Origin of the sequence: Streptomyces sp. NBC_00258, assembly GCF_036182465.1 — a bacterium.
In the GTDB taxonomy this organism is placed as follows: domain Bacteria; phylum Actinomycetota; class Actinomycetes; order Streptomycetales; family Streptomycetaceae; genus Streptomyces.
This window is the reverse complement of sequence record NZ_CP108081.1, coordinates 345338-1263938: the sequence shown is the minus strand read 5'-3', so window position 1 is coordinate 1263938 and position 918601 is coordinate 345338. Positions and strand designations below refer to the sequence as shown.

The window sequence follows — 918601 nt, the reverse complement described above, 5'->3', positions numbered from 1 at the left end:
GACGAGCCAGCTGGGGGTGGTGATCCTTGCCAGCTCGCTGTCGGGGATCAGCGGTGCACCGCCGGGCGGGAAGGACGTGACAACGCCGCAGATCGGCACGGAAGCGGCGAACAGATTGGGGTACACGGTGGTCATCTTCATGCTCATGTAGCCGCCGTTGCTGCAGCCGGCGACGTAGATCCGGTCGTGGTCGATGCGGTTCCTGCGCGTGACGTCGCCGATGATCTCGTGGATGAGGGGCGCGAAGCGGGGGCCGTCCTGCATCCAGGCGGAGGTGCTTTGCGGGACGAGGACGTAGGCGCCGTTGAAGATGCGTTGTGCCTGTGGGGTGGCGAAGCCCAGTGCGCCGCGGTTGGCTCGTAGCGTGGTCTCGTTGTCGTAGTAGTTGTCGGGCAGTGAGGCGCCCTCACCCCCGCCGTGCAGCCAGACGATCAGCGGGTGCTTGCCTCGTCGGGAGGCGTGGGAGCCGGTGGGTGAGTACAGCCGGTACTTCATTCCCGAGCCGGAGATGTGGGAGCTGAACGCGTCGACCTCGGGGTCCGACAGCCGATGGCTCTGCACGAAGTTCTCGATGGTGATCGATCGGTGATCGAGTAAGACGATCGGGGCACGCTGAGTGATGGTGTAGGCGAGGTCGAGCATGACGTTGCGGCTCTTGCTCTCGATGTAACCGAGGGTGCTGCCGCCGGTCCGGCCCTCGGCATGGCTCAGGTCGAGCACGATGTTGCCGCGGCGGTCGAGCCGAACAGCGGTCACCGTACGGTCGAGGTCGTACTCGTTGAAGATGACGTCGTCGTCGGCGATGGGGATCGGGCTGGTGGCCTTGGCGTGCACGGTGAAGGTGCCGGTGGTCAGGCTGGCCGGGTCGATCGGACCGAGCCGGGCGGTGTTGAGGGTGATCGAGGTGACCTGTTCGCCACCGTCGAGCACCTGGGCGTTCAGGGTGAATCTCACGCTGGTGGTCGCATGGTCGTCGGCGTACGCGGCGACGCCGGGCAGGGACAGGCCGGCGGCGCCCGTACCGGCGGCCAGAATGGTGCGACGGCTGATCGGTCTTGCCATGCGGACTCCTTGAGTGGTGGGGAGGCTTCATCGCGGTCCGTGCGCCGAATCCGACGGTGAGCGCCGCCAGTTGACAGCGGCCCGCCACGTACAGGATCAGTAGGGGCAGTGCTGTGGGCAAGACGCAGGCGAGCACCGCCGGCACGTTCCCGGCGGCGACGAGTAGCGGACAGGTACGGCTTCGCTGTTCCCCGGACGGTGACGGCGGGCCTTGGGCCGTTGACGTATTGCGCTGGTGGCATGGGAGTTGGGCGGCAAGTCGGAAGGTAGACAAATGGGGACGTGTTGATCAGTTGGTCCGTCAAGACTGCTGATCGCCGAGGAGTCCCGGGGACGACCGGCACGCTGCCACCGATTCGGCGAACGGGAGAACGGCGACGTCCTGCTCCAACGCCGCGTCGACGGCCTCGTACTCACCACCGACCGCACCGACGGCGGCTTCTCCCAGGACCTCGCCCACAAGGGCAGGGCCGGGTCCGGGCTTCGTGCCGGTCGCGTGGTTGTACTGGCTATGCGCCGACGCGGGCCAGCGTCTCCAGAGGGCCGACCAGGATCTCGGAGAAGGCGAGTTCGGCGGCTCCGATGAGCACCGCGTCGTCGCCGAGTTCCCCCACTCGCAGCCGCAGGTTCTCGCGGGAGGCTGTGAGGGCAATGCGGTTGATACGGCTGCGGATCTGGGCGGCCGAGCCGAGGAACACCTCGCGGAGCGTCCCGCCGAAGACGACCGTGCGTGGGTTGAGCACATTGACCAGGTTGGCGACGCCGATGCCGAGCCAGTCGCCGACGTCGTGAAGGGCGGCGCGGGCGGTGATGTCGCCCCGGTCGGCCGCCTCGACGACGGCGCGTACGGCTTCCCGGCCGGTGGCCGACGGATCGCGCTGCGCGGTCTCCAGCAGGGCGCGTTCCCCGGCCTCGGCCTCGAGGCAGCCGCGCGCCCCGCAGCCACAGGGCCGGCCATTTCGCGGGTTGACGACCATGTGCCCGATCTCGCCGCCGTATCCGCAGTCGCCGCCCAGCAGTTGGCCACCGGTGATGACACCGCCGCCGATGCCGATGTCGCCGTGCAGGTACACGAGGTCCTGGCAGCCGGTCCCGGCACCGCGCAGATGCTCCGCGAGCGCACCGAGACTGGCCTCGTTGCCCACCGAGACGGGAAGGCCGAGGCCCAGTCGGCGCATGAGGTCCTGGCCGAACTCCTCGTCCTCCCAGCCGAGGTACGGGGCGGCGCGGACGAGGCCGTCGGCTCGGCGCACCATCCCGCGGACGGCGGCGGCCACGCCGACGCAGTAGGTGCCGTGGCGTGCCGTGCCCACCATTTCGAGCGCGGAGCCGGCGAGGACCTCGGCCACCTTGTCGGCGTTGCTGTGGCCGGGAAGCACGGGGATCTCCCTGTAGTCGAGGAAGATCCCGCCCAGGCCGATGCGGGCGGCGGCCAGCCGGTCCACGCCCACGTCGAAGGCGAGGACGTACACGCGGTCGGACTCGGGGCGTACGACCAGGGACGGCCGGCCGGCCCTGCCGGTCTCACGGGGCAGTTCCTCGCGGACCAGGCCGGCCGAGCCCAGCTCGCTCACCAGCCCCAGGATGGTGCTGCGGTTGAGTCCCATGCGCTCGGCCAGAACGGCCCGCGACATGGATCCGCCGATGTGCACATGCCGGAGCAGGGTGCCGAGGTTGTGCCGGCGAATCTCCTCCTGCGAGGGACCGGCTTTCATGGAACCCCAGACATCATCGTTGTACGGCCCGGCGACGGGACAGCGCATCCACGCCTGCGGCCACCAGCAGAACCGAACCCGTGACAGCGTACTTGACCCCTGAGCTGTACCCCATCAGGCCCATGCCGTTCTGGATGACCGCCACCACCATGCCGCCGAGCACGGCGTCAACGACCCTGCCCCGTCCGCCGAACAGGCTCGTCCCGCCGATCACGGCGGCGCCGACCGCCAGCAGCAGCACGTTGCTGCCACCGGTGTTGGGGTCGACCGAGTTGCCCCGGGACGCGGCGATGATGCCGCCGACCGCGGCCAGGGCGGAGCAGATGACGAACGCGGAGATCCGGATGGCTGCCACGTTGATGCCGGCCCGGCGGGCCGCCTCGGCGTTACCGCCCACCGCGTAGATGTGCAGGCCGAACGAGGTGCGCTGGAGCAGGAACGTACCGGCGACGAGCAGGGTGGCGATGACCGGCACGACGATCGGCACGCCTTTGAGCGAGTCGACGATGATGTTGCGGCTGCGCTCCTGGTTGAGCAGGTGGACGGCGATCGCACCGAGCACCGCCAGGCCGCCGATCCTGACTGCGAGCAGGGTGAGTGGAGCGGGGGCGAGCCGGCGCCGCCGGCGGTTGCGGTTCTGCCGGAGCTGGATCGCCGCGTACGCCCCGACACTGACGGCGAGCAGTACCCAACCCAGCGCGGGGGAGAGGTTGTTGTTGGCGACGGCCAGGATCGTCTCGTCCCGGATCGAGATGTTGGTGCCTTCCTTGAGCAGCATCAGCACGATGCCCTGGAATCCCAGGAAGGCGGCCAGCGTGACCACGAATGAGGGGATGCCGACCTTCGCGACCAGCAGGCCGAGCACCAGGCCGATGACCGTGCCGGTGAGGATCGCCGCGCCGGCCGCGCCGTACCAGGGCCATCCGTGGTCGGTGAGCAGGATGGCGAGGACGGCGGCGCAGACCCCGCTGGCGTACCCCGCGGACAGGTCGATCTCGCCGAGGAGGAGGACGAAGACGAGGCCCATGGCGATGGCGATGCTGCCCGCGCCCTGGGTCAGCAGGTTGGCGAAGTTCAGCTCGGACAGGAAGACCGGGCGCAGGGCGGCGAAGAACACGCACAGGACGATCAGGCCGAGTACGGCGGGGAGGGCGCCCAACTCGCCGCCCCGTACCCGATCGACGTAGTTCCGGGCGACCGAGCGCAGACTCGCGGTTCCGGCCGCTCCGTTCTTCTTCGGCGTACCGGGACCGCGTGGCAGTTCCGGCTTCTCGGGGGCGACTGCGGCGGTCATGCTGTGACTCCGTTGCTGTGGGCGAGGCCGAGGTCCCCGCTGCGGCCCGAGGTGATGAGTTCGACGACCTGGGAGTACGTCACGTCCGACGTGCTGACCTGGGCGGCCATCCGGCCCAGGTAGAGGGCGGCGATCCGGTCGGACACCGCGAAGACGTCGTTCATGTTGTGCGAGATCAGGACCACGGCGAGACCGTTGTCGGCCAGTCGCCGGACCAGTTCGAGGACCTGTGCCGTCTGGGCGACACCGAGCGCGGCCGTCGGCTCGTCCAGGACAACGACCTTGCTGTTCCACAGCACGGCCTTGGCGATGGCCACGGTCTGCCGCTGGCCGCCGGAGAGGCTGGAGACCTGTTGGCGGATGGACTTGACGGTGCGGACCGACAGCCCGTCGAGGGTCTGGGCGGCCATCTCCTCCATCGTCGCGTCGTCCAGGACGAGTCCCCGGCGCTTCTCGCGGCCGAGGAACATGTTCTGCACGATGTCGAGGTTGTCGCAGAGCGCCAGGTCCTGGTAAACGATCTCGACGCCCAGGGCCGCCGCCTCACGCGGGCTGTGCACCTGGACCTGTTCACCCTCGAACCAGTACTCGCCGCCGTCGATCGGGTGGATCCCGCCGATGCACTTGACCAGGGTGGACTTGCCTGCGCCGTTGTCTCCGACGAGGGCGGTCACCTCCCCTGGATGGACGTCGATGGACACGTCGTGCAGTACCTGCACGGCGCCGAAGCTCTTGTCGATCCCGCGCAGTTGAAGGATCGGGGTCGCTGTCATGGAAGACGGCTCCTTACGGTCGTCAGGACGCGGGCCCCGGGGAGGTGGGAGCCCCGGGACCCGCGGTCGGGCCGGCTGGACAAGGGACAACGGTCCGGTCGGCCGGTCAGGGCTACTTGATGCCGGCCTTGTCGCACAGGGCGGCGTACTTGCCCGTGCACAGCTCTTCCTTGGTGACGAAGCCGTCGTCCACGACGTCCTTGACGTTGTCCTTGTAGATGGCCACCGGCGTCTCCAGTACGGACGGGACCTTGCGCTTGCCCTCGGGGTCCTCGACGGACGCGTTGGTCTCGCCCTTCTCGCCCTTGGCGAGGGAGACGGCGAGCTTGGCCGTGGCGTCGGCCTCCTTCTTGACCGCCTTGTAGACGGTCATGCACTGATCGCCCGCGAGGATGTTCTGCAGGCCCTGCACGGTGGCGTCCTGGCCGGTGACCGGGACCTCGCCGTTGCGGTTCTGCTTGCGCAGGACGGCGATGGCCGCGTTGCCGAGACCGTCGTTGGCGGCAAGCACGCCGCCGATCTTGGGCTCGCTGGTGAGCATCTGCTCGAAGATGGTGCCGGCTTGGGCGTTGTCCCAGTCCGGGACCGACTGGTTCGGGCCCTTCACGTAGTCGCCCGACTTGTACTTCGGGTCGAGGATGCCGTTGTAGCCCTCGGCGAAGAGAGTGGCATTGTTGTCCGTCGGTGAGCCGTTGAGCGTGGCGACGATGGGCTTCTTGGCCTTCATGTCGCTCAGGCACTTGCTGAGACCCTCGCCCTGCAGCTTGCCGACCGCGGTGTTGTCGAAGCTCACGTAGTACTGGGCGGAACCGCCGAGAGTGAGCCGGTCGTAGTCGATCGTGGCGACGCCCTGCCCCTTGGCCTTGTCCAGAACTGCCTTACCCGTGCCGCTGTCCAGGTTCACGATCACCAGGACGTTCACACCGCTGGTGATCATCTGGTCCGCGATGGTCTGGAACTCCTGCTTGTCGCCCTGCGCGTTCTGGATGTCGAACTCGACGCCCGCCGCCTTGAACGCCTCGGAGAGGTACTTGCGGTCCGCGGTCTCCCAGCGGGCCGAGGACTTGCTGTCCGGGAGGATCACACCGATCTTCGGCTTGGCGTCGGAACCGGAACCGGAGTCACTGTCGCCCGACGAGGAGTCGCCGCAGGCAGTGAGCGAGCTGGCCAGTGCCACCGAGGCGGCTGTGAAGAGGAGTCCCTTGCGCATGGGCAGGGTCCTTTCTGGTGTTACGGCCGGACGACCGGACGTACGAGGGTGGTGAGAAGGAAGCCGAGAAGCGCGCTCTCGGGGGAATTGCCGGGTGTCGGGTGATCCGCCCGGCTGAATGTTGTGAGCGGGAACTTACGGCGCTCCGGACCCCGTGCCCAGACTGCGGGCGGCGCTATTTGTCATCCGCCATAACAATTAGGTGACGCTGCCGCAACGCGGCGACCTCGCTGCCTCCTGTGCACGTGAGCGATCGGGCGATTGCAGCAGCGTCGGATGAGGCGCAGCCGCCCCTCGGGTGACAGCGGTGCGTTGCGGTGAGGCACGGGCATTCTCAGCGCCAGGGATCGAGGGCGTGCTTGCCGCGGGTCTGGCCGGCTTCGAGTTGCTGCAGCACTGACGCCCCCTCGGCCAGGGGGTGCACCTGGGGGGTGCCGGGCGGATACACGCCATGAGCGATGAGCGCGTCGATCTCGACGAGCAACGACTGGTAGAGGGACGGTGCTGCGGCCGCCAGCGCGCCGATGTGCAGGCTCTTGAGCTGGACCTGGTGAGTGAAGACCAGGTCGTGCGTGGTCACAGTGGCATCGCCGGAAGCGGCACCGAACACGACGACGCGTCCGGTGAAGGGTTTGGTGATCGACAGGCTCACCTTGAACGTGGCCTGTCCCACCGATTCCAGGACCAGGTCGACCCCGCCGGTCAGGCGGGTGATCTCCTCGGCCAGATCGGGGTGTGCGCTGTCCAGGACCTCGTCGGTGCCGAGTGCTTTGACGGTATCGTGCTTGGCCGGTGACGCCGTGGCGATCACGCGTGCACCGTAGTGGCGGGCGAGGCGGACGGCGGCCTGCCCCACGCCTCCGGCCGCGGCATGGACGAGCACCACCTCACCCGTCTTGATCTCGCCCAACGGCTTCAGTGCCGCCAAGGCGGTGACCCAGTTCAGCACCAAGCCGAGGGCTTCGGCGTCGCTCCAACCGGAAGGCACTGGGAGTGCACCAGCGGCCGGCATCGTCATGTACTGCGCGAAGGCGCCCGGTCCGGCTCCGACGATGTGGGTGCCGAGCGGAAGCGAGTTCTCGACGTCCGGGCCGACGCCCACGATCTCGCCGGCGGCTTCGAAGCCCGCCACATAGGGCGCCTGTGGGCCTCCCTCGTAAGTGCCGTGGGCCTGCATGACGTCGGCGAAGTTGACCCCGGCGGCGCCTACACGGATCAGGTACTCGCCGGGCCCCGGGGTGAGACGGCGCGGATCGGTCGCGAGGGTCAGGTCCTTCGGTCCCCGTTGTGACCGCTGGACCAGTGCTCGTACCGACTGCCCGGCGCTGGGCTGCTGCTCGATGATCTCCATGCGCGCAACGTAGGAGTCTCACACTTGCGTCAAGGTCAAGTGGCGGGTCATGGGCCAGTGCGCCGAGCCTCCTGCAGGTAGGCATCGAGCGCCGCCTGCTGATCGCTGAGAATGGCGATACGTGCAGCGAGGCGATCGCGATGGCTCTGCACCTCGTGCAGGAACTCCGCGTGCACCACGTCCGTGCCACCATCAGATCCGTCGGTGATGCCGGGCAGAGCTTCCTTGATCAACCGCACGGGCAGCCCGGACTCCAGCAGCGAGCGGATGACGAGCACTCGGTCGATAGTGGACTGGCAGTAGTCGCGGAACCCATTGCTGAAACGACCGGGGACGATCAAGCCCTCATGTTCATAGTGTCGCAATGATCGCGCGCTCACGCCGCTGACTCTGGAAGCTTCGCTGATCTTCATATCTGGAGGCAACGTCCAGGCGCACCGCGAACTTCCAGCAACTGGCGCGACGCAGGAAAGACTTGATCAGGCGTCAACAACCTCATGTCCCGCAACACCTGGCGCTTTCGGTTTCCTCGCCGCGTGGTGATCCTGTCGCTGACGAAGATGACGATACCGAGGGCGCCGAGGCCCATCCCGGCGTAGCCGACGAGTTCTCCACGGGCATCGTGCCAGAAGGCGACCCCCCATGGGTCCACCTGGCCTTCAGCCCCCTCGGTACCGTCCAGGCGTGACCGGCACCCTCGTACGGAGCCGTGCCCCCAGGGCCGAGCCGTACGTCACCCAGCGGGTTCGATACGAAGGACGGCGGCGGCGTCGCGGATCTCGACGACCTTCAGGCTCATGGCGTCGTTGATGGTCGCGGCGGGTCCCTCGCCGCAGCTGAGCCCGACGCCGCCGCTGCCGTTCGAGGACACACCGCCGCCACCGGAACAGCCTGAAACGCTGTAGCCCGACCCCGTCAGCGGCGCGACCATATCGACCTCACCGCCGGTGATCGCCGTCACCTCGATCGGCCCGAGTCCGTACTTTTCCGGCACTGTCACGACGTCCCCCACAGCGACCTCGATCTCACACGTTCCGTCAGCGCACGGCCCGGTCGGCGCAGGCGACAGCGTGGCCGACTCTGTGGGAGTCGGCCTGGAGTCCGACTCCGGTGCCCCAGAGCCGGACCCACTGGGCCGACCCTCGGCGGGGGACCCGTCCGAGGAACACGACACGAGAGCAGCGAATAGGACAGCGACAACAACGGCGACGACGGTGGTGGATGACGTTCTACGCATCATGGCCGCCATTGAACCGCGCCACGACCGGGACCCCTCCCCACTGTCCATGCAGGTGCGCCGCCGATGGGCAGTCAAGTGGTTCGGCAGCGGGCCGCGTCGGGGCTGGAAGGGACGGTCGGGATCTGCGTGACCTTGTGAAGCGCGGGGCCCGGAGAGACCGGACCCCGCGCAAGAGGGTGCTCACGATCCCTCTACATCGTGCTTACGGCTTGTCGAGGACCGTCCCCGTCAGCACCGGCCTGTCGGGGAGCGGCTCGGCGTTTCTGTCGGTCTGTGCGAGGCGCATCGACTCGGTCGGCTCGGCCACCTGGTCCCGCACGATCGGCGCGACGAAGTCCACGCTGGTGCTCCCGGGCGGGATGTTCAGCCACACCCACAGGTGCGCGTCGGACAGCGGCCGCTCGGGGTCGGGCACGTCACCGGACCAGTCCTTGAGCCACTGCGGGTCCACGTCCTTGGTGGACAGCTCGGCGCCCTCGGTGACCGGAAGCACCCGCACCGGCGTCCCGATGTCCACCGCCGTGGGCGCGTCCACGGACAGCCGCCAGGTCAGCGTCTCTCCCTCGGTCACGCGGTCTGCGACCGGCGTCAGGGTGATCACCGGCTCGGGGTCGTCGTTCTCGACGGTGAACCCGCCCCGGTACTTGCCGACGACGGCGTTGTGGACGGCCTTGATAGCGATGTCGTGCTCCACGTCGTCGCCGTAGACCGTGTCGCCCTTCACCACGACCGGAACGTCGATCGCGTCGCTGCCGGGCCGTACGGTCACGAGGCGGTTCTCGGCCCGGCCGCTGTCCGGGTCGAGGACGTACACGCGGACCTGCCCGCTGCCGTGCCCGGAGATCTCGACCGGGATCCGGTAGGTGCGGGTGCCCGAGTCGCCCTCCTTGACGATCGTGCGGCCCACGTCGATACGCGGCAGTGCGGCCGCCTTCACCGCCGAAGTGCCGGGCGCCCAGCCCCAGGCATCCATCAGCCAGGCCCGCCCGGACTGCGAACGGGGCGTCAGCTCAAGGGACTTGACATGCCTGAGATCGAGCCCGGCGCGGGTCGCGGCCGACAGCGGGACGCGCAGCTCCTGAGCCCAGTAGGAGGCGGTGTTCGCGGAGCCCGGGAGCCCGTCCACCTGGACCGAGCCCAGCGTCACCCGACGGTTGGAGGCGTCGGTGACGGACACGTCGAACTTCGTGCCGGTCGTGTTCGGCGGTACGAAGACCCGGAGCGCGAGCTTCTGGGAGTCGCCGAGGGAGAGCGGCTCGGCCGGAGTGATGCGCGCGGCCGTGCCCGGCGCGGACCACTTCAGGTCCACCGCGCTGCGGCCGGTCTCCTGTTCCGTCTCCCACGACGCGAAGTGCGGTGACGATCCGGGGGTCTCCGGGGCGAGACAGGCCACGGCCGGGTCGGGGTCGATCGCCGAACACAGCCGGGCGCCGGTCACCTCCGCCCCGCCGTCCGGCAGGAAACCACCGCTGCGGCGGCCGCCGACCGCGTGGGTCAGCACCCGGGCCGGGTCCGCGGACGGGGCTCGCCTGCCGGAACCGTCGAGCAGCGGACGCACCCGATCGTCCCCGGCGAGGAAGAGCTGGGCCGCGGCGGCGATGTACGTGGTGCCCGCCCTGTGCTGCTGGGCGGCGGTCAGCCGGGTCGCGGCACCCGGCGTGCACACCGGGTCCGGCTGCTCAGGGTCGGTCCTGAAGTCGTCCCCGGCCGGTGCGACTGCCTCGCCCGGGGTCCACTCGCTGCTGAAGTAGTTGTGGTTGGCGCCGACCATGTAGACCGCGCTGTGCAGTGCCGCACCCCCGCTGATTCCGCGCGTCCCGTCGACGTATTCCTCGCCCTGCAGGTCCGACACGTCGCCGTCGCAGCCCGGCAGCAGCGTCACGGACGGCACGTCGGCGACCGGATTCTGGCCGAAGATCGTCGGTCCGATGAGCACAGTCCCGCGCACCTTCCAGCCCACCGGGCCCCGGTAGCCGTCCTCGGCGGCCGGCGGCGGGTAGAGGCTGTCCATGGCGGCCAGGTTGACGCCCTCACCACCGCGCGAGTGGCCGACGAGCAGGACACGGGAGAGGTCCGCCTGCGCCACCTCGCGTACGACGGCCGGGGCGGAGGAGCGATGAGCGTTCCAGTCGGCCCAGCGGGCGAGGTGCTGCCGAACCAGCGAGGAACGCGCCTGTGCGCCGGCGTCCTCGGCCTCCCCGTCCTGGGCGTTGATGCCGTTCGCCGAGATCGACACCGTCACATACCCCTGGGAGGCCAGCAGTTGCTGGTCGCGCAGATAGCCCAGGTGGCTAGGGATCGGCTTGTAGCCGTCCGCGCAGGGCCAGTCGTCGGTCACGTCGTCCTCGGAGCCCGGCTTGTAGCAGGTCTCGTGGCGGCCGTGCAGGAACAGTGCGAGCGGTCGGCTGCCGGTGGCATCCTTCGGCGCCACCACCTCGGCGGTCATCTCCACCGGGGTGTCGAACCCGGGCAGGCGCACCGGGTCGAGGTCGTACTCCCCGGTGACCGTGCGGTACGAGCCGGGCCTGCCCGGATCAACGCCGTTCGCCGGCGCCTGCGCGGGCAGTCTTGCCCCGCGCGAGCCGGGCGGGTGCGTGTCGTCGGCCGTCGCGTCCAGTCGGCGCCCCGCGGCGGTCACTTGAAGGTCCGTCAGCTGCTCGGGCCCCGTCTGGCCGAGGGCGAGCCGGAAGGTCCGCCCGTCCCTCCCCGGCTTCGGCACCCCGAGCAGCCGGTCCCCGGTGCGGAACTCGACCCGCGCGTCCCCCATGGGCACGGCCTTCGGCGCCCGCCAGACCAGCTCACGCGCCCCGCTCTCCCCGCCGATCCGCCATCCCGGCGGCAGTGGGTTGTCGACCGTCGACGCGCTCAACAGCTCTGATTCGTGCGGTTGTTCAGCCTGTGCCAGTCCGGGCAGGCCCGCCAGGGCCGCCAGCACCGCCACGGCTGTCACACATATTCGCCGGGCACGGATCAATGATCCTCTCCTCAACACCCCATGCGCAGACGTCCCGTCGGTCCCGGGCGCCTCTCACGTCACCTAGGACGGGGGAGGGGCGTCTGTGGGTTGAGCGTGAGGCGACGCCGACAGCGGGCGAGCTACGCGATCAAGCCAGTGCAGCTGATCGCTGTGCGATACGTTGTCGCGCAGCACGCCGGTCGCCATGTCTTCGAGCACGAACCGGATGACCAGGTGGGAGGTAGTTTCACCCGCCCCGGCGGGCACTTGGGACGGGCGGTGGTGGACAACGGACTCGCCGACGCTCTGAGTCGGCTGGTGCCCGTCTGCAGCGGGTTACCCAACGCCGGATCCCTGGCGGCCCTGTCTCGTGGCGAATCGTGCGCGACAACGACACCGATGTGAAACTGGGCGAGTGCACCCGGCTCGGCCTGTGCTCCGTGCCCGCCGCGCTGGTCTGCTCGACGTCGGCGTTGTTGGGTATCGCTGCGTCCGATCGGTACATGACCCACTTGGCAATCGGAGGGCGAACGGATGGCCGTCATCGCGTGGATCGTCGAAGGCACCTGGCCCGCATGCGTGGACGCCGCCCGTACCCACGCGCTGGATGACACCGAGATCGTTCTGCTCCATGTGACGGGCCATGAGATCCCGGACATCGCGCACGGTGCCTTCGCCGGCCTGCTCGGCCGCGGCCACCCCGAACGCGACCCCGGCACCCGTCTGGAACACCTCGCCGCCACCGCCGCCAACCAACTACTCCAAGACGCCGCCGACCGCCTCGGCCGCCCCTGCACTCGCATAGAGCGCACCGGCCGCGTCGAGCGGGAAGTTGTGGCCGCCGCGCAGGGCGCGGAGTTGCTCATCGTCGCCCGTGACGGCGACCGCAGCCGCCTGGGCCCCAAAAGTCTCGGCCCGGCCAGCCGCTTCGTCGTCGACCACGCCCCCTGCCCTGTCCTCCTGATCTGGCCCGAACCGGCAGCCGGCCTCGCCAGTATCCCGCCGCTCCCGCACCACCCGTAGCGTCGTACCGGACCGAGGACCAGGCCGGGCTGCTGGCAGGTGGCTCGTGCAGCCGGCGTCGCTACGCTCTCCGGGCCTGGGTAACGGAATTGGCCACTTTCATGCTCGCCACCCGCGGCATGATGGACACACTTCGCGCCGCCGGCCAGGCCACAACCCCGTTCACTTCCCCCGGCACCGACGGAGTTGCCGAGGTCATCGCTGGGTTCCTCACCGACGGCGCCGTGGACCGCAGCCTGCGTGACGGCCTCGACGCCATGGACGTGACCGTGGCGATCTGCGCGCTCCTGGGCACGACCGGCCCCGACGACAGCGGAGCGCGCGCCCGGAGGCTCCTGGACGTGTTCGTCGGCAGTCTCGGCGACCAGGGTGAGTGATACGACGGCAACCGACCGGACCGCTCGCCGCTGTCAACAACGCTCGTGATCAGTACAGCTGGGCGCCGAAACTGGTTCTGACCGCGCTTCCGTGACAGGTACTCCAGAAGGACGACCGCGTCGAGGCCAGCTCGCCGCCACGCGACCACGTGAGCAGCGTGAGGCTCCATGTAGATGGGGTGCCGGTAAGAACCGTGTCACCAACCGCGAACGGCGCTGATCAGTCCTCGGGTGGTGATCTTGCTTGGCTCAGCGGCTCGTACACTGACGAAAATGGAGGACCACACGGCCACCGGGATCGGTGCGCGTCCGACTCCCGCCTTGCGGCAGTACGTCGACTCGTATGTCTGTTTCGACCTCCGCGGGCTCCCGGCGGGGGTGCACTGCGGCCCGCCGAGCCGCGGGCTCACTGCGGTGATCAGCCTGTCAGATCCTTTGGAGGTGGCGGCGGGCGTTGACGACGGGTCACCGGTCACCCGATTCAGCAGCGTGGCCGGCGGTCTGATGTGCCGGTCCGTCGCGATCCACCACGACGGACGCCAGCAAGGTGTGCAGGTATCGCTGACACCGCTCGGGGCTCGGGCCATCTACGGCATGCCCGCCGCCGAGCTCGCCCACCGACTGGTCCCACTTGACGAGCTTCTCGGAGCGCTAGGCGTCGAGCTGGTCGACCGGCTCCGAGCGGCGACAACTTGCGCGGCGCGGTTCACCGCGCTGGACGAATTGCTCCTCCGAACCGTCGGCCATGGCGCCCGCGGCGACCATGTGCGCCGCGTACGCCCCGAGGTGGCCGAGGCATGGCGCCGCCTCGTCGCCGCGCGGGGCTGCGTCCAGGTTGGTGCGGTGGCCGAAGAACTGGGCTGGAGCCGTCGGTACCTCACCGAGCGGTTTCGCGGTGAGGTGGGCCTGTCGCCGAAGACCTTCGCCCGAGTTTTGCGCTTCGAGCACGCGCACGAATTGGCGGCGGAGCAGAACCCGCTCCCGTGGGCCGATGTGGCGACCATCTCTGGCTACGCCGACCAGGCCCATCTCGTTCGGGACTGGCGCGAGTTCACGGGCCGATCACCGACTGCCTGGCGTCGCAGCGAAGTCCTCCTCGGAGCCGGGTAGCCGCCGACCGTCTGCCCGTCGCGTCGGCTTCTGTTCCCTTTTCTTCAAGACCGCCCGATCGCTGGCGTGGACGATCGTCGGCATGAGACTCGTCAACCACGAACGCAACGCCATGGACCTGCGGACCACCCCCGTGCACCTCGGACTGGGATCGAGAGCGAAGCCCGTCGAGGGTTTCACCTGGGACCCGGAGGTGCTCCAGGCCTACAGCGCCGCGGTCGCGGCAGACGGCGCCGAGGGCCGGATGGTGATGATCTTCGACGGCGACGGGCTCGGCGACCATTGGGAGAGCCACCCTGCAGGCGACGAACTGGTCGTTTGCCTCAGCGGGTCCGTGACGGTCACCTGTAACGTGGACGGGGTGTCCGACCGCGTTCTGCTCGGGCCGGGCGAGGCCACCATCAACCAGGCCGGGGTATGGCACGTGGTCGACATGGAGGGACCGACGTCCATCCTGGCCATCACCGCGAGCCTCGGCACCGACCACCGTCCTCGGACCGACCCCCGCCCGACCGAACGCGCCGTCACGCCCGGCCCGGAGGAAGCGCCGTGACGACACGCATCGCGTGCCTCGGCGACAGCCTCACCCGCGCGCAGTTCAGCGTCGACTACCTGGACCTTCTCGGACGACGCCACCCTCCCGGTGACGTGCAGCTCGCCCGCTTCGGCACCAACGGCGACTTCACCTACAACCTCTTGCAGCGCCTCGATGCTGTCGTCACGAACCCACCCGATGTGATCACCGTGTTGATCGGGACCAACGACGCCCGAGCGAGCCTTACCGGCTACCCCGTCGAGCAGGCCATGAAGCGCAAACAGCTCCCCGAACGCCCGTCAGCCGGCTGGTTCCAACAGTGCCTGGGAGCCGTCGTCGCACGGCTGCGAGCGGAGACCGATGCGACGATCGGTCTGCTGTCGCTACCGGTACTCGGCCAACAACTCGACGGAGCAGCGGCACAGGCATCGCAGGCGCACAGCCGGATGATCGCCGAGGTCGCCGCCACCAACGAGGTGACCTACCTTCAGCTCCACGAACGCCAGATCGAGGAACTGCGCCGAGCGGACCCGCCGCCGATTCCATACCAGGAGGTGACGCCCGCAGCGGCCGTCGGCGTCCTCGTCCAGCACGCAGTGCTTCGCCGCAGCCTCGACACGATCTCGCGGCGCCGAGGTCTCGTGCTCACGACCGACCACATCCACCAGAACAGCCGCGGCGCCACCTTTATCGCTGAGGTCATCGACACCGGTCTGCTGACCCAGAGCGCGTAGCTGGTTCCGGAGCCACGGCCGGTCGGATGCCCTCTACCGCGCGGAGGTGGCGTGCGATCCAGACGGTCGACGCCTACGGCATCGAGATCAACCAACGGGCTCACACACCGCAGCCGTACGACCTCGGGCTACCCCGCACGAGGGACACCGGGCAAGATCACCGCCGTTCGCGGCTGGTGACACGGTTCTTCCTGGCACCCCTAGACGGAAGCCGGGGCCAACGCCAGGACGGGCCTGGTCGAGGATCGTCCGTCTCCGTGTCCGCCGCTTCTTCTGCGATCAGCCTCGATGCCCGCGTCGGACATTCGTGGAACAGGTAGTGGGCCTGACCGAGCCGCGACGCCGTTCTTCGACGGCGGCGCGGTCGGCGATGCGGTCGGTTGCCGTGGGGCTCGGCGGCCGCCCAGGCGCGCACGCCTCTGCGCAAAGTTGCGGCTCTACGACCGACGGACATCCATCCTGGGCGAGTTGGCCTCTCCGGCTGTACCAGCGCGGGCTCCACGGATCCTCGGTGGACGTATGCCCGATCGTGAAACCGGCACGCTCGCCGCCTGGCTTCAGGAGCACCCCGGCGCCGAGATCATCTGCCGGGACCGCCTGATGGCATTCACCAAGGCCATCAGACAGGCTGCCCCGGACGCGCTGGAGGTGGCAGATCGCTGGCACCTCCTTCAGAACCTCTCCACGGCAGTTGAGAAGACCTGCCGATGGCGCCGTGACTGCCTCCGACGGCCAGTCGAACCAGAGGCGAGCCCACCGTTGGCCACACCGGATACTCCGCTCCTTGACCGGATCCGACAGCGCCACGCGGAGGTCAACGAGCTTGCCGCCACCGGCCTGCCGCTCAACGCCATCGGCAGCCGACTGCGGCTGGACAGCAAGACGGTCCGGCGCTACCGGAACAAGGATCTTGCAGAGCTTCTCGCCTCGGCTCAGGATCGGGGCCACGGTGTCCTCGACCCGTTCATGGTGTACGTGCAGCACCGCTTCCACACGGGCTGCACCAGCTCGATGCAGCTCCATCGCGAGGTGCTCGCCCTCGGCTACACCGGCGGATACCACGTCGTGCACCGCTACGTAGCGACCATCCGGAAGGGCATTGCGGTCCTCGCCCGTTCGAACACTCCTCGCCCTCGCGACATCACCTCATGGATCATGCGCCCCGAGGAATCACTCAGCACGTCCGACATGGCCCAGCTCGACGCTGTGCGGAGTGCCTGCGCGGCGATCGCCCAGGTCTGCGACCTCGCGCGGAAGTTCACCGACATGCTCCGCCAACGCCGCGGCCACATGCTGCGGGACTGGATTCAGAAGGCCGAGCTGGGCGGCCCGGACGCCATTGGGATCTTCGCCGACTCCATCCGCCAAGACCTTCACGCCGTTACCGCCGGCCTGACCCTGCCCTACAGCTCCGGCATCGTCGAAGGCCACGTCAACAGAATCAAAACGATCAAGCGGCAGATGTACGGCAGGGCCTCATCCGCTCTGCTCCGAGCCGACATCCTCCTGTAGTCGTAGGCATCACGGAAGAGCGGTCAGAACCCCGAAACTCACCCGGGTGTGCGCCGAAGGGCCCCGGCCGGTGGCCGGGGCCCTGTGATCACCGCGCGACGGGATGGTGAGTGAGAGTCGCGGCCTGGGTGGCAGGGGCCGTACTGGGCGGCGTCCGCCCACAACGGCAGGTCGACCTCCAGCCGTTGGTGGCGATCAGGCCTGCCGTGCGCGGCACCGACGCGTCGTCCTTGGCGTCGACCTCGGGTACGTGACGGAGGAAGTGACCGCCATTGAAGCGCTCGCACGGCCCGAGGTAGGTGACGGTGTGGACGCCGACATCGACGAGCGTGCTTGGGTGAGTGCGAGACGCTCGCTCCGGTGCCGCATTGTGTCAGCGGGTAGGCGTGGCCCTGGCCGAGGACCCGATACACCATGACCGAGTCGAAGGGGTAGTCCAGCATCAGGAGCCGGACCTGCTTGCTCCACAGAACGGCCGGCACGATGTCTTGGGCGAACGGACCGGACCGGTCGTCGGACCGGTCGTCGGGTCGGTTGCCAGGAGAGCGACGGCGCTTCGAACGGTCGCGCGGCGGACGGAGCCGTGAACATGGCTACTTCGGGATGACGTGCCCGAGTCCGTGAGAAGCGAGCGGGGCACGGAACGGCTTCCAGATGTCGGGTGCGGCCAGGTTCGTGAAGAGTCCGGTACAGGTGTTCGTGTCGCCGCTCACGAGGCCGTACACAACTGCCTTGCCGTGTGCCTTCATCGCGAACAAGGGGCCCCCGCTGTCCCCAGGCGCGACCCGCGATTCAGCGGTACCCGCGCAGATGAACTCCTTGTCCCAGACGCCTCCCTCGGTGTCGAACTTCTGGACGGGCAGTTGTGCTTCCTGCAAACGGGACGGCTTGGCCTGATCGTCGAGATCGGTCCGTCCCCAGCCGGCAGCGTGTACGAGATGCCCGGGCCGCAGCGTCGTCCCCAGGGAAGGCAGCATTGCCCGGGCCTGGGACACTGGGCTGTCGAGCACGATGAGCCCCAGGTCCGTATTGGTTGTGGTATCGAACTCGGGGTGGCTGTAGACGGAGAAACGGTCGCTGGTCACCACCGTCCCTCCGGGGGCATTCGAGTCGGCTCGCCCGACAACCAGCCGAATCGTCAGCTTGCCCTGCTCTGCGAACTTGGCGCAGTGTGCCGCAGTGGCTACGACGCGGCTGTCTATGAGCACCGCACCGCAGTAGTGCGACCAAGCTCCGTCTTCACCCCGTTGCTCGATCTGTACGGCGAAGGGCCGCTCCCCGTCCGCGACCGGCACCCCGCCGACAATTGCCGACGCGGAAGGCGCCAGGGTGAAGACGCTGCCAATCGTGCAGACCCCCACAAGGGAAGCGACCGACAGTCCGCTCACTGACTTACGCAAGATTGACCTCACTGTTGCCTGCCACCGGGCTGAGCTCCGGCGGACTTGTTCGGTGGACGACACCAGGACGTCCCTTCCGACGGATCCTGATACCGCCACTCATCCGTTCGGCCTCAGCGCTGTGTCCGCCTCATCTCGGCCTCTTCTCAACTGCGTTGCACCACGAGCGCGGCCGCAGAAGAGCTTCTTCTTGTGCTCAGAAGGTGCTGGAGAATTGGGTCTCCGGCACGGGACCGTCTGGCGGGCCAGGGCGATTGCAAAGCCCTGGTGATCTTGTAGGTGTGCAGGCCAGGACGTGCGGCAGGCGGCTCGGCTCAGGTGAGGAGTTTCGCGAGCTGGGCCATCTCGGTGGGCGGGTCGATCACCGGCTGGATGAGGAGTTCGTTGACGCCTGCCTGTTCCAGGGTGGAGATGCGGGCGAGGAGGTCGTCGCGGGTGCCGACCAGGGCCAGGGTGTTCATCAGCGAGGGCAGCACCAGGTCCCGGTCCTGCGGTGCGATGCGTCCGAGGTAGTTGGGGTAGAGCTTGGTGTGCCGGTCCGGCGCGGTGGCGGTGGTGCCGCGCCGGTCGAGAAGCCGCTGCACCGCCTGGCGTTCCTCGGGGCCGAGTTGCTCGGCGAGGGCGGGTGTGTCGGCGGCGGTGTCGGCGGCGAAGGCCAGCAGCGACAGGACGAGGTGGCCCGTGGCGTCCCGGGCCGCGTCGCCGTGGGGGTCCTCGTCATCGTCGAGTAGGTGGAGCGAGGTGACCACGTAGGAGTCCGTGTGGGGGTCGGGGTCGCGGGGTGCGTGCTGGGCGGCGTGGCGGCGGGTGTCGTGCAGCGCGTGCCAGGCGGTGGGGTCCAGCAGGCCGAAGGAGATGAGGCCGGTGTTGCGGCGGCCGGCGACGGCGGCGGCCTTCGGTCCGAGCAGCGCGGCCACGACGAACTCGATCGAGTCGGCGGTGTTCACGTGCGCCCCGGAGTGCAGGAACCGGATGTCGCGAACCTGGTCACCTTCGCGGTACTCGGTCGAACGTCCGGCGCACAGGTCCTGCAGCGCGACGGTGAAGTTCTCCAGCCTGGCCGCCGTGGTCGGCCGCATGCCCAGGGTGCGCCGGGCGGTGTTCCCGGTGCCGACTCCGCAGATGATCCGGCCCGGCGCCAGGGCGTTGAGGCTGGCGAGCCCGCTCGCGGCGGCCGGGGCCGAGCGCAGCGCCGGTGAGGTCACGCCGATGCCGAGCCTGATGCGGCTGGTGGCCCTCGCACACAGGCTCAAGGCGACGAAGGGGTCGCCGTGGACCATCGGGGTGTCGTTGACCCAGAAGCTGTGCAGGCCCAACTCCTCGGCCCGCACGGCGAGGTCCTCCACACCGGGCTGCGCGGCGACAACGACGCCTGCACGCATCAGAACCTCCAAGGTGTGAGGGTCGAATCGAACCCTTTCAGCATGGCAGGTCCCGGCGCAGGGCCGTTGCGAAGTCGCGTGATCTTGTAGCGTCGCAGGGTGGGGTGGCCGTGCCTGACGCATCGAATCCCCGTGGATGCAGATTGCCTTCCCAAGTCGTCTGCCTGCAACGGATCTTCGATGGGCCGTCAGCCTGCCATGCCGTCTCTCGTCACGGCTCTCCCGCTGCACCGGGTGGCGGGGATGTCGCTGACGGAGCGGCTGGTCAGGTTGCCGGACCGCGCCGTAGGCGGGGAGTCCGTCATCCGATCGTGAGCGTCGTGCTGATCGCGGCGTCCGCAGTGGTGGCCGGCGCCCGCTCGTACACGGTGATCGGGCAAGAGGGCCGCAGCGGCTCCGCAGACCACCCTGGCCCGGCCAATACCCAGGTCGTCGGCGCTTCGCGGTGCGCATCGCGCCCAGTGCCGCGGCCATCCGTCGGGTGCTGGAGCGGGTCTGCCCAGGTGGGCCGATCGATTTGGCCGGTGGCGATCCAGCGGGGGCCACGACAGGGGCAGTGGACGGCAACAGCGCCCGCGGCTCCGGCAACGGCCACGTCCCGTCCGCACATCAGTCGGCCGCTGCCGCCGTGGTCGGCGCTGTCGAGGATGCTCCCGTTGCACGACGACACCCGCCCACCCGTTGTCGCGGGACCTGGCGGCTATCCGGTCGCCGAAGAGCGAGGTGGCCGGCCTGTCATGGCTTCGGTGAGGTCACCACTTCAGTCTCGCCGCGACTGGCAGGTGGTCGCTGTCGGTGGCGGGCAGTGTCCATGACGCGCGGGGGGTCATGCCGCGGACGAGGATGTGGTCGATCCTTGCGACGGGGAACGAGGAGGGCCAGGTGAGACCGAATCCGGCGCCTGCCTCGGTCTGGGCCGAGTGCATGCCGGAGGTCAGAGGGGACAGCTCTCGGTCGTAGAGGGTGCCGTTGAAGTCGCCCACGAGGATGGTGTGGCGCAGCTGTTCGGTGCGCAGGGCGGTGGCGAGGTGATGTGCGGCGGCGTCGCGTTCGGCGGCGGTGAAGCCCGAAGCCGCGGTGAGGCGGACCGAGAGGAGATGGGCGACGTAGACGGCGACGGGTCCTTCGGGCGTACGGACGACGGCGCGCAGGGCGCGTGGCCAGGGCGCGATGTCCACCGTACGGGAGGTGTCGATGGGGTCCTTGCTCCACAGGCCGACCGTGCCCTGCACGACGTGGTACGGGTACGCGTCGGCCAGCGCCCGTTCGTACTGCGGTGTCGCGTCGCCCAGTTCTTCGAGGGCCAGCAGGTCGGCGCCGGATGCGGCGAGGGCACGTGCGGTGCGTGTGGGGTGCGGGTTGTGCTCGTTGACGTTGTGGGAGACGACGGTCAGATCTCCGCCGTCCGACTGTTTGTCGAGAAGCGTCCCGCCGAAGAGCGAGCACCAGATGAGTGCGGGCAGGACGACGGCCACGGCGGCCGTCGCGGATCGACGGATCAGCGCGCAGGACAGCAGCAGCGGCACGGCCAGGCCCGTCCAGGGCAGGAAGGTCTCGACGAGGCTGCCGAGGTGGCCGAACCGGTTGGGGATGTGAGCGTGGCTGAGCATCACCAGAGCGGCCGACAACGCGAGTCCGGTGATGATCCGGCCTCGGCGCCGAACGCCGGATCCGGCCGCGGCGTTCGCATCGGACCCAGGCAGGGGAGGAGGGGGAGGCATCGGCGGGGAAGGTACTTTGAGGAGTGCTGTCACGGCGGCTTCACCCCGTCCCGGATGTGACCGTCGACAGCCATTCCCGTACCGCTTCGATCAGGGTGCGGCTGTTGGACAGTGCGGCCTGGGATCCCTGTCGGGGACTGGTGCCGGCGTGCTGGTGGAGTACGACGCCGAGGATCAGCCGGTCGTGTCCGTGGCCGTCGGGTGCGGTGGCCGCCCACATCAGGGCGCCGCCGACGGGCGTACTGGAGCCGGTTTTCAGGCCGATCACGCCGTCCGTGCCCAGCAGTGTGTTGGTGTTGCGGATCGTGCCGGGGACACCGGGGACGGTGGTACTGGGCTTGGCAACGATGGACCGGAATGCCGCGTCCCGCATCACTCGTCGTGCCAGCTTCAACTGGTCGGCGCTCGTGCTGACGGTCGTCTCCTCCAGGCCGCTGGCACCGGTGTAGACGGTGTGGCGCATGCCCAGGTCGCGGGCGGCCCTGTTCATCTTCCTGACGAACGCCTCCTGTGAGCCGGCGTCCCAACGGGCCAGCATCCGAGCGATGTTGTTGCCGGAGGGGATCAGCATGAGTTCCAGCACCTGCCGTTCACTGAGCCGCTGTCCCTCCCGCACGGGCACGCTGGATTCCACGCCCGAGAAGGACTCGTCTGCGGCCGTCCGGTCGATGGTGATGCCTGGGCCGCCCTGACCGGATCGCAGCGGGTGGTCACGGAGGATCACGTACGCGGTCATCACCTTCGTGATGCTGGCGATCGGCACCGGCGCCTGCGTGCCCCTGTTTCCGAGATCACCGGAGTCGCCGAGGCCCTCGACCAGCGCGCTCGCCTGTCCCTGCGACGGCCAGGCGACGGACAGGGCGTGAGATTTCGCTGCCGGGGTGTCGGCCGTTCCCGGGGCGGGCCGGACCCAGGCGCCGAGGACGACCGCGATGATCAGGGCGACGGTACCGACGCATAGGAGGGATGATCCACGAGGGCGGCTCGACGTCGCCGCATGCAGGACACGTACGCGTATGTCCCGTACGCGTCGGACACGGTCGGGGTCCATGTGCAAGGCACCTCCAAGGTGTTCGACATGCTGTGTTCGCACATGTCGGTCATCTTGGGAGGCGTGGATCGCCGTGGACCGTCGGTCATATCTCCGTTACCGCTCGGCCCGTCATCCGTCCTGTATGAGTTCTGTGGCGTCAGCCGCCCGGGGCAGCCGGATCGTGGCGACGGCTCCACCGTCGACGGCGTTCGAGAAGAGCAGCGACGCGCCGATGACCCGGGCCTGGCCCGAGGCGACTGTCAGTCCCAGGCCGTGTCCGCGGCCGCGCTCAGCTGCTCCGGTGCGGAAGCGTTGCGGCCCCTCGGCGAGGAGACTGCCGGGAAAGCCGGAGCCGTGGTCGCGGACGACGACGGTCGTGCCCACGACGGTGACCTCGATCGGCCCGGCACCGTGCCGGTGGGCGTTGACGATCAGGTTGGCGAGTACCCGGTCGAGCCGGCGGGGGTCCGTCTCCACCACGGCGGGTGCGGCGCCAACTATGAGTCGTGCGTCGAGGCCGGTGCGGGCCAGTGAGTCCCGGACCACGTCGAGGAGGGCGACGGGTCGCAGGTCGGCGTGTTCCACACCGGCGTCGAGGCGGGAGATCTCCAACAGGTCCTCGACGAGGGTGCGCAGCACCTGGACCCGGTTTCTGACGAGGTCGGTGGCTTCGCTCTCGGGGAGCAGTTCGGCGGAGGTGACCAGGCCCATCAGCGGGGTGCGAAGTTCGTGCGCGACATCGGCGGTGAAGCGCTGCTCGCTGCGCAACCGGTTCTGGAGACTGTCGGCCATCGAGTCGACGGTGACCGAGATTTCGGTGATCTCGTCGCCCGTCCGGCCGCCCTCCTCGGTCCTGGCGGCCAGATCGCCCGAGGCGATGCGCCGTGCGGTGCGTGCCACCCGCCGCAAGCGCCGGTTGGGCAGTTCGGCGGCGAGCGCGGACAGGGGCACGATGACGGCCAGCGCGGCCAGTGAGTACTTCCACATGTGCCGGTCCAGGGCACGGCGACTGAGCTGGTCGGAAGTCATGTCGACCGAGATCGCCGCCAAGTGCCCGTCCGGCATGCGCTTGCCGGCCCACATCCGCGGCCGGTACTCGTTCATCTCGTCGTACACGGCGCCGGCCCCGTGTTCCCGCACCATCCGGACCAGGTCCGCCGGCATCTCCCCGGAAGCGTGCACCACTCCGTCTGTCCTGCTGCTGTCCTCCGCCGAGAGTGCGGTGTCCAGGGCGGTGGATGCCCGGGCCGCGCCGTCGTTCATGGACCACTCGTACGTGCTGTGGTGCACCAGCAGTCCGACCGTCAGCGCGATGCCGCAGCACGCCGTGGCCACCAACAGGGCGATCTTCCAGCGCAGCGAGCGCCAGTTGAGCAGGCCCCCTCTGGTTCCCGGGTCGAACCGAGGCTCTGGGATCCCCATGTCAGCGCCTCAACTTGTAGCCGAAGCCACGGACCGTCTCGATTCGCCCGGCGTCGATCTTCTTTCGCAGCCGCTGCACGCACAGGTCGACCACACGGCTGTCACCGTCCCAGCCGTAGTCCCACACGTTGCGTAGCAGTGTCTGCCGGTCCAGGACGATGCCGGGGTGCGCGGCGAACTCCAGTAGCAGGCGAAGTTCGGTAGGGGCCAGTGCGACCGGCTCACCGGCCAGGAACACCTCCAGGCCGGCCGTGTCGATGGCCAGGTCCCCGAAGACGAGCCGGTCGCTCCGACGACGCGAGTTGTCCTGATCGACGCGGGCCGTCTGATCCGACTGGTACTGGTCCGGCCGGTACTGGTCCGGCCGGTCCGGCTGGTGAGCGGCGGGTCCCGCCGGTGCCGCAGCCGGCGCGAACGTGGCGCGGCGCAGCAGCGACCGGATCCGGGCCACCAGCACCGAGGTGTCGACCGGCTTGACGACATAGTCGTCGGCGCCGGCCTCCAGGCCGGACACAATGTCCAGTGCGTCCCCGCGGGCCGACATCATCAGGATCGGGGCCGTGCTGCTCTCCCGAATCCGGCGGCAGAGCCCGATGCCGTCGAGCTCCGGCAGCATGACGTCCAGCAACAGCAGGTCGTGCCCGCCCTCACGGAACAGTTCGAGACCGGTCAGCCCGTCACCGGCGGAGAAGACACGGTAGCCGTAGCGCTCCAGCGCCATCGCGACCGACCTGCGGATCACCTCGTCGTCCTCGACGAGCAGAATCGTCACAGGCGCCAGGGCGTCTCCGCCTGCCACTGGAACCGACATCTCTTCCCATCGGACGTAGGTGTTGAAGATCCATCATGCAACAGAGAATCTCTGGCTGCCGTATTCCGTCTGCACCGGGGCCGGGGGCCGGATTTGCCGGTGTTGTCGACCGGGTCAGGTTCAGCGGCTGTGGGAGCCGCTGAGCCTGACCCTGGTCACCGGGGCGGTCGTCGCGGTGGCGGGGACAGGTCCGCGGCACCGGGAGGGTCCAGCCCCGGCGGGACAGCTTCAGCTTCGACTTATCGCTACTGGTCACCAGCCTGTAGCAATGGCCGACCTCGGAGACTCGTCTCCGGACATGGTGTCCAGTGGCCCTACCCGGCCCTTCCCACCACGCGGGACACCCGTCTTCGCTCCGATCGGGTTCTTGCCGGAGCAGTGGTTGACGGTCAGAGCCCATTGCGGCGCAAGGACTTCCACACCGCAGCCGTGTCCGTCCGGGCGTGGCTGCGCGGGACAGGACGGCTGGAACGAGCTCATGAACGGGTAGGCCTGGGTCGACTCTGTGCCACCCACCCTGCCTGTGCCTGTAGGGCAGCCGTCATGGTCGCGGTCACCGCGAAGCACGCAGTCAAAACGGTGGCCGCCCTTGGGCCTGCACAGTTGCGCACGAGTGACTCCCCTTTCGTCCGCCCCGGTCATCATTCCGGCGGACTTGTACGGAAGGACAGCAGGCGGCCGCCCCGTCCGGCCCTTCATCCTGAACCCAGCGGTCCGCCGGCGGGTTTCATCCGCGTATCAGGAACGGCGCGGCAGTTGCTCAACTGTGTATCAGCACGCGCGGACCGATGGGACGAAGCCGACCCTTGTACGACAACGGCTGGATGTATCGTCCGGGTTGCTCCGTGCGATCGGGCGGCGACTGGGCAGCCAGCAGACCTGGTCGTGGATGGTGGGCTCGATGTTGCCGAGTCGTTCCTCGGAGTGTTCAGACTGCCCCGCGGACGTTGGAACCTGCTCCGAGCCGCAACGACGGCCCCGCGGGCCGGGCACCGCGGTGGGCCGAGAGCGATGCGCACGAGCCACTGGAGGGGTGTGGCGCGAAGCGCCCGCCGTGCGCTGACGGAGTCTCCCCAGACGTTTGTGATCTGACGTGTGCAGGAGCTGGGTCGGGGGCCGAAGTGCGGCTTTCGCTGGCGGAGTTGATGGAGCTCGAGGTGCCGCCTTGGGAGTGGACCGAGCGGATTCTGGGACCTGTACGGGACCGGGCTGCCGCCGGGTCGCCGGCAGAACTCGACGACCTCGACCGTCAGTTCTGGTACGCGTGCGTGGGCGCGGTCTGTGACCGGCTGGGAAATCACACGCCTGCGATGCAGGTGTATGTCCTCGGCTTCGGACGCGAACCGGGGCCGGTACCGCGTCTGCCGGCCACTCGCGGGCTTGCTCGGTGCGGGTTCTCTGTCGAGATCGTGTTCCGAGTGATCGTGGGTCGTTTCAGGGCTGTCTCAGGAGTGTCATCGGGTGATCAGGGCCGTGAGGGCTGTCCGTGTTGTGGGTGACGGACCGCGGAGCAGCCGCGGCCGCACCACCTGAGAGGCCTCAACTGCCATGAAGAGCAAGCGTTTTGGGATGATCGTCGTATCCGCCGTCGCCGGTGCGCTCGTGCTGGCTGCCTGTAACGGTGAGGACGCTGCGACGGGCGCCGGGGCCGGTGCGGCGGCGGGTAGCCCGGCCGCCGACGGGCACGCGTCAGCCGGTAGCGAGCACGCCGCCGGGGGCGGCACCGTGCAGGGTGCCGGCCGGTGGGACAAGAACAAGGAGGACGCGACCTTCTTCTCCTCGGTCCTCAGCGGTGCGAACGAGGTACCGGTCGAGGGCGGGCCGACCGTGGGAGACAAGGACGGGCACGCGCTCGCCCTTATGCGGATCCAGGGCGACCAGGTCTCCTACGCGTTCACCTTCACCGGGATCGGGACGCCGACCCTCGGTCACCTTCACAAGGGCGTCAAGGGTGTCAACGGCGATGTCAAGATCCCGTTCTTCACGAAGAAGCTGGAGGACGGCAAGAAGTTCGTCTACGGAACGGTCACCGTCGATGATCAGGACCTGCTGAAGGGCATCAGGGCCAACGCCCAGAACTGGTACTTCAATATCCACACCGCAGAGTCTCCTGGCGGTGCCGTCCGTGGTCAGGCCTACAAGCTCTCTCCTGGCGTCCACGTCCCCGACACCATGACCGCGGAGACCCTCGACTCCCTCGTCAAGAGTGCCGGGTAACCGTCACCCCCACCAAGCCCGCCCGGACGGCCCCTTCCGGTGCGTGAGTGTCTGCCTGAGAGCTGTTCGGTTCCTGACGGGCGCGGGTGAGGAGAGGGGCGGCGCCCGTGTTTCGGCCTCGTCTTCACGAGACCGACTCGTCGATGACGCCGCCCCACACCCGCGTTCGGTCAGGCACGGGCGTGCACTTCTTCTGGTGTCCGCAGCCGGTTCCCTGCCGCGTGTCGGTCCCGGTCGCGGACGATTTCGGCGATCAGAAGTCAGGCGACCGGGAAGTTGTCGGGCGTCGCGATGCGGTCACGGATCCACACGCCCGCGGGCTTCAGGGACGAGGTGCCGGTCCAGGGCCCGTTGTTGTTGCAGGTTCCGGTCTTGAAGACGGCTCCGGAACGGTTGTCGTCGGAGAAGTTCCAGTTCGTCCAGCTGATCTTCTTGCTCGCCATGAGGTCGAGGTAGCGCTGGGACATGGCGAAGTCGTTGCTTCCCTCGCCGGCGTAGTTCTGGGTGCCGAACTCGGTGACGAAGACCGGGAGCCGGTCGGCGGCACGCGAGAGGGTCGCCAGGTACTCGTCGCGGTGCGAGTACGCGTAGAAGTGGAAGGTGTACATGATGTTGGTCGCCCGGACCGGGTTGTTCACCACTTCGGACTCGTTGGCGCCCTCGGAGACGCCGAACGAGGACCATGCGCGGGTTCCGACCAGTACGGGGGCGTCGGAGTCGATGGCGCGGATGGTCGGGATGATCTGCTCCGCGTAGCTCTTGATCCGCGACCAGCTGACCCCGCTGGGTTCGTTGGCGATCTCGTATAGAACGTTGTTCTTGCCCTTGTTGCGGTTGGCGATGTCGGTGAAGAACTGCCGCGCCTTGCTCAGGTTGGTGTTCGGGTCACCGGGGGTGAGCATGTGCCAGTCGACGATCACGTACATGCCGCGGTCCGTCGCCTGCTGGATGAGGGAGTGGGCGAGGTTGGTGAAGTGCTGCGGGTTCGTCTCGTACCCGCCCTCCTGCACATAGGTCGAGACACGCAGGACGTCGGCCTTCCAGTCCTGCGCCAGGGCGTTGAGCGAACCGTTGGTCAGGCAGTGCGGGTACCACTGGGTGCCGTGTGTGCTCATGCCGCGCAGCTGGATGGGGGTTCCGCGGCTGTTGCACAGCTTGGTGCCACAGACCTTGAGCTGGCCGTTGATGCCGACCGGTGTGGTCGCCGCGGGTGTCGCGGCTTTGAGGTCGGTGGTCGCGGAGGCGGAAGCGGTGGGGAGGACGCTCACGAACAGGAGCAGGACGCTGCTGAGCAGGGCTGCCAGCGCAGCGGGGCGCAACGACCGTGGGGGAGCCGTCATGTGAACTCCGATCACATAGCTGTCCGATAGGAAACTTTCCTATTAGTAGAGAAGCAAGGGACCCCGCCCACATCAAGAGTTCTGACGGCGTCCGCAGTTCGAGGCGTTCACATCTGGGAGTGAATGCCGGGATGCGCGCACCGACTTGCCAGTGCTCACCGTCGGCAGTAGGCCTTCTTGTTCGGCATCTCGGCCGAAGGGCTTGACGCGACTGAGGAGTTCATCCAACTCCCGGCGATCCGGCGCTCGTAGTCACTCGACGTCCATGGTCATGAACCCGTGGCATGCGACCCGCAGCCGGCTCCGGCCTGAGTGGGCATCTCTTTGAGGGTCTTTTGGGGGCGTGTCGGCTTGCGCGGTCCACTCTCCCCACGCGCTCCCCGGAGTCGTCCACGCTCCCTGGATCCTCCCCGGGAGGGGTTGGTGGTCAGGGCGTGTGTGACGTGATGCGCCCGGGCCCGACCGACTGGGTTGCAGGAGTGGCGATCAGCGATTGCTGTTGCGCAGCATTCGGGCCGCGGGCGCAGGTCGCACCGGCTGGTCAGGCCTCTGTTGCCGGGCCTTCGGCGCGGGTCCCGGGCCGGAGGCTGGTCAGGCCGGCCTCCACCGCGGTGAGCAGAGTGAGGGCGGCGTCGAGGTGTGTGGCGTCGTGGCCGGCGGCCGCGGAGACGGCCGCGGCCCATTCCTGGCGGACGAGAGCGTAGTTGGCGCGTCCGTGTTCGGTGGTGTGGACGGTGATGCCCCGGCCGTCGCCCGGGTTGGTGCGTCGCTCGACGAGGCCCTTGCGTTCCAGTCCGCCCAGGACGGTGGAGAGGTTGGTGCGCTGTAGCCCGGTCGCGGCGGCGATGCGGCTGGGTGGGGCGGCGGGCTCGTGCTGCAGGTAACGCATCACCATGCCCTCGGACGGGGAGAGCGGGACGGCCTGCTCGTCGGTGTAGCCGCGGAACTGGATCTCGCGGCTGATGATCAGCACGAGGTCGGCCAGCTCGGCCCACCGCTGCTCGTGGTCCGGTCCTGCGGTCGGGCCCGTCTGGTGCGCTTGGTCCTCCATCACGGCTCCACGATACGTGTTTGCTGTCAGGTAGTTATGGGGGCATACTCTTTATGCGCTCATAGTTATGAGTTCATAATCACTGCTCTCTGGGAGCTGTCATGACGACAACCACTTCCTCCCGGCATGCAGCGGCGACGACGCTCTCGCCCCATGCCACGGCCCGCGCCGGGGGCCTGCACCCGGTCGGGGTGTTCATCCTGCTCGCCGGCGCTTTCCTGCCGATCATGGACTTCTTCATCACCAACGTGGCCCTGCCCAGCATCGACGCCTCTCTGCACGCGTCGGCTTCGTCGCTGGAACTGGTGATCGCCGGGTACGGAGTCGCGTACGCGACCCTGCTGGTTCTCGGCGGGCGGCTCGGCGACCGCTACGGCCGTCGGCGTATCTTCCTAGGCGCGCTCGTGGGCTTCGTGCTGGCCTCCTTGGCCTGCGGTGTCGCCCCCGGCGTGGGTGCGCTGATCGCCGCCCGCATCGTCCAGGGCGCCACCGCGGCCCTGCTCATTCCGCAGGTGCTGGCGACGTTCCATCACGTCCTCGATGGAGAGCGCAAGGCCCGTGCCGTGGCCCTGTACGGGGCCACCTCCGGCATCGCCGCCGTGGTCGGACAACTGGTCGGCGGCCTGCTGGTCAGCGCGGATATCGCCGGTACCTCCTGGCGGCCGATCTTCCTGGTCAATGTGCCCATCGGCGTGGTCGTGCTGCTGGTGGCGGCCCGGATCGTGCCCAGCACGCACTCGCACCACCCCGTCGGTATCGACCTGCCCGGCACCGTGCTGTTCGCTGCCACCCTGACCGCCCTACTGGTGCCGCTGACCGAGGGGCACTCACTGGGCTGGCCCTGGTGGACCTGGCTGATGCTCGCCGTCGCGGTCGTCCTCGGCGCCGTCACCTATGTCGTGGAGAAGCGCACCGAGCGGCGCGGCGAGGTCCCACTGCTGCCGCCGTCCCTGTTGCGCCTGCCGTCGATGTCCCGTGGGCTGGCCATGGTGTTCGCCTTCAGCATCGGCTTCGGCGCGTTCATGTTCGTCTTCGCCCTCACCGTCCAGAACGGCCTGCACGCCGACGCCCTGCACAGCGGGCTGGCGATCCTGCCGATGGCCCTGCTCTTCTTCGCCGGTTCACTGGTCGCGCCCCGCCTGATCACCCGGTTCGGCCGGGCGGCGCTGTCTGCCGGTGCCGTCGTCCAACTCGCCGGGCTGGTCTGGCTGGTAGCGGTCCTGCTCGCGAACTGGCCGCACGTCAGCCTGTGGGCGATGGCCGTGCCGCTGGCCCTGGTCGGTGCCGGACAGTCGATGCTGTTCGCCGGCCTGTTCCGCAGCGTACTCGCCGACGTCCCGACGCACCTGGCCGGTATCGGCAGCGGCGTGCTGATCACCCTGCAGCAGAGCGGACTGGCGCTTGGCGTGGCCACCCTCGGCACCCTCTATCTGGCCCGGGCCCCGCACAACGTCGCCCAGGCCTTCGCCGGAGTCGAGTACGTACAGATGGCCATCGTCGCCCTCCTCGCGCTCGGCGCCGCCGCCCTGCCCCGCTTCAACAAAGCCACGCCGGTGGCCACTCCCGTCGTCGACGCCTGAACCCACCTCTTAAGAAAGGGGGCAATGATGAGTCCTCTCGGCTGTCGCGATGGTGGTCCGCCAACGGCGGCTCCCAGCAGAGCTGAAAACACCGAGGGCGGGCCGCTCTTGGCCCGTCCCCCGGCTCACGCCCCGTGTCGTTCAAGGACAAGGCGGGCCGTGCGTGCCATCGCCTCGTCGACCATCTCGCCTTGGAAGGTCACGGCGCCAGTCCCTTCTCTCTGCGCCGACTCGACCGCCGCGATCAGCTCCGCGCAGCGGGCGAGTTCGGCGGAGCTGGGAGAGAACACCTCGTTGATCACGGGGACATGGGAGGGATGGATCGCCATCATGCCCTCGTAGCCGAGGGAGCGGTTCTGTTCGGCGAAGGCGCGAAGCCCTGGCAGGTCGCCGACCCGCGTCCACAGTCCGCTGACCGGGCATGGCGCTCCGGCTGCCCTTGCGTCCAGGAGTACGCGGGAGCGCAGCGCGACCGTTTCGGTTCCTTCTGGGCTCCAGCGGTAGCCGACGGCGCGTTCCACGTCGCCGCCGGGGGCGCTGAGAGCGCCCATGTAGGCGATGCGTGCGGCGGCCCGGGCGATGTCGTAGGCCTCGCGCAGGCCACGAGCCGTCTCCAGCAGGGGCACCAGCGCGACCCGTCCAGGCGGCAGGCCCTGTTCCTGTTCGCACCAGCCCAGCAGCCGGTCGGCGAGCTTCACGTCCTGGACGGAGCGGACTTTGGGAAGGACGATCCCGGCGAGTCCGGGCCGTACGACCGCCCGCAGCTCCTCAGCCCCGGCCCAGTCGCCCAGTGGGTTGACACGGACGAACAGCGCCATCCGTCCCGCCTGCTCGGCCGACGTGGCGGCGGCCCGTGCGAGGGCGTCGGCCACCTGCGCGCGGGCGGCGAGCTTGTCCACGGCGGGCACCGCGTCCTCCAGGTCGAGGATGGCCGCGTCGGCGCCCGCCGCCCGGGCCTTGGGCAGCCAGTCGGTTCTGGTGCCGGGGACGAAGAGCAGAGAGCGCAGCGAGGGCCGGTCGACCACTCCCGTGTCTGCCTCCGCAGGGCTCTTCGAAGACTCCTCAGATGACATCGCTCTTCTCCAGATCGGCCAGCTCGTCCGCGCTGAGGCCGAGCCACTGCCCGTAGACCAGGTGGTTGTCCTGCCCGAGGGAGGGCCCCGTCCGCCAGACCCGCCCGGGGCGCTGCCGGAAATGCGGGATCACCGCCTGCATACGTACCGGGCCGAGATCGGGGTCGTCGACGGTGACGATGTCTTCGCGTTCGGCGTACACGGGGTCGGCTGCGATGTCCGCGGCGTCGAACACCCGTGAGGCCACGACTTCGGCACGGGCGAACTCCTCCAGGCACTCGCCGGTGACGCGCTCCGCCACCCAGTTCCGCAGGTTCTCGTCCAACTGCTCGCGTCGGTCGTACTGTTGCTGAGCGGTGCTGAACTCCTCCTCGGGGAGTCCCAGCAGGCGGGCGATGTTGCGGACCGAGCGCAACGTCGCGGAGGTCACCGTGATCCACTCGCCGTCGCGGGAGCGGTAGGTGTTGATCACGGCCCCTGGGGCGACCGCCAACTGGTTGCCGGAGCGTTCGGGTACTCGTCCCAACTGGTCGTGGACGATGACCTGCCACTCGACCAGACGGAACAGGGACTCGAAGAGAGCGAGGTCGATCCACTCGCCGTCGAACCTGGGGTCGTGGTCGCGGCGGTGGAGGGCGGCGAGGACGGCGTAGGCGCCCATCAGGCCGGTCACGGCGTCGCCGTGCGAGAAACCGGTGTGCACGGGTGGGCCGTCGGGAAAGCCGGTCAGGTGGACCACTCCGCTGCGCGCCTCACCCACCTTCCCGAAGCCGGGGGCGTCCGCCTGTGACGAGGTGGCGCCGAAGCCGGAGATCTGCAGCAGCACGGCCCGGGGGTTGATCCGGTGCACGGAGTCCCAGTCGAGTCCCCAGCTGCGCAGGCGTCCTGCGCGCAGGGTGACGATGACGACGTCCGCCCAGGCGACGAGCCGGTGGGCGACGAGCCGGCCGGTCTCGTGGTGCAGATCGAGGGTGACCGATCGTTTGTTGCGGCCGGCGACCTTGAACCACAGGGGAACACCGTCACGTTGGGGCCCCATGGCGCGGGCCGCGTCTCCGGCGCCGGGGGGTTCCACGTGTACGACGTCGGCCCCTTGGTCGGCGAGCATCGAGCCCGCCAGCGGACCGGCCACCACATGGGCGAACTCGACCACTTTCAGCCCGCGCAACTGCCCGCTTCCGGTGGTGTTCCGCTCGTTGTCCGACACTGCTGAGCTCCCTTGCCCTGCCGTTCCGCGTGGGTCTCCGACAGCGTCGTCCGCGTGGGTGCGGTGCGGCCGTCGCCGTTGTGTTCAGACTGCCGGAGCGGAGAAATGCCTGTCGAGCAACAGACGACCATCAATCAATGCGAAAAACGCATGAGTGGGGGAGGGGTGGTGCGCGGCCTCAAGCCCACGAAACCCCGGGAGGAAGCGGACGCTCCTGGAGGCGGAACTCCTCGAGCGTCTCCAGGAACCGTTCCGTCACGGTCGGGAGCGTTCGTCGGGCGCGCAGCGCGATGTCCAGGCGCCGGTCCACCACGGGGTCCACCAGAGGACGGCAGACGACGGGTCCGGCACCCATCAGCGGGAGCACCAGGGCGGGCATCGCCGACACCCCGAGGCCGGCGGTTACCAGTCCGCCCACGGTCGCGATACTGCCCGCCTCGGCCGCCGGTAGCGCGTGCGCGTCGATCTGGGCGAACGCCGCGTCGGTGAGCCGACGCACGCTCGAGTCGCGCCCGACGGCCAGGAACGGCTGACGAGCCAGGTCGTCCCAGGTGATCTCGTGGTGGTCGGCGAGCGGGTGGCCCACCGGCAGCACCGCGACGAAGCGGTCCCTGACCAGAGGGCGGTGCTCCAACTGCTCCGGCGGGTTGCCGACGGTGGTGATCGCGAAGTCGGCGTCGCCGGACAGGACCCGGTCCAGTACCGACCGCTCCAGGCCGTCGAGGAGTCGTACCGCCACCTGTGGGCGCCGCTCGCGGAAGTCGGAGATGACCTGCGGCAGGAGTACCGCGGCGACGGAGGGAAGGGTGGCCACGGCGACCGTTCCCGACTCGCCGAGCAGGTATCGCCTGAGCTCCTTCATGCCGGCTTGGTGAGCGGTGACGATCTGCTCGGCGACACGCAGGGCCTCAAGGCCCGCCGCGGTCAACTGCACGTTGCGGGTGTCCCGTTCCAGGAGCTGGACGCCCAGGTGTCGCTCCAGATCCGCGACCGCGCGGCTGAGTGAAGACTGGGACACATGCATCTCCGCGGCGGCCGCGGTGAAGCTCGCGGCCCGGGCGACGGCCGCGTATGCCGACAGCTGACGCAGGGTGGTGGCCTCCATGGGCGACGAGCATAGGGCGCCCCGCTGGAATTGATGCGCTTAACGCATGAACAGATCTCGGTTTGATGCTGGACACCGATCCGCCGGTGCTTCGAAACTCTCGCGTAACACCTCGGCCTGCCTCCCTCAATCAGTCCCGCCCACCGCCGCCGAGGGCCGTCCTCGAGAAAGCGAGCGCCGCCATGCTGGCAGCCCTGGGCTTCGCCACGATCGCCGTCCTCCTGCTGCTCACCATGACCAAACGCGCCTCGGTACTGGTCGCTCTGATCCTGCTTCCGGTGCTGGCCGCGCTCATCGGCGGTTTCGCGGGCGATCTGGGCGAGTTCATTCTCGGTGGGCTGTCCAAAGTGGCCCCCACCGGCATCATGATCGCCTTCGCGGTCCTGTACTTCAGCCTGATGGTGGACGCCGGGCTCTTCGACCCTCTGATCCGCGGCTTGTTGCGCGTGGCACGTGGCGACCCGTTGCGGATCACCGTCGCCACGGCGGTCCTCACCCTGTGCGTGTCCCTGGACGGCGACGGCGCCTCCACCTTCCTCATCACCGTCTCCGCACTGCTGCCGGTCTACAAGAGGCTCGGCATGAACCCCCTGGTGTTGTCCGGAGTGGTCTGCCTGGGCGCGGGCGTGATGAACATGGTTCCCTGGGGTGGTCCGACCGTACGTGCCATGGCGGCGCTGAAGCTGGACAGTTCCGAGGTCTTCAACCCCGTGCTGCCCACGATGGGCTTCGGTGTCGTCTGGGTGCTGGTGGCCTCGTACCTGCTCGGCCGCCGGGAACGCAACCGTCTCGCCGCGCTGTCCCCGCAGGGTCCGGCTCCGAACGCGGGCAAGGACGAGCGGGACGACCGTGAACCCGCCGCCGCTGCGACGGTCACGGCGACCACCGAACCTGAGCCGAGCCGGCACGCCACCCCCGCGACGGCCGACGGGGAGAGCCAGGCCCTCCGGGCTCCCGGGGACGGGCCTGGCACCGTCCGGGTCCCGCCGTTGCCACGGACCTGGCTGAACGTCTTCAACCTCCTGCTCACCGTCACCCTCCTGGTCTGCCTGATCCAGGAAGTGATGCCCCTTCCGGTGCTGTTCGTCCTCGGGTTCGCGATCGCGGTGCTGGTCAACCACCCCACATGGGAACAGCAACAGGCGCTGCTCGACAAGCACGCCAAGAGCGTGGTCCTGGTCACCACGATGATCTTCGCGGCCGGCGTCCTCACGGGAATCCTCACCGGCACCAAGATGATCGACGAGATGGCCGAGGCGCTCGTCTCCGTCGTCCCCGACTCCTTCGGATCCCACCTGCCCGTCGCGGTGGCCGTCACTGCCATGCCGCTGAGCCTGGTCTTCACCCCGGACGCCTACTACTTCGGCGTCCTGCCCGTACTCGCCGAGACCGCGCACGGCTTCGGCACGGACCCGGCCGAGGTCGCCCGGGCCGCCATTCTCGGCCAGATGACCACGGGGTTCCCGCTCAGTCCGCTCACCGCCTCCACGTTCATCCTGGTCGGCATGAGCGGCGTGTCGCTGGGCGAACACCAGCGCTTCATCTTCCGCTGGGCCTTCGCCACCACCCTGGTCATGACCGTCGGCGCCCTGCTGACCGGCGCGTTCTCCCTGTGACCGGCGACCCGGGTCCCAGCGCATTTCCCCCGCCGTTCGTGGACTCCCGGCAGCCACCGCACGTGCCGCTGAGACCTCCAACGCGCCGCCCGTTCCCGGGAGTCCGGAGCAGGGCGACCGCCTCCACTCACAACAGGCACCAGATCCGCGCGACCCAGTTCCCCACAGGACCGAGACGAGGACGCACATGAGACGGATCACCAGACGTAGGGCGCTCGCAGTCACCGCAGGCGCGGCAGCGGCGCCGGCCGTGACTACGGCAACCGCCGCGGCCGCCGGCACAGGCACATCCGAGGGACAACAGGCGGCCGGGGGGCGTAATCCGGTCCTGCGAACGGACCTCGTCACGCGGGTGACGCCGAGGAACAACTGGCTGGTGACAGCCGTCGCCCTCCAGTACTCGCACCGCATCGACCTACGTGGCGGGGAGATACCGCCCTCGGCCTTCCAGGTGAAGGCCACCGTGGGCGGGCAGACAGCGGCTCGTACGGTGACCCGGGTCTACTCCAGCACCACCGCCGAAGTGGACGACCGGTCCCGCCCAGGACGGCCGGGGGACCGACTGATCATCGAGCTCGACCCGAACGACTCCAACGCGCGGGCCGCGGGCATCGACCCCCTTCCGCTGGACCGTGCGTACTCCGTCAGACAGATGGCGGACGTGCACACCCCGGAAGGCGAACCAGTGCTCAGGGCTGGTCCGTTCGCGGTCCGGAACGACAACGTCACCACTCCCGTGGTCGACGACTTCGCCGCGGGTTCCTTCACCGACTCCACCGGCTTCGAACTGGACTTCCGGCTGTACAGGCCCGAGGGATTCGTACGGAACCCGCGGACCCGCACGCGGTACCCGCTCGTCGTCACCCTGCACGGCGGTGGTGAAGTCGCGGACAACAACATGACCCAGCTCACCTCCAACCGGGTCGCGGTCGCCTTCGCCAAACCGGAACGACAGCGCCGCGACCCCGCGTTCGTCCTCTCTCCCCAGATTCCCCTGCCCCGTCCCATGGACGGACCCGACGGCACGGACTGGACCGATGCCAAGGTCCAGGCCGCTCTGATCGAACTCATCGACACCTTTGTGAGCGAGAACGCCCGTAACGTGGACACGGCCCGGCTCTATCTCGTCGGCCTGTCCTCGGGCGGGCGCGGTATCTACAGCCTGCTGGCGAAGCGACCCGACGTGTTCGCGGCCGCCCTGCCCACGGCCGGCTGGGGCGACTCGGCCACCATGGACAGGATCACGCACATCCCGATCTGGGCCGACCACTCCGTCGACGACCCGGTCGTCCCCTACCGGGAGGGCCGGTTCGGCAAGCCCGGCACCTGGACACTGATGAACGCGCTGGAGACCGCCGGTGCCCGGGTCAGCCGGGGGGAGTGGGCGAACGACCTGCCGAAGGCGCAGTTCGAGGCCAGGTCCCGGGAGCTCCTACGGCAAGCCAAGGCCACGCGCAGCCACGTCCTGTTCACCAGCTACACGTCCGGCACGACACCGGTGAACCCACACCTCGCATGGGCCCAGACCTATGAGAACGACGTGGTCATCGACTGGCTCTTCGAACAGTCCCGGTAGCCGCCGCACGCAGCTCCCCTTTCTCCTTCTTCCGCACGGGGAGAGATCAGCCACCGGCCAATCGCCAGCTCTCACAGCACCGGCGCACCCCGCTGTCCGGTAACCGCGCTCTCACCACAATCCGGAGGTAAAGCAATGCGTCCATCCCGTCGCTCCACTCACACGGCCCCGCCGTTACGGACCCGGCCCCGTGCCATGACGGCATTGATCTCCCTGGCAACCACCATCGGCCTGACGCTGACTCTGCTGACGGCCGCCGCCCCGCCGGCGGCCGCCGCAGACCTGCTGTCCCAGGGCAAACCCGCGACCTCCTCGTCCACCGAGAACACGTCCACTCCCGCCTCGGCGGCCGTCGACGGCAACACCGGGACGCGCTGGGGGAGCGCGTTCAGTGACCCGCAGTGGCTGAGCGTCGATCTGGGCGCCGCTGCCACCATCAGCCAGGTCGTGCTGCGCTGGGAGGCCGCGTACGCCCGAACGTTCCAGATCCAGACCTCCACCAACGGCACCGCCTGGACCACCATCTACTCGACCACGACCGGCGCCGGCGGCGTGCAGACCCTCGACGTGAACGGCAACGGCCGGTACGTCCGCCTGCTGGGCACGCAGCGCGGCACCGCCTACGGCTACTCGCTGTGGGAGTTCCAGGTGTACGGCTCAGGGGGCGGCACTCCTCCGGGCAACGGCGTCCCGGACCCGACGGCCACTTCCCTGGAGGCCGCCAACGGGCCGCTGACCACCGCCACTTACACCGTTCCCGGCCCGAGCGGATACGGCTCAGGCACGGTCACGTATCCCACCAACAGCGGCTCGTACCCGGGTGTCGTACTGATGCCCGGCTATCAGGGCACACAGCAGAACCTGCAGTGGCTCGCACCCCGCCTCGCCTCCTGGGGCTTCGTCGTCGTCAACGTCGGAACCAACACGCTCACCGACGATCCCGAATCACGCGGCCGGCAGATCACCGCGGCAGGCACCCAGCTGATCGCGCTCGGCAACACAGCTGGCAACCCGCTGTCCGGGAAGGTCAACGGTACGCTCGGCGCGGTCGGTCACTCGATGGGCGGCGGTGGTGTCATGGCGGCTCTCCGGGACGACGCGCGCTTCCGGGCTGGCGTGCCCACGGCCCCGTACCACCCGAACGCGAACTTCTCCGGGGTCACCGAGCCCACGTTCTTCCTGACCTGTCAAAGCGACTCCGTCGCCCACGGCAACACCTATGCGGTGCCCTGGTACAACTCCATGTCCCAGGCAGAGAAGCTCTACGTCGAGGTTCCGGGCGACCACCTGTGCCCGATGACGGGCTCCGGCAACAAGGCCAAGCAGGGCAAGTGGATTGTGTCGTTCCTCAGTCTCTGGCTGCGTGCCGACACCCGCTTCAGCCCGTTCCTGTGCGGTCCCGTACGTGACCCGGACAAGAACAATCCATCCCTGGTCACGCGCTGGATGGACACCTGCTCGTTCTGACCATCCCGCTCGGAGCGCTCCGCGGCCCGCCGACGCAGCGCTCCGAGCCTGCCGCCGGATCCTTCGAGGGCCAATGCCACGACACCGAACCCTCCATGGTCGCCACTCCTACCGAGTCATCCCTCGGACGAGTCCAGGTGGAGGACGACCGCCACCGTGCCCAGTGCCGGCACGGTGACCGGGACGGTGCCCTCCGGTTCCAAACCGATTTCATGCGGTGTCAGACCGAGGTAGTTGGTACGGAACGCCGTGCCGACGACGAGCGGAGTGCTGATGCGGCAGGTGACCGGGACGTCCGCCAGGGACTGCAGGCGGATCATGAGCTGTCCCTCGCTCGGGACGGTCAGGCCCACGAGCCGTACCTGGGGGTGGTCCACGGTCAGGAACCGTGTCTGTGCCGGTAGTTCGGCCCGGGTTTCGGCGCGGGCGCGGACTGGCACCAGCGGATGGCTGGTGACGGCGGCGGTGCGCGCCGCCAGCTGATCGCCGAGCCCTGCGGCGTTCTCGTCGGCCTCCGTGACGGCGATGCTGTAGCGGAACGTGTGGTGGAACGCCTGCTGGGCGGGGAAGTTCGTGTCCCAGATGTTGTTGTGCACCCAGGAGAACACGGTGCCCGGCTCCTCCTGCGGAAGCGACTGCGGGTAGGGCGCGTAGGGAATCACGATTCCGCCGAGCTGGACGAGAGGAGCGTCGGCCGTCGCCAGCGCGGCGTGATGGGTGTCGTCACTCAGGCTGATCCAGCGCCGGATCGCCCGCATGTGGGTGGCAGATCCCGGCACGGTCTCCCGGTCGGTGCCGAGGACGCCGCCTGTGGCCTCCGTGTGCACCACGGGGTTGTCCAGGGCGAACGGGAAGGCGAAGAAGGCACTCTCCTTGGTGAGCGTCGCGGTTTTGTCGATGCGGTTCTCCACGTCGACGCGGGCCGCGTCGTGCGGGAGGTGCACCTTGACCCGGAGCCGGCGGGTTCCGGCCGGGGCGCACTCGTAGACGAGGGTGTGGCCGGTGGCGTCCGTGGTGCGGTCGACGAGGGCCGCCGGTGGTGCGGTGCGGCGCGAGGCGAGCAGGTGCATCGAGTCGTCGGCGACGGTCTTGCTGGACTGGTGGTTGAACGCGCCGGCGGTGGCGTACTCGTCGTACACGTAGCCGTTGAAGCCGATGACGGCATCCTGCCGGACCAGTTCGCGTCCGGTGCGCTTGTCGACGACGGAACCGATGCACGCTTTGCGCAGGTCGACGGTGACCCGCAGGTGGTCGTTCTCCAGGACGGTCGGGTCCGTGGACGTGATCACCCGGTCGCTGTCCTGCGGGGGAGGGGTGGTGCCGGGGACGATGTCCAGGCGCAGCGAGCCGCAGGCCGGTACGTCCGTGACGGGCACGTGCAGGAACCGGCCGGCCGCACGGTGGCGGTCGTTGCTCTGAGCCTTCTCCGTGAAGGGCAGGGGCGTGCCGGTGCGAGCATCCAGGACCTGCACGGCGTCGCCCAGCGCGACCGTGCTTTCCGGCAGGAACAGTCGTGCCGTCTCCGTGCGCGGCCAGTTGCAGGTGTTGACGATGTGGAAGGATGCCACTGCGTCGGCGGCTGCGGCGAACGCTTCCCCGAGCAGCGCGGAGGCGGCGTCCAGGAGCGTCTCGGCGTCGTCGTGAGCGCGCATGGCCTGGGAGTACTTCCAGTGCCACTGCTTCTCGCCGGATCCGTGGCCGTGATCGCCATGGGTCCAGGGGTCGCCGGCACCCCAGGTGTGTTCGTTGAACAGCGAAGCCGCTTGGTAGACGGCGGGTGCGATCGCTGTGACCGCCGTGCTGCCGGGTACGCCCATCAGGTGGGCGTACCCGGCCACGGTCTGCGCTTCGGCGAGGGCCGCCTGGCCGCGGCGCGTGGCAGCGAGCGGGACGGCGCCGGCGCCGACCCCGTCGACCCACCAGTCGCTCCAGTCGCCACGGTAGGTCTCCAGGCGGTCCCCGACGCGCTGCTCGGCATCCTCGAAGAAGTCCTGGTTGCGGGAGGAGCGCAGCTGCGGGTAGGCCCACTGCTCGTTCCAGCGGCGCACCGTGTCGGCGATGATCCGGCGCGGCGGGCCGTTGTCCGCGAACTTGCCTAGCACGCGCAGGTGCAGGACGTCCCACGGGTAGGGGTCGGCGGTGGCGGCGTGGTCGAGGATGGGGAAGCCGGGAATCCCGCGCCCCTCGTGCGGATAGGGGAACTTGGCCAGTGCGGCCAGGTAGGCGGGCAGCAGGTCGTCGATCTGGTCGTAGGACTCGTCAAAACCGAGGATCGAGCCCTCCATGTATGCCAGGCCGTGCGGTGTGTCCGTACGCCACACCAGGACGTTGTTCCCGCTGGGTGCCTGCCAGCGGAACAGCCGTGGCAGGTGTTCCCCACCGACGAGGTGCGGGACGGCGCGCCCGGCCCAGTTGTGCGCCACGGACAGGTAGCGGATGCCGTTGTCCGCCAGGACGTCGGGCAGGCCGACCACCTGGCCGGGCACGTCGGTCTGCATGGCCGTGGTGATGTCGATGCCGTGGCGGTCACGCAACTCCGTGACCGGGCGGATCAGTTCGTGCAGTTCGTCCGTGGAGCACGTCTCCGTGTGGAGGTTGAACGGCATCGCTGTGAGCTCGACGCGTCCCTCGCGCACCCGGTCGAGGAAGTTCGCCACCTGGCGTGCCGGCCGGTTGGCCTGCCAGTTCTGGAAGGAGTGGAACCCTTCGACGGCCCAGCGGAACCGGGCGGGTTCCGGCCAGTCGTCGGTGTCCCGGCACAGTTCCAGCAGCGAGTCGAGGTAGGCGCGGGACTCGGCCATGACCTGCCCCTGGGGGTCGGTGTAGCCGATGTCCAGGTGGGAGTGCTGCACCAGGTGCAGCGTCCAGTGGCGCTGCGGGCGGGCCTCGAAGTCGAGCCAGGTGCCTTCTTGCAGGTCGGGGAGTTCGATCCGCAGGGGTATGGGCGCGCTCACCTCCGGCACCAGGACGCGGGTGTCCGTCCCGGGGCCGGACAGGATTTCGCTGCGGACGGGTGTGCCGCCACCGGTGGTGACCCGGACCCTCGTGATGTGCGGTGCCTCGGTTTCGGCAGCCACGCCGTTGCGCTGCAGCCGCAGCCGGATGGACTGGAGCAGTCCGCCGGAGCCGTCGTGACGCAGCAGGGGTTCACCTGACAGGTGCACTTGCAGGTCACCCATGCCGACGGTGGTGGTGACCATGCGGTCGCGCAGGATGCCGCGTGCGATGTCGGAGTCCCACCAGGACGGCCGGGTCAGCGGTTGCTTGGACATGGTGCGTGATCGTCCTTCGAGTCGGGGTGGGTGGTGGTGGCCCGGACGGCTTGTCACGGTGTGAGCGGTGGCCCTACTTCGGCCCGTCGTGGAGGTCGCGCCGGATGCCGTGGGCCAGGGTGGCGAAGATCTGCACCATGGCCGACTGGTTGAGGGTCGCGGCCGGTGCCTGCGGGTCGTAGTCGCCGCCGTTCGACGGCTGGAAGCGGAACAGCCCGGTGGCGGCGTCCCGGTTGGTCTCGTACGTGCTGTTCGCGTACCCGCTCATGGCCCGCCGGTATGCGGAGTTGGGGCGGACGGCGTCCAGGTCGAGCAGGTCCTTGAAGTAGAAGGCGTTGAAGATGGCCGGCTGGTCGTGCAGGCGGGTGCCCTGAGCCCAGTACGCCAGCGAGGCGTCGGCGTCAGCAACGGCTTTGGCCAGATAGTCGGCACGGCCGGTTCCGCGGTAGAGGGCGGTGGCTGTGCCGATCATGGCGCCTGAGTTGTACGTCCACAGGGTCTCATTGGTGCTGCCGTCGTCGCCGCGGTCGTTCACGTACAGTCCCGGAGCCTTGCGCATGCACGAGTACACCCAGCCGTACCACTGTTCGGCCTTCTCGCGATAGGCGGGTTTGCGGGTGTGCTCGTAGAGGCGGGCGGCGAGCTGTGCCGAGAGGGCGGTGACGTTGGTGGCCCGGATGTTGTTGTTGGGGGAGTCGACCCAGTCCATACCGCCCGGGCAGGGCTTCGTGCTGTCGCCGTCCCAGGCACGGGTGACGACGGGCACGACGTTCTCGGCCCGTGCCAGGAGTCTCCTGTCGCCGGTGGCCTCGTACTGGTCGAGCTGGCTGAGGGCGACCACGGCGTTGTCGTCGTAGTACACGTCGCCGCCCGAACCCAGTGGGGCAGGCAGGTACGACTGGTAGCCCGGCCGGTCGCCGGAGGCGTGGTACAGCTCGACCGTGTCGAAACGCTCCGCCGCGTCGGGGCGGAAGTCCCGCCCGGTGCGCGGGAGTTCCTGCATGTCGACGGCCGCCGCGGCGGCCTCGCGGAACGGCCAGAGGTAGGAGTGAGCCGGGTCGGCCGCCTGCCGCGGCGTGTGCTCCAGATACAGACCGTGCTGGTCCGAGCCTTCGTACAGGTGGGTCTGCAGGGCGTCGTAGGCGTCTGTAGCGCGGTCGGCCCACCGGGAGTACGAGACGGGGTGGGGCCGTGCGGGATGAGTGGTCCCGGCGTGCGCGGGAACGGCGGTCCAGAGCAGGCCCGCGCAGACGGCGGTCACGGTGGCACGGCGGAGCGGCGGTCGCGGCATGGTGCACCCTTCGCGAAGAGGAGGAAGGAGGAGGCGTGCGGGGGTCAGCGGTGGATCTTGAGACTGCTGATGAAGAAGCGCTGGGCGGAGAAGAACAGCACCAGGGTCGGCAGGGAGACGAGGAGCGCGCCGGCCAGCACGACCGGCGGGCCGACGTTGGAGTAGTTGCCCTGCAGGTCGGCGAGCGCGGCCATGATCGGCCGGATGTTGCGGCTCGTGGCCAGCGTGATGCCGAACATCAGGTCGTTCCACACGGCCACGAACTGGAACACGAACACGGCGATCATGGCGGACCTGGTCAGCGGTACGTGGATCTGCCAGAACAGCCGCCACCATGACGCACCGTCCATGCGCGCGGCCTCCACGACCTCCCGCGGCAGGGTGAGGGCGTAGTTGCGCATGACGAAGAAGGCGAAGGGGATGGCGATCGCGGTGTAGATCAGGACGAGTCCGATCTGGGTGTCGTACAGCGACGACTGCGCGTACGACAGGAACAGCGGGCGGATGAAGACCTGCAGGGGCAGCAGCGTGCCGGAGTAGATCATCCAGAACCACAGCGTCCGGCGTTTCACGGGCATGATGATCGTGGCGAAGGCGGCACCCGCGGCCAGTACGGCGGCGGCCAGCGCGCTGACGACGGAGTACAGCAGACTGTTGCCGAACGCCGGACCGAGGTTGGCCTTGTCCCAGGCCTGGGACATGTTGTCGAACAGTCCGAAGTCCGTCGGGAGCCAGTGCGGGCTGCCCGAGTAGCTTTCGGCCGGCACCAGGGCGTTGACCACCAGGAGCCAGGTCGGAACCAACCACAGCAGGGCGAGCACCGCGACGGTGACGGTGCGTAGAACTCGGCCCAGGGACATGGTCATTCGCCTTTCACGTCGAGCTGTCGGCGCAGGTAGAGCCAGGAAGCCGCCAGGACGATCATGGTGAGGACGACGGCGATCGCCGCTCCCGCGCCGGGCCGCAGTTCCAGGAAGGTCTCGTTGTACATGGACACCGCGAGGGTCTCCGTGGCCCGTCCCGGGCCTCCCTGGGTGAGCACCCAGATCAGGTCGAACGACTTGAGGCCGTTCACCAGGCTCATGCCGATCACGATGATGGACACGGGCCGGAGCTGGGGCAGGACGATGTGGCGGAACTGCTGCCAGCTCCCCGCCCCGTCCAGGGAGCCGGCCTCCAAGGTCTCCGGTGGGATGGACTGCAGTCCGACCAGGAAGAGGATGACGGCCACGCCGGTCGCCTGCCAGGCGTTGGCGATGATCATCACGAGGGTGTTGCCCGGCCAGGTCAGCAGCCATCCCTGGGCGAACGAGTCCAGCCCCAGTGTGGTCAGCACCTGGTTGACGGCGCCGTCGGTGGTGAGCATGAAGTTCCAGACCACAGCCACCGCGGAACCCGACAGCGCGTAGGGAAGAACGACGCACAGTCGGGCGAGGCGTGAGAAGCGGGTGGCGTCGGTCATGCAGGCGATGGCGAGCCCGAGTACGAAGGGGAGCACGACCGTGCCCACAACCCACATCAGCGTGTTCTGGATGGAGCGGGTCAATGCCGGGTCGGAGGCGAACCGGGTGTAGTTGTCGAACCAGCTGAAGGCCGAGGTCCGGGTGTCGGCGAAGAAGCTGCGGTGGATGGTCCACACGAACGGGGCGAGCAGGAACAGCGCGACCAGGAGTACGGCCGGCGCCATGAACCCCCCGGCCGTCAAGCGCTCGCGCCTGCGGATCCACACGTGCCGCACCTCGGGACCCGGCTCCGCGCCGATGGGCGGTGTCCGCCTGCCGCCGCCGGTGGCGGGTCGGTCGGTCGTGGAAGTACTCATGCCTCGTCGCGCCTCCAGGCTGCCCATTCGTCTTGTGCGCGTTCCTGCATCCGGCGCAGCGTGGTCGTCGGAGAGGTCTGTCCGGCCATGAACCCGCCCAGGTCGTTGGTGTTGCCCTGGATGAGGCTCGGCGGGCTGGCCTCCCAGTAGCGGATCAGCGGGATCCGGCGCTCTTTCGCGACGTCGCGTTGCAGCTCGGCCACGACCGGGTTGTCCGATCGCACGGTCGGGTTGGCGCTGCTGTCCTGCAGGAAGTCGCTCCACACGCGCTGGACGGGCGGGGCGAGCCAGGTTCCGACGTTCGCCATGGCGGCCTCGTGCGAGGAGGCCCGGGCAGGCACCGTGAAGACTCCCGACTCGGCGATCACGCTCTTCGGCGTGGCGGGCCGCACCGTGGGCAGGATGAACGCTCCATAGTCGACACCCGGCTTCATGCCCGCGGCGGTCATTCCCTGTGCCTGCCAGGTGCCGTGCAGGAACATGCCGACCGTCCCGGCCTTGAGTGCGCCGGGACCGCGCGCCTGGTCGAAGTCGGGCGCGGTCATCCAGCCCTTGCGTGTGAAGTCGTGCCAGATGTCCATCGCCCGGCGGGCCGGGGCGTCGGTGTAGGAGGCCTCGCCCGCCACCAGCTTCTGGTAGAAGCGCGGGTCGACCTTGGTGACCAGCTCCTGGAACCACTCGATCGCGGGCCAGCCACCCGTCTGACTGGCCAGGAACGGCGTGATCTTGTTGCGCTTGAGGACCTCGGCGCAGTGCAGCAGCTCGTCCCAGCTCCGCGGCTCGGACAGCCCCAGCTTCTTGAACACCGGCTTGCTGTAGAACAGCACGTAGTACGACTCGTACAGCGGGATGCCGTAGACCTTCCCGCGGTAGGACACCGCGTCCCGTGAGGCGCCACGCACCCATCCCTTGGCCACGTACTTTCGCCAGACGCCCGACAGGTCAGTGAGGCCGCCGGCCCGGGCGAGGCGCTTGAGCTGGTAACCCGAGGCCCACTTGACCAGGTCGGTGGCCTTCGACGTCTGCAGCGTCATCTGTACGACCTGCTGGTACGAGGTCACGGAAGGGTTCGACAACGGCCGCAGCGCGTAACCGGTGATCTTCTTCAGCTCAAGCCCGGCCGCACGGTAGCCGTCGTCCCAGGTGGCGTTGTCGTTGGAGATGCTCGTGGTCCCCGGCTGTGCCGACGTGCTGTCTCCGCGAGCGCACCCTCCCGCCGCGAGCATGGCCGCTCCCGCGGCCGTCCCGGCAAGGAAACGGCGCCGGGCGAGCGGCACGGCCGCACTTCGGGTCCTGCCCGATGCTGACATTGATCACCTTCACCACAGGAGCGAGCCATCTGCATGGCCGGATGTGAACCACAGGGCACACGCGAGTCCGGAAACCCTCGGAGCCACCGAGTGGGTGTTGCGTGGAAGTTAACGACAACATTCCGGCAGTGGCAAGGGTCTGTTGTGTGGAAGGAGAAGATGTAAGCCGCAAGGTCAATGAAAGGCCAGGTAGAGAAGTTGCATAGCGATTGGGGCGGCCGCGGAGCGAGGATGGACTCTGTTGGGCAAGCGTTGTTATCGTTAACTCGTCGATGGACCTACTGAGGAGCCGATGTGCAGTCCGCGTCTCGTTCGTACGACCCCCACCCCAGTTACGAACCGGTCGACGGTCAGGTGACCGTAGGGTGGTCGGCCGCGGTCACCGCGTTGCCGCAGGGCCCGCTCGTCCTGGCCGTGGACGGTCCTGCCGCGCAGGACTGGGGCGCACTCGCTGACGACCTCTCGACGGCTGTGCGCCTGAGCGGGCGGGAGACGAGGCTGCTGGACGTACGCAGTCACCACGCGCCCTCGGCGTCCGAACGGATCGCCGCCCGGCCCCACCCTGCCGGCGACCACTTCTTCACCCCGCTGTCGCAGGCGCGGGCCGCGGACCTCTTCGACGCCGTACCCCGGCCGCAAAGGCCCGCGGACGACGGCGTGCTGCTGGTGTTCGGGCCGGGCGCGGCACTGTGCGAACCTGACGTGCTCTGGTACGCGGACCTGCCCAAGCGGTACGCCGAATCAGCCGTCGCCAAGGGTGAGCTGCCCGTCGGCGCCAACCTGGGGCGCCCCGATGAGCCGGGCGATCTGGTGCGCCTGTTCTACACCGACTGGCCCGTGCTGGACCGCCACCGCGACATGCTCGTCGGCCGGGTCGACCGGTGGATCGACATGCAGGACCCAGCGGCTCCCGCCTCTCTGGACGGAGCGGCGCTGCGCGGCACTCTGGAACACCTGGCCCACGGACCTGTCCGTACCCGCCCGTACTTCAACTCCACCCCGTGGGGCGGCCAGTGGGCGGCGAGCGAACTGGGCTTCACCCCTCAGGCCGGAAACACCGCCCTCGGCTACGAACTGATCGCTCCCGAGGCGGGAGTCCTCGTCGGTGAGAAGGGCGGCGCACAGGTCGAGGTCCCGTTCCAGCTGCTGTGCGTCGAGCATCCCCAGGACATGCTCGGTGAGGAAGTGCACCGCCGTTTCGGCACCTCCTTCCCGATCCGCTTCGACTACCTCGACACGATGGGCGGCGGCAACCTCTCCCTGCACCTCCACCCGCGGGAGCGGTACATGCGAGAGGTGTTCGGCTGGCCGTACACCCAGCACGAGACGTACTACGTCACGGCGAGCGAAAAGGGCGCCCAGGTGCTGCTCGGACTCACCGAGGACGCGGATCCTGGCGTCATGCACAGCCAGGTTGAGCAGGCCATCACCGACGGCACCCCGATGCCCGTCCAGGACCACATACAGACGCACCCGGCGACAGAGGGCCAGCTGTTCATGATTCCCGCGGGCACCCCGCACGCCTCCGGTGCGGGCAATCTGGTGCTGGAGGTGAGCGCGACCCCGTACCTGTACTCCCTGCGCCTGTACGACTGGCTGCGCAAGGACGCCGCCGGCGCGTCCCGGCCGCTGCCCTACGAGCACGGCTTCGCCAACCTGGACACGGCCCGGCGGGGGGAGGACGTGGTCAAGGACCTGATCCAGCAGCCCCGTACCCTGCGGGCCGGCGAGGGCTGGCGCGAGGAGGTCATCGGCGCGCTGCCCGAGATGTTCTACGCGGTGCACCGTCTGGTCGTGAGCCCGCAGGCCGGCATCCCCGACGACACCGCGGGGCGCTTCCACATCCTCAACGTCGCCGCGGGCCAGGGCGCCGTCATCGAGACCCGTGACGGACGCACCCACTTCCTGGCCTTCGCGGAGACCATCACGATCCCCGCCGCGGTAGGCCCCTATAAGGTTCACCCCGTGGGCGACGACGAGGTGCGGATCGTGAAGGCGCTGGTGGTCGAGCCGTGACCCGGGTCTCCGCGAGGCGGGTCACCGCGCCGGTCCCCGTCCTGGACGTCGGTGGTACGCACGTCACCGCAGCGCTCGTCGACCCCGTGACCAGCCACCCGGTCCCGTCCTCCGTGACCCGCAAGCCTCTTGGCGCGCATGCGGACGCCGACGGCATCCTGGACGCCATCGCCCTGGCAGCCCTGCAACTGCCGACCGGTCACAGCTCGTCCTGGGGCGTGGCGATGCCGGGCCCCTTCGACTACGACACCGGGATAGGCCGTTTCGCGGGTATCGGGAAGTTCGAGTCCTTGTCCGGCGTGGACGTGGCTGCCGGACTGCGTAAGCGGCTGGCGGACCGGGCCGGGCGGCTGTGTTTCCTCAACGACGCCGACGCGTTCGCCCTCGGCGAGTACAGGGCCGGCGCGGCCGAAGGACACGACCGTGCGGTGTGCCTGACGCTGGGCACGGGCATCGGCTCCTCCTTCCTGCGTAGCGGCCTGCCCGTGCACGACGATCCCGAGGTGCCGCCCGGCGGCCATGTGCACCGGTTGCGCATCGACGGCGCGCCGCTGGAGGAAACGGTCTCGCGCCGTGCCATCCGCCTCCACTACGCCAGGCTCGCGGCTCCCCTGAACCAGCTCGCCCCTCCGGAGGAACCCGCCCTCCCGGACGTCCACGAGATCGCCGCGCTCGCCGAGCAGGGCGACCCCGCCGCCTCGGAGACATTCCGCTACGCTTTCGACGCCCTCGGCCGGGCCCTGGCTCCGTGGATCGACCGCTTCGAGGCCACCGCGGTGGTCGTCGGCGGCTCCATGGCCCAGTCGTGGAACTTGATCCATCCCGCGTTCACCCAGGGGTCGGCTCGAACCGGCAGCGCGGCTGTACGAGTTCTGCCGGCCCGGCAGCCCGAGGAGGCACCGCTGATCGGGGCCGCCCACTGGGTACACGACGCAGCGAGCGCTTCATGAGAACCGGCCCGAGGCCAGTGCAAGGTCGCCGTCCCAGGCCGCTGGAGAAGGGGGAACGGGCATGACCGCTCGTCGAGGCGGCGGGCCGACCATGCATGACGTCGGGAAGCTGGCACAGGTCAGTGCCATGACCGTCTCCCGCGTACTCAAGAACGATCCCGGCGTGTCCGAAGCGACCCGCGAGCGGGTCTTCGCCGCGGTGGACCGACTCGGATACCGGCGCAACGAGACCGCGCGCAGCCTGCGCCTGGGCGGCAGCGGGATGATCGGTCTCGTCGTCACCAACCTCGCCAATCCGTTCTACTCACGTCTCGCGCTCGGCGTTCAGGAAGTCGCCACCGAGTACGGCTTCCGGATGCTGCTCAGCAACTCCGCCGAGCAGGTCGAACGGGAACCCGGCCTCATCGACGGCCTCATCGACCACCAGGTCGAAGGGCTCATCGTCGTCCCCGCCGGAAGCCGGCAGCAGCACCTGGCCGCCGCCATGCGGCACGTACCGGTCGTACTCGCCGCACGGCCACCAGCCGGACTCGACACCGACTGTGTGCTGGTCGAGGACTTCCACGGGGCCCGCGAGGCCACCGCCTGCCTCCTGGCCGAGGGACACACCCGCATCGCCTTCCTCGGCAATCCGCCCTCGCTCTACACCGGGGCCGAACGCCTGCGCGGGTTCTGGGCGGCGCACGACGAGGCCGGCATCCAGCCGGACAACGCGCTCATCCGCCAGGGCCTCGTCGACGCCGCGACAGCCGAAGCGGCGACTCTCGAACTGCTCGCCCAACCCGAGGCCGCCACAGCGCTGTTCTGCACCAACAACCGCATCAGCCAGGGCACCATCCGAGCCCTCCACAAGTCAGGCGTCACCCTGCCCGTGGCAGGATTCGACGACTTCGACCTCTCCGACATCCTCGGCCTGCCGTTGACGCTCGTCTCCTACGATGCCGACGAGATCGGCCGCGAAGCCGCACGCCTGCTCATCGACCGGCTCGGTCACAAGGACACGGATCAGCCGGCCCCCCGCCGCGTCACGATTCCGACGCGCGTCATCCGCCACGGCGTCCACGCCGGCGAGAGCCCCGACGGCATCCAACGGACGGACAAGTAGTACCCGGCGTCGCGGTCTTGCCGTGCAGGCCAACGGCCCACTTAGCCGCACGGGTACCAAGCCGTCCCGCGCGCGCCTCAGTCCGTCTTGAGGGCGGTGAGGACGTTCAGCCGGGCCGCCCGGCGGGCGGGCCAGAGTCCCGCCACCACGCCGACGAGTGCGGCGCCCGCGAGGGCCACGGCGATGCGGCCCCAGGGGATGACCATCTCGTACCCCTGGATGCTGTCGGAGGCGATCCTGCCCGCGGCCCAGCCGAGGAAGATGCCCGAGCCGATGCCCAGAAGGGCCCCGAACAGCGAGATGAGGACGGACTCCAGGTGGATCATCCGCCTGGTCTGCTCGGGCTGGAGCCCCACCGCGCGCAGCATCCCGATCTCACGGGTGCGCTCGAACACGGACATCGCGAGGGTGTTGACGACTCCCAGGACGGCGATCACCACGGCCATGGCCAGCAGCCCGTACAGCATGTTGAGGAGCAGGGTGATGTCCCCGCCACCGGCGGACTCGGCCAGGTCGTCGGTGTTCCGCAGCCGGAGGAGGGGGTTCTGGTCGAGGGCGCGCTGCAGGGACCGCCGTACCGTCTCGCCGTCGCCGTCCTTGGTGTGCACCAGGACCGAGGTGTCCTCGATCTCCTTCAGATGGGGCTGGAGGGTGGCGAAAGGCATCATGGTGGCCGGGAGGAATTCGTCGTTGCGGTAGATGCCGCCGATCCGCAGGGTGTCCCGGCTGCCGTCGCCGTAGACCACCGGAACCCGCTGGCCCATGGTCCATCCGTAGAGGTCGGCCGTGGAGGTGTCGATCAGCAGGTTCTCTCCGCCGCCCGCGTCCAGTGCCGCGAGCGACCCCGATGCGAAGCTCGGGTCGAGGAGGTCGCCGATGCTCCGGGCGTCCACACCGGTCAGGTTCACCTCGTCGCCGCCGATCCTGACGGCGCCCTGGCGCTGCGGGCTCGAGGAGGTCACGGCCGTGGACTTCGCCAGGGTGTCATGGACCGACGGTGGCAGGGAGTCGCCTCTCCTCGACGTGATCTCGAAGTCGGCCGTGACGGTGTTCTCGGCCCGCTGGTTCAGCGATGTCGTGGCGGACACCGCGACCACCGTGAGGCCGGTGACCATGGACAGCCCGATCATCAGGGCCGAGGCCGTGGAGGCGGTGCGCCGGGGATTGCGCCGGGCGTTGCGGGGGGCCAGCGTGCCCGGGACACCGAAGCGGCGCAGGAGGGGCGCGGCCAGGGCGATGGCCGGGCCGGAGAGCGCCGGGGTCACCACGATGATGCCGATGAGCAGCAGGGCGGACGGGAAGAGGACGAAGTTGCGGCCCTGCTCGACGCTGGACGCCGCGAACACCACACCGAGCACATCGATCACGATCAGGGCGACACCGATGGCGTTGCGCCTGCGGAGGCTGCGCACTGGAATCGGGCGCCAGCTTCTCTCTCGCGGCTTCGGCCAGTTGGGGCTTCATCGAATCTTCGCCACCTGTGACCCGCGAAATCTCGGCTCCGCCCGAGTGCTGGCCAAGCTCGGCATGACGTACGAGGGGCACCTTCGGCACACGGCCTGGATACGGGACGGCTGGCGGGACTCCCTGACGTTCAGCATTCTCGAAGAGGAATGGCGTGCTGAAGACGTCGGAGTGATGCCGATTTCCAACGGCGAGGCAAATCGACGAAACCCCTGACGCTCTTGGGCTGGGAGACGATGCGCAGGCTCAGCCTGAAGCGGTCGCGGGCCCAGTCCACGAGGCCGTCGGCGTAGCCGCAGATCACTCAGCTCTGGGTGATCTGCGGCTGGGTGGGACTGAGGCGCCAGGACACGTCGCGGGTGGTGCCGCGGTCCCGTCCATGTACCAGATCGCCGGCCTCAGTCCCTGCGGGGCGAGCGGGACAGGCGGAACGCCGAGACGAGGAAGAAGATCCCTCCGAGCGTGGCGTAGCCGGCGAGGGTGGTCAGCGAGGGGTCGTCCTGTGAGGCGCTTCGGATGAAGGTCGTGCCGGCAAGTACCGAGATGCCGCCGCTGACAATCATGGCCCACTGGCCGCCCATCGGCCGGCGCGCGACGCCCACGAGGAGCTGGACCAGCCCGGAGACGACTGCCCACGTGCCCCAGACGCGCAGCACGTCGGCGACGCCCGAGGCGCTGGCGACCGCGATGCCGACGGCGGCGAGCGAACTGACGGCGATGTTGGCGTACAGGCCCTTGATCGGCCCGTCGGTGCGCGCCGACCTGGCATCGGTCACGGCCGCGACCACGTCGAAGGCGGGATAGAGGAACAGCAGCAGTTTGGCTCCGACGGTGAGGTCCGATTCCGAGCCGGACACCAGCAGGAGCAGCACCGCCCACGCGGCGGCGAAGACGAAGCGGATGACGTACAGCCGGCGCAGGGCGGGCGGGGCGCCGACGCGCTCGGTGGTCGCGGTGGATGCCATTGGGTTCTCCAGTGGGTGCGAAGTAGAGATAGAGAGAACGCTCTCTCTTGTCCGCAGCGTGGCACGTTCCTCCCGCGAAAACAAGAGAGAGCGTTCTACCCGCTACGATGGGTGATATGACGAAGACGGAAGCTGGCACAGGCACCGGCAGGCGGGTCTCCGAGGCCCGGGAGCGGCTCCTGAGGACCGCCGGGCAGCTCTTCTACGCGGAGGGCATCCACACGGTGGGCGTCGACCGTCTGGTCGCCGAGGCGAAGGTCACCAACGCCACCTTCTACCGCCACTTCCGCAGCAAAGAAGACCTTGCCGTCGCCTACATCGGAAGCGTCGACCAGGCGATCCGCAATCAGATCGACTCCCTGACGGCTGCGGACGTGCCGACCGACGGCATCCTGCGGGGCATCGGTGCGTCCCTGGTCGAGCAGATCCGCTCGCCCGGTTACCGCGGATGCGCCTTCCTCAACGCGGCAGCGGAATTCCCCGATCCCGACAACCCGGTCCATCGTGCCGTCGTGCAACACCGCGAGTGGTTCCTGCAGACGATCACCGGACTATTCACCGAGATCGCGACCGCACAGGCCGAGCACGCCGGGCGGCACTTCGTCATGCTCCGCGACGGCGCGATGAGCGCCGGCTACCTCGGCGACCGCGTCCTGACCGGTGAGACCTTGCAGCGCGGCATCGATGGGCTGCTGCGGATCCACACCGCCCGTGGGCTCGACGAGCGCTCCGCTTCCGCATCCGGCCAGGCGTCCTCGGCAGCCACGACGGTCTCCGGCATCGAGTGCTCGCCGCCCAGCGCGTAACCGCGGCCGGGGCACGGCCGGCCGCATTGAGCGCCAAGTCGGCCTTCCTCACCGTGCGCCGCGAGAACGTGACTGGCGGCCCGTTCTTCCCAGGACCCGGAGAGCAGCCGGCTAACGCGCCATGCGGTGGCGGAGGTAGACGACTCTCGAGCGGAAGGCACGGGTTTCGACGAGTTCGAGATCCACCCGGCGCTAGTGTTGGGGGAAGAACGGAATGCCGCCGCCGACCAGCACCGGGTAGACCCTGGCCCGGTACTCGTCGATCAGGCCCAACGCGGCCGCCTCCGCGGCGAGAGTCGCGCCGCCGATCGCGATGCTGCCGTCCCCCGGCTCGGCTATTCCCAACAGGTGGACCCCGACCTCTCGCACCTCGTCGGTGGCGAAGCGAAGGACCTCCTCGTCGGGCGCCGTCCAGTCGAAGCCGCCGTCCGGCCCGACGATGTAGCCGTCCAGCGAGACGCTCATCGAATAGACCACGCCGCGCATCAGAGGTCCTCCTCGGTGACGGGCTCGGCAGTACGACCGCCGGACGCCTCAGGATTCATCGCGGCTCGCGAGATCCCCTGGGGCGAGTCACCTCACGAGATCATTTCGTTGAGAAGACCTCGGTGGCCCCTCCTGCTATTGGAGAAGCAGATCCGCAGGGCCTTCCACTGCCGGGCCGCAGCCGTCGGGAAGACCCTCGACCACGAACGCGACGGCCTCCTCGGGAGTTTGAGCGTGGCGATCCGGAATGTCTCGACCTTTGTGGGCGCGTAGTGCCCTCCAGCCGCCTCCCAGCTGGGGAGAGAGGCTGGGGACGTCGTAGGACCATGGGGAGCGAGTGCAGCGGCTGAACTGCAGACTTCCGTGGCTGATCAACGGAAAGAGGCTTCGCAGTACCGGGTTCGCGTACGCCGCTTCGACGATGTCGTGGTCGATCAGTTGATCCGGGGCGTTTCGTACCAGCTGCCATTTGAAGGCAACAGCCTCACCTCGCTCGTGAGCCAAGGTGAGTTCGTCGATCTCGAGGAACGGCCACCTGTCGCCCAGTTCGCGGACTGAGACCCTTGCCTGCCATGAGTGCGCGATGTCGACGACGGTCCGCAGTTCGGCGGTTCGGCCGCGGGCCGCTTCTCCGACCCCGGTCCACCATATCCGGATGTCGAAGACCCGCTCCTGCTGGCCGAGTGTCACTACAACCGAGCCGCGGGACGCGTCCACGCTCGCGACGATGAGTCGCCAGCTGTCTGTCGGAGACTCGGGGCCGCTGACGGTGCCGAGATCGACATGCATGTCGGCGGCGGCATTGCGAAGGGCTGCCCCCAAGTTGCCGTTGGCTGCGGCCACTTCCGGATAGAGCAGTGGATCTGGCTGGATAGCAGGTGGGGGGCCTGCCGGGTGAGGGGCGTCCATGCCGGTGATTGTTGCGGGTCGCGCGCAGTGCCACCAGTAGCGCTGCGGCCTTGCCGGCGTTCGATCGAGGTGCCAGTAGCACTTCTCGCCCACCCTTCGAAATGAGAGATCAGCAACGGGGTCCTTCAGGAAGGAGAGCGTCAAGTCGTTCCTCCGTCATCCGGTAACTGGCGTACGGGGTGTGTCGACTGGCAGGTGTCGGTCCTGGCGCTGGGGGTGACGATGCGCACCCTCGCAGTGCGACGGCCGGGGTTCCGCAGGGCGCGGACGCCGGTGCCGCGGAGCCAGAACCCGGCGTCGCGCCCGAGGACCGGCCCGGGCTCGCCGTCGCGCAACTCCAGCTGCACCTGCCCGCGGGTGACGACGCCGAACGCGTCGTACCACTCCGCGGCGACCACCGCGACACGCGCGCCACCGCGCAGAGTGAGCGTCCACACCGGGGCTACTCCGTGCCGTCCGCCGGAAGGCGCTCCGGCAGCCCGAGCCGCGGGAACTGGTCGTCGTGGAACGTGACGATCTCGGTGATCGCCCCGCCGGTGACGCGCAGGACGTCGATCGTCAGCGGCAGGTACGCGCCCTCCGGCTTTTGCCAGAGGTAGAAGGCGACGGCGGGCTGCCGGTTCACGGAGGTGAGGACGGCGCGCAGGCCCTTCATTCCCTCGAAGCCGTTCTCGACCCAGTCGTTCACCACCGCGTCGCGGCCGACGTACAGGCCCGGCGTGGGCGGCATGGAGCAGCGGACGTCGTCACGCAGCAGTGTCGCGAGCCCGGCGACGTCCGTGGCCACGCTGGCGTCGGTGAAGCGGCGCACCAGCTCGCGCGTCCCGGCGTCCAGTTCGCCGCCGGTCCAGTCCTGCCGCTCGGCGGGCAGGTGCTCCCGCATGCCGGCGCGGGCCCGCTGCAGCGCGCTGTTCACGGAGTTGACGGAGTCCCCGAGGAGCTCCGCGACGTCCTTCGCCGGCCAGCCGAGCACGTCCCGCAGGATCAGCACGGCCCTCGGGCGCGGCGCGAGGTGCTGGACTGCGACCAGGTACGCCAGCTCGATCGTCTCCCGCGCGACGGCGAAGGTCTCCGGCTCGTCCGCGTCGTTGGCGGGCAGCTCGTCGAGCAGCCGGTCCGGGTAGGGCTGCAGCCACAGCACCTCGCCGCCGGTCGCAGGCTCCGGGCGGCACTTGGCGAGGAGGTCCAGGCAGGCGTTGGTGGCGATCCGGTACAGCCAGGCCCGGAACGTCGACCGCCCTTCGAAGGTCTCCCGCCGCCGCCAGGCACGGAGGAACGTCTCCTGCACGGTGTCCTCGGCGTCCTCGAACGACCCGAGCATCCGGTAGCAGTGCACATGCAGCTCCCGCCGGTGCCGCTCCGCCAGCCCCGAGAACGCCGGCTCGTCGACCTCGCCGAGCCCGCTCTTGCCCAGATCGCTCACGCCCAACTCCTCCAGCCATGTGTCCGCACTCATCACGGCATCCTTCCGCCTCGTCGTGTCCCGTCGTAGGTGTGACGGGTGCGGGCGCGAAAACTCATCACTGGGGTCGGTCGGCATGGCTGAGCGTTTCTCGTCCTTGGCGGGCCGGGTCTTCGACGAGGTGGAGAACGAGGTGAACGAGGACGGCCTGCGCCATTGCGGTCGTCCGGGAGGGGCTGCAACGCAGCGCGGTCAGGATTTGCCAGGTCGTGAGGGTGGCGACGGCGCGTTCGGTGCGGCAGTGGATCCGGGCGCGGGCCTGGTTCACGGCCCTTGTGTCGGTGCGACGAATTGAGTGGGCAGCCAGCCGTCGCGAGGCTCCGGACGAGGCAACGGGGACGGGCACGCAGCCGTTCTCCGGTGGTGCCGCTCCATCGGACGGCGCCGATCACGGCGGCGAGCGCGGGGCCACCGGCGACGTCACTCGGAGCAGGCTGACGCCAGTTTCCAGGCTGTTGGCACCGGGCGCCGCCGCGCGCAGATCGTCGCCGAGGACGCAGGCGAGCCGTCCTGGCCGTGGCCCAGCAGGACGTAACCTGGACCAGCAGCTGATCTCCAGCCGGCTCCGGTCTGTGTTGCGCGAGTACTACCCCGCAGCACTGGACGCCTTCGCTGCCTGGACAAAGGCCTGGGTCGGCCAGAGGCCGAACGCCTCACTGCCATCGCGAGGCAACTGAACCCAGCGCCAACACCGAAGCCGCACGACGCGGAATATTCAAGACCCGTGGGTCGGGGTGTCACGCGGCTTGGGCGTCACCTCCTGATTCGCGGGTCGTTCGGCGCGTATCGTCCGAACATGGACATCACTGCTTCACCCCGCGTCCTTGTCATCGGGGTTGATCCGTATCGGGTGCCCGGGCCGTGGGATCCCGAGCCGGTAGCCAAGGCGATCGAGGCGGGACTGGCCAAGTTCGCCGAACACGGTGTGGGCGTCGAGACCTGCTTATTCGGCATAGACGGAAGTGACGACGTGGAAGCGGTCGTCGGGAATGCGCTGCGAGCCCATCCGTGGGAGTGCGTCACCGTCGGCGGTGGCCTACGGCACTCAGACGATCAAGTTGAACTCCTCGAGCGAGTAGTCAACCTGGTTCGGCGGCACGCGCCCGATGCGGCCATCGCGTTCAACAGCACCCCAGCCACTACCTACGAAGCCGCTGCCCGTTGGATCGAGTGATGACAGCAACCCATGCGGTTTGAGCGTCATTTCCTGACTCGTCGTGGGGACGCTCGAGGAGCTTGCCGCGCTCGATGCCGGCACCTGCTCGGACGAGAGGGCTCAGCCGGGGCACTGTGGCCGGGGACAGGCCGGCCGAGGAACCAAGGAACTGCTCGAATACGGGCAGGAAGTCACCGTGCGCGTGGCTCGACGAGCAGCCGACGGGCGTCCTCCTGCGCTGGTACCGCCTTGTCCGGCAGATCCATTACTGACACCTGTATGGCTCGGGAGGTGTCGGGCGGCCCCGGTTGGTTTCCTCTTGGTGGCTCGAGGCTCACCCTCCTGATGCCGCGGGCAACTCCACGGTGACGCGGAGTCCGCCGGCCGGGCGTGGGGTAAGCGTCAGTGTTCCGTCGTGTGCCTCGGTGATGGTCTTGACGATGGCCAGGCCCAGACCGACGCCTGCCTGGTCGGCGTGGATACGCTCGGTGCCGCGCTGGAATGGTTCGGTGAGTGTCGAGGCCCGTTGTGGGGTGAGCTTCTCGCCGGTGTTCTCGACGGTGAGCACCACGGTTTCGGGGCGGACGCCGGTGTGGACCCAGACGGTGCCCTGTTCCGCGACGTTGTGGACGATCGCGTTGTGTACGAGGTTCGTGGTGAGCTGCAGCAGGAGCGCGGGCGAACCGCTCGTGGGGGAGATGTCGCCACTGGTCTTGAGGGCGACGCCGTTCTTTTCCGCGAGCGGGTGGAGCGTTTCGGCTGCTTCCTCTGCGACGAGGGACAGGTCGACGTGTTCTCGGGTGAAGGATCGTTGGTTGGCGCGGCTGAGCAGGAGCAGTGCCTCGGTGAGGTCGATGGCCCGGGTGTTGACGGTGTGGAGGCGGTCGACGAGTTTGCCGGTGTCCTGGTTCGGATCGGCGCGGGCGACGTCGATGAGCGTCTTCGAGATCGCCAACGGGGTACGCAGCTCGTGCGAGGCGTTGGCGGCGAACCTCTGCTGTTCCGCGACGTGAGCTTCGAGCTGCGCGAGCATCATGTCGAAGGCGTCGGCGAGTTCACGGAACTCGTCCTTGCGGCCCGGCAGACGGATCCGGTGGGACAGCGATCCGGCCGCGGCCGTGCGGGTGGCGTGGGTGATTCGGTCCAGCGGGGCGAGCATGCGTCCGGCGAGGATCCATCCTCCCAGGAGGCCGAATACCAGGAGGAACACCAGTACTGTTGCTGCCGTTGGGGCGAAACCGCGCACGAAGAGGGTGCCCGGAGTTACTCGCACCGCCCCCGATTCGTTGGTTTGCAACCATCCCTGTCGCAGGAGGAACACTCCCACGGCGACGAGCAGCAGGGCGCCCGCGAGCATGAGGAATCCGGCGTAGCTGAGGGTGAGTTTGAGGCGGACGCTCAAGCCGGGCTGCCTATCCACGGTCAGTACTCCCATGCCCTGTGACGGGTGCTGTGTCGATGCGGTAGCCGACGCCCGGCATGGTGGCGATGACCCAGGGTTTGCCGAGGCGTTTGCGCAGAGGGCCTGTTGTGGGCGCGCCGGCGGTCAAGGACGCCGAGGTCGTAGGTGTTGATGCTGAGCAGTTCCAGAACGGTGTCACCGTCACCGGCGATATCGGCCGCGATCGCTTCCAGGCGCAGGCCATCGCGGATGGCTTCGGCCAGGTAGGGCTCGTCCTCGACGATCAGGACACGCATGAATCAAGGCTATGAGCCGGCACATATCGTCCGCGTATCGACAATCACATACGTGCTGGCAATACCCGGTTGTTCCCACCTGCGGTATGTCTCGAGCTCAGCCCTCAGCCCTCAGCACGAACAATGGTCCGTCGGGTTCGTCTGCTGTTTGTCGGCGGCCTGCTACTGAACTTGAATGCGTGATGTCGGGCTGCGGCAGTTCCAGGAACCGGATGGACCAGCGTCGGCCTCTCGCGCCAGGATGGGTGGATGGCGGAGAGCGAACCGGATTTGATGACCTTGCTGCGCCGGCTCGACGACCCGGAGTGGCTGGAGTGGCCCATGGGCTACAGCCGTAGCGAAGCTGCTGTGCCGTTCGGACGTCTGGTGTTCAGGCTGGAGAGCGACTTCGGGACGAGCTGCGAGGCTGAGCGGGATACCCAGGACTCCAGTGAGTACGGTCGCGTCATTGTCCCCGCAGAAGCGACGGTGTGCGGAACTCGGATCGTGGTGTGCTTGAGCAAGTTCGGGTCTCTGGCTCTGGTGTCGGCCGACAACCCCGGGGCCTTTTTCGGCACGGATGATGCTCAGGCGGAGGGCGAGCTGGACGCCGGGGATCTTGAAAGGGTGGAGCAAGCGGTCATCGGCCTGGGGTACGTGGTGGTCCCGGAAGAGCTGCTCAATCTCCGGTACGACGGGGAGAGTCGGCTGCGTCCATGGGACAAAGGCGCGTGGCAGCCCAGCTGGTGGGATCGGTTCTTCGGCTTCTTTTAGTCGACTAGTCGACGCGTTGAACGTGGCTCATTCTCGAGGCCCAATCCGGTTCCGCGCGGGCAGCCGTTGATCACCTGGTGCCGCTATTGCAACTGCGCTCGGTACAGGACGTGGCGGAGGTGGCGCTCGGCTTCAGTCGGCCGGTGGCGGCAGGGATCACCTGGTGAACGCCGCGTGAGCCGCAGGGTGGTGGCATATCGTCGGCGTATTGAGAACTGCATACGCCCGGGCAACACCCCGCCGCCTTCACTGGTGGCATGTCCTACAGCGAACCGGTACGAGCAGCAGCCGGGAATCCGGTCGTCAGGCCGATCAGTGCCGCCGAGCATTTGGCGTTCGTGCGGGTCCAGCGATCGGTCAGCTTTCTGCAGACCCCGGCGTGGGGCCGCGTCAAGACCGAGTGGCGCAGCGAGTCCCTCGGCTGGTTCGACGAACGGCGCATGGTCGGTGCCGGGCTCGTCCTGCACCGCCCGGTGCCGCGGCTCGACCGCTTCACGCTGGCGTATCTGCCCGAGGGCCCGGTCATCGACTGGAGCGGCGAGATCAGTGCCTGGCTCGATCCACTGGCGGCGTATCTCAAGGAGCACGGCGCGTTCGCGATCCGGCTCGGCCCGCCGGTGGCAACGGACACCTGGAGCGCCGCCCAGGTCAAGGAGGGCATCGCCGACCCGGACATCCGGCGACTGACCGACCTGCCACGACAGTGGGGCGACCCGGTCGGCGCCCGCGTCGGCAGCAGGCTCAAGGACGCGGGCTGGCTGCCGCAGAACCCGCAGGACGGGTTCGGGGTCGGGCATCCGCAGTTCAAGTACGAGGTCCCGCTGGCAGGCAGGACCGAGGACGAGCTGCTCAGGGGCATGAACCAGCAGTGGCGCCGCAACATCAAGAAGGCGGCCAAGGAGGGTGTCCAGGTCACGGTCGGCGATGGAGGTCCGGAAGACCTGAAGGCGTTTCACGACCTCTACGTCCACACCGCCGAGCGCGACCGCTTCACACCCCGGCCGCTGCGCTACTTCGAGACCATGTTCGCGGAGCTGAGCGCCGAGGCCCCCGAGCGGATCACGCTCTACCTGGCCCACCACCAGGGCGACTTGGTCGCCGCCACTGTCCTGGTCCGCGTCGGAGCCCACGCGGTGTACGCCTATGGTGCCTCCGCCACGGAGAAGCGCGAGGTGCGCGGCTCCAATGCCTGCCAGTGGGCGATGATCCGTGACGCGCTCGCGGTCGGCTGCGACGTCTACGATCTGCGCGGCATCACCCCCACCCTCGACGCCGACGACCCGCACGTCGGTCTGGTCCGGTTCAAAGTCGGCACCGGCGGCCAGGCGGTGCGGTACGTCGGTGAGTGGGACCTGCCGCTGCGGCCGATGGTCTACCGGGCCTTCGACCTCTATATGAGGCGGCGCGGACGCTGAACCGTAAAGCGAACTACGCGAGCGCGGCGGCGACTTCGTCGAGGTGTGCCCCGCGGGAAGCCTTGACCAGGACCACATCGCCGGCGGCGATGTGGTCGCGCAGCCAGTCGACGGCCGCGTCGTTGTCGGGGAGGATCATCGCTCGCTCTCCCGCGCCGGCGGCGATCGGCCGGGCTGCCTCGCCGACGGCGGCCACCACGTCGGCCCGGGCGGCGGCGTACGCTCCGACGGCGCGGTGCTCGGCCTCGCTGTCGTCGCCGAGTTCGAGCATTTCGCCGAGTACGGCGATGCGGCGCCTGCCCCGGATGGCCGCCAGCGCGTCCAGGGCGGCGCGGGTGGAGTCGGGGTTGGCGTTGTAGGAGTCGTTGAGCAGTGTCGCCCCGCAGGCGAGGTCGCGCGGCTCCATCCGCCACGGCGACAGCGAGGCGGTGGTCAGCGCCGCCGTGGCCAGGTCGAGGGGAACCCCGGCAGCAAGAGCTGCCGCCGCGGCGGCCGAAGCGTTGAGCGTCTGGTGGGCGCCGACGAGCGGTAGCGCAAGGTGGGCCGAGGTGGCGAGGGTCCGCAGCGTGCAGGAAGGTCGGCCGAGCCGGTCAAGGGCCAGGTCGAGTGCCCGTACGTCGGCGTGGGCCGCCCGGCCGAAGGTCAACACCGGACCGTCGGTGAGCGCGCGCATCGCGGCCACCGCGGGATCGTCGGCGTTGAGGACGGCGGTGCCGCCGGGTGCAAGCCCCTGCACCAGTTCGCCCTTGGTCCTGGCGATGGCGGCGCGCGACCCGAACTCGCCGAGGTGGGCCAGGCCGACGTTGAGGACGATGGCGATGTCGGGCGCGACCAGGCCGGTGAGCTCGGCGATGTCGCCGACATGGCGGGCTCCCATCTCCAGGACGAGGAACCGGGTGGCCGCCTGGGCGCGCAGCATGGTGAGCGGCACACCGAGCTCGTTGTTGAGCGAGCCGACCGTGGCGACCGTCGGCCCGGTCCCCGAAAGCACGGCCGCCAGCAGGTCCTTGGTGCCGGTCTTGCCCTGCGAGCCGGTCACTCCGACGACGGTCAGTCCGTCGCGCAGCTGGGCCACGACATGGGCGGCGAGCATCTGCAGCGCGGTCTGGACGTCCTCGACGACGACGGTGGGCAGCGGCGTGGGCCGGGAGCCGAGCACGGCCACCGCACCGGCCCGCCCGGCTCGTTCCGCGTAGTTGTGGCCGTCGGCGTGCTCGCCGGCGAAGGCGACGAAGAGGCTGCCCGGCTCGGCCTGTCGGCTGTCGAGCACGGCCGGCGCGGTCACGGTCACGGAGCTGTCGCCCTCGGCCTTTCCGCCAACGATTTCGGCGATCTCGCCGAGGCTGAGCGGGATCACGCCGATTCCCTGGACGTCATCCCTGCTGTTTTGTAAGTCATGCCTCCAGTCAAGGAAATGGGACGTATCGCGGGCATATCGAAAAGCACATACGTTCCGGCAACAGCACGCCGCCTTGGCTTGAGGCATGACACACAGCGAAACGACCCGCATAACCATGTACGGGTGCGGCTCGGACGAAGCCGTTCTGTTCCGCGAGCTGGCGCCCGGCTTCGGTGTGCAGCCGGCCATCACCGACGCACCGGTGTGCGAAGCAAATACTGAACTGGCCTCCGGTAGCCGGTGCATCAGCGTCGGCCACAAGACGCCCATCACCCATGCCACGCTGCGTGCGCTCGGTCGAACCGGCGTGACGTATATATCCACACGGAGCATCGGCTACAACCACATCGACGTGGAATACGCGGACAGCATCGGCATCTCTGTCGAAAACGTCTCCTACTCGCCGGACAGCGTGGCCGATTACACGCTGATGCTCATGCTGATGGCAGTAAGGGATGCCAAATCTATCGTCCGTCGCACCGACATGCACGATTACCGACTGAGTGATGTACGGGGGAAGGAACTGCGCGATCTGGCCGTCGGAGTGATCGGGACGGGCCGTATCGGCGCGGCGGTCATGGACCGGCTGCGAGGTTTCGGCTGCCGCATCCTGGCCCATGACAATCGTCCCGTGCACCGCCCCGGTTCCGCTGTCGAGCACGTTTCGCTCGATGAATTGCTGCGGGGGAGCGACCTGGTCACGCTGCATGCACCGCTCACGGCGGCCACGCACCATCTGCTGAATCGGCAGCGCCTGGCGCAGATGAAAGACGGCGCGCTGATCGTCAACACCGGACGTGGTGCGCTCATCGACACCGAGGCCCTGGTGAAGGAATTGGAAAGCGGCAGGCTGGGCGGCGTGGCGCTGGACGTCGTCGAAGGCGAGGAAGGCATCTTCTACGCCGACTGCCGGGACAAACCCATAGAAGGCAAAGCGCTGTTGCGGCTGCAGGAGTTGCCGAATGCGCTCATCAGTCCGCACACCGCCTACTACACGGATCACGCCCTGCGCGACACCGTGGAGAACTCTCTCACCAACTGCCTGACATTCGAAAGCAGGAATCATCATGGCTAGGCCGAAGGTCGGCATCATATTCGGAGGCCGTTCCGAGGAGCACCCCGTCTCCGTCAAGTCCGCGCGCGAGGTGGCCCGGAACCTTGATCTCGAGAAGTACGAACCCTTCTACATCGGGATCACAAGGAGCGGTGCCTGGAAGCTCTGCGACGGGCCCGACGCGGAGTGGGAGAACGGCAACTGGCGCTCCGTCGTGCTGTCGCCGGACAGCGACGTGCAAGGACTGCTCATTCTGGAGCAGGGGCGCTACGGAACGATCCGTCTGGACGTCGTGCTGCCCGTGCTGCACGGCACACTCGGTGAGGGTGGCGCGATGCAGGGTCTGCTGGAACTCTCCGGCATCCCCTACATCGGTTGCGACGTCCAGAGCTCCGCTCTGTGCATGGACAAATCCCTTGCCTATGTCGTCGCCAGAAGCGCGGGAATCACCACACCGAATTTCTGGACCGTCACGGCGGACGAGACCAGCGATCCCGCCCAGTTCACCTATCCGGTCTTCGTGAAGCCGGCCCGATCCGGATCCTCCTTCGGCGTCACCAAGGTGTCGCGGGGAGAGGAACTTCCGAGTGCGGTGGAAACAGCACGGCAGTACGACTCGAAGGTGCTGATCGAAGAGGCTGTCGTCGGCAGCGAGATCGGCTGCGCCATCCTCGGGAACGATTCGGATCTCATCGCCGGCGAGGTGGACCGGATCGCGCTCTCGCACGGATTCTTCAGGATCCACCAGGAAGACGCCCCCGAGACCGGTTCCCAGAACTCCGTAGCAATCGTCCCCGCCGACATCCCGGAAGACTCACGGCTGCTCGTCCAGGAGACGGCCAAGGCCGTGTACCGCGCCTTGGGATGCAGCGGTCTTTCGCGAGTGGACATGTTCCTCAAGGAGGACGGAGAAGTAGTCCTCAACGAGGTCAACACCTTCCCCGGCATGACCTCGTACAGCCGCTATCCGAGAATGATGGCGGCCGCGGGTCTGACGCTCTCCGAGGTGATCGACCGGACGGTCTCCCTCGCATTGACAGGGAAGATTCGATGAAGCAGATGGAGGCGATGAAGGACAACTTTGTCTTTGTGGACGACCTGGCATCCGGCATACGTTGGGATGCCAAGTACGCCACGTGGGACAACTTCACCGGCAAACCGGTGGACGGATATCTGGCCAATCGAGTCGTCGGTACGAGGGATCTTTGCGCGGCCCTGGAGCGGGCCCAGGAGAAGGCCGCATCACTGGGGTTCGGCCTGCTGCTCTGGGACGGCTATCGCCCGCAGCACGCCGTCGACTGCTTTCTGCGCTGGTCGCAACAGCCGGAGGACGGCCGGACGAAGTCGCGACACTATCCCAATATCGGCCGGGCCGAGATGTTCGAGAAGGGATATGTGGCCGCCAGGTCCGGCCACAGCCGGGGCAGCACCGTCGACCTCACGCTCTATGACCTTGCCACGGGTGAACTCGTCCCCATGGGCGGCGACCATGACCTGATGGATCCCATCTCGCACCACGGCGCACAAGGGATCACGCCCGCCGACGCGCGGAACCGTCAGCTCCTGCGGTCCATCATGGAAACCTGCGGTTTCAGCGCGTACGAGCGCGAGTGGTGGCATTACACGCTCGACAACGAACCCTATCCGGACACCTATTTCGATTTCCCCATCACGTAGAACGCCCGGTTCGCGGTCGTGGAGATGGGCGACGGCTCCCGGCAACGCTCTTCTCTCTCCTTGCCTGTACCTGCTGGTCAACCAACGCTCGCCCCGTAGCGCCGCGCCATTTGAAGGACGTGGCCGACAAGGGTCATCCGTCACGCTGTCCTCGTGGCTGAGCGTATGCGGGTGCGAGAGATCGATGACGACGACGGGCAACGACTGCTGCGGATTGTGCGCCGGGGCACGGGGTCGGTGGCGCCCTGGCGGCGGGCCCAGATGGTGTTGTTGTCCGCGCAGGGCATGCTGGTCGACAACATCGCAGCGGTGACGTTCACAAGCCCGGACCGGGTCCGGGACGTGATGCACAACTTCAACGTCGACGGCTTCGAGGCGCTCTACCCCAAGTACCGGGGCGGGCGCCCGAAGTCCCTCCCCCTGGAGCGGCGGGAGGTCAAGAAGACCGCCAAGTCCAAGCCCGCCGAGCACAGCCTGCCGTCTCTGCATGGACGAGTTCGGCCCACTCAACTTTCTGCCTCATCCCGGACGCCAGCGGACTGAACGCGGCGGCAAGGGCAAGGACCCCGGCCGCGAGCCTCGACCGCGCCGCCGGGCCACGTACACCCGCCCGCACGGCGTGCCCCACCTTTGCGCAGCCTACGACCTGGGCAAAGACCAGCGCCACGGCCACATCAAGAAGACCAAGAACCGCAGCAAGTTCCTGGAGTCCTGCCGCTATCTGCGCTCGCTGCACCAGGCGGACGAGGACAATATGTTCCGCCGATACATCATTTGGCGGAACAAGAACGCCGCCGACAAGCGCCTCACTGCCCTCGGCCGCAGGGCGAACGCCGCCTGACCCGCGCCGCCGGCGTCTGTCTTGGGTCGTCAGGGCCGGATCGGTGGCGCACTCATCGCTGCCGTCAGGAACGTGATCGCCCATCGCCGGGCCGCCTCGCCCGCTACCGGGGACGCGCAGCCAGGGGAGGGCTGCTGGTGGACCTGGAGGCGGTCGACGGCTGTCACGGCAAAGATCCCCCGCATCCGGAACCACAGCTCCTCCGGGGAAAGGCCTGGCAGTACGCGCGCGAAGGCTGCGAAGTAGCGCTCACGGACCGAGTCCTCGGCCGGGCCGGTCCAACTGCGTGCCTCCTCGGCCGGGTCGCTGAGGATCGTCACGATCAGCTGGGACGTCCGGGCGCCGCCCTCGTCACCGGCCGGCATCTCGTCGAACAGCGGCCCCGCGAATGCCTCCACCAGTTCGCTGACCGGTGGGTCGGGGGTCCGGGCGAGCAATTTGTCGAGCCCCGCGCACTGGGCAGCGGTGATGGGCTCGACGACGCGGCGGACGACTGCCGCCATCAGCTCCGCCTTCGAGCCGAAGTGGTAGCCGACGGCGGCCAGGTTCGCTCCGGCGAGTGTGGTGATCGCACGGATCGAGGTGCCGCGGTATCCGTGCTCGGCGAAGAGGAGCTCGGCCGCGTCGAGGATCTGAGTGCGGGTGTCTGGGGTCGCCACACGAGGGACTCTACATATGTTTGAATGAAACGAACGTATGAATCAAACGAATGTATAAGGGAGGACTGTCATGAAACTGCTCGTGTACGGCGCCGGGGTTTGCGGCAGCCTGTTCGCCGCCCGCATGGACGAGGCCGGCCACGACGTCTCGCTCCTCGCCCGGGGCGAACGCCTGACCGCCCTGCGCCGGCAGGGAGTGCGGCTTGCCGAGGAGGACGGCCCTGTCAGGCGGGTGCCGGTACCGGTGATAGAGCACCTGGACAGCGGGTACGACCTGATCGCCGTCTTCGTCCGCACCCACCAGGTGGATGCGGTGTTGGAATCACTCGCTGGTGTCCAAGGTGACGTGCTGTTCCTGCTCAACTGGGCAGCCGGCCCGAAGGCGCTGGGCGCGGTGATCGGTCACGAGCGGGTGCTGCTCGGCTTCCCCGCGACTGGCGGCACGATGGACGGCGACGTGGTCCGCTACCGCAAGACCAATTTCATCACCCGACGGGTCGCGATGCCGATCGGCGAGCCCGACGGCCGTACCACACCGCGACTGGTACGGATCGTGGAGGCGTTGCGTACCGCCGGGATCAACGCCAAGGCCGAGCCGCAGATGGATGCCTGGCTCAGGACGCACGCCGCGTTCGAGGTCCCGCTCGGTCAGGCGGTATACGCGGCGGGCGGCCCGGTAGTGCTGGCCGACGCCCCGGACGCGGTGCGCGGCATGCTCCACCTCATGCGACAAAACCTCGCCGCGATGGAGACGCCGCCGGTACCTCGCGCGTTCGCCGCGTTGCGGGCTCTGCCGCATGGGCTCCTTGTGGCCGTGCTCCGGCGCTTCCTGAAGAGCCCGACGGCCGTGCACAGCGGACTCAGCGACCTGTCGCCTGCCACGGCGGCCGAACTCGAGCGGCTGGCTGAACAGCTCCGTGCCCCGGCGTGAGCCCGCTAAGCGACCCAGGACGGCGAAAACCTCACCACGCACACCACCGCCAGTCCCACAGTCCTCGGCTCCAACTCCGCTGGCTCCACGGACGGCACCGCTGACCTCATGACCGTTTCGGTAGCAATGGAGCGTCCGGCCTTCGGGGTGGCGTGGCCTTCTTCCCCCCTTGGGGCCACGCCCTTGGCGCGACGAGACGTGGACCGGGGAACGAGCTATGCACCGTCGTTGCTGTCGCGCAGGGAATGGATCATGCTCTGCAGGATCCGGAACGCGCCTGACTGCTCGGTCTCGGTCATGCCGGCCAGCATTCTGACCTCTACGGATCGGACCGCTACGGTCGCCTTCTCCAGGCTCCGTCGGCCGCGAGGCGTGAGCCGCGTGGGAAGCGCCTTCCCGACGGGTGCCTCCGCGGGCCTGGTCACGTAGCCGTCTCGTTCCAGGGCCTGGAGCAGTACGTTCATCGACTGCCGTGTCACGAACGCGCCTCGCGCGAGCTCGGAGTTCGACAGGCCCGGCCGTTGAGCCAGCAACTCGAGGCAGGAGTAGTGCGTCACGCTCATCCCGAGCGGCCGCAGCACCTCCTCCATGGCTGCGCGGAGGACACTCGACGCCTCTTTCAGCAGGTAACCCAGCGAGGTCTCCAGGTCGACACCGTCTTGATTCATGTCAGCATTCTGACATAGGTTGACCTGTGTCAGAAAGCTGACACGAAGAGAAGGAGCATCATCATGCCCGCAACCGGCCCCGACTTCATCTCGCTCCAAGCGCGCGACCTCGACGCTTCGCAGGCGTTCTACGAGCAGTACCTGGGCCTCGTCCGCTCGCAGGCGGGACCTCCGCACGCTGTCGTCTTCGAGACGAAGCCGATCGCGTTCGCACTCCGCGACGTCGTTCCCGGTACTGATCTCGCGTCCGTTGCCCAGCCCGGCATCGGTGCCGCGATCTGGCTCCACGCCACGGACGTCCAGGCCATCCATGATGCTCTGGTCGCCGACGGTCACACCATCGTCTCCGCACCGATCGACGGCCCCTTCGGCCGGACATTCACCTTCGCCGACCCTGACGGCTACCAGGTCACTCTCCACGACCGCGCCTGATCAGCCAACGCCATCGGACGATCACCGATCCCCGAAGGCCGTGGTTGCGCCCCAGGCTCGTGCGTGACGCCACTTTCTGCCCCGCAGACCTGACGACGTTCTGCCGGCTGGATGACCTCGGCCTGGAGGCGGTCGGCCAACATCTGCATCCCGACCACGCGGTGTTGCTCTGCGATTGGTCGACCCTGATGACCGGTGTCATGCCTGGCGGCTGTCTGAAGGTGCCGCGCGAGACACGTCGAGATCGACTCGGCCCCCCGGCCAGGGCACTGCCATCCGGGTACTCCTCCCTCGACTCACGGAACAGCACACGTCGACAGCTCTGCCGGAACCTGCGGCTCTGCAGGGCTGAGCGCCGGAAGGCGCTCAGGGAGAGGCGGCGCCCGCCGCGCTCGTTATCGCCGTCTGTATCGCCACCGTGGCGATCCTCTCGTGCGGGATGATGATCCGCGACGTCCTGCCCCTGCTCACAGGGGCAGGCGGCATCGGCGTCGCCCTGCTGCCGGTGACGTGCGGCCAGCGCGTCGAGAGGATCGGCCGCCTCGCGCGTGCCTACATCCGTGCGGAAGGCTGCGGTGGCCGCCATGGGATGCCCCGGGGAGCCCGCGGACCGCACTGTGCCGGCACGCGCGGACTTCCTGCGCGGCCAACGCAGTCATGACCTATGAGTAGGTGGCCATGGAGGCGGACAAAGGGTTCGACCGGCGTGTCAGCGTGTGACGTCGAACGTGGCGGCGCGGGGCACGAACGTCGTGTCCCCGTCCTCGGCCGTTGCCAGTACCGAGACATGCCAGGTGCCCTTGGCCAGGTCGGCCGCTTCCTGCTTCGTGAGCTTCTCTCCGTAGGTGCAGCGGACGGTCTCGTCCGAGGTGCTCCGGCACTTGGCGTTCTCATCCGCCGAGCGAACCTCCGCCGCGGTGGGGTCGAGCTTGGAACTCGCGGGCCAGGCAAGGACCTTGAGGCTCCGGATGCCCGAGTCGTCGCTCACGTCCACGGTGTAGGTGAGCGAGCCCGCGCTGCCGTCGGACGGAGCCGTGTAGCGAGCCGAGCCGTGCTCCAGGGTCGGCTTCGTGGGGCCCGCGGCCAGGGCGAGACCGCCGGCGGTCACTCCGCCGAGGACGACGGCGCCGATGAGTGACGAGAAGAGAATGCGCTTGGACATGGGAGATCCCCCTGAATTCGTTGGAAAGTTGGGCCGGATGCGCGAAGAAGCGCGGAAGAGCCTGACAGAACCGCTGGTGGAGCATCTGGCAGAACCGCTGGCAGAGCCGGTCTTGGAAGTGGTCGCAGAAGCGGTGGCCGACCGCGTTCTCGATGTGATCGAGCCTAGGGTCGGGGGCATGGCGCTGTCCTCGCGCTGTAGGACGAGTGGCGCCTCGAACCACAGGTAGAGACTCTGCAACCCAGGTAAGAGGCCGGAATCCGCCTCCAGCCGGAGTCGGGCCGCTCACCTGCGGCCATAGCCTTGATCCGCCATGAAACGAACCGACATCGATACCGACGACCGGCTGTTCCCGGTCCTGCTGATCTGCGCCCAGGCCGTGGTGTGGCCCGGGGTGCCGCTGGTGCGCGGGGCCGTCCCGCCCGCGTCCGCCCTTCTCGTGGCGGCCCTGGTCGCCGGAGTGGTGACGGCCGCGCTCGCCCTGCGCCGTACCCGTCCGGTGGCCACCCTCGTCGTGGTCGCCGCCGCCTGCGCGCTGGGTGCCGGACCGCTGCCCGCCGGGGCGATGGCGTTGCTCGGGACTGCGGGCGTCGCGCTGGCTCTGTTCACCGTGGCGACCGAACGCGACGCCTTCACCGCCGTGTTGTGCGTGGTGGCGCTTGCCGCCTGGCAGCTCTTGCAGGGCATCAGCCTGCACGGGCTCAGCGACCGCAACGGGCTCGACCTCGTCCTGACCGCTCTGCTGTACGCCGCCGTGTGCGGCGCCGGCCTGCGCGTACGGCGAACCCGTCGCGCACGGCGAGCGGCCGAACAACTGCTGAAGCGGGCCGAGTCCGAGCGCCACCGGCTCCCGGCGGTCGAACGGCGGCGTATGGAACGGGAGTTGCACGACATCAGCGCCCACCATCTGACGGCCGTGGTGGTCACGGCGGGAGCGGCCCTCGGGTTGCGTGACCGCCGTCCCGAACTGGCAGAGGAGGCCCTGGAGTTCGCGGTCGAGACCGGCCGCGAGGTCACCCGCGCGCTCGGCGCGGTACGAGCGCCGGCGCCCTCCCGAGGGGATGAGCCGTCACCGGAGGAACGGCTGCTGGACCTGGTCGCCGGGTTCCGGCGCCTGGACCAGCAGGTGGACTGCGAGATCACCCCCTTGCCGGACGGCGCCGTCGCGGAGGCGGCGTACGGCATCGTGCGCGAGGCGCTGACCAACGTCGCACGGTATGCCCCCGGCGCGCATACGAGGGTGCTGTGCCGGTACGGCGAGACCCGCACCGACGTCGTGGTCACGAGCACGCCCCCGTCGGCCGGTGCGGTGGCGCACGGTGCGGGACTCGGCGGCGGCCGTGGGCAGGGCTTCCTGCGCTCCCGGGCACGGGAGGCGGGCGGCACGGTGCACAGCGGGCCGACGGCGGAGGGCGGTTGGGAGGTACGGGCGGTACTGCCGGGCCGGACGGTCACGACGGTGGAACCGTCGGCGCCGAGGACCTACCGCCTGGCGCAGTTGGTGGCTGCGGCGGGCCTGGTCCTGCAGCCGCTGCTGCCCGTTCTGGTCATCCGGGCCGAGGAGACGTCGAGCGCGACGCGGGTATCCGCGGGTGTCTTCTTCGCCCTGCTGGCGGCGAGCCAGGCGGTAGCCCTGCTGTGGCTGCGGAGGGCTCCGCGGACGGCGGACGGGATGCTGCTGGGGCTGGCGCTTCTGTGGCCGGTCGCGATGGCGGTGGGGAACTACAGCGGTCCCGTCCTCCTCCCGCCCGCGCTGAGTCTGTTGGCCACATGTGCGGCCCTCGCGATGATGGAACCGACCCGAACCGCAACGCCCCGAAAGAGACGCGGAGTTGTATCGAAACGCGGTTCAGCCGCGCCGGGGGCCCCGGATGAGCGCGGGAGCGACCAGCCCTCACCGGCCCGCGGCCACGTCACGACCATCGTCCTCATGGTGCTGGTGCACGCCGTGGCCGCCACCACCGCGGTTCTGGACCGAGGTACGGCCGCTCCCATCTGGACGGTCATCACGGGAACCACGGTCGGTGCAACCCTCACAGGCACCGCGGCTCACCTGGCCGGACGCCTCCGCACGCGGCGCCGACAATCCGACCGCCGCGCCCACGACGAACGCCTCGCCGCCTGGACAGAGGAGGCCGTCCGCGACGCCTGGAACGAGCGCCGCCGCATCGCCGCCGGTCTGGAAACCACGGTATTGGCCCGCACCACCGACATGGTCACCGAGGCGGAGGCAGGCCGACTCGACGCCACAGCGACCCGTGCCCGCGAGGCCCTGGCCGCGATGCGCACCCTGCTCGACACCGTCCGAGAGGGCGATACAGGGGCCGAACTACGGCCGCAGCCCACCCTCCAGGCGCTCGACCTGCTCGCCCACCAACTCCGGGCCACCGGCCGGGACATCGAGATACGGCTGACCGACCGCGTACCGGAACGGCTGCCCACCGCCGTCGACCTGGCCGCCTACCGCGCCGCCGAGACGGTGCTCGCGGCCGGCGGCGAGGAGCCCGCAATGCTCGAACTCGACGTGGACAACGATACGTTGACGCTCACAGCCACCGGGGTGCCCCGCGCCGCCGACTCCGCCGTACGGGAGCGGCTGACCACGCGCGTCGCGGCGCTCGGCGGCACCCTGACCACCGGCCCGCAGGGGACGGTCCGCCTCCGGCTGCCACTCGCCGTCGCGCCGGACAACGAGGAGAGACATCAATGAGCCTCAACGTGCTGGTCGTCGACGACCAGGGCATCGTACGGGCGGGGTTCGCCGCCGTGATCGACGCCGAGGAGGACATGACGGTCGTCGGCGAGGCCGCCGACGGCGCCGCCGCGGTGCGGCTGGCCGAGGAGCTGGCTCCCGACGTGGTCGTCATGGACGTACGCATGCCCGAACTTGACGGCATCGCCGCCACCCGCATCATCACCGGACGGGAGAACGCGCCCCGTGTCCTCGTCCTGACCACCTTCGACCTCGACGCGTACGTCTTCGACGCGCTGCGCGCCGGCGCCTCGGGCTTCCTCCTCAAGGACGTACAGCCCTCCCAACTACTGCAGGGCATCCGGGAGGTGGCCGCCGGCGAGAGCGTACTCGCCCCGTCCGCGACCCGCCGCCTCATCGGCCACTTCGCGTCCGGACCACCCGCCGCCGTCCCGGCCGGGAGCGCCCCTGAACTGGACAGCCTGACCGGCAGCCAGCGGGGCGTCCTCACTCTGGTCGCGGCCGGACTCACCAACACGGAGATCGCCGAGCAACTCGGCATCACCGTAGGCACCGTGAAGTCCCACGTGAACGCGCTGCTCCGCAAGCTCGGCCTGCGCGACCGCGTACAGGCGACCATCCTCGCGTACGACCTCGGCCTCGCCCGCCCGAACCCGCCCGGCACCCACCTCTGACCACCGCGACCGGCCGCCGCGACACAACCAGGAGTCCATCCCCATGACCGGCACCACTTCCGATTCCCGCCGATCCGTGCCCCGCCGACTGCGCGACCACGTCGGCGCCGTCGGCCTCGCCTACCTCGGCGTCTGCGCCGTCCTGCTCATCTGGGCACTGGCGGTGACCGCCGGCGAAAGCACGGACGCGTCCATGGCCGGCGTCATCCCGCTCCTGGCGACAGCCCCCGCCAGCCTCGTACTCCTCGTGCTGCCGGACTACAGCGCCATGTTCATCACCGCCATCGCCCTCGGGGCGGCGGTCAACACCGCGATCATCGGCTGGTGCACCCGCGCTCTGCGCCGCGGCGGGCGCCCGGAGCACTAGGACCCCGCGAGGCCTGTCTCGAACACCAGGGCCGACCGACGGCCACATCGATCTCAAGGGCACCGACGAGCGGGCCGTCCTGACTCCTGCCATGGTCGCCCTCGCCGCCACCGCGCTGACCACCGGCACGTACGACCCGCAGACGCTCTCCGCGGCCAAGGCCACCATCCGCACTCGGAATCTTGTGCGCACCCTCGCCGCCCGGCACCGGGCCGACAACACCGACACCGCGACGCTTGGGGGAAGCGGCTGGCAGTCCGCACTGCACGGCACCGGCCGACCGGCTGTTCTGCGAGAAGCTGGACACACCGGGCAAGACCACCTGGCTGCCATGCCGGCTTGGGAGGCTGACCGGCTGACCACCGGAAACAACGTCCACTCCGTCGGCTCCAGCGGTCACCAGCTCTGCATGACCCGCCGCGACGGCCCGTCGTCTCCTCTGACGACAGCACGGCGGAGGAGGACAACTGGAGCACGGCCGCGCTCTCCTCGGCTGCGGTGACTACTTCGGCAGTGTGCGGGCGGGTAGGGGGTCAGCTCCAGGCTTGCCGTTCCTGGCTGCGAGGGTCGTCGAGCTGGGTCCACTTCGCGTCGATGCGCATGGTGGCGCGGCGTTCGCTGGTGTACGGCTCCCAGCCGGGGTCGCCGGTCCGGGCGAACCGGATCCATGCCCTGTGCATCCGTGAGGCGAGATCCGCAGGCGGCTGCTGCGGGCCGAGCAGGCCGTGAGGGCCGTGCAGCCGGGGAAGATGCACGCGATCGAAGACGAAGGGAAGGTCCATCGTGTGAGTGGCGCCGAGTTCTCCTCCCTGAGCCTGGGAACGCCACGCGAACTCGTAGCAGAAGGTGGGGGACCGGGGATGCGCGGCATGCGCGTCGGCCAAGGCCCGGGTGCCCGCGCCGAACACGGCATCACCCATGATCGCGGACCGCAGCTCACCGAAGGATGCCTCGGGCCGCGACGTGCGGTACGTCTCGACGAGCCGCACTGGATCCGGGTGCGAGCGGGCCGCCACCGCGTTGACGTCGGCTGCCGTCGAGGAGGCGTATTTGCCTACGGGGACGAGGTAGAGGTTGCCTTCCTCGGCGGTGGTCCCGATGAGCAGGCCGATGTCGGCATCGAGACCGGCGGCGACGGATTCGGCAGGCTGCGTGTCCAGGACCAGACTGAAGGGGCTGAGCCCGACCAGGGGGTCGTAGTGGGTCGGGGTTTGCAGGTCGATGCCCGCGAGTCGGCCGGCGGCCTCGACCAGGCGCTCGTCGGAGATGCTCGCGAAGGCGTCGGCGTGCGGCTCGACACCGAGGGCGTTGGCTGCTGCCCTGCTGACGCGGCGGGCCTGCTGAGGGGCGAACGCCCCCAGTCCGCTGCCGCTTTGGACGATCGCCCGGTGGAAGAGGCCGGTGGCCCGGGGGGTGGCGAGGACGCCGCCGACGATGGTCGCCCCGGCCGACTGGCCGAAGAGGGTGACGTTGGCAGGATCACCGCCGAAAGCCGCGATGTTCTCCCGCACCCAGCGCAGCGCGGCCAGTACGTCGAGCAGGCCCCGATTGGCGGGCGCTCCGGGGAGGTCGAGAAACCCGGGGATGCCGAGCCGGTAGTTGAGCGTGACGAGGACGACGCCGTGTCGAGCGAAGCTGGAGCCGTCGTACAGCGCGGACCGGGTTGATCCGGCGACGAATCCGCCGCCGTGGACGAAGACCATGACGGGCAGGTCTTCGCCCGTGGCAGAGGGCCTCCAGACGTTGACGGTGAGGTAGTCCTCCCCTCGGCTCCAGCCGGCACCGAAGTAGGGGGACATGTCCACGTCGCCGAGCTTGCGCGCGGACTGAGGGGCGTTGGGACCCGGCACTGTGGCGTCCCGTACGCCGTCCCACGACGCGTGCGGTTGCGGCGGGGCGAAACGGCCGGCGCCGACGGGCGGAGCGGCGTAGGGGATGTTCAGGAAGACGGTGGTGGTGTCCTGCCGCAGACCACGGACCTCCCCCTGAGCGGTAGTGACGACGGGATCGGTGCCGTGGCTCACGATGGTGTCTCTCCTTGGGCCCGGGGCGGGCGGTCGCAATGAAGGTGTACGGGACGACCGGCACCGAGACCCAGCCCTCTGGTAGCGGCCGGGTCCCGGTTTCGACCCTGCCTACGGTCAGAGACGCTCGAGCGAGGCCCACCGCTTGATGCCGAACGAGCTGCCGCTGCGTTCCACTTCCAGCGCGCCGTGTCCGGCGAAGTGGGCGGGCACGACTAGCGCATTGGAGTCGGCGGCCCAGCCGAGAAGTTCCTGCCGGGTCCTACGGGAGGCGTGGGCGTCCTCGCAGAAGCAGCTGTTGTGTTCTGGCTGCATGATCTGGAAGGGGGAATGCAGCAGGTCGCCCACGAAGACCGCGCGCTCGGTGCCGGAGGCCAGCATCACGACGCTCGATCCCGGGGTGTGGCCAGGTGCGGCCTGCAGTCGGAGATTTGCGTCGATGTGGTGGCTTGTTTCCCAGAGCTCGACCTGACCGGCGGCGTATACGGGTGCGACGCTGTCTTCGAAGACGTTCTGGTTGACCCCGCCGGCAATCTTCGGGTTGTTGGCCGGGTTCCAGAACTCGAAGTCGGCTTTGGGCATCAGATACGAGGCGTTGCGGAAGGTCGGAACCCAGGACTGGCCCTCCAGACGGGTGTTCCAGCCGACGTGATCGACGTGCAGGTGGGTATTGACCACGATGTCGACGTCGTCTGGGTGGACGCCCGCCCGCTCCAGATTGCCGAGGAAGTCCAGCTCCAGGTGCCCCCAGAGCGGTGCGTAGGGGCGCTCCTTGTGGTTCCCGACCCCGGTGTCGATCAGGACGGTCTTGCCTTCGCTGCGCAGCACCCACGTCTGCACGGCAACCTTGCAGATGTCGGTCTCCTCGTCGAGGAAGTCCGGGACGACGACGGCACGGTGCTCGTCCCACTGATGCTTCGGTGATGCGGGGAAGAAGACGTCCGGGGTCATGCCGACCGGTCCGTGCATCTCCTCGACCCGTGTCATCTCGACGTCGCCGAGGGTGATGTTGCTCATGACGCTGCTCCTGTGTCTGTGATGCGTCTCGTGTCAGGCGTGTTGGGGCCGGGCGCGGGTCAGCGGTGGAGGCCGTGCAGGCGGGCGCGCAGGAGGTTGGGGTCCTTGGCCGTGGTGTACGCGGCGCTGAGGACGTACACCTCCTTGCCGCGCAGGGCGACGGAGGTGGGGTTCTGGAGTCCGTCGCCGGCGTCCAGAACGGTGGTGCTGGTGCCGTTGGGCTTGATGCGTACGACCTTGTTGGGGGCGTTGAGGGTGGCGAGGACCTCGTTGCCGCGGCCGGTGAAGGCGAAGTCGTCGATACCGGCCAGCCCAGTTGCCTTCACCTGCGGCACTCCCGCCCGGTTGCCGTGACGGATCGGGATGCGCAGGAGGGTGCCCTTGTCGAGATTGGTCACCCACAGCGCGCCGTCGTGTACCTTCGCGCCGTTGGCTCCGAGGAAGCCGGTCGAGGCGAGTTCGGGTGCGGTCGACCAGGTGGTGGGCCGGCCACCGGACAGGGGGACGGTCGATACGGTGCCGAGTACCGAGTCGGTGATGTAGAGCCGCTTGGAGTGCCGGTCCAGGGCGAGACCGTTGGGCAGGCCGTTCGCGGGCAGCGCGGATATGCGCTTGGGGGCCTTGCCCGGGGCCACCCGCCACAGGCCCGTCAGGTCGGCGCCACCGGTCGCGTACAGCACGTACGTGGCGCCGTCGGGAGCGTGGACGATGCCGGTGGCCAGGGGGAACCCGAGGACGGGGGTTTTGACTCCGCCGTCGGCGGGCGCGGGCAGGGTCGCCAGGATGCGAGTGTTGCCTCGGGGTGTGATCTGGGCGATCTGGCGGCTGGCGGCCAAGGTGACGTAGGCCGTGCCGTCGGGCAGCAGGGCGATGTTCTCCGGCATCTGGCCTGCTGCCAGGTCGAAGTGCTGGGTGATTCGAACGTCGCTCAGGTGCCCCAGGTGTGCTGCGGTGCTGTGGGCGGGCGGTGCGGGATAGGTGGTCGCCGGTGCCGCCTGGGCGGACAGGAACGCGGCGGAAGCGGTGGCCGCCGTCAGGGCGACCGTAGTGATGACCTTGCTGCTTCGTCGGGTGAATCGATGGGACACGGATTCCTTCAGTTCACTGGTTCCGGGCAGGCTGAAGCCGCGATGCGGCGATGCCGAGGTGATGGTGGTTAAAGGGGTGTGGTTAAGGGAGGTTCAGGTGGTGTGGGTCCCTGCGTCGGCGTCTGTGCGCGAGGAGACCTCTTCCCCAGGCGTGGCGCCGTGGGCGAGCAGCTTCAGGGCTGTCGCGGAGGGGGAGCCCGGGGTGGCTGTGGCAATCACCACGACTGGTCCGCTTCCTTGTGGACTTTGGAGCGTCTGCTGGGTGACGGTCAGGGTTCCGACCGAGGGGTGGTGCATCTCGTAGTCGGCGACGTCACAGGTCAGGATTTTGTGATCGGCCCACATGGTGGCGAACTCCGGGCTGCGCATGGTCAGTTCGCCGACGAGCCCGGCCAGCAGAGGATCCTGCGGGTATCGGCCGGCGGTGAGGCGCAGGTTGCCGACCACGGCCCTGGCCTTGGCGGGCCAATCGGTATAGAGGTCGCGGGTGTGCGCGTCGAGGAACACCAGTTTGGCCATGTTCGGCCGACGGCCCGGTTCGGCGGGGCTGGCCTGGTCGAGGTGGCCGGCGAATAGTGCGTGACCTTGGGTGTTCCAGGCCAGAACGTCAGTACGGCGGCCCATGACGATGGCGGGAGTGCCTTCAAGAGCTGCCAGCAACGCGCTGGTGGCCGGGCTGATGTACTCGGGACGGGGACGGGGTGCCGCTTTGCCCGGCTTCGGCGCACGAGCGAGCTCGTGCAGATGGGCCCGCTCGGAGTCGTCCAGGCGCAAGGCAGTCGCGAGGGCATCGAGCACCTCGCGTGAGGCGTTGCGTGACTGGCCCTGCTCAAGCCGGGTGTAGTAAGGCGCACTGATTCCCGCGAGCATCGCCAGCTCCTCCCTTCGCAGCCCCGGCACCCGGCGCCGCTCACCGTAGGTCTGCAACCCGACATCCTCGGGATGCAGAAGGCCCCGGCGTGCCTGGAGGAAGTCGGCGAGTTGCCCGTGCTCGTTCATGAAATCGAGTATGCGCGGCGTCGCCGAGCCGCGCCTCACCCTGCTGGGGTAGGGATCCGCAGGGTCTGGTTGCTCCCCACGCCGGCCCTCATGATGAGCCGCACATCCCCTCTGTCGTCTTCACTCTGGGAGTCCCTGTGAGCACTACTACGTCCGGGAGCACCGCCCCCAACCCGCAAAATTCGCTGGACGGCCTCGATCTGACGCCATTCACCTTCACCAGGCGGTGCTGGGTCGACTTGGCGCCGGACTCCGTGTATTCCCTGATCAGCGACGTTTCTATGATTGAGAATTGGAGCCCGAGCGCCAGCGCCGTGAGCTACGAGCCGGGTGGCGGCCCAAGGGTCGGCGCACGGTTCAGCGGACGCAACCGCCGCGACGGGCGTGAATGGGTCACCTACTCCGAGGTGGTGCAGGCCGACACGGGTGTCGCGTTCGCCTTCGTCGTCGGCGGAGCCGAGAAAGGCATAGTCCGTTGGGACTGGCACCTCTACAAGCAGGGCGCCGGCAGCATCGTCCAGCAAACCTGGAGACTGCTGCGCACCGACCCGGTCCTGGGCAACGCACCTGAGGACCTGTATGCCCTGCGAGACCACATGGCGAACAGCGCGGAAGCCACCCTGATCTCCCTGGCGGAGTGGATCGCGGGCCAGCGTAAGGAATGTGGGAGCAGGCCGAGCGGATTGCCCCTCTGAAGTGAAAGGCACCCTTCCAGCTTTCGCTCGTCGCGCTCGTCGTAGATGGTGCCGACTGGGTGCTGAGCACGTTCACTGGTCGAAACCGGGCGCGACTCGCTCTCACCGCCACCACTGCCCTGATGGCCTTCAACTTCCTCACCGGCCTGAGCATGAGCGGCGACGACTCGGAAACAGGAACCGGGCTCGTCCAGAGCCTGTTCTTCGGCGGCACTCCAGGGCTCCTGATCTGTGCAGCCACCGTATTGATGTTCAGGTGCGTGTGGTGACTGATCGCACGACGGTCAGGCCGCACCGGTACGGCTCGTCGAGATTGCCGTCGGGGAAGAGCCGCGCCAGCGCGGCGTGGTTGGTGTCGAGGAGTTCGGCCCGCTCGATGGGGTCCATGACCGCGAAGTGCGAGTGGGTGCCGAGGTTACGGATGTGCTCTTCGACGGTGATCCGGCGCGACCACGGGATCTCGCGGGTGCACACGTGGACCGGGAACGGGGCGAACAACTCGGCCACGGTTGCCGGGTAGTTGCGAGTGAAGGGCGCGAGTCGGGCATCCTCCGCCGCGACCCATGGGACGCGGACGTCGGCCTGGTTCCACCACAGGGCCAGCGCGCCGTGCGGGCGTAACACGCGCAGCGCTTCGGGGAGGGACTGGGCCGGGTCGGTCCAGTGCCAGGCCTGGGCGTAGGTGATCATGTCGAAGGTGTCGGCGGCGAAGGGGAGGCGGTTCCCCTCGCCCCGCACCAGCGGGATCTTCCGTTCGGCCGCGCGCAGCTCGGCGGCCATGCCGGCGCCCGGCTCCAGGGCGACGACGTGGGCGCCGCGTTCGCGGAGCAGCCGGGTGGCGATGCCGGTGCCGGCCCCGCAATCCAGCACGTCGGCGCCGGCCAGCGGTCGGCCGGCGAGTTCCTCAACGGCGTCGAAGAGGGCCGGCGGATAGTCCGGGCGGGCGGCAGCGTATTGCGTGGCAACGGTGTCGAAGGACAGGGCGCGGGCTTGGTTCGCGTGAGATGCCATGCCCGCGATCTTTCTGGGTGCGGGGAGGAGTTGTCAGCGGTGCGCGGCGGGATCCGCGTCGAGCGCAAGTGATTGACGGGCCCCGAACAAGCCTCATCTTGATGAGCACGTTCATCCTTCGGCCTAGCGGCACAACTGTGGAGCCCGGCTGTCAGTGCCGGGTGCAAGACTGCCCGGCATGATCGAACCGAACGCGAAATCGGACCTTCTCCGATACCTGCAAGAGGTGCGTGATGCCCTGGTGTGGAAGCTCGATGGGCTCTCGGAATACGACGTCCGTCGCCCGCTGACTCCCACGGGCACGAACCTGTTGGGCTTGGTCAAACATGTCGCCGGCGTGGAGCTGGGGTACTTCGGCGACACGTTCGGGCGGCCGTTCTTCGACGAAGAGCCGCCGCCCTGGTGGTATACGGAGGACGCGGAATCCGAATCGGACATGTGGGCCTCTGCGGACGAGTCGCGCGAAGAGATCGTGGGGCTGTATCACCAGGCGTGGGCGCACTCCAACAGTACGATCGCGACGCTGACGCTTGACGCGATCGGTCACGTCCCGTGGTGGCCGGAGGAACGGCGAGAGGTGACGCTGCACCACGTCCTGGTACGCATGATCTCCGAAACCCAGCGGCACGCGGGCCATGCCGACATCGTGCGAGAGCTCATTGACGGATCCGTCGGGTATTCGCAGGGCAAGGACAACATGCCACCAGGTGATCAGGCATGGTGGGAGGGCTACCGGAGCCGTCTGGAGCGTGTGGCGCGGGAAGCCGGCAGCGACTGATCTCATCTCACTCTTCGTCGCCGACCCCTGCGGCAGACGGACACTCCGCCGTGCCACCGCAAGCCCCTGGCTGACGTCAAAACCAGGCCCTGGCACAGATGTTGGGGAGTGGTCGCGGAGCGTAGCAGCGCGTTGGACTGCGAGCATCGGGATGGGTCCGGCAGACGACGATCTGCGCTTCGGCCGCCGATATCCTGCGTGACATGACCAACTCGTATGCGGGCTTTGCCGATGCTGAGGTTGCGATATCTGCGGCACGTGCCGGTGCGGACATGGTGCGCAACCTGTACGGCCAGCGGCTCGCCCGCACCGACAAGGGCGCCGGGGACTTCGCCACCGCCGCCGATGTTGATGCCGAGAAGATGATCCTCAGCGTCATCCACACTGCTCGGCCCGATGATGGTGTGCTTGGCGAAGAAGGCGGACAGCAGGGTGTCGCAGGGGCCGCGCGTCAGTGGTTGGTGGATCCCCTGTGCGGCACGCTGAACTACGCCGTCGGCAACATGCTCGTAGCCGTCAACGTGGCGCTGCGCAGCGGTGCGGCAGCGGTGGCCGACCCGTTCAGCGGCGAGGTCTTCTTCACCGATGGTGAGACCGCCTGGGTACGGCACAAGGGTGACGATGCCCAGCTGGCGCCCACGTCTGCCACCCGACTCGTGGATGTCAATCTGGATCCGCCGTTCCCCAGCGCGCCCGGCTTCCGGGCTGTGAACTTGCTGGCCCAGCACCGATTCGTGGAACGGTTCCGGCCCCGGGTGGTGTCCACGACTCTGGCATTGGCCTGGGTCGCCGCCGGCAAGCGCGCCGCATACGTCACGGATGGCGACGACCTGTCTGGGAGCGTGCACTTCGCCGCCGGCATCGCTCTGTGCCAGGCAGCCGGCTGCGTCGTCACCGGGATCGACGGCGCCCCGATCGGACAGGCAGGCCGCGGACTTGTCGTGGCCGCCGACGGCGAAACCCACCAGCTGCTCATGTCGATGATTCGCAGCTGAAGCTGCGCGACAGATGGAGCAGTTGTGGAGCAGCCGCCGAGGGTTACTGAGCGTGGAGTGTGCGAAGCCGGTGAGGCCGAGCAGTTGGCTGGCGCCAACGGCGTCGATCCAGGCGGGGAGCCTGGCACCGAGGCGGCCGAGGAGTATCTCGCCGCAAGCAGTTTGCTGTACAGCCGGGTGACGCCTGTGCCTCCTGCGGCGACCCGTCGCTGCAAGTAGGACGTGTGGGGATCCAGCCTGCTGGGCCGCGACCGGCTCTCGCGGAAGGTGTCCTGCCAACGCGTCGCGGTCGCATAGCGGAGCACGGTGTTGAGGACCCCAGCCCAGGTGCAGGGCACAGCCGGCACACAACGCGGATCTGCACCAGGCCCACCCAGTCGCCGCGGAGCACGCTCTGCCGGTGCAGAGCAGCGCCGATTCGGCACGGCGAGAGGCACAGTGCACCGTAGCTCGACCGCCGTCCCCAGAGGGCCGGCGCCGAACGCCTTCCGTGGCGCCGCGCGGCCTCGCGGAGTCGAGCGGGCGCCGCCGACTCCGGTACCCGCAGCTCACGCGGCACACCGGATTCGGAGAACCGCGGCCTGCGGCGCCGCGGGCCCGGCAGGTTCCGATCGTGGCGCGGCACGCCGGTGACCTCTTGTGTCTTGCGCACAGTCCCGCCGAAGCAGTTGTGGGGTCGCTGACTATGAACCCACCTCATCCGGACGTAACTTACTCAGCCGTAACTTCGCATCCAACCGATTCCGAGGGAGCCAGCCTTGCGAAAGGAAACAGCGAAACGGAAGAAGAAGCCGCTGGTGATGCTCGGGATGGGGTCCCTCGTGGCGGCGGGGCTCACGGTTCCGGCCTACACCGCCGGAGCATCCGAGCCGACCGCCGACTGTGACGCCGCGGACGACGCGATCTACACTCCGCCGGCCGCCGCCCCCGCCACGCCCGGCCAGGTCGTCTCCTGCCGCCCGACCAAGCTGCCGCACGTGCCGGGCAACATCCCCATGGACGCCTGGAAGGTGCAGTACAGCTCCACGAACAATGCCGGCGGGCCGGTAGCCGTCTCCGGTACGGTCGCGGTGCCGAAGGCCGAGTGGCGGGGTCCGGGGCCGCGCCCGATCGTGGCGTTCAACCCCGGCACGCTGGGCCTCGGCCCCCAGTGCGCCTTCTCCAAGCAACTGGCCGGCGAGTACCAGGACGCGTACGAGGGCGACAACATCTCCGCCGCCCTGAAGGCCGGTTACGCCATCGCCGCCACGGACGGGGCGGGCTATCTGACCGGGCAGACCCACCCGTACGTCTCCGGGCAGGACGCCGGGCACGCACTGCTGGACATCGCCAGGGTCGCGCCCGCCGTACCCGGCAGCGGCCTGGACGGCAAGGCGCCGGTCGGCCTCTGGGGCTACTCGGAAGGAGGCGCGGCCAGCCTCTGGGCGGCGCAGCTGGCGGACTCGTACGCACCCGATGTCAACGTCGTCGCCGACGCCTCCGGAGGTGTCCCCGGTGATCTGAAGGCCGTCGCGAAGGCCCTGGACGGCGGTCCCTTCGCGGGCTTCCTCGCGGACGCCCTGGTCGGCCTGGCGGCCGCGCACCCGCAGATGCCGTTCGACGAAATCATGAACGGCACCGGCAAGGAGGCAATCGAGAAGGCCAAGTCCCTGTGCTTGGTGGGAACCATCGCGAACTTCGCGGGACAGAAGGTCGAGAACTACAGCACGGACCAGCTTTCCCTCGACGGGATTTACGCCCTGGCGGGCGGTGACGGCACCACGTGGGGCGAGGTCGTGGACCGGCAGAAGCTGGGCACACGCATCGGGCCGAGGGGCTCGGGCGCCAAGTACGAAATCGGCTTCCCCGTCATGCAGTACCGCGGGCTGTTCGACGAGGTGATCCCGACCGAGACCGAGGACGCGACCCGGCAGGCGTACTGCTCCGCCCAGGTGCCCACGCGCTGGAAGACCTATCCGGGCGAGCACCTGACCGCCGACAACCAGGCGGTGAATGACGTCGTCGCCTGGCTGGGCGACCGGTTCGCGGGGAAGACGGAATACGGCAACTGCTGATCCTTCCGGCACCGTCCTCTGGCGCTGTCACCTGGCACTCAGGTGACAGCGCCAAGGTGTCTGTCCGCAGACCGTGCCTGTGCGCTGATCGCACAGTACGTTCACCGGCACGTCCAAACGGCGGACGGCGGGCCCTGGGGGCGGAAGGATGGCAGACATGACATTGCCTGCTCTCCCCGAGGAGTCCTTCCAGCGCGTGCTCTGTGTCGTCGCGCACCCTGATGACATGGAGTACGGCACGTCCGCGGCCGTCGCTCGCTGGACCGCGCGCGACATCGAGGTCGGTTATCTGCTGCTCACCCGCGGCGAGGCCGGCATGCCGAACCCTCCTGAGGAGACGGCACGCCTGCGCGTCGCCGAGCAGCAGGCCGCCTGCGCCGTCGTCGGTGTGGAGCACCTGACCGTCCTCGAACATCCGGACGGCGTGCTCGTCTACGGCCTCGACCTGCGCCGGGACATCTGCCGGGAGATCCGTCGGTTCAAGCCCGACGTCGTACTCGGCACTGGTTACGAGCTCGAAACGCCCTACGGCTTCGACCAGGCCGACCATCGCGCGGCCGGGCTCGCGACGCTCGACGCGGTGCGCGACGCGGGGAACCGGTGGGTCTTCCCGGAGCAGGTCGACGATGAGGATCTACAGCCGCACTCCGTGCGCTGGCTCCTCGTCCCCGGCCTCGTCGGCTCCGGTGCGACCCACGGCGTCGAGGTCACGGGCGAGCCGCTGCGTCGCGGCGTGGCCTCGCTCGAGGCGCACGCCGCGTACCTGGCCGCGCTCCCGGGCCACCCCGCCCCCGAGGACTTCATCCCGAAGTTCACCGCGATGAGCGGCAAGGCCATGGGCGTCGAGCACGCCGTCCTGTTCCGCGCTCACGACCTGCAGGCACCACCGGATTTCTTCACCGAAGCCGTGCAGGACTGACTCGGGGGCACTCGTTGACGATGTGCCCGACGTACGACTCACTCCACAGAGCGAACACACTGACCACCTGATCTCAAATTCGTGGAAAATCGGCCGCCAAGGAGCCGTCTGCCGTGAGATTTGGCCACGGAATCTGCGACCAGGAGCCCTCGGGGTACGTCGCGGAGGTTTACCGGATCCGACATGGCGCTGAGACGTGCAGGTCGCGCTTCTACCTCGTTCGCGTGGGAACGCCGACGCGCGGAAGGCCAAGCGGGCGCGCCGGGAACACCGGTCCGGCCGACGCGGTTGCATCGACCGAGGCACCGGCGCCGCACGGGTGGGGAACACGGGGACCACAAGGTCGTCCGCCCCACCAGGATCCGGGCCCGGGGATCGCGGTATGCCCGCCGCGCTACTTGGACCAAGACGTATTTCTGCAGGAGGACTGTTTCATGACTGACCGGCCCTTGACGCTCATGGCAGTACACGCCCACCCCGATGACGAGGCCACCGGAACCGGAGGGGTCCTGGCGCGGTATGCGGCCGAAGGCATTCGCACGGTTCTCGTGACGTGTACCGACGGCGGTTGCGGTGACGGACCGGGCGGTGTCAAGCCGGGTGATCCCGGGCACGATCCGGCGGCGATCGCAGTGATGCGCCGTCAGGAACTTGAGGCGAGCTGTGAGGTCCTGAAGGTCAGCGATCTGGAGATGTTGGACTATGCCGACTCCGGGATGATGGGCTGGCCGAGCAACGACGCCCCCGGATCTTTCTGGCAGACCCCCGTGGAGGAAGGTGCGGCCCGCCTCGCGGAACTCATGCGGCACTACCGACCTGATGTGGTCGTCACCTATGACGAGAACGGCTTCTACGGCCACCCCGACCACATCCAGGCCCACCGCATCACGATGGCGGCGCTGGAGATGACCGCGCTGACACCGAAGGTGTACTGGACCACGATGCCCCGCTCGATGATGCAGCGGTTCGGCGAGATCATGCGCGAGTTTCATGAGGACATGCCGGAGCCGGATCCTGCCGAGGCCGCCGCGATGGCCGAGATCGGCCTCCCCGACGATGAGATCACCACGTGGGTGGACACCACCGGGTTCAGCGGTCAGAAGTTCGACGCGCTGGCCGCGCACGCCAGTCAGGGCGAGAACATCTTCTTCCTCAAGATGGGCAAGGAGAGGTTCGGCGAGCTGATGGGCATGGAGACGTTCGTACGTGTCCAGGACGCCACAGGCGCGGCCACACCCGAGAACGACCTCTTCGCCGGACTGCGCTGACCCGCCCGTCCGACCGGTCGGCAAAGCGCATCGACCGCACGGCGCGTTCGAGCGGGTCACACACCCGGAGGCTTGTCCACGCGAGTTCCGCTCCGGAAGCCCGCGTCCAGGTGCGCGGCAGCCCAGGTCACAAGCCCGGCGGTCTGCTCCGATCAAGACGGACCGCCGGGGAAGCGACACGAAGCCGAGGATCCGATGTCCGACAGGCCGTGAGGCAACGGGAGAAGCAGCAGGTCACGAGGTCAGTCTCCAATCGGGCTCCGTGAGGATGAGTCGGGTTGACGGGGCTGACGGCTTCGGTTCCGACGGGCACACGCGATGGGCATCGTGCGTACTACTTGTTCGGGTCTCGGAAGCGGCCGAGTCCCTTCCTGATGGCGTTCAGTGGTGAGCTGCCCGCCCCGGCCGTCCCCGGCACGGGCGTCCGGGGCGAACCGTCACCGTTGGTGAACTCGGCCAGTGCGGCCTGGGCTGCTTCGGCCGCCTCCCGGTAGAGATCACAGGACTTTGTCATGGCATCGAGTGCTTCGGCGTATTTGATGACCATGCCCTGCGCATGGGCCAGTTCCTCGTCCGGGGTCAACAGGTGCCAGCCCTGGCGCAGTTGCGTCAGGGCCTGCTCGGCGCCCTCGGGCAGGGGGCGCGGCAGCTTGGCGAACTCCTCGATGAGGCCAAGAAGCTCTGTTGGTTCCGAGCCGTCCAGGAAGACACTGTGCACGGTGAAGTGCTCCGCGTCGTAGTCCGGGCTCCGCGGCTGCGTGGGCAGGACGACGGCGCCGCCGCGCGGCATCCGCACATTCAGCGCCCGTTTCATCGCGAAGTCGGCAACCTGAGCCTGCGCCGGCGTGGCCCGGTGCTCAACCACCCGGTGCCGCAGGCTTGGCGGCAGGAACGCGGAGAGCGGCTGCTGTCCCCTGGCGTCGGGCGTCATGGCCTCATGGACCACGACATGGATGTACCAGGTGTTGCGGGAGCAGTCGCGCAGGCGGCGGCGCAGCTCGCTCTCGTCCTCGGGCAGGTGGTTCGCCGCCCGCAGGCGCACTCCCGGTACCAAGTCGTGGTCCCAGGCGATTCGGTCGCTGTCGGGCCAGAACATGGTGGCGGGCGAGGGCCACTGGGGGTTCCATGCCAGTTCTGCCTCAGCGGCCAGGACCCAGGTGATTCCCTCGTTGTCCGCGCGGCGGACCCCATCCTCGTACATGGTCAACTGGGCGCGCACCGTGACGCCGTCGGCCACGCGCCAGCGGGCCTCGAAGAGCCGACGGGCTGACGGTCCGGGTCCGGCGGACTCCTCCCGCGGGTGCAGGACGGTGGAGCGGGCCGCCTCTGCGGGGTCGAGGTCCAGGAAGTCGTCGAGGACCCCAGCTGCCTTGAGGGCGATCAAGTTGCGCCGGACGTCCCGCTCGGGTTCGGGCCCGGGATGGTATCCGCGCGCCAGCCATGCGGTGCCGGGGACGGTCGTCGAAGAGCTGCTGTTCTTGGTCATGGAACCGTTCTGTGGGAGATCAAGGCCCGACCAGTATGGTCCGTGCCGCTGTACCTGTCGCACCGCGCTCCCGGCGCAAGCCGCGAGCAGGCATCTCGTACACTGCTGCCCGCCGGCGTCTCGTCGATGTCCCCCAGGAGGGTCGCTAGGAGGCGAGGTGGCCGCGCGTCGTCCCGATCACCGGCCACGTGGCCACGCCGGAACTCGGGTGACGTCCGGGTTCTCAAGACGGGGAACCTGACCGGTCCGTGAAGACCGGCTCGCACGGTGCCGGCAGACCGACGGCTCGTTCCAGCCTCAGTAGCGTCGACAGCCGTCCTCATCAGATCGTTCTCCTGGGCGGTGGCCCCTTCGTGCGTCGCCTCTTTCGCCCGGTTGAGTCAGCGTCGGATCTCCGTGCGGCTGAGTCCGTCACTGACCGCCTGCTGGAGGGCCGTCATGACGGCTGAGCTGTTCTCCGACGCGATGCCCTGCGCGTCGTTGCCAGTGGCCCGCACTGTTGGGCGGGCCTGCGGCGGCGCTGTCCTGGGCTCCCATACTCCGACGGGCCGCCGCGCGGTACGAAGCCGACGGATCTCTTCGACGCAGGGGCGGTCGGTCCCGAATCGGTGAACTCCACTTCGTGCAGGTCGAACTGAGTTGCTTGAGGCGGAGATCTTCCTCGCTGGTCAGGCCGTCGAGGTGGCGGGGGAGCCGGGCGGTGGCCTGGCGCATGGTGAGAGCTTCGAGAAGGCCGCTCAGCGCGGTCCGGTTCCGTGCAAGGGCTCCAGTTAGCGGCGCACGCTGCGGGCGCTGCCACGGTCTGCCTGGACCCGCCGAACGAGTCCCGGCCTGCTCCGGTCGAAGCCGCCAGGCCGGTCCTGACAAGACCCATCTGAACCCTCCGCTTGACGCATACCCATATCGGAATATGATGGCGTCCATGGCACGAGCAGCGACGACGTCGGACGTCTTCAACGCCATCGCCGAGCCGCAGCGCCGGGACATCTTGACGCTCCTGCGGGCAGGTGAGCGGCCGGTGACCGAGTTGGCCCAGGAGCTGGGGATGTCCCAGCCGGGGGCGTCCAAACACCTGCGGGTGCTCCGGGAGGTCGGGCTGGTGCGGGTCCGCGAGGCGGGCAAGCAGCGCCTGTACGGCCTGGACGCCCGCGGGCTGCGACCGGTCCACGAGTGGACCGGCGGATTCGAGCAGTTCTGGAACGAGAGCTTCGACCGGCTGGACGCATACGTGCAGGACCTCAAGCAGACACGGCAGGAGGAATGACCGATGGCAGCGACAGGACGGGACGCGTCGGCGCAGTCAGCGACGGCCGACCGCGAGATTGTGATCTCCCGGGTCATCGACGCCCCGCAGGAGCTGGTGTTCGAGGCGTTCACCGAGGTGCGGCACCTCTCGCGGTGGTGGGGGCCGGAGGGGTTCACCACCACTACGCGGGCGTTCGAGTTCCACGTCGGTGGGGCATGGGACTTCGTGATGCACGGACCGGACGGGACGGACTACCAGGAGTGGATCTCCTGGACCGTGCTCGCCCCGCCGGAGCGGATCGAGTTTCTCCACGGTGAGTCCCGCGACGACCCGAACGCCTTCGAGTCGGTCCTGACCTTCGAGCCGGACGGTGCGGCGACCCGGATCGAGATGCGCACGGTGTTCCCCACCAAGGAGCTGCGCGACGAGGCGGTCGAGAAGTACCACGCGATCGAGGGCGGTCGGCAGACCCTGAGCAACCTGGCTGTGTACGTTGCCGAGATCGTTCGGAAGGGGGCGGAGGGCTGATGGCCGGGAAGGTGTTCTTCAGCGTGTCGATGTCGCTGGACGGTTTCATCGCTCCCGAGTCTTCCGAGGAATTGATGGGGCAGCAGTGGATGGAGCTCCAGCGGTGGATCTTCCCGCTGCGGTTCTTCCGGGAGAACCTGAAGCTCGGTGAGGGCGGCGAGGAGGGGCGCGACAACGACATCGCGCGGGAGACGTTCGAGCGCACCGGTGCGAGCGTGATGGGCAAGCGCATGTTCGACGCCGGCGAGCAGATGTGGCCGGAGGAGGCGCCGTTCCGTACCCCGGTCTTCGTCGTGACCCACACCAAGCGTGACCCGTGGGAGCGGCCGGGCGGGACCACCTTCCACTTCGTCAACGACGGCATCGAGGCCGCACTCGACCTGGCCCGCGAGGCCGCCGTCGATCGCGACGTCCGCATCGCGGGCGGCGGCGCGACGATCCTGGAGTACGTGAACGCCGGCCTGATCGACGAGTTCTCGATCGCGCTGTCACCCGTGCTGTTCGGCTCCGGGATTCGCCTGTTCGAGGGCGTGGACGCGGGCCGCGTGGCCCTGGAGCAGGTCCGCACGGAGCCCTCCCCGAGGGTGACGCACCTGACCTACACCGTCCGGGAGCGGTAACTGTCCCGAGCTCAGCGCTCTCCCGCCGAGATCAGCTGCCCGCGGACAGCCCGGCCCGCCTTGTGAATGCTCCGGTGGGGCTATGCGGCGGAGTCCGGCAGCAGGAGCCGGGCTAGCCAGGCGGTGCGGGTCCGGCGGGCCGCGGCCGAGATGCGCGCCTGCGGGTACAGGGCGTCGAAGCCGTGGAAGCCGCCCGCCCAGACGTGGAGTTCGGCCTGGCCGCCGGCCGCCCAGATGCGGGTGGCGTAGTCGGTGTCCTCGTCACGGAAGACCTCGGCGGAGCCGGTGTCGATGTACGTCGTCGGCAGGCCGGAGAGATCATCGGCCAGCGCGGGTGAGACGTACTCGGGTATTTCCTGGTCGGTGAGGTCACCGAGGACGGCACGCCATCCGAACTCGTTCATCTCGCGGGTCCACACGCCGGGCCCGCCGGAGTACTGGCGGCTGGAGGTGCTGGTGTTGCGGTGGTCGAGCATGGGGCAGATCAGCATCTGTGCGGCGATCGCCGGGGTGCCGAGGTCGCGGGCCAGCAGGGTGACGCCGGCGGCGAGGCCACCGCCCGCGCTGGCGCCCGCCACGACGATCCGGGAGGGATCGATGCCCAGTTCGGCGGAGTGTTCGGCGACCCACAGCAGTCCCTGGTAGCAGTCGTCGACCAGAGCAGTCCCGGTGGCCTCGGGTGCGAGCCGGTAGTCCACGGAGACCACGACCGTGCCGAACTCGTCGAGCCACTCCAGGGGGATGTCGATCTGCGAGAAGCGGTCACCCATGACCATCCCGCCGCCGTGCATCCAGTAGACGCAGGGTGCGGCGGTGGTGCGATCGGTGTTCGCGGGGCTGAAGACCGACAAGGGGATCGGTGCGCCGTCCTTGGCGGGCACGGTGACTTCGCGCCGGTCGACCTGCCGGTGGGCGAGGAGGGGCTCGACGGGTGTCGACGGGAGCTGGCGCAGTTGCGTGAGTACGTCTGGGCTGAGCTGGGACATGAGGGGCATGTCGGCGAGCAGCTCACGCAGTTCGGGGTCCAAGGCAGGTCGTGCTGTGGTCATGGTCGCGGCCTTTCGGGGGTGGTGGCGGACGGTCGGGTGAGGAGAGGGTCTGCTCGGGAGGCGTCGAGGCAGCAGGGGTCGGGGGATGGGGCGACCGGGGGTCAGAAGGCGGCCTTGCCGCGGACCGGGACGTAGTCGCTGTACTCGGACTCCTTGGCCAGCAGTCCGTCGATCTGCGCCACGATGGCCTGGGCGGCCTCGCCGGCGAAGATCCGGTGGTGGTCCTCCTCGCTGGTCCAGCCCTCGCTGACGTGGACGATGTCGGGGCTGGACGCGGACCGGGAGACGAGGTACACGACGCAGTGCTCGCTTGCCCCGGGGCTGCCCTCGTCCAGGCCGGTCAGCAGCAGGGCGACCAGCTGGTCGCCCTTTCCGGGCCTGGCGGTCAGGGTGGCGTTGAAGCCGTAGTTGGCGATCATGGCTGCCTTCTTCTCGTTGAGGGAGTGGAGTGATTCCATTCAACCGAGATGACCTGCGGAAACGTTAGAATGATGCTCTCTCGTACTTGCACGATCCTCGTGTGTGTGGGAGTTCGTGGTCTCGACTGAGACGTCCATGGGACGAGCAGCGTGCGGACCGTCCTGATGCCCACCGCGCCGAAGATGGGCCGGCGGCGCTACAACGGCTCCTACGCCGAATCAGAACCCTGGCCGCCGTCGAGTGCAGTGTGGCCAGCTCGGTCGTGTCGACACCGCGGAGTTGTACCGGACCCTTGCCGATGAGCGTGATCCGGGTACAGGCGGATAGTTCTGGTGGGTGCCGGGCGAGCGGCCGGAGCGTCCGGCCGGGCTGAGTCGGGACAGCCGGGGAAGGCTCCCGCGCGGGCCTGCGAGTCAGTGGGAGGTGGACCACCGGGGAGCGGTCTGGGCCCAGGCCGCGTCCCATTGAGCGAGGTTGTGACGCTCCAGCCTGCGGTGGGCGTAGCAGTATGCGGCGGTGCCGAGTATGGGGGCAGTCATGGCGGCGAGGACGGCGTAGCCCATGGTGTGGTTACGGACCTGTTCCGTGGTCAGGGGCGGATTGGTGATCTTCCCTTCGGTGTTGACCCAAACGCGGACGGTGCTGCCGGCGGTCAGGGCGGGTTCGACGTCGGTCTTCGCGGTGCGGGTGTGTCCTTGGGGATCGGTGAAGCGGACGGTGGCCGGGTACAGGGCCCTCTTCGCCTCGTCCGATCCCGGTTCTGGGTGGCGGGGGGCATCGTGGACAAGTACGGCGGGGATGTGGTGTCGGTTGGCGGCTTGGTGCCGGGCGGTCTCCTGGTAGTGACGGTAGGCGGTGTCGCCGACCAGGAACATGGCGGCGGGGGTGGCGGCCAGGACAGCCAGGAACAGGCCAACGGCAATCCATGCCTGTGCGAGATCAGTGCGACGGCGCAGGGGGTTGCGCCGCCATCGCCATAGGAGAACGTGCGGGGGTTGTTCGGGGGGCGGTTGTGCCGGGGGTATTTCGCGGTCCACGTGGCTTCTCCTTCCGCATGAGCGTGGCAGCCTCGCCGGACACAGCGGGGCTCTGGGCGGGGACGGGGTGGCGGGCTAGTGGAGGTGCGCGGCGTCGGTGATTCCGGTGGTCGAGGGGTGGGTGTGGGCGGCTTGGAGGAGTCTTGCGGCGCCGCGGACTGCGGCGGTGTGCGGGGCGGGGACGGGGGCGACGGGTGCGTGCAGCCGGTTGGTGAGGCGGTAGGTGATGTCGGGACGCAGGGCACCGCCGCCGGCGAGGAGTGCGCCCCGTTGGAGGGCGTCGAGCGTCTGGGAGGTGTGGTCCTGTTCCAGCATGGTGGTCACCATTTCGACGACCGCGTCGGCGATCTGCGCAGGAGGGGTGAGGCTGTCCAGGTCGCTCGTGCCCAGGGCGGTGTGGCGGGCGTCGATCACCGCACCGTCGGCGAGGAGCGCGACCTCGGTGAGGTGGGCGCCGATGTCCACGACGAGCAGCGGGCGGGTCAGGTCGGCGTCCGCGGCCATGGCTACGGCGCGTGGCGTGGGGACGGTCAGTACTGTGCGCGGGCGCAGGACCTCGACCGCGGTGCGGGCTTCGGCCCGGTAGGCGACTCCGCCCAGTACGGGCGTGGTGAGGATGAGCAGAGGGCGGCCGAAGCGGGGCATGCGGTGGCCGAGCAGCCGGTCGAGCATCCGCGCGGTTCCGGGAGTGTCGACGATGGCGCCGCGCTGGATGGGGTACGTGGCGCTGCGGCCCGGGAAGGTGACCGTGGGCACGTCGAGGATCATTCGCCGCCCGGACGCCCAGGCACGGGTGCGGGCACTGCCCAGGTCAAGGGCGATGCCGGAGCACTGTCGGCACCAGGGCCAGGAGCGGTGCCGGGCGGTCAGGGGGCGGGGCTCGCGCGGGGTGGTCACCGGCCGGCCTCCCTGACCTGTTGGCAGCGGGCGCAGTAGCGGGCCTGCGGCACGATCATCAGTCGTTCGCGCGCGATAGGTCGGCGGCACAGGTGGCAGGAGCCGTAGCGGCCCTGGTCCATCCGCGCGAGGGCGGCTTCCACATCGGCCAGGACCATACGGGCGGAAGCGGCGAGCTTGACGCGGACCTCGAGCTGGGAGGTGGCCTGCCGGTCGCGCAACGCGTCGGTGCGGGTCGTGGCGGCTGCCGAGAGCTGCCGCAGCTGATCCTGGCGGAAGAGCCGTTGTTCATGCAGGATCTCGCGCAGTGCGGCGAGGTCTTCGATCGACGGGGTCGTGCTGCGGTCGTCGTCGATGATCTGGTGGTTCACCATTTCACCCCTTGGGCAGGGCTGGAGACGGAGGGCGGACGGGGGGTCGTCAGTCGGCGTTGCGCTGGCAGGGGACGCAGAACTGCGTGTAGGGCAGGATTTCCAGGCGCTCGACCGGGATGGGCTTGGAGCAGCCCTGACAGATGCCGTAGCTGCCGTCCTGGACGCGGGCGAACGCGGCCTCGACCTGGGCGAGGACCCGACGGAGGGTGTCTTTCTGCGCAGACAGCACCTGTTCCTCCGCGTTCGGCCCGGCCTCGTCGATGGCCCGCAGCTGCGTGAGGCGGGAGGCGCGTTCGTGTTCGAGACGCTGGCGGGCCTCGTGCGCCGTCAGCCGCTCAAGGCGGGTTGCGGCCTGGGGCGTATCGAGTGACATGGTGGCTCCTACTTTCAACGGGGCGGATCGCGCCGGGCAGGGGAGTCGTTCGGGGCCAGGGCCCGAAATCACGGGTGGCGGTTCATGCCTCCACCGTGGCCGCAATGCCGCGCAAAACCCATCGGGCGCGATACCCATCTACGGCATGTCCCAGGGCCCATCGCGGCGTGGGCAGGCCAGATCCGGGAAATGGGCATTGGAGCCCATCGACGCTGGAACCGGGAGAGGGCAGGCTGGGCAACAGGCCGGTACAGACCAGTGGCCGCAGCTCATGCTCGGGGTGCGCGGTGACCGACAGCAGAGGTAAAACCGTGTCACCAAAGGAAGGCGTCGTCCCGGTGTCCTTGTTCTGGCGGATCTTCGCGCTCAACGCGGTAGTGCTGGGGGGCGCCACCGCACTGCTTCTGTGGGCTCCGGTGACCGTCTCCGTGCCGGTGGTGCTCACCGAGGCCGTCATCCTCGTGGCCGGGCTGGTCGTCATGCTGGTCGCCAACGCGGCCCTGCTGCGGATCGGCCTGGCCCCGCTCGACCGGCTCACCCGGCTGATGACGACCGTCGACCTGTTGCGCCCCGGGCAGCGGCTGCCGGAAGGGCGCCGCAGCGAGACCGCCGAACTGATCCGCACCTTCAACGCCATGCTCGGACGACTGGAGCACGAGCGGGTCACCAGCAGCGCCCGCATCCTGCTCGCGCAAGAAGCCGAACGGCGCCGCATCGCCCAGGAACTGCACGACGAGGTCGGCCAGAGCATGACCGCGATCCTGCTGTCGCTCAAGCGCGCCGCGGACGAGGCGGACGGCCCCCTGCGGGACGAGCTGCAGCAAGCGCAGGAGATCACCCGCGGGAGCCTGGACGAGGTGCGCCGTCTGGTGCGTCGGCTGCGGCCGGGCGTGCTGGAGGATCTCGGCCTGATCAGTGGCCTGACCTCGCTGACCACCGAGTTCGCCACGCACGCCGGACTGCGCGTACTGCGGCGCTTCGATACCGACCTGCCCGTACTGGACGCGGAGACGGAACTGGTGCTCTACCGCGTCGCCCAGGAAGCCCTGACCAACGCGGCCCGCCACGCCGAGGCCGGCCAGGTCGAGGTGAGCCTGCACCACACCGACGGAGCGGTGGTGCTGTCCGTCGTCGACGACGGCCGGGGAACCGGAATCGCCCGTGAAGGGGCAGGGATCCGCGGAATGCGCGAGCGGGCCCTGCTGATCGGGGCCACGCTGGACGTCACCTCCCAGCCGCCGGCCGGCACGCAGGTCCGGCTGACCGTCCCTCTCCTCAGGAAGCAGCCATGACCACGCCCGACACACCCGTGATCCGTATCCTTCTTGCCGACGACCACGCGCTGGTACGCCGCGGGGTGCGACTCATCCTCGACCGGGAGCCGGATCTCGAGGTCGTCGCCGAGGCCGGGGACGGCGCGGAGGCCATCGAACTTGCCCGCACCCATGAGGTCGACCTGGCAGTGCTGGACATCGCGATGCCTCGGATGACCGGTCTGCAGGCCGCACGCGAACTCGCCGCGCTGAAGCCCGGCGTGCGTGTGCTGATGCTGACGATGCACGACAACGAGCAGTATTTCTTCCAGGCGCTGAAGGCCGGCGCCAGCGGTTACGTGCTGAAGTCCGTGGCCGACCGCGACCTGGTCGCCGCCTGCCGGGCCGCCATGCGCGACGAGCCCTTTCTGTATCCGGGCGCGGTCACCGCGCTCATCCGCAACTATCTCGACCGGGTCCGCCACGGAGAGGAACCGCCCGATCAGGTACTGACCGCGCGCGAGGAAGAGGTCCTCAAACTCGTGGCCGAAGGCCACTCCTCCAAGGAGATCGCCGAGATGCTCTTCATCAGCATCAAGACCGTCCACCGGCACCGGGCGAACCTGCTGCACAAACTCGGCCTGCGCGACCGCCTGGAGCTCACCCGCTACGCGATCCGCGCCGGCCTCATCGAAGCCTGACCCTGGATCATGCCGAGGTGACCGACGTTGCCCTGGCGGCGGTCTGCCCGCTGTCCGCCCACCAAAACCGCGCCCACGGGGCAGCAGCGTCACGTGAGGCAGCGGAGGATCGACAGCCTCGGCACCGCGTAGAGGCTGACGGACCACGCCTTCCGTGTTCCCGGCCTTCGCTCGTCAGGCAGTTAGTCCCGCGTCGCGGGCAATCAGGGCGGCCTGGACGCGGTTGGTGACTTCCAGCGCGGTCAGGACACGGCTGACGTGGGCCTTGACGGTGCTCTCGCGCATGGCGAGGCGGGTGGCGATGTCGGCGTTGGTGTCGCCGTGGGCTAGCAGGGTGAGCACGTCGCGTTCGCGGGGGGTGAGCCGTTCCAGCCGGGCCTTGGCAGCGGTTGCTTCGGGCTGGTTGGCCGCGTGGTAACGGTCGATGAGACGGCGGGCGGCGGTGGGGTGGAGCATCGCTGAGCCGGCGGCCACCAGATGGACGGCGCGCAGTATTTCGGCTGGGTCGGTGTCCTTGAGCAGGAAGCCGTCGGCCCCGGCGGCGAGGGCGTCGTAGACGTACTCGTCGAGGTCGAAGGTGGTCAGGGTGATCACCTTCGGCGGGTGGGGGAGGGCTCGCAGGCGGGCGGTGGCGGTGATGCCGTCCATGCGGGGCATGCGTACGTCGACGAGGGCGACGTCGATGCGGTGGGCGGTGGCCAGTTCGATGGCCTTGAGGCCGTCGGGGGCCTGGGCGACGACTTCGATGCCGGGGTCGCCGTCCAGGAGGTCGGCCAGGCCGAGGCGGACCAGGGCGTCGTCGTCGACGATCATGGTGCGGATCATGTGGGGGTGCCGTTCTCTTCGATGCCGGCGGGGTGGGGGATGCGTGCGGCCAGCCGCCAGGCACCCGCGCCGGCCGGTCCGGAGTCCAGGCGCCCGCCCAGGGCGGTGACGCGTTCACGCAGGCCGACGAGTCCGTACCCGCTCCCGACGGTGTCCGTGCGGGGAGTGCCAGGGGGGTTGGTGACCTCGACGAGTGTGGCGGGCGGCCCGTAGTCGATACGTACGGTCACCGGAGCGCCGTCGGCGTGCTTGCGGGCATTGGTCAGCGCCTCCTGGACGATGCGGTACACGGCCAGGCGGTGGGTTGTCGGAGCCCGCTCGGGAAGGCCGTCGGTGGTCAGCTCGATGTGCTGGCCGGCGGTGCGGGCCTCGTCGGCCAGTTCCCCCACTGCCCTCATCACAGGCGTGAGGGCGGTGCTGGTCGGCGTGGCGTCGGGCCCGCGCAGCACACCGAGGACGTCGCGCAGATCGGTGAGGGCCTCGACGGACGTCGTGCGCAGCAGTCCGAGGCGTTCGGTGACCGGTGCGGGCAGCATGTCGCTCTTCGTGGACAGGACACCGGTGTGCAGGGCGATCAGGCTCAGGCGGTGGGCCAGGACGTCGTGCATCTCGGCGGCGATACGGGACCGTTCCGCGATGCGGGCCGCCTCCTCGCGCAGTTGCGCCTCGATTCGCAGGTGCTCGACGTCGGCTGCCAGCGCCTGGAGCAGGCGGCGCCGGTTGCCGAGCCACAGTCCGACGACGACGCCGAGCAGCAGCACGAACAGCGCGGACACATACCGCTGGTCGGCCCACACCCGAGTTGCCGGGTAGCCGAACAGATTGGCACCCAGCGCCACGGCGGCGCAGCCCAACGCCACCCGCATCCGGCGTGCCACGGCCAGGTCGAACATGACGATGCCCAGCAGCGGCACCGTGAGCCATCCCCACCACGCGGTGACCGCGGTGACCAGGAACGGAGCGAGAGGCCATCTCAGCCGCGGCACGAGCACAGCCACCGCGCACACCACCGCGGAGGCGATGACCGGGGCCAGGTACTGACCGCCGCTGATCGACGCACCGTTCACCGCGGCGGCCAGTGCGAGAAACGCCACGAGTCCTGCACGTCCGGCGGCCGCTGCCCACCTTGAGGCCTTGCTCCTGCTCACCTTCGCGATCCTAGACAGACTCACGCTCCCTTCCATCTGACGATCGGCGCTGCCCGTCCCCCTACTTTCGTAGGGGGACGCCGTCGCAGAACGGCGGATCTGATGCCGGGCGCGGCTTTCTAGCGTCAAATTCATGAACGACTGGACCACCTCCCACGACCGTGTCCTGGTGCAGCGCAACGCCGAAGGCTGGATGTTCCTGATCGAGGCAGCCCGTGATCTGCGTACCACGGGTGCCATAGCCCCCAGCGGCAAGGCGCTGGCCCGCGTGCTCACCGACCCCGTACGGGCTCAGGCGCCCCACCCGCTGGCAGTTCTGGAAGCCGGCGCCGGCACCGGCCCGGTCACCCGGGCCCTGATACCGCGGCTGTCCCGGGGCAGCCGCCTGGACGTCGTGGAGGCCAACCCGCGTTTCGCCGAGCGACTGCGCCGTCTCGTCACCACACACTCGCACCTGACAGCCACGTCTGCGCAGGTGAACGTGCATCAGACCTACGTCGAGCAGCTCGACACCGACCAGCGGTACGACGTCATCGTCTCCGGGCTGCCCCTGACCAACTTCACGCCCGCGCAGGTCGAGCGCATCATGGCCCGCTACATGGAACTCCTCCACCCCGGCGGCACGCTGACCTACTTCGCCTACCTCGGCACCTGCAAGGCCCGTGCCCTGACGGCATCGCGAGCCGAGGCCCGCCGCCACGCCGCCGTGGACGAGATCATGGGCGCCTATCAGCGCACCTACGCCACGGGCCGCTGGACGGTGTGGGCCAACGTTCCTCCCGCCTACGTCTGGCATCTGCAACGACCCCACGTCTCCGCGGACCACCCCGAGCAGCAGTCCGTCGAGGCGCGGCGGTGAACGCGCTCTCCGACCTCCTCGGCCACATCTCCCCGGCCTCGGCGTACATGGTGGTGGCCGCCGCTGTCCTGGCCGAGTCGATCCTTCTCGTCGGCGCTTTCATCCCGACGCTGACCCTGCTCCTGACCGCCGGCGCGCTGGCCCGCACCGGCCAGGTCAGCCTTCTTCTCGTCATCGCAGCCGCAGTCGGCGCCGTGGTGGTGGGTGACTTTCTCGCCCACCGCACCGGCAGGTATCTCGGTGACCGGCTGCGCGGCGGCGCCATGGGCCGTCGTATTCCGGATGCCGCATGGGGCCGGGCCGAGACGCTGATGAGGCGCCACGGCGGCCGAGCGGTCTTCGTGGCCCGCTTCCTGCCGGTGATGCGCACCCTCGCCCCGCACTCCGCGGGCGCGACCCGCCTGCGCTACCGGTGCATCGCTCCGTACAGCGTCATCGCCGCTTGTGTGTGGGCCACAGCGGAAGCGGGTGTCGGCTACGCCGCCGCGACCTCTCTCCAGCGCGTCCTCATGCTGGGCGGCCCTGCCCTCGCCCTGGTCGTCCTGATGGCGATCGGGGGCGCGCTGCTGTGGCGAAGCAGGCGCCGCCCGTCTCCTCCGACCCAGGGACCTGCGTCCGAGCCCTCCGCGAAGTCCTCCGTCCATGCTCAGGAAGGCCTGACGAGGCCGGTGTCGTAGGCAAGGTTCACGGCCTGGACCCGGTCCCGGACTCCGATCTTGGTGAGGATGCTGCCCACGTGTGACTTGACGGTGGACTCGGCGAGGGAGAGGCGTTCGGCGATCTCGGTGGTGCTCCAGCCGGAGGCGACGGTGGCAAGGACCTGGCGTTCACGTTCGGTGAGTGCGTCGAGTCGTTCCGTCGGCAGGGTCGTGGAGACAGAAGGCCGTCGTCGGACGGTGTCGATGAGTGGGCAGGTGAGATCGGGCGGGATGACGGCGCCTCCGGCCGCCACCGCGCGGATGCTTGCGGTCAGCTCGTGCGGGGCGGTGTGCTCCGGGAGCAGTGCGTCGGCGCCGGCCGCCAGCGCGGCCCAGGCGTACCCGTCGAGCCCGGCCGGGGCAAGCAGCAGTACGCGGGAGCGGGACGGGCTGTCACCGCGTGCGATGCAGCGGACGGTGTCGATCGACTCCGTGCTGGGCTTGAGGATGTGCATGAGGACGACGTCCGGGAGAAGCGCGGCGGTCATACGGATCGCCTCGGCACCGCCGGCTGCCTCGCCGACCGCGTTCAGGTCTGGCTCGGAATCCAGCAGAAGGCGGTAGCTGAGGCGGTGCAGCTTCCGGTCGTTGACAATGAGAACGGTGGGCATGCTGCCGGAGTTCTTCCTGTGGGGCGCCATCCCGGCAACGAGTGCGGCAGGGCGGGGTGGATCGGGCAGGCCAGCCGCCGACGGCTGGAAGTCCCCTGTTTCCTACGGGCGTTCAAGCGTCGATCGCACGGAGCACGGCGTCGGCCATGCCTTTCTCGCCGCGCGCGTTCGGGTGGACGGCGGCGGCCGGGCTGCTGGGCCGCAGGGGCTCGATCCAGCGGGTCTTCTGCGCGGAGCAGGCGTCGTGGCCGACGGACGGGGAGTAGGTGTCGACGTACGTCGCTCCGGCGGCCTCAGCCTGCGCGCGAAGCATGGTGTTGAGCTGATTCCCCTTGCCGTGCAGGTAGGTCGCGTCACCGGGCGCGAGGGGCAGTTCCCTGCCGCAGCCTTTTCCTTCGGCGGGCAGGATCACCGGATAGCCGACGACGTAGACCCGGGCCTTCGGCGCCCGCTGTTCGATCTCGGCCAGCACCGCGGACAGCTTTCGGCCGGCCGTCTGGATCTTCTGTGCAACTTCGTCGGTGCCGCCGTCGACGTACTGCTTTTTACAGGGCGCATCGTCGGAGAAGAGGCGATCGCTGCGGATCGCACGGTACATCGCGCCCATCGTGACGCATTTCGTGACCGTCGAGCCGAAGCCGATGTCGTTGCCGCCGATGCCGAGGGTGACCAGCCGCGTCCGCGTCGAGAGGGCCGAAAGCTGGGCGGGGTTGGTGCCGTTGGAGGTCTTCTGCGGCGTGGTGAGGTCGGTGATGGTGGCACCGCTGCAGCTGACATCGCGGAAGTCAGCAGCCGTGACTCCGAGTTGGCGTGCCACCACCGCCGGATAGTTGTGGTCGGAACGGTCGCAGCCGGCCGGTGTTTTGGACTGTCGGGGGATCTTCGGGCCGGAGGTGTAGGAGTCGCCGAGAGCGACGTAGGGCCCAGGCTGCGGTCGCTCGTCCTTGGCGTTGTCGTCGGTGCCGTTGCCGGTGCCGTCCGGCCGCCCGATGAGGACGGCGGTGAGTAGAACACCGCAGCTCACGATCCCGGCCAGACCTGTGCGTGCATACGGTCCCATGGGTTTCTCCTGTCGTCGTCACGGATGACCAACTGCTGGGCGGGCACCGCAGCGCAGGGGGCTGTGTGCGGTGGGCGGCGGTGCCTGGAGCGGGACCGGCAGGGCCGGCTGGGGAAGGTGGAAGGCGTGCCCGGATCACGGCGGGGACGAGGCGTGTGCGACCCTGCCGTCAAGCTAGGTGGGAAAACTCGCATGTCATCGGCACTGCGGGACCGAATACGGCAGTGGCGAGTAGTACCGCGGTAGGAAGGCGAGTCGACTCTGGGCGGAGGCGCAGTCGGGTCGGCCGGGTCGGCCTTGTGTCGTGGGTCGCGCGCCGGTCCTGACCGGGCGGCGACAACGGCCTAGGGCTCGCGCCCTCGCTGGGCAGGCCGGTCGGACGTGGTTCGGAGTCGACCTCGCGCGAGCCGATCCGCGCGGTGCGGGTTTCCGCCAGGCGGCGCGGCACGGCGGGTGCGACCGCGGCCTTGCCGCCGGTGACCGCCCTGATCCCCGCGATGAGTTCGTCGGGGCGGGCTTCCGCGAACGGGAACGCGCCGACTCCGTTCCGAAGCGTGTGGACTGACGCGCCGGCGTCCGCGGCCTCGCAACGGCGGTGAGGCCGGGCCGGGCTTTGGCGGCAATGCCGAAACGCCAAGCCGCGGCAGGGCTTGGCGTTTCGGCCATGGAGACAGTGTCAAACGGGGGGCTTCTCCACGGAGTTGGCAGGCGAGTTGGGCATCAGGAGGGCGTGGACGGTCCAGCCGCCCTCACGGTTGGGGCCGGCGGTGACCTCGCCCCGGTACAGGGTGGCGCGCTCGCGCATACCGACCAGGCCCCGACCGCTGCCCGTCCCGCCCCGGCGTGCGTGGGCGCGCGGCGGGCCGGTGTCCTCCACGATGATGCGTACGATGCCGGGGTCGGCGGCGACGGAGACGTGGACCGAGGTGTCGGAGGCGGCGTACTTGACGGTGTTGGTCAGGGCTTCCTGGATGATGCGGTAGGCGGACAGCTGGAGACCGGGGGCCAGGCTGGTGAGGTCGCCGTGCGTGTACAGGGCGACGGTGGGACCGGCGGCACGGACCCGGTCGAGCAGGGCGTCGAGGTCGGCGAGGCCGGGCTGCGGATCGAGCGGAACGTGGTGCGACCGGCCCTGACCTTCGCGCTCGTCGCTGATGATGGCGAGCAGGCGGCGCAGTTCGGCCAGGGCGTCGCGGCCGCTGGCGCTGATGATGCGCAGCGCCTGGGCGCCGCGTTCCGGCTTGGTCTCGGTGAGGCCGGCGGCGCCGTCGGCGAGGCCGACGATGACGGCGAGGGTGTGGCCGAGGATGTCGTGCATCTCGCGGGAGACGCGGGCGCGTTCCTGCGCGGTGGCGAGACGGGCCTGTTGGTCGCGTTGCTTCTTCAGGGCGTCGATGTAGGCGTAGGCCAGCCGCAGGAGCAGGCCCAGTGCCGCGAACGCCACTACGGCGACCATCACCATCAGCGTCACGGGCTCAGGACGCGTGACGTACTCCAGCTGCTGGCCGCGCCAGAAGAAGTAGGCCCATGCGACGAGTTGTACGAGGGTGACGCCGGTGGCGACCGCCAGTTGGCGTGGCGTGCAGTGACGGCCGACATTGAAGAGGGCGACCACCCGGGCGAATTCGGCGCCGGTCAGCACACCCAGAGGAAGAGACACGACGGAAACGGCCGTGGTGAGGGCGAAGACCAGCATGGGGCGTCGTTCCCGCCACAGCAGCGGGATGCAGAAGGCGAGGATGATCGGCAGCTGGGGGTCGCCGACGTTGTGGGGATTGGAGTAGGCGTCGCTGCCGACCGCGAAGCAGAACACCGGGACCCCCCACCGCCGGACCCAGGGACGGGTCTGGTCGGCCCGCCGCCACGAGGCGAGCCGGGAGACGACCGAGACGATCACCCGCTGCTCGGGATCGCTCGCCAGGGCCTGAAGGAACTGGCGCTCGTCCGGGCGTGGGGCGGGAACGGGATCACTCGGTGCAGTCACGGGACAGGTCCTTCGCGATGTCAGGCCGCCCGCCGGCCCCGGGGGACCGGGCCGACGGGCGGGGCAGGGGAGACGGCCGATGAGAGTCGGCCGCCACGTCAGGAGCCGGTGCGGAAGCCGGTGCGGAAGCCGGTGCTACGGCTCGCTCTCGTCACCTCCTGCGCAACGGGTTCTTCGGCAGCTTCCTGCGGGCCGGCGCCTTCGACTCCGCCGAGTCGGCAGGGGCTGTGGCGTCACCGCCCCGCGCGAGACGCTGCTTGAACCTGGACAGTCCGCGTGCCTTCCCCGGGGCCTGCTGGGCAGGTACCGGCGTATCCGGGTCGTCGCCAGAAGTGTGGAGGCCGGTGAAGGCGTGGGGGGCGCCGTGGCCGTCCGAGCCCGCGTGGAACCCGGCGGCGACACCGGCGAGTACGGGTTCAGGAGCGGAGTCCGTCTGCTCGGCTTCGAGCGCGTGGCGCAGTTTCTCGCCCTCGACGTCCACGTTCGGCAGGACCCGGTCCAGCCACTTCGGCAGGGTCCAGGAGCGGTGACCGAGCAGGGCCATCACCGCGGGGACGATGGTCATCCGGACGACGAAGGCATCGAAGAACACGGCGGTGGCGAGCCCCAGGCCGATGGACTTGATCAGAGCCTCGTCGTCGAGGAGGAATCCGGAGAAGACGGAGACCATGATGACCGCGGCGGCGGTGACCACCCGGCCACTGTGCCGGAACCCCTCCACGACGGCCTGCGTGGGTTCGGCGCCATGGACGTATTCCTCCCGCATCCGGGAGACGAGGAAGACCTCGTAGTCCATGGCGAGTCCGAACACCACGCCGATCAGCACGATGGGCAGCAGGCTGACGATGGGTCCGGTCTGGTCGACGCCGAAGAGATCCTTCAGCCAGCCCCACTGGAAGACCGCGACCAGGACACCGAGGGTCGAGACCACACTGAGCAGGAAGCCCAGGGCGGCCTTGAGCGGGATCACGATCGACCGGAAGACCAGCAGGAGCAGGACCAGGGCCAGGCCCACGACGATGGCCAGGTAGGGGATGAGGGCGTCGGAGAGCTTGGTGCTGACGTCGATGTTGACGGCGGTCAGGCCGGTGACCATCAGGTCGGCGCCGGTGTCCTGGTGCAGGGCGGTGCCGTGGCCGCGGATCTCGCCCACGAGGTCCTTGGTGGCCTCACTGGTGGCGGCGCTCTTGGGGACGGCGCCGATCAGGGCCACGTCGCCCGCCTCGTTGAAGGAGGGAGGACGGACGGCGGCAACATCGTCCAGCTTGCTCAGCATGGTGTACGCGTCCTGGGCGGCGGCCTTGGGACTGTCGCTGTCCCGGGCGTCGACGACCACGGTGAGCGGGCCGTTGAAGCCCGGCCCGAAGCCCTTGCTGAGGGTGTCGTAGGCGATGCGCTGGGTGCTGCCGGGTGGCTTTCCGGAGTCGTCGTTCAGGGCCATCTTCAGGGACATCGTGGGGATGGCCACCAGGGCCAGGCCGGCCACCGAGACGGCGAGCACCTTGACCGGGTTGCGGGTGACGAACTTCGCCCAGCGCACGCCCATCGACTCGCCCTCGCCGCGCTCCAGCGCCTTCATACGGCGGGTCAGCATCTTGCCCTTCATGATCCGCATACCGGCGAAGCCGAGCACGGCGGGCAGCAGGGTCAGTGCGATGACCACGGCGACGGCCACGGCGAAGGCGGAGGCCAGGCCCATGGAGGTGAGCATGCCGATACCGATGACGCTCAGGCCGCTCAGCGCGACGATCACGGTCAGGCCGGCGAAGACGACCGCCGACCCGGCGGTGCCCAGGGCCCGTCCGCACGCTTCCTCGGGTTCGTGGCCGTCGCGGATCTCGTTGCGGTAGCGGGAGACGATGAACAGGGCGTAGTCGATGGCGACGGCCAGGCCCAGCATCAGTGCCAGGGTCGTGGAGGCAGAGGCCAGGTCGAAGAAGTGCGTGGCGAGGGTGATCGACAGGATGGCCGCGGCCACCCCGAGGATCGCGGTGAGCAGGGGCAGCCCGGCCGCGATCATCGAGCCGAAGGTGATCACCAGAACTACGGCGGCGACCCCGACGCCGATCAGCTCGGCCACCTTGCTCGCGGCCTTGTCCTTGACGGCGTTGCCGCCGAGGCTCACCTTCAGACCCGCCTTCTCGCCCTGGGCGACGACGTCGGTCTGGACGGCGTGGGCCGCGCCGCTGACATCGGCCTCGGCGACCTTGTAGGACACCTGTGCGTAGGCGATGGTGCCGGACTTGCTGACCAGGCCGCTGGTGAAGGGATCGGAGACGCCCGACACCTGCGGCGACCTCTCCAGCTTCGCCACGAGGGACTCGACCTCTGTCTTGTTGACATCGGAGGTGAGCTTCTGCCCGCTGGGCGCCTCGAACACCACACGCGCGGTGGCGCCGTCGGCGGAGGCCTGCGGGAACTCCTTCTGCAGCAGGTCGATCGCCTTCTGCGACTGCGTGCCCGGAACGCTCAACGCCCCGGAGGATGTGCCGGGCGCACTCATGGCGCCGATGCCGATGGCGGCCAGGACGGCGACCCACAGCATCACGACGATGCGTCGTCGCCGGAACGACAGTCGGCCGAGCCGATAGAGGAAGGTGGCCACGGATTACTCCCACCAGGAGAAGAGATCATTGGGTGAGCCGGTCCTGACTGACCCGCGATCTCAACCTAGGAGCGGTATCGGGCGACCTTCCCGTACTGCGGAACCGAATCCGGTGGGGCCCGTTAGTACCGCAGTACTACGCCCTGTTGTCGGGGGACGGGGTTCCGCCCAGCCGGGTACACGCGAACGCGACCAGCTGCGCGGTCACCACCGGGCTGGGGCCGTCCGATAGCCGGCCAGGCTCGGAACAGCGAGGGCTGTCCAGGGGCCGCCACGATGCCGCGGGCGCGTACCTGGTCGCGGTAGATGTCGTGGTCCTGGCCGCGTCGGCGAAGACGGAGTGGGGCCTGCTGCGGGCGGCCGACTCGGCTACCGACCGGCGGGATAGCGTCGAGCAGCGGCAACAGTTGGGTGACGTCGTTGCTGTTGCCCCCGCTCAGCAGGACCGCGAGTGGGGTGCCGTGCCGGTCGGTGATCACGTGATGCTTCGAGCCAGCCCGGTCCCGGTCGACCGGTGACGGGCCCGAGTGCTGCCCCCCTTTGGCTTGTCTCTATCTTCCGTCAGCGTCATAGGGCGGGGCCGGAAGGTTCCAAACGGTGTCTGACCGGCTGACAACTCTTCCCAGTTCGCGGGCGCTTCGTGGCGATACGGCCTGCATCACGGTGTCGAGGAGAGCTCGGGCTTCGAGAGGGTTGCCGCAGCAGTACCAGTGCACGTTGCCCCACTCGTAGTCGTGCCACAGATCACGCTCGGGCTGGTGGACGTAGTCCTTCCACAGGCCCAGAGCCGCGCTGACGTCGCCTGGCTGCAGATAGTTGCGGGTGTGCTCGAGACGGATGATCTCGGACAGTGCATGCGAGGACAGGCCGTCGATGACTGGCCTTGTGCCCGTTTTCCGGTGGCTGTCGGGCGCGCCGGCGCGGATCCGTCCTGGCCGTCTACGCGGCATGGACCTTTCGGTTCGTCGTCATGCGGTACATGGTGCCACGGTCTCGAATAGCGTTTCGAGTGCAGGTCGGGCCAGGGGTGCTTTCTCGGCGGGGCCGGTATCGGCGCGGGACGCCGTTGCTGTCGGCGGCAGTTGTGGGAAGACAGCCCCGTACCTGAGTCGTTGAATGCGATGGCACGGTCGGTGTGGCATCCGGCGTGGCCCGTCCAAGGCTTGTCCGAACGAGGGAATGCGGTGATCACGCGATGAAGGCTGTGCGGTTCCACGAGTACGGCGGGATCGATGTGCTGCGGGTGGAGGAGATGGAGCGGCCGACGCCCGGCCCCGGACAGGTGCTGGTCGAGGTCCGAGCGGCCGGGATCCAGCCCGGCGAGGTGATGATCCGTAAGGGCGCGCGACACGGACGCTGGCCGGCTACGTTTCCCTCCGGGCAGGGCAGCGATCTGGCCGGTGTCGTGGTGGAGGTCGGCCCGCAGGTGCGCGGCTTCGCGGTGGGCGATGAGGTCTTGGGCTTCACCCACGACAGGGCGAGCCATGCGGAGTTCGTCGCGGTCGACGACGTGGACGTGGTCTCGCGTCCATCGGGGCTGTCCTGGGACGTGGCCGGGTCGTTGTACGTGGCCGGCACAACCGCGTACGCCTGCGTGTTCGCGGTGGATCCCGGGCCGGCGGACACAGTCGTGGTGTCCGGTGCGGCGGGCGGCGTCGGTTCTCTTGCCGTGCAGCTCGCGCGGCGGCGCGGAGCCACGGTGATCGGGCTGGCGAGCGAGCGGAACCATGCCTGGTTGAAGCAGCGCGGTGTCGTTCCGGTCGCGTACGGGGAGGGCATGGCCGAACGGATCCGGGAGGCCTCCGGCGGTAACGTCGACGCGTTCATCGACACGTTCGGCGATGGCTACGTGGAGCTGGCAGTGGAGCTGGGTGTGCGGCCCGAGCGGATCAACACGATCCGCGACTGGCAGGCAGCGGCCAGAGTTGGGGCCCAGACCTACGGAGAAGGCGCGGCGGCATGCGCGGTCGTGCTCGGCGAGCTGGCCCGGCTTGCCGCACGCGGTGAGCTGGAGGTGCCGATCGCCCGCACCTACCCGCTGGAGCAGGTGCGAGACGCGTTCCGCGAGCTGGAACGGGGGCACACCCACGGCAAGATCGTGCTCCGCCCGTAGCCCGGCCGGCCGAGGCGGCCATCAAGCTGGCCTCCCGGAACATCAAACAGTGAGATCCTCGGAAGGAAACCGCTGATCCAGGCGCTCACCGAAGGCCCCGTCGACGCCGGGGTGGCGAAAAGGTGGTGTGCGGGGCCGACGGGACCGGGTAACGTCTTTGTCATGTTCTTCCAGACGCCGATTTACGAGTGAGAGCGTGACGGGCCGCTGCTGATGTCCTTCGACGTCGCCGCCCGTCCCCCACCGACGAATCCGTAGATCACTTCACACCATTACCGGGAGAACCCGTGACCGTCAGCAAGAACATCAACAATCCCGTGGGCATGGGCGGCGGCAAGCGCAAGAAGCTGTCCCGCACCGAACGGCAGAACAACGGTCCGTACCGCAACCTCGACCGCCAGGGTGCAGCCGACCAGAAGGCGGAGCTGGTGCGCAAGATGCGCGAGAAGACGGGCGCAGCTGAGGGCACCGGGCAGGCGGGCGACGACACCGCACAGAGCTGACGCATCGCCGCCGAAGGGCGGCACCGCACGGCAGCAGGGCCCGGACCGCGACACGCGGTCCGGGCCCTGCTGCCGTGTCGGGGCTCTGCTGCCGTACCGGGCGCGGACGGTCCCGCTCAGCTCTCGGCCGACCACCCGCGTCTCGGCTGACCACCCCGGGCAGCCGCATACTCGGCAGCCCCGTCAAGGCCATGGCGGAGCTGTCGACAGATGAGGCACGGTGCGAGGTGCTGGAGCTCGTCGAGGTCGTACGGGCAGATCCGCGGGCGTGGCCGGACGTACGGGACCCTGGCAGCGTCGAGGAGATCCGCGAGGCGTTCAGGCGTCGCTGCTGGATCCAGTTCATGCCGTATGCCGCACGTCGCATGCCGGGACCATCGAGGTACGCGAGATCGAATGGGCCGGTTGAGCGAGCCTCCGCCAACCTGAACGCAGGCCAAAGGCCTGGACGCGGCAAGGCGCTTCCTGGACGAGCACCAGGCGGTCTTCGACGAAATTGAGGACGCCGACCGTCGCTCTGCGGGGGCGCACGCAGCCACCGGCACCCCGTAGTCGTCGAGGGCTGCTGCTGGCTGGAGCGCTCGAACATGGCCGTGGCCGCCTCGACGGGCGTGATGTACCTGGAGGCCTCCGGGATCCCCGTCAAGCCCACGCGCGAGGACGCCATCGCCCTCCGTGACACGCTGCGCGATCCCGCCTGCACCGCTGTCAGGGTCGCCGCTGTGCTGCGTACCTGGCCCCAGACCATCTGAACGGCGCTCACCAGGGTGTCTGGAGGGGCAGGACACGCGAGGTGCCGCCGCCCCCCACGCACCTGAGAGCGCGCGATCTCCGCAGCGGCAGGGTGGGGGAATCCCCCGGCCGGATACGGAGACAAGCCCCATCACGGCTGTCCAACCCCTTGAGGAAACTCATGGTGTTCGGGGCGAATCGGACCGTGGGTTCTGTTGAGGGGGACTGTCTGTGACAGCGGTTGTAGCGCGTTCCAGGGAGTGGGGCAGGGGTGGGCGTACCGTCGCCGCCGCTGTGGGCCGGCAGGTGCTGTCAGGGAGGGTGGGATGAAGCGAGCACGTAGGGCGCTGGTGACTGCGACGGCGGCGTTGGCGGTGATCACGGCGTCGTCCGCGGCTGCCTCTGCCACGCCGGAGGAGGTCGAGCGCACCGGACTGCAGCAAGGGCTGGACGACGTCGTGGCCGTCGGCGCGGTGGGCGCGCTGATGGAGGTGCGTGACGGCCATGGCGTGTGGCGGGGCACCAGCGGGGTCGCCGAACTGGGCACGACGCGGGCGGTTCCGGACCGGGGCCGTTTCCGGGTGGGCAGCATCACGAAGACGTTCGTCGCCACCGTCGTTCTGCAACTCGTCGGCGAGGGGAGGCTGCGGCTGGACGACACGGCAGAAGAGTGGCTGCCCGGAGCCGTGCCCGACGGACATCGCATCACCGTGCGGCAACTGCTCAACCACACCAGTGGGTTGTACGACTTCAGGCGCACGCTACCGATGCCGCCGGAGCCGGAGTTCCTGGACAACCGCTGGCGGACGTGGACCGCGGCCGAGCAGGTGGAGCGCGCGGTGGCCAACGCGCCGACGTTCGAACCGCCGGGTTCCAGGTACGAGTACTCGAACACCGGCTACCTCCTGCTCGGCCAGATCGTCGAGAAGGTGACCGGCCGCTCGTACGCGGGGGAGATCGAGCGCAGGATCATCCGACCGCTGCGGTTGCGCGACACCTCACTGCCGGGGACGTCCCCGTACATACGCGGACCGCATCCGCGCGGCTACGTACCGATCAGGCAGGACGGCGAACCGCGGCTTGTCGACTACACGGAGATGAACCCGTCGGTTATGGGCGCAGGTGGGGAGATGATCTCCACGGCAAAAGATCTCAACCGGTTCGTCGCCGCACTGCTCGGTGGGCGCTTCCTGCCGGGCCACCTGCTCGACGAGATGAAGACACCGGCTGTCGAAGGCAGGAGGTACGGCCTGGGGCTGGCCTGGAAGGACACTTCGTGCGGGGTCCGTGCATATGGCAACGACGGCGATGCTCTGGCGTACCAGGCATGGTCGTTCACCACGGAGGACCGGCGACGCCAGGTCACGGTCGCGCTCACGCCAGACTTCCGCGGTGACCCGGACGACGCCGTCGACGCGCTTCTCGACAAGGCCTTCTGCGGCTGACCGGTTGAGGTTGTGGCGGTCAACTCGCCGACGTCACACCGTGTTTCCGAGGTGCAGGCCCGCATTTCCGCTGTCCCTATCTCGTTGACGGTGGTCTTTGGCCGGCCCATTGGACAGCGCGATGAGACGAATTCCTTGTCCGGCGCATGGATCCGGGTGCGGCGGCTGCTGCCACGCATCACTGAGATCCTCCGCGGCGTCGCGTCGGGCGGCACGTGCCGCCCTCAGTGGATACCGTTCTTGGCCATCTGGCTCAGCAGAGCCTCCACCAGGGCGGGCTCCAGGCCGAGAGCCAGGAACGCCAGGGGCCTGAGGCCGTGCCGTGCGATCTCGACCCGGTGGAAGACCATGAAGAGCGACGCGCCGCTGAGCCGGTTCAGCGCGGTCACCTCGCGCCACGCCACCACATCTTTCACGCCACCGAACAGATTGGTGACGACCAAGCCGTCCGTGTAGAGGTAGCACCGCCTGAGTCCGAACCTGGCGGACGTACGACGCCATGCCAGGACGAGGCCGAACAGGACGAACACCACTGCTGTCATGACGGCGCCCTTGGCGAACGCCGCCCGGGGCGCGAGAACTACCAGGCAGACAATCATGACGACGTACAGCAGCAGGCCGACCCGCCGCGCCATCTGTGCCAAGCCGCCTCCCACCCCCGCGATGGGATAACTACCGAGCTTCTCCCCGAGGCCGAGTCCGTCCACGCCCTGTCGCACGATGAGTCGTCTCCCCTGGAACAAAGCCATGATCTCCCCAGACATTCGGGCCGGCCATCAGCCATCGAGGTGCGGCTGACGGGACGGCAGCAACAGCAGTAACGGGCGTCACCGGATTCGCGGCGGCCGAGAGAAAGCCGCAGCGGCGGTTCGCGCGGAGCCATGCCGGTCACGGCCGGTGCCGTGTCCGCATGATGAGTTGAGCGAGCAGACGGGTGCGGGGGACCATCTGAGCGACCTCGACGTACTCGGTGTTCGCGTGAGCGCCACCGCCGACGGCGCCCAGGCCGTCCAGCGTCGGACAGCCCGCAGCCGCGGTGTAGTTGCCGTCCGAGGCGCCGCCGACGGCGATCCCCCGCAACGGTTCCTGGCCCAGTTCCGCAGCGAGTTGGTTGGCGAGGCCGAACAGTTCGGCGGAGGACCCCGGCTCCATGGGCGGTCGTTGGCTGCCGCCCAGCACCTCAAGCCGGGCTCCGGGCGTCCGTGGCGTGAGCCCTCGCATGAGCGCGTCGATCCGGTCCTGCGCCACCGGGGTCGGCACGCGCACGTCCACCGACACCCGCGCCAGCGCTGGCACCGTGTTGCGCGAACTGCCGGCCGACAGAAGGGTGGGCGTCACGGTCGCGGAGCCCAGGACGGAGTCGGCACCGTCCACGGCCATCGCGGCCTCGAGACCGGCGATGGACAGCACCTGGTGGGCGGCCTCGACCGCGGCGTTTACCCCCTTCTGCGGTTCCTGACCCGCGTGCGCCGCCCTGCCATGCACGACGACCTCGTACCGCGAAGTGCCCTTACGGGCGGTCTTGAGCGCACCCTCCTCGTCAGCGGACGCCTCCAGGACAAAGGCGGCCACGCACCCTCGCGCGGATTCCTCGATCAGCTGCCGGGAGGTCGCCGAGCCGAGCTCCTCGTCCCCGTTGATCAGTACCCACACCCCGTCCGGGGACGGAAGAGATGCCAGGGCATGGAACATCTGGACCAGGCCCGCCTTCATGTCCAGGACCCCGGGGCCGCGGACGATCCCGTCCGCCACCGACCAGGGGTGGTTCTTGATCGAGTTCATGGGCCACACCGTGTCGTGGTGTCCCATCAGCAAGACCTGCGGTGTGCCGAACGTCCACCGCAGATGGGTCACACCGTCGATCACGATCGTCTCCGGGTCGGCCCCCAGCAGCCTCCTCCCGAGCGCGCCCACTACCTTGGCGCTTCGCGCCACCGCCGCGTGGTCGGCTGAGAAGGACTCGCAGCGCACGAGTTCCTCCAGATCGGCCAGCATGGCCGGCAGTGCGAGAGCGACCCCCCGGGTCATCGGTCCCGCCCGATCCCAACTACCTGTCGTGCTCCCTGACCTGACGACACATTTCCCCCTCGGATTTCACGGGCAACGGTGCGGCGGGGCCGTTCCCTTGTGGAGCCCCGCCGCGTGAACGACGTTAGGGCGGGCCAAGGCATTCCACCAGCGACTGGATTGCATATGACCCATGCGTCTGGAGAATGGGTCATGGGAAGGCGGGCGATGCCCGAAGGGTCGGGAAGGGGGAGGGGCATGTTCGAGGTCGACGCGCTTCGGCTGCTCGTGGTCGTGGCAGAGACCGGATCGTTCACCAAGGCGGCGGTCCAGCTCAACTACACACAGTCCGCGGTATCCCGGCGGATCGCCGCGCTGGAACAGCAGGCGGGCGGGCCCTTGTTTGAACGACTCCCTCGGGGCGTACGACTCAATCCCGCCGGCCGTACGCTGCACCGGCACGCCATGGAGGTGCTCGACCGGCTGTCGCGGGCGGCGCGGGAGTTGGCCGTGCTGAACGCGGGGCATGGCGGGTTGCTGCACATGGGAGCGTTCGCCACCGCCAACATCTCGCTCGTACCCACCGCACTGCGGGCACTCCAGCACGCCAGGCCGGAAGTTGAGGTCATCGCGGTCGAAGGCTGGACCGACACGCTGATGGAGCGCCTCGCGGACGGAGCGTTGGACCTCGCTGTGGTCAGCGACTACCCGTCCGGTCTGCCGTCGGCCGACGGTGTCACGACGACCGCGCTGTGCGAGGACGAGCTGTTCGTGGCCCTCCCGCGCACGCACCGTCTGGCCGGAACCCAGACGGTCGACTTGCGTGAACTGCACGACGAGGCATGGCTTCACAGCGCCTACGGCGACCGCCCCACGATGCTCGCCGACGCCTGCGCACGGGCGGGCTTCACCCCCAGGAAGATCATCCGGATCGCGGAATGGACCGCGAAGTTCGGCTACGCGGCCGCCGGACTGGGGGTGGCGCTGGTCCCCTCGTTGGCCGCCCGGGCGGTCCCGGACGAACTCGTCCTGCGCCGCCTCACCGACCCGACCCTGCGCCGGACCGTCCATGTGGCGCTGCCCGCTGCGCCGCTACCGGCAGCACTGACACTGCGGCATCTGCTGCACGACGCCGTTGGCTGAAGCAACAGTGCTCCAGGCCGCTGCGGCCTCCCTCATGGCGAAACCGGGGCAACCCCCTTTCGTCGCCGCCCTCACCCACAAGGGACATGTTCGTGAGACCGCATGGCGTAGTTGTCGAATGAGACAAGCCGAAAACACGCAGGTCACCGCAGCGGAACAGGGCATTCAGGTCGTGGTTATCGGCGTCGCGCCGACGCCCGTAGGCCACGCTCCGCCTGCCTGAAGGGCGGGCGGCTCGGCGCACCGGCCGAGCCGGCCGCCGCAGACACTGGCCACTACCTGGCATTTGATCTCCACCGCCCTGACTGCATCGGCCGGACAGTTGGTGGCCCGCGTTGCCGCGCGGTGGTCGAGCGAGGTGACCTTCGGCGGAACCCGCGGCCTGATCGGTGTCGGCCAGGCGCCCCACACGGCGTCCGAACCCCTGGTATGTCGGCCTCAGTCGGGTTCGCCGAGGCGCTCTCTGCTGCCGGCCGCGCGGCGTTCTCGCAGACTCACGGCCCACGATGCCAGGGCGAGGCAGATGGGCAGGTACACCCACAACTCGGAGGCGCCGGAGGCTGCGAGGAGAAACCATGAAGAGACGGCAGTCGTCAGCAGCGTGGCGGGCAGCCACTGACGCCAGGGGTGCAAGTGGCTCATCCGGAAGACTGACCAGGCCATCCAGGCGAAGATGCACAGGACAGGGAAAGCGAAGATCATCCAAGGCTCCGCAACAAGAGATGGACGCTGGACTCGGGCGGATCGCTGACCTTAGTGCTGACTCCCGGGACCGGTCCCCAGTTACGGCCGCAGCCGAACCGTCGTCACCCAGCTCCGCCACAATCGGGGTGCCAACGAGCAGCATGCCGTGCGGGGCGGTGTTCTCCGTGAGGCCCCGAGGACGACGTACCGCTGGCCGCACCGTCCGATGGGCGTCCCCTGAAGGAGCGCGACATCGACGCGTGCTCTGTGGCTGACGGCGACCACGGCAGGAGGCCGGGGCAGCACGCTCGCCTGTGCATGCCTCAGTGCGGTAGCCCTGGCATGGTGTCGGGATTCCGGCGGTGCCGTGGGACCCGCCAATCGTGTGCCGACCGACCCCGCCCCTCCTTCACCGGCGCGTCGGCGTGCCGCACGCGCCGGTGCGGTGCCGTGTGCCCACCGCGAACGGCGTAGTCATAGCCGCGATGCCGGCGTGTAGCCAGATTCGGTGCAGCCCGAACGTGCCGATCGCGAGGGCCGGCCTCAGACACGAGGAGTGACTCAAGCCCGCCTGGTGACGGCCGCAGTCCGTCGACCATGTCACTCCTGTTGCGAGACCACCGCCACCGGGCAGTCGGAGTGGTGCAGCACCGTGTGTCCGACCAGGCCGAGCTGCGGTCCGAGGTGGCCGCGAGGCCGGCGGGCGCCGATGATCAGGAGGTCGCTCGCCGAGGACCGGGTCACCAGCGCATGGCGTGCGGAGCCCTCAATAAGCGTGCGGTGCACGACTATGCCGGGGTACTCCTGGGCAACGGCGTCCAACGCCTCGTCGAGCAGAGCCGCGGCGTCATCCTCCTCGGCATGGGCGGGCTCCCCGGCCCGCGGCGGATGCAGGGCAGTCCGGTGCGCCGGGCGACGCCAGGCCCGTACGGCCTCGATCTCGCACGCGCGCACAGCGGCCTCCCGGAAGGCGTACCGGACCGTTGCCGGTGCTGTGGTACCGGTTCCGACGCCCAGCACGATGCGGCCGATGGCGGCTTGTCTGTTCTGTGCCGAGCCGCGTACGACGACGACCGGGCAGGGAGCACGGGCGGCGAGGGAGAGACTGACCGAGCCCAGCAGGAGTTCCCTGATCGGGCCCCTGCCTCGTACACCGGTCACGACGGCACTGGCGCGGAGTGCCTCGCGCAGCAGAGCCGACACGGGATCCTCCGGTATCACGCCCGTGCTGATCTCCAGCATCGGGGCGCGCTGCCCGGCACGCCGGGCCGCTCCCGCCACGATGCTTTCGGCGAGATCGTGTCCGGTCACGGCGTCCGAGGCGACATCGGGTGTGTCCGCCAGGGCCGCACCCTCGTACCGCTCCCAGAGCGAGGCGTGGACGACCCGCAGCGGCGCCCCGTGGCGGACCGCCTCGTCCACGGCCCAGTCGACGGCATGGAGGCTGGGCTCCGAGCCATCGACACCGACGACCATGGGCAGCACCATGGTTCCCACCGCCTTCTGCGCTTCGCGATGTTCTCTCATTCTCCCCTGCCTCGCGGGTCGGCGCGTGTCGTGCACCGCGTCTCCGTTTGGACTCCTGTGACTGGCCGTGACCGTGGTCGACGGAACACTCCGAGTTGGTTGCCGTCCAGTCGACGACGGCCCCGACGTCGGGCAGGAACCGGGGCCGCCAGCTCGTACGTGCCCCGCTGTCGATCCACGGGACAACTGCATGTGTAGACCAGACCACGCGCCCGACCCCAGCGAGGTCACGGGACGTCGATCCGGACGCGCGGAGGAGGCGCTCGATGGTGGAGGAGTTCGCCCGGCTGAGGGACCGGAGGCGGCGGGCGTCGAGCGGTTGGCCGTACTGACCGACTGGGAGTGGGAGCTGATGGCACTGGTTGCGGCTACTGCCGGGGGAGTAGCCGTTGACTCCCGCTGGCGGATGTCCGGTTCATCTGTGCTTCGTAGCGTCGTCGGCATGGTTGCAGCAGCCCCGTTCACTTACCTCGCCGGCGACGCGCTGCGGTCGGTAGCCTCGTCCACCACTTCGCGGGTGCCGTCACCGCCATGACCGGCCTGCTGCTACTGCCCTCCCTGCTCGGGCCGCTGTTCGGTGATGTCCAGCGCTGGGGCGCGGGCGTCCCCCGACGGCCGCGCTGCTGCAGCTCACAGACCGCGAATGCGACCGCACGGACGGTCGGCAGCCTCGGCCCTCGCCTATCTGCTCCGGGTCGCCGGCTACACGGCGGAGCCGCTCCTGCTCGCGGCCGGGGCCCTGCGCACGCGTGACGTATGACAACAGCCCACGTACGACCCGACCCGTATGAAAGGACCTTCGTCGTGCAGTGGAACTCTGCGCGTTTACGGCTGCTCCTCACCCTGGTGATCGCGGACCTCCTGCTCTTTGGGGGAGTGTCTGCCACGGCCGCCGAGGCGAGGGCCCCCGCGCGGCACGGTGCCCGGATCATCGCCGAGGAGCAGGCCGGTGAGCGTCTGGTCGATCTCACCGTCGCCTCGCCCGCGCTGGGGGGTACGGCCAAGGTCCGGTTGCTGACCCCGGACGGCTGGGAGCGGCGGGGGCCCGGCGAGACGTGGCCCGTTCTGTATCTCCTGCACGGCGGCTTCGAGCCGGAGACGTACAAGACCTGGACCCGTGAGTCCGACGTCGAGGAGCTGCCTCAGCTCCGGGATGTCCTGGTGGTAATGCCCGAGGGAGGCCAGGTCGGCTTCTACAGCAACTGGTGGAACCATGGCACCGGCGGCCCGCCCGCCTGGGAGTCCTTCCATCTGGACGAGGTGCGCCCGCTGCTGGAACGTCACTACGGTGCCGGGTCGCGGCGTGCGGTGGCGGGACTGTCGATGGGCGGCTTCGGCGCGGTCTCCTACGCCGCGCGCCGCCCGGGTCTGTTCCGCGCCGCCGCGAGCTACAGCGGGCCGGTCCATCTCCTCCACCCCCGGATGCGCGAGGTCTGGCCGCAGATGGAGGAGGCGTATGGCGGCGACCTGGACGCCCTGTGGGGGGACCGGGATGCCCAGCGTGCCATCTGGCAGGCTCACGACCCGCACCACCTGGCCCAGCACCTGCGCCACACCCCGGTCTACCTCTCGACCGGGGACGGCACCCCGGGACCGCTCGATCCGCCGGGCAGCGTCTACGACCCGGCGGAGGCCGTCATCCACGACCTGACCCGGTCCCTGGACACCCGGCTGCGGCGGCTCGGCGCCCCGGTCACCGGCCACTTCCACTCCGGCACTCACCATCCGGCCTACGGGGAGCGGGAGTTGCACCACTCCTTGCCGATGCTGCTGCACGCCGTGGGCGCGTGAACTCCGCAGCTGTCAACCCTGGGCGCGCTGAGGCTCTTCACCGCCCGGTCGTGTCGCGGGCCGGGGCCCATCGGCGAGTGGCGGTCTGGGGTGATCGTGCTGGTTGGCGGGCTTGGGTGTGCTCGGGCGGCAGAAGGAGTGAACGTGACCCACACCGCGGCGACTTGTCCGGCGAACGGTGGGCTTTGACTGAGCCCGTGGTCCCGGCTTGAGGCCCGCGCGTCCTTCGGGCATCGGCCGTCAGGGCGAGTGTGCGATGCGGGAGATCGGCAATGTGAATCCGTACCAGCCCCGGACCGGCTGCCAGTGGGACTTCCTGCCGCACGGAGCAGCCTTCTCGCGGACGGCGGTGGGTGGGAGGGTGCTTCGGGGTATCAGGTTCCGGGGCTGCGCCCGGGTACTGGGAGTGCCGTTCAGCGAGTGACGGCGTACATGAGCAGGACGATGAAGATCGCCAGGGCGCCGAGGGTGGCGCCGATGAGGGAGGGGCCGAAGTTCGTGGCGAGGCCCCGTTCGTTGTGCCAGACCCCCAGCACTCCCAGGAGGAGAGCGAGAAACCCGAGGGGTGCGGCGACGAAGTCACCGATGACAGGGATGAAGGAACCCGCGAGGGCGACAATGCCCATGGTGAGGGAAGTGTCTCCCGGGCGATTGCGGGGCACGGCCCCGCTGGGGCCGGTGTCCTGTTGTGGCATGCCGTCCTCTCGCGCCGGATTCCGGTACGTCCCTGACAGTCAGTGGGTGACGAACTGCTCGAGTCGAGCGAACTCTTGTGTGCAGTACAGCCTTTCATCTCCAGTATGTCCACAGGGAAGCTCTGCAGCGGTGGTCAACCTCGCGGGTGACGATGAGCATCATGACCGATTCGTTGGCCCCAGCCGATCAGGGGATCGTTTGATCTTTGACGCCGGTGGTCCAGTTGTCAGATGTCAGAAATCGGCTGCGGAGGCGAGGAGTCGTTGGCCAGTGCGGGCGAAGACTCCGACGAGGGTTCTGCTGCCGTGTTGTTCCAGGCTGAGCCGGCCTTGAGGGAGTCGAACACGGCCTCGCTCCACTGACGGACAGGGGCAAGGCGGCCGTGCCCTCGGCGAGGGGACGGGACCGGTGGCGCGACCGACCGGTCACTTCTTCCTGGCGTCCCACGAGCCGGCGCCGAAGGTGCGCAACAGGACGACCAGGGTGGCCCCAAGCCGCCAGTCCAGTCCCGGCGCGTGCAAATGCAGCTTGCTGCCGCGGGATCTGAACTCCAGGAGGATCTGCCCACCCGCGCGCCACTTGATGCGCCGGGGGCCGCGCGCGACACCCCCCTCATTGCCGGGCACACTGTCGAAAACGCTGAACACGAGGATCAGCAGCTGCATGGGCAACGACAGCCACCACATGCACCACCAGAAGATTCGGCCCTTGAAGCCCACTGCCTCAGGACCGCCCGGCTGAGTCACCGTCCAGCGGGTGCGCAGGCCCCTGCCACGGAGCGCCTTCTCGCGCACGAGCTCCGAGCGCCTGAAACGTCGCGACACCGCCGGTGGCTGACAAAGTCACCAGGGTGGCCACCCGCTCCCGGCGGTGCTCGTCGGCCCACAGGACGAAGGAGCGAGCGCCGCTGCTGCGGGCCGCGAGGTATGCGGGTATGCCGCCCGGCGGCAGTTCGCGCTCCACGTACGCGACCACCCGGGCCGGTCCCGATCCGTCGGAGAAGTCGACCCAGTCCTTGACCGGCGCCGGAGAGCCGTCGTGGACCCTTTCCTGGGAGGCTCTCATGGTCAGTACATTGCTCACCTGACATGCTCCTTCGTGCTTGGGCAGGTGCGGCGTGGGCGCGCAGCTTGTCGATCACGCGGTCCTGCACGGCGGCCAACGTGGCCAGTCCTCGTACGACGGCTGCGGCGACGAGCAGCAACCTGTCGGACCGTCAGCTCACGCGATCACCGAGGTCAACGGACCCCCGTGAAAGGACACGAGTCAGGGTCACCCGACACCGATCGACCGTCTCGGTCCAGCGAATGCACCCCTCAGTGTCGGGCGCCCAGGGGGTGATGCGTTCTCACATCCCGAGGCGGCCAGTGACCCCGCGAGAGTGCGCGACAGCGCGGAACTTCCGCCCACATGCCGCCTGGCCGCCGCGAAAAGGCCCGGATCTCGGGCCCCGGGCCTTTCGTTTCCCGAACGGGTCGCGCGGGCTCTGTGTTCACCTGACGCTGTCGTCGACCTTGAAGTTGTAATTGACCTGTTTGCCGTTGACCGAGGTGGCGGTGACGGTGACACCGAGGGTGTCGCTGCCGGCAGTGAGCTTGCAGCGAATCGTGGCGCCGACCCGGGCCGGGAGGTGCTCAGGGCAGGTGACCCGGTCGGGACGCTTGCCGGTGTCCGCGGCGAGCTTGTCGGAGATCGTCTGCGCGACTCGGGCCTTGTGGACGGCACCGTCCTCGCTGACGCCCGCGTTCCCGGGCTCCGCGGGATCGTCACCGACCGGCTGCTCCTCGGCCGTCGGTTGCTCGTCGACAGCGGCCGCGCTCTCGCTGGCCGTCGCCTCATTCTTCTTCTGCGCGTCGCCAATGCTGAAGGAGCATCCGGTGGCGAGAAGCACCGCCAGTGCGCCCAGTGCCGCCGCGGTCGCAATCCTCTTGCTACCCCTCGTGTGCTGCATTCCGTCCCCGTTTTTGTAGGTAATAAGACAAAGATTCAAGACTGCACATACACGTAAAAGGGATCAGCATGACCCGAAAGAGGTGCGGTCGCCCTGCGACGAACGCACCTCCCGTTACGCGGAAGTTCCCGCGACTTGGCGCCGACATCCCGGCGGCTCGCGCGGGGAGAGTGGAGATCAGGTCGCGGAGTGGTAATGCACCGCCAGGCGCGCCTGCCCCCGCTGGCGGCGACATGCCACTGCAGGGCAGGTGCCATTTAGTGAGGCTTCGAGAAGCCTTCATGGGCATTGCGCCATCCCCGGCCAGGGATGCGGACCGAACGGTCTCGAGTGATCACACCGGGGATCGGGCGGTGGATCAGCTGTTCGTCAGTTGCAGCTGATCCGCGCCCCGGTTTCCACGCTGTAGTTCGCCCACGCCATCGCGTCCCGCGTATTGGGGCCGTACTCGCCGTCCGCCGCGACACCCACCTTCCTCTGCACGGAGGTGAGCGCCGACTCGGTGAGGGCTCCGAAGACCCCATCCGTTGCCAGCTTGTATCCATAGCAGGAATTGAGGTTCTTCTGAAGGGCGCGGACTGCCGTGTTGCTCATCCCCCGGTCCAGCCAGCAATTGGACCAATCGCCGGTGACGTAGGGGATGTACTTGTAAGAGGTGGGGTTTGTGACTTTGTTGTAAACGTAACCCCCGTAGCTGCAAGGGGAGTCAGCCGCGGCCGCGGTCGCGGACGGCGCGCCGGCGAGAACGCTGCCGAGGAGGCCGGCCAGAAGGGCCCCCGTGGCCGTAGCCGACTTGGCGCGCCCGCTTCGGATGTTGATCAATTCTGCTCCACCTTCCGATTTTCGGGCGGATTGCCCGAGTTCCTGCAGGACGGGGCTGCGGTGCGACTGATGCAGCGTGAACTTATTGGGATCACTGGTCACCTGCGCAGGCAGGGGCACGGCAGGATCGCTTGCTTCGGATCTGATCTGGGATGGCCCTGCCAATGCCGACTGCCCAGGCGCATGAGTTAGAAAGCGAAAGTGAGGTTGTGCGCGCCCGCCGATGTCGGTTCCAGCCCCGTATGACGGGACATTAGTCCGGCCCGGTCGCTGAGTGTGCCGGTCGTTTGCCCCACAAGCTGTTCAGTCGTAGATCGGTTGGATGGCTGTAGTCCAGGGCGGCGGGGGTGGTGTGGGGGAGCGGCGGGTTCGATGGCAGGCGCGGGCACGGGCTCGGTGGCAGCGTCGTCCGCTGGAGGCAGTGCGGGCCGTGCAGGATCCGGTCGGGATGGGTGGCTGGGGCTGCAGGACGATGACGAGGCGGCGGACCTCGTAGACGGTGAAATGCAGGGGCGGGACGGAGCCGGTGGGGTCAACCTCGTCCCCCTGTGTGGCCGGCGGGCTGCGCCACCTCCTGACGCAAGTGCTCCGAGGCGTGGCGGCTCTACTCGCGCAGGGCCGCCGCGTCCTGGACGACAGACAAGAAACTGCGGCGGCCGGTTGGGCCAGGGTGATGTGCTGCTACCAGCCGCGACAGGAGCGCACCTCGCAGTCGGCCAGGCTGCAGGTGGACTTGGTCAGCTTGATCGCCTTCTCGGTTAGCCACGGGTGAGAACCCCATGGCGGTTGGACGCGACCTCCAGGAGGAGATCCTCCAGCCGGTAGGAGAACTCCTCGGTCCACTCCCCGTCCGTCACCACCGACGGCCCGTCCAGCAACTCCGCCTGCATGTAGGCGAGTTACCCGGACCGTGAGATCGCTGAAGTGCAGTCATCCAATCCATCCACGACCGATGAGAAGCAAGTACTCCAGTCGCAGATCTTGATCCGTCGGTCACAACCGGTCGGGCTCGGTCGCCAAGCCGGTGACCGAGCCCGACCTGGCCCTCGTGCCATGGAGTCGGGCGGGCGCTGGAGCGCGAGACGACCAGCTCCGATCCCCACAGGGAGGGTCTGCGGCTGAAGTAAGAGGAACAGCCGCGCTGGTTGATCCAGTCGGCGATCAGTCGGCGCTGTCGCTGGTGACCTTGATGGCGGCCCCGAGGTTCGGGGCAGCCCTCCTGGCGAGTTCGTCGGCATGGTCCCGATCCGAGCCCTTCGCCACGACGATGTTTACCGCCGATCCAGACACGGCATCGCGTCGCAGAGTCGCGCCGACGACCGGGTACTGGGCGAGCACCGCCTCGTACGCGGCGATCGCCTCGGCAGGGAAACGATCATTGAAGTCGGTCTCCACAAAGAGCCCTCCTTTGACCGTCAGGACAATCACGCCGGAGAGTGGCCGGTGCCGGTCGCCCTCGGCGTACATGTCCTTGAACACCGCCAATGCACCGGTGGCATCGACCGCGGTGACCTCGATCCGCCAGCGGTCGGTTGCTTCTCTCCAGGGCGCGTCATTGATGTCGGCGTCCGCCACCCGGTCATCGGCCGTCAGCGACCGCCACAGCGCCAGGACCTCTCTGGTGCGCCTCTCGTCCGCGACGACGGTGAAGGTGATGCCATCCACCGCGATCCGACCGGTGACCTTGTCGTGACGGGCGACGTACTCTCTCAACTTGCCCACGAGTTTCGTCACGCGGTCGGCCGAAGTGCCGTCCTTGAGGATCAGCGTGCCGGTCGACGTTCCCTTGAAGGGCAGAGTGTTGTTCTTGGTGGTGCGGATTTTCGCCACGTCCGGCGTACCGGCCCAGTTGTCTTCGAAATCCGCGGCGAGTGCCGTGCCCTTGTCGATGGCACAGCCGCTCAACGAAAGCGGGCCCAGCACGAACGCGATGATCAGTACCGGCCACCGCAGGGCGCTTCTTCTCAGTGTCGTCTCCTTGAAAGCGGGTGAGCAAACCAGGGTCGATCGCCAGGTTCTCCGGCGGTATTTCCGCGGCCATCTCGTCAATTCGTGGCGCCAGCAGGCAGATTGAGGCTCCACCTGCCAGCGCCTGGCCGAAATCGCGTGAACGGCCCGGAGTGCGCCGGCTGGTGGGCCGTTGGTCAAGTAGGTGGGGCGGCCGCCCCTGACGAAGAGCGTCCGGGACCGTCAGTTCCTGAAGTCCGGCCGTGGCCGACCGTTGTGGCGCAGCCGAAGCCGACGCCGGGGGTGCGAGCGCAGCACCGGATGGAGGTTCCAGCCCCGCTCCGAGGCGACGCGCAGGACGTAACCGGCGCCGGCGCCCCGGAAGTAGTGCGTTCCGAGTTCCAGGTCGCGGTGGTACTCGCGACGGTGCTGGGAGGTCTCCACTCGCCGGGTCTGCTTCTCGATGCGCCGGTCCACGCGCGCCTTGTAGTACGCCGTATCGCCCTCCCGCACCAGCGCCACCGGGGTCACGCACCAGAGTGGGACGAACGGCACCTGGCCCAGCGTGGCGTCCAGCACCCGTATCGCACCGTTCTCGGCACGCGGCACCATGTAGACGATCAGCTGGGCCACCGTGGCCACGCAGTAGAAGCAGGCAGCGAGGAAGACCCATACCACCCACCACAGCGGCAGGAACACCAGGGTCAGGGGGAGAAGGAGCAGCCAGCGCAGTGCGGCCGGGCGGACGGGAAGTGGCCCCCAGGAGGGGTCGTCGTATTCATGCACGGGTGGTGTCTTTCCCTCGTTCGCCATCGCTCGACGGTGCGCCCGTGAGCGTACGCCGGTGGCTGACCCGCACGGAGCGGCGGGCCGTGTCGGCCCCCGGCATGAGCATGGGTCCGGCCGGTGTCTCACTACTTCTTGACGGGCAGCCGCGGCATTGACTGATCACGAACGGCGGACAACGAATTCTTCAGGGCGAGTGGCTAGAAGCTGTAGCTGGCACAGCCGTTGCGCGTCCCGTCCTGCGTGTACCTCGCCCACTTCAGATTCCTGAACCCCTGCTCGCCGTACTGCCCGTCAACGGTGATCCCCTCTTGCCTCTGGGCGTACTTGAGGGCATCGCGCGTGGCCGACCCGAATACGCCGTCCACGGCAATGGAGCGCCCGTAGCACGACTTGAGGGCGAGCTGAAGAACCTCGACGCCGTTTCCAGTGCTGCCGTAGTCCATCCAGCAGCGCACGTTGTTGAGCCCGTCGTACCGAATCACCGGCACCTTGATCAACTGCGTGGAGGTAGCCGTGTAACTGATGGTTTGGCCGCCCGAGCAATGCCCGAGGTATGTCCACGCTGCCGCCGAAGGCGCGACGGCAATGGCGCCACCGAGGAGGCCGGCGGTAAGGGCGCCGGTCGCCAGAAGGGATCTGAACCGCTTGCCGAGACGAATGGACATGGTTGAACCTCTCATGAGGGAAGGAAGCGAACTGCCCGTGTGTCAGGCGCGCACTCGTACCCGCCTGGACGCGCGCCCGCCGAGGCCGGTGCCAGCCCCGTACGACGGGCACAGTAGCCCGGCCCGGTCGCTGAGTGTGACGGTCGTTCGCCCCACACAGAACGGCCGCCGCACACACCGGAATACACGCAACGCAGCGGACGAGACCGCCTCTCGTTCTCAGTGGGTGTTCTGTGGGTCTTCGTCTGATTTCAGTTTGAGTCGGTCTCTGGGGTGGTCGGTGGCAGCGGGGTGAGGGTGAACAGGCCGGGTTCGGGTTCGGTGAGGATGCTGCGGTTGACCAGGCGTTTCAGCTTGGCGCGCATGCCTTCGGTGTGCCGCGGCTCGGTTCCGGTGCCGAGGGTGCGACAGACGTCCCTGGCGCGCAGCCCGTCCCCGTTCCGCTCGAAGAGGGCCAGGATCTCGCGGTAGCCGGACGGCAGCGGCTCGGGCGGTGGGGTGCCGTCCTCGGTGGCCAGTTCCAGCACGGTCTCGCGGGTGGTCTCCAGCCGTTCCAAGGTGCACTCGGCGGCGGCGAGTTGCCCGGTGAGCTCGGCGATCTGCTTACGCAGCCGTTCGGCGGTCTCACGCACCAGCCGCTGCCGGGCCTCGATCTTGTCCAGGAGCTGTCTCACCGCCCGCTCCTGCTCGCCTGGGGTGCATCGCGCCAGGTCGGGGTGGCAGTGCGGGTGAGGCGGCGGAGCATGACGTCGGTCATGGACCAGTGGATCATCGCCACTGAGCTGGCCGGCAGGGTCTCGTAGTCGCGCACGAGTCTGCGGTGGAGCATGAGGGTGCCGAACGTCTGCTCCACTACCCACCGCTTCGGCTCCGGGGTGAACCCTCTTGCCCCGGGCTCGCGCTGGACGATCTCTATGCCGATGCCCAGGTCGGCGCCGTGCTCGACCACGGCCTGCTTGAACCCGGCATCCACCCAGCCCTTGGTCACTGTGGGTGCGGTGGCGGCGACCTTGTCCAGCAGGGCGATGCCGATCGCGTTGTCGTGCACGCTCGCGGCGACCACGACGACGGCGATGATCAGGCCGAGGACATCGGTGGCGATGCCTCGCTTGCGGCCCGGGCTCTTCTTGCCCGGATCCAGGCCGGTCGTGTCCTTTGGTGCGTTCGCCGAGGCCCGCACGGTCTGCGAGTCCAGGACGACGGCGGTGGGGTCCTCGTGCCGCTTGCGCATTTCGCGGGCCTGCCAGCGCAGCAGGTCGTGGATGGTCTCGGCGGTGCCGTCGTCGCGCCACTTGGCGAAGTAGTAGTACACCGCGCTCCTGGGCGGCAGGTCGTGTGGCAGGTAGCGCCACTGGCAGCCGGTGCGGGCCTGGTAGAGGATCGCGTTGACGATCTCCCGCATCGCGTACTGGCCCGCATGCCCGCTGACCGAGGGGTGCTTCGCCTTCCAGGCGGTGATGACCGGCCGGATCAACTCCCATGCCTCATCCGGCAGATCACTGGGGTACGACTCGCGCCCGCCCACGCCTTCCAGCAGAGCGCACCCCCGGCCGGCCGTGAAGCCCTGGAACCGGACAACCCGCACTCAAGCGCGACGAGAACCGCCGAACACTCGCAGAACACCCACTCAGGCGTGACCTTCGAGTTCGACTGCCGCTGCAAAGCTCGGGGCAGCCCGGTGGTCGTTCGGCAGCTGGCATCAGAAGGCCGGACCCCGACGCCTTCATCGCACCGAGCCGGGAGGCGAAGGGGTGCTCCACCTTGATCGTGGTCAACTACCCTTGTGTCTATGCGGGATGGGGGAGACGGGGGGAACGGGGATGGCGCCGCTGAGCCGATAGACCGCCCCAGGTCCAGCGAGCGCCTGGTGATCCTGGCCCTTGAGCGGTTCGGGGTGTGGCTCCGGTCCATCGTGGTCTGCCTGTGCGGTGCGCTGGGCATCGTCTCGGCGGATGCGGCGGACATTCCCCTGGCGATGTCTCTGCTGGTGCCCGCTTTCTTCGCCTGTGGTGTGCGCCTTTACTCGCTGCGTCGCCCGCGCATGTTCCCGCTCGCCCTGCTGTGGACGTTGGACGCGGCCGTGGTGGTGTTGACAGGGCTGTCTCAGCCGGTGATCGGCGGCGAGGCCGCGAATGTGATGGTGGAGGCGATGGTCGGCATCAGCGTCGTCGCCTTCCAGTACGAGTGGGCGACGCGACCGGTGGCCGGGGCTGCCCTGGCCGCGTTGGGGGCTGTCGTCTTCGTGCTGGGCGACGTCCTCTCCTCGCCCGGGCACAGCCCAGACTTGGTACCCCTGGTGCGCATGCTGATCCAGGTTGGCCTGTCGAGGGCTGCTTACCTCATCATTCGCGCGCTGGCCAGGGCGGCTGACCGGTCGGCCGCGGTCAGGGCGGCAGCGCGCCGGGAGATGGAAGTCGCCGCCGCACGCCGGGCGAACGAGCGCGAGTACCTGGCGACCCTGCACGACACAGCGAGTGCGACGCTGCTGATGGTCTCCCAGGGCGACGGCCGGGACTGGTCGTGGCTGCCTCCACGCGCCAGACAGGATCTGGAGGCCATGTCCGCTGTGCCCGGATTCGAGACGGGGAGCGTCGACCTCGCGGCTCTGCTCGGCTGTGTGCCCGAGGGCGAGGGACAGACCAGGGTGCGGCTCAAGACGCGCATCGACGGCCCGCTCGCGATTCCTTCCGGCCCTGGGCTCGCGATATTCAACGGGGTCCGGGAGGCCGTCACCAATGTGGCACGCCACGCCGGGGTGCGGGAGGCGGAGCTCAGGGCATGGACGGAGGGGGACGGCGCCGTCGTCGAACTGTCCGACGCGGGACGGGGTTTCGACCCGCAGTCCGTCCCCGCGCGGCGCCGGGGCATCTCCGGTTCCATCATCGCCAGGATGCACGCGGTCGGAGGCTCCGCTTCCGTCACCTCCCATCCGGACACCGGGACCCGCGTGCAGTGGCGCTGGCACGGCCAGGCCCGGGCGTCACAGGCAGGCGACGGAACACGGGCGACCGGCGTACCGCGTCCGCCCCGGGCCCAGGTACAGCACACAGCCGACGTCCGCTTCATCCGCGGGCGACTCCTTTACGGGACCCAACTGGCCGTGCTGCTGATCAGCCTGGTGTGGCAGTTCACCATCTCGCTGCGCCGCCTCGCGGTTCACCAGGACGTGTACCGCCCCGCGTGGGCACAGACGGCCGCCTTCGTCTGTCTTGCCGCGGTCGCGGTGATCGGGGGCGCCTATCTGCTGCGTGGCAGGCAGATTCCGCCGAGGGTGCGCTGGTGGAGCGTGGGCTCGGTGCTGGCCGTTTCGGCGGTATGCGCGTTCACGCTCCCGCCGGAGGTGTCGACAGGTGCGCCGGACTGGGCGTTCGGAGTGGTCGGCTGGCATGCGCTGTTCCTACTGGCAGACCTGCGGGTCAGGGTGTTCGCGGCATTCCTCGGGGCGCACGTGGGGCTCAACGCGACCGCTGTCTTCCTGTCCGGGGCGCCAACCGTCGCGCAGTGGGCCACCTTGGGGATCTCGACGATAGCCAGCTGTGGCTTCCAGCTCTCCGTCGGTGTACTGATGACGTACCTTCTCCACGGTACGGCGCCGGCGGCGGGGACCGCGGCCGCAAAGGAGGAAGAACTGCGTACCCGGGAACGCATCCAGGAGGACATGCAGCGTGATCACAAGGAGCGCTACCGCGCGCTGACGGCGACGACCGTGCCGCTGCTCGTGGGCCTTGGCCATGGTGTGCTGAGCCCGCACGACGAGGAGGTCAGGCTGCGGTGCGGAGTGGAAGCCGCCCGTATGCGCCGCCTGTTCGCGGAGAGCGATGCCGTCTTGGACCCGCTGCTGAACGAGTTGCGGGCGTGCGTCGAGGTGGCCGAGCACCGGGGGGTGACGGTGAGCCTGGCCGTACGAGGCCGGCCGGGTGAGGCGCCTGTGGAGGTACGCAGGGAACTGATCGACCCGGTGGCGGTGATTCTGGGCCGTACCCGCTCGACCGCGCGGGTGACTGTCGTGTGGACACCCGGCGCGGTGCGCGTGAGCGTGGTCAGCGAGGACTGCTCCGGCGGCCGGGGCACGGAAGAGGACGCTCAGGCGCACGGGCGTGCCACGAACGTGCAGGTGGACGTGGAGCGAACGATGCGTGGTGGAAGTGTGTGGGTGGAGGCCGGCTGGAGAAGACCGGCGGCCTCCGGAGTTGACCTCACATGAGTGACAACGCACCGGTCAGCGTGGTCGTCGTCGACGACCATCCCGCCATCCTCTCGGGCGTGGAGGCGTGGTACGCCGCATCACGGCGGCCCATCTCCGTGGTGGCGGCCGGCGACTCCGTACGGGAAGCCTGGACCGCGCCGGGCAGCTCGGCCGACGTCGTCGTCCTGGATCTGCAACTGGGCGAGGGCGGCCCCGCCTTCGGCAGCCTTCGAAGACTCGTCGACGCCGGGCGGCAGGTGGTCGTCTATTCGATGCGGGACGACGAGAAGACAGCGCTCAACTGCCTGGACCTGGGAGCCGCGACCTATCTGACCAAGAGCGAGGGCCGAGACCATCTGGTCGAGGCGACGCTGGCGGCAGCGGACGAGCGGCCCTACATGGCGCCCGCGCTGGCCGGCGCGCTGGGAGCGAATACCCGCGCCGACCGACCCCAGCTCTCAGTGCGCGAGGAGAACGTGCTCATCGAGTGGTTCCAGTCGGAGTCGAAGGAGTTGGTCGCGCAGCGTCTCGGGATCTCCGTACGAACGGTCAACTCGTATCTGGACCGGGTCCGCATCAAGTACGCGAACGTCGGCCGACCCGCGCGGACCAAGGCAAGCCTGGTCGCCCGCGCCATCCAGGACGGGCTGGTCGACGTGGACGACCTCTGAACGGGGACGGCACGCCGAGGCTGATCGTCTTCATGCGAGCGGCCACCCGCGCCGCACTCGCTCTCGGTGGTGTCGCCTGGCTCGCGTGTCTGCGGTAGCGGTGCTGAGGCCGATCCAGATTTTTTGGATTTCGGCGGTCTGCGGATGTCGAGAACGTGTCACTGGCTCCGTCCCAGGGACATCAGCGGCCACCACCGGCCGCACGAGGAAGAAGGAGAAACCAGCATGGCGATTCAGCGGATGGACAACGTAGGCATCGTCGTCGAGGACATGGATGCCGCCATCGCGTTCTTCGTGGAACTCGGTATGGAGCTGGAGGGCAGGGCGGAGGTTGCGGGCCTCGTCGCCGACCAGTGCACCGGACTCGACGGCGTCCGCTGTGACATCGCGATGGTCCGGACCCCGGACGGCCACAGTCGGCTCGAGCTGTCGAAGTACCACAGCCCCGCGGTGATCAGCGACGGGCCGCGCAACCGGCCGCACAACGTGCTGGGCACGCACCGCGTCATGTTCGCCGTCGACGACCTCGAGGACACCGTTGCCCGCCTGCGCCCTCACGGCGCCGAACTCGTCGGTGAGATCGCCCGGTTCGAGGACAGCTATCTGCTCTGCTACGTCCGCGGCCCGGAGGGCATCATCGTCGGACTGGCCGAGCAACTGCGCTGAGAAGGAGAAACCGAACCCCTCAGGGCCAGGTGTTGCGATCCCCTCCAGGACCCAAGCCGTCAAGCGGAGCCACGAACCGGAGTCAAAGCCAGTCCTTGACAGCTCCACCGCACCGGAGATGTTCGCGTGATCAAGCCGGACAGTGTCAACAACGCTCGTGATCAATACAGGCGCTTCTGTGCGTCCGTCGTCCCGGAGGCAGCGCCTCCGAGCGCAGGCAGCAGCTGTGGGCAACGGCTGTCGCGGCACGGGCGCTCGGGTCCGTGAGCGGTTCAGCGCGGCGGGCCGAGGATGACGCCGCCGTAGAGTTCGGATGCCTCCGCCAGCAGGGACTTGGGGATCTCGAAGCCGTCGGGGCGCGGGGTGCTGAGGTCGCGTCCGGCGTGGCGGAACATGCCCTCGATGCCGCCGGGCGTGGCGATCATCAAAAGGTCGGCGCGGGCGGAGGTGATGCGGTAGCCGTGCGGGATATTGCGGGGCAGGTAGACGATCCCGCCTTCGCTCAGTTCGTGTTCCTCTTCCCCGCACCACACCAGGGCCGTGCCCTTGATCAGCATGAACACCTCGTCCTCGCGGGTGTGTAGGTGGAACGGCGGGGCTTCGCCCCTGGCGACGTCGAAGCGGCCCACGGTCAGCTTGCCCTCGGTGGCTTCCTTGTCGAGCAGCACGGAGAACGTTCCCCCGTCGAGCCATTCGAGCTTCTGCTGCTGTTCGGGCTGCGCCAGATAGGCCATGGTCATCGGAGACCTCCAAGGAAACTCCGGCTTTGAGACCGGGGTGGAATCGGACACCTGCGGAGCGGGGCAATGGGTCGGAAATCGCCTTCCGGAGCGAATCCCGGTGCCCTGACTCGCAGGCCTGAACTTGACCGGTGATGCTGTGCGTTTGTGAGTGCGACCGCACACCGTGTGAAGCGGGCGTTCACCTCCGGTGAGGGAGGGACGCGGAGGGACATGGGTGGAGCAGGGGACGGTGTGGGCCACACACGACGCATGCGGATATCGCGTGGGTACGGACTGACTGGAGATGGAGATGACCGGCTGGTTGCAGGCGGCTGTGCGGGGCCGGCCCTCGCGGGTGGGGAGAGAGATCAGCCGACGGTGAGGACGAGCTTTCCGCGGCTGTGTCCGGCGTCGCTGGCCTGCTGGGCCTTGGCCGCGTCGGTAAGCGGGTAGGTCGCGCCGACCGTGATCGCCAGTGCGCCGTCGGCGGCCTGCCGGGCCAGTTCGGCCAGCCGGGAGGCCGAGCGGCGCGCCGGGCCCTCGGCGAAGACGACACCGAGTTCGCGGGCGCGGAAGTCGGCGGTGGTGACGATCCGGTCGGTGCCGCCGCGCAGGGTGATGGAGTCCTCCAGCGCGCCCTTGCCCGCGGCGTCGAGCACCGCGTCCACGCCGCCTGGGGCGAGCGCACGCACCCGCTCGACCAGACCCTCTCCATAGACCAGCGCGGTGGCGCCGAGCGAGGTCACGTACTCCTGGTTGGCGGGGCCGGCGGTGCCGATGACACGGGCGCCGCGGGCGACGGCGAGCTGGACGGCGACGGTGCCCAGCGCGCCGGACGCGCCGTGGATCAGCAGGGTCTCGGTGGCTTTGACGTCGAGCAGGTCCAGGACCCGGTCGGCGCCGTCGCTCGCCACCGGCAGTGCGGCTGCGCGCGTCCAGTCCAGGCCGGCCGGCTTGGGGGCGAGGACGGTCGCGGTGGCCAGCGCGTACTGGGCGTAGGAGCCGGTGTCGGACCAGCCCAGCACCTCGTCGCCCACCTGCAGCTGGTCGATGTCCTCACCGACGGCGTCGACGATCCCGGCGATCTCACCACCAGGGACGGCGGGCAGGGTGGTGGGGAAGATGGCTTCCATGATCCCGGAGCGGATCTTGCCGTCCACCGGGTTGACACCGACAGCCTGTACACGCACGCGGACCTGGCCGGGGCCGGGCTCGGGGATCTCGGTCTCCGCCTCGTGCAGGACCTCGGTGCCGCCGAACGTGTCGAAAACGATGGCTTTCATCACTGCTGTCTCCTTGATGAGCTGATCCGGTGAAATCAATGGGGTGGCTGAGCACCTAAAACGCGACGCCAGTCATGTGGCTGGCCAAATAACTGTTGGGTGGGCTCGTTCGTGGGCTGGAGCCGCGGAGTTTTGGGCCGTCACCCGGTCCGGAGCGGCGCCTGCTCACTGTTTTCCGCTGTTTCGATGACGTGGACGCACTGGTCGAGGGCGGCCACCATGTAGCGGCGCCAGAGCGGAGCGAAGGGGCCGGCGAGGATCCAGCGGCGGCCGGGCAGCGGCTTGAACTCGTAGGTCCAGCGGATGAGTGTGCCGTCACCGTCGGGGTTGACGTTGAACTCGCCCCGGATGCCGGCCGCGAGGCGGGAGAGGACGTTGGTGAAGCCGGTCAGCTGGTAGGCGAAGCTGGAGCCCGGTACGTACTCGGTGAGTTCTTCGTCGACTTGGGAGCCGTCGTCGAACTGCGGGCTTCTTCGCGAGCCCGCGTGGTCCCAGGCCTCGGTCTGGTTCTTCACGCTGCTGATGCCGGGGAACGGGGCCACCGGGCGGAAGACGGTGGGGAGATCGATGGGCGCCAGGATGCGGAAGGCGTCCGGGGGTGCCGTGCGGGTCCGCTGCTGGACGGTGACGGTGACGGTCTTGTCGGCCGGGCCGATGAGGAGCGTGGTCATGGTTCAGCTCTCCGTGTTGGTGGTGATGGGGAGGGTGGGGTAGTCGGTGTAGCCGCGGGTGGTTGCCGCCGTGGAAGGTGGCCGGGTCGGGCTCGTTGAGCAGGGCGCCCGTGCGGAGGCGGTGGGGAAGGTCGGGGTTGGCCAGTGCCGTGGCGCCGACCGAGACGACGTCGGCCAGACCGGAGTCGAGGTCGGCGAAAGCGGGTGCCGAGCGGGGTGCCGCCGCGGTTGACGATCAGCGCCGTTGACCACTGCCGGCGTATGCGCTGCAGGAATTCGTCGTCGCGGCCCTGGATGAGGTGCAGGTAGGCGATGCCGAGCGGGTCGATGGCGTCGAGCAGTGCCGGGTGGACGTCATGCATGTCGTGCTCGGTGATGTCGTTGTAGGGGTTGCCGGGAGAGATGCGCAGGCCCGTGCGGTCGGCGCCGATCTCGGCGACCACCGCGGACGTCACCTCGGTGGCGAAGCGGATGCGGCGGGCGACGGAGCCGCCGTACCGGTCGGTGCGCTCGTTGGCGTTGGAGGAGAGGAACTGGTGGACGAGGTAGCCGTTGCCGCCGTGGATCTCCACGCCGTCGAACCCGGCGGCGACGGCCGCCGCCGCGCGGCGGAACTCGTCGGACACACCGGCGATCTCGTCGGCGGTGAGGGCCCGGGAACGGGCATCTCCTGGAGGCCGGTGGCGGTGAACATGACGCCCTTGGGCTGTACGGCCGAGGGGGCCACGGGCGTGCGGTGGTGCGGGGTGTTGTCCGGGTGGGAGATACGGCCGGCGTGCATCAGCTGGACCACGATGCGCCCGCCCTCGGCGTGGACGGCGTCGGTGACTTTGCGCCAGCCCGCGATGTGCGCGTCGGTGTGGATTCCCGGCGCCAGCAGGTAGCCCTGACCGTCTTCGGACGGCTGGTGCCCTCGGTGATGATCAGGGCCATGGAGGCCCTCTGCCGGTGGTACTCGACATTGAGCTCGCTGGGAAGGCCGTCCGCCAGGGGGCGGTCACGGCGCATGGGCGCCATGACGAGCCGGTGCGGCAGTTGCATGGCACCGACGGTGACGGGGGCCAGACAGCCATGTGTGAGCCCTTTCTGCTGTAGGGGGATCAGCGCCGAAGGGTGGAGAGGGGCTAGAGGGAGGTGAGGGCGCGTACGCGGTCGGCGATGGCGCGGCGGGCGACATCGGTGGTGAAGGCGATGGAGTCGAACTCGTGCGGGACGCCGGGGTGGAGATGAAACTCCACGGGTACGCCGGCCCGGCTGAGTTTGAGGGCGTAGGCAAGGTCCTCGTCGCGGAAGGCGTCGAGCTGGCCGACCTCGATGTAGGCGGGAGGCAGACCGGTCGCATCCCCGAGGCGGGCCGGGGCGGCCGTGGCGGGTACGTCGGGCCCGCCCGCGGCGTCGCCGAGCAGGGCCGGCCACGCGGTGCGGCTGTCGTCGTAGGACCACAGCAGGTAGGGCTCGATGTGCGGGTCGGGCGTGGTGGTGCGGTCGTCGAGCATCGGCATGAGCAGGATCTGCCGGGCGATCTGCGGGCCTCCGCGCTCCCGGGCGAGGATCGACAGCGCCGCGGCCAGTCCGCCTCCGGCACTGTCGCCCATGACACCAATCCGCGCGGGGTCGACACCCAGGTCTTCCGCGTGCTGGTGCAGCCAGCGCAGGGCGGTGTACGCGTCCTCGACCGGTGTGGGGAAGGGGTGTTCGGGGGCTCGGCGGTATTCGACCGACAGCATCGGCACCCCGCTGGCGGAGACGTAGCGGGCAACTGCGCCGTCGAACAGGTCGATGTGGCCGAAGATGTAGCCGCCGCCGTGGAAGAACAGCGCGGCCGGACCGGCAGGGGCGTCCGTTTTGGCGTACCAGCGCATGGTGATCTTCGTGCCGTCGTCGGCGGTCGCGTAGTACTCGGTGGTCGTGACGTCGGGCGGGACCGGTTGGGCCGCCGAAGCGGCACCGATGATCGGTTCCCACATGGCGCGGCGCCCGACATGGCCTCGGCCATGGCGGCGAACGCGTGGGCGAACTCGGGGTCGAAACTGAGTGACATGACTGTCCTGCCTACTTGGTCGGTTGGGTCTGATCTGGTCATTCGTGGAATCAGCGGGCCCAGAAGTTCCGGGTTTGGTAGGCGAGGGTTTGCCGTTGGGCGGCTCAGCAGACCTGACCCTCTGGAATCCCGCGCCGGCTCGGCCGTCAATCGGGAGACGCGATACGTTCCACGTAATATGCTTCAGTTTTGAAGCGTTTGGTAAGGGCACTCCGGCTGCGAAGCGGCAGCAGGGTGAGAGGGCGGCGACTGTCGCTAGGGACCGACAGCGAACAGCATCTGCAGCTTGCCCCGGCTGGGGGAACCGGGTATGGCGGTGAAGACCAGCAGCTGCTGGCACTGCTCGGGATCCACCAGCATCTCGGAGTAGAGCTCCAGTTCCCCCAGCTCGGGGTGCAGGTAACGCTTGAGGTCGTGGTGATGCGTCACCCTCACCTCGTGCAACCGCCAGACCTCCGCGAACTCGGGACTGACATCGAGCAGAGCCGCGACGATCTCACCGGCCTTCCCCGTGGGATCGGCCGTGTAGGCGTCCCGGATCTCCGCGGCGAAGACCCTGCCCCGCCGCGGATGGTCCTCCACCGGATACAGGCCACGGACCTGCGGATCGCCGGTGAACCAGCGGTAGACCAGGTACCGGGAGAGGCCCGAGTAGCGGGTGAAGTCACCGAGCAGTGCGACCGCCGGAGGTGTCTGCAGGAGCGTCTCGCCGAAGCGCGACATCAACATCGCCGGCACGTTCAGGAGGCCGCCGACGATCCGCATCATCGCGGGACCGACATGATCATCTCGTATGATCCGCTGAGGTGCAGGGATGCCGCTGAGGGTGAAGAGGCGGTCGCGCTCGTTCAGGTTGAGCCGCATCGCCCGGGCGAGCGAAACGAGCATCCGCTCCGACGGGGCCGGACCACGCTGCTGCTCGATCCGGCTGTAGTAGTCGGCCGACATGCCGGCCAGCGCCGCCACTTCCTCGCGCCGCAACCCGCCGGTGCGGCGACGCTGTCCGCGAGGCAGCCCGACATCCTCCGGCTGCAACGCCTCACGACGCGCGCGGAGAAAATCTGCCAGCAACACCCGGTCCATCGTCCGACCTCCTCTGTTTGACAAGCCCATCCTGGCGCGGACGGGAGAGCGGATGAAGGGCCACTTCATCAGGGGACGAATTGTCCGTGGCTGGGCCGACAGCGGTGCACAGGGACAGCCGGACGGCCCTCATCCGCCCCCGGGCGGCATGCCTCATGCCGGACGCGGCCCAGTCTGCTGGAGGGCGGACAGGTAGGACTGGACGCCCATGGCCATGGTCGGCACGTGCTCGCGCATCAGCCGCTGGAAGTGGGGCGCGGTCGCGGAACGGTGGTCCACGGTGAACTCCCCGGCCAGGGAGAACCAGGTGACCGGGGAGGCGCCGGCCTGCACCATGCGCTCGACCGCGACCGCGTGGGTTTCGGCTGTCAGGCTCGCTGTGGCATCCACGACCAGGTAGACCTCGTAGTTCTCGCGCAGCGCGCCCAGCACAGTCTGCAGGACACATCCCTCGGTGGACACCCCCGCGATGGCGAGCTTGCGGCGCCCGGTCTCGCGTACGGCTCGTGCGAATTCCGCGTCCAGAAAGCCGTTGAAGTTGCCGCCCCGCTCGACCACGGGGTGGTCCCCGATCGTCTCCTTCAGCTGCGGGTAGAGCGGTCCGGACGGCTTGTCGGGCCGGCCGTTGGTCACGACCAGGCCGCTTCCGTACCACAGGGCTGTCTTTGCCAGTCCGGCCACGTTGTTGATGTGCTCCGCCGTGTCGTGCGACCGCAGCACGTTGGCGAACCCGACGGCGTGGTCCACCAGGACAATCGTGGTGTTCTCGGGGGTCAGTGGTTCGAGGTTCACGAGGTGCTCCGATGGCTGGCGACGGCACTGATGACCGTCGCGGCATGAGTGGATGCAACGTTGTCGATGACCGCTGTGCGCCGGGTCGACGAGTGCGGAGAACCGGATCAGTGAACGACGGGATCCTGATGCGAGTGAGGCGGCCATCTTGCAGGCCGGACGCTCCGCGTTCCCCGAACGCGAAGACAGCCGCGCCATCATCCGGGAGATCGCCCGGCGGGCCGGCGTCGCCTGCGGCCTGGTGATGTGGAACTGTCCATCGAAGGAACAGCTGGTCATCGTCTCGATGCCCAGAGCCGCCGGGCCTGTCCGAGCGTCCCAGGGCTGCGTCGCGCGCAGGGGGCAGACTGACGGCAGCACGCTGTGAAGGGCGCTGCTGCCTAGGCGAGCGCGGCGGGGGGAAGGACGATGACCTTTCCGGAGATCGGGCCCGCGGCGGCTTCGGCGTGCAGCGCCGGCAGGTCGGCCAGTGGCACCCGCCTGGCGATGTCGACGCGCAGCTTGCCGGAGTCGACCAGTGCCACCAGCTGCGCCAGCTGGGCGGCGTCACTGTTGACGAAGAGGTTGATACCGCGCACGCCGCGTTCCTCGTCGGACGGAGCGGGCATCCACACCGTCGTGTTCACCACGACACCGCCGTCGCGGACCACACCGGCCAGCGCGGCCAGCTGTGCCGGATCGACCGGCGCGAGGTTGAGCACGACGTCGACCGGCTCAGCCAGTTCGGGAAGGCCGTGGCCGAGAACTTCATCGGCGCCGGCCGCCTTGACACGCTCGCTGCTGCGCGGCCCGGCCGTGGCGATCACGTGGGCGCCGGCGTGCTTGGCCAGCTGTACGGCGTAGCCGCCGACCGAGCCGCCCGCGCCGTTGATCAGCACGCGCTGGCCGCCGGTCAGCCCGGCGTGGTCGAAGAGGGCCTGCCAGGCGGTAAGGCCGACCAACGGCACCCCGCCGGCATCGACCAGCGGAATGCTCGTGGGCGCCGACGTCAGGATCCCAGTCGGTGCGAGGACGTATTCCGCGGCCGCGCCGGCGCCGGTCATCGGCAGGAATCCGACAACCCGGTCACCAACCTCGACGCCGTCCGCGTTCTCGCCCAGCGCGTCGACCGTGCCGGCGACGTCGATGCCGGGGGTGTGAGGCAGAGCCACCGGGATGGGGCCCTGCATGAAGCCGGCACGGATGTTGCCGTCGACCGGGTTGAACGATGTCGCAGCCACCCGGATCCGAACCTCTCCGATGCCGGGGACCGGCTGTTCCACCTCCTCGTAGCGCAGGACGTCCGGGGTGCCGTACTCGTGGAAACGCACTGCCTTCATGGCATGCCTCAACTTTCACAATGCGGGAACGAACTGATTCAGATTTGAATCAATTTGTGGTTGGAGCACGCTTCGGCTTCGAAACGATGCTCAGAGGGGTGAGAGAGTCGAAAACCGCTAACGGGCGACAGCGGCCAGGAGCTGGAGCTTGCGATGGCTCGGGGAGCCGGGCGTGGCGGTGAAGACCAGCAGCTGCTGGCACTGCTCGGGATCCACCAGCATCTCGGAGTAGAGCTCCAGTTCCCCCAGCTCGGGGTGCAGGTAACGCTTGAGGTCGTGGTGATGCGTCACCCCCACCTCGTGCAACCGCCAGACCTCCGCGAACTCGGGACTGACATCGAGCAGAGCCGCGACGATCTCACCGGCCTTCCCCGTGGGATCCACCGTGTAGGCGTCCCGGATCTCCGCGGCGAACACCCTGCCCCGCAGCGAATGATCCTCGGCGGGGTACAAGCCGCGGACCTGCGGGTCATGAGTGAACCAGCGGTAGACCAGGTACCGGGACAGACCCGAATACCGGGTGAAGTCACCGAGCAGCGCAACCGCCGGACGCGTCTGCAGCAACGCCTCACCGAACCGTGACAGCACGATGGCGGGCACGTCCGAGAGGCCGGCGACGATCCGCATCATCGTGGGACCCACATGGTCATCACGCACGATCCGCCGGGGTGCCGCGATCCCGCCGAGGGTGAAGAGATGGTCACGCTCGCTCAGGCTGAGCCGCATCGCCCGGGCCAGCGCGACGAGCATCCGCTCCGAGGGCGCCGGACCACGCTGCTGCTCGATCCGGCTGTAGTAGTCGGCCGACATGCCGGCCAGCGCCGCCACTTCCTCGCGCCGCAACCCGCCGGTGCGGCGACGCTGTCCGCGAGGCAGCCCGACATCCTCCGGCTGCAACGCCTCACGACGCGCGCGGAGAAAATCTGCCAGCAACGCCCGGTCCATCGTCCGCCCCCCTGTTCGACACACCCATCCTGGCGCGAACCGAGAATCAGATGAAGGCCCACTTTAACCGCGGACAAGTTGTCCCTGGCTGGGGTTCAGTCGGCTCGCCCGGGCCTGCGCATCTGCTTGTCGGACAGGTACCGTCCCCAACACCCGGACCACTGGCTCGAGACCTACCGGAGCGGCAGGGTGAGCTGCCCCGAGTTTCGTAGAGTGAAACGGACTGTCCCGAGTTGGGTGGATTTGAATTACTTGGTTTCACCCACCGCGGCGGATCGCTGAGCGGCGCGAGAGCTCCATGTGGCGGCGCCGCCACATGGACCAATCCTGTTGCCCTCGCCAGGCGGTTCGGTTGATCCGTCAGAGAGCGGGAAGACGCAGCCCAACATCAAATGCGCGTCCCACGGCGAGAGACTGGAGTGCACGATGGGTACCGAGCCACCCAGAGACGACGCCAGCAAGGTCTGCCCAGAAGCCGTCGAAGTTCTCACGGCCCGCTTCGACGGGGAGATCGGTAACATCGCCGACGCCCGTCTGGCAGCAGGGCTGTTCCTCGATACCCTCCAGCCTCATGATCCGCCGATGAGCCCGGCGAGCCGGGGCAATATCCTGCTGGTGGTCACGGAACTGGCGGCCAACGCGATCCAGTACGCGCCTGGGCCCTTCAGCGTGCGCATGCACCGCACTTTCGAAGACGTGCAGGTGACCGTACGCGACAAGAACCCCATCGAGCCCACGCCTCGGCCATGCGACCTGGTGCGTGGAGTCGGCGGGCGCGGCTGGCCTCTCATCCACGCGCTTTCTCGCCAGGTCAGCGTCCTGCATGATCCGGGTGGCAAGAACATCCATGCGCTCATGTCGTGGTGAGACCTACGAAGGTAGGAAAGCCCTTAGCAGGGGCCCATCATGCGCTCATCCGTGAATCGGCGTCTGGAAGCCGCTGCGGGCCCGGCCCTCGAATGGACGCTGTTGGTCTCTTCCGCCGGGCAACGTTGACCGCGGCTCCGGTAGCGGGATCCGCGCAGGCCGCAGCGCGTGCAGGTACGCGCCGTGGGGGCCCGCACCGCGCGGTCTCGAGCCCACGTAATCGACGCGCTAGCGGAAGGTGTCGATCGCGGTGTGCACCTCCTGCGCACGCTCCCACTCACCGTGTGCGGTCTGCGGTCCCGCTTCTTGGGCCGCGAACCATCAGAACGGCCATGGTAATGGCGCAAATTCCACAGACAACGCCACACACAAGCAGGGCTTCGGCGTAGTCGGCGGGCGTCCGTTTCGTGATCACTTGAGGCCGAGCAGGGCGAGCGGGCGGTCCGCGTTGCGGGCGTTGTGTCGCAGAGCTGCGGCGATGTTGGTCGCGCCGGCGAGCCGCAGGGCGCCGATGGCGAGGTTGCGCCAAGTAGCCATCGCCCGGGGCGCGTTGCCGGTTCGCAGCTGTGAGGCGTCTTCGGCGAACGTGGTGTCTCTGACGTGGTGCAGGGCCTCGATCTGCCAGTGATCACGGATCAGGGTCGCCAACTGGGCGGGGCCGGCTTGCTCAGCGGTGAGGCTGGTGACGGCGTAAACGGTCTTGATGGTGGTCCTGCCGGTCTTGCGGTCGGTGCGACGGCGCTTGATCTGCACGGCCTGCCGGGCTCCGGGGAAGAGCAGGCTGTTGACCGTGACCACCTTGATCCGTCGGGTCTCCGAGCGTCCGTGGCCGATGCCCCGCACGCGGCCCTGCAGCGGGATCTCTGTCCACGGAAGGGATCTGAGCTGCTTGCGGAGCTTCTTCTGGTTGCCCTTGACGATCACGATGTAGTGGGCGTCACGGCCGAGAAGGTAGTCGGCGTGCTCGCGTTGGGCGTGCATGGCGTCGCTGGTGACGACCACCCCGGCCAGGTCGTCCATGGTCTCCAGCAACGGCTGGAAGCAGGTGATCTCGTTAGTCTTCTCGCCGACGTCCAACTGGGCCAGGACCAGGCCGGTGGTGTGATCCAGGGCTGCAAGCAGGTGGATCTTGCGGCCCTTCGCTTTGGCCGCTCCGCGAAGGCTCTTGCCGTCGACCGCCAGGCCGCGCAGCCGGCCCCGGGTTCGGTTGCGGCGGTCGGCGAGCCAGCGGCCGACCGCCAGGTCCAATGCGTCGCCGTCGATCCGGGCCAGCAGTCGTCGGACCGTCGTTTCCGCAGGCAAGGACCGTTTGGGGAACAGGGGGTCGAGTCGCACGCCGACGTGTTCCAGTACGTGGGGCGGAGCGTCGGTGATCCATTCGCCGACCGCCAGCAGCGACGTTGCCCCCGCCAGCACCGCGCACGCGGCCAGGGCAAGGACGCCCACCAGAGCGTGGCGCACTCCACGGGGATCACGCGGATCGGGCACCTGTGCAAGGCGGCCCAGCAGTCCGGGCACTTCTTCCGGCGCGACCTCTGGATGCTCGCGGAGTTGGTCAAGGGCAGGCGGGATCAGCGATGATGCTTCGGCAGGCACGGTCTTCCAGGCAGGTCACGGGGCGTCGAGAACTCCATGATCTTGGAAGCCGTGCCTGTTCCGCTCTCCCTGGCGGACCGTCATGAACCGGATACCCGGCGACTACGCCGAAGCCCTGGGCATGGGACTGCCGGCGCTGACCTACCGTCTGATGGGCATGGATCTCACTCGGTATGTCGACGACCCTGACGCCAGCGAACCACCCCCACGGGCGGCTTCGGAACGTCGGCGGTGGCCCTGGACCGGCCGCAGACGACGTTCAGACCGGGTGCACTGAGCTTCTTCGAGGTGGCCACTGGTCCGGTGACGGTCCGCGAAGCGCAATGAGCGAGGCTCCCGAGCTGTTGATCGAGATGTCTGATGTCTCAACCACGCTGCTCGGGGGCCTCGTTGGCACATCCTGCCTCACTTGACCTGCCCCACGCGCTCGTGGAGCGGGTCACGATGCTCATCGTCACCCGTGAGGGCGCCCGGCGCTGCAAGCTCCGACCGTCTCATCGCGCGATGGTGGCACTGGTGTACCTGCGCGAACACACCACGCTGGCGAAGATCGCTGCCGGGTTCGGGATCAGCGAGGCCACCGCTCACGCCTACATCACGAACGGCCGAACCGTCATATCGGCCACACCCGACCAGGACATCTCGCCAAGATCCTGACACGAGTTCAGAGCAGAAATCGAATATCCGGCAGCCTGGCCAAGACTACGGGGATCCGTGCGTGCGGTCGATGGGAGAATTGTCGGGCTCTGCAGTTATCCGATCAGCAGCCTGGTTGAGTCCATCGATCACTGCTTGAGTGAGGTACTTTGTAATCATGTGCAGCCTCAGCGCCAGTGCCTGGTCTTCGCTGTGGCGATTTCCGAGTTCGTGGAAAATCTCGGCAGCCCTTGTCTGGGCATCGATGGCTTCTTCGAACTGCAGAAGCTCTCCCAAGGCGATTCCCGCGACAGTCAGAGCGCGCCCTTCACCGTTCCGGTCGCCAATTTCCCTGAAGATCTCGGCAGCTTGAACCGCAGCCCTCATCACCTCCTCGAAGCGGTTCACATCTCGCAGGGCGGCTCCAAGTTTGATCAGTTCGGTTCCTTCGCTATCACGGTCAGACAATTCATGAAATATGTCAACTGCCCTTGTGTGTGCGTTGACTGCCGCCTCGAACTGGCCGGCATCACGCAGGGCGAGCCCGAGATTACTCAGCGCTGCACCCTCGCTGTAGCGATCGGCGGACTCGTGGAAGAAAGTGGCGGCATTTGTGTGCGCGTCGACTGCCTCCTTCAGTCGACCCTCCGCTCTAAGCGTGATGGCGAGGTTGTTGAGTGTCATGCCCTGAGCGTGGATGTCGTCCAAGTCGCGGAAAATTTCGAGGGCTCTTGCGTGATGATCGAGTGCTTCTGGGAACCTACTTAACTGTCTGAGTGCGCCCCCGAGGTTATTGTGCGAGGCACCTGCGCCGTGCTGGTCGCCAAGCTCGCGATAAACGGCCAAACTTTGCGTATGGGCTCTGATTGCATCTTCGAATAGTCCGCTGTAGTCGAGGACGCCTCCGAGGTTCCCCAGCGCCCTGCATTCATTGCGGCGATCGCCGATCTCACGGTAAATAGCAATGGCCTTCTCGAAGTGTCCTATTGACTCTTGGAAGCGGCGCACTTTGGAAAAAGCGATTCCAAGATTATTGATTGCATTGCCCTCCTCGCGGCGGTTTCCGGTCGTCCGAGAGATCGTGGTGGTCTGGTTGGAGAGATCGATCAGGTCATCGAAGTGCCTCCTCCAGTCGAAGAACTTGGTCAGGGCAAAGGCCAGGCGCGTAGCGATAGCGTGGTTTCGCGCCGACGGCGCCTTGGCGGCAGCAAGAAGATTGGGTCGCTCATTTTCTAGCCATTCGAGCGCCTGTCTGCGGCCGGTGAAATCATCGGAGAGGCACTCCTCGGGATTGTCGCCCAGATGGGTAGCGGCTGCCCTTGCCGTATCGAGAAGCCGGTCGAATAAACGCGAGAGACCGTCGCCCTGATCGTTGAAGCCGTCGGTCTGGGAAATCTCGCACGCGAAAAGGCGCACAAGATCATGCATCGACCAGCGCTCTCGATCTGAGATCGAGAGCGTTTCCGTATCGACGGTGGCGCAGTGTAGGAGATGAGCGCGGGCCAGACTGGACAGGAGACGCCTGGTTTCGAAGGTGGTGTGGGCCAGTAGGGCTTCGCTCATCATGGTGGAGATATCCGGACCGGGAGCCAGAGACAGGAGACCGAAGGCGCGTTGTTGCGGTGCGGTGAGGTGTTGGTAGGACAACTGGAACGATGCGCGCACAGCCAGCTCTTCGCTGTCGTATTCCATCGCGTCCAGGCGCGTGCGTTCGTCCTGTAGTTCCGCGGCCAGTGCGCTGAGAGGCCGGTCCTGTTCATCCCTCAACATCGCGCCGATGATCCGCAGCGCGAGTGGCAGATGGCCGCATAGCTTCACCAGCTGCAGTGCGTCCGCGGACTGATGACTGACTCGCTCGTCATTCCTGCCGCCGGCCGTCACAGTCCGGTCCAGCAGATCGACAGCATCGCGCGGAGAAAGGGGGCTGAGGCTAACGGAGTTGACGGCAGAAGCTGAAAGGGTATGGCGGGAGGTGATCAGAGCCCGGTGTGGTGCCCCAGGCAGGAGCCCGGAGATCTGAGCCGGGGTACGGACATTGTCCAGGACCAGCAGGAGCGGCCGGTCCTGTGAGGCCAGCGTGTTGAGCGTCAGACGCCAAGCGTCCAGCGTCTGCGCGATCGTGTTTGGCAGGTCCCTCGGCTTCACGCCTAAGACGCGCAGGAAGCGATCAGCCACCTCTCCCGCCTCGATTGAGCTATGCCCGTAGCCTTGCATATCAACGACGAGAATCCCTCCGGGAAACCAACCGCGGACCTGGGCCTCGTGCGCCGCATGAAGGGCAATTGCGGTCTTGCCTATCCCGCCCATCCCTGCGATCACCATCGTGGCCTCGTGGGAAGCCGGTCCGTCCCCGGGTTCCAGCCACCTCATCACCTGGGCCAGTTCCGATTCGCGGCCAGTGAACACCTGCGGAATGACCGGAAGGGTCACTGGGCCCTTCGGAAGAGCTGTAGAATCGCTCCCTCCGCGAGGTCTCCCACCCTTAGCCGCATTCTTTTCTTGGCGAGCCCGTTCTAGGAGACTTTTCCACCATTGCTCAGGTCGCGCCGTGTAACGGCTGTCTGACTGTACTGCGCGGTTCTGCAGGAATCTGGCCATGGCCAGGAATGAACGTGTGTGTGCGGTGCTTGGTACGGCTTTTCCATTCAGCCAATCGTTGATTGCTGACTTCGACACCTTCCCCGGCGGGATTTGCTGGAGGGCCACGCGAACCAGTGCGTCCAGGGACGGACCTCCTGCTGCCGCGTGAGCTGCCTTCAACGCGTGTTGGAACCGCTGCACTTGCTCGCCCATCCGCTCCCCGTCCTCCACAACTTCCAGAATCGCAAGCTCCAGGAAAACTGCCAAAACACGGCCTGGCCAGCGTACTTGCTTCCCTCCCGCCGACTTGAGGGTCGCTGGAAACCTCCCGGAACCCGCTCGATAGGCGCGAGCAGTCGACCGCATCCCGCAGTCGGCCCCTTCAGGAGGAGATCAGCATGACCTGCACCCAACCCCACATGCGTGCCAAGCGCTTGCTTCGCACGGCTTTACGCGACGTGGCCCTTGCAGCCACCACGGGTGCCGCTGGAGCCTTCGTCACTTGGCTCCTCCAGAGGTGATTGAGTCGGCCGCCTCGGCGACTGTGCAGTATGACGCCGCCTCTACAGTGCTGCGTCAGACGGAGCATCGCGACGTGACGCTCAATGTCTACGTTTACACTGCACATTTGGGATCCCGGGCGGCTGGCGCAGCCCTGTCGAGTGGGACCTGGCCGGGTCTCGGGTCCATCCACGAATCCGCTTACGCGGCGCGCAGCACAACGGCACGAGACTCTTGAACGAGGTCCTGAGCTACGTGAACGCTGCGGATCGTCGCTTGCCAACGAGCGTGCCGCAGCTGCCTGAGTTGGTGGAGTAACTCAAGCCGGCCGTCGATCAATGGCAGACCATGCCGTTTGCCGGGGGGCGTGGCTGGCTGGCACCGACGAGTACCCAGCAGCCGTCGGACGCTTCCGCCCGTGGGCAAGGCCGCGCGGGTCCTCCTTGGGGGGGCATGCCAGCCTGCAAGTGGGGCTCCCGCCCAGCACAGGTTGGCTGGGCGGGAGTTGGTGCAGTCCCCTCCGGTCGTTCTTCAGCACGAGGGAACCGCGCGGCCTTCCAGACGGGAAGGTCCGACGCCCAAGGCATGGCGTCCATTCCATGGTGCGCCCTGCCGCGGTTGTCGCAACGAGTTGTACGTTTTCGCCGCCCAAAGCGTTCGTTGAGCGCTGTTTTCCTTCTGCGGGGGAGCGAGTTGGCGTATTGGGGCGCGCGGTGCGCGGCGGGATCTCCGAGGCTCAGCGATCGCCGGCAGCCGGTGGCTGCATTGTTCCGTGATCTCGTGATCACGTTGAGTGTCGGGCGGGTGGGCCGCCATGCTGTCGTTCACCTTCGACGGCGCGTCAGCACCGCGGCCGAAGTGCCCTTCAGGCGCTTCGAGTTCAGGGAAATGGTGCGATGCCCAGGAAGCAGGTGTGGATCGTTGTCGTGCTGGCGGCGGTCCTCGCGTGGAGCACGGTGATGACCGTGCTGGGACAGCTGGCGGCGGTGGCCGCGTTGCTGCCCTCGCTCGGACTGCTGGTGCAGCAGACCGCCGCTGCGTTCGCCGGGACGGAACCGCGGGCGAGCGGCGCCGTGGATCCTGGTCCGGCCGTGGCCGTGGGCGAGGAGCCGCTGCGATGACGCCTCCATCGGTACCCCAGCAGCAGCCGGCGGAAGACCCGTCCGGCACGAGCGACGGTCAGCCGGATCCGCCGGCCATGCCCGTGGATTCCAGGCGGGCGGCGGTGGTCAGGCGCGGGCGCAAGCCGGATCCGGTGTCGGACAAGGCGGGCCCCTGTCATCAGGCCTGGCTGCACCCGGTGCGCGGCCGGATCTCCGCCTCCGGTCTCACCCTCGACCAGCTCGTCAGCCTCACCAACTACTCCAAGACCCGGATCTCCACGCTCCTGCGCGGTGCCGAGTACTACCCCGGCTGGGAGATCACCTACAGCGTGGTTCACGCCCTGGACCTCCCTGTCTGGCCGCTGCGCCGGCTGTGGACGGCCGGGGCTCGTGAGGCGGACAAGGACCAGGCGTGGATCGAGGAGCGCATACACGAGGTGCGCGTATGGCCCTCTACAAGCGGCAAGCCGACCTCAACACCGCATTCCACACCCGCGTACGCGCCGAGACCGATCAGCTCCCCGAAACAGAGAAGCGGCTGCGGGCGACGGTCGTGAGGCTGAAGACGACCCTCAGCAACCAGCGCGAAGAGATTGCGGAACTGCGCCAGTTGGTCACCCAGCTGACCCTGGCCAACGCCGTCCTCACCCACCAGAACGCTACGTCCGCCGAACCTCCTGGAGCCCCAGACGCCGACAACGTCGTCCCGATCCGCCCGCCGTCCTAGGCCGACTGGCCTTCCCCGGCGCCGAGAACACCGGGGTATTGCCGGCGGTTGATGTTTCAGCTCTTGGCGAGTTCTGTCAGGGCATCGAGGTGGATTGGTGCCCAGCCGAGTTCGTGGCGTGCTCGAGCGCCGCTGAACTGCTGGTCGAGGCCGAATGCCTCGGCAATCGGCCCCATCCGCTGGGCAGCCTCGGAAGGGGTCAACGTGTCGATCCTGCCGGGGCATCCTGCGGCGTGGCTGAGGGCTTGGGTGATGTGGGCCAGCGGAAGGTTCTGGCCGCTGGTGCCGGCGTAGACGGCACCAGCCGGGGCCCGCAGGGCCAGGACGAAGAGTTCGGCGATGTCGTCGACGTGGACCAGCGCCCAGTGGTTGGAACCGTCGCCGATGCATGGCACGGCACCTGTGGTGCGTCCTGGGTCCACGAAGAACGACTGAGCCAGTCCGCCAGAGTGGCCATAGACAAGCCCCGGCATCACGATCACCGGGCGCTGTCCAGTGGCGGCCCTGGCGAGCACTCGCTTCTCGTTCTCCAGCCGCCAGGCAGTAATACGTGGCGGGTTCAGCGGAGCATCCTCATCGACGACCCCGTCGGTATCGCCGTAGACCCACACTCCGCCGGTGTGCACATAGGGGCCTTGTCCCACGCCGGCCTGCAGTGCCTCCGCCGCTGCGCGGTCGATGTCTGCGGTGGCCTCGCTGTAGTCCACTCCGAGATGGATGACCCCGTCGGCCGCGCGGGCAGCCTCGCGGAGCACATCGGTGTCGGTGAGCGCCCCCACAACCGGTGTCGCACCGAGGGCTGCCACCGTGCGCGCCGCCCTGTCACTGCGCGCCAGCGCAGTGACGCCGATTCCTTCTCTGGTCAGGGCCTGGATGGTGGGGCGGCCGATGTAGCCGGAGCCGCCTGTGACGAAGATCTGCATCGCTTTCACGGTCCTTGTCGGTGGTGACGTCGGGTTTTCTCACCACCTTGGCTCCGTGCCGCAGCGCACGTCCAAGGCTTCTTGCGTCGGTATTGATGCCCCCGAGGCATCAGTACTGGGCAGCGGCGATTTCGGCGAACTCCGGAAGCAGAGGGGAGCGACGGCAGTCGCTCCAGGCGAGACAGACCTGGTTGGGGCCAATGTCGTCGATGGGCACATGCGCGACACCGGCATGGGCGTAATAGAGGGCGGCCGATTGCGGAAGGACGAGTACGCCGCCACACGTCGCGACGTGCTCCAGCTTCTCCTCGACGGTGGTGAACAACGGCGCGGGCCCCGCTTCTTTGCCGTCGATCCGCTCGGGGAGGTCTCGCCACTCGGGAACGGCGTCGGGGCTCTGCACGAGCCGTTCGGACGCCAGATCCGCGATAACGACGGACTCCTTGGCCGCAAGCGGGTGGTCCACTGGGAGCACGGCAACGCGCGGCTCCTGAAAGAGTGGACGCAGCTCCAAGCCGCTGTGGTCAACGGGAAGCCGTACGAAGCTCACGTCGAGAAGGCCCTCGTGCACACTTTGGGCCTGGTCGCCCCAGGAAGTGCGAACCACCTGCACGCTCAGCTCGGGGTGACGTGTGGAGAAGGTGCGCACTGCGCCTGTCACGGTGATCCCGGGCATGAAGCCGACGGTGAACGTCGAGGATCCATGAGCGGCCTGCTGAACCCGGCGGCATAGAGCTTGTGCGGCGGCCAGCACGGGGCGCGCGTCCTCCAGCAGTTGACGGCCGGCGGCCGTCAACTCGGTGCTCTGCTGGTTTCTGATGAAGAGCTGCGCGTGCAGTTCATGCTCCAGCGCGCGAATCTGCCGGGAGAGCACCGGTTGCGTGATGTGCAGACGCTCGGCGGCCCGGCCGAAGTGCAACTCCTCGGCCACGGCGACGAAGTAGCGCGTCTTGCGCAGATCGACGTCCACGAAGTCTCCTACCGCTCTGGCGACACGTTGCAACTCATCTTGCGCCCGTGCGGTGCCTGGTTCGCGACTGGTGTAGTGACCGGCGGCGCTTGATCGGTATCTGGCATCGATCTTCCTCGTCTGTCAGCCCGAAGCGGTCTCATCGCCTGCCACGGCCGCACTCCCCGCATCCGGCACACCGGGACGGATACAGGAAGTGCGGCCGTGGCACGCCAGCTCAACTGGGCAGAGCGATATGCGACGGGTGCGTTGTGTCGTGGTGAATGGTGTGTGTGGTGGGCTTGGTGGCCGTACCCGTTGCGGGGCTCTCACCGGTGCCGAGGTTGCGGGAAAAGCGAGGGAACGCCCCGCCGGAGACCTGCAGACGGATGCGGTGGCCGGAGTTGAAGCGGTGCGCTGTGGGGTCCAGGGCGATGCGTACGGACCGAACGTCCCCCAAGGCGGTGTCCTGGTCGGTGCACCGGACAATCCGGTCGGTGACGTTGACGGAGCGGCCGCGGGGATCCACGTCGCACATCCGGACGAACAGGTCGGCGTGGGCGTTGTCGGAGGCGATGTGCAGCTCCACGACAGGCGCGCCATGCACCTCGATGGGGGCGGTGAGCGGATCCGTAGTGAAGACGAGGACATCGGCGCGGGATTCCAGCTTGCGGTTGTCCTTTGCACCGCCGCTGAAAGCCATGATCCTCCCTCCGATGGAGGGAGTTGGATGGGCAGGGTCGTAGCGGAACTCTGTGGTGCTTGACGCCTGGTGAGATGCCGAGTCTGCGAGGTTTCCACCCTGCCTCAGATACCAGGTTGCCTGTCCGGGTGACGTGGGTGGCCACGTGCCGTGGTCCTGCCACTTCTTGGCGCCGCTCACGAAGATCCGCACAGGAGCCGTGCGGCGCACGGGTGCTCGGCCGGCTGTGTGTGCGTCCAGCCAGGCGAGGGCTTGGGGCATAGCGATCTTGTTGTCCACGTTGAGATGTGTCCACGGGCCGATGGTCATGGCGACGTCGACTTCGCGTGCGCGCAGCGTCTCGTACTGCTGGAGCGTCTGGTTGAGGAAAAAATCGTGCCAGCCCCCGATCAGCAAGGTGGGCACCGTCGATTGTTGGAGTGCTTCGGTGGCCCGGAAGGCTTCCCAGTACGGATCGTCCACGTCCGGGTGGTCGATCCACTCGTCGTACCACGGGGCGCCGCTGCCGCCGAGGCTGCTCATGGCACCCCTCAGCGGCAGTTGCGCGAGCGCGCCGGCCAGTCGCTTTTCGGCCCGTGCCATTCGCAGAAGGCTGCCTGGCCCACTGACGGATTCCTGGTGCGACAGAAGGTCGGACCAGCTCATCATGTTGTACAGATCCAGCGGCCCTTGCTGGTAGGCGGCGCGGCTGAGGTCATGCACGCCGATCATGACGACCATCGCGGTCAGTTCGGGTGGCGGGTCCGTCGCAAGCGCCCATTGCGTGAAACCGAGATAACTGCCGCCTGCTGTGGCCAGTCGGCCGTCGAACCAGTCCTGGGTGCGCAGCCAGACGACGGTGTCATGACCGTCCCGGGACTCGCTGACGCCAGGCTTGAAGCGACCTTCGGAGCCGAACGTGCCACGCGTGCTCTGGAGCAGCACGTGATAGCCGCGCTCCGCGTAGAGCTGCGCCGTCAGCATGCTGTACGGGAAACCCCGCCCGTAGGGGCAGCGGACGAGGATGGTGGGCGCGGGTTCGGAAGCGACAGGAATGTAGTGGTCGGCAAGCAGGTGCATGCCGTCCCTCATAGGCACCCGGATCGCGCGTTGTACGCGTACGCGGTTACGTCTGGCCCCCAGCCCCCACAGACGGCCGAGAGCTGCGCCGGCCAGCTTGCTTGCGACGCCAAGGCTCGTGGCAGAGTGGGACGTTGGTGTGGTGGTGGGCATGAGGGCTCCTTGGGTCATGGCTGGGGCGTCGCGTGTGCCGGCCTGTTAGGGCACGGTGTAGCCGCCGTCGATGGGCAGCGCGACGCCGGTGATGTATCCGGACTTGTCGGAGCAGAGATAGACCACGGCGTCCGCGATCTCGTGTGGCTGGGCGATCCTGCCGACCGGATGGGTGGCAAGGAGCGACTTCAAAGGATCCGTCTCGGGGTCCATCGTCGCGATCATCGGGGTCTCGACCAGGCCGGGGCACAGCGCGTTGACGCGCACTCCCAGGGCGGCGACCTCCAGCGCCGCACTCTTGGTCATGCCGATCTGGGCTGCTTTTGTCGCCGTGTATCCGGCGAAGCCGGCCACACCCACCAGGCCCGCACCGGACGACATGTTCACCACCACCCCGAAGCCCTGGGCGGTCATGTGCTTGAGCTCGTACTTCATCGACAAGAAGGTGCCGCGCACATTGATCGCGATCATTGTGTCGAGCATGTCGGTCGAGTAGTCCTGGGTGAGCTGGTACTCCCCGTCGTAGCCCGCGTTGTTCACCGCGAAGTCGAGACGGCCGCTGTCCCCGACGGCAGCCTCCACGGCCGCAGCGACGGCACGTTCATCGCTCACGTCGGCCACGACGGAGCGGGCCGTGCCCCCGCTCTCCTCGATGAGCCGCGCAGTCTGTGTCAGGGTTTCCTGTGTGCGGCCGGCGACAGTCACCAGGGCCCCTTCTGCCGCCAAGGCCAAAGCCGTGGCGCGCCCGATGCCCGAACCGCCGCCGGTGACCAGCGCTGTTCTGCCAGTGAACTGCTGTTGCATTTTTCTTACGTCCCTTACTGAAGAGCGGTGGTCAGTAGCGGGTGGGGGACTCGTGCAGCCCCGGAAGCGCAGCTGAGGGACGGCCGTCCACGGTGGCACCGGCGAACTGCAGGGTCGGTGCGAGTTGCCGGTTGTTGTCGGCCGGGAAGTTCAGCTTGGGCGTCGAGATCTCGTCCAAGGCGGTGCGCTGGGCCTCGCTGAGCGTCACGTCCAGGGCGCCGAGATTGGCCTCCAGCTGATCGATCCGGCGAGAGCCGATCACGACGGAACTCACCCCGGGGCGCCCCCTCAGCCACGCCAGAGCCACCTGGGCGGAGGACACGCCCATCTCGGCGGCGACGGCGTTGACGGCGTCGATCACAACCAGCTCGGCCTCGGTCGGCCCGCCGGGCCGGGCGCGGGTGGTGTCGGAGGGAGCCGTGTTGGAACTCGAATACTTGCCGGACAGCAGCCCTCCCTGCAGCGGCGACCATGGCATCACCCCCATGCCCATCGCCTCGGCCATCGGGATCAGCTCCCCCTCCGAAGTCCGCTCCAGGAGGGAGTACTGCAGCTGAAGCGCGATGATCGGAGCCCACCCGCGCATCTGCGCGATCGTGGCCGCCTCCGCGGTCGCCCAGGCCGGCACGTCGGAGAAGCCGACGTAGCGGATCTTTCCCGCGCTGACCAGGTCGTCGAGAGTGCGCAGCGTCTCCTCGCTGGGCGTGGCGGGGTCGAAGTTGTGCAGCCAGTAGATGTCGACGTAGTCGGTCTGCAGACGACGGAGCGAGTTCTCCAGCTGCTGCACGATCGCCTTGCGGCTGGGCCCACCGCCGTTCGGATCGTTCTCGTACAAATTGCAGAAGAATTTGGTTCCGAGCACGACGCGATCACGCTGGGAGGACTGGCCGGCGAGGTAATCGCCGATAATCTTCTCGGAATGACCGTTGGTATAGGAATTGGCGGTGTCGACCGAGTTCCCGCCACGGTCAAGGTAGGCCGCCAAGATCTTTTCCGACTCTTCGGGACTGCTTCCCCATCCCCAGTCCTCGCCGAAAGTCATCGTTCCGAGGGTGAACGGGCTGACCCGCAGGCCCGAGCGGCCAAGAGTGACGTACTGGTCGAGGGGCATCATGGACCTCCATGCCGATGGAAACGACAGAGTGCCGAAGCAATCGCCGATGACATTCCCCACGGTAAAGAGCGCAAAGGGTTTCGACCTACGTAAATTCGCTCGATGTCTTGCATGATCCGCGCAAGTTTGCCCGGGTAGTGGTCACAGGCGCATCGCAAGAGTGGTTCACTCGAGGCATGAATCACCTGGAGGAACTTGGGCGTCGGATCACCCGGCTCGCCGGAGACGAGCCGGGCCCGCTATGGGTCAAAGACGTGATGGTGTTCGCCAGCGAGCACATGACCACGTCGCTCGGCACCGTCACGGAGCCGATGCTTGCCGTGGTCGTCCAAGGTGCGAAGCGCACCGCCCTGGGCGATCACGTCTTCGAGCACCATCCCGGACAGGTTGCGGTGGTCACCGTCGCCCTTCCGCTGACAGGGCAGGTCATCCGAGCCAGTCGCAGCGAACCGTTCCTCGCCCTCGGCATGCGCCTCCACCCTGCGACGATTGCGCAGTTGCTGGTGGATTACGGGCCCACCGATATCCCGCGTCACGACGGACCGGGCATGGCGATCAGCGACGCGGATGACAATCTGCTCGACGCGCTCGTCCGGCTGATGCGCCTGATGGAGGACCCCCGCGGACTTCGGGCCCTGGGAGCCGGGGTACGGCGGGAAATTCACTGGTGGCTGCTAAACGGACCTCAGGCACCGCTGATCAAGCAGGCCGGGATGGCAGACAGCCGGCTGGCCCTCGTCGCCCGAGCCATAGCCTGGATCAGGTCCCGGTATGACCAGGTGATCCGTATCGACGACCTCGCCTCGCATGTTGGGGCCAGCGTCTCGTCCCTCAACAGGCACTTTCGTGCCGTAACTGCGATGAGCCCGCTGCAATACCAGAAGCAGATCCGATTGCAAAAGGCCCGCATCGCACTCATCACAGCGCCCAACGATGTGGCCGCGATCGGCTACGCCGTCGGCTACGACAATCCATCGCAATTCAGCCGTGAATACCGGCGCATGTTCGGAGCACCTCCGGGACAGGACGCGGCCCGCCTGCAAACCATGACCATAGTCCAGGAGTAGACGCCCGAACCGGACGGCGCCGAGGCCGGCTGCTTGCTCACGCCTGTGCCTGTCGGGCGTTCAGCCGCGTCTCTTCCGCATCCCCCGGCGGGCGCGCATAGGTGTCCCATGTTTCGGTGAACCGGGCGTGACGTGACAGGACTTGGACTGTCTTCGGATCATACTGACCTGGCCCGCCGAGCGCGGAGGTGTAGAAGCCCTTGAGGTCGGAAACGGGTGCATTCAGGAAGACCGGCTCGGGCGAAGACGCGTCGCCATTTCACGTTGAAGTCACTACTCTGCACAGCCCTCCCATATCGGTTTGACACGATGAGGTCTTCGTCCATTGCTTCGACGTGACCCCGGCCCCGACGCTTGCGTGCAGCCTCCTGGGTGATGGGTTCCGGCTCACTCAAGCAAGCCACATGCGCCGTCAACCGTCCGTGCTCCAGACCCGAGGTCCGTGGCGTGCCGTTGTCCTGTAGTCGGCGACAACGAGGAGCCGCTGCAACACATCAATGCAGGAGGGGTACTCTCCCCGGCCCTGGGAAGCAGCCGGACGCGGGTGCCGGGGTGGCGGCCTTCGGCTTGGACCTGACTGGTCCGTGTGGTCTGCCCGGGACCGAGCACCGTCATTTCCATGACTGGACCGGGAGCACCTTGCTGACACATTGCGGCATGTGGCGACCTCGATCTCTTTCGGCCAGCATGAAGTTGCGAGCGCGCCGGTCATCGAGCCGAGCTGTCGGCGAAGAGGCGGCGGGCGTGAGGGGCAACAGCCGCGAGCCGAGGTCGTGCTGGGGTGACCGCGAGTGTGGGGTAGGTCACTGTGGAGAGAGGAACCGTTTCTCGTGCCCCCTGTTCACGTGGCCTTCACAGCGGTTACTGTCCCGGTTCACTGATCACATTCTTTGGCAAGTCACGTGTCACCGTGCTGGGGAGCACGGCTGTGGCCTGCCCGGATGCTGATATCTGGTCTGTTGGACTGCGGCCCGCGCACAGTGCGGGGTGGCACCGGGGGTGGGGGTTCGAGTGGCTGCTCGGCGTGCGCGTTTCGTTTCGGTGGGTCTTGCGGGTGCGTTGCTGGCGGGGTTGTTGTCGACGGTTTCGGTGGTGTCGCCCCAGCAGGCTTCTGCGGCCGCTGGTGATCCGACACCGGTGGTGCCCTCGCACTCACTCGGGTCGGTTCCGGCGCAGGAGGCGGAAGAGGCGGGTACGGCGCTGCCGGCTCCGCGGTGGCCGCGGGCGGCCGAGGCGTCGGTCGATCTGTCGCAGGCGGCGCCGGGGGACCCGGGCGCGGTGGTATCCGAGCCGTCGGGATCGGCCACGGACAGCAGCGACAGCGGTGGCACACAGGTCGGGCATGTCGTGGAGGTCGCCCCCATCCCGTTGGATGCAGCCACCGATACCCAGTTGGGGTCGTCCCGGCTGGCAGAGGACACGGCTTCACCCACTCCCGGCCCCTCCGCCCCTGAGGCCGCGGTCGCGGAGAGTTCCGACAGCGATGTCACGTCACCGGCCCCTCCGGAGCCTTCGACTTCCGCCTCGGCGTCCGCTCCGGAGGAGCTGGCCCCGGACCTGGATCCCGTTTCGCCGGATCAGGTCGAGGTGCGGGTGCTGGACCGGGAGGCGGTGGCACCGGTCGGCGGTATCGGGCTGGGCCTGGAGATCTTCCGTACCGACGGTGTGGACGTTCCGGGCGAGGTGCAGGTCGACATCGACTACTCGGGCTTCAAGTACGCCTACGGCGGTGATTTCGCCGACCGGCTGCGCCTGGTGAAGCTGCCCGCGTGTGCGCTGCAGACGCCGCAGGCGGAGGGTTGCACGGAGCGTGCGTTCGTGCCGGTGGAGAACAGCACCGACACGGGCACGCTGACCGCGACGGTGACGGCGGACGCGGACACCACGCCGGAAGGCGTCTCGCCGCAGCTGATGCGCGAGGCCGGTACGAGTGGCACGAGCGTGTATGCGGTGACGTCCGGTTCGTCGTCGGACGCGGGTGACTACCGGGCCTCGACGCTGTCGCCGACCGGTTCGTGGGAGGTGTCCACCGGGTCGGGTGCGTTCAGCTACAGCCTGCCGGTTCAACTACCGAAGCCGCCGATGGGCGAGGCACCTCCGCTGGCGATGTCGTACAACTCTCAGTCGGTGGACGGACGTACCTCGGCAAGCAACAATCAGGCGTCCTGGGCCGGTATGGGCTGGGACCTGAATGTCGGATTCATCGAGCGGCGTTACCGCAATTGCACCGAGGACGGTCTGCCCACGATCGGTGACATGTGCTGGGACTCGCCGAACTCGGCCGCCGAGCCGTCCGGCGCGGTCTACGTCATCAGCCTCAACGGTGTCACCTCGGAGCTGATCCAGGACAACACCGGCAGTGGCGCCTACCACTTGAAGGATGACCCGGGGTGGCGTGTGCAGCGGCTGTTCAACGGCCATGGTGCGGGTCGCGACGGCGAGTACTGGGTGATTTCCACGCAGGACGGCCAGCGCTACTACTTCGGCTGGGGCCGCTCCGAACGCACCGGGACTGCCACCGCCTCGGTCTTCACCGTTCCGGTGGTCGGCAACGATGCAGGGGAGCCGTGCCACGCCCAGTTCCCCGAGCCGTGCACGCAGGCCTGGCGCTGGAACCTCGACCGGGCGGTGACCGCCAACGAGGTCGAGACCATGTACTTCTACGACAAGGAGTACAACCACTACCGGTCGGTGGCGAACACCGACAAGGCCCGCGAGTACGTGTCCTCCGGGTATGTGAAGGAGATCCAGTACGGATGGTCCTCGCAGATCGCCGACGGCAAGGTCCCCGCGAAGGTTGAACTCAGCCACGTCAACCGGTGCATCGAGCGGGTCCAGGAGAACGACCCGCTGCGCGACGCACCGGCCACCTGCCCCACCTTCGACGACAAACCGACCTCGTATCCGGACGTGCCCATCGACCTGATGTGTGACGGAACGTCGGCGGACTACCAGTGCGCGGGCAAGACGTACTACCCGACGTTCTTCTCCACGGACATGTTGTGGGACATCAAGACGTACGTCAGTGACCAGGACGGCAGCGGCTGGGATCTGGTGCAGCAGTACCAGAACAAGTACGGCATGCCCAACCCTGACGGGACGATCGGCAAGACGCTGTGGCTGGACTACGTGCAGCGCAAGACGTACGGCAGCGTCGGTGACGGCGACGACCTCGTCCTGCCCGTGATCAACTTCAATCGGACCGACCTCGACAACAAGGTCGGCTCCGCCGAGCTCAACTTCCCCCGCATCCAGGAGATTCACGGCGACCTCGGCGCGACGACCACCGTCTCCTACGGTTTCGCCAACGCCTGCGACATCAACAGCCTGCCCTCCCAGGCATCGAACACCCAGGACTGCTACTGGCAGAAGTGGACCCCTGAGGGCGACACCGAGTCCAAGACCGGCTGGTTCAAGAAGTTCCTGGTCACCAAGGTCGTCGTCGATCCCACGGTCACGACCAACCAGGACGGTGCGCCGGCGATGACCACCTCGTACACCTACGAGGACGGCGCTGGCTGGCGGTTCACCAACGACCCGTTGACCAAGGACGAGGACGAATCCTGGTCCGACTGGCGCGGCTATCAGGAAGTCCAGGTCACCACCGGCGCGGGTACGGGCCAGAAGACCGACAAGTACTGGCTGTATCGCGGCCTGTCGGGGGACCGCACCTCCAAGACGGACCCGTCGGCGACCAGGACGGTCACGGTCAACGACGGTGACGGCAACAACTACACCGACCACGCCTGGCTCGCCGGCCGTACCCTGTCGACATCGCTGCGGGACGACACCGACACCTCGCACGAACGCACTTACCACGAGTACTGGGACCACAACACCGCCCAGTACGACGGGCTGCCCGACGCCCGCTTCGTCCGCGAGAAGAAGACCACCACCAACACCAAGATCACCGGTGGCTGGCGGACCCATGTCGTCGAAAGTGAATACGACGACACCGAAGGTGCCTCCACGACCTTCGGCCTGCCCATGCGCACCGACGACCAGGGCGAGAGCGGCGTCTCCGACAACCGCTGCACCACCTACGGGCGCGCCTACAACACCGACAACTACGACTCCACCGGCGCCCAGCGCTGGACCGTCCTCCAAGACCAGATCAATCACTACTCCGTGGGCTGCTCCAGCATCGCCGACAGCAACCAGGACGGCTACGCCACCACGCTGTACGACGACGCCACGAGCGTGGCGGCCAACAAACCGGTCGATGGCAACCCCACCGAGGGGCGCACATACACCAAGGCTGGCACCTACCGGTCGACGTGGTCCGGCTACGACGACGCCGGCCGTGTGGTGTGGAACGAGGACGGCAAGCACCACCGCACCACCACGCAGTACAGCCCGGCCAATACCTGGCCGCTGGACGGCACGACGACCACAACGCCCGACCCGGACGGCACCGCCTCCGCGCGCAGCGCGCACGTTTCCACGGTGTGGTCGTCGCGCTTCTGGGGCGCGCCGACCACCGTCAAGGACGCCAACGGCAACTCCACCCGGGTCACCCTGGACTCGGCGGGCCGTGTCGTGGAGGTGTGGAAGCCCACCGAGACCGGCAGTTCGCCGTCGATGAAGTTCAGCTACAGCGTTCCCAAGTCGACCAACGGCTCCGGGGTCCCGGACGCGGTCGACGGTTACCCGCATGTGACCACTCAGGTGCTCCAGTCCGGCACGACGTACCTGACCTCGCACGCCTACACGGACGGCCTCGGCCGTGACCGCGAGTCACAGACGCCGCTGCCCAGCGACCTCGACCCGGCGACCAAGCAGACCGTTCCCTACCGGCAGGTGGCGGTCACCCGCTACGACTCCGCAGGCCAGGCCACCGGCAGTTCAGCGGTCTTCCGCAACCAGGGCACCGCCGGCTCGGGCGGCCCGTCCAGCCCCCAGGCCGCCGAACTCCCCTCGTACAACGACCTGGTCCTGGACTGGGCAGGACGCACGGTGACCTCCCGGATCCAGGCGTACGGGGTGACCCAGGACGAAGGCCTGGTCACGACCACGTACAACGGCGACCACACGGTCGTGCAGCCGGCCGAGGGCGCACCGACCGCCTCCTACACCGACGTCTACGGCCAGGTGTCCAAGGTCGTCGAGCACAGCGGCACCTCCACCTACACCACGTCCTACGGCTACAGCGACAAGGGTGAGCTGAAGCAGATCACCGACACCCGCGGCAACAGCACCCTCTACACCTACGACTGGGCCGGACAGCGCCTCACCACCGATGACCCGGACGCCGGCACTTCGACGACCGAGTACGACGTGAACGGTCGGACCAGCAAGACGACCAGCAACGGTGCCAAGACCGTCCTGAACTACGGATACGACAACCTCGGCCGCAAGACAGCCATCTCCAGCGGTTCGGACGAACTCGCCGCCTGGACGTGGGACGGCCTGAACATCCCCAATGGCAAGGGCCAGGTCACTGCGACCACCAGCCGTGACGCGGCAGGCAACACGTACACCACCAAGGCCGGATCCTTCGATACACGGGGCCGCGCGCTGAGCAGTACGGTCACCCTCCCCACCGGTGTGAGCGGGCTGGCCGGCGACTACACCACCTCGGTCACCTACGACGCCGCCGACCACATCACCAAGGTGGCCTACCCCACCGCGGGCGGCCTCGCCGCGGAGACGGTGACCACGACGTACGACGAGTACGGCCACCCGGACGGCCTGACCAGCACCCTGGGCACCTCCGTCTACATCGACGGCACGGCCTACGACGCATACGGCCGCCTCGTGGAGCGCAACTACGGCGCCGAGTTCGGCGGCAACGGCATCCAGGCCCAACGCCGCTACGCCTACGACGACAGCAACGGCACCCGCTGGCTGAAGACCATCGCAACCACCACCTCGGTGAACGAGCTGGTCGCCGAGACCCAGAAAGACACCTACGACTACGACCTGGCAGGCCGCCTCACAGAGCTGCGCGAGCAGGCCACCGGCCAGAGTGCTCAGTCGCAGTGTTTCCGCTACGACGACCAGAGCCGTCTGACCCGGGCGTTCACGCACGCCACGGCAGGCATCTGCGCGAACACCACACAGATCACATCCGACTACACGGGCACGAGCCCCTACCAGACCGCCTACACCTATGACCGCATGGGCAATCTGCAGTCGACCACGGACACCAACTCGGCCGGCACAGCCAGCCTGCGCGACTACCTCTACCCCGGCTACGACGACGCGGGTACCTGGACGACGGCCAACGCGGACTGGCCGCACGGCGTCCGCAAGATCCTCAACAAGACCGGTACTACCACCAACCGCACGGACACGTTCACCTACGACACCGACGGCACGATGCTCCAGCGCATCGAGCAAGGGACAACCGCCGCGGCCAAGACCACCGTCGACTACACCTGGACCAAGCTGGCCCAACTGTCGACGGTCAAAACCACCAGGACCAGCGGCAGCGAACTGACCCGCTACGCCTATGACGCCGACGGCAACCTCCTGGTCCGCTCGACCCCGGCTGAGACTGTCGCCTCTCTCGGCGGCACGGAACTGCGCACGGACAGCTCGACGGTCACCGCGACCCGCCACTACACCGTCGGCGGCGCGACCGTGGCGATGCGCACGAGTGAGGGCACCAGCGCCGCCAACGGGAAGCTCACCTACCTGACGGCCGACACCCAGGCCTCCACACAGATCGCTGTCGACGCTTCCGCAGGGACGTCCACCCGACGCCGCTACACCCCCTTCGGCGACGAACGCAGCGGCACTCTGCCCACCGGCACCGACAACGGCTTCCTGGGCAAGACCGAGGACACCAGCACCGGCCTGTCCCTGCTCGGCGCGCGAGCATACGACCCGGGCCTCGGACGCTTCCTCAGCCCGGACCCGCTCAGCGCGCCGTACAAGCCGCAGAACCTTTCCGCCTACAGCTACAGCGTCAACGACCCCATCAACCGCTCCGACCCCAGCGGCCTCATGGACGCCGATGTGGGCAGCTCCTGCACCAACGACTGCGAAGATCACAAGAAGTGGGTCACCGAGACCATCATCGGCGGGTCGTGGCAGCAGGAGGGCGATTCCGGAGTCGACCTCAACAACGACGGCTACGTCGCCATCTACCCCACCGTCCACGTTCCCGTCGGCTGGGACCAGGCACAGGTCTACATCCAGGCCTTCTACGACAAGATCGACGAACTGTGCCACTACGGCCGTGAATCCTGCGCCGACAGCTCAAGCCCTCTGAACGCATCGGCAGTCAACGGCGCGAAAGGCAACGCCTGCGTGGCGGCAGGCCGGGACTGCGCCGAAGGACTGAACTGGGGGCAGAGCGCTGCCATGATCGGCGGCTTTGCGGCCGCCGCGGAGGGCGGGGAAGGCCCGGCAGGCGGCTTCGGGTTCGGCGGCATACGTTCCAAAAACAAGAAGGGTGGCTGCAGTAAGTGCTTCCTGGCCGGCACCGACGTCCTCATGGCCGACGGCACCACCAAGGACATCGAGGACATCGAACCCGGCGACAAGGTCCGGGCCACCGACCCAGAAACCGGCGAAACGGGTGCTCGCGAGGTAACCCGCCTCATCGTCACCCAGGACGACAAGCACTTCAACGAACTGTCCGTCGCCACCGACGACGGCATCGACCAACTGACCGCGACCCACGAGCATCCCTTCTGGTCCCCCTCCCAGAACACCTGGACCGAAGCAGGCGACCTCACCCCCGGCATGACCCTGCTCACCGACGACGGCGCCACGGTCATCGTCACCGGGAACCGGGAGTACACCCAGCACGCGACCACATACAACCTCACCGTCGATGACCTGCACACGTACTATGTGCTGGCGGGCGAGACGCCTGTACTCGTTCACAACAGCAACTGCGGTGGGCGTTGGAAATTGGGCGAAGATTATTCCAAGCCCAAAAAGAATGGCGTCGCGCCATCCTTGTCCACCATGCGTAAGCGATTTTGGAAGAACGAAGCGACGGAGCCGAGCGCCGCAGACCAATACGGTATCGCGAACATCGGTCGAATGAAGCGGGGATCGGCGCCACAGCGGCAGCGTCCGGACGGATCGTGGGAATCAATGGAGCTGAGCCATGAACCTATTCCCGATCGGGATGGCGGTATGTTGCTAACACCGCGATGGCCAGAGGATCATGCAATTATGGATCCCGGAGGATACCGTAGACTCCCGCCCGGTTACTAACGCTGCGGACAGGCGCGGCGCTAGTGCCCTGTGGCGCCGCGCTTAAGCGTGCCGCTCAAGTCGAGACGATCTAGGAGGATTCACGTGAGCACCAGTGGGGCGCAGGCGGCAGCCTTCTTCCGTGAGATCGTTCAGAGTCGTACCATTTGGTGGGTTCGAGATGACGACGGCAGTCCGACGCCGGTCTCAAGTTCTGGGCGACCAGCATTTCCCTATTGGTCATCGGAGGCCCGTGCGCAGCGCGCTGCTCAGCTATGGGGTCCTCAATTTCGTGCTGTTTCAATGCCGTTGGATCATTGGCGAAGCGCGGCTTTGCCGGATCTAGCGAAGGATGACTTCCGGGTAGGGATTAATTGGAGTGGACAGCACCTGACCGGATGGGACTTCACTGTCAATGAAGTGGTCAATCGTCTCATTCACGCGCTTGGCGAACCACCATACGACCGGTAGATGCGGTTGAGTGACAGCGCTCGGGCGCAGCTTGAATTTTCCTCTTAGCCTCGATCGTTCATGAGGGACATGGGGTGCTTCTCCTGCGGTTGGGGAGCGTCAGACGGCGGCCGTGACCGGCTCGCCCTCGGCGCGAATCTGTCCGGCGCCCGTATCGCTCAGGGAGGCGAGGTACCGCTCGGCGTCCAGCGCGGACGCGCACCCGCTGGCGGCGGCGGTGATGGCCTGCCGGTAGATGTGGTCGACGACGTCGCCCGCGCCGAAGACGCCCGGGATGTTCGTACGCGTGGACGGTGAGGAGACCTTGAGATAGCCCTCGGCGTCCAACTCCAGCTGGCCCTTGAACAGTTCGGTACGTGGATCGTGGCCGATCGCGATGAACAGGCCCGTCACGTCGAGGTCGCGGGTCTTGCCGGTGAACACGTCGCGGAGCGCGACGCCGGCGAGCTTGCTGTCCTCTTCTTTGATCTCCGCGATCTCGCTGTTGAAGGCGAAGGAGATCTTGTCGTCGGCGAAGGCGCGGTTCTGCATGACCTGGGAGGCGCGCAGGGCCGAGCGGCGGTGGACGACGGTGACCGAGCGGGCGAAGCGGGTCAGGAAGGTGGCCTCCTCCATGGCGGTGTCGCCGCCGCCGACCACGACGATGTCGCGGTCGCGGAAGAAGAAGCCGTCGCACGTGGCGCACCAGGACACGCCCCGGCCGGACAGCTTGTCCTCCTTGGGCAGGTTGAGCTTGCGGTAGCCGGACCCGGTCGCGACGATCACCGTCTTGGCCCGGTGTACGGTCCCGGCGGTGTCGGTGACGGTCTTGATGCCGCCGGTGAGGTCGACCTCGACGATGTCGTCGTCGACCATCTCCGCGCCGAACCTTTCGGCCTGGGCCCGCATGTTCTCCATGAGGACCGGGCCGTCGATGCCTTCGGGGAAGCCAGGGAAGTTCTCGACCTCGGTGGTCGTGGTCAGTGCGCCGCCGACGAAGATGGCGCCGCCGAAGACGAGGGGCCTGAGTTCGGCGCGGGCGGTGTAGAGGGCGGCGGTGTATCCGGCGGGGCCGGAGCCGATGACGATGACCTCGCGTATGCCGTCCGTGGCGCTCACGGTGTTCACGCCTCCTGCTTGGCGTCGATCTCGGCGATCAGGGCCTCGATGCGGGTCTTGATCTCGTCGCGGATGGGACGGACCGACTCGACGCCTTTGCCAGCCGGGTCTTCCAGGGCCCAGTCGAGGTACTTCTTGCCGGGGAAGATCGGGCAGGCGTCGCCGCAGCCCATGGTGATGACGTAGTCCGATGCCTGGACGGCCTGGGTAGTGAGGATTTTCGGCTTCTGGTCGGAGATGTCGACGCCGACCTCCTTCATGGCCTCGACCGCGGCCGGATTGACCTGGTCGCCCGGGATCGAGCCGGCGGAACGTACCTCGATCCGGTTGGCGGCGAGGTGGTTGAGGAATCCGGCGGCCATCTGCGAACGCCCGGCGTTGTGGACACAGACGAACAGCACCGAGGCGAGCGGAGTCGAGGACATCGGTTCTTCCTTCACGAAGCGGTTCAAGTGGAGCACTGGTGGTGTCGGGCCCGGCCGGTCAGGCGTGTGGCAGGGAGTCGAGGAGTTCGGTGATGTGGGCGTCGATCTCGTCGCGGATACCGCGGACGACGGCGATCGGGGCGCCCTCGGGGTCCGTGATGGGCCAGTCGAGGTATCGACGGCCGGGCAGGATCGGGCAGGCGTCGCCGCAGCCCATGGTGATGACGACGTCAGCGGCCTGGACCACTTCCTCGGTGAGTGGCTTGGGGAACGCGTCGGTCAGGTCCAGGCCGGCCTCGGTCAGCACTTGGGCGACGGCCGGTTCGACCTCGGCGGCCGGGTGCGTGCCCGCGGAGGAGACGGTCACGCGACCTGCCGCGCGGTGGGCGAGGAGGGCGGCGGCCATCTGTGAGCGTCCGGCGTTGTGGGTGCACACGAACAGCACCCGCGTCAGGCCGACGCCGGGCGCACCCTCGACGTGGGCGAGCGCGTCGAGCCGGTCGGTGGCCAGGTGCTCGGCCAGGACGACGAGGTGGGTACGGACACGTGCGTGCTCGGCGAGACGCTCGTAGGAGTCGGTGACGAGACGCTGGATGGTCTCCGGCGAGAAGTGGCCGCGGTAGCGCAGGGCGAGGCGGGCGATGCCGGACGCGAGGCGTTCGTCGGGCAGGACAGGCGGTGGGGAGGCAGTCACGGGAATCCCCTTCGGGGTGTGGGCCCCCACGGATGTGAGGATGCGGGTCCCAGGGATCAGTCCGGGCTGGTATCAGCTCGAAGTGATGTGAGAGTATCAGTCCATGCTGACGTCAGTCGACACTGATCTGATGCGGGTTCTCTCGGACCCGCTCCGCCTCCAGATCGTCACCCTGCTTGCCCGGGAGACGCTCTGCACCGCGCACCTGATCGAGGAGACCGGTGCGAAGCAGACCAACCTCTCCAACCACTTGAGAGTCCTGCGCGAGGCCGGAGTCGTCGAGACCGAGCCGTGCGGCCGGTACACGTACTACAAGCTGCGCCCGGACGTCATCGCCCAGCTCGCAGGACAGTTCGCCGATCTGGCCGAGTCCGCTCGCACCGCCGCCGACAACAAGAGGGCCTGCCCGTGACCCCCACCGAAGCACCCGCGACCACCGCCGAGGACCCCTCGGTCGTCGCGAAGCTGTCGACGCTCGACCGTTTCCTCGCTGTCTGGATCCTCGCCGCCATGGCTGTCGGCCTGGGTCTCGGCAGGCTCATCCCCGGCCTGAACGACACCCTGGCCAAGGTCGAGATCGGCGGCATCTCCCTGCCCATCGCCATCGGCCTGCTGATCATGATGTACCCGGTGCTGGCCAAGGTCCGCTACGACAAGCTCGACGCCGTCACCGGCGACCGCAAGCTCATGGCCTCGTCGTTGGTCATCAACTGGATCGTCGGTCCCGCGATCATGTTCGCGTTGGCCTGGATCTTCCTGCCGGACCTGCCGGAATACCGCACGGGTCTCATCATCGTCGGGCTGGCCCGCTGCATCGCCATGGTCATCATCTGGAACGACCTGGCCTGCGGCGACCGCGAAGCCGCCGCCGTACTCGTGGCGCTGAACTCGGTCTTCCAGGTGCTGGCGTTCGGCCTGCTCGGCTGGTTCTACCTCGACCTGCTGCCCGGCTGGCTGGGCCTGGGTGACGGCGAGCATCTCGACATCTCCATGTGGAAGATCGCCCTGAACGTCGTCATCTTCCTCGGCGTCCCGCTGCTGGCCGGGTTCCTTACCCGCCGCATCGGCGAGAAGAGGCTCGGCCAGGAGAAGTACGAGTCCAACTTCCTCCCGAAGATCGGCCCCTGGGCCCTCTACGGCCTGCTCTTCACGATCGTCATCCTCTTCGCCCTGCAGGGTAAGACGATCACCTCGCAGCCACTGGACGTCGCACGGATCGCGCTGCCGTTGCTCGTGTACTTCGCCCTCATGTGGTTCGGCACGTTCGCCCTCGGCAAGGTCATCGGTCTCGCGTACGACCGCACGGCGACGCTCGCTTTCACCGCGGCGGGCAACAACTTCGAGCTGGCCATCGCGGTCGCCATCGCCACCTTCGGCGTCACCTCCGGCCAGGCCCTGTCGGGTGTTGTGGGTCCGCTCATCGAGGTGCCGGTCCTGGTCGCGCTCGTCTACGTGTCTTTGGCCTGGCGGCGGAAGTTCGGTGCCGACCGGCAGCTGACGGCCGCGTCGCAGGAGAGCTGATGCACTGTCTGGACTGCTCCGGCATCGGGGCGCAGGTCGCCGCCGTCGGTATCTGCGCCCAGTGCGGAGCCGCCGTCTGCCCCGTCCACTCCGAGCTCTCCGAGCAATTCCTGACCTGCACGAAGCCGATCTCCCGCCCGGTGGCCACCGAGCCACCGGTGCGACGGCTGCTGTGCGGCGTCTGCGCCACGGCCCACCGCGCCCACGCGGCGTGCTGCCCGCAGACCGCCCACGCCATCCGCACCTCGTGATGAGCGACCAGCACACGCAGGTGGTGATCGTCGGCGGCGGCCAGTCCGGACTCGCCGCCGGCTACCACCTGCGCCGCCTCGGCGTGCACTTCGTCATCCTCGACGCCCAGTCCACGCCGGGCGGGGCATGGCAGCACACCTGGGACTCGCTGCACCTGTTCTCCCCGGCGGCTTTCTCCTCTCTTCCGGGCAGACTCATGCCCTTGCAGGCAGGCGAGGAGTATCCGGACGCCGAGCATGTGGTCACATACTTGCGCGACTACGAGAAACGCTACGAACTGCCCGTGGAACGGCCCGCGCGCGTGCGCGGCGTCCATCGGGAAGCGCAACTTCTGCGTGTGGAGACCGACGCTGGAACGTGGCGTGCTCGTGCCGTGATCAGTGCGACCGGCACCTGGTGGCGACCTTTCCTACCTGCGGTTCCCGGTCGGGGAGACTTCGGCGGCGAGCAGTTGCACACCGTCGAATACTGCACGCCACGCGGCTTCGCGGGCCGACGCGTCATCATGGTCGGAGGCGGCAACTCCGGAGCGCAGATCGCCGCTGACCTCGCGTACGACACCGAGCTGACCTGGGTCACCCAACGCCCGCCCCGTTACCTGGCAGACGACATCGACGGCCGCGCGCTCTTCGACGCCGCCACCGCACGCCGCCGCGCTCTCGACGAGGGGCGCTCGGACTCCGGTGGTGTCGCCTCGCTCGGTGACATCGTCGCGGTCCCGCCCGTACGCGCGGCACGCGACAACGGACTGCTGAAAACCGCGCCGATGTTCACCCGCCTCATCCCCGGCGGTGTCGAGTGGGCCGACGGCACCCGGGCCGAGGCTGACGCGGTCATCTGGTGCACGGGCTTCCGCCCGACACTCTCTCACCTCGCGCCGCTCCAACTCCGCGGTGTGCGCGGCCACATCCTCACCACCGGCACCCGAGCCACCGCCGAACCGCGCCTGCACCTGCTCGGCTACGGAGACTGGACCGGCCCTGCCTCGGCCACCCTCATCGGCGTCGGCCGCCCGGCCCGCGACGCGGCTCGCGAGATCGCCGAACTTCTGAGCGACTGACAGGCGATGGAGCAAAGCCCCGCCTCGGCCGGACGACTCTCAAGGCGAACCCCATCCGGCCCACTGGGGCAATTCCCGTGACGGCGTGGCCAGTTCACGGCTCTCCGTCCGCAACCTGCCACTCGGACCATGAGCATGTCCTCGACAGCAGCGACAGTCCCTGGCTTTTTGCAAGTGAGCCATCCGTGTGGTCCGGCCGCTGTCCAGCCGAGGGAGTCCCGTAAATTCCTGGCAAGGGGACCTGTCCAAGGTTTCTCAGAACGGGGTGGTCGTCCATGACCGTGGAGTCGATACCGGTAAGGGCCGCGCCCAAAGCGCTGGTATGGCAAGGCGACGAACTGGTCTCCGGATGCGGTCGGCGCTGGGGCCGCGACGGGGTGGAGCGGAAGGTGGTCTCCGCGTGGAGCTTTCCGTTCGACGCCGGGATCACCTCGGTCTCAGGACCGTACTCCGCGGTGTACCAGGAACGCGGCATCGAGGGGGTGTTGCTCGAACGAGATCGGGTCGTGCGGGAGCTGAACCGCAGCGACTACCAGGCGGAGAACTACGACTACCCGCTCGCCCTGGGCGCATTGGGTGACGGGCGCGAGGTCGTCGTGCACTGCCCCGACGAGTACAACGTGCTCGAGATCGAGGACGCGGCGAGCGGCTGACCGCCGGCAGGCGTGAGCCAAGGGACGTCTTCCACTCCAGGCTCAGCCTGAGCCCGGACGGCCGGTACCTGCTCGCGGTCGGATGGTTGTGGCATCCCTTCGGGGTCGCCATGGTCTACGACACGGCGCTCGCGCTCACCGACCCCGGCACCTTGGACGGCGAGGGTCTGCTGCCGGCAGAGGCGGTCATGAACGGCGAGGTGACAGCGGGCTGCTGGCTCGACGGCGATCGGCTGGTGCTGGCGACGGGGGGCGAAGGGGGGAGCGGCGAAGATGACTCCACGCTTCCGGCTCGCCACCTCGGGGTGTGGTCGGTGTCCGAGGGACGGTGGCTCCACCGCAATCCGATCGCCGATGCCGAGCCGGGTGTCCTGCTCCTGCCCCGCGGCGATCACGTGATCTCTCTCCTCGGCCATCCGCGACTGCTCGACACCGCTACCGGGCGCCTCGTTGCCGAATGGCCCGAGGTCGGTGTACCCGCCAAGGCCACATGCTTCGGCGTCACCCACGTCCCCTCTCCCGTGGCCGCCCTCCACCCCGACGGCACCCGGCTGGCCATCGCGCAGACAGACAGCATCGCCCTCATCACATTCCCGTGATCCAGCTCGCTGCACGAAGCGTGATCGTGCGCACCGAATCCCGGATGTGCCCATCCGCTGCGCAATCTCAGCGGAGCCTGCTGCAGGGCCCCGGCTTTTGCCGGATACATCCGGTCTCATCGCGTGAGGGCGTAGAGGGTGCGCGGCAGGGAACAAGCCTCCGACCCCAGGGATTTCTTGGGTGTGGTTCGCCCTGAGGCCGGGCAAGAATGGATCACGCGACAGCCGACGCCCTCTATGGTCTTGGCATGGCCAAGGTCTGCGTCTTCTGCGGGGGCACTCCTCTGACGAAGGAGCACGTCCTACCGCGCTGGCTCAAGGTCGCGTTCGATCCGACGGTCCGGCGACATCGGTACATCCGGTTGAGCGTGGACGCGGTCCGACACCACGACGCTCCGCCGCTGAACGAGCAAGTGAAGGTGGTCTGCTCCGACTGCAACAGCGGCTGGATGAACCAGTTGGAGGAGAATGTCAGGTACTTCCTACCTGACCTCATCCGCGGAAACCTGTGCACCCTCGACGCTGAGGCTCAGCGAGCGCTTGCGGCATGGTCTCTGAAGACCATGCTCATGTTTCAGCACACGCACCCTGCGGACGCGCGAGGCGTAATTCCGGCAGGTGACTTCACTTCGTTCCACGAGACCCGTGAGCCCACGAGGTCGATGCTCGGACGTCTGGGTTTCATGAACTATCCGCCTGACGACGCTGTTCCTCTCGTGGACACGCAGTGTCAGGGCTACAGCGCCGACGGAGTCCGCCGTACCGCATGGATCACCACTCTCAAGATCGGCTGCATGGTGGTACAGATCATTCGAGCCCCGGATGTCGCTGCGGGCAAGAGGCTGGCTCCCTTCGACTTCTTGCCCTCGCTGCGCCCGATATGGCCTACGAATGAACTCATCGAGTGGCCGCTTCCGGCGGCGATTCCGTACGAGATGATGCCAGCCCTGGCACACCCGGATGACCTTGATCTGACGATCATGCCTGCCTAGGTCAGAATCCGGTCGCACCTGTAGCACAGGCACCGCTACCGTCCTGACATGGACGATTCCCTCTCGTTCGAGAGCTTCCTCGAAGGAGCCAAGAAGTCCGCGCACCGCGCCATGGATGACCACGGGCGCGGTGACTACGACGAGTTCGCTCTCCACGGCGGCGTCGCCGTGGAGCGGCTCGTGAAGGCGGTCCTGGTCTCGAAGAACCCGGTGTACCTGTTGGAGATGCGCAGCGGGAGTCCTGACATGCTCCTGTACCTCGGCGGCCACCTGGAGATGAGCGCGGACAAGGTCCGTACGGTCGGCGCCAAGGACGCCATCAAGCGGCTCCGCACGTTGGGACTGCTTCCCCCTGATCCCAAGCTCGATCTGCTCATCGAACTCCGGAACGGCACTGCGCACACATCGGGCGGCGATCAGGCGAAGGCCCTGCTCCCAGCACTCGCTGAGACCGTCGCGGCCCTACTCGAAAGCATCGACCTCCCTATGGACGACTTCTGGGGCCGCTGGACGAGCGCGGTGTACATAGCCGTGGATAAGCAACGGGATGAGGTCGAGCGGGACGTCGAGATCCGGATCAGGCAGGCTTGGCACCGCTTCAGCGACCGGTTCACGGGACTCCCCGAGGGAGCCATGGAGAAGGTCCTTCAGGAGCCCCGACCTACCATCGGAGGCATGGTGATGGGGCCGATTTCGATCACGTCCGGTGAAGACTTGCTGGCCATGATCGGCTCCATGACATGCCCCGCCTGTGGAGGGCGGGCGCAAGTCAAACTCACCCCGGTCAACTCGTCTTCAACGGGAGCCGAACTGATCCCCGAAAGCCTTCGATGCCACCTCTGTGCGCTGGAACTGAACAGTCCAGACGAAATGAGAGCTTCCGGAACCGACATCCAGGTGGCCGGAATCTCTGCCTCGCTCTTCGCCTCCTGGGGTCGGACGCTTCCATCTGAGGTCGAGTTCGGCGAGACGCACGCAGGCTGATCACCACATAGCGAGCCTCGGCCACCTCGCCGGGGCTTTCACAGGCCCAGACCTGTTCAGGAGAGAATACGGCCGTGGATGCGGGACTTGCGGCCGTCTTGGGTGCGGCCATCGGTGGACTCACGGCTTTCGGCACCAGTTGGTTCGGATTCAGAACAGCACGCCTTCAACTACAGCACCAGGAGTCGGAGGCAGCGCGCCAGCGCCGGTTCGAGAGCCTCACGGAGAGACACGGTCCCCGATCACAGGCGTACGCGGACTTCATCGCGGCTGGTCAGGAGCTGATCGACTCCATGTATGGGCCGAAGGAGAATTGCCTCACTCAGTTTGAGACGCTTCAGGCCCACATCCGCAAGCGCCGATCAAACATCGCCATCGCGGGGCCGGACTCCGTGGTTCAGGCTGCGGGTGAGTTCGCGGACGAGGTCAGGAAGTTCAGAAACGAACTCGCCCACGGGGCCATTCGCGGCCATCCCCTACACCACAAGGGAAGGTTCGAACGTCCGTTGGACGGCTTCGCTAGGGCGGCCCGTGCTTCCCTTGAAGACGACGGTGACGAGACCGGATCAGGATGAGAGCGGGAGTTCGGCCAAGATGACGGCGTACGCCGGGGAGTCCGGGAATGATGCGTCGGCCTGCATGACCAGCACCGTCACCCGCCAGAGGCGACAACTGCGGACGCAGTCACAGACCTGATGGAGCGTCACTATCGGCCGCCAGGCGGCGAGGCGTGCGCGGTCTCACCCGAGAGCGACCCTTCGCAATCGAACGCCGCGGTAACTCTCCGCGACCGCTCCCCAAGATCTGTGCCAGAGCCCGAATGCCGACGTCAGCGCCACGCCAGGGCGTGGTTCAGCGCATTCAGCCTGATTTTGTGAGGAACCCCGGGGCTTCAGCCCCGGGAGGAATCGCATCCCGGGGTTGCGACGCGGAGCGTCGCGGTGTCGTGCCGCAGGTCATGGCGGTCGCGGAGCGGCCGTGATGCGTTCCGGCGGAGCCGGTGAAAGGTCATCGCGGGCGTTTCTGGTTCTCGATGTACTCCTTGATGACCTTGAGAGGGGCGCCGCCGGCGGAGGCGGCGAAGTAGGACGGGGACCAGAAGTGGTCGCCCCAGAGGTAGCGTCGGATGTGCTCGGGGAACTCCTGGCGCAGGCGTCGCGCAGAGACACCCTTGAGTGAGGGAGCCGACCAGCCGGGACAGTGCGACCTTCGGCGGATAGTGGACCAGGAGATGGACGTGGTCGGTCCCGCCGTTGAACTCGGTCAGTGCCGCGCCGAAGTCCGTACAGACATCCCTCATGACCTCCTGGCACCGGGTGAGGATCTCGTCGGTGAACGGGCCGCGCCGGTACTTCGGAGTGAAGACCAAGTGGACATGGAGGGTGTAGACAACCGTTCTACCCCTCCTCAGATCGGGGTTTGGTTCCCATCGCGGTGATATAGGGCAATGCTAGGCGTTACGCTCACCGGGTGAAGCTGGTGGTGCAGGTGAAGCTGCTGCCGACGCCCCTGCAGGCGGCGGCACTTGAGGTAACCCTGCAGGCCTGCAACGAGGCGGCGACCTGGGCCGCGTCGGTGGCGTTCGAGAAGGACGCGCTTCGCCCGCTGCCTCTGCGTAAGCACACCTACGCCGAGATCCGGGGACGCTGGGGACTGGGGGCGCAGGCCGCCCAGCACGCGATCAAGAAGACCTGCGACGCGTATACCACCCTGAAGACCAACCTCCGTGCGGGCCGCTACGGACGGCCCGGTACCAAGCGTCACACCCGGGCCTCGGGTAAACCGGTGACCTTCCGTCCACAGGCGGCCCAGCCCTACGACGACCGGATGCTGTCCTGGCAGCACGAGCAGCGCACGGTGTCGATCTGGACCACGGCCGGCCGGATGAAGGGCGTGGCGTTCACCGGGCAGGCCGAACAGCTCGCGGTGCTGGCCGCGCACCGGCGTGGCGAGTCCGACCTGCTCCGCCGGGACGGCAAGTGGTTCCTGATCGCGACCTGCGAGATCCCCGAAAAGGATCTGAACGCCCATCCCATCGGGTTCCTCGGGGTGGATCTGGGGATCGTGAACATCGCCGCGACCTCCGACGGCGAGCGTCACTTTGGCAGGCGGATCAACCGCAAGCGGGAGGGCGACCGCGAACTGCGCTCCAAGCTGCAGAAGAAGGGCACAAAGTCCGCGAAGCGGCGGGCGAAGAAGTACGCGGGGCGCGAGGCCCGTCGCAACAAGGACATCAACCACAAAATCTCGAAACGGATCGTGGCGGAGGCTGAACGCACCGGCCGCGGGATCGCCCTGGAGACACTGACGGGCATCCGCGAGCGGGCACGGCTGAGAAAGCCGCAACGCACCACGCTCCATTCCTGGCCCTTCGCTCAGCTCGGCGGCTTCATCGCCTACAAGGCCCGCCGGGCCGGAGTGCCGGTCATCTACATCGACCCGGCCTACACCAGCCAGGAATGCTCCCAGTGCCACCACATCGAACGCGGAAACCGGCCCGACCAGGCCAGCTTCGCGTGCAGGTCCTGCGGCTTCGTTGAGCACGCGGACCATAACGCGTCCCACAACATCGCCCGCAGAGGGTGGATGGCGTGGGTCTGCGGGGCCCAGTCAACGGCCCCTGAACTCACCCTCATCGCGTGAGTTCTGGACGCAGCCGTACCCATCACAGCCAGTGATGACTCGAGCAGCAAGCCCGGTCGTTCACGACCGGGTAGTTGACGTCCTTGGAATAGCCCTTGGGCGTGGTGAAGGAACCGTCCGAGTTCTCCGTGAAGCGCAGGGTGTCGCCGGAGGCGTCGTACAACACGGCCTCGCCGTCGAGGAGTTGGAGGTAGCGCTCGTACTGCTGCCACCAACGCTGCGACACCTTGCCCCAGGGTGCGTCCAGGGAGTTGTAGGTGCGTGCAAGGGTGCGCCGCTGTCCCACGCCGGTGATGTCGAAGTCGGTGGTGGTCAGCATCAGGTTGCCGGTGGAGTAGTTGATTCGGGCGGTCAGCGCGTCGGTGATCGCGAAGTCCGTGATGCGGTGCCAGGGGACATCGCCCTGGCCCTACGGAACAAACGCCAACGCGTCGCCGTCCGCAGCACCGGCACGGGCAGAACCTGCGCCGGGCTTGCCGTTCCTCCGGGCAGGCTGGGCGGCGCGTTCCTTCTGGGCCTTGCGCCAGGCCGCCACCTCCGCCGACGGCGACTTCTCCGCTTCGGGCGGCACCGGCCTGGTGGAACCGACCTTCACTTCCGGCATGGTGAAACGCGGCGCTTCCTTACCCCACGCGGAGGCAGGCTGCGGGTCGTCCGCGAACGCGTCAGCGGCCGGAAGCATCGACAGAGCCAGTGCGCTGGAGGCGATGACGGCCATTGCGGTCAGGCGGGATGATCTCTATCGATCAGCGTCCCAAAGCGGCCGTTCACGGCCGGTCCTGTGAACTCGTTCTGGGGGTCATATCCATAAGGCCGTTCACGTTGCCGCTGTGCTCACCGTGCTGGGTGCCTTGCTGGCCACAGGGTCCTTCCCTGCAACCCGCGCGGGTCGTCTGAGATCTGGCAGCCCGGAGAAGGCTCCTGGGCTGCCCGATCTCATCGCGGCTCGGGCTCGGTGAGGGTCTGCGCGCACCAGATCGTCTTGCCGTCTGTTGTGTGTCGGGTACCCCAGCCCTGGGTGAGCTGGGCGACGAGCAGCAGGCCCCGGCCGCCCTCATCGAAGGCGCGCGCCCGGCGCAGGTGCGGTGCGGTGTTGCTGGAGTCGGAGACCTCGCAGATCAGCGAGGTGTCACGAATCAGCCGCAGCCTAATCGGGGGCTCGCCGTATCTGATGGCGTTGGTGACCAGCTCGCTGACGACCAATTCGGTGACGAACGACGTGTCCTCCAGGCCCCAAGCCTCCAACTGGTCGAGCGCGAACTTCCTGGCCCGGGGCACCTGCGCGGGGTCGGGTTCGACATCCCAGTCAGCGACATGCTGGGGATTCAGCGCGTGAGTGCGAGCGAGGAGCAGGGCGGCGTCGTCGGTGCGGTGCTCGGGAAGCATGGCGTCCGTCACCGTGTCGCAGAGGTCTTCCAGTGAGGTGGCCGCGTGGTTGAGGACGCGCAGCAGTTCGGCGATCCCCTGGTCGACGTCGCGCTCGCGGCTTTCCACCAGTCCGTCGGTGTAGAGAGCGAGCAGGCTACCCTCGGGCAGTTCGAGCTCGGTCGCCTCGAAAGGCAGCCCGCCGATGCCCAGCGGCGGTCCCGGCTGTGCGTCCACCGGGGTCCTGATGCCCTCCGGAGAGATGACCAGCGGCATCGGATGACCTGCGCTCGCCAGCGTGAGGTGGCGGGAGACCGGGTCGTAAACGGTGTAGAGGCAAGTGGCCCCGAACTCGCCGGTCGGCTGGAAGTGGTCGGCGGGCCGGAGATCGCTGGCGAGGTGGATGACCAGGTCATCCAGGTAAGTCAGCAACTCGTCCGGCGGCAGGTCCACGTCGGCGAGCGTGCGGACCGCCGTACGCAACCGGCCCATGCTGGCTGCGGCGTGCAGGCCGTGGCCGACCACGTCGCCGACGACCAGGGCGACTCGGGCACCGGAGAGCGGAATGACGTCGAACCAGTCACCACCCACTTCCGCGTCGGTCCCGGCGGGCAGGTAGCGGGATGCCACCTCGACCGCCTCCTGGCTGGGCAGCCCCTGCGGCAGCAGGCTGCGTTGCAGGGTCAGCGCGGTCGCGCGCTCGCGCGAGTAGCGACGGGCGTTGTCGATGGCGACGGCGGCCTTGGCGGTCAGTTCTTCGGCGAGGATCAGGTCGTCGGCGGTGAACGCCTCCGGCCGCTCGCTGCGGGAGAACGCGACGACGCCGAGCAGCGCGCCGCGGGCTCGGAGCGGCACGGTGATCCGGCCGGTCAGTCCGTCCGCGGCGATGGACGCGTCGACCAACGGGTTGCCCGGCGGCCAGTGGGCCGGGTCGGCGGCGAGACCGGGCCCGAAGGCCCATTCGCCGCCCTCGCCGGGCTCGGCCGCGAGCTGGGCCGTGGACCTGCCGGTGGCCATGCAGCGGGCGGCGACGGAACCGGGAGTGTGGCTGACCGGTGTCGTGGGCCCGGGAGCCCGGTCTGTGCCCTCCTTCGCGCTGTGCTGGGCGGCACGAGTGAGCACGATGCTCTCTCCGGGGGTGAACTCGGACACGGAGGGCGGCTCCTCTCCGCGCAGCACCTCGTCGAAGAGATCTACGGTGACGAGGTCGGTGAATCCCGGCACAGGGGACATGGCCAGTTCCCGGGCGGTGCCGATCACGTCGAGCGTACGGCCGATGCCGCCGCTGGCCTCGTTGAGGATGAGCAGACGCTGCCGGGCCCAGTACTCGGCGCTCATGTCGAATCCCCAGTTGGCGACCGCGCGGACCCTGCCCTCGGCGTCCCGGACGGGCCAGATGCTGGTGGCCCAGGCGTTGGCGTAGTCACTGCCGCGCGGGCGGAAGACGGTGATGAGACGCGCGGCCATGCCCGTCCTCGCCACTTCGGCGAGCTGGTCGGTGTAGGGCTTGTCGTCCCTTTCGGGAAACAGCGAGCCGTCGAATTCGGGAAGCACCTCGCGGTACTTCTTGCCGAGCACCTGCTCCTCGGAGTGCGCGATCACCCGGCCCGAGGAGGCATTGATCCATAGAAACCGCAGCTCAGGGTCATAGACGCCCAGAGCGAAGGGACACTGCTCGAAGGCCAGGTCGGCGATCACCGGTCGGCCTTCCCAGCGCTGGACGGTCACCACATGGCCCAGTGCCTGCCCCTCGGGGCCGAGCAGCGGGTGAGTCGACACCAAAGCGTCCACCGTGGAGCCGTCCCGGTGGCGCAGGGTGATGAGCTCCGCGTGGTCGGGGCCGCTGCTGTGATTCTCGGGGAAACCGGGTGGTGGGGGAGCGGCCAGCAGGTCGGCCAAAGGGCACCCGACCGTGTCCTGCGCCGTCCAGCCCAGCAGCAGCTGCCCGCTCTCGCTCCAGCCGCTCACCACGCCATCCGGGCCCACCACGAGGGCGGTGGTGCGGACATCCTGCTTGTCGGCCATGTCCACGCGCTCCGCCTCCGTCCGGACATTGCTGCCCGTCAGGGCTGGTTTCCAGCCGCTGGTTCTCAGCCTAGGTCCGCTTCCGCTCCACGGCGCCCCAGCCGGTGCGTTCGCACGGGATTCGCGGGAAAGGAATCGGCGGCCCGACGCCGAAGGGCGGGGCCGCTGGGGAGGGGAACGCGGCACGGTCAGGGCCGAGGCCCGGATCCGTGGTGCTCCTAAAAGAGCCGGCAGCGGCATTCGTCGGCGGCCGTCGCGGATCTGATAGACGCGCTCGCGGGACAGTCCTGCCGCTTCGGCGATGGCGGTGGCTGCGGCCTTTCTGCTGGCGACGGCCGCCCGGATGACCGGACGTCGAGGCGGCCGAGAGCCAGTGGGCCGCGGCGCACGACCCGCGGCCGAGGACCTCTCGGGGTCGAGTCGGGTCCCCCGGCTCGACAAGCTTACAGTCAGACTTATAGTCTGGTTGTAAGTCGAGAGGAAGAAGGACCATGTCCAACGAACAGCGCAGTCTCGAGATCGCGATCCTGGTGTGCCCCGACTACGCACCGGTCGACGTCATCGCGTTCCACGCGGCCCTGGGCAGCATGCCCGGGGTGAATCTCCACCTCGTCTGGAAGGACTTGGACGAGTTCTCGGGTTTCGCCGGGTTCCCCACGCGCGCGACCACCACCTTCGCGGACTGCCCCGCAGACCTGGACGCCCTGTTGATCGGGGCGACGCCGCCCGAGCTCATGGAGGACCTCGACACGCTCGCGTTTCTCGCCGACCGGGGCTCCCGTGCGAAATGGGTCGCCGGCGTGTGCGAAGGCAGCCTGGTGCTGGGCGCGGCCGGTCTGCTGCGCGGGTACCGGGCCACGACCAACTACCACTTCTACGGCCTGCTGGGTCGGTTCGGCGCGACGGTGGTCGAGACCAGCAAAGTCGTGGAGGACCGGAACCGGATCACCGCGGGCCCGCCGGCGACCGGGTGCTTCGAAATCGCAGAGCGGCTGATCCAGGACTTCTTCGGCACCGAAGCTGCGCGCCGGATGGAACTGAACGCCGAGTACGCGCCGCACCCCCTGTTCGGAGTGGGCACCCCCGAGCTGGCCGGCCCGGAGCTCACCCGGGATGCCCTCGCGGAAACGCACGCGTGGACAGAGGCCGTCTCCCCGATCGCGCGGCGGGCTGCAGACCGGCTGGAGGTCTCCGACCCGGTGTGATCCCCTGAGTCTGGGACACTGTGCCGGAAGCATCCGACACGGGGAGAGACTCAGATGAGCAGCGAGGCGCCGGACAGTGCACTGTCGACCGTGATGCTGCTGATCACGGGCGGCCGCCGTCTGCAGGAGAGACTGGACGAGCGGCTCGCCGGCATCGGCCTGTCGACGCGCCTGCTCGGGGCCCTCGGCCACGTCGCCCGCAACAGCGACCTGTCCTACAGTGACCTGGCCCGCCGGGCAGGCGTCACGAGCCAGAGCATGCGCGCCACCATCCTCATGCTCGAGGAACTGGGGGCGGTGCGCCGCACACTGCCCGGACAGGGACACCGAGCACGTCTCGAACTGACCGACCGCGGCAGCTCACTGCTCTCCGACGCCCACACCGTCGCCGCCGAGCTGGACGCCGAACTCCAGGCGGGCCTCACGGCGGAGAACAAGCGAGCACTGGACCATGTCCTGCTCCACGCCCTGGGGCCGGTCGGCGCCGGATCGCCTCCGACCGCTCCAGGTCCTCTGGGCTGAGTGGCCGGATAGGCCCGAGCAGTCGAGCCATCCCGCAGCCGGCACCTTCACGAGGAGGCCGGCATGACCTGCAGTCAGCCAGGTGCGTGCCGCCCTGTACGAGCGGCTGCCGTACTCCGTCGAACCGCTGGCCGGTGCGGCGGATGAGCGCGAGGAGTTGGGAGCGGTTGTCCAGCGAAACCAGCACCATCGGGGGTGTCAGGGAATGGGAGGCGAAGGCGCTGACCGTGGTGCCGTGCGGGCGATCGCCGTCCAGGGCGGTGACCACGGCGACCGGGGCGGCGACGGCTGCCATGGCGTCGCGGAACGCCTGCGGGGTCGCGATGTCGGACGGCTGGGCGGTGATGGGCTGCGTGGTGGTGGTCATGACCGGGCTGGCTTCGTGAGGCGCGGGTCGAGACTGTACTGCTCGTGGGTGCCGAGGTTTTCGCGCAGGGTGGGGCCTTCGTAGTCGTCGTGAAACAGGACGCGTTCCTGCAGGATCGGGACGACCTGGTCGGCGAAGGCATCGAGGCCGTCGTGGTAGCTGTCGACGGCGATCGAGAAGCCGTCGCAGGCTCCGGTCTCGAACCATTCCTGCATGTGGTCGGCCAAGTCTGTGGCGGTGCCGGCGACGACCGGGTGGTAGTCGATGACGCCGTGGGCGAGCACGTCGCGCAGACTCCAGCCCTCCTTGGCCACTTCGAGGGCGCGGCGGAGCGCGGGTCGTGCGGGCCGGGTATGGCGTCGGCGCATGGCGTCGGCCAACTGCTCGGTGGTCAGCGGCTCGTCGAGCTGGCCGGGGCCGAGCGGGAGGCCGATCATCGAGCCGAGGTAGCGGACGCGCTGGCTCAGGTCGACGACCTCGTCCAGGAAGCGGCGCCGCTGAAGGGCGGCCTTGTGGGAGGGGGCAATGGTCGGCATGAAGCCGGCGAGCATCTTCACCTCGTCCGGGTCGCGTCCGGCGCGCTTGGCGGCGTCCCGCAGGGCCTGGCGCTGGGCCCGGGCGTCCTCGATGGTGTACGGGCTGGCGTAGACGCCGCTGGCGTAACGGCCCGCGAGTTCCAGGCCGTAACTGCCGCCGCCTGCCTGGAAGATGACCGGCTGGCCCTGCTCGGACGGGGGATGGGCAGCGGGCCGCGGGAGGCTGCGTGCTTGCCCTGTAGGTTGACCGGCTGGATCTTGTCCATGTCGGCGACCGCTTGCCGTCGACGTCGAGAAGCCAGACGTCCTTCTCCCAGCTGCCCCACAGTGCCTGGACGATCTGGATGACCTCGTGGGCACGTTCGTAATTCTCCGCGCGCGGCGGGATCGTCGCGCCGAAGTTCGCCGCGGCGACTTGCCGGAGGTGGTCTCCGCGTTGCATCCGGCCCGGCCGTGGGTGATTACGTCCAGGGCCTTGAACTGGCGGGCGAGATTGTAGGGCTCGGTGAATGTGGTGGAGGCGGTGGTGACCAGGCCGATACGCTCGGTCTCGCATTGCCTCCGCCCCGAGCTCAATGCCTTCGCCATTGCTGTGGCCGCTTGCCCACTGTTGGTGCTGCTGTTGTCAGTCGAATTGCTCAACCGTGATTTGAAACGGCACCGCTTCCAAGCTGCCACATTTCATAGTTCCCACATTCTGCCGTGATCTCGGCCGTCGACTGAGCCGCGGTGAAGAAGTCGTCGACCACCGGCGAGGTGTGCGATGCCGCCGCCGCGAGGCAGACCTGGTCGGGCGCCAGATCCGGGATGGGTACGTAACTGATGTCCGGACGTGAGTAGAACACGGTCTCCGAACGCCCCACGAACGAGATGCCCCGGCCGGCCGCGACGTGCTCGAGCTTCTCCTCCACCCCGCGCACCCGGAGTCCCGAGTCGGGGTGCGGGCGCCTGGTGGGCTGCGTGCTCGGGTCGGCATGCCAGACCAGCGGCTCACCGGCCAGGTCGGCCTCGGTGAGCTCGTCCTTGCCGGCCAACCGGTGACCGGCGGGTAGCACCACCATGAGCGGCTCGGTGTAGAGCGGAGTCAGGCGCAGGCCGGTCTCCTCGATGGGTAGTCGCACATAGCCGATGTCGACGCGGCCGTCGAGCAGCATCAGGGCCTGGTCATCCCATTCCATCCTCTGCACGTCCACGACCACGTCCGGATGTCGGGTCTCGAACGCTCGCGCCGCCGGGATGACCGGGATGCCGGCTCGAAAGCCGACCACCAGCCGCCGGCTGCCACGAGCTGCCACGGACACCCGGCGCCGGACCGCGTGAGTGGAGGCGAGCAGCGGACCGGCGTCGGCCAGCAGCTGTCGGCCCGCGTCGGTCAGCGCTACGCCGTGGCGATCCCTGGTGAACAGTGAGGCGCCGAGATCCTGCTCCAGTGCGCGGATCTGGCGGCTGAGCACCGGCTGCGCGATATGCAGTTCATCGGCTGCGCGGCCGAAGTGCAACTGGTCGGCCACGGCGACGAAGTAGCGCAATTTGCGCAGGTCCAGATCCATGGCGCCTCCCGGCCCGGTGATGCCTTGAGGGTATCACCACTTCTGAAAGAAGTCTTGGACACCCACTCAAGCCAATGGCATTGTTAATGGGGCCCGAGTGAATTCGGAATAGGAATTCGCCATCGATATTCGATAGCAGGACCAGAACCAGAATCAGCACATCAGGAATTCAGTCCCGTCCATCGCGTCATCCGACGGCGTTGACGACATAACGCTAACGGCGACGGGGTGGGAATGTCGTTCTATTCAGCTCCAGAAAGCAGCCACTTCATGAGCAGCATCAGCATTATCGGCCTGGGGAGCATGGCCAGCGCCCTGGCCGACCGGTCGCTCGCAGGCGGCCACGCAGTCGAGCTCATCGGCCGCGACCCGGCCAAAGCAAAGGAATTGGCCGCCGCGCTCGGCGCCGCCACTGTCGGGACGGTCGACGCCGCCCCGGCCGGGGACATCGTTATCCTCGCCGTGCCGTACGGCAGCGCGGCGGCGGTGGTCAGCGCGTACGGGGACGCACTGCGCGGCAAGGTGATTGTCGACGTCACCAATCCCGTCAACGCCGACTTCACGGGCTTTGTCACCCCCGAAGGTAGTTCCGGCGCGCAGGAGATCGCACAGTCAGCCCCCGCCGACGCGCATGTCGTCAAGGCGTTCAACACCCTGTACGCCAATGTTCTGGCCGCCGGGCCAGCCGAGGGTCGCCCCTTGGACGTGTTCATTGCCGGCGACGACGCGCAGGCAAAGGCACGCGTGTCGGCGTTCATCGAGAGCCTGGGACTGCGCCCGATGGATACCGGGCAACTGGCAATGGCGCGGACGCTGGAGAACGCCGCCCTGTTGATGCTGGGTCTCGTTGCCCACTCCGTCAACCACACCAACTTCTTCCTCGGTGTCAGCATTCTCAGCTGAGCGCACCCGCACCACTACTTCTCGCGCCACGTCACGTTCTCGTGCCACGTCACGCCAGTCGGTCTACGGCACGAGAAGAACCGCCCTTCTACCCATCCTCATAAGGACAGTCGCATGCGCGTTTTCGTCACTGGCGGGACCGGCCATTCCGGTCCGTACGTCATCCCTGAGCTCATTGCGGCCGGGCACGAGGTCACCGGCCTGGCCCGGTCGGACACCGCTGCGGCGGCGCTGTCCGCGCATGGCGCGAAGGTGCGTCGCGGCGACCTCCAGGACGTCGACGGGCTCAAGGAGGCGGCCGCGGACTCCGACGGCGTCATCCACCTCGCGCACAGGCAAGACCTGCTTCCGTCCGGCGGGATCGACGCCGTGGCCGCCGCGGAACTTCCGGCCGTGCTCGCGTTCGGCGAGGCACTCGCGGGAACCGGAAAGCCGCTGGTCGCGGCGGGGAGCATTGGCTCACCCGGGTGGGAAAACCTGGGCCGGCCGGCCACCGAGGAGGACCCGGCCCTTCCCGGCGGCGATGAGTACAGGGGCACCCTGCGGGTTCGTAACGTCGTGGAAACCACCGTAGTCGGCCTCGCCGAGCGGGGAGTACGGTCTTCGATCGTGCGGATTCCCCCCATCGCGCACAGCACGACCGACAGTGCCGGATTCCTCCCCCTGCTGATCGCGCTCGCCAAGGAGAAGTGCGTCGTTGGCTACCCCGGCGACGGCGCGAACGTGTGGCCCGCCGTGCACATCCGCGATGTCGCCTCCTTGTTCCGCCTGGCGCTGGAGAAGGGTCCGGCTGGCAAATACTGGCACGCGATAGAGGACGGGGGCATCCCGTTCCGCGAGATCGCCGAGGCCATTGGCAGCCGTCTGGGCCTGCCCGCCGTGAGCATTCCCTCGGACGTACTGATGCTGCCGGGATACTTTGGGTTCCTCGCGAATCTCGTCACGCTGGACCTCCCGGCGTCCAACCTCATCACCCGCCGGACCCTCGGCTGGGAACCCGCTCAGCCCAGCGTGCTCGCCGACTTGGACAACGGTCACTACTTCTCCGCCAGCTGACGGCAGGGACCTGAGACGTTGTTCGCGTTGTGCCGGCAGGTCCAGATGTTCCCGCAGCAGTTGCCGCATCAGCTCCCGTGCCCGCGTCGTGAGCAGTTGTTCCAGCTCTCCTTTCCGTACGGGAGCATCTGCTGGGCATGGTCAATTGGCCTCGGTGTGGCCTGACCGATGAGTTTTGCGCGCCGTGCCGGTCCGTACGTCGAATACCGACTCACCGGAGACTGACGCCATGCAGAAACTGACCTTCGCCATGAACATGAGCCTGGACGGCTACGCCGCCGCACCCGGCGACGACCTCGGCTGGAGCGTGCCGAGCGACGAGCTGTTCCAGTAGTGGTCCGACCGGGTGGACGCGACGGGCCTGCGCTGTACGGGCGCAAGCTGTGGGAGGGGATGAGCTCCCACTGGCCGACTGCCGACAAGCAGCCGGGTGCCACACCGGCGGCGATCGAGTACGCCGCCGCTGGCGGGACATGCCGAAGGTGGTGTTCTCCTCTACGACCAGCGAGGTTGACTAGAACACCCGTCTGGTCACCGGCGACGCGGTCACCGAGATCACCAGGCTCAAGGCCGACGACGGCGGCCCCATGGACATCGGCGGTGCCACACTCGCTGCGGCGGCCATGCGGGCCGGGTTGATCGACGAGTACGTGATCGTCACCCATCCGGTTCTGGTGGGCGGCGGCACGCCGTTCTTCACAGCCTTGGACAACTGGGTGAACCTGAGCTTGGCGGAGACCCGGACGTTTCCCGACGGCGTGTTGCTGACCAGGTACGAGACCAGGCGCTGAGTGCCCGACGGCGGATCAGCGCGGGCTTCGGGCTACCCAAGGATCTCGTGACGCTGTGTTCCGAGCCGATTGTGGCGTCCCTGCCGGATCGATCCTGTTCTTCACCGCAGACGATCCGTCCGGGTAGGGATTCCATGACGGACGACCGGACCGGTGACTACTGGCTCTCCCGGCTGGTGAGGTACGCCTGTCGCGGCGTCCGGTCGTCCAGTGCCTGGTGGGGCGGAGGGCGTTGTAGGTGTGGCGGAACTGATTGATCTCGACGGCGAGGGCATTGCCGTCGCAGGTGATCGCGCGGAAGAGGTGTTCGTACTTCAGGATGCCCAGGAACCGTTCGACTTCGCCGTTGGTCTGCGATCTGCTCACCCAGACACCCTTCGCGACCGCTCAACCTCGGGCCCTTGTGACCGTTCTCGCTAGTTGGCGAGTGAGGCGGGGTGGCTTCGCCGCTCGCACGGTTTCTGTTCATGCGGGTTGGCGGGTCTTGTTCGCGATAGCTGGCGGGAGAAGGGGCCGCTGTGGTCAGGTGATGACACTCATTTGTAACTGACGACCCCTGATCGGGCGTGATCTCACGCCTGCTTTATGAATCTCCCCAACTGTTTTCGGCAGGATCAATGAGGTTCTGTGCGTCAGCCCCAGTTGTGATCTCCGGTGAAACCGTCGATGGATTCGCGCAGGATGTCCGCGTGACCCGCGTGCCGAGCGACTTCCTCGAGCATGTGAATCAGTGAGCTTCTTCAGCGTTGCCGCTCCAGGGTGAGGATGGCATTGGCGATTGACGTCATGCGGTTTGGACTGCACCGGGATCGGCGGAAGATACGCCAGGACTTCAGGCGCGCGATGCCGCGTTCGACCGGTGCCCGTGCCGCGGCCAGGGCTCGGTTGAGAGTCTTCTCGGTGAGGGTGAGTTCCTGCAGGGGCCTGCGTTTGATGCCCGTGGTCACCCAGGGGCCACCGCCCTGGTAGGCGAGGTCGGCCAGGATAGGGACGCCCTGGCGCTCGCAGATACGGATGATCCGGTGGGTGCGGGCAGCGGTCAGGTCGTGAGATCGGCCCGGCAGTGCGGGTGAGAGCCACAGCAGCCGGCGCCCCGGATCGGTGACCACCTGCACGTTCACCCCGTGGCGGCGGTGCTTGGCCGAGTAGTCGGCCCGACCATCGCCGACCCGGTCGCACTCGGCGAGCGTGCCGTCCAACAGGACGAAGTCCGCATCACTCTCGCGCAGGACCTTCAGCAGACCCGGCGCACGTTCGGCGAGCATGCGGGTGACCGCGCTGGTGTAGGCATGGGCGGTGGACTCGCTGATCCCGAACCCGGCAGCGATCTTCGCCAGAGTGGTGTGTTCGCGCAGGTACACCAGTGCCACCATCGCGCGCTGGGACGGGCGCAACTTGCAGCGCCGGTCCCCCTCACGGGTGACAACGAGCATGGTCACCCACTCCACGAGCGCATGCGGCAAGTCGAGTGCGACAGGATAGATGACCAACGGGGCCCCCGAGCAGCGTGGTTGAGACGTCAGACACCTCGATCAACAGCCTGGGGGCCTCGCTCGTTGCGATTCATGAGCCGTCACCTGATCGGTGGCCAACTCGAAGAAGCTCAGTGCCCAGCGCAGTGAAACGGTGGCGCCGTCGAAGAACGCGAATGCGGTGCCGGTGGCGTCGATGTCGAGGCTCTCGATCGCTTCGTCCGCGGCGGCCCGGGCGCGGGTGTAGAAGTCCAGGATGTCCTTGGTCCGCTCGTCAGTGGCCACGTGCCAGTCGGACGCCTCGTAGCCTTCGCAGGTGGTACTGACGGTGAATCTGGGCGATCAGCTCGCCTTCTACCTCGTGCCGACCGACACCGCCGACGGGGTGGCCGACGCCCGACGGATCACCCTCCACGGCACCACGGACGCCGCCGATGGTCTGCAGCTGATCGGGCGGACCCTGTACGTGGCCAACCCTCAAGGCGTGGCCGAGATCAAGCTCTCACGGTCACTGAGCGCCGGACAGGTCCTCGGCACGACCCAGGTGCCGGGCGCCGCGTTGCCGAGCGCGGCCAAGGCGTTCGGCTGCCGCCTCTACGTGGTCGACGCCAACTTCGGCGAGAACTTCTCCAACGTCGGCGACCCGGCCGCCGAATTCAAGGTGACGGCCATCCCCCTTCCCTGAGTTCAAGCTAAGACAGCAGAACTCAACCCCGTGCTGGACGCCGAAGAGGCCGAGCCTGCCGCGCCGGCAACCCGGCACTATGCATTGCCGGCGGCCGGGTATCCATGGAGCGCGGCAGTGTTCAGAACGGGTACCGCTCGATCTTCGCCTGCGCGGTGACCCACTGCACCTCGGTGAAGGTGTCGAGGTTGGCTCGGCCTCCGAAGCGGCCGCCGGCCGCGGAGGCCTTGGCGCCGCCGAAGGGGGCCACGGCCTCGTCGTCGACGGTCTGGTCGTTGATGTGGACGGCGCCGGACTCGATGCGCTCGGCGAGTTCCAGAGCGCCGAACACATCCTGGGTGAGGATGGCGACCGACAGGCCGTACTCGGAGGAGTTGATGATCTCGATGGCCTCCTCGACGGTCTCGTAGGTGGTCACCGGGGCTACGGGGCCGAAGATCTCCTCGGTGAATGCGGGTGCGTCGTGAGGAATGCCGGCGAGGACGGTGGGCCGGTAGAACAGCCCGTCGTAGGTTCCGCCCGCGGCCAGGCGTGCGCCCTGGGACAAGCTGCGGGTGACGATGCCGTGGACCCTGTCACGCTGGCGTTCGTCGATGAGCGGGCCTAGGGGGTTGTGCGGGTCGGCCGGGTCGCCGACGTTGATTGCCGTGGCCTTCTCCGCGAGCTTGGCCACGTACTGCTCGGCGACGGAGGTGTGCACCAGGTGCCGTCCCGTGGTCATGCAGATCTGGCCCTGGTGCAGGAACGATCCCCATGCCCCGGCCGACGCGGCCGCGTCGAGGTCGGCGTCGGGCATGACGAGGAGGGCGTTGTTCCCGCCGAGTTCCAGGTGCACCTTCTTCAGCAGGGGTCCGGCCGCCGCGCCGATCGCCCGGCCGGCGGCGGTGGAGCCGGTGAAGGAGATGCACGGCACGGCCGGGTGGGTCACCAGTGCCTGACCGACATCGGCCCCGCCGGGCAGGACGTGCAGCACTCCCTCCGGTAGGCCTGCCTCGGCCAGCAGTTCGGCGAGAGCCAGTCCGCCCGAGACCGGGGTGCGCGGGTCGGGTTTGAGGACGACGGCGTTGCCGAGGGCGAGCGCGGGCGCCACTGAGCGCGTGGAGAGGATGGCGGGGAAGTTGAAGGGCGAGATGACCCCGACCACCCCGAGGGGGACCCGGCGGGCGAACGACATCCGCGGCCGGGTGCTGCGCAGCAGTTCGCCGTAGGGCTCCGCGGCGAGCGCGGCGGCCTGAAAGAGCTCGGAGACCACCAGACCGGTCTCGAAGGCGGCCTTGCCCCTCCCGGACCCGGCTTCGGGAACGAGCCAGCGCACCAGCCGGGCCGGGTCGGCCTCCAGCAGGGCCGCCGCCTTGCGGAACACCTCCGCCCGCCGGTCGTAGGGCAGCCGGGCCCAGTCCCGCTGGGCCTTCGCCGCGAGCTCGGCGGCGCGGTCGACGTCGGCCGGGGAGGCGGCGCCGACCGTGGCGAGCACCTTGCCGGTGGCCGGTGCGGTCACGTCGACTGTCCCGCCGTGGCCCTGAGCCCAGGTGCCGTCGAAGATCTTGCCGTCCCATGGCGGACGGGCGTGGGCGGATGGCGGTTCAACTGTCGTGGTCAAGGTGGTCTCCGGGGTTCGTGGGCGGCTCATGGGTGGGCGGGGAGTCAGTGCGCGTCGCGGAGGGCGGACACGCTCTTGTCGAGTACGGTCTGGTCGGCCCAGCTGCCGTGGAAGCCGAACGGCACGCGTACGGGCAGCCCGACCCGGGCCAGGGGCTGGGCGACGAGGTCGGACGCGTCGTGGATCAGCAGCTCGCTCAGACCCGTCTCGGGGTTCCACCACAGAGCCAGCAGATAGCCGTCGTCCTCGCCGCGCGGGTCGGTCCGGGGGACGAACACCGGCTCGCTGGGGCTGGTGAGCGGGTGCGGTCCCTCGACGACGACCGTGGAGTCCTTGAGGTAGTCGTGGCGGGCCAGGCCATCGGTCATGGTGCCGGGGGCCAGGTCACGGGTGGTCACGAAGTAGCCGTACCGGTGCTGCTGGCCGACGTAGCCGTCGTTGATCTTCGGGAACTCGCCGGCGATACCGGAGACGCGGCGGTCGGCGACCTTCCCGGTCACCGTGTCGATCCGCCACTGCCAGGAATAGCCCGGCGGAAACCACTCGTGGGAGCTGAGCGGAGTGAGGCTGTCGGCGGGGCTGCCGATGCGGGAGATCCGGTGCATGTCGATGACGACCTCGTCACCGGTCTCGTAGGCGTTGTAGAAGTGCGTGGGCGCGAACATGCCACCGGCCTCGTACCACTTCACCTCGTGGGTGCGGCGGTCCATGAGCACGATCTGTGTGCCGTGCGGCAGCGCCGCCTCGTCCCAGACCACGCCGGGCCGGCCCTGCGCGGCCAGGTCGAGGCGGAGCAGGTTGGGTGCGACGAAGAAGATCGCGTAGTTCTCGCTCACGACGAAGTCGTGCATGAGGACCGGGATGCCGATGTCGATGGTGTGGGAGTCGATTACCTGTCCGGTCCGGACATCGGCGCGGTACCACGTGATGACGGGGCCGGTGGCGGCGAAGAACAGCATGTCGCCGGTGGCCGGGTCGGTCTTGTAGTGGGCGGTGCACAGGATGTCGATGCCGCCGTGGAAGTCGTAGGTGCCGTACGTCTCCAGGGTCTGCGGGTGCATCGCCGTCGGCAGGCCGCCCTCGAAGCAGACGAGCAGGTGGTCGTCGAAGATGCCGACGTTGGTGTTGGCCACGTTCTTGGCGGGCGGGGCGCCCTTGGGCAGCCGCCCGGGCGTGCCGCCGTTGACGAAGCCGCTGTAGACGGCCTCGCCCTGCTCGACCTCGAACTTCATCGAGTCCGTCGCCACCCAGCCGGTACGGAAGGCCGCCTTGCCCTCACGCAGGTAGAGCGCGGCCACCATGCCGTCGCCCTCCCACCAGTGGTAGCGGTCCATGTTGCGGGGCTGGAAACGGGGGTTGGAGGAGACCCGGAACAGGGCGCCGGCGAGATCGTCCGGGATCTGGCCCTGTACCGGGAGGTCGTAGCTGTGGCTCTCCTGCGTCCACGGGGCGAACGGGCCACGCAGCCACTTGTTGTCCGTCGGCCAGTTCTGGTCGGCACCGACGCGCTGGGCCTGCGGCGCGACGGACATCGGCGTGGTCGCGATGACGGGGACGGGCGGGGTGTTCATAAAGTCCCTTTCACGGGGAACAGGCTCTGCGAAGAGGCTCGAAGGCCACGCCGGCGCGGGTACGGCAGCTGCGTCGCGACCGGGGTGAAGGGCGGGTACGCGCCGGCGCAGGCGCCGGGACTCTGCGGCTCATGCATCGCTCCGTAACCCGGTGGGCACCTCCTCGTGCCCGGCCCGGTCATCTTCCGGCGCCGCACACCGGTCGTCCTCGGTGCCGGACGACAGAATCGGGGTTCGGTTTTGTCGCCGCAGCGCAGTCAGCGGCGGTACGGGGTGCGACAGCCGTGGCGAGGCCCCTGCGGTCCGCGTTCAGGGAGTGATGATCCGGCTGATCTCCAGCGCCAGTCGCAGCGGCAGATGGTCCTGCGGCAAAGGGCGGCCCATCAGCTCTTCGGCGCGCTTGACCCGGTAGGCGACGGTGTTGGGCGCCACGAACAGTTCCTCGGCGGCGAGGGTGCGGCTGCGGCCGTGCGCCAGATACCGGCGGAGTGTCTCGCGGATCTCTGCAGTCTTGGGGCCGGGGCCGGCCAGCGGCCCCAGGATGTCGCGCATGTAGCGCTCGGCGTGCTCGGTGTCGGCGGTCAGCAGCGACAGCTCGGCGATGTCGGCGTAGGCGTATGTACCCGGGTCGCCGAGGGCCTCTGCCACCCGCTGGGTCTCCCGGGCGGCGACGTGGCTGCCTCGGAACCCCTCGTCGCCCCGGGCCGGTGGTCCCAGAGCGACGTAGACCCCGCCGGGGTGGTGCGCTGTCCTCGCCCTCGTCTCTTTGCGGACCAGGGAGACGAGATCCGTCGGCGGTGGGTGTGGCCAGCTCAGCCATGCCCACAGTTCGGACGTTCCTGTCGGAAGGACGAGGGAGCGCACGGGCTGTGAGACGCCGACGAGATCAGCGGCGAGCCGGTGCAGCGGCACGGAAGCGCTCTGCCCGTCCCCCTCGGCGTCCGTCCACACAACGGCGGCCATGTGGTGGTGGCCGAGGTCGAGACCCAGGGTGTTCACCACTGTCGCCGGGTCGGCGTGGAGGCCGGCGAGAAGGTCGTCCACGAGCTTGCGGCGGGCGGCCATGAGACTGCCCGCCCAGTGCTCCCGCTCCGCCGCGTACTGCGTGGCGAACGCCGCGGTCAGTTCTTCGACGTAGGCGAAGGACAGCCGGGCGACGCGCTCGCTCTCGTCGGGCCACCGTTCCGCTTCGACGAGGAGCCTCAGAGCGGACAGCAGCCGTCCGTAGGTGTGGACGTGAGAGGTCCACACGGCTCGCAGGATACGGTCCAGCGGCACGCCCCGGTGCACCAGATCGCGATTGCCGTCGACTGCCTCGGGCGGGGCGTCGATGCGGTCGGCCGGCGTGTCGTGGAGCAGCCCCCGCAGGATCGCGATGCAGCACGCCTCCACCGATCGGCGTGTCGTCCGCAGGCCCACCGGTCCATCGGCGACTTCGGGAGACTGCCGGGCGCACTTCTCGGCGGCCCCGGCAGCCGTCTCCACTGCCCAGGCCACGGGACCGGGGCCCAGGTCGGCTTCGGCCTCCGCGACCGTCGCGGGGGACAAGGCCGGCGCCGGGTGGTCCGCGTCGCTGTCCGGTCGCAGTCGCAGCAGCCATTCGCCGGCGCCCGTCATGACTCTCACCTCGCTCATCTGCGGCCCATCATCCTCCCGGTCACGGCACACGGTGCGATGTCAGTACTTCATTCATGCGGGGCCGGATCGGGTCCGGGCAGGGTGCTGTCGAGCAGGGGGCCAGCAGCTCGCGCGCCTCCTCGGTGGTGATGACGTCCGCCGGGTCCGTCTTCTCGATGCGGCGGCTGCCGGTGTCCTCGTAGATGTGTTCGTCGATCAGGCGGCAATCCGCGTCGTACGGCCAGAACGACGCCATGTAGTGAGTGAGCTGGTAGTACGTGTCTCGGAGGTCGCCCCCACCTTGCTGCAGAAACTCGCCGAAGAGGTGCAGGAGACCGTCTTGCTCACCCGCCGCACAGGGGACCTGGTCGTGTGCGTGGACTGCGCGGAGAGTGAGACCCGGACGGTCCGCATCTCCTACGAGCGCGGCAGCGCACTGCCCCTCAACGCCGGAGCGGCAGCCCTGGTCCTGCTCGCCTGGAGCGCCGAGGACGAGGCACGCCGACTGCTGGAGGCCGCCGAGCTGCGCCGCTTTACCCCGGCCACCCTCGCCGACGTCGACGCACTGGTCGGACGCCTGGGCCGCATCCGCCGACTCGGCTACGCCATTACCCGCGGTGAACTCGACCCCGACGTCGTGGGCATCTCCGCGCCGATCCGGAACCAGGACGGGCAGGTCGTGGCAGCGGTGAGCGTGGCGGCCCTCGCCTCCTGCCTGTATCCGGAGCCGGAGGCGGAGGTCGTCCAGAAATTGCTGGTCATGGCAGGCGAGATCAGCGAACGCCTGGCCCTGCCGCTGCCTGACACCCTTTCCTCACAGCGCTTCGGTGGTTTCGGGATGGAAGACTTCTCCCACCTCGTCGTACGGGAGGACTGCTTGGCGGCCGCGGCGAGTGGCGCAGGACGTCCCACGGTGTCAGACCGCACTCGGCAGGTACAGCCAGTCCGTATGGGTGTAGTCATCCACAGCCCGGCCAGTGAAGATGTGGTCGCGCAGGGTTTTGCCGATCCCGTCCGTGTGCCAGATCTCGCCCCAGCTGCGGGCGGTGCGCTGGACGCCGGTGGCGCGGGGCACGCGCTCCTGCTCGTAGGCGGCCAGCACCCTGCCGTAGTCGCCGCAGTGACGACCGAGCAGACGGCCCAGGGCTTCGGCGTCCTCCAGGGCCTGACAGGCACCCTGACCCAGGTACTGCAGCATGGGGTGCGCGGCATCGCCGAGCAGCGCCACCCGACCGGCGGTGAAGCGGTCGGCGGGGTCGCGGTCGTACGTCTTCCAGTGCCGGCCGCGGTCGACGAGCTGGACGCCGCGACGCACCTGGTTGCAGGTGCCGGCGAACCGTGCGTCGAGTTCGTCCGGACCGCCCCAGTCGTCCTCGCCACGGGCGAAGGCGTCGCTGCGGAACACGGCGACGGTGTTGCGGAGCTCGCCGCGACGGATGGGGTACTGGATCATGTGCAGGCCGGGACCGATCCACAGCACGACGCTGCTTCCGTCGATGTGCTCGGCGGCGTCCCCCACCGGGATGGTGCCGCGGTAGGCGGCGTAGCCGGAGCACACCAGCTCGTCCTGGACGACGAGCGGCCGGACGGCGGAGTTGAGGCCGTCGGCGCCGATCAGGAACTCTGTCTCGTACGCGCTGCCGTCGGCGCAGATGACGTGGACGGCTCCGGAGGCGGGGGCGCTGACCTCGGTGACCTCCTTGCCGTTCTCCAGCGTCACCAGGTCGCTGTCGCGGCACGCCTGGAGCAGGATGTCGAGCAGGTCGCTGCGGTGCATCACCGCGTACGGCGCTCCGTAACGCTCCCGGAAGCCGGAGCCCAGGTCGAGGGCTGTCAGGTGTCTCCCGGTCACGGCGTCCATGAACACCCCGCGCTCGGGGAAGACCGCGACCTTCTCGATCTGCGGGTAGAGGCCGAGGCCGGCCAGGACCCGGATGGCGTTGGGCCCGACCTGGAGGCCGGCGCCGATCTCGGTGAACGCGGGGGCGCGTTCCAGCAGCCGCACCTGCTGTCCTGCGCGGGCCGCGGCGAGGGCCGCTGCCATGCCGCCGATGCCGCCGCCGACGATGAGTAGCGGGACGCGTGTCGCGTTCGTCATGATGTCGTCCTCGTGGGCTCGTCGGTTACTTGTGGCTGGGGGCGGGCGGTGGAACGGGGCCGCGGGAGGCTCCCGAGGTGGGGCAGGGCACGGCGCCCTCGGCCGACACCGCCACACGCAGGCGGCCGATGCGGGCGACGGTCAGTTCGACGACATCGCCGTCCTCGACGGGGGCGACGCCTGCGGGGGTGCCGGTGGTGACCACGTCACCGGGCTCCAGCACGGTGACCGTGGAGGCGTAGGACAGGAAGCGGGCGGCCGACCAGATGAGTTCGCTGGTGTTGGCCTTCTGCCTCGGTTCGCCGTTGACGGTCAGTTCCAGGCCGACGTCCTCGGGGGAGCCGAGCTCGTCAGGGGTGACGAGCCACGGCCCGAGCGGGGTGAAGGTGTCGAAGGACTTGCGGGTGGAGCGGTCCTCGCCGCCGCGCATGGTGATGTCCATCAGGCCCGTGTAGCCGAAGACGTGGTCCAGTGCCTGCTCGGGCGTGACATGGCTGGCCCGGCGTCCGACGACGAGCGCGAACTCGGCTTCGTGGTCGAAGCGCCGGTCGGTGTAGGGCAGGCGCACAGTCCCCTCGGGGTCGAGGATCGAGGACGGCGACTTCAGGAAGAAGCCGAGCGAGCTGATGTGGTACGCCTCGTTCATCTCCGACTGGTGGTCCCGGTAGTTGACCGGTGCCGCGACGATCTTCGCCGGGTCGGGGACGGGGGCCAGCAGCCGCGCCTGGCCGAGCGGAAGGCCGTCTCCGGGCCCGGCGACGGACGCTGTCTGTTCCAGCAGCGGGCGGACGGCGGCGAATTCGGTGATCAGGCGGCGGGCCAGGCTGTAGGGGGCCGGGGAGAGGCGCTCGGTGAGCTGGTCGGTGACGTCCAGGACGCGGTTGTCACGGACGATGCCGATGCGATCCTCGTTGAAGCGGGCGATGCGCATGGGGTCTCCCAAGGGTGAACGGTCAGTTGTCGGCGACGTTTTGGGCGTCTTCCGTGACCTCTTCGGTCCGGTACAGGGCGAGGGCTTCCAGGACGGGGGCGTCGTTGACGGTGAACAGGTCGAGGGTTTCGTGCGCGAGCACGCGCACCGCCGTCCAGGACGGGACGGCGATCAGGTCGCCGGGTTCGATGTCGTGGTGCGTACCGTCGAGGGCGACCGTGCCCGAGCCCCGGAAGACGGCGACGAGGGACGAGCCCGTGCGCCTCACGGCGGGTGCGGTGTGGCCGGGCAGATAGCGGTCCATCTCGCAGCGCATGGTTGGCATCACGTCGCGGCCGCTGGTCGGGTCGGCGTAGCGAATGTGCGCGTGGCCGGAGCGGGCGGCCTGGGAGGCGGGTTCGGAGAGTTGGCCGGCCAGGGCGCGGTCGGTGTCGGCCCATCGGTAGCGCAGCAGGGGGGAGTGCGCGGGCGGCGGGGTGGTGGTGCCGTCGGGCAGCAGGCCGGGACCGCCTCCGAAGCGGCGCTCGGACGCGGAGTGCCCGGCCGGTGAGGTGGTGGCAGCCGTTCTGCCGTCGCCGGGTTCGAAGAACACCGCGCCCAGTCCTTCCACGAGCGGCAGGTCGAGGGCGTCGAACCAGGTCATCGGGGTGTCACCAGGGTTGTGGTGCTCGTGCCAGGTCCAGCTGGGGGTGAGGATCAGGTCTCCGGCGGACATGGCCAGCGGGTCGCCGTTCACCGCGGTCCATACTCCTTCGCCCCCCAGGACGAAGCGCAGAGCGGCGGGGGTGTGGCGGTGGGCCGGCGCCGTCTCGCCCGGTCCCAGGTACTGCACCGCACCCCAGAGGGTCGAGGTGGCGTACGGCAGTCCGCCCAGGCCGGGGTTGCTCAGTGACAGCACGCGCCGGTCGCCGCCCCGGTCCACGGGCACCAGACGTCCGGCCCGCTCGCCGAGGTCGCGCAGGTCCCTGCCCCGCCAGAGGTGGGGGACGGCCGTGACGGCAGGGGTGGGGGTCAGCAGCCCGTGCAGTCGCCACAGCGGCTGGAGATCCTTTTCCGCGAGGTCGCCGTAGAGAGCGTGCAGCAGCGGATCGGCAGGTGCGTCAAAGCGTTGAGTCGTCATTTCGCGTCTCCATCTCATGTCTCCCCGGCTTGCCTCGTGGTGCTCTTCTCCCGCATTCAGTTCGTACAGTTACTAAATGCGGAAGAAAAAGCCCGCGGCTACGGCCGGGTGATCCTCCTGAGCAGTGTGAGCAGTTCCCTGCGCTCGTCCGCGGTGAGTTCCGCGGTCAGCTCCTCCTGGACGCGCAGCACCGCGGGCGTGACGTCCCGCAGAACCTGACGTCCCTGCGGGCTGAGCGTGAGCAGCCTGCGGCGGGCGTCGCCCGGGTCGACGTCGCGCAGGACTTCACTCCGTGCGACGAGCCGCTTCACGATCTCGCCGGTGGGCGCCTTGGCCAGGGCGATACGGTCGGCCAGCGTGGTCTGGTCGATGCCCGGTTCCCGCGCCAGGCGGTAGAGCACGCCGTACTGGGGGGAGGTCGGCCTTTCGCCCACGGCGGCCGTCCAGAATTGGGTGTGTCGCTGCTGGGCCACTCGGACCAGGTGGCCGGGGATGCGGGACGGATCCGCGGGCAGGCCGACGATTTCGGGCAGCTCCTGCCCAACCGGCTGACCGGTCGCCACCTCGGCGACCGTCCTCAGCAGCCGCAGAATCCGCCCGGTCCCGGCATCACCCAGCGGGGCGGTCAGTCGCAGTTGCACCTGGGCCACCCAGGGCGCACAGGCCCGCAGGGCGGTGTCGCCGGCCACGGTGAGCCGAAGGCTGTTGCGGCGCGCGTCCGCCGCGGCGCGCTCTCGTCTGATCAGCCCCGACTGTTCGAGCCGGGCCACGAGCTCGGCGCCGGTGGCCCTGTCGAGGCCGGCGGCCTCGCCCAGGGTGCGCTGGTCGATGCCCGGCCGCAGCGCCAGCCGGTGGAGCACCGCGAACTGCGGCGAGGTGCAGCTGCCGGGCACCAGCTCCTGCCACAGGCGATCGTGCACCTGCTGCGCTGTGCGCAGCAGGCTGCCCGGAGCGAAGGCCTCCTCATCGGGGACGAGCGGCCAGTCCGCCATCGCCGCACGTCCTTTCGGTGGGACCACCGCGACCGTCGCGGCGCGGAGGATTTAGTTCGTGTCGTTACTAATATTGGCATGAAGGTTCCGCACTCTGTCAACTCGCGGAACGGGCCACTCGTGCGGTGGGCGGAATGTCGTACGTGGCCGGTGCCGGACGTGCACCTCGCTGCGTCGTGCGCTTACCAGGAGTTCCTGGGGCACCACGGATTCAGGATTCCCGTCCGATGTGACCAGCAGGATGCTCGCCATCGTGGGTTCGAGGTCGAACAGGCTGGTCGTGCCCGCGCTCACCGGCTTCGACGAAGACACCGGCACGGACTCCATATCACGGACCGGCCATGACACCTCACCCCCACCAACCAGCCACGTTCCACTCCACCGGCGCGGCCACCCATCCCCGAGCACCAGCCGGTCACGAATACGACCTTCGTCATAGCCCGCGACCAACTGCTCCAGACCGCATGAGTCCGAGCGGATCTTCGCCTTCAGCACCTCACCCATGGGTCAACAGGAGCACTGCCGTACCCGACGCTGGTGCAGATCACCACATCTGCTCGCTACTCAACGCGACGTGATCGCTTGCAGGCGAGAACTCGCCAACTCCGATGAACAACCGCCAGCAAGCCTGAACGGTCACAGCCCTGCCGAAATGTCTGACGCACTCCACAACTATCCAATCGAAACAGTGTTCCATTTATGTTGGGTGGCGGGTTAAGGTCGCGTTCCGCGAGGATCTTGTACGGAGGTGCCCGGCATGGACAACAACGCGCCGACACGCCGAGGTCGGCCCCCAGGCCCCCAGACCGCGGAAAGAGAGCTGACGGACCGGCAAGCGGCTATCGTCCGCTACATCACGCAGACGGTCGCCCGGCAGGGCTACCCGCCGTCGATGCGGGAAATCGGCCAGGCCGTGAAGCTCGCCAGTACGTCCTCGGTCGCCCACCAACTGATGGCCCTGGAACGCAAAGGCGTCCTGTACCGCGACCCGCACCGTCCCCGCGCCTACTGCGTACGCCCCTCCTGGGCACCTGACCTGGGACACAAGTCCGAGCCTGCGGTGGATGTGCCGCTCGTCGGACGGATCGCCGCCGGCGCACCGCTGCTCGCCGAGGAAATGGTCGAGGACGTCTACGCACTGCCGCGACAACTCGTCGGCGACGGCGAGCTGTTCGCCCTGACCGTGGTCGGCGACAGCATGATCGAGATGGCGATCTGCGACGGCGACATCGTCATCGTCCGCCGTATGGACAGCGCCGACCACGGCGATGTCGTCGCCGCGCTCCTCGAAGACGAAGCCACGGTCAAACAGCTGCGCCGACAGGACGGCCAGGTGTGGCTCATGCCCCACAACTCCGCGTACGAGCCGATCCCCGGCGACCAGGCCCAGATCCTCGGCAAAGTCGTCAGTGTTCTGCGCCAACTCTGACCAGACAGCCTCGGATCCATACGACCGCGTCTCCCGTGCGCAGCATCGAGTCGATAGGCAGGAGGCCAGTCCGATGCATACCGACTACTTCCCTGCCTGGGACCGCTCCTGGGCGTACGCAGCCGTTGTTCTCGCGCTGCACCGGTCTCGGGCGTAGGTCACTCGCGTTGGGACGAAGTCACGCCATCCCGCGGCGACTTCGCCGCCAGACCGCGCGCGTCGGGGGACGGGTGTGGCACCGTGGATTCAGGTCGGGCCCGTTACTCCCCCCGTGGTGACGGGCCCGACCTTTTGCGTGCGTCGTGCAGATCCACCGCCGACGGCTCTCGCCTCGCGGCACAGACAGAGGCACCGCTCCCGGAGATCCTGCGCGGCCGGCTGTCCGGCGTGTACGTACGGCCCGACGGCCAGGAAGTGCGCGACCGTGCAGGATCTGAACGCCAACGCGGGCGCTCTCTCGACACCATGCCGAGCGGCCCGCACTCCGAGGGTCGTTGTCAGTGCGACCCCATAGCTTTGGGGCCATGACGGAACGATTTGATCACGTGTCCCGGGAAGTGACTTCCTCGCATGAGCCGGCCTCTTGGCGGGTGGACTGGACGTGCGGTTCCGCGTCCGACCCTCGGCTGCTCCGCTCCTTAAACGGTCACGACGCTCCCGTGGTCGCGGTGGCGACGGCGGTCGTTGACGGCCGTCCGGTTGTCGTCTCGGCGAGCCGCGACGCGACGGTGTGTGTCTGGGACCTGGCGACGGGGGAACGGTTGCACACCCTGACGGCAGCTCCTCCAGACCCCATGTCGTCGTTGTCGCCCGAGTTGGTGGCCCTGGCCACGGTGGTGGTCGACGGGCAACCCCTGGTCCTCACATGCCACATCGACGGGACCGCGAGGATGTGGGATCCGGCGACGGGGCGTTCTGCGGGCGAACTGGCCCTGGGGCTGGCTCAGATGGTCCTGGACGGCCGACATGTGGTGCTGGCCGTCCAGGCGGACCGGACGCTGGGCGTGTGGGACCAGACAACCGGCAGTCGGCTCGGCGTGTTCCCCTGGATGGTGGACATAGGGGTGCTGGATGGACGCGAGGTCGTTGTGACGTGCCCACCGGACCGCCAAGCGCAGGCGTGGGACCTGGCCACCGGCCGAGAGGTCGGCGAGTGCCTGGCGGCCGAGGGACCGTGGACACTCGAAGGACGGGACATCGCCGTGACCGAGGAAGAGGGCCAGGCAGGCCGTGTGTGGGATCTGGACCGCCACGTGCTTCTGGCAGCCGATCTGCGGGAGTTGCTGGCGGATGCCGAGTACGAACACGCGGTGTCAGCCCTGGCGTCCGCGGACACAGTGTCAACCCTGACGGTCGTCGACGGCCGGGTCGTGGTCCTCGACACCCACTACGAGGGTCCACCGGAACTCGTCGGCGACCTCGTTCCCGTTTTCATGCCCTATGACCCGTCGCCGACACTGACCTTGGAAGGGCGCAGCGTCGCGCTCGCCGTGGGAGTGGACCACACACTGCGCTTCTGGGACCTGCCGACGAGCCTCATGGACTCCACGGGCCCTGACGGCACGCGGAGCGTTCGCAGCATCCCTTTGGAAGCAGCCGCAGGCAAGGAGCTGATCAAGGGCGGACCAGAAGACCTCGTCGACCTGGCGAGCCTGCTCTCCGCCCGGACGAACGGTTTGGTCGTCGCCGAGTCCGGCTGGGAAATCCGGGTGAGGGCTGCTGCCCGGAATCTGGTGCTGGGGGACATACCCGTCTCCCTCGTCCCCGGTCCGGACGGCACTGTCACGCCTTTGCACACGCTCGACCGGACGGCCGCGGGCAGTGTGCTGACAGGTCACACCGATCGGGTGTGGGCCATCGACAGCGCCCCGGTCGGGACGCGCACCCTGGCGGTCACGACATCCCGTGACCGCACCGTGCGGGTCTGGGATCTGGACACCGGCGAACAGGAGGGTGAGCCCCTCACCGGGCACACAGGCCAGGTGTGGGGCGTCGCCACCACCGTGGTGGACGGACGGTGTGTCGCCGTCACCGCAGGGGAGGACAACACGGTCCGCACCTGGGACGTCACCGCTGCCCGAGGGGACGGCGGCCGGCTGCGTGCCGGACACACCGAATCCGTCCTGGCGGTCGCCACGGCGGTCTTTGACAGTGTCCCCGTGATCGTCACCGCAGGCGCCGACCACACCGTGCGCACCTGGGACCTGACCACCGGCTCGCAGACCTGTGACCCCCTGAACGCAGAGGTGTCCGCCATGACGACGGCGGTGGTGGGCGGACACCCGGTCGTCGTCACGGCCGCTCCCGACGCCACCCTGCACATTGTGGAGCTCGCCACCGGCCGAGCCGTCCAAGGTCCGTTCCCCAGCGGCCACGGCAGAGTCCTGGCCATGGCTTCGACGACCCTGGACGGCCGGCCCGTCGCCCTCACCGCAGGCAGCGATCGCGTGGTGGGCGTCTGGGACCTCACCACCGGACAGCCCCTGGCCGCACCTCTCACCGGCCACTCCAGCCGTATCACCACCGTCGCCACCGCGGTTCTCGACGGACGGTCCGTGGCAGTGACGGGCAGCTGGGACAAGACGGTGCGACTGTGGGACCTCGCCACCGGCCGACAGCTCGGCGAGCCCCTGACCGGCCATACCGACTGGGTGACCGCCGTGGCCACCGCCACCCTGGGCGGAGCTCCCATCGCGATCAGCAAGGGCCGGGACCGGACGATACGTCTGTGGAACCTGTCCAAGGGGGAGCAGATACGCGATGCTCAGGCCGCCGAGTCAGGCTCCGGCAATACGCTGGCGGTCTCAGCGATGGCCGACGGACGGCTTGTCGCGGCCTTCGGCGATGACCGCACCGTGCGGTTCCGCGATCTCACCGCAGGGTGCCCAGCCGGTACCGACCACCTGCTCCCATTCCCCGTGCACTCACTCGCGGCGGCACCGGGCGGGCGCTTCGCGGTCGGGTTCGGTGACGAGGTCGGGGTGCTGTCGAGGGCATCCTGACAAGCCCGGCGCCCCGCCAGGGTAGCGACGGTCTTCACCGAGCACTTCGCCGAGCAGCAGGTGTCGCCTCCACACGGTCCGTCGGCAGGACGGACACAGAGGACGCGGGGGAGCGGAACTGGCCGTCGTCATCGCCCTGCACCGGACAGCGCGCTCGCGGCCACCGTCACCGCGGCCGGGGGGGGAGTTCATCGAGACTCGGATCGGCTTCATGGGCTCGGTACGAGAGTGCGATGCTGTCTGACGCCTGGGAGGGGGACAGTGTGCAGCAGTGTCGCCGGCACACTCCCTGCTCGCAGAGGTGCCGGGTGAGGGCCTGGCGGCAGCGGCAGGGCGTCCGCAGCAGTGTCACGGGGGCGTGCCTGCTGGGTCAGGTCCAGTCGAGGATCCGCCGGACGATGCCCGTGACTACCCGTCTGATCCCTGCGAACAGTCCTGCGGCCACGGTGACGTCGGCCCCTGCCACGGCCACGTCCGCCCGGGCGGATCCGGCGCGGCATCCGGGACAGGAACGGGGCCAACTGCGCTTTCGCACACCGCACTTCTTGCATATCGCCATGCTCCGATTCTCCTCGATCTTCGCCGTTCTGATCAACTGTCGGCCGGGTGGCTCACGCGGGTGACCTGTGGTCGTCACCACGGCTTGAGGGCGGAGCGCAGGGAGGCGTCGGCGGCGCTTGTGTCGTCCGCTGTAAGAGATCTGCCGGTGCTTCCCGCGTCAGCCCTGTTCTTGACGGGCGGCCAGCGGGTTGAGCGTTCACCGGCACTCGGTTCGTTCCTGCCCGGCCTTTGCACTGGGTTTCGCTCTCGGCGCGGAGGCTGGCGGGTGGCGAGATGCTGGGCGAGTGCCGGCTTTGTCGATGCAACTCGGACCCACGCCGTCTGCCCGGCCACCGGCCGGGGCATCCCCTCGGTTCGTGGAGCGGTGTCACATGGGTGGGTGATGGTAGCCGGCCGGTTCGGTGGGAGGCTCGTCAGGAAGCCTGTGGAGAGCGGTCGTTGAGCGCGGCCGAGCCCGCGCCGTCGGGTGGGCATGGCGCAGGCTGCCCCGCGCCGGCTCTGGTGGTGTCGCCGGCTGTCGACGGGGTTGTGTACGGGGTGTTCGGTGCGGCGGTGAACGGGCGTCGCAGCTCCTCGTCCGCTTCGGGGTACCGGTCGTGCAGCGCCGGATCCGCCTCACGGCCGGCTCGATGTCGGCGTCACCGTTCTCCTGGTCGGATGGTGCTCCTGCCTCCAGTGGGAACGGGCCTGCGAGTCGTTCGCTTGGCGGGCCCTGGCTCGTGCGCGGTGTCTACCGGTGGGTGCGGAGTCCGTCGAGGATGAGCGCGAGCATGTGGGGTGCCCGGTCCTGGGGGCTGGACGCGGCGCGCCACAGTGCGCCTGTGAGTTGGAGGAAGTCGCCTGGGTCGGCGTCCGCGCGGATGCTGTGGTCCTTCTTGCCGGCGTCGAGGAGCTGCGTGATCGCGGCGATGACCGGTCCGTAGCTCTGCTCGCTGATCGCCTGGTGTGCGCCCGGGCCGAGTGCGTCGCCGAGGCCGTGTTTTCTGCGCATGGCCTCGACGAGGTCGGTCGTCCAGTGGCGGAGCGCTTCCAGTGGCGGCATCTGGGCCAGCAGGTGGGGCACGGTGCCGGTGATGCGTGCGACCTCGTCCTGGTAGACGGCCAAGACCAGTGCCTCGCGTGTGGGGAAGTTGCGGTAGAGGGTGCCGGCGCCGACTCCCGCTCGCTGGGCGATCTGGTTCATCGACGTGTTGCCGTCCGCGGCGAGCGCTTCGCGTGCGGCGGCGAGGATGCGCGCCCTGTTCTCACGGGCGTCTGAACGGACCACGGGACCTCATTTTGCTAAGTGGAGAGTTCTCCACTACGTTATGTGGAGAGCTCTCCACATACTTTAAGGAGCGTCATGCATTACATCAAGCTCGGCATGACCGGCCTCGACGTGTCCCCGGTCGCGATCGGCGCGATGACCTACGGCGAACCCGACCGCGGGCACCCCGTCTGGTCGAAGGGCGAACAGGACGCGCGACCGCTCATCAAGCACGCGCTGGAGACGGGGATCAACTTCTTCGACACCGCGAACATGTACTCCAACGGTTCCAGCGAGGAGATCCTCGGCCGCGCGCTGAAGGACTTCGCCGACCGCGACGACGTGGTGATCGCCACGAAGCTGCGCCATCCGATGCGACTGGGGCCCAACGGCCGCGGCCTGTCCCGCAAGGCGATCATGGCCGAGGTCGACCACTCGCTGCGCCGCCTGGGCACCGACTACATCGACCTCTACCAGATCCACCGCAACGACCACTCCACCCCCTGGGAGGAGACCCTCGAGGCGCTCAACGACCTCGTGAGGGCCGGCAAGGTCCGCTACCTCGGCGCCTCGTCCATGCACGCCTGGGAGTTCGCGAAGGCGCTGCACCTGCAGAAGCAGAACGGCTGGGCGCGATTCGTGTCCATGCAGGACCACTACAACCTGCTCGCCCGCGAGGAGGAGCGGGAGATGATCCCGCTGTGCCTGGACGAGGGCGTCGGCACGATCATCTGGTCGCCACTGGCCCGCGGCCGCCTGGCCCGCGCGTGGGACGACGCCCGCTCGACGACGCGCTCCGAGACGGACGGCGCCTACGCGGACCTGCTCTACTCGCCCGAGCAGGAGGCGTCCAACCACGCGATCATCGAGGCGGTCGGACAGGCCGCGAACTCCCACGGCGTCAGCCGCGCACAGGTCGCGCTCGCCTGGCTGCGCCGCCAGCCGGTCGTGACCGCACCTCTGGTCGGCGCCGGCTCGATCCGGCAGATCGACGAGGCGGTGGCCTCCCTCGACATCGAGCTCACCGACGACGAGGTGCGCGCCCTGGAGGCTCCGTACACCCCCCGATACGACTGGCAGGGGGTCTCGGACGAGGCCGAGATGGAGGCCATCCGCCAGCGCGTTCCCGGAATGGCCCTCGCATGAACCCCATCGTCGGCTCCGGCGCCGCTGCCCGCGCCGGAGCCCTCCTGGGAATCAGCGCGGCCGCTGCCCAGCGTCCTCACGCGACGCACCCGCCGGCACCCCTTACCGCACGAGTCGAGAACTGAGGAGACGCAGATGGCCCAGGTACTGGTCACCGGAGGAACAGGATTCATCGGGAGCTGGTGCGTCCTGACTCTGCTCGACGCCGGGCACGCCGTCCGCACCACAGTCCGCGACCTGCAACGCGAGCCGGCGCTGCGCTCCTGGCTCCATGCGGCCGCGCCGTTCGACGACGACCGTCTCACGGTCGTACGCGCCGACCTCGAACACCCCGACGGCTGGGACGATGCCGTCGCCGACTGCGACTTCGTCCTCCACGTCGCCTCGCCGACCCTGCGCCATACGCCGGCGAACGACGACGAGTTGGTGGTCCCGGCACGCGAGGGCGTCCTGCGGGTGCTGCGCGCCGCCCGCGACTCCGGCGTGCGCCGGGTCGTCCTGACGAGCGCCTTCGGCGCCATCGGGATCGGGCACCCCCGGCGACCGACCCCGTTCACCGAGGCGGACTGGACCAACGTCGCCAGCGATATCCCGCCCTACCAGCGGTCCAAGACGCTCGCCGAACGCGCAGCCTGGCAGTTCATCGAAGACGAAGGCGGCGGTCTCGAACTGACAGCGGTTCATCCCGTGGGGGTCCTTGGACCCCTGCTCGGCCCGGACGACCCACCATCGCTGCGTCTGGTGCGCAGAATGCTCGAGGGCAGGGTTCCTGCGTGCCCTCCCTTCGGGATGGGCTTCGTCGACGTACGCGACGTCGCGGATCTGCACCTGCGCGCGATGACCGATCCGGCAGCCGCCGGCGAACGATTCCTGTCAATCGCCGGGCACAGCCTGCGCGTTCTCGACATCGCGCGCATTCTGCATGATCGCCTGGGTGAGCGCGCCGCGAAGGCCCCGACCCGCGAACTGCCCGTGTGGCTCGCGCGCGCACTGGGCGTCGTGAACCCCGAACTGCGACTGCTCAGGCACCAGCTCGGCCGGGATCTCGACGCCACAAGCGCCAAGGCGGAGCAACTGCTCGGCTGGCAGGCGCGTCCCATCCAGGACACCATCGCGGAGACCGCCGAGAACCTTCTCGCCCACGGCATCGGAAAATGACCGGCTCGTGACCGGCCGACGCGGCAGCCCTGCGCGTCGAAGATGCGCCGCACCGGTGACGCGGTGAAGTGGTGACGCGGCGCGACATGTGCCGCCGGCCGCGGGGCCGCCTGATAGCCCGCTGGGTGAGCTGAGGGTTCTGCAGTGCTGATGGGCAGTGTCGTCGCAACCGTCGCGCCGGGCTCGCAGGTCAACCCAACGGCCTGCGGCCGATCTTCGCGAACAGTGGCTGCTCGATGGACAACACAGGCTGCCCCGCGCTCGTCGGCCCGCGAGTGCAGGGCAGCCGTCGCAGGACGGAGCGCATCTACCAGCGCATGCCGAGCTCGTCGAGTTCCGTGCGGCGCTCCGGCGTCAGCCTGGCGGCCCTCCTGCGGGTGTTGTCGAGCCATCCTCCGAGCCGAATGGCTGTGCCATCTTCCCCGTCCTCGCCCGTCAACTCCTCAACGTGCTTGCGTCCCACATTCAGATGCCCTTCGCGGGTATGGAACTGGCGGGCGGCGGCGAGGTGGGTGGCCCACCGGTCGGCCTGTGTCCGGCGAGCCGGCGGCTGTTCCGTCTCATCTGCGGGTTCCAACCCGAGTGCGTTGGCCAGGAGCCACTGCTGTGCCGGTAGCAGCCGGTCCCATCCCGTACGCTGCGCGGCGGCCCACGCGCCGAGATCCTCGCCCTGGACGATCACCTCGCCCGACACCATGGGCAGGGTGCCGCCGGCCTGGATGCGGGCGAGGGCGAGACGGAAGCAGCGCTGCCATCCAACCTCCCACGCAGGACACCACCCCGGATCGATCGCCTCCAGCGCCTCCATGCGGCTCTCCGGCAGCTCGCCGACGCTTGAGATGCCGGGTTCCCCGGCCGCACGCCGTTCGGCGTTCCGGAGTGTCTTGCGGACCGCCGCGCGCTGGTTCTTCGTCCAGGTGCCAATAGGGAAGCCGCCCTCGGCGACAGCCGTGGCGGGCGGCAGCAGATGCCCGTGTTCGGCGGCCCATTCGCGGGCGACGGCGAGGCCTTCGGCGAACGCGGTGTCCCACGCCGACCACACCATTCCCAGCGCCTCCAGCTCGACGACGCGTCCGGCTTCGAGGGTGCCGGCGGCGTAGTAGCGCCGTACATCCGCAAGCCACCGCCCCAGCGGATACCCACCCACCGCACCCCACTCGGCCGGGGCAACGAACGTGTACGGCACGCGCAGTTCGCTGTTGTCGGTCTCGCGCAGCCACCGTGTGGCTGCCTCGATGCCGCGCCGCCAGTAGGCGCTCTCGGGGTCGATGATCCGCAGCCGGATGAACTGCGTCAGCGCCAGGGGGTCGCGCTCCTCGCTGAAGCGCAGCACTCCGGCGGCCGCGCCACTTACCCGCCCCGCGTCCGGGCCTTGCTCTTGACTGTCGGTGGCAGCGTCGGTCTCGTCCTGCGCGTCGTCGGATTCGGCCGCGGGGCGGCTGTTGCGCAGACGCGGATCGGCAAGGGCCTCGATCGTCTCCGTGTCGTGTGCCCGCAGGGCGCTGAGGACCTTCGTGAGAGTGGTGTACGCGTCGGAGGTCAGCATTTCATCCGGATCTTCATCCGGCCCCAGGAAGACGGGCACGATCAGCGTGGCCAGTTTCCCGGTACCCGGCTGCATCCGCAGCGCCCGCCCGACCATCTGCACGATATCGACCATCGACCCACGCGCGTCCGCGAAAAGCACCGCATCACATTCAGCGGTGTCGACACCCTCACCAAGAACCCGAACGGAACTCAACACCCGCAACGCAGCAGGAATATCCACGCCACCGGACCCAGCGGCGCCGAGGAAATCGGAGGCGAACTCGTCCAGCACCCGACGCCGGTGAAGGGGCGCGTGTTCGCCGTACAGCCAATCCGCCCACACCCGCTCCGCAACCGGGAAGGAGTCGGGATCGTCCTCCGCGAGCCGGGCCGCGACCGCCGGCATTCCGGCCGCCATCGCCTCCGCCTCACCGATCCGGCTGTGGAACGACAGCACCCGCCGGAACCGCTCCTCGACAGCTGCGCGCATCAACCCGGCCTGGACAGCCGCCAACCGGGCACCACGAATCACCGGGGAGCCGCTGTCCTCGCTCGTGAGGGCGGCGTAGAGCTCCGGGTCGCGGATGTCGAGACACAGCACCTGGTAGGGCGCCACCAACCCGAGCCGGATCGCCTCCGACAACCGCAGCTTGTACGCCACCGGCCCGAACACCGGAGAATCCTCATCCATGCTCGCCACCAGACGCGGCCGAACCCCCTCCGCCTCCCAGATACGGGCCGTGGCCGTCATGTACAGCCGCCGCACCGCCGGAATCTGCTGCTGGTCATGCACCGCAGCCCACGGCTTCGAACCATCCCCGCTGGTCCGGTGTGCCTCGTCCACGACCATCAGGTCCCACACCGGCAAGCCGACCGCATGCGCCCGCTGAAGGATGCCCAGCCCCACGGACGCGTACGTCGCGAAGACCGTCACCGACTCCAGACCCGACACCCATGCGACCAGCTCGTCAGGGTCGGTCGTGCACGGCACACCCTCGCTCTCCTCCGCTCGCAGTGAGCAAACCCCCACCATCGCGCCCCGACGCCCTCCGCCCCGCCAGGACCGGGTCATCTGCGTCAGCAGGTCGAGTGTCGGCACCAGGACCAGCACACGCCGTGCGGGCAGTCGGCGTGCTGCTTCCACGGCGACCAGTGTCTTGCCGGACCCGGTGGCGGCGACGACCTGCGTTCTCAGGCCCTCGGAGGGAAACCCGCCGCCGGAGGGGGAGTGGAGGTGCCTGACCACGCTGTCCACGGCTTCGGCCTGGTGGGGACGGAGCGTCATACGGGGCATGGGAGCCTTCCGGGGCAAGCGGCGGTGTCCAGAGCGATTGTGCCCGCCGACCATAGGGCGGCGGAGTCGTCCGACCCCGCTGACGACGTGGAGCCTGGTCATCGGGGCCCCGTGCCCTGCAGCCCGGGTCTACGACAAGTTCATCCGCAGGCACAGGGGTTGAGCCTGGCCGCCCACTCAGTTACGGCCCTCAACTCGCCATGCGTGTGGTGAATAATCAATGTGTCCAGATCGGTATTGTGTGCGGTATGGGTATGAGCCTGGATGAGCGGGTGCGGTCTGCTGTGGCGGCGCTCCTTCACGTGGCGGGTGAGTCGCAGGCCGACCTCGCTGCCGCGGTAGGGGTGAGCCAGGCGCAGGTGAGTCGCCGTCAGTCCGGTACGGCCGCGTGGAGTCTGGCGGACTGCGAGGCGGTTGCCGCGCACTACGGCATCGATGTTCTCGAACTTCTTGCGGGGCCCACCCGGGCTGCGGAGTCGCTGCTCGAAGCACGTCCGCGGACTCCCGGCCGCCACGTCCCCAGTGCGCGCCCTGCGGCTGTGGACGGGGGAGTCTGATGGCGGAATTCGACGCGATCGACGCTCTGCTTGCCGGAGCCGGGCAGGAGGTCCGGCTGCCGCCTGCCCAGGAGCGACGGCGGCTGCGCGAGGGGCTGAGCCTCTCGCGTGCACAGCTCGCGCAGGCTTTGGGTGTCGGCGCCTCGACGGTCGGAGGGTGGGAGGCGGGCCGGGACCCGAGTGGGGACGTGCGGGAGAAGTACGGGTACTTCCTCGAGGGAGCCCGCACCAAGCTGGACGCCGTCGCGGCCGCGGCAGCACCCGCCGACGCTCCCGGCCCGGCAGCAGACAGCCTGGCCGAAGAGGACCAGGCCTCCGACACGGACAACGGCGACGCCGACACCGGAGTCCTGGCCGAGCCCCGGCCGTGTGTGCTGTGCGGGCAGCCGGCCCGGCATCAGGTCGAAGGGTTCCCGCAGCACCTGGACCCCGCCGAGTGCGGCACCGCCGCCCCCGTACCCGCGCAGCCGGAGAAGCCCGCGCCCCGCCCGGCCTCGCGGCAGCCGGCACGGGCGGGGGAGCCGGGTCGGGCGGCTTCCGGTGTGAAGGTTGTGCCGGTCGGCCGCCGGGTGCAGGTGGCCTCCGACACCCCGGATCTCATCGGTTCCGCGGTGGCGGCCGCGCTCGCCGAGCACGCCGGCGACGTCGAAGCCGCGACCGCCGCGTTGGTGAAGCGGGCGATCCCGGATGCGATGGCGCTGCTGGACCACACCCGTAAGGGCGGCCGCTACGACGTGGTCGCGCACCCGTGGCTGCCGGACATCCTGCGCAAGCAGAGTGCCCGCGGCGCGGACCAGGTGTGGGAGGCCCGCCCCAAGTGGAGCCGGCCGGAACTGCCCGCGGGCGAGCACGAGATCACCGCGCTCGACATCAACGGCGCCTACCTGTCCGCACTCAAGACCCACCTGCCGCTCGGCCAGCTGGAACACTCCACCGGCGATCACCACGACCGCCGCCGAGCCGGCCTGCACCTGATCACCCCGCCCGCCTGGGACCACGGCTCCTACCTGCCGGACCCGATCGGCAACCGGGATGAGCCCGGCCCGCTATGGGTCACCGAACCGACCCTGCGTCTGCTGCTGCGCGTGTCCGGGCCGAAGTACGGGCTGTGCGACCCGCCCGAGATCCACGAGTCGTGGACGTCGGGGGCCACGGAGGGGCTGCTGGAGAAGTTCCGCATCGTGCTGAAGGACGCTCGGGACCGGGCGATCGCCGAAGGCGACGAGGTGACGCTGGAGTATGTGAAGGCGATGTACTCGAAGTTCGTGTCCACGCTGGGGGAGTCGAACTACAACCGGGAGCTCTACCGCACCGACTGGATGCACCTCATCCGCTCCCAGGCCTTCGCGAACCTGTGGTGGAAAGCGCACCGGGCGTACGACGAGGGCCTGATGGTCGTCCGCGCCATGGGCACCGACGAACTGCACGTGGCCGGCGACTGGCGCGCGGTGTTCCCCGAAGGACGCGGCGTCACCGAAGTGAAGGTCAAGGACGTCTACACCGTCGGCACCGATCAGGATCCGGCCCTGCAACGCCCCGAGAGTCCTTCCTGAGGCAGGTCGCCTGTCCTCGGTATACGAACGGCCATGCCGGGGCGGGTGATCGTCCCTCACAGACCCGTACAGTGATCCATCGACCCGAGGGATTCGGAAGAGACGATGCCTGAGCGGAACATCGAGTTCGGCAAGTACGGCGCCCGCGGCCTCAAGGGCCACGAGGCCGTCGCCCGGCAGTTGGACGCGCTCGCCGGCTACATCGCCAGCCCCGTCACCGCCCACCGCGGCCTCCAGGCCCGGCTGCACTACCTCACCCGCAGCACCCACGCCCGCGCTGCCGCCCGGGCCGCCGGACTGACCGTCACCGACCGCACCCTGCGCGCCTGGCTGGCCGGCACCCGCACGCCCTCCAGGAAGAACCTGGACCGCATCGAGCAGGCTTACCGGACGGTGCGGCGGGAGAACGTCGCCCGCTACCTGACCGCCCGCCTCAACAGGGAGGGCCGCGGTACCCGGGTGGAAATCCACCCGCTCAACCAGTCCCAGGTCGACCGGCCCCGCCAGCGGGCGGTGGAATTCCGCAGCATGAACGTCCGCCGCTGGGACCGCATCGTCGCCGCGTGGGCGGCCGGCGACGATCAGGAAATGGACGACGCGTGGGTGGACCAGGTCGTCGACCTCGGCTCGCAGTGGGGCCAGTACGAGTACGTCACCAACATCGGCTTCGCGGCCTGAGCGTCCAACGGAGGCGCGGGCCGATCGGAAGCCGATGCCTGCGGGCTCGGGTCGGGTCCCGAGCCCTTTGCGGTGTGCTGGCCCGACACGAATGCCGGGGGAGCGGAGAAGCAGGGCCGAGCACAGCAAAGGCATCGGCGAGGTCGAGCAGATTCTGGTCCTCTGGGAAGACCAGGACCCAGGAGCGGATGAGATCCGCGATCTCGTCCAGAGCGTCGAACCCGGGCTCGATCCGGTTCGGGTCCGGGTCGAGAAGGCTCAGTCACCTGCCATCTCCTACGGCTTGGCCAGCTGGCACGTGCACGAGGGCGCGGTCGTCACTGGTGAACGACACCTCGGCGATCCTCGCCACCGGCATGCCTTGTGCGGACAACAGCACCATCTGGGCCCGCCGCCAGGTCACCACCGACCCGGTGCCCCCTGCGGATGATCCGCAGCAGCCGCCGACCCTCGTCGTCATCGATCTCACGAACCTGTACACGTCCAGCCACGTGATCATTCTGGCCCGGCCCGCCGCGCTGAAAGCCACCCACGCGGCGGACTGTCACGAGGCAAACGTCGTCAGCGCTCGGATTAGTTCGGAGTCGTACTGATCGGCGTCGAAGTGAAAAGCCGGAGGACGCGCCTCACCAACGGGCACCTGCCAGTCGGACCACTCCACGATCCCGCCCTGACGCTGCACGAACACGGACAGGTAGCCACAGCATCCACCTGTGCACTCGGGCTCACCCAGCACGACACGTCGTCCCTCGCCGGTCGCCCAGAAGGGCCCTTGGCCCTCGGCCGGCAATCCCTCCTCGGCAAAGGGGCCGCGGCCTCCTTCCCCGGCAGCCGCTGCCACCACTTCCTCGCCATCGATCCGGAAAGACAACTGGGCAGCCCATCGAGGGCCCGGTGGCAACACACTGACCTCAAGCCGATTGAACACCCAAGCACCCTATGTGAGTACCGGCCGCCACAGTTTTCGTTCCCACGACCGGATACGGGCGTCTGGCCAATATCCAGTCGACGCCCGAAGGGGCGAACGTTGCCCAATTCGTTGTTAACAGTGCCGCGAGGAGCTGTGGCCCTCGCTGTGCTGTGCGAGTGCTGGACCGTGACGTCTAAACGTTGCCTGGCGACTGAACGCCTCGCATCCGAGCGGCGGACGGTCCGGCGTATCTCGTGGTGGCGGTCGCGTGGGCACCGAACGGACACCTAGTGAGCAACGGACCCAGGGTGCCTTGAGCCAGAGCGGTGTCTGCGGGGCCCTCGCGACCGCCGCCACCCGTTCGTGGGCTGCGTGACAATCGGCAGTCCGGATTTCCCATGCGTGCGAGGCGGACTTCCGGCGGGTGCTGCGCCGGCGCAGCACGGTTGGTGCGACGCCGTACTCCGCGCTCCAGGTCGACGAGATCACCGGCAGGGCACCCACTCGCACGGAAGCCCGTCGGCAGCAATTACTTGGCTAGCCACGTGTTTGCTGTTACGTTGATTATGTGTCTAGCCACCTAAGTGGGTGGCGGCGTGAGAGGAGTCGTCATGAAAGCCATCCAGTTCGACCGTTTCGGTGGCACGGAAGTGCTGCGCGAGGCGGACATCGAGGTCCCGCAGCCCGGCCCCGGGCAGATCCGCGTCCGCGTCAAGGCGGCCGGCCTGAACGCGCTGGACGGCAAGATCCGCTCCGGGGCCATGGAAGCCGTGTTCCCCACGCTGCTGCCCTCCGTGCCCGGTCACGAGCTCGCCGGCGTGGTGGACGCCCTGGGTGAGGGCGTGCGGGACGTGCAGGAGGGCGATGAGGTGCTGGGCTGGTCGGACACCGGCTCGTACGCCGAGTACGCGCTGGCCACCGTCGTGGCACCCAAGCCCGCCGGCCTCGACTGGCAGCACGCGGTCGCGCTGCCGGTGGCGGGCGAGACAGCCGAGCGCGTCCTGAACCTGCTGGGCGTCGCCGTGGGGGAGACCGTGCTGATGCACGGCGCGGCCGGAGCGGTCGGCACCCTGGCGGTCCAGCTCGCCACGGCCCGCGGAGCGCGTGTCATCGGCACCGCCGGCCCCGCGAACCAGGAATACCTCGCCGCGCTCGGCGCCACCGCGACCCTTTACGGCGAGGGCCTGGTCGATCGGGTCCGGGCACTGGCCCCCGACGGCGTGGACGCGGTGTTCGACCTGGCCGGGAAGGGAGCCCTGGAGGACTCCATCGCTCTGCGCGGCGGCACCGAGCGCATCGTCACCATCGCCGACTTCCGCGCGCACCAACTCGGCATCACCTTCGCCAGCGGTGGCCAGGAACGCTCGGTTGCCCGCCTGGCCGCCCTTGCCCAGGACGCCGCGACCGGCAAGGTCGTCACCACCGTCACCGTGTACCCGCTCGCCGAGGCCGCCACGGCCCAGCAGGTCAGCGACGCCGGGCACGCCCGGGGCAAGCTCGCCCTCACCCTCGACTGATCACACCCGCCTTTCTCATTTGTTCCGATCATCACCTGACCCTCACCGCACCGAAGGACCACTCATGCTGAACGCCCTGTGGACGCAGACCACCGTCGGGGACATCTCCCTGCCGCACCGCCTGGTCATGGCCCCCATGACCCGCGACCGCTCCACACCCGAAGGCGTACCGACCGAGCTCAACGCCGAGTACTACGCCCAGCGCGCCTCGCACGCGCTCATCATCACCGAGGGAACCCAGCCCAACGCCGACGGCCAGGGATACCTCCTGACCCCCGGCATCCACAATGACGAGCAGATCGCCGGGTGGCGCAAGGTCACCGACGCCGTGCACGCAGCCGACGGCCGTATCGTCATCCAGCTGATGCACACCGGACGCATAGCCCACCCCGACAACACCCCCCACGGTCGCCCGCCGGTCGCCCCTTCGGCGGTCCGGCCAGCTGGCGTCATGTTCACCGCGTCCGGGCCCCAGGAGATGCCGACCCCTCGTCCTCTGTCGACGCAGGAGGTCGTGGCGACTGTCGACGACTTCCGCCGCGCCGCAGCGGCCGCCGTCGCGGCAGGCGCAGACGGCGTGGAGATCCACGCCGCCAACGGCTACCTGGTGCACCAGTTCCTGTCCGACAACACCAACCAGCGCACCGACCGCTACGGCGGCTCCATCGAGGGCCGCATCCGCTTCGCCGTCGAGGTCGCCACCGCCGTGGCCGACGAGATCGGCGCCGACCGCACCGGCCTGCGCATCTCGCCCGCAAACCCCTACAACGACATCGCCGAGTCCGACACCGCCGAGCTGTATCCGGCGCTCCTGCACGCTCTCAGCCCACTCGGCCTCGCCTACCTCCACGTGATGCACGCGGGCGACGAGGAACTCCTGGGCACCCTGCGCGCACTGTGGCCGACCACGCTGATCCTCAACCGGGCCGGCACCGACCTGCCCACCCGCGCCAAGGACATCGACCACGGCACGGCCGACCTCGTCTCCGTCGGCGCCCTCGCGCTCGCCAACCCGGACCTGGTCGAGCGGCTACGCTCTGACGCGCCGCTCAACACCCCCGACCCGGCGACCTTCTACGGCGGCGGAGTGGCCGGCTACACCGACTATCCCACCCACACCGTCTGAGGAACCGAACCTATGCCCGCGCCCGCCCCGACACCCCGCAACCCCTCCACGGCCAGCGAGGGACCGATGAGCTACGCGATCTTCCAGCTCGCCCGCGCCCACCGCGCCCGCGCCGCCGCCATGCTCCGCGAGATGGACCTGCACCCCGGACAGGAACTACTGCTGATGCAACTCCTGGACCGGGACGGCCAGACCCAGTCCGAGCTGCTCGAAAGCGTCGGCCTGGACCACTCCACCGTCTCCAAGTCCCTACGCCGCATGCAGGACGCAGGCCTGCTCATCCGCGAGCCGGCCCAACACGACCGGCGCGTCATGGTCGTCCACCTCACCGACAAGGGCCGTGCCATGCGCGAGCCCATCGCGGCCATGTGGCAAGCCCTGGAAGAGACCTCCGCACGGGACCTCTCGGCGCAGCAGGCGGAGTCCTTCGTCCGCACCGCCTACGCCATCGCCGACGCGATCAACAGCCGGACCCTTCCGCGGGAGGAGTCCGAGTAACTCCCCTCGGCCCGCACCCCGATGCCGACCTGGGACAGGGGCAGGGCAACACCCCAAGCGGGGCCGGCGAGCCCCTCCTCGGGGGAGCGTAAATCTGACGGCGGATCCGACGATCATGCGAGCGACGTCAAGTGACTGATACCGCCGTGGAGTTGGAGACCGTAGAGCCTGTGGAGAGTGCCCAGCCTGGGCAGCCTGTGTCCGTGTCCGACGAGCAGCTGGTCGCGATGCTGGTGGAGCGGTCCCGGGCGGAAGGGCTGCAGCTGACCAGGCAGGGCGGGCTGCTGCAGCAGCTGACCAAGCGGGTCTTGGAATCTGCCCTGGAAGGTGAGATCACCGATCATCTCGGCTGTGAGAGGCACGACGCTGCCGGCCGGGGCAGTGGCAACTCCCGTAGGGGGCGGGGCGAGACCGTGCTGACCGATGTCGGGCAGGTCGAGGTCAAGGTCCCGCGTGACACGTCGGGCACGTCCGAGCCGCAGATCGTCAAGAAGCGGCAGCGGCGGCTGACCGGGGTCGACGAGATGGTGCTGTCGTTGCCCGTGAAGGGGCTCACGCACGGCGAGATCGCCGCTCACCTGGCTGAGGTCTACGGCGCCGAGGTCCAAGCAGATCATCTCCTCCATCACCGACACAGTGATGGAGGTCCTGGCTGATTGGCGGGACCGGCCCCTCGACCGCGTCTACCCGGTCCTGTTCGTGGAGGGGCGATCTGCCGCCGGCGGAAACTCAGGTGGCCTCAGCGCACGATCTGGGTAGAGTCGCGCAATGCCCGAGCTGAAGCGGCTGCATGCCGGCCACGCACCGGCGGTCCTGGCCTTCGAGTTGGCGAACCGCAGCTACTTCGGTGCCTCGATCTCCGATCGCGGCGACGACTTCTTCGACCAGTTCACCGATCGGTACAACGCCTCGCTGGCCGAGCAGGAAGCCGGCATCTGCGCCTTCTACGTGCTCGTCGCCGAGGACGGCTCGGTACTCGGCAGGTTCAACCTGTACGACTTGGAGGACGGCACTGCCAGACTCGGCTACCGGGTCGCGGAGCGGGTCGCCGGCCGCGGCGTGGCGACCGCGACCGTCCGGGAGCTGTGCCGGGTGGCGACAGTGATGCACGGCCTGTGCACACTGCGGGCGGTCACCTCCCACGACAACGCCGCATCCCAGAAAGTCTTGGCCAAGGCCGGGTTCGTCCCGGTTGGCCCTGCCACTCCGGCCGATCTCGGCGGCAAGTCAGGCACTTGGTACCAGCGCGACCTCCAGCCATAGACCTTGATCCTGCTCGTGGGTCGGCTGTGGGAAGGCTGCGGCCACGCTGATCGTCGGCGTGTGAAGACCAACGATCTTGCGATGGCCGCAGGTCGCAGCGTGGACCCTGCTCGCTGGCAGGAAGTGTTCGAGGGCCTGACGAGCCGGATAGCCGGCCGGTTCGCCCGGGTTGAACCCCGGCGTCGGGTATGGGCTGGAGTATTTCGGGACGGCGCCGCGCGCCCGCGAGCGTGCTTGTGGCTGTGTCGGCGTTGTTCGGCCCCGGCTTCCGCTGAAGGTGGACGTGGCTGCTGGGGTCATGCCGTAGATGCCGGGGGAGGGGGCCCGGCCGCTCCGCGGGCGGGGCCCCCTCTGGTCCTTTCCTCGTCCGCGGTCACCTTCGAGCGAGGATCGCGGACAGGCCGAACTCGAAGCGCTCGTCAAAGGATTCCGCGTCGAGGTGGCCGAGGACGCGATGGAGGGCGGGGTAGCCCGTCTCGGAGACCGCGTTCGCCAGACGGCTGTTCGGGGCCTGCTGGGCCGCCGCCTGTTCTTCCTGGGTGAGGCCGAGGGCGAAGTAAATGATCGTCCACGTGGTCCAGGCGCTCTCACGTTCGTCGAGGCCGCCGTCCAGCAACGCGCCCACCAGGGCATCGGCGAAACCCAGGGTGTGTGGTTCGGCGGCGTAGGTGCCGACGACGAGCGTGGCGCCGTCGCGGTGGGCGAGCAGGGCGCGGCGGTACCGGCGGGCCAGATCGCGGACGCGCTCGTCCCAGGGGGATGGGAGGTCGTCGAGCGGGGCTTCGCCGACGACGGCGTCCGCCATCAGCTCCAGCATCCGGGCCTTGGTCTTCACATGCCACAGCACGGTGTTCATCCGTACGCCGAGCCGGTCGGCGACCGCCCGGGTGGACAGGGCGTCCAGGCCCTTTTCGTCCAGCAGTTCCAGCGCGGTACGGATCACCGTTCCGGGGTCCAGCCGCGGGAGGCGGTCCTGACTCGCTTGCCTATTGGTCATTGACCTAGTTTACTGCGGACAAGGTTATTGGTCACTGACCTAGGATGGTTCATGCAACAGCAGGTTGTCATCGCCGGAGGAGGCCCGGTCGGGCTCTGGCTCGCCGCCGAACTGCGGCTGGGCGGGGTATCCGTCACCGTCGTCGAGGAGCGTGTGGACATCGACCAGCGCTCCAAGGCCCTCACCATCCACCCACGCACCCTCGAGATCCTGGCCTCGCGTGGCGTGCACGAGCCCTTCCTCGCCGAGGGCCTGGCGATCCCGGGCGGCCACTTCGCCGTGCTCGACGACCGGCTCGACTTCCGGGCGCTGGAGACCCCGTTCCCGTACACCCTCGCCCTGCCCCAGGCCCGCACCGAGGAACTCCTGGAGGAACACGCGCTCGCGCTCGGCGCCGTGATCGTGCGCGGTCACCGCGTCACCGGGTTCACCGAGCACCCGGAGGCGGTGACCGTGCAGGTGGACGGGTTGGACGGGGCGTACGAACTTCGGGCGGCGTTCATCGTCGGCTGCGACGGCTCCCGCAGCACCGTGCGCACCGCCGCCGGCATCGACTTCGTCGGTACGCCCTCCACCGTCCTTGGCTGGCTCGGCGACGTCACCCTTGACAGCCCGCCGCGGCCCGGGTTCAGCACCTTCGGGCTCCGGGGCGGGGTGATGGTCGCGCCGCTGCCCGGTGCGCGGTACCGCCTGGTCGGTGTCAGCCCAGACAGCCTCACGACGGAATGGCCCGGTGACCTCACCCTGGAGGAGTTGCGAGCCAAGACCCTCGCCGTCACGGGCGAGGACTTCGGGATGCGCGACCCGGTCTGGCTCTCCCGATTCGGCAACGCCACTCGGCTGGCCGCCCAGTACCGGCGAGGTCGGATCCAGCTCGCCGGTGACGCCGCCCACCAGCACTTCCCGGCGGGTGGCGTCGGGATGAACGTCGGCATCCAGGACGCGCACAACCTCGGCTGGAAACTCGCCGCCACCCTCCGCGGCTGGGCTCCTGACCACCTGCTCGACACGTACCACACCGAGCGCCACCCCGTAGGTGCCCAGCTGATGGAACACAGCCGCGCCCAGACCGCCCTGATGACTGGCTTCACCCCCGAAGGCATGGACCTGCGCTCCCTGTTCAGCGGGATGATCGCCACCCAGCCGGCACTGAACAAGGCCCTGTCCGAACGTCTCACCGCACTCGCCGTCAGCTACCCCACGCCGGATCCGACAGCCCACCCGCTCACCGGCACCAGCGCCCCCGACCTGGCCTTCACCGGCTCCGAGAACCACCTGTTCTCCCGGTTGCGCCCGGACAGCTACCTTCTGCTCGACCTGACGGCGGGCGTCCTGGCGGACCGGACACGGCCGGGGCTCGTGGTGGACACCGCAACCCTCGACCAGCCCCCGTCCGCATGGGCCACCGTGCGCGCCGCCCTCATCCGCCCCGACGGGCACGTCGCCTGGGCCGGGATCGATGAGGCCGACACCGCACTGTCCGCCGCCGCGGATCGGGCGCTCGCCACCACTCACCGCACTGTGGCCCGCTAACCGCTCCCCAGCACTTCGGTCACGCGGAACGCGGCCCCGCGGAGGTCATCACGCGGACGTGCGGGGGTGGTTCTGGTCGCGCCAGGCCCGGGGCGAGAATCCGTAGGCCTGTTTGAACACCTTGCTGAAGTGGGTGGCGTCCGCGAAGCCCCACCTTCGTCCTATCGCGGCGATGGTCCGCAGTCGGCCGTTCGGGCCGGCCAGCTCTCTCCTGCATTCGGCCAGGCGGCGTGTGCGGATCCAGTCTCCGAGGCTGATGCCCGACCGGGACAGCACGGCGTAGAGGTGACGTACGGAGATGTCGTGTGCAGCGGCTATCCGTGCTGCCGACAGATCGGGATCAGCCAGATGCTTCCGGATGTATTGAGTGATCCGCAGGCTGAGTGTCGCCTCCAGCGGCTCCTTGGCCAGGCTGGAGTTGCCGTGCTGGGACGTCAGGACCGCACGCAGGAGTTCGATGCTGGGCTGCACGACGGCATCGGCGTGCACGCCCTGGTGCAATTCGTCGCTGACGGCCAGTTGGGAGAAGTAAGGGAAGGCGAGGCGCGCGATGGGGTTGTCGGATCCCAGGGGGACAGCGGCGATGTCGCGTAGTAACCGGTCGGGGAGCGCGAGTGCCGCGCGCGGGAAACGGATGAAGCGGTAGTCGACTCCCTCGTCGAAGAGATGTGTGTAGGGAGCGATCGATTCGTAGATGGCGAATTCCCCCGGCCTCAGCAGGCACTCGCGACCGTTCTGCACCACCACGCTGCTGCCCGTCATCTGCACACCGAGGGTGACGGCCGGCTCCTCGTCCTCCCGGGCCAGCCGCTCCGTCCGACGGAGGGCGACCGCGGTCGCCCGCGCCGAACAGATCCTGATGGGCCCCACAGCGCCGAGCCCTATACGAACGGAGATGTCCTCAGCCGCGGGACGGTGGTCGATATCGACCGCCACCATGGATTTCCACACCGCGTTGCGGACCACTTCCTCCCGGTCCCGCGGCGGTATGAACGCGGTGTCCAGAACCGGGCTCATGAGACAGACCTTCGTCTGCGTCGTTCACAGAGCCGCCCGGGCAGTACCTCGGCCCGTTCCCCCACAAGTCCCCCTCGACACGCACGGATCCCGACATCAGTCTGGCGGGATTGTCTCTCGCAGCGCAACGGCTTCGACGGGCGCACACAGGGCCCTCACCTGATGCGGCGTCAAATCGACGCAGTGCACCACTGACAAAGTTCCCTGCACGGATGACAAAGTCCGAAGCCCACGATGACCCTAAGAGCTCATAACAGGATCTTGGTGAGATGTCCTGGTCGGGTGTGACCGGTGTGACGATTCGGCCGTTCGTGATGCTGTGAGTACTCGGCCGTGGATCGTGGACGACGACTTGTGGGCACTGATCGAGCCGCTGCTGCCACCCTGGCCCGAGAAGTCACCGGGGCCACGGCCGGTGGCTGACCGACACTGCTTGCAGGGCATCCTGTACGTCCTCTACAACGACATAGCCTGGCAACTCCTGCCGCTGGAGCTGGGGTTCGGCTCCGGGCAGACCTGCTGGCGACGCCTGGAACGTTGGCAGCAGGCAGGGGTCTTCGACCAGCTACACCGGATCCTGCTGGCCGAACTGAACGCGGCCGGCCGCCTCGACTGGTCGAGGGCCTGCGTGGACGGCTCTCACATCCGCGCGAAAAAGTGCCTCTATGGCTTTCGTCAAGCCGTAGCTGGTGTGGGTGGTTGGTAGAAGGTGCCGTCGCGGAGCATGGCGAAGAGGACGTCGATGCGACGTCGGGCCAGGGCTATGAGAGCGGCGATGTGGTGTTTCCCCTCGCGTCGTTTGCGGTCGTAGTAGGCACGTGACTCCGGCTGGGAGAGCGAGGCGAACGCGGCGAGGTAGAAGGCCCGTTTGAGTTGTTTGTTGCCACGCTTGGAGGGGTGCTCGCCGCGGATGGACGATCCGGAGTTCCGGGTCACGGGTGCCAGGCCGGCGTAGGCGGCGAGATGTCCGGCGCTGGCGAAGCCGCTGCCGTCGCCAACGTCGATGAGGATGCGGGCCGCGGTCCTGACCCCGATGCCGGGCATGGAGATCAGGACTTGGGAAAGAGGGTGGGCCTCCAGGAGTTCCTCGATCCGGGCGGCGAGGAGTTTGCGCTGGTCAAGGACGGACTGGAGAGAGCTGGCGAGGCTGGGGACGATCAGCGCGGCAGCGTCGGTGCCCGGAACGACGACAGTCTGTTCGTCGAGTGCGGTGAAGATGTCTTCGACCAGCCGCTCGGCCATCCGCGGCGCCTTCGGCCGAATCAGGGTGATCAACCGTCGCCTTCCGGCTTTGCGGATCTGGGCCGGTGAGCCGAACTGGTCCAGCAGCCTGAGCACAGCCGGGTGCTGGATCCGTGGGCCCAGGACACGCTCGAGCGACGGGTGGATCTGGGTGAGCAGGCCGCGGAGTCGGTTTGCGGTCCGGGTGGACTCGCCCGCCAGGTCGTCGTCGAACCCGGCGATCATGGCGAGCTCGGCGACGGTCTCGTCGTCGGGATTGATCGTCCGCAGGGTGTGAGGCATCGTTCTGGCGGCGTCCGCGATGACGAAAGCGTCACGGGCGTCGGTCTTGGCCTCACCAGGGTAAAGATCGGCGATCCGCCGCATCGTCAGGCCGGGCAGATAGGCGACCTGGCAGCCTGCATCCCGGGCGACTGCCAGGGGCAGAGCCCCGATGGAAGCCGGCTGGTCAACGACAACCAGCACCGTTCCGTGCTTGGCCCGGAGTTTGTCGAAGAGCTCCCGCAGCTTCAGCTCGTTGTTGGGCAGCGGCTTGTCGAACACCTTCTTCCCCGCGAGGTTGACGGCGGTGGCGTGGTGTTCGCCCTTGCCGACATCCAGCCCCAGATAGACACCGACGCCAGTTTCGTCCGCCATACCCTTCGCTCCCGTGCTCGTGCTCTCCCCGGCCCTCACCTGCGGCATCAGCGTGCCGGCATCCACGTTACGAAGAGACTGCCTTCCCCGGGTCCCGGTTCGGCGCTCGAGCCTCTAATCAGCGGTCTGCCAATGCCTTCGATCCCGGTGACACCACTTTTTCGATCATCGTCGACGAGGGGGCGAAGTCATGCCGGGGCCGAAGGCCGGGAGCCTCATCGCGAGGCCACGAAGAAGGTAACGGGGGCTCCGACACCGGTCCGTCACCGGTCGACCGGCGGAAGACGGGCAGCAAACACCACTTGATCTGCGACGGACGCGGCACTCCGCTCAAGGTCATCACGACCGCGGCAAACGTCAACGACGTCACCCAGACCCTCGCCCTGGTCGACGGCATCCCGCCCGTCGCGGGCCGCCCCGGCCGTCCCCGCAGACGCCCCGAGGCCCTGCTCGGCGACAAGGGCTACGACTCCAACGCCAACCGCGACGAGCTGCGCAAACGCCGGATCCTGCCGGTCATCTCCCGCAAGGGGGCCCCGAACATCCAGGGGCTGGGCAAGCTCCGCTACGTCGTCGAGCAGACCTTCGCCCTGCTCCACCACTTCAAAAGACTCGCCGTCCGCTGGGAACGACGCACCGAACTCCACGACGCCTTCGTATCCCTGGCCTGCAGCCTCATCTGCTGGAGACGTCTCAACAGGCCCGAATCATGACGGTTCAGAAGGGCAGCGGTTCGGCGTCCAGTGACTCGGTGTATCCCAGGGCCCACCGTCCGGGAACAGACTCGCAGATCGCCTCCAGGTCGGCCCGGGTCCGGCCCCGAACGTGCAGCCAGCTGTGGACGCCCAAGCCGTCTTGGCGTAGCAACTGTCCCGGTGCGGAGAACCAACGCACTGGAAAGTCCTCCGGCCCCGTCCACATCGGATAGTCGGGCAGCGCGACCCGCTGGAAGCGTTCGGGCACCGCCCCAAGCAGGTCCGCCGACAGCTCGCACGCGTTGTACAACCGACCTCCACCGCCGAACAGTGCCTCGCTCAGTACAAGCTCGACGCATGCCAGAGACACCCGGTCCAAGAACGGCACCCAGCCGTGCCGCGCCTGGACGACCACCGGCGGATCGTCCTGATCAAGGTCGCGCAGGCGCACGCCCCAGAAGGCGCAGCCCTGGTTTTCGCTGCGGAAGACGAGGACACCGCCGCACTCGTCATGCACGAACATCTCGGCGGGCGGCAACAGCGGATCCTGGTTGGCGATCAGGCTGGCCTGCGTACCCAGCAGCATGTAGAACTCGCGCAACACGGCCGGCAGGGAGCAGCCGAGCGTCGCCTCGGCCCGCGCCAGTTCCGCTGCTGGCGTGCCGTCGTCCTCGGTCAACGGCTCGCCCCAAGCAGCGGCGAAGCCGCGGACGAATGCCCACCCCCGCTCCCGGTCGGTGATTCCGCCGTCTAGAGCCTGGGCCACGTCGAACACGCCAGTCATGCCGCGACCGTACCGGAAGCACAGGCCGCATCACCCAGAGACGATCAGGCCGCCAGTGAGAGCAGACATACCGAGCCAGTCCGAAGCTCCTCGCCAAGATCGTGTTACGAGCTCTAAGGTCCATGGGCGAGGCCAGAGAAAGGGGAGTCGGACACTCGCATCACGAGCCTCGTCCAGTCCACCCTCTCCTCGCGTCATCCCAGCTCGGACAGGTGATGGGAGAGGCTCACTGTGATCACGGGGCGCGGAATCAAAGGCAACACTTCCGACAGGTTCGGTGATTCGTTGCCGCCTGTTGACCATGTCGTTCTGAGCAGTCCACGGGAGAGACGGATCTCGCCCTGGCCGGAACGCGGAAAGGTGCACATCGGTGAGACGGAAGTATTCGGCCATGCTCACGGTGACGGTTCTCTTCCTGCTCGCAGGTTGCGCTGATGAACCGCGACCGTGGGAGGACATCTCCGTCTCCGGGGTGCGAGATCTGACCAACGAGGAAGTCGTCGAGATCGAGCGGGCCGAGCAGAAGCTCATCAAGACATGCATGAGGGACAGGGGGTTGCCCTACTGGGAATTCCCGGTGCCCAGCATTGACGAGCGGAAGTCGGGCAATTACGCCATCGAGTCCGTGCGGTGGGCCAAGGCGTACGGATACGGTCGAGAGTTCGAAAAGCTTGGCGAAAAGATCCGAATCTCCCACCGGACCGTCATATACCAAAACGGACTGCCCAAGGAAGGGCGTGTCGGTTACACCCGGGCTCTCGACGGCGACTACAGGGACAGGATGACAGCCGAACTCCCCGGAAAACTTGGCAAGGTGGAAACTCCACGCGGGGGATGCACCAACGAAGCGCGCGACGAACTCTACGGTGATGCCGCGATCTGGTACACGGCACGCCGGACCGTGGAGAGTGCCCTCCCTCTCTACGTCCAGGCCCTCAAGCAGGACCAACGCTTCACGAAAGCGCTCAGTCAGTGGGCCGACTGCATGACGAGAGCGGGACGGTCCTTCGCCAGCCCCGACGATCTCCGGCAGAAGAGGGCGGCGGCCGTCGAGAAGATGTCGGATACCGAAGCCGATGCCTTCGACAGGAAACTCGCCGTCACCGAGGCGACCTGCGTAGTGGAGTCCTCCCTGGGCAAGGTGCTCCGTGACCTGGAGAGCGAGTACCGGGCCAGGACTCTGAAGCCGTACAGCGAACAGTGGGACACCTACCGGAAGATGCGCCTGCACGCCCTGCGGCAGGCCCCGGACGTCCTGTCCCGACCATGACTCCGGCAGACCACCGACTGCCGGACAGCAGACACCTGCTACAGAAGAGATTGGCATGCGCATGTCCAAATTCGGTTCGGCTGCCGCCGTGGCGGCCCTGACCGGGGTCTCGGTCCTCGGGTTCGGCCCCAGCGCCTCCGCCTCGACGCCCGGGACCTGCTGGGACAACTACGAGAACGCCGGCAGCGGTTACATGTCCGCCTACTCGGCGATCAACTGTGACGGCCATATCGGCGCGGCCAAGGGAAACGACCTGGACTGGGGCGACAGCTCCGGCTCTTTCCGGGGTGGTGACGCCAACCAGGCCAGCTCTGTCGTCAACAAGGGAAACTACTCAGAGGTGAAGTTCTACCTGGGGAGCGGAGGCAACAGCATTTTCCACATCTGCCTCACCCGTGCCGAGGGATTCGTCCGGAATCTGACCGACGATTACTGGCTCGGAGACAGAACCTTCGGCTCCGTCAACAACGCCATAGGTTCGCATCGTTGGGTCGAAAGGACTTCGTGCTCGGCCCTCGCAGTGTGACCCTCCCTGCTACCACCCCCTTCGGCGTAATCGTGCCGCCTGGCCAGTAGGCGGGCGTGGCCGGGTGAACCCGGACGGGTGCGGCTCATCATGATCGTGTGCTCCCACTCGCAAGATCAGGAGGAACCGCGCCCGCCTGACGTCCTACTACTCCAGCCGTAGTTCGTGATTTTCATTCCTGAGTGGCTTGTCGTCGGTAGTGGCTGGCTTGGGATCGGGCCTGGTGGCGGCGTCGCCAGTTCGACCAACCGAGCCGGTGGGCTGTGTCGTGGACGGGTCGGACGACGAGGGTGATGAACAGGCGCTGGATCTCGTTGCAGGTGAGCGGAATGAGGGCATCGGGTGCGGGGCGGGTGTGCTCGTCTGCGCATACGACGGCGAGGAAGGCGTGCGCGGGCATGGCGAGGGTGACCCAGCGGGACCAGGAGGTATAGCGGCGGACCTGGTGCTCGTCGAGTGCGGCCAGGTCCTTGCCCGGCTGGAAGAACTCCTCCACCCGCCATCTTGATCCGGCGACTCTGACCAGCGCGGTCAGCGGCACGGACGCGGGCGAGTAGCAGCGGTAGCAGGCGAGTTCGCCGGTGCTGCGGTTACGGCGGATCAGTAGTGGACGACTGCCGGGGGCGGGGGTCGGAGAGGTCGATGACTGCCCAGTTGTAGACGCGGTGGCCCTTGGCCCCGGCCCCTGCGGAGAGCTTCTGCCAGGCCCGCTTGGGCACCTTCTTGGCCAAGATGTCCGCACGGAACTTCCCCGCACCGGTGGTGACTTCGTGCGAACAGGCCACCGCGAGGACGTAGCCGGTGCCGCGTTCCTCCAGTGCGGTTCGCAGCTTCGGGTTGCCGCCGTAGACCTCGTCGCCGGCAACCCGGGCAGCCTGGTGGCCGGCGTCCAGGAACCGGGCGGCCATACGAGTGGCCGGCTCCGGCTTGGTGGCGAAGGTGGTGTCCTAGGCAAGGCCCGCGGCGCGGCAGCGGTCGGGGTCGGAGGACCAGGAGCGCGGAACGTAGAGTTCCCGGTCCACTGCGGCGTGGCCGCGCTTGCCTGCGTAACCCAGGTAGACGGCGACTTGGGAGTTCTCGATCCGGCCAGCAGTACCGGTGTATTGGCGCTGGACGCCGACCGTGCCCGTGCCCTTCTTCACATCGCCGGTCTCGTCGACGACCAGCACCGCCCGGTCGTCGTGCAGGTGCTCCACCACGTAGCCGCACACGTCGTCGCGGACCTGATCGGCATCCCACTTGGCCCTGCCCAACAGGTGCTGCATGCCATCCGGAGTGGTCTCGCCGACCCACTCGGTGATGGTCCAGCAGTTCTTGCGCGGCAGATCGGCCAACAGACCGAGCACCAACCGCGCCGCCCTGCGCCGGGGTTCGACCCGGGCGAGGCGCCCCGCGATCCGGCCCAACAGGCCCATCAGGCCCTCGAACGCGTCCCGCCAACGGGCGGGTTCTATGCTGTGACCTGCAGCCGCCGTCTCTTCGTCAGCCCACACAACTCACGATAATCAACGGTGGCCGCCCCAGTCTCCACAAAGCGTCAGGGTCGCGCAGTTCCGCTTGCCGTCCTGAGTCAGGAGGACATGTGCAACGTGGCGAAGTCTGGTGGGTGGAGTTCGACGAGCGGCGGCTGGTCGTGCTGCTGGCGGCAGACGACGCGTCCAGGATCCGGGCGATGCAGGTCGTCACTCCTGCGGGCGTCGACATCAGCGGTCTGGGCGTCGAAGTGCAAGTAGGTGCCATGGAAGGGCTGCCCTTTGAAGGCGTGCTGCGGTTCGCGTTCCCTCGCCCGGGCTTTACCCCCTGCACGTGGCTGACCACCGTGTCCCGGGACGACCTGATCGAGCGGGCGGGCGTCCTGTCCTCCGCGAAGCTCAGCGAGATTGAGGACGCCCTCCGTCTCGGCGAACAGGTGAAGGAACGGACCCCGGTGACAACCGCGAAGCTCAGCGAGATAAGGGACGCCCTCCGTCTCGGTGAACTCGGGTAGGCGCAGAGGTGCCACTCACCTCACCATCGAGATCACGATCTACGGCTGGAGTACTACCCGGCCACTGCCACTGCCACTGCCACTGCCACTGCCACTGCCACCGCGCACCCCATCGCCCAGAAGTCCGGGCCGCGGGACCTGCCCCTGTGGGTGCGAGGAGCATATGGAGGGGCACGGATATCTTCACAGTGGCCACGGGGCGGGTGATGGGCTCGTGTTCGCAACGCACGAGGCTCCCGTGCCGTTGAGAGAGGCGTTCGATGTCTCAACTCATCAGTGCAGGAGCCTCGTTGGTTCCAATTCCTCCCGGCACTCGGCCTGCCTCATGCGCTGGTCGAGTGGGTAACCATGCTCATCGTCACCTGTGAGGGTGACCGCGTAGGTGACAGGCGCTTCGCATCCTGTCGTGGGTCGCGCCCCGGGCCGACTTCTCCCGGAAGCAGCTCCGCCAAGGGTGAACGTGCAGCTCGTGACCGATCCCGCGGGCAAGCTGCTGTAGATTTCACCCGCGTTGCCCGGCCGGACCCACGGCCTCACCGCAGCCCGCACCCACGGCATCATCCTGATCTGCGAACGTCAGGGCATTCCCGTGCTAGTCGACCGCGCCTACACCGAACCTTTTCCATTTTGATCAGGTGGCGAGTTCGAGTGCGACGGCGGCACGGACGACAGCGGTGGTCCGGGTGGTGCTGCAGCGGAGCTTCCGCAGGAGCCGCCGGCATTTGAGGATGGTCATGGCGTGTTCGCCCAGGCTGCGGATCTTGGCGTGATCGCGGTTGTGACGCCGATGCCGGCCGTGCAGGTTCTTGCCCCGGAACGGAACGGGACGCGGACAGCAGGGCCTGCGCCCTGATATGCCTTGTCCGCCCAGTACTTGACGTCGTCGGCGGTCAGGGCGGCGGGAATGCCGTGGGTCCGGGCCGCGGTCAGATCGTGCACGGCTACGGCTGCGGGTAGGGTGTCCGAGGCCCGGAGCAGACGGCCGGCTGGATCCGCGAGGACCTGCACATTCATCCCGTGGTGGTTCTTCTTCCCCGAGTAATACGGCTGGTCGGCAGCGATGCGGTCGATCGGCAGCACGGTGCCGTCGAGGATCAGGTACGCCTTCTTCCGCACGGTCGTCATGGCCTGTTCCAGCGTGGGCGCGAGTGCGGCCAGAAGATCGAGGGTCTGGCGTATGTACCGGTGGACCGTCGTGATACCGACGCGGAAACCTGCTGCGAGGCGGGCGTGGGTGTCGCCGCAGCGCAGGTGGGCCAGGACGAGCAGGGTCTGCCGGCCGTAGGCCAGGCGACGCCACCGGGAGCCGATCCGACGACGGTGACCTGCGAGGAGACCGGAGAGGTGTTGCAGGGTGCGGCTGGACAGATCGATACCGGACAGGCAGACAAGCACGCGAAAGCTCCTGGCGGACTGGCGATCTTGGTCGTGAACCCGTCTACCAGGAGCTTTTTCATGCCCACCGCCGGGGTCGCCCGTCCAATCACCCGTCAGGTGGAAACGCCTCACGCCCTGTCATCAGGCAGCCAGCGCTCCATGCTGCCGACACTCACCTGCTGCTACCAGCACGCCTACTCACAATACGCGCTGAACTCCCTGTGACAACAAGGGAGTTCAGCGCCACACCTGTCTCCTCGGTTACGAATCCATGACATTGGGACGTACAACCGGGATCGCCCGGCTCGAGTCGTACCCACTGAACGCGGCCTTCCGCGTATAGAACCGACCGACTCGAAAGGCTCACGTATGTCCCGAGCACACCGCCGAACTCGTACCGCGCTCACCGCACCCCTGGCAGCCGCGGTGCTGCTCGCCGGAGGATTCGGCGCCATGGCCCTCACCGGGGCCACGGCGCACGCGGCCACCGGGTCCGCGGACGCGCAGGACGACTTCAACGGCGACGGATACGCCGACCTGGTCGTGTCGGCACCGGACGCCACGATCTCCAGCCAGGCCAAGGCGGGCTACGTGGCCGTCACGTACGGCTCCGCCAATGGGATCTCCACCGCCAACAAGAAGCTCATCAGCCGCTCCACCAGCGGCGTTCCCGGCTCCGCCACCGCGAACCAGCGCTTCGGCACCAACTTCACCAAGGGCGACCTCGACGGCGACGGCTTCAGCGACCTGGTGATCTCGGGCGGCAGCCCCGGCTCCGTCATCCTCTGGGGCTCCGCCTCCGGACTCACCGGCGGCACGGCCATACCCGGGTACGGGCAGTCCCCCACGACCGGTGACTTCGACGGCGACGGCAAGACGGACCTCGCCCTGTTCTCCTACCTGTCCGGCGCGGGCGACGACCCGTCGAGCGGCGACGCCACGGTGTGGAAGGGCCCGGTCTCCCGTGCCGGACAGCCCACCGCCACCCTGCCCCTGCTGGACAAGGCCGACTGGTGGGGCTACGACACCCCCGACGCGTCCTGCGCCACCAACGGCATCGGCTGCCGGGAGGACGGCGACTCGATCACCGGTCCCATCCGCTCCACCCGGACCGGCGACGTCAACGGCGACGGCAAGGACGACATCGTCGCCTGGAAGTACGCGGGCGACGGCCAATGGGGCAACCATCTTCTCCTCGGCGGCGGCAGCACGGGCTTCACCACCGGCTGGACCCCCTCGGACGGCACGGCGACCGGCACGGGCACCGGCATCGGGGACGTGAACAACGACGGCTTCGACGACGTCGTGGTGGGCAACTACTGGGCCGGCGGCAAGGTCCAGATCGCGTTCGGGTCGGCCTCCGGCCTGTCCGAGGAGCGCGTACAGGTCTTCGACCAGGACCTGCCCGGCTTCCCCGGCGTGGAGGAGGAGGGCGACGGGATCGGCTCCACGGTCTCGGTGGCGGACGTCAACGGTGACGGCTTCGGCGACATCGTGCTCGGCATCTCGGGCGAGGACATCGGCGACATCACCGACGCCGGTTCCGTCGCCCTGGTCCCCGGCAGCGCCACCGGCGTCACGGGCGCCGGCACGCAGACCTTCCACCAGGACACCGCCGGGGTGCCCGGAGTCGCCGAGAAGGACGACCAGTTCGGCGCGAGCAGCGCCCTGCTGGACTTCGACGGTGACGGCCACGCCGACCTCGCGGCCGGTTCCGAGGCCGAGAACGGCTGGAACGGCGCGGTCTGGGTGCTGCGCGGCACGGCGACCGGTCTCACGGCCACGTCGTCCCTCGCGTTCGGCGCCGGCGACCTCTCGGCGCCCGCCACGGGCGCCCGCTTCGGCGCGCTCCTGCGCTGAGCCTGCCGATCCGGCAACGGGGGTTCGGTGGGGCGGCCTGGTGCCGCCCCACCGTCATGTCCGGCCGGGGTGAGCCGGCTCCGGCCGAGGTGCGCGGGCCGCCCCACCGCCTCAGTCCAGGTGCGTCGGCGCGAACATCCGCAGCACCGCTGGCAGCACGACCACCGAAGGGCCGGGCGTGGCGAGGGACTTGGCGAGGTCGTCGGCCAGGGAGTCCGGCGTGGTCCGTACACCGGGGACGCCGAAGGACTCCGCGAGCGCGACGAAGTCCGGGTGTGAGCAGCCGCCTCCATGACAGCCAGCCGACCCGATGATGACCGGACGACAGCAGCCACCTGGTCACTTCACGACAGCAGACCGCTCCTCATACACGCCCTACCATCAAGCAGTCGGCGCTCCACGCTGCCGACACTCACCTGCTGCCACCAGGACGCCCACTCACAGCCCTGAACCGTGCTCAGTTTCCCGTCGGTGACTGAGGTGGGACCGGGCCCTCACCCGCGTAGGTGTTGCCGCGCGGGGTGGACGGTGCGTCGTCTTCGGAGAAGGTCAGGCTGGGCCAGGAGCCGGCAACAGCGGTGTCGTCCAGGGTGATGCCGAGATGGTCGAGCACGAGGGCCACCACTGGCGCCATCCCGGCGTTCTCACCCTCGTGCGCGGCGAGTGCCGCATCGACCCGGTCCCGCCATGCACCGGTGTGGTCCGTGTCCGGCATGTTCGGCTCGAAGTTCTCGACACACTCGCCGTCACGCCAGTATTGGAAGACGTCGAGGCCCTCGGTCATCAGTACGCTGTACGTCTCGGTGTCCCGGGACAGTGCAGCGAGCGGTTCGGGCCAGGAGCCGATGACACCATCCTCCTCGATGCAGAAGGCCCAGTCGCCGAGTCTGCCGGACCGCAGCAGGGAGACCGCCCCGTTAGCGAAGTTGCCTGTGGGCAGTTCCGACGCCTGCTCCGCGTCGAGGAGACGAGAGCGGGACGGGTCCGCCCCGTACCGGGTGAGTACCTCTTCGGCGGTCAGGTCCCGGGTAAAGGTGACGCACGTCCAGCCCTTCGCCCAGTCGAGCGAGGGCGCGTCTGTGTCCGCTGCCATAGTGCCTCCGTGATTCGTGCCGCTGCGTGCCGCTGGTCTCCACACCGTCCGTGCTGTGTGGTGCGGAGACCAGATAATGATTCCTGTTCAGGCCGTAAACTCAATACGGAAGGGATCGTTGCTCACCAGACGCTGGCATTTGCGGAGTGAATCGATCTGTCCAGCCGCACCCTGCAACACCTCTCCGGTCTCCTCGCAGGTCACCGTCGTCGGATCGGCTCCCGGTGGCGTCGCCTGGCCTACGGCCGGCAGACCCTGCTCGTCCTGGCCCACCTGCGCTGCGGCGACACCCACGCCCGCCTCGCAGCAGGTTTCCGCGTCGGTATCACGACGGTCCACCGGTACATACGCCAGACCCTCGATCTTCTGGCCGCACTCGCGCCCACGCTGGAACAGGCCATGACGACCGTGCGGAAGAAGGCGTACCTGATCCTCGACGGCACCGTGCTGCCGATCGACCGCATCGCTGCCGACCAGCCGTATTACTCGGGGAAGAAGAACCACCACGGGATGAATGTGCAGGTCCTCGCGGATCCAGCCGGCCGTCTGCTCCGGGCCTCGGACACCCTACCCGCAGCCGTAGCCGTGCACGATCTGACCGCGGCCCGGACCCACGGCATTCCCGCCGCCCTGACCGCCGACGACGTCAAGTACTGGGCGGACAAGGCATATCAGGGCGCAGGCCCTGCTGTCCGCGTCCCGTTCCGTTCCGGGGCAAGAACCTGCACGGCCGGCATCGGCGTCACAACCGCGATCACGCCAAGATCCGCAGCCTGGGCGAACACGCCATGACCATCCTCAAATGCCGGCGGCTCCTGCGGAAGCTCCGCTGCAGCACCACCCGGACCACCGCTGTCGTCCGTGCCGCCGTCGCACTCGAACTCGCCACCTGATCAAAATGGAAAAGGTTCACCGGAGCCGGCCTCTGGGTGGCCACTCCGCGTACTCGACGACTGTTTCACCGGCACCCGGCTTCGGCCCGCTCCGTCATGACGACATCGCACATGTTCAAGGTCAGTAACAACGACCAACACAATGAGTCGAGTTGTCGGTGGGTGATCAAGCAGCCTGCGAGTTTGAGGAAGGCTTCGTCTATGTCCGCTCGCCGTGCCCAGCGGATGCGCAGGCCTTCGCCTGGGCCTGGCATGCCAATAGCGGTGATCAGATCCGAAGGCGTCGTACGACAGCTGGCCCGCGAGCCTGGTGCACACGGCGGCCCGCCGCGTGGGGCTGCACATCCATGGGATTCCGTCCTGCAGAAAACTTCGGCCGGTGACCGATGAGTTCTGGGGCGCATCTGCGGTCTACTCCTGCGGAAGGGCACCAACCCGGGAAACGACACTGGAGGCGACGCTATGAGAGAGGCCGACGGTCCTGTGCAGGGGAACGTCATCATCTTCCACGGAACGGGCGCGAACCCTGAGGTCTGCTGGTATCCGTGGCTGGGTCGGCGACTGGCCGAGCGCGGGTACGCCGTCGAGATACCGCACTATCCCGACCTCAACGAAGAGCCCATTGCTACCTTCTTGCCGAAGGTGCTCGCCAACCATGTCTTCGACGAGCGCACGGTGTTGGTCGGTCACTCGGGGGGCGCCGCCCTGCTGCTCGCGGTCCTCGAGCACATCGACGCGACGGTGTCCCAGGGCGTCCTCGTAGCCGGGTATTCCACACAGCCCAACACCCGAGACGAGCCCGTCCTGCAGACCGGCTACGACTGGGCGGCGATCAAAGCCCATGTTCGCGACCTGTACTTCATCAATTCCCGCCACGACCCGTACGGCTGCGACGACAGGCAGGGGCGCACGATGTTCGAGCGGCTGGGAGGCACGCAGATCGTTCGCGATGACGGGCACTTCGGCGACTACGACCAGCCGTATGAGACCTTCGAGTTGCTCGACAGGCTCATCGGCTAGTCGCGACGGCTTCCAACAACGGCTGACACAGTGAGCCGAGTTGTCGGTGGGTGATCAAGCAGCCTGCGAGCTTGAGGAAGGCTTCGTGATGTCCGCTCGCCGTTCCCAGCGGATGCGCAGGCGTCGGAAGCCGTGCCGCCAGGCGAAGGTCCGCTCGATCACCCACCGGTACATCCCCAACCCGGTGCCGTGCCGAGTGCCGCGGCGGGCGATGGCATGCACGATGCCACGGGTGCGGACCTGGTCGCGGTAGACGTCATGGTCGTAGACCCGGTCAGCGAACAGCGAATCCGGTTTGCGCCGGGGACGGCCGACCCGGCCGCGGACCGGTGGGACGGCGTCGAGCAGCGGCAGCAGTTGCGTGACGTCGTTGCGGTTGCCGCCGGTCGGCAGGACGGCGAGTGGGGTTCCATGCCCGTCGGTGATCACGTGGTGTTTGGAGCCGGCTCGGCCCCGATCGACCGGCGACGGGCCCGTCGCGATCCCGGTTACCGTCTTCGCGGCCCTGAAACAGGGCTCCCGGCCTCCGGCCCCGGTATGACTCGGGAGCTTCTAGCGCTGGTGGAGGAGCGGCTGAAGGCCATGTCGCCTGGAGAGCGCGGCGTGTTTGCTGCTGGTCTCGCGGAACGGCTCATGAGCTGGCACGAGGGACTACCCTCCGACGAGCAGGCGCCGTTCACTGTGGGCCTTCGTCCCCTGTTGAACTCCGTGTGGGAGGGCGTTCTAGGTGACTCATAGGCCTTCTCGGCGGTGAAGCGCGGTGTCGCCGAGTACATGCTCAGCGAGTATTGCCACAACGACGGCCAGGACGGGCCCGATGATGCAGACGAGTCTGCCGCAGCGGCGACGTTGTACGCCGCGCACGCCTATCTGTTCGGCTGTCACGACTTCGCCGGCTGGACCAGTCGCCGGGCAGTGGAGGCCGTCGATCAACACCTTGAGTTCCTGGCCGAGCAGGATGAAGACGAGCTCGTCCCTGATGCGGACGAAGCACTGGCCTTTGAGTTGCAGCGGCAGTTGCGGGACCTCGAACTCATCGCGAACTACTCGAAAGATCTTCGCTACTCCAGCATGGGACTTCCCATCGACACCTCGATCCGACTGCGCGTTCAGCTTCGAGTTCCTCTCTCCAGTCGGGCGTGAGTGTCCGAGAAGCAGGAGTGGCTCGTCGTCCGCCTGGACCACGGTCACGGCCAACCTCACCTGACTCGTGCTGATCCGCCATCTCGCCCCCGGCAGCCGGATCCATCCGCTCATCCGCAATTCGATTGTGGTGGGCTGCTCGTGCGTGAGACGGCGGGCGCCGTGCCGTCGAACATTGGTTGCTGACGCTCCATCAAGTAGGTGCGGAGCTCCGCACTTTGGAGCGATCGTCAGTGACGGTTCTCCCTTGGGAACCCCACACCCTGGCCAATGGCCCCGTGACGAATCTTCCGCGCAAGGGCGTAGCTCCAACAGGCCGCCGCTGGACGGCCCGGTCAGCTCATCGATCCGACCACAGGTGCCCACTCCCGGATGCCCACCACCTCTACACCCTGCGTCCGGTAGTAGGGATCCGCGTCGAGGAGGCGTCCCAGTTCGACACGCTCGACATCGAACACCAGCAACGCTCCCGAGTCGTCTGCCCAGGGACCCGCCGCGAGCAGCCGACCCTCCTCGTGGAGCCGGGCAAGGAACGACCGGTGCGCCGGACGTGCGGCGAGACGTTCCGGAGAAGCAGTGAAGGCAAGCTCAAGGATCATCATGCGGCCGACGGTACGGTCTGACGATGACGAGTTCAGCATCAGCCGATACACCAGCGGCATGGCAGGCATTGGCCACCGTGCCTCTGCTGGCCGCACTGCCTGAAGATCGGCTGCGCGTGCTGTGGTCCAACTCGATGCCACGCCGCTACCACGAGGGAGAGGTACTGCGCAGAGCCGGCGATCCAGCCGAGCACCTCCTTCTACTGCTGCGTGGCCGGGTGTCCGCCACCATCAGCACGGCCGCCGGTCGGGTCGTCCGCTTCGGCGAATGGGCCGGGCCCTGTGCACTGGACAAGGTCGCGGTGATCGACGGCCGCGGACACACAGCCACCCTCACAGGAATCACCGCCTGCACCGTGCGCAGCCTCCCGCGAACCCGATTCGAGGCACTGGTCGACGACGTGCCTTCGGTACGCAGACACGTACTGCGCCTCCTCGCCGACCACGCCCGGCATGAACAGGAGCGATTCACCAATGCCGTCACACTGCCGGTCGAGGCCAGGCTGGCGACCTGGCTGTTGGCGCAGGCTGCGGCATCTCCCCAAGGGAAGGCCGAGCTGCCAGGGAATCAACAGGAACTTGCCGACCTGCTGGGAACGACCCGGGTGACGATCAACCGCATACTCTCCCAGCTGCGCCGCGACGGCTTGGTCGAGGTCACCCGCCGCGCTGTCGCAGTGCTCGCACCAGAGCTCCTCGCGTTGCGCGCAAGTGCCCCCTTGCCGCCGGCGGAAACACGGAACCCCATCAAACGATGACGTTCAACACTTCATCAGTGACTCCAACTCCTCCACGACTCCATCCAGGACGCGGCTTGCACTGCCCACGTGGCACTGCTCAGGGTCTCAGGCACGATCCGACCGAGACCGAGCCCACATCGCTGCTGTTGACCCCCTTCCGGACGCCGAGGCTGCAGGGCTCATTGCCAAGGCTCGGAGGCAGGCGCTTCACCTCGACCCCATGGGCGAGGGAGCACCTCCGTGCGTCCTGACGAAGGGCTTCGCCCGCTCCTGCAAGAGATCAAGGAAGCGCTCGAGGCGTTCGCTGAAGCTGCCAGCGCCTGCCTCGAAGACACCAGCCTGCAGGCCACATGACCGCACCGCCGGACGCCTCTACCGGTCCCTGTTCCTGATCAGTCGATTCGTGGGCCGTGTTTTGGGTTCGGATTCCTGTGCGCGTCCTGCACGGTGATGATCAAGATGTGGGGCGAGGGGAGCTTTCTGATGAGCAGTGGTCGGTGCTGGAGTCGTTGCTACCTGCAGCAGCTCCGCACCGCACGGGCCCCGACCGAGTCCCTCGGCCGACCGTCCGTCAGGTCACCGCCTGGCTGACGCGCCACCCCGACGGACTCACCCAGGACGACAAGCTGCGCGGACTGCGGCGAGTCCTGGCCTGGTCATGCAGTTGTCACCGAGTGGCCTCCCAGGCCGTCCACAACCCGGCGTACACACCACCGGCATCAACCAGCTCTCCGTGGGTGCCGGTCTCGATGATCCGACCGTGCTCCATCACCATGATCCGGTCGCAGGTTGCTGCTTGGGAGAGACGGTGCGCGACTACGACTGCGGTGCGCCCGGCGAGGACAGCATCAGCAGCGCGGTCGAGCTGTCCGGCGTAGGCGGAGCCGGCCTCGGCGGTCGCTTCGTCGAGGATCACCAGATCAGCGTCCGCGAGCAGCAGGCGGGCGAGGGCGAGTTGCTGCGCCTGTGCGTCGGTGAGCGGGTGTCCTCCGACACCCAGCAGGGTGTCCAGCCGGTCGGGGAGAACATCGAGGACCGATGCAGCGCCGGTGGCTTCCAGCGCTGCATGGAGGTCGCGGTCGGTGGCCCCGGGCGCGGCGAGGGTGAGGTTGTCGCGCAGGGTGCTCGCGAAGACGTGGACCTCCTGGGTGATCATCGTGGTACGGCTGGGGCGAGTCACCCTCCCGGCCTCGGGCAGGTGGGTGCCGGCGATGAGGCCGGCGAGCGTGGTCTTGCCCGCCCCGGACACGCCGACGACGGCCACGCGCTGACCGGACGGGATGTCGAGGGTGATGTCGTCGAGCACCCGTGGCCCTTCGCCGTAACGGAACGACACCTCGTTGAGTCGTACGGCGGCGCTCGCGGCCTGCGCTGGGACATCCGACGAGCCGAACGCAATCGTGACGACCCCGATCATGCGGCTCAGCGAGGCGAGGGCGGACTGGAGGGTGTCGATGACCAGCAGCAGCTGGTTGACCGGTCCGAGCAGGCGTAGCACGAGCAGCATGGCGGTGGTGGCGCCGCCGACGGTTGATGCGTTGTGGTCGATGAGGACGAAGCCGACGACGAGTACGGCGGCCAGGCTCAGGCACTCCCCGAGGTTGAGCCGGGCATTGAGCATGCTCAGCACGGTGCGTGCACGGAGCGACTGCCCCGCGACGCGCCAGGAGTCCGTCATCACGGCCCGGTGTCGTTGTTCGGCGAGCCCGAAGCCGAGCACGGTGGCGTAGCCGCGCTGGGACTCGAGGATCTGCTGGGCACGCGCGCTCATCGCCGTGCGCTCGGCGCGGTAGACCCCCAGTCCGATGCGCAGGTACCACCGCACGGCCAGCACGTAGACCGGCAGTACGACGGCGAAGGCGGCCGCGTAGGGCCATTCCAGTGCCGCGAGCCCGCCCAGCGACACGACGATGGTGAAGGCGGTGACGGTGAGCACCGGGATCACGGCGGGGGCGGCGTCGGCGACCGCGGTGACGTCGTCGCTGGACCGCGAGATCAGGTCTCCGGTGCCGGCGCGCTCGACGTGGTGCTGTGGGAGCGTCATGGCGCGGCTCACGAGTTCCTCGCGCAGCGCGGCGAGGATGGAGTGGTAGACGCGGGTGGCGAGCACGATCGTCAGCGCGGTGCCCGCGGCACCGAGGACCGCCGAGAGCACCATGGCGGCCGTGACCGTCAGCACTGTGGCGAGGTCCGCGGTGCCGGCCTGCACGCGGTCGACGAGGTATCCGATCGCCGCGGAGACGATCAGCTCGACGCCGGTGCTGACGATCCCCAGCACTCCGGTCGCGGTGAGCCGGAGCCGGTACCCGCGGCTGAGCCGCCACACCTCCCGGAGCGTCTCGCGGCCGCTCGCGACGGGCAGCCCGGGCGGCCCGGCATCGGAAGCCGTGGTCTCGGCCACGACGGAAGTGCCGTTCACAGCGCCGTCCTTGAGAGTGCGGGTACGTCGTCAGGCAACTCGACGACGCGGTCGCAGGCAGCGAGCAGCGCCGGGGCCGAGGCGATCAACAGCGTCGAGCGGCCTGCCCGGACAGCACGCAGGCGGCCCGCGATCGTGTGCTCGGTGACCGAGTCGACCGCGGTGGTCGGGTCGTGCAGCACGAGCACCGGCGCGTCGCTCGCCAGGGCGCGGGCGAGCGCGACCCGTTGGCGCTGGCCGCCCGAGAGCCGGTTGCCGCCCTCGCCGACCGGGACGTCGAGGTCGGCCGCGAAGTCGTCGCAGGCGGCGGCCCGCACCGCCGCGTCCACCCGCTCGGGCGCGCCCGCGATCACGGCGACGTTGTCGCGGAGGGTGCCGCTGAACAGCGTGACGCGGTGCGGCGCGACGGTGACCCGGGCGCGGTACTCGACCGGGGACAGCTCCCTGGCCGCGATCCCGTCGAGCCGCGCCTCGACCGCTCCCTCGGGCCGCGGGTCCAGCAGCGCCTCGACGACACGGGCGGCGGTCCGGTCGTCGGCGCGCACGCCGACGAGCTCGCCGGGCTCGACCCGGATCGTCACGCCGGGCCCGGAGACGCCCGGCACGACCACGTCCAGTTCCGGCAGCGCGGTGACCTCCTGTCGGGTCGCGTCATCGGGCCCGGCCGTCGGCGTGGCGTTGTCCCGCAGCACGTCGAGGACACGCACGGACGAGGCGCGGGCGCCGGCGAGGTTGGGGATGGACGTGCTCGCGATGGCCTGGATCTGCGGCAGCAGCGCCTGGGCGAGGCCGACGGCGGTGATCAGCCCGCCGATGCTGAGCTGTCCGTCCACGGCGAACCAGCCGGCCAGCCCCAGCACCGCGGCGACGAACGTGCCGCTGACCACGCCCGAGCCCACAAGGAACCTCCCCAGCAGGCCCGCGTTGCGCCTGGCGCCGACAAGGGTCTTTTGGCTTGCCTGCCGGTACCGGCTGGTTGCCTCGGCCTCGGCACGCATCCCCTTGATCACCCGGTAGCCGGCTACCAGGTCCGTGGCCTGTCCGACCGTGGAGGCCAGCAGCCCCTGGTACTCGCGGGTGTCCCGGGAGAGCCGCTCGCTGAGCACGCCCATCGACCAGACCGCGACCGGCGCCCCGAACAGCACCACGAGTCCGAGCAGCCAGTGCGTCGCCAGCAGCGATACCGCGATGAATCCGATGGCCGTGACCCTGGAGACCGGGATGATGGTCAGGATCACCGCGTTGGACAGGCGCGCGACGTCGCTCGTCATCACCGAGACCACGTTGCCGCCCGGCGCACGGGCGGTGCCGCCGACCGGGTGCAGCACGCCCGTGGAGAGGGTGCCGCGGAGTCGGTGCTGCAGTACCTGCACCGCGTGGGCGGTCAGCCGCAGCGAGAGCCTCGCGGCCGACGTCAGCGCGACGTAGAGGGCCACCAGCACGCCGAGCCACAGGACCAGCTGTCCCTCGTCCCCGGTCGCAACGGCCCGGTCGATCGCGAGTCCCATCACCAGCGGGACCGCGGACTCGCCCACCTGCCACACGATCGCCAGCAGCATCGCGGGAACGCTGATCCGCCTCACCGAGAAGATCACGCGCAGCAGGAACCGGCCCGGGGTGGTCCCCGGCCCGGACTCGAACGGCCGAGCGTCGAGCGGCTCGGCGGGAGCGAGCAGGAGCACCGGCAGCCGGCGGGTCAGCGGTCCTCGCCCCAGTCCTGAAGGGTCGGCGCCCGAGAAGCGCAGGCAGTTCCTCATGCCTGGCTCCGATCCCCGCTCGGGAGCGGGAAGCACCAGAGCAGGGCATCGGCGAACATCCCTCGCCACCATGCGTAGTCGTGTCCCCCGGCGAACTCTCTGTACAGGGTGTCGTAGCCCTTCCCGGTGAGTACGTGGTCCAGCCAGCGGCTGTGGGTGTTCGAGCTCTCCAGCTCACCGACGTCGTGGAAGATGCGGACCGGTGCCGCTTCCGCGGCCAGGCAGTCGGCGATCAGTGTCGGTACGGGGGTACGGCGCAGCAGCTCGCCCGCCCCGGTGCCCCACCTGAGGTCAGGGTGGTACCCGCACGACGGGGACTGGAGGATGGCGTTGCCGAACGTCGTCGGGTGGTGGAGCGCGGTCCAGCCGGCACACAGACCACCGAAGCTCTCGCCGGCCAGCGCGACGTCACCGGGGTCCCGCGAGAGCGGATACCGCTGGTGGAGCCACGGCAGCAGTTCCTGGACCAGCATCCGGGAGAACGCCGGGTTGCAGAGCAGCTCCTTGTCGCGCCGCCGTGCGGGCTGGCCGACGAGGACCACCGCGCAGGGTCGGACCAGTCCCGCCCGGACCAGGGCGTCACGAACGCTGGGCGCGCTGTGGTCCGGCGTCCCGTCCAGATGGATCACGAAGGGCAGCGCGCTCTCGTCCGGGAACTCTCCCGGGGGCATCGAGACCCAGATCCGGCGTTCGTCTCCCAGGAGCTCGCTCGCCAGCACGGCTGCTTCCACCGCCGGGGCAGGCCGTGCTTCGGCCTGATCGAGCCAGGGCAACGGCCCCGCGTCGGGCAGCACGGCCACCGAGGCTCCGGAGAACCGCTCCACCGAGCACTCGGAGAACCTCGGTGGCGGGTTGAACGGGTCCGGAACCCGTACGTCCTCACTCGTCGTCGAACGTCGTGCGAACACGTACGAGAAGCGCAGGTCGGAACGCATCCGCAGGGTGCGAACGCGGAACGGTGTCCCCGCCACCGGGGCGAACTCCCCCTCGATCGGGTTGAAGCCGATTCTGGGGCCGATCACCACCGAGAGAGTGACCGTCGTGCCGTCTCCGGGCTCGTCGACGAACGTCACGTCCACCTCGTCCGCGGAGACCCGCTCGACAAGCGGTGCACCCGTGTCCTTGAGGTGCCGTCGGAACCTTTCCGGGCTCCACTCACCGGTCGACAGCTTCTCGACCAACGGATCAGCCATTTGTCGCGCTCTCCATGTCGGTGTTGTCAGCGGACCTTCGTCGGGTTCGTTCGCGGCCGAGCGGTACCACCTGGGGGCTGCCGGCCACCGGATCGGGCACCACCAGGCAGCGCAGACCGAACACCTCCTCGACCAGCTCGGCCGTGACGACCTCGTCCGGAGGACCCTCGGCGACCACGGCGCCGTCCTTCATGGCGATCAGGTGGGTGCCGTAGCGGGCGGCCTGGTTGAGGTCGTGCAGGACGGCGACCAGGGTGTGGCCGACATCGTGCAGGTCGGTGAACAGTTCCAGCAGCTCGATCTGGTGGGTGATGTCGAGGAAGGTGGTCGGTTCGTCGAGCAGCATGATGTCGGTGTGCTGCGCGAGCGCCATCGCCACCCACACGCGCTGGCGCTGCCCGCCGGACAGCTCGTCCACCGGGCGCCCGGACAGGTCGGCGACCGAGGTCTGGTGCATCGCTCTCAGCACGGCCCGCTCGTCGTCCTCGGTCCACTGCCGGACGAACCCCTGATGGGGGTACCGTCCCCGGCCCACGAGGTCGGCGACGGTGATCCCGTCCGGGGCGATCGAGGTCTGCGGCAGCAGTCCGACGCGCCGCGCCACCTCTTTGGTCCTGTAGGAGTTGATGTCGGCACCGTCGAGGACGACCTGCCCGGCCGACGGCTTCAGCAGTCGGGACAGGCTGCGCAGCAGGGTGGACTTGCCGCACGCGTTCGGGCCGACGATGACCGTGAACGACTCGTCGGGGATCGCCACCGAGAGGTGCTCGGAGATGATCCGCCTGTCGTAGCCGATCGTCGCCGACTCCACACGGAGGCGCGCGGTGTCGGGCGGGGTCGCGCTCACAGGCGTCTCCTGGCTTCGGTGAACAGCAGGTATCCGAGGTAGCCGCCGCCGAGCACGACGGTGATGATGCCGACCGGCAGTGGGGTGGGGGCGACGTGCTGGGCGAGGTAGTCCGACACCAGACACAACAGCGCGCCGACGAAGGCGGCGGGGGCGAGGGTGATTCCGGCCGTGCGGGCGAGCCGTCGTCCGATCTGCGGGGCGACCAGGGAGATGAACACGATCGGCCCCGACGCGGCCGTGACCGTCGCCGTCAACGCCACTCCCACCAGGATCAGGCCGAGGCGTACGGGCGCGAGCCGTACCCCTTGTGAGGCGGCCACGTCGTCACCCAGCTCCATCTGCCGCATCGGCCGGCTCAACATCCCGGCCAGCAGCAGGAGTACGGCGACGCAGGCGCCGCCGATGACGACCTGGCCCCAGGACACGCCGTTGAGCGACCCGGCACGCCACGCGGCCGCGGACATCGCCTGGTTCAGGTCGGCCTTGAGGATCAGCCAGGTGTTGAGCGACCCGAGCATCGCCGAGACGCCGATACCGACGACGATCAGCCGGAACCCCTGCACCCCTCGTCGGTGGGCGAGCACGTACACGGCCACCGCGGTGGCCATCCCGCCCAGCAGTGCCCCGCCGACCAGCTGCACGTAGGTGCCGTTGACGACCAGGATCACGATCAGTGCGCCGGTGTAGGAGCCTTCGGAGAGCCCGATGATGCCGGGGTCGGCGAGAGGGTTGCGCAGCAGCGACTGGAAGAGCGCCCCGCTCACCCCCAGGGCTGCGCCGAACACCACCGCCGCGGCCACTCGGGGCAGCCGCCACTCGACCACGATGTCGTGGACGATGCCGGTCTCCCGGCCGGTCAGCGCGGAGAGCACCTGCCCGGGGCTCAGCGCGTACGAGCCGGTCATCAGCGCGAGCACCGCCGTACCGGTGATCGCGACCGCAAGCACCGCGCAGACGACGGCCGAGCGCCACCGAAGCAGTATCGCGATCCGCCGGTGCCGCAGCACCAGCACCCGCAGGCCGAAATCCACCGGCGGAATGTGCGTGTTCATAGTCCGCTCGATTTCTTCCGCCGCGCCAGCGCGACGAGAACGGGGGCGCCGACGAAGGCGGTGACGATACCCACGGGGATCTCGCCGGGTCTCATCACGACGCGGCCGAGAATGTCGGAGACCAGCAGCAGGCTCGGGGCCAGGAGGATGCTGTAGGCGAAGATCCAGCGCTGGTCCGGGCCAACCATCCAACGGGCCACGTGCGGCACCATGAGGCCGACGAATGCGATGGGTCCGGCGATCGCGGTGGCGCCGCCGGCGAGGAGGGTGAGTGCGATCACCGCGAGCACCCGGGTGCGTGCCAGCCGGACCCCCTGGGCGATCGCCAGCTCGTCGCCCAGGGCCACAGCGTTGAGCGGGCCCGACACCGCGAAGGCCAGGACGAGTGCCACCGCGAAGAACGGCACGACCGGCCACACGACCTCGAGCGGGCGGCCCGCGATCGACCCGGCGTTCCAGTTCCGCATCGCGTCGAAGGCGTCCGGGTCGGTCAACTGGAGTGCCTCTCTGGCGCCGCCGAGCACGGCGCCGACGCAGACTCCGGCGAGCACCATGACCACCGGCGAGGAGCCCTGTCGTGTCGACCCGAGGGCGAGCACCAGGAGTGTGACGATCAATGCCCCCGCGAACGCGAACCACATGTAGCCCTGGACGTCGCGGACGCCGAGCAGGCCCACGGCGACCGTCACCGCGAAGGAGGCGCCGGCATGGACGCCGAGGACACCCGGATCGGCCAGGGGATTGCGGGTGAGCGCCTGGATCAACGCGCCCGACAGACCGAGGGCGACGCCGACGACCAGACCCACGATCGTGCGCGGCAGACGGAAGTCGCGGATCGCGAACTGGTCGGTGTCGGCCGAGGAGTGGAACAGCGCGTCCCACACCACTGACGGCGCGATCGCCGTCGAACCGATCATGACACTCAGCACCAGCAGGATCACCAGCACCACCAGCGCGACGACCAGGCCGAGCAGACGACGACGCGGTCCGGGCACCGTTTCGGTGCCCGGACCGTCCTGCCGCAGGACGAGGGCTGTCACTGCTTGCCGGGGAGGGTAGCCAGTGCGCTGTCGAGCGAGTCCAGGTATCGATTGACGGGCCCGTAGGAGTTGTTGCCGGGGCAGAAGACGCCCAGCGCTCGACCGGAGCTCACTGCGGGCAGCGCCTTCCAGGTGTTGGTCTCGACCACCGGCTTGAAGGGCGCTGTCGGCTTGCCGCCGGCGTCGACGGGGTAGGTGATCACGTCGTACTCGGACAGCTCACTGATCTGCTCGAACGGCAGGGACTCGTAGGCCAGGGGGTCCTTGCCCTCGGCCGCCTCGGGGAGGTCCAGGCCGATGTCGTCACGGGCGATCTCGGAGCAGCCGATGTCCGCGATGTAGAACGTTCCGGGATCGCTCCAGTCTCCGCGGGAGACGTCGACGAACGAGGTGTCCTTGATGATCTTGCCGTAGGTCTCCTGGATCTTGGCGACCTTCTCCTTGAACTCCGCCTTCTGCTGCTTGAGCGCATCCGCGACGTTGCCGGCCCCCGCGATCGCGTCGGCGAAGGCCTTCCACTCGGTGTCGAGCCCCCAGGACACGGTCGGGGCGATTGCCTCAAGCTGCTTGCCGACCTTGTCCCAATCGTCCGACGAGAACTGGACCAGGATGAGGTCCGGCTTGAGGGCGGCGAGCTTCTCGAGGTCCACCTCACCACCACTGGTGCCGATGATCTCGGCTGCCTCATAGGCAGTCCTCTGTTCCTCCGGCAGCACGTCGAGCTCGGACCCGGACGCCTCGGTGACGCCCACCGGCTCGCCACCCAGATCGATGAACGGGAGGTTCGTGTTGCCGATGGTGACGATTCGCTTGGGGGCGGCCGGAACTTCGATGGTGCCGTTCTCGGCCTTGACGCTGCGGGTCTCGGCGGCCTTGTCGCTGCGGGTCCCGGCGGCCTTGTCGCCGGTGTCGTCGCCGTCACCGCCGCAGGCGGTGAGGACGAGCGACGCGCTCATCAGTGCGGCAGCAACGGCTGCGCCGCGTCTCATCAGGGGGGCGTTGCTCATGGGTGTTCTCTTCTTCTCGGTGTGGAGTGGTTCAGTCGGTGGTGGAGCGGAGGAGCTCATGGACGGTGGCGCCCAGGCCGACGGTGTGCGCCGACCTGCGCGTGAGGCCGGCCCGGGCGATGACGGCGTCCAGTTCCGCTGCGGTGCGAAGGCCTGAGCCGTGGCAGACCAGGCCGATCAGGTCCGCCTCGCCGTCGTGCTCGTCGAGGTCGTCGGTGTCGAAGACCTCCTCGATCAGCAGCACCCGTCCGCCGCGGACGAGGTTCTCGGCTGCCCGGCGCAGCGCGTGAGCGGCGTCGGCGTCGGGCAGGGTCTTGAAGGCGCGGCTGATGAGCACGGCGTCGGCTTTTGGGCTCGGCTCGAAGACGGACTGCTCCAGCACGCTGACCCGCGTGCGTTGCTGCTCGTCGGGAATCGTGGCGGGCAGGTCGCGGCGCAGCCAGTCGGCCTGGGTGGGCAGGGCGCAGATCGTCACGCGCAGGTTCTCGTGGGCTGCGACGTACTCACGGGCGTGGGCGCCGGCACCTCCGGAGTGGATCACCAGGTGCTGGACTCCGGCAAGCAGGTCGGACGTGGCGATCGGTTCGGCCAGAGCGGGCTGGAACTTCGCCAGGCGCTCCAGGTGACGGTCCTCGTAGTCCTGCTCGGCTCGCACGTCGTCAAAGGTCTGGCCGGTGACCGAGGCGTAGGCGGGCCGGCCGGTGCGGACCGACTCCGTGAGGCCGTGGATCCCGAGCATCTCGCGACCGACCACCCCAGCGGAGTGGAGCCGGTCGGCGATGAACTCGAGAGTGAGGACGTCGCCGACCGGCGTCAGGGCGTAGTGACCCGGTTCTGTCTCGGTCACCACGTCCAGGGTGTGCAGGTAACGCAGCAGCTTGCCCAGAGCGCGCTCGTCGGCGCCGACCTTGGCGGCCAACTCGGTCACGCCGGTCACGCCGCGGGAGACCAGATCGGGAACGCCCAGCTCGACGGCGGTGCGGATCGCGATCGGCGCGACGAGCTCGGTCAGGTCGTGGAGCTTCTGGAACGGGGTGACCGTCCTCTCCGGGTCGGGTACCGCCCCGTCGGTCTCCAGTGCGACGACCTCGGAGCGACGCCAGTAGCCGGCGAAGTCGATGTCCTCCTTGGGCACGCCCCGGTCCTCGACCAGGTGCCGGCGGATGTCCCGGACGGCCGTGTGCTCGCCGGCCAGCCACGCGAACGCCTGGCCCGACCACCATTCCGCACTGCGGACGGTCTCGGTGAGCAGCGACACGGTCCCGGCCGTTGCGCCGGGGCGGACCAGCCACGTCACGTCGACCCCGGGCAGCTCGCGCAGCTCCTGGCGGTGGGCGTCCTCGGCGATCTCGATGAACACCTGTGCCCGGGCGTCGGGCGGGAGCTCGTCGAGCAGGCGGCCGATCGCGGGGAGCGCGGTGTCGTCGCCTGCCACGAGCAACCAGTCGGCGCCGGTCGGGAACGCCTTGGACGTGCTCGGGCCGCTGAGGTGGATCCGGTCACCCGGCTGAGTGCGATAGGCCCACGTCGTTCCCGCGCCCACCCCGTGCTTGACGAAGTCCACGTCCAGCTCGCCGGCCTCGGGGTCCCAGCGGCGGACCGTGTAGAGCCTCGACAGCGGTCGAGGATCCTTGGGCACGATCAACTTGGCCTCGCCCTGGACCGGGAGCACCGGATCGCGCTGACCTGGGTACGGGAAGTAGAACCCGAGGTCGTCGTCGAAGCCCGGGGACTCGAAGGGCGGCCGCACGAGGCCGTCCGCAGTGGTGAACGCACGCAACTGTTCGCCGCTCAGCGTGACCCGCCGCATCCCCGGGGTGATGTCGACAGTCCGGACCACCTCGACCTCACGCAGCGTCGGCGAGTGCACGGTGAGTCGGCGCGAGGTTCTGGGCATGCGAGGAACTGACCTTTCCGGTCGCTTCGAGGGCAGGAGTCGCACACCGGCATCGGGAGGGCGCGCACTGCTAAAGTTAGGTGAACCTTACCTGCGATGGTGTGCGCAGACTGCCGTAGAGTTAGGACATGGTGGTCCCCTCCTCGTTCGCCATAGGCGCCGGCGACCCACCGCCGATTCCGACCGCGCGGTTGGGTTCGGCAGATGCGCCCGCTCGACCGCTGCTGCTCTGGGTTCGCACCGGCGTGGCGCAGGTGCGCCTCGACGGCGGGCCGGCGCTCCACCTCAAGGCCGGCGAAGGCGCCTGGATTCCCGCAGATGGCTGGGCAGAGCGGGCGATCATCACTGAGCCAGGCACTGTCGCCTTCCCGCTGTGGCCCCACGCCGGCGTCGGCGCCTGGGGGCTGTCGGAACTGACGCGGTTCGACGTTCCCAGTGGCTGGCAGGACTGGTTGATCCAGCTCTTCAACCTGCAGGTCACTCCTTTCAGCGGCCGCGGGTACTCACCCGAGGCGATCGAGGAGCTCCTTCGGCGTCCTGGCTCGCGCTCGCCGACGCCCGTCGGGGTCGGGCGAAATCCGAGCTCAGAGGGGTTCGCCTCGCCGGCAATGCCGCGAGCCCTCGGCGCCAGGGCAGTCGCCGAGGAACTGATGCGCGACCCCGCGCTCGACCTCACGGTCGAGCAATGGGCTGCGCGGGTGCTCTCCAGCGCGCGCACCCTTCGCCGTGACTTCCTCGCCGACACCGGGCTCACGTTCGAGCAGTGGCGGCTGCTCTGCCGACTCGGCGCTGCCGTGGAGTTCCTCGCTGCCGGCTACGACGTGGACCAGGTGGCCGCTCGAGTGGGCTTCGCCAGCCGCAACGGCCTCACGCGAGCCTTCAAGGGACGGTTCGGACTGACCCCCCACGAGTTCGGACGGGAGCTCTCCGCCCGACCCGGCGCCGGCGGACTGGCGCAACGGGCAGCGATGGCACGGCAGAGCGACGACCTGATCCGGATGATGGGCAAGACAGGCACTCCCGCTGCGCCCGAGATGCTGCCCCCGGCCAGCACGCCGTCGCACACCAACGACATCCACGTCCTCAGCTGGATGTACCGAGGCAGCGGGTACCTGGACATCGGCGACAAACGGTACGAGCGGGAGCGAGGGGTAGCGACCTGGATCCCCGCAGAAGTGGAGCATGTCACCGGCCTCCGCGAGAACTCCGTCTCCCTGCCGTTGGGCAACGCGAGCACCGGCGACCTCCAACTGGCAGTGCCGCTGCATGTGCGATTCTCGCCTGCGTGGGACGACTACTTGATGTTCTGCTCGATCAGCGCCCGGTCCGGACTGCGTCCTGACGACCACAACCCCCGCCACATTCTCGACCTGTTCGCGGAACAGGTTGCCGCGCAGCGAGCGCTGTCGGTGCCGATGCCCACGAATCCGCGCGCGCGTGCTGTCGCGTTGGAATGCTTGCGTCGTATCGGCGAGCCTGGCGGGACGCATAGTCTTGATGTCGGTGCTGAGATCCACCGCGCCTTCCGTGACGAGACAGGTATGACACTGGGTCGCTGGCGCTATGCCGCCCGCATGCGCATCGCTCGCGACCTGCTCGCCGGGGGAGCGCCGCCCAGCGCCGTCGCGCGCCGGATCGGGTACGCCCACCTACCCACGTTCAGCGCCGCCTTCTCCCGCTTCCACGGACTGTCTCCGCGCGACTACCAGCAGCGCGAGCCTGAGCGGAACCGGTAGCACCGTTGCTGTCCTGCAAAGCGGCCCTATCCACTGCGATTAAACCCTCAGTCTGCCGTCGTGCGGATGCCCAAGCGGGAAAGTTTGGACCTGCGGTCATTACGGAGGAAGAGCGCGTTTCCTGGCATTGGCGCGGGGCGATGTGCACGGGGTTGCACCTTCCGTAGCGGCATGTGGTCCGGTGGTCTTACGTCCCGGTCCCTTGAGGAAAGGTCCCTGCTCATGCATTCGTCCTTCGTGCCACCCCGCCAGGTCAAGATCGGTGACGCGGCGGCCTTCGCCGGCACCACGCCGCGGGCGATTCGCCATTACCACGAGATCGGCCTGCTCCCCGAGCCTGAGCGGGGCGGCGATGACCGCCGCCGCTACGGGTACGAGGACATGATCCGACTGCTGTGGATTCGCAAGATGGCCGACGCCGGGATCGCCCTGGACGACATCCGTGACGCCTTTACCTCCGGCACGGCTTCCGCCGGTGCGAACGGCGGAGACGGTATCGCGGGGATCCTGGAGCGGTTGGAGGAAACCCTCGCCGAGCAGGAGGCGGAATTGCGGCGGCAGCGGACCGCTGTGCAGCGGATGCGCACCGAAGGCAGCCGGATGGGCCTCCTCTCCGACTTCGTCACCGACCGTCTCAAGAGCCTGCCCGAGGGCTCCCTGCGTCAGGCGGACCTGGACAGTCTGCTGGTCACTGAGCGGATCTTCAGCCCGCTCGGCGCGGCCGTCCAGGCCACCCGCTTCGTCGTCCTGGCTACGCATCCCACTCTGCGAGAGGAATCCGACCGCATCGATGACGCCGAGGAGGCACTCGATGACAGTGTCGCCGTTGATGATCCACGGGTGGCTCAGGTGGCCGTCGAGCGGCACACCTTTGAAAGCGCCCTGCACGCCGTCATCGAGGAATCCGGCCTGGATAAGGACGACGATGCCCTCTTCGACGCCTGGGACGCTTTGCACCCTGCTACCGCCGATGACGGCGAGGACGAGGCCGACCTCAGCTCTGGCAGGCAGGAGGCTGACTCCATGAGCGTGTTCGAAGCCATCGGCAAGATGCCCTACGACTTCTCCCCAGCCCGCCTGCGCTGTATGGAACTGGCTGAAGAACTATCCGCCCGAGAGTCATCCGCTACCTAAAACACGGCCTGGGGCTGAAGGTGGCCGGCACCGCCGTGCAACGGCCGGTGGCACCGGTGTTGGTCCATCGACGGGCGGCGCCGCTTGGCGTACAGGGCGAGTGGGTCGTCGGCATCGACGTGAGGGAGAGCGCGCGACGGCTGGTTCGGCGGTTCGGGATGACTGTGGTTGCCCATGCGCTCGATGGTCTCGGGCCGCGATCGTGGTCGGCCGGGCGGTGGAGAGATCCATCGCCCTCGTACGCATCTCGTCGGCGGCGATCAGTCACCAACAAACCAGACGTATTGATGGGAGCCTTGCTCCGCAGTCCGGCACAAGGCTCGCACCGCGTCAACCCAGGGGCCACCTCGTGCTGCGGGCAGACGGTCCAGCTCCTCAAGCAGCATGGGGGTTTGCCAGGCGTTGAAGACGGTATCCGCGAACGGGCAGACACCGGCGAGCATGGGAAACTGCGACCGGTCGATCTCTGCGAGCGACTCGTCCCAGGCGACACCATGTTCGGACCCAGCTACAACGCTCCCGGACTCGTGACGAACCTGCAGGTTGATCATCGCGTCAAACTATCGCCCGGAGAGCCCACGGCCCATCCATTTTATTGCACACCCAGGTCAATAGGCCGTCACGCGAAGTGACTGCCCACAAGAAGGGGACCAGGGCCCGGCGACGTCGGTTGTTCGCGATGTTGGGAGGCACCCGGATCTACGGTCGGGTGCTGGTCACGAGTTTGACAGCACCGGGTTCCTTGCCAGGGCGCCATCGGGTTGCTCCTGGTGAAGCACACTGCCGAGGTTTTCTGCCAACAGGTTCGGCGCACGGTGTCGGAGTAATCCCTTGCCGGGAAGGGACCCCTCGTGCTGACACTGATCCCATGGTCAGGGCAACGAGGGAAACTCTAGCGGGAGGCGGTGTCGTCCTGGCCGTACCGGACGGCCTGTCAGGCTCGCCCCTTCTGCGCTTTGAGCGGGTTACGGACCGCAAGTGGATTCTCCGGCAGGGTGAACGGCCGCTGATCCAGGGCCGATCGGAGGGCGACGGCTGCTGCCGCGACCTCCACTTGCGCCGCCTGCCCGGCCACCGCTCTCCACTGCCGCCTCTGACCGCCGCGGCGATGCGGACCGGGGCCGACTGGCCGCACCGATACGCGCTGTGGCTGGAGGAGAGAGGGCTCGGCCCACTGCACTACGGGCGCTGGCTGCTGACTCCGCGCTCCACTTTCGTTCCGGGTATCTGGGATTGTGACCTCGTTCAGGACTGGCCGGACGCCACCCTCGAACTGCTCTGCGGGGGTGGCTGGCACGGTGTCTTGCCGCTGCGTCCGCTGCCGGCACCGGACTCCTCGCGCGTGAAGGCGTACCGCAAGCACGCCCGGGAGGGGACCCTCGCCCCGGTCCTGCTGTGGTGGGTGTCCTTTCTGGACGGTTGGCTGCTCCTCGACGGTCATGACCGGGCTGCGGCCGCGCTGGCTGAGGGCATGCAACCGGCCTGCGTGGAACTGTTGCGCGTACCGGACGACGCCGACTGGCGGGCGACCGCCGAGAAGATCACCGAGGCGCACGAGGAACGAGTGGCGCGACTGGCCGAGCGCCCCGCGGGCCCGCACGCTGCACGTGAACGGCAGGTGCTGGACCGGGGCTACGCCGACGTGATCTCCACCTTGGCGTACGACGCGAGCGCCACTCCCGTGTTTGATCGCCCCCGCGGCTGACCACGTCGTGCTGTGCCAATGGCCGCGCGGCCCCTGCCAAGTCCGCACCCTTGCCAGGATTGCTCAGCTCTCATTATCTTGACATCAAGATTCCTTGGTTGAGGGGAGGTTGTGGCTGTGGGAACGCTCGGATACTCCTTGGACGGCCTGCATCACGTGCAGCTTGCGATCCCTCCAGGCGCTGAGGAAACCTGCCGCGAGTTCTGGAGGGACGTTCTGGGCATGACAGAGCTCGAGAAGCCGCCGGTGCTGGCGACTCGCGGTGGGTGTTGGTTCCGAGGTGGTGGCCTGGAGGTCCACTTGGGGGTTGAAGAGGATTTCCGCCCGAACCGGAAGGCGCATCCGGGCATCCTTGTGACCTCGCTCCAGGCGCTCGCCAAACGGATGGAAGACAACGGAATGAGCGTCACCTGGGATGACAACTTTCCTGGACGCGATCGCTTCTATACGTTCGAGAAGCTGGGCAATCGGCTCGAGTTCCTTGAATCGACCGCGGTTGCTGACGTCGCTTGATCAGGGCGTCTTCTTCGTCCAGGCGTCAGTGCGGGGTCCCGCCGGGGAAGGGCGCCGAAGTCTGCCCGTTTCCGCGGGCATCGGAATGAGAAGGCGCTCAGGCGCCGAGGTGAGAGCAGGCAGCGGTTCTGGCGCGCCCGGTCGAGCGATCAGGACGCTGCCCCGGTTTCGGTGTGACCGCCTGCCGCGAAGAGGTGCGGGTCAGTTTTTGGTGGTTGCGGTTCGGTCGCTGGAGGTGTTGGTTCAGTTTCCGGAGCCGACGATGGCGGTGACGCGGATCTCCACGCGCATGGCGGCGAGGCCGAGGACCGTGACTCCGGTCTCGGTCCAGATCGGCGCGCGGCCGTCGAGGCGACGGCGGAACTGCTCGGCCATGACCGAGTTGTGGTCGTCGCCGATGACGTCATCTCCGGCTGCGACCTTGTGGTAGGAGTTGACGTGGATGACGTCCTTCCATGTCGCGCCGACCGTGGCGAGCGTGCGCTCCACGTTGTCGAAGGCCTGGATGATCTCGTCCTCCAGTGAGTCCGGGATGACCAGGTCGTCATCCACCCCGGCCTGGCCGGAGATCTCGACCCGGTCGCCGACGCGGACGGCCCCGCTGTAGCCGAGGCTCTCGTACAGCTTCTCGCCGTAGCCCGGAACGACGCCGAAGGTGACGGTGCTCATGATGCTTCCTCTTTCTGTCCGTAGGGGAGTGCGTTTCCTCTCGCGTGAGTTCACGCGTAAAGTAAAACTAGCACACGATGACTTCAAGCGTAAAGTGATGGCGGACTTCGCCGGAGGGCGGGAAGATCCATGAGAAGCACGGGAGAGCCCATGAGTGGCACGGTCGAACACGAGGACGACGCGGAGCTGCGGTGGCTCGACGAGCAGGAGAAGGCGGCGTGGACGGGGCTGATCTCCCTTGTCCTGCTGCTGCCCGGCAAGCTGGAGTCGCCGCTGCGGCAGGAACACGGCCTCACCCTGTTCGAGTACCTCGTGCTCAGCCACCTCTCCGAGGCTCCGCAGCGCAAGCTGCGGATGGGAGAACTCGCCTTCCTCGCCAGCGGGTCGCTCTCCCGCCTGTCCAACGTCACCAAACGCTGTGAACGGCGCGGCTGGGTCCTGCGGACACCCGACCCGGCCGACGGCCGCTACACCCTCGCCGAACTCACCGACGCCGGCTTCGACATCGTGCACCTGGCAGCGCCCACACACCTGCGCGCCGTACGCCGCATCGTCCTCGACTCGCTCAACACGACCGACCAGAAGGCCCTCGCCCGCATCGCACAAAAACTCCGCATCATCCCCGACGACTTCGGCTGACAGCGGTCCCACGCAACGAGAAGGGGCTTCTGGACCTCTGGGCGTGACGGCGTGTCAGTTCTCTTTGATGCTGGCTGAAGGAGGTGCGAGGCAGCTCGGGCAAGCGCTGCCATATACCGGCCTCGTTCCAGTCCCGAAGCCGTCGCCAGCAGGTCATCCCCAAGCCGAAGCCCAGCTCCTGAGACCGGGGCAGGGTCGGTACGGCAGCAAGCACCACCTGATCGTCGGGGCGCACTCCATCCCGCTCGCGGCAAGCACCACCGGCGGCAACCGCAACTACGTCACCCAACTGATCCCGCTGATCCAGGCCGTCCCGCCGATCCGCGGTAAGCGCGGCCAGCCACTGTGCCTCCCCAGGAGTCTGTACGCCGACCGCGGCTATGACCACGAGGTCTGCTGGGACACGGTCCGCCGGTTCCAGATCACTCCGCACATTGCTCGCTCACCCGGCGTAGCACCGGGCACGGCTCCGGCCTGGGCCCGCGCAGCCTCACATCCGGGATCTGAGCACGTCGACCTCACAGCCCGGCGCGAAGGGGTCGAAGCCGTGCTCGATCAGCCAGCGAACTGCCAGCAGGCTTCGCAACGACCACCACGCGTGGATCACGTCGAGGTCGATGTCGGTGCCATAGCCGGCGATGACGTCGTCGAGGTGCTCCTCGTGTCCGAGTGTGAAGGTGGCGAGGTCGTACAGGGCATCACCCTGGCCCGCCTCGGACCAGTCGATGATGCCGGTGACTTCGTCGCCGTCGACGAAAACGTGCGCGATCTGCAGGTCGCCGTGTGTGAACACCGGAGTCCACGGCCTGAGCGCGGCCTCGGCGACCTGGCGGTTACGAGTGACCAGGTCAGCGGGCAGGACACCGTTCGTCACGAGCGACTCGCACTCGTCGTCGAGTTCCGCCGCCAGCGCGACGATGCTCCGGCCGGCCCGGCCCGGCATGGGCGGCACGGGCGATTCGTGCAGCTTCCGGATGGCGGCGCCTGCCGCGGCCCACCCCGCCGGCGACCCGGTCGACGGCCCGCCGAGGCGCCCAAGCGTCGCTCCTGGGAGTGCGGTGATCGCGAGCACGGGCGGTTTGCGCCACAGGACCTCCGGGGTCGGGACCGGCGCGAGGGACATCGCCTCGACCTCGACGTCGATGCGCGCCTGATCGGCGTCCACCTTCAAGAACACGTCACCGACGCGCAGAGTCGCGCGCTCGGAATGGGCGACGACGACTTTGACCTCATCCATGGGCGACCAGTATCCCGGGGATGATCGCCGACGTCGCCAGGTTTATCGCGTGCGATTACGCGGCTGACCGCGTCCCGATATTCGGCGGCCCCGTGCACAACACCGGCCTCAGACCAGGTCAAGCCCACCGCTTTTGTTCGGAGTTCTTCGGCGGGCATGGTCTGCTGAACGGGAGTTCATTCAGGCCAAGGGGTCATTCCAGGGCTGAAGACGCACGGCCTGTCATCTAGCCGCCAGCCCGCTCCGGAACGAGCACGGTGCCGCGGGTATCCCCGGGTGCGGTGACGATGGTGCCGGGTGGGCCGCCGGACAAGGCGTGGACCGGAGCGTGGATGCCGCGGGCTGCCGCCTCCTCTGGATCGATCTCCTCCCACCTCCGCCACGGGTGCCGCGTCAGGAGATCCCGGTCCGGATCTTGTAGACCATCCCGTTGACGACCTGTCGGTCCTTCACACGTGGACGGACCGTCGCGGCCGCGGTATCAGCGGAGCGAGTAACTCCCACTCCTGATCAGTGAGTTCATGACGACGTATCACCCCGCCATGATCCACCATCCGATGATCTTTGAAGACGGACCCTAGATGATCGATTCCAAGGGGTTTAGTGGTCCTAGGCGGTCAAGGCGCGCAGGACTGGCTGGTAGGTGTGGTCGTTGTGCCAGTTGCGGCGGTGAGGGCGAGGATGCGTTGCAGGACGCGGACGGCCACTCCGCCGGGAGTGCGGCCGCGGTGCCGTTCGAGGTCGAGTTGACCCTTGAAGGTTTTGTTGATCGACTCGATGACCTGCCGCAGCGGTTTGAACAGATGCGATCCGGGCCGCTCGGTCTCGCCTATGCGGGCCGGCCGCAGCAGCCGGACACCCAGCTCGGATAGCCGTTGTTCGAACTCGTGGCCGAAGTAGTTCTTATCGCCGATCAGCGTCTGGCCAGGGCGCTCTGTGGTGAGCTGGGACTCCCCGTCGAGCAGGTCCAGCAGGGTCTCGCGTTCGTCGGCCTTGGCTCCGGTCAGCGCGAAGGCGACGGGCAGGCCGTGCAGTGCGCAGACCAGGTGCAGCCGCAGTCCCCAGAAGTAACGCGTGTGACTGGCGCAGCACCCGTACTGGGCCCATCCGGCCAGGTCGGAGCGCCTGACGGTCTCACGGGAACGGCCGCACTCAACCGGCGTGGAGTCCACGACCCATACGTCGTCGCTCCACAACGTGGTGTCCCGGGCCAGCATGCGGGTCACGTGGCGGACGAGGTCTGCGGACTCGCGCAGGCGCTTGTTGTAGCCGGGCTGCTTGGGCAGGTAGGGGAAGAGGTGCCGCAGGTGGGCATGAGCGTGCTGCAGCCACCGCGCCTCGGAGGTGAAGCTGAGCATGGCCTGCATCATCGCCAGGGTCACCAGCTCGGCGTCGCTGAGCTGCGGCGCAATGCCCACGGCTGGCCGCCATGGCCCGAACGGCGGCGAACCCTTCAGCAGATCATCGGTCTTCACGTAGAGCGCGGTCGCGAGGGAGTCCAACTCTGTCTTCACGCATCGACATTGGACTCCCTCGCCGCGACTGCGCAGGGGACCGTGGGAAGCCCGGCGTGGATACCCTCGACTACGGTGTCAGCACGATCCTGCCGAAGACCTCGCCCGTGTACATCTTCTGGTGCGCCAGCATGGCTGCGTCCAGTGGCAGCACCTCGTGCACCACTGTTTCGATCTCGCCGCGGCTCGCTGCGGCGAACTGCTCGCTCCGCACGGCACGCCGGTCGGCTCCGGTGACGGTGGCTGCGCTGAAAGCGGCGAAGGACATCGACTTCTGGAACGCCGCCATGATCTTCGTGCCGAAGTCCGCCGGTGGCTGGCCTGCGACAGCGCCCACAGCCACCATGCGGCCGTTCGGGTTGAGCCGGTCGAAGAACGACGGCATGTCCTTGCCGGCCACCACGTCGATGATGACGTCATAGCCTGCGGGAGCTTGTTCCCCTCCTTCGCCGGAGCGGTCTAGCACGTGGGTCGCGCCGAGACGTCGCAGTCGCTCACCGCGCTCGGCCGAGGAGGTGGTAACCGCCACCGCGGCGGCGCCGCCGCGAGCGGCGAGTTGCACCACCATGATCCCGATGCTGCCGGCCGCGCCACGGACCAGGACCGTCTCCCCGGGAGCGAAGTGGGCGTGGCGGAGCCCGAAGTGGGCCACCACGCCGGAACTGCCGAGTGTCACCGCATCGACTGCGGACAGGTTCACGGGCAGGGGAACGATCTCCTCGACCGGCGCGAGGGCCTGTTCGACGTATCCTCCGCCGGTTCCGGTGAAGCCCCACACCCGCCCGCCGATCCACGAGGCGTCGACGCCGTCACCGACCGCGGTCACGGTGCCCGCCACCTCGCTGCCCGGGATGTGGCCCTCCTTGAAGCCGTAAGCTGCCAGGGCCCCGCTTCGGATCACGGCGTCGACTCCACCGACGCCCACGGCCTCGGCGGCTATCACCACCTGTCCGGCAGCAGGTGCGGGAGCCGGCAGGTCGACAACAGCCAGACCTTCAGGACCTCCGTACGTCTGGATCGCGATTGCCTTCAATGTCGTCTCCCATGTTCTCGGGCCGATCAAATGCCGTCGGCTCAGTACCCGCCGCCGACGGTTCACGGCGCGGCTGGGGTTCGGTCCCGGTGCTGTGCGCCCCGATGATCTCGGTGAGCTGCTACGTCTTGAACGCTAACGGACGCCCCCGTCCGTTTAGGTAAAGTGAGAGCATGACCGACCGATTGCCTCACACCCTGCGTTCCGACGCGCTGGACAACCGCGAGCGCATCCTCGACGCGGCCCGAGCACTGTTTTCCGCCGACGGCCTGGACGTGCCGATGCGGGAGATCGCGCGGTGCGCGGGGGTCGGACCTGCCACCTTGTACCGTCATTTCCCGACCAAGCAGGTGCTGGCCACCGAAGCCTTCGCGGACCAGTTGCGCGCATGTCGCACCATCGTCGACGACGGGTGCGCCGATCCCGATCCGTGGCGTGGCCTTTGCCTGGTGATCGAGAAGATCTGTGAGCTGCACGCGCGGGATCGAGGTTTCAGCGAAGCCTTCATGTCGACCTTCCCAGGGGCGCCGGATGTCGCGGGCCGTGAGTACACGGTGAAAGCGGTCGCCGGACTGGCCCAGCGGGCCAAGGACGCAGGGCACCTGCGGTCCGACTTCGTCCTGGACGACCTCATTCTCATCCTCATGGCCAACAAGGGGATCCACACCAGATCGACCGACACCCAGGTCATGGCCTCCCGACGCTTCGCAGGGTTGGCGATCCAGGCGTTCGAAGCCTGCCCTCAGCACGCACCACTACCACCAGCGGCACGACTGGTATCCGCAGCACCGGACAGCGCCTGACCGTGGGCGAGCGGTATCCACGCTCGACGAACGAACCACTGAACCCCTTGGAATAGATCATCTAGTGCATTGACCGCATAGGTTCGCCGGGTTGGGTCGGACTGCGGTTTTGAGGGGGCGGCCCCAGCGGGTGCCTTTCTCGCTTATGCGAGCGCGGTTCTTGCGCTGGGGGCGAGCACATCAGGGTGGCGGGTGTTGGCGCTGTGTCCGCGCATCGCCAACACCCTGCACGATCTCCTTACGAAGGCCACCGCGTGGGTGGAGACATCGTGAGATCTGGGTGTCCTTGGCTGAGGGTGGCGACTCGTGTCCGACGCACCGCTTGGTCGATGACCGAGTCACTGCTCCTAGCGGCGAACCTGGAATGTCAGTCCTTCTCGGCTGCTCAACCGCACAACACGGCGACCGGTCTCTTCGGACCAGGTGACCGAAGCGTGGCCATGGTCGTGTGCGCGGGCGACGACGCCGTCCAGATCACCGACCTCGACCGCAAGTTCCCACTGCGGGGCGGATGCGCTGGGTCCCCGTGTGGCGATGAAATCGGCGCAGATCAGAGGGGCGCCAGTCGTCTCCCCGTAGAAGTGACGGGCTTTGTCAGGCTGATCGCAGGCCAGGACCATGCGGTGCGGAGCGCTCGCCAAGTGGGGCGGAAACTTCCATCCGGTGAAGTGGCGCGGCTGCCACAGCGAGAAGGCGGCACCGAGCGGATCGATCAATGTCGCCATGCGGCCCTGATCGCCCGCGTCGAAGGGAGGCACTACAAGGCGTGCGCCATTCACCACTGCCGCTTCGGCACGGCGATCGACGTCGTCGACTGCCAAATAGTAGGCGATGTGGGCGGGTGTTCCCGGTGGGTAGACCGTGTTTGCCAAGTCGCTCACACCGCCGATCAGGTGGCCATCGATGGCTATCTTGGTGGCCCTGCGCCAGTCCTTCTCGTCCACCGCGAAGCGCCAGCCCAGCGTCTTCGAGAAGAAGGTGGCGGTGCCGGCTAAGTCGCGGGTTTTGAGGTCCATCCAGCAGAACTCGTTCAGTGAACCCAGACGGGTCGTCATCATGTGCTCCTTGTCGTCTCGATGCTGGGTATCGGGTGCTCAGACGACTCCGCAACAGATTTTCAGCTGCTGGGCATTCAGAAGAGTCGGCGGACCCGTTGCTGCCGCACCGATCCGAGCCTGCGCGGGCGGGCCCGGTCTTCGCCGGATGGATCAGACTGCGGTTTTAAGAGGGCGCCCGCCCCAGCGGATGCCCTTCTCCCTGCGGATGCGGACGCGTTCCCTGCGCTGAGCGGCGAGCACGTCGGGATGGCGGGCGTTGGCGTTGCGCCAGCAGAGATAGCGGTGCGGGGCCCTGGTTTGCGCGGGATGGCTGCGGTGGTGGCGGTTGGCCAGGGTGGACTGGCGCAGTGGGCCGAAGTCGGCCTCGATCGGGTTGGCCCAGGAGGCGTAGGTCGGGATGAAGCACAGCTCGACCTTTGTTCTTCTTCGCCCAGCGGCGGATGTCCTGACCGGTGTGGGCGGAGAGGTTGTCCAGGATGATGTAGGTGGATGCGCCGTCGGGTCGGGCGGCGCGGATCGACTTCAGCGCGGCCAGGGTGGTGGCGGTGCCTTTGCGGCGCTGGTCGACACCCCACAACCGGTCGTCGCCGACGGAGTAGCCGCCGTGGAAGTAGGTGACTCCGTGAGTCCGGTGGTAGGTCGCCGGCAGCCGGTGGGATTTGCCCTGCTTCGCCCAGCAGGAGCCCACGGTGGGGCGGATCCCCAGGGGCCCGAACTCGTCGAAGGCGAAGACCCGGTCCGGGAAACGTTCCAGCACCTTCTCGATGCGGTCGAGCTTGGCGGCGCGTTCGTGGTCAGGGGATTCCTTCCAGGTCTTGGTTCGCTGGAAGGTGATGCCGCGGCGCCGGAGCAGGCACCGTAGGGCTTCCCGGCCGATGCGAATGCCGTGTCCGTGGACGCGGCGCAGGTAGGCGGCGAGTTTGCGAATCGACCAGCGGGTGAAGGGCTGGCCGAGCCTGGTGGGGCGGGTGGTGGCCGTCTGGATGACGAAGTCTTCGTCTCCAGTGCTGAGTTGGCAGGGACGGCCTCCCGCCCATCGAGGGTCCAGGCAAGCCAGTCCGATCTCGTTGAACCGGTGGATCACCTCCCGCACCGTGTCCTCGTCGGCTTGGACCAACTGGGCGATCACGGGGACACGGTTCCCGCCGGCGGACTCCGGCAGCATCATCGCCCGCCGGTAGCGCACCGAACTGGTACTGCCCCGGCACACGACCTGCTGCAGCTTCTGCCCTTCCTGTTCGGTCAGTCTGCGCACCCGCACAGGCTCGGCCACCACACCCCCACGGTCGAAACGGACGTCACCGCCCATCCAACCGATACGACCACTACTCCGGCGAACCTATGCGGTCAGAGCACTGGCCGACTGGCAGGGGACGCCGGTACTCACTCATCGGAACTGCCGTAATCGAACAGAGGCGGCAAGTGGTGCCTCCCGAAGTGGTGAACATCTGCCGTCCGTTCTCGGGCTCTGGCACACATTCCGGATGCTGTTGGTGATCTCTAGACGCTCAAGTCTCGGCAGAATTGCCGGAATCTGCTAACTGGCCTGGCTCGGGTCGGCGGTTCGCTGCCGGGCGAGCCGCATTGGCTGAGCCTGATGACGTTGGCTCCGGCAGCGGTGAGGACATGCTGGACGTGAGTCTTTGCTGTCCCTCGGTAGCGGCAGTGGCGGAGACCGTGCGCGTGGACTGTTTCGGAGACGGTGGCCTCGCATCCGGCGCGTAGCGCGTAGCGGCGCTGCCACTGCTCGGTGTCCTGCTCGTGCCGGACCCGGGTCTGGATCTCCTGCAGACGCTGGGGCAGGAGGGTGATGTGGCGAGCGCGGCCGTCGGTATTTCCGGTGCAGGCGAGCCGGTCTTCGCATGTCCGGCAGGCAGGTTTGGGAAACAGCACAGAGAGCCGCTCATGCTGGTCGCCGAGGGTGGGCTTCCACGGGTGGCTGGTGATTCCGCGGGGACAGGTCAGGGTGCGGGCCTGCCAGTCGGGGATGAAGTCGGCCTTCGTGAAGCCGGGGTGGTCCTGGGCTCGGGGGTCGGCGCGGACCGGCCCGGTCAAGGCGATTCCGTGGACGCGGGCAGCCTGGTCGATGGACTCAGGCGTGACATATCCGGCGTCGACGAAGTGTTCCAGATCCGTGAACTGCTGTCGGACCAGACGCTGATGGATGTCCTCGAGCACATCGATGTCCTGCTCAGGAGCGGGCCTGGTCATCACCTGCACAATGACGTTCGGCCCGCTCTCGCTGCAGATCTCGCTCTGGTGATCGCGATAACCGATCCAATTCTTCGTGCCGGCCGCAGTGACCTTCCGGCTGTATCGGGCTTGCGGATCGTAGGGGGAAACAATCTCGACGCTGGCCCATGGGACACAGGCCGTGGCAGGATCCGGCCGCCCGTCCGTCGTCGGCGGCAGGTCCGCGCGGCGGGGCACGTTGCGTCGGCTCAGCCGGTCTTTGGTGGACTTCGGGCTCCGCCACCGCAGCCGGCCCTCGGCGTCGTGCCAGTACTGCTGCACCCACACCTGACGCAGGATCTCGATCTGCACCAGTGTCCGCAGCCGCGGTGGGGCATCGTCACCGAACACGGCTCGCAGCAGCCAGATGCCGTCCTCGCCGACCTGCAGCGCGTGCTCCTCCAGTGCTGCCTTGCCCTTGGGAAGCCGGTGGTAGAAGGCCGGACGCCCGTAACGGTCTGCCCAGGCCGGCAGGACCAGTGGCGCCAGCCATTCCTCATCTTCGAGGGTGAGTTGCTCCAGCGCGGCCCGCAGGGTCTCGGCGACGAGCTCGGTCCTGTTCAGCGTCCGCACTGCGGCCAGCACGTGGGTCGAGTCCGTCCGTACCCGGCCGCCACGTCGCTTGACCAGCCCGGCAGCCACGAGATGATCCACCATCAGTGCCAGCAACCGGTCGGCCCGATCGCCCTGGGCCATGCGGTCTCGGAACTCGCTGAGCACAGAGAAGTCGAAACCCGGATCATCGAGATCCATCGCGAGACAATACTTCCAGTCCAGTCGGCACCGGACCGCCTCGGCAGCCTGGCGATCGGTCAAATTCTCCGCATACTGCAGCACTGACACCATCGCCAGCCGTGCCGGCGACAGACCCCGCCGCCCATCGGCCGGGAACCAGTCGGCGAAGTCATCGTCCACGAACAGCTCATCCAACCGGTCCCGTACCCACATCGCCGGCGTGCCCCGCGGATTACTCGCCCGCGCCATCCGGACCGTCAACGCCGGAATCGACCGCCCCGAACCCACACCCATCGACACTGCGGCCACCCCTTCGACCGCTCGATCCGCCCCGCGCCACCAGCGCAGCACACCCCAGAACCCAACAGCAAGACCCCGCGGAACCTCACCCTGCCGCCCGGAGATCACCAACAGCATCCATTCCGTGAGAACGGTGGACGAGTCTCTTTTGATCGGCAGACTGGAGCGATGCGGATGGAGAGCGTCGCCCGGATCCAGGCAGTCCGACTCGCCGTGATGGTCGGTGCAGTCATTGCCGCTCCAGTCCTGTTCGTGGCTGGGACTCCGTTGCGCCGCCGTATGTTGCGTCGCTACTACCGCGAAGACGGCTCGGGCCTTGTGAGCAAAGAGGACGGTTGGGTGAGCCCGGGATACTTCGTCGTCACCAACGTGGTTGTTCGAGCCCTCTGCTGGCCGTCGGAGTACGTACTCCGACGGCTTCGTCCTGCCTGACCAGGGCAGTCATCGGGCGGCGGTGAGAAGTACCCGTTTACGGAGGAGCGGGAGCTTGGCGCGGCCGAACATCTGGCGCTTGACCATCTTGATGTGGTTGACCCGGCCTTCGACGGGGCCGGAGTTCCAGTGACTCGTCAGGCCCTGGACGACGGCGCCCCAGTCCTTCTCCAGGCCGGTGGCGAAAGAGTGGAGGCCCGGAAGCTCCTCGGCTCGCGCGCTGACGACCCAGTCCTTCAGATGCTGGCCGGTGCGAGTGGTGAGGATGGCAGCGAAGCTGCGGACGAGGCGGTGGGCCGCCTCGAGCTCCGGGCAACGGGTAAAGACTTCGGTCAGCTGTTTTCCCTCACTCTCCGAGAGCCGGTCGGGGTGACGCATGATCCACCCAGTGACTTGTCGGAGTCCTGGTGGCGCGGGCCCGACGACGCGGATACGGCGTCGGCGTCGTGGCCGTAGATAGTCGCTGATGATCTGGTAGCTGCCGCGGTAGCCGAGGCCCTGGAGCTCGGAGTGGAGCTGGATCGCATTGGTGCCCCCTTCTGCCCAGCGTTTGTCCAGGTGGGACTTGTAGGGGTCGAGCTGGCTTGGCCGAGGTTGCTGTCGGCCGCCGAGTAACTCCTCAGGAGTTGCCGCGCGAGCGCATCGGCGGACCGTGTTTCCACCCATGTGCAACTCGCGAGAGATCTCTCGAATGCCATGGCCCTGGTGGAGGAGCGCGTGGACGATGGCGTGACGTTCACGGACACGGGCTTCGATCGGCGACATCTCCCTTCCCGACGGCGGTTCAATATCCGGCAGTTCACCCAGGCCGGAGCCGGGTGACCGCAGGCAAACGGTGGGCTGGCGCACGCACTGTTCCACCGCGGTGCCAAGGTTCTGCCACAGGTGAAAGCGGTCAGCGACCTGGACTGCCTGTGGGGCCCCAACGCGGGCGCCCTCAGCGTAGGAGCCGGCACGATCCCGGCAGATCACCTCGATCCTGGGATGCTCACGCAGCCATGTGGCCAGCGTCCCCGCGTCCCGTCCTGGCAGCAGGGCGAGCGGTTTGCGGGTCTCGCAGTCGATGAGCACGGTCCCGTAGTGCTGCCCACGGCGGGTGGCGAAATCATCGACCCCGAGCACCTTGGGCGCTTCCCAGTAGGGATCAGAAAGGGCCATCAGCAGCCGCAGCAGCGTCGTCCGGCTGACCGCACTGTGCAGTGTTACGGCCAGCCGGGCCCCCGCGCGGCCGGCAAGCGCGACGGCCACGGCTTCCAAAACCCGGCGCGAAGCAGGCGTCCGTCTCCCGTACCGGAAGGTCAGCCCCGCGACCTGCTCGACGAACGTACGACGCCCGCACAGGCCGTTGCCGCAGTACAAGCGCCGCACGGTCAGCTCGATCAGCACCGGCTGGTCGCCGATCGGACTATCGGCCAGGCGACGCTCGTAGCAGCTGTGCACACGATTCGACGGAAGTTCGCAGTCCGGGCACAGAGCAGCGCCATCGAGGGTCCTCGCAACGATGCGCACCACACCGCACTCCGTGAACACCCGCTCCACCAGAACCGCGCTGAAGTGCGGAAACAGCACCGCTATGAGGTCATCACACCGCACCACGGTCCCAGCTGACGGGACGTCACCGTGTCAGAACCCCGGTGATCGTCCTCACGGAATGTGTGCCAGAACCCCGTTCTCGTGGACAAAGTCAGACGCGCCGAGCCCGAGCAGGGCACGGCCCCCGGACAGGGCGTCGAGGTAGCCCATGCTGGTTGGCGAGTCGAAGCCGTATGCCTCGGCAACTCAGACGCCGACGAGGCCGGCTGCGCGCACGGTCGCAGCGCCGGGCTGCGTCAGCGGCGGACGCGCAGAGCGTGAAGACCTCAAGCGATGTCATGGCACCCGGCCGGAGCACCGACGCCGTGCGAGGTCAGTACGCGCCTTCTCGCGCGAAACAGGCTCTCTCGCACATCTGCCATGGTCGCCTGGCCGCCAGTGACGCGGGCGTCATCGGCGGGGAAGCGCTGTCCTGCTTGCCCCCACACCCACGCCGCAGATGACGTAACCACGCCTCGGCCCTTGGGGGGAGGGAACGATCGGGGGAGGAAAGTCTCCCTGCCACGGGCGTCACTGGCGATGCCAGACTGCCGGGCATGACCGGCCGCGACGGTGATCGCACGGTCGTCCAGGTCCTGCGGCGACGACGGTCCCGCCCCTGCCGTGCCGCTGTGCGCGGCGTGATCCGTCCGCGATGCGAAGGCGTAACCATGTCCACTGAAGTCCCCGAGTCTGCCGTTCCACCCCCCGCCGGAGCCGGCGACTCCTCGCCGGCTCCCAGTCGGCGCACCTTCATCGCCACCACCGGCGCGGTCGGTGGTGCGGTCGTTGCGGGCGGTGTGATCGGGGGAACATATCTCGGCCCGGAGGAAGCGGCCGCCGCCGATACGTCGCCCTCCAGCCATGTGTCCCTGACGGTGAACGGCACCCGGCGCACGCTCACCGTCGACAACCGCACCTCGCTGCTGGATCTGCTGCGCGAGCACTTCGAGCTGACCGGCTCGAAGAAGGGCTGTAACGCCGGGGCCTGCGGAGCGTGCACGGTCCTGGTCGACGGGCAGCGGGTGAACTCCTGCCTGACGCTCGCGGTACGCCTGGAGGGCGCCCGGGTCACCACGATCGAGGGCCTGGCCGACGGCGATCAACTGCACCCGCTGCAGCAGGCGTTCGTCGACCAGGATGCCTTCCAGTGCGGCTACTGCACCCCCGGCCAGATCATGTCCGGGGTTGGCTGCATCAAGGAGGGGCACACCGGTTCGCCGGAGGAGATCCGGGAGTGGATGAGCGGCAACATCTGCCGCTGCGGCTGCTACGTGAAAATCGTGCGGGCCCTCGAGCAGACCGCCGGCCGGAAGTAAGGAACCGCTGACATGCATCCCTTCTCCTTCACGAAGGCCGCGAACACCCGTGAGGCCCTCAACGCGGGCCGCCACGGCGGCCGTTACATCGCCGGCGGCACCACGCTCGTCGACCTGATGCGCGAGACCGTCGAGCGTCCCGAAACCCTGGTCGACATCAGTGACCTGCCGATGCGTGACGTCCAGGTCACCGAGCGCGGTGGCTTGCGCATCGGCGCCCTGGTGACCATGACCGAGGCCGCCGCTCACCCCAAGGTGCGCTCTCTGTACCCCGTCATCTCCCAGGCGCTGGAACTGAGCGCTTCCGCCCAACTGCGGAACATGGCCACCATCGGCGGCAACATCATGCAGCGCACCCGCTGCACCTACTTCCGCGACGTCACCGCCGACTGCAACAAGCGAGAGCCCGGCTCGGGTTGCGCCGCGCTGAAGGGCTTCAACCGCACCCACGCGATCCTCGGGACGTCCGACACCTGCGTGGCGACCCACCCCTCCGACGCGGCCGTGGCATTCGCCGCGCTGGAAGCATTGGTGCATCTGCTGGGCCTGGACGGGGAACGCCAGATCCCCTTCGCCGACTTCCTGCTGCGACCGGGCAACACCCCGAATCGTGAACAGGCCCTGAGGAGAGGTGAGTTGATCACCGCAGTGGAGGTTCCCGCGCTGCCGCGCCCGCTGAAGTCCGGCTATCTGAAGGTGCGCGACCGCCAGTCCTACGAATTCGCCCTCACCTCGGCGGCGGTGGCGCTCCATGTGCGCGGCGGGGTGATCCGGGAGGCGAAGGTCGCCGCCGGGGGAGTGGGCACCGTGCCGTGGAAGCTGCCCGCCGTTGAGCGGCACCTCGTCGGCGAGCGCCCCTCGGAGTCGTTGTGGACGGCCGCTGCCGCCAAGGCGGCGGAAGGCGCTCGTCCCCTCCAGCACAACCGGTTCAAGGTCGAGTTGCTGAAGCGGACCGTGGAACGTCAGCTGCGCGTTGTAGGAGGTACCAAGTGAGTCCCCAGCCGCAGGCAGCCGTGGGTGCGCCGCTGTCGAGGGTGGACGGCCGGCTGAAGGTCACCGGCAAGGCGCTGTACGCCGCCGAACACGACGTCGACGGAGTGGTGCACGCCGTGATCGTCGACGCGAGCATCGGCCGCGGCCGCGTCACCTCGATCGACACCGGCGCCGCCGAAGCCCATCCGGGCGTGCTCCGGGTCATCAGTCACCGCAACGCGCCGAAGCTGCCGTACCGCGACAACGCCGGGTCCAACAACATGCCGGGCCGACGGCTTCGCGTCTTCCAGGACGACAAGGTCCTCTTCCACGGTCAGCCGGTCGCCGTCGTGGTCGCCACCACGCTGGAGGCCGCTCAGCACGGCGCGAGCCTCGTCAAGGTCGGCTACGACGCCGAGCAGTCCTCGACCGACCTGCACGACGCCGAGCCGGACAAGCCGACCACCTACGCGCGCGGCGACGCGGAAGCGGGACTGCGCGACGCTCCCGTGCGGCTGGACCTGACCTACCAACTGGCGCGCAACCACCACAACCCGATGGAACCGCACGCCACTATCGCCCGCTGGAACGGCGACAGGCTCACCGTGTGGGACAAGACCCAGTGGGTGATGGGTACCCACGACGAACTCGCCGCCGTGTTCGACCTGCCCGCAGAGTCGGTGCGCGTCATCAACCCGTTCGTCGGCGGCGGCTTCGGCAGCGGGCTGCGCTGCTGGCCGCACACGGTCATCGCCGCGTTGGCCGCGCGGGAGACGAAACGTCCGGTCAAGCTGGTGCTCAGCCGCAGGCAGATGTACTTCGGCACCGGCTTCCGGCCGTCGTACGAGTACCGGCTGCGGTTGGGCAGTGACCGGCGCGGCCGGCTGGCGGCGGCGATCCACGACATCGACGCCGAGACCTCTTCGTACGAGACGTTCACCGAGGCCGTCATGGGCGCGGGGCAGATGACCTACAGCATGCCGGGCGTGAGCCAGGCGTACCGGACGGTGCCGCTGGACGTGAACACCCCGATCTGGATGCGCGGCCCAGGCTTTGCCTCGGCCTCCTTCGCGATCGAGTCGGCAATGGACGAACTCGCGCACAAGCTCGGCATCGACCCGATCGAGCTGCGCAGGCGCAACGAGCCGAACGAGGACGAGTCGAGCAACCTGCCGTTCTCGACCCGGCGGCTGCGTGAGTGCTACACGGTCGGTGCCCGGGAGTTCGGCTGGAACCGCCGCAACCCCAGGCCCCGCTCGACGCGTGACGGGGACTGGCTGGTCGGTCTGGGCATGGCCGCCGGTGTCTATGATCCCGGGCGCTTCCCCGCGGAGGCCCGAGCCCGCCTCGACGCCGACGGCACCGCTGTGGTCGAGGCGGCCACCAGTGACATGGGGCCGGGCACCTACACCTCCCAGACCCAGGTCGCCGCCGACGCACTCGGACTGTCCATGCGCACGGTCACCTTCAAGCTCGGCGACTCCCTGTATCCGCAGACCGGCCCGCACGGCGGCTCGGCGACCATGGCCAGCGTCGGCTCCGCCGTCGTCGACGCCTGCGACCAGGTACGCAAACAGGCGATCCAACTGGCTGTCGAGGACCGCGAGTCGCCGCTGTACGGAGTGGACGCCGCCGATGTGGTCGTACGTGGCGGTCGGCTGCACGTGCAGGGCACCCCGACGCGCGGTGAGACGTACCGGAGCCTGCTGGCCCGCAACGACCGTTCCCACCTGGAAGCGCGCGGCAGTTACACGGGGCCGCCGACGCCCCAGCGGGAGTCCTACCACGCCTACAACGCGACCTTCGCCGAGGTCGCGGTGGACGCGACGCTCGGTCTGGTCCGGGTGCGGCGGATGCTCGGCGTGTACGACGCGGGCCGCATCATCAGCCCCAAGCTCGCCGACAGCCAAGCGATCGGCGGCATCGTGGGCGGCATCGGCACGGCCCTGCTGGAGCACACGGTCACCGACCACCGCGACGGCCGAATCGTCAACGCCAACCTCGCCGACTACCTCGTGCCCGTGAACGCCGACGTCCCCCAGGTCCGGGCGATCTACCTGGACGGCGAGGACAACGCGGGCAACGCGCTAGGGGTGAAGGGACTCGGCGAGGTCGTCCAGGTGGGTGTGGCGGCCGCCATCGGCAACGCGGTCTTCAACGCCACCGGCCGCCGGGTCCGCGAACTGCCCATCACCGCCGAGGCGTTGCTCTGAGCCGAGTGCCCGGGCCCGCCGCCCGGCGGCCCAGCGGCCAGGGCACTCCTTCCGCGTCCGGCAGCCGGTCCCCCCGGCCCAGCTGCCGGACCCATACAGGGCCGCCGCATGATGACGCTCCCTTCTGGAGCGGCGGCGGCCCCTCATCCCTTGCACGAAGGACCCGTTCATGCTGAACATCGCGGACACACTGCACCCCTGGTGCCGCGAGGCACGCCCCTTCGCCCTGGCCACCGTCGTCGACGTCACCGGCAGCGCACCCCTGCCGGTAGGTACGTCGCTCGCGGTGGACGAGGACGGCAACGCGGTCGGCAGCATCTCCGGCGGCTGCGTCGAGGGCGCGGTCTACGAACTGTGCCGACAGGTGCTCAGCGACCGGGGCGCCCCGCAACGCGCCTGGTTCGGGTACTCGGACGACGACGCCTTCGCCGTAGGACTGACCTGCGGCGGCGAACTCGACGTCCTCGTCCAACACGTCGACCCCGCCCTCCAGCCGCACCTCGCCGCCGCCCTCGCCGACACCGTCCGGGGCCGGCCCACCGCCGTGGCCCAGGTCGTGGCCGGCCCCCGCGACCTCATCGGCTCCACCCTGAGCGTCCTCGCCGACGGCGGCAGCACCTACGGAACCCTGGTCGGCGGGCCGACGGACAACCTGGTGGCCCAGGAGGCGCGGGCCCTGCTGCGGGCCGGACGTACCACCCGCGTCACGATCGGCGGGAATGGAGACGACTGCCCCGAACCGCTGACCCTCCTCGTCCACGTCCACGCGTCCCGCCCCCGCATGCTGATCTTCGGCGCCGTCGACTTCGCCGCCGCCCTCAGCGAGGCCGGCCACTTCCTCGGCTACCGGGTCACCGTCTGCGACGCCCGCCCCGTCTTCGCCACGCCCGCCCGCTTCCCGCACGCCGACGAGGTGGTCGTCGACTGGCCCCACCGCTACCTGGCACAGACGACCGTGGACTCTCGTACCGCCATCTGCGTCCTCACCCACGACGCCAAATTCGACATCCCGCTGCTGCAACTCGCCCTCGACCTGCCGGTGAGCTACGTCGGCGCGATGGGCTCCCGGCGCACCCACGACGAACGCCTCCGTCTGCTGCACGAGGCCGACGTGTCCGAGAACCAACTCGCAGGCCTGCACTCCCCGATCGGCCTCGACCTCGGCGCCCACACCCCCCAGGAGACGGCCCTCTCCATCACCGCGGAGATCATCGCCCACACCAACCAAGGCACGGGCCGCCCCCTGTCCCAGGCCACCGGACCGATCCACCGACCGCTTCTCCCACTGCACGCCAACCATGACCGTCTGAGACAAGAGGCGCCAGATCCTGGCCGACGGCCCACGATGCGCCGTAGCGGTCGCGTGTCGCCCTGAAAAGAGAACTGCCACCAATGCCACCCACACCCGACGGCCGACCCCGCAAGCTGCCCTTCGTCGTCCTGGTACTGTCCGCCGGAACATTTCTCATGGGCACCACCGAATTCGTCATCGCGGGCCTGCTGCCCGAGATCGCCGACGATCTGAATGTCAGCGTCTCTCAGGCAGGCCTGCTGATCACGACGTTCGCGGCAGGCATGATCGTCGGAGCGCCGGCGATGGCTGTCGCGACACTGCACCTGCCGCGGCGCTCCACGCTGATCCTCGCGCTTGTCGTCTTCGCCCTGGGCCACCTGGTCGCCGCGCTCAGCTCGTCCTTCGCGCTCGTCCTCGCGGCCCGCGTGGTGACCGCACTGGCCACCGGGACCTTCTGGTGCGTCGCCGCGATCGTGGCCACGAACGCGGCAGGGCCGGCAGCGACGTCACGGGCCCTGGGCATGCTCCTGGGCGGCCTGACCGTGGCCACCGTGGCCGGCGTACCTCTGGGCGCGTGGCTGGGGCAACTGTCGGGCTGGCGCGGGCCGTTCTGGGTGCTGGCCGCGCTGTCGGCCGGCGCGGCGGCGGTCATCGGCCGGTACATCCCTGCCGACGAGCGACGCGAAGCGCCTTCAGTGCGGGCGGAGTTCGCCGCGCTGCGGGATGCCCGGGTCTGGTTGACGCTGAGTTCCATGACGCTGCTGATGGGCGGTGTCCTGGCGACGTATACGTACATCTCGCCTCTGCTCACCGAGCGGGCCGGCATCTCCGCCGAGGCCGTGCCCATGGTCCTGACCGCCTACGGCTTGGGCGCCCTGCTGGGCACCACGGTCGGCGGGCGCCTGGGTGACCGTCGCCCCCTTGCCACGCTCCTCACGGCCGCCGCCACGACCACGCTGGTCCTGCTGTTGTTGACCTGGCTCTCCACCAGCCCCGTGGCGGCCATCGTCCTGGTGACCCTGATGGGGATGACCGGCTTCGCCGCAAACCCGGCGCTCGGCGCCCTGGCCCTGCGCTTCGCCGGTTCCGCACCCACCCTCGCCTCCGGCCTCAGCGGCGCGGCGCCCAACGTGGGCATCGCCATCGGCTCCTGGACGGCGGGCATCGCCCTGACCTTTCCGCTGGAGCAGGCAGGGCCCCCGCTGGTCGGCACAGTGGCGGCCGCCCTCACCCTCGTCCCGCTGACCGCTCTCGCACTGACGCGCGCCACCCGCCCCGTGGCGCCCCCGCCGACAAACCCTCCCCGGCTCCCGTAGACAGCCATGTGCGCGGGCAACCAGTCACGCCCGAGGACCGACGGAGCGTGCGGTACGGCCCGGCGGGGTCACCGCCGTGGGTGTGGGCGGGGCACCGGTCAGCGGAGGGAAGACGAGGGCGACACGTGTTGGTCGGCGGCCCAGGAGGCGAGGATGCGCAGCCGCTCGTGGGTGGGAGAGCCGGGGGCGCCGGTCCAGACGGTCAGGTGCTGGTCGGGATCGGTGTTGGCGGTGAGGGTGTCCCAGTCCAGGACGAGTTCGCCGACGACCGGATGGTTGAGGGTCTTGGTGCCTACGGTGCGGGCGGCGACGCGGTGATCACCCCACCACTGGGCGAACTGTTTGTCACGGGTGGACAGTTCACCGACCAGCTCGATCAGGCGGGGGTCCTCGGGATACTTCGCCGCCTCCATCCGAACCTGCGCCACGGCGATCCTCGCCGAGCCCTCCCAGTCTGCGTACAGGGTGCGCATCGCCGGATCGGTGAAGATGAGGCGGGGGTAGTTGCGGTGCTTCTCCGGAATGCGGGAGAAGTCGGTGACCAGGGCTGCTGCCAGGGCGTTCCACGCCAGGATGTCCCCGCGTCGGCCTTGCACGATGGCCGGGGTGGCGGTGAGGTCGTCCAGGACTCGTTGGAGCTGGGGCTGCACCTTCTGCCTGCCGTGGCGCCGCGTGCGGGTGGTGGTCTTGCCCGCGAGCTGGAAGAGATAGCCCCGCTCGTCGTCGTCCAGGTGGAGAACGCGGGCGATGATGTCCAGCACGGGCGCGGACGCCTGCATGCGGCCCTGCTCAAGACGCGTGTAGTAGTCGGTGCTGATCGAGGCGAGCTGGGCGACCTCCTCACGGCGCAGCCCGTCCACCCGGCGGGGTCCGCTCGTCTCCGGGAGCCCGACCGTGCGCGGGCTCAGTTCGGAGCGGCGCTTCTTGAGGAATTCGCCGAGTTCGTTGAGAGGAACGTTGCTGGTCATGCTTCCCATCCTGACGAGGCGGGCAGGTTCTGGTCGGCGGCCCAGGAGGCGAGGATGCGCAGCTGATCGTGCGCGGGGGAGTCCGGGGCAGCGGTCCAGACCGTCATGTACTGGTCGGGGTCGGTGCTGGCGGTGAGGGTGTCGCAGTCGAGGGTGACCTCACCCACGACCGGATGGATCAGGGTCTTGGTGCCCACGGTGCGGGCGGCGACGCGGTGATCGCCCCACCACTGGGCGAACTGCTGGTCGCGCATGGACAGTTCACCCACCAGCGCGATCAGGCGGGGGTCCTGGGGATACTTCGCCGCTTCCATCCGCAGCTGTGCCACGGTGACCTGCCCAGCGGTCTCCCAGTCTGCGTACAGGGTGCGCATCGCCGGATCGGTGAAGATGAGGCGGGGGTAGTTGCGGTGCTTCTCCGAAATGCGGGAGAAGTCGGTGACCAGGGCTGCTGCCAGGGCGTTCCACGCCAGGATGTCCCCGCGTCGCCCCTGCACGATGGCCGGGACGGCGGTGAGGTCCTCCAGCACCCGCTGCAGTTGTGGCTGGACCTTCTGCACGCCCCGGCGCCGGGGCGTGCGTACGGTGGTCTTGCCCGCGAGCTGGAAGAGATAGCCCCGCTCGTCGTCGTCCAGGTGGAGGATGCGGGCGATGGTGTCCAGCACGGGGGCGGACGCCTGCATGCGGCCCTGCTCGACCCGGGTGTAGTAGTCGGTGCTGATCGAGGCGAGCTGGGCGACCTCTTCGCGGCGCAGTCCTTCGACCCGGCGGGGCCGGCCGGTCGACGGAAGTCCGACCGTGTGCGGGCTCAGCTGTGAGCGGCGCTTCTTGAGGAATTCTCCCAGTTCGTTGAGGGGAACGTTGCTGGTCATGCTTCCCAGCATTGCATCGATCGCACCCGGGGAAGGGGGGAGAATTTCCTCCCTGGATGTTCCTCTCCCCGGATAGATTCCTCCGCTTTTCGTGCCCGCCCTCGCGTGTGACGCTCGATCGTGAGCAGCCATTCCTGACTTTGGCTGCGGCTCACAACCCTCGCACCGAAGGAAGCAGCCAATCATGCGCGGAGCAGTCATTCACGCCCCCGGCGACGTGCGCGTCGAGACCCTGGCCGACCCGAAGATCAGCCGGCCGACCGACACGATCATCCGTACGGTCGCCACCTGTGTATGCGGCTCGGACCTGTGGCCCTACCGCGGCGCGGAGCCGGTGGACGAGCCCCATCCGATGGGGCACGAGTACGTCGGCATCGTCGAGGAAGTCGGCAGCGAGGTCACGAACGTCAAGCCGGGCCAGTTCGTCGTCGGGTCGTTCGCCACCTCGGACAACACCTGCCAGAACTGCCTGAACGGCTGGCAGTCCTCCTGCCTGCACCGCGAGTTCATGAGCACCTGTCAGGCCGACTACGTCCGCATCCCCAACGCCCACGGCACCCTCGTCGCCACCGACGGGCATCCGGACGGCGCGCTGGTGCCCGGCCTGCTCGCCGTCTCCGATGTGATGGGCACCGGCTGGTACGCCGCTGTGGCCGCTGAGGTCAAGCCCGGCTCCACCGCCGTCGTCGTGGGCGACGGAGCGGTCGGCCTGTGCGGCGTCATCGCCGCGTGCGAACTCGGCGCGGAGCGAATCATCGCCATGAGCCGCCACGAGTCCCGTCAGAAACTCGCCCTCGAATTCGGCGCCACCGACATCGTCGCCGAACGCGGCGACGAGGGCATCGCCCGCGTCAAGGACCTCACCGGCGGCATCGGCGCCGATTCCGTACTGGAGTGCGTCGGCACCGCCGAGTCGATGCGGCAGGCTCTGAGCTCCGCCCGGCCCGGCGGCAATGTCGGCTTCGTCGGTGTCCCGCACGAGGTGGCGGTCGACGGCCAGGAGCTGTTCTTCTCCCAGGTCGCCCTGCGCGGCGGCCCCGCTCCCGTGCGCCGCTTCCTGCCCGACCTGATCGACCGGGTTCTGACCGGCCGGATCAACCCGGGCAAGGTCTTCGACCTCACCCTGCCCCTGGAGCAGGTCGCCGAAGGCTACAAGGCGATGGACGAACGCCGCGCCATCAAGACCCTCCTGAAGCCCTGACCGCAAACCGTTCCGCCACTGGGGCCGGGCATCCGAAGCCCGGCTCCGGCACGGCCCCTCGACACGAAGGACTCACCGTGACCACTTTCGCCCTCATCGGTGCAGGACCCGGCCTCGGGCTCGCCGCCGCCCGACGCTTCGGAACTGCCGGCCACAGCGTCGCCCTCATCTCCCGCAACGCCCAGCGCCTGGACAGCCTGACGGCCGAACTGGCCGACGACGGTATCAAGGCCCGCGGTTTCGCCGCCGACGTCCTGGACACCGAGTCCCTGACCGCGGCCCTGTACGCGGCCGGTACCTCGCTGGGGACCGTCGAGATCCTCCAGTACAGCCCGGTGCCCCGGGCCGACTTCATGAAGCCGGTCCTGGACACCGGCGCCGACGACCTGGACGCGCCCCTCGCGTTCTCCGTCAAGGGCCCTGTCACCGCGGTGAACGCTGTCTTGCCCGGCATGCGGGAGATCGGCCGCGGCACGCTGCTGTTCGTCAACGGCTCCAGCGCCGTACGCCCCAACCCGAACGTCGCCGGCACCTCCATCGCCTTCGCCGCCGAGAGTGCCTACGCCCGCATGCTCCACGACACGCTCGCCCCGCAGAACATCCACGCCGCGCAGCTGATCGTGCCGGGTGCCATCCGGCCCGACTCCGAACACAGCAGCCCCGGCGCCCTGGCCCAGCGCCTGTACGACATCCACGGCGAGCGCGACGGCTTCCGCCACTACTCCGAGCCCCTTCCTGACTGAGACCCCGGCGCACTCCCATGAACTCCGCCGCCGTCCGCGCCCTGGTCTACGCCGTCCCGGCAGCCGCTCTCCTGTTGGCTGTGAGCGCCTGTACCAGCGACTCATCAGGCGCCACATCGCCCTCCGAGCCCTCCTCCCCGGCGTCCTCGGAGCGGCAGGAGGCATCTTCATCCGCCGCACCCAGTGCATCAGCCGACAGGAACACCTCCATGGCCATCCGGGTCACCATCGACGGCCGACGCGTCGACGCCACTTTGAATGACAGCCCTGCCGCCCGTGACTTCGCCGATCTGCTCCCGCTCACCCTGGATCTGGAGGACTTCCACCAGACGGAGCGGATCGCGGACCTGCCGCGCAGGCTGACCACCTCCGGCGCCCCGGACCCAGCTGTGCCCCGGGCCGGTGACCTGGCCTACTACGCACCCTGGGGCAACCTGGCTCTCTACTACCGCGACGGCGATTCCGCCTCCGCCGACCTGCTCATCCTCGGCCACGTCGACGCCGACGCCGACCGGCTCGGCACGGCCGACCGCATCACCATCGAAGCTGCTCCCTGACCTTTGGCAGCCACGTGGCCGTTCCCGTTCGTTCCGACGGCCTCCCCGTCCCCGTGGCCCGACCGCATTCCGATTCCGCCTATCCGCCCTTCCGCTCAAGGAGAGACCACCCGTATGCCTTCCACGTCCGGGACCACCCCCGGCAAGCTCCCCTTCGTCGTCTGGGTGCTGGCCGCAGGTACGTTCCTGATGGGCACCACCGAGTTCGTCATCGCCGGGCTGCTGCCCGAACTGTCCACCGGCCTCGGTGTGAGCACGTCCCAGGCCGGGCTGCTGATCACCGCCTTCGCCGTCGGCATGATCATCGGTGCGCCGACCATGGCCCTGGCCACCCTGCGCCTGCCCCAGCGGCAGACGCTGATCCTGGCCCTTGCCGTCTTCAGCCTCGGTCACGTGGTGGCGGCCCTCAGCACCGCCTTCACCGTCGTCCTAGCCGCCCGCGTCGTCACCGCGCTGGCCACCGGAGCGTTCTGGTCCGTCGGGTTCGTCGTCGCCACCGCCGCCGCGGGCCCGCAGAGGGCCACCCGCGCGACCGGCGTCATGATCGGTGGGCTGACCCTGGCCAACGTCGTGGGTGTGCCCATCGGCTCCTTCGCCGGCCAGTTCGTCGGCTGGCGCGGCCCGTTCTGGGCCCTGGCCGTGCTCTCCGCTCTCGCCGCCGTCTTCATCGGCCGCTTCATCCCCACCCAGGAACAGCGCGCGGCCGTCTCGCTTCGCGCCGAGTTCGGCGCGCTACGCCAGGGCCGGCTGTGGCTGGCGCTGAGCGCCGCCGTGTTCATCATGGGCGGGGTGCTGGCGACCTACAGCTATGTCACTCCGCTGCTGACCGACCGCGCCGGGATCCCGGCGGGCGCCGTGCCGTTCGTCCTCATCGCCTTCGGCGTCGGCGCTCTGGGCGGCACCGCCACCGGCGGCCGTCTGGGTGAGCGCCGTCCGATGGGCACCACCATCACCGCCGCAGCGGCGACCGCTCTGGTCCTGTTCCTGATGATCCCGCTGTCCACCAACGCGGTCACGGCCACCGTCCTGGTCTTCCTCATGGGCCTGACCGGTTTCGCGGTGAACCCCGTCGTCACGGCGCTAGCCATGCGGTTCGCCGGTGACGCCCCGACCCTGACGTCCGCGCTGACCACCTCCGCCTTCAACGTCGGCGTGGCCGGTGGCTCCTTCGTCGCGGGCACGGCCCTGGACTCTTCCCTCGGCGTGACCGGTCCGCCCCTGGTGGGCACGGTCATAGCCGCCCTCACTCTGTTCCCGCTCATCGCCCTCGCCGTCCGCGGCGTCTCCGGCAGGAGCCGCATCGTGGCTCAGTGCACCGCTCCGGCCCACGCACTGGATGACGTGCCCGCACGGATGCCGTCGCATGGCTGATTCCGGTCGGCATCCGCCACGAGCCGACGCGATGTCTTCGCCGCATCGAACGAGAGGATCCACCATGAGCGGCAACGGGCATGCCTTCACCGGCAAGGCGGCCTTCGTGACCGGAGCCGCATCCGGCATCGGCCGCGCCGCCGCCCTCTTCGGACGTCTGGGCGGGGGTTGTGTCGAACAAACAGTCTCTGAAGAATCCGGCGATCTACGCTGATAGCGGGATCTAGGAAAACACGCTTCGACCTGCTGCTTAGCGTCCGACCTGGTCGGAGCCCTGGCTGCCCCGATCAGCCGACGACGTTCTCTTCGCTCCCCTGTCGTCGAGGATCTTCACCCTCACAACAGCGATCGAATCCCGGCTACGAGGGGCGGAGAACGGGATCGATCTCTGTCAGGCTTTCGTGCAGCAGACGGGCCCCGCGGGCAACACGATCGTCGGCGTCGCCCGCCATCTCCTCGCAGAGCCGCAGCGCCGCGTCCAGATCGTCCGAGAGGATGCTGAAGACATCGACGATCGCGACGTGGATGCAATCGGCGTGGTTGTCGTTGGCGACTGCCAGCGCGGACGCGACTATCGTCAGTCCGACCCTGTCCTTTCGCCGAAGCAAGCCATCCGCGGTCCGTCGGGTGACGAAGGTGTCACCACGGTCAAGCACAAGTCCCAGCAGTGGCTCCACGGCCTCCGGCATCTCGGCGAACCCTGCCAGGCTGTGACCGGCATCCGCCCGGTCACGCCAGTCATCGCTTCGCCCGAGTTCGCAAAGCGTCACGACCACCGCATGCCGCAGGTCACTGACCACGGATTCGCCCGCCTCTTCCCACGATTCCGGTCAAAATATCACTGAGGCGCCCTACAGGATGATCGCCAGGACAGGTCTAGTCCGAACGGTCGGTTACCTGGACGTTGATCCCTGTACAAGTGAACTGGTGGGGTGGGCACGGCGGTTGCCGCCGTCGGCGCAGGAGGGCCTTCGGCTGACTGCGGGCCGGCCGCGCGAGGATGTCGCGGCGGTGTTCCAGGTGTCGCTCAAGACCGTGGACAACTGGTGGGCGAGGTGACTGGAGGCGGGCAAAGGGGCGGCGGCTCTCGTGACTGGCCCGCGTACCGCCGTACTGATGGTTTCAGAATGAGGTTCGGAGTCGTCTCAAGCAGATGATGCTGCAGGCAAGTTGGAGGAAGCCCAGGTGGAGATCTGCGCGCTTCTCGTAGCGGATCCGCAGCCGTTTGAACTGGTGCAGCCAGGCAAATGTGCGCTCCACGACCCAACGCGTCTTTCCCAGGCCGGAGCCGTGCGTGATGCCTTTTCGGGCGAACTTGGGTGTGATGCCGCGAGCCCGGAGAAGGCGGCGGTACTTGTCGTAGTCGTAACCGCGGTCGGCGAACAGCCGAGTTGGCCGGTGCCTGGGTCGACCGCGGACACCACGGATGCGGGGTATCGCATCGAGCAGGGGCATCAGCTGGGTGATGTCGTGGCGGTTCCCGCTGGTCAGTGAGACGCAAAGGGGGGTGCCTTGCCGGTCGACGATCAAGTGGTGCTTGCTGCCGGGCCGGGCCCGGTCGACCGGCGAAGGTCCGGTGTGAGCCCCCCTTTCAGAGCCCTCACGTGCGATCCGTCGATCGCGGCGTCGTCCATGTCCAGCAGACCCGCCGCACGCAGCTCGGCCAGCAGCACCTCGTGCAGTTGCGGCCAGACACCGGCCTCGGTCCAGTCCCGCAGTCGCCGCCAGGCCGTCACGCCACTGCAGCCGACCTGTTCTGCGGGAACGTCCCGCCAGCTCACGCTTTTGCACAGCACGTAGACGATGCCTCTGAGCGCAGCCCGGTCATCTGCCGGCAACCGCCCCGGATACCGATGCCGCCGAGGCGGCCGAGCAGGTAAAAGCGGGGCTACACGTTCCCACAGGTCATCAGGCACAAGTTCAGCAGCCACTCAACCGATCCTGCCGACACAACACCCAACTGCCAAGCCCCACAACGAATGTCATTCTGAAACGGTCAGGTAGTCGCCTCTACCGCCGCGCTCGGAGGCGGGATCGCCCTGCTTTACACCTCCCGCACCTACCGTCTCAACCGGTGCGGCCAGATCACCGACGGCTTCACGAAAGCCCTCGAACGATTCGGCTCCGGCGACGTATCGGCGGCGAGAAGTTGTCGAGCCACGGAAAGGCTTCCCGTGGTGCGCAGTGGAACGTTGCCGTTGGCTTTGAGCCGAGTGACCTCGGTAGTGGCGTCGTCATGGCAAATGTGCGTGTTCGGCCATGAGACCGTGTCCATTGTCCTCGAGAACACGACCTTGTTCAGCTCGGCCATCCGCTGCGAGGACTCGTCGCGAGCCTCCCTTGGAAGACCCGCGAGCGCCTCGTAGGTGCGTCGCCCAAGGACGACCAGTTGCGGCAGGGCCAACTCATCGGTGATCCACTCCTCCAGCTCGGGGCCGAAGTGTCCAAAATAGCCGGGCGACGTCGCGCTGCCAGCCCATCCATCGACCGAGAGAAACACATCGACAGTCAGTGTCTGCATAGCTGCCCCGTCGGGGATCCCGGCGTCTTTGTTCCGTACGGCCCGGATCATTCCGGGCGCCTTTCCGCAGGAGACGTCGGAGCCGCGCTGGGCTTTTCGACACGGCCCGGGGGAAAATTTCTGTGCGGGTTGGCACCGGCACCTGTCAGCTCGAGCACCAACGTAATCCAGTCAGAGCTCCGTTCGACTGGTCAAGCCCGTCGAGCGTGCGGAAGGCGTTTTCATCAAACGCTCTTTCAGAATCCGATTTGGAGGCCCTCTGCATGTAAGTCGTGGCCAGTGGTTGCTGTGGATCTCGCGATGGTGATGAGGATCCTGAAAACGACCAGCAATGCTCTTCGCTTCCCGGGCCGTTGCCTTTGTCAACTGGGGCCGCTTCGCCTGCCGGTGAAGGGTTCGGGCGAGCGCCACCGGCGTCGTAAGCGACGGGCTACACCCGGCCTGTACACAGCTCGTCCCTGTTCAGGGCCCGGCCGGGCATGCTTCGGAATTGAACGGTTCAGGGCAGCGCCAAGCTGTTGTCGGGGGTCAGGCCGCTGAGCTTTTCGGGGTTGACCTGGAAGCGCAGGTTCTGGATGCGGCCGTCCACGAGGTCGAACGAGAGGGCGCCAACCGTGTGTCCGCCGAGGGTGGCCAGGACGCCGAGTTCGCCGTTGATGATGGCCGGCTCCATGAGCAGGGCGGCCAGTTCGGGCTTGGCCAGGAAACCAACGATCCAGCGCGCGACGTGGTCGGTGCCGTGGAGGGGGCGGCGGGCGGCCGTGACTTTGCCGCCGCCGTCGGACCAAGAGGTGACCTCGGGGGCGAGCAGCTCCATGACGGCGTTCAGGTCCCCGCCCGCGCAGGCCTCTATGAACTGGGCGGTGACCTGCCGGCGCTGGGTCTGGTCTGCGTCGAAGCGGGGGCGGCGGGCCTGGACGTGCTGGCGTGCGCGGTGGGCGATCTGGCGGACTGTCGGCTCGGGACGTTCGAGGGTCTCGGCGATCTCGGCGTGCGAGTAGCCGAAGACCTCGCGGAGCAGGAAGACGGCGCGTTCGACGGGGCTGAGGGTTTCCAGGACGACCAGCATCGCTGTGGAGACGCTGTCGGCCAATTCGGTCTTCGCGGCGATATCGGGGGAGGTCAGCAGGGGCTCGGGGAGCCACGGCCCGACGTAGGTTTCGCGGGTCGCCCGTGCGGAGGTAAGGCGGTTCAACGAGAGGTTGGTGACCGTGCGCACCAGGTAGGCCTTGGGGTGGCGGATCGCGTCGCGGTCCGCGGTGCTCCACTTCAGCCAGGTGTCCTGGAGGACGTCCTCAGCGTCGGTGACGCTGCTCAGCATGCGGTAGGCGGTGGCGAACAAGAGCCTGCGGTGTTCGATGTACGGGTCCTGTTCGTCCCTGGCGTCGACCATCGGCTCATGCTGCCAGTGCCGCAACCAGGGCGGCAAGGCGCGAGACCATGGCGCTGGAGCCGATACGCCCGTCATGCTGCGGGCTTGCGGGTGACGCTGCCGCCCTTGGAGACGATGGTGGTGACGTTCATGCGCTTGCTGAATCGGTAGGTCGTGAGCGGGCTGCCGCTGACCATCTCCTTGTACGCGGCGGCGCTCCGGCCGGTGAGGTGCATGCGGCGGGGGGTGTCGTCGGCCTTGGTGAACTGGATGACGGCGTCACGGCGGCCGAGGCTGACCGGCTGGTGGAAGTAGCCGAAGCGGAACGGCTTGATGGCCTTGCCGCGCACGAGCCGCGCGATGGTGTCGGCGGTGTACTGGGCGGTGGGCAGGCCGCTCTGGCAGGTGCCGTGGATCTGTCCCCAGGCCAGACGGACGGCGGCGGCGTCGCCGATGGCGTGGATCTCCGGGTGGGAAACCGAACGCAGGGTGGCATCGACCAGGATGAGGCCGCGGTCGTCGGTGGCGATCCCGGCGTTGGCGGCGAGCGGCGACACCTTGACACCGGTGGTCCACAGGCATGCGTCGGAGCGGACGAGCCGGCCGTCGGCCAGCTCGACGGCGTCGGGCAGTACTTCGGTGACGCGGGTGCCGGTCTCAAGAGTGACGCCGAGGCGGTCCAGCGTGCCGTAGAGGTAGGCGCGGGCCCTGGCACCCATCATGCCGCCGGGCTCGGTCACGCTGATCAGCGTGACGTCCAGGCCGGGGTGGCTCTCGGCGATCTCGGTGGCCGCCTCGATGCCGGTCAGGCCGCCGCCACAGACGGTGACCGTGCCGCCGGACGCGGCGACCTCGGTGAGGCGCGCGGCGAACCGGCCGGCGATCTCCGGATTGTCGAGGGTGAACGCCTGGGTGTCGGCGCCGGGGACCTTGCCGGTGTCGGCCGAGCTGCCCAGCGCGTAGACGAGCGTGTCGTACGCGAGGGTCTCGGCGCTGTCGATGGTGATCTGCCGGGCCTCGGTGTCGATGGCGGTGGCGGTGCCCTGGACGAACGTGACGCCGGTTCCGGCGAGCAGGTCGGGGATCTGGTGGTCGGCCAACTCCTGTCCGGCGGCGATCTGGTGCATCCGCAGCCGCTCGACGAACCGGCTCGAGGGGTTGACCAGGGTGATCTTCACGCCGGTCCGGCGAGTGCGGTGGGCCAGCCGGATGGCGCTGAACATGCCCGTGTAGCCGGCGCCGAGGACGACGATGTGGTGGCCATGGTTCATCGGGTCTCCCAAGGTCGGGCACCGGCTTCGGCACCGGTGACGCCCATGGGACAGGCAACCCGCATCGGACGTGACAGGCCGCCGATGTGAACCACGTCACACCGCGCGCACCGTCGGCGTGCTGGCAAGAACCGGTGGTTGCCTCGCCGTACCGAGCCCGGTCGAAGCGGAGCGGGACGCCGCAGAGGGCCGGCTCCGACTGCTGCCCAAGCCGGCGCATACCCGACGACGCCCCGACGCACTTCCTGTCCCAAATGAAGCCCGACTCGATCGCAGCGCCCCGGCCCCCGGTTCAGGTCGAACTACGCGATGTCTTCAACGCAATCCTGGACGTCAACCGCACGGGAATCCCGGATCTTCCAGCCCTTCATGCGTGCGAAGGCGTGCTCGATACGGGCCGGGACTCGCTTGGAGGACAAGGATGCGTCTTCGTAAGTCACTTGCTGCCGCTGCACTCGGCGGCCCAGTCGCGCTCGGGGGCATGACCGGCACAGCTCTGGCCGCCGAATGAGGGCAGATTGCGAGCGCATCTGCTTCTTCTACCGTTCCGGGTCAGAACAGTGCTCTCGATGATCCGCCCCGCCCCTACGGGTTCGTCGGCTGCTAGGGCGTGTATCGAAAGTGGATCTTGATCGTGAGATGATCTTGGTTTGTGAGGCGTGGAGATCTGACTGGACTCTCAGCGGCAGCCGCATGTCCGGACGTCGGGATTCCGGTGGTTCGCTGCGGCCCGGGGAGTGGGGAATGTGCGCCACCGGCGCCGCGCCGGCTCGCGGGCTCAGGTGAGGGCGGCCGCCAGGCAGGTGAAGGCGGCGATGATGACGGCGACGCGGACGTAGTGCCAGCGGTCCCAGCGCTTCATCTGCTCCTTCCAGCCGGCCGGCCGGCTGCCGGTGGTCCACGTCTTGACCCGGTTGTTGATCGGGACGAGCACCAGGATCGACATGAGCACACTGGCGATCAGCAGCGCGGCGGCGGTCACGACGAGGCCGGAGCCGTCGTCGTCCCATCCGGCGACGGCCCAGACCCCGACGAGGACGAGCGAGCCGATGTACCAGAACGGCATTACGGCGCCGCCCAGTCGGGCCCCGTGGACGCGGCCGCGCAGGCCGTTGTCGCCGGGGAGTGCGTTGAGGATCGGGTTGCTGAAGAAGGGGACGGAGAACTCCACCCCCACCATCACGCCGACGACCACGATGGTGACGACCTGAAGTGCATCGAGCATGATGACCCCTCCGAGAATCTAGTGTTGCTAGCTGGCAAGGCAACGCTAGTACTGCTGCCGCTCGATTGTCTAGCGATGCTAGGATCGAATCATGTCGGTACAGGAACGCAAGCAGCGCGAACGGGCGGAGCGCGAGCGCCTCATCGTGGCGACGGCCCGCGAACTCGCCGAGCAGCAGGGCTGGGACGCGGTCACCACCCGCCGGCTCGCCGAGAGCATCGAGTACAGCCAGCCCGTCCTCTACAGCCACTTCCGCGGCAAGCGCGAGATCATCGGCGCCGTCGCTCTGCAGGGCGCTTCCGAGATGGCCGTGGCGATGCGGGCTGCGACCGCCGCCGCCGACGGCTCCCGCGCCCGGGTCGCAGCCCTCGCCCGTGCCTACCTCGACTTCGCCGAACGCCACCCGGCGGTCTACGACGCCTTGTTCCAGCTCGACGGCGGCCTGGCATACGCGCAGGAGGACACCCCCGAACCGTTGAAGGACGCCTTCGCCGCGCTGCTGGAGTGCCTCAGCGAGGTCGCCGGGGACGGCGTGCGCCCGGAGCTGTTCACCGAGACGTTCTGGGCGTCCCTGCACGGACTGGCCACCCTGACCCGAGCGGGACGGCTCCCGCCGGAGGACGCCGAGCACAGGACGGAGCTGCTGGTGGACCGGCTCGCCATGCTCTGACGCACCGTCCCGGATGGCACACGGCCGGGGTCCTCGGGCCCGCTGCCTGCTTGCGGCATCGCTCCCGGTCACTCGCGCCCACACGGCGCAGCCGCAGGTCGCCGGCCCCGTACCCCCGACGGGGCACCCGCCCCGGAAGCTGCGGTACTCATTGATCACGACTCGGTACGCGCCCCAGCCCCGGGGCATGCACCAGCGCTAGCCGCCCGCTCCCCGCAGCTGGCCCCGTTCCGCTCCACCCCTGCCGCCACACCGGCAACGGCCACGCCACCTCTTGTCGGCGTACACGCGAACGTACTCAAGCGGGTACACGGGAATGTGGCCGCGCCGGCCGTTCGTCACATGACAGTGCGGCCCAGGTAGGCGGCGAGACGGTCGAGCGGGGCGGCGTCCTCGGGGACCGGCTGCGGCGGGGCGAAGGAACCGGCGGCAGTACGGGGCAGATCGCCGTAGATCTCGCGTACGACGGGGAGGGCTGTCTCAGCGACGTGCTGAACGGTGTCATAGGGGTGCCCGACGGCCCGGGCCAGATCCCAGCCGTGGACCAGCATCTCGATCACCAACTGCTCGACGAGCCGTCGCCCGGGAGCGGGCCCGTAGCGCCGCTCGAGCATGCCCGGGCGCCTGAAGGCCGACCGTGCGGCCTGGGATGCGGTACGGAATGCCGCGACATGGTCGTCCCCGAGATGGTCGGCGGTGAAGTCGGAACGGGGAGTTCCGTCGGCCAGGCCGGCCCACAGCAGGTTCTCCCAGACCAGGTGGTTGAGGAGGGTCTGAACGTCCCAGTCGGCGCAGGCCGTTGGCCGGTCGAACTGGCCCGGCTCCACCGCGGAGACAAGTCCGCCGACGGCCTCCAGGACTTCGTCACAGGCGTGGAGCACGCCGACCGGTTCCCACACGTCCTGCCCAGCGTCGTACAACTCGGCGAGTTGCGCGGCCCGCACACCGGGTTCAGGATGCGCCCGCAGTGCCGTCGTCAGCCATCGGCCGGCTGCCGCCATGCTGGGCCGCACGGGCCAGCCGTTGATGATGCACAGCAGCTGCCAGTACCGCTCGGCGTGCGTGTCGGAAGCGACTTCGAGCTGCTCGAGGAGTAGGCCTCTGGCCTGCGCGTCGTCGACGAGCTCCTTTCCGTCCGGAGCAGCCTGCGTGGGGATCCAGGTCGCCACGATGGCGGTGACGACGGGATCGGCAGCCGGCGAGTCCGGGGCAATTCCTTGCGCCGTCGCTGTCTCCACTCGCCGCAGCCAGTCGTCTGTCGCCTGCTCTGCGTCCCGCAACGTGCTGTCGTCGTGCTCGCCCGGGTGGTGTTCGGCGGCGTAGTGGGCCATACGGCGCAGACTGGCGCGCAGAGCCGGATTCCTGACGAGTTCGCCTAGTTCGAGCCAGGCGTCGACCTGCTCGTCGCTGGGATCGGCGGGCAGGTCCGGGGTGGCGGCCAGTAGGCCCCGTCGGTAGGTGGGTACGTTCAGTTCCCCCAGGGTGTCGGTGACGAAGTCCTGGATGGTGGCGCGGCGTTCGGCGGCGGACATGCGCGCCAGCTCGGTCATGGTGGTGAGCCCCTCGGCAGTGGTGTTGCGGCGGATGACGGAGCGCAGCACGGCCTGCTGCGTTCGCAGCGTGCGGATCTGCTTCTCCAGCGCGTCGATGTGCGTCGCGGCCACCTCCGACAGGGTGTTTTCGCGCTCCAGTACGTCCCGGATCGTCGCCAGCCCCAGGCCCAGCCCTCGCAGTGTCTGCGCCAGCTGCAGACGGGCCAGTGCCTCGGTGCCGTACAGCCGGTAACCGGCCGGAGTCCGACGTGCCGGGTGAACGACCCCGGCGTCCGACCAGTGCCGGATCAGCTTCACCGACAGCCCGGTCTTCCGGGCGACCTCTCCGATACTCCAGAACGTGCTGTCATCGACGTGCATGCGCTCCACCCTTGGGTCTCCCACGAAGGGAGAGTCAACAGGCACCCGGCTTCCGCCAGCCTCCGCCGCGGGATTCCGCGGGGGACGCTTCGGTGTACGCGACCAGACATAAACAGTCGTACGCCGACATCGGCCGGTGGTTGCCACGCTCGGTTCCGGGAGACCGCCGCGGAGGCGCCCAGGCCGACGTTGTCGGCCCGGTAGTCCTGACTCGGACACCAGGGAGAAAATAACCCGGCGGTGGCTTGAAGGGCTTCGCGATGGTGCTCTTCTTCGGCTGGCGGGGCACCTCCGGCAGACCACCGTGCACAATCTGAACGTGGCCAATCAGAGGACACCTCCCGAGGTGGGCATCTCGGTCCGTGAGGCCGAGGTCCTTGCCGCACTCGGTGAACATCTGACCAACGCCGAGATCGGCGCTCGGTTGTTCATCTCCATCCGCACCGTTGAGAGTCATGTCTCCTCGTTGCTGCGCAAGCTGCAGGTGTCCGATCGCCGTGCCCTGGCTGCCGTATCGGCGAACCTGCTCTCTGTTCCGGAGGGTGCGCCGGCCGCAGTCGCGGCGCTGCCGTCGCCGTTGACGCCGTTTGTCGGGCGGGCGGCCGAGCGGGCGGCGCTGACCAAAGCGCTGCGCGAGCATCGGCTGGTCACGGCTGTGGGACCGGGCGGGGTCGGCAAGACCCGCCTGGCCCTGAGCGTCGCTGCTGAGGCGAACGATCGGTTCGCCGACGGCGTTTGGTACGTCAACCTGGTACCAGTAACCGACCCATTGGTGATCGCGGCGGCGATTGCGGACGCGCTGGGCCTCGGGGAGAGTGCGGGCCGCTCAGCGACGGACAACGTCCTGGGCTGGATGGCCGGCCGGGAAACGCTGCTCGTACTGGACAACTGCGAGCACTTGCTGGACGGCGTGGTGGTCCTGCTGGAGCGGCTACTGGCCGGCAGCCCCGGGCTGGCGGTGCTCGCCACCAGCCGGGCCAGGTTGCTGGTGCCCTTCGAATGGGTGTTTGCGGTGCCCGGGATGTCCGTCGAAGCCGACGGCGGTGGCCCCGGTGACGCGGTCGAGCTGTTTGTTGGGCGGGCCTCGGCCGGCGGGAGCCTGCTGGCGTCCGACGAGAACAAGCGCATCGCCGCCGTCTGCCGCCGCCTGGACGGCATGGCTCTGGCGATTGAACTGGCCGCTGCCCGGTTCGCGTCGCTCGGACTTGATGGACTCGAAGCCGGGTTGGCCGACCGGCTGCGGCTGCTGACCGGCGGGCCACGGATCGATGACCGGCATCGTTCGTTGCGTTCGACGCTCGACTGGAGTTACGCGCTGCTGGCCGAACCCGATCAGGCGGTGCTGCGCCGGATCTCGGTTTTCGCCGGCCCGTTCACCGCCGGCGCTGCGGCGACGGTTCTGGCCGGTTGGCCGCCGGAGCCAGCCGGCTCCATGGCGACCATTCTGGCCGGGCTCGCCGATCAGAGCTTGCTGACCGCGATCGCGGAGCCGAGTGGAACTCGCTACCGCGCCTTGGAAACGATCCGTCAGTACGGCGCAGATCGGCTCGAAGGCGCCGGCGAGTCGGACCAGGCACTCTCGCGCCACCTCAATTGGTGTCTGGATGAAAGCGCAGATCTCCAGGTCGCCTCCCGCGAACTCGCCGGTTCCTGGCGAGGGGCGTTCGATCGGGTTGCCGACGAGTTGCGAGGTGCCCTGGCCTGGGCGGCCGGCAAGGCTGAATACCGTCCCGAGGGGTACCGGTTGGCGATCGGGTTGGCCGGGCTGGCCTTCACCCGGGGCATGCCCGGGGAGTCGCAGCGGCGCTACGAGCAGGCGGCCGAGCTCGCCGCGGACGACTTGAGGGCCGCCGACGCTTTGCGCTGTGCGGCAGGTGCCGCCGAGTCTCGGCATTTCGGCAACGACGCGCTGCGGCTGCGCAGGGCTGCGGCCGACGCATCGATACGAGCGGGTGATCGGGTTGGCGCGGCTGGTGACCTCGCCCGGAATGCCGAGTTCATCAACCGCGCCCCGGGGCTGATCGAGACCGAGCCCGCGGCCGGAGAGGTGGAGGCGCTGATCGCCGAGGCGTGGATGCTGGCCGACAGCGACCCGGCTGCGCAGGCGCGCCTGCTTATCGCCGAGGCGTGCAACGGCGCGATCGCCGATCCGGCCACCCTCGAGCTCATCAAGCGCGCGCTCACGCTGGCCCGCCGCATCGACGACCCACTCATCGAGAGCGCCGCGCTCGACCAGCTCACTGCGGTGCAGCTGGGCCGTGGCGAGGTCCGAGCCGCGGCGGCCAGCGCGATGCGGCGCACCGAGTTGCTGGCCCCGCTGCAGGTGACGGCCACGACCGGGTTGGAGTTCTTCGACGGGTTCGGCATGGCCGACCATTGCGCCGTCGCCGCCGGTGACCTACGAGCCGCGAGGAAACATGCCGAGCGCCTGCGGGATCTGCCGTTCTACCGTGAGGAGGGCCACTTGGCGACCAGGCGGATGCTCGTCGTCACCGCGCTCGCCGGCGACTGGGACGAGACGATCACGCTGGCGGAGCGTTTCCGCGAAGGGTGGGACCGGGCGGGCCGGCCCCGTGCGGGCAATCTCAGGAGCGCCGCGTATGCGGCCGCGACGGTCCACGGACTGCGCGGGGACGACGACGCTCGTGCTGTGTGGTTGGACATCATCGACGCCCTCGGGACGCCGGGCCGCTCGCCGTCACCGCTTCGGTACGGCGAATTTTTCGACGCCTTGCTCCTGCTGCACCGCGGTCAGCCCCAGCAGGCGGTGCAGGTGCTGCACACGCCTCCCGGGCAGTTGACGGACTGGTACGACAGCGTGTGGCGGACCTGGTACGCCGCCGTGTGGGCCGAGGCAGCAGCCCTCAGCGGGCACCAGGACGCCGCCGCTCGCATTCAGCGCGCGCGCCTGGTGACGATGGGAAACCCGATCGCCACCGCCATCGTCGACCGAGCGGCGGTCTTGGCCTCAGGCGACGTCGGCCACGACGGTTTGACCGCCGCGGCCGCTGCCCTGGAGGGTGTCGGCTGCCGCTACCAATGGGCCCGGGCGCTCGTCTTCCTCGGCGGGGAGCAACGAGCACGTGGCGAGTCCGAGCTGGCGAGGATGGGTGCGACGGCTATGGTCTGGCCTCCACAATGATGTTGAACGGGGTCTTGGTCGCCCGCCGCACGTGGTTGAACCCGGCCTCGAGCAGCACGACGGCCAGCCGGCGTTCACCGTCCTGCGCATTCAGTCCCAGGCCGACTTCCTGAGCCGGCGAGCCGGGCGTGCAGATCACCGTGGACAGGCCGTCATAGGTTCGTCCGACCGGGTTCAGGTTCTGCTCCAGTACGTCGCCGGCGTTCGGCTGGACCAGCAACAGCGTGACGTCCGGTGCTAGAGCAGTCGTGCTCCGCCCAGTCGACGCCCGCGCCGGTGTGGAATGCGTCGAAGCGCCAGCACGGACGAGGTGATCGGCCCGGCGCCGGCCATCGCCTTGTAACGGCCCAGCCGGTGGCCGATGTGCAGCAGCCGGGAGATGGCTGCCCCTATCCCCAGCACCGCCTGTCCGACGAACGCCTCGAGTCTCGCCTCGTCGATCGTCGCGGCGGCGGTTGCTGTGGTCATGGTGCCCGCACTTCGGCGCAGGTCCCCGACGGATCTGCGTGAAGGAGCGTGCTCGCATGCCTGGGTGCAGCGCATCGGTGCCGAGCACGGATGCCACCACGCAGTCCTCGGGTCCGTGGCGGGCACGGATGTCTGATAGCCCGCTCTGGCTCAAGGTCGGACCAGTCACAAACGGTCGCTCGCTGAGCACCCTCGAAGGAGCAATGGAGATGATCCCACCCCACGCCGTTGCCGCCCTGGCAGACGCTCGGCGCATCAGCATGATGGCGCCAGGCGCGAGCCTCATGACTGGCAGAGGCTGCTCTTCGCCATCGGCAACGGACCGCTCTTCCGCTACCCGACGCTCGCCTCTGCGCCGCTTCCAAGGACTGCTGTTCACGCCACCCGAGCCGCCGGCAGCCATGACCACGACTGACGGCAGGGGCTCTGTCCACAATCGGGCCCCCAGCAGCGAACGGCGGGCGCGTTGATGCCCACGCCGCCGGGAGCATCCCGGATTCCCTCCCTACTCAGCCGCCGCGCAGCGCTCATCAGCAGACCGACCCCAGCCACGGCTGCCGCCACCGGACGTGGTGCACCTGCGGCACGCATGGACCCAGGCCAGACCCACCGGCCCGTTCGGTCCAGACCCATTGAGAGAAGGACACCGTGAAGGCACGCAGCAAGATCTTCCGGACGTTGGTGATGGGCGCATCAGCCGGCGCCCTGAACATTCGTTCAACGAGAAAGTGGGCGCCGGCCGCGGTCGTCGGCCTCACCCTCCTCGCCACTCAGGCATTAGGAGCCCCGCCGGCAGTGGCGGCCACTATTCCGCCCGGCTCCGTACAGGTCTTCGCCAAATCGTCCCCGGTCAACACCCTGGCGACGAAGGTCCCCTTCCGCGCGGACTGCCCATCCGGCCAGCGGGTACTCGGAGGAGGCGCGTTGACGATCGGAGGTGTCCACGCCGTCATCACCGAGATGCAGCCGATCCACACCACAAGCGGGGACAGCTTCGAGGTCAGCGCGGCGGCGGACCAGTTCGGCATCCCCGTGGCCTGGAACTTCCAGGTGTTCGCGTTCTGCGCTTCCGTCCCTGCCGCACTGGGCGTGGAGATCGTCTCCCAGACCAACGCACCGACGTCGGGCGCCACGGACCAAACTTCGGCACCGTGCCCGGCCGGTAAGCAACTGATCGGTGCCGGCGGCAAGATCGCCAACGGCAACGGGCAGGTAGACCTGGGCATCGCCACCAACGGCAGCGGATTCTTCGCGAGCAGCAGCGCCGCCATCGCCAAGGAGGACGCCGACGGGTTCGCCGGCAACTACACCGTCACCGGCTACTCGGTCTGCGCGCGGTCGAACGTGTTCGGCGACTTCCAGCAGGTCAAGACCCAGTCCAACACCACCGCCGCGAGCCAGAAGAAGACCCTCTCCTGTCCGTCCGGGCTGCGCCTCACCGGCCTCGCCGGCGTCACGACAACGCCGGGCACACACCTCCAGGAAATCGCACCGCGCACGACAAACGCACCCAACATCGCCGACTTCGGCGCCCAATCCTCGATCCCGCCAAACGGTCCTTGGACCATGGAGACGACTGTCTTCTGCGCCAAATAGGCACTGCGCCGAACAGGCAGAGTGGGAGCATGCCCCATCCGGGCGTGCTCCCCGTGGTGTTGTCCGACGTGGGGTGAAGCCGACCAGGTGCGCTCTGATAGCCCCAGCCGTCCAGGACCGTCAGGATCTGATCCACCGTGGCATCGACCGTGGCCGCACTGAAGACCTGTGCGCCACCGACACGTCGGGCCGTGCCGAGCCGGTGGAACCTGGGTAAACCCATCCTCGAACGTGCTGACCGCCGAACCCGCCAGCCGCCCCAACTGCCCCGGCGTCGTCATCGGCTCCATGTGGTCACTGCGGCACAGGGCCACCCCCTCCGCCAGCCGATCCCGCGACAGCTCCACCGGGCACAACTCCGCGGCTAGCCACTCCGCGAGCTGTGCCTGATCCTCCTCGCCGCACATCCGGAGCCCGTCCGCCTTCCGGATCTGAGCGCGGTGCCGCTTGATCGTCCGGCTCGTCCAGTCGTACGCCGCTCATGAGGCCATCGCATTTCCCACCCAGCCCGAACCGGTACTCGCGACCGCAGCTTGACTCCTTTAGACGCATCGGATGTCTGATCGTCGACCGCCACGGAACCCCGCTCGCCATCACACTCACCGGTGGTAACCGGCACGACGTCACCCAGCTCCTGCCCCGGCTCGACGCGCCCACTGCGGGGCCGTCCCAGCCGCAAACCCCGGCGTCTGTTCGCCGACCGGGGCTACGACTTCGACAAGTACCGCCGCCTGCTGTGGAAGCGCGACATCAAACCCGTGATTGCCCGCCGCGGCGCCGCCCACGGTTCCGGGCTGGGCAAGGTGTGCTGGGTGGCCGAGTGGACCTTCGCCTGGCTTGCACCAGGTCAAACGGCTCCGCACCCGCTACGAGCCGATCTCCATCAGGGCCTGCTCGAACTGGCCTGCAGCCTCGATGCCTGCGCCGCCTGCGAACCTCGTCTTGAGCGATCAGTTGGCTACGCTGAACCACCCCGGCCGCACCTCGTCCAGAAGCGGTTGCAGGGACCGCACTGCGGATCGCAGGCCCTGATCCGTGACGTCAAGAGGCTCTGGCAGGCTCAGCCCATACCAGCGCAGCCGCCAGAGGTCGAAGACTTCGCTCCCGTCGGCTGCGAAGTCCACATCGACCTCAGTGCCGTTGTCGCTGACGAAGCGGCATCCTGCCCCATGAACCGTGTAGGAGTAGGTGTCGATGTGATCACTCCGGCTGATCCGTGTCGGCGACGGCTCAATTCCCTGCTTTCTGGCTGATTCTGTCGCCGTAATTCCCCGCCCTGGTGACGCCGGTTCCCCAGGGCGACGCCCGTCATGGGTGGGGATGTCCGTCGTGGTCTCGGGTTGATGATCTTTCCCCGTGTCGGGTGGTTTGTTCGACCGATAGATCCTTCTTGCGAATCGATGGAGATCCCCTGGGGCATGCCCGTGCCGGGTTGAGGGTCCGGGCCTACTCGGAGTCGCTGGTGTCCCTTGACCAGCGGACCGGGAGGGTCGACGGGCGATCCGGATGGCAAGGAGAACATTCAGCGTGACGGACATCGTGGAGATCTACGTCCACTGGTACGCGGGCCGCTCGAAGACGCAGTTGTCGGCGTCGCTCGGGCTGGACCGGAAGACAATCAGGAAGTATCTGGCGCCGGCCGAGGCGGCCGGGATCACCCCGGGCGGACCGCCGATGAGCGAGACCGACTGGGCGAAACTGATCAAGAGCTGGTTCCCCGATCAGGCCAACAGGCGGCTGAATCAGCTGACTTGGCCGGAGATCGAGCGACACCGCGACTACGTGGTGGAGATGTTGAACACCTGCACGGTGACCACGATCCATCAGCGGCTGCGCGACGAGCGAAAGCTGCAGGCGGGGCTGACCTCGTTCCGCCGGTGGGTGCACGAGAATCTGCCCGACGAGGCGGCCCGGTCCAAGGTCACCGTGCTGCGGGAGAACGTCGAGCCGGGCTCGGAAGCACAGATCGACTACGGCTTCCTGGGGCAGTGGATCAATCCCAACACCGGGAAACGGCACCGGATTTGGGCGTTCGTGATGGTGCTGCCCGCCTCGCGGCACATGTTCGTACGCCCGGTGGCGCACATGGATCAGCACGCCTGGACCCAAGCGCACGTGGAAGCGTTCCGGTTCTTCGGCGGGGTGCCGCGCCGACTGGTGCCGGACAACCTCAAGACGGGGGTCGACAAGCCGGACCTCTACGATCCGAAAATCAACAGGTCGTATGCCGAACTCGCCACCTACTACGGGGCGTTGGTGGATCCGGCCCGGGCGTTGAAGCCCAAGGACAAGCCCAGGGTGGAGCGGCCCATGCCCTACGTCCGCGACTCCTACTGGCGCGGGCGGACGTTCACCTCGGTGGACCATATGCAGGCCGAGGCCCTGCTCTGGTCCCGGAATGTCGCAGGTCAGCGGCAGTGTCGCCCGTTGGGCGGTGCCGCTCCGCTGTCTGTGTTCGAGACGATCGAGGCGTCGGCCCTGCTGCCGCTGCCCGAGGCGCCGTTCGTGCTGGCCAGATGGTCGAAGGCGACGGTCGGCCCGGACATCCACGTCAAGGTCGGCCGGACCCTCTACTCGGTGCCCTGGAAACTCATCGGCCGTCGCGTCGATGTCCGCTCCACCGCCACTATGGTGCAGGTCTTCCACGAGGGCGAACTGGTCAAGACACATGCCGCACTTGAGCAGGGCAAACGCACCGACAAGAACGACTACCCGCCCGAGAAGATTGCCTTCCAGATGCGCACGCCGATCTGGTGCCGCGGCCAAGCCTCGCAGGTCGGGGACGCCTGCCGGCAGGTGATCGACCAGCTCCTGGAGGTCAATGCCCTCTATCGGCTCCGGGCCGCCCAGGGGGTGCTCGGCCTGCGCAAGAAGTACGGCGACACCAGGCTCGAGGCCGCCTGCGCGAAGGCGATCGCGGTCGGCGACCCGTCCTATCGGACCGTCAAGGGCATCCTGGTCGCCGGCACCGAGACCGACCCGGAACCCGAGACCGGCGACGCCGGCGCATCGGCCTTTCTGCACGGCCCCGAGGGTCTGTTCGCCGACGCCGTCATCCCCACCCAGATCTCCGGCACCGTCGGCGACGACCAGGGGAACGGTGACGCTGAGGAGGCCGCCCGGTGAGCGTGATGACCACCGCCCTGCGCGACTCGCTCAAGATCTTGCGGCTGTCCGGCATGCTCGAAACCCTCGACGCCCGGCTCACGCAGGCCCAGGGCGGCGAGCTTGGCCACCTCGACTTTCTGCAGGTTCTTTGCCAGGACGAGATCACTCGCCGCGAGTCCGTCGCCCTCGAACGGCGCCTGCGCAAAGCCCGGTTCGAGCAGCAAGTCACCCTGGAGGGCTTCGACTTCAACGCTTCCCCGAAACTGCCCGCCGCCCAGATCCGCGACCTCGCGGCCCTGCGCTGGCTCCACTCCGGCGAGTCCGTCATTTTGTTCGGACCCGTCGGCGTCGGGAAAACACACGTCGCGCAGGCCCTCGGCCACCAGGCCGTCCGCCAGGGCGCCAACGTCCGCTTCTCGAAGACCAGCCGCGTCCTTTCCGAACTCGCCGGCGGCCACGCGGACCGCACCTGGGACCGGCGCATGCGCGACCTCATCCGACCAGACGTGCTCATCCTCGACGACTTCGCCATGCGCCAGATGAACGCCTCCCAGGCCGACGACCTCTACGAGTTGGTCTCCGAGCGGCAAGGGCGTTCCCTGATCATCACGAGCAACCGGGCACCCAGCGACTGGTATCCGCTCTTCCCGAATCCCGTCGTCGCCGAGTCGCTCCTCGATCGGCTGATCAACGCCAGCCACCAGGTCATCATGAACGGCCCCAGCTACCGTCCCAACAAGCGACCGAAGGGGCCCTCCGGCTCCAGCAAGCCCCCGGCCAGCTGACATCGACTCACGCCCCAGGGGGTGGGGAATTGCCCCGACAGACCCCCTGGGGAATATCGCCGACGTTCACAATCCGGCGCGAACGGACCAGGCCGAGGACATCTGCCAGTCGCTCCAGCGTGGGATCGCCACCCTCATGGCCTCGTCCATCGCGTTCAGAGCGTGGACGTAACCGAGCACGAGGTCTCGTGCAGCCCCAACCTGTTCCATACGGCGTCACCCCCTGAGCCCGTGGCTGAAGGGATTGCTCCATGGGCCGCCAGCGTCTCCGCAGGACGGCATTCTGAAACGATCAGTAAGCCTTGATTGGTGCGGCCGACCTGGCGGCCTGCTCGATCTTCGCGCAGTAGGCTGCACGGGCTTCCTCGTCGATCTGCCTCTCGTGTTCGGCGCGCACGCCGGTCCGGCCGTCGAGGCCCTCGCGGAGGATGTCGGCGTGCCCGGCATGCCGGATGGACTCGGCGAGGACATGGACCATGATGGCGAACAGGTTCGTGTTGGGATAAGGCTCCGGCCACCACGGCACGTGGCCGGCGGCGTCGAGGGGAAGTTCGTTGATCGTCGCGTCCGAGTGTTCCCACGTGCGCCGGTAGAACCCGATGATCTGATCGCGGGTCTCGTCCTCGGCCGCCCACAGATCGCTGCCGTCGGAGTCCTGCCACCGGGGCAGCGGTTCCGGGGAAGGACGGTCGAAGACCTCACCGAAGTACCTGGCCTCGACGGTGGCCACGTGTTTGACCAGACCGATGAGGTTGGTCCCGGTCGCCGTCAAAGGCCGGCGGGCGTCGTATTCGGACAAGCCGTCGAGTTTCCAGAGCAGCGCCTTGCGGTCCCGCCGCAGTCTCCCGTGCAGGTTGCCTTTCGCGAATTCATCGATCATGCGGCATGAGCCTGCCACGGGCTGCTCGTGGTCTCACGATCCCGTACGTGCTCCGCAACGACTGGCAGAGCCGAGGCCTGGCCATGCCCGCCGCCCTGTTCAACCCGCCCTGACCAGCTGATCAGCACCTCCCGCAGGCCGGGGGGACCTCAGGTGGGTCGGCGTCGTTGAGTTGCTCGCGGATCTGAGCGTTCACTGTGGGATGCGCGTCACCGCTGTCCGCGCCCAGGCCCGCGAGCAGGCGCAGCCCGTCCTCGGCAGGGCTGCCGGGGGCCGCGGACAGCACCAGCAGCTCCATGCCTGATTCGTCCGGTAGTGCGAAGTTCTCCTGGTGCAGTTCCAGCAGTCCGACCAGCGGGTGCCGGTACGCCTTGCGGCCATGAGTGCGGGCGCGCACGTCCGCGCGGGCCCAGAGGCGGCGGAAGCGCTCGCTACCCATGGCCAGTTCGCCGATGAGTGAGGCCAGACGGGGGTCCTCGGGGTATTTGCCGGCGGCCAGGCGCAAGTGCCCGACCACGTCGAGGGTGCATTTCTCCCAGTCCGCGTAAAGGCCGCGCTCGGCCTCCTCAAGGAAGATGTGCCGGGCGGTGTTCAGGCCCGGCATCGGCCGGCCGTAGAGGAGCCCGGCGAGGTGGTTCCCGGCGAGCACGTCCAGTCGGTAATCCATGATCAGCGCGGGTGCATCGGCGACCAGGCCGAGGACGCGCAGCAACTCCGGCCGGACCCGGCCGCCCGGCGCCTTCGCGCGGCGGCGGCGTTGCCGGGCGAGCCGGTAGAGGTGCCCGCGTTCGGTCTCGTCGAGGCCGAGGACGCGGGCGATGGCGTCGAGGACCTGCTCGGAGGGCTGAGTTGCGCGGCCCTGCTCCAGGCGTACGTAGTAGTCGACGCTGACTCCGGACAGGTGCGCGACCTCTTCGCGGCGCAGGCCTTCAACCCGGCGGCGGCTGTCGGTGGGGATGCCGACGGCCGCCGGGTCGACCCGGGAACGTCGGGTCCGCAGGAAGCCCGCAAGATCGTCCATGCCCCCAGTATGGCCTCGGTGGTGCCCGTGAAGGTGGCCCTGCCGATACCAGGAAGTCCCGTCCGATGGATGAGGCGCCCCTGAACGCCGGGCGCCGCGGCGCCCAGGATCAAAGGCACCGATCCGAAGGAGTTCCCATGAAGACGCTGATCGTCCACGCCCACCCGGAGCCGAAGTCGCTCAACAGCTCGCTGAAGGACCTCGCGGTGTCCACATTGGAGACCGCCGGGCACGAGGTACGGGTGAGCGATCTGTACGCGATGAACTGGAAGGCGGTCGTGGACGCTGCGGACTACGGACCCGACGCCTCAAGTCCGCTGAAGGTCGCCCTGGACTCGGGCCGGGCCTTCGATGCCGGGACGCTCACCCCGGACGTCCTCGCCGAGCAGGAGAAGCTGCTGTGGGCCGACACGATCATCTTCCAGTTCCCGCTGTGGTGGTACACGATGCCCGCGATCCTCAAAGGCTGGGTGGACCGGGTGTTCACCTACCACTTCGCGTACGGCGTCGGTGAGCACAGCGACACCAAATACGGCGAGCGCTTCGGCGAAGGCACCCTCGCGGGCAGGAAGGCTCTGCTGTCGGTGACCGCCGGCGGCCCGGAGTCACACTACGCCGCTCGCGGGATCAACGGCCCCATCGACGATCTGCTGTTCCCGATCCATCACGGCATCCTCTACTACCCGGGCGTCGAGGTGCTGCCGCCGTTCGTGCTCTACGGCACCGACCGGATGACCGAGGAGGGCTACTCAGACGTCGCCAAGGCCTGGGAGCAGCGCCTGCTCACCCTGGAGTCGACCGAGCCGATTGCGTTCCGACGGCAGAACTTCGGCGACTACGAGATCCCCTCGCTGCACCTGAAGGAGGGACTTGAGCCCGCGGGCCGCACGAGTTTCGGGCTGCACGTTCGCAGCTGACCGCCCGCGCTCTCCCTGGAACGTCCCATGGAGACCACCTCCGCGACTTCACCACGAACCCGAGGGTCCACCTCCTGACATCGGGGCGTCGAGCCCTCGGGTTCCCGCCCAACAGCCTTCAGTTGCCCGAACTCACGGGGGTCACGGGGCATCGCCGAGGTAAGCCCGAAAGGGGCCATGGGGTGATCTCGTTCGGTGAGACGACTAACAGTCCTTGTTCGCGGGGCCATCCAGCACGCGTAGGCGTAGCTCCGGACGCTCCCGGCACGGCGGCCCTGAGCGACGAAGTCACGCAGATGCCGGCGTATCTGCTCGATCGGCTCCCCGTCCGCGCCCTGTACCTCGTACGGCACGACACCGTCGGCCTCCACCACCCGACCCCACTGCGGGAGCCGGATCGCATCGACATCGCGCACAGCCCGGGACCCCGACGACCTCGCAAGGTCCCCGACAGAGGTGAAATGCGGCAGCGTCCACAACGTGTCGGGTGAGCCCGCAGTCTGCCCACCGGGACCAATTCCTCAGTTCAGGACGGTTGCAAGGGCGCCTGTCACGGCAGCAGCAAGGGTGAGGACTGCCGCGAAGGCGGCGGCGGAACGCATCAGGGCAGCCGGGTATGTGGCGCCGTCCAGGCGAGCCAGTTTGCCGGTGCCGACGGCTGCCAACAATGCGACGAGTACCACAGAGACAACGGAGAACAGCACAACAGCGACATGCGACACCACGAACTCCCAGAGGACGGTGAGACGTTGACGTGACTCAACGTCCCGAAAGCGCTGTTCGCCGTGGTTCGGCCGGGCGAAGATGAACATCGGCGAACACACTGAGCAGGAGACGGTCGCATGCACGACGGGCGCACGAAGCGCGAGGCCGCGCACGTCGAGTTACGCCGCATATTGACGGACGGTCTGGCTCTGGCCGGACTGACCAAGACGGCTCTGGCCCGCAGGGCAGCGTTGGGCCGTACCACTGTGCAACTCGCGTTCCAGGCTGATGCTCCCGCACCCTCGCCTGAGACCATCGCGGCCCTGGCCCGCGCCCTGCGGATGCCAGAACAGCCATTGCTGGATCTGCGCAGGACGGCGTCGGGGGACGACGAAGCCCTCCCCGCTTCAGGTCTGGGCAAGCCCATCAGCGAGTGGGGCCCCCATCAGTTGGAGGTACATCCGGCCGGACCCCTTGGACGCGGGTATGCCTCCCAGCCGGGGTCGGCGCTACCTCGCTATGTGCCACGTGAGCATGACCATCTACTGGCTGAGGCAGTGCGGGACGTCCAGCAGAGCAAGACTCGGATGGTGGTCTTGGTCGGATCCTCATCAACTGGCAAAACGCGAGCGTGCTGGGAAGCGGTTCAACCTCTTGCCGATCAAGGATGGCGACTGTGGCACCCCTTCGACCCCACTCGAGCAGAGGCCGCACTCGCCGATCTCGCACGTGTAGAGCCGTTCACGGTGGTGTGGCTCAATGAAGCTCAGCACTACCTCGGCGCCATGGAGAGCGGTGAGCGGATCGCAGCAGCCCTGCACAGCCTCCTCACCGAACACGAACGCCAGCCCGTGCTCATCTTGGGAACTCTGTGGCCCGAGTACGCGAATCGGTTCACCGCCCTGCCCGGTGTCGGCGCCCCGGACCCCCATAGTCGAGTGAGGGAACTGCTCGCTGAGCGCATGCTCTCAGTCCCAGAAGCCTTCAACCCCCGGGCTATGCGCGCAGCTGCCACCTTCGCCAGGGATGGTGACCGGCTCCTGGCGGATGCCCTCAGCCGGGCCGGTGGCGACGGGCGTGTGACACAAGACCTCGCGGGGGCACCGGAGTTGCTGCGCCGGTTCGAGCACAGCTCGCCCGCTGCGAAAGCGCTCCTGGAGGTCGCCATGGACGCGCGTCGTCTCGGAGTGAGCTTGAACCTTCCACAGGCCTTTCTCCTGGACGCTGCGATCGACTACCTCAGTGAGCACGACTACGCCCAGCTCAGCGAGGACTGGCGGCAGGCCGCGCTGGCTGAACTTGCCCATCCCGTCCACGGGAAGCAGGCTCCCCTTCGCCACACTCCAGTCCGCCCCAAGCGCCGCTCGCCCGGTAGTCATACGCCATCCGCTCCACCACCACCTCCGAAAGAGCCGGCGGTGTTCCGGCTGGCCGACTATCTCGAACAACACGGCCGCGCTACGCGCGGACTTGTCTGTCCGCCGGCATCGTTCTGGGACTCTGCGTACAGGCACCTCACAAGGCCCGAAGATCTCAGATCGCTTGCTCAAGCAGCCAACGCGCGTGCGCGCTCTCAGTGGGCCTACCACCTCCTTTATCGCAGTGGTGAGGTCGGTAGCACGAGCGCCTTTGTCCAGCTTGCGCGCCAACGCGCCGCGGTCGGGGATTCAGATAGGGCCGAGGCTCTCTATCGCAAAGCCGCTGAGGCCGGCGACATCGATGCTCTGATCATTCTTGCGCAGCATCGGGCAAGGGCTGGAGACCATGAGGAGGCGCTAGAGCTTGCCCAGCGAGCCTCTGCTGCAGGGGATGCCACTGCATTCCACAACCTCGCGCTGCTTCGAGCCAGTGCTCGGGACCACGACGCGGCCGAGGCCATCTACAGGCAGGCTGCTGATGCAGGTGACCTCCAGGCTCTCGTCAAACTCGTCTGGCTGCGTGAGGAGGCTGGAGACCATGACGCTGCCGAAGCCCTTGCCCAGCAAGCCGCCCGAGCGGGTGACACGGGGGCCTACTTCAGCATTGCCCTGCTACGGAGGCGGCTTGGAGACCGCGATGGTGCGGAGGCCGTCTACCAGCAGGCTGCCGAGATGGGAGACGTTCACGCACTGATTGCACTGGCGCGAGTCCGAGAAGAGGCGGGCGACGTCGGTGCGGTCGATGCTCTGGCTGTCCGTGCTGTTCAAGTCGGCGACGCGCTGGCCCTCGCCGCCCTGGGGGAGGACCGGGCAGAGGCTGGAGACCACGAGGCCGCCGAGGCGCTTTACGAGAACGCCGCCGATGCCGGCAGTGCCCCAGCGTTGTTCCGATTGATGCAGATCCGGGAAGCAGCAGGCGACTACGAGGGCGCGGGGGCTTACGCCCAGCGAGCCGTTGATACCGGCGACAACAGCGCGCTCTTCGACCTCATGAGAATCAGGGAAGTAGCCGGCGACTATGAGGGCGCGGAGGCCTACGCTCAGCGGGCTGTTGATACCGGCGACAACAGCGCGCTCTTCGACCTCGCGTTGTGGAGGGAAGAGGCTGAGGACTTTGACCGGGCTGCGCGTCTCTTCCGCCGGGCAGTCGATGCCGGTGATACCAGAGCGATCGCTCACCTGGTGCAGATCCAGGAGGAGGCTGGAGATCATGCCGCCGCCGAGGATCTTGCCCGAGAGGCTGCCGATGCCGGCGACGCGGGTGTCCTGGTCGTCCTTGCTCGATTTCGGGAGGAAGCCGGAGCCCACGATGATGCAGAGGTTCTCGCAGGGCAAGCCGCGGATGCGGGGGACACCAGTGCCCTTTTCTACCTTGCTCTGCGCCGTCAGGATGCCAGGGACCACGAGGGAGCCATGGCTTTCGCCCAGCGCGCTGCCGAGGTCGGCGACACGCAGGCACTGCTGTCCCTGGCAAGAACGCGAAGGCACTCAGGCGACCGTGACCGAGCGGAAGCACTGTACAAGCGCGCGGCCGAGGCCGGTTCCGTCGCGGCGTTGACAGCTCTCGCGCGTCTACGGGAGGCGGCCGGAGCCCATGCCGAAGCCGAATCCCTCGCCCAACAGGCCGCCGACGCCGACGACACCAGCGCCCTCTTCGACCTCGCTCTGCGGCGTGAAGAAGATGGAGAACACCTCCAGGCCGAGACCCTCGCCCGGCGGGCCGCCGACGCGGGCGATACCAGCGCTTTCGTTGATCTAATCCGTCTTCGAGAGGCAGCCGGAGAACATGAGAGGGCAGAGTCGCTCGCACAGCAAGCGGCCGACGCCGGTGACGCAAGTGCCCTATTCGACTTGGCCCTTCGACGAGAAGAGTCTGGTGATCACGACCGAGCAGGTGCCCTCTACGAGTGCGCGGCCGAAGCCGGACTTGCTGCGGCCCTCACTCATCTCGCGGGTATGCGCGAAGAAGCCGGGGCCCATGCCGAAGCCGAGTCCCTTGCCCAACAGGCCGCCGACGCCGGCGATACCAACGCCCTCTTTGACCTGGCCCTGCGACGAGAGGAAATGGGCGACCCAGACGGGGCCGAGGTTCTGGCCCAGCGAGCAGGTGCTGGGGGCCACACAAGCATATTGATCGCCCTGGCACAGCGGCGCCGCACCCAAGGGGACCAGGCGGGGGCAGACGCCCTCGCCCGGCAAGCCGTCGATGCCGGGGATCTCAACCACACCGGGCTCAAGGATCGCTGGCCATACGGACTGGACGCCGACGGCGAGCCAAGTCCCCCTTGGCCCTGATGTCATAGGCACATCCGGGATTTGCTGCGCACGATCACAATTAGTGCCGCGAGCTGGATCACGGGAGCGTGATGAGGGCGATGCTGTCTGACTGCGCGACGGCCAGCCGGGTGCCGTCGGGGTGGAGGGCGGCCACGGGGGAGGGGACGTGGGTGACGCCGAAGCATGTCGCCTTGACGGATACGCCGACCTCGGGCCATTCGGCAACGAGGCGCCCGGTAGCGGTGTCGAGCAGCCTTGGGTGGCCGAGGAGAGAGATCACGTGATCGCCGCGGGGCAGGAGCAGGACGCCCGGCTCGGCATCGGCGATCGGGTTGCGGTGGAGCCACCGTCCCTCGGACACCGACCACACACCGAGGTGGCGAGCCGGAAGCGTGGAGTCATCTTCGCCGCTCCCCCTTCGCCCCCCGTCGCCAGCACCAGCCGATCGCCGTCGAGCCAGCAGCCCGCTGTCACCTCGCCGTTCATGACCGCCTCTGTCGGCAGCAGGCCCTCGCCGTCCAGAGTGGCGGGGTCGGTGAGCGCGAGCGCCGTGTCGTAGACCATGGCGACCCCGAAGGGATGCCAAAACCATCCGACCGCGAGCAGGTACTGGCCGTTGGGACTCAGGCTGAGCCTGGAGTGGAAGACGTCCCTCGGCTCACGCCTGCCGGCGGTCAGCCGCTCGCCGCTCGCCGCGTCCTCGATCTCGAGCATGTTGTACTCGTCGGGGCAGTGCACGACGACCTCGCGCCCGTCACCCAATGTGCCCAGGGCGAGCGGGTAGTCGTAGTTCTCCGCCTGGTAGTCGCTGCGGTTCAGCTCCCGCACGACCCGATCTCGTTCGAGCAACACCCCCTCGATGCCGCGTTCTTGGTACACCGCGGAGTACGGTCCTGAGACCGAGGTGATCCCGGCGTCGAACGGAAAGCTCCACGCGGAGACCACCTTCCGCTCCACCCCGTCGCGGCCCCAGCGCCGACCGCATCCGGAGACCAGTTCGTCGCCTTGCCATACCAGCGCTTTCGGCGCGGCCTCTACCGGTATCGACTCCACGGTCATGGACGACTACCCCATTCCGAGAACCCTGGACAGGCCCCTCGCGAGGAATCTACGGGGCCCCATCGGCGGGACAGCCCCCGGGACCACACGGATGGCTCACCGGACAGCTCCGAGGCCCGGCGCTGTCTGACTCCTGCGACGACGAGGACCTCGCATTTCAGGCCCCAGCAACTACTCGCCCGTGTAACTGCGCTGTGCCGACCCGCTGTCCGGTGACGTACGGGTTGGCGCTGACGTCGATGCCCGTTCGGAGATAGCTGAGCAGCGCCTTCATGACCAGACGGCGACCGAATCCGTAGACGGCCGGCTCGACGAACCAGCGGCAGAAGCCGGGGTCCCCCCACCCTGTCTGGCGTTACGCCTCCCTGCCCGGCTCACTCTCCGCGCGCGGATCACGGGTGAGCTATCCTCCGCGCATGCGTGGACAGTTCACCGGTTGGCCGGAGCAGGCCATGGACGTGTTGTGGCAGCTCCAGGGCGAACCGACCCACGCGATCCGCGAGCGCTACCGCGCGGACCGCGAACGTCTGGTCCGGCAACCGATGATCGCCCTGCTCAACGAGGTCGCGGACACCGACCCCCGGTACGAGGACTTCTCCGTCTGGCACTACCGCACCGACTCCTGGTGGTGGCAGCACCAGGGCGCGGTGATCCGGCTCGGCCGCAAGATCGAGATCAATCTACGGTTCTCCCTGGACGGCCTGCGGATCCAGGGCGCCTGGTGGTATCCCGACCCCGGCCAGGTGGACATGTTCCGCAAAGCCGTGGCCTCGGAGGGGAGCGGCCGTGAACTGTCCGGCATCGTCGAGGACGTGCGGAAGAAGGGCTACGACATCTCAGGGGACGTGATGAAACGCCTCCCGCGCGGCTATCCGACGGACCATTCCCGTGCGGACTTGCTGCGCCACCGTTCACTGATCGCCGCCCGTCCCTTCGGCTGCGAGGAGTGGCTGCACACCTCCGAGGCAGTCGACAAGGTCCTCTCGGCCGCCGCCGACCTGGACGCCCTGCTGATGTGGCTGGTCCGCCACGTGAAGCGCACCACCTGACATCACGAGGGCGCCGCGCACCCAGAAGGTGATGTGCACCTTCAACGCCGACCGGTCGTCCATCGCCCGATAGCCGTCCGGCGGTTCGGCCAAGGGGTTGGCACGGTCGAAGACGGGCCCTGGGTTGTATCAGAGGTGGTATCGATCGGCGACCTGGAGGGCTTGTGGGGCGGCGCGGGTGGCGCCTTCAGCGAAGACGAGGCGCGGTCGCGTTCGCGGCAGACCATCTCGATGCCGGACGGCTCGGCGAGCCAAGCCGCCAGCGTGCATGGTGGTTTGAGTGGTCGTAGGCGTTCAGTGCGCGCGTGACTGGCTGGCCGCGCCTGAAGCTGGCTCCCCTCATCAGGCCCCTTGGGATCGGCCATCTAGGCTGGCGCGGTGACTGGTGGACAGGAGCGGGTGCAGCCGTCGGGAGTGTGGGCCACGGCGGTGGGGGTGGCCAGGGTGCGGGCGCTGGAGACCGAGCGGGAGAACGCGCTGTTCCGCGACCCACTGGCACAGGCCTTCGCTGCTGCTGGCGGCCTGTGGCCCTCCTCGCCGTCGCTGCCCGGTGACGAGGCCGCGCGACGCCGCCGGCTGGGCGTGGCGTTGTCCATCGTCATCAGGACGAAGTTCCTCGACGACCTGTTGCAGCGGGCCTCCGAGTCCGGGGTCCGGCAGGTCGTGCTGCTCGGAGCCGGCATGGACAGCCGGGCCTTCCGGATGGACTGGCCCGAGAGCACCCGGCTGTTCGAGGTCGACACCGCCGCGCCACTGGACTTCAAGGCTTCGGTGCTGCGCCAGGAGCGGCTGAACCCCGACGACATCGCCGCGCTCAGCCCGCACCGCAAGGACAACGTGCTCCGCTTCGGCGACTACGACACTGCGCTCCTCCACATCCCGCCGTCGCCGTACGGCAGCGCGCTGAACCTGCGTGCAGAAGAGGGCTGAGGTCTCGGCCTGGTAGGTCAGGGACGTTCTTGAGTTCGCTCAGGTTCGTTTCCCGAGATCCCGTCCGATCGAGTCGATCGGACGGGATCTTCTGGTTTTCGGGGCGTCAGCTGGAGCGCGGGGTCTCAGGTGTTGTGATCTCGGGTGCGGTCCAGCTGGCCAGGACCTGCAGGGCCTGCGCGGTTTCGGAGCCCGGTTCGACGTTGTAGACGCACAGGGTTTGTTCCGCGTCGCCGGGGGCCTGGAAGGACTCGTAGGAGAAATGCAGGTCGCCGACGAGGTGGTGGTAGTAGTGCTTGGCTCCGTGGGTGCGGCGCAGCACGCGGTGGTCGTTCCACCAGCCGGTGAACTCGGGTGACTGGAGGGTGAGTTCGCCGACGAGGTCGGCGAGTTGTCGGTCGTGGGGGTAGCGGCCTGCTTCGAGCCGGAGGATGGCCACCGTCTCCGCGGCGATCCGTTCCCAGTTGCCCACGCGCTCACGGGCCTGCGGGTCCAGGAGGTAGTAGCGGGCCAGATTGCGGCGGGTGGCGGGCAGGGCGTCGAAGTCGGTGAGGACGACCCTGGCGAGCCGGTTGGAGGCCAGCACGTCGGTGCGGCGGCCCAGGATGAAGGCCGGGACCTGGTCGAGGGTCTCCAGCATCAGGTGCAGCCCCGGCCGGACCCGCTGGGCCCTGGCCGGCGCGCGGCGTATGGTCCGGGTGCCGGACCGCAGCAGGTCGGTGAAGTGTTCGCGTTCGGTCTCGTCAAGGCGCAGCGTGCGGGCGATCGCTTCGATGACCTCGGCGGAGGGGTTGCCCGCTCGCCCCTGCTCCAGACGTGTGTAGTACTCCGTGCTCACGCCGGCCAGGCGTGCCACCTCGTCCCTGCGCAGGCCCGGTACGCGGCGTACGCGTCCGTCGGAGGGCAGTCCGGCGTCTTCCGGGGTGATGCCCGCGCGCCGTGAACGCAGAAAGTCAGAGATTTCCTTGGTGCCGTCCATGGCTCAAGTGTGACTACCTCAGCGGTGCCGTGCGGCTCAAGGGTAGTCCTGCCGGTACCCGTTTCGGCAGGACCAGTTATGGCGTCCTGGGAGGCCGGTGCGGGTGGTGTTCTGGATGTGCGGCCAGCAGTCGCCCACCGCGATCCAACCCTCTCTTATCGCTTGGAAGGTACGCATCATGACCACGAACACCACCTCCCGCCCCCTGGCCGGTCGCGTCGCCGTCGTCACCGGCGCCTCCAGTGGCATCGGCGAGGCTTCCGCCGAACAGCTGGCGTCCCTGGGCGCCCGCGTCGTCGTCCTGGCGCGGCGTGCCGACCGGCTGGCGGACCTGGTCTCCCGGATCGAGCAGGACGGCGGCAACGCGGTGGCGATTTCCGTCGACGTGACCGACGCTGTCGCGGTGCAACGCGCCGCCGACCGGGTGGAGGCAGAGTTCGGCGGTGCTGACCTGCTCCTGAACAATGCCGGAGTCATGCTTCCCGCTCCGGTCGAGGAGCTGGCGACCGACCAGTGGAAGCAGCAGATCGACCTGAACATCACCGGTCTGATGAACGCGATCGGCGCTTTCACACCGCAGTTGGTCAAGGCCGCCGCCGAGCTCGGTGTGGCCGACCTGATCAACACTTCCTCGATCGCGGCGCAGAACATCTTCCCGAACTTCGCCGTCTACTCCGCCACAAAGGCGTACGTCACCCACCTCTCCCGTCACCTGCGGGCCGAGCTGGGTGCGAAGAACGTCCGCGTCTCGGCGCTCGAGCCGGGCATCGTCGGCACCGAGCTGCAGAGCCACGTCACCGACCAGGGCGCCCGGGACTGGCTGGCCGGCTCCAAGGACACGATGGAGTGGCTCACGGCGCAGGACGTCGCGGAGACCGTCGGCTTCATCGCCTCGCTGCCGCCGCGAGTGAACCTCCAGCAGGTCACCATCATGCCCACCGGCCAGGCTGCCTGACCAGCCCTTCACCGGTGGTACCCCAGCCGCGGGCAACGATCACCAGATGGTCCGCGTCCTCGCCGGTCGACACCAATCGTGAACTGCCCTGGAGCTGAGTTGACCCCTGGCTGACCGAGAGCCGTCCGCTGATCATCGGTTACTTGCCGTCGAAAGGACAGATCTTCGTGCGCGTCCATACCATCGCCGCCGCCCTCACCCTCCTGCTCGTGGCCACCCCCGCCGCGGCCTCCACGCACACCGGAAATCCGGCTCCCACCCCATCGGCCCAGGCCGCGGAACTCCGGAACGACGCCGACATCGGCCTGCCGTCCCGGTACATCGTCCCGGGCCAGCGGGCATACCCCGGCGGGTTGGCATACGAACGGGCCACCGACCAGTTCTTCACCGGCAGCACACAGGAGGGCACCCTCTACGTGGGCACGCCCGGCCGGGAGAGGATGCAGGTGTGGCTCCGGGGCGGCGTGGACGGCCGTACAACCACATCGGGGCTCATCTCCGACGACCAGGGCAGGCTCTACGTGGGCGGAGGCCCGACCAACCGGGTGTGGATCTACGACATCCGATCCCGTCGGCTCCTGGCCACGGTCTCCGGCGTGCCCGGTGGCTTCGTCAACGACATCACTATCGCCGAGGACGGCACCGCCTACGCCACCGACTCGCTCGGTCACCTCATCTACCGGATCACCGAGCGGGACGGGCGCTGGAGCATGCACCCCTGGCTCGACCTGGACGGCACTCCGGTGGAGCACGTCGACGGGCACAACCTCAACGGCATCATCGCGGTCGACGGCGACAACCTGATCGCCGTGCACAGCCAGTCCGGCAAGCTGTACCGATTCGCCCTGACCTCCAAGGAGATCCACCAGGTGGACCTCGGCGGCGCCTTCCTGTACGGCGGCGACGGCCTCGTCCGTTATGACGGACGGCTCTACGTGGTCCGCGGAGGACTCTCCCCGCAGAACCCGCAGGCGCAGGTCTCGGTGCTACGGCCGGCCGAGGACTGGTCGGCGGCCGAGATGGAGTCCGTGATCAATTCGGACTTCCTGCATCCCAGCACCGCGCGAGTGGTACGTGGGCGGCTGCTGGTGGTCAACAGCCAGTACAACACCGGGCAGACCGGTGGTCAGCCGGAGCTCCCGTTCTCGATCTCGGCTATCCCGCTCGGCTGACGCCGCCCGCCGAGGGCCGCCCGTCGGGTCAGCGGGCGGCCAGCACGGGCACGTCTGCCACCTTGCCGAAGTCCTGCACCTGGTCCTTCACCTCGGACGTCACCGACTTGACGTCGTCGGCGGGGGCCGGGTAAGTGACGAGGCATCAAGGTCGACGTGGACGGCACACACCACGTCTGGTTCGACTACGAACTCGACCAGTAACGCAGCAGGTCAGACGCGAAGCCATAGGCGGATCGCAAGGAGGGTGACCGTGCCGTGGAAGACGTGGGCGCGCTTGTCATACCTCGTGGCCACGGCCCGGGAGTTCTTGAGCGCGTTGATTGTTCGCTCGACTTCGTTTCTGCGTTTGTGGATCGTCGTGTCGAAGCCGGCGGGCCGGCCGCCTTTGCTGCCGCGGCGCTGGCGGTTGGCCCGTTGGTTCTTCGGCTCGGGTCACCGTGATGACCTCGTGCCGGTTGCCGATCGTTCCTGGGGCAGAGTCGAGCGGCGGTCTTGGCCGATACGGATGTCCGCGTTCGGGATGTCCGGATCGATGGGAGGGCGCCAGTGCGCCGGGCCGCCGCGGCTTGCCCCGGGCCACGGTCGGCTTCCGGCCGTCTGCCCGAATTCGCCGCATTGCAGCTGCTCGTAGCGGACTCCGCTCGGACGGTCGGGAGGCGCGGCAGGCAGTCCGCCCGATGGGCACCCTGACCCAAGTGTTGTAATGTCAACACCATGAGTGTTGAAAGTTCTACAGATGAGGCGACTGAGCTGTGGCTTCAGTGGCTGCGCGCTCATCAGGCCCTTAGGGCCGTCATCCTGTCCGACGTGACGGGGCAGAGCGGTATCGCGGAGCAGGATTTGACCGTCCTCATCCACCTCAGCAAGGCGGGCGGCGAACTGCGTCAGAACGCCTTGGCCTCCACTATCAGCTGGGATCGCACGCGCTTGTCCCATCTGCTTACGCGCATGGAGGGACGCGGCCTGATCACGCGCACGAAGCTCACCAACGGAGTACAGGTCACCTTGACGGCCCTCGGCCGGGACACACTCGAACAGGCCATGCCGCATCTCTCGGATGCCGCCCGCCGACATCTCCTCGACCGCCTGGGCCGCCAAGACGCGGCAGCTCTGCACCGCATCCTCAAGGCCCTGTGCGTACCCCGCTGAGCCCCGTCCTTTCCCCCGCCTGGTCTGCCGCCGCAGGCGAACGCGATAACGAAAGCGAGCAATTATGACTCTTCTGGTGACAGGCGCCCGAGGCAATGTGGGCGGAGCCGTACTGGAGGCCCTACTGGCGGCGGGCGCGCCCGTCCGGGCGATGAGCCGCACCCCTCAATACGGACAGTTCCCCGACACGGTGGAGATGGTCCGCGCGGACCTCACTGCCCCTGAAAGCTTCCCGCAGGCACTGCGAGGCGTCTCGAAGGTCTTCCTGTACGCCCACCCGGTAACCGCACTCGACTTTGCCGCCGCCGCACGCGACATGGGTGTCGAGCACATCGTCGTCCTGTCCTCCGCCAGCGTCATCTCGGCGTCCGCAGACGACCCCATCGCTCGACAGCACCGCGGCGTGGAGGAGGCCGTGATCGCCTCCGGAGTCGAGTGGACGTTCGTCCGGCCCGGATACTTCGCCACCAACATGCTGCGCTGGCAGAGCATCCGAACCGACAGGGAACTGCGCACAGCCTTCCCCGATGCCACCACATCCCCGGTCCACGAGCGCGACATCGCCGCAATCGCCGCGGTCTGCCTACTGGACGATGCGCACAAGGGAACGGCTCATGCGGTACTCGGAGCGGGGCCGTCTACAGTCCGAGAGCAGGTCGCTGCCATCGCCGAGGCCATCAATGAGCCCGTGCGCGTCGTCGAGACCGACGTCGAAACCTACCGTGCGGAGCTGTCCGCGAAGCTGCCGGCCTTCGCCGTCGACCTGTTGATCGAAGCCCGGGGGAACATCCCTGCAGTGCCCGCCGAACTCGCCAGGGACGCGGTACCCGATCTCCTGGGCCGGCCCGCGCTCACCGTCGCCACATGGGCCAACGATCACGCCGACCTGTTCCGCTGAGCGTCCCACCGGCCATCGCCGTTGAACTGGCGATGGCAATGTTCATACTGATCAGCGACCTCAATGACTCCGACAACACCTTTGTGGTCGTCCAGCCCGACGAGGACGACCCCGTCTGGGTCTGGTTCGTTTCCGTGGCCGTCCTGTGTCCCAACTCGCTGCCCGCCTGCAGTACGCCGACAGCAGCCACTTCAGCCGGGACTTCAAGAAACGCTACAGCCAGACCCTCACCGAATACGCCCGCTCGACCGGAAGCTGAACCGACCCCGACGGTTAGAGTCAAGCGCTACGTCCGATCTCCGACCCACTGAGCTTTTTCAAGCTGACGGTGCTGACCGCGAGTTGGACTGTCCTGCACAGCGATGAAGCTCCTGGTAGACGGGTTCTAGATCAAGATCACCTGTGTCCGCCAGGAGTTTCAATGACGATGTCAAGCGCCGCGCTTCTTGAGGTAGAAGTCTCGGTTCGGGCCGTCGCGGATGATGCTGGTCTGTGCGGAAAGGTAGAACCCCCGGCGCAGACGGCGGCTACATCGTTTGGGCCGGTGCAGGCTGCCGGTCCGGCGTCAGGAGTGCCGGGGGCACGGGTACCAATCCGGCGGCGGAGGCGAGGTGGCCAGCGTCGGCGTAGGTCGCCAGGTCCCCTGCCCTAACGACGAATTCCGCTCCCACGAAGCGGGTGGCCCCGTCGGCCATCGCCCCGATCGCCGATGGCTGACCACGGCCGATGATGAGATCGCCTTCAGACTGCCGGCCTGGAGCGCTCGTTGACTATGGTGGGGCGGTCACGGATCAAGGTCATGTTCTTGATCTTGTCGGGTGGCGGAATGCCCCGGCGCTGTTTCTTGCGTCGCGTGCGCGTCCGCAGCCGGCCACAGGAGTCCGGCGAAGAGTCCGCGATAGATTATCTCGGCGCAGGCGTGCATCTGCGGCTCGTCGGGGTACTGCCGCCGGAGGTGGCGGGAGATCTGCTGTGGCGACCACGAACCTGACGTCCACCGGCCCGACCGGCATGATCAAAGTGACTGGCGCCGCTCGCCAAGACCCTGCTCTTCCAAAACGTCGAGCGGGGCGTGCTGCCCCAGCTGTACGCCGCGACCGCGCCGGACGCCCGCAGCGGACAGCTCTTCGGCCCCGACGGCTGGAAGGATTTCCGCGGATATCCCACGAGGGTCCGCCCCGGCGACGCGTCCCACCCGGACACGGCACGTTGGCTGTGGGATCTGTCCGAGGAGCTGACCGGGGTCCGCTACGCCATCGCCACACCTCGTCCTGACCCGGGTCCCGGCTCGTGGACGATGTCGGAGGAACTCACCGGGACGAAGTTCCCACAGGAGATCGCGGTGTCGCGCTGAGTAGAGCACGGTAGAAGTCGAGGTGGCTGCGGGCCGCCGTGTCCCAGGTGTGGCGGGTGGCGAGATCGCGCCCCGCGGCCTGCCGGGCAGGGTTGTCGGTGGTGAGGGCGTGGCCGAGTTCGGTGGCCAGGTCGTGGGGTGTGGCGGCGAAGCGGGCGGCGGGGCCGAAGACCTCGCGCAGGACAGGCAGGTCGCGTACGACCAGGGGGATGCCCGCGGCGAGGGCTTCCATCGCGGCGAGGCCGAAGCCTTCATTGAGGGAGGGGAAGGCGAAGGCTTCGGCCGCCGCCACCAGTGACGGCAGGTCCTCCTCGGCGATCTGGCCCAGCACCACCGGTTCGACGCCGAGTTCGGTCGCCCGGTTCTCCCAGCGGGCACGGTAGTCGCGGTAGTCGAACAGGGTCTCGCCGCCCGCGATCACCAGTCGTACGTCGGGGTGGGCGGTGCGCAGCAGGGCGTACGCCTCCAGCAGATCCAGCGAGCCCTTGCGGGGTTCGATTCCGCCGACGGTGAGGATGTAACGGCCAAGGCCTGAGCGCCAGTCGGCGCGGGCCGCTGGGTCGGTGGTGGCGAAGCGGTCATACGCCACTCCGTTCGGGATGACCGCTGCCCTGATGCCCCAGCTGTCGGTGACTTCCGTGGCGACGGCCGCCGACACGCAGATGTGCGCGTACGGCTCGACGATGGCGCGTTCGTGGCAGGCGGCCAGTTCGGGGGTGGTGAAGTGGTCGATGTGGTGGACTGTGCGGACGCAGCGGCCGCCCACCGCGTTGGCGCTGATGCAGTCCTGGGCATGGACGATGTCGTACGCCGCCGAAAAGGGCTCGAAGGCGTCGCCGAGTACGGCGATGGAGCGCAGGATCCGCTCGCCGACGGTCTCCTGTGGTGGGCCGTCCGGGAAAGGGACGATCCGCAGCTGTACAGCCGGATCCACGGGCCGGAAGAAGCCGGTGTCGCCGCTGCGGCCCAGCGTCCACACCGTGACGTCCTGCCCGGTCGCGGCGAGTGCCTCGGCGAGGGCGAGGGTGTGTACGACTCCGCCGCGAGGCTTGGTGGAGTAGCTGAGCAGGGCGATCCTGAGCCGTGTCATGAGGGGGTCTCTCGGTAGGCGTCCGGTCGCCGCTCGTCGAGGTGGTGCAGGATGCGGCGGGCGCGGTCGATCTCCTCTGCGACGTCGACCTCGGCGACGGCGAGGCCGGCTTTGGCCCAGGTGCGCGCGAGGATGTCGCCGCCGGGGCCGACCACCTTGGACTGGCCGAGGAAGCGCATGCCGCCCATCGTGCCGGTCTGGTTGGAGGAGGCGAGGACGACCTGGTTCTCGGCGGCGCGGGCCTGGTCGTACAGGTCGAAGAGCTTGGCCTGGCGGTCCTGCGCCATGCGCGGGGCGCGGTTGGTGATGCTGGTGGGCCAGGCGGACAGACAGGCGAGGATCTCGGCGCCGTCCAGGGCCAGGGAGCGGGCCGACTCGGGGAAGGTCTTGTCGTAGTCGATGAGCATGCCGAGGCGGCCGATGGGAGTGTCGAAGGCGTCGAAGCGGTCGCCGGGGGAGTAGGCCGCAACCTCTCCGGCGGGCAGGTGGACCTTGCGGTGGCGGCCGAGGATCCCGTCGCCGCTGACACAGACGGCGGCGTTGTAGCGCTCGGTGCCGCCGTCCTCGCAGTAGCCGAGGCAGACCACCATCTCGGCGGCCAGGCGCGCGACCTGGAGGATCAGCGGGTCGTCGGGTTTCAGGGCCGGGGGCAGGGCCTCGGGGTCGGGGTGACGCAGGTCGGCGAGGTAACCGCCGAGGGCGGCGTCGGGCAGGACCAGCAGTCCTGCGCCGGAGGCGCGGGCGTCGTCGATGAGTTTGGTGATGCGGGCCAGGTCGAACTCCAGGTCGCGGCCGAAGTGGGCGGCCGCGGCCGCGATCCTGATGGTGCTCATGCGGTGACTGCTCCTGGGGAAAGGTCGTAGGTCTCGGGCCGCCGGTCGCGCAGGTGCCCCATCGACCGGCGGGCGGTCTCCAGTGCCTGTACGACGTCGAGTTCGGCGATGGCGACGCCGGCGGCGACGCCGGTGTCGGCGAGGATCTCGCCGCCGGCGTCGACGACCTTGGCGCTGCCGACGAAGCGTAGCGACCCGAACCTGCCCGTCTGGTTGGCGGAGAGCCACACGATCTGGTTCTCCAGGGCGCGGGCCCGGTCGAACAGGTCGAAGCGGCGCTTCCAACGGTCGTTTTCGAGATTGGCCGTCGCGTTGGTGCGGGCGCCGGGCCAGGCGGAGACGCACACTCCGATCTGTGCTCCGTCCAGCGCCAGTGCCCGCGCCGACTCCGGGAACGCCTTGTCGTAGCAGATCATCATGCCGATCCGGCCGACCGGGGTGTCGAAAGCGCGGAAGCGGTCGCCGGAGGAGTAGCTGGCATCCTCGCTGAGAGGCTGGTGGACCTTGCGGTGGTTGCCGAGGACGCCGTCCCCGCTCACGCAGACGACGCTGTTGTAGCGGGTGTCGCTGGCTGCTTCGCAGTAGCCGGCGACGACCGTCATCTCCCCCGCCAGGGCGGCGAGTCGGCGGATCTCGGGGCCGTCGAGGGGGAGTGCGGGCGGACCCTCGTCGAGCTCGGCGGAGTCGTCGAGGCTGAGCAGGTACCCGCCCAGGCACGCCTCCGGCAGCGCGAGCAGTCGTATGCCGTCCGCCCGGGCCTCTTTGATCAGCCGCTCGGCGATCTGGAAGTCCTCCTCCAGGTCGCGGCCGAACTCGGCGGCCGCAGCCGCCATACGCAGGGTGGTCATGCGGTCCCCATTCCGGTCACGGTGGACGCGACCGCTTCGGTGATCTCTCCGTCGGGCCAGCGCAGCCCGACCCCTTGTCCTTCGCTCAGTTCCCCGCACACCGCATCCGTGGCGGGCCCGGCGGGCAGAGGCGGTGCCCCCGGCTCGTCGGCCGTGACCATCGCGAAGCCCGGGAAACAGGTGATCCAGTCGCCCATGGTCACGGCTCGCGGCCGGGGCACGGCCGCCACGTCGAGCACCGCGCGGCAGCCGCTCGCCTCCGCGAGCATGCCGAGCGTGCCGGCGATCCCGGCCATCGACACGTCCTTGGCGGCGGCGGGCCGGGCGGCGGCCACCGCGCCGGTCATCGTGCGCAGTTCGTCGGTTCGGCGGTGGGTGGACGAGTCCCACTGGCGGCCCCGGTGACCCGGGCGCCAGGAGCCGCCGAGGTCGGCGGTGAGCCGTACGGCGTGTCCCGGGCGTCCGCCGCCGCCCGGCACAGGTCGGCCGGTGCGGCCGAGCGCGGTGACCGACAGCGCGGCAGGGACGCCGAGCTGAGTGTGCCCGCCGAGCACCGGAACGCCGTACGCTTTTGCCGCTCGCGCCAGTCCGGCCAGGACCCGAGCGGCATGCGCGGCGTCGCGGGCGCCCACCGCGTCGAGCAGCCCGAGCGGTGAAGCGCCCATCGCAGCAAGGTCGTTGATGTTGACCAGGACCGCGCACCAGCCCGCCCACTCGGGATCCCGCTCGACCATGGACGGCACGATCGCGTCGCACGCGGCGATCAGATCGGTACCGGGAACAGGGGCGCCGTCGTCACCGACGAAGCCGGTGCCTCCGAGGACGGTCGGCGCCGCCGTGTGCAGGGTCCCGCCGACGAGGTCCTGCATGGCGACGCCGACCGCCGGTGCACGCAGAGCCGCAAGGAGCGGTCCCAGGGCGGCCTTGGTGGCCGCTGTCTGCGCGGCGATCCGGTTGATCGGCCAGCGCATGAGGGCGTGTGGCGTGCCCGCGACCGTCGTGTCCCGGACCCGCTGCCAGCCGAGGCGGCGGAACAGCACCTCGTTACGGGTTTGGACCGTCGCGTCGAACCGCAGCACGCCTTCGGTCTCCGCGCGGGCGCACGCGGCCCGCACGAGTGCCGCGCCGATACCGTGCGGGCCGCGGGTCCGGCGGGCGACGACGAGTCGGCCGCCCTGCCACCAGCCGATGTCCGGACCGTCGTCGACCGGGCACAGGCGCACCCCGCCCACCACGGTGCCCTCTGGGTCCTTGGCGACTAGGACGACGGTCCGGGGGTCGGTGTCGCGGCTGTCCAGATCGTGCTGGGCGTAGAGCCCCTGCTCGTGGACGAAGGCGTTGCGCCGCAGCTGCCGGTAGGCGGCCACGTCCGACGCGCCTGCCGCCTCCTCGATACGGAAGGCGGGCAGTCGGGCGAGCGTGCTGCGGTCGCCCAGCAGGGCCAGGATGTCCTGCGGATCCTCCACGGCCGGCACGACGACGGAACCATCGAGGTACACGGCGCTCACCCGCCCGCGGCCTGGAGCACACTGCACGCTCCGCAGGCCGCGCAGCCGGCCTTCTGGTCGGCACCGCTCATCCCGGTGGCGCGCAGCTTCGCGGCGACGCCCTCGGTGACGTACTTCAGCAGTCCGGCGCCGGGTGCCTCGACACCGTCGCGGGCTGCGAGGGTGCCGCTCATCGGGCGGAAGGGAACCACGAACGGGTACACGCCGCGGTCGATCAACCTCCCTGCCCCCGCGATGAGTTCGTCGGGGTCCTCGCCGAGGCCGACGAGGAGGTAGGTGGAGACGCGGTTCGGTCCGAAGACGCGCACTGCCTCGTCCCAGGCGGCCTCGTACTCAACCAACGGGACCGTGGACTTGCCGGGCATCCATTGCCGGCGCACCGTGTCGTCGAGGGACTCGACATGGATGCCGATGGCGGTCGCTCCGGCGGCGTGCAGTTCGCGGATCCAGGCCAGGTCGCCGGGTGGCTCGCACTGCACCTGGATCGGCAGGCCGGGCACCGCTTCGATGACGGCGCGCACGGACCGTACGAGATTCCGCGCGCCGCGGTCGGGTCCGGTGGTGGTGCCGGTGGTCATGACCATCTGCTTGACGCCGTCCAGTCGTACGGCGGCCTCGGCGACCTCGGCGAGCTGAGCCGGGGTCTTCGCGGCCACCGTGGCGTTGGAGCGCAGGGACTCCTCGATGGTGCAGAAGCGGCAGCGGTCGGCCTCGGAGTAGCGGATGCAGGTCTGGACGACGGTGGTGGCGAGGACGTCGGAGCCGTGCAGGCGGGCGATCTGTTCGTAGCGGGTGCCGTCGGCTGTGGTCAGGTCGTAGAACCTTGGCCGCTGGACGGGTGTGAGGGAGATTCCGGTGTCTTTGAGCCCGCCGGTCTCGTCGCCCAGCCACACCTTGCCGTCGCGTACGGAGTAGGGGCTGTCGGGGTTGCGGGGGAGCGCGGCGTTGGCACCGTCGACGAGGACGTGTCCGTCGTCGCTGGGCCCCGCGCCGTCCGGACGCCGTACCGGCGTCTCCGACGCGACCCCGTGCAGGGCGAGTTCGGTGCGCGTCATGATGCGTACGTCCACTGCTGTCGATCCGGTGCCAACGCTCACGGTCGTACTCCCTACAGCTGGTAGGTGGAGTTGATGATGGCGCCCTTGCGCGCGTAGTGGATCAGCGCGTCTTGGACGTCGAGGGGATGGGTCGGGATGACGCCCTCGATCAGGTCCTCCTCGCGGGCGCCGTGCAGGGACAGTCCGAAGCGGCAGCAGAAGACCTTGCCGCCCTCGGCGATGAATGTCTTGAGCTGGTTGTTGATGTTGTGCTCGCCGGGGAACGCGGAGTTGCCGACGGTCGGAAAGCCGCGGGTGGCAAGGCAGTTGAGCGAGCCAGGGCCGTAGAAGTAGATCGCGGTCTCGAAGCCCTTGCGCAGGGCGCGGGTGGCCTGCAGGACGGCGACGAAGGACACGGACGACTCGTGGGCGATGCCGTGGACGAGGGTGAAGTAGGTCTCCCCGTCCTCGGCCTGGTAGTCGGGGAAGACCTTGGTGGAGCCGTAGATGCTGGTGCCCTCGGGGAGCGAGGGATGCGGGATCTCGTCGAGGGACTTCTGCTCGACGTCGGAGAGTTCGGCGGTGACGACGGATTCGGACATGGCTGTCTCCCTGTACGTGGTGTGGTCGTACGTCGTGTGGTCGGGGCCGGAGGTCAGTCGTAGAGCGCGGCGAACGTGTCCCGGAAGACCAGGTCGCCGAGTTCGCCGCCGCCGGTGGCTTCGGCGAGGCGGGCGTATTCGCCGGTGAAGTCGCCCCAGGGCTGGTCGCTGGCGAAGAGCACGCGGTCGTGGCCGATGCCGCGGCGCTCGATCTCCCGGGCCAGCCAGCGGGGGGTGAAGCCGATGGCCCAGGAGAGGTCGGTGTAGACGCGCTTGCCGGCGTCGATCCAGTCGAAGAACCGGGAGCCGGCGAGCTTGATGTGGCCGCTCATCCCGCCGCCGAAGTGCACGAGATGGACGGGGACCTGGTCGCCGTACCAATCGACGAGGTGGCCGACCTCGTCGATGTCGGAGGCGGCGCCGGGGGAGGTGTGCACGTGGACGACGAGGTTGTGCCGGGTGGCTGTGGCGAAGATGCGGTCCAGTTGGGGGCGGCAGGCGGGGTCCGTTGGATGCCCGCCGAGCAGGAAGCTCAGCTTCAGCGCCTTCACGCCTTGCTCTCCGGCCAGTGCCAGGGCGTGCTCGGTCCGTTGGGCGTCCTGTGGGCGTGGTGACACCCATAGCCCGGCGCGGATCCGGTCGTCGCTCTGGGCGGCCTCCAGCGCCAACTCGTTGAAGGAGAAGGCGATCGCGGGGTCGGGGACACCGTAGTTGGGGATGACCAGTGCGCGTTCGGTGCCCTCCGCGTCCAGGTCGGCGATCAGCTGTTTGACCGTGGCGCGGGCAGTGGTGTCGGGGTTGACGGGCGGGCCGCCGTAGAAGGCGTAGGCGGGCAGGACGCCGATGTGGCGGTGTGCGTCGAAGACCACGTTCTGGTTCCTCAGCTTCCTCAGCCGATCGGGAGGGCGGAGGCGAGTTCGGCGGGCGCCCCGGTGAGCGTGCCGCACACGTCGGCCAGGCGGCGCGAGGCGTCGATGTGGTCCGCGAGGAACTCCGCGTCCCTGCCCACCGCCTCGAAGCGGCCCGAGCCCCACGAGTACTGCCAGGGCAGACCCAGGAAGTGCAGGCCGGGCGTGCTGGTGGCGCCCCGCCAGTGCATCGGGTAGCCCCGGCCGTCGAAGACGGGAGCCTCGATCCACCGGTGGTCGCGCCGGAAGCCGGTCGCCCAGACCACGGACGTGATCCCGATGGCCTCCAGGTCCAGTTCGCACAGCTGCTCGTCCGGCTCCCACACCGGTACGTACCGGTGCTCGGTCGGGGCGTCGATCCCCTGCGCGGCGATATACGCATCGATGGCGTCCTTGATGCCCTCGGCGACCGCATCCGCGTGGTCCAGGTTCACCTTCAGATCGTCGGCGAACTCCAGAGCCGTACCGCCGATGTGGGTGAGGCGTCCGTACAGCCGCATGCCGTCACGGGCGAAGGCCCGCAGGTCGATGTCGCGGCCTCCGTTGCGGCCGGTGACGTAGTGGTTCACTCGCATCCGGACGGCGCCGGCGTCGTCGAACTCGTCGATGGCCTTGCCGTAGTGGCCCATGTCGTCGAGCCAGGCCACACAGTCGCGTCCGCGGTAGAAGCGGGCCACGCGGGGTGCGCTGCCGACGGCCAGGTGCACGGGCCGACCCGCCAGATGCAGGTCCTCGGCTATCTGGCAGCCGGACTGGCCGGTGCCGACCACCAGGACCGCGCCCTCGGGGAGCTGGTCCGGGCCGCGGTAGCTGGAGGAATGGACCTGGGTGATGTGGTCGGGCAGGCGTTGGGCCATCGGTGGGACGGACGGCGTGTGGTACGGGCCGGTGGCGACCACGACCTGGTCGGCGGTGAAGTCCCCGGCCGTGGTGGTGAGTTCGAAGACTCCGACGGTGGTGCGGCGCAGCCTGGTGACGGACACCCCCTCCACTAGAGGCGGCCGGAAGAAGGCCACGTAGTCCTCCAGGTACCGGACGATCTCGTCACGGACCATGAACCCGTCGGGATCGTCGCCCTGATACGGATAACCGGGCAGCCTGCACTGCCAGTTGGGCGTCACCAGGCAGAAGGAGTCCCAGCGGCGCTCACGCCACTCGTGCCCGACCCGGTTTGCCTCGATGACGACGTGCTCGACACCGCGCTCCCGCAGGCAGTAGCTCATCGAGAGTCCCGCCTGTCCTGCGCCGACCACCACCACGGGATAGTGGCTACCGGCCGGCCGCGCCCCCGGGCTCACCGCGTCCTCCCGTCGGTCCCGGTCAGGGACTCGACCATGACCTTGGCACCGCTGACGGTGCGGTGAGAGGCAGCGGTCCGCTCGATCTGCGCGAGTTGGTCGGAGGCGCCGGTGCAGTAGAAGCCGAACTTCTCCTTCACCCGCTCTCCGGCGATACCGAGTGCCGTACGGCTCCGCTCGACGAAATCCTCGAGCTCGTAGTCACTGCCTGGAACGAAATAGTCCTCGACTACTGTGGAGGGGGAATAGCAACGCTGCGTCACACCATCGGGCCAGCGCACATGGAAATACATCTCGGGCATGACATCCTCCATGCCAGGCGCCGAGGTCTTGACACCTCGCCGCTGTCTGTGGAGTACAACTCCACCCCTCGGAGATTTCCGAACGAAGTCATCCGGAATAAAGGGGAGTTGCCACATCCTCATGTGCCCTCGGCGCTCCGTGGTTCAGCTTTGAGGCAGAGTCCAGATCGCGCTCCAGCGGTCTGCCCAGCTCGTTGAGGGGCCTTCGTGAGGAAGCGCCCGAAAGGAACGGCAAGGAACCATGACCGCGCGTTGACAAGCGATCGCCGACGACGGCGGTGTCCTGCCCGATCAGGTCACTGTCTCCCTGCCGGCTACCGCCTACCAGCGTCGGTGACCACGAGCGGGCGCTGGTGCCCCGCATGCAGCGCGGGGAAGGCAGGGCACCCGTGTAGAGGCCGCTCGTCTGGCCGTTGCCCTTCGGGCTAGACCTTCACCCCTCGCGTTCGACGGCTTTCCTCGCCGGAAACTGGCAGGAGAACCCGTACCGGTCAATTCGGGATGATCACTGCGACAGCCATCGAGTCGAGCTCGCCGCGCCAGGTGCGCTCCCAGAGCGCTCGGGTTTGGTCGAGTCCCACGGTTCGTTCGCTGGCGAGGTGTCCTGTCGCCCACGCGAAAAGGACGCCTCGAGCACGTCGTTCGAGTTCGTCGACGTGCCGCTGCCCCATCCGTTCGGCCAGCTCGACGCGGCGAAGGCCGACGTTGAACTGTTCCACGGACGGCGTCGGGACGGGCGCAGGCTTCAGCTCGACGTCACGGGCGATGGCGGCGTGCGTCGCACCGATCCGGAGACTGCGTGCCAGTGCGGGCCCGAGGTGCCGGTGAACTGCCGCGGTGATGTCCGGCCGGCCGGCCACGTCGGCATAGACAGTGCCGGGGGCCCTGGCTATGGCTGCGAGATCGTCGTAGGACAGGATCTCGTCGTAGGCACCCGCTCGCTTCGCTGTCGCCGTGCGTGCCGACGCAGTGAGGCCGACGACGTGGATGCCGGCTCGTCGCAGCAGGACCGAGGTGGTCAGCGCGGTCCGGCTCGTCGCACTCGAGAACACGACCTGGGTGGGACTGCTCTCCCGCAGCTCGTCGTCCAGGTGGGCTGCGGACGGGACGGCGGACCACACTCCTACCTCTACGTCATCGATCCGGTCGTCGACGTAGTGGAGGTCGCGGTAGAGCGGGTGCATCTCGGCCCGTTCGGGCGCTGTGGCACGCATACCGTCCGGAAACGGTTCCGCCTGGACCAGGACATGTGTAGCCATCGGCATGAACCCTGCGAGCAGCTGACCGCGTCGAGCAAGGTTCGTATCGCCGTCGATGACGCGGGCCACCCCCCAAGCTGGAACGCGCCCCCAGGCGGGCTCGCTCGCCGGGAAGGGCGCCCAGTAGCCGAGCTTATGTCCGTTGAGTGCGTAGGTGACGTTGTTGAAGGTCAGGACGAGGCGCTCGATACGCAGCAGGACGTTTCCGCTGGTCGACGCCGAAAGCAGGTCGTGGACGACCCTCGTTGTCCGAAGTGGATCGTCGCGACGGAATTCGAGAGCGCGGGATCCTGAAGTGGGTAGCATGCAGCCATGATACTTACTGAACGACCAACAAGTATCATGGGGTCAGTGCTCTGTGCCACAGCTCTCGAACCGTTCGCGCAAGGTGCGCAGCATCCAGAGGGGTGCTCTCGCGTGGCAACTGCAGCGCAAGCGCGCGAAGTTGGGCGAACAGGGCGAACGTGATCTCGTCCGGATCAATATCTGGCTGGACTGTTCCGTCGGCGAGTCCCGCCACAATGTCGCCACGCACATCGGCCCTCAGCGCCGCGTCCCGCTCTCGGAACAAGGCGGCCAACTCGCCGTCGGCAGACGCCGCACCCCACAGCACCACAAACGCGTGGGCTCGCACGTCGCCGTCACCCAGTCGCCGGATATAGCCCTCGATCAGGGCGAGAAGCCGCTCCAGTCCGGGCTGGCGGTCCGCAAGGCCAGGAACGAAACCCGACTGGGCTCGTCGGACAAGGGCATCCAGGAGGCCCTGTTTGGAACCGAAGTGATGCGAGGCGATCCCGCGACTGTAACCGGCACGCTCACCCACTCGGGCCAAGGTCACAGCGGCCGGCCCCTCGGCCACGATCAATTCTGCAGCGCCGACGAGCAGCGCCTCCTCAGCCCTTTCCCGGCGCTCTCGCTGCGTCAGGCGCCCTGTGGTCACGGAGTTGTCAAACATCCGCAAACAATAGACGGGTGGGCGGTCACAGGCCGGAACGCACTTCGACGTACGCCCACGCGCCAATCCAGCAACTCGTCGTCCACCAAGCCGAACTCTGCAGCCCCGCCGGCACGGCGACGTGGGACATGCTGCCTACCGCTGTGCAGGACCGCTGGGTGCGTTGTGGCAAACCGGATCTCATTCGAAGCATGCGGCGCGGGTGATCGTTCGGACAGAGGTGCCGGTGCGGTCGTGGGCGTGAAGAAACGGGCCCCTTGGCGGTGCCTGGCTATCGAGGCCGGTCACGAGCGAGGAGACCCGTTGTCCGGCCCGGCCATGGCCCCTCCTGCCCCGCTGCGGTGAAACCAACGGTGATGGGGGAGCCGATCATGCTGTTGGCGCCGATCAGGAGGATTCTCCCGTAGATGCCTCGTTCGTTCCGGGGTCTTCGCGGGGAAGGGCCGGTCACGGCCCGGCAGGCGCGGCGACCGTGCCGCGTGTGGAGTGGGCGAGCAGCTTGGTCACCAGCTCGCGCAGGATCAGCCGCTCGACGGCGGTGAGCGGTTCCATCAGGTCGGCGGTCATCTGCGGGACGTGCGCGGTGAGGGCACGCTCCAGCAGGTCGTTGCCCTTTTCGGTGGCCTCCAGGAGGGAGGCCCTGCGGTCCTCGGGGTGAGGGTGCCGGGTGATCAGCCCGGCCTCTTCCATACGGGCGATCAGCCGGGTCAGGCCGCCGGAGGTGAAGGAGAGGTCCTCGGCGAGGCGGGCGCTGGTGGTGCGGCGTTGCGGATGGCGCGCCAGGCGCAGCAGCACCTCGAACTCGGACCCGCCGAGCCCGGAGGCCTGGCGGATCGTGTGTTCGGCCCGTCCGCCGACGGCGTCGGTCAGGCGCAGGATGTCGCCGTACAGGACGACTGCCTCATCGTTCAGAAGCCCACTCATAAACCTGACTCTACAGCAATATTTTTGCCCGCCATTTGAGTATTTGCGCATGTTAGTGACAGTTCTCTCGGTGCTTGAAGCTTGAAATACCACTGCCTATGCAGATACTTTTCCTACGCCGATCGCACCGCATCACACCGAAGGGACCCCCATGCCGCTCGGACGACGTCAGGTACTCGTCGCAGGCTCACTCACCGCCGCCGCAGGCGCCCTGGGCGCCAAAACGGCGCACGCAACGGGACACGGAGGGGAGACCAAGAGCCTGGAGCAGCTGTACCGCGAGGCGAAAGCGGAAGGCGGCTCGCTGATCGTCTACGCGGGCGGCGACACCGCGACCCAGCAGGACGGCAACAAGGCCGCCTTCGAGAAGGCGTTCCCCGGCATCACGCTGGACATCGTCGTGGACTACAGCAAGTTCCACGATGCCCGCATCGACAACCAGCTCGCCACCGATGCCCTCGTTCCCGACGTCGTCCAGCTGCAGACCCTGCAGGACTTCCCGCGCTGGAAGCGGGAAGGCGTACTGCGCTGCTACAAGCCGGCCGGCTTCTCCCGCGTGCACCCCGCCTTCAAAGACCCCGACGGCGCCTGGACCGGCATCTTCGTCGACGCGTTCTCCACGATCTACAACGTCGACAAGGCCGGGGCTACTGCGCCCGCCTCCGCCCGGGACCTCCTCGACCCCCGCTGGAAGGGGAAGATCGTCTCGACGTTCCCGAACGACGACGACGCCGTCCTCTACCTCTACAAGGTCATCGTCGACAAGTACGGCTGGGACTGGCTGCGCCGCTTCGTCGCCCAGGACATCGCCTGGGTACGCGGCACTCAGGAACCCGCCGACCGGGTCGAGGCAGGCAGCGCGGCCGTCGCCCTGGGCACCGACGGCATGCTGACCCCGGCCGACGGGGTCAGGACCCGCTTCGTCCTCCCGAAGAACGACCCCTTCATGGCCTGGGCCCAGCGCGCCGCCATCTTCAAGAACGCCAAGCACCCGGCCGCCGCCAAGCTGTACCTGAACTGGTGGCTCGACAAGCAGACCCAGTCCGACTTCTACATGTGGTCCGTCCGCACCGACGTCGCCCCTCATGCCGGCTACCGCCCCATCTGGGACTACCCCAACGCCAACCTGGACGGCTTCGACACGTTCATGGCCGACCGCGCCCTCGTCGAGCGCTTCCGGCAGCAGCTGACCCTCTACGTCGGCGAGGTCACCGGAGCGCCGTCCCCGGGCTGGTTGGGACTGCACCCCGGACGTCGGTGACCTGCGGGTCGCCCCTTTCGGCACCGCCTCGTCAGGCGGTGCCGAAAGGGGCGATGTCCAGCATCAGCTCGCGCAGGGCATGGTGAACCAGCAGATGGGCCCAGATCGGCCGGCGGACACCACCGGGGGTCTTGCTGCTGAGGACGCCCCGCGCCACGCCGGATGGACTTGATCTGCGCGAAGACGGATTCGATCTCCCCAGCATTCGCGGTAAAGGGCGGCGGGCTGCCGGGCCGGATACCTTCAGGCGCCCAAGGGACGTGGTGATCAGGCGGTGGCCGTCGGCTGCACCGTTCGTGACGTGGTTGTTGAGGCCGGTCACGAGCAAGGAGGCATCGAACTCCTGCGCAGTGCCGCCGGCGGCAACCCGCACCCCTCGTCGCTGACCCCGGCACCCGCCGGTCACCACCCTCGACCGCGATCCCGTACGGCTCGCCCTCGGTGTCACCGAGACCACGGCGGTCGCCTGCCTCATCCACCCTGAGCACGGCGGCACCGGCATCGCCCCCGGGCGGTGTGCCGTCCGCCAGCGGGAGCGGGCCTCCGACCGGACGGCATGGTCGGGCAGTTGGATGATCGCCGACTGAGCGGGTGGCCCTCCTTTTCTCGAAAGCGTCGTGCGTATTCGGAATTCCTCTCGTCACTTTCCGGCGTCGGCACAACCGACCGGGAGGAAAGCTCATCTAAGTCGGCGAAATCGACGACGGACCGGGGAGTCTTCCGAAAATGCTGTGCTCGATCCTGCCCACTGCCGCATTGCGTAGGAGTGGCAATCCCTACAAGGACGCGCGGCGCCGACCGGACAGGGACAGGGCGTGAACCCTGCAACCGGACCGAGGCGCCTGGCCGCCCTGCTCGGGGCGGCCATTACCGTCACCGCCTTCTGCGCCGCCGACGCCGTCGCCCGCAGCTATCCCTTCGGCCCGCGCACCCGGAGCGTCAACGACCTGGGCAACCAGTACGTGCCCCTCCACGCCCACCTGTGGGACCTGCTCCACGGGAGGACCGACGGCGGACTCCTCGTCAACTGGCAGTCCGGGTTCGGCTCCAGCTTCCTCCCCGACTTGGGGACCTACCTCACCAGCCCGTTCGCCCTGCTCGTGGGGGTGTTCCCACGGGACGAGATCGACCTCGCCGTCTATGTGATCACCATGCTGAAGACGGCGTGCGCCGGCGCTGCCATGGCCTGGCTGCTGCTCACGCTGCGCCCGGGCCGCTGGTGGGCGGCGGGCCTGCTGGGCGCCTCCTACGCCCTGTGCGGCTGGAGCGTGGCGGACGCCTCGTACAACCTGATGTGGCTCGACGGCCTCATCGCCCTGCCACTGCTGTGCCTGGTCGGCGAATGGATCCTGCAAGGGCGGCACCGGGTGCTCGGCGTGCTGGTGGTGACCCTCGCCTGGATCGCCAACTTCTACACCGCGTACATGGCCACCATCGGCGCCGGCCTGGTGTTTCTGGTCAGGCTGCTGCTCGCCCGTCCGTCCCGCAGGCAGGCGCTCGCGGCGGCGGGCCGGTCCGGGGTGACCGTCATCCTCGGCGTGGGCCTGGCCGCACCGCTGGTGGCCGTCGTGTACTTCGGCAGCAAGCACGCGTCCGCCGGCCGCTTCCGGGGGTTTGCGCCGGTGGCGGGGGAGGACCTGCTGGCCCGTGCGCTGCCGGCGACATACGGCTTCGGCACACCGGGTGTGTACGTGGGCATGACGGCGCTGCTGCTCGCCCTCGCCCTGCCGTTCCAACGGTCGGTGCCCCGGCGCGTGCGCGCGGCGTGGACGCTGCTCATGGCCGGGATGGTGCTGTCCATGCAGTGGGCGCCGACTCAGCTGGCCTGGCATGCCTTCGCCGCACCCCAGGGCAGTTCGTACCGCCAGACCTTCGTCCTGTGCGGGCTGCTGGTGATCGCCGCGTGGTACTCGCTCTCGTACGGCCCGCCCGACCGGCGCGCGCTGGGCGCGGCCGGCGCGCTGCTCGCACTGACCGCCGCTGTAGCGAGCCGGAGCGATCTCATGCGCCCCTTCGTCTGGCCGGTGCTGCTCGTCGCCGCGGCGGGCGCGCTGGTCGGGCTCGCCCTGCTCGGCCGCACCGGAGACAAGCCGCTCTTCGTCGGCGGGCGTCGCACGGTGCCGGCCGTGATCGCCGTGACACTGCTCATCGGGGCGCAGCTCGGCGAGGCCACCGCGACCTCCGCCGTGGCCACCCGGCTGCGGTTCGGCCACATGGACGACTACGCGCCCTGGGGCGACCGGCAGAGGAGCCAGGCGCGGTTGATCGACGAGGTCGACGGCTGGCCCCGGTACCGCACCGACCCGGGCCGGGAGCAGACCGTCGCCAACGACCCGATGGTGGTGGGCGGCCAGGGTGCCCAGTACTACAGCAGTCACACCTCCGACATCCTCAGCCGCACGCTGCCCGCCCTCGGGGGCGGCTGGGCCTCGCGGGGCCGCAACCTGCAGAACCTGGACAACGCGGTGACCGACGCGATCTTCTCCGTCGGCGCACGGGTGCACTCCCCGCCGGACCCGCACCAGACCTGGTTCCCGCAGGACGGCAGCCGGGTGACCGTGTCCCGCCAGGCCGTACCGCCCCTGGTGACGGTTCGGCCGCCCGGCAGCCCGGCGGGCACCCGCTCGCGCGCCTTGGGCTTCGGGCCGTCGCCGTACCGCAACCAGGAACTGCTGCTGGGCACCCGGGTGTACGGCGTGCCCAGGCTCACGGTCCGCACCGCCGCCGCCCGGCAGCCGGACCGCAGCCGCGACGAGCGGCCCGGCCTGCTCATCGGTCCGCCCACTCCAGGGGTCTCCGTACAGAAGCCGACGATCACGGCTCGCTGCCGGGCCGGCAGCGAGGTGTATCTGTGGGCGCCGTACTTCTCGGGCACCGCACGGCTTGTCGGTGACGCGGCCGGCCCGATCGGGCGGTTCAGGTCCGACCACGGCACCAAGATCGCCGCCATGCAACGGCTCGGCAGGGTGCCGGTCTCTGGCAGCCTGCGGATCGAGCTGCTCCCGGACCGTATGAGCCTTGTCCCGGACGGGGCGGTCGGCTGCCTGGACACCGCCCGGCTGAACACCGCGGTCGCAGGGCTGAAGGCCACCGGCGCCACCAAGGTGTCCGTGTCCGACGGCACCATCCGGGCCGAGCTCCCGGCCGGCAGTGTGGGGACCGCCGTCGTCGCGGCACCCCGGATCGCCGGCTGGCGCTGTGCCATGGGCGACGATCCGGCCCTGCCCGCCACGGAGTACCACGGGCTGACAGCCATCCCGCTCGACGGCATCTCGACCAGCCTCACCTGTACCTTCCATCCGCCCGGTCTACGGGTGGGTACGGTCGTCGGGGCCACTTCGCTGCTGGGCTTTGTACTGCTCGCCGCCATTCCCGCCGTCCGTCGACGCTGGTTTATTCCAGGGAGGAAAACAACGTCCGTCCCAAGCAATGCAGAACGAACAGAAGAGTTCATTCCCTGATGCACCGCTTCGTGGATAGCAGCATAATAGACACCGGTGATTAACTTGGCGTTAATCTAATGCTTGCGATCAGTGTGTGAATCTTCCCCCTGGGTGCGCGCGCCGCGCGAGTCGGTCCCGTCCGACTCGCGCGGCGCGCCGTAGCTCCCGGCCGCCAACATGGCAGCGGGCAGCTCGGGCTGATCACGACGAATAGCCTGCCGCAGCGCCTACCGCTTCTACACCTTTCTGCCCCGCCTCTGCCGACGCGCGGTGCGGCGGAGGGACAGCCGGCGTCCGGCCCCCGGATGAGCGGAAGGATCCGCAACCGTACCTGCGCAAGGCCGACCCGGCGCTCCTGCTCCCACCGGCATCGCCTCCACCCTCGTCCGGGGCCGTACCGACATCGACGTCCCGCGGGCGGTCGCCGAGTCGTACGCGGACGCGGCGGCGAAGGCGTGCGAGGTGGTCGGCCTGACGCTCCTGGAGGACGCCGGCCACTTCCGGCTGCGGACGCGTGCGAGGTGGTGGCGGAGAAGATCGCGCAACTGGCCTGGTGACACCGGCCTTGGGGTCCGCGGCACCCTGAGCGAGCACTGTGCGCCAACGCGACGCGCGTCGCAGGCCTTCGTCGCGTCGCGTGGTCGGCGGCCCCGTCATACCCGTAATACCTGAGAGCTACGTCGCAGATGAGCTCCCTGGCGTGACGCGTACTCGACTCTCAAGATCTCTCTCACCAGCGGCGTGGTGCACGTCGTGATCGACAACCCTCCCGTCAACCTGCTCGATGCCGCCCTGATGACGGACCTGGACTGCTTCGCGGACGCCATGTCCGGCGACCACGACATCCGGGTGATCGTTTTTGACAGTGCGGATCCGGACTTCTTCGTCGGGCACGGGGACATGACGACCGCCGATGCCCCGGCGACATTCGTTGCCCTCCGCGTCGCGCCGGAACAAGACCAGTCCCTCAACCCGATGATGCGGCTCCATGAACGCATCCGGTCGCTGCCGCAGATCACCATCGCCAAGCTGCGCGGACTGGCACGCGGCGGCGGTGCGGAACTGCTGTCCGCGATGCACGTCCGCAAACTCGCCGATCTCAACAAGCCAGGACGGCCGGAACGGCCGCCGTGGGTGCACCTGATGGCCATGCGTAAGCGCAAGACCCTCGCGGTCCGCGAACGCTGCCACCAGGACATTCATGCGGGACGGGTCCACAGCCACCACCCGGAAATGATCACTGGAGAGCCGTGTGCGGGGAAATCTCGCCAGCACGGTTCGGGAAGGGGCCGTTGAAAAGGACCCGCACCACGGGCACCTCGTCAGCGGCCCACTTCACTCTGTGGGAGCCCGGGGGTGAGACTCCCTCGGGCCATCCGACCACTGTCTTGCGCACCATGCTGCGCGTGCCACTGTCGCCCGGGCGGGAGCACCGCGTGATCGGCGTCAACGACTTTCGCTCAATGAGGTGCAGAACTCGCCGGACATCGGCCGCAAGACCAGCCGCATCTGCATGAAGGTCGGCAAACATACCGGGTTCGCGCGGCGGCCCGTCGAACGGATTCGGCGCGGATCACTCGTGGATGCGGTATCCAGGCGTGCCGAGGCCCTCGATGGCGATCCCCATGAGTCGAGCGGCGTGCTGCGCAGCGCTGGGAGCATGCTCGGCCGCAAGGGATACCGCGTTGGCGAGGGTGAGCAGTTCGAGGATGGTCACGTCGCCGCGGATGGTTCCGTCGTGCTGAGCGCAGGCCAAAAGGTCAGCACCCGCCTCCATCAGCAGCTGCTCGCAGCTCGAGTCCTGCGAAGACGACGTGATTGTGCCGGTTCCTTGCAGCAAGGAACGGGCGGCGCCGCGCGTGGTGGCGCCGAAGACCGCCAGGGCCGTCAACCATTTCGCCAGAGCAGTTGCGGACGGGTACTCGTTCGCCAATGACCGGGCCTCGCCGCACAGCTGCGCCACGCGTTCCTGGAAGACGGCTTGGAGCAGAACCCACCGGGACGGGAAGTGGCGGTGCAGGGTGGCCGAGCCGACGCCGGCCTGCCGTGCGATCTCTTCCAGGGAGGCGTCCGCTCCGCGCCGGGACACCTCCGCCGCGGCCGCCTCGAGAATCCGATCGTAGTTGCGGCGCGCATCCGCGCGCTTGGGCGGGCCGGGGTCCTTGCTGCCCACTTTCCTGGTCTCCTTCCTCACCACCGGAAACGGGGTACCACCCCATTCTTGCACTGCCGTCGACCTTCCCTGCTTGACAGGAAGTGGGGGGCGCCCCCATATTTGCAAACGGAGGGGGACCCCACTTTTGGTGCCCGAGGAGTTACCCATGCGCAGCCCGCGTACGACTCATACCGGTGCAGATGCAGCCCCGGTCAGGGGCGACGAAGGCGGTGTCGTTCGGCTCGTGAGCGGGCCAAGCGTGACTGGCAGTCTTTCGCGCGCGCCGGTCCGGATCGAGGTGTGGTCGGACATCCAGTGCGTGTGGTGTTACATCGGCCACGCGCGGTGGGTGAAAGCACTTGCTCAGGTGGACATCCCCACCACGCTCGTGCACCGCTCCTTCGCGCTGCAGCCCGAAGCCCCCGACGACTTCGACGCCCAGACTTATCTGCGGGCCCACCGAGGCCTGTCGGAAACGGACCAACAACAGCTGTTCGACAAGATGAAGCAAACCGCCGCAGCCGACAGTCTTGCCTACGAGCCGAGTCGCATCCGGCCGACCAACTCCCGAGCCGCCCTTGGGTTGCTGCACCATGCCGCATCCGTCGGCCGGCAGCAGCCGTTACTGGAGCGCCTCTACCGGGCGTACTTCGCCCAGGGCCGGCACATCGGCCGTCCCGGCGAACTCGTCGCCCTCGCAGCCGAGGCCGGAATGGACCCTGACGATGCGCGGCGCGCGCTGGCCGAAGGAAGCCACGCCCGGGACGTCGACCTCGACCGGGCGCAGGCTCGAGCGCTCGGCATTCGCAGCGTCCCCTTCACCGTCGTCAACAACCGGTACGCGATCTCCGGGGCCCAGAGCCCTGAGTCCCTGACCGGCCTCCTCACCCGCTTCGCCCCCGCCCGCCCTCAAGACGCGTAAGAGAAGAGACATCACCATGCGTGCCGTACAGTTCGACCGTTTTGGCCCGCCCGAGGTGCTACGCATCAACGACATACCCACGCCCCAGCCGGGACCGGGCGAAGTCCTCGTCGAGGTGCATGCCGCGAGCGTGGACGCCGGCGAGACCGCCTTCAGAGCGGGCAAGATGCGACGGGTAACACGCACCCGCTTCCCCCGCGGCCTGGGCAGCGACTTCACCGGCCGGGTCGCGGCCGTCGGCAGCGACGTACGCGCCTGGAAGGTTGGAGCCGAGGTATGGGGACTCATGCCCCACTTCACCTTCGGGGCCATAGCCGACTACGTCGCCGTACCCGAGCAACGGCTCGCCCGCGCCCCCGAGAACCTCAGCCTGCTCGAAGCCGCCGCCCTCCCGGTGTCGGGCACCACTGCAATGACCGCCCTGACCGACAAAGCGCAACTCCAGTCCGGGGAACGGCTCCTGGTCCGCGGAGCCACCGGCGGAGTCGGCAGCGTCACCGTGCAACTGGGCAAGGCCCTCGGCGCGCATGTCACAGCCCTGGCCGGCGCCCGCAACCTCGACTGGATCACCCAGCTCGGCGCGGACGAGACCCTGAACTACCGCACAACCCGACCCGATGACCTCGATCGATTCGATGTGATCGTCGATGTCGTCGGCACCGACTTGGGTGCCTACCAGTCACGGCTGACCCACCGAGGACGTCTAATCGCACTCGCCTTCGACCCGGACCGCGTCGTTTCCTCCATGCTCAGCACCGGACTGCGGGCAGCTACCACCCCCCGGCGCATCAAGATGTTCAGCAACAACCCGCCGGTTGAACGGATCGCCGAGCTGACGCGGGCTGCGGAGGCGGGAACGATCCGGCCGATGATCGACACGGTCTTCCCCATGCACGACATCGCAGCAGTCCACCACCGGCTTGAAACCGGCGGTGTCCGCGGTAAACACGTCATCAACATGCAGCGCCTCTGACTCGGCCCTGCCAAGGGGGACTGTCAATGAGGGTCTGTTCCGTAGCCGGTGGTGATGGAGGGTGTGTCAGCCCGGGAGGACACGGTGGCGACCGGGCCCTCCTCACATCAAGAGGAAGTTATCCAACGGGGGATCCGGTGGTCCCGGATAGCCCGGTGAGCCTGCTCAACCCGCCCCGCCGCCGAACAGCCAGCTGTAGCGCAGCCGCAGTGCCCCGTTCCACGCTGGCCGTCATGGCGGCGATCGCGACGCTGATGTTGAGCCAGGTCGACGGCAGGTCGACGGGCAGGGTGAGCCTCCCGATGCGCCGGGCGAAGGGTTCCACCTGAGCCAGTTGTCCAGCGAGTTGCGAGGTGGGCAGGGCCGGGGCGGCGACGAGAACGATTGCTCAGAGGGGACTGGTCGTCCTCGGGGCTGACAAGACGGCCGAGCCGGGGGCGCGCGGCACCGTGCGGCTTTCCGCCACCGGCCCCGACGGGCAGCGGGCCGAGGCCGAGACGGTGATGACGGCGGGGACACCGGAGCTCTGGGGCAAGAAGCTCGCCATCGAAGACGCTCCGGCCGGCAAGGCCGTGGAGATATGGGGCGGGGCCCTCAACCGCGGGCCTGTCGCGGCGAGCGGATTCGGGGTGACGGTGGTGGCCTCGCGGATGGAGATCGACCGCAGATACGACAACTGCCGCTATGCCGAAAGCGGTGAGTCCCGCGCGTACTGCTTCTTCGACACCCGCGTGGAGCCGGGCGAGGCCTACGCGTTCGACGCACCGTTCGTCGTGGAGGGCGGGGAGGAGCTGACGAAGAGCTCGGTGAACATGAGCATCTTCGCGCCCGGGCAGGACGCCGGACCGTACTTCAACGCGGAGGAGTACACGGTCCCCGGGGCGGGACCGAAGCTCGGCTTGAAGCCGACCGAGCCCAAGGGCTTTACGCAGCTGTCCGGCCACATCTCCATCGACACCGACCAGCGGGTCGACGTAGGGGCCGTGGCCGGGAACCTCCGGGGACGGCCCGGTGACATCGTCCAGTTGGAGGTGGGTCTGCGCAACAAGGGTCCGGGGCGTATCGACGCGCGCTACCTCCGTTACGAGATCGTCCCGCCCGAGGGCATCACCCTGATGCCGCCGGAGAAGCCGTCCCCGGACCCGGAGGCCGACGAGGCTCCCTACTGGATCTGCAGTCCATGGGAGCCGGGCGAGGAGCGGTACACCTGTGGAAGCAAGAGCCTGAGGCCCGGCGCGTCCGAGACACAGGTGCTGAGGTTCCGTATCGACGGGAGGACCACGGGTACCGGCCACGTGAAGGTCGTCTTCAAGGGCGGCTATGCGGAGCGCGACTCGGACAAGGGAAACAACGTCGCAAAGATCACGGTGCAGGTTGCCGGTGCGGGAGACGGTCAGGGCCGTGATGCCGACGGCCGGAAGGGTGGGCTCCCGTGGAGCCTCGCCGCGGGCGCCGCGGTCGTCGGCGCCCTCGCTCTGGCGGCAGCGGTCCTGTACGGCATCCGCCGCTTCCACACGCGAGGCTGACGGCGCGTTCGACCACGATGCCACCCGGATACACCCGCCACAGAGATCACCATCACCCCGTGCGGTGACCGGGACGGCGTGCCGACGGCAATCAGGAAGCGGGGACGGGATCCAGCCGGTAGGCGTCCCCGTGGGCGACCACGCGGCCGGCGGTGGGCGGTGCGAAGTGGGTGCCGAGGAGGAGGGTGTCCGTGCCGGCGAGGGAGCCGAGCAGCTCGCGGCGGGTGGCCTCGGACTGCCGCGGGTCGATGTCGACGCAGGCGCCGATGAGGGGGTGGGCGAGCTGGACGGGGTGGTGGACGCAGTCGCCGGAGATCAGCGCCGTCTCCTCCTGGCTGGTCAGTTCCACGGCGACGTGGCCGGGGGTGTGGCCGGGTGTCGGGATCAGGCGCAGGCCGGGGGAGATCTCGGCCCCCTTGTGCGGGACGTCGACCGTGCTCAGCAGACCCGCATGTTCGACCGGGATCACGGAGTCGCGGAACATCTGTTCGCGTGCCTCCTCCATGTCGTACGTGGCCCAGAACTCCCGCTCGGCGCGGGAGGTGAGGTAGCGGGCGTTGGGGAAGGTGGGGACCCATTCGCCGTTCACCTGCCGTGTGTTCCAGCCGACGTGATCGGCGTGCAGGTGGGTGAGGATCACCAGGTCGACGGAGTCCGGGGGGAAACCGGCGGCGGTGAGGCGCTCCAGGAAGCCGGTCCGCAGGTTGTGCCAGGCCGGGTTGGCCCGCTCCTTGCCGTTGCCGATGCCGGTGTCGACGAGAACGCGCAGCCCGTTCACGATGAACGCGAAGCTGTGGCTGTCGATGTGCAGAATCCCGTCCTGGCCGGCGAAGTGGGGGTGCAGCCAGTCCTGGGCGGTCACCACCTCAGGGGTGGCGTCGGGCAGCAGCCAGGGTCCGGTCGCGGGCGGCAGGGCGACCTCGTCGATGCGGTGGACGGTGACGCCGCCCACGGTCCAGGAGGGGATGGGGGCGGTGGCGGGGGAGGTGTGCATTGTGTGTCGTTTCCCTTGATCTCTTCAGCGGAAGCGGTCGGTTGTTCTCTTCAGTGGGAGCGGTCGGCTTCGGGGCGGGCCGCTCCGCGTCGTGACGCGGTGAGTGTCGCCAGGGCCGCCAGGGCGAGGAGAGCGGCGGTGATGGCGTAGGCGTGTGAGGTGGTCCCCAGCCCGTAGTGCTGGGTGGCGGCGCCCGCGGCGACGGCGGGCAGGCTCATGGAGAGGTAGCTGAGGATGTAGTAGGCGGCCAGTGTCGCGGCGCGGTCCCGCTCGTCGAGCGAGGCGAGGAGCATACGCAGCGCCCCCTGGGAAACGGCGCCGAAGGCGATGCCGGCCAGCACCGCGCCGCCGTAGACGGCGGGCAGCCCGGCGCCGTGCAGACCGCTCAAAGTCAGGGCCGCGGCGGGCAGGACGGACAGGCAGCCGCCGATCGCCGTGGCGCGGGGCGGCCTGCGCCGCAGCGCCCATACGGTGAGCGCGGCGGTGGCGCTGAGGGTGAAGAAGACCATGCCGCGGGCTGCTTGCGGGGCGTCGGGGGCCACCAGGCGTACGAGGGCCGGGCCGAGGGAGGAGTAGAAGCCGCCCAGCGCCCAGACGGTGCCGACAGCGGCGCCCGTGGCCAGCAGGGTGTGGCGGACCGGGGGCGGGACGCCGGCCCGCGGGCGCAGCGACCGCAGCGCTCCCGCGTGGCGGTGGGCCGTCTCCGTGGTGAAGGTGGCCGTGATCGCCTGGGCGAGGACAACGCCGCCAGCAGTACGTAGACGGTGACGGTGGGGGCAGGGGCGAAACGGACGAGCAGGGTGGAGACGAGCACGCCGGTGGCCATGCCGGCGACCGGGGTGACGCTGTTGGCCAGGGCGGACCGGCCCGGGCGCCGGGGGTTTTCCAGGTCGAGGAGTGCCGCACCCGCGGCGCTGGTGGCCGCGCCGGTGGCCGCTCCTTGCAGGACCCGGGCGATGGTCAGGGAGCCCGCGCCGTCCGCTGAGGCCAGGAGGACCATGGAGGCGGCCGCCATGAGCAGGGCGCCTGCCAGGACGGGGCGTCGCCCCAGGTGGTCGGAGAGCGCTCCGGTGGTGAGCAGGGCCAGCAACAGGGCCAGGGCGTACGCGCTGAAGACCACGGTGACGGCGAGCGCGGAGAGGCCCCACTGGTCCTGGTAGAGAGGATAGAGCGGGGTCGGAGCGCTGGACGCGGCCAGGAGGGCCGCGAGTATCGACACGTCGAGGGCGAAGGAAGCCGTGCGCCTCTTCGTACAGGCGCGGGCGGCCCGATGGGCGACGTGCGCGGGTGCGTCGGCCACCACGGGTGCGTCGGACATGACGCCGGGCATGGGACCCCTTCCATAAATGCAATGAATTTGCTTTAAGGAACGGTAGAGCCTACGGTCGGCTTAACGCAAACCGTTGGCTTTTAGTGCGGGGCGCTTCGTTGCCACGCCCCTGATCAGGAGAGACCCGTGCCCTCCGTTGAACTCACGCCGTCCGAGGTCGCCCGCTGGGCCGCCCGAGCCGGACTTCCGCTGCCCGATGACCGCCACACCGCGGCCGCCGCCACCGCCAACCACATCCACTCCGTCGTCGCGGTCCTGCGTGAGCTGGACTTCGGGGACACCCCGCCCGCTGGCGCCTACCGCGCAGGAAAGGAGAAGCGCGATGCAGCCGTATGAGCTGACCCTCGCCGACGCCGCGCAGCAGATCCGGGCCCGCCGGCTGTCCCCCGTCGAGCTGGTGGACTCGGTCCTCGGCCGCATCGACCAGGTGGACCCGCACGTCGAGGCGTACGTCGCGGTCACCGCGGAGCAGGCCCGCGGCGCGGCGCGGGAGGCCGAGCAGGAAGCGGCCCGCGGCGTGTTCCGGGGGCCGCTGCACGGCGTCCCGGCCGGGCTCAAGGACCTGATCGACGTCGCCGGTTCGCCCACCAGCGCCAGTTCCCGGGTCCGGGCCGGCCACCGCGCGGCCGCTGACAGCACGGTCGCCGCCCGGCTGCGGGCCGCAGGCTCCGTCCTGGTCGGCAAGACCCACACCCACGAGTTCGCCTACGGCCTGACCACCCCGCAGACCGGCAACGCCTGGGACCGCGGCCGGGTCGCGGGAGGCTCCAGCGGGGGGTCCGCCGTCGCGGTGGCGGCCGGGGCGGCGACCTTCGCCCTCGGCACCGACACCGGCGGGTCGATCCGGGTTCCCGCCGCGCTGAACGGGGTCGTCGGCTTCAAGCCGACCTACGGGCTGGTGCCGCGCCACGGCATCACGTCGCTGTCCTGGTCGCTGGACCACGTCGGCCCGGTCACCCGCACCGTCGAGGACGCGGCCCTGGTCCTGACCGTCCTCGCCGGGCATGACCCGCGTGACCCCGCCTCGGTGGACACCCCCGCCGTCGACCACCGGCCGGAACGGGAGCCGGACCTGGCGGGCGTGCGCGTCGGGGTGCCGCGCAATTACTACTTCGACCATGTCGACACGGAGGTGGAGACCGCCGTCCGCCGGGGCATCGCGCAGCTGGAGACGCTCGGCGCCCATCTCGTCGAGATCGACATCCCGATGACCCGGTACATCCAGGCCACCCAGTGGGGGCTGATGGTGCCGGAGGCCACCGCCTACCACGAGGGCACGCTGCGTACCGTCCCCGAGCTGTACCAGGCGGACGTCCGCATCCTCCTGGAGGCCGGTGAGCTGATGGGTGCGGGCGACTATCTGCGTGCCCAGCGCTCCCGGACGCTCATGCAGGAGGAATGGGCCCGCATTCTGGAGAAGGCCGACGTGATCGCCGCCCCGGCGGTCCCGATGACCGCGGTGAAGGCCGGTCAGGAGAGCGTCACCTGGTCCGACGGCTCGACCGAGGCCGTCTCCGACGCCTACGTGCGTCTATCCTCCCCGGCCAACATCACCGGAGTGCCCGCTCTGTCCGTCCCGGTGGGCCACGACACGGCGGGCATGCCGATCGGCATGCAGCTGCTCGGGCGGCCCTTCGGTGAGCGGCAGCTGCTGCGGGTGGGCCACGCCTACGAGCGGACGCAGGCCGCCCGATCGCTCGCGCCGGCCGGCTGAGAGCGGCGTGCGGGCCAGTCGGTTCCGGACCGGCCCATATGCCGTTCGGCTCCGGTCGGGATCAGGACCGGATGCCCGCAGCCAGTAGACCGGCGAGGGGGCCCTGGCGCGGCCGTCGAGCCGGCATGCTCCTCCTAAACGCAAGAACTGTGCTTTAAGGTGAGACTATGAGTCGCAAGCCGATGGTGCGCCCCGGCGGGCGCAGTGCAAGGGTCCAGGCTTCGGTGCACACCGCTGTCCGCGAAATCCTTTCGGAGCGGGGCCGAGACGCGGTGACCGTCCCGCTGGTCGCCCAGCGCGCCGGAGTCACCCCCTCGACGATCTACCGCCGCTGGGGCGACCTTCAGGAGCTGCTGTCGGACGTCGCGGTGGAGCGCCTACGGCCTGACACCGCGCCGGAGGACCACGGTGACCTGCTGTCCGACCTGACGGCCTGGGCCGAACAATTCCTCGACGAGATGTCGTCCCCCTCCGGCCGCGCCTACATCCGTGACGCTCTGCTCGGCGACCCGGACGGCAGTTACGCCGGTCAGTGCTCGGCCTACGCGGCCGAACAGGTCGACGTCATGCTCGCCCGCGCGATCGGCCGCGAGGAGAACACTCCCGACGTCGAGACGGCGATGGACCGCGTGGTCGCCCCCATGATGTACCGCATCCTCTTCCGCCCGGCCGGACTCGACGCCGCGTACGCCCGTCGGCTCGTGACCGAACTCCTCGACATGGGCGAAGAACAACCCCGCCCATGATCCAGATTCCTCGAGGCCCGCGCAGGAGGAACCGCCCAGATTCACCGTTGCTCATGCCCGCGGGCCATCGCAGCTCGAGCGAGACAAGGGCCTTCGGCTTGTGGTGTGGTCCGTGGAGATCACCGAACTGGTCGGTATACGGCGCCGTGGCGGCGGGTGTACGTGGCCTCCGCCGAGGATGTGTCCGTACGGGAGGCTGCGCGCCGCTTGAGGCGTAGTGGTGTGTCCGAGGTCGGTGGGCTGCAGGGGTCGGTTCTTGGTGGTCCGAACCAGCAGCGGGCCTCCGATCTCCTCCTCCAGGCACAGCAGGTGGCTGGTGACGCTGTGCATGGATAGCCTGCCCGGCGCCGGCCGGCTTGTTCCAGCAGCCGATCCCGTAGGTAGAGGTCACGGCGCGCTGGGAAGGGCTTGGCCCGTACCGCGCGCATGGCCGGGGTGATCCGGCTACTGCCACGGGCGGCGGTGGAGGTGCGCGGGTCGTCCCAGCCCACTTTGCGCAGTTCCCGAGGTGTTCCTCAAGCTGCTGGGCGAACAGTCTGTCGGGGTCGGAGACACCGGAGTGGAAGGGTCTGCCCCGGCCACATAGAGCCAGGCCATCGACGCGACGCATTCGGCGGCGGCTCGCGATGAACGTGCCCGGCGCGAACACCCCGCCGACGGGAGGCGCGTAGGCCGACGAGGAGTGTCAGACCGTAGAGGGCTGACCTAGGGCCTGTCCGGTGAGTCGGCAGGGACCTGTTGTCTGCCTTCTAGGCTGGCGCTATGGACAACGGACTCGCTCACGAGGAAAGCGCCTTCATCAATTTTCGACGCTACGTCCCGGGTCTGATGGAGCACGGGTTTCGGTGGGTCGACATCAAGCAGCTCCGCTTCGCCGCAGAGTCCGTGGACGATAGAGGGCTGCTTGCCGCACTGATTGGGCATGAGCAGTTCCGGGACGACTATGCAGGTGGCGGAGTGTTGCCGGACGGACCCCGCCACGGTCCGTACTGGCTGCGGTTGATCACGCCTGACCTGTACGAGTCCATCAGCCATGAGAAGGCCGTGCAGATCCTGCGGGAGTGGATGGATCCGCTCCGGGACGTGTCCACCGAGCTGGAGGCAGATCTGCAGCGGGAGGTGTTCGCCCGCCTAGCCGCAGCTGATGGCATCTACTACCTCAGCGAGCTCGGTGACGAGGCGATTCATGATTGGGGACGCGTGCACGACTCCTTCCACGAGTTCGTGCTCATCGACCGCCCGGCTGAGCGGATCACGCTCATCGTCGCCGCCGACGACTGAGGTAACCCTCGGGGCTTCCTCTGCGGTGGCTATCAGGAGCGGAGCCACAACCGAATGGCCGCAAGAGTGACCGTGCCGTGGAAGACGTAAGCCCTCTTGTCATAGCGAGTCGCCACGGCTCTGGAGCCCTTGAGCGCATTGAAGCAGCGCTCAACTTCGTTCCTCCTCTTGTAGGTAGTGCCGTCGAAGCCGGTCGGTCGCCCGCCGCGGCTACCGCGCCGTTGGCGGTTAACCTTCTGATTCTTCGGCTCAGGGATGGTGTGCTTGATCTGGCGTCGCCGCAGGTAGCGACGGTTCCGGCGAGAGCTGTACGCCTTATCGCCACACACGTGGTCCGGTCGCGTCCGCGGGTGGCCACCGGCTGGGCGAGGGACACGAACACGATCCATAACCTTGATCAACTGCGGCGCGTCACCCCACTGCCCGGGAGTGATCAGCACAGCCAACGGGCGGCAGCTGCCGTCACTTGCCAGATGAATCTTCGTCGTGAGACCACCCCGTGACCGGCCGAGCGCCTCATCAAGGCGATGCTCGGCCGGACGGCGCCGGCGCCCCAGCAACCGGGGTACGTGGTGATGAGCTCCGGCTGCATGCTGATGGGCGCGGCAGACCGTCGAATCCACGCTCACCACACTCCAGTCGATCCGCCTTTGGACGTCGGCGTCCGCCTGGACCGTCCCCGGGACACGCTTCCATGTGCCATCCGCGGACCACCTGCGATGGCGGTCATAAACCGTCTTCCACTTCCCGAAACGGGTCGGAAGATCTCGCCACGGCAGACCGGTGCGCTGCCGGAACAGAATCCCGTTGATCACGCGCCGATGACACTGCCAACGTCCGCCCCGCCCAACGTTCTTGGGCAGACTCGGTTCGAGTCGAGCCCACTCGTCATCAGAAGGGCCGCCCCGCCCCACACCGGACAGAACGACCGGCCGACGGGCGCGTTACCCGACCCATCGGACAGGCCCTAGGGACAGTCATGTTGCGGGTCAGACGGAGTCGACCACGAGTGCGCTGGCGGTCGCGAAGGTGTGGCGGAAGTCCTTGAGGGGCTTGTAGTCCTCCGAGTGGTAGAAGTCCAGGACGGCCTGCTTGTCCGGGAACTCCAGGATCACTCCGATGCCCGGCCGCTGGCCGGCCTCCAGGACGAAGCACTCGGTGTCACGGGCTATTGGCTTGCCTCCGTAGCGCGAGACCACTTCAAGGGTCCTGGACTCGTAGTCCCGCATCTTCTCGTCGTCCTGGGGGGTGACGCTGATGACCATGTAGGCGCTCACTTGTGGCCCTTTCATAGTTCGTTAGTTCGTAACTACGTGAACTATTGAACAGCAGTGCCCCGGTGAATGCCAACCCTTGAGGGTGCGGGTGCGAGGTGCGGCACAACTGTTGGATTGTTCGCAAATTGGCGTACTATCGGCGTGTGAAAGCGTTGACCCACCCCAGTCGAGCGGACCTGCGCATCGAGTCCGTCCTGGACGCGATGGCCAATCCCACCCGGCTGAGGATCATCGAGCGTCTCGCTCACGGGGAGGAGCTGACGTGCTCGACCACGCTGCCCGACGTGTCCCCGTCGACCGCCAGCCGACACTGGAACGTGCTGCGAGAGGCCGGTGTCCTGCACGCCCGGCGAGAAGGCCGCATCATCCTGCATAGTCTGCGCCGTGAGGACCTGGACGCGCGCTTCCCCGGCCTCCTGGACAGCGTCCTGGCGGCGGTCAGAGATTCGCCGGCCGCGCACGCGGCCGACGGTGGCAACCTCTGACGCGGTCCTATCCCTGCGCGCCGGCCAGAGCGACCACGCGCCGGCGGAACTCGGGCGCTAGCAAAACCCTGGGTGGATCCAGCAGGTTGGCCAACCTCATGAACGAGCGTGCGATGTCGCCGTCCCTCGCCGCGGCGCCCGTGGGTGCCGCGATGGGGTGAGACGGGGAAGGGGCGGGCTGGGGTGGGTGGTTCGAAGGCGTGTCCGTGCGGGTCCACATCGGCGGTGCGCGGGCACGTGCTGGCCGCGAGCGGGGTGTTGAAGGTGGCGAGCGCCGATCAGATCCACCGGCTGATGGCGCCGGGCCATAAGGACAACAAGGCGTTCCGTAACGCGCTGCCGCCCGACCTCAGGCCGCTGCTGTCGGTGGCCGCCTACGACCAGCTGCTGCAATTCCGTCGGCGTCCGGCCGACGGCCAGGCATAGCAGGAAGAGGCACGGTGACCGCCAAGCGCAACCGCGGACTGACCGAACAGGCCGCTGGCACTGCCGTGGACCAGGCATGCCGGATGCTCCGGCTACCTACCATCCGCACCCAGTACCCCGAGCTGGCCGAAGCCGCCGATCGTCCATGGCGGATACAGGGGAGGGGTGGCGCTCACGGACCCGACCGGGTGGGTGGGGAGACCTGTTCACGCGCGATGTCGCCCGGTAGATGCCGGACAGGTCGGGGCCCCGCCCCTCGCGACGGGTTGATCAGTCCTGTGCCACGTTCGCCGCGGTCACATTCTCGATCACGCGGCCGAGTTTGGTCTTGGCCCGGGTCAGGTCCTGGATGCGTGCGGCGATGCGGTCGCGTTCGATGATGAGCTGGTCGAGCATGGCGGGGGTCGCGACGCCGGTGCTCACGCACGGCAGGAGTTCGACGACGGTACGGCTGGAGAGGCCGGCCGCGAAGAGGTCCTGGATGAGCTGGACCCGCTCCAGGGCTTCGTCGGGATAGTCACGCTGCCCACCGGGCGTCCGCGCCGATTCCAGGAGCCGCTGTTCCTCGTAGTAGCGCAGAGCCCGCACGCTGACCCCTGACCGCCTGGCGAGCTGTCCGATGCGCACGACGCAGGTCACTCCCTTCCCGCTCATACCTCACGTTTACGGCAGGTTGAGGCTAGCAATACCGGCTCCGGGGGCAGCCCTGAGGGCCGATCGAACCGTTGCCGGCGCCGAGACTGATCATGACCCGGTGGCGGACCCGAGGGCGTTCACGCGGTTCATGTACGCACGGCAGCCCTCGCGTCGTGCCGGGATCGCCGAGCCCCCCGAGGGCACATGGGTGTCGACCGTGACGGGCGGCGTGATCCCTCGCAGTGGCGCAGGCCCCCACGCTCACCCCGCCCGCTCGGCAACCTCACCCATCCGCTCCTGCCCTCCTCCGGCCGGGCGGCAGTTGCGGCTTGCACCTCACGTCAACGTCAGGTTCTAGAGTGACGAGCGTCGGATGAACACGTCATTCCGGCCCGTCAAAGTAAGGCAGACCATTATGCGCGCAGCCCGGTTCCACGAATACGGCGGAGCGGAGAGCCTGGTGATCGAGCAGGCCCCCGACCCCCACCCCGGACCCGGTGAGATTCGTGTCCGCGTCGCGGCGGCCAGCGTTAATCCCATCGACTGGAAGCTGCGCTCCGGCGCCCTGCACCAGATCTTCCCCCTGGACCTGCCCGACATTCCCGGGCGCGACGGCGCCGGTGTGGTCGACGAGATCGGCGACGGGGTGCAGGGGGTGAGCATCGGCGACCGGGTCTTCGGGCTGGGCGGCGTCACCGGCGCGACCGCGGAGCTGCTCATCCTCTCGGCCTGGGCGCACACCCCCGCCACGTGGAACGACGAGCAGGCCGCGGGCGCCGGTCTCGCGTCCGTGACCGCGATGCGTGGGCTCGACGCGCTCGGCCCCCTCGCGGGGCGCACCCTCCTCATCGAGGGCGCCGCCGGAGGCGTGGGCAGCGCTGCGGTCGAGATCGCCGTGGCGCAAGGTGTCGGCACCGTGATCGGGACAGCCAGCGAACGCAACCACGAGTTCCTCACCTCTCTCGGCGCCGTTCCCACCACCTACGGCCCGGGCCTCGCACAGCGCCTCACCGCCCTCGCTCCGCACGGCGTCGACATCGTGCTCGACACCGCGGCCTCCGGCTCCCTGGACGACCTCGTCGCGATCGCGGGTGACCCGAAGCGCGTCGCGACGGTCGCCGACCACGCGGGCGGGCAGCGCCTGGGCACGCATGTGGCCCACGCGGTGAACGACTCCACTCTCCTGTCCGCGGCGGCGGAACTGGGCGGGCAAGGCCGCTACACACCCCGTATCGAACAGGCCTACCCCCTGGAGCGGATCGCCGACGCCCACGCACACGCCGAGCGCGGACGCACCCGAGGAAAGATCGTGATCTGTATCTGAACAGGCCCACGAGGTAGGTAACTCGCAACGTGCGGGCCTGTACGGTGTTGCGTTTCTTTTGACTTGCACCTAGGGCTGAAGCCCGAGGATTCTGGCCTTCTCGATCGTTGCTGTGCCGCTACGCGGCACGGGGTTCGGTCGGGAATCCGTGGCTTCCTGTTTCTGCGCGCTGCGCCAGATCGAGTTCTGGTCTTACCGGCGCTCCGCAGGCCGATACCGCCAGTCCGGCGGCCGTCTTGACATTGATCGCGGTGTTGATGTCCCGGTCGTGGACGGTGCCGCATGCGGCGCAGGTCCATTCCCTCATGTCGAGGGGTTTGGGCCCGTCTTTGACGCCGCAGTTGGAGCAGACCTGACTCGTCGGCTCGAACCGGCCGATCTTGATCAGGATCCTTCCGTACCGTTGCGCTTTGTATTCCAGCATGTTCACGAATGAGGCCCAGCCGGCGTCGTGGACGGACTTGGCCAGCCTGGTGCGTGCCAGTCCCGTCACCGACAGGTCCTCCACGGCGATCCCTTGGTTCTCGGAGATCAGCTTTGTGGAGAGTTGGTGGTGGAACTCGTGGCGGGCATCGGTGATCTTGACGTGGGCACGGGCGACCTTGAGCCGGGTCTTCTCGCGGTTCTTCGAACCTTTCTGCTTGCGGGACAGTTCCCGCTGGGCCTTCTTCAGCTTTTTCTCCGCTCGGCGCAGAAACCGCGGGGAGTCGATCTTCGTGCCGTCGGACAGAACGGCGAAGTGCGTCAGGCCGAGGTCGATGCCGACAGTGCGGTCGGTGGCGGGCATCTGCTCGGCATCCGCCTGTGGGTCGGTGTCGATGACGAAGGAGGCGAAGTACCGTCCGGCGGAATCCTTGACCACGGTGACCGAGGTGGGGGTGGTGGGCAGCGTGCGGGACCACTTCACCTTCACTGCGCCGATCTTCGGCAGGTTCAGCCGTCCGCTGTCGGTGATCTTCCAGCGGGCGTTGGCGGTGAACCGGATCGACTGGCGGGTGTCCTTGCGCGCCTTGAACCGCGGCGCACCGGTCCTGGGCCCCTTGCGGGTGCCCTTGAGGGAGGCGAAGAAGTTCCTGTAGGCGGTCTCGGCATCGCGCAAGGACTGCTGGAGAACGACCGTCGATCCCTCCCACAGCGTCCTCGGCGGCCTGGACCCGGGACAGCGGCATCGTCCAGGTTCCATCAGCCGACCAGCGGCGATGCCGTTTGTAGACCGTCTCCCACGGCCCGAAACGCTCCGGCAGATTCCGCCGCTGCACACCCGTCCGCACCCGGTAGAGCACCCCGTTGATCACTCGACGGTGATCGCTCCACCTGCCCCACGCGCACCACTAGCAGGTAAGAACGACTCCAGCCGTTCCCACTCCGCATTCGTCAGATCCCCACGGCCCATACACCCAACCTGGCCCCAACACCCCATTCACGTCAGCAGATCCGAGAAACAGTGCCTAGATCTTCCAGGAGCGCAGTTGGTCAGCGACCTCGGGGACCCGCAGGCGGGTATCGCGGATCTTCCGAACGAGATCGGACAGGGCGCCGTACGGCGGGTCGATGCCCTCGCCGGACTGGCTCATGTACTGGGCAGTGACAAACGCGGCATACAGGCCGTTGCGGTAAGGGAGCGGCTCAAGTCGGACGACGGTGTGCATGAGCGCCGCGGCGCGCCATGCGGCGTCCGGGTCTGCGGCCTTTAGGGTGGGCAGCTTGGTCTTGTGCCGGGCGACCGCGGCGACCAGCGCAGAGTAGTCCGCGACGGACATGTCCTCGCCGTTGCCGAGGGCGGCCTCCTGGACGTCGAGAAGCCAGGAGACGTCGATGTGCAGGTGCATCAGGCGGCTGCGGCTCCGCCCGGGCGCTCGGTGGGGGGCACTTCGTCGGGGAAGGCGTCGTCGAACTCCCCGCGCAGCCGGTCAGCCCAGTGCCTCGCACCAGTGACGAACTGGGTGCGCTGCATCTCACGGACACCGAGATCGTGCAGATACTGCTTGAGGCTCTTGCCTTCGGCGGCCGCGGCCGCGCGCACGCCTTCGAGCTCCTCGTCGGTGAACGACACGTTCAGGGATGGCATACACCCGATGGTACCTAGTAGGTGCCTGCCGTGCGAGGGGTTCGGTGCCCAGCGCTCTGTGACTTGACCAGCACCTGTCGATTCCGGTGCTCGCAGATCTATCGTTGACCGTGGACGATTGGGGGTCGTCGGAGTGCGGGACACGCGGCTGGTGCAGACGGCAGCGATCGGGGGCGAGCATACGGACGTGCCCGTCATCCTGCCGACCGAGGCCATTGTGCTGCTACCGCCGTCGACCGCCTGCCACTGGGGACCGAGTCGCGGGAGGGCTACCAGCCCACCTCCTTCAATCACTGGAACGCCGGCACCAACCCCACCGACGGCTGCAACATCCGTGCAGCGGTGCTGATCGCAGAAGCCGTCGACGCCCCCGAGATCGGCCCCGGCTGCCGGCTGACGGGCGGCCAGTGGTGGTCGTACTACGACGCGATGTGGGTGACGGGCGCGTCCGATCTGGACGTCGACCACATGGTGCCGCTCGCGGAGGCCTGGGACAGCGGGGCTTCCGCCTGGACGCCGCAGCGCCGCGAGGCTTACGCCAACGACCAGGATGCCGAGACGTCCCTGGTCGCCGTCACGGCCCGCTCCAACCGCTCCCAGTCCGACCAGGCCCCGGCAGAGTGGATGCCGCCCGCCCCCGACGGCGCGGTTCGCTGCCAGTACGCCTCCGAGTGGGTGGGCGCGAAGCTGCGCTGGGGCCTGGCCGCCGACGACACCGAACTCGCTTCCCTGCGGGACATCGCTCTCGGCTGCCCGCTTGAGTCCGTGACGTACGAGCCCGCCGGATAGCACCGCCCGGCGCTGGCAGAGCGCGGGCCCTGGCTGGACGGGGGAGGCTTCCCAATCGTGTGAAGTCAAGGCGCATCGAGGGAGGGCTGACCAGCTCCTGCAGGCTGGTCTGAAGGCGTGCTTCCCATGGGATTGCTATGAGTTTCCCCAGCTGGCAGGGAGAGGGGGAAAGCCTGTTGCTGGTGGCCGCTGGTCGGGGGGTCCTTTTCAGTGCAACCTCACCATCCGAGCTGTTTTTCGCCCAGGACCTCGCTGCCAATGTGCGTGGCCAGCTTCTGGGCTCGCGGCAGGTCGCCCCAATTGGTCACGTGGACGAAGACGGTGTGATGCTCAGTCCATCGGCCCAACTGGGCCTTGTCGCCGTGGAACACGACCTGGACGCCGTCGTACTGGGCCACTCCGTATTGGTCCGCTTCCGGTTCATCCGGCCACAAGCCGTGCCAGTCGATGGCGGCCACGCCCTGGCCCAGAGCCGCTACGAAGCGTTCCTCCACGCTCCCTCTCGGAACATCCTCCATGACGTTCAGCGGCAGGTGCGGCTCCAGTGAGGCGTCGTCCGCCGTCGTAACATCGAGGGCGAACCAGGCGTTCTCACCCGCCGGGCCGGTGCGCGTGTGCGCGTAGTCGAAGTTCGCCTCAGGCAAGACCGCAGCCATCTGCTGCACGTCCGCGACCGTTCGCAGCTCGGCAAAGAGCCCAACCTCGTCGTCGCATTCTGCCAGCAGCGCGCACAGGCGCTTGGCCTGTGTGTATGCCGCCGACGCGTCGGCGGTCCGGAAAACGGGGTATGCCCTGGAGTTGCCCATGGACGGAACCGTCACACGCCCTCGCAAGCCTCCGCCACCCCGTTTCATCTGATCGCTGCGGTGACTCTTCCGTCAGGGCTCTCTGACGAGTTGGTGCGTGATAGCGGGTGAGGCTCAGGGCCGGGCCGGTGGCATGATCCGATTGTGGCGCTCATGGTCAATCGGGCGGTACTGGCGCATCGGCTGTTCACGGGTCTCTCTCGGCGTCATTTCGCTTGCCTGGTCGAGGAGTTGATGCAGATTCTTGAAAACGGTTCTCATCAGCAGGCGGTCAGCAAGGCCGCGAGGATGGGCACGTCGTGCAGGAAGTTGAACGCCGCCGGGTCCCTGGCGGCCGCACGAAGGGCACGGATACGCGTCTTGGTACCGGTGGGGCCGGTGCTGTCCAGGATGAACAGCAGCCGTGGGAACAGGGGATAGCGCCGCCGTCAGTCCTCCAGTGCCGGTTCCTGGATGGTCGGCCGGCGCCCCGGGACGGTGGGCGCGTAGCCGTGAAGACGGGCGTACGCGGGCAGCTTGGCGGCCAGCCGCTCGAGGCCCATGGTGGCCCGGTCGACTTCCACGAACGCCCGCAGCGTCGGCCCGTTGCCGTCGGCGGGACCGTGCGGGTAACAGGAGGGCGTCGGGGATGACCGCCTTGCTGCTGCCTGTCGGATGGTGGACCTCGGGGATCCAGTCCAGTGGCCGGCACAGGTCGCCGTGGCGGCGGGCGTTCTGGAGGAGAGCGAGCGCGGTCTTGGTCACGGGTAGCGCGTGGCCGGCCTTCAGCCGTACGGCGGTCGGATCGGACACCGTCCTGGAGGGCCGGCGCCCGCGCATCTCGGGCCACTCACCGGCGAGTTGCACGCCGTACCGGGTGGGGATCCACACCCGGGTTCGTCCGGCCCGCGGCAGGGTGATCCGGTCGGCCAGCCCCGCCTCCCGCAGTCGGGCCAGCCGTCGCCTGGTCTGCTCGATGCGCACCCCGGGGGCGATCACCCAGTGCATCTGTTCTGGTGGCCAAGGCCACCGAAGCCGAACGCCACGTCCGGTGATGCGGCACCCGCTCGACACCACCACCCAGCGCAACCTTGTCGCCGATGCCCACCGCGGCGGGCCCACCGCCTTCTGATGCCTCCGAAAATCCCCGGCTCTGCTCGTGGTCCCCAGCCGGTTCGGATTCATGCGGTGCTAGGGCTCAGTGAACGGAGAGCCCGCCATCGACGAAGATCGCCTGCCCGGTGACATAGCCAGATCCGCGGCCGGCCAGGAACACTGCTGCTGCGGCGAAGTCCTCGGCCAGACCGTTGCGCCCGACCATCGTTCGCTCGGCCAGCGCCGTCACCTTCTCCGGGTCGGACGACAACCGCATATTGAGCGGGGTCATGACGAAGCCGGGCACCAGGGTGTTGCAAGTGACGCCGTGGGGCGACCACGCTTCAGCCTGAGAGCGGGCCAGTGACTCCAGCGCCCCCTTTGAGACCCCGTAAGCCCCACTCTGGACAAACGCCCGGTGGGCCTGCTGGGAGGTGATGTGGATGATTCGCCCGAAGCCCCGCTCGGCCATGCCGGGCCCGAACCGCTGGCCCAACAAGTAGGGCGCCTCCAGATTCACCGCCATCGTGGCGTCCCACACGTCCTCGCCCAGCTCGCCCATCGGCGGCCTCAGGTTGATCCCGGCGCTGCTGACGAGGATGTCGGGCTCGCCGAACACGGCGGCTGCCTGCTCCGCCGCCGCGCGCACCCCGTCGCGGGTGCCCAGGTCGGCGCTCACCCAAGCCGCCCGGCAGCCGTCTGCCGTCAACTCCTCGACCGTGGAGGCCAGTTCCGACTCCTTACGTGCCACGATCACCACGCTGGCCCCCGCTCGCGCGAGAGCCCCTGCGATGGCCCGGCCGATGCCGGAACTGCCGCCCGTCACCACGGCGCCCCGGCCATCCAGCGAGAACAGTTCAGAAAGGTAGTTGCGCGAGGTCATTCCCGCACCCTAGACGGCGCGTCCACGGCGACAGCGCCCAGGACGGAACGCATCGGGCGGAAAGACCAACTGAGCGGGTCCGACCATCCCCTGAGCGGCGAACCCCGCACGGTCTCCCACTCCGACATCGGTCTTCATCGCTGGTGGAACACCGAGGACGGTCGCCACCATGGCCACCACATGAACAAAACCGGGTCCTCACGATTGCGGGAGCAGAAGCTCTTGGTCGGGCCGCTGCGGGGGCAGCGGCCGGCCTGGTTAATCGGTTGCGGACCTTCGGGATGGAGTGTCTGATCCCGGCTATGACGATTGTGCTGGGTACGCCGGCTGTCGACGGGGTACGCGAGGCCATGGCCTCGCTGCGGGAGTGGCAGTACGACCAAGCGCCGATGCAGTTGCATTCCGGGGACATCGGCTGGAACTACCGGTTCGGAACGGCCGAGACGGCCGCGGTGGTCCGGACCTGGAGTCGGGACGGGCGGATTCTGGCGGTCGGGATGCTCGACTCGCCGACGCTGGTGCGGATGACGGTGGCTCCGGACGCTTTCCAGGATGAGGACTTGGCGCGGCGGCTTGTGGAGGACTTCTCGCTGCCTGAGCGCGGCGTGCTGCCGGAAGGAGCGGTGTCCATCGAGGCGCCGCTGGGCCTGCTGCTCCACGACCTGCTGAGCAAGGAGGGCTGGGGCGTCGGCGAGCCGTGGACGCCGCTCTTCCGCGACCTTACCGAGCCGGTGGAGGACTCCGGCGTGCGGATCAAGTCGATCGGCCCGGAGCAGGCGCAGGACTTCGCCGACGTCCTGCGGTCGGCGTTCAACACCTCGCGGCCTACGCGCGAGTACTGGTACGCGATGTCGGCGGGACCGTTCTACGCCGACGCCCGCTGCCTGGGCGCCTATGACGACCAGGGCAGCGTGGCGGCGGTGGTGACGGTGTGGTCGGCCGGCCCAGGGAAGCCAGGGCTGGTCGAGCCGATGGGCGTCCACGAGGACCACCGTGGTCGCGGCTACGGCCGGGCGATCACCGTGGCCGGGGCGGCCGCGCTGCGGGAGATGGGCTCGTCGAGCGTACGTGTATGCACGCCGAGTTCCAACGTCGGCGGCGTCGCCACGTACAAGGCGGCCGGGTTCGAGGTGCGGCCGGAGGTGCGGGACCGGATCCGGACGGCCTGACGCCGGGGCTGCTCGGTAAGGCGGCAGTCTGGGGCGTAGATCGTCTGGTAGGTGCGGGTTTTGCGTTTTCTCGCTCCGCCGTCTCGGGTTGTGCTCGTACGCTCCGGCGCATGGTGGACCCCGAGGTGCATGAGCGGATCACCGCGCGCCGCGCGGAGTTGGATGAACTCGAAGAGCAGCTGGTCAAGCAGCTGTCCGAGGTGCGGGCCGAGCAGGACGAGCTGGCCGTGGCGGTGTGGGTGTGGCAGCGGATGATCGAGCAGCTCGCTGACGAGCGGGCAACGGCCGGGGCGCCGGTGGTGCAGGTGGCGGGTCGGGCGGTGCGGTTGGTCCCGGACCGGGCGCGGAGCTGGAGTGCGCGGGGCGGGTTTTCCGAGCCTCGCGCCGTGCGACGTTCTCACCCGCCCACCAGTACAGGACGTGGGGGCAGTCCGGGCGGCACCATCCAGATGAGCTGGCCGTGTTGTGGCCGTTCGGCCGGCGGACGGTCCAGCCGGGTCGGTGGGTGGATGTTGTCGGCCCGGACGCCGTCGGCGTCCTGGGTGACGTCGAAGCGCACCCGGTGGCCCGCGACCAGCACGCGGTCGGCGTCACCGTGCACCGCCGACCGGTGGGCGACAGCCTCCCGGCCGTCGCCGTCCTGAGTGATGGCACCCACGCCCCGTTCGGGATCGAACCACTTCACCACGCCGCTCGGCACAGGCACCCCCAGCTCTTGGCGCCACCGGATGGGAGCCCTCAGCATCTGCCCGCGCATGATCGCCGACAACCGGCGCGGGTCTGGGAGCGCGAGGCAGACACCCCGCGCCCGGCCCGGCTTCACCACCCCAGCGAGCGCGCTGGCCGCCGGCTTTCCGGCCGTGCTCAGGACTGCGGGAAAGCCGTCACCGTAGACGGCGGCACGGAAGGGTACTGGCACGTCGGGCACAGCTCGTGACGGCCCTGCGGTGTCACGACGGTGCCCCGTTCATGGCACGCCTCGCAGCCGCGGGCCAGACGCAGGTCCGGGTGCGGGGTCCCGCACTTGTGGGGCAAACGACCGGCACACTCAGCGACAGGGCCGGGCTACTGTGCCCGTCGTACGGGGCTGACACCGGCCATGGCGGTCGTGCATGACCTCACCCCCAGGGCGACCCTCGCCTGATGCGGCGTCAACTTGAGACGGTGCACGACTGACAAAGTTTCCTGCACGGACGACAAAGTCCAAAGCCCACGATGATCCTAAGGTTCCTGGGCGAGGTCAGAAAATACCTGTTCAGCAGGCGTGGACGCGCATAGATCAGACTCCATATTGAAAGGAACCAATAGGCATGCGCAAGACGGGTAAAAGTAAGGCACTTCTCGCGACAGGGACCATGATGGCGGCCCTACTGGGAGGAGTGATCACCGCTTCCCCAGCCAACGCAGCAGCCCCGGTGTTCGCCAGCGGGCCCGCTGCGGCCGCGGCGATCCACCCGTGCGGCGAGACGACGATCAGGACGCGCAGCGCCCTCACTTTGATCATCGTCCCCAGGATTCGGGGCTCGATCTCGACCTGCTACGCGCGGCAGGGCATGAGCGGCGACTATGTCTACGCCCTGCAGGTAAACATCCTCGTCTGCTACGCAGGGACGCCCGCCGCAACCTATATCAAGAACAGCGGCGGCGCTGACGGCGTCTACGGCGCCGGCACCCGAGATGCCTTCAAGTGGATCCAGAGAAACGTGTGGGGCCTCACTGGGAGCAACGTCGACGGCGTCTACGGCCCCTACGCCCGCGACCACATGCTCTTTGCGCTGTGGTGGCACACGAACACCGTCCCCACCACCACCAACGGCAGGTGCTCCAGATACGACGTGTGATACGCCTCCCGCGTACCGCGACGGCTTCGGTACCTCCCCGGACCCGGTTCAGGCGGAGTGCTCGGCAATTGGCGTGGCTGAACAGGCCATCGGTCAGCCCTTAGAACCCTCTGCGAAGCCACTGCGAGCAGAGGGCTCAGCGCGCACCAAGCCCTCCATCGGAGCACGTGTATGAGGTCAACGGAGGTTCAAAGATAGGTTCTCAGAGGTTGCTTTCATCTGCAGTGAGGTGTTATCTCCGGTATTGCACTCACTGATGATCTGGTGCGGGTGGGGCAGCCGGGCTGGAGCTGCTTGCAGAGTCAGGTGATGTGACGTCTGGGGCAGGAGTCGGCCTGGGCCTGTCTCATTCCAGGACGCCCGTATCTGTTCCGTGCTTCAGCCGGGCAGAACACGCGCCTGGGCGCACGCCCCCGACCGGCGGTACGTCCGTGTCATGTCCGACCGTCGCGCGTATCCGAGTGATCTGTCCGATGCCCGCTGGGAGTTGATGGAACCGGTGCTGTCCGCGTGGCGCTCTGAGCGCCGCGGCCGGGCCCTGGGATTCGGCCGGCCGCCCGAACACGACCTGCGCGAGATCATGAACGCGATCTTGTACGTGGACCGCACGGGAGTGCAGTGGCGCTATCTGCCGCATGATTTCCCGCATTGGAACACGGTCTACGGCTACTTCGCCAAGTGGCAGTCGGACGGCATCTTTGCCCAGCTCAACGGCCTACTGCGGGAGTTGGTGCGCCAGCAGGAGGGGCGGAACGCGAAGCCGTCGGCGTGCGTGATCGACGCGCAGAGCGTGAAGACCTCCACCAGCGTCCCCGCCACGAGTCAGGGCACCGACAACGCCAAGAAGATCGTGGGCAGGAAGCGCAGCATCGTGACCGACACGCTCGGCCTCCTGCTCGCGGTGCTGGTCACCGCGGCCGGCGTCCAGGACTCCGTGGCCGGCACCCAACTGCTCGACCAGATCGCCGCCGCTCAGCCCGGCATCCGCAAGGCCTGGGTCGACGGCGGCTACCGCAAGCACTTCGTCGAGCACGCCGCCACCCTCGGCATCGACATGGAAATCACCACCCGCACCCCCGGGACCAGGGGGTTCACCCCGATCCCGAAGCGCTGGGCAGTCGAGCGAACGTACGGCTGGCTGATGCTCCACCGCCGCCTGGCCCGCGACTACGAGACCCTCCCGGCCCGCTCCGAGGCCATGATCCACCTGGCCATGTCCGACCTGATGGCCCGCCGCCTCACCGGCGAGGCAACCGTCTCCTGGCGCGGCCCGACATCACCGGATCAAGGTCGCATCCAGGTATGAAACAACGGGAGAGAACGACCTCTGAGAGAGCCGTTTTCAGCGTTGCCTCTCCAGGGTGAGGACGGCTTTGGTGATGACGCTCATGCGGTTGGGGCTGATGCGGGATCTGCGGAAGATCTGCCAGGACTTCAGCCGTGCCATGCCTCGTTCGACGGGTGCCCGGGCGGTGTGCAACTGATGATCACCGGTTACGCCTGGGCCGTGGTCTTCTGCTTGGGGCGTTCGTAGGGGGTCTGGCCGCCGAGGCCGCAGTGTGGGCGATGGTAGTTGTAGTAGTCCTCCCCACTTGCGCAGCTTGTCGTTGAAGGCCTCGGCGTCGTCGATGATGACGTCGTCGAGGAGTCGGTAGAACTCCTCGGCGTCGATGCGGTGGGAGCGTTCGACTTTGCCGATCAAGCGTGGTGTGCGGGGCTTGATGTAGGTGTGGGCGATGCCGTTGTCGGTCTGGATGACCTCGACCTGGAACGGCAGGCGCTGGATGACGTAGTCGAGGAACTGGATCGCGGTCGCCCGGTTCGGCGTGGGGTAGATCCGCAGGACGCGCAGGCGGGTGCAGTCGTCGATCGCGGTGAACTGGAAGTACTTGTTGCGCCCGCCGCGGCGGCCCTGCGGCATCGAGGCGAGGGGCTCGATGAACTTGACGTCGATCTGGACGCGGTGGCCGGGCAGTTGTTTCTCGTAGCGCTGGGAGGTCGGCAGGCGGCCCATGTTCAGGCGGTTGAGGATGCGCCAGACGCCGGATTTGCTGATGGTGACGTCGTGGTACCGCTTGAGGTACATGGCGATCTTCTCGGGGCCGAAGTGGTGGCTCTGCCGAAGGTAGATGATCTTCCCGACGACCTCGACGTGTGTCGCGTTGGGGCTGTGCTTGGGGGCCTTGGAGCGGGTGCGCAGGCCCTCGGCTCCCTTGGCCTGGTAGCGGCGGTACCAGGTGTAGTACGCCTGCCGGCTGATCCCGAAATAGCGGCAGGACATGGCGACGTTCCCGGTGACGTCTTCGACGTGACGTATGACCGCCAGCCGCCGCTTGGCCTCACGGTCAAGCGGCGGGGTGACGTTGGGTTTCGACATGTGGATCTCCGTAGTGATCAGAGACCCAGGTGTCAACCATGATCGGTAGTTTTAGACATGTATGACTAGATCTTGGGGATCTGAGAACGGACATCTCGTGGTCTTGAAGCACTCTCCGCCGGAGTTCAAGGCGGACGTGGTCGCGCTGGACCAGTCCCGCCTGGGAGTGACGGTCAGGTCGGTTGCCGCCGATCGGGGAGTCAACCCGGAGACGCTACCCCACTGGGTGCGGGCGGCCGGAGCGAACGCGCTCCGGACGAGGGGCAATTCTGGTCCGTTGATTGCCCTGGAGTTCGAGGCTGGGCCACAGGGCCCGAGCGTCAGGAGTGCCGGTCGCCTCCGCCGGGGGTGAGGGCCGGTTGGGGGTCTGCCTGCTGGAGTTCGGCGAGCAACTCGCTCTGGCCAGTGATCAATTCGGTCAGGATCCGGCGGGCTGCGCGCAGGAGCTCGGCCACATCACCGCCGGCAAGGGCGTAGCTGACGGTAGAGCCTTCCCGGATGGACACCACGATCCCAGAGCGGCGCAGTACGGCCAATTGCTGGGAGAGACTGGACGGTTCGATCTCGATCTCGCTGAGCAGGTCGCGTACGGAGACGGGCCCATATTGCAGCAGCTCCAGGACCCGGATGCGTACCGGGTGTCCGAGCATCCGGAAGAACTCGGCCTTGGCCTGGTAGAGGGGGACCTGCATGGTCAATCGCTCCCTGCCGCACTCGACGGGCTGCATCCGGCGCGGCGGCCCTGTACGTACCACCGCGGGGGGTCTTGCTGACCGATCCTGGTGCATCCGGCCCCGCACGCCCATGGGATTGATCTGATCTCAATGTGCCGAGTTGAAGAAGTCTTCAAGTCGTGGGCGTGCGGGGCCATGGAACACGCGTTCTTCTATACGTCCAGTTGGGTCTCGATGGTCTTGAGCTGGTGGCGGGCCATTGCGAGGTTGGATTTCTTCTTGTCGAGTACGAGGTAGAGGAACAAGCCGTTGCCGCCACGGCCCTTGAGCGGGCGGAGGATGTGGTACTGGCTGACGAGTGTGATCAGGATGTCCTCGATCTCACCCTTGAGTCCGAGGTGTTCCATGGTGCGGGTCTTGGCTCGGATCACATCCGTGTTGCCCGCCGCCGCAACAGTCAGGTCGAGGTCCTTGCTGCCCCCCAGAGTGCCCAGCGCCATGCCACTGGTGTAGTCGACCAGAGCAGTTCCTAACGCGCCCTCGATCGAAGCCATGATCTCCTTCAGACAAATCTCGACATTGCTCATACCGACGTCTCCTCCGTGTCACTGCGAGGCTCGGGCGTCGCCCCCTCACCGATGCCCGGACCCTACGTAAAACCTGCGGCTCGCAGCCCTGTTGTTCCGGTACTGGCCGAGGGAGCCCCAACAAAGTCGGATGATGCGATATCTGCGATCGCACATGCTCGGCGCGCGACTGCCGTACGGCAGAGGCCGAGGCAGACGGCGAAGGTCACGAACCCTGCTACGCCGCCACCAGTACCAGGCTCGGCACCAGGCCTCCGTTATCCCGTACGCACCCTGCCGCGCCTTCGAGCAGTTCTCGCGCATCGGCTGCTCGCGGGGAACTCCGGGTGGGGCAGTGGCGGGGCGGGTTCACCGCGATCGGTCGCGTCTCGGGCTTTGTCGGCCGGTCGGGTTACGGGGTGCTGCCCATCTCCGCGGTGAAGATCTCGGGGTCGCTGTCGAATCCCCGGACCATCTTGTGAAACTCCCATGCCGCAGAGGCGTCCCGGGTGAACTCCGCGACCGTTGTGGCGGTGCATCCGGAGACCTGCGCGAAGTCGTCCTTGAGGAGTTCCTTGTAGCCCTCGGCGACGAGCACTCCGGCGTTCGACAGGTCACCGAAGGTTTTGGGGCCGCTGTTCTGGTGGATTGCCACGCCCACGACCACCCGTGCGTAGGAGGGGGCGAGGCGATCGAGCTCCAGGGTCATCACTTCGACGTAGCCGAAGCCCTGGCCGGTCTGGCTGTGCCGGCTCATGTTGATGGTGCCGTCCGGTGAGCGGCTGTCGAAGTGGACGATGTACACCGGTCTCCCGTACGGGGCGTCCGCCGAGTAGGTCGCGGCGATGATGTCGAGATGGTGGGGTGGCTGGTTCCAGGGACTCGGATCCCACTTGAGCCGTACCTCGGCCTTCCGCACGCCCTGGTTGCCGCTGCTCACCGGATTGCTGCCTCTCGCGTATTGAGTCGTCAAAGGGATGGTCCCCGCATGGCTACAGTAAGTATGGCTCTCGGGCATCCTGTTGAAGCTTCGTGCGGCAACTCGCGTATGGGCTCGAGGTACGTACGCGCTTGGGTCGGCGCAGGGGGTTGAGGCGTATGGCGACCTGCGGGGCCGCGCGACGTGGATCGTCTGCAGTGCCTCGCCTCGTCGGCGGCCCATGACCGGGGCTGCAACTGGTGCCGCGTCGCTCAGCACCGCTGGGCGTGAGCATCTGGCTTCTTGGCCGCGCATGCGAGAGCGCGAGTACGTTCAACGTCACCCGGTCCATGAGAAGCCCCAGTTCAGGGCCTGGGGCTTCCGTTGTGGAAGGCGGCTCTCCGATTTACTGACCGTTTCAGAATGACATTCGTTGTGGGGCTTGGCAGTTGGGTGTTGTGTCGGCAGGATCGGTTGAGTGGCTGCTGAACTTGTGCCTGATGACCTGTGGGAACGTGTAGCCCCGCTTTTACCTGCTCGGCCGCCTCGGCGGCATCGGTATCCGGGGCGGTTGCCGGCAGATGACCGGGCTGCGCTCAGAGGCATCGTCTACGGGCTGTGCAAAAGCGTGAGCTGGCGGGACGTTCCCGCAGAACAGGTCGGCTGCAGTGGCGTGACGGCCTGGCGGCGACTGCGGGACTGGACCGAGGCCGGTGTCTGGCCGCAACTGCACGAGGTGCTGCTGGCCGAGCTGCGTGCGGCGGGTCTGCTGGACATGGACGACGCCGCGATCGACGGATCGCACGTGAGGGCTCTGAAAGGGGGGCTCACACCGGACCTTCGCCGGTCGACCGGGCCCGGCCCGGCAGCAAGCACCACTTGATCGTCGACCGGCAAGGCACCCCCTTTGCGTCTCACTGACCAGCGGGAACCGCCACGACATCACCCAGCTGATGCCCCTGCTCGATGCGATACCCCGCATCCGTGGTGTCCGCGGTCGACCCAGGCACCGGCCAAGTCGGCTGTTCGCCGACCGCGGTTACGACTACGACAAGTACCGCCGCCTTCTCCGGGCTCGCGGCATCACACCCAAGTTCGCCCGAAAAGGCATCACGCACGGCTCCGGCCTGGGAAAGACGCGTTGGGTCGTGGAGCGCACATTTGCCTGGCTGCACCAGTTCAAACGGCTGCGGATCCGCTACGAGAAGCGCGCAGATCTCCACCTGGGCTTCCTCCAACTTGCCTGCAGCATCATCTGCTTGAGACGACTCCGAACCTCATTCTGAAACCATCAGTTAGAGGAACCCTCCAGGCGGCCGCGGAAGTCTGTGCGTCTGGATGGGGTTCTCTGAGACGGTCGTGTCCCGATGTCAGACGGCGGCGATGCCTTCCATGCCGGACTCGTCGAAGGCGGGAAGGTCCTCGGCCGTCGTGACCTTGGTGAGGGAGCCGTTGGCTTCGACGCGGAAGCCGTCGACGGTGCCGGAGACGGCGTTCTGGACGTAGACGAACCTCTCGTCCTCGGTCACGGCGAGGTCGATGACGCCCTGCGAGTTGGCGGAGGGCGGGGCGGCGATGCCCACCTCGTTGGTCAGGGCCAGCTTGCCTCGCTTGTCCATGCGGTATCCGGTGACGGTGGAGTTTCCGGTGTTGCCGCCGTAGAAGAAGTCGCCCGCGCGCTCCAGCCAGCACAGGACCTCCTGGCCGCTGGCCAGGGGCTGTTGAAGGACCTTCAGCTTGCCGTCGCGCTTCACCTGGTACGTGGTGACGGTGGACTTCTCGGCCTCGGCGACCAGCATCCGCTTCCCGGTCCCGTCGAAGCTGATCGCAAACGGCACGCCGCCGGCCGACTTGTTGACGACCGGTTCGGCGACGGCTGGCAGGCCGTTCGGCTTCATCGGGAAGACCTCGACGGTGTTGTTGCCCTTGGTGGTGACGATCAGATTGCGACCGTCCGGGGCGAATTCGACCTCGCCCGGCGAGGTGTCGAAGCGCGGTGTGTCCTCGTTGTCCAGGCTCAGGGAACGGTGGGACCCCTTCAGGGGCTTGAGCCCCTTGCTGGTGATCCTGAAGCCCTGGACGCTGCCCTCGCCGCCGGCGTTCATGACGTACGCGACCTTGCCGTGCACGGCGATACTGGCCGGGAACTCGCCGCCGGAGTCCACGACGCGCCGGTCCTTGAGCTGTTGCCCTTCGACGCGGAAGGAGGTCACCGTGCCGCTGCCCGCGTTGACGGCCAGCAGCATGCCTGAAGGGTCGTCGTAGACGAGTGAGCCCTGGGAGGCGAGCGAGTCGGTGGGTGCGTCGACCTGGTCACCGCCCTGGCCACCGGTCGCGAAGGTCCCCGAGGGACTCAGTTTGCCGTCGTCGTCCCGCGCGAACACATGGATGGTGTTGCCGTCCAGCTCGTTGCCCTGGACGAAGACCGCATGGTCGGCCCCGGCCGTGCTCCCGGAGTACTGGCTCGCCGAGGCCAGTGACACAGCCACCGTCGCGGCCCCGGCGATGGCCAGGGCCCCGCCGCCGACCACGATGCGCCGTGTCCTGGACTTCACCCGGTGACCGCCTTGTATGTCGGCGGACCGGCTCGTGCGACGGTGGGTCTTGCGGCTGCTGTACATGTCTATGTTCCGTTCCTCTATGTCGGCGCAGTGCGGTACACGGCTGTGGACGACACCAGAGTGGCCAGTGGGAGCGGTGTGCCGATGCAGAACGGTGGCCGCGTCAGACTCTCGTAAGACGGTCCTGATGGCAGGACGACAGGGCTTCCTGGCGGCGGGCAGGCGACGAAACCTCCTGGTGCACCTCCGGAAATGCGATGTCGGGAAGGGGGCGGGACCATGGGGTCCGGCCGGTGTCAGCATCCAGCGCGTAGAGCCGGGAGCGTAGTGGTTCCCATCCGTCATCGGGCGCCCGTCGTGCAGGGATTGACACCCTCCCTACCGTTGCGACCCGCCGGTGAAGCGTGCTCTCGACCCGGCCGGGATCCTCAACCCGGGCAGAGTATTCGGGCCGGCATGACCCCTTGGCCAAGTCCAGCCCCTCCTGGCCCAGCACAGCTACACCGTCACACCCTCGACAGCCAGATTCCGTACGCCCGCTGACATCACCGCGTTCCTCGCGAACAGCGTGCTCTGCGCCAGCACAGACTCCCGCTGTTCACCGCTGGCGCGCGAGGGATCATTGCCGGCGGGGCACGGTGAAGTAGTTGTACGCGGAGGAGTCCCAGCGGCCGAGGCTGAGGGTTAGAACGGTGTCATAGCGGGCTCGTGCGGCTGCCACGGTCATCGGGTCCTCTGGAGCGATCGAGCAGCGCCAATAGATCACGGCGGACCCGGTCTCGGGGCACGGGTCGGGCTCCTCAACCCGATTCGGGAGTGACGGGTCCGACCGGTCCCAGTCGAGCCGGAGCCCAGGGGCTTCGAGTGTCGGCGCGGGCATCAGGGTGCCGTCCTGGAACTTGCCTCGAGCGCGGTGGTAGTCGAGCGCATAGGTCACGGTGCCGGCCGCGTACGGCATATCCCGCCCCTCGCCGTCCTGCGGTCCCCAGGTCGCGATGCTGGCCGCGCGGATCCGGGACAACACGCCGGTGATCTCTCCTCGGACGCCGAAGTAGGCGTCGGCCCGCATGCTGCACGTGAGGGCGTACGGAGACCGGTTGTTCTCGAATATCGAGCCGTCTTGGGGCCCGTGACAGGAGTCGATAGAGCGGGTGAGCAAGTGCTCCAGGCCTTCGACAGCAGTCAAGCGCGCGATCAGGGCGCGTATCTTCCGCGCTTCCATTGCCCGGCGAGATTCCGCTTCGGATGACGTGGCCTGCGTACGCAGTTCCTTGTCCGCCGGCTCGCGGGAGCACGCCGCAGTCAGTCCCACCAGGGCGAATGTCAGCAGCAGCCCGCCCGCTTGCGTGCACCGCCCATAGCCTCGGCGCCACCGGGCCGCCATGGTCTTCTTCATTTCCGCACCCCTGCCCCACCTTCCGGTGAGGCAGGGCCAGGTGCATGAGTACACGTACTCAGATCCCAGCCCCAAGGTCTCAGGGTCCCAATTCGCTCCCTCATACACAGCAGTTCGGCGAACCATCGCCGGGACCGTGCCTACAGGAATACGACAGCAACGGAACAAGTGTGTCGGTGTGAGGTCTCAGGACTTCCTTGACGGTTTGTCGTCAGGAGATCCTTGACGGTCCTTCTGGGTGCCCATGCCTTTGACGTAGAGCCTGGTGATCGGCCCGAGGTGCTTGCGGGGTCTGACAGCGAGTTCGTCCTCCCCGTGCAGGATCCGGTAGTAGGTGTCCTCGATGACGACGGTGACGATCTTTCCCGCATGCCGCGGGCCGAGCTTGATGAACTGGCCGTTGATCATGAAGCGGCCGCTCGCGTGCACCTTGCGCTGGGCTCGGATGGCACCAGCCGGCAGGGGCGGAGGCGGCAGCGGAGACCTCGCGGTCCGAGCCCTGTCGATCTGCCCCAGACGGTCGGCCGGAACGGGACAGGGCCACGTTCCCATCAGAGCGTTGTCGGCGATGGCGTGCATGAGGTGTCCGTCGAGACGGAGGGTGATCGTGCGGCCGGCGAGGGCGAATCCGACCTGGTAGCGGCCCCCAGCCAGGCAGACGATCCCGTCGCGATGGACCTTGCGGTCGACCTCGACGGGTTCGCCGGCGGCGAGAATGGCCGTGCCGCTGCGGGCCCTGGGCAGGGCCGGGGGTGCGGGCTCGGGACCGGCCGGACGGGCTCCGTAGCGCATGGTCAGGTAGGCGAGATCCTCCGGCCGCAGCCGGGACGGGACCGTGGTGACGAGGTGCCCGTCAAGGAGAAAGTGGACGCTGCGGTGGTTCGCCCAGACCGTCAGCGTCCGGCCGGCCAGTGCCTGGTGGATGCCGACTCGCTGCCTGCCCGTCACCAGGGCGATCTCACCGCTGGGCGGCACCCGCACGTCGAACTCGATCGCGGTGCCCTGCGGGGGCAGGACAGGCGGTTCGACGGCCTCAACGGACAACTCCAGCTCGGCGACGGCCTGTTCGGGATGCTGGGCACCGCCGCGGACGGCAGCATGGGGACGGAAGAGACTGATCGGGGTGGCCATGCTCAGGGCCTGGTGCGGGCGCTGGTGGTTGTAGGCGTGCACCCAACCGTCGATCGCTTCCTGGGCCGCGGCTAGCGACTCGAACGGCGCCACATGATCGAGGAACTCCTCACGCAGGGTGCGGTGAAAGCGTTCGATCTTGCCCGTGGTGGTGGGTGAACGCGGCTTGGTCAGCCGCTGGGTGATGCCGTTCTCCCGGCAGATGCGCTCGAAGAGCACCTCCACCGGCTGGGGGCGGGTATGACGGCCGGTGAACTGCTTGCCGTTGTCCGTCAGGACCTCGAAGGGAACCCCGTAACGGCGCATCGCGGCGGTGAAGGCCGAGCACACCGCTCGGGCACTGGGCACGGCCACGACGGAGGCGATCACGACGAACCGGGAGTGATCGTCGATGCCAGTGACCATCTTGCACTCCCGGCCGTCGGCCAGCGGAACCCCGCCGACCAGGTCCATCTGCCACAGGTGCATGGGCGCCTCACGCTGCCACCGGCGGTACTTGCGCGGATGTTGCTGTTCCTGGGTGCGGACCAGGCCGTTGCGGGACAGCACTCGATGCACCGTGGCCCGCGAAGGCGCCGCCTCCAGCCCGCGGCCGGACAGCTCGTGGGAGATCCGGCGGGCACCCCACCGGGGATGCCGGCGACGCAGTTCGCAGATCTCAGCTTCAACCTCTGCAGAGAGGCGCGTGGGACTGTTCCGCGGGCGCCGGGAGCGATCCAGCAGACCGGGCATGCCCTCTTGCTCGAACCGCCGCCGCCAGCTGTGCAGCGTTTGACGTGAGGTGCCATACCGGGCCGCGACCTCACCGATCGGGGAGCCACCGAGCACCTCGCGGACAGCCCGGTAGCGGTATTCGGCCAACTGCTGAACATCCACGTCACCGACGGAAGCAGCCCTGCAGCACCGGCAGTTGGGGGATGGCGGACGTTCAGCCGAACGTGTCAACCATGTCCGGAGCACAAACGGTCAAGCATCTCCTGAGACCTCACACCGACACAAGTGCTCTGCGCCAGTACCGCTCCGCCCCCTCGGCACCTGCCTGGAATGTCACGACGGCACCCCGGCCGACCCGACCACGTACATCGCTTCACCGGCCCAGGCCGTCCACCGACTGGCCGCCTGATCACGAGAGTTCCGAAGGAGAACCCCGCCCATGACGGCCTCTACGGTCCCCGCCTCCGACATCGACAAGAACCTGGACGCGGCCTGCGCCGCGATCGGCAGCGAGATCGCCCGCACCGACGGCAAGTCGAGCCTGTTCTCCGAACCAGCTCCGGGGTCCAAGGGCGAGCGGACAAAGCGGGCGACGCGCCAGTTCACGTTCCGGGTCACGGTTGCGAAGGCCGGGGCTGTGGTGCTGTCGGAGCATGATGCCTACCAGTGGGCGGATACCTTGGCGCTGCCATCGGTGAGCGACGAGGTGCGCACGCTCATCGAGCGGTACCCCAAGACTGCGCCTGGCGGTTCATTATCGGTCCTCCTGGAGCTTGAGCATCTCGAAGAACACGGAGGGCGGTCGCTCCCCGGCCTACGAGGTCGTTGCAGCTTCAAGGTTCTCCGAGCGGTCTACGAGTTCTCCCTGCGCAGCGCTGGTAGCTCCCCGAGTGTGGTCCGGGCCACCGAAACTGCCTGGTCCAGCCCATCGGGCAAGTTGAGTGGGAGCTGGCTGATCTCGCGACAGATGCGCTCAGCGTCATCCAGGAACAGTCTGATCGCGCCCTTGGGATCCCAGAAGTTTGCGTTCACTCGATACCCACGGCTGAGTGCGTCCAGATCGGCGGGCAGATCCCCGGGCGTCCGCGGGGGGTTGGCGATCCAGTCGGACGGTTCCATTCCGCGTGTCGCCATCTCCTGGTCGATCCTTCGCCGAAGCTCATCGACCTTTGCTTGGAACTCGGTGATGCGTTTCCTGATCGCCTTCTTGGTGGGCACCGGGAGGAGGTTTCCCGGGCAAGCCACGGCGAGCGGGCGAAACTTCACTTGCCGGTCGTCGGCGTTATAGAGCACGTGCAGGCGCAGCATATACAGCGAGATTGCGCCGGGGGCTTCGTGGGGATAATCGTCGCCTGGCGGGATCTCGGTATTCAGACGGACATGGAAGCGGTCGGCCTCGCCTGCACCGATTACCTGGGAGAGGCCAACGGTGATTCGGGTGCCGTCGGCGTCCTCGGGCTCCGGGAGCTCGAGGACGTAAGTAGCGGACGGCGGCAGCCACACACCCCCTGAGATGTCCGCGTAGGGCAGCAGATCGCTGAACGCCGTGATCCGGCGTGCCCACAGCACCTCCACGACCATTCTCTTGAGTACTGCGGACTCGCCGCCGCGGTTTCGCAGCTTCAGGTCAACCACTGGAGGGTCCATCCATCTGGCCGGGCGGTCCGGTACCGAGACGTCGATCGGCTCCACCCGCGGACCCTCGCCCGACGGTGACAGGGCCCTCCGAGCCGGGGCGCGCGGTGCTGGCTGGGGCGGCTGGGAGGTGGCCCGCTCGCGGGCGGCTTGATCGCGGGCGCGCTGCAACTCGGTCATCAGCCGCCTCGCGTCCTCATCATGTCCGCGCACGAACTCCTGCATCGCGTCCCGCTCGTGTTGGCGCGCGATCTCCAGGGGGGTCGCGTCGACCGCTTCCACATCCGCCCGTCGTGGCCGGCGCGCACGCAGGACGGCCCACGCTCCGATGGCCGCCGCAATGACCGCACCCAACACGCCGATAAGTACGTCCATCATGTTAGAGAGTATGACCGAGCCCTCGACGAAATTCCTTGGCTACAGGGGGAGTTGGCAGCGACCGAAGCCATGTCCAGCTCTGACCAGAGGAAACCCCCGATCAGCCATATCTGCCCGATGATTTCCGTGTACTACGGCGACCCGCACCAGAGCCCCGGCCAGTATGGCCAGCGCGATCCGGGAGACCTACGGCGCCGATCACAGTCCACCATTTTCTGCCACCAGATCGTCCTCATCCACTATCGCCGGCAGCTTCGAGGAGGCAGCTGGTCGAAGAACACCGAGCCAGCGTCACACCATCTCCCTGACCAGCTACGTCACAATGGCGCAGCTTCCTTGTTCCCGAATGCGGCCTTGGTCGAGGACGATGATGCGGTCGGCGAGGCGGAGGTTGGTCGGCGCCCGGGTGTCTCACCGAACTCGAAGCGTGCAGAGTTGGCTTCCCGAACGGCCCTCTGAAGCCGCCGGCCAAAGCACCGCCGCAGCTCAGTCGCCTCGATGTCCCAGCTCATCGCGCCGGACTCTGGATCCTCCTCCACGTACTCCAGCCAGTCCTCGCTGATCGGTCGCCAAGGGCGTTCGCCCTTGGACGTGAAGTAGCCGCACATTCAGTCGTCGGCACGTTGATCCGGCAGGAACAGGTTGTACGGACGGCTCCCACGGGTTCTCGATCCTTACTAATTGCCCGACCTCGGGCAGTGCAAGTTTCCTCAAGTCCGTGACGGACTCGCTCCGTTCAGGCATGCCGGGAAGCTGGCACAACAGCACTTTGACCTGCACAGATGCTTCAGTTAGTTCGGTGGCACGCCTGACGGAAGCCGAGATCCGCGCCTACATGGACGGCGACAGCCGGACAGCCCGCATTCAGGTGGCTTTGACAACGGTTCGTGGCCCCACCTGACGGCCAGGGCTGGCCCCACCGGTCTTGGTGGCCATCGTGGACCGGCTCACCTTTGGCGGCAACATCATCGAGACCGGCACCGACTCCTAATCCCCGGGTAAGGACGGTCCGGGCCAGTCGAGAGCACCCCGGGTGCTCGCCGAGATCGGAGACGACCGGAACCGGTTCGCCGACGCCCGCGGCCTGAAGGCCTACGCGGGCGCTTCCCTCGTCACGAGGGCTTCCGGCAAGAAGTCGAGCATCACCCGCCGGTGGGTGAAGAACGACCGCCTCAACCACGCCGGCGACCTCTGGGCCTTCCGGCCGGGTGGTCAGTCCAGTGCGGGGCGTGTGCGGCGTGCGGTGTGTGCGGGCCGCCCGACTGCGGCGTACCAGACCAGGGCCGCACATATGAAGGCCGTCGCCGCGGAGACCAGTGACCTTGTGAGGGTGTCGTTCCGTGCGGCGGAAACGAGGGCGACGGCCAGTGCCAGGGTCAGGGTGATGACGGGCAGCGCACGGGGGCTCTGGGTGGCGCCTGGCGTGGCGGCCGGCGGCAGCAGCCAGTTTGCGAGGCCGTAACAGGCACAGGCCAGCAGTGCGGCTCCCAGAACTTCGCTGGGCCGGTGGCCGCCGTTGGTCGCGCTGTAGGCGGCGATGCAGGCGAGCCACAGCACGCCGGCCGTGGCGACGTAGGGGCGGATGCGGGGGGAAACCATCAGGACGGCGGCGAGGGTCAGTGCGGCGGGGATGGCCGTGTGCCCGCTGGGGAAACCCTGATCAAGAAGATTCTCCGGCGCGCCCACCAGATCGGGGCGGGGCAGGATGGTCGATTTGAGCACGTCCTGGCTTCCGGCCGTGAGAATGACGATCCCGAGCGCCGCGCATCCCTGTCGCCAGCACCGTCGCACCAGAGTGAGGACCACGATGACGGCCAGGCCCACCATCAGGGTGGGCTTGGCGCTCAATTCCAGCGGCGGCAGGGGCGTCGAGCCGTATTCCGCTCCTGACAAGGGGTAGATCCATACGTCTTCGGGGTTGTCTCCACCGAGATCAAACCATGTGTTCTCGGCTCGTTGCCCCCACGGGGTGCAGATGGCGAGCAGGTAGACCGTCAGGAACCCCAGGGTGTATAGCAGAGCCGGCATCCACGGCCGTGTCGTACGCGACGGGCTGGGGTCGTCAGGGGCCTTGGGGGCCTGTCTTGAGGCCTCCGGACGGTGCGCGGGCAGGGTCGGGGAATCGTGCTGAGTCATCGCTCTGTTTCTTCCGTTGGGGGGAGTTCGGTTACGCACGTTTTGTGGCGCGACGTGGGCCGCCGGGCTCGGCCGGCCCACCAGGGGTCCGCTCCTATTCGGCGAGTGCCTGCCCCTGTCGGCGCTGGGCGGTGATCGCCAGGGCGGGGAGGGGTGCGATCAGCAGGAGGAAGACGACCAGGTCCGGAAAGGACTGCATGAACGCGTCCGGCTGGACGACGATCGCCTGCGTGCGGACGATCGCGACCGCTGCGACGGGGATCAGCCACCGGTGGTCGCCGGTGGCTGCCGTCGCAACCCACGCGGCGAGCAGCGCGGTGGCTTCGAGGACGAACAAGCCGCGCTGGAAAGCCGGACTGACGGAGATGATGTGCAGGCTCCCGGCAATGAACATGGCGAGTACGACGGGGGCCAGCCAGCGGTAGGAGCGGCGTCGCAGGCGGCTGGGACGGCAGAGCGCCAGCACGGCGCACGCGGCGCACAGTGTCCCCGAGAGCACCAGGTCACGGGCGGTTATCGGTGTGCCGAGACCGTAGTAGCTCAGGCCCCTCTTGCCCTCGTCGCCGAAGAGCGTAGTGCTGTTGAATGTGGCACCGGCGTAGATCATCATCGTTGCGGTCGGCAGTGCGATCCAGGCCCTGCCGCGCAGCAGGGCGATCAGGCAGACCAGCGGGAGCAGCCCGTAGGGCAGCAGCCGTGTCCGGCCGCCGGGACCTTGGGCCCACGGGTACCAGCCGGAGAAGGGGAAGGCGATGGCGTGTTGTCCGGGGTTGATGTGCAGTGCCCAGTGCCACACATCCTGCAGGTACGGAACCAGCGCCAGCGCGGCGAGGGCCAGGGCGGCCAGATGGATGCCGTCCAGCCACCACGGCCGAGTGGTGTCGTCAACGGTGGCACGGGTGCGGGCTTGCACCCCGGCGCGCACCAAGGCGGCAACTTCCCGCGGCGGGGGCCAGGAGCGGCCGGGATACGCCTCGGACAGGCAGGCCAGTACCTCCTCTCCCTGCCGGGAGCGGTAGGGCTCGGGATAGGCCGCAAGCAGCAGACGGTTCATGCCGGGGCCGCTCCGGCATCCCGCGAGTGTCCGATGACGACGGCCGCCGCCTGCTGCATCCGCAGCGCCTCCCGGCCGAGCGCCTGGTTGCCGTCCTCGGTGAGCCGGTAGTAGCGCCGCGCCCGCCCGTCCACGATCTCCTCATGGCCGGCGGCCACCAGCCCGGCCCGCTCCATCCGCTCCAGCGCGCCGTAGAGAGTGCCGACAGCGATCCGGAGCCGCCCGTCGGTGGCCTGCTCGGCAGCCTTGATGATGCCGTAACCGTGCAACGGACCATCCATGAGTGCAGCAAGGATGAAGTACTGCGGTTCCGTCAAGGGCGGATTCTGTCTGGTCATGCACCGAGCATATATCGAGCTACGAAATATATCTGCCAGCACTGGGTGATCACCGGCAGCACCCCCACGCCCGCGGCGAGCGTTACCCTCTCCCGGCCGGCGGGCGCGACGGTGATCTCCTCGACGCACCCGCGCGGCGTTGACGGATGCTCTCCTTCACCGGAGCCGTCCTCGCCGGACTCACCTCCCTCGCCAACAACCAGCTGCCGAGTGTCACGCGGGTCTTCGGCGCCGCCGGTGTCCTCGCCCTGGCCGCCGCCTCCGTGCTTCTGCTCCTGGTCGTGTGGCCCCGCTTGGGCGGCGGCGACCGGGCCTCGTTCCCGTACTGGGCACGCCTGACGGAGGCCGAGATCCGCGCCTGCATGGACGGCGACAGCCGGACAGCCCGCATTCAGGTGGCTTTGACAACGGTTCGTGGCCCCACCTGACAGCCAGGGCTGGCCCCACCGGTCTTGGTGGCCATCGTGGACCGGCTCACCTTTGGCGGCAACATCATCGAGACCGGCACCGACTCCTACCGCCTCGCACACGCCAAGAACCAACAGGGCAACGGCTGACCGACCAGCGCAACCGCGCCTACCCCAGCGGGAAGGAGGCCCGCTGCCGCCACCGCGTCCCGTCGTGGACCAGCAAGTCGACCGACGAGACCTGCGCGACAACGGGGAGACCGGTGAGCAGATCGGCCTCGGCCTTCTCCACGACAGCCTCGTCCTGGCCCTGAGCGACGGTCAGATGCGGGACTACATCGTCGAACTGCCCACCGAACGGCGGGTTCTCCGGCCACCGCTCCACGATGGCCTCGGTGAGACGCCGGAAGCCAGTGTCCGGTTCGGGGGCGAGATACAGCACTCCAGGGAACCGGCCGCAGTGGTCGAACCGGGCCTCGAAGGACTGGTGCCGACCTAGTACCTCGCCGATCGCGGCGCAGGCACCCTCGTCAATGCGGCTCGCGTCGAGAAACGGGAAGAGCACGGTGACATGCGCCGGAACACCCGCACGGGCCGAGGGGTCAAGCCGGTCACGCCACGCTCGCACCAAAGGCTCCGCCTCCGGAACCCTCACGATCAGCCCCGACTGCCCTGCCTGGGATCCTTGCGCGTCCTCATCCGCCATCGCATCTGTCTATCAGCGAGCCCCGACCGGCGGCGACCCGAAAATCACCGCCGTGCCAGCAGGGACGGAGCACCAGCCAGGCACACAGGTGGGGCCAGATCACAGTGACAGATCACGCCCGCGAGATCACCAAGTGAGGCCAAATCCCGCTGTCGAACGGGGCCAGCTCACATTGTCGAAGCCATTCAGGTCCTGTCCGTGATCGCCCTGCGGAAGTTCACGCACCTGCGGCGCGCGGTCGACCTGATCCTGTCCGCCCTCGCCCTGTTTCTCCTGGCCGCGATCGGCGCCCTGGCCTGACGGTCCTACGTCCCGCTCCGCACCCCGCCCAACCGGCGACAGGTGCGGGTCCGGGCGCAGGACCGGACAGCCCGGCCCGCACACCACCCACCCGGACAGGAGAGCCATGGCCGACACCCTGCACCCCACAGTCAGCCCGTACGATTCGGACTCCCCGCTAGCCCACCTGATGGAGATCGCCGCCGCGGCCGACGACGAGGCCGCCGAGCAAGAAGAGCGCGACGCAGCCGAGACGAGTGCAGTGCACCTGGTCTACCGCGCCTACACCTACTCGCTCGCTCAGGCCGTCGACTCCGAGGCCTGGCAGGGCTACCCCGCCGTACGAGAGCACCGGATGCGCCGCTTTGAGGCGTCCGCGGTGGCGTTCCTGGGTGGCGGCCTGTGGCTGCACCACACGCTGCACATCTCGGAGGCCGACGGAGCGAGCGACGTGCTGACGCTGATCGTGCCGTGCACCTGCGAGCGCGGCTACACCGACATCACCGTCGACACGGAAGAAGTCCTCATTGAGATCCTTGCGGAGCTGCGGCCGACCTACGGCCGGTCCCTGCACGACGACCGCGCGCCGGACTGCCACAGCGTCCAGGCGGTTCCCGCTCTGACGGGAGGGCCCCGGGACGCCCGCAGCATCGGCTAAGAGGCAGGCCGGCCGTCCCGGGTGCTTCCCGTCTCCGTCACGCGACGACAAGCACCATCCAGGATGCCCGACCGCCTGGTCAGACCAGGAACGAATGATCAAAGACAAGAGGCGCACCCCCTACGCCTCGACAGCTCGGGGTGCGCCTCTCCCATGCCCGCCCGCAAAGGGGTGAGAACGGAGACCATCATGCCCGGATCCGGCGCCTTACGGCTGCCGTCCCGCACACTCGTCATCGCCGCGGCCGCCGTGCCGCTCGCCCTGGCGGTCCTCGCGGACGACGTCCGTGTACGCCGCCAGCTGCATACCGCCCGCCGTGACCCGCTCACCGGCATGCCCTTCCGCGACATCCTGATGGAGCGCACCGTCCGGCTCGCCCACACCCGCCGCGAGCTCCTGCACGTCCTGGTCGCCGACGTCGACGGCCTGAAGACCGTCAACGACACCCGTGGGCACGCCGCCGGTGACGCCCTGATCGCCACGACCGGCCGCCGTCTGAGCACGTGGGCCGCCGCCCGCAGCGGGCTCGCCGCCCGCCTGGGAGGTGACGAGTTCGGCGTCGCGCTGCTGTTTCCGCGCGCCGCGGCGGTCCGCGAGGTCCTCGCGCTGCGCGAGGTGTGGGCGCAGCCCGTCCCTCACGACGGGCAGCTGCTGCGCGACATCGAGGGGCAGATCCTGCGCCTGGCGGTGTCCATCGGTATCGCCCGCGCATCCGACCTGCCCGACGCGGCCGGCGCCTCCCGGATCCTGCGCGGCGCGGACACGGCGATGTACCAGGTGAAGACCGGCCAGCAGCCGCTCGGATACGTGGCGACCCGTCAGGATGCCTACGCGCCCGCGGTCCACGGCCGCCGTCCGGCACCCACCTGCCCGCCGCATGACCGCCAGGCCCTGTAAGCCGGAGCCGTTCGAGCCGGGCCTGGTCCCGGCTCCCGGCGAGCTCCTGGTCTGGAAGCACCACCAGCATTTCGACCGCTGGACGGACCTGCCGTGCGTGCTGTGCACCAAGCCGACGCCTATGCGCTCCCACCGCGAGGAACCGGTCCACAAGGTCTGCGCCGAGGAGTGGATCACCGCCAACCCCGTGAAAGCGCGGCAGAGCGGCCGGTTCGCCTCCGACCCGCAGCCCAAGCGCGGCAAGGCCAAGGCCGACGACGGCCACGCCTGACCGCGTGGCCCCTCTTCCTCCCCCCTTTTTTCGATCGCTCCGCAAGGAGGCTCATCCATGCGCACTGCGACTGCCCCGGCCCCCGAGGCCGATCCCCGCATCCCCTTCCCCCACACCAACAGCACGCTGGCCTGCCGCACGAACCCCGCTCTGTTCGTCCATGAGCTCGGTCAGAACAGCAAGGAAGACCGGGACCGCATCGAGCGTGCCCGCACGGCCTGCCGCGGCTGCCCCATCGCCGCAGGCTGCCTCAAGTGGGCGCTCGCCAACCCGAAGCTGACACCCACCGGCATCTGGGCAGCGACCACCTCCTGGGACCGCGCCGGGCTGCGCCGCCGCCTTCAGTAGCGGCACGGACTCGACTGGGTCGGCGTCGTCGCCTGATGGCCCCGTGTCCAAGAAGAAGCGCCACACCGCCACGGACCCGATCGAGTGCGCTCGGTCAGGGGTGCCCGGGAGGGGCATTGTGCTGCGCGTGCTCGTCGGCGAGGGCGCACATTTCACCGATGTACTGCCTCAGCTTTTCCGGGGGCGTGTTTCGGTCGTTGGCCCATTGACTCCAGAGTCCGTCCGGGTCCAGGAACCCGGCGGCGTACGTGGTGCCGAGGGCTCCGTCGAGGTGCAGGAGCGCGCCCAGCGCCCATTCCTGGTCGTATCGGCACTCGGGCCGCAGGAGGTAGTGGTCCAGGTAGGTGCTAAGCAGGGCCGCGTCTTCGGTGGTGCCGAGCAGGGCGAGTGCGACGCAGTAACCCTGGCCTGCTTACGTGAGTTCGCTGGCGAGCAGGAGGTCACCAATGCGCTCGCGGAACTGCTCGCGGCGGTCCAGCCCGATCAGCCATGCCGCGGTTATGCGGGAGCGCCAGTTGGGCTGGAGCATGAATTCGAGTTGGGCGTCAGTGACGCTCCTCGAGTCGAGGCCGAGGGCCTGGAGGAACTCTTTGCGTTCTTCGGCGGGCAGCCTGACGAAGTTGCCGTGGAGCAGGTCCAGGTAGCGCCCCGTCTTGGGGCTCGGCGTAGCCATCACGTAGCGGCGGAGGGTGTCGGTTCCCGGGTCGGGCATCGGCTCAGGGAAGGGCATGGACGCATCCTGGCTGCGGTGGACGGGCCGGTCCAGCGGATTCCCAGGTCACGGATTCTCGTGGGCATCACCCGAGGGCTCGCCGAGGTCGTCGAGAAGTCTGGAGAGATCGGCCGAGGCTGCGGCTTCGACATCGACTTCCGCGACTACCGCGGCACCTTCACCGTCTGGGGTCCCGCCGGCAGCCAGGTCGACGGGTTCGGCAACGCCGTATCCCCGCAGGTTGGAGCCTGGATCGGGTCCCGGCTTCGAGCCGTCATCCACACGTCCGACCTGAGTTGAGCGCACTCTGCGCTGTCCTGGCCGGCTCCCGCAGAACCGGGGCAGCGCAGTGGCTCCTGGAAGAGCCCCTCCATGGACCAACTCCAGCGACTTCGAACCCAGTTCCGCCCCGGGACAGCCGCCTGTGCTTGGCGGCTTTGTCGGCTGCCCCGGGCCCATCCATCCCGTACGAGACGAGAGGAAGGACCCCAGTATGGCGTCCCACCTGAGCGCCCACGCCCCCGTTGCGGACAGCTCACTGCTCACCCGGCTGTCCCGCGAAGCCATCCCCACCGGCACCTACTTCCGCACCCGCACCCCCGCCGGGGCACGACCGCTGACCTCCCAGCAGCAGCACCACAACCTCGAACTGCTCGCCACGGCCTCCAGCCGGACCCAGACCGCGCCGGACCACGACCGAACCCCGCTGCGCAGTTCTGGTCGCAGCTCGCCGCCGGCGCCGACAGCCGCGCCGCCGCCTACTGCCTGCACCTGCACCACCTCGCCCTGGGCGAGTCGAGGCGGGCCTGGCACTGGTTCCACCAGCTCACTCACTCCATGGCCGACACCGCCCCGCCCGACGCCGCCTTCCTCGAGGGCCTGGAGCTCTTCGCCCGCGCCCTGGCACCCACCGACCGCCTGGAGAGCGAGGTCGACCCGCTCGCCGCGCGCACACCCGGGGCGTCCGTCATCGTCGCCCGGCCCGACCGGCAACTGGTGGCAAGCCTGCGGGAATTCGGCGCGGGCCGCTGATGTCCTGTCCCCGATTGGCTGTGGGCAGGCGAGGCACTGCGACGTTCACCCGCAAAGCCAAGCCAGTAGGCGCCGTGGAATCGGTCGCGACGTGAACCGCTCCGGGTCTGATGGAGGCTCGATTCCCTGAGAGGATCGAGTCATGGCACGTCCGTCCCCCTATCCACCCGAGCTTCGTGAGCGTGCGGTGCGCATGGTCGCGGAGATCCGTCCCCACTACCCGACCGAGTGGGCCGCAATGAAGGCGGTCGCAGCCAAGCTGGGGATCGGCGCGGCCGAGACGGTGCGGACCTGGGTCCGCAAGGCCGAAGTCGACGGCGGCCAGCGGCCCGGCGTCACGTCCGAGGAGGCCGCGGAGATCAAGCGGCTGAAGGCCGAGAACGCCGAGCTGCGGCGGGCCAACGAGATCTTGAAGGCGGCGTCCTTAGATTCAACCGGTCAGAGCAACAGTGCTGGTTGAGGACGGTTTACGTGGCGAGACTGGGTCGGCCGGGGATGTCGGACGAGATGAAGGCCGACTTGTGGCGGCGCTGGAGGGCCGGAGAATCGATCAGCGTCATCTCCAGGCAGATCGGCAAGCCGCCCGGCTCGGTGTTCACCGTACTCAAGCACCATGGAGGGATCGCTCCCGAACTCCGCAAAGCGCGCGTCGGAAGCTTGACCATGGGTGAGCGGGAGGAGATCTCGCGCGGGCTTTGTGCCGGAGAGTCCTACCGGGCCATCGCCGGCCTCCTGGGGCGTGCGGTGTCGACGATCAGCCGTGAAGTCAGCAATAACGGCGGACGCGATGTCTACCGGGCGATCGCTGCGCAGGAACGGGCACTTGACCGAGGCCGGCGCCCGAAGCAGTGCCTGCTCGCCCGAAGGCCCGCGTTGAGGCAGACGGTGCTGACCCTGCTGAAGGAGGAGTGGTCGCCGGAACAGATCGTCGGCCACCTGCGTCTGCACCACGGTGACGACCCGGCGATGGAGATCAGCCACGAGACGATCTACCGATCGGTCTACACCACCCGCTGGAAGGTGGTCCCCCGCGAGCTGTGCAAACGCCTGCGAACTGGCCGTCCGATCCGGAAGAACAAGCGCCACACGGTGAAGGGTCAGTGGCGCTCGCAGATCACCGATGCCCGACCGATCGAGGAGCGGCCCCAGGCGGCGGGAGACCGCAGCGAGTTCGGGCATCTGGAAGGCGATCTGGTGATCGGCTCGAACAACAGCCAGGTCGCCACGCTGGTCGACCGGAAGTCACGGCTCCTCACGGTCGTGAAACTCGCCAGCCGCCACACCACCGTGGTCGTTCCCGCTCTGGCCGAGACCTACGAACGTATGGACCCCCGACTACGCGGCACGCTGACCTGGGATCGCGGCATGGAGTTGGCAGCCCACAAGCGGCTCACCGTCGACACCGGCGTCGACGTGTTCTTCGCAGCCCCTGGCAACGTGGCACCAACGAGAACACCAACAAGCTGCTCCGGCAGTACCTGCCCAAAGGCACGAACCTGTCGACGTTCAGCCAGGACGACCTTGACGCCATCGCGACGAAGCTCAACAACCGTCCGCGCAAGTGTCTGGGATTCCGCACCCCAGCCGAGAGTGTTGCCTTGACCGGTTGAATCTAAGTCCGCTTTCTTCGCGGCCGAGCTCGACCGGCCGTCGAAGCGCTCGTAGCGTTCATCGACGCACACCGTCAGGTGTTCGGAGTCGAGCCGATCTGCAGAGTCCTGACCAGCCATGGACTGAAGATCGCGACGAGCATCTACGACGCCGCCAAGAACCGCACCCCCAGCACCCGGTCGGTCCGTGACGACGAGCTGAAGACACAGATCAGCCGCGTCCACACGGACAACTTCAGCGTCTATGGGGTCCGAAAAGTCTGGCACCAGCTGCACCGCGAAGGCATACCAGTGGCCCGCTGCACGGTCGCCCGGCTGATGCGCGACCTGGGCCTGGAGGGCGCCCGACGCGGGAAGAAGATCCGCACCACTATCCGGGACGAAGGTCAGGACAGGGCTGGTGACCTGCTTGGACGCGACTTCACCGCGTCGCGTCCGAACGAGCGGTGGGTGGCGGACTTCACCTACGTCGCCGCCTGGTCCGGGATCGTCTACGTCGCGTTCGTCGTCGATGTCTTCTCCCGCACGATCGTGGGCTGGTCCGGCGCCACCAGCAAACGGGCCGAGCTCGTCCTCGACGCCCTCGACATGGCCCTGTGGCGCCGCGACCGCGCCGGAACTCCCGCCGGACCAGGGCTCATTCATCATTCGGATGCGGGCAGTCAATACACGTCGTTCGCGTTCGCCGCGCACCTCCTCGACGCCGGCATCGACGCCTCGATCGGCACCGTCGGCGACGCCCTGGACAACGCGCTCATGGAATCCCAGATCGGCCTCTACAAGACGGAGCTGATCAAGCCCCGCAAGCCCTGGCACGGCCTGGCCGACATCGAACTCGCCACCGCGGAATGGGTCGACTGGTTCAACAACCACCGCCTCCACACAGCGAACGGAAACATCCCGCCCCACGAGCACGAGACCAACTACTACGCTCAACACCAGCCCCAACCGGCGGCTGGAGCCAACGCATAGAGCCTCCAGTGATCCCGGAGCGGTTCAGCGGACAGGGGCTCGGCGACGATGGCCGTCGAGCCCCTGTCGGCCTCAGTGGAAGACCCGCTCCACGAACGTGTCGAGGTTGCCGCGCAGGCGCTCGATCTGCTGCTCGACAGTGAGGGACTCCTCCATGCGCCCGCCTGGTGCCGCCTTCTTCCTGCCCCGTACGTACAACGAGCAGTCCAGGTCGGCGCAGATGTAGAGGCCCACCGAGTTGCCTTGGCGGCCGGCCGGGCCTGCCTTGGGGGCGGTCGTGAGGGAGACGCCGCTGCCGGGATGCGTGGTCAGGCACAGCGAGCACAGGCTGCGGCGCTGGAAGCCGCGGTTGCCGGAAGCGGAGCGCAGGGACAGGCCGACTAGTTCATCGGCGCGTTCGACGACGAGATACCTGCGATCGGGCGCGGACAGATCGAACCAGCCCAGGAAGTCCAGGTCGTCCCAGTGGTCGAGGTCCGCCAGGTTCTTAGGCAGGGGGAGGCGTTTGGCCTCGCCCTTCGAGCAGTTGACGAACGAGGTACGGATGTCGTGCTCGGTCAGGGGTTTCATGGAGGGATCCTTCGAGGGGTGAGGTGGACGGCGGCGGGACACGACCCCGGCTCGCTAGGCCGGTGCGTCGTTTCCGGCGCGCTTCGGCGTCTTGTGCCGTACGGTGACGCCCGCGACGAGGGCGGCGAGCAGCAGGACGCCCGCCGAGCACCGGTAGGCGACGGAGAAGCCGTGCACCATGCCTTCGTCGAGGGTCGCGCCGCCGTCGGCCGGATCGTGCACGTGCGAGTGGACGTAACGGCTGGTGGCGCCGGTGGCGATGGTGTTGAGCAGTACGGTGCCCAGCGAAGCACCCATCTGCTGAACGGTGTTGAGGACAGCCGAGGCCACACCGGCGTCCTGCGCGGGCACGCCGGCGGTGGCCGTCGCGTAGACCGGCATGAAGGTCAGGCCCATGCCCAGACCGAGCAGCAGCAGGGCGGGCAGCACGTGCGGGACGTACTGCGCATCCACGGTCAGGCTGCTGAGCAGCACCATGCCGGCGGCGGCCAGCACCATGCCGGACGACATCAAGGTGCGCGGCGCCGTGCGTGGCAGCAGGCGGGCCGCGATCTGGGTCGCGCCGATGACGATGCCGGCCGAGATCGGCACGAAGGCCAGGCCCGTCCGCACCGGCGGGTAGCCGAGGACGACCTGCAGGTAGTACGTCAGGAACAGGAAGACGCCGAACATGCCGACGGTGGCCAAGCCCATCGTCGCGAGCGATCCGGCCCGGACCCGGTCCTTGACGATGCGCAGCGGCAGCAGCGGGCTCGCCGCGCGGCTCTGCCACCACACGAAGGCGGCGAGCAAGGTCACGCCGGCCACGAGCAGCGTGAGCACCGACGGGCTGGTCCAGCCGCGAGGTTCGGCCTCGCTGAAGCCGTACACGAGGGCGACGAGCCCGCCGCAGCCCAGCAGCGCGCCCGGCACGTCCAGGTGCCCGCCCCGGCGGCCGGAGCGGTCGCGCAGGAAGGCCGGTGCGCCGAGCAGGGCGGCCAGCGCGATGGGCACGTTGACGTACAGGGACCAGCGCCAGTTCAGGTACTCGGTCAGCAGACCGCCCACGATCAGCCCGACCGCGCTGCCGCCGCCGGCCAGCGCACCGTAGACCCCGAACGCCCTGGCCCGCTCCTTGGGGTCGGTGAACGTCGTCGTCAGCAGCGACAGGGCCGAGGGCGCCAGGAGTGCCGCGAACGCACCTTGCAGGGCCCGCGCCGCGAACAGCATCCCGGGACCGGCCGCCGCGCCGCCCAGCGCGGAGGCCGCGGCGAACCCGGCCAGGCCGATGACGAAGGTGCGCTTGCGGCCCACCAGATCGGCGATTCGGCCGCCGAGCAGCAGCAGCCCGCCGAAGGCCAGCGTGTAGGCGGTGATCACCCACTGCCGGTCGGCGTCCGACATGCCGAGAGCGTGCTGGGCGGAGGGCAGCGCGATGTTCACGATGGTGCCGTCAAGGATCACCATCAGCTGGGCGAGGGCGATGACGGCCAGCGCCCACCAGCGCTTCGGATCCGGTGCCGGTGCCGGTGCCGGTGCCGGTGCCGGAGTCGCGGCGGGAACCTCGCGGTCCGGGGAACGATCGGTGGCCGTGGAAGGGGCGGACGGGAGGGATTCCCCTCCGGGACGTTTCTTGCTCATGGCGATTGCGCACGTTTCGTGTCGAAGTGCTGTCGAGACAGCCGGCCAGGGACGGTCGCAGTGGTGACGACGGGCCGGTGTACGCAGCACGGGGACACGGCAGGGCGGTGGGGCAGCGGGAACCGCGGACAGCACCCGGGGCCTGCCTCACCAGCTGCGTGTCACTCACGCCGGCGCTCTTGCTGGTCGTGAGGCGGAGAGTGCCGAGATCACGGTGACCAGCAAAAGAAGGGCCCGTCTTCGGGCACGCGCCCCCGCAGGCAGCGCGGCGACGAACCGCGCAGGCCAGGACATCTCGTGACGCGGCATCTCAGGAAGATGCCGAAACAAGAAACAAATAGGGGGAAGAGTTACCGCGCGCCGCAGAGGAGGGAGGGCACACGGCCGGAGGCAACTATGGCCGCAACGCATTCGGCACGGTCCATGTCTCTCGCCTCCTTCCGGGCAGGGCACGCGGTGCGTGTCGACGCCGAGCGCGCCGAACGGGGCGGCAGAGAACCTGCCGCGCTAAATCTCCGGACACGATATCCGATCGACGCCACCGCACGACCGGAATTACCGACCGCCCGCGCACACACGGAAGGGGTCAAGCTCCTTCCGTGTGTGCGCCCAGCTTGGGTGATTGCTTGGAGGTGGAAGTCCCTCACGCAGGGTACTCCCAGCGTCCCACCGCAAGCGCCCAAGCGGTGTCAAAACGGGTCTTCGCGGTTGAGCGTGTGGCTGACTCTGGCGGCGGGGGAGTCGCACGGTCGGTGTTCGGTCTGCGGGGTGCCGACCCTGGAACAACGTTACGACGTTGCTGCTCGACCTGGACGGTGTGGCCGTCCAGCGCGTTCGAAGGGGCGCCGCCCCGAGTGGCCCTGGACCCTCGTCCACCACCTGAAGCACCTGCATCCCCGGCCTGCCGAGTTGGTCCCGAACCCAGGGTGGTCGGCCTCAGGAGGCGGCGGGCAGCAGCACCGAAGAGTCCGGTTCCAGCTGGGTGCCGAAGCCGCCGACGACGGCAAGCCGGTCCAGATCGACGGCGGCGATCCGGTTGGTGCCCAGCAGGGACACATACGCCAGGGGCCTGCCGGGGTGAAGTGACACGGCGGCCGGGGTCCCGTCGAGCTGAAGGGAGCGGACCGGCCGCAGATCGGTGCTGAACACGGTGAGGGTGCCCGCGACGATGTCCGTCACCAACAGCCGCTCGTCGTCGAGGGTGTAGACCCGCAGCGGGTCTCCGCCCACCTTCCGGCTCCGCCGCACCTTCATGGTGCGCGCGTCCACGGCGACCAGGGAGGAGCTCTTACGGACACCGACGAACAGCGTCTTCTCGTCCCGGCTCAGACAACTGCTCTCGGGCAGTTGACCGGGAGTCGCCAGGAGCGGTGGGACGGAGGCGTCGTGGGGGCGCACAAGGCTCACCGTGTGCGACAACAGGCCGGTGACGTAGGCTCGTTCGCCGTCACGGCTGAGCGTGAACAGATGGGTCTTCACCCCGTGCGTGGGTACCGCCCTGGTCGGTGCCTGGTCGGTGGACGGAGCGTCGAAGCCGAGCAGTACCGCTTTCTCCTCACTCAGGGCGTACAGCCGGTCGTGGCGGTCGATGCCCATGCCGTGGATACGGTTGAACGGCCGGGTGTCGATGGTCCGGGCCAGGGACCGCTCGACGAGGTCGATCACGAAGACCGCGGAGCCGCCCTCGCCGACGACGGAGGACATGCGCACTCCATAGTGCCCGACATAGGCGAATCGCCCGCGAGAGTCGACGACCATCTCATGCGGATAGTCGGGCAGTCCGACGGTCTGCAGGCGCTGCCCCGACGCGGCGTCGTAGAAACCGACCGCGTGGCTGCCCTTCTCCACCACCACCAGTACGTCGGCCTCCGCCGCCCGGGGAGCACCGGCGGCCGGCGTGGTGGGCCCGCTCGCTAACGTTCCGGCGCCCGCCGCCTTGATCACCGTACGACGCGTTACCACAGTCCCTCACCTCGATCTCTCGACAGCCCGTCATCGTCGCCGGCGCGGGACCGCGGCCCTCGCGTCCAGGCATGAGTCTGTTCGACACGGGACCGTGGCGTCCAGATTTTCGCCAGAGCGCCGGCACGCACACGAACTGAACCACCGGCCCCCGCGGGCCCCGTCACCCAGCCAGCGTCGCACCGAGCGGAAAGACCCGAGCACGACGACGCCGACCGAACCCATCGGCGTCGTCGCAGCAGTTCGCGGGCATGTGGAACGCGCTGCTGGCCGAGGGGAAGATCGGTCAGACGCTGCTGAACGCGTGGATCGCCAAAGAGTCCCTGCGTAACCTCCTCGCTGCGCCAGGTCAGCGTGGTGGACAGCCAGGCCAGGACATCGGCGGCGGTACGGCCCTCGACCTGGCCGAGCAGCCCGCCGACGCCGAGCGCGTCGACGAAGCCGGTGTGCCAGCGGTCACCACCTCGCCCGTGAACATCGCGGTTCAGCGAGTACCGGAAATCCGGGATCCTGGCGCGTCCGCGCCGGCCGCGGAGCTCGGCGGTGGTGCGCCGCCGCACGGTCGAGAGCATCTTGTTCGCGAGCTGGACGCAGCTCGACCAGGACCTCGTTACCGTTGGTTGCCATATTCGAGGCCTGGTTGTCAACGATGAAGATCTTCTTGCTGGACTCCTCGTCAAGGCCGCCGAACATCGCCGCGGCATCCATCCGGCCGACTCCCCGGCCGCCGCACGCGTGTGGATTCCAGCGAGGATCAGGGCGCCCCGGCTTGTTCACGCCCTTCGGCCGGGCCAGTGGCGATCGGCCAGCCAGCCGCCTCCCGGGCCTCCAACTCCTCGACCAATGAGCCCATCCACGTCGCCTCCTCCACCGCCACGGTAGAGACGGGAAGACCCGAGCACACCCCGATCAGCGTTGCCTTGGACGGCACCACCTCGGCGGAGTCGGTGTTGGTGCGGATGTACTCGGCTCGGCAGCGGCCGATGCACACAGTGCCGGATCTGGCCCGCAGGTACGGCGCCCGATCAAGCTCCTCAAGCCCCGCGGACCGGCAGGAGAATCAGTTGTCGACGGCCTGGACGATGTCCTGCGGGTCCAGGCCGGTGAGTTGCGCGATGCGCGGCGTGGGAATCCCGGCGGTGAGCGCGCGGTGGACCAGGGCCTGCCAGTCCTGGGTGGTGTCCCGGAAACCGAGCAACTCGCACTCCATATCGGTCACGGACTGGGGCGCGCACTCGTGCTCCACCCTCACCGCCTCCTCCGCACTCAAGGGGACCGGCAGGCGCTCCGCATCCTCGGGGACGAGCACCTCGGCTCCCGCCAGGACGATCCTGACGCGCTCCGACGCGCCGGAAATCCCGTGCGCGTGCAGCCATCCCAGCACTGCGGGGGTCTCGGCACACTCCAACTCCCCGACTGCGGTCAGGGCCGCACCCAGGCGCGGATGGCTGTCGGGGAGGACGAACAGCAAGGCGTCGTCGGCCATGACTATGACACCACTCTCTCTAAGGAACGTGCGCTCGACGTGCGTCTTCTACCCGCGGATGGCTCCGTCACCTCACAAGAATCGCCAACTCACCGGTGAGGGTGACCCGTTTGCTCGGCCTGTACGCATGCCCGAAACGGGGCGGGCCGCGGGAAGAGGGGGTCCGCCCCCCCCCATGTGGGGATGGCACGGGGCCTGTTGTCCATCTCGCCAGGCGTCCTCGGCGTCCTGCGTGCGTTGGACCGCCCGAGCCCGTTCAGCAATCAGGAGAAGAAGCCCATGTCTGCATCCGCGCAGCTCACCCTTGTCATCGGGGGCACCGGCAAGACCGGTCGCCGCGTCGTCGACCGGCTCACCGCCCTCGGCCACCCGGTCCGCATCGGCTCCCGCTCGGGCCGGCCCCCCTTCACCTGGGAGGACCCGGCGACGTGGAAGCCCGCCATCGAGGGGGCCGACCGCGTTTACATCGTCCACCCCGACCCGTTCCAGCCGGACTACGCCGAGCAGATCGGCGCCCTTGCCCGGGCCGCGGCCGACTGCGGCGCGCGACGTCTGGTTCTGCTGTCGGGCCGGGGGGACAGCGCCTCCCAGACCAGCGAGGAGAACATCAAGCTCCCCGGGGTGGAGTGGACCGTGGTGCGCGCGGGCTGGTTCAACCAGAACTTCAGCGAGGCGTTCTTCGTCGATGCCGTCCGCGCCGGCGAGCTCGCCCTGCCCGCCGGCGACTGGACCGAGGGCTTCATCGACGCCGACGACATCGCCGACGTGGCGGTCGCCGCCCTTACCGAAGACCGCCACCACGGCAGGACCTACGAACTGTCCGGGCCCCGCCTGCTCAGCTTCGCCGACATCGCCGCGGAACTGTCCACCGCCACCGGACGCCAGATCACCTATACCCAGCTCACCCCGCAGCCGAGCCCCGCAGACGAACCCGACATCATGGCCGAGGTGTTCGCCTCGGACCCCGCCGCACCCCACCGGCAGCTCGCTCACGGAGTCCAGGAAGCCCTCGGCCGCGAGCCCAAGGACTTCGCCCAGTACGCCCGGGAGACCGCGGCAACCGGCATCTGGAACACCTGACCGCATCCAGCCGGGCGGCCGATCAGGCCGCCCGGCTGTAGCCCTCGGCACCGGGCTGCTCGTCACCGCGGAGCCGGCGGACGTCGACGTCCAAGTGCGGGCCGCAAAGCGCGGATGCCTTCTGCGCGCCCTTGGACCACTCACGCCGGTGATCTGTCAGCAGATGAAGGGCTGTTGATGAGACAGAGGCGGTAGCTCACATAAATGGCGAGGCTGCAGCCTGTTGAAGTAGCCAGCAAGCGGAAGCCACGCTCACCAAGGGAACGCTCCCGACCCTTGGAAGGAGACCATAAAATAGATCACCAGAGGTATGAGGACGAGGAGAACGATCGCAGCGAGGACCTTCGCCCACACTGCTGTCTTGCCGCGGCCTTCAGTCGACATGATCACTCCGGACGAAACGTCTGTGCGTGGACGGTTGACGACGCCGCGGAGATGGTAGCTCCCCACTGATAGGCCAGGGTCCGAACCCACATCGGACATTGCTGCCTCTCCTGGGGCCTCTGCGATCATGACCGAGACCTCTTCAGCCGCCTCCAGCAGATGAGGCTGCAGGCGAGGGAGACGAAGGCGTCGTGTAGTTCGGTGCGGCGTTCCCAGCGGACGGCCAGACGCTTGAAGTGGTGGAGGAGCGCGAATGTCTGCTCGACGACGTAGCGGAGCTTCCCAGGCTTTTGATGTTGGGTGCACCCTTGCGGGAGATGACGGGCAGGATCCGACGTTTGCGCAGCTCTTCGCGGTTGAGGTTGGAGTCGCCCCACCGACGGGTCCTGCTGGGCCGGGTGGAGCCGTCCCGACCGGGTCCCGGCGACGTACCACCGCACCCACGCGGTGACCTACCTCCACGGCTGCTACTCGGTCGGCGACGACACCCTGTGGGGCGTCAACCGCCGACGCAAGGGAGCCGTGAACTCCCTGACCGCACTGAAGTCGATCCGCGCCGCGCGTCCGGACGGCGCCCCGATCTACGTGATCATGGACAACCTCTCCGCACACAAGGGCACCAAGATCCGCGCCTGGGCGAAGAAAAACAAGGTGGAGCTGTGCTTCACCCCCACCAACGCCTCCTGGGCCAACCCCATCGAGGCCCACTTCGGACCGCTGCGGCAGTTCACCCTGGCCAACTCCCACCATCCGAACCACACCGTCCAGAGCCGTGCCCTGCACGCCTATCTGCACTGGCGCAACACCAACGCCCGCCACCCCGACGTCCTGGCCGCCCAACGCCGCGAGCGTGCTCGGATCCGCAGCGAGAAGGGCATCCGCTGGGGCGGACACCCCCACTCAGCCGCAGCATGACCGGGCCCGGTGATCCGCCCCCGTCACCTCGCAGCGATTACCGACCCGGCTTGGTGCCAGCTCAGCGATGACCTCATCACCATCAACTGCTCCCGTCGGCACGAAACCCAGCGATGTGTAGAGCCGTCCGGCAACGGCGTTGTCCGGCTGATATGCCAGCCGGATCGTCCAGCAGCCCTCCTGCGCCGCCAACCAGCCCGTCATGGTCAGCAGAAGGGCATGGCCGAGGCCCTTGCCCTGCTCGGCGCCATCGATCAGCATTCCCCCGATCCAGTGCGAGCCGTCCTCGTCCAGACCCCACATGACGTGTCCGACGACCGTGTCGTCGGCGTAGACCGCCAGCGAATTCCAGCTGTCCTCACGCATCGACAGCAAGAGGTAGCGGGCTGCCATGGCGGGGACATGCCTTCGCTGCTCGTCGAGAGGCACGATGTCAGCGACCGCGCGCCAGTTCTCGTCACCCACCTCCCGTAAGGTGACGCGCCGTCCGGTCCGGTCGAAAAATCCGTGGTCAATCACCAGATGAGACTACTGCTCACAGTTCAGCGACCCGGTGAACGATGCCGGTCACAGCACTAGCCGGGACGCGTCCCGATCACGTGGCGCCTGTGATCAGGTCCTGCGACAGGTCCCACAGGCGCCGGGCGCCCGCCGGGTCGAGGGCGTAGCGGGCGACGCCGTGCAGGGTGCCGGAGCGTCGCTCGACGATCTCGGTCTCGTTGCAGTCGACGAAGTAGCGGCCGCCGACGCCTTCGAGCAACGGTGAGGTGGCCAGGAGGGCCGACGTGGCGGCGCCCTGTTCCACGGTCTTGATCAGCTCGGCGGGGACGCGGCCGCTGCCCCGGCCGCCGGTGTGCCGCTGCAGGTTCGTGTAGATGGCGCCCGGCATCAGGGCGTTGGCGGTGATGTTGTCGTCGGCCCAGCGGCGGGTCGCCTCCACCGCGAACAGGACGTTGGCTGTTTTGGACTGGCCGTAGGCGAGCCACGGGTCGTAGGGGCGGAAGGCGAAGTTGACGTCGTCCCACACGACCGGTGACCGCTGGTGGCCGGTGGAACTCGCCACCACGATGCGGGCGTTGCCGTCGGCGGCCAGCGCGCCGTGCAGGCCGGTGGCGAGGGCGAAATGGCCGAGGTGGTTGGTGGCGAACTGCCACTCCCAGCCCTGCTCGGTGTACTGCTCGGGGCAGGCCATGACGCCCGCGTTGTTCACCAGGACGTGCAGCGGGCCCTGCCAGGCGGCGGTGAAGGCCGTGATGGACGTGGGGTCGGTCAGGTCGAGGTGCACGGCCCGCACGTCCTGGTTGCCGGTCGATCCGGTGATGTCCTTGGCGACGCGTTCGCCCGCCGCCACGTCCCGCACGGCGAGGGTGACGGCCGCGCCAGTGGCCGCCAGGGCGCGGGCCGTTTCCGCCCCGATGCCGGAGGAGGCGCCGGTGACGACCGCGCGGCGGCCGGAGAGATCGATTCCTGACACGACCTCGCCGGCGGTGCTGGCGAAACCGAACGGGGTGGCGAGGGCACTCATGAGGGGACTCCTTGCTGAAAGGGCTGGATGTTGAAGCGGCCACGGGTGCTGCGGACGGCGGCGGACGGTGGTGTCTGGTGCGGTCAGGGGACGAGCATCGCGTCCTGCTCGACCGGAGGCGTGCCGTCGTGCCAGGGCAGGGCCTTGCCGAAGCGCACCAGTTCGCCGTAGAGCGCGGGGTCGACGTGCGCGGCGAAGACCAGATCGAGGACGGCTTCAGCGGCCCGGGCGGGCGGCTGGGCCCGGCTGTAGTCGCTGAACCACGGGCGTGAGGTCGCGGTGTCGACCATGCCTGGGCAGACGGCGGCGACGAGCGTGTCGTCGGCCAGGTCCCGGGCGCGGCGTTCGGCGACGACGGCGCGAACGGCGGCGACCTGGGCCACCTTCGAGGGCACGTTCAGCCACAGCGGCCAGCCGGCCTCCTGCGCGGTCTTGTGGTGGATGGCGCTGCGCCAGGACTCCACGGCGTACTCGACCTGGTCCAGGCTCGCGCCGTCGAACAAGTGGTGCAGCCGGCCGTCCAGGTGACCGAGCGTGCCCAGGCTGCTGGCGACGACGAGCAGCCGGCCGCCCGGGCGCAGCACGGGCCCGAAGGAGCGCAGGATCGCGTGCGTGGCGGTGTTGGAGACGTCGATGAACTCATCGGCCCGCTCGGACTGCGACTCCTCGGGAAGCAGCCGGGCGACCGCGTTGGAGATGACGACGTCCACCCCTGCGTACCGGGCCCGCAGCTCCTCGGCGAGACGGGCGATGGCGTCGGAGTCCGTGACATCCAGGACCCGGCCCTCGACACGGGCACGGGTAGCGGACGACTGGGTGACTTCCCGGGCGGCGTCCGCCACCCGCTGCTGACTGCGACCGGTGAGCAGGACCAGGTCCTGCGGATCCATGCGGGCCGCCAGTCCTTCGACGAAGGCCCGGCCGAGCCCTTGGTTGGCCCCGGTGACGAGGGCGATGCGTGAAGTGGTCATGCGTCCACGCTAGAAACCCCTGATCCATGCGTCCAACGAAAGTTTGGAACAGCTAGCATGCGTAAACATCATGGACTTCTCCGATGTGTCACTGACCGCACTGCGCGTCCTGCGGGCCGTGGCCGAACAGGGAACCTTCACCGCGGCCGCGGCGTCGCTCGGGTACACCCAGTCCGCGGTGTCCCGGCAGATCGCCGCGATCGAGCGCGCGGCAGGTACGGAGCTGCTGGAGCGGCGGCGCGACGGGGCCAGGCTCACACCCGCCGGCCGTGTCGTCATGCGCCGCGCGACGGTCGTGCTCGATGAGATCGCCGCGACCGCCAGGGAACTGTCCGGCCTGCCGGAGCAGACCGGGACGGTCCGTCTGGGATGGGTGCCCAGCGCCGGCGCCGTGCTGCTGCCCCGAGCCCTTACCGCATTGCGTGAAAGCGATCCCGGTCTCGAGGTTGTCGGCCGTGAGGGCGGCACCCCGGCACTGGTCCGCGCGTTGCGGGCGGGCAGCCTGGATCTGGCCCTGCTCGCCTCGGCGCCACCGTTCCGTGCGCCGGACGCCGAGTCGCCCCCGCTAGCACTGCAGACACTCACCGAACGCCCTCTGTGTCTCGCGGTGCCCGCCACGCACCCCCTGGCCCGCGGCGAATACGTGGACGTAGCCGATCTTCGGGGGCAGCGCTGGATCGCCGGGTCCTCATCGGGAGAGGACCGCCTGATGGGCGTGTGGCCCGGCCTGGACGGGCGCCCCGAGATCGCCCACACCGCCCGCGACTGGCTGGCCAAGCTCCACCTCGTCGCCGCAGGGTGCGGACTGACCACCCTTCCCGCCTCGCTCGTCTCCGCGGTACCTCCAGGAGTGCGGGTCCTCCCCGTCCGCGGCGGCCCGCAAGAACAGCGGCGCCTGCTCCTGGCCCGCCTGCCCGCCCCGCCCCGCCAGGCCGTGACACGTGTGGCCGCTGTCCTCCGCGCGATGGCGCTCGACGCCCACATGCCCCTTCCCTCCGCATGAGTGCGCTGTTGCGCTGGACCCGGCCCCGCCCTGCTCATGACGTCTCGATCAGCTCCAGCAGATTGCCCTCCGGGTCGGCGACGTACGCGTAGCGCATGCCTTCACTGGCGCCGGGTGCAGGGCGCGACACCGCAGCAGCCCCGCCGTCCTGCGTCAGGCGGGCGAACGCGCCGTCGAGATCCGGGACTTGAAGCGCCAGGTGGGTGAAGGTCTGCACGGCGGTGGCGGCGAAGGCGTCGGCGTGCGAGAGGGGGTGCGAGCCGCACGCGAAGCCGGACTGTCCACCATCAAGGTCATGCTCGGTGACGAGTTCGCCAGCACCGACGAAAGCCTCCTCGAAGCGGCGTTCCTCGCCAACGCCAAGCGCAAGGACCTGAGCGAACTTGAGGAAGCGCAAGTCGGGGCAGCCGCGGACAAGGGGTCTGAGCAGGGAGACAAGGGGTCTCGGCGGGAGCTCCCGGCTCCTTCGACTTCGGCGTGCTGGGCGCTAGCGGCGTTGTGAATGGTGATCTGGACGGCGCTGGCTGCGCCGGCGGCTGCCAGCGCGGCGGTTGCTGCCTCACCATGGTCGGTAAAGGCGAGTGAAGAATTGGCGGGCCCTGGCCCGCCACGGCGGCCGCCGCGAACACATGAGCGACACCCTCCAGGCCGTCGCCGGCCTGCTGTCCCATCAGCAGGCCGCGGAGCCCCGCCGCCCCCCTCGACGCCTGCCCGCTTACCGTGCACGAGCCCGCTAGGCCGGGGACCTTGGCTTAACGGTCAGGGTCAGGCGGTTGCCTGGTCGATCAGTGTGGCGGCGAGCTTGCGGGCGTCATGGATGGGTTGGGGGTCGTTGAGGGAGGTGGACAGAGCTCGGCAGCCTTCGAAGAGGAGGGCGAGTTGTCGTCCGAGGACGTCGGGGTCGGGAGCGCCGGCTTCGGCGGCAGCCCTGATCAGGCGCGCGGCGAAGCCCCGTTTGTGCTGCTCCACGAGCGCTGCGGCTTCGGGCATGTTTCCGGCTGCTTCCACAGCGGTGTTGTGCAAAGGACAGCCGCGCAGGACGGGTGGGTGCACCGGGCCGGCCGGGCGTTCGTCGAACAGGCGCAAGAGGCGTTCGCGGGGGGCAAGGTCATCACGGTCGAGGACGCTCTCAAGGCTGTGCGGTTCCACTCCGACACGCTCGACATAGGCACTGACCAGGGCTTCTTTGCTCGGGAAGTGTTGGTAGAACGTGCGCGTGGATACGTGTGCCTCGTGTGTCAGTTTGGCGATGCCGGTGGCGTGAATGCCGTCCCGTGCGAACAGTTCCACGGCAGTGCGCAAGATTCGCTCCCGGGCGCCGCGTCCGCCGCGGGATGCACGGGCCGGTGCATCGATCGTTTCCATGCCCTAAGTATAGCGATCGGTTTACTTCACACGAAGAGCCTGCTAGCCTGAAGTACAGCGATCGCTTTACTTTGCAAGGTGGCTGTCTGCCCCTTGCGGCGGGGCGGCGCTGAACGGCCCGGATACAGCAGGGTGCGCACCCTGCCCGCAGCGCCACCGGCCGGATCACGCAAAGGACCCAGATGGACACCCGACCCATCCTGGCGATCCGCCGTGGTTCTTCGGCAGGAGACTCTGCGTTTCTGCGCTGCTAATCGAGAGCGACAAGGCAAGGAAACGATCATGTCCAATCAGAATTTCGTCGCAGTTTCCCATGAGGTCGTCCGGTGGGCGATCGACACGAAGTCGTCGTTCGACGATTTCAAGGCCCGGTACGAGGCTGCCGTGCCGGTAATCGATCTCGAGGGGATGGAGCGGCTGCGCGCTGGGCGGGCGAGCTGGGACACTGTGCTCGCTGCCGCCGAAGAGAACGCGCCGCACGGTTTCATGCGGTTCTGGACCACCGATGTCGGTGCGACCATGCGGCTGGCCGGCAACCCCGGTTCCAGCGCCACCTACCTCATGGGGAACCACACCATCGCCGAGCGCATGTACCGGCACGACCCGGCGGTGATGCTCTACGCACCGCTGCGGACGACGATCCACCAGGACCGGCACGGCGCCACGCTGTTCAGCATCGACCAGCCCAGCACCCGCTTCTCCAGCTTCGGCATTCCCGAGATCGCCGCGGTCGGCGCGGAACTGGACCGCAAGGTCGCCAACCTGCTGAAGGTCCTTGATGTGATCGTGCCACCTTCTCTCTCCGCAGCCGACGACCGGTAGATAGAAACAGACCGAAGCGGCACGCTCCAGCCAGAAGTGAATCGTCGCGCGGATTATCCATTCTCAGAATGCCCAGTGACTCGTCAGGCCATTCTCTGCCGTGATCGACACTCAGATGCGAGTGCTGGCCTGCTGCTGAAAGGCAGGGCGTTAGTCACGTGCCGACAAACACTGTGAAATACAAGGGAGCTACCATGCAGGACAACGAAAATACCGTTGGCGCAGCGTCAGGTGATGACGCCATCGTCGAGCTCGGCGTAGCAGCGGCCGCCGCCGCGATCCGCAACGGCGAGATCACCTCCGAGGCGTACGCTTCAGCGCTCCTACGGCGCGCGCGCAAGCATGCCGACCTGAAGTCCTTCATCACCATCGACGAGTCCGCAGTGCTTACCGCGGCGGCGGCGGCGGACAAGGCCCGCGCTGCGGGTTCCACTGCTCCTCTCCTCGGCGTCCCGATCGGAATCAAGGACAGTTACGCCACCGCCGGACTGCGCACCACGCTCGGCGTGGGCAACCTGGAGGACTTCGTCCCTCAGCAGGACGCCGACGTCGTCGGCGCGCTGAAAAACGCCGGGGGCATCGTCTTTGGCAAGAACAACCTCGTGGAGATGTCCTTCGGGCTGACCGGGCACAACAGCCCGTACGGTCAGGTGAAGAACCCTTACAGCCACGACCATGTCCCCGGCGGATCGTCCAGCGGCTCCGGCGCGGCAGTTGCCGCCCGTATTGTGCCCGCATCGACCGGCGGCGACACGGTGGGCTCCATCAGGGTTCCCGCGTCCCTGAGCGGCGTGGTCGGCTACAAGCCCACCAACGGCCGCTGGCCGGGAGGCGGCGTCGCCCCGATCTCCCACACGCTCGACACCACCGGCATCCTCACCCGCAGCGTCGAGGACGCCGCGCTGCTCGACCAGATCGTCACTCGCAACACCTCGGCCCCCGGCTCGCGCCGGTCCGACCTGCGCGGGGTGCGGTTCGCCCACGCTCCCCGGCAGTACATGAAGGTAGTCGACCCGGAGACCGCAGCACACTTCACCGCCGCGCTCGAACGCCTTCGCGACGCGGGCGCCGACATCGTCGAGATCGACCTCGGCGAGAGCTTCATGGAAACGGCGAACCTGCTGACGTGGAACTTCTTCTTCCGCGAGATGCGGGAGGCTGTCGGGCAATTCGTCGCCGACAACGACTTCCCCGTCACGTTCGATGAGATCTACAACGACGTCAAGCCCCAACTCAAGGAGATCTGGAGCCAGGTCGTCGTCCCGGACGGGCCGGGCTACCTCTCCGACGAGGGCTACCAGTCAGCTCTGACCACCGAGCGCCCGCAACTCCAGCGCCGACTCGGGCAGGTGTTCACCCACCATGCGGCCGACGCGCTGCTCTTCCCGACCACCCCCTGCCCCGCACCCCTGATCGAGCACGGTTCGAGCTTCACCATCGCCGGCCACCAGGTCGACGACCGGTTCCTCGCCTACAACACCATCCCCACCAGCGGAGCTGGCCTGCCCGGCATCAGCATCCCCATCGGCCTCAGCACCAACGGCCTGCCCATCGGCCTCGAGATCGATGCCGCACACGGCGCGGACAGCAGCCTCCTCGACGTCACTCGCCGAGTGGAGGCCCTCTTTGGCACTCTGCCCGCACCCGCCTGATCACCTCACCGCCCGTCGAGTCGATCGGACACACGCCGACGACGCGCAGGCACACCAACCGACACCGAACTCGATAGAAGGACTCTTCGCAATGAATGCAGTAACGGCTCCGACCAAGACCGTTGACGTCGCAGGGACTGCGTTCGCCTACCGAGAGGTGGGCACGGGTCAGGGTGTTCCGCTGGTCCTCCTGCACCACGTCACCGCGGTGCTGGACGACTGGGACCCCGCCGTGGTCGACGGCCTGGCAGCCGAGCGGCACGTCATCATGGTCGACCTGCGCGGGGTCGGCCGCTCCGGCGGAACCACCCCCGACAACTTCGAGGCGATGTCCGACGACACCATCGCCTTCCTGGACGCCCTCGGCCTGGACGTGGTCGATCTGCTCGGCTACTCCCTGGGCGGCATCGTGGCCCAGGTCGTCGCCCAGCAGCACTCCGGCCGCATCCGCCGGATCGTCCTGGCCGGCACCACACCTGCCGGCGCCCCGGGCCCGGCTGCCACCGGAGCCACCCTCCAAGCAGCCATCCAGAAGGCGACCGAGCAGGGCAAGCACCCCAAGCACTTCCTGTTCTTCGAGCCGACACCGGCCGGCCAGGCAGCCGCGGACGCCTTCCTCGCCCGCCTGGACCAGCGCACCACCGACGACCGCGACACCCCGATCTCCAACGCAGCGATCGGCGCGCAGCTCGCCGCCCTCAGCGCCTGGGAAACAGACGCCTCATCGGCCGGCCTGGCGGCCGTGAAGCAGCCCGCACTCGTCGTCAACGGCGACAACGACACCATGTGGCCGACGGAGGGCACCCTCCAGCTCGCCGAGCTGCTGCCCGATGCCAAGCTCGCCGTCTACCCCGACTCCGGCCACGGCGGCATCTTCCAGTACAGCGAGGTGTTCGTACACCAGGCCCTGGACTTCCTCCGCGACTGATCCGCCAGGCCGCTCACGAAACGCCCGACGCTCAGCGGTCAGGCCCCCCACCCTCCGGATACCTCACACCAACGGCGTACCGCAGGGAGCATCAGCCGTCACTGCCCGACGACAACCCGAAATCCTCAGTAAGGGGCCAAGAGACCATTCGTCCGGCACATCGGCGCAACCCCGCGGTTCCGGCCGTTTGTACGTCCTTTGTTGCCATCCCTTGGCATATGCGCTGCCTGTCGGATCCGTGCTCGGTACATCTGAACCAAGGGTGCGCGTTCGGAGGAGGGGGCTCATGGTTCTGACGATCAATGTGGCGGTTCTCCTGGCGGTCATCATTGTTGTCCGGCTTCGGCGCCGCGTTCAGGCGCGGAAGCGGTCCGATGAACAGCTGACCGTTGTCATCGTGTTGGTGTTCGGTGTGCTGGTCGCTCCGACGGCCTTCGGGCAGGGAATCGCCGATGTGGTCGGGCAGCTCGCGGACGGCATTACCGACTCAGGCCGCTGAGTGTTCTCTTCAGGTCTGGTTGCAGCGGATGCCTGTGCCGGGAACATCCGCGGGGGCGCGCTGGTTACACCAGGCGTGGTTGTGGAGGGGACGGTGTCCCCGGGCCTCACCTATTGCCCATGAGGACGATCGTTCGGCTGAAGCCTCATGGAGCGTTCCGCCGCGTAGGCGACCGCCCTTCACGACCACGTTCTTCGTTGCAGCCGCCGCCCGGGATCCGTCCCGTGCGGCGGCTGTTTCGCGTGGGCTGCGCAGCGCGCCCCGACCATGGGTCCGCACACCCCGACCACGGCTGGTCAGCGTGGGCCGTGGCATCACATCCGGCCCTCTCCCCGGGGCTGTGCGCGACACAGCTGCGCTCACTGCGCGAACAGATCAGGTCGCTGTTCGCCTCTCGCGCCGAAGGTCTCCCCGCTCTCCCCGCCGCGGTCAGAGCCGTCAACGACGCGATGACCCGCGTCCCCACCGCCCCGCTGCTGCAGTGGGACGACAAAACCGGCCCCTACCGCGCCAGCCCCCACCCCACCACCGCAATCGTGGACCACGCCCTGGCCACCCTCGCCGCTGACGCCTCAGACCTGCTCACAGGCCCCGACGCGGACCGCCTCACCGCCTGCGGCTCTGCCCCCTGCAACCGCTACCTGCTTCGCTACGGCCGCCGCCGCTGGTGTTCCACCCGCTGCGGCGATCGCGCCCGCGCCGCTCGCGCCTACGCCCGCCGCACCGCCTCCCCATGACAGCTGCAGCCACACAGCAACCACCAGCGGTTCTTCGCCGGTGCCGCGTTGCGGGCGATGGTGTTCGACCTGAAGCAGGTCAGCCGATACCTCACCGACCCGGGCCTGCGTGCGCAGGCCCTCGCCCGGGTCACCGCCCCCGCCACCGGCTGTCGTCGTACACCGCCCAGCACTTGTCGTCGTACACCGCCCAGCACTGGCACGCCCAGCTCACCGGCACTTACCGCGGCTACCAGGCACTGGCAAGCGGCCGTAGAAGACCATGAGGATCTGCTCGGGCGCGCGGATCTGGAGGACGCCAGCGAGCGCGAGAACAGGGAGCGTCACCGCGGCGGTGCTTGCGAAGGCTCCGGTCATGGCCACCCGACCATCAGCGGACGTGGCCGGCGGCGACTAGGCGGGCGATCGCGTGGTGTGCGGCGGTGGGCTGCTTGAGGCCGGCCTCGCGCTCCTGGTCGTCGGGCTCGAAGTAGGAGCGCAGCATCGCCTGGCGCTCGTAGGGGGTACTGGTGAGCGCGTCCAGGAGACGGTCGTAAGCGGCGGGGTGCCCGAAGCACTGCCTGTACCAGGCGTGCGCGTTGCCCCGGCAGCGACGCCGAAGACCGCCTGCGCCTGCTCGCCTCCCTGGACGGTTCCACCCGCACGCCCGCAGACACCGTTCGTACCACCGCGGACGGCTGACAGGCGTCGTGGGCCGGCCGTACATGACCTGCCGCACCGTGACCATGAGCGGCGCGTACGCCAGCACGATCTGTCTCGCCCGGTCCACCGCCTGGGGCGCGGCGATCATCATTCATCGTGCGGGGATGGTTACCGTAGAGGGGTGCGCTTCGTCGTGGAAGACTTCAATGTTCGTCTTGTGCACTGCTGTTGCGCTCTCGACGGGTTCACCGCCACCGAGATTGCGGGCGAATCGGGGAAAGGCTCCGGCGGAAACCTGTACGCGGAGTTGGTGTCCTTTCTTGAAGTGGTAGGCGGTCGGTGAGAGGCGCACCGTCGCGCAGGTGGTGTCGTCGCCGACGTCGAGGTGGACGAGGTCGTCGCACACGTTGAGCGACTTGCCGTTCGGATCGACGTCGCACAGTCGCACGAAGACATCGACGCTGGGACGGTCCGCGCGCACCCAGATGTCTGCGGTGACCTCACCGATCACCTCAAGGTCGTCGGTGAGCGGTGCGCCGGTGAAGGTGAGTACGTCGGGGCGTTCTTCCAGCTTCCTGTTGTCGACGGGGCCCGCTCCGGCGGGGGTGAGTTTCGCTCCGCCCAGGGAGGGCGTGGGGTCGCCCGGGTCGTAGGTGAACGTCGAGGGCGGTTCCGTGGATCCCGCTGTGGCGGTGAGGGTGCCGTCGGTGCGGAGGTACAGCCGCTGGGGTTCGTACCCGGCAGGCGGCCACGTTTCGAAGTCGCGCCACTCGTCCGCGCCCATCACGTACAGGCGCACCGGAGCTCGGGGTGGGGGTTCTTGGCCGGTGGCGACAGCGGAGGCCCACTCGGCGACCTCGGTGACGGACGCGCCCATGCCGCGGGGGTCGGCGTGCCACCACGGTCCGACGGTCAGCCGGGGCTCGCGGCCGGCGTCGACGAGGGTGGTGAAGTCTCGGAGTTGGTCGGCGAGGAAGATGTCGTGCCAGCCGGTGACGGAGCTGACCGGCACGGTGACGTCCGGGACGGTGCCGCTGCGGTCCAAGTCCTGCCAGTACGTGCTGTTCTGATCGTGGTTCACGATCTGTTGGAAGAACTGCGACGTTCGGCCGAGCATCGCCTGGTCGACGTCCGTGATCGGCAAGGTGTTCATGGCGTTGGCGATGTGGCGCTGGTCCGCGCCGACCATCGACCGGAGCAGGTAGCCGCGCTGTTCCTGTGCGGCGGGCCGAGGCGAGCCGTTGTGGGACTGCGGTGCGGTGTTCCAGGAGAAGTTCGTGATGGTCTCGAGGTCGATGCGGCCGGGCCGTGTGAGGCTGAGAGCGAGCCGGGAGGAGGTGATGTGCGGGACCATGGCTTTGACCTCGGGAGGGGCGGCGTCGGCGATGGCCCATTGGGTGTAGCCGAAGTAGCTGGATCCGGCGAGGATCACCCGGCCGCTCGACCAGGACTGGTCGGCGAGCCACCGGAGTGTTGCGAGGCCGTCGGCGCGTTCGTTGCGCATGGCCAGGAACTCGCCGTCGGATCCGAACGTGCCGCGGGCGCTGACCATCAGTACTTGCAGTCCGCGTTCGGCGAGGACGGGGCCGTAGAGCCATCCGAGGGGGCCGCCGCGCCCGTAGGCGGTGCGGACGACGACGACCGGCACCTCGCTGAGTGATCGTCCGCCGGTGTCGCGCGGGGCCCAGTGGTCGGCGACGAGCGTGGCACCGTCATCCATGGGTATTTTCAGGCCGCGTTCGACGTGGACCCGGCGTGAGGTGGCGGGCGGGAGCGGAGCCATGCGCTCCGCGAGGCGTCCGATTGCGGTCATGGTCAGGCCTCCGGGGTGAGCGCGATGCGGCCGGCGAGGTCGCGGCTTTCCATACGCTGGTGGGCGGTGACGGCCTGGCTGAACGGCAGAACGTCGACCGCGGTGTCCGCCAGACCGGCGGCGGTCGCCTCGACGGCCGCGGCGAGGGCGGCGGGAACGACCTGGGGATGGGCCGGCAGGAACGCACCGGCGTTGTAGCCGCTGACGGTGATACTGCGGAACCAGAGCTGGTTGGTGTCCACTTGGTGGCCCCAGTCGTCGGACGCGTTGCCCGCGGCGATGAGACGGCTGCCCGGGATCATCACGTCGAGGCTCTGGGTGCGGAGGGTTCCGCCGACGGGGTCGATGACCACGTCGAACTTCTCGTCACCGAGCGCGCTGTGCAGGTCTGTGGAGTCCACGATCCGGTCGTAGGGAAGCTTCGTCGCCTCGGCGGCGGCGAGTTTGCCCGGCCGAACCGTGCCGACGACGCGACCCGCACCGAGCTGCTTCGCGACGCCCGGGAAACCGGCGGACAGGCCGCCGAGAGCGCCATGCACGAGAACCCTCTCACCGTTGACCAGATGAGCGACCTGGGTCAGCGCCACGTGCGCCATCGTGGCGTTCGGAATCACCGACACGGCGAGAGCGGGGTCGATATCGTGCCCCTCGATCGAGACAGTCAGCGCAGCCTTGGCGATGTAGACGGAGGCGTACCCGCCGGTGCCGGTGCCTGCGGACAGAGCGACCACCTGCTCCCCGACGGTCAGCCCGGCCGCGCCATCGCCGAGCGCGCGGACCGTGCCGGCAACTTCAAGGCCGGGCACGAACGGTGGCTGCGGCATGCCGGGTTGGTCCTTGTACCGGCCCTGCCTGAAGAACACGTCGATCAGGCCGACCGCGGAGTGCGAGACGTCGATTGCGATCTCTCCAGGGCCCGGGGTCGGGTCCGGGAGGCCAGTGACGAGCTCGAGAGCGGCCGGGTCACCGAACTGCGTGGCCTGTACTGCCTGCATGGATCTGTCCTCTCCAGTGGATGGCTGTCGCCTACCGATTTAACGCACCTCGTGATGCGTTATGAGGAACGTAGCACGCCATAGCCGCTTAGCGCATCATGGTGCGCGTTATAGTTCTCGCATGAAGGAGCGAGCACGATCCGCGCAGGACAAAGCGCAACGGTCGGAGGATCTGCTGCGCGCCGCGGAGGCACTGGCGACGGACCTCGGCGGCGTCCGATTCATCACCGTGCAGGCGGTCACCGAGCGAGCGGGCCTGCACCGCACTGGTGTGCGCCGGTACTACTCGAGCAGAGAAGAGCTGTTGCTCGAGCTCGCAGAGCGCGGCTGGAGCCAGTGGCGGGGTGCGATCTCTGCGGCGGTGGCCCAGCGAGCCGGCCTCGGCCCGGAGGACGTCGCCGGCGTCGTCACGGACACGATCACCACGCTGCCGGTGTTCTGCGACCTCCTCACCCACGTCACGTTGACGCTCGAGGGCGACGTCGACATGGAACGAGCACGCCAGTACAAGACCGCATCGTTCGCCGCGTACGACGCGATCGTCGACCACCTCGACCTCGTGAGCTCGATGACCCCGGACCAGCTGCGCGGACTCCTAGCGGCGACCCTCGCACTGGCCTCGAACGGGTGGCAGGTGTCGCACCCGACGCCCACCCTCGCCGCGCTCTACGAGCAAGTGCCCGAATGGGGCCACGTCGCATTTGATTTCGCCCCACGGCTGAAGCTGCTCCTGACCGCACTCGCGGTCGGCCTGCACGCCGTCATCCCAGACAGTGGCCCCACTCCAAGGGCCAACTGAGAACTGTCCAGTCCCTGATTCCTGATATGTAGCAGGTTCTTGTCAAGGGCAGGGGTGTGCGGCCCCTCCCGTTGAGAGGGGTGTGGGGCCGGCGGGGGCGGACCGGGTGTGCGTGTCGTGGCGTCGACGCGCGGTCAGCCTGATATACGCGGGTTGGATACCGCATGACCGGTTGTGCGTCGGGAACGGACCGCTCATTTAATGCCGGGCGTCGCCCGCAAGGAGCGGGCTGCTCATAGGAATTCCGCGGATCGTTCCTCGCGCTGCACGGTCCCTGGGCTGATGCCCCCGCCAGCGGTTCTTGTGGAGGAATTGACGAGCGTCAGTCCTCCATGATCGCCAGGCTCCAGCACCAGCCGGACAGTTCCCGGGCGACGGCCACGACGCTGATGGTGGAGCGTTTGTGACGGGCGTCCAGGTTCAACCAGCGCCGGGGCGTCGGTAGGGACGGCGGTGGTGCCAGGCGGCCTCCACCAGGAGCCGTCGGGCATGTGTGTTGCCCGTCTTGGTGATGCCTCCCTGGCGGCGCTGGCTGCCGGAAGAGTCCTCGCTGGGGACAAGCCCAAGGTAGGAGCCGATCGTCGAGCCGGTGAAGCGGTGCCAGTCACCGATCTCGACGGCGAGGCCGAACGCGGTGAAGGTGCTCACCCCGCGTATGCAGGCCAGTCGGCGGACGGCCGGGGCCCAGGCAGGTTGGGCGGCGAGTTCGGTGATGGCCGCATCCAGGCGGGTCCGGCGTGCTTCGAGGGCCCATACCGTCTCCAGGGCCTCGTCGTAGGCGACCCGCAGACCGAACTCGTCGAAGCGGTGTCCGGTCAGCCAGTGGTGATGGGCAGCGGTCCAGGCCCTGCCGTCGGTGTAGACGATGCCGCGGCGCAGTAGCAGTTTGGCCACGCGGTGGCGGGCGCGCATCAGGTCGGCGCGGACGTCGTCGCGGGCCCGGGTGAGGTCCCGGGCAGCTTCCTGTTCCAGATCAGGCACCCGCACCGCGGGCAGCTCGTCTAGGCGGATCAGTTTCGCGAGCCGCTGGGCATCGCGCTTGTCGGTCTTGACCCGGTCTCCGGCCGGCCGTTCCATTTTCGACGGGGCCGCCACCACGCAGCGGATACCAGCCTGCTGCATGGCGCGTGCCAGGACGAAGCCGGTCGGTCCGGCCTCGTAGGCAACCGCGGCTGGCTGCGGCAGACGGCGCACCCAGGCAACCACGTCCGCTGTGTTGACGACGAGCCGGTCGGTGAAGATTTCACCGGTCGTACTGTCCAGTGCCCAGGCCGTGGTGGAGCGGGCGTGGACATCCAGGCCGACCGAAGTACGTTCGGAAAACATCCGGTGCCTCCCGGTAATTGCGGCACTACCCGCCACCGTGCCCACCGGCAGGCAACCCGCGTCAACTTGCGCGAGGGGCATCGGGCTTGGTCTTCTCTGCGGTCGAACCCACCGACGCTTCATACGATCTAATGCGGTCTGTCAAGTTGCGAGGGTGCCCTGCGGGACGAGTTCGACCTCCAGTTCACCGCTGAGGTACTGGCGGGCGAACTCCTTGTTCTCCCCGACGTAGCTGCCCGTCACGCGGCTGACGCGGCCCTCGGCGAGGAGAACGCCCAGCCCCTGGCCGTCGATGCCGCAGTTGTTGGAGACGACCTTCAGGCCGGTGGCGCCCTGGGCGTGCAGGGCGTCGATGAGGGTGGCCGGTATGCCGGACAGGCCGAAGCCGCCGACTGCCAGCGAGGCCCCGTCGGGGATGTCGGCGACCGCCGCGGCGGCGCTCGCGCTGACCTTGTTCACGTATGGGTCCTTTCAGCCGGAGGCCAGGCAGAGGTTGAGGTCAGGCAGAGGTCAGGTACAGGTCAGTCGGAGGCCGACCGCAGGGCGTCGGAGATGGACTTGGTGCCGCCGTGTGCGGTGAAGCCGCCGTCGACGGGGACCTCGGCGCCGGTGATGAAGGACGCGTCGTCGGAGAGGAGGAAGACCACCAGCGGGGTGATCTCGTCGACGGTGCCGGTGCGGGCCAGCGGGGTCTCGCGGATGTTCGCCTCGCGGAAGGCGGGCGCGGCGGAGGCGGTCATCTCGGTCTCGATGAAGCCGGGATGGACGGTGTTCACGCGGATGCCCCGCGGGCCCAGCTCGACACAGGCCGTCTTCGACAGGCCGCGCAGCGCCCACTTGCTGGCCGTGTACGCGACCGGGTAGTGCCCGGTGAGCCCGGCGGCCGAGCCGACGTTGACGATCGACGAGCCTGGCGGCATCAACGGCGTCAGGTGCTGGATGCCCAGCAGCGGACCGGTGACGTTGACCGCGTGGACGCGGGCGAAGTCCTCGGGCGTGACCTCGTGGAGCCGCGCGCGCCAGGTGATGCCGGCGTTGTTGACCAGGCCGTGGACCTCTCCGTACTGGCATCGCAGCCCTTCGGCGAGCGCCGCCCACTCCTTCGCCTCGGTGACGTCCAGGCGCAGACAGCCGGGAGCCTCGGTCACATCGGTGGCGACGACCACCGCCCCCGCCCGGGCCAGCGCCTCGGCCGCGCCCTGCCCGCGCGCGGCTCCGGTGACGACGACGACCTTGCCGTCCAGCCCGTTCACGGGCGCAGCCGCGGGCGCTTGCGGGCCCGGGGGACCGGCACCGGTCCGGCGCCGGGCACGACGGTGTTGGAGATGGTGCCGATCCCCTCGACGGTGAGGGTGACGGTGTCGCCGGGCTTCAGCGGCGGCGGATCCTGTCGGCCGCGTACGCCCCACAGCTCGGCCAGGCACCCGCCGTTGCCGCAGGTGCCGGAGCCGAGGACATCGCCGGGGCGGACGTATGTGCCGCGCGAGGCGTAGGCGACCATCTCCTCGAAGGTCCAGCTCATGTTGGACAGCAGGTCCTCGCCGACCACCTCGCCGTTCACCGAGGCGGTCAGCGCCAGCCGCAGGAAACCGTCGGTGTCCCGGTACGGCTCCAGCTCGTCGGCGGTGGCCAGGTAGGGGCCGAGGGTGGTGGCGGTGTCCTTGCCCTTGCAGGGGCCCAACCCGACCCTCATCTCGGCGGATTGGAGGTCGCGGGCGGACCAGTCGTTGAAGATCGTGTAGCCGATGATGTGGTCGCGGGCCTGCTCGGGCGTCAGGTCGCGGCCCTCGACACCGATGACGGCGGCGACTTCGAGTTCGAAGTCCAGGACCGAGGAGCCGGGCGGCACGGGCATGTCGTCGTGCGCGCCGATGACGGCGTAAGGATTGGTGAAGTAGAAGGTCGGCGCGTCGTACCAGGCGTCGGGCACCCCGGCAGCGTTGTCGGTGCTGCGCCGCATGCCCTCGACGTGCTCCTCGAAGGTGACGAAGTCCCGTACGGACGGCGGCTGCAGAGGCGGCAGCAGCCGCACCTGCGAGACATGCGGGCCGTCCGGCACGTCCGGCGTGGCGTTGCCCGCCTCACGCAGGGCCGCGGGGCCCGCCCGGAGCAGGTCGAGCAGCGAGGCGTGGCCGGGGACGGGGCGGAGGGTGCCGTCGTCGTCGACGGTGGCGACACTGCGGCGGCTGTGGTGTTCGTACGTGACGAAGCGCATGGCGGTCCTGGGGTGCGGCGTAGGAGGTGACAGGGGCGCGGGGGAGTCAGGCATGGACTTTCCGCGCCCCGGAGCAGAGGGGGATCAGACCGGCGGGGCGACGAAGACGCCGCGGTCGACGTCGTTGAAGGACTCCTTGACGACCAGCTCGTTCATCGCATTCGCCGTGCCCCACTGGTCGGTGACCTCGGGCTGGGAGAAGTCGTAGACGTGCGGATGCCAGGTGTCCTCGTCGAGCTCCTCCAACTCCGTTGTGTACTCGATGGTGTTGCCGTGCGGGTCAAGGAAGTACGTGAAGGTGTTGTCGCCCGCCATGTGCCGGCCCGGGCCCCAGATCTTGCGGGCGCCGGAGCGCATCACGCGCCCCGAGCCGCGCATGTACTCGTCCAGGCCGCGCATCTCGAACGAGACGTGGTGCAGGGAAGTGTGCGGGCCCTTGGCGATGGCCATCGAGTGGTGCTGGTTGCTGATCCGCATGAAGTGCATGACGTCGCCCATGTGCGGATGGCCGAGCGTGTCGGACAGCCGGAAGCCGAGGTGGCGCTCGTACCAGGCGCGGGTGGCGTCCAGGTCGGGGGAGTTGAGGACGACGTGCGAGAGGCGGACCGGGATGGCCTCCTTCTCCTCGATACGCCGGTGCTCCCGGGCCCCGGCCTCCGCCGAGACCTCGACGGTGCGGCCGTCGCCGTCGAAGAAGCGGAAGCCGTAGCCGCCGCCGGGGGTGTCGACCTTGCCCGGCTGCGAGATCAACCGCACGCCGTCCGCGAGGAGTTGCTCGGCGAGCGTGTCCACGTCGGCGGCCGAGGCGGCACCGTAGGACACGAGGTCGAGCCGCTTCTCGTCGGCCTTGCGCAGCCGTACGACGTACTGCTCCGGGCTGCCTTCCGCGGCCAGGAAGGAGATGCCCGAGTCCTCGGCGACCTTGGTCAGGCCCCAGACTCCGGCGTAGAAGTCGAGCTGCTTGTCGTAGTCGGGCACGGCGAGGTCGACGTGCCGCAGGTGGGTGAGCAGGCGGTCGGGGAGTGCGTCGGTCATGTCGGGGCTCCTCAGGCTCAGGGGAGGCGCAGCAGCGCTGCCGCGTTGCCGCCGCGTACGGCGTGGAAGTGGTGGTCGGGCAGGTCCGTGGCGGCGCGCAGCGCGCCGACCGGGTCCTCGGTGCCCATGTCGAAGGGGAAGTCAGAGCCGAGCAGGACCCGGTCGGGGCCGGCCACCCGGATCAGTTCGCGCAGGACGTGCGGGTCGTGGACGAGCGAGTCGAAGTACAGCCGCTTGAGGTAGCTGCTCGGCTCCAACGCGCAGCCCCGCGTGTCCGGTCTGGCCCGCCAGGCGTGGTCGGAGCGGCCGATGTGGGTGGGCAGATAGCCGCCGCCGTGCGCGGCGATTACCTTCAGGCCGGGGTGTCGGTCCAGCACGCCGGAGAAGATGAGGTGGGAGAGCGCGACGGCGTTCTCGGTGGGCTGGCCGACTGTGTTGGACAGGTACCAGCGGTCCAGGCGCTCGTCGAGCGTGCAGCCGAAGGGGTGCAGGAAGAGCACGGCGCCGGTCTCCTCGACGCGCGTCCAGAAGGGGGCGTACGCCGGGTCCGACAGCTCCAGGCCGGGCGCGTGCGAGGAGATCTCCACGCCGAGCAGCCCCTGCGCGAGGGCGTGGTCCAGCGCCTCCACGGCCAGCGCCGGATGCTGGAGCGGCACCAGGCCGAGGCCGAGGAGCCGTTCGGGGGCCTGGGCGAGGTGGGCGGCGGTGCCGGTGTTGGCCAGTTCCCACACCGTGCGGGCGAGGTCCTCGTCGGCCCAGTAGTGGTAGTGCGACGGGGACGGCGAGACCAGTTGGACGTCGACTCCGGATGCGTCCATCGCGGTGAGCCGGGCCTTGACGTCGGTCAGCAGAGGGATGCGGTCGCGGACCATCGGGCCGCTGACGGCGAGCGCGTCGGGGCCGTTGCGGTGGGCGTCGAGACTGCGGGCGGCGGCCAGCCCGGGGTGTCCGGCGACGGCATTCTCGACCTGCGGAAGCAGGACGTGCGCGTGGACGTCGATGGTGGGGGTCGCCGGGGTGACGGCTTCCAGGGTGTCCGGGGTCGTCACGGGGTCTCCTTCAGGACGGACATCGTGCGGCCGATCAGGCCGGGCACGTCGGCGTCACGGACACCGTCCAGCTGCCACTGGCCGAGCTGCATCGAGGCCTCGACGACCATGCGGACACGGTCTATGCGGCGCTGGTGGTAGCGGGTCAGCAGGTCGTCGAGGGAACTGAGGGAGTCCCATGCCTCCTCCGCGCTCAGCAGTTCGGCCAGTACAGAGGCGTCCTCCAGGGACATGGCCGCGCCCTGCGCGAGGGTGGGCGGGCAGGCGTGGGCGGCGTCGCCGACCAGTACGACCCGGCCGCGGTGCCAGGGCCCCTCGACGAGCAGCCGGTCGAACCAGGTGTAGTTGACCTCTGCCGGATCGGTGATGCTCACGGCGATCTCGGGCCAGGCGCCGCCGTACGGGGCGGCCAGGCGCCGCATCTCGTCGGCGAACAAGGCCGGGTCGATCGAGGCGCGGTCGCGGTTGGCCTCGACGAGATAGGCGTAGATGGTGTTCTCGCTGGTGGGGCAGTAGCCGGCGATGTAGCAGGGTCCGCCGTAGGCCAGGTCCGTGCGTTCCACGCTCGCCGGGCGGGGTGCGGCGACGCGCCAGATGGCCATGCCGGTCGGCTCGGGTTTGTCGCCGATGCCGATCATCGCGCGGGTCCGGGAGCTGAGACCGTCGGCGGCGACGACTAGGTCGTAGCGGCTCTCGGTGCCGTCGCTGAAGCGGGCGGTGACGCCCGCCTCGTCCTGGACCAGCTCGTCGGCGGTGGTGCCGAGGCGAACCGTCGCACCACTGACCAGGACTGCCTCGCACAGGATCTCCTGGAGCCGGGGCCGTTGCATGCCGATGGTCGCGGGCAGGTCCGTGCCGCCGGTACGGATGTCCTGCTGGACGTGGAACACGTGGCCGTCGGGCGTGGCCAGGCCCACGGAGTCGAAGGCGTAGCCGCTCTCCTGGACCTTGTCCCACACGCCCAGCTCGCGCAGTACGCGCAGCGCGTTGCCCTGGAGTGTGATGCCGGAGCCGAGGACGTTCCAGTCGGGCTTGGCCTCGATCAGGTCCACGGTGATGCCCGCTCGCCGCAGCAGCACGGTCACGGCGTTGCCGGAGGCGCCGCCGCCGATGACGAGGACGGTGCGGGGGCGGGGGTCGGTCACGGGGTCTCCCTGCGGTGGGGCCGCGCGACTTCGAGCGGCAGGGGTGGTGGTGCGGGCCGGATGGGTGTGGCTGTCGGGTCGGCCCACGCGGCCGGTCCGGGGCGTTACTTGACGGCGATCGGGTTCACGGGGGAGCCGACGGCTCCGGTGATGGGCAGCGGAGCGGCGGTGAGCCAGAACTCGTACCGTCCGTCGGCCGCGCAGTGCTCGGCCAGGGCGTCGAGGTCCCACATCTCGCCGATGAGCAGGCCGATGTTGGGGATGGCGACCTGGTGCAGCGGCTGGAAGGCGTTCTCGAACTCGTTGGGCCGGACCTCGAAACCCCAGGTGTCGGTGGCGATCCCGGCGATCTCGCTGCCGTGCAGCCAGCCCGCGGTGGTGAAGCTCAGCCCGGGCGAGGGACCGCCCGCGTACTCGCCCCAGCCGTTGCGCCTGGCGCGGGCCAGCCGTCCGGTGCGGACGAGGACGAGGTCACCGCGGCCGACGGTGACGCCGTGCGCCTGGGCAGTGGCGGTCAGGTGCTCCTCGGTGATGGCGAAGCCGTTGGGCAGTTCGCCGCCCTGGCCGACGACCAGGCCCACGTCGAGGAGGACACCCCGCCCGGCCACGTACGGCGCCATGTGCTCGATGCCGGTGACGAGGTCGCCGTCGGCGGTGACGACCTTCTCGGCGGCCCGCCCGTTCCATGCCTTGCCGTGGTCGAAGATGTGGCCGAGGCCGTCCCACTGGGTGGAGCACTGCAGCGGCATCGCGATCACGTCGTCGGCGCCGCCGATGCCGTGCGGGAAACCCTGGTTGCCCAGGGCGGCGTCGGTGCCGGTGTCGAGCATGGTGTGCACCGGATTCGTACGCCGCCGCCAGCCCTTCTGCGGGCCGTGCATGTCGAAGCGCTGGGAGAGCGAGAAGCTGACGCCCTCGCGGACGAGGGCCGCGCCCTCGCGGCGCTTCCCGGCGTCCAGGAAGTTGAGCGTGCCGAGGACGTCGTCCTCGCCCCAACGGCCCCAGTTCGAGTACGCTTTGGCGGCCTCGGCGATCGCGCCCTCGGCGTCTTTCGCGTCAGGCACAGTGGTGCGGTCGCTCACGGCGCCTCCTCCGCGACGCAGTGGGTGCGCTGGGCGCCGAGCCCGGTGACGGATCCGTCCATCACGTCGCCGTCGCGCAGGAGCCGGCCCCAGTGCATGCCGTTCCCGGCCGGACTGCCGGTCAACACCAGGTCACCTGGCAGGAGTTGGGCGGTCTGTGAGATGTACGAGACCATCCGCGCCACGCCGAAGATCATGTCCTTGGTGGACTCGTCCTGCATGATGTCGCCGTTGAGCTTCAGGGTGACCCGCAGGTCGGACGGGTCGGCGATGGACCCGGCCGGGACGATCCAGGGGCCGAGCGGGGTGAAGCCGGGAGCGTTCTTGCAGCGCAGCCAGTCGGTGCCGATGGCGGGCATGTCGCGACGGAAGACGGAGGCCCGGTCGGTGAGGTCGTTGGCGATGGTGTAGCCCGCGACGTGTTCAAGGGCCTCTTCGACCGTGACCCGGTGGGCGGGGCGGGAGATCACCGCGGCCAGCTCCAGCTCCCAGTCGGGCTTCTTGGCCCAGGAGGGCAGGACGACGTCGTCGTAGGGGCCCGCGATCGTGGTCGGCAGGCCGATGAAGACGTACGGAAGGTCCTCGGCAGCCCGCTTGTCCATGATCGCCGCGATCTCGGCGCGGGCCTCCTCGACGGTGCGCGGGTCGTCCTGGGCGCGGTGCGCGACCTCCAGGTCGATCACATGCTGCCGGTAGTTGGCGCCGGACTGGAAGATCTGCCGGGGCTCGACGGGCGCGTGCACGGACAGGTCGTCCAGCGGCAGCCAGTCACCGGCCGGATCGCCCGCAAGGCCGTGCAGGCTCGGCAGTTCCGCCTCCCAGCGCTCCAGGAGGGAGAGGGCGGTCAGGGCGGGTTCGTCCAGTGCCGTACGCAGGTCGAGCACGCGGCCGTCCGGCACCACGAGGCCGGGGAACGCGGCCCCGCCCGGAGCGGAGAGAGTGCCGATGGCCAAGGGGCCGACGAAGAGGGGCGCCGACGTGGCTGCGGATTTCACGGAGATGTCCTCCCGATTGCGGTGCCACTAATCTGGCGCGTAAATTGCGATCGGGGAAATCGATTCTCTGGATGCTCAGGATCCAGGAGACGAATACTCAAGCCCGCAGTCTCCTCCTCCGTACCGGGATGTCGCGTGAACCTGGCCAGCCTGGACCTCAACCTCGTCGTCGCCCTGCGCGCCCTCCTGGAGGAGCGCAACGTGACCGTCGCGGGCCGGCGCATCGGGCTCAGCCAGCCCGCCATGAGCGCCGCCCTGGCCCGGCTGCGCCGCCACTTCGACGACGAACTGCTCTCCCGGGTCGGCGGACACTACGAACTGACCGCCCTCGGCCTGGCCCTCCTCGACCGCGCCGCCACCGCATGCGACCTGCTCGAACGTGTCTTCACCAGCCAGGCGGTGTTCGATCCCGCCCATGAGGAGCATGAGTTCACCCTGCTCGCCTCCGACTACGCGGTGGCCGTCTTCGGAGCCGAACTCGCCCGCGTCGTCCACACGGAGGCGCCGGGGGTCCGGCTGCGCTTCAGGCAGTCCCCGACGGACATCACCGAGAACACGGGGGCGCTGCTGAGCACCGCCGACGGGCTGCTGCTGCCGCACGGCATCATCGGCGACTTTCCCGCCGTGGAGCTCTACCGGGACCGCTGGGTCTATCTCGTCGCGGACGACAACCCCGAGGTCGGCGAGCAGCTCACCCTCGACGACCTGGCCCTGCTGCCGTGGGTGACGTACCAGCGCACGTACGACGCGCCCGCCGCCCGCCAGATCGGCATGCTCGGGATCGAGCCGCGCGTCGAGGTCTCCGTCGACAGCTTCCAGCTGATGCCCCTCCTGGTCGCGGGCACCCGCCGGGTCGCCCTGATCCAGGGGCATCTCGCCGACCGGCTGGACGGACTCGTCCCCGTGCGGGTCATGGAACCGCCCTACGACGCCGTGCCACTCCGGGAAGCCCTGTGGTGGCACCCGGTCCACACGCACGACGCGGCGCACATCTGGCTGCGGGAGACGGCGGCACGGGTCGCGGAGACCATCCACGGCAAGGATGATCGCGATCCGGCAGATCGATCGGACAGAGACTAGGCAGGACTGGGCCGTTCACTCATAGTCGACCCCAGTTCCTCCGCACGCTCCTCTGCCCGGGGTGTCTGTTCCCCGGTGGCGTGCCGTCCTCCCCAACCTCGCCACGTGGAGTTCCCGCATGCCCACTTCCGTGCCTGTGCCCCCGCCCGCTTACGTGGAACCAGTGCCGCCACCCGGTGCGATCCTTCCGACGTCCGGTGCCGCACACCGGCTGCGCGTCGCTCTCCTCATGGCCGGCAGCTGTCTGCCGATCCTCGGGGCCGTCCTCATCGCCCCTGTGCTGCCCAAGATGGAGGACCACTTCGCCGACGTGCCCGGCGCGACCGCCCTGGTCCCGATGGCCCTCACCGTCCCGGCCCTGGCGCTGGGCCTGCTGGCGCCCTTCGCGGGCGTCATCGTCGACAGGCTCGGCCGCAAGCGCCTGCTGATCGTCGCGACCGTTCTGTACGCGATCTTCGGCACCGCCCCGCTGTGGCTGGAGTCGCTGGGCGCCATCGTGGCCAGCCGCGCCCTGGTCGGTATCGCCGAGGCCGCCATCATGACCTGCTGCACTACGATGATCGGCGACTATTACAGCGGCCGGGTGCGGGACCGCTACCTCGCCCTCCAGACCATGTGCGCCTCCGCCTCCGCGACCGCCTTCTTCGTCATCGGCGGTGCCGCGGGGTCGGCCGGCTGGCGGACCCCGTTCTGGATCTACGCCGTCAGCCTGCTCATCGCCCCTCTCATGGCCATCGGGCTGCCGAAGCCGACCGCGGCCACCGGTGCCGCCGCCGAGGACGGGGATGGAGCCGGGGAGAGTACGGACACCGCGGTCACGCCGAAGCGCTCCTTCCCCTTCCGGCAGCTCGCCGGGATCTGCGGACTCACCGTGTTCGGGGCCCTCGTCTTCTACACCGCCCCGGTGGAAATGTCCTACCTGCTGGACGACCTCGGCGTGACGGCGACCAGCGTGATCGGGCTGGCCACGGCCATCGCCAGCGCCGCCACCGTGGCCGGCGCGATCACCTTCGCCAAGCTGCGCGGGGCCCCGGGGCCCCGGCTGCCACTCGTCTTCGCCCTGTGCGCGGCCGGGTTCGCGGTGATGTGGCTCGCCAACAGCGCGCCGCTGCTGATCGTCGGCGCCGTACTCAACTGCCTCGGCACCGGTCTCCTGCTCCCTTCCCTGCTCACCATCGCCATGTCCAAGCTGGACTTCGCCGACCGCGGCCGTGGCACCGGCCTGTGGACCGCGTCGTTCTTCATCGGCCAGTTCATCTGCCCGCTGGTGCTGATCGCGGCCAAGTCCGCCCTCGGCACCCTGGCCGCCGCCGTCGGCCTGCTCGGCCTGGCCGCCGCCGTCGTCGCGGCAGGCCTCTTCCTGACCGCCTGGCGCAGGGCCGCGGCCGTCGCACCGCTGCCCCAGTAGCCAGGAAGCCGCCCGCAACGGGCGAGCTTGCCGTACGAGTTGCCCCACGCCCACGTCGGGGCAGCCGCGGACAAGGGGTCTGAGCAGGAGGACAAGGAGGCGTCGGCGGGAACTCCCGGGCGCCGACTACTTCCAATACGGGGTGTCAGATCGGACCGGAAGCTCCCATGGAGCTTTCGAGGAAGGTCGGCTGTTCGATCGAGCGCAGTGGCTGCGGGACTTCGGTGGATGCTTCGTATCCTTCCGGCTCGGCGACGACCGGTCGCGCTTCGACGACGCCCGAGGGCTGAAGGCGTACGCGGGCGCGGCCCCCATCACCAGGGCCTCCGGCAATCACCACTACGTCGGCCGCAGACGGATCAAGAACAACCGCCTGCACGACGCGGGCTTTCTCTGGGCCTTCTCTGCCTTGACCGCCTCCGGCGGCGCGAATGCCCACTACCGGCGCCGCCGGGCCCGCGGTGACTTCCATCCGGCCGCTCTCCGGAACCTGTTCAATCGGATGCTCGGCCAGCTCTTTCACTGCCTCCAGACGCGGACGCTGTTCGATGAAAAGGCGGCGTTCCCGATGCCTCTCCTCGCTGCTGCTTGACAAGTAGATGCCGTGAGAGGTCCCTACGGCACCCCTCGCCTGCTCGCGATGGTCGGGGTTGCGACAAGGATTGCGGCAAGAGTTGCGCTGGAGGTTACGCCTATGGGTTGCGACAACTGTTGCGCGGGCTTTCGAGTTGTCGCAGGTCACCATGCGGGCGAGCCTCCATCTAATCACCGCCGAACGAGGATGAGGGGCCGCCAGCGAGCTGACGTCCCCTCATACAACGTCGGGCTAACAGCGAGCGCCCTTTACGTCTGGCCGGGCGGCCGGCCGCAGCAGGCGACGGTCTGGGTCTGGTCGGCGCTGGTGAGCGGTGTTACGGCGAGTACTGCTGCCAGTGCCACGAACAAGCCGAGTACGGCTTTGCGTACTTTCTCCTCCTGATCGCCGGAATCTGGTGCTGTTTAAAGCAGTCACTGATCTAGATGCGCGAAACAGAGGCCTGGTTGTACGGGAGCCGTGGCACATGCGGGAGCGCACCAGCGTCCGGTAGGTCTTCTCCGAACTACCGGTGCGGTAGGACTCGTTGGGGCCGAATCGCACCGGTTCAGTCCGTCGAGAACGCCTTCGGCTCCTGATGGAGCGGCGAGAAGCACAAGTTGCGTGCGGACTAGAACGACCAGACCGGTGCCCTGATAGCCGCGGTCGGCAATCGTCATCGTGTTGCCGACGGCGGCTTTGGCACCGGACTCCTCCCACCCTCGGGACGGTTGTGTTCCTCCTTCCAGGTCGGGAGTTCTTCGCCCTTGAGGCGACGGTGTGGGTAGGTGGTGAGTTCCACCGCGCACCACACCACACCCCGGGACAGATGCGACTCAGGTCGGCTCCGGTGACATCAGCGCAGGGCAGCGGGAGCGAAGCGGATGGTGTCGTGTGGGCGAATTCGGATGCGTATGGGCACGGACGTGTAGGCCGTTTTGACCGGCTCGGGGCGGCGTGAAGAACAGTCGCAATCCCGTCCCGGCCCCAGACGACAGCCCAACGTCACCACCGACGACCTGAGCCGAACGGGTGACGGGCCAGGCGCTCAGGGCTTTTGACGCTGTCGATCAGAGACCGGCACGGTCGGGCTGCAGGAACGGCAGCAGGGCGTTGAGGAAGTCCTCGGGGGCTTCTTCCGGTACGAAGTGGCCGCAGTCGGGGATGACGATGCTGCTCACGTCGTCGGCCAGGGCACGGACTTCGTTCTCCATGTTCTCTCCGCCCAGGGCATCGCCGGCGACCGCCAGCACGGGGATCGTGAGCTGGTTCTTCTTGCGCACGGCGCTCTGCGTCATGGTCTCGTCGATGGCGCGGTAGTACTCGAAGCTGGCCCGCAGTGCTCCGGGCAGGCGCATCGCCTGGACGTATACGTCCACCGCGGATGCCGGGATCGCCGTAGGAGTGGCTGCCTTGGTGGCGAATTGGTGCCCGAAGTAGAGGTGTTCGCGGCCCTGGACGAGCTGTTCGTTGATGTCGCCGGCGCGGTTGAAGTTGAAGTGCCACAGAAAGTCGCTCGTGCGCCGGTCGCTCAGCAGCGGGGGCGAGGGCGAGATGCCGGGGATGATCGCGTCCACGAGTGCCATCCGCTGGATGGGGCCCGGTGCGTCCGCCGCCATGGCGTAGGCGGTCCACATGCCGATGTCGTGGCCGACGACAGCGAACCGATCGTGGCCGAGCAGGTTCATCAGCCGGTGGAAGTCCTGGGCGCAGGTCGCGGAGTCGTACCCGGTGTGCGGTTTGTCGGAAAGGCCGGTGCCCCGCGGGTCGGCCACGACGACCGTGTAGTGCTCGGCGAGCGGCAGCATGACGCGGCGCCACTGGTACCAGAACTGCGGCCAGCCGCCGATCAGCAGCAGGGCCGGCCCCTGTCCTCCGGTGACGGTGTGCAGGCGTACCGAGCCCACGTCGATGTACTGGCTGGAGAAGACCCTGTCGAATTCGGCGGGCAGGCCGGGTGTGCCGGTGACGGTGCCGAAGCCGGTCGGCCGTGCCGTGGGAAGCTCTGCGGTGGTCATGGTGAGCAGGTGTTTCCTTTCAAGAGCCCGCTTGGCGTATGTGCGGTGATGCGGGATTCTGCGGGAGGGGTAGGGCGAGGATCGGCCAGGGCCGAGCGGTGGGGTGTAGGGGGAACGCCGCTGCCCGCCGTGGTGCGACGCTGACCGTCGTCCGTGATCAGGCAGGTCGGAGACCGGACGTGTTCCGTCTCGGCGCGTCCCAGTAGGCGAGCAGGGCGTCCGCGGCGGCGTGCAGTCGCTGTGCGGGGATGCCGTCGCAGACCTGAGTGGAGATGCCGAGCAGGAAACCGTGGATCATGGCGGTGACGGCGTCCACGTCGGTGTTCTCGGCGAGTTCACCCGAAGTGATGCCGCGGGTGACGGTGGTGGCGATGCGCGCGCGGTCGGTAGCGCGGCGCGTCGCGACGACTTCCCGCACCCCGCCGGCGTGTTCGGCTCCGTGCGCCTCCACCGTGCCTGACAGGGCCACGAGGCAACCGCGGGGGTGGGAGGGGTCGGTCTGCATGTCGATCGATCCGTGCAGCAGACGTGCGATCGCCTCCCGCGGGTTCAGGGCTTCGTCCGCGATGACGTCGGTCACGCTGCCCGGTCCGGCGACGTAGTGCTCGACGGCGCGGGCGAACAGTCCTTCCTTCGAGCCGAAGGCGCCATACAGGCTCGCGGACGACAGCCCGGTGGCCTCGCGCAGCTGGGCCAGCGAGGTCGCCTCGTAGCCCTGTCGCCAGAACAGCAGCATTGCCGCTTCGAGGACGAGTTCCTCGTCAAAGGTGCGGGGACGGCCGGCGGGTGTCACGGCAACCTCCTTCAATTACGGATTGACTGATCCGATTTGACACCCTCGGTCTGCGGGAGTCAAATCGGATCGTTCAATCCGTAATTAGTGAAGGAGATGACTCGTGGCTACGGCACCTCCCGCCCCGCCCCCCACCCGAGCCCACACGGACTTCCCCCTGCCGGCGCTGGCCGTGATGGCCTGCAGCGGATTCCTCGTGATCATGACGGAGACGCTGCCGGCCGGCCTGCTGCCCCAGCTGGCCGCTGGACTGCAGGTGTCTGAGGGCGGCGCGGGCCAACTGGTGAGCGCCTATGCGCTCGGCACGGTGCTCGCGGCGATCCCCGCGGCGGCGCTGACCCGCGGAAGCCGGCGGCGACCGCTCCTGCTGGCGGGCCTGTGCGGGTTCCTGGTTGCCAATGCCGTCACCGCCCTGGCACCGTCCCTCGCGGTCGCACTGACGGCCCGGTTCGTGGCGGGCGCCTTCTCCGGCCTGCTCTGGGGCATGCTCGCCGGATACGCACGTCGCATCGCGGCACCCGAGCACGCCGGGCGGGCCCTGGCCGTCGCCATGGCCGGAACTCCCGTGGCCCTCTCCGTCGGAACCCCCCTGGGCTCCTGGCTCGGCAGCGCAGTCGGCTGGCGGTGGTCCTTCGCCGCGATGTCAGTGCTGGCCGCACTCGTGATGGGAGCCGCCCGCATCCTCGCCCCCGACGCCGCCGGGCAGCGCGCGCAGACGCGCGTGCCGCTCGCCAAGGTGCTGCGAATTCCCGGCGTGGCAACCATCCTCGTGGTCGTCCTCACGTGGATGCTGGCACACAACCTGCTCTACACGTACATCGCGCCCTACCTGCGCGAAGCACACCTCGCGCTCCGGCCGGACCTGGCGCTCGTCGTCTTCGGTCTCGCCGCTCTCGTCGGAATCTGGATCACCGGGCTGTTCATCGACCGAGCGCTGCGCAGGCTCACGCTGGCGAGCGTGGCCCTCTTCGTCGTCGTCGGAGCAGTACTCATGGCCGCCCAGGACTCCCTCGCCGGCGCGCTCCTCGCAATCGTCCTGTGGGGCATCGCCTTCGGAGGCGCGGCGACACACCTGCAGACGGCGATGAGCGAGGCCACCGGTGAGAACGCCGATGTGGCGAACGCGATGCTCACCACCTCCTTCAACCTCGCTATCTTCGCGGGCGGCGCCCTCGGTGCCGTTGTCATCGAGGGCGCCGGTGCCCGGATGCTGCCCACAGCGCTGATCTTTCTCGCGCTCCTCACCCTCGTCATCGTCGGCTGTGGCCGACGCGCGGCCTTCCCCACGAACAGGTGACGGAGGGGCTGGGCACGCCGGCTGCACGCAACGAGACAGCCGGCCTCCACCGGCGCGTCGGTCGCCCTGTCGGTCAACGTCCCCTTCGTCGGTGCGTGTCCCCTGAGGACGCCGGGTGCCGTTGCGCCGGAACGCTCCCGTGCTCGCCGTGGCCGGCGGACCGCGTGGTTCGCCGGCCACGGCGGCGCTGATCCGACCCGACGGGCGCGTAGGCGGGCCGACCGAACAACCAGAGTCCGGGGCGGTGTCTGCCGCCGGGGAGGCGCTGGACGAACTGCCGGTGCCCTGCAGGTCGCGGCGGTGGCGCAGGCTCCAGCGGACCCGGCAACGGGTCATCGCGATTGCGCAACTTGGCCCCCACCGGATAACTCACACCCCATACGGGACAACCCTTAGGACCCCTTAGGGAACGTATGTGGTTGCGATCACCAGGTGGTCCGGGTGAGTTCTCTGAGCCAGATCATCGAGGCGCGCAGGTGGAGGCCGGCGAGGTGGGCTGCGACGGCGCCGTCCCCAAGTCCCTGTCCCGTACGGGTACGGGGCCCCGTCGCCCGTGCCTTCCTAGATCGTGCCGCTCCACGCCCGGCGGTTCTCCCGTCGGCGTACATGGCCGCGCCAGCCCGCGAGCAGCGTCATGCCCGTCCATGCGGCGACTCCCGTGACGAGGCCGCCGAGCCTGCCTTCGGGGTCGACGTCCACGGCGTCCTCCAGCGGGACGGCGCCTTCCGGGTCGCGGAGGATCTCGATGCGGTCGCCCACGCGGTAACCGGGGTTGCTCCCCCGGTACTCGAGGGTCTCGTCGAGTTCACCGCCCGGCCCGACCAGTGTGAACCGGTGGTTCTTGCTCGCCGTTCCCGCCGCGCTGTCCGCGGTGATCGTGACGGTCTCGCGGACGCCACGTCGGTCGAGCGCCGCCTCGGGGGCGTACTGGACGGACCCGACGAGAATGAAGAGCGCGGGGACCACGGAGAGGACGGCGAGCCACCACGCCCTGTGGAGCAGCCGCAGCACGATCACCAAGACCAGGCAGCCGAGCACGCCCGCCGCGATCGGGATGAAGTCCATGCCCAGCGTGACGTAGGCGAGTCCGGTGTTGCCGGCGGCGATCCCCCAGGCGACCAGCAGCACCCAGAGCGTGGCGAGTACGGACGCCCCGGCGCTCCTTCCCGTGCGCTGCCCACCTGGAGCGGGCACTCCGGCCCCGGCCGCGTCCCCGACGCCGCCCGCCACGGGCGCGTTCATCCTCTGATCGCTCATCCGCGCAGCATACGAGGCGGCCGGAACGCCGTGCCCACGTGGCCCGGGACCGGTGTCAGTGGCGTGTGCCAAGGTGCCGTATTTCCAGGATGCGTTCCCCTCCTGCCCATGTAGGTCCCCGCATTCCAGCGGGGACTTGGCTACGGCCTTTTTATTTCGTCACGAGAAGTGGCCCGGTTCCCCCGGCCCATATCCGGGGGAACCGGGCCACTCTCGTACGGCAATGCCCATGAGTGACCGTTTTCAGCAGGTGGATCGTGAGCTGATGCGAACGGCTACAACTCTCTCCGCAGAGCTGTAGCTTCCGTTCGGCTTCACGCAGTTCACCGTTCCGCTGCTATTCAGGACGTACGCGACATCGTCGTTGCGAGTGTTCACGACGGCGTAGTTTGTGTTCGGGTACTGCAAGTACTGCCAGGAAGATGTCACCACCTTGAAGCGAGCGACGATCGCGGACTGCACGTGCGTATCGGTGTAGAAGCAAACCTCGGGGTAGTTGCAGCCGTACGCACTGTCGGCGTGCGCCGACGGCGCGACCGCTACCGGAATCGTGACAGCGCCGGCGGTCACACCGATCACGCCGACGAACTTTCGCATCCAAGGCTTCATGTGCGAATTCTTCCAATCTGTGAAGAAAAGTTGAGGTGTCCCCGTGTGCGACTCCGACCAGTCCCGTGACGGCTGACGAGCAAGATTCATCGAGGGCTGGTTCAGCCCTGATAAGTCAGCAGAACCAGTCCCCCGAACGCAGCCTGTAGGGCGCCACGAACCACGTCACGCAGCTCTCCCTCCGCTGGCCTCGTTCATGGATGGCGTCGTTGGTTTCGGGCCTTGTCATTTATGCCAGGAGCTTCGTCAGTGGTGCACAACTTCGGGCGCCGCCGCATCAGGCGAGGTTCGCCCTGCGGGTGAGGTCATGCGCGACCGCCATGGCCGGTGTCAGCCCCGTACGACGGGCACAGTAGCCCGGCCCGGTCGCTGAGCGTGACGGTCGTTTGCCCCACAAGGAACAGCCACCGCGCACGCCGGAAAACGAGATCAGCAGAGGATCAAAGATGGGTTCTGAAGAGGTCATCTCATTTGGTGAGTCTGCGGTAGCAGATGAGGGTGGCATTTCCACCCTGACATTTGTCAGGTACCCGCCCGGCAACGCCCCCTGGTAGGCATGAAACATGTCAAACAGAGCCAGGAAGGGAACCACTATGAGGAACAGGCTCCGCAACCTGCTGGCCGTGGCCGCTGTCGCCGCCGCGACCGGCACCACCGTGCTCACGGGCGCGACCGGCGCCTCCGCCGCCGCTGAGGCGGACTGGGCCGGCTGCCCGGACGGCAACGTCTGCATCTACGCCGAGGGCCGCTACAGCAACATCGGCGCCGGCGACGTCACCAACAAGTACTTCCGCTACGGCACCTACAACCTGTCGAACCAGGTCAACCAGCACTGGGTCCTGAACAACCAGAACGGCCCGTTCGAGGACGCGTACGTGAAGCTGTGCACCGGTTACAACGGCACCGGCGACTGCAGCAAAGTGCTGGGTCCCGGCTACGGGGAGTACCTGAACCTGACTCCGATCAACTCGATCGTCCTGTACCGGTAATTCCCAGCGGTCCCGCGATCTCCTCCGCCATCACCCGGCCCGCCTCGAACTCCAGCGTCTCGTCCCCCCATGGCCTGGTCGGTGTCGAGGCCGTCCAGTTCCTCCAGGGGCAGGCTCAGGCGGACATGGGCGACCACCGACTGCAAGGCCCTGAGCGTCGCCGAGGCCGTGGAACCCAGTTGGAGAAGTAGGAGAACTGCCACCACCACAGGGCCTCGGTGGTGCGGCCGGCACGGTGGTGGGCCATGCCGTGGCGCAAGTCGGCGAGGTCGTCGGACCGTTGAGTCTTCTCTTCAGGTCCAGCGGACGCTCGCGCCGGGAACATCCGCAGAAGCGCGCTGGTTACAGGAAGCGTGGTTGTGAAGGGACAGTGTCCCCGGGCCTCACCTAATGCCCATGAGGACGATCGTTCGGCTGAAGCCTCATGGAGCGTTTCGCCGCGTAGGCGACCGCCCTTCACGACCACGCTCTTCGCCGCAGCTGCCGCCCGGGGCCCGTCCCGGGCGACAGCTGTTGCGCGTAGCGGTGGGTAGTGACTGGACGCTGGACGAAGTCGACAGGTCAGCCGATCGCTTGCCAGGCAGGAGGAAGGATCACACCAGTGGGCAGCGGCGACCCACTCACTGGAATCAGACCGGTTGGTGCTGAACCCGTCGCGCCAGAGAAGTCGACTGCGCCGCCGGAGAACTCCGCGCGTTTGAAGGAGATCATGCCGCCGGAAAGCTCTGCACTGGCGAAGAGGATGGTGCCGCCGGAGAACTCCGCGTGGAGGAAGTGGACGATGCCGCCGGAGAACGCTGCACCGGCGAAGGAGACGGTGCTGCCGGAAAACACCGAGCCCAGGAAGTCGACCGCGCCGCTGGAGAAGACTGCCCCCTCGAAGTGGACGGTGCCGTCGGAGAACACTGCACCGCCGAAGGAGACGGCGCCGCCGGAGAATTTTGCGCTCCGGAAGTCGATGGTGCCGCCGGAGAATTGTGCGTTTCGGAAGTGGACGGGACCGCCGGAGAACACCGCTCGGTCGAAGTTGACCGTGCCGCCGCAGAACACCGCCTCGCCGAAGTTGACCGTGCCTCCGGAGAACGTCGCCTGGTTGAAGTTGACCGTGCCGCCGGAGAACACTGCTCCGCTGAAGTTGACCGTGCCTCCGGAGAAGTCCGCCCCACCGAGGTGGGCTGCCCCGCCGAAGTTGACTGTGGCGCCGGAGAACACTGCCCCGCTGAAGTTGACAGCGCGGCCGTAGAACACCGCTCCGTGGAAGTGGACCGCGCCGCCGGAGAACACTGCTCCGCCGAGGTCTCCTCCGTCGAAGGCGACGTTTGTGAAGTCGAATTTGTGGCCCTGCCAGGAGTGTTGATGATCGTGGGGCAGTCGGAGGTGGTCGCGGATGAGCCGGATGGTGGTGTGCCGGACCTCCCGCAGGGCCAGGTACGTGTGCCGTGCTTCTGTGGCATCGTCCGGCAGATCTGATTCGGGGGTGTAGGGCAGCCGGAGGTACGCGCACAGGACGTCGATGCAGGTCTGGCGCAGTTCGCGGGTGGGGGCGTCGTCGGCGAGGCCGGCCAGGGCGTGGACGCCGCCGAGGCGGACGGCTGCGGATTCCTCACCGAGCTGGGACACGGCGGTGGTGAAGCGTTCGGTGTGCAGGCGGGTGGCATCGCGCAGAGCGCCATCCTCGTCGACGCGCTGACGGCGGTAGGCCACCACCAGGGCGACCAGCGCGCCCGCGCCGGCCACGACGCCGAAGGCGAGTTTGACCAGGTCGAACAGCGTTGTCGAGTCGATGCGTCGTTCGGGCTTCAACTCGCGTGCGCCGAGCAGGTCCCAGCCGGCATAGAACACCGACGCTGCTACCAGGACCGCAGTGGTGAAAGCCAGGATCAGGACGATACCGACGGGCCACAGGCGCAGGCCGCGCCGTTCAGCCTGACGCAGGGACAGACGTGGGCTCATGACCGACAGGACTGGCCAAGGTACGCGTCCGGTTGCAACCGGACGTTTCCAGAGCGGCCTGGAACTGATGGTGAGGAACAGCAGCGGGGGAGAGGCCGGGGCGTGGACGGCGGTCGGCTGAATCCCCCGTGGCAGCCGGCGCGGTACTGCAAGCGCCGTCAGAGGGGAGCCGAAGGACTGGGTTGGCGGTGATGTCGAGGAGATGTGGAGCAGGGCCTGCGCGGCCGGGTACGTGTTTTGTCGGATGGTTGCTGACCTGGTGTCCTGCCAGAATCTGACGCCTGTTGACGCGCGGTGGGGGAGGGGGACCGGGGCGTGGGAGAAGACCACGGCAGAGGTAGCGAGGGGGCGTTGGCGGATCTCACGGCGGAGTTGGATGACCTGTATGGGCTGGCTGGCCGGCCAAGTCTGCGGTGGATCAGCAGCCAGGCGCGCGGTGATGATGAGCTGGAAATGCTGAGTAGGTGACGCTGTCGGGGATCTTGTTTTCTGTGAGCGGCGCGTAGACGTGTACCACCCGGATCCCTGGGCCGCGCCAAGATCCCCGACAGCGTCACCTACTGAGGTGACCGCCGCATCCGCGTTGTCAGGACGTCTGCTGGTCCTGGTCGCCCACTGCGGGGCCGGGCCGCCAACGCGCCCGAACCACACCGTCGTTGTCGGGCATGACAGCGGTGAACAGCGGCAGGTCTTCGCCCTCATACACGGACACGAGTACGGCGGCGGCCGAGGAGATCCGGGACGCCAGTTCTGGGACGTCATCCTCGTAGCAGACAGCGCTGTGGATACGGCCGTCGCGGTCCTGCCAGACACCCTCAACGAGACCGTCTGCGGGCAAGGAAGCGAGGACTGCGCCTATGTCGGAGGACAAGGGCGGCCGCACAGCCAAACGGGCACGGGGCCCCATACGGGCGCGAACCGCATCAATGGTGTCGGGGGTGAGGTGGTGCCAGTGCGTCGCACCTCCGACGATCATCTCCTCCAGGACCCCGGCACGACCGGAAGCAACCGCCGAGCCCAGCATCTCCCAGAACTTGTCGTCTCCCGGCCGCAGAAAGCCCGCCCCATCAGCCTCCGGGTCGAAGTCGTACGGGGAGGCCGGCATGGGCTCAGCGAACAGGCCGAACGCACGAACCTCGGCGAGTGCCCCCTCGCAGGGGCTGCTGCTGCCGACGTAGAGGTACTGGTCCCAGCCCACATGGACCGCGAAGACGTCTTCGACCTCCAGTCGGCACCACGCCCCGCTGCCGCGCAACATGGCCCTGACCAGTTCAAGCGCAATACGGAGCGGCACTATGGCTCCGTCGTGGAAGCCAGGCGGAACACTCTGGCCGGTGGCGATACTGAGCGCGGGCGGGAAGAGTCCCTCCAGCCCATACCCGGCCCACCGAGACTCGGCCCCGCAGTACGCGATGGACGGGACCCCCGGTTCACGGATGGTCAGGCAGTCAACGCCGGATCTGATGGCGAACGCTGAGACCGCCTGAAGATACGACGCTTCGACCTCGCCGTGATCACTATCGGTGTCCTCTGGACCGGTGTAGTACCCGCGTTCGTCACGGTCGGCGGGGTCGTACTTCGTGACGCGGTAGACGTAGGCCAGCATGGCCACATAGTTCCTTACCGCCTCCTCTCACACCCAAGGTTTTCGCTGGGGTTGAGAAACGGGCACTTACCAGTGGGAGCTGCTGAGCGACTTCGTGACGCACGACGTCGGGGGCAACCTGGCGGCGGCCGCCGTGGTCGGGCTGCTTACGGCCGGCTGGCGGTGGACTAGGAAACGGCGGCAACGGCGGGAGGACAACGAACGGCAGCAGGACAACCAGATCACGCGCGCAGCACCCGACTGACAAGGTGCCGCCTCGTTCTCACCGCCTTGGACAGCCCGAGGTGGTGAGAACGACCCGCGCTCCGGCCAGGCTCTGCCTGCTCGATGACCGGCGTCGAGGATCAGTGGAGCAGTGGTTGGCGCTGGAATCGCGCCGCCTGCTACCTGCTGCCGAATATGAGGACAAGCAGCATCCCTATTGCCCAGAGCGCTACGAGGATGCCGCAGAGTCCAGAACAACTTGTTGGTTCAATGTCACCGGGTTTAGGCCAGTTAGCACCGTCTGCCATGTATCAGCCCCCTTCGTCCCTTGAAGGGTATTGCGTGACTGTACGGCGGCGCGCTGTGATGCAGGGATTTCCTGCGTCAACTTCCTTCAGCCTGATTTTGTGAGGAACCCCGGGGCTTCAGCCCCGGGAGGAATCGCATCCCGGGGTTGCGACGCGGAGCGTCGCGGTGTCGTGCCGCAGGTCATGGCGGTCGCGGAGCGGCCGTGATGCGTTCCGGCGGAGCCGGTGAAAGGTCATCGCGGGCGTTTCTGGTTCTCGATGTACTCCTTGATGACCTTGAGAGGGGCGCCGCCGGCGGAGGCGGCGAAGTAGGACGGGGACCAGAAGTGGTCGCCCCAGAGGTAGCGTCGGATGTGCTCGGGGAACTCCTGGCGCAGGCGTCGCGCAGAGACACCCTTGAGTGAGGGAGCCGACCAGCCGGGACAGTGCGACCTTCGGCGGATAGTGGACCAGGAGATGGACGTGGTCGGTCCCGCCGTTGAACTCGGTCAGTGCCGCGCCGAAGTCCGTACAGACATCCCTCATGACCTCCTGGCACCGGGTGAGGATCTCGTCGGTGAACGGGCCGCGCCGGTACTTCGGAGTGAAGACCAAGTGGACATGGAGGGTGTAGACAACCGTTCTACCCCTCCTCAGATCGGGGTTTGGTTCCCATCGCGGTGATATAGGGCAATGCTAGGCGTTACGCTCACCGGGTGAAGCTGGTGGTGCAGGTGAAGCTGCTGCCGACGCCCCTGCAGGCGGCGGCACTTGAGGTAACCCTGCAGGCCTGCAACGAGGCGGCGACCTGGGCCGCGTCGGTGGCGTTCGAGAAGGACGCGCTTCGCCCGCTGCCTCTGCGTAAGCACACCTACGCCGAGATCCGGGGACGCTGGGGACTGGGGGCGCAGGCCGCCCAGCACGCGATCAAGAAGACCTGCGACGCGTATACCACCCTGAAGACCAACCTCCGTGCGGGCCGCTACGGACGGCCCGGTACCAAGCGTCACACCCGGGCCTCGGGTAAACCGGTGACCTTCCGTCCACAGGCGGCCCAGCCCTACGACGACCGGATGCTGTCCTGGCAGCACGAGCAGCGCACGGTGTCGATCTGGACCACGGCCGGCCGGATGAAGGGCGTGGCGTTCACCGGGCAGGCCGAACAGCTCGCGGTGCTGGCCGCGCACCGGCGTGGCGAGTCCGACCTGCTCCGCCGGGACGGCAAGTGGTTCCTGATCGCGACCTGCGAGATCCCCGAAAAGGATCTGAACGCCCATCCCATCGGGTTCCTCGGGGTGGATCTGGGGATCGTGAACATCGCCGCGACCTCCGACGGCGAGCGTCACTTTGGCAGGCGGATCAACCGCAAGCGGGAGGGCGACCGCGAACTGCGCTCCAAGCTGCAGAAGAAGGGCACAAAGTCCGCGAAGCGGCGGGCGAAGAAGTACGCGGGGCGCGAGGCCCGTCGCAACAAGGACATCAACCACAAAATCTCGAAACGGATCGTGGCGGAGGCTGAACGCACCGGCCGCGGGATCGCCCTGGAGACACTGACGGGCATCCGCGAGCGGGCACGGCTGAGAAAGCCGCAACGCACCACGCTCCATTCCTGGCCCTTCGCTCAGCTCGGCGGCTTCATCGCCTACAAGGCCCGCCGGGCCGGAGTGCCGGTCATCTACATCGACCCGGCCTACACCAGCCAGGAATGCTCCCAGTGCCACCACATCGAACGCGGAAACCGGCCCGACCAGGCCAGCTTCGCGTGCAGGTCCTGCGGCTTCGTTGAGCACGCGGACCATAACGCGTCCCACAACATCGCCCGCAGAGGGTGGATGGCGTGGGTCTGCGGGGCCCAGTCAACGGCCCCTGAACTCACCCTCATCGCGTGAGTTCTGGACGCAGCCGTACCCATCACAGCCAGTGATGACTCGAGCAGCAAGCCCGGTCGTTCACGACCGAGTAGTTGACGCACTGTCAGCTTGGGGCCTGAGTTCACCCAGGCGGATCGGGTGGCCGAGGAGGTTGAGGACCAGGCGGCGGCGCGCGGCGTGCAGGGTGCACCCCGCAGGACGAGGCAGCCCCAGCCCCGGCATGAGACCCGGGCTCCGGGCCGGCCCTACCTCGTGAGGGGCTCCACCCCGAGGAGGGCTGCGGTTTTGGTGTAGACGGTCCGGGCGAGAGTGTCGTTCAGGGCCAGGCGCGAAGGGGTGTCCGGCTGGGACTCGCTGAAGAAGCCGCCGCTGGGGTGCGGTGCGGGCGAGGCGCTGGCGAGCCAGACTGGGGTCTGCACACCTTCGTCCGGGGTGATGGCGAACGGGCGGAACAGCGGGGCGGTCAGCCGCATCAGACCGCCGGCGTTGCCGTTCATCCCGGTGCCCTTGACCATGCCGGGATTGGCGTTGTACAGGCTCATGCCGTCAGGTAGGCGGTGTGCGAGTTCTCGCGCGGCCAGGAGGCTGACGAGTTTGCTCGTCGCGTAGACGTTGATCTGGTTGTAGAAGCGTTTGCTCCACGATGTTCCCGCGACATCCGGATCGGTGGCATCGAGCTTGCCACGCTTTTCGACGAACGAGGACATGTTGATGATCCGCGCTTCGAGCGTGAGTACTCCCTCGGTCAGAAGGGCGTGGGTGAGTAGGAACGGGGCGTGGTGATTGAGCGCGTAGGTGCGTTCCACGCCGTCCGGCGTCTGCTCGTACCGGGGGAACGCCGCTCCTGCGTTGTTGATGAGGACGTCCACCGGGTGTCTGTCGGCGGCCAGTTTCGCGGCCAGTGCCTTTACCTGCGACCACTGTTCCAGGTCAGCGGTGTACGTCCTCGGCGGTGCCGCGTCACTGCCCGCCGGGGTCAGGCCGCGCAGGCGGTCGGCGGCGGCCCGGGTGCGCGTCGCGTCCCGGCCGACGAGGACGACATTCTGACCGGCCTTGACCAGGTGGCGTGCCGCCGCCAGGCCCAGGCCCGAGGCTCCGCCCGTGATGACCGCGATCCCGCTGCTCATTGCTGCTCCTCTTTCACCGTGTCCTTGACGCTGGCGGCCTCACCTGTCGGACGGGGGCCGTTGATCACTTCGCGGAGAAGCGTGTGCAGGCGCAGCCTGCTCTCGTGGTCAAGGCGGGCGAAGGGTGAGTGCTCGGTGGTGTGCTGGATGACGCGATCGCGCAGCGCGCATCCCTCGGGGGTGAGCTGGATGACTTTCGCGCGGCGGTCGGTGGGGTGGGGCACTCGGCGGACCAGGCCGCGCTTCTCCAGCCGGTCAATCATCGACGTGGCGGTTGAGGCGTCGCACTGCAAGAGGTCGGCCAGACGGCGCGCGGTCATCTCCCGCCCGCGACTCAGCCTCCACAGCGCATCGGTCTGAGTGTCAGTCAGCCCCGCTTCCCGGGCCAGGTCTCTGAGCTCGGTATGCACCTGGGTGCGGATTGCGACCAGGTAGTCGTGAAGCTCTTCGGTCAGCTGCCGATCATCCATGACCACACAGTACATGGATAATCCAATCATTGGAAAATCCATGTACGTGTGGGCTTCTCCAGTGTGGCGGACTGGCCCGCCGTGACGCTCAAGCCGCCCCCTCAGCCAGGAGCTCGGCTCGCAGCTGGACGCGCTCGCCAAGCACGGCATCAGCAGAGACAAGATCTTCAGCGAGAAGATCAGTACCCGGATCAAGGTCCGACCGCAGTTCGAGGAGGCGCTGAGGACCGCCCGGGAGGTCAAAGCCCATGCCCCGCACTGCCGGGTCATCTTCACCGTGTTCGAGATGAAGAGACTCGAACGGGACGCGGCAGAGCTCACCGCCCTCGCGGACCATCTGACCGGGATGCAGTAGAGCTGCTCGAAGCTGTCCTCGCTGCCGGTGAAGGTGAAGATCTGGCCGGGGCGGGCGTCGGTGAATGCGGTCATGGGCTGCTGATCCTTCGCAGAGTGGCGGGGTGGTGCTGCGGGGCGGCCGGAGCCGGTGTCGACGGCTGCCCCGCAGGCATGGTTGTGCCCCGGCCCGACGGAGCCGGCCGGGGCACGGGTGTGGTGTTGGTCAGCCGGAGAGACGGGCGGGCATGCAGACGGCGAGCCCTGTCCGGCGGCGACCGTTCAGACGGTGGTGTTCGTGCGGGCGATGATGTCGGCGAGGTGCAGCAGCGCCGCGGTGGTGCCGTGGATGGCCGTCGCGATCGCCTCGACCCCGGCGTCGTTGAGGCGGTCGACGTTGGGGCCGTCCGTCGCCCGGATTGCCTCCCGGCGATAGTCGCGTGCGGGAGCGGGGAACTTGGGGGTCTCCCGTCACGCCGACCAGCACCAACCGCTCACTCCACAGCGGAGTCCATTCGACCTCGGGCAACTGCGGGTCCGGCGAGGTCAAACACAGGTCGACCTGGCCGTTCACCAGTATGTCGACCACGCTCCTGGGACAGCAGGAAACGGATTTTGACTCCGTGCTCCCGTCGCCTGTCAGCCGTGTGAGGGTGGCTGGCCGTCAAAGTCAGCTGGTCGCCGGAGAGCGTGTAGTCGGTGCCTCCGGTCAGCTCGCGGCCCTCGTGCCAAAGTCCCTGGAAGTCGGTCGTGTTCGGGTTGAGGGCGAGCGTCTGGCTGGTGATGTCGCCCGACTTGGGAACGAACACAAACACCAGGTGTCAGCGGCCAGTTCGGAATCGCCACGTACGGCCAGTTGTGATGTCACTCTTGGTTACGGCCCGGGCTCGACGTCTGACCCGATCGGTCACATGCGGATGGACGCGACCGGTTGTCGGGCCACGTCAGTGCCGGGCACAGGCGATCAGCTGTCCGCGGAGTGGGCGTCGGCAAGGGCCTCGCCGACGAGCCGTCCGGCGAGTTCCACGCAGCGCATCCGGGCAGGAGAGAAGTCGTAAGGCATCTTGGTGATCGCTGTGGCGGCACTCATCTCTGTGCCCTCCTCCCCTTTCAGGCCGGCGTCGTAGATCTCGAAGATCTTCTCCTCGGCCGCGTCGAGACCAGTTGCCTCGATGGCCTGATTCAGGGCCATTTGGTGAGCGCATCGCTGTACGGCGAGCTCTTCGACGCGCGGGTCGTCGGGTTCGACGCCGTCGTCGAGGGCGGCCTCGGCCGCCTCAAGACGGTCCTCCTCGGCCCGCAGGTCGGAGTGGGTGGCCAGCACGATGAATGTGCTGGCCTGGATGGCGGCGCCCAGCGGCCCGAAGATCCGTTCTGTGACCAGCAGGGCGTCCAGATCGGAGGGGCGCAACGTGCCCGGGGGCAGGTGGCTGAGCCGGTCCGTGACCAGTTCGGAGAGCAGCCCCAGCGGGCTGCCCACCGCCTGCAGGCGCTGGACAGCCGCGCGCCGACGTTTGATGGCGGCCTCCTGCGCCGCCAGGGTTTCCTCCAGCCTGCTCAGGACCGACTCGATATCCGGGGCTTGGTCCAGGGCTTCGTCTCCGGCTTCGTCCCGGGCTTCGCCGAAGGCGGCCCGCATGTCGTCCAGGCTGATACCGGCATCAGCCATCTTGCGGATCCACAGCAGGCGGATCATGTCGTCATAGCCGTAGCGGCGGCGGCCGTCCCCGCCGCGCTCGGGCTCCGGCAGCAGACCGATCTCGTGGTAGTGGCGGATGGCGCGTGGGGTGATCCCGGCGAACGCAGCGGCATCACCGATCTTGACCTGCCGGGGAGGCGTGGGGGAGGGGTACATCGCAGACAGAGCCTTTCGTGCTGTGGTGCCCCGACCCCACCACATGCCGCTACGGCATGTGCAACAACCCCGTCCAGGTGCCCCCGGGGCCAGGCCCTGGCTGCCGCCGGGACCGATCAAGAACGACGAACCATCCGGGAACGCAGAGTGACCACCGGCGGCCAGGTAGCTCCCCGCCAAGTGGCCGCCGCTGGGGAATTCCCACTGACCGCCGACAGCACACGCGTCTCTACGGGCGTGGCGTAGCTCAACTCGCCAACTCAACCACTCGCTCGCCAACTGAAGCGCTCAGTGTGCGACACGAAGTCGCTCCAGGTAAGTAAGTACAGCCACGTGAAGGAGGTATCGATCGGCTGAACTTCGGGCCAGTGTCCAGGGTCCGTCCCCGCGCTCCCATGCGCCGCTGGTAACGGCGGGGTGTGAAGCGGAGCGTTCAAGCCCAAGGGCGTCCCGGCCATCGGGGTGCAACAGGTGAGGGGAAGGCTGGACGGGCGAACGCAAGTGAACCCTTGATGATGCCCTGTGATCTTGAGACCGCGTCGGTGGCGTGTTGGCGGCGGTCACAGGACCCGGTGCTGAGAGGCACCAAGCGACCTTCGGGTAACTGAGCCCGGAGGGAGGACACCACTGGTCCCGGGGTAGAGGGGGCGCCCACCCCAGCCGCGTCTTACTGGTGCGGAACGTGGAAACCCCGACGGGGTCCAAGCCTTGGCTTGGTAGGCCGACCGCAAGGAAGGCTGAACTCCCCGGCGGGAGAAGGAAGATCCAAGAAGCGAAGGCCGGCAGGCCGAAAGGCCAGAGGAAACCGGGAGACGGGACCTTCATCCGTCCCTCGCATAACTCGCCGGATACGGGTCCTGGTGGCCCGGCCCGAAAGGGCGCCCACGTGGATCAGGTGAGCCTTTGAAGTCACCACTGCAAGGAAGCCGGAACCAAGGGACAAGTTAGACACCGGAGGCGAACATGGAGATCACGGCACCTGCCGTGACGTCCGCGCCTGCGGTGAACGGACCCGAGGGCGACTTACTCGACTGGCACGGCATCGACTGGGCCGTCTGCGAGGAGAACGTACGGCGGCTGAGGCAGAGGATCTTCAAGGCAACGCAGGACGGGGACCTCAAGAAGGTCCGCAACTTGCAGAAGCTCATGCTGCGAAGCCGCAGCAACACGCTGATCAGCGTGAAGCGGGTGACGCAGCAGAGCAGTGGTCGCGAGACCGCTGGCATCGACGGGGAACGAGCCCTCACGCCGAAGGCGAGAGGCACGCTGGCGGCCGAGATACATCGGTCGTCGAAGCCCTGGAAGGCCAGGCCGGTCAAGCGAGTGTTCATCCCGAAGAGCAACGGGAAGCAGCGGCCGCTCGGCATCCCGGTCATCCGTGACCGGGTCCTCCAGGCCCGCGTGAAGAGCGCGCTGGAGCCCGAGTGGGAAGCGCGGTTCGAGCCGAGGGCCTATGGCTTCCGGCCCGGCCGCAGCTGCCAGGACGCGATATCCGCGATCTTCTGGACGGTGAAGGGCAAGAACCCGAAACGTCTGTGGGTCCTGGACGCGGACCTGTCGGCGGCGTTCGACCGCATCGACCACACCCACCTGATGACCATGCTCGGCCAGTTCCCGGCCAGGGACCTGATCCGCGGCTGGCTGAAGGCGGGCGTGATCGACCGCGGCCGGTTCGCACCGACCGAGGAGGGCACTCCTCAAGGCGGTGTGATCAGCCCGCTGTTGCTGAACGTTGCTCTGCACGGACTGGAACAGGCCGCGGGGTGCCAATACACGGTTCGGGCCGGGCGCGAGCCCGGCGCCATGCCGGGCACTCCGGTGCTGGTGAGGTATGCCGACGACTTCGTCGTGCTCTGTCACGACGAAGCCCAGGTGCACCAGGTCAGGGCCCGGCTGGAGGACTGGCTGGCGCCGAGGGGTCTTCGCTTCAACGAGGAGAAGACCCAGGTCGTCCACCTTGAAATGGGGTTCGACTTTCTCGGTTTCACCGTCCGCCGCACGGGCGGAAAGCTGATCATCAAGCCGAGCACAGCGGCTTGCGCGAGGCTCCGGGCGCGATTGCGGACCGAGGTGAAGGCCCTGCACGGGTCCAATGCCGAGGCCGTGTTGCGCAGGCTGATCCCGATCGTTCGCGGTTGGGCGGCCTACTACCGGGCGGTGGCATCCACGACGACGTTCTCGTCGCTGGATCACTACATGTGGCGGCTGACCTTCAAATGGGCCAGGCGCCGTCACCGCAACAAGTCGAGTCACTGGGTCGCGGCCCGGTACTTCGGCAGATTCCACCCGTCCCGGCGAGACCGGTGGGTGTTCGGCGACCGCGACAGCGGCGCCTTCCTCATCAAATTCGCCTGGACCGGCATCGTCCGCCACCAGCTCGTCAAGGGCGGAGCGTCCCCGGACGACCCCGCGCTGACCGAGTACTGGCGGGATCGCCGCCGCAGGAAAGCGCCACCGCCGATGGACAAGACGAGTCTTCTCCTGGCGGTCCGGCAGCAGGGGCTCTGTCCTCTCTGCAAGCAGGCGCTGATCGTCGGAGCCGAGTACGAACCGGACAGTCCACGCGAGTGGATCAATTGGTTCGCGGCCTCGAAGAAGATGCTCCACAAGCATCACTTCACCTACCGACGAGACGGCGGCACGGACGAACGGAACAACCTTCGCCTCGTGCACTCCGAATGCCATCGACAGCACCACGCTGGCGACAGCAAAAGGACCACATAACCCTGCTGACCTGCGAAGCCCATGGGGCTTGCTTGAGCCGGATGCGGGGAAAGCTCGCACGTCCGGTTCTGAGGGGGCCGGGGATCAGCAATGGTCTCCGGCTACCCGACCACACCCGGACCGCCGATGGTCCGGGGCTCGCTCGCGTACCCGGGGATGTTCATGCATGCGTACCATGCTCAACCCCGCCTGGGCGCCGCTGGTTACGGCCCGTCAAAGCCGTGCTCGAAGCCCCTCAGGACAGAATCCACTACGACCTCCCCGGCCACGAACAGCTCTCCATGCACTGAGGCCAAAACTGTTGTGCAGGGTGGCCGGTCCGTGTTGCCTTGGTTCCTGAGCGGTGCGGATCGCGCCCTGACGGAAAGACGGATGCCTTGAACAATCTGGCAGCGGAGCTGTCCCGGGAACAGACGACGCTTCTGACGACCATGGCGCATCAGTACCTCATGCCGGTGGCGCGAGCTGAGGCTGGAGGTCAGTGCCCGTAGCGGTGCACGGTCTCCGGGTGGATGACGACGCGGAGTGGGTCTGCGGCGAGCATCATGGCGAGGTCGTGGGCCCGGGCCTGGTCGTTGAGGTCCCAGTAGCGAGCGGCGAGGCGGGAACACAGGTCGTGTGCTCCGTCGGCCGCCATCGTGGTGCGGCCGACGACGGACACCCAGCGCTCACGCTCACCTACAGGGGCTGCGACAACGATCGAGGCGCGGGGGTCGCGGTGCAGGCGCCGCACCTTCAGCGAGCCCGGCTCCGTGAAGAACTGGATCGTCCCCTCTGTGGTGGCCTCGAACCACACTGGCCGGGGCTGTGGCGGCTGCGTTCCCCCGGCCACGGACAGGAACCCGTGCAGGGGGCGTCCGAGGAACTCGAGGTCCTCGGCGGTCAGTCGGCTGGTGGCGGTGCTCATTGCGGTCCTTTCAAAAAGATGCTGGCGTGACGGTGGATGGAGGTTTCGCTCCGTTCGCTCACCGCGATCACGGCGGGCTGACAGCGCGGACCGGATGCGCGTCGGCAACCGTTGGGAGACCACCCCGGCGCGCAACACCCCCACCGCCGGAGTCCGGCGCAGCCGCTGGACGGCCGCCCGAGAGGTCATGGCCGCCAGGCTCCCGCTGCCGCGGCCCGCACCACGTAGTCCTCGAAGTTTCGGGGCGCTCGCCCCAACACGGTGGCGATACCGTCCGTCGTTTCGGCAATCACCCCGCGCTCCATCATCACGAACATCTCGGCGACGTGGTGCGCGTCGTCCTTGCCCCACCCCTCCGCGACCAGCGCCGCGGTGTACTCGGCGGGGGAAAGCCGCTTGTAGGTCATGGGCAGTCCGGACGCCCGGGAGATCAGCTCGACGGCCTCCTCGAAGGTCAGCGCGCGCGGCCCGGTCAGCTCGTAGATCCGCCCGGCGTGCCGGCCGGGCTCGGCCAGCACCGCGGCCGCGGCGTCGGCGACGTCCTCCAGGTCGATGAACGGCTCGGGGACAGCACCGGCCGGGAGCGCCAGCTCGCCGGCGACCAGCGGGGCGTGGAAGAGGTCCTCGTCGAAGTTCTGGTTGAAGTTCGACGGCCGCAGGACGGTCCACTCCAGTGCCGAGCCGCGCACGGCGTCTTCGGCCGAGCGCATGTCCAGGCCGAACGTGGAGTCGCCCCAGGCGTCGGCGCCGTGCCCGGAGAGCAGGACAAGGTGCTGCACGCCGGCGGCCTCGGCCCGCGCCACGAACTCGTGTACCGGTCCGGGCACGGGCGGGGGTACCACGTAGGCGGAGGTGATGCCCTGCAGGGCCGAATCCCAGCCGTCGGGGTCGGACCAGTCGAAGCGGGTCCGGCTGGATCGGGAGGCGGCGCGCACCTGCGTGCCGCGCAGCCGCAACCGGGCGGCGACCCGTCGGCCGGTCTTGCCGGTGGCGCCGAGGACGAGGGTGGTGTCGTTGCTCATGGCAGCGATTCAACGGCGTCTGCTCGGACGAATACATGGGTGAAAAGCCGGATCGCATGTGTGATCGTCTAACCTCGGTGGGATGGACGCGTTCGGTGACCTCTTCCGCGGGATGCGGGCCCAGGGCTCGTTGTTCGGCAACTCGATCCTGTCCCCGCCCTGGGCGTTGCACTTCGTGGACGGCGCGCCGCTGACGTTGTGCACCGTCCTCGGCGGGGCGGGCTGGATCGTGCCGGAGCACCGCCCGCCCGAACAGCTCCGCGCCGGCGAGACGGTCATCGTGCGGGGCCCCGCACCGTTCACCTTCGTCGACGAGGTCGGCACCCGGGCCGAACCGATCGCGTGCGGCGAGCACTGCGCGACGCCCGAGCAGGGCGGGACCCGGCACCGGCTCGGCTGGAACGACTGCGACGGCGACGCCGGCGACGGCGCGACGACGCTGATCGTCGGCGCCTACCCGGTACGCGGCGAGATCAGCCGCAGGCTGCTGGACGGGCTGCCCGTCGTGCTGCACGTCGTATCCGGCGGCGGGACCGACGCCGTACTCGACCACCTCGCCGCCGAGGTCGCCACCGACACCCCGGGCCAGCAGGTGGTCCTCGATCGGCTGCTGGACTGGATGCTGGTGTGCGCGCTGCGCGAGTACTTCGACCGGCCCGGCGGCGAGCCGCCCGCCTGGTACGCCGCCCAGCGGGACCCGGTGGTCGGCGACGCGCTGCGCCTGCTGCACGCCGAACCAGCGGCCCCGTGGACGGTGTCCTCGCTGGCCGACCGGACCGGAGTGTCACGTTCCACGTTGGCGAAGCGGTTCGCCGACCTGGTCGGCGAACCGCCGCTGACCTACCTCACCCGCTGGCGCATGACGCTCGCGGCGGACCTGCTGGCCGAACGTGAGGCGGCGACCGTCGCGGAGATCGGCCGCACCGTGGGCTACTCCGACGCGTTCGCGTTCAGCGCAGCGTTCAAACGGATCCGAGGCGTCAGCCCGAGCCGGTTCCGGCGCACCGGTACGGTCGTTCCCGAGCGGCCGACCGTCCCGCCCCTGCGGCCCCCGGGCACCGAACTGCCCGTCGTCCCCGCTCCTCCTCCCGGCGTTCGTGTGCGGTCCTGATGCCAGGACCGTAGACCTGGTATCACCGAATCTGATCCGGATTCCGCGCCGATCAGGGTTTTTCCGGAGCCGGTTGCGGCGATTACCTGTGCCCTCAGGCCATCGGGAGGCATGCGGCACCGGGCGGTGTCGAGAGGTGCCGCAGGACCGCGTCAACGGCTTCGACCTGATGCGGACGCAGACCCATGCGCGTCACTCCCTGCCCTCAGCTCTGGCGCATACGACAAGTGGTGCAGAGCGCTGTCGATCACTGGTTCAGGACGGCCGCTAGGCGCATCGGTGGAGCCGTCCTGCTACTGGACAAGTTGTATCGGCCGCAAGTCTGTTCAAGAGACAGAAGGAGGAAGGGAAGGGACGGGGCTTCGGCTGGTCGTGTCGGTCGGTCAGTCGGTGTCGAGGCTGTCTGTTTCCTCGTGGAGCCGGGTTGCGAGGCTATCGGCCCATTCCACGGCCCAGGCCCGTAGAGCGGCAATGGCAGAGCCATCGAGGCCGTAGGCGGTGAAAGCGTCGTCGTCGGTCCATTCGGCGCCCGCGAGGTTGGCCTGGAGGTCTTCTCGCTCGAAGCGGCCACGGGCGTGCCGGCGGCCGAACTCCTCCAGGTCGGTGGTGGTCCAGCGCCGTGAGGCCGCGAACACGTCGATCAGGTCCCGGGGTGCGCCGCGGTCGGCCAGGGCGCGGACCTTCGTGCCGATCACGTCTTCCTCCGCGAGAACCGGCCCGTATGCGGTGTGGGCGATGGGTCCCCAGAAGATCTCTTTGCGGATGTCGACCTCACACTCCTGCCCAGACGTCGGGTCGGAGACGGTGAAGCGGGCGGACAGCGGCGCGGTTACCAACGACCGCACCCGCCAGCCTCGCTCTGCCAGCCCGTCGCGAACCGCGGCGGCGATGTCGGCCATCGGCGCCGGATTCTCCGTCGCGACATCCAGATCCTGACTGGGTTGGGACACCAGCCGGTGCGCCCGAACGGCATAGCCGCCGGTGAGGACCAGGGGATAGGGAGAGCCCGGTGCGATCACATCGGCCAGCAGCCGTGCGTGCAGCCGAAGCATGTCCCTCACGCGGCCGACCGCCCCCGGGCAGCCAGCGCGGGAAAGGCGTCCTCCCAGACGGTGCGCACGGTACGGCCCACCAGAGAGCGCAGAGTCGGCCACAGCTGCAGCAGTAGATCCTGATTGAGGTACCGGGGCAGGTCCTCGCGCAGGCCTTCGTGGAGAACCGTGCGGTACACCCCCATTCGCTGGCGCGGCTTGTCGAGGTCGTAGGACGTCATGCCCGACCACGCCACGTGTAGAGGCAGTTCGACAACGCCCTGGACCGGCCCCCGCAGATCGTCCAGATCTGCTGGAAGACGCCGTCGGAACTTCTCCCGGTAAAGCGCAAGATCCTCCGCCAGGTCCGACCCGGACAACGAGGACTGTGGTTTGGCTGCCATACCCTCACTATGGCGGTCCCTGCGACGCAGGCGGAGTTCGATGCTGTACCTGCACCGGAGCGAACCTTATCGCCCAGGCCAGGCGGAGAGCAGGCCGTGCGCTGCGGAGCAGGCGGTGATGCCCGCGGCTGTTGTGGCCCTGGAGTGCTCAGAGCCGGTCGAGGAGGTCGTCGGTGCTGGCGAGGTGCCCGTGCGGCGCCAACACCGCTCGGGGGACGTTGGCCCGCCGGTCTCGTATGCGTCGACCGCGGGCGGCAACGTGCGCAGACGTTCACGCGGGACGGCGACGTTCTCAGGAAGCCGCGCCGCGAGAGGCCTGTTCAAGCGCGTGAGGCGGGTACGAGTCGAGGACGGCGGGAGCTGTCATGTGCTGGCGAATTGAAGGAGCGCCGGTATGCCTTGAGCGTGCCGGTAGGGCTGGAAGCGGGGGTGCAGGACGTTGACGAGGCTGACTCGGTGCGGTGCTCGGCCTCCTTCAGCGTTGACGGAGCCCCGGCTGCCGGGGCAGCACAATATCTGCTGAGGGGTTCACTCGGTGGAGGTGGAGTCCAGGAAGTCGGCGACGGCAGCGGCGTGCGAGTTTCCTGCGGAGGTCTTCGAGTGTCTTGGTGCCGCGTGCGGAGGTGACGCCTCACATCCGGGCGACGGCGTCATGGGCGGTGGCCACGGCGGCGTCGATGTCACCGAGGCTGAGGTGGGCTTCGGCGAGACGGGCGAGATAGATAGAGGCCTGCCGGCCGTCATGGGCGAGGTCGACGCTGTAGCCCTCGGCGGTCAGACCGGTGCGCAGGGTGTGGGCAAGGTCCACCTCGTCTTCGCCCACCAGGATGCGCATGCGGTGCAGCCTCGCACAGCGCCGGCCCGCCTTCCTGATCATCCGGTCAGGTTGGATCAGCATCCGGTCAACGAGGTCCCGGCATGCTGGCCGAGTCTCTTCGCCACTGCTGAAAGGCCCTGCCGCCGATGTCCGTTTCTGAACGTGTCCCCGCCGCGGCCAGGACGGTTTCCCCTCCCGCACGCGCCCGTTGTCAGTCACCGCTCCGGCCTGTGACCGATGGCGGTCCTCAGCCTCGGGTGCGTCTGCGGTGACGCGGGGGTGCTGAGCCGAGTTGGTCAAGCTCAAGGGCACGACGGGCCATCATCACGCCACAAGCGAAGGGGAGACCCGAGCGGGCGAGCGAAAGCGAACCCTTGCCCTTACGAGCCGACATGAGGAACACCGCGTCGATGGCGAAGCGGTCGGCGGCAGATTTACGCCTGACCAGCAGAAACCCAGTGATCACACCCGGAAGACAACAAGTTCTCAGATAGCCTCCAGGGGGAGACTTGCGCAGACAAGTGAAAAGAGCGTGCGCGGCCACGATCGCCGCGGCGGCAGCCGTGGCACTGGCGGCGGGCATGACCAGCCCGGCGTCGGCGGAGCCCGAGCGTACGCCCGGTGACCAGGCCGTACAGACCACGCCCAAGCACCGCATCACCCTGATCACCGGCGACCGTGTGGTCGTCGACGCCAAGGGCCGCGTCGTCGGCCTGGAGCGCGCCAAGGGCCGCGAGAGAATACCCGTCCAGATCCGCACGGCCGGCGGGCACACACTCGTCGTGCCGGCCGACGCGGCACGGCTGATCGCCGACGGCAGACTCGACCAGCGGCTCTTCGACGTCACCGAGCTCAACAAGTCGGCCAACCGCAAGGCCCAGAAGCAGGGCCTCAAGCTGATCGTCGGCTACCGCGGCACGGCCGCCGCGGCGAAGGCGGACGTCCGGAAGGCCGGCGACACCAAGGTCCGCCGGACCCTCAAGTCGCTGAACGCGGACGCGGTGCTGACACCCAAGGGCGACGCGCCCGACCTCTGGTCCGCGGTCACCGACACGCCGTCCGGCGGCGCGAAGACCGCCTCCGGCATCGCCCACGTGTGGCTCGACGGCGTCCGCAAGGCCAGCCTCGACAAGTCCGTCAAGCAGATCGGTGCCGACAAGGCCTGGGCCGCCGGGTTCGACGGCAAGGGCGTCAGGATCGCCGTCCTCGACACCGGTGTCGACGCGACCCACCCGGACCTCAAGGAGCAGGTGGTCGGGGAGAAGAACTTCTCCGCGTCCCCCGACGCGACCGACAAGTACGGCCACGGCACGCACGTCGCGTCCATCGCGGCCGGTACGGGTGCCAAGTCCGCAGGCAAGTACAAGGGCGTCGCACCGGGTGCCAAGCTGCTCAACGGCAAGGTGCTCGGCGACGACGGCTCCGGCGACGACTCCGGCATCCTCGCCGGTATGGACTGGGCGGTCGAGCAGGGCGCCGACGTCGTGAACCTCAGCCTCGGCGGTGGGGACACCCCCGACATCGACCCGCTTGAGGCCCAGGTCAACAAGCTGTCCAAGGAGAAGGGCGTCCTCTTCGCCATCGCCGCGGGCAACGACGGCGACCTCGGCGAGCAGACGATCGGCTCCCCGGGCAGCGCGGCGGCCGCGCTCACCGTGGGCGCCGTCGACGACACGGACAAGCTGGCCTCGTTCTCCAGCACGGGCCCCGGCCTCGACGGGCAGATCAAGCCCGACGTGACCGCACCCGGCGTGGACACCACGGCCGCCTCGGCCCCGGGCAGCGTCATAGCCCAGGAGGTCGGCGAGAACCCGGCCGGCTATGTGAGCATCTCGGGTACGTCGATGGCGACCCCGCATGTCGCGGGCGCCGCCGCGATCCTCAAGCAGCAGCACCCGGACTGGACGTACGCCGAGCTCAAGGCCGCGCTGACCGGCTCCACCAAGGGCGGCAAGTACACGCCGTTCCAGCAGGGTTCGGGACGCGTCCAGGTCGACAAGGCCATCAAGCAGACCGTGCTCGCCGACCCGTCGTCCGTGAGCTTCGGCCTCCAGCAGTGGCCGCACACCGACGACACCCCGGTCACCGACAAGGTCACCTACAAGAACCTCGGGACGACCGACGTCACGCTGACCCTCGCGGTGGCGGGCACCGACCCGAAGGGCCAGGCCGCACCGGCCGGCTTCTTCACACTAGGCACCAAGACGCTGACCGTCCCGGCGGGCGGCACGGCCTCCGCCGACCTCACGGTCAACACCAAGCTGGGCGGCACGCTCGACGGCGCCTACTCCGCGTACGTGACCGCCACCAGCGGCGGCCAGAGCGTCCGCACGGCGGCGGCTGTGCAGCGGGAAGTCGAGTCGTACGACGTCACGCTCAAGTTCATCGGCCGTGACGGCAACCCGGCGAAGGACTACAGCACCAGCCTGGACGGTGTCACCGGGCTCGCCCAGGGCAAGTGGTACTCGCCCTACGACGAGTCCGGCACCGTCAAGGTCCGCTTGCCCAAGGGCGGTTACATCTTCAACTCGGCCGTCCACGTCGACCCGGACGACCCCGCCAAGGGCTTCGACTGGGTGACGCAGCCGAAGCTGAGCATCACCAAGAAGGCCACGATCACGGTGGACGCGCGGACCGCAAAGCCGGTGGACATCACCGTGCCCGACGCGGCGGCGAAGTCGGAGGTCGCTACGCCGTTGTACACCGTCGGTGTGCCGGACGGCAGCAACTCGTACGGCTGGTGGCTGGACTCGTACGCCAACTTCCGTACCGCGCACGCCGGCCCGCAGATCACCGACGGCACCCTGTACCAGCAGTGGGGCGGTCACTGGACCAAGCCCGCCGCAGAGTACGACACCCTCGCCGGCGGCAAGCTCAAGCAACTCGCCACCGGCTACACCAAGCACTACAAGGCGAGCGAACTGGCCACGGTGAAGACCGGTCTGGGCGCCTCGTCGAGCGGCAAGAAGGGCGTGATCTACGCCTGGGGCGAGCTGCCCGGCACTACAAGCACCTTTGCACCCGGAGTCCAGCAGACGCTGCCCGGCACGCGCACGCTGCACCTGTCCACCGCGGGCGGGGCGAAGTGGAAACTCGACTTCGAGCAGCACGGCGGGCTCGACGAGAACGGCTCACCGATCGTCGAGGCCGTCTACACACTCGGCACTCCGCAGACCCTCACGGCCGGCAAGAGCTACGAGAAGACCTTCAACACGGCGGTCTTCGGCCCGCGCATCGGGTCAAGCCTGGGCATCTACCGCGAGGGCAACGGCATTTACGGCTACCTGCCGCTGTTCGCCGACGGCAAGACCCACGTCGGCGGGTCGCTCTACTCGTCGGCCACCACGACCCTCTACCGCAACGGCGCCAAGGTCGGCTCGAACAGCGACCCACTGGAAGGGCAGGGCATCTTCAAGGTCCCGGCCGGTGACGCCGCGTACAAGCTGACCACCTCGGTCAAGCGCAGCGTCAAGGTCGCCGCGGCCTCCACCCGCGTCGACGCCAGCTGGACCTTCCGCTCCAAGAAGGCCGACCTGGCCAAGCTGCCCGCGTCCGCGATCCGCTTCGACGCGGCCGTCGGCCTGGACAGCAGGGTTCCGGCGGACAAGAAGGTCTCCGTCCCGGTGACCGTCCAGGGCTCGGCAGCGGGCAGCAACCTGAAGTCCCTGACGGTGTACGTCTCGTACGACTACGGGCAGACCTGGAAGAAGGTCACCGTCAAGAACGGCAAAATCGCGGTCACGAACCCGGCCAAGGGCAAGGGAATCTCATTCCACGCCAAGATCGCCGACAAGAAGGGCAACAAGTCGACGATCTCGATCTACAACGCGTACTACGGGAAGTGACATGATCCGGTGGATCACCGACAGGTTCGCTAAACGCTGACACGCACGGACGGCCCGCCAGAAGCAGAGCTTCCGGCGGGCCATCCAGCTGTAAGACGCGACTGAAACTATCCCTGCAACCTCGCAAAGGAGCAGGCCCCGCCGGTAGTAGTCGAGAAGGTTGAAGACGGCCTGTCGGAATGATCAATAATCCGTCAGGGTCATCTCGCACGGACGTGCCTTCCCGGCGGACGCGGCAACGTCGGCCTTGCTCAGTGGCCTATCGATCAATGACCCGGGAAGATACGTCCTCTCCGGGCCGATCCACAGGTTCTGAGCACTGCTCTTTCACAGGTCTGGGCCAGAGCCAGATCGTTTGAGACGGGACAGCGACGGCTGTCCCACTCAATACAGTCCACCCAGGTCAGCGGATCCCTCAGCGACCAACTTCACTGAGAAGAGACACTCACCGTCACGTGTTGCTGCGCCTCACCGACACAATCAAGCCCCTCCTGGGGGTGTGTCCGAGCATGCGTAAGTACAGGTTTCCGGCCCGTCGGGAGAGTGGCAGTGCCTGATCGCGCACTGCGAGAGACCACCCGACACAGCCGATGGCTGCCAAGGCGGTCCAGCGCCACCGGGACGGCCCGAACTCCGGTGTGAATACGTCGGCGAAGAGCGCGACGTCGGCGGGCAGCCACGCCGTGGCGCACGCCAGTCCCGTCAGTACGCACGCTGCCAGGATTCCACCGCTGTCCTGCTGGAACCGCCGTAGCGCGAACGCTGCGGCCGTGAGTGTCCACAGGGCGAGCACGGTCGGCTCCATGGCCAGTGCCAGGGCTGGCCACGGCATCCCGCCAGGCACCAGCTGGTTGACGATCAATACCGGTGGTCCGGGCAATTCGGTGGAAGAGGGAGCCGGCGAACGAACAGAATGTCCACGTGCCTCCGATGCTGACCGAACGGACACGGTCGGCGGCTGCAAGTGGCGTGCGCCGAGATCGAACGCTTGCTGCTGGAGCTCACCGACCTGCAGACTTGGGCAGAGGGCATCGACCGGCTGCTGGAGAAGACTGACAGCCGCTGCCAGCCCTGGCCGTACTTCACCGAGGAACACAAGGTGTGGGCCTGACGGTCTTCCGTACCTTGCGCGCGTCCACGATGGGCCTCCGACACGAACGTCTCCCAGCTTCTCGACACCTGGGTCGTTCCCCGCCACCCGCCCGGCCACAGCGCACCCACAGCCTGGCAGCCGGGTCCCTCCGCGGACCTCGGCGTCCCCCTGTCAGGGGAGATGGAGTACATCAGCACCCGCAAGGGCGGGCTCGAATGGCTGCGCACCGCGCTCCAGATCCCCGGGCACCGCACGCGCCGCTCGGCCGCGCTCGCCCTGGGCATCGCCCGCACCTCGCTCAACGGCCGGCTGAAGATGCTGGAGACCGCCGCCGGATTCGAGATTTTCAACCACCGCGCACGCCCCGTCGTGGCGACGTCACGCGGGCGGGCGCTCCTGGATGAAGCAGAACGGCTCTTCGATCAGCTCGACCGGCAACGCACGTAGACCCGAGCCCGGTCCCGAGGGGACCGGGCTGGGTGACGACGGCCGCGTCCGTGGGGCTCCTAGTTGGTGCCGGCGGTCAGCTCGCTGAACAGCTTGTTCGCCGACTCGGAGGCGAACTGGCGCTGGAGCTCGGCGCGCGCGATCTGCATCTTGAACTCGCCCTCGTAGCCGGTGAATCCGGCGTTGTGCATAGTGTCGGTGATCCACGTCGCGAACGCCTGGTAGTTCCAGATGTGCGGCAGGCAAGTCTTGGAGTAGCTGTCGAGGAGGCTGGAGTCGCCTTCCTTGGCATGGCGGATCACCGCGCGGGCGAAGACCTCGGTGTCGTGCAGGGCGAGGTGGATGCCCTTGGCGCTCATCGGCGGCACGATGTGGGCGGCGTCGCCCAGGAGGTAGAGCCTGCCGTAGCTCATCGGGTCGAACACCACGCTACGCAGCGGAACGATCTGCTTGGACAGGATCTCGCCGCGCGAGGGCGGAGTGCCGAAGCGGGCCTCCAGCTCGCTCCAGATGCGCTCGTCCGGCCACCGTTCGGGGGTGTCGTCGACCGCGCACTGCAGGTAGATGCGGCTGGCTTCGGGGCCGCGGGGGATCATCCCGGCCAGACCCAGCCCGTGGATCGCCATGCCCGAGGGCTTGGTCTCGGTGGCCGCCAAGACGCTGAGCCAGGAGTAGCCGTACTCGTGGGAGTACTCGGTCAGCGCCGAGGCGGGGATGGAGCGGCGGGAGATGCCGTGGAAGCCGTCGCAGCCGGCGATGAAGCCGCATTCGATGGCCCGCGCCGCGCCGTCGGCGCCCTGGTAGCGCACCACGGGATGGTCCTTGGTGAGGTTCTCCAGGGCTACGTCCGCCGCCTCGTAGCGCAGGTCACCGCCTTCGCGCAGGAAGACCTCGGTGAGGTTGCGCACCAGGACCTGCTGCGGGCAGTACAGGCTCTCATTGTTGTCCTCGTCCACGTCGATCGGCATTGCGTGGCCGTCGAGGTAGAAGCCGCCCTCGCTGTGCGGGATCGGGTCGCCCGCCAGGACTTCCTCCAGGCCCCACTCGCGGAACAGGCGCACCCCGAAGGTGTCGATCGTTCCGGCGCGCCGGCGCTTCTCGACGTAGGTGCGAGGGTGTTTCTCCAGCACGATGCAGTCGACGCCGTTACGCAGCAGGAAGTTGCCGAGAGCCAGACCGGCGACGCCGGCCCCGATGATGACGACGGCCGTGTCGTCGCGTGTCTCAGTCATGCATACGAGCCTTTCGTGATCCATACAGTGGTCGGTACGCGCCGGAGGCGTACACTGCGGCGCCAGCCGGGAAGGCCGGCGCCCGCTCGTTCTCCACTGTGGAAGGCCCGCAGGCTGCAAACCACTGGTAAGTGGACACCTGATACCGGAAACCCGCCAGCCTGTCGCGTGGCGCGCCCGCCGAGCGCCCAGCCAGCAAGTTCACGGCAGGACGGCCGTGGTGGGCAGCTAGCGCCCGCGGATGCGAAGGCCGGCCTGATAGCGGCCGGGCGTCTGGCCGACGACCTCGGTGAAGGCGTCGATGAAGGTAGAGGGATTGGACCAGCCGCACGCCACCGCGGTCTCCGTCACCGACATCCCGTCGGTCAGGTGCGCCAGGGCGTGATGGATGCGCAGGGTGGTGCGCCAGCGGTGGAAGCTCATGCTCAGCTCGGTGTGGAACAGGCGGCTGAGCGTGCGCTCGCTGGCTCCCACCGCCCGGCCCAGCTCGGCCAGGGTGGCAGGCCGGGTGGGGTCCGCGCGCAGCAAATCGGTGGCGGCGCGCAGCCGGTCGTCACTGGCTTCGGGAAGGTGCAGGGAGGTCTCGGCGGCATCGGCCAGCTCGTCCACGATCACGGAGAGAAGACGGCGGTGGGCACCGGCCCGCCTCTCCGGCTCGTCGGTGAGCGTCAGCAGGGCCTCGCGCAGCAGCGGACTCACCGCGAAGACACTGGGGTGATCGATGAGGCCGGCGCACAGGTCGAGCGGCACGGACGCCAGCCGTACATCGGTCTGGCCGTAGAAGCGGTGCGAGTGGGCGAAGCGCGGGGGCGTCCAGGTGATCCGGTCCGCCGGGGCGACCCAGGTGCCGCGCTCCGTCGCGGTGGCCAGTGCTCCGGCGGCGGCATAGACCAACTGGCCCTGGACGTGGCTGTGCGGGTCGAGCTGGAAGCCGTGCGGCAGCCAGGCACCGCCCTGCAGAATCGGATCCTCTACCTCGGCAGGCGTCGGCGAAGGTTGGCGAGTTGTCGGCATCAGGCGTCAGTTTACCGGTGGTCTCGGATGGAGTGCCACGCCGACAGTGGTCACATGACCACGATGAAGCCTCAATCCGGCCCACAGGGCGGGTAGCGATGGCATCCAGGATCCAGCGCCCCCGCCAGCGGCGGATGCTGTCGCTGACCGTGCAGGGAAGCGAGCAGCCCAGTCCGCATTTCATGACCGTCACGCTGGGCGGCGAGGACGTCCAGCACCTGGAGCAGTCAGGCTTTGACCAAGCAGGACGCCTGTTCTTCGCCGACCCCGACGATGACGCCGCGAAAGTGTTCTTGCCCAGCAGCGAGCGGTGGATCCTCCAGCTCACGCTCCAAGGCGGCAAGCAGCGTCCGCGGGTCAGGACCTACTCGATCCGGCGCTTTCAGCCCGAAGCGTTGGCGTTCGACATCGAGATTTCCCTCCACGAAGTCGACACCGCCAGCGCGGCTGCCCCGGGCACCCGATGGGCACTGGCCGCCGAGCCCGGCACAGAGGTCGCCTTCCTCGACGAGGGACACAGCTACGCGCCCGCCCCCGGCGCCGCCTGGCAGCTCCTGGTCGGCGACGAGAGCGCCCTTCCGGCGATCCTCGCCATCCTCGAACAATCCGCGGCGAACCTGCCCGCCGAGGTATTCCTGGAAGTCCCGTCACCCGAGGACATCCGCAGCGACATCCAGGCACCGCCGGGCAGCATCGTCCGCTGGCTGCCCCGCACTGACGCAGGCACGAAACCCGGTGCCCTCGCCCTGGACGCGGTGAAACAGGCCCGCCTTCCCGAGGGACGCTTCTACACCTTCACGGCCGGCGAATCCTCTCTGGCCACCGGGATCCGCCGCCACCTAGTCGGCGAACGCGGCGTGGTGAAGTCCGACATCTCCTTCCGCGTCTACTACAGCCACGGCCGCGCCAGCCTCTGACCCCTCGTCGCGCAGTCCCGTACGGGCCGCCCGCCCGACGGCGCCCTGTCCCGCCCGTCCCACGAACCGGCCGGAGTACTCCCACTCCGCGCGGAAAGGGCGAACCCCCGGGAAAGAGAGCTGCCTACACGGGCGCCGGGCAAGGCCGACGCGGACGGGAACCCTGAGGCTAACGTGAACGGGTGAATCAGCTCTGGGCGTCGTTGATCGGTGTCGTACTTGGCGGAGGGATGTCCTACCTGGCCCAGCTCACCACCGCACGCCAGGCCGCCCGTACCGAGGACAAGCGCCAGGCCACGCAACTGGCCGAGGCTCGCCGAGCTGAACGGCTCGACGTGATAAGGGAGTTCATCCAGCTTGCGCAGCAAGGCATACGCCTTGCCGAAGAACGCTACGAGGCACCCGACTGGTCCTCTGGCCGCACACCCGAGTGGCTCACCGCCGAGCGGGCGCTCGTCGAACGCCTCTGGATCTGCGAGCGGATGATCCTCGTCCTGATCGGCCCGAAGCTCTACCAACTCGCCTGGGACTACGCGAGCGCCGTGCATCACGTCCTGTGGGAGGACCTCGGTGAGCCCGAAGCCGCGTGGAACCACTTACGCGGACCCATGAACATCTTCCTCAACGCGGCCCACGAGAAGCTGGGTTGACCCGGCCCCGGAAGCCATCCCGGGCACTCGACCATCAGCAGCGCGAGCTACCCGATCCCTCATCAAACCGGACACGCTACAAGAACGACGGATCCGCGGACCGCGCAGTCTTCTGTGTGCTGTGTTCGCCGAGGTAGCGCAGGACCACGATGCGCTATTGCTGGTGCGGCAACAGGGCGAGGACTTCGAGCAGCAGCCGACGGTTCACCCCGAGGTCCGTATCGTCGTGGACACCGATCTCCGGTACCTGCGCGGTGAGAGTTTCCTCCAGCCTGCGGGCGCGCCATGACTCGGTGCGGCAGTTGTACATGGTGCGCCGGACGTAGGCGTCGGCCAGCGTCTTGCATTCGATGCGGTGACAGGAGCGGTAGGTGGCCATCAGAGCGTTCTGCAGCAAATCCTCTGCGTCCCAGGGGTCGGCGACCAGGCGGTGCGCGTCTTGCCGCAGTGCGCCGTGACGCTCGCGTACGTGCTGCTCGAAGCACATATCGGTGGTGGCGGGCATGCTGAAGCCTTTCCGGGGCGGGTGGGCCGGCGCAGAATCGGACGGGCCGCTCTGCGGCAGCGCCTCTCTTGGCCCGCGAGTCTTCGTGGCGGGCGGGGTTGGTCAGACTGGTGGCCACCGGCTGTGCACTGGTGGCCACAGCCAGGGGGGATATAGCCGTCGGCCCGGCGCACTCCGGGGGGCGATCACGCAGTGCATCTGTTCTGGTGGCTAAGGCCACCGAAGCCGAACGCCACGTCCGGTGATGCGGCACCCGCTCGACATCACCAGCCAGCGCAACCTTGTCGCCGATGCCCACCGCGGCGGCCCACCGGCCTCTGATGCCTCCGAAAATCCCCGGCTCTGCTCGTGGTCCCAGCCGGTTCGGATTCTTGCGGTGCTAGCGGTGGTTTGTTAGACCGGGGAGTAGAGATCAAGTGGGTGGCCTGCGGCCGACGGCGTTGATCAGGGCTTGGAGTTCGGGTGGCGGGGGTGCGTTGGTCCAGGCTCGCCAGCAGCGTTGGAGGGTGGTCCAGGGGTCGAGCCAGGCGCGGACGGCGCGGACCGCCTTGGGCCAGCTGGCTGGATGGGGCTGGTGGGTTCCGCTTGGGCCCCCTCTCAGCCGCTCCGGCGGTCGGCGGGAGCGTGGGGACGACGACGGGCTCACGGTCTGGGGGTCGGGCGAACCAGGTGTCCCAGCAGAACGAGAACGCGCAGGTGACCAGGGTCTGGTGGCGGCGGATCGCGGTGTCGGAACGGACCTGGAAGTCTTGCCCACCCGAGTTCGTCCTTGACCTGCTTGTAGCTCTGTTCGATCCAGTGTCGGATGCCGTAGATCCGTACGACTTCGTGCAGGTCGGCGGCGGGTTCGGGGCTGTCGGCCTCTCGGGGGCCGCCGGGGCGGGGCAGGTCGGTGGCCAGGTACCAGGTGGCCTGCGCGGGCAGTGTGTCCGGGTTTGCTGTGGCCACGACCAGGCGGACGTTTCCGTCGGGTCCCCACCATCCGAGGTGTGCGTCGGCGGCCCACCAGGTCTCGGTGTGCCCGTCGCGGAAGGTCCGCTCGACGGCGGTCCAGTCGCCTGGGTACTCGGGGTCCGTCCAGGTCAGGGCACGGGCGGCGTCGGCGGGGGTGTAGGCGTCCTTGCCGTAGGACCAGGTGCCGTGGCTCGGCTTGAGGGCCATGACGAACGGCAGTCCTGCCGCGGCGAGTTGTCTGCGGAAGCCGTCCTGGTCGCCGTAGGCGCAGTCGGCGGCCACGGCTCGGAAGGGCGCTCCGGCGGCCTTGGCTGTGCGGGCCAGTTCAGCCGCGATCTGCAGCTTCGTGCGGAAGCCGGGGTCGCGCTTGCCCTTGGGAAAGTGATGGGCGGGGCTGTAGGGCACGGCGTGCAGCGGGTAGTAGAGGTTCTCGTCGGCCCAGCAGGTGGTCACGGTGACGATGCCGTTGTCGGTCTTGCCCAGTCGGCCCAGCCACTGCCGACCGATGTGCGCGGTTGCTTTTCCGTCCTTGCGGTCTTCCGAGTCGTCGATCACCAGCACCCCGCCAGGGTGTGGCATGGTCGCGGGATCAGCCAGCAGCAGTGCCACCCTGCGGGCGTTGACCTGCTCGTGGTCCCACGTCGACTCGGACAGGAAGAACTGCAGCCGCTGCACCGAAGCATGTTGGGCACCTACGACGGGTTCGGTGCCGGCCAGGCAGTTCAGCGTCTTGTTGCGGTCTCGCGGCAGCAGCAGCCCCGCGAGGTACTCGCGGAACCCGCGGCGTTGTGCCAGCGTGGAGAACAGGTCATCGAAGCGTGCGGCGTAGGCTTCCAGCGGTCCTGGAGCGGGCGGACACGGCACACGGCGGGTCATCACAGCTCCCAGGCGGCGAGGCGACGTTCCTCTGCTACCGGCCTACTGCGGCCCTGACCCGCCGTCAACAAACCACCGCTAGAACGGGACCTGGACCTCACCAACGCCGGCCCTCTCACCCTGCTGGCCGACTACCAGACACCAGCCGCCCTGCGCCGCCTCGGCACCAAGCGCCTGGAGACCTGGCTGCGCAGCCGCAGCGTTCGCAACGCCGAGCAGCTGGCCGAGACCGCCCTCCAGGCCGCCGAGCGCCAGCACACCAACCTCCCAGGCGAGAAGCTGACCGCCCAGTTGGTGCACACGCTGGCGAAGGAGGTGACTGCCCTCAACCAGCAGGTCGCCGAGATCGACAAGCTCATCGAGGCCCGGTTTCGCCAGCACCGCGACTTCGAAGTGATCACCAGCATGCCCGGCCTGGGCGTCATCCTCGGCTCCGAGTTCCTGGCCGCCACCGGCGGCGACATGGCCATCTTCGGCACTCCGGACCGACTCGCCGGCTTCGGCGGCGTCGCTCCTGCTCCGCGGGACTTGGGCAAGACCAGCGGCAACCTGTGGCGCCCCCAGCGATATAACCGAAGACTCCAACGGGTCTTCTACACCTCTGCGTTGTTCAGCATCCGCCACTGCGAGGAGTCCCGCCGGTTTTACGACCGCAAGCGTGCCGAGGGCAAGCGCCACACCCAGGCGATCCTCGCCCTCGCCTGCCGCCGTGTGAACGTCATCTGGGCCCTCCTGCGCGACGGACGGACCTATGAGGTCGGGCCGCCCGCAGCTCTCGCGGCTTGACAAACAGCATTAGGAATCAGTGGCAAACACTCAGTACGGTCCACACGGCGTCCGTGTCCAAGGCGCGCACCCTCAGGACGCGCGGTTCGTCCGTCCGCACACCTTGGCATCGGCCCCGGCCTCCTGTGCGGCACCGGCCAGCAACTGGCCTTCCCTGTCCAGGGTTTGAACGAGCTCCGCAATCTCCATGGAAGGAGTCTGCCGGATGGAGTGGGCTCTGCGGGAGGCGGCGACCCCCGTGCCCGACGCCCATGCGCAGTGATGCGCGTGGGTGTCGGGCATAGGGCCGGGGGCAGCGGGCGGTCCGCTGCCCCGACGGGCGGCTACCGGGCGCCGGGCGCCGACGCCGCCAGGTCCGCCGGCGGTGACGTGGGGACGGGCAGGAAGTCGTCCGCGTCGTCGCCTTCGAGGTGGATGTCCGGCAGGATCCGGTGCAGCCATCCAGGCAGCCACCAGGCGTGCTTGCCGAGCAGGCTCATCGCGGCGGGAACGAGGACCATCCGGACCAGCGTCACGTCCAGGATGACGGCCACGGAGAGGCCGACGCCGAACAGCTTGGTTGTGGGGTCGTCCATCAGGATGAAGGCGCCGAACACACCGGTCATGATCAATGCCGCGCTCGTGATCACCCGGGCCGTGGAGCCGACGCCCTCGACGACCGCCGCCTTGGCGTCACCATGGCGCTGGAACTGCTCACGCACCCGGCTGAGCAGGAACACCTCGTAGTCCATGGACAGTCCGAAGAGCACCGCGAACATCAGCATGGGCGCCAGCGACATGATCGGAACGCTGCCGTCGAGACCGATGAGACCGGCCCCCCAGCCCCACTGGAAGATCGCGACGAGCACTCCGTACGCGGCACCGATGCTGAGGACGTTGAGGATCGCGGCCTTCAGCGGCACCAGGACCGACCGGAACACGACCATCAGGATGATGAAGGACAATCCGATCACGGCGCCGAGGAACCACAGCATGCGCTGCTGGAGCTGCGTCGCGAGGTCCGCCTCCAGAGCGGCCCCGCCGGTGACCATCGGCTTCGCCTCGGTTCCGCGCAACGCGTCGGGCAGCAGGTCCTGGCGCAGGCGGTCGACGAGCTCGCCGGTCCTCGCGTTCTGCGGAGAGGTGGTCGGCGTGACGGCGAATGCCGCCAGATCGCCCTCGGGGCTGAGCGCCACGGCGCCCACGGAGGCGATTCCGGGATCGTCCTCGAGGGCCGTGCCCACGCCGTCGACCTCGGACGGGTCGGTCCCGTTCATCTCGATCACCACTTGCAGCGGACCGTTGACGCCCGGTCCGAAGCCCTCGGCGATGAGGTCGTACGACTTGCGTGAGGTGCTGGTCGGAGCATTGTTGCCCGCGTCGGGGAAACCGAGATGCATGGAGAAGACCGGCGCGGCGAGCACGCCGAGCAGAACGAGGGCGGCGGCGCCGTAGCGGACGGGCTGTGCGACCACTTTGGCGGACCAGCGGCTGGACTTGGACTTCGGGTCGTACGCCGGCTTCGGCTTCACGAAGGGGATCCGCAGGCTGTTGACCCGTCGGCCGGCGAGCCCGAGCATCGCGGGCAGCAGGGTGAGTGCGGCGAACAGGGTCACCGTAACCATCATCGCCGAGGCCCAGCCGATCACGGTGAGCATCCGAAGGCCCGACAGTTGAAGCCCGGTGATCGCCACGATGACGGTGACGCCGGCGAACAGCACCGACAGGCCCGCCGTGGAGTTGGCGCGGCCCACCGCCTCGGGCACCGACATACCGCCCGCCAGGTTCTGGCGGTGCCGGGTCAGCACGAACAGCGCGTAGTCGATGCCGATCCCGAGGCCGAGCATCATGGCGACGATCGTGGCGATCTCGGGGACGGCTATGAGCCCGGACAGGACGCCGATGGCGCTGAAGCCGATGAGGATGGCCACCAGGGCGACCACGATCGGCAGGCTCATCGCGACGAGGGAACCGAACGCGACCGCCAGGATCACGACGGCGAACGCGACACCGAGCACCTCGCTGGGGACCCCGCCCGCCTCTTCCCCCTTGGCGGAGCCGAGACCACCGTCGTACTCGACCTGCACTCCGGCGGCGCGGACGGGCTCAGTGGCTCGTTCCGCGGCGTCGAACTGGGCCGCGGTGACCTTCTCCTCGGTGTCGAAGGCCAGAGTCGTGAAGCCGGTCCGACCGTCGGGACTCAGCGTGGGGCCACGGGCGTCGTACGGATCGGACACCGCGACGACGTGCGGTATCGCGGCGAGTTCGGTACGTGCCTCGGCCACCGCGGCCCTGGCCTCCGATCGGGTCAGCCCCTCGTCGGAATGGAAGATGACGTTGGCCGTGGAGACGCTCTCCTGCGGGAACTTCTCCTCCAGCGCCTCTGCCGCCTTCTGTGACTCGATGCCCGGCACCTTGAAGGTTTCGTCGGCGCTGCCGCCGAAGGACTGGTTGAGCAGGAAGGCGGCGGCCGCGATCGCGACCCACGTCATGATGACGCGCCATGGGTGCCGGCTGGAGAAATGTCCGATCCGGTAGAGCAGTCGGGACATGGGATACCTCTCAGGTTTCGGTGACGAGTGTCCAGTCGGGGTGCTCGGGCGGCTCACGGGTGGCGGACCGGGATTCCGGGGCACGGATACGTCGAGGGCGCCCCGGCGGGGCTCTTCCGGTTCCTCCTGGATGACCCGGGTCTTCATCACGGCTCCTTGGGTGCGGTTCGGGACTGCCTTTCACGCTGGCAGTCGGCGATGCGGCGGGTAAGGCGGGCCACTGGCGGACGCGGGGGGCGGGTTTCTGGTGTGCCGCGGGGGTGCGCACACCCCGCAGCCGGAAGGACCGCTGTTGGGAGGGGGGTTCGGTGTCGGCGCTGGCGCCGGTCAGGTACCGGGAGTAGCGTGCGGACGACGCCTCCCTTCATCTCCGGCCGAACGCAAGCCAGTTGTGGACGGTCGCGCCCCGGTCACGCCCGACGGCAATGATCGGGAAGGGGGAAGCGATGCCCACGCTCTCGGCGCATCCCGCTGTTCGCGCGCGGAGCCCGGTGCTGCTCGGCGGCTTGACGGGCCTGGTGCTGGCCGCGGCCGCCGGGGGCTGCCTGACCCTCGCCGCCGCGAGCGGCATCTCGCCGGTACACGCCGTACTTCTCGTCTGGATCTCGCTGTCCTACTGCGCGGCCGGTCTCGTCGCGTGGTGGCACCGGCCCGACAACCGCTGCGGCCCGCTGATGTTCCTCGCGGGAGCGGCCGGTTTCGCCTCGGCCCTGGGGTGGTCGGGCACCACCGCCATACGGACCGTCGGGCAGTTGGCCGACCTGCTGCCGCTCGTACTGATCCTGCACCTGTTCCTGGCCTTCCCGGTCGGCCGGCTGACGGGCCGACCGGAGAGGCTGCTCGTCGGCGTGGGGTACGTGGCCGCGGTCGGTGTGCAGCCGGTGGCGATGATGCTGGGCGGCTTCGGCCCGGACCATCCCCTGTTTCTGGTCGACGCGCCGGACGCGGGCAGGGCGCTGTTCCACGGTGAACTCCTCGCGATCAGCGCCGTATCGCTCGCGGGTGTCGCACTCCTTGCGGCCCGCCGCCAGGCCGGCGGGCGTCCGCTGCGCAGGTCCCTGGGACTGCTGATCGACTCCTTCGGTCTCGGCCTTGTGATGATCGCCGTCCTCCTGGTGGTGGGCGTGTTCGGCGGCCCCTCGTTCCCGGTGGTCCAGCGGGTGAGCCTCGGGGTGATCAGCCTCGCCCCCGTCGCCTTCCTCGCTGGGCTGCTGGGCGCCCGGCTGGCCCGTACCGCCGTCGCCGACCTCGTGGTGGAACTGCGGACCGAACCGGCCGATCTGCGCGCCCCGCTGGCCCGGGCACTCGGGGATCCGTCGCTCGCGGTGCTGTACTGGCTGCCGCAGTTCGCCAGTTGGACCGACCAGGACGGCAAACCGCTCGAACTGCCCACCGATCCGGCCCGGACCACCACCCTCATCGAACGCGACGGCGCTCCGGTCGCGGCCCTCGTCCACGACGCGGCGCTGAACGACGAACGCGAACTCCTCGACGCGGTCAGCGCCGCCGCGGCCATCACCCTGGAGACCGGCCGACTCCAGGCCGAACTACGGGCTCACGTGGACGAGTTGCGCGGCTCCAGGGCCAGGGTCATCGAGGCGGGCCAACAGGAGCGCCAGCGGCTGGAGCGCAACCTCCACGACGGTGCCCAGCAGCGGCTCATCGCGCTCTCCCTCGACCTGGCCATGCTGGAGGCGAGTCTCGGCGGCGACTCGGCCGCCCGAACCCGCCTGGCCCAGGCTAGGGGCGAGATCGCCACCTCCCTCGCGGAATTGCGCGACGTGGCGCGCGGGCTGCACCCGGCCGTTCTCAGCGCCCACGGCCTCGACGTGGCCCTCGAATCGCTCGCCGCACGGGCTTCCGTGCCGGTCCGGCTGACCGTACGGCTCGACGGCAGACTCGCCGAAGCCGTCGAGGTCGCGGCGTACTACGTGGTCTGCGAGAGCCTGGCCAACATCGGCAAGCACGCCCGGGCGACCGCGGCGACGGTGAGCGTCGCCCAAGCCGACGGCCAGGTCGTGATCGAAGTACTCGACAACGGCCGCGGCGGCGCCGACACCGAGGGCGGCAGCGGTCTGCGGGGACTGGCCGACCGGGTGGAGGCGCTCGACGGCCGGCTCCGGGTGTGGACGTCGAGCGGCAACGGCACCCGAGTACAGGCGGAACTGCCATGCGGGTAGTCATCGCCGAGGACAGCGTCCTGCTCCGGGAAGGCCTCGCCCGGCTGCTCGGTGACGCCGGCTTCGACGTGCTGGGGCGCTGCCGGGACGCCGAGGAACTGCTCAGCCTGCTGCGCAGCAGGCTGCCCGACGTGGTCATCGTCGACATCCGGCTGCCGCCCACCCACAGCGACGAGGGCATCCGGGCGGCCGTCGAGATCCGCGCGGCCCATCCCGAGGTCGGGGTGCTCGTGCTGTCCCAGTACGTCGAACTCGGCCTGGCCATGAAGCTGTTGGCCGACTCGGCGGAGGGCGTCGGCTATCTCCTCAAGGACCGCATCAGCGACGTGCCCGACTTCCTGGGCGCCGTACGCCGGGTCGCCACCGGAGGCTCCGCCGTCGACCCGACCATCGTGTCGACTCTCCTGTCGCGTCGGCGCAGTGACGACCCGCTCGAACGGCTGACGCCGAGGGAACGCGAGGTGCTTGAGCTGATGGCCGCAGGCAACTCCAACCAGGGCATCGCCGACCGGCTGGTGATCACCCTGCGCGCGGTGGAGAAGTACGTCTCCAGCATCTTCGGCAAGCTCGGACTCCCGGCCACGGGCAGCGAGTCCCGGCGGGTGCTGGCCGTACTCATGTTCCTGCGGACCTGACCGGGCGGTGCCTGCCGGGCGGTGCCTCTGGTCATCGTGTCGCTTCGGGTGCCCAGTTCGGGATGACTGCGGCACGAGCTCGGACCTGGGGCCGGCGCGGGCAGACACCGCTGGTACGGGTGCGCGGCCGGTCTTGGCGCCGCTACTCGATCGCCGCCCTGTGCTGCTACCGGCCCGGCGAGTCCTCCCGGCTGATCTACCGGCCGCGCCGCCACCCCAAGTACCGCGGTGTGGGACGCAACAGCTTCGCCTGGACCGATTACCGCGACCTGATCGTCCGCGCCCACATCCTGCTCAAGGCCCCCATCGTCCTCATTTGGGACAATCTCAACACCCGCCGAGCTGCCGGAATGCGCCAGTACGCCGCCGGCCACGACTGGCTCACCATCGTGCAACTGCCTTCCTGGTTCGCGGAATCTGCCTATTCGGCGAGTTCCCCTTCGGCCGAGGCCTCTTCCATCAGAGGGAGATCCCGTCCGGGGGCACTGAGCTTGATCCTTAACGTTGAGTTTGGTCTCGTTCGTAGAGGGTGCTCGGGCGTTTGACGGTTTTACCTACGTCGTGACGGGTGGCGGGGTGCCGGTTCTTGGAGCCCGGCGGGCGGCCGAGGCCGGGGCGGCTGGACTTCTCCCAGGGCTTGCGCTGGTCAGTTGAGAGCGGGACGGCGAGGCGGAGTTGGGTGTGCGCGGTGATCACGCAATGCCGCGAAGTTAAGAGACGTGGGGTGGTGTCAAGGTGTCGGGTGGGGTGATCTTGTAGGTGCTCGGTGCGGTGCGATCTTCTGTCTTCACACACCGATGATCACCGGTGGCCGCACCCGTTCCCGTACCAGCCCTGCCCTGTGTGATCGACTCATGGGCGGCGAACTGCCGGAAATCCGGGCGACGGCCACCGACCCGGCTGACACGCTGGTACACATGACCACACCACTGACCGCGAGACAACGACTTGCCGCGCTTCACCGCTATGCGGCCGTCAACGGTGAGGACTTAACCGGCCAGAACCTTGCGTCTACTCGCACGTCGCAGCTGCGGTTCACCCGCTCCTCGTTCATCGGGGCCGATCTACGCCACGCCACCCTGGACGGGTGCTCAAGGTGCTGCGTGAGGCGGGCGTCACGCAGACCCGGCAGGAGGGCACCCGGTGCTTCGTGACACTGCGCCGCGGGAGCCTCGACGCCCGGTTCCCCGGGCTGCTGCCGGCTCTGCTGTCCGCGGCCGTCGCCGACCATGTCGGCGAACACGTGACCGAAGGTAATGAGAAGGAGTGACCAGATCGCACCCCCCGTAGCGAGTGGAGGGGTTCCGGACGCCGAAACCTCCGTCCCGAGGACGGGGGATGCGCCGCCACTTCAGTGTCGGCTCCGAACAGGAGACGTTGATGAAGGACACCGTGATCATCGGCGAAGGTTCGCCGGCGTGTGGAGCGCGGTGGGGGCGGTGAGAGCCGCGCATGTGGCCGGGAGCACCGGTGGCGAGGTGCGGGTGACGCTGGTCAGCGGCGACGACCTCGTGATTCGCCCGCGTTTGTACGCGGACGCACCGGCGGAGTTGCGAGTGCCCTGAGACCGTGTCCTCGGTCCGATCGACGTACGCCGTGTTGTGGCGACCGCCACCGGGATCGACACCAGGCGCACACTGTCCGTGCTGCCGGACGAGACGTACACGCAGTGCCCGGCCTGGCTGCCATGACACCTCGACGACGCCGGGCGCAGACGCACTGGACGTAGTCGGCGAAACCCTGCCAGGGGTCCGGGGCGTTCGAGCAGGCGAGGCTCTTCCAGCTCAGGTATCCGGAGGTACTCCCAGCCGATGCCCGGCCCGCCTGAATGAGCGATGCACACGGGGCCCGAACCGGCGACGTGGTAGCGCTGTTCGATGTGGGCGAGACCGTGGGGGACGGTGAGCGCATGAGCGCCGGGAGAAAGCGGCGAGGACTGATACGAGTGCTTCACGTCGTCCGATGATTCGTGCGCGGTGGCTGGGCTCCAAGAGAATTTGTCACTGTTGATGACACTGTTATGGATCGCATCACTTCCCGGAACCAACAGTGCCATTGAGCGTGTCAAAGTGCGGTAGGGTGAATAAAGTGTTTCAGGCGTCGAGCGCACACTCCACGAAGACGTCGGGAACGCTGTCGCACCCGCTGCACAGAACCGGGCGGGTGCCGTGGCCCGGACGCCTTCGATCCCCCGCGAAACGGCGTCCGGGGCTATGGCCTGGCCTTTCGCTCTGTCGCTCAGGGCTGCTGGGCACGGTAGAGGCCCCGGCCGGTGCGCTGGACCCTGAACGTGCCGACAAGACGGTCGAGCGTGCTGCGGATGGCGTTGATGCTCCCGCTGTCGGTGGCGCGGCCCAGCGCTGTTGCCACGTCGCGGGCGCGCACATCAGTGTCACCGACCTGTGAAAGGTAGTCGAGGGTCTGTTCGGTCAGCTTGCCGTACGTGCGATCCGCGTCGTTCTTCGAGCGGGAGGTGTCCTTCGAACGAGAAGCCCGCTTCCCGGCCTTCTCATCGCGCCCGGGCGGCCGCGAGGCCGCCGGGGTGTCGGCAGAGGAACCGACAGGAGCTGCACGGCCCGTGCCCGAGCCCGCCTTTGTCCGTGTCGACGGCGGCGCAGAGCGCCGGTTCCGGTCGACGGGTTCCGCTGCGGGCGCCGTGTCCGCCGGGCCTGTCATCACGCTTTCCAGGGCGTACACGGCTCGGCGCACGGTTTCGAGATGGTCGGCGACGGCGGCAAGTTCTCTCTCCAGCGACCGTTTCTGCAACTCCAGGCGGTCAAGATCCCCTTGGAGGCTTTCAGCGGTGCTCTCGATGGTGCGTGCCGTGCGCGATGCCGAAACCATTTTTCCCTCTCATCCTCGACTCACGTGCCGCGCCCCCGTCCAGCTGCGATGCGCCGGAACGATGCGTTCGGATCTCGGCCGACGCTGTGATGAAGATGCAGTAATGGATGGTGAAGAACTTGTACACCGATTGTTGCCACTGTCATGGCAAAGCGCAACGGGCGCGTGCGTCATCGGCGGATCAACCGTCTTGTGCGCCGCGTTCGACGGCCGCAGCGGGGCCGCAGTTCCAGGAACGCAGCTTGTCCGGGTTGAGAACGGCCCACACGCGGGTGACCAGATGCCGGGCGATGTCGAAGCTGATGACGGCGGCGACCTGGTCGCGGTGGCGCACGACGATCGCGGTGCGGCCGTTGGCCGGACGCAGGTGCAGGGTGATGTGAGGGCGCGGGGCGAGGAGGGTCAGCAGGGCGCGGCCCACGTGCCGGCTGCCGTGCACTGGTCGGGGGAGGGCGCGGACCTTGCCGCCACCGTCGAAGAACGCGCTGACGTCGGGGGCGAGCAGGGAGTCCAGACGCGCGGCGTCGAGAGTGGCGCAGGCCCCCCGGACGGCATGGACGATCCGGTCGTGCTGTGGGGGCGTCGTGGCACGTACCCGGGGCCCGCGCAGGCTGTGGCGGGCGTAATCGGCGAGTTCGGCGCTTGCGTCGGCTGGCTGTCCCACGATCGTGACCGTTTGCGGCGGCACGGCGAAGACGTCGTCGAGGACGAACACGGCCCGTTCGGCCGGCGACAGCGTGTTCAGCGCGTCGAGCAGGACGTCGCTGATCTCTTCCGTCAGCGCCCGGTCGATCTCGGTGGCGGCTTCACCCGCGACCGCGGACGAGCCTCTCTGCAGGGGCAGTCGGGCCAGGCAAATGGTGCCCGTGGTTCTGGTCAGCCAGGTGCGCGGTTCGGCGATGTTCGTCCGCTGGGCGTCGGTCAGGCCGTACCACCGCTGGTAGGCATGGGTGACGGCGTCCTCGGCCTCGGGACCGGTGCCCAGCATCCAGGAGGCGACGTCCAGCAGGTGCCGCCGTTCGTCGAGCAGATCAGCGATCGGCACTGTGTCACCGGTGTGCCCCATGAGGCGTCCTTTCCTCCTGCACCCTGCCACGCCCCACCACCGCGTGGCCGTAGCGTTCTTTGCAGAGCAGACCGGCCAGACGGGGATCATGTGACATCGGCCTGGGCCTACGGGGAGAGCCCCGCCCGTACTTCAGCAGCCGATGTGCGGTCCTGCGGACCGCTGGAGGGCGGCACCGCAAAAACACGGTGTGACAAGATGTGAAACCTCTTCCACCCGCGAGGCGCAGTCCGTCTCTTGAAGAAGGAATCACTCATGCCTGCCATCCTCATCCACGGCGTGTCTGACACACATCACGTATGGGACGGTGTGCGACAGCACCTGAGCAGGACCGATGTGGAAGCCTGGGACCTGCCCGGGTTCGGCGCCGCGCGCCCGAACGGTTTCGGCTCCTCCAAGGAGGAGTACGTCGACTGGCTGATCCAACGACTGGAACGGGTCGGTGAGCCGGTGGACCTGGTCGGTCACGACTGGGGCTGCATTCTCACCCTCCGCGTCGCCTATCTGCGCCCCGATCTGGTCCGCACCTGGGCCGGAGGCAACGGGCCGGTCAACTCCGGCTACGTGTGGCACCCGTTGGCCAAGATCTGGCAGGACCAGGTCGAGGGCAACCGCTTCATGCGCGAACTGCGTGCGGAGCCGTTCGCCGAGGACCTGGCGGCCGGCTTCGACGTACCCATCGGGCCGGCCAAGGACATGGCGAGCCGCGTGGACGAGCCGATGAAGGACTCCATCCTCAAGCTGTACCGCTCCGCGGTCACCATGGGAGCGGAGTGGGAACCGGGACTGTCTGCCGTATCGGCGCACTGTCTGGTCTTCTGGGGAGCACTCGACCCCGCGTGCCAGATCGAGTTCGGGCGCAAGCTCGGCGCCTCCCTGCACGCCTCCGAGGTGGTCGAGATGGACTGCAACCACTGGCCGCCGCTCCAGCGGCCCGCAGAGGTCGCCGAGATCCTGGAAGGTCACTGGAGCGCGCACGCCGGCGCCTGACGACCACTGAGGCGATCACACCTCCCTGTCTGGTGGCTGGTGGCTCGCGGTTTGCGGCGGGGATTGGCGTTCCGTCTGATCCCCGTCCTCGTCGTGCCCATCGGCCGCCGCACGCGGCGACGGCGCCAGGAGTTCCGATTTCGTTGATCGGAGCCTGGCCCAAATGCCACTGTGCCGACTGCGCCCGTCTGATTCGTTCAACATGAGACAGTGTGAATGCCGGGGCTTTCTTACCCCGGAGACCGCAACTCCCCTGGCACAGGCCCTTCATGGCCGATCACCGCCCGCCCCTGGCGGGAACCGCCCCCGGCGGGACGAAGCCGCGCCTCGTGACGAAGACATCGTTCGGCTCGTTCAACGGCGGGATTTGACATGACAGACAAATCGCGTATTCACCCTTCTCGCCAGGTCTGGTTCCACAACCCGCACGGCAGGGACACCGTTCCGGCGTCCGACGCGACCGTCGTCGGCTCCGCGGGCATCGAACCGGTGGATGTCTACGGCACCAGCTACCCGGATCCCGCCGAGAACCCGGCGGGACTGTCGCCGTCGACCCAGGCGCCCCTGAGCATGTAAAGCGTGCCGACGGGCCAGGCCTACGTCACGACGGCGCCTCCCCGGCTGACCACCGACCACTTCCCGGCGTCCGCCACCAAGGTCGTCTTCGGTGGCAAGAGGATGTACACCATCCAGTACGGCCACCGCACGTCCCTAGTCTACGAAGTGGACATGAGGGTGAAGAAGCGCCCGCACATGGCGCGTTGACACCTGGAGCCCGCGCGAGCCAAGCCACGAACGGTAGTCGGCTGCGATCCGGCCACCATGTCACACCGAGTGCCGACGATCGGTCTACAGGGTGAAGACCGAGAGGAACAGAGGACACCGTGCGTGAGATCTTGATCGTGGGCGGCGGCTACGCGGGTTTCTACACCGCCTGGAGCCTGGAGAAGAAGCTGCGGCGGGGTGAGGCGCGCGTCACCGTCGTCGACCCCCGTCCGTACATGACGTACCAGCCGTTCCTGCCCGAAGTCGTGGCCGGCTCGGTGGAGGCGCGGCACGCCGCGGTCTCGCTCCGACGGCACCTGCACCGGACGCGTCTGATCGCGGGCTCGGTGACGGAGATCCGCCACGGCGCGCGCACGGTCACGGTCCGCCCGGAATCCGCGCTGCCCTTCGACCTGCACTACGACGTGCTGGTGGTGACGGCGGGGGCGGTCACACGGACCTTCCCGATCCCAGGGCTGAGCGATCAGGCGTACGGACTGAAGCATGTCGAGGAGGCGGTCGCGATCCGCGACCGCCTCCTCACCTCGTTCGACCGCGCGGCCGGCCTGCCGCGCGGGCCCGAACGCAGCAAGCTGCTCACCGTCACCGTCGTCGGTGGCGGATTCTCCGGAGTGGAGGGGTTCGGTGAACTGCTGGCACTGGCGACCGCGTTGCTCAAGCAGTATCCGGAGATCGACGCGGACGAACCGGCCTTCCACCTGGTCGAGGCGCGGGACCGCATCCTGCCTGAGGTCACCGACCGGCCGGGTGCCTGGGTGGTGCGTTCACTGGAGAAGCGAGGGGCGCGGGTGCACCTGAACACCCAGCTCGTCTCGGCCGAGGACGGACGCGTGCGGCTGTCGGACGGCACCGAGTACGACTCGGGTCTGCTGGTGTGGACGGCTGGCAACGCCGCCAACCCGATCGTGCACAACCACACTGACCTTCCCGTCGACGAGCGCGGACTGCTCACCGTACGGGCGGATCTGCGGGTCACCAAGGACACCGAGGTGGTGCCCGACGTCTGGGCGGCAGGTGACGATGCCTCGGTGCCTGATCTCGCAGCCGGCCGACCGGGCGCCCGCACCGTGCCCAACGCCCAGCACGCCGTCCGGCAGGGCAAGCGTCTGGCCAAGAACGTCCTGGCGTCCCTGCGCGACCGACCGGCCAAGGACTATGTGCACCGCAGTCTGGGCGTGGTGGCCACGCTCGGGCTCGGCCGTGGCATCTTCCAGTACCGGGGCCTGGTCATCAAGGGGTTCCCGGCGTGGCTGATGCACCGTGGGTATCACGTCCTGGCCATACCGAGTTGGGAACGCAAGGCTCGTGTGTTCGCCGTGTGGGCCACTGCTGTTCTCTACGGCCGCGACATCGTCTCGCTCGTCTCGGTGCAGCACCCGAGGGAGGCCTTCGTCTCACACGGCGAACCGCGCCGGAGTGAGGAGCCCGCGGAGCCCGGAGGCCGGATCAGCGCTTGACGCCGCGGTAGAGCCCGCGGCCGACCCGCTGGACGCGCGAGGCGCCGACCAGACGGTCGAGTGTGCTGCGGACGGCGTTGATGCTGCCGCTGTCGGTGTCGCGTCCCAGAGCGGACGCGACGTCGCGGGCGCGGATTTCGGCGTCTCCGGCCTCCGCGAAGTAGGCCAGGATCTGTTCCGTGAGCTTGCCGTACGTCTTACCGGCGTCGTCGCCGTCGTCGCTCCGGCCGGCCTTGGCAGGGGGCTCGTCGGCCGGAGCGGCAGATGCCGTGGCTCGCGCGGGCTTCGGCTTCGCCGGAGACGGCGCGTCCACGGGACCGGAGGGCGTGGCGGCCGGGCCGGCGCTGGGCATGAGGGCCTGAAGGGCGTCGAGTGCCCGCTGCACGGAACCGAGGTGGGCGGTGACCGCGGCCAGTTCCCGCTCCAGCGCCTGCTTCTGGACCTCCAGCCGGGCCAGGTCCTCCTGGAGACTCTCGGTAGTGCTCTCGATGTTGTGCGCCGTCGGGGTCACGGAGACCATGGGTTCCTCTCGTCCTCAACCCTTTGTCCTGGCGGGACCGCTCGATGTCCTGGCCCGCCACCCGGCGCGGCACCGGGGGGATGCTGCCGAACATCATATGCAGCGGCCCCGCCGGTACGAGAACAGAGTGGGCAGGCCCACGGAGAACACACTGTTTCTCGCGGAGGCGGGGTGCCGGCCCGGCTGATCGGCGCGATCCGCCCGCACGGGCCGTCAGGGACGGCCCGTGCGGGCGGGGGCGAGCCCCGTGTCGCTCCCTTCGTCCGCCGGCGCCTCGGTGTCGCCGGATCCGGCCACGGACCGCGCCAGCCGTCTGATCTTCTCGGACACCGCGTGGATCTGGGTGTCCACCTCGTCGATGGCCTCCCGGAGCACACCCAGCCGTCCCTCGAGGACGGCGGCCTCCGCGGCCAGCGAGACGGTGACGGCGGCGGGATCGGTCCGGCGCTCAGCGCTTCGAGTCATCCGCGCGTCCCTCCTCGACCTGTGTCGGAAGTCCGGTGGACGGGCTTCTCGGGACCAGCGGTCGCTCGGACGCGGCTGATGTATGTCCCTGCCATGCTCCTCCTTCGTCGCCGCGGGGCCCGGAGCAGAGACCGCCGCGAGCCGTCGATACCGCATTGACCGGGTAGTGACGGGAGCTGTGACAGCCGTCGTACAGCTGCCGCGTTACGGCAGTTCGCAGCCGGGGGACGGAGCGTCCTGGGAGAAGGGGGCGCCGTGCGGCAGGACGTAGAGAACCTCCAGGACGACGTCCGTCGCCCCCCGGTTCTCGCCGATGTGCACGTGATCCGCGCCCGACGGCTCCTTCAGGAAACTGCCCTTCTTGTACACGCCGTCGGACGTGCAGGAGGCGTTGAAGTGACTCAGTGTGCCGTGCTTGACGTAGGCGTACAGGGTGCCGTCGTGGTAGTGCCACCCGGTCGCCTGGCCGGGAGGAATGGTGATCTCGCGGAGGACGTAGTCCGTGTCGCCGACGGTCCGCTGGGCCAGGACCTTGCCGCTGACGCCGGGGCCGCCGGGGGTGGCCTGGGCGGCCCCCGGAACGAGCGAGAGCCCTATGAGGGAGGCTCCGACGACAGCGGCACGTGCTGAAGTGCGCATGATGATTCCCTTCGGAAGGTGAGTGTGAGGAGCGGCCCGGGGTAAGGAGACTCCATGGGCAGCCTGTACACACGACACACTGTATTGCCACTGAGTGAGACAGAAGACCGCAGGCCGGTGTGACAGTGTGTTTCGTTGCAGAGATGTCAGCATCTCTCCCACTTCTCGGTGCGGCGGGCTCACCGACCGGGGAGCGGGACCCGGCGGGTAACGTTCCGTGCGCCGCGGCCGCGGTGGCAGGGCCGTGCGGAAGGGGGAGTCGGTATGGAGCACATCGGTGACGCCATGCCGCTCGCGGAACTGCTCGACGAGCGGCGGCACTTGGTGGAGGTCGCGCACTGGATGCTGGGCAGCCGGGTCACGGCCGAGCGCGTCACCGACGAGGCGTACCGGGAGTGGTACGGGCTGTCCGACGGCGAGCGGTCGCGCATACGGACGCCGCGGACCTGGCTGACCCACGTCGTGGGCGGCCTCGCGCTGGCACGATTGGCCCCGCTCGGTCCGGACGGTGACGCGTGTGGTTCCGCGCACCGCCGGGGACCGTGCGAGGACGGGCTGGAGGTGCTGCTGCGGGCGGCGGACACGTTGTCACCGGCGCAGAGAGCCGCGTTCGTGCTCGACGGTGTCTTTGGAGCGTCCGCGTCCACGGCACCGGGCGGCGGGGTGCGATCGGTGCCGGTCCGCGCCGACCCGGCGGTCACGGCCCGGCAGGGTCTGCGCGCCCGAAGCGGCCGACCGGCATCGCCGCGTCGACAGGAGAAGATCGCGCGGGCCGTACGGCAGGCGTGCGCCGACGGGAACCACGACGGTCTCCGAGCGCTGCTGACCGACGACGTCACCGCGTACTTCGACGGCGGCGGCAAGGTCCGCGCGCTCACCAGGCCCGTCACCGGCGACGAACACGTCGCCCGGAGCCTGCTCACACTGCTCTCCGCCCGGCCGCGGACCACCGTGGACACCTGGCCGGTCAACGGACGCACCGGACTGGTCGCCCGCTACGACGAGCGGGTTGCCGCCGTGATCACCCTCGACCTGGTCCACTCCCGTGTCGCCCAGATCTGGGCAGTCCTCAACCCCGACAAGCTGCGCTCCTGGAACAGCCCTGCCCCTGAAGGCATTTGACTGCACGTCAGAGAGAGCTGTAGGCCGCCTCGCGCGAGCCCGAGCAGGAGCGGAGGAGAGCGGCGATCTTGCTCGGGTTGAAGACCCACATCACCTGATGGATGCCCCGGTGCGTGGCCGCGACGGTCATGAAGGTGCAGGCCCGGCCGTCGCGGTACAGGACGACTCCGCCGCGACCGTTGGCCTCGACCGTCTCGACCTCGACTGTCGGCCAGAACCGCGGATAGGCGGTCGACAGGTTCGCCACGCGGGCTCGGCCGAGGACCGGGACGCGGGCCGCCCCGCGCATGCCGTTCCCGTCGGACAGGCTGACCGCGTCCGAGGTGAGCAGCGCTTCCAACGAGGCGACATCCCCGTGGCGGGCTGCGGTGACGAACGCATCGAGCAGTCTTCGGTGCTCGGTGGCGTCGACGCTGTCCCGCTGGTCCTCGGTGAGGTGCTTGCGGGCTCGGCTCACGATCTTGCGTACGTTGACGGGGCTGAGTCCCAGAATCTGTGCGATCTCGGGGTAGGGGTAGTCGAAGGCCTGCCGCAGGACGTAGGCGGCACGCTCGGTCGGGGGGAGCTTCTCCAGCACCAGGAGCAGGGCGAGTTCCAGCGCTTCCGCCCGTTCGGCACCGGCCTGCGGGTCGTTGCTGGTGTCGATGGGTTCGGGTAGCCACGGGCCGATGTAGGTCTCACGGCGGACCCGGGCCGATTGGGCCACGTTGATGGCCAGTCGTGTGGTGGCGCTCGACAGGAAGGCCACGGGGCTGATCACCACGGCCCTGTCGGTGTGCTGCCACCGCAGCCACACCTCCTGGACGACGTCCTCGGCCTCCACAGCACTGCCCAGCACGCGATAGGCGATGCCGAAGAGGCGCGGTCGGAGCTTCACGAAGACGGACACGGCCTCATGCAGGTCGCCTTCTACGGGGATCGCCTCTGGATGCATGTCCTTCGGTCTCCGTTCCTGTTGCCCGTTCTTGACGGAGGCGGTGAGGACGCCGGGACCACCCGGGCGCCGGTGCGTTCACTCGGGGCGCCTCCGCTCTAAGAGACCGAGCAGGCGGACGCTTCGTTACAGGTGCGCGACGCACTTTGTGCCGGAACTTCACGACCCGCCGCCGGCCCGGCGCCGAGGTCACACATGGACCGATTCATCGGTCCTTCCCAGTGAAGGGTGGTGCTCTGCCGCCTGCGTGTGAGGTGGCGGCGCGCTGCCGGCCGCTTTGCCCACGCCTCCCCCCACGTGACGAGCCACCCCCCGAACAGTGTTCGTTCCACACTCAGGAGGTGTTCCATGGATTGGCGCGACGGGAGCCTGTGCCTACGAGAAGACCCGGATCTCTTCTTCCCGATAGGCAACATCAGGAGTGGCCAGACAGCCCTTCAGATCGACGAGGCGAAGGCGGTGTGCCGCCGGTGCCCGGTGGCGGAGCAGTGCTTGTCGTGGGCCGTCGACGTGGGCCCGGTCGAGGGCATCTGGGGCGGTACGACGGAAGGAGAGCGCCGCGCCATGCGACTGCGGACGATGCGTCGGCCTACGGCGACGGTGACGGTGACGGAAGCGGCTGCGTGAGCGCGGTGCGAACGATGTCAGGGTGGTCCCGGGAACGGGACCACCCTGAAGTCTGTGGTGAAGGGAAGGGACCCGCCGTGACGCGGTGCGCACGGCAGGCCCCGGCCTGGGGCAGGCTCCCCAGTGCTGGCTGCCCGGTGACGACTCAGCCCTGCTGCTGCGCGAGCCAGTCGGCGAAACGGGTCTCCGCGATGTGCGCGTCCGGGCGGGGGAGCAGCGTGGTCTCCTGCAGTTCCGCACCGAAGTACGGCGCGTGCACGTCGGACACGACCTTGCGCGGGTCGTTCTTGGCGGCCAGGCCCTTGCCGATCAGCTCGTCCAGCTGGAACACGTCGGGACCGGCGACCTCCACCACCCCGTTGACGGGGGTGCCGACGGCGGTGCGGCCCACGGTCGCGGCCACGTCGTCGGAGTAGACGGGCCGGATCTTGACCGGGGCCAGACGGACGGTGTCACCGTCGGTCGCGGATTCGGCGATGCCCTTCATGAACTCGAAGAACTGCGTGGCGTGCACGATGGAGTACGGGATGCCCGAGTCCTTGATCAGCTCCTCCTGCGCCTGCTTGGCACGGAAGTAGCCGCTCTCCTGGAGCCGCTCCGTACCGACGACGGACAGGGCCACGTGGTGGGTGACACCGGCGTCCGCCTCCGCCTTGAGAAGGTTGGTGGTCGAAGTGCGGAAGAACTCCATGACGGCGTCGTCCGCGAAGGAAGGCGAGTTGGAGACGTCGACCACGACCGAGGCGCCCGTCAGGACCTCGGCGAGACCCTCGCCCGTGAGGGTGTTGACACCGGTGTTGGGAGCGGCCGGTACGGCCTCATGGCCGTGCTCCTTGAGCTTGGCGACCAGCTTCGAGCCGATCAGTCCGGTACCGCCGATGACGACGACCTTCATGAGGGAATCCTTTCGGAGTGCGTGATTGTCGCGAGGACAGGGTTTGTAAGGAAAGACCGGGTTCACATGTTTTGTGTGACAAGGTCGCCATACGTCCGGCCGGTTTCCGGCTATTCGACGAGCTTTCCCTCGGTGGAGACCTCCGCCATGAGCGAGGCGATCTCCTCCGGAACGGGAGGAATGCTCTCGTGGGCGACACCGGTCTTCGGGGACCAGACGAGGTTGACGCGGAACGCGGGGTCCGTCTCGGGGAAGTCGCTGCGGTTGTGGCAGCCGCGGGTCTCCCGGCGCTCCAGTGCCGCCTCGAGAGTGGCGCGCGCGGCCAGGGCGGCCGACTTCAGGTCGAAGGCGTGGGCGAGGTCCTGGAAGCCGGCGATGTCGGGGTGGACTCCGACGTTCTCCATGCGCTTCTCGATGAGGTCCAGCTCCGCCAGACCGGCGCGCAGACCTTGCTCGTCCCGGACGACGCCCGCGTGCTCGGTCATGGTGTTGCGGATGGCGCGCTGCAGGGCGCGGACGTTCTCGGGTCCGTCGGCGGCGAGCAGCTCGTCGACCTCGGCGCGGGCCCCGGCCATGGCGGAGGCGCTGCGGGGCTGTGCGGTGAGTGATTCCGAGTAGGCGGCGGCGGCCTGACCGGTGATGCGGCCGTAGACCAAAAGCTCGATGAGGCTGTTGCCGCCCAGGCGGTTGGCGCCGTGCAGTCCGCTGGCGGCCTCGCCGATGGCGTACAGGCCGCGGACGTCGGTGCTGTGGTCCTCGGGGCGGACCCAGACACCGCCCATCGAGTAGTGGGCCGTGGGGGCTACCTCGATGGGATCACGCGTGATGTCGAGCATCTGCAGTTCAAGGAGCGTCTGATAGACCCGCGGGAGCCGCGCCATGATCGTCTGGCGGGGAAGGTGCGAGACGTCGAGCCAGACGCCGCCGTTGGGCGTGCCGCGCCCCTCCTTGATCTCGGTGTAGGAGGCCAGCGCCACGCGGTCGCGCGTGGACAGCTCCATGCGCTCGGGGTCGTAACGGCTCATGTACCGCTCGCCCAGGGCGTTGCGCAGGACGCCGCCCTCGCCGCGGGCCGCTTCGCTGACCAGCGTGCCGGCGGCGTTCTCCGGCTCGATGATGCCGGAGGGGTGGAACTGCACCAGTTCGGGATCGCGCAGCCTGGCCCCGGCCTCGACCGCCAGCCGGAAGGAGTCGCCGGTGTTCTCGTCGCGCCGCGAGGACGTGCGGCGCCAGATGCGCGTGTGACCGCCGGCCGCGAGGATGACGGCGTCCGCGTGGATGAGGTAGCGGGTGCCGTTGCTGAGGTCGAAGCCGTAGGCGCCGAACACCGCGCCGTCGTGCACCAGGAGGCGGGTGATGTAGACGCTGTCGAGCAGGGGGATGTCCAGCTGGCTCGCCCGCCGGACGAGCGTGCGCTGGATCTCCAGGCCCGTGTAGTCGCCGGTGAAGGCGGTGCGCCGGAACTTGTGCGCGCCGAAGAAACGCTGTGAGATGCGGCCGTCCTCCTCACGGGCGAAGGCCATGCCGTATCGCTCCAGGTCGTCGATGCCCAGGGCGGCGCCCTGGGTGACGATCTCGGCCGTACGGGGGTCACCGAGCAGGTAGCTCTCCTTGAGCGTGTCGGCGGCATGCTGCTGCCAGCTGTCCTCGGGATCCATCGTGGCCAGGGCCGCGTTGATCCCACCGGCGGCCAGTGAGGTGTGGGTGTCCTCCTTGGCACGTTTGCCGACGGCGACAACGTCGACGCCGGCCTCAGCCAGCTCGATCGACGCCCGCAGGCCGGCTCCGCCGGTGCCGATCACCAGCACCGTGGTGGCAAGACGTTGTTCGGTAATGGCCACGATCACTCCCGTCGCTCTGGGTGGGTCACGGACAAGTGACAAGTCCGGGCGACGGTTTGTGACATGGGTGCCGATGTAGTGAGCACCGTGCGTGTGCAGGTGTCACAACTTTGCGGCGTCGTCGGTCACCTGGGTAAGCCTGAAGCCCGGAGAGGAGCAAGGGGATGACGTATGTCATCGCGCAGCCCTGTGTCGACATCAAGGACCGGGCGTGCCTGACCGAATGCCCGGTGGACTGCATCTACGAGGGCGTACGCACGCTGTACATCAACCCCGACGAGTGCGTCGACTGCCACGCCTGCGAGCCCGTGTGCCCGGTGGAGGCGATCTTCCAGGAGGACGACCTGCCGCAGCACTGGGCGCACTACCGGTCCGTCAACGAGGAGTTCTTCGACGGCGGTTCGCCGCAGCGGCGTGGACCTCGTCGGGCGCCCGGTGACCATCCCCTGGTCGCGGCCCTGCCGCCGCAGCACGTGCGCAAGAAGGAGATCTCCGGGTTCACCGTCCGCAAGGAGGAAGCCGCCGACGTGGATCCGTGGTTTCCGCTCTGACCGGTCAGGGAGCGAGTGTGATGGTGGTGGGGGTGCCCCTCCAGGCCATGCGTGCGTACGGACACAACCCGTCGGCCCGCTCCATCAGGCTCGTGGCCGTCTCGCGCGGGACGCCGGGCCACCGCACCACCAGGTCGACGTGGAGCAGATAGCCGCCGTCCTCGGGATCACGTCCGAACGCGACGGTCGCCAGGACTGAGATAGCCGCGGGGTCGAGTGCCTCCTGCCGCGCCAGGAGGCTCAGCGCGCCGTGGAAGCAGGCCGCGAAGCCGGCCGCGAACAGCTGCTCGGGGTTGGTCCCCTGGCCGCTGCCGCCCAGCTCGGCGGGCATCCGCAGACCCAGGTCCAGGGCGCCGTCGGACGAACGTGCCCGGCCGGAGGCCCGCCCGTGCGAGGCCGCACCACCGTCGACGGTCACCGTCGTCGTGTAGATGGGCGAGAACTCGTCCCCGGTGAAGTCCTTCTCGGTGGACAGGGCGGGCAGCTGGATCGGATCGGTCACGGCATGACTCCGAGTCGTCGTGGTGAGGCGTCCGTCGTGCAGTTCGGGCCGGACTACTGCATGACCGAGGAACGACCGCTCCTGTGACGCCGGCCGTGAGCGACGGAGACGCCGAGGGCTGGTCAGTCCTGCAGGGAGGCCACGTAGGGCGCCAGTTTGGCCGGGTTCATCACCCACATGACCCGGTCGATACCCTCCTCCGAGACGTCGAGGGACAGCAGACTGACGGGTTCCCCGCCGGAGGAGATCAGCACCGCCGGCAGACCGTTCGCCTCGACCCACCGGATGTCCGTCTGCGGCCAGAAGCGCGGGGCGAAGGCCACGAGGTACCGCGACACGTGGGTCCGTCCGACCACCGGGATCCTGGATGCGCCGCGGATCCCGCCGCCGTCCGAGTAGCTGACGACATCGGCGGTCAGAATGTCCTCCAGGACCGACAGCTCGCCCGTCCGCGCCGCGGAGAGGAACACCTCCAGCAGGCGCCGGTGGGCGGTCCGCGTGACGCGCGCCGTGCGCTCGGCGGCCAGGTGCTTGCGCCCCCGGCTCACCAGCTGGCGTGCGTTGGCCTCGGTCGTCTCCAGGATCTCGGCGATCCGGCCGTAGGGGTAGTCGAACGCCTCCCTCAGCACATAGGCGGTGCGTTCCACGGGGTTCAGCTTCTCCAGAAGCATCAGAACCGCCAGCTCCAGAGCCTCGGCACGCTCCGCACCCAGTTGCGGGTCCTCCGTGGTGTCGACGGGATCGGGAAGCCACGGCCCGACATAGGATTCCCGGCGCACCCGCGCGGACTGAGCCAAGTTGATCGCCAACCGTGTGACGACCGTGGTCAGGAAGGCCGCCGGTTCCTTCACCTTCGTGCGGTCCGTGTTCTGCCACCGCACCCATGTGTCCTGCACGACGTCCTCGGCCTCCACCATGCTGCCCAGTACGCGGTACGCGATGCCGAAGAGCTGGGGGCGTACCGCGAGGAAGTCCTCCATCGCTTGATCAAGGGCGTCGGGGTGGCTGCCAGCGTGCATGAAGAGTCCCTTCTGGCTTGTGCGCACCATGTTACAAGCGGCGCTGCCGGTCGATTTCCTGGCCGACCGCATGCCCGCGCCCGACATGTCTCCTGCGTCACACCGTGGTACTCGTTCCTTCTCCTCGGCCCTGATCACGTCACGTTCCCTCCGTGTCACGGATGGATCGCGCACCCGGTCATGACTGCGTACGACAAGGGACCAGGAAGGCACACACAGTGTGGGAAATGACGTCCATGCGTACACCCGTCGACGTCGAACAGGGCCTGCTCACGGTGCTCTTCTCCGTTGTCGCGGTGCACGCGCTGTGGCAGGGCCTGCGGCCCCGGGGCACCGGAGGCCGTGACAGGGTGGACCACCTCCTGCACGCCGCCATGGCCGCGGCCATGGCGGCGATGCCCTGGAGCCTCGGCCGCTCGCTGCCCGGTTGGACAGCGACGCTCCTCTTCACGGCCGCCGCTGTGTGGTTCCCCCTGACGGCCTTCGACCGCCGCCCGGCGCACGCCGTTGCGGCGATCACCGCACAACTGCCGTCCGCCGTGGGCATGGCGGCGATGGCCTGGATGCTGCGCCCGTCCCACGGCCGGGAGCACGTCTCGGCCGGATCTCTCGGCGACGCCGCAGGAGCGGCCACGGTGGTCACCGCCGTGCTGACGTCGTATCTCCTGGCATGCGCCATCCGGTTGTTGACTCGCCCCATGCCATCGCTCCGGTCCGACACCGACCGCGCGCACGGCGCCGCACCGACGGATCCGTACGGACAAACGCGCCACGGAGCCATGGCGTTGGGGACTGCGTTGATGCTGGTCATGCACCACTGAGCTCCGGTTCACAGCGTGCCGACGACCGCCTTGCTGCGCATCAGGAAATCCGACAGATAGCTGTCGTGGGGCACGCCGGGAGCCATCCAGTAGGTCGGGTGGTCGCCGACGTACACATTGGCGATGGTGGGTTCCGCCAGCAGCGCGTCGAGTAGGGCCCGGTCGCGGGTATGGGCCGAGAGGACGAGCGTGTCCCGCAGCGGAGCGATGCCGTCCGTACGGTTCCAGGGCGCCACCCACACGCAGGGGAAGGGCAGTTCGGTCCGTAGTTGCTCGGCGTCGGCTCGGTCGACCTGGTGGACCGCGGGGCGCAGCGCGGCACTTCCGTCGCCGAGATCCTCCACGATGCCGTCGCCGCCGAGCCAGGGCCGGGTCCCGGCCGCCACGAACCGCAGGTGGGAGTCGAGAGCCCGGGCCCGGTCCAGGCCGCACACCGGAAGCACCGCCCGCTCGTCCTGGGGCGGCAGACCGGGCAGCCGGGACAGGCGGGCCGCGAGGGCCTGGGCGAGCGGTGCCGGATCGCCCTCGACGAGCACGGCGGTGGCGTTGACGCACGCGGTGCCGCCCTCGTCGGCGACCGACGCGACGATCGTGTCGAGGTGCCGGCGCCAGTCGGTGTCCGCGGTGACGAGGATCTTGCTCCGGCCGGGCCCCTGGGGCAGTACGCGGGGATCGCCGGCGTACCGGGCGACCACGTCGTCGCCGCCGTACACCACCGCGCGGTCGGCGCCGCGGATCAGCGCGTCGGCGGCTCGATGGTCCGTAGGAAGCAGCACCAGTTGGTCCTGTCGGACACCCGCGCGGTGCAGCGCGGCGACCAGCCGGTGCGGGGTGAACGGCTCGCGCCGCGACGGGCGTACGGCGACGCGGTAGCCCAGGGTCAGGGCCTCCAGCCACAGCCGGTGGACACCGGGGTGGTTGCCGGAGGCGTTGACCGCGAACACGTCACCCCGTCGTGCCCAAACGGCGTGCCCGGCACCCGCGCGCTCGCGGCCGGCGAGCGTCCCGCGCGGCCTGCCCTGCTCCGCGGACGAGCGCGCCAGAGCGACGAAGCGCGCCGTGCCCCGGGTCGCGGCGCGCACCACCGGGAGCGGAGTTCCGCAGGTGCGGCTGACGAGGTGCTCGTACTCGCCTACGTCCAGGCCGCCGACGGTGGCGGTGGCGAACTCCTCGGCGGCCGCCTCAAGGAGTGCGTCGACACGGGCCGCCGGTACGGGCTCGGCCTTGCGCAGCGCGGACAGCGTCCGGGTCACGTACACCGGCGGCACCAGGCTCAGCCGCGCCACCTCGGCGCCGGTCACGTCCTGCACCGCGCTCGGTACCCGCGTCCGGTAGGGACCGCGGGGGCCCAGCGCGTCCAGATGGACCGGCGGGAAAGCTCCGGTGGCCGTCATCAGTACACGCCCTCGATCACCCGGTCGCCCTCGACCGTGGGGACCGGTGCCACGTCGGCCACGGCGTCCCCCGCCTGGCCGTCGACCGGGCGCACGCGCAGGGCCGTGTCGCGTTCCGCGTTGTTGGGAATGAGCATGGACTTGCTGACGTGGCTGACGATCACCTGGCCGCGTTCACCGAACCCGACCGGTTCCCGGGTGCCGGGGGTCACGACCGACAGGAACACGTACGGCGACACCGGATCGAACACGCAAGGCTGGGCGGCGCTGAGACCGACTCGCTCGAGGAGCGCGGTGAGCATCATGGTGTTGCCGTACATGCCGACAAGAGGGGTGTCGGGGAAGACGTCCGTGGCCAGCAGGTGGCGGGTGTCGGGGTCCATGTGCGTGCCGCCCCAGACGATGGCCCTCACCGAGCCGTTGATCCGCTCCAGAAGGTCGTCCTCCCGGGCGAAGCGCTCCAACAGCGGGGTGGTGGCGGCGAGCACGCCGATGTCCTGGGTCGACAGAATCCGCCGGCACTGGTCGACGAGGTGGTCGGTGTAGGACTCGACCTCGTCGCTGCGGCCCGCGGCGACCAGTTTCCTCACCCACCGCGGGTCCATGTCGACGCTCAGCCCCGGACCGCCCAGGGACCGTGCCGCCCGCTGCAGGACGTCCCCCACCAGGTGCGGGCCGGTCGGCGCCACGGTCAACCACTGGGTACCGGTGGGCAGGCCGTGGGCGCGCAGCCGCCGGTCGACCTGCTCCGTGCTGTGCGACACCCAGTCGTCGAACTGGACGACCCGCTTCGGTGCCCCGGTCGTCCCGCCGCTGTCGAAGACGTTGACCAGCCGGACGTCGCTCCCGTAACCGCGGGGGACCAGGTCCGTCACCGGGACCTCCCGCAGTTCGTCGGTCAGATCGGGGAAGAGGGCCAGATTGGCCACTCCCTTGACGTCGTGCCGGGGATCGAAACCGAGTCGGTCGGCCCGGTCCAGCCAGTAGCGCGAACCGGTCGCCGGGTCGAAGTGCCAGCGCATGGCCGCTCGTACGAACTCGTCCGGGTCGACGCCGTCGAACGGGCCGGCGTTAAGGATGGCAGGGGGCTCGGGGGTCATGGCTGGTCCTTTCTTGGCAGATGAACGGGATGGCGGGGTCCGGCGGTGCCTCACGGCAGCAGACTCTCCAGGGGGACTGCGGGATCGGGGAGGACGGCGTCGTCGGTCTCCACGCCGGACTCGACGAGGGACCGGATCGAGTCGACGACGTCCCACACGTTGACGCTCATGCCGGCCAGGACGCGCTTGCCGGACATCCAGAAGGCGATGAAGCGCCGTTCGTCCCGCGCTCCGCGGAAGACGACGCGGTCGTAGCCGTCCGGCTCCGCGTATCCGGTGCACTCCATTGCGAGGTCGTACTGATCGGTGTAGAAGTACGGCAGCCGGTCGTAGACCGCTTCCTTGCCCAGCATGCTCAGCGCGGCCGTGCGCGGCTGGTGCAGCGCGTTGGCCCAGTGCTCCACCCGGAGATGGCGGCCGAGCCGCGGGTGGTAGGCGTTGGCGACGTCACCGGCGGCATGGATGTTCTCGGCGGAGGTCCTCAGGTGCGCGTCCGTGACGATGCCGTTGCGCACGTCCAGGCCCGCATCCTCGGCCAGACGGACATTGGGCGTGATTCCCACACCGACCACCACGGCGTCCGCGGGCAGGTGGGTGCCGTCGGCGAGCAGGACGCCGTCCGCGCGTCCGCCGGTTTTGGTGATGCGCTCGATCTCCGCGCGGGCTCGCAGGTCGACACCGTGTTCCCGGTGCAGGCCGGCGAAGACCTCGGCCGCCTCGCGTCCCAGGACCTTCAGCAGAGGCAGTTCCACGTGCTCGAGCACGGTCACGTCCGCCCCGGCCATCCGGGCGGCCGCCGCCGTCTCCAGGCCGATCCATCCGCCGCCGATCACCACGATCCGCGCGCCCTTGCTGAAGGCGGCCCTGAGACGGTCGCTGTCGCCCAGACGCCGCAGGTACAGCACGTTGTCCAGGTCCGCCCCGGGGACGGCCAGGCGGCGTGGCGCGGAACCGGTCGCCAGGAGCAGCTGGTCGTAGGGCACACGACTGCCGCCGTCCAGCGTCACCGCGCTGCCCCGCCGGTCGATGGACGTCACGTTCCGACCGAGAAGCAGGTCGACGTCGTTCGCCCGGTACCAGTCCTCGGGGTGCACGTGGACCGACTCGCGATCCTCCTTGCCCAGCAGATAGCCCATGGACAGCGGCGGCCGGATGTAGGGCCGTTCCTGCTCGTCGCCGATGACGACGAGAGGCCCGTCGTGACCGTGCGCGCGCAGTTCCTCCGCGGCCTTTCCGGCGGCCAGGTCGCCCCCGACGATCACGAAAGTTTTCACACGCGACATGATGAATCCCGTCCCAGATGGTGTGGCGCGCACAGCGAGCCGTGTGGTGGGACCGTCCAGAAGACCGGGCGGCAGGCCCAGTTGTGACAGCGCCGCCTGAAGGAGACACACTCCGTACGGCGTCTCACCGACCGCTCCGAAGAGTCACGGCCAGCAGCTCCGAGTCGTTGTGTCCCGGGAGCGGGACGAATCCGTGCTGTGCCAGCTCGTCGACGAGCCGAGCGCGCGTCGCGGGCCACATCCAGAACGTCTCGGAGTGTTCCCGCAGCACGTCCTTGGCATTTCTGACCCAGTAGTCGACGCGGGTGCGAATGCGGTAGCCGGCGGCCGACATCGTCATCCGCCCGCCGTAGATGTGCTCGCCGACTCGCTTGTCCGCCAGCACGCGCACGACGGTGCGGACCGGAAGGCGGGCCGGCGGCAGCTGCAGGAACAGCGAACCGTCAGGGGTGAGAGCCCCGCCGATCGCGGACCACAACCTCTCGCGTAGAGCAGGTGGGAGGCAGCCCACCATGTTGTGACAGACGGCCACGTCCGCGACCGCGTGCAGCGCCGCCTCGTCCAGGGGGTGCGGGTGCACGGTCACCCGGTCCCGCTGCTCGGCGGGAAGGGAGGCGAGCCGGGTCAGCAGGGACGTGCGCATGGCCCGGGCCGGCTCGACGGCGTGCACGTCTGCCCTGGAGTCGGCCAGCGCCAGCATCGTCACCCGCCCGGTACCGGCCCCGATGTCCAGCACGCCGCTGCGGGCCTTGGCGACCTCACGGCCGTACAGGCGACGGACCCGCGCTTCGTCCTCGTCGGCCTGCAGGATGTCGTAGAACTCAGCGGTCACCGCATAGGAGTCGAATTCCCGTCGGCTGTTCGGCGTTCTGGGTATGACAGTGTGCATGCCCGACATGACAACGTATGAACAGAGTGTGTGACACGAGGGCGGCAGCCGTGTACCGGTGTCACAGATGCACACGGTGCGCAGTCAATTCTTCGGCCCCGTCTCCGACCTTCGCGACCGGACCAGTGCCCCTTCCCGCCGGCGACTCCGCCGCGCCCCAGGTCAGTGGCCCCATGGCAGGGCACACCGACCGGCCGGCCGAGCGCACCGGCCCCGAAACCGTCGTGAGAGCGGAGTACGTCGTCATGACCGCGCGTTCCCCACAGGTATGGCTGCCCGCACAGTTCGGCCGTCTCGCCGATCTGCCCCCGGGGCTCGACTACGCCCGCTGGGACGGCCGTTCGGCCTTCCCGACGGACCCGGCGGAGGTGGAGTTCTATGTGCCGCCTCTGACCAAGGACATCGACATCATCGCCGGGCCGCTCGCCCGGATGACACGTCTGCGGGCGGTTCAGGCCCTCAGCTCCGGTACCGACGAACTGCGGGCGGCACTCGATCGCCTTCCCCGTGAGGTGACCTTGTGCAGCGCGCGGGGAGTCCCGGCCGCCGGCACGGCGGAGCTGGCTCTGACGCTGATCCTCGCCTGTCTGCGGGGCATACCGGAGTCGCTCCGTGCCCAGAACCGGGAGGACTGGAACCCGCGGACCTTCTCGTCCCTGTACGAGCGGTCCGTGCTCATCGTCGGCCACGGCGCCGTCGGCTCCGCGCTGGAGGAGCTCCTGACACCCTTCGGCTGCGTCGTCACCCGCGTCGGGCGCCAGGACAGGGACGCGCGTCAGGGGCCGGTGCACTCCGTCTCGCGACTGCCCGGGCTCGTCGCGGACGCGGACGTGATCGTGCTGTCCACTCCGCTGACCGCGGCGACCCGTCAGCTCTTCGACGCCGGACTGCTGGCCCGTGTGAAGGACGGCGCCCTGCTCGTCAATGTGTCCCGGGGAGCGGTCGTCGACACCGACGCCCTGCTGAAGGAGGTGCACGGTGGTCGGCTGCGGGCCGCCCTCGACGTGATCGACCCCGAGCCGCTCCCGCCGGGGCATCCGCTCTGGACAGCGCCCGGCGTCCTGATCACCCCGCACGTCGGCGCCTTCACCCCCGACCTGTGGCCCCGTCTCGAGGCGCTCATCCGACGGCAGCTGGCCCGGTTCGCCGCTGGTGAGGAGCTGGAGAACGTCGTCACACGCTGACGTCGGGCCACGCGACGGTGTCACACCTTCGCCGTCTCGCCGGTCGTGACTGGGACAGCAGTTCATGAATGCACCTGAACAGTGCAGTCAGTGCAGGCAGTGCAGTTCTGGACGAATCGGCTCCGTCGTGCCCGCTGTGCGCTGACCCGATGCGGGACCAGAGACGGCGAGCCCCGGAGTGCGACGCAGAAACGAATGGTGACGAGATGGGCAACGACAGCCGGCTGGCCGAGCCGGAGCGGGGGCGCGGCGGAGAGAGACTCGCCACGTGGGTGGACAGCCGGACGGGCCTGCGGGGGCTGACTCGCTCCGCGCGCCGCCTGGTCTTCCCGGACCACTGGTCGTTCCTGCTCGGCGAGATCGCGCTCTACAGTCTCGTCATCCTGCTGATCACGGGTGTCTACCTCAGCCTCTACTTCCACCCTTCCGCCGACCTCGCGGTCTACGACGGCCGGTACGCGCCGTTGCGGGGGCAGTTGGTGTCCCAGGCCTTCGACTCGACCCTGCACATCTCCTTCGACGTCCGCGGCGGTCTGCTCGTCCGCCAGGCTCACCACTGGGCGGCACTGGTCTTCGTCGCCGCGGTGGTCGTGCACCTGCTGCGGGTCTTCTTCACCGGCGCGTTCCGCAAGCCGCGTGAGCTGAACTGGGTGCTGGGGTTCTTGTTGCTCGTCCTGGCCATGTTCGCGGGCCTGACCGGCTATGACCTGCCCGACGACCTGCTGTCCGGAACCGGCCTGCAGGTGGTCAACGGCACTCTGCTGTCGATCCCGGTCGTCGGGACCTACCTGTCGTTCTTCCTCTTCGGCGGCGAGTTCCCCGGCGAGGACCTGATCGCCCGCTTCAACACCCTGCACACGCTGGTCATCCCTGCGCTGATGATCGCCCTGCTGGTCGGCCATGCGGCTCTTGCCGTACGCCACCGGCACACGCAGTACGCCGGGCCGGGCCGGACCGAGAACAACGTCGGCGGCCTTCCGTTCAAGGTTCATGCCGTCAAGTCTGCTGGCTACTTCTGCTTCGTGTCCGGCGTGATCTTCTTCATGGCCGCCGTGGCCCAGATCAACCCCGTGTGGGAATACGGCCCCTTCCGCCCCGACCAGGTCTCCGCCGGATCCCAGCCGGACTGGTACATGGGCGTCGCGGACGGCCTGCTGCGCGTCATGCCCGGCTGGGAGATCGACCTGTGGGGCCACACCCTGGCCCTGGACAACCTCCTGCCCCTGCTGGGCGGGATGCTGCTCTTCCTGGCGATGGGCGCCTACCCCTTCCTGGAAGCCTGGGTTACGGACGACGACCGTGACCACCATCTGCTGGACCGCCCCCGCAACCGCCCCGTGCGGACCGCCCTGGGGGTGGCCTGGCTCAGCGTCTACGCGGTGGCGCTCATCGGCGCCGCCAACGACGTGCTAGCCACCAGGCTGCACCTCTCCGTCAACTCAGTGACGTGGACCGTGCGCGTCGGCCTGTTCGTCGTCCCGGTCCTGGCCTTTGTGATCACCAAGCGCCTCGCCCTGGCCCTGCAGCGCCGCGACCGCGACGAAGTGCTGCACGGACGCGAGACCGGCGTCATCAAACGACTGCCGCACGGCGAGTACGTCGAGGTCCACGAGCCCCTCGACCAGGCGCGGTTGCACACCCTCACCGCCCACGAGCAGTACCGACCCCTGGAGGGCGGGCCCGACCGGGACCCCGACGGCTCCGCGCCCGCCCGCACCCGGCGCCTGCGCGTCGCGCTCAGCCGTGCCTTCTACGGCCCGGGCGCCCAGATCCCCAAACCCTCGCCGACCGAGCACAAGGAGCTCACCGGGCGGCATCGGCCCTGAGCCGCGCGGCGGCACCAGCGCCGTCCTCGCGGCCGAAGCGGCCTCCCCAGCACCCCGGCAGACGGTCACTCAGCTCTTACCGGCCGTCGGCACCAACACCCGCCTCCCGTCCGGGAGACGCGGGCACCGATCACCGATCCCGTCCGAAAGGCAATCGACATGGACCGAACCGCCCGCACCAGCCGGGCCCGCACCGCTCTCACAGCCCTCGCCACCGCGAGCATCTTCGCCGGGCTGCTCGTCACCACGACCGGCCCGGCCGCCGCCGACAAGGGCGCCGCCACCGAGGCACCCAAGCCCACCGTCGTCCTGGTCCACGGCGCGTTCGCCGACTCCACGAGTTGGAACGACGTCATCCGCAAGCTGCGGCACGACCGGTACCCGGTGGTCGCCGTCGCCAATCCGCTGCGCTCCCTGAGCGGCGATTCCACCTACCTCAAGGATGTCCTGGCCGGCATCGACGGGCCCATCGTCCTGGCCGGGCACTCCTACGGTGGCTCGGTGATCAGCAACGCGGCCACCGGCAACGAGAACGTCAAGGCGCTGGTCTATCTCGCGGCCTTCCTCCCGGACAAAGGCGAGAGCGCGGCCGACCTGTCGGGGAAGTTCCCCGGCAGCACGCTCGGCGACGCGCTGCGGCCGGTACCGACCACGAACGCCGACGGCTCCCAGGCCAACGACCTCTACATCCACAACGACAAGTTCCGCCACCAGTTCGCGGCGGACGTGCCTCGTGACAAGACCGACCTGATGGCCGTCACGCAGCGGCCGATCACCGACGCCGCCCTGGCCGAGAGCGCGGCCGAGCCGGCCTGGAAGACCATCCCCTCATGGGTCCTGGTCGCCACACAGGACCTCAACATCCCGCCCGCAGCCCAGGAGTTCATGGCCCAGCGGGCCCACGCCCACACCTCGAAGGTACGGGCCTCCCACGCGGTGAGCGTCTCGAAGCCCGGAAAGGTCACCGAGGTCATCGAGGACGCCGCTCACTCGGTGCGCTGACACCGCAAGACGGGTCCTGTGCGGACGGGCGCGCTGCCGCGAGCCCGTCCGCACGGCTCGTCGCGAGTCACACCCGGCCGGTGCGGCCGGTCAGGTGTCCGCGACCCGCTCAACCGGCCGACGCTGCGGCGGGCCACCTCCCGCACCGGCCCCGGATGTGCAAGGACAAGCTCATGCGCCGCGAACCGCGGATCACACCGATAGGCCCCGCCGACCTTGCCCGAACCGTGGCGCTGCACCGCCGCTGCTCACCGCAGACCCTGTGGAGCCGCTACCACCGGGCGATGCCCGACCCCCGCACCTACCTGCCCACTCTGCTGACCCGTCCCGGTTCGGTCCACCTGGCCGTGCTGGACGTCACCGGACGCTTCGTCGCCGTCGGACATCTGATGCCGGATCACTCGGCCGTGGAGGCCGCGCTGTTGGTCGAGGACTCCTGGCAGGGCCGCGGACTCGGAACCCGTCTCCTGCGACGTCTGGCGCGGCACGCGCTCAGCGGCGGCTGGGAGAGCCTCTACGGTCTCTTCCTGGCAGGGGACGGACGGATCGATGCCATCCTGCGCCACGCGGACGTTCCCGTGCACCGCACGCAGGAAGGCGACACCGTCACCGCCTGGGTGCGGGCACGGGACCTCGCCGTCCTCCGCACGGAGCGCGCGAGCCGGCCACGGTTTTGTGGCCGGTGTCCGCAGGGCGGCAAAGGCGGATGACACCACATGCCTGCGCCGGTGCGGCGGGAGGGCCGCACCGGCGCTCCTTCTCCTACGCCATGGTGTCGGCGTACAGGTCGTCCTCGAACGCCGCGGCCTCCAGGATCGCCTTGACCGAGGTCAGGTAGCGGGCCGCGTCCGCCCCGTCCACCAGCCGGTGGTCGTACGACAACGACAGGTGCACCAAGTCCCGGATGCCGATGACCTCGTCGTCGCCGTCGCGGACGACCGCCGGCCGCCTGACCGTCGCGCCCACGCCCAGGATCGCGGCCTCCTTCGGCGGCACGATGACGGTGTCGAACAGCGCGCCGCGCGAACCGGTGTTGGAGATGGTGAACGTCGCTCCCGTCACGTCGTCGGGAGTGAGGTGCCCGCCGCGGGCCCGGCCGGCCAGGTCGTGGACGGCCCGGGCGAGCCCGGCGACCGTCAGGTCCCCGGCCGCCTTGACGACCGGGGTCATCAGGCCGTCCTCCGTGTCGACCGCGATGCCGATGTTCTCGGTGTCGAAGTAGGTGATGGTCCCCGCGGCCTCGTCGATCCTGGCGTTGACGACCGGGTGCGCCCTCAACGCCTGGGCGGCGGCCTTGATGAAGAAGGGCAGCGGCGACAGCTTGAGCCCCTCGCGGGCGAGGAAGCCGTCCTTCGCCCGGCCGCGCAGCCGCATGAGCCGCGTGACGTCGGCCTCCACCGTGGTGGTCAGCTGCGCCTGCTCCTGCAGCGCCTTCTTCAGGTTGTTCCCGATGGCTGTGCGTATGCGGGTCATCGGCACCGTACGGCCGCGCAGTGAGGAGGCTTCGGTGCCGGCGGCCGGGGCGACAACCGGCGGTGCGGCAGGAACTGCGGCCGCCGGCACGGGCGAGGGGATAGGAGTCGGCGACGGTGTCGGGGCCGGAGTCGGAACCGGGGTCGCAGAGGCGGGCTCGGCCCGGGGGGTCGACGGTGCGACCGGCGTGCGGGCCGGGTCAGTCGGGGCCTCGACCGGCGTGCCGATGACGCCGAGGGCGGCGCCGACCTCGACGGTCTCGTCCTCCGCCACGGTGATCTCCAGAAGAACACCGCCCGCCGGGGAGGGGATCTCGGTGTCGACCTTGTCGGTGGAGACCTCCAGCAAGGGTTCGTCGGCCTCGACGCGCTCGCCGACCTGCTTCAGCCAACGGGTCACGGTGCCTTCGGTGACGGACTCGCCGAGGGCGGGCAGGGTCACGGAAACCGTCATGGTGTCGTCAACTCCTCAACATCGGCGGGCGCGACGCGACGGCCCGCCGGATCTGTCGTTCGTGGTGTGTGTGCGGGGCCGGTCGCGTCCGGCGTCGCTCAGCGGTCGAGGCCGTAGCGCTCGCGGGCCTGTCCGACGGTCGCCGGGGGGACCTGCCCGGCCCGGGCCAGCCGGTCCAGCGCGGTCACGACGATCGACTCGGCGTCCACTCGGAAGTACCGGCGGACGTCCTCACGCGTGTCGGACAGACCGAAGCCGTCGGTGCCCAGGGAGTAGTAGTCCTGCTCGATCCACTGGCTGATCTGATCCGGTACCTGCCGCATCCAGTCGCTGACCGCCAGTACAGGACCGGGCGCGCCCGCGAGCGCCCGGGTGACGAACGGCGTGCGCTCCTCGCCGCGCATCCTGGCGTCGTCGGCGCGCATCGCGTCCCGGCGCAGCTCCGTCCAGGACGTCACCGACCACACGTCGGCGTGCACGCCCCAGTCGGAGGCGAGGAGTTCCTGCGCCCGCAGGACCCAGTGGACGGCCGTACCGGAGGACAGCAGTTGCAACCGCGGCCCGGCGGCACCGGGTTCGGCGGGCCGGAACCGGTAGACGCCCCGCACGATGCCCTCCTCGATGCCCGGCACCGCCGGCATGGCCGGCTGATGCTTCGGCTCGTTGTACACGGTCAGGTAGTAGAAGACGTCCTCGGGCCGCTCGCCGTACATCCGGCGCAGGCCGTCCCGGACGATCACCGCGATCTCGTAGGCGAAGGCCGGGTCGTAACTGACCGCCGCCGGGTTGGTGGCGGCCAGCAGATGCGAATGGCCGTCACCGTGCTGCAGACCCTCGCCGGTCATGGTCGTGCGCCCTGCGGTGCCACCGACCACGAAGCCACGGCCCATCTGGTCGCCGAGCGCCCAGAACTGATCGCCGGTGCGCTGGAATCCGAACATCGCGTAGAAGATGTAGAACGGGATCATCGGCTCGCCGTGGGTGGCGTACGAGGTCGCCGCGGCGGTGAACTCGGCCACGGAACCGGCCTCGGTGATGCCCTCGATGAGGAGCTGCCCGGTGGTGCTCTCCTTGTAGTGGAGGAGCTGGCCTGCGTCGACGGGGTCGTAGTTCTGGCCCTGCGGCGAGTAGATGCCGGCCGTGGGGAACATCGACTCCATACCGAAGGTGCGGGCCTCGTCGGGAACGATCGGTACCCAGCGCGCGCCGCTCCGCTCGTCCCGCATCAGGTCCTTGACCAGCCGGACCAGTGCCATCGTGGTGGCGATCTCCTGGTGGCCGGACCCCTTCTCCAGGGCCTCGAAGGGCTTGGCGGGCGGCTCCGGCAGCGGCGCGGCCGTCACCCGGCGCAGCGGGAGGGGGCCGCCCAACGCGGCCCGTCGCTCGCGCAGGTACCGCACCTCGGGCGAGTGTTCGCCGGGATGCCAGAACGGGACCTGGTCCCCGGCGAGCGCGCTGTCGGGGATGGGCAGCTCCAGTACGTCGCGCAGCTCACGGAACTGCGCCATCGTGAGCTTCTTCATCTGGTGGTTGGCGTTGCGCGACTCGAACGCCGAGCCCAGCGTGTGGCCCTTGACCGTCTGGGCGAGAACCACGGTCGGCGCGCCCCGGTGCTCCACCGCGGCCCGGTAGGCGGCGTATACCTTCAACGGCTCGTGTCCGCCGCGGGAGTTCTCGAACAATTCCACCACCTGCGCGTCGCTCAGGGATGCGGAGAGGGCGGACAGGGCGTCCCCGGTGAAGAAGTTCTTGCGTATGTACGCGGCGTCCCGCGCGGCCAGCGTCTGCAGCTGCGCGTCGGGCACCTCACCCAGCCGCCGCACGAGGTCACCCGTGGTGTCCTGCCCCAGCAGCGGGTCCCACGCCTCGCCCCACAACGTCTTGACCACGTTCCAGCCCGCGCCCCGGAACCGTGCCTCCAGCTCCTGGACGATCTTCGAGTTGGAGCGGACCGGCCCGTCCAGGCGCTGCAGGTTGCAGTTGACGACGAACGTGAGGTTGTCCAGGCCCTCACGGGAGGCGAGCGTCAGGGCGGCCATCGACTCCGGCTCGTCCGTCTCCCCGTCGCCCAGGAACGCCCACACCCGTGAGGCGGAAGTGTCCTTGATGCCGCGCGCGTGCAGATAGCGGTTGAAGCGGGCCTGGTAGACGGCGCCGAGCGGGCCGAGGCCCATGGAGACCGTCGGGAACTCCCACAGCCACGGCAGCCGCCGGGGGTGCGGGTAGGACGGCAGGCCGTGACCGCTCGCCTCCCGCCGGAAGCCGTCCAACTGCTCGGCGCTCAGGCGCCCTTCGAGGAACACCCGTGCGTAGATGCCGGGGGAGGCGTGCCCCTGCAGGAAGAGCTGGTCGCCGGATCCGTCGCCGTCCTTGCCCCGGAAGAAGTGGTTGAACCCGATCTCGTAGAGCCAGGCCGCCGACGCGTAGGTGGAGATGTGGCCGCCGAGCCCCAGGCGTGAACCTCGGGTGACCATCGCGGCGGCGTTCCACCGGTTGAGCGCGGTGATCCTGGACTCCATCTCCAGGTCACCGCCGAACTCGGGCTGCGCGGCGGCCGGGACGGTGTTGATGTAGTCCGAGGACAGCAGCGGGGGCAGCCGGGTCCCGGACGCCTCGGCGAATTCGTGCACGCGCCGCATCAGGTACGCCGCCCGTTCCGGCCCGGCGTTGCGCACGACGGCGTCGAGAGAGGCCCGCCACTCGGCGGTCTCCTCCCGGTCACGGTCGGGTAGCTGGTCGAGCTCACTGATCGCGGGCGTCTCAGTGGGCCGGGACGGATCGTTCATGGCGCAGCCTTCCTGGCACGGCGTTGGGACGGGTGGGGCCGACCGCGGACACAGGGGTCGGCGGCCGACGGGAAGCGCGGGCGACGGCGCGGCGTCGCCTACCGGGGTCAGCGGCTCTTGAGCCACTCGGTGAAGGTGTGGTGGCCCAGATGGGCGTCCGGTCCAGGCAGCAGGGTCCGCTCCCCGACCACCGCGCCGAAGAAGGGCGCCCGCGCGTCGGCGACCACCGGCCCGGTCCGGCCCAGGACGGCCAGCAGCTCGCCGGTGGCCTCCTCGAGCCGGAGCTCCTGCGGTCCCGCGACCTCGAGCACCCCGAAGCGGGGCAGTCCCACAGCGGCATGGGCGACCGCCACGGCGACGTCGTCCGTCGAGACCGGGCGCACCAGCAGAGGCGGCACGTGCACACCGTCGGGCCGGATGCCGTCCGTCGCGATCGCCTCGACGGACTCGTGGAACGCAGTGGCGCGCACCAGGGTGCAGGGCACGGTGGCGTGCCGCGCCAGGTCCTCCTGCGCCGCCTTGGCGCGGAAGTAGCCGGAGCCGACGCGGTCGGCGCCCACCACCGACAGCGCCACATAGTGCTCGGCGCCCGCCGCGGCAGTGGCCTTGAGGAGATGGCCCGTCGAGGCGGTGAAGAACCGCGTACTGACCGTCTGTTCCCGTGAGGGGGCGTCGGTGACGTCCACGACCACCTCGGCGCCGCGCAGGGCCTGCTCCAGGCCCTGCCCGGTGCTCACGTCGACCGCGTCCGCGCGCGAGACCGGCACGACCTCCACGCCGTGGTCGCGGAGCCTGGCGACCGTCCGGGAACCGATCAGACCGGTGGCACCTACAACGGCGACTCTCATCTGGATCTCTTTCGTCGGGGGCCGATGACCCTGGCGGGTGTCCGATGGGCGGCGACGGCGGCGGCGGGCGTCCGCGTGCCACCGTGCTCACCACACCTAGACAGGTCGGAGCCGGTTCTTGTGACACCGTGTCGGTGCGGCCGACCGTCTCCACGTGTCACAGATTCCCGGGGGATCCGGTCAGGAGCATCGAGCGGTCGCCACGACCGCGACGATCACGTGAAGGCGCGGACGATGTGTCGCGCGGACACGGTGCAACCACGGAAGGTGCGACCCAGTGTCGGAGAACTCACAGCACACCCAGCACGGCCACCACGGACACGGGCACGGCACGGGCGGCGAGGACGGCCCCAGCTGGACCCGGGCGGCGAAGATGCTCCAGGACGCCTCACCGGTGACCGTTCCCGAGGGCGCCTCGGCCATGACTATCCACGTCGAGTGGGAGCCCGGCGACCCCGGTACCCCGCCGCACCGCCACTCCGGCCCGGCGTTCGGCTACGTCATCAAGGGTGCCGTCCGCTTCGAACTGGAAGGGGAGCCGGAGCGTGTCATCGAGGCCGGCGGCACCTTCTGGGAGCCCGGCGGCGACGCCATCCATTACCAGGACGGCAACGCTCTGGACGACGAGCGGACCGAGTTCGTCGTCACGATGATGTGCGCGCCCGGCAAGCCCATGCTGGAGTTGGTCGACGAGGCGGAACTGAAGGAGCGCGTCCACCTGCGCGCACAGCGGCCGACCGCCTGACAGCTGCGCGGGGCCCTGCGTCCGTGACACCCCGGCGAGTACCGGTGTCACGGACGCAGGGCCCCGCTTTTTGTACTTGGCCATTTTCCCGGTCCTTGCTGCTACTCCACGAAGTACGAGTCGTGCCGGTCGAAGAACGCGGCCCGCTCCTCCTCCGAAGCGTGCGCCAGCTGCGACACCTGCTCGAAGTACTCCTCGCGCGGAGCGCCCGGCGTGAACAGCAGCAGCATGTCGGCCGGGGCGTCGGAGTCGTTCCGGAAGGCGTGCAGCCCGCCCTGCGGCACGTGCAGGAAGTCCCCCTTGCGGGCGTCGACCCACTGCACACCGTCGAAGACGCGCACGGTGCCGTCCAGGATGTAGAACGATTCGGAGATCCGCTTGTGGAAGTGCGTCTTGGGGCCGCCCGCCCGGGGCCGCATCTCCACCCGGTACAGCCCGAACTCGCCCCGGGTGGTGGCGGTCGTCGCCAGGTAGTGGGTGGCGTCCTTGCCCGGACCGCTCTCGCCGAGGTTCGGCGGTGTGGTGGCAGGCCGGAAGACGGCGCTGACCTCCCCGTCCTCGCCCCAGTACTTCTGTTCCGGATACAGATACGACATAACAGGTTCCTCTTCCTCTTTCTCTGTGACAGGACTTCTCTGCGACAGGACCGGCGCGGGTTCGCCGGTGCCGGCCGAAAGCCCGGCCGGGGGTCATTTCGCGGATCGGTGATGAGTGAAGCGGGAGACCAGCGGCGGCTCCAACAGCCCGCCGTGGGCCCAACGTTGCGGCCGGTGTGGGGCCGCAGTGGTCTGCCGCAACAGGGCGAAGGCCAGCGCCGCGCCGACGGCCAGCAGCCCCGCACACAGAGGCATGGCCCTGCGGAACGACGCGTCGAAGGCGGCGCCCGACCGGTAGGCGTCCGGCCCCATCCCGACCAGGAGCGGCAGCGCCGCCACGGCCATCAGCCCGGCCGCCCGCGCCGCGGCGTTGTTGATGCCGCTGGCCAGCCCGGCGTTCGATGCGCCCACCGAGGACAGCAGGGTCACGGTCAGCGGAGCGACCAGGACGACCATGCCGGTTCCCATCACCACCAGCGCGGGCAGGACGTCGGCCGGGTAGGACGCGCCCGGCCCGACCCGCAGCATCATCAGCATGCCCGCGCCGCACACCAGCGGTCCGAGAGTGAGCGGGAGCCGGGGCCCCAGCCGCTGGGCGAGCACCCCCGAGCCGGAGGAGAACAGCAGCATCAGCACGGTGGTGGGCAGCATGGCCGCGCCGGCCGCCAGGGCCGAGTACCCGACGACGATCTGCAGCTGCAGCGCGGCCAGGAAGTAGAACCCGCCGGTGCTCGCGTAGACGCACAGGGTGATCAGGTTTATAGCGGTGAACTGCCGGGAGGAGAAGATCGCCGGCGGCATCATGGGGTCGGCGCTGCGCCGCTCCACGTGGAGGAAGGCGGCGCCGCAGACGACGCCGCCGACTGCCGCGGCGACGGCCACCGGCCCACCGTGGCGTGCCGCGGTCAGCGCGTAGGTGGTCAGGGCGAGGGCCAGGGCGCCCAGGACGGCGCCGGGTACGTCGAAAGCCCAACGCCCCCGGCCGGCAGCGCCGGTGGCCACCCCCGTGTCCTCGCGGAGCCCGCCCACGGATTCCGGGACGTGGTTCAGCGCGACGGGCACGCACAGCAGCGCCGGGACGATGCTCAGCACAAACGTCCACCGCCAGCCGGGGCCGTCGACCAGCCACCCGCCGAGGAACGGTCCGAGGGCCGCCGCGATCCCGCCGAAGCCGGACCACAGGCCGATCGCGCGCGGCCGGTCGTCCGGGTGGAAGGAGGCCTCGATGATCGCGAGCGAGCCGGGGGTGAGCAGCGCGCCGCCGACGCCCTGCAGCGCCCGGGCGGCGATCAACGTGCCGGCGTTCGGCGCGAGAGCGCACAGCAGCGAGGCGACCGCGAACCACACGACGCCCACGACAAAGACCCGCCGCCGCCCGAGTCGGTCGCCCAGGGAACCGCCCAGCAGGATCAGGCCCGCCAGGGCCAGCATGTAAGCGTTCACCGTCCACTGGAGCACGGCGAGATCGGCGCCGAAGTCCCGGCCGATGCGCGGCAGCGCGACGTTGGTGACGGTGGAGCCGAGCAGGACCACACTCGATCCCAGCACCGTGGCCAGCAGGGTCCACCGGCCGCGGGCACTGGCGATCCGGAGCAAGGGAACGGGAACAGGGGCGGCGCCGTCCGTGGCGGGAGAGTGCTTCATGTCGTGTCCTGGCGTCGTCCGGTGACCACGGGCCGGCGGGGCGGGGATCACCCGGGCGACGGCGGCAGTCGGTGCAGTGGGGCGAGCGGATACCGGGCGGACACCGGGCGGGCCGGGGTCCGTCGCCCGGCCGATGGCCGGGGTGGCCGGGTGACGGATACCGGCCCGCCCGGGCCGGAGCGGTCGGCTCAGCCGAACATGCCGGGCTTGTAGCCGCCGGCCGGCTGCCGGTTGATGACGTTGATGCGGTTGTAGGCATTGATGACGGCGATCAACGAGATCAGCGCCGCGAGCTGGTCCTCGTCGTATTGCTTCGCGGCGTTCGCCCAGGCGTCGTCCGACACCCCGACCGAGCCGTCCGCGATGCGCGTGCCCTGCTCGGTCAGTTCCAGGGCCGCGCGCTCGGCCTCGGTGAAGACCGACGCCTCGCGCCACACTGCCACCAGGTTCAGCCGCTGCTGCTCCTCGCCGGCGGCGGTGGCGTCCTTGGTGTGCATGTCGGTGCAGAAGCCGCAGCCGTTGATCTGACTGGCACGGATCTTCACCAGCTCCTGAGTGGCGACCGGCAGGGTCGAGTGCACCGCCGCTCCGGCCGAGTTCAGGTGCTTCATGACCTTGCCGGCGAGCGCGTTGCCGAAGTAGTTGATGCGAGCTTCCACGGGGGATCTCCTCAGGTGCGGAACAATTACGGTCCACTGACCGGGAACCTGCCGGATCTGTGACACCGCGGGTCCCGGTTCACCGGGATAGCGGTGTGACACCGTGTGAAGATGCTGGTACCAGGCACCACGTCCGGGCGGCCGTACACAGCCCGATAGCATCACGGCACACCGTCAGCGAATACAAGGTGATCACCATGGCAACCGAAAGTGTTCTGCATCCGAGCCTCATCGTTCCGATCGGGCACGTCGAACCCGTCCCGCGCCGCATCCGGGGGATGGTCGCCGGCCGGGTCGTCTTCGACACCCGCCGTGCCCTGTACGTGTGGGAATGGCAGGCATACCCGCAATTCAGCATCCCCGTCGAGGACTTGGTCGACGGGGAGCTCCGCGACGACGGACACATGGAGCAGCTCGGTGCCGGCCTGGCGCACCGTCACACTCTTGAGGTCGGACCGGAGGTCCGCGAAGGGGCGGTGTGGGTCTGGGGCGAGGGCGCTCCGGGCGCTCTGCGTGACACCGTGCGTTTCGAGTGGGAAGCACTGGACACCTGGCTCGAAGAGGACGAGCCGGTCTTCGTGCACCCCCGCAGCCCCTACTCCCGTGTCGACGCCCTGCGTTCGAACAGCAGGGTCCGGGTCGAGCTGGACGGAGTCGTGCTCGCGGAGGCCGACAACTGCGTCAAGCTCTTCGAGACCGGCCTGCCGACCCGCTACTACCTCGACCCCGCGACCATCGACTGGGCCCGGTTGCGCCACTCGGACACGGTCACACGCTGTCCGTACAAGGGGACGACGAGCAGCTACTGGTCCTTCGACGGTGACGCCGCTTCCCACGAGGACATCGCCTGGACCTACGACTTCCCGACGGCCCACGTCCACCGCATCGCGGGCCTGACCGCGTTCTACAACGAGCACGTCGACCTGTACATCGACGGCTTTCTGCTGCCGAAGCCCGCGGATGCGGACCGGACTTCAGCCGACCGGTGATCCGCCGGGGGTGCATTTCGCATCCCTTTCCCCGGCGCGTCACACAATGGCTCCCGGCCCGGTCTCATGGGAGGGAAAGACCTCCCGAACTCACCGCCCGTAAGGACCGTGCCATGAGTGACATCGTTCTCGAACCCGCCGCGCAGGAATTCGCCGACGCCACTGCCAAGCCGCCGCTGCTGTACGAACTCGGCGTCGAAGGTGCGCGCAAGTTGCTGGACGACGTCCAGTCCGGACCGGTCGAGAAGCCGGACGTGGACGAGAAGTGGATCACCGTCCCCGCGGAGGTCGGCGATGTGCGTGTGCGCATCATCAAGCCCGTCGGCAGCACGGGCGTCCTGCCCGTGATCCTTTACGTCCACGGCGGGGGCTGGATCCTCGGGAACTCCGGCACCCACGACCGCCTGGTGCGCGAACTCGCCGTGGGCGCGAAGGCCGCCCTGGCCTTCGTCGAGTACGACCGCTCCCCGGAGGCGAAGTACCCGGTCGCCATCGAGCAGGCGTACGCCACAGCCCGCTGGATCACCGCCCGGGGCGGCGACGAGGGGTTGGACGGCTCCCGCCTGGTCGTCGCCGGGGACTCCGTCGGCGGCAACATGAGCGCCGCCCTCACCCACCTGGCCAAACAGCGAGGCGACGTGAGGTTCCTGCACCAGTCGCTGTACTACCCGGTCACCGACGCGGGGCAGGACACCGAGAGCTACCGCACCTTCGCCCACGGGCCGCACCTGACGGCGAAGGCCATGGAGTGGTTCTGGAACGCCTACACCACCGACCCGACCGAGCGGGACCAGGTCACCGCCTCTCCGCTGCGCGCGACCCTGGAGGAGCTCCGGGGACTGCCGCCGGCGTTCGTCGCCGTCGACGAGAACGACGTGCTGCGCGACGAGGGCGAGGCCTACGCGCGCAAGCTGATCCAGGCCGGTGTGCCGACCACGAGCGTCCGCTACAACGCCTCGCTGCACGACTTCATGATGCTGAACCCGGTCCGCGGAACCCAGGCCTCCACCGCGGCGATCGAGCAGGCCGTCCACGTGCTGCGCGAAGCCCTCGGCACCAATTGATTCCGTGCGCGGCAACGGCGCGGAAAACGATCCCTGTTTTCCGCGCTCGCCGAAAGACCGCACGTCCCTCGAACCAGTACAGCCCTCCATCCGATGGCACGCGCAGGGCGCAGGCCGCATGCCACCGGCTGAATGAAAGGCCCCTTTCATGAGTGCACAGAAGCCGACCGTCGTCCTCGTCCACGGAGCGTTCGCGGACTCCTCGAGTTGGAACGGCGTAGTCGAAAGGCTCCAGTCCCACGGCCATTCCGTGGTATCCGCGAGCAATCCGCTGCGCGGGCTGAGCAAGGACAGCGACTACGTCCGACAGCTCGTGGAGTCCATAGCGGGCCCCGTGGTCCTCGTCGGGCACTCCTACGGCGGTTCGGTGATCAGCAACGCCGCACGCGGACTCGACCGGGTCAAGGCGCTCGTCTTCGTCGCGGCCTTTCTGCCGGACGAAGGGGAGAGCGCGGTCGCCCTGTCCGGGAAGTTCCCGGGCAGCACCCTTGGGGAGACGCTCCGCGCCGTGCCGATCGCCCTCCCCGACGGCAGCCGGGTGGCGGATCTCTACATCGAGGAGAGCAGGTTCCACCAGCAGTTCGCCGCCGACGTCCCCGAGACGACCGCGGCGGTCATGGCCGCCACCCAGCGGCCAGTGGCCGACGCCGCGCTGGCCGAGGGAGCCTCCGCCCCCGCCTGGAGGGACATTCCGTCCTGGGTCCTCGTGGCGACCGAGGACCGCAACATCCCGGCCCAGGTACAGATCTTCATGGCCGAACGCGCGAAGGCTACGGTCGTGACCGTCGACGCCTCCCACGCGGTCGTCGTCTCCCGTCCCGGTGACGTCGCTCGCGTGGTCGACGGGGCGGTACAGGCCACCGGTTGAGCCACCGTGATACCGAGGCGCGGTCGGAGTCATCGCGCCGTCCTCGCGGCCCGGCTTCGCTCCGGGCGCCGGGCCGCCGACTTCGGGAGCGCATCAATGAGCACGGAAGAGCAGGCCGCTCGCGGGCTGGCCGACATAGAGGCCTACCTGTACTGGGAGGCTCACCTCAGTGCCGCCCGTCAGCGCGTGGCCGCCTTCATCGCGCAGTCGGTGGGGCTCACCCACCAGCAGAAGAGGGACATCGAAGAGTGGTACCTCGACGAGCAGAAGTACGTCGCCGGGGTGGTGACGCAGCACATCGCCGACAGCGTCGCCGAGGCCGACTCGGCCCGCCATTGGCGTTTCCTGCGGTGTATGCGCCGGATGCTCATCGCGGTGGCCGTCCTGACCCTGCTGACCTTCGTGGGCACGGTGCTCCTCGTGAGTTCGCGCCTCTGACCCGAGCCGCGGGAAGAGCATCGATTTCGAGCCAGCCCCAGGCACTGTGAACGCCGGGGTATCGTGGCCGCAGGAGGCGGCCATGGTGAGGGGTGGGGCTCGGACCGGGCTCATCGGGAGACGAGACGAGTGCCGGGTCCTCGACGACTTGCTCGCGCAGGCCAGGGACGGTCGCAGCGGCATCGTGGTGGTGCGCGGCGAGGCGGGGATCGGGAAGACTGAACTGCTCAACCACCTCATCGACCGGGCCGGTGGATTCCGTGTCGTACGGGCGGCCGGCGTGCAGTCCGAAATGGAACTGTCCTATGCTGGACTGCACCAACTCTGCGCCCCGCTGCTGTCCCATCTCGATGATCTCCCCGGCCCACAACGCACCGCCCTGCGCACGGCGTTCGGGATGCAGGCCGGAGACGCGCCCGACCGGTTCCTGGTCGGGCTGGCCACGCTGAGCCTGCTGGCTGGGGCCGCCGGCGACGAGCCCATGCTGTGCCTGGTCGACGACGCACAGTGGCTGGACCGTGTGTCGTCCCAGACACTGGAGTTCGTCGCGCGCCGGCTGCTCGCCGAATCGGTGCTGCTGGTCCTGGCCGTCCGCGAGTCCGGCTCCCGCGAGATCCTGTCCGACCTGCCCGAACTCTTCGTCCACGGGCTGAACGAACGGGATTCCCGACAACTCCTCGACTCGGTCGTCACCGGACCGCTCGACCCACGGGTACGGGACCGGATCGTCGCCGAGACGCGTGGAAACCCGCTGGCCCTGCTCGAACTGCCGCGCGGCCTGACCGCCATGGAGATGGCAGGAGGCTTCGACGGCCCCACGGCCCGGCCCCTGGCCGGCCAGATAGAGGCGGGCTATCTCCGCCGTATCCAGGCACTCCCCGCCGAGGCACAACGCTTGCTGCTCATCGCCGCCCTCGAGCCGGTCGGCGACGTCTCCTTGCTGCGGCAGGCCGCCGAACGCCTGGACATCCCGGTGGACATCGCCGTCACCCATGCCGAGGCATCAGGCCTCCTGACGCTCGGCACCTGGGTCCGCTTCCGTCACCCCCTGGTCCGCTCGGCGGCGTACCGGGCCGTCGACTTCGAGGAACGGCGCCGCGTGCACCAGGCGTTGGCCGAGTCGATCGACGCGAGCCTCGACCCCGAACGCCGGGTGTGGCACCTGGCGAGCGCGGCCACGGAGCCTGACGAGGCGGTGGCCGCGGAACTCGAGGGTTCCGCCGGCCGCGCCCGCCGCCGCGGGGGACTCGCGGCCGCGGCGGCCTTCCTGCACCGGGCCAGCGAGCTCACCCCCGATGCCGAACGGCGCGGAGCCAGGACCCTGGCCGCCGCGCAGGCAAAGTTCCAGGCGGGCGCCTACGATACCGCGCGGGAACTGGTCGGCGTGGCGGACGTGAACCCGCACGGCGAGGTGGGGACCGGCCGGGCGAACCTGCTGCGGGGACAGATCACGTCCGCGGCCCAGAGCGCCAGTGCGGGACTGCCCCTGCTGCTCGAAGCGGCCCGGCAGCTCCAGCCGTACGACTCCGGACTGGCCCGCCAGACCTACCGGGACGCCATCTACGCGGCGCTGACCGCGGGCCGGCTGGCCACAGGCGGGGTCCGCGACGTCGCCGAGGCCGTGCTGAGCGTGCCGGGCCGCGACCACCCGGCCAACCGCGAGGATCTCCTGCTGACCGGCATTTCGCGGATGGTCACCGAGGGGTACTCCGCAGGTGCTCCGCTCGTCCTCGACGCCGTGAACGGCTTCCGGACGGAACGCCGCACACCGCAGGACGCCCTGGGCTGGCTTCCGCTCGTGTGCCGCATGGCACACAGTGTGTGGGACTTCGCCGCCTGGTCCGAACTCTCCGCCCGTCTGGTCGAGTTCGCCAGGCAGGACGGAGCGCTCGCCGTGCTGCCCTCCGCTCTCCTGCTGCGTCTGTCGAACCGGGTGTTCGCGGGCGATCTTCGGGCCGCCGACTCCCTCACGGTGGAAGCCGATGCGATCGGCGAGGCCACGGGCAGCAGCTTCTTCGCCCACTACGGATCCCTCGTCGTAGAGCCCTTCAAGGGCAGGGAGGCCTCGACCCGGCAGGCGATCGCGGCCGTCACGCACGACCGTCTCCTCCAGAGCGAGGGCAAGGTCATCACCGCCACCCAGTGGGCGGAGGCGGTCCTCTGCAACGGCCTCGGCCGCTACGAGGAGGCCTACACCGCCGCCGAGCGTGGCTGCGAGAACCCTCAGGAACTCGGCCTGTCCCTGCAGTCCAGGGTGGAACTCGTCGAGGCGGCGGTCCGGCTGGGCCGGACCGCGCGCGTGGCCGAGTCGGTGCGCACGATCGAGGAGATGGCCCAGGTCAGCAGAGTGCCCTGGGCGCTGGGCACGTCGGCCGCCGTCCGTGCTCTGGTGGCAGAGGGAGCGGCCGCCGAAACCCTGCACCGGGAGGCGATCGAGCAGCTCGACCTGGCCCAGACTCGCATGGACAGCGCCAGGGCACGGCTCCGCTACGGCGAGTGGCTGCGCCTAGAAGGGCGAGGGGCGGACGCGCGATCCCGGTTGGGCGAGGCCTACGAGATGCTCAGCGAAGCGGGGGCCGAGGCGTTCGCGGAGCGCGCGCGACGGGAACTGCAGGCTGCCGGGGTGAAGGTGCGCCGACGGGCCGCGGCGACGTCGGTCACGTTCACCGCGAAGGAGGCCGAGATCGCGCGGCTGGCCCGGGACGGGTTCACGAATCCGGAGATCGCCGCGCGGCTGTTCCTCAGCCCGCACACGGTCGAATGGCATCTGCGCAAGGTGTTCGCGAAGTTGGGGATCTCCTCCCGCAAGGAGATCGGCTCCGTGGAGCTGGACACCCTGGCGACCAAGTCCTGACCGGGCCACGGTCCGCTCACGGCGACAGCGGTTGGGCGGGGGAGACGCCCTCGGGTTCGGCCAGCAATGCGGGCACGGTGACGATCGTCATCTCGCGCGTCAGCAGGCGGTGCACGGGACAGCGCCCGGCTGCCGCCAGCAACTGCTCCCGCTGGGCCGGATCCAGCTCACCGGTCAGCCCCACGTTCTTGACGATGCGCCCCTGCCCGCCGAACCGCACGGCCACGTCCACACGGTCGAGTCGCCAGCCGCGCCGTTCGGCCAGGGCCCGCACGGCCATGGACGTGCACGACCCGAGCGCGGCCAGCAGCAGCTCTCCCGGAGTGGGGCCGGCATCGGCGCCCGCGGGCTCCGGTTCGTCGGCGGTCAGCATGTGGGTGCCGATCGCGATGGAGCGAGTGAGCCGTTCGCCTTCGGCGACGGAGACGAGGCGTGTGATCATGGGTCTTCCTCTCGGCCGGGATACGGGACCGTGGCCAAACGTGTCCCCGCCACACAGACCGTGCCGACGGCAAACGTGTGACATCCGGACCCTGGCCGGTGCGGACGGCCCCGTCCGCCCTGCTCAGCAGCTGCCGGTCACAGCGCCGTGTGCAGGGACCGCCGGGAGGCGATGCCGAGCTTGGCGTACACCTTCCGCAGATGCCATTCCACGGTGTGCGGGCTCAGGAACAACTGGGCGCCGATCTCGGAGTTGGTGAGCCCGTCCCGTGCCAGCTGCGCGATCTGGGCCTCCTGGGCGGTGAGGGTCGCCGTGGCGCGACTGTCACGCCGGGCCACCGACTCACCGGTGGCCCGCAACTCGCGGACGGCGCGGTCGGCAAATGCTTCCGCTCCGAACCGCGTGAACAGGGCGTGTGCCTCATGCAGTTGCTCCCGGGCGTCGCTGCGGCGGCTCTCTCGCCGCAGCCACTCCCCGTACAGCAGGTGTGCCCGGGCCAGTTCCATCGCCACCTTGGTACGCCCGAGGCGTTCGATCGCCTCGCGGTACCGTTCCTCGGCTGCGGCGCCTTGGCCGAGCAGCGCCCGGGAGCGTGCCTGGACGCCCAGGGCCCAGTCCGTGCCGGCGGCCTCGGTGGCCCGCACGAGGCGGTCCAGGGCGGCGCGGGCGGCGTCGTGGCGGCCGCTGCGCACGCCGGCCTCCACCAGCTCGATCAGGCCCCAGTTGGCCGCGACCAGGTCCTGCGGATGCGCGCTCGCCGAGCGGGCCGCTTCGAACGCCTCCTCGAACCGGCCCAGACCGTTGAGGAGCACGGCCTCCGCCCTTCGCGCTATGGCCACACCGATGCCCTCACCGCGCTGCACGGCGCTCTCCAGGCCCGCCTTGATCAGCGGTAGGGCCTCGCCCGCCCGTCCTTGCCAGGCGACCAGTGACATCGTGCCGAACGGTGTGAAGCTGCCGCCGACCGCTTCCTGGACACGGGTGATCTCCGCGATGAGGAGGGCCGCCTCGGCCAGTTCCCCGGCGCATGTGTGGACGACCACACGTGAGTTGAGGGCGAGCGGCAGTTCGGCCAGCGCGCCGACTGCGCGGGCGGTCCGTACGTGGCGTGCCGCCAGCTCCGTCCAGCTCTCGTCGTCCCACATCTCGGCCGCAAGTGCCGAGACCAGCCACGACCAGCGCAGGATCTGCTCCGGGTCGGCCTCCCGGCGGAACAGGCGCAGCACGCTGTGCGCGGAAGGCACCGCGGCGCGGTAGTCGTCGGTGAACCGCGTGGCCAGGGCGTCCAGCAGTACGTCCGCGGTACGCGTCGGCCCGGTGGAGGACGACGGTGTCCGTCGCGCGGCCGCTGCCACCTCGCGCGCGTCCGCGTCAGCGGCGAGGCGGCCGGCGAACATGGCGGCCGACAGAGCGTCCAGGAAGGTCTCATGGGCCAGGTCGGTGTCGAGCGGCAGCAGGCGGCGTGCGGTGCCGAGAAGCAGGGGGACCGCTTCATCCATGCGTCCTGAGACAAAGGCGATCTGGGCCTGGACCAGGTCCGCGCGGGCGCGGTGGAGTTCGTCGAGGGCTCCGCTGCGGGCCAGTGCCAGGAGTTCGCGCGCGGCGGCGGGCGCACCGGCGCGGATCTTCGCCTGGGCTGCGGCGAGTGCACGTGTCGCCTTGCGCCGGGGGTGGGACGTCAGGACGGCCGCGTGGGCGAGGAAGGCGGCCGCCGCCGCGGTGGCGCCGCGCGCCGCCGCCCGCCCGGCCGATGCCTCCAGCTCACCGGCGATCGCTTCGTCCGGCCGCACCGTCGCCCGCGCCAGGTGCCACGCGCGGCGGTCGGGATCGAGGGCGGGGTCGGTCACCTCCGCCAACGCCCGGTGGGCTTCCCGCAGTTCCGCGAGGCCGGCCGAGCGATAGATGGCGGAGCGCAGCAGCGGATGCCGAAATCGCACGAGTGCGCCGACGACCAGCAGCCCTTCCGCCACCGCCGGGTCGATCGTGCTCGGGCTGATGCCCAGGTGCCCGGCGGCACGCCGGAGCAGCGCCACGTCGCCGATCGGCTCGGCGGCGGCGATGAGGAGCAGGCGTTGTGTCGCGGCCGGCAGCGCGTGGACCCGCCCGAGGTAGCTGCGCTCGATGCGGCCCGACACGGGACCAAGACCGCTGCGGTGGAGTCCGTCCGTCGTTCCCATGTCAGGGCGGTCGTGCGGCAGTTCCAGCAGGGCGAGCGGGTTGCCACGGGCTTCGGCAAGGATGCGGTCGCGGATCTGGGTGTCCATCGGTTCGCCGACCGAGGCACTCAGCAGGCTGCGGGCGTCGGTGTCGTCGAGTCCACCGACCGTCAGCTCGGGAAGACCCGCCAGCTCGTCGCGTCTGCGCTGCTCACGGGAGGCGAACACCAGGGCCAGGGGTTCGGCGAGCATCCTCCGTGCCACGAATGCCAAGATCTGCGCGGAGACCCGGTCGAGCCACTGCGTGTCGTCCACGAGGCAGAACAGGGGCTGCTCGGCGGCAACGTCGGTCAGCAGTCCGAGTACGGCGAGGCCGACGAGGAATCGGTCGGGAGGCGGGCCGTCACTCATCCCGAACGCGGTGGCCAGGGCTTCTCGTTGCGGAGGCGGAAGGCGGTCGAGGCGATCGAGGAACGGGGCGCACAGCTGGTGCAGTCCCGCGAACGGCAGCTCCATCTCCGACTCGGCCCCCGCCCCACGGGCGATGCGGTGCCTCGTGACACGGGATTCCAGATGATTCAGCAGAGCAGACTTCCCGATTCCGGCATCGCCCCGCAGGACCAGAACGGCGCTGTGTCCTGCTTCCACCTCAGCGGCCATAGCGTCGAGCGCCTCGCGCTCACGGCGGCGGCCCCGCAGCTGCCTCGGATCGTCCCGGCTGCTCACCCTGACCTCTGCACGAGGGGGAGCATAACAACAGCTCCGGCGGCCGATGCCGCCGCGGTGAGGCGCTGCCGCGACGGGGGAGTGACGCGGATCATGGGTCTGAGAGGGCATGGATGCCGTGCGGCGACCGGTGTTCCCTGGCGGCATGAACGAAGAACACACGGTTCCTTTCCCTGCTCCGTCCCACTGGATCGACGGCCGTGCCGTCCGCGGTTCGGGGCCGCTGATCGATGTGGTGAATCCCGCCGACGAATCGGTCGTCGCCACGTTCCACGAGGGCACGGCCGAGGACGTAGACCTGACGGTGGGTGCCGCGCTCGCCGCGTTTGACGGGTGGGCGTCGGCGTCCGTGGAGCTGCGGGCGGCCGTCATGCGGCGCCTGGCCGAGGGTCTGGAGAAGCACCGTGAGGAACTGGCGGCCACCATCACCCAGGAGATGGGCGCGCCGATCAGCTTCTCCCGGCAGGCGCAGGTGGGTTTCCCGGTCGCCTCGATCCTGGCCGCGATCGCGGCGGCCGAGCAGTTCGAGTGGACGTCGGTGGTGGAGAACTCGCTCGTGGTCCGCGAGCCCATTGGTGTCGTAGGCGCGATCACTCCGTGGAATTTCCCGCTCCAGCAACTCGTGACCAAGGTCGTCCCCGCGATGCTCGCGGGCAACACCGTCGTCCTCAAGCCCTCGGAGCTCTCCCCGCTCAGCGCGCGGATGTTCGCCGAAATAGCCACCGAAGCCGGCCTGCCCGACGGTGTGTTCAACGTGGTGCAGGGCACCGGCCCGGTCGTCGGCGAGGCACTCGCACGGCACCCGAAGGTCGACATGATCTCCTTCACCGGATCCACTCGGGCCGGCCAGGCCGTGTCCGTGGCGGCCTCCGGCACCATCAAGCGGGTCGCCCTCGAACTGGGCGGCAAAGCCGCCCACATCATCCTTCCCGAGGCCGACCTCGACGCTGCCGTCACCCGCGGCCTGGCCTTCGCCTGGGCCAACGCCGGCCAGGCCTGCGGCGCCTACGTGCGGATGCTCGTGCCCGCGGGGCTCCAGGAGACGGTGGTGGAGAAGTTGCGGGCGGCGGCCGAGGAGTACGTCGTCGGTGATCCCACCGACGAGGGCACGCGGATCGGCCCGCTCGCCTCGGAGACCCAGCGCCGCCGCGTCGACGACTACATCCGCCGCGGCGTCGCCGACGGCGCCACGCTCGTGGTCGGCGGCCCCGGCCGGCCGGAGGGCCTGGAGAGCGGTGCCTACGTCAGACCCACGATCTTCGCGGACGTCGACCCGGAGTCGGTCATCGCCCAGGAGGAGATCTTCGGCCCCGTCCTCGTGGTCATCCCCTACGCCGACGACGACCACGCCATCGAGATGGCCAACGGCACCATCTACGGGCTCAACGGCGCGGTGTCCGGTGAGGAGGAGCACGCCATGGCGATCGCCCGGCGCCTGCGCGTCGGCCAGGTCGACGTCAACGGCGGGCAGCACAACTTCCAGGCGCCCTTCGGCGGGTACAAACAGTCCGGCAACGGCCGGGAGATGGGCCGTGCCGGGATCGAAGAATTCCTGGAGACCAAGGCGATCACCCGGTGAGACGGCCCGGCGGCTTCGCACGGAGCGGACAGCACGGCCCGCGGCAGCGGAACACACCGTGTCACGGGAATGCATCGTCCTGATCGCATCGTTCACCTAGCCGAAAGGTGAGGACGACGCACGTCCCGGCAGAGAGGACAGCGATGGCGGACCGAGCAGCTCTGGCAGCCTTTCTCCGGGCCCGCCGCGAGGCGCTCCAGCCGGAGGACGTCGGCCTTCCCCGTGGGCGCCGCAGGCGCACCGGAGGACTGCGCCGCGAGGAGGTCGCGGCACTGTGCGACATGTCGGTGGACTACTACAGCCGCCTCGAGCAGCCACGAGGCCCCCACCCCTCCGAGCAGATGCTCGCCGCGCTGGCCCGCGGCCTGCGCCTGTCCCTGGAGGAGCGGGACCACCTCTTCCGGCTCGGAGGGCATGGCGTGCCGCGCCGGGTGCGGAGGGAGGATCACGTCGATCCGGGAATGATGCGCATCCTGGACCGGCTCGAGGACACTCCCGCCCTGGTGATGAACCACCTCGGGGAAACGCTGAAGCAGACATGTCCGGCCGTGGCACTGCTGGGCGACGTGACGGCGTACACCGGACTGGCCCGCAGCGCCCACTACCGCTGGTTCACCGACCCCGCCTCCCGCCTGATCCGCCCGGGGGGCGAGCACGCGGAGCAGAGCCGTCTGATGGTGGCGGATCTCCACGGTGCCTGCACCCGCGACGGCGCGCACTCGCGGGCCGCCGAACTCGTGGACGCGCTCATCGAGGAGAGCTCCGAGTTCGCCGACATCTGGCGGAAGCGTCCCGTACTGGGGCCCGCCTGCGCTCCCAAGCGTTTTCTCCACCCCCAGCTCGGGACGCTGGACCTGCACTGCCAGACACTCGTCGACCCCGACCAGTCCCAGCGGCTCGTCGTCTACACCGCCACACCGGGAACCGAGAGCCACACCAATGTGCGACTGCTGTCCCCGCTCCCCGCTCACCTGTCACAGAACCGGTCGGTGCCCGGTCGTTAGCGTATGAGTCAGTCCTTGGATGCGAAGACCGGCGTCGACGGCCCGGTCACGGTCATCAAGAGCTACAGCGTGCCGGTGGAGGAAGCTGAGCGTTTCATCGAGGTCTACCAGGAGAGCGCCGGGATCATGGCGCACCAGCCCGGTTTTCTCCGCTCCCGTCTGCACCGGCCGCTCGCCGACGCGCCCGACGTGCGGTTCGTCCACATCGCCGACTGGAGTTCGGGCCTCGCCCTCGACCGCGCCACCGCCGATCCCGAGTGGCTCTCCTCGCTGCAGCGGATGTTCGACGATCCCGGTCTCCACATCACCTCGGAACCCGCCGGCTACCGCGTGGTCGTCCAGTTCGAACCGTCCTGATCCGGTGCCCGTCGTCTCAGGCCCAGGCGACGGCGTCCTCGTGCGCGAGGCGCGGCATGCGGTCGAACTCCGGGGGACCGGCCGGGTGGCCGATGTTCACGACGAGGACGGAGTGCCAGTCGCTGTCCGGGAAGAACTCCTTGTCGATCCCTGCGGCGTCGAAGCCGGCCATCGGTCCGGCAGCGAGGCCGCAGGCACGGACGGAGAGGATGAAGTAGCCCGCCTGGAGAGGGCCGTTGAAGGACGTGATGCTGTCCCGCTGAGCGGGGTCGTCGGCGAAGTACTCCTTCATCTGGGGCCGGATCGGCAGGATGTGCGGGATGTGCTCGTGGAAGCGGTTGTCCACGGCCAGGATCGCGACGGCGGGCGCGGAGGCCGACTTGGGCCGGTTCCCCTCGTCGAGGTGCGGCAGCAGGCGTGCTTTGCCCTGAGGCGTCCGGACGTACAGGACACGCAGCGGCTGCAGGTTCGCGGCGGTCGGGGCCCAGCGGGCCAGTTCCCAGATGTCGGTCAGCGTCGCGTCGGCGACAGCCGTGTCGGCGAAGGAGTACGTGGTGCGCGCGTCGGCGAAGAGCGCGGCTTTGGCTTCGTCGCTGACACGGGAAAGGGGGACCGAGGTGGTCACGTCGAACTCTCCTTGCTCGCAAACATGAAGTTACTTCGTCATTCGCTGGTACTTCGGAAAACAGAGTGACATCGGGGAGAGTAGCACCCTGACTATCCTGTGTGCATGAAGGAAGCAGCGGACCCCCGATCGCCCGGTGCGGGCGACGCCCCTACCGGGCAGCACCATCCGGCGGCGTGCGACGGGGCTCTGACACGGGCCTTCGGCTTTCTCGGCAAGCGATGGAACGGCGTCATCCTGGCCACCTTGCAGCACGGGCCCCTGGGCTACGCCGAGTTGCGGCGTGCGGTGGACGGCATCAGCGACTCCGTCCTCTCGGAGCGCCTCTCCGAACTGTCCGGCGCGGGACTCACCGTGCGCGAGGTGGAGCCCGGACCGCCGGTCATGGTCCGGTACCGCCTCACCCCGGACGGAACGGCCCTCATGCCCATCCTCAGCGAACTGGCCGCGTGGGCGTCGCGTCACCTGCCGGAGACGTCGACCGCTCCGCGGCACGGCAAGAACTGAGCCGGACGCCTTCTCCCGGGGTCACCGTCTCCGCTCCGGTGACCCGGCGTCGGTCGAGACGTCCCGCACCAACTCGGCGATATGGGTGGGGGTGGGCGGGACGGGCTCGCGCCGTACCCCGGTCGCCGGGGACCACATCAGAGTGGCCGTCAGGTCGGGGTCGACATCAGGGTGGTCGGACCGGTGGTGACTGCCCCGTGTCTCCCTGCGCTCCCGTGCGCACTCCAGTGTCGCGCGCGCGGCGAGCAGGGTGGACCTGAGGTCGTAGGCGTACGCGAGGTCCTGGAAGCCGCCGATGTCGATGTGGATCCCGGCGTGAGCCGTGCGAGCCTCGATCTCGGCGAGCCCGGCGAGTCCGGCGGCGAGCCCGGCCTCGTCGCGCACGACGCCGGCGTGTTCCGTCATCAGGTGGCGCACCGAGCGCAGCAGGGCGCGGATGTTCTGGTCGCCGTTGGCAGCCAGCAGGCGGGACACGTCACTCTCCGCGGCGCGCACCGCCGCGGGGGAGCGTTGCTGCACGGTGAGCCGGGCCGAGTACTCCGCCGCGGCCCGGCCCGCGATCCGGCCGTAGACGAGGAGTTCGATCAACGAGTTCTCCTCCGGCCGGTTCGCGCCGTGCAGTCCGCCGGCCGCCTCCCCGATCACGTAGAGCCCGTTGACATCGGTGCTGTGGTCCTCGGGTCTCACCCAGACCCCGCCCAGGGAATACTGGGCAGTCGGCGTGACCTCGACCGGATCACGGGTGATGTCGAGTGTCTGCACGTCCAGCAAGGTCTGGTGCACTAGTGGGAGCCGTGTCAGGACGGTCTCGCGCGGGAGATGGGACAGATCGAGCCACACCCCGCCGGCCTGGGTGCCGCGACCCTCCTTGATCTCGGTGTAGGCGGCCGCGGCGACCCTGTCCTGGCTGCAGCGCTCCATGCGCTCGGTGTCGTAGCGCGCCATGAACCGTTCACCGAGGTTGTTGAGCAGCACTCCGCCCTCACCGCGTGCCGCCTCGTCGACGAGCAGGCCGGCCACGTGCTCCGGCCCGACCAGACCAAGGGGATGGAACTGCACCAGCTCGGGGTCGCGCAACCGGGCGCCCGCCTCGACGGCGAGGCGGAAGGCGTCGCCGCCGCTTTCGCCACGGCGCGACGACGTGCGCCGCCAGATGCGGGTGTGCCCTCCTGCCGCGAGGACCACGGAGTCTGCGTGCACGAGGTAGCGCGAGCCGTCGACGAGGTCGAACCCGTAGGCACCGAAGACCGTTCCGTCGTCGACCAGCAGCTGGGTGACGTACACGCCGGTGAGGACGGGGATGCCGAGCTCCGCCGCGCGGGTCTGCAGTGCCCGGTGCACCCCCGGCCCGGCATGTGTGCCCGTGAACGCGGCGCTGTCGTACGGGTGGCCGGACCGGCGCGGGCCGTAGCGTCCCATGTCCTGGAAGCCCCGCTCGGCGTAGCGGGCGACGACCTGGGCGGTGCGGGGATCGGCCAGCAGACGGCCCTCCCGCAGCGTTTCGGCAGCATGCCGCTGACACACGTCGTCGGGACTGGAGCCGGCCGGCGGCCACGCGGAGCCCGAGGTTCCCATGGCCGCGGGCGTGCTCTCGGCCGTGCGCTTGGCCACGGCGATGACCGCGACACCGGCCTCCGCGACCTCGATGGCCGCGCGGAGGCCTGATCCACCGGCTCCCACAACGAGCACGGATGTGGCGAGCTGGTGTCCGAGCGATGACACGGGGGGACCTCCTGCGGCGGGCGACGGGCGAGATCATCGGCACTGGTCGACCGGACAGCGGGTTCTTTTGTGACAACTCCCGAGGATTTCCGGACGTGGAGACTGTCACAGGCAACGGACACACAGGGTGTGAGGCGCTCCGGATATCGTTACAAGGCTTGTTCCGACCATGTTGTGGGATCTTTTCGTCCCCAGATGTCCCGAGGAGCCGCGTCGCATGATCGCCAGCCCGCTTCCCGACCTGGTCGGCCGGCAACGCGAGTGCGCGGCGCTCGAGGACCTGCTGGCCGGGCTGAGCGAAGGCGGGCCTCGCATCCTGGTGGTCCGCGGCGAGGCCGGCACGGGGAAGTCGGTGCTGCTGGAGTACGCGGCCGCGCAGGCGTCGCGGGTGAAGGTGACCTGGGCGCATGGCATCGAGGCGGACATGGAGCTGCCCTACGCCAGCCTGCACCAGGTGTGCACACCGTTCCTCGGCGAGCTGGACGAACTTCCGGAACCTCAACGCGACGCCCTGCGCGTGGCGTTCGGCATGGCCGCCGGAGATCCCCCTGACCGTTTTCTCGTCGGACTCGCCGTGCTGACCCTGCTCACCCGGGCCTCCGAGGCCCGGCCGGTACTCGTCCTGGTCGACGACGTCCAGTGGCTGGACCAAGTGTCCCTGCAGACGCTGGAGTTCGTGGCGCGCCGACTGCTCGCCGAGGCCGTCGCCATTGCGTTCTCGGTGCGGGACCCCGAGGGCGGGGCCGCCCTCAACGGGCTGCCGACCCTTCGGCTGGAAGGTCTGGACACCGCCGCGGCCGGACAGCTCCTGGAATCCGTCGTCGGCGGCCGGCTGGAGAAGCGGGTCCGGGACCGGTTCGTGACGGAGATGGACGGCAACCCCCTCGCGCTGCTTGAGTTCTCCCGCGGCCGCAGCGCCGCCGAGCTGGCCTACGGACTCGACTCGTCGGCCCGGCCGGGCGCCTACGGGCCGGTCGCGAACCGCGTCGAACGCGACTTCGCCGGCCGGATCGGTTCCCTCCCGGCGGCGACGCGCACCCTGCTGCTGATCGCCGCGGCCGAACCGGTCGGTGACGCGCGCCTGCTGGTGCGCGCGGCCGCCCGGCTCGAGATCGTTCCCTACGCGGCACCGGCCAAGGCGGCCGGACTGATCGAGTTCGGGGAGTCCGTCAGGTTCCGGCATCCGCTGGTCCGTTCCGCCGTCTACCAGGGAGCCACACCCGAGGAACGCCGGGCGGTGCACCGGGCGCTGGCCGATGTCACGGACCCGGTGCTTGACCCCGACCGGCGCGCCTGGCATGCCGCCCAGGCCACCGACGGGCCGAACGAGGACGTCGCCGCCGGCCTTGAGCAGGCCGCCGACCGCGCACGGCAGCGCGGCGGCATCGCTGCCGAGGCGGTGCTGCTGGAGCGCGCGGCCGAGGTGACACCGGACGCGTGGGCGCGCGGCCGCCGGGCCCTCGCGGCTGCCGAGGCTCACTTCTCGGCCGCGGCGCCCGACCGGGCCACCGAACTCGCGACGGTGGCCGAACTGTGTCCCCTGAGCACTTTGGACCGTGCCCGGCTAGCGCGGCTGCGGGCCCGGATTCTCTTCGCCCGCAGCCGCAGCGACGAGGCGGCACCTCTGCTGCTGGCGGCCGCCGCGCAGTTCACTGCCGCCGGGTCGCCGCTGGCGCGCGAGACCTACCTGGAAGCGATCAGTGCGACCATCTTCGCCGGCCGCGTCCACGGCCCGACCGGCGCCCGCGCGGCGGCGATCGCTGCCCGCAACTCGGGGGCGCCCCCCTCCGGTTCGGTGGCCGCCGACCGTCTCCTCGACGGCGTCGCCGCGCTTCTCGCGGACGAGTACGAGACCGGAGTCCCGGCCTTGCAGGGCGCGCTGGACCTGCTCGTGCACGAGGAACTCGGGACCCGGGAAGCGGTCATGCGCTGGCTGCTGCTGGTCCCGGTCGCCCTGGAAGCGTTCATTCACTACGCCTGGGACCTGCACGCATGGGACGCGCTGTCGGGCCGGGCGGTTCGCCTGGCCCGCGACGTCGGAGCGCTCGGCGCGCTGCCCCCGGCCCTCATCTACGCCGGCGGAGTGCACATCCACTACGGAGACTTCCCCGAGGCCGACCGGATGATCGACGAGGCCGACGCGCTCACCGCTGCGACGGGCCACGCCCCGCACAAGTACGCGACCCTGGTCCTGGCCGCGTGGCGCGGCGAGGCGGAGGTCGCCACCGGCATCATCGACGAAGCCAGACAGCGGGCCGAACAGACCGGCGAGGTCTCCCTGTTGGGCGCCATGGGCTACATCCAGGGGGTGCTCTTCAACGGCCTGGGGCGCTACGAGGAGGCGCTGGAGGCCGCGCGTGCGGGCATCGAGCACGACGGATTCAACTTCACCGGTCTGTCGCTGGTGGAACACGTCGAGGCCGCTACCCGGTGCGGTGAACTCGACCAGGCCCGCGACTCGCTGGCCCAGCTGATCGAGCTCACCCGGTCCGCCGACTCCGGATGGGCCCGCGGCGCCGCCGCCCGCGGCCAGGCACTCCTCGCCGACGGCGACGCGGCCGACCGGCTGTACCGGACCGCGATCGAGGAGTTCGAGCGCGGGGATGTGGCCGTGGAAGTGGCGCGCACCCACCTGCTATACGGCGAGTGGCTGCGCCGCAGCCAGCGCCGCTCGTCGGCCCGGGAACAACTGCGTACGGCTCACGAGATGTTCGACGGCATGCGTGCGCACGCCTTCGCCGAGCGGGCCCGCCGCGAACTGCTCGCCACCGGCGAGCACGTCCGCGTGCGGGAGGACAGGCCGACCAGCGCCCTGACTCCCCAGGAGTCCCAGGTCGCCGCGCTCGCCGCCGACGGCATGACGAACGCGAAGATCGGCGCGGAGCTGTTCATCAGCCCGCACACCGTGGAGTGGCACCTGCGCAAGGTGTACATGAAGCTCGGCATCAACTCACGTCGCGCGCTGCCCGGTGCCCTGGGGGACGCCCCGGCCGATGACCTCCACGACGAGGACACGATGCGGAGCGCCTGACGCGGGCCGCGGGGCCCCACGGACTCGACCACGGGTTCTTACGGGGTGCCCACGGGTTTCCACGCGCGGCCCACGGGGTCCCACGGACTCCACCATGGGAAGTAAGGGCGCGGGGGCCGGTGTCCCGCGGCGAGGGTGGAACCACGCCCTGACGGGCGCCCTTCCACGATGAGGAGTTCCCCATGCCCGCGACCGGCACGCAGACGACGACCGAACCCGCGATCGCCCGGCCGGCCCGGGACGACGACATGGACGCCGCCCTCGACACCTTCCTGGCCGAGCGGACACGGCTCTTCCGTATCGCCTACCGCATTCTCGGCGACGTCACCGGAGCCGAGGACGTGGTCCAGGAGGTGTGGCTGCGCTGGCAGCTCACCCAGCGCGCGGAGATCGACAATCCGGCCGCGTTCCTGGTGACGGCCACGACCCGGCTGGCCATCAACGTCGTCCGCTCCGCTCGGCATCGCCACGAGGTCCCGGTCGAGCCGCAGTTGGCCGACCCCGGTGACCGGGCCGCCCCGGACCCCGTGCTGAGCGTCGAGCGGACCGTTGCGGTCGAGGGGGCCCTGGCCCTGCTCATGGCGCGGCTGACGCCGGACCGGCTGGCCGCCTACGTACTGCGCAAGGGTTTCGGCTACGCCTACGCCGAACTGGCAGGGCTGCTGCGGATCAGCGCCCCGAACGCACGCGTGGTGGTCCACCGGGCGCAGGCCCGTCTGGAGTCCGGCCGGGAGCGCCCGGTCCCCGTGGAGTCGCACCGTCGCCTCGCCGCCGCGTTCCGGACAGCCGCCCACACCGGCGACCTGGACGGCCTGGTGAAGGTGCTCGCCCCCGAAGGCCAGGTGCGCCGAATGCCGCCGGCGCCCGGCCCCGCCGCCCGGCCCGTCCGGCACGCCGCGTGACAAGTCGTTGACCATGTCACACTGTCCAATGTTTGACGACGAACGTGCGATGTCCGCGGACTCGGCCGGGCCACGGCCGTCGCCTTCGCCGAGGCCGGCGCGCAGGTGCTCGGGGTGGGGCGGCGTGAGGGACCGCTGAAGGAGAGCGCCGCGCTGCACCGCGGCATCGACATCCTGGCGATCGACGTCTGCGGTGAGGGAGCACCCGCCGAGGTGATCAGAACCGCCATACAGCGGTGGGGACGCATCGACCACCTGATCAACAATGCAGGTGCCACAGCGGTGATGAGACTGGCCGACACCGACGAGCGGACGACCACGAACCTGCTCGCCCTGAACGTCGTCGCGCCGAGCCTCCTCGCCCACGCGGCTCTGCCGCACCTGCGAGAGACCTCCGGCACGATCATCAACCTCTCCAGCACCTATGGGCACCGGCCCATGGCGGGAGGCGCTCACTACTCGGCCAGCAAGGCCGCCATCGAACAGATGACGCGCAGTTGGGCGTTGGAGCTGGCGGAGGAGGGCGTTCGTGTCAACGCCGTCGCTCCCGGCCCTACGCGCACTGACGTCATGCTGCACGCCGGACTCACGCCCGAGGCCGCCGACGACATGTACGGCTATGAACGCGAGCGCATCCCCACCCACCACATCGCGAGCGCCGACGAGGTTGCTCACTGGGTCCTGCGGATGGCCGACCCCGCGGGACGGCACGCGACCGGCCAGGTGATCACCGTCGACGGCGGACTGGAACTCATCTGAAGCTCCCGCCTGTCGGGGGACCGCGCCTCAGGCAGGGAAGTCGAACAGGCGATACGCCCACACCGGCGTGAAGCCGAACCGCCGGTACAGCGCCTCACCGGCGGGACTAGCCACGAGTGCTGCCGCGCCCATGCCCCGCTCCCGCCCCACCCGGAGCGCGGCAGCTGTCAACGCCGCACCGACACCCCGCCGGCGGTGCGCCTCGGACACATGAACGAGGAAGATCCCGGCCACGCCGTGGGCGGCGATCACCACAGTGGTCCCGACCACCCTTTCCTCCAGCACCGCGGCCAGGCGGACGATGTCCGCGTTGTCCTCGCGCCGCGACTCGATGCGCACCATCCCGGCCTGCAGTTCGGGCCCGACACCCATCGAGGTCCGGTACGTGCCGACCAGTTCAGCCAGCCGTTCCGCATCCCGGACCCGTTCCACCCGCAGCCCCGCGTGCGCTTCCTGCGGTCCGGTCGGCGGCGCGAGTGAGCGCACCATGACCGGAAGGCTTGTGACCTGCCGTCCGCCGTGGCGTCGCAGGAGACCGGCCGTGTTCTCCGGACTGTCGGGCCCGACCCACCACCACCAGGGCACTCCCGTCAGCTCCCGGCGAACCGCCCCGACCGCTGACGGCGACAGTAGCCGCACCACGCCGTTGAACTGAGGGGCGGCCAGTCCGCTGCGAAACCGGTCGACGCCGTCTGCCGGCCACCTCTCCGTACCCCAACCCAGCAGGTACTGACGGAAGTTGGCGAACACCGAAGTCATCAGCGCGGGTTGCGCCATTGACAACATCTCCCTCACCTTGCGGTTCTCCACACTGTGTCCGTTATCGTTGCATCCGGCGCTCTCCGGCCTGTCATCGACCGCCAGGACCGCCTCTGCCTGGGTGCCGTGCCGTGAGTGTCTCCACCCGATCACGTCACAAGGAACTGGATGCGTATCAGGAACGCGAGCACCGTGCTCGCAGGCGCCGTCGTGATGGCCGCCGTGGCCGTGACGCCCGCGGGCGCCGCCCCACAACCACCCTTCCCGCCCCGTCGGCCGCGGGCGTACTGGCCGTCCAGAAGCAGGCGATGGCCGACGGAGCGTCCGGCGCGCTCACCCGTATCGACTCCGGTACGTCCCGCTACCGGATCTCCCCGGGCAAGGCGGACACCGCCTCCGGCACTGCGATGGACGCCGACCGCAGATTCCGCGTCGGCAGCGTCACCGAGAGCTTTACCACCGTCGTGCTGATGTAACTCGTCGCCGAGGGGCGCATCGACCTCGACGCGCCCGCGAACGACTACCTCGCCGAGCCGCTGCCGGACGACCGGATCACGGTGCGGCATCTGCTGAGCCACCGCAGCGGCCTGTGGGACGATACGAATGACATGTTCTATCACACTGTTCCTGGCTTCGAGGCGGTCCGGAACAAGGTGTTCACGTACCAGGAACTCATTGACCTCTCGACCGCACACCAGCTCACCAACGCGCCGGGGGCCGCCTACAGCTACTCCAACACCAACTTCGTGGTCCTGGGCGAGCTGATCGAGCACGTCACGGGTGTGCCGATGGCCACGCACTACGATCAGCGGATCTTCCAGCCGCCCGGCCTGAAGAACACCTCGTACGTGCATCCGCGAACGACCCTCACCGGCGCCTACGCGCGGGGCTACGTCCGTGACGACGACGCCACGCTGCCGCTGGTGGACGCCACCGAGCAGACCGCCTCCTGGGCCCAGTCCGCCGGAGCCGTGATCTTGAGTGCGGCGGACCTGAACCGGTTCTTCGGCGCCGTGGCGACCGGCAAGCTGGTTCCGAGGCCGCAACTGCAGGCCATGATGAGCATGGTCCCGATGAACGCGGACGGCACCCAGTCCTACGGGCTGGGACTGCGCGGCAGGAAGCTGTCCTGCGGCGTGACGGTCTACGGCCACACCGGCACCGTCCAGGGCCACTACACCTACGCCTTCACCACGGACGACGGCAGACGCAGCATGACGTCCATGGCGAACACGTCCAACAACGACACCGTAAACACCGTGCTCGGGGGCACGCTGGAAGCCGCGTTCTGCCGCGTCGACCCGGTCGCCAAGAGCAAGACCACCCGCTCTGCCGGCCAGCCGGTCACCGGGGACATCGCTCCCCAGGTCCCGCGCCCCTGAGCCACGACCCCAGGTGTCACACATCGGGCACCAGCCCGGTCAAACCCCTCAGCCGACCCGGGCGTTCCCGCGCCGGCACGGTCCGCCCGCGAGGCCGGTCGCAAGAGGAGGTTGTGGCATGAAGGTCGTGGTGTTCGACGACGGCGGACTCATGGGCGTCGAGACAGCTCTGTGGGTCAGAGACCACGGGCACGAGGTGGGCATGGTCTCGGCGCCCATGGGGCTCGACTCCCTCACGCCGGAGGAGGTCGCCGACGCCCTGCACGACTGTGCGGTGGTGATCGATCTCGCTCATCAACCGTCCCCGGCCACCGGCACGTTCCCGACGAGGAACGGTCAGGCCGGGGACGAGGCGGCTCACCTCGGTTCGTGGCTCAGCTCCACCGGCCGACTCCTCCGTGCCGCGATCGCCGGCGGGGTGCGACACCATGTGTGCCTTTCCGCGGTCGGCGTGGACCGGGTGCAAGGTGAAGGCGCCTTCCGGGCGCTGCAGGCGCGGGAAGCCATGATCGAGTGCTCCGGCACCTCCTACTCCATCCTCCGCAGCACACAGTTGTTCGAGTCCGCCGAGGGAATCGCGGACACGGCCACCGAGGACGGAGTCGTCCAGGTGCCAGCGCTGAGGGTGCAGCCGGTGTCCTTGACGGACGTGGCGATGTACCTCGCGCACATCGCGGTGTCCCGGCCCCTGGGCGGAGTGCGTGAGATCGCCGGTCCCGAACAGTTCGGGCTGGACCGGTTCATACGTATCGCCCTTGCGACGGACGCGGACTGCCGGCCCGTCCGCACACACGCCCGCAGCCCCTTCTTCGGCGCCCGTCCGCGCCCCGTGGACCTTCTTCCGGGCGCCGACGCCTTCGTCGCGCAGACCAGCTACCGGGAATGGCTCGCAGGCCGCCCCGCGCCCGAGGTCAGTTCCTGACCCGGCACGGCGACCGCCTGCCCGCGACACCACAGAACCGCCCCTACGCCAGAAGAGAACCACAGATGACGACACTGGACATCGAGCTGCTCGGTGCGATGCGCGAACTCGCCGCCGCACAGCTGCCCTCGGACACGTCTATCCACAGCGGACGGCCCCTGCGCCGATTCGCCCTGGAACTGCATGTGCCGGACGAGCGGCACCAGGAGCTGGAGGCCGAACTCCAGGCGGCCGCCACGGCCGAGGGACCGCACCTTCGCGGGAGCGAGGGGCGATGGCGCGTCCTGGACGGCTGGAGCAAAGTCTCGACGGGCCGCCGCCGCGAGATCTGCATCTACCGGATGGAGGTCCAGGAGGTCCAGGAGGCCGAGGTGCCCGACCTGGTCGACCAGCCGTTCCTCGCCCGGACCGCGGAAAGGGTCATGGCGAACTCCCGGGCGCTGGCGGAACTTCTGGAGGAGTTGCACGCGTGCGGGGTGCTGGATGAGGGGCGCTCGCTAGCCATCGCGGCGGCGGCCACACTGCGTCCCCTGACGCGCGAGGAAGCGCGCGAACTGTCCCGAACCGATCGACTGAGCCATTGAGCGCCCCCTGGCGCTGAGTCCGCCCACCACCGCTGCCGCAGCCGAAAGTGATGATCCATGTCCGGAGGGGTCGAGGAACCCGTGCCTCAGACGATCTTGTCTCCACTGACCAGTGCGGCGATCTTCCTGGTCGTCACGATTGACGAAGGCGGCGAGAGGACCGTTCGCGAACTCCTCCCGGACATCGGCTCACTGGAACGTGCCGTGGGGTTCCGCGCCCACCCCGACGGCCTGCTCAGCTGTGTGACCGGCGTCGGGTCCCACGCCTGGGACCGCCTGTTCGCCGGAGAACGCCCGGCCCGTCTGCGCTCCTTCAAGGAACTGCACGGCTCGCGGCACCGAGCCGTCGCCACCCCTGGCGACCTACTGTTCCACATACGCGCCGCGCGACAGGACCTGTGCTTAGCCCTCGCCACCGAGATCATGAGCCGACTGCGCGGAGCGGTCACGGTGCAGGACGAAGTACACGGCTTCCAGTACTTCGAGGAACGAGACCTCCTCGGGTTCGTCGACGGCACGGAGAACCCCACGGGTGCCCAGGCACCGGCCGCTGTGCTCGTAGGGGAGGAGGATCCCTGCTTCGCAGGCGGCAGTCACGTGGTGGTGCAGAAGTACCTCCATGACCTCGACGCCTGGGAAGCCCTGCCGGTCGAAGCCCAGGAGCGGGTGATCGGCCGACGGAAACTCTCCGACGTGGAACTGGCGGAGGACGTCAAACCGCCGGACTCCCACGTCGCCCTCACCACCGTGACGGACGCGGACGGCACCGAGAGGGAGATCCTCCGCGACAACATGCCGGTCGGCACGGTGGGCACCGAGGAGTTCGGTACGTACTTCATCGGGTACGCCCGCAGCCCCGAAGTCACCGAGACGATGCTGGAGCGCATGTTCCTGGGCGCGGAAACGGTGTCGCACGACCGGATCCTGGACTTCTCCACCGCAGTCACGGGCGCCCTGTTCTTCACGCCGTCCGCGGACTTCCTGGAGGACCTGCCCGAACTCCCGGACAGCCAGAGCCGATCGGCCGACGCAACCGTGTCACACCGTCCGGGCCCCACCGGTCTTCAGGACGAGACACCGCGCTCCCAGACCAGTGGCACAAGGAGTTCATGTGACCAGCACCGCTGAGACACCCCCGTCGCCAGCCCAGGCGGCTCACCCCACCCCTCTCGCCCACGTCGTCTCCATCGCGGCCGCGGCCGCGATGGGCGGCTTCCTCTTCGGCTACGACAGTTCCGTCATCAACGGCGCGGTCGAGGCCATCCGGGACCGGTACGACGTCGGTTCGGCGGTGCTGGCCCAGGTCATCGCCATCGCCCTGATCGGCTGTGCGATCGGCGCGGCGACCGCCGGCCGGATCGCCGACCGCATCGGCCGGATCCGCTGCATGCAGATCGCCGCGGTCCTCTTCACTGTCAGCGCCATCGGCTCCGCCCTGCCCTTCGCCCTGTGGGACCTGGCGATGTGGCGGGTCATCGGCGGGATCGCCATCGGCATGGCCTCCGTGATCGGCCCGGCCTACATTGCCGAAGTCTCCCCGCCCGCCTACCGCGGCCGGCTCGGCTCCTTCCAGCAGGCCGCCATCGTCATCGGTATCGCGATCTCCCAACTGGTCAACTGGGGCCTGCTGAACGCAGCGGGCGGCGACCAGCGGGGCAAGCTGCTGGGCATCGAGGCCTGGCAGGTCATGCTCGGCGTGATGGTGGTTCCGGCCGTGCTCTACGGACTGCTGTCCTTCGCGATACCGGAGTCCCCTCGCTTCCTGATCTCCATCGGCCATCACGAGAAGGCGCGCCGCATCCTCGAAGAGGTCGAGGGCGACAGGATCGACCTCGATGCCCGCGTCGCCGAGATTGAGACGGCCATGCGAGGGGAGGAGAGATCGACCTTCGCGGACCTGCGCGCCGGCGGCTTCTTCTTCAAGCCGATCGTCTGGGTCGGCATCGGACTGTCGATCTTCCAGCAGTTCGTCGGCATCAACGTCGCGTTCTACTACTCCTCGACGCTGTGGCAGTCCGTCGGCGTCGACCCGACCGACTCGTTCTTCTACTCGTTCACGACGTCGATCATCAACATCGTCGGCACGATGATCGCGATGATCTTCGTCGACCGGGTCGGGCGCAGGCCGCTGGCCATCGTCGGCTCGGTCGGCATGGCCGCCGCCCTGGCGCTGGAGGCGTGGGCGTTCTCCGCCCGCTCGGTCGACGGCGAACTTCCGGCCGGCCAGGGATGGGTCGCCCTGATAGCCGCCCACGCCTTCGTCCTCTTCTTCGCCCTTTCCTGGGGCGTCATCGTCTGGGTCATGCTCGGCGAGATGTTCCCCAACCGGATCCGCGCCGCCGCCCTCGGAGTCGCCGCCTCCGCGCAGTGGATCGCCAACTGGGCCATCACGGCGAGCTTCCCTTCGCTGGCCGACTGGAACCTCTCCGGCACGTACGTGATCTACACGCTCTTCGCCGCGCTATCCATTCCCTTCGTCCTGAAGTTCGTCAAGGAGACGAAGGGCAAGGCACTCGAGGAAATGGGCTGAATCCGACCTGCGTACCGCGGCGGCCCGGAACGGGCCGCCGCGGTACGCAGGTCGGATTCAGCCCGGCCCCGTCCGCGGCGCGCGACCTACGCCTCCTCGTCGACCGAGTTCATGAGCTTGCGCAGTTCCTTGCCGGTGGTCTCCAGCAGCAGTTCGGAGTCCTGCTTCCGGTACTCGTGGTACCTCTTCAGACCGCCGTGGTACTCGGCCATCCACTCACGGGCGAAGGTGCCGTCCTGGATCTCGGCGAGGACCTTCTTCATCTCGGCCCGGGTGGCATCGGTGATGATCCGCGGGCCGGTGACGTAGTCGCCCCACTCGGCCGTCTCCGAGATCGACCAGCGCATCTTCTCCAGGCCGCCCTCGTACATGAGGTCCACGATGAGCTTCAGCTCGTGGAGGCACTCGAAGTACGCGATCTCCGGCTGGTAGCCGGCGTCGGTCAGCGTCTCGAAACCGGCCTTCACCAGGGCGGAAACACCGCCGGCGAGAACGGCCTGCTCGCCGAAGAGATCCGTCTCGGTCTCCTCGGTGAAGGTCGTCCTGATGACACCGGCACGGGTGCCGCCGATGCCTTTCGCATAGGACAGCGCCAGCGCCAGCGCCTGACCGGTCGCATCCTGCTCGACGGCCACCAGACAGGGAACGCCGCGGCCCTCTTCGTACTGACGGCGCACCAGATGGCCCGGGCCCTTGGGAGCGACCATGCAGACATCTACGCCGGCCGGCGGCTTGACGAAGCCGTACCGGATGTTGAACCCGTGGCCGAAGACCAACGCGTCGCCGTCCCTGAGATGCGGGGCGATGTGCTCCTCGTAGATCTCGCCCTGGAGGGGATCCGGTACGAGGATCATGATGACGTCGGCTTCGGCGGCGGCCTGGGCCACCGTCACCACCCGCAGACCCTGCTCCTCGGCCACGGCCCTGGACGCGGAGCCCTCGTGCAGGCCGACGCGCACGTCGGCGCCGGAATCCCGCAGGGACAGCGCATGGGCGTGGCCCTGGCTGCCGTAGCCGATGACCGCGACTCTGCGGTTCTGGATGAGGGACAGATCGGCGTCCGCATCGTAAAACAGCTCAGCCATGGAACACACCTTTCTTGACGACTCCTCGGGCACGTCAGCCGAAACCAAGCTGCGAATGAGCACGGCCTCCCGGAAGAGCGGGAACACAAAGGAACAGGCGAGGAAGGCATGGGGGGGGGTGCCTCTATGTCTTTGGTCAAGTGAGGCGTGGGGTTCTGGGTTCGTAGAAGGTGCCGTCGCGGAGCATTGCGAACAGCACGTTGATGCGTTGTCGGGCGAGCCGGAGGAGGGCTTGCGTGTGGGTCTTCCCGCGGGTTCGGCAGCGGTTGTAGTAGGTGCGGGAGGCGGGGTCGTGCAGGGCGGCGAACGCGGACAGGAACATGGCGCGTTTGAGCTGCCGGTTGCCGCCTCTGGGGGCGTGTTCGCCGTGGATCGAGGTGCCCGACGACTTCGTGGTCGGGGCGAGGCCGGCGTAGGAGGCGAGGTGGGCGGCGGTGGGGAAGCTGGTGCCGTCGCCGACGGTGACCAGCAGTGTGGCGGCGGTCCTGACGCCGACGCCGGGCAGCGACGTCAGGACCTTCGAAAGAGGGTGATCCTCCAGCAGGGCCGTGATCTGGACTTCCGTCGCCCGGCGTTGTTCGTGGACGGAGCCGAGCGAGCGGGCCAGCGACGGGATCACGATGTCGAGCGTGCCGGTGCCGGGAACGACGACGGTCTGCTCGTCGAGTGCGTCGAAGACATCGTCGATCAGCCGTGTCGCCATGCGCGGGGCCTTGGGGCGGATCACCTCGACCAGCCTGCGGCGTCCGGCCTTTCGCAGCGCGGCCGGGGATCCGTAGCGTTCCAGCAGCCAGGTGACGGCCTGGTGGTCCAGGCGCGGTCCGAGGACGCGTTCCAGCGACGGGTGGAACTGGGTGAGCAGGCCGCGGATCCGGTTGGAGGTGCGGGTGGCCTCGGCTGCCAGGTCCTGGTCGAAGCCGACGAGCACGGTCAGCTCGGCGGTGATCTCGTCGGTCAGCTCCAGCGAGCGCAGGGTGTGGGGCATGGTGCGGGCCGCGTCTGCGATCACCGCGGCGTCCTTCGCGTCGGTTTTTGCCTCGCCGGGGTAGAGGTCGGCGATTCGCCGCATCGCCAGGCCGGGCAGGTAGGCGACCTTGCAGCCGGTGTCCCGGGCGACGGTCAGAGGCAGAGCTCCGATGGAGGCCGGCTGGTCCACGATCACCAGGACGGTGCCGAACTTGGCCTTCAGCTTGTCGAAGACGTCCCGCAGCTTCGGTTCGGTGTTGGGCAGTTGCTTGTCGAAGACCTTCTTGCCGGCCGGGGTGAGGCCGTGGCCGTGGTGGGCGCTCTTGCCGACATCCAGGCCGAGGAAGACGCCTATGTCGTCGCTGTCGTTCAAGCCGTCCTCCCGAACGAGGTTGTGCGGTGCTGGCCGGGGCGCTGGCGTCGTGCGCGCATCCACGTTATGCAGACCTGCCGCCTGTGTAAGACCGGGCATTGCGCTCGGCCAAGCGGTGGTCGGGCCTCTCATCAGCGTCTCCAACGGCGCCTCTCGGGCCCGGTGGCACCACCCCCCAGGTCATCGGTTCGACAGGGGGGAACAGCCATGCCGGGCCCGGAGGCCAGCAGTCCTCTTGCAGGACCGCGGAAAACATAACGGGGGGGGGAAGTTGTCCCTCCGCCACCAGCGCCCGGATGCCACAGCGCGCAGGCCCGCCACCCGTGAACACTGACACTATCTCACGTTCGCTGTGCATCGAATCAGTGTGGAATATTGCGAACAGTGTCATGGGTGGTGACATCAGGCCAGCACCTGCGCATGTCACAGATGCTCCGACTCGCCGGTCAGTGGATTGACCTCAGAGGGTGTGCCCGCACCGCCGTGGACGGCCGGCCCGTTCTCCGCTCCGTGAGGACGGCGGCGTTCAGCCTGTGCCACTGCATGAGCACCCCTTACGCCGACCAGCAGAAATGAGCTTTCCGCCATGCCTCAGGACCAGTCCACCACGCTCGCCGCCGCTGCGACGACCGGCATCGCGACCTTGGAAGACCTACGCAGGCACCTGCAGTGGGCGATCGAGATCGAGCACTCCACACTGCCGCCGTACCTGACGGCGCTCTACTCCCTCGACCCCGAACGCAACGCGGACGTCGCCCAGTTGATCAGCGGCGTGTTCGTCGAGGAGATGATCCATCTCGCCCTGGTCGCGAACCTGTTGAACGCGGTCGGCGGCGAACCCCGCCTGGACACACCGCAGATGCTGCCGCCGCATCCGCGGACCATGCCGCACGCCGACCCTGCCATCGAGCTGTCGCTCCTGCCGTTCGGCAAGGAAGCCCTCGGCATGTTCCTCCGCCTCGAACAGCCCGCGCACCCCGGAGACCCGGCGGAAGGCGACAACTACGAGACGATCGGGCAGTTCTACGACGCGGTCGAGAAGGGCCTGCGGGACCTGTGCGCCGAACTGGGCGAGGAGCGGGTCTTCACCGGCGACCCCGCCCGGCAGGTCTTCGGCGGCCCGTTCGCTCACACGGCGGGCCACCTCGCCCCCGTCACCGACCTGAACACCGCACTCGCGGCGCTGGAGGAGATCGTCGAACAGGGGGAGGGCGCGGCACGCGCCGACGTCTGGGACGGGGACAAGGACCTGTTCCACCCCGGGACCAAGGCCGTCTCCCACTACTACCGGTTCCAGGAGCTCGCGGTGGGGCGCCGCTATCAGCCGGGCGACACACCGGAATCCGGTCCCACAGGCGACCCGGTGACCGTGGACCTGGCCGGAGTCCGGCCCGTGCGCCCCAACCAGCGGTTGGCGGACCACCCCGAGGGCAGCGCGATCCGCACCGCGCAAGAGACGTTCAACCAGACGTACTGCAAGATGCTGCAGATGCTGGAGCAGGCCTTCAACGGCAACCCGGCGATGCTGGGCATGTCCGTGGGCACGATGTACGCGGCCAAGGGCCAGGCGCAGAGCCTGATGGCGATGCAGGACGACGACGGCCTGGCGGCCGGCCCGACCTTTGAGTACATCGCCCCCGAAGACCGGGTCTAGCGCGCACTGTTGACGCTCCGCGGCAGGGTATTGAGGGCGCTCCGACCGACCCGGGGCGCCCTCAGGCGTCGGAACCTTCGTGCCGCACGAGGACGAGCGAGCCCGCGATGAGCAGGGAAGTGATGATGCCGGTGCCCAGTACGGGGAAGGGTGTGACCGTCGAGGAGAGGATGGCCAGAGCCGCGACAGGCGGAAGAACGTTGGCCGCCGTGGACAACTGGGCGGCCCGTCGGTGCAGCAGCCACACACAGGTGACGAAGAGGGCGACGGGCACCGTGTAGACAGCCGCGGCTTGGACGTTGGTGAGCGTACGGCTGCCGGTGGTGACGTGGGCGACGTTGACCGCGAGCGCCGCGCCGACAGCAGCCGCGGCGGCGAAAACGACGTAGTGCCCGTAGCCCCACAGCATCGCCGTCTTCTGTGTCCTGAGACGGCGCGGCGCGTCCTGAGCGAAGTACATCCACCACAGCGCGAAGACGGTCAGCAGCCCGCCCAGCGCGATGGGCAGGATGGAGCCGAGGTTGTTGTGGGTGTCCAGAGCGGTACCGACGGCGAGGCTGGCGGCCATGACGGACTCGCCGAGCACGATCAAAGTGAACAGACCGTAGCGCTCGGCTATGTGCTGTGGATGCCAGGTGGTGCCCTCGGCACGCTCGGCCCAGACCGGCACAGCGAGTTCCAAGGCGGCGAGGACGGCGAACGTGGCTGTCCCGCCGTCGACCGGCAGAGCCAGCCGCACCAGCCAGCCGATCTGCAGGACCAGGATGCCCACGGCGTACCGCAGCGCGGTGCGCCGGCGTTCCCGGTCCGTGCAGGCGGCGCGCAGCCACTGACTGACCATGGCCAGCCGCATCACCACGTAGCCCCAGGTGATGACGGTGAAGTCCCGGTGCTCCAGGGCCTCAGCGGCTCCCGCAGCCACGATCAGGGCACCGATGATCTGAATCAGCGTCAGAAGACGGTACGGGACATCATCCGTGTCATAAGCCGCCGCGAACCAGGTGAAGTTCATCCAGGCCCACCAGATCGCGAAGAACACGAGCGCGTATCCCAGCAGACCACGCCCCGAATGGCCCGAGACCATCTCATGCTCGAATGCCGACGACGCCTGGGCGACAGCGGCAACAAAGCAGAGGTCGAAGAACAACTCCAGCGCGCTGGCGGCACGATGCTCCTCACCAGCATGGCGGGCGAGCATCGGCCGGTACCAGGCGGTGAACGTGTGCGTGGACTGACTCATGGCGTCCTGATCTCTCGGGCGGGACAGCATCGGGAACGGCGTGCGAGGAGGGCGGGAGGGCCGCTGGCGACGAGAACCGTCCGAAGCGGGTTGTTTCGGCCGGGGCCCGTTGTCTACGACCGGGGCCGGCGAGAATTTGTGACAGACCTTCGGTGGGCGAAGGCGTCACCGCTCATCACCCCGCCTCTCATGGCAGAGACGACACACTCCACCACGGACCTGGCGTGTCCGAAGCAGAGGAGAGGCCGAGGTCAGTTCTTTGATTACGAGTACAACGACGACAACCTGTGCCCGGCATGCCGATAGACGGCTCCGCGGTAACCGCCATGGGGCCGACCACCGACGCCGCGCACGAAGGGATGGTGTAGGGCGGCCCACCGCTATGGGCAGGGATCGAGCCCAGCCGACGTGCAGCGGGCCGCTGCCGCACCAGGCGGATAGGGTCGAAAACACCGGATGCCTACACGCTGACGTTCGGACTGCCGAAACAAGTCGAGGCATGGATCATCGATCAGGACGCAGGCACGCCCGCCCGCACCAGATGGGTGAAACAGAGCAGGCTGTCCGCCATGACGGTGTACTGGATGGACGACAGCCACGCTCACATCTTTCGGCTCCGCTACGAGGGGAGGCTCATCGACCGGCTCGTCACTCTGGGCGGCGACCGCGTTGGCCCGGGCGAGAAGCAGACCGAAGTGCTCGGGCGCGCCCGGCCCGACGCCCCAAGCTACTGGAAGCGTCCCCGCACACAATGTCGTGCGCCTTCGGGAGGTGAGCCAGGGCATTGGTACGAAACGAACGCGGCGCTCCTTGCCGGACACGGATAGTGTCGGGATGGTCGCCGATAGTGATCATCGGGAGCCTTGGCCTCGGGTGCGGCTCCGCTCATGAAGGCGCGGCCTCGGTGTCCCCTGCACCCGGCCGGGCACAAGGGACACCGAGGCGTCGACGAACTCTGGTGGCATGCAGGCTGAAGACGACTGCCGACCAGATGCCCCGGCCCACCCGTACGGACGGGATTGGGCGTTAGCTGACGACGGTGGCCAAGGCCTGACCGATCGGGGTCCTCCAATGCCTTCCGTAGCACACTGGAAGTGTGCTGTCGGAGCTCAGAGCAGGTGTCTGCCGATGGCCAAGACACGGCGTGCGCGATGGCGGCGCAATCCGCTCAAGCGACGCAGCGACATCGTCGAGGCCTGGGTCGTGCTCGCCGGGTGGGTACTCGCCCTCGTGGGCAGCTTGCTCGCAGGCTTGGTGACTGCGGACTCGGTCGAGCGCGCCGCCGACCGGCAGCGGGTGGACAGGCGCGCGATCTCGGCGATTCTTGCCGAAGACGCGGAGGGTAAAAGTTCTCCTTGGGCGGTGAGCGACCACCGGGTGCGGACCAAAGTCCACTGGACCGCGCCGGACGGTTCGACACGAACGGATGAGGCCAGGGTGGCGCCCGAGACCCCGGCCGGAAACCGGGTCACAGTATGGGTCGACAAGGGCGGCAGCCTTGTGATCGAGCCCATGACCGACGAGGAGGCGGACATCCAGGCGGCTTTTGGAGGCGTGCTGGCTGCGATGGGCGCGGGTGCGGCCGTGTCGGGCGCCGTTTGGATGGTGCGCCGGTGCTTGGACCTACGGCGTATACAGCAGTGGGCCGCGGAGTGGGAGCGGATCGACACGCGGCGGGGGTGGAAGACCGGCTGACGGTAACAACCGGCGACCTGGCCCGTGCCCCCGGACTCCCCGTATCATCCGCCAGCTAGCGCTGTGACCGCATCGACACCTCGGGCTTCTAACTGACCGTTTCAGAATGACATTCGTTGTGGGGCTTGGCAGTTGGGTGTTGTGTCGGCAGGATCGGTTGAGTGGCTGCTGAACTTGTGCCTGATGACCTGTGGGAACGTGTAGCCCCGCTTTTACCTGCTCGGCCGCCTCGGCGGCATCGGTATCCGGGGCGGTTGCCGGCAGATGACCGGGCTGCGCTCAGAGGCATCGTCTACGTGCTGTGCAAAAGCGTGAGCTGGCGGGACGTTCCCGCAGAACAGGTCGGCTGCAGTGGCGTGACGGCCTGGCGGCGACTGCGGGACTGGACCGAGGCCGGTGTCTGGCCGCAACTGCATGAGGTGCTGCTGGCCGAGCTGCGTGCGGCGGGTCTGCTGGACGTGGACGACGCCGCGATCGACGGATCGCACGTGAGGGCTCTGAAAGGGGGGCTCACACCGGACCTTCGCCGGTCGACCGGGCCCGGCCCGGCAGCAAGCACCACTTGATCGTCGACCGGCAAGGCACCCCCTTTGCGTCTCACTGACCAGCGGGAACCGCCACGACATCACCCAGCTGATGCCCCTGCTCGATGCGATACCCCGCATCCGCGGTGTCCGCGGTCGACCCAGGCACCGGCCAACTCGGCTGTTCGCCGACCGCGGTTACGACTACGACAAGTACCGCCGCCTTCTCCGGGCTCGCGGCATCACACCCAAGTTCGCTCGAAAAGGCATCACGCATGGCTCCGGCCTGGGAAAGACGCGTTGGGTCGTGGAGCGCACATTTGCCTGGCTGCACCAGTTCAAACGGCTGCGGATCCGCTACGAGAAGCGCGCAGATCTCCACCTGGGCTTCCTCCAACTTGCCTGCAGCATCATCTGCTTGAGACGACTCCGAACCTCATTCTGAAACCATCAGTAAGTCGTCAAGCGGCAGCGGGCCGTTGCCTGCTCCAGCCGAACAAGATGGTGATCAGACGCTGGCGAAGGCAGACAGGAGTGTGTCGGTGCGGAGCTGGAGCTCAGGTGTCTCGGCTCCCGTGACGCTGACGGACACTTCCTCGCCACCGACGGCTTGAGCAAGGGCGATTTCCAAGGTGGTGCTCGTGCCAAGCAGGGGGTACGAGTACCAGCCATCGTGTGCTTCGTCGTCTGTGTCCTGAACCCCGACTTCGATGGTTTCCTAGTCGGTTTCGTTGAAGGCGTTTACCGGCGTAGCTAGGACAGCAACTCAAGGAAGGCGTGCAGGTTGTGGCCCCAGATCCATCCGGCAATCGACTCGGTCACGCGTCCCCCGTCCTTGCGAGAGGGGCAGCGTGGCAGACATGATCTGCCGTCAGGCTGCGGCGGCGAGTTCGCCCTGCTGATCGCACTGGGCACAGCCGCCGCGATGGCCAGCTACCGCGTCCGCTACGTCACCGCCGCGGCCCTGGTCAACGAGCTCGTCGAGGCCGCCGACGACAAACAGCTTGGCAAGACCATCACCCGCTACGGACGCGTCGATCTGCTCTGTATCGATGAACTTGGATACCTCGAACTCGACCGGAGGAGCGCCGAGATGCTCTTCCAGGTTCTGACGGATCCGGCTGGCCCACGGGGTCGACGGGCACGACATCGACTGCACGATCGATGGTTTCGGGGCAATGCAACTCAAATCAAGCGTCGTCAAGAAAGCCTGATCTGCGACCGGTGGTGGACGATCGGCCCCCATCACCTGACGGCGACCACGCCGCCGTCCCGACGGTCGTCGAGGACCCTGAGGAAGTCGCCGCTCTGCTGGGTGAGTTCGGCTGGCGCAAAGGGCCCAAGGCCGCCAAGGGGCTGATGCTCGGCCTCCCAGGCGACCGGCAGCCCACCGACGACGAGCTGCGCACGGCCGCCGCGAAGACCCGCTTGGTCTGCTTCCGGATGGAGCCCGAGCGGCCGGGCCGGTAGCACTCGACCGGCTGATGCGGTCGACGGAGACCCTTCCCGCCCGCAAGCACTCCAACTATGAGCGCCAGGAGCGGATCATCACCGAGGCCCTAGCCGAACGCTGGCGGGACCCTGAATGGCAGCAGGCACTCCGGCTGGTCGCCATGGTCGGGCTCGGCACACTGCCCCTGGCCATCGAGATCTGGAGCAGCCTGGAACGCCCTGGGCCGCTGGCCAACCATCTGGACGAGGCTTTCGCGGCAGAGCGATCCGAGTTGATCCGGTGACTCGCCGACTGCGCCGGACCCGCGGCTCGCACTCCGGCTAGGCGGTTTCGTTTGGATCAGCGGGCGGACCAGAGGAAGATGCCCGCGATGTGAAGTCCGGCGAGGTAGATGGTCGCGGTCTTCTCGTAGCGGGTGGCGATGCCGCGCCACTGCTTCAGGCGGTTGATGCACCGCTCGACGGTGTTGCGCTGCTTGTATGCCTCGCGGTCGAAGGCCGGCGGTCTGCCGCCCGCCTGTCCGCGCTGCCGCCGGTTGGCCTGCTGGTCGGCGCGTTCCGGAATCACCGCGCGGATGCCGCGTCTGCGCAGGTGGTCGCGGATCGCGCGGGAGGAGTAGGCCTTGTCGCCCAGGACCAGGTCCGGCCTGGTGCGGGGCCGTCCAAAAGGGCGGGGAACGCGCAGGCGGGACATGACGTCCGTGAAGGCGGGTGCGTCGCCGGCCTGACCGGCGGTGAGGACGAACGCCAGTGGTCGGCACCGGCCGTCGGCCGCGAGATGGATCTTTGTGGTCAGTCCGCCGCGGGACCGGCCGATGGCGTGATCGTCCGGCTCGCCGGCCGGGGCCCCTTTTTGCGGGCTCCGGCCGCGTGCTGGTGTGCGCGCACGATGGTCGAGTCGAGCGAGACGGCCCAGTTGAGGTCCTCGTCCGCGTCGGCCTGGGCCATCAGTGCGGTGAACACCCGCTCCCAGGTGCCGTCGACGGCCCACATCCGCAGCCGGTTGTAGACGCCCCGCCAGTTGCCGTACTTCTCCGGCAGGTGCACCCACTGCGTACCGGTCTGGAACTTGAAGGCGATCGCGTCGATCACCTCACGATGGTCCCGCCAGCGGCCACCCCGCTTCGGCGTCCGGTCCGGGAGTAACGGCTCGATCCGCGCCCACTGCGCATCAGTCAACGGCACACCCGGACCAACGACCGTCTGATCCAAACGAAATGGCCTAGTACTGCAACGGTGCTTGCCCGGCAACCCTCGCGACATCCCCAGGGCCGGGGCACAACCGCGCGGCGCACCCGCCAGCCTTCTGTGAGAGAGACGCATTGAGGGTGCTACTTCGAGGCCTATAATTGAAGAGTTCTTCAATTGGTTAGTTGCGTTGGTAGATAGGTGATCAAGAGCGGAGGTCGGGGTGGGCGAGTTCGCCGAGGCGCTGTTGGCGCGGGTGCGGGAGGCCCGGGCCGACCTGGCGGCCGCAGTGGAGGCCGGGGACGTGTACGCGGCCTCGGTGGCGCAGAGCGACCTGGACGATGTGGTGTGGCTGGCCCGCCGTCATGGGATCGACGTCGAAGCGGGCGAGGAGTGATCGGGATGCCGGTTCCGCTGTATGAGGCGAAGGCGGAGTTCTTCCGGATGCTGGGCCATCCGGTGCGGATAAGGGTGCTGGAGCTGCTGCAGGGCGGGCCGAAGCCGGTGCGTGACCTGCTAGCGGCGATCGAGGTCGAGCCGTCGAACCTGTCGCAGCAGTTGGCGGTGCTGCGCCGTTCCGGGATCGTCACTGCCACCCGCAGCGGGTCAACGGTGGTGTACGAACTGGCGGGCGGGGACGTGGCCGAGCTGCTGGCCGCCGCCCGCCGGATCCTGTCCGTCCTGCTGGCAGGCCGACAGGACCTGCTGGAGGAGCTGCGTGCTGCGGAGCCTGCGCGGTGACGCGCGGACACCTGTTCCAACGATGGCGCCAGGGTGACCTGCGGCGGCACATCGTGTCGGTACCGGTCGGGCCGGAGCCGGTGTCGCGCCGGGCTCCGCGTTCGCCGACGCGGTGCTCCTGGTGGTCAGCGAGCTGGTGGTAAACGTGCTGCAGCACCCGTCGCGCTCCCCGGTTGCGGAGGTGGGGATGACGGTCGGAGCGGGACAGCTGGTGGTCAGCGTCGCCGATGCCGAGCCGCAGCTTCCCGTCCTCCGGCCGGGCGCGATGGGCGCGGGCCTGCAGCTGGTGGCCGAGCTGGCCGCCGCGTACAACGGCGATGTCAGCGCGGAATCAGCCGTGGACCGTGACGGCAAGGTGGTCCTGGTCCGGTTCGACATTCCGTCGTAGGGATCTGGGGATCAGGACAGAGGGAGGCGACACGGTGGGTGGCAGGGCGACAGAGCGGCTGGAAGACAAGCGAGGCAAAGGCAAGGAGAAGGACAGGGAGGCCTGGATCGAGCGCGGTGTGGCGATCCGGGCGGGCTTCTACATCTTCGGCACGCATCTGTTCGCCGGGTTCGTGTGGCTCCTCTTCTACCTCGGCGAACACGCCAACAAGTAGCCAATGAGCACATGAGTGGCCGGCACACGGGCCGACCGGCTTCCTGCCCGGGCCTCATCTCCCTGTTTCGCGATGAGCAGGCAAGGCGCGCAGGAGATCGGAGATCCACGTGAGTGGCTGTACGTCGCCCGCGCACCGCTACCCCCTTCCCGACCGCAGCTGGCCCTGAACACGCGATGAGGGCCTCTTGCATCAGCCGACTTTTGTGACCGCCGGAAGCGGAGAGAAAGGACTGCCGAAGTTGATCACTGTTGTGGGGCACCCGGACCTCGCCCCGGGGACGCTGAGGCTGTTGGAGGAAGAACTCCGCGAATGGCTGGCCCGGTGTGCCGAGGCGGGGCGGACGGGCGTTCGGACGGGCCGCGAAGCAGGCTGGGCTGGCGCTGGTGACTGTGGTGCCCACGCTGAACCGGGTGCCCGCACTGCTGAGGGAACGGGACCGGCTGGCGGCCGGGGAGTTGTTGCTGCTGTCGCAGCAGGTGCGGCTGCTGGAGTACGACCCGGTGGACCAGGATGCGTGCGTGCGCGCCGACGAGCGGCTGCTGCGGGCCTGCGCCCGGGTGGTGGCTATCTGGGACGGCACCGCAACCAGCGGCCATGACACCACCGCCCATCTGGTGGCCTACGCCCGCAGACGCGGCATCCACGTCGAGGTGCTGTGGCCGGACGGCGCCGAGCGCATGCCGGGACCAGGAGAGGAATCATCATGACGGCCGGTGCGCCACCGCGGGCTCGCATGGTCGAGCTGGGCCGGGACAAGGCACTGAAACTGCTGGCCGGGACGCCAGTGGGACGGGCGGTGGTCTCCCATCAGGCGCAGCCGACGATCCGCCCGGTCAATCATCTCGTGGAGGTGAACGGCGAAATCGTCATCCGTACGCACGCCGGGGCCGCGTTGCTCGGCCGTGCGGCGCGGTCGGAGGAGGTTGCCTACGAGGCGGACACCCTTGACCCAGTGACCCGGACTGGCTGGAGCGTAGTCGTCACCGGCGCCGCCAACCTTGTATCGGACCCCGCCGAACTCGCCCGCTACCTGACACAGCTCACGCCTTGGACCGACACGGAAATGGACCACGTGGTGCGGATCAGGGCCGACGTCGTGACCGGGTACCGGCTGGTCGGCGGCGACGCGTGTTTCTGACCGGTCAGAGGTCGTTGCCGGCGTAGGAGAGATTGAAACTCTTGTTGGTGAGGGGGAAGTCCGGGACGATCGTGTCGTTCAGGGCGACCGGCAGCGCGGGCTAGTTGAAGAAGGACAGGTCGACGGGCTTGACCCGCTTGAGGGTGCCGTCGGCGGCGAGTTCGACGCGGGTGGCGATGTGCCGCGCCAGCCTTCGACCAGGCCGACGCCACTCCTGGGGCACGCCCCTGCGTCGGGCGAGGGGCCGAGGACGGAGCCGAGTTCCACCGGGGTGAAGGCAGCCGTCTCCTGGTACAGAGCGCTGTCAACTCTCGGGAGACGGCCACCGCTTGAGAGCCGTCGCTAGGACGGCGGTTTCACCTCCGCCTGGGTGGTCTGTAGATCGGCGAGCAGCTCGGCCTGTCCGGCGAGCACGCCGGACAGGATGGTGCGCGCCACCCGCAGCAGCTCTGCCACGTGCGGGCTGGTCAGCGAGTAGTAGACGGTCGAGCCTTCCTTGCGGGTCACCACGAGATTCGCACGGCGCAGTACCGCGAGCTGCTGCGACAGGTGGGCCGGCTCGATGCCCACTTCGGGCAGCATCTCCGCGACTGCGTGCTCGCGCTCACTCAGCAGCTCCAGGACCCGGATGCGCGCCGGGTGGCCGAGGGTTTTGAAGAACTCGGCCTTCAGTTGGTACAGCGGTGTGCTCATCGTGCCGTCTCCTCCCCTGCGGAGCAGTACGGCGGTATCGGCCAGTCCTCGGCGCATCGCATCCACCCATTCGTCACAGACATGCGGACCATCCTCGCCTGTGGACCTGGCCCCGCCGAATCCGCGCACGAGAACCGGGCGCCCGAAACCAGCGGTGACTACCTCAGTAATTGCTAAGATTAGCAACTCCATACGTGGCGTGAGGGAGGCTTGTGTGAGAATCATTCCGCTGCGCGGTTCCGGCGTCGCCTGGTTCAAGTGTCCCGCCTGCCGCCTCAAGTGCCGACCCAGTGCGTCGGCCCGGGCGGGCAGTGCCCATGGTGCGACAAGGCCCGCGTGCTGAGGCTGCCCTTCGGCGGCCGGAGTGCCAACGCCGCGTCGGACGGCAGCCGGAGCTGACCCACACGCGGCACGGATCCGCGCAGGAAGGTGGGACATGGGTGACTGGGCCGTCCAGTCCGACAGCGGGATCCGCTTCGAGTGGGGTCCGGCCGGAGCGGGGCGCCTCGTCACAGGGACCGCCTGTTTGGTCATTGTCGATGTGCTGTCCTTCACCACGACGGTGAGTGTCGCCGTCGGGCAGGGCATCCGGGTCCTCCCGTTCTGGCTGCCGGACGGCCCTGCCACCACGGCCGAGCGGACCGCATCAAGGAAGGCCGCCGCCAGCTACGCACGGCTGTTCGGTGCGCGGCTGGCCGTTGCCCGCAGTGCCGTCACACCCGACAGTCCTTGGTCCCTCTCCCCAGCCCACCTGCGCCGTGCCCCGTTCGTCGCGCGCTTGGTACTGCCGTGCCCGAACGGCGCGGCAATCGCAGCGGCCCTGTCACCGCGTGCGCTGGTGGTCGCCGCCTGTCTGCGCAACATCACCGCGGTAGGCAGCTGGCTCACCGCCCGCGGCTACGGCACGCCCGAGCATCCGGTAGCCGTGATTGCCGCGGGCGAGCGGTGGCCGGACGGCACCCTGCGCCCCGCCCTGGAAGACCTGCTCGGCGCCGGCGCCCTCATCTGCGACCTGCACTCCCAGGGCGCGGGACCGCTGTCCGCCGAGGCCGCCGCCGCGAAAGCGACCTACGAGGGCACCGCCGACCTCACCCGCGCCGTCGCCGCCGGCGTCTCCGGCCACGAGCTGACCGCGATGGGCTTCGCCGAGGACGTGGCCATCGCCACGGAGGAGGACACCTGCACCCTCGTGCCCGTGCGAGACGGCGATGGCGCCTTCGCCCCCGGCTGAACCAGGGGGTCACTCTCCCGCATCGTCTCCGCTCGGCCACCCGGTCGTCTGCTACTCGGTGCGCCCCTGTCGCGGCTCGCCGTGCCGCCGGTTGTGGGCAGCGAGCGCGCCGGCCAGGTCGGCGTGCACGGGGATGGAGGGGCAGTCCCCGGCGGGGACGAGGGAACCGTCGGCGGGGATGGCGGCCAGTTCCAGGCTGCGGCCCGCTTCCGCGAGACGCTGCGCCGCCTCGATGATCGCCAGCTGCCCCTCGGCCGACCACCTGCGCAGTTCGGTCAGGGCGACGATGACCGGACCACTCCCACGTCCCACCACCCAGCCGACGGCACCCGCGAAGCGATGGACGGCGTCCGGGCCCAGGTATCCGGAGACGGATAGGATGCCGAGGTCCTGCTCAACGGTGTAGCACCACTCGATGGTCATGCTCGTCAACTTCCTGCGCAATCAGCCTGTTGGTTCAGAGGGGGAGGGTGATCCAGATGCTCTTGCCCTGGCCGTCGGCGTCGCCCCGGACGACCGCGCTGCCGCCCAGGCCGAGGGTGAGCTCCATGACGGTGGCCAGACCGCCCGCCCCGGTGCCGGTGACCGCGCCGTACAGCGCGGGCTGGTAGGGGTGGCGGTCGTGGACGGCGAAGGCCAGGCAGTCCTCGCTGGCTGCGTAGATGACGGTCACCTGGGGGAGAGCGCCGCGGCGTGCCGGACGCTGTTGGTGACCAGCTCGCTGAGGATCAGCAGGGCCGGGCCGACGGTGGGATGGCGCGGGTTTATGGCCCACTCGACCAGGGCCTGCTCGGCGGTCTCCCGTGCTGTACGGACCGCCGACGGCATCGTCGGCAGGGTCAGCACATGCCGGTAGGGCAGGGTGTCGAGCCGGGTACTCATCATGCCTCTGCGCGGGCGAGACGGAATCCGGTCACGGTCTTGGGGTGCAAGCGCAGCAGCGTGTCATGCGGGCCATGCGTCCAGCCGGCGAGAGTGCGCTGGTAGTGGGCGGCCTCGTCGGGATCGGAGATCACATCGAGGCGTCCGGCGACGGTGACCGTCCAGCCGGTGCCACCGACCGCACGGATCTCGTCCACGTGATACGTCGCCGTCGCCGGGACCGCGGCGGCCGGCGCGGGTGTGCGCACCACCAGCCGCCCGAATTCCCAGGTGTGCCGGCCGGGCCGGATGACGGTCGCCTCCCGCTGCGTGGACACCAACCGTCCCAGCGAACTGCCCTCCAGCAGCCACATGGCCTCGGCCCCGGAAACCTCGACCATGCGCAAAGGCGCGGGTGGAGTGCTCATCCGACTGATTCCTCAGTCTTCCCGCCCACCGGTCGGGGCTTCTGGGCGGGCAGAGGCGGCAGCAGGCCGACACCCTCCAGGTAGGTGCGCGCGCCCTGGATCGCTTCGGGAGTGGTGGCGTACGCGCGACCTTCCAGATGCAGCAGCTCCAGCGCGCCGACCGACTGCAGAACCTGGCGCTGGCCTGAGCGGATCCCGGAGGCCATGACGACGATGCCCCGCCGGTTGAGCTTGTTGACCGTGTCCTTGAGGACAAGGGCGCCGGTGGCATCGATGGTTGTCACCCGGGACATGCGCAGGATGACGACGCGGACGTCGGCGACCTCGGCCAGTTCGAGGAGGAAGCGGTGGGCGGCGGCGAAGAACAGCGGACCGTCGATGCGGTAGGCGACGATGTGCTCAGCCAGCAGCGCGTGCTCTTCGACGCTGTGGTCGCCCCGGTCGAGCGGCACCTGGTCCAGGCGGGCCTGCTTGGCCACCGCGCGCAGCGCGAGTGCGCCCGCAACGACCAGGCCGATGATGACGGCGTAGACGAGGTCGAGCGCGAGCGTCGCGATGGCGGTCAGGACGAGGATCAGGGCATCGGAGCGGGTGGCCTTCGCCATCGCGCGCAGCGAGCCGACCTCCACCATGCGGATCGCCGTGGCCAGCAGCACGCCCGCGAGCGCAGCCAGCGGGATCCTGGAGACCAGGGGCGCGGCCGCAAAGACGATCATCGCGAGGACCGCAGCGTGGACAAGGGCCGCCAGCCGGGACCCGGCGCCGGTACGGACGTTGACCGCGGTCCGTGCGATCGCGCCGGTCGCCGGCACGCCGCCGAACAGCGGGGCGGCGATGTTGGCCAGCCCTTGTCCGAACAGCTCGCGGTCGGGGTCGTGCTTCTGACCGACCGTCATGCCGTCGGCGACCGAGGCCGACAGCAGGGATTCCAGAGCGGCCAGCGCCGCCACCGCCACGGCCGGGGCAAGCAGAGAGCCGAGGGCGCCCATGTCCAGGAAGGAAAGGGACGGCGCGGGCAATCTGGAGGGCAGGTTCCCGATCGGCTTCGCCGCGTCCAGGCCGACCGTCTCCGCCACGATGGTCGCCGCGATCACGGCCAGGATGGAGAAGGGGCTCGTGGGCCGCCAGCGAGCGCCGGTCAGCATCACGGCGGCGACCACCAGGGCGAACGCGACGGCGGTCCAGTTCGGATTCTTCACGAACTCCTCCAGTGCCTGCCAGGTCACCATGAGGACGCGGTCGCCCTCCGGCTTGGGCACTCCGAGGACATTGGGGATCTGCTGCAGACCGATCACGCAGGCGATACCGAGAGTGAAGCCTTCCACGACCGGCGCGGGCACGTACTGCATGTACTTCCCGGCCCGGAGTAGGGCGAGCGCGACGAGCATCACGCCCGCCATCAGCCCGACGGCCAGAACCCCGGACGGCCCGTGCTGCGCGACGATCGGCACGAGGACGACGGTCATCGCGCCCGTCGGCCCGGACACCTGCAGATTCGAACCGCCGAACACCGCGGCGAGCGCGCCGGCGACGACTGCGGTCGCCAGCCCCGCCTCGGCACCGAGCCCAGAGGAGACGCCGAAACCGAGTGCGAGCGGCAGCGCGACGATCGCCACCGTGAGGCCGGCCAGCAGGTCCCGGCGCGGGTCCCGGCGCATCTCCACCAGATCTCTACGGCCAGGCAGGAGCGCGGTGATCCGGCTACCGATCTGCGTGAGGGCGGACGTCATCGCGCGGTGACCTCGGCTTCCCGCAGCTCGGCCAGCAGTTCGTTCCGCCCGGACAGCATCTCCGTCAGGATCCGGCGCGCGGCCCCCAACAGGTCGGCGACGTCGCCGCCGGCCAGCTCGTACACGACCGTCGAGCCCTCCCGCGTCGAGGTAACGATCCCGGAGCGGCGCAACACCGCCAGCTGCTGCGACAGGCTGGACGGTTCCACCTCGATCGCGGCCAGCAGATCCCGTACCGGCAGCGGCCTGTCCTGCAGCAGTTCCAGTACTCGTATCCGTACGGGATGCCCCAGCATCCGGAAGAACTCGGCCTTGGCCTGGTACAGCGGAACGGACACAGCCCCTCGGCTTCCCCAATGGCGCCCCACCCCGGGGCAAGCGACGGCTGTGCCCGCGGCTACCTGCGGGCACAGCCAACACAGCATCTAATCAATTGCTTAATTTTGCAATTCAGCATCCTGTTGCTGCGCTGCTGATTCCTCCACAAGTCGGGCGGCGTGCCGGCCGGAAGTGGTACGGCCCCGGATGCGCAGCCGGACGGCTGACCCTTCGCGCATGCTGGGGATCCAGCCGAGCTGGGGAGCCGTGGCAAGCATGAAGTACCGCGAACGCTACGGGCTGCACCTGCACAAGGCCGAGCTCATGCGCCGCCGTTTCGATGCCCTGCACCCCGGCATCGGACTGGAAGCCGAAACCAGGCTGCGCGCGAGAGGCACATCACCAAGCGCCCCTGGCTGCACAGGGTCCGCTTGCACTACATCTGGACGGCGCTTCACCTGGGCATCGCTGTGACGGGCGTCGTCCTGACAGCGGTCATCGCCCTCTCACCAGCCCGGTGACCCAGTCGTGCCTGGGCTTACCGTGACAGCTCACCGGACGACCGGGCCTCCGTCTAGGAAGCGGCTGTGAGCAGGTTCTTCTCCAGGATCACCGGCAGTGACAGGGTTCGGTAGCCGACTGAGGCGAACAGGACGGTGATCCGGTTCTCCTCCTCGGTGAGGACCTCGCCGTCACCCCACTGCGGGTGGTGGACCGCGGTGCCGGGCGGAAACGGGTGGTCGTGGCGCGTGGGTGAGGCGGTCCGGGGGCGGGACGGGCCGGGGACGGCGCCGGCTGCGGTGCCGATGGGCCGCTGTTCGCATCGGTCGCAGTTGCCGCAGGGGGAGTTGAGGCGCTCGCCGAAGTAGCCGAGCAGGAAACGCCGTCGGCAGCCGGTGGTCTCGGCCAGGCCGCGCATCATGTCGACCCGGGAGCGTTCCATGCTCTCGTGCGCGGTGCTCAACTCCACGGCCCGCATGGCGGTTTCCTCCGCATCGGCCCCGGGGACCGGGGCCACCTTTCCGCGTTCCGTGGTGAGGGCTCCGGCACTCTCCAGGAGGTTGAGGACGGCGGTCAGCCGGCCGGCGGACAGGCCGGTCTCTTCCCGGAGTTCCGTCGGTGTCACGGGGGTCGCACGGTCCCGTACGAGGCGCGAGACGTCGGCGATGGTGTCCGCGTTTGGGCGGCCGGTGGAGAAGAACTTCTGCAGACCCAGGTCCTCGACGCGGTAGTGCAGGATGGCCCGGGACGGCTCGCCGTCCCTGCCTGCCCGGCCTATCTCCTGGTAGTAGGCGTCGAGGGACCCGGGCACCGAGGCGTGCAGTACGAACCGCACGTCGGGCTTGTCGATGCCCATGCCGAATGCCGAGGTGGCCACCACCACGTCCAACTCGCCGCCGAGAAAGCGGTCGTGGACCGCGCTGCGGTCGGCCGACCGGCTGCCCGCGTGGTAGGCGGCGGCGCTCAGGCCGAGTTCGCCGAGCTCGGCGGCGTACGCCTCGGCGTCCTTGCGGGTGGAGACGTAGACGATGCCCGGCTTGGGCTCGGCCGCAGCTCGCTCCACCACGGCGCGCCGCTTGGCCGCGTTGTCCAAGAAGTGGGTGACCTCCAGGCGGATGTTGGGCCGGTCGAACCCGGCCACCACCTCGTGGGCCTTGCGCATGCCGAGCTGCTCGACGATGTCGGCGCGCACCGGTGCGGCGGCGCTGGCGGTGAGGGCGAGGATGGGAGGGCGCCCGATGCTCTCGGCGGCCTGGCGGAGCCTGAGGTAGTCCGGCCGGAAGTCGTGGCCCCAGGAGGACACGCACTGCGCCTCGTCCACGACGAAGAGGGACGGTCTCAGCGCAGCCAGCCGCTCCAGCACGTCCTGCTTGGCGAGCTGTTCCGGGGAGAGGAAGAGAAACCGGGCGGTTCCGTCGCTCGCGCTCTCCCATGCCTGCTCGTTCTGGGCTCTGGACATCGACGAGTTGACGGCGACGGCTCTCTGGCCGCTGTTCCGCAGCAGTCCGGCGATCTGGTCCCGCTGGAGAGCGATCAACGGTGACACGACGAGCGTCGGACCGGGGAGCAGCATGCCCGGCACCTGGTACACCGCCGACTTGCCCGAGCCGGTCGGCATCACCACCATGGCGTCCCTGCGGCGCATTACCGCTTTCATCGCGGTGAGCTGGCCGGGACGCAACTCGTCCCATCCGAAGGCCACCCGCGCGGCTCTGCGGAGACGGCGGGCGACGAACAGGCTGATCGGCAAAGGGACTCCCGAAGCGGTTGCGCGCGACCGGGGCGGAACCGGACGGGCGGTGGTGGGTCTAGTGCCCACCCCGGCTCGAAGCAGTCCGATCGCCAGGCTCGGACTGCGACGGCACGGTCGCGGCAGGCCCGCGAGCGTCACGACTGCCTTGAGGGGCTTTCGAGCGATCGAGTGAGCGATGCGTGATGACCAACGAGGCTGAGCAGGACCTCCCCCACTCCCCTCTGGTATTGCGGGCCATCACGAAGGCGCACGACATGCGGTTGGATGGGCTTGCCACGGTCGTGTCGCCAGGACAGGTGCGCGCCGGAGGCCCCCTTGTTCTGCTCTAAGGTCCATCGGAAGTGGATCTCGTCGAGATGATCTTGGTGAGGGCCCTCTCCCCGGGGCGGATCACGCGCTGCGTTTCGGCTTCGCCGCCGACTTCTGCGCCACACTCTTCTTCGCGGTGGTCTTCTTGGCGGTTGCCTTCTTCGCTGTCTACTTCTTCGCGGGCAGTTCGTGGACGTCGGCGTCGCCGTCCTCGCCGCGGGAGGCCCACGCCTTCTGCACGGAAGCCTCCAGCGCGGACATGAGGTCGACGACCTGCCTGCCTGGCGCCGCCGCTTCCGGAGCCGCGGGGAGGGCGTGCCCTTCCCGTTTGGCCTTGACGACCTCTGCGAGGGCATCTGTGTTGGTCCACGAATTCGCTGCCTTCCAGGCTGTCGCGGGTCATGTGGTCGTTGAGGGCCCGCGCACCCTCGATCTCGTCCTCCGACACCTCCACCGTGCCCGAGGTGAGTTCCTGGGGAGAGCGGATTTCGTCGGGCCACCGCATCGCGTGCAGGACGATTGCATCGTCGCGGATGCGGAGCAGTCCCAGGCGCCCGCGGCCGCTCCATGCGTATTTGGCAATGGGGACCTTGGCGCTGCGTTCCAGGGCCATCTGCAGCAGTTTGTACGGCTTGGCCGCGACCTGGCCGTCGGCTTTACCGAGCCTCGAAGTGTCCGTATTGGTTCTGACCTGGAATTATGTGTTGCGTAGGCGCCAGTGACGAAGCGATTTCGGGGGATTGAATACGCAGAACTCGTTGCCCTCCGGGTCGACAACGACGATCCAGCGGAAGCCGTGTTCGTTGAGTTCTTCAGAGAGCCTCGCAGCGCCTAGCTGTTCGAGGCGGTTGACCTCGGACGTCAGGTCTGCGGTGCCAAAGTCGAGGTCAAGATGCATGCGGTTCTTGCCTTGCTTCGGTTCGGGGACGTGCTGCAGGAGAAGGGTTGGTGCAGGAGCGGGCCCGACCAGGCTCAGGTAGGGGGCCCGTGGAAACCGCGGCAGTAGTCCAGCGGGGCGAGCGTGCCGAGCCAGAAGTTCGCTTGGGCCCCGATATCGACACAGTCCAGCGTCACAACGATCTGCATGGCGGAACGGTAGGAGGCTGGGCTCGCCTTGACGATCCATTTTCTGCAGGACCTGACGAGAACTCAGGCTCAGGCATCCTCTGAAACCCCTGGTTCGAAGGTCATCACCGGTCATGCTCGAGAATTTGATCGCCGCCCGCATTCCGTCAGCGAGCTGAGCGTGGCCACGCTGGCGGCACGGGCGGCATGTGCGGGGCTGTGGGTAACCGGAGGTAGGTAAATGGCCCACCGTAAGTGGGTGCAAGTGGCCCAGATGCTTGGGCTGCTTCCCTCCTACGATCGAAAACGTGATCACCAGGCACTCGTCAGCCGTCCTTTCGCCTGCCGCTGTGCGCGGTGGCGGACAGGGGCGTACGGCGCTGGGATTGGTCATGGCGGGCGGCCGGCCTCCTGCGGCGCCGATGCCTGCGCCTACCCAGCGTGATGCCCGATCCTCAAACGTCCCCCTGCTCAGAGGAATCCCTCATGCAAGCCATCACCGTCCAGGATCGTGACGCCGGCGTCGGCGGTCTTGTCCTTTCCGAGGTGCCCCACCCGCGTGCCGCCGAGAACGACGTGATTGTGGAGGTTCACGCTGCCGGGTTCACCCCGGGGGAGCTGGACTGGCCCGGCACCTGGACCGACCGGGCCGGTCGTGACCGGACCCCGAGTGTGCCCGGCCATGAGCTGTCCGGCGTGGTCGCCGAGCTCGGCTACGGCACCACTGGTCTGACGGTCGGGCAGCGGGTCTTCGGTCTGGCCGACTGGTCCCGCAATGGTTCGCTGGCCCAGTACACGGCGGTCGAGGCCCGCAACCTTGCCCCGCTCCCGGCCGATGTCGACCACGTCACGGCTGCCGCGCTGCCGATCTCCGGGCTTACCGCCTGGCAGGCCCTGTTCGACCACGCCCGCTTGGTCACTGGCCAGAGCGTGCTCATCCACGGCGCTGCGGGCGGCGTCGGCTCCATCGCCGTGCAGCTGGCCCGCGAGGCGGGCGCCCGGGTGATCGGCACCGGCCGGGCCGGCGACCGCGAGACCGCCCTCGGCCTGGGCGCGGACGCCTTCGTCGACCTCCAGGCCGAGAAACTGGAGGACATCGGTGAGGTTGACGTGGTGTTCGACGTGATCGGCGGCGAGATCCTCGAACGCTCCACCGCACTGGTCCGCCCCGGCGGCACCCTGGTCACCATCGCCGAGCCGGTCACCGTCCACCCCCGCGACGGGCGAGCCGTCTTCTTCGTCGTCGAACCCGACCGGGCCCGCCTGGCCGACCTCGCCCAGCGGCTGCGGGACGGCCGCCTCAAGCCGATCGTCGGCGCCGTCCGGCCGCTCGCCGAGACAGCCTCCGCATTCACGCCGGACAAGCGCACCCCCGGCAAGACGATCATCCGTGTCACCGAGGACTGAGCGTGAAAACCCCTGGGTCCCGCGCAAACTAGCGAGCCCACCCCCCTTCGAAACCACAGGCCCTGGCAGTCAGTTCACCGGTGTGCGGGTGTTGTTGAAGCGGACGCCGGTGCCCCAGTTCTCTCTGGCGGTGGTTATGCACCAGTGGCACAGGGGCAGGCCTCCGCTGCCGTATCTGTGGGTGCTGCGCTGGCAGCCGGAGCAGGGTCCGACCAGGCTGCTGGAGCAGGTGAAGGTGGAGGGGTCCGGTTCGCTGATCGGCGGCGGGAAAGCACTACTGGTCATCAGAGGCAGCCTGTTCCGGGGGAGGGGCGGGGGCGGTGCAGTGAACGTGACCGGAGGGGGCCGGGCCGGTCAGCGCGCCGTAGCGGTGAGGACCGGTCGGGTGGGTAAGTCGAGGATGTTCAGGGCGGTGTCGGGCTGGCCATGGCTGCAGGCCCGTACTCCTGAGGCGAGGAGGCGGCGGGCTTCGTCCCGGCTCTCCGGGCGCCGTTGTTTGCCCGCGGCGTAGCAGCCGCCCAGGTGGACCTCGATGGGTGGCCGTCCGTCGCCGATGCCGAGTTCGACGGACCACTCCGGCTCCGCGGGCCGGGCCCGCCGCCCGTGCTGCTGCTCGGCTTCCCGTTTCTGGAGGGCGGCGATCTTGTCGTCGATGCGCTGCAGCCACATGGCGTGCCAGATCCTCAGTGCGTGCAGTCGTCCCAGGTCAGGGGGCAGGTCGTCAAGTATGTCCGTTCCGGTGTGACTGGTCGAGGTCGATGACATCCGCGGGGTCCGCCGAGCAGGCTCGATGCTCCACTCTGGTCTCGATAGTTGGCGCGGTTTGGTCATCGTTGTTGGCACCTGCTCGGGTTGGTCGGCTGACCTGGCACGTCGTGGTCGCCGCCACGCTGGTGGCCGGGGTGGTGCGGCTGATCCTGTGCACCCGACACCGACTCCCGCCGTGGTGGGGATCTACACCGCCGTACTCGTCCTGATCACGGTCGGCGGCGAGGGCGCGCAAGCCACCGTGTACGGGACCTTCGTACCCGCCACCCTCGCCTCGGCCGTCTACGGCGGCTTCCTCGCTCTGGTCTGGACCCACTCGTACTGTGCGCTCCCAGGAGGCAGGAAGCGTACGAGCCGGCCGCCTTCGGCAGGGGAGAAGAGGATGCGACGGGGGCATTCACGGATGTCCCGCTGGCCACTATGGTATGGGAGCGCTCCCATTCGCCTTACGGCGATCCGGTCCCGGACCGGCCGGGTGCCTTGGTGGGTGCGCGGCACTTCTACAGTCGGGCGGTTCGGCGGGCGAGTCGCCGCTCGGCCGACCTGACGTCTGCGCGCCGTGCCGGTCGGCTGCCCGCCGTGCCGCATCACCGCGGAGGAGATCCCCCACATGATCATCGGACACGTCGGCCGGAGCCGGAAGCGGCTCCGCTTCCACCGCTTATTCGCCCTGCTGGGAGCCCTGTTACTGGCCCTCGCCGTGGCCTCGCTGCCGTCCCCGGCGGCAGCGCACGGCGTCGCCATGGGGCCCGGCTCGCGCACGTATCTCTGCTACCTGGACCTGCTCCAGAACGAATCGACCCAGATGCCCTCCAACCCGGCCTGTCGCGCCGCCGTCCAGGGGGCCGGCACCACGCCGCTGTACAACTGGTTCGCCGTGCTGGACTCCAACGCCGGTGGCAGGAGTGTGGGCTACGTCCCTGACGGGAAGCTCTGCAGCGCCGGCGACAGGAGCCCGTACAACTTCTCCCCCTACAACGCGGCCCGCACAGACTGGCCGAAGACGCACCTCACCTCGGGCTCGAGCATCCAGATCAACTACAGCAACTGGGCACACCACCCGGGCAGGTTCGAGGTGTACATCACCAAGAACGGCTGGTCGCCCACCACTCCCCTGGCATGGGGTGACCTGACGCATCTGCAGACCGTCACCGACCCGCCGCAGACGAGTGGCCCGGGTGGCGTGGGCGGCCACTACTACTGGGACCTGCGGCTGCCGGCGCGGTCCGGTCCGCACATGCTCTTCGTCCAGTGGATCCGTTCGGACAGCAATGAGAACTTCTTCTCCTGCTCCGACGTCGTCTTCGACGGCGGCCAGGGCGAGGTCACGGGTCTGGGCGGTGGCCGGACGACGGCCGACGCGATCGCCGCGAAGGCGGCGGACTCCAACGGCATCCAGGCAGCGGCCGCTCACACCGGGCACGGGACGCATGCCGCCGCAGCTGCGGACGTGGACGCGGTGAACTCCGCCGGCGGGGCAACGAGCGGCTCGCCGCTCACCGCGCTGGCCGGCCCCCTGGCGGGAGCCGCGGTCCTGGTGGCCTGCGTCGCGGGTGCGGCGTTCCACCGCGGACGGCGCCGCCCGCAGGCCGACGCCCGACCGTGATCCCCATCCCCTTTGGACCTGTCCGGTGGATCGTGTCGCAGCACCGGGTGCAGTACCCGCCGGTGGGGTCCCGCAAGGGGCTGTCGCTTACCGCGGCATGATCCGCCGGACAGGCCCTGACACCAGGCGCGGCCTCGAGGCGGCGAACGTCGCCGCCTCGAGGCCGCGCCACAGCGACGGTCGGCGGGTGTGCTCGCGCACCCGCCGGATGAAGCCCGCACTCACTCGACCGTGGAGCCGACTCCTTCCCGCCCGTGGGGCGGCTCTCCCTCGCCCGTGGAGCCGACATGCTGAAACGACGCTGGGCAATTCCCCTGCTGATCGCCTCACTGCTGTCCCTCTCGACCCTTCCGGCAGTCTCCGCCTCCCCGCCGGAGCCCCCGAGACCCGCCGACGCCGGCGCGGAGTCGTCCGTACCGCTGCCGGAGATCGCCGCGCACACCACCCAGGTCGCCTCCGGCTTGAAGCGCCCCACCGCCATCGCCGCGCCCGACGACGGCTCGGGCCGGCTGTTCATCACCGAGAAGCGCGGCACCGTGCGGGTGTACCACCCGGACACCGGCCTCGCGCAGACCCCGCTCATCGACATCACGGCCGCGGTGGACGAGTCGGGCAACGAGCGCGGGCTGCTCGGCATCGCGACGGCGCCCGACTTCCTGGGCAGCAGGGAGGTGTATCTGGCGTACACCGCGCTGCCGGATGCAGCGGTGACCCTGGCCCGGTACGACCTCGACGACGCGAGCCTTAAGGTGCTGCTGTCCCAGGAGCACGCCACGTACAGCAACCACAACGGCGGCCAGCTCGCCTTCGGCCCCGACGGCCACCTGTACTGGAGCATCGGCGACGGCGGCGGTTCCGGAGACCCCTTCGACTCCGGGCAGCGGGTGGACACCCTGCTGGGCAAGATCCTGCGCATCGACGTGAGCCGGAGCTGCGGGGACCTCGCGTACTGCGTGCCCGGGGACAATCCGTTCGTCGGCGTCGCGGGAGCCCGCCCGGAGATCTGGACCTACGGGCTGCGCAACCCCTGGCGGTTCTCCTTCGACCCCGCGGACGGCTCGCTGTGGATCGGCGACGTCGGTCAGGGCAGGTGGGAGGAGATCGACCGGCTGCGCCCTGCGGAGCAGCCCGGGGCAAACCTCGGCTGGTCCTGCCGCGAAGGGCTGGTGGTGTTCGACGAGGCCCAGTGCGGGGGCGGCGCCGAGCTCACCGATCCGGTCTTCACCTACTCACCGCGCACCGGCAGCTGCGCGGTCATCGGCGGGCAGGTGTACCGCGGCAAGCAGTTCGCGGACCTGGTCGGGGGCACATACATCGCCACCGACTACTGCTCGTCCACCGTCTGGGCGCTGCGCGACGACGGCGCGGGCGGCTACCTCCAGGCGGAGATCGGGCAGACGCCGACCCAGGTCACGGCGTTCGGCGCTACGTCGGAGGGGGAGCTCTACGTTGTCAACGACCTGCCCGGTGGACTGCACCGGGTGTCGTTCGAGAGGGTCGCGCCGACCTGCCGGATCACCCACAGCACGTACGCCTGGGGCGGCGGCCTGACGGCGAACCTCACCCTCACCAACACCGGCACCACACCCGTCTCCGGCTGGAAGCTCGTCTTCCCCCTCGCCCTGGGCCAGACGATCATCTCGGACTGGAACACCGACCTCGTCCAGAACGGCGACATGGTCACCGCGGCCAACGCCGCGTACAACGGCACGATCGCGCCGGGCGACAGCGTCGAGATCGGCTACCTGGCCAACCACACGGGCGACACCTCGGCCCCTGAGAGACTCACCCTCAACGGACACGCCTGCACCATCGGCGGCTGACCCGGGCTCCGTTCGCCGGCCCTGGCTGCCGAACGGAGCCCGCCCACGAGCGGGTTTGCTCCGGGATCCTCCCGGCCCGACGCGATCCTCGTACGCTTCTTGTGATGAGTACGGCGGACGCGCACACCATCGCGAGTTTTAGCCCGAGCGTCTCAAGGCCGCGCCGGCGACTCTGGAGGTAACAGCTCGCGAGGTCATGGCAGGGTTCCAGGACTTGATGCGTAAAGGCGAGGTCCAAGGATCGACGCCTTCCCTTTGATCTTTGTCACGGCCTTGGCCCGGCGACCGGCATGCGCGGCCGGCGCCCAGGACTCCACCCATCCGTCTGGGCCGGCATGCAGCGGAGTCCGGCAATAGGCATCGATCCCGAATGCGCCGTCGGGGCCGATCATGACCTTCGCGCGTGCCGCCGTCCGGATGATGAGGTGGCACGGTGATGAACCACGATGAGGCGGCAGCTGTCGGCCGTTGACACCGACTTGGGTGAGCCGGCACCTGGAGGCCGGCGAGCGGATCGTCAAGGCCGTGGCGCTGCGCGGCGGCATCACCGCCGAGATGCGGCGGCTGACCATCGGGACGCGGGACGGAGGCTCCCGTGACCTGGTGCTGCGGACCTACGTCGACCCGTTCTACGTGGAGCACGCCGAGGGCGGGCTGCATGCTGCACCGTCGCGGCGCATGCATGCTTGCCGCCCACCGACGGGCAGCCGCCAGACACGCCGTCCACACGTAATGGTCACGCTTCCTTCGCGCGGCCAGGCTTTCCGTTCGGCCGGGCGGGCTACCCGAACGGAAGGAGCCGTCCTTCCAGAGGAGTTCTCGTGGTCTTCGCCGCTTTCCTGCTGCCCCCGGGGCTGCTGTGCCTGGTACTTGCACTCGGACGCTACGAGGAGTGGCTGCTCAGGCAACCTGCACCCCCGCAGCCCGCGCGCCACGCCAGGACCAGGCGCCATTTGTCCCTCGTTCCGCGCACGGGCTCCCATACGGCAGGCGGCAACGAGTCTGGGCATCGGCGGGTCGCCGACGCGGCATGACCGGCTACTGCAGCTGCTAGCGACGGCAAGCGAACACCGGTCTGCGCGCCCTGGCACCCACCGACCGCCTGGAGAGTGAGGTCAACCGGCTCGCCGCACGTACACCCGGGGCGTCCGTCATCGTCGCCCGGCCCGACCGGCAACTGGTGGCAAGCCTGCGGGAATTCGGCGCGGGCCGCTGATGTCCTGTCCCAGATAGCTGTGGGCAGGGCGAGGCGCCGCGACGTTCACCCGCGGAGCCAGGCCAGCAGGCGCCGTGGAATCGGTCGTGACGTGGGGGCTGCCGTGGCCCGGGGAGCCGATGGGGCTTTCCTGACTTGTTGCGCGAGTCGGTATTCCTCGGCTTCCCGGATGAGCTCCTGAGAGCGGGACTGGTGCAACTCGAAGCGCATGCCGATCGCTCCTCCTCATGCCAAGCACGCGCTTGGCTTCACTGATGCTGTGGGCTGCCCCAAGGTGAAGGTCAACTGGAGGGCAATCGCTTCAGAACGTGCCTACACACGACCGGGCCCCGGCCACGCATGCCGCAGACGAGCAGGACCACCGGCGCCAGCGGGCGGTGGAGTTCTGCACGATGAACGTCCGGCGCCGGGACCGGATCGTCGGCGCGGGAGCGGCGGGCGACGACCAGGAGCTGGATGATGCCTGGGTGGACCAGGTCGTCGACCTCGGCTCGCAGCGGGGTCAGTACGAGTACATCGGCTTCGCCGCTTGAACCCTGGGCCCTCTGCTTCTGCTGGAGAGGCGGCGGCTGCCACGCGTTGCTCCCCTCACAGCGTCGTGTCGCCGGTCCCGTCACCGCTGTTGTCACAGCCCGCGCTCCGGGGCCGGCACCCATGGCGCAGGCTGCGCGACAGTCGACAGTCCGGATTCCCTCGCGTGCGAGGTGAACTTCCGGCGGGTGCTGCGTCGGCGCAGCACCCGCCGCACGAGGCTGCACTCCGCGCTCTACGCCGGCGAGCAGGCGAGGGAGCCGGGCCCTCCCCACCCTGTTGCATCGGTTGCACGGTCCGGGCGTCAGGCGATCGACTCGCCCGAGGTCTCTCAGGGAAGTAGTCGGCATACCGATCACTCCGTAGCAAGCCCTGCGAGCTGCAGTTTCCCGTCATCTCGCCGGAGCTCCGATGCGACCAGAGGCGTGACCAGAGCGGCGACCAGGAACGCGACGTGAGGCGCGACCAGGAGCGTGACCAGAGACGCGACCTGCGCCGTCGTCGCCCGGACCCGGTGCTCGGCAGGTGAGCGACCACCTTCAAGGCGTTGAGCGGGCACTCGACCCACCAGACCAAGTACGGGCGCCTACCGCACCCGTGACACCCACTCATGCCTGACCTACACGAAGTCGCAGGTCAGGCGCCTCGAATGAGAGTCGCGTAGGAGCCAGGATCGGGGTGCCGGTTGTGTCGCTGGGCGGCGTCCCCCGATGGCGTGGGACGCCTGCGGCGCCTGCCCGCGTGACCAGGAACGCGCCTTTCGTAAATGGCCTGGTCACAGGGGAGTTGCGCAGCTAACCCCCGCACCCAGCACCCTGAGCCACCGCTGTCGAGCCATCTCGACAGGCCGCAAGCACCAAAGAAGCAACACCTTCTGACGCCTAACCACCGCACGCCCGACCCGGGGCGTGCCCAACCCCGAGGGGGAATCCCGTGTCCACGCTCGCTCTGCTTGTCGCGCTGCTCCTGGTCGTCGTCGTGCTGTTGCTCGCAGCCGGCGCCGCCTACCTCGTGCACCGCCACCCGTCCTGGAACAAGCCGCTGATGGCGGCGTTCGGGGCTGTGACGGTCATGGCCGCTGTGGTCGGTCCCATCGTCGCCCGGTGAGCCACAAGTGGCCGTGCGTGGTCGGGCAGCGGGGGTGGATTCGAGGGATCGTTGCAACACGCGGTGAGTTGATCAAGTGCGAGCAGTGTAAGTAGCGGCGGCGGGGTGTTGCTCGCTGGTGGCCGTCGGCTGAGCAACTACCAGAAGTCACCGACTGGCCGCGCTACTCAACTCTTGGGTGACCAGGCCAGAATGAAGCCTTATGAACGACGGATCGAGCTGGCCCGTGGACAAACTGAGCGCACTCCGCCTCGGTAGAAGGCTCGTTGCGGAAGTTCCAGCGTCGAGGCCGGGCCGCCGGGCATTTGTGGATGTCCGTCCCAAGAGGAGCGATCCCGACGCCCAAGCGCAGGGCGAGGGATGGGTTCGCAGCGACGCTGAACGCAGCTTCCGTCTTGAGCACTGGGAGTACGACCGTGATCGCATCGATGGCTTCGACTACGACAACGGAGCAGTCCTCATCGGGTCCGCTGACGCCATGGACGAGTCCGAACTGATCACGGTGCTCGACGGATGGGGCGCCCGGCCTGGCCTCTTCGTCTACCCCTGGGAGAGCGAGGACCCCAAGTAGTACGACGAAGAAGCCGTCAGCTCGTGCAGACGATCAGCTGGCGTTGCCCAACCGAGCGTCTTGCGAGGGCGGCTGTTCAACTCGGCCGCTACCGCATCAAGGTGCTCGCGAGTGTGGACCGAAAGGTCGGTGCCCTTGGGGAAGTACTGCCGCAGCAGGCCGTTGATGGCGGTCGTGATGATGGTGTCCATGCTGCGTGTGACATGGCGCAGGGTCCGCCCCGTGAGCGCGGCAGTGTCGTTGAAGAAGTACGCGGTCATCCTCGTCCCCCAGTTGTCGTGCCAGTGACGTCGCTCTTGTCGATGCCCCCGATGACTGCGAGGAAGATCTCCTCGAGCGTCGGCTGCTTCTCGACGTACTCGACCTTGGCGGGCGGGAAGAGCTGCTTGAGCTCGGCGAGGGTGCCGTTCACGATGATCCGACCCTGGTGGAGGATCGCGATCCGGTCGGCCAATTGCTCGGCCTCGTCCAGGTACTGCGTGGTGAGCAGCACCGCCGTTCCATGGCCAGCGAGTTCCTTGACCGCATCCCACACCTCGATGCGAGCCTCGGGGTCGAGTCCGGCCGTCGGCTCGTCCAGGAAGATCACCGGCGAATTCCCGATGAGGCTCATCGCGATGTCCAGTCGGCGGCGCATACCACCGGAATACGTGGACACTCGCCGCGCGCCCGCCTCGCTCAGCGAAAAGCGCCTCAGCAGGTCATCCGCGATCGCGCCAGGGTCCTTGAGGTGGCGCAGCCTGGCGACGAGAGCGAGGTTCTCCCGACCGCTGAGGATCTCGTCGACGGCCGCGAACTGCCCGGTGAGGCTGATGGACTCCCGCACGTTCGTCGGTTGCGTGGCAACGTCGAAGCCATTGACGCTCGCCGCCCCCGCCTCCGCTTTCAGGAGCGTGGCGAGGATCCTCACGGTCGTGGTCTTGCCCGCCCCGTTGGAGCCGAGCAGGGCGAAGATGCTGCCCGGTACCACGTCGAAGTCCACACCGCGCAGCACTTCGAGCTTCCCGTTCGACTTCTTGAGACCTTGCACGCGAATCGCCGGATCGGCGATCGATTGGGCTGTCATGGTCGTCTGCCTCCTTCGCGGAGCTGTTCCAGGCGGCTGCGCGGATGCTCCTCCCGGAAGGATGGAGGGTTGACCTAGCGTCAAGGTCAAGCGCGTTCCGACCACGGCACCCAGATCGCCGACCGGCCAGACACACCGCAGCGATGACGGACCGCTCGCCTCGAGCTCGTTCGCCGCGAACCCGCCATACTCATAGCTGTCGGTGAACCACTCACGCGTCGGTTCCTGCGACTCACCGGTCAGAAATCAACGAACCCGCCTGCTTCGCCCGGAGGGTGTGTGGAGAAAGGGGAATCCCCCCGCCAGGCGGCCGCACGCGAGTTGCTGGAGGAGAGCGGTCAAGAGTCCGACGGACCGTTACGGTTCATCGGCTACGCGGGCTTCGTGCTCGCGCCCGACCTCAGCTGACTTTCTCATACTTCAGCCAACTCTGATTCGGTCCGTATTTTTGCCTCCAAAAGACCGGGGTTTGGCCGATTTTAGTATCACAGCCCTGGGGTCCAGTTCCGGGTTTATGATCGCTCGCTGCCAGTAGAAAGCATGAACTAGTCCTATCCCCGGATTTGGTAGTGGAGATCGCATGGAAGGCGACGTAGCTGGAGTATGGACTACTTATCGAAGGCAACTCGGCGGTTTCCATGTCAAAACCATCAGTACCGTTGATCATCTTGGTTACAGTGAGCTTCCGGGGAACGTCTATTTGGATGGGAGTAGTTGACTGTTGCGCAAGAATGGCACCCGGAGGCCGGAAACGCAACTGCAATTGATCTATTCCGCACCCCCAATTGAGTTCCCCAGACGCGGGGGTCGTGAACCCTTTCGCCAGCCCGGATTCGGCGGAAACTGACCCTTGCTTTATTTTCCCTGAGGGATCCACCGTAATCGCTGATTGGATATCGTAGACGAGTATTTGAGGAATTTCTGCGCAAGCTGGGCCGCCAAACGTGACAATGAGTTCTACCTCGTCGATAAATTGTTCCTTTTTTTGAGGATTCCGAAGAGGAAGGATGGCCCTGTATGACTTGTCTGATACGGCTACGGTAAATCCCAGGTTTTCTATCTTGCTCGTATCCGTGGGGGTCTTTGTGGGGGTATTTCCTGAGGATGGTTCATCCGAAGCTCCAAAATAGGGCCTGATCAGTAACATTGCCAGCGTCACCACGACCGCTACGGCCGTCAGCCCGAGCGCCCGTCTCTTCACGGAATGGCTGCGCCACCACGCCACCAGCCGCTCGCGGAACCGGGCCATGGCAGTGTCCGCCTCAGCTTCCGCCCCGGACGGCTCTGCACTCCGACGCCGCGCGTCGAAGTTCTCCTTACAACGGCTAACACAATGACGCGGATCGGCGCTGTTGGCCGTGTCCGCGTCAGGAGTTGGGCGTTGTCTGGGCATGGGGACTTCGCCGTGGATCGTGTCAGATGACCTGTGGGAGCGAATCGAGCCCCTGCTGCCGCGCAAGAAGCGTCGGTTTCGGCACCCTGGACGCAAGTCGCTGCCCGACCGGCAGGTGTTGTGCGGCATCCTCTTCGTGCTGCACACCGGCATCCAGTGGGAGTACCTGCCGAAGGAGTTGGGCTTCGGGTCTGGCATGACGTGCTGGCGTCGGCTGCGGGACTGGAACGAGGCCGGCGTCTGGCAGCAGCTGCATGAAGTGCTGCTGGCCGAGCTCAACGCGGCGGCCCGTCTCGACTGGTCGCGTGCGGTGGTCGACTCCAGCCACGTGCGAGCCGTAAAAGGGGGAGCCAGACGGGACCGAGTCCGGTCGATCGTGGCCGAACCGGATCGAAACACCATCTGATCACCGACGGACACGGCACTCCGCTTGCCGTGATCCTCACGGGCGGCAACCGCAACGACGTCACCCAGCTCCTGCCGCTGATCGACGCCATCCCACCTATCAGGGGCCGGGTCGGGCATCCGCGACGTAGGCCGGACTCACTCTTCGCCGACCGCGGGTACGACCACGACATCTACCGCGATCAGGTCCGGCAACGCCGCATCGTCCCGGCCATGGCCCGCCGCGGCACCCTCCATGGCACCGGACTGGGCAAATATCGTTGGGTCGTCGAACGCAGCTGCGCCTGGCTCCACGGCTTCAAACGCCTCCGCATCCGCTGGGAACGCCGAGCCGACATCCATGAAGCCTTCCTCAAACTCGCCTGCTGTCTCATCACCCATCGACAGATCGGCTCACTGTGAAGGCCGATGTCGGCCCGTGAGACCAATCTGGCTACTTCCAGACGGTGAAGTAGTTCTTGACGGGCATAGTGATCTTGAAGACCATCCCGTACTCGCGTCGAAGATCCACCACGCTGGTCGAGGTGGGCTCTCTGAGGCAACGTTGCACCGGCGGCTCATGGGGGCTGCATGGGCGTGGCTCTTCAATCAGCTGACCTGTGTGCCCACTGCGCACCTGGTCCCAGCTGAGGGTGAGAGTGGTTCCGCCGGACAACTGCATTGGTTCCCAGGTCCCAGGTCCTTCTGGGTTGCCTGTTTTCCCGCGGTCGTAGTCGACGACTGTGCGCGCGTAGTGGAATTCGTGGTCGAAGGGGATGGAAGGTCCCGTGCGGTCTCCCGCGCTGAGCACTCCGTCGATGGTGTCGGCCATCCTGCGGGGATCTGCTCCAAAGTAGGCAGCAACGGACATGGTGCACTTGATCTTGTACTTGTCGGCACCTGTTGGAAAGAGCCACTCCGGCGCGCTCCCGCCAACGCACACATCTTCCAGAACAACCAGCCCTAGCGTGAGCGGCGTTTCGGCGTCCCAGACGGCGATGATGTCCCGGCTGGCCAACTCCGCCTCCTGCCGCGCCTTCAGGGCTTCTGGGCTGCCAGCCAGTTTGCGCACGGTCTTCTCGCTGGTCGCGCGCCCGCACGCTGCGAGAACAAGCACCAAGACGATAGTGAAAGGTAAGCCGATCACGCGGCGTATCCAGGATCTCTGCTGTCGGCTCAGAGCCGGCGAACCGAGCCAGGTCGCAGCGACAGTAGCCAGAAGAACAGCCAGGACGAGTATCACGATCCATAAGGTGGTCGCCATGACGGCCATGATTCGCTAGCTGCACGAACCGCTGCTACCCGTACAGATACTCATAGAGCTCGACGTCGAGGGAACTGGGCACGTGCGGCAGCAGCGGACTCAGGCAACCTCATAGCTCGGACGGTACTGGCGCCGTGCGGCAGCGCCGGACACCCATCTCCTACCTGGAGCGACAGCAGCGTCACCTCATTCTGTTAGGCGCTGTTATTCGCGCTCTCCAGCAGCCGCTGCCAGTCCTTACGCGCCGCACCCTTCAGCCACGCCTGCCGGACGTGCCCATCAGGATCCAGCGTGCTGGCCCCGGTCCAGGACTCCCAGACGGCGATGACGGCCAGCACCTGCTCGAAGCTGTCCGACCGCGGCACGCTGAAACCGTCCAACTGTATGGGCGCCCACCGCGAGGCCACCTTCCCCTCGAACCTGTCCATACCAGGCAGCCCGGTCAAGCGCACCTGCTTCTGCAGCGCCAGCTGCAGACCTCCACGGTTGCTGCGCCCGATATGCGGCCTCCGCGTCCGTGCGCAGCGTGTGCAGCCGCCGGTACAGCGTCTCGCGATGAGCTCCCACAGCCCCTGCCCCCTGTGCCCGCCATGCCCTGCCATCCCGCGGTACCTCGGCTGCCTGAAATGGGTGGATCAGGCAGCCGAACCGCACACAGGCGGACCAGCAGGTTATTCCCCAACCTGCCTCACGCACCCCGCACTTGAGACCAGAACACCCTCAACCGGCAAATCTCGAACCAACGCCGGGCCCGGCGCACCACCATCCACCCCGCCACTGAGGGAAGACGACCATGGCCCACCGCCGCCGCAAGCCCACCCCACGCCACGCAGCCGCCACCACGCCCGCCGACCCTCAGTCCCCGCGGAAGCTGTGGCACGAGGCCGGCCGCCGCGCCGTCCTCGGCTTCGCCGGATCCACCGGGGCCGCCACCGTTGCTCTCCTGGAATGGTGGCTCCGTACCCGCTGACCCACCGCCGGCAGAGAAGAACCCCGACCCCGTCGACCGGACACGGGAAACGCTGCCTCGCTCTGACATGAGAACGGCGCTGCACCATGAGGTGCAGCGCCGTGACGTCGTACGAGAACGGTGACCACGTTCCCCGAGGGGGAACCGCAGCGCCTGGCGGGCCGGCACCCGCACACCGTTCCGGAAGAACCTGGAACGCATCGAGAACCCCACTCTGGTCGTGGCCAGCGGCTTCTGACGGGTCCGTCTGGATGGCGGCGGGTAGTGGCGCGTACCGTGGCAGGAAGACCCTTCTGGAGGTGGCGATGAGCGCCCAGCCCGACCACGCGCCCGTCCCGCCGGCCCCGCTCTCGCCGACCGCGGCCGCGCAGCTGCTCGCCCAGCTCCGGGTCAGCCCGCGCGCCGAGGTCTGGGTGCCGGCGTTCGAGCAGGACTGGACACGCGCCCTGGAGGACTCCCGGCACTCCTACAGCCTCAGCTCGCTCCACGACGTCGTACGCACCTGGCAGGCCCGTCTCGAAGCAGCCCCGGCCGTCGACGCGTTCAAGGCTTCCGGCAGGGACGACTCCGACGGCGTCGATCTGGCCGACATTCTCGATACCCGCCGGTGAGCGATGCACCGTGGCCCGCACGCCTGTCCCCGAAGGCGCTGGCCGTCCTGGACGACCTGCCCGACCACGCCCGGGCGATGCTGCGCGACGTGATGGACATCGCCGGCCGCGACCCGTGGTCCTTCCCGCCCTTCGACAGCCGCGACCCCGAAGGCGAGGACGTCCGCGCCGCCGCGGTCGGACACCTCACCGCCGTCTACTGGATCAACCGCCCGGCCGGGCGCCTGTACATCATCGACATCATCTGGCTCGGATAGCAGCGCTGGGATGGTGAAGCTTGAGGTGTCGTTCCCACCCACCACTCCACCTCTCCCGTAGAGCCAGCCCGCGGCAGCGCAGCGCGGCGAGGGATTATCCGGAGCCCTGGTCGTGCTCGTCCTTTGCGGCCAGGTCGTACTGGATGGTCGTGCGGCCCACCACGTCCTTCGGGGCCTTGATGCTGAACGTCTACCAACGCTACTCGCTGGCCGGCGGACCCTTGCCCCACTCTCGAAGGTGCCGCCCTTCTGGTCGGACGGTTCGCAGATCGACCGTATCCGTGTGACCACCGGCGCGAACGGGGCGGCGGTCGCGAACATCGGGCACCTCTACGGTGATGCCGAGGGTGTCGCGGACGGGGAGATCATCACCGTCACCGGGTCGTATCCCACGGCCTGATGGCCAGGGCTGCTGAGCCAGCAATGAAGCCGCGCGGGCGTGCCAGCGATGGCCGTCCCGGGCGGTTCTCGCTGTCCCGAATCACCTCACAGCCGATCCCGGCATCGCATCCTCCGCCGACACCGAGCCTTCCCTGTGCCGTCAGCCGGTGGCGTAGTCGTGCTGGATACGATCGGCCCGCCTGGCGATGGTGGTGGCGGCCTGCTCAAGGGCGGCGAGGAACGGATCGGCGGCCGCTGTGAGGACCGCGCAGCGCATGAACTCCTCGATGCTCGTTCCGCAAGCGTCGGCCGCGCGCTGCACCTGGTCGCGCTCGGCGGACGTCAGGGGCGGCGTGAGGGGTTGGGCGGGTGCGAGGTCCATGCGGGGACGGTGCAGCGCCCTGAGGGTCGTCAGGGGCATCCGCGGTCTGCGGCCGTCTCGCAAACCTGGCGCTGCGCGAGGAGGGTGCGGCGCATGGCATTGCCCTCTACGGTCTGCCTTCAGCCAACGCTGACGAGTTCCGCACAGCTCCTACATGCAGGTGCCGGAGAACTGATTGTCGACGATCCGATACAACGGAAACTTCATGGCGGCGTAGGTGTCGGGGCCGTACTCGCCGTCTACCTTGATTCGGTGCTGCGTCTGAACAGCGCGTACCGCTGCTAGGGTGTCGTTCCCGTAGACGCGATCGACATCAATATCAGGGATGCTGTTGTAGCAAAGGTTGATCGCCCCCTGAAGCGCTGCGACTCCGGCGTTTCTGGTTCCGTAGGCCATCCAGCAGTGGTAGTTGTAGCCGCCGCTGCCGCTGAACGTAGGCAGGTACTGATACCGCCCGCTGGGAAGGGCGCTAAACGTCGTGATCTGGGCCCAGTTGCACTGGGGGGTGGCGGCAGAGGCAGGGCTCGCGGTCAAACCAACCAGCAGCGTCGAGAGCACGCCGATGACGGCACTGATGGCGCCGACCTTGAAACGGTTTCTGTTCACGGTTCTCCAGTTCGTAGGTAACTGACAGCGGCGAGGCTCGACACTCTGGCCTCGTCCACGGACTTTAGGATCATCGTGGGCTTCGGACTTTGTCATCCGTGCGGGGAACTTTGTCAGTCGTGCACCGCCTCAAGCTGACGCTGCATCAAGCGAGGGTCACCCTGCGGGTGAAGTCATGCGCGACCGCCACGGCCGTTGTCAGCCACATACGACGGGCCCACGGTAGCCCGGCCCGGTCGCTGAGTGTGCCGGTCGTTTGCCCCACAAGGAACAGCCGCCGCGCACACCGGAATACGGGCAAGGCGGCGGACGAGACCGCCTCTGGGCTGCAGCCGCGACCTTGTTGAGCTCGACTGCCGCTACCGTCGGCGGCTGCCGATGCGGTGCGCGCATACGCGGCCAGGACCCGCGCGAACGCCGACCAGTTCGCCGCGGTCCTTGAAGACATCGCGGCCAACGGTCTGCCCGATGCGGAGCAGTGGACTCCGTGGGAGGAACTGCGCGAGGCGCACTTGGCTTTGCTTGCCGCTCCAAGGCTGGCCGTCGCCTGATGCCCCTCAGCACGACGCCGCGACAGGATCGCGTTCTCCGACGCGGCCGCGATGGAAATCCCCCCGCTCAACCTGCGATGTGTCGGCTTCATGTCAGTGTGCTGGTGGCAGTGACGGTTGGTCAGATAGCGCGGGTTCTTGCAGGTCCCTGATTTATGGCGGTGCTGGCCGCTGACACGAGGTAGTGCTCTGTGTCTTGGCGGCTGACGTGGAGCGGTACATCCGCAGGTAGCTCGCTGTCATAAAGGAGGCACTGCGCACCTCGGACCTCAAGCCGCAGGAAGTCAAAGGGTAGTTGACCGGCTCAGAGCGGCCGCTCTTTGTGGGGCGAACGACCGGCACACCTAGTGACCGGGCCGGGCTACTGTGCCCGTTATCCGCCGGAAAAATGCTCGCATCCGGTGCCAGAAATCCACCAGTGTCATTCGAGGTTCGACGGCCCTGCCCGTAGGGCCGGCCGGTGATCCAGCACGTTCACTCTGATCGGACACCCGATCTCGAGTTCAACCTGATTACCTGGAAGGGTCGGGTCATGCGAAGAGCCCGCAGTTCAACCACGCTGTTCCTCAGCGCACTTCTCGCCATGGCGATCGCATTCGTGGCGGCTGCCCCGGCAAACGCCGCGCCGGCCCGGTCGGACGGCCGCAGCAAGGTGATCTTTGTACACGGATTCGATCCCACGTTCACGGCGGCGGTCAATTGCGAGGAATACTGGTCGGACGCGATCAATTACTTCAAGTCGCAGAGGTATGCGGACAACCAGCTGATCACGTACGGTTACTACGGCAAGAAGTTGGGATCAGATGGCTGCACCACCCGGTTCACGGAGCTGTTTCAGAGTGGCCACTGATCGGGTGACGCTGGAGGTGTGCGCAACGCACGAGGCTCCCGTGCCGTTGGGGGAGGTGTTCGAAGTCTCAACCCACAGACACAGGAGCCGCGTTGGTTCCGTATTCTGCCGCACTCGACCTGCCCCATGCCCTGGTCGAGTGGGCCACGATGCTCATCGTCACCCGCGAGGGTGACCGCCGTTGCAAGCTCCCACCGCACCAACGTGCCCTCGTCGGCCTGGTGTACCTGCGCCGGCACGACACCCTCGCCCAACTCGCAGCCGGCTTCGGCATCTCCGTCGGCACCGCCCACGCCTACACATCAGCCGTCATCGACCTGCTCGCCGACCGAGCACCCGGCCTGCTGCGTGCCTTGCGTGAAGCCGACCCGCACTACGTCTTGCTCGACGGCACCCTCGCGGAGTGCGACCGGGTCGGCGACAGCCGGGCCGACTACTCCCACAAGCACCGCCGGCACGGAGTGAACGTGCAGGTGGTGACCGATCCGGCCGGACGGCTGCTGTGGATCTCGCCCGCCCTGCCCGGCCGCGCCCACGATCTGACCGCGGCCCGCACCCACCGGATCATCCGGATCTGCGAACGCCAAGGCGTCCCAATCCTCGCTGACCGTGCCTACATGGGCGCCGGCTCGTGGGTGACGACCCCCCTCAGACGTCCACCGGGCCGCGAGCTCACACCGACTCAGCAAACCGTCAACCGCGCGCTGTCAGCAGCACGGGCCCCGGTCGAGCGTGGCGTCGCACGCCTGAAGTCGTGGCGGATCTTCCGCCGGTCCCGATGCAGCCCGAATCGAATGACGTCAATCGCCGCCGCTGTCCTCACCCTGGAGCGGCAGCGCTGAAAGAGTTCACTGGGTGGTGGGTGTTGCTTGATCGCCCGGTGATGGTGAGCAGGGGTGGCGGTGGGCAGGGTTTCTGGCCTGGGGTGATGTAGTTGTTGGTGGGGTGCTGCGCAGGCTGGTTGGATACTGCGCTGTTTCAGTGGCTGCCGGAAGGCAATGGGGCTTTGTCTCTGGCGGGTGGTGTGGTGGGGGAGTGTGGGTGCAGCCGGGCAGGCTGTAGTTCGCGGTGGTGGCGTGTGTGTGACCGTCTTTGCTGAAGCTGGAGGGGCCTCCCCCCTGGATCCTCAGGATCTCGTCCTCCGCGACGATCGAAGCGGTGCCGCCGTCCGGGTCCTCCCAGAACGCGATCTCGGACAACGACCTTTCGTAAGGCTTGTCCCGCAAACTGCCCGCTCAGGGCCTGATGGCATGATCGAAGCGTGATCAGTGAACCCGGCCGTCCTGGTGCGTTGAGGTATGTCCTGTTTGATGTTGATGGCACGTTGATCGACGCCGTGGACAATCAGCGCCTGGTTTGGCGAACTTGGGCAGAGCGATACGGACTGGACCCCGATGAGGTCTACCGAGTGGCGCTGCGGACGAGGCCGATGGAGACCTTCGCGCAGGTTGCTCCGGACCAGGACCCCGGGGAGTGCCTTGCTGCACTGCACGAGCTGGAGGACGAGGACGTCCGCTCCGGCACCTATACGGCCTTCGGCGGCGCCTCGGAGCTGCTGAGTGCTCTGCAGCCCGGGTCCTGGGCGCTGGTGACTTCGAACTATGAGCACCGGGTGCGTGGACGCTTCGCACGGACCGGCCTGCCGGTCCCGGAGGTCCTCGTGGATGCGGCCGCCGTGGAGGAAGGCAAGCCGTCTCCTGTGCCGTATCTGCAGGCAGCCGCACGACTTGGTGCCAAACCAGAGGACTGTCTGGTCATCGAGGACGCCCCTTCCGGGGTGGAGTCCGGGCTGCGTGCCGGGATGACGGTATGGGGTGTCAACGCCCCTACGGCGGTGGACGGCGTGCATCGTCACTTCTGCAGCCTTCGCGAAGCGGTCCGCGACGTCCTTGCCTTCGTGTCCGGGGCCCGCCCTCACGGGCTGGAGGGTTCAGCCGCGATGGAATGATCTTGATGTGGCTGGTGTGATCACGGCATCGGAGCCGTCATGGATAGTCCCGTTCTCCGGGCTGAGCCCGCGCCAGTTCATGAAACTGGTGACGGCGCTGCGCCGCGAGGGGGTCGACGCCACCCGCCGGGGCAGGCTGTGGAGCCTGCCGCTGGCAGACAGAAACACTGCTGGTCACGGCGTACTGGCGCACAAACTTGACGATGCGCCAGCTCGCCCCGCTGTTCGGCATCTCCAAGTCCGCTGCCGACCGCATCATCGCCCACCTCGGTCCGCTCCTGGCGCTTCAGCCTCGGCGCCGCTTCGCAAGAGACGCCGTGCTCATTGTGGACGGCACCCTGGTACCCACCCGCGACCACACGATCGCCGCGCAGTCCAAGAACTACAGGTACTCCACCAACCATCAGGTGGTCATCGACGCCGATACCCGCCGGGTTGTCGTTGTCGGCCGGCCTCTGCCGGGCAACCGCAACGACTGCAGGGCGTGGGAGCAATCCGGCGCCAAAGCCGCTGTCGGGAGGACGATGACGATCGCCGATGGCGGCTATCCGGGCACCGGGCTCGTCATGCCCCACCGCCGCCGCAAGGGCGAGGTGCGATGTGCCGGGTTGGTGTCGGTGGGTGGGTGTCAGTGACGGCATGTCAGGTCGGGGTGTTTGTACTGGCCGGGTGTTCATGAAGGGCAGCGTCACTGCTGTGGAGCGGTTTCGGTGGCGGGTGTGGCTGTCATGGGGTGGTACACCCCGTTCTGTTCCGCTGTCTCGGGAACGGCACTTCTGATCCTTCGTGGGCCGGGCGGCGGCACGGTGTCGGTGTCCGCCGGGGCGCAGGGTGTGAGGTGGGGGAGCCGGGCGCGTGAGGTGAGGTGACGGAGGGCCGAGAAGCTGTGCCAGACCCCCTGAACTGTGACGTTCCGTGACTGGTTGCGCTGTGCGCCACCTATCGAACCTGTGGCACCTCGAAGCGTCAGAAGCGTCAGATGGTTTCGCTGTAACCCCGGTTCGTGGCTTCGTGGGCAGCGTGCCGGATGGCTCTGATGGTGGATTCGGTACGTCTTCGCCGCAGCCAGGCGAGGGCGGATGTGGAGGGGATGAGATCGGCCACGTCGATGTATCTGATGCCCGCGCGTGGAAAGTATTCACGGGCGGCCTTCGGCAGGAAGCACATTGCCTCTCCGGCGGCCACCGTGTGCAGCAACGATTCCATGTCGGTGACTACCGGCCCATAGCGGACGCGGCTGCCGTCGGGGCGGGGATCGACCGCCCAGAAGTCCCACCACAGCCGCGGAACCTGCTCAGGCATGTCGACCACCGGAACGCCGGAGAGCTGAGCCAGGGTGAGCCGGGGCTGGATCGCCAGGGGATGCCCGGTGGAGAGGCAGGCCACGCGTGGCTCGGTGGCCAGGTGGTGCAGTTCGATGTCGTCCGTCACCGGAGGACGGACGAAAACCACGTCGACCTCCTGCTGTGCCAGCGCGGCGAGGTGGTCGCCGAACGCGAGGTTGACCAGCCGCACGGTCGTTTCGGGGTGGCGGTCTTGCAGGAGGCTGAGTACGGCACGGGTGTGCGCCATGGATGCCTCGGCTCCCATGGTTCCCACGACGAGTCGTCCGCAGACCTGTCGCAACTGCGCGTCGGCCACGCGCCGCAGCCGGTCGACCGCCGCGACCGCCGCGCGGGCTTCGGGGAGCAAAACCTGCCCTGCCTCGGTGAGCGTGAGCGTCCGGCTCGTGCGCTCCACCACGCGTACCCCCAAGCGTTTCTCCAACTCCCTGATCTGCTGACTCAGCGCCGGCTGCGTGATGAACAAGCGCGCGGCAGCACGCCCGAAATGGAGTTCCTCGCTCAGCGTGAGAAAGAGCCGGAGCTGATGAACGCTCGGTTCCTTCGATACGGACACCCCCACAAAGAAACCTCCTTCTCGCTGCCCAACCTGCTGCGATAACAAGCATGTTATCGATCACCAGGCATCCTGTGCCCCTGGTCCGATGACACCCCTGTGCTGATCATGTGATAGTCAACGGCGTCACTGATCGGCCTGACGGTCCACCAGCTCGGAGCAGGGCTGATGACCGGTTCCTCCGGCAACGCCCGGGGACGGTCGCCTGCTGGTGGCACGGGCGCTTCCAACGAAGGGCCCTCGCCCGCGGAAGCGCTGGACAACATTCCCCCTCAACGAGGAGAAGTTAATGCGTAAAGCCGTACTCGGCCTCTTCGTGGCACTGGTCGCGGTGCTCGCGGTGGCACCCTTCGCCGGCGCCGACCAGACCCAGACCGTCGCCTGCTGCGGCGGCATGCCCGGCCACGGGTAACGGGGCCCTCGCCAGCGGACGGGATGGATCAGGTTTCCCCTCTCTGCAAGGAGCAGCAAATGCGAATAGCCGTACTTGGTTTGTTTGTGGCGTTGGCGACGGTGTTCGCGGTGGCACCGCTTGCCGGTGCCGATCAGAGCGAGACCGTCGCCTGCTGCGGCGGCACGCCGGGCCAGCCGTAAAGGGCCCTCGCCAGCCGAAGCGCTGGACAACATTCCCCCTCAACGAGGAGAAGTAAATGCGTAAAGCCGTACTCGGATTGTTCGTTGCGCTGGCTGCGGTGCTCGCGGTGGCACCCTTCGCGGGCGCCGACCAGACCCAGACCGTCGCCTGCTGCGGCGGCACACCCATCCCCCCGTAAATGAGGCCATCGCCAGTAGCTCGACTGTGTATGAGGGTCCGTCAGCTTACTGGCGGGCTCCTTGCCCTCGTTCAGCGCGGACCAGTCCGAAGCAGACCGCACCTGACCATAGGGGGCGGGGCACCGCATGAACTCGATCATGGAGTGGTGGGTGCATACCCGCGGTCGCGGGCCATGGCGTCGACGTATTCCTGGGCGGACTCCGTGGGCACCTTGTCGGCGGTCATCCTCGGCCCCCTTCGAGCAGGGTGGTCCGGACATGGGGCGTGGCGGGGACGAGGAGGCGGTTGGTCTGGCGCACGAGCAGGTCACGCACGCGGCCCCGGAAGGACGCGAACTCGTCGTCGTCCGCCAGTTCGGCTCGCCTGTCGGCGCGGTCCTCCAGGCTCTCGAAACCCCAGAAGTAGACCAGTGTGTTGAGTTCACCGACCTCGGTTGCGCAGCAGCCGAGCAGGTTGCCGAGGATCCGTACCTGGGGCTCGCGGCCGTACTCCTCCCAGAGCCGGATGTAGTGCGCCGTCGCGCCCGGTTTGAGGAGGTAGTCACGCTGCTCGATGATCAAGACGCCTCTCCTTCCGTGACGGGAACCGAGTGCCAGGCGTCCTTGGAGTCGGCGGACTGCGGCGGTGCGAGCAGCTGTTCGAAGGTGCCGGTCAGCGTCGCCAGGTCGCGGGGATCGGTCAGGGCCGCGAGATACCGGTCGGGGCGCACGACGGCGATGCTGCCCTGCTGCCCGGCGAACCAGTCCCGCAGGGTGCCGTCGACGTCCTCCACCGTTACCGAGTCGGTCGTCGACGTGCGCCGTTCGCCACGGGACCTCCCGGAGCGGGATTCGACGACGGTCATGTAGCGCGTGCCGACGCGGTCCCAGAAGGCACGGCTGTCGGCGTCCAGATGGACGAGCGGATCGTTGCCGTAGCCGATGAGGGCGAACCACTCGCCGAGTGTCTCGTCCAGCCGCAGCACCCGCCCGTCGGTGGTCTCCACCCTCGGCTGGACGAACATCCTGCCCACCGGTGAGTTCTTCCGCGTCGGTCGTCGACTGTGCAGCATGATTCCCTCGGTGTACCGGGGGACGGGCTTGAACCGCATGTGCACCAGCCAGTCCCGGACCGGCGGTGCCACGGTGAGTCCACGCACCACGGTGTCGCGTGCCCGGGCCACCGTGGTGCTCGTCGGGGAGAGGAACCGGCCGATGGTGTCCGACAGTTTCACCATCGCCCGGGCGTGTTCGCGCCGCTCGGTGTCGTAGGTGGCGAGGATCCTCGGGTGGGCGCGACCGGTGACGACGGCCGCCACCTTCCAGGCGACGTTGGTCGCGTCCCGTATGCCGGTGTTCATGCCCTGCCCCGCCCAGGGCGGCATGAGGTGGGCGGCGTCGCCCGCCAGGCAGATCCGGCCGTCCACGAACCGGTCGGCCACCCGCGAGTGATGTGTGTAGACGCGGGCGCGGGTGACGTTGAGCGCCGTGGGATCGGGTACGTGCACGGCGAGGAGTTCGTGCACCTTCTCGGGCCGGAGCATGGCCTCGGCGTCCTCGCCGGGGAAGAGCATGAACTCCCAGCGGCGGTAGTTGTAGGGAAGGTCCAGACAGACGTACGGGCGTCTCGGGTCGCCGTGCAGTCCCGTGTACGGGGCGTCGAGCGGATCGTTGTCGCACTCGATGACCACCCACTTGCGGGGGTGGGTGTCCCCGCTCAGCGGAATGCCGAGTTGCTCGCGCACGGTGCTGCGGCCGCCGTCGGCGGCGACCACGTACTCGGCATGGACGAGGACGCGTTCGCCCTGGGGTCCTGTGACGTGCAGTCGTGCCTCGGTGCCGTCCTGCTCCACGCGCAGGAGTTCGTGCCCGAGCAGGGGCCGTACGTGGGGATGGCGTTGGAGGCCGGCGCGGAGTGTGCGCTCGGCGAGTTGCTGCATGAAGATGTTTCGCCGGGGCCAGCCGAACTCCTGGGAGTCCGGACGGATGTCGGCGAGACAGTGGCCGTTCGCGGCGAACATCTTCAGCGGAACGTTCTGGATCATGTCGGCGAGCATCTCCTTGGCGAGGCCGATGCCCTGGAAGCTGCGCAGGCACTCGTCGTCCATGCCGACAGCGCGCGGATAGTCGATGATCTCCTCGCTGCGGTCGATCAGCAGGGTGCGCACTCCGTAGAGGCCGAGGTAGTTCGCGATAGTCACCCCGACGGGACCGGCGCCGACAACGGCCACCTGGGTGCGGTGTTCGACGGGTTCGGTCATGGGGCGACCTCCGCACTCCTGAGGAATCTGGTCAGGTGGTCATGGAAGAGTTCTGGGGCGTCGTCGTGCACGTAGTGGCCTGCCCCGCGGATGTTCACCGTGTGGATCCGGGGGTTGCTCCGCGCCATCGCGGCCAGGGTGGTGGCGGGCAGGAAGTCCGATGCCCCGCCCCGGACGACCAGGGTCGGGCACCGAAGGGCCTCGACGTACGGCCACAGATCCAGTTGGCGGGCCGGATCCGGGTCGAGGCGGGCCGCCGCGATGCCCGCCAGGTCGAACTTCCAGCGCCAACGGCCCCCTTCGTCCGGCACGAGGGTGTGCCGCACCCTGGAGTCGAGGGCGTCTTCGGAGATGTTCGGACGGATGCCGCGCCAGTACGCGCGGGCCGCCTCCCGACTGGGGAAGTCATGTGGAGTGTCGGCGACCTCGCGCTTGATGCGCTCGGCTCCCTCGCCCGACAGCGACGAGCCGGGCCCGATGTCCTCGACGACCGCCGCGCGGATCCGCTCGGGGTGACGCGCCGTATAGACGTATGTGGTGGTGCCGCCCATGGAATGGCCCAGCAGTACGAACCGGTCCAGGCCGAGGCGGTCGGCGAACTGCTCCAGATCGGCGACGTAGGACTCCGTGTAGTACGCGCCCCGCGGATCCCAGTCGCTGTCACCCCGTCCCCGTGCGTCCGGGGCCAGGACGCGGTAGCGGTCCGCGAGCCCTTCGGCCAGCGGCTCGAACGTCCGGGCATAGCTGCGCAGGCCGTGCAGCATGACGATCGGGGGCCGGCCCTCGTCGCCCCACTCGACGTAGTGGGTGCGCAGCCCGTTGAGCGTGATGAAGTGGTCCCGCCCGTCCGGGGCGGTGTCGGTGGCCATCTCAGTGCAGCCCGTCCTGGCCCTGGACCTCGTCGGCGCTGATGCCGCCAAGCCGGGCGTGCAGTCGCCCGCGCGTGGCGAACGCGAACACCACGACGACCTCGTCCGGAGTCGGCGCGTCGGAGAAGCTCACCGTGATGGTGTCGTAGTGCGAACGGACGTAGAGAGCGTCCTTGTGGGCCAGCGGAACGTCGAGGACGGTACCGGGACCGCCGCGCTTGCCGGTCGAGGGCACCCATGCCTTCCCGCCGCCGACCGCCGCTCTCACCGGGGCCGCGAAGACCGCGGTGAGGAAGGCGTTGCCGTGTTCGTACTCGCCTGCCGTGCCGACGAGGCAGGCCTTGCCGTAGCTCTGGATCACGAGGCCGCCGGCCGTCTCCTGGATCCGTCGGCCGAACTCCTCACCCAGCTTCGGCGAATCGGTGACGATGTCGCCGAGGTCCTGGCTGAACCGGCCGGCGTAGGGGTTGTGGATCGCGGCGGCGATGACGATCTTGCGGACGGGCTCGCCGTCCGCGAGAGCACCGGTCTCGTTGGCAAGGGTGTCCTCGGTCTGGAGGAACCACTTGCGGATGTGGTAGCCGGCGAAGTTGGGCTGGGGCATGGGCGTTTCCTCGGGGTGCGGACGGAGACGGGACGCGGGCATGGCGAGGCTCCGTGACAGGGCTGCGCGGGAAGAAAGGGGTGGGGCGGGGGCGGGATCGGGGCGACGGGCCCCAGGGGGTGTTTCGAAAGTCCCGCACAGCACCCACGGCGCGCGGCACGCACTCTCGCTGCACCGGCCGAAAGCCCAAGTACGTCCAGTACGAGGGCCTCCGGCCGGCACACCGAGAGCACGCACCGGACACCGCGGGCACCGCAGGACTTTCGAAACACCCCTAGCCGCGGAGCGGTTCGACCTCCATCGGTTCGCTGGGGGCGCCGTACAGACCGAGGATGCGCTTGCCCTCCTCGTCGTCCGTGACCGTCTCGTGGAAGAACTCGAAGCGGTTGCCGTCAGGATCCGTGAAGTAGAGACCGAATCCGATCTTGTGATCAGTGGTCTTGACCACGGGCACGTCCTTGGCCAGGAGCATCCCGTACAGCCGCCGCCACTCGTCGAGGTCGCCGTCCACCTCCAGCCCGTAGTGCTGCAGGCCTACGCCTCCCGGGACGGATCCCTCCTCGGCGTGGATCAGGGCGATGTCGTGGTGCTTCCGGCCGAAGGACAGGAACACCCACTGCGGGCCGCGTGCGGTGACCTCCATGCCGAGCACGTCCTCGTACCACTTGGCCGAGGCCTCGGGGTCACGGACGAACAGCGACAGATGGGTCCGGCGCACTCGCGGCTTCACGATGTCCTGCGGGTCGGCGGGGATCGGCGTGGGCTCGTCCTGCGGGCCGAGCACGCGCTCGTCGGGCTCCATGGTCAGTGTCCTTCCGTGGCGGGTGCTGTTGCGGGGGTCCAGGTCACGTCGGTGATCTCGCTGAACTCGCGCCACTCCTTGCGCCAGTTGCGACCGGCGTCGGTGGAGCGCATGAGATGGCCGTACTTCGTTCCCGCGAAGACCAGTTGTGGGTCGGCGGCGTGGGTTCCGAAGGCCCAGACGGTCGAGTTGGCGGGCGTGTCCAGGACGGTGTCCTGCCAGCTGTGCCCCAGGTCCTCGGAGCGCAGGATCCTGGTGGTGGTGCCGGGGGTGCCGTCGCCGATGCCGAGCAGCAGGTCGTTGGTGCCGGGAAGCTGCTTGACCAGCCGGGTGTAGTAGATGCCGAACGTCTTGCGGGAGTCGGTGCGGGTCCAGGTCTCACCGTCGTCCTGGCTCACGAAGAGCGCGTTGACGACGGCGACGACGATCGTCTTCGGCGGACCCTCCAGGACGACCACACAGTGGATGTCGGAGTTGGTGACGCCCTGGGGCAGGGAGGCGGGTGTGCCGTCGATCCGGTCCCAGGTGTCGCCCCGGTCACCGCTGCGCCACAGGCCGCCCTCCTCGATGCCGAACCACATGTTCTTGGGTTCGTAGCGGTCGACGACGCAGGTCAGAATCCTGGGACGGTTGACACCCGCGCAGAACTCCGGGATCTCAGGGGGCAGTTGCTCCCAGGTCGTCCCGCCGTCCGTGGTGCGGAACATGGCGGCCCGGGCAGGGGCGCCGGTTCCGACGAGCATCGTGTCCGGGTGGGTGGGGTCGATCGCCAGCGACCAGATGGTCCGGTCGTTCATGGGCGAGTCGACGCGGTGCCAGGTGACGCCGGCGTCGGCGCTGCGTACGAGTCCGACGTCGGCACCGGCGAAGACGACGTCCGGCTGTTGGGGGTGTACGGCCAGGCAGCGGACGACGGCGTCGAACTCCAGGGCCTGCCCCAGTCCGAGCCGGGACCAGGTGGCGCCGCCGTCGGAGGAGCGCAGAACGCCCTGGCCCGCGGTGGCGACCAGGATGGTGCCTTGCATGTCGTGGGTTTCCCTTCGGAACTGCGGTACGGATGAGTACGGACGGGTGGGGGAGGGGGACGACCGTGGGCTGGAGCCAGGGGGTGTTTCGAAAGTCCTGTGCGGTGCCCGCGGTGTCCGGTGCGTGCTCTCGGTGTGCCGGCCGGAGGCCCTCGTACTGGACGTACTTGGGCTTTCGGCCGGTGCAGCGAGAGTGCGTGCCGCGCGCCGTGGGTGCTGTGCGGGACTTTCGAAACACCCCCTAGAGGAAGACGCCGCGCGTGAGACCGCCGTCGATGCCCAGCGACTCACCGGTGATCGCGGCGGCGCGGGGGGAGGCGAGGAAGCACACGGCCTGGGCGATCTCGACCGGCGCCAGAACCCGGCGGATCGGTGTACGGGCGACGAAGTCTGCCTCGACCTCGGCTGCCGTGACACCGCGCTTGACGGCTTCCTTCTCGTACAGCTCGTGGATGTGCTCGGTCTCCACCACCCCGGGGTGCAGGGTGTTGACGGTGATGCCGGACGGGCCGAGCTGGTCGGAGAGGGCCTTCGTCATATGGACGATCGCCAGGTTGCGCATACCGGAGAGCGCGTGGCTGGAACGGCCGGTCAGCCCACCGATGTTGATGATGCGGCCGTAGCCGCCCGCCTTCATGTGCGGGGTGACGGCCTGCGCGCAGCGGAAGTAGCCGACGACCTTGGTGTTGATGTCTGCCAGCAGCAGCTCGGGGTCGGCCTCCTCGACCGAGTTGCGGACCAGCCCGGAAGGGGCGGCCGCTCCGTTGACGAGGATGTCGATCCGCCCCAGGTCGTCCGCCGCGCGCCGGACCATTGCGCGTACGGACTCGGTGTCGTTGGTGTCCGCCGCGTACGGGACGACCCGGCCGCCGGTCTCCGCCTCCAGTTCCTTCGCCGTGCGTTCCAACAGGGGCAGTCGGCGGGCCGTGATGACGACGGTCACGCCCTCGGCGGCGAGTTCGCGGGCGGTGGCCCGGCCGAGGCCCAGGCTGCCGCCGGTGACGATGGCGGTCCTACCGCCCAGTTCCAGGTCCATATGTGTCTCCCACAGAGGTGATCGGCGACAAGGGGCTCCGTCGGTGAGGGGGCCGGACGTCAGCCGAGGTTGACCCAGACGCTCTTGACCTCGGTGTAGAGGTCGAGCACCGTCCGGCCCATCTCCCGGCCCCAGCCGGACTGCTTGAATCCGCCGAAGGGCGACGCGGGATCCGTGAGGTTGTAACAGTTGATCCACACCGTGCCCGCCTGCAGTTCGTCGGCGATGCGGTGGGCGTGGCCCAGGTCGTTGGTCCAGATGCCGGCCGAGAGCCCGAACGGCGAGTCGTTGGCCCGTGCGACCAGGTCGTCCACGTCGTCCCAGGGCATCGCCGTCAGCACGGGACCGAAGATCTCCTCCCGGACGATGCTCAGGCCGTCGTCGGGCGCCACGAACACGGTCGGTTCGACGAAGTAGCCGTCGTCGTACGTCGTGTCGAGGTCGGGCCGCCCGCCACCGGCGGCCAGCTGGGCACCCTGCTCCCGGCCGGCGGCGATGAACCCGGTGACCCTCTCGTGGTGCCTCGCGGAGACCAGCGGCCCCATCTCTGTGGCCGGGTCGCTGCCGGGCCCGACGACGAGCGTCCTGGCGCGCTCCGCCACCGCGTCCAGCACCTCGTCGAAGATCTTGCGGTGCACGTACAGCCGCGAACCGGCCGTGCAGACCTGGCCCTGGTTGAAGAAGACGGCCTGGGCGGCGGCCTCGGCGACGGCCTGCGGATCGGCGTCGGGGAGCACGATGTTCGGGGACTTGCCGCCGAGTTCGAGGGAGACCTTCTTCAGGTTCCCTGCGGCGGCCCGGACGACTGCGCGGCCCGTCTCGGTGGACCCGGTGAAGGCGACCTTGTCGACTCCGTCGTGCGCGGCGAGGGCTGCGCCCGCCGCGGCACCGCGCCCGGTGACGACATTGACGACACCGTCCGGCATCCCCGCCTCCTGGAGCAGCTCGACGAGCCGCAGCGTGGACAGCGGGGTCTCCTCGGCCGGCTTGAGGACGACCGTGCAGCCGCTCGCCAGCGCGGGCGCGAGCTTCCAACAGGCCATCGACACCGGGAAGTTCCACGGCACGATCAGACCGGCCACGCCCACCGGCTGCCGTGTGGTGTAGTTCAGCACCCGCAGTCCGCCGCGCGGCGAGACGGGGATCGTGCTGCCTTCCAGCTTGCTCGGCCAGCCCGCGAAGTAGCGGAACAGCTTCACGCTGGTGCCCACGTCCACGGCACGTGCCACCGAGACCGGCTTGCCGTTGTCGCGCGACTCCAGCAGGGCCAGTTCCTCGGCGTGCGCCTCGATGACGTCGGCGACACGGTGCAGCAACGCGCCCCGGTCCATGGGGCTCATCCGACGCCAGCCGGGGTCGTCGAAGGCGCGGCGCGCCGCCCCCACGGCCCGGTCGATGTCGGCGGCGTCGCCGTCCGGAACAGTGGTGAGCACGGCACCGGTGGAGGGGTCGACGCTCGCGAACGAGCGGCCGGAGAGGGCACCCACCCACTGGCCGCCGATGAGCATGGTCCGCGGTTTCGCCAGAAAACGACTCACCGCCTCCGGCGCGCCGGTGACCGGGACTGCTGTGCTGTGCATTGTGGCTCCTCTCACAGGGCCATCTCGATGAGCTGAGGGCCGTCGGCGGCGAGCGCGCGGCCGAGTTCGCGTCGAAGCCCCTCGCTCGTCTCCACCCGGATGCCGGGCACGCCGTAGCCACGGGCCAGCGCGGGCCAGTCGAAGGCCGGGCTGTCCAGGCTGGTGAGCGCTGTTGCGCCCGGCCCCGGCCGGCTCTGTCCGTGCCGGTCGAGCTCGGTGCGCAGTACGTTGTAGGCGCGGTTGGAGGCGATGAGCGTGACGACGGGCAGCTGTTCCCGGGCCATCGTCCACAGCGACTGGATGGTGTACTGCGCGCTTCCGTCGGACTGCAGCGCGACGACCTTGCGGCCGGGTGCGGCGATCGAGGCTCCGACGGCGGCGGGCAGGCCCTGGCCGATGGCTCCGCCGGTGTTGGTCAGCGTGGTGTGGCGGGCGGCGCGCGACGACGCGGTGAAGAAGGGGTAGCCGCAGGTGCCGCCCTCGACCGAGACGATGGCCTGCTCGGGCAGCAGCCGGGCCACGATCAGGCCGACCGACTGCGGTGTCAGCGTTCCGTCCGGGAGTCCTTCGTCGTCCGGTCGCGGTCGTGGTGCCGGCTCAGGAGCACCGAGCGCGGCCGCGAGGACTTCCAGCGCGCGTGCGCCGTCCTCCTCCGGTGTGCTCAGTACCTCCACGGCGCCTGGGGGAGCCAGGAGGCTCGGAATCCCTTCGTATCCGAAGTACGACACGGGTTCCAACGCGCCGGCCAGCACGACCAGTTGAGCTCCGGCCAGGGCCTTGATCGCCTTCTCCGGAAAATAGGGGAGCCGGTCGAGGTCCGGAAGGCCGCCACCGCGCTCGGCGGCGGCCGGGAAGGTCTCGCTGTACAGGACGGCGCCGGTGGCGGCGGCGATCCGGGCCGCCGCCCGTTGGCCATGTTCGTCGAGTGCCGCGCCGCCCAGCAGGAGGACGGCACGTTCCCCGGCGCGCAGCCGCTTGGCGATCGAGTCGATGACGTCCGCTGCCACTTCCCGCCTGTCCCGGGTGCCGGGCAGGTCGACGTCCACGGGTGCCGTGAGCACCTCCTGCTGGAAGTCGGCGGGGGCGATGAGCGTGGCCCCGCGGCCGGGTGCGGTTGTGGCGGCCGCGACGGCGCGGGCGGTGAGCTGGGCCAGGCCCGCGCCGGAGGCGGCGGTGCCCACCCAGCCGGAGACAGAGGTCGCGAGGGAGACGATGTCCGAGGTCAGGGGAGCATCGAAGGCGAGATGCCAACTCGCTTGGTCCCCGATGACGTTGAAGACGGGGGAGTGGGCCCGTCGCGCGTTGTGCAGGTTGGCGATGCCGTTGGCGAAGCCGGGGCCCAGATGAAGCAGTGTCATCGCCGGTCGGCCGGTGATCCGGGCGTAACCGTCGGCCGCGCCGGTGCACACGCCCTCGAAGAGGCCGAGCACCGCGCGGGTGCCGGGAACGGAGTCCAACGCGGCGACCAGGGGCATCTCCGTGGTCCCCGGATTGGCGAAGCAGACGTCCACTCCGGCGGCGAGCGAGGTCTCGATGAGGGCCTCGGCCCCGGTCAGGCCGCCGGACCGGTTCGCCTGCCAGACGGTGGTGGCGTGGGTCATGGAAATCCTCCGTGCACTATGCGCACCGTCCGTGCGTATAGTGCACAGCATTGGCGCGGTGCGGCTCCGGCGTCAACCCCCGGTCGCGACAGACCTGTGCCATACGCTGAACGTGTGAGCGGAACTCGGAAGGTGGCAGGCGGAGTGCGGGCAGAGGCCGCGAACGACATGGAGGGCGGCGCGGATGACGGACGCGAGGAGAAGGCGAAGCGCCCCAGTCAGCCGCCGTCGCAGACGCTCGTCCGGGGGCTGGCGGTCCTGCGGGTCGTCGCTCACCAGCCCCGTGGCCTGACGGTCGCCGAGATCGCCGCCCGGACGGGGCTGCACCGGACCGTCGTGCACCGACTGGCGGGCACGCTCGCCGCGGAGGGATTCCTGGCGAAGAGCGCGGACGGTGTGTATGCGTCCGGGGGAGAACTGCACACACTCGCGGGTACTTCGCGGCCCACCCTCGCCGAGTTCATCCAGCCGCTGCTGCAACAGCTCGCGGACGGGTATGGCGGTACGGCGATCCTGTTCTTCCCTGAACCGGACTGTGTCGTCGCCGTGGCCACGGCGGTTCCCCAGGACGCCGACTACCACCTCGCCTACCGCAAGGGGTCTCGCCAGCCCTTGGACCGCGGGGCCGCCCCGTGTGCGATCCGGGCCGGACGGGCGCCCGCCGACGACGACTCGGACGCCGTGCGTGAGGCGCGCCGCCGGGGATGGGTCACCACTCATGGCGCTGTGGAGCCCGGAGCCCACGCGGTCGCCGCTCCGCTGGCCCGCGACGGAGACGTACTGGACGCCTGCGTCATGTTCGTCTCGCACCGGCAGGACCGCGTCGACGAGGCCACTTCGGAAGTGGTCTCCGCCGCGCGAGCGGCCCGAGCTTTCCTGCTGGGCCTGCGCTAGAGCCGCCCATCCCGCATTCCTCCCAGGTCAACCGCCGCCCCCGCCGAAGCACTTCGGCGGGGGCGGCCGCGTTCTGGCCGCCGGGTGGCGACCGCCGTGTCTTCGGCGGCGGTCGGGTTTGGCCGACGCCGGGCCTTGACACCCACCGCAGGCCACCACACCATGTGCTTTCAACAAACGTACACCACGTACGAATATCGCACAGTGGCGAAACTGGAGGCTGATCGGGATGACAAGCCCTGATCGCACCACCCTGGCCCACGGCCGCCTGTCCCTGATCGGCGTCCTCACTCAATCACTCGGCTTCATGGGACCGGTCTTCTCGGTCGCGGCCCTGCTGCCCCTAGTCGTCGGTCTGTCGGCCACGGGACGCGGTGCCGGCGTCGCCACGCCGGTCGCGATCATCATCGCGGGCATCGGCATGTGCGGCGTGGGATGGATCATCGCCCAATACGCGAAGCGCATCCATTCGTGCGGCTCTCTCTACGAATACGTGAGTGACACCGCCGGACCGCGCGTCGGTGTGATCACCGGATGGCTCTACTACGGAGCCATGATGGTTCTGGGAGCCGCGACATTCCTCGTCCTCGGCGGACTCACACAGGCATGGCTCAAGAGCACCATGTCCGTGGACGTGCCGTGGTGGCCGCTGTCCCTGGGATACGCCGCCGTCGCCTTCACGATTCTCGTGGTGGGCGTTAACGTCTCGATTCGGGCGCAACTCATCCTCGCACTGAGCGCCATGGTCGTCGTCCTTGTCTTCTCGCTGGTCATCATTTTCCGCGGTGGCCAGAACGGCGACAGCTGGTCCGTCGAGCCCTTCAATCCCTTCGCCGTGGGGAGTCTGAATCTTCTCTTCGGCGTTCTGTACGGCATCAACATGTTCATCGGCTTCGAGTCGGCGGCCAATCTCGCTGAGGAGACCTCGGACCCCAAGCGCCATGTGCCGCGGGCGGTCATGCTGTCGCTGGGCATCGTCGGGGTCTATTACGTGGTGGTGGCCTACGCGCAGGTCATGGGTTTCGGCCTCGACGTGGAAGCGTGGAAGAACAGTGTCTTCCCGCTGGAAACGCTCTCGTACGGTGGGGAGTTCGGGTCTGCCGCGTTCGGAAACTTCCTGGCGGTCCTGATCATTCTCGACATCCTCGCGGTGGCAATCGGAGTCGGCGTCGCATCGACTCGAGGCATGCTCTCGATGGCCCGCAGTGGCCGGCTGCCGTCGAAGCTGGCGGTTCTGCACCACCGGTTCCGTACTCCTGTATGGGGCGCCGTACTGATGGGCGTTGTTTCGTGTGTCGCCATCGTCGGTGTGCGCGTGGGGGGCGACCGGATGTTCGGTCAGGGGGCCGGTCAGCCGCAATGGGCGTCGGCGTTCGGCTGGATGGCCGGCTTTGGTGGAACAGGCATGGCGACTATGTATCTCGTCGTCGGTGCCGCGGGGGTGAAGGGCCTCTGGAACCATGTCAGCCGAACCAAACTGCTCATCGCGGGAAGTGCCGGTGTAGCAGTGGCGGCCGGGGCGGTGTTCGGTTCGTTCTACCAGGCGGCCAGCCCTCTCGACACCGTTCCCTGGGCTCTGCTCGTGTGGGTGGCACTGGGCGCGGTCTGGTCCTTCTTCGCGCTCGGCCGGTCCTCCAGCCAGGGGGAACCCGTGACGGACCAGGCGGCGGAAGGCGCCAGTGAAGTGACCCCACTTTGACGACAAAACCCGGACCACCACTCACCTCACCCTTCATCGCCCATGCCATCAGGAGGTAAGGCAGTGACCACCACCACGGCACACCCGTACGATCCGCTGACCGCCGAGGAAATAGAAATGGCCGTCGGTGTGGTGCGTACCAGTCACCCTCAGCGGGGGGCGATGAAATTCCCCCTGGTGCGTCTGGACCTCCCGGACAAGGAGCAGGTGCGGGCGTACGACCCCTCAAGCCCGATCCCCCGCGTGGCCTTCCTCGTCGTCCACGACCCTGAGGCCAGTGCCATGTTCGAGGCCCGGGTCGATCTCGCCGACGGCAGCCTGGTCTCCTTCAAGCACCTCCCGGGCCTGCAACCGCCGATCATGATCGACGAGTTGGTGGCGCTCGACGAGATCATCAAGAACGATCCGGCCGCGGTGGAGGCACTGATACGGCACGGGGTCGACGATCTCTCGCAGGTGCAGTTCGACCCCTGGTCGACCGGCACGTTGCCGATCGAGGGTGTGGACGCGCGACGACGCGTGATCCGGGCGACCGCGTACGTCCGCCACTTTACCGAGGACAACGGCTACGCCAGGCCCGTCGGGAACCTCGTCTTCGTCATCGACTGCGACGCCCGTTCGGTGGCGGCCATCCAGGAGGGGGATCCGCTGCCGCTTCCGCCGGAGAGCGGGAACTACGACCCGGCCAGTGTCGGTCCGTTGCGCGACGACCTCCGGCCCATCGAGATCACCCAGCCCGAAGGACCCTCCTTCACGGTGTCCGGCAATGTGATCGAGTGGCAGCGGTGGCGGCTGCACGCCCACATCGACGTGGTGGAGGGACTCGTCATCAGCGATGTCTCCTACCAGGACGACGGGCGCCGGCGCCCGATCCTGCACCGGGCCGGCATCAGCGAGATGGTGGTGCCATACGGCGACACCAGCGACGACTTCTACTTCCGGAACGTCTTCGACGCGGGTGAGTACTGCCTGGGAAAGACCGTCGGTTCGCTCAGTCTCGGGTGCGACTGCCTCGGCGAGATCAGGTACCTCGACGCGGTGCTCTCCGACGAGTCGGGCATCCCGCACACCGTCACCAATGCCATCTGCCTGCACGAGGAGGACTACGGAATCCTCTGGAAGCACTGGGACTTCCGCTATGTCCAGCAGGCGGAGGTCAGGCGTTCCCGGCGGCTCGTCGTGTCGTCGATCCACACGATCGGCAACTACGAGTACGGCTTCTTCTGGTACTTCTACCTCGACGGGACAATCCAGTTCGAGGCTAAGCTGACCGGCATCGTCCAGACGCGGGCCGTGGCTCCCGGCGAGAAGCCCGCCTACGGATCGCTCGTGGCGCCCCAGTTGGACGCGCCGAACCACCAGCACCTGTTCAACATGCGCCTGGACATGGAGGTCGACGGGCCGCGCAACACGGTCGCGGAGGTCGACGCGGTCGGTCTTCCGATGGGGCCGGACAACCCGTACGGGAACGCGATCGTCGCCCGCCGCACGGAGATCACCAACGAACGTGACGGCCGCAGGATGTGCGACCCGCTCACCGCCCGCACCTGGAAGATCACCAATCCCGGTGTGCGCAACCGCTTCGGCGAGCCCGTCGCGTACAAGCTGGTCCCCTTCGTGGGTCCGACGCTGCTCGCCGCTCCCGAGAGCGATCTGGCGCGACGCGCCGAGTTCGCGCGGGCTCATCTGTGGGTGACCCGGTACAGCCCGGACGAACAGCATGCGGCCGGCGACTACCCCAACCAGCACCCCGGGGACGGGATCGGCCAGTGGATCGAGCAGGAGCGCGACCTGGTCGACACCGACGTGGTGCTCTGGCACACCTTCGGCACCTCGCATCTGCCAAGGCCTGAGGACTGGCCCATCATGCCGTGCGACTACGTCGGATTCGCCTTGAAGCCGGTCGGATTCTTCGACCGTAACCCCTCGTTGGACGTACCGCCCCCGTCCGGGCACGGTGCGAACCACTGCCACGCCGCACCGCAGACGGGTGACCGGGCCGACGAGTGACCCGTGCCGGGTCCGCATGCGTACATCGGACGCGTGTGGGCCCGGAGCTGTCCCGCTGGGAGTCGCACCGGCGGGACAGCAGCGGAGGCTATCCCTTCACCGACTCCGGGCCGGCCACCCCGACCAGCTGTGTCGCGGCCGTTCGGGCGGCCTCCGTCACCAGGTGCGGGACCTGTTCGTCGACGAGCTTGAGACCGATTTGGACCACTCCCAGGCTCGCTGTCGACCAGTCCGAGACCTGGATGGGGGCGGCGATGCCGATCGCGCCCTCCTGGATCGAGCCCACGCTGACGGCGTGGCCGCGACGACGCGCCTCGCGGACGGCGGCGGTGTCCTCGTCGCTCTCCGGCCTGCCGGCGAGGATGGCTATCCCGTCCGCGCCGACGGTCAGGGCGTGCCGGGCGCCTTCTCGCATGGCGAGGTGCATGGTGGAGTTCGGTGGTTCCGCCGTCAGCAGGATCAGGGCTTGGTCGCCGTCGGCGACGCTCAACAGCGCCGTGCTGTTGGTCCGTTCGCTGAGTCGGCGCAGGATCGGCAGGACGGTGGACTGCAGCCGTGGTTTGAGCTGCCCGGCCAGTTCGGCCACGCCGAACCCGAGGATGTACCGCGTGCCGATACGGGCGACGAGGCTGTGCGCCTCCAGCGTGCGCAGCAGACGGTAGACGGCCGCCCGGGCGACGCTCAGCCGCTCGGCGAGTTCTGCCGCCGTGAGACCGTCGGCGTTTCGTGCGAGCAGTGACAACACCGTCAGCCCGCGGTCAAGAGTCAGGGACGTTTCCCCGCCGGTCGCCGCCACGATTTTCTCTCGCCTCCTGCCCTGTCGTGCCGCACATCATGTCACGGCGGCCGGAACGGTCGTATGCCGCCGACCCCTTGACCGGCGTCACCCTCATCTCTAAGGTTTCGAATATCGTCCACATAGAACGGTAATCGTACTCATGCTAACACGCGCAGAAGCCGAACGGCTGGTCAGCACGGTTCCGACGGAGCCCTACTTCGCGGGGCGATGGGACAGCAGTCAGAGCATCGACACCTTCGACGTGATCGACCCGGTGACCGAACGACGGCTCACGACCGTGGCCGCGGCCGGAGCCCGGGAAGTGGACAAAGCCGTGTCCCACGCACGGTCGGCTCTGGACGAGGGGGCGTGGGGGAGGACGGACGGGAGTGCCAGGGTGCTGCTGCTGCACCGCCTGGCCGATCTGATCGAGGCGCGGAGCGAGGAGTTCGCGGTCCTGGAGTCGCTGGACATCGGCAAGCCCGGCTTCGAGCCGCGGGCGATCGACCTGCCCCAGACGATCCAGGCCTTCCGCTACTTCGCGGGCTGGGCCGACAAGGTGGAGGGCCGCTCGGTCCCGACCGGCTCGTACATGGGCCGACCCACGCACAGCTACACCGTGCGCGAGCCGGTGGGCGTGGTCGCGGCCATCACGCCCTGGAACTCGCCGACCATGATCGGGGCCTGGAAGATCGCCCCTGCGCTCGCCGCGGGCTGTGCCGTCGTCCTCAAGCCCCCGGAGGACGCGCCCCTCACCTCGCTCCTCCTCGCGTCGCTGATCGAGGAAGCAGGTTTCCCGGCCGGGGCGTTCAGCGTGCTTCCCGGGCTCGGAGCCGTGACGGGCCAGGCGCTCGTCGATCACCTGGGGGTGGACAAGATCTCGTTCACCGGAAGCCCGGAGACGGGATACAAGGTGGCCGTGGCGGCCGCGAAGGGCTTCCGCCGTACGACCCTGGAACTCGGCGGCAAGAGCCCCCAGATCGTCTTCGCGGACGCGGACCTGGACGACGCGGTGCAGGGCGTGGCGGCCGGAATCTTCGCGAATCAGGGAGAGGTGTGTGCCGCGGGCAGCCGCATTTTGGTCGCCCGTTCCGTGTACGACGAGTTCGTTGAGCGGCTGGTGGCGCGAGCGCGTGACATCAAGGTCGGCGACCCGTTCGACGAGGGCACCACGATGGGCGCGTTGATCAACGCACGGCAACTGGAGCGGGTTTCCGGTTACGTCGCGGCGGGAGTCGACGACGGCGCCCGTCTGATCGCCGGGGGCGGACGACCGGACGGCAAGGGATTCTTCGTCGAACCGACGTTGTTCGGCGAGGTCGACAACACCATGACCATCGCCCGGCGGGAGATCTTCGGGCCCGTGGGCGCGGTCATCCCGTTCGAGTCGGAATCCGACGCGGTCACGATCGCCAACGACAGCGAGTACGCGCTGGCCGCCACCTTGTGGACCTCGGACGTCAGCAGGGCACACGCGCTTGCCGGCCGAGTGAAGGCCGGCGCCGTCGCGATCAACGGCTGGGCGCCGCTCGACCCCCGCCTGCCGTGGGGCGGTTCCAAGCTCAGCGGCCAGGGACGGGAACTCGGCTGGGCCGGTATCGAGGCGAACACCGAGGAGAAGGCGATCACTGCCGTCCTCTCGTACACACCGACCAAGTGAACAGGCGCCCCTGAGCGCCTTCATCGTGATCGAGCATCAGACATCTGGGAGTGGTTTTCCGTGTCAGCACATGTGTTGGTCGTCTACTACAGCGCGACCGGGTCCGTGCATCGGCTCGCGCAGGCGGTGACCGAGGGCGCCGAGTCCGCTGGCGCCGAGGTCCGGCTGCGCAGGGTCGCCGAACTCGCCCCCGCCGAGGCGATAGCCGCCAACCCCGACTGGGGCAGGCATCGCGAGGAGACCGAGTCGACCGTCGAGGTCGCCGAACTCGCCGATCTGGAGTGGGCCGACGGATACGCCTTCGGCACACCGACGCGTTACGGCGCTCCGGCGGCCCAGCTGAAGCAGTTCATCGACTCCGCCGGAGGCCTCTGGCAGGCGGGGAAGCTGGCGGACAAGCCGGTGACGACCTTCGTCTCCTCGGCCGAGCAGCACGGCGGCCAGGAGTCGACGATCCTCTCGCTGAACAACGTCTTCTACCACTGGGGCTCGGTCATCGTCCCTCTTGGCTACACGGACGACATCGTCTACGCCGCCGGCGGCAACCCCTACGGGACGTCGTGGCCCGCGGGATTCCCCTCGAACGCCCCCGACGAGGTCACGCTGGACTGCGCCCGTTTCCAGGGAGCCCGGCTGGCGCGGTTCACGGCGCTGCTCGCGGCGGACAGGGCGCAGGTGCCCGCCGAACAGGGCTGAGCGGGCAGCCGGGACGCGGCGACCGTCGTACCGGTCGCGTAGCGCCCGCCGTGAACCGACCCGGACCGCGCCCGCGAGTCGATGCCGACTACTCCCCCCGGGCGCGGCGGCCCCGTCGCGGATCTCTCGTCCGCGACGGGGTCTGCCCGTCCGTCACACGGAGCCGACGTCCGTGTGACGGACGGCGAGCCTTGCGCAGACCTCGGGCCGCTTGCGGCGGATCCGCATCGCGAGGACCGCGCTCGATCGCGAAGACGATCGAGCGCGGTGAGCGTCCAGTTGACGGCGGGCTGGGCGCCGGTCAAGACCTTGAGGCGGCTGCGGACCGGCCCTGTGACCACGGCCAGGAGGAGCGCGGCGGTCGCGGATGCGGCAACCGTGTGCAGGCGCCCCGCCCCGCCGACACCGGCGTTGCGTACGGTCACGCTTTTCCGAAGTGGACGGCCTGCCACAGGAGTTCCTGCCCGCGCCACGCCGCGGCTTCGCGTCGAGTCGGCCCAGGTGGGCGCCTCCGGCCCGAGCGCACCGATCCTGTCACCCATGGCGGCGAGTACGTCGAGTGCCGGGCATTCGGCGGTTCCACGGGTCATGCGCTGGAGAACTTCCCTACGGGGCGGACAGACGCTACCTAAAATGCACGATTTCCTCTGAAGTGACTGTGGTGCCCGTCACATCAGGCGACCTGCCGGGTGCTCGCCGGGATCGTCGGCCAGTACGACCGTGGCCTTCACCCGCTTGCCGACCGGCTCGCGCCGCGCCTCGAAGCTGCGGCACACTGCCATCGCGATCTCCAGGCCATGCTGCCCGACCCGTCCCGGGTCGGCCGGACGGGCCGCGGGCAGCGTCGGATCGGTGTCCCACACGCTGATCTCCACGGCGCCGCCGCTGACCTCCAGGTCCAGCGGGCACGGCCCGGGCGCGTATTTGTGGGCGTTGGTCACCAGCTCGCTGACGACCAGCTGCACCAGGCCCATCGCACGCTCCGACACCGGGATTCCGTGAACGGCCTGCACCGCGGTCATGAAATTGCGGGCAAAGTGCCGGGCCGCGGCGATCGGCTCGCTGCCGTGCAGGGTCACGGCGGACAGGATCGGGCGGCTGACCAGCGACTCATATTCGTCTGCGTTCCTCACTGAGCCACACCGCCACCCTCGTCCTGAGCAACCCGGTTAACGACCCCGGATACCCGCGAACCGGCACCACACACCAGGACCAAAGGCGGGAGCTCCTTCAAGCATCGGAACGCCGGCACCAACCCGCCGACGGCTGCAACACCCGTGCAGAGGTGCTGCTTTCAGAAGCCGTCGACGCCCCGGAGGTCGGCTCGGGCTGTCGGCTGACGGGTGGCCGCTGGTGGTCTACTACGACGCGGACCTGAGTGACGGGCGCGTCCGGCCTGGACATCGACCACATGGTGCCGCTCGCGGAAGCCTGGGACAGCGGCGCCTCCACCTGGACGCGGCAGCGCCGCGAGGCGTATGCCAACGACCAGGATGCCGAGACGTCCCTGGTCGCCGTCACCGCCCGCTCCAACCGCAGCAAGAGCGACCAGGACCCGGCCGATTGGATGCCGCCCGCCCTCGACGACGCGGTGCGCTGTCAGTACGCCGCGGAGTGGGTGGGTACGAAGCTGCGTTGGGGCCTGGCCGCGGACGACACCGAACTTGCGGCCCTGCGGGACATCGCTCTGGGCTGTCCGCTCGAGTCTGTGACGTACGAGCCCGCCGGATAGCCCCCCGGGCGGGCAGAGCGCGGCTGGCTGGGTGGGGGAGGCCAGCCGAAGCCGTGAGAGAGCGAGATGTTGGGTCCGGGCCAGCTCCGTCAACATGGCACGGACCCACACCAAACCTAATTCGTTGCTAACGGATCCAGCACCACGGGGTGGCCCTCTGGTTCCGTTGGAAGAAGTCGCGCCGACCGCCGCATGAGGCGAAGGCCCGCCTTTCACTCGGGGATGACCAGGCCGTACTCGCGCAGCTGAGGCAAACAGACCTCCAAGCAGGCATCCACGGAGATGGCGTCCGTGCGCACCAAGAGGTCCTCATGAAATGGGGCTCCGGTCGCGACGAACGTCCATGGCCTTGCGCCCTCGCGCATGCGCTCGGCATCAGCTTTGAACAGGACCGTGACCCCCTGCTCGGCCAGCGACTCCATGACACGCACCACGTCCACCGAGACTCCCTTGCGCCCGTAATCGAACAACAAGCAAAGCTACAGAGGCATCAGCGCCGCGTACTTGACGACTTGGACCCGTGAGGCGTCTACCCGGCTTCCCAGTAGGACATCCCGGAGTCCTCGATGCGCCATCTCATGACGTTGGTGGCTTCGCGACCCCCAGCTCCAAGCCTTCTTGGCCGCAATCCCCCAACCGGTGAACCTGGGCAGTACCGTCATCCCACTCGAACTGACCTCGGGGGGACGAAATGACCAGCCCGTACACCACACCGCAGATGCCGCAGCCCACCAGACCCGCTCCCAAGTGGGCGCGGAAACGGTACGTGCTCCCCGCGATCGGGCTCGCTTTCGTCCTCGGAGGCATCGGCGCCAGAGCTGGCGATCCGCAGGCGGCCGACGCGAAGACCACCACGGCCAAGCCCGGGCCCACCGTCACAGCGACCGCCACAGCAACCGAAACGGCGAAAGCCAAAGCCGAGGCGGCTCCGACCGTCACCGCCACAGCAACGGTGAAAGTGAAGGTCACCAAGACCGTCGCCGCGCCCGCAGCAGACGACAACGCCGACGAGAGCAGCGGGGGCACCACCGGCGGCGGCAGCGACGTCTACTACGCGAACTGCGCAGAAGCCCGCGCCGCCGGAGCCGCACCCATCCACCGCGGCGAACCCGGCTACGGCAGCCACCTCGACCGCGACGGAGATGGCACCGGCTGCGACAGCTGACAGTTGGCAGGCCCGCGCCCACACATCCCAGGAGACGGCAGAGGAGGAGTACGGCGAGGACGCCCCGGCCTACCGCATGATGACCGCCGACACCAGCCTCTCCACGGTTCTGCGGATCCTCAGCAGGCTCAGCCATGCCCCCCCGGCGCCGGCACACACCGACGGCGCAGGCGGTCATCGAGTTCGTCGCCGCCGCCGTCGCCCTCGGCTACGACCGCCACCCCGACCTCGAGATCCCCGTGCCCGGGCCGTACTTCGCCGAACAGCTGGAGACCGTCATCGCCGCGGCGGCCTCCGGGATGGACGCTCCCGTGCGCGGAGACACCGTGCCCGCCGGGGACCTCCATGCCTGCGCGCTCCAGCCTGGCCGCCTCGGCCAGGGCCTCGGCGTGGACCAAGCCGGGGTCGCCCGGGTTGGCCCTCGGCCTACGTACGACAGGCAGTGTGTCCGCACGGCGGGCCGCCGTGCGGACACGTCATGGACTATCGCCGGTAGCAGAAGCCCGTGTGGCTGCCGTTGTTGGAGTGGTCGTATGCCTGAAAGTAGAAGTAGGAGCTGGTCTTGGGGCCGAAACGGCCGTCTACGTCCAGCACGTGGCTGCCCCAGATCTGGTTGATCTGCGTCTGGGCGTTCTTTACCGCCTGCTGGGTGGCGGGGCCGAAGTCCCAGTCCTCCGCGATGTTCTGGCCGAAGCAGGCGTTCAGGCTCTCCTGTACGACCAGTACGGGGAGGCTGTGCATCCCCCGGACCACGACGCAGTTGTAGTTTCCTGAGCCCACCGACGGCACATGGAGGTACCAGTCGCCACCAACACTCACGTTGGTGATGCCGGTGCACGCGACCTCGGCGGCAACCGTTTTGGACGCAACCTGCGCCGACGCCGTGCCGGGGCTGCCCACCACCAGCCCCGCCGGGACGGCGAGCGCCGCCACCGCTGCCAACGAAGCCAGGCTTGCCCGTCGTGTTGTTCGCATAGATTCCCTCTCCTTGTTCTGTGGGACGGTTTCGTGTTCTGGCGCTGCACTTGAGGTGGAACAGGCGTCGGAGAAGAGGACGAGAGCGGGAACCCGTCCGAACAGGGCGCTGCTTCGCAGGGTCTGATCGACCATCACGTCCCACTCCAGCTCCGCCGGCCTCTCTGTGGCCCACGGACCCCCTGCCGGGATCTCTCCCCGTAGCAGCCGACGCCGGTAATTCGCCCGGCCCGGCCTCCCTCCTGGGTCTTCCCCCTGGGTCCCGGGCTTTCGGAACCCCACTTCCCCCCTCGTCCCGAATCCGTGGATCCCCCTCCTCGGCGGGCCGTGAAAAGACAGTGGCATGACAGGACTGTGGGGAACCTGAAGGTTCCTGAAGGCCCTTCAGGTTCCCCACAGGACCGAGCGGTCATGCTGGGGGCATGCGGATACTGGTGGTCGAGGACGACCGGCGGTTGGCGGAGCTACTGTGCCGGGGCCTGGTCGGCGAGGGGTACGCCGTCGATATGGCCCATGACGGTCCACGCGGCCTGGAGCTGGCGCTGGAGAACGAATACGACGTGCTCGTACTGGACGTGATGCTGCCTCATCTGAACGGCTTGCGGCTGTGCGCACAACTGCGTCAGGAGGGGGTGTGGACGCCAGTGCTGATGCTCACCGCCAAGGATGGCGAGTACGACCAGGCCGAGGGCCTGGACACCGGCGCGGACGACTACGTCACCAAGCCGTTTTCCTTTGTCGCGCTCGCAGCTCGACTGCGCGCCCTGATCCGCCGAGGCCGCCCCGAGCGACCCAGCGTGGTCCGGATCGGAGACCTGGAAATCGACCCGGCCGGCCGCCACTGTCGACGCGGTGGCCGCGAGATGGCGCTGACCGCCCGTGAGTTCGCCGTTCTGGAGTATCTGGCCAGCCGCAAGGGCGAGACGGTGTCCAAGTGCGAGGTCCTCGAACATGTCTGGGACGACCGTTTTGACGGCGACGTCAACATCGTCGAGGTCTACATCAGCGCCCTGCGCCGCAAACTCGACACTCCCTTCCAGCAGCGCTCGATCCGCACCGTCCGGGGCGCCGGCTACCGCCTGGACGCCAGCGAAAGCACACCACAATGAAACGGATACGCCTGACGCCCCTGCTGCGTCGGCTGTGCCCCGCCACCATCCGACGGATACGCCTGATGTCTATGCCGCGTCGGCTGTACCCCGCCACCATCCGCATGAGGCTGACCCTCCTGGCCGCAGTGATCGCTGCGGTACCCCTAGCCGCGGCCGCCACCGGCACGGCGCTTGCGGCACGGGCCTCGATCCTCCAGGACGGCCAGCGGCGCAGCGCAGACCCCGAACACTGGCTGCGCATAGAGGTGAAGCGCGATCAAGCGACCAACAACCGCAAACGAATACCGCAATGCCGCTCCACCTCACACACCCCCCAGGGCCATCCGCGAATCAGTTTCTGCAGGAAGCCCTACGACTTGAGTTCCAGCCAGCCCGGACCGTCTGGTCGCGACGCGATGTACGACGCCCTCAGCAACCAGGGAGCGCTGTCCCTCGCCCCCTGGGCTCCTCCGGCACCCATACAACGGCCCAACGCCTATTTTGAATTTCCCGGCTACGTCGTGCTGGTCTATTCGCTCGAAGCCGAACAGGCCCAGCTGAACACCATCGTGTGGTCCCTGGCCGGCGGAACACTGGCACTCATAACCCTGATCGCGGGCAGCACATGGTTCGCGGTCGGCCGGGCGCTGCGCCCGGTCGAGGCCATCCGTGCCGAGTTCGCCGAACTCAGCGCCCATCATCTCGACCGGCGCGTTCCCGTTCCCCGAGCGGGCAACGAAATCGCGCGTCTCGCCACAACGATGAACACCACCCTGAACCGGCTACAGACCGCCGTCGACCGGCAGCGGCAGTTCACCGCAGATGCCTCGCACGAACTGCGCACTCCGCTCGCCTGCCTGCGCACCGAACTCGAGCTTGCCCTCAACCGGCCTGATGCCGCCGACTGGCCCCAGGTCGTCCACGCGGCCCACGAAGACACCATCCGCGTACAGGAACTGACCGAGGACCTGCTGCTTCTGGCCCGCCTCGACGCCGAGCACGGCGACCGGCAACCGCGGCGAACCGTCGACCTCACCGACGTCGTACGGGAGGAAACTGTCCGTCGCCGACCGCCGAACGGCATCGATATCGACCTACACACCGGGCCCGGCCCTGTCGCCGTGCAGGGCCACCCGGCTCTGTTGGCCCGCGTCATCGGCAATCTCCTCGACAATGCCGAACGCTACGCGACCAGCACCATTGCCGTCCGCCTGACCCACGACACCCACCACGGAGTAGCGGTTATCGGCGTCTTCGACGACGGCCCCGGCATCCCAACCGAAGACCACCAGCGGATCTTCGAACGCTTCACCCGCCTCGACGACGCCCGCGCGCAAGATACCGGTGGTGCCGGCCTCGGCCTGGCCATTGCCCAGCGCATCGCCACCGCCCACCGCGGCACCCTTGAGATCACTCCGAGTGCCCGTGGCGCGCATTTCGCTCTCCGCCTCCCCGCTCGCCTGCCCTGACGCGTGTCCGAGATGACGTGTCAGGATCAGGAACAGGCACTTACCTTGTCTTTTAACCAGGCGGCCGGTTCAGGCCCGGGCTGAGTGTCAGTGCTGGCGCGTAGGTTGAGCGGGTGAGCTGGGATGTATTCATCATGCGGTTTCCGCCCAAGGCCGAGGCGATGGACGAGATCCCCGAGGACTGGGAGCCGCCGAGCCTGGGCGCGGGCTGCGATGTTCGCGCTGTCCTTGCAGAGGTGTTGCCGGGCATCGAGTATTCGCAGAATGGATGGGGCGATTACGAGGGGCCCGGCTTCTCCATCAGCACCCCGGTCAACGAGGCTGACGACGCGCCGGTCGCTGGCGTCAGCCTCTTCATCCATGGCGATAGCGAAGTAGCAGCTCACGCTGCCCTCGCGGTCGCCGATGCGTTGAAAGCACGGGCCTTCGACACCGGGTCGGGAGACTTCTTCACCGCGGACTGGGTCTGTACGCTCACCGGTGTAATTGATGATCATGGAAGAGACATCAAGTGACTGACACCGTGACCGAGTTCGTGGCGGCTGCCGACCAGGTGGATCCGTTGCCGGAGGCCGCGACGGCCGAGCAGAAACTGATCGACCAGCTCGTCGAGCAGGCCCGCAGCAAGGGGCTGCAGCTGACCGGCGAGGGAGGATTGCTGCAGCAGCTGACCAAGAAGGTTCTGGAATCCGCCCTGGAGGGCGAGATCACCGACCATCTCGGCTATGACAAGCACGACCCGGCAGGCAAGGACGGCGGCAACTCCCGTAACGGCACCCGGTCCAAGACGGTGCTGACGGACATCGGGCCGGTCGAGATCGGCGTGCCCCGCGACCGGGAGGGCTCCTTCGAGCCGGCCATCGTCAAGAAGCGGCAGCGCCGGCTGACCGGCGTGGACGAGATGGTGCTCTCACTGTCCGCGAAGGGCCTCACGCACGGGGAGATCTCCGCGCACCTGGCCGAGGTCTACGGCGCGGACGTGTCCAAGACGACCATCAGCACGATCACCGACAAGGTGATGGACGGCATGGCGGAATGGCAGAACCGGCCGCTCGACCGCGTCTACCCGGTCGTCTTCATTGACGCTATCAACGTCAAGATTCGCGATGGCCAAGTAGCGAACAGGCCGATCTACGTGGCCTTGGCGGTCACCGCCGAGGGACACCGCGACATCCTCGGCCTGTGGGCCGGTGACGGCGGCGAAGGCGCGAAACACTGGCTTCGAGTGCTCTCCGAGCTGAAGAACAGGGGCGTCGAAGACGTCCTCATGCTGGTCTGTGACGGGTTGAAGGGGCTGCCCGACGCGGTCGGCGAGGTCTGGCCGCGAACTGTGGTGCAAACGTGCGTGGTTCACCTGCTGCGGGCGTCATTCCGATACGCGGCCCGCCAGGACTGGGACAAGATTGCCAAGGCGCTCAAGCCCGTCTACACCGCGCCGACCGAGGACGCGGCCACGACACGGTTCCTGGAATTCGCCGAGACCTGGGGCAAGAAGTACCCGGCGATCGTCCGCCTCTGGGGGTCCAGCTGGCCAGAATTCACACCTTTCCTGCAGTTTGATGCAGAAATACGCCGCATCGTCTGCACGACCCACAGCATCGAGAGCGTCAACGCCCGCATCCGCAAGGCCGTTCGCTCCCGCGGGCACTTCCCCACGGAGCAGGCCGCCCTCAAATGTGTCTACATGGCCGTCATGAGCCTCGACCCGACCGGCGCCGGCCGCAAACGCTGGACCATGCGCTGGAAGGGCGCCATGAACGCCTTCGACCTGGCCTTCGACGGCCGCCTCACCGCAGGCCAACTCTAGTCATACCAAGCCCAGTTACACCGCTCGCTTTACAGACCCGGAACTGGAGCGGTTCCCCCTGTCGAAGTGCGAAACGGGAGCATTGCTCGACCCGATCGGGCGGATCATGGAGACAGGAGACACAAGCCTGCAGCGTCGGCTGTTCGTCCGGGTCGAAAGCGCAGCACGAGAAGCTGGCCACGGCCCCACCCTGGATGCCTGGGGCGAGGACCTGTTGCTGATGCGTCCTGTTGTTGATGGCCAGTTGTGAGGAGGTCTGGACTCTGGCTTTCAGGGCATACCGTCATCACGCTGCTATTGGTCAGGAACGCTTTGAGTTCATTCGTGGAGGAAGAGCTCTTCGATCCTCAGGTCGAAGAGCTTGGCGAGACGGAAGGCGAGGGGAAGGCTCGGGTCGAACTTCCCTGTTTCGATGGAGTTGATTGTCTGCCTGGACACGCCCGTACGCTGAGCCAGGTCGGCCTGCGTCCAGCCCCGTTCGGCGCGAAGGTCGGTGATGCGGTTCTTCATCGGTATCGGATCTTGCCGACGACGAAGGCGATCATAAAGACGACTCCCATGAGCGCGGGGAGGACGGCGATATCGACGTCGTGGGCGACGAGACTGGCGTCGTCCGTAACGACGTAGGCGAATCCGAGGATCCACCCCACGCCGAGGGTGACCGCCAGCGCATCCTGCATGATCTTCCGTTGCAGTTCATCGAGCGCGCGGAGAAAGCGCGTGAAGGCGACGATCCAGCTGATGCCGACGGCGAGATTGACGGCGACGGCGGCCCAGCCCGCCACCCGCTGTGGCGGATCCCATAGGAGTTGCGGGCCGAACTTGGCCAGGGCGAGGGTCGCCGCCCAGGCGAATGTCCAGAGCACGAGCCGAGCGCTCGCCTTGATCTCGTTATGCGCTTGCAAGGGTGCCACCCCCCGGTGCGATGTCAAGGACACTTGACACGCTACGAGGCGCCGCACCTTGGTGTCAAGTGTGCTTGACACCAAGTGCCGTCTGGTCAGCCATACTGATCAGAAGCGTCTTGGGCTCACTCGTCGAAGATGTAGCGGACGTGCGGGGCTTTGAACCAGCCGGTGACGACGTGGGGGCGATCCCGCCGGCAACCGGTGCTCCTCGATCTGCGCCTCGCCCGCGTCCGCTTCCGCCCCGGCGACCGAGACCGTCTCGTCACCGGACAGGATCTCGGCCACCGTCTCCCGCGTGATCTGCAGCCAGGACAACACGTCCTCCCGCTCAGCGAGACGCCTGGTCAACTTCGCAAGCTGGGTCCGTAGTTCGGCAATGTCCTCCCGCGCGGCAGCCTCCCGCCGATCGAGCTCCTCCAACCACGACACCATCGCCGCCTCCAAGACCACGTCCTGGGACACGGCGATACGCCGTCCGACGACGAACGGCAACGGCACACGGCATCACCAGCTCACCGCAGAAGCGCCGCACCCAAGCTTGTTGCGGCGGTCTTCGGTAGGGACCGGCAAGCCGCCTTGACCGATCTCGTCGACCATGCCGACCCCGGGCTGCTGCCCGATTGCTGAGGGTCGGCCGACGTCAAAGAATCCGCTGGTCAGCACTCTCGCCGTCCCCCAGACTCGGAGGTGTGGGAGGGGCGCTCGGTGATCGGCGCAGGGAACCCGAGACTGGAGGAGGGGAATGAGGATGGCCCACCTGCGTCTCGCCTGGGTCCTGTCCGGACGTGGTTGGGCCGACTGCATCGTCGGTGACCAGCAGACAGATGCGGAAGTCACGGCCTCCTATATCACCGCTGCCCCCGAAGATCTCTTGGCGGCAGTAACACGTCTGATCGTCGGCGAGACCGAATGCCGAGCACAGTTCGAGGCCGAGCCCACCGCCTTCCGGTGGATCTTCTGCCGTGAAGGCACCGACGTGTGGATCCGCCTGCTCGAGCTGGCCCGCGGCAGTGACCACGACAACGCCGGGACCGAGATCTGGTCCACCCAGCAGCACATCGACGTCGTTGCCCGAGCAGTGATCCGTTGCTTCGACGAGGTCGTGAGCAAGTACGGCGAGAGCGCATACCGTGGCAAGTGGGGTGAGCACTTCCCTCGCACCGAGCTCGAAGTCCTCAGGACTGCGTGGCGCGACCATCGAGGCGACTGGGCAGCCTCTTGGTCACCATCGAACCCGTGAAGTTTCGCCAGCACTTGGCACGGGTTCGCTGGAACAAGTGTCAAGTGTGCTGTGCCGTGGGGCTTGTTGGGGGTGGTGCTGTTGTTCTTCTCGCTTTCGGTCAGGTCCTGGAAGAGCGTCTCGGCGTTGTGGTGGCCTGCGGCGAGGGTTCCGCTTTCCTGGCCCCGGTGGAGCCAGGGGAGACCGGAGCAGCGTTGAACGCTTGCGAGTGCTTCTGGGGTTGGGGTGTGGTTGGTGGGTTACTGCCGGCAGTGGTTGTTGTCGTGCTTGTGGGGGTCGGTGTGTGTGCGGCCGCCGGGTCCAGTGGTTCGTGTTTGCTGCGGTCCTCGTCGTGCTGGTCGGGGGTTTGAAGGGTTTGGGTTGGGTGGGGGTTGGTGGGGTGTGTACTGCGGGGGGAGTAGTGGTGGGGGTTGGTCTCCGTGGGGGGTAGTGGGTTTCTCGGTCGTGGGGACGAGGTGGTGGGCTGGGGTGGGGTGGAGGGTGGTGGTGTCGGTTTCCGCTCGGGGAGGAGCGGCCCGGGGTGTCCGCCGCCTCGCCGGCAGTGGAATCCGCTCTGGCCCGCCCTAGCAGGGCGCGGTGTGTGCGGGGTTGTGAGGCTAGGGCAAGGCTAGGGCGTCTCTTCTTTCCCCCGGGGAGGGGCGCCCTTCTTTGTTGGAGGATGGTGTGGTGGATTTCAAGGGTGGGTTTGTGGTGCCGGGGCTGGGGCCTGCCGCGGCGGCTCGTGGTGGGGGGCGGGTGGATGCGGGTCGTGTGGTGCGTCAGGATGCGGTGGCTGCGGTGGTGTTGGCGGCTGTGGCGGTGTTCCTTGCGTTGAATGTGCGGGCCCAGGGTGTTCAGCCCGATGCGGTTGGCTGGGTGTTGCTGGGGGGTGCGCATGTTCCGGCGGTGTGGCGGCGCCGGGCTCCGCTGGTGTCGTTTCTGGGGGTGGTTGCCTGTGCCGCTCCGTATCATGTGATGGGTTTCAATGAGGTCGCGCCGGTGCCGGTGGGTCTGCTCGGGTTGTTCACGGTTGCGTTGACGGGGCGGTTGTGGCGGTCGGCGGTGGTGTGCTCGGTGATTGTCGGGCTGCTGCTTGTGGCGAAGTTCAGCCAGGGGATGGCCGAGGGTGCGCAGGCGTTGCGGATTTCGGGCTGGATCGTCGCGGTTGTTTTGTGTGGTGTGTATGCCAGGGCGCACCGGCAGTATGTGGATTCGGTGATTGAGCGTGCTGAGCGGGCTGAGCGGACCCGTGAGGAGGAGGCGCGGCGGCGGGTGGCGGAGGAGCGGTTGCGGGTGGCGAGGGATCTGCATGATCTGCTGGCGCACAGCATCACGCTGGTGGGTGTTCAGACGTCGGTTGCTGCGCATGTTCTGAATGCTGATCCGGAGCGTCTGGACCGGGCGGCGGTGGCCAGGGCTTTGGATGATATTGCGGGTACGTGTCGTGCTGCGCGGGGTGAACTGCGTGCGACGCTGGAGGTGTTGAGGTCTTCGCCGGATGAGGCGCGTGGGCCGTTGCCTGGTGTGGAGGGGATCGGGGAGCTGGTGGCGGCGGCCCGTTCGTCGGGTGCCGGGGTGGTGGCCGCTGTGGAGGGTGGGGTGGCGGGTGTGCCGCCGGCGGTGGGTGCGGCGGCGTACCGGATTGTGCAGGAGGCGTTGACGAACGCGGTGCGGCACGGGGGGCCGGGGCTCGGGGTGGAGGTCACGGTCCGGGTGGGGGAGCAGGTTCTTGAGGTGTCGGTGGTGGACGACGGGTGTGCCACTGCCGGGCAGGTGCCTTCCGGTGGTGGGGGGTTTGGTCTGGTGGGGATGCGGGAGCGGGCGCGCAGTGTGCTGGGCACGCTGGAGGCGGGTCCCCGGGAGGGGGGCGGGTTCGCGGTGCGGGCGGTGCTGCCCCTGGACGGGGCGCGGCAGGCGGGGCCTGGCGGTGAGGCGCCGGAGCAGGCGGCCGGTGAGGCGCCGGAGGAGGCCGCCGGCGGGCTGGTGTTGCCGTCTCGTGCGCCGGCGGCGCGAGGGCCGGCTCTGGGAGAGGCCCGGTGACCTCGGTCCCTGTCCCTATTGGCCGACGGTCAGGCCCTGGTGCGTGCCGCGTCTGTGATGCTGGTGGAGTCGTACCTCGTTGGCCGCGGTCACTGGCCCTGGAGCCTTCTGTGCCCTCCCGGTGTGGGAGCGAAGACGCCTTCCGCTCGGACCTGGAGGACGCCGCCAAATCCGGTATGAACGAGGCGGTCCAGGTCCTGCGTGAGCATCCCGGGACCGCCGTACTGCGCGCCATCGGCTGATCACGCGCCTCTGGACCGCCGGGTATCGGGCGGCGCGCACTTCGATGGGCTGATACGGCGGGCTGCGCGGTGCCAGCGGTGGTGAAGGAGGCTCGGGACTCGGCCGAGCAGTGGCTGTTGGTGCGCAGCAAGGAGGTTGTCACATGGGGCCACAACGGTGAGCGGGTGGTATTGACCGGCGTAGCGGGAGCAGGCGAAGCGTGAACGTCAGGTGCAGAAGGCCACAGAGAAGCGGAAGGCGTATCTGACGGAACTCGAACTGGCGCTGGAGCATGAGCGGTTCGGTGATGTGCGGGGTCTGCTGAGGGTGATCTCCCAGCGGCCGGACAGTGACGTTGCGCTGACCCGGGCGCAGATCGATTTTCTGAAGGCTGCCAGGGCCCGTGTATGGCGGGGGCTCGGCAAACTGCAGGACCAGGTCGCGCGCAAGAAGTGGATTCAGCGCAACTGCCCGACGTGCAATGCTCGTCATGAGCAGGAGTGTTTCGACGACGTCCCGGACGGTCAGCCGCTGCGGCGCTTCGGTGGTCACGACGAGCGGCTCCAGCTGGTTGTCGCCTCCTGGGAAGAGGTCGCCGCCCGTGAACGGGCGCAACGCGGCGGGGGCACGGCTTCGCGCAGCAGTGGGACCACGACCGAGGACCTGGCCCGGAGTGGGTCACACGTGTCGTGCCCCACCTTGCAAGGCTTCGGCGGGACGGCCGTGCACAGTGCCGGGCAGCCACCAGTCTGCTTTCAACTCGCTCAGGCACAGCAACGGCAGTGATCGACGTGCAGAGCTCCCGTGGCACCGCACCTGCAGTCAGGCACGGTAGGGCGGTCAGGCCTGCTCGACCCGACTTGCCGTGGTAGGGGTTCGGCTCGTGCGATGGCCACGCAGAGTGGAAGGCCCGGCCTCGCGGCCATCGCACTGGGTGGTCGTCACACGAGGCCGAGCGTGGTCAGCGAGAGCCCCAGCGGGCCGGACGAACTGGAGCACGCTGGCGCCGCGATGACCGAACGTTTCGACCACGGTCGAGATAATTGTGGTGAGCCCGGCGGTAAAGGAGACTGGCGGACGGGCAGCCCCGACCTGGGCGCCCGGCTCCGCAACAGGGGGAAAATGCTCATGCGCAGTGTCGCTCGCCTGTCCGCCGGCCTGCTCGCCGCCGTTGCACTCAGCGTAGGCTTCACACCCGGCGCCTCCGCCGCCGAGCCCGGCCGCACTGCACCCACCAAGCCGCTGCCCTGGGAGGCCTCCCAACTCCCCACCGGCGCCGGAGAGTTCACCTCCCGGTGCGTCGGCGGCTGCATCCATTACGGCCTGCCCCACGATTGATGTTGGGCCGTGCTGACCTTGCCGTTCGGCTGGTGGATGATTCAGCAGGCCGTCGTGCGGACGAGCACGAGTTCGGCAGTCGCATTGTGCTGCGTGGCCCGCTGGGCTGCGCGGTCAGAAACCAGGCTGGCGATGGCGCGGTGGGTCTCGGCGTACTCCTCGCGTCGTCCGGTGTACCGCTGTAGCGGGCGCCACTGCCGGGGCTCGGCGTTGGCGTGCTCGACGCAGATTCGTCGAGAGGATTGACGGCGGCGCATCTCACGCCATCCGTACCGCTCGGTCAGCGGTGTGTTGCTGATGTCCTTCGGTTTCCTGGGCGTGCGCTGACCTGTCCGGGGAACTCGTTGGCCAGCCCTCGGTAGCCCTCGTCGACTTCCGCTTTCACGGCGGGATACTGCCGGAACTGCTCTGCGATGCCCTCGGTGCGCACTGCGGTCCGGTCATGCATCCGGCCGGGCCGGGTGGCGCCGGACCACAGAGTGCGGCCCTGGTGGTCGCTGATCGTGGTGGTCTTGATGGTGTTCTGTCTACGCTTGCCGGAGACGAAGGCCCGGCGCCCGGGGCTGTGCGCCTGCGGGCGGCGGACCTGGGTCTCGGTGCCGTCGATCCTCAGCGTGACGTTCTCGGCCGCGGCATAGGCGAACACGTCCTGCAGCGTCCGTAGCCGAAGGCCGGGCCGGTCCGGCACCGCGAATCCACGCGCGGCCAGCAGCGAACGGATCTCGCTGATCGCCCGCCCGATGGTGGAAGAACCCACGTCGTAGATCGCTCCGAGTGCCTCGTGGGTCAGTCCCGTCCGCAGGTGGACGAGCGTCACCAGGACCCGGTCGGTGAAGACCAGCTCGTACTTCGGCCCGGCGCCGGCCTTCCGCTTCCGGGCTCCGTGCCGCCGCTCGTGCCGGGCTGATTCGCACCGTGCGTCCCAGCGTGTCGCGAGCTCGGCGATCAACTCTCCCAAATGGCGAGCCGAGATACCGCAGAACGCGCGGTGCGACATGGCGGCACGAGCCTGCTTGATCTTCACACCTCAAGAACCTGGCAGGGCGCATCCATGTCACGGCAGAGTCCTGACGGATCGCTCGCGTCTACCCTCACCTGCATGACGACCGATTGGATAGCGGAAGACCAACGCATCGCTCGGGGGCGGCGCTTTGACGAGCTGAGCAGTCCGCCCGCAATTCAGGTCGCCTCCCCGCCGCCATTGTCCGAAGCGGAGATCTGCGAAGCGGAGGCAGAGCTGGGCATCGCGTTTCCGGACCAGTACCGAGAGTATTTGCTCCGGCAGAGTGCCGGCGGCGCGTTGAACCGCCTATGCCGATCCGCGGCAGGCTGGGGCTGGCATGGAGACTCAAGCACCAACTACGACTTGCTCACTGCTGACTTCCCGCATCCCGACTCCTACCGTGCTTACGAGGATGAGCTGGACGCGCGAGAGCCGCTGACGCAGGACTTCCCGGACCACAACGCCTATCAAGCGGCGTGGGAGCAGTGGGACGCTGAGTACGGGGTGTTCCAGGAGCGCAAGACGTCTGGCGCTGTATTCATCCAGGACAACGGCTGTGGCTTCTCGACCCTGCTCATTGTCACCGGTCCGCACCGGGGCTCACTATGGTTCGACGGCCGAGCCACCTGCGATCAGATCCTTCCTCTGAACCTGTGCGGTCAGCCCGTGTCGTTCATGGACTGGCTCGCTCACAGGTCCATGGATCTGGTCGGCTGGTGAACGCGGTCGGGCCGACACCGGGCGAAGCCGGTCCGCCAGCCCGGTCGCAAAGGCCTTGACTCAATCACCGATGAGAACTCTCGGTCAGGCTAATCGCGGGTCAGGTCGTTAGCGCGCTCGTCCGAACTCACCGCCTACGCGCGTCCCGGACATCTCCGCGACGTCTCCATGCAGGTCGGCCACAACACGGTCGTCAACGTGGTCGGAAAACAGGACCACGATGCGCTGATCTTTCAAGGGATCGGCGCTCACCGCCGCCGCGTCCAGTACGGGCTGATCGACCAGAATGACCTCTCCGCGCTGAACCCGAGTTCCCGTACACCCTCGGCGACCTCCGCAACCGCATCGGCTGCGCTGTCGACTTCCTACTTCTGACGGACAAGGAACTCAAGTAGTCGACGAGTCGAGGTCGTCTACGCCTACCTCCAGGCCAGCGGCATCCAGGTCAAGGTCGACAGCCAGAAAGCGATCACGCTGGTTGTCGGCGCCGTCAAGGGGCGCCGCGACGTGTCGCGGAGGAGATGAAAGGGGACCATGGCGGCACCGGATCGTCGTGCGCCGCGGCGGGACTCCGGGGCTTCACCAGCCACGCCGGGCCGGCCAGCGCCGATACCTGGGACCGGTCCTGGGCGGCGCAGGGGGATCCGGAGCGGGACGCGTACTGACGCGCTCGAGCGCTTCTGCACCCTCTTCGGCATGGTTGTGGCCACCAATCCCGGCGTCGAGGGCACCCGTGTTCTGGAGGAGCGCCTGCGGGAGAGGTCACCGCTGGAACAAAACCACCAGTAGGGGGCGCTCATCGATCGCCGAGCCTGGTAGACCCTCGGACTAAAGGGCGGACACGCTGGTACCGTCGCCTGTATGGACCAGAACGGATCCCAAGTGCCGCCTTTCGAGCCGGAGGAGTACGCGCGCGTCGTGGCCGCTGCCGACATCGTCGGCAAGTCCCCCCAGGACTTCGTCCGCGAGGCCGCGCTCAAGGCTGCCGACGACCCGTTCCTCAAGGCTCTCGGAAAGACCCGCGACCGCGTTCCGCAGCTCGCCGAGGTCTTTGCCACCCAGGACACTGGCGCAGCCGGCGCCGGCACGGCCGCGTGGCCCGACCCGGCGCCGATGAGCAGCCACGATCTGCACGAGATCCAGCAGCACGGTCACGCCGCGTGACGAGGTTCCTCACCCCGCAAGAGCTACTGCAGATCGCCCAGACCCTCCCGGGCGACCCTGCCTGCCTCGACCTTGGCGTGCTGGACGCTGTCTGCGCCCGGGTCCAGGCTCGCTATATGGGCCGCGACGTGTACGCCAGCGACTGGCTCAAGGCCGCCGCGATGCTGGAGACGGTCGCGTTGCACGAGCCGCTCGAAGCGAAGAACGAGTTCTTCGCCTGGCTTGTCGCCGAGACCTTCCTCAACACCAACGGCCAGATTCTGCACTACGAGCCGGAGGAAGCCCTCGCGCTCGTTATGCGCGCCAAGCACAAGGGTGCCCGCGTTCAGGAGATCGCTGCGCAACTGCGCTCCTGGTCCACCGGCTGACTCCGCCTTCTCCGCGGGGAGGGCGGTCGGCTCGCGGGTAGACCGGGAGCGTAGCGGCAGTGTCAGACCGCGGTGAGTTGGAGGAGCTCGGGTACGCCTTGAGCGTGCCGGTAGGGCTGGAAGCGGGGGAGCAGGTCGCGGACGAGGTTCGCGCAGCGCGGGGCGCCGATGCGGCGGGCCAGGATGAGTGACTCGGTGGCGGCGGCGGGTTCGGGGTCGTTGAGGCTGAGGTAGCTGGCGGCCAGAGAGTGGACGCCGACGATGAGTGCCCTGTGTGTTTTCACCTCGCCCGGCCGGGTGGAAGACGGCTGGCTTGCCCTCGCCGCGGCGGACCTTCAGGCCGCCGAGCGCTCCCGGATTCCGGTGGCCCCTGTGAAGCAGTGGTGTCCCGACCTGACGCTGGCGCAGGCCTACAGGGTCCAGTGGACCAACATCGAGACCCGGATCATCGGCGGTGCCCGCATCGCCGGGCACAAGGTGGGGCTGACCTCGCTCGCCATGCAGCAGCAGATGGGCGTCGACGAGCCCGACTCGGGCGTCCTGCTGGACGACATGATTGTGCCGAGCGGCAGTGTGCTGAAGCTTCGCGGCCTCGTGGTGCCCCGGGTGGAGACGGAGATCGGCGTCCGGCTCGGCCGCCCGCTGCGGGGCCCGGCCGTCGATGTGGATGAGGCCCGGGACGCGCTCTGCGAGGTGTTCCTGGCTCTCGAAGTGATCGACACGTGCTACGCGCGTGGCAGAGCGCGCTGGAGGCCTCCGTGGCCGACAACGCGTCGGCGGCGCGGGCGTCGTGGGAGCCGCTGTCCCGCTGCGTCCGTGCCTCGATCTGTGCGCGGAAGAACTCACGCTGAACGTCAACGGAGAGAAGGCTGCCATGGGGGAGGGGCGGGCCGTGCTGGGCAACCCGCTCAACGCCGTTGCCTGGCTGGCCCGTCGGCTGGGCGACTACGGCGCGGGATTGCGCGCCGGGGATCTCGTGCTGCCGGGATGGGTACACGCCAGCCTTCCCCTTGGGGCCGGAAGCGAGATCCGGGCCTCCTCGCCGCATCTGCCTCCGGTATCCCTGCGCATCGCGTGATCCTTCCCCCGGCCGCTCGCCGACGGGTGACTTTCCCGGCGAGTGCACCCCCGCGCGCTGGCGCTCATTTCCAGCTCTCCCATCGAAGGAACGAAGGGTGGCCATGTCTGATACCGGAACGTCACGTGTCGCGGTGCTGGGCGTCGGACTGGTGTTCGTGCAGCTCTACGGCGCGAAGTTCCCCAAGGCGGTCAAGAAGATCACCGACGATCAGGAGCAGTTGCTGGCGTTCTACGACTTCCCAGCCGAGCACTGGATCACCTGCGGACCACGAACCCCATCGAGTCCACGTTCTCCACCGCCGGCTGCGGACCAAGGTCACCCGCGGGGCCGGTTCCCGCACCGCCGCCCTGGCCATGGTCTTCAAACTCGTCGAGTCCGCCCAGTAACGGTGGCGGGCCGTGAACGCACCCCACCTCATCTCCCTCGTCCGCGCTGGCGGCCGCATTGAACGCGGCCAGCTCGTCGAACGCCCCGAGGCGGTTGCGGCATGATCAAGGCCAGCCGATTCCCTGGGGGCCGACGTGGCATGGTCTGAACACGTGGTGGTGCGAGACGGTGTCCGGCTTGCCTGCCGGGACTGGGGCGGCCCGGGACAGCCCATCGTGCTGCTGCACGGCCTGGCCGGTCACGCGGGTGAATGGGACGTGCTGGCACGGAAGTTGAGCTCCCGCTATCGGGTCGTCGCCCTCGACCAGCGCGGGCACGGCGCCAGCGAGCGCCACCCGCAGGACGTCTCCCGCGCCGCCTACGTCGCCGACGTCATCGCCATTGTCGAGCAACTGGCGCTGCGGCGGCCCGTCCTGGTCGGCCAGTCACTGGGCGGGCACACGGCCATGCTCACCGCCGCTGCGCACCCCGGGTTCGTCCGCGCGCTCGTGCTCGTCGAGGCCGGCTCCGGCGGTCCGGACCCGAACGGTCCCGTGGACATCGGTGGATGGCTCGACTCGTGGCCGACACCGTTTCCCTCACGTGAAGCGGCAGCTGCATTCCTCGGCGGCGGACCGGTCGGCGCAGGCTGGGCGGCCGGCCTGGAAGAACGCGACGGCGGATGGTGGCCCCGCTTCGACCGGGACGTGATGGTCCGATCGCTGGCGGAGAACGCCCAGCGTTCCTTCCGCCACGAGTGGGGGCAGGTCGCGTGCCCCACCCTGGTCGTCCTGGCCCAATCCAGCTTCATCCCCGCGCAGGAAGCCGACGAGATGCTCCGGCAGCGGCCCGCCACCATGGCCATGAGCATCCCCGGCACCGGCCACGACCTGCACCTGGAACAGCCTGGGATCCTGCACACCGCGCTCTTGGGCTTCCTCGAAGCCCTCGCCTGAAACTCCTACGCGGTCACAACGACACCAAAGTCAGACCATGCGCACGGCCATCGATCCACAGATCCTGACAATTACTCCAGGGCGCCCGTCCTCATTTTCGTCCTTTGCGGGTTGTCGGCGAGCTTGGGCAGCAGGCGTGTCGCTGCGGTGATGTCGGCGGTGAGGTCGCGGTCGGCCGTCTCCATCGGCAGGTCGTCGTAGAGACCGCCCAGTCGCGTACCGCGCAGTCGTAATGCGCGGACGGCGGCCACGAGTTCACACGCCAGGACAGTGCGGTAGTCGTCCACCGCGGTCAATGCCTGGCGCGCACCGTGCGAAGCGAAGCTGGCGTCTTCCTCCACCCCGCGCGACAGCGTGACACTCTGGACTGCCGTCGGCGTGGCGAGGGCTCTCAGCGAGCCGAGCGCGGAGGCCGCGACGTACTCGCAGGCCATCACGCCCGACGCGCCGGCGGCCCCCGCCCCGAGGAACGGCGTCAGTGCGGTGAATCCGGGCTCGGTGAGCATGGACACTCTGGCCATGGCCAGCTGCGCCGACTGGGCGGCGGCGGAGACGGTCGTATCGAGTGCCTGCGCCAGGTACGCGGCGTGGAAGCCACCGTGATGGGCAACACCGTGACCGGGCAGCAGTGCGGGATTCTCGGACGGGGCGTTCGCCATGCGGCAGACGACGTCGTCGAGGTGGGAGAGGGCGTCGATGAACGCACCGTGCACCTGCGGCATGCTGCGCAGTCCCAGCGGGTCCTGAATGCGCGTGGGCGCCGGTGTCGAGGGGATGAGCCGGCGCATCGACCGGCATACCTCGCGTACCCCGCTGAACGGCGTCACGCGCTCGACGACCTCGGCGAACGCCTCGGGATTGCCGTCCACCGCCGCGAACGTCAGCGCCGCCACCGTGATCGCGGACCGTGACAGAACGGCGAGCGAGGCGTGGGCGAGCGCAGCGTCTGCGATCGTGGCGGCGTTGCTGTTGATGACCGGCATGGCGTCCTTCGGGTCGCACGCGACGGGTGCCACGAGCGCCGTGGATGTTCGGACCTCTCCGAGCAGCGAGAGGATGGTGACCGCGAGCGCCGGGAGGTCACCGGTGCCGATGCTGCCCACCTCGCGCACGGGCGGCAGCGCGTCGGCCGCGAGCATGACCACCAGGCCGTCGAGGAGTTCAGGCGCCGCGCCGCTGCCTCCGGCGGCGAGCTGATTGAGGCGGACGGCGAGCATCGCGCGCACGCGCTCGGGACTCCGCAGCGGCCCCGCGGATGTGGCGTGGCTGCGCAGGAGGGCCAGGGCATGTGCGTTCGCGTCGTCGATGGCGACGTCGCGATTGGCGCCCACACCTGTCGATCTGCCGTACACCGCGCGTTCGGCGCTGACCTGCACCGCATGTTCGAAGGATTGCGCAGCCCGTGATCGTGCCTCTTCGGCGAGCCGGACAGCTGTCTCCCCGTATGCGAGGGCCGCGATGCCGGAACAGTTCAGATTGATGCCGTCGACGGTGATCAACACGCCTCCAGTCGATACCGGGAGCTCAGGCTCGCAAAGGCGCTGTACCGGCGGCGTCGTGGGTGGCCGGTCAGCCGCCGCGCGAGCCCTGCCAGCCCTTCCAGCAACGCCGGTTCCGCCACTATTCCGGCTGCGTTGCGATGGGCGCGGGCCACCGCGCAGTCCACGCTGAGCTCCGCCCTGGCCACCTGCTCTGCCCCGGTGGCCGGTTCTACCTCGGGTGGTGCGGGCGCGGCGGTGCCGGTGCAGTCGGCCGCCTGCACCGCGTAGGGGGCGGCGCGCGGATCGCTCAGGATCCGGTGGGCGAGCGGGAACAGCGGCGGCCGCGGCTTCGTGAACTCCTTGGCTCTGCTCACACCGGCTCCTGGGCCGTGACGGCGGTGGGCCCTCGGTCGGTTCGCTCACCGGCAGGCCTGTCTCAGGTGTGGGGGAGGGCTCAGGGCGTATTCGAGGAGTGGTCAATGTGCGTGTCGCGTGCGGGCAGCGGTGCTTCAAGCCTCGTTGCAGGTTCCCGTACGCGGTCTGATCGAGCCCACGGACCATTCCGCCGGCTCCGTCGTCTCGGACTTCAAGGAGCGGTTTCCCGTCGGCATGTACGGCATCGATATCGATGTGGTCGGCGGATTTAAGAAGGCACACACTGCCTTCCCCTCCGATGACTTGTGTGAGCTGAAGTATCTCCTCGGCTTCCCGTCCATGCCGAGCTCCCTGGCCGAGAGCGCCGGGCTGTTGGCCTGGTACGGCCTGGAGACGGTGAACGGGAGTCCCGGTCGACTACAAGCGCCATGAGGTGAACCGCTACTGCGACCGTGCCACCACTGAGCTTCTCGATCCGGACCACGTCCAGTCGATGCTCCGTGAGATGGGATTGAGGCAAGCCGGTGAGCAGGGGCTGGAGTTCACGAAGAAGACGATCGCCATCTATCCCACCCTCAACTGGGACTCCTCGAAGATTGTGCGGATCTGCGTCGCCGTGATCACCAACGATCCGGCGACGGCCCTCACCGCGTCGGAGTACGAGGCCGGCCAGATGCGGGAATACGCCACCGCCGCTTCGCACGCGTACGTCGTTGAACGGCGTGCGCTGGTCTACCTTTGATCTTGGCCAGTGCTCCGCCGTTTTCGGCGGGGGTGAAGGCCCTCTCAGGGCTGCTCTGACCCGCGCTTTGAGCACGGGTCCGTAGTGTTGTCCTCAGCCGACGGGGCGTTGCTGGTTCTCGATGTACTGCTTGACGACGGTCAGCGGTGCCCCGCCGCAGGACCCGGCGAAGTAGGAGCCGGACCAGAAGTGTCCGCCCCACAGGTAGCGGCGGACATGGGCGTCGTATTCCTGGCGCAGGCGTCGGGAGGAGACGCCCTTGAGGCTGTTGACCAGCTTGGAGAGCTGGACCTTGGGTGGGTAGTGGACGAGGAGGTGGACGTGGTCCTGTTCGCCGTTGAACTGCTTCAGCCTCGCCTTGCCCCCTGCCATGGCGTGCAAGGCTGACGAGCAGGCGCACGCGGCCCGCACGATGTGGAACTGCCTGCACGCGTGGTGGCAGATGATGCCGAAGGAGAAGCGGACGCTCGGACACGCGGACGCCGCGATCCGCCAGGCCCGCCAGGACATCGATTTCCTCGCCGTCCTTCCCGCTCAGGCCGCGCAAGCGGTGCTGAAAACGTATTTCCAGGCGTGGAAGAATTGCTGGGACGGCCGGGCGGACGCCCCGAGCTTCAAGGCCCGTTGCCGCACCGCCCTGACCGTGGATGTGCCACAGGGCCGGGACCTGAACATCGTCCGTGTCCACCGCCGGTGGGGCATGGCCAACCTGCCGAAGATCGGCCGTGTCCGCTTCCGCTGGACCAAGGGCCTCCCCGTCGGTAAGCACGCCGACAAGGAGAACCGGATCACCGGCGCCCGGCTGGTCAAAGACCCGCTCGGCTGGCACATCGCCTTCCGCATCCAGACCCTCGAACCCGTCCCGGAACCCCACCTGGGGCCGCAGGTCGGCATCGACGTTGGCATCACCGTGCCCCTCGCACTCTCCGACGGCCAAACATACGAGCACGGCGAATGGCTGACCGAGCAGGAGCGGGCCAAGCTCCTGGGCCTGGAGCAGCGCGCCGCCCGCTGCAAGAAGCACCGCAGGCCGACAGAGCGCACCTCCCGCCGGCTGCACCATACCTACGACCAGATCGCAGGACTGCGCGCGAAAGCCAAGCGCCGGGCCGCGGACTGGCAACACAAGACCACCACCCAGATCGCCGACACGTACTGCGTCGTGGTGGTGGAAGCACTCCAGATCACGAACATGGTCAAGTCCGCCAGGGGAACCGTCGAAGAGCCGGGAACGAACGTCGCCCAGAAGTCCGGGCTGAACCGCTCGATCAGCGCAGAGGCATGGGGCCGCACGGTCACCCTGCTGACGTACAAGCTCACCCGCCGGGGTGGCACCCTGGCCAAAGTCCCCGCCCCGGGCACCTCCCGGCGTTGCTCAGCCTGTGGGTTCACCACCCCCGGCAGCCGGGAGACCCAGGCCCTGTTCGTGTGCAAGAACCCCGGCTGCAGATGGTCCGGCAACGCAGACCACAACGCGGCCCGGAACATCTTGCACCTGTACCGGACGGGCCGCCACGGGCTCGTCCCGGTTGCCGGGAGGGCAGTCGTCAGGCGCGCACCGCGCGTCAAGCCACCCACCGCAAGGTAGGGCGGAATCTCCCCCGTTTACGACTCCGTTGGGAAATCCGTGATTCGAGCAGGCCCGTGTCGTTTGCCTTGTTGATGGCTATGGTCGTTGGCGGGGTGGGGAGAGCGGGATGTCGCTGGAATCGCGGTCGGATGATGGGGTGCCTGAGCTGACGGCCCGGGTGGTGCGGGCCGCGTTCCCCAAGGGGACCTTGGCCATTCGGATCCGGGAAGTCCTCGGCACGCTGTTCACGGACGAGGATTTCGCCGGGGCCTTTCCTGATCGGGGTCGGCCCGCGATCTCGCCAGGCGCTCTGGCGCTGGTGTCGGTGCTGCAGTATGCCGAGGGGCTGTCCGACCGGCAGGCCGCTGACCAGGTGCGAGCCAGGATGGACTGGAAGTTTTTGCTGGGGTTGGAGCTGGATGATCCGGGGTTCGACTTCACCGTTCTGGGAGACTTCCGCTCCCGTTTGATCACGCACGGGCTGGAGGAGCGGGTTCTGGAGGCGGCGCTGGCCCGGTTGTCGGGCGCCGCGCTGCTGCGAGCCGGCGGCCGTCAGCGCACCGACTCCACGCACGTGCTGGCCGCGGTGCGCACGCTCAATCGGATGGAGTTCGTCGGCGAGACTCTGCGGGCGGCGCTGGAGGTGCTGGCCGCAGCCGCCCCGGACTGGCTGACGCCGTTGATCAGCCCAGCGTGGGTGCAGCGGTATGGAGCCAAGGTCGACAACTACCGCTTCCCGAAGGGGGAAGACGTCCGCCGGGAATGGGCCAAGCAGGTCGGCCGGGATGGGTTCGCTCTCCTGGACGCCATCGACGAAACGGCGGCTCCCGTCTGGCTGCGCGAGGTCCCTGCGGTCCGCGTCATGCGCCAGGCCTGGGCAGAGCAGTATCACCGGGACGGGCAGGGGGTGCGCTGGCGGGAGGGCAGGGACCTCCCGCCAGGCAGAGACCGGCTGTCCTCGCCGTATGACACCGACGCCCGCTACGGCGTCAAACGCGGGTCGGGCTGGTGCGGTTACAAGGTCCACCTGAGTGAGACCTGCGAGCCGGACGCACCGCATCTGATCACGAATGTGGAGACCACGGACGCCACCGTCAACGACACCGAGGTCACCGCACAGGTCCACCAGCACCTGGCTGAGCGGGAGTTGAAACCTCGTGAGCATGTGGTGGACGCAGGATATGTCACCGCCGCCCATATCCTGGCCGCCCGCGAGGACCACGGCATCGACCTGGTCGGCCCCGTCGGCATCGACACCCACCACAGCGGACGCGACACGCAGGCACCGGACTTGACCCAGGCTGCCTTCAAAACGGACTGGGAGGCCAGGAACGTCACCTGCCCCGGCGGAGCGGTCAGCGGCAGCTGGTCCCAACAGCGCAAGGCCAGCGGTACCCCGCTCGTCCGAGTGCACTTCGCACTCGCCGACTGTGACGCATGCCCATTGAGACCGAGGTGCACCAAGGCAGCCAACGGCAAGTGGGGCCGCAGCCTTACCCTGCTGCCCCGCGAGCAGCAGCAGATCCTCGAAGAGCAACGCGCCGAGCAGCAAACCGACGCATGGAAGGAACGCTACAACGTGCGTGCCGGGGTGGAGGGCACCATCTCCCAGGCCGTCCGCCGCACCCACCTGCGACGCACTCCCTACCGAGGCCAGAGCAAAACCCGCCTCGCCAATGTCCTCTCCGCCACCGCCCTCAACATCATCCGCGTCGACGCCTGGCTGAACGAGACCCCACTCGGCACCACTCGCGTCTCCCACCTCGCACGCCTCACCCTCGCCGCATGACCCGAACCCGAGAGCCGATTTGCGGATTTCCCAACGGAGTCGTTTACGTGGGAGATCGCTTCAAGGTCTAGCCCTGTCGCCGGAGAAGGAGTACTACAAGCTCGGGGTTTACTACCAGATCAGTGATTACCAGCGAAAGCTGGTGAAGGCGTTCGCCGCCCTCCAGGACTAGGTGAATGTGCGGTCGGTGGCAGTCGTAGTGGACGTCCCCGATGGCGAGTGCGTCGCCGCGTTGCTGTTCCGCTGTCTATGTCCGCGTGTGGAGGAACTGTTCGGCGAGGATGCGGGCTGTCCCTCTCGACCCTGCCGGTGTGCCGCGGTGTACATAAGGGGTGATCCGCTGGTGTCGGGCCCCGAGGAGGGCCTGGGCGAACGTGCCCGCCAGCCTCTGCGGTAACACCAGCCGTTGTCACAGACGCCGAGCAGCCGCGGTAGACGCAACTGAGTCCTCCCAGGACGACCGCTGGGAGGACTCAGTTCGCTGCCCGGCGCGCGGTACCGCCGGCTGGAAGCCTGCTTCCGGGGAACGGCGACGGCTACTTCGACGGCAGGCGCGGAACTGGCGGACACCGCGGTTACCAGGAGCCGTGGTGGACCAGGCCCAGGGTGAGGGCAGCCACCGCGGTGGCCAGGAACACCACCCCGCCCACGATGTCGCGAGAGCCCACCCGCAAGTGGGCGATGATTGCGCCGATGAAGTACAGCACGAGGCCACAGGCAGCGAGAGTGCCCAGCAGCGGCACGGCGAGCCCGGCCAGCAGCCCCACGGTGCCCGCTGCCAGCAACGTGCCCAGCACCGGTACGTACTTCCGGGGCAGGCCCTTCATGTCTGCCTGGGTCTTGGGGTATTCGTGGCCGATCAGGTAAGTGATGGCGGCGGCGCCGTTGAAGACCGCGCCGAGGATGGTGACCGTGACGTAAGCGACGAACACGTTCTCTCCGTTCTGTGGGGACAATGTCGCCGGGCGCCCCTGTTGCGGGATGCCGTTTCCTGAAGGACAAGCGCAGCGACTCGATTTGTGACATCGGTCGGCCGCCGGGTACGCCAGTAGCCCGAACGCCTGGCAGGCGTTGCGCAACACCATGCGATGGTGCGGTCGGGGGGCTTCCTGTGCGTCGATGATCGCACCGGTCGTCCCGCGCGCGACCCCAGGGCGGGAACCGGCTCGACGTGCTCCTCCCGGGGCGTATGTCGCGTCGTGACCGCTCTGCGGGGTTCGCCCTCACGGCAGGCCTTGGTCCGGTGGACGGTCTTGCGTGATGCGCATGCGACTGCCGGATACGGAGTGGGAGTTCACCGGGCCGTACCTGCCGGTCGGCGAGTACGGCCCCCGCCTCGCTGCAGGTTCTGCTCGTTGCCGTCCGGCAGCCGCGGGGCCATGGCCTGGACGGACTTGCGGCAACCGTCCACCATCAGTCCCCGCACATAACAGTCGCTCTTGGTCCGCTGGTCCTTGCGCGGCACCGAGGAGAACACGTCAGCCTTGAATAACGCCTATGCCGCCCGAGAACGGTTCACTTCATGTGCATCCACACACCCACCATGCCGCTGAACACCACCGACCGAAAGACCTAACGGAGTCCTAATGCCCTGTGGAGTCTGCTGCGCGGTGATGGCTTTGATGGTGGAAGCGGCGCACTCGTCCACGCAGGTGGCCAGAGCGTCGGGACAGGCTGCGGCCCCCGGGGGCTGGCTGAGCTTGAGTAGATGAGTTGTAGCGATCAGATCGGGGAAGAAGTAGGGATCCTTGACTTCACCGATCTCGCCAGGGGGTTCCGGGGCGAGCGCTTGGGCGAGTCGTTCCTGCAACGCGATGAGCTGGCGTAGATCTGATGCCGCCACGGATGGCTGGGAGCCGATAGATTCGGCATCCAACCGTGCGCCACAGGCGACGGCCGTCGTGAAACGCCCGGGCATCGTCGACCGCGAACCGCCGGGAATGAGCGGATTGCAGCATTGGGTTGGGTGCCGGCTGATGGTGGGCTGCTTGATCAGGCTGTGGCGCTTTCGTTCAGGGCTGTTCAGAGGGCGGGTGCAAGCAGGGCAGGTGTACTTGAGGAGGCAGTGGTGTTGAACGCAGGCAAAGACGACGGGCCGGTACCAGCGCAGCTGCCAGGGGCCGCCGTAGGCATTCTGAATCGCGCGGCCGTCTCCCGACAGGCACTGCGGGCAATACCGGCTGGAAGCAGCCATGGCCCAGTTGGCCAGGGCAGTACCTCCGATGCGGGCCGTGTCCGAGCGGACTTGCCGCAGGGCGGGGCAGGTGCACGCGAGGCGGGCCAGAGTCAGGGCCGTGGCCTCTGGACGATTGGAGCGCGCGGCGCGGGAAGTAGTCGGCGACATCGTCGGACATGGATCGCAGGAGCGCGGACGAGGTGTAGTTGTGGCTCCGGCCCACGCCGGTCAGTTCAGCGACGCGGATTGGTGAGCGCCCCATCCGGAATGCGAGGCGCATCAAGTACCCGGCCAGGACTCCTCGGGCAACGGAGCGAGACTGCGCGGAAGGCTCCGGAATCGAAAGGTGGCGGAACCGACGTGCTCTTCACGATGCTCCGCGACGGCACCTTCTACGCCCCCTAACCCACGTCCGCGGGTTGACGAAACCCATAGGGGGCACCCCCGCGCGCGCGGCCGGTCAGGTCAGTCGCTCGAAGCCGTCCAGCATCGCCGTGAGACCGATTCCGTAGTGCTCGTCGATCTCCGTGTCGTCCGCCGCCCGAGCCAGGATGTTGTACGCGGATGAGTCGGGCGAGGGCTTCCGGCTCCGGCTCTGCGCGCCGAGCTGAACCACCGCGAGACTCAGTGCGTGGCCGATGGTGAACTCCCGTAGACAGCGCGCGATCTGCAGAGCGTGCGCAGGGGTGAAGCCTGCGTCCTGGAGCAACTCGATGATCCGTACCCCTGTGTCGATCGAGGCACGGGAGCGCACCGGACGAGTCGCGAAGACCGATACGGCGTGCGGATGGGCGAGCAGGGTGTCCCGCAGCCGCCAGCAGTACCTCTCGGCCACCTCGCGCCAGGCGGAGTCCCAGGGCAGCGAGTCCACGTCGAGTTCGTCGAAGAGCGCCTCGGCGATACCGTCGAAGAGCGCTTCCTGGTCGCTGAAGTAGCGGTACACCGCCATCGGGTCGACCCCGAGTCCCGACCCGAGCTTGCGCATCGAAAAGTTGTCGAGCCCGTTGGTGTCGATGAGTGCCAGCGCAGCGGCGGCGATGTACGAACGGTTTAGGGGTGGTCTGACGGACGGGGACGGCCGCTTGCCTTCCGCGGTGCTCTTGCGGGTCGTCATGACGAGAACAGGTCCAGAATCGAGGTCAGCCGCCGAGTGAATTCCTCCGGAAGCTGCTGGTAGACCGTGTGGCCGCCGGGGAACTCCTCGCATGCTACGCCGAGCAGGCCGCCCAGGACGTGAGCGGGGCGGTGGTACGGGCGCCCGACGCTGTCCAGCCCCGTGGCCACGCACCACGGCACGCCGACGTCCCGCAACGCCTCCAGGTCGGGCTGGTACGCGAAGCAGAATTCAGGCAGTTCCCGCTCGATGAGCAGGGCGGAGTTGCCGAGGATGCGGGTCATCGTGTCCGGCTCGCGTCCGGTCACCCGGCGCAGGGGGCTGCCCGCTGCGAGCAACAGGCGAGAGGTCGCGGCGATCACCGCCTGCCCCCTCGGGGACACGAACATCCGCGGCGGCCGCGGCATCGTCATCGCGCCGAACGCCGCCGACGCCCGCAGCGGCCCCTTCTCCAGCCCGAGCCGCTCGATGTCCTCGAGCGCCCTGCGCTCCGGGCTGTCGGCGGGCAGCAGCTGCACGAGCGGCGGCTCGTGGACGACCGTGCCCAGCACCCGCCCGGCGTGGCGCGCCAGTAGGTCCAGCGCGATGACGGCGCCGCCGCTGTTGCCGAAGACGTACGCCCGGTCGATGCCGTAGTGGTCCAGAATCGCGATCACGTCGTCCGCCTGCCGGGCCACGTCCACGGGAGCCGCCGGGTCGGCGAGGGGGCTGCGCGAGTTGCCCCGCCGGTCGAAGGTGATCACCGTGAATCGCTGGGCGAGCAGTGGCACAACGTCCTCGTACATCCCGGCGTCGCCGCCTCCGCCCGGAATCAGTATCAGCGCGGGCCCCTGACCGACCCGCTCCGTGTGCAGTCGCGCGCGGGAGACCAGGACGGTTCCGGTGGGCGCAACCCTCGATCGTTCGCGAGTCGACCCGTGCTCGTTCATGTGAGTTCTCTTTCGCTTCTTACCCTGAGGTGTGGTTGTGTCTACGACGTAGTTCCAGTTGAGTCTACGGTGTAGTCCAATGAGTTTACGAATGGGGGAATCCCAGTCATGAGTGCGGAAGTGGCGGACGGGAAGACCGCGGCGCCGGAGACGGAGGCGCGGGCCCGCAGGAGGCAGGCGTACGCGCGGGTGTACGCGGTGCTGATGTACACCGTCGCCCTCGCCTATTTCGGGCAGGCGGTCCTGGCCGGCCAGTTCATGTCGGGCAGTTACGACGCGCTGCGGTGGCACCAGTACGGCGCGACCCTCTCCGACGTCCTCCTGTTCTTCGCGCTGGGCGCGGCCACCCTGCTGCGGTGGCACGGCAAGGGGAGGATATGGCCGTTCCTGTCGGCGCTCGCGCTGCTCCTCGCCAACCAGGCGCAGAACGGCGCGGGCGCCGCCCGGCTGCTGTCCCTGCACATCCCGCTCGGCGTCGCGATGATCGCGGGTGCCGTGGTGGTCGCCCTGCGGGTCCGGCGCGCCGGCGAGCCCGCCGACACCGGATCCTCCTCATGAGCGGGCGCGTCTCGCGGCGCTCCCTGCTCCTGGGCACCGGCGCCGCCGCGCTGGCCGTCGGCGGGGCTGGCGTACTGGCCGTCGGCTTCCGGGGCACGAGTTCCACCGGCACCCTGCTGGCCAGCGAGACTCCGCTGCCTAAGGCCTTCCAGAAGCCGCTGTCCGTGCCGCCCGTACTCAAACCGACCGACACCAAGGGCGGCACGGACACCTACGAGATCACCCAGCGCCGGGCGACTGCCGAAATCATCGACGGACTGCGCACCCCCATCTGGGGATATGACGGCATCCTCCCCGGGCCGACCCTCGTCACCCGGCGCGGCCGTAGAACCATCGTACGCCACCGCAACGAACTGCCCGTGCCCACCGTCGTCCACCTGCACGGCGGCAGGAGCGCGCCCCGGCACGACGGCTACCCGACCGACCAGATCTTGCCGGCGAGCGGTGCCTACAAAGGCGCCCACAAGGGTGCCCACCACGGCGATGGCGATCTCAGCCAGGGCACGCGCAGCTACGAGTACGACACCGACCAACGCGCCGCCACCCTCTGGTACCACGACCACCGGATGGACTTCACCGGGCCGAGCGTGTGGCGCGGCCTCGCCGGGCTGCACCTGATCACCGACGACGAGGAGCGGGCGCTGCCCCTCCCGGACGGCGACCGCGACCTGCCGCTGGTCATCATGGACCGCTCCTTCGACGAGGACGGAGGTCTGCGCTACCCCAGCGTCGACAAGGACCTCGACGCCACCCCAGGCGTCACCTCCCCCTACGAGGCCGGCGTCCTCGGGGACGTGATCCTGGTCAACGGAACTCCCTGGCCGTACAAGGAAGTTGACGCCGTGCGCCTCCGGCTGAGGCTGCTCAACGCTTCCAACGCCCGCCGTTACCGGCTGCGCCTCGACCCCGCCCCGGAGGGCGTGGACGAACCCCTGGTCCAGGTGGCCTCGGACGGCGGCCTCCTCACCCGGCCGCTCACACATCCGTACGTCGATCTCGCCTCGGCGGAGCGCCAGGAGATAGTCGTGGACTTCTCACGCTACCGAGTGGGCCAGAAGGTCCGGCTGGTGAACGACTTCGGCGAGGGACCGACGCGCCAGGTGATGGAGTTCCGTATCGCCCGCAGGGCCAAGGACGAGAGCCGCGTGCCGTCCAAGCTCTCGGTGATCGAGCCCCTGGATGTCGGCCGGGCCGTCAGGGAACGGGACATGGTCTTCCAGTCCAAGTCCATCGGCGACCACCGCGGCTGGACCATCAACGGCAAGCCCTTCTCCGCAGATCACATCCACGCCGCGCCCCGGCTCGGCGACATCGAGATCTGGAACCTCTACACGGACTTCCACCACCCGATCCATCTGCACCTGGTGCACTTCCAGGTGCTGGGCCGCGGTACCAAGGAACCGGGACGCTTCGACCAAGGCTGGAAGGACACCCTGGACCTGCGGCCCTCCGAACAGGCTCGGATCATCACGCGGTTCGACGGCCACCGCGGCAAGTACGTCTTCCACTGCCACAACCTGGAGCACGAGGACATGATGATGATGGGCAACTTCGAGGTCCGCTGACCCGGGCCACCCGCGAGGCGAGGGCCGAGCGGCAGTCGAGCAGTCCTCCAGGCCCGTTCATGGCGGCGGGCATACGTTCCGTGTGCCTCACCGAGTCCGTAGCGACGACCGCGTCAGCTCAGGAGAGTCATGGCCCGCCGCCTGTTCACCTCGGAGTCCGTCACCGAGGGGCATCCCGACAAGATCGCCGACCAGATCAGCGACACCGTTCTCGACGCGTCCGAGGCAGTGGGGCTGTTAGCGGAGACGTTCGGCCCGGCCGAGGCCGACGCGGAGAAGGTCGTGCCAGCTGGCTCCGAGGTCTTCGACCTGCGCCCGGCCGCGATCATCCGCGACCTCGACCTGCTCCGCCCGATCTGCTCCCTGACCGCCGCGTACGGCCACTTCGGCCGCGCACTGCCCGACTTCGCCCGGGAGCGCACCGACCTCGTCGACGTGCCGCGCCGGGCAGCCGGACTCTGACACCGCGCTCGCCGCCCGACGGTTCAAGGAGATTCCTGTGCGCATCGCCGTGACCGGTTCGATCGCCAGCGACCATCTGATGGCATTTTCCGGCCGCTTCGTCGACCAGCTCATGAGCGAGCACCTCGAGAACGTGTCGCTGTCGTTCCTCGCCGACACGCTCGAGATCCGGCGGGGCGGAGTCGCCGCCAACATCGCCGTGGGCCTCGGACGGCTTGGGCTCGACCCCGTCCTGGTGGGTGCCGCCGGAATCGACTTCGCCGAGTACCGCGACTGGCTGCACGCCAACGGGGTCGACACCGACGCGGTCCGGGTGAGCGCGACCCGGCACACCGCCCGCTTCGTGTGCACGACCGACGCCGACCAGAACCAGATCGCCACGTTCTACGCCGGCGCGATGGTGGAGGCGCGGGAGATCGACCTGGTCCCGGTCGCCCGGCGGATGGGTGGAATCGGCCTGGCGATGGTCGGCCCCGACGACCCCGGGGCGATGCTCCGGCACACCGACGCCTGTCGCGAACTGGGCGTCGGCTTCGCGGCCGATCCCTCGCAGCAACTCGCCCGGCTGGACCGGGCCGAGACCCGGCGCCTGATCGACAGGGCCCGCTTCCTGTTCACCAACGAGTACGAGGCCGCACTGCTCCAGGAACGCACCGGCTGGAGCGCCCCGCAGGTCCTTGAACGGGTCGGCAACTGGGTCGTCACACGCGGCCAGGACGGTGTCGTCGTCTCCGGCCAGGGGCGGGCGGAGCTTCGGATCCCTGCCGTCCCTGCGACCGGGGTCGTGGACCCGACCGGCGCCGGAGACGGTTTCCGCGCCGGATTCCTCGCGGGCACGGCCTGGGGGTGGCCGCACGAGAGAGCCGCCCGGCTCGGCTGCGCCCTTGCGACCTCGGTGCTCGAGTCCGTCGGCACACAGGAGTACAAGCTGTCCGTCGCCGATCTGCGTCTGAGGATCGAGGAGGCCTACGGGCCCGCGGCGGCCGCCGAGATCACACACGACCTGGAGAGGCGATGACCATCAAAGAGTGCCGCGCCTGCGGCAACCGCACCCTGCTGCCGATACTCGACCTCGGCGCGCAGGCGCTCACCGGCGTCTTCCCGCACACCCGAGAAGAAGTGGTTCCCACCGTCCCCCTCGAACTCGTCCGCTGCTCGCCGGACGGCTGCGGTCTCGTCCAACTACGGCACACCGCCGACTTCGGGCTGATGTACGGCGAGGGATACGGATACCGGTCCGGGCTCGGTGAGTTCATGATCCAGCACCTGGGCGGCAAGGCCGCCCTGCTAGCCGAACTCGCGGACCCCGGCCCGGGCGACCTCGTCCTGGACATCGGCAGCAACGACTCCACCCTGCTGCGCGCCTACCCGACGGACGGGCCCACCCTGGTCGGTATCGACCCGACGGGCGAGAACTTCCGGGAGTACTACCCCGAACACGTCACACTGATCCCGGAGTTCTTCTCCCGTGACGTCTTCACCGGGCACTTCGGCCGGCGCAAGGCCAAGGTCGTCACCTCCATCGCCATGTTCTACGACCTGCCGCGGCCGCTGGAGTTCATGCGGGACGTGCACGACATCCTCGACGACGACGGCGTGTGGCTGCTAGAGCAGAGCTACATGCCGGCGATGCTCGAAGCCACCGCCTACGACGTCGTGTGCCACGAACACCTCGAGTACTACGCCCTGCGCCAGATCGAGTGGATGGCCGAACGCGCCGGACTCACCGTCATCCGCGCGGAGTTGAACGAGGTGTACGGCGGCAGCCTCTGCGTCGTCCTCGCGAGGCAGCCCACGCGCCACCGCGTCGACGAGGCCGGGCTCGCCACGATCCGCGCCCGGGAGGCCGCACTCGGCCTGGACACCATGGCCCCCTTCGAGGCCTTCGCACAGCGGGCCGCCGAATACCGCGCAGGGCTGCGGGACTTCCTCGACACCTCCCGTGAGGCGGGGAAGCTGACCCTCGGATACGGAGCTTCCACGAAAGGCAACGTGATCCTCCAGTACTGCGGGATCACCGAGCGGGACCTGCCGTGCATAGGTGAGGTCAACAAGGACAAGGACGGCCGCTTCACACCCGGCACCGGCATCCCCATCGTCACCGAGGCCGAGGCCAGGTCCCGCCGCCCCGACCAACTGCTCGTACTGCCCTGGATCTACCGCGACGGGTTCGTAGAGAGGGAACAGGCCTACCGGGAGAGCGGTGGCAAGCTCGTCTTCCCGCTGCCCGAACTCAGCGTCGTGTGACGCTTCTTCGCACGGGATTTGATCAGCCCATGGGGTTCGCGCCCGGCTCCTGCGGCACAATGAACCCATGCCAGCCGGTGGGGTCATCAGCGTCCTCGGACCGCTGCGGATACGGACCGCGGACGACGCTGCCGCCGAGGTGCGCGGAGTCCGGTTGCAGACGCTCATCGCGATCCTCGCGCTGGCCGCGGGCCGGGAGGTGGCCCGCTCCGACCTCCTCGAAGCGCTGTGGGACGACGACCTGCCGTCCGCCCCGGACAACGCGCTACAGGCCCTGATCTCCCGACTACGGCGAGCCCTTCCTGGGCTTGTCGTCGAGTCGAGCCCGACCGGCTACCGGCTCGTCATGCGGCGGGATGACGTCGACGCACTCCGCTTCGAGTCGCTCGCCTCGGCCGTCGGTGCCGTGCGGGGCGAGCCGGAGCGGCGCGCGGCCCTGCTGCGCGACGCGCTGACGCTGTGGCGCGGCCCAGCCCTGGCCGGGCTGATCCCCACCCGCGTCGTACGGGCTCACGCGACGCGGCTCGAGGAGCTGAGGCGGCGGGCGGGGGAGGAGCGGATCGACGCGGACCTCGCAAGGGGTGGCGGCGCCGGACTCGTCGCCGAACTCGTTGGCCTCGTGTCCGCGGACCCGCTCCGCGAGAAGTTACGGGTCCAGCTGATGCGCGCGCTGCAGGCCGCGGGACGGCAGAGCGAGGCACTCGCCGTCTACGAGGACGCGAGGACCCAGCTCGTCGAGGCCTATGGGATCGATCCCTCGCCGGAACTGCACCAGGCGTATCTGGACGTGCTGCGTGGCGACCGGCCCCCCACGCCGCAACGAGCCGTGCGTGCACCGCGGTTGCCCGTACCGCTCACCGAACTCGTCGGCAGGGAAGCCGATGTCGAGCGGGTCCAGGAGCTGCTGGAGCGCGACCGGCTGGTCACCGTGGTCGGCCCCGGCGGCGTCGGTAAGACCCGCGTGGCCGTCGAGTCGGCGCGCCGTGTCGACGAGCGGGGCACCGACAGTGTCTGCCTGGTCGAACTCGCCACGGTCACCGACCCGGTGAATGTGCCGCGCACCATCCTGGACGCGACGGGTGCGGGCGAGGGCGGGCTGCTGTCCGCGCCGGGCTTCGAGGTCGCTGACGGGGCTGTGCTGCGCCGGGTGACCAGCCTGCTGGCCGGGGAGCGCACCCTCCTCGTCCTCGACAACTGCGAACACCTCGTCGATGTGGTCGCCGAGACTGCGGGGACCCTGCTCGCCCACTGCCCCGGTCTGCGGATACTCGCGACCGGCCGACAGCCCCTGGGCGTCAACGGCGAGCGGCTGCACCATCTTTCGGGCCTCGCCCTGCCGCAGCGCACCAGCGATGTGCGCGACAGTCCCGCGGTGCGGCTCTTCGTCGACCGCGCCATCGGCGTACGCCCCACCTTCTCGCTGGACGAGCACACCGTGGAGCCCGTGGTCGCGATCTGCCGTGCCCTGGACGGCCTGCCACTGGGCCTCGAACTCGCCGCCGCCCGGCTGCTGTCCCTCTCGGTCGTCCAGATCCGCGACCGGCTCGACGACCGGTTCCGGCTTCTGGGGCTCGAGGGACGCTCTGCTGACGGGCGCCGGCGCACGCTACGGGCCGTCATGGACTGGAGCTGGGAGCTGCTGGATGACGCAGAGCGGACGCTGGCCCGTCGACTCGCGGCGTTCGCCGGCCGCGTCGACCTCCCGTTGATCGAGCGTGTCTGCGCCGGACACGGAGTCGACCCCGCCGATCTCGACATGCTGCTGTCCTCGCTCGTTGCCAAGTCGATCGTGCAGACCGAGGAGACAGACGGGCGCCTCGGCTATCGGATGCCCGAGACCGTGCGGGTCTACGCTGCCGAACAGCTTGCCGCGACGGGTGACGAGGAGCGGCTGCGGCTGCGGCATGCGCAGACGCTGCTGGTGATCGCCGAGGCGGCCGAGCCGCGGCTGCGCCGCAGCGGCCAGGATGCCGAACTCGCCACGCTGACAGCCCTGTTGGACGACTTCTACACAGCACTGCGTTGGTCCCTTAACGCCGCGCCACCGGAGCTGCCGCTGCGCCTGGTCGCCTCGTTGGAGTGGTTCTGGCTGCTGAGCGGGCGCCGCGCGGAGGCAACGGAATGGACGCGGCGCGCGCTCGCCCTGCCGTGCGGGGACCGGCCCGTCGAGCGGGCGATCGTGTGTGCCGTCGGGGGGCTTCAGCACGGAGCCCTGCTCGGCCAGGAGGAGGGCGTCCGGTATCTGTTCGAGGCGCTGGCCCTGATCCAGGACCTTGCGGACGCCGATCACCCTGTTCTGGTGGCTGCCGAGATCCTGGGCTCGCTCGTCTCCGGGGACCCGGAGACGGTCAGCGGACTGCTGCGCGAGGTCAGCGGGCACAGTGATCCGTGGATCAGCTCGTTCGCTCGGATGCTCGGCGCCCGCATGCACGCCAACGCCGGGCAGCCGCGCTGGGCACGCGACGAACTCCTTGCCGCGCTCGACGGGTTCCGCACCATCGGGGACCGCCTCGGGCTGACGTACACGCTCTCGGCGTTGGCCGAGTCCGAGAGCGCCCGGGGCGACCACGTGGGCGCCATGAGTGCGCTCGAGGAGGCGCTGCGCGCGGTCACCGAGCTGGGTGTCGCGGAGGACCGGCCCATGCTCATGGTCCGCCTGGCGGTCGAACACGCCAGGACGGGGAGGCTCGACGAAGCCGAGGCCGGTCTGGAGGAAGCCGCGGCGGAGGCGTCCAGGCTCGGCCTCGGCGAAGTCCTCGGCGTCACTCATCTCGCGCTGGGCGACCTGCGCCGCGCCGAGGGCAGGACGGCGGAGGCCCGTCGACTGCTAGACCGTGCCCTGGCCGAGGTGATGGCACACGGCCCGGGTGTCGGCTACCGGCCCGCCGTGCTCACGAGCCAGGGGCACCTGGCGGTTGCCGAAGGCCGCCTGCCTGCCGCACTGGAGGCCTGCGCGACCGCACGGGACCTGGCGGGGCAGGTGGATGACGCCCCGCTGGGGGCGCGCATCCTGGTGCTGGCGGCGGACATAGCCCTCGCTCAGGCGGACCCCAAGACCGCGGCAGTCCTGCTGCACACCGCAGCCGACGTGCGCGGTCAGCAACTTGACGCCGATCCCGATGTCCACCGCGTTGCCCGAGCGACCCGGCTGGCTCTCGGTGACGACCGGTACGGAGCCGCCCGGGCCGTGCCCGCGGACGAGATCGACGGTTTGTTCACGGCCCTCAGCGGACGGCTGGCACCACCGCCGGCACGCTGAGGGCCCGTCGGGGTGTCGGACACTGATCGCCGCAAGGACGTGCCGCCGACGGCTCAGCCGACGACCGGCGCCGCCGCCAGTTCGGCGAGCAGCGGGACGATCGTGCTCGGTGCCGGTAGGCGGCGCATCTCGTCGGCAAGGGACTCGGCGGCGGCTCGGTGGTTGGAGCTGGAGAGGACCTCCTCCACCGTTGCGCTCAGGCTTGTGGGGGACTCCTCACGGAGGGCGGCGTCCAAGTCCAGTACGACACCCGCGCCACGTGCCGTGATGCGCTCGCCGACCGCCGCCCATGAGGGGTTCGGCTGGGCCAGGATGACCTGCGGGACGCCGAACGCGAGGCCCGTCAGGGCCGTTCCGGCGCCGCCGTGGTGCAGCAGAGCGGCACAGCCACCGACGAACAGGTCCAGGGGCACCGCACCGGGCGCGCGTACGGAGGCGGGCAGGACGGTGGCCCCCTTCGGGACCGCCGTGACGACCGACTCGACGTCGCGGACGGCGGTGAGTGCGCGGATCAGCGCGTCCCAGACCGCCGGCTGGGACAGCATCGCGGTCTCCCCGCCGAAGGAGACACAGAGGCGCCGGTCCCCGGGTGGCCGTGCGGCCCAGTCGGGCGGCGATCCCGCCCCGTTGAACGGAACGAACCGCAACGGCTGGGAGGCCGCCGCGTCCGGGCACTGCAAACTTGGCGGACATGGGTCGAGCACCATCGACGGCAGCGCGGGACCTTCATCGATCCCGCGCCTGGCCGCCACGTCGATGAGTGCCTCGACGGCCCGCGGAATCGACTGCGAGCTGATGCGGTCCGGCCCCCAGCGGTGCACCACGGCCGGGACCCGCAGCGCCGCGGCCACGATCAGACCGCTGAACTCGATCGGATCCACCAGCACCAGGTCGGGATGCCAGGCCCGGGCGACCTCCAGGTGCTCGTCCAGGACGCCGTCGACCCGTTGTTGCCACCGTTCCTGCAGCTGCACCCAGTCCGGAGCCGCTCCCGGCAAGCCCGACGGGGCCGCCGACCGCCGCGTCGGGCGACCCGGCGGTTCGCTCACCACGGCCCCCGACAGTCCGGCGGCCGCCGCCCGCTTTACCGCCGGTGCCCCACCGGCCACGAGCACCTCGTGCCCGCCTGCCCGCAGTGCCCAGGCGACCGGCACCATCGCCATCAGATGGCTCGGCACCAGCGCGACGATCAGCACCCTCATCTCTGAACTCCCCTCAGCGTTCGCGGTGATAGGCGCGCAGGGCCAGCGGGGCGAAGACCACCAACAGGACGGCCGACGCGATCAACGTCCTGGTCACAGGTTCACCCACCGGCCCGCCGACGAGCAGCCCGCGGACGGAATCGGCCAGCATTGTGACCGGGTTGAGCTTCACGACCGCCTGGAGCCAGCCCGGCATGGTCGAGACCTCGACAAAGGCGTCGCTGATGAAGGTCAGCGGCAGCATGATGCCGAAGGCGAGCGCCTGGACGTTCTCCGGGTCCTTGGCGAGTAGCCCGGCCAGGACCGAGGCCCACGACAGACAGAACTGGAACACCAGCAGCAGGAGGAACATCGGGACCAGCTGGCCCCAGTTCGTCTCGATGCGGAAGCTGAGCAGCATTCCGAAGGCCATGAGCAGGACCACCGACCACACCAGCATCACGTAGTCGGCCAGGATCCGGCCGATCAGTGGCGCCGTGCGGGAGATGGGCAGACTTCGGAAGCGGTCGAAGAGCCCTTTGGTGACGTCGGTGTTCATGCCGATGGCGGTGCGGGCGGTGACCAGGACCGTGCTTTGCACGATCAGCCCCGGGACCACGAACTGCAGATATGCGTGACGCGAGCCAGCCATCTGGCCGGCAAGGACGAAGGCGAACAGGAAGACGAAGATGACGGGTTGGATCCCGACTTCAACCAGCGTCTCCGGGCTGTGCCTGATCTGCACGAGCTGCCGCCAGGCCACCGTGGCGCTCTGCCGTACGACGGTGGCCGGACCGCGGCGTCGCGTCGGCCGGGGTGAGGACTCCGCGGTGATCGTCATACCGCTGCTCCCGTCGTCAGCTGCCGGAACACCTCGTCTAGGCTTGGCTCCCGGATGGCCAGTTCGCTCACCGCGATCCCGGAGTCGTCGAGCCGCCGGACGACCGCGTAGAGGGCCGCGGCGTCGTCGACCCGGGTGGTGACGGTGTGCCCGTCGAGTGCGTGCTGACCGGTCACCTGGGAGACGATCGACGCGACCCGGTGCAGGTGCGCGGCGTCCAGCGGGCGGACCTGGAGGGTGGGCCGCCCGACCTCCCGTTTGAGGGTCTCCGGGGTGCCTCGAGCGACGACGGAGCCGTGGTCGATGACCACGATGTCGTCGGCGAGTTGGTCGGCCTCCTCCAGGTACTGCGTGGTGAGCAGGACGGTCACGCCGCGCCGCACCTCCCCGCGGATGATGTCCCACAACTGTTCGCGGGCGTTGGGGTCGAGACCCGTCGTCGGCTCGTCCAGGAAGATCACTCCGGGGTTGCCGACCAGGCAGGCCGCGAGGTCGAGCCGTCTGCGCATTCCGCCGGAGTACGTCTTGGCGGTGCGGTCGCCCGCGTCGGACAGGCCGAAGCGCTCCAGCAGGCCGAGCGCCGTGCGCCGGACGTCCGCGCGGGACCCGCCCAGGAGCCGGCCGAGGAACACCAGGTTCTCCACACCGGTCAGGGTGTCGTCGACCGAGGCGTACTGCCCCGTCAGCCCGATGATCTCGCGGACCCGGTCGGCATCCTTCACCACGTCGTGGCCGTGGATCCGGGCCTGGCCGCCGTCGGGGCGCAGTAGGGTGGCGAGGACGCGCACGGCCGTCGTCTTTCCAGCGCCGTTCGGGCCGAGCAGGCCCAGGACGGTGCCCTCCTCGACGGCCAGGTCCACGGAAGTGAGCGCGACCGTCTCACCGAAGCGCTTGGCCAGGCCGACGGCTTCAATCGCAGCTGTCACAGGTCTGTTTCCCTTCTCTTTCCCCCGGCCGGAGAGAGGCCCGGCACAGAGGGCACGAGCCGGACGGTAGGCAGTGCCGCTGACAAGCGGCTGACACGTGCTTGACGCGAGTCTGCGCGTGGGGCCTCGATCGCTGTTCCAGCCCGCCTTGAGCGGTGCGGGCGAATCTGACCTGGCCATTACGAGATTGGTTCCGGGAGGCCTGGGTGCGAGTCGGCGACGTCTACATCGATGCATTGGGGACCTGGCTCCCCGCGTCCTACAGCGCGGAGCGCGCGGTGCGCGAAGGGCTGTACGAGGCGGTGGACTTCGAGGAGAACGGGCTGCTCGGGACCCGGGTGGCGGGTCCGGAGGAAGCGCCCGCCGAGATGGCCCTGCGTGCGGTGCGCCAGCTCGCCGGGCGTCGCGGCGGCGACCTGTCCGATGTGGACCTGCTGGTGCACGCCGGGGGGTCCTGGCAAGGCCCCGAGGGGTGGCGTCCGGCCTCCTACATCCAGCGCCACACGGTGGGCGGCACCGGGCCCGCCTGGGAGCTCAGGATGGGGTGCCTGGGCGGGCTGACCGCCATGGAGGTCGCAGTCGGCTTTCTGCGGGGAGACGACTCCCGGCGCACGGTGCTGTTCACCACCGCCGACAACTGGTCGTCACCCGTGGTCGACCGCTGGCGGTCCTTCCCCGGCGTCATCCTCGGCGACGGTGCCTCCGCGCTGACACTCGGCAAGCGCCCCGGGTTCGCCCGGCTGCTGTCCGTGAACACCGGCGGCGTCCCCGACCTGGAGGGCATGTACCGAGGCAGTGAACCTCTCTTTCCGGGCACCTCGCTGCAGCGGCCGCCGATCGACTTCCGGATGCGGGCGACCGCGTACAAGGAGGTGGACTCGACGAGTTCGGAAGCGATGATGCTGTCGGCGAAGGTCCAACTGGAGCTGATCGACCGCAGCCTGGAGGAAGCCGGCATCGGCCGCGGCGACATCACGCGCGTCATCTACGTCAACTACTCCCGGATGGCCACCCAGATGTGGCTCCTGGACCCGCTCGGCATCCCGATGTCGACCTCCACGTGGGAGATCGGACGGCACATCGGGCACATCGGCCCGAGCGATCAACTCGTCTCCATGGACCGGCTGCTGGAGCAGGGGGCGCTCTCCCCGGGAGACCACCTGCTGCTGGCCGGGCTCGGCCCCGGGATGACCCTCGGCAGCGCTGTGCTGGAGATCGTCTCACCTCCCGCCTGGACCGCCTGACCGTTCCGTTCCCGCTAGCAGAAAGGCTCTGAGATGGCCGACTCGTCCCCCGGCGGTCGCACGAACACGCCCATCGCTGTCGTAGGCATCGGGTGCCGATTCCCCGGTGCGCGCGGAGCGGCCGAGTTCTGGGAGTTGCTCTGCGCGGGTCGCGACATGATCACAGAGGTACCGGCCGACCGCTTCGACATCGATGCCTTCCACGCACCAGGCCCCGTCGGGCCCGGCATGATCAGCACCCGGTCGGGCGGCTTCGTGGACGGCTTCGACGCGTTCGACGCCGGTTTCTTCGGGATCGCGCCCAAGGAGGCGGCCCACATGGACCCCCAGCAGCGCCTGCTGCTGGAGACGAGTCACGACGCGCTGGCGGACGCAGGGATCGCCGCAGACCGCCTCGCCGGCAGCAGCACCGGAGTGTTCGTCGGCCAGCTCACCGCCGACTACTGGGACACCCTCAGCCGCGACGGCACCCTCGATATCTACGCCAACACGGGCACCACCCGCGCGGTCACCTCCGGTCGCGTCTCCTACGCCTTCGACCTGCGCGGGCCGAGCCTCACCCTCGACACCGCGTGCTCCTCGGCGCTCACGGCCGTGCACCTGGCCTGCGAGAGCCTGCGCGGCGGTGAGTCCACGCTGGCGCTCGCCTGTGGGATCAATCTCGTGCTGCGACCCGAGCCGAGCATCACCTTCTCCCAGGCCGGCATGCTCGCGCCGGACGGCCGCTGCAAGTTCGCCTCGCCCGAGGCGGATGGCTTCGTCCGCAGCGACGGGGTGGCGGTGGTCGTGCTGAAGACGCTCGAGCAGGCGGAGGCCGACGGCGACGACATCTACGCGGTGCTCCTGGGCTCGGCCGTCACCAGCGATGGCGAAGGCAGCGGCTACCTGCTCACGCCCTCCGCGGAAGGGCAGGAGCAGACCCTGCGTTCCGCCTATCGCAACGCCGGCGCGGACCCGGCCGCCGTCGGCTACGTGGAGGCGCACGGCACCGGCACCGCGATCGGCGACCGGGTCGAACTGACCGCGCTGGCCCGGGTGCTGGGCGAGGGCCGTACCGAATCGTGCCGGGTGGGCTCGGTGAAGACCAACATCGGGCACACCGAGGCGACCGCCGGTCTGGCCGGACTTATCAAGACCGCCCTGTGCCTCAAGCACCGTCGCATCCCCGCCAGCCTGCACGCCGAGAAGCTCACCGACTCCGTCGACTGGGACGAGCTGCCGCTGGTCGTGCAGCGCGAACTCGTCGACTGGGAGGCCGAAGGACCTCGGTTGGCCGGGGTCAGCTCCTTCGGGATCTCCGGCACCAACGCGCACGTCGTGCTGGCCGAGTACGTGGCCGAGAACGCCGAGCCGTCCGCAGCGGCATCCGACGACGACGGTCCCGTGCTGCTGCCGTTGTCCGCACGCGGCCCGGCGGCACTGCGCCGGATGGCCGTGGACATGGCCGACTTCCTCGGTCCCGACGGCGCCGGCCGCGCCGTCCCGCTCCGGCGGATCGCGGCCACGGCCGCCACTCGACGTGAGCACCTCGACAGTCGGCTGGCCGTGGTCGGCTCCACGCACGACGAACTCGCGGACGCCCTGCGGGCGTTCGCCGCCGACGAGCCCGCCCCTGGGCTGCGCAGTGCCGACGACGTGGCGGACACTCCGGCCCGCACGGTCTTCGTCTTCCCCGGCCAAGGCTCCCAGTGGGTCGGCATGGGCCGGGAACTCCTGGCCACGTCACCGGTCTTCCATGAGGCGCTCGCCCGCTGCGACGAGGCGGTCCGTGCGGAGACCGGCTGGTCGGTCCTGGACCGCATCGCCGACGACGCCCCGCTCACCGGGATCGACGTCGTCCAGCCCACGCTGTGGGCTATCGAGGTCGCCCTCGCCGAGCTGTGGCGGTCCTGGGGCGTCGCACCAGACGTCGTCGTCGGGCACAGCATGGGCGAGGCAGCCGCCGCCTGCATCACGGGCGCGCTCTCCGTCGAGGACGCGGCCGCGGTGATCTGCCGCCGCAGCCTTCTGCTGCGGCAGGTGGCGGGCAAGGGCGCCATGGCCTACGTCGAGCTGAACGCCGACGAAGCCGAGCGGGAGATCGCCGATTGCGCCGACACGGTCTCCGTCGCGGTGATCAACGGCCCCCGGGCCACGGTGCTCGCAGGTGCCCCGGCGGCGTTGGAGGAGATCCTTGCCCGCTTGACGGCGCGCGACGTCTTCACCCAGATGATCAAGGTGGACGTCGCCTCCCACAGCCCACAGATGGACCCCCTGCGCGAACAGCTGCTCGACGAGCTGTCCTTCATCGAGCCCCGCTCCGGGCGGATCCCGCTGCACTCCACCGTCCATGACGAGGTGCTGGACGGCTCCCAGCTCGGTACCGGCTACTGGGTACTGAACCTGCGCGAGCCGGTCCGCTTCGGACCCGTCGTGCAGGGCATGCTGAGCGGCGGCCGCAGCGTCTTCATCGAGATGAGCCCGCACCCGGTACTGGTGCCCGCCATGCAGGAGTGCCTGGCCCTGGCCGGCCGGAACGCCGGAGCAGCCGTCCCCTCGCTGCGGCGTGACGAGCCCGAACGCGCCGCCCTGCTGGACGCCGTCGCCACTCTCTACACCGCCGGGGTGCCGGTCGACTGGGAGCAGTTGGGCTACCAGGGACGCCCGGTGCGCCTGCCGATGTACCCCTGGCAGGGCACCCGCCACTGGTACACGCCCGCCCGGCAGGCCGTTCCGGCACCTGCCCGGGGGCCGGTCGCACCGGCGCACCCGTTGCTCGGCACACGGCGCGACGAGGGCGCCGACCTTGTCTGGGAGGACCGGCTCGACCTGCACACGGCGGGCGGCTACCTCGCCGACCACGAGGTCCAGGGCGCAGCACTGCTGCCCGGTACCGCCTACGTGGAGATGATGACCGCCGCGGCGCGCCAGGCGTTCGCCCCCCGCACCCCGTCCCTGGCCGACCTCTCCTGCCATCGCGCCCTGTTCCTGCGCCCCGGCGACAACCCGCTGGTCCAGGTACGCATCACCGGATCCGACGCACCGATCCCGCGGATCGAGGTCCGCAGCAGCCTGGACGGTGAGCCGATGATTGTGCACGCCACCGCGCAGGTACGACTCGAGGGTGTGGTGCCGACGGGCCGGGACGCGGTGGTGGCCGCCCGGTCTGCCGCGCGCGAACGGGCCGTCCGCCACCGCCAGGGAACGGCCTTCTACGCGGACTCCGCACGCAGCGGCAACCACTGGGGCCCCGCCTTCCAGGGGATCACCGAGCTGTGGGACCGGGAGGGTGAGGCACTGGCGCGCATCCAGGCCCCGGCCGCCCTGCCGCTCACCGACGACGGGCAGCTCTTCCACCCCGCTCTCCTGGACGCTTGCGCCCAGGTCCTGTCGGCGACCGTCACCGGCGAGCACGGGGCCGCCTCGGAGGTGTTCGTGCTGGAGCGCATGGACGCCGTCAGCGTGTACGGCACCCCGCGCGGACCGCTGTGGAGCCACGCGGTGCGCACGTCGGGCGACGCCGTTTCGTACACCGGCGACATCACCGTCTGCGCCGACGACGGGACGGTCCTCTCCGAGCTGCGCGGCGTCCGGCTGCGCTACCTTGAGCGCGACGTCGGCCGACCAGACGCGCCCCGCCCGCCGCACCACCGCACCGACCCGCAGGACGAACGGGAACTCGCCGACTGGCTCTACGCACTCGACTGGCGCCCCGTGGCTGCCCGCCCGCAGGCCGCCCTACCGGACGGCCCCTGGCTGGTACTCGCTGACCGCCAGGGTGTCGGAGCCGTCCTCACCGAGCGGCTCCGCGCGGCCGGCCACCGGTGCGTGCGCGTGTCCGCCGGGGCGGGGCACCGTCGGCTCGACGAGGACGCGTACGAGATCGACCCTGCCTCCCCGGACGACCACACCCGGCTGCTGGCGGAGCTCGACGGCACCGGACCGTGGCGGCTGGTCCACCTGTGGGGCCTCGACGCCGCCGCGTACGACGGCTGCCGCGGCGTGCTGAACCTCGGCCGATCCCTGCACAGGCTGACGGGCGGCGTGGCCACGTACTGGCTGGTCACCCGTGGGGCCCAGACCGTCTCCGTCACTGACCGCGTCGCCGGTCCCGATGCCGGCGCCGTGTGGGGCATGGCCCGCGCCATGGCCCGCGAACACCCCGGGTGGGGGCTGCGGCTGGTGGACCTCGGCGCCTCGGACGGTGCCGACGCCCTGCTCGCCGAGCTGTGCCGGGACGGAGCCGAGGACCAGGTCGCCCTGCGGTCCGGCACCCGCGTAGTGCCGCGCCTCGCGGCCAGGCTGTGGCGGCAGGGGGCGGACGGATCGCCCAACATGAGCATCCGTGTCCAGTCGCCCGGCGTCCTCGACGAGCTGCGTCCCGCCCCCGTCGAGCGGACCGCCCCCGGGCACGGCCGGGTCGAGATCCGTGTCGATCACGTGGGCCTCAACTACCGCGACCTGCTGCTCGCACTGGGCGCACTCCCGGACGCGTCGGGCGCGACGCTCGGACTGGAGTGCAGCGGCACGGTGACCGCCGTCGGAGCCGACGTCACCACCGTGCGTGAGGGTGACGAGGTCGTCGCAATCGTCGAGGACGGACTCGCCCGCTACGTGACCACCTCCGCGTACCTGGTCGCGCCCCGCCCCGCCGGACTGTCCGCCGTCGAGGCCGCCACCTTGCCGATCGCCCTGGTCACGGCTTACCAGGCGATGTTGGAGGTGGCGCGGCTGCGGGAGGGCGACCGAGTGCTCATCCACTCGGCCACCGGCGGGGTCGGCATGGCCGCACTCCAACTCGCGCGCTGGAAGAACCTGGACGTGTACGCCACAGCCGGCAGTTCCGAGCGCCGCGCGCTGCTGCGCACCCTGGGCGTGCGGCACGTGGCGGACTCGCGGTCGCTCGCCTTCGTCGACATGGTGCGCGAGGCGACGGCGGGGCAGGGCGTGCACGCCGTCCTGAACACGCTCGGCGGAGCCGAGGCCATCTCGGCGAACCTCTCCCTGATCACCGCGCACGGTACTTACGTCGAACTGACCAAGCGTGACCTGTACGCGGGCGCGCACATCGACCTGCGTCCTTTGTTGCGCAACGTCTCCTTCTCCGTCGTGGACGTGGTGGAGATGCTGCGGCGCCGACCACACCAGGTCGGCGGCGTGCTGGCGAAGGTTCTGCGGCTCGTGGCGACGGGGGACGTCTCGCCCCTGCCCTACCAGGTCTTCCCCCTCGACCACGCAGCCAAGGCGTACCGCGAGATGGCGGCCGCACGCCACATCGGCAAGCTGCTGGTGTCCGTGGGACGGTCCGACGCGCAGAGCCCGGCGGCCTCGCGGATCCACGCCGACGCCACCTACCTCGTCAGCGGTGGCCTGGGCGGCCTGGGACAAGAGGTGGCGCACTGGCTGGCCGACCGCGGGGCTCGTCACCTGCTGCTGATCGGCAGGACCCCGCTGCCCGGGGACGGCACCGAGGACCCACGGCTGGCCCGACTGCGCGCGAAGGGCGTTCGCGTCGACTACGAGGCGCTCGACGTGACCGACGAACCCGCCCTGCGCGCCGTCCTCGACCGGCGCGCCCGGGCCTGCCGGCCGCCGGTGCGCGGGGTGGTGCACGCCGCCGGTGTGGTCCTGTTCCGGAGCCTGGGCGAGACCACCGACGAGGATCTGGCAGCCTCCCTGCGGCCCAAGGGGGGCGGCGCGCTGACCCTGCATCGATCTCTGGACGGCGATCGTGCGAACACCCGGCTGGACTTCTTCGTCTTGTTCTCCTCCGGATCCTCGATCCTCGCTTCTCCCATGCTCGGCGCCTACGCGGCCGGGAACGCGGCCCTCGACTCCTTCGCCCACTGGCGGCGGCAGGAGGGTCTGCACGCCCTGTCGGTCAACTGGGGCTTCTGGTCGGAGGCGGGCCTCGCGGCGAAGTTCGACAGGGTGGAGGGCCGCCCGCTGGCACCGGCCGGCATCGCGACCTTCACCCCGGCGCAGGGCCTGCGCATCCTGGAACGTCTGCTCGCAGAGGACGCCACCCAGGCCATGGTGATGCCCGCCGACTGGGAACGCTGGGCGGCCACTTACCCGGAGGCGGCGTCGACCGCGCTCCTGAGTGACGTACTCAGCCGTGGTCTGCCCACTGCCGCCCCGACGCCACTTCTTGAGACGCCCGTTGAGCTGACGCCCGACGAACCGTCGGCCTCCGGGGAACCAACGGTCTCCGCCGACGCCGGCCCGACGGACGACCGAGCCGAACCGGGCGGCCGGGACCTGAGCGAGTACCTGACCCGGAAGATCGCGGAGGTGCTCGGGCTGCCGCTGGATCAGGTCAGCAGGAACCGGCCGCTGAACCGTCAGGGCATGGACTCGCTGATGGCGGTCGCGGTGCGTACCCGGGTCCAGGAGGAGCTCGGAGTGACGATGTCGATGGCCAAGATGCTGGGCGGTCAGACCATCAGCGAACTCGCGGGCGAGCTGGCGGTCGATGTCACGGCCGGCACGGCGTCGTGATGGGGAGGCGTGGGACATGCGTGTGCTGTTGACCACCTGGGCGGCGCCTGGGCATCTGTTCCCGATGGTCCCCCTGGCCTGGGCCTTCCAGGCGGCTGGGCACGAAGTACGGGTCGCGGGCCCGCCGTCCTGCCAGGACGCCATCACACAGGCGGGCCTGGTCGCCGTCGCCGTCGGCGACCAGGCCGCGATCGCTGCACTGCCCAAGCGGCCCGAACTGGCGGCCTGGGGCCGCCCGGCCCGCTGGCCCAGCGGCTGGTCCGCCCACCTCGACCTCCTGGACGGCGACCAGCGCCGGGTGATCCGCGCGCTGTACGAGAAGCAGTGCGCCGTTGCCGACGTGATGCTGGACGACCTGGTCACCTTCGGCCGCTGGTGGCGTCCGGACCTGGTCGTCCACGATGTGCTGTCCATGGCCGGGCCCGTGCTCGCCGCCGTGCTCGGGGTGCCGGCGGTCGGTCACGGCTGGGAGATCGGCGGCACCCTCCGCCCGCCGACCGGGGACTCCGACGCGGAGCCGCTGCCCGCCTATCTCGAACTCTTCGAGCGCTACGGAGCCGAGGTCACCGATCCGGTCGGCTGGGTCGACCCGTGCCCGCCGTCGCTGCGTCCTCCGGACGGTCCGCCCGTGCGTCGCCTGCCCATGCGGTGCGTGCCATACAACGGCTCGGGCCGGCACCCGGGCTGGCTCGCTGAGCGCGACCGGCCGCGGCGGGTGTGTGTGACCGCCGGAGTCGCCGGAGCGCGCTACCGCGATCCGGGCGGCCCCGATGTGCTCACCCTGACCCTGCGGTCGCTGGCCGCCACCGACGCCGAGATCGTCCTCGCGCCGAGCGGTCCCGTCGCGGAGGAAGACATGCCGGACCACGTGCGGATCGTCCGCGGGGTCCCGTTCCGGGTGCTGCTGCCGACCTGCGACCTGGTCGTCCACCACGGCGGCGCGGGCACCGCCCTCACCGCGGTCGTCCTGGGCGTACCCCAGTTGGTCGTGCCCCCGTCCCCGATCTGCACGGAGATCGGCCACGGTGTTGTACGCGCCGGTGCCGGCGTCATGCTCGACCGGCTCGACAGCACCGAACTGCTTCTGAAGACGGCCACCGACATGCTGGCGGAGCCCCATGCCTACCGCGAGGCCGCCGGGCGAGTGCGCTCGGAGACGGCGGCGCTGCCGTCCCCGGGCGCCCTGGCGGACGAACTCGCACGGTGAGCACGCACGCGGCTGTGAACGCCGTCGTCGTCGGTGGCAGCGGTTTCCTCGGGCGGCACATCTGCGCCGCCTTGGTCGCCGACGGCGCTCGTGTCCTGTCGGTCGCCCGCCATCCGGCACCCGGCACCGCCTGCGCCCAGATCGACCTCGTGGAAGAGGAACCCGCCATCCTGGCCGACGTACTCGTCGACCACGGGGCGACCGTGCTCGTGAACGCCGCCGGCGCGGTATGGGAATACGACGAGTCCGCCCTCGAGCAGTCCAACGTCCTGCTCGTGCGACGGCTGCGGGACGCGGTGGCCAAGGTGCCGCACCGGGTACGCGTGGTGCAGCTCGGCTCGGTCTTCGAGTACGCAATGCCTGCGCCGGGACGGCACCTCACCGAGGACGCGCCGCCGACCCCGTCGACCGCGTACGGCAGGAGCAAGCTCAAGGGCAGCGAAGTCGTCCTCGAAGCCACCCGGGCGGGGCTCCTGGACGGAGTGGTGCTCCGCGCGACGAGTTGCGCGGGACCCGGACTGCCGCGTTCCAGCCTGCTGGGCCGGGTCGCGGCCCAGTTGCGCGATGCCGCAGGACGCGGCGAACCGGCCGTGATCCGGCTTGCGCCGCTCACCGCCGAACGCGATTTCGTGGATTGCCGCGACCTCGCCGCCGCGGTGGCCGCAGCCGCGACCGCTCCCGTCGTCGGACGGACGGTCAACATCGGCAGCGGAACGGCCGTCAGCGTACGTCGGCTGGTGGACCTGCTTGTGTCCGTGAGCGGTGTGCCCGCGACGGTCGTCGAGGAGGGAAGCTCCACCGGGCGCAGTGCCGGGGTCGACTGGCTCGCCGTGCACCCCGGGCTCGCCGGGCGACTGCTCGGATGGCGCCCCCGGCACAGCCTGGCCTCGACGGTCCGGGCGATGTGGAGCGAGGCCATCACCAACGCCGAGGAAGGGCCTGACTGAGCCGATGGACATACGCAGCGCACTGCTGGAACTGACCCGGAAATTCCACCAGGAGCAGACCGAGGACAGCTTCGTCCCGGGCCGGACAGCCATCCTCACGTCGGGCGCGGTGCTCGACGAGGAGGACCGGGTCTCGTTCGTCGGGGCGGCTCTGGACATGACGATCGCCGCGGGGGCACGGGCGCGCACCTTCGAGAGCAGGTTCGCCCGTGCGATGAAGCGGCGCAAGGCGCATCTGACCAACTCCGGGTCCTCGGCCAACCTCCTCGCGCTCAGCGCCCTGACCTCCCCGCAGCTCGAGGACGCCCGCCTGGTCCCGGGCGACGAGGTGATCACGGTCGCTACGGGCTTCCCCACCACGGTCAACCCGGTGCTGCAGAACGGCTTGGTGCCCGTCTTCGTCGACATCGAACTGGGCACGTACAACACGACGGTGGAGCGAATCGAGCAGGCGATCGGCCCGCGCACCCGCGCCATCATGGTGGCGCACGCGCTCGGCAACCCCTTCCAGGCGGCGGAGATCGCCGAACTCGCCTCCCGGCACGACCTGTTCCTCATCGAGGACAACTGCGACGCCGTCGGCTCGTACTACCAGGGCCGCCTCACCGGCACCTTCGGCGACCTGTCGACCGTCAGCTTCTACCCCGCCCACCACATCACGATGGGTGAGGGCGGCTGTGTCCTGACCGGCAATCTGGCGCTCGGGCGGATCGTCGAGTCCATGCGGGACTGGGGGCGCGACTGCTGGTGCGAGCCGGGCGAGGACAACCGCTGTCTGCGCCGCTTCGACTACAGCTTCGGCACGCTCCCGCAGGGATACGACCACAAGTACGTGTTCTCGCACGTCGGTTACAACCTCAAGACCACCGACGTACAGGCGGCGCTCGGGCTGAGCCAGCTGCGCCGCCTGGAGGAGTTCGGCGCGGCACGCCGCCGCAACTGGCAGCGGCTGCGCGAGGGGCTGCAGGACTTGCCCGGGCTGCTGCTGCCCGAAGCGACACCCGGCAGTGACCCCAGCTGGTTCGGCTTCGTCCTCACCGTCCTGCCCGACGCGCCGTTCACCCGCAGCGCCCTGGTGACGTTCCTGGAGGACCGGAAGATCAGGACCCGCCGGCTGTTCGCGGGCAACCTCACCCGCCATCCCGCGTACGAGGGTCGGAACTTCCGGGTGGTCGGCGAGCTGACCAACAGCGACGTCACCACCGAGGCCACGTTCTGGATCGGGGTGTACCCCGGTATCACGCCGGAGATGGTGGACTACATGATCGCGTCGATACGGGAGTTCGTGGCCGCGGCCTGACCCGGGGGCGCACGCGGAAGGGGGAGGCGGCCGTGGGCCGCCTCCCCCTTCCGCGTGCGCCGGTGTCACTCCTCGCCGAGCGCGTGCTTCGCCCATCCATCCGCGTTCACGTCCGGCTGCAGCGCGGCGTGCCCCGCCATGCAGTGCACGTCCCGCCACACGCGCTGGACCGGGCTCGACTGCGCCTGACCGCGGGCGCCGCTCATCCGCAGCAGCCCGTTCACCGCGTCGAGGAGCAGGTCGACCGCGGTCGAGTAGTCGCGGGTCGCGCGCAGAGCCAGCTCTCGGTCGACGTCGGCGCTGTCGCCCTCGACGGCCGCGCGTTCGACGAGCAGCCGGGCCGCGTCCAGGCTCGCGGCGGCCCGGGAAAGCGCCAGGCGTACGCCTGGCCGGGAGCTGCTCCTGGCCCCGTAGATCTCCACGCGGTTCGCGGTCCATTCCGTCCACGCCGCGAGGGCACCCTCGACGGCGCCGATCCCCGGTGCCACGAAGAACAGCCCGTTGATCAGCTTGTGGGGAACCCGGAGCGCCCGCGGGAGGGCGGGATCCGTGTGTCCGGTCAGGACCGAGCGGTGCTCGAAGGTGCGGTGCGCGGGTACGAAGGCGTCGTCGACTAGCACGCTGTTGCTGCCCGTTCCGCGCAACCCCACGTTGCGCCAGGTGTCCAGCACCTCGTAGTCGCTGCGCGGGAGCACGAAGTGCCGCAACGACGGCACGCCGTCCGGACCGGGCACGGCGCCGCCCACCATCGTCCAGTGCGCGTGGTCCACCCCGCTGGCGAAGCCCCACGTTCCGCTCACCCGCCAGCCGCCCGGCACCTCGCGGACGGTCCCCGAGGGTGCGAAGGATCCGGCGAGCGGCACGTCCGGTCCGTCGGCCCACAGTTCATGCTGCCCCTCCTCCGGCAGGTGCGAGCACATGCGCGCCACCGCGGCGTACACCCCGCCGCACCAGGCGGCCGACATGCAGCCGGTCCCGACCGTGGCGAGCGCCCGCGTGAGGTCCTGCACCGCACCCGGCACGCCGGCCGCGCCGCCCCACCTCTCGCCCACGAAGTGCCGTGCGAAACCGGCGCTCACGAGCGCCTCCGCGACGGCGGGCGAGAGCCGGTTGTCGGAGTCGGCGGCGGCCGCGGACTCGGCGGCCAGCTCAGCCACCTTGCCCGCGGCCCCCGCCAGCCCCGTGTCCGTTGGGGGAGCGGTGGGCGTCGTGTTCGTCATGGGCATGGGTATCCGCCTCTCGGGTCCGACTGGGATGGAGTTCGGTATGCAGACCGTGGAACGCGCGGGCGAAGTAGACCAGCGGCCGACCCGGGAAGACCTCGCAGCGGCGCACCAGACCGATGAGGATCACATGGTCACCGGCGTCGATCCGGCGATCGAGCTCGCATTCGATGTGGGCCAGTACGCCACCCAGCAGCGGCACACCGCCGAAGCCCTCGGAGGGGGACAGACCGTCGTACTTGTCGATGTTCTTCGTGGCGAACCGCTGGGCGAGTGGCGTCTGGTCCTCGCGCAGGACATGTACGGCCATCACGTCCGCCGTCTCGAAGGCCGGCCGGCAGTCGGCCGCGCGGTCCAGACAGACGAGGATCAGCGGTGGTTCGAGCGACAGGGACGAGAACGCCGTCGCGGTGAACCCGCGGCGCACCCCGGCCGCGTCGACGGTCGTCACGACCGAGACCCCGCTCGGCCACCGGGACAACGAGTCGCGCAGCAGGGCCGGGTCCAGGCCAGTGGACAAAGCGGTCATGGTGGGCTCCCCGCATCGTGGCGCGAGGCGTCGCGCACGGCGTCGATCAGCTCGGCCTGTCGCACGGCGGCCGTGCGTTCCGGCTCGGGGTCCCCCTCGCCCCGGACGAGGGCGGCGAACCAGGCGGCGATGTTGGCGAACTGGTCGGCGGCGGGCAGGGTCAGCGTCTCGACGCGGTCCTGCCGTTCGATCCGCAACACGGGCCGGTGGTCCGGGGGAGGGGTGAAGGCGCGGTCCAGGTGGATCCGTCCCGAGCTGCCCCACAGGGTGTAGGTCGAGCGATAGGCGTGCCGGAATCCGAAGGCGACATGTGAAGTGACTCCCGTGTCGCCGCGCAGGAGCGCGTCGCCGACCACGTCGACACCGGTTGTCCCGTCGGCCGTGAGAGCCGCGCCGACCACCGACACCGTGCCGCCCAGCAGGAGTTGGGTGACTCGCAGGGTGTAGACGCCGGCGTCCAGCAGAGCGCCCCCGCCGAGTTCGGGGCGGTTGCGGATGTCCCGCGCCGGCAGCGGCGGGAAGCCGAACTCCGCCGTGACGGATCGCAGTTCACCGATCTCGCCGCGCTCCAGGTGGGCCATGACGGTGGCGTGCTGTGTGTGGTGGAGGAACATGAAGCTCTCCATGAGCACCAGCGATCCCTCCTCGGCGAGGGCCGCCAGGGCGTGTGCCTCCGGGGCGTGGGTGACCATCGGCTTCTCGACCAGGGCGTGCTTGCCGGCCTTCAACGTCCGTGCCGTCCAGGGCGCGTGCAGTGAGGGAGGCAGCGGCACGTACACCGCGGTGATGTCGTCGCGTTCCAGCAGCGGTTCGTAGCCGTGCACCGGATCCGCGTCGAACCGGCTCGCGGCCTCCTCGGCGCGGTCCTTGTCGCGGCTCGCGACCGCGGCGATCTCGACCGCCGGGGTCCGGGCCATCGCGGGCAGCATCCGGCGCATGGCGATGCCGCCGCAGCCGAGCACCCCGATGCGCAGTGGTGTCCCGACCCTGGTCACCACAGGCTGTGCAGACACGCGACGAGGCTGCGCGCCTGGACGTTGAGATAGTGACTGTGCCGAAGCAGCCGTGTCATCTGATGCATGGTCAACCACCGGTATCCCTCGGGTTCTTCGACGGGGAAGTCATCATCGACCTCGACGACCGTGTAGCGGCACTCCGCGTGATGGAAGCGGCCGCCTTCCTCGGACTGCACGGCGTCGAAGCGCACCCGCTCCGGGGCCACGTCGGTCACGTGACCGAGGAAGCGCGGCCGGTGGTCGTCGGGCAGACCTCGGTAGTTGTCCGGGGTGCATTGCACGGTGGGTGCCAGCTCGATGCCGTGCAGGTGACCGCCCTCGGGCCGGGCGTGCAGCAGCACGTGGAGAACTCCGTCGATGTTCCGTACGAGGAGAGCCGCCAGGCCGAGACCGTGCGGGGCCAGCAGCGGCTGCGTCCAGTTCAGCACCTCGCGGCTGCCCGCGGTCACCCGGGCGCCGATGATCGAGAAGTGCCTGCCCTCCCGGTGGCTGATCGCGTCCGCAGTGCGGCTCCAGCCCTCGATCCGGCTCAACGGGATGCGTTCGGTGCGCAGTTCGTGCCTGGCCGTGGTGTCGGTGAACCAGCTCAGTACCGCCCGCATGGTGTGCAGGGAGCCCTCTTCGGGTGCCATCGAACGGCGCAGGGCCGCGCGGAAGCCGCCGTCGGGGCCCAGGGCCGGCGCCCCGGTCGGCCGGGCGAACGGGACGCAGGACAGCACCGTCCTGGCATCCATGTTCACCATGTTGTCCAACCGCAGGAGTTCCTGGATCTCGCCGATCGTCATCCAGCGGTAGTCGTCGTGCGGCGGCACGTCCTCGGTCGTCTCGACCACGATGTTGCGGTTGCGCTTGCCGAGGAACCAGGAGCCCTGCTCGGACTGGAGCACGTCGACGAGCACCTCGGACAGTCCGGGATCGGTGAAGTACTCCAGATACCGGACGCGCGAACCGCGGTGTATCCGCTTCTGGTTGCTCCGCGTGGCCTGCACGGTCGGCGAGAGCTGGACGACGTTCACGTTGCCAGGCTCCATCTTGGCCTGCATCAGACAGTGCAGGATGCCGTCGAACTCCTTGACGACGAAACCGAGCATGCCGATCTCGGGCTGGTTGATGATGGGCTGGTCCCAGCGCGGCACCTTCCCGTAGTCGCTGTGTACCCGGTAGCCCTCGACGGTGAAGAACCTGCCGCTGCGGTGGCCCAGGTTGCCCGTGTCCGGCTCGAAGGACCACTCCTTGAGTTCGTCGAAGGGAACGCGGGTCACCTCGAAGGTGTGCGCGTCCCGGCGTGCGGTCAGCCAGTTCAGTGCGGCCTTGACGGACGCGCGGTCCTCGGTGGCCGATCCCGACTCGGTGAACCGTGCGTCCGGGCAGGGCCTGAGCCCGGCCGACAAAAGGTCAAGTGCCATGCCTCACCTCGCAGGAGACCGCCGTGTGGAGGGCGAGCGCGCTCGCGGGCCACACCGTTGCAAAGGGGTCTAGCGCGCGCCTCGACGCCCACTCGAATCGAACTGGCGGTTTGGCCTTCAACTTGCGTTCGAGGTCGCCTCAAGCGGTGCCCCGAATGCTTCTGGGCGCGGCATCGAAAGCCGGATCGGCTTCAGACATCGGGGGATGAACAGAATGGCCCGTGACGTAGTGATAACCGGGTTGGGCGTGGTCGCTCCGGGAGGCATCGGCAGCAAACCGTTCTGGGACCTGCTCGTATCCGGCCGTACCGCGACCCGCACCATCACCCACTTCGACGCCTCGCCCTTTCGCTCGACCGTCGGCGCCGAGTGCGACTTCGACGCGGAGGCGGAGGGACTGACGACCGAGGAGGCTGGCCGGCTCGACCGGGCCACCCAGTTCGCACTGGTGGCGACGCGCGAGGCGGTGGGCGACAGCGGCCTCGACGTGCAGGAACTGGACCCGTACCGCACGGGCGTCACCCTGGGCAGCGCGGTGGGCTGCACGACCAGCCTGGAACGCGAGTACGCCGTCGCCAGCCACGGGGGCCGCGACTGGCTCGTCGACCCCGACCTCGCGGTCCCGCACCTCTACGACTACTACGTGCCCAGTTCGATGGCGGCGGAGGTGGCCTGGAGCGTCGGTGCGCAGGGCCCGTGTTCCGTGGTCTCCACGGGCTGCACCTCCGGGCTCGACGCCGTCGGCCACGCCGTACGGCTCATCGAGGAGGGCTCCGCGGACGTCATGATCACAGGCGGTACCGACGCGCCCATCTCGCCCATCACGGTCGCCTGCTTCGACGCGATCAGGGCGACCACGCCCCGCAACGACGAACCGGCCACCGCCTCACGGCCGTTCGACCGCAGCCGCAACGGCTTCGTGCTCGGTGAGGGCTGCGCGGTCTTCGTCCTGGAGGAGCGGGAGCGTGCGCGGGCCCGCGGTGCCCATGTCTACGCGGGCGTCGCAGGATACGCCTCCCGCTGCAACGCCTTCCACATGACGGGGCTGCGCCCGGACGGCAAGGAGATGGCCGCGGCCATCGAGACGGCCCTCGCGGAGGCGCGGGTGGCGGCCGACGAGGTCAGCTACATCAACGCGCACGGCTCCGGCACCAAGCAGAACGACCGGCACGAGACCGCCGCGTTCAAGAAGGCGCTCGGTGAACACGCCCGACGCACACCGGTCAGCTCCATTAAGTCGATGATCGGCCACTCCCTCGGCGCGATCGGCTCCGTCGAACTCGCGGCCTGCGCGCTCGCTATGGAGAACGGAGCGGTCCCGCCGACGGCGAACCTGCACGAGCCCGATCCGGAATGCGACCTTGACTATGTGCCGCTGGTCGCACGGGAGGCACAGCTCGACGTCGTCCTCAGCGTCGGCAGCGGATTCGGCGGCTTCCAGAGCGCGATGGTACTCACCGGGCCCGGTCGGGCGGAGCGGTGAACGCAGCCGTCGTCACGGGCATCGGAGTCGTCGCGCCGAACGGGATGAGCACCGAGGAGTACTGGAACGCAGCCCTGGAGGCACGCTCCGGCATCCGCCGCATCACCCGCTTCCCACCCGACCGCTACCGAGCCACTCTGGCCGGCGAGATCAGCGGGTTCGACCCGGCGGCTCATCTCCCGAGCCGACTCGTCCCGCAGACCGACCACTCCACCCGACTCTCGCTCGTGGCCGCCGACGAGGCCATCCGCGACGCCGGCCTGGATCCGTGGGAGCTGCCCGAATACGGCGTCGGCGTGGTGACCGCCAACAGCGCCGGCGGCTTCGAGTTCGGCCACCAGGAGCTCGACAACCTGTGGCGCAAGGGCCCCGAGTACGTGAGCGCGTACCAGTCCTTCGCCTGGTTCTACGCGGTCAACACCGGCCAGATCTCCATCCGCCACGCTCTGCGCGGCCCCAGCGGAGTGCTGGTCGCCGACGAGGCAGGCGGTCTCGACGCCCTCGCCCAGGCCCGGCGGCTGCTGCGCCGCGACCTGAACGCCGTGGTCACCGGCGCCGTGGACGGCTCCCTGTGCCCGTGGGGCTGGATAGCCCAGACCGCAGCCGGACATCTGAGCACCGCCGAGGACCCGGCGCTCGCCTACCGCCCCTTCGACGAGGAGGCCGCTGGCTTCGTACCGGGAGAGGGCGGCGCGATCCTCGTCATGGAGGACGAGGCGGCGGCACGCATGCGCGGCGCCCCCCAGGTGCACGGCAGGCTCCTCGGATACGCCGCCACCTTCGACCCGAAGCCGGGCACCGCACCCGGGGACGACGCGTCGGCACTGTGCACAGCGATCGAACTCGCCCTGGCCGATGCCGATGCCGACGCCGGTGACATCGATGCCGTCTTCGCCGACGCGGCTGGCATCCCCGACTTCGACCGGGCGGAAGCCGCCGCGCTCGGCGCGGTCTTCGGCGCACGCGAGGTCCCGGTCGCGATCCCCAAGACACTGACCGGCCGCCTGTGCGCGGGAGCGGGACCACTCGACGTCGCCACCGCCCTGCTCGCCCTGCGCGACGGCGTCCTTCCCGCCGCGGCGTACACCCGGCCCTCGCCCCGGTACGGCCTGAACGTGGTCGTCGACCGGCCGCTCGCGCTCCGGATGCGCGCCGTGCTGGTCGTCGCCCGCGGCCTCGGCGGATTCAACTCCGCGATGGTCGTGGGCGGGGCCCACTGAGCCGTACTCCACTCAGCAACCTAGGAGACACTGCCATGCCAGACTTGACCCTCGACGAGCTTGCCCGCATCCTGCGCGAGTGCGCGGGAGAAGGCGAGAACGCTGACATCGAGGGCGAGTTCGAGAACGTCCTCTTCGCCGACCTCGGCTACGACTCACTGGCGGTCCTGGAGATGGCCGCACGGCTCAAGCAGGACTACGGCATCGAGCTGACCGACGAAGAGGTCACCGAGGTCGGTACGCCGGGACGGCTCCTCGAACTCGCCAGGCGGCAGATCGCCGCCACCTCATGACCGCCCCGGCCGACGCGGCCCCGGTCGCCGCCGACTGGTGGTTGTGCGACCACTGCAGGCGCCCCGTCTACGCCAAGCGACTCGCCCGCAGCGGCGGCGTCTGCCCGGAGTGCGGCCACCACCGACGGCTGTCGGCCCGGGAGCGGCTCGGCCAACTCCTCGATCCGGACTCGGCCGAGCCCTTCCACTTACCGCATGCCCTGGACGACGCCCACAGCTTTACCGACACCCGGCCCTACCACGAGCGGCTGGCCGAGGCACGTGAGCGCACCGGCCTCGACGAGGCGGCGATCGCGGCGCGGGGCCGTATCGCGGGGACGGATGTCGCGGTCGTCGCCATGGAGTTCGGTTTCATGGGCGGCAGCCTCAGCGGCGGCCTGGGTGAACTCATCACGCTCACCGCCGAGATGGCCCTGGCCGAGCGGCGGCCGCTGATCATCGCCTGCGCGTCCGGGGGGGCACGTATGCAGGAGGGGCTGGTGTCGCTGATGCAGATGGCGAAGACCAGCCAGGCCCTGCTCGCCCTCGACGAGGCGGGCATCCTCACCGTCTCCGTCATCACCGATCCGGTGTTCGGGGGAGTGGCGGCGTCGTTCGCCACGCTCTGCGATGTGATCGTGGCCGAACCCGGCGCCCGGATGGGCTTCGCGGGCCCCCGAGTGATCCAGCGCACCATCGGCGAGCGGCTGCCGGAGAACTTCCAGCGTGCGGAGTTCCTGCTGGAGCACGGGCAGGTCGACGTGGTCGCGCCGCGGGGCGAACTGCGCGCCACACTCGGGCGGTTGCTGGGCGCTCTGGCGCCCGGGGAGCACACGGGAACGGAATCCGGCGGGCGTGACACCGTCTTGCTCACCGACCCGGACGAGGTGCCCGACCTCGACGCCTGGCAGGCCGTACGGCTCGCCAGGAACCTCGACCGCCCCACCACTCTCGACTACGTCGACCTCCTCGTCGATGACTTCCAGGAACTTCACGGCGACCGCATCGGCGCCGACTGCCCGGCCACGGTCGGCGGGGTCGGCGTCCTCGACGGCCGGCCCGTGATGGTCATCGGCCAGCAGAAGGGACATACCGCGGCCGCGCTGCGGAAACGGAACTTCGGCATGCCGGTGCCTGCCGGCTACCGCAAGGCCGCCCGCCTGATGCGCCTCGCGGCCAAGACGGGCATCCCGGTACTGACCCTGGTCGACACCAGCGGTGCGTACCCGGGGGTCGAGGCGGAACGCGGCGGCCAGGCCGCCGCCATCGCGGAGAACCTGCGGCTGATGTCCGGGCTGCCCGTGCCGATCGTCGCCGTGATCATCTCCGAAGGTGGCAGCGGAGGCGCCCTCGGGCTCGCCGTGGCCGACCGGGTGCTCGCGCTCGGCAATGCCGTCTACTCGGTGATCAGTCCCGAGGGCTGCGCCGCAATCCTGTGGCGCGACCCCGACGCTGCGCCCCGCGCCGCTCGTGAACTCGGGCTGCACGCACACGCTCTGCTCGCCCGGGGGGTCGTCGACGGAGTCGTCCCCGAGCCCGGGAGCGGGGCCCACAGCGACCACCAGGAGACGGCCGAGCGCCTCGCCGCCGCCGTACGGCCCCTGCTGGACGAACTGAGAGAGCTGACCGCCGGTCAACTGCTGGCTCAACGGCGAGCCCGGTTCCGCAGGTTCGGCGGACAGGCGCCCACCCACCGCCCGACGCCAGAAAGGTAGGGAGATGTCCACGCCCGACAGCGTTGCCACCCTCGACGGCCTGATGAACGACGGACGCCCGGACACGCTTCCGTCCGTCCTGGAGGCCGCCAAGGCCAGCATGATCGAGCTGTTGTCCCAGGCTCCGTTCCCGCCGTCCGCGGTCCGTGTCACCGTCGGCCCGGTCACGATCGAGATGGACTGGCCGGGTACCGCCCCCGATGCGGGCACGGCGCTCGAAGCACGTGTCGTCCCCGCGCCCGCACAAACCATGCCGACGCCCGGCGACGGGCCCGTCCTCGACCACATCCACGCTCCCACGGTCGGGGTTTTCTACCGGGCGCCGGAGCCGGGTGCCAAGCCGTTCGTGAGCGAGGGGGACACGGTGGTGCCCGGCCAACAGGTGGGCCTTGTCGAGGCGATGAAGCTGATGATCCCCGTGGAGTCGGACCGGCAGGGCACCATCGAGGAGTTCCTGCAGCCCAACGGCGCACTGGTCGAGTACGGCGATCCGTTGTGCTCCTTCGTCCCGGCCGACGGGCGGTGAGGCACCGTGTTCCGCACCGTGCTGATCGCCAACCGGGGCGAGATAGCCCTGCGCGTCGCGCGCGCCTGCCGGGAACTGGGCATCCGGGTCGCCGTGGTGTACTCCACCGAGGACACCGACAGCGAGGTCGTACGGTACGCCGACGAGGCGGTCCGGATCGGGCCCGGGGCGGCGCAGGCCAGCTACCTCAGCATCCCGGCGGTCATGGAGGCCGCGCGCCGCACCGGCGCGGAGGCCATCCATCCGGGCTACGGATTCCTCTCCGAGAACGCCGACTTCGCCGAGGTGTGCGCCGCCGAGGGCATCACCTTCATCGGTCCGCCCCCGGAGGTGATGGAGGCGCTCGGTGACAAGTCCACCTGCCGTGCTCTCATGGCCGACGCCGGGCTGCCCCTGCTCCCTGGCACGCTGGATCCTGTCTCCTCTCCCCGTGAGGCCGAGGTGCTCGCCGCCGAGATCGGCTTCCCCGTGGTCGTCAAGGCGGTCTCGGGCGGCGGCGGCCGCGGCATCGGGGTGGCGCACAGCGCGGCCGAGTTCCCCGCCGTCTACCGGGAGACCCGTCGTCACGCCGCCGCTGTCTTCGGGGACGGCCGGGTCTACCTGGAGCGCTACCTAGAGTCCGCGCGACATGTCGAGATCCAGGTGCTAGCCGACCGGTTCGGCAACGTGATCCACCTCGGGGAGCGCGACTGCTCGGTGCAACGCCGCCACCAGAAGCTGATCGAGGAGGCTCCGGCGCCCGGCCTGGACGAGGACGTCGTGGCCGCGATGGCGGAACACGCCGTCCAGGGCGCCAAGGCGGCCGGCTACGTCGGCGCGGGCACCTTCGAGTTCCTCTACGACGGCAGGGGCCGGTTCTACTTCATGGAGGTTAACTGCCGTATCCAGGTGGAGCATCCGGTCACCGAACTGGTCACCGGCGTCGACCTGGTCCACGAGCAGCTCTGGATCGCCGCTGGCCATCCGCTGCGGATCGGCCGACAGGACGTCGTGCCCCGCGGCTGCGCGGTCGAATGCCGCATCAACGCCGAGGATGCCGACCGGGATTTCGTTCCGACCCCCGGACTCATCGACGAACTCGCCCTGCCCTCGGGCCCGTTCGTACGCGTGGACACCCACGTGCGCAGCGGTTCGCGTATCTCCGTCTTCTACGACCCGCTGCTTGCCAAGGTCACCGTCTGGGCGCCCGACCGGAAACTTGCGCTGGCTCGCATGGGCCGCGCACTGGACGAGGTCCGTCTCGAGGGCAAGGGCATACGGACCACGGCGGGTTTCCTCCGCTCGGTCGTCGACAGCGGTGAGTTCAGCACGGCCCGGCACGACACCGGGCTCGTCGGCCGGCTCCTGGAGCCGCGCCCGGTTGCCGGGGAGGGCCGTGTCACGGCGCCTTCTCATGCGCAACAGCCACCGAAAGCCTCGTAGGGAAGGTCCAGGTCATGAAAGCGCTCGTGCTTTCCGGCGGTTCAGGAACCCGGCTGCGGCCGATCACTCACACGCTGGCCAAGCAACTCGTGCCGGTGGGAAACAAGCCCGTGCTGTTCCACGGCCTGGAAGCGATCGCCGCCGCGGGGGTGACCGAGACCGCCATCGTGGTGGGCGACACCCGTGCCCAGATCGAGGCCGCCGTCGGTGACGGCTCGCGATTCGGTCTGGACGTCACCTATGTGTGGCAGCGCGAGCCGCTCGGTCTCGCCCACGCGGTGAAGACAGCCCGCGACTTCCTGGGAGAGGACGACTTCGTGATGTACCTCGGCGACAACGTCGTCTTCGACGGCATCACCGACTTCGTGGAGCGCTTCCGGGAGAGCCGACCCGCCGCGCAGATCATGCTGGCCAGGGTCGACGACCCCGGCCAGTTCGGGGTGGCCGAGGTCTCCGCCGACGGAAGGGTGACGGGACTTCAGGAAAAGCCCCGCCGTCCCCGGAGCGACCTCGCCGTGGTCGGGGTCTACCTCTTCAGCGCGGCCGTCCACAAGGCGGTCGCCGAGATCGAGCCCTCGGCCCGCGGTGAGCTGGAGATCACCGACGCGATCCAGTGGCTCATCGACCATGACCTGCGCACGGACGCCGCCGTCATGACCGGCTACTGGAAGGACACCGGCAACGTGCCCGACATGCTCGAGGTCAACCGCCTGGTGCTGCGGGACCTGGAGCCGTCCAACGCCGGGCTGGTCCTCGACAGCGAGATCAGCGGCCGGGTGGTCGTCGGCCCCGGCGCCAGGGTGACCGGTTCCGTGATCGTCGGCCCCGCGGTCATCGGCGCCGGTGCAACCGTCACCAACTCCCGTATCGGTCCCTGCACTTCGATCGCGGAGAACTGCCGCATCGCCGACAGCTGGATCCGCGACTCGATCGTCATGCCCAGGGCCTCGATCACCGGAGTACGGCCCCTGGAGACCTCACTGATCGGACAGGACGTGGAGATCATCCGCACTCCCGAGCCGCCGGGCGCGCACCGCCTGGTCCTCGGGGACCGCAGCCGAGTGCAGATCGCGTCATGAGCGGCCCTCGGATCCTCGTCACCGGCGGCGCCGGATTCATCGGCTCCCACTATGTGCACGCTGTCCTGGCCGGGGACTATCCGGCCTATGCCGGTGCGGAGGTGACCGTTCTCGACAAACTCACCTACGCGGGAAACCCGGCCAACCTGGCTGACGCGCGCTGTGAGTTCGTATGGGGCGATCTCTGTGATCCCGAACTGCTGGCCAAGGTGGTGCCCGGCCACGACGTGGTCATCAATTTCGCGGCGGAATCGCACGTCGACCGGTCCATCGCCGGCTCCGCGGAATTCGTACGGACCAACGTGCTCGGCGTCCAGGCCCTGCTGGAGGCTTGTCTGGAGTCGGGCACACCGCGCGTCGTGCAGGTCTCCACGGACGAGGTGTACGGCTCGATCGACTCCGGATCGTGGGACGAGGACGCTGCTCTGCGGCCCCGGTCGCCGTACGCGGCGTCCAAGGCCGGCGGCGACCTGGTGGCCCGCGCCTACGCGGTCACCCATGGTCTGCCCGTTTCGATCACCCGGTGCGGCAACAACTACGGGCCCCGGCAGTTCCCCGAGAAGGTCATCCCGCTCTTCATCACCAGGTTGCTCGACGGCAGGAAGGTGCCCCTCTACGGGGACGGGGGCAACGTACGCGACTGGGTGCACGTCGAGGACCACTGCCGTGGCGTGCAGCTCGTCGCCGAACGCGGAGCGCCCGGGGAGGTCTACCACATCGCCGGCACCGCCGAGCTGACCAACCGTGAGCTGACGGGGCGTCTGCTGGCGGCGTGCGGCCGCGACTGGGACATGGTGCGGTACGTCGCCGACCGCAAGGGCCATGACCGCCGCTACAGCCTCGACGACAGCAAGCTGCGTGTGCTCGGCTTCGCCCCTCGGATCTCCTTCGACGAGGGACTGGCCGAGACTGTTCGCTGGTACGCAGGTCACCCTGAGTGGCGTATCAGTCAAAGCGTCGATCAAGAAGAGGAGTATTGATGTAACCCACAGTGTTCATGGCTGATCATGATGCCGGGGTCGCATAGGCGGGGCACCTGCACGTGTGCATGTAGATCGCAAAAACATGTGCAAGGCTCCATTTTGGCCGCCTTCTCGGTGATATTGTCAGTCGACTCGGATTGCCTTAGCAGCACTGACTGCGGGGGTAAGTTGTTTTTGGCCATCCTGGGGGTAAGCAAGATGAAGCTCGGCGTTCTCGGCACTTTAACCATCAATGATGTCGAAGTGGCAGAAATACTGACGGCACCCAAGCCTCGTAGTGTCCTTGCGATGCTGATGCTCGAGCCCGGCCGTGCGGTGTCCACCGCATCGCTGATCCAGGAGCTCTGGGACGAGCGCCCACCACGCAGCGCGTCCACGACGCTCCAGACGTACGTGCTCCAACTGCGTCGCATGTTCCGCGACATCTCACCGACGGTCGGGCAGCCCCCGTCGGACGCGCTGGTCACTAGAGTGCCGGGGTACCTGCTGCAGGCGGACCACACCGAACACGACCTCAGCGCGTACGAGGCGTTGGTCGAGCAGGGCCAGAAGGTCCTGGAGCAGGGTGACAGCGAGCGGGCCGAGGAACTGCTCTCGCGTGCGCTCGAACTCTGGCGGGGAGCCCCGCTGAGCGACGTCAGGCCCGGACCGCTCCTGTACCCGCAGATCTGTGGGCTCGAGGAGAGCCGTCTGGCGGCGACGGAGATGCGTATCGAGGCCAACCTGCGGCTCGGCCGGCATCGTGAGGTACAGAGCGAACTGACGGTTCTGATCGGCAGTTACCCCCTCCACGAGGGGATCCGGGTCAAGCACATGCTGGCCCTGTTCCGGGCCGGCCGGCTGTCCGCCGCGCTCGACTCGTTCCACCAGTACCGGCACCGGCTGGTGACCGACCTGGGCCTCGAACCGTCCCCACGGATACGGGGTCTCCAGCAGGCGATGCTCTGCTTCGACCCCATGGCCGACTCGCTGGCGATTCTCGACCGCGTCGCGTCCGGTGTTTCTCGATGAATATTCCATGAGAGAAGAACCGGAATGAATAACTCATCCGGTGATAAAGATCGAATGCAGGTGTCGAACTGTTGCCGGTCCCGGGATTGTGCCCGCATGTTCTATCCGGCGTAATGGATCACGCGCTCGCACTTCCTGCTCGAAGTGGGAAAGAGCATCGGACGCACTCCGCCCGGGGCCGGAAACCCTGGACGGAGAGTCACGGTCCGTTCCGGCGCCGTCAACGGGTGATGCCGGGGACGTCGGGCACACGGCTGTCGATCATGTGCAGATAAGGGCCCACCGGCCGTACGTCGGTGACGGTGAGACCTGCCTCCCGCACCAGGCGCAGCAGACTCTGCCGCAGATGCTTCCTGCCGTCGACGTTGAGCAGCAGCAGGAGATCCATCGCCGTGGTGAACCCGGTCTCCGGGCTCCCGTCGACCAGGTTCTCCACCACGACGACCCGTCCGCCAGGGCGGGCCGAGGCGGCCACATTGCGCAGCGCGGCCACGGTGTTGGCGTCGTCCCACTCCAGGACGTTCTTGAGGATGAAGACGTCCGCCTCGATCGGCACCGACTCGCGGCAGTCGCCCGCCACCAGCCGGCAGCGGTCGCCGAGCTCACCGTCGGCCCGCAGTCTCGGGTCGACGTCGGTGAGGACACCCGGCAGATCGAACAGGGCGCCTCGCAGTGACGGGTCGCGCTCCAGGACCGTCGCGACGAGGTCGCCGTGACCGCCCGCGACGTCCACCACGGTGAGGTCGCCGTTCAGGTCGAGCGCTTCCGCGATCGCGTCCGACGAGAGCCGACTGGCTTGTGTCATGGCCCGGTTGAAGACTTCGGCGGACTCCGGCGCGTCCTCGTAGAGGAACGTGAAGAAGTCCTTTCCGTGAACCTCGCTGAAGCCGCCCTTGCCGGTGCGCACGGCATCGGCGAGGCGCGGCCACACGGTCCACGTCCAGGGCTCGGTGGCCCACAGGACCATGTCGCGCAGGCTGCGCGGGGTGTCGGTGCGCAGCAGTCGGGAGACCGGTGTGTGCGCGTAGCCGTCGTCCTGGGCGGCGAAGACGCCCTGTGAGCTGAGCGCGCGCAGCAGCCGGTCCAGCGTGCCCGGTTCGGCGTTGATCGCGCGCGCCAGTTCGGCGGCGGAGGCGGGTTCCTCGCCGAGCGCATCGGCGACACCCAGCTGCGCCGCGGCGCGGAGCGCGGCAGCGTGGCCGGCGGCGAGGGCGAGTCGGCGGAGGTTCGTCACGGCTTCGAGAGCGGGAGCTGTCATGACCGAAAGCATCGTCAACTCCCCTGGACCGCAGCTCGACCGCCGGTCGAAGCCGCCGTCGGCCCAGGACCGCCCACAGCCGGAGTCCGGCTGTGCGCCACCGGTCGGGAGGAAAATCCGGGCACCGGGGACCGCCTTGCCGGGTGCTCCGGCCCGGCTCCAGCAGCGATCGACCGTCCTGCGGCACGGTGACGGGACTTGACCCACCCGCGGGGGCCCGTGTGTGGGAAGCGGCCCGCGGCGGCCCGGACAGCGAGGGGAACAGCACCGTGTCGAAACCGCACACGAGCAGCGACGTCCAGCCACTGCCAGGTCTCAAGGGCAAGAGCGCCCTTGTCATCGGCGGCACCCGAGGCGTCGGCCGAGCCGTCACCGAGAAGCTCGCCGCTTCGGGCTGCGACGTCATCGCCACGTACGCCCACTCGGTGCCGGACGCCGAGATGCTTCTCGCGGACCTCCAGGACACGCCGGGAAGCCTCGTCACGATACGTGGTGACGCACGCCGTGCCTCGACCCTGCCCGAGTTGATGCGCGAGGTGCGCGAGCGGCACGGCCACCTCGACGTCCTCGTGCACTCGGTCGCCTCGGCGCACCCCATGCCGACACTCGGCATGCGCCTGACCGACGTGTACGCCGACATGGCGACCGCGCTCGTGCCGCTCGCAGCGTCCGCGGGACCGGCCTCCGACCTGATGCCCGAGGGCGGCCGGATCATCGTCGTGTCGGCGAGCGTCGCCCGCGGCGTGGCTCCCCATCTGGTCAGCCTGGGCGTAGCCAAGGCAGCCCTGGAGAGCCTCGTCCGGTTCGTGGCCGTGGAACTGGCCGACCGTGGTGTGACGGTCAACGCGGTCTCCGCCTCCAAGCTCGACAAGGGAGCGGGGACCACGCGCCCGGAGGTAGCCCGCGCGATCGGTGCGCGCACCCCCGCGGGGCGGCTCGCGACCCCCCGGGACGTCGCGGACACCGTGGCGCTGCTCTGCCTGCCCGAAGCCCAGTGGATCACCGGCCATGTGGTCTCGGCCGACGGCGGCCTCGGCCTGCTGGCCTGACAAGGAGACCGACATGGAAGAGTCGACAGATGTCTGCGTGGTCGGCGGCGGCCCGGCTGGTATGACCCTTGCTCTCCTGCTGCTGCGATCCGGAGTGCGCGTCACCGTTGTGGAGCGCAGTTCCTCCCTCAGCCGCGAATACCGCGGCGAGATCCTGCAGCCCGGCGGTCTCGCCGTGCTCGACGAGATCGGCGTCCTCAAGGGCGCGACGGACCGAGGCGCGCACGTCCTGGACCGGTTCCGGCTCGTGGAGCGCGGCCGGGTCCTGATGTCCTTCGACTACCGCAGGCTGCCGCCGCCGCACAACTACCTGCTCAGCCTGCCGCAGGACCACCTGCTCGCCGAACTCCTCGACAGGTGCCATGACTTCCCGGGCTTCCGCTACCACGTGGCAAAGGTCAACGGACTGGTCCGCGAGGGTGGCGTGGTCCGCGGCGTCCGAGCCAAGGCTCAGAACCTCGTACACACCGTGCGAGCCGCCTGTGTGGTGGCGGCCGACGGACGGCACTCGCAGGTCCGCCGGCTCGCGGGAATCGACCACGTCCGCCAGGACGTCTTCGACCAGGACGTCGTCTGGTTCCGGCTGCCCGGCGAGGAGCGCCTCGGCGAGGTCATGGTGAACCGCGCGGGCGGCAACCCCGTGCTTGCGTACGACTCGCACCCGGGCGCCGTCCAGATGGGCTGGACCCTGCCCAAGGGGGAGTGGAAGCGGCTCGCGCCGCTCGGTATCGAAGAGGTGCGCCGACGTATCTCCGCGGCGACCCCGCAGTTCGCGGACCGTGTGGAACAGGCGCTGCGGAGTTTCGCCGACGTCTCGTTGCTCGACGTGTTCGGTGCGTCCGCCCAGCGGTGGACCGACGACGGACTCGTCCTCATCGGTGACGCCGCGCACACCCACGGCCCGCTCGGTGCCCAGGGCATCAACCTCGCGGTGCAGGACGCGGCGCTGCTCCACCCGATCCTGGTCGCCGCCGTCGACGACGGCGACACGAGCGCGGCACGACTCGGCGAGTTCGAGGAGATCCGCCGGCCGCACATCAACGCCGTGATGAAGTTCCAGGCCGTCCAGAGCCGGATGATGCTCTCCGCCGACAGCCTGGCCACCTTCCTGCGCCCCAAGCTCGCCCGTGTCGTCATGCACACACCGATCGGTACCAAGTTCACCCGGCGGATCGCTTTCGGAGCACCGGGCATCCGCGTCGCCAGCAATCTCTTCACCGCCAACCAGAAAGAGTGATCGCCGATGAGACTGGTCGACCTGTCGTCTCCCGTCGACGCCCAGGGCTGGGAGCCCGAACCGGTGACCCACGAGGTGATCACGCCGGCCGAGGGCGCCCGGCACATGGCTTCGGAGATGCGCGAGCACTTCGGTATCGACTTCGACCCGAGCGTCCTCGACGACGGTGAACTGCTGTCGATCGACACGCTGCGCCTCACCACCCACACCGGCACGCACATCGACGCGCCCGCTCACTACGGCACCCGCGCCTCCTACCGCGAGGGACCGCCGCGCACCATCGACGAACTCCCTCTGGAGTGGTTCCACCGCCCCGCCGTCGTCCTCGACCTCACGGACGCGGAACCCGGCGTGGTCGGCGCCGACCGAATCCGGTCGGAACTGGACCGCACCGGCGTCGAGCCCGCGCCGTTGGACATCGTGCTGCTGCACACGGGGGCGGACCGGTGGGCCGGTACGGAGAAGTACTTCACGAACTTCGCCGGTCTCGACGGACCCGCCGTGCACCTCCTGCTCGACTACGGGGTGAAGGTCATCGGCACCGACGCCTTCAGTCTGGACGCGCCCTTCGGCGACATACTGCGCCGCTACCAGCGGACCGAGGACCGGTCCGTACTGTGGCCCGCCCACTTCGCCGGACGCGACCGCGAGTTCTGTCAGATCGAGCGCCTCGCCAACCTGGACCGGCTGCCTCGGCACGGCTTCACCCTGTCGTGCTTCCCCGTGAAGATCGCCGGGGCCGGGGCCGGATGGACCCGGGCGGTCGCTTTCATCGACGACAACGAGGGCTGACGGACATGACCCACGAGACACAGGCCCACACCGACGAACGTCGGGAGAGCGCCGAGGCGGCCGTGGCGGCGTACTCCTTCGTCGACCAGCCCGGCATCTCCCTCCGCCAGCGGCTCATGCTCCTCGCCAACGGCCAGCGGTTCTCCGCGGTCGTCTACGCGCTGGCCGAACTAAACATCGCGGACCAACTGGTCAAGGGGCCTCGCACGGTCGGAGAACTGGCCGACACGGTCGGCGCCGACGAGGCGGCGCTCTATCGGATGCTGCGCTGCGCCGCGCTCCTGGGTGTGTTCCGGGAGACCGAGGGCCGGCGGTTCACGCTCACCCCCCTCGCCGAAGGGCTGCGCACCGATCTGCCCGACGGGGTGCGGGACGCCGTCCTCCTCGACGGATCCGGCTTCTTCTGGGGCGCGTTCGGGTCGATCCTGCACGCGGCACGGACCGGACGTCCCGGTTTCGACGCGGCGAACGGAATGTCCTTCTGGGAGTATCTCCAGGGCAACCCGGAGGCCGGCGGGGTCTTTGACGACGCTATGACCACCATCAGCCGCCGACTGGGCGGCCTCTACCTGGACCGGGTGGACTTCTCGCGGTTCCCGGTCCTCGCCGACGTCGGCGGCGGACGTGGCTACTTCCTCGCCGAAATCCTCCGCCGCAACCCGGGCATGCGGGGCGTGCTGTTCGACCGTCCCCAGGTCACCGGCACAGCGGGAGAGCTGCTGGCCGAACGCGAGGTGGCCGACCGCGTCGAGGTCGTCGGGGGCGACTTCTTCACCGACCCGGTTCCGTCCGGCTGCGACGCGTACGTCCTCAAGACCGTGCTGCACGACTGGCCCGACGAGAAGGCCGTGGCGATCCTGCGCCGTGTGCGCGAGGCGATCGGCGACTCCGAGGGTCGGCTGCTCGTCCTCGAGCAGGTCGTGGCGCCCGGCAACACCTGGGACACCGCCAAGTTCTTGGACGTGGACATGCTGGTGGTGATGGGCGGCCGCGAGCGCAACCTCGACGAGTGGCGCGGGCTGCTCACCGCCGGCGGATTCGAGCTGGACTGCGAACCGGCCATCGGCGACTGGGCGGTGCTGGAGTGCAGGCCCGGCTGACACCTCCTCCCGAGAACTCCATCAGCACGCCGATCAAGAAGGCAGGACCGCATGACCGACACCACACTTGAACCGGCACCCGCACAGGAAGCGCTCTATGTCGAAGTACAGCAGTTCTACGCCCGCCACATGCAACTCCTCGACAGCGGCAGGGCGGACGAGTGGGCCCGGACCTTCACAGAGGACGGGGAGTTCGCTCCGGAACACCGGCCCGAACCCGTCGTCGGACGCGCCGCGCTCGCCCAGGCCGTACGCTCCACCCACGAGGCACTGGTGGCCGAGGGCGAGGTGCGCCGGCATTGGCACGGCATGGTCGCGGTGGAGCCCGCGGCCGACGGTTCGCTGCACGTGCGGTGTTACGCGCTCATCATCGGCACGGTGGTGGGAGGCGACCCGCAGGTGAGGATGAGCTGCGTGTGCGAGGACGTCCTCGTCCGTGAGGCGGGCGAGCTCAAGGTGAGCCGCCGGCGTGTCACCAAGGACGGGGTGAGCGCGCCCGGGTGAGACCGAACGGCACGTCGAGAGGGGCCCCGGGAGAACCTCTCGGGGCCCCTCTCGATGGTGACGTCAGTGGCTCTCGACCGCGCTGTAGAGATCCGCGTCCGGCGTGGCCAGGCCCGCCAGACCGCGTACGCGGTTGCGGAACTCCTCGCTCTGCACGGCCTTCTTGTGCGAGTCGGCGTGGTCCCAGTGGGCGGTCTCCACGAAGATGTTCGGCTTGCTGAGTGAGCGGTACACCTCGTGGCTGATGAAGCCCGGTTGGGCCTGCATGTAGGCGCTGACCTCGGCGATGGCGCGGCGGAATGCGTCGACTTCGCCGGTCACCGTGAACTTGTTGATCAGGGTCACCATGTCGTACTCCTCCGTTGGGTCGTTGCGGGCGGAGATCAGTCGCCGGTCGCGATCAGATCGTCGAAGAGGCGGCGCAGATCCTGGCGACGGATCTTGCCGCCGCCGGAACGGGCGATCTCGTCGACCGCCCGGATGTGCCGGATGTGCTGGTAGTACGGGAGGCCGGAGTTGACGTCCGCGGCGATCGCGTCGAGCGTCTCCTGTCCCTCGCCGCTACGGGTGACCACGAGGGCGGCCGCCACGCCACCGCTGAACCGGTCCGGGTGGTCGACGACCGCGCAGTCCGTGACGTCGGGGTGGCCGAGCAGCACGCGCTCGATCTCCTGCGGCGACACCAGCCAGTTGTCGCACTTGAAGACGTCCTTGAGCCGGTCGACGACGAAGAGACAGCCGTCCTCGTCGACCTGGCCGACGTCACCGGTGGCGAACCACCCCTCGGAGTCCAGGGCCGCGCCGTCGGGTTCACCCAGGTAGCCCTTCATTAACTGTGGGCCGCGCACCTGTATCTCGCCCCGCTCGCCCGACCCGAGCGCCTTGCCCGTGGTGAGATCCACGATCCGGCACTCGGTGAGGGGCACCGGCGGTCCGCAGGAGCCCTCCTTGGGACGGGTACGGCTGCCGCAGTGGGTCATCGGCGCGGTCTCCGCGAGTCCGTACCCCTGGAGCACCGGAATTCCGAAGTGTTCACCGAGTGCCCGGGCCGCCGGGACGGGCAGTGCGGAACCGCCGGAGAAGACGGCCTCCACGGTCTCCAGCCGCAGGTCCGCCAGGTCCGGACGCACCGCGAGACGGCTGAGCCGCATCGGCAGGCTGTAGTAGCGCGTGGCACGTGCCTCGTTCGCCGTCCGCAGGGACGCGGCCAGGTCCGGGTCGGTGGCCAGGACCTGCTCGGCGCCGGCGAACAGCGCCGAGTTGAGGTGCATCGGATGGTAGGTGGGCAGGTGGTTGAGTGTCACCGAGCTGCTGTCCAGACCGTGCGCGTGCACCGTCTGCGCCGCGTTGACCGCCAGGTTGCGGTGTGTCTGCCGCACGCCCTTCGGGGCGCCGGTCGTGCCGCTGGTGAAGTGTACGGAGGCGACGTCGTCCGGCCCGGCCGCCGGTACGTCCGCTGACGGCTCGGCGTCCCACAGCGCCCGGTCCCCGAGGTCGAGCGCGGGCACCCCGTCGCCCAACTGCTCCGCGATCTCCGGTGTGGTGAGCACCAGGCCGGCCCCGCTCGCGGCGACGAGCCGGGCCAGGCCCTCCGCGCGCAGGAGGGGATTGACCGGTACGACGACGTTGCCCGCGCGCAGGGCCCCGAAGTACGCCACGGCGAAGTCGGGGTGGAGGACGGAGGTGATCGCGACGACCGCGCCGGGTCCGCCCGCCAGGCTCCTGATCCGCGTCGCGCAGCCGCCCACCCGGCGTTCCAGCTCGGCGAAGGTCAGCGAGTCGCCGCGGTCCGTGCGAACGGCAACACCGTCGGGATCGGCCACGGAGGCCTGGCGGGTCAGGTCGTCCAGACGAGCGACGGGCTCACGCACGCGCCTGCTCCTCGGCGAACTCCTTGGCGATCCGCAGATTGGTCATGGAGTTGGTGCTCAACGCCTGGCGCAGATAGCGGCGGGCGGCCTCGACCGTGGTGCCCTCCCCGAGGATCGACAGCATCGAGCGCTTGATGACGGCGACATGCCGCGACTCGACGATGATCCCCTCGCGGGTCGGCGTGAACAGCCAGTGCCCGGTGTGCGCGTCCAGCAGGGCGGGCAGCCCGATCTGCTTGTAGACGATCTTCGAGTGGGGGAAGCAGATCCGCACCGAGCGCGTCGTGTGTGGCGCGCCGTCGGACGTCGTGGTGTCCATGTCGAAGAACTGGATGCCCGGCATGTCCTCCGTCATGTCGATACGGGAGACGTGGGCGAGCCGCTCGGGCCAGCGGTCGGCCTCGTAAAGGATCTTGTACGCGTCCTCCGCGGACCCCGCGGCGAACAGCGGATCGCGGAAGTCGACGACCAGGTCCGCGAGCTCCGACCGGTTTCCGGCCCCGAACGCCACCGTGGACAGCAGATCGGAGCGGGCGCTCTCGGCCCGGGCCACGGCCTCGGAGCCGGTGAGCGCGCTGGTGTCCTGCCTCAGCTCGATCTCGGTCTTGTCGTCCGAGACCGCGCGCAGGATCCACTCGCCGCGCACCCCGGCCAGGGTGGACTCGGGGGCGTCCTCGAAGGCGATCCGCAGGCCGTCGGCGTCGAAGGTGCGGTGCTGGATGCGGGACCACACCCGCTCGTCCTCGGTGATGGTCCACACCGTCACGGAGTCCTGTGCCGGCCCGGTGATGTCCCGCTCGGCGTACACGATGGCGGGAGAGAGGTAGTGGAGCGGATCGGTGTCGGCGATCAGGTCGAGGACGACCTTGGCTGGGGCGTCGACGACGACCGAATCGCCCAGGGGAGCTTGGGTGTTGACCACTGGTGTTCCTTCCACGGTGAGTGCGGGCAGGCGGCCCGCGGCGAGGGACCGTGCGCGGGTGGGGTCACCCGCGTCCGACCAGGGAGACCAGCTCGCCGGTGATGTTCTCGTTGGCCGCCGAGCTGTAGAAGACGACAGCCCTGGCGACTTCCTCAGGAGTGCCGAGGCGGCCGGTGGGCATCGAGGCGGCCGCTCTCTCGAGGACGGCCGAGGGGAGGTGGTGCAGGGCGCCCTCTGTCGTGGTCAGCCCCGGGCTGACCACGTTGACGAGGACACCGTCGGGCCCGACGGCGCGGGCCAGGCTGAGCGCGAAGCCGTGCAGCGCCGACTTGGCCGCCGTGTAGACCTCCTGCCCCTCCTGTCCCCTTGCCGCCAGGTGCGAGGAGATCAGTACGATCCGGCCGTGGCCGCGTCGGCGCATTCCGGAGAGCGCGGTCTGCACGGTGCGCAGTGTCGCGGTCAGGTTGTCGTCGATGAGGGCGGCCCAGACCACTGGGTCGAGGTTCTCGAAGCAGGAGCCGGGGGGGCCCGTGGGCCTACGCACGGCGTTGGCGACGAGCACGTCGACGGCGCCGAAGCGCTGCTCCACGGCTGGCACGAGCGCGTCCACGTCGGCGCGGTGGGCCAGGTCGTAGCGGACGGCCAACGCACGCTCCGGGCCGCCGAGTTCGCGTACGAGAGCCGCTGCCCGGTCCTTCGAGTCGGTGTACGTCAGAGCGACCCGCGCGCCTTCCGCGGCGAAGGCGCGCACGGTGGCCTCGCCGATTCCGCGGGTTCCTCCGGTGACGAGGGCGACCTGGTCCGTCAGTCCGAGATCCATCACACTGCTCCTCAGGCGGGCGAGGCGAGCGGCAGCCGGCCGAGCGCGGCGGACAGCGCGGCGGTCGACAGGGCAGGGCCGCGGGCGAGGACGTAGCCGTCGGGGCGGACCAGGAGCCAGCCTCCGGGCGCGAGACCCAGCCGGTCCGCGACCCGCCCGTCACTGTCGGGAATCACCTCCGGGTCCGTGGCCGACTGCGCCTCGATGACGCTGAACGTTGACAGCCAGGCCCTGTGGTCGTCCCGCGCCTGGCGGACCGCCTCCTCGACGGCCGAATCGTCCGGTGCCGGGGCCGACAGCAGCAGCCAGCCGGGTCGGCGCAGCGCGGCGAGAAGCGCCGGCCAGCCAGCGCCCGTCAGGTCGGAATCGGTGACCTCGGTGAGCCGTGTTCCCGGGCGGGGGCCCGCACCGCCCTGCCCGTCCGGCGCGGTCAGTGCGCGATCCGCGTACGAGAGCAGCAGGCCGGACATCCCGCCGAGCATCTCCCGTTGCATCCGCTTGCGGACGGGGGCGACGCGGCTGACCACTCCGAAGATCACGGGCAGCGCCAGGTCCGTGAACCGGCTGCGCAGCTCGATCATCTGAGTGGCCTTCCTGGTGGACTCCAGGAGCGCTTCACCCACCGGCACCCGCTCGCTCGTGTAGCTGTCGAGCAGTTCTTCGCGGGCATGGCCGTCGATCACCATCGTTAGCTTCCATGCGAGGTTGACGGCCTCCTGGATGCCGGTGTTCATGCCCTGTCCGGAGGCCGGGCTGTGCACATGGGCGGCGTCGCCCGCGACCAGGCACCGGCCGACCCGCATGCCGGGGACCATGCGCTGCTGGGCCGTGAAAACCGACACCCATGTGGGTGTGCCGATGCGCACCTGGTGCCCGACGCCCTGGCTGAGCTTGCGCTCGAAGCGCGCCGCGAGACGGTCGGGGTCGCCGTCGTAGTCGGTTTCGGCGGTGTCGAGCAGCCGCCACCGGTCGTCGGCGAGCGGGACGGCCATCAGCGTGCCACCTCGGGAGCGTACCCAGTAGATGCTGTTGGGAGGCAACTCGCTCTTCATCGGGGCATCGGCGAGGAGCCATGTCTGGTTCGCCTCGCCGATCAGCGGGAGATCGAGAGATCGGCGCACGGTGCTGTGACCACCGTCGCAGCCGACCAGCCACGGGGTGCGGACGGTCTCCCGGCGGCCGTCGGCATGGCTCAGCTCGACCGTCACACCGTCGTCGTCGCGTGCGACCCGCTCCAGGCGGGTGCCCCACTCCGGGACCACGCCGAGGCCGACGAGAGCGGTGCGGAAGACGTCCTCCGTCGCCGTCTGCTCGATGGCCAGAGTGAACGGGTAGCGGGTCGGCATCGTCGAGTAGTCGGCGTCCAGCCGGGCGAGCCGACGGCCGTCCTGGAACAGTGTGAAGGCCCTGATCTCCCGGCCCCGCTCAAGCATCTCCTCGACCAGACCCATCTGGTCGTACACTTCCAGCGTGCGCGGGTGCGTGGCGACAGCACGACTGGTGGTCGCGGGCGCGTCCTTGGCGTCGATGAGACGCAACGGGACACCACGGCGGGCGAGTTCGTGCGCCAGGGCGAGCCCCACCGGGCCGGCCCCTGCCACAAGTACCTGGGGGGTGCGGGTTCCTCTCGTCACTGTCATCCGATCCTCTGCTGCCAGCGGTCTGCCCCACGGGCGGCCGGCCCGTGGGGAGGGACTGAGCCTGTGCCGGAACCCCGGCCTCGGACGCGGGGCTCCGGCCCGGCCTCAGGCTCGTGCACCGTCCTGGAGTCCTCCTCGACTCGCGGTCGACGCCCCGCCCGGCTGATCGACGGGTTCTCCACTCGGCCTTGAGGAGCCCCCGGAAGGGTGAGAGCCATGCGCAGTGCCAGGTACGACTTCGACTTCGCCCGCAGGCTCGGCCGCCGCTTCGGACGGGGCCTGTGCGAACGGCTGGCGGGCCTCTGTCTGGTCAGCGGTCCGGTGGCACCGGACCCGCCCCTGCTCGACAACCAGCCGCGCCCGCCGACCTACGGGGACAACCGGAACACGCCGAACAGGGACAAGGAGGTTCGATGAACACCGATGTCGTCGTGGTGGGAGGCGGTCCGGTCGGCCTGATGCTCGCCGCCGAACTGCGGCTCGGGGGCGCCCGCGTGGTCCTCCTGGAGCGGCTGACGGAGCCGAGTGGACACTCCAGGGCCTTCCGCATGCAAGCCCGGATGCTGGACGTACTGGACCAGCGGGGGCTGCTTGGCCACTTCATGGAGGGCAACCGCACCTGGCCCAAGGCACACTTCGCCGGCCTGGAACCACTGCTCGACTTCGGGTACCTGCGCAACGAGCATCCGTACGCGCTACTCATCCCGCAGGCGCGTACGGAGGAACTCCTGGAGAAACACGCCCTGTCGTGCGGTGTCGAGATCCGCCGCGGGCACACGGTGACCGGGATCGAGGCCACACCGGCCACCGTCGTCTGCGACGTTTCCACGCGCGAGGGGACGTACCGGATCGGCTCCTCCTATCTGGTCGGCTGCGACGGCGGGCGCAGCACTGTCAGAAAGCTCGCCGGGATCGGCTTCAGCGGCTCGCAACCCACCGTGCGGGCGCTCCTGGCAGACGTGGAGCTGGCCGACCCCGGACAACTGCCCAACGGGGTACCCGGAACTATGCGGACCCCTCGTGGTCTGCTGATGGCGATCTCGCTTCAGCCCGGTGTGACCCGGGTACTCACAACGGAGTTCGCGGCACCGGAGCCCGGAGCCGAACGCACACCTGTGACCCTGGACGAACTGAGCGCGACAGTACGCCGCATCACCGGAATCGACGTCGGCATGGACCGGCCGCGCTGGCTGTCCCGCTTCACCGACACCACCCGGCTCGCGGACACCTACCGCCAGGGCCGGGTGCTCCTCGCCGGAGACGCCGCCCATGTGCACTTCCCGATCGGGGCGCAGGGACTCAACCTCGGCCTCCAGGACGCGGTCAACCTCGGCTGGAAGCTGGCCGGGACCCTCGTAGGCTGGGCACCGCCGGGCCTGCTCGACAGCTACGGCACCGAGCGCCGCCCGGTCGCCGAGCGCGTGCTGCGGGAGACACGGGTGCAGCTCATGATCATGGCCCCCGATCCCAAGGTCGACCCGCTGCGCGAGATGTTCTCGGAACTCCTCGAACTGCCCGAGGTCAACAGCCGTCTAGCACACGAGATGACGGGCCTCGACGTGCGGTACGCCCTGCCCCCCGGCCGTTACGAACACGATCTTCTGGGCCGCCCCTGCCCGCCGCTGGAGCAGGCCGTCGGCGACGAGGTGCGTCGGGGCCTGCGAACCGGGCGCGGCGTGCTCCTCCTGCCAGACGGCCTGGTGGAAGAGGCGGCCGCTCTCGCCGCCGACTGGTCGCACCGCCTGTGTACGGTCCGGACCGGGGATGGACCGGGGCTGCTGCTGCGTCCCGACGGCCATGTGGCCTGGGCGGATCCCGGTGACGGCGTACCGCGCAAGGATGTGCTGCTGGAGCTAGAGGACACTCTGCGGCAGTGGTTCGGCGCCTCAGGTCACAAGATCGCCCGCCGAGCCCTCGACGTCACGAGCGGGTGATCGCGATGCGTACACGCAGGCTCGCCGTCGCCGGCGGTTTCGAGTTCACCCCCGACATCCACACGGACGCACGAGGACTGTTTGTATCGCCCCTCCAGGAGGAGGCGTTCGTCGAGGCGGTCGGGGAACGGTTCGTCACCGCACAGACCAACCACAGCCGCTCCGCGCGGGGCGTGCTGCGCGGACTGCACTTCACGACCACACCGCCCGGACAGGCCAAGTACGTGTACTGCGCCCAGGGGCGTGCACTGGATGCGGTCGTCGACATCCGGCTGGGCTCGCCGACCTTCGGCAAGTGGGATGTCGTCGAGGTGGACGCCGTCTCCTATCGTGCCGTGTACGTCCCCGACGGGGTGGGACACGCCTTCCTCGCGCTCGATGACGACACGGTGATGTCGTATCTGGTGTCCTCCGCCTACCGGGCCGATCTCGAGCAGGCGATCGACCCGCTCGACCCGGCGCTCGGTCTGCCATGGCCGTACGACATGCGGTTCCTTATGTCCGAGCGCGACACGGGCGCCATCGGTGTCGCCGAGGCACAGGCCCTTGGGATGCTGCCACGGTACGAGGACTGCCGTCAGTGGCCCGCGGATTCGGACACCGGCCGGTGAGTCGTGTGGGGCCCGGCCCGCCGACTGTGCGCCGGGTAGCTGTCATCGGGGCCACCGGCTGCATGGGACGCCAGATCGCCAGTGCGTTCGCTGCCCGCGGCACGGAGGTCGTCGCGATCGCCCGCCGGTACACAAGCCATGTGGCCGCCCACCGCTTCCTGGCGCTCGACGCTGCGCACACGTCGAGCGAGCAGCTCGCCCAGCTGCTGGCCGAGGAGCGGGTGGGCGCGGTGGTCAACGCCACGCTCGGCTGGGGCGACGAACTGCATGCCACCAACGTCCAGTTGACCGAGCGACTGGTGGACGCCCTGAGGAGGACGCCGGGTTCACCGCGCCTGGTGCACCTCGGCACGATCCACGAATACGGTCCGGTCCCGCGGGGCACCTCCATCGACGAGAAGGTGCCGCCCCACCCGCAACAGCCTTATCCCGTCTCGAAGCTGATCGCCGCGAGGTTGGTGCTGGACGCTGCGCGAGCGGGGGACTTGGACGGTGTGGTGCTGCGCCTGACCAACACCATCGGCCCGCACCCCGCCGCCGAGAGCTTCTTCGGCTCCCTTGCCGCGCGCCTGCGTGACGACCGGGACACCATCGATCTGACCATCGCCGAGGCGCACCGGGACTACGTCGACTCCCGCGACGCTGCCGATGCGGTGGTGCGCGCGGCCGAAAGCCCCTCCGCCCACGGTGTGTTCAACATCGGGACCGGCCGGGCGCTGGACATCCGGACCCTGGTCGCCGCCCTGGTCCGCGCGGCCGGACGCCCTCCGGAGTCCGTACGCGGGCACCTGGGCGCCATCCGCAGCCGGGGCGCCGACTGGATCCGGGTGGACGGAGCGCGTGCCCAACGGCTGCTCGGCTGGAGCCCGCTGTACTCGCTGGACGCGTCCATGCGGGCGCTCTGGGAGACCGTGCGCACGGAGTCTCCTGACCGTCCACCTTGAGGTTGTCCCGTATGGGATGTCGCTTATCCATTGAGGGCCAGGTTGTGTAGGCGGGCGATGCCGAGCATGGCTTCGTGAACGCGTTGCCCTTGAGTCGGCAGTTGCGCCGAGGCGGCCAGGGCCGTTGGCATCAGCACCCGCGCGGCGCGCGGGCAGCGTCTCGCCGTGCAGGGTGCCCGGCAATCCCTCACACGAACGACCCGGAGGAACTGGGCCGGTGTGCGCTACGCCGGGCTCGGGCGGCGATCCAGTGCTGGAAGGAGTCGTCGGCGAAGGCTTCCACGAGGAGGTCCGCAGCGTGCTCGGGACTGATCCGGGCCGTGGGGGACGAGCGTGCCCGTGACCGGTTCGCCGGCCCCGCGCTTGGAGTTCCCGGCCGGGGCGGGCTTGCGCGGCTTGGCCGGGAGCCGACGGGGGACGAACAGCGCTTCCAGGCGCTCCGGCTCGGTACAGGCGCGCAGGAAGTCCACCCGATCAACCAGTCCCGGGTCGACCGGCCCCGCCAGCGCGGGGTCGAGTTCCGCACGATGAACGTCCGCCACTGGGACCGCATCGTCGCCGCTTGGGTAGCCGGCAACGAGCGCTCCGAGTCGTTGGCGTACTCAGCAGACGTGCCGGCACAACAGGGCTTCGGCGTAGGCGTGACGCCCGGTTCGTGATCATCCGAGGCCGAGGAGTGTGAGGGGCGATGGGGTTACGGGCGTTGTGGCGGAGGCAGGCCGCGATGTTCTTCGCTCCTGCTGTTCGGAGGGCTCCGATGGCGAGGTTGCGCCAGGTGGCCATCGCGCGGGGCGCGTTGCCGGTGCGCACTTGTGAGGCGTCCTCAGCGAAGGTGGTGTCGCGGACGTGGTGCAGGGCTTCGATGCGTCAAGCAGGCTGCGCCTATGAGTTGTCTTCGTCGAGGAGTTTGGCGAAGCGGGGGTGGATGCGGGTGCGTCGCCCGCGCGTCTTGGCGAGGCGTTCTTCGAGTTCGGTGATCTTGTCTGGTGGGGCGTTCATGATCCATCGGTAGGGGTGCCGTGTCTCCTGTCGTCCGGTGAGGTGCCCGTCTGTGATCCATTTGCGGACGGTGCCGAGGGTGCAGCCGAGGTGGGCGGCGAGGTCGCCCAGCCACCACTCGTGTTCCCGGGGCGCTTCGGCCGGGTCGGCCGGCCATGGCCCCGTCTGGGGCGGCAGTGGTCTGCCGTTGCGCTGAAGGATCTGTGCCACGCACGTCTGTCTCGCCCTGCCGCGTCGGGGAGCCGGGGAGACCTCGTGGGGCATCCCGCCTCGGACGCACCTGACCTCTCGCAGCGAAGATTGACCGTTCTCACCGAACATTGAGTGTCTGACTATTTCCAAAAGTAGGGTCTCAACTCGCCCCGGCTGGGATCTGTGGCTGAATGCGGTGTGAACGAGAACCCCTCTCGCTAAGGTGATCGCCCAAGTCTGGTCAACTGCCTCGTTACTGGGGGCTTTCCACTGTGGGGGGACACGCGCGTGAGTCGCGGAGAGGTGGTACTCCAGGCCGCTCGGGCCGCTGCTGCGACCATCCAGCTGGCGTTACAACAACGGCTCCTCGCGGTATACGGACCGGACTGGCTGACTGCCGTGAACGAACGTCGCCGACGGGAAGGCTACAAACCCGGACGAGGCTTGGACGACCACCGGTTTTGCCTGTTCGTGTTCGGCCACGATCCAGCGACGGTGCGTTGGGCGGAGGAGCATTGGCGCCGCAGTGCCCGACAGCTTGGCGCGCTCTCTAACCGCGTCGTGCACGATGAGACGCTCACCCCGGCCGACGAGGACCGGGCACAGTCGATCGCCCGAGCGGTGCATGGCTGGAGCTTCGTTGCCCCTTCGCCTGTCAGCGGTAAGGACGTCACGAGCGAATTGCGAGTGACGGCCTGGAAGGCCGCCTTGGGTGACGTCGTCGAGGTGAGACTGCTCGAGCGCAATGCCAACGGACGGTCGTCCACCGTCAAGGTCCGGCTACCCATCGGTGTCACAAGCGGTCAGCTACTGAGGGTTCCTGGTCGCGGCGCCCCCGGAACGGGAGGTGGGCCTAATGGCGATCTCTTCCTGCGCGTCCGCGTCGAGCCCTGAAAGCCCGATGGGCTGGCGCGCGGTCGACGCTTCCGGCGACCGGACATCACCGACTCGGCAGGCAGCGCGGACGCCCAGGACCGCGGGCAAGATGTACGCCCTGCTTTACCTCATCATCCTTGCTGCTGGGTAGGAGCCCTGCCCGGTGCAGCCGACGCAGGCTCGCATGCGGCATCGACACAACACTCTGACCTGCGCGCTTAACCGTCGGTGGGACGCCCGACTGGTAGGTGGAGTCGGCTTGACAGAGCTCTAGAACCCGTGCGGCCCCGGAAGGCCCGGCGACCCCGGCTCGGAGGGGCCCGGGGCGGGTGGATTGCGCGGAGGATCCAAAGGCGCCGGTGACTGAGGGCCTGCGGGCCCAGGCGCCGAGCCTGTGGTTGTGGGGCCTTCCGGTACCCGCGATAAGCGGCTCTTCCTGCGTGAGGGTTCCCGAAGCGGCGTCGTGGACATGTGGGTATTCCTGGGCGGCAGTGGCGGCGGGGTGGCGGGTTCCGGTGCCGCCGTCGGATGGGACGGTCCGGCGGTGCACGCGTAGTGGCGCAGCGAGTGGGTCAGCTTACGGAGGTGGCGCACGTTGAGGCCGTGTAGGGCCTCACCGATGACGCGGGTCGTGTCGTCGGTGAGGGCCAGAAACGTGGGATGCAGGATGTACTTGCCCAGCTTGACTGCCGCCTCCAGCGTCTTGTCGCCGCGGGCCAGGTCGGTGACGAGGGTGGCGGTCCACCCCTCGGGCGAGGCGTGTGGGAGCACCAAGCGCCCCAGGACGTCGAAGGCGTCGGCCGTCCGGATCTCACCGGGATGCGGGACGTCGTCCCGGCCCGGTACGCCGGGCGCGCCGAGATCGGCCTTCGCCCAACTGTGCGCCCGCACGTGCACGGCGAGAGCGAGAGCGGTACGGACGAATCCCTCCTGCGCCGCGGCCCCGATCGGGGGGTGGCTCGGCATGTCGGGCCCCAGCATCGCTTGTGTCTGCCCCGCCAGCTTGCCGAGGGCCCATGTTTGCCGAGCCGGGACCGGAGGGTTTCGCCGCAGTTCCCGGGCCGCGTCACGGGCGGCCCCCAACACACCGCGGGCCAGCCGGTCGAGGTGCTCAGGTGATGTGGTGGACCACTGATGTGGCCCCGTACGGTCGTTGTCGTCCACGCTGCTTCCCCCTCGCCGGCCGGTCCGACGGTACGAACAGGAAAGGCCGGTAAGCGCAGGATGCCCCGTCCGATGTCGTTGTTCCAGACGTAGTACCGAACACGGCAGTGGCTGGAAGACCAGGACAACTCCGTCAGTCCCAGCATCTACCGATGGCCCCACCAGTGCTGCCGGAACGACGGGGGACGCGACTCCGGACCGCAACCGCCTTCTACGCGATCCGGCACTCAACCTTCAGTGAGCCTCTTTCATCCTGAATAGTCGCTGGTCATGAGTGTGTGGATGGCTTGGACGGTGCGGCTGATGCGGCGGGTGGAGGAGCGTGCTCTGCGCATGATGCGCCAGGACTTGAGCCGGGCGAAGGCGCGTTCGCCGGGGGCTCGGAGCCGGGCGTGGTCGCGGTTGAACTGCTGGTAGTGCTCGGGCTGTTCGCTGTGGTGGTAGTACGGGGTGCGGAAGGTGGCGCCGACGCCCTGGTAGGCGCGGTCCGCCAGCACGAGGATCTGCCGGGTCAGGCAGGCCTGGACGATGCCGTGGGCGCGGGCCGAGGTCAGGTCATGTGTGCGGCCGGGTGCCGCGCGGGAGAACCACAGCGGTGTGCCGTCAGGGCGGGCGATGACCTGCACGTTCATGCCGTGCTTCTTGTGTTTCTGCGAGTAGTACGGCTGATCGGCGCGGACGCGGTCGGTGGGGATCAGCGTGCCGTCAACGATGACGTGGTCGCCCTCACCGAGGCCGGTGAGGGCTTCATGGAGGCCTGGGGCCCAGGAAGCCAGCACCTCCAGGGCCTCGTCCACGTAGCGCCAGGCGGTGGCCTGCGATATCGCGAACCCGGCGCCGAGCTGGGCGAACGTCTCGTTCTTGCGCAGGTGGACCAGCGTGAGCAGTGCCTGGTCGAAGCAGCGGAGCTTCCGCCAGCGGGTGTTACGTGCGCGGCGGTGCTCGTACAGCAGCCAGGCGACGTGCTCAACGAGCTCGTGCGGGACGTCGAGCGTGGCAGGATACGGAACCAACAGGGCCCCTTCGGTCGCCGGTGTGCTGAGTGGAATCACCGCGCCAACGACGAGGGGCCCTGCCTCGTCACCACACCCACTGACCAGCCCATTTCACCCGCCAGTACAGGATGAAAGAGGCTCAGTGAGAATCGCTCAGCGTTCACTGCGACAGGTCAACCGCAGCGGATCTTCCGCCGGAAGCGAGTGGCTGACTTGATTCGTTCGAATAGAAGTACGAATATCGGGTCATGTCTGCGAGACCGGTGGCGAGCGTGCGCGCGGGGGGCGGTGCCGGTGAGCCGGGGCCGTCCTCGCTGCTCGGCTCCTTGCTGCCGGGCGGGCGGATTCGCCCCGGCACGGCGGTCAGCGCCGGTGGGGACATGCCGCTGCTGCTGGCGCTCGCGGCGGAAGCGTCCACCGATGCGGTCGGATGGGCGGCCGTGGGCTTGCCGCAGATGGGTGCGCTCGCCGCTGAGGCGGCGGGGCTGGACCTGGCGAGCGGCATGCGGATCGATGATCCCTGGCAGGGCGCCGAGGCGCGATTGCAAGTGATCTCCGCGGTGTGGGAGGGGGTGGGCAACGGGCACGGTCTGCTGCGCGGACGCCGTGTGAAGGTGGCGGCGGCCGGCCGCGGCGCCGCGGCCGCGCCCCGGTATGCCGAGATGTGGCTGCCCGGCCCCGACGGCGCCATCGCCTTGGTGCCCACCAACGGTGCGCACGAGAGCGACCCTGTACCGGCAGCGGGGGCAGGGCTAGAGCGGCGTGCGGTCCTGCGCGTGGTGAGATGACCTGCGGTGGGCCGCGTGATCAGGCGGTGTGGAGGCCCGCGACGGCCTCGGTCAGCCGGGCATGCTTGACCAGGCGGTTCGACGGCGGACACTCCCCAGGCGTAGTACCCGGACTCGGCCACTGCAGCCACCCGGCAGGCCAGCTGCACTGGCAGATGCTCACGGACCATCACGCGGATGGCTTCGAACCGCCTTTTGGGGACGTCACCTCGCCCAGCAGTTCGGTGGCCCGTCGGTGGATGGCCAACTCGGCCTCCAACTCGGCGATGCGTTTGCGGGCCGCAGCGAGCTCGGACAAATTGCTGCTGTTCATGCCGGGCAACTGCCCCGTATCGATGAGGTGCTGGCGGCGCCATACATAGATCGTCTGGTCGCTGATGCCGAGGAGCCGGGCGACCTCGGCGACCTTCCTTCCGGATGCGACGAGATCGAGAACCTTGCGGCGGAACTCGGGCGGATGGCTGCGGGGCATCACGGCCTCCGAAGGCTGCTGGATCGTCAATTGTCCAGCAACCCGACTCCATCAGAACCGGGGCATACCAGTCCCTCGTGAGGTTCGCTTCTCGGCGCAGGATCAAAAACACCTACTTGCCGCCAGGATCACCACAATTGTTTCGGCCGTGGTCGAAACGTTCAGGTCACGGTAGAACGTCGGTCCCTTGCGTCCCTGCTTGTTGGAGTTCGAGGAGCTGGACCTCGAGTCGGCGCTGTGCCGGTCGGCGAACCGATTGTTGGAGCGGGCACCTTCGAGCCGTTCCTGGAGTGTGCGGTGTTCTTGGGTGAGCTGAAGGACGTGTTGCTTGAGTGTGGTGTTCTCGGTGGTGATGGCTTGGGCGGATTCGCCGGGGACCATCTGCTCGGCGTCGCGGGTCTGTCCCTGCAGCTTGCTGGTCTGCTGTCGCTGAGCGTGTACTTCCTTCTGCGTGCGGGTCAGTTCTGCTTCGGCGTTCAGTGCCCGCTCTCGCCAGGAGGCTTCGATCTGGTCGTGGGCCTCTTCGGAGGCGCGGTTGTGACGGTTCTTGCTGGCGGTGATGGCTTTCTGGACCAGCTTGCGGGCGTCGGCGTTGTCATAGAGGAACGTGGATGACACGTCCGCCCGGTCAGCGATGGCCCGGACGGTGAGGCGGCCGCGTTCGCGACGTAGTTGAGCGATGGCTTTCTCGAACAGGCTGAGCTTGACCTGTGTTTGTCGACGGCGGGCGGCAACGGCTGAATCCGTTACGGCGAGTGGCTCCGTTGTCGTTCTCCGGTGTGCGGGAGCCTGGGCGGAAAGGCTCCAGCTGCTGTGGGGCGGACATCCTTGCGCATCTCGCCCCGGTTGCCTGAAGCCGTTGTCTTGCGGTTGTGTAGCAGGCTTTACGTCTGTCACCTCCGTGTAATTCGGTCACGGTTGCCCGATTTTTCGGCCGTTTAGATCTTGGCTCGAGTAGAACCTTGACAGGTAAATGATCACGCGGGGTAATCTTCGCTCGCTATACGGTCACAGTTTTTTCACAAGTGACGTACAAGGGGTGGGGGATGGGGCGCAGACGTGCGCGCTGGCTCGGCATGAGCGCAGCGCTTGTTCTGGCTGTGGGGGGCCTGAGTTCGGCGTCTCCAGCGGTGGCGGCGGTCGTCTGTCCGTCGGGTGTGGAGTCTGATTTCAACGGCGACGGGCAGCGGGATGTGGCGATCGCCGATCCTGAGGCGACGGTCGCCGGGCACGCTGATGCCGGTGCAGTGCATGTGGTCTACGGCAGCGGCAAGGGCAACTTACTGACCGTTTCAGAATGACATTCGTTGTGGGGCTTGGCAGTTGGGTGTTGTGTCGGCAGTATCGGTTGAGTGGCTGCTGAACTTGTGCCTGATGACCTGTGGGAACGTGTAGCCCCGCTTTTACCTGCTCGGCCGCCTCGGCGGCATCGGTATCCGGGGCGGTTGCCGGCAGATGACCGGGCTGCGCTCAGAGGCATCGTCTACGTGCTGTGCAAAAGCGTGAGCTGGCGGGACGTTCCCGCAGAACAGGTCGGCTGCAGTGGCGTGACGGCCTGGCGGCGACTGCGGGACTGGACCGAGGCCGGTGTCTGGCCGCAACTGCACGAGGTGCTGCTGGCCGAGCTGCGTGCGGCGGGTCTGCTGGACATGGACGACGCCGCGATCGACGGATCGCACGTGAGGGCTCTGAAAGGGGGGCTCACACCGGACCTTCGCCGGTCGACCGGGCCCGGCCCGGCAGCAAGCACCACTTGATCGTCGACCGGCAAGGCACCCCCTTTGCGTCTCACTGACCAGCGGGAACCGCCACGACATCACCCAGCTGATGCCCCTGCTCGATGCGATACCCCGCATCCGCGGTGTCCGCGGTCGACCCAGGCACCGGCCAAGTCGGCTGTTCGCCGACCGCGGTTACGACTACGACAAGTACCGCCGCCTTCTCCGGGCTCGCGGCATCACACCCAAGTTCGCCCGAAAAGGCATCACGCACGGCTCCGGCCTGGGAAAGACGCGTTGGGTCGTGGAGCGCACATTTGCCTGGCTGCACCAGTTCAAACGGCTGCGGATCCGCTACGAGAAGCGCGCAGATCTCCACCTGGGCTTCCTCCAACTTGCCTGCAGCATCATCTGCTTGAGACGACTCCGAACCTCATTCTGAAACCATCAGTTAGAGCTGTCGCAGGACTCGGCCAACGCGCCCGGGGCGTCGGAGGACGGCGACCGGTTCGGGCACTCCCTCGCTGTGTACGACGCGAATCTGGACGGCTGTAGTGACCTTGTGGTCGGCATTCCGTACGAGGACCTGTCGGTGACGCCTGCCTCGGGGGCGGCGGTGAACAACCGCGACGCCGGAATGGTGCAGATCTACTACGGCGCGCCGGCCGGGCTGGGGGCGGGCCCGGCGGCGAAGGAGATTCTCCAGGGCGAGGGCAAGCACTTGGAGGGGCTGGCCGAGAACGAGGACTGGATCGGCTACGCACTCGCGGCGGGGAAGTCGTCGAGTGGCGTTCCGTTCCTGGCGGTCGGCGGTCCGGGTGAGGACCTCGGGACCGTCACGGACGCCGGGGCGGTGTTCTACCTGTCAGGTACCGCACTGACGAAGGCGACGGTGCAGCAGGACACCACGGTGGCCGGAGACGTGCCAGGCATCGCGGAGCAGGACGACCGCTTCGGTTCGTCGCTCGCGGCCACGCCGACGCATCTTGCGGTCGGGGTTCCAGGAGAGGCGCTGGACACCGTGACCTTTGCCGGCGCCGCGACGGTGTTCAGCCACACGCTGGTGTCCAACTCGCCCAAGCCGTTGATCGGTCTGGCGCAGGACCAGGACGCGATCAGTGGTGAGGGGGAGACGGCAGACCGGTTCGGTACCGCGCTGGCGATGGTTCCCTACCGGCCGTCCGGCGCCACCAGTACGACTGAGTCCCTGCTGGCGGTCGGTGTGCCGGGTGAGGACCTGGTCGCCACGACCGATGCGGGCGCTGTGCACATCTTCCGGCTCACGGCTTCGGGCACGGCCACGCAGACCGCGTGGGTCGACCAGGACACCGGTGAGATGGAGGGCGAGTCCGAGGCGGGTGACTTCTTCGGCCAGCAGCTCGCGGCCGTCAACTCCTCACCAAATGCGACGAGTACGGCCACCACCACCCGTCTGGCGGTCGGCGCCCCGGGAGAGGAGTGGCAGCAGCAGGACCTGGAGAAGGGGGGCGTGCAGATCATGGCCATGGTCGGTGATCCGGGCGCGGACAACTCCTGGGTCGATCCCGGGTACGGCCTGGGCGAGACGGTGGGACCGCACATGTACACCGGGATGAGCCTGGGTGCGACACCGGGGCTGCTGTATGTCGGGGTTCCCTATGGCGAACCGGAGGCTCGGGCGGTCTATGGCTTCCCGTGGAAGGTGGCCAGCGGTGGTACTCCGACTGTGAGTTACAAGCCGGGCGCCGGTGGGATTCCTGCTGGTGGCAAGGCGTTCGGTGCGGTGGTGCGGTAATGGCGGTCCCGCGCGGTACTTCTGCGTTCCTTCGCGCATTCCGGCAGGTCAGAGAGAGCGGAACCTTGTCCAGACGCACGGGCCGTGGGGTGGCGCTACGCGCTGCTGTGGCGACGACGCTTGCCGGGGCCGTAGTGGCGACCGGGCTGACTTTGAACGCCGTGCCGGACCCGGAAACGGGTGATCAGACGCCGATAGCGGCGTCCGGCCCGGCCCGCACGGAGTCGGCTGCCCTGGCTGCGGCAGACAACAGCAATGAGCCGGTCGAGGTGGTGGGGCTGCGCTCGGAGCGGCGTGAGGTATTCGCGCAACCGGACGGGACTTTTCAGGCGAGGGAGTACACCGAGCCGGTCCGCATGATCCGGGCGGGCAAGTGGATCGAGATCGATGAGGCCCTGGTGAAGCGGGAGGACGGGCGGTGGGGGCCGAAGGCGACCACCGTGGATCTGTCCTTCGCGGGCGGGGCGAAGGACGAGCCGTTCGTGACCCTGCGCCGGGCAGGGCGGGAGATGTCGCTGACGTGGCCCGACGGTGTGCTGCCCGCACCGAAGATCGAGGGGAGCACGGCGACGTACGCGGAGGTCCATCCCGGTGTCGACCTCGTGGTGCGGGCCGAGCCCGACGGTTTCGGGCACCTGCTGGTGGTCAAAACGCCGCAGGCGGCGGCCGCCCCTGAGATCGCGAAGATCGCCCTCGGGCTGAAGACGGTCGGACTGAAGGTCAGTGAGGACGCCTCTGGGGCGATTGTCGCCAAGGACGAGGCTGTCGACGGCACGGTCTTCGAGGCGGGCAAGCCCAAGATGTGGGACTCGGCAGCGACCGCCGAGAGTGGTGCGCGGTCCGGTGGTCCCACTTCGGTGACGCGATCACTGGCAGCAGCCGCGCAGGACGGCGAGCAGGAGGCCGAACCTGCCCTCGAAGGACCGGGCGGCGGCGGTCGCACCGCGCCGTTGGAGGTCGAGCTCAGCAAGGACGCGTTGACACTCACCCCCGACCAGGCTCTGTTCGAGGACGCCGACACGGTGTGGCCGGTGGTGATCGACCCGATCCAGCGCACCACGTCCCGTACATCATGGACGGGCGTGATGTCGGGGATGCCCTCCGAACAGGACTGGAAGTACTCCGGGGACGCAGGTGTGGGCCAGTGCCCCACCGACTACAACCCGGTCTCCTGCAATGGCGTGGGCGTGCGGCGGCTGCTGTTCACCATGCCGATGTCGTTCTACAAGGACAAGCAGATCCTGGGCACGACGTTCTCCGCCCGAGTGGCCCACATCTACAGCGCGACCCCGACCGCCGAGCCGATCCGGCTCTACCGGGTCGGCGGCAAGAATCGTTCTCTGACTTCCTCCAGTGACTGGAACAGCACCAAGGACGACTGGAGCGATCACCTGGCGACCGTCGACAAGGCGATCTCCCCGACCTCGTGCGGCAGCCAGGCCAATCTGCACTTCGAGAGCGGCGTATCCGGGGAGCTGACAGGCGCGGTCAGGACGGCCGCCGCGAACGGCTGGTCCTCGATGACCCTGGGCCTGCGGGCCACGGACGAGTCACGGTTCGCGGAGTGGAAGCGGATCTGCGGCAACGCCCACCTCTCGGTCAGCTACAACAACCTGCCCGGGAAGATCTCCACCGCGAAGATGTCCTCCGACCCGGGCGGCTCCTGCAAGTGGGGTGCCGCGCGCCCGTACGCGGAGGAGTCCCCGGAGCTGACCGCCTACGCCTCGGACCCTGACCACCGACCCGGGCGCACGGACAAGGTGCAGGTGCAGTTCAAGGTGGCGTGGACGCCGAAGGGCGGGACGGCCGAGACTTCGTACACCTACGACACGTCCTATCAGTCACCGACCTCCACCACGGCGTTCAAGCACCGGGTGAAGGCGAGCATCCCGGAAGGTGTAGTCATCTACTGGAGTGCCCGTGCCTACGACGGGGACGGCTGGGGACCGTGGAGCACGGACGGTGATCCGCAGCGCTGCGAGTTCATTCTGGACAAGACCAAGCCGGGCAAGCCGCTGGTGAATTCGCAAGAGTACCCCTCGGATTCCGTCGAGCACGACGGGGTGGGCACGGCGGGCACCTTCATCTTCGCGCCCAACCCGAACGACTCCATCGCTGACACCGACGTGGTGTCCTTCCGGTACGGCTTCAACAGCGACGCCGACCCCACCACGGCTGCTACCCCGTCCAGGGCCGGCGGTTCGGTCTCGGTGACGTGGACGCCGACGAAGTGGGGCCGCAACTGGGTGGAAGTGATCTCGGTGGACAAGGCGGGTAACGCCGGCACCAAAGCCCGTTACGAGTTCCTGGTCACCGAGGGCAAGCCGGCTGCCGCGCAGTGGAACCTCGCGGATGCGGCGGGCAGCGCCTCGGCGCACGACGAACGCGGCGAGTACGCGGCCGACACGGGCTCCGGGGTCACCTTCGGGGTGGCCGGCCCGGGTGGCAAGGCGGACGCGGCGGCCTCTTTCGACGGCAGCACGGACGCCTATCTCGACTCGGTCAACTCCGTGCTGGACACCGCCAAGAGCTTCAGCGTCAGCGCCTGGGTGCGGCCCACCGACCTCAGCCGGGACGTGACCGTCGTCAGCCAGGACGGCACCGGAGTACCCGGTTTCACCCTCGGCTACGACACCACGGTCGGTACTTGGGCGTTCGGCACCCCGGCGACGGACGTGGACACGCTCGGTGAATGGAAGGCAGTGGCCACCAACATCACCCCGGTCAAGGACCAATGGGTGCTGCTGACCGGCGTGTACGACGCGAACGCGAGCGGCGGGCCGCAGCTGCGGCTCTATGTCAACAAGACATCCGTGGGCACCGCACAGCGCCGCTCGGTCTGGAAGACCTACGGTCCGCTCCAGATCGGCCGTTCGACGGCGAAGAGCGGCTACCGCGACCACTTCAAGGGGGACCTTGCCGAGGTCCGTGTCTTCGACCGGGTGCTGCCGGCTTCGCAGGTCGGGGAACTGATGACGATCAAGCCGACGCGCAAGGGCTACTGGCAGCTCGATGCCGCCAGCGGCACCACGTCGGTGGAGACCGGTGGCGGGCAGGGACTGACGCTGGCCGGTAACGCCCAGGTCTACCAGCCGTCGCCGCCTGATCCCGATGACCCGTTCTCCTCGGCCGATCCGCCGGCCCTGGTCGGCGCCGGTCACCTGCTCCTGGACGGCTCGGGCGACTATGCGGCCACTGCGGCCGCACCGTCCACCGGGGCGAGCAGCTTCACCGTCACCGCCCGTGCGCAGTTGACCAGCATCGACGGCAAGGTCCCGCAGACGGTGCTCTCGCTGCCGGGCGCGGCGGCCAACCGGGTCCAGGTGCGCTTCCGCCCCGACCCGGACGGCGGCACCAGTTCGCGCTGGGAACTGGCGGTGGCAGAAGCGGACTCCACATCGTCGGCGGTGAAGGTGTTCCAGGACGATCAGGAACTCCCCGACACCGGCGGCTCGGGCCAGCACCTGGCGGTGGTCTATGACGCCTTCGCCAACGAGATCCGTCTCTACGTGGAAGGCCAACTGGCCAGTACCGCCCACGGCATGGACAACACGCTGTGGTCCACCACCAAGGGATTGCAGGTCGGGCGCTCGGCACTCGACTCGGCGGAGTACTTCGCCGGGGCGATCGACGAGGTCCGCGCGTACGACGGGGCTGTCGACCCGGCGGTCGTGAACCAGATGTCCCTCCTGACCGCAGTACCCGACATGTAGTGCCCCATCCGGGGGCGGGATGCCAAGAATCCCGCCCCCGCCCAGCACTTCGTACCACTTCTTTCTCATGCTCTTGCCGCGTGCCGGGCCGCCATGTCCGTGTGCCCGCGTGCAGCTATCGATGGGTGGAGTTTTGATGCCGTTCCGTGGCCGGTTGGTCGACCAGCTCATACCCAGACGGGTGGTGGGCTCCCTGACGCTTGTTCTGTCTCTCGCGCTCGGCGGCGGTCTGCTGTCACCGGTGGCCTTCGCCGCGGACAAGCCGTCGGAGCTGGAACGGGCCAGGGACACGGTCCCGGTGGTCCAGGGGAAGTCGGGCAAGGCCGCCGAACGGCCGGCGGATCCGATGAAGAAGAACTCCGATCCGCGCCTGGACAAGCCGTCCTGGCCGGGCAGGGCCAGTGCGGAGATCACGGTCGGTGACGCGGGATCGAAGGCCCCCCGCGCGGTGAAGATCGGCTCGCTTCCCGTCGTGGCCACCCCTGTCAAGAGCGTGGCCAAGGGCAAGAGGGAGGGCACCGCCCCGGACAGGATCGCGGTGGATGTCCTGGGCGCGGCCGACGCCGAACGTCTGGGGGCGAGCGCCGTACTCAAGGTGGAGCGCGCCGACGGCGGCGGACGCTCCGCGCCGGTACGGCTCAGCGTGGACTACTCCTCCTTCGCCGAGGGCTACGGAGGTTCCTACGGCTCACGTCTGCGCCTGGTCGAGCTGCCGCCGTGTGCGGCGGTGGCCGCTCCGGGCAGCAAGGCCTGCCCGGAGCGGCCCAAGGTACTGCCGACCACGAACAATCCGCAGAGCCAGACGCTGTCCGCCGACGTGACCGCAGCCCCCGAGGCAGCCGGAACCTCTGCTGCGAAGGCCGTTGCGCCCAGTCTGTTCGCGGTCGCGGCCGGTCCGTCGTCGGCTCAGGGGACTTACAAGGCGACCGCGCTGGCGCCCGCGTCGAGCTGGAACGTGGCGGCCTCCTCCGGAGGCTTCTCCTGGAACTATCCGCTGAAGGCTGTTTCCACTCCGGGCGGTCTGGTGCCGACGGTCGGGCTGGGCTACTCCTCGCAGTCCGCCGACGGCCGCACCTCGGCCACGAACAACCAGGGATCCTGGGCCGGAGACGGTTTCTCCTACGATCCCGGTTACATCGAACGCCGCTACAAGCCCTGCTCGGACGACGGGCATGCCGGGTCGGGCGAGCAGTGCTGGGCGTTTGAAAACGCCACCATCCTGTTGAACGGGCAGTCCAGCGAGCTGGTCCAGGACGACACCACCAAGAAGTGGCACCTGTCCAGCGACGACGGCGCCAAGGTCGAGAAGCGCACCGGCGCGACGAACGGCGACAACGACGGAGAGCACTGGGTCGTCACCACCAGCGAGGGCACCGAGTACTACTTCGGGCTGAACCGCCTGCCCGGCTGGGCCAGCGGCAACGAGGAGACCAAGTCCACCTGGACCGCTCCGGTCTTCGGCGACGACTCCGGTGAGCCTTGTTACGACGCCACCTTCTCCTCCGCGCACTGCAAGCAGGCCTGGCGCTGGAGCCTGGATCACGTCAAGGATGCTCACGGCAATGTGATGTCGTACTTCTACGAGCCGGAGACCAACTACTACGCCCTGAACGGCAAGACGGACGTCAACGGCACCGCCTACCACCGTGGCGGTTACCTCAAGCGCATCGACTACGGTCAGCGTGACGGCCAGTCCTATGCCGCCAAGGCCCCGGCCCGCATCAACTTCACGGTCGCCGAACGCTGCCTGCCCACCGACACCTTCGACTGCGCGACCTCGAAGCGCACCAAGGCGAACGCCGCGAACTGGCCTGATGTACCGGTCGACCAGGAATGCGTGGCGAGCACCAAGTGCACGGTCGGTCAGACCTTCTTCACCACCAAGCGGCTGACCGGGGTCACCTCCCAGATCCGCAAGGACGCCACCACCTACCAGGACGTGGACCACTGGGCCTTCACGCACCTGTTCCAGGACAACGGCGACGACTCCAAGGCGCTGTGGCTGTACAAGATCCAGCATGAGGGCCGGGATGGCACGGCAATCAAGATGCCGGCCATCGAGCTGTTCGGCGAGCAGCTGGCCAACCGGGTGGACGCGATCGGCGACAATATCGCCCCCTTCAACCGCTACCGGCTGACCACCGTCCTGAGCGAGACCGGCTCCCAGCTCGACGTCAACTACGCACCCGTCAACTGTGAGAAGTCAGCCCTGCCCAAGCCGGGGGAGTCGACCAAACGCTGCTATCCGGTGCAGTGGGCACCTCCGGGCCACCTGGAGCCGATCACCGACTGGTTCCACAAGTACGTCGTCGCCGAGATCATCGAGACCGACCGCACCGGCGGCAGCGAAGGCATTGTCACCCGCTACGCCTACCAGGGCGAAGCGGGCTGGCGGAAGGCCAAGCCCGATGGAATCACCGAGAACAAGTTCCTGACCTGGGGCAACTGGCAGGGCTACGGAAAGGTCTCGGTCACCAGCGGAACCGCGGACAAGCAGTCCACCCGCATCGACTACACGTACATGCAGGGCATGGACGGCGACAAGGACGCCGCCGGTGCCACCCGCAGCGTGAAGGTGAAGAACTCCCAGGGCTCGGAGTTCACGGATGCGGAGGAGTACACCGGGCACGAGTTGGAGGCCGTCACCTATGACGGTTCCACGGTGGTCTCGCGGACGATCAGCGAGCCGTGGAAGTTCAACACGGCCACGCAGACTCGTGACTGGGGCACGCGGCACGCGGTGATCTCCAAGCCGCGGGTCCAGCGGGGCTTCACTCCGCTGTCGGCCGGTGGCTGGCGTGAGACCAGGAGTGTCACCACGTACGACACCGCTACCCATACCGGTCGCGTCACTCAGGTCGAGGATCTCGGGGACGTCTCCACCGCCTCCGACGACACCTGTACCCGCACCTATTACGCGGACAACGCCGACAAGAACATCCTGTCCCTGCCCTCGCGCAGTGAGGTCGTCACGGTTGAGTGCGGGACCGCGGCTGATCGCTCCAAGCAGGTTCTGGCCGACGAGCGCACCTCGTACGACAACGGCGCGTACGGCGCGGCGCCCACCAAGGGGGACGCGACCAAGGTCGAGCGGATGACCGCCCATGACGGGACCACCGCCACCTATCAGGTGACCGGCACCACCGGCTATGACGCCTTCGGGCGCCCGGTGTGGCAGAAGGACGCCAAGGCCAATGAGACCAAGACCGCCTACACCGAGGGCAACGGCCTGCTGACCAAGACGGCCGTCACGAACGCGGCCGGGCATGTCACGACCACCGACTACAACCCGGCTCGCGGTGCCTCGATCGGGCAGTCCGACCCCAACGGCAGGCGCACCGATCTCGCCCATGACGCGATCGGCCGTCTGACCTCTGTCTGGCTGCCCGACCGGGACAAGTCCCAGACGCCCAGCATCAAGTACTCCTACCTGGTGCGTACCGACAAGCCGGTTGCGATCAAGACCGAGAAGATCGAGGTCGGTGGCAGTTACGGCGTCGAGTACGAGCTGTTCGACAGCCTGTTGCGTGGCCGGCAGAAGCAGACCGAGGGTCCCGGCGGCACCCGGATGGTCGCCGATGCCTGGTACGACGGTGCGGGCAAGGTCACCAAGACCAACGCCACCTACCGTGCCGCGGGTGTCCCCAGTGATGAGTTGTTGATCGCCGGGAACGGTGCGGTCGGTGCGCAGAGCCGCACCGAGTACGACGGCCTGGGCCGGCCCACCGCCGCGATCGATCTGCACGCCGGCACCGAACAATGGCGCACCACCACCCGTTACGACGGCGAGCTCACCCACTCCGACCCGCCCGCAGGCGGCATCGCCACCACCTCCGTCACCGACGCCGGGGGACGTACCACCGCCCTGCGGCACTACCACGGGGATCGTCCCGACGTGGCGCTCGGCTACGACGAGACGAAGTACAGCTACACCCCGAACGGTCAGCTCAAGACCGTCACGGACGACAAGAGCAATGTCTGGAGCTACGAGTACGACCAGCTGGGCCGCAAGATCAAGTCCATCGACCCCGATGCCGGGACTTCCGAGACGCATTACGACGCGCTCGACCGGGTGGACTGGACGATCGACGGCAATGGCAAGAAGGTCTCCACCCAGTACGACTCGCTGTCCCGGCCGACGTTCACGTGGGAGGGCGAGCCGACCACCGGCACCAAGCTGACCGAGACCCGCTATGACAAGGCGGGCTGGCTGGGCCAGGCCTGGGCTTCGATGCGGTATGTGAACGCGACCCAGTACATCGGCTCCGCGGTGACCTCGATGGATGATTTCTACCGCCCGCTGAAGACCACGTACGCGGTGCCCGCCTCCGAGGGTGCGCTCGCGGGCAGTTACGAGTTCACCACGTCCTACAACCATGACGGCACCGTGCGGGGCACCGGTCTGCCCGCCGCCGGTGGCCTTGCCGCCGAGCCTTTGACCTACGGTTACGACGAGCTCCAGCGCCCCACGACCCTGACCGGCAGCACGTCGTACGTCACGGGCACCACCTATTCCGGTATCAGCCAAGTGCTGGGGATGGAGTTGTCCACCGGCAGTGGGAAGAAGGTCGGGCAGACCTTCGAGTACGAGCCGGGCACGGGCCGTCTGCGCACCGCGAGCGTGGACATCGCCGGCGCGAGTGCTCCGGCGAAGCGGTCCTCGTATTCCTACGACCAGGTCGGCAACGTCCTGTCGATCTCGGACACCGCGAATGCCGACTCTACAGCGACCACCGACGTGCAGTGCTTCGCCTACGATGCAGGCGCCCGTCTGAAGGATGCCTGGACGCCGGCGGCCACCGGCGGCGCGGCTCAGGGTGCAGGCACCGTGGGCAGTACCGGACTCGAAGGTTCAAAGCCCACCGCCTGCGACGCCGCGCCCGGGACGAACACGCTGGGTGGACCGGCCCCGTACTGGAAGTCCTACAGCGTCGACTCGATCGGCAACCGCACCAAGGAAGTCATCCACGACACCGGCCGGGACGCGGCCAAGGACGTCACCCGCACCTACACCTACGGCGGCGCGGGTGCCGCGGGCGACGGCCCGCACCAGGTCACCAAGGTCATGGAGAACACCCCGACCGGTGACAACCAGTCCACCTTCACCTACGACGACGCCGGCAACACCAAGACCCGCGTCGTCGACGGTAATACCCAGAGCATCGACTGGGACGCCACCGGCAAACCCGCCAAGATCAAGACCGCGGAGGGTGACAGCACTTTCCTCTACGGTCCCGACGGCTCCCGGATGATCCGTAAGGATCCCAAGGCCACCACCGTCTACCTGCCCGGCATGGAGCTCTCCCTCGCGGCGGGCTCCTCCACGGTCAAGGCCACCCGCTACTACAGCCACGCCGGCCAGACCGTCGCGATCCGCACCAGCGACAACAAGCTCTCCTTCCTGTCCGCCGACCACCACGGCACCGGCGAACTCGCCATTGATGCCGCCACCGGAGCGATCACCCAGCGCCGCTCCGACCCCTACGGCGTCGACCGCGGCAAGCCCATCGGCAGCTGGCCCGGAGAGAAGGGCTTCGTCGGCGGCACCAACGACGAGTCCACCGGACTGACCCACATCGGGGCCCGCTCCTACGACCCCGAACTCGGCAAGTTCATCTCCGTCGACCCGATCATCGACTACACCAGCCCGCAGCAGATCAACGGTTACGCCTACGCTGACAACAACCCCACCACGCTCTCCGACCCCACCGGCATGATCCGCGAAAATTCGACGGCACCTTGCCGCGGATGGAGCGACTGCGGCGCGGGACCTGGCCCCACCAAAGAGCAGGAGACGGTCAACCGGGCCGGCGCGGAGCAGATGGCGGCCGAGCAGCAGTACTCCTCGGCCAAGCAGCGCACCGTCCGCGCCGCCAAGGTACTCGTAAAGATCGTTCGGGACATCCTCGGTATCGACGCCGCACTCGACTGCATCTCCACCGGCGACGTGGGCTCCTGCGGCGAAACCCTCCTCAACATCGCCGGAAGCTTCGCCGGTGGCATTGCCGGAAAGATCCTCGCGAAATACGGGGCCCCCTGGGACTGGGCCAAGGGCGCCCGACTGGCCAAACGGGTCGTTGGCCTCGTCGACGACATCGTCGGCGGCGCAATGGACATGCTCAGCGCCACCAAGCGGGTCAGCAAGGCCAATGCCGCACTCGCAGGAGCACGAAACAAACTCGCCAGAGCAAAGAAGGCGGCAGCGGAAGCAGCCCCGGAAGTCGGCGACTCCTGCAAGGTCGGCAAGAAGAAGCACAGCTTCCTACCCGGCACGAAGATTCTCACAGCCAACGGCAAGACCAAGTCGATCGAGGACATCGAACTCGGCGACAAAATCATCGCCACCGACCCCAAGACTGGTAAGACGACCGTCCGCGAGGTTGTCCGTACCATCTCCACCAAAAATGACAAGCACTTCGTCGATCTCACCATCGACACAAAAAATGGCGGAGCGGACGAGAAGGTCGGAGGTAAGTACGGATCCGTAGCGAGCAGGGCTGACGGCAATCCTTCAATCGCCACACTTACATCTACTGTCAATCACCCGTTCTGGTCCCCCTCCGCACGGCAGTGGATCGAAGCCGGCGACCTCACACCCGGCATGACACTCCGCACCGCAGACGGAGGCACCGCCACCCTCACCGCCACCCGCGACTTCGAAAAGCGCCAGCGCACCCACGACCTGACCATCCGCGACATCCACACGTACTATGTGCTGGCGGGGGCTACGCCGGTACTCGTTCACAATTGCGGTGATGGGGCCGGGGAGCACGTCTACCGCGGAATAGATTGGGGGCACTCCAAGTACGATGATGCCCTTGAAGGGCGAGCGGTGCCGCGTGGTGGAGATGCTGACGCTGCATCGCATAATGGCGGCAACCTCGATAGCTCATTCACATCCTGGACGGATGATTACGAAGATGTGGCCCTGGATGCCGCCGAGCTAGGTAATGGCCCAGGAATTGTTATGCGCCATCGCCGTGCGGATATACAGGACCGCCTAATTAAGGGTCCGCAGGATATCTATGGTGAGAGTGAGCTTCTGGTGGAAGGGATTATTGAGGGTGCTGAAATCAGCATCAACAGGGGCCCATGGCATCTACCTGGAGTTGGCTGATGAACGAGAGCTTTATCGCCTCTGAGGCAAGGCGGCTGGGAATGGATCAGCTTTCCGCAGCGGTTGACGATTACGGTGTGATCGTTCTTCATGAGAGTACCGTCGCCAGCGAGCAGCTGATTCACATCTTCGAGAATCGCCTCAGAAGGGCGGAGGCTCGTAATGACCGCGACGTGGCACGGCTTGTGGCTAACTTGCTGTCAGCCTTTAATGGTGCACAGTCAAGTGAGATTAAGCTGATCCATGTGCAGGCCGGGAAAATGGATGTGATGCTTTACGGTGAGGTTACCGGCGAGAGCATTTTGGCCGCAGTGATCCTTTCTGGCAGCGATTCCTGACATATCAAGGCTGGGCTCCTCCAAGAGATTTTGGAGGAGCCCAGTCGGGGTTTGACGGCAACGGTGACGGCAACGTCAGCGGACGACTGCTTCGGCGGGTGGGGCATCGGGGCCGTCATCGGTCGAGCCGAGGACGCCCCCCAAGGTGTCGATGGCTTGGCGTTGGAGTCGGACGTGGGCGTAGACGCTCGGGGTGACGCCGATGTGGGCGTGGCCCAGGAGCTCCTTGATCACGACGAGTTCGGCGCCCTGTTCCAGGAGTAGGGTCGCGGTCGAGTGCCTGAGGTCGTGGAAGCGGATGCGGCGGAGGAGCGTGGTGAAGGCGCGGGTGAGGTTGGTCGGGTCGACCGTTCTGCCCTGGGCAGTGGTGAACACGTGCCCGTTGTGCTGCCACGTGGTTCCTGCGGCCTCAAGTTCGCGCTGCTGTCGTTCATGGTGATGCTTCAGCGAGTGGAGGCAGCGGGTGGGGAGGGCGATGCGGCGTTCGGAGGCCCGGGTCTTGGTGGGCAGCGTGATGAGGCCGTCCGTGCTGGTGCGCTGAAGGGTGCGGCGGATGGCGGCGGTGGCGGTGTCGAGGTCGAGGTCTTCCCAGCGCAGTCCGAGGAGTTCGCCCTTGCGGAGTCCGGTGTGGAGGGCGAGTTCGAACAGGTCGTGCAGCCGGTGGCCTTGTGCGGTGGTGAGGAGTCGGCGGGCTTCGTCGGCGGTGAGGGGTTCGAAGCGTCGGGGCCGGGGTGTGCCGGTGCGGACGTTGCGGGCGACGTTGCGAGGGATCTCTTCCTCGCGGACGGCGTGCTCCAGGGCGGACTTGAGCACGGAGTGGATGTAGGTGAGCGTCAGCGGGGAGAGCACCTTGTGGCAGCACTGGCCGGCGGCGCCGTCCGCGAAGTCAAAGAAGAGACCGGCCTCGACGTCGAGATCACCGGCCTGGTCGGCACCTACACCGACCCGAAACACATCATCGCCTACACCGACGGCGAGGTCCGCCGCCAGTTCAACGTCTGCTTCACGGCCCGCATCACCGGCGGCCAACTGGAGATCTCCGACGAGTCCACCGAACTCCGGTTCGTTCCGTCCGAAGAGATCGAGCAGTTGCCGATGCACCACACCCAACGACTCAGGCTCCAGCACTTCCTGGAACAGCGTGAGAAGCCGTACCTGGGCTGAACCGACTGACGGCAGTAGCGACGGCAACAACCCCGCACAACCACGGACACCCACGCACTTCGCCGGACCAGCAAACTATGCTTGACCTGCGAAAAAGCAGGTAGAGGGGTCCGCGTAGCACACGTACTATGTGCTGGCGGGGGCTACGCCGGTCCTGGTTCACAACTGCGGCGGCGCTCTCGATCTTGACGACCTGCAGGACCGAGCCGACACCCTGCACGCGCTCATCCCGGCGGGGAAGGCGAACGACAGGGCGACCACTGGAGGCATGCACGCGGTAGGCGGTGGCCCGGAGTCTCTCGACGTTGTGGCCGTTGGAGCACGGAAGAATATCTCTCAGATTCAACGTGCACAGCTCCTCCCTCACGAGCTCGGGATATTGCGCACCGGCGTGGACGCATCAGGCACCTTCCCGCATGCAGAGGTCAAGTTCTGGGAGACAGTAGTCCATCTTGATCTAACGCTGACAGGATTGGCAGTGAATAGACCACTCTGCCCAGCGTGCCAGGGTTTCCTGCAGAGCAAGGGTGCGACGCTGGTCAGCGATACACAGGCGATTTGGACTCCGTAAGGTGAGTTGAGATGGGATTTCTCGAAGACGTCGAAGTCGTCCGTGTGGAGTTCGCACGGCTAACCCCACGCCAACGGCTGGCCGTCACGACCCTGTGCGCGACGAAGGTGCGATCGGTATCCATGGCGTTTCTTCATGATTCCGGAGAGGGGAATTTCTTTTACCGGATCAACAACGGTCTGGATGCGGTGTGGCTGGACCTTCGCGGTATCCAGCAGGCATCGGCCCCGGATCTCATGCGGGTCCGAGAAGAGGCGGAGCGCTGGATCACTCGCCTTGAGGACGTCGGAGGGGAAGCAGCCGGCTTTGCAGCGGATGCAGTCTCCGTATCGGTGTCCGCGATGTCAAGCTTCCTTGAGGAAGATCCAGAGGCCGCAGTGAATTCGGCGATCTCGATCGCCGAAATCAGCTCGGAGATCGCTGAATTCCTGGCGGAACATCAGAGTGCTGAAGGGGAGTACTTCCTGAAGGGCGACGAGGCCGGTGAAGCATCCGTAGCCGAAATCAAGGGCGATGTGGGGTTCCTCGGGGAATTTCCCGCTGACGAGTTTCCCGCGACTCGGTTTATGCGTCGGGCCGGGGCTGCAAACCTTGCCCTCGCAGAGCAGATGAAGTTGGTGCTGAAGGTGGATCGGTTGCGTCTGCCCTGAGAGGCCGTGCTGGACTGGCCCTTGACTCCCACTGGCGGTGCGGCAACTGCCGCCAGGGGGCGCGATTCCTGCGTTGCAACGCGACCTCCAGCCCGAGCTGACCTACGACGGGCTGCGAGCCGCCGCGGCCAAGGGCAACAAGGGTGGCCGCCGCCCCGTCATCCCTGCCGACAAGACCGACGCCGTGTGCGCCGCGTACCTGGAGGGTCGCTCCATCGCCGCCCTCGTCCGCAACCACGAGGTCAGCCGCGGCACCATCCGCACGGCCGTCGCTGACCTCCTGCCCGTACACACCACTATCGACCACGAGGACGTCCCGATCCCGGAGCTGCCCGTCGCCGTAGACATGCCAGGCAAGGTCGCCGACTTCCTCCGAGCGGCCGAGCTGGAGCCCACCGAGCGGGCCGCCCTCGACCACGGCGTGACCGTACGGCGCAGCCAGGGCTACACCCTGCGCGTGGGCGCCACCCCCTCCGTACACCGCCAGCTCCTCGCCCGCTGCCAGCCTCTCGATGGCGACCCGGTCCGCCCAGCCGTCCCGGCCCAGCACAGGGTGCCTGCACTTTCGATACGGTCCCGCCCAAAGTGCATTGGGAGGGCTGGCGCCCCATACGGTTCACCCAGCGCCGCACCCTCGCCGAAGAACACCACTGGCGGGCGAGTCAGCCAGCGCCGGCCCGGGGCTGGAACGTGGCAGTCTTCGGCGCCGGGCACGTCGGGCCGTTGCAACTAGCGCCGGTGTACCGCGCGCTCCGCAAAGCGCTCGAGGATGTCAAGCACGAGCCCGGGGCCGCCGACTTCTACTACGGGGAGATGCAGATGCGCCGTCACGCTGACGACATCCCCCGAAGCGAGCGAAGCCTGCCGACCGCTTACTGGGCGCTGTCTGGCTACGGCATGCGCGCCTCCCGGGCGCTGGCGTGGCTCGGCGCCGCCATGCTCGTCACCATCGTGCTGCTGATGGGCTTGGGGCTCCCGCAGGAGGCTCCGAAGCAGGAAGTGACCGGCACCGTCCCCGCAGGCGGAGGCAAGGTCACCTTCGAGATCGACAAGGATAATCCGCAGAACCCCACCGGCCATCGATTCACCGGCGAGCGCTTCGAAAAAGCCCTGAACGTCACGCTCAACTCGGTGGTGTTTCGCTCCTCCGGCCAGGATCTGACCACTGCTGGCACCTACATCGAAATGACCTCTCGGTTGACCGAGCCCGTCCTTCTAGGCTTGGCAGTCCTAGCCGTCCGCAACCGCGTCAAACGCTGACCAATCGCCCGGACGGTCAAGCCCGCACTGAAGCAATTGCGCACTTGCAGCCGTCTGTGCGCCCTGCGTGGGGCGTGCGACCAGGAGTTGGTCATATCGGGTTGCCAGAGTGCGAGGGTGGGAGGCGCCGTGGAAGTGCTCTTGATCACGGAGTACCTCTGACAGGACTTCCAGGGCCCTTTCCGGCTCACCGGTCTGCGCAAGGAGCCTGCCGAGTTGATGGCGGGTGCTCAGAGTGCGTGAATGCAGACCGAGAACACGCTCCTGGTCGCCCAGGACAGCCTGCAGCGTTCGGATGGCCTGGTGGAGGTCACCGGAACGGGCGACCAAAAAAGTGCCAGTTCGAAGTGGGTGCTGAGCGTGTGCGGATGCGCTGCGCCCAGAATGCGCTCCTGGTCCTCGAATAGCTCGGTGATGCAGGTGAGGGCGTCGGAGGTCCGACCGATGTGGCTGAGAGTTCGGCCCAGTTCCTGACGTGCCAGCAGGACGTCCACGTGAGCCGGTCCCAGGGCTGCCGTCATGGTGGGAGCAGTTCCCGAAACAGGTGTAGTGCCTGCGGGGGCGTCTCCACTGTCGCGCAGAAACCTGGCTCTGCTGCTACGGGTCACCAAAGTTGCCGTATGGCGGGGGCCCAGGACGCGCTGTCGGTCCGAGGCGAGACGATCGAGGAGAACGACGGCTTCCGAGCGCCGGCCTGCCTCAGCGAGGTACCGGGCTATGTCATGGCGTGCAGAGAGGGTGTCGGGGTGATCCGGGCCCAGCAGCGCATCACGCTCCTGGTGCAACTGGCGCAGCAGGCGTACGGCTGCCAGCGGCTGTCCTGCATTGCCCCGGGCGATGGCGTGCGCATAGTCGGCATCGGGGACCCCATGCCGGCGGGCTGTGTCGAAAGCTTCCAGCGCGATGGACGGCCGCATCAGGTCTACAGCGGCCCAGCCGACGTCGAAGGCCTCTTCCGGCTCTATGGCAGCAAGGAGTACCTCCCAGCTGTTTTCGGGTATGGCCGACAGTCCGGGAAGGTCGATCAAGTAGTCGAACGCCAGATAGCGGCCCTGGTCAGGCAGCAGAAGGCTACTTGCCCCCTGCACCGGCGCGGTGGCCCACGCCAGCGCGTCCTCCAGGGGCTCCGGACGCAGCACGGCTCCGCCGCGAGCGGACAGGTAGATCTCATGCAACGGCACCAGTAGCGATGCGTCCACGGCCCGGTGCAAGCCCATACGCCGACAGTCGACGGCGGCGGCGACCAATGCGGCACCGCGCGGATGCTCACCCGTGTGCCAGGCGTGCGTCCAGTCGTTGAGCAGTTCCGGACCTGCCGCAAGCACCTCGGCGATCCCGAATCGATCGGGTGCCTGAGTCGCCGCCTTCAGCCGCGGATCCCGATCCGCTTCCCGGGCCCGCCCGACCTCCTGCGGTGACCACAGACGATCCAGTTCCACCGGTTCTCCGGCATGGAGCAGCACCTCACGGCCGGCCCGCCAGGTTGCTGCGTCGGTGACGTCACGCTGCCGCGCGCTGTACCTGTCGTACTCCTTGCTGCGCATCGACGCCAGTAGCACCACTTGCCGTTCCGGACCAGCGAGCATCGCTTTGACCATCTCCAGAGTGATGCCTCCGGCTCGCAGAAACTGGTCGAATTCGTCGAACCACACCACACAACGCCGGGTCCCGCCGATAGTGGAAGACAGCGTCTGCAGGTCGTCCGACGGCCGTGCCTGCAACAGGGCGAATTCGGGAACAGCCATGCGCATGGCCTCGTAGGCCAGCCGGGACTTGCCGGCCGTCGAGTCACCCACGATCAGGACAAAGCCCCTCTGCCGGATCCGCCGCACGACGTCGTCGAAGCGGTCTCGCTTGACGAACGCAGGCACTCGGTTGGCACCCTGACGGGCACTACGACGCAACGCCGCAGGATGGACCCCCAAGCTGATCGGATCCACCGCATCCCGCACACGCAGCGTTCGAGCGGCCAGCTCTCTCCCGCGGGCCGCAGCGGCGTGACGTTGCTGACGGTGCGCCGAGAGAGCGGTCCGCGTCTCATCGGCGAAGACACCGGTTACCGCAGCGGCAACAGCAGCCACGGCAGCCGTCCAGCCTGCAGGCAGCCAGGCTGAGGTTGCCAGTGCTGCGCCCGCCCCACCCGCCGATACGCCGAGCAGGATCACCCACAGGCGAAGCGACCGCCACACCCTGCCCTCCACCATCACGGACGGAACGGCACGCCGTCCCACGTACACGTCAAATGCCGAACACGGACGGTCTCACCCATATTGAAGCGCAACAACCAAAGTTGGACCCCAATAGGAAGGAAAATGCCTGATCCGCACCAGACTTGCGCCACTGTGGGAAACAGCTCGGTGCTGATCATCTCGACGCGCTTCCAGCGCAGACAGGACCGCTTGCCAAGCGTTGAGTCCGTCATCCGGCTGATATGTGGGGCAGCCAGAGGCAGGCGACAGATGCGGCCGCGGGCTGGCTGGTAGGGCGGACCAACTAGCTGAAGGTATAAAGCATTTCGCGGTTTCACGAAGGAACGCCGAGTGCGAGGCTCACCTGGACCTCTTCCGCTGGCTGCATCGCTACAACACAGTCCGACGCCACTCCCGCCTCGGCCACCGCAGCCCGATCGCCTATGAACGGGCACTCCAAACAACATCAACTACGCAGGCCGAAGCCGCATAGCCCGTGTTCAGGATCAGGGGTCAAGGCCCGTATCGATCACCCTCCGCCACAGCTGTGTCGGAGGGGTAGGTGCGGCGACGCACGGTTTCACCTTCACTTCGATCACGAGGATGTTCAGGCGGCGGCCAGCAGGTCGAGGGTGGACTCGACGGCGGCGAGCTGGGTGATGACGTAGGCGATCCCACTTGTCGGCCGGGTGCAGGGCGGCGTGCGGGGCGACGGTGCCGGTGATGAGCCGGCGCACCTCAACGAGGTGCTCGTGGATCACACCGATCTCGTAGGCGCGGAGCACACTGGTGAAGAGGCAGTGTTCCGACCATGCGCTATTCAGCGTCCTCGCAAGCGCGAAGTAGTCCACCAGCTGTTGTCGTTGGTGTGTTTGGCCCAGCATCGATCCGATCATGCAAGCGCGGGTATGATGCAACGGCCTCATCTCAAGGCAGGGCCGGGACCTATGGACGCGTGGAATGACGTGGGCCCAGCTCTAGGGGGAGCCTACGTCGTCCGCGTAGGTTCCGGCCCAATGAGATGAGGTGCAGGAATGGTCGCCACGGAGTCTGGCCAGGTGAGATCTGGTTGGTTACGTAAGGCAGCTTCGCGGGTTGCGGTCGCCTTGGGAGTGAAAGCTCTCTGGACCGTACTGGTGAAGATGCTTGACCATAACGGAGTTGATCTCTAACTCCGTGTGAGGCGGAAGCGGTCTGCAACCCAGAACGTGTAGAGGTCCGGCAGGCATCCCCCTTCTTGCCGGACCGCGGTTCCGCGGTTTGGGAGACGATTCGCTTCTGCCTCACTTCCTGCCCCCTCTGTTTCCCGGCTTGCATAATTCGTCTGGCGACGGGCGGAAGTCCTAGTCCTGGCAGGCTGCGAGGTAGTCCGCCCAGCTGTCCTGCGCGTACTGGGCCAGGCGTGTGCGGTGTTGGGGTGGATGCCGAACAGGTCGCTGACGACGATGCGGTGGAGCCGGTCGGTGGTCAGTTCGACGATGCGGCACGGTCCATCGGAAGGACGGACCACCACTGCCCCGTCGGCCCATCATGCGGGGCGCTATCGGCGCCCGCGGCCGGTACCCATGGTCCGGCGGCCCTGCCACGGATACGGAAGCACCGCACCCTCACCCGCATCCGCGCCTTCGAGCCCAGCGCCCCACCAGGGAGGGCAAGCCCCGCTGCTCGCGTGGCCAGCACAGTGAGATCCATGAAGCGTTGCCCCTTTTCCTGGCGGTGACGTGTGGTCGACGGGCTTGCCGACGGACCGTCATGTAGGAGTGCGCTGCGGCTTGTTGATCGTGACGCGTCTGCCGTGTGGTGCTCGTCACTCCCCTGGGGCGGGGGAGGGGCTGCCTCTCCCCGACGGGGCCTCACGCGCCGTCACTATCCCTAAGCACCCTATATATAGGCTATGTAGAGTACGAGTATGGGTATGCTGCGTATGACCCTGCAGACTCAACTGGTCCTGCGGGCTTTGCTGGAGGACCCCGCCAAGCAGCGGTACGGCCTGGAGCTGTGCGAGCTGGCGGGACTGCCATCAGGCACGATCTATCCGATCCTGGCCCGGCTGGAGCAGTTCGGTTGGGTGGACAGCATCTGGGAGGATCCGGCCGTCCATGAGACGGCCGGCCGGCCGCGCCGCCGCTTCTACCGGATCACCCAGGACGGCACCGTGCAGGCCCGCGACGCCCTGGCCCGCGCCTACCGGTCCCGGAAACAACCCCTGCCCGGCTGGGCGGCCGTCCGCCCGGCATCTGAGGGAGGCCCGTCATGAAGGCCCGCCACCGGTTAGGGCTGCGCCCCGCCGTGAGGACAGGCGTGGCACCGTCTCTCGACGGCCTGCTCGCCGTCGTCCGCGCGCATCGCCCCGACGCTGATACTGCCCTGGTGGAACACGCCTACGGCGAAGCCGCCTTCTGGCATGAAGGCCAGATGCGCCGTAGCGGGGACCCGTTCATCACCCACTGCCTCGCCGTCGCCGCCATCGTCGCCGATCCCCGCATGCCGCCGCCTGTGGTCTGCGCGGCACTGCTCCACGACGTGGACGACACGGCCTGTCCGCCGCAGCGGACTGCCGACCAATTCGGCAACGACGTCGCCGACTTGATCGCAGCGGTGCGCACTGCCGTGGTCTCCGCGTACCCGCAAGCCAGTCACGGGACGGTACCCCCGACCGATGCCGGCGACCTGTCACGAGAGAGGGCCGTGCTGGCCATCCGGCTCGCCGACCGACTCCACAACATGCGCACCATCGCCTTCGTAGCCCAGAGTCGGCAGCTCCTCAAGGCCCGTGAAACCCTCGACGTTTTTGCGCCCGTGGCTTCTGCGGCGGGGCTGGAGAGTGTCGGCCGTGAACTGCAGGACCTCGCTTCAGCGGTTCTGCAGCCCGCACTGTCCTCCCACGCCGTCACCGGCCGGCTCCTGGCCACCGTCACGCTGCTGCTGCCGTCACGGCAACGAGCGCGCTGGCAAGAGGAATGGAGCGCAGACCTGGCTGACCACGTCTCCCGCTACGCCCGCACCCGCTTCACACTCCGCGTCCTGCTCGGCGCGCCCCGACTCTCCATGACGCTGCGCCGCCCCCCGTGCAGGGAGCAGCGATGACGAGCGGCGCAGCGCGGCTGGGGGCTGCTCTCGGGGCACTGGCCGCATTCACGATGGCCCTGGTGCACGGAGAGCTGACCGCCTGGGCGGCCGGAGCGCTCGCCGTAAGCGGCCTCGCTCTGGTGGCGGCAGTGCTCTTCGTCCCCAGCGAGACGCCGGCCCGCCGTCTGTGCCGCCTGATCCAGGCCTGGCAGAGCTCCCCGGCCGAAGCTGCAGGGCCCGAACCGGGCCGGTATCCGACACCGCCTTCCCTCACCCAGGACGGGCTGTGACGGTCGCTGTGTACGGTCACCACTCTGGCGGGCCGTGCACAGCGGTGTAGACCTGGTCGGGCCCCATGCTGTTGAAGCCGGGTGGCCGCAGGCTGCCATCCCCAATGACCGGCAGGCGCGTCTCCTTGGAGGAATAGTCAAGACCTGTGGATCCGGCGTGGTTCAGCGGTAGCGTGGGAGTCCGCCGAGGTCCGGGAGCTCGTCCTCGAAGTCGCAGGCGGCAACGGCGTCGAGGCCGCGGTTCCAGACTGCTTTGAGTACGCGTGACACTGCTTCGACGAGGACGGGGTCGGGGTTGTCGGTTTCCGGCTCGATCGTGAACGGCCATCCGATGAAGTCTTCGGCCAGCCCGTCGTCCGGGTTGGGCCGGATCTCGAAGACCATCCGGCCTGTTCGGATCGTGTAGTGATCGTCGGCGGAGGCTCCGAGAGTTGCTGCGACGAGCGCGGTCACGGACTCGCGGTTGCCGCCTCGCAGGTAGATCTGGCAGCCTCCGTAGTCTTTCGCCGTGTTCACGCGACCTGCTCCTGTCGCTCGACCAGGATGCCGTTCTCGAACCGGGCGCCGGTGCGGCCCAGAGGGACCAGATGGGCGCCGGTGATCGCGCGCCAGCGGGTCTGGGCGGATTCGACGAGCTTGAACACCATCGCCAGAGCGGCGGCTGGACTGCCGGCCCCACGGGTGGCCTTGGTCCGCAGCCTGACCGTGGAGAACGTTGACTCGATGGGGTTCGTGGTCCGCAGGTGGATCCAGTGCTCGGCCGGGAAGTCGTAGAACGCCAGCAGTTCCTCGGCGTCGTCGGTGATCTTCGCGACGGCTTTGGGCCACTTGGCACCGTAGGTCTTCGCGAACGCCTCGATCGCCTTCTCGGCGTGCGCGCGATCCTCGGCGTTGCAGATCTCCTGCATCGCCTTCGTCGCGCCGGGCTGCGCGGACTTCGGCAGGCAGTTCGTGACACTGCAGGCCTTGTGGACCCAGCACCTTTGGTGCCGGGCTGCCGGGAAGACCTCGGCCAGGGCCTTCCACAAGCCCATCGCTCCATCGCCGACGACCAGCTCCGGATCGCGCATGCCCCGGCGGCGACAGTCGCGCAGCAGGTCGGCCCAGGACTCGGTGGACTCGCGCAGGTCCTCGGCCAGGGCGATCAGCTCCTTCGTGCCGTCAAGGCGGACCCCGAGCAGGACCAGGACGCAGGAATGAGCCTGCCCGAGCCGGACCTTCGGATGCACCCCGTCAGCCCACACTTACTGATCTCCTCGGATTGTTGTCGGGGGTGGTGACGCGTTGTGATCCCTGCGGTACGCCGGTGGTATGCGATACGCGCAGGGCGGCGGACTGACCGCGGAGCGGCGGCGGTTTCGCGAACAGATCCGGTACGAGGCTGGTGAGCGGTTCGCCCGCGGCGAGAAGAACGTGGTGATCGCGAAGGATCTGCGGGTCAGTGAGCGGTCGGTGGAGCGCTGGCGGCGGGCCTGGCGGGAGGGCGGGATGGATGCCCTGGCCTCCACGGGGCCGCCGAAACTTCCCAAGCTCTCCGATGGCCAGTTCGCCGAGCTGGAGAAGGAGTTGGCGCTCGGGCCGGCCGAGCACGGCTGGGAGGACCAGCGGTGGACCGTGGCGCGGATCAGAGCGGTGATTGCCTGGAAGTTCCAGGTCGACTGCTCAATGGCGGCGGTGTGGCGGCTGCTGCACCGGCACGGCTGGTCCTGGCAGTCTCCCGCCCGCCGGGCCGTCGAACGCGATGAGCACGCCGTCGGGTTGTGGAAGAAAGACGTGTGGCCGCAGGTGGAATGACTGCGGCGGCGCTGGGGGCTTACGTCGTCTTCGAGGACGAGGCCGGGTTCGCGATGACCCCGCCGCGCGCTCGCACCTGGAGTCGGCGGGGTCACACGCCGGTGGTGCGGGTGCGCGGCCGGTCCTGGCGCCGCATCTCGATCGCCGCGATGTGCTGCTACCGGCCGGGCGACCTGTCCCGGTTGATCTACCGGCCGCGCCGGCACCGCAAATACCGGGGCAAGGGGCGCAACAGCTTCGCCTGGAGCGACTACCGTGACCTGGTCGTGCGTGCTCACATCCAACTCAAGGCCCCCCATCGTCCTCGTTTGGGACAATCTCAACACCCATCTCGCCGCAGGGATGCGCGAGTACGCGGACACCCACGACTGGCTCACCATCGTGCAACTGCCTTCCTACGCACCGGACTTGAACCCGGCCGAGGGCATCTGGTCGCTGTTACGGCGCGGCCCGCTGGCCAATGTCGCCTTCACCGACGACGACCACCTCGAACGCACCCTCCGCCGGGGCCTGCGATACATCCAGCACCGACCTCACCTCATCGACGGCTGCCTTGCCTGAACCGGACTCACCCTCACCCACCAGCCGACAACACCCCGAAGAGATCAGTAGCGGTAGTTCGTTAAATCCGGCGGTGGTGTGGGTTGACGGTGAGGCGGGTTGGTCGTAGGCCGGTGGTAGGAGTCAACTGCTCGGCTGGGGGCTGAAGATGACTGCTCGCCGTCCGTGTCCGCCTGCGCCGGGGCCGTTGGAGGAGTACGCAGCCCGGTTCGACGATCTCTTCTTCAGCCTGGCTCAGCGGCGGGGTTTTCGTGAGTACCTGACGGGGCTGCTGGCGCCGCGGGAGCGGAACAAGACGATCACCTGCCTGGCAGGAGCTGAGCCGGTGGCCGGCGCGGGGACGCCGGGGGTGCAGCGGCTGCAATTCTTCCTGTCCGAGTCCCCATGGGAAGCCGAGCAGGTCAACGACCGGCGGCTTGAACTGCTGCGCGGGCAGTCGGTGACGGCTCCGCATGACGGCGGGGTCATCGTGATCGACGACTCGGGGGACCGCAAGGCCGGCACGGCCACCGCCAACGTGGGCCGGCAGTGGCTGGGCCGGCTGGGCAAGACGGACAACGGCATCGTCACGGTGACCACAGTGTGGACGGACGGCCGCGTGTACTACCCGCTCCACGCGACTCCTTACACCCCCGCCCACCACTTCGCCCGCGCCCGGTCCGACCCGGCCTTCCGCACGAAACCGCAGCTGGCCGCCGCTCTGGCGGTCCGCGGGAAGGAGGCGGGCTTCGGCTGCCGGGCGGTGGTCGCCGACTGCGCCTACTCCGTGAGTGATGACTGGTATCTAGCGTTGCGGGCGGCCGGCCTGGCCTACGTGGTCGCGCTCAAACCGCATCGCGGCACCTGGGCCCCGGTCGGCCAGCCGCATACCCCCGTCGACGCCGCACACGCTCTGACCTGGAAGAACGCCGACCACCCCGGTGACTGGACACCGGTGGAGCGTCATTTCCGCGACGGGCACACCGAGACCTGGTGGGCCGCTGACGCCCGACTGGGTGGTTACGGCCCCGACTCACCCTGCCGGCTGGTCGTGGCCACCACCGATCCAGCCACCCTGCCGGAGAAGGCCACCTGGCACCTGGCCACCAACCTGTCCCACCCTGATGCGCCCCACGCCGCCACCAGCCCGCATCCGCCGGCCGACCTCGCCGAGATCGTCCGCCTTTACGGCCTGCGGCCGTGGATCGAGCAGAGCTACAAGCAGGTCAAGGATGAACTCGGCTGGGCCGACTTCCAGGTCCGTTCCGACCGCGCCATCCGCCGACATCAGACACTGGTGAACTGCGCCTTCTCCTTCTGCTGGGACCAATGGTTCGCCCCACCCGGCCCCGTGGATGCCGCCGCGCCGGACCCGTGCCCCAACGAGGGGCCAGAGAGGGGGCTCAGCCCCGTCCCACCAGCACCAACAGCCCTGCTGGCCCAGGGCCTTACGGGCGATCCGTTCCTGGCTTGCCCCCGCCGTCACTCTCAACCGATGGTGGCGAGCCTGGACGGACAAGGACCCACCCTCCGAACTCCAGGCCCTGATCGACGCAGTCACCACCGGACACGGCATCGACCTCTACCGCCGGATTTAACGAACTACCGGTAGGCGTAGTCGCGGTCGGACAGTTCGCGCCGCTGGAAGGCAGCGTGGTCGTCCTGCCACTGCCTGGTCAGCCGGGTCACGGTCGCCGCAGACAGGCCGGCCGCTCCGCCGAGGAACTGCTCCAGCGCGGGGACGAAGTCGCCGGAGGACAGGCCGTGCAAGTAGAGCAGCGGCAGTACCTCGGAGATCTTCGTGTCGGAGTACGGGCCTTTCTGGCTCCGGCAAGAATTTCGTGACGTGGACGTGTGCCACCGTGCGCCGGTGACGCTCCGTCACCCGTGGCGGTGTCGGAGATGGGCCATGAGGACCACGCGGTGTCGGAGAAGGGGGACGCTGGCGCGACCGGCCATGAGCCGCTTCTGGAGCTTCAAGTCCGTAATGCGGCCTTCATTGACGCCGGAGTTGAACGGGGTGGTGATGCCCTGCTCGACCGCCGGTTGGTCCTCGCGGATGGCCTTGGCCAGACTGGCCAAGGGAGCAAGTCGCGACGTGGTGAGCCTCTCCAGCCAGTCCGGCAGCGGTGTGGCGTCTTGGGCATCGAGCATGGCGGCGAAGTCGCGGACCAGGTCATGCGCCGCGTTCAACTCCGGGCAGTGCGCGAGCAGTCGATCCAGCCGCTCGATGGTGTACAGACCGCGCCTCGGCGGCGAGGTGGTGATCCAACGGGCGACCTGGCGGGGTGAGGGCGGCCGCTCGCGCGGTATGTCGATCGGCAGGCCCCGACGCAGTGGCGCGACGGCCATCTTGACCCGCTGGTAGTGGCCGCGATAGCCCTTGGTGAGCAGCTCCTGGTGCAGCACCTTCGCGGTGTGCTCGCCCTCCTCCCAGCGTTGCCGCAGGTAGTCCAGGTACGGATCCAAAGTTGTGGGCTGACGCGGTCGCGGCCGGCGGACGCAGTCTTGCCAGGAGGTGGCCCGGGCGTACTTGCGCACCGTGCGCCAGTCCAGGCCCAGTTCACGGGCTGCCGCGTTGATCGAGCGCCCGGTGTCGGTCACCGCGTGCACCGCCTCGAACAGTCGCTTCGCGTGGCGGCGGGCTGGCGTGTCGATCAGGTCGGACGGCGATGCCGACGCGGCGGGTTCGGGCTCGGGCACTGCGGCCGACAGGCAGCCGCGGTGTGTGGCGGCGATGTCTGCGACCCGCTTGGAAAGCCCTTGCCACAAGTGAAAGCGGTCGCTGACCTGGGTCGCGTTGGGCGCACCGTCGCTGATGCCCTGCCGGTATTGAAGCGAGCCGTCGCGGCAGACGACCTCGACGCCTGGATGTTCCCGAAGCCAGGCGGCCAGATGCCCGGTGTCCCGTCCCGCCCAGAGTGTGAGCGGGAGCCGAGTGTCGGCATCGACCAGCAGAATGCCGTAGACCTCGGCGTACAGCGCGAAGTCGTCCACGCCCGGGACACGGGGCGTGGGTGCTGGTGGCAGCGGCATACGCATCAGGTGAAACAGCACGCTGGTGCGAGACAGCGGCGCGTTCAAGATCTGCAGTAGCCGGGCGCCGCCGCGGCCGGCGAGCAACACCGCGGCCATCTCCACCAGATGCTGCAGGAGTGGAGTACGACGCTGGTAGCGCACCGTCAGCCCGTCGACCTGCTCGGCAAACGTCCGACGGTCGCACTGCGGGCCGTCGCAGAACAGCCGCCGCACCGACAGCCCGATCGACACCGGGCGGCCGCCGACGGAGAGGTCAGCCAGCGTGCGGACATAGCGACTGTGCACCCGCTCAGAGACTCCTGCGCAATCCGGGTGTGAACGTCGGCGATATTCCCCAGGGGGTCTGTCGGGGCAATTCCCCACCCCCTGGGGCGTGAGTCGATGTCAGCTGGCCGGGGGCTTGCTGGAGCCGGAGGGCCCCTTCGGTCGCTTGTTGGGACGGTAGCTGGGGCCGTTCATGATGACCTGGTGGCTGGCGTTGATCAGCCGATCGAGGAGCGACTCGGCGACGACGGGATTCGGGAAGAGCGGATACCAGTCGCTGGGTGCCCGGTTGCTCGTGATGATCAGGGAACGCCCTTGCCGCTCGGAGACCAACTCGTAGAGGTCGTCGGCCTGGGAGGCGTTCATCTGGCGCATGGCGAAGTCGTCGAGGATGAGCACGTCTGGTCGGATGAGGTCGCGCATGCGCCGGTCCCAGGTGCGGTCCGCGTGGCCGCCGGCGAGTTCGGAAAGGACGCGGCTGGTCTTCGAGAAGCGGACGTTGGCGCCCTGGCGGACGGCCTGGTGGCCGAGGGCCTGCGCGACGTGTGTTTTCCCGACGCCGACGGGTCCGAACAAAATGACGGACTCGCCGGAGTGGAGCCAGCGCAGGGCCGCGAGGTCGCGGATCTGGGCGGCGGGCAGTTTCGGGGAAGCGTTGAAGTCGAAGCCCTCCAGGGTGACTTGCTGCTCGAACCGGGCTTTGCGCAGGCGCCGTTCGAGGGCGACGGACTCGCGGCGAGTGATCTCGTCCTGGCAAAGAACCTGCAGAAAGTCGAGGTGGCCAAGCTCGCCGCCCTGGGCCTGCGTGAGCCGGGCGTCGAGGGTTTCGAGCATGCCGGACAGCCGCAAGATCTTGAGCGAGTCGCGCAGGGCGGTGGTCATCACGCTCACCGGGCGGCCTCCTCAGCGTCACCGTTCCCCTGGTCGTCGCCGACGGTGCCGGAGATCTGGGTGGGGATGACGGCGTCGGCGAACAGACCCTCGGGGCCGTGCAGAAAGGCCGATGCGCCGGCGTCGCCGGTCTCGGGTTCCGGGTCGGTCTCGGTGCCGGCGACCAGGATGCCCTTGACGGTCCGATAGGACGGGTCGCCGACCGCGATCGCCTTCGCGCAGGCGGCCTCGAGCCTGGTGTCGCCGTACTTCTTGCGCAGGCCGAGCACCCCCTGGGCGGCCCGGAGCCGATAGAGGGCATTGACCTCCAGGAGCTGGTCGATCACCTGCCGGCAGGCGTCCCCGACCTGCGAGGCTTGGCCGCGGCACCAGATCGGCGTGCGCATCTGGAAGGCAATCTTCTCGGGCGGGTAGTCGTTCTTGTCGGTGCGTTTGCCCTGCTCAAGTGCGGCATGTGTCTTGACCAGTTCGCCCTCGTGGAAGACCTGCACCATAGTGGCGGTGGAGCGGACATCGACGCGACGGCCGATGAGTTTCCAGGGCACCGAGTAGAGGGTCCGGCCGACCTTGACGTGGATGTCCGGGCCGACCGTCGCCTTCGACCATCTGGCCAGCACGAACGGCGCCTCGGGCAGCGGCAGCAGGGCCGACGCCTCGATCGTCTCGAACACAGACAGCGGAGCGGCACCGCCCAACGGGCGACACTGCCGCTGACCTGCGACATTCCGGGACCAGAGCAGGGCCTCGGCCTGCATATGGTCCACCGAGGTGAACGTCCGCCCGCGCCAGTAGGAGTCGCGGACGTAGGGCATGGGCCGCTCCACCCTGGGCTTGTCCTTGGGCTTCAACGCCCGGGCCGGATCCACCAACGCCCCGTAGTAGGTGGCGAGTTCGGCATACGACCTGTTGATTTTCGGATCGTAGAGGTCCGGCTTGTCGACCCCCGTCTTGAGGTTGTCCGGCACCAGTCGGCGCGGCACCCCGCCGAAGAACCGGAACGCTTCCACGTGCGCTTGGGTCCAGGCGTGCTGATCCATGTGCGCCACCGGGCGTACGAACATGTGCCGCGAGGCGGGCAGCACCATCACGAACGCCCAAATCCGGTGCCGTTTCCCGGTGTTGGGATTGATCCACTGCCCCAGGAAGCCGTAGTCGATCTGTGCTTCCGAGCCCGGCTCGACGTTCTCCCGCAGCACGGTGACCTTGGACCGGGCCGCCTCGTCGGGCAGATTCTCGTGCACCCACCGGCGGAACGAGGTCAGCCCCGCCTGCAGCTTTCGCTCGTCGCGCAGCCGCTGATGGATCGTGGTCACCGTGCAGGTGTTCAACATCTCCACCACGTAGTCGCGGTGTCGCTCGATCTCCGGCCAAGTCAGCTGATTCAGCCGCCTGTTGGCCTGATCGGGGAACCAGCTCTTGATCAGTTTCGCCCAGTCGGTCTCGCTCATCGGCGGTCCGCCCGGGGTGATCCCGGCCGCCTCGGCCGGCGCCAGATACTTCCTGATTGTCTTCCGGTCCAGCCCGAGCGACGCCGACAACTGCGTCTTCGAGCGGCCCGCGTACCAGTGGACGTAGATCTCCACGATGTCCGTCACGCTGAATGTTCTCCTTGCCATCCGGATCGCCCGTCGACCCTCCCGGTCCGCTGGTCAAGGGACACCAGCGACTCCGAGTAGGCCCGGACCCTCAACCCGGCACGGGCATGCCCCAGGGGATCTCCATCGATTCGCAAGAAGGATCTATCGGTCGAACAAACCACCCGACACGGGGAAAGATCATCAACCCGAGACCACGACGGACATCCCCACCCATGACGGGCGTCGCCCTGGGGAACCGGCGTCACCAGGGCGGGGAATTACGGCGACAGAATCAGCCAGAAAGCAGGGAATTGAGCCGTCGCCGACAATCCGGGCAGCCAACCGGCAACTCTCGGGTACGGGCGGAAATACAGACCACACCGTTCTCCACCCACACCCGCTCCACCCGCACCGCATCCAGATGCGGTGACACGATCCGTACGAGGTCATCACACTCGCCGACGGTGCCGCCACGGGTGACGGAGCGTCACCGGCGCACGGTGGCACACGTCCACGTCACGAAATTCTTGCCGGAGCCACGTTCAGGTGTACGCCGACATCTGGGTCTCCGCAGCCCGACCGGGACGCACCTCGGAGATCACCGCCTGCCGCCACAGCCAGCTCACCGCCAAGCTGCGGGCGGCGGACCTCGGAGCCATAGCCGACCTGGGCTTCGTCGGCCTCGACGACAGCGGCCCCGACGCCGACCCGGCGGTGATCACCGGCTACAAGGCCGCCCGGAACCACCCCCTGACCCGCGGCCAGAAGCTGTCCAGCAAAGCCCTCGCCGCCGTCCAGGCCCCGGTCGAGCACGGCTTCGCCCATTGAAGAACTGGCGTGTCCTCGGCAAGGTCCGCACCGACCCGAAGTGGGCGACCGCGCTGGTGCGAGCCCTGCTCGTGCTGACGAACCGGGAAGTCACCCGCTGACGGATGATCTTGTCGCTGGACTACCGCCCCGGACCTGCCCGAGCTACCCGACGCCTACGCACACCAGATCACCTGACGTGCAGCTTTCACGATGCACCGGGCTCACTGAGATCCGGCGCCGAACGCTGCTGTTCGTGCTTGTTGGTGTCAGTCGCTGGTGTCAGCTGCCGCATGTGGTCTTGACAAGGACCCAGCGCCAAGACCTCAGGACGCCCTGCCAAAGCCTTAACCTGCCGCCACGCCTCGGACGGCCTAGTGACTCAGTACCGGAAGCGTGCAGTATCGCCGTCGATCCGCAACAGGAAGTCTCTGATGACCTCGCCCCCGCTCTCGGGCACCAATTCGAGGCCAAGCCCGTAGATCGCCTCGTCAGCCTTGATGGCCGCGTCTTGGTCTTTGCGCTCCCATGCAGCCCGAGATGCGTCAATGAACGGCTTGAGAACGGGCCAGCCAGTTGAGGGCTCGAACCGGCAGTCGGTCCAGAACATATCGATGGCTTCGAGTGTGAGTACGCCGACGACCTCATGACCTCGACACAATCGCCAGACCTGGTCTTCCATCACGGCCCCCTTCATGGAGGTTGCACCGTATCGCGGTCGTGGACTCGAAGAGCACGCATCCGACACCGCCCTGAGCTGCCGTTTCCGGCAGAAACCACAACCTTCCCCAGCTCCCATCCCGTCCGCCGTCGACCCACACACCGTGGAGCGGGCGTGGTTCCTGGCGTCCAGGTGGAGCGCGCCACTGAGCGCTTTCCAATCTCACGCTGATGCGTGGTGAAGGACGAGGACGGCCTTCACGACGTCGGTGATCCTGTTGGTGCTGCAGCGGAGCTTCCGCAGGAGGCGCCAACCCTTGAGAGTGGCCATGGCGCGCTCGCCGAGGCAGCGGATCTTGGCGTGGGTGGTGTTGTGGCGGCGCTTCCATCGCTTGAGGCGGCGGCCTCGAAACGGTACCCGGACGGATCCGCCGGCGCCTTGATACGCCTACTGCTGGATTCCTCAAAGAAGGTACACATAGCGGCGTCGTAGAGAGCGGGTTGGTGGTGCGGCTCGGCCCCAAACCCAGGGACGTGCACGGGAGTTGAGTTGGTCGGTTGCGAGGGTCGTGGCCTGGGCTATGTCGTCGGGGTTGGCGAACGACCGACTGGCGAGGGCGGCCTTGCGGAAGATGCGCCACCAGCCTTCCTGGAGGTTGAGCCAGCACACGCCGACGGGGATGAAAGCGTGGTGGATGCGGGGATGTTCCTCGAGCCAGGTCCGGGTGGACAGGCTGTTATGGCTGGACAGGTTGTCGGTGACGATCCAGATCTCGCCGGTCGGGTTGGCGTCCTCGACCTGTTGCAGAAACTGCTGGTAGAAGACGCTGTTGCGGGAGGAAGCGGTCATGGTGATCTGCTGGCCGTCCCGGACGCGTAAGGCCCCGTAGACCCAGGTTTTCTCGGGCCCGCGGCTGTAGTCGAGCTCGGCTTTGATCCGGCGTCCGTCGGGTGACCAGGCAGGTGCGGGCGGGAAGGTCCGGGGGATCACTGGCCCCAGCTCGTCGGCGTAGATCACCGTCGCGTCGTCGGGCGGGTGGGTGTAGAGGCCGATGATCCTTGTCCTTTTGGGACGAAGTCCGGGTCCTTCGACCGCATCCAGGACCGGGTGCGGCGCCAGCGCACGCCTTCGGCGAGCAGGATGCGGCGCACCTGTGAGCGGCCTACCTCGATCCCCTCGGCCCGCGCGGCCGCGGCCAGAGAATCCAGTGTCCACTCGGCCGGACCGGACTCGTCGAAGGCCCACAGTTCTCCGACGGGTTCCCACCGCAGTCGCCCCGGCGGCACGGTCTTGACCAGGGAGATTATCCGGGATCGTTCCTGCTCGGAGATTCGTCGTCTGCGGCCCTGCCCGCCCAGATCATCGAGTCCCTGCAGGCCCGATCGGTTGAAGCGGTGCAGCCAGCAGCGGACCGTTTTCTGGCTGCAGTCCAGCTCCACGGCGATCGCCGGCACCCGCAGTCCCGACCAGCTCAGCTCGATCATCCGGGCCCGCATCACCGCATCCCGCGGAGCCTTCCGTGCCCGTGACAGGCGCCGGACGACGGCCCGCTCGTCCTCGTCACGCTCCGGTCGTGCCCATAAAACCATCGCCCAGCACCCGTCCCCGAGCACCCTCAACTACCCCGCCACCAGGGCATATACCCAGTGAAAGAGGAATCCAGCAGTAGGTAGGCCACGGTGAATGTCTGCGGCGTAGCCGTGGCGATGCCGCAGGGGTAGAGCTGGGCGCCTCACCCGTCGATCGACTCTCAAGTGAACGTGGGAACCGTCCGGTGTCGTCCTCGCCCCGTGCAGCCAGCACGGCGGAAGGACAGGTGCGTCGTCTGCTGTTGGCGCCGGGCGGGGCGGAGGCTCCGTAGTAGTCCGAGGCCGGGAAAGCCGGCCGCATGGCCAAGGGAGCCAGCAAGTCAGTAGCGGAAGTACTGGATGACCGGGAGGACACTGGTGAATACGAGTGATCTGCCGCTCGGCTCGTTCCGGGGCGAGCGACGGGTACTGGAGATCCAGACCAAGCTGCACCGTTGGGCGAACGACGATCCTCATCGTCGGTTCGACGATCTTTACAACCTCGTCTGCGATCCCGCGTTCCTGGCCATGGCCTGGGAGCGGGTTGCGGGGAACAAGGGCGCACGCTCGGCCGGAGTCGATGGGATGACCGCCGCCTTCGTCCGGGAACGGATCGGCGAGGTTCAGTTCCTTGCCGAGTTGCGGGAGCAGTTGAAGTCCCGCAGTTTCCGTCCGGTGCCGGTCAAGGAACGGATGATCCCCAAGCCGGGGTCGCGCAAGCGGCGGCGTCTTGGGATTCCTTCTGTGGCCGATCGGGTGGTCCAGGCGGCCTTGAAGCTGGTGCTGGAGCCGATTTTCGAGGCGGACTTTGCGCCGTGCTCGTACGGCTTCCGCCCCAACCGGCGGGCTCATGACGCGATGGCCGAGACACGCTTTCTGGCATCCAAGACATACGAATGGGTGCTGGAGGGCGACATTACGGCCTGCTTCGACGAGATTTCGCACTCGGCCCTGATGGACCGGGTTCGGGCTCGGATCGGAGACAAGCGCGTGCTCGCGCTGGTGAAGGCGTTCTTGAAGGCGGGCATCCTCACCGAGGCTGGCACCTCCAAGGAGACCGTCACCGGCACCCCACAAGGCGGGATTCTTTCGCCCTTGCTGAGCAATGTGGCCCTCTCGGTCCTGGACGAGCACTTCGTCAAGACTCCCGGCGGGGCGCAGTCCACGACGAAGCAACGGTGGACACGACGCCAGAAGGGGCTGCCCAACTACCGGTTGATCCGGTATGCGGACGACTTCGTCATTCTGGTGTCGGGCACCCGAGCCCACACCGAGGCACTGCTTCCAGAAGTGACGGAAGTCCTCTCCACCGTCGGCCTGCGGCTCTGGGAGGAGAAGACACTGATCACTCACATCGACGAGGGCCTCGACTTCCTCGGCTGGCGCATCCAGCGCCACCAGAAGCGAGGAACCGACCGGCAGTACGTCTACAACTACCCGGCCAAGAAGGCACTTCGGTCCATCAAGGCCAAGACGAAGGGCGCTCTGCCGGATGAACGTCAGCCTGCCGCTGGCAGTCCTGCTGCACAAGCTCAACCAAGTGCTGCGGGGCTGGACCGCCTACTTCCGTCCCGGGGTGTCCGCCCGGTCCTTCCAATATCTGCGCATGATCGTATGGCGTCAGGTCTTTGGATGGCTCCGGCGCAAACACCTCGGCACCGGGTGGAAGGAGCTCCGTCGTCGCTACTGCGACGGCGGATGGTGGCCGCACGACGGCGACGTCGTCCTGTTCAATCCGGGCTCGGTAGTCACCACGCGATACCGGCCTCGGGGGACGACCATTCCGTCGCCCTGGCCCAGCACGATCTGAGGAAAGCACCTGGTCAACGGGGCTTGTGGAGAGCCGGATGCGGGGCCAACTCGCACGTCCGGTTCGGGAGGGCGGCGTGCAGAAACGGGCTGGGAGGAATCCCCGTACCGCGCTCCGCGCCGACCCCACCACGACGTTGCCTTGGTCGACTCCGACGCCCGACTGCTCGGCAAGCTCAGGATCAGCGACGACACGGCGGGCTTGCAGGATCTGCTGCACATGCTCGCCGAGCACGGCGACAGCCCGGACAATCCGATCCCGATAGCGATCGAGACCTCCCGCGGACTCCTTGTGGCCTGCCTGCGGGCCTCCGGCCGCAGGGTCTACGCCATCAATCCGATGGCGGTCGCCCGCTACCGTGACCGCCATGTCGTCTCCCGCAAGAAGTCCGACCACCAGGACGCACTGGTTCTGGCGAACATCCTGCGCACCGACGCCGAGCAACACCGGCCGCTGCCGGACGACTCTGAACTGGTCAGAGCGATCGCGGTCCTGGCACGAGCACAGCAGGACGCGGTCTGGGACCGCACCCGAGCCCACAATCGGCTCCGGTCCCATCTGCGGGAGTACTACCCGGCGATCCTCGAGGCGTTCGCGGACAAGCGTGAACGGCTGCTTGCCCGAGAGGCCCGTGCAATCCTGGCGATCGCGCCCACTCCGTCCGAGGCTGCCCGTCTCACCCGCAACCGGCTGAAGACCGCCGTTATCAGGGCCGGCCGCCAGCGCCGGATCGAGGCCGAGACTAGTAGTCCCCGCTCGTCGACCATGCCAGAACCTGAGCGGTGTCCGGGTACGAGAAGGCGAACATACGGCGGGAGCCCGCGCGCTTCCGGTCTCGGAGTCCTTGGGGAGTGCGGCCGGTGCCCCGCGCTCCGAGGGGAGTGCGGGGCACCGGCGTCTCGGGGGATGGTCCGAACAGGGTGTGCCGACGGGGTTCCGGTCGAGCGGGAGCAAGCGGGCTTCGGCAGGATTCCTTCCGCACCTGGCAGCTGAAGACCAAGATGATCGTCAGTCCGGGGTCTGCTGTATGTCCTTGCTCCGTCAACACCAGTGGGCAGCCTCGTCTTTGCGTCGGTATACGTGCCGTCAAGCTGGTCCTTTGTGACGCCGTGCGCGCCCTCCAAATATGCGCCCCTCAGGTTTGCGTGATACAGGTCAGCGCCGCTCAAATCCGCCCCCTTCAGATACGTGCCCCTGAGGCTTACTCCGCCCAGGTCCGCGCGGCTCAGGTCCGCCTCAGCCAGGTGCGCACCGCTCACTGCAGCATCCATCAGGTTCGCGCCGCGCAATTTCACGCCGGCCATGTCAGCACCGCGCAGATCTGCCCCGGCCAGGTGCGCACCGCTCAGGTCTGCGTCGTACAGCGCTGCTCCCCTCAAGTGGGCTCCCCACAGGACCGCGCCGTTCAGGTGCGCGCCGTGGAGATCGGGACGGAATGCCTTGTCGTAGGCCGTATTGCGGGTGCCGAGGATGGTGAGAGCTGCCTGGACATCGGCTGGGGCGTCCTGGTTCTTGGGCGGACGGGCTGCGGCGTGGAGCCGGATGTACGTGGCCAGGACGTTGGCGATGGTGGGGTGATCGCGGTGTGAGTCCTGCATGATGCGCTCAAGGGCGTAGATGCCGCCCAGGCGGACATCCATCTCCTTCGCTCCGAGGTTTCCCACCGCCGCGGTGTACCGGTCGGTGATCTGTCCTTCCTTGACGAGCGCTCTGTCCGCCCGGGCCTGAGCGTTGGCCTCCGTGGTCTGGAGGTTGGAGTACCACAGGCCGGCGACCGCGACGACGGACGCGATCAGTACCGAGGTCAGCTCGACCCGGCGAGCCCAGTCCAGGCCCTCCGCGCGCGGGTTCTGCCCGGGCCCGCGACGGGACCGGGAGCCCGGCATCGCCCGGCGCCGGCCAGCAGGGCGGGTGGTACGGCGTAGCCGCGGGCGGCGGGTGGGCGAGGACGGCATGCCGGTATTCGAGCGTGCACCGCGCTGCACTCGGAGCCGAACAGCAGCCGCCCACCCGATGGAGTGACGCGCTCTCGTGGCCGCCGCGGCCACTCCTGATCCTGCCCTGGACGAGGCGGGGCCGGAGCGGATCCGTTCGAAGGTTCCTCCAACTGGCCTGGAGGCGTGTGCGCGGTCAGGGACTGCCCTTGAGGTGTCGTGGTCCGCGGTCTGGAACGCCAACTCGGTTGGCGGGACGATGGGTTGAGACGAAGGGCGGGGGCTTCTTGCGGAACGACAGACGGCAGATCCAGACAGCGGTGCTGGCCAGCGCGGACTCCGATGACCCGTTGATGCTTCCGCTGGAGGCGATCGAGCTGGATGCCTTCCGGCGCCGCCACGAGCACGACACGTTCTGGTGCGGGCTGCTGCTCGGCGGCTGCGGCCTCCAGCTGACGACGAAGCTGTACACCGACCGGGTCTGCCACTTCGCCCACTACCCGGGACCTGACGGGCACCCCCACCTGTGCGGCCGCCGCGCCCGCGGCGTGAACAGCGCCGACCACCTGTACGTGCGTTCCCTGATGATTGGGCGAGTTCAAGCATCAGGGGAGGTGTCTGTTGAGGGCGTGGTACATGGTCAGGGTCCCGGACTCGGGGCGGTGGGGGACGATGCCCGCGGAGGGGGTTCTCGGCGTCGGGGACTTGCCGGAGGCGGTCGCCCGAATCGGGCTTCGTCCGGGGGCTCCGGTCTTCGTGGGTCCGGACGGCATGATCGATGCGGGCTTGTTGGACTTCGTTCGCTCCAAGGAGTTCCGAAATCTGGAGCCGGAATCAAAGCGCAACTACGCCACCGACATCCGTCTGTTGCTCGAGTTTCTGTCCTCCCGCGGAGTGCCGTGGTGCCAGGCGAGTGAACGGGACCTGGCCGATTACCGAGACTGGCGTTGCTCGGCGCCGGCAAATCCGGGGCGAATCGGCGGTACGAAGTGGAACCGGGAGGGCGCCGCGTTCACCAAGCTGTTCCGCTGGGCGAAGGTCTCTCCGCTGCCGGTCGACCTCTCCCGCCGGGAGGACCGGGCCCCGGACTCGGTCAGCGCACGGGTGTCGTGGCTGACGCCGCGGACCTGGGCCCTGTGGTCGGACATCGGACTGCGCGGTCACGCGGCTGGCGGGGGCGCTGCACCGGGTTGGGATGCGCGGACGGAGCTGCGGAACACCAGTTTCGTGCAACTGCTCCTTAGTTCCGGACTTCGCCGGCAGGAGGGCGGGTCGCTGCTGACGTTCGAGGTTCCGACCCAGCGGCTTCGCTCCGGCCGGTACTGCCACGGCCGTGTCGCGGGCGCCGTCACCAGGTCGAAGTGCGGGCGAGTCTTCTACGCCTCGGTCGATGCGGTCGGTCAGGTCGAAGCGTATGTGGCGTCCGAGCGGGCCTGGGCAGTAAGGCGCGCTCAGGCCGCGGGCCGCTACGAGCGGCTGCCTGAGATTCGGCTGCTCACGAAAGTGACCCGTGGCCCGAAGCCGAAGGTCGAGTGGGTAGACCGGGACGGCGTCGCTGGGGGCCGCGAGCTTGGTCTGTTGGGCTGGCGGGAGCGTCAGTGGCTCTTCCTGGATGGGCCGGAAGGGCCCGAGCCGGCCTGGTTGTGGCTGACCGAGCAAGGGCTGCCGATGCTCCCGGGCCGGTGGAACGGCGTGTTCAGGAGCGCGAATCTGCGTTGCGACGAGGTGCTGCTCGCGCCGGTGGAGCGGGTGGTCAAGCGGGAGCTGCGGCTGGCAGAGGTCCGCGGGAAGAGTCCCTACGCGACCCCTCACGCCGCGCGGCACTCATTCGCGCTCTACATGCTCATCGTGCTGAACCAGCTCATGGAGACACGCTACGGGCTCACCGCGGCCGACCGGCGGGACTTCGCGCTGCTGTTCGGTGACCCCTGGTGGTTGGTGAAGACCCTCCTCGGGCACGCGGACGTGGAGGTGACCAAGCGCCACTACCTCGCGCCCGTCGCGCACCTGCAGCTGGAGTCCATCCTCGCCACTGCTGAGATCACCGACGGCCAGGGCGCGGTGGGAGGCGAGGGCATCGACGACGTGTTCACCCGGCTGGCTCGGGAGACGGCCGGCATCCAGGACGTCGACACGCTGCTCGGGGTGAGTGGATGAGCGGGCGGGGACGGAGGGCCGTGTTGCCGCCGGCCGGCTATCGCACCGGACCGCCGCGTCCCCGGGACGGACTGGTAGTGACGGTAGGCAACAAGGCCGGCGAGAAGAAGGAGTTCGACTTCGCGAAGCTGCCCGCCCCAGAGCGTATGCGGCACTCGCTGGCCGCGCTCTTTGCTGCCCAGTCCCGTCGGTGGACGAGCCACTCCTCCGCCGACCACTACTGGAACCAACTGCTGGTCTTCGTGCGCTTCCTTTCCCGCCTGGACAACCCGCCTGAGGATCTCGACGGCCTGACCGCCGCCGCCCTGAAACGCTGGCGCGAGCGGAACATCAAGACCAACACGGGCAGGATCACGCTGGCCACCATTCGGGTCCTGCTGCGCGCGGACCCGAGGCTGCGCACCGGCCAAGTGGCCGAAGAGCTCGCCCGCCGGGTGCCACAGGGAACGCCGAGCAAGCAGTCGTACGAGGATGCGGAACGCGAGCAAGTGCTACTCACCGCGCAGCGCCAGTTCCGCGCCGCTTGGATGCGCATCCGGGACAACACCATCGTGCTGGAGCGCTGGCGGCTCGGGCAACTGCCCGAAGGCAGCCGTGAAGCGCAGCTCGGCCAGATCCTCGACGTGATGGCGTGCACCGGAGACGTGCCCCGCGCACGGCGGAGCGATGGCCTGACCAACCTGAGGCACCGTGGTCTCCTCGGCGGGGGCAGCGTCGAACGAACGTGGGGCCGGCTGTTCTTGACCCGGCACGAGCTGACTGCCCTGGCCGTGCTGCTGACCGACCGCTTTGCCTGGAATCTGTCCGTCTACGACCGCATGCCCGCGCCCACCCGGGCGCCGTCGGTTGGTGAGAGGACGACGGTGACATACCTGGTGCAGGTGGAGAAGCGGCGACCCGGGGCGGGCCGGTGGTTCAGCACGGAGAACATCACCGACTCGGGAGCCGCCTCCCCGGGACGTCTGATCACACAGGCCCTGGACGCCACCGCACACGGCCGCGCGCTCGCCGCGAAGCTGGTCCCCGGCACCGACCTGCTGATGACCGCACGCCTGCAACAAGTCGGGCGCGAGCGCCGCGATCTGGATCGCCCACCGCGCATCGGCCCGCTGGTCTTCGGTGTCTCCCGTGTCGACGCCACCAGCTGGGCTCGAAGCCACGGGCTGAGCGGATCGCCGTTCCAACGCACCAGGCGCACGACGGTCACCCGCGAGGGCAGACCCATGCAGCACACTCAGGGCACCCACGAGAGCGTCTACGTGCTGCCCGACCAGCGAGTCCAGCGAGCATCCCAAGCAGTCTTCGAAGCCGGCGCCCACGAAGCACTCCAGCAAGCGCAGGCAACCGTCTTCGGCGGACACCTCGCACGTGAGCCGAACCCCGCGCATCACGAGACCGCGACGGCCGATTGCGAGGACGACACCACCAGCCCCTGGCCCGCCCCGGACGGGGGCTGCGCAGCGGACTTCCTACTCTGCCTGGCCTGCGGCAACGCCCATGTCCACCCCGGTCACCACCCCCGCCTCGCCCATCTGCATCAGCAACTGATGAGCCTTCGCTCGGTGCTCCCCGATCACACCTGGACGGCGCGCTGGCACGACCACCTGCTACGCCTGAACGACATGCGCGACAGAGTGGGCCCAGCCGCCTGGAATGCCGCGCTGGGCCGGGTCAGCGACCGGGACCGCACGGTCGTCGCGCTCCTACTGAAGGGAGAGCTGGCCTCGTGACCTCCGCCCTCGTCGATGAAGTCGACCCGTACGTGCTGCCCATGCCGACGCCGGATTCCCCCGTCGTGATGGACCGGTGGATCAGCGCCGGCAACCGGCACCCCAACGGCCGCTACGCTGATGCGGTCTGGCCCTTGGCGCCACTCATCGACAATCCGGGCGCCACACTCTCCAAAATCCATTGGAGCAGGTGCCCGATCGGGCTGCGCGGCCAGTTGAAGCTGCCAGCCTGGATCATGATCAACGGCGAGCTGCGACCCACCGTTGTCCAGACCCGGGGACACCGCGCACGGACCCGCGGCTCCGCCGACGACATCCTGGAGACATGCCGCGAGTGGATCCGCCTTGCGCACTGGGCGCACGAGCGCGGCATGTCCGACCTCGGAGCTTTTACCGACGAGTGGTGGAGCGCATACACCACGGAGCGCTGGCAGAGCGGCATCACACGCGCTTACTCCGAGAAGGTCCTCGCCCGGCTGACCGACCTATGGGCCTACGACCAACTCGCTGCCCACCCCTCGGGGATCCCCCGACCTCCCTGGGACACCGAGGGCGTCGACGACTACCTGCCCTCCGCCACCGGTGAAGGCGGCCGTGAGAACACCACCGAACCCTTGGACCCGCAGGTCATCGGCCCACTGCTGGTCTGGGCCGGCCGCATGGTCGACGACCTCGCCGAGGACATCCTGGCCGCCTGGACCGAACGGCGCCGGCTGCTCAGCATCGCTTCCGCCAGCACCGCCACCCCCGCGGGACGCGCCCGAATTGAGGAGACCCTGCTGCCCCTCATCACCTCCGGAGCCCCGATACCCAGCACAGGATGCGACGGTGGCCACACCCTGGCCCGCGCTTTCATCGCCGCAACCACCGGTGCCAGCCTCGGCCAGGTCGATCGCTTCAAGAAGCAGCACGGGTTGACCAACCTGGCCGCGTACCGGCCCGGCCCATGCCCACTGGACGTTCCGGTTACCGGCCAGGTCGCCGGACGCCCCTGGCGCCAGAGCCTCGACTTCAATGAGGCCGCCGACCTGATGAAGCACCTCGGCACGGCCGCCATGATCATCATCCTCTATCTGACCGGCATGCGGCCGCAGGAAGCGCAAGGCTTGCGCTCCGGGTGTTGCCCTGACCCGGCGCCCCGACCCGACGGCACCCCTGGACGCCACCTCATCCGCAGCCATCACTACAAGGAGGTCACCAACGACAACGGCCACCACATCTCCGCCGGCGTCGAGCGGGAGGTCCCCTGGGTCGCCATCGCCCCTGTCGTCCGCTCGATTCGCATCCTTGAGCGCATCGTCCCCGAAGGGGAGCTCCTTTTCAGCGCCGCCCATCACGACTTCCAGGGGGTCAAAGCCCACCAGGGGGCGCTGAAGAACGGGACTCTGAACCGCCGCATCGGCAGCTTCGTCGCCTGGGCCAACCGCGAAGCCGTCGCCCAGGGCCTTCCGGAACAGGCCATCCCCCAGGACCCGCACGGTGAGCTCGGCATGGCCCGGTTCAGACGTACGCTGGCCTGGCACATCGCCCGCCGCCCGGGCGGGCTGATCGCCCTCGCCATCCAGTACGGCCACATGCGCACCGTCCTGGATGCACGCACATCCACCGGCTACGGAGCCCTCGGCCGCTGGGGCATCCACGGGGTGCTCGATGTCGAGACAGCCCTTGCCGCGGCCGACACCGCCGCGCGTCTTCGTGACCGCATGGCCGCCGGTGAGAAGATCTCGGGACCGGCGGCCCGTCGCGCTGTCACCGGCGCGACCCAAGCCCCGCACTTCGAGGGCCGCATCGTCCCCTCCACGTTCGCGAGGAAGGCGGCCGCCTATCTCGCCCGGGACGGCATTGTCCTGTTCGACAACTCCGACGCCCTCCTGATCTGCGCATTCAAGCGCGAGACGGCATTGTGTGAACCGGCAGCGAACGCGACCTCGCCGAATGTGGTCGACTGCCGGGCGGGCTGCGGAAACATGGCCCGCACCGACACTCATGCCAGTCAACTGCGTGATCGTGCCGACGAGATCGACCAGCTCGCCGCGCATGCACCCATGCACATCGGCAACCGGCTGCAGGCCCACGCCGCCCGACTCCGCCAGGCCGCCGTTACCCACGCCGCCACTGCCGAGACCGCCGAGGTCCTGAGATGACCGAGCAACCCACCGACGAGCGCACGCGCATCCGTGAGGCGATGGACCGCCTCCTGGCCGGGCAGGCCACCGCGTCCAATGGGAGTCTCACCATCGCGGCCCTCGCCGTCGAGGCAGACGTCCACCGCATGGCGCTGATGAAGCGGCACGCGGATCTGAAGAACGAATTCTACGAACGGGTACGCACCGAAGCGCAGCAAGTCCCCGAGGCGGAGCGCCGACTGCGCGAGTCCGTGGTCAAGCTCAAAGAGACCGTCTCGAACCAGCGAAGGGAGATCAAGGAACTGCGAGAGCTAGTCACCCGTCTCACCCTCGCCGCCGCGGTCCTGACCGACCAGCAAAGCCAGTCGGCGCCCCGCTCGCAGGTCCCAGACAACGTCGTTGCCTTCCGTCCGTCGGAGCAATGAAGATCTGCCATCCTGATTTCCGCTGGTCAGCAGGGCTGGTGTGAGGTTTCCGCGGGGTTCTCGTGCTGGTCGGGCGAGAGATCGTTAGCACGTGATCGTCCGTCACGGGCGGCCTCTGGGATTCCCGGGGCCGGGGCAGCGGGCCGCTGCATAGCCTCCTGGTGGGAGGTGTGTATGACGGATGTGCTGACATGGACGGTCCAGCAACGGCTTGAGCTGGAAGGACCGGCTGAGCTGCTCCGCAAGGAACTGTCCGGGATCGAGTCGCAGTTGGCCCGGCTGGAAGCAGCCGAGGTGGTGTTCGGGCAGTGGGCCGAGGCAACCGATGGTGGACGTCGGTCGTCGGGCATCGTGGAGCCGGAGCCGGAGCGTGTCGTGGCGGGGCCGGGTGCGGGCGGGATGCGTCTGGTGCCGGACCGGTCCGAGGGGATGGGGGTGGAGTCCCTGACCCCGGAGTATCGGCGGATCATGGAGATCGTGGCCGGGGCGGAGGGTCCGGTGATGGCCAAGGACGTCGCTGGGATGCTGGGTCGGGAGCTCACGCCGGGCAAGGTCGAGCCGTCCGTGGCCAGCTGCGCAAACCCGCTGGCGCAAGGTCAGTTCCGGGACCCAGGCGGTCATCGTGCTCGCCGTGCTCCGTCACGACCAGCGTCTTGCCGACATGGCCGGCGGCAACGCGGTCTCCGCCTCCACCGTGCGCCGCTGGGTGATGGAAGTGATCCGCCTGCTGTTCGCCCGCGCCCCGCGCCTGGACCGCGCGCTGAAGAAGATCGCCCGTGCCGGCGGGGTCGTGGTCCTGCTGGGCGGCACCCTCATCCGCACCCGGCGCCGCACCGGGAAGGACAACCGGAAGAACTACAGCGGCAAACACAAGTCCCATGGCCTGCTGTTTCTCGCGCTGACCGACGAGCAAGGCAACGTGATCTGGATCCCGGCGGCGAAGCCGGGCCGGTCCAGCGAGATCACCACCGCCCGCCACAACAAGATCACCGGACACCTGCGCGAGGCCGGTCTCGGAGCCCTGGCCGATCTCGGACTCGTCGGCCTGGACGACGACCCCGACGACCACCCGGTGATCATCACCGGCCGCAAGGCCACCCGCAACCACCAGCTCACCGACGCGGAGAGAGAAGCGAACCGCCTGCTCAACCGCGAACGCGCCGCCGTCGAGCACGGCTTCGCCAACCTGAAATCGGTCATCGTTGCAATCCTCGAGACGGAGTTCGCTTGACAACAAACATGAGGGGCTGGCCCTTGGGCTCGTGCCCACCTTCGTGAGCCGCCGTGCGGATGGGCCGCTGCGATCAGGCGAGGGTGACTTCGACGGGTAGTTTCTTGATGCCGTTGACGAAGTTGGAGCGGACGCGCGGGACATCGCCGACGAGGCGGATGTCGGCGATCCTGGGGATCAGCTCCTCGAACATGATGCGGATCTCGGTGCGGGCGAGCAGGTTGCCCAGGCACAGGTGGGGGCTGCCCTTGCCGAAGGTGACGTGGTCGTTGTCGGCGCGGGTGACATCCAAGTCGTACGGGTTGCCGAAGGCCTCCTCGTCACGGTTGCCGGAGGCGTACCACATGACGACCTTGTCGCCCTCCTTGATCCGCTTGCCGCCGAGTTCGACGTCCTGGGTGGCGGTGCGGCGGAAGTGGTAGACGGGGGAGGCCCAGCGCAGGAACTCCTCGACCGCGCCCGGGATCAGGGACGGGTCGTCCTTGAGGCGGGCCAGCTGGTCGGGGTGCTGGAGGAGGGCCAGCATGGAGTGGGTGATGGTGTGGCGGGTGGTCTCGTTGCCGGCCACGACGAGGAGCAGGAAGTAGTTGTCGAAGTCCTGTGACGAGAGCGGCACACCGTCCTTCGGGATGGTGTTCACCAGCTTCGACACCAGGTCGGTGCCGTCGCCGCCGCGCCGCTGCCGGGCCAGCTCACGGCCGTACTCGAAGACCTCCAGCGAGGCGGGGGAGCGGAAGGGCAGGTGCCGGTACTGCTCGCTCTCCGCGCTGTCCAGCAGGACGTCGGCGTAGTCGGGGTCGGTGTTGCCGATGATGCGGTTGCCCCAGTCGATGAGCTGCTGGTTGTCCTCCGGCGGTACGTCGAGGAGGCGGGCGAGGACGTTGATGGGGAAGTCGGCGGAGATCTCTTTGACGAAGTCGAAGGTCCCCTTGGCCAGCGCCGCGTCCAGCGTGGTGGCGGTCAGGCCACGCAGGAAGTCGGTGTAGCTGTTGATGACGCTCGCGCCGAACTGGCGCTGGAGCAGACTGCGCAGCGCGCGGTGGCGGACACCGTCCAGCTCCAGGATGGAGGCGCGGGTCTTGATCTGGTCCTCGTCGACTTCTTCGAGGTTGACGAACTTCGTGGAGGTGAAGGTCTCGGCGTCACGGTCGACGCGGGCGATGTCGGCGTGGCGGGTCACGGCCCAGAAGCCGGAGTTGGGGGCGTCCTCGGGCTGCCAGTGCACCGGGTCCTGGTGGCGCAGGGTGTGGAACATGCGCCATGGGGTGATGCCGTCGGTGAAGTTGTCCAGATCGGCGAGGTTGACGTCTGCCAGTGGCATCGGTTCGTTCACGGCGGCGGTCGGTGTCTCGGTCGTCATCGCATGGCTCCCAGTCGTCACAGGTGGTAGGCGTACTCGGTGAACTCCCAGTCGGTGACGTGCCGTTGGAAGCGTTCGATTTCGTTGCGCTTGTAGGAGAGGAACGAGGCGGTGAAGTCCTTGCCGAGGATGTCGGTCAGCTCCGTGTCCGCTTCCAGGGCGTCGAGCGCGGCCGGCAGGTTCATGGGCAGCATGGCTGCCTTGGCGGTGTCGTAGCCGTACCCCTCCAGCGGGGCGGGGGGTTCCTCGCCGGTCAGAACCCCGAGCAGTGCGGCGGCGACCGTGCCCGCGATCAGCAGATACGGGTTGGCGCTGGCGTCACCGAGGCGCAGTTCGAACCGGGCGCCGGAGCCGCGCTCGGGCGGAATGCGGATCATGGCGCTGCGGTTGTCCAGGCCCCAGTCGATCAGCCAGGGGGCGAGAGTGTCCGGGCCGAAACGCCGGTAGGAGTTCACGGTCGGGTTGGCCAGTGCGGCCAGGGCCGGGGCGTGGGCGAGGATGCCGGCGACGGCGTGGCGTGCGGTGGCGGACAGTCCGTACGGCCCGGCGGGATCGTCGAAGGAGTTACCGGCGCCTTCCTCGTCGGAGGAGCTGTCGCAGGACAGGTGGAGGTGGAAACCGGAGCCTCCGGCGTCGTTGAACGGCTTGGCCATGAAGGTGGCGAGTTTGCCCTCCTGCCGGGCCAGTTCCTTGATCGCGGACTTGAAGCGGAAGGCGCGGTCCGCAGCGGACAGGGCGTCGGAGTGGGTGAGGTTGATCTCGAACTGGCCGCCGTCGAACTCGTGGTTTCCGCTGGTCACGCCGATGTTCATGTCCCGCAGCAGACGCAGCGTGCGGAGCAGGTGATTGTCGCCGTCGGCGCGCAGACCGGCGGTGTAGACGACGCCGGTGGCACTCGAGTAACGCTTCCAGCCGCTCGGGGAGGCCGGGTCCTCGGCGCAGAGGAAGTACTCGAGCTCGGGGCCGACCACCGGACGCAGGCCGTGTTCGGCACATCGGTCGAGGACGGTGCGCAGCAGATCGCGGGGTGACTCGGGCGCGGGCAGGCCGGTGGCCGGGTCGGTGACGTCGGCGAGGCAGGAGGCGACGCCGGGTTCCCAGGGGAGGGGGACCAGGGTGTCCAGGTCCGGTCGCACGGTGATGTCGGGCAGGCCTGCGTCGAGACCGCCGGAGACGGGCACCACGTCGCCCTGGGGGCTGGTGTGGTACACGGCCCGGCAGAAGGCCAGGCCGTGGTCGCAGGCCGACGGCAGGTGGTCCAACAGCACGTCGCGCGCTCGGTCGGTGCCGATCAGGTCGGGATAGGTCACGCGCACCACGTCGATGCCGTCGGCGGCGAGTCGCTGCATGTGCTGACGGAGGCTGGGGGTTGGGTCTGCGCTCACCGATGTCTCCTCGGGCGCTAGGCGTGTGGATGGTGAGGGGATTCAGAGGGCCGGTACGGGTGGGGGCGCGGCACATGGAATAGCTTGTTTGATGCCAAACGGTATGAGGACTTCGGGTGCCCCGCAAGGGGCGGCAGGAAAAAAATTATCCGCATGGATAGGTATTGACCAGGGCCGGGCGGCTTCCTATGTTGTTTGAAGCCAAATGAGTAAGGGTTCGGTCAGTTGCCGGACCCTTGGCCGGGGCCCGGCCGACGCCGGTCGGGCCCCTCTTCCTCCGCTCGTCCCCGCCCCGACGCCCTCACATTCAGGAGGACCGGCCATGAAGGTCGTCGTCGACATGAACAAGTGCCAGGACCACGGCCAGTGCGTCTTCGCCGCACCCGATGTCTTCTCCATGGACGACAGCGGCCACCTGGCCTACGTCCCCGACCCCGACGACGCGCTGCGCGACGAGGTCGAGGAAGCCGCCGACGTGTGTCCGCTCCAGGCCATCCGTATCGAGGACTGACCATGACTTCGCGGAGTGCACGCATCGTCGTGGCCGGCGCCTCCATGGCCGGCCTGCGCGCGGCCGAGCAGCTGCGGGCCGCCGGCTGGACCGAAGCCATCACCCTCGTCGGTGACGAGCCGCACATGCCCTACAACCGGCCGCCCCTGTCCAAGGAGGTCCTGGCCGGCAAGGCACCCTTCGAGTCACTCGCCTTCCGCCCGCGGGCGAGTGTGGCCGACGCGGAATGGCGGCTGGGCGTCAAGATCGTCGCCACCCGGCTCGCGGAGAACATCGTCGAGTTCGACGACGGCGAGGCACTCTCCTACGACGGTCTGGTCGTCGCCACCGGAATGCGGCCCCGGCGCCTGCGCTGCCCCGGCCCGCTCGCGGGCCGGCACACGGTCCGCACCATCGACGACGCGCAGGGTCTGCGGCAGGCCCTGACCAGGCCCGGAGCCCGCGTGGTCGTCGTCGGAGGCGGCTTCATCGGCTGCGAGGTCGCCGCCACCGCCGTCGCTCTGGGCGCCCGGGAGGTGACGGTCGTCGACCCGCTGCCCCTGCCGATGGTCGGCCCCCTCGGCGAGCTCCTCGCCAGGGTCCTGCTGAAGCGCCACGAGGAGCGCGGCGTGCGCTTCGCCCTCGGCACGGGCGTGACCGGCTTCACCGGCGACGACCACGTCACCGGCGTTGCCCTCGGCGACGGCACCGTCCTTCCCGCCGACGTGGTGGTCGAGTCGGTCGGGTCGGTCGCCAACACCGAGTGGCTGGACGGCAACGGCCTCGACCTGAGCGACGGCGTGCTCACCGACGAGCACCTGCGCGCCGGCGGACGGCCCGACGTGGTGGCCGTCGGCGACGTCGCCCGCTTCCCCAACGCCCGCTACGACGGCGTACCGCGCCGTGTGGAGCACTGGTGCATCCCCACGGACACCGCCAAGCACGCCGCGAAGACCCTCGTCGCCCAGCTGGCCGGCACCAGCCACGGCCTGTCCCCGTTCGCGCCGCTGCCCACTTTCTGGAGCGACCAGCACGACTTCCGCCTGCAGTCCTTCGGCGCACCGGTACTCGGCAAGGAGGACGTACGCGTCCTGGACGGCGACCTCGACGGAGATGTCGTCGTCGGCTACCACGCCGGCGGCCGGCTGGCCGGTGTCGTCGCCCTCGGCGGTCCGGCCGCGGTGGCCGCCGCCTCCCGATACCGCGCCGAACTGCTCGAGCAGCCCGCCCTCACCGCCAAAGGACTTCGCTGATCATGAACACTGTTCACGGATTCTTCTTCCCCAAGACGGCGAGCGGTGCCTCGTCGCTGGTCCCCTCACCGCCCTGGCTGTACTCCGGGGACCTGCTCACCGTCGAGTACCGCACCGACCCGGCGCGCGTGCGTGAACTGCTTCCCGAGCCACTGGAGCTCGCCGACGAGGACCCGGGCGCGGTGGCGCTGATCTGGGCCGACTGGCAGTCCTGCTCGGCGTCCGGCGAGGAGCTGCTCGATCCCGTGCTCTCCCAGTACAAGGAGGCGTTCGCGGTCGTCCGCTGCAAGTACCGGGGCGAAACCTACTCGCGGTGCGTCTACATCTGGGTCGACAAGGACTTCGCCATCGCCCGCGGCCTGCACCAGGGCTACCCGAAGAAGCTCGGCTCGATCCACCAGACCCGCCCGCACCCGTACGGCCCCGCGCCGCGCATCGAGGCGGGGGCCCGTTTCGGCGCCACGCTCGCCGCCGCCGACCGGCGCCTGGCCCAGACCACGGTCACCCTGCGCGAGCCGTCGCAGACGAACGGCTTCGTCAACGCCCACCCGATGGCCCACCACCGCTGGCTGCCCTCCATCGAGAAGGGCAAGGGCCTCGCTCTGGACGAGCTGATCGAGTCGGGCGCCGCGTCCTTCGAGGCGGGACAGGCCTGGCGCGGCGACGCCGAGCTGGAGCTGTTCGAGGCGCCCACCGAAGAACTGGCCCGCCTGGAGATCCGCGAGCCGATCGCCGCTTACTACCGCCAGGTCGGCGTCGTCTGGGACGGCGGCCGACTGCTGGAATCCGGCACCTCCGGCGCCGAGTAGACCCCACCACCTCGTGAGACCGGAGGAGCAGAGCATGAGCGAACACACCATCACCGTTGCCGGGGTCGCCGTCGACACCCGGCACTGGATCGGCGGCGAGCGCGTCGCCTCGGCACAGACGTTCCCGGACGTCTCGCCCATCGACGGCAGCACGATCGGCGAGATCTCCCGGGGCACGGGCATGGAGGCAGCCGCCGCCGTGGCCGCCGCGAAGGCCGCCTTCCCCGCCTGGGCGGCCACCTCCCGCGCGGAACGCGCACGCATCCTGCACGCCATCGCCGACGGGGTCGAGAAGCGGATCGAAGAGCTCTCCATCGTCGAGACCACCGACAACGGAGCCCTTCTGCGCTCCCACCGCCGGGGCGTCATGCCCCGCGTCGCCCACAACTTCCGCTTCTTCGCGGACTGGCTGCTGAAACTGGAGCACGAGGACTTCGAGACGCGCGGGCACACCAACCACGTCAGCTGGGACCCAGCGGGCCCCTCCGTGCTGATCACACCGTGGAACGCCCCGTTGATGCTGGCCACTTGGAAGGTCGCCCCGGCTCTCGCGGCCGGCAACACGGTGATCCTCAAGCCCGCCGAGTGGACCCCGCTGACTGCCTCCCTGCTGGCCGACATCGCCGCCGAGGCCGGGCTCCCGGCAGGTGTGCTCAACGTCGTCCAGGGCTACGGCTCCGAGATCGGCGACGCGCTGACCTCGCATCCCGACGTGCGCCGGATCAGCTTCACCGGCTCCGTGCCCACGGCCAAGCGGATCGCGGAGTCGGCGGCCGCGAACCTCACGCCCTTGAGTCTCGAACTGGGGGGCAAGTCGCCGCTGTTGGTGTTCGCCGACGCGGACCTGGACCTGGCCGTCGACCTGGCGGTGGAGCAGTACGACAACGCCGGCCAGGTGTGCCTGGCTGCGACGCGCTTCCTGGTCGAGGAGTCGGTCGCCGAGGAGTTCACCCGCCGCTTCGTCGAGAAGGCCGGGCAGCTCACCCAGGGCGACCCGCGCGGCGAGGCTACCGACATCGGGCCGAACATCCACCCGCTCCAGCTGGAGAAGATCGACGGCTTCGTGCAGCGTGCCGTGGCGGCCGGTGCCCGCGCGGTCATCGGCGGCCACGGCAAGGACGGCCAGTACTACGCGCCGACCCTCCTGACCGCCGTCGCCCAGGACTCGGAGATCGTGCAGGAGGAGGTCTTCGGCCCGGTCCTGACCCTGCAGACCTTCGCCACCGAAGACGAAGCCGTCCGCCTCGCCAACGACACCCGCTTCGGGCTGGCTGCCACGCTCGCCACCGGTGACCCCGAGCGCGCCGAACGCGTCACCGCCCAGCTTGTCGCAGGCACGGTCTGGACCAACTGCTTCTTCGTCCGCGACCTGCAGGCGCCGTTCGGCGGCTCCCGCCACTCGGGCGTCGGCCGCGAGGGCGGCACCTGGAGCTTCGACTTCTACTGCGACCTCAAGAACACCGTGACCTCGCCGAACGGATGGAACAACCATGGGTGAGATCGTCGGGGCGGGCCTCCTCGCCCACGTCCCCACCATCGTGCTGCCCGAGGAGACCCGGCTGGAGCTGAACGGGGGCAAGGAGATCACCCTCGTCACCGGCCTGCACCAGCTCCGCAAGGACGTCTTCGAGCGCGACGACTACGACACCGTCGTCGTCCTGGACTCCCACTGGGCGACCACCGTCGAGTTCGTCGTCACAGCCCAGCAGCGCCGCGCCGGTCTGTTCACCTCCGAGGAGCTACCGCGCGGCATGTGCCGGATGCCGTACGACTTCCCCGGTGATCCTGAACTGGCCCACAACATCGAGAAGTTCGCCGACAAGCACGGCACCTGGATCACCGCGATCGAGGACGAGTACCTGCCGATCTACTACGCCACCACCAACCTCTGGAAGTTCCTGGGGGAGGGGCTGCCGGACAAGCGGTGGGTGACCATCGGGGTCTGTCAGACCGGGGACATGGAGGACCACCTGCGGCTGGGCCGGGCGCTGGCCGACGGGATCGCCGCCACCCCGGGCCGCCGGGTCCTGGTCATCGCCTCCGGTGCGCTGTCGCACACCTTCTGGCCGCTGCGCGAGCTGCGCGACCACGAGTCGAGCGACCCCGCGCACATCTTCACGCCCGAGGCGCGCGAGGCCGACTACGAGCGGATCGCCTGGTTCAAGGAGGGCCGCCACGACAAGGTCCTCGACACCATGCCGGAGTTCTCGAAATACAGGCCCGAGGCGAAGTTCTTCCACTACCTGATGATGGCCGGTGCCCTCGGGGAACAGGCCTGCGTCGCCAAGGCCCGCCAGTACGGCGAGTACGAGAACTCCATCGGCACCGGCCAGGTCCACCTCTGGTTCGACCGCCCGGCCGACGGCTGGACCGGCGCCGGCCTGCCCGCCGCCCCCTCCGCGCACAACCCTCACAGCCGTATCTAGGAGTACTGCCATGCCCGAATACCGCCGCATCCTCCTCGACGGCGCCGCCGTCCAGGTCACCGTCGACGGTGACGAACTCGTCGCCGCGGACGGCCGCCGCGTCAAGACCGAGGACGCCCAGCACCTCCCCCCGGTCGTCCCCTCCAAGGTCATCGCGGTCCATCTCAACCACCGCAGCCGTGTCGACGAGTTCGATATCGACCTCCCCGACACGCCCACCTACTTCCACAAGCCGACCTCGGCCCTCAACTCGCACAAGGGCGCCATCGTCCGCCCCGAGGGCTGCAAGTGGCTCAACTACGAGGGCGAGGTGGCCATCGTCATCGGAAAGACCGCGCGCAACATCCCCCCGGCCGAAGCGGGCGAGTACATCGCCGGATACACGATCGCCAACGACTACGGATTGCACGACTTCCGCGACACCGACGCCGGCTCCATGCTCCGGGTCAAGGGCTCCGACACGCTCTGCCCGCTCGGCCCCGGCCTGGTCACCGACTGGGACTTCCACGGCAAGAGCCTGCGCACCTACGTCAATGGAAAGGTGGTCCAGGACGGTTCGACCGACGAGATGAAGTGGGACATGCACTATCTCGTCGCCGACATCGCCCGCACCATCACCCTGTACCCCGGCGACGTCCTGCTGTCAGGCACCCCCGCCAACTCCCGCCCCGTACAGCCGGGCGACGTCGTCGAGGTCGAGGTCGAGGGCCTGGGCCGCCTCACCAACCACATCGTCACCGGCCCCACCTCCATCCGCACCGACGTCGGCGCCCAGCCCACCGAATCGGAGGAGGTGCTGTCCACCGCGCTCGGCGGCGACTGGGAGTTCCGCGGCATCCGTCCGCCGAAGCGATGACGCCCCTGGGCGGTCTGCCGGTCGCGACGCGCGGGTAGGGTCGCGTTCATGAGCGATTCCTCCGAGAAGCCCCCCGCCAGGCCCCGCAAGCGCGTGGACTACGGGACCGGCCGTGAGGCCCTGCTCAGCGCGGCCGTGCGCGTGGTGGCCCGGGGAGGGCTGCGGAAGCTCACCTATCGTGCCGTCGCGGAGGAGGCGGGTGTCACGCACGGGCTCGTGGTGCACCACTTCGGTTCGCGGGACGCACTGATCGAGGCAGCCCTCGAACACGCGGTACGCACCAGCGCGCGCACGAGCTCCCTGGAACCCGGCACGGGCGACATCGCGGACTTCGCGGCGGGACTGGCGGACATGGTCACCCGCGAGCCGGCCATGCAGATGTTCCAGTACGAGCTCATGCTCGAGTCCCGGCGCAGGCCCGAGCTGCTGCCGCAGATCCGCGCGCTGTACGAGGAGTACTTCGAGGCCACGGAGAGGGAGCTGTCCCGCAGCCTGCCCGACGGCACCAGCCCTGCCCTGACCCGGCTCGTCTTCGCCGCTCTGGAGGGTCTCGTACTGCACCAGCTGGTCCTCGACGAGCCGGACGTCACCGAGGCCGCGCTGAAGGAGCTGCGGTCACTGCTGACCCGGCAGCGTGAAGGCGCAGAGTAGCCGCCATGTCGTAATCCCTGCCATAACAGCAGGTCAGGACGAGTCCCCGTCGCCCAGCGACGGGGACTCGCCTGTTTCCGGCGGCGTAAAGAGTTGATTACGTGCGCGCGAAGCATTGACGAAATTATCCGTGTGGATAATTCTCGGTGGTGCAGGGCCCACTGGTCGCCCTCCTCTTCTCCTCCCCAGTTCCCTCCGCCTCGCGCCCGATACGAGGAGTGTCACGACATGACCGTCACCACGGCCGGACCCGCGTCCGCCATCGAGGATCTGCTGCCCTTCCGTGACCCCGGCTTCCGTGCGGACCCGTACCCGTACTACGCGCGGCTGCGGCAGGAGCACCCTGTCTACAGGCATCCGGTCGGCCTGTACGTCGTCTCCCGCTACGAGGACGTCGCCCGGCTGATCCGCAACCCCACCCTGAGCGCGCAACAGCTCGACTTCGGGCCGGCCACCCCGATCCACCACACCATGCTCGGCAAGGACGCCCCCGACCACACGAGGCTGCGGCGGATCACCAACCGCTGGTTCACACCCAAGGCGGTCGAGGAGTGGTCCAAGGTGATGCGTGCCGCCGTGGAGGCTGTGCTCGACGAGGTGGACAAGGGCGACGGCACCCTGGACGCGGCCGACGGCCTCTCCCTGAAGTGCACCTTCGACACCACCTGTCACATCTTCGGCATCGAGCCGACCGAGATGGACACCATCCAGCGCAAGACCTACGAGATCGGGCTGAGCCTCGGCCCCGGCTGCAACGACGACGAGGCCCGCGCCACCACAGAGGCGTTCGCCTGGTACGCCGAGCACATCCGCCGGCTCGTGGCCGACAAACGAGCCCATCCCGGCGAGGGCCTGATCGACGCCTTCATCGCCGCGCAGGACGAGGGCAGGATGACCGAGGAGGAGGTCGTCTACACCATCCTGCTGTTCTTCGCCGTGGGCCACCTCGACGTCAAGCACCTGATCAACCACGGCATCTGGCTGATGACGCAGCAGCCCGGGCTGTTCACCGCCTACCGGGACGAGCCGGAGGCACGACCGGGCATCATCAACGAGATCCTGCGGATCGACACGCCCGAGTCGATGGTGGTGCGCCTGACCACGCAGGACACGGCCATCGGCGACACCACGGTACCGGCCGGAGAGGCGCTGGCCCTGCTCATCGCCTCGGCCAACCGCGACCCGGAGGTCTTCGCCGACCCCGACACCTTCGACCACACCCGGCCGGTCGCCGCCGGCCAGCACCTGGCCTTCGGCTCCGGCATGCACGGCTGCGCCGGCCAGATCCTGGCCCGCGCCGAGGCCGACATCGTCTTCAGCTCGATCGTCAACCGCTTCTCCGGTGTCGAGCTGGCCGGTGAACCCGCCTACGCCCACACCGAGTTCCTGCGCACGATCACCCGCCTCCCCGTCCGTTTCCTCTGATCCCCCGACCCCTCCGAGAACCGAGAGAGACAGGAGCCGTCATGAAGGTCGAAGTCGACCTCAAGAAGTGCCAGGACCACGGCCAGTGCGTGTACGCGGCCCCCGGCCTGTTCGCGCTGGACGACGACGGACGCCTGTCCCTGCGGTCGAGGGCGACCGACGTCTACGTGGCCGACGTGGACGAGGACAGCGCCGAGGAACTGCACGAGGCCGCCGAGGTATGTCCGCTCCAGGCCATCACGGTGCACGAGTAGACGGAAACGCGGCATGTCACCGATGGCGCCGGGCCACCGGAGAACGGCCCCGGCGACAGCGGTCCGGCCGTGGGCCCGCCACAGGAGTACGCGGCGGGCATCTTTGCCGTCATCCAGCCGCACGCAGCCTCGACGCAATCCCCGCGAGTGAAGGACATCCACCCGTGCCCGCACCCACCCCTCCCCGCATGCTGCTCGTCCTGAGCGAGAACTGGACGCTGACCGGCGGCCGGGCGGACCTGCCCACCGCCGTACGGTGGGCCCGCGAGGCCGAGGACGCCGGCTTCAACGCGGTCATGGTCAGCGAACACATCGTGCTCGGACCGGACGCCGGGGCCGCCGGTGTCATGGGAAACCCCCGCGACTACGCCCTCCCGGGCAACCAGGACCCCTACACCCCCTGGCCGAACTCCCTGCTCCTGCTCGCCTCCATCGCCTCCGTCACCTCCCGCCTCCGGCTGGCCGCCGCGGCCGTCCTCGCACCGCTGCGCCACCCCCTGCTGCTCGCCCGCGAACTCGGCACCCTGGACCTGCTCAGCGAGGGCCGCCTCGTGGTGCAGCCCACGGTGAGCTGGAGCAGGGACGAGTACGCGGCCCTGGGCGTGCCGTTCGGAAAGCGCGGGCGGCTGCTGGACGAGCACCTTCAGATCTGGGCGAAGGCCTGGGGACCGTCCCCGGTCTCCCACGACGGCGAGCACTATCCCTTCCAGGACGTCTACTTCGAGCCCAAGGCGTACCGTCCTGACGGCCCGCGGCTGTGGTTCGGAGGACAGGGCATGCACGGCCCGCTGCTGCGGCGGCTGGTGCGGTACGGGCACGGCTTCCACCCGCTCGGACGGCCCACACCCGAAGACATGCGGCAGCTCGGGGACGCCATGGCCGGAGCAGGACGCGACATCGCCGACCTGGAGATGATCGGCGGCACCCAGGCCGTGTTCCCCGACGACCGCTCACCGGCCGACCTCGGCACCGCCCTTGCCTCCATTCCCGAGCAGCTGGAGCTCGGCTTCACCACCTTCTGCATCAAGCCGAACCAGTTCATCGACGACCCCAACGGCATCGGAACCTTCTGCCGGGACGTCATGCGGCGCGTGGAGAGGGTGACCGCGTAATCCGTCGCACGTGCCGCGAGTCCCCCGGTTTCCACCGTGTAGGAACTCCGCCGCCGCGCAAAGGATCTCCCCACACCCCTTGTCAAACGGATAGTTCCGGCCCACCATGGGGCAACTCGTTTGGCCCAAAACAAACTCCGCCCCTCCCCGTCCCCGGCAGGTGATTCGAGTGGACAGTCAGACCGCGGTCGTCACGCAGACTGCTGATGATGCATCCATGGCAGGCAGACTCAAGCCCAACTCTCTCGGTGTCCTCGGCATCCTCTTCTTCGTTCTCTCCGCCCAGGCGCCACTGACCGGCATCGCCGGCGCTGTGCCGATCGCCATCGCCATCGGTAACGGTGCAGGCGCTCCGGCCGCCTATCTCGCGGCCGGCGTCATCGTCCTGCTGTTCTCGGTCGGCTTCGTGGCCATGGGCCGCCACGTCGTGGACGCCGGCGCCTTCTACACCTACATCGGCAAGGGACTCGGCCGCTCGGCCGGCTCCGGCAGCGCCGCGGTCGCGCTCTTCTCCTACTGTGCCGTGCAGGCCTGCATGTACGGGCTGTACGGAAGCATCATGAGCGGCCTTGTCGAGCACCACACCGGTGCCCACGTGGCGTGGTGGGTCTGGGCCCTGGTCACCATGGTGATCGTCCAGGTGCTCGGCGCCTCGGGCATCGAGATGGGCGCGAAGATCCTCGCTGTCTTCGTGCTGGCGGAGTTCAGCGTCCTGATCGTCTTCGCCCTCGTGACGCTCTTCCAGGGCGGCGGCCCCGAGGGGCTCGGCCTCACGGACAGCTTCTCGCCGTCCGTCGCGCTCCAGGGTGCTCCCGGCGTGGCGCTGATGTTCGCCGTGGCGTCGATGTTCGGCTTCGAGGCCACCGCCATCTACGGCGAGGAGGCCCGTGAACCTCGCAAGACCGTTCCCCGGGCCACCTACCTGTCCGTCGTGGTGATCACCGGCTTCTTCGCCTTCACCTCGTGGATGCTCATCTCCGCGCACGGTGCGTCCCAGGCCACGGCCGAGGCGGGCAAGGCCCTGGAGAGCGGTGACGCCGCGGCCTTCGTCTTCGCGCCGATCGCCGCCCAGTTCGGCGGCTGGGTCAACGACGTGCTGCCGATCCTGCTGGCCACGTCCCTGTTCGCCGGCCTCCTGGCCTTCCACAACTCCGCCAACCGCTACCTGTTCTCTCTCGGCCGTGAAGGGCTCCTGCCGCAGGGCCTGACCGCCATCAACCGGCGTCACTCGCCCTGGGTGGCGGGCACCGTGCAGACCGTGATCGCGGTGCTGCTCGTGGTGCCCTTCGCGGTCCTGGGCAAGGACCCGGTGCTGACCCTCTTCTCCTGGTTCAGCGGAGTCGCGGTCCTGGGCATCATGCTGCTGTACTTCCTGACCTCGGTCTCGGTCATCGTGTACTTCCGCCGCTCCGGCGCCGACACCCGCCTCTGGAACACCCTGATCGCCCCCGTACTGGGCGCGCTCGGCATCGCGGGTGCCATCTGGCTCATCATCGCCAACTTCACGACGCTCATCGGCGGCGACCGGACCACGGCCCTATGGCTCCAGGCCACCGTTCCGGTGGTGCTGATCCTCGGCGTCGTCGCCGCCAGGCTGACGCGGCCCAGGGCAGAGACCAGCGACTGAACACCGCGATCCTCACCGATACGGCCGGAGCCCGCGCCCCGGCCGTATCGGGCCTTTGTCGAACACGTGAGTCGTCTGTCATCGAATGACGTGGATGAAACGGAGATGGAGAACGCGTGCTGAACGCCACCCATGAAGAACTGCTGCGCCGCGCCAAGGAACTCGGCCTGCCCACGCAGCACCACATCGACGGCAAGGACGAAGCCGGTGACGGTGCATCGTTCGCCGTGATCTCCCCTCGCGACGGCCAGACCCTGGTCCGGGTCGCCGACGCGCGGGAGGCAGAGGTCGATCTCGCCGTCGCGGCGGCGCGCCGCGCCTTCGACACAGGGCCGTGGCCGCACCTGGCGCCCGCCGAGCGCGGCCGGGTCCTGCTGCGGATCGCTGAACTGCTGGAAGAGCGGCGCGAGGAACTGGCACTGACCGTGAGCCTGGAGATGGGCAAACCGATCACGGACGCGTACGCCATCGAGCTGCGCGCCGCAATCAACACCTTCCGCTGGTACGGGCAGCTCGCCGACAAACTCACCGACGAGTCTCCCCACACCGCACCGGACTCGCTCGCCCTGGTCACCCGGGAGCCGACAGGTGTCGTCGGCGCCGTCGTGCCGTGGAACTTCCCGCTCACGTTGGCGAGTTGGAAAGTCGCTCCCGCGCTCGCCGCCGGCTGCACGGTCGTCCTGAAGCCGTCGGAGTCCTCTCCGCTGTCCGCCCTCCTGCTCGGCCGCGTCGCCACCGACGCCGGACTGCCGCCGGGCGTCCTCAACGTCGTCACCGGTGACGGGCCGGTGGCCGGCCGGGCGCTCGGCCTCCACCCCGACATCGACGTCCTGGCCTTCACCGGCTCCACCGCCGTCGGCCGCCACTTCCTGCGCTACGCCGCCGACTCCAACCTCAAGCGCGTCTGGCTCGAACTCGGCGGCAAGTCACCGAACATCGTGCTGCCCGACGCCCCTGACCTGGAGAAGGCGGCAGCAACCGCGGCCTGGGGCATCTTCTTCAACCAGGGTGAGATGTGCACTGCGCCCTCCCGGCTGCTGGTCCACTCGTCCATCGCCGAACAGGTCACGGAGGCCGTCGTGGCGAGGGCGCGCGAGCTGCGGGTGGGCGACCCGCTCGATCCGGCCACCGAGATGGGCGCACTGGTCGGCGACAGCCACCTCGGCAGGGTCCTGGAGCATGTCGCCTCCGGCCTGGACGAGGGTGCCAGGCTGCGTGTGGGCGGGGGCCGGGCCCTGGCCGAGACCGGCGGCAGCTACCTGCGGCCCACCGTGTTCGACCGGGTTGACCCCGGCATGCGGCTGGCCCGCGAAGAGATCTTCGGCCCCGTCCTGTCCGTCCTCGCCTTCGACGACGTGGACGAGGCGGTACGGCTGGCCAACGCCACCGAGTACGGCCTCGCCGCGGGGCTGTGGACCTCCGACCTGTCCACCGCCCACAAGGTCTCCCGCGCACTGAAGGCCGGCACGGTCTGGGTCAACTGCTACGAGGAGGGCGACCTGACCGTCCCCTTCGGCGGCATGAAGCAGTCGGGCAACGGCCGCGACAAGTCCGCGCACGCCATGGAGAAGTACACCGAGCTGAAGACCACCTGGATCCAGCTGTGACCCGTACGCACACGCGCCCCCTGATCGCGATTCCGGCCCGGTTCGCCGCCACCACGTCCGCGCTGCGCTACGCCGCCGAGGTGAACGCCCGCGCGCTGGTCGAGGCCGTGTGGCGGGCCGGGGGCGAGCCGGTGAGCCTCCACCCCGCCGACCCGGCCGGAGCCGACGTGGCCGAGCGGCTCGCCCGCTTCGACGGCGTGTTGCTCCCGGGCGGCGGAGACCTGGCCCCGCACCGCTACGGAGCCGCCGACACCCATGGCAGCGTCTACGACGTCGACGACCTCCAGGACGTGTTCGACCTCGAAGTCGCCCGGCGGGCCCTGGACTCGGTCCTGCCCATGCTCGCGATCTGCCGTGGGCTGCAGGTGGTGAACGTCGCCCTCGGCGGCAGCCTGGAACAGGACATGGGCGGCGCGGACCGCGAACACCGGCACATCGTGCACCCGGTCGCGATCCAGCGAGGCACCCTGCTCGAACGGGCCACCGGCGCCGAGAAGACGGAGGCCTCCTGCTACCACCACCAGCGCGTCGACCGCGTCGGTGCCGGGCTCAAGGTCACCGCGCGGGCCGCCGACGGCACGGTGGAGGGGCTCGAACTGCCTGGACACCCGGGGTGGTTCACGGCGGTGCAGTGGCACCCCGAGGACACCGCGGACCAGGACCCGGCCCAGCAAGGCCTGTTCGACGCGCTGGTCCAGGCCGCCCACAACAGACACTGAAAAAGACATGGCTCTCTTCGGCCACAAACGACAGGCACCCCGCCTCGCCCCCGAACTCGACGACGTTGTGCTGGGCCGGGTACTGAAAGGCATCACCGCCGCCCGCGGCCCCGGACCGCAGGACCTCGCCATCGCCCAGGTGGAGCGGCTCCTGCGGGCCACCGGTGACGACTGGGACCGCCGCTGCCACCGTGTCGGCGTCCTCGCGCAGGCCGCACCCGCGCTGGCCCGGGGCTGGCGCGAACGCCGGCCCCGCGACCCGGATGCCCTGCTGCTGGCCACCTGGGCTGAACTGGCGACCGATCCGCGTGGAGCCATGGCGCTCTGCCGCGTCGCCGCCGATGCCCGCCCGGCCGATCCGACCCCGTGGGTGGGTGCGCTGGCGGCGCTGCGGCTTCTGAAGCGGCCGAGCTCCGAACTCTCGTTCGTCTGGCACGAAATACACGCGCGTGATCCATGGCACCGGGAGGCGCACCTGCAGATCCTGGGCTACCTCTCCCCGGAGGAGCAGGGCAGCCAGGCCGCGCTGCGGGACTTCCTCGACGACGCCATCGCGGTCATGCCGTGGGACGCGCCGACGGCATGCCTGCCCCTGACCGCGGCTGTGCGCCAGCACCACCGCGAAAGGAGCAGCGGAGGAATCCAGGCGCTGGGCGTGAGCCAGTACTGGTCGCAGCCGCACACCGCACGGCTGCTGGACCAGGGCATGGCCCACTGGCCGCAACCTGGTCACCTGCGTCACGCGGCCGCCGTCGCGGACCTGGGAATGCTCGCCTACGCCCTGATCCGGGCGGGCCGCAGCGGCGGTGCCGGCCCGGTCTTCTCCGCGGTCGGCGGACTGGTGATGCCTTGGCCGTGGAGCTACGAGGGGGACCCGGTGGAGTGTTACACCGACTACTCCGGTCGCGTGTAGGCGTGCGTGAGGCTCTCCAGCCGCACGCAACGGCGTGGGGGCAGGGCCTTGCGGTCCAGCCCCCACCCCCTACGCGAGGTCAGCCGAGCTCCGCCGCCTCGACGATGTTGGTCAGCAGCATGGCACGGGTCATCGGTCCCACTCCGCCGACCGGCGGTGCGAGGGAGCCCGCGACCTGGTCGACGTCGGGGTGGACGTCGCCGAGGATGCCCTCGACGGTCCGGGTGATGCCCACGGACAGGACGGTGGCGCCCGGCTTGATCCAGTCGGGCTTGACCAGATGGGCCACGCCGGCCGCGGCCACCACCACGTCGGCGACGCGAGTGTGGGCCGCGGTGTCCTGGGTGGCCTCGTGGCACAGGGTCACCGTGGCGTGCTCGGTGCTGCGGGTGAGCATCAGGCCGAGCGGGCGGCCCACGGTGATACCGCAGCCGATGACGCAGAACTGCTGTCCGGTGATGGGCACGCGGTTGCGCCGCAGCAGGTCGATGATGCCGCGCGGGGTGCAGGGCAGCGGCCCCGGTATGCCCAGCACGAGTCGGCCCAGGTTGGCGGGGTGGAGTCCGTCGGCGTCCTTGGCCGGGTCGATGAACTCCAGCACGGCGTGGGTGTCGATGTGGGCCGGCAGCGGCAGCTGGACGATGAAGCCGGTGCAGGCCGGATCGGCGTTGAGCTTGAGCACGGCGGCCTCGACCTCGGCGTGGGTCGCCGTGGCGGGCAGCTCCACCCGGATCGACGCGATGCCGACCTGGGCGCAGTCGCGGTGTTTGCCGCCGACGTAGGAGCGGCTGGCCGGGTCGTCGCCGACCAGGATGGTGCCCAGCCCGGGGGCGATGCCCCGGCTCTTCAGCGCCTTCACCCGCTCGGCGAGTTCACGTTTGGTCTCGGCTGCCGCGGCCTTCCCGTCGAGCAGCGTCGCGGTGGTCATGTCACACAAGCCTCTCGGTGCGGCTGTCAGGAGAAGACGACGGTGCGGGAGCCGGTGAGGACGACGCGGTCCTCCGCGTGCAGCCGGACCGCGCGGGCCAGCACGATCCGCTCGACGTCCCGGCCGATCGCGACCAGTTCGGGCGCGGTGTGGCGGTGCCCGACGCGGACGACGTCCTGCTCGATGATCGGGCCCTCGTCCAGGTCGGCGGTGACGAGGTGGGCGGTGGCGCCGATGAGTTTGACGCCCCGCTCGTGGGCCTGGTGGTAGGGCTTGGCGCCCTTGAAGCCCGGCAGGAACGAGTGATGGATGTTGATGATCCGGCCGGACAGCTTGCCGCACAGGTCGTCGGAGAGGACCTGCATGTAACGGGCGAGCACCACGAAGTCGACCCGGTGCTCGGCCACCAGCCGCAGCAGCTCGGCCTCCGCCTCCGGCTTGGTGTCGCGGGTGACGGGGACGTGGACGAAGGGGATGCCGTACCGCTTCGCGACCGGCGCCAGGTCGGGGTGGTTGGAGACGATCAGCGGGATGTCGACGGGCAGTTCACCCAAACCCCAGCGGTAGAGCAGGTCGACCAGGCAGTGGTCGAACTTCGACACCATCAGCAGCACCCGGCGGCGCTGCTCCTCGGGCCGGACGGTCAGAACCGGGTCGAAACGGGCCAGCCGCAGGGTGAGTTCGTCCCGCAGGCTCTCGGTGTCGGCGCCGGGTGTCTCCAGGCTCACACGGATGGTGAAGATGCCGGTGCCGGGATCGGAGAACTGGGCGCTCTCCAGGATGTTGCCCTTGGCCTCCGCGACGCCCGCGGCGAGTGCGTGGACGATGCCCGGCTGGTCGGGGCAGCGGAGCGTGAGAATGTAGCGTTGCACGTCGGGATCTCCGTCGGGTCAGGCCCGCACGCGGGCGCGCTCGGGGTCGTACACGGGTGTGGGCCGGACCGTGGCGTCGGCCTTCGAGCCGTCGGCGGCGACGGCGGTCAGCGCGGTGCCGGACTTCACGGCGTCGCGGTGCACCCGGGCCAGACCGAGGGTGGCGCCGTCGAGGACGGGGGAGGGCACCGCCATCGTCACGTAGCCGATGTCACGGCCGTCCAGTTCCAGCCGGGCGCCCTCGGCGGTATCCGGCGCGGCATCCACGACGACGCTGACGACGCGGCCGGTCACGCTGTCCTTCTTGGCCAGCAGCGCGTCCCTCCCCTGGAAGGGGCCCTTGTCGAAGTCCAGCGCCCAGCCCATCCGGCACTCGAACGGGGTGACCGTGTGGTCGTACTCCAGCTCCCCCATGATCATCCCGGCCTCGGTGCGGCAGGTCAGCAGGGCGATCGCGCCGAAGGCCCTGATCCCCAGGTCCCCACCGGCCTCGAAGACCGCGTCCCACAGCGCCAGCGCCTGCTCCCGCGGGACCTGGATCTCGTAGCCGAGCTCGGCGGTGAAACCGAGCCGGCTCACCTGTGCGGGGATGCCCGCGACGAGGGCGTCGCGCAGGAAGGTGTAGTAGGGGAAGGCGGCGCCTGACACGTCGACGTGCGTGAGGCGCTGGAGGACGTCGCGGCTGCGCGGGCCCTGCAGGGTCAGGACGGCGGACTCGTCGCGGCGTTCGGCGACCGTGGTCCCGGCGGGTGCGTGAGCGGCCAGCGACTGCAGGGTGGCGGGGTTGCCGCCGGTGACGACGACGTGGTCGGGCGCGAGGACGGCCACGGTCACGTCGTCCAGCATCATCCCGTCGGCGTCGACCACGACCCCGTAGGCGATGCGTCCGGCGCCCAGCCCCTTGACGCCGCGCGAGAAGACGGCGTCGACGGTGGCGACGGCATTCTCACCTTCGACATGCCACTTGTAGAGCATCGAGTACTCGGAGGCCCCGACGGCGGTGCGGATGGCCTCGTACTCCTCGGCCGGATCACCGATGGCCAGCGGTACGGCGTTGCCGTAGACGTCGATCCACTCCTCGACCCGGTCCGCGTAGCGGGGAGCGAACGGCGTGGTGCTCAATCCTTCGGGGATGGCCATGGGGACTCCAGTGGATAGAGGGCGTGCGCTGCAGCGAGAATCTATCCACCTGGATAACTTGTCAATAGGATAGATTGAGTTTCGGGGACGGCAGACAGAAGGAGGGGCGAGTGAACGCCGCAGCAGAGACAGACGGCGAGACCGGCCAGGACACCCGGCCCGGTTACGGCGAAGGGCGGGAGGCGCTCCTGGAAGCGGCCGTCAGGGTGGTGGCCCGGGGCGGCCTGCGGAAGCTGACCTACCGTGCCGTCGCCGCCGAAGCCGGCGTCACGCACGGGCTGGTCGCCCACCACTTCGGTTCGCGCGACGCCCTCCTCGAAGAGGCGCTGCGGTGGTGCGTCACACGCAGCATCGAGACGTCCTCGCTGGTGCCCGCCAGCGGAAGACTGGAGGACTTCGCCGCGACCCTGGCCGACTTCATCGCGGCCGACCCCGACGTCCAGGCGTTCCAGTACGAACTGAAGCTCGAAGCGAGCAGGCGGCCGGAGCTGCGGCACCACGTAGACGTGCTCTACGACGCATACCGCGACGCCGTCCGCGAGGCACTGGCCTGCTTCGACGTGTCGCAGGACATGGCGGAGATCGTCTTCGCGGCCCTGGACGGCCTGGTATTCCACCAGGTCACGTCCGGCGCACCAGGCCGCACCGAGGAGAGTGTCGACGCCCTGCGCCGACTTCTCGCGGCCTATCGCGCGCAGGCGTCACCGGGGGCGTCCGACGGTACATTGAATGAGCCGAAGCTCTCCTGCACCAACCTCAGGAGCGGCGATGACGAGCATTTTCACAGGGCATGACCAGGGAGTCCGGCCGCACGGCACGCCTTCCTCGGGCATGCCGACGCCCGGCGGCGCGACCGCAGTGCTGGACCGGCACCTGCGGTTCACCGGGTGGAGCAGGGAAGCCGAGGAGCTGTTCGGTCTGGCGTCCGAGGAGGTCCTCGGCCGGTCCGCCGACGCGGTCCTGGCCGATACCGAAACGGGAGCCGGCATCTCCTCAGCCGCTGGTGACGGTGGTACGGCATGGTCGCTCGGCCCCCGGCCGGTCCGCCGCGGTGACGGCCGCCCGGTGCCCGTGTCCTTGTCTCTCACCCCGCTCGCCCTCGGGGTGGGCGCGACCGGGTGGCTGCTGGTGGCAGTGGATTCCGAGCTGGCGCACTGGGAGGCCCTCGGCCGGGCCATGCTTGACGGACTCGACCGGGAATCGCCCGTCCAGCTCGTGATCTACGACACGGACGCCCGGGTGCGCTGGATCAACGCCGCAATCGAGAAGCAGTTCGGAATCTCGCTCAAGGAGGTAGCCGGAAGGTTCCTGAAGGACATTCTGCCGCAGGGCGAGGTGCTGGAGGAGGCTGACCGGCCGGTCACAAGTGTCGAGGAAATCGTCCAGCGCGTGGCCCGCACCGGCTCACCCGTGGTCGACGTGCGGTACCGGAGCGCCACTTTCCTGGCCCCCCATCATGAACGCGTCTGGTCGTGCTCCTACTTCCGGCTTCAGGACGAGGAAGGCCGGCCGATCGGAGTCTGTGAGGCCGGCCTCGACATCACCGACCGCTATGTGGCACGGCAGCGTCTCGCTCTGCTCAGCCGGGCGAGCGGCAGTATCGGAAGAACCCTGGACATCCGGCATACGGCCGGCGAACTGGCGGAACTCGTGGTCCCCGAATTCGCCGAGGCCGTCATCGTGGACATCTTCGAACCCGTCCTGGGCGGGGAGGAACCACAACACTTCGGCACCCACCCCACCCTCTGCCGGGTAGCTCACCGCACCGATCACACCGCGGCCAAGGACACCGCGTACGACGAACTGGACACCGTCAGCCTGCGGTGCCTGGCCGAGAACGCGCCGGCTACCGACGCGGCCACCCACGTGCTCGCCCTTCCCCTCAAGGCCCGCGGCACCACCCTGGGCGTGGCGGCCTTCGCGCGCCCCCAACACGCCGACCCCTTCGAGCATGAGGAGATCCAGCTCGCCGAAGAACTTGTCTCCCGCACCGCGGTCTGCCTGGACAACGCCCGCCGCTACACCCGAGAACATGCGACCGCACTCATGCTCCAGCGTGATCTTCTCCCTCGCGCCCTGCCCGAACAACCGGGCGTGGAAGTCGCCCACCGCTATCTGCCCGCGGCCGGACACGCCGGCGTCGGCGGGGACTGGTACGACGTCATCCCCCTCTCCGGGGCACGCGTCGGGCTGGTGGTGGGGGATGTCGCCGGACACGGCATGGGCGCGGCCGCCACCATGGGCCGGGTGCGCACCACCGTCGCGGCGCTGGCGGCGCTCGACCTCGCGCCGGACGAACTGCTCGCCCGTCTCGACGACCTCGTGGCGCGGACCGGTATTCCGACTTCCGGTGCCGCCGAGGCCGAGACCGAGGACCAGGCACTGGGCGTCACCTGCCTGTACGCGATCTACGATCCGGTCTCCCGGCACTGCGTCATGGCCCGGGCGGGCCATCTGCCGCCCGTACTTGTCACCCCCGACGGGCACACCGAGCTTGTGGACCTTCCCGCCGGACCGCCCCTCGGCCTGGGCGGCCTGCCGTTCGAATGCGCCGACATCGAGCTGCAGGAAGGCGCCATGCTCGCTCTGTACACCGACGGACTCGTGGAAAACCGTCAGACAGACATCGACGCAGGGATCCGATCTCTCTGCACCGCACTCTCCGGGCCCGGGAACGGCCAACTGGACAGGATCTGCGACAGGGTCATCACCAGGCTCCTGCCCCAAGCCCCCGAGGACGATGCCGCACTGCTGCTGCTCCGCGTCCACGCCCTGGCCGAGAGTCTGGTGGCGACGTGGGACATGGCCTGCGACGCCGCAGAAGTGGCAAGAGCCCGGTCGCTGGCCCTCGACCAGCTGGCCGCGTGGGGAGTCGACGAAGCCGCGTCGTTCGTCGTCGAGCTCGTCGTCAGCGAGCTGGTCACCAACGCGATCCGCTATGGCAACGCTCCGGTGTGTCTGCGGCTGATCCAGGAGCGCGGCCTCATCGTCGAGGTCTCCGACGGCGGCCACACCTCGCCCCACCTTCGGCGGGCGGCGATGGAAGACGAGGGCGGCCGAGGTCTGTTCCTGGTTGCGCAACTGACACAACGCTGGGGAACCCGGTACACGTCAACAGGCAAGACCATCTGGACCGAGGTGCCGCTGTCGCCGGCCGAACTGCCGGGAACCTTCCCAGGCGAGCGATTCGAGCTGTGACGAGGGCGACTGGCCGGTCGCTTTTCCGTCGGCACATCCCCCGATGGAAGCGAGCGGTCGTCCGGGACTGTGTGGGCTCACGCCTTGCGGCGGCGACCGCTACGACGTGGCGCGGGGGCCGCACCGCCCAGGAGAGCCTGGCGGCGTGTCTCACCGTTCTCCTCCACCTGCAGCACCACCTGACGCAGCCCGGCAGCGACGATGCCGCACTGCTCATCGCTGAGCTGCCCCGTGACGAAGGCTTCCTCCTCGTTGAACGCCGGAAAGACGCGCCGCATCAGCTCCTCACCTTGATCAGTCAGGCTGAGCAGCACCAGCCTGCCGTCGGTGGGGTGATCGGCTCTCTGTACAAGCCCACGCCTTTCCAGCGTCCGGGCAACCCCCGTGAGCGTGCCCTTGGAGATGCCGGCCTCTTCTGCCACGTGCCGCGTTTCCGGCTCACCCCAGACCCAGATGACCCAGAGAACCACGAAGGCGGTCCAGGTCAGGTCGACGCCGCGCAACACGGAATTCTCAAGGTGCTGCCGCACTGCCGAGGCGGCGCGATAGATGTTGGCGACGACGGCCATCTGGTCATGCCGTAGGGAGATACCGCCAAGCTTGGCCTCTGCCAGTTTCTCGGCTTCGGTGATGGAACGATGGCCGGGCACGGGCACACTCCTTCGGGCCGCCTGTGAAGGCATGGGGCAACGCAATCGTTCGCGTCCAAATTGTATGGTGCCTGCCTCGTTGCCCTCGGCCGTATTCGCTCGGTTCGCGTGGCGCCATCAATCGCGCATCAGCAGGTCCAGAGCGGGCGGTGCGGTCTTGTCCGCGATCGTGGTGCACTCCTTACGTCGAAGGAGGCGTCGGGAGTGCTTACCCATGCGCTCGATGGTCTCAGGCCGCGATGGTGGTCGGACGGGCGGTGGCGAGATCCCGAGCCCTGGTACGTACGTCCTGCACCGCGGCGGTCTCGTACGGCCGGGCCGCCTCCAGCAGCATGTTGAGGCGGGAGGCCACGAGGGTGGAGTCGACGCGGGCCGCGTCGTCGAGATGGCCGCTCGCCACTCGGCGGCCGTGGTGGAGTCCGGCGAGGTCGCGGGCGGAGACCGCGCGGGCGCCGGCATGCTCGGCCGCGTCGAAGTAGCTCACCCACTCGGGGACGTCGTCGCCGAGTCCGTCCGCCAGGAGGCCGTCGGCGTCGCCGAGGTACCGGTCGGCCTCCCGCTCGTCGCCGAGGGCCGCGTGCACCCGGCCGGTCTGCGAGGCGACCAGCGCTCTCGTCGCGGGCAGGGTGGCCTTCTTCGCGGCGACGCCGAGGAGACCGAGGGCGTCCTGCGGGTGCCCGAGGTAGATCATCTGGTGCGACATGCGGGTGACGATCTCCACCCCGCGGTCGCGCCGCCCCGCTTCCCCGGCCGCGTACGTGCCGTAACTCCAGAAGCGTTGGGCGATGGCGTACCGGCCGCAGTCGTGGCTGACCCACCCCGCGAGCGCCGCCAGGTCGGCGGTCGCCGCGAACACCCGGCCGCGCAGGGACGGCGGGACACCGTCCTGGATGCGGCGGGCGACCTCGGCGAGCGAGATACGGTCTATGACTGCGCCGTACCGTCACCGACGCCCTGCTCGACGAATCCGCCGTCCCGGTCGGCGCCGACGGTCTGGGCTGAACCGGCGGGCGGCGGGTCGTACGGCCCGTAGGGCGGGGCCGACGCGTTGCGCTGCGCAGCAGGCACGGCCTTCCGTTTGTGGTGATCAGCGAACTCGACACTCCATGATCACCGGAAGTCGTGCCGGCAGGCGTATCCTCCGACCGTCACGAACCGCCCACCATCGCCGACTTGGGATATCAAGCCCATACCGGCAGCTTCGGGCCGACCGCGAGAACGACGTCCGCCGCCCGTGGGCAGCGGCCGGAGTGCCGGCGTGAGTGAGCCGGTGAAGACGGCCTCGGGTTGGTCGCGGCGCTCGTGCAGGTCCCAGTACAAGGGTGCGATCTGGTCGGGGGTGGCTGCGGGGATGCCTTCGGGGCCGTCGTCACCGATCCAGGTGCTGATCGCCACGTGCGCGGCGTACACGCCGCTCCCCGCCAGTTCGTTGTGCAGGTTGAGCACCCAGTTGCGCAGTGCTCCGGCCGCGGCGTTGACGTTGCCGAGCATGGGGACGGGGTTGATGGAGCCGCCGCCGGTGGTGAACAGCAGGGTCCCGGCTCCGGCCTCCCGCATGGCGGGCAATACGGCGCGGGCGGCGGTGACGGCGCCGTAGAAGTTGTACTCGATCTGCGGCTGCAGGTTTTCCACCGTGGACTCGCTCGGGGTGGCCATGGTGAGGCCGGGCACCAGCGCCCTCTGCTGTCGGCCGTCGGGACCGAAGAAGGCCCGCCCCGGCTCCGGATGCGGAGGAGCCGGAGCGGACCATGGGCCCGCTCGGGAGGGGGCATTGTCAGTGTGCGATCACCGGTGCCTGGGCTTCGGGTCCCTCGCCGGTGCTCGAATCGGCCTTCGGGCGGCCGACGTTGATGAGAGCCAGCGCTATCACGGCGGCGCCGGCCACGATGCCGACGGCGACCCAGGCGGCGTTGGCGTAGCCGTGCACCATGCCCTGGAGCTGGACCAGTTGCTGCTGGGGCTTCGTCGCGGCCGTGGCGATGTGGTCTGTGATGTACGAGGCCATGGCGGAGGCGGCGACGGTGTTCAGCAAGGCCGTGCCGATTGCGCCGCCCAGCTGCTGCGAGGTGTTGACCATGGCGGAGGCGGCACCGGCGTCGCGCGACTCCACCCCGTGCGTGGCCACGGACACGGCGGGCATGAACGCGGTACCCAGGCCGATGCCGACGATCAGTAGGGTCGGCAGGAGGAGACCGGCGTACGAGGAGCCGACCTCCAGTTGGGTCAGCAGGAACATGCCGGCCGCGGCGACCAGGAAGCCGGGACCCATCAGCAGCCGCGCCGGCACGCGGGGCGTCAGGCGGGTGCCGATCTGGGTCGCGCCGGTCATCGTGCCGACAACCAACGGCAGGAAGGCGAAGCCGGTCTTGATCGGCGAGTAGCCCTTGACGATCTGCAGGTAGTAGGTGAGGAAGAGGAACAGGCCGTAGATCGCGATGTTCGCGAGGCCGAACGAGAGGAAGGCGCCGCCGCGGTTGCGTTCGGTGACCACGCGCAGGGGCAGCAGCGGGGCCTTGACCTTGGCCTCGGTGATGACGAAGGCGAGCAGCAGGACCGCGGAGGCGACGAACAGGCCGAGGGTCGTGGAGTCTCTCCAGCCGTCGGACTCGGCGCGGGTGAAGCCGTAGACCAGCGCGACCAGGCCGAGGGCGGACAGGATCACTCCGGGGATGTCGAGCGGCGAGCGGTTGCGCCCGCCTTCCGGCTCGCTGATGACGAAGTACGCACCGGCTGCGGCGATCGCGGCGAATGGGATGTTCACGAAGAACGTCCAGCGCCAGTCCAGGTATTCGGTCAGGACGCCGCCGAGGATCAGGCCGACGGCGCCGCCGGCACCGGAGATCGCGCTGTAGACGCCGAACGCCCTGGCGCGCTCCTTGGCGTCGGTGAACGTCACGGAGAGCAGGGAGAGAGCGGCGGGGGCGAGGAGGGCGCCGAAGACGCCCTGCAGGGCACGGGAGCTGTACATCATCGCCTCGTTGGTGGCGGCGCCGCCCAGTGCGGAGGCCGCGCCGAAGCCCACCAGACCGATGACGAAGGCGCGCTTGCGGCCCCAGAGGTCGGCGATCCGGCCGCCGAACAGGAGGAGACCGCCGAAGGCGAGGGCGTAGGCGGTGATGACCCACTGGCGGTTGCCGTCCGAGATGCCCAGGTCCTGTTGAGCGGAGGGCAGGGCGATGTTCACGATGGTCGCGTCGAGGATGACCATCAGCTGGGCGATCGAGATGAATGCGAGGGCTCGCCAGCGGTTGGGGTCGGGAACGCTGGGTGCCTTGCGGGCTGTTTCGGACATAGGGGTGCCCCTTCGAAACTGGCAACGGAATTTCGGGATGCGGAAAAGCGGACAGGACTACGAAAGGTGAGGCTCGGCGGCTGGCGGTCCGATGGGCTGCAGTCTGTCGGGTAGGCCGCATGTCGGACAGGACCCTCAGAGAGCGCGGTGGCGTCCTCGGATCCGGCGGCGGACTGGGGGAAGGTCCACCGCCGGACCTGGGACCTCGCGCCGATCCCGTCCCCACGGATTCGGCGCGTCGGGACCGCCTCCGCTCAAGGCGGTCCCGGGCCAATCGGTTACTGCCGAGTCCCCCCGCTCAGCGGGGTGCGAGGGCAGCGGCAGGGCGAAACGCTCCACGAGGTCCACCGGCCCCTGTGACCGGGCTATCTCGTCCAGCAGCTGTCCCGTGATGCCGGTGATGGTGGGACGCAGTGCGTCGATCTTCTTGACCATGAACTCGCGGGTGAGCGTGCGCCGCATCGTGGTGTGGACGGGTGCGTCGACGTTGGCGAAGAAGCCGGGCGGCTGGGGCGGCTGATCCGGCTGCACGTCCGGGTAGCCGGGCTGTGAGGGGTCGGCTGAAGGCGGGGTGGCCGAGCACCGCACGGGCGTCCTCCCAGCGGGTCACCAGCCAGGCGCCGCGCCGGCCGTCCCAGATGGTGACGCGGCTGATCGGTGCCTCCTCACACAGGCGGGAGTAAGCGGGAGGCGGATCGAGGGGTGCGGTCCTCGGCCGGGCGAGGACGAATTCGGGCGTGGGGCCAGGGGGCACGAGGGCTCCTCTCATCGACCTAACGGCGTTAGGGTGACTAACGCCGTTAGGTGGTTGTCGAGGTGAGCCTAACGCCGTTAGGTGGTTTTGGCGAGGCCCGTTCCAGACGGGTGGCAAGCCGTGGATGGCCGATGATGAAAGCCCAGTCGCAACCGGCGGGGTACGGAGGAGGAAGCGTGGACTCGGCAGCCCAGAAGCGGCGTGTGCCCTACCGGCAGGGTGAAGGGGAGCGCCTCCGGCAGGACATCCTGGACACGGCGACCCGCATCCTGGAGGAGTCCGGTCGCGAGGACGCCCTGTCTCTGCGTGGCATCGCCCGCGAGCTGGGCATCGCCGCGCCCAGTATCTACCTGCACTTCAACGACAAGACCGACCTGGTGCGGACGGTGCTCGATGCCCGGTACGCCGCGCTGGCGTCGACCATGCGCGAGGCCGGAAGCGCGGCCGCCGAGGCCGGTGCCGGCGCATGGGGTGTCCTGCGCGCCATCGTGGGCACCTACCGCGGGTTCGCCGTCGACAATCCCCGCCGCTATCGGCTCATGTTCAGCCTGGAGCAGCAGACTTCGGCGGAGGACCGGCGCGCCACCGGGCATCCGCTCGACCGGGTGCTGATCGCGTGGACCGATGCCGTTGACCAGTACCTCGCCGCAGCCTGTCCCGAGCAACGCGAGGAGGCCGACACGCTGGGGGTCCTGCTGTGGACCGGCCTGCACGGTCAGTTCGCCCTCTGGCACACCCTGCCGCATTCCTTTGTCGATGACGACACCATCCTGCGCGAGCTTGAGGAGGCGTTGATGAGGAGACTGCTGCCGCCGTCCGACTGACCGCCGGACGTTGGATGCGGCCATCCAGCGGCGCACGGTGCGCTGACCTGTTGACGCCGACTTTTCGACGGCCAAGGCCCTGGAGGCCAAGGGCGCCTAAGTGTGTGGCCTCGGGTCAGTGTGTCCTGATCGCTCCGGAGGTCTTCGACCAGCGGGACGAGGACGGCATGGCCGTCCTCCTCGGCGAGCACCCCGCGCCCGAACTCCACGACGGGGTACGCGAGTCCGCCTCCCGACCTTCGTGCTCGTGGGCATGGCGCCCACCACCCCGGGTTCAGGGACGCACGGCCTTGGTGCCGCCCCTCCCTCCGTGGGGCGGCACCGGGGCCGCTTGCGTCTATTCCTCGGTGGCGTTCGGATCCCGCAGCGCCCTAAGGGCCCCGTCGCCGTGGCTGCGGACGATCGGGTAGCGCCCGTGGAAGTTCAGCTTCCACTGGACCACCTCCGACGGCGCCCTCAACCTCGTCGACCTCCTCGACGAGGCCTTCGCCGCCCTCAAACCAATTCCTCCAGCACCGCGATAGCTGGACCCCGGTGATCGCGTCGCGCGAGAGGGGCTCGCTCGGCGTGGTCACACCCCACCACCAAACCGCAGCTGCCCGACCGCCGCGCCGAACCTGACAAGGCATCCGCGTCAATGATCGGCGCGGCAGGATCTGCCAGGGCGCAGCCGACAGGTTCCTCCTCAGCGCTTACGGCATGACCACGAAAGCGGCGGTTCACCGCGCCAAAGGCTGGGCAGTGCTGTCAGCGCTCGCTTTCCTCTCCATCGGCCGAGCGGGGGAACGAGGCCTTCCAGGCGGACAACCAACCTGGGGCTGTGTCGGCCGCCGTGTTCTTGAGCGGGTATTTGCCCTTACGTAGCGCGCGGACGCAGTGCGAAGACGTTGCCGCGGTCTGCGAGTCGGTGTGCCCCATGAGGGCTGCGGTACCAACCCAAGAGAGGGAAGAAGCGGCCATGTCAACCCGCCCAACTGAACACAAGCACTTGACTGGGAACGTGAAGTCCGCGGCCGCCGCCTGGCTCCGCAACCGGGACCTTCAGGCCGACTTCGAGTTCGGCCAGCCCGAAGGAGCGCCGATCGGCTCGGTCGTGGACATCCAGTTCCAGCACCGTGGGCTGCGCGTGCACCTGGACCAGGCGGTGGAGCCGGCGTGGGATGAGGACGGCCGCGAGCCGGTACTCGGGATGTCGGTGCCGGCGGACCGGAACACCTTGATCGACCGCTGGTACGTCCATCGCGTCCGGCTGAACAGCGAGGGCACCACCCGAAAGGTCCGGATCGGAACGGAGGCGTTCGCACGGGAAACGGAGTGGTTCCCGCTGGACGACTGCGAGATGACGGAGCGGGGCCTGTCGACGCTGGCGGTCGAGCGGATCGTCCGCGCCCGCAGCACACGCCCTGCTTCGCGGTGGCCGACGGGCAAAGCCAGGAAGGCTCCGGGCACCGAGGCACGCGCCCAGGTCGTCCTTCGCCGTCTGGCTGATGCCCTGAAGGTGGAGTCCGTGGTCGTGGTGAACCGGGTACTGGGCGAGATCGCGGCGATGACCGGGATGGGCCAGCAGACTCAGGCCGAGCTGGACGCCGCCGTGGCGGAGGCGAACCGCTGGCTGGAGGGGCGGGCCGAAGTCCGGCGAGACTTCTTCGCCCGCCTGGACGAGGCGGTGGCCGCCCGGCGCACCAAGCAGATCCGGGAACTCCTGGCCCGCGTCAACGCGACCGCCAGCCACGACCGCACCGACACCGAGGATGTCATCGCGGTGGCGGCCGCCGACTACATGACCGCCTTCACCGCGGAGGCCTACGAGCGAGTCCGGAACATCCTTGATGACCTCAGCCGCACCGGACGGCACCTGCAACCTGCGTCGATGCGCTCCCTGGTGGAGAAGGCGATCCGGGCAGCGGCCGACGCAGGGAGCCTCATGGGCGACCGCGAGGCCATCCGGATCGCCTACTGGAAGGAGCGCGCGGGCCTCAACCAGCCGACCTCGCACTACCCGGCCAGGACCGCCCGGGCAGCGCCATCCGACGGCGAGCAGCAGCCCGGAAGGAGGCATCTGCACAAGCAGGTGGCACGCCGACACTGGATCAAGAGAAGCTGCCCGCGCTGCCACGCCCGCCATGGCCAGAACTGCGTCATCGCCAACCAGACCGGCACCGGCGAGGTGCGGAACGTCCCCCACGACGAGCGGCTCCAGCCGATCCTGGAAGAGCGGAAGGCTAAACAGCGGCTGCAGACCCCGCCCCCGCCTCCGTGGGCCGTTTATGACGTCACGTGCCCCGACTGCGGCCAGGGCCCCGACGCTCGTTTCGAGAGCCCGGCGGCCCGCATCGCTCACGGGTCGAGAAGGCAAAGCAGTTCACCCGCGCTCGGAAACCGCGGCCGGAGTGAACTGACGCGGTCGCGGTGACTGCGCGGAGGCACTCGACGCTCGCTGAGACTCCTCGCTCCGTTGACCACCGGAGCATGTGAGGCGACAAGCGCCCTTGGTCGAATTCAGGGGTCTGGCCGCGCTTTCGTGACGGCTATGCCGGGAGGCAGGCGCGGGATTCGGCCAGAGCGTGGGCGACACAGACTGTGCTGCGGCCCCTGGCAGACAGGGCGGTCAAGATGCGTGTCGTGGCCGATTGAGCGACACGGCAGCCGAACGGGCCTGACGAGTCGGGTAGTTGAGACCTACGGGCCGGGGCCGTCGATGGACGCGGCCCTATGCTGGATGCCCGATCAGAGTCATCATTGGACGGGGACGGCGTGGACCTCATCATCTCTCTTCCTGGCGAGTCCGAAGCGGCTTCACTGGCTGCTTGGCTCCGGGGTGACAGCTCGCTCACGGGACGCGTCCGTATCGTTCACGGTCCACCGCTGCAGATCCAGTTGACGGTTGTTGGGGCCTTGACCCTCGCCTCGACGGTCGAGGCAGTCATGGTCTGGCTACACCAACGCAGGGAACCCCTCGAGCTCACCATTCAGGGTCCCTGGGGTCAGACAGTAGTCCTCACGGCATCGAGCCCCGAGGACGCAGCCGAACTCAGCCGCATCCTGGCGGCACCAGAGAGCCAGCAGCGGGACGAATCGACTACCACCGCTGACGAGATCATCGCCCCCCTAGACAACGCTTCCCCTACACCGCCCTCTCAGCACGACAGCAGCACAATAGGACGTCACACCCCTCCCGGGCCTGTGCTCGACCCAGACGATGACTGGCCACGTCTCGGGGAGAAGTAACCGTGGGAGACATCGCCAAAGGCGTGCTCGGAGGCGGTTGGGCGCTGCTCGTGGGGTGGATCCTGCCCGCAGCTCTCAACCTTGCTGTGTTCACCCTCGCCGTTGCCCCGAGTCTGCACCGTCCCACCGTGCTGGATCCTCTGTGGCCGGCTACCGGCGGCCCCACCGCACTCGTGTTGCTTGTGGCCGCCGTCCTACTCGGACTCGTTCTGAACGCCCTGCAGACTCCCCTCTACCGCGCCCTGGAGGGGTACACCCTGTGGCCGGCGGCCGCTTACGAACGAGGCTGCCGGGTGCAGCGGTCTCGGCGTCAACGGGCAGTCGACCGCCTCGCTGACCCGGCCTTCACATCGCCCATCCGACGTGCCCTGCTCCAGGGGAAACTCAGCCGCTATCCGGTGAGCGGCGAACAGGTCGCCCCGACCCGGCTCGGCAACGCCATACGCCGCCTCGAGGAGTACGGATATGACCGCTACCGCCTCGACACTCAGGTGTTGTGGAACGAACTGACAAGCGCCGCCCCGGAGCCGACCACCAAACAGGTCGTCACCGCACGCACGAGCGTCGACTTCTTCCTGGCTCTGCTGTACGGGCACGCAGCCGTGGCTGTCACCGCCTTTGCTTCGCTGTCTGCCTCCCACGCCCACCGATCGGTACTCGTCCTCGCCGGGGTCAGCTTGATCGTCCTGATCCCGGTCTGGTACAACGCCGCAGTGGCCGCCACCGACGAATGGGCCGCAGCCGTACGAGCCTTGGTCAACCTGGGCCGCAAGCCCCTGGCTGACGGGCTTGGGCTTGCCCTCCCCAAAAGCCTGGAAGACGAACGCCGCATGTGGAAGCTGGTCACACGCATGTCCGCCAAAGCCTACGCTCCAGCCGCTGACGCTGCTTTTGCGCCCTACCGAGTCGACCCGTCCCAGGCTGCTGGAGAGCAAACCCAGCCCGTTTCCTGACCCGATTCCTTGCCCCACTCCGATGGGCTCTGTCCGCGTCCCGTGAAGGTCATGGCTGGATGAGGATGCGAGTCAGGAGGAGGCTGCCGGGCCTCCGGGGGGCAGCGTCTCGAGGATGTCATCGATCTGGTCGGCGAACTCGACGGACATTTCCACTCGCTGCAGGTGGGTCGGGCGCCACCCCCTCTGTCCTGGGCCGTCTGCTCCCGTGAGGCCGCCATCGAGGACGTCGACGTAATACTCGGCGTACGTCTGCTCGTCCTCGTAGCTGTACTGACCGGATCGGCCTGGGCGAACCCGCCGGGCCCCTCGTCGAACCAGTCGGCGCCCCAGACCTCGCTCATGGCCTGGCCGACGCTTCCTTCGGGACGTCCTCGAACTCGATCGTGGCACGCCCGTGGTCGTCGAGGCAGGCCTTGCCGGAGCCCTCGCCGGGCCGCTCCCAGCGCAGGGTGGGGCCGAAACGATCCCTCGCTCACTCCGCTGACCTGGGGATTCACGGAACTGCGGACAGAGCCGAATTCCCCATCAGCCTCACGCCGCATACAGCTCAGGGTCATTGCTGTGCCACTGCCAGCCCTGCTGCCGCGTCGGACGTTGACGCCTGCCGGTGCTTGGGGACGCGGCAGTGATGCCGGTTGCAGACCGTACCGTCGCTTTTGACGGCTCGGCAGTACGTGGCGTGGTTCTCGCATCGGTCGTCGTCCTTGAGGGGCGCAGAGCGACAGATCCGTTTTGCCCCGGGGTCCGCCCATGTGCAGCGCCCGATGTCCGCGGCGCGCTCAGGGGTGTGCAGTTCGCACGGCAGGCTCTTGGACTTGACCGGGCGCCCGCACCAAGTCTGCGGATGCGCGTCGTAAGACAGCACGGCATCCAGAGGCTCCATACACAGCGGTTTTGAGAGCTGCTCAAGGCGGCCGGCCAACTCATGCCCGTGATGGATCCGCGCCAGTTGTGCCAGGGCGAGCAGGAGGTTCGGCGTTGCCTTGGTGTACCAGTCCTGGTAGTCGTGACCGTTGACATAGCCGGCGCTTGGACGGAGCCGGGCGGCGGCTTCGAGGATCGTCACGATGCTTGCGGTGGTTTTGTCCTCTGAGCCCGTCGTGCTGGCAGCCTTCGGGCAGTCGGCCGGCTCGCCGTCGTAGGAGGCGTCCACACGGTGCGCCCTGACGTGGGGAGCGTCCCGGACGATGTCGAACCGGTGGAGCTCGGTCGTCTCGCAGTCGATGACGTCTGGGGTGTCGTGGAGGGTGCAGTGCTGGGCGAGCCAGCGGTCGGCAATCGCCCCAACTCCTGGGCCATATGCCTCGGCATAGCCGGCGGAGCCGAGCTGGAACTCGTGGAAACCGAAAACCTGTCCGTACTCAACCGGGTTCTGGCAGCGGCTGCCCTTGGTAGTGCGTGCGACGCACTGCAGGGCGTGGGCGTCGCCGCTGGGATTGATCCACAGGCGGCCGTGCAGTACGACAAGTGGGTTCCCGGTCACGACTCTGCTCCTTCTGCTCCGGACCGTGTGCAGAGGTGTGCGGACGGGCAGGCGGCACAGCCCTTGACCTCCGCCAGTTCGGCAACAGCCGTGAACAGCTCACGGGCCCGCTCAACGGAGCCGATGCCCTTGTGCGTGGCAAAGTCTGCGGGATCGGCCTCGAGCCCTCGCGACATACAGGCCCTGATGAAGCCCAGGGCGGCGAATTCGTCGGGTGCCAAGTCGCCCGGTCCGGCGGGAATGCAGGTCTTGGGCACGGTCATGTCCTCGGCGTCTCCAGGGAAGATCCACTGGTCTCCGGGGCGCCGCGGCGGCTGACTCACGATCCGTACCACCGGCACGTCATGACTGGTGTTTTCCACCAGCAGAGCGCCGACCGCGTGCAGTTCATGGAAGCTTTTCCGCACATTTACGGCGTCTGCTTTGGCCCCCATCCACGTCGCGGCGGGTTCGAGGGGGAAGAGCTTTACGCTTTTCCCGTCCATGCTGATGGGAAGAGCGCCCATGTCGAGCAGCGTGTCCAGCACCACAGCCTGCATCGGGATCAGTCCGCGATACAGCGGCCGCAGCCGCGCGAACCGCTGCATGAGGTCCACAGACTCGGCGCCCAGGCGAGGATCGCTGGCGGCCGCATCGGCGGTGAACTGCTGAGGGATGTCGAGCCACTCTTCGTACCCGGGAGGCTGCAGCTGCTGCAGCGTATAGGTCACACTCCGCTGACGCCGCGGCTTGCCGGGCTTCGTCCTGCCCATGGAGAGCTCCTCACTGGAAAGGAGCACCGTTCTCAACCTCGGAGTGCTCCCGGGTCTCTAACGCAACCGGCGCACGGACGACGCGGGAGCCTGCTGCAGTTCCCGCGTTCGGCCCACCAGCGCGATGCCCTTGTGGCCCCGTCCAGCGTCGTCGGCGGGAGCACGATGCCGTACACGGCGCTCAGCAGGCAGCGACGTTGGGGAGCGGTTACGCGTCGGCTCCTTCGTCGTCGGGGAGCTCGAGGTTCTGGTTCAGCGCCCGCAGCAGGGCGTGGGCGAGGAGTAGCGCCGGGAGGGCGAACTCCGGGCGGTAGCTGTCGGGCGAGGCGCGGTGTGCGCCGAGATGGCGGTTGAAGGTGTCCTGGGTTGCGCCGCTGGCGAAGGCGTTTCGCATGCCCGCCAGCATCAGGAGGTGCTTGAACTGCAGCAGCGTGGCGTCGCCTCAGTCGTCCGCATCGTCCAGGGCGCTGCCGATGGTGCCGTGGTGTCCGGCCTTCGGGGGGTAGGTCACCTGGGGAAAGGACTGCCTGATCCAGGCGTTGCCATGCCACTTCATCGCGGTCTCCAGCGCGTTGCCCGCCAGTGCCTGGGCGCCCTCGCTGCAGCCGGCTCGCGCGGTGCGCGGCCTCACGGCGGCGACGGGCTCATCCGCGCCTGAGTCACGTGCCGTCCTCACCGACGGCTCCATGGACCTGCCCGGGTCCGCCGCGATCGTGGCGTCGGGCACCGTGCGTCTGTAGTAGAACTGCGGCACAAGTCCGCCTATGGCGGCTGGGAGCAAAGGACGGACGCGGAAGTGACAAGGCCGTGCCTCGACGAGGCCCTGCAAGTGGGCGACTACCTCCCGGTGGCGACCCATCGGTTGACGCCCGAGTCACATCGGCCGGGGGAGGGGTACGCGCGCATCGAATGGCTGGAGCACATCCACGGCCCCTCGTTCCTCGACTCCGATTCCACGGATCTGTACACCAACATGGCCGACACCCTCGTCGCCGTGTACTGCCAAGGGCTTCCCGGACCGGTACTTCTTCGCGGGGGCGACCACCGGGTGCTCACCGAGGTGGACCCCGAACGCCTCGTCCGGGACGCCGCACATCCGAGCTGGCCGACCAGCAAGCCGGTGTTCGTCGGCGGTCAGGTCCCGCAGGAAGTTCACTGGAGCCGCGGCGACCTTCCCGGCCCGGCCGGCGTCGCTCCCAAGAAGACCGGGGTGCGGCCGGCCCGCCGGGCGGTCTCCTTCGCCAAGCCGGCCAGTGCCCTGCGTGTCGGGGACTACCTGCAGACGCACGTGCGGTTCCCGGAGCACGACATGGGGATCGACGAGGGCTACCAGCGTGTCGAGTGGATCGGCCATCTCGCCGGCGAACGGATCGCCGGGCTGCTCGCCGATCCTGCGTGGGCGAATGGCGCCGTCACCCTGGTCACCGTCCATGGGCTGAGCGGGATGCTCGTACTGCCGGAGAAAAGCGTCCGGGTCCTGGTCCAGCCCAACATCGAACGGGTCAGCTCGGACGAGGAGGAGGTCTGGCACGACGGACCCAACTTCGAGTTGACCGGCGTCGTCGAACCCGACCCCGGTGTTCAGCACGCCAAAGACACCGCCTGCCGGCCTGCCGCACCCGACGACGAGGCCGACCTGTATCCCACCGTCTTCTCCACCCCCGAGGACCGAACCCTCCACCTCGAAGGCGTCACGGCCGTGCGCGCGGTGCCGACCGCCGAACTGCCCTGGCCACACGGCCTGTTCAAGTGCGAGTACGCCGAGCGCGGCAAGCGCATCGCGCGCACATACCCCGGAGGTCACCGCGAGGACCAGACCGCCCACGCCGAGCTCTTCGCCAACCTCACCGAGAAGGAGTTCGCCGCCTGCCCCTACCACCAGGGGGACTGGCGGGCCATCGCCGAAGCCGCGCTGGCCTTTGCCGAGGTGGACGAGGACGAAGAACCGGAACGGGCCAGCGAGCTCCACGCCATGGAGCACCTCAGCCCCCGGGACCGCGAATGGGCCCAGGCCATGGTCGGCGACCACATCTGGTGGGACGAGGGAGACACCTCGCTCACCAATGGCCAGCACCGCCTGTGTGCCATGCGAGCGGCCGGAGTTACACGCGTGCCGGTCAACGGCCGCCACCTCCCCGGCAAGCAACTCCCCGACGCGACGGACGCACCGGAACACGCCCGCAAAACCGTCGAGGACTACTGGATCGGGCGCCTCACCGAGCTGTGGGGATCAGGCCCGTGGCCGGAGCGCCTAGGCCCCCTCCTCGCCCGCCACCGCATGCTGCGATGGCCGCTGCCGCGCCCGGACCGGCGATGAGCAGGGGACAGGTCGCGGCTTAGACGTGCGATGATCCCCCCGCCGTTATGAACCGGGGGGTGCCTCTATGTCTTTGGTCAAGTGAGGCGTGGGGTTCTGGGTTCGTAGAAGGTGCCGTCGCGGAGCATTGCGAACAGCACATTGATGCGTTGTCGGGCGAGCCGGAGGAGGGCTTGCGTGTGGGTCTTCCCGCGGGTTCGGCAGCGGTTGTAGTAGGTGCGGGAGGCGGGGTCGTGCAGGGCGGCGAACGCGGACAGGAACATGGCGCGTTTGAGCTGCCGGTTGCCGCCTCTGGGGGCGTGTTCGCCGTGGATCGAGGTGCCCGACGACTTCGTGGTCGGGGCGAGGCCGGCGGTGACCTCGACTGGTCCTCCGACTCCGGACACGCCGGCCGGAACATCACGCGCTTGTGCTCGCGCTATCGGAAGGCCGCCGGTCCCGAGGCGGACGCCGACCTGGTCAACTACGGCGAGATCGTGGCCCGCTTCCCTCAGGTGTACCGGCCGAACCTGCTGCGCAGGTCACTGGACGAGCTCGCCCGGGAATGCGAGACGATCACGCGGTTCGTCGGCTTCAACGAGCCCTGGCACCAGGAGATCACGAAGGTCTTCGGGACCCGATACCACGACGGGAGCGGCATCAGCCTGGACGTCCTGGGCGTACGCGCCTGGTACCGGAGCGTCCTCATGAACGGCGACCCCCGTCCGCTCAAGGAGTTCGCGGACTGGGACGGTGAGCACGGCCGCCTGGCTGCCGGCGAGATCACCTCCACCTCCACGGACACCGAACTCGACATCTGGGCCGACCGCGAGGAGGAGAACGCCGCGCGGCAGGGATGGAACCTGCTGGGAGTGCGGGATACCGCCGCCACCTACCGGGAGCAACTGCGCACCCGGGAGTGGGACCGGCTGGCGGTCCTCGGCGCCGACATCGCGTGGATGGAGGAGTCCGCGGACACCGTGGACGAGGAGCTGGAGGGCACGCAGGCGGAGCGCCGGCAGCTGGTAACCGCCGCGATCCGCTGGGGCCGCTGTGACAGCGAGATCGCCATCCGCGCCAGGCTGCCCCGACGGGCGGTGCGCGAGCTCCTGACCGGCGACACGGCGACCGCGGGCCAGCAGCAGTAGAACGTGCCCGGGACTGCCGAAAACAGCCCCGGACACCGGATCATCGTCACATCCGGGGCCCCGCCGTGTGCGGGGCTCCGGCCGTGTCTGAAAGGCCGCGTGTGCAGGGTGCCGTCCTCAGGCGCCTGGGAGTTGAGCGGAATGAAGGACGTCACCACCGCGACCGGCAACGCGATCGAGCGGGGCTTGTCTAGTGCTTCTGGGCTCCGAGTGCAGGTCAGCGCGTGTACGCGGGTTTCAGGCATGTATGGCAGGTGCTTGAGCGTGGTGGGGTAGGTGATCTGGCCGTCGCGTGGAGGTCAGGTGAGGAGGGCGGCGAGGGCGCCAGTCACGGCGGTGGCGAGGGTTATGACGGTGGCGAAGGCGGTGGCGGCTCGGGTGAGGGCGGCGGGGTAGGTAGCGCCGTCCATCCGCGCGAGTTTGCCAGCGCCGACAGCCGCTAGCAGCGCGATGATGATCACGAGTGTGGTGGTGAGGAGGGCAATGGCGACGGTCACGGCAGGCTCCCGGTACTTGATGAGGTGTCGTGGTCGAAGTTCGCGAAGAAAGTGTTCGCCAGGGTTCGCCGGAGGAAGATGAACACTGGCGAACACCGCTGCACGGGGGGCGATCGGATGCAGGACGAGCAAAACGGCCACAGTGACAATCCGGCACTCACCCAACTGCGCGTGAAGCTGTGCGATGGGTTGGCCCGCAGCCAGACGATGGACAGGAAAGACCTTGCCACCCGGTCAGGGCTGGGGCGCACGACCGTGTGGGCGGCGTTGCAGGCCGGCGAACCGGTGCCCTCGGCGAAGACGGTGGTAGCTCTGGCCCGCGCGTTGAAGCTGCCAGTCGCCGAGTTGCTGGCGCTGCAGCGGGATGCGGCCGAGGGCGGACAGCGGCTGGCACTGGGCCGTCCGATCGCGGAGTGGGACCCGCACGCCCTGGAAGTCCATCCGGCCGGGCCCGGCACCCTCATTCCCGGCAGCAGAACATCAGAGGCGGATGTGCTGCCGGGGTATGTGGAGCGCGCGCACGATCTGGTGCTGGCCGAAGCGGTCCGGGATGCTGCGGCCAGCCGAAGCCGGATGTTGGTCCTGGTGGGCACCTCCTCGACGGGCAAGACCCGGGCGTGCTGGGAGGCGGTGCAACTGCTCACGGATGACGGTTGGCGGTTGTGGCATCCCTTCGACCCCACCCGCGCCGATGCCGCTCTCGATGACCTGCACCGTGTCGGCCCGCGGACCGTGGTGTGGCTGAACGAAGCCCAGCACTACCTCGGCGACCGGAAGGCCGGTGAGCGGATCGCTGCTGCACTCCAGACGCTGCTCACCGTCCCCGAGCGTGGGCCCGTGCTGGTGCTGGGCACCCTCTGGCCCAAGCATGCCGACCGGTTCACTGCCCTGCCCTTGTCAAGGAAAGGGGACCGGTACAGCCGGGTGCGGGAGCTCCTGACGGGCCGCACGCTAACCGTCCCGGACACGTTCGACGCCCAGGCACTGGCTACCGCAGCAGCCAAAGCACAAGCCGGTGACCGGCTTCTGGCCGACGCACTCACCCGCGCTGCTACCCACGGACGGGTGGCCCAGGACCTGGCCGGCGCACCTGAACTCCTCAAGCGCTACGAACGAGCGACCCCCGCGGCCCGAGCGCTGTTGGAAGCGGCGATGGACGCGCGCCGTCTCGGGGTCGGCCTCCACCTGCCCCAGGCATTCCTCACCGACGCCGCCTCCGACTACCTCAACGACATCGACTACGACCGGCTCACCGACGACTGGGCGGAACAGGCCTTCGCCGACCTCGCCCAACTCGTCCACGGCAAACAAGCCCCCTTACGCCGCACCACGTCCCGGCCCCCACGACGCACCCCCACTCCCGCCACCACAGCTGACGCTCCCGGACCGCTGCCTGCGGGGCCGGTGCTCCGGCTCGCCGATTACCTCGAACAACACGGCCGCACCGCCCGCAATGCGCTGTGTCCGCCCGCTTCCTTCTGGCACGCCGCTCACACCCACCTCACCCACCATGACGACCTGGCCAACCTCGCCCAAGCAGCCGAAGGACGCCACCGCCTGCAATGGGCCTACCACCTCCGCCAACGCGCCGCAGACCACGGCAGTATCGACGCTCTGTACCGTTTGGCCCTGCTGCGCGAGACGACCGGAGATCAGGCGGGCGCCGAAGCCCTCGCCCTGCAGGCCGCCGACCACGGCAGCACCAGCGCCCTGAACCTCCTGGCCGAAAGGCGTGAGGAGGCCGGAGATCGGGCGGGCGCCGAAGCCCTCGCCTTGCAAGCCGCCGACCAGGACGAAGCCCTGTACCGCCTGGCCGAGACGCGGGAGAGGGTCGGGGACCCGGCGGGCGCCGAAGCCCTCATTCGGCAGGCCGCAGACCACGGCAACATGGAAGCCCTGTACCGCCTGGCCATGCTGCGTGAGAAGGCCGGAGATCGGGCGGGCGCCGAAGCCCTCGCCCTGCAGGTCGCCGATCACGGCAGCATCTACGCCCTGCGCGACCTGGCCATGCTGCGCGAGAGGGCCGGAGATCGGGCGGGCGCCGAAGCCCTGGCCCTGCTGGCCGCCGACCACGGCGGCTTCGAAGCCCCGTTCCTCCTGGCCGAGATGTGGGAGATGGCCGGAGACCCGACAAGCGCCGAAGCCCTCTATCGGCAGGCCGCAGACCACGGCAACGGCTACGCTCTCGCCCGCCTGGCCATGCTGCGCGAGAAGGCCGGGGATCAGGCGGGCGCCGAAGCTCTCGCCCTGCAGGCCGCCGACCGGGGCGAAGTCCTGTACCGCCTGGTCGGGATGCGGGAGGAGGCCGGAGATCGGGCGGGCGCCGAAGCCCTCGCCCTGCAGGCCGCCGACCAGGACGAAGCCCTGTACCGCCTGGCCCTGCTGCGGGAGTTGGCCGGGGACCGGGCGGGTGCCGAAGCCCTCTACCGGCAGGCCGCAGACCACGGCATGACCGCCGCTCTAATCGGCCTGGCCATGCTGCGCGAGAAGGCCGGAGATCGGGCGGGCGCCGAAGCCCTCGCCCTGCAGGCCGCCGACCACGGCAAGACCGCCGCTCTAGTCCGCCTGGCCAGGCTGCGCGAGAGGGCCGGAGATCGGGCGGGCGCCGAAGCCCTCGCCCTGCAGGCCGCCAAACACGGCAACACCGACGCTCTCGTCCGCCTGGCCGGGCTGCGGGAGTTGGCCGGGGACCAGGCGGGTGCCGAAGCCTTCTATCGGCAGGCCGCAGACCACGGCAACATCTGGATCATCACCCAGAAGACCTTCGAAGGACTGTGGCCCTACGGTCTGGACCCGGACGGTACGCCGACATCCGCTTGGCAGCCATAGGTGTCCGCCGTGGCCACGGCCCCGCTCGGCCGCCGCCCACCGTCAGGCACGTTCCGTCACCAATATGCCTGAACACCCCTCGGATAGCCGTCAGGCACGTTGCTGAGCTCCTACATGGCTCACATGCCTAATGTTTGGCGAGCACCCGATATAACAACTGCTGTTCACAGAGCACTCTCGTACGGGCGTGCTCGGCCAGGCACACACCACGATCGCCGACCAGGCCACAACACCCCTGCGGGGCTGGCTAATCTGGGTCGGTGGTGACTGTGAACGGCCGCAGCCACGTGTGAGAGGACATCGATGAGCGACCACGTGACTGTGCCCGACACCAAGGCGGATCCCAGCACTTTGGTGCTGGAGTTCCGGCACACCCACCGGCTCGTCGACCCTTCCGAAGAAGGCGTCCAGACCTGGCGGGTCGACATCGTCACCGGCGACACCACCGTCGGCAGCCTGCGGGCCACGCGGGGCCTGTACTGGAAGGCGGACAACCTGCGCGAGCGGATGGCCGACGAGCAGTCCTTCCTCGCCCTGGTAGCGGAGCAACTACTCGATGAGGACGGCAAGTTCCGCCCGGAGTTCGAGGACTTCGTCGACATGGCCTCCAGCGTCCTGGTCGTCGACGACCTGGACGTCGCCGCGCCCTGGAACGACCCCTGGATCATCGCCGGTCTGGCCGCCAGCGTCATCGACCGGCTGACCGACAACCAGTTCGCCGTGGTCTTTCCCCACGCCGCCTCCCACAGCACCGGCGCCGCCGTCCTCGCGGAAGCCGCCACCCTGCTCAGTGCCGAACCGTTCTCCGATGACCTGCTGATCATCGACACCGCGCTCGCCGCCCCCGAGGAAGCCGCCCACCGAATCCGGGAACGCCTGCGGGACCGCGCCCGCCGGAGCGGGCGGGACCTGCTGAGCGAGGACTGGGGCGAGGAAGACGAAGACGGCGAGGTGCTGACCGCGCGCACACGGACCGTGCTGCGCCTCGCACTTGCGGATCTGTCGGACCAGGCCTGGCAGGAGGTCGTCGCGCTGGGCGACACACCGCTGCCCCGGAACGCCGGCGGTCTGTATCGGCTCCCTGCCGCCGGTCACCCTGCGCCAGAACAGCGGCTGGCGGCGGCAGATGGCCCGGGCCTTCGACGACCTCGCCGCGGACCTCCCCTCCGAGGCGGACGTCGAACCACGCAGCACCGGAGAGGAGATGGCCCTGCACCTGGGCATCGCCCGGGCCGCGGAGCTGACGCGCAACCGGCCGCGCTTCGTACGCGAGGCGGTGGAGGACTTGCCCGAGGACGCCCGCGATTTCGACTGGAGCGCCGCCTCCGACCTCCTTTTCCAGGACCACGACGTCCTGATGCTGTTCGACGACTCCCTCGACGGCATCGAGGACGGCGGCAGCGTCGTCAACCAGGCAATGGGCATGGTCAACCTTGCGCCGCTCGACTGGTTCACTCCCTTCGACCCCGAGCAGGCCCGCGCCGACGAACGCGGATTCCGGCACCCATAACGGTGGTCCTCCGCCTGTTGCCCGGTGCGGCGTCCGGCGGAGGCGGAGCCGTGCGGGGCCGATGGGAGAGGACAGCTACGGCGGACGGGACGGAAGGCGACCTGGTTGACGTGCTCGGATTTGAGCGCGTCGGCTTCGGCGAACCGAGGGATTCGGCAGGATTCAGGCAAAGGGACAGTCCTGGCCGGCTGTCTCCAGGAAGGCGCTGAGAACCTCTACTGGCAAGCCGCCGACCACGGTGATGACCCTGATGACTCTTGGGTCATCCACTTCATTCTTTTCCGAGCGATGGCCCGACGGCTTCGACCCAGACGGAACTCTCACCCCACCATGGCAGTGAGAGCAGGCACTAGAGATCAATCTCAGCGCCAAGCACGGTTTGATTGATCCCCGAGACCGTAGGGGCCGCTGCCCGAAGTGCGGGGCCGGGCCCTGCGCCGCGCGCAGGAGGCCCGGCGCCGCCGGAGCTGAGCCCGCGCCTTGGCGGCGCCCTACGCGGCCGCGGCCTTCATGCACTGGCGGCTGTGGCCGACGCAGGTGTCCACGACTGCCTGGTCGAGGGCCACGTGGTGGTGCTGGGTGCCGGAGGCGCAGTCGACGACGACTTGGGGGTCGCCGAGGTCCAGGCCCAGGCGGAAGCCGCTCTGTACCCAGGACAAGGGAACGACGAGGGCCATGAGGTCGGTGGCACGGGTGTGCTCGCGGCGGCCGTTCTCGTCCTTGTGGACGCAGCGGTTGGGGCGTCCACTCAGCTCGTCGCGGATGAAGTCGATCACTCGGGCCAGGACGTCCGGACGGCACAGGGCGGCATCGCGCAGGGCACGGACCTTGTGCTCGTCGAGTTCGGGGTAGTTGCCGTCGAACAGCGTGTGGTGGTTCGGGCAGAGGGGCACCACGTTGCCGAGGTGGTGGAACAGGCCGTGACGGTGCTGCTCGGCGATGTGCGCGAACCGGTCGGGCAGCCCTTCGAGCTTGCTCTCCGCGGCCAGGCGGATCGTCGGCCAGTTGCGAATGTGCGCCATCTCCGGGCGAGGCCGGGTCGTACCGCACGCCAGACACGCCCCGCCGAAGATCTTCCTGACGGCCCGGAGCAGAACGTCGGGATTGTTTGGCCGGTCACCGTTTCTCGCCATACGAACACCGTACGACGCCGGACTGACAACCCATCGGTAGTAATACGGCCCCGGACTCCTATCCCCGGATCTGGGTGAGAAGTGCTAGCCCTCGACGGACCCGTCGCCGACCGTATACCAGCAAGGAGGCGAGAATCGCGCACGCGCCGATTGCGTAGACCCTCGTCTCTTCTGGCAAGCCCGTCTGGCTGACCGTCACTGCGGACCCGGCGGTGAGCACTGCGAAGGCAGCGATCCGGAGAGCCTCCCAGTCGCGCACTGGCTTCAAACCCTTCAGCTCCTCCTTGTCGAGGAGCGCCCCGAGGCGGCCCTGTACATACCGGTCAGCAATCTTCATCAGGAGGCGTGCGAGCTCCGGGATCGCTGCGGTGCCCTCGACGTCGATCCGTGCCTCGGCCTGGCGCAGGGCTGCCACGACGAGGCCAGCATGGCGCTTCAGCTGCCGACGGCGATGGGAGCGAGAGGGTAATCGCCGCGAGGTGCGGTGCATGCGGCTCACGGTGCGGGAGGCGACTCGGATCGCGTCTGCCAGGGCCCGGGCAGAGGAGGCCCGGCGCGCACTGCCGCAATAGGTGTCGGTGCAGCGGGATACAGCCAGCTTAATTTCCATGACAGGGAGCATTTGCCGCGGGGCGTTTTCGTTGCGCCTCGTCCGGGTTGAGGGTGGGGAGCCGGAGCGGCGGATCAGGATCACCACCGCAACGGCAAGCACCAAGGTTCCCGCATTGATGAGGGAAGTTGTCGAACAAAGGTCGGTGGGGAGACCCCAGATCTCCCCAGGCCGCCGCAGCTGCCAATCGCGCTCGGCTGAAGAGCCGGGTGGCTTGAGGAACACCCCTGGGACATAAAAACCGAGCAGGATACACACAATGAAGGCGGGTGTTTGGCTGTCCCTGACGTGCTCCTGGAACCAGACGGCTCTTCGTAGGGCCGCCCGGACGCGCAGTGTCGCCTGCGGTAACCCGAGCCTTCGGAGATCAGTCTCCAACGCGTCGGCTGCCGCGTTCGCTCTCGCGTGGCGGGCGGCTGCCTTCCGCCTGCTCAAAGCCCTCCAGGACATGTCAAGGAACCTTGCCAGGATGGTTCACGGCTGACCAGAAGGCGTGACTCCGGCAAGCGCCCTCACCGTCAGTCTTACAACGGCTAACACAAAGAGGTGGATCGGCCCCGATGGTCGTGTCTGGAGCGGGAGTTGAGCGTTCGGCTGGATGTGGGGACATCGCCGTGGATCGTGTCGGATGAGCTGTGGGACCGTCTGGAGCCGTTGCTGCCGCAGCGTGCGCGCAGGTTCCGGTATCCCGGCCGCAAGGCATTGCCGGACCGGGAGGTGCTGTGCGGGATCTTGTACGTGCTGCACACCGGAATCCAGTGGGAGTACCTGCCCCAGGAGTTGGGCTTCGGCTCGGGCATGACATGCTGGCGCCGGTTGCGGGACTGGAACGAGGCAGGGGTCTGGCAGCGGCTGCACGAGGTCCTGCTGGCCGAGTTGAACGCGGCCTCGCGCCTGGACTGGTCCCGCTGCGTGGTCGACTCCTCCCACGTCCGGGCGCTAAAAGGGGGCACCACACGGGCCCGTCGCCGGTCGACCGGGGTCGGCCCGGCTCGAAACACCATCTGATCACCGACGGCCACGGCACGCCGCTCGCGGTCCTGCTGACAGGTGGCAACCGCAACGACGTCACCCAACTGCTTCCCCTGCTCGACGCGATCCCGCCGGTCCGCGGCCGGGTTGGCCGTCCCCGCCGCAAACCTGACTCGCTCTTCGCCGACCGGGGCTACGACCACGACATCTGCCGCGACCAGGTCCGCGCCCGCGGCATCGTGCCGGCCATCGCCAGACGCGGCACCCGGCACGGCACCGGACTGGGCACCTACCGCTGGGTGGTGGAGCGGAGTTTCGCGTGGCTGCACGGCTTCCGCCGCCTGCGCATCCGCTGGGAACGCAGAGCCGACATCCACGAAGCATTCCTCAAACTCGCCTGCTGTCTCATCACCCACCGACAACTCAAGTCCCTGTGTTAATCCCGGGAAGCAACAGCTGGTGACCGTCGCCTTGACGTCCGAGGCGCGTGCCATGATCCGGCTTCATGAGTAGACCATCACTGTCACCTGCCTGGCTGGCCGCGTGGATCAGCAGGGTCTCAGGCCCTCTGCAGACCATGACAGCCGAGTTCGAGCGCCGGCACGGGTATCCCCCGGGCACCAATCAGGTCCGGTCGGCCGACCCCGACGATCAGACGGCGGCCCGCGCTCTGGCCGAACTGGATCTCGCCTCCGCCGACCTGGTCACCCTCTACGACAGCATCGGCGACATCGCCTGGGCGGACGTCGGCAACGGCTACTTCGTCCACCCGGTACCTGACGTCCTTCTGCGGCTCAAGGAGTACGGCGCTGTTGGCGATGGCACGGGTGAGGAGGCTCGTGGCCTGGTCATCGGCTCGAACGGTGGCGGACTGTGTTACGTCACCAGCCCCAGCGGTGTGGTCTACCGGACGCGAACAGCATCACTGGACGAACCCGAACTCGACAGAGTGGCTGATGATCTGCGGCAGTTTCTGGAGCTGCTGGAGCAATTCCTGACACGATTCGTGGCCAACGGCGAGCCGGGATACCTATAGGTACGGTTCCCGGCTCGTCTTTGTGTTAGCCGTTGTTAGAAGGCATCCGCTTTCATGCGTCATCCTATGATTCCTGCTGGTCCGGCCTGATGTTCGAATTGCTGGCTGGGATGCGGCGCCGCCGGATACTGCCGGTCAGACGGGTTCCAAGGAGATCGACGAGAGAGAGCCCGTCGGCGTAGAGGAGTTGGATTCTGACCTGCAGCACCCGCGTGGTACCACCCTGCTACCATACCCAGTGTGACTACCGGGAAGAAGCAGACGCAGGTCCGGCTTGAAGAGGATGTGCTCGCGGCCGGCAAGGCTGCCGCGGCCGCCCGCCGGCTGGACTTCAACAAGTACGTGGAGCGCCTCATCATCGAGGACACCACCGGTGCCCGCGCCGCCGGTATGGCCGCGGCCCAGCGGCTCATCGACGACCACGGCATGTTCCTCGACGATCTGGAGCAGCAGCTCGACGCTCCGTACGCCGAGCCGCAGCCGGGCGCCGCCGCGTGATTCTGCACGTCGACGAATCCTGGATCCTCGAAGTGGCGGAACGGGCCGGCCACCGCGACCCGGCCGCCGACGACTACGGCGTCCCCATCGCCGCCGTCGCCCGCCACCGCGGCGAACTCCTCGACACACCCGTCTATGACGGCGCCTACTCCCGCGCCGCCGCTCTGGTGCACACCCTGGGCCGATGCCGCTGGCTGGAGCGCTCCAACCTCACCGTTGCCTGTGCCGCCGCGGTCATGTATCTCGAGGCCAGCAACATCCCCGTCAACCCCACCCGCGAACAGCTCACCGCACTCGCCCACGAGCTGAACAATCCGCGCTGCACCGCCGCCAGGATCGCCTCCTACTTGCGCACCTGGAAGCCCTGAGCCCCGAACGGCGAACCCCGCCGTGCAGCAGGTGCTGAGCGGCATCGCGGCGCTTCCGGCGCGGTCGGAGTCAAACTGCTTAACCGTCCGCCAAACAACGGCGGATCGTCCGGTGGCTCCGGCGGCAATCAGCAAGGCTCCAGCCCACAGGGATGACGACGGCCGGCCCACGTCGCACGAGCGTGCGGCAACTATGCGGTGACCCGCGGAAGTCCCGCACCGTTCGAACGCCTCGGTGGGCCCCGGATGGTCGAGGGCGTCGGGAGTCCGTGAGGAACTCAGCGCGGCGTTCTGCACGAGTGCGTCGGTTGCGCCGGCGCAGGCCGCGTCCAGTGCACGTACGGAAGGGTTCTGTCTGGCGTCTCGTTTGCGCGCTGTTGCCAGGGGCGTGGCCAGTAGTGTCGGTGACCCCAGTGGTGACGGACAGGGAGCGGACGGATGCAGGCGGATGAACCATCCCGGGGGGCACGGGTCGATCCCTGGCTTGGCCACTACGCAGCGCGGGCTGAGGGGATGGTCGCGAGCGAGGTGCGGGCGCTGTTCGCGGTGGCCTCGCGGCCGGAGATCGTGTCCTTGGCGGGCGGGATGCCAAACGTCTCCGCGCTGCCCATGGATGCCGTCGCGGCAATGATGGCCGACCTGGTGACGGAGCGGGGACCGGTTGCGCTGCAGTACGGATCAGCGCAGGGGGATCCGAGCCTGCGGGAGACGATCTGCACAGTGATGGCCGCCGAGGGCATCGACGCCCATCCCGACGACGTGGTGGTCACCGTCGGGTCGCAGCAGGCGCTCGACCTGGTCGCGCGGGTGTTCCTCGACCCGGGCGACACGGTGGTCACCGAGGGACCGACCTACGTCACCGCGCTGGGCACGTTCGCCGCTTACCAGGCCCGCGCCGTCCACGTGGACATGGACGAGCGGGGCGTGCTCCCCGAGGCGCTGGCGGAGACGTTCGTACGGCTGGAGCGTGCCGGGCGGCCGGCGAAGCTGTTCTACACCGTGCCGACCTTCCAGAACCCGACAGGGGTCACCCTCGCGGCGGAGCGGCGGTTACGCGTTCTGGAGGTGTGCGGCCGGGCCGGTGTGCTGGTGCTGGAGGACAACCCCTACGGCTTGCTGCACCTGGAGGGCGAGCCGATGCGGGCCCTGCGCGCCGATGCCCCCGCGGACGTCGTCTACCTGGGGTCGTTCTCCAAGACCCTGGCTCCGGGGCTGCGGGTGGGCTGGGCCCTGGCCCCCTCCGCTGTGCGGGACAAGCTGGTGCTGGCCGCCGAGAGCGCGATGCTGAGTCACTCCGCCTTCGCCCAGCTTGCCGTGGACCGGTACCTGCGCACCCAGCCGTGGCCAGAACAGCTGAAGGCCTTCCGGGAGATGTACCGGGAACGGCGCGATGCGATGCTCGGCGCCCTCGAGGAACACATGCCGGCGGGGGTGTCGTGGACGCGGCCGTACGGCGGCTTTTTCGTCTGGCTGACGCTGCCCGAGGGTCTGGACTCGAAGGCCATGCTGCCCCGGGCGGTCCAGGCCCGGGTCGCCTACGTGCCCGGCACCGGCTTCTATGCCGACGGCGCCGGGCAGCAGGCCATGCGCCTGTCGTACTGCTACCCGCCGCCGGAGCGCATCGTCGAGGGCGTGCGGACCCTGGCCGAGGTGATCGGCACCGAGGCTGAGTTGTGGGAGACCTTCGGCACCACGGCACACCCGCAGAGTCCAGGGCCGCAGACGCCCGGCCCGGATCAGTCCTAGACGCCCCTGACTGCCAGAGAAACGGATGAGCATGAGCGATATGAGCAGCGTTGTCGTCATCGCTGGGGGGCTGTCGCCGGAACGCGAGGTGTCTCTGCGCTCCGGTTCGAGGGTGGCCGACGCCCTGCGCCGGGCCGGGGTGGAGGTGGAGCTCCGCGACGTGGACAAGGACCTGCTGCCTTGGCTGATGCAGGACCCGCCGAGTGTGGTGCTGCCTGTCCTGCATGGCATCGCGGGGGAGGACGGGGCCATAAAGGAGGTCCTGGAGCTGGCCGGGGTGCCCTACGTCGGCGCCCGGCCGCACGCGTGCCGTACGGCGTTCGACAAGACCACCGCCAAGGCCGTCTTCGACGGGGCGGGGCTGCGGACCCCGGAGTCGGTGACGCTGCCCAAGGAGGTGTTCCACGACCTGGGCGCGGCGGCGCTGATGGCCCGGGTCGTCGACCGGCTCGGCCCTGAGCTGTTCGTCAAGCCCCGGGCCGGCGGTTCGGCGTTCGGGGTGAGCCGGGTGGAGTCCCTGGCAGATCTCCCGCAGGCCCTCATGGCGTGCTTCGCCTACCACGACGAGGCGCTGATCGAGCGGCGCGTAACAGGGACCGAGATCGCCGTGGGGGTGGCCGATTTCGGCGACGGACCGCGGGCGCTGCCAGCGGTCGAGATCGTCGCAAACGGGCTGTACGACTACACGGCCCGCTACACCCCGGGCAAGGTCGAGTTTCACTGTCCGGCGCGTCTTTCGGACCAGGTGGCGCAGGAGGCTGCCCGGGTGGCGGTCGATGCCCACAAGGCGCTGGGGCTGCTGGACTTGTCGCGTACGGACGCCATCGTCACCGAGGCCGGGGAAGTCTTCGTGCTGGAGACGAACGTTGCCCCGGGAATGACGGAGACCAGCACCTACCCGATGGCGCTGGCGCAGGCGGGCTTCGACTTTGGTGTCTTCTGCCGCGATCTCGCGGCTCAGGCGGCACACCGATACGGCCGCTCGGCCTGACCACACACGACGGCCGCCGCACCCCCGAGGAGAGGGGGCGGCGGCCGTCGTGTTCGCGCGTACTACAGGTTTTGGCCTGCGAGCCGGTAGAGGGAGATGTGCTTGGCACTCGCAGCCGCCTCGTACGGCGTGCGGTCCCAGTCCGCCCACCGCTCCCGCAGCAGCAGTCCCGCCTCACCGGCGAGAGCGTCGATCTGTTCAGGCTTCCAGTAGCGCATCTGTCCGGGGACCACGCTCACCGGCTGCCCGTGGCGGAAGACGATCTCGTTGTAGTGGAACTCCTGGGCGTCGGGGTGGTTCTCGGCGGCGAAGAGGACCACCGTGTCGACGCTCCGGCGCTTGAGCGAGACGACGCTGCGCTGCTCGGGGAACACGCCGGGATGCGGCCCGTCCGGCAGGCGCTGGCCGGGCCGCGGGATGAACGTCTCGATCAGCAGCGTGCCCTGGTCGGTGAGCATGCGCGCCGCGTTGCGCAGGAACGCCCGCTGCGTGGCCTCGGAGGCCAGCAGGAAGAACGTGTTGAACAGGGCGCACACCAAGTCCACGCGCCTGTCGGCCACATAGTGAGCGGCGTCGGCCGTGATGGGGGTGATGGGCAGGTCGCCGGTCTTCTTTGCCAGCTGACGGGTCATCTCCTCGGACGCGTCGACGGCGAGGACGGGAACGTGCCCGGCCAGCGGAAGGGTGACCCGTCCCGTGCCGGAGCCGATCTCTACGGCGGGCCCGTCGCCTGCCAGGCCGGCCAGTAATCGGATCTGCGCGTCGGACGGCACGAAGTCGCTGTACAGCGCGTCGTATTCGTCTGCGGTGCGTTCGCCGTAGGTGTCGCTGCGGTAGGTCATGGGCGGTTTCCCTTCGTCGCATTGATGGGTTCGTGGCTGTTCGTTGGCCGCGCGGCCGTTTTGTGCCGGTGGAGTTGTGCGCGGGGCCCGTTTGGGAGCCCCGGCGGTTGCGGGTGGAGTGCAGCCGCCGGGGCTCCTGCGCCGTCCAGGCCCAAAGGCACGGGGGGATGGCGCTGGACGGCGCCCCCGGAGCAAGTCAGTCGGCATGGACAGTCGCCAGCCGGTCGAGACGCTCGTACAGGAGGCGAACGACCCGGGCGCGGTTCTGCGCGGAAGCGAGGGTGGGGCGAGGATCCACCGATAGGCGCCGACGGGCCTCGCCGAGCACGGTTTCGGTGAGCGGGTGCAGCGGGCTGAGGCGCGGCAGCTGGGCACACAGCGCCCGTACTTCGTCTGCGACGAGGAGGGCGTGCCCGGCCAGCAGCCGGGCGATCTGCTCGCAGTCCTTCGGCGGGAGCGTGTCTCCTGTCGTGGGCAGTGCGATCACGGCGGTGGCCAGCAGCATGACCGGTTCCCGGTCGAGGGGCAGATCCCGGGCGAGCGAGCCGTCGGGGTCGCAGAGCACCATGCCGGAGGTCTGCACGGGAGTCTCGTTCACGACGCCGTCGCCTCTGCGTAGGAGGGCGCCAGTTCCCGCAGGCGCGCGGCCAGCCGGTCGGGGTCGACGAGCACCGGAGTGGCGAGGTCGCGCGGGGTGCCGACCCAGTCGGCCGCGACGCTGGTGTCCTGCACGGTGCGCGGCATGAGCAACTGGTGGCCCCGGCCGAGGACCCGCACGCCCGGGATGCCGGCGAACGTCTCGCCATTGCCGGTCGGCACCATCACGTACAGCACGCCACGCAAGTGGTCGGCCACGATCAGGTAGCCGCGGCGGGTGCCGGCACGCATCGCGGTGAGCGCGTCCAATCCCAGCTGCAGGGGCTTCACAGACACCGCTTGCCAGTCCTCGCCACATGCCACGAACGCGGTGTGATCGCGGCCCCGGACCCAGTGCGCACGCTTGCTGACGGTCTCGGCAGCCAGCTCATCCCACGTCGGGGTGGGCTTCCTGGTTCCCTTGGCCGTTCTGTCGGCGGAGGACTTCGCCACGGCCGCCTCCCTGAGTGGTCGTCACGTCACCGTCCACGCAAGCAGCACAAGCCGAGCGGGAGCGACGCCAGGGCGATGCAGGAACGATGAAAGTCGGTCCAAGACGGGTGCACCCTGGCCCAAGTCCGGGCATGGGACGGAGGAGGGGCGGTACGGTCGCCGCACCCTTCCAACTTCGCGGACTCCGGAGCCCGGTATGGCCGACCGCAGCAGCGCCATCCCCAACCCCGTGCTGCGCCAGGTGCGCGTGGACGAATTCCAGATGAGCCGTATGGAGTTCGCCGCAGCGGTACGCCGGGCCGGCGAGGAGATGGGCGAGCCCGTCGGGTGCCGGTCCCGGTTAGTGGCGGCCTGGGAGGACGGGGAGGTCGGCTGTCCCCGGGGCGTGTACCGGCGGATCCTGACCCGGATGACCGGCCGCAGCATGGCCCAACTGGGCTTCCACACGGGCCCGGCGGCCACCGTGCTGCCGGCGGTCACCGCGACGTCCGGGCTGCGGGAGGCGAGGGATTCGGTGGAACGGCGCCACTTCCTGTTCGACGGGGCAGGCGTCGTCCTGGGGCTTCCGCTCGGCACCGACGAGAAAGCCCCGGGGAAGATCGGCGCGACTCAAGTGCGAGCCGTCACCAAGGCCGTGGCCACGCTGTACGAGAAGGACCACGACCACGGCTCGGCGACGGTGCGTCAGGCGGCCTCCCGGGCACTGCACACCGCCTACCAGTGGCTGCAGAACGGCACGTACAGCACGAAGACCGAGACCAAGCTGCGCTCGGCGGTCGGCGCGCTGTCGATCGCGGCCGGGTGGCTGTCGTACGACTCCGGCCGCCCGGGAGACGCGCACTCGCTGTACGGCGAGGCCCTCGCGGCAGCGCGGATCGCAGACGATCCTGAGCTGGAGGCGCACGCGTTCGGCTGCTTGAGCCTGCTGGCCAAGGCCCAGGGGCGGCCGCGCGAGGCGATCGCCGCCGCGCAGGGAGCACAGACTGTCGCCAGCAACGTCGGGTCCGCGCGTCTGCTGAGCCTGTTCCACATGCGCGAGGCCGGCGGCTGGGCTCTGGCGGGCGACACCAGCGCGACCGACCGGGCGATCGTGAAAGCCCACCACCTCTACGCCCAAGGCCCCAATGACGCCGACCCCGCGTGGCTCGACTTCTACGCGCCTGGCGAACTGGCCGGGCTGGAGTCCCTGGCCCGCGCCGATCTCGGTCAGCACGAACGCGCCGCCGCCGGGGCCGAACAGGCCGTCCTGCTGCACGGCGGGGCTTTCGCGAGGAATTCTGCTCTGTACACAGCGGACATCGCCATCCAACATGCGGTGAGGGACCGGCCCGAGCCGGAGGCCGCCGCCGAAGCCGCGGGCAAGGTCCTGGCGTTCCTCCCCGAGGTGCGCTCCGACCGGCTGCTGCAGTCGCTGCACGACGTCGCGGGTGCACTCCAGCGACACAACCGCGTACCCGCGGTCGCCGACTGGATCGAGGAGTACCGCACCGCCACCGCAACCGGAGGAGGACGGGCGTGACCACCCCCAGCACCCGCACAGACGTCGTGATCCGCACCTACGGACCCGGCCAGGTTGCGCCGTTGGTCGACACAATCGCCGACATCTGGGCAGACGCCCACCCGGAGATCGTGGACACCCCCGGCGCCGCCACCGACGGCTTGTCCGTGCCCGCGCTGCGCCGTCAAGTCCTCGGACACGTCCGCCACCACCAGGAGGGCTTCACGCTGGTGGCCGCGTACGCGCACAGCTCGATGATCGGCTTCGGGTACGCCTTCCCCTGCACGCCGGAATACTGGTACGGCCCGGAACTGCTGCCGCAGATCCCCGAACACGTTCGCGCCGGCCGCCTCATGGGGCTGTGTGAACTCGCCGTCACCCCTGCCTGGCAGAACCAGGGCATCGGGACCCGCCTGCACGCCGCGCTCCTCAAAGCGATCAACCCCGAGTGGGCATCCCTGCTGGTACGCCCCGACAACACCACGGGGCGCGCACTGTACGACCGGCTCGGCTACCGGTACGCGGGCCCATACCGCAACACCCCGGACGGCCCGGAGTTCGATCTGCTGCTCCTCCGGATCGACAGCGAGCCCGTCCCACCCGACGGCGGAGATCGCTGACCGCCTCGCTCATGCACGCCATGCTGCTCGGCTTCCCTCAGCGTTGACCAAGCCCGGCTACTGGGGATTCACGGGCTACCGACGAAATGCATTCACCAGCGGTTGCCCGGGATGGTGAGTGCGGTGATCCCTTGCTCGCGGTGCCGAATTCCTGATTTTTTCCTCCACTTGACGGAATCCACCATTTGATCACCCTCGGATGGTGATGATGGGGGTATGACGGGGTGGCGGATTCTGTGGTGGTCGTTGACGGTGGTGGGTGTCGGCGCCGCCATCGGATTGAGCGTGTTGGTGATGGTCGGAGATCTGGACACGGCGAGTCAGCTCGCGAGCGTGGTGGGCGCCGTGGCGGGTGTGGTCGCGTCGGCCGTGTCGGTGTACGCGATGTTCGGAACGCCAGCGTCCCAGTCTGCGCAGATCCGTGCGCGGGACGGTTCCAACGCCGCAGGCGGAAGCATACGTAACGCCTCGGCCCGGGACACCACCCCAGCCCCGGCCACGCCGGACAGCGGCGGGGGGAAATCGGCGAGCGGCGGGTCCAATGCTGCCGGCGGAGACATGGACGGCAACACGGCGTACAAGGGTCCTTGATGGGACTGTTCAATCGCCGTGGCGACAAAGGGTCCAAAGCCGCCGCTGTTCCAACGGTGGAGGCAAGCGGTGGCTCGAACGCAGCGGGCCGCGACGTCGTAGGTTCGGTCGCCCAGCATATCGACAGCGCAGTGGTCCTTCCGCCAGAAGCGTACGGCCCGGCCGCCGACGTGCCCGCGCCGCTGATGCTGCGCAACATTCCGCGCACGGCAGGGTTCGTCGGGCGGGAGGAGACTCTTGGCCAGCTGGAAGCCGCGTTCTCGACCCCTGGGGATGTGGTGATCCAGGCCGTGCACGGGCTCGGCGGCATTGGCAAGTCCGCCCTTGCCGCGCACTGGGCACAGCGCTTCACCGGAAATCCCCGCTGGTGGATCACGGCCGACAGCAAGACGGCCGTGGACGCCGGTCTTGCCGAGCTGGGCCGCGCCCTGCAACCGGCTCTCACTGGCATGCCCGAAGACTTCCTGATCGAGCGGGCGGTGCAGTGGCTGGCCACGCATGAGGACTGGCTGATCGTCCTCGACAACGTCGACCACCTCGACGACATCCACTCCCTTCTGGGCCGAGTCACCACCGGCCGCTTCCTCATCACCACCCGCCGCGCCACCGGCTGGACAGGCCACGCCGCCACGCTGCGGCTGGACGTGCTTAGTGCGAGCGAGGCCGTCGAATTGTTTACCCGCATCCTGTCCGCCCCCCTGGACGGTGCAGCCGACGTCGCCGCGCTGTGTGCGGAGCTGGGGTATCTGCCCCTTGCAGTGGAACAAGCCGCCTCCTACTGCGCCGAGACCGGCACCAGCCCCTGCGCCTACCTGCGCATGCTGACCGAGTCACCGGCACAGATGTTCGCGGACACCACCGAGGGCGGCGACGCCGAACGCACCATTGCCCAGATCTGGCGCATCACCCTGGACCGCCTTACCGACACCCCCCTCGCTGGGAGTATCCTGCGGATCCTGGCCTGGTGTGCCTCCCAAGGGATCCCGCGCACTCTGCTGGACGACCTTGCGCCAGCTCCAGCGTTAGCCAAGGCCATCGGTCGGCTCATGGCCTACAGCATGATCACCGATAGTGGTGACGGGACGCTCTCGGTGCACCGTCTCGTGCAAGCCCTCGCCCGGACCCCCGACGCAGACGACCCCCACCGGCGCCCGGCGGACATCGACCACGCACGCGAACAGGCCACCGACTGCCTCAACAGCGCGTTTCCCCACAGCATCAAAGCCCCTGAGGCATGGCCGCGGTGCCGTGCACTCCTACCGCACGCTCAGGCTCTCGCCGAACACACGCCAGTCGAACGTGGCACCGCCACCGCGGCGTACCTGTTCAACAGGACCGGACATTTTCTCCTGACACAGGGCAAGATCGCCCTTGGAGCAGAACACCACCACCGCGCTGTCGCCGATTGTGTGCGGGTGCTGGGCGAGGACCACCCCGACACTCTGGGATCCCGCAACAACCTCGCCTTCGCCTACCGCTTGGCTGGTGACCTGGGCCGGGCGATCCCCCTCTATGAGCGGACCGTCGCCGATTACGTGCGGGTGCTGGGCGAGGACCACCCCGACACTCTGGGATCCCGCAACAACCTCGCCTTCGCCTACCGCTTGGCTGGTGACCTGGGCCGGGCGATCCCCCTCTATGAGCGGACCGTCGCCGATTACGTGCGGGTACTGGGCGAGGACCACACCGACACCTTGACCTCCCGCAACAACCTCGCCCTCGCCCATGAGTCGGCTGGTGACCTGGGCCGGGCGATCCCCCTCCACGAGCGGTCCCTCGCCGATTGCGTGCGGGTGCTGGGCGAGGACCACCCCGACACCTTGACCTCCCGCAACAACCTCGCCACCGCCTACCACTCGGCTGGCGACCTGGGCCGGGCGATCCCCCTTCTCGAGCGGACCCTCGCCGACCGACAGAGGGTACTGGGCGAGGACCACCCCGATACTCTGTCCTCCCGCAACAACCTCGCCACCGCCTACGGATTGGCGGGTGACGTGGGCCAGGCGATTCCCCTCCTTGAACGGTCCCTCGCCGATCACGTGCGGGTGCTGGGCGAAGACCACCCCGACACTCTGTCTTCCCGCAACAACCTCGCCTTCGCCTACCACGCGGCTGGCGACCTGGGTCGGGCGATTCCCCTCCTTGAGCGGACCCTCGCCGATTGCGTGCGGGTGCTGGGCGAAGACCACCCCGACACTCTGTCTTCCCGCAACAACCTCGCCGTCGCCTACAAGTCGACTGGTGACGTGGGCCGGGCGATCCCCCTCTATGAGCGGACCGTCGCCGATTGCGTGCGGGTGCTGGGCGAGGACCACCCCGACACCTTGACCTCCCGCAACAACCTCGCCACCGCCTACCACTCGGCTGGCGACCTGGGCCGGGCGATCCCCCTCCTTGAGCGGTCCCTCGCCGATTGCGTGCGGGTACTGGGCGAGGACCATCCGGCGACAAGGAACGTGCGCACGAACTTGGACACTGCACGGTCCCACTGATCGAAGGATCCTTGCCGACATCGGGCTCGGAGGGTTCGTCCGGCTTCTCCTGACGACGGGAAGCCCCGCCGCGAACCAGCCCGCTAGCATCGCCCAACCTGACGCAAGCCTCGCGTAGTGATCACGCCCGGCATTTCTTCACCTCTGAAGAACCATTTCGTCGGTAGCACTTCACTCGGTGGAGGTGTAGTCCAGGAAGTCGGCAACGGCGGATATCCCGCGGCGGCGCGCGAGTTTCTTGCGGAGGTCTTCGAGGGTGTTGGTGCCACGTGCGGAGGTGACGCCTCCCATCCGGTCGACGGCGTCATGGGCGGTGGCCACGGCGGCGTCGATGTCGCCGAGGCCGAGGTGGGCTTCGGCGAGGCGGGCGAGGTAGATGGAGTGACCGCGGGGGAAGGCGGCCGCGTTGTACGCCTCCTGGCTGGTGGCGGTAGAGGCTTCCAGGAAGTGGGCGACGGCCCGTTTGGGGTTGCCCAGGTTGAGGGCGGAACTGCCGATGAGCTGGTGAGTCTCGCCCAAGTTGTACCAGTAGACGCAGGGGAGATCGTCTTCGATGGGCCCGGCGTGCTCGTAGGCGTCCAGGGCGGCGTTGGCGGACCGGTCGGCGGACCGGGTGTCGCCTGCGTGGGCGTGGGCCCTGCATGCGCGGGCGTGGAGCATGGAGGTCAGGCGGGCTGACCCGGTCCGCGGGGCCTGGGACAGGGCGGCTTCAACCAGGTCGACCGCGCCCCGGGGGTTGCCGGTCGAGTAGTGCTGGATGGCCCAGAACGCAAGGGCGTTCGCTGCGACGACGGGGTCGTCGGCGCTGGCGGCGGCCCGCAGGGCGGTGGAGTAGTGACGTTCGGCGGCGGCCGCCTTCCCGCTGTCGTACGCCGTCCAGCCTGCGGAGCGGGACGCCTCGGCAGCGGCCCCGAAGAGTCGGCGCTCGACGCCCTCGCCGAAGGAGGCGTTCTTGAGGGTGGAGGTGATCAGGCGGAGTTCGGAGCGGGCCGCGTCGTAGACGTCGCCGGAGCCGACGGTGTCGTCCAGCCTTCGCAGGCTGTCAAGGCGCTGCTCGAAGTGGTCGGGGACGTCGGCGCCGATATGGCGGCCCGCGGTGGGGGCCGCTCCTGCTGGGGCGGCGGCGGACCATTGCGCCACGGTGGTGCCCAGGGTGACGGACGTGGTGATCAGAAATTGCCTGCGGTCCACCGGACCTCCTGTGATCTCCAGTGCCTGCACCGCCCCAGTGGTCGTCCACGGGAGGGTAAAGAGGGTGTGGCCCGGCAGGGCCAGCAGCAGCCAGCCAGGCCAGCCGTGGGCGTGGATCTCCTCGGGCGGGATGCCTTCGAGCGAGGCCATGGCGAGTTGGGTGTGGTAGCTGGGCGCGTAGACGCCGGCGATCCACCGGGACGCCTTCTCCTTGCGGTACGCCATCTGCCCGTACCCCATGCGCTGGTGCTGCTCGGCCACCCGGAGCAGATACGCCTCCGCATTCGTCCCGCGCACGGCCAGCAGGTAGGCCAGCGGGTGGCGTGCGGTGGCATCAGTGGTCACGGACCAACCCTTTCGCGGGCGCGGGCAGCACCAGTCTTCCGGCTCCCGGCGGGCGGGGGAAGGCCGCCGGAGGCGAACGGCAACGGGCGGCAACGACCCGCAACGGGCGGCAACGCCGCCGGTCTGTGCGGCAGTTCGCCCTTGCGGTGTCCTTGCACGGCTGCCCGCCAGGGCCGCGTCCGACGACGTGTCAGGAGGACGAAATGGTGACCACACTCCCCGCAGCCGTCACGGCGGTGCAGACCGGCCCCGGACGGACGGAGGTGCTCGACCAGGTCGCCCGGCTGGCCGACCTGGAGGAGTCCGCGGTCGAGCAGATGCGGGCTGAGGCGCTGGGGGCGCCGACGCGCGGCGTCGTAGCGTACGGCGAATACCAGACTGGTGGCTGGTGGACGGCGTCGCTGATGAACATGTCCGGCGATCCGCACGACGTCGTGATCGGAGACGGCCACCCCCGGCCCACCTCCCTGCTGGAGGCCATGCCCGCCACCGCGCAGTTCCTCGACGGGCTGGGACTGGACTTCATGTACGTGCGACTGGCCCGCCTCGAGCCGCACTCCTATCTGTGGGAACACCGCGACTACGCGGAGCTCAGTGAGCGTGGCCGGCACCGTCTGCACGTCCCGCTCGTCACCAACCCCTCGGCCGTCCTGGTCACCGCAGGAGCCCGGGTCCACATGGCGGCGGGGTCCCTGTGGCGGCTGACGCCCTCGCAGGCGCACGGGGTGTGCAACTCCACGGGCCCGGACCGGCTCCACCTGATCGCGGACGTGTACGCAGACGACGCCTACCAGGCTCTGGCCGCCCGCCCGCACCTGCGCGACGGGGACGCGGCGGACCTGCCGGAGATGACGTCGGCCGACCGGGCCGGGCTGCTGGAGCGGGCCGGACAGCTCGCGGAGCTCGGCTTCACCGACGCGGCCGAACAGACGCTGCTGCGCGCCTTCTACACCTACGCCCTGCCGGAGGGCGGCGCGTACGACCTGATCACCGAACTCCACGCGGGCCGCCGCGCGGACGCCGACGTAAGCCGCTGGCGGGCGGCGAAGGCGCACCTGCTCGCCCGCCCCTGAGCCCGCCCCGATCCCTTCACCCGAGAGGACACCGCATGCCCACGGCCGTACTTCCGCCCACCGAACTCACCCCGCTGGAGGAGCTGGCTCACGCGCACCGGCCGGCGCAGCTCGCCGTCCTGGGCGACCTGGTCCACGCCCTGTCGGCCACAACCGCCGTGACACACCTGCTGGTTCGCGGGTCGCTCGCCACCGGCACTGCGGACCGGTTATCCGACGTCGACCTGGTCGTCGCCGTCCGCGACGACCGGCTGCCCGCGCTGATGGACAGCCTGGACGCGCTGATGTCCACCACCTTCGGCACCCTGCTGCCCGGCTGGCGGGACACCATCGTCGGCAATCTGGGCGGCGCCGGGTTCGTCTACCTGTTGCCGCACGACGGCCACCTGCTGCAACTGGATCTCTACCTGTGCCCGACCAGCGCGGTCAGCGCGCTGTACCGGAGGATCAACCCCAGGCTGCTGTGGCAGGGACCCGGCTCCGAGGACACGGCCGACGCGGACACCCAGGCGCGGACGGCGCAGGAACTGGCCCACGCGGCTGAAGCACCGGCGGACTGCGGCCAGCTGCTGGTCCAGGCGATGGTGCTGCACGCGATGCTCCGCAAGCGCCTGGCCCGGGGCCAGCAGTACATCGCCTACGGCCTCCGGCACGACCTGAACGTCACCTGCCGGGACGTGAACCGTACCGCGCTGGTGCCGCACTCGCGGCATCACGGCTGGTACCACCTCCCCGACGAGGTCGGCCGCACCGCCACCGGCCGGGAGTGCCTGGCCGAGCTGTAGGAGGCGCTGACCAGCCCGCCGGTCCCCACCGTGGCGCAGGCCGACGAGGACCTGGACCGCATCGTGCGCCTCGCTCAGCGGATCGCCCCGAACGCCGTCGACCTGCTGACCGTCCAGATCGCCGCGTACCGCGCCTACCAGCAGCACGAGGAAGGGCTCGCATGAACAGTCCCGACCTGACCGTGGCCCTGTTCGCCGGAGTCGTACCGCCGGACAGTGAGGAACCGCTGGCGGAAGCGGCTGGCGCCGCGCTGGCCCGCGCCGGGTACGCCCTGCGGCACGGCGGCTACAACGGGCTGATGGAGGCTGCCGCACGTGGCGCCACCCACCACGGCGGACTGGTCACCGCCGTCACACTGGCCGACCGCCCCGACTGGGGAGCACTCAACCCCCACGTCACCACCACCGTCTACGCCCCGACCATGGGGGATCGGCTGCACGCCTACCTCGACGACGCGGACCTGGTCGTGGCGATGGGCGGAGGGGTCGGCACGCTGCACGAACTCACCGCCGCCCTGTACTACGCCACCACAATCCGTACCCTGCCCGTACGGCTGCTCGGGCCCACCGCGTGCCGCCTGTCCGCGTTCCTGCGGGCCGAAGGCTGGCTGACCGAGAGCCCCACCCGGCCGCTGGGCTTCCTGCAGGAACTTCCCGACGCCGAAGCACTCGACGCCGATCTCAAGGCCCTCGAGGCCGGGCGGTGCGCGCGGTGACCCCATCCACTGTCTCCCCCTTCGCGGAGAAGATCGCTACCGTCACCTACCGGCCCGGCCCCTACCGGCTGCCAGACGGTAAAACGCTCGACGTGTACTTCGACCCCTACCTGCTGGCCGGTGACCCGGAACTGCTGAAGGAGACCGCGGGCGCGCTGGCGGCCCTGCTGCCTGCCGGCACCGAGGCCTTGGCCGGTCCGGCGCTGGCCGGCATCCCGCTGGTCACGGCGGTGTCCCTGCACACCGGTCTGCCCGCTGCCTTCCTGCGTCCGGCTCCCAAACAACGCGGCTCGTGGCAGCAGCTCGAGGGCGCCGAGCTCGGAGGCCGACGGACCGTCCTGCTCGACGACACCGCCCGCAGCGGCGCCAGTCTCCTGCGCAGCGCCCGTCTGCTGCGGATCGGGGGCGCCCTGGTCGGCACGGCGGTGTGTGTCCTGGACCGGGACGCGGGCGCCACCACCCTGCTCTCCGACCACCACCTGGTCCTGCGCGCCCTGGTCCGCGACCCGGGCGGCACGCCGTGAACGCGGCGAGGCAAGCGGCGCTGTTCGACCTGGACGGGGTGCTTCTGGACAGCGCCAACCAGATGCGGTCCACCCTCGCGGCGGTCGCCACCTGCGCCACCGGCTCCCGCGTGATGCCGGGTGACCTTCCGGCCGACGCTCTGCGCCGCCCCCGCTGCGAGGTCCTGGCGCTCCTGGACGTCGCCGACCCCGACGACGCGTGTGACCGCTGGTGGGACGGCGCGGCATCGACGACTCCGGTCGAGACGTTCCCGGGGGTGCTCTCCGGGCTGCTGGCCCTGCGCACGCAGGGCACGGCCCTCGGCGCGGTCACGCTCCAGGACCCCGACCGTGTCCGGTGGCTGCTGCCGGAGGCACTGTCCGAGCATCTGGAGGTCGTCATCACCCGGCAAGACGCGCCGCCCAAACCGGCCCCGGACGGACTGCACCTCGCCCTCGGCCGACTGGACGTCACCCCGGAGCGCGCGGTGTTCGTCGGGGACAGCCCCTCCGACATGACCGCGGCCCGCGCCGCCGGAGTCGTCGCTCTAGGAGCGGTCTGGGGCTGGCACCCTCCCGCCGCTCTCCACGCGGCCGGGGCCCATCACCTCCTGCCCCAGCCCACCAGCATCGGGCCGTCCCTGCTGCACCACCTGTAATCGACAGCGCGTGACCACATAGCCCGACTACAGTGGAGGGGCGCCCCTGCGGGCGCCCCTTTGCACTTCTGCACTCAGAGGACACAGGCGAATGCGCGTGATGCGGCGACGAGCACCCGGCGTCGAGCTGGAGTACTGAGGAACCTCGTTCCTCAGCCCGACTCGCGGTCCGGCTCGGCGCGCACCCCATCACCTCGCCACCCATTTCACCGGATCTCTGAGAGCTGCCCCAAATGCCTGTACTGCCCACCAGCGGCCGTCTGCAATGGACCGATGTCCCCCTGCCTCTGCGCGCCCGCCTCGAAGACGCCCTCGGCGCACCCGTCACCGACACGGTCACCCCCGCCGGCGGCTTCGGCCACCAGCTCGCCGCCGCACTCCGCCTGGCCGACGGCCGACGGGTCTTCGTCAAAGCGGCCCCCGACGACGATCCGCTGACCGCCGCCAACATGCATGAGGCCGCCGTCCTTGAGGCGCTACCGCCCGGTGCCCCGGCCCCGGAGCTGCTGGGCATCCACCGCGACGCCGACTGGACCGCCGTCGTCATCGCCCACCTCGACGGCCCCCATCCCGACCTCTCCCCGGCCTCCGGCGACGCCGAACAGACCTGGGCTCTCCTGGACAAGCTCACCTCCAGCCCCGCCCCGGCGCCGTACGCCGCGGCGGTGAGCACCACACCGTCCACGGTGGCGGGTCTGCACGGCTGGAACGAGCTGCTCTCCGCCCCGTCGGCCGATCTCGCCCCCGAGGCCCGCAACCACCTGCCGCAGCTCGCCGAGCTGGAAGCCGCCTGGCCTGCCCTCGCCCACGGAGACTGCATCGTCCACGGCGATCTGCGGGCCGACAACATGGTCCGCGACCACCACCGTGGCGTGACCTTCGTGGACTGGGCACACGCCACCACCGGTCCGACCTGTATCGACGCCGCCTCCCTCGCGCCGCAGCTCGTGCTCGCCGGGCATGCGCCCGCAGGCATCGCCCGCTTGCTCCGCGACCACCCCGCCACCGCCGACAGCCCCGGCACCACCACGGCGTTCCTCGCCGCACTCACCGGCCACTGGCACCGCAACGCCCGCAAACCTGCACCACCCGGCGCCCCTGGCCTGCGCGCCTACCAGCAGCGCGCCGCCGCCGCCGGTCTCGCCCTACTCGGCTATCGCATGAGCTGAAAACAAGGCGCCCTCGGGTCGTGCGGACAGGACCACCGGTCCACTCCGACCACCTGGCCCGCGGCCGCGCCCGGCCTCGGCTCGCCAAGCCCCACGCTGGATGCATGACCACCGCCGCTCCACCGCCGGGGGAAGCCGCCCGCGTCATTCTCCTCGACGTCGACGCACGCGTCCTATTGCTGGGTCTCGACGAGAAAGGCGCCTTCTGGGCCACCCCCGGCGGCGGCTGGAGGAGCGTGAGGACCCCACGGCGACGCTCCGCGAACTGCGGGGCGAACTCAGTTTGACGAGAAGACGGTCGAGAGGACCCAGCTCGCGGAGCTCACCAAGGTCTCCACAGCGTCAACGCGGATGATCCCTCAACGAGAAGACGGACGAGATTCACATCGGAGCCGTCCGTACGCAGGTTCGGCACCGAGAATGAAGCACCCGAAAGCGCGGGGGAGGACGGGGCTCTTATGCCAGTCTGAACCGGTGACACAGCCGCTCCTGCAGCCTTCCGTCGACATCCTCAGCGCCCGCGAGCTCCACCTGGTCGAAGAGCCCCCGCCGCAGCTGTCGCCGGACCACCAGCGTGCACGCGACCGCATCTGGGACGAGAAGGCCCAAGCCAATCCGGGTCTGTTCGACGGACCGGTCGTCGCATGCGCCGGCCTGGACCAGGCCGGACCGGACACCCTGGCCCTACGCTGGACTCGGGTGACCTACCGGCACTACGCCCTTCGCTGGGTCCCCGACGCCCATCCGCTGCCATCCCTGTTCGTCGACGTCCTGCAGCCCACCGACGGTGGGGCGCTTCTGGCCGGACGCATGTCACCGTTGACCGCCACCCCGGGCCGGTGGCAGCTGCCAGGCGGATCCGTCGAATACCCCGACGGCAACGACCCCCTCGACACTGCGGCGCTGCGGCAGAACGCCGTCCGCGAACTTGCCGAGGAAACCGGCATCGACACGTCCCCAGAGGACCTGACGCTGTGGGGCATCACCCGCGGCACGACCGGGAACATCGGCGTGCACTTCGTGGCACCGCGCCGCCCCGCATCGCTGATGCGCGAGCGGTTCGCAGCGGTGATCTCCTCCGCCGCGGCGTCCGGGAGCGAGCCCGAACTGGACCAGATCGCGTTCGTACGGTCCCCGGCCGACCTGGGAACACTCCACGGCCCTCACGTGGACTACCTCGGACCGGTCGTCCACCGGTATGCACCGGCATCGACCTGAAGATCGCTGACAGCCTTCATGAGCGTGGGGAAGCGGAAGTGATCGTCAGCGTGCCCGGAATGGGCCCGCTGGGGCCGAGTCCATCGCCTGCACCGGGGGACACGGACGCCTTCGGCAGTACGGGGCACCCACGTGAACCAGAGAGCCCTACTCGGTAAAGACCCTTGTCAGAAATGGCACCAGCGCAGCGACCGGGACCCAAGGGCCATGAAAGAGGGCGCCGGACCCCACGCGTGCGAAGGCGCGCACCCGCTGAGGCGTCCCACCCTGCTCGGCGATCATGCGGAAGCTGTGGCCAAACTCGGCGGCACTGCCCACGGCGCCCCCGCCAGCGTGACTGCCCAGGTCGAAGGGGAGTTGTCCGCCGCCGGGGCCCAGGGGAGGAAGTAGGTACGGAAGTACGACTTGTGCACCGCAGTCGATGTCGATGCCAGCCCCGGCGATCTGCACACTGACCGGACTTGGGTTGGAGACCCGCACCGCGACGAAGTACGGACCGGAGAAGTCCTCGGAGCGTACCTGGCCCGCAACCTCGATCGGGAGCAACGCGACGCTGCCGCCGGTCACGGTGTAGCCGGCTTGCAACTCCACTGTGATGTCGAGCGACGCGGCGCCCGAAGTCGAGGTCGGGCCTGAGACTTCCGCCGGGCTGGCGATGCCCCTGACGTTGAGCAGGTTGACCAGATCCCAGTAGAGGTTGATGAATTGGTCTCGGGCCTGGCAAGCCAGTCGGTTGAGCTCGTTGCGTTCCGCGGCGGTGCCCGGGTGGCTGATCTCCAGCATCTCCTGCCCCTCATCGGAGATGTCAGTCATGCCGTTCAGCTCGAAGCAGAGCGCCGTCAGACTCTGCAGCATGGCCTCATGAGCGTGCTGGAGCTCGGGGTCGACGTACTTGAACTTGTCGTCGTCCAGGGCAGGCAGGGCGTCGCACACGACGTTGCTCACGCTCAGGGGCACCCGGAACATGGTCTCGGCCTTGCGCAGCCAGCCCTGCCAGGGCCCGTCCGGCGGCAGCAGCCGCAGGATTCGGCCGGCCTTGTCGGCATCGGCTGCCGCGGGAAGCCGGACCTCTGCTCCGTTCCGGATGGACGGAGTGTCGCCTCTTGAGGGCGCGGGGCCGCCTGAGACGGTGCGACGCCGTTCCTGGTCTGCCGCGTTGCGCATCGCGCGCCACGCGGGAACCCCTCGTTGGGGGGTTGCGGACGTCTTGAAAGCGCGGGCCTCGAGCAGCTCGACGAGTTTGGTGAAGGGCGGGCCGTCTGTCGGCACGCTCGTGCCCTTGAACCACGGACTGAGCTTGCTCTTGCCGAGGTTGACGGCGGGAGTCTGCTGCCGACCCCAGCGCTCGATCGTGGCGTACGAGGGATCGCCCGCGTTTCTTCTGAGCTCCCGCAGTTGGTGCGCGAGGCGCTCGGGCGCTGGCTGGTCGTCCATTCGTCCCCCGTTCAGTCTGAACCTCCGCTGAACGCCAATTTCACCAGGTCTGGCCTGCGTTGATGTCCTGTTCAGCAGCGTCCGCGGTCGCTGAACCCCACCCCGGCCTGAATCCAATGTCGCTGGCAGGCCAACCGGGTCGGCAAACGAGGAGGGGTAGGCGATGGCGAATTTCGCGGAGAAGTGGCGTGACCGGGCCTGGCGGCGCGAGGCGTTGAAGACCGGCTGCGGGTGGGTGGTGTCGGGTGTGGTGAGGGAGTTGGTGCGTCGTGCCCTGATTCTGTGGCTGGAGCAATGACCCGACGGGTGGACCGCGGGCGGCCAGAGCCACCGGCCGTCCGCGTCGTATGACGGCGCGCGTTCAGAAATGTCGGCCCCGGCGTTCACGCGCCCGCGTCTCATGGCCCTTGCGGTAAGTGGACGCCTCCCCGTGCTGCGGCCGAAGCTCAAGGCGGGGAGGTGTGACCGTTCCTTGTACTTGGCGAGTGGGCCGATGTGTCCCGGCTGGTCACGGCGGTTCTGTTCATCGCCGTTGGCGAGGCATGTTCGCGATAGTTGGCGAATCCGTCGTCGCCATGGCCAGTTCTGTCGGGCCCACAGAAGATTTCAGTGGGCGTGGTTGTCACCTGGGCACTGAAATCTTCCGTGCTGCGATCCGGGGCGATGTAATGCCCCGATCGCTTCAGTGTCCGGTGGCCGGGGCATCTACTGTCTCCTTTGCGGCGTGGGGGTCAGCGTTTTACGCGGCTGCGGACGGCGAGGACGGCCAGGCCGAGGAGGACAGGTTCGGCCAGCCGGGAGGTCATCTCGGTGTAGGTGCCGGTGGTGGTGAGGTCCTGTCCGGAGGAGCGGAAGATCACTGAGTTGATCACCACCCGCAGGGCCTTCTCCCCCCGCTCGGTGGTGACGCGTTCGGTCAACGGACCGGTGGGGTTGACCGGGTCGGGGGTGTCGGTGGTGAGGACGATCTCCTGTCCGACGGCGACCTGGCGGCCGGTGGTGGTCGGTTTCGGGTCATTGGCGGGCAGGCCCCACAGCACCATCACCGCGATCGTGGCGGCCATAGCCGCCCCCAGCCAGGCCAGTGCGCGGGCGGCGCGCAGCCCGTATCCGGACAGGGTCCAGTAGGCGGTCATAAGCGCCCGCTCACCCCAGGGCCGGGTGGCGTCATGACGGCGCATCTCGCACTCGCCGTAGTAGAAGTCGGCGGCGTCCGGCTCGTTCTTGCCGTCCTCCAACGACTTGCGCAGCTGCCGGTACAGCGCCGCCACCGCTGCCGGCTTCAGCTCGGGGGCGTCCTGCGGCGAGGTCCAGCCGCGGGCGATGGCCCGGTGAGGGTGGCGGGCGGTACGCACCCGCCAGTAGTGCTCCTCCGCCAGTGTGTTGCGCCGGCGCCACCGCCCGGAAAAGGGTCGGCCCCAGCCAGCGGGGGCGCTGGCGAAAGTGCACCAGCCGTCTACCTTGATCTGGTCAAGGTGGACGGCGCCGGCGAACCGGCAGGCACCCAGGTCGATGTCCTGCAGCGCCAGGTGCGCGGCATCCACCCCGTCCACCGACACCAGACGCACTCCGGGCTCCTGGCCGAACAGCTCTGTCTCCGGCAGCGGGTCATCCGACATACGCAGAAAGGGGTCCAGGCGGGCGGCAACCGTCACCGGGTACTCGAAGACCGCGTCCCTCAGGTCCAGCCCGACGTAGCGCAGGCGCAGCGTGGCGGTCGATGCCCACCGGGTGCGCGCACAGGTCACCTGACGGGCGGCGATCGCCACCGTCACCGGCTGCTGGAACACCGCACCGTCCAACACCACCCGCTTACCGCACACCAGCGGCCCAAGGTGCGGCGCCATCTCGAACCGTGCCCCGCTGAACCGCGCCTCGCCGGAGAAGGACGCTCGGTCAAAGCGGGCGTCGTGGAAGAAGGACGCGCCCTCGAAATCGGCGTCGCGAGAGAAGGACGCCCCGTCAAACCAGGCGTCGCGGGAGAAAGACGCCCAGTCAAAGTGGGCGTAGGAGAAGGACGCCCCGTCGAACCTCGTGACGGCGGAGAAGGACGCTCTCCTGAACACGGCGGCGCTGGAGAAGGACGCGTCGTTGAGTATGGCGGGGCCGGAGAAGGACGCGTTGGTGAAATCGGCGGGGCCGGAGAAGGACGCCCCGTCGAACATGGCGGGGCCGGAGAAGGACGCCCCGTCGAACATGGCGTCGCCGGAGAAGGACGCTCCGCTGAACATGGCGTCGCCGGAGAAGGACGCCCCGTCGAACCAGGCGACGCCGGTGTGGGGCTTACCGGTGGTGGGGTCGCGGAGGGCAGCGAGTAGCTGGTCCAGTAGTTCAGGGGTGAAGGGGGTGCCGCGGTGGTCGATGTCGGTGCCGGGTGACAGGGCCGCGAGGTAGGCGGCGCGATCGGCCTGGTTCAGGTGGGCCAGGCAGGCGGTGTGGTCACCGACGTGGATGCCGCGGCAGCCGACCGGAGCGGCCGGGGTGGCGTCGTGGCCGCAGTGCGGCCACTCCGGCGGGGTGGTGGATGGCGGTTCGATTGCGGCAGACGTCATGCCTCAAGGACGTACCGGTGCCGTCGAGCAGTTGCCGGACCGCTCGTGTGATCGCCTGCGGTGGACTCGCCAGCTCCGTGAACATCCGCCAACAAGCGCGAACAGTCACAGGAGGCGCAGTTGCGGCCCGTCCCCCGGATTTCAGAGATTCGACAAGGTGTTCCATTTATGGAGGTTGGAGGGTTAGGGTCGTTCCGAACGATCTTGTACGGAGGTGCCCCGGATGGAGAACACCGCGCACGCCCGCCGAGGCCGCCCTCCGGGCACCCGGGCCGCTGAGGGGGAGCTGACGAGCCGCCAGGCGGCCATCGTCCGCTGCATCACGGAGACGGTCGACCGGCAGGGCTACCCGCCGTCGATGCGGGAGATCGGCCAGGCCGTGAAACTCGCCAGTACGTCCTCGGTCGCCCATCAGCTGATGGCCCTTGAGCGTAAAGGCGTCCTCTACCGCGACCCGCACCGACCCCGCGCCTACCGGGTCCGCCCCTCATGGGCACCCGACCTGGGATCCAGGAGCGAGGCACCGGTCGACGTACCGCTCGTCGGGCGAATCGCCGCCGGCGCGCCCCTACTCGCCGAGGAAATGGTCGAGGACGTCTACTCCTTGCCCCGCCAACTTGTCGGCGAAGGGGAAATGTTCGCCCTGACCGTGGTCGGCGACAGCATGATCGACGCGGCGATTTGCGATGGCGACATCGTGATTGTCCGCCGCATGGACAGCGCCGACCACGGCGATATCGTTGCCGCGCTCTTGGAGGACGAGGCCACCGTCAAGTTCCTGCGTCGGCAGGACGGCCAGGTGTGGCTCATGCCCCGCAACCCGGCCTACAAGCCGATCCCCGGTGACCAGGCGCAGATCCTCGGCAAGGTCGTCGGCGTCCTGCGCATGCTCTGAGGCGCCGGAAAACCCTTGGAGATCCGTCTGTTGATCCTGCCAAGCTGAGACGCACCGAAGGGGTGTAGCTCAGAGGCTAGATGTATTGACCTGAAGCGTTGTTCACACGGCTGACGGGCGGCTGGCCTCCAAAACCGGATGCCGCAGGTTCGACTACTCCTGCCACCCCTGCCACGCGCATCACCAGCGGTCGTCCTTCACGGACGCGGAGCCCTGCCAGCAGGCCCGGGCGGTAGGGAATTCGGAAACGGCCTCTGCCGCCTGCGCCGCCGCGAGACGATGACTCCGTTCTTCGGTAACCGGTGCCTGCGGAGGCCTTCGTGTCCAGGGTTGTGCTCACGACCGACCACGTCCACGACCATGGCGGCGATGACCGACGGAGGTGGGCCACTCCCATGGCGTACGAAGAGGAGCGGGAGGGCGCGATCGTCGGCCTGGTGACTCAGCTCTACGACACGGTCATGGACGACTGCCAGCCGTGCCGCCAGCAGCTCTTGGACCTCCTCAAAGACGACCCTGCGACCACTGGGATCCTGGTCCACTGGGCCTGTCTGGTCACTGCCGAGACCTACGGTGATCTGCCGGACGTGCTCATGGAGGGGAGCGAGCCGGCCGACGCACCGTTCCACCCCACCGCAGCGTTCCGGGACGTGGCCCAGGCCTACGCGGCCAACTGGGGCACCGTCAACGGAGCGACTGGCGCAGTGTGCGAGGCATGCGCCGCGTGTACGCCCGAGGAACGGCTCGCGGCGGCAACGACGGCGCTCGAACTCCTCGTCGGCTTCGATGAGTTCGATGTCGACTTCCTCTACCAGTGACCGGTCGCACGAGGCCACACGTCGGCGGTTGCTCAGAGGCCTGGACGAAGCCCTGCAGGCCGCCGGGATCGGATTCCGCACCCCTGAGACGAAGCGACCGCTGACCGCGCAGGACCTGATTTTGGACGAGCGGACCTATCCCGAGCTCTACCTTCTCGACGCCCCCGACCTGGTGGAGTCCGTGCCGATCTGACCCGTGGCCATATGGGAGCCGTGGTTACAGACATTTTCACCGGGAGACTGTGTGCGTCCGGGACGGGTGTGGCACCGTGGACTCAGGCCGGGCCCGTCACTCCCCCCGTGGCGGCGGGCCCGGCCTTGTGCATTCCGCTTCGGTGAGTGCGTGGATCTGCCGGTCGAGTAGCTGCCCCTTGACGGAGGTCAGGCTCCGAAGAGCGGCAGTTGGCCGACGGTGAGGTCTTCGCGTACCCGCAGGAAGCGCACGGGGTGGCGGTAGCGGCCGTCGTCGACCGCAGTGTCTGCGAGGAACTCCACGACGACCTCGGGGTGTACGGGGTGGAACTTCAGTTGGTCGCGGGTGCCCCAGCCCGCGCTGAACGTCCAGCCCGTCCACGGGTGCTCGCTTGAGGCCGGGGCGAGCAGCCCGGCCAGAGTGCGGCCGGCCGCCTGGGGCAGAGTGGTGGTGCGGCCGGTGTACTGAAGGTGCCCGGCGGCATCGAGCCTGCCGAGCAGCAGGCTGCGGGGGGCGGAGAGGGGCCCGGTGATTGCGCCGACGATCGCCTCCTGGGTTTCGCGGACCTTGTACTTCCGCCACCCGCGCACTGCCGGCCGGTACGGGGTGTCCAACTGCTTGAAGACCAGCCCCTCCAGGCCGACCGTCGACCACGTCAGCCACTCACGGGCGGTATCCGGATCCGTGGTCGACGGACACAGCGCCCACGGCGCCGCCAAATGGTGCTTGCTGAACAGTTCCTCAAGTGCGGCACGGCGCCGCCGGTACGCCCACGTCAGGGTGGTGGTGCCTGCCAGACGCAGCACGTCGAAGGCGACGAATTCCCTGTTGAATCGGCGTGTTGAAGCCGATCTCAAGGGACGTGGTGTGGCCAGGTGGCGGGTGTTTTGGGCGCGAGAAGGCGTTACGGCTTCCTCGGAACGTGTGCGTCGACTGATCGGGCGGGAGGACCTTGCCACGGGAGCGGCGAGCGTGGAGATCAGACCAGGAGATCCGATCATGTTGTCGCCGGACTACGGGGTTGATCCCGTACTGAGCCGATATTTGTGCAGGTCAGGCTTCTCCCGCTTGGCGCAGGAGACGAAGCGGAACTACACCGACGACTACAGAGTGTTCTTCGACTTCCTGTGGGCGCGGGGCAAGAATTGGTGTGATGCCGATGCTGATGATCTCTGGGACTTCGAGGACTGGCGAACGCGCTCGTCGCGCAATCCGGGACGGATTGGTGGAGCTCGGTGGAACCGCGGCCTTGCGGCGTTGACCCGTCTGTACGGCTGGGCTTTGTCAGCAGGCGCGGTGGCCCGCAGCCCTGTGGTGACACGGTCGGTACGAGGGCGTTTCGGTGGCCAGGTCCAAGTGGCCGAGGCGCGGATCGCTCACGCGCGGACAAGCAATGTGCACTGGCTGACGCCACGGGCGTTCCGCCTCTGGGTTGATGTGGGCCTTCGGGGGCACGACGCGTACGGTGTCCCGTCCAGCGGGTGGAGGGGGCGGCTGGAGTCGCGCAACACGGCCTTTGCAGAGTTCCTGTTCTCCTCGGGCGTCCGCCTGACTGAGGGAGGCTCCCTGCTGACGATCGAGATGCCGCGGCTTCGGCTGGATGCCGGCGGGTTCTACCCTGGGCGCCTCGCGCGGGAAGTGACCAAGTCCAAGCGGGCGCGGACCTTTTACGTGGCGGCTCCCGTCGTGGCGGCTGTCAAGGGTTACGCGGAATCGTCCCGGGCGGCGGCGGTGCGCCGGGCTCAGGCGTTGGGCCGCTACGAGCACCTGCCGGTGCGCAGGGTGGTGACGGCGGTGACCGGGCTGCGGGAGCGGGTGCTGCACTGGCGCGATCAGGACAACCAGTTGGGACGGACGCCACTGGCCTCGGCGTCCGTGGCCGAGCGGATGACGATGTATCGGGAGGGCCAGGAGGGGCTGGAGCCGTTGTGGCTGTGGTTGAACGAGTCAGGGCTGCCGTTGCGGCCAGCGTCGTGGGAGAACGTCTTTCGGGCCGCATCGCAACGGTGTGTAGACGTGCTCCAGGACCGTATGACGGAGCCTCCGGTGTGCACGCCGCACATGTGCCGGCACTCCTTCGCGCTTCACATGTTGGTCGTCCTGCACTACGTCGTGGACCGGCGAATGGGCCTGAGCGCTGAAGAGCGGCGGGATTTCCGGCTGCTGTACGGGGATGTGTGGCGGATGGTGCAGGACCTGCTGGGGCACGCCCAGGTGGAGACGACCCGGGAGATCTACTTGGCGCCCGTGTCCGATCTGCGGTTGCGGGCGCTGCTGGCCGACCCGAGCCCGGCCGACCCTGGATTCGGTGCACCCTCGCCGGACTGGGTGACAGGGCTGCTGGCACGGATCGCCCGCGAGAGCGAGGGCATTGTGGATCTGGACGAGCAGTTGGTACGGCCGTGAGCGGCCGCGGGCGCAAGGCGGCCCTGCCCTCGGAGGAGCATCACCGGCCCGTCGTACGGAGGGCGGACGGTCTGGTGGTGCGGCACGAGGACGGGCGGAGTCGCTCTCGGGTCTACGACTTTGCAGAGCTTCCGGTCGCTGAAGGGCTGCAGCAGATGTGGGCGACGTTGTTCGCGGCGCGCTGTCGGCCCGGTGGCGGCTGGGAGTCGGTGCTGTCCAGCACGTCGATGTGGCTGAACCTAAGGCGCTTTGCCTTCTTCCTGGCCGCGCAGGAACGGGCGGACGCGGTGAGCGCGGGGGTGTGGAACGCCTACCGGATGGCTCGCCAGCAGACGGCCACAGGCCGCAACGAGATGGCAGCGCTCGCTTCGTTTCTGCGTAGCGACCCCGCGTTGACGACGTCAGCGCGGGAGGCGCTGTCCCGGCGGGTCATGCGGCTGCCCGCAAAGGAGGAGGCGCTTTCTCCCCAGGAGTTCGACCAGGTACGCGCGGCGGCACGCCGCACCTTCCGCGCGGCGGTTCTGCGCATCGAGCACAACGCCGCCTTGCTCGCCGCATGGCGGTCCGGTGCCTGCCAGCAGGGATCGCCGGACTGGTTGGTGGGAGAGGTGCTGGACGCTCTCGCCCAGACCGGCCGCCTGCCGCCATGGGAGGTGGACGGGTACGTCCGAGTGCCGTACCGGTACGGCAAGGCGCTGGGCGGCGGCGGGGTTGTGGCGGCTGCGCAACGGCTGTTTCTCAGCCCGGGGGAGGCGGCCGCGCTGGCGGTGCTTCTGGTTGCGGAGTTCGGGTTGAACGCCACCACCGTGTCGGACCTCCGGGTCCCGCGCATCGTTTCCGCAGCCGCGGAGAGGGGCCCAGGAGCCGTGTACCGGCTGGAGCTCGAGAAACGCCGTCGGGGAAACCGGTTGAGCACCGAGACCCGTAATGTGGCCGACTGGGGTGCCGATTCCCCGGGCCGGCTGATCACGCAGACGTTGCAGGCAACCGGTCCAGCCCGCACCTGCGTCGAGGCAGCAGGCGGCGACGCGGGGCGATTGCTGATCTGGCGGGAGGCCACCGACAGCCGCCGTCGCTCCACATGGCAGGGGCTGAGGGTGGGACCATTCGGGCTCGGGCTTGCCGACAACCAGGTGGACCGGTGGGGGCGTTCACTGGGCTGGCCTGGATCGCCGCTGCGCCGTATCCGCCGCACCGTCAATGTCCTGCACCGCCAGGAGCCGGGACAAAACAGCCAGGACACCCATGACGTGGTCTATGTGCTGCGCGAGCCACAGGCCCGGCAGGCCGCAGTGCCCGTGATCGCTGCCGGTGCTGCGGCCGCGGTCGAAGCGGCCCGGGCCACGCTCGTCCGGGCCAGGCTCACCGATGCCGGCGACCCGGGCGATCAGATGACCGTGATCGCCGACTGCGCGGACTTCACGCACAGTCCGCTGACGCCCGAGGCCGACGGCTGTGCGGCGTCGTTCATGATGTGCACCGCGTGCCCAAACGCCCGCGTACACCCGGGCCATCATGCCCGGCTGGCCCACCTGCACCGCGCGATCAGCAACCTGCGCGCCGTGCTGCCGCTCGAAAGCTGGGAACGCGACTGGGGCCCGGCCCTCGCCCGGCTCGAAGACCTGCGCAACCGCATCGGCACCGGTCCCTGGCAGCACGCCCTGGCCCGGGTGAGCGACGCCGACCGCGACGACATCGACTCACTGATGAAAGGCCACTTCGACCAGTGACCTTCGTACCGCAGCCACCAACCGCAGCCACCGCCCCGATCTGGGCGATCGAACTGGACCGAGTGGCCGCCTCCTGGCGCGGCCCGTTGCCACGCTACGGCGATCCCATCTGGCTGCTGACGCCCCTGGATGACAATCCTGCCGGTCGAGCGCACCGCATCGTCTGGGACAGCTACCCAGACGTCCTGCGCGAGGAGTTCCGCTTCCTGGTCTGGCTGTTGATCAACCGGCGCCTGCCCGACGGGTTCCTTGTCGGCCGCGCCCCGTCCTGGCGCTCACGCCCCAGCTACGCTGGCATCTATCACACTCACTTGGCTTGGCTGCGCCTGGCCAAGTGGCTCGCCCGGCGCGGTACTACCACGCTGCGGGCCTGTCAGGCCGAGGTCTTCGACGCCTACTTCGACGACGCGATCAGACCAAGAGGACTGGATCGCACCCAGGTACACAACGAACTGGCCGCGTTCACGAGGCTGTGGGCCCTGGACGCCACCTCGCCCCGCCCGGCCGGGGTCGGCGAACCGCCCTGGGCCCGTGACGATGACGAGTACGTGCCTTCGGCCCGCCCTGGCGGAGAGAACACCACGGAGCCGATCGCCCCGGCCACGATCGGCCCGCTGCTGGTGTGGTCCCTGCGACTGGTCGAGGACTTCGCCGCTGACATCCTCGCCGCGACCGAGGCGCACCAGCGATTGCTCGACCGCGCTGCCCACGCCAGCGCGACGCCGGAATCCCGGGACCGGGTGGAGTCTTACCTGGCACGCCTCGCCGCGGACGGCCAGCCGCTGCCCACCCGGACCCGGACCGCAGGCGCGCCAACCCTGGCCACCACCTACATCAGCGCGCTCACCGACGCCACCGAGCACCAGGTCCAACGCGCATGCCAGAAAGCGCCGTGGCCTGCTTACCTGCGCAACCACCCTGGCACCAGTCCGCTGCCCGTGGAGATCACCGCACAAGTCGACCGCCAGCCGTGGATCGACGGAATCGACTTCCACGACATCGCGGACCTGCGCCGTCACCTGGCCACGGCAGCCTTCGTCGTCATCGCCTACCTCACTGGAATGCGCCCGGCCGAGGCGCTGTCCCTGCCCCATGGCTGTTGCACACCTTCTGCCGACGGTCCAGCCCTGCTGCACGCCCGCACTTTCAAGACCACCACCGGTACGGACGGCACCCACGATCCCTCAGGCCGGCGGCGCGAGACGCCCTGGGTCGCGATCCCCCCAGTCACCGACGCAGTCCGGGTGCTGGAGAGCATGGCCCCGTCCGGCAGCCTGCTGTTCGATGCCGCCCACCACACCCAGCGTCGGCACCATTCCCGGCCGAAGGCGCTCACCGTAGAGGCGATGCGCGAGCGCCTCGCCGCCTACGTCGACTGGACCAACACCATGGCAACCCGCCTTGGCCGGCCCCACGATCGTGTCCCGCCCGACCCACACGGTCCGCTCACCCCGCGTCGCCTGCGCCGTACTTTGGCCTGGCACATCGCCCGCCGCCCCGGCGGCCTGGTCGCCCTCGCCGTCCAGTACGGGCACCTGCGCACCGCCCTGTCAGCCGGATACGCCTCCCGCAGCCGCGGCGGCATCCACGACCTCCTCGACATCGAGACCGCCCGCGCCACCGCCGACACCCTCGCTCGCCTGCACGACGACCTCGCCACGGGCGCCGGGATCTCCGGGCCCGCCGCAGCCCGCGCCATCCGCTCCGCCGCGCACGGACCAGCCTTCGCTGGCGTCCTGCACACTTCCCGGCAGGCCCGTGAACTCCTGGCCAATCCGTCCCTGGCCGTCCACGACAACCCGCACACCTATCTCCTGTGCGTCTACGACAGAGACAAGGCCCTGTGCCATCGCACCGGTCCCCGCCCCGATGCACCGCGACTCGACGTCTGCGAACCGTTGTGCGCCAACGTTGCCCGCACCGACCAACACGCCCGCGCCCTCATCGCACACGCCGCGACGCTGGAACACCAAGCAGACTCGCCCCTCACCCCGCCACCGCTGGCCGCACGCCTGCGCCACCGAGCACAGCGCCACCGCGACATCGCCGCCCAGCATCACCGTGACCGCACCACCCAGGAGGCGACCTCGTGACACCCGCGCTCGACGAACGTAACCGCATCCGCGCCGCTATGGAACGCATCCTGACCGGAGTCCCCGAACACTCCAACGGCGCCCTGACCATCGTCGCCCTGGCCGCCGAAGCCCAAGTCCCCCGCAATGCCCTGACCCAACGCCACCTGGATCTGAAGAACGACTTCTACGCCCAGGTCCGCGCCCGCGGGCAGACCCCCGACAGCGAGAAACGGCTACGCCAGCAGGTCCGGCGCCTGAGGGAGTTGCGCGCGGCGGACGCCGAAGAGATCGCCCAGCTCAAAGCCGACGTTGAAGCACTGGTCGGCGCCCTGCACCAGGTCACGATGGAAAACAGCCGCTTGCGCCAGCAGCTCGCCGACCGCCATGCCACCGTCCGCAGATTGCCGACGCAGGCGACGCTCGGCATAGCAGGCCCTTTGCCACCGACGACCAGCTGAGACCTTGGCTTCAACCCGTCCACGTCGGTACGTACACCCGGCATTCGCGGAGAGTCCCGACCCATCGGCCTTGAGTTCCCTCAGCTGGTAGGGCGGGGGCCAGCTCCACGTCGGAGTCGTCGACGCCGGTGAGGCTGCTGGTGACGGTGTGGATTCGATTCCAAGTGGTACGCCGGCGCCCGGGATGAGGTCAGGCGGCTCGACCGGTGAAGGAGCGGCTGAACTGCTGGCCCGACTGGACCATGCCGCGGACGTTGCCGAGCCGCTTCCTTTCGTACCCTGTGAGGGCCTGCTCCACCGTCGATCCACGCACGCCCACAGCAACGGCTTCGGCGACGGCCTCGGCGTCGTGGAGCGATGCGCTGAAGCCCGAGCCGGTCATCGGGGTCGGCACATGCGCGGCATCTCCCACGAGGGCAAGACGCCCGTTGACGAGTTTGTCGGGGACGTACTCGGCGATGGGGGTGCCGATGACGGCACGCCGCTCGATGCAATCACGGATGGCCTCGCGCCAGGGCGAGGGCCACAGGTCCTCGGCTTTGTCCGCGAGCTCGCGGAAGGTCGCCTCCGGTATGTCGGTGGAGGTGAGCGACCGTCGCACGACGTTGCCGACAACACTGCCCGTTTCGCGTAGGAGATCATTGTGGCTCGCGTCGTACCAGGCCCAGCCGACCTGGCGGGAGCCCGGGGCGACGGAACCGTCGGGGCCGGGCAGTGGGTAGCCGAGCAGATAGTCCTCTCCGCCGCTGAGGATGTCGACGTCCCGTGGCAGGCGGCGTGAGGGGGTGAGCGAGGACTCGTTGGTGAGGCCGAGCCAGATCAGGTAGCCGGCGAACGTCGCGTCGGGCTTGTCGGGCGCGACGCCGACGCGCACGACGCTTCCGTGGCCATCCGCCCCGATCACGACATCGCCTCGGAACGTCTGCTGGTCCAAGGTGATCACCCACGCGGAATCCGCGTCCTGGTCGACGCTCCGTACGATCGTGTGGGGGCGCAGCTCGATATAGGGGTCGGCGTCGACGGCCGTCCGGAGCCTAGCGTGGACCGCCATCCAGCTCTGCACACCGGGGGCCACTGAACTCAGTGGCGCCGAACCGCTCTGGGAGTGACGGGATCCCGTGATTCTGCTGAGGAGGCCCTCACTCACCCCGCCGAGAGCAGCCCCCTTCCGAGCCCGAGGGGCGGCCCCCGATCGCTCCAGCATCGTCACGTCGACTCCGGCGTGCGACAGGGCCAACGCGGTCATCAGACCAGCGAGAGATGCACCGACGACGATGGCGGCGCCCTGGCGATCGTCCCGGTTCCCGAAACGGGGCACGTCGCGCATAGCTGTGGTCATTCTGTTGTTCTCCTCACGTAGTCGTCACGGTGTTGGTCTGGGCCGACGCGCTGTGGCAGGCGCCGAGGCTCGGGGTGGACATCGCGGCGGTGCTGTCCAGCGTGATCACCGGGCTCAAGCCAGTTGTGTCCCGTCCCTCGCGGAAGTGGGGCACTGACCATGCAACCGGCAATGGCGATGACGTGGGAGTCTCGGTTGTGAGGGGTACCTGCAGGGACCCCCAGGTGGCATCCCTGCAGGCCACGCCCTTTGCACCACTGGGAACTGCCGGACGCTCAGTGTGAGAGCAGCGCGCCGAGGTCGATCTTCCCGCTCTGCACTTGCGCGTCATGGGGCTCGTTGAGTCCGCCGTCGGTGATGTACAGCCGCTTCCCGCGCACCGCGGTGGCGGTGGGCGAGGCGAGGCCGTCCGAGGCGGTCAACACGGTCCTGGTGGTGCCGTTCGGGTAGACGACCGCGATCTTGTTCTGTGTGTTCAGCGCGGCGAACACGACGTTGGAGCGCTCGCTGAGGAAGTTGAAGTCATCGATGCCAGTGAGGCCGTCGGCGACCGTGTGGATCCGGCCCGGAGTTCCGGTGGCGGTGACGGGGATCCGCAGCAGGGTGCCCTTGCTGAGGTTGGAGACCCATACGGCGCCGTTGTGGAAGCGGAGTCCGTTCGCGCCGTACGGCACGGGCGCGGACGCCTCGATCGCGAGGGCGGGGTCGACCAGCCACGCGGTCGCGGGACCGCCGGCGACCGGTACGGCCCAGACGGTGCCCTTCTGGCTGTCGGCGACGTACAAGGTGCGCCCGGCCGGATCGATGGCCAGACCGTTGGGGACTCCGCCCGCAGGCAGGGCCGCGATGCGGTGAGGAGTGCCGCCGGGCGCCAGCTTCCACACCCCGTTCCGGGAGGCGTCGGAGGACCACACGTTGTAGTAGACGGTGCCGTCGTGGCCGCGGGTGTTGCCGGTGATTCCGTCGCCCTTCTGCCCGGTGACCAGCACCGTGCGGTGCCCGGACGGTGCGATCCGCACCAGTGCCGGCCGTTCACCCGCGGGCGTGCCCACCATCGAGACGGTCAGTGAGTTGTCCGGGGCGACGGTGATGTTCTCGGGCACGTCGCCGGTGGCGAAGTCGAATGCGGCCACGGTCTTCACGTGGGTGACGGCGGGCCGCGCGGCCGCGTGTCCGGTCGCGGCGGACGCGTACGGTGCCGAGACGATGACGGCTGCGGTCGCGGAGATCGCCGCGAGCTTGAATGGCTTCTTCATGGATATGTCTTTCGTGGTCATTGCGCTCTTTCGTCCTTTCCGTCGGCGCCGCAAGCCCGACCGGAGTGGGGCGTCAGCGGCGCTGACGACATGCCTGATCGGCTGGGGAGCCCCTGGCTAGTCGGGGATCGGGAAGCCGGCGTTCTGCAGGTCGAGTGAGTCCGGATCGGGTCCGCCGCGTACGCCGGTGTCGAGGGCGTCGATCGCGGCCACCTCGTCGAGGGTCAGGGCGAAGTCGAAGACGTCGAAGTTCTCGGCGATGCGATGGGCCTTCACGGACTTCGGGATCGCGCAGAAGCCGTGGTCGAGGTGCCAGCGCAGCACGATCTGCGCCGACGTCTTCGCGTACTTGTCGGCCAGGGCCGTGATGACGGGGTCCTCAAGAGGGTTCGTCTCGGCGCCTCGGTACACGTAGGAGCCGCCGATGGGCGACCACGACTGGGTCAGGATGCCGTGGCTTTCGTTCGCCGCCCGCCACTCGGACTGCGTGTAGTAGGGGTGCACCTGAATCTGGTTGACGGCCGGGACGATGTCGGTGCGGGCGATGAGTTCGTCGAGCTGCTTGGGCGTCTGGTTCGACACGCCGATCGCACGGACGCGCCCCTCCGCGAGCAGTTTCTCCGCCGCTTTGTACGCCGAGATCGTCTTCTCGAAGTCGGACGGCAGCGGCTGGTGCAGCAGCCACAGGTCGAGCTGCTCGAGGCCCAGCTTGCGCAGACTCACGTCGAAGGCTCGCAGCGCGGAGTCGTAGCCGTAGTCGCTGATCCACACCTTGGTCGTCACGAAGATCTCGGAACGGTCCACGTGGGAGCGGGCGATCCCCTCGCCGACCTCCCGCTCGTTGAAGTAGGCGGCGGCGGTGTCGATCAGTCGGTAGCCGTCGTGCAGCGCGGTCACAACCGCGTCGGTGGTCTCCTCGGGGGCGCTCTGGTAGACGCCGAGTCCCAGGGCGGGGATCTGGACGCCGTTGTTCAGGGTGATGATGAGTGGGTTGGTTCCGGTCATGGTTCGCTCCCATCAAGGTGTGCGGATGTGGAGGGGGGCGCGGGCTCAGTCGGCTGAGACCGCTGTCGGCAGCTCGATCTTGGTGAGGTTGGCGCAGTAAGCCAGCAGCCGGTCCTGCACCTCGGGCGACTGCGTCGCCGGGTGCGGAGGGCGGGGCTGCTGGTGGTGGAAGTAGCGGCCGGTGACCAGCGCCTCGGCGTCGTCGTCGGCCGCCAGCCATGCCTGGGTCACCGGAGCCAGCCGCAGGTCGTCGGTGGCGCCGCTGCCGCCCATCTTCGTGGCGACCCAGCCCGGGTCGACGGCGTTGGAGAGCACCTCGGGCCATTTCCTGGCGACGGCGAGCATGAGAGCGGTGACGTGGAACTTCGACTCCGAGTACGCCTGGGAGCCCTGCCACGGCCGCCTCGCCCACTGCGGGTCCCGCAGGGTGGTGTCGCCGCTGTGGTGCATGCCGGAGCTGAGGTAGACGAGCCGTCGGGGCGGGGTGATCAGCGCGGTGAGGAGGTAGGGCGCCAGCACGTTGACCGCGAAGACGTTCGAGAGGCCGTCCTCGGTCTCCACCCGTCCTCGCCCGTAGTAGCCGACGCCTGCGTTGTGGATGACCGCGTCGAAGGTGCCCAAGTCGTTGACCTGGGTGGCCACATCGCGGGTCTGGGCGATGCTGGAGAGGTCACCGACGGCGACGCCGGCGTTGTCCGGGAGCGCGGCGTGTGCGTCACGGGCCCGGGTGTCGTTGCGTGCGTGGAGTGCCACCGTGTGGCCCTGCCGAAACAGCAGTTGGGCGGCCATCAGGCCGAGGCCGTCGGTGGAACCGGTGATGAAGATGCGAGCCATGAGTCTTTCCTGACGGGTTCGGACCCCGACCAGTTGTCAGTCCGGGTCGCTGACCCGATTGCTGGTGGTGACCTTGAGGGGTACTTCGAGCAGCGGGAGCAACTGCTCCACGACCTTCGTCACGTTCGGGTGCTCGGCGTGTTCCGTGACGGCTTCGGCCGAAGCCCAGCCATCGACGATGTAGAAGGTGTCGGGCTCGTCCGACTGCTGGTAGAGGTCGTAGTAGAGGCATCCGGCCTCCGCCCGCGCGGGGCCCACGAGCTCCAGCAGAAGCTCCTCGACCCTGGCGCGGTGGGCCGCCTTGCCGCGTACCTCGCAGATGATGTGGCGCTCCGCCGACTTGACCGTGCTCATGTGGATTCCTCCGTCAGTTCTGGCCGGCGTAGACGCGGGTCATGCCGCCGTCCACGACGAGGTCGACGCCCGTGATGTAGCGGCTGGTGTCCGAGGCGAGGAAGACGAGGGCGTCACCGATGTCCTCGGCCGTCCCCACGCGTCCCGCCGGGATCTCCTTCGCGACGCGCTCGACGTAGGCGGCAATGTCCTCGTCGCTCAGCTTCTGTTCGTGGCTGTAGCCCTCGGTGGGAACCACCCCGGGGCTGATCGAGTTGACCCGGATCCCACGGTCCTTGAGGTCCGTCGTCCAACTGCGGGCGAGGGAGCGTACGGCCGCCTTCGACGACGCGTAGACGGCGAACCCGGGCAGCCCCATGTCGGCGGTGATCGACGCGTTGAGGACGATGGACGCGCCGTCGCGCAGGACGTCCAGCACGCTCTGTACCGTGAGGACGACACCCTTGATGTTGATGCCGAGCTCGCTGTCGATCTGCTCCTCGGTCAGCTCGGCGAGGGGCGTGGCGTGTCCGCCACCCGCGTTGGCGAACAGTATGTCGAGGCGTCCGTGCGCCGCCTTGATCGTTTCGGCGACGTGCAGCATGTCGGCTTTGCTGGTGACGTCGGCCCGGATCCCGGTGGCGGACGGGCCGAGCTTCTCCGCGGCGGCGCCGAGCACGTCCTGGCGCCGGCCTGTGATGTAGACGGTGGCTCCCTCTTCGATCAGGCGCTTGGCGGCGCCGAAGCCGAGTCCGGTCGTGCCGCCGGTGACCAGGGCGATACGCCCCTTGAGTGCCTGCGAGTCCATGTGAACTTCTCCTGATGGGCAGGGCCTTCCTGACGAAGCGCCTCGAACGACGCTTCGTCAGGAACGGGCCGATGGAGGCCGGTGACTTACCGGTTGATGGTCTTCTGCTGCGCTGCGGTGTACCGCTCGCCCTTGATCTGCACCTGGGCAACGGCCTCTTCGATGCGCTTGAGGTCCTCGGAGGTCAGTTCCACGTTGTCGGCGCCGATGTTCTCTTCGAGGCGGTGCAGCTTCGTCGTGCCCGGGATCGGTGCGATCCACGGCTTCTGCGCCAGCAGCCACGCGATGGCGGTCTGAGCCCGGGTCGCCTGCTTGGCGTCCGCGATCTCACCCAGCAGCGCGATCAGGGCGAGGTTGGCCTCACGCGCCTCTTCCTCGAAGCGCGGCAGCACGTTACGGATGTCGTTGGCCTCGAACTTCGTGTCCTGACTGATCGCGCCGGTCAAAAAGCCCTTGCCGAGCGGGCTGAACGGCACGAAGCCGATGCCCAGTTCTTCCAGGGTCGGCAGGATGGTCTCCTCGGGCTCGCGCCACCACAGCGAGTACTCGCTCTGCAGGGCCGTGACCGGCTGGACCGCGTGGGCCCTGCGGATGACGTCCGCACCAGCTTCGGACAGGCCGAAGTGCTTGACCTTGCCTTCCTGGATGAGATCCCGGACCGTGCCGGCGACCTCTTCGATCGGCACGTCGGGGTCCACCCGGTGCTGGTAGAACAGATCGATGCGGTCGGTCTGCAGACGCTGCAGGGACTGCTCGGCGACCAGCCGGATCCGCTCCGGCCGGCTGTCCAGCCCCGCCGTGGGGTTGCCGTCCTTGAACCCGAACTTCGTGGCGATGGAGACCTGGTCGCGCACCGGCGCCAGGGCCTCGCCCACCAGCCTTTCGTTCGCCTCTCCGTACCCCTCCGCGGTGTCGAAGAGCGTCACACCGCGCTCGGCGGCCGTCCGGATCAGCTTGATGGCCTCACCGGGGTCCGCGGCCTGGCCGTAGCCGAAGGTCATTCCCATGCAGCCGAGCCCGATCGACGACACTTCGAGGCCGCTGTTTCCCAGTACACGCTTCTTCATTTCGTTCTCCTTTCGATTGTCCAGGAGCGACGACAACGCCCTGGCCGGTGTGGGTCCTGATGGTCGTGAGGTGTGCCAGACGTGTGGTCAGTCCGCGTCGTCGCATGGGGTGTTGCTTCCGACGGGTCGGCGCGGGGTCAGCTCGCGTCGGCGCCCTCGACGAGGTTCTTCAGCTGGGTGATCGCGGACATCGCATTGGGCCAGCCGGCGTAAAACGCGATGTGGGTGATGGCCTCGACCAGCTCGTCCTTCGTCACCCCGTTCTCCAGCGCCTTCGGCAGGTGAAAGGCAAGCTGGTCGGCGCGGTAGAGGGCGACCAGGGTGGCAACGGTGATCAGGCTGCGGTCCCGCTGGGACAGGCCCTCGCTCGCCCACACCTCGCCGAACAGGACGTCGTCGGTGAGCCGGACCAGTTCGGGGGCGAAGTCGCCGAGCAGCTTCTGGGCGGCGGTCTGTTCTTCAGCCATGGCGTTTCATCCTTTCTATGTGGTTGATCCGTTACAAAACGGAATCAATCGAATTGCTGGGCTCGTTGCAGGAACACCCCGTGGTGTCCCGGAGTCAGGCCGTCACGCGGTGGGCCTGAGCCTCGTGCGAGGTCTCCTCGTCCGCCGCAGGCAGGGACACCTGAGGCACGGCGGTGCGCGTGGCGCGTATCGCGGCGAGGACGAGCAGGGGAATCAGGCCCAGGCCGGCCATGACCGCGCCGACCACCTCCGGTCCGGTCACGCCCAGGGAGGTGTCCAAGGTCGAGCCCGCCAGCCAGGAGACGAGGGCGATCCCCGCGTTGAAGGCCGACACCGTCAAGGCAGCGGCGAGGGCAGGCGAGGAGTGTCCGAAGCGCACGGCCAGCGGGGTGGCGATCGATGTGATGCCCAGGCCCGTCACACCCAGGAGCACCACCAGGACGACGGTCGCCACGGGGCTGGTGGACAGCGGGATCAGCAGGAGCAGCACCAGCACCGAGGCGACGGAGGTGGTGATGAACGTGGCCAGCGGCTTGCGGTCGCCGAGGCGGCCGGTGATGTTCGTGCCCAGCAGAGCACCGATGCCGAAGCCGATCAGGACGAGCGGTACGGCTCCTTCGGAGATTCCGGTCCGCTCGGTGAGCAGCGGAGAGATGTAGCTGTACGCGGCCATGAAGCCACCCGTGACGAGCGCAGTGGCGGCAAGGACCAGCCACATACGGCCATGGCGCAGGACGGCAAGCTGGGAGCGGACGGAGGGGGTCACCTCGGCGCGTTCCGCGGCGGGGATGAACCGGCCGATGACCAGGGCAGCCACGCCCGCGAGGGCAGCCAGCGCCCAGAACGTGCCGCGCCAGCCGATCGCCTGACCGACCCAGGAGCCCAGCGGCACACCGGCCACGATGGCCAGGCTCATGCCGCTCATCATCACGCCCATGGCGCGGGAGGCGGCGGCCGGTCCCGCGGCGGAGGTGGCCACGACCGAGCCGACGGCGATGAAGGTACCGGTGGCCAGCGCGATGATCACACGGGCCGCGAGCACGATGGGGAAGGAGGAGCTGAGTGCGGCGATCACGTGGCCGACGGCGAACACGGCAAGCGCCAGGACCAGGGTGAAACGCCTGGGCAGGCGCAGCGTGGCGATCGAGATCGTGGGAGCGCCCACGATCATGCCGACCGCGAACGCCGTGATCAGCAGGCCGGCCGTGGAGATGCTGACGCCGAGGTCGGCGGACACCTCGGGCAGGAGAGCCGCGATGATGAACTCGCTGGTGACCATCACGAAGGTGCCGAGGGCCAGCAGCGGGACGACGAACGGCAGCCTGGCGGGCTTTTCTCGGTGAGAAGACATGCGGAGGTAGAGCCTTTGCTGAATGTGGGGGTGAAACAGGGGGGCCGGGTCGCGGGAGCGGCCGGGCGCCGGCGCGGGGTCAGCCGAAGGAGTCGGCCTTGATGCTGTCCGGGTCGGGACCGCCACGCAGGCCGGTGTCGAGGGCATCGACGGCGGCCCTCTCGTCGGCGGTGAGCGCGAAGTCGAAGATGCCGATGTTCTCCGCGATGCGGTGCGGCGTGACGGACTTCGGGATCGCGGACAGGCCGTGCTCGATGTGCCAGCGCAGCACGATCTGGGCGGGGGTCTTGCCGTACTTGGCGGCGATCTCAGTGATGACCGGGTCCTGCAGCGGGCTCTTGCCCGCGTGCGGGGCCTCGGGCCAATACAGGTTCACCGCGCCGAGAGGCGACCACGCCTGGGTGACGATGCCGAGGCCGGTATGCGCCTCGCGCAGCTCGCGCTGGATGAAGTACGGGTGCAGCTCGACCTGGTTGACCGCCGGTACGACGTCGGTGCGCACGATCAGGTCGTCCAGACGCTCGGGGCTGAAGTTGGAGACGCCGATCGCCCGCACCCGCCCATCGGCCAGCAGCTTCTGTGCAGCCTTGTACGCGGCGACCGTGGAGTCGAACGCGGACGTGTACGGGAAGTGCAGCAGGTACAGGTCCAGGTAGTCCAGGCCCAGCCTGCCCAGGCTGGCGTCGAAGGCACGCAGGGTCGCATCGTGGCCGAAGTCCGAGAGCCACAGCTTGGTGGTCACGAAGACCTCGCCGCGGTCGACGCCGGAGGCGACGATGCCCTCGCCGACCTCCTTCTCGTTGCCGTAGACGGCGGCGGTGTCGATCAGTCGGTAGCCGTGCTGGAGCGCGGTCGTGACCGCGGTGGCGGTCTCCTCCGGTGGGCTCTGGAAGACGCCGAGGCCGAGCGCGGGCATCCGCACGCCGTTGTTCAGCGTGATCATCGTGCTCTTGCCAGTCATGGTGGTCCTTGCATGAGCGGAGACGGACCGATACGAGGTTCGATACCGGTCGGCCCCAAAGCGGGGCACTGACCATGCAACCGGGAACGGACACGATGAGGGAGTCTCCGCTGTGAGGGGTAACAGCAGGGACCCCCAGCGGCATATGCGCAGGCCAAAGCCCCGCCCTTGCTGCCGACGGCAGCCGGAGCAGGCGGGGCCGTAGACGCCGGTTCAGTTCTCGGAGTCCGCCTCGGCGGCCTGCACATCCGCGGCCTCAGCCGTGGCGGACCAGCTCGCCAACAGCTTCAGCGCGTCCGCGGCCGCGGAGCCAGGGGCCGCGTTGTACAACGCCACCACCAGCCCCGACCCGTCCGGCAGGTTCATCGATTCGAAGTTCAGCTCCAGCTCGCCCACGACCGGATGCCTGAGGCGTTTCGTCCCCTCATGGAAGACGTGCACGTCGTGGGCGCCCCACATCACGCGGAAGGCGTCGCTGCGGGTCGACAGCTCACCGATCAAGTTCGACAACTCGCGGTCGTACGGGTTCTTGCCCGCCTCGATCCGCAGCGCACCCACAGCGCCCCTGGCGATGCGTTCCCAGTCGACGTAGAACCGCCGGGCCGCGGGGCTGAGGAACACGAACCGCACGGTGTTCGCCCCACAGACCGGATCGGCGTACATCTCCGAGAACAGTGCGCGACCGAGCGGATTGGCGACCAGAATGTCGAACCGGTGGTTCTTCACGAACGCCGGCATGCCCGGCATCCCGTCAACGATGCGCTGCACGCTGGGCCGCACAGCCGGCCGGGCAGTCCGGCGCCGCACCCGGGCGGGCGTCGTGTTCGCCGCTCGGGCCAGGTCGTACAAGTGCGTGCGCTCCGTGTCGTCGAGCCGCAGAGCCTGGGCCAGCGCCTCCAGGACGCTGTCGGAGACACCGCTGAGATTGCCGCGCTCCAGACGCGTGTAGTACTCGACGCTGACGCCGGCGAGCGTCGCGACCTCGTTCCTGCGAAGCCCCGGCACCCGGCGTTGGCCGTACACGGGCAGACCGGCCTGCTCGGGCGTGATCTTGTCACGGCGAGACTTCAGAAACGCACTGATTTCGGCGCGGTTGTCCATGAGGTCAGGGTAGGTTCGCCGCCCCCCAACTGAGAGACCCTGTCATTACCCCTCACAGCAGTAACCCCCAGCGCCAGCCCCTTCCGGTTGGGCGGAGCCGCAGGTCAGAGGGGTTGTCCGCTGGATAACTCCCCGCCCGGCATGCGGATCACTGGAACGGGACCGCGCAAGCCGACGAAGCTTCCGGACGAGTCGCCACCAGAGTGCAGAGGAATACCCTCCGCCCGGCTCCGGACATCGATACCCCCTGGAAGCCGACCAGCAACAGCGGCGCCTGAGGCAGCCGACCAACCAATACGCTCCAGGACGCCTCAGCCCCAAGGAAACCGGTGGGAGGGTCTTTGACGGTGAGCGCCGCTCCCCGGGCTGCGCCGCGAGGAGGTCTCCCAGCTCGCCGGCGTGAGCGCCGCTTGCTACACGCGGATGAAACGCGGGAACCTGCGCGGCGTCTCCAAGAGCGTCCTGCGCTCACTCGCCACGCCCTACGCATGGACGAAGCCGAGACCCAGCACCTGTTCGACCTCGCCCGGGCCGCCTCCGACGGCACCCGGGTGCGCCGTGCCAAACCCCAGCCGACGCGGCTGCCGCAGCGAGCGACTCACCCAGCGACCGAGCTCAACACGCTGAACTTGACAGGGAAGACGAAGTGCGCCGGCTGCTGCGCGGCGGCCTGGAGAGCTGCGGGGCCGCGGCGGTGCAGCCGGTTCTGCAGCTGCTCGAACGCGAGACGCCCGGCGGCGTCCCACACGATGAGTTCGCCGTCCAGGGCGGTGGTGTCCGGCAGCTGCGCGGCCCCGGCCACGACCTCAGGAAATGCGGGCGCCATCTGGGTGCCGCGGCGTGAGCGCAGCACCACCTGGCCGTCGTCGACGGAGAGGGCGGCCCGGAATCCGTCCCACTTCGGCTCCGCGGCCGACGACGCCGGCAGGGCGGGGCTGCGTACCGCGCCGGTGAGCATCGGCTCCGGCAGAGTCCACGTCATCTGGGATGCCTTCCACGCTCCCGGGCAGCTGCGGGCGTGGTCAGCCGAGTGGTTGTATGCCGCCACCGGTCGTCGCCCTGGCGACGGCATTTATCCCCGTCCACGGTGTCGGCCGCATCCGTGGACGGCCCTTGCCCGGACGGGACGGGCCTTGCCGGTGTGCATACTGCTGGGCATGAAAATCTCGCCCTCTGCGCTCTTGTACGCGGCGCTCGCCTTGTCGGTGACGTGCACGGCGGGCATGGGGTCCTACGCCGGATTCCAGCTGGGTGGCCGGCTGGGTTCTCTGGCGGGAGCCGTGGTGGCGACGGTGGGGATTCTTGCGGCAGTGAGGATCACGCTGGCTCTGGCCGGCCTGCGGGTGGCGGCTACGGTCCGCGCTGTCCTGGGTGATGGGCATGCGCAGGGGACGGCGGATACGGCTTTGACGGGGATCACGCTGTACGAGGCTGCGGTCTTCCCGCTCATCGACGGCGGGACCAGTGCGCAGGAACGCCAAGCGCGCCGGACGGTCGCTTACCGGCTTGCTGCCTATGACGGCCTGCCCCGGCCGGTGAGGGTGTCGGCAGCCGCGGCGCTGGAGGTCATCGATGCGGGTCTGGACAGGAAAGAAGCCCGGGCCGCGGTGAATGAGCTGGCAATCCTGATCTACGACTTGCGCAGCGGGCACCCGGACACGGACGCGGACGCGTACGGCGACGAACTGCGCTGAGGAGGGCCTGCATGCGGAAGGTCCGCAGAGCCAATCGGCGACGTGTTCTGGCGGGTTCCGTGAGCACCTGCTGGCACGGTTTCGTGAACGACCGGGGGTGTGTGCTCTTCCGGAGCCCCGGTCCGGGCGGGACGCTGGCGGTGTGTCACGGAAGCCTCAGCGGCGGTGCGCGCAGTGCCGGACGCCGCTGCCCAAGGATGCGGGTCCGAGCCGGCGGTACTGCGATTCGGTCTGCCGGAGTCGTCACTGGCGACGGGTCCAGCGTCATGACGAGATCTACCGGCGAGTCGTCGGCCTGAGCTTGGATCTGATCAGGGGCGGGATCGTGTGGGGGCAGGGGCGGTGTCCGGCGTGCGGGCTGTCCGTCTCGGTACGCAAGCGCACGGATTCGGTGTACTGCTCGCCGAAGTGCCGTACGAGGGCCTGGAGGATGCGCCGTGAAGCCGCGGATGATGGCCCGTGACGCTTCCGAACGACCGTTGCAGTACGCGTCACAGCGTGACGGCTATCCATCACGCGGACGCGGCTTCCGAAGCCGTCGGCACGGCTGCTGCCGGCTCCTTCGCAGCGGGAGCTGTGACCTTCAGCGGTTGTTGGCCAATGGGCCCGACGGAATCGCAGGTTGCGGGCGTGTGCTCAAACGCTGCTGCCCCGTCGCAGCGGATGCCTGTGCCGGGAACATCCGCAGGAGCGCGCTGGTTACACCAGGCGTGGTTGTGGAGGGGACAGTGTCCCCGGGCCTCACCTATAGCCCATGAGGACGATCGTTCGGCTGAAGCCTCATGGAGCGTTCCGCCGCGTAGGCGACCGCCCTTCACGACCACGCTCTTCGTCGCAGCCGCCGCCCGGGATCCGTCCCGTGCGGCGGCTGTTTCGCGTGGGGCTGCGCAGCGCGCCCCGACCACGGCGCCCTGTACCCCGACCATGGACCCGTCCATGGCAGGTCAGCGCGTTGCCGCCCCTCGCTGGCCGCGCGACCGGTGCTACGGCGTGAGTTCCTGGCGTACGTCCAGGTAGCAGCGCAGCCGTACGCCCGGCTGTCCGGGCTCGCGGGTTGTACGGTCCGCTGTCGCGGTGGCCCACCGTGTGGCGAGCAGCTGCTGGACGGCGAGCGCGGTGTCGTCGTCCGCGGCGATGACCTCGACCACGGCCAGTCCCGGCTCTGCCACATGCGTTTCGTTGATCGGCCCCATGCACGGCATGACGTGTCGGAGCTCGCAGAAGTTCTCCGGTCCGGGCCTCTTCACCCGACCGTGTGGAAGCCCGGGCACGCAAGCCCGGCCGGTCAGCTCGCCGGTGTACGGGTGTTGTTGAAACGGACGCCGGTACCCCAGCTCTCCCGGGCGGTGGTCATGCACCAGTGGCACAGGGGCAGGCCTCCGCTGCCGTACTTGTGGGTGCTGCGCTGGCAGCCGGAGCAGGGCCCGACCATGCTGCTGGAACAGGTGAAAGTGGACGGGTCCGGCTCGCTGATCGGCGGCGGGAAAGCGCTACTGGTCATCAGAGGCAGCCTGTTCTGGGGAGGGGCGAGTGCGGTGCAGCGAACGTGACCGGAGGGGGCCGGTCAGTGCGCCGTAGCGGAGAGGGCGGTGCGGGTGGGTAAGTCGAGGATGTCCAGGGCGGTGTCGGGCTGGCAATGGCTGCAGGCCCGCACTCCTGAAGCGAGGAGCCGGCGGGCTTCGTCCCGGCCGACCGGGCGCCGTCGTTTGCCTGCGGCGTAGCAGCCGCCCACGTGGACCTCGGCGGGCGGCCGTCCGTCGCCGATGCCGAGTTCGACGATCCACTCCGGCTCCGCAGGCCGGGCCCGCTGCCCGCGTTCCCGTTCGGCTTCCCGCTTCTGAAGGGCGGCGATCTTGTCGTCGATGCGCTGCAGCCACATGGCATGCCAGACCCTCAGTGCGTGCAGTCGTCCCAGGTCAGGGGGCAGGTCGTCCAGCATGGTCCGTCCCGGGGGATCTTCGACTGTGGGGCCTGCATCTCTCGCATGTTCGAATACTAGTTCTATAAGGTGAGTGTAGTGGAGGTGGGTGCCATGGCGGCGGAAGCGGTGTCGGGAGATCAGCGGGTGTCGAGTGTGCTGCATGTGCGCTGCCCCGACCGCCTGCCGGAAGAGGCCTTCCGGCAAGTCCTGGAACTGCTCACGGAGTTTTCCCCGGTCGTTCAGGCGCTGCCACCGTCCGCAGCCCTGGTGCAGCTGAAGGGCGCCCTGCGCTACCACGGCACCAGTACCCGGCACTTGGGGGAGGTGCTGCGGATACGGGCCCTCTCTCGTCTGGGTGTCGACGTGCGCGTGGGGATCGGCCCGACGATCGTGGTCGCGGCCACGGCCTCCGGCCAGATCGATGCCCCCGGCGGCGTCCTCGCCATCGACCCCGACCATTTCGTCGACTGGCTGGGTCCGCTGCCCGTCGAAGCCTTGCACGGCATCGGTCCGAAGCAGGCGGCGGCGCTGCGGGAGTTCGGCGTGCACTGCGTGGGCCTGCTTGCCGCGGTCCCGCCGGGCACTGTGCAGCGCCTGCTCGGCGGGCGTGCTGGGCGGATGGCCGCCGACCGGGCCCGCGGCATCGACCCGCGCCCCGTCGCCCCACGTGCGCTGCCCGCCACCCTGACCGTGCGCCACGCCTTCGCCCAACAGACCCTGGACGGCGCGCTGGTCCGCGCGGCCCTGCTGGACCTGGTCGTGCAGCTCGCCCACCAGCTGCGCCAGCGCGGCCAGGTGGCCCGCGGCCTGACCCTGACACTGCGGTTCGCCGGCGGGACGTCGTGGGAGAAGACGCGTCGTCTGCCGGAGGCTTCGGCGCATGACGACGACTTGCGAACCCTGGCGTATCGCATCGTCGATGCTGCGGGTCTGCAGCGCGGCCGCCTGACCGGGCTGGTCCTCAAGGGCGAGGACCTGGTCGACGCCGACCAGGTTGCCCAGCAGATCAGCCTGGACCAGGCGCGGGAGGATCGTCTGGTCGCTGAGGCTGTCAGCGATCGGATCCGCGCGAAGTTCGGGCCCGGTGCGATCGGCCCGGCCGCCACGTTCCTGCGTGTCTCATGACCGGGTTTCCGGCCCGCAGGTGGAGGTGAGAGGGATGCTGCTTGATCCGCCCGGCTGGCCGGGCTGTGCCCAGGGGCTGCCGCACTGGCCTTACCTCCAGGCCGTCGACGAGGCGCTCACCGGGCGGGGGATCCCGCCGGGTGCGGTCTGTATCGATCGGGCCGGGCGCGCGCATGGCGACGTCATGTCGATGGAGCTGAGCTGGGACGTCAGTCGCACCGCCGGCCCGGGAGGCGTCCGGTTCCACTGGGATGAGGACACCGGCTGGTCCTACGCCACGGTCCGCCTCGTGCGCGATGACATCCTCCCGCGCCGTCCTCTGGTCCCGCTCCATCGCGTCTTCGCGGTACCGGAGGCGGTAGCGGACACCGCAGAGAGTCTGGTGCGGTCCTGGCGTACCCCCGCTGGCGAGTATGGCGCGGAGTGGTACCAGGCTCAGGAGGTGCGCACCGCGATCAGCGCATTCCGGCAGTCGGTCCGTTGAGCCTGTGCCCGTACGGCCTAGGCACCTGCCGGGACCGGGAACGGACCCCACGAGAACACGGTTCCGCGGAACGCCGCGTCGCTGAAGTCGACCGTGCCGCCGGGGTTTGTCGCGTCGCTGAAGTCGATCGTGCCGCCGGAGAACTCCGCGCGGTTGAAGTCGATCGTGCCGTCGGAGAACTCCGCGTCGCTGAAGTTGACCGTGCCGCCGGAGAACCTCGCGTCGCTGAAGTCGACCGTGCCGCCGGAGAACCTCGCGCGGTTGAAGTCGACCGTGCCGCCGGAGAACGTCGCGCGGTCGAAGTTGACCCAGCCGTCGGAGATCGTCGCGCGTTTGAAGTCGACCGTGCCGTCGGAGATTGTCGCGCGGTCGAAGTCGACCGTGCCGTCGGAGATCGTCGCGCCGCCGAAGTTGACCGTGCCGCCGGAGAACCTCGCGCCGAAGAAGATGACTGTGCCGCCGGAGAACTCCGCGCCGCCGAAGTTGACTGTGCCGCCGGAGAACTCCGCGCCGCCGAAGAAGGTGACTGTGTCGCCGGAGAACCTCGCGTCGCCGAAGTCGACCGTGCCGCCGGAGAACACCGCGCCGTCGAAGTCGACCGTGTCGAGGAAGTGGCTGTGCGACAGGTCGCCGCCGTCGAAGGTCGCGCCGGTGAAGTCGAGGGAGTAGGTGCACCAGGCGGTGGAGGCGACGGGGTTGCGCAGGTGGTCGCGGATGACGCGGATGATCGTCCAGCGGACTTCCCGCTCACCGGCCTTGTGTCCGGCTTCTGCCGGGTCGGGTTGGTAGGGCATGCGGAGGTAGGCGCACAGTACGTCGATGCAGACTTGGCGTTGTTCTTCCCAGTCGTCGGCGAGGCGGGCGAGGGCGTAGACGCCGGCGAGGCGTACGGCAGCCTGGTCGTGGCCGAGTTGTTCGGCGGCGGTGGTGTACCGGTCGGCGAGCTGGCTGGCGTCGGCGCGGTGGGCGTCGCCCTCGGAGAGGAGTTGTTTGCGGTAGGCGTAGAGGCCGGCGAGGACGGCACCGACCAGGGTCAGCGCGGTGACGGTGGCTTTGAGGACGTCGTTGACGTTGACCGGCTTGGCCGGTTTCTGGTCGGCGGCCGCCTGCGCGAAGTAGTCGTGGGCGAACAGGTAGATGCCCCAGCCGAGCAGCAGGGCGAGGACCAGGGCCGCGGGGGCGACGAGCCAGACCGGCCAGAGGTTGGGGGTGTACCGGCCCCGGGGAGCCTCGCGCCTGCGCAGTGAGAGTGCCACGTCCAGAGCATGGAGCCGGGCGGCCGCCCGGTGCAGCGAGTTGCCGAAACACACCGCGGGGCCCCGGCCGGGCCGGAGGAGGCTTGCTGTCGGGCAAGCCTCCAATCCCCCTACCGTTCTCCCTACCGATCCCCCTACCAACTCCCCTACCGGCACCCGTAGTAGGCTGCGCATGCTTTGCGCAGGTCAGCCCTCGTGGTCGGCCCCGACCACGAACCCCGACAACCCTCTTCTCTCTCCTTGCCTGTACCTGCTTGCTGGGGGATGGATTGTCTGTGGCAGGTGGCAGGGTGGGCGCGTCGTGATCAGAGGGTTCGGGGCGGCGTGTGTGGGTTGCGGCCCGGCGCGGCTGGTCCGCCGCGGCGCCCGTGGGCCGCGATGGGGTGAGCGAGGGAAGGGGCGGGCTGGGGTGGGTGGTTCGAAGGCGTATCCGTACGGATCCACATCGGCGGTGCGCGGGCACGTGCTGGCCGCGCTCGGGGTGCTGAAGGTGGCGAGCGCCGATCAGATCCACCGGATGATGGCACCGGGCCACAAGGACAACTAGGCGTTCCGCAACGCCATGTTGGATCTGGCCCGGCACGGCATTACGGTCTCGGAGGGCAGCAGCCGGGACGGCAACAAGCTGTGGTCGCTGACACCGTTGGGTCTGGACGCGGCCGCCGAAGCCCTCGGCAGGCCGGCGGACCAGATGGGCGGCACCGCGCGGGGCGCGGCCCGTTCGGGTGCCCCGCACGCCATGGCGGTCAACGAGACCATCATCGCGATCACCCGCACCCCCGCGACACCGACCAGTCCCGTGCCCCGGCAGCGGACCGATTCCCCCTCCCCGCCGGTGGCCGTGGAAGCAGACGTGGTGGGGCTGCGGGGGATCGGCCTGGTCGGCTCCTGGTCGACGGAGGTCTCGCTGAATCTGCCCAGCAGCAGAGGCACCCGCACCGCCGTGCGCGCTGATGCGGTCCTCCAGGCCCCGGAAGCCGACCTGCCGGTGCTGTTCGTGGAGGTCGACAACTGCACGGAGACTCCCGAGAGGCTGGCCGCGAAGTTCGAGAAGTACCGCACCTACTTCCGCCTCAAGACCAGGACCACGCAGGGCCTCGAGCTCCCGGTGTGGCGCTCCCGGTACGCGGCGACCGGGCGGGACGGCCACCCGCCCGTCGCCGTGGTGTTCAACCCCGGCACCCGCATGGGCCCGGAAGGGCTGAAGAACCGGATGAACACCGTCCTCCAGCAGAGCAGGGACGTGTGGTCGGGCACCTACCGGTGGCACGGCACTTACGGGGTGGGCGAGGAGCGGGACGGCTACTACGACTACGCGGACGCGATCCCCGTCCTGTTCACCACGCTCGACCGCCTCCAGGCCGACGGCCCGCACGCAGCGGTGTGGAGGCGCTGCGGGCATGGCCAGTTCGAGACCCTCCCCGACGCCCTCGCCAACCCCAAAGACCACGACGCATGGGCGCTACGTGAAGAAACACGCCGCCGACAACGCGGCGCGGAACGTGTAGAACAACAGCAGGCCTGGGGTGTCCAGCGTGAACGCTGGACACAGGAACCTGCTCTCGCACCCGAGCCCGAACCGGATCCGTGCGAACGCTGCGGACTCCCGATCACCGGCCAGCCAGGCATCCTCTACGACAACGCGCCACCACAAGACGGCCGCCACTGCCCCACCTGCCGCACCGACCTCCAGCAGCAACCCATGACGCTGCGCCAGGCTTTCTTCGGGCGCCCCAAGCAGTAGCCCGGCCGCCGGCACATCCTCACCTCGTCCGCGTGGCAGGCCACGAGGCGATGTCCTGGTACAGCACGAGCCCCCGGTGCCTGCCATGACATCCCGGGGTCCCTCTGTGTGCACTTCGTTGACCATGGGCTTCAACGACCGACAGGACCCGAAGAAACGCGCAGACGGGCCGCGCTCAAAGAGCTGGCGCCTGGGACAGCAGGAGGTTGGGCCCGTGCCGGTTCCGTCCGGCACGGACCCACGGCGAACGTACCCGGCCGCCGACCGAAGCGTCCCCTCGGGTCATGGCTCGGTGTCGCTCGTGTGGGTGATGACAGTCGGCGGGTTCGGCGGGACGCCCGGCAGAAAGCCAGTGGAGACCGGTCGTTGAGCGCGGCCGGTCTCGCGCCGTCAGGCGGCATTGCGCAGGCTGCCCCGCACCCGCCCGTCCGTGAGTGCGGGGCAGTTGCCAGGTAGGGGGCCCGGGACCGGGCAGGCTTCGGGCCCCCACAACGCACACCGACGCGGAGGCGGTGCGCTGGATCTGCCCAACGACGCCCGCGCTTCGGGGATGCGCAGGGACGTGGCGCTAGTTGTGCTGGTCGGTTGGCCCCGCAAGCCTGCCCACGGTCGGGGGCCTCTTCCGTTCGACCCCGAGTGCGCGAGCACGGCGGCGGAACACCTCAGGTGTGAGTCCGGTCCAGGCGGCGAGTTGGCCGACGGTTGCTCCGGCCTTCAGTTCACGGTCGGCGAACTCCAGCATTTCGGGCTTCAGCTCGCGCTCGCCCTCATAGTGGGCCTTGTAGCGGGCGAACGTGTCGGCGGCTTCGGGTGAGGGCGTGTGGTCTCTTGCCATACCCACACTGTAGTGCAACGCGTAGCCCTACAGAAAGATCTACATCTAGGCCTATTGACAGGCCTACACGTAGGCCTAATGATGGAGGTATCGCAAGACGGAAGGACACTCCCGCAGGCATGAAGGAGGAAGAGGAATGGCTGATCAGCAGGCGTACCAGGTGAAGGTCGAGTACGAGCCGACCGGCGAGACGTACAGCCGATTCGCGGTGGACACCAACCAGGCTGCGGCGGAGCAGCAGATCGCCGAGAAGCTCCCGACCGAGCCCGGCAGCCAGCACAGCCGCGTGGTCAGCGGCTGATCTCGCAAGCCCTTCGTCCGGCCCCCACGGAATCGTGGGGGCCGGACTACGTTACGCAACGCAACACCCTCGGCAACCGAGTCAGTCCGGCCCCGCGACGAAAGGTCTCACGTGGACACGAACACCGCCTTCTTCGCCTACGGCGTTCACGTCGGCTCCGCCAGCCAGGAGACCGAACGGATCGACGAAGTCCTGCTCACGGTCAAGGACCGGTGCCCCGACGTGCACTCTGCGGTCGGCGGCTCCTGCGTCGGTGAAGAGGTCTTCCTGGTCGCCTACAGCCAGCAGGTCGAGTCCGGCGGACACTGTGGTGCGGCGGGCATCTCCCCGGAGCAGCAGGCCGGCTGGGACGTCCAGCTCGCGTACGCGATCCGAGTCCTCGGCTACACCGGCCGGGCCGGCCTGCAACGGCCCGCCTGGCTGTGCTTCACCGAACAGTCCTGACCACTCCCAAGCCCAGTGCTCACCACCGGACGGATCTCCGGCTCTGCAAAGCAGCCGGACGACAAGGAGGGAGAAGGGCCGCTTCAACCTCCCCAGGCGTGGCGGCCCTTCCCCGAGCAGGCACAGCCCGACTACCCAGACGACTGCCGCCCACACCCCGTCTGCCACTTTCGACCACCGCCGATGTGATGGTGGTGAGCCCGACCGGAAAGCGAGGATGGCGTAACGGCGGCCTGACCAGACCGCCCGACGCCAAGCCAGGGGAAAAGCCTCATGCGCACTGTTGCTCGCCTGTCCGCTGGCCTGCTGGCCGCTGTAGCACTCACCATGGGCTTCGTATCCGGCGCCGCCGCAGCCGAGCCCGGCCGCACCGCCCCCGCCAAGCCGCTGCCCTGGGAGGCCTCCCAGCTCCCCACCGGAGCCGGAGAGTTCACCACCCTCTGCAGCGGAGGCTGCCCCAAAAGGCCGTAGCCTTAAGCAGCGCCGACGCTGCCCCGCACGCGCCAGCTCGCGCGTGCGGGGCAGCCGGTCAGCGTGGGATGAAGGCGCCGACCGCCAGGGCGCCGTCGTCGTCCATCCGGAGTCTTGGAAGCCCTGTCACACAGCAATCAATCTTGGGCGGCGTTGCATGCCACCCCCGCGACGTAACTGCGCACGCCGGTTTCCTGCAGCCCGATCGTGCAGAAGATGACGGCTCCCCACACGTCTGATGCACCGGTGTTGCAGGCTTCGGCCCTTGCTGCTGTGGTCCGATACCCGCTGGTGTTGAGGACGTACAGGCAGTCGCCGGACGAAGCGGGCTTCGCCGCATCAGGCATGCCGTGGTGACTGGCAGATGCTGTACCGGCACCGGCGATCAGACTACCGATGGCCAATGTGCCAGCCGTGGCGACGGCGGCCAGTTTCGTGCGAACCATTCGTACTCCCCTTGAAGTTGGCTGACCCATGCGAAGAGTCAGCTGGATCGTCCGCACCAGGTGTAGCGGCTCTGCATTGTTCGCGTTCGGACTACCTGTCCGAACAAAAAACTTCCGAAAAATACGGGCGAAGGCGCGACTCCGCATCTCGCGTCAAAACGACGCACATAGCCACGGGCAGCCTGGTCAGTGCAGGGTGAAAGCGTCGACCGCCAGGACGCCGTCGTCGTTCATGCGGACCCGGTCGGCGAGTTGGGCAAGGACCTGCTCCGGCTCAAGGCCGGTGCGGGCGGCGATCGCGCGCAGTCGGCGGCTCACATCGGCAGACAGCCACACCTGAGCTTTCAGCTCATCGCGCGCGTCCTGCTGCTCCATCTGCCACTCGGCACGTCGCGCGAGGGCGCCCTCGCGCTGTGCGTCGCGCTCCCGCGCCCACGCGCTGCCCTGGACGTCCTGCTCCGGGCTGTAGACCGGCCAGCCCTGAGCGTCCATCAAATCGGCGACGCGACGCCACTCGGCATGCCGCGCCACCCACTGCTCCGCGAGGTCCTCCGGGTCACTGTCGTACGGGCCACGGTCGACGGCAGGGGAGTTCAGCTGGTGTCGGGTCTCCCGTTCCCGCCGCTGTGCTTCCGCGACCTTGTCCGCGACCTGCGCCACGCTCAGACCCTCGCTCTGCCGCCGGACCGAAGCCCGGACCACATCCTCAGCACTCCACATCACGCGCTCCCCTCCTGTGCCGCCCACTCCAGACCGAGGCCGGCCAACTGCGCACGACGCTTCGCACTCAACTTCGCGGCCCTCTTGCGGGTGTTGTCGAGCCATGCCCCAAGCTTCACGGCCTCCTGATCACCCTCCCCCCACCGCCCACGTTGATCATTTCGACGTGCTTGCGGGTGGGCCGCAGGTGTCCTCCGCGGGTGTGGAACTGGCGGGCCGCAGCAAGGTTGGTGTTCCACGCCGCTTCCATCGTGGGCCCTGCCATGAGCCCGGTTCAGGTCTGGGCCGTCAGTTCCGGGAGGAACGAGTGCGGCCCCGGTGGCGGGGTGTGTTCGGCTTGTTCGGGTGATGCTGACCCGACCCTGTCGCGACAACACTGGGCTCATGGACGTGGTCAGCACTGCCGAGGTCGCGGCGGGAGAGCGGTTCGCGTTCTGGCGCGAGGTGAGCACGAAGCTCTGGGTGCCCTACGACTTACGCTGCGACCCGCAGCTGGAGAACGGATTCAAGGCCCAGGTCGGCATCAGCGATTTCGGTGCGATGCAGGCGACGCTGTTGACCACGATGCCGCACACGGTCCACCGCTCGCCCAAGCTCATCCGCCAGGCCGATCCCGAAGTGCTCAAGGTGGGCTGCATCGTGCGTGGCGGCGCCACGGTGACGCAGGACGGCCAGCACGCGGATCTGGGGGTCGGCGACTTGATGCTGTTCGACACCTCACGTCCCTTCCTGGGCAAGCACGCGCCGCACATACCTACGAGCCAGCTGCTGCTCCTGCGCTTCCCGCGCTCGCTGCTGCCGTTGCCCGACCGGGATCTACGGCGGCTGAGCGCCGTTCGCATCCCCGGCACGCAGGGCATCGGAGCGCTCTCGTCCCAGTTCCTGCTGCACCTCGCCCAGCGTATGGACGAACTCAGCCCGGCCGACACCGCCCGCCTGTCCACGCTGACCCTCGACTTGCTGACCACGGTGCTTGCCGACGCGCTGGACTCTCAGAGCGCGGTGCCGCCTCACACCAGGCGGCGCGCGCTGATGGTTCAGATCCATGCCTTCATTCGGGACAACCTGGGCGACCCGAACCTGACCCCGGAGACCATCGCTGCCGCGCACCACATCTCCCTGCGTTACCTGCACAAGCTGTTCCAGCAGGAAGAGCGCACCGTCGCAGGCTGGATCCGCGAACGCCGCCTGGAGCAGTGCCGACGCGACCTCGCCGACTCCCAGCTGATCGCCCGTCCGATCCACGCGATCGCCACCCGGTGGGGGTTCACCAGCCCCGCGCACTTCAGCCGGGCCTTCCGCAGCGCCCACGGCGTCTCCCCGAGCCAGTACCGCCAGCAGTACACGCAGAATCAAGACCTGTGCGCTCATCCGTAACGACAGGCCCGGTTGCGTCGCGCACCCTGCTCGAACAGCCAGACCTTTGACAAAGGGGGAGCGCGTTGAAACTAAGAGCCCGAGCATTCGTAAGCGTCGTGGTGATGGGGCTGCTCCTGGTAGCAGCTGGTCAGGGCCTGGCGACTGAGTCGTCGGCCCGTACGGGATTTTCGGCTCAGGCGCGGGCCGCTGGGCTGTCGACCCAGCAGGCGACGGCGTTGCAGGCCAAGGTCGACGACTACCTGGTCACGCTGGCCGGGCGAGGGACGCAGATCTCGCCGAACCAGATCGACATGAACGGGGCGATGCTGAACGTCACCGTGCCCGGGGAGACGCACCCCCGGCAACTCGTGCAGGCGGCCAAGGTCAAGTACCAGGCAGATGGCTGCCATTGGCCAACCGGCGGTGCCCCAAGCCCGCCCGGCTACGGATGGTTCTGCGCTTACGAGCGGGAGAGCCTACAGGGTGACACCGTGTCCATGTATCACTGCGACAACTACGAAATCCCCTTCAGGACCATCGGTGGCTGGTGGAATAACCAGACCACCGGCACCAAGCCAGTCCTGTACTGGGAAAATTTCCAGGCTCCGCCGTGGGGCATGCCCGCCGCGCCCTCCCGCGTTACGCAAGGCGTGAAGTGGGATCCTGTGCACTCGATCAAGAACTGTGTATAGGGCTGGACCGGCAGGGGATCTCTCCCCTCGGTGCGCAGCATCGCCCACACATAAGGCGAGCATTGCGCAGGCCGCCCCGTACCCGCCCGTCCGCGAGTGCGGGGCAGTTGCAGGTAGGGGCCCGGGACCGGGCAAGGTTCGGGCCCCCACAACGCACACCGACGGGGAGGCGGTGCGCTGGATCTGCCCCAACGACGCCCGCGCTTCGGGGATGCGCAGGCGTCGTGGCGCCAATCGGCCATCCGGGGTCCCACCAGGACGACCGCAGCCCGGGCGTCCGAGCCGCGCAGCGCACGCCGGTCGAACTCCCCGTACCGGCCGCAGCGCGCGCGTCGACCCGTGCCCCTGCGCACCGGCGGTTCGGGCCGGGCCGCAGCCCGGCCCCTGTTTACACCGAGCAACCGGTGGTCACCTTCCGTATATGAATGCTTTCTCTGCGTGGCGACACAGGTCAGCCGCCAGCTCGGTCGTCCGATTCGGAATCGCCCTGGCCCTCGCTGGCGCCGCCTGCTTCGTCACCACCCCCGCCCACACCGCCTCCCGCGCGCCGGACTGCGCAGGCAAACCCCTGCGCACCCACCCCACCGAACTGACCGACCTGCGTCGAGGACCCGGCGGCCATACCGGGCTGATCACCCTCATGGCAGCGAACACGATGGTGACCACGGAAGGCTGCATGGTCACCGGCACCCGCTACCAACCGATGTGCGGCCAAGTAGCCAGCTACGACGGATGGAGGGAAATCCGCATCGACAGCGACGGCCTCCGCGGCTGGACCAACGAGGTGTGCCTCTTCCTGCGCTAGCGCCACCACCCCGGCACGGGCGGGACTTTGACGCCGGGGTGACCCGGCTCAACTCAGGTTCGTGCAACCGGGCACGAGTACCACTACCAATGACCTTCAGCCGGATGGGGGCGACCGCCGCCAGCAGGCCGGGACCAAGGTCAACTTCTGGCGGCCTCTAGGCTCACCTCGGCGCTACCCCTTGTGGCACTGCTCATCAGCAGTGCCACAAGAGGCCCACGAAGTCCGGATTTTTTCCGGTGGGCTGTGGTGCCCGTCATATCAGGCGGCCTGCCGGATGCCCGCCGGGATCGTCGGCCAGCACGACCGCGGCCTTCACCCGCTTGCCCACCGGCTCGCGCCGCACCTCGAAACTGCGGCACACCGCCATCGCGATCTCCAGGCCATGCTGCCCGACCCGTCCCGGATCAGCAGGACAGGCCGCCGGCAGCGCCGCATCGGTGTCCCACACGCTGATCTCCACGGCGCCGTCGACCACCTCCAGGTCCAGCAGACACGGCCCGGGCGCGTGTTTGTAGGTGTTGGTCACCAGCTCGCTGACGACCAGCTGCACCAGGCCCATCGCCCGCTCCGACACCGGGACCCCGTGAACGGCCTGCAACTTGGTCATGAATCCACGGGCGAAATGCCGGGCCGCAGCGATCGGCTCACTGCCGTCCAGGGCTACAGCGGACAGGATCGGGCGGCTGACCAGCGACTCGTATTCGTCTGCGTTCATCGCTGAGCCACACCGCCACCCTCGTCCTGAGCAACCCGGTTAACGACCCCGGATACCCCCGAACCGGCGCCACACACCAGGACCAAAGGCGGGAGCTCCGAACGTCCCATCCCTCCAGACGAAACCACCCGAAGCGAGCCGCCTGACCTGCACTTCCAGGCTTCTCCAAACTCCAGGTCAACGACCGCGCCGCGGCAATCGTCCGAGCCCGCAACGCCGGCCTGGGACCCGGCTGGCCCCTTCCCTTCACGGCGCACCGGGAGCGGGCGGAGAGGCAGCGGAAGCCGTAGGCGCGGTCTGCGTGCGGTGAGGTTCTGTGCGGGTGATGCGGGCAAGGATCGCCGTGCCATCCGGTCAGCGGGCCGTGATGACGGCGACGAGGGCTCCCAAAAGAGCGAGCCCGGACAGCCCCACTGTGAGTGGCTGGGCCAGAGCTGGGTGGCGGTGGACGACGTAGGCAAGGCCTCCGGCCGTCAGGAGACCGACCAGAACCAGAAGCAGAACGATCAGCAGGGCGAGCGTGGACATGGCAGGGGACTCCTTGCGGTGCATGCCAAAACGAGCATGCACGAACGAAAGCGGGACTCTGAGGCGCTCGCTGCGTTGTCCAGGCCACGGACAGCACCAAGCGACACGGCCCCGGGCAGTGCTGCCGGGCCGCTATTCCAGATTTGGGGACGACAAATTGTTGCTCCAAGCGCAAGAAGCCTGTGAGCGGGACTTTTTCCATAAACCAGGAGCCGGGAAGTGAGGTGGGCACGGTGGTGATGGACAGCAGGCCCGGACGTGCCAGCAGAGCCGGACGGCAGGCAGGTCGTCCTCGTAGCGCGCTCGATCGGGAGAATCTGCCACCGGAGATCACCGACTGGGTGCTGCATCTGCGGAAGCTGATCGACAGCGTGTTCCCTACCGACAGTGACGCGGCAAAGGCACTGGGGGTGAGCACACCCGACTTGTCGAAGTTCCTGGCCGGAAAGAAGGCACCCGAGCGGGCCTTCGTGGCAAACGTCCATCCGGTGTGCGACCGGCAGAGCGGCACGCGCAGCAATGACCAGGCACACCAGCGGACGGATGCGCTGTACATGCGGGCGCTGGAACATCTCAACCCACCGGTGTGGCAGCTGCTGAGTGCGCTCGACAAACGCGATGCCGCGGTGGCCCGGGAGCGGGCAGCCCTTCGGAACCTGGCGCTGACGCGCAAATGGCTGAACCGGGCCGAGGATGAGGCGGAGCGCCTTCGTCAGGAGTTGCAGGCGGCCCGGGCAGAGTCCGCCGAACTTGCGGCGAAGGTAGAGAGTCTGCTGGAGCAGGTGCGCCGCCTGGAGGAGGAAGCGGTCGTCGCTGAGGCAATCCTCATTGCGCAGCAGGCGACAACTGCTCCGCCACCACCGGCGAAGCTGGACCTTCTTGTGGTGCGGGGGAGCGGGGCAATCCTGGTGTTGTGCACGCTGACGTGTGTAGTCGCCATCGGGGCAGCCCTTGTCGGGGCAACGCTGGCGGACAACGCAACGCCCTGGCCAACTCGCGGCTGGCTGGCTGCCGGCAGCTCTGTGTTGGTGGCCGCGATCACGGACGGGCTGCGGCACAAGGCCCTCAAGCGCCTCGGTACTTCCTCGAACGCTGCCAGCTACGGCCTCGCGTCGTGTCTCCTGATCATCGCAGCCTGCACGGTTCCCCTGTACCTGCTGAGCACGGGGATCCGGAGCCACCAGAACTATCTGGAACACCGCTCAGAGGCGACAGCGTCCGTTACCGACTGCACAAAGCAGCCAGATGCCTCCCCTGGTGACCACGGCATCGACACACCGACATATAAGTGCACCTATACGTGGACGATTTCGGGGCACAGCTACCGGCAGCGCGAGGTGGGGCTTGAGTCAGAAGAAGGGCAAAAGACCACCGTCTTGATCGATCCCGCAGACCCCTCCACCATGCTTCCTCAGAAGGTCGCTCTGTGGTCCTGGGTCTTTGCCTACCTGCTCGCGGCCGTGGCCCTCGCCCTGCCCGTCGGCGCCCTGCGTGTCTACCGCACCGCCCAGAACGAAACCATGGCTGCGCTCCGCCGAGTACAGCGGATCACTCGAGAGGCTGCTCCCCGGAAAGCTTCAGCGCGCCGGCAGAAGCTCCCGCTTTGAAACTTCTGGGCCGCAACAGCCGACAGACGATGTCCCGCACCCTGAACCCCAGGTGTGGGACATCGTCCTCATGTGAAAGGTGCCCGGTCAGTGTGGGGTGAAGGCGTCGACCGCCAGGGCGCCATCGTCGTCCATGCGGACCCGGTCGGCGAGCTGGGCAAGAACCTGCTCCGGCTCAAGGCCGGTGCGGGCAGCAATCGCGCGTAGCCGGCGGCTCACATCGGCAGACAGCCACACCTGCGCCTTCAGCTCATCGCGCGCGTCCTGCCGCTCCATCTGCCATGCGGCACGTCGGGCGAGGGCACCCTCGCGCTGTGTGTCGCGCTCCCGCGCCCACGTACTGCCCTGCACGTCCTGCTCCGGGCTGTAGACCGGCCAGCCCTGAGCGTCCATCAGAGCGGCGATGCGACGCCATTCGGCATGCCGCGCCACCCACTGCTCCGCGAGGTCCTCCGGGTCACCGTCGTACGGACCATGGTCACCGGGGAAGTTCAGCTGCTGCCGGGTCTCCTGCTCACGCCGTTCCGCTTCCGTGACCTTGTCCGCGACCTGCGCCACGCTCAGTCCCTCGCCCTGGCGCCGAACCGTAGCCCGGGCCACATCTTCGGTACTCCACATCACGCGTTCCCCTTCCGCGCCGCCCACTCCAGACCGAGGCCGGCCAACTGCGCACGCCGCTCCGCACTCAACTTCGCCGCCCTCTTGCGGGTGTTGTCGAGCCATGCCCCAAGCTTCACGGCCTCCTGCTCGCCCTCCCCACCACCGCTCACGTCGATCAGTTCGACGTGCTTGCGAGCGGGCCGCAGGTGCCCTTCGCGTGCGTGGAACTGGCGGGCGGCAGCGAGGTTGGTGTTCCACCGTTCATCCTGCGACCGTCGCACCGGCCCGACCGCCTCGCCCTCAGCCGCAGGCTCGATGCCGAGCGTCTCCAGCAGGTACTGCTGCGCGGGCATAAGCCTGTCCCACCCCACCCGCTGTCCAGCGATCCACACCCCCAGGTCCTCGCCCTGCACGACCAGCTCGCCCGCCCCCGCCGGGAGACTGCCTCCGGCCTTCACGTGGGCGAGCGCGAGTCGGTAGTTGCGCTGCCATCCGATCTCCCACGCCGGGCACCATCCGGGATCAATCTCTGCCAGAGCCTCCTGACGACTCGTCGACAGCTCCCCGGCATAGGGAACGCCCGTTTCCCCGGCCTCACGCCGTGCGGCGTTTTCCAGCGTCTTCCGGGCCGCTGCACGCTGGTTCTTGGCCCACACCCCGATAGCCATCGAACCGGCACCGCCCCCGACACCGCCGCTGCCCCACACGGCGTTGGCTGGCGGGAGGAAGTGCCCGTGGACGGCCGCGTAGGAGCGGGCGACTTCGAGGCCGGCGTCCCACGCGGACGCGTGCACCGACCACACCATCCCCAGCCGCTCCAACTCCGTCACACGCGAGGCTTCCAGCGTCCCGGCCGCGTAGTACCGCCGCTGATCTGCCACCCAGGCCCCCAGCGGATGAGCGCTCGCGGCTCCCCAGTCCTCCGGCGTGACGTACGTGAACGGCACCCGCAACTCGCTGTTGCCGGTCTCGCGCAGCCACCTGGTGGCGGCTTCGATGCCGCGCCGCCAGTAGGCGCCTTCGGGGTCGATGACCCGCAGCTGTGTGAGGTCTCACTGATGCTGCGGTGACGGTACGTCGGTGACCTGCAGTACCGCAGGTGTAATGAGACCCTTTCTCAGACCTGTCCATGCCGTTTGACCTGCGGTGCTGCATGTTGGGTGAGACTGCCGCAGATGTAATGAGAACGCCTATAGGGCGCGGCTGAGGGAGTCGGTCGAAGCCTGTTCACCGGGTGCTGGCCGGCCGTGACTGCTCGCACCCCCGCAGCACGCCTCCTCGCCCAGCCATCTGGTGATGGCCGCTCAGCTCTCGACGTTGATGCCGTGATCCGTGGCCAGCCTCGCGAGACCGGTGTTGTAGCCCTGCCTGACGGCACGCTTGCTCAGGCAGGGGGTTCATCGGCCCCGGACTGTCCAGGCAGGTGCCCGGCCGGTTGCGTGGCGGAGTTCTCGAAGACGCACTTGGCTAAAGCCGTCTGGCCGAGAGGGCGTCGCGGGCTACGGCAGGTCGTACGTGCTGGCCTCTGGGTGACGGGCCGGTCGGCTCCTGCACCGGTGCTGTCAGCGCTGCCCTCTACGCTCGGTGCCTGTGACGACAGCAGCATTGCCGGGGGTAGTCTATCCCTGGGCGAGGAAGACGGCACCGCTAGCGGATTCCACACTCCGAGGCGGCTGGACCGGTTTGCCTGCTGCGGGGGAGGGCGGCCATGGCCGGCGGTTGGAGGAGTTGCGGGATGTGCCGGTGCTGGCGCTGTTCGGGGAGCGGGGCGCGGGCAAGTCAGTGGCGCTCCTGCAGGAGCGCCAGTCTCTGGAGGCGGCGCAGGCTGCGGCGCGATGGGTGAACCTGGGGCGGTGCCAGACCGAGCGCCAGGTCGGTTCGGCACTGGCTGATGCCGCCGCGGCCCGGGAGGCGGGGGAGTGGTGGGTATTCCTGGACAGTGTCGATGAGGGCTTGAATGTCCTGCCTGCCCTGGGCGGGCTGATCGCCGACTGGATCGACTCGCTCACTGCCGACCAGCGACGCCGCGTGCGGCTGCGTTTCAGCTGCCGTACAGGGCGCTGGCCCGACATCCTGCAGGACACGCTCACGCGGCACTGGCCACAGCAACTTCAGGTGCAGCACTTGATCCTGACTCCTCTCAGCGCCAGCGACGTTGCCGTTGCCGCCGAGAACTACGGTCTGGATGCCGAAGTCTTCACCGCGGTGCTGCGTGAACGCGGTCTGACGCAGTTGGCCATGGCCCCGGTCACACTTCTGCAGCTGCTCGAGTACCACCGCGTTCACGGGACGTTGCCTGCTACGGCGGCCGATGCCTACGAGCAAGCCTGCCTGCTGCTGTGTTCCGAGAGCAGGCGTCCGACCGACATCCGTGAACTGCGGGCCCAGCCCACAGGCCAACGCCTGCTGCCGGTTGCCGCCCGCGTGGCGGCGACGATGCAGTTCTGTGCCCAGAACGTGCTGAGCGATGATGCCCAGCTGCTCTCCGGCAGCGGGGAGATCACCCTGGCCGAGCTGGAGGGCGGGCAGGAGCCCGGCCTGCAAGGCAGCGAGGTCCCGTGCACGACCGACGAACTGCGCCAGCTGACCGAGTCCCATCTGTTCGAGCCTGTGGGCCTGTTGCGGTGGACCTTCACACACCGTAGCTACCAGGAATTCCTGGCCGCTCACTATCTGAGGGCCCACCAGGTCGACCCGCGCGCTCAAGCCGGCCTGCTGTGGGTCGGAGACGGCGCGGCCCGGCACATCTACCCTGCCCACCGTGAAGTGGCCGCCTGGCGCAGCGGCAGCGACAGCACCCTCTTCGAAGACCTGTTGCGTGAGGATCCGCTGGTGCTGCTACTGGCCGACCTGCCCGCACGGCCCGCCACCGACCGGGCCCGGGTCGTCGAAGCCCTCTTCAGCCTGGCGCAACGAGACGACACCCTCGATTTCGATAACACCAACCTGCACCGCCTTGACCACCCTGGACTGCCCCAGCAGCTCCTTCCCCGCCTGCGACCAGACGCGGACGGACTCGCTACGGCCATCGCGCTGCACATAGCCCGACGCTGCCGCCGCTCGGAGCTGACCGACGCCCTGCTCAAGGCCGCCGAGACCGCCAGCCTGTCTCAGGAACGACGCGTCCTTGCCCTGCAGGCCGTCGCCGGCTTCCGTCCCTCGGATGCCCGGACAGTGGACCGGATCAGACAACTGGCCGCCCATGACCCCTCCCCGGAAGTCGTCGCGGCCGCGCTCGACCGGCTGTGGCCTGCCCACCTGACCCTGCGCGAGCTGCTCGACTCCCTGCGCGATCCGGCCCCCGACTACTACGGCCACGCGTGGATTCTGCGCTCGCAGATACCGGATCAACTGACCGCCGCCCAGACCGCTCAGGCCCTGCTGTGGGCCCGCGACACGCTGCAAGAGCCGCTGCCCGGACGCAGCATCGTCCTGGCCGCCAACCTGATCGGCCGCGCGGTCACCCTGGCCGGCACCCACGGCCTTCCCGGTCTGTCTCATCCTCAGGCCGTCATCGGCGAGGCCCTCATCGCGCTGGCCAACCACAGCGCTGTCCTGCACAGCCTCGAAGGCCGCACCGAGCAACAAGCCCTGGGCGACGCCCTGCGCGCGCAGCACGGTCTGCGCCGCGCCGTGACGCATCACCTGCTCACTCACACCAGCGAAGATCAGTTCATTGGCATCCTGGTTGCCGTCCCGCACGGCTGCCTGACCACGTATGACGACGCGTTCTACTGGATGGAGCACTGGGACGAACTCGCCGACGTGCCACCCGTACTCGCCCGGCTCGTCGTATCCATCGCCCCGCCGGCGGACCCCGAGCTGCAGGCCCGGGCCGAAGCAGCACGCTCCGCCCATCCCGCCCTCCGAGAGATCACTGCGAGATGGGACCAAGACCCCGATCCCGACCCGCACCCCCAGCAGCACATCGACACCGCTCCCGACGACAGCCGCACCTACAGTGAGGCGCGTCTGCGCGAAGCACTGGGCGCCGTCCATACCGCCGGCCCCGAGACCATCCGGCGCGCCTGGGGCGCCGTCATCGACCAGATGCGATGTACCCAGGATGGAACCAAGCCCCCTCACCTGTGGGCAGAGCCGCTGCTGCTGTCGGCGCATCACACCCCCTGCCGCCCGGCCCAGGGCAGCAGCCTCGATGCGGAGCTGAAGGCCGCCGCCCGGCACGTCCTTGCGACCGTGCCGCCCCTCCCAGCTGAGCTGCTGGCCCACGGCCGGAACGCCCATCCGGTGCGGATGCTGGAGCTCAGCGCTTTCGCCATCCTGGGCACCCCGGACGAACTCCCTCCGAACCCTCCCGATCGCTGGGCCGGCTGGAGCCTTGCCCTGGCCACCACATACGCCTACAACCCTGCTGCCCAAGCGATCCGGGACGCCTTCATGCCCGTCTGCGCCGAACACGCCGGCCCGGCACTGCTCCCGCTGCTCGACAAGGTGCTGCGTGACCCCCATACCGATCCCGTCACCACGCATGACCTGGCCCGCTCTCTCGGAGCCCATGCACAGCCAGACGTCCTCGACGCCCTCAGCGACTGGGCCGACCACCCCGACCGCAACCTCGAACACTGGCAGAGCATCACCGGCGCCCTGGCCTTCGCCGGGCACCCGTCCGCCCCCTCGCGCCTGCAATCGGTCCTTGAGAGCAACCCGTCGGGGCCAGCGGCGACACCAGACATCCTGAACCGATGGCTCATGGCGGCCCAGATTCTGCTGCACTGCCCGGCCCTGCCAAGCCTGTGGCCGCTCGTACAACAGCGTCTGACCGACGACGCACTCGCCCAGGCATACATCGACCGGCTTAGCCAGCGCCCCGCCCTCCACTACACGCAGTCACACCAGCTGGCTAGCCTGAACGAGGAAGCCCTCGCCGAGCTGTACCTCTCGCTCGGCCGACATGTGACGGCAGAGACACTGGACCCGCCCCTGCGCTCCGGCTGGAGCGGTGAGGACCACTTCGGCGAGCTGATCCGGTCCATCCCGCCGCTTCTGGAGGCCAAGAACACACCGCAGGCAGCCCACCAGCTGCGCCGGATGGCCACCCGGACAGGACTGTGGCGTCTGCGCCACCTAGCCCGGCGCACTGCCCTGGCAGCCGCGGAGTCGCTGCACACCCCCACAACGCCGCCTCAACTGCGGGCACTTGCGGAGCAGTCCCAGCAACGGCGCTGGGTCACGGACGAAGGGCACCTCCTGGCGCTCGTGCTGGAGGCCCTCGGCCGCTTCCAGCAGGCCCTGGACCGCCCCAACGGCCTGAGCATCGCCCTGTGGAACCGATCGGAGGCCTCCGCGGCCCAAGCCGACTGGTGGCCCTGCTGGGAGGAAGATATGAGCGACATCCTTGCCGTGTTCCTTCTGCAGGACATTGGTGGCCACCGCGTGGTGGTCAACCGTGAAGTGCAGCTCGACCGGCCGGGCCTTGCCGGCCGGCGCACGGACATCCAGATCGAGGTCCCCGCTCCGCCGGACAGCGGACACGATCCCGTCAAGCTGGTGATCGAGTGCAAAGGCTGCTGGAACAACAGCCTGCCTACGGCTCTGGAGCACCAGCTCGTCGACCGCTACCTGCACACCTCCCGCACCGCGGGCATCCTGCTGACCGGCTACTTCGACTGCGACCGCTGGGCGGCCACCAAGCGGCGATCGTGCCCCGCAACCCATCACACACTCAAGTCCGTTGACCGCCACCAGCAACAACAGGCCCAGATACAGCGAGACCTCAAAGGGGTCCCAGTCGCAGCCTTCACCCTCGACTGCACCCTGCCCTGACCGGATGCCGCCGAAGTCGGGCCCGGGGAAGCCGACAACAGTTCCAGTGGTCCCCAACGAACAAGGTGCCCTCGGGGACCCAGGAACAGACGCTAGTGCTTCTGCCCCTCGTGGTCGGTCTGCTCACACGGACAACTTCAGCCACCGCCCCTCCAGCGGCCGGATCGGACGGCACCGATCCAACCGCCACTCACCCGACGAACCTATGCGGTGAGAGCACCAGCAATAGTTCATGGGTGCGCCCGGGGCTCAACCAGCTCAGACGGCAGCACGCTCACTTCTACCGGAGACGCACGTCCGGGGCGCCGTCTCGGCGCCGCGAATCGTGGCTGGCCGCTGCTGCGTACCAGATGTCGTCATTGAGGTACTCGGGCAGACCTCGGTGGAAGCAATGCGCCCACTCCCGTGCAGCCCGGTGGATGGCCATTTTGCCGTCCCCGGGGACCAGGTACTTAAGGCCTGGGTCGTTCCGGCGGTAACCGTGGTAGAGGATTGCGAGAGGACTGGTGTTAACGGAGTAGCCATACCGGCGGCTTTGCTGAGCGCCCAAGGGGCCCTGGCCCCGCACTGCGTGGACGACTGCCCGCCACTGCGCGCTGTCCATGTCGAATGAGTCCTTGTTCCAGGCAACCGGTACGTGGTCGCAGTGGATCTCCCCGACGATCCGGCCCATACCTGCGGGCATGTCGATGGGGTATTCCATGCGCGCGTCACCAGAGTCGTCATGCCAGGCGAACAGACTCTTGTCGCGAACGAGGATCTTCCTGCCATGGCTGTAGAAGTCGATGCCGTAGTCGGTCGTGTGCAGATACCGCTGGATGCCTACCCAGCCCCACACTCGCTGGGGGAGCGGAGTTAGACGATGGCTCTGACACTCGGCGCAGCGCTCAGCATCCAGGGCGCTGTGGTGCCCGCAGACCGCGCAGTCGTGCACGGTGGCCACGGTCACATTGATCGGCAGTCTGGCAGGGACTGGGCCCTCGCGACGCAGAACTGACCGGTTGTCGCCCCAGATGCACGGAAGGCGCGGGCCGACCTTGCGTCCGTTGATGGTGAGATGCAGACGGTTCTCGCGAATCGGGTAGCTGTAGATGTCTCCGAGCTTGACGCCCAGACGGAGCTGTTCGGCGGCAGACCAGGGTTCGCGCAACTGGGAGATGGTGATGTGGGTGCCGTGTTCTGACGGCTCTACCTTGGGCTCAGTGCTCACCGGCACCCGCCACTCCGCGCCGCGTACCAAGGAGCCCAGGTCGATAGTGAGGACGCTCCAGTCTGCTGCCTCAGGGCGGGCGGTGCGCACGGTTATGTGTGATCCCAAACGGCTGGTGGCGACGTTGAAGCCGAGCCCCAGAGTGGGGTAACGGGACGCTTTACCGCTCCAGCCGAGACGCGCCGCTTCAAGAAGCGCCTTGTCATTCATGCCGGGGCCGAGATCAGAGATCGTCACCGTTTCCTGTCCAGGATGGCTGCCGTCGGAGAACTCGATCGACACGGGCAACGGATCGGCTGGGCTGGTTGGGCGGGTGCCATAGGCCGATGCCTGCGCAGCGACCGCGTTGTCCACGAGCGCCGCGAAGCAGCTCCAGCCAGACATGGGCAGGTCGGATAATGCCCTCAGCAGCTGCGGGGAGGGAACCACATGCACAACCTGCCGCTGAGGAGCGTGAGGGTTGCGTTCTGCTCTGTCCCACGCCGCGGCCCAGGATGCCTCGGCATCCTCACCGACACCCAGCACACGGACGAAGGAGAGCATGATGTCCTTGCGCAGGCGGGTCTTACCGCGCAGGGCCTCGTTCAGTGTGGTCCTGGGCAAGATACCCGGCCCGGCACGCTCCTGCAGCTTCCGCAGGCTCGGCCTGTCGTGTGCGGCGTGCAAAGCCCACATGGCTTCCCGCAATTGTGCGAAAGTGCTGATCTCCTCTACGCGGACCTGTTCCGCTGCCGAAGAGCCGGCCGTTCCGACGCTTTGCGCCTGTTGCCACAGTGCACGGGCCTCGTCCAGGCTGGCTCCGCATGCTCGTGCGAACGCTTCCACGACCGGCAACGGCGTGCGGCAGCCGTTCGCGGCCCGATGCAGCCGGGAGCTGCTCATGCCCGCTTCTCGCGCCAGTTCCGCATAGGTGAGGCCAGCGAGGTGGCGCGCCCGGCGAAGCCACCGCGCCACCTCGCCCATCTCTGCGGCACGCACACGGAGCTCCTGCTCGTGACGTCCCATCAGAATCCCGTCAGGCGTGACGGCCGTCGGTGCGCCACGCTTGGAGCGCGGCAAGGGTGATGGCTGCCGTCACCTCGACCACGAGAGCCGCCAGCATCTCCTGCCAGGGCAGCGCCGCGCAGGACAGTGCGACCAGGATGATCAGCACGGCAATAACGACCGTGCCTCCCCGGGCCGGCTCAGGCTCGGGCCGACCGGCCCCAACACAGGAAAGAGTTCCGCTCATAACTGTCAACACACCCTTTGCGCTTTGGACTTGAGTGCTCCACGCGCCAGCGGGTTTGGGGCCTGCTCGGCGCAGCACGTTCCTTGGATGATGCCGCATCCGGCGGACGCACGCCCAACCGGAATCCTGCCGTCCCGGGTTTGTCCCAACACTGTCCCGATCATGAACGATATGCCGTTGATGCTGGTCAGAGCATGCTGAGAGACGCTGGGACAGCATGCTGCTGAGGGATGTTGCAGCCCCGTCCGGACTTCGAGTTGCGTGCCCGACGCACATCGGCGAGCCTGTTCAGCAGGATCCTGCGCTTTGGAAATGACACAGGGACCGTGGCCCGGGACGCATTTGGGGTGTGACCCGGCCAACTGGGCTGAATCTCCGGGCCACACCGCTCGGAGACCAGCTCACCCCGTTTGCTGTTCGCCTTGGGCGGCACGTGGGCCGTGCCCACGTCAGCGATACGCGTATGCCCCGGCCAGGCAAGAACGGCCCTCCTAGCGAAGCACCATGTGCGGCCCCCCCGCCCTAGCGGTTGGGAGTCAGCGGCAGACCGTCCTCGGGCCTTACGAAGACGACCATGTGGCGTGCGCGGGTGATGGCGACGCGGAGCAGGCGGCGATTGCCGCGGATGCGTTCAGCGTCCCATTCCGGGTCCAGTAGGCGGCTGTGGTAGGCGCCCTCGGCGATGACCACGCCGTCGAATTCCTTCCCCTTGGAGCGGTGCATACTCATCAGACTGACGGCGGCTGTGTTCTGTTCGGGCACGGCCAGTTGGTCGTTGGCCAGGGCGCGGCGTATAGCGGCGGCTGCATCCGTGTAGGCGGCTGCTCCGTCCCAGGCTTGGGTGAGGGTGAGAGCCAGTCGGTCAGTGGCGTTCAGCATCCGTAGCATCCGCACTTGCTTGAACAGTTCCACGAGTTCGGCGGACCCCTGCAGGCGGGTTCGGGTGTCCTGCCAGTCGGCAACCGGCCGGCCGACCAGCTTCAGGCCGGCGTCGTAGGCGGCCAGAAGGGACTGGGCTGTCTTGGCACGCGGTGGTTTGCCTTCGGTGAGCGCGGTGATGGCCCGCTCGATGGTCTGGATCTTGCTGCGCGCGCCGGTGGTGCCACGCGTGAACTTGGTGCGGTAGAAGTCGGCCACGGCGCGAAGGGTTTTGGTGAGCGCTTCGAGGCGGGGCAGGGCGGGCCACTCCAGCATCGAGGCCACGACGAATCCGGCTGCGGCGGACAGCTCGGGGTCCCAGTGCAGGTCGTGATCGACGGGCGGCAGCACACCGCGGGCTGTCACGTTCTCCACGCTGATCTTCTCGGAGATGCGTCCAACGAGGCTGTTGGTGGTGGCCAGGACCGCGAGCGTGGGGTCACGCTTGAGCTCGGCCCGTAGATGACTCCGCAAGGCGATCACCGCCTGGTGAGTGCGGATCTCGACGGGAATGGCTCCCCGCTGCTGAGCGTAGGTAAGGGCTTTGACGCTGTCCGGGACGGGGGAGGGGGTATTGCGCAGGACGGCGTTGGCGTAGCCGAGCAGCCCGCCTTCCGGGCTGCGGTGGTTGTCTTTTGACAGGTCGAAGCGGACCGGTTGCAGATGGGCGATGGCGTGTGCGATGCGTTCCTCGTCGACGCCGGGCAGGTGGCCGAAGATGCGCTGGTCGGGGTCGGCCAGGCAGATCACGGTGGAAGCCTGGCTGAGCGACTTGACGGCCCGCCACTGGTCGATGTTGGTGTCCTGGAACTCATCCACGATGATCAGCGGGTAGATGCCGCAGTACAGGGAGCGCACCGCGGTACTGCCTTCCAGCAGGTTGGCGGCGGTGTCGGCAAGTCGGTCGAAGACGTACCGCCCCTCCTCGGTAGCCATCCGCCGGCACTCTGCTGGCCAGGCGTCCTTGTCTCCGCCGAAGTCGGCGCGCAACTCCCGCTCCCGGTCGGGGGTGATGAACGACGACGGCCGCCCGGTCAGCAGTCGGCCGTGGCTGCGCACGAGCTCGAGGAAGAAGGCGTGGAAGGTGCGCACCTCCAGCCTGGCACGTGCGGACCGGTTGTACAGTCCGCTCATCCGGTCGTTGATCTGCCGCACCGCCGCGCGGGAGAAGCTCAGGAACAGCACTCGCTGTTCGTCCTGCAGAAGCTCCTGGGCCTTGAGGGCTTTCAGCAGAGCGATCGTGGTCTTGCCGCAGCCGGGCCCACCTTCGATCAGTGCATGCCCGGTGCTGGCCAGGATTGCCTGGCGGGTGTCGTCAAGTTCCATCGGCCGCATCGCCGTCGGCGTCTGGCGCCGGGGGCGTGGTGTCGGTCTCTGCCACCGGTCGCAGGTCGCGGTCGATCTGCAGAAGGAAGCCAGCAATCGAGGCCGGCAGGTCGGCCAGGCCGCTGCACTCGGCGACGAGGGCGGCGCCGTAGCCGTCTCCCTTGCGGGCTTTGAGGACCTGCCGAGCCAGTGTGCGAACCGCGGCGTCGTCCATGTCTTCGTGCAGAAGCCCGCACTTCACCGGGTAGTCCGTCCGGCCCGCGGCCGAGCTGAGGAAGCGCCGCTGCACCGTGGGCGGGATCTCCGAGGTGAGTAGGTCCTCGATCCCGTTATGAGCGATCACGGTGTAGCGGGTGAAGTCGGCCGTCTTCGCCTCGACTTCGGGGGAGAAGGGCCGCACCGGAGTGTCGTGGATGCCATACACCGGCTTGCCCAGGCTCTTGAAGACCGGAGCGAACAGCGGCACCGAAGCATCGCCCTGCGCGTCGAAGACCGTGACGCCAGCGAGGTCGGGGTGCAGATAGTCCACAGCAGGATCCTGCTCCAGGACATCGGCGACCGCGGGGACCAGGTCGGCCTCCGTGGCGCCCTCCACCACCAGCACCGCACGGGCCAGCACCGCTTCGGCGAACTGGCGGCGGTTGTCCCGGTACCGCTTGGCCTTGAAGTCCGTCGGCAGCACCACCGGCGAACTGCTCAGCTCACCCGTCTCGTTCCGTCCCAGCACCACGATGTTGCCGGGGTCGAACTTCTCGATGACATACGGCGAGTGCGAGGTGACGATCGCTTGCCCCATGCGCTGGATGACGAAGTCGACCAGGCGGCGCTGTGCATGCGGCGGAAGCGCAATCTCCGGCTCCTCCATTGCAAAGATCACCGAGTGATCGCCCTTGAGCTCGGCGATGTAGGTCAACAGGGCGAACACAAGCAGGTTCAGGGTGCCGGTACTCAGCCGGTTGAAGGGCACGCCGTGCGTGCCGGGCTGGGTGGCAATGAACAGGCGCAGTACCTCCCGCAGGTGCTCTCGGGTGCGCTCGGAGACCTGCAGATCCACCGGGTCAGGCTGCGCGGACAGGCTCACGAAGCGGTCCACCCGCTCGGCCACCTCGCCGCGAATCTTGGCGAAGCCCGAATCCTCACCCGCGATCACGACCGCGGCAAGATCGGTCAGGGCCTTCTCCCACAGCGGTCCGGCCCGTTCGGCCTCCAGCCGCACGATGGTGTCCAGCAGTGACCCCCGCTGGAAGGTCAGCGCCCTGCTCCCGGTCCGGTTGGGCCGCAGATACAAAAACCCGCAGTGACGCTTGTCCTCACGGGTGAAAGGGCGCAGGCCCGCGCCGAGTTCGGTGCTCTCCTCGGTGAGGTCATCCGGCACGCTTTCGGGGTGGGCGAAGTAGGTGCCGCCGAAGAAGTCGTCTTCCTGCGGGTCGAACCGGCCCAGGAATACCACCGGCAGGCACCATTCGCCGGCGTCCGCCTTTTCCATCGCGCCCGGCTCCAGATCGGCGAAGTCATCCCGCTGGGCCGACCACCGCCGCAGGTGAGGTCCGAAGCGGCGCTCGGCCTCCGGCGACAGGCCGGTCAGCACGGCCTCCAGCCGGATCTCGGGCAGTTCACCATCCACCGGCTGGTAGCGGGTGCCGTAGAAGTCGTACTCGTCGACCACCGGGCGGCGGAACATCCGCTCCGGTCCCAGGATGAGCTCCAGTGCCTCACAGACGGTGGATTTGCCGATGCTGTTGGAGCCGACCAGCAGCGAGTGGCCGCTCAGCACAACGGTGCCGTGGCTGATGCCGCGGAAATGCTGCAGTGTCAGCCGTCGTACCTTCACCGTTGCTGCCCTCTCAGCCATCTCACCTCAGACCGCAGCCGCCGCGGGAGCGCTCCGTCGCACGGATGGGAGAGGCAACTGCCCAGCCGGGAGAAGGACTTGCCAGCCAGGCTGAAGTCACTGATGCGATTGTAGCTTTTCTGATGGTCTTGCTGTTTCAGGGGGAAACATGGCGCTGTGCCCGCCAGGATGGCTGTGACGTTGTTCAACGGCCCCTCGATATTGGCCACTTGGCCCCGGGAGGTCGCAGATCACTGCGTGACGTTCCGAAGCGGCCCCACCGCCATCCACCTGCAGGTAGGGGCCACGAGGCGGGGCCTCCGGCAGACCGTCATCGAACGTCTGTCGGCGCCAGCGATGGCCAAATTCGGTGGGGCCGGTTGTCGGCGTCGAAGCCACGCCAGAATGTCCTTCGCCGCTTCGGCGTCGGGACGCTCGATCCTGGGTTTCACGTCGAGGCGTCCGGAGTGCAGGATCGCGGGGTCGCATTCCACAAATCCCTCTCAGACCAGTTCGAGTGGATGCCCCCGGTGCACTCGCCAGCGCACCGGCTCCGGCCGAATGAGCCCGGGAGGAACCGCGCCATACGGCAGGCCCTGTGACGGTGTGTGAGGCAGCCGGTGCCGCTGCGGCTGATGAGCCGCTGCGCGTTCCGTGGATTGTCTGGCGGTCAGGGAAGGTTGAGGGGAGCTCGATCGCAGCGCTGACCGTGTGGTTTGTGTTGCTCTTGCGCGGCTTCCAATCGATCGGCGTCCTCGGTTCTATCCCGAGTGTGGGCCTGTGACTGGCCATTCCCGGGTCGGTGCTGCAGTTCGTCGGACGCTGCCGGTCACGCTCGGTACCTTTCTGGGTACGACTAGTTGCATCGGGGAGGGGGTCCCGTAATGCCACGTCGAAGGTCTAGCGGGGTGGGGCAGAGGCTCTCCAGGCAGGGGACCGTTACTGGGGCTTCGACGCTACTGGCGTTCGCGGCGGGTGCGCTGGCCAACCTGGCGACGTCACAGTGGACTTGGACGGTTGGGGCCGCACTCTTCGTGCTGGTCGCAGTGTGGGTCGCTTTCGAAGTCTGGCGCGTGGACCACGAGGCTGATGCAACCGGGCGGGGAGGACCGAACGGGAATGGTTCCAGGACGTCCGAGGAGCTCCGACGGCCGTGGATGGCGCCGCCGTTGGAGCGGATGGTGGAACGTCCCGAACTGGCCGCTCGTTTGATGGCCGCGCTGTCGGCAGCCGGGGCCACCGAGGTGGGAATGACCACCGGGCTGCGAGGAGCCGGCGGGTTCGGCAAGACGACGCTGGCGGCCTGGGCGTGTCACCAGACTCAGCTGCGCGAGCGCTATCCGGGCGGTCTTCTATGGGCCACCCTTGGCCAGGAGATCCGTGGTGCGGATCTGGCTGAGCGGATCAATGACCTGGCCTGTGTACTGAGTGGACGGCGGCCTACGCTGTCAGATCCGGACGCCGCCGGAACCGAGCTGGGACGGCTGCTCGACGAGCGCGCGGAATCGGTGCTGCTCGTTGTCGACGACGTATGGGAAGAGTCGCAGCTTCGGCCTTTCGGGTTCGGCGGCCGGGACTGCACGCGGCTCATCACCACCCGTATTCCCGACCTGCTTCCCGCCAGTAGTCGTCACCTCGTCGTGGACGCCATGTCCGCTGACCAGGCCCGGCTCCTGCTCACCGGCGGCGTTGCGGGGCTTCCCGCAGAGATCACGGAAGGGCTGAGCAAGGCGGCCGGACGATGGCCGGTGCTGCTCAACCTGATCAACGGCACACTGCGCCGGCGCATTGAGCGGGGCCAATCGGCGCAGGAAGCCGCCGAGCAGGTCATGCGGACGCTGCTGGCTGACGGCCCCGGCGCTTTCGATCCTGCGCGTCCGGCCGACCGGAGCCGGGCTGTGGCGGCTACTGTCGAGGCCAGTCTGACTCTGCTCGCGTCGGCCGACCAGATCCGTTGTCTGGACCTGGCTGTGTTCCCCGAGGACGTGGACATCCCACAGGACATTCTCGGGCTGCTGTGGCCTGGCGTGCGGGTGGACGCGCTGTGCGAGGAACTGGCCGGGCTGGGGCTGGTAGCCGACTACCGACTCGACGCGCCGGGACCCAGGCTAGTGCTGCACGACGTGATCCGAGCCTACCTGCGCACCCGCCAGGGACCCGACGCGCGCACCGAGACGCACCGGCGGCTGACCGCCGCCTCGGCTGCGCTGTTGGCACGACACGACGGAGTGCCGAGGCCGTGGTGGACCATGCCCGCCGACTCCAACTATCTGTGGCGCTACCTGCCATACCATCTGGCCGCGGCCGATCAACACGAGGAGCTGGCCACCCTCGTGTGCGATCTGCGCTGGGTCGAGGCTAAGACGCGTCGCCTCGGTTCCGTGGTGGGCGTCATCGCCGATCTGGAGCTGTCAGACACTCTCACCGCCAGAAACCTGCGGCGGGTCCTTCAGTCCGCCGCCCATCTGCTCGGCCCGATTGACCCGCCCGAAGCACTGGGCGCGACGCTGGCCGCCCAACTGCACGGCGAACCCGGCCTTGAAGCCGAACTCCACGCCTACCGACAGACCCTGCCGCGCCCCCGGGTGGAGCCAACATGGCCCCTGCCCGACAGGCCTGACCCAGCCCGCCCCCACCCGACCGGCCACAAGGGCGCCGTCACGAGCTGTGCTTTCTCTCCCGACGGGAGCCTGCTGGCCACTACTAGCAACGACCACACCGCACGTCTGTGGCGGGTCGCCGACGGCACCGAACAGACGGTGCTGTCCGGGCACACCGAAGGTGTGTGGGACTGCGCCTTCTCTCCTAGCGGCGCTGTGCTCGCCACTACCGGCATCGACCACACCGTCCGGCTGTGGCGGGTCGCCGACGGGACCGAACTCGCGGTACTGATCGGTCACACCGACTGGGTGACGAGCTGCGCCTTCTCATCGGACGGCAGCCTGCTCGCCACCAGCAGCGAGGACGGCACCGCACGCATGTGGCGGGTCGCCGACGGCACCGTCGACGCCGTGCTGACCGGCCACGGCAAGGGCGTTACCAGCTGTGCTTTCTCTCCCGACGGGACCCTGCTGGCCACCAGCAGCCACGACCACACCGCACGCATGTGGCGGGTCGCCGACGGTACCGAACAGAGAGTCCTGTCCGGGCACACCCACACGGTGGACAGCTGCGCCTTCTCACCGGACGGCACGCTGCTCGCCACCTCGAGCCACGACGACACCGCCCGGCTGTGGCGGATCGCTGACGGCACCGAACGGACCGTGCTGACCGGCCATTCCTCCATGTACAAATGCGTCTTCTCGCCGGACGGCACCCTGCTGGCCACCGCCAGCGCGGCCGACGGCATCCGCCTGTGGGCGGTCGCCGACGGCACCGAGAAGGCGCGACTCAGCGGGCACAGCGGCTGGATCCGCGGCTGCGCATTTTCCCCGGACGGCACGCTGCTCGCAACGACCAGCAACGATCAGACGACCCGCCTGTGGCGGGTCACCGACGGCACCGAACACACGGTCCTGACCGGCCACATCCGGGTGTACCGCTGCGCGTTCTCGCCGGACGGTACCCTGCTGGCCATCACCAGCGACGATCGCACAGCGCTGCTGAAGGAGATCCCTGGCGGCGCTGAACGGGGCGTGCTCACCGGCCACATGGGGCGCGCCTACAGCTGTGTCTTCTCCCCCGACAGCACGCTGCTCGCCACCACGAGCAACGACCGGACGGCACGGCTGTGGCGGATCACCGATGGCACTGAACACGCCGTACTCACCGGCCACACCTACTGGGTGACCGGCTGTTCCTTCTCCCCGGACGGCACGCTGCTCGCCACAGCCAGCCAGGACAAGACGGCACGGTTGTGGCGGATCGCCGATGGCAGCCAGGCAGCGGTGCTGACCGGGCACACCGAGGGAGTGACGAGCTGCGCGTTCTCTCCCGACGGCACCCTGCTCGCCACCACAAGTGGTGACCGGACGGCACGGTTGTGGCGAATGGCCGATGGCAGCCAGGCAGCGGTGCTGACCGGGCACACCGACGCGGTGACCAGTTGCGCGTTCTCTCCCGACGGCACCCTGCTCGCCACCACCGCCGACGACCGCACCGTACGGTTGTGGCGCGTCGCCGACCGCACCGAGCACGCCGTGGTCACGGGACACACCAACTGGGTGGAGAACTGCGCCTTCTCCCCGGACGGGACGCTACTCGCGACGTCGGGGCGCGATCAGACCATACGGCTGTGGCATGTAGCCTCCGGCCGCTGCCATTGCGCGCTGCGCCTCGCCAGCGACCTGACTGGCCTGTGCTGGCACCCCAGCGCGGGACTGCTGTGCGCCACCGGTGGGGCAGGAGCGTACATGCTGGCGTACATGCCCTGAAAGTTCGTAGCTCTGCTCACTTGGTGCCGACCGTTCGGAGCGCGCTGAGGACCAGCGCGCGGGTGACCTGCACGACCTCAGAGACACAGACCTGTTCCTGGGAGCTGTGCGCAAGACGGATGTCACCCGGGCCGAACTGCAGGGTCGGGATGCCTGCGGCGGCATAAAGGCGCAGGTCACTGCCGTACGGTGCGCCATGCTCGCGCGGGACAGGGCCACCGCCCGCGACGTCTTGGGCCGCCGCCCGTACGACATCCCGCAGTGGGTGCCCCAACGGCAGACGCCCGCTGGCGAACTGCCCCCCAGACCAGGTAACGGTCGCCGGGTGATCGCGCAGCCAAGGGTCGGCGGCGCAGGCTTCCGCCACGCACAGCTCCAGGTCGGCGCGGGCGGCAGCTGGATCCTCGTCCAGTCGTACGCCGAACCGCCCCTCGGCCACCAAGAGATCGGGCACACTGCTCGCCCAGTCGCCCGAGCGGACCATACCGACGGACAGCGCGTAGGGAATTTTGTACTCCGCCATCAGCGGATCCGGATTGGCATTCCGCTTGGTCTCCAGACGAGCCAGCGCCCAGTGGACAGGCAGATACGCGTCAAGGGCGCTGACCCCTGCGTCACGGGAGCTGCCGTGGGTAGCCAGACCGGGGACGCTGATGCGGAAGGTCAGCGCGCCGGCGTTGGCCGTGATCAGAGCGCCGCCGGTCGGCTCGGTGATGATGCAGGCGTCGCCCGTGTGGCCGCGCTGGAGCGTGCCGAAGGTGCCGAGTCCGCCGTCCTCCTCACCGACCACGAAATGTACCGCCAGCCGACCGCGCAGCCTCGCCCCACTGACCCGGATCGCAGCCAGCGCGGCAAGGTGGGCCGCCAGCCCCGCCTTCATGTCACATGCGCCTCGGCCATGAACGGTGTCCCCAACAACCCTGGGCACGAACGGGTCCCCGTCCCACTGCCCGGGATCGCCGGGCGGTACGACGTCGACGTGACCCTGGAGGATCAAAGTCGGGCCGTCGCCGCCGTCTTCCGTGGCCCCCACCAGCCCCCACGCCTCGTCCCGCGGCGCCTCAGCCCCTGGGAAGCTGGGATGCGCCAGCAGCGCGGGCAGATCCATGGACCACAAATCGACGTCCAGCCCGAGCTGGTTCAGCCGCCCGGCCAGATGGTGCTGAGCCTCGGATTCCGCGGGACTCCCGGTCACACTCGGGATCGCGATCAGCTCCAGCAGAGTTCTGGCGATGGCCTCCTCATCGACTGCAGCCAAGGCGGCAGCCTCCTGGGTACTCAACTCGGCAGTGAACACGTCAGCGGTCATGGATGGTTGCTCCTGTCACGGCTCAGTACGTCACTGCTCGTTGCAGGCGCTGAACCCAATTCCGGATCCTAAAGGGCGGCAATTGGGTGCTCAATCGTGATATCCGGCCGATTGGTGCTGTAGCCGCAGTTGCTGTGACCGGTGGTGTGGCTGCTCGTTTAGCCGGGCATGGGTGCGGACGGCACGGTTGATGAGGTGCATCGCTGGGCGGCTGGTCTGGATGCGCTGCATGCTCGGATCGGTGGGTACTTCCGTAGGTCGGAGCCGCGTCGGCGGGTGATGGAGTACTTGTGTGGGCTGCTTGCGCCTCTGGAGCGCAAGAACGGCTGGACGCTGGCCGAGCAAGCCGGTGAGCTGTGCCCCGACGGCATGCAGCGGTTGCTGAACCAGGCCGACTGGGACGCCGACGCGGTCCGCGACGAGGTTCGCGGCTTCGTGCTGGAGCACCTGGGCGTCGAGGACGGCGTACTGGCCGTGGACGAGACCGGCTTCATCAAGAAGGGGACCCGGTCGGCCGGCGTCCAGCGGCAATACACCAGCACCTCGGGAAAGATCGAAAACTGCCAGCTGGGGGTGTTCCTGGCCTACGCCTCCACCAGAGGGCGGGCGTTGATCGACCGGGAGCTGTACCTGCCCACCTCGTGGACCGAGGATCCGGCCCGCCGGGCGGACGCGAAGATCGGCGAAGACGTCACCTTCCGTACCAAGCCCGCACTGGCCCGCGCGATATTGGAGCGTGCCCTGGACGCGAAGTTGCCGTTTCGCTGGGTTACCGGTGACAAGGTCTACGGTCACGATCCCGTCCTGCGCGGCTGGCTGGCCGAGCGGCGCCTGAGCTACGTGCTGGCGATCGCCCCCAAGTACCGGTGCGGGCCGCGCGGGCAAAACGCCCGCACCGTCTCGGCGATCCCGCCGGAGCACGTCTGGGAGACCCGCTCCGATGGGGATGGCGCCCACGGCCTGCGTGAATACGCCTGGGCCCTGGTCTCGCTGCCTGGCGAGCGGGACGACGGCTTCAACGACGCCCTGCTGATCCGTCGCAACCTCGCCGACGGCGAACGTGCCTACTACCTTGTCCATGCCCCGGCGGGCACTTCGACGACGGAGATCGTGCGGGCCGCTGACGCTTGCTCGGCAATTGAAGAGTGTTTCCAGGCCGCGAAGAACGAAGCCGGGCTGGACCACTATCAAGTACGCCACTACCCGGCCTGGTACCGGCATGTCACTTTGGCCATGGCCGCCGCCGCTCATCTGACGGTCGTGCGGACCACCACCGGTGAAGGAAGAGGATGGTCGTGACCTGATTCGACTGAGCGTGAACGAATCCGAGGCCTGCTGAGCAGATTCGCCCACGCCGTCCGACACGAAGCCGAACACCGCCCTGCACCGGTCACGCTGGTGCCATTAACGCGGTCCGGTTTCAGCTGATTCCGCAGCCCAGGCCACTGCCCCTTGTAACTGCGGTTGCAGCACTACTGAGTTTTTCTACGTAGGGTGAATGGGCTAGCCCGATGGGGACTTCTAGACACTGCTGGACCGCCGCCGCGCTGGCGATCTTGCGGATTGGGCTGGGCGCGCTGGTGGTCTCGGTGGCGGTGATACAGATAACGCCCAGGCTCGGTGCTGGGGCCGTCGCCTCATATGTTGAGTTCGCGTGCTCCTGGCGTCTGCCGCCTGACCAGTAAACGTCCGCCGAGGCCGTCTGACGGCGCGTGGCCAACCGGGAGCGCCGGCCCCGCATCAGGCTTCCAAGGCCGGGCCTGGACGGTGACACCAGCTCGGCCACTCTCCGCATCCTGCGCCAGCGATGACCCCACCGGCCAAGGCCCGTGAGCCGGATCGGTACTGGCACACCTTGACCGGCCGCGGCGACACCGGAGCCGGGCCGGTGGTCGTGCACAGGGTTCATCTTCCTTGGTGTGTCGGCTCTGGGCTGCACAAGTGGCTGCGTCGGACCGGCGCTGGGGTGGGGGTCGGTGCGCGGGGTTCGTTGGCGCGATGGGCGCTGCGCGCTCTATGTAGGCGCACGTGCTTCAACGCCCCACGTGAGAGGGGCTGGTGCTCCGGTTGGGATGCGGCCGCACCCGTAGAGTGTCCTCCCAGCACGGCAGACCAAGGGGACAGGGCGGGTAGCGGGTGGGGCAGCAGCATGTGCTCGGGGTGCACGGGATCGGGCAGGGCAAGACATCGCAGCGCGAGCTGACCAAGAGTTGGCGCGATGGCCTCGATCGCGGGGTGAAACTTCTCCACGGCGGAGCAACGCCCACGGCGGAGGGCATGTTGGCTCCGGTGCTGAAGGTGCCGCACTGGTCGGCGCTCCTGGTCGATGACGGGGGCGGGCTGAGCACGAGGGCGGCATTCCCTGATGACGCGACACCGTTCACCGCGGACGAGGAGGCTTTCGTCGTCCAGGCGCTGGACGACTTGCTCACCCCGGAGGAACGTGCCTACGCCGCGCAGGTCGACCCCACGACGCTCGGACTGGTCAAGGTGCCGCCGAGCATCACCCGGCGTGCGATCGTCTACGACCGGCGCAAGCCCGGCGGTCGGGCCAGCAAGATCATTCTTTCCCTGCGCGAGGTCCACACCTATCTAACCGAACCGGATCTGGCCGACCGGGTGCGCCAATACGTCCTGGAGAGCGCCGACGCGCACACCACGGTCCTGATCGGCCACTCGTTGGGCAGCGTGATCGCCTACGATCTCCTCCGGCACGAGGAGATCGCCGCGCCCGGCACGGCGGGTGCGGCCGTGCACACCTTCGTCACCTGCGGCTCCCCCCTGGCCATCCCCACGGTCCAGCGGGGCATGGGCATCACCAGCGGGCGGCTGATGCAGATCGCGCCCCGTCTTCGGTGGATCAACGTGTTCGACCCGGACGACGCCGTCACCGGCGCCGCGGGCCTGGCCCTGGCGACGGACCAGGTCAGGGACGTCGAGGTCGACAACGGCCGCCTCGATCCGCACGCCGCCGTCAAGTACCTGCGCACCCTCCCCGTCGCCCGCGCCGTCACCGCCACCTGGTCATGACCGACGAGCACGCCCCCGCCACCTCCGAGCGCAGCCTCCTCGTGATCGCCGTCAGCGACTACGACGACGGCACTCCGGCCAAACGCAGGGCCTTCCGCGAGGGGATCGACGCCCAGGTCGCCGTCGTCGAGGACTGGTGGAACAGCTCTCGCTTGGACGACCAGCGCCGCTTCACTCCCTCCCACCCGCCCAAGCCACTGCGGAGCGTTCATGACCTGAGAACGTTCCTCATCGACAAGGACTTCATCGACGCATCTGATGACGAGGCTCTCGTCATCTATCTCACCGGCCATGGCCTGGCCCCTGCGGGACCCCAGCACTTCCTCCGTCTGCCCGACACCCACACCGACCGGCCCCTGGCCACCGCATTCCCCACAGCCGAACTCATCGCCGCGGCCCTCGACTCTCCGGCCGAGCACGTGCTGGTCATGGTCGACTCCTGCTTCTCCGGTCGCCTTGCCGAAGAGCTCGACCGCACTCTCAAGGCTCTGCATCCCGACCGGCATGCCCTGAGCTCGCTGGTCGTCCTGGCCGCAGGCAACGAAGACAGCACACCCCGCCTGCGCGCCTTCACCTCCGCCCTGGCGGCCGTTCACGCTCATTGTGCCGACGAAGCCAACGGCTACGCCCGCTCCCACCTGAGCTGGGAAGACTTCCATACCATCCTGGACACAGTGTGGGATCCGGCGCAGATGGCCGACCTCCATGTCCTGTGGCCGCCTCGCAGTGTCAGCCGCCGTCTCGCCGCCCGTGAGCTGAGCCCCTGTCTGCCCAACCCCGGCCACACCGACACCACCCTGCTGGAGGACGCCCGGAGCCAACTCGGATGGACACGGCCCGATGTCGACGACTACTGGATCACCAGGGCCAGCGGTCAGATGTCCGGCGACGCGGGCTGGTACTTCACCGGCCGCACCGCACTCGTCACCCGCATGAACGCCTTCCTCGCTGGCAGCGACAGCACGCTCATCGTCACCGGGCAGGCCGGCTCCGGCAAAAGCGCGCTGCTGGCCCGCCTGGTCACCCTCAGCGACCCGCGCTTCTGCGACAACCTCATCTACCGCCCCTATCTGGAGGCGATCCCAGAAGAACTGCGGGTGCCCATCGGCGCCATCGACGCCGCGGTGCTGGCCCGCAACACCGACCCGCAGGAACTGTCCGCAGCGCTCTACCGGGCACTCACCGGCCAGCCCGTGCCGACCGGCACGGACGCCTCCGAGCTGCTGCGCGGCCATGCCCGCACCATCCTGGCCCGCACCGGCCGACCGCTCACCGTGGTCGTCGACGGCATCGACGAAGCGAAGACCCCCCGCCGCATCATCACCGACGTCCTGGGCCCCCTGGCCGCCCTGCGCAGCGACAGCAGGAACGCGGTCCGGCTCATCCTCGGCATCCGCAGCTCACCACCCCCCTCCCGCCACACCCTGCCGGTCAAGGACACGCACGCCGACCGAGGCCTCCTCGACCTGCTCCGACAGGCCACCCACGCAACCGCCCCACTGCGCACCGACGATGACAGTGCACAAGAGGACATCGCCGCCTACACCGCAGCCCTGCTGCACGCCGAACCCGCCACAGGATCCCGGCTGGTCCACCGCAGCAACCAGTCCATTGCCGACGTCACCGCCGCCATCGCACAGGAAGTCACCCCTTCCTTCCTGGACGCCCGGCTGGCCGCCCAGCAACTGCACGCCCGCACCTTCCTGCCCGCGCCGTCCGACGCCCCATGGCGCCGCCAACTGCGCGAGGGCACCCAGGAACTGCTGCGGCAGGACCTCGCGGACGTCGCCCAGCACACCCGCACCAGGCCCGAGGACCTCCTGGCCGTCCTGCGCGCCACGGCGTTCGCCCTGGGCGCCGGACTGCCCTGGGCGACCGTGTGGCCGGCCGCCGTCCGCGGCCTCGAACCCGGCTGCGACACCCCGGAAGCGACGATCCGGCTGGTGCGCAACAGCCGCCTCACCGGATACCTGACGACCGCCGTCGAAGACGGCCGAACCGTCTACCGGCCCATCCACGAACGCGTCAGCGAAACCCTGCGCACCGCCCCCCAGACCCTGCTCATCGAGCAGACCCTGCCCGGTTTCGACGACACCCCTGACACCGGCAGCGCCCAGGTACACGCCCATCTGACCCAGGCCTTTGCCCGCCTGCTCGCCGCCGCCCCCCAGCAGCCGCCGCATCCCTACCTGCGCCGTCACCTGATCGCCCACGCCGAGGCGGGCGGTGTCCTCGACGACGCGCACATCCCCGCATCGTTCCTGCCCTTCGAAACCCACGGCCGCATCCGCGGCGCCCTGGGACTTCCCGTCACCGCTCAGACAGACACCCGGCGCCTGGCCGCCTGGTCCCGCATCGAGCCGTTCCTGGCCGACGCCCCGCCCACCGCACGGGCCGACAGCCTGGCAATGGCCGAACAGGCCGACAGCGCTCAACCCGTGCCGCGCCCCGACACCCTGCCCCGGCCGCCGTCACTGGTACCCCGCTGGAACCGGCTCCACCTGCCCAACAACATCCTCGCGGGCACCCCCAGCGGCGTCTGCCAGCTCGTCACCTTCCGCAGCGCGGACCAATCGACCATCGTGGCCGCCGGTCACGTCGACGGCGCCGTCACCATGTGGGATGCCCGCACCGGAGTCCCCTTCGGCGCACCCTTCACCAACCTCGGACCCTATGTCCGCGCCATGACCGTCCTGAGCACACGCCGGAGGAAAACCGCCCCGCTCCTTGTGGTGGGCAGCGATGCCGGCCTGTGGCGGTGCGACCCGGAGACCGGACGCATCTGGAGCCTGCTGGACGGCCGCATCAGAGCCATCGCATCCTTCACCGGACCAGACCGGGACACCGTGCTGGCCGTTGCGACGCCGCAGGGCGTGCTCACGATGGACCCCTACACCGGAGCCATCGTGCGCGAACGCCCTCGCACGCTTGAACGCCGTCCCGCCACCGTCCACGACCTGGAGACCATCACCCTGCCCGACGGCCAGACGCTGCTGGCCATCGGAGAAGACGGCTCACACATCCCGCTGCTGGACGCACACACCCTCGAGAGCGCCGGCCAACTGCCCGGCATGGGCATGGGCACCTCGGCGCTGCAGGCATTCACCGACCGGCACGGCCAACCTCGTCTGGCGATCGCCTCCCGTTCCGGCAAAGGCGTGCGGATCTTCGACCCCGTCACCAGACGACCACAACCCCATGCCCCCATCCGCCGGTCAGTGGCCTCGATGGCCCACTTCCCTGACCTCGCCTACGGCGGGCTGCTGGTCCTCGGCAGCGGTGTCGACGGAAGCATCACCCTGGTCGATCCCGGCGACGGAGAACTGCTCTACACACTGCCCGCCGAACACACCAAGGCCATCCGCGGCCTGGCCGTCCTACGGGTGGGCAGGGAACCAATCGTCGTGTCCGGTTCCATGGACGGAACCATCCGGCTCTGGGATCCCGCCCGCGACGACGCCCACGACAACCGGAGTGCCGACCAGCACGCAGACCATGTCGCCCTCCTCCCGCAACAGACCGGCCCGCATCGCCTCATCACCGGCTACGACGCGAACACCCTCACAGAGATCTCTCCCACAACCGGGCGCACGACGTCCCACCCGCACGATGGCCCCGACCTTCCCGGCCACCACATCACCGCCCTGGCTGCCCCGGACCACTCCTCCCGCCACCGTCCCACGCCCCTTGCCGTCGGCTACAGCGACGGGAGCCTTCGCATCCTCACCGAAGAAGGCGACCACCATGTCCTGCAGACACCGATCGACCGCACCCGCCGCGGCCATGCCCGCACCCTGCTCTTCCTGCCGACCGCACCGTCCCAACCCCCTGTCCTGGCCGCGGGGTTCAGCAACTCCTGTCTCGTCTACTACACCCTCGACGACGAGTACGCCTTATACTGGGACACACTGCACACCGATGGCACCATCCGTGCCCTGGCCGCAGCACCCGCCGGCGAATCACTCCTGCTGGCGGTGGCCACCCGCACCGTCCGCCTGCTGCACCCCGGCCAACCGGCCCACGCCCTCCTGCCCCAGCGCATCGGCAGCGCGCACAGCCTGGCCTTCATCACACTCCCCGCCGCACCAGACCCGTTCCTTGCAACCGGCGGCGCCGACGGCGCCATCAGGCTGTGGAACCCCGCCGCACCGCGCAGGGAAGCTCTGCCTGTTCTGCAAGGCCACCGAGGGAAAGTGACCGCCCTGACCGTCCTGCACCACCCGGCCCACTCCCAGCCCCTGCTGCTCAGCGCCAGCACGGACGACACCACCATCCGGGCATGGGACTGCCAGACCGGCGAAGAGATACTGCGGCTGATCACCGCAGCCCCCATCACTGCACTCGCGGTGCTCCCGCCCGACATCAACGGCCAGGACAGCCAGCCAACCATCGTCTTCGGCAGCCCTCGAGGGATCGCCGCGTCGACCGTCCACCTCTGATCCCTCGTCCAACCAGAAGCCGACAGCCCGGCTCCAGCCCTGTGCCTCGTGAACGGGGAAGACCTCGGATCGGGCAACGCGCCAGGCGAAGGCGATCACCGGCAGCCTCGGTGGCCGGCACCATATGTGTCTGCTGCCAGGCTGCGCACCAACTCCCTTTGCCCGTCGTGCAGATGCTCCGATGAGGCCTGTTGCTCGTGCAGCCACTGGCGGGTCTGCGCCTCGTCTGGTCTGCCGGGCCACCACACCATGCCGTCGGGCAGGCCGTGGAGGTGATGGCGGGCGGCCCAGTAGTACCGCTGCCAGTCCAGTGGCCAGGGCGGGTTCCACCAGGTGTCCAGGGCCGTGAGCTGCCGGCCGAGACGCGTGGGGGTGGCGGCGCGCTGGCGGTGGCGCACTTGGTTGAGCCACTTGCCCAGGGCGAACCCGTCGTGGGTGGTTGGCTGGGAGACGGCCAGGTGGCCGTGGCGGGCGGTGTAGGCGCGAGCAGCCTCCAGGCCATGCATCACGCTGCGGCGTCGCGCGGGCCAGGCGTGGAAGCGGTCGATCTCGGCGGCCGTGAGGCCTACCTGGGCGAGCAGTTGCTGTTGTTCCGCGGCCAGCTGGGAGTAGTCGGCGATCTGGCGGCGCAACCACCGCTCGAGCCAGCGCGGCAGCCCGGCCAGATTGTCACCACCGCTGAGGGGGCCGTGGGCGAGGGTGTGAGCACGGGTCCGGTGCCAGGCCCGCTGCCAGCTGATCGGCCAGGGCGGGTTCCACCACACATCCAGTTCCGCCAGCGCCCGCACGTACTCGGGCGGCAAGCCGGCAGAGGCGGCGCGCAGGTTTGCCAGCCATCGGCCCAGGTCGAAACCGTCCTGCGGGGCGTCGGCGTGCGGGACGGTCAGATGCCCGTGCCGGGCCACATACCTGCGCGCGTGACCAAAACCCTCCCGGAATCGCTCCTGGGACACAGTCCTCAACCCGGCGCCCTGCCCCGCGCGCCGAGGTACCCACAACTCGGCCCGCCACCCCGCCGACCCGGCATGCTGCCGGAAGGCGTCTGGGGAAGTGGTGGCCAACAGGCGCAGTCCCGCCCCCACTTCGGCAGGCTGTTGGACCGCTTGCACTCGCCACATCCCGCTGTGTGCCGAACCGGGCAGAGACGGTGAGCGCAGCTCGCGGGCCAGCCCCCTCATCCATGCCTGCAGGGCGCTCGGTCTCTCCGGCCGCTCCACCTCCTCCAGCCAGTCGCGCTCCAGCCGGTCTCCGAGTGCGGTCACGAAACGGCCATGGTGCCGGGACCGGCGGACAAACGGTCGTTCATCCGCCGCCAGCAGCCGCAGAGCCGGATCCACCAACGCGGCCGCCACCGCCACCACCTCGGGGAAGACAACCGCGTCCCGCGCGACCAGCTGCCACCACGCCGCCAGCCACTGCCGCGCCGCCTCGTTTCTGCGGCTGGTGTCGAGAGCGACCCGCTCAAGGCGCTGACCCCATACCCACTCCCGCTGCCAGAACGCTTCCTGCTGCCACCACCCGCACACCACCGCCCGTGCCACCGCGAACACATCACCCGGCTCCGCGCCTGCGCGCACCGCCCGCCGGGCCACCCGAGGCCACCGCGCCTGGGCGGCAGCCAGCTCCCGGCACCCGCCCACGTCCAGATACTCCAGGTCGTGACCATCGCCGACGTCCAGCAACCACCGCCCGTGCCGTGCACACACCCGATTCCACCGTTGCCCGTACCGCCATACCCGCTGCACCCGGCCGCTGCGCCGGGCGGCACACAGCTGGCAGCCGAAAGAAACCGGCCCCCATGCCTGGGGTCCCACCCGCCACCGTGCCCATCCCCGGTCCGCACGCGCCCGCTCACCGAAGGACGCCGGCCCAGTCGTCCATGACGGCAATGCCCGCGCCAGATGCATCACCGGGACTCCGGCCCACGCCGCGACCTGTGCCTGAGCCGTGACGTTCAGGAGCACATCGCCGTCCGGACGACGGCCGCGGCTCTGGGCGACCGGATTCACCCACTGCCACCACCCCCACGCCAGCAGCTCACCCACCTCAAGGCCGTAGCAGACGGCGACACGATGTAGGAACGACCATGATGTTTCGCCCCGTGTCGGCACCGTGCCGCCCGGAGCGCACCAGTGGTCAAGCTCGGCCATGACCCAGGCACTCAGCGCTTAGGATCGATCTTTCGCGCAAGCAATCGACGAGGCGTTGACGCTGTACGTGGCGCAAGTCGCCGTCTGCCTCCATGCGAGCGATGAGGGAGCCTCCTGGCGGCAGGCCTGCCTCCACCATCAGTCGCAAGATGATGACGAGCCGTGTGTACTCGATCATTGCGATCAGCGCTGCTGGGTCGGTGTGCACGGTGTGTTTGGGGGTGAGCCCATGGCTCAGAACATTGCGGGCCGTTGCCGTGCAGAACGCCCAGTCTGCTGCCGAGCCGTTCTCGAACAGCCACTCGGACAGCTCCACCCCCATGCCTTCGGAGAGACGGCGCAGTCGGTGTTCCAAAGACATCTCAGTGAACTTCACAGCGTCACGGACACGGCGCCGCTGGGCACTGGTGAAGCAGCCTGCATCGGAAAGCGCCTGTCTGACCTCTTCGGCGAAGGGGAATTCTCTGGGATCCGGATGCAGCTGCCGTTGCAGAGTCTCAGCTGCGTTGACCGCTTCGAGTAGCTGCCCCTGCGCGGCGTTTTCCCGCAGCCGGGGCTCTACAGCGTCCAGGGCAACCGCGCATGTGCGGGACACGACAATCCACGCCGAGAGAAAAGCTGCCATAGCCTCGGCGCCGGGAGCAAGTGCCGGAGGCCTGCGCCACGATCGTCCTGGCACCCTTGTGCGGGTCGGCTGGGCTTCGACGACGTCGACCCAGGACCGTTGCCCGGTCACGACGGCATCTGAGGTGTGCTCCTTCAGCGGCACCAGCCGCAGACCGAAGGCGTCGGAGGACGTCTGCAGGCCGATGGCGACCAGTGCTCGCAGTGGAGTGATCACCTCAGAGTGCAGCCAGTCGAGGGTGAACCCCTCGTCGCGGCGTGCTGTGACGACGATCGACTCGGTGAAGGTGCGTGAGCGGTCAGTACGTGCTCGTTTCTCCACAGCACCGATGGTGATGTCCAGGCGGTCGGGGCAGGTGATATTCACGCCGGGCAGCGCGTCGTACTGGTCGGACAAAGCTCCCTTGAACCCTGACAACGGCCACCACTCCTCCAAACCCACGAGTTGGAATGTGGCCTGTTCATAGAGGGTGCCGTCGGAAACGAGATCTCCCCGCAAGACGGTCTGGACACTGCACCGCATCCAGTTCTGGTCGTCGCCCGGCTCACCGGGCTCGATCTTCTCGAAGGTTGCGGACGGGCCGCCCACCATCTCGACGCTGCATCCCTGCAGGGTGTAGTGCTGGCCATGGCAGAAGCCATGAATCGTTGCCAGATCAGTGAGGGCGAGCCCCTCCTCGTCCGACTGCGTGATCGGTAGCGTCCCGATGAGCTCAAGTTGCCAGTCTGAACCGGCCCGTGAGAGAACCCCGGGGATACGCACACATGCAGTCTCCGACAGCCACCACGCACCGCTGATCGGTATATCCATCGTGTCACCTTCGACCAATTCATGAGTTGGCCTTGCCTCAACTGACCGTCCTGGAGCCCGCCGTGCTGCAGCAGGCGAGGCTCTCCGACTCCCATCAGCCGATCAACTCATCCTTCATCCTGGAGGCTGCCCAACAACGCGTCCACCAGGCAGTCTTGCCACTGGAGCAGACCTGCTCTGACACCGCACGGGTGCGGAATGAGAATTTCATACCGCCTAGCACAATTCGCACATTGAGCAGCCGTTACCCCATTGCTGGAACAGGACGCCAATCCAAAGCACGGCAGCAGTCCTGCAGAGTTCGTCGCCCAGGGGCTGTCCGGACGACAGCGTCAGCCCTCCCAACCGTGGGTCTAGGCACTGCAGTAGACGGTGAAGTCGCCGGCGCTGGTGTCCCGGACGAACTTCTCCGCGCCCGCGAGGAGCAGGAGCTGCTCGTCGGTGACCTTACGGGCCTGAAGGCCGGGCTGGACGATGATCGTGTGGAAGCGAGGCCGCAGCAGACGGGCCTGATCCCGGATGGTGAACAGCTCCTTGGACCCCCCGACTTCGTAGGGTGAGATGCCGCCGGTGCGCCGGGCGTACTGCACGGCCCGGCCGTGCAGATGATCCAGCAGGGGCAGGGCGTTCTGGCGCCGCCACTTGGCACCGCGCATGGCCTGGCCGCACACCTCGTACAGGTCGCCGACCCGTGTGCCGGGAGCGGGCCTGGAGGAGTACTTGCAGTGCACGAGCGTCACATCCAGGTAGCGGCCGTCGACCTTGAGGCCGACCAGGTCGGCCGCCTCGCCGGAGCCGTCGTCGTCGAGGAGGACATCGAAGGAGCTGGTGGCCTGCAGGTGGGCCGACATGTAGTACTGGATGGAGTCGGTGCGGCGCTCCGGCCTCTGTGACTCCTTGCTGAGGTCCACGCCCTGCCACTCCAGCGGTGTGAGCAGAGCCGGGTCGAAGGGTCGGCGGGTGTAGCGCGGGGCGATGAGTTTGCCCTCGTCGTCGATGAGGCGGTCGCCCTCCAGGAACAGGTCGGGCCGGTGCGCGTTGAGCCAGTCCTCCAGCGGCTGTGGCTCGGCAGCCGGACCGCTGCCCATGATGACGGCGTCCTGCTCGCGGGGCCGGTAGACCAGGCCTTTGGCGTCGTAGTCGGCCTGGTAGGCCACCCGCCAGGCGGGGGTCGTCAGAGAGAACAGGAACGGGCCGGTGGAGGAGTAGTCGTCGACCTCGAAGTCGACGTCGGTGAGCGAGTAACTGCGGTCGTCGTAGGTGAGGGTGTACCGGTCACGGGAGCCGAGGTAGACCTGCCAGGGCCACTGGACGCCCAGCAGCGCGTAGGGGGGCCGTGCGGTGATGTCCTGGGGGATGATGAACCCGTCGACGATCTGTTCCAGGTTGATGGTGCTGTCCAGCAGTTTGGTGCCCTGCTGGTCGCACCAGTCGGTCCAGGCCTTCAGGCTCGGGGCGGTGGTGGGGGACCAGAACCGGCCCGAGGCCGCGGCACTGATCGAGACGCTGTCGCCGTCGTCGAAGCCGGACGTGGCGATATGGGTCTGGCTTTTGTGCTCCTGAGCGGTGTCGAAGCCCTGAGATACGTCACTGCCGACGTGCAGAGAAAATCGGGTGAAGTAGTCCCGCGCGTCCTTGAGCCCGACATTGGTCGGCACCAGCCGGTCCAGGCGGGCCAACACCCGGTAGGTGCGCGCCCCGTTGATCAGCTCGCTGCCCTCGCCCAGCACCGCCTCGGCGAGGTCCTTGTAGGTGCTCGACTTCTCCGAGCCGTGGATGTACAGCAGCCGTCTGGTGGTGTCGAAGTAGAGCACGATCAGTTCGTAGACGACCTGTTCCAGCTCCTGCGGTGCGCCCCAGCGCACGGGGGTGCGCCGTTCGATGACGTACCAGGCGACAGGGGAGTCCTCGCCGCCCAGGGCCATGGCGTCGTCCAGGACGCGCTCGTTGTCCTTGCAGAGCGTGAGAGCCGCCTCGGGTCTCCACTCGGCGGTGGCCGCGCGGTAGGCAATCGCGCTCATCTTCGGCTCCAGCACGCTGACCGCCACGTCCTCGGGCGCACCGGTGAAGCTGGTGTCGAAGGCGCTGGTCTCCTCGGCGGTCAGGGTGGCCCGGTCGGTGAGGTCGCGCAGCAGATGATTCCAGTCGGCGTCCTCGCGCAGCAGGCGGCGCAGCGGTGAGGCGCCGGCGGCCGGTTCCTGCGCGACGAACACGGTGGCCTCACCCAGTCCCTCCGCGGCCCGCGTGAACCGGCCGACGAACTGGATCATCGGGCTCAGGCTCTTGCGGGCCGCATGCATGGCCGCGATTTTCAGGGCGGGCTCGTCGAAGCCCTCACCGAGCATGTCGACGCAGATGATGATGCGGCACTCGCGCGTCCGCAGCGCGGTCACGGCCGCTTTGCGGCGCGTGACGCCCACGTTCTGGTGCACCACGGTGGGATTGAAGCCGGGCGCCAACTCCTGGTAGAGCAGGCCGAGTTCTTCCGCCTTCGGAATGCTCTCGGCCCGCGCCATCAGCAAGTGGTCGTGCCCGGCTTCCAGATCAGCGCGCAACTGACCGATGGCCAGTTCGGCCAGTTCCCGGTCGACGTCCTCGACACCGAACACCGCCCGGTAGTTGATGTGCGTGAAGTACTCCAGCCGCTGGGCCTCCCGCAGCGGGAAACGGAACACGGTACGGCCGGGCAGTCTGCGGCCGTCCTCCCGAAACGGGGTGGCGGTGAACAACAGCACCGGCCGGTCGGAGAAGTCGTCGATCACCCTTGCCCACGTATCCGCGGGGGAGTGGTGCGCCTCATCCACGATCAGATGGGAGAACGACGACAGCAGTGCCATCCGTACATTCCCCACGCTCCTGCTGAGGATCTGCGGGGTGGCGACGACGACATTGCAGGCCGCAACGAACCGGGCCGCTTCTTCAGGGTCCTTGAACCCGTGCTCGAGCCGGCCCACCCGCGGCCGCAAGGCGGCGGCCTTCACGATCTGCTCCTGCTGCAGGATGCCGAGCGTCTCGAACTTCCCCGCGATCTGGTCCCGCAAAGCCGCACTGGGCACCAGTACGAGCAGCCGCTCCATCCGCGCGGCCACCAGCAGCGCCAGCATGGTCTCGGTCTTGCCGGTGCCGGTGGGCATGACCACGATGCCCGGGTCGCCAAGGCCCGAGGCCCAGTGCCCCATCACCGCATGCAGGGCGCCGATCTGCGGGCGGCGCAGGCTGTGCGGCTCACCGTACGGGCGAAAACCGATCGCTTTGCGATACGACTCCACCACCGTCTGCGGTGCGTGCGCCGCCAGGCTGCCCTGCCAGCGCATCTCGTGGCCGGACCGGCTGGGCAGCACGGCCGTCAGCCCGTCGACGGCGTCCGCTGCGGTGCGCAGGGCGGGCCAGCTGCCGTAGACGTTGGAGACCCGCAGCAGCCCGTCCTCGTCGGTGACCTCCAATGCGCTGCCGGGGACCAGCAGTTGGCGGACCTTGTTGCCTGCGATTTTTTCTTCAGCCCACACGGGCTGCGAGCTCACGTTCATACCGGGTGCTCTCTGTTGCAGATCTGGGTGACGGCCCGCGGTGGTTGGGCAGATGCGCGAGGCGCATGCAGGGAGGGTGGGATCGACTCACGGAGCCGCGGCGATGCCCGCGGTTCAGCGGCGGTGCCCGCGCTCGGCAGAGCGCGCAGGGACGTTGAGGAAGTCCTTGAACCAGTTGTCCGGATGCAGGGCGGGCGGGACGGAGGAGGACCCGGCGCCGTCTGCTTCAGGGGAGTTGTACTTGCTGTCGTACAGCCACAGCACGTCGTCATCCTGGAAGAAGAAATCCGAGCAGGCGTCGAAGTCGTAGTCGTCACGGTGTGTGGGCAGCGCCGCATGCGCGCTGTCGGCACCGGCTTCCAGATGAGCGGGGGCATCGCCGAGGGCGAGGTGCAGGACCATCTCCTCGGCGGCACAGGTGGGCCGGGGCCAGGCGCCGTGCTGGAGATCGCCTGTCAGATCGTCGCAGGCCCGGGCGAGGTTGCGGCGCCACTGCATGTTCTGGCGCCATGTCACTTGCGGCAGACGGGAGAAGAAGCCCCACGCGCCGTCGTCGTCCTTGGTGACGGGACGCTCACCCAACTCGGCGGCGTCGTCGTAGGCCGCCTCGGCAAGCTCTTCCAGCGCGCTGAACAGCAGATCGGCCGTGCGCGGCGTGAACGTCCAGTGGCACTTCTGGCAGTCTTCCTCCTCGCAGCCGCACACCTCGGGCAAGGCGAAGAGCGAGGCGAAGTCCGGCTGCGGCCCTTCAGGCACAGCCGCAGTGGCACCGGTGTGCCGCGGGGCAGCGGCATAGGGGTTGGCGGCTTCCTGGAGCCGCCAGCCGGTACCGAAGTTGATGCGGACGGGTTCGGTCGACCAGTCGGCGACCTCGTCCCCCCGTGCGGACAGCAGGAGTTGGCCTTCCTGGGCATCGGTCAGCCAATCCATGCCGGGCAGCTCTCCCGTGCTCTCCGCAGCGAACATGACCGCCCCCACGAGGTCGTGCGGATCGGCATCGCCCAACTCCTCATCCGGCATCGGCTCCCAGCCGCCGGCCGCCGCGGCAGCGAGCACCTTGGCCTGGTCGTACACGTGGAACTCACGCAGCTGCACCACCCGGACCACCGGGCCCGGCAGGTCGGCCAGCCGGGCATCCTTCGGCGACCGGTTGGCCGAGACGGGAAGCTCGCGCTCGTCCTCAACCGGCCCCTTGAGCGGGTCGTCGGCAGGCCATGAGAACAACGCCGGAGCAGCGCTGGGCCACACACCGGCACGGGCGCGCTCCAGGGCCTGACGGAAGGACGCCGCCGGGGCGTCCGGCAGCGTCGTGGCGATCTTTCGCGCCGTGATCTCCTGTTGCTCGGTGAGGGCCCCGTCGAGGGCGGCGGACGACAGCAGCCGGGCCGCGTGCTGGGCCACGTGGGCGTCCCGGCAGGTGAAAACGGCCTGCACGCAGACGGGTCCGCTCGCATGGGCCAGTAGGACAAGGACACGGCTTTTGCTGCTCGCGTGCTCGCACAGAAAACTGCGGGGCACGGCCGAAACCGGTGGGGCTGTCACAGGAGCACTCCAACGACCGCGGCCGGTCACGGGCCGACCGCATACGACAGGGGAAGCTGCTGGTAGGCGCGGTACAGCCGCATCTCCGGACAGCGCAAGAATCGAAAAGTGACTGGTGTTGTCGATGCGATCGGCAACCCGGGTCCGCACAAGACCATAGCCGGTCGGCACGTCTGCGTAAGGCGTTTCGGCATCATTGCCCCCGACAGGCCAGAACAGAGCCCGCGGGGCGCCTTGTGTCACGGGTGCTTCGGACGGACGCAGGGGGCGAACGGCATCTCCTCCGCGGGGCTCCGTCGTCGCCTGGACGCGGCAGCGGGCTCCGTGACGGCTGGGGCCGTGGTGAGCATCACCGGGATGCACGGGTGATGGGCGCCGACAGTCTTCTCCACCGCCCGGCCAGGTTGCGCAAGTGGTGCCAGGCGTCCGCTGCTTGCCAGGCTTGCGAAGCCTCACGGCGGGCAGGCCCCGGCCCGGTCGCGGCAGATCACTTCGATCTTGGGGTGATCGTGCAGCTGGGTTGCCAGTGGCTCGGCGTTCCGTCCCGGCAGCATGTCGACCGGGCGCCGCTCTTCCAGGTCCACCAGGATCGTGGCGTAGGAGTCGCCCTTGCGTAGCGAGAAGTCGTCGATCCCGAGTATGCGCACGCTGGCCTGCGGCAACTCGGGGAGGTGTTTAAGGAGTTTGTCCTTGGTGACGCGGATGCTCAGCACGGACGCGAGCTGTGCAATCGGCCCGCCAGACATGACACGGCCCCGTCCGTTGTGCCTGTGGGGGATTTCCGGAAGTCAGGGACGCCCGGCAGGGCGATTGCCCGGCCGGTTGAGGGTGATGGTGAGCCAGGGGTCGACGTGGACAAGAAAGTGTGTGTGGGCGTCGTCCGCTGAGCCTGGTAGATCGTATTCCTGGACGAGCTGCCAGATCTGCTGCGGATGCTCGGACGTCAGGCGTAGCTGCGCGCGTGGCGGTGACGCCAAGGCATGGGAGGAGGAGGTGTCCTCGGCGATGACGAGGTTGCCGTAGGCGACCCAGGTCTGCCCGTAGCGGTCAGGGCGCAGGCCGAAGATCTCGTCCAGGACCTGACGTACGCGCTGTATGTCGGTCACAGCGAGGTAGGCACCCTGGAGTTGTGTCCCCGGCGGGTCCGGCTGCTTGGTCTGTGGGGGAGTGGCGCGGTGCACGGAGTGCAGGAGGTGCAGCCGCTGCCCGTCGTCGGTGAGCAACTGGACCTGGCGTGCTGCCCATTGGCCAGCGCGGGTATCTTGGCGGGCTTCGACGTGCGCGGTGCGCTGGTAGGGGACGGGGAGGATGCTTCCTGGTACGGCGTGGGCCAGTTGGTCGGTGAACTCGGCCAGCGCCGTACGGGCCTGCTCCGGCGAGGGAGGCTGTAGGCGTGGTGGGATGGCTGGTGCCAGGAGGTCCTGTGCGAGGGCGACCAGCAGAGGCCGGTCTTGAACGTTGCGTCCGTTGGCGCCCAGCCATTCTTGTCCCAGGGCTGCTCCCAGCAGGCTCGCCGTCATAGAGGCAAGCGTGTCGGTGTCCGCGCCCTCCAGCCGGGCGGCGGCGGTGAGTGCGTGGTCCGGGCTGGCGGCCGAGCGGGCGGCGAGGTAGGCGGCCGCGACCGCGCACAGGGTGCCGGATCCACGGGCCTTGCCAGTGAGTCCCTGCGACTTCAAGAAGACGGTCGGTGCGCTGACGGCGCCGCTTTTGAGCTCTTTGTGTGCAAGTGTGAGGAGGTCTTCGACCTCGCGGCTGGTGGCCAGCCACAGCCTGTCGAGGGGCTGCTCAAGCGCGTGCGAGGCCCGGTTCTGCCACTCCTCGCCCAAGGCCTGGAAGATCGGCTTTTGCCATTGTGCCGTGCTGTCCAGGAGCGCTTCGATCAGCCAGCCGTAGGACAAAGGGGTGGGCTGGCGCATGCTCAGCCACAGTGCTTGGGCGTGGACGAGGGCACCGAGGAGTGCTCGGGGATGGCCATGCGTGGTGGCGGCATTGCGGACGACGTCGACGGCCAAGTCATCGAACCGGCTGTCCGCATGATGGTGGATGACGTGCGGTGCGATCCGCATCGCGGCGCCGTTGGCGCCGGTGTCGAAGTACTTGCGGACGTCGCTGGCGCCGACGGTCCACGGAGGACGCTCCTGGGTCCAGGCCTTGCAGGCACGTTTGACGCTGGCACCCGCACCCCGCTCGTAGAAGGGCAGAAGGGGCCACTCGACCCGCTGCAGCCAGGTGAGCCACTCGTCGCCTGCGGTGAGCAGGGCACGTCCGACCGCGATGATCATCTGGGTGTCGTCGCTGTAGTCACCGGCCCCGATCACCTCGGTGAAGGGCCGAAACCGACTTCCCGCTGTACGTTCCCAGGCGACGAACTGGTTCGTGCCGCTGTCCGCCGGCAGACGGCGGGTGCGGTCCCGGCGCTCGTACGGCCAGCCCAGCGCATCGCCGACAGCGGCAGCCAGCACCATGCCGACGGCACGATCAAGCCGGGGATGCGGCTGCGGTTCACGGTTCACGGGGCCACTCTGCCAGAGTTGTTCAGGGGACGAAGGCGAGCTCCGCAGGGCGGCGTCCGGCCCGTACGGTCTGGCTCAGAAGATACTTGTCGAACAAGGCGGGAGCGATGATCAGGGGCGGCAGCACCGCGCCCATGTCGAGGTGCTGGGTAAGCCGGTAATGCTCAAGCTTGGCCTGCTCAGCGTCCTTCACGATGACGCTGTGCACGTGGCTGAGAGGAATCGGGCCGGGGAGCAGAACCTCGGCCTGGTCGTCGGTGGGCCACCAGCCGGGGTGCCGAGCGGTGCGAGTCCGCGTGGCATTTCCGGACACGCTCGCCTCGAACAAGGAAGTGAAAGCGGCAAAACCGCTACGGATGCCTCCCCCCAGACCCCGTGCGGCGTTGTACGGGCAGAACTTCGCCCCAGGCAGGGTGAGCAGAACAGGGTCCAAGGTCAGAATGGCCCATTCCCTGAAGTGCGGGTCTTCGGTCCTTGCCCGGTCCAGGTACCACGTATTGGGATACTCGACGCTGCAGTTGATGTGGTTCGGGTAGCCGTCCAAACGGGCCAAGTCCGTGGGCCTGAACCCCTCGGTGCTTGCCCGCAGAGTCACCGCATCGCGTATCTCGCCGGTGGCCAGGATATGGGCCAGATTCGCGGACTTGGTGAAGTGGCACAGCCGAGTGATGCCGCGACGCTGTGCCTCGGCCCAAATCTCGTTCACGACTCGAGCCTAAGAAACAGGTCTGACATCTCGTCGGGCAGCAGCGGCGTCAACGTGCCTGACCGCAGGAGGATCAAACCCGTGCGCGCGCGGGTCACCGCCACGTATAACTGGCGCGCCTCACGGGCTTTAGCCTCCTCCAGCCCGTGTGACTCGACCTCGGAGGCCTTGGGTATTTCGTCCGCGTCACACAGTGGCAGGATCACCGAGTCGAACTCCAGGCCCTTGGCGGCCGAGTAGGTGCCGTAGTACACACCGGGCCCGTGCGGCCACACCGTCAGGTCCCTGTGCAGCCTGCTGACGCGGTGGCGCTGGCCCAGGTGACGCAGGAGCTCGGCCTCATGCTCCCGGGTGCGCATGAGGACAGCGACCTGCTGGTCTGCTGCCAGTCCATTCGCGAACTCCGCTGCGCGGCGCATCTGTTCCGCCTTGGTAGCGGCCGTGACGATCGTGGGCTGAGGACCGTCGGCGGTGGGCGCCTTGGGCTGGACCAGGTCGACCTCGTCACGGAAGTGCGGCATGTCGGAGATCGCCTGGGCGAGCTGAGCGATCTGGCGACTGTTGCGGTAGTTCTGCTCGAACTCGACCTGCCGGGCCACCGTCAGGCCCAGGGAGCGCCACGACATCCGGCTGCCGTAGATCTGCTGGGCGTAGTCCCCGAAGAAGGACAGCGACCCGTCGGCGGGAATCGCTGCGGCCAGGGAGCGGATCATCTCGGGGGTGAAGTCCTGCCCCTCGTCGACCACGACATGCTTGTAGCGCCGAGCCGAAGCGTCCCTCGCCAGTGCCGCGAGAACGACGGAGGGCAGATCATCCCAGTCTTGGCCATACCCGGCCTGGGTGCGCAGCTCGATGTACCGGCGGTAGACCTCGTAGACCACCGCCCTGTCTGCGGGGGCCAGGGCCGAACCCCTGCCGATACGGGGCGCACCGTTGAGGTAGGCGTCTTCGTCGGTGACGCCATGACCGGCCATCCAGTGCAGCTCGTCCATGAAGAATCCCGGCGGCTGGCTGGCCACCGCTCGATGAGTTGTGTTGCGGACCTCGGACAGCGCCTTGTCAACTAGAGCCTGCTTGCTGGGGCAGATGGAGACGGGCTGCCCGGTCGCATACCTGAGGTAGCCCCGGGCGAACAGGTGATAGTTCTCTACGGTCAGACGCGTGCTGTGGGCGCCGATGGCCTTCAGGTAGGTGACCAGCGCCCGGTTGAACGTGACCAGCAGCGTTCGGCCGGCGATCCCCGGCGCCTCGGACAGATAACGGGCACGGTGTACTGCCATCGTTGTCTTGCCGCTGCCTGCGGTGCCCAGGACCACCAGATGGCCTTGAGCCGTCAGATACACCACTTCGCGCTGCTGCCCCTGCGGCTCCGGAAGTGCCCCCATCGCGTCAGTATGACGCAGAGAAGTGCTTCGGTGGTCCGAATCAACAGCGTGTGCAGGAATACCCGCAGCGTTCAAAGACTCGGGAAGCCACCCGTGGCCATCCAGTTGGTGCTGTGGATGATCTCGTTCACGGTGCGCAAGGCTCTGCTGGCGTGCTGGTGGGCCGCGGCGGCCAGTTCGTAGTAGCGCTCCGGCTCGCCGCCCAGAACGGGTGCCGAGGTGCCGACCCGGTGCAGATAGCCGACTACGGCGTGCGTGGAGCGCAGCTGGGTCGAACAAGAACTCCCAGTCCCGCCGCAGCGGGGCGTCACAGCCTCGGGATTCGATATCGGCCCGAGACTCATGTGCACTCTCAGTACCTCCGCAGGCACAGCGTCATTGAAGGAGACGGCAGGAATTATGCGGGAGTTGGAGGAGCAGATGACTCGACGTCGACGGACGCTGCTGCTTTCGGGAAGCTGGGCCTCGAGCCGCGGCGCCGGCGTGCGGCTTGACAGGGCTGGCCCGCCACTCCGCCGCTTTCACCAGGTGACGGGCAGTTCACTTACGCCGTGGATGGCCCGGCCGTGCAGGGCGAACTCCCCCGCGGGCACGGCCAGACGCAGTTCCGGCAGCCGCTGGAACAGCGCGGGCAGGGCGGTCTGCAATTCGGCGCGGGCCAGCGACTGGCCCAGGCAGTGGTGCGGGCCGTGGCCGAAGGACAGATGGTGCTGGGCATCGCGGGTGATATCGAAGGTGTCGGGCTCCGGGAAGGCCCGCGGGTCGCGGTTGGCGGCCTGGAGCGAGACGACCACCCCTTCACCGGCCCGCACCGTGACGCCGCCCACTTCGACGTCCTCCAGGGCAATCCGGCGCATGCCGATGTGGACCACGGTCAGGTAGCGCAGCAGTTCCTCCACCGCTCCCGGCACCAGCGCCGGGTCGGCGCGCAGCGCGGCCAGTTGGCCGGGGTGGGTCAGGAGTGTCACCGCTCCGAGCGACAGCATGCTCGCGGTCGTCTCGTGGCCCGCGATGAGGAGTTGCACCAGCATGCCCGCCGCCTCGGCCGCGGTGGCCTCGTCGGTGGCCACGCGGTCCGTCGCGAGCCGGCTCATCAGATCGTCGCCGGGGGCGGCGGTCTTGGCGGCCAGCAGCTCGGAGAGGTAGCCGAACAGCGCGGCCCAGCCCGCGCGCATCGCCTCGGGTCCGGCCGTTACGGTGGCGAACGCGGCCGCCTGCCGGTGGATGAACTCCCGGTCGGCGTAGGGCACTCCGAGCAGCTCGCAGATGACCTGCAGGGGCAGCGGCAGCGTGAAGTGCTTCACCAGATCGGCGCCGGACGGCTCCTTCGCCATCAGGTCGTCGATCAGTGAGTCGGTCAGCGTCCGGATCACCGGACGCAGTTCCTCGACGCGGCGGAAGGTGAAGTCGGGGATGAGCATCCGGCGCAGCCGTGTGTGGTCGGGCGGATCCATGGCGAAGAGCTGGCCGGGGGTGCGCGGCGGCGGGGTCGGCTGGAGGCCGGGAAAGCCTTCGCGGATGTTCTCGGAGCTGAAGCGCGGGTCGGCGAGGACGGCGCGGGCGTCCTCGTGCCGGGTGACCAGCCAGGGTGTGTTGCCGCCCCACAGCGCGATGCGGCTCACGGGGCTCTCCTCCCGCAGCCGGGCGTATGCGGCGGGCGGGTCGAGCAGGGTGGTGCGGTCCATGGGGAGTGCGGGAAGGGTGGTCTCAGACACGATCAACGTCTCCCTTGTCGGCGGTGTCCTCGGCGGTGGCGCCGGTGGGGGCGGGAAGGCCGGCGAGGCGCAGCAGCAGGTCCTTGACCTCGGTGGCCGCGTACTCTTCCTGGCGCAGGGCGGGTTCGGAGCACAGGAGGACCGGACCGTACTCGGGGTTGTCGGGCAGCCTGCCGTGGGTGCCGCGCACCCCCGACGGGTTCAGCGGGACGGTGCGGATGCGGTAGCGGAACCCGAGTTTCTTGCGGGCGATCTGGGCAGCGGCGCGCAGTTTCAGGGCCGGGACGTCAGGGTCGTAGAGCAGCTCTGCCGGGTCGTAGCCGGGTTTGCGGTGGATCTCGACCTGCCGGGCGAAGTCGGGTGCGCGGGCGTTGTCCAGCCAGTAGTAGTAGGTGAACCAGGCGCCGGGCTCGGCGACCGCGACGAGTTCGCCGGAGCGCTCGTGGTCCAGGCCGTGGGCCGATTTGCTGTCCTTGTCGAGGAGTTCGGCGACGCCGTCGAGGCCCGCGACGATCTCGGTGGTCTTCGCGAGGTCGGCCGGGTCCCGGACGTAGACATGAGCGATCTGGTGGTCGGCGACGGCGAAGGCGCGCGAGGTCCACGGATCCAGGTACTCCATGCTGTCCTGCGTGTACACCTCCAGCAGACCCGCCTCGCGCAGCGCGCGGTTGATGTCCACTGGGCGGTCGGCGGGCGCGATGCCGTACTCGCTCAAGGCCACGACGGTCGCGCCCGCGGCGAGGAGGTGGTCGATCAACGGACGTATGGCATCGTCGAGTTGGCGTGCCGCGCGGGCGGTCTCTGGGGAGTCGGGACCGGTGCGCTGCGGCTCGTAGTCGAGGTGCGGGAGGTAGACGAGGCTGAGGTCGGGCCGGTGCTCGTCGAAGAGCTGGCGGGCGGCGCCCAGGATCCACTGGCTGGAGGGGAGACCGGCGTTCGGACCCCAGTAGGTGAACAGGGGGAACGGGCCCAGACGGTCGGTGAGTTCGTCGTGCAGGGAGGGCGGATATGTGTAGCAGTCCGGCTCCTTGCGGCCGTCCGAGTAGTAGATCGGCCGTGGGGTGACGGTGAAGTCGACGTCCGCGCCCATGGCGTACCACCAGCAGATGTTGGCGACCTTGAAGTCGGGGCGTGAGCGCCGGGCGGTGTGCCACAGCTTCTCCCCGCCGACGAGGTGGTTGTGCTGCCGCCACAGGAGTACGTCGCCGACGTCGCGGAAGTACCAGCCGTTGCCGACGATTCCGTGCTCTCGGGGGAGGACGCCGGTGAGGAAGGTCGACTGGACCGAGCAGGTCACTGCGGGCAGGACGGTGCCCAGGCGGGCTTGGAAACCGCGGTCGGCGAGCGCGGCAACCGCGGGCATGTGCTTGAGCAGCCGGGGCGTGAGGCCCACGATGTCCAGGACGACGAGAGGCTTGGCGGGGGCAGTCATGTGGAGGTCTCCTTGCTCAGAGAGCCGGGCGTCAGACCGAGTGCTGTCAACTCCTGGTGGGTCCAGGCCAGTTCGGCGGCAAGGCCGGTGGCGAGCCCGGCCGGATCCGTTGGCCGCAGTCCGGGCGGCAGCACGTTCCAGGTGTACGTCTCGACCTCGATGTGGTCGCACAGTGCCTCGGCCCCGCCGAGCAGCCTTCGCAGGACGTCCGAGAGCACGGGCACGGTCGTATGCAGCGGGGGCTCGGCGGCGGCGTGCAGGGGGGCGTGGAAGTGGACCCGCCAGGGCGCGTCGTCGGGCAGTTCGCCCGCCAGTGCCTGGGGGAGGTCGTCGACACCTCGTACGCCTTTGGCCGTGCGTGCACGGGTCTGGTGCAGGAAGCGTTGCTCGGCGAAGCCCGCGAGCGCAGCCCGGGCCGCGAGGTCTGCCGGGACGTCGGCCTGGAGAGCGGCCGAGGCCTGCACCTTGACCACCGGCAGCCCGGCGTCCGCCAACCGGGCGAGAGCCGCCGCCGGTTCCTCGAACTGGACGGCGAGGTGGCAGGTGTCCAGGCAGACACCGAGCCAGTCGGGATCGAGTCCGCCCAACTCCCGTACGGCCTGAGTGGTGTTCTCCACCACACACCCCGGCTCCGGCTCGAAGGCCACCCGGATACGGCGCCCGGTCTCCCGGTGCAGGGCGGCGAGGCCTGTCGTGAGCCGGTCCAGAGACCGGTGGGCCCGCTCCCACCGTGCGCGCGGCCAGGGCGCACGCCAGGCGAGCGGCAGGGTCGACACGGACCCGCGTACCGCGTCGTCCGGCAGGAGACCGGCGAGCACGCGTGCGCAGGCGAGGGTGTAGTCCAGACGCCGGTCGTCCGCCCAGTCCGGCAGGTAGACGTCCTTCTTGACGACCTCGCGGTGGAAGCCCTCGTAGGGGAAGGCGTTGAGGGTGACGGTCTCCAGGCCGCGCAGGGCCAGTTCGTCGCGGAGGCGGGTGAGAGCTGAAGGGCTGTCGGCGAGTTCGGTGACGACGTCGTGGGCGAGCCACAGGCCGATGCCGAGGAGGTCGGTGCCGAGTTCCTTGCGCACCGGTTCGGCGTACTCGGTGAGTTGGGTGACCACGCCGTCGAGGGTCTCGGCGGTGTGCACGTTGCTGCAGTACGCGAGGTGGACGGTTGTGCCGTCCCGGTGGTGCAATCGCATGACGGGCCGTCACTCCCCGCCGCGTCGCACGGAGTTGCCCTCGAAGAGTCCCGAGTCGTCGGGTTTCGGTACGTCGTCCAGGTCGAGACGGCCGCTCTGCCCGTAGAAGGCGACCGGGTTGCGCCACATCACCTCGTCGACGGCGTCCTGGTCGAAGGAGCCGTCGGCGAGCATCGCGTCGGCGGTCTTGCGGGTCTTGAGGGGGTCGCTGCGGCCCCAGTCGGCCGCCGAGTTGACGAGGACGCGTTCGGTTCCGTATTCCCGCAGGATCCGGACCATCCGGTCCTCGCTCATCTTGGTCTTCGGGTAGATCGAGAAGCCCATCCAGCTGCCGCTCTCCTTGACCATGGCGACCGTCAGCTCGTTGAGGTGGTCGACGAGGACGTGCTCGGGCGCGATGCCGGACTCGCGGACGACGTCGAGCGTGCGGCGGGTGCCGGCCGCCTTGTCGCGGTGCGGGGTGTGTACGAGGACCGGCAGTTCGTGCTCGATCGCCAGCTCCAGCTGGCGTGCCAGTGCCTCGTCCTCCTCCTTGGTCATCGAGTCGTAGCCGATCTCGCCGACCGCGACGACCCGGTCCTTGGCGAGATAGCGCGGCAGCTCGTCGAGGACGGGCAGACAGCGCGGGTCGTTGGCCTCTTTGGGGTTGAGGGCGATCGTGCAGAAGTGCTGGATGCCGAACTGGGCCGCGCGGAACGGCTCCCAGCCCAGCAGCGCGTCGAAGTAGTCGGTGAACGCGCCGACGGTCGTGCGCGGCTGGCCGAGCCAGAACGCCGGCTCCACCAGGGCGCGGACCCCGGCCGCGTACATGGCCTCGTAGTCGTCGGTGGTGCGGGACGTCATGTGGATGTGCGGGTCGAAGATGCGCATCACGCGGCTCCTTTGGATATGCGCTCGTCTCTCGGGGGCGCTTGGGGTGTCGGGCCGTTCAGGGAGGTGATGTCGGCCGGGACGGGGCGGCCCGCGGCGATCCGCTCCCGGGCGAAGTCGGTGAGCATGCGGGTGAGTTCGGCATCCGTGCGTTCGGCGAGTCCGCTGATCCGGTCGAGCGGGATCTCGCAGAACACGCACTTCAGTACGGCCTGGCGGAAGGCGTCGGGATCCAGGTGCCGGGCCGCGTAGGGGCCCAGGGCAGCTTCGACGAGGGTGGTGTCGTTGCTGCGCAGGGCCTCGCGGGTGACGGGCAGGGCCCGGTCGCCGAGGTCGGGGTCGGCGGCGTCGAGCAGAGGCAGGGCGTACAGCACGGCCCGCTGCTCGGCGGCGTCTCCGTGCCGGTAGAGGCCCGTGACCTCGGCCGCGAGGGCGGAGCCCCGCAGGGGAAGGGCGAGCAGGAGCGCGGCCCGCACCTGGTCGGCCGCCGCCTTGCCGCAGCGCCGGGCGGCGGCCGGGAAGGCCGCTCGGACGGCGTGCGGGTCGGAGGCGATGCGCACGGTGGCGGTGTCGAGCCAGGCCCGCGCATCGGGGGTGAGATCAGGGAGGGATGGTGGAGTCGGCGAGTCGGGCAAGGTGCACCTCCTGGTGCGTCTCCCGACCGGTGGACGGTGTGCATCTGTGCACCGGGCCGAGGAGTTGGGGGGTGGGGTGACTGGGTGTAGCCGAACTCCGCGGCAGGGAGCGCGGATCAGGAACGCGCGCTGCCGGCACCGGTACCGGCAGCCAGAGCGGTGCGCAGGAAGTCCAGGGAGCGGCGGGCCACTTCGGGCGCGTCGAGCGAGCCGCCCTGGATCTCGACCGAGACGAGTCCGCGGTGTCCATGCGCGGCGAGTTCGGCGAGCAGAGGCGGGAAATCGATCTCGCCCCGGCCGAATTCGAGGTGTTCGTGGACACCGCGCCGCATGTCCTCGACCTGCACGTTCACACAGTGCGGCGCGGCGCGTCGCAGACAGTCGAGCACCCGTGCGTCCTCCACGCAGTGGGCGTGGCCGACGTCGAAGGTGATGCCGAACCGCTCGTGCCCGCCGAGGAGTTCCCTCAGCTTCAGGCACCGCTCGACGGTGTCGACGAACATGTACGGCTCCGGCTCGAAGCCCACCGTGACCCCGAACTCCGTCGCGGTCGCCAGCACCGCCTCGCAGCCCGTCGCCAGACGCTTCCAGGCGAGTTCCTCCGGGAGACCGGCCGGAGGCGGACCGCTGCACACCTGGACCGTGGGCGACCCGAGGTCGGCGGCGATCCGGATGGCGCGCCGCAGCAGATCCACCCGGCGCTCGGTGCCGGACTCCGACATGAGGGTGGGGATGTGCTTGTGCCAGGGATCGAGGAGATAGGGCGCGCCTGTCTCGACGGTCACGGACAGCCCGAGGTCGTCCAGGGAATGTGCCAGCCGGTCCACTCGCCGCGGCAGATCGTCGGCGTACGGGTCGAGATGGCCGTGGTCGAGCGTGAGCGCGACACCGTCATAGCCGAGGTCTGCCAGCACCCGGAGCACATCGTCCAGACGGTGGTTGGTGAAGCCGTTCGTGCCGTAGCCGAACCGCAGGTCCGTGACGTCCGGGCGCGGTGCCCCGTCTCCGCCGGGGGTGCTCATGTCGGCGACACCTTCCGCACCAGCTGGCGCGCGATCGGGTGGGCGGCCGCCAGCAGGGCGGCGGCCCGAGGAGCGCCGGCGCCCGCGGTCAGCGCGGCCTGCAGCGGCATCAGACCGAGGATGCCTGCGCCGACGGCCCGTTGGATGTTCGGTGCGGAGGGTTCGCCCAGGGCGCGGACCTGTGCGGACCCGAAGGTGACGAGATAGCCGGCCGCTCCCGCAGCGGCACCGAGGCGTGAGGTCCGCCCGGCCGTAGTGGCCGTGACCGCCGCGCAGAGACTCACCACCGTGCTGGCGGCGAGCGATGCGGCCGGTACGGCGGCGGGGGCGCCCGTCGTCTCGTGGCGGCTCAGCGTCGTGACCGTGTAGGTGTGCAGACCGACCACGAGGGCCGCGGGCAGCGCGGGTGCTGGAGTGCGCGCACCGGCCAGGACGTCCAGAACGCGGGTCCCGGCCATCGCGGCGGGTCCGGCGGGAGTGTTCTTGAGGGCGAGGTCGTACGCCCACACCAGACCCGCGAGGGGCACCGCTGTGCGCAGGGCCCGCCGTCCGCCCGAGAGCGCGGCGAGTCCGAGTCCCGCGGCGGTCAGGGCCGATGCGGTGGTGAAGGCGGTGCGGCGGGGTATTCGGCCGGAAGGGATCGGCCGCCCCGGTCGTTCGACGGCGTCCAGAGTGGCGTCGGCGTAGTCGTTGAGGGCCATGCCCGCCCAGTAGAGACAGACGGACGAACCCATGGTGCCCAGCGTGCGCGGGCCGAGCGGCCGCCCGCTCGCGACGGCCCCGACGAGCACGTCGCCGGGGACACTGAGAGCCGCAGGGGCGCGCACCAGTTCGGCAAGGTCGAGCAGCCGGTGTCTCCACCGCTGGATCTTGTGAGCCATGCGGCCGACAATACCCAGCATACTTAAAGTTTCAAGGAAAAATTTCCGTTGGGATTGCAAACATGGAGGTGGTGTTCATTACGTTTGCGGCCCCAATTGACCGGAAGGTGCGTGAATTTACTTTATAATGTCGTCGCCAGATCTGGATTCATGATGCACGGAATTCGCGTACGCATTCAGAGTGCCGCGCAGAGGGCGTCGATGAGCGCCATCTCCGGGGGGCGTCGGTGATGTGCCCACGTCATGCGGTGGACGTAGCTCAGCGAGACGCCCGTCTCCGGGTCGGCGAGACCGCAAGAACCGCGCTGTCCGCTGCTCTTGGCAACGTCGACCACAGGCCGGGACGCTAAGGGCAGCGTCTGTACTCCTGGAAGACCACTGCTGGTCCAGGACGATCGCTTTCAAGGTCTCCCGTTGCCCCGGGGGACCTTGGCGCTTTCGATGACGGCTTTGCTGCGCCATGTGATGATCGGCTTCGGCGGTCCAACAGGCGCTCAGCCCGTTCTCCTGTCGACCCCTAACGGCCTGTCAGGACGTGGCCGACTGTCGTCGGCGCAGCGCATTATGCTCTGCAGCACGGGCCGTTGGGCGCTGCCCGGTCCCCGGCAGTGGCCTGTTTCAAGGGTCTATGGCCCAACTCAACCAACCTGCGATGCCAGTGGTATCGCCGCGGCCGACAGTGGTGAGTAGACACCAGCAATCAACCTCGAAGCCCACCACCCCCGCGAGCTACTGCACATCTGAGGATCCATACCCGCGACGAACTGAGCACCAACGTCCGCGCACGTTCCCGCTGTTCGGTAGCCGTGTCCCGGCCGCCGTCAGTGCCCGGGGAGAGAATCGGCGGATGGATCTCGAACCGACGGCGGCAGACGAGTCCGAAATCCTCGCTACTGCCATACGCGCATACCTGGCACAGACCCGCTTCGCCTTCACCGGCCTCACCGGAAAGAAGGCAACCCTGCGCATCACCCGCGTGGTAGCGGAGTGGGCGAGGGCGTCAGGCTGGAGAGAAGCGGATGGGAGGCGCCGATGCGCTATATCAACCCGCCACGCCAGCAGACCGCGGGCTGCATGATCTACTGGTTGCCGCCCTGGACTGCTTACCTGGATCTCCGCCTCGTTCGCAAGGATGCCCCTCCGATCGCCGTGGAGATCGACCGCGTGGAGGACGGCACCGCTTGGACAAACTCCGCGATGAAGCCCTCCGCGGACGCCCCGCGCTGTGGATCCGCTGGCACGGAGCGCTGCGCGTCGAGCTCCCAGCTGGTGTCACCCGGCTACACCTGCCGACCCGGTCCAGCCACTCTCCCGTCCGGTACTCTCTCGCCCCGGTCGCCCGCACGGCGGCGATCACCCTCGGCGAGGCTGTCACTCCCAAGGAACGGACGGGCGCCCTGCGCCGCGACCAGCAGCGGATCGAGGAGGAAGAGCGAGCTGCCGCCCTCCCTCGGGACCCCGGCCCCATCAGCATCTAGTAGGACTCCGTTAGGTCTTCCGGATGGTCCTGATCAGGAGCATGTTGGATGGGTGGATGCACATGAAGTGAACCGTGTCCGGGCGGTGTTGGCGTTGTTCGTGGCGGATGTGTTCGCCTTGGTGCCGCGCAAGGACCAGCGAGCCAAGGGCGACTGCTATCTGCGGGGTCTGATGCTGGACGGCCGCCGTAAGTCGATTCAGGCGATGGCCTCCCGGCTGCCGGACGGCAACGAGCAGAACCTGCAGCAGTTCGTGAACCAGTCCACCTGGGATCCGGTGCCGGTGCAGCGGCGGATCAACGAACGCCTGCTGCCGCTGGTCAATCCGGTGGCCTGGGTGATCGACGATGTATCGGTGCCCAAGGACGGGCAGATGTCGGTCGCAGTGGCGCCGCAGTAATGCGGCGCCTTGGGCAAACGCGCCAACTGCCAGGTCGCCGTCAGTGTCCACGCGGCAAGCGACACCGCCTCGTGCCCGCTGCAGTGGCGCCTGTTCCTGCCCGGGGAATGGGACTCAGACCGCGACCGCCGGGCCAAGACCCTCATTCCGCCCGAGGTCACACACCGGGAGAAGTGGCGGCTGGCCGTGGACATGCTCGACACCCTCGCCGACTGGGGTATGACGCCGCCCTCGGTGGTGGCCGACGCCGCCTACGGCACCAACGCCCACCTGAGGGCCGCACTGCATGACCGTGGACTCGCCTACGTGCTGGCCGTCCGGGCCGATATGACGGCCCATCCGTTCGACGCAGAGCCCGAGGCCCGGGCCCGCAAGGGGTCGGTCGGCTGCTGGCCCCAGCCCCGCTACCGCCACCGGGCACCCTCAGTGGCGGCCCTCGCCGCGGGGCTCGGGCGAACGGCTTTCACCACCCTCGCCTGGCGCCACGGCTCACGAGGAGAGTTACGTTCCCGCTTCGCCGCCGTGCGGGTCCGTCCGGCCGGCACAGCCGTCGAGCGCCCGATCAAAGCCACGGCATCGGCCGAGCAGGGCTGGTGGGACGGGATCCTGCCCGACTGCTGGCTGCTCGTCGAATGGCCCGACGACGCCGAGGCACCCACCGAGTACTGGCTGTCCAACCTGCCGCCCGACACGGCGATCGCCGACCTGGTCGCTCTGGCCAAGGTCCGCTGGCGCATCGAGCACGACTACCGCGAACTCAAACACGGCCTGGGACTTGACCACTTCGAAGGCCGTTCCTGGCCAGGCTGGCACCACCACATCACCCTCGTGACCGCCGCCCACGCCTTCCTCACCGAACAGCGCCTGGCCCCAAAAGTCCCCGTACCGGCCTCACCCTCTACCAAGTCCTCGACACCCTCCAGAACACCCTGAGGTGCTGGACCGGCACCTGCACCACCTGCCAACAGCCCCTACCAAGCAGACCTCCGAGATCCAGACAGACCTAACGGAGTCCTACTAGGGGTTCCCGGCACGGAATACCCGAAGGACACGATCCTGCCGATTTACGGCTCAGGGATCTCGCCGACCGCGCACCGCCGCTGCATGAACTGCCAGGGTTGGCTGGGGGAGCGCGTCGGAAGCCGATCAGGGTTGCAGCTCGGGGAACGCTTCTTCCCAGACGTCTTTGATGGTCCTGCTGATGAGCTTGTGGAGTACTGGCCACAGCTCGAGCAGGATGCCCTTGTTGAGGTAGCGGCACAGGTCGTCACGCATGCCTTCGGTGAGCACTGTTCTGTACAGGCTCATGCGCTGGCGTGGCCGGTCCAGATCGAGGACGCGCAGTCCGGACCACGCGATGTGCAGCGGCAGCTCCACCATCCCGTGCTCGGGCCCGGCCAGTTCGTCGAGGCTGGACGGCAGGCGCCGCTGGTACCTCGCTCGCAGCACCGATGCGATGTAACTGGGCTCGTCGTGCACGGCATCCGTCTTCCTCTGCGCACTGGCTCTGGGCTGCACAAGCTGCTGCGCCTGGCTGGCGCGCCAGCCGCGCTGCGGGGGCGGTAGCGGGCGAAGCGGGCTCGTTGGCGGGAGGAGGTTACTCCAGGGCGGCGATGAGGGGTGCCGTGCCACCCGAGTGTCGAGCCACGGCCAGCCGTTCATGAGCCCGGTAGGGCTCATAGGGAATCGGCTTGAGGGGCCCGGGACTTGGCTCCGCAGGTCAACGCACTGATCGCCTGCCTGTTCTTCTTCTGCGAGCCCTTGGCGTGTCGCTGTTGCGGCCCTCTTGGAGGTGAGCAGCCCCTGCCCGCCAGCCAGGGACTTGCTCAGTTTTAGAGAGCGAAGTCCGATAGAAGTTACTGGAAAGTAGGGTTGGTGCCGGAGATCGAGTGTGTGCCTCGGTGACTCGGCTTTGCCTGCGGTTTTGTGGGGTGGCTCCGCGGGCCTGCTCAACAGGAGCCTTGGCTGCTCAGGGGCAAGAGGCCGCCGGTAGTGGCGGTCGTGGGGCGCGGACGTACAGGCTCCGAGTCGGCCCAGTGTCGTGGCGTGACATCGCTTCGTCGGGCCTGGTCCGAACCGGACGGGCTTGCCACCGTAGGGTGACTTCTCGTACCAGCTCGGGGGAGTCCGGGGCATCAGATGCGCACAGCAGCGGGGGAGTACGAGATGCACGGCACCCAGGGCACCGGGGCGACGGATGTTCAGATCAGGCTCGACTCGGAGACTGAACTTGACGATCGCTTGGCGCTGATCGGGTGGCTCCGCGGTGAACGCGGCCTCCAGGGGCGCGTGCACGTCCTGCCCGCCGCACCCGCGGAGAACGAGCTCGGTGCCGGGCTCGACTTGCTCACGGTATCCCTCGGTTCCAGCGGTATCGCCACCGTCCTGGCCGGTTCCCTCGCCACCTGGCTGCAGAACCGCCGTGCCCCGACCAAGATCCGCATCTCCATCACCCGAGCCGACCGCACCCTGGAACTCGAGACCAGTGACGCCGCCGAGGCCGAAGCGCTGATCCAGCGATTCCTGGGAGAGGACTCCGATGGAGTCTGACGACGCTGCCATCCTCATCGGCGTCTCCCAGTACCGGGACCCCTCCCTCCTGGACGTGCCCGCAGCGCGCAACAGCCTGCACGCGATGCACCGGTTGCTGACCAGCCCCGAGTTGTGCGGCTGGTCCGAGGACCAGGTGCACGTTCTGGAGGACCCCGCAGGGGCCACAGACCTGGCCCTGGAACTGCACCGCCTGGCCGAGGAGACCACGGGTACCCTGCTGATCTACTTCGTCGGCCACGGAGTCGTCAGCAAGTCCGGTGCGCTGTGCCTGGCCGCTGGCGATACCCAGCTGCGCTATCCCGACCTGACCGGCTTGGAGTACGACAAGGTCCGCAGCGCTCTCCTGGACTCACCGGCCCAGGTGAAGTTGGTGATTCTCGACTGCTGTTACTCGGGCCGGATCATCCATGGTCTGGCGGGCGCTGGTGAGAGCCAACTCGTGGACAGCACCGACGTCCGCGGCGTCTATACGCTCACAGCGGCTGACCAGGTCGCGCATGTGCCGCCGCGAGACGAGACCGCTAGCACGTCCTTCACCCAGGTCCTGTGCGACGTCGTGCGAAGCGGCATCCCAGGCGCCCCGCCGACGCTCGCTCTGACCGACATCTACCCCAAGCTCAAGAGCACGCTCAAGGCACGCGGTCTTCCCGAACCGAACCACCGCGTGACCGACACGGTTGAGTCCTACTCCTTCAGCCGCAACGTCGCGTATGCCGGCAGTACCGGATTCCGACTGCTCCCTCAGGAGCACGTGGACCACTTCCTCAGAATCCTCGCCGCGCAGCCGCGCCACGACCTCACGACGCAGAGCATCGAGAAGCTGGAGGACTGGCCCGGCGTCTACCTTCTGCACCGGGAGTCCAGCGACGCCCCGGAAATCCTCTACGCGGCAACGGGCGGCCGTTCGATCGCCGTCCGTCTCGGCCGTCACCTGCGGAAGATCAACGGACGCTGCTATATCGACGCCCGCGACCTCTCGTTCAGCTATCTCAAGCTGGACGACGACCTCAGCGTCCTGTCGCCGGAGCTCCTCGTGCACCAGCACCTTCACGCCCAGGGGTGTCCTCCGCTGTGGAACAACACCGGCTTCGGTAACAACGACGCGGGGCGGATGAGGGACTCCCTCCAGCGCAGCGGCGACCACTTCGACGTACTTCATCCCATCGACCTGTCGTGGCTTGTTCGCTTCGACGCTCCAGCCCTCAAGGTGACAGCGCACGAGATGGCTGCGCAGCTGCGGGCCCAACTCCCTTACGCCTTCCGCATCGAGCGCCGGGAAGCGGAACTCGACAAGGTAGGGATCACTCTCCCGGAGAGTTCTCTGTGCGCCGATCGGGCCTTCCGCCTGCTGGCCGCTGCTTTGGGGGACTCATGGCAGATCAGCGCCCTGGTAGGTCAGGTTCTGATGTATCGGGAGCACGACAAGAGGTATCCCAATGCCATCCGCTACTACGCGGGCACACGGACGATCACTGAAATGCCTGAAGTATGCAAGACGGTCGGCCTTCCTGACGAGGGCTGAGCGGCACCGCCTGCGCAGTGGCGGCCCTGAACTCCCTCATGGTGAACGGTCTGGAACGGGTGGTTAGGGCTCGTGAGTCCTGCCATACTTTGGGCCGAAACATGTACGGGAGAGGTGCAAGCGATGCGGGGCTGCCGGTGAAGCGTCGTGCCGGCCCCGACGGGATGCACTTCTTCGACCGCCGCACCGGCCTGAACGTACTCTTCGACGAGGTCGACGTCCCCGAAACGCAGTGGGCCCGCGCCCCCCGCCAGGTGTCGATCGCCCTGACCAACGCCTGCGATCTGGCTTGTCCGTTCTGCTACGCACCCAAGACCGCCGCCGTGCTGGATGCCGACCGGCTGTGCGCATGGATCGACGAACTGGACGCGGAGGGCTGCCTCGGCATCGGATTCGGCGGCGGAGAACCCACCCTCTACCGCCGCCTTCCCCAGGTGTCCCGACACGCCGCCGAACGCACCAGCCTCGCGGTGACCATGACGACACACGCACACCGGCTTACACCCCAACTGATCGACGCGCTGGCCGGAGCGCTCAACTTTGTCCGCGTCAGCGTCGACGGAGTCGGCGCCACCTACGAGGAACAGCGCGGCCGCCCCTTCACCGAACTCGTGCAGCGGCTTACCTGCATCGGGCAAACGTTCCGGTTCGGGCTCAACTGCGTCGTGAACACCCAGACGCTGCCCGATCTCGACGCCGTCGCCGATCTGGCTGCCTCGACCGGGGCAACGGAACTCCTGCTGCTGCCCGAGCGTCCGGCAAGCGGGCGCCCGGGCAGCAGCCCGCACACCGTTGCCGCCCTGCACCAATGGATCACCAACTACCCCGGTCCCGTGGCCCTCACCCTCGGCGAGGGCGACACCGGCTCACTACCGACTGCCCAGCCGTTTCCGCGCGAGAGGGGACTGCGCACCTACGCGCACATCGACGCCGCCGGAACGCTCCGGCGAACCTCCTATCACTCCGCCGGTGAGCCGGTCGACGACCGCGGCGTCCTTGCCGCACTCGACCGCCTGCAGCAGAAAGATGTCGCATGAAGGCCTGGTACGGATACGGCACCGAGCACTCCATGAACCTCGTCATGATCGGCCGGTTCGAGGACGCCACCGCCGCCGAGCGAGCGCACGCAGTCATCAAACAACTCACGACGGCCCTGCAGGCGGAGGAGGAAACCGGCCGCCTGACCGTTGGCGAGCCGAACGACCGCTACAGCGACGAGGTCCTGAAACTGCTCAGTGACCTCAACATCCACAGCATCGGGCCGCGTGAACTCGAACAGTTCCTGTACGACCTCGATGTGCGCCGCGACGGTGACTCCATCGTGGTGACCACCGATGAGACCGATGTCCAGGCACTGTTGAAGGTCCTCCTCGACAAGGGCGCCCGCATCGAGGTGTATTCCGCACATGACCACCCCGGTAGCGGCTACGGCCGGGGCAAGTGAGGGCCAACGATCCGATGACTCCGCTGGACTGGGACAAGTTCACCACGCTGCCGGGCAGCCCCCGGGATAACTTCGAGCTGCTGTGCCGGGGTGCCGTCACTCACGCATACGCCCGCTACGGCAAATTCATCGCCCTGGCCCAGCAACCCGGCGTCGAATTCCACCTCGACATCGACCAGCCCGACTGCCCGCTCGGCCAACCCGGTCGCTGCTTCGGGTGGCAGACCAAATGGTGGGACATCCCGTCGGGCCGAGCCATCGGCGTCGGCCGGCGCAGCGACGTCGAGGACTCCCTTAGGAAGACCGAGAAACACTTTCCGGGCATCTCCGACTTCGTGCTGTGGACCCGGCACCCTCTCACCGCCGGCGACCAGACGTGGTTCTACGGCCTGTCCACCACGATGAAGCTGCACCTGGCCACAGAGGTCGAGCTCGGTCACCTGCTTGTCGGCGATGCCGTTTTGCTGCGTGAGTCCTACTTCGGGTCCCTCGTTTTGACCCCGGAGCGTCTCGCTGAACAGCATGCGCGAGCCGCCGCCGAGGCCAGCGAACGCTGGATTCCCGAGGTGCATCAGGCATCGGCGGCCGAGCACCGGCTTCGGCGGATGCTCGCCGAACCCGACGCGTGGGACGACCTGGGCGACACCAACCGCAACATCGCCCGCTTCGAAGCAGCCCTCGACGACGCGGGCACGACGCTGCCAGCCCCTCTGGCCGAGCAGACCGCGGAGATCACCGCCGCGGGACGTGACGTGGCCGAACTCCTGTACGAAGCACACCAGCAGATCAGTAACAGCCAGCCCTCCCCGCTACTGGGCACCACCGACCGCACCGTGCCCCAGGCCCCCACCGCGCAGCCCGCCGTTCTCCGGCAGCTGCGTGCCCTGCGGCATGCAGCTACTCTGCCGCTGACCAATCTGATCGCTCACATCCGCGACGCCGCCGCCCTGGCCCGCCACGTCACCGATCACCTGTCGACACGGCTCGCGGTGGTCACCGGCGACGCCGGATTCGGCAAGACGCAACTGTCCGCGACGCTCACCGCGGCAACCGCGGCACGGCCCGCCGGCGTCCTGCTCTACGGCAGGCGTCTGAGCGCCCGCCAGACCCTCGATGATCTCGCAGGCCAGGTCACGGCAGCGGGCAAGCCCCTGGCCTCTTTCGAGGAGCTTCTCGCCGCCGTCGATGCAGCCGCACAACGAGCCGGATGCCGCCTGCCCATCGTCATCGACGGCCTGAACGAGGCTGAAACCCCCACGCTGTGGCCGCCACTGGTGCGCAGTCTGCAGGTGACCCTCAAGCAGTACCCGTCCGTGCTCGTGGTGTGCACGGTCCGCGAGGCATTCCTCGACGAGACCATCCCCACCGAAGTGACCGACATCCTGGAGCTCGACGGATTCGACGAAGACCTCGACGAATCCATCACCCGCTACTTCGCCCACTACAAAATCGAACCCGGCGGCGCTGACCTGCCGCGCGAACTCCTCAGCCACCCGCTGACACTGAAGATCTACTGCGCCACAGCCAATCGCGACCGCAAGCAACCCGTCAGCGCCGCAGGCCTGCCCAGCTCCCTCACCGGAATCTTCCGTGAGTACCTGACCTCTGCCGCCCACCGCGTCTACGAACTCACCCCCTCCATCCACCCCAACGACGTCAACCAGGCACTCGACGCTCTGGGTAACGCCCTGTGGGAGGACCGGGCACGCGACCTTCCCGACACTCAGGCGAAACAGCTGTGCCAGGACACCCACCGCCGCTGGCAGGAGAGCCTTCTCGCCGCCCTCGAAAATGAAGGTGTCCTCCTGCGACACCCCGATGGTGCGGGCGGAGCGACCTGGTCGTTCGTCCACGACCTGATGGCCGGGCACGTCATCGCCACCAGCCTCGTGCACGCCCACGGCAGGGGCATCGCCCGGCTACTGGGCGAAGACACGACCACAGCACGCTTCAACGGCACGCCCGACGAACGGCATCCTCTTGCAGCCGACATTTTCCAGGCCTTGGCAAGCGCCATGCCCCGTGCCGGCGCCACGCAACTGTGGCAAGCCGTCGCCGAACCCCTTCGCCTGCGTGCTCTCCTGCATGCCGCCCGGCTCGAAGCAGCCCACCTCGACTCCATCACCGTGGAGGCGCTCGCTAGCCACAGCGACGAACTCCGTGGACGAGACGACCTCCTCCAGCGGCTTCACAGCACCCGCGCAGCCCCGGGCCACCCCCTCAACGCACACTTCCTCGACCGGATCTTGCGCGACAGACCCGTCGCCGACCGCGACCTGCGCTGGAGCGAGTGGCAGCGCGCAAACAGCCGTCTCCTTCTCGCCGACGCGACCGCCCTGGCCACACGCTGGCGAGAGCATCCGCACCGTGCGGAATCCGACCGGCTACGAGCCCGGTGGCTGATGTGGACGCTGACGAGCACCCACCGCGACCTTCGCGACGCTGCCACGGCCGCCCTGTACTGGTACGGACGGCACGACATCAGAGGACTGTTCACCCTGACCCTGGAAGCGATCACCGTCAACGACGCCTACGTCGGCGAACGCATGGTCGCCGCCTGCTACGGCGCCGCGACGGCCCATCAACCGCACACCCCGGACCTTGAAGCTGCCTTGCCTGTCTATCTGACAGGGCTGCTGAACACCTTCACCGGGCACCAGGCCACCCACCCCACCTTCCACGCACTGACCCGGTACTACGTCTCCTCAACGTTCGACCTCGCCCACCGCTACTACCCCGCCACGGTCCCCGCCGCAGCCGAACTGCCCTTGGCCTTCACGCCAGCACCGGCGATCACACCGCTGCCCGAGGGCGATCCACGCCGGGAGGACGTCCACAGCACGATGGGCATGGACTTCGGCAACTACACCCTCGGGCGTCTGTTCCAGGGCCGTAGGAACTACGACGACTCCCACCCCGGACACCAAGAAGCCACCGCCCTCGTCCTCGGCGTCGTCCACGCGCTGGGCTGGCGCCCCGACCCGTTCGACGAGGTAGAACGCCGCATCACCTCGGCAACGTCCCGACAAAGCCACACTTCCAGCAGCCGGATCGACCGTTATGGCAAGAAGTACGGCTGGATCGGCTTGCACACCATGGCGGGCATGCTGGCCGACCGCGGCCAGCCACCCGAGGAACTCGAAGTAGACATCGACCCAACCTTCCCGCAGCCCCCGCCACCTGTCCCGGTCCCACTCGACACGTGGACGCCGCGGACACCGGAAGACGACCTCGAATGGCTGCGCCACGGAATCGTCAACGTGCCGGACGACCTCCTTGCACCGGCCCGGCTCGACGCGGACGAAGGTCCATGGCTGCTCGTCCACGCAGAGATCGACACAGAGGACATCACCACCGGACGCGATACCTTCGGCCTGTTCAACACCGTCCTCGTCGACCAGGAGAATCTGGCGCAACTCCTGGAGGAACTCGATGCCTTGACCCACCCGGGCCGGGACATGATCGACTTGCCCGCCCAGTACTACCTCTTCGCCGGCGAGATCCCGTGGCACACTCGATTTGCAGCACCCGAACCAGGACTGACCACCGAGGACCTGTACAGCGACACGCTGCGCCACGGCAGGCCCGAACTCCGCTTCGAGCGGCTGGCCCACCACTTCACCTGGGAACCCCACCACAGCAGCCAGAACCAGGCCACCGCCTACATCCCCAGCCGGCTGTTCTCACAGGCCTTCGACCTGCGTGCTCTTCCAGCAGGCTTCGACCAGTACGAGCCATCTGGTGCACTCGCCGCGCGGTCTTTCGTAGCCCCCTCCGGCTTTTCGGGCGGGCTGCTGTACCTACGCGCCGACCTCCTCCGACGGTATGCGGCGGGCCGTGCGATCGTCACCTTCTGCTGGGGAGAGCGGCAGATCAAAGCCGTCTGGCCCGAGAGACCGTCCGGTGCCCTGCAGGCCCTCTACCAGGCCCACCAGAACATCTGGCGCCAGACGAAGCAGCACTGAACACCGTCCTTTGCTGCGTGTGTACAGCCAGGGCTGGCTGCCTTTCCGCCGACCCTGCATCTGCGGGGACCACGCGGCAGGACACGCGAGCGGTGCGAACCGCTGGCCATGTCACGGTCGCGCGCAGGGCAGCGGGGGCCTTGGGCGCGTCGCGCGCCTGGGGTGTGGATGTTGGTGTATGCAGGCGTGAAGGTCGGCGGCTGCATGCGCCGAGCGGGGAACGTGGGATCGGGGGTGGCTCGTGGCAAGCGGGGCTTTCGAGGAGCTGCAGACCGGTGAGTTCGGACCGGCCACGTTTGATCTGTTGCGGCACCTGGTGCACCAGGTGCGCCGTGCCTCTGGTTTTCCGCCCCCGGAAGGGCACACTGTCTGGAGTGATGACGCGGCTTACGACGTGATCAGTGCGATGTTGTCCCAGGAAGGAGCGGGACAGCGGTTCGTGACTGTCTGCTTCGCCCAGGCCGCCGACGAGGCCTCCTTGGAGCGGCTGTTCCTCACGTCGATCAAGAATTTCCTCATCGATGAGGCGAAGAAGACGCCGCGGGGCAAGCTCCGACGTCGCATCGCCCGCTTGATGGACGAGGACACGGCCTACCGGAAGAGCAGCGGCTCACCGCCGCGCTGGGCGCTGGCCGGCCACGCCGAAGGAGCCGTGTGGCAGGGAGATCTCGACGATCTCATCGCAGAGGCGGCACGGGTGACAGGTGTCGGTATTACCCGCTGGAACCATTCCGGCCCCACCCCCAGGCAGACGGTCCATGCGCTCAAGACCATCCTCTTGCGCGTGCTCCAGTACGCCCAGGGAGCGGTGCGGGAGGAAGACCTCGCCAAGGTCCTCGAGGCCCGGTTCGATCTCCTGGCGCCAGCCCGCTTCACCGCGTTGTACGCCGATGAAGGCACCGTCGCCGAACTCGTCGATCAGCACACGGCCACCACTGCACCGGACCCCACGGGAGTCGACGGAGTGGCCGAGGACATCTGGCAGCGCCTCTCACCCAACGAACGCCTGCTGCTTCCCTACCTCGATGAGGACGCTCATCACGCGGCGCAGCTGCTGGAGATCCGGCACACCCATGCGGCTGCCGTCCTGGCGAACCTCAAAACAACGCTTCGTACCGCCCTATCCGCGGACAGCGACCGCCAGGCGGTCATGGCCGCCCTGCTGCTGCGCTGCGGTGATGCTCCTTCGTGAACAGCCCCAGTTACGTCGTCTGGACCCAGTGAGAAGAGAATGCGCTGATGGACCACAGCCGAGGAGACGGGGGAGACGGTATGAGCTCTGTCCACACCACTGCCTACCAACGGCTGGTGGCTGCCGCGGCGGGACTGAAAGTGCCCGACGCCGTCCGCCAGGTGGCCACCGCGCCACCCCAGGATCCGCAGCCGGGCCAGATCTGGCGCGCAGTATGGGAGGACACCATCCAGCTGCTGCTGATCACCGCGGCTGGCGGCGATGACACTCTGCGCGCCGTGCCGGCCTCCTTCGAACGGTACGCCGACACCCTGCTCCTGCCCGCTCAGGCGACCACCCTTGAACAGCCACTGGCACTGTGGTGGAGCCTGGAAGCCACCCTTCCGTGGTGTGTGCTGGACCGGCAGGTCAGCGAGCTGACCGGCCGCCCTCCCGCTCTCACCTCCCGCACGCTCGCCGCCGCCGTGCCTGGCACGCAGTGGGGGAGCGGCGCAGCCCCGTCCGCGCCGACCATCGAGTACCGCGGAGTTCTGGCCGACCAGCTCGCGCTCCTTGCCTCGGCACAGTGGGTCCCCCAAGGATCGGGAGGCCTCAACCAGCTGTTTCGTGACCACGGCATCACCGCTATGCAGCTCGGGGCCGAACTGAAACTGCCGCCGCCCCAGGCGCTCGCCATCTGGCGGGGGCAACTGGCCCTGACCGCCGACCAGGCCGCCACACTCGCTGAACGCCTCGGTCAGTCGGCCAGCCAGCTGCTCGCGGCCAATCCCGCCCTACCGCCCGCCGTCGTACACGAACTGAACCGCCCCCTGCGCCGCAAACAGGTCAAGGCACTCGCCGCTCAGCACGACGAGACCGAACGCGAGGCCCGGCTGCGCGCCGCCTACGGTATCTATACGCTCGCCGCACGTGACGACGACCGCACACAGCCGAACTGGACGGCACGCACGGACCGCTACTTCGAACTGCGTCTGGGCGAGTAGGGGGGCACACCGAGTGGTCAACTACGTACTCGCCGGGGCCGCCCGGACCCAGGCCGCAGCGATGGTCCGGGAACTCGAAGCGGCTCGTCCCGGCGCGGTCGAGCGCCTGGCGCAAGGCGCCCTCGCGGAGCTGAGAACCTGGCGCGAGCTGACCGTCCTGGAGGTCGACGAGAATCTGACGGAACAAGGGTGCAGTGTCGCCGGAGCGTATGACTTCGGTCCGCCACCGCACCTGTCCGTCGCCACGTCCGCCAGCCGTGCACGGCGGGACTTCACCGGCCTGCACGAATTGGGCCACCACCTGCAGAAGAACAGCTTCGCCCTCATGGAGCCCTTTGGCAGGGAACCCGACGGTGGCCTCCTCCTTGAGGACGCGGCCTGCGACGCGTTCGCCGCTGAGATCTTGCTCCCTGCGCCCCTCGTCAGCCAGCACCTGGACACCCAGGGACCCACCGCGTCGACGGTCGCCCAGCTGTGGCAGGCGAGCAACGCCTCCCGCATGGCGGTCTGCGTACGAGCCGCCCAGCATCTTCCCGCGCCCGGACACATCCTCCTCCTGGACGCCACGGGACACCTCGCCTTCGCCGCCTCCCACGGCCTTCCGCCCCTGACGCGCGGCAGTTTCCAGGGCGACATAGCCGTCATCGACCGCGCGCTGGCTGGCTCCGGCCACGCACGAGGGCTGACCCAGGTCCGCTACCGCGACGGCATCCTCGGACGGGAACTGCACACCGACTCCGCGCCCATGGACGGCTACCTTGTTGCCGTCCTCGTCACCGACTCCGCCCCCTGGCGCGCCTTCACCCCACCCACTCCCGACACCGGCCCGCAGTCACGCGACTACATCTGCGCGAACTGCGACGAGGAGTACCGCTCCTTCGCCCCCGCCTGCCGGTGCTGCCACGTCCCCCCGTGCCCCGACTGCGGCCGCTGTGCCTGCCCGCCCCGCGTGAACGAACGCTACTGCCCGGGATGCTTCATGCTGCACCCGCCCTCGATGTTCCCTGCAGACAGCGACCGCTGTCTCAACTGCGACTGACGCCTCTTCACCCCCATCTGCACCACGTTCACGCCTACCCGCGAGTTACGTCGTCCGTCCCAGGCGAAGCACCCCACCCAGGGGTGAACGGAACCCGGGCGCCGGCCGCGGGCGCCGTCGGAACCTCGCCGGCAGGAACAGAACGATGGCTATTCAGATCACCGCGGTGCGCCTGTCGACCGGCGGCACCACGCACGAACACATCACCCACCTGTGGTGGACCGAGCAGGCGTCCGGCAAGGCCGGCGACAACACGCGGGCGCAGATCGTCGACTGGATCGAGAACCAGGCCGGCAAGGCCTACACCAGTGACCGGGCCGGGCATCGCACGGAAGTCGCCGTGGTGACGCCCGCCCGAGGCGAGAAGTACCTCCGCACCCGCGCCGACGGCGTGTGGACCAACAACCTCCTTGCCCTTCCCCAGCGCTGACCCGCCCCAACAACACGGCTGTCCGGCGCGCCGCCCCTGCGGTGGCCCGCCGGACGCTCGCCCCGCCCGGGGCACCTCCGGGCGAACACACGACCCCCTCACCTAGGAGGATCCATGTCTCAGGACAGCCACGGGCCCGCGCCCGTCACGATCATCGTCAACGCCCGACCGCACACCTGGGAGGCGAAGGAGATCACCTTCGAGCAGGTCGTCGACCTGGCCTACCCCGGCCAGCCGCCGAACGACCAGGACACCTACACCGTCCGTTACAGCCGCGGCCACGACGGCCACGGAACGGGCAGCCTCACCGCCGGCCACAGCGTCAGAGTGAAGAAGGGGATGGTCTTCGATGCCTACCGCACTTCTCGCTCGTGACCCGGACCTGGCCCGCCTCCTCGACGACGGCTACGACGTCGTCGTCCACGCAGGCCACATCATCGTCCGGCACATCCCATACGTCACCGAGAACCGCACCGTCGAACACGGCTTCCTCGCCTACCCCATGACCATCAGCGGGGACCGCCTGGTCTCCGGAACCGACCACCGCATCTGGTTCAGCGGCTCCGCCCCCTGCGACGAGCACGGCCGCCCCCTAGCTCTCGCCAATCCCGAGAACCGGGTGATTGCCGAGGGCATGCAGGCGAACTTCATGCTCTCCAGCAAACCCAGCCCCGACGGCTACCCCGACGAGTACACGAAGATCACCGCGTACGCGAGGATCATCGCCGACCAGGCACACGCACTCGACTCCACAGCCACCCCCACCCCCGGCGCCGCATGGCAGGAGATCGAGGACGACAGCCCCTTCGCCTACCGCGACACCGCCACCTCCCGCGCCGGAATCGCAGCCGTCAACCGCCGTTTTCGAGGCCACCGCATCGTGATCGTCGGCCTCGGAGGCAGCGGAAGCTACATCCTCGACCAGGTCGCCAAGACCGAGGTCGACTCGATCCTCCTCATCGACGGTGACACCTTCGACAACCACAACGCCTTTCGGACCCCCGGCGCCCCCACCCTCGACACCCTGCGTGACCGCCCGCCCAAGGCCACCTACCTTGCCTCGATCTACGCGAACATGCACCAAGGTCTGTCCGCCTGCGAGCAATACCTCGACGAGGACAACCTCGACCTGCTCACCGGGGCCACATTCGTGTTCCTCGCCTCCGATGACGCGGCGAGCAAGTCGGCGATCATCGACTGGCTCGAAGCACACGGCGTACCGTTCATCGACGTCGGCATGGGCATCGAAGAGATCGACGGCCGCCTCAGCGGACTCCTGCGCGTCACCACCAGCCTCCCGGGCCGCCGAGACGCAGCCCGCCGCCGCATCCCCCAGCCGGCGCCCGAACGCGACGCCTACGCACGCAACATCCAGACCGCGGATCTCAACGCGCTCAATGCAGTCTTGGCTGTCATCCGTTGGAAACGCTCCATCGGTATCTACGCCGACGCCACCGACGAGAGCCACACCACGTACTCACTGATCACTAACGAGATCGCCAACGAGGATTTGCCGTGACCGCACGAGACATTCTGCGCCCGGTCTTCACCGAGGCCTTCCCCCCAACGATGGACGCAGGGGTTCTGTACGTCTCGATCCCCTACCGCACCTGCGGTCACCTCTGCTGCTGCGGTTGCGGCCACGAGGTCATCACACCACTGTCCCCAGCGCAATGGTCCATTGCCTACGACGGTGAGAACGTGTCTCTCACCCCCTCGATCGGCAACTGGGCGCTCCCTTGCCGGTCGCACTACTGGATCCATCACGGCCGCGTCCGATGGAGCCGGCACTACTCGGCGGCAGAAATCGCTCAGAACAGGGAGCGTGACCGTCACCTGCTAGCCCAAAATACCGAAGGGCACAGGCCAAGGCCGCTGGCCAGGCTGCGTCGTCACCTGCAGTCGTGGCGCCGGTAGGCCAACGAGCGGGCTACCAGGCCAACGCGCAGCCCCCCCCGCGGTACCTGGAGCGCAGGCGAGGGCATTGAGGCCGGGCAAGCTTGAGGCGCGGCTTGTCCCTGGCGATGGGCGCGCGGAGTATGTCGGCATGATCGAACGTGACCATGCGCCGAATGCTGGAACGGGACTGCTCGGAGCGCGCTTCAGCCGCCGCAACCGCCAGGCGCCCACCGACGACCGTACCGGCACCGGCCGGTGGATCGCCATCGACGAGTCCGGCTACCACGGCGACCAACTCCACGGCCGCGACCGCTACATGATTCTGGGCTCGGTGGTCATCGACGACACCGAAGCCGCCGTCATCGTGGACACACTGCGACGCGAGGCAGGCATCCAGAAGCCCGCGAGGGAGGTGAAGTTCCAAAGGATGTTCACCGGCGGGGGAGCCGGTCACCGCCGCCGGCTCCTGAGCGAACTGCTGGCCCCCGGCGGGCCCCTGCACGGCCGTGCCTCGGTGTACGCGATCGACAAGCACTACTTCGTCGCGGCCAAGCTCGTGTCCCTCCTGGTGGAGGAGCGGTTCCACGCCCTGGGCCACGACATCGTCAGCAACGGCGTGGGCCGGCAACTGGCCCTGGACCTGGCCACCGAAGGCCCCCGGGCCCTGGGCCGCGACGGCTTCGACCGGCTCATCGCCACCGCCGTGGGCTTCTTCTCCAAGAAGAACCGCACAGGCGACCAGGTCACCGTCGACGACCTCTACGCCGTCATCCAGGAGTCCTGCGCCTACGCCCGCCGCCGCAAGGCGCCCCAGGCGAAGAAGGCAGCAGAGGTCCTGGACATGCTGCGCAAGACCCGCCCGGAAGCGGAGGAGTTCGCCCGTGAGCGTCCGGCCGAGGCCACGCCGACCGGAGAGCATGGCCTTCTGGATGACACGATGGACCCCCTCATCACCGCCGTGCCCACGGCCATTCTTCACGCGTCGATACGTTACGGCGGCAAGCTCCAGGTCCTCGCGGACGATCAGCGGCTGCTGACCGACGACAAACTCGAGGTCCTGGAACGCGGAGTTACAGCCGTGGGCCTGGTCCACGGCCTCATCAAGGCAAACCACCTCCAGGATCTGGTGCGTGGCCGCTCGGTGGACCACCCCTCCCTCCAACTCGCTGACCTAGTGGCGGGCGCAGGACGGGCGGTCGCGCGATGGCATGACGGCGAGGACGAGCCCGCCGGAAACGATCTTCACGTCGTGGTAGCACCACTGGTGGATCCCGACGGACTGCTCATGAACGAAAGGCCCGAAGATTTCGCGCGGATCGACACCGCCCGCACGAAACGTCGCTGACGGCCGGGTCAGATGAGTCGCCCGCGGTGGCGGGAGCGGTGTCCCGGACGAGCTCTGCGAAGCGTTCGCGGCTGCGGTTCTGTTCCTGTTCGGCTCGTGCGTCGTCCCATTCCTCCAGGTCGTCGCAGCCATCGTGGTTGAGGTTCTCGTACTCACTGTGGAGGAGCCAGCAGCCGTGGATTCCGGTGAGGGGGTCCTCGAGGAGGCCACATGCGGGCCGCTGAGGGGCGAGAGGGGTCAGCCGCAGAGCGACGCCGGGTTCTTCCTCGCCGCTGTGCCTGGTGAGTGTCTCGTGGAGGTCCTCGAGCTGTTCCCGCAGAGCGGTGGGGTCGGGCAGTACACCGTCGGTGACCTGCATGGCATGCCGGACAAGTCTGGTCACAGCGTCGTACGGCGAAACGCCGTCGTAGATGAGGCCGAGGACGAGGGTAGGCGACGCGTGGGGCAGCTCCTCGATGTTGTCGGCTTCCAGAACCACGCGGTTGGGTCGAGCCCGGATGCCTCGCCGGTGACCTCGGCTGCCGCGGCGATCCAGTGGGCTGCCGCGGCCGAGGCCGCCGTCGGATCGATGCCCCGGAACAGATCGTCGGGGCCGAAGGGATCCTGCTGCAGGAGTTGATCGGCGGCGGCGACCTGCACGGGAGAGGCGTCCTCACGGCTGAGGAGGACAGCCTGCTGGGATCGGCCGCTAAGGTCACCGAGCTCGGCACTCTCCACGGCCGCGAGCTCAACGGCGACTTCAGCGGCAATGCCCTTCACAAGCTGCCACCCGCCCCCGCCGCACGGCGCAGGCGGGCGGGTAGGTGGCGCAACACTGCCGCACCAGCAGCAGACAGAAGCGAGAGACCGTCCTCAAGTCAAAGTCCTCACGCTTTGGTGATGTGACGGACCTTCCGAGCCGAAATACCCGGAATGCTGAGAGCCATTGAGGCTCTAAGCAACGGTCCAACGCCTGACGTTCCGGGCGGTGGTCCCCACGGTCGTGGTGCATCGACGGGTGATCGGCACGGACGGGCCGGCCACGGCGCAGGCGGGGCCGGTGGAGCGTCGCTGACTGTGAACCGCTGTACGCGGCTCAGTGGTTGGGAACGATGACCGCTCGGCCGTCGACCTTCCCGGCGTGCAGGCGCTCGTAGGCGAGTGGGGCCTCGTCGAGGAAGTAGGTCTCGGTGTGTACGGACACGGCGCCCGAGCGGGCCAGGTTCAGTACCTCGATGAGTTCGCTCCGGCTGCCCCAGTAGGGCGCGGCGACCGACACCTCGAAGGGAAGGGACCCGAAGCCGACGGGCAGGGCGCCGCCGCCGATGCCGACGATGGTGACGTCGCCCTCCACGGCGGCCAGGGCACCCGCGGTTCGCAGGGTGGGCTCGGCGCCGACGAAGTCGAAGACGGCCTCGGCGCCGAGACCGCCGGTCAGGGTGCGTACGGCGGTGGCCGCTCCTGCGTCGGAGAGCACCGTCTCGTGGGCGCCGACCTCCTTCGCCAGCCGCAGCTTGTCCTCGCTGACGTCGAGGGCGATCACGCGGGCTGGCGTGAGCGCGCGCAGCAGTTGGATGGCGACGTGGCCGAGGCCGCCGGTGCCGATGACCACGGCCGTCGAGCCGGGGACCAGCTTCGGCAGCGATCGCTTGATCGCGTGGTACGGGGTGAGGCCCGCGTCGGTCAGCGGGACCGCGGCGACCGGGTCCAGACCGTCCAGCGGTACGAGATGGCGCGGGTCGTCGACGAGCAGGTACTCGGCGATGGCGCCCGGCGTGCCGAGCCCCGGTGGCCGGATGCCCAGGGCGTCCGCGCGCAGGCAGTAATTCTCCTTGCCCTGCGCGCACTTGGCGCAGGTGCCGCAGCCCCAGGGCCCGTACACCGCGACCGCGTCGCCCTCACGTACACCGCTGACGCCTGCGCCCAGCGCGGCGACCGTGCCGACACCCTCGTGGCCGAGGGTGAGCGGAAGCTCGTAGGGGAAGTTCTCGGCCGGCCAGCTCATCACCGCGATGTCGGAGTGGCAGACGCCGGCGGCGGTGACCTTCAGCAGGACCTGGCCTGGGCCGGGCTCGGGGTCGGGGACCGTGACCACCTCGGGGGCGGCGCCGATCGTGTGGTACTGCAGTGCCTTCATGACGCGAACTCCTTTCTATGCCCGGCTCAGAGGGCGGTGTAGGCGCCGTCGACCAGGTGGTAGCTGCCGGCCACGAAGGAGGCGCGGTCGGAGAGCAGGAAGGCGATCAGCTCGGCGACCTCCTCGGGGCGGCCGAGGCGGGCGATCGGGTGTAGGGCGACCAGGCCGTCGTACGCCTCCTGGTCCATGTCCTTCAGTAGCGGGGTCTCGATGAAGCCGGGGCCGACGGCGTTGACGCGGATGTTCTTCGCGGCGTACTCGGCGGCGGCGGTCTTGGTCAGGCCGACCACGCCGTGCTTGGCGGCGACGTAAGCGGAGGAGCCGGCGAAGCCGACCGAGCCGAGGATGGAGGCCACGTTGACGATCGCGCCGCCCTGCCCGGCCGCTTCGATGGCGGGGAGCTCGTGGCGCAGGGAGTAGAAGACTCCGTCCAGGTTGGTGCGGATGACCCGGCTGTAGGCGTCGAGGTCGTACTCGCCGGTCGGGGCACTCGGGCCACCGATGCCGGCGTTGTTCACGGCGAGGTGCAGTGCGCCGAAGGTGTCCACGGCAAAGGCGACGGCGGCGGCAACGGACTCGGGATCGGTCACGTCGAGCTTCACGGCGGAGGCCTTGATGCCCTCGGCCTTGAGGTCCTCGGCGGCCTGCGCCGCGCCCTCGGCGTTGTAGTCGGCGATGACGACGTTTGCGCCGTCGGCTCCGAGACGGCGGGCGGTAGCCAGGCCGATGCCGGAGGCGGCGCCGGTGACCAGGGCGGTACGACCGGCGAACTCACTGTTGTAGGTGAACTCACTGCTGGGGGTGGTGCGCATGTGCTGTTCTCACTCTTCGGAAGTTGGTTCGGTGGCCGCGGAGGCGGCTTCCGAGATCAGGGCGTCGTAGGCCCGCTCCACCAGGGCGGCCAGGTCTGCGGCGCCCGAGTCGTGGCTTTCACTGCCGCGCGCCCAAGCGCGCAGCGCTGCGGTGAGGACTCCGGCGGCGGCGTCCACGACAACGGCTGGGCGCATGTCCCGTACGTCGTCCGTGTCGAGCCGTTCGGCGATGATGCGGATCGACTCCTCCTGGGCGTCGACCCGGATGCGTTCGTAGGCGGCGAACAAGGCGGGCTCGGCGTCCACCAGGGTCAGCAGCCGCCGCATCCGGGGCCGCAGATGATGCGCCGGGTTCTCCTGGTCAGCGAGCCACGCGCGCACCGCCCGCCGGTATGCGAGCAGCGGCGGTTCCCCGGCGGGCCGGACGCGCAGCAGGTCGTTGATGCGGTCGCCGTCACCCCGGACGAAGTCCAGGGCCGCGTCCTCCTTGCCGGTGAAGTGCCGGCTGAAGGTGCGGCGGGTGACGTCGGCCTCCTCCACGATCGCCTCCACGGTCGTGGCCGCCAGCCCGTGTTCCAGGATCAGCTCCACCGCGGCGCAGGCCAGCGCGTTCCGCGTCTGCTGCGCCTTGCGCCGCCGCCGGTCCTGCGTCGGGTGGGCTGGCTCCGTTGCCTTCATGGTTGCGAGCATACGCCTTGATGTCTCATTGGGACACATGTCCCACCGGGACTCTTGTTGAGAGGGTGCTCTCTTCCGTTATTTAGTCCCGGATTGCCGTTTTAAGGGCAATGTTGTGACTCTGTTGGTGATGTTGCCCGGGGCGCTGACGGCGGGGCCGTCGGATGGTTCGCTGGAGGAGTGCGGGGTGGCCTCGGATCTTGGGGTGTGGGGGCTGTTTCGTTACGGCCAAGGAGTGAGGTGTTTTCATCCTGACGCGGCTGCGAGGTGCAGAGTGAGCACGGCCTTGACGATCGCGGTGATGCGGTTGGTGCTGCAGCGCAACTTCCGCAGCAGACGCCAGCTCTTGAGCGTGGCCATGGCCTGCTCACCGACGCAGCGGATCTTGGCGTGGGTGGTGTTGTGGCGTCGTTGCCACCGCTTGAGGCGTCGCCCCTTGAACGGGACTCGAACGTTCCCAGCCGCGCCCTGATACGCCTTATCGGCCCAGCACTTGAGGCCGGCCTCGGCAAGGGCGTCAATGATTCCGTGCTCGCGTGCCGCCGTCAGGTCATGTGTCGCGCCGGGCAGTGCGGGCGACGCCCACAGCAGCCGTCCGAACGGATCGGTCAGCACCTGAACGTTCATACCGTGATGCCGCTTCTTATCGGAGTAGTAAAGGGCCGGTCGGCGGCGATCCGGTTGATCGGCAGCACGGTGCCGTCCAGGATCACGTACGCTTTCGAACAGGCCATTGCCATTGCCTCGTTGAGCGTGGGCGCAAGCGCGGCCAGAACGTCGATCGCCTCGCGGACGTAGCGGTACACGGTGGCAATCCCGATGCCGACCCCGGCTGCGAGCTGCGCATACGTGTCGCCACACCGCAGATGGGCCAGGGCGAGCAGGGCCTGGCGTCGGGGAGTCAGCCTCCGCCACCGACTGCCTATCTCCCGACTCAGGTGACGCAGGTGCACGGTGGACAGATCGATGGCCGACGGGTAGACAAGCACACGGAGCTCCTGGAACGACGGTTGATCTTGGTCGACAACTCGTCCACCAGGAGCTTCGACGTTCCGCAGGCCCGTCCAACTCCGAGTCACCCTGGGCAGGTTGGAAGGTGCTCAGTGCGCCGAGGGCGACCATGGCGGTGTCGGCGAAGACCGCGGTGAAGTCCAGGCCAACTCGCAGAGCGTCGCGCGTGCGTAGATATCCAGACCTCCGGGTGTATGTCCCGACGGTCACCAACTCCTACTGGGGCGAGTGAATCGCCGCCCGCCTGAGTCGCTCGGGTGATAGCGGAGCGGGGCAAGAGGGCTTGGTCATCTTCACTTGTGGGTGACTGGCGGGGCAGGCACCGGAGCACGGGGAGCCGAGCCGCTCCGTGGCCCCCGCCTGCGAAGGAGCTGTGGATCAACGACGTTGGATAACGACTTAGTTACAGGATGGGCTGCAAGTACCGAACGGCCGAACCCGTTGGCACGCAGCCGAGAAGTGGAGGGTGTTGGAACAGACCGCCTTTCATGAAGGGCTGACTGTTATGCAGGTCTGAATCAGAGCCCGCGCTGTGCTGATTGAGACCGCACCAACCGGGCCTGCACCGTTCCACCGGCCGGATGGACGGGGATCCATCCCGGACCTGCATCTCCAGGAGGAGACTTGCGCAGACAAGTGAAAAGAGCGTGCGTGGCCACGATCGCCGCGGCGGCAGCCGTGGCCCTGGCAGCGGGCATGACCAGCCCGGCGTCGGCGGAGGCCAGGCCCACGGCCGCCGACTCGGCCGTGCCGACCACGCCCAAGCACCGCATCACCCTGATCACCGGCGACCGTGTGGTCGTCGACGCCAAGGGCCGCGTCGTCGGCCTGGAGCGGGCCAAGGGCCGCGAGGGCATACCCGTCCAGGTCCGCACCGCGGGCGGGCACACATTCGCCGTGCCGGCCGACGCGGCCCGGCTGATCGCCTCCGGCAAGCTCGACCAGCGGCTCTTCGACGTCACCGAGCTCAACAAGTCGGCCAACCGCAAGGCCCAGAAGCAGGGCCTCAAGCTGATCGTCGACTACCGCGGCGCGGCCGCGACGGCGAGGTCGGACGTCCGTGACGCCGGTGACACGAAGGTCCGCCGGACCCTCAAGTCCCTGGACGCGGACGCAGTGCTGACGCCCGAGGACGACGCGCCCGATCTGTGGTCCGCGGTCACCGACTCCCGGAGCGGTGACGCGCAGACCGCGCCCGGCATCGCCCACGTGTGGCTCGACGGCGTCCGCACGGCCACCCTCGACAAGTCCGTCAATCAAATCGGCGCCGACAAGGCCTGGGCCGCCGGGTACGACGGCAAGGGTGTCAAGATCGCCGTGCTGGACACGGGCATCGACACGACCCACCCGGACCTCAAGGACCAGGTCGTCGCCGAGAAGAACTTCTCCACCGCCCGCGACGTGACCGACAAGCACGGGCACGGTACGCACGTCGCGTCCACCGCGGCCGGTACGGGTGCTGCGTCTGGCGGTAAGTACAAGGGTGTCGCGCCGGGCGCCAAGCTGCTCAATGGCAAGGTGCTCAACGACTCGGGCTCCGGCGACGACTCGGGCATCATCGCGGGTATGGACTGGGCGGCCGAACAGGGCGCCGACGTCATCAACCTCAGCCTGAGCAGCGGCGACACCCCCGAGGTGGACCCGGTGGAGGCCACGGTCAACAAGTTGTCCGAAGAGAAGGGCATCCTCTTCGCGATAGCTGCCGGTAACTTCGGCAAGCGGGGCGGGCAGTCGGTCGGCTCCCCGGGCAGCGCGGCGGCCGCGCTCACCGTGGGTGCCGTCGACGACAATGACAAGCTGGCCGACTTCTCCAGCACCGGACCGGGCCTCGACGGCGCCATCAAGCCCGACGTGACCGCACCCGGCGTGGCCATCACCGCCGCCTCGGCCAAGGACAGCGTCATAGCGAAGGAGGTCGGCGAGAAGCCTGCGGGCTACGTCACCATCTCGGGTACGTCGATGGCGACCCCGCATGTCGCGGGCGCCGCGGCGATCCTGAAGCAGCAGCACCCGGACTGGAAGTACACCGAGCTCAAGGGTGCGCTGACCGGCTCCGCCAAGGGCGGCAAGTACACGCCGTTCCAGCAGGGTTCGGGCCGCATCCAGGTCGACAAGGCCATCAAGCAGACCGTGATCGCCAACCCGTCGTCCGTGAGCTTCGGCATCCAGCAGTGGCCGCACACCGACGACACCCCGGTCACCGAGAAGGTCACCTACCGGAACCTCGGCACGGCCGACGTCACGCTGAGCCTCTCCGTGACGGTCACCAACCCGAAGGGCCAGGCCGCTCCGGCCGGCTTCTTCACGCTCGGCGCCAAGACGCTGACCGTCCCGGCGGGCGCCACCGCCTCCGTCGACCTCACGGTCAACACCAAGCTGGGCGGCACGCTCGACGGCGCGTACTCCGCGTACGTGACTGCGACCGCCGCCGGCGGCGGTGAGAGTGTGCGCACGGCCGCGGCGGTGCAGAACGAGATCGAGTCCTACGACGTCACGCTCAAGATGATCGACCGCGACGGCAACCCTGCGAAGTACGTCAACACCAGGCTGGACGGTGTCTCCGGCCTGGCAACGGGGAAGCCGTTCTTCTTCCTTCTCTACGACGAGTCCGGCACTGTCAAGGTCCGGGTGCCCAAGGGCGGATACATCCTCGACTCGACGTTCTTCGCCGACCCGGGGGACATCACCAGGGGTGCCGACTGGGTGGCCCAGCCGAAGCTAAGCATCATGAAGAGCGTCACGATCACGGTGGACGCGCGGACCGCGAAGCCGGTGAACATCACCGTGCCCGACACGGCCGCCAAGTCGGGGTTCGCGGTGCCGGACTACGCGGTGGAAGCAGGCAACAACCGCTACGAGTACGGCTGGTTGCTGGACACGTACGCCAACTTCCGTACCGCGCACGCCGGTCCTGAGATCGCCGACGGTTCGCTGTTCCAGCAGTGGGCCAGCCACTGGACCAAGGACGGCGAGGAGTACCACTCCGTCGCGGGCGGCAAGGTGAAGAAGGTCGCCACCGGCTACACCAAGCACTACAAGGCGAGCGAACTGGCCACGCTGAAGGTCGGCCTGGGCGCCTCGACGAGCGGCAAGGAGGGCACGGTCTGGACCACCGGCTGGCTGCCCGGCAGCTTCCGTTCCTCCGGGTTCGCTGACCCTCAGACGCTGCCCAGTACCCGGAAGGTGCACGTGTCCACCGCGGACGGCGTGAAGTGGGAGCAGCGCTTCGAGCAGCATGGCGGGGTCGACCCGAATGGCTTGCCGATCACCGGGGCCTCCTACTCGCTCGGCGACCGCCAGACCTTCAAGGCAGGCAAGAGCTACGAGAAGATCTACAACACTGCGGTCTTCGGTCCGAGTCTTGGCTCCGGCTTCGGTATCCAGCGCAGAGGCAACGAGATCTACGGCAAGGTCCCGCTGTGCGCCGACGGCAAGAACCACGTCGGCTCCTCGCTCTTCTCGTCGGTCACCACGACGCTCTACCGCAACGGAACCAAGGTCGGCTCGAACGACGACCCGCTGTTCGGCAACAAGACCTTCAAGGTCCCGGCCAACGACGCCTCGTACAAGCTGACCACCTCGGTCACGCGTAGCGTCGAGGTCGCGGCGGCCTCCACCCGCATCGACGCCAGCTGGACGTTCCGCTCGAAGGAAGTCACCAGCGCCGTGCTGCCCGCGTCGATGGTCCGCTTCAACGCGGCCGTCGGACTGGACAGCAGGGCACCGGCCGACAAGAAGGTCTCCATCCCGGTGACCGTCCAGGGTTCTGCCGCCGGCAAGAACCTCAAGTCGCTGTCGGTGTACGTGTCGTACGACTACGGGCAGACCTGGAAGAAGGTCACCGTCAAGAACGGCAAGATCGGCGTGACGAACCCGGCCAAGGGCAAGGGCATCTCGTTCCACGCGAAGATCACCGACAAGAAGAACAACAAGTCTACGATCTCGATCTACAACGCGTACTACGGGAAGTGAGCCGTGAGGGTTAATCCTCTGGTTCGCTGAGCACTGACATCTACGAACGGCCCGTCGGTAGCGCTTCCGACGGGCCGTCCGTGTTTGTGCGGGGACGGCGCACACCGTGGACCGGCGGCTTCGGCGCCGACACCGTCATCGAGGCCGTCGGCCGCCCGAAGACGTACCGGCAGGCCTTCTACGCTCGCGACCTCGCCGGCACCTTGGTCCTCGTCGGCGTCCCCACCCCGGAGATGACACTGGAACTGCCCCTCCTGGACGTCTTCGGCCGTGGCGGAATCCTGAAGTCCTCCTGGTACGGCGGCCGCCTGCCCTCCCGCGACTTCCCCATGCTCCTCGACCTCTACCTCCAGGGCGCCGGGACCTGGACGCCTTCGCTGGTATGCACAAGGGCGACGACTGGCGCCCGAACGGACGCGTGATCACGTCAGACCCGTTCCAGCCTGGACGGTGGAACCCGGGGGCGTCGACAACAACGTCTGGGTCGTCGGCGACGACCACGAGGCGGTCGACATCGACGCTGCCCACGACGCCGAGGCGATCGCCTGTGCCGTCGGAGACCGCCGACTGACCGCCATCATGTGTACCCATGCCCACGACCACGTCGACACTGCCCCGATCTCGCCGAAGCCTCCGGAGCACCCGTCAGGGCCGTCTCACCACGGCTGCGGCTGCGGCTGCGGCTGCGGCGGGGACCATCTTGCGCCTGGCCGCGTTTGCCGGCCCGGCCCACAGCTGATCTTTCAGCATCAGGTAACGAACTGGCAAAGGGTGGTCCGGGTGGACCGATCGGCCGAACTCAGTGGTGCCCAAGTGAGTAAGGGGATGTGACAGGCGGGACCTCCTTCGTGAAGGGCATAGTTGATGCACGCGCTGGATCAGAGTCGCCGCTGTGCCGGGTGAGGCCGTGGCCGCAGGTCTAGGGGGGCACGCCGGGGAGACGGACGGTGCGGTCATCATCCGCTCCCTGGAAAACCCGGAGCACTTCGAGGTGGTCTACGACCGGCATGTCATGGCCATCCATCGCTACGCGTCGCGGCGGGTCGGCATCACGCTGGCCGACGACGTGGCGGCGGAAACCTTCCTGCGTGCGTTCCGGGCGCGCTTCCGGTACGACCCGGCTGCGGCCAGCGCGCTGCCGTGGCTGTACGGGATCGCCACCAATGTGCTGCACACCCATCGCCGCCGGGAGAAGGCCCAGTACCGGGCATGGGAGCGTACCGGTGCAGATCCGGTGGTCGCTGCCGACCACGCCGAGGGGGTGGTCCTCCAAGTCGCGGCGGGGGAGCGGGCTCGGCAGTTGAGCGGGGCGCTGGCCCGGTTGACACAGAAGGAGCGTGACGTGGTTCTGCTTGTGACGTGGGCGGAGTTGTCGTACGAACAGGCGGCGGAGTCCTTGGGGATACCGGTCGGCACGGTCCGCTCCCGCCTCAACCGCGCCCGCGGCCGACTGCGGGACATCCTGAACCGGTTCGACCTCTCCGAGGACCTGGGATGAACAACACAGACGATCTTGAGGAGCTCGGCTCCGTCCGTGACGGCGTGCCGCCTATGTCTGCCCGCGCCTACCAGGCCGGACGTCGACGGCTGCGCGAGGAGATGGCCGACCCGACAACTCGCCACAGCAGGCTGCTCAGCCGCCGCCTGCTGATATCAGGGGCACTGGCAGGAGCCCTGACTGCGGGATTCATCAGCTACCAGCTCACCGCGCCGGCCGGCAGCCAGACGGCGGCTGCGGCCGAGATCCTGACCCAGGCCGCCGACGCGGTCGCGCCGGCCAAGCCCCTGCACCCTCGTCCCGACCAATACGTGTACCGGGAGACCCTGCTCCTCACCAATGGTCTCAAGAACAGGAGCCAGTCCTGGAAGTCGGCCGACGGCAGACGGCCGAGCATGCAGAAGTCCCGTGGTGACATCATCAATGGCACCGCAACCCTTCCCGTCTACAGCAGTCGGCAGGGCCTGGCCAACGCCCCCTATCTTGTGCTTGCCGCACTCCCGACCGATCCCGGTAGGCTGCTCGCCTTGCTCGCAAAGGATCCGGGGGTCAGGGCGCAAGTGCGCGGCGGATCCAGCCAGGCCCTGGCTGTCTGGAGCCTGATGCGGGACATGGCCGGGGCCGCTCCGCCTGCTCAGCAGGCCGCCCTATTCCGTGCTGCGGCCAACACCCTCGGCATACAGCGGACCGACACCGCAGTGAAAGTCGCGGGGCAGACCGGCGTCGCGGTCGGACTGCACGACCCAGGGCTCGGGCGCGTCGAAATGGTGTTTGCCACCTCCGACCACCACTACCTGGGTGAGCGCATCGTCAAAGACGGCCAGCCCGACCAGGTGCAGTTCATATATTTCCTCCAGCGCACTGCCGTGGTTGACAGGGTCGGCCGGCTGCCCGCTTGAGTTTTCCGGACGGCCCACGGCCAAGGCCGGAGTCATGGAGAGACGTGTCGTTTCCCAAGGACGGCCGGATGTCGGTCGCCGTCGCGCACCAGTACTGCGGGGCCCTGGGCAAGCAGGCGAACTGTCAGGTGGCGGTCAGCGTGCACGCGGTCACCGATGCGGCCTCCGTCCCGCTTCAGTGGCGGCTGTTCCTGCCCAGGGAGTGGGACAGCGACGCCGAACGCCGGCGTCTCTGCCAGGCGCACGTCGTGACCTGGTCAGGGGTGTGCCAGGACTCAGGCTTGGAGAAGGTGAGGACGCCGCCGTGCTTGCGGGGCTGTCCACCGCGTGGGGTGGAGCGGCGTGGGCCGGCGTCCCGGAGCATGACGCGGTCCGAGCGGAGCCGGCCGACCAGCTCGACGGGCAGGTCGGCCAGGACATGGGCGAGGCGAGTGACGTCGTAGCCGGTGTCCATGACGACGAGGATGTCCGCGTCGCCCGGCCGCCACTGCCCGGCGTGCACCAGCCGGGTGACCACCTCGCACAGCTGGGTGGCGGTCACCGCGGTGGCGTCGTCGGTCGGCCCCAGCCGGATCGCGTCCAGCACGGCCGTCCAGGACGTGCGTCCCGTCTCCAGCGCGGCGACGAAGGAATAGGGCCAGCCGGGGATGAACTGATCAGCGCTGCGGCCCCGCCCATAGACGTGACAGAACAGCAAGTCCGGGCTGGTGGGGGCGTCGGGACGCAGCCAGTTGCTCACGTCGACCGCGAGCACGATCCGCCCGTCAGCGGCACGCGGCAGCGGCGTGGAGGCCAGCAGCCTGCGCAGGCGGCGCGGTTCCAGCCAGCCGTGGTTAACCGCGTCGTGCATCGCCCCGTGCCCACGCCGGTGCTCGGCCGTGAGCGTCAACTCGACCAGCGACGTCACCGGGCCGTCCGAGCACAGCACCGCGTCGGTCAGCTCGAAGAGCGCATCCGCCCGGGTGTAGAGGCAGTCGTAGAACTGGACACGAAAGTGGGACAGGACACCCAACGCGGCGTCAGCGGACTGTTCAGGGGCGAGACTCTTCACCAGCGGCCGTTCCTTCACGCGACGTTGCTCGACACCTCGAAGCGTGAAGAACGGCCGCCCTGCTGTCCCGGGAACGAACCAAGATCAGCGGGACAGGTGAACGGCAAGCTGAGATCACGTCAGGTGGTCCCGGGTGCGCGCAGTGTGCGGCGAACAGCGTTGCGGAGCCAGTGGTGGGCTCCGTCGGCTGTGTGGCGGGGGTGCCAGGCCATGCCGATGGTCAGGGGCGGCAGCGGCAGGGGTATGTCGAGGAGGCGCAGGCCGAGGGCGGTGGCGGTGTGGGTGAGTGGTGATTCGGGGTTGCCGGGGAGTGCGGCGGGGACGAGGCATACGACGTCGCTGCGGGCCGCGAGGGCCATCGCCGCCAGGTGGCTGGGAAGGACGGCAGTGACGCGCCGGTGGAGGTTCCGTTCGGCCAGGGCGCTGTCGAGAGGGCCTGTGAACCGGCCTCGTCGGCTGACCACGACATGTTCGGCGGCAGCGAGCCGCGCCGGGTTCAGGGCTTCTTCGGCGAGGGGGTGCCCGGGGCGGACGGCCGCCACCATCCGGAGCGTGGCCAGTTCTTCGACCTGGGTCTCCGGGTCCACGTGGTCGATGGATCCGATCTCCAGATCGATCCGGCCGTCGCGGAGGGCCGGACCGGCCTCCAACTCCTCGGCCCGGAGCCGGAACGAGACGCCCGGCGCCTCCTGCCGGGCCAGGTGCAGCAGTCCGGGGGTCAGCGCCGCACCGACCAGGTCGGCGGTCTGGAGGGTGAAGGTGCTGCTCAGGGTGGCGGGGTCGGCGCTTTCGCCGGGGCTGAGCAGCGATTCGAGGCGGCGCACGACTGCGGCGGTTTCGTCGCGCAGAGCCAGGGCGCGAGGGGTGGGGACCATGGTCTGTCCGGCCCGTACGAGGAGCGGGTCCTGGAGGGTGCGGCGCAGGCGTCCGAGCGTGCGGCTCATGGCGGCGGGGGAGGTGTGCAGGCGGGCGGCGGCGCGGGTGACGCTCTGCTCGGTCAGCAGGGCGTCCAGTGCGACGGCGAGGTTGGCGTCAAGGGCCGAATGTGGGCTGTTCACCAGCATAATTCCATTTCAGGCAATACCTCTTTGCTGAAGTTCCCATTGTGGCATCACCGTGGCGTTCCCCAGGATGGGCGTACCGATCCGACACGGACTCTTGAGGTTTTCATGATCGTCATCACGGCCCCCACCGGGAACATCGGCCGTCACCTGCTCACCCGGCTCCTGGAGTCGGCCCCCGCCGACGGGGAGGAACTGCGCGTGATCGTGCGTGATCCCGCACGGCTGCCGGACGCGGCACGCGGACGCGTCGAGGTGATCACCGGCTCGCACGGCGACGCCGAGGTGGTCGACAGGGCTTTCCAGGGCGCGGACGCCGTCTTCTGGCTCGTCCCCCCGGACGCCTCCCTCGCCCCGGAGGACGCCTACGCCGGCTTCACCCGCCCCGCTGCGAGGGCGCTCACCGCCCACAGGGTCGGCCACGTCGTCGGCGTCTCCGCCCTCGGCCGCGGCACCCCGCTCGCCGGCCGCGCCGGACTCGTCACCGCCTCTTTGGCCATGGACGACCTTCTGGCCGGCACGGGCGTCGCCTACCGGGCCCTGGCCAACCCGTCCTTCTTCGAGAACCTCCTGGAGGAGGCCGCCTCGATCCGCGACAAGGGCGTCTTCACCGACGTCGTCGACGCCGACCGCAAGGCGCCCCTCGTCGCCGTCGCCGACATCGCGGCCGTCGCTGCCGGCCTGTTGCTGGACCGCTCGTGGACGGGCACCGGCAGCGTCCCGGTCCTCGGACCGCAGGACCTGTCTCCCAATGACCTCGCCCGCATCATGACCGAGGAACTCGGCCGCCCCGTCCGCTACGAACGCCAGTCGCTCGACGAGCTGCGCACCACCCTCGTTGGCTACGGCCTCGACGAGGCGTTCGTCCAGGGCATCGCCGACATGAAGCGGGCCAAGGACGAGGGCCTCGATGCCGGCGTCACGCGCACCCCGGAGACCGCCGGTTCCACCGCCTTCGAGCACTGGTGCGCCCAGACCCTCAAGCCCGCCGTCCTCTCCTGAAAGCCTCGAGCCCCTTCGCCATCGCACAGGGCGCCCACGGCGTCAGACCACCCGCCACTTGGGAGACAACCATCATGCCTGTTGAGGAAACCGAACCGCCGGTCACCGCGTTCATACTCGTCAAGACCACGCCGGAGTGGCTCGCACTGACCGTCCCGGAGCGGATCGACGCCTTCACCACCCAGGTCGTTCCCACGATCGAGTCCAGGACCACCGGGGTCCGGTCACGCTTCTACGACACCGAGTTCTACTCCGCGCGCGTCACCGACGTCTGGGTTTGGGAAGCGGACGACCACCACGCCTACCAGCTCCTCATCGACGCACTGCGCGAAACCCCGTTCTGGGACCGCTACTTCGAGGTCGTCGACATCCTCGTCGGTACCGAGAACGGCTACGCCCGCAACTACCACGTCGACCCCGCTGCCACCATCAGCACCTGACCGCCGGCGGTTGCCACGCACCGGGCTCAGCCACCCTGTGTGCGTCGCAGGTCTCTCGGACATCGCATCGCCTGAGGACAAGATCGTGAGCCGGAATGGCGTGGCCCCTGAATGAGACGACCGGGAACGGCCCAGGTCCCTGCTGCGGAACGGGGCATTCCGAATGAGGACCTACACTGGCGGCACCTGCTGGAGACGGCCCGTGTAGAGCGCGGGCGCCCCCGTGCCGTCACGGCTGCCATCCCGCAGGCGAGTTGACCTGCCCCTGGCAGAACTTCCCTCTCCTTGTCCTGCTCCGCAGGGATTTCGATTCCTCCCCCGGCTGAAGCCGAGGGTATCCACGAAAGGATTCCGACGAGGAAGTTGGGGCGGGCGTTTCGAGGCTGCCTGGTCAGACCCGGACGCTATCGGCGCAGCCGGAGGCCTGGGGCCTTTGCCAGGCGCCGCCACACTGTGCGTTCGTGGACGCTTACGCTGCGGGCAGCCATCTGCACGTCGGCCCTGGTGATGTTGCCGTGCTGGCGCAGGTCTGCGAAGGCGGCCGGAAGATCCGGCTGCTTGCCGCGTTGGACCACGCCACTGGCCTCGTCGTGGCCCGGCTGGATGTGGGCGGGAAGAGCGACGAGATCACCTGCCTCGAGCCGATGGATGCTGTGGCCGACCTCGCCGGGACCGTCGTCAGCAGCTGGCCCGGTCTCCCGTGGATGGTCCTGCTGTGGGAGACGGTGAAGCCGTCAATGTCGCGGGCGACCATCGGTCGATCAGGTGAACCAAGTCGCCTGCTGTGGCTGCGCAGACATCGCCGCAGCCAAGATGATCCATGTTGCCGCGCCGCCCGTGAGCAGTGTCTGGCCAATGTCTTGCCGAGGTCCGCTGGCATGAGCGGCCGCGGTCTGCCGCACTACACGCAAGCCGCCCCGTGCGGCAGCCTTGGACCCCGGGGGAGTACCACCATGGCCTGGCCCACACTGCGGACCTGCCAGCAGGAGGCCTTCGACCAGTACATGGCGGACCGCAGGTGCAAACGGGAATGGCTGGCCATGCTCACGCCGGGCGCCGGCAAGACCATCTTCGCCCTGTATGTGGCCGCCACCCTCAAGCGACTGGGAGTCATCTACCGCGTCGCCGTCTACGTGCCCAGCGACTCCCTGCGCAAGCAATGGGCCGACGTCGCCTCCGAGTTCGGTCTCGAACTGCTTCCCGTCAAAGAGCCATCGGACTACAACGACCCCGAGGCCGATGGCTTTGTCGCGACCTACTCCCAGATGAACACCACAGGAGCCCAACTGGCCTGCCGTGCGGTCTCCTCCGTACCGACCCTGGCCATCCTGGACGAGGTCCACCACCTCGGCGACAACAAGGCGTGGGGAGCCGGTGTCCAGCGAGCCCTGGCCCAGGCCGAGAACATTCTCATGCTCACCGGCACACCGTGGCGTTCCGACGACTGTCCCATCCCCTGGTGCGCATACGATCCCGAGACCGGACGAGTGAAGGTCGACTTCGCCTACGAGTACGGCAACGCAGTCGCCGACATGGTGTGTCGGGCCGTGGAGATCCAGGCTTACGACGGACAGGCTCGCTTCCTCGACAACGCCACCGAGGTCACCAAGTCCCTCAAAGACACCGGCAAGGGCCGCGCGCTCGGCAAGATGTTCGACGCCGTGTTCGACCCTGAGCGGCAATGGACTCCGATGCTGCTGGAGAAGGCACACCATCTGCTCCTCGACCGGCGAAAGGACGTCCCCGACGCCGGAGGGCTGGTGGTCACCGACAGTGCGAAGACGGCGGAAGCCATCGCCGAGCACCTGGCCCGTATCACCGGACAGAAACCCACCGTGGTCATCAGCGAGGACGACAAAGCCGTCACCAAACTCGACGCCTTCCGCCATGACGGCTCGCAGATGTGGCTGGTCGCCATCCGCATGGTCTCCGAAGGCGTCGACGTCCCCCGCCTGATGGTCGGCTGCTACCTCAGCCGCTGGAAAACACCGCTCTTCTTCCGCCAATTCGTGGGGCGCTTCGTCCGGGTCCGCCCACAGTGCCAGCCGTCCCTCGACGCCCACATCATCATCCCGGCCGTATCGGTCCTGATGGAGCTCAGCACCGAAATCGAACAGGAACTGCGCGACCAGCTCAGCCGGTTCGACGACGACGAACTCGACGCCGACGACGCCCCTTACCATCCCAGCCCCCAGCAGCCCGCAGACATCCCGCACCAGCGCCAGGACGGCCTCGCCTGCCCTCAGGCCGAGCAGACCGAACTCTTTGACCTGGAGGGCAACCCTCTCGTGGACGCGCCCGAGCCGCAGGCCCCCGGAACGGTCATCCTGGAAGCCGGCTCTGCAGCGTTTCACCGCTCCGACCGCCGGGGCATCGGACAGCCCTCCGAGGTCTACCTGCCCGGACACCAGGTATGTCTGGACCTCAACATTCCCACCACCTACGCCCGCAGCATCGCGACCTTGCTCGTTGAACAGTCCCGGACCAGCACCTCGACGCCGCCCGCCGAGCTCTCGCCAGCGGTGATGCCTGCCTACAAGAAGAAGGACATGCTCCGGTCGGACATCGACCGGAACGTCAAAAAGCTGGCCCGCATGCGCTGCCGCCCCACCGGCAACGACGGCTCTGAAGAACGCGGAAAGCAGCAAAAACTGATCAATATCGATCTGGCGCAGCGCTTCGGCACGAGGGCACACGTACCGACCTCTACGCTCAAGCGGATCCGCGACCACCTGGCCATAGAGATCAAAAAGGAAGCAGCTCGTGACGCCCCGCGACGCACAGCCCCACGTGCCAGGTGAGCTCAAAGAACGGGGCCAGCTCGTCGCCTCCCTCGGATCCTCGCTGCGTTCGGGGGCCACGTCCCTGGGGACCGTTCCCAAACTGCTAGAGCAACTGCTGCTCACCGGTGGCTGGATGGACTTCGTCACCCGCCTCGGTGACCACATCACCTATGAGCGCAGTGAGTTCGCCGACTTCGTGGAGACCCTGCCCCTGCAAGGCCTGGGCGCCGATCTCGGGATCGTTGAACGACTCATCGGGCCACGTCCCGACCTCCTGGCCGTCTTCTACGAGCTGACGCCGCCACGTGACCGCGGCAGGCCGAAAAAGGCGGACGATGTCCACAATTATTCCGGCTGCCCTGCCCCCGGCCCCGGTGAGGAGGGCACCCTGCCTGCCCCGCGCAAGCAGCGTCCCAACGGGAACCAGGTCGAGGCCATCATGCGCAAGCTCGCCAAAGACCGCCCCGACCTTCTGCAAGAGGTCACCGCAGGGCGGATGAAGCCGTACACCGCAGCCGTCGAGGCCGGATGGCGCAGCCCGCGAACCACCATCCCGCTGACCGACCCGGAATCCATCGCCCGCACACTCTTCGACAAACTCGGAACCGAGCAGGCACAGCAGGTATGCAGAGAGCTGGCACGGCTCGTCCGGCCATCCGGCGACCGCTGACCCGCGTCTGGCACTCGGGCGGAGCGCCTCTGCGGGCGTGCTCCCACCAGGAGCCCTGAACGTGAGCCCAGGATGCAGTACGGCACAATGCGGCCATCCTTGTTCCTCGCAGGGATCCCGGCCTTCAGGCCGGGCGGGAATGCGATCCTCGGCCCGGAGGCGCGAAGCGCCGGAGTTCTCTGCGTCTGCGGGGTGACGCTCAGGCCGGCCGCTCTTGTGGTCCTTGACGGTGCTCAGTGGTGCGCCTCCGCAGGATCCCGCGAAATACGACGGGGACCAGAGCACCGTGCACATCCTGTTGGCCATGCCATGGCCAACATCGCCGTCAACCTGCGACTGGAACACCTCAGCCCGGGCAGCATTCCGCCGGACTATCTCGCCCGCTTCTTCCAGACACCGGAAAGCGGCTACGCAACTCCACTTCCCCTGGATGCCTTCACCCCCGCCAGCCTGCGCGCACAGATGGACCTGGCCGTGCTAGCCGTCGGCAAACACCGTTGGAAACCGGGTACTGCCATGAACACCCCCCAACCCAGCTGCGTTCAAGCAGCTGCTGACCACCCGCTACGGCTACGGGACAGATGACATTCCGCACCGCGACCTGCTCAACGACACGGGCACGAGAATGGCGCCCTGCTCCCCTCGGGACTGTAAGACGTTCGGTGTAACTCCCGATCATGGAAGATGCATCGATGACCAGTGAGAACGTGGCCGCGCAGGAGCCTGTCGAGTCGGCAGCGGCTGTGTCGGCAAAGGCCGTGGACGACCAGTTGATCGACGAGCTGGTGAGCCAGGCCCAGGCCGAGGGCCTGCAGCTGACCGGCGAGGGCGGGCTGCTGCAGCAGCTGACCAGGCGGCTGCTGGAGTCCGCCCTGGAGGGCGAGATCACCGACCACCTCGGCTATGACAAGCACGATCCGGCGGGCAAGGACGGCGGCAACTCCCGCAACGGCAAACGCTCCAAGACCGTGCTGACCGACGTGGGCCCGGTGGAGATAACCGTGCCCCGCGACCGCGACGGCTCCTTCGAACCGAAGATCGTCAAGAAGCGGCAGAAGCGCCTGACCGGCGTCGACGAGATGGTCATCTCGCTGGCCGCGAAGGGCTTGACCACCGGCGAGGTCCAGGCCCACCTGGCCGAGGTCTATGGCGCCGAAGTGTCCCGCCAGACCATCTCCACCATCACCGACAGTCATAGTGATATGCGGGTCCCGGTAGCCGTGACTCGATCACTGACTGACGTCCTGCTGGACTGTCCTTGCTTTGATCTGTCCGGCTGCCAGGGCCCGTTCCGAGGCCCCGGCCGGGTGGATCATGACCTCATAGGAGCCTGGCCAGAGGCCCCCTGACTGTCCTGTCTGCCCCGCCCGGCCGGAGCCACCTCCGGTCAGGAAGGCATCTTCAGCATGACAGGAACGGATACCGAAGTCGTCGTCGAACATGTGGTGATCGGCGGCGTGGACTCCCACGCCGACACTGTTCACGTCGCCGTGGTGACCGACCGCGGCGGGCAGCTCGCCGACGCCGAGTTCCCCACAACCGCCGCTGGATACAGGGCTGCTCTGGCCTTCCTGGCCTCTCACGGCACCGTTTCCGCCATCGGTGTGGAGGGCACGTCCTCCTACGGGGCGGGCTTCACCCGCGCGGCCCGCGAGGTCGACCTGACCGTGGTCGAGGTCAACCGGCCGGACAAGGCCGAGCGCCGCCGGATCGGCAAGTCCGATCCCATCGATGCCTACGCCGCCGCCCGTGCGGTGGTCTCCGGGCGGGCCAGTAGCGTCCCCAAGGGCGATGCCGTCGCCGGAATCCGGGCTTTGCACAACGCGGCACGATCCGCGGTCAAAGCCCGTACCGCGGCGCTGAACCAGATCGGGCACATCCTGATCAGCGCGCCCGAGAGCATCCGCGCCAAGTACGAGGCGCTGCGGGGCGACCGGCGCATCGACGCCCTGGTCCGCCTCCGCATCGGCGGTGACCCGATCCTGACCGCCCTGCGCTCGCTCGCGCAACGCGTCAAGAACCTGACCACCGAACACGCTGCTCTGACCGCAGAGTTGGATGTCCTGGTCACGCGGTTCAACCCTGGCTTGCGCGCCGCCTTCGGCGTCGGCCCGGACACCGCCGCGCAGCTGCTGATCACCGGCGGTGACAATCCCGCGCGCCTGCGCACCGAGGCTTCCTTCGCCGCGCTATGCGGGGCCGCACCCGTGCCAGCCTCCAGCGGCAAGACCAACCGTCACCGGCTCTCGCGCGGCGGTGACCGCGCTGCGAACGGAGCCCTCTATCGCATCGCGCTCTGCCGCATGCGCCGTGATCAGCGCACCCGTGACTACGTGGCGCGTCAGGTCGATGCCGGCCGGACGAAGAAAGAGATCATCCGGCTCCTCAAACGCGCCATCGCCCGTGAGATCTTCCGCCTCCTGACCACGATGGGCGAGGTCCCGGAGATCGCGGATCTCCGGGCCGCCCGGCAGGCCAAGAACATCACACTGACCGCCGCGGCGAACCACTTGAGAGTCTGGCCCGCCGTTATCTCCAACATCGAACGCGGACTTCGCCGTGACGATGCGTTCGCCGACACCTATCGCAGCTGGCTCGCCGCCACTTGACCAACGATAGGAGCATCAAGGTCCTGGAGGGCATAGCCGAATGGCAGAGCCGACCGCTCGACGCCGTCTATCCGGTCGTCTTCATTGACGCCATCCACGTGAAGATCCGTGACGGCGCGGTCGCCAACCGGCCCGTCTACGTGGCCCTGGCCGTCACCACCGAGGGCCGGCGGGAGATCCTGGGGCTGTGGGCGGGCGACGGCGGCGAGGGCGCCAAGCACTGGCTGCACATCCTCACCGAGATCAAGAACCGCGGCGTCAGCGACGTCCTCATGCTCGTCTGCGACGGGCTCAAGGGCCTGCCCGAGGCGGTGGAGACCGTCTGGCCGCAGACGATTGTGCAGACCTGCGTGGTGCACCTGCTGCGGAACTCCTTCCGCTATGCCGCCCGCCAGGACTGGGACAGGATCGCCAAGCTTCTCAAGCCCGTCTACACCACTTCCACCGAAGAGGCGGCCCTGGAGCGGTTCGCCGAGTTCGCCGATGCCTGGGGCCGGAAGTATCCGGCGATCGTGAAGCTGTGGGAGAACGCCTGGGAGGAGTTCACCCCGTTCCTGCGGTTCGACACCGAGATCCGCCGCATCGTCTGCACGACGAACGCGATCGAGTCTGTGAACGCGCGGATCCGCCGGGCGGTCAAGGCCCGCGGACACTTCCCCAACGAGCAGGCCGCGTTGAAATGCGTCTACATGGCGATCATGTCGCTCGATCCCACCGGCAAAGGTCAGACCCGCTGGACCATGCGCTGGAAGACCGCGCTGAACGCCTTCGACGTCACCTTCGATGGCCGCCTGTCGGCGGCCCGTCAGTAGCCTCAACTACCCCAGTTACACCGCTCGTTTGGCCCTGTCTCACATTCGGTGGTGACGGAGGGTTGCCAAGGTCGTTGACATTTACGTGCGAGATGTCAACGAGCTTGTAGATGTGGTGTTCTCGGGGCTGTTACCGCTGGTCATCGAGGACGTGACCGACGAAGGCGAGCGGATCCTGGTGCGAGCACGGACGCCGACGGACATGGTGCCGTGCCCGAGTTGCGGGGCGCCGTCCAGGCGGGTGCATGGCTTTCACCTGCGGACGGTGGCCGACGTACCGGTAGACGGGCGACGGGCAGTAGTCCGTGTGCGGGTGCGGCGGCTGGTGTGTCCCACGCAAGGTTGTCGGCACACCTTCCGTGAGCAGGTGCCTGGGGTACTGGAGCGATACCAGCGACGTACGGCCCGTCTGACCAGGCAAGTCAAGGCCGTGGTCAAGGAGTTAGCGGGCCGGGCCGGGGCTCGTTTGCTGGCGATACTCGCGGTGGGCATCTCGCGGCACACCGCCCTTCGGACACTGCTGCGTATCCCACTGCCCACCGGCCGAATACCCCGCGTGATCGGCGTCGACGACTTCGCTCTGCGCCGGCGCCACCGCTATGCCACCGTGATCATCGATGCCGAGACCCACGAGCGGATCGACGTGTTGCCCGACCGCACGGCCGACACACTGGAAGCATGGGTACGCGCTCATCGGGGCGTCGAGGTCGTCTGCCGCGACGGCTCCGCGACTTACGCCGAGGCCATCCGCCGTGCTCTGCCCGACGCGGTGCAGGTTGGTGATCGCTGGCATTTGTGGCACAACCTGTGCGAAGCCGCGCTGAGCGAGGTCAAGGCGCACAGCACCTGCTGGGCCACCGTCCTGGACGCGCCCCTCTACGACGGCCCCCGTGCACAGACCACCCCTGGAACGCTGGCACCAGATCCACGACCTGCTCGACCAGGGCGTGGGCCTGCTCGAATGCGCCCGCCGTCTGCAACTGGCCCTGAACACCGTCAAACGCTACGCCCGCGCCGATCGGCCCGAGCGGATGCTCCGCGTCCCCAAATACCGCGCGAGCCTTGTCGACCCCTACCGCGAGCACCTGCGCAAACGCCGGGCCGAAGACCCCGCCGTCCCGGTCAAGCACCTCTTCGAAGAGATCAAAGACCAAGGGTTCACCGGCTGCCTCAACCTCTTGCACAAGTACATCAACCAAGGCCGCGCGGACGCCGACCGCAGCCACATCTCCCCGCGCAGACTCGCCCGCATGCTCCTCACCATGCCCGACAACCTCAAGGCCGAACATCAGCACCTACTGGACCGGCTCATCGCGGCCTGCCCCGAGATGACCCAACTCGCCGTCTGCGTCAGGGACTTCGCCCAGCTCCTGAAGCCTCACCCAGACAATGCCGACGCGCTCGAGCTCTGGATCACCCAGGTCCGCACTGCCGATCTGCCGCACCTGCATGCCTTCACCCGAGGGCTGGAGCGAGACCTCGACGCCGTGATCGCCGCGTTCACACTCCGCTACAGCAACGGCCCCACCGAGGGCGTCAACACCAAGACCAAGCGGATCGCCCGCCAGATGCACGGACGAGCAGGCTTCACCCTCCTCCGCCACCGCATCCTCCTCGGATAGCGACACCCTCCGTCACCACCGAATGTGAGACAGGGCCGCTCGTTTGACAGTCCCTCTCAGCGGCACTTCGTCAGAGATCGGCCTGGGCCGCGGCGCGCGCAGCTGCGCCAGTCGGCAGGACAACGACTGCAGCAGATCATGTGCTGGGGCAGCACTAGCACGGTGTGCGCGATATTGATCATGGTCGCAGCTCGGGGAATGCATCTTCCCAGACGTCTTTGATGGCCGTGCTGATGAGCTTGTGGAGCACGGGCCACAGCTCAAGCAGGATGCCTTTGTTGAGGAAGTGGCATAGGTCGTCATGCATGCCTTCGGCGAGCACGGTTCTGTACAGGCTCATACGCTGGCGCGGCCGGTCCAGATCGAGGACGCGCAGTCCGGACCACGCGATGTGCAGCGGCAGGTCCACCATCCCGTGCTCGGGCCCGGTCAGCTCGTCGAGGCTGGACGGCAGGCGTCGCCTGTACCTCGCTCGCAGCACCGATGCGATGTAGCCGGGGTCGTCGTTCACGGTGCCCATCTTCCTCTGTACGCCGGCTCCGGGCTGCACGAGCTGCTGCGCGTGGCCGGCGCGCTGGCCACGCGGTAGGGGCGGCAGCAGGCGAAGCGGGGCTCGTTGGTGTTATGCCTGCTCCTTTCCGACGAGCCCGCCTGGGGCAGGGGGCCGCTCGTTGTTCCGGCTTCGGGCGGTGGCATCGGCGCGGCGGTGACGTCCGTTGCCGGGCCGCCTGGCAGCGACGAGGATCACCGCCAGGGCGAATGCCGCTGGTACGGCGGTTCCGGAGAGGCAGAGACGGAGATGGCGGAAGCTGGGGACTGTGGGACTCATGGGCTCGCGTTCTCGGTGGGGTTGAGTGTGGTGGGTCAGAAAGAGCAGAGGGCCGAGGGCCGCCACGCTGCCGGCGGCCCTCGGCGGGACTGGCCGGGGCCAGAGCGGACTCAGGGGTGGGAGGCAAACCCGCGGAAGGTCTTTCCGGACATCGCGGGGCCGGATCCGGTCCACTGATAGGACTTGCGGGCGATGCTGTCCCGGTAGGGATTGACGTTGCCCTCGATGGTGGTGACGGTGCGTCCGGCGACGGCTACAACGACGCCGACGTGGCCGTGGGCGCTGTCACCGTTGTTGGTCCACACCAGTACGTCTCCGGGCTGGGGGAGCCGGTTGGGTGAGTAGGCGTGGAAACGGTCGCCCAGGCCGGTGCGCCACGCCTGCGAACTCCAGTAGTTGCGAGGGACGTTCCGATGCTTCCACATGGCGGCGGCGAAGTGGCCGCACCAGGGGAGCCCTCTGTAGCCGTTGTACACGTTGAGGTTGGCGTTGCTGCCGCCCCGGCCCAGGTAGTTGTAGCCGGATGCGGGGGTGCTGGTGTAGATCGTGCCGCCCCGGGTGAGACGGAACTTCTTGGGTGTGGCCAGGGCGCTGACGGCGCGGTCGACGATCTGCTGGCGCTCGCCGGCGGGCGCCCCCACTTGGGATGATGCGTCGCGCCCGACGGCCGCCGGGGTGGTGGTACGCGCGTCAGCGATCGTCGGGGACAGGGCAAGGACAGCGGCCGTGGTGGTCAGGAGGGCGGCTCTGGCCAGTGTCGGCGGGTGGCTGGTGTTTTTCGGCATGGGTGTACCTCGTTTCGTGGCAGAGGGTGGGAATGCCGGGCCGGTCGGCGCCCGCTTTTGATGCGGCCTGCGATTGGTTGGCAGCCGGGGCTGGGCCGGGTGCGGGCGCCGACGTCGTGCGGGCGCTGGGTCAGGGCGTCGTACGGACTGCGGTTCCGGCGATCTTGACTCCGTCGTCCGCCTTGGTGAAGGAGAGGTAGTAGTCGCCCTTGCTGGGAGCGTTCCAGACGGCGGAGCTGCCGCGCTTGCAGGTCAGCGTGCGTGAGCCGTGGTTGGTGTCACCGAACCAGCCGTCCTCCCACAGGGTGACGGCGAAGGTCCGTCCGGTGCCCGCGGTGCAGGAGCCCAGGGCCAGGGAGGTCCGCCCGGCGTTCTGGTGCCACTTGGACGAGTCGAGCCGGTAGATGAAGGAGAAGGAGAGCGGGGTCGTACCCGTCGGCCGTGTGGCTGCCGATGCGCTCGCCGCGACGTGGGTGGAGACCGGTGAGGTAAGGGCGACGGCTCCGGCGGGGATGGCGAGGGCGCCTGTCGCGGTGAGTGCGAGTGCGGCGGTGAGGATGCGCTTGCGCATGGTGTGTTCCTCCTGGGGAAGCGAGTGACGGGCCTGGGCCCGGTGGGCAGTGGTGCCCGCTGCTGGGATGTTTCGTCCAGCGGGGTCCGTGCGGGAACCCGTTGTCCGGGGCCGCCCTGTTCAGGCTCTGGACAACCCACGGCGACCTGCGGTTTTAGCTTTGGGTAGTTGCGTGGCTACGATGTGCTGCCTTGTGGGTCCGGGTGAGAAGGGGGCGCGTGTGTGGCCGGAGGAGCACGAGCAGGAGGCGCGGTTCGGGCCGGAGCTACGCCGCAGACGCGAGGCCGAGGGCTGGTCGCTGACAGAGCTCGCCGGGAGGGTGAACTACACCAAGGGGCACATCAACCGGGTGGAGAACGAGCAGAAGCGGCCCAGTGAGGAGTTCGCCCGCGCCTGCGACCGTGCACTCGGCGCGAGGGGCGTGCTGCTCGCGCTCGCGGCAGCCGGCCCCCAGCTGTGCCCGTATCCGGGGCTGGCGCCGTTCGGGATGGACGATGAACGCTGGTTCTTCGGCAGGGAGCGGGCGGCCGCGGAGCTTGTGTGCCTGTTGGGGGACCGGAGTACGGACGGACGTCCGGTGGTGGTCATCGGCCCGTCGGGGGCGGGCAAGTCCTCCCTCTTGCGGGCCGGGCTGGCCCCGGCGGCGGCACGCGGCGGCCTGCCGGGGCGACAGCCGGGAACCCCAGCCGTGCTCTACCTGACGCCGACAGCCCGGCCTATGGCGGAGCTTCGCACCCACGACGAGCGCAGGCCGCTGGACACCCATGCGCTGGTGATCGTGGACCAGTTCGAGGAACTGTTCACACTCTGTGGCGATGAGGCCGAGCGGGACGCTTTCACCGACGAACTGTGCCGGCTCGCCCAGGCCGGCCTTCCTGTGGTGGCCGGTGTGCGCGCCGACTTCTACGGATACTGCCTGGCCCACCCCCAGCTGCGCGCTGCGCTGCGGACCCGCTCGCTGCCCCTGGGCCCGATGACCCGCGCCGAACTCCGCCAGGCGATCACTGAGCCAGCCGCCGTGGCCGGACTGACCCTGGAGCCGGGCCTGGCGGAGGTCCTGCTGCGGGACCTGGGAGACCATGCGGGCGAAGCCGGTGTCCTGCCCCTGCTGTCCCATACCCTGCGCTCCACCTGGCAGCACCGTGACGACGGCGTTCTCACTGTTGCCGGGTACGAGCGCACCGGCGGGGTGCACGGTGCCGTCGCCGCGACGGCCGAGCGCGCCTACAGCCGACTCGCCCCGGAGGAGCAGGAGGCCGCCCGCCCGGTGCTATTGAGCCTGGTCCGCATCGGCGAGGGCACGGACGACACCCGTCGCCGCGCGGACCGGAGCGAACTGGCTGCCGACGAGCGAGCCGAAGCCGTGGTCGAAGAATTCACCCGCTCCCGGCTGCTGACCGCCGACGCCGAGCACGTCGAGATCAGCCACGAGGCGCTACTGCGATCCTGGCCCCGGCTGCGGGAGTGGATCAATGCCAACCGGGTCGGGCTCCTGGTACGCCAGCGGCTCACGGACGACGCCACCGCCTGGCAAGCCGCGGGTCGTGACGGCAGCCATCTCTACCGCGGGACCAGACTCGCGGCGGCCGGCGAGTGGCACGACGTCCGCTCCGGCCGGGCCGGGACCTTGGAGTGTGCCTTCCTCGAGGCGAGCCATCGGCACCAGCGGCGCGGTACCCGGCGCATGCGGCAGCTGATGGCGGTCATGGCGGCCCTCGCCCTGACCGCCCTGGTCGCGGCCGGGTTTGCCGTTGACGGCAAACGCGAGGCCGACCTCCAGGCCGACAGGGCGGTCTCCGCCCGGCTGAGCACCGAGGCCGATGCCGTACGGCCGAGAGATCCCGCGCTCGCGGCACACCTCGCCCTGGCCGGATTCCAGGTGGAGCACACCCCGCAGGCGCACGGCGCGCTGATCGGCTCGTCGGCTCCGCCGTACGCCACCCGTTACGTGACCGGCGGCCTGACCGAGGTGACCGCGTGGAACAGCAGCCCTGACGGGCGGATCCTCGCGGAGGGGACCGCACGGGGAGATGTGCGGGTGTGGAGTACGCAGGAGCAACAGTCGCACCGCCCGGTGACCATGACAGCGGCGAAGAGGGAGATCAACCAAGTCGCGGTGCATCCACGCCACGTGCTGGCCGTCGCCGCGGGTGATGATCCGGTACGGCTGTGGGATCTCAAGGACTTGCGCGGTACAAGTCGGCCGCCGCGTCTGCCCGACCTGAGCAACGGCAAGGGCCGCGTCGTGGCCCTGGAGTTCAGCGCAGACGGCAGCCGTCTGGTCATCGGAAACGACCAGGGCCAACTGGCATTGTGGAACACCTCGAACCCGCGCCATCCGGAACGACTGCGCACATGGCAGGCATACGACGCCCAGATCCTCGACCTGTCCGTGAGCCGTGACGGCCGCACCCTGGCCACCGTGGACGTCAACTACCGGGTCCTAGTGTGGAACGTCACCGCCCCTGATGCGCCACGATCCCGCTCCGTACCACGGACGAAGCGGAAGCAGGACGTCGAAACGGTCGCGCTCGCCCCCGACGCCCGTACCTTGGCTCTTGGCGCGGACCAATTCGTCCTCCTCTCGCATTTGACGCGGACCAGCGCGCCTACCGCACCGCAAGAGCTCTACACGTCTCCCAGCATGGTGACCGATCTTGCGTTCAGCGCCGACGGGACCGCGCTGGCCATGGGCGACATCGACGCCCACGCGCGGGTATGGGATGTAAGCGATGTCTGGAGCAAAAGGAGCTGGGAGACGACGCTACGCCTGACGCTCGACCAACCCGACCGCGTCGTGCGTCTCAGGTTCGGCCCGCGCAGTGACGCTCTCATCGTCGGAACACGCACCGGAGGCAGCCGCCTCTGGCACCCGCTCCCCCCGCTGGCCGGACACAGCGAAGCACTGAACAGACCGAAAACCAGCCCGAACCGCAAACTGACGATCACCACGAGCACGGATGGCACCGCGCGTCTATGGCGTATCTCCGGCACCCAGGCGCCGCTCCCGATCGGCGCACCCCTCACCTGCAAGGGACTCCCCCTCAGCGGCGCCGCATTCAGCTCCAACGGACGCAGAATCGCCCTCACCACGCGCGCCCCCGAGAACTCCGACACGAACGACCCATCGACATGGACCGCCATGTGCCTGTGGAATGTCGCCGACCCCACGCAGCCGAGATGGTTGGGCTATGGCCGCGCGCACCGCGAGAACCACATCAACGACGTCGCGTTCAGTCCCGACGGAAAGACCCTCGTCACTGGCGCCAATGGTGTAGGTGCCCTCGTCGTCTGGGACATCTCCAACCCTGCCGCTCCGGACCCGCACACGATCCTTCCCCTTCAGAGCGTGACATCGCTCGTATTCCTTGACGCGACCGGCGTGCTCGTCGTCGGCACCCAAAAAGCAGGCGTCCAGTTGTGGGACATCGACACACCGCACGCACCCCACCGCGTCCTGCGTCTCCCTGACGCCCCGAGCGCGGCCAGCCTCGCCTACGCCGCCGACAGGCACACACTCGCAGCAGGCTCCTACGACCAACTCGTCTACCTGTGGGACCTCTCGCATCCCTCCGCTCCGGTAGCGCTGCCTCCCCTACGGGGGCACAAAGGCACGGTCTGGCAGGTCGACCTCGACGCATCCGGGAAACACCTGCTGACCACCAGCGGCACCTCTCCCGGCCCAACCCGCGTATGGAACCTGGATGACCCGCACCGCCCGATGCAGAACGCCGCCGTCGAGGGAGCAACCGGACTGGGCGTCCTCACCAACGATTCAAGGGGATTCCTCGCCACCACGTCCGACTTCGCACTCCGGCGCTGGAGCACCGATGTACCCGCCGCTGTACAAGCCCTGTGCCAGGCAGCCGGCAGCCCACTGACAGCAGAAGAACACGACCTGTACGACATCGAGGGCATTGGTACACCGTGTACCTGAAGAGTCCCCGAACGGGTGTTTTCCAGGCCACGTACAAGTGCCAGATCGATCTGCGAGCGTTGCGCAATTGAGTGCTCCGCTTCCGAGCGGCGTCATGACGGAGTCCGGTGCCCAGGTGGGGGCGGTCTCGGCCCGCCTGCTGCCGCGGCGGGCCTTCGGCGGTCGGGTCCAGGCAGCCGGTTGTCGAACACGAAGTCTGTGAGCGTTCCGTCGCGCGCCGCGTGCATCTGGTGCCTTTTCGCCTGGAGATGGCGTCGTAGGTGGGTGAGGGCGCTGAGCGGGGTGGGCACCGTCGCCCGCAGTCGATGCTGGCGGGCCGGGGTGGCACACGCCTGCCGAGCGCGTGCCACCCCGGCCTCGTCACACGTCCGTCATCCGGAAGACGCCGAGCATGTCGTCGTCCCTCTTGCCGACCGTGGAGAAGGACGCCTCGACACCAACCCAACCCCGGAAGGCGTTGGAGTCGTCAATGACCTGCAGCATCGGCTTCACATGAGAGTTGCCCTCGTAGCACGTGGAAGTGGGCTTCGGAGCCAGGCAGGTGCACCAGTGCCAGTACGTGTCGCGGCGATCGTGCACGCCCACCCGCGTGAGGTAGTACTGGAGGGACGTGTTCGTCGTCCCCTTTGCGCATCCCTTCCGGCACTTCGCCGATGAGGGTTGAAGACGTGTCATGCAGTACGAAGCCCTGCCATCGCATACGGTGAATCGCTGAGGCTCGAACTTGCCCGTTGTCCCCAGCGTGAACTTGCCATGTTCCCAGGAGTCCATCTCAAGCTCGATCCGCCGCTCGTGGTTTTGTACCGTCTCCATCGCCCGGCGCTCGGAGAACGGGGCATTGCTCCCGTAACCGAATCCCGAACTCGCTTTCGTCGAGTACACGAACTCCAGGCGTGCGATTCCCCGCTCCGACCGCACCCTCCACTTCTCCGTCCACGGAGTAGCTGCCTCCCACTTGATCCACACCGTTCGGGCCTGCTTGCCGTTGACCGGTTCGGTCGCCAGCCGGTAAACACCCTTCCTCGACTCCGTGGCGGTGTCGCGGAAGCCCTTAACGGTCATGACCGGGCACCTGCGCACCCCTGGAGGGCTGGCTTTCTCGCCGGGAGCACAGTCGGCGCCCGGAGTAGTACCCGAGGGGACCCGCTCAGCCGGATTCCGCTGACTCCAGAAGTAGGTGCTCGCCGACACCGTGCCGGAGGCTGCATCGAACCGGTACCAGCCCAGGCGCACCCAGTTCCTCGGGGACGCGCCCTTCAGATACCCCGTGGAGACAACGAAATTCGACTTCTCACCCGGCAGTTCGGCTGGCGCGGCCTGTACCGGCCCCACGGCGGCCAGGATCAGCACCAACGGCAGCAGCAACGTTCGTAGCTTTCTGAACATGCTGTTGACCCTGGACGCGCACACACGCTGGCGCACTTCAACACGCAGCATGATGACCCGGCGCTCGGGGTGAGAACCGGCCATGCAACACCTCCACGCGCCCCTCATACGCCGAACAACGGGAGGGCGCGATCGGACCACTGCCAGCGGCGGGAACGGGAGCCAGTCCTATGTGACTTGGACGTGCGCCGACTACGGATCTCGTGGCGGCAGGCCCGCCGTCCTGTGTGTTCCCGCCGCGGGAGGAAGTTCACCGACGACCGTTGGAAAGCTGCTGAGCCCGGTGACGGGGGAGGCCCACGGGCACCCGCACCACCGCGTCCATGGAGCAGGGTGATCGAGACCGCAGACCAGGTCGAGCAGGATGAGAGCGCGCCAGCGGCGACAGAGTCCCGGCTCATGGTCGGCTCCTGCGCGCAACTGCGCAGATGGCCGCCCTGTACGCAACGAGGAAGCCTCAGGGGGCGCAAAGCCCCGCTGGCGCTGCCCTCATACGGGTGACGCAGTGCCACTGCGGGTCCATCAGGTCTTCCGCGCAATGCACTGTGGTCCTCGCGGGAGACCCCACGAACCGCAGGAAATGCCTGCGTTGCGTGGAACCCGGCCGGGGCCATCGGGCGGTCTTCGCTGGCACCGTGAGAATTCACTGTCGGCGCATGTAGTGGGAGGGCAGCTATGGATCCGCTGGTAATGACCGCAGCAACGGCGTTGGTAGGCGCCATGGCCACGGACGCATGGCTGCAAGCCAGGACTGCGACCGTGGCATGGTGGCGCAGTGCCAAGCCCAGCCAGGCCGCTGAGGTGGAAAACGAGTTGGAACAGGCTCACACGCTGCTGAGCACGGCACGTGAGCGTGGCGATGTGCAGATGGAGCAGGTGCTGGTTCAGGCCTGGAGCTTGCGGCTGCACCGACTGCTGGCCGACGAACCGGACCTGATGCCGGGTCTACGGCAGTTTCTTGACGAACACCTTCACGCCGCTACTGCGTCGCCGGAGACTCCCGGGACCACGTTGATGACAGTGCGGGCCGAGGCGACAGATTCCGCACGTGTCTATGTAGCCGGCCGGGACCAGCACATCAATGGCCCGTGAACGTCTGCTCCTGCAGCAGCGGAACCAGCTTTGTGCACCGTATGGACCTCCGTGCGGCCGATGCCGCACACCTCTACGCGGCAGGACGAGACCTCCATATCGGAACGCAGCCGCCCCAGGCACCAGCCGCGGCGTTGCGGACGCTGCCTCGGGACACCACCGCATTCACCGGCCGCCGCACTGAGACGGAGCACTTGCTGGCCAGCGCGTCCTCGGCGCAGAGTCAGGGCATCCACATCGTCAGTGGCATGCCCGGCGTAGGAAAGACCGCCTTGGCGGTGCATGTCGCCCATCTCCTCGTGACCTCCTACCCGTGCGGTCAGCTATTCGTCCGGCTGCACGCCCACACTCCTGGTCGGCAACCCGCTGACCCCGCCGAAGCGCTGGGATCACTGCTGGTCGGTCTGGGTGTGGATCCCCGGCACCTTCCCCACAGCCTGGATGCCCGGTCGCGCCTGTGGAGAGACCGCCTTGCCGGGCGACGCATACTGATCGTTCTCGACGATGCCGCCTCGCGCACACAAGTGGAACCGCTCCTGCCCGGAGATCCCAACTGCCTGGTCATGATCACCAGCAGGCGCCGTCTGGCCTTTCCCGAAGGCGCCGCGTCACTCGCCCTTGGCGTGCTCCCGCCGACAGATGCGAGCCTGCTTTTTACACGGCTGGCCGGCCGGGAGGTCCGATCCGCCCAGAATGACGCTGTAGCTCGGATCAATGAGCTGTGCGGCCGCCTTCCGCTCGCCATCGCATTGCTGGCGAGCCGCATCGCCCACCGACCCCACTGGGATCTGGCCACCTTTGCCAGCGAGCTGGCCTGCGCCCAGGACCGCCTGGAGGAACTTGCCACAGGAGATCTCGCCACTGCGGCAGCCTTCACCATGTCCTACCGCGCTCTGCCGTCCGGTCGGAAGCGTCTCTTTCGTCTGCTGGGCCTGCACCCCGGGCCCGACATCGACGCCTACGCCGCGTCTGCACTGACCGGCACACCGTTGCCCGCCGTGCGGCGTGAACTCGAGGCCCTCTACGACGACCACCTCGTCGACTCGGAGAGGCCCGGCCGATACCACCTCCACGACCTGCTGCGCATGTACGCACGGGACGCGGCCAACGCCGATCCCGCACAAGAACACACAGAAGCCATTGACCGGCTGACGGACTACTACAGGCAGGCCGCTGCAGCAGCCTGCCGGCACGGTACGGCCGAGGTTCACGCTCCACTGCCCCCTTCAGGACCGGCCCTTGCTCTACCAGAACACGCCACACACCAGGACGCTGTGGAGTGGATGAGGGCAGAGCATGCCAATCTCACTGCTTGCGCTCTGCACGCGGCGGAATCCGGCAGGCACACTCAGACCTTCCGCCTGGCCGCCACCCTGGCCGATTTCCTCCATCACAGCGCTCACTGGGGTGAAGCTGCCCGGCTACATGAGGCTGCCGTGCGCGCAGCCCTCGGCGCCCGCGACCAGCGGGCCACAGCGACGGCGCTGTACAACCTGGGCCGTGTCCACTCCGCGACAGGCAATTTCGAGCGCGCCGCAGCACTGCTGCGCGCCGCAGCCCGGCTTGCTGCTGCCGAGAACCTTCCGGCACAGGCCCACGCCCTGTGCGCCCTGGGCCAGGTGCGTTTCGCCACGGGCGCCTACCCCGAAGCAGGCCGTCATCTGCACCAGGCACTGAACCTGCACCGCGCGGGTGTCAATCGCCTCGGCGAGGCGGACGCCCTGTGGGAGCTGGGCCGCGTGCACGACATCACCAGTGATTTCCCGCAGGCGGCAGTACTGGCCCGACAGGCACTGGACCTCTACACATCGGCGGAACATGAACCTGGTCAGGCCAAGACCCTGTGGCTGCTGAGCCGGATCCGCCACATGACAGGGCACTACGCCGAGGCCGACCAGCTTGCCGGGCGGGCGCTGATCATCTATCGCAGACTGCGAGAACGTACCGGTGAAGCAAACGCCCTGTGGGAACTAGGCCGAGTGGCATGCGGGAGAGGAGACCAACTGACGGCAGGCCGCTTCGGCCAGCAAGCACTCACCCTCTACCAGACCCTGGGGGACCGGCTGGGGGAAGCCAGCGCTCTGTGGCTGCTGAGCCGGATTCTGCTCGCTGCACACGAAGCGGCCGCGGCTGAAGACCTGGCGCAACAAGCCCACGACCTGTACCGCAGACTCGGCAACCAACACGGCGAAGCCAATGCACTGCTAGAACTCGGCAAGGCCAAGACCATGTCACAGCATCACGCGCAGGCCACCGTGCTGCTGACTCGCTCTCGCGAACTGTTCAGGGCAGCAGAGGACATCCAAGGAGAGGCAGAAGCTCTCAACAGCAGCGGCGACCTGCTGGCGGTCACAGACGCCCCCCGCGCGCTGGCCACATACGAGCAGGCCCTTCACCTCGCGCGGCAGGCCAGTAGCCCCAAGGACCAAGCCCACGCCCTCGAAGGCGCAGCGTCCTGCCATCAGCGCTGCGGACGATGGCGCGCTGCACTCACCTGTTGGGCGCAGGCTCTGAGCTTGCATGAGTGGATGGGCACCCGGCCCGCACTGGCCACGTGCTCCGTCCTCGCCCCAATCTAGTGTCTCGTGATCCTGATTGTGTTACTTCGAGTTAGTATTGAAGATTTTCTTCGTATTGGCCTGGACGAGTCAGACCTTGGCAAGGATCTCGCCCATGGACGGCCTTGTCAGTGACGGCTGTCAGAATCTGCAGCCATGGGCAAGCGGCGAAGTACTACCGAGATGGCTGCAGTTCGGGCCCGGCTGAAGGCCGAGTTCGTGTCCAACCTGTCCAGCCCGGGCACGGTGCTGGAAGACATGCCGCTGTCCTCCACAGACCGGTGCCAGTGGCGCTGCTCGGCAAAAGGATGCGGTCACCAGTGGCCCGCCCGGCTGCAGTTCCGCACCCGTCCCGTCAAACCCTCGGGGTGCCCTGAGTGCTGGCAGCGCCGCAACCGGGCTCCCGGCCCGGGAGAATCACTGGCCGATCTGAATCCTGCTCTGGCACGGCAGTTCCGCCGCAACCTCAGCCGTCCCGACCGCGGTCCGGACACCCTGCGCCCGCAGTCCCATGACCTGTGCGAGTGGGAGTGCGCTCAAGGGCATTTCTGGTCGGCGGCGCTCGCCAACCGCACCAATGGCCGCCGGTGCCCGGACTGCACCGGCCACGGGCGGTCCCCGTTCGAGTGCAACGTTGCCATGCTCGTCGAGGCCGCCTCCGGGCTCAGCGTGGAACTGGACCACCGCCTCCGCCTGCCCGGGCGCCGTCAGGACCGCTTCGACCTGTACCTGTCCGAGCCGGCCCCGGGCCTGCTCATCGACCTGGACCCGGAATGGACCCACGGCAGGCCAGGAAGCCTGGAGCGTGACACCGCGAAGACGGTGGCAGCACTCGCCGCCGGACTCGACGTGGAACGCATCCGAAGCCGCGGGCTCCCGCCCGTTCCGGTACATGGCCTCGCCCACCATGAGGCCGGGCCGGGGGTGAACCCCGAAGACTGGACGGACGCGGTGGGTGTCGTACTGCGACGCCGCGGCCTTTCCTGGCGACAGCTCACACCGGCCGAGGTCACCGCGGCCCTCACGAAGGGGGCGCAGCTGTGGGAGACGGCCACCGCCGGCCCCGAGGTGTTGGCGGCGGACGTGGCGCCGCACCTTGAGGAGGAGTTCGTCGCGAACCTCACCAACCCGGGCAAGACCCCCGCTCGGATGCCTCCCGGCTGCAATGACGTGTGTCTTTGGCGGTGCCGGAAGCCGGACTGCGGCTACGAATGGAAGACCGTACTGAACAGCCGGGCACTTGCCGGCCGCGGCTGCCGCCAGTGCGGTCACGCACAGGTGGGCGCGGCAAACAGCAGGCCGGGCCCCGGTGCATCACTCGCCGAGGCCAATCCGACGATGGCCGAAGAACTCATCGATGTCGTCGGCCACCCCGGCTGGACCGCGTACGACCTGCTCCCCACGTCGAACAAAACCTGCCGGTGGAGGTGCCCCGAACCGCACTGCCGCTTCGAGTACCCCGCCCCTCCAAACCGCCGCACAGGCCAGTCGAGCGGATGCCCCCGGTGCGCTCGCCGACGCACCGTTGCCGCCAGGGTGCGCCCCAAGCCCGGCAAATCCCTGCAGGACGTGCACCCGGCCATCGCCAGCGAGCTTGCCGAAGTGATCGACGAACCGAACATGACCGCGAAGGAACTCGGGCCGAGCTCCACCAAACTGTGCCGGTGGGCCTGTTCGAAGCCCGGCTGTCCGGGACGCTGGGACGCTACGCCCGATCAGCGCTCCCGCCGCGACGGCACCGGCAAACGCTGCCCGGTGTGCCACCCACCGCGAAAAAGCCGCACCCCGCCGTGATCCCGGCCCCCGCCTCGCGCCTTCTCACCGCGTCACGTCGCCGCTCGCCTCCGACGGGCCGCGTGTGCGCCTCCACCAGCGCTACTTGTGCTGCTCTCGCCAGCCGTGCAGCCGGTTGTCCACCGAGATGGCTGTTCTCGCCGGTGTGGCGCGCCTAGTCCGGTATGACGACTTCCTGCAGTTCATCCACACGCCGTCCCTGAAGGAGCTGGGGCCACCGAGGAACTCGTCAGACGCCTGGCAGCCGACGACCTTCCCACCCTCACGCTGCTGGACTCCATACTGCAACGACCACCGGGACGCGCTGACCCGGAATCCGGCGCCCTTGCCCCGGACGAAGACCGCGAGGAAAACGTTAACAATGTAAACAGTTCCTCTCGTCCCGTCGGCAACAGCAAGGGGCGTGCCCTGCGCCAGCTCAGAGAGCAACGTCCGGATCTGCTGGCCCGTGTGGAGCCGGGAGACCTCCCCTCCCTTTCACGCGCCCATGGTCGAAGCGGGCCTGCGCGACAGAACACTGAGCGCGCCGGTAGGGGAGGACCTCGAGAAGCTTGCCCGCAGTCTCCGCAAGAACCTCACCCCAGACGCCCTGCAGACACTCATTGTCCTGCTGTCATCCGAGCAGCGTTGACAGCGCGTGTGAAATGTAGCTTCTGGTAGCCAAGGGGTAGGGCAGCGGGGGCCACGGTGGTCCGTCATGGACCTGTCCGTCGTCACCGCAGTGCCAATGGTGCGAGAGAGCGGCGAAGTCTTTAAGGGGCGTTCATTTCAGCGTCCCGGCCGTCCGGGCGACGCCGTTCGGCCATCATCATGCCGATCGGGATCGCATCCCCACCGACGGCGACCCGCTCACCCCTGGGGGCAAGTGCCCGTGGGTGTCGGCGTAGTCCCCCGTGGCTGTCAGCAGCAGGGCATGCCCACGGGAACGCGGATTCCACACGATCCCCTTCTCTGCCTGGCAGTGCATGGGGCCCGGACGCACCCGGGCCCGTCACTGGTTGACAGCCGACGGTGGTGATCGTCGTCCCGGCCCGCCCGATGAGTACGTCGTGTGTCCTGCAGGCCGCCCCGGCAGTTGCATGGTGCTCCATAGCGGCCGGGAATGGCCGTGCCGGGACGCGAAAATCTTGCAGGCCTTTTGCATCTGCACGTGCAGAATTGAGGAGCGAGACATTCCGGTGAGGTCCTGGGTCCCGCATGCGCCGTACATTCGATCGAATGTGATGAAAAGTCAAAGTCCCCATCCCTCCGCCTGTCGGCGCCACTTGAAACATTCCGTAACCAGTTGAGTCGAAAATCAGACCGACGTTGATTCATGGTGATCAATGATCAGTCCGAAATGATCAATGGAGTGAGAGGTGGTGTCGGCGTGTGTTTCGATGAGCCTCAACGCGGTTCCGCGGCAATCCCGTTGCATGGCCTCAACGTGTGGCGGGCACCGTGAGGGGCCGCTAATGTGACCGCGTCGAATCGGTGGCAGCGTTGAGTGAATGCCGCCGCAACACGCAAAAGCCCCGGGGTGAAGCAACACCCTGGGGCTCGCGCGATCAACGGAGGAGCAAAAATCCGCATGACTGATCGATTAAACCGGGAACGGGTTGAGACACCCCCGGTCATCAGCGAAATTAGCATTCCGCGTCAGTGGGGTCTACCGACTCGGCAGATGCGCATCTGGAGTGTGGAGCTCTGTCTCGGGCTGTTCCTCGCGGCCGGAGTCCTGGTCTGGCTCGCTGCCGGGGACGCCGAAGGGGCTGTCCTGGGCGTAGCGGGCGGCGTCCTGGGGGTCGCGTTGAGGAACCGGTCCGCCATCCGCTACCTGCGTATCCGCAGCGACTGACACGCCGCGGCTTCGCCCCGCGTGATGACCGCGCAGGGCGAAGCCGCGTCCCCCGTCCGCGGACACGCAACCCGGCATGCCGCGCCGGTGTGTTCACGACGGCGGCCTGCCGGACCCCGCGCCGGGCGCTGATGCCCACGGTGTGGGCTCGGCCATCCGATAGTGCGGAGCCGGCCGGCCGCAACCGGACGAGTCTTGTGCACCGCCCTCGGCCCCGCTGGCCGTCTCCGGAGTCTCCAACTGCCCGGGGCGCCGCACACTGCTTCAGCCCCAGCCGGCTTCGCTGTCTTCCGGTGCCTGGAGTACCCCTGCTCCGTGCGCCGCGTGCACGTCTGCACCGGTGAGGCGGGCACGGTCGAAGCCCTTGTCGAGCACCTGATCGCAGTCTGGCCACAGCGCTCTCCATCTCCATCCTCGGTCCAGCAGCCGCCACCTGCCGTCTGCTGCGCTCGGCGCTGGCTGGCCGGACATGCGGCTGCCGTACATCCCCGGCCAGGCAGGTCCGTCACGTACTGCCACCCCCTCGGCGGACTCCCTCGCCCTGCACCACCCCCTGGGGCTTCTTCCCCGTGAAGCGGCGGACCTCATGGGCGTACAGCCCCCGTCATGGGGGGCCTGCTCGCATCCGCCGAACACGCCGTCCCGCCCTGCCCGCTCACCCACGTGAACAGGCTCCCGCGCACGCCGGAGCGCGGTACCCCATCCCTCGCGCTCGCGCACCGCGACTCCGCGCCCCGCGTGACACGTGGTGACGCCCTTTACGCCCCACACCTTGCGCCGCATCGCCCGTTCGTGGCCTGTGCCCCGCGTGAACTGCGCCTCTACGATGAGCAGTTCACGTAGTGCAGCTGCACTCGGTGCCGCATCGGGGAGGATCATCCATGGGCCAGCACACGCCGTCGGACCGCGAGATCGACGTCATGACACCGAGCGTGGCCCGCATGTACGACTGGCTGCTGGGCGGCACCGACAACTACGCCAGTGACCGGGAAGCCTGCGAAAGTCTCCTGAAGATCGCTCCGAGCAGCAAAGACCTTGCCCTGACCAACCGTGCTTTCCTGCGTCGCGTCGTGCATTTCCTGGCCCAGGAACGCGGCATCCGGCAGTTCCTCGACCACGGATCAGGCCTGCCCACCCGTGACAACGTCCACCAAGTCGCCCAGCGAGTCCATCCCGACACCCGTGTCGTCTATGTCGACAACGACCCCATCGTCCTGGCCCACGGCCGCACCATGCTCGAGGAGAACGCGCAGACTGCCGTCCTGTGTGCCGACATGCGCCGTACCGATGACATCTTCAACCACCCGGAGACCGGGCGGCTGATCAGAAAGAACGAGCCCACCGCTGCCCTGTTCGTCTCTGTCCTGCACTGTCTGCCGGACCACGACGACCCGGGCGCGCTCCTGCGCCGGGTGGCGAAGCAGCTCGCCCCCGGAAGTTACCTGGTGGTCTGCCAAATTGTCAGCGACGACGAAGGCGTCCGCCGGGGCGTCACGGAGATGATGGCGGCCGCCACCGGAGGCCACTGGGGGAGGGTCCGCTCCAAGGAAGAGGTGACGGCGTTCGTCAAGGGTTGGGAGCTGCTCGACCCAGGACTGGTCGAAGTCAGCACCTGGCGGCCCGACTCCGATTTGACGGTATGGAACTCCGGCAACGAATGGGAGGAATGGGGCGGCGTGGTGGCCCTCTAGCTGTATTGCCCACGAGCGTTGTTGACAGTGGGATGCGAATGCAACGAGCAGGCGACGCCGAGGGGTTCGGCAACGCGAGCGATGGTCAGCCACTGGACGACGATCGCTTCCAGGGCCCACCTCAGCCCGCGCCGAGACAGCTTCGCCCTGGGCTCGGCGGCGAGGGTGGTGTCTTGACGCCACACGTGGCCGCATCCGGTGCAGCGGCAGCGGCACATCGTGACCATTGGCTCGTGGGCTAACTTGCGTGTCACGGCGTCTCGTGGGGCGCCCTCGCAGCCGCAACGACGGCACCGCCGGTCTGGCTCGACGACTCGGCGCGCGAGTACGGAACGGTCGGTCGGCTTCGAGCCGTTGACCGGTGGCTTCGAGGCCGAGTTCGTCGAGCCGGGTGAACGTGGTCAGGTCGGGATCGGCGAGAGGAGTCAGACAAGTCGGATGCGCTTGGTTGGCTGCGACCTTCGAGTCACCCGCCGCCAGCTGAACCGAGTCTGGATCGCGCACGAGTGGTCGGACGCGGTGGCCACGCTGAGCGGCCTGTTCGAGGACGTGTACACCGGTGCGGCCGCTGCCGACAAGGATGAGCAGATCAGTCACGGGGGTTACCCCGCGGTCGGTTCGGGGTTCAGGCGGCGGTCGTGCCGTTGGCGATCGCGGCGGCGA

At 68.6% G+C, this 918601-nt stretch carries 802 protein-coding genes, 104 pseudogenes and 1 other annotated feature (2 of these 907 cut by a window edge); of the genes and pseudogenes, 453 read left to right on the top strand and 453 right to left on the bottom strand.

All coding sequences use genetic code 11. From position 1 onward, the window contains the following. From OG718_RS06030 to OG718_RS05985, 10 genes are all read right to left on the bottom strand, one after another. Positions 1-1062, bottom strand: the 5' portion of a protein-coding gene (locus tag OG718_RS06030; protein WP_328843507.1) for a prolyl oligopeptidase family serine peptidase. The gene continues 213 nt to the left of window position 1, outside the view; the window shows 1062 of its 1275 coding nt (coding positions 1-1062); it begins with the start codon at positions 1060-1062; its stop codon lies off the left edge, out of view. 301 nt (positions 1063-1363) lie between these two features. Then, entirely contained in the window at positions 1364-1522 is a 159-nt protein-coding gene (locus OG718_RS06025) for a hypothetical protein (protein WP_328843506.1), read from the bottom strand. Positions 1523-1571: 49 nt separating this feature from the next. Then, the gene (locus OG718_RS06020) at positions 1572-2777 is read right to left on the bottom strand and encodes an ROK family transcriptional regulator (RefSeq protein WP_328843505.1); all 1206 of its coding nucleotides are present in this window, start codon (positions 2775-2777) and stop codon (positions 1572-1574) included. Positions 2778-2790: 13 nt separating this feature from the next. Beyond that, a complete protein-coding gene (locus OG718_RS06015) occupies positions 2791-4071 on the bottom strand; it encodes a sugar ABC transporter permease (RefSeq protein WP_306935474.1) in 1281 nt (426 codons plus the stop codon). Beyond that, positions 4068-4844 (bottom strand): ATP-binding cassette domain-containing protein, encoded by a 777-nt coding sequence (locus OG718_RS06010; protein ID WP_266757539.1) that lies wholly within the window; start codon positions 4842-4844, stop codon positions 4068-4070. Before OG718_RS06010 ends, OG718_RS06015 begins: the two co-directional genes overlap by 4 nt. A 112-nt stretch (positions 4845-4956) precedes the next feature. Next, on the bottom strand, positions 4957-6054 hold the full coding sequence (locus tag OG718_RS06005) for a sugar ABC transporter substrate-binding protein (protein WP_143643827.1): 1098 nt from the start codon (positions 6052-6054) through the stop codon (positions 4957-4959). A gap of 334 nt (positions 6055-6388) precedes the next feature. Continuing rightward, a complete protein-coding gene (locus OG718_RS06000; RefSeq protein ID WP_328843504.1) occupies positions 6389-7405 on the bottom strand; it encodes a zinc-binding dehydrogenase in 1017 nt (338 codons plus the stop codon). A gap of 47 nt (positions 7406-7452) precedes the next feature. Next, entirely contained in the window at positions 7453-7818 is a 366-nt protein-coding gene (locus tag OG718_RS05995) for a MerR family transcriptional regulator (protein ID WP_143643829.1), read from the bottom strand. A 320-nt stretch (positions 7819-8138) separates the two neighbouring features. Then, complete coding sequence (locus tag OG718_RS05990) at positions 8139-8417, bottom strand: hypothetical protein (protein WP_143643831.1); 279 nt, start codon at positions 8415-8417, stop codon at positions 8139-8141. 430 nt (positions 8418-8847) lie between these two features. After that, complete coding sequence (locus tag OG718_RS05985) at positions 8848-11619, bottom strand: hypothetical protein (protein ID WP_328843503.1); 2772 nt, start codon at positions 11617-11619, stop codon at positions 8848-8850. A 516-nt stretch (positions 11620-12135) separates the two neighbouring features. Between OG718_RS05985 and OG718_RS05980 the strand changes: the two genes are divergently transcribed. From OG718_RS05980 to OG718_RS05955, 6 genes are all read left to right on the top strand, one after another. Beyond that, positions 12136-12624 (top strand): universal stress protein, encoded by a 489-nt coding sequence (locus OG718_RS05980; RefSeq protein ID WP_143643832.1) that lies wholly within the window; start codon positions 12136-12138, stop codon positions 12622-12624. A gap of 101 nt (positions 12625-12725) precedes the next feature. Beyond that, a complete protein-coding gene (locus tag OG718_RS05975; protein WP_328843502.1) occupies positions 12726-13001 on the top strand; it encodes a hypothetical protein in 276 nt (91 codons plus the stop codon). 273 nt (positions 13002-13274) lie between these two features. Continuing rightward, positions 13275-14111: an AraC family transcriptional regulator gene (locus tag OG718_RS05970; RefSeq protein WP_143643834.1), complete on the top strand. Its 837-nt coding sequence runs from the start codon at positions 13275-13277 to the stop codon at positions 14109-14111. 82 nt (positions 14112-14193) lie between these two features. After that, entirely contained in the window at positions 14194-14664 is a 471-nt protein-coding gene (locus OG718_RS05965; protein ID WP_328843501.1) for a cupin domain-containing protein, read from the top strand. After that, positions 14661-15380 carry an SGNH/GDSL hydrolase family protein gene (locus tag OG718_RS05960; RefSeq protein WP_328843500.1) on the top strand — a complete coding sequence of 240 codons (720 nt, stop codon included), beginning with the start codon at positions 14661-14663 and terminating at the stop codon, positions 15378-15380. Before OG718_RS05965 ends, OG718_RS05960 begins: the two co-directional genes overlap by 4 nt. Before the next feature lie 519 nt (positions 15381-15899). Continuing rightward, the gene (locus tag OG718_RS05955) at positions 15900-16892 is read left to right on the top strand and encodes a transposase (RefSeq protein ID WP_328843499.1); all 993 of its coding nucleotides are present in this window, start codon (positions 15900-15902) and stop codon (positions 16890-16892) included. A 593-nt stretch (positions 16893-17485) separates the two neighbouring features. Here the strand turns inward: OG718_RS05955 and OG718_RS05950 are convergent. The 6 genes from OG718_RS05950 to OG718_RS05925 all read right to left on the bottom strand — a co-directional run bounded on the left by OG718_RS05950 (position 17486) and on the right by OG718_RS05925 (position 24661). Further along, the gene (locus OG718_RS05950; protein WP_328843498.1) at positions 17486-18280 is read right to left on the bottom strand and encodes a S1 family peptidase; all 795 of its coding nucleotides are present in this window, start codon (positions 18278-18280) and stop codon (positions 17486-17488) included. A 326-nt stretch (positions 18281-18606) separates the two neighbouring features. After that, positions 18607-19674, bottom strand: a complete 1068-nt coding sequence (locus OG718_RS05945) for an LLM class flavin-dependent oxidoreductase (protein ID WP_328843497.1) — start codon at positions 19672-19674, stop codon at positions 18607-18609. Positions 19675-20426: 752 nt separating this feature from the next. Continuing rightward, complete coding sequence (locus OG718_RS05940; RefSeq protein ID WP_143643841.1) at positions 20427-21395, bottom strand: endonuclease/exonuclease/phosphatase family protein; 969 nt, start codon at positions 21393-21395, stop codon at positions 20427-20429. A gap of 40 nt (positions 21396-21435) precedes the next feature. Continuing rightward, positions 21436-22446: a D-alanyl-D-alanine carboxypeptidase family protein gene (locus OG718_RS05935; protein WP_328843496.1), complete on the bottom strand. Its 1011-nt coding sequence runs from the start codon at positions 22444-22446 to the stop codon at positions 21436-21438. Positions 22447-22557: 111 nt separating this feature from the next. After that, complete coding sequence (locus OG718_RS05930; protein WP_328843495.1) at positions 22558-23850, bottom strand: HAMP domain-containing sensor histidine kinase; 1293 nt, start codon at positions 23848-23850, stop codon at positions 22558-22560. 1 nt (position 23851) lies between these two features. Continuing rightward, positions 23852-24661: a response regulator transcription factor gene (locus OG718_RS05925; RefSeq protein WP_328843494.1), complete on the bottom strand. Its 810-nt coding sequence runs from the start codon at positions 24659-24661 to the stop codon at positions 23852-23854. Positions 24662-26230: 1569 nt separating this feature from the next. Here OG718_RS05925 and OG718_RS05920 point away from each other — a divergent pair. Next, a complete protein-coding gene (locus OG718_RS05920) occupies positions 26231-26878 on the top strand; it encodes a CHRD domain-containing protein (protein WP_328843493.1) in 648 nt (215 codons plus the stop codon). 260 nt (positions 26879-27138) lie between these two features. On the opposite strand, the gene OG718_RS05915 is transcribed toward OG718_RS05920, so the two are convergent. Then, entirely contained in the window at positions 27139-28218 is a 1080-nt protein-coding gene (locus tag OG718_RS05915) for a glycoside hydrolase family 5 protein (protein WP_328843492.1), read from the bottom strand. 541 nt (positions 28219-28759) lie between these two features. Next, on the bottom strand, positions 28760-29269 hold the full coding sequence (locus OG718_RS05910) for a MarR family winged helix-turn-helix transcriptional regulator (RefSeq protein ID WP_328847693.1): 510 nt from the start codon (positions 29267-29269) through the stop codon (positions 28760-28762). A gap of 101 nt (positions 29270-29370) precedes the next feature. Here OG718_RS05910 and OG718_RS05905 point away from each other — a divergent pair, with 101 nt between their 5' ends. Beyond that, positions 29371-30849, top strand: a complete 1479-nt coding sequence (locus tag OG718_RS05905; protein ID WP_328843491.1) for an MFS transporter — start codon at positions 29371-29373, stop codon at positions 30847-30849. A 125-nt stretch (positions 30850-30974) separates the two neighbouring features. On the opposite strand, the gene OG718_RS05900 is transcribed toward OG718_RS05905, so the two are convergent. The 3 genes from OG718_RS05900 to OG718_RS05890 all read right to left on the bottom strand — a co-directional run bounded on the left by OG718_RS05900 (position 30975) and on the right by OG718_RS05890 (position 34234). Continuing rightward, positions 30975-31922 carry an HpcH/HpaI aldolase/citrate lyase family protein gene (locus OG718_RS05900; protein WP_328843490.1) on the bottom strand — a complete coding sequence of 316 codons (948 nt, stop codon included), beginning with the start codon at positions 31920-31922 and terminating at the stop codon, positions 30975-30977. Next, positions 31912-33129 carry a CaiB/BaiF CoA transferase family protein gene (locus OG718_RS05895; RefSeq protein WP_328843489.1) on the bottom strand — a complete coding sequence of 406 codons (1218 nt, stop codon included), beginning with the start codon at positions 33127-33129 and terminating at the stop codon, positions 31912-31914. Before OG718_RS05895 ends, OG718_RS05900 begins: the two co-directional genes overlap by 11 nt. Before the next feature lie 178 nt (positions 33130-33307). After that, positions 33308-34234, bottom strand: a complete 927-nt coding sequence (locus tag OG718_RS05890; protein ID WP_143643849.1) for a LysR family transcriptional regulator — start codon at positions 34232-34234, stop codon at positions 33308-33310. Positions 34235-34416: 182 nt separating this feature from the next. Between OG718_RS05890 and OG718_RS05885 the strand changes: the two genes are divergently transcribed. The 3 genes from OG718_RS05885 (at position 34417) to OG718_RS05875 (ending at position 38893) form a co-directional block, all read left to right on the top strand. Next, complete coding sequence (locus OG718_RS05885; protein WP_328843488.1) at positions 34417-35850, top strand: CitMHS family transporter; 1434 nt, start codon at positions 34417-34419, stop codon at positions 35848-35850. Between the two features lie 187 nt (positions 35851-36037). Beyond that, positions 36038-37426 (top strand): prolyl oligopeptidase family serine peptidase, encoded by a 1389-nt coding sequence (locus OG718_RS05880; RefSeq protein ID WP_328843487.1) that lies wholly within the window; start codon positions 36038-36040, stop codon positions 37424-37426. A 195-nt stretch (positions 37427-37621) separates the two neighbouring features. Continuing rightward, positions 37622-38893, top strand: a complete 1272-nt coding sequence (locus OG718_RS05875) for a poly(ethylene terephthalate) hydrolase family protein (protein ID WP_143643852.1) — start codon at positions 37622-37624, stop codon at positions 38891-38893. A 116-nt stretch (positions 38894-39009) separates the two neighbouring features. Here OG718_RS05875 and OG718_RS05870 read toward each other — a convergent pair whose 3' ends face one another. The 5 genes from OG718_RS05870 to OG718_RS05850 form a co-directional block, all read right to left on the bottom strand. Beyond that, positions 39010-42165, bottom strand: coding sequence for a glycoside hydrolase family 38 C-terminal domain-containing protein (locus OG718_RS05870; RefSeq protein WP_328843486.1), 3156 nt, complete (start codon positions 42163-42165; stop codon positions 39010-39012). Positions 42166-42238: 73 nt separating this feature from the next. Continuing rightward, positions 42239-43456 (bottom strand): glycoside hydrolase family 76 protein, encoded by a 1218-nt coding sequence (locus tag OG718_RS05865; protein WP_328843485.1) that lies wholly within the window; start codon positions 43454-43456, stop codon positions 42239-42241. Positions 43457-43500: 44 nt separating this feature from the next. Then, entirely contained in the window at positions 43501-44322 is an 822-nt protein-coding gene (locus OG718_RS05860; protein ID WP_143643855.1) for a carbohydrate ABC transporter permease, read from the bottom strand. Beyond that, a complete protein-coding gene (locus OG718_RS05855; RefSeq protein ID WP_143643856.1) occupies positions 44319-45275 on the bottom strand; it encodes a carbohydrate ABC transporter permease in 957 nt (318 codons plus the stop codon). Before OG718_RS05855 ends, OG718_RS05860 begins: the two co-directional genes overlap by 4 nt. Continuing rightward, on the bottom strand, positions 45272-46585 hold the full coding sequence (locus OG718_RS05850) for an ABC transporter substrate-binding protein (RefSeq protein WP_143643857.1): 1314 nt from the start codon (positions 46583-46585) through the stop codon (positions 45272-45274). Before OG718_RS05850 ends, OG718_RS05855 begins: the two co-directional genes overlap by 4 nt. 294 nt (positions 46586-46879) lie before the next feature. On the opposite strand from OG718_RS05850, the gene OG718_RS05845 reads away from it, so the two are divergent. From OG718_RS05845 to OG718_RS05835, 3 genes are all read left to right on the top strand, one after another. Further along, a complete protein-coding gene (locus OG718_RS05845) occupies positions 46880-48601 on the top strand; it encodes a class I mannose-6-phosphate isomerase (protein ID WP_443054914.1) in 1722 nt (573 codons plus the stop codon). Continuing rightward, a complete protein-coding gene (locus tag OG718_RS05840) occupies positions 48598-49551 on the top strand; it encodes an ROK family protein (protein WP_328843484.1) in 954 nt (317 codons plus the stop codon). Before OG718_RS05845 ends, OG718_RS05840 begins: the two co-directional genes overlap by 4 nt. 61 nt (positions 49552-49612) lie before the next feature. After that, entirely contained in the window at positions 49613-50656 is a 1044-nt protein-coding gene (locus tag OG718_RS05835) for a LacI family DNA-binding transcriptional regulator (RefSeq protein ID WP_328843483.1), read from the top strand. Positions 50657-50733: 77 nt separating this feature from the next. On the opposite strand, the gene OG718_RS05830 is transcribed toward OG718_RS05835, so the two are convergent. Further along, on the bottom strand, positions 50734-52068 hold the full coding sequence (locus OG718_RS05830) for an ABC transporter permease (RefSeq protein WP_328843482.1): 1335 nt from the start codon (positions 52066-52068) through the stop codon (positions 50734-50736). On the opposite strand from OG718_RS05830, the gene OG718_RS05825 reads away from it, so the two are divergent. Beyond that, positions 52040-52336, top strand: coding sequence for a GNAT family N-acetyltransferase (locus OG718_RS05825; protein ID WP_328843481.1), 297 nt, complete (start codon positions 52040-52042; stop codon positions 52334-52336). The genes OG718_RS05830 and OG718_RS05825 overlap by 29 nt on opposite strands. 182 nt (positions 52337-52518) lie before the next feature. Here OG718_RS05825 and OG718_RS05820 read toward each other — a convergent pair whose 3' ends face one another. Next, positions 52519-53085, bottom strand: coding sequence for a hypothetical protein (locus OG718_RS05820; protein WP_143643860.1), 567 nt, complete (start codon positions 53083-53085; stop codon positions 52519-52521). A gap of 107 nt (positions 53086-53192) precedes the next feature. Here OG718_RS05820 and OG718_RS05815 point away from each other — a divergent pair, with 107 nt between their 5' ends. Continuing rightward, positions 53193-53891, top strand: a complete 699-nt coding sequence (locus OG718_RS05815) for a TetR/AcrR family transcriptional regulator (RefSeq protein ID WP_328843480.1) — start codon at positions 53193-53195, stop codon at positions 53889-53891. Between the two features lie 111 nt (positions 53892-54002). On the opposite strand, the pseudogene OG718_RS05810 reads toward OG718_RS05815, so the two are convergent. The 4 genes and pseudogenes from OG718_RS05810 to OG718_RS05795 all read right to left on the bottom strand — a co-directional run bounded on the left by OG718_RS05810 (position 54003) and on the right by OG718_RS05795 (position 56742). After that, positions 54003-54377 (bottom strand): annotated as a pseudogene (locus OG718_RS05810) (dihydrofolate reductase family protein). Between the two features lie 135 nt (positions 54378-54512). Further along, a complete protein-coding gene (locus OG718_RS05805; protein ID WP_143643862.1) occupies positions 54513-55430 on the bottom strand; it encodes a DUF6193 family natural product biosynthesis protein in 918 nt (305 codons plus the stop codon). Then, the gene (locus tag OG718_RS05800; protein WP_328843479.1) at positions 55427-55723 is read right to left on the bottom strand and encodes a hypothetical protein; all 297 of its coding nucleotides are present in this window, start codon (positions 55721-55723) and stop codon (positions 55427-55429) included. Before OG718_RS05800 ends, OG718_RS05805 begins: the two co-directional genes overlap by 4 nt. Positions 55724-55728: 5 nt before the next feature. Beyond that, positions 55729-56742 carry an RNA polymerase subunit sigma-70 gene (locus OG718_RS05795; protein ID WP_328843478.1) on the bottom strand — a complete coding sequence of 338 codons (1014 nt, stop codon included), beginning with the start codon at positions 56740-56742 and terminating at the stop codon, positions 55729-55731. Positions 56743-56824: 82 nt separating this feature from the next. On the opposite strand from OG718_RS05795, the gene OG718_RS54385 reads away from it, so the two are divergent. Both OG718_RS54385 and OG718_RS05785 read left to right on the top strand, forming a co-directional pair. After that, positions 56825-57043: a hypothetical protein gene (locus OG718_RS54385; protein ID WP_443054912.1), complete on the top strand. Its 219-nt coding sequence runs from the start codon at positions 56825-56827 to the stop codon at positions 57041-57043. A gap of 501 nt (positions 57044-57544) precedes the next feature. Further along, a complete protein-coding gene (locus tag OG718_RS05785; protein WP_328843477.1) occupies positions 57545-57922 on the top strand; it encodes a hypothetical protein in 378 nt (125 codons plus the stop codon). 316 nt (positions 57923-58238) lie between these two features. Here the strand turns inward: OG718_RS05785 and OG718_RS05780 are convergent, their stop codons facing one another. Beyond that, positions 58239-59324: a sensor histidine kinase gene (locus OG718_RS05780; RefSeq protein ID WP_328843476.1), complete on the bottom strand. Its 1086-nt coding sequence runs from the start codon at positions 59322-59324 to the stop codon at positions 58239-58241. A 122-nt stretch (positions 59325-59446) separates the two neighbouring features. After that, positions 59447-59602: pseudogene (locus OG718_RS54380) on the bottom strand (response regulator transcription factor); the annotation flags it as partial. 249 nt (positions 59603-59851) lie between these two features. Between OG718_RS54380 and OG718_RS05770 the strand changes: the two are divergent. Continuing rightward, positions 59852-60355, top strand: coding sequence for a hypothetical protein (locus OG718_RS05770; RefSeq protein WP_143643867.1), 504 nt, complete (start codon positions 59852-59854; stop codon positions 60353-60355). 257 nt (positions 60356-60612) lie between these two features. Further along, on the top strand, positions 60613-61770 hold the full coding sequence (locus tag OG718_RS05765; RefSeq protein WP_328843475.1) for a lipid II:glycine glycyltransferase FemX: 1158 nt from the start codon (positions 60613-60615) through the stop codon (positions 61768-61770). 13 nt (positions 61771-61783) lie between these two features. On the opposite strand, the gene OG718_RS05760 is transcribed toward OG718_RS05765, so the two are convergent. Next, the gene (locus OG718_RS05760) at positions 61784-63127 is read right to left on the bottom strand and encodes a UDP-N-acetylmuramoyl-tripeptide--D-alanyl-D-alanine ligase (RefSeq protein WP_143643869.1); all 1344 of its coding nucleotides are present in this window, start codon (positions 63125-63127) and stop codon (positions 61784-61786) included. Positions 63128-63254: 127 nt separating this feature from the next. Between OG718_RS05760 and OG718_RS05755 the strand changes: the two genes are divergently transcribed. From OG718_RS05755 to OG718_RS05740, 4 genes and pseudogenes are all read left to right on the top strand, one after another. Further along, positions 63255-64244: a D-isomer specific 2-hydroxyacid dehydrogenase family protein gene (locus OG718_RS05755; RefSeq protein WP_328843474.1), complete on the top strand. Its 990-nt coding sequence runs from the start codon at positions 63255-63257 to the stop codon at positions 64242-64244. Beyond that, on the top strand, positions 64237-65277 hold the full coding sequence (vanA-Sc, locus tag OG718_RS05750; RefSeq protein WP_328843473.1) for a D-alanine--(R)-lactate ligase VanA-Sc: 1041 nt from the start codon (positions 64237-64239) through the stop codon (positions 65275-65277). The genes OG718_RS05755 and vanA-Sc overlap by 8 nt, the downstream gene beginning before the upstream one ends. A 14-nt stretch (positions 65278-65291) precedes the next feature. Then, complete coding sequence (gene vanX / locus OG718_RS05745; RefSeq protein ID WP_143643880.1) at positions 65292-65900, top strand: D-Ala-D-Ala dipeptidase VanX; 609 nt, start codon at positions 65292-65294, stop codon at positions 65898-65900. Positions 65901-66053: 153 nt separating this feature from the next. Next, a pseudogene (locus OG718_RS05740) lies at positions 66054-66741 on the top strand (helix-turn-helix domain-containing protein). 29 nt (positions 66742-66770) lie between these two features. On the opposite strand, the gene OG718_RS05735 reads toward OG718_RS05740, so the two are convergent. Then, the gene (locus tag OG718_RS05735) at positions 66771-67400 is read right to left on the bottom strand and encodes a TetR/AcrR family transcriptional regulator (RefSeq protein ID WP_143643872.1); all 630 of its coding nucleotides are present in this window, start codon (positions 67398-67400) and stop codon (positions 66771-66773) included. A gap of 70 nt (positions 67401-67470) precedes the next feature. Here OG718_RS05735 and OG718_RS05730 point away from each other — a divergent pair, with 70 nt between their 5' ends. Then, positions 67471-68331: a ketopantoate reductase family protein gene (locus tag OG718_RS05730; RefSeq protein ID WP_328843472.1), complete on the top strand. Its 861-nt coding sequence runs from the start codon at positions 67471-67473 to the stop codon at positions 68329-68331. A 215-nt stretch (positions 68332-68546) separates the two neighbouring features. Here the strand turns inward: OG718_RS05730 and OG718_RS05725 are convergent, their stop codons facing one another. Then, a complete protein-coding gene (locus OG718_RS05725) occupies positions 68547-68999 on the bottom strand; it encodes a MarR family winged helix-turn-helix transcriptional regulator (RefSeq protein ID WP_143643874.1) in 453 nt (150 codons plus the stop codon). 63 nt (positions 69000-69062) lie between these two features. On the opposite strand from OG718_RS05725, the gene OG718_RS05720 reads away from it, so the two are divergent. Further along, complete coding sequence (locus OG718_RS05720; RefSeq protein ID WP_020549970.1) at positions 69063-69431, top strand: VOC family protein; 369 nt, start codon at positions 69063-69065, stop codon at positions 69429-69431. Positions 69432-69490: 59 nt separating this feature from the next. Continuing rightward, positions 69491-69687, top strand: a pseudogene (locus tag OG718_RS54375) (ISL3 family transposase); the annotation flags it as partial. Between the two features lie 453 nt (positions 69688-70140). Here the strand turns inward: OG718_RS54375 and OG718_RS05715 are convergent. Further along, positions 70141-70593, bottom strand: coding sequence for a DUF5707 domain-containing protein (locus tag OG718_RS05715; RefSeq protein WP_328843471.1), 453 nt, complete (start codon positions 70591-70593; stop codon positions 70141-70143). A 313-nt stretch (positions 70594-70906) separates the two neighbouring features. Here OG718_RS05715 and OG718_RS05710 point away from each other — a divergent pair, with 313 nt between their 5' ends. From OG718_RS05710 to OG718_RS05695, 4 genes are all read left to right on the top strand, one after another. Next, positions 70907-73303, top strand: coding sequence for a sensor histidine kinase (locus tag OG718_RS05710; RefSeq protein WP_328843470.1), 2397 nt, complete (start codon positions 70907-70909; stop codon positions 73301-73303). Then, complete coding sequence (locus OG718_RS05705; protein WP_143644430.1) at positions 73300-73980, top strand: response regulator; 681 nt, start codon at positions 73300-73302, stop codon at positions 73978-73980. Before OG718_RS05710 ends, OG718_RS05705 begins: the two co-directional genes overlap by 4 nt. Before the next feature lie 43 nt (positions 73981-74023). After that, positions 74024-74347 carry an SCO4225 family membrane protein gene (locus OG718_RS05700; RefSeq protein WP_328843469.1) on the top strand — a complete coding sequence of 108 codons (324 nt, stop codon included), beginning with the start codon at positions 74024-74026 and terminating at the stop codon, positions 74345-74347. A gap of 91 nt (positions 74348-74438) precedes the next feature. Then, positions 74439-74849 (top strand): hypothetical protein, encoded by a 411-nt coding sequence (locus tag OG718_RS05695; protein ID WP_328843468.1) that lies wholly within the window; start codon positions 74439-74441, stop codon positions 74847-74849. Between the two features lie 31 nt (positions 74850-74880). Here OG718_RS05695 and OG718_RS05690 read toward each other — a convergent pair whose 3' ends face one another. The 4 genes from OG718_RS05690 to OG718_RS05675 all read right to left on the bottom strand — a co-directional run bounded on the left by OG718_RS05690 (position 74881) and on the right by OG718_RS05675 (position 79475). Beyond that, on the bottom strand, positions 74881-76371 hold the full coding sequence (locus OG718_RS05690; protein WP_328843467.1) for a carboxylesterase/lipase family protein: 1491 nt from the start codon (positions 76369-76371) through the stop codon (positions 74881-74883). A 117-nt stretch (positions 76372-76488) separates the two neighbouring features. Beyond that, complete coding sequence (locus OG718_RS05685; protein WP_328843466.1) at positions 76489-77388, bottom strand: MBL fold metallo-hydrolase; 900 nt, start codon at positions 77386-77388, stop codon at positions 76489-76491. Positions 77389-77447: 59 nt separating this feature from the next. After that, positions 77448-78476 (bottom strand): hypothetical protein, encoded by a 1029-nt coding sequence (locus tag OG718_RS05680; RefSeq protein ID WP_328843465.1) that lies wholly within the window; start codon positions 78474-78476, stop codon positions 77448-77450. 93 nt (positions 78477-78569) lie between these two features. Next, positions 78570-79475 carry a helix-turn-helix transcriptional regulator gene (locus tag OG718_RS05675; protein ID WP_328843464.1) on the bottom strand — a complete coding sequence of 302 codons (906 nt, stop codon included), beginning with the start codon at positions 79473-79475 and terminating at the stop codon, positions 78570-78572. A gap of 137 nt (positions 79476-79612) precedes the next feature. Here OG718_RS05675 and OG718_RS05670 point away from each other — a divergent pair, with 137 nt between their 5' ends. Together OG718_RS05670 and OG718_RS05665 are read left to right on the top strand one after the other, a co-directional pair. Next, a complete protein-coding gene (locus OG718_RS05670) occupies positions 79613-80170 on the top strand; it encodes an SRPBCC family protein (protein WP_328843463.1) in 558 nt (185 codons plus the stop codon). 59 nt (positions 80171-80229) lie between these two features. Next, positions 80230-80439, top strand: a complete 210-nt coding sequence (locus tag OG718_RS05665; protein ID WP_328843462.1) for a hypothetical protein — start codon at positions 80230-80232, stop codon at positions 80437-80439. Here the strand turns inward: OG718_RS05665 and OG718_RS05660 are convergent. After that, on the bottom strand, positions 80423-81181 hold the full coding sequence (locus OG718_RS05660; RefSeq protein ID WP_328843461.1) for a class I SAM-dependent methyltransferase: 759 nt from the start codon (positions 81179-81181) through the stop codon (positions 80423-80425). The genes OG718_RS05665 and OG718_RS05660 overlap by 17 nt on opposite strands. Positions 81182-81359: 178 nt before the next feature. Between OG718_RS05660 and OG718_RS05655 the strand changes: the two genes are divergently transcribed. The 5 genes from OG718_RS05655 (at position 81360) to OG718_RS05635 (ending at position 87195) form a co-directional block, all read left to right on the top strand. Continuing rightward, complete coding sequence (locus OG718_RS05655) at positions 81360-81959, top strand: DinB family protein (RefSeq protein ID WP_328843460.1); 600 nt, start codon at positions 81360-81362, stop codon at positions 81957-81959. Between the two features lie 203 nt (positions 81960-82162). Then, positions 82163-82954, top strand: coding sequence for an inositol monophosphatase family protein (locus OG718_RS05650; protein ID WP_328843459.1), 792 nt, complete (start codon positions 82163-82165; stop codon positions 82952-82954). A gap of 800 nt (positions 82955-83754) precedes the next feature. Next, positions 83755-85008, top strand: a complete 1254-nt coding sequence (locus OG718_RS05645; RefSeq protein WP_443055325.1) for a lipase family protein — start codon at positions 83755-83757, stop codon at positions 85006-85008. Between the two features lie 157 nt (positions 85009-85165). Continuing rightward, entirely contained in the window at positions 85166-85927 is a 762-nt protein-coding gene (locus tag OG718_RS05640; RefSeq protein ID WP_328843457.1) for a PIG-L deacetylase family protein, read from the top strand. Positions 85928-86361: 434 nt separating this feature from the next. Next, positions 86362-87195, top strand: coding sequence for a PIG-L family deacetylase (locus OG718_RS05635; RefSeq protein WP_143644417.1), 834 nt, complete (start codon positions 86362-86364; stop codon positions 87193-87195). A gap of 334 nt (positions 87196-87529) precedes the next feature. Here OG718_RS05635 and OG718_RS05630 read toward each other — a convergent pair whose 3' ends face one another. Beyond that, positions 87530-88681 carry a hypothetical protein gene (locus OG718_RS05630; RefSeq protein ID WP_328843456.1) on the bottom strand — a complete coding sequence of 384 codons (1152 nt, stop codon included), beginning with the start codon at positions 88679-88681 and terminating at the stop codon, positions 87530-87532. A 922-nt stretch (positions 88682-89603) separates the two neighbouring features. Between OG718_RS05630 and OG718_RS05625 the strand changes: the two genes are divergently transcribed. From OG718_RS05625 to OG718_RS05615, 3 genes are read left to right on the top strand one after another with little or no spacing between them, the layout of a single operon-like run. Next, the gene (locus OG718_RS05625) at positions 89604-89945 is read left to right on the top strand and encodes an ArsR/SmtB family transcription factor (protein ID WP_328843455.1); all 342 of its coding nucleotides are present in this window, start codon (positions 89604-89606) and stop codon (positions 89943-89945) included. A 3-nt stretch (positions 89946-89948) separates the two neighbouring features. Beyond that, positions 89949-90455, top strand: coding sequence for an SRPBCC family protein (locus OG718_RS05620; RefSeq protein ID WP_143644414.1), 507 nt, complete (start codon positions 89949-89951; stop codon positions 90453-90455). Next, positions 90455-91075 (top strand): dihydrofolate reductase family protein, encoded by a 621-nt coding sequence (locus OG718_RS05615; RefSeq protein ID WP_328843454.1) that lies wholly within the window; start codon positions 90455-90457, stop codon positions 91073-91075. Before OG718_RS05620 ends, OG718_RS05615 begins: the two co-directional genes overlap by 1 nt. An 80-nt stretch (positions 91076-91155) precedes the next feature. On the opposite strand, the gene OG718_RS05610 is transcribed toward OG718_RS05615, so the two are convergent. The 6 genes from OG718_RS05610 to OG718_RS05585 all read right to left on the bottom strand — a co-directional run bounded on the left by OG718_RS05610 (position 91156) and on the right by OG718_RS05585 (position 95225). Next, a complete protein-coding gene (locus OG718_RS05610; RefSeq protein WP_143644412.1) occupies positions 91156-92124 on the bottom strand; it encodes an alpha/beta hydrolase in 969 nt (322 codons plus the stop codon). A gap of 101 nt (positions 92125-92225) precedes the next feature. Further along, positions 92226-92543, bottom strand: coding sequence for a putative quinol monooxygenase (locus OG718_RS05605; RefSeq protein WP_143644439.1), 318 nt, complete (start codon positions 92541-92543; stop codon positions 92226-92228). Positions 92544-92957: 414 nt separating this feature from the next. After that, on the bottom strand, positions 92958-93581 hold the full coding sequence (locus tag OG718_RS05600) for an Rv1733c family protein (RefSeq protein ID WP_143644411.1): 624 nt from the start codon (positions 93579-93581) through the stop codon (positions 92958-92960). 75 nt (positions 93582-93656) lie between these two features. Further along, positions 93657-94478 carry a rod shape-determining protein gene (locus OG718_RS05595; protein WP_328843453.1) on the bottom strand — a complete coding sequence of 274 codons (822 nt, stop codon included), beginning with the start codon at positions 94476-94478 and terminating at the stop codon, positions 93657-93659. Further along, positions 94475-94852: a TraR/DksA family transcriptional regulator gene (locus OG718_RS05590; RefSeq protein ID WP_143644409.1), complete on the bottom strand. Its 378-nt coding sequence runs from the start codon at positions 94850-94852 to the stop codon at positions 94475-94477. The genes OG718_RS05595 and OG718_RS05590 overlap by 4 nt, the downstream gene beginning before the upstream one ends. 46 nt (positions 94853-94898) lie before the next feature. Further along, the gene (locus tag OG718_RS05585; protein ID WP_328843452.1) at positions 94899-95225 is read right to left on the bottom strand and encodes a TraR/DksA family transcriptional regulator; all 327 of its coding nucleotides are present in this window, start codon (positions 95223-95225) and stop codon (positions 94899-94901) included. A 338-nt stretch (positions 95226-95563) separates the two neighbouring features. Here OG718_RS05585 and OG718_RS05580 point away from each other — a divergent pair, with 338 nt between their 5' ends. Continuing rightward, on the top strand, positions 95564-96517 hold the full coding sequence (locus tag OG718_RS05580) for a HAMP domain-containing sensor histidine kinase (RefSeq protein ID WP_328847691.1): 954 nt from the start codon (positions 95564-95566) through the stop codon (positions 96515-96517). Next, a complete protein-coding gene (locus OG718_RS05575; protein WP_328843451.1) occupies positions 96514-97179 on the top strand; it encodes a response regulator transcription factor in 666 nt (221 codons plus the stop codon). Before OG718_RS05580 ends, OG718_RS05575 begins: the two co-directional genes overlap by 4 nt. A 174-nt stretch (positions 97180-97353) precedes the next feature. On the opposite strand, the gene OG718_RS05570 is transcribed toward OG718_RS05575, so the two are convergent. Together OG718_RS05570 and OG718_RS05565 are read right to left on the bottom strand one after the other, a co-directional pair. Then, positions 97354-98004, bottom strand: a complete 651-nt coding sequence (locus OG718_RS05570; RefSeq protein WP_328843450.1) for a response regulator transcription factor — start codon at positions 98002-98004, stop codon at positions 97354-97356. Next, positions 98001-99152, bottom strand: a complete 1152-nt coding sequence (locus tag OG718_RS05565) for a sensor histidine kinase (RefSeq protein ID WP_328843449.1) — start codon at positions 99150-99152, stop codon at positions 98001-98003. Before OG718_RS05565 ends, OG718_RS05570 begins: the two co-directional genes overlap by 4 nt. Before the next feature lie 133 nt (positions 99153-99285). Between OG718_RS05565 and OG718_RS05560 the strand changes: the two genes are divergently transcribed. Both OG718_RS05560 and OG718_RS05555 read left to right on the top strand, forming a co-directional pair. After that, positions 99286-100011: a class I SAM-dependent methyltransferase gene (locus tag OG718_RS05560; RefSeq protein ID WP_328843448.1), complete on the top strand. Its 726-nt coding sequence runs from the start codon at positions 99286-99288 to the stop codon at positions 100009-100011. Continuing rightward, positions 100008-100688, top strand: a complete 681-nt coding sequence (locus tag OG718_RS05555; RefSeq protein ID WP_328843447.1) for a DedA family protein — start codon at positions 100008-100010, stop codon at positions 100686-100688. Before OG718_RS05560 ends, OG718_RS05555 begins: the two co-directional genes overlap by 4 nt. Here the strand turns inward: OG718_RS05555 and OG718_RS05550 are convergent. The 5 genes and pseudogenes from OG718_RS05550 to OG718_RS05530 form a co-directional block, all read right to left on the bottom strand. Beyond that, positions 100658-101320, bottom strand: a complete 663-nt coding sequence (locus OG718_RS05550) for a LuxR C-terminal-related transcriptional regulator (RefSeq protein WP_143644402.1) — start codon at positions 101318-101320, stop codon at positions 100658-100660. The two genes, OG718_RS05555 and OG718_RS05550, sit on opposite strands and share 31 nt — an antisense overlap. A gap of 112 nt (positions 101321-101432) precedes the next feature. Then, a complete protein-coding gene (locus OG718_RS05545) occupies positions 101433-102380 on the bottom strand; it encodes an SGNH/GDSL hydrolase family protein (protein ID WP_328843446.1) in 948 nt (315 codons plus the stop codon). A gap of 676 nt (positions 102381-103056) precedes the next feature. Continuing rightward, the gene (locus tag OG718_RS05540) at positions 103057-104364 is read right to left on the bottom strand and encodes a sensor histidine kinase (protein WP_328843445.1); all 1308 of its coding nucleotides are present in this window, start codon (positions 104362-104364) and stop codon (positions 103057-103059) included. A 151-nt stretch (positions 104365-104515) separates the two neighbouring features. Beyond that, on the bottom strand, positions 104516-106969 hold the full coding sequence (locus OG718_RS05535; protein WP_328843444.1) for an MMPL family transporter: 2454 nt from the start codon (positions 106967-106969) through the stop codon (positions 104516-104518). A 275-nt stretch (positions 106970-107244) separates the two neighbouring features. Next, a pseudogene (locus OG718_RS05530) lies at positions 107245-107520 on the bottom strand (transposase); the annotation flags it as partial. A gap of 644 nt (positions 107521-108164) precedes the next feature. On the opposite strand from OG718_RS05530, the gene OG718_RS05525 reads away from it, so the two are divergent. The 4 genes and pseudogenes from OG718_RS05525 (at position 108165) to OG718_RS05510 (ending at position 111762) form a co-directional block, all read left to right on the top strand. Beyond that, positions 108165-109082, top strand: a complete 918-nt coding sequence (locus tag OG718_RS05525; protein WP_143644398.1) for an NADP-dependent oxidoreductase — start codon at positions 108165-108167, stop codon at positions 109080-109082. 287 nt (positions 109083-109369) lie between these two features. Then, on the top strand, positions 109370-109585 hold the full coding sequence (locus OG718_RS05520) for a DUF6243 family protein (RefSeq protein WP_143644397.1): 216 nt from the start codon (positions 109370-109372) through the stop codon (positions 109583-109585). Between the two features lie 563 nt (positions 109586-110148). Next, positions 110149-110337: pseudogene (locus OG718_RS05515) on the top strand (fic family toxin-antitoxin system, toxin component); the annotation flags it as partial. A 306-nt stretch (positions 110338-110643) separates the two neighbouring features. Continuing rightward, positions 110644-111762: a serine hydrolase domain-containing protein gene (locus OG718_RS05510; RefSeq protein ID WP_328843443.1), complete on the top strand. Its 1119-nt coding sequence runs from the start codon at positions 110644-110646 to the stop codon at positions 111760-111762. Positions 111763-111986: 224 nt separating this feature from the next. Here the strand turns inward: OG718_RS05510 and OG718_RS05505 are convergent, their stop codons facing one another. Together OG718_RS05505 and OG718_RS05500 are read right to left on the bottom strand one after the other, a co-directional pair. Continuing rightward, a complete protein-coding gene (locus tag OG718_RS05505; protein WP_328843442.1) occupies positions 111987-112511 on the bottom strand; it encodes a hypothetical protein in 525 nt (174 codons plus the stop codon). A 139-nt stretch (positions 112512-112650) separates the two neighbouring features. Next, positions 112651-113757, bottom strand: coding sequence for a M20 family metallopeptidase (locus tag OG718_RS05500; protein ID WP_328847690.1), 1107 nt, complete (start codon positions 113755-113757; stop codon positions 112651-112653). 270 nt (positions 113758-114027) lie between these two features. On the opposite strand from OG718_RS05500, the gene OG718_RS05495 reads away from it, so the two are divergent. Beyond that, positions 114028-114912: a LysR family transcriptional regulator gene (locus OG718_RS05495; RefSeq protein WP_143644394.1), complete on the top strand. Its 885-nt coding sequence runs from the start codon at positions 114028-114030 to the stop codon at positions 114910-114912. Positions 114913-115350: 438 nt separating this feature from the next. Here OG718_RS05495 and OG718_RS05490 read toward each other — a convergent pair whose 3' ends face one another. Then, entirely contained in the window at positions 115351-115614 is a 264-nt protein-coding gene (locus tag OG718_RS05490; protein ID WP_328843441.1) for a hypothetical protein, read from the bottom strand. Positions 115615-116196: 582 nt separating this feature from the next. Continuing rightward, positions 116197-117123 (bottom strand): universal stress protein, encoded by a 927-nt coding sequence (locus OG718_RS05485; RefSeq protein ID WP_328843440.1) that lies wholly within the window; start codon positions 117121-117123, stop codon positions 116197-116199. A gap of 804 nt (positions 117124-117927) precedes the next feature. Between OG718_RS05485 and OG718_RS05480 the strand changes: the two genes are divergently transcribed. Continuing rightward, positions 117928-118914, top strand: coding sequence for an alpha/beta hydrolase (locus OG718_RS05480; protein ID WP_328843439.1), 987 nt, complete (start codon positions 117928-117930; stop codon positions 118912-118914). 413 nt (positions 118915-119327) lie between these two features. Here the strand turns inward: OG718_RS05480 and OG718_RS05475 are convergent, their stop codons facing one another. The 4 genes and pseudogenes from OG718_RS05475 to OG718_RS05460 form a co-directional block, all read right to left on the bottom strand. Continuing rightward, on the bottom strand, positions 119328-119540 hold the full coding sequence (locus OG718_RS05475; RefSeq protein WP_223065018.1) for a hypothetical protein: 213 nt from the start codon (positions 119538-119540) through the stop codon (positions 119328-119330). Positions 119541-119796: 256 nt separating this feature from the next. Further along, positions 119797-119995: pseudogene (locus OG718_RS54370) on the bottom strand (IS982 family transposase); the annotation flags it as partial. Positions 119996-120035: 40 nt separating this feature from the next. Continuing rightward, positions 120036-120275: a hypothetical protein gene (locus OG718_RS05465; protein WP_328843438.1), complete on the bottom strand. Its 240-nt coding sequence runs from the start codon at positions 120273-120275 to the stop codon at positions 120036-120038. Between the two features lie 58 nt (positions 120276-120333). Then, on the bottom strand, positions 120334-120693 hold the full coding sequence (locus OG718_RS05460; RefSeq protein WP_328843437.1) for a hypothetical protein: 360 nt from the start codon (positions 120691-120693) through the stop codon (positions 120334-120336). Between the two features lie 34 nt (positions 120694-120727). Here OG718_RS05460 and OG718_RS05455 point away from each other — a divergent pair, with 34 nt between their 5' ends. Further along, positions 120728-120865 carry a hypothetical protein gene (locus OG718_RS05455; RefSeq protein WP_328843436.1) on the top strand — a complete coding sequence of 46 codons (138 nt, stop codon included), beginning with the start codon at positions 120728-120730 and terminating at the stop codon, positions 120863-120865. 237 nt (positions 120866-121102) lie between these two features. On the opposite strand, the gene OG718_RS05450 is transcribed toward OG718_RS05455, so the two are convergent. The 8 genes from OG718_RS05450 to OG718_RS05415 form a co-directional block, all read right to left on the bottom strand. Then, entirely contained in the window at positions 121103-121561 is a 459-nt protein-coding gene (locus OG718_RS05450) for a DUF4333 domain-containing protein (protein ID WP_328843435.1), read from the bottom strand. Positions 121562-121930: 369 nt separating this feature from the next. Beyond that, on the bottom strand, positions 121931-122485 hold the full coding sequence (locus OG718_RS05445; protein WP_143644389.1) for a peptidoglycan-binding domain-containing protein: 555 nt from the start codon (positions 122483-122485) through the stop codon (positions 121931-121933). A gap of 656 nt (positions 122486-123141) precedes the next feature. Next, the gene (locus OG718_RS05440) at positions 123142-123273 is read right to left on the bottom strand and encodes a hypothetical protein (protein WP_260695886.1); all 132 of its coding nucleotides are present in this window, start codon (positions 123271-123273) and stop codon (positions 123142-123144) included. Between the two features lie 271 nt (positions 123274-123544). Further along, entirely contained in the window at positions 123545-124306 is a 762-nt protein-coding gene (locus tag OG718_RS05435; protein WP_143644388.1) for a hypothetical protein, read from the bottom strand. A gap of 267 nt (positions 124307-124573) precedes the next feature. Beyond that, positions 124574-125143 (bottom strand): hypothetical protein, encoded by a 570-nt coding sequence (locus OG718_RS05430; RefSeq protein ID WP_306935360.1) that lies wholly within the window; start codon positions 125141-125143, stop codon positions 124574-124576. A 173-nt stretch (positions 125144-125316) separates the two neighbouring features. Then, positions 125317-125784, bottom strand: coding sequence for a peptidoglycan-binding domain-containing protein (locus OG718_RS05425; RefSeq protein WP_186001565.1), 468 nt, complete (start codon positions 125782-125784; stop codon positions 125317-125319). A 251-nt stretch (positions 125785-126035) separates the two neighbouring features. After that, positions 126036-126458, bottom strand: a complete 423-nt coding sequence (locus OG718_RS05420; protein WP_328843434.1) for a hypothetical protein — start codon at positions 126456-126458, stop codon at positions 126036-126038. After that, on the bottom strand, positions 126455-127309 hold the full coding sequence (locus OG718_RS05415; RefSeq protein ID WP_328843433.1) for an IS5 family transposase: 855 nt from the start codon (positions 127307-127309) through the stop codon (positions 126455-126457). Before OG718_RS05415 ends, OG718_RS05420 begins: the two co-directional genes overlap by 4 nt. 342 nt (positions 127310-127651) lie before the next feature. Between OG718_RS05415 and OG718_RS05410 the strand changes: the two genes are divergently transcribed. The 3 genes from OG718_RS05410 (at position 127652) to OG718_RS05400 (ending at position 131307) form a co-directional block, all read left to right on the top strand. After that, positions 127652-129988, top strand: coding sequence for a sensor histidine kinase (locus OG718_RS05410; RefSeq protein WP_143644433.1), 2337 nt, complete (start codon positions 127652-127654; stop codon positions 129986-129988). Further along, complete coding sequence (locus tag OG718_RS05405; RefSeq protein ID WP_328843432.1) at positions 129985-130641, top strand: response regulator; 657 nt, start codon at positions 129985-129987, stop codon at positions 130639-130641. Before OG718_RS05410 ends, OG718_RS05405 begins: the two co-directional genes overlap by 4 nt. A 225-nt stretch (positions 130642-130866) precedes the next feature. Further along, positions 130867-131307: a VOC family protein gene (locus OG718_RS05400; protein WP_143644385.1), complete on the top strand. Its 441-nt coding sequence runs from the start codon at positions 130867-130869 to the stop codon at positions 131305-131307. A 272-nt stretch (positions 131308-131579) separates the two neighbouring features. Here OG718_RS05400 and OG718_RS05395 read toward each other — a convergent pair whose 3' ends face one another. The 10 genes and pseudogenes from OG718_RS05395 to OG718_RS05350 form a co-directional block, all read right to left on the bottom strand. Beyond that, positions 131580-132047 carry a cupin domain-containing protein gene (locus OG718_RS05395; protein ID WP_143644384.1) on the bottom strand — a complete coding sequence of 156 codons (468 nt, stop codon included), beginning with the start codon at positions 132045-132047 and terminating at the stop codon, positions 131580-131582. A gap of 350 nt (positions 132048-132397) precedes the next feature. After that, on the bottom strand, positions 132398-133312 hold the full coding sequence (locus OG718_RS05390; protein ID WP_328843431.1) for an NADP-dependent oxidoreductase: 915 nt from the start codon (positions 133310-133312) through the stop codon (positions 132398-132400). 140 nt (positions 133313-133452) lie between these two features. Continuing rightward, complete coding sequence (locus tag OG718_RS05385; protein ID WP_143644382.1) at positions 133453-133983, bottom strand: SRPBCC family protein; 531 nt, start codon at positions 133981-133983, stop codon at positions 133453-133455. Further along, entirely contained in the window at positions 133980-134822 is an 843-nt protein-coding gene (locus OG718_RS05380; protein ID WP_328847689.1) for an oxidoreductase, read from the bottom strand. Before OG718_RS05380 ends, OG718_RS05385 begins: the two co-directional genes overlap by 4 nt. Continuing rightward, positions 134777-134991, bottom strand: a pseudogene (locus OG718_RS05375) (oxidoreductase); the annotation flags it as partial. The pseudogene OG718_RS05375 and the gene OG718_RS05380, both read right to left, overlap by 46 nt. A gap of 116 nt (positions 134992-135107) precedes the next feature. After that, complete coding sequence (locus OG718_RS05370) at positions 135108-135950, bottom strand: alpha/beta hydrolase (protein WP_328843430.1); 843 nt, start codon at positions 135948-135950, stop codon at positions 135108-135110. 329 nt (positions 135951-136279) lie between these two features. Next, the gene (locus tag OG718_RS05365; protein ID WP_328843429.1) at positions 136280-137107 is read right to left on the bottom strand and encodes a helix-turn-helix transcriptional regulator; all 828 of its coding nucleotides are present in this window, start codon (positions 137105-137107) and stop codon (positions 136280-136282) included. Between the two features lie 153 nt (positions 137108-137260). Next, positions 137261-137899, bottom strand: coding sequence for an isochorismatase family protein (locus tag OG718_RS05360; protein WP_328843428.1), 639 nt, complete (start codon positions 137897-137899; stop codon positions 137261-137263). Positions 137900-138279: 380 nt separating this feature from the next. Then, a complete protein-coding gene (locus OG718_RS05355) occupies positions 138280-139218 on the bottom strand; it encodes an NADP-dependent oxidoreductase (RefSeq protein WP_143644377.1) in 939 nt (312 codons plus the stop codon). A gap of 117 nt (positions 139219-139335) precedes the next feature. Beyond that, on the bottom strand, positions 139336-140163 hold the full coding sequence (locus tag OG718_RS05350; protein WP_328843427.1) for a helix-turn-helix transcriptional regulator: 828 nt from the start codon (positions 140161-140163) through the stop codon (positions 139336-139338). Between the two features lie 426 nt (positions 140164-140589). Here OG718_RS05350 and OG718_RS05345 point away from each other — a divergent pair, with 426 nt between their 5' ends. Continuing rightward, positions 140590-141030 carry an ATP-binding protein gene (locus OG718_RS05345; protein ID WP_306935355.1) on the top strand — a complete coding sequence of 147 codons (441 nt, stop codon included), beginning with the start codon at positions 140590-140592 and terminating at the stop codon, positions 141028-141030. Positions 141031-141600: 570 nt separating this feature from the next. On the opposite strand, the pseudogene OG718_RS05340 reads toward OG718_RS05345, so the two are convergent. Then, positions 141601-142476 (bottom strand): annotated as a pseudogene (locus tag OG718_RS05340) (ISAs1 family transposase); the annotation flags it as partial. Positions 142477-142482: 6 nt separating this feature from the next. Between OG718_RS05340 and OG718_RS05335 the strand changes: the two are divergent. Both OG718_RS05335 and OG718_RS05330 read left to right on the top strand, forming a co-directional pair. Then, positions 142483-142611: a hypothetical protein gene (locus OG718_RS05335; protein WP_328843425.1), complete on the top strand. Its 129-nt coding sequence runs from the start codon at positions 142483-142485 to the stop codon at positions 142609-142611. Between the two features lie 375 nt (positions 142612-142986). Beyond that, positions 142987-143220: pseudogene (locus OG718_RS05330) on the top strand (helix-turn-helix domain-containing protein); the annotation flags it as partial. 108 nt (positions 143221-143328) lie between these two features. Here OG718_RS05330 and OG718_RS05325 read toward each other — a convergent pair. Next, positions 143329-145692: an ATP-binding protein gene (locus OG718_RS05325; RefSeq protein WP_328843424.1), complete on the bottom strand. Its 2364-nt coding sequence runs from the start codon at positions 145690-145692 to the stop codon at positions 143329-143331. A 1547-nt stretch (positions 145693-147239) separates the two neighbouring features. Here OG718_RS05325 and OG718_RS05320 point away from each other — a divergent pair. The 3 genes from OG718_RS05320 to OG718_RS05310 are packed head-to-tail and all read left to right on the top strand — an operon-like array spanning position 147240 to position 148173. Beyond that, on the top strand, positions 147240-147464 hold the full coding sequence (locus OG718_RS05320) for a hypothetical protein (protein ID WP_328843423.1): 225 nt from the start codon (positions 147240-147242) through the stop codon (positions 147462-147464). Continuing rightward, a complete protein-coding gene (locus OG718_RS05315) occupies positions 147461-148003 on the top strand; it encodes a hypothetical protein (RefSeq protein WP_328843422.1) in 543 nt (180 codons plus the stop codon). The genes OG718_RS05320 and OG718_RS05315 overlap by 4 nt, the downstream gene beginning before the upstream one ends. Next, positions 148000-148173, top strand: coding sequence for a hypothetical protein (locus OG718_RS05310; protein ID WP_328843421.1), 174 nt, complete (start codon positions 148000-148002; stop codon positions 148171-148173). Before OG718_RS05315 ends, OG718_RS05310 begins: the two co-directional genes overlap by 4 nt. Before the next feature lie 56 nt (positions 148174-148229). Here the strand turns inward: OG718_RS05310 and OG718_RS05305 are convergent, their stop codons facing one another. The 5 genes from OG718_RS05305 to OG718_RS05285 form a co-directional block, all read right to left on the bottom strand. Beyond that, positions 148230-149096 carry an NAD-dependent epimerase/dehydratase family protein gene (locus OG718_RS05305; protein ID WP_328843420.1) on the bottom strand — a complete coding sequence of 289 codons (867 nt, stop codon included), beginning with the start codon at positions 149094-149096 and terminating at the stop codon, positions 148230-148232. Positions 149097-149205: 109 nt separating this feature from the next. Then, the gene (locus tag OG718_RS05300) at positions 149206-150066 is read right to left on the bottom strand and encodes a LysR family transcriptional regulator (RefSeq protein WP_328843419.1); all 861 of its coding nucleotides are present in this window, start codon (positions 150064-150066) and stop codon (positions 149206-149208) included. Positions 150067-150283: 217 nt separating this feature from the next. Then, positions 150284-151819 (bottom strand): CocE/NonD family hydrolase, encoded by a 1536-nt coding sequence (locus OG718_RS05295; RefSeq protein ID WP_328847688.1) that lies wholly within the window; start codon positions 151817-151819, stop codon positions 150284-150286. Between the two features lie 186 nt (positions 151820-152005). Next, positions 152006-152764, bottom strand: a complete 759-nt coding sequence (locus tag OG718_RS05290; protein WP_328843418.1) for an SDR family NAD(P)-dependent oxidoreductase — start codon at positions 152762-152764, stop codon at positions 152006-152008. 31 nt (positions 152765-152795) lie between these two features. Then, the gene (locus OG718_RS05285; protein ID WP_328843417.1) at positions 152796-153878 is read right to left on the bottom strand and encodes an aldo/keto reductase; all 1083 of its coding nucleotides are present in this window, start codon (positions 153876-153878) and stop codon (positions 152796-152798) included. A gap of 176 nt (positions 153879-154054) precedes the next feature. On the opposite strand from OG718_RS05285, the gene OG718_RS05280 reads away from it, so the two are divergent. The 3 genes from OG718_RS05280 to OG718_RS05270 all read left to right on the top strand — a co-directional run bounded on the left by OG718_RS05280 (position 154055) and on the right by OG718_RS05270 (position 163573). Beyond that, on the top strand, positions 154055-154945 hold the full coding sequence (locus OG718_RS05280) for an AraC family transcriptional regulator (protein ID WP_328843416.1): 891 nt from the start codon (positions 154055-154057) through the stop codon (positions 154943-154945). A 1011-nt stretch (positions 154946-155956) separates the two neighbouring features. Beyond that, positions 155957-163123, top strand: coding sequence for a polymorphic toxin-type HINT domain-containing protein (locus OG718_RS05275; RefSeq protein ID WP_443054909.1), 7167 nt, complete (start codon positions 155957-155959; stop codon positions 163121-163123). Positions 163124-163153: 30 nt separating this feature from the next. Beyond that, positions 163154-163573 (top strand): DUF2750 domain-containing protein, encoded by a 420-nt coding sequence (locus OG718_RS05270; protein WP_328843414.1) that lies wholly within the window; start codon positions 163154-163156, stop codon positions 163571-163573. A 99-nt stretch (positions 163574-163672) separates the two neighbouring features. Here the strand turns inward: OG718_RS05270 and trxB are convergent, their stop codons facing one another. Genes trxB through OG718_RS05255 form a run of 3 tightly spaced genes read right to left on the bottom strand, consistent with a single transcriptional unit; the run spans position 163673 to position 165790 of the window. Then, complete coding sequence (gene trxB / locus OG718_RS05265; RefSeq protein WP_328843413.1) at positions 163673-164671, bottom strand: thioredoxin-disulfide reductase; 999 nt, start codon at positions 164669-164671, stop codon at positions 163673-163675. 5 nt (positions 164672-164676) lie between these two features. Then, complete coding sequence (locus OG718_RS05260) at positions 164677-165096, bottom strand: arsenate reductase ArsC (RefSeq protein WP_328843412.1); 420 nt, start codon at positions 165094-165096, stop codon at positions 164677-164679. Between the two features lie 58 nt (positions 165097-165154). Continuing rightward, entirely contained in the window at positions 165155-165790 is a 636-nt protein-coding gene (locus OG718_RS05255; protein ID WP_328843411.1) for an arsenate reductase/protein-tyrosine-phosphatase family protein, read from the bottom strand. A 103-nt stretch (positions 165791-165893) separates the two neighbouring features. On the opposite strand from OG718_RS05255, the gene OG718_RS05250 reads away from it, so the two are divergent. The 9 genes from OG718_RS05250 (at position 165894) to OG718_RS05210 (ending at position 172426) form a co-directional block, all read left to right on the top strand. Continuing rightward, positions 165894-166202 (top strand): ArsR/SmtB family transcription factor, encoded by a 309-nt coding sequence (locus OG718_RS05250; protein WP_328843410.1) that lies wholly within the window; start codon positions 165894-165896, stop codon positions 166200-166202. After that, positions 166199-167311, top strand: a complete 1113-nt coding sequence (arsB, locus tag OG718_RS05245) for an ACR3 family arsenite efflux transporter (RefSeq protein WP_328843409.1) — start codon at positions 166199-166201, stop codon at positions 167309-167311. The genes OG718_RS05250 and arsB overlap by 4 nt, the downstream gene beginning before the upstream one ends. Beyond that, positions 167311-167562, top strand: coding sequence for a DUF2180 family protein (locus tag OG718_RS05240; RefSeq protein ID WP_328843408.1), 252 nt, complete (start codon positions 167311-167313; stop codon positions 167560-167562). The genes arsB and OG718_RS05240 overlap by 1 nt, the downstream gene beginning before the upstream one ends. Continuing rightward, positions 167562-168623, top strand: coding sequence for an ArsO family NAD(P)H-dependent flavin-containing monooxygenase (locus tag OG718_RS05235; protein ID WP_328843407.1), 1062 nt, complete (start codon positions 167562-167564; stop codon positions 168621-168623). The genes OG718_RS05240 and OG718_RS05235 overlap by 1 nt, the downstream gene beginning before the upstream one ends. Positions 168624-168898: 275 nt before the next feature. Next, positions 168899-169276, top strand: a complete 378-nt coding sequence (locus OG718_RS05230; RefSeq protein WP_328843406.1) for a hypothetical protein — start codon at positions 168899-168901, stop codon at positions 169274-169276. A 110-nt stretch (positions 169277-169386) separates the two neighbouring features. Then, positions 169387-169875: a hypothetical protein gene (locus OG718_RS05225; RefSeq protein WP_328843405.1), complete on the top strand. Its 489-nt coding sequence runs from the start codon at positions 169387-169389 to the stop codon at positions 169873-169875. Between the two features lie 248 nt (positions 169876-170123). Further along, positions 170124-170867: a hypothetical protein gene (locus tag OG718_RS05220; RefSeq protein ID WP_328843404.1), complete on the top strand. Its 744-nt coding sequence runs from the start codon at positions 170124-170126 to the stop codon at positions 170865-170867. 48 nt (positions 170868-170915) lie between these two features. Continuing rightward, on the top strand, positions 170916-171851 hold the full coding sequence (locus OG718_RS05215; protein ID WP_328843403.1) for a hypothetical protein: 936 nt from the start codon (positions 170916-170918) through the stop codon (positions 171849-171851). A 74-nt stretch (positions 171852-171925) separates the two neighbouring features. After that, positions 171926-172426 (top strand): hypothetical protein, encoded by a 501-nt coding sequence (locus OG718_RS05210; RefSeq protein ID WP_328843402.1) that lies wholly within the window; start codon positions 171926-171928, stop codon positions 172424-172426. A gap of 433 nt (positions 172427-172859) precedes the next feature. On the opposite strand, the pseudogene tnpA (OG718_RS05205) reads toward OG718_RS05210, so the two are convergent. Beyond that, positions 172860-173292 (bottom strand): annotated as a pseudogene (gene tnpA, locus OG718_RS05205) (IS200/IS605 family transposase). Between the two features lie 29 nt (positions 173293-173321). Here tnpA (OG718_RS05205) and OG718_RS05200 point away from each other — a divergent pair. Further along, a complete protein-coding gene (locus OG718_RS05200) occupies positions 173322-174494 on the top strand; it encodes an RNA-guided endonuclease InsQ/TnpB family protein (protein ID WP_328843257.1) in 1173 nt (390 codons plus the stop codon). A gap of 22 nt (positions 174495-174516) precedes the next feature. Here OG718_RS05200 and OG718_RS05195 read toward each other — a convergent pair whose 3' ends face one another. The 3 genes from OG718_RS05195 to OG718_RS05185 all read right to left on the bottom strand — a co-directional run bounded on the left by OG718_RS05195 (position 174517) and on the right by OG718_RS05185 (position 177884). Further along, positions 174517-174837: a DUF6531 domain-containing protein gene (locus OG718_RS05195; protein ID WP_328847687.1), complete on the bottom strand. Its 321-nt coding sequence runs from the start codon at positions 174835-174837 to the stop codon at positions 174517-174519. 66 nt (positions 174838-174903) lie between these two features. Continuing rightward, positions 174904-175212: a hypothetical protein gene (locus OG718_RS05190; RefSeq protein WP_328843401.1), complete on the bottom strand. Its 309-nt coding sequence runs from the start codon at positions 175210-175212 to the stop codon at positions 174904-174906. 218 nt (positions 175213-175430) lie between these two features. Beyond that, positions 175431-177884 (bottom strand): ATP-binding SpoIIE family protein phosphatase, encoded by a 2454-nt coding sequence (locus OG718_RS05185; RefSeq protein WP_328843400.1) that lies wholly within the window; start codon positions 177882-177884, stop codon positions 175431-175433. A gap of 491 nt (positions 177885-178375) precedes the next feature. Between OG718_RS05185 and OG718_RS05180 the strand changes: the two genes are divergently transcribed. Further along, positions 178376-179089 (top strand): DJ-1/PfpI family protein, encoded by a 714-nt coding sequence (locus OG718_RS05180; RefSeq protein ID WP_328843399.1) that lies wholly within the window; start codon positions 178376-178378, stop codon positions 179087-179089. A gap of 54 nt (positions 179090-179143) precedes the next feature. Continuing rightward, positions 179144-179611 carry a MarR family winged helix-turn-helix transcriptional regulator gene (locus tag OG718_RS05175; protein WP_306935352.1) on the top strand — a complete coding sequence of 156 codons (468 nt, stop codon included), beginning with the start codon at positions 179144-179146 and terminating at the stop codon, positions 179609-179611. On the opposite strand, the gene OG718_RS05170 is transcribed toward OG718_RS05175, so the two are convergent. After that, positions 179511-179879, bottom strand: coding sequence for a flavin reductase (locus OG718_RS05170; RefSeq protein ID WP_328847686.1), 369 nt, complete (start codon positions 179877-179879; stop codon positions 179511-179513). The genes OG718_RS05175 and OG718_RS05170 overlap by 101 nt on opposite strands. Here OG718_RS05170 and OG718_RS05165 point away from each other — a divergent pair. Next, positions 179779-179997, top strand: a complete 219-nt coding sequence (locus tag OG718_RS05165; protein ID WP_328848009.1) for a hypothetical protein — start codon at positions 179779-179781, stop codon at positions 179995-179997. The two genes, OG718_RS05170 and OG718_RS05165, sit on opposite strands and share 101 nt — an antisense overlap. On the opposite strand, the gene OG718_RS05160 is transcribed toward OG718_RS05165, so the two are convergent. Together OG718_RS05160 and OG718_RS05155 are read right to left on the bottom strand one after the other, a co-directional pair. Continuing rightward, positions 179975-181102, bottom strand: coding sequence for an LLM class flavin-dependent oxidoreductase (locus OG718_RS05160; protein WP_328843398.1), 1128 nt, complete (start codon positions 181100-181102; stop codon positions 179975-179977). The two genes, OG718_RS05165 and OG718_RS05160, sit on opposite strands and share 23 nt — an antisense overlap. Before the next feature lie 50 nt (positions 181103-181152). Then, entirely contained in the window at positions 181153-182064 is a 912-nt protein-coding gene (locus tag OG718_RS05155) for a LysR family transcriptional regulator (RefSeq protein WP_328843397.1), read from the bottom strand. A gap of 270 nt (positions 182065-182334) precedes the next feature. Here OG718_RS05155 and OG718_RS05150 point away from each other — a divergent pair, with 270 nt between their 5' ends. The 3 genes and pseudogenes from OG718_RS05150 (at position 182335) to OG718_RS05140 (ending at position 184814) form a co-directional block, all read left to right on the top strand. Continuing rightward, positions 182335-182967 (top strand): NADPH-dependent F420 reductase, encoded by a 633-nt coding sequence (locus OG718_RS05150; protein WP_143645118.1) that lies wholly within the window; start codon positions 182335-182337, stop codon positions 182965-182967. 114 nt (positions 182968-183081) lie between these two features. Further along, a complete protein-coding gene (locus OG718_RS05145) occupies positions 183082-184023 on the top strand; it encodes an SDR family oxidoreductase (protein ID WP_143645117.1) in 942 nt (313 codons plus the stop codon). A gap of 229 nt (positions 184024-184252) precedes the next feature. After that, positions 184253-184814, top strand: a pseudogene (locus OG718_RS05140) (dihydrofolate reductase family protein). Positions 184815-184829: 15 nt separating this feature from the next. Here the strand turns inward: OG718_RS05140 and OG718_RS54365 are convergent. The 4 genes and pseudogenes from OG718_RS54365 to OG718_RS05125 form a co-directional block, all read right to left on the bottom strand. Next, positions 184830-185180 carry an integrase core domain-containing protein gene (locus OG718_RS54365; protein WP_443054908.1) on the bottom strand — a complete coding sequence of 117 codons (351 nt, stop codon included), beginning with the start codon at positions 185178-185180 and terminating at the stop codon, positions 184830-184832. Between the two features lie 266 nt (positions 185181-185446). Continuing rightward, positions 185447-185554: pseudogene (locus tag OG718_RS05135) on the bottom strand (mycothiol transferase); the annotation flags it as partial. Further along, positions 185555-186304, bottom strand: a complete 750-nt coding sequence (locus OG718_RS05130) for a transposase family protein (protein WP_328843396.1) — start codon at positions 186302-186304, stop codon at positions 185555-185557. It abuts the pseudogene before it with no gap. A gap of 42 nt (positions 186305-186346) precedes the next feature. Next, positions 186347-186586 (bottom strand): annotated as a pseudogene (locus OG718_RS05125) (mycothiol transferase); the annotation flags it as partial. Positions 186587-186602: 16 nt separating this feature from the next. Between OG718_RS05125 and OG718_RS05120 the strand changes: the two are divergent. Next, positions 186603-186971, top strand: a complete 369-nt coding sequence (locus tag OG718_RS05120; RefSeq protein WP_328843395.1) for a hypothetical protein — start codon at positions 186603-186605, stop codon at positions 186969-186971. Positions 186972-187092: 121 nt separating this feature from the next. On the opposite strand, the gene OG718_RS05115 is transcribed toward OG718_RS05120, so the two are convergent. The 4 genes from OG718_RS05115 to OG718_RS05100 all read right to left on the bottom strand — a co-directional run bounded on the left by OG718_RS05115 (position 187093) and on the right by OG718_RS05100 (position 192015). Continuing rightward, entirely contained in the window at positions 187093-188571 is a 1479-nt protein-coding gene (locus OG718_RS05115; RefSeq protein ID WP_443054906.1) for an aldehyde dehydrogenase family protein, read from the bottom strand. Between the two features lie 44 nt (positions 188572-188615). Next, positions 188616-190142 carry a carotenoid oxygenase family protein gene (locus tag OG718_RS05110; protein WP_260695919.1) on the bottom strand — a complete coding sequence of 509 codons (1527 nt, stop codon included), beginning with the start codon at positions 190140-190142 and terminating at the stop codon, positions 188616-188618. A 309-nt stretch (positions 190143-190451) separates the two neighbouring features. Beyond that, complete coding sequence (locus OG718_RS05105; RefSeq protein ID WP_328843394.1) at positions 190452-191777, bottom strand: PucR family transcriptional regulator; 1326 nt, start codon at positions 191775-191777, stop codon at positions 190452-190454. Positions 191778-191799: 22 nt separating this feature from the next. Then, positions 191800-192015: a hypothetical protein gene (locus OG718_RS05100; protein WP_143644663.1), complete on the bottom strand. Its 216-nt coding sequence runs from the start codon at positions 192013-192015 to the stop codon at positions 191800-191802. Between OG718_RS05100 and OG718_RS05095 the strand changes: the two are divergent. Next, positions 191965-192525 (top strand): annotated as a pseudogene (locus OG718_RS05095) (IclR family transcriptional regulator domain-containing protein); the annotation flags it as partial. The gene OG718_RS05100 and the pseudogene OG718_RS05095 overlap by 51 nt on opposite strands. A 150-nt stretch (positions 192526-192675) precedes the next feature. Here the strand turns inward: OG718_RS05095 and OG718_RS05090 are convergent. The 4 genes from OG718_RS05090 to OG718_RS05075 all read right to left on the bottom strand — a co-directional run bounded on the left by OG718_RS05090 (position 192676) and on the right by OG718_RS05075 (position 196900). After that, positions 192676-193857: an FAD-dependent monooxygenase gene (locus OG718_RS05090; protein WP_328843393.1), complete on the bottom strand. Its 1182-nt coding sequence runs from the start codon at positions 193855-193857 to the stop codon at positions 192676-192678. Positions 193858-193882: 25 nt separating this feature from the next. Continuing rightward, on the bottom strand, positions 193883-194788 hold the full coding sequence (locus OG718_RS05085) for a fumarylacetoacetate hydrolase family protein (RefSeq protein ID WP_143644665.1): 906 nt from the start codon (positions 194786-194788) through the stop codon (positions 193883-193885). Positions 194789-194810: 22 nt separating this feature from the next. Further along, positions 194811-195908, bottom strand: a complete 1098-nt coding sequence (locus OG718_RS05080; RefSeq protein ID WP_328843392.1) for a cupin domain-containing protein — start codon at positions 195906-195908, stop codon at positions 194811-194813. Between the two features lie 98 nt (positions 195909-196006). After that, positions 196007-196900 (bottom strand): MarR family winged helix-turn-helix transcriptional regulator, encoded by an 894-nt coding sequence (locus tag OG718_RS05075; RefSeq protein ID WP_328843391.1) that lies wholly within the window; start codon positions 196898-196900, stop codon positions 196007-196009. Between the two features lie 757 nt (positions 196901-197657). Between OG718_RS05075 and lexA (OG718_RS05070) the strand changes: the two genes are divergently transcribed. Then, positions 197658-198329, top strand: coding sequence for a transcriptional repressor LexA (gene lexA, locus OG718_RS05070; RefSeq protein WP_143644668.1), 672 nt, complete (start codon positions 197658-197660; stop codon positions 198327-198329). A 524-nt stretch (positions 198330-198853) separates the two neighbouring features. Then, positions 198854-201331 (top strand): WD40 repeat domain-containing protein, encoded by a 2478-nt coding sequence (locus tag OG718_RS05065; protein ID WP_328843390.1) that lies wholly within the window; start codon positions 198854-198856, stop codon positions 201329-201331. A gap of 1291 nt (positions 201332-202622) precedes the next feature. Here the strand turns inward: OG718_RS05065 and OG718_RS05060 are convergent. Beyond that, complete coding sequence (locus OG718_RS05060) at positions 202623-203159, bottom strand: TetR/AcrR family transcriptional regulator (RefSeq protein ID WP_143644670.1); 537 nt, start codon at positions 203157-203159, stop codon at positions 202623-202625. Positions 203160-203234: 75 nt separating this feature from the next. Here OG718_RS05060 and OG718_RS05055 point away from each other — a divergent pair, with 75 nt between their 5' ends. Together OG718_RS05055 and OG718_RS05050 are read left to right on the top strand one after the other, a co-directional pair. Further along, positions 203235-204284 carry an aldo/keto reductase gene (locus tag OG718_RS05055; RefSeq protein ID WP_143644671.1) on the top strand — a complete coding sequence of 350 codons (1050 nt, stop codon included), beginning with the start codon at positions 203235-203237 and terminating at the stop codon, positions 204282-204284. Between the two features lie 135 nt (positions 204285-204419). Beyond that, positions 204420-205442 carry an SDR family oxidoreductase gene (locus tag OG718_RS05050; protein WP_328843389.1) on the top strand — a complete coding sequence of 341 codons (1023 nt, stop codon included), beginning with the start codon at positions 204420-204422 and terminating at the stop codon, positions 205440-205442. Between the two features lie 307 nt (positions 205443-205749). Here the strand turns inward: OG718_RS05050 and OG718_RS05045 are convergent, their stop codons facing one another. After that, positions 205750-208254, bottom strand: a complete 2505-nt coding sequence (locus tag OG718_RS05045; protein WP_443054905.1) for a Helicase associated domain protein — start codon at positions 208252-208254, stop codon at positions 205750-205752. Positions 208255-208511: 257 nt separating this feature from the next. Between OG718_RS05045 and OG718_RS05040 the strand changes: the two genes are divergently transcribed. From OG718_RS05040 to OG718_RS05030, 3 genes are all read left to right on the top strand, one after another. After that, on the top strand, positions 208512-208820 hold the full coding sequence (locus OG718_RS05040; protein ID WP_260695920.1) for a helix-turn-helix transcriptional regulator: 309 nt from the start codon (positions 208512-208514) through the stop codon (positions 208818-208820). Further along, positions 208820-210373, top strand: coding sequence for a helix-turn-helix domain-containing protein (locus OG718_RS05035; RefSeq protein WP_328843387.1), 1554 nt, complete (start codon positions 208820-208822; stop codon positions 210371-210373). Before OG718_RS05040 ends, OG718_RS05035 begins: the two co-directional genes overlap by 1 nt. A 105-nt stretch (positions 210374-210478) precedes the next feature. Then, positions 210479-211051 (top strand): transcriptional regulator, encoded by a 573-nt coding sequence (locus OG718_RS05030; protein WP_143644675.1) that lies wholly within the window; start codon positions 210479-210481, stop codon positions 211049-211051. Positions 211052-211361: 310 nt separating this feature from the next. Here OG718_RS05030 and OG718_RS05025 read toward each other — a convergent pair. Then, positions 211362-211542: pseudogene (locus OG718_RS05025) on the bottom strand (IS630 family transposase); the annotation flags it as partial. A gap of 53 nt (positions 211543-211595) precedes the next feature. Continuing rightward, positions 211596-211979, bottom strand: a complete 384-nt coding sequence (locus OG718_RS05020; protein ID WP_328843386.1) for a hypothetical protein — start codon at positions 211977-211979, stop codon at positions 211596-211598. Positions 211980-212572: 593 nt separating this feature from the next. On the opposite strand from OG718_RS05020, the gene OG718_RS05015 reads away from it, so the two are divergent. The 6 genes and pseudogenes from OG718_RS05015 to OG718_RS54360 all read left to right on the top strand — a co-directional run. Next, the gene (locus OG718_RS05015) at positions 212573-213478 is read left to right on the top strand and encodes an NADP-dependent oxidoreductase (protein WP_328843385.1); all 906 of its coding nucleotides are present in this window, start codon (positions 212573-212575) and stop codon (positions 213476-213478) included. A gap of 64 nt (positions 213479-213542) precedes the next feature. Then, on the top strand, positions 213543-214604 hold the full coding sequence (locus tag OG718_RS05010) for an alkene reductase (RefSeq protein WP_328843384.1): 1062 nt from the start codon (positions 213543-213545) through the stop codon (positions 214602-214604). Positions 214605-214616: 12 nt separating this feature from the next. Further along, positions 214617-215102 carry a MarR family winged helix-turn-helix transcriptional regulator gene (locus OG718_RS05005; protein WP_328843383.1) on the top strand — a complete coding sequence of 162 codons (486 nt, stop codon included), beginning with the start codon at positions 214617-214619 and terminating at the stop codon, positions 215100-215102. A gap of 227 nt (positions 215103-215329) precedes the next feature. Continuing rightward, a pseudogene (locus OG718_RS05000) lies at positions 215330-215807 on the top strand (transposase); the annotation flags it as partial. A 63-nt stretch (positions 215808-215870) separates the two neighbouring features. Continuing rightward, on the top strand, positions 215871-216365 hold the full coding sequence (locus OG718_RS04995; protein ID WP_143644679.1) for a GNAT family N-acetyltransferase: 495 nt from the start codon (positions 215871-215873) through the stop codon (positions 216363-216365). A gap of 81 nt (positions 216366-216446) precedes the next feature. Then, positions 216447-216605, top strand: a pseudogene (locus OG718_RS54360) (IS701 family transposase); the annotation flags it as partial. Between the two features lie 133 nt (positions 216606-216738). On the opposite strand, the gene OG718_RS04990 reads toward OG718_RS54360, so the two are convergent. Continuing rightward, on the bottom strand, positions 216739-217362 hold the full coding sequence (locus tag OG718_RS04990) for a TetR/AcrR family transcriptional regulator C-terminal domain-containing protein (protein ID WP_143644680.1): 624 nt from the start codon (positions 217360-217362) through the stop codon (positions 216739-216741). Between the two features lie 51 nt (positions 217363-217413). On the opposite strand from OG718_RS04990, the gene OG718_RS04985 reads away from it, so the two are divergent. Next, positions 217414-218895: an FAD-dependent monooxygenase gene (locus OG718_RS04985; RefSeq protein WP_328843382.1), complete on the top strand. Its 1482-nt coding sequence runs from the start codon at positions 217414-217416 to the stop codon at positions 218893-218895. A gap of 48 nt (positions 218896-218943) precedes the next feature. Here OG718_RS04985 and OG718_RS04980 read toward each other — a convergent pair whose 3' ends face one another. Further along, positions 218944-219912 carry a helix-turn-helix domain-containing protein gene (locus OG718_RS04980; protein ID WP_143644682.1) on the bottom strand — a complete coding sequence of 323 codons (969 nt, stop codon included), beginning with the start codon at positions 219910-219912 and terminating at the stop codon, positions 218944-218946. Positions 219913-220249: 337 nt separating this feature from the next. Between OG718_RS04980 and OG718_RS04975 the strand changes: the two are divergent. Continuing rightward, positions 220250-220564: pseudogene (locus tag OG718_RS04975) on the top strand (transposase); the annotation flags it as partial. A 23-nt stretch (positions 220565-220587) separates the two neighbouring features. Here the strand turns inward: OG718_RS04975 and OG718_RS04970 are convergent. Continuing rightward, the gene (locus tag OG718_RS04970; RefSeq protein ID WP_328843381.1) at positions 220588-221790 is read right to left on the bottom strand and encodes an IS110 family transposase; all 1203 of its coding nucleotides are present in this window, start codon (positions 221788-221790) and stop codon (positions 220588-220590) included. Positions 221791-221954: 164 nt separating this feature from the next. Here OG718_RS04970 and OG718_RS04965 point away from each other — a divergent pair, with 164 nt between their 5' ends. After that, complete coding sequence (locus OG718_RS04965) at positions 221955-222503, top strand: IS5 family transposase (protein WP_328847684.1); 549 nt, start codon at positions 221955-221957, stop codon at positions 222501-222503. Between the two features lie 4 nt (positions 222504-222507). On the opposite strand, the gene OG718_RS04960 is transcribed toward OG718_RS04965, so the two are convergent. Continuing rightward, the gene (locus tag OG718_RS04960; RefSeq protein WP_328843380.1) at positions 222508-223269 is read right to left on the bottom strand and encodes an SMI1/KNR4 family protein; all 762 of its coding nucleotides are present in this window, start codon (positions 223267-223269) and stop codon (positions 222508-222510) included. 391 nt (positions 223270-223660) lie between these two features. On the opposite strand from OG718_RS04960, the gene OG718_RS04955 reads away from it, so the two are divergent. Both OG718_RS04955 and OG718_RS04950 read left to right on the top strand, forming a co-directional pair. Further along, complete coding sequence (locus tag OG718_RS04955; protein ID WP_328843379.1) at positions 223661-224539, top strand: hypothetical protein; 879 nt, start codon at positions 223661-223663, stop codon at positions 224537-224539. Positions 224540-224594: 55 nt separating this feature from the next. Further along, positions 224595-225065: a hypothetical protein gene (locus OG718_RS04950; protein ID WP_328843378.1), complete on the top strand. Its 471-nt coding sequence runs from the start codon at positions 224595-224597 to the stop codon at positions 225063-225065. A gap of 172 nt (positions 225066-225237) precedes the next feature. Here the strand turns inward: OG718_RS04950 and OG718_RS04945 are convergent. Beyond that, positions 225238-226480: pseudogene (locus OG718_RS04945) on the bottom strand (IS701 family transposase). Between the two features lie 167 nt (positions 226481-226647). On the opposite strand from OG718_RS04945, the gene OG718_RS04940 reads away from it, so the two are divergent. Next, positions 226648-227052: a type II toxin-antitoxin system PemK/MazF family toxin gene (locus tag OG718_RS04940; RefSeq protein ID WP_328843377.1), complete on the top strand. Its 405-nt coding sequence runs from the start codon at positions 226648-226650 to the stop codon at positions 227050-227052. Between the two features lie 348 nt (positions 227053-227400). Then, a pseudogene (locus OG718_RS54355) lies at positions 227401-227662 on the top strand (hypothetical protein); the annotation flags it as partial. A gap of 21 nt (positions 227663-227683) precedes the next feature. On the opposite strand, the pseudogene OG718_RS04930 reads toward OG718_RS54355, so the two are convergent. After that, positions 227684-228447 (bottom strand): annotated as a pseudogene (locus OG718_RS04930) (transposase family protein). Between the two features lie 351 nt (positions 228448-228798). Here OG718_RS04930 and OG718_RS04925 point away from each other — a divergent pair. Further along, positions 228799-230289: an FG-GAP and VCBS repeat-containing protein gene (locus tag OG718_RS04925; RefSeq protein WP_328843376.1), complete on the top strand. Its 1491-nt coding sequence runs from the start codon at positions 228799-228801 to the stop codon at positions 230287-230289. A 111-nt stretch (positions 230290-230400) separates the two neighbouring features. Here the strand turns inward: OG718_RS04925 and OG718_RS04920 are convergent. Next, positions 230401-230565: pseudogene (locus OG718_RS04920) on the bottom strand (thiamine pyrophosphate-dependent enzyme); the annotation flags it as partial. A gap of 181 nt (positions 230566-230746) precedes the next feature. Beyond that, complete coding sequence (locus OG718_RS04915; protein WP_143645132.1) at positions 230747-231382, bottom strand: DUF6461 domain-containing protein; 636 nt, start codon at positions 231380-231382, stop codon at positions 230747-230749. A 150-nt stretch (positions 231383-231532) separates the two neighbouring features. On the opposite strand from OG718_RS04915, the pseudogene OG718_RS04910 reads away from it, so the two are divergent. Beyond that, positions 231533-232275: pseudogene (locus tag OG718_RS04910) on the top strand (transposase family protein). Positions 232276-232415: 140 nt separating this feature from the next. Here OG718_RS04910 and OG718_RS04905 read toward each other — a convergent pair. Continuing rightward, positions 232416-232508 (bottom strand): annotated as a pseudogene (locus OG718_RS04905) (IS5/IS1182 family transposase); the annotation flags it as partial. A gap of 229 nt (positions 232509-232737) precedes the next feature. Here OG718_RS04905 and OG718_RS04900 point away from each other — a divergent pair. Continuing rightward, on the top strand, positions 232738-233295 hold the full coding sequence (locus tag OG718_RS04900; protein WP_223065040.1) for an RBBP9/YdeN family alpha/beta hydrolase: 558 nt from the start codon (positions 232738-232740) through the stop codon (positions 233293-233295). Here the strand turns inward: OG718_RS04900 and OG718_RS04895 are convergent. Beyond that, positions 233285-233781: pseudogene (locus tag OG718_RS04895) on the bottom strand (IS5 family transposase); the annotation flags it as partial. The gene OG718_RS04900 and the pseudogene OG718_RS04895 sit on opposite strands and share 11 nt — an antisense overlap. Before the next feature lie 264 nt (positions 233782-234045). On the opposite strand from OG718_RS04895, the gene OG718_RS04890 reads away from it, so the two are divergent. Next, positions 234046-234438 carry a hypothetical protein gene (locus OG718_RS04890; protein ID WP_143644777.1) on the top strand — a complete coding sequence of 131 codons (393 nt, stop codon included), beginning with the start codon at positions 234046-234048 and terminating at the stop codon, positions 234436-234438. Positions 234439-234773: 335 nt separating this feature from the next. Here the strand turns inward: OG718_RS04890 and OG718_RS04885 are convergent, their stop codons facing one another. Beyond that, positions 234774-235040: a YciI family protein gene (locus OG718_RS04885; protein WP_143644778.1), complete on the bottom strand. Its 267-nt coding sequence runs from the start codon at positions 235038-235040 to the stop codon at positions 234774-234776. A gap of 77 nt (positions 235041-235117) precedes the next feature. On the opposite strand from OG718_RS04885, the gene OG718_RS04880 reads away from it, so the two are divergent. Continuing rightward, a complete protein-coding gene (locus OG718_RS04880; RefSeq protein ID WP_328843374.1) occupies positions 235118-235798 on the top strand; it encodes a Crp/Fnr family transcriptional regulator in 681 nt (226 codons plus the stop codon). Positions 235799-236447: 649 nt separating this feature from the next. On the opposite strand, the gene OG718_RS04875 is transcribed toward OG718_RS04880, so the two are convergent. Genes OG718_RS04875 through OG718_RS04840 form a run of 8 tightly spaced genes read right to left on the bottom strand, consistent with a single transcriptional unit; the run spans position 236448 to position 246995 of the window. After that, the gene (locus tag OG718_RS04875; protein WP_328843373.1) at positions 236448-238199 is read right to left on the bottom strand and encodes an ABC transporter ATP-binding protein; all 1752 of its coding nucleotides are present in this window, start codon (positions 238197-238199) and stop codon (positions 236448-236450) included. Further along, on the bottom strand, positions 238196-239956 hold the full coding sequence (locus tag OG718_RS04870; RefSeq protein WP_328843372.1) for an ABC transporter ATP-binding protein: 1761 nt from the start codon (positions 239954-239956) through the stop codon (positions 238196-238198). The genes OG718_RS04875 and OG718_RS04870 overlap by 4 nt, the downstream gene beginning before the upstream one ends. Next, positions 239953-241149 (bottom strand): alpha/beta hydrolase, encoded by a 1197-nt coding sequence (locus tag OG718_RS04865; protein ID WP_328843371.1) that lies wholly within the window; start codon positions 241147-241149, stop codon positions 239953-239955. The genes OG718_RS04870 and OG718_RS04865 overlap by 4 nt, the downstream gene beginning before the upstream one ends. Then, positions 241142-241996 carry an ABC transporter ATP-binding protein gene (locus tag OG718_RS04860; protein WP_260695946.1) on the bottom strand — a complete coding sequence of 285 codons (855 nt, stop codon included), beginning with the start codon at positions 241994-241996 and terminating at the stop codon, positions 241142-241144. Before OG718_RS04860 ends, OG718_RS04865 begins: the two co-directional genes overlap by 8 nt. Continuing rightward, positions 241993-243051, bottom strand: a complete 1059-nt coding sequence (locus OG718_RS04855) for a FecCD family ABC transporter permease (protein ID WP_143644781.1) — start codon at positions 243049-243051, stop codon at positions 241993-241995. The genes OG718_RS04860 and OG718_RS04855 overlap by 4 nt, the downstream gene beginning before the upstream one ends. Further along, the gene (locus OG718_RS04850; RefSeq protein WP_328843370.1) at positions 243048-244091 is read right to left on the bottom strand and encodes a FecCD family ABC transporter permease; all 1044 of its coding nucleotides are present in this window, start codon (positions 244089-244091) and stop codon (positions 243048-243050) included. Before OG718_RS04850 ends, OG718_RS04855 begins: the two co-directional genes overlap by 4 nt. Continuing rightward, a complete protein-coding gene (locus OG718_RS04845) occupies positions 244088-245098 on the bottom strand; it encodes an ABC transporter substrate-binding protein (RefSeq protein WP_328843369.1) in 1011 nt (336 codons plus the stop codon). Before OG718_RS04845 ends, OG718_RS04850 begins: the two co-directional genes overlap by 4 nt. 31 nt (positions 245099-245129) lie before the next feature. Beyond that, the gene (locus OG718_RS04840) at positions 245130-246995 is read right to left on the bottom strand and encodes a siderophore-interacting protein (RefSeq protein ID WP_328843368.1); all 1866 of its coding nucleotides are present in this window, start codon (positions 246993-246995) and stop codon (positions 245130-245132) included. 128 nt (positions 246996-247123) lie between these two features. Between OG718_RS04840 and OG718_RS04835 the strand changes: the two genes are divergently transcribed. Next, positions 247124-248731 (top strand): AraC family transcriptional regulator, encoded by a 1608-nt coding sequence (locus OG718_RS04835; protein ID WP_328843367.1) that lies wholly within the window; start codon positions 247124-247126, stop codon positions 248729-248731. 222 nt (positions 248732-248953) lie between these two features. After that, positions 248954-249865 carry a MerR family transcriptional regulator gene (locus OG718_RS04830; RefSeq protein ID WP_328843366.1) on the top strand — a complete coding sequence of 304 codons (912 nt, stop codon included), beginning with the start codon at positions 248954-248956 and terminating at the stop codon, positions 249863-249865. Positions 249866-250125: 260 nt separating this feature from the next. Here the strand turns inward: OG718_RS04830 and OG718_RS04825 are convergent, their stop codons facing one another. Beyond that, positions 250126-250416 (bottom strand): hypothetical protein, encoded by a 291-nt coding sequence (locus tag OG718_RS04825; protein ID WP_328843365.1) that lies wholly within the window; start codon positions 250414-250416, stop codon positions 250126-250128. A gap of 317 nt (positions 250417-250733) precedes the next feature. Between OG718_RS04825 and OG718_RS04820 the strand changes: the two genes are divergently transcribed. Together OG718_RS04820 and OG718_RS04815 are read left to right on the top strand one after the other, a co-directional pair. Beyond that, positions 250734-251570: a hypothetical protein gene (locus OG718_RS04820; protein WP_328843364.1), complete on the top strand. Its 837-nt coding sequence runs from the start codon at positions 250734-250736 to the stop codon at positions 251568-251570. A gap of 117 nt (positions 251571-251687) precedes the next feature. Next, entirely contained in the window at positions 251688-252083 is a 396-nt protein-coding gene (locus OG718_RS04815; protein ID WP_443054900.1) for a glyoxalase, read from the top strand. A gap of 243 nt (positions 252084-252326) precedes the next feature. Here OG718_RS04815 and OG718_RS04810 read toward each other — a convergent pair whose 3' ends face one another. Next, the gene (locus OG718_RS04810) at positions 252327-252752 is read right to left on the bottom strand and encodes a Rid family hydrolase (RefSeq protein ID WP_328843363.1); all 426 of its coding nucleotides are present in this window, start codon (positions 252750-252752) and stop codon (positions 252327-252329) included. Positions 252753-252881: 129 nt separating this feature from the next. On the opposite strand from OG718_RS04810, the gene OG718_RS04805 reads away from it, so the two are divergent. Then, complete coding sequence (locus OG718_RS04805) at positions 252882-253391, top strand: MarR family winged helix-turn-helix transcriptional regulator (protein ID WP_443054899.1); 510 nt, start codon at positions 252882-252884, stop codon at positions 253389-253391. Positions 253392-253482: 91 nt separating this feature from the next. Here the strand turns inward: OG718_RS04805 and OG718_RS04800 are convergent. Continuing rightward, positions 253483-253569, bottom strand: a pseudogene (locus tag OG718_RS04800) (IS5/IS1182 family transposase); the annotation flags it as partial. Between the two features lie 12 nt (positions 253570-253581). Here OG718_RS04800 and OG718_RS04795 point away from each other — a divergent pair. Next, positions 253582-253857: pseudogene (locus OG718_RS04795) on the top strand (transposase); the annotation flags it as partial. Positions 253858-253881: 24 nt separating this feature from the next. Here OG718_RS04795 and OG718_RS04790 read toward each other — a convergent pair. The 3 genes and pseudogenes from OG718_RS04790 to OG718_RS04780 form a co-directional block, all read right to left on the bottom strand. Next, on the bottom strand, positions 253882-254628 hold the full coding sequence (locus tag OG718_RS04790; protein WP_143644791.1) for a phosphotransferase family protein: 747 nt from the start codon (positions 254626-254628) through the stop codon (positions 253882-253884). 609 nt (positions 254629-255237) lie between these two features. Beyond that, positions 255238-256142: pseudogene (locus OG718_RS04785) on the bottom strand (IS982 family transposase). Between the two features lie 70 nt (positions 256143-256212). Further along, positions 256213-257175 (bottom strand): zinc-binding dehydrogenase, encoded by a 963-nt coding sequence (locus OG718_RS04780; protein WP_186001634.1) that lies wholly within the window; start codon positions 257173-257175, stop codon positions 256213-256215. A 173-nt stretch (positions 257176-257348) separates the two neighbouring features. Here OG718_RS04780 and OG718_RS04775 point away from each other — a divergent pair, with 173 nt between their 5' ends. Beyond that, entirely contained in the window at positions 257349-257978 is a 630-nt protein-coding gene (locus OG718_RS04775) for a TetR/AcrR family transcriptional regulator (protein ID WP_143644794.1), read from the top strand. Positions 257979-258325: 347 nt separating this feature from the next. Here the strand turns inward: OG718_RS04775 and OG718_RS04770 are convergent, their stop codons facing one another. The 4 genes and pseudogenes from OG718_RS04770 to OG718_RS04755 form a co-directional block, all read right to left on the bottom strand. Continuing rightward, positions 258326-259036, bottom strand: coding sequence for a VOC family protein (locus OG718_RS04770; protein WP_313904943.1), 711 nt, complete (start codon positions 259034-259036; stop codon positions 258326-258328). Between the two features lie 150 nt (positions 259037-259186). Next, positions 259187-260309 (bottom strand): annotated as a pseudogene (locus tag OG718_RS04765) (IS630 family transposase). Between the two features lie 227 nt (positions 260310-260536). Further along, positions 260537-262420 (bottom strand): IS1182 family transposase, encoded by a 1884-nt coding sequence (locus OG718_RS04760; RefSeq protein WP_328843362.1) that lies wholly within the window; start codon positions 262418-262420, stop codon positions 260537-260539. Positions 262421-262744: 324 nt separating this feature from the next. Continuing rightward, complete coding sequence (locus OG718_RS04755) at positions 262745-264304, bottom strand: ISL3 family transposase (protein ID WP_328843361.1); 1560 nt, start codon at positions 264302-264304, stop codon at positions 262745-262747. A 674-nt stretch (positions 264305-264978) separates the two neighbouring features. Here OG718_RS04755 and OG718_RS04750 point away from each other — a divergent pair. From OG718_RS04750 to OG718_RS04730, 5 genes are all read left to right on the top strand, one after another. Further along, on the top strand, positions 264979-265626 hold the full coding sequence (locus OG718_RS04750; protein ID WP_143644247.1) for a (2Fe-2S)-binding protein: 648 nt from the start codon (positions 264979-264981) through the stop codon (positions 265624-265626). A gap of 12 nt (positions 265627-265638) precedes the next feature. Next, positions 265639-266619, top strand: coding sequence for an FAD binding domain-containing protein (locus OG718_RS04745; protein ID WP_328843360.1), 981 nt, complete (start codon positions 265639-265641; stop codon positions 266617-266619). Then, positions 266616-268811 carry a xanthine dehydrogenase family protein molybdopterin-binding subunit gene (locus tag OG718_RS04740; protein ID WP_328843359.1) on the top strand — a complete coding sequence of 732 codons (2196 nt, stop codon included), beginning with the start codon at positions 266616-266618 and terminating at the stop codon, positions 268809-268811. The genes OG718_RS04745 and OG718_RS04740 overlap by 4 nt, the downstream gene beginning before the upstream one ends. A gap of 169 nt (positions 268812-268980) precedes the next feature. Further along, a complete protein-coding gene (locus OG718_RS04735; protein ID WP_328843358.1) occupies positions 268981-270186 on the top strand; it encodes an XdhC family protein in 1206 nt (401 codons plus the stop codon). 17 nt (positions 270187-270203) lie between these two features. Beyond that, a complete protein-coding gene (locus OG718_RS04730) occupies positions 270204-271421 on the top strand; it encodes an MFS transporter (protein ID WP_328843357.1) in 1218 nt (405 codons plus the stop codon). A gap of 98 nt (positions 271422-271519) precedes the next feature. On the opposite strand, the gene OG718_RS04725 is transcribed toward OG718_RS04730, so the two are convergent. Both OG718_RS04725 and OG718_RS04720 read right to left on the bottom strand, forming a co-directional pair. Next, the gene (locus tag OG718_RS04725) at positions 271520-272389 is read right to left on the bottom strand and encodes a helix-turn-helix domain-containing protein (RefSeq protein WP_328843356.1); all 870 of its coding nucleotides are present in this window, start codon (positions 272387-272389) and stop codon (positions 271520-271522) included. Further along, positions 272386-273273, bottom strand: a complete 888-nt coding sequence (locus tag OG718_RS04720; RefSeq protein ID WP_328843355.1) for a helix-turn-helix domain-containing protein — start codon at positions 273271-273273, stop codon at positions 272386-272388. Before OG718_RS04720 ends, OG718_RS04725 begins: the two co-directional genes overlap by 4 nt. 172 nt (positions 273274-273445) lie before the next feature. Between OG718_RS04720 and OG718_RS04715 the strand changes: the two genes are divergently transcribed. The 5 genes from OG718_RS04715 to OG718_RS04695 all read left to right on the top strand — a co-directional run bounded on the left by OG718_RS04715 (position 273446) and on the right by OG718_RS04695 (position 277347). Beyond that, complete coding sequence (locus OG718_RS04715; protein ID WP_328843354.1) at positions 273446-274462, top strand: zinc-dependent alcohol dehydrogenase family protein; 1017 nt, start codon at positions 273446-273448, stop codon at positions 274460-274462. Positions 274463-274539: 77 nt separating this feature from the next. Beyond that, entirely contained in the window at positions 274540-275205 is a 666-nt protein-coding gene (locus OG718_RS04710) for an SDR family NAD(P)-dependent oxidoreductase (RefSeq protein ID WP_328843353.1), read from the top strand. 209 nt (positions 275206-275414) lie between these two features. Further along, complete coding sequence (locus OG718_RS04705) at positions 275415-275762, top strand: cyclophilin-like fold protein (RefSeq protein ID WP_143644256.1); 348 nt, start codon at positions 275415-275417, stop codon at positions 275760-275762. A gap of 114 nt (positions 275763-275876) precedes the next feature. Continuing rightward, complete coding sequence (locus tag OG718_RS04700; RefSeq protein WP_328843352.1) at positions 275877-277133, top strand: MFS transporter; 1257 nt, start codon at positions 275877-275879, stop codon at positions 277131-277133. 64 nt (positions 277134-277197) lie between these two features. Next, on the top strand, positions 277198-277347 hold the full coding sequence (locus OG718_RS04695; RefSeq protein WP_328843351.1) for a hypothetical protein: 150 nt from the start codon (positions 277198-277200) through the stop codon (positions 277345-277347). A 145-nt stretch (positions 277348-277492) separates the two neighbouring features. On the opposite strand, the gene OG718_RS04690 is transcribed toward OG718_RS04695, so the two are convergent. The 6 genes from OG718_RS04690 to OG718_RS04665 all read right to left on the bottom strand — a co-directional run bounded on the left by OG718_RS04690 (position 277493) and on the right by OG718_RS04665 (position 283522). Beyond that, positions 277493-277933, bottom strand: coding sequence for a hypothetical protein (locus OG718_RS04690; protein ID WP_328843350.1), 441 nt, complete (start codon positions 277931-277933; stop codon positions 277493-277495). A gap of 322 nt (positions 277934-278255) precedes the next feature. Beyond that, positions 278256-279064 (bottom strand): IS5 family transposase gene (locus tag OG718_RS04685; protein ID WP_328843349.1). Its coding sequence is split into 2 segments (ribosomal slippage): positions 278256-278725 and positions 278725-279064, totalling 810 coding nucleotides; the frame shifts between segments, so codons are not numbered across the junction. A gap of 128 nt (positions 279065-279192) precedes the next feature. Beyond that, a complete protein-coding gene (locus OG718_RS04680; protein WP_328843348.1) occupies positions 279193-279654 on the bottom strand; it encodes a dihydrofolate reductase family protein in 462 nt (153 codons plus the stop codon). Positions 279655-280153: 499 nt separating this feature from the next. After that, the gene (locus OG718_RS04675; RefSeq protein WP_306935225.1) at positions 280154-281047 is read right to left on the bottom strand and encodes an RNA polymerase sigma-70 factor; all 894 of its coding nucleotides are present in this window, start codon (positions 281045-281047) and stop codon (positions 280154-280156) included. 71 nt (positions 281048-281118) lie between these two features. Next, positions 281119-282297: an NAD(P)/FAD-dependent oxidoreductase gene (locus OG718_RS04670; RefSeq protein WP_328843347.1), complete on the bottom strand. Its 1179-nt coding sequence runs from the start codon at positions 282295-282297 to the stop codon at positions 281119-281121. 778 nt (positions 282298-283075) lie between these two features. Next, complete coding sequence (locus OG718_RS04665) at positions 283076-283522, bottom strand: DUF1772 domain-containing protein (protein ID WP_306935223.1); 447 nt, start codon at positions 283520-283522, stop codon at positions 283076-283078. A gap of 91 nt (positions 283523-283613) precedes the next feature. Between OG718_RS04665 and OG718_RS04660 the strand changes: the two genes are divergently transcribed. After that, on the top strand, positions 283614-284192 hold the full coding sequence (locus OG718_RS04660; protein ID WP_143644259.1) for a TetR/AcrR family transcriptional regulator: 579 nt from the start codon (positions 283614-283616) through the stop codon (positions 284190-284192). A gap of 338 nt (positions 284193-284530) precedes the next feature. On the opposite strand, the gene OG718_RS04655 is transcribed toward OG718_RS04660, so the two are convergent. After that, positions 284531-286105: a TIGR03086 family metal-binding protein gene (locus OG718_RS04655; protein WP_328843346.1), complete on the bottom strand. Its 1575-nt coding sequence runs from the start codon at positions 286103-286105 to the stop codon at positions 284531-284533. Between the two features lie 319 nt (positions 286106-286424). Here OG718_RS04655 and OG718_RS04650 point away from each other — a divergent pair, with 319 nt between their 5' ends. Next, on the top strand, positions 286425-289247 hold the full coding sequence (locus tag OG718_RS04650) for an ATP-binding protein (RefSeq protein WP_328843345.1): 2823 nt from the start codon (positions 286425-286427) through the stop codon (positions 289245-289247). On the opposite strand, the gene OG718_RS04645 is transcribed toward OG718_RS04650, so the two are convergent. Next, positions 289225-289467, bottom strand: coding sequence for a hypothetical protein (locus OG718_RS04645; RefSeq protein ID WP_306935219.1), 243 nt, complete (start codon positions 289465-289467; stop codon positions 289225-289227). The two genes, OG718_RS04650 and OG718_RS04645, sit on opposite strands and share 23 nt — an antisense overlap. Positions 289468-289484: 17 nt before the next feature. Further along, positions 289485-289715 carry a hypothetical protein gene (locus OG718_RS04640; RefSeq protein WP_306935218.1) on the bottom strand — a complete coding sequence of 77 codons (231 nt, stop codon included), beginning with the start codon at positions 289713-289715 and terminating at the stop codon, positions 289485-289487. Between the two features lie 648 nt (positions 289716-290363). Between OG718_RS04640 and OG718_RS04635 the strand changes: the two genes are divergently transcribed. Together OG718_RS04635 and OG718_RS54350 are read left to right on the top strand one after the other, a co-directional pair. After that, positions 290364-291311, top strand: coding sequence for a hypothetical protein (locus OG718_RS04635; RefSeq protein WP_328843344.1), 948 nt, complete (start codon positions 290364-290366; stop codon positions 291309-291311). Between the two features lie 478 nt (positions 291312-291789). Continuing rightward, positions 291790-292257, top strand: a pseudogene (locus OG718_RS54350) (transposase); the annotation flags it as partial. Between the two features lie 4 nt (positions 292258-292261). Here OG718_RS54350 and OG718_RS54345 read toward each other — a convergent pair. Continuing rightward, a complete protein-coding gene (locus OG718_RS54345) occupies positions 292262-292849 on the bottom strand; it encodes a DUF6896 domain-containing protein (protein ID WP_443054895.1) in 588 nt (195 codons plus the stop codon). On the opposite strand from OG718_RS54345, the gene istA (OG718_RS04625) reads away from it, so the two are divergent. After that, positions 292839-294437, top strand: a complete 1599-nt coding sequence (gene istA / locus OG718_RS04625) for an IS21 family transposase (RefSeq protein ID WP_328843034.1) — start codon at positions 292839-292841, stop codon at positions 294435-294437. The genes OG718_RS54345 and istA (OG718_RS04625) overlap by 11 nt on opposite strands. After that, positions 294434-295204 carry an IS21-like element helper ATPase IstB gene (gene istB / locus OG718_RS04620; protein ID WP_266817962.1) on the top strand — a complete coding sequence of 257 codons (771 nt, stop codon included), beginning with the start codon at positions 294434-294436 and terminating at the stop codon, positions 295202-295204. The genes istA (OG718_RS04625) and istB (OG718_RS04620) overlap by 4 nt, the downstream gene beginning before the upstream one ends. Before the next feature lie 292 nt (positions 295205-295496). Here the strand turns inward: istB (OG718_RS04620) and OG718_RS04615 are convergent, their stop codons facing one another. Together OG718_RS04615 and OG718_RS04610 are read right to left on the bottom strand one after the other, a co-directional pair. Beyond that, positions 295497-296084 carry a DinB family protein gene (locus tag OG718_RS04615; RefSeq protein WP_328843343.1) on the bottom strand — a complete coding sequence of 196 codons (588 nt, stop codon included), beginning with the start codon at positions 296082-296084 and terminating at the stop codon, positions 295497-295499. Between the two features lie 121 nt (positions 296085-296205). Next, positions 296206-297105 carry a helix-turn-helix transcriptional regulator gene (locus OG718_RS04610; RefSeq protein WP_328843342.1) on the bottom strand — a complete coding sequence of 300 codons (900 nt, stop codon included), beginning with the start codon at positions 297103-297105 and terminating at the stop codon, positions 296206-296208. A gap of 137 nt (positions 297106-297242) precedes the next feature. Here OG718_RS04610 and OG718_RS04605 point away from each other — a divergent pair, with 137 nt between their 5' ends. After that, positions 297243-298022: an NAD(P)H-dependent oxidoreductase gene (locus OG718_RS04605; RefSeq protein ID WP_328843341.1), complete on the top strand. Its 780-nt coding sequence runs from the start codon at positions 297243-297245 to the stop codon at positions 298020-298022. A 521-nt stretch (positions 298023-298543) separates the two neighbouring features. On the opposite strand, the gene OG718_RS04600 is transcribed toward OG718_RS04605, so the two are convergent. Further along, on the bottom strand, positions 298544-298834 hold the full coding sequence (locus OG718_RS04600) for a hypothetical protein (RefSeq protein WP_313904928.1): 291 nt from the start codon (positions 298832-298834) through the stop codon (positions 298544-298546). A gap of 450 nt (positions 298835-299284) precedes the next feature. Here OG718_RS04600 and OG718_RS04595 point away from each other — a divergent pair, with 450 nt between their 5' ends. After that, positions 299285-302440, top strand: coding sequence for a tetratricopeptide repeat protein (locus tag OG718_RS04595; protein ID WP_328843340.1), 3156 nt, complete (start codon positions 299285-299287; stop codon positions 302438-302440). 58 nt (positions 302441-302498) lie between these two features. Here OG718_RS04595 and OG718_RS04590 read toward each other — a convergent pair whose 3' ends face one another. Both OG718_RS04590 and OG718_RS04585 read right to left on the bottom strand, forming a co-directional pair. Next, on the bottom strand, positions 302499-302702 hold the full coding sequence (locus tag OG718_RS04590; RefSeq protein ID WP_328843339.1) for a hypothetical protein: 204 nt from the start codon (positions 302700-302702) through the stop codon (positions 302499-302501). Further along, positions 302699-303481: a hypothetical protein gene (locus tag OG718_RS04585; protein WP_328843338.1), complete on the bottom strand. Its 783-nt coding sequence runs from the start codon at positions 303479-303481 to the stop codon at positions 302699-302701. Before OG718_RS04585 ends, OG718_RS04590 begins: the two co-directional genes overlap by 4 nt. Positions 303482-303897: 416 nt before the next feature. On the opposite strand from OG718_RS04585, the gene OG718_RS04580 reads away from it, so the two are divergent. Next, positions 303898-304530, top strand: a complete 633-nt coding sequence (locus OG718_RS04580) for a DUF2461 family protein (protein ID WP_328843337.1) — start codon at positions 303898-303900, stop codon at positions 304528-304530. Between the two features lie 414 nt (positions 304531-304944). Next, positions 304945-305319, top strand: a pseudogene (locus tag OG718_RS04575) (SAM-dependent methyltransferase); the annotation flags it as partial. A gap of 247 nt (positions 305320-305566) precedes the next feature. Here the strand turns inward: OG718_RS04575 and OG718_RS04570 are convergent. Continuing rightward, a complete protein-coding gene (locus OG718_RS04570) occupies positions 305567-306439 on the bottom strand; it encodes a helix-turn-helix transcriptional regulator (protein WP_143644267.1) in 873 nt (290 codons plus the stop codon). 178 nt (positions 306440-306617) lie between these two features. On the opposite strand from OG718_RS04570, the gene OG718_RS04565 reads away from it, so the two are divergent. Then, positions 306618-307394: an SDR family oxidoreductase gene (locus OG718_RS04565; RefSeq protein WP_143644268.1), complete on the top strand. Its 777-nt coding sequence runs from the start codon at positions 306618-306620 to the stop codon at positions 307392-307394. Positions 307395-307561: 167 nt separating this feature from the next. Beyond that, on the top strand, positions 307562-308566 hold the full coding sequence (locus OG718_RS04560; protein WP_328843336.1) for a hypothetical protein: 1005 nt from the start codon (positions 307562-307564) through the stop codon (positions 308564-308566). Between the two features lie 213 nt (positions 308567-308779). Here OG718_RS04560 and OG718_RS04555 read toward each other — a convergent pair. Next, a pseudogene (locus OG718_RS04555) lies at positions 308780-309001 on the bottom strand (IS5/IS1182 family transposase); the annotation flags it as partial. 282 nt (positions 309002-309283) lie between these two features. Between OG718_RS04555 and OG718_RS04550 the strand changes: the two are divergent. The 3 genes from OG718_RS04550 (at position 309284) to OG718_RS04540 (ending at position 310875) form a co-directional block, all read left to right on the top strand. Continuing rightward, on the top strand, positions 309284-309718 hold the full coding sequence (locus OG718_RS04550; protein WP_328843335.1) for a MarR family winged helix-turn-helix transcriptional regulator: 435 nt from the start codon (positions 309284-309286) through the stop codon (positions 309716-309718). Between the two features lie 76 nt (positions 309719-309794). Then, on the top strand, positions 309795-310616 hold the full coding sequence (locus OG718_RS04545) for an SDR family oxidoreductase (RefSeq protein WP_186001554.1): 822 nt from the start codon (positions 309795-309797) through the stop codon (positions 310614-310616). A gap of 145 nt (positions 310617-310761) precedes the next feature. Continuing rightward, positions 310762-310875, top strand: a complete 114-nt coding sequence (locus tag OG718_RS04540) for an AraC family transcriptional regulator (protein ID WP_328843334.1) — start codon at positions 310762-310764, stop codon at positions 310873-310875. Between the two features lie 180 nt (positions 310876-311055). On the opposite strand, the pseudogene OG718_RS04535 reads toward OG718_RS04540, so the two are convergent. Next, a pseudogene (locus OG718_RS04535) lies at positions 311056-311287 on the bottom strand (transposase); the annotation flags it as partial. Between the two features lie 401 nt (positions 311288-311688). Here OG718_RS04535 and OG718_RS04530 point away from each other — a divergent pair. Then, on the top strand, positions 311689-311970 hold the full coding sequence (locus OG718_RS04530; RefSeq protein ID WP_328843333.1) for a hypothetical protein: 282 nt from the start codon (positions 311689-311691) through the stop codon (positions 311968-311970). On the opposite strand, the gene OG718_RS04525 is transcribed toward OG718_RS04530, so the two are convergent. The 12 genes from OG718_RS04525 to OG718_RS04470 all read right to left on the bottom strand — a co-directional run bounded on the left by OG718_RS04525 (position 311927) and on the right by OG718_RS04470 (position 323534). Beyond that, positions 311927-313060, bottom strand: a complete 1134-nt coding sequence (locus tag OG718_RS04525; RefSeq protein ID WP_328843332.1) for an MSMEG_0565 family glycosyltransferase — start codon at positions 313058-313060, stop codon at positions 311927-311929. The genes OG718_RS04530 and OG718_RS04525 overlap by 44 nt on opposite strands. After that, positions 313057-313893 (bottom strand): carbon-nitrogen hydrolase family protein, encoded by an 837-nt coding sequence (locus OG718_RS04520; protein WP_306935205.1) that lies wholly within the window; start codon positions 313891-313893, stop codon positions 313057-313059. Before OG718_RS04520 ends, OG718_RS04525 begins: the two co-directional genes overlap by 4 nt. Next, the gene (locus OG718_RS04515) at positions 313890-314741 is read right to left on the bottom strand and encodes a carbon-nitrogen hydrolase family protein (RefSeq protein WP_306935204.1); all 852 of its coding nucleotides are present in this window, start codon (positions 314739-314741) and stop codon (positions 313890-313892) included. The genes OG718_RS04520 and OG718_RS04515 overlap by 4 nt, the downstream gene beginning before the upstream one ends. Continuing rightward, positions 314738-316240 (bottom strand): MSMEG_0567/sll0787 family protein, encoded by a 1503-nt coding sequence (locus OG718_RS04510; RefSeq protein WP_328843331.1) that lies wholly within the window; start codon positions 316238-316240, stop codon positions 314738-314740. Before OG718_RS04510 ends, OG718_RS04515 begins: the two co-directional genes overlap by 4 nt. A 5-nt stretch (positions 316241-316245) precedes the next feature. Continuing rightward, on the bottom strand, positions 316246-317346 hold the full coding sequence (locus OG718_RS04505; RefSeq protein ID WP_260695869.1) for an MSMEG_0568 family radical SAM protein: 1101 nt from the start codon (positions 317344-317346) through the stop codon (positions 316246-316248). Between the two features lie 11 nt (positions 317347-317357). Beyond that, entirely contained in the window at positions 317358-317888 is a 531-nt protein-coding gene (locus tag OG718_RS04500) for an MSMEG_0572/Sll0783 family nitrogen starvation response protein (RefSeq protein ID WP_143644277.1), read from the bottom strand. 53 nt (positions 317889-317941) lie between these two features. After that, positions 317942-318757, bottom strand: coding sequence for an amidohydrolase family protein (locus tag OG718_RS04495; protein WP_143644278.1), 816 nt, complete (start codon positions 318755-318757; stop codon positions 317942-317944). A gap of 20 nt (positions 318758-318777) precedes the next feature. Then, a complete protein-coding gene (locus OG718_RS04490) occupies positions 318778-320052 on the bottom strand; it encodes an MSMEG_0569 family flavin-dependent oxidoreductase (protein ID WP_328843330.1) in 1275 nt (424 codons plus the stop codon). Positions 320053-320090: 38 nt separating this feature from the next. Further along, a complete protein-coding gene (locus OG718_RS04485; protein WP_306935199.1) occupies positions 320091-320396 on the bottom strand; it encodes an MSMEG_0570 family nitrogen starvation response protein in 306 nt (101 codons plus the stop codon). Positions 320397-320887: 491 nt separating this feature from the next. Further along, positions 320888-321961: a DUF2855 family protein gene (locus OG718_RS04480; RefSeq protein WP_328843329.1), complete on the bottom strand. Its 1074-nt coding sequence runs from the start codon at positions 321959-321961 to the stop codon at positions 320888-320890. Positions 321962-321995: 34 nt separating this feature from the next. Continuing rightward, positions 321996-322610, bottom strand: a complete 615-nt coding sequence (locus OG718_RS04475; protein ID WP_223065013.1) for a TetR/AcrR family transcriptional regulator — start codon at positions 322608-322610, stop codon at positions 321996-321998. 447 nt (positions 322611-323057) lie between these two features. Next, positions 323058-323534 (bottom strand): MarR family winged helix-turn-helix transcriptional regulator, encoded by a 477-nt coding sequence (locus OG718_RS04470; RefSeq protein WP_328843328.1) that lies wholly within the window; start codon positions 323532-323534, stop codon positions 323058-323060. A 151-nt stretch (positions 323535-323685) separates the two neighbouring features. Between OG718_RS04470 and OG718_RS04465 the strand changes: the two genes are divergently transcribed. Then, positions 323686-324795: an ABC transporter substrate-binding protein gene (locus OG718_RS04465; protein ID WP_328843327.1), complete on the top strand. Its 1110-nt coding sequence runs from the start codon at positions 323686-323688 to the stop codon at positions 324793-324795. A 31-nt stretch (positions 324796-324826) separates the two neighbouring features. Here OG718_RS04465 and OG718_RS04460 read toward each other — a convergent pair whose 3' ends face one another. Then, entirely contained in the window at positions 324827-324952 is a 126-nt protein-coding gene (locus OG718_RS04460) for a hypothetical protein (RefSeq protein ID WP_306935195.1), read from the bottom strand. 658 nt (positions 324953-325610) lie between these two features. On the opposite strand from OG718_RS04460, the gene OG718_RS04455 reads away from it, so the two are divergent. From OG718_RS04455 to OG718_RS04445, 3 genes and pseudogenes are all read left to right on the top strand, one after another. Next, complete coding sequence (locus OG718_RS04455; RefSeq protein WP_328843326.1) at positions 325611-328256, top strand: YfhO family protein; 2646 nt, start codon at positions 325611-325613, stop codon at positions 328254-328256. A 322-nt stretch (positions 328257-328578) separates the two neighbouring features. Continuing rightward, positions 328579-328795 (top strand): annotated as a pseudogene (locus tag OG718_RS04450) (alpha/beta hydrolase); the annotation flags it as partial. Between the two features lie 184 nt (positions 328796-328979). Beyond that, positions 328980-329534, top strand: coding sequence for an enoyl-CoA hydratase/isomerase family protein (locus OG718_RS04445; protein WP_328843325.1), 555 nt, complete (start codon positions 328980-328982; stop codon positions 329532-329534). 277 nt (positions 329535-329811) lie between these two features. On the opposite strand, the gene OG718_RS04440 is transcribed toward OG718_RS04445, so the two are convergent. Further along, positions 329812-330411 (bottom strand): TetR/AcrR family transcriptional regulator, encoded by a 600-nt coding sequence (locus OG718_RS04440; protein WP_328843324.1) that lies wholly within the window; start codon positions 330409-330411, stop codon positions 329812-329814. Positions 330412-330559: 148 nt separating this feature from the next. Here OG718_RS04440 and OG718_RS04435 point away from each other — a divergent pair, with 148 nt between their 5' ends. From OG718_RS04435 to OG718_RS04425, 3 genes are all read left to right on the top strand, one after another. Further along, positions 330560-331315, top strand: coding sequence for a DsbA family oxidoreductase (locus OG718_RS04435; RefSeq protein ID WP_328843323.1), 756 nt, complete (start codon positions 330560-330562; stop codon positions 331313-331315). 16 nt (positions 331316-331331) lie between these two features. Continuing rightward, positions 331332-332288 carry an NAD(P)-dependent alcohol dehydrogenase gene (locus OG718_RS04430; RefSeq protein WP_143644287.1) on the top strand — a complete coding sequence of 319 codons (957 nt, stop codon included), beginning with the start codon at positions 331332-331334 and terminating at the stop codon, positions 332286-332288. A gap of 449 nt (positions 332289-332737) precedes the next feature. Continuing rightward, complete coding sequence (locus OG718_RS04425) at positions 332738-333814, top strand: hypothetical protein (protein WP_328843322.1); 1077 nt, start codon at positions 332738-332740, stop codon at positions 333812-333814. A 91-nt stretch (positions 333815-333905) separates the two neighbouring features. On the opposite strand, the gene OG718_RS04420 is transcribed toward OG718_RS04425, so the two are convergent. The 3 genes from OG718_RS04420 to OG718_RS04410 are packed head-to-tail and all read right to left on the bottom strand — an operon-like array spanning position 333906 to position 336126. After that, positions 333906-334808 carry an MBL fold metallo-hydrolase gene (locus OG718_RS04420; RefSeq protein ID WP_328843321.1) on the bottom strand — a complete coding sequence of 301 codons (903 nt, stop codon included), beginning with the start codon at positions 334806-334808 and terminating at the stop codon, positions 333906-333908. 50 nt (positions 334809-334858) lie between these two features. Next, positions 334859-335317 carry a hypothetical protein gene (locus tag OG718_RS04415; protein WP_260695871.1) on the bottom strand — a complete coding sequence of 153 codons (459 nt, stop codon included), beginning with the start codon at positions 335315-335317 and terminating at the stop codon, positions 334859-334861. After that, the gene (locus tag OG718_RS04410; RefSeq protein ID WP_328843320.1) at positions 335200-336126 is read right to left on the bottom strand and encodes an MFS transporter; all 927 of its coding nucleotides are present in this window, start codon (positions 336124-336126) and stop codon (positions 335200-335202) included. Before OG718_RS04410 ends, OG718_RS04415 begins: the two co-directional genes overlap by 118 nt. A 138-nt stretch (positions 336127-336264) precedes the next feature. Between OG718_RS04410 and OG718_RS04405 the strand changes: the two genes are divergently transcribed. The 4 genes from OG718_RS04405 to OG718_RS04390 all read left to right on the top strand — a co-directional run bounded on the left by OG718_RS04405 (position 336265) and on the right by OG718_RS04390 (position 339879). Next, on the top strand, positions 336265-336474 hold the full coding sequence (locus OG718_RS04405; RefSeq protein WP_143644289.1) for a hypothetical protein: 210 nt from the start codon (positions 336265-336267) through the stop codon (positions 336472-336474). Further along, positions 336461-337852, top strand: coding sequence for an amidase (locus OG718_RS04400; RefSeq protein ID WP_328843319.1), 1392 nt, complete (start codon positions 336461-336463; stop codon positions 337850-337852). The genes OG718_RS04405 and OG718_RS04400 overlap by 14 nt, the downstream gene beginning before the upstream one ends. A 167-nt stretch (positions 337853-338019) precedes the next feature. Next, complete coding sequence (locus tag OG718_RS04395; protein WP_328843318.1) at positions 338020-338598, top strand: TetR/AcrR family transcriptional regulator; 579 nt, start codon at positions 338020-338022, stop codon at positions 338596-338598. Between the two features lie 762 nt (positions 338599-339360). Then, positions 339361-339879 carry a hypothetical protein gene (locus OG718_RS04390; protein WP_143644292.1) on the top strand — a complete coding sequence of 173 codons (519 nt, stop codon included), beginning with the start codon at positions 339361-339363 and terminating at the stop codon, positions 339877-339879. A gap of 32 nt (positions 339880-339911) precedes the next feature. Here the strand turns inward: OG718_RS04390 and OG718_RS04385 are convergent, their stop codons facing one another. Both OG718_RS04385 and OG718_RS04380 read right to left on the bottom strand, forming a co-directional pair. Beyond that, the gene (locus OG718_RS04385) at positions 339912-340793 is read right to left on the bottom strand and encodes an IS5 family transposase (protein WP_328843317.1); all 882 of its coding nucleotides are present in this window, start codon (positions 340791-340793) and stop codon (positions 339912-339914) included. Between the two features lie 75 nt (positions 340794-340868). Then, on the bottom strand, positions 340869-341156 hold the full coding sequence (locus tag OG718_RS04380) for a DUF1330 domain-containing protein (RefSeq protein ID WP_143644294.1): 288 nt from the start codon (positions 341154-341156) through the stop codon (positions 340869-340871). Positions 341157-341299: 143 nt separating this feature from the next. Between OG718_RS04380 and OG718_RS04375 the strand changes: the two genes are divergently transcribed. The 3 genes and pseudogenes from OG718_RS04375 to OG718_RS54340 form a co-directional block, all read left to right on the top strand. Beyond that, positions 341300-341641 carry an ArsR/SmtB family transcription factor gene (locus OG718_RS04375; RefSeq protein WP_328843316.1) on the top strand — a complete coding sequence of 114 codons (342 nt, stop codon included), beginning with the start codon at positions 341300-341302 and terminating at the stop codon, positions 341639-341641. 237 nt (positions 341642-341878) lie between these two features. Next, the gene (locus tag OG718_RS04370) at positions 341879-342067 is read left to right on the top strand and encodes a hypothetical protein (RefSeq protein WP_328843315.1); all 189 of its coding nucleotides are present in this window, start codon (positions 341879-341881) and stop codon (positions 342065-342067) included. A 14-nt stretch (positions 342068-342081) separates the two neighbouring features. After that, positions 342082-342210: pseudogene (locus OG718_RS54340) on the top strand (IS21-like element helper ATPase IstB); the annotation flags it as partial. Positions 342211-342337: 127 nt separating this feature from the next. On the opposite strand, the gene OG718_RS04365 reads toward OG718_RS54340, so the two are convergent. Next, on the bottom strand, positions 342338-342694 hold the full coding sequence (locus OG718_RS04365; protein WP_097289521.1) for a MerR family transcriptional regulator: 357 nt from the start codon (positions 342692-342694) through the stop codon (positions 342338-342340). Positions 342695-343118: 424 nt separating this feature from the next. Here OG718_RS04365 and OG718_RS04360 point away from each other — a divergent pair, with 424 nt between their 5' ends. Next, complete coding sequence (locus tag OG718_RS04360) at positions 343119-344027, top strand: NADP-dependent oxidoreductase (RefSeq protein ID WP_328843314.1); 909 nt, start codon at positions 343119-343121, stop codon at positions 344025-344027. Positions 344028-344145: 118 nt separating this feature from the next. On the opposite strand, the gene OG718_RS04355 is transcribed toward OG718_RS04360, so the two are convergent. The 4 genes and pseudogenes from OG718_RS04355 to OG718_RS04340 all read right to left on the bottom strand — a co-directional run bounded on the left by OG718_RS04355 (position 344146) and on the right by OG718_RS04340 (position 346095). Further along, positions 344146-345126, bottom strand: coding sequence for an RNA-guided endonuclease InsQ/TnpB family protein (locus OG718_RS04355; protein WP_328843313.1), 981 nt, complete (start codon positions 345124-345126; stop codon positions 344146-344148). 19 nt (positions 345127-345145) lie between these two features. Next, positions 345146-345420 (bottom strand): annotated as a pseudogene (locus tag OG718_RS04350) (transposase); the annotation flags it as partial. Positions 345421-345475: 55 nt separating this feature from the next. Beyond that, a complete protein-coding gene (locus tag OG718_RS04345) occupies positions 345476-345856 on the bottom strand; it encodes a toxin Doc (protein WP_328843312.1) in 381 nt (126 codons plus the stop codon). Beyond that, the gene (locus tag OG718_RS04340; protein WP_186001558.1) at positions 345856-346095 is read right to left on the bottom strand and encodes a hypothetical protein; all 240 of its coding nucleotides are present in this window, start codon (positions 346093-346095) and stop codon (positions 345856-345858) included. The genes OG718_RS04345 and OG718_RS04340 overlap by 1 nt, the downstream gene beginning before the upstream one ends. Positions 346096-346212: 117 nt before the next feature. On the opposite strand from OG718_RS04340, the gene OG718_RS04335 reads away from it, so the two are divergent. After that, the gene (locus tag OG718_RS04335; protein ID WP_328847682.1) at positions 346213-346884 is read left to right on the top strand and encodes an HNH endonuclease family protein; all 672 of its coding nucleotides are present in this window, start codon (positions 346213-346215) and stop codon (positions 346882-346884) included. Between the two features lie 218 nt (positions 346885-347102). On the opposite strand, the gene OG718_RS04330 is transcribed toward OG718_RS04335, so the two are convergent. The 4 genes and pseudogenes from OG718_RS04330 to OG718_RS04315 form a co-directional block, all read right to left on the bottom strand. After that, entirely contained in the window at positions 347103-347690 is a 588-nt protein-coding gene (locus OG718_RS04330; RefSeq protein ID WP_328843311.1) for a hypothetical protein, read from the bottom strand. A 428-nt stretch (positions 347691-348118) separates the two neighbouring features. Further along, positions 348119-348253, bottom strand: coding sequence for a hypothetical protein (locus OG718_RS04325; RefSeq protein WP_328848008.1), 135 nt, complete (start codon positions 348251-348253; stop codon positions 348119-348121). A 109-nt stretch (positions 348254-348362) separates the two neighbouring features. Beyond that, positions 348363-348677: pseudogene (locus OG718_RS04320) on the bottom strand (replication-relaxation family protein); the annotation flags it as partial. A 190-nt stretch (positions 348678-348867) separates the two neighbouring features. Next, positions 348868-349647, bottom strand: a complete 780-nt coding sequence (locus tag OG718_RS04315; protein WP_328843310.1) for an SDR family NAD(P)-dependent oxidoreductase — start codon at positions 349645-349647, stop codon at positions 348868-348870. Positions 349648-349949: 302 nt separating this feature from the next. Here OG718_RS04315 and OG718_RS04310 point away from each other — a divergent pair, with 302 nt between their 5' ends. Continuing rightward, on the top strand, positions 349950-350816 hold the full coding sequence (locus OG718_RS04310; protein ID WP_328843309.1) for a GNAT family N-acetyltransferase: 867 nt from the start codon (positions 349950-349952) through the stop codon (positions 350814-350816). Between the two features lie 397 nt (positions 350817-351213). Here the strand turns inward: OG718_RS04310 and OG718_RS04305 are convergent, their stop codons facing one another. Continuing rightward, positions 351214-351735: a cold-shock protein gene (locus OG718_RS04305; protein ID WP_328843308.1), complete on the bottom strand. Its 522-nt coding sequence runs from the start codon at positions 351733-351735 to the stop codon at positions 351214-351216. Between the two features lie 391 nt (positions 351736-352126). On the opposite strand from OG718_RS04305, the gene OG718_RS04300 reads away from it, so the two are divergent. Together OG718_RS04300 and OG718_RS04295 are read left to right on the top strand one after the other, a co-directional pair. Then, positions 352127-352657, top strand: coding sequence for a peptidoglycan-binding domain-containing protein (locus OG718_RS04300; RefSeq protein WP_143644300.1), 531 nt, complete (start codon positions 352127-352129; stop codon positions 352655-352657). A 436-nt stretch (positions 352658-353093) separates the two neighbouring features. Next, on the top strand, positions 353094-353963 hold the full coding sequence (locus OG718_RS04295) for an IS5 family transposase (RefSeq protein WP_328843307.1): 870 nt from the start codon (positions 353094-353096) through the stop codon (positions 353961-353963). Between the two features lie 36 nt (positions 353964-353999). Here OG718_RS04295 and OG718_RS04290 read toward each other — a convergent pair. Both OG718_RS04290 and OG718_RS54335 read right to left on the bottom strand, forming a co-directional pair. Continuing rightward, a pseudogene (locus tag OG718_RS04290) lies at positions 354000-354137 on the bottom strand (IS5/IS1182 family transposase); the annotation flags it as partial. A gap of 14 nt (positions 354138-354151) precedes the next feature. Beyond that, positions 354152-355034 (bottom strand): annotated as a pseudogene (locus OG718_RS54335) (helix-turn-helix domain-containing protein). A 61-nt stretch (positions 355035-355095) separates the two neighbouring features. On the opposite strand from OG718_RS54335, the gene OG718_RS54330 reads away from it, so the two are divergent. After that, positions 355096-355386 carry a transposase gene (locus OG718_RS54330; RefSeq protein ID WP_443054892.1) on the top strand — a complete coding sequence of 97 codons (291 nt, stop codon included), beginning with the start codon at positions 355096-355098 and terminating at the stop codon, positions 355384-355386. On the opposite strand, the gene OG718_RS04280 is transcribed toward OG718_RS54330, so the two are convergent. The 3 genes from OG718_RS04280 to OG718_RS04270 form a co-directional block, all read right to left on the bottom strand. Beyond that, positions 355355-355726, bottom strand: a complete 372-nt coding sequence (locus OG718_RS04280; protein ID WP_143645022.1) for an ArsR/SmtB family transcription factor — start codon at positions 355724-355726, stop codon at positions 355355-355357. The genes OG718_RS54330 and OG718_RS04280 overlap by 32 nt on opposite strands. A gap of 194 nt (positions 355727-355920) precedes the next feature. Next, positions 355921-356295 (bottom strand): hypothetical protein, encoded by a 375-nt coding sequence (locus tag OG718_RS04275; RefSeq protein WP_143645021.1) that lies wholly within the window; start codon positions 356293-356295, stop codon positions 355921-355923. A 391-nt stretch (positions 356296-356686) separates the two neighbouring features. Continuing rightward, a complete protein-coding gene (locus tag OG718_RS04270) occupies positions 356687-357214 on the bottom strand; it encodes a TerD family protein (RefSeq protein ID WP_328843306.1) in 528 nt (175 codons plus the stop codon). A 457-nt stretch (positions 357215-357671) separates the two neighbouring features. Here OG718_RS04270 and OG718_RS04265 point away from each other — a divergent pair. Next, a pseudogene (locus tag OG718_RS04265) lies at positions 357672-358479 on the top strand (IS5 family transposase). Positions 358480-358563: 84 nt separating this feature from the next. Here the strand turns inward: OG718_RS04265 and OG718_RS04260 are convergent. The 4 genes from OG718_RS04260 to OG718_RS04245 form a co-directional block, all read right to left on the bottom strand. After that, complete coding sequence (locus OG718_RS04260) at positions 358564-359748, bottom strand: lactonase family protein (protein WP_328843305.1); 1185 nt, start codon at positions 359746-359748, stop codon at positions 358564-358566. A gap of 625 nt (positions 359749-360373) precedes the next feature. After that, on the bottom strand, positions 360374-361150 hold the full coding sequence (locus tag OG718_RS04255) for a hypothetical protein (RefSeq protein ID WP_328843304.1): 777 nt from the start codon (positions 361148-361150) through the stop codon (positions 360374-360376). 186 nt (positions 361151-361336) lie between these two features. Then, complete coding sequence (locus OG718_RS04250; protein WP_328843303.1) at positions 361337-363157, bottom strand: IS481 family transposase; 1821 nt, start codon at positions 363155-363157, stop codon at positions 361337-361339. Between the two features lie 690 nt (positions 363158-363847). Next, entirely contained in the window at positions 363848-365008 is a 1161-nt protein-coding gene (locus tag OG718_RS04245; protein WP_328843302.1) for a hypothetical protein, read from the bottom strand. A 1006-nt stretch (positions 365009-366014) separates the two neighbouring features. On the opposite strand from OG718_RS04245, the pseudogene OG718_RS04240 reads away from it, so the two are divergent. Continuing rightward, positions 366015-366209, top strand: a pseudogene (locus OG718_RS04240) (transposase); the annotation flags it as partial. An 11-nt stretch (positions 366210-366220) separates the two neighbouring features. On the opposite strand, the gene OG718_RS04235 reads toward OG718_RS04240, so the two are convergent. The 3 genes from OG718_RS04235 to OG718_RS04225 all read right to left on the bottom strand — a co-directional run bounded on the left by OG718_RS04235 (position 366221) and on the right by OG718_RS04225 (position 368536). After that, positions 366221-367144, bottom strand: coding sequence for a phosphatase PAP2 family protein (locus tag OG718_RS04235; protein ID WP_328843301.1), 924 nt, complete (start codon positions 367142-367144; stop codon positions 366221-366223). 94 nt (positions 367145-367238) lie between these two features. Then, positions 367239-368198 carry a hypothetical protein gene (locus OG718_RS04230; RefSeq protein ID WP_328843300.1) on the bottom strand — a complete coding sequence of 320 codons (960 nt, stop codon included), beginning with the start codon at positions 368196-368198 and terminating at the stop codon, positions 367239-367241. Continuing rightward, positions 368195-368536: a PadR family transcriptional regulator gene (locus OG718_RS04225; RefSeq protein WP_143644590.1), complete on the bottom strand. Its 342-nt coding sequence runs from the start codon at positions 368534-368536 to the stop codon at positions 368195-368197. The genes OG718_RS04230 and OG718_RS04225 overlap by 4 nt, the downstream gene beginning before the upstream one ends. Positions 368537-368682: 146 nt before the next feature. Here OG718_RS04225 and OG718_RS04220 point away from each other — a divergent pair, with 146 nt between their 5' ends. Together OG718_RS04220 and OG718_RS04215 are read left to right on the top strand one after the other, a co-directional pair. Continuing rightward, positions 368683-368964: a Pycsar system effector family protein gene (locus OG718_RS04220; protein ID WP_328843299.1), complete on the top strand. Its 282-nt coding sequence runs from the start codon at positions 368683-368685 to the stop codon at positions 368962-368964. A gap of 15 nt (positions 368965-368979) precedes the next feature. Next, positions 368980-369093: pseudogene (locus OG718_RS04215) on the top strand (IS21-like element helper ATPase IstB); the annotation flags it as partial. Between the two features lie 19 nt (positions 369094-369112). Here OG718_RS04215 and OG718_RS04210 read toward each other — a convergent pair. Next, the gene (locus tag OG718_RS04210) at positions 369113-369649 is read right to left on the bottom strand and encodes a 2'-5' RNA ligase family protein (protein ID WP_328843298.1); all 537 of its coding nucleotides are present in this window, start codon (positions 369647-369649) and stop codon (positions 369113-369115) included. 406 nt (positions 369650-370055) lie between these two features. Here OG718_RS04210 and OG718_RS04205 point away from each other — a divergent pair, with 406 nt between their 5' ends. The 4 genes from OG718_RS04205 (at position 370056) to OG718_RS04190 (ending at position 372102) form a co-directional block, all read left to right on the top strand. After that, a complete protein-coding gene (locus OG718_RS04205) occupies positions 370056-370586 on the top strand; it encodes a hypothetical protein (RefSeq protein ID WP_328843297.1) in 531 nt (176 codons plus the stop codon). Between the two features lie 189 nt (positions 370587-370775). Then, entirely contained in the window at positions 370776-371483 is a 708-nt protein-coding gene (locus OG718_RS04200) for a GGDEF domain-containing protein (protein WP_328843296.1), read from the top strand. Continuing rightward, entirely contained in the window at positions 371464-371754 is a 291-nt protein-coding gene (locus OG718_RS04195) for a hypothetical protein (protein WP_328843295.1), read from the top strand. The genes OG718_RS04200 and OG718_RS04195 overlap by 20 nt, the downstream gene beginning before the upstream one ends. A 57-nt stretch (positions 371755-371811) precedes the next feature. Next, positions 371812-372102, top strand: coding sequence for a WhiB family transcriptional regulator (locus OG718_RS04190; protein WP_328843294.1), 291 nt, complete (start codon positions 371812-371814; stop codon positions 372100-372102). A 94-nt stretch (positions 372103-372196) separates the two neighbouring features. Here OG718_RS04190 and OG718_RS04185 read toward each other — a convergent pair. Continuing rightward, positions 372197-372814, bottom strand: a pseudogene (locus OG718_RS04185) (DUF6000 family protein). A 36-nt stretch (positions 372815-372850) separates the two neighbouring features. On the opposite strand from OG718_RS04185, the gene OG718_RS04180 reads away from it, so the two are divergent. Continuing rightward, on the top strand, positions 372851-373114 hold the full coding sequence (locus OG718_RS04180) for a hypothetical protein (RefSeq protein WP_328843293.1): 264 nt from the start codon (positions 372851-372853) through the stop codon (positions 373112-373114). A 279-nt stretch (positions 373115-373393) separates the two neighbouring features. On the opposite strand, the gene OG718_RS04175 is transcribed toward OG718_RS04180, so the two are convergent. Continuing rightward, positions 373394-373636, bottom strand: coding sequence for a hypothetical protein (locus OG718_RS04175; protein ID WP_328848007.1), 243 nt, complete (start codon positions 373634-373636; stop codon positions 373394-373396). A gap of 15 nt (positions 373637-373651) precedes the next feature. Between OG718_RS04175 and OG718_RS04170 the strand changes: the two genes are divergently transcribed. The 4 genes and pseudogenes from OG718_RS04170 to OG718_RS04155 form a co-directional block, all read left to right on the top strand. Then, positions 373652-373846 carry a hypothetical protein gene (locus OG718_RS04170; RefSeq protein WP_328848006.1) on the top strand — a complete coding sequence of 65 codons (195 nt, stop codon included), beginning with the start codon at positions 373652-373654 and terminating at the stop codon, positions 373844-373846. A 142-nt stretch (positions 373847-373988) separates the two neighbouring features. After that, positions 373989-374300: pseudogene (locus tag OG718_RS04165) on the top strand (transposase); the annotation flags it as partial. 53 nt (positions 374301-374353) lie between these two features. Continuing rightward, positions 374354-375448, top strand: a complete 1095-nt coding sequence (locus OG718_RS04160; RefSeq protein WP_328843292.1) for an IS30 family transposase — start codon at positions 374354-374356, stop codon at positions 375446-375448. A gap of 17 nt (positions 375449-375465) precedes the next feature. Further along, positions 375466-375594 (top strand) — a sequence feature (AL1L pseudoknot). Continuing rightward, positions 375502-376428 (top strand): annotated as a pseudogene (locus OG718_RS04155) (IS3 family transposase); the annotation flags it as partial. (Overlaps the previous feature by 93 nt.) Positions 376429-376500: 72 nt before the next feature. On the opposite strand, the gene OG718_RS04150 reads toward OG718_RS04155, so the two are convergent. The 3 genes from OG718_RS04150 to OG718_RS04140 form a co-directional block, all read right to left on the bottom strand. Then, positions 376501-376998, bottom strand: a complete 498-nt coding sequence (locus OG718_RS04150; protein ID WP_319061462.1) for an FBP domain-containing protein — start codon at positions 376996-376998, stop codon at positions 376501-376503. A gap of 54 nt (positions 376999-377052) precedes the next feature. After that, entirely contained in the window at positions 377053-378618 is a 1566-nt protein-coding gene (locus OG718_RS04145) for an MFS transporter (protein WP_328843291.1), read from the bottom strand. A gap of 936 nt (positions 378619-379554) precedes the next feature. After that, positions 379555-380580 (bottom strand): YncE family protein, encoded by a 1026-nt coding sequence (locus OG718_RS04140; RefSeq protein ID WP_328843290.1) that lies wholly within the window; start codon positions 380578-380580, stop codon positions 379555-379557. A gap of 251 nt (positions 380581-380831) precedes the next feature. On the opposite strand from OG718_RS04140, the gene OG718_RS04135 reads away from it, so the two are divergent. Next, a complete protein-coding gene (locus tag OG718_RS04135) occupies positions 380832-381233 on the top strand; it encodes a hypothetical protein (protein ID WP_328848005.1) in 402 nt (133 codons plus the stop codon). Between the two features lie 407 nt (positions 381234-381640). Here the strand turns inward: OG718_RS04135 and OG718_RS04130 are convergent, their stop codons facing one another. Next, complete coding sequence (locus OG718_RS04130; RefSeq protein ID WP_328843289.1) at positions 381641-382066, bottom strand: DUF6003 family protein; 426 nt, start codon at positions 382064-382066, stop codon at positions 381641-381643. A gap of 279 nt (positions 382067-382345) precedes the next feature. Between OG718_RS04130 and OG718_RS04125 the strand changes: the two genes are divergently transcribed. Both OG718_RS04125 and OG718_RS04120 read left to right on the top strand, forming a co-directional pair. Continuing rightward, complete coding sequence (locus OG718_RS04125; protein ID WP_328843288.1) at positions 382346-383146, top strand: NmrA family NAD(P)-binding protein; 801 nt, start codon at positions 382346-382348, stop codon at positions 383144-383146. A 753-nt stretch (positions 383147-383899) separates the two neighbouring features. Then, positions 383900-384445, top strand: a pseudogene (locus OG718_RS04120) (transposase); the annotation flags it as partial. On the opposite strand, the gene OG718_RS04115 reads toward OG718_RS04120, so the two are convergent. The 3 genes from OG718_RS04115 to OG718_RS04105 all read right to left on the bottom strand — a co-directional run bounded on the left by OG718_RS04115 (position 384431) and on the right by OG718_RS04105 (position 386941). Next, on the bottom strand, positions 384431-384964 hold the full coding sequence (locus OG718_RS04115) for a GNAT family N-acetyltransferase (protein ID WP_328843287.1): 534 nt from the start codon (positions 384962-384964) through the stop codon (positions 384431-384433). The pseudogene OG718_RS04120 and the gene OG718_RS04115 sit on opposite strands and share 15 nt — an antisense overlap. Before the next feature lie 76 nt (positions 384965-385040). Further along, the gene (locus OG718_RS04110) at positions 385041-385970 is read right to left on the bottom strand and encodes an SDR family NAD(P)-dependent oxidoreductase (protein ID WP_328843286.1); all 930 of its coding nucleotides are present in this window, start codon (positions 385968-385970) and stop codon (positions 385041-385043) included. 83 nt (positions 385971-386053) lie between these two features. Continuing rightward, positions 386054-386941, bottom strand: coding sequence for an SDR family NAD(P)-dependent oxidoreductase (locus OG718_RS04105; RefSeq protein ID WP_328843285.1), 888 nt, complete (start codon positions 386939-386941; stop codon positions 386054-386056). Between the two features lie 70 nt (positions 386942-387011). Between OG718_RS04105 and OG718_RS04100 the strand changes: the two genes are divergently transcribed. Further along, positions 387012-387944, top strand: coding sequence for a LysR family transcriptional regulator (locus OG718_RS04100; RefSeq protein WP_328843284.1), 933 nt, complete (start codon positions 387012-387014; stop codon positions 387942-387944). Positions 387945-387978: 34 nt separating this feature from the next. Here the strand turns inward: OG718_RS04100 and OG718_RS04095 are convergent, their stop codons facing one another. Further along, positions 387979-388341, bottom strand: a complete 363-nt coding sequence (locus tag OG718_RS04095; RefSeq protein ID WP_328843283.1) for a VOC family protein — start codon at positions 388339-388341, stop codon at positions 387979-387981. A gap of 368 nt (positions 388342-388709) precedes the next feature. Next, positions 388710-389309: a TetR/AcrR family transcriptional regulator gene (locus OG718_RS04090; protein WP_328843282.1), complete on the bottom strand. Its 600-nt coding sequence runs from the start codon at positions 389307-389309 to the stop codon at positions 388710-388712. A 282-nt stretch (positions 389310-389591) separates the two neighbouring features. Between OG718_RS04090 and OG718_RS04085 the strand changes: the two genes are divergently transcribed. From OG718_RS04085 to OG718_RS04065, 5 genes and pseudogenes are all read left to right on the top strand, one after another. After that, the gene (locus OG718_RS04085; RefSeq protein WP_328843281.1) at positions 389592-390131 is read left to right on the top strand and encodes a DUF302 domain-containing protein; all 540 of its coding nucleotides are present in this window, start codon (positions 389592-389594) and stop codon (positions 390129-390131) included. Positions 390132-390325: 194 nt separating this feature from the next. After that, positions 390326-391783, top strand: coding sequence for an amidase family protein (locus OG718_RS04080; protein WP_328843280.1), 1458 nt, complete (start codon positions 390326-390328; stop codon positions 391781-391783). Between the two features lie 91 nt (positions 391784-391874). Continuing rightward, positions 391875-392711 (top strand): alpha/beta fold hydrolase, encoded by an 837-nt coding sequence (locus OG718_RS04075; protein WP_328843279.1) that lies wholly within the window; start codon positions 391875-391877, stop codon positions 392709-392711. Positions 392712-392997: 286 nt separating this feature from the next. After that, positions 392998-393210 carry a hypothetical protein gene (locus OG718_RS04070; protein ID WP_328843278.1) on the top strand — a complete coding sequence of 71 codons (213 nt, stop codon included), beginning with the start codon at positions 392998-393000 and terminating at the stop codon, positions 393208-393210. 263 nt (positions 393211-393473) lie between these two features. After that, a pseudogene (locus OG718_RS04065) lies at positions 393474-393947 on the top strand (ABATE domain-containing protein); the annotation flags it as partial. Between the two features lie 370 nt (positions 393948-394317). Here the strand turns inward: OG718_RS04065 and OG718_RS04060 are convergent. Genes OG718_RS04060 through OG718_RS04050 form a run of 3 tightly spaced genes read right to left on the bottom strand, consistent with a single transcriptional unit; the run spans position 394318 to position 397397 of the window. Further along, a complete protein-coding gene (locus OG718_RS04060) occupies positions 394318-394740 on the bottom strand; it encodes a hypothetical protein (RefSeq protein WP_328843276.1) in 423 nt (140 codons plus the stop codon). Continuing rightward, entirely contained in the window at positions 394741-396402 is a 1662-nt protein-coding gene (locus tag OG718_RS04055; protein WP_328843275.1) for a CocE/NonD family hydrolase, read from the bottom strand. A 2-nt stretch (positions 396403-396404) separates the two neighbouring features. Continuing rightward, positions 396405-397397: a quinone oxidoreductase family protein gene (locus OG718_RS04050; protein ID WP_328843274.1), complete on the bottom strand. Its 993-nt coding sequence runs from the start codon at positions 397395-397397 to the stop codon at positions 396405-396407. A gap of 121 nt (positions 397398-397518) precedes the next feature. Here OG718_RS04050 and OG718_RS04045 point away from each other — a divergent pair, with 121 nt between their 5' ends. Beyond that, entirely contained in the window at positions 397519-398196 is a 678-nt protein-coding gene (locus OG718_RS04045) for a TetR family transcriptional regulator (RefSeq protein WP_328843273.1), read from the top strand. Between the two features lie 420 nt (positions 398197-398616). Here OG718_RS04045 and OG718_RS04040 read toward each other — a convergent pair whose 3' ends face one another. From OG718_RS04040 to OG718_RS04000, 9 genes and pseudogenes are all read right to left on the bottom strand, one after another. Further along, positions 398617-399522, bottom strand: coding sequence for an IS110 family transposase (locus OG718_RS04040; RefSeq protein ID WP_328843272.1), 906 nt, complete (start codon positions 399520-399522; stop codon positions 398617-398619). Positions 399523-399669: 147 nt separating this feature from the next. Continuing rightward, positions 399670-399981: pseudogene (locus tag OG718_RS04035) on the bottom strand (CoA transferase subunit A); the annotation flags it as partial. A 62-nt stretch (positions 399982-400043) separates the two neighbouring features. Further along, on the bottom strand, positions 400044-400775 hold the full coding sequence (locus OG718_RS04030) for an SDR family NAD(P)-dependent oxidoreductase (protein ID WP_328843271.1): 732 nt from the start codon (positions 400773-400775) through the stop codon (positions 400044-400046). Continuing rightward, on the bottom strand, positions 400772-401737 hold the full coding sequence (locus OG718_RS04025) for a fumarylacetoacetate hydrolase family protein (RefSeq protein WP_328847681.1): 966 nt from the start codon (positions 401735-401737) through the stop codon (positions 400772-400774). The genes OG718_RS04030 and OG718_RS04025 overlap by 4 nt, the downstream gene beginning before the upstream one ends. Positions 401738-401821: 84 nt before the next feature. After that, positions 401822-402772, bottom strand: coding sequence for a VOC family protein (locus OG718_RS04020; protein WP_328843270.1), 951 nt, complete (start codon positions 402770-402772; stop codon positions 401822-401824). 17 nt (positions 402773-402789) lie between these two features. Further along, complete coding sequence (locus tag OG718_RS04015; protein ID WP_328843269.1) at positions 402790-403821, bottom strand: amidohydrolase family protein; 1032 nt, start codon at positions 403819-403821, stop codon at positions 402790-402792. Then, the gene (locus tag OG718_RS04010; protein WP_143644962.1) at positions 403818-404966 is read right to left on the bottom strand and encodes an FAD-dependent oxidoreductase; all 1149 of its coding nucleotides are present in this window, start codon (positions 404964-404966) and stop codon (positions 403818-403820) included. The genes OG718_RS04015 and OG718_RS04010 overlap by 4 nt, the downstream gene beginning before the upstream one ends. A 104-nt stretch (positions 404967-405070) precedes the next feature. After that, positions 405071-406048 carry a cyclase family protein gene (locus tag OG718_RS04005; RefSeq protein WP_328843268.1) on the bottom strand — a complete coding sequence of 326 codons (978 nt, stop codon included), beginning with the start codon at positions 406046-406048 and terminating at the stop codon, positions 405071-405073. Further along, the gene (locus OG718_RS04000) at positions 406045-407043 is read right to left on the bottom strand and encodes a fumarylacetoacetate hydrolase family protein (protein WP_443054888.1); all 999 of its coding nucleotides are present in this window, start codon (positions 407041-407043) and stop codon (positions 406045-406047) included. The genes OG718_RS04005 and OG718_RS04000 overlap by 4 nt, the downstream gene beginning before the upstream one ends. Before the next feature lie 135 nt (positions 407044-407178). Here OG718_RS04000 and OG718_RS03995 point away from each other — a divergent pair, with 135 nt between their 5' ends. The 3 genes and pseudogenes from OG718_RS03995 to OG718_RS03985 form a co-directional block, all read left to right on the top strand. Continuing rightward, the gene (locus OG718_RS03995; RefSeq protein WP_328843267.1) at positions 407179-408123 is read left to right on the top strand and encodes a LysR family transcriptional regulator; all 945 of its coding nucleotides are present in this window, start codon (positions 407179-407181) and stop codon (positions 408121-408123) included. 118 nt (positions 408124-408241) lie between these two features. Next, positions 408242-409531, top strand: a complete 1290-nt coding sequence (locus tag OG718_RS03990; protein WP_328843266.1) for an MFS transporter — start codon at positions 408242-408244, stop codon at positions 409529-409531. 244 nt (positions 409532-409775) lie between these two features. Continuing rightward, positions 409776-410123 (top strand): annotated as a pseudogene (locus OG718_RS03985) (transposase); the annotation flags it as partial. Positions 410124-410740: 617 nt separating this feature from the next. Here OG718_RS03985 and OG718_RS03980 read toward each other — a convergent pair. The 3 genes and pseudogenes from OG718_RS03980 to OG718_RS03970 form a co-directional block, all read right to left on the bottom strand. Continuing rightward, positions 410741-410827, bottom strand: a pseudogene (locus OG718_RS03980) (IS5/IS1182 family transposase); the annotation flags it as partial. Between the two features lie 348 nt (positions 410828-411175). Next, complete coding sequence (locus OG718_RS03975) at positions 411176-412123, bottom strand: alpha/beta fold hydrolase (RefSeq protein WP_328843265.1); 948 nt, start codon at positions 412121-412123, stop codon at positions 411176-411178. 157 nt (positions 412124-412280) lie between these two features. After that, positions 412281-412916 (bottom strand): TetR/AcrR family transcriptional regulator, encoded by a 636-nt coding sequence (locus OG718_RS03970; protein ID WP_328843264.1) that lies wholly within the window; start codon positions 412914-412916, stop codon positions 412281-412283. Between the two features lie 103 nt (positions 412917-413019). Here OG718_RS03970 and OG718_RS03965 point away from each other — a divergent pair, with 103 nt between their 5' ends. Beyond that, positions 413020-414213 carry an MFS transporter gene (locus OG718_RS03965; RefSeq protein WP_328843263.1) on the top strand — a complete coding sequence of 398 codons (1194 nt, stop codon included), beginning with the start codon at positions 413020-413022 and terminating at the stop codon, positions 414211-414213. 561 nt (positions 414214-414774) lie between these two features. Here the strand turns inward: OG718_RS03965 and OG718_RS03960 are convergent. Together OG718_RS03960 and OG718_RS03955 are read right to left on the bottom strand one after the other, a co-directional pair. Continuing rightward, positions 414775-415470 carry a hypothetical protein gene (locus OG718_RS03960; protein ID WP_328843262.1) on the bottom strand — a complete coding sequence of 232 codons (696 nt, stop codon included), beginning with the start codon at positions 415468-415470 and terminating at the stop codon, positions 414775-414777. 243 nt (positions 415471-415713) lie between these two features. Next, positions 415714-416079, bottom strand: coding sequence for a hypothetical protein (locus OG718_RS03955; protein WP_328843261.1), 366 nt, complete (start codon positions 416077-416079; stop codon positions 415714-415716). A 593-nt stretch (positions 416080-416672) separates the two neighbouring features. Between OG718_RS03955 and OG718_RS03950 the strand changes: the two genes are divergently transcribed. Continuing rightward, positions 416673-417068, top strand: coding sequence for a hypothetical protein (locus OG718_RS03950; protein ID WP_328843260.1), 396 nt, complete (start codon positions 416673-416675; stop codon positions 417066-417068). Here the strand turns inward: OG718_RS03950 and OG718_RS03945 are convergent. The 4 genes and pseudogenes from OG718_RS03945 to tnpA (OG718_RS03930) all read right to left on the bottom strand — a co-directional run. Further along, positions 417043-417345, bottom strand: a pseudogene (locus tag OG718_RS03945) (DUF5063 domain-containing protein); the annotation flags it as partial. The gene OG718_RS03950 and the pseudogene OG718_RS03945 overlap by 26 nt on opposite strands. A 284-nt stretch (positions 417346-417629) precedes the next feature. After that, a complete protein-coding gene (locus OG718_RS03940) occupies positions 417630-419021 on the bottom strand; it encodes a pentapeptide repeat-containing protein (protein ID WP_328843259.1) in 1392 nt (463 codons plus the stop codon). A gap of 586 nt (positions 419022-419607) precedes the next feature. Beyond that, complete coding sequence (locus tag OG718_RS03935; RefSeq protein ID WP_328843258.1) at positions 419608-420627, bottom strand: RNA-binding protein; 1020 nt, start codon at positions 420625-420627, stop codon at positions 419608-419610. 745 nt (positions 420628-421372) lie between these two features. Beyond that, positions 421373-421805: pseudogene (gene tnpA, locus OG718_RS03930) on the bottom strand (IS200/IS605 family transposase). A 29-nt stretch (positions 421806-421834) separates the two neighbouring features. Between tnpA (OG718_RS03930) and OG718_RS03925 the strand changes: the two are divergent. Further along, positions 421835-423007, top strand: a complete 1173-nt coding sequence (locus OG718_RS03925; protein ID WP_328843257.1) for an RNA-guided endonuclease InsQ/TnpB family protein — start codon at positions 421835-421837, stop codon at positions 423005-423007. 227 nt (positions 423008-423234) lie between these two features. Here the strand turns inward: OG718_RS03925 and OG718_RS03920 are convergent, their stop codons facing one another. From OG718_RS03920 to OG718_RS03900, 4 genes are all read right to left on the bottom strand, one after another. After that, the gene (locus OG718_RS03920; RefSeq protein WP_328843256.1) at positions 423235-424116 is read right to left on the bottom strand and encodes an SDR family NAD(P)-dependent oxidoreductase; all 882 of its coding nucleotides are present in this window, start codon (positions 424114-424116) and stop codon (positions 423235-423237) included. Further along, positions 424113-425015, bottom strand: a complete 903-nt coding sequence (locus tag OG718_RS54325) for a MarR family winged helix-turn-helix transcriptional regulator (protein ID WP_443054887.1) — start codon at positions 425013-425015, stop codon at positions 424113-424115. The genes OG718_RS03920 and OG718_RS54325 overlap by 4 nt, the downstream gene beginning before the upstream one ends. A 398-nt stretch (positions 425016-425413) precedes the next feature. After that, positions 425414-425728, bottom strand: coding sequence for a X2-like carbohydrate binding domain-containing protein (locus OG718_RS03905; protein WP_328847676.1), 315 nt, complete (start codon positions 425726-425728; stop codon positions 425414-425416). Positions 425729-425883: 155 nt separating this feature from the next. Then, on the bottom strand, positions 425884-426774 hold the full coding sequence (locus OG718_RS03900; RefSeq protein ID WP_328843255.1) for a MerR family transcriptional regulator: 891 nt from the start codon (positions 426772-426774) through the stop codon (positions 425884-425886). Between the two features lie 963 nt (positions 426775-427737). Between OG718_RS03900 and ltrA (OG718_RS03895) the strand changes: the two genes are divergently transcribed. Further along, complete coding sequence (gene ltrA / locus OG718_RS03895; RefSeq protein WP_328843254.1) at positions 427738-429498, top strand: group II intron reverse transcriptase/maturase; 1761 nt, start codon at positions 427738-427740, stop codon at positions 429496-429498. A 478-nt stretch (positions 429499-429976) separates the two neighbouring features. Here ltrA (OG718_RS03895) and OG718_RS03890 read toward each other — a convergent pair whose 3' ends face one another. Together OG718_RS03890 and OG718_RS03885 are read right to left on the bottom strand one after the other, a co-directional pair. Further along, positions 429977-430405: a pyridoxamine 5'-phosphate oxidase family protein gene (locus tag OG718_RS03890; RefSeq protein WP_328843253.1), complete on the bottom strand. Its 429-nt coding sequence runs from the start codon at positions 430403-430405 to the stop codon at positions 429977-429979. Between the two features lie 185 nt (positions 430406-430590). Continuing rightward, the gene (locus OG718_RS03885) at positions 430591-431427 is read right to left on the bottom strand and encodes an NAD(P)H-binding protein (RefSeq protein WP_143644614.1); all 837 of its coding nucleotides are present in this window, start codon (positions 431425-431427) and stop codon (positions 430591-430593) included. Between the two features lie 82 nt (positions 431428-431509). On the opposite strand from OG718_RS03885, the gene OG718_RS03880 reads away from it, so the two are divergent. Next, positions 431510-432538 carry an AraC family transcriptional regulator gene (locus tag OG718_RS03880; RefSeq protein ID WP_143644613.1) on the top strand — a complete coding sequence of 343 codons (1029 nt, stop codon included), beginning with the start codon at positions 431510-431512 and terminating at the stop codon, positions 432536-432538. Positions 432539-432921: 383 nt separating this feature from the next. Here OG718_RS03880 and OG718_RS03875 read toward each other — a convergent pair whose 3' ends face one another. The 3 genes and pseudogenes from OG718_RS03875 to OG718_RS03865 all read right to left on the bottom strand — a co-directional run. Next, entirely contained in the window at positions 432922-433590 is a 669-nt protein-coding gene (locus OG718_RS03875; RefSeq protein ID WP_328843252.1) for a nucleotidyl transferase AbiEii/AbiGii toxin family protein, read from the bottom strand. Between the two features lie 5 nt (positions 433591-433595). Further along, positions 433596-433973 (bottom strand): hypothetical protein, encoded by a 378-nt coding sequence (locus OG718_RS03870; RefSeq protein ID WP_328843251.1) that lies wholly within the window; start codon positions 433971-433973, stop codon positions 433596-433598. Positions 433974-434649: 676 nt separating this feature from the next. Next, a pseudogene (locus tag OG718_RS03865) lies at positions 434650-434808 on the bottom strand (response regulator transcription factor); the annotation flags it as partial. 503 nt (positions 434809-435311) lie between these two features. On the opposite strand from OG718_RS03865, the gene OG718_RS03860 reads away from it, so the two are divergent. Beyond that, a complete protein-coding gene (locus OG718_RS03860) occupies positions 435312-438635 on the top strand; it encodes a S8 family peptidase (RefSeq protein WP_328843250.1) in 3324 nt (1107 codons plus the stop codon). 451 nt (positions 438636-439086) lie between these two features. Here OG718_RS03860 and OG718_RS03855 read toward each other — a convergent pair whose 3' ends face one another. Then, positions 439087-439467: a hypothetical protein gene (locus OG718_RS03855; protein WP_328843249.1), complete on the bottom strand. Its 381-nt coding sequence runs from the start codon at positions 439465-439467 to the stop codon at positions 439087-439089. Between the two features lie 156 nt (positions 439468-439623). Here OG718_RS03855 and OG718_RS03850 point away from each other — a divergent pair, with 156 nt between their 5' ends. Both OG718_RS03850 and OG718_RS03845 read left to right on the top strand, forming a co-directional pair. Beyond that, a complete protein-coding gene (locus OG718_RS03850) occupies positions 439624-439746 on the top strand; it encodes a hypothetical protein (protein WP_328843248.1) in 123 nt (40 codons plus the stop codon). 162 nt (positions 439747-439908) lie between these two features. Further along, complete coding sequence (locus OG718_RS03845) at positions 439909-440175, top strand: LysR family transcriptional regulator (RefSeq protein ID WP_328843247.1); 267 nt, start codon at positions 439909-439911, stop codon at positions 440173-440175. A 59-nt stretch (positions 440176-440234) separates the two neighbouring features. Here OG718_RS03845 and OG718_RS03840 read toward each other — a convergent pair whose 3' ends face one another. Then, positions 440235-441407 (bottom strand): 4-hydroxybenzoate 3-monooxygenase, encoded by a 1173-nt coding sequence (locus OG718_RS03840; protein ID WP_328843246.1) that lies wholly within the window; start codon positions 441405-441407, stop codon positions 440235-440237. Between the two features lie 228 nt (positions 441408-441635). Beyond that, positions 441636-442421: a helix-turn-helix domain-containing protein gene (locus OG718_RS03835; RefSeq protein ID WP_143644608.1), complete on the bottom strand. Its 786-nt coding sequence runs from the start codon at positions 442419-442421 to the stop codon at positions 441636-441638. Between the two features lie 98 nt (positions 442422-442519). Between OG718_RS03835 and OG718_RS03830 the strand changes: the two genes are divergently transcribed. Both OG718_RS03830 and OG718_RS03825 read left to right on the top strand, forming a co-directional pair. Continuing rightward, entirely contained in the window at positions 442520-443338 is an 819-nt protein-coding gene (locus tag OG718_RS03830) for a siderophore-interacting protein (RefSeq protein WP_328843245.1), read from the top strand. A 182-nt stretch (positions 443339-443520) separates the two neighbouring features. Next, positions 443521-443988, top strand: a complete 468-nt coding sequence (locus tag OG718_RS03825) for a hypothetical protein (protein WP_328843244.1) — start codon at positions 443521-443523, stop codon at positions 443986-443988. A gap of 154 nt (positions 443989-444142) precedes the next feature. On the opposite strand, the gene OG718_RS03820 is transcribed toward OG718_RS03825, so the two are convergent. Next, complete coding sequence (locus tag OG718_RS03820) at positions 444143-444493, bottom strand: sigma factor (protein ID WP_328843243.1); 351 nt, start codon at positions 444491-444493, stop codon at positions 444143-444145. Between the two features lie 412 nt (positions 444494-444905). Then, positions 444906-446323: pseudogene (locus OG718_RS03815) on the bottom strand (IS701 family transposase). Between the two features lie 72 nt (positions 446324-446395). Between OG718_RS03815 and OG718_RS03810 the strand changes: the two are divergent. Further along, a pseudogene (locus tag OG718_RS03810) lies at positions 446396-447109 on the top strand (transposase); the annotation flags it as partial. 323 nt (positions 447110-447432) lie between these two features. Here OG718_RS03810 and OG718_RS03805 read toward each other — a convergent pair. Further along, positions 447433-449640, bottom strand: a complete 2208-nt coding sequence (locus OG718_RS03805; RefSeq protein WP_328843241.1) for an MMPL family transporter — start codon at positions 449638-449640, stop codon at positions 447433-447435. 446 nt (positions 449641-450086) lie between these two features. On the opposite strand from OG718_RS03805, the gene OG718_RS03800 reads away from it, so the two are divergent. The 3 genes and pseudogenes from OG718_RS03800 to OG718_RS03790 all read left to right on the top strand — a co-directional run. Continuing rightward, complete coding sequence (locus OG718_RS03800) at positions 450087-451820, top strand: sensor histidine kinase (RefSeq protein ID WP_328843240.1); 1734 nt, start codon at positions 450087-450089, stop codon at positions 451818-451820. After that, entirely contained in the window at positions 451811-452455 is a 645-nt protein-coding gene (locus tag OG718_RS03795) for a response regulator transcription factor (protein ID WP_328843239.1), read from the top strand. Before OG718_RS03800 ends, OG718_RS03795 begins: the two co-directional genes overlap by 10 nt. A 50-nt stretch (positions 452456-452505) precedes the next feature. Next, positions 452506-452862, top strand: a pseudogene (locus OG718_RS03790) (IS630 family transposase); the annotation flags it as partial. Positions 452863-452953: 91 nt separating this feature from the next. Here the strand turns inward: OG718_RS03790 and OG718_RS03785 are convergent. Next, a pseudogene (locus tag OG718_RS03785) lies at positions 452954-453184 on the bottom strand (NF041680 family putative transposase); the annotation flags it as partial. A gap of 68 nt (positions 453185-453252) precedes the next feature. Here OG718_RS03785 and OG718_RS03780 point away from each other — a divergent pair. Together OG718_RS03780 and OG718_RS03775 are read left to right on the top strand one after the other, a co-directional pair. After that, positions 453253-453609 (top strand): pentapeptide repeat-containing protein, encoded by a 357-nt coding sequence (locus OG718_RS03780; protein WP_328843236.1) that lies wholly within the window; start codon positions 453253-453255, stop codon positions 453607-453609. After that, positions 453543-453725, top strand: coding sequence for a hypothetical protein (locus tag OG718_RS03775; RefSeq protein WP_328848004.1), 183 nt, complete (start codon positions 453543-453545; stop codon positions 453723-453725). Before OG718_RS03780 ends, OG718_RS03775 begins: the two co-directional genes overlap by 67 nt. A 968-nt stretch (positions 453726-454693) precedes the next feature. Here the strand turns inward: OG718_RS03775 and OG718_RS03765 are convergent. Beyond that, a complete protein-coding gene (locus OG718_RS03765) occupies positions 454694-455299 on the bottom strand; it encodes a hypothetical protein (protein WP_328843235.1) in 606 nt (201 codons plus the stop codon). A 181-nt stretch (positions 455300-455480) separates the two neighbouring features. Next, positions 455481-456365 (bottom strand): RNA polymerase subunit sigma, encoded by an 885-nt coding sequence (locus OG718_RS03760; RefSeq protein ID WP_328843234.1) that lies wholly within the window; start codon positions 456363-456365, stop codon positions 455481-455483. A 255-nt stretch (positions 456366-456620) separates the two neighbouring features. On the opposite strand from OG718_RS03760, the gene OG718_RS03755 reads away from it, so the two are divergent. The 4 genes from OG718_RS03755 to OG718_RS03740 all read left to right on the top strand — a co-directional run bounded on the left by OG718_RS03755 (position 456621) and on the right by OG718_RS03740 (position 459598). Then, positions 456621-457355, top strand: coding sequence for an alpha/beta fold hydrolase (locus OG718_RS03755; RefSeq protein ID WP_328843233.1), 735 nt, complete (start codon positions 456621-456623; stop codon positions 457353-457355). Between the two features lie 372 nt (positions 457356-457727). Beyond that, positions 457728-457931, top strand: coding sequence for a hypothetical protein (locus OG718_RS03750; RefSeq protein WP_328843232.1), 204 nt, complete (start codon positions 457728-457730; stop codon positions 457929-457931). A 3-nt stretch (positions 457932-457934) separates the two neighbouring features. After that, positions 457935-458120 carry a hypothetical protein gene (locus tag OG718_RS03745; RefSeq protein ID WP_328843231.1) on the top strand — a complete coding sequence of 62 codons (186 nt, stop codon included), beginning with the start codon at positions 457935-457937 and terminating at the stop codon, positions 458118-458120. Positions 458121-458239: 119 nt separating this feature from the next. After that, positions 458240-459598 carry an NAD(P)/FAD-dependent oxidoreductase gene (locus OG718_RS03740; protein WP_328843230.1) on the top strand — a complete coding sequence of 453 codons (1359 nt, stop codon included), beginning with the start codon at positions 458240-458242 and terminating at the stop codon, positions 459596-459598. Here OG718_RS03740 and OG718_RS03735 read toward each other — a convergent pair. The 3 genes from OG718_RS03735 to OG718_RS03725 form a co-directional block, all read right to left on the bottom strand. Further along, positions 459588-460118, bottom strand: a complete 531-nt coding sequence (locus OG718_RS03735; protein WP_328843229.1) for a hypothetical protein — start codon at positions 460116-460118, stop codon at positions 459588-459590. The two genes, OG718_RS03740 and OG718_RS03735, sit on opposite strands and share 11 nt — an antisense overlap. Before the next feature lie 213 nt (positions 460119-460331). Continuing rightward, complete coding sequence (locus OG718_RS03730; protein ID WP_328843228.1) at positions 460332-460583, bottom strand: hypothetical protein; 252 nt, start codon at positions 460581-460583, stop codon at positions 460332-460334. Positions 460584-460787: 204 nt separating this feature from the next. Next, positions 460788-461222: a cupin domain-containing protein gene (locus OG718_RS03725; RefSeq protein ID WP_328843227.1), complete on the bottom strand. Its 435-nt coding sequence runs from the start codon at positions 461220-461222 to the stop codon at positions 460788-460790. Between the two features lie 264 nt (positions 461223-461486). On the opposite strand from OG718_RS03725, the gene OG718_RS03720 reads away from it, so the two are divergent. Then, positions 461487-462344: an RNA polymerase subunit sigma gene (locus OG718_RS03720; protein ID WP_328843226.1), complete on the top strand. Its 858-nt coding sequence runs from the start codon at positions 461487-461489 to the stop codon at positions 462342-462344. A 7-nt stretch (positions 462345-462351) separates the two neighbouring features. Here OG718_RS03720 and OG718_RS03715 read toward each other — a convergent pair whose 3' ends face one another. Further along, positions 462352-463278: an RNA polymerase sigma-70 factor gene (locus OG718_RS03715; protein ID WP_328843225.1), complete on the bottom strand. Its 927-nt coding sequence runs from the start codon at positions 463276-463278 to the stop codon at positions 462352-462354. Between the two features lie 348 nt (positions 463279-463626). Here OG718_RS03715 and OG718_RS03710 point away from each other — a divergent pair, with 348 nt between their 5' ends. Beyond that, on the top strand, positions 463627-463905 hold the full coding sequence (locus OG718_RS03710; protein ID WP_328843224.1) for a WhiB family transcriptional regulator: 279 nt from the start codon (positions 463627-463629) through the stop codon (positions 463903-463905). A 145-nt stretch (positions 463906-464050) separates the two neighbouring features. On the opposite strand, the gene OG718_RS03705 is transcribed toward OG718_RS03710, so the two are convergent. Then, a complete protein-coding gene (locus OG718_RS03705; RefSeq protein ID WP_328843223.1) occupies positions 464051-464800 on the bottom strand; it encodes an SDR family oxidoreductase in 750 nt (249 codons plus the stop codon). Between the two features lie 110 nt (positions 464801-464910). Then, positions 464911-466641 (bottom strand): FAD-binding protein, encoded by a 1731-nt coding sequence (locus OG718_RS03700; protein ID WP_328843222.1) that lies wholly within the window; start codon positions 466639-466641, stop codon positions 464911-464913. 164 nt (positions 466642-466805) lie between these two features. On the opposite strand from OG718_RS03700, the pseudogene fdxA reads away from it, so the two are divergent. Then, positions 466806-467111 (top strand): annotated as a pseudogene (fdxA, locus tag OG718_RS03695) (ferredoxin); the annotation flags it as partial. A gap of 85 nt (positions 467112-467196) precedes the next feature. Here fdxA and OG718_RS03690 read toward each other — a convergent pair. Both OG718_RS03690 and OG718_RS03685 read right to left on the bottom strand, forming a co-directional pair. Then, entirely contained in the window at positions 467197-467694 is a 498-nt protein-coding gene (locus OG718_RS03690) for an Ohr family peroxiredoxin (RefSeq protein WP_328843221.1), read from the bottom strand. A gap of 122 nt (positions 467695-467816) precedes the next feature. Next, positions 467817-468713, bottom strand: a complete 897-nt coding sequence (locus OG718_RS03685) for an RNA polymerase sigma-70 factor (RefSeq protein ID WP_328843220.1) — start codon at positions 468711-468713, stop codon at positions 467817-467819. A gap of 227 nt (positions 468714-468940) precedes the next feature. Between OG718_RS03685 and OG718_RS03680 the strand changes: the two genes are divergently transcribed. Continuing rightward, positions 468941-469534 carry a DUF5134 domain-containing protein gene (locus OG718_RS03680; RefSeq protein WP_328843219.1) on the top strand — a complete coding sequence of 198 codons (594 nt, stop codon included), beginning with the start codon at positions 468941-468943 and terminating at the stop codon, positions 469532-469534. Between the two features lie 8 nt (positions 469535-469542). Here OG718_RS03680 and OG718_RS03675 read toward each other — a convergent pair whose 3' ends face one another. From OG718_RS03675 to OG718_RS03660, 4 genes are all read right to left on the bottom strand, one after another. Beyond that, entirely contained in the window at positions 469543-470928 is a 1386-nt protein-coding gene (locus tag OG718_RS03675; protein ID WP_328843218.1) for an aldehyde dehydrogenase family protein, read from the bottom strand. Further along, positions 470928-472028, bottom strand: coding sequence for a phenazine antibiotic biosynthesis protein (locus tag OG718_RS03670; RefSeq protein WP_328843217.1), 1101 nt, complete (start codon positions 472026-472028; stop codon positions 470928-470930). The genes OG718_RS03675 and OG718_RS03670 overlap by 1 nt, the downstream gene beginning before the upstream one ends. Positions 472029-472078: 50 nt before the next feature. Further along, positions 472079-473311, bottom strand: coding sequence for an NAD(P)/FAD-dependent oxidoreductase (locus OG718_RS03665; RefSeq protein WP_328843216.1), 1233 nt, complete (start codon positions 473309-473311; stop codon positions 472079-472081). Between the two features lie 124 nt (positions 473312-473435). Beyond that, positions 473436-474200 (bottom strand): class I SAM-dependent methyltransferase, encoded by a 765-nt coding sequence (locus tag OG718_RS03660; RefSeq protein ID WP_328843215.1) that lies wholly within the window; start codon positions 474198-474200, stop codon positions 473436-473438. 245 nt (positions 474201-474445) lie between these two features. Here OG718_RS03660 and OG718_RS03655 point away from each other — a divergent pair, with 245 nt between their 5' ends. From OG718_RS03655 to OG718_RS03640, 4 genes are all read left to right on the top strand, one after another. Continuing rightward, the gene (locus OG718_RS03655) at positions 474446-475384 is read left to right on the top strand and encodes a 2-hydroxyacid dehydrogenase (RefSeq protein ID WP_443055323.1); all 939 of its coding nucleotides are present in this window, start codon (positions 474446-474448) and stop codon (positions 475382-475384) included. 206 nt (positions 475385-475590) lie between these two features. After that, entirely contained in the window at positions 475591-477210 is a 1620-nt protein-coding gene (qcrB, locus tag OG718_RS03650; RefSeq protein WP_328843213.1) for a cytochrome bc1 complex cytochrome b subunit, read from the top strand. Between the two features lie 159 nt (positions 477211-477369). Further along, positions 477370-478212 (top strand): alpha/beta fold hydrolase, encoded by an 843-nt coding sequence (locus tag OG718_RS03645; RefSeq protein WP_328843212.1) that lies wholly within the window; start codon positions 477370-477372, stop codon positions 478210-478212. A gap of 173 nt (positions 478213-478385) precedes the next feature. Beyond that, complete coding sequence (locus tag OG718_RS03640) at positions 478386-478922, top strand: GNAT family N-acetyltransferase (RefSeq protein ID WP_328843211.1); 537 nt, start codon at positions 478386-478388, stop codon at positions 478920-478922. 52 nt (positions 478923-478974) lie between these two features. Here OG718_RS03640 and OG718_RS03635 read toward each other — a convergent pair whose 3' ends face one another. From OG718_RS03635 to OG718_RS03625, 3 genes are all read right to left on the bottom strand, one after another. Further along, positions 478975-480138, bottom strand: a complete 1164-nt coding sequence (locus OG718_RS03635; protein WP_328843210.1) for a 2-oxo acid dehydrogenase subunit E2 — start codon at positions 480136-480138, stop codon at positions 478975-478977. A 98-nt stretch (positions 480139-480236) separates the two neighbouring features. Further along, positions 480237-482924: a pyruvate dehydrogenase (acetyl-transferring), homodimeric type gene (gene aceE / locus OG718_RS03630; protein WP_328843209.1), complete on the bottom strand. Its 2688-nt coding sequence runs from the start codon at positions 482922-482924 to the stop codon at positions 480237-480239. Between the two features lie 107 nt (positions 482925-483031). Further along, positions 483032-483772 carry an SDR family oxidoreductase gene (locus OG718_RS03625; RefSeq protein ID WP_328843208.1) on the bottom strand — a complete coding sequence of 247 codons (741 nt, stop codon included), beginning with the start codon at positions 483770-483772 and terminating at the stop codon, positions 483032-483034. Between the two features lie 277 nt (positions 483773-484049). Here OG718_RS03625 and OG718_RS03620 point away from each other — a divergent pair, with 277 nt between their 5' ends. Further along, complete coding sequence (locus OG718_RS03620) at positions 484050-484517, top strand: cupin domain-containing protein (RefSeq protein WP_328843207.1); 468 nt, start codon at positions 484050-484052, stop codon at positions 484515-484517. Between the two features lie 101 nt (positions 484518-484618). Here the strand turns inward: OG718_RS03620 and OG718_RS03615 are convergent, their stop codons facing one another. The 3 genes from OG718_RS03615 to OG718_RS03605 all read right to left on the bottom strand — a co-directional run bounded on the left by OG718_RS03615 (position 484619) and on the right by OG718_RS03605 (position 487416). Beyond that, on the bottom strand, positions 484619-485113 hold the full coding sequence (locus OG718_RS03615; protein WP_328843206.1) for a cupin domain-containing protein: 495 nt from the start codon (positions 485111-485113) through the stop codon (positions 484619-484621). A 93-nt stretch (positions 485114-485206) separates the two neighbouring features. Next, positions 485207-486757: an MFS transporter gene (locus OG718_RS03610; protein WP_328843205.1), complete on the bottom strand. Its 1551-nt coding sequence runs from the start codon at positions 486755-486757 to the stop codon at positions 485207-485209. Between the two features lie 188 nt (positions 486758-486945). Beyond that, complete coding sequence (locus OG718_RS03605; RefSeq protein ID WP_328843204.1) at positions 486946-487416, bottom strand: carboxymuconolactone decarboxylase family protein; 471 nt, start codon at positions 487414-487416, stop codon at positions 486946-486948. A 197-nt stretch (positions 487417-487613) separates the two neighbouring features. Between OG718_RS03605 and OG718_RS03600 the strand changes: the two genes are divergently transcribed. The 5 genes from OG718_RS03600 to OG718_RS03580 all read left to right on the top strand — a co-directional run bounded on the left by OG718_RS03600 (position 487614) and on the right by OG718_RS03580 (position 493629). Beyond that, positions 487614-488405, top strand: coding sequence for a DUF427 domain-containing protein (locus OG718_RS03600; protein WP_328843203.1), 792 nt, complete (start codon positions 487614-487616; stop codon positions 488403-488405). A gap of 113 nt (positions 488406-488518) precedes the next feature. Continuing rightward, positions 488519-489469 (top strand): alpha/beta hydrolase, encoded by a 951-nt coding sequence (locus OG718_RS03595; protein WP_328843202.1) that lies wholly within the window; start codon positions 488519-488521, stop codon positions 489467-489469. Between the two features lie 148 nt (positions 489470-489617). Continuing rightward, on the top strand, positions 489618-490337 hold the full coding sequence (locus OG718_RS03590) for an alpha/beta fold hydrolase (protein ID WP_328843201.1): 720 nt from the start codon (positions 489618-489620) through the stop codon (positions 490335-490337). Between the two features lie 96 nt (positions 490338-490433). After that, complete coding sequence (locus tag OG718_RS03585) at positions 490434-490775, top strand: hypothetical protein (protein WP_328843200.1); 342 nt, start codon at positions 490434-490436, stop codon at positions 490773-490775. A gap of 82 nt (positions 490776-490857) precedes the next feature. Continuing rightward, entirely contained in the window at positions 490858-493629 is a 2772-nt protein-coding gene (locus OG718_RS03580; protein ID WP_328843199.1) for a helix-turn-helix transcriptional regulator, read from the top strand. A 16-nt stretch (positions 493630-493645) separates the two neighbouring features. Here OG718_RS03580 and OG718_RS03575 read toward each other — a convergent pair whose 3' ends face one another. Continuing rightward, the gene (locus tag OG718_RS03575; RefSeq protein ID WP_328843198.1) at positions 493646-494071 is read right to left on the bottom strand and encodes an OsmC family protein; all 426 of its coding nucleotides are present in this window, start codon (positions 494069-494071) and stop codon (positions 493646-493648) included. A 137-nt stretch (positions 494072-494208) separates the two neighbouring features. Then, entirely contained in the window at positions 494209-496887 is a 2679-nt protein-coding gene (locus OG718_RS03570; RefSeq protein ID WP_328847675.1) for a helix-turn-helix transcriptional regulator, read from the bottom strand. Between the two features lie 211 nt (positions 496888-497098). Between OG718_RS03570 and OG718_RS03565 the strand changes: the two genes are divergently transcribed. The 3 genes from OG718_RS03565 (at position 497099) to OG718_RS03555 (ending at position 499893) form a co-directional block, all read left to right on the top strand. After that, positions 497099-498532: an aldehyde dehydrogenase family protein gene (locus OG718_RS03565; protein WP_328843197.1), complete on the top strand. Its 1434-nt coding sequence runs from the start codon at positions 497099-497101 to the stop codon at positions 498530-498532. 143 nt (positions 498533-498675) lie between these two features. Next, positions 498676-499536 carry a helix-turn-helix transcriptional regulator gene (locus OG718_RS03560; protein ID WP_328843196.1) on the top strand — a complete coding sequence of 287 codons (861 nt, stop codon included), beginning with the start codon at positions 498676-498678 and terminating at the stop codon, positions 499534-499536. 3 nt (positions 499537-499539) lie between these two features. Then, positions 499540-499893, top strand: coding sequence for an antibiotic biosynthesis monooxygenase family protein (locus OG718_RS03555; RefSeq protein WP_328843195.1), 354 nt, complete (start codon positions 499540-499542; stop codon positions 499891-499893). A gap of 16 nt (positions 499894-499909) precedes the next feature. Here OG718_RS03555 and OG718_RS03550 read toward each other — a convergent pair whose 3' ends face one another. Beyond that, a complete protein-coding gene (locus OG718_RS03550; RefSeq protein WP_033324180.1) occupies positions 499910-500518 on the bottom strand; it encodes a malonic semialdehyde reductase in 609 nt (202 codons plus the stop codon). Positions 500519-500623: 105 nt separating this feature from the next. On the opposite strand from OG718_RS03550, the gene OG718_RS03545 reads away from it, so the two are divergent. Beyond that, the gene (locus tag OG718_RS03545; RefSeq protein ID WP_328843194.1) at positions 500624-501025 is read left to right on the top strand and encodes a winged helix-turn-helix transcriptional regulator; all 402 of its coding nucleotides are present in this window, start codon (positions 500624-500626) and stop codon (positions 501023-501025) included. Between the two features lie 21 nt (positions 501026-501046). Here OG718_RS03545 and OG718_RS03540 read toward each other — a convergent pair whose 3' ends face one another. Then, positions 501047-502747 (bottom strand): FAD-binding protein, encoded by a 1701-nt coding sequence (locus OG718_RS03540; RefSeq protein ID WP_328843193.1) that lies wholly within the window; start codon positions 502745-502747, stop codon positions 501047-501049. A gap of 217 nt (positions 502748-502964) precedes the next feature. Here OG718_RS03540 and OG718_RS03535 point away from each other — a divergent pair, with 217 nt between their 5' ends. From OG718_RS03535 to OG718_RS03525, 3 genes and pseudogenes are all read left to right on the top strand, one after another. Next, positions 502965-505778 carry a helix-turn-helix transcriptional regulator gene (locus OG718_RS03535; RefSeq protein WP_328843192.1) on the top strand — a complete coding sequence of 938 codons (2814 nt, stop codon included), beginning with the start codon at positions 502965-502967 and terminating at the stop codon, positions 505776-505778. Between the two features lie 182 nt (positions 505779-505960). Continuing rightward, on the top strand, positions 505961-506680 hold the full coding sequence (locus OG718_RS03530; protein WP_328843191.1) for a sigma factor: 720 nt from the start codon (positions 505961-505963) through the stop codon (positions 506678-506680). A gap of 60 nt (positions 506681-506740) precedes the next feature. Continuing rightward, positions 506741-507439 (top strand): annotated as a pseudogene (locus tag OG718_RS03525) (SDR family NAD(P)-dependent oxidoreductase); the annotation flags it as partial. A 27-nt stretch (positions 507440-507466) separates the two neighbouring features. Here OG718_RS03525 and OG718_RS03520 read toward each other — a convergent pair. Further along, the gene (locus tag OG718_RS03520) at positions 507467-508216 is read right to left on the bottom strand and encodes a GNAT family N-acetyltransferase (RefSeq protein WP_328843190.1); all 750 of its coding nucleotides are present in this window, start codon (positions 508214-508216) and stop codon (positions 507467-507469) included. Between the two features lie 150 nt (positions 508217-508366). Here OG718_RS03520 and OG718_RS03510 point away from each other — a divergent pair. The 5 genes and pseudogenes from OG718_RS03510 to OG718_RS03490 all read left to right on the top strand — a co-directional run bounded on the left by OG718_RS03510 (position 508367) and on the right by OG718_RS03490 (position 513616). Then, a pseudogene (locus OG718_RS03510) lies at positions 508367-509580 on the top strand (serine hydrolase domain-containing protein). 118 nt (positions 509581-509698) lie between these two features. Beyond that, positions 509699-510502: an SDR family oxidoreductase gene (locus OG718_RS03505; protein WP_328843188.1), complete on the top strand. Its 804-nt coding sequence runs from the start codon at positions 509699-509701 to the stop codon at positions 510500-510502. A gap of 65 nt (positions 510503-510567) precedes the next feature. Then, entirely contained in the window at positions 510568-511086 is a 519-nt protein-coding gene (locus OG718_RS03500; protein ID WP_328843187.1) for a hypothetical protein, read from the top strand. A 57-nt stretch (positions 511087-511143) separates the two neighbouring features. Next, positions 511144-512214 carry a Dyp-type peroxidase gene (locus OG718_RS03495; RefSeq protein WP_328843186.1) on the top strand — a complete coding sequence of 357 codons (1071 nt, stop codon included), beginning with the start codon at positions 511144-511146 and terminating at the stop codon, positions 512212-512214. Continuing rightward, the gene (locus OG718_RS03490; RefSeq protein ID WP_328843185.1) at positions 512198-513616 is read left to right on the top strand and encodes a sugar porter family MFS transporter; all 1419 of its coding nucleotides are present in this window, start codon (positions 512198-512200) and stop codon (positions 513614-513616) included. Before OG718_RS03495 ends, OG718_RS03490 begins: the two co-directional genes overlap by 17 nt. A gap of 86 nt (positions 513617-513702) precedes the next feature. Here the strand turns inward: OG718_RS03490 and ilvC are convergent, their stop codons facing one another. Then, complete coding sequence (gene ilvC / locus OG718_RS03485; protein WP_328843184.1) at positions 513703-514701, bottom strand: ketol-acid reductoisomerase; 999 nt, start codon at positions 514699-514701, stop codon at positions 513703-513705. Positions 514702-514837: 136 nt separating this feature from the next. Then, positions 514838-516040: an IS110 family transposase gene (locus OG718_RS03480; RefSeq protein WP_328843183.1), complete on the bottom strand. Its 1203-nt coding sequence runs from the start codon at positions 516038-516040 to the stop codon at positions 514838-514840. Positions 516041-516626: 586 nt separating this feature from the next. Between OG718_RS03480 and OG718_RS03475 the strand changes: the two genes are divergently transcribed. Next, a complete protein-coding gene (locus OG718_RS03475; RefSeq protein ID WP_328843182.1) occupies positions 516627-517694 on the top strand; it encodes a ferritin-like domain-containing protein in 1068 nt (355 codons plus the stop codon). Between the two features lie 61 nt (positions 517695-517755). On the opposite strand, the gene OG718_RS03470 is transcribed toward OG718_RS03475, so the two are convergent. Next, positions 517756-518934 carry a low temperature requirement protein A gene (locus tag OG718_RS03470; RefSeq protein ID WP_328843181.1) on the bottom strand — a complete coding sequence of 393 codons (1179 nt, stop codon included), beginning with the start codon at positions 518932-518934 and terminating at the stop codon, positions 517756-517758. Between the two features lie 1128 nt (positions 518935-520062). On the opposite strand from OG718_RS03470, the gene OG718_RS03465 reads away from it, so the two are divergent. The 6 genes and pseudogenes from OG718_RS03465 (at position 520063) to OG718_RS03440 (ending at position 522889) form a co-directional block, all read left to right on the top strand. Continuing rightward, a complete protein-coding gene (locus OG718_RS03465; RefSeq protein WP_328843180.1) occupies positions 520063-520629 on the top strand; it encodes an Rv1733c family protein in 567 nt (188 codons plus the stop codon). A 161-nt stretch (positions 520630-520790) separates the two neighbouring features. Then, positions 520791-521598: pseudogene (locus OG718_RS03460) on the top strand (IS5 family transposase). Between the two features lie 438 nt (positions 521599-522036). Next, a pseudogene (locus tag OG718_RS03455) lies at positions 522037-522270 on the top strand (ATP-binding protein); the annotation flags it as partial. A gap of 16 nt (positions 522271-522286) precedes the next feature. Continuing rightward, a pseudogene (locus OG718_RS03450) lies at positions 522287-522367 on the top strand (PhnA domain-containing protein); the annotation flags it as partial. A gap of 10 nt (positions 522368-522377) precedes the next feature. After that, positions 522378-522623: a hypothetical protein gene (locus OG718_RS03445; protein ID WP_328848003.1), complete on the top strand. Its 246-nt coding sequence runs from the start codon at positions 522378-522380 to the stop codon at positions 522621-522623. Positions 522624-522637: 14 nt separating this feature from the next. Continuing rightward, a complete protein-coding gene (locus OG718_RS03440; RefSeq protein WP_328843179.1) occupies positions 522638-522889 on the top strand; it encodes an acyl-CoA-like ligand-binding transcription factor in 252 nt (83 codons plus the stop codon). 56 nt (positions 522890-522945) lie between these two features. Here the strand turns inward: OG718_RS03440 and OG718_RS03435 are convergent. Further along, positions 522946-523817 (bottom strand): IS5 family transposase gene (locus OG718_RS03435; RefSeq protein WP_443054884.1). Its coding sequence is split into 2 segments (ribosomal slippage): positions 522946-523431 and positions 523434-523817, totalling 870 coding nucleotides; the frame shifts between segments, so codons are not numbered across the junction. Between the two features lie 199 nt (positions 523818-524016). Between OG718_RS03435 and OG718_RS03430 the strand changes: the two genes are divergently transcribed. From OG718_RS03430 to OG718_RS03405, 6 genes are all read left to right on the top strand, one after another. Continuing rightward, positions 524017-524190, top strand: coding sequence for a hypothetical protein (locus OG718_RS03430; protein WP_328843178.1), 174 nt, complete (start codon positions 524017-524019; stop codon positions 524188-524190). A gap of 5 nt (positions 524191-524195) precedes the next feature. Then, a complete protein-coding gene (locus tag OG718_RS03425) occupies positions 524196-524534 on the top strand; it encodes an ArsR/SmtB family transcription factor (RefSeq protein WP_328843177.1) in 339 nt (112 codons plus the stop codon). Positions 524535-524646: 112 nt separating this feature from the next. Further along, positions 524647-524922, top strand: a complete 276-nt coding sequence (locus OG718_RS03420) for an ATP-binding protein (RefSeq protein ID WP_328843176.1) — start codon at positions 524647-524649, stop codon at positions 524920-524922. Positions 524923-524980: 58 nt separating this feature from the next. Further along, positions 524981-525136, top strand: a complete 156-nt coding sequence (locus OG718_RS03415) for a DUF6126 family protein (RefSeq protein WP_443055321.1) — start codon at positions 524981-524983, stop codon at positions 525134-525136. Positions 525137-525522: 386 nt separating this feature from the next. Next, a complete protein-coding gene (locus tag OG718_RS03410) occupies positions 525523-525846 on the top strand; it encodes a hypothetical protein (protein WP_328843174.1) in 324 nt (107 codons plus the stop codon). Between the two features lie 26 nt (positions 525847-525872). Beyond that, positions 525873-526277 (top strand): pyridoxamine 5'-phosphate oxidase family protein, encoded by a 405-nt coding sequence (locus tag OG718_RS03405; RefSeq protein ID WP_328843173.1) that lies wholly within the window; start codon positions 525873-525875, stop codon positions 526275-526277. 100 nt (positions 526278-526377) lie between these two features. Here the strand turns inward: OG718_RS03405 and OG718_RS03400 are convergent, their stop codons facing one another. Then, positions 526378-526500 carry a hypothetical protein gene (locus OG718_RS03400; protein ID WP_328843172.1) on the bottom strand — a complete coding sequence of 41 codons (123 nt, stop codon included), beginning with the start codon at positions 526498-526500 and terminating at the stop codon, positions 526378-526380. Positions 526501-526619: 119 nt separating this feature from the next. Continuing rightward, the gene (locus tag OG718_RS03395; RefSeq protein ID WP_328843171.1) at positions 526620-526970 is read right to left on the bottom strand and encodes an ArsR/SmtB family transcription factor; all 351 of its coding nucleotides are present in this window, start codon (positions 526968-526970) and stop codon (positions 526620-526622) included. 436 nt (positions 526971-527406) lie between these two features. Here OG718_RS03395 and OG718_RS03390 point away from each other — a divergent pair, with 436 nt between their 5' ends. Then, the gene (locus OG718_RS03390; RefSeq protein WP_328843170.1) at positions 527407-528201 is read left to right on the top strand and encodes a 2-phosphosulfolactate phosphatase; all 795 of its coding nucleotides are present in this window, start codon (positions 527407-527409) and stop codon (positions 528199-528201) included. A gap of 51 nt (positions 528202-528252) precedes the next feature. On the opposite strand, the gene OG718_RS03385 is transcribed toward OG718_RS03390, so the two are convergent. The 8 genes and pseudogenes from OG718_RS03385 to OG718_RS03350 all read right to left on the bottom strand — a co-directional run bounded on the left by OG718_RS03385 (position 528253) and on the right by OG718_RS03350 (position 535071). Further along, positions 528253-528624 carry an anti-sigma factor antagonist gene (locus OG718_RS03385; RefSeq protein ID WP_328843169.1) on the bottom strand — a complete coding sequence of 124 codons (372 nt, stop codon included), beginning with the start codon at positions 528622-528624 and terminating at the stop codon, positions 528253-528255. Between the two features lie 34 nt (positions 528625-528658). Then, a pseudogene (locus OG718_RS03380) lies at positions 528659-529083 on the bottom strand (ATP-binding protein). Further along, the gene (locus OG718_RS03375) at positions 529083-529490 is read right to left on the bottom strand and encodes a pyridoxamine 5'-phosphate oxidase family protein (RefSeq protein WP_328843168.1); all 408 of its coding nucleotides are present in this window, start codon (positions 529488-529490) and stop codon (positions 529083-529085) included. The pseudogene OG718_RS03380 and the gene OG718_RS03375 overlap by 1 nt, the downstream one beginning before the upstream one ends. Next, positions 529487-531220 (bottom strand): SulP family inorganic anion transporter, encoded by a 1734-nt coding sequence (locus OG718_RS03370; RefSeq protein WP_328843167.1) that lies wholly within the window; start codon positions 531218-531220, stop codon positions 529487-529489. Before OG718_RS03370 ends, OG718_RS03375 begins: the two co-directional genes overlap by 4 nt. Next, positions 531217-531558: an ArsR/SmtB family transcription factor gene (locus tag OG718_RS03365; RefSeq protein WP_328843166.1), complete on the bottom strand. Its 342-nt coding sequence runs from the start codon at positions 531556-531558 to the stop codon at positions 531217-531219. The genes OG718_RS03370 and OG718_RS03365 overlap by 4 nt, the downstream gene beginning before the upstream one ends. Positions 531559-532112: 554 nt before the next feature. Further along, positions 532113-533783 (bottom strand): RecQ family ATP-dependent DNA helicase, encoded by a 1671-nt coding sequence (locus tag OG718_RS03360; protein WP_443055320.1) that lies wholly within the window; start codon positions 533781-533783, stop codon positions 532113-532115. An 805-nt stretch (positions 533784-534588) separates the two neighbouring features. Further along, positions 534589-534714: pseudogene (locus OG718_RS03355) on the bottom strand (Ku protein); the annotation flags it as partial. 84 nt (positions 534715-534798) lie between these two features. Then, positions 534799-535071, bottom strand: a complete 273-nt coding sequence (locus OG718_RS03350; protein WP_443055319.1) for a VOC family protein — start codon at positions 535069-535071, stop codon at positions 534799-534801. A 581-nt stretch (positions 535072-535652) separates the two neighbouring features. Between OG718_RS03350 and OG718_RS03345 the strand changes: the two genes are divergently transcribed. Then, positions 535653-536573, top strand: a complete 921-nt coding sequence (locus tag OG718_RS03345; protein ID WP_328843163.1) for an NADP-dependent oxidoreductase — start codon at positions 535653-535655, stop codon at positions 536571-536573. A gap of 69 nt (positions 536574-536642) precedes the next feature. On the opposite strand, the gene OG718_RS03340 is transcribed toward OG718_RS03345, so the two are convergent. After that, positions 536643-536858: a hypothetical protein gene (locus OG718_RS03340; protein ID WP_328843162.1), complete on the bottom strand. Its 216-nt coding sequence runs from the start codon at positions 536856-536858 to the stop codon at positions 536643-536645. Positions 536859-536927: 69 nt separating this feature from the next. After that, the gene (locus OG718_RS03335) at positions 536928-537338 is read right to left on the bottom strand and encodes a DUF6233 domain-containing protein (protein WP_328843161.1); all 411 of its coding nucleotides are present in this window, start codon (positions 537336-537338) and stop codon (positions 536928-536930) included. Between the two features lie 613 nt (positions 537339-537951). Between OG718_RS03335 and OG718_RS03330 the strand changes: the two genes are divergently transcribed. The 5 genes and pseudogenes from OG718_RS03330 to OG718_RS03305 all read left to right on the top strand — a co-directional run bounded on the left by OG718_RS03330 (position 537952) and on the right by OG718_RS03305 (position 544195). Continuing rightward, entirely contained in the window at positions 537952-538947 is a 996-nt protein-coding gene (locus tag OG718_RS03330) for a lytic polysaccharide monooxygenase auxiliary activity family 9 protein (RefSeq protein ID WP_143644603.1), read from the top strand. Between the two features lie 287 nt (positions 538948-539234). Next, positions 539235-540770, top strand: coding sequence for a PQQ-dependent sugar dehydrogenase (locus OG718_RS03325; RefSeq protein ID WP_328843160.1), 1536 nt, complete (start codon positions 539235-539237; stop codon positions 540768-540770). Positions 540771-542351: 1581 nt separating this feature from the next. Beyond that, positions 542352-542519: pseudogene (locus OG718_RS03315) on the top strand (transcriptional regulator); the annotation flags it as partial. A gap of 931 nt (positions 542520-543450) precedes the next feature. Beyond that, positions 543451-543624: a hypothetical protein gene (locus OG718_RS03310; RefSeq protein ID WP_328843159.1), complete on the top strand. Its 174-nt coding sequence runs from the start codon at positions 543451-543453 to the stop codon at positions 543622-543624. Between the two features lie 202 nt (positions 543625-543826). Continuing rightward, a complete protein-coding gene (locus OG718_RS03305) occupies positions 543827-544195 on the top strand; it encodes a hypothetical protein (protein WP_328843158.1) in 369 nt (122 codons plus the stop codon). On the opposite strand, the pseudogene OG718_RS03300 reads toward OG718_RS03305, so the two are convergent. Then, positions 544165-544359: pseudogene (locus tag OG718_RS03300) on the bottom strand (transposase); the annotation flags it as partial. The gene OG718_RS03305 and the pseudogene OG718_RS03300 sit on opposite strands and share 31 nt — an antisense overlap. A 92-nt stretch (positions 544360-544451) precedes the next feature. Next, positions 544452-545261, bottom strand: a complete 810-nt coding sequence (locus tag OG718_RS03295; protein ID WP_328843157.1) for an ABC transporter ATP-binding protein — start codon at positions 545259-545261, stop codon at positions 544452-544454. A 186-nt stretch (positions 545262-545447) separates the two neighbouring features. Between OG718_RS03295 and OG718_RS03290 the strand changes: the two genes are divergently transcribed. Next, positions 545448-545669 (top strand): NUDIX domain-containing protein, encoded by a 222-nt coding sequence (locus OG718_RS03290; protein ID WP_328847673.1) that lies wholly within the window; start codon positions 545448-545450, stop codon positions 545667-545669. Here OG718_RS03290 and OG718_RS03285 read toward each other — a convergent pair. Further along, a complete protein-coding gene (locus OG718_RS03285) occupies positions 545662-546510 on the bottom strand; it encodes a hypothetical protein (RefSeq protein WP_328843156.1) in 849 nt (282 codons plus the stop codon). The two genes, OG718_RS03290 and OG718_RS03285, sit on opposite strands and share 8 nt — an antisense overlap. 142 nt (positions 546511-546652) lie before the next feature. Between OG718_RS03285 and OG718_RS03280 the strand changes: the two are divergent. Beyond that, positions 546653-547461 (top strand): annotated as a pseudogene (locus tag OG718_RS03280) (IS5 family transposase). A gap of 31 nt (positions 547462-547492) precedes the next feature. Here the strand turns inward: OG718_RS03280 and OG718_RS03275 are convergent. Together OG718_RS03275 and OG718_RS03270 are read right to left on the bottom strand one after the other, a co-directional pair. Beyond that, positions 547493-548302, bottom strand: a complete 810-nt coding sequence (locus OG718_RS03275; protein WP_328843155.1) for a hypothetical protein — start codon at positions 548300-548302, stop codon at positions 547493-547495. A gap of 194 nt (positions 548303-548496) precedes the next feature. Then, positions 548497-548667 (bottom strand): hypothetical protein, encoded by a 171-nt coding sequence (locus OG718_RS03270; protein ID WP_328843154.1) that lies wholly within the window; start codon positions 548665-548667, stop codon positions 548497-548499. A 428-nt stretch (positions 548668-549095) separates the two neighbouring features. On the opposite strand from OG718_RS03270, the gene OG718_RS03265 reads away from it, so the two are divergent. The 3 genes from OG718_RS03265 (at position 549096) to OG718_RS03255 (ending at position 550140) form a co-directional block, all read left to right on the top strand. Beyond that, entirely contained in the window at positions 549096-549272 is a 177-nt protein-coding gene (locus tag OG718_RS03265) for a hypothetical protein (RefSeq protein ID WP_328843153.1), read from the top strand. Positions 549273-549577: 305 nt separating this feature from the next. Next, positions 549578-549883 (top strand): DUF6247 family protein, encoded by a 306-nt coding sequence (locus tag OG718_RS03260; protein ID WP_328843152.1) that lies wholly within the window; start codon positions 549578-549580, stop codon positions 549881-549883. Next, positions 549880-550140 (top strand): hypothetical protein, encoded by a 261-nt coding sequence (locus OG718_RS03255; protein ID WP_328843151.1) that lies wholly within the window; start codon positions 549880-549882, stop codon positions 550138-550140. Before OG718_RS03260 ends, OG718_RS03255 begins: the two co-directional genes overlap by 4 nt. Before the next feature lie 541 nt (positions 550141-550681). On the opposite strand, the gene OG718_RS03250 is transcribed toward OG718_RS03255, so the two are convergent. Further along, entirely contained in the window at positions 550682-550903 is a 222-nt protein-coding gene (locus OG718_RS03250; protein ID WP_328843150.1) for a hypothetical protein, read from the bottom strand. Between the two features lie 150 nt (positions 550904-551053). Next, positions 551054-551509, bottom strand: coding sequence for a peptidoglycan-binding domain-containing protein (locus OG718_RS03245; RefSeq protein WP_328843149.1), 456 nt, complete (start codon positions 551507-551509; stop codon positions 551054-551056). Between the two features lie 353 nt (positions 551510-551862). Between OG718_RS03245 and OG718_RS03240 the strand changes: the two genes are divergently transcribed. From OG718_RS03240 to OG718_RS03220, 5 genes and pseudogenes are all read left to right on the top strand, one after another. Beyond that, on the top strand, positions 551863-552060 hold the full coding sequence (locus OG718_RS03240; RefSeq protein ID WP_328847672.1) for a hypothetical protein: 198 nt from the start codon (positions 551863-551865) through the stop codon (positions 552058-552060). 460 nt (positions 552061-552520) lie between these two features. After that, a complete protein-coding gene (locus OG718_RS03235; protein WP_328843148.1) occupies positions 552521-552910 on the top strand; it encodes a hypothetical protein in 390 nt (129 codons plus the stop codon). A gap of 92 nt (positions 552911-553002) precedes the next feature. After that, positions 553003-553752, top strand: coding sequence for a transposase family protein (locus OG718_RS03230; RefSeq protein WP_328843147.1), 750 nt, complete (start codon positions 553003-553005; stop codon positions 553750-553752). 419 nt (positions 553753-554171) lie between these two features. Then, a complete protein-coding gene (locus tag OG718_RS03225) occupies positions 554172-554858 on the top strand; it encodes an HAD-IA family hydrolase (RefSeq protein WP_328843146.1) in 687 nt (228 codons plus the stop codon). A 7-nt stretch (positions 554859-554865) separates the two neighbouring features. Next, positions 554866-555451 (top strand): annotated as a pseudogene (locus tag OG718_RS03220) (transposase family protein); the annotation flags it as partial. 382 nt (positions 555452-555833) lie between these two features. Here OG718_RS03220 and OG718_RS03215 read toward each other — a convergent pair. Then, entirely contained in the window at positions 555834-556763 is a 930-nt protein-coding gene (locus OG718_RS03215) for a LysR family transcriptional regulator (protein WP_443054880.1), read from the bottom strand. A gap of 283 nt (positions 556764-557046) precedes the next feature. On the opposite strand from OG718_RS03215, the gene OG718_RS03210 reads away from it, so the two are divergent. Beyond that, on the top strand, positions 557047-557169 hold the full coding sequence (locus OG718_RS03210; protein WP_328843144.1) for a hypothetical protein: 123 nt from the start codon (positions 557047-557049) through the stop codon (positions 557167-557169). A 238-nt stretch (positions 557170-557407) separates the two neighbouring features. Beyond that, the gene (locus OG718_RS03205) at positions 557408-557530 is read left to right on the top strand and encodes a hypothetical protein (RefSeq protein WP_328843143.1); all 123 of its coding nucleotides are present in this window, start codon (positions 557408-557410) and stop codon (positions 557528-557530) included. A gap of 223 nt (positions 557531-557753) precedes the next feature. Here the strand turns inward: OG718_RS03205 and OG718_RS03200 are convergent, their stop codons facing one another. The 9 genes from OG718_RS03200 to OG718_RS03160 form a co-directional block, all read right to left on the bottom strand. Further along, positions 557754-558092, bottom strand: coding sequence for an NIPSNAP family protein (locus OG718_RS03200; RefSeq protein WP_328843142.1), 339 nt, complete (start codon positions 558090-558092; stop codon positions 557754-557756). Continuing rightward, positions 558089-559771 carry a bifunctional 3-(3-hydroxy-phenyl)propionate/3-hydroxycinnamic acid hydroxylase gene (locus OG718_RS03195; RefSeq protein WP_328843141.1) on the bottom strand — a complete coding sequence of 561 codons (1683 nt, stop codon included), beginning with the start codon at positions 559769-559771 and terminating at the stop codon, positions 558089-558091. Before OG718_RS03195 ends, OG718_RS03200 begins: the two co-directional genes overlap by 4 nt. Further along, positions 559768-560640, bottom strand: coding sequence for an alpha/beta fold hydrolase (locus tag OG718_RS03190; RefSeq protein WP_328843140.1), 873 nt, complete (start codon positions 560638-560640; stop codon positions 559768-559770). The genes OG718_RS03195 and OG718_RS03190 overlap by 4 nt, the downstream gene beginning before the upstream one ends. A 1-nt stretch (position 560641) precedes the next feature. Beyond that, complete coding sequence (locus OG718_RS03185; protein WP_328843139.1) at positions 560642-561244, bottom strand: amino acid synthesis family protein; 603 nt, start codon at positions 561242-561244, stop codon at positions 560642-560644. A 274-nt stretch (positions 561245-561518) separates the two neighbouring features. After that, positions 561519-562046, bottom strand: coding sequence for a VOC family protein (locus tag OG718_RS03180; RefSeq protein ID WP_328843138.1), 528 nt, complete (start codon positions 562044-562046; stop codon positions 561519-561521). A gap of 2 nt (positions 562047-562048) precedes the next feature. Further along, positions 562049-563071, bottom strand: coding sequence for a WD40/YVTN/BNR-like repeat-containing protein (locus tag OG718_RS03175; protein WP_328843137.1), 1023 nt, complete (start codon positions 563069-563071; stop codon positions 562049-562051). A 241-nt stretch (positions 563072-563312) separates the two neighbouring features. Continuing rightward, complete coding sequence (locus tag OG718_RS03170) at positions 563313-564107, bottom strand: SDR family NAD(P)-dependent oxidoreductase (RefSeq protein WP_328843136.1); 795 nt, start codon at positions 564105-564107, stop codon at positions 563313-563315. A 59-nt stretch (positions 564108-564166) separates the two neighbouring features. Further along, entirely contained in the window at positions 564167-565687 is a 1521-nt protein-coding gene (locus OG718_RS03165) for an aldehyde dehydrogenase family protein (RefSeq protein ID WP_328843135.1), read from the bottom strand. Between the two features lie 11 nt (positions 565688-565698). Then, positions 565699-567288: an acetolactate synthase large subunit gene (locus OG718_RS03160; RefSeq protein WP_328843134.1), complete on the bottom strand. Its 1590-nt coding sequence runs from the start codon at positions 567286-567288 to the stop codon at positions 565699-565701. Positions 567289-567402: 114 nt separating this feature from the next. On the opposite strand from OG718_RS03160, the gene OG718_RS03155 reads away from it, so the two are divergent. From OG718_RS03155 to OG718_RS03145, 3 genes are all read left to right on the top strand, one after another. Continuing rightward, complete coding sequence (locus OG718_RS03155; protein ID WP_328843133.1) at positions 567403-568182, top strand: IclR family transcriptional regulator; 780 nt, start codon at positions 567403-567405, stop codon at positions 568180-568182. Positions 568183-568489: 307 nt separating this feature from the next. Then, positions 568490-569881 carry an APC family permease gene (locus OG718_RS03150; RefSeq protein ID WP_328843132.1) on the top strand — a complete coding sequence of 464 codons (1392 nt, stop codon included), beginning with the start codon at positions 568490-568492 and terminating at the stop codon, positions 569879-569881. 63 nt (positions 569882-569944) lie between these two features. After that, positions 569945-571891 (top strand): primary-amine oxidase, encoded by a 1947-nt coding sequence (locus OG718_RS03145; protein WP_328843131.1) that lies wholly within the window; start codon positions 569945-569947, stop codon positions 571889-571891. An 88-nt stretch (positions 571892-571979) separates the two neighbouring features. Here the strand turns inward: OG718_RS03145 and OG718_RS03140 are convergent, their stop codons facing one another. After that, positions 571980-572687 carry an IclR family transcriptional regulator gene (locus tag OG718_RS03140; RefSeq protein ID WP_328843130.1) on the bottom strand — a complete coding sequence of 236 codons (708 nt, stop codon included), beginning with the start codon at positions 572685-572687 and terminating at the stop codon, positions 571980-571982. Positions 572688-572829: 142 nt separating this feature from the next. On the opposite strand from OG718_RS03140, the gene OG718_RS03135 reads away from it, so the two are divergent. Both OG718_RS03135 and wrbA read left to right on the top strand, forming a co-directional pair. Beyond that, a complete protein-coding gene (locus tag OG718_RS03135) occupies positions 572830-574329 on the top strand; it encodes an aldehyde dehydrogenase family protein (RefSeq protein ID WP_328843129.1) in 1500 nt (499 codons plus the stop codon). Between the two features lie 60 nt (positions 574330-574389). After that, positions 574390-575025 (top strand): NAD(P)H:quinone oxidoreductase, encoded by a 636-nt coding sequence (gene wrbA, locus OG718_RS03130; protein ID WP_328843128.1) that lies wholly within the window; start codon positions 574390-574392, stop codon positions 575023-575025. Positions 575026-575693: 668 nt separating this feature from the next. On the opposite strand, the gene OG718_RS03125 is transcribed toward wrbA, so the two are convergent. After that, positions 575694-576104: an ATP-binding protein gene (locus OG718_RS03125; protein ID WP_443054877.1), complete on the bottom strand. Its 411-nt coding sequence runs from the start codon at positions 576102-576104 to the stop codon at positions 575694-575696. A 147-nt stretch (positions 576105-576251) separates the two neighbouring features. On the opposite strand from OG718_RS03125, the pseudogene OG718_RS03120 reads away from it, so the two are divergent. After that, positions 576252-576757 (top strand): annotated as a pseudogene (locus OG718_RS03120) (HNH endonuclease family protein); the annotation flags it as partial. A 212-nt stretch (positions 576758-576969) separates the two neighbouring features. Here the strand turns inward: OG718_RS03120 and OG718_RS03115 are convergent. After that, the gene (locus OG718_RS03115; protein ID WP_328843127.1) at positions 576970-577197 is read right to left on the bottom strand and encodes a hypothetical protein; all 228 of its coding nucleotides are present in this window, start codon (positions 577195-577197) and stop codon (positions 576970-576972) included. Between the two features lie 251 nt (positions 577198-577448). On the opposite strand from OG718_RS03115, the gene OG718_RS03110 reads away from it, so the two are divergent. Further along, the gene (locus tag OG718_RS03110) at positions 577449-577922 is read left to right on the top strand and encodes an excalibur calcium-binding domain-containing protein (protein WP_328843126.1); all 474 of its coding nucleotides are present in this window, start codon (positions 577449-577451) and stop codon (positions 577920-577922) included. Between the two features lie 128 nt (positions 577923-578050). On the opposite strand, the gene OG718_RS03105 is transcribed toward OG718_RS03110, so the two are convergent. Both OG718_RS03105 and OG718_RS03100 read right to left on the bottom strand, forming a co-directional pair. Beyond that, on the bottom strand, positions 578051-578320 hold the full coding sequence (locus OG718_RS03105) for a hypothetical protein (RefSeq protein ID WP_328843125.1): 270 nt from the start codon (positions 578318-578320) through the stop codon (positions 578051-578053). An 85-nt stretch (positions 578321-578405) separates the two neighbouring features. Next, positions 578406-578897: a peptidoglycan-binding domain-containing protein gene (locus tag OG718_RS03100; protein ID WP_306935016.1), complete on the bottom strand. Its 492-nt coding sequence runs from the start codon at positions 578895-578897 to the stop codon at positions 578406-578408. 422 nt (positions 578898-579319) lie between these two features. Between OG718_RS03100 and OG718_RS03095 the strand changes: the two genes are divergently transcribed. The 5 genes from OG718_RS03095 (at position 579320) to OG718_RS03075 (ending at position 583514) form a co-directional block, all read left to right on the top strand. Further along, positions 579320-580006 (top strand): response regulator transcription factor, encoded by a 687-nt coding sequence (locus OG718_RS03095; protein WP_328843124.1) that lies wholly within the window; start codon positions 579320-579322, stop codon positions 580004-580006. Positions 580007-580110: 104 nt separating this feature from the next. Next, positions 580111-581457, top strand: a complete 1347-nt coding sequence (locus OG718_RS03090) for a sensor histidine kinase (RefSeq protein ID WP_328843123.1) — start codon at positions 580111-580113, stop codon at positions 581455-581457. 113 nt (positions 581458-581570) lie between these two features. Beyond that, positions 581571-581972, top strand: a complete 402-nt coding sequence (locus OG718_RS03085) for a hypothetical protein (protein ID WP_328843122.1) — start codon at positions 581571-581573, stop codon at positions 581970-581972. Between the two features lie 20 nt (positions 581973-581992). Continuing rightward, entirely contained in the window at positions 581993-583264 is a 1272-nt protein-coding gene (locus tag OG718_RS03080; RefSeq protein WP_443055318.1) for an IS256 family transposase, read from the top strand. Between the two features lie 82 nt (positions 583265-583346). Next, positions 583347-583514, top strand: coding sequence for a hypothetical protein (locus tag OG718_RS03075; protein WP_328843121.1), 168 nt, complete (start codon positions 583347-583349; stop codon positions 583512-583514). A 68-nt stretch (positions 583515-583582) separates the two neighbouring features. On the opposite strand, the gene OG718_RS03070 is transcribed toward OG718_RS03075, so the two are convergent. From OG718_RS03070 to OG718_RS03060, 3 genes are all read right to left on the bottom strand, one after another. After that, the gene (locus tag OG718_RS03070) at positions 583583-583774 is read right to left on the bottom strand and encodes a helix-turn-helix transcriptional regulator (protein ID WP_328843120.1); all 192 of its coding nucleotides are present in this window, start codon (positions 583772-583774) and stop codon (positions 583583-583585) included. Next, the gene (locus tag OG718_RS03065) at positions 583771-584169 is read right to left on the bottom strand and encodes a hypothetical protein (protein WP_328843119.1); all 399 of its coding nucleotides are present in this window, start codon (positions 584167-584169) and stop codon (positions 583771-583773) included. The genes OG718_RS03070 and OG718_RS03065 overlap by 4 nt, the downstream gene beginning before the upstream one ends. Before the next feature lie 108 nt (positions 584170-584277). Next, entirely contained in the window at positions 584278-584664 is a 387-nt protein-coding gene (locus OG718_RS03060; RefSeq protein ID WP_328843118.1) for a hypothetical protein, read from the bottom strand. 256 nt (positions 584665-584920) lie between these two features. On the opposite strand from OG718_RS03060, the gene OG718_RS03055 reads away from it, so the two are divergent. The 5 genes from OG718_RS03055 to OG718_RS03035 all read left to right on the top strand — a co-directional run bounded on the left by OG718_RS03055 (position 584921) and on the right by OG718_RS03035 (position 588991). Then, the gene (locus OG718_RS03055) at positions 584921-585412 is read left to right on the top strand and encodes a hypothetical protein (protein WP_328843117.1); all 492 of its coding nucleotides are present in this window, start codon (positions 584921-584923) and stop codon (positions 585410-585412) included. 699 nt (positions 585413-586111) lie between these two features. Continuing rightward, positions 586112-587431, top strand: a complete 1320-nt coding sequence (locus tag OG718_RS03050; RefSeq protein ID WP_328847669.1) for a sensor histidine kinase — start codon at positions 586112-586114, stop codon at positions 587429-587431. A gap of 110 nt (positions 587432-587541) precedes the next feature. Beyond that, positions 587542-587673: a hypothetical protein gene (locus OG718_RS03045; protein ID WP_328843116.1), complete on the top strand. Its 132-nt coding sequence runs from the start codon at positions 587542-587544 to the stop codon at positions 587671-587673. Positions 587674-587884: 211 nt separating this feature from the next. Then, complete coding sequence (locus OG718_RS03040; protein ID WP_328843115.1) at positions 587885-588439, top strand: hypothetical protein; 555 nt, start codon at positions 587885-587887, stop codon at positions 588437-588439. 342 nt (positions 588440-588781) lie between these two features. Next, positions 588782-588991 carry a hypothetical protein gene (locus OG718_RS03035; RefSeq protein ID WP_328843114.1) on the top strand — a complete coding sequence of 70 codons (210 nt, stop codon included), beginning with the start codon at positions 588782-588784 and terminating at the stop codon, positions 588989-588991. A 41-nt stretch (positions 588992-589032) separates the two neighbouring features. Here OG718_RS03035 and OG718_RS03030 read toward each other — a convergent pair. After that, a pseudogene (locus OG718_RS03030) lies at positions 589033-589988 on the bottom strand (transposase family protein). Positions 589989-590090: 102 nt separating this feature from the next. Between OG718_RS03030 and OG718_RS03025 the strand changes: the two are divergent. The 4 genes from OG718_RS03025 to OG718_RS03010 all read left to right on the top strand — a co-directional run bounded on the left by OG718_RS03025 (position 590091) and on the right by OG718_RS03010 (position 592246). After that, a complete protein-coding gene (locus OG718_RS03025) occupies positions 590091-590714 on the top strand; it encodes an SMI1/KNR4 family protein (protein WP_328843113.1) in 624 nt (207 codons plus the stop codon). Positions 590715-590882: 168 nt separating this feature from the next. After that, on the top strand, positions 590883-591089 hold the full coding sequence (locus OG718_RS03020; protein WP_328843112.1) for a hypothetical protein: 207 nt from the start codon (positions 590883-590885) through the stop codon (positions 591087-591089). Positions 591090-591575: 486 nt separating this feature from the next. After that, complete coding sequence (locus OG718_RS03015; protein WP_328843111.1) at positions 591576-591878, top strand: hypothetical protein; 303 nt, start codon at positions 591576-591578, stop codon at positions 591876-591878. Continuing rightward, positions 591875-592246 carry a fic family toxin-antitoxin system, toxin component gene (locus OG718_RS03010; RefSeq protein ID WP_328843110.1) on the top strand — a complete coding sequence of 124 codons (372 nt, stop codon included), beginning with the start codon at positions 591875-591877 and terminating at the stop codon, positions 592244-592246. Before OG718_RS03015 ends, OG718_RS03010 begins: the two co-directional genes overlap by 4 nt. A gap of 62 nt (positions 592247-592308) precedes the next feature. On the opposite strand, the gene OG718_RS03005 is transcribed toward OG718_RS03010, so the two are convergent. Further along, a complete protein-coding gene (locus OG718_RS03005; protein ID WP_328843109.1) occupies positions 592309-592530 on the bottom strand; it encodes a hypothetical protein in 222 nt (73 codons plus the stop codon). 449 nt (positions 592531-592979) lie between these two features. Between OG718_RS03005 and OG718_RS03000 the strand changes: the two genes are divergently transcribed. The 3 genes and pseudogenes from OG718_RS03000 (at position 592980) to OG718_RS02990 (ending at position 594649) form a co-directional block, all read left to right on the top strand. After that, complete coding sequence (locus tag OG718_RS03000) at positions 592980-593324, top strand: hypothetical protein (RefSeq protein ID WP_328843108.1); 345 nt, start codon at positions 592980-592982, stop codon at positions 593322-593324. Between the two features lie 154 nt (positions 593325-593478). Then, a pseudogene (locus OG718_RS02995) lies at positions 593479-593818 on the top strand (transposase); the annotation flags it as partial. Positions 593819-593848: 30 nt separating this feature from the next. After that, a complete protein-coding gene (locus tag OG718_RS02990; RefSeq protein WP_443054876.1) occupies positions 593849-594649 on the top strand; it encodes an alpha/beta fold hydrolase in 801 nt (266 codons plus the stop codon). A gap of 71 nt (positions 594650-594720) precedes the next feature. Here OG718_RS02990 and OG718_RS02985 read toward each other — a convergent pair whose 3' ends face one another. Both OG718_RS02985 and OG718_RS02980 read right to left on the bottom strand, forming a co-directional pair. Further along, the gene (locus OG718_RS02985; protein ID WP_328843107.1) at positions 594721-596151 is read right to left on the bottom strand and encodes an aromatic amino acid lyase; all 1431 of its coding nucleotides are present in this window, start codon (positions 596149-596151) and stop codon (positions 594721-594723) included. Further along, the gene (locus OG718_RS02980; RefSeq protein WP_328843106.1) at positions 596145-596504 is read right to left on the bottom strand and encodes a hypothetical protein; all 360 of its coding nucleotides are present in this window, start codon (positions 596502-596504) and stop codon (positions 596145-596147) included. Before OG718_RS02980 ends, OG718_RS02985 begins: the two co-directional genes overlap by 7 nt. A gap of 118 nt (positions 596505-596622) precedes the next feature. Here OG718_RS02980 and OG718_RS02975 point away from each other — a divergent pair, with 118 nt between their 5' ends. Together OG718_RS02975 and OG718_RS02970 are read left to right on the top strand one after the other, a co-directional pair. Next, positions 596623-596937, top strand: coding sequence for a hypothetical protein (locus OG718_RS02975; RefSeq protein ID WP_328843105.1), 315 nt, complete (start codon positions 596623-596625; stop codon positions 596935-596937). Position 596938: 1 nt separating this feature from the next. Further along, entirely contained in the window at positions 596939-597247 is a 309-nt protein-coding gene (locus OG718_RS02970) for an aromatic prenyltransferase (protein ID WP_328843104.1), read from the top strand. A gap of 93 nt (positions 597248-597340) precedes the next feature. Here the strand turns inward: OG718_RS02970 and tnpA (OG718_RS02965) are convergent. Further along, a pseudogene (gene tnpA / locus OG718_RS02965) lies at positions 597341-597604 on the bottom strand (IS200/IS605 family transposase); the annotation flags it as partial. 13 nt (positions 597605-597617) lie between these two features. On the opposite strand from tnpA (OG718_RS02965), the gene OG718_RS02960 reads away from it, so the two are divergent. Both OG718_RS02960 and OG718_RS02955 read left to right on the top strand, forming a co-directional pair. After that, positions 597618-598835 carry an RNA-guided endonuclease InsQ/TnpB family protein gene (locus tag OG718_RS02960; protein ID WP_328843103.1) on the top strand — a complete coding sequence of 406 codons (1218 nt, stop codon included), beginning with the start codon at positions 597618-597620 and terminating at the stop codon, positions 598833-598835. A 109-nt stretch (positions 598836-598944) separates the two neighbouring features. Then, the gene (locus OG718_RS02955) at positions 598945-600606 is read left to right on the top strand and encodes an IS1182 family transposase (protein ID WP_443054875.1); all 1662 of its coding nucleotides are present in this window, start codon (positions 598945-598947) and stop codon (positions 600604-600606) included. A gap of 178 nt (positions 600607-600784) precedes the next feature. Here the strand turns inward: OG718_RS02955 and OG718_RS54320 are convergent. The 6 genes and pseudogenes from OG718_RS54320 to OG718_RS02930 all read right to left on the bottom strand — a co-directional run. After that, positions 600785-601023, bottom strand: a pseudogene (locus OG718_RS54320) (IS481 family transposase); the annotation flags it as partial. Between the two features lie 158 nt (positions 601024-601181). Continuing rightward, the gene (locus tag OG718_RS02950) at positions 601182-601538 is read right to left on the bottom strand and encodes a DoxX family protein (RefSeq protein ID WP_328843101.1); all 357 of its coding nucleotides are present in this window, start codon (positions 601536-601538) and stop codon (positions 601182-601184) included. Positions 601539-601942: 404 nt separating this feature from the next. Further along, positions 601943-602083, bottom strand: a pseudogene (locus OG718_RS02945) (transposase); the annotation flags it as partial. A gap of 18 nt (positions 602084-602101) precedes the next feature. Further along, complete coding sequence (locus OG718_RS02940) at positions 602102-602950, bottom strand: TniQ family protein (RefSeq protein WP_328843100.1); 849 nt, start codon at positions 602948-602950, stop codon at positions 602102-602104. A 292-nt stretch (positions 602951-603242) separates the two neighbouring features. Next, positions 603243-603896 carry a TetR/AcrR family transcriptional regulator gene (locus OG718_RS02935; protein ID WP_328843099.1) on the bottom strand — a complete coding sequence of 218 codons (654 nt, stop codon included), beginning with the start codon at positions 603894-603896 and terminating at the stop codon, positions 603243-603245. Next, positions 603893-604825, bottom strand: coding sequence for an alpha/beta fold hydrolase (locus tag OG718_RS02930; protein ID WP_328843098.1), 933 nt, complete (start codon positions 604823-604825; stop codon positions 603893-603895). Before OG718_RS02930 ends, OG718_RS02935 begins: the two co-directional genes overlap by 4 nt. Before the next feature lie 108 nt (positions 604826-604933). Between OG718_RS02930 and OG718_RS02925 the strand changes: the two genes are divergently transcribed. From OG718_RS02925 to OG718_RS02900, 6 genes are all read left to right on the top strand, one after another. After that, complete coding sequence (locus OG718_RS02925; RefSeq protein WP_328843097.1) at positions 604934-605383, top strand: hypothetical protein; 450 nt, start codon at positions 604934-604936, stop codon at positions 605381-605383. Next, positions 605380-606948 (top strand): multicopper oxidase family protein, encoded by a 1569-nt coding sequence (locus OG718_RS02920; protein WP_328843096.1) that lies wholly within the window; start codon positions 605380-605382, stop codon positions 606946-606948. Before OG718_RS02925 ends, OG718_RS02920 begins: the two co-directional genes overlap by 4 nt. 129 nt (positions 606949-607077) lie before the next feature. Then, positions 607078-607410, top strand: coding sequence for a methionine adenosyltransferase domain-containing protein (locus OG718_RS02915; protein WP_328843095.1), 333 nt, complete (start codon positions 607078-607080; stop codon positions 607408-607410). Between the two features lie 37 nt (positions 607411-607447). Next, positions 607448-608428 (top strand): carbohydrate kinase family protein, encoded by a 981-nt coding sequence (locus OG718_RS02910; protein WP_328843094.1) that lies wholly within the window; start codon positions 607448-607450, stop codon positions 608426-608428. Next, positions 608425-609657 (top strand): class I SAM-dependent methyltransferase, encoded by a 1233-nt coding sequence (locus OG718_RS02905; RefSeq protein ID WP_328843093.1) that lies wholly within the window; start codon positions 608425-608427, stop codon positions 609655-609657. Before OG718_RS02910 ends, OG718_RS02905 begins: the two co-directional genes overlap by 4 nt. Before the next feature lie 67 nt (positions 609658-609724). Further along, the gene (locus tag OG718_RS02900) at positions 609725-612916 is read left to right on the top strand and encodes a BTAD domain-containing putative transcriptional regulator (RefSeq protein WP_328843092.1); all 3192 of its coding nucleotides are present in this window, start codon (positions 609725-609727) and stop codon (positions 612914-612916) included. Positions 612917-612969: 53 nt separating this feature from the next. Here the strand turns inward: OG718_RS02900 and OG718_RS02895 are convergent, their stop codons facing one another. Genes OG718_RS02895 through OG718_RS02885 form a run of 3 tightly spaced genes read right to left on the bottom strand, consistent with a single transcriptional unit; the run spans position 612970 to position 615864 of the window. Then, the gene (locus OG718_RS02895) at positions 612970-614118 is read right to left on the bottom strand and encodes a nucleotide disphospho-sugar-binding domain-containing protein (RefSeq protein WP_328843091.1); all 1149 of its coding nucleotides are present in this window, start codon (positions 614116-614118) and stop codon (positions 612970-612972) included. A 13-nt stretch (positions 614119-614131) separates the two neighbouring features. Further along, entirely contained in the window at positions 614132-614938 is an 807-nt protein-coding gene (locus OG718_RS02890; RefSeq protein WP_328843090.1) for an ABC transporter permease, read from the bottom strand. Then, positions 614935-615864 (bottom strand): ATP-binding cassette domain-containing protein, encoded by a 930-nt coding sequence (locus OG718_RS02885; protein ID WP_328843089.1) that lies wholly within the window; start codon positions 615862-615864, stop codon positions 614935-614937. The genes OG718_RS02890 and OG718_RS02885 overlap by 4 nt, the downstream gene beginning before the upstream one ends. Before the next feature lie 206 nt (positions 615865-616070). Between OG718_RS02885 and OG718_RS02880 the strand changes: the two genes are divergently transcribed. The 5 genes from OG718_RS02880 to rfbH are packed head-to-tail and all read left to right on the top strand — an operon-like array spanning position 616071 to position 627042. Further along, entirely contained in the window at positions 616071-617108 is a 1038-nt protein-coding gene (locus OG718_RS02880; protein WP_328843088.1) for a ketoacyl-ACP synthase III family protein, read from the top strand. Between the two features lie 33 nt (positions 617109-617141). Further along, complete coding sequence (locus OG718_RS02875; protein ID WP_328843087.1) at positions 617142-623588, top strand: SDR family NAD(P)-dependent oxidoreductase; 6447 nt, start codon at positions 617142-617144, stop codon at positions 623586-623588. A gap of 16 nt (positions 623589-623604) precedes the next feature. Continuing rightward, the gene (locus tag OG718_RS02870) at positions 623605-624795 is read left to right on the top strand and encodes a nucleotide disphospho-sugar-binding domain-containing protein (RefSeq protein WP_328843086.1); all 1191 of its coding nucleotides are present in this window, start codon (positions 623605-623607) and stop codon (positions 624793-624795) included. Further along, the gene (locus OG718_RS02865; protein WP_328843085.1) at positions 624792-625742 is read left to right on the top strand and encodes an NAD-dependent epimerase/dehydratase family protein; all 951 of its coding nucleotides are present in this window, start codon (positions 624792-624794) and stop codon (positions 625740-625742) included. Before OG718_RS02870 ends, OG718_RS02865 begins: the two co-directional genes overlap by 4 nt. Before the next feature lie 4 nt (positions 625743-625746). Then, positions 625747-627042 (top strand): lipopolysaccharide biosynthesis protein RfbH, encoded by a 1296-nt coding sequence (gene rfbH, locus OG718_RS02860; RefSeq protein WP_328843084.1) that lies wholly within the window; start codon positions 625747-625749, stop codon positions 627040-627042. Between the two features lie 65 nt (positions 627043-627107). On the opposite strand, the gene OG718_RS02855 is transcribed toward rfbH, so the two are convergent. Genes OG718_RS02855 through OG718_RS02840 form a run of 4 tightly spaced genes read right to left on the bottom strand, consistent with a single transcriptional unit; the run spans position 627108 to position 631216 of the window. Next, positions 627108-628262, bottom strand: a complete 1155-nt coding sequence (locus OG718_RS02855) for an acyl-CoA dehydrogenase family protein (protein ID WP_328843083.1) — start codon at positions 628260-628262, stop codon at positions 627108-627110. Further along, on the bottom strand, positions 628192-628794 hold the full coding sequence (locus tag OG718_RS02850; protein ID WP_328843082.1) for a flavin reductase family protein: 603 nt from the start codon (positions 628792-628794) through the stop codon (positions 628192-628194). Before OG718_RS02850 ends, OG718_RS02855 begins: the two co-directional genes overlap by 71 nt. Further along, positions 628791-629807 (bottom strand): Gfo/Idh/MocA family protein, encoded by a 1017-nt coding sequence (locus OG718_RS02845; protein ID WP_328843081.1) that lies wholly within the window; start codon positions 629805-629807, stop codon positions 628791-628793. Before OG718_RS02845 ends, OG718_RS02850 begins: the two co-directional genes overlap by 4 nt. Next, a complete protein-coding gene (locus OG718_RS02840) occupies positions 629786-631216 on the bottom strand; it encodes an NDP-hexose 2,3-dehydratase family protein (RefSeq protein WP_328843080.1) in 1431 nt (476 codons plus the stop codon). The genes OG718_RS02845 and OG718_RS02840 overlap by 22 nt, the downstream gene beginning before the upstream one ends. A gap of 214 nt (positions 631217-631430) precedes the next feature. On the opposite strand from OG718_RS02840, the gene OG718_RS02835 reads away from it, so the two are divergent. From OG718_RS02835 to OG718_RS02795, 9 genes are read left to right on the top strand one after another with little or no spacing between them, the layout of a single operon-like run. Beyond that, the gene (locus OG718_RS02835; protein WP_328843079.1) at positions 631431-632699 is read left to right on the top strand and encodes a beta-ketoacyl-[acyl-carrier-protein] synthase family protein; all 1269 of its coding nucleotides are present in this window, start codon (positions 631431-631433) and stop codon (positions 632697-632699) included. Then, entirely contained in the window at positions 632696-633919 is a 1224-nt protein-coding gene (locus tag OG718_RS02830) for a ketosynthase chain-length factor (protein ID WP_328843078.1), read from the top strand. Before OG718_RS02835 ends, OG718_RS02830 begins: the two co-directional genes overlap by 4 nt. 35 nt (positions 633920-633954) lie before the next feature. Continuing rightward, on the top strand, positions 633955-634212 hold the full coding sequence (locus OG718_RS02825) for an acyl carrier protein (protein ID WP_328843077.1): 258 nt from the start codon (positions 633955-633957) through the stop codon (positions 634210-634212). After that, entirely contained in the window at positions 634209-635906 is a 1698-nt protein-coding gene (gene accA, locus OG718_RS02820; protein WP_328843076.1) for an acetyl-CoA carboxylase carboxyl transferase subunit alpha, read from the top strand. The genes OG718_RS02825 and accA overlap by 4 nt, the downstream gene beginning before the upstream one ends. A 4-nt stretch (positions 635907-635910) precedes the next feature. Then, positions 635911-636432: an acetyl-CoA carboxylase biotin carboxyl carrier protein gene (locus tag OG718_RS02815; protein ID WP_328843075.1), complete on the top strand. Its 522-nt coding sequence runs from the start codon at positions 635911-635913 to the stop codon at positions 636430-636432. A 6-nt stretch (positions 636433-636438) separates the two neighbouring features. Then, positions 636439-637854 carry an acetyl-CoA carboxylase biotin carboxylase subunit gene (locus OG718_RS02810; RefSeq protein WP_328843074.1) on the top strand — a complete coding sequence of 472 codons (1416 nt, stop codon included), beginning with the start codon at positions 636439-636441 and terminating at the stop codon, positions 637852-637854. 14 nt (positions 637855-637868) lie between these two features. Further along, positions 637869-638933: a glucose-1-phosphate thymidylyltransferase gene (locus tag OG718_RS02805; protein ID WP_328843073.1), complete on the top strand. Its 1065-nt coding sequence runs from the start codon at positions 637869-637871 to the stop codon at positions 638931-638933. Further along, positions 638930-639913, top strand: coding sequence for a dTDP-glucose 4,6-dehydratase (rfbB, locus tag OG718_RS02800; RefSeq protein WP_328843072.1), 984 nt, complete (start codon positions 638930-638932; stop codon positions 639911-639913). The genes OG718_RS02805 and rfbB overlap by 4 nt, the downstream gene beginning before the upstream one ends. A gap of 27 nt (positions 639914-639940) precedes the next feature. After that, the gene (locus OG718_RS02795) at positions 639941-640927 is read left to right on the top strand and encodes an AfsR/SARP family transcriptional regulator (protein ID WP_328843070.1); all 987 of its coding nucleotides are present in this window, start codon (positions 639941-639943) and stop codon (positions 640925-640927) included. A 220-nt stretch (positions 640928-641147) separates the two neighbouring features. Here OG718_RS02795 and OG718_RS02790 read toward each other — a convergent pair whose 3' ends face one another. After that, complete coding sequence (locus tag OG718_RS02790) at positions 641148-642185, bottom strand: methyltransferase (protein ID WP_328843069.1); 1038 nt, start codon at positions 642183-642185, stop codon at positions 641148-641150. 269 nt (positions 642186-642454) lie between these two features. On the opposite strand from OG718_RS02790, the gene OG718_RS02785 reads away from it, so the two are divergent. From OG718_RS02785 to OG718_RS02765, 5 genes are read left to right on the top strand one after another with little or no spacing between them, the layout of a single operon-like run. Then, positions 642455-643234, top strand: a complete 780-nt coding sequence (locus tag OG718_RS02785; RefSeq protein ID WP_328843068.1) for an SDR family oxidoreductase — start codon at positions 642455-642457, stop codon at positions 643232-643234. A 13-nt stretch (positions 643235-643247) separates the two neighbouring features. Continuing rightward, entirely contained in the window at positions 643248-644471 is a 1224-nt protein-coding gene (locus OG718_RS02780; protein WP_328843067.1) for an FAD-dependent monooxygenase, read from the top strand. Positions 644472-644477: 6 nt separating this feature from the next. Then, complete coding sequence (locus OG718_RS02775) at positions 644478-645263, top strand: cyclase family protein (RefSeq protein ID WP_328843066.1); 786 nt, start codon at positions 644478-644480, stop codon at positions 645261-645263. A 5-nt stretch (positions 645264-645268) separates the two neighbouring features. Further along, positions 645269-646363 (top strand): methyltransferase, encoded by a 1095-nt coding sequence (locus OG718_RS02770; protein WP_328843065.1) that lies wholly within the window; start codon positions 645269-645271, stop codon positions 646361-646363. Positions 646364-646414: 51 nt separating this feature from the next. Then, positions 646415-646867 carry a nuclear transport factor 2 family protein gene (locus OG718_RS02765; protein WP_328843064.1) on the top strand — a complete coding sequence of 151 codons (453 nt, stop codon included), beginning with the start codon at positions 646415-646417 and terminating at the stop codon, positions 646865-646867. A 63-nt stretch (positions 646868-646930) separates the two neighbouring features. Here OG718_RS02765 and OG718_RS02760 read toward each other — a convergent pair whose 3' ends face one another. The 5 genes from OG718_RS02760 to OG718_RS02740 form a co-directional block, all read right to left on the bottom strand. After that, positions 646931-647215: an antibiotic biosynthesis monooxygenase family protein gene (locus tag OG718_RS02760; RefSeq protein ID WP_328843063.1), complete on the bottom strand. Its 285-nt coding sequence runs from the start codon at positions 647213-647215 to the stop codon at positions 646931-646933. A 35-nt stretch (positions 647216-647250) separates the two neighbouring features. Beyond that, positions 647251-648738 carry a class I adenylate-forming enzyme family protein gene (locus OG718_RS02755; RefSeq protein ID WP_328843062.1) on the bottom strand — a complete coding sequence of 496 codons (1488 nt, stop codon included), beginning with the start codon at positions 648736-648738 and terminating at the stop codon, positions 647251-647253. Further along, positions 648731-649660: an SRPBCC family protein gene (locus OG718_RS02750; RefSeq protein WP_328843061.1), complete on the bottom strand. Its 930-nt coding sequence runs from the start codon at positions 649658-649660 to the stop codon at positions 648731-648733. The genes OG718_RS02755 and OG718_RS02750 overlap by 8 nt, the downstream gene beginning before the upstream one ends. A 64-nt stretch (positions 649661-649724) precedes the next feature. Then, positions 649725-650480: an SDR family NAD(P)-dependent oxidoreductase gene (locus tag OG718_RS02745; protein WP_328843060.1), complete on the bottom strand. Its 756-nt coding sequence runs from the start codon at positions 650478-650480 to the stop codon at positions 649725-649727. A gap of 11 nt (positions 650481-650491) precedes the next feature. Continuing rightward, positions 650492-652120 carry an FAD-dependent monooxygenase gene (locus OG718_RS02740; protein ID WP_443054874.1) on the bottom strand — a complete coding sequence of 543 codons (1629 nt, stop codon included), beginning with the start codon at positions 652118-652120 and terminating at the stop codon, positions 650492-650494. A 216-nt stretch (positions 652121-652336) separates the two neighbouring features. Here OG718_RS02740 and OG718_RS02735 point away from each other — a divergent pair, with 216 nt between their 5' ends. Genes OG718_RS02735 through OG718_RS02720 form a run of 4 tightly spaced genes read left to right on the top strand, consistent with a single transcriptional unit; the run spans position 652337 to position 655609 of the window. Beyond that, the gene (locus OG718_RS02735) at positions 652337-652537 is read left to right on the top strand and encodes a hypothetical protein (protein ID WP_328843058.1); all 201 of its coding nucleotides are present in this window, start codon (positions 652337-652339) and stop codon (positions 652535-652537) included. Further along, positions 652534-654054, top strand: a complete 1521-nt coding sequence (locus OG718_RS02730) for an FAD-dependent monooxygenase (protein ID WP_328843057.1) — start codon at positions 652534-652536, stop codon at positions 654052-654054. The genes OG718_RS02735 and OG718_RS02730 overlap by 4 nt, the downstream gene beginning before the upstream one ends. Before the next feature lie 5 nt (positions 654055-654059). Beyond that, positions 654060-654665, top strand: a complete 606-nt coding sequence (locus tag OG718_RS02725; RefSeq protein WP_328843056.1) for a dTDP-4-dehydrorhamnose 3,5-epimerase family protein — start codon at positions 654060-654062, stop codon at positions 654663-654665. Further along, positions 654635-655609, top strand: coding sequence for an NAD-dependent epimerase/dehydratase family protein (locus tag OG718_RS02720; RefSeq protein WP_328843055.1), 975 nt, complete (start codon positions 654635-654637; stop codon positions 655607-655609). The genes OG718_RS02725 and OG718_RS02720 overlap by 31 nt, the downstream gene beginning before the upstream one ends. Positions 655610-655632: 23 nt before the next feature. Here OG718_RS02720 and OG718_RS54315 read toward each other — a convergent pair. Beyond that, a pseudogene (locus OG718_RS54315) lies at positions 655633-655727 on the bottom strand (IS5/IS1182 family transposase); the annotation flags it as partial. 202 nt (positions 655728-655929) lie between these two features. Between OG718_RS54315 and OG718_RS02715 the strand changes: the two are divergent. Next, on the top strand, positions 655930-656268 hold the full coding sequence (locus tag OG718_RS02715; RefSeq protein WP_328848002.1) for a hypothetical protein: 339 nt from the start codon (positions 655930-655932) through the stop codon (positions 656266-656268). A gap of 223 nt (positions 656269-656491) precedes the next feature. Here OG718_RS02715 and OG718_RS02705 read toward each other — a convergent pair whose 3' ends face one another. Continuing rightward, the gene (locus tag OG718_RS02705) at positions 656492-656818 is read right to left on the bottom strand and encodes a hypothetical protein (RefSeq protein ID WP_328843054.1); all 327 of its coding nucleotides are present in this window, start codon (positions 656816-656818) and stop codon (positions 656492-656494) included. Positions 656819-657088: 270 nt separating this feature from the next. On the opposite strand from OG718_RS02705, the gene OG718_RS02700 reads away from it, so the two are divergent. Next, positions 657089-657694 carry a DnaJ C-terminal domain-containing protein gene (locus OG718_RS02700; RefSeq protein WP_328843053.1) on the top strand — a complete coding sequence of 202 codons (606 nt, stop codon included), beginning with the start codon at positions 657089-657091 and terminating at the stop codon, positions 657692-657694. A 252-nt stretch (positions 657695-657946) separates the two neighbouring features. Here OG718_RS02700 and OG718_RS02695 read toward each other — a convergent pair whose 3' ends face one another. Next, complete coding sequence (locus tag OG718_RS02695; RefSeq protein ID WP_328843052.1) at positions 657947-658840, bottom strand: hypothetical protein; 894 nt, start codon at positions 658838-658840, stop codon at positions 657947-657949. A 248-nt stretch (positions 658841-659088) separates the two neighbouring features. Continuing rightward, a complete protein-coding gene (locus tag OG718_RS02690) occupies positions 659089-659892 on the bottom strand; it encodes a transposase family protein (protein ID WP_328843051.1) in 804 nt (267 codons plus the stop codon). Positions 659893-660083: 191 nt separating this feature from the next. On the opposite strand from OG718_RS02690, the gene OG718_RS02685 reads away from it, so the two are divergent. Next, complete coding sequence (locus OG718_RS02685; protein WP_328843050.1) at positions 660084-660623, top strand: hypothetical protein; 540 nt, start codon at positions 660084-660086, stop codon at positions 660621-660623. A 169-nt stretch (positions 660624-660792) separates the two neighbouring features. Here OG718_RS02685 and OG718_RS02680 read toward each other — a convergent pair whose 3' ends face one another. Both OG718_RS02680 and OG718_RS02675 read right to left on the bottom strand, forming a co-directional pair. Next, positions 660793-661095: a transposase gene (locus OG718_RS02680; RefSeq protein ID WP_328843049.1), complete on the bottom strand. Its 303-nt coding sequence runs from the start codon at positions 661093-661095 to the stop codon at positions 660793-660795. A gap of 102 nt (positions 661096-661197) precedes the next feature. Beyond that, a complete protein-coding gene (locus OG718_RS02675) occupies positions 661198-661992 on the bottom strand; it encodes a DUF6262 family protein (protein ID WP_328843048.1) in 795 nt (264 codons plus the stop codon). Positions 661993-662141: 149 nt separating this feature from the next. Here OG718_RS02675 and OG718_RS02670 point away from each other — a divergent pair, with 149 nt between their 5' ends. The 6 genes and pseudogenes from OG718_RS02670 to OG718_RS02645 all read left to right on the top strand — a co-directional run bounded on the left by OG718_RS02670 (position 662142) and on the right by OG718_RS02645 (position 675755). Continuing rightward, the gene (locus tag OG718_RS02670) at positions 662142-662396 is read left to right on the top strand and encodes a hypothetical protein (protein ID WP_328843047.1); all 255 of its coding nucleotides are present in this window, start codon (positions 662142-662144) and stop codon (positions 662394-662396) included. A 51-nt stretch (positions 662397-662447) separates the two neighbouring features. Further along, positions 662448-663255, top strand: a pseudogene (locus OG718_RS02665) (IS5 family transposase). A gap of 15 nt (positions 663256-663270) precedes the next feature. Further along, complete coding sequence (locus OG718_RS02660) at positions 663271-664587, top strand: VCBS repeat-containing protein (RefSeq protein WP_328847667.1); 1317 nt, start codon at positions 663271-663273, stop codon at positions 664585-664587. Between the two features lie 161 nt (positions 664588-664748). After that, positions 664749-668300, top strand: a complete 3552-nt coding sequence (locus OG718_RS02655; protein ID WP_328843046.1) for a LamG domain-containing protein — start codon at positions 664749-664751, stop codon at positions 668298-668300. 136 nt (positions 668301-668436) lie between these two features. Then, positions 668437-675417 carry an RHS repeat-associated core domain-containing protein gene (locus tag OG718_RS02650; protein WP_328843045.1) on the top strand — a complete coding sequence of 2327 codons (6981 nt, stop codon included), beginning with the start codon at positions 668437-668439 and terminating at the stop codon, positions 675415-675417. After that, complete coding sequence (locus OG718_RS02645) at positions 675417-675755, top strand: hypothetical protein (protein ID WP_328843044.1); 339 nt, start codon at positions 675417-675419, stop codon at positions 675753-675755. The genes OG718_RS02650 and OG718_RS02645 overlap by 1 nt, the downstream gene beginning before the upstream one ends. Positions 675756-675830: 75 nt before the next feature. Here the strand turns inward: OG718_RS02645 and OG718_RS02640 are convergent. Beyond that, positions 675831-676628, bottom strand: a pseudogene (locus OG718_RS02640) (tyrosine-type recombinase/integrase); the annotation flags it as partial. Here OG718_RS02640 and OG718_RS02635 point away from each other — a divergent pair. The 3 genes and pseudogenes from OG718_RS02635 to OG718_RS02625 all read left to right on the top strand — a co-directional run. Beyond that, positions 676617-676919 (top strand): annotated as a pseudogene (locus tag OG718_RS02635) (NUDIX hydrolase); the annotation flags it as partial. The pseudogenes OG718_RS02640 and OG718_RS02635 sit on opposite strands and share 12 nt — an antisense overlap. 582 nt (positions 676920-677501) lie before the next feature. After that, positions 677502-678140 carry a hypothetical protein gene (locus OG718_RS02630; RefSeq protein WP_328843043.1) on the top strand — a complete coding sequence of 213 codons (639 nt, stop codon included), beginning with the start codon at positions 677502-677504 and terminating at the stop codon, positions 678138-678140. A 549-nt stretch (positions 678141-678689) separates the two neighbouring features. Next, positions 678690-679400, top strand: a pseudogene (locus OG718_RS02625) (pentapeptide repeat-containing protein); the annotation flags it as partial. Here OG718_RS02625 and OG718_RS54310 read toward each other — a convergent pair. The 3 genes from OG718_RS54310 to OG718_RS02615 all read right to left on the bottom strand — a co-directional run bounded on the left by OG718_RS54310 (position 679371) and on the right by OG718_RS02615 (position 682485). Next, the gene (locus OG718_RS54310) at positions 679371-679730 is read right to left on the bottom strand and encodes a tetratricopeptide repeat protein (RefSeq protein WP_443054873.1); all 360 of its coding nucleotides are present in this window, start codon (positions 679728-679730) and stop codon (positions 679371-679373) included. The pseudogene OG718_RS02625 and the gene OG718_RS54310 overlap by 30 nt on opposite strands. Then, positions 679631-681271 (bottom strand): tetratricopeptide repeat protein, encoded by a 1641-nt coding sequence (locus OG718_RS02620; protein WP_328843042.1) that lies wholly within the window; start codon positions 681269-681271, stop codon positions 679631-679633. The genes OG718_RS54310 and OG718_RS02620 overlap by 100 nt, the downstream gene beginning before the upstream one ends. An 824-nt stretch (positions 681272-682095) precedes the next feature. Next, the gene (locus OG718_RS02615; RefSeq protein ID WP_328843041.1) at positions 682096-682485 is read right to left on the bottom strand and encodes a hypothetical protein; all 390 of its coding nucleotides are present in this window, start codon (positions 682483-682485) and stop codon (positions 682096-682098) included. A 1013-nt stretch (positions 682486-683498) separates the two neighbouring features. Between OG718_RS02615 and OG718_RS02610 the strand changes: the two genes are divergently transcribed. From OG718_RS02610 to OG718_RS02600, 3 genes are read left to right on the top strand one after another with little or no spacing between them, the layout of a single operon-like run. After that, entirely contained in the window at positions 683499-683846 is a 348-nt protein-coding gene (locus OG718_RS02610) for a PadR family transcriptional regulator (protein WP_328843040.1), read from the top strand. A gap of 44 nt (positions 683847-683890) precedes the next feature. Then, entirely contained in the window at positions 683891-684676 is a 786-nt protein-coding gene (locus OG718_RS02605; RefSeq protein ID WP_328843039.1) for an HD domain-containing protein, read from the top strand. Then, entirely contained in the window at positions 684673-684948 is a 276-nt protein-coding gene (locus tag OG718_RS02600) for a hypothetical protein (RefSeq protein WP_328843038.1), read from the top strand. The genes OG718_RS02605 and OG718_RS02600 overlap by 4 nt, the downstream gene beginning before the upstream one ends. Positions 684949-685110: 162 nt before the next feature. Here the strand turns inward: OG718_RS02600 and OG718_RS02595 are convergent, their stop codons facing one another. Together OG718_RS02595 and OG718_RS02590 are read right to left on the bottom strand one after the other, a co-directional pair. Continuing rightward, a complete protein-coding gene (locus OG718_RS02595) occupies positions 685111-685464 on the bottom strand; it encodes a hypothetical protein (protein WP_328843037.1) in 354 nt (117 codons plus the stop codon). Beyond that, positions 685461-686192, bottom strand: a pseudogene (locus OG718_RS02590) (IS256 family transposase); the annotation flags it as partial. The gene OG718_RS02595 and the pseudogene OG718_RS02590, both read right to left, overlap by 4 nt. 67 nt (positions 686193-686259) lie before the next feature. Between OG718_RS02590 and OG718_RS54305 the strand changes: the two are divergent. Beyond that, positions 686260-687303: pseudogene (locus OG718_RS54305) on the top strand (IS630 family transposase). 148 nt (positions 687304-687451) lie between these two features. Then, a complete protein-coding gene (locus OG718_RS02575; RefSeq protein WP_443054871.1) occupies positions 687452-688894 on the top strand; it encodes an IS701 family transposase in 1443 nt (480 codons plus the stop codon). Here the strand turns inward: OG718_RS02575 and OG718_RS02570 are convergent. From OG718_RS02570 to istA (OG718_RS02555), 4 genes and pseudogenes are all read right to left on the bottom strand, one after another. After that, a pseudogene (locus tag OG718_RS02570) lies at positions 688891-689076 on the bottom strand (transposase); the annotation flags it as partial. The gene OG718_RS02575 and the pseudogene OG718_RS02570 overlap by 4 nt on opposite strands. A gap of 87 nt (positions 689077-689163) precedes the next feature. Continuing rightward, positions 689164-690684: a transposase gene (locus tag OG718_RS02565; protein WP_328843035.1), complete on the bottom strand. Its 1521-nt coding sequence runs from the start codon at positions 690682-690684 to the stop codon at positions 689164-689166. Between the two features lie 21 nt (positions 690685-690705). Continuing rightward, on the bottom strand, positions 690706-691476 hold the full coding sequence (gene istB / locus OG718_RS02560; RefSeq protein ID WP_266817962.1) for an IS21-like element helper ATPase IstB: 771 nt from the start codon (positions 691474-691476) through the stop codon (positions 690706-690708). Next, the gene (istA, locus tag OG718_RS02555; RefSeq protein WP_328843034.1) at positions 691473-693071 is read right to left on the bottom strand and encodes an IS21 family transposase; all 1599 of its coding nucleotides are present in this window, start codon (positions 693069-693071) and stop codon (positions 691473-691475) included. The genes istB (OG718_RS02560) and istA (OG718_RS02555) overlap by 4 nt, the downstream gene beginning before the upstream one ends. 540 nt (positions 693072-693611) lie before the next feature. Between istA (OG718_RS02555) and OG718_RS02550 the strand changes: the two are divergent. Beyond that, positions 693612-693982, top strand: a pseudogene (locus OG718_RS02550) (transposase family protein); the annotation flags it as partial. A gap of 260 nt (positions 693983-694242) precedes the next feature. On the opposite strand, the gene OG718_RS02545 reads toward OG718_RS02550, so the two are convergent. The 4 genes and pseudogenes from OG718_RS02545 to OG718_RS02530 form a co-directional block, all read right to left on the bottom strand. Next, a complete protein-coding gene (locus OG718_RS02545; RefSeq protein WP_328843033.1) occupies positions 694243-694542 on the bottom strand; it encodes a hypothetical protein in 300 nt (99 codons plus the stop codon). 201 nt (positions 694543-694743) lie between these two features. Continuing rightward, positions 694744-694965: pseudogene (locus OG718_RS02540) on the bottom strand (transposase family protein); the annotation flags it as partial. A gap of 18 nt (positions 694966-694983) precedes the next feature. Next, positions 694984-695538, bottom strand: a complete 555-nt coding sequence (locus OG718_RS02535; RefSeq protein WP_328843032.1) for a transposase — start codon at positions 695536-695538, stop codon at positions 694984-694986. Further along, positions 695535-696110 (bottom strand): helix-turn-helix domain-containing protein, encoded by a 576-nt coding sequence (locus OG718_RS02530; protein ID WP_328843031.1) that lies wholly within the window; start codon positions 696108-696110, stop codon positions 695535-695537. Before OG718_RS02530 ends, OG718_RS02535 begins: the two co-directional genes overlap by 4 nt. A gap of 339 nt (positions 696111-696449) precedes the next feature. Between OG718_RS02530 and ltrA (OG718_RS02525) the strand changes: the two are divergent. From ltrA (OG718_RS02525) to OG718_RS02515, 3 genes and pseudogenes are all read left to right on the top strand, one after another. Beyond that, positions 696450-697538: pseudogene (ltrA, locus tag OG718_RS02525) on the top strand (group II intron reverse transcriptase/maturase); the annotation flags it as partial. Positions 697539-697581: 43 nt separating this feature from the next. After that, positions 697582-697899 carry a group II intron maturase-specific domain-containing protein gene (locus OG718_RS02520; RefSeq protein WP_328847665.1) on the top strand — a complete coding sequence of 106 codons (318 nt, stop codon included), beginning with the start codon at positions 697582-697584 and terminating at the stop codon, positions 697897-697899. A 141-nt stretch (positions 697900-698040) separates the two neighbouring features. Continuing rightward, a pseudogene (locus tag OG718_RS02515) lies at positions 698041-698640 on the top strand (IS110 family transposase); the annotation flags it as partial. A 383-nt stretch (positions 698641-699023) separates the two neighbouring features. On the opposite strand, the pseudogene OG718_RS02510 reads toward OG718_RS02515, so the two are convergent. After that, positions 699024-699497 (bottom strand): annotated as a pseudogene (locus OG718_RS02510) (pentapeptide repeat-containing protein); the annotation flags it as partial. 972 nt (positions 699498-700469) lie between these two features. Between OG718_RS02510 and OG718_RS02500 the strand changes: the two are divergent. The 5 genes from OG718_RS02500 to OG718_RS02480 all read left to right on the top strand — a co-directional run bounded on the left by OG718_RS02500 (position 700470) and on the right by OG718_RS02480 (position 707502). Continuing rightward, positions 700470-701990, top strand: coding sequence for a site-specific integrase (locus tag OG718_RS02500; RefSeq protein ID WP_246886750.1), 1521 nt, complete (start codon positions 700470-700472; stop codon positions 701988-701990). A gap of 77 nt (positions 701991-702067) precedes the next feature. Beyond that, a complete protein-coding gene (locus OG718_RS02495) occupies positions 702068-703720 on the top strand; it encodes a hypothetical protein (RefSeq protein WP_307841095.1) in 1653 nt (550 codons plus the stop codon). Further along, entirely contained in the window at positions 703717-705864 is a 2148-nt protein-coding gene (locus OG718_RS02490; protein ID WP_307841096.1) for an integrase, read from the top strand. Before OG718_RS02495 ends, OG718_RS02490 begins: the two co-directional genes overlap by 4 nt. Further along, positions 705861-706271 (top strand): hypothetical protein, encoded by a 411-nt coding sequence (locus OG718_RS02485; RefSeq protein ID WP_069757853.1) that lies wholly within the window; start codon positions 705861-705863, stop codon positions 706269-706271. The genes OG718_RS02490 and OG718_RS02485 overlap by 4 nt, the downstream gene beginning before the upstream one ends. Positions 706272-706902: 631 nt before the next feature. Further along, on the top strand, positions 706903-707502 hold the full coding sequence (locus OG718_RS02480) for a transposase family protein (RefSeq protein WP_210582035.1): 600 nt from the start codon (positions 706903-706905) through the stop codon (positions 707500-707502). Between the two features lie 73 nt (positions 707503-707575). On the opposite strand, the gene OG718_RS02475 is transcribed toward OG718_RS02480, so the two are convergent. Together OG718_RS02475 and OG718_RS02470 are read right to left on the bottom strand one after the other, a co-directional pair. Next, complete coding sequence (locus tag OG718_RS02475) at positions 707576-708862, bottom strand: cytochrome P450 (RefSeq protein ID WP_210582037.1); 1287 nt, start codon at positions 708860-708862, stop codon at positions 707576-707578. A 17-nt stretch (positions 708863-708879) separates the two neighbouring features. Beyond that, complete coding sequence (locus tag OG718_RS02470) at positions 708880-710211, bottom strand: glutamine synthetase family protein (protein WP_246886532.1); 1332 nt, start codon at positions 710209-710211, stop codon at positions 708880-708882. Positions 710212-710569: 358 nt separating this feature from the next. Here OG718_RS02470 and OG718_RS02465 point away from each other — a divergent pair, with 358 nt between their 5' ends. The 14 genes from OG718_RS02465 to OG718_RS02400 all read left to right on the top strand — a co-directional run bounded on the left by OG718_RS02465 (position 710570) and on the right by OG718_RS02400 (position 724389). Further along, a complete protein-coding gene (locus OG718_RS02465) occupies positions 710570-710758 on the top strand; it encodes a ferredoxin (protein ID WP_210582041.1) in 189 nt (62 codons plus the stop codon). Between the two features lie 2 nt (positions 710759-710760). Then, positions 710761-711990 carry an NAD(P)/FAD-dependent oxidoreductase gene (locus OG718_RS02460; RefSeq protein ID WP_210582044.1) on the top strand — a complete coding sequence of 410 codons (1230 nt, stop codon included), beginning with the start codon at positions 710761-710763 and terminating at the stop codon, positions 711988-711990. Between the two features lie 2 nt (positions 711991-711992). Further along, a complete protein-coding gene (locus OG718_RS02455) occupies positions 711993-712799 on the top strand; it encodes an acetoacetate decarboxylase family protein (RefSeq protein ID WP_210582045.1) in 807 nt (268 codons plus the stop codon). 34 nt (positions 712800-712833) lie between these two features. Further along, complete coding sequence (locus OG718_RS02450) at positions 712834-714297, top strand: aldehyde dehydrogenase (RefSeq protein ID WP_328843030.1); 1464 nt, start codon at positions 712834-712836, stop codon at positions 714295-714297. After that, positions 714290-715225: a 3,4-dihydroxyphenylacetate 2,3-dioxygenase gene (locus OG718_RS02445; RefSeq protein WP_210582049.1), complete on the top strand. Its 936-nt coding sequence runs from the start codon at positions 714290-714292 to the stop codon at positions 715223-715225. Before OG718_RS02450 ends, OG718_RS02445 begins: the two co-directional genes overlap by 8 nt. A 10-nt stretch (positions 715226-715235) precedes the next feature. Continuing rightward, positions 715236-716081: a fumarylacetoacetate hydrolase family protein gene (locus tag OG718_RS02440; RefSeq protein WP_210582051.1), complete on the top strand. Its 846-nt coding sequence runs from the start codon at positions 715236-715238 to the stop codon at positions 716079-716081. A gap of 48 nt (positions 716082-716129) precedes the next feature. Then, the gene (locus OG718_RS02435; protein ID WP_210582053.1) at positions 716130-716732 is read left to right on the top strand and encodes a TetR/AcrR family transcriptional regulator; all 603 of its coding nucleotides are present in this window, start codon (positions 716130-716132) and stop codon (positions 716730-716732) included. 228 nt (positions 716733-716960) lie between these two features. Then, positions 716961-718157, top strand: coding sequence for a cytochrome P450 (locus tag OG718_RS02430; RefSeq protein WP_210582055.1), 1197 nt, complete (start codon positions 716961-716963; stop codon positions 718155-718157). 41 nt (positions 718158-718198) lie between these two features. Beyond that, positions 718199-718411, top strand: a complete 213-nt coding sequence (locus OG718_RS02425) for a ferredoxin (protein ID WP_069757840.1) — start codon at positions 718199-718201, stop codon at positions 718409-718411. A 188-nt stretch (positions 718412-718599) separates the two neighbouring features. Beyond that, entirely contained in the window at positions 718600-719523 is a 924-nt protein-coding gene (locus OG718_RS02420; RefSeq protein WP_210582113.1) for a TIGR03619 family F420-dependent LLM class oxidoreductase, read from the top strand. Positions 719524-719692: 169 nt separating this feature from the next. Continuing rightward, positions 719693-721150: an APC family permease gene (locus OG718_RS02415; protein ID WP_210582057.1), complete on the top strand. Its 1458-nt coding sequence runs from the start codon at positions 719693-719695 to the stop codon at positions 721148-721150. 116 nt (positions 721151-721266) lie between these two features. Next, positions 721267-722757 (top strand): aldehyde dehydrogenase, encoded by a 1491-nt coding sequence (locus tag OG718_RS02410; RefSeq protein WP_210582059.1) that lies wholly within the window; start codon positions 721267-721269, stop codon positions 722755-722757. Then, the gene (locus OG718_RS02405; protein WP_266928415.1) at positions 722754-723476 is read left to right on the top strand and encodes a gamma-glutamyl-gamma-aminobutyrate hydrolase family protein; all 723 of its coding nucleotides are present in this window, start codon (positions 722754-722756) and stop codon (positions 723474-723476) included. Before OG718_RS02410 ends, OG718_RS02405 begins: the two co-directional genes overlap by 4 nt. Positions 723477-723483: 7 nt before the next feature. After that, positions 723484-724389 (top strand): hypothetical protein, encoded by a 906-nt coding sequence (locus tag OG718_RS02400; RefSeq protein ID WP_069757835.1) that lies wholly within the window; start codon positions 723484-723486, stop codon positions 724387-724389. A gap of 79 nt (positions 724390-724468) precedes the next feature. On the opposite strand, the gene OG718_RS02395 is transcribed toward OG718_RS02400, so the two are convergent. Genes OG718_RS02395 through OG718_RS02385 form a run of 3 tightly spaced genes read right to left on the bottom strand, consistent with a single transcriptional unit; the run spans position 724469 to position 727329 of the window. Further along, positions 724469-725317: a bifunctional methylenetetrahydrofolate dehydrogenase/methenyltetrahydrofolate cyclohydrolase gene (locus tag OG718_RS02395; RefSeq protein ID WP_328843029.1), complete on the bottom strand. Its 849-nt coding sequence runs from the start codon at positions 725315-725317 to the stop codon at positions 724469-724471. Positions 725318-725343: 26 nt separating this feature from the next. After that, positions 725344-726189 (bottom strand): formyltetrahydrofolate deformylase, encoded by an 846-nt coding sequence (gene purU / locus OG718_RS02390; RefSeq protein ID WP_210582062.1) that lies wholly within the window; start codon positions 726187-726189, stop codon positions 725344-725346. Positions 726190-726207: 18 nt separating this feature from the next. Then, entirely contained in the window at positions 726208-727329 is a 1122-nt protein-coding gene (locus OG718_RS02385; RefSeq protein WP_069757832.1) for an aminomethyltransferase family protein, read from the bottom strand. Between the two features lie 110 nt (positions 727330-727439). Between OG718_RS02385 and OG718_RS02380 the strand changes: the two genes are divergently transcribed. Together OG718_RS02380 and OG718_RS02375 are read left to right on the top strand one after the other, a co-directional pair. Then, complete coding sequence (locus tag OG718_RS02380) at positions 727440-728123, top strand: TetR/AcrR family transcriptional regulator (RefSeq protein ID WP_210582064.1); 684 nt, start codon at positions 727440-727442, stop codon at positions 728121-728123. Then, entirely contained in the window at positions 728098-730527 is a 2430-nt protein-coding gene (locus OG718_RS02375) for a SpoIIE family protein phosphatase (RefSeq protein WP_210582066.1), read from the top strand. The genes OG718_RS02380 and OG718_RS02375 overlap by 26 nt, the downstream gene beginning before the upstream one ends. Positions 730528-730604: 77 nt before the next feature. Here the strand turns inward: OG718_RS02375 and OG718_RS02370 are convergent, their stop codons facing one another. The 6 genes from OG718_RS02370 to OG718_RS02345 form a co-directional block, all read right to left on the bottom strand. Then, positions 730605-731177 carry a MarR family winged helix-turn-helix transcriptional regulator gene (locus OG718_RS02370; protein WP_210582068.1) on the bottom strand — a complete coding sequence of 191 codons (573 nt, stop codon included), beginning with the start codon at positions 731175-731177 and terminating at the stop codon, positions 730605-730607. Between the two features lie 229 nt (positions 731178-731406). Beyond that, positions 731407-732033 carry a hypothetical protein gene (locus tag OG718_RS02365; RefSeq protein WP_246886526.1) on the bottom strand — a complete coding sequence of 209 codons (627 nt, stop codon included), beginning with the start codon at positions 732031-732033 and terminating at the stop codon, positions 731407-731409. Between the two features lie 68 nt (positions 732034-732101). Continuing rightward, positions 732102-732245, bottom strand: coding sequence for a hypothetical protein (locus OG718_RS02360; protein WP_165269958.1), 144 nt, complete (start codon positions 732243-732245; stop codon positions 732102-732104). Between the two features lie 42 nt (positions 732246-732287). Then, the gene (locus OG718_RS02355) at positions 732288-732833 is read right to left on the bottom strand and encodes an SDR family NAD(P)-dependent oxidoreductase (RefSeq protein WP_328843028.1); all 546 of its coding nucleotides are present in this window, start codon (positions 732831-732833) and stop codon (positions 732288-732290) included. Positions 732834-732951: 118 nt separating this feature from the next. Then, on the bottom strand, positions 732952-734469 hold the full coding sequence (locus OG718_RS02350) for an MFS transporter (RefSeq protein ID WP_328843027.1): 1518 nt from the start codon (positions 734467-734469) through the stop codon (positions 732952-732954). A gap of 135 nt (positions 734470-734604) precedes the next feature. Continuing rightward, a complete protein-coding gene (locus OG718_RS02345; RefSeq protein WP_328843026.1) occupies positions 734605-735057 on the bottom strand; it encodes a hypothetical protein in 453 nt (150 codons plus the stop codon). Between the two features lie 342 nt (positions 735058-735399). Between OG718_RS02345 and OG718_RS02340 the strand changes: the two genes are divergently transcribed. Next, positions 735400-736047 carry a TetR/AcrR family transcriptional regulator gene (locus OG718_RS02340; protein WP_319290806.1) on the top strand — a complete coding sequence of 216 codons (648 nt, stop codon included), beginning with the start codon at positions 735400-735402 and terminating at the stop codon, positions 736045-736047. Positions 736048-736097: 50 nt separating this feature from the next. Next, positions 736098-736280, top strand: a pseudogene (locus OG718_RS02335) (ferredoxin); the annotation flags it as partial. Positions 736281-736384: 104 nt separating this feature from the next. On the opposite strand, the gene OG718_RS02330 reads toward OG718_RS02335, so the two are convergent. Continuing rightward, positions 736385-736507, bottom strand: coding sequence for a hypothetical protein (locus OG718_RS02330; protein ID WP_256122669.1), 123 nt, complete (start codon positions 736505-736507; stop codon positions 736385-736387). Positions 736508-737047: 540 nt separating this feature from the next. Between OG718_RS02330 and OG718_RS02325 the strand changes: the two genes are divergently transcribed. From OG718_RS02325 to OG718_RS02320, 3 genes are all read left to right on the top strand, one after another. Continuing rightward, positions 737048-738460: a hypothetical protein gene (locus OG718_RS02325; RefSeq protein ID WP_328843025.1), complete on the top strand. Its 1413-nt coding sequence runs from the start codon at positions 737048-737050 to the stop codon at positions 738458-738460. Between the two features lie 299 nt (positions 738461-738759). Continuing rightward, entirely contained in the window at positions 738760-739275 is a 516-nt protein-coding gene (locus OG718_RS54300; RefSeq protein ID WP_443054866.1) for an effector-associated constant component EACC1, read from the top strand. Between the two features lie 2 nt (positions 739276-739277). Further along, positions 739278-740228 (top strand): hypothetical protein, encoded by a 951-nt coding sequence (locus OG718_RS02320; RefSeq protein WP_328843024.1) that lies wholly within the window; start codon positions 739278-739280, stop codon positions 740226-740228. Between the two features lie 556 nt (positions 740229-740784). Here the strand turns inward: OG718_RS02320 and OG718_RS02315 are convergent. From OG718_RS02315 to OG718_RS02300, 4 genes are all read right to left on the bottom strand, one after another. After that, on the bottom strand, positions 740785-741714 hold the full coding sequence (locus OG718_RS02315) for a hypothetical protein (RefSeq protein WP_328843023.1): 930 nt from the start codon (positions 741712-741714) through the stop codon (positions 740785-740787). Continuing rightward, entirely contained in the window at positions 741711-742466 is a 756-nt protein-coding gene (locus tag OG718_RS02310) for a hypothetical protein (RefSeq protein WP_328843022.1), read from the bottom strand. The genes OG718_RS02315 and OG718_RS02310 overlap by 4 nt, the downstream gene beginning before the upstream one ends. Before the next feature lie 208 nt (positions 742467-742674). Beyond that, positions 742675-742860 (bottom strand): hypothetical protein, encoded by a 186-nt coding sequence (locus OG718_RS02305; protein WP_328843021.1) that lies wholly within the window; start codon positions 742858-742860, stop codon positions 742675-742677. Positions 742861-742908: 48 nt separating this feature from the next. Then, complete coding sequence (locus OG718_RS02300; RefSeq protein ID WP_328843020.1) at positions 742909-743193, bottom strand: hypothetical protein; 285 nt, start codon at positions 743191-743193, stop codon at positions 742909-742911. A gap of 69 nt (positions 743194-743262) precedes the next feature. Between OG718_RS02300 and OG718_RS02295 the strand changes: the two genes are divergently transcribed. Continuing rightward, positions 743263-744783 carry a hypothetical protein gene (locus tag OG718_RS02295; protein ID WP_328843019.1) on the top strand — a complete coding sequence of 507 codons (1521 nt, stop codon included), beginning with the start codon at positions 743263-743265 and terminating at the stop codon, positions 744781-744783. A 77-nt stretch (positions 744784-744860) separates the two neighbouring features. Here the strand turns inward: OG718_RS02295 and OG718_RS02290 are convergent. Further along, positions 744861-745136 (bottom strand): annotated as a pseudogene (locus OG718_RS02290) (transposase); the annotation flags it as partial. Positions 745137-745190: 54 nt separating this feature from the next. Between OG718_RS02290 and OG718_RS02285 the strand changes: the two are divergent. Further along, positions 745191-745910, top strand: coding sequence for a hypothetical protein (locus OG718_RS02285; protein ID WP_328843018.1), 720 nt, complete (start codon positions 745191-745193; stop codon positions 745908-745910). Positions 745911-746209: 299 nt separating this feature from the next. On the opposite strand, the gene OG718_RS02280 is transcribed toward OG718_RS02285, so the two are convergent. Continuing rightward, a complete protein-coding gene (locus OG718_RS02280) occupies positions 746210-746407 on the bottom strand; it encodes a hypothetical protein (RefSeq protein WP_328843017.1) in 198 nt (65 codons plus the stop codon). 117 nt (positions 746408-746524) lie between these two features. On the opposite strand from OG718_RS02280, the gene OG718_RS02275 reads away from it, so the two are divergent. Beyond that, a complete protein-coding gene (locus OG718_RS02275; RefSeq protein ID WP_328843016.1) occupies positions 746525-749236 on the top strand; it encodes a hypothetical protein in 2712 nt (903 codons plus the stop codon). A gap of 549 nt (positions 749237-749785) precedes the next feature. On the opposite strand, the gene OG718_RS02270 is transcribed toward OG718_RS02275, so the two are convergent. After that, positions 749786-750331, bottom strand: a complete 546-nt coding sequence (locus OG718_RS02270; RefSeq protein WP_328843015.1) for a hypothetical protein — start codon at positions 750329-750331, stop codon at positions 749786-749788. Positions 750332-750362: 31 nt separating this feature from the next. Here OG718_RS02270 and OG718_RS02265 point away from each other — a divergent pair, with 31 nt between their 5' ends. Next, positions 750363-750746, top strand: coding sequence for a hypothetical protein (locus OG718_RS02265; protein ID WP_328843014.1), 384 nt, complete (start codon positions 750363-750365; stop codon positions 750744-750746). Between the two features lie 491 nt (positions 750747-751237). Here the strand turns inward: OG718_RS02265 and OG718_RS02260 are convergent, their stop codons facing one another. Then, positions 751238-751879 carry an HNH endonuclease gene (locus tag OG718_RS02260; protein WP_328843013.1) on the bottom strand — a complete coding sequence of 214 codons (642 nt, stop codon included), beginning with the start codon at positions 751877-751879 and terminating at the stop codon, positions 751238-751240. A gap of 58 nt (positions 751880-751937) precedes the next feature. Continuing rightward, positions 751938-752294: a hypothetical protein gene (locus OG718_RS02255; protein ID WP_328843012.1), complete on the bottom strand. Its 357-nt coding sequence runs from the start codon at positions 752292-752294 to the stop codon at positions 751938-751940. A gap of 741 nt (positions 752295-753035) precedes the next feature. Here OG718_RS02255 and OG718_RS02250 point away from each other — a divergent pair. The 6 genes and pseudogenes from OG718_RS02250 (at position 753036) to OG718_RS02225 (ending at position 758100) form a co-directional block, all read left to right on the top strand. Next, positions 753036-753901, top strand: a pseudogene (locus tag OG718_RS02250) (IS5 family transposase). A gap of 65 nt (positions 753902-753966) precedes the next feature. Further along, entirely contained in the window at positions 753967-754497 is a 531-nt protein-coding gene (locus OG718_RS02245; RefSeq protein WP_328843011.1) for an SMI1/KNR4 family protein, read from the top strand. Between the two features lie 240 nt (positions 754498-754737). Then, positions 754738-754995: a hypothetical protein gene (locus tag OG718_RS02240; RefSeq protein ID WP_328843010.1), complete on the top strand. Its 258-nt coding sequence runs from the start codon at positions 754738-754740 to the stop codon at positions 754993-754995. Next, positions 754992-755363 carry a fic family toxin-antitoxin system, toxin component gene (locus tag OG718_RS02235; protein WP_328843009.1) on the top strand — a complete coding sequence of 124 codons (372 nt, stop codon included), beginning with the start codon at positions 754992-754994 and terminating at the stop codon, positions 755361-755363. Before OG718_RS02240 ends, OG718_RS02235 begins: the two co-directional genes overlap by 4 nt. A gap of 513 nt (positions 755364-755876) precedes the next feature. Beyond that, complete coding sequence (locus OG718_RS02230) at positions 755877-757109, top strand: aminotransferase-like domain-containing protein (protein ID WP_328843008.1); 1233 nt, start codon at positions 755877-755879, stop codon at positions 757107-757109. A gap of 40 nt (positions 757110-757149) precedes the next feature. Beyond that, a complete protein-coding gene (locus OG718_RS02225; RefSeq protein ID WP_328843007.1) occupies positions 757150-758100 on the top strand; it encodes a D-alanine--D-alanine ligase family protein in 951 nt (316 codons plus the stop codon). Positions 758101-758162: 62 nt separating this feature from the next. On the opposite strand, the gene OG718_RS02220 is transcribed toward OG718_RS02225, so the two are convergent. From OG718_RS02220 to OG718_RS02210, 3 genes are all read right to left on the bottom strand, one after another. Next, positions 758163-758942, bottom strand: a complete 780-nt coding sequence (locus tag OG718_RS02220; RefSeq protein WP_328843006.1) for a class I SAM-dependent methyltransferase — start codon at positions 758940-758942, stop codon at positions 758163-758165. Positions 758943-759138: 196 nt separating this feature from the next. Next, complete coding sequence (locus tag OG718_RS02215) at positions 759139-759540, bottom strand: DUF6415 family natural product biosynthesis protein (RefSeq protein ID WP_328843005.1); 402 nt, start codon at positions 759538-759540, stop codon at positions 759139-759141. Then, positions 759537-760031, bottom strand: a complete 495-nt coding sequence (locus OG718_RS02210; RefSeq protein WP_328843004.1) for a hypothetical protein — start codon at positions 760029-760031, stop codon at positions 759537-759539. The genes OG718_RS02215 and OG718_RS02210 overlap by 4 nt, the downstream gene beginning before the upstream one ends. 196 nt (positions 760032-760227) lie before the next feature. Between OG718_RS02210 and OG718_RS02205 the strand changes: the two genes are divergently transcribed. The 4 genes from OG718_RS02205 to OG718_RS02190 all read left to right on the top strand — a co-directional run bounded on the left by OG718_RS02205 (position 760228) and on the right by OG718_RS02190 (position 765232). After that, a complete protein-coding gene (locus tag OG718_RS02205; RefSeq protein ID WP_328843003.1) occupies positions 760228-761550 on the top strand; it encodes a hypothetical protein in 1323 nt (440 codons plus the stop codon). Continuing rightward, on the top strand, positions 761547-762149 hold the full coding sequence (locus OG718_RS02200) for a GNAT family N-acetyltransferase (protein ID WP_328843002.1): 603 nt from the start codon (positions 761547-761549) through the stop codon (positions 762147-762149). Before OG718_RS02205 ends, OG718_RS02200 begins: the two co-directional genes overlap by 4 nt. Positions 762150-762365: 216 nt before the next feature. Continuing rightward, entirely contained in the window at positions 762366-762740 is a 375-nt protein-coding gene (locus tag OG718_RS02195) for a hypothetical protein (protein WP_328843001.1), read from the top strand. Beyond that, the gene (locus OG718_RS02190; RefSeq protein WP_328843000.1) at positions 762740-765232 is read left to right on the top strand and encodes a tetratricopeptide repeat protein; all 2493 of its coding nucleotides are present in this window, start codon (positions 762740-762742) and stop codon (positions 765230-765232) included. The genes OG718_RS02195 and OG718_RS02190 overlap by 1 nt, the downstream gene beginning before the upstream one ends. Before the next feature lie 171 nt (positions 765233-765403). Here the strand turns inward: OG718_RS02190 and OG718_RS02185 are convergent, their stop codons facing one another. Continuing rightward, entirely contained in the window at positions 765404-766768 is a 1365-nt protein-coding gene (locus OG718_RS02185; protein ID WP_328842999.1) for a transcriptional regulator, read from the bottom strand. Between the two features lie 203 nt (positions 766769-766971). On the opposite strand from OG718_RS02185, the gene OG718_RS02180 reads away from it, so the two are divergent. From OG718_RS02180 to OG718_RS02145, 8 genes are all read left to right on the top strand, one after another. Further along, positions 766972-767841 carry an aspartyl/asparaginyl beta-hydroxylase domain-containing protein gene (locus tag OG718_RS02180; RefSeq protein WP_328842998.1) on the top strand — a complete coding sequence of 290 codons (870 nt, stop codon included), beginning with the start codon at positions 766972-766974 and terminating at the stop codon, positions 767839-767841. A gap of 35 nt (positions 767842-767876) precedes the next feature. After that, positions 767877-768626: a nucleotidyltransferase domain-containing protein gene (locus OG718_RS02175; RefSeq protein ID WP_328842997.1), complete on the top strand. Its 750-nt coding sequence runs from the start codon at positions 767877-767879 to the stop codon at positions 768624-768626. A gap of 30 nt (positions 768627-768656) precedes the next feature. Further along, positions 768657-768791 (top strand): hypothetical protein, encoded by a 135-nt coding sequence (locus tag OG718_RS02170; RefSeq protein WP_328842996.1) that lies wholly within the window; start codon positions 768657-768659, stop codon positions 768789-768791. Further along, positions 768788-769342, top strand: coding sequence for an LOG family protein (locus OG718_RS02165; protein ID WP_328842995.1), 555 nt, complete (start codon positions 768788-768790; stop codon positions 769340-769342). The genes OG718_RS02170 and OG718_RS02165 overlap by 4 nt, the downstream gene beginning before the upstream one ends. Continuing rightward, a complete protein-coding gene (locus OG718_RS02160; protein WP_328842994.1) occupies positions 769339-769866 on the top strand; it encodes an orotate phosphoribosyltransferase in 528 nt (175 codons plus the stop codon). The genes OG718_RS02165 and OG718_RS02160 overlap by 4 nt, the downstream gene beginning before the upstream one ends. Further along, the gene (locus OG718_RS02155; protein ID WP_328842993.1) at positions 769863-770504 is read left to right on the top strand and encodes an HAD family hydrolase; all 642 of its coding nucleotides are present in this window, start codon (positions 769863-769865) and stop codon (positions 770502-770504) included. Before OG718_RS02160 ends, OG718_RS02155 begins: the two co-directional genes overlap by 4 nt. 233 nt (positions 770505-770737) lie before the next feature. After that, positions 770738-771673: a phosphotransferase family protein gene (locus OG718_RS02150; RefSeq protein ID WP_328842992.1), complete on the top strand. Its 936-nt coding sequence runs from the start codon at positions 770738-770740 to the stop codon at positions 771671-771673. 474 nt (positions 771674-772147) lie between these two features. Continuing rightward, complete coding sequence (locus tag OG718_RS02145) at positions 772148-772891, top strand: NUDIX hydrolase (protein ID WP_328842991.1); 744 nt, start codon at positions 772148-772150, stop codon at positions 772889-772891. 147 nt (positions 772892-773038) lie between these two features. Here OG718_RS02145 and OG718_RS02140 read toward each other — a convergent pair whose 3' ends face one another. Further along, the gene (locus tag OG718_RS02140) at positions 773039-774325 is read right to left on the bottom strand and encodes a hypothetical protein (protein WP_328842990.1); all 1287 of its coding nucleotides are present in this window, start codon (positions 774323-774325) and stop codon (positions 773039-773041) included. Positions 774326-774488: 163 nt separating this feature from the next. Between OG718_RS02140 and OG718_RS02135 the strand changes: the two genes are divergently transcribed. After that, complete coding sequence (locus OG718_RS02135; protein ID WP_328842989.1) at positions 774489-774623, top strand: hypothetical protein; 135 nt, start codon at positions 774489-774491, stop codon at positions 774621-774623. A 433-nt stretch (positions 774624-775056) separates the two neighbouring features. On the opposite strand, the gene OG718_RS02130 is transcribed toward OG718_RS02135, so the two are convergent. Next, positions 775057-776877: a pentapeptide repeat-containing protein gene (locus tag OG718_RS02130; protein WP_328842988.1), complete on the bottom strand. Its 1821-nt coding sequence runs from the start codon at positions 776875-776877 to the stop codon at positions 775057-775059. 223 nt (positions 776878-777100) lie between these two features. Here OG718_RS02130 and lexA (OG718_RS02125) point away from each other — a divergent pair, with 223 nt between their 5' ends. From lexA (OG718_RS02125) to OG718_RS02115, 3 genes are all read left to right on the top strand, one after another. Further along, a complete protein-coding gene (gene lexA / locus OG718_RS02125) occupies positions 777101-777772 on the top strand; it encodes a transcriptional repressor LexA (protein WP_328842987.1) in 672 nt (223 codons plus the stop codon). A 320-nt stretch (positions 777773-778092) separates the two neighbouring features. After that, complete coding sequence (locus OG718_RS02120; protein ID WP_328842986.1) at positions 778093-778590, top strand: hypothetical protein; 498 nt, start codon at positions 778093-778095, stop codon at positions 778588-778590. Next, positions 778568-778783, top strand: coding sequence for a hypothetical protein (locus tag OG718_RS02115; RefSeq protein WP_328842985.1), 216 nt, complete (start codon positions 778568-778570; stop codon positions 778781-778783). The genes OG718_RS02120 and OG718_RS02115 overlap by 23 nt, the downstream gene beginning before the upstream one ends. A 188-nt stretch (positions 778784-778971) precedes the next feature. Here the strand turns inward: OG718_RS02115 and OG718_RS02110 are convergent, their stop codons facing one another. Continuing rightward, entirely contained in the window at positions 778972-779640 is a 669-nt protein-coding gene (locus tag OG718_RS02110; RefSeq protein WP_328842984.1) for an ATP-dependent DNA ligase, read from the bottom strand. A 211-nt stretch (positions 779641-779851) separates the two neighbouring features. Between OG718_RS02110 and OG718_RS02105 the strand changes: the two genes are divergently transcribed. From OG718_RS02105 to OG718_RS02090, 4 genes are all read left to right on the top strand, one after another. Beyond that, entirely contained in the window at positions 779852-781189 is a 1338-nt protein-coding gene (locus tag OG718_RS02105) for a site-specific integrase (protein WP_328842983.1), read from the top strand. A 77-nt stretch (positions 781190-781266) separates the two neighbouring features. Next, on the top strand, positions 781267-782919 hold the full coding sequence (locus OG718_RS02100) for a hypothetical protein (RefSeq protein ID WP_328842982.1): 1653 nt from the start codon (positions 781267-781269) through the stop codon (positions 782917-782919). Next, positions 782916-785012, top strand: coding sequence for an integrase (locus OG718_RS02095; protein WP_328842981.1), 2097 nt, complete (start codon positions 782916-782918; stop codon positions 785010-785012). The genes OG718_RS02100 and OG718_RS02095 overlap by 4 nt, the downstream gene beginning before the upstream one ends. Further along, positions 785009-785452, top strand: coding sequence for a hypothetical protein (locus OG718_RS02090; RefSeq protein ID WP_328842980.1), 444 nt, complete (start codon positions 785009-785011; stop codon positions 785450-785452). Before OG718_RS02095 ends, OG718_RS02090 begins: the two co-directional genes overlap by 4 nt. A gap of 190 nt (positions 785453-785642) precedes the next feature. On the opposite strand, the gene OG718_RS02085 is transcribed toward OG718_RS02090, so the two are convergent. The 13 genes and pseudogenes from OG718_RS02085 to OG718_RS02025 all read right to left on the bottom strand — a co-directional run bounded on the left by OG718_RS02085 (position 785643) and on the right by OG718_RS02025 (position 796956). Then, positions 785643-786503 (bottom strand): FAD-dependent monooxygenase, encoded by an 861-nt coding sequence (locus OG718_RS02085; RefSeq protein ID WP_328847663.1) that lies wholly within the window; start codon positions 786501-786503, stop codon positions 785643-785645. A gap of 120 nt (positions 786504-786623) precedes the next feature. Next, positions 786624-786779 (bottom strand): annotated as a pseudogene (locus OG718_RS02080) (FAD-dependent monooxygenase); the annotation flags it as partial. 287 nt (positions 786780-787066) lie between these two features. Continuing rightward, the gene (locus OG718_RS02075) at positions 787067-788047 is read right to left on the bottom strand and encodes an SMP-30/gluconolactonase/LRE family protein (RefSeq protein WP_328842979.1); all 981 of its coding nucleotides are present in this window, start codon (positions 788045-788047) and stop codon (positions 787067-787069) included. 117 nt (positions 788048-788164) lie between these two features. Continuing rightward, complete coding sequence (locus OG718_RS02070; protein ID WP_328842978.1) at positions 788165-789052, bottom strand: aldo/keto reductase; 888 nt, start codon at positions 789050-789052, stop codon at positions 788165-788167. Between the two features lie 45 nt (positions 789053-789097). Then, positions 789098-789886, bottom strand: coding sequence for an SDR family NAD(P)-dependent oxidoreductase (locus tag OG718_RS02065; protein WP_328842977.1), 789 nt, complete (start codon positions 789884-789886; stop codon positions 789098-789100). 36 nt (positions 789887-789922) lie between these two features. Further along, entirely contained in the window at positions 789923-790240 is a 318-nt protein-coding gene (locus tag OG718_RS02060) for a putative quinol monooxygenase (protein ID WP_328842976.1), read from the bottom strand. A 13-nt stretch (positions 790241-790253) separates the two neighbouring features. Further along, positions 790254-791027: an SDR family oxidoreductase gene (locus tag OG718_RS02055; protein WP_328842975.1), complete on the bottom strand. Its 774-nt coding sequence runs from the start codon at positions 791025-791027 to the stop codon at positions 790254-790256. A gap of 86 nt (positions 791028-791113) precedes the next feature. After that, on the bottom strand, positions 791114-792094 hold the full coding sequence (locus OG718_RS02050) for an aldo/keto reductase (RefSeq protein ID WP_328842974.1): 981 nt from the start codon (positions 792092-792094) through the stop codon (positions 791114-791116). 137 nt (positions 792095-792231) lie between these two features. Beyond that, positions 792232-792561, bottom strand: coding sequence for a carboxymuconolactone decarboxylase family protein (locus OG718_RS02045; RefSeq protein WP_328842973.1), 330 nt, complete (start codon positions 792559-792561; stop codon positions 792232-792234). Between the two features lie 94 nt (positions 792562-792655). Further along, positions 792656-793912, bottom strand: coding sequence for an MFS transporter (locus tag OG718_RS02040; RefSeq protein ID WP_328842972.1), 1257 nt, complete (start codon positions 793910-793912; stop codon positions 792656-792658). A gap of 79 nt (positions 793913-793991) precedes the next feature. Beyond that, positions 793992-794873, bottom strand: a complete 882-nt coding sequence (locus OG718_RS02035) for an aldo/keto reductase (RefSeq protein ID WP_328842971.1) — start codon at positions 794871-794873, stop codon at positions 793992-793994. A gap of 213 nt (positions 794874-795086) precedes the next feature. Further along, positions 795087-795974 carry a helix-turn-helix transcriptional regulator gene (locus OG718_RS02030; RefSeq protein ID WP_328842970.1) on the bottom strand — a complete coding sequence of 296 codons (888 nt, stop codon included), beginning with the start codon at positions 795972-795974 and terminating at the stop codon, positions 795087-795089. A gap of 598 nt (positions 795975-796572) precedes the next feature. Beyond that, complete coding sequence (locus OG718_RS02025) at positions 796573-796956, bottom strand: ATP-dependent DNA ligase (RefSeq protein WP_328842969.1); 384 nt, start codon at positions 796954-796956, stop codon at positions 796573-796575. Between the two features lie 175 nt (positions 796957-797131). Between OG718_RS02025 and OG718_RS02020 the strand changes: the two genes are divergently transcribed. Then, positions 797132-797668, top strand: a complete 537-nt coding sequence (locus OG718_RS02020) for a hypothetical protein (protein WP_328842968.1) — start codon at positions 797132-797134, stop codon at positions 797666-797668. Between the two features lie 983 nt (positions 797669-798651). Here the strand turns inward: OG718_RS02020 and OG718_RS02015 are convergent. The 3 genes from OG718_RS02015 to OG718_RS02005 all read right to left on the bottom strand — a co-directional run bounded on the left by OG718_RS02015 (position 798652) and on the right by OG718_RS02005 (position 799607). Next, entirely contained in the window at positions 798652-798861 is a 210-nt protein-coding gene (locus tag OG718_RS02015) for a DUF6207 family protein (protein WP_307517276.1), read from the bottom strand. A gap of 92 nt (positions 798862-798953) precedes the next feature. Then, a complete protein-coding gene (locus tag OG718_RS02010; protein ID WP_328842967.1) occupies positions 798954-799169 on the bottom strand; it encodes a hypothetical protein in 216 nt (71 codons plus the stop codon). A 63-nt stretch (positions 799170-799232) separates the two neighbouring features. Next, positions 799233-799607 (bottom strand): DUF6233 domain-containing protein, encoded by a 375-nt coding sequence (locus OG718_RS02005; RefSeq protein ID WP_328842966.1) that lies wholly within the window; start codon positions 799605-799607, stop codon positions 799233-799235. 93 nt (positions 799608-799700) lie between these two features. On the opposite strand from OG718_RS02005, the gene OG718_RS02000 reads away from it, so the two are divergent. Both OG718_RS02000 and OG718_RS01995 read left to right on the top strand, forming a co-directional pair. Continuing rightward, positions 799701-800714, top strand: a complete 1014-nt coding sequence (locus OG718_RS02000; protein ID WP_328842965.1) for a DNA polymerase Y family protein — start codon at positions 799701-799703, stop codon at positions 800712-800714. A gap of 34 nt (positions 800715-800748) precedes the next feature. Continuing rightward, a complete protein-coding gene (locus OG718_RS01995; protein ID WP_143644539.1) occupies positions 800749-801198 on the top strand; it encodes a DUF6292 family protein in 450 nt (149 codons plus the stop codon). Positions 801199-801215: 17 nt separating this feature from the next. Here the strand turns inward: OG718_RS01995 and OG718_RS01990 are convergent, their stop codons facing one another. Beyond that, positions 801216-802454: a pentapeptide repeat-containing protein gene (locus OG718_RS01990; RefSeq protein ID WP_328842964.1), complete on the bottom strand. Its 1239-nt coding sequence runs from the start codon at positions 802452-802454 to the stop codon at positions 801216-801218. Positions 802455-802863: 409 nt separating this feature from the next. Between OG718_RS01990 and OG718_RS01985 the strand changes: the two genes are divergently transcribed. Then, on the top strand, positions 802864-803001 hold the full coding sequence (locus OG718_RS01985) for a hypothetical protein (RefSeq protein WP_328842963.1): 138 nt from the start codon (positions 802864-802866) through the stop codon (positions 802999-803001). Between the two features lie 15 nt (positions 803002-803016). After that, positions 803017-804198 (top strand): replication-relaxation family protein, encoded by a 1182-nt coding sequence (locus OG718_RS01980; protein WP_328842962.1) that lies wholly within the window; start codon positions 803017-803019, stop codon positions 804196-804198. 568 nt (positions 804199-804766) lie between these two features. Here OG718_RS01980 and OG718_RS01975 read toward each other — a convergent pair. Further along, positions 804767-805033, bottom strand: coding sequence for a hypothetical protein (locus OG718_RS01975; RefSeq protein WP_328842961.1), 267 nt, complete (start codon positions 805031-805033; stop codon positions 804767-804769). A 136-nt stretch (positions 805034-805169) separates the two neighbouring features. On the opposite strand from OG718_RS01975, the gene OG718_RS01970 reads away from it, so the two are divergent. The 3 genes from OG718_RS01970 (at position 805170) to OG718_RS01960 (ending at position 806249) form a co-directional block, all read left to right on the top strand. Continuing rightward, on the top strand, positions 805170-805334 hold the full coding sequence (locus OG718_RS01970; RefSeq protein ID WP_328842960.1) for a hypothetical protein: 165 nt from the start codon (positions 805170-805172) through the stop codon (positions 805332-805334). A 111-nt stretch (positions 805335-805445) separates the two neighbouring features. After that, complete coding sequence (locus OG718_RS01965) at positions 805446-805778, top strand: hypothetical protein (RefSeq protein WP_328842959.1); 333 nt, start codon at positions 805446-805448, stop codon at positions 805776-805778. Between the two features lie 273 nt (positions 805779-806051). Continuing rightward, positions 806052-806249 carry a hypothetical protein gene (locus OG718_RS01960; RefSeq protein WP_328842958.1) on the top strand — a complete coding sequence of 66 codons (198 nt, stop codon included), beginning with the start codon at positions 806052-806054 and terminating at the stop codon, positions 806247-806249. Between the two features lie 137 nt (positions 806250-806386). Here OG718_RS01960 and OG718_RS01955 read toward each other — a convergent pair whose 3' ends face one another. Both OG718_RS01955 and OG718_RS01950 read right to left on the bottom strand, forming a co-directional pair. Beyond that, positions 806387-806695, bottom strand: a complete 309-nt coding sequence (locus OG718_RS01955; protein ID WP_328842957.1) for a hypothetical protein — start codon at positions 806693-806695, stop codon at positions 806387-806389. A gap of 186 nt (positions 806696-806881) precedes the next feature. Beyond that, positions 806882-807415 carry a hypothetical protein gene (locus OG718_RS01950; protein WP_328842956.1) on the bottom strand — a complete coding sequence of 178 codons (534 nt, stop codon included), beginning with the start codon at positions 807413-807415 and terminating at the stop codon, positions 806882-806884. Between the two features lie 384 nt (positions 807416-807799). Here OG718_RS01950 and OG718_RS01945 point away from each other — a divergent pair, with 384 nt between their 5' ends. The 3 genes from OG718_RS01945 (at position 807800) to OG718_RS01935 (ending at position 810271) form a co-directional block, all read left to right on the top strand. Continuing rightward, complete coding sequence (locus tag OG718_RS01945) at positions 807800-808792, top strand: helix-turn-helix domain-containing protein (protein WP_328842955.1); 993 nt, start codon at positions 807800-807802, stop codon at positions 808790-808792. Between the two features lie 104 nt (positions 808793-808896). Further along, entirely contained in the window at positions 808897-809466 is a 570-nt protein-coding gene (locus OG718_RS01940; RefSeq protein WP_328842954.1) for a hypothetical protein, read from the top strand. 421 nt (positions 809467-809887) lie between these two features. Beyond that, positions 809888-810271 (top strand): hypothetical protein, encoded by a 384-nt coding sequence (locus OG718_RS01935; RefSeq protein WP_328842953.1) that lies wholly within the window; start codon positions 809888-809890, stop codon positions 810269-810271. Positions 810272-810527: 256 nt separating this feature from the next. Here OG718_RS01935 and OG718_RS01930 read toward each other — a convergent pair whose 3' ends face one another. Together OG718_RS01930 and OG718_RS01925 are read right to left on the bottom strand one after the other, a co-directional pair. Next, positions 810528-810989 carry an ATP-binding protein gene (locus OG718_RS01930; protein WP_328842952.1) on the bottom strand — a complete coding sequence of 154 codons (462 nt, stop codon included), beginning with the start codon at positions 810987-810989 and terminating at the stop codon, positions 810528-810530. Positions 810990-811343: 354 nt separating this feature from the next. Next, positions 811344-811517, bottom strand: coding sequence for a hypothetical protein (locus OG718_RS01925; RefSeq protein ID WP_328842951.1), 174 nt, complete (start codon positions 811515-811517; stop codon positions 811344-811346). A 224-nt stretch (positions 811518-811741) separates the two neighbouring features. Between OG718_RS01925 and OG718_RS01920 the strand changes: the two genes are divergently transcribed. Next, complete coding sequence (locus OG718_RS01920; RefSeq protein ID WP_328842950.1) at positions 811742-813124, top strand: hypothetical protein; 1383 nt, start codon at positions 811742-811744, stop codon at positions 813122-813124. Positions 813125-813211: 87 nt separating this feature from the next. Here the strand turns inward: OG718_RS01920 and OG718_RS01915 are convergent, their stop codons facing one another. Further along, the gene (locus OG718_RS01915) at positions 813212-813742 is read right to left on the bottom strand and encodes a hypothetical protein (protein ID WP_328842949.1); all 531 of its coding nucleotides are present in this window, start codon (positions 813740-813742) and stop codon (positions 813212-813214) included. Next, a complete protein-coding gene (locus tag OG718_RS01910) occupies positions 813742-814755 on the bottom strand; it encodes a helicase associated domain-containing protein (protein ID WP_328847662.1) in 1014 nt (337 codons plus the stop codon). Before OG718_RS01910 ends, OG718_RS01915 begins: the two co-directional genes overlap by 1 nt. A gap of 706 nt (positions 814756-815461) precedes the next feature. Here OG718_RS01910 and OG718_RS01905 point away from each other — a divergent pair. Then, positions 815462-819508, top strand: a complete 4047-nt coding sequence (locus tag OG718_RS01905; RefSeq protein WP_328842948.1) for a hypothetical protein — start codon at positions 815462-815464, stop codon at positions 819506-819508. 280 nt (positions 819509-819788) lie between these two features. On the opposite strand, the gene OG718_RS01900 is transcribed toward OG718_RS01905, so the two are convergent. From OG718_RS01900 to OG718_RS01885, 4 genes are all read right to left on the bottom strand, one after another. Then, positions 819789-821696: an XRE family transcriptional regulator gene (locus OG718_RS01900; protein ID WP_328842947.1), complete on the bottom strand. Its 1908-nt coding sequence runs from the start codon at positions 821694-821696 to the stop codon at positions 819789-819791. Positions 821697-821733: 37 nt separating this feature from the next. Next, positions 821734-821871, bottom strand: a complete 138-nt coding sequence (locus tag OG718_RS01895) for a hypothetical protein (protein ID WP_328842946.1) — start codon at positions 821869-821871, stop codon at positions 821734-821736. 600 nt (positions 821872-822471) lie between these two features. After that, complete coding sequence (locus OG718_RS01890) at positions 822472-824193, bottom strand: ATP-dependent helicase (RefSeq protein ID WP_328842945.1); 1722 nt, start codon at positions 824191-824193, stop codon at positions 822472-822474. Then, a complete protein-coding gene (locus OG718_RS01885) occupies positions 824183-826024 on the bottom strand; it encodes an ATP-dependent nuclease (RefSeq protein ID WP_328842944.1) in 1842 nt (613 codons plus the stop codon). Before OG718_RS01885 ends, OG718_RS01890 begins: the two co-directional genes overlap by 11 nt. Positions 826025-827202: 1178 nt before the next feature. Here OG718_RS01885 and OG718_RS01880 point away from each other — a divergent pair. Further along, positions 827203-830397: an NB-ARC domain-containing protein gene (locus tag OG718_RS01880; protein WP_328842943.1), complete on the top strand. Its 3195-nt coding sequence runs from the start codon at positions 827203-827205 to the stop codon at positions 830395-830397. A 16-nt stretch (positions 830398-830413) separates the two neighbouring features. Here OG718_RS01880 and OG718_RS01875 read toward each other — a convergent pair whose 3' ends face one another. Then, a complete protein-coding gene (locus tag OG718_RS01875; protein WP_328842942.1) occupies positions 830414-831706 on the bottom strand; it encodes an ArgE/DapE family deacylase in 1293 nt (430 codons plus the stop codon). A gap of 168 nt (positions 831707-831874) precedes the next feature. Here OG718_RS01875 and OG718_RS01870 point away from each other — a divergent pair, with 168 nt between their 5' ends. From OG718_RS01870 to OG718_RS01860, 3 genes are all read left to right on the top strand, one after another. Then, positions 831875-833005: an IS701 family transposase gene (locus OG718_RS01870; protein WP_328842941.1), complete on the top strand. Its 1131-nt coding sequence runs from the start codon at positions 831875-831877 to the stop codon at positions 833003-833005. A gap of 837 nt (positions 833006-833842) precedes the next feature. Beyond that, a complete protein-coding gene (locus OG718_RS01865) occupies positions 833843-834736 on the top strand; it encodes an endopeptidase (RefSeq protein WP_328842940.1) in 894 nt (297 codons plus the stop codon). Continuing rightward, entirely contained in the window at positions 834733-839175 is a 4443-nt protein-coding gene (locus OG718_RS01860) for an AAA family ATPase (protein ID WP_328842939.1), read from the top strand. Before OG718_RS01865 ends, OG718_RS01860 begins: the two co-directional genes overlap by 4 nt. A 95-nt stretch (positions 839176-839270) precedes the next feature. On the opposite strand, the gene OG718_RS01855 is transcribed toward OG718_RS01860, so the two are convergent. Next, positions 839271-840881, bottom strand: a complete 1611-nt coding sequence (locus tag OG718_RS01855; RefSeq protein ID WP_328842938.1) for a helicase associated domain-containing protein — start codon at positions 840879-840881, stop codon at positions 839271-839273. A gap of 195 nt (positions 840882-841076) precedes the next feature. On the opposite strand from OG718_RS01855, the gene OG718_RS01850 reads away from it, so the two are divergent. Next, entirely contained in the window at positions 841077-841253 is a 177-nt protein-coding gene (locus OG718_RS01850) for a hypothetical protein (protein ID WP_328842937.1), read from the top strand. Between the two features lie 58 nt (positions 841254-841311). On the opposite strand, the gene OG718_RS01845 is transcribed toward OG718_RS01850, so the two are convergent. The 16 genes from OG718_RS01845 to OG718_RS01770 form a co-directional block, all read right to left on the bottom strand. Then, a complete protein-coding gene (locus OG718_RS01845) occupies positions 841312-842760 on the bottom strand; it encodes a HEPN domain-containing protein (RefSeq protein ID WP_328842936.1) in 1449 nt (482 codons plus the stop codon). A 353-nt stretch (positions 842761-843113) separates the two neighbouring features. Then, positions 843114-846281 (bottom strand): DEAD/DEAH box helicase, encoded by a 3168-nt coding sequence (locus OG718_RS01840; protein WP_328842935.1) that lies wholly within the window; start codon positions 846279-846281, stop codon positions 843114-843116. A gap of 120 nt (positions 846282-846401) precedes the next feature. Beyond that, positions 846402-847721 (bottom strand): hypothetical protein, encoded by a 1320-nt coding sequence (locus tag OG718_RS01835; protein WP_328842934.1) that lies wholly within the window; start codon positions 847719-847721, stop codon positions 846402-846404. Positions 847722-848281: 560 nt separating this feature from the next. Further along, complete coding sequence (locus OG718_RS01830; RefSeq protein ID WP_328842933.1) at positions 848282-848575, bottom strand: transposase; 294 nt, start codon at positions 848573-848575, stop codon at positions 848282-848284. A 42-nt stretch (positions 848576-848617) separates the two neighbouring features. After that, entirely contained in the window at positions 848618-850342 is a 1725-nt protein-coding gene (locus OG718_RS01825) for an ADP-ribosylglycohydrolase family protein (protein ID WP_328842932.1), read from the bottom strand. Between the two features lie 22 nt (positions 850343-850364). Continuing rightward, positions 850365-851048: a DarT ssDNA thymidine ADP-ribosyltransferase family protein gene (locus tag OG718_RS01820; protein ID WP_328842931.1), complete on the bottom strand. Its 684-nt coding sequence runs from the start codon at positions 851046-851048 to the stop codon at positions 850365-850367. Next, on the bottom strand, positions 851045-852433 hold the full coding sequence (locus OG718_RS01815) for a 3'-5' exonuclease (protein ID WP_328842930.1): 1389 nt from the start codon (positions 852431-852433) through the stop codon (positions 851045-851047). Before OG718_RS01815 ends, OG718_RS01820 begins: the two co-directional genes overlap by 4 nt. Positions 852434-852504: 71 nt before the next feature. Beyond that, positions 852505-852777: a hypothetical protein gene (locus OG718_RS01810; protein WP_328842929.1), complete on the bottom strand. Its 273-nt coding sequence runs from the start codon at positions 852775-852777 to the stop codon at positions 852505-852507. Positions 852778-852954: 177 nt separating this feature from the next. Beyond that, positions 852955-854148, bottom strand: a complete 1194-nt coding sequence (locus OG718_RS01805; RefSeq protein ID WP_328842928.1) for a cytochrome P450 — start codon at positions 854146-854148, stop codon at positions 852955-852957. After that, positions 854141-855580 (bottom strand): alkaline phosphatase family protein, encoded by a 1440-nt coding sequence (locus OG718_RS01800; RefSeq protein WP_328842927.1) that lies wholly within the window; start codon positions 855578-855580, stop codon positions 854141-854143. The genes OG718_RS01805 and OG718_RS01800 overlap by 8 nt, the downstream gene beginning before the upstream one ends. Then, the gene (eboE, locus tag OG718_RS01795) at positions 855577-856764 is read right to left on the bottom strand and encodes a metabolite traffic protein EboE (protein ID WP_328842926.1); all 1188 of its coding nucleotides are present in this window, start codon (positions 856762-856764) and stop codon (positions 855577-855579) included. The genes OG718_RS01800 and eboE overlap by 4 nt, the downstream gene beginning before the upstream one ends. A 9-nt stretch (positions 856765-856773) precedes the next feature. Continuing rightward, the gene (locus OG718_RS01790; RefSeq protein WP_328842925.1) at positions 856774-857634 is read right to left on the bottom strand and encodes a TatD family hydrolase; all 861 of its coding nucleotides are present in this window, start codon (positions 857632-857634) and stop codon (positions 856774-856776) included. Beyond that, positions 857634-858269 carry an EboA domain-containing protein gene (locus tag OG718_RS01785; RefSeq protein WP_328842924.1) on the bottom strand — a complete coding sequence of 212 codons (636 nt, stop codon included), beginning with the start codon at positions 858267-858269 and terminating at the stop codon, positions 857634-857636. The genes OG718_RS01790 and OG718_RS01785 overlap by 1 nt, the downstream gene beginning before the upstream one ends. Positions 858270-858385: 116 nt before the next feature. Further along, entirely contained in the window at positions 858386-859291 is a 906-nt protein-coding gene (locus tag OG718_RS01780; protein WP_328842923.1) for a sugar phosphate isomerase/epimerase family protein, read from the bottom strand. Further along, positions 859288-860172, bottom strand: coding sequence for an SCO3242 family prenyltransferase (locus tag OG718_RS01775; RefSeq protein WP_328842922.1), 885 nt, complete (start codon positions 860170-860172; stop codon positions 859288-859290). The genes OG718_RS01780 and OG718_RS01775 overlap by 4 nt, the downstream gene beginning before the upstream one ends. Positions 860173-860348: 176 nt before the next feature. Beyond that, positions 860349-860507 carry a hypothetical protein gene (locus tag OG718_RS01770; protein WP_328842921.1) on the bottom strand — a complete coding sequence of 53 codons (159 nt, stop codon included), beginning with the start codon at positions 860505-860507 and terminating at the stop codon, positions 860349-860351. Between the two features lie 846 nt (positions 860508-861353). Here OG718_RS01770 and OG718_RS01765 point away from each other — a divergent pair. Both OG718_RS01765 and OG718_RS01760 read left to right on the top strand, forming a co-directional pair. Continuing rightward, entirely contained in the window at positions 861354-861650 is a 297-nt protein-coding gene (locus OG718_RS01765; RefSeq protein ID WP_328842920.1) for a hypothetical protein, read from the top strand. 52 nt (positions 861651-861702) lie between these two features. Further along, positions 861703-862983: pseudogene (locus tag OG718_RS01760) on the top strand (IS701 family transposase). Between the two features lie 213 nt (positions 862984-863196). Here the strand turns inward: OG718_RS01760 and OG718_RS01755 are convergent. Further along, entirely contained in the window at positions 863197-863529 is a 333-nt protein-coding gene (locus OG718_RS01755; RefSeq protein ID WP_328842919.1) for a transcriptional regulator, read from the bottom strand. 660 nt (positions 863530-864189) lie between these two features. Between OG718_RS01755 and OG718_RS01750 the strand changes: the two genes are divergently transcribed. From OG718_RS01750 to OG718_RS01690, 14 genes are all read left to right on the top strand, one after another. Continuing rightward, complete coding sequence (locus OG718_RS01750; protein WP_328842918.1) at positions 864190-864600, top strand: effector-associated constant component EACC1; 411 nt, start codon at positions 864190-864192, stop codon at positions 864598-864600. Next, on the top strand, positions 864590-866125 hold the full coding sequence (locus OG718_RS01745; RefSeq protein WP_328842917.1) for a caspase family protein: 1536 nt from the start codon (positions 864590-864592) through the stop codon (positions 866123-866125). Before OG718_RS01750 ends, OG718_RS01745 begins: the two co-directional genes overlap by 11 nt. Positions 866126-866262: 137 nt before the next feature. Beyond that, complete coding sequence (locus OG718_RS01740; RefSeq protein ID WP_328842916.1) at positions 866263-867162, top strand: radical SAM protein; 900 nt, start codon at positions 866263-866265, stop codon at positions 867160-867162. Next, positions 867159-867569, top strand: a complete 411-nt coding sequence (locus OG718_RS01735; protein ID WP_328842915.1) for a DUF6375 family protein — start codon at positions 867159-867161, stop codon at positions 867567-867569. Before OG718_RS01740 ends, OG718_RS01735 begins: the two co-directional genes overlap by 4 nt. Before the next feature lie 14 nt (positions 867570-867583). After that, positions 867584-871534, top strand: a complete 3951-nt coding sequence (locus tag OG718_RS01730) for a hypothetical protein (protein ID WP_328842914.1) — start codon at positions 867584-867586, stop codon at positions 871532-871534. A gap of 304 nt (positions 871535-871838) precedes the next feature. Beyond that, positions 871839-872726, top strand: coding sequence for a hypothetical protein (locus OG718_RS01725; protein ID WP_328842913.1), 888 nt, complete (start codon positions 871839-871841; stop codon positions 872724-872726). A gap of 80 nt (positions 872727-872806) precedes the next feature. Beyond that, positions 872807-873709 carry a hypothetical protein gene (locus tag OG718_RS01720; protein WP_328842912.1) on the top strand — a complete coding sequence of 301 codons (903 nt, stop codon included), beginning with the start codon at positions 872807-872809 and terminating at the stop codon, positions 873707-873709. Between the two features lie 13 nt (positions 873710-873722). Continuing rightward, entirely contained in the window at positions 873723-874748 is a 1026-nt protein-coding gene (locus tag OG718_RS01715; protein ID WP_328842911.1) for an ImmA/IrrE family metallo-endopeptidase, read from the top strand. A 145-nt stretch (positions 874749-874893) separates the two neighbouring features. Further along, positions 874894-875178 (top strand): DUF3892 domain-containing protein, encoded by a 285-nt coding sequence (locus OG718_RS01710; RefSeq protein ID WP_328842910.1) that lies wholly within the window; start codon positions 874894-874896, stop codon positions 875176-875178. A 114-nt stretch (positions 875179-875292) separates the two neighbouring features. Further along, positions 875293-875553, top strand: coding sequence for a multiubiquitin domain-containing protein (locus OG718_RS01705; RefSeq protein WP_145887661.1), 261 nt, complete (start codon positions 875293-875295; stop codon positions 875551-875553). Further along, a complete protein-coding gene (locus OG718_RS01700) occupies positions 875528-876697 on the top strand; it encodes a ThiF family adenylyltransferase (protein WP_328842909.1) in 1170 nt (389 codons plus the stop codon). Before OG718_RS01705 ends, OG718_RS01700 begins: the two co-directional genes overlap by 26 nt. A gap of 50 nt (positions 876698-876747) precedes the next feature. Beyond that, positions 876748-877095 carry a DUF6527 family protein gene (locus OG718_RS54295; RefSeq protein WP_443055317.1) on the top strand — a complete coding sequence of 116 codons (348 nt, stop codon included), beginning with the start codon at positions 876748-876750 and terminating at the stop codon, positions 877093-877095. Between the two features lie 130 nt (positions 877096-877225). Further along, positions 877226-878422 carry a DUF3800 domain-containing protein gene (locus OG718_RS01695; RefSeq protein WP_328842908.1) on the top strand — a complete coding sequence of 399 codons (1197 nt, stop codon included), beginning with the start codon at positions 877226-877228 and terminating at the stop codon, positions 878420-878422. 133 nt (positions 878423-878555) lie between these two features. Then, positions 878556-879041: a hypothetical protein gene (locus OG718_RS01690; protein ID WP_328842907.1), complete on the top strand. Its 486-nt coding sequence runs from the start codon at positions 878556-878558 to the stop codon at positions 879039-879041. A 456-nt stretch (positions 879042-879497) separates the two neighbouring features. On the opposite strand, the gene OG718_RS01685 is transcribed toward OG718_RS01690, so the two are convergent. The 4 genes and pseudogenes from OG718_RS01685 to OG718_RS01670 all read right to left on the bottom strand — a co-directional run bounded on the left by OG718_RS01685 (position 879498) and on the right by OG718_RS01670 (position 883017). After that, positions 879498-880538, bottom strand: coding sequence for an NAD(P)-dependent alcohol dehydrogenase (locus OG718_RS01685; protein ID WP_328842906.1), 1041 nt, complete (start codon positions 880536-880538; stop codon positions 879498-879500). A 26-nt stretch (positions 880539-880564) separates the two neighbouring features. Next, positions 880565-881350 carry an SDR family NAD(P)-dependent oxidoreductase gene (locus tag OG718_RS01680; RefSeq protein ID WP_328842905.1) on the bottom strand — a complete coding sequence of 262 codons (786 nt, stop codon included), beginning with the start codon at positions 881348-881350 and terminating at the stop codon, positions 880565-880567. A gap of 9 nt (positions 881351-881359) precedes the next feature. Continuing rightward, complete coding sequence (locus OG718_RS01675; RefSeq protein ID WP_328842904.1) at positions 881360-882028, bottom strand: TetR/AcrR family transcriptional regulator; 669 nt, start codon at positions 882026-882028, stop codon at positions 881360-881362. 246 nt (positions 882029-882274) lie between these two features. Then, positions 882275-883017: pseudogene (locus OG718_RS01670) on the bottom strand (transposase family protein). Between the two features lie 658 nt (positions 883018-883675). Between OG718_RS01670 and OG718_RS01665 the strand changes: the two are divergent. The 6 genes and pseudogenes from OG718_RS01665 to OG718_RS01640 form a co-directional block, all read left to right on the top strand. Beyond that, on the top strand, positions 883676-887011 hold the full coding sequence (locus OG718_RS01665; RefSeq protein ID WP_328847661.1) for a S8 family peptidase: 3336 nt from the start codon (positions 883676-883678) through the stop codon (positions 887009-887011). A gap of 107 nt (positions 887012-887118) precedes the next feature. Continuing rightward, positions 887119-887367, top strand: a pseudogene (locus tag OG718_RS01660) (zinc-binding dehydrogenase); the annotation flags it as partial. 87 nt (positions 887368-887454) lie between these two features. Next, positions 887455-887658: pseudogene (locus OG718_RS01655) on the top strand (MBL fold metallo-hydrolase); the annotation flags it as partial. A gap of 260 nt (positions 887659-887918) precedes the next feature. Next, on the top strand, positions 887919-888509 hold the full coding sequence (locus tag OG718_RS01650) for an RNA polymerase sigma factor (protein ID WP_328842903.1): 591 nt from the start codon (positions 887919-887921) through the stop codon (positions 888507-888509). Beyond that, positions 888506-889408 (top strand): CU044_5270 family protein, encoded by a 903-nt coding sequence (locus tag OG718_RS01645; protein ID WP_328842902.1) that lies wholly within the window; start codon positions 888506-888508, stop codon positions 889406-889408. The genes OG718_RS01650 and OG718_RS01645 overlap by 4 nt, the downstream gene beginning before the upstream one ends. Positions 889409-889449: 41 nt before the next feature. Next, positions 889450-889638: pseudogene (locus OG718_RS01640) on the top strand (transposase); the annotation flags it as partial. Positions 889639-889646: 8 nt separating this feature from the next. Here OG718_RS01640 and OG718_RS01635 read toward each other — a convergent pair. Both OG718_RS01635 and OG718_RS01630 read right to left on the bottom strand, forming a co-directional pair. Continuing rightward, a pseudogene (locus OG718_RS01635) lies at positions 889647-890420 on the bottom strand (transposase); the annotation flags it as partial. A 158-nt stretch (positions 890421-890578) separates the two neighbouring features. After that, entirely contained in the window at positions 890579-891523 is a 945-nt protein-coding gene (locus OG718_RS01630) for a LysR family transcriptional regulator (RefSeq protein WP_328842901.1), read from the bottom strand. A gap of 105 nt (positions 891524-891628) precedes the next feature. Here OG718_RS01630 and OG718_RS01625 point away from each other — a divergent pair, with 105 nt between their 5' ends. The 9 genes and pseudogenes from OG718_RS01625 (at position 891629) to OG718_RS01585 (ending at position 901458) form a co-directional block, all read left to right on the top strand. Then, a complete protein-coding gene (locus OG718_RS01625; RefSeq protein ID WP_328842900.1) occupies positions 891629-892522 on the top strand; it encodes an NAD(P)H-binding protein in 894 nt (297 codons plus the stop codon). Positions 892523-892596: 74 nt separating this feature from the next. Beyond that, positions 892597-892962 carry a darcynin family protein gene (locus OG718_RS01620; protein ID WP_328842899.1) on the top strand — a complete coding sequence of 122 codons (366 nt, stop codon included), beginning with the start codon at positions 892597-892599 and terminating at the stop codon, positions 892960-892962. Between the two features lie 461 nt (positions 892963-893423). After that, positions 893424-895763 carry a DEAD/DEAH box helicase gene (locus tag OG718_RS01615; protein WP_328842898.1) on the top strand — a complete coding sequence of 780 codons (2340 nt, stop codon included), beginning with the start codon at positions 893424-893426 and terminating at the stop codon, positions 895761-895763. Continuing rightward, entirely contained in the window at positions 895726-896415 is a 690-nt protein-coding gene (locus OG718_RS01610) for a hypothetical protein (protein ID WP_328842897.1), read from the top strand. Before OG718_RS01615 ends, OG718_RS01610 begins: the two co-directional genes overlap by 38 nt. A gap of 309 nt (positions 896416-896724) precedes the next feature. Then, on the top strand, positions 896725-897000 hold the full coding sequence (locus OG718_RS01605) for a hypothetical protein (RefSeq protein ID WP_328842896.1): 276 nt from the start codon (positions 896725-896727) through the stop codon (positions 896998-897000). Between the two features lie 107 nt (positions 897001-897107). Further along, a pseudogene (locus OG718_RS01600) lies at positions 897108-897608 on the top strand (transposase); the annotation flags it as partial. A 213-nt stretch (positions 897609-897821) separates the two neighbouring features. Further along, positions 897822-898838: pseudogene (locus tag OG718_RS01595) on the top strand (IS110 family transposase); the annotation flags it as partial. 203 nt (positions 898839-899041) lie between these two features. Then, positions 899042-899836, top strand: a pseudogene (locus tag OG718_RS01590) (IS256 family transposase); the annotation flags it as partial. Between the two features lie 79 nt (positions 899837-899915). Next, a pseudogene (locus tag OG718_RS01585) lies at positions 899916-901458 on the top strand (ISL3 family transposase). A 178-nt stretch (positions 901459-901636) separates the two neighbouring features. Here OG718_RS01585 and OG718_RS01580 read toward each other — a convergent pair. From OG718_RS01580 to OG718_RS01570, 3 genes are all read right to left on the bottom strand, one after another. Continuing rightward, positions 901637-901978 carry a hypothetical protein gene (locus tag OG718_RS01580; RefSeq protein ID WP_443054863.1) on the bottom strand — a complete coding sequence of 114 codons (342 nt, stop codon included), beginning with the start codon at positions 901976-901978 and terminating at the stop codon, positions 901637-901639. A gap of 419 nt (positions 901979-902397) precedes the next feature. Then, positions 902398-903072, bottom strand: a complete 675-nt coding sequence (locus OG718_RS01575; protein ID WP_328842892.1) for a CHAP domain-containing protein — start codon at positions 903070-903072, stop codon at positions 902398-902400. A 130-nt stretch (positions 903073-903202) separates the two neighbouring features. Continuing rightward, complete coding sequence (locus OG718_RS01570; protein WP_328842891.1) at positions 903203-903643, bottom strand: hypothetical protein; 441 nt, start codon at positions 903641-903643, stop codon at positions 903203-903205. Between the two features lie 220 nt (positions 903644-903863). Between OG718_RS01570 and OG718_RS01565 the strand changes: the two genes are divergently transcribed. Next, positions 903864-907580: an nSTAND1 domain-containing NTPase gene (locus OG718_RS01565; RefSeq protein WP_328842890.1), complete on the top strand. Its 3717-nt coding sequence runs from the start codon at positions 903864-903866 to the stop codon at positions 907578-907580. A gap of 360 nt (positions 907581-907940) precedes the next feature. On the opposite strand, the gene OG718_RS01560 is transcribed toward OG718_RS01565, so the two are convergent. Then, a complete protein-coding gene (locus OG718_RS01560) occupies positions 907941-909050 on the bottom strand; it encodes a hypothetical protein (RefSeq protein ID WP_328842889.1) in 1110 nt (369 codons plus the stop codon). Between the two features lie 591 nt (positions 909051-909641). Here OG718_RS01560 and OG718_RS01555 point away from each other — a divergent pair. The 5 genes from OG718_RS01555 to OG718_RS01535 all read left to right on the top strand — a co-directional run bounded on the left by OG718_RS01555 (position 909642) and on the right by OG718_RS01535 (position 917938). Then, positions 909642-910058: a hypothetical protein gene (locus tag OG718_RS01555; protein WP_328842888.1), complete on the top strand. Its 417-nt coding sequence runs from the start codon at positions 909642-909644 to the stop codon at positions 910056-910058. 41 nt (positions 910059-910099) lie between these two features. Continuing rightward, positions 910100-912637: an ATP-binding protein gene (locus tag OG718_RS01550; protein WP_328842887.1), complete on the top strand. Its 2538-nt coding sequence runs from the start codon at positions 910100-910102 to the stop codon at positions 912635-912637. Positions 912638-912799: 162 nt separating this feature from the next. Continuing rightward, positions 912800-914410 (top strand): zinc-ribbon domain-containing protein, encoded by a 1611-nt coding sequence (locus tag OG718_RS01545; RefSeq protein WP_328842886.1) that lies wholly within the window; start codon positions 912800-912802, stop codon positions 914408-914410. Positions 914411-916073: 1663 nt separating this feature from the next. Beyond that, a complete protein-coding gene (locus OG718_RS01540; protein WP_328842885.1) occupies positions 916074-916247 on the top strand; it encodes a hypothetical protein in 174 nt (57 codons plus the stop codon). Positions 916248-917128: 881 nt separating this feature from the next. Next, positions 917129-917938 (top strand): SAM-dependent methyltransferase, encoded by an 810-nt coding sequence (locus OG718_RS01535; RefSeq protein WP_328842884.1) that lies wholly within the window; start codon positions 917129-917131, stop codon positions 917936-917938. 50 nt (positions 917939-917988) lie between these two features. On the opposite strand, the pseudogene OG718_RS01530 reads toward OG718_RS01535, so the two are convergent. Together OG718_RS01530 and OG718_RS01525 are read right to left on the bottom strand one after the other, a co-directional pair. Beyond that, positions 917989-918367: pseudogene (locus OG718_RS01530) on the bottom strand (ISL3 family transposase); the annotation flags it as partial. Between the two features lie 196 nt (positions 918368-918563). After that, positions 918564-918601 carry the end of an FMN-dependent NADH-azoreductase gene (locus tag OG718_RS01525; protein ID WP_328842883.1) on the bottom strand. It continues 610 nt past the right edge of the window, so only the last 38 of its 648 coding nucleotides appear in the window; its start codon lies beyond the right edge, outside the window; it ends in the stop codon at positions 918564-918566.

Excerpts from the sequence above, each read along its gene's own strand:
- OG718_RS03335 (WP_328843161.1), bottom strand. The coding sequence starts at position 537,338 with ATGTCATCGACCTCGACCAGTCACACCGGAACGGACATACTTGACGAC.
- OG718_RS05010 (WP_328843384.1), top strand. The coding sequence starts at position 213,543 with ATGCTGAACGCCCTGTGGACGCAGACCACCGTCGGGGACATCTCCCTG.
- OG718_RS05225 (WP_328843405.1), top strand. The coding sequence starts at position 169,387 with ATGGTCTACGACACGGCGCTCGCGCTCACCGACCCCGGCACCTTGGAC.
- OG718_RS02070 (WP_328842978.1), bottom strand. The coding sequence starts at position 789,052 with ATGACCGGAACCAACCCACTCATCATCACCCTGAACAACGGCGTCCAG.
- OG718_RS04665 (WP_306935223.1), bottom strand. The coding sequence starts at position 283,522 with ATGCTCGATGCACTTCAGGTCGTCACCATCGTGGTCGTCGGCGTGATG.
- OG718_RS04230 (WP_328843300.1), bottom strand. The coding sequence starts at position 368,198 with ATGAACCGTCTGCTGCTTGCGGCCTATCCCGAGCCCTACCGCTCCCGG.
- OG718_RS05450 (WP_328843435.1), bottom strand. The coding sequence starts at position 121,561 with ATGCAGCACACGAGGGGTAGCAAGAGGATTGCGACCGCGGCGGCACTG.
- OG718_RS02875 (WP_328843087.1), top strand. The coding sequence starts at position 617,142 with ATGGCCGACTCGTCCCCCGGCGGTCGCACGAACACGCCCATCGCTGTC.
- OG718_RS04085 (WP_328843281.1), top strand. The coding sequence starts at position 389,592 with ATGTCCAATCAGAATTTCGTCGCAGTTTCCCATGAGGTCGTCCGGTGG.
- OG718_RS03760 (WP_328843234.1), bottom strand. The coding sequence starts at position 456,365 with ATGGGGCACACCGGTGACACAGTGCCGATCGCTGATCTGCTCGACGAA.
- OG718_RS03370 (WP_328843167.1), bottom strand. The coding sequence starts at position 531,220 with ATGACGTCCGCCCTCACGCAGATCGGTAGCCGGATCACCGCGCTCCTG.
- OG718_RS01685 (WP_328842906.1), bottom strand. The coding sequence starts at position 880,538 with ATGAAGGCACTGCAGTACCACACGATCGGCGCCGCCCCCGAGGTGGTC.
- OG718_RS02230 (WP_328843008.1), top strand. The coding sequence starts at position 755,877 with ATGGTCGCGAGCGAGGTGCGGGCGCTGTTCGCGGTGGCCTCGCGGCCG.
- OG718_RS02180 (WP_328842998.1), top strand. The coding sequence starts at position 766,972 with ATGGTGACCACACTCCCCGCAGCCGTCACGGCGGTGCAGACCGGCCCC.
- OG718_RS03530 (WP_328843191.1), top strand. The coding sequence starts at position 505,961 with ATGCCCGCGACCGGCACGCAGACGACGACCGAACCCGCGATCGCCCGG.
- OG718_RS02305 (WP_328843021.1), bottom strand. The coding sequence starts at position 742,860 with ATGCGAAACGCCTTCGCCAGCGGCGCAACCCAGGACACCTTCAACCGC.
- OG718_RS03470 (WP_328843181.1), bottom strand. The coding sequence starts at position 518,934 with ATGAGTCAGTCCACGCACACGTTCACCGCCTGGTACCGGCCGATGCTC.
- OG718_RS02350 (WP_328843027.1), bottom strand. The coding sequence starts at position 734,469 with ATGTCCGAAACAGCCCGCAAGGCACCCAGCGTTCCCGACCCCAACCGC.
- OG718_RS05930 (WP_328843495.1), bottom strand. The coding sequence starts at position 23,850 with ATGGGGATCCCAGAGCCTCGGTTCGACCCGGGAACCAGAGGGGGCCTG.
- OG718_RS01750 (WP_328842918.1), top strand. The coding sequence starts at position 864,190 with ATGCGCACAGCAGCGGGGGAGTACGAGATGCACGGCACCCAGGGCACC.
- OG718_RS03025 (WP_328843113.1), top strand. The coding sequence starts at position 590,091 with ATGACGACCGATTGGATAGCGGAAGACCAACGCATCGCTCGGGGGCGG.
- OG718_RS04080 (WP_328843280.1), top strand. The coding sequence starts at position 390,326 with ATGCAGGACAACGAAAATACCGTTGGCGCAGCGTCAGGTGATGACGCC.
- OG718_RS04885 (WP_143644778.1), bottom strand. The coding sequence starts at position 235,040 with ATGATGATCCTTGAGCTTGCCTTCACTGCTTCTCCGGAACGTCTCGCC.
- OG718_RS04750 (WP_143644247.1), top strand. The coding sequence starts at position 264,979 with ATGTCCACTGAAGTCCCCGAGTCTGCCGTTCCACCCCCCGCCGGAGCC.
- OG718_RS04420 (WP_328843321.1), bottom strand. The coding sequence starts at position 334,808 with ATGCACACCTCCCCCGCCACCGCCCCCATCCCCTCCTGGACCGTGGGC.
- OG718_RS05795 (WP_328843478.1), bottom strand. The coding sequence starts at position 56,742 with ATGAGTGCGGACACATGGCTGGAGGAGTTGGGCGTGAGCGATCTGGGC.
- OG718_RS02220 (WP_328843006.1), bottom strand. The coding sequence starts at position 758,942 with ATGACCTACCGCAGCGACACCTACGGCGAACGCACCGCAGACGAATAC.
- OG718_RS04275 (WP_143645021.1), bottom strand. The coding sequence starts at position 356,295 with ATGAGCAATGTCGAGATTTGTCTGAAGGAGATCATGGCTTCGATCGAG.
- OG718_RS05055 (WP_143644671.1), top strand. The coding sequence starts at position 203,235 with ATGCATTACATCAAGCTCGGCATGACCGGCCTCGACGTGTCCCCGGTC.
- OG718_RS02740 (WP_443054874.1), bottom strand. The coding sequence starts at position 652,120 with ATGACAGTGACGAGAGGAACCCGCACCCCCCAGGTACTTGTGGCAGGG.
- OG718_RS05085 (WP_143644665.1), bottom strand. The coding sequence starts at position 194,788 with ATGCGCATCGCCCGCTTCAACGAGGATCGCATCGGCATCGTCCGTGAC.
- OG718_RS04925 (WP_328843376.1), top strand. The coding sequence starts at position 228,799 with ATGTCCCGAGCACACCGCCGAACTCGTACCGCGCTCACCGCACCCCTG.
- OG718_RS03170 (WP_328843136.1), bottom strand. The coding sequence starts at position 564,107 with ATGGACCTGGAACTGGGCGGTAGGACCGCCATCGTCACCGGCGGCAGC.
- OG718_RS02355 (WP_328843028.1), bottom strand. The coding sequence starts at position 732,833 with ATGGCCACCCCGAGCGAGTCCACGGTGGAAAACCTGCAGCCGCAGATC.
- OG718_RS04430 (WP_143644287.1), top strand. The coding sequence starts at position 331,332 with ATGCGTGCCGTACAGTTCGACCGTTTTGGCCCGCCCGAGGTGCTACGC.
- OG718_RS03205 (WP_328843143.1), top strand. The coding sequence starts at position 557,408 with ATGCGTAAAGCCGTACTCGGATTGTTCGTTGCGCTGGCTGCGGTGCTC.
- OG718_RS03175 (WP_328843137.1), bottom strand. The coding sequence starts at position 563,071 with ATGCAAGGCACCATCCTGGTCGCCACCGCGGGCCAGGGCGTTCTGCGC.
- OG718_RS05035 (WP_328843387.1), top strand. The coding sequence starts at position 208,820 with ATGGCGGAATTCGACGCGATCGACGCTCTGCTTGCCGGAGCCGGGCAG.
- OG718_RS04580 (WP_328843337.1), top strand. The coding sequence starts at position 303,898 with ATGCGTGGACAGTTCACCGGTTGGCCGGAGCAGGCCATGGACGTGTTG.
- OG718_RS05765 (WP_328843475.1), top strand. The coding sequence starts at position 60,613 with ATGTCCTACAGCGAACCGGTACGAGCAGCAGCCGGGAATCCGGTCGTC.
- OG718_RS05260 (WP_328843412.1), bottom strand. The coding sequence starts at position 165,096 with ATGTCCTCGACTCCGCTCGCCTCGGTGCTGTTCGTCTGTGTCCACAAC.
- OG718_RS04330 (WP_328843311.1), bottom strand. The coding sequence starts at position 347,690 with ATGGGCAACTCCAGGGCATACCCCGTTTTCCGGACCGCCGACGCGTCG.
- OG718_RS03165 (WP_328843135.1), bottom strand. The coding sequence starts at position 565,687 with ATGCACAGCACAGCAGTCCCGGTCACCGGCGCGCCGGAGGCGGTGAGT.
- OG718_RS03295 (WP_328843157.1), bottom strand. The coding sequence starts at position 545,261 with ATGACAGCCCAATCGATCGCCGATCCGGCGATTCGCGTGCAAGGTCTC.
- vanX (WP_143643880.1), top strand. The coding sequence starts at position 65,292 with ATGAAGGACAACTTTGTCTTTGTGGACGACCTGGCATCCGGCATACGT.
- OG718_RS03750 (WP_328843232.1), top strand. The coding sequence starts at position 457,728 with ATGACAGACAAATCGCGTATTCACCCTTCTCGCCAGGTCTGGTTCCAC.
- OG718_RS03820 (WP_328843243.1), bottom strand. The coding sequence starts at position 444,493 with ATGCCCGCCACCACCGATATGTGCTTCGAGCAGCACGTACGCGAGCGT.
- OG718_RS04605 (WP_328843341.1), top strand. The coding sequence starts at position 297,243 with ATGAAGACGCTGATCGTCCACGCCCACCCGGAGCCGAAGTCGCTCAAC.
- OG718_RS01645 (WP_328842902.1), top strand. The coding sequence starts at position 888,506 with ATGAACAACACAGACGATCTTGAGGAGCTCGGCTCCGTCCGTGACGGC.
- OG718_RS04990 (WP_143644680.1), bottom strand. The coding sequence starts at position 217,362 with ATGACCAATAGGCAAGCGAGTCAGGACCGCCTCCCGCGGCTGGACCCC.
- OG718_RS02900 (WP_328843092.1), top strand. The coding sequence starts at position 609,725 with ATGCCAGCCGGTGGGGTCATCAGCGTCCTCGGACCGCTGCGGATACGG.
- OG718_RS04570 (WP_143644267.1), bottom strand. The coding sequence starts at position 306,439 with ATGGACGGCACCAAGGAAATCTCTGACTTTCTGCGTTCACGGCGCGCG.
- OG718_RS04955 (WP_328843379.1), top strand. The coding sequence starts at position 223,661 with ATGCTCACGGTGACGGTTCTCTTCCTGCTCGCAGGTTGCGCTGATGAA.
- OG718_RS03500 (WP_328843187.1), top strand. The coding sequence starts at position 510,568 with ATGACGACACTGGACATCGAGCTGCTCGGTGCGATGCGCGAACTCGCC.
- OG718_RS03725 (WP_328843227.1), bottom strand. The coding sequence starts at position 461,222 with ATGCGCACTTCAGCACGTGCCGCTGTCGTCGGAGCCTCCCTCATAGGG.
- OG718_RS03795 (WP_328843239.1), top strand. The coding sequence starts at position 451,811 with ATGCGGGTAGTCATCGCCGAGGACAGCGTCCTGCTCCGGGAAGGCCTC.
- OG718_RS04395 (WP_328843318.1), top strand. The coding sequence starts at position 338,020 with ATGAGTCGCAAGCCGATGGTGCGCCCCGGCGGGCGCAGTGCAAGGGTC.
- OG718_RS03250 (WP_328843150.1), bottom strand. The coding sequence starts at position 550,903 with ATGGACCTCGCACCCGCCCAACCCCTCACGCCGCCCCTGACGTCCGCC.
- OG718_RS02225 (WP_328843007.1), top strand. The coding sequence starts at position 757,150 with ATGAGCAGCGTTGTCGTCATCGCTGGGGGGCTGTCGCCGGAACGCGAG.
- OG718_RS05630 (WP_328843456.1), bottom strand. The coding sequence starts at position 88,681 with ATGACCAAGAACAGCAGCTCTTCGACGACCGTCCCCGGCACCGCATGG.
- OG718_RS02455 (WP_210582045.1), top strand. The coding sequence starts at position 711,993 with ATGAACACTGTTCACGGATTCTTCTTCCCCAAGACGGCGAGCGGTGCC.
- OG718_RS03685 (WP_328843220.1), bottom strand. The coding sequence starts at position 468,713 with ATGCACGCTGGCAGCCACCCCGACGCCCTTGATCAAGCGATGGAGGAC.
- OG718_RS03715 (WP_328843225.1), bottom strand. The coding sequence starts at position 463,278 with ATGCATCCAGAGGCGATCCCCGTAGAAGGCGACCTGCATGAGGCCGTG.
- OG718_RS05610 (WP_143644412.1), bottom strand. The coding sequence starts at position 92,124 with ATGACCACAGCACGACCTGCCTTGGACCCCGAACTGCGTGAGCTGCTC.
- OG718_RS05785 (WP_328843477.1), top strand. The coding sequence starts at position 57,545 with ATGGACATCACTGCTTCACCCCGCGTCCTTGTCATCGGGGTTGATCCG.
- OG718_RS02050 (WP_328842974.1), bottom strand. The coding sequence starts at position 792,094 with ATGAAGAAGCGTGTACTGGGAAACAGCGGCCTCGAAGTGTCGTCGATC.
- OG718_RS04520 (WP_306935205.1), bottom strand. The coding sequence starts at position 313,893 with ATGAGCACCATCAGGATCGCGGCCGCGGCCGCCCACTTCGGCCGCGAC.
- OG718_RS04640 (WP_306935218.1), bottom strand. The coding sequence starts at position 289,715 with ATGACCACAGCAACCGCCGCCGCGACGATCGACGAGGCGAGACTCGAG.
- OG718_RS04050 (WP_328843274.1), bottom strand. The coding sequence starts at position 397,397 with ATGCAGGCAGTACAGGCCACGCAGTTCGGTGACCCGGCCGCTCTCGAG.
- OG718_RS03495 (WP_328843186.1), top strand. The coding sequence starts at position 511,144 with ATGTCCGGAGGGGTCGAGGAACCCGTGCCTCAGACGATCTTGTCTCCA.
- OG718_RS03100 (WP_306935016.1), bottom strand. The coding sequence starts at position 578,897 with ATGCGAACAACACGACGGGCAAGCCTGGCTTCGTTGGCAGCGGTGGCG.
- OG718_RS02825 (WP_328843077.1), top strand. The coding sequence starts at position 633,955 with ATGCCAGACTTGACCCTCGACGAGCTTGCCCGCATCCTGCGCGAGTGC.
- OG718_RS05370 (WP_328843430.1), bottom strand. The coding sequence starts at position 135,950 with ATGTGGGAACCGATCATCGGTGCCGCTTCGGCGGCCCAACCGGTCCCG.
- OG718_RS05065 (WP_328843390.1), top strand. The coding sequence starts at position 198,854 with ATGACGGAACGATTTGATCACGTGTCCCGGGAAGTGACTTCCTCGCAT.
- OG718_RS01945 (WP_328842955.1), top strand. The coding sequence starts at position 807,800 with ATGGACGTGGTCAGCACTGCCGAGGTCGCGGCGGGAGAGCGGTTCGCG.
- OG718_RS05755 (WP_328843474.1), top strand. The coding sequence starts at position 63,255 with ATGACACACAGCGAAACGACCCGCATAACCATGTACGGGTGCGGCTCG.
- OG718_RS03600 (WP_328843203.1), top strand. The coding sequence starts at position 487,614 with ATGGCAACCGAAAGTGTTCTGCATCCGAGCCTCATCGTTCCGATCGGG.
- OG718_RS04915 (WP_143645132.1), bottom strand. The coding sequence starts at position 231,382 with ATGGCAGCGGACACAGACGCGCCCTCGCTCGACTGGGCGAAGGGCTGG.
- OG718_RS02060 (WP_328842976.1), bottom strand. The coding sequence starts at position 790,240 with ATGAGCACGGTCAAGTCGGCGGAGCGCCACATCATCTGCGAGGTACGC.
- OG718_RS02615 (WP_328843041.1), bottom strand. The coding sequence starts at position 682,485 with ATGATCGGATCGATGCTGGGCCAAACACACCAACGACAACAGCTGGTG.
- OG718_RS03375 (WP_328843168.1), bottom strand. The coding sequence starts at position 529,490 with ATGAGCACTCCACCCGCGCCTTTGCGCATGGTCGAGGTTTCCGGGGCC.
- OG718_RS03720 (WP_328843226.1), top strand. The coding sequence starts at position 461,487 with ATGGAGCACATCGGTGACGCCATGCCGCTCGCGGAACTGCTCGACGAG.
- OG718_RS03585 (WP_328843200.1), top strand. The coding sequence starts at position 490,434 with ATGAGCACGGAAGAGCAGGCCGCTCGCGGGCTGGCCGACATAGAGGCC.
- OG718_RS05730 (WP_328843472.1), top strand. The coding sequence starts at position 67,471 with ATGAAACTGCTCGTGTACGGCGCCGGGGTTTGCGGCAGCCTGTTCGCC.
- OG718_RS05605 (WP_143644439.1), bottom strand. The coding sequence starts at position 92,543 with ATGATCGCCAACTACGGCTTCAACGCCACCCTGACCGCCAGGCCCGGA.
- OG718_RS04410 (WP_328843320.1), bottom strand. The coding sequence starts at position 336,126 with ATGTCCGACGCACCCGTGGTGGCCGACGCACCCGCGCACGTCGCCCAT.
- OG718_RS05860 (WP_143643855.1), bottom strand. The coding sequence starts at position 44,322 with ATGACCATGTCCCTGGGCCGAGTTCTACGCACCGTCACCGTCGCGGTG.
- OG718_RS02245 (WP_328843011.1), top strand. The coding sequence starts at position 753,967 with ATGAGTAGACCATCACTGTCACCTGCCTGGCTGGCCGCGTGGATCAGC.
- OG718_RS04760 (WP_328843362.1), bottom strand. The coding sequence starts at position 262,420 with ATGCTGTTGGTGATCTCCGGGCGGCAGGGTGAGGTTCCGCGGGGTCTT.
- OG718_RS02920 (WP_328843096.1), top strand. The coding sequence starts at position 605,380 with ATGAGCGGGCGCGTCTCGCGGCGCTCCCTGCTCCTGGGCACCGGCGCC.
- OG718_RS05315 (WP_328843422.1), top strand. The coding sequence starts at position 147,461 with ATGACGCCTCCATCGGTACCCCAGCAGCAGCCGGCGGAAGACCCGTCC.
- OG718_RS02445 (WP_210582049.1), top strand. The coding sequence starts at position 714,290 with ATGGGTGAGATCGTCGGGGCGGGCCTCCTCGCCCACGTCCCCACCATC.
- OG718_RS03330 (WP_143644603.1), top strand. The coding sequence starts at position 537,952 with ATGATCATCGGACACGTCGGCCGGAGCCGGAAGCGGCTCCGCTTCCAC.
- OG718_RS05855 (WP_143643856.1), bottom strand. The coding sequence starts at position 45,275 with ATGAGTACTTCCACGACCGACCGACCCGCCACCGGCGGCGGCAGGCGG.
- OG718_RS02840 (WP_328843080.1), bottom strand. The coding sequence starts at position 631,216 with ATGGCACTTGACCTTTTGTCGGCCGGGCTCAGGCCCTGCCCGGACGCA.
- OG718_RS03305 (WP_328843158.1), top strand. The coding sequence starts at position 543,827 with ATGAACGACGGATCGAGCTGGCCCGTGGACAAACTGAGCGCACTCCGC.
- OG718_RS05995 (WP_143643829.1), bottom strand. The coding sequence starts at position 7,818 with ATGAAGATCAGCGAAGCTTCCAGAGTCAGCGGCGTGAGCGCGCGATCA.
- OG718_RS54300 (WP_443054866.1), top strand. The coding sequence starts at position 738,760 with ATGCTGGATGCCCGATCAGAGTCATCATTGGACGGGGACGGCGTGGAC.
- OG718_RS05650 (WP_328843459.1), top strand. The coding sequence starts at position 82,163 with ATGACCAACTCGTATGCGGGCTTTGCCGATGCTGAGGTTGCGATATCT.
- OG718_RS05350 (WP_328843427.1), bottom strand. The coding sequence starts at position 140,163 with ATGGACCGGGCGTTGCTGGCAGATTTTCTCCGCGCGCGTCGTGAGGCG.
- OG718_RS54330 (WP_443054892.1), top strand. The coding sequence starts at position 355,096 with ATGACTAGATCTTGGGGATCTGAGAACGGACATCTCGTGGTCTTGAAG.
- OG718_RS05185 (WP_328843400.1), bottom strand. The coding sequence starts at position 177,884 with ATGGCCGACAAGCAGGATGTCCGCACCACCGCCCTCGTGGTGGGCCCG.
- OG718_RS02025 (WP_328842969.1), bottom strand. The coding sequence starts at position 796,956 with ATGACGTGGACTCTGCCGGAGCCGATGCTCACCGGCGCGGTACGCAGC.
- OG718_RS01545 (WP_328842886.1), top strand. The coding sequence starts at position 912,800 with ATGGCTGCAGTTCGGGCCCGGCTGAAGGCCGAGTTCGTGTCCAACCTG.
- OG718_RS04200 (WP_328843296.1), top strand. The coding sequence starts at position 370,776 with ATGCCCGGATCCGGCGCCTTACGGCTGCCGTCCCGCACACTCGTCATC.
- OG718_RS04515 (WP_306935204.1), bottom strand. The coding sequence starts at position 314,741 with ATGACCACCCTGCGTATGGCGGCTGCGGCCGCCGAGTTCGGCCGCGAC.
- OG718_RS03780 (WP_328843236.1), top strand. The coding sequence starts at position 453,253 with ATGATCACCGGTGGCCGCACCCGTTCCCGTACCAGCCCTGCCCTGTGT.
- OG718_RS01620 (WP_328842899.1), top strand. The coding sequence starts at position 892,597 with ATGCCTGTTGAGGAAACCGAACCGCCGGTCACCGCGTTCATACTCGTC.
- OG718_RS02040 (WP_328842972.1), bottom strand. The coding sequence starts at position 793,912 with ATGTCTTCTCACCGAGAAAAGCCCGCCAGGCTGCCGTTCGTCGTCCCG.
- OG718_RS04790 (WP_143644791.1), bottom strand. The coding sequence starts at position 254,628 with ATGGATGAGGTCAAAGTCGTCGTCGCCCATTCCGAGCGCGCGACTCTG.
- OG718_RS01845 (WP_328842936.1), bottom strand. The coding sequence starts at position 842,760 with ATGGATATACCGATCAGCGGTGCGTGGTGGCTGTCGGAGACTGCATGT.
- OG718_RS02790 (WP_328843069.1), bottom strand. The coding sequence starts at position 642,185 with ATGACAGCTCCCGCTCTCGAAGCCGTGACGAACCTCCGCCGACTCGCC.
- OG718_RS04150 (WP_319061462.1), bottom strand. The coding sequence starts at position 376,998 with ATGAAACCCCTGACCGAGCACGACATCCGTACCTCGTTCGTCAACTGC.
- OG718_RS05980 (WP_143643832.1), top strand. The coding sequence starts at position 12,136 with ATGGCCGTCATCGCGTGGATCGTCGAAGGCACCTGGCCCGCATGCGTG.
- OG718_RS04205 (WP_328843297.1), top strand. The coding sequence starts at position 370,056 with ATGGCCGACACCCTGCACCCCACAGTCAGCCCGTACGATTCGGACTCC.
- OG718_RS02485 (WP_069757853.1), top strand. The coding sequence starts at position 705,861 with ATGACCGAGCAACCCACCGACGAGCGCACGCGCATCCGTGAGGCGATG.
- OG718_RS04565 (WP_143644268.1), top strand. The coding sequence starts at position 306,618 with ATGACCACGAACACCACCTCCCGCCCCCTGGCCGGTCGCGTCGCCGTC.
- OG718_RS05970 (WP_143643834.1), top strand. The coding sequence starts at position 13,275 with ATGGAGGACCACACGGCCACCGGGATCGGTGCGCGTCCGACTCCCGCC.
- OG718_RS03195 (WP_328843141.1), bottom strand. The coding sequence starts at position 559,771 with ATGACCGAACCCGTCGAACACCGCACCCAGGTGGCCGTTGTCGGCGCC.
- OG718_RS06000 (WP_328843504.1), bottom strand. The coding sequence starts at position 7,405 with ATGGAGATCATCGAGCAGCAGCCCAGCGCCGGGCAGTCGGTACGAGCA.
- OG718_RS02115 (WP_328842985.1), top strand. The coding sequence starts at position 778,568 with ATGTCGACTTCCTCTACCAGTGACCGGTCGCACGAGGCCACACGTCGG.
- OG718_RS04100 (WP_328843284.1), top strand. The coding sequence starts at position 387,012 with ATGGACTTCTCCGATGTGTCACTGACCGCACTGCGCGTCCTGCGGGCC.
- OG718_RS04985 (WP_328843382.1), top strand. The coding sequence starts at position 217,414 with ATGCAACAGCAGGTTGTCATCGCCGGAGGAGGCCCGGTCGGGCTCTGG.
- OG718_RS02035 (WP_328842971.1), bottom strand. The coding sequence starts at position 794,873 with ATGACTGGCAAGAGCACGATGATCACGCTGAACAACGGCGTGCGGATG.
- OG718_RS02375 (WP_210582066.1), top strand. The coding sequence starts at position 728,098 with ATGACGAGCATTTTCACAGGGCATGACCAGGGAGTCCGGCCGCACGGC.
- OG718_RS04950 (WP_328843378.1), top strand. The coding sequence starts at position 224,595 with ATGCGCATGTCCAAATTCGGTTCGGCTGCCGCCGTGGCGGCCCTGACC.
- OG718_RS03160 (WP_328843134.1), bottom strand. The coding sequence starts at position 567,288 with ATGACCCACGCCACCACCGTCTGGCAGGCGAACCGGTCCGGCGGCCTG.
- OG718_RS03385 (WP_328843169.1), bottom strand. The coding sequence starts at position 528,624 with ATGACCATCGAGTGGTGCTACACCGTTGAGCAGGACCTCGGCATCCTA.
- OG718_RS03575 (WP_328843198.1), bottom strand. The coding sequence starts at position 494,071 with ATGATCACACGCCTCGTCTCCGTCGCCGAAGGCGAACGGCTCACTCGC.
- OG718_RS05305 (WP_328843420.1), bottom strand. The coding sequence starts at position 149,096 with ATGCAGATCTTCGTCACAGGCGGCTCCGGCTACATCGGCCGCCCCACC.
- OG718_RS05175 (WP_306935352.1), top strand. The coding sequence starts at position 179,144 with ATGAGCAGCGAGGCGCCGGACAGTGCACTGTCGACCGTGATGCTGCTG.
- OG718_RS04845 (WP_328843369.1), bottom strand. The coding sequence starts at position 245,098 with ATGAGCAACGCCCCCCTGATGAGACGCGGCGCAGCCGTTGCTGCCGCA.
- OG718_RS03265 (WP_328843153.1), top strand. The coding sequence starts at position 549,096 with ATGGCCCACCGCCGCCGCAAGCCCACCCCACGCCACGCAGCCGCCACC.
- OG718_RS03020 (WP_328843112.1), top strand. The coding sequence starts at position 590,883 with ATGCAGGTCGGCCACAACACGGTCGTCAACGTGGTCGGAAAACAGGAC.
- OG718_RS04835 (WP_328843367.1), top strand. The coding sequence starts at position 247,124 with ATGGTGGTCCCCTCCTCGTTCGCCATAGGCGCCGGCGACCCACCGCCG.
- OG718_RS02135 (WP_328842989.1), top strand. The coding sequence starts at position 774,489 with ATGGCGAATTTCGCGGAGAAGTGGCGTGACCGGGCCTGGCGGCGCGAG.
- OG718_RS02575 (WP_443054871.1), top strand. The coding sequence starts at position 687,452 with ATGACTGCTCGCCGTCCGTGTCCGCCTGCGCCGGGGCCGTTGGAGGAG.
- OG718_RS04340 (WP_186001558.1), bottom strand. The coding sequence starts at position 346,095 with ATGCCATCCCTGAACGTGTCGTTCACCGACGAGGAGCTCGAAGGCGTG.
- OG718_RS04480 (WP_328843329.1), bottom strand. The coding sequence starts at position 321,961 with ATGCTACCCACTTCAGGATCCCGCGCTCTCGAATTCCGTCGCGACGAT.
- OG718_RS01555 (WP_328842888.1), top strand. The coding sequence starts at position 909,642 with ATGGATCCGCTGGTAATGACCGCAGCAACGGCGTTGGTAGGCGCCATG.
- OG718_RS03635 (WP_328843210.1), bottom strand. The coding sequence starts at position 480,138 with ATGACGGTTTCCGTGACCCTGCCCGCCCTCGGCGAGTCCGTCACCGAA.
- OG718_RS01575 (WP_328842892.1), bottom strand. The coding sequence starts at position 903,072 with ATGCCGAAAAACACCAGCCACCCGCCGACACTGGCCAGAGCCGCCCTC.
- OG718_RS03885 (WP_143644614.1), bottom strand. The coding sequence starts at position 431,427 with ATGAGCAACGACACCACCCTCGTCCTCGGCGCCACCGGCAAGACCGGC.
- OG718_RS04195 (WP_328843295.1), top strand. The coding sequence starts at position 371,464 with ATGACCGCCAGGCCCTGTAAGCCGGAGCCGTTCGAGCCGGGCCTGGTC.
- OG718_RS04190 (WP_328843294.1), top strand. The coding sequence starts at position 371,812 with ATGCGCACTGCGACTGCCCCGGCCCCCGAGGCCGATCCCCGCATCCCC.
- OG718_RS02795 (WP_328843070.1), top strand. The coding sequence starts at position 639,941 with ATGATGCCGGGGTCGCATAGGCGGGGCACCTGCACGTGTGCATGTAGA.
- OG718_RS04390 (WP_143644292.1), top strand. The coding sequence starts at position 339,361 with ATGGACAACGGACTCGCTCACGAGGAAAGCGCCTTCATCAATTTTCGA.
- OG718_RS02500 (WP_246886750.1), top strand. The coding sequence starts at position 700,470 with ATGGTCAGGGTCCCGGACTCGGGGCGGTGGGGGACGATGCCCGCGGAG.
- OG718_RS04995 (WP_143644679.1), top strand. The coding sequence starts at position 215,871 with ATGCCCGAGCTGAAGCGGCTGCATGCCGGCCACGCACCGGCGGTCCTG.
- OG718_RS04160 (WP_328843292.1), top strand. The coding sequence starts at position 374,354 with ATGAAGGCCGACTTGTGGCGGCGCTGGAGGGCCGGAGAATCGATCAGC.
- OG718_RS05280 (WP_328843416.1), top strand. The coding sequence starts at position 154,055 with ATGAATCACCTGGAGGAACTTGGGCGTCGGATCACCCGGCTCGCCGGA.
- OG718_RS02955 (WP_443054875.1), top strand. The coding sequence starts at position 598,945 with ATGTCGCTGGAATCGCGGTCGGATGATGGGGTGCCTGAGCTGACGGCC.
- OG718_RS03660 (WP_328843215.1), bottom strand. The coding sequence starts at position 474,200 with ATGCACACTGTCATACCCAGAACGCCGAACAGCCGACGGGAATTCGAC.
- OG718_RS05230 (WP_328843406.1), top strand. The coding sequence starts at position 168,899 with ATGACCGTGGAGTCGATACCGGTAAGGGCCGCGCCCAAAGCGCTGGTA.
- OG718_RS05545 (WP_328843446.1), bottom strand. The coding sequence starts at position 102,380 with ATGGGACCGTATGCACGCACAGGTCTGGCCGGGATCGTGAGCTGCGGT.
- OG718_RS05625 (WP_328843455.1), top strand. The coding sequence starts at position 89,604 with ATGGCACGAGCAGCGACGACGTCGGACGTCTTCAACGCCATCGCCGAG.
- OG718_RS02395 (WP_328843029.1), bottom strand. The coding sequence starts at position 725,317 with ATGACCACCGCGACGCTGCTCGACGGGAAGGCCGCGGCAGCCGAGACC.
- OG718_RS03475 (WP_328843182.1), top strand. The coding sequence starts at position 516,627 with ATGCCTCAGGACCAGTCCACCACGCTCGCCGCCGCTGCGACGACCGGC.
- OG718_RS01975 (WP_328842961.1), bottom strand. The coding sequence starts at position 805,033 with ATGGCAAGAGACCACACGCCCTCACCCGAAGCCGCCGACACGTTCGCC.
- OG718_RS02460 (WP_210582044.1), top strand. The coding sequence starts at position 710,761 with ATGACTTCGCGGAGTGCACGCATCGTCGTGGCCGGCGCCTCCATGGCC.
- OG718_RS05490 (WP_328843441.1), bottom strand. The coding sequence starts at position 115,614 with ATGATCTTCGCTTTCCCTGTCCTGTGCATCTTCGCCTGGATGGCCTGG.
- OG718_RS05290 (WP_328843418.1), bottom strand. The coding sequence starts at position 152,764 with ATGCAACAGCAGTTCACTGGCAGAACAGCGCTGGTCACCGGCGGCGGT.
- OG718_RS04045 (WP_328843273.1), top strand. The coding sequence starts at position 397,519 with ATGAAGGAGCGAGCACGATCCGCGCAGGACAAAGCGCAACGGTCGGAG.
- OG718_RS05975 (WP_328843502.1), top strand. The coding sequence starts at position 12,726 with ATGCTCGCCACCCGCGGCATGATGGACACACTTCGCGCCGCCGGCCAG.
- OG718_RS04775 (WP_143644794.1), top strand. The coding sequence starts at position 257,349 with ATGACCGACCGATTGCCTCACACCCTGCGTTCCGACGCGCTGGACAAC.
- OG718_RS02055 (WP_328842975.1), bottom strand. The coding sequence starts at position 791,027 with ATGGACTCGCAGGCACTCAAGGGGCGTATCGCCCTGGTCACCGGCGGC.
- OG718_RS01970 (WP_328842960.1), top strand. The coding sequence starts at position 805,170 with ATGGCTGATCAGCAGGCGTACCAGGTGAAGGTCGAGTACGAGCCGACC.
- OG718_RS02470 (WP_246886532.1), bottom strand. The coding sequence starts at position 710,211 with ATGCAGCGACTCGCCGCCGACGGCATCGACGTGGTGCGCGTGACCTAT.
- OG718_RS04470 (WP_328843328.1), bottom strand. The coding sequence starts at position 323,534 with ATGAGTGGGCTTCTGAACGATGAGGCAGTCGTCCTGTACGGCGACATC.
- OG718_RS05850 (WP_143643857.1), bottom strand. The coding sequence starts at position 46,585 with ATGTCAGCATCGGGCAGGACCCGAAGTGCGGCCGTGCCGCTCGCCCGG.
- OG718_RS05620 (WP_143644414.1), top strand. The coding sequence starts at position 89,949 with ATGGCAGCGACAGGACGGGACGCGTCGGCGCAGTCAGCGACGGCCGAC.
- OG718_RS02940 (WP_328843100.1), bottom strand. The coding sequence starts at position 602,950 with ATGTCGCCGACTACTTCCCGCGCCGCGCGCTCCAATCGTCCAGAGGCC.
- OG718_RS04770 (WP_313904943.1), bottom strand. The coding sequence starts at position 259,036 with ATGATGACGACCCGTCTGGGTTCACTGAACGAGTTCTGCTGGATGGAC.
- OG718_RS02000 (WP_328842965.1), top strand. The coding sequence starts at position 799,701 with ATGGCGGCGGAAGCGGTGTCGGGAGATCAGCGGGTGTCGAGTGTGCTG.
- OG718_RS04675 (WP_306935225.1), bottom strand. The coding sequence starts at position 281,047 with ATGGTCGACGCCAGGGACGAACAGGACCCGTACATCGAACACCGCAGG.
- OG718_RS04090 (WP_328843282.1), bottom strand. The coding sequence starts at position 389,309 with ATGGAAACGATCGATGCACCGGCCCGTGCATCCCGCGGCGGACGCGGC.
- OG718_RS02775 (WP_328843066.1), top strand. The coding sequence starts at position 644,478 with ATGAGACTGGTCGACCTGTCGTCTCCCGTCGACGCCCAGGGCTGGGAG.
- OG718_RS05425 (WP_186001565.1), bottom strand. The coding sequence starts at position 125,784 with ATGTCCATTCGTCTCGGCAAGCGGTTCAGATCCCTTCTGGCGACCGGC.
- OG718_RS02015 (WP_307517276.1), bottom strand. The coding sequence starts at position 798,861 with ATGGGGCCGATCAACGAAACGCATGTGGCAGAGCCGGGACTGGCCGTG.
- OG718_RS01995 (WP_143644539.1), top strand. The coding sequence starts at position 800,749 with ATGCTGCTTGATCCGCCCGGCTGGCCGGGCTGTGCCCAGGGGCTGCCG.
- OG718_RS05910 (WP_328847693.1), bottom strand. The coding sequence starts at position 29,269 with ATGGAGGACCAAGCGCACCAGACGGGCCCGACCGCAGGACCGGACCAC.
- OG718_RS05215 (WP_328843403.1), top strand. The coding sequence starts at position 170,916 with ATGGACGATTCCCTCTCGTTCGAGAGCTTCCTCGAAGGAGCCAAGAAG.
- OG718_RS04070 (WP_328843278.1), top strand. The coding sequence starts at position 392,998 with ATGGTTCTGACGATCAATGTGGCGGTTCTCCTGGCGGTCATCATTGTT.
- OG718_RS02890 (WP_328843090.1), bottom strand. The coding sequence starts at position 614,938 with ATGACGATCACCGCGGAGTCCTCACCCCGGCCGACGCGACGCCGCGGT.
- OG718_RS03990 (WP_328843266.1), top strand. The coding sequence starts at position 408,242 with ATGCCCACTTCCGTGCCTGTGCCCCCGCCCGCTTACGTGGAACCAGTG.
- OG718_RS05250 (WP_328843410.1), top strand. The coding sequence starts at position 165,894 with ATGCTGACGTCAGTCGACACTGATCTGATGCGGGTTCTCTCGGACCCG.
- ilvC (WP_328843184.1), bottom strand. The coding sequence starts at position 514,701 with ATGGCTGAGCTGTTTTACGATGCGGACGCCGATCTGTCCCTCATCCAG.
- OG718_RS04145 (WP_328843291.1), bottom strand. The coding sequence starts at position 378,618 with ATGAGCAAGAAACGTCCCGGAGGGGAATCCCTCCCGTCCGCCCCTTCC.
- OG718_RS02870 (WP_328843086.1), top strand. The coding sequence starts at position 623,605 with ATGCGTGTGCTGTTGACCACCTGGGCGGCGCCTGGGCATCTGTTCCCG.
- OG718_RS04900 (WP_223065040.1), top strand. The coding sequence starts at position 232,738 with ATGAGAGAGGCCGACGGTCCTGTGCAGGGGAACGTCATCATCTTCCAC.
- OG718_RS04670 (WP_328843347.1), bottom strand. The coding sequence starts at position 282,297 with ATGAACCATGGCCACCACATCGTCGTCCTCGGCGCCGGCTACACGGGC.
- OG718_RS05090 (WP_328843393.1), bottom strand. The coding sequence starts at position 193,857 with ATGACGAACGCGACACGCGTCCCGCTACTCATCGTCGGCGGCGGCATC.
- OG718_RS03595 (WP_328843202.1), top strand. The coding sequence starts at position 488,519 with ATGAGTGACATCGTTCTCGAACCCGCCGCGCAGGAATTCGCCGACGCC.
- OG718_RS01960 (WP_328842958.1), top strand. The coding sequence starts at position 806,052 with ATGCGCACTGTTGCTCGCCTGTCCGCTGGCCTGCTGGCCGCTGTAGCA.
- OG718_RS05915 (WP_328843492.1), bottom strand. The coding sequence starts at position 28,218 with ATGACGGCTCCCCCACGGTCGTTGCGCCCCGCTGCGCTGGCAGCCCTG.
- OG718_RS02765 (WP_328843064.1), top strand. The coding sequence starts at position 646,415 with ATGACCGACACCACACTTGAACCGGCACCCGCACAGGAAGCGCTCTAT.
- OG718_RS03830 (WP_328843245.1), top strand. The coding sequence starts at position 442,520 with ATGGCATCCAGGATCCAGCGCCCCCGCCAGCGGCGGATGCTGTCGCTG.
- OG718_RS05220 (WP_328843404.1), top strand. The coding sequence starts at position 170,124 with ATGGCCAAGGTCTGCGTCTTCTGCGGGGGCACTCCTCTGACGAAGGAG.
- OG718_RS05240 (WP_328843408.1), top strand. The coding sequence starts at position 167,311 with ATGCACTGTCTGGACTGCTCCGGCATCGGGGCGCAGGTCGCCGCCGTC.
- OG718_RS03640 (WP_328843211.1), top strand. The coding sequence starts at position 478,386 with ATGCGCCGCGAACCGCGGATCACACCGATAGGCCCCGCCGACCTTGCC.
- OG718_RS06005 (WP_143643827.1), bottom strand. The coding sequence starts at position 6,054 with ATGCGCAAGGGACTCCTCTTCACAGCCGCCTCGGTGGCACTGGCCAGC.
- OG718_RS03275 (WP_328843155.1), bottom strand. The coding sequence starts at position 548,302 with ATGGCGACCACCTTATGGATCGTGATACTCGTCCTGGCTGTTCTTCTG.
- OG718_RS02925 (WP_328843097.1), top strand. The coding sequence starts at position 604,934 with ATGAGTGCGGAAGTGGCGGACGGGAAGACCGCGGCGCCGGAGACGGAG.
- OG718_RS05815 (WP_328843480.1), top strand. The coding sequence starts at position 53,193 with ATGGGTGATATGACGAAGACGGAAGCTGGCACAGGCACCGGCAGGCGG.
- OG718_RS02645 (WP_328843044.1), top strand. The coding sequence starts at position 675,417 with ATGAACGAGAGCTTTATCGCCTCTGAGGCAAGGCGGCTGGGAATGGAT.
- OG718_RS03950 (WP_328843260.1), top strand. The coding sequence starts at position 416,673 with ATGAGGAACAGGCTCCGCAACCTGCTGGCCGTGGCCGCTGTCGCCGCC.
- OG718_RS02895 (WP_328843091.1), bottom strand. The coding sequence starts at position 614,118 with ATGAGGGTGCTGATCGTCGCGCTGGTGCCGAGCCATCTGATGGCGATG.
- OG718_RS05685 (WP_328843466.1), bottom strand. The coding sequence starts at position 77,388 with ATGAGCAACATCACCCTCGGCGACGTCGAGATGACACGGGTCGAGGAG.
- OG718_RS54295 (WP_443055317.1), top strand. The coding sequence starts at position 876,748 with ATGGACGCAGGGGTTCTGTACGTCTCGATCCCCTACCGCACCTGCGGT.
- OG718_RS02065 (WP_328842977.1), bottom strand. The coding sequence starts at position 789,886 with ATGGCTCGCATCTTCATCACCGGTTCCACCGACGGCCTCGGCCTGATG.
- OG718_RS02260 (WP_328843013.1), bottom strand. The coding sequence starts at position 751,879 with ATGGCGAGAAACGGTGACCGGCCAAACAATCCCGACGTTCTGCTCCGG.
- OG718_RS02020 (WP_328842968.1), top strand. The coding sequence starts at position 797,132 with ATGAAAATCTCGCCCTCTGCGCTCTTGTACGCGGCGCTCGCCTTGTCG.
- OG718_RS03565 (WP_328843197.1), top strand. The coding sequence starts at position 497,099 with ATGAACGAAGAACACACGGTTCCTTTCCCTGCTCCGTCCCACTGGATC.
- OG718_RS05475 (WP_223065018.1), bottom strand. The coding sequence starts at position 119,540 with ATGGGCATTGTCGCCCTCGCGGGTTCCTTCATCCCTGTCATCGGTGAC.
- OG718_RS05660 (WP_328843461.1), bottom strand. The coding sequence starts at position 81,181 with ATGGCATCTCACGCGAACCAAGCCCGCGCCCTGTCCTTCGACACCGTT.
- OG718_RS02545 (WP_328843033.1), bottom strand. The coding sequence starts at position 694,542 with ATGGAAGACCAGGTCTGGCGATTGTGTCGAGGTCATGAGGTCGTCGGC.
- OG718_RS54325 (WP_443054887.1), bottom strand. The coding sequence starts at position 425,015 with ATGACCGCATTCACCGACGCCCGCCCCGGCCAGATCTTCACCTTCACC.
- OG718_RS04075 (WP_328843279.1), top strand. The coding sequence starts at position 391,875 with ATGAATGCAGTAACGGCTCCGACCAAGACCGTTGACGTCGCAGGGACT.
- OG718_RS04700 (WP_328843352.1), top strand. The coding sequence starts at position 275,877 with ATGCCTTCCACGTCCGGGACCACCCCCGGCAAGCTCCCCTTCGTCGTC.
- OG718_RS01980 (WP_328842962.1), top strand. The coding sequence starts at position 803,017 with ATGTTGGATCTGGCCCGGCACGGCATTACGGTCTCGGAGGGCAGCAGC.
- OG718_RS03880 (WP_143644613.1), top strand. The coding sequence starts at position 431,510 with ATGGACGCGTTCGGTGACCTCTTCCGCGGGATGCGGGCCCAGGGCTCG.
- OG718_RS04295 (WP_328843307.1), top strand. The coding sequence starts at position 353,094 with ATGTCCGACCGTCGCGCGTATCCGAGTGATCTGTCCGATGCCCGCTGG.
- OG718_RS04695 (WP_328843351.1), top strand. The coding sequence starts at position 277,198 with ATGAGCGGCAACGGGCATGCCTTCACCGGCAAGGCGGCCTTCGTGACC.
- OG718_RS05870 (WP_328843486.1), bottom strand. The coding sequence starts at position 42,165 with ATGTCCAAGCAACCGCTGACCCGGCCGTCCTGGTGGGACTCCGACATC.
- OG718_RS03675 (WP_328843218.1), bottom strand. The coding sequence starts at position 470,928 with ATGACGGCCACCGGAGCTTTCCCGCCGGTCCATCTGGACGCGCTGGGC.
- OG718_RS03185 (WP_328843139.1), bottom strand. The coding sequence starts at position 561,244 with ATGCCCCAGCCCAACTTCGCCGGCTACCACATCCGCAAGTGGTTCCTC.
- OG718_RS03055 (WP_328843117.1), top strand. The coding sequence starts at position 584,921 with ATGGCCCACCTGCGTCTCGCCTGGGTCCTGTCCGGACGTGGTTGGGCC.
- OG718_RS01925 (WP_328842951.1), bottom strand. The coding sequence starts at position 811,517 with ATGTCCACGCTCGCCCTGCTGATCGTTCTGCTTCTGGTTCTGGTCGGT.
- OG718_RS05320 (WP_328843423.1), top strand. The coding sequence starts at position 147,240 with ATGCCCAGGAAGCAGGTGTGGATCGTTGTCGTGCTGGCGGCGGTCCTC.
- OG718_RS02760 (WP_328843063.1), bottom strand. The coding sequence starts at position 647,215 with ATGGTGACCCTGATCAACAAGTTCACGGTGACCGGCGAAGTCGACGCA.
- OG718_RS05835 (WP_328843483.1), top strand. The coding sequence starts at position 49,613 with ATGACCGCTCGTCGAGGCGGCGGGCCGACCATGCATGACGTCGGGAAG.
- OG718_RS05550 (WP_143644402.1), bottom strand. The coding sequence starts at position 101,320 with ATGCCCACCGTTCTCATTGTCAACGACCGGAAGCTGCACCGCCTCAGC.
- OG718_RS03395 (WP_328843171.1), bottom strand. The coding sequence starts at position 526,970 with ATGAGCACACCGCTGTACCAACTGAAGGCCGAGTTCTTCAAAACCCTC.
- OG718_RS01745 (WP_328842917.1), top strand. The coding sequence starts at position 864,590 with ATGGAGTCTGACGACGCTGCCATCCTCATCGGCGTCTCCCAGTACCGG.
- OG718_RS01890 (WP_328842945.1), bottom strand. The coding sequence starts at position 824,193 with ATGGAACTTGACGACACCCGCCAGGCAATCCTGGCCAGCACCGGGCAT.
- OG718_RS03890 (WP_328843253.1), bottom strand. The coding sequence starts at position 430,405 with ATGAGCACCGCCACCAGCCGACTGACCGCCGAGGACCTCGAGTTCCTC.
- OG718_RS05635 (WP_143644417.1), top strand. The coding sequence starts at position 86,362 with ATGACTGACCGGCCCTTGACGCTCATGGCAGTACACGCCCACCCCGAT.
- OG718_RS04400 (WP_328843319.1), top strand. The coding sequence starts at position 336,461 with ATGCAGCCGTATGAGCTGACCCTCGCCGACGCCGCGCAGCAGATCCGG.
- OG718_RS01730 (WP_328842914.1), top strand. The coding sequence starts at position 867,584 with ATGACTCCGCTGGACTGGGACAAGTTCACCACGCTGCCGGGCAGCCCC.
- OG718_RS03705 (WP_328843223.1), bottom strand. The coding sequence starts at position 464,800 with ATGAAGGTCGTCGTCATCGGCGGTACCGGACTGATCGGCTCGAAGCTG.
- OG718_RS01880 (WP_328842943.1), top strand. The coding sequence starts at position 827,203 with ATGGTGGAACGTCCCGAACTGGCCGCTCGTTTGATGGCCGCGCTGTCG.
- OG718_RS05155 (WP_328843397.1), bottom strand. The coding sequence starts at position 182,064 with ATGGATCTGGACCTGCGCAAATTGCGCTACTTCGTCGCCGTGGCCGAC.
- OG718_RS01915 (WP_328842949.1), bottom strand. The coding sequence starts at position 813,742 with ATGTGGAGTACCGAAGATGTGGCCCGGGCTACGGTTCGGCGCCAGGGC.
- OG718_RS03325 (WP_328843160.1), top strand. The coding sequence starts at position 539,235 with ATGCTGAAACGACGCTGGGCAATTCCCCTGCTGATCGCCTCACTGCTG.
- OG718_RS03870 (WP_328843251.1), bottom strand. The coding sequence starts at position 433,973 with ATGGCAGCCAAACCACAGTCCTCGTTGTCCGGGTCGGACCTGGCGGAG.
- OG718_RS01955 (WP_328842957.1), bottom strand. The coding sequence starts at position 806,695 with ATGGTTCGCACGAAACTGGCCGCCGTCGCCACGGCTGGCACATTGGCC.
- OG718_RS05080 (WP_328843392.1), bottom strand. The coding sequence starts at position 195,908 with ATGACGACTCAACGCTTTGACGCACCTGCCGATCCGCTGCTGCACGCT.
- OG718_RS01930 (WP_328842952.1), bottom strand. The coding sequence starts at position 810,989 with ATGAACGCAGACGAATACGAGTCGCTGGTCAGCCGCCCGATCCTGTCC.
- OG718_RS05825 (WP_328843481.1), top strand. The coding sequence starts at position 52,040 with ATGGCGTTGCGCCTGCGGAGGCTGCGCACTGGAATCGGGCGCCAGCTT.
- OG718_RS02735 (WP_328843058.1), top strand. The coding sequence starts at position 652,337 with ATGCGCAGTGCCAGGTACGACTTCGACTTCGCCCGCAGGCTCGGCCGC.
- OG718_RS04280 (WP_143645022.1), bottom strand. The coding sequence starts at position 355,726 with ATGCAGGTCCCCCTCTACCAGGCCAAGGCCGAGTTCTTCCGGATGCTC.
- OG718_RS05500 (WP_328847690.1), bottom strand. The coding sequence starts at position 113,757 with ATGCTGGCCGATCTGGAGGAACTCGTGCGCTGCGAGTCCTTCTCAGCC.
- OG718_RS03975 (WP_328843265.1), bottom strand. The coding sequence starts at position 412,123 with ATGACCACCGCAGAGCTTCCCACGGCACGGCCGACCGGCTTCGGCACC.
- qcrB (WP_328843213.1), top strand. The coding sequence starts at position 475,591 with ATGGGCAACGACAGCCGGCTGGCCGAGCCGGAGCGGGGGCGCGGCGGA.
- OG718_RS01580 (WP_443054863.1), bottom strand. The coding sequence starts at position 901,978 with ATGGGCACCGTGAACGACGACCCCGGCTACATCGCATCGGTGCTGCGA.
- OG718_RS03340 (WP_328843162.1), bottom strand. The coding sequence starts at position 536,858 with ATGACCAGTAGTGCTTTCCCGCCGCCGATCAGCGAACCGGACCCCTCC.
- OG718_RS05585 (WP_328843452.1), bottom strand. The coding sequence starts at position 95,225 with ATGTCACTCGATACGCCCCAGGCCGCAACCCGCCTTGAGCGGCTGACG.
- OG718_RS03465 (WP_328843180.1), top strand. The coding sequence starts at position 520,063 with ATGGCCAAGACACGGCGTGCGCGATGGCGGCGCAATCCGCTCAAGCGA.
- OG718_RS05920 (WP_328843493.1), top strand. The coding sequence starts at position 26,231 with ATGATCGTCGTATCCGCCGTCGCCGGTGCGCTCGTGCTGGCTGCCTGT.
- OG718_RS05645 (WP_443055325.1), top strand. The coding sequence starts at position 83,755 with ATGCTCGGGATGGGGTCCCTCGTGGCGGCGGGGCTCACGGTTCCGGCC.
- OG718_RS06020 (WP_328843505.1), bottom strand. The coding sequence starts at position 2,777 with ATGAAAGCCGGTCCCTCGCAGGAGGAGATTCGCCGGCACAACCTCGGC.
- OG718_RS04475 (WP_223065013.1), bottom strand. The coding sequence starts at position 322,610 with ATGTTTGACAACTCCGTGACCACAGGGCGCCTGACGCAGCGAGAGCGC.
- OG718_RS03940 (WP_328843259.1), bottom strand. The coding sequence starts at position 419,021 with ATGAGCCCACGTCTGTCCCTGCGTCAGGCTGAACGGCGCGGCCTGCGC.
- OG718_RS02730 (WP_328843057.1), top strand. The coding sequence starts at position 652,534 with ATGAACACCGATGTCGTCGTGGTGGGAGGCGGTCCGGTCGGCCTGATG.
- OG718_RS03610 (WP_328843205.1), bottom strand. The coding sequence starts at position 486,757 with ATGAAGCACTCTCCCGCCACGGACGGCGCCGCCCCTGTTCCCGTTCCC.
- OG718_RS03425 (WP_328843177.1), top strand. The coding sequence starts at position 524,196 with ATGCCGGTTCCGCTGTATGAGGCGAAGGCGGAGTTCTTCCGGATGCTG.
- OG718_RS03670 (WP_328843217.1), bottom strand. The coding sequence starts at position 472,028 with ATGACCCCCGAGCCCCCTGCCATCCTTAACGCCGGCCCGTTCGACGGC.
- OG718_RS03645 (WP_328843212.1), top strand. The coding sequence starts at position 477,370 with ATGGACCGAACCGCCCGCACCAGCCGGGCCCGCACCGCTCTCACAGCC.
- OG718_RS03560 (WP_328843196.1), top strand. The coding sequence starts at position 498,676 with ATGGCGGACCGAGCAGCTCTGGCAGCCTTTCTCCGGGCCCGCCGCGAG.
- OG718_RS04805 (WP_443054899.1), top strand. The coding sequence starts at position 252,882 with ATGAGAAGCACGGGAGAGCCCATGAGTGGCACGGTCGAACACGAGGAC.
- OG718_RS04020 (WP_328843270.1), bottom strand. The coding sequence starts at position 402,772 with ATGACCGACGCACTCCCCGACCGCCTGCTCACCCACCTGCGGCACGTC.
- OG718_RS03845 (WP_328843247.1), top strand. The coding sequence starts at position 439,909 with ATGGAGTACATCAGCACCCGCAAGGGCGGGCTCGAATGGCTGCGCACC.
- OG718_RS01720 (WP_328842912.1), top strand. The coding sequence starts at position 872,807 with ATGAGCTCTGTCCACACCACTGCCTACCAACGGCTGGTGGCTGCCGCG.
- OG718_RS05430 (WP_306935360.1), bottom strand. The coding sequence starts at position 125,143 with ATGGCGAACGAGGGAAAGACACCACCCGTGCATGAATACGACGACCCC.
- OG718_RS04870 (WP_328843372.1), bottom strand. The coding sequence starts at position 239,956 with ATGAGGAACTGCCTGCGCTTCTCGGGCGCCGACCCTTCAGGACTGGGG.
- OG718_RS03505 (WP_328843188.1), top strand. The coding sequence starts at position 509,699 with ATGAAGGTCGTGGTGTTCGACGACGGCGGACTCATGGGCGTCGAGACA.
- OG718_RS02680 (WP_328843049.1), bottom strand. The coding sequence starts at position 661,095 with ATGCCCCGCAGCCATCCGCCCGAGTTCCGCCGCAAGGTTCTCGATCTC.
- OG718_RS05710 (WP_328843470.1), top strand. The coding sequence starts at position 70,907 with ATGAAACGAACCGACATCGATACCGACGACCGGCTGTTCCCGGTCCTG.
- OG718_RS05510 (WP_328843443.1), top strand. The coding sequence starts at position 110,644 with ATGAAGCGAGCACGTAGGGCGCTGGTGACTGCGACGGCGGCGTTGGCG.
- OG718_RS02780 (WP_328843067.1), top strand. The coding sequence starts at position 643,248 with ATGGAAGAGTCGACAGATGTCTGCGTGGTCGGCGGCGGCCCGGCTGGT.
- OG718_RS05905 (WP_328843491.1), top strand. The coding sequence starts at position 29,371 with ATGACGACAACCACTTCCTCCCGGCATGCAGCGGCGACGACGCTCTCG.
- OG718_RS02465 (WP_210582041.1), top strand. The coding sequence starts at position 710,570 with ATGAAGGTCGTCGTCGACATGAACAAGTGCCAGGACCACGGCCAGTGC.
- OG718_RS03710 (WP_328843224.1), top strand. The coding sequence starts at position 463,627 with ATGGATTGGCGCGACGGGAGCCTGTGCCTACGAGAAGACCCGGATCTC.
- OG718_RS02130 (WP_328842988.1), bottom strand. The coding sequence starts at position 776,877 with ATGACGTCTGCCGCAATCGAACCGCCATCCACCACCCCGCCGGAGTGG.
- OG718_RS03800 (WP_328843240.1), top strand. The coding sequence starts at position 450,087 with ATGCCCACGCTCTCGGCGCATCCCGCTGTTCGCGCGCGGAGCCCGGTG.
- OG718_RS02045 (WP_328842973.1), bottom strand. The coding sequence starts at position 792,561 with ATGGCTGAAGAACAGACCGCCGCCCAGAAGCTGCTCGGCGACTTCGCC.
- rfbB (WP_328843072.1), top strand. The coding sequence starts at position 638,930 with ATGAGCGGCCCTCGGATCCTCGTCACCGGCGGCGCCGGATTCATCGGC.
- OG718_RS04525 (WP_328843332.1), bottom strand. The coding sequence starts at position 313,060 with ATGACACGGCTCAGGATCGCCCTGCTCAGCTACTCCACCAAGCCTCGC.
- OG718_RS02670 (WP_328843047.1), top strand. The coding sequence starts at position 662,142 with ATGGGGCGCAGACGTGCGCGCTGGCTCGGCATGAGCGCAGCGCTTGTT.
- OG718_RS02440 (WP_210582051.1), top strand. The coding sequence starts at position 715,236 with ATGCCCGAATACCGCCGCATCCTCCTCGACGGCGCCGCCGTCCAGGTC.
- OG718_RS05560 (WP_328843448.1), top strand. The coding sequence starts at position 99,286 with ATGAACGACTGGACCACCTCCCACGACCGTGTCCTGGTGCAGCGCAAC.
- OG718_RS03520 (WP_328843190.1), bottom strand. The coding sequence starts at position 508,216 with ATGGCGCAACCCGCGCTGATGACTTCGGTGTTCGCCAACTTCCGTCAG.
- OG718_RS05075 (WP_328843391.1), bottom strand. The coding sequence starts at position 196,900 with ATGGCGGACTGGCCGCTCGTCCCCGATGAGGAGGCCTTCGCTCCGGGC.
- OG718_RS02745 (WP_328843060.1), bottom strand. The coding sequence starts at position 650,480 with ATGGATCTCGGACTGACGGACCAGGTCGCCCTCGTCACCGGAGGAACC.
- lexA (WP_143644668.1), top strand. The coding sequence starts at position 197,658 with ATGGACAACAACGCGCCGACACGCCGAGGTCGGCCCCCAGGCCCCCAG.
- OG718_RS02010 (WP_328842967.1), bottom strand. The coding sequence starts at position 799,169 with ATGACCAGTAGCGCTTTCCCGCCGCCGATCAGCGAGCCGGACCCGTCC.
- OG718_RS01950 (WP_328842956.1), bottom strand. The coding sequence starts at position 807,415 with ATGTGGAGTGCTGAGGATGTGGTCCGGGCTTCGGTCCGGCGGCAGAGC.
- OG718_RS04585 (WP_328843338.1), bottom strand. The coding sequence starts at position 303,481 with ATGACCGTGGAGTCGATACCGGTAGAGGCCGCGCCGAAAGCGCTGGTA.
- OG718_RS01560 (WP_328842889.1), bottom strand. The coding sequence starts at position 909,050 with ATGGCCGGTTCTCACCCCGAGCGCCGGGTCATCATGCTGCGTGTTGAA.
- OG718_RS04600 (WP_313904928.1), bottom strand. The coding sequence starts at position 298,834 with ATGTTCATCTTCGCCCGGCCGAACCACGGCGAACAGCGCTTTCGGGAC.
- OG718_RS02430 (WP_210582055.1), top strand. The coding sequence starts at position 716,961 with ATGACCGTCACCACGGCCGGACCCGCGTCCGCCATCGAGGATCTGCTG.
- OG718_RS02450 (WP_328843030.1), top strand. The coding sequence starts at position 712,834 with ATGAGCGAACACACCATCACCGTTGCCGGGGTCGCCGTCGACACCCGG.
- OG718_RS02935 (WP_328843099.1), bottom strand. The coding sequence starts at position 603,896 with ATGACGACCCGCAAGAGCACCGCGGAAGGCAAGCGGCCGTCCCCGTCC.
- OG718_RS04725 (WP_328843356.1), bottom strand. The coding sequence starts at position 272,389 with ATGACCAGCAACGTTCCTCTCAACGAACTCGGCGAATTCCTCAAGAAG.
- OG718_RS04830 (WP_328843366.1), top strand. The coding sequence starts at position 248,954 with ATGCATTCGTCCTTCGTGCCACCCCGCCAGGTCAAGATCGGTGACGCG.
- OG718_RS02850 (WP_328843082.1), bottom strand. The coding sequence starts at position 628,794 with ATGACCGCTTTGTCCACTGGCCTGGACCCGGCCCTGCTGCGCGACTCG.
- OG718_RS05575 (WP_328843451.1), top strand. The coding sequence starts at position 96,514 with ATGACCACGCCCGACACACCCGTGATCCGTATCCTTCTTGCCGACGAC.
- OG718_RS03135 (WP_328843129.1), top strand. The coding sequence starts at position 572,830 with ATGCTAACACGCGCAGAAGCCGAACGGCTGGTCAGCACGGTTCCGACG.
- OG718_RS02770 (WP_328843065.1), top strand. The coding sequence starts at position 645,269 with ATGACCCACGAGACACAGGCCCACACCGACGAACGTCGGGAGAGCGCC.
- OG718_RS02475 (WP_210582037.1), bottom strand. The coding sequence starts at position 708,862 with ATGACGACCGAGACACCGACCGCCGCCGTGAACGAACCGATGCCACTG.
- OG718_RS02685 (WP_328843050.1), top strand. The coding sequence starts at position 660,084 with ATGTCTGCGAGACCGGTGGCGAGCGTGCGCGCGGGGGGCGGTGCCGGT.
- OG718_RS01675 (WP_328842904.1), bottom strand. The coding sequence starts at position 882,028 with ATGAAGGCAACGGAGCCAGCCCACCCGACGCAGGACCGGCGGCGGCGC.
- OG718_RS05695 (WP_328843468.1), top strand. The coding sequence starts at position 74,439 with ATGGTCGCCCTCGCCGCCACCGCGCTGACCACCGGCACGTACGACCCG.
- OG718_RS05865 (WP_328843485.1), bottom strand. The coding sequence starts at position 43,456 with ATGCCGCGACCGCCGCTCCGCCGTGCCACCGTGACCGCCGTCTGCGCG.
- OG718_RS02275 (WP_328843016.1), top strand. The coding sequence starts at position 746,525 with ATGCAGGACGAGCAAAACGGCCACAGTGACAATCCGGCACTCACCCAA.
- OG718_RS02725 (WP_328843056.1), top strand. The coding sequence starts at position 654,060 with ATGCGTACACGCAGGCTCGCCGTCGCCGGCGGTTTCGAGTTCACCCCC.
- OG718_RS05440 (WP_260695886.1), bottom strand. The coding sequence starts at position 123,273 with ATGCAGGCGGAGTTGCTGGACGGGCCGTCGGTGGTGACGGACGGGGAG.
- OG718_RS05925 (WP_328843494.1), bottom strand. The coding sequence starts at position 24,661 with ATGTCGGTTCCAGTGGCAGGCGGAGACGCCCTGGCGCCTGTGACGATT.
- OG718_RS05590 (WP_143644409.1), bottom strand. The coding sequence starts at position 94,852 with ATGGTGAACCACCAGATCATCGACGACGACCGCAGCACGACCCCGTCG.
- vanA-Sc (WP_328843473.1), top strand. The coding sequence starts at position 64,237 with ATGGCTAGGCCGAAGGTCGGCATCATATTCGGAGGCCGTTCCGAGGAG.
- OG718_RS05700 (WP_328843469.1), top strand. The coding sequence starts at position 74,024 with ATGACCGGCACCACTTCCGATTCCCGCCGATCCGTGCCCCGCCGACTG.
- OG718_RS05295 (WP_328847688.1), bottom strand. The coding sequence starts at position 151,819 with ATGAGGGACGGCATGCACCTGCTTGCCGACCACTACATTCCTGTCGCT.
- OG718_RS05405 (WP_328843432.1), top strand. The coding sequence starts at position 129,985 with ATGAGTGACAACGCACCGGTCAGCGTGGTCGTCGTCGACGACCATCCC.
- OG718_RS05045 (WP_443054905.1), bottom strand. The coding sequence starts at position 208,254 with ATGACGCTCCGTCCCCACCAGGCCGAAGCCGTGGACAGCGTGGTCAGG.
- OG718_RS03855 (WP_328843249.1), bottom strand. The coding sequence starts at position 439,467 with ATGCCGTGGCCAGCCCTGGCACTGGCCATGGAGCCGACCGTGCTCGCC.
- OG718_RS02195 (WP_328843001.1), top strand. The coding sequence starts at position 762,366 with ATGACGGGGTGGCGGATTCTGTGGTGGTCGTTGACGGTGGTGGGTGTC.
- OG718_RS05190 (WP_328843401.1), bottom strand. The coding sequence starts at position 175,212 with ATGGCCGTCATCGCCTCCAGCGCACTGGCTCTGTCGATGCTTCCGGCC.
- OG718_RS05150 (WP_143645118.1), top strand. The coding sequence starts at position 182,335 with ATGAGCAGCATCAGCATTATCGGCCTGGGGAGCATGGCCAGCGCCCTG.
- OG718_RS04315 (WP_328843310.1), bottom strand. The coding sequence starts at position 349,647 with ATGACCTCGCGCAACTACCTTTCTGAACTGTTCTCGCTGGATGGCCGG.
- OG718_RS02030 (WP_328842970.1), bottom strand. The coding sequence starts at position 795,974 with ATGGACAACCGCGCCGAAATCAGTGCGTTTCTGAAGTCTCGCCGTGAC.
- OG718_RS04435 (WP_328843323.1), top strand. The coding sequence starts at position 330,560 with ATGCGCAGCCCGCGTACGACTCATACCGGTGCAGATGCAGCCCCGGTC.
- OG718_RS03735 (WP_328843229.1), bottom strand. The coding sequence starts at position 460,118 with ATGGTCTCCGTGACCCCGACGGCGCACAACATCGAGAGCACTACCGAG.
- OG718_RS02960 (WP_328843103.1), top strand. The coding sequence starts at position 597,618 with ATGGCGTGCAAGGCTGACGAGCAGGCGCACGCGGCCCGCACGATGTGG.
- OG718_RS04960 (WP_328843380.1), bottom strand. The coding sequence starts at position 223,269 with ATGACTGGCGTGTTCGACGTGGCCCAGGCTCTAGACGGCGGAATCACC.
- OG718_RS03615 (WP_328843206.1), bottom strand. The coding sequence starts at position 485,113 with ATGTCGTATCTGTATCCGGAACAGAAGTACTGGGGCGAGGACGGGGAG.
- OG718_RS03190 (WP_328843140.1), bottom strand. The coding sequence starts at position 560,640 with ATGGCCACCGACACCGCCCCGGACGGGCGGGACCACTTCATCACGCTC.
- OG718_RS05235 (WP_328843407.1), top strand. The coding sequence starts at position 167,562 with ATGAGCGACCAGCACACGCAGGTGGTGATCGTCGGCGGCGGCCAGTCC.
- OG718_RS01850 (WP_328842937.1), top strand. The coding sequence starts at position 841,077 with ATGCATCACCGGGACTCCGGCCCACGCCGCGACCTGTGCCTGAGCCGT.
- OG718_RS04840 (WP_328843368.1), bottom strand. The coding sequence starts at position 246,995 with ATGCCCAGAACCTCGCGCCGACTCACCGTGCACTCGCCGACGCTGCGT.
- OG718_RS02400 (WP_069757835.1), top strand. The coding sequence starts at position 723,484 with ATGGCTCTCTTCGGCCACAAACGACAGGCACCCCGCCTCGCCCCCGAA.
- OG718_RS04980 (WP_143644682.1), bottom strand. The coding sequence starts at position 219,912 with ATGAGCCCGGTTCTGGACACCGCGTTCATACCGCCGCGGGACCGGGAG.
- OG718_RS05030 (WP_143644675.1), top strand. The coding sequence starts at position 210,479 with ATGCCTGAGCGGAACATCGAGTTCGGCAAGTACGGCGCCCGCGGCCTC.
- OG718_RS04705 (WP_143644256.1), top strand. The coding sequence starts at position 275,415 with ATGGCCATCCGGGTCACCATCGACGGCCGACGCGTCGACGCCACTTTG.
- OG718_RS03535 (WP_328843192.1), top strand. The coding sequence starts at position 502,965 with ATGATCGCCAGCCCGCTTCCCGACCTGGTCGGCCGGCAACGCGAGTGC.
- OG718_RS05955 (WP_328843499.1), top strand. The coding sequence starts at position 15,900 with ATGCCCGATCGTGAAACCGGCACGCTCGCCGCCTGGCTTCAGGAGCAC.
- OG718_RS02425 (WP_069757840.1), top strand. The coding sequence starts at position 718,199 with ATGAAGGTCGAAGTCGACCTCAAGAAGTGCCAGGACCACGGCCAGTGC.
- OG718_RS02835 (WP_328843079.1), top strand. The coding sequence starts at position 631,431 with ATGGCCCGTGACGTAGTGATAACCGGGTTGGGCGTGGTCGCTCCGGGA.
- OG718_RS01810 (WP_328842929.1), bottom strand. The coding sequence starts at position 852,777 with ATGAGTCTCGGGCCGATATCGAATCCCGAGGCTGTGACGCCCCGCTGC.
- OG718_RS05820 (WP_143643860.1), bottom strand. The coding sequence starts at position 53,085 with ATGGCATCCACCGCGACCACCGAGCGCGTCGGCGCCCCGCCCGCCCTG.
- OG718_RS05345 (WP_306935355.1), top strand. The coding sequence starts at position 140,590 with ATGGGTACCGAGCCACCCAGAGACGACGCCAGCAAGGTCTGCCCAGAA.
- OG718_RS01860 (WP_328842939.1), top strand. The coding sequence starts at position 834,733 with ATGACCGACGAGCACGCCCCCGCCACCTCCGAGCGCAGCCTCCTCGTG.
- OG718_RS03555 (WP_328843195.1), top strand. The coding sequence starts at position 499,540 with ATGAGTCAGTCCTTGGATGCGAAGACCGGCGTCGACGGCCCGGTCACG.
- OG718_RS01775 (WP_328842922.1), bottom strand. The coding sequence starts at position 860,172 with ATGGCTCACAAGATCCAGCGGTGGAGACACCGGCTGCTCGACCTTGCC.
- OG718_RS03095 (WP_328843124.1), top strand. The coding sequence starts at position 579,320 with ATGCGGATACTGGTGGTCGAGGACGACCGGCGGTTGGCGGAGCTACTG.
- OG718_RS04660 (WP_143644259.1), top strand. The coding sequence starts at position 283,614 with ATGTCGGTACAGGAACGCAAGCAGCGCGAACGGGCGGAGCGCGAGCGC.
- OG718_RS03665 (WP_328843216.1), bottom strand. The coding sequence starts at position 473,311 with ATGTCGCGTGTGAAAACTTTCGTGATCGTCGGGGGCGACCTGGCCGCC.
- OG718_RS05570 (WP_328843450.1), bottom strand. The coding sequence starts at position 98,004 with ATGATCCGCACCATGATCGTCGACGACGACGCCCTGGTCCGCCTCGGC.
- OG718_RS03405 (WP_328843173.1), top strand. The coding sequence starts at position 525,873 with ATGGTCGAGCTGGGCCGGGACAAGGCACTGAAACTGCTGGCCGGGACG.
- OG718_RS02930 (WP_328843098.1), bottom strand. The coding sequence starts at position 604,825 with ATGAACGAGCACGGGTCGACTCGCGAACGATCGAGGGTTGCGCCCACC.
- OG718_RS05100 (WP_143644663.1), bottom strand. The coding sequence starts at position 192,015 with ATGGCGTCGTTCTGGCCGTACGACGCGGATTGCCGCCTGATCGACGAA.
- OG718_RS06010 (WP_266757539.1), bottom strand. The coding sequence starts at position 4,844 with ATGACAGCGACCCCGATCCTTCAACTGCGCGGGATCGACAAGAGCTTC.
- OG718_RS02520 (WP_328847665.1), top strand. The coding sequence starts at position 697,582 with ATGAACGTCAGCCTGCCGCTGGCAGTCCTGCTGCACAAGCTCAACCAA.
- OG718_RS05040 (WP_260695920.1), top strand. The coding sequence starts at position 208,512 with ATGGGTATGAGCCTGGATGAGCGGGTGCGGTCTGCTGTGGCGGCGCTC.
- OG718_RS01940 (WP_328842954.1), top strand. The coding sequence starts at position 808,897 with ATGGGGCTGCTCCTGGTAGCAGCTGGTCAGGGCCTGGCGACTGAGTCG.
- OG718_RS04485 (WP_306935199.1), bottom strand. The coding sequence starts at position 320,396 with ATGCCCGAGATGTATTTCCATGTGCGCTGGCCCGATGGTGTGACGCAG.
- OG718_RS05965 (WP_328843501.1), top strand. The coding sequence starts at position 14,194 with ATGAGACTCGTCAACCACGAACGCAACGCCATGGACCTGCGGACCACC.
- OG718_RS04970 (WP_328843381.1), bottom strand. The coding sequence starts at position 221,790 with ATGGCGGACGAAACTGGCGTCGGTGTCTATCTGGGGCTGGATGTCGGC.
- OG718_RS01535 (WP_328842884.1), top strand. The coding sequence starts at position 917,129 with ATGGGCCAGCACACGCCGTCGGACCGCGAGATCGACGTCATGACACCG.
- OG718_RS03655 (WP_443055323.1), top strand. The coding sequence starts at position 474,446 with ATGACCGCGCGTTCCCCACAGGTATGGCTGCCCGCACAGTTCGGCCGT.
- OG718_RS01870 (WP_328842941.1), top strand. The coding sequence starts at position 831,875 with ATGGGTGCGGACGGCACGGTTGATGAGGTGCATCGCTGGGCGGCTGGT.
- OG718_RS01735 (WP_328842915.1), top strand. The coding sequence starts at position 867,159 with ATGAAGGCCTGGTACGGATACGGCACCGAGCACTCCATGAACCTCGTC.
- OG718_RS04220 (WP_328843299.1), top strand. The coding sequence starts at position 368,683 with ATGCTCTCCTTCACCGGAGCCGTCCTCGCCGGACTCACCTCCCTCGCC.
- OG718_RS05940 (WP_143643841.1), bottom strand. The coding sequence starts at position 21,395 with ATGCCTCCCCCTCCTCCCCTGCCTGGGTCCGATGCGAACGCCGCGGCC.
- OG718_RS01540 (WP_328842885.1), top strand. The coding sequence starts at position 916,074 with ATGCGCATCTGGAGTGTGGAGCTCTGTCTCGGGCTGTTCCTCGCGGCC.
- OG718_RS05160 (WP_328843398.1), bottom strand. The coding sequence starts at position 181,102 with ATGGCGAAGGCATTGAGCTCGGGGCGGAGGCAATGCGAGACCGAGCGT.
- OG718_RS02385 (WP_069757832.1), bottom strand. The coding sequence starts at position 727,329 with ATGGCCATCCCCGAAGGATTGAGCACCACGCCGTTCGCTCCCCGCTAC.
- OG718_RS03580 (WP_328843199.1), top strand. The coding sequence starts at position 490,858 with ATGGTGAGGGGTGGGGCTCGGACCGGGCTCATCGGGAGACGAGACGAG.
- OG718_RS05105 (WP_328843394.1), bottom strand. The coding sequence starts at position 191,777 with ATGAGCGAGGTGAGAGTCATGACGGGCGCCGGCGAATGGCTGCTGCGA.
- OG718_RS03875 (WP_328843252.1), bottom strand. The coding sequence starts at position 433,590 with ATGCTTCGGCTGCACGCACGGCTGCTGGCCGATGTGATCGCACCGGGC.
- OG718_RS05525 (WP_143644398.1), top strand. The coding sequence starts at position 108,165 with ATGAAGGCTGTGCGGTTCCACGAGTACGGCGGGATCGATGTGCTGCGG.
- OG718_RS02630 (WP_328843043.1), top strand. The coding sequence starts at position 677,502 with ATGGGATTTCTCGAAGACGTCGAAGTCGTCCGTGTGGAGTTCGCACGG.
- OG718_RS03150 (WP_328843132.1), top strand. The coding sequence starts at position 568,490 with ATGGGACCGGTCTTCTCGGTCGCGGCCCTGCTGCCCCTAGTCGTCGGT.
- OG718_RS02435 (WP_210582053.1), top strand. The coding sequence starts at position 716,130 with ATGAGCGATTCCTCCGAGAAGCCCCCCGCCAGGCCCCGCAAGCGCGTG.
- OG718_RS03390 (WP_328843170.1), top strand. The coding sequence starts at position 527,407 with ATGGGTGACTGGGCCGTCCAGTCCGACAGCGGGATCCGCTTCGAGTGG.
- OG718_RS04680 (WP_328843348.1), bottom strand. The coding sequence starts at position 279,654 with ATGCAGACACTGACTGTCGATGTGTTTCTCTCGGTCGATGGATGGGCT.
- OG718_RS05770 (WP_143643867.1), top strand. The coding sequence starts at position 59,852 with ATGGCGGAGAGCGAACCGGATTTGATGACCTTGCTGCGCCGGCTCGAC.
- OG718_RS04300 (WP_143644300.1), top strand. The coding sequence starts at position 352,127 with ATGCGCAAGACGGGTAAAAGTAAGGCACTTCTCGCGACAGGGACCATG.
- OG718_RS04610 (WP_328843342.1), bottom strand. The coding sequence starts at position 297,105 with ATGGACGATCTTGCGGGCTTCCTGCGGACCCGACGTTCCCGGGTCGAC.
- OG718_RS02005 (WP_328842966.1), bottom strand. The coding sequence starts at position 799,607 with ATGCTGGACGACCTGCCCCCTGACCTGGGACGACTGCACGCACTGAGG.
- OG718_RS02265 (WP_328843014.1), top strand. The coding sequence starts at position 750,363 with ATGGCCCGGGCCTTCGACGACCTCGCCGCGGACCTCCCCTCCGAGGCG.
- OG718_RS04615 (WP_328843343.1), bottom strand. The coding sequence starts at position 296,084 with ATGATCGATGAATTCGCGAAAGGCAACCTGCACGGGAGACTGCGGCGG.
- OG718_RS05015 (WP_328843385.1), top strand. The coding sequence starts at position 212,573 with ATGAAAGCCATCCAGTTCGACCGTTTCGGTGGCACGGAAGTGCTGCGC.
- OG718_RS05005 (WP_328843383.1), top strand. The coding sequence starts at position 214,617 with ATGCCCGCGCCCGCCCCGACACCCCGCAACCCCTCCACGGCCAGCGAG.
- OG718_RS06015 (WP_306935474.1), bottom strand. The coding sequence starts at position 4,071 with ATGACCGCCGCAGTCGCCCCCGAGAAGCCGGAACTGCCACGCGGTCCC.
- OG718_RS04465 (WP_328843327.1), top strand. The coding sequence starts at position 323,686 with ATGCCGCTCGGACGACGTCAGGTACTCGTCGCAGGCTCACTCACCGCC.
- OG718_RS05485 (WP_328843440.1), bottom strand. The coding sequence starts at position 117,123 with ATGAGAGAACATCGCGAAGCGCAGAAGGCGGTGGGAACCATGGTGCTG.
- OG718_RS54385 (WP_443054912.1), top strand. The coding sequence starts at position 56,825 with ATGGCTGAGCGTTTCTCGTCCTTGGCGGGCCGGGTCTTCGACGAGGTG.
- OG718_RS04820 (WP_328843364.1), top strand. The coding sequence starts at position 250,734 with ATGGTCAGGGCAACGAGGGAAACTCTAGCGGGAGGCGGTGTCGTCCTG.
- OG718_RS03900 (WP_328843255.1), bottom strand. The coding sequence starts at position 426,774 with ATGTACCCCTCCCCCACGCCTCCCCGGCAGGTCAAGATCGGTGATGCC.
- OG718_RS05285 (WP_328843417.1), bottom strand. The coding sequence starts at position 153,878 with ATGATGCCCCTCGACCAGTACGTCACTCTTGGCCGCTCGGGCCTGCGG.
- OG718_RS02915 (WP_328843095.1), top strand. The coding sequence starts at position 607,078 with ATGGCCCGCCGCCTGTTCACCTCGGAGTCCGTCACCGAGGGGCATCCC.
- OG718_RS03755 (WP_328843233.1), top strand. The coding sequence starts at position 456,621 with ATGCCTGCCATCCTCATCCACGGCGTGTCTGACACACATCACGTATGG.
- OG718_RS02855 (WP_328843083.1), bottom strand. The coding sequence starts at position 628,262 with ATGACGAACACGACGCCCACCGCTCCCCCAACGGACACGGGGCTGGCG.
- OG718_RS04735 (WP_328843358.1), top strand. The coding sequence starts at position 268,981 with ATGCTGAACATCGCGGACACACTGCACCCCTGGTGCCGCGAGGCACGC.
- OG718_RS03935 (WP_328843258.1), bottom strand. The coding sequence starts at position 420,627 with ATGCTGGCCTACGTCTACCGCGTCACGAAGTACGACCCCGCCGACCGT.
- OG718_RS02175 (WP_328842997.1), top strand. The coding sequence starts at position 767,877 with ATGCCCACGGCCGTACTTCCGCCCACCGAACTCACCCCGCTGGAGGAG.
- OG718_RS03180 (WP_328843138.1), bottom strand. The coding sequence starts at position 562,046 with ATGGAGCCCGACGAGCGCGTGCTCGGCCCGCAGGACGAGCCCACGCCG.
- OG718_RS04025 (WP_328847681.1), bottom strand. The coding sequence starts at position 401,737 with ATGCGCTTCGTCACGTACGAACACCACAGCCGCCGCAGTGTCGCCACC.
- OG718_RS01790 (WP_328842925.1), bottom strand. The coding sequence starts at position 857,634 with ATGCGCATCTTCGACCCGCACATCCACATGACGTCCCGCACCACCGAC.
- OG718_RS02205 (WP_328843003.1), top strand. The coding sequence starts at position 760,228 with ATGGCCGACCGCAGCAGCGCCATCCCCAACCCCGTGCTGCGCCAGGTG.
- OG718_RS04060 (WP_328843276.1), bottom strand. The coding sequence starts at position 394,740 with ATGATGATCGCCGCGCCCCAGGCGGTGGACCGGGCGAGACAGATCGTG.
- OG718_RS03345 (WP_328843163.1), top strand. The coding sequence starts at position 535,653 with ATGCAAGCCATCACCGTCCAGGATCGTGACGCCGGCGTCGGCGGTCTT.
- OG718_RS03920 (WP_328843256.1), bottom strand. The coding sequence starts at position 424,116 with ATGAGCAGCGGGATCGCGGTCATCACGGGCGGAGCCTCGGGCCTGGGC.
- OG718_RS03070 (WP_328843120.1), bottom strand. The coding sequence starts at position 583,774 with ATGAAGAACCGCATCACCGACCTTCGCGCCGAACGGGGCTGGACGCAG.
- OG718_RS03730 (WP_328843228.1), bottom strand. The coding sequence starts at position 460,583 with ATGACTCGAAGCGCTGAGCGCCGGACCGATCCCGCCGCCGTCACCGTC.
- OG718_RS05390 (WP_328843431.1), bottom strand. The coding sequence starts at position 133,312 with ATGAAAGCCATCGTTTTCGACACGTTCGGCGGCACCGAGGTCCTGCAC.
- OG718_RS04500 (WP_143644277.1), bottom strand. The coding sequence starts at position 317,888 with ATGTCCGAATCCGTCGTCACCGCCGAACTCTCCGACGTCGAGCAGAAG.
- OG718_RS05715 (WP_328843471.1), bottom strand. The coding sequence starts at position 70,593 with ATGTCCAAGCGCATTCTCTTCTCGTCACTCATCGGCGCCGTCGTCCTC.
- OG718_RS01625 (WP_328842900.1), top strand. The coding sequence starts at position 891,629 with ATGATCGTCATCACGGCCCCCACCGGGAACATCGGCCGTCACCTGCTC.
- OG718_RS01935 (WP_328842953.1), top strand. The coding sequence starts at position 809,888 with ATGAATGCTTTCTCTGCGTGGCGACACAGGTCAGCCGCCAGCTCGGTC.
- rfbH (WP_328843084.1), top strand. The coding sequence starts at position 625,747 with ATGGACATACGCAGCGCACTGCTGGAACTGACCCGGAAATTCCACCAG.
- OG718_RS04110 (WP_328843286.1), bottom strand. The coding sequence starts at position 385,970 with ATGAGTGCCCTCGCCACCCCGTTCGGTTTCGCCAGCACCGCCGGCGAG.
- accA (WP_328843076.1), top strand. The coding sequence starts at position 634,209 with ATGACCGCCCCGGCCGACGCGGCCCCGGTCGCCGCCGACTGGTGGTTG.
- OG718_RS04310 (WP_328843309.1), top strand. The coding sequence starts at position 349,950 with ATGACGATTGTGCTGGGTACGCCGGCTGTCGACGGGGTACGCGAGGCC.
- OG718_RS02530 (WP_328843031.1), bottom strand. The coding sequence starts at position 696,110 with ATGGTTTTATGGGCACGACCGGAGCGTGACGAGGACGAGCGGGCCGTC.
- OG718_RS05885 (WP_328843488.1), top strand. The coding sequence starts at position 34,417 with ATGCTGGCAGCCCTGGGCTTCGCCACGATCGCCGTCCTCCTGCTGCTC.
- OG718_RS03625 (WP_328843208.1), bottom strand. The coding sequence starts at position 483,772 with ATGAGAGTCGCCGTTGTAGGTGCCACCGGTCTGATCGGTTCCCGGACG.
- OG718_RS03960 (WP_328843262.1), bottom strand. The coding sequence starts at position 415,470 with ATGAGCGATCAGAGGATGAACGCGCCCGTGGCGGGCGGCGTCGGGGAC.
- OG718_RS03570 (WP_328847675.1), bottom strand. The coding sequence starts at position 496,887 with ATGGCCGCTGAGGTGGAAGCAGGACACAGCGCCGTTCTGGTCCTGCGG.
- OG718_RS03840 (WP_328843246.1), bottom strand. The coding sequence starts at position 441,407 with ATGACTGAGACACGCGACGACACGGCCGTCGTCATCATCGGGGCCGGC.
- eboE (WP_328842926.1), bottom strand. The coding sequence starts at position 856,764 with ATGCGATTGCACCACCGGGACGGCACAACCGTCCACCTCGCGTACTGC.
- OG718_RS04170 (WP_328848006.1), top strand. The coding sequence starts at position 373,652 with ATGGCCGACACCGCCCCGCCCGACGCCGCCTTCCTCGAGGGCCTGGAG.
- OG718_RS02150 (WP_328842992.1), top strand. The coding sequence starts at position 770,738 with ATGCCTGTACTGCCCACCAGCGGCCGTCTGCAATGGACCGATGTCCCC.
- OG718_RS02310 (WP_328843022.1), bottom strand. The coding sequence starts at position 742,466 with ATGGGCAGGACGAAGCCCGGCAAGCCGCGGCGTCAGCGGAGTGTGACC.
- OG718_RS03765 (WP_328843235.1), bottom strand. The coding sequence starts at position 455,299 with ATGGTTTCGGCATCGCGCACGGCACGCACCATCGAGAGCACCGCTGAA.
- OG718_RS04235 (WP_328843301.1), bottom strand. The coding sequence starts at position 367,144 with ATGACTCAGCACGATTCCCCGACCCTGCCCGCGCACCGTCCGGAGGCC.
- OG718_RS04825 (WP_328843365.1), bottom strand. The coding sequence starts at position 250,416 with ATGATCAACCTGCAGGTTCGTCACGAGTCCGGGAGCGTTGTAGCTGGG.
- OG718_RS03835 (WP_143644608.1), bottom strand. The coding sequence starts at position 442,421 with ATGCCGACAACTCGCCAACCTTCGCCGACGCCTGCCGAGGTAGAGGAT.
- OG718_RS03440 (WP_328843179.1), top strand. The coding sequence starts at position 522,638 with ATGCGGTCGACGGAGACCCTTCCCGCCCGCAAGCACTCCAACTATGAG.
- OG718_RS03110 (WP_328843126.1), top strand. The coding sequence starts at position 577,449 with ATGACCAGCCCGTACACCACACCGCAGATGCCGCAGCCCACCAGACCC.
- OG718_RS02815 (WP_328843075.1), top strand. The coding sequence starts at position 635,911 with ATGTCCACGCCCGACAGCGTTGCCACCCTCGACGGCCTGATGAACGAC.
- OG718_RS04810 (WP_328843363.1), bottom strand. The coding sequence starts at position 252,752 with ATGAGCACCGTCACCTTCGGCGTCGTTCCGGGCTACGGCGAGAAGCTG.
- OG718_RS05355 (WP_143644377.1), bottom strand. The coding sequence starts at position 139,218 with ATGAAGGCAGTGCGTTTCCACGAGTACGGCACCCCGGACGTCCTGCGC.
- OG718_RS05465 (WP_328843438.1), bottom strand. The coding sequence starts at position 120,275 with ATGCAGCTGCTGATCCTCGTGTTCAGCGTTTTCGACAGTGTGCCCGGC.
- OG718_RS05705 (WP_143644430.1), top strand. The coding sequence starts at position 73,300 with ATGAGCCTCAACGTGCTGGTCGTCGACGACCAGGGCATCGTACGGGCG.
- OG718_RS04655 (WP_328843346.1), bottom strand. The coding sequence starts at position 286,105 with ATGCACGTCGATGACAGCACGTTCTGGAGTATCGGAGAGGTCGCCCGG.
- OG718_RS02805 (WP_328843073.1), top strand. The coding sequence starts at position 637,869 with ATGAAAGCGCTCGTGCTTTCCGGCGGTTCAGGAACCCGGCTGCGGCCG.
- OG718_RS01700 (WP_328842909.1), top strand. The coding sequence starts at position 875,528 with ATGCCTACCGCACTTCTCGCTCGTGACCCGGACCTGGCCCGCCTCCTC.
- OG718_RS03260 (WP_328843152.1), top strand. The coding sequence starts at position 549,578 with ATGAGCGCCCAGCCCGACCACGCGCCCGTCCCGCCGGCCCCGCTCTCG.
- OG718_RS03090 (WP_328843123.1), top strand. The coding sequence starts at position 580,111 with ATGAGGCTGACCCTCCTGGCCGCAGTGATCGCTGCGGTACCCCTAGCC.
- OG718_RS04550 (WP_328843335.1), top strand. The coding sequence starts at position 309,284 with ATGAGTGTTGAAAGTTCTACAGATGAGGCGACTGAGCTGTGGCTTCAG.
- OG718_RS02075 (WP_328842979.1), bottom strand. The coding sequence starts at position 788,047 with ATGAAGAAGCCATTCAAGCTCGCGGCGATCTCCGCGACCGCAGCCGTC.
- OG718_RS05720 (WP_020549970.1), top strand. The coding sequence starts at position 69,063 with ATGCCCGCAACCGGCCCCGACTTCATCTCGCTCCAAGCGCGCGACCTC.
- OG718_RS05900 (WP_328843490.1), bottom strand. The coding sequence starts at position 31,922 with ATGTCATCTGAGGAGTCTTCGAAGAGCCCTGCGGAGGCAGACACGGGA.
- OG718_RS02905 (WP_328843093.1), top strand. The coding sequence starts at position 608,425 with ATGACCATCAAAGAGTGCCGCGCCTGCGGCAACCGCACCCTGCTGCCG.
- OG718_RS04720 (WP_328843355.1), bottom strand. The coding sequence starts at position 273,273 with ATGCTGGGAAGCATGACCAGCAACGTTCCCCTCAACGAACTGGGAGAA.
- OG718_RS03680 (WP_328843219.1), top strand. The coding sequence starts at position 468,941 with ATGACGTCCATGCGTACACCCGTCGACGTCGAACAGGGCCTGCTCACG.
- OG718_RS05640 (WP_328843457.1), top strand. The coding sequence starts at position 85,166 with ATGACATTGCCTGCTCTCCCCGAGGAGTCCTTCCAGCGCGTGCTCTGT.
- OG718_RS02610 (WP_328843040.1), top strand. The coding sequence starts at position 683,499 with ATGGGTATGCTGCGTATGACCCTGCAGACTCAACTGGTCCTGCGGGCT.
- OG718_RS02165 (WP_328842995.1), top strand. The coding sequence starts at position 768,788 with ATGAACAGTCCCGACCTGACCGTGGCCCTGTTCGCCGGAGTCGTACCG.
- OG718_RS02085 (WP_328847663.1), bottom strand. The coding sequence starts at position 786,503 with ATGGCGGTCCACGCTAGGCTCCGGACGGCCGTCGACGCCGACCCCTAT.
- OG718_RS05935 (WP_328843496.1), bottom strand. The coding sequence starts at position 22,446 with ATGGACCCCGACCGTGTCCGACGCGTACGGGACATACGCGTACGTGTC.
- OG718_RS04125 (WP_328843288.1), top strand. The coding sequence starts at position 382,346 with ATGTCTGCATCCGCGCAGCTCACCCTTGTCATCGGGGGCACCGGCAAG.
- OG718_RS54345 (WP_443054895.1), bottom strand. The coding sequence starts at position 292,849 with ATGTCCGTCACGCTGAATGTTCTCCTTGCCATCCGGATCGCCCGTCGA.
- OG718_RS01605 (WP_328842896.1), top strand. The coding sequence starts at position 896,725 with ATGGCCAACATCGCCGTCAACCTGCGACTGGAACACCTCAGCCCGGGC.
- OG718_RS05875 (WP_143643852.1), top strand. The coding sequence starts at position 37,622 with ATGACGGCATTGATCTCCCTGGCAACCACCATCGGCCTGACGCTGACT.
- OG718_RS03590 (WP_328843201.1), top strand. The coding sequence starts at position 489,618 with ATGAGTGCACAGAAGCCGACCGTCGTCCTCGTCCACGGAGCGTTCGCG.
- OG718_RS05655 (WP_328843460.1), top strand. The coding sequence starts at position 81,360 with ATGATCGAACCGAACGCGAAATCGGACCTTCTCCGATACCTGCAAGAG.
- OG718_RS05505 (WP_328843442.1), bottom strand. The coding sequence starts at position 112,511 with ATGGCTTTGTTCCAGGGGAGACGACTCATCGTGCGACAGGGCGTGGAC.
- OG718_RS03015 (WP_328843111.1), top strand. The coding sequence starts at position 591,576 with ATGGACCAGAACGGATCCCAAGTGCCGCCTTTCGAGCCGGAGGAGTAC.
- OG718_RS01550 (WP_328842887.1), top strand. The coding sequence starts at position 910,100 with ATGGACCTCCGTGCGGCCGATGCCGCACACCTCTACGCGGCAGGACGA.
- OG718_RS04415 (WP_260695871.1), bottom strand. The coding sequence starts at position 335,317 with ATGGTCTTCTTCACCCTCAGCGCCACCGCCGCGCTCACCGTATGGGCG.
- OG718_RS01680 (WP_328842905.1), bottom strand. The coding sequence starts at position 881,350 with ATGCGCACCACCCCCAGCAGTGAGTTCACCTACAACAGTGAGTTCGCC.
- OG718_RS03545 (WP_328843194.1), top strand. The coding sequence starts at position 500,624 with ATGAAGGAAGCAGCGGACCCCCGATCGCCCGGTGCGGGCGACGCCCCT.
- OG718_RS04745 (WP_328843360.1), top strand. The coding sequence starts at position 265,639 with ATGCATCCCTTCTCCTTCACGAAGGCCGCGAACACCCGTGAGGCCCTC.
- OG718_RS05365 (WP_328843429.1), bottom strand. The coding sequence starts at position 137,107 with ATGGACCGGGTGTTGCTGGCAGATTTTCTCCGCGCGCGTCGTGAGGCG.
- OG718_RS04135 (WP_328848005.1), top strand. The coding sequence starts at position 380,832 with ATGTGGAACGCGCTGCTGGCCGAGGGGAAGATCGGTCAGACGCTGCTG.
- OG718_RS01705 (WP_145887661.1), top strand. The coding sequence starts at position 875,293 with ATGTCTCAGGACAGCCACGGGCCCGCGCCCGTCACGATCATCGTCAAC.
- OG718_RS03285 (WP_328843156.1), bottom strand. The coding sequence starts at position 546,510 with ATGGCCCGGTTCCGCGAGCGGCTGGTGGCGTGGTGGCGCAGCCATTCC.
- OG718_RS04865 (WP_328843371.1), bottom strand. The coding sequence starts at position 241,149 with ATGGCTGATCCGTTGGTCGAGAAGCTGTCGACCGGTGAGTGGAGCCCG.
- OG718_RS04055 (WP_328843275.1), bottom strand. The coding sequence starts at position 396,402 with ATGACCGCAATCGGACGCCTCGCGGAGCGCATGGCTCCGCTCCCGCCC.
- OG718_RS04225 (WP_143644590.1), bottom strand. The coding sequence starts at position 368,536 with ATGACCAGACAGAATCCGCCCTTGACGGAACCGCAGTACTTCATCCTT.
- OG718_RS05675 (WP_328843464.1), bottom strand. The coding sequence starts at position 79,475 with ATGAACGAGCACGGGCAACTCGCCGACTTCCTCCAGGCACGCCGGGGC.
- OG718_RS02140 (WP_328842990.1), bottom strand. The coding sequence starts at position 774,325 with ATGGACGACCAGCCAGCGCCCGAGCGCCTCGCGCACCAACTGCGGGAG.
- OG718_RS02190 (WP_328843000.1), top strand. The coding sequence starts at position 762,740 with ATGGGACTGTTCAATCGCCGTGGCGACAAAGGGTCCAAAGCCGCCGCT.
- OG718_RS05615 (WP_328843454.1), top strand. The coding sequence starts at position 90,455 with ATGGCCGGGAAGGTGTTCTTCAGCGTGTCGATGTCGCTGGACGGTTTC.
- OG718_RS01780 (WP_328842923.1), bottom strand. The coding sequence starts at position 859,291 with ATGAGCACCCCCGGCGGAGACGGGGCACCGCGCCCGGACGTCACGGAC.
- OG718_RS01815 (WP_328842930.1), bottom strand. The coding sequence starts at position 852,433 with ATGGGGGCACTTCCGGAGCCGCAGGGGCAGCAGCGCGAAGTGGTGTAT.
- OG718_RS05495 (WP_143644394.1), top strand. The coding sequence starts at position 114,028 with ATGTTCGAGGTCGACGCGCTTCGGCTGCTCGTGGTCGTGGCAGAGACC.
- OG718_RS05110 (WP_260695919.1), bottom strand. The coding sequence starts at position 190,142 with ATGAACACCCCGCCCGTCCCCGTCATCGCGACCACGCCGATGTCCGTC.
- OG718_RS02420 (WP_210582113.1), top strand. The coding sequence starts at position 718,600 with ATGCTGCTCGTCCTGAGCGAGAACTGGACGCTGACCGGCGGCCGGGCG.
- aceE (WP_328843209.1), bottom strand. The coding sequence starts at position 482,924 with ATGAACGATCCGTCCCGGCCCACTGAGACGCCCGCGATCAGTGAGCTC.
- ltrA (WP_328843254.1), top strand. The coding sequence starts at position 427,738 with ATGGAGATCACGGCACCTGCCGTGACGTCCGCGCCTGCGGTGAACGGA.
- OG718_RS05945 (WP_328843497.1), bottom strand. The coding sequence starts at position 19,674 with ATGCGTGCAGGCGTCGTTGTCGCCGCGCAGCCCGGTGTGGAGGACCTC.
- OG718_RS05145 (WP_143645117.1), top strand. The coding sequence starts at position 183,082 with ATGCGCGTTTTCGTCACTGGCGGGACCGGCCATTCCGGTCCGTACGTC.
- OG718_RS04730 (WP_328843357.1), top strand. The coding sequence starts at position 270,204 with ATGCCACCCACACCCGACGGCCGACCCCGCAAGCTGCCCTTCGTCGTC.
- OG718_RS04040 (WP_328843272.1), bottom strand. The coding sequence starts at position 399,522 with ATGTTTTCCGAACGTACTTCGGTCGGCCTGGATGTCCACGCCCGCTCC.
- OG718_RS03955 (WP_328843261.1), bottom strand. The coding sequence starts at position 416,079 with ATGAAGCCTTGGATGCGAAAGTTCGTCGGCGTGATCGGTGTGACCGCC.
- OG718_RS04345 (WP_328843312.1), bottom strand. The coding sequence starts at position 345,856 with ATGCACCTGCACATCGACGTCTCCTGGCTTCTCGACGTCCAGGAGGCC.
- OG718_RS04105 (WP_328843285.1), bottom strand. The coding sequence starts at position 386,941 with ATGACCACTTCACGCATCGCCCTCGTCACCGGGGCCAACCAAGGGCTC.
- OG718_RS02600 (WP_328843038.1), top strand. The coding sequence starts at position 684,673 with ATGACGAGCGGCGCAGCGCGGCTGGGGGCTGCTCTCGGGGCACTGGCC.
- OG718_RS03210 (WP_328843144.1), top strand. The coding sequence starts at position 557,047 with ATGCGTAAAGCCGTACTCGGCCTCTTCGTGGCACTGGTCGCGGTGCTC.
- lexA (WP_328842987.1), top strand. The coding sequence starts at position 777,101 with ATGGAGAACACCGCGCACGCCCGCCGAGGCCGCCCTCCGGGCACCCGG.
- OG718_RS03805 (WP_328843241.1), bottom strand. The coding sequence starts at position 449,640 with ATGTCCCGACTGCTCTACCGGATCGGACATTTCTCCAGCCGGCACCCA.
- OG718_RS01570 (WP_328842891.1), bottom strand. The coding sequence starts at position 903,643 with ATGCGCAAGCGCATCCTCACCGCCGCACTCGCACTCACCGCGACAGGC.
- OG718_RS04855 (WP_143644781.1), bottom strand. The coding sequence starts at position 243,051 with ATGAACACGCACATTCCGCCGGTGGATTTCGGCCTGCGGGTGCTGGTG.
- OG718_RS04255 (WP_328843304.1), bottom strand. The coding sequence starts at position 361,150 with ATGAAGAAGACCATGGCGGCCCGGTGGCGCCGAGGCTATGGGCGGTGC.
- OG718_RS01800 (WP_328842927.1), bottom strand. The coding sequence starts at position 855,580 with ATGACTGCCCCCGCCAAGCCTCTCGTCGTCCTGGACATCGTGGGCCTC.
- OG718_RS05400 (WP_143644385.1), top strand. The coding sequence starts at position 130,867 with ATGGCGATTCAGCGGATGGACAACGTAGGCATCGTCGTCGAGGACATG.
- OG718_RS01830 (WP_328842933.1), bottom strand. The coding sequence starts at position 848,575 with ATGTCTGGCGGGCCGATTGCACAGCTCGCGTCCGTGCTGAGCATCCGC.
- OG718_RS01695 (WP_328842908.1), top strand. The coding sequence starts at position 877,226 with ATGATCGAACGTGACCATGCGCCGAATGCTGGAACGGGACTGCTCGGA.
- OG718_RS04715 (WP_328843354.1), top strand. The coding sequence starts at position 273,446 with ATGCGCGGAGCAGTCATTCACGCCCCCGGCGACGTGCGCGTCGAGACC.
- OG718_RS01630 (WP_328842901.1), bottom strand. The coding sequence starts at position 891,523 with ATGCTGGTGAACAGCCCACATTCGGCCCTTGACGCCAACCTCGCCGTC.
- OG718_RS05395 (WP_143644384.1), bottom strand. The coding sequence starts at position 132,047 with ATGACCATGGCCTATCTGGCGCAGCCCGAACAGCAGCAGAAGCTCGAA.
- OG718_RS05050 (WP_328843389.1), top strand. The coding sequence starts at position 204,420 with ATGGCCCAGGTACTGGTCACCGGAGGAACAGGATTCATCGGGAGCTGG.
- OG718_RS05180 (WP_328843399.1), top strand. The coding sequence starts at position 178,376 with ATGTCCAACGAACAGCGCAGTCTCGAGATCGCGATCCTGGTGTGCCCC.
- OG718_RS04245 (WP_328843302.1), bottom strand. The coding sequence starts at position 365,008 with ATGATGGACGTACTTATCGGCGTGTTGGGTGCGGTCATTGCGGCGGCC.
- OG718_RS03035 (WP_328843114.1), top strand. The coding sequence starts at position 588,782 with ATGCGCAGTGTCGCTCGCCTGTCCGCCGGCCTGCTCGCCGCCGTTGCA.
- OG718_RS05385 (WP_143644382.1), bottom strand. The coding sequence starts at position 133,983 with ATGACCACGCTCCTCATCGGCCCGGCCGACAAGACCGTCACCGTCACC.
- OG718_RS02650 (WP_328843045.1), top strand. The coding sequence starts at position 668,437 with ATGCCGTTCCGTGGCCGGTTGGTCGACCAGCTCATACCCAGACGGGTG.
- OG718_RS04360 (WP_328843314.1), top strand. The coding sequence starts at position 343,119 with ATGCGCGCAGCCCGGTTCCACGAATACGGCGGAGCGGAGAGCCTGGTG.
- OG718_RS05890 (WP_143643849.1), bottom strand. The coding sequence starts at position 34,234 with ATGGAGGCCACCACCCTGCGTCAGCTGTCGGCATACGCGGCCGTCGCC.
- OG718_RS04210 (WP_328843298.1), bottom strand. The coding sequence starts at position 369,649 with ATGGCGGATGAGGACGCGCAAGGATCCCAGGCAGGGCAGTCGGGGCTG.
- OG718_RS05880 (WP_328843487.1), top strand. The coding sequence starts at position 36,038 with ATGAGACGGATCACCAGACGTAGGGCGCTCGCAGTCACCGCAGGCGCG.
- OG718_RS04130 (WP_328843289.1), bottom strand. The coding sequence starts at position 382,066 with ATGGCCGACGACGCCTTGCTGTTCGTCCTCCCCGACAGCCATCCGCGC.
- OG718_RS01875 (WP_328842942.1), bottom strand. The coding sequence starts at position 831,706 with ATGACCGCTGACGTGTTCACTGCCGAGTTGAGTACCCAGGAGGCTGCC.
- OG718_RS01710 (WP_328842910.1), top strand. The coding sequence starts at position 874,894 with ATGGCTATTCAGATCACCGCGGTGCGCCTGTCGACCGGCGGCACCACG.
- OG718_RS05725 (WP_143643874.1), bottom strand. The coding sequence starts at position 68,999 with ATGAATCAAGACGGTGTCGACCTGGAGACCTCGCTGGGTTACCTGCTG.